Annotated in this window: 887 protein-coding genes, 15 tRNA genes, 113 pseudogenes, 7 riboswitches and 9 other annotated features (2 of these 1031 running past the window's edge); of the genes and pseudogenes, 225 read left to right on the plus strand and 790 right to left on the minus strand. The window is 39.4% G+C overall.

Features of this window, described 5'->3' with window-relative positions:
* The 70 genes and pseudogenes from NDM98_RS03750 to smc all read right to left on the minus strand — a co-directional run.
* Positions 1–161 (minus strand): annotated as a pseudogene (locus tag NDM98_RS03750) (PolC-type DNA polymerase III); it reaches 4,139 nt to the left of the window's first position.
* A 75-nt stretch (positions 162–236) separates the two neighbouring features.
* Positions 237–1,952, minus strand: a complete 1,716-nt coding sequence (locus NDM98_RS03755) for a proline--tRNA ligase (protein ID WP_251604736.1) — start codon at positions 1,950–1,952, stop codon at positions 237–239.
* Positions 1,953–1,982: 30 nt separating this feature from the next.
* On the minus strand, positions 1,983–3,230 hold the full coding sequence (rseP, locus tag NDM98_RS03760; RefSeq protein ID WP_251604737.1) for an RIP metalloprotease RseP: 1,248 nt from the start codon (positions 3,228–3,230) through the stop codon (positions 1,983–1,985).
* Between the two features lie 24 nt (positions 3,231–3,254).
* Entirely contained in the window at positions 3,255–4,400 is a 1,146-nt protein-coding gene (locus NDM98_RS03765) for a 1-deoxy-D-xylulose-5-phosphate reductoisomerase (protein WP_251604738.1), read from the minus strand.
* Positions 4,401–4,438: 38 nt separating this feature from the next.
* On the minus strand, positions 4,439–5,245 hold the full coding sequence (locus NDM98_RS03770) for a phosphatidate cytidylyltransferase (protein WP_251604739.1): 807 nt from the start codon (positions 5,243–5,245) through the stop codon (positions 4,439–4,441).
* 21 nt (positions 5,246–5,266) lie between these two features.
* A complete protein-coding gene (uppS, locus tag NDM98_RS03775; protein WP_251604741.1) occupies positions 5,267–6,034 on the minus strand; it encodes an undecaprenyl pyrophosphate synthase in 768 nt (255 codons plus the stop codon).
* A 103-nt stretch (positions 6,035–6,137) separates the two neighbouring features.
* Complete coding sequence (gene frr / locus NDM98_RS03780) at positions 6,138–6,695, minus strand: ribosome recycling factor (protein ID WP_251604742.1); 558 nt, start codon at positions 6,693–6,695, stop codon at positions 6,138–6,140.
* On the minus strand, positions 6,695–7,414 hold the full coding sequence (gene pyrH, locus NDM98_RS03785; RefSeq protein WP_251604744.1) for a UMP kinase: 720 nt from the start codon (positions 7,412–7,414) through the stop codon (positions 6,695–6,697). The genes frr and pyrH overlap by 1 nt, the downstream gene beginning before the upstream one ends.
* Before the next feature lie 88 nt (positions 7,415–7,502).
* A complete protein-coding gene (tsf, locus tag NDM98_RS03790) occupies positions 7,503–8,387 on the minus strand; it encodes a translation elongation factor Ts (protein WP_251604746.1) in 885 nt (294 codons plus the stop codon).
* 102 nt (positions 8,388–8,489) lie between these two features.
* Positions 8,490–9,222 (minus strand): annotated as a pseudogene (gene rpsB, locus NDM98_RS03795) (30S ribosomal protein S2).
* Positions 9,223–9,383: 161 nt separating this feature from the next.
* Positions 9,384–9,839 carry a DUF6115 domain-containing protein gene (locus NDM98_RS03800; protein ID WP_251604748.1) on the minus strand — a complete coding sequence of 152 codons (456 nt, stop codon included), beginning with the start codon at positions 9,837–9,839 and terminating at the stop codon, positions 9,384–9,386.
* A 14-nt stretch (positions 9,840–9,853) separates the two neighbouring features.
* Complete coding sequence (locus tag NDM98_RS03805; protein WP_251604750.1) at positions 9,854–10,156, minus strand: hypothetical protein; 303 nt, start codon at positions 10,154–10,156, stop codon at positions 9,854–9,856.
* 25 nt (positions 10,157–10,181) lie between these two features.
* Entirely contained in the window at positions 10,182–10,949 is a 768-nt protein-coding gene (locus NDM98_RS03810; RefSeq protein WP_373370353.1) for a FliA/WhiG family RNA polymerase sigma factor, read from the minus strand.
* Positions 10,950–10,992: 43 nt separating this feature from the next.
* On the minus strand, positions 10,993–11,337 hold the full coding sequence (locus NDM98_RS03815; RefSeq protein ID WP_307728646.1) for a chemotaxis protein CheD: 345 nt from the start codon (positions 11,335–11,337) through the stop codon (positions 10,993–10,995).
* 274 nt (positions 11,338–11,611) lie between these two features.
* Complete coding sequence (locus tag NDM98_RS03820; RefSeq protein WP_251604751.1) at positions 11,612–12,115, minus strand: chemotaxis protein CheC; 504 nt, start codon at positions 12,113–12,115, stop codon at positions 11,612–11,614.
* Positions 12,116–12,123: 8 nt separating this feature from the next.
* Positions 12,124–13,164: a protein-glutamate methylesterase/protein-glutamine glutaminase gene (locus tag NDM98_RS03825; RefSeq protein ID WP_251604753.1), complete on the minus strand. Its 1,041-nt coding sequence runs from the start codon at positions 13,162–13,164 to the stop codon at positions 12,124–12,126.
* 17 nt (positions 13,165–13,181) lie between these two features.
* Entirely contained in the window at positions 13,182–14,072 is an 891-nt protein-coding gene (locus tag NDM98_RS03830) for a MinD/ParA family protein (protein WP_251604755.1), read from the minus strand.
* Positions 14,059–14,412, minus strand: a complete 354-nt coding sequence (locus NDM98_RS03835; RefSeq protein ID WP_251604756.1) for a flagellar biosynthesis protein FlhF — start codon at positions 14,410–14,412, stop codon at positions 14,059–14,061. The genes NDM98_RS03830 and NDM98_RS03835 overlap by 14 nt, the downstream gene beginning before the upstream one ends.
* A complete protein-coding gene (locus NDM98_RS24540; RefSeq protein ID WP_373370389.1) occupies positions 14,381–14,656 on the minus strand; it encodes a flagellar biosynthesis protein FlhF in 276 nt (91 codons plus the stop codon). Before NDM98_RS24540 ends, NDM98_RS03835 begins: the two co-directional genes overlap by 32 nt.
* Complete coding sequence (locus NDM98_RS03840) at positions 14,626–15,153, minus strand: flagellar biosynthesis protein FlhF (RefSeq protein WP_251604757.1); 528 nt, start codon at positions 15,151–15,153, stop codon at positions 14,626–14,628. Before NDM98_RS03840 ends, NDM98_RS24540 begins: the two co-directional genes overlap by 31 nt.
* The gene (gene flhA / locus NDM98_RS03845; protein ID WP_251604758.1) at positions 15,150–17,192 is read right to left on the minus strand and encodes a flagellar biosynthesis protein FlhA; all 2,043 of its coding nucleotides are present in this window, start codon (positions 17,190–17,192) and stop codon (positions 15,150–15,152) included. The genes NDM98_RS03840 and flhA overlap by 4 nt, the downstream gene beginning before the upstream one ends.
* Positions 17,193–17,213: 21 nt before the next feature.
* A pseudogene (gene flhB, locus NDM98_RS03850) lies at positions 17,214–18,322 on the minus strand (flagellar biosynthesis protein FlhB).
* A 1-nt stretch (position 18,323) separates the two neighbouring features.
* The gene (gene fliR / locus NDM98_RS03855) at positions 18,324–19,100 is read right to left on the minus strand and encodes a flagellar biosynthetic protein FliR (RefSeq protein ID WP_251604759.1); all 777 of its coding nucleotides are present in this window, start codon (positions 19,098–19,100) and stop codon (positions 18,324–18,326) included.
* Positions 19,100–19,369: a flagellar biosynthesis protein FliQ gene (gene fliQ, locus NDM98_RS03860; protein ID WP_251604760.1), complete on the minus strand. Its 270-nt coding sequence runs from the start codon at positions 19,367–19,369 to the stop codon at positions 19,100–19,102. The genes fliR and fliQ overlap by 1 nt, the downstream gene beginning before the upstream one ends.
* A gap of 15 nt (positions 19,370–19,384) precedes the next feature.
* Positions 19,385–20,093, minus strand: a pseudogene (fliP, locus tag NDM98_RS03865) (flagellar type III secretion system pore protein FliP).
* A complete protein-coding gene (fliO, locus tag NDM98_RS03870; protein ID WP_251604761.1) occupies positions 20,090–20,803 on the minus strand; it encodes a flagellar biosynthetic protein FliO in 714 nt (237 codons plus the stop codon). The pseudogene fliP and the gene fliO overlap by 4 nt, the downstream one beginning before the upstream one ends.
* Positions 20,778–21,140, minus strand: a complete 363-nt coding sequence (locus NDM98_RS03875; RefSeq protein ID WP_251604762.1) for a response regulator — start codon at positions 21,138–21,140, stop codon at positions 20,778–20,780. Before NDM98_RS03875 ends, fliO begins: the two co-directional genes overlap by 26 nt.
* Positions 21,141–21,159: 19 nt before the next feature.
* A complete protein-coding gene (gene fliY, locus NDM98_RS03880) occupies positions 21,160–22,314 on the minus strand; it encodes a flagellar motor switch phosphatase FliY (RefSeq protein WP_251604764.1) in 1,155 nt (384 codons plus the stop codon).
* The gene (gene fliM / locus NDM98_RS03885) at positions 22,311–23,297 is read right to left on the minus strand and encodes a flagellar motor switch protein FliM (protein WP_251604766.1); all 987 of its coding nucleotides are present in this window, start codon (positions 23,295–23,297) and stop codon (positions 22,311–22,313) included. Before fliM ends, fliY begins: the two co-directional genes overlap by 4 nt.
* Positions 23,298–23,326: 29 nt before the next feature.
* Entirely contained in the window at positions 23,327–23,758 is a 432-nt protein-coding gene (gene fliL, locus NDM98_RS03890) for a flagellar basal body-associated protein FliL (protein WP_251604768.1), read from the minus strand.
* A complete protein-coding gene (locus NDM98_RS03895; RefSeq protein WP_308807678.1) occupies positions 23,759–23,989 on the minus strand; it encodes a flagellar FlbD family protein in 231 nt (76 codons plus the stop codon).
* A 39-nt stretch (positions 23,990–24,028) separates the two neighbouring features.
* Positions 24,029–24,850 carry a flagellar basal body rod protein FlgG gene (flgG, locus tag NDM98_RS03900; protein WP_251604769.1) on the minus strand — a complete coding sequence of 274 codons (822 nt, stop codon included), beginning with the start codon at positions 24,848–24,850 and terminating at the stop codon, positions 24,029–24,031.
* Positions 24,851–24,926: 76 nt separating this feature from the next.
* Complete coding sequence (locus NDM98_RS03905) at positions 24,927–25,301, minus strand: TIGR02530 family flagellar biosynthesis protein (RefSeq protein WP_251604770.1); 375 nt, start codon at positions 25,299–25,301, stop codon at positions 24,927–24,929.
* Positions 25,298–25,768 (minus strand): flagellar hook assembly protein FlgD, encoded by a 471-nt coding sequence (gene flgD / locus NDM98_RS03910; RefSeq protein WP_251604771.1) that lies wholly within the window; start codon positions 25,766–25,768, stop codon positions 25,298–25,300. Before flgD ends, NDM98_RS03905 begins: the two co-directional genes overlap by 4 nt.
* 18 nt (positions 25,769–25,786) lie before the next feature.
* A complete protein-coding gene (locus NDM98_RS23815; protein WP_251604772.1) occupies positions 25,787–27,295 on the minus strand; it encodes a flagellar hook-length control protein FliK in 1,509 nt (502 codons plus the stop codon).
* Positions 27,296–27,364: 69 nt separating this feature from the next.
* A complete protein-coding gene (locus NDM98_RS03920; protein WP_251604773.1) occupies positions 27,365–27,955 on the minus strand; it encodes a MotE family protein in 591 nt (196 codons plus the stop codon).
* Between the two features lie 12 nt (positions 27,956–27,967).
* Complete coding sequence (fliJ, locus tag NDM98_RS03925) at positions 27,968–28,405, minus strand: flagellar export protein FliJ (protein WP_251604774.1); 438 nt, start codon at positions 28,403–28,405, stop codon at positions 27,968–27,970.
* 13 nt (positions 28,406–28,418) lie between these two features.
* A pseudogene (fliI, locus tag NDM98_RS03930) lies at positions 28,419–29,724 on the minus strand (flagellar protein export ATPase FliI).
* Positions 29,717–30,493: a flagellar assembly protein FliH gene (gene fliH, locus NDM98_RS03935; protein WP_251604775.1), complete on the minus strand. Its 777-nt coding sequence runs from the start codon at positions 30,491–30,493 to the stop codon at positions 29,717–29,719. Before fliH ends, fliI begins: the two are co-directional and overlap by 8 nt.
* The gene (gene fliG, locus NDM98_RS03940; RefSeq protein WP_251604777.1) at positions 30,486–31,502 is read right to left on the minus strand and encodes a flagellar motor switch protein FliG; all 1,017 of its coding nucleotides are present in this window, start codon (positions 31,500–31,502) and stop codon (positions 30,486–30,488) included. The genes fliH and fliG overlap by 8 nt, the downstream gene beginning before the upstream one ends.
* A gap of 14 nt (positions 31,503–31,516) precedes the next feature.
* Complete coding sequence (fliF, locus tag NDM98_RS03945; protein WP_251604779.1) at positions 31,517–33,118, minus strand: flagellar basal-body MS-ring/collar protein FliF; 1,602 nt, start codon at positions 33,116–33,118, stop codon at positions 31,517–31,519.
* 47 nt (positions 33,119–33,165) lie between these two features.
* Complete coding sequence (gene fliE / locus NDM98_RS03950) at positions 33,166–33,471, minus strand: flagellar hook-basal body complex protein FliE (RefSeq protein ID WP_251604781.1); 306 nt, start codon at positions 33,469–33,471, stop codon at positions 33,166–33,168.
* 11 nt (positions 33,472–33,482) lie between these two features.
* The gene (gene flgC / locus NDM98_RS03955) at positions 33,483–33,914 is read right to left on the minus strand and encodes a flagellar basal body rod protein FlgC (protein ID WP_251608923.1); all 432 of its coding nucleotides are present in this window, start codon (positions 33,912–33,914) and stop codon (positions 33,483–33,485) included.
* Between the two features lie 8 nt (positions 33,915–33,922).
* The gene (gene flgB, locus NDM98_RS03960; RefSeq protein WP_251604783.1) at positions 33,923–34,321 is read right to left on the minus strand and encodes a flagellar basal body rod protein FlgB; all 399 of its coding nucleotides are present in this window, start codon (positions 34,319–34,321) and stop codon (positions 33,923–33,925) included.
* A gap of 361 nt (positions 34,322–34,682) precedes the next feature.
* Positions 34,683–35,462 (minus strand): GTP-sensing pleiotropic transcriptional regulator CodY, encoded by a 780-nt coding sequence (gene codY, locus NDM98_RS03965; protein WP_251604785.1) that lies wholly within the window; start codon positions 35,460–35,462, stop codon positions 34,683–34,685.
* 30 nt (positions 35,463–35,492) lie between these two features.
* Positions 35,493–36,883, minus strand: a pseudogene (hslU, locus tag NDM98_RS03970) (ATP-dependent protease ATPase subunit HslU).
* A 21-nt stretch (positions 36,884–36,904) separates the two neighbouring features.
* Positions 36,905–37,450 carry an ATP-dependent protease subunit HslV gene (gene hslV, locus NDM98_RS03975; RefSeq protein WP_251604787.1) on the minus strand — a complete coding sequence of 182 codons (546 nt, stop codon included), beginning with the start codon at positions 37,448–37,450 and terminating at the stop codon, positions 36,905–36,907.
* 22 nt (positions 37,451–37,472) lie between these two features.
* Positions 37,473–38,342: a tyrosine recombinase XerC gene (gene xerC, locus NDM98_RS03980; protein ID WP_251608926.1), complete on the minus strand. Its 870-nt coding sequence runs from the start codon at positions 38,340–38,342 to the stop codon at positions 37,473–37,475.
* A gap of 101 nt (positions 38,343–38,443) precedes the next feature.
* On the minus strand, positions 38,444–39,751 hold the full coding sequence (trmFO, locus tag NDM98_RS03985; protein WP_251604789.1) for an FADH(2)-oxidizing methylenetetrahydrofolate--tRNA-(uracil(54)-C(5))-methyltransferase TrmFO: 1,308 nt from the start codon (positions 39,749–39,751) through the stop codon (positions 38,444–38,446).
* A gap of 111 nt (positions 39,752–39,862) precedes the next feature.
* Positions 39,863–41,938 carry a type I DNA topoisomerase gene (gene topA / locus NDM98_RS03990; protein WP_251604791.1) on the minus strand — a complete coding sequence of 692 codons (2,076 nt, stop codon included), beginning with the start codon at positions 41,936–41,938 and terminating at the stop codon, positions 39,863–39,865.
* A 149-nt stretch (positions 41,939–42,087) separates the two neighbouring features.
* Entirely contained in the window at positions 42,088–42,912 is an 825-nt protein-coding gene (gene dprA, locus NDM98_RS03995) for a DNA-processing protein DprA (protein ID WP_251604793.1), read from the minus strand.
* A gap of 163 nt (positions 42,913–43,075) precedes the next feature.
* Positions 43,076–43,993 (minus strand): succinate--CoA ligase subunit alpha, encoded by a 918-nt coding sequence (gene sucD, locus NDM98_RS04000; protein WP_251604795.1) that lies wholly within the window; start codon positions 43,991–43,993, stop codon positions 43,076–43,078.
* A 19-nt stretch (positions 43,994–44,012) separates the two neighbouring features.
* Positions 44,013–45,173, minus strand: a complete 1,161-nt coding sequence (sucC, locus tag NDM98_RS04005) for an ADP-forming succinate--CoA ligase subunit beta (RefSeq protein ID WP_251604797.1) — start codon at positions 45,171–45,173, stop codon at positions 44,013–44,015.
* 135 nt (positions 45,174–45,308) lie between these two features.
* The gene (locus NDM98_RS04010) at positions 45,309–45,491 is read right to left on the minus strand and encodes a hypothetical protein (protein ID WP_251604799.1); all 183 of its coding nucleotides are present in this window, start codon (positions 45,489–45,491) and stop codon (positions 45,309–45,311) included.
* Positions 45,492–45,517: 26 nt separating this feature from the next.
* The gene (locus NDM98_RS04015) at positions 45,518–45,802 is read right to left on the minus strand and encodes an EscU/YscU/HrcU family type III secretion system export apparatus switch protein (protein WP_251604801.1); all 285 of its coding nucleotides are present in this window, start codon (positions 45,800–45,802) and stop codon (positions 45,518–45,520) included.
* Positions 45,799–45,981: a hypothetical protein gene (locus NDM98_RS04020; RefSeq protein WP_251604803.1), complete on the minus strand. Its 183-nt coding sequence runs from the start codon at positions 45,979–45,981 to the stop codon at positions 45,799–45,801. Before NDM98_RS04020 ends, NDM98_RS04015 begins: the two co-directional genes overlap by 4 nt.
* A complete protein-coding gene (locus tag NDM98_RS04025) occupies positions 45,974–47,368 on the minus strand; it encodes a hypothetical protein (protein ID WP_251604804.1) in 1,395 nt (464 codons plus the stop codon). The genes NDM98_RS04020 and NDM98_RS04025 overlap by 8 nt, the downstream gene beginning before the upstream one ends.
* Before the next feature lie 20 nt (positions 47,369–47,388).
* Entirely contained in the window at positions 47,389–48,162 is a 774-nt protein-coding gene (rnhB, locus tag NDM98_RS04030; RefSeq protein WP_251604805.1) for a ribonuclease HII, read from the minus strand.
* A 73-nt stretch (positions 48,163–48,235) separates the two neighbouring features.
* Entirely contained in the window at positions 48,236–49,102 is an 867-nt protein-coding gene (ylqF, locus tag NDM98_RS04035) for a ribosome biogenesis GTPase YlqF (RefSeq protein ID WP_251604806.1), read from the minus strand.
* An 8-nt stretch (positions 49,103–49,110) separates the two neighbouring features.
* Positions 49,111–49,668 (minus strand): signal peptidase I, encoded by a 558-nt coding sequence (lepB, locus tag NDM98_RS04040; protein WP_251604811.1) that lies wholly within the window; start codon positions 49,666–49,668, stop codon positions 49,111–49,113.
* A gap of 1,475 nt (positions 49,669–51,143) precedes the next feature.
* Positions 51,144–51,498 (minus strand): annotated as a pseudogene (rplS, locus tag NDM98_RS04045) (50S ribosomal protein L19).
* Positions 51,499–51,647: 149 nt separating this feature from the next.
* Positions 51,648–52,379 carry a tRNA (guanosine(37)-N1)-methyltransferase TrmD gene (gene trmD / locus NDM98_RS04050; protein WP_251604814.1) on the minus strand — a complete coding sequence of 244 codons (732 nt, stop codon included), beginning with the start codon at positions 52,377–52,379 and terminating at the stop codon, positions 51,648–51,650.
* Positions 52,376–52,891: a ribosome maturation factor RimM gene (gene rimM, locus NDM98_RS04055; protein WP_251604815.1), complete on the minus strand. Its 516-nt coding sequence runs from the start codon at positions 52,889–52,891 to the stop codon at positions 52,376–52,378. The genes trmD and rimM overlap by 4 nt, the downstream gene beginning before the upstream one ends.
* Positions 52,875–53,297, minus strand: coding sequence for a YlqD family protein (locus tag NDM98_RS04060; protein ID WP_251604816.1), 423 nt, complete (start codon positions 53,295–53,297; stop codon positions 52,875–52,877). The genes rimM and NDM98_RS04060 overlap by 17 nt, the downstream gene beginning before the upstream one ends.
* A gap of 81 nt (positions 53,298–53,378) precedes the next feature.
* Positions 53,379–53,609 carry a KH domain-containing protein gene (locus NDM98_RS04065; RefSeq protein WP_251604818.1) on the minus strand — a complete coding sequence of 77 codons (231 nt, stop codon included), beginning with the start codon at positions 53,607–53,609 and terminating at the stop codon, positions 53,379–53,381.
* A gap of 22 nt (positions 53,610–53,631) precedes the next feature.
* The gene (rpsP, locus tag NDM98_RS04070; RefSeq protein ID WP_251604820.1) at positions 53,632–53,904 is read right to left on the minus strand and encodes a 30S ribosomal protein S16; all 273 of its coding nucleotides are present in this window, start codon (positions 53,902–53,904) and stop codon (positions 53,632–53,634) included.
* Between the two features lie 99 nt (positions 53,905–54,003).
* Positions 54,004–55,362: a signal recognition particle protein gene (gene ffh, locus NDM98_RS04075; protein WP_251604822.1), complete on the minus strand. Its 1,359-nt coding sequence runs from the start codon at positions 55,360–55,362 to the stop codon at positions 54,004–54,006.
* 11 nt (positions 55,363–55,373) lie between these two features.
* Positions 55,374–55,703 carry a putative DNA-binding protein gene (locus NDM98_RS04080; protein ID WP_251604825.1) on the minus strand — a complete coding sequence of 110 codons (330 nt, stop codon included), beginning with the start codon at positions 55,701–55,703 and terminating at the stop codon, positions 55,374–55,376.
* Between the two features lie 94 nt (positions 55,704–55,797).
* Positions 55,798–56,797: pseudogene (gene ftsY / locus NDM98_RS04085) on the minus strand (signal recognition particle-docking protein FtsY).
* Positions 56,798–56,808: 11 nt separating this feature from the next.
* A pseudogene (gene smc, locus NDM98_RS04090) lies at positions 56,809–60,376 on the minus strand (chromosome segregation protein SMC).
* Between the two features lie 139 nt (positions 60,377–60,515).
* On the opposite strand from smc, the gene NDM98_RS04095 reads away from it, so the two are divergent.
* On the plus strand, positions 60,516–60,740 hold the full coding sequence (locus tag NDM98_RS04095) for a DUF1128 domain-containing protein (protein ID WP_251604826.1): 225 nt from the start codon (positions 60,516–60,518) through the stop codon (positions 60,738–60,740).
* A gap of 63 nt (positions 60,741–60,803) precedes the next feature.
* On the opposite strand, the gene rnc is transcribed toward NDM98_RS04095, so the two are convergent.
* The 12 genes from rnc to NDM98_RS04155 form a co-directional block, all read right to left on the minus strand.
* The gene (rnc, locus tag NDM98_RS04100; protein ID WP_251604827.1) at positions 60,804–61,553 is read right to left on the minus strand and encodes a ribonuclease III; all 750 of its coding nucleotides are present in this window, start codon (positions 61,551–61,553) and stop codon (positions 60,804–60,806) included.
* A gap of 180 nt (positions 61,554–61,733) precedes the next feature.
* On the minus strand, positions 61,734–61,967 hold the full coding sequence (gene acpP, locus NDM98_RS04105) for an acyl carrier protein (protein ID WP_251604828.1): 234 nt from the start codon (positions 61,965–61,967) through the stop codon (positions 61,734–61,736).
* 99 nt (positions 61,968–62,066) lie between these two features.
* Complete coding sequence (fabG, locus tag NDM98_RS04110) at positions 62,067–62,810, minus strand: 3-oxoacyl-[acyl-carrier-protein] reductase (RefSeq protein ID WP_251604829.1); 744 nt, start codon at positions 62,808–62,810, stop codon at positions 62,067–62,069.
* On the minus strand, positions 62,810–63,757 hold the full coding sequence (gene fabD, locus NDM98_RS04115) for an ACP S-malonyltransferase (RefSeq protein ID WP_251604830.1): 948 nt from the start codon (positions 63,755–63,757) through the stop codon (positions 62,810–62,812). Before fabD ends, fabG begins: the two co-directional genes overlap by 1 nt.
* A gap of 1 nt (position 63,758) precedes the next feature.
* Positions 63,759–64,769 (minus strand): phosphate acyltransferase PlsX, encoded by a 1,011-nt coding sequence (gene plsX / locus NDM98_RS04120; protein WP_251604831.1) that lies wholly within the window; start codon positions 64,767–64,769, stop codon positions 63,759–63,761.
* A 24-nt stretch (positions 64,770–64,793) separates the two neighbouring features.
* On the minus strand, positions 64,794–65,357 hold the full coding sequence (gene fapR, locus NDM98_RS04125) for a transcription factor FapR (RefSeq protein WP_251604833.1): 564 nt from the start codon (positions 65,355–65,357) through the stop codon (positions 64,794–64,796).
* A gap of 93 nt (positions 65,358–65,450) precedes the next feature.
* Complete coding sequence (gene recG, locus NDM98_RS04130; protein WP_251604835.1) at positions 65,451–67,502, minus strand: ATP-dependent DNA helicase RecG; 2,052 nt, start codon at positions 67,500–67,502, stop codon at positions 65,451–65,453.
* Complete coding sequence (gene sdaAA / locus NDM98_RS04135; protein ID WP_251604838.1) at positions 67,499–68,383, minus strand: L-serine ammonia-lyase, iron-sulfur-dependent, subunit alpha; 885 nt, start codon at positions 68,381–68,383, stop codon at positions 67,499–67,501. Before sdaAA ends, recG begins: the two co-directional genes overlap by 4 nt.
* Before the next feature lie 19 nt (positions 68,384–68,402).
* A complete protein-coding gene (sdaAB, locus tag NDM98_RS04140) occupies positions 68,403–69,065 on the minus strand; it encodes an L-serine ammonia-lyase, iron-sulfur-dependent subunit beta (protein ID WP_251604840.1) in 663 nt (220 codons plus the stop codon).
* A gap of 70 nt (positions 69,066–69,135) precedes the next feature.
* Entirely contained in the window at positions 69,136–69,999 is an 864-nt protein-coding gene (gene fakB, locus NDM98_RS04145) for a fatty acid kinase binding subunit FakB (protein ID WP_251604842.1), read from the minus strand.
* Positions 70,000–70,033: 34 nt separating this feature from the next.
* Entirely contained in the window at positions 70,034–71,728 is a 1,695-nt protein-coding gene (fakA, locus tag NDM98_RS04150) for a fatty acid kinase ATP-binding subunit FakA (RefSeq protein ID WP_373370354.1), read from the minus strand.
* A 22-nt stretch (positions 71,729–71,750) separates the two neighbouring features.
* The gene (locus NDM98_RS04155; RefSeq protein ID WP_203087286.1) at positions 71,751–72,113 is read right to left on the minus strand and encodes an Asp23/Gls24 family envelope stress response protein; all 363 of its coding nucleotides are present in this window, start codon (positions 72,111–72,113) and stop codon (positions 71,751–71,753) included.
* 197 nt (positions 72,114–72,310) lie between these two features.
* On the opposite strand from NDM98_RS04155, the gene rpmB reads away from it, so the two are divergent.
* On the plus strand, positions 72,311–72,499 hold the full coding sequence (rpmB, locus tag NDM98_RS04160) for a 50S ribosomal protein L28 (RefSeq protein ID WP_251604846.1): 189 nt from the start codon (positions 72,311–72,313) through the stop codon (positions 72,497–72,499).
* Positions 72,500–72,541: 42 nt separating this feature from the next.
* On the opposite strand, the gene spoVM is transcribed toward rpmB, so the two are convergent.
* The 15 genes and pseudogenes from spoVM to NDM98_RS04235 form a co-directional block, all read right to left on the minus strand.
* Positions 72,542–72,622: a stage V sporulation protein SpoVM gene (gene spoVM, locus NDM98_RS04165; protein ID WP_251608929.1), complete on the minus strand. Its 81-nt coding sequence runs from the start codon at positions 72,620–72,622 to the stop codon at positions 72,542–72,544.
* A 230-nt stretch (positions 72,623–72,852) separates the two neighbouring features.
* Entirely contained in the window at positions 72,853–73,512 is a 660-nt protein-coding gene (gene rpe, locus NDM98_RS04170; RefSeq protein WP_251608932.1) for a ribulose-phosphate 3-epimerase, read from the minus strand.
* Positions 73,513–73,514: 2 nt separating this feature from the next.
* A complete protein-coding gene (gene rsgA, locus NDM98_RS04175; RefSeq protein ID WP_251604848.1) occupies positions 73,515–74,396 on the minus strand; it encodes a ribosome small subunit-dependent GTPase A in 882 nt (293 codons plus the stop codon).
* 67 nt (positions 74,397–74,463) lie between these two features.
* A complete protein-coding gene (locus NDM98_RS04180; RefSeq protein ID WP_251604850.1) occupies positions 74,464–74,601 on the minus strand; it encodes a hypothetical protein in 138 nt (45 codons plus the stop codon).
* A gap of 46 nt (positions 74,602–74,647) precedes the next feature.
* Positions 74,648–75,724 (minus strand): PASTA domain-containing protein, encoded by a 1,077-nt coding sequence (locus NDM98_RS04185; RefSeq protein WP_251604852.1) that lies wholly within the window; start codon positions 75,722–75,724, stop codon positions 74,648–74,650.
* Positions 75,681–76,508: a Stk1 family PASTA domain-containing Ser/Thr kinase gene (gene pknB, locus NDM98_RS04190; RefSeq protein ID WP_251604854.1), complete on the minus strand. Its 828-nt coding sequence runs from the start codon at positions 76,506–76,508 to the stop codon at positions 75,681–75,683. Before pknB ends, NDM98_RS04185 begins: the two co-directional genes overlap by 44 nt.
* An 18-nt stretch (positions 76,509–76,526) precedes the next feature.
* Complete coding sequence (locus tag NDM98_RS04195; RefSeq protein WP_251604856.1) at positions 76,527–77,276, minus strand: Stp1/IreP family PP2C-type Ser/Thr phosphatase; 750 nt, start codon at positions 77,274–77,276, stop codon at positions 76,527–76,529.
* Positions 77,277–77,289: 13 nt separating this feature from the next.
* Positions 77,290–78,630, minus strand: coding sequence for a 16S rRNA (cytosine(967)-C(5))-methyltransferase RsmB (gene rsmB / locus NDM98_RS04200; RefSeq protein WP_251604858.1), 1,341 nt, complete (start codon positions 78,628–78,630; stop codon positions 77,290–77,292).
* Between the two features lies 1 nt (position 78,631).
* A complete protein-coding gene (gene fmt, locus NDM98_RS04205) occupies positions 78,632–79,567 on the minus strand; it encodes a methionyl-tRNA formyltransferase (protein WP_251604860.1) in 936 nt (311 codons plus the stop codon).
* A 19-nt stretch (positions 79,568–79,586) separates the two neighbouring features.
* Positions 79,587–81,984, minus strand: a pseudogene (priA, locus tag NDM98_RS04210) (primosomal protein N').
* The gene (gene coaBC, locus NDM98_RS04215) at positions 81,974–83,194 is read right to left on the minus strand and encodes a bifunctional phosphopantothenoylcysteine decarboxylase/phosphopantothenate--cysteine ligase CoaBC (RefSeq protein ID WP_251604862.1); all 1,221 of its coding nucleotides are present in this window, start codon (positions 83,192–83,194) and stop codon (positions 81,974–81,976) included. The pseudogene priA and the gene coaBC overlap by 11 nt, the downstream one beginning before the upstream one ends.
* Positions 83,195–83,275: 81 nt before the next feature.
* On the minus strand, positions 83,276–83,497 hold the full coding sequence (gene rpoZ / locus NDM98_RS04220; RefSeq protein ID WP_251604864.1) for a DNA-directed RNA polymerase subunit omega: 222 nt from the start codon (positions 83,495–83,497) through the stop codon (positions 83,276–83,278).
* A gap of 4 nt (positions 83,498–83,501) precedes the next feature.
* Positions 83,502–84,116, minus strand: coding sequence for a guanylate kinase (gene gmk, locus NDM98_RS04225; protein ID WP_251604866.1), 615 nt, complete (start codon positions 84,114–84,116; stop codon positions 83,502–83,504).
* 31 nt (positions 84,117–84,147) lie between these two features.
* A complete protein-coding gene (remA, locus tag NDM98_RS04230) occupies positions 84,148–84,411 on the minus strand; it encodes an extracellular matrix/biofilm regulator RemA (protein ID WP_251604868.1) in 264 nt (87 codons plus the stop codon).
* Positions 84,412–85,161: 750 nt separating this feature from the next.
* Positions 85,162–87,866 (minus strand): annotated as a pseudogene (locus NDM98_RS04235) (cation-translocating P-type ATPase).
* Positions 87,867–87,990: 124 nt separating this feature from the next.
* Here NDM98_RS04235 and NDM98_RS04240 point away from each other — a divergent pair.
* A pseudogene (locus tag NDM98_RS04240) lies at positions 87,991–89,707 on the plus strand (Rqc2 family fibronectin-binding protein).
* A 371-nt stretch (positions 89,708–90,078) separates the two neighbouring features.
* Here the strand turns inward: NDM98_RS04240 and pyrE are convergent.
* The 25 genes and pseudogenes from pyrE to spoIIGA all read right to left on the minus strand — a co-directional run bounded on the left by pyrE (position 90,079) and on the right by spoIIGA (position 114,500).
* Positions 90,079–90,712, minus strand: a pseudogene (gene pyrE, locus NDM98_RS04245) (orotate phosphoribosyltransferase).
* 2 nt (positions 90,713–90,714) lie between these two features.
* A pseudogene (gene pyrF / locus NDM98_RS04250) lies at positions 90,715–91,428 on the minus strand (orotidine-5'-phosphate decarboxylase).
* Complete coding sequence (locus tag NDM98_RS04255; protein ID WP_251604870.1) at positions 91,413–92,342, minus strand: dihydroorotate dehydrogenase; 930 nt, start codon at positions 92,340–92,342, stop codon at positions 91,413–91,415. The pseudogene pyrF and the gene NDM98_RS04255 overlap by 16 nt, the downstream one beginning before the upstream one ends.
* A complete protein-coding gene (locus tag NDM98_RS04260; protein WP_251608934.1) occupies positions 92,339–93,103 on the minus strand; it encodes a dihydroorotate dehydrogenase electron transfer subunit in 765 nt (254 codons plus the stop codon). Before NDM98_RS04260 ends, NDM98_RS04255 begins: the two co-directional genes overlap by 4 nt.
* A 30-nt stretch (positions 93,104–93,133) precedes the next feature.
* The gene (gene carB, locus NDM98_RS04265; RefSeq protein ID WP_251604872.1) at positions 93,134–96,331 is read right to left on the minus strand and encodes a carbamoyl-phosphate synthase large subunit; all 3,198 of its coding nucleotides are present in this window, start codon (positions 96,329–96,331) and stop codon (positions 93,134–93,136) included.
* Between the two features lie 21 nt (positions 96,332–96,352).
* Complete coding sequence (gene carA / locus NDM98_RS04270; RefSeq protein ID WP_285803951.1) at positions 96,353–97,441, minus strand: glutamine-hydrolyzing carbamoyl-phosphate synthase small subunit; 1,089 nt, start codon at positions 97,439–97,441, stop codon at positions 96,353–96,355.
* Complete coding sequence (pyrC, locus tag NDM98_RS04275; RefSeq protein ID WP_251604876.1) at positions 97,441–98,718, minus strand: dihydroorotase; 1,278 nt, start codon at positions 98,716–98,718, stop codon at positions 97,441–97,443. Before pyrC ends, carA begins: the two co-directional genes overlap by 1 nt.
* A 12-nt stretch (positions 98,719–98,730) precedes the next feature.
* Positions 98,731–99,642: an aspartate carbamoyltransferase catalytic subunit gene (locus tag NDM98_RS04280; protein ID WP_251604878.1), complete on the minus strand. Its 912-nt coding sequence runs from the start codon at positions 99,640–99,642 to the stop codon at positions 98,731–98,733.
* Between the two features lie 145 nt (positions 99,643–99,787).
* Positions 99,788–101,109 (minus strand): annotated as a pseudogene (locus tag NDM98_RS04285) (solute carrier family 23 protein).
* 143 nt (positions 101,110–101,252) lie between these two features.
* Positions 101,253–101,807 (minus strand): bifunctional pyr operon transcriptional regulator/uracil phosphoribosyltransferase PyrR, encoded by a 555-nt coding sequence (gene pyrR, locus NDM98_RS04290; RefSeq protein ID WP_251604880.1) that lies wholly within the window; start codon positions 101,805–101,807, stop codon positions 101,253–101,255.
* A 188-nt stretch (positions 101,808–101,995) separates the two neighbouring features.
* A complete protein-coding gene (locus NDM98_RS04295) occupies positions 101,996–102,910 on the minus strand; it encodes an RluA family pseudouridine synthase (protein WP_251604882.1) in 915 nt (304 codons plus the stop codon).
* Complete coding sequence (gene lspA, locus NDM98_RS04300) at positions 102,907–103,392, minus strand: signal peptidase II (protein ID WP_251604883.1); 486 nt, start codon at positions 103,390–103,392, stop codon at positions 102,907–102,909. Before lspA ends, NDM98_RS04295 begins: the two co-directional genes overlap by 4 nt.
* A 75-nt stretch (positions 103,393–103,467) precedes the next feature.
* A complete protein-coding gene (locus NDM98_RS04305) occupies positions 103,468–104,127 on the minus strand; it encodes a TraR/DksA C4-type zinc finger protein (protein WP_251604884.1) in 660 nt (219 codons plus the stop codon).
* A gap of 462 nt (positions 104,128–104,589) precedes the next feature.
* On the minus strand, positions 104,590–107,355 hold the full coding sequence (ileS, locus tag NDM98_RS04310; protein ID WP_251604885.1) for an isoleucine--tRNA ligase: 2,766 nt from the start codon (positions 107,353–107,355) through the stop codon (positions 104,590–104,592).
* A gap of 50 nt (positions 107,356–107,405) precedes the next feature.
* Positions 107,406–107,630, minus strand: a binding site (T-box leader).
* 66 nt (positions 107,631–107,696) lie between these two features.
* On the minus strand, positions 107,697–108,197 hold the full coding sequence (locus tag NDM98_RS04315) for a DivIVA domain-containing protein (protein ID WP_251608937.1): 501 nt from the start codon (positions 108,195–108,197) through the stop codon (positions 107,697–107,699).
* A gap of 185 nt (positions 108,198–108,382) precedes the next feature.
* A complete protein-coding gene (locus NDM98_RS04320) occupies positions 108,383–109,087 on the minus strand; it encodes a YlmH family RNA-binding protein (protein WP_251604886.1) in 705 nt (234 codons plus the stop codon).
* The gene (locus NDM98_RS04325; RefSeq protein ID WP_251604888.1) at positions 109,084–109,347 is read right to left on the minus strand and encodes a YggT family protein; all 264 of its coding nucleotides are present in this window, start codon (positions 109,345–109,347) and stop codon (positions 109,084–109,086) included. Before NDM98_RS04325 ends, NDM98_RS04320 begins: the two co-directional genes overlap by 4 nt.
* A 24-nt stretch (positions 109,348–109,371) precedes the next feature.
* Positions 109,372–109,851: a cell division protein SepF gene (locus NDM98_RS04330; protein ID WP_251604889.1), complete on the minus strand. Its 480-nt coding sequence runs from the start codon at positions 109,849–109,851 to the stop codon at positions 109,372–109,374.
* An 18-nt stretch (positions 109,852–109,869) separates the two neighbouring features.
* Positions 109,870–110,565, minus strand: coding sequence for a YggS family pyridoxal phosphate-dependent enzyme (locus tag NDM98_RS04335; protein ID WP_251604892.1), 696 nt, complete (start codon positions 110,563–110,565; stop codon positions 109,870–109,872).
* Between the two features lie 10 nt (positions 110,566–110,575).
* On the minus strand, positions 110,576–110,965 hold the full coding sequence (locus NDM98_RS04340) for a laccase domain-containing protein (RefSeq protein WP_251604894.1): 390 nt from the start codon (positions 110,963–110,965) through the stop codon (positions 110,576–110,578).
* Positions 110,937–111,401, minus strand: coding sequence for a purine nucleoside phosphorylase YfiH/LACC1 family protein (locus NDM98_RS04345; RefSeq protein ID WP_251604896.1), 465 nt, complete (start codon positions 111,399–111,401; stop codon positions 110,937–110,939). Before NDM98_RS04345 ends, NDM98_RS04340 begins: the two co-directional genes overlap by 29 nt.
* An 84-nt stretch (positions 111,402–111,485) precedes the next feature.
* Entirely contained in the window at positions 111,486–111,791 is a 306-nt protein-coding gene (locus tag NDM98_RS04350) for a YlmC/YmxH family sporulation protein (protein WP_251604898.1), read from the minus strand.
* 103 nt (positions 111,792–111,894) lie between these two features.
* Complete coding sequence (sigG, locus tag NDM98_RS04355; RefSeq protein WP_251604899.1) at positions 111,895–112,680, minus strand: RNA polymerase sporulation sigma factor SigG; 786 nt, start codon at positions 112,678–112,680, stop codon at positions 111,895–111,897.
* Positions 112,681–112,835: 155 nt separating this feature from the next.
* A complete protein-coding gene (gene sigE / locus NDM98_RS04360; protein ID WP_251604900.1) occupies positions 112,836–113,549 on the minus strand; it encodes an RNA polymerase sporulation sigma factor SigE in 714 nt (237 codons plus the stop codon).
* 30 nt (positions 113,550–113,579) lie between these two features.
* Positions 113,580–114,500, minus strand: a complete 921-nt coding sequence (gene spoIIGA / locus NDM98_RS04365; RefSeq protein ID WP_251604902.1) for a sigma-E processing peptidase SpoIIGA — start codon at positions 114,498–114,500, stop codon at positions 113,580–113,582.
* A gap of 452 nt (positions 114,501–114,952) precedes the next feature.
* Here spoIIGA and NDM98_RS04370 point away from each other — a divergent pair, with 452 nt between their 5' ends.
* Complete coding sequence (locus tag NDM98_RS04370; protein ID WP_251604502.1) at positions 114,953–116,245, plus strand: IS110 family RNA-guided transposase; 1,293 nt, start codon at positions 114,953–114,955, stop codon at positions 116,243–116,245.
* Positions 116,246–116,979: 734 nt separating this feature from the next.
* On the opposite strand, the pseudogene ftsZ reads toward NDM98_RS04370, so the two are convergent.
* The 7 genes and pseudogenes from ftsZ to spoVE form a co-directional block, all read right to left on the minus strand.
* Positions 116,980–118,120: pseudogene (gene ftsZ, locus NDM98_RS04375) on the minus strand (cell division protein FtsZ).
* Positions 118,121–118,161: 41 nt separating this feature from the next.
* Positions 118,162–119,451 (minus strand): cell division protein FtsA, encoded by a 1,290-nt coding sequence (ftsA, locus tag NDM98_RS04380; RefSeq protein ID WP_251604911.1) that lies wholly within the window; start codon positions 119,449–119,451, stop codon positions 118,162–118,164.
* A gap of 590 nt (positions 119,452–120,041) precedes the next feature.
* Positions 120,042–120,815 (minus strand): cell division protein FtsQ/DivIB, encoded by a 774-nt coding sequence (locus NDM98_RS04385; RefSeq protein WP_251604913.1) that lies wholly within the window; start codon positions 120,813–120,815, stop codon positions 120,042–120,044.
* A gap of 57 nt (positions 120,816–120,872) precedes the next feature.
* A pseudogene (gene murB, locus NDM98_RS04390) lies at positions 120,873–121,786 on the minus strand (UDP-N-acetylmuramate dehydrogenase).
* 651 nt (positions 121,787–122,437) lie between these two features.
* Positions 122,438–123,609: pseudogene (locus NDM98_RS04395) on the minus strand (IS256 family transposase).
* A gap of 103 nt (positions 123,610–123,712) precedes the next feature.
* Positions 123,713–123,919 (minus strand): hypothetical protein, encoded by a 207-nt coding sequence (locus NDM98_RS04400; RefSeq protein WP_251604915.1) that lies wholly within the window; start codon positions 123,917–123,919, stop codon positions 123,713–123,715.
* The gene (gene spoVE, locus NDM98_RS04405) at positions 123,916–125,016 is read right to left on the minus strand and encodes a stage V sporulation protein E (RefSeq protein WP_251604917.1); all 1,101 of its coding nucleotides are present in this window, start codon (positions 125,014–125,016) and stop codon (positions 123,916–123,918) included. The genes NDM98_RS04400 and spoVE overlap by 4 nt, the downstream gene beginning before the upstream one ends.
* Before the next feature lie 322 nt (positions 125,017–125,338).
* On the opposite strand from spoVE, the gene NDM98_RS04410 reads away from it, so the two are divergent.
* On the plus strand, positions 125,339–126,631 hold the full coding sequence (locus NDM98_RS04410) for an IS110 family RNA-guided transposase (RefSeq protein WP_251604502.1): 1,293 nt from the start codon (positions 125,339–125,341) through the stop codon (positions 126,629–126,631).
* A 572-nt stretch (positions 126,632–127,203) separates the two neighbouring features.
* On the opposite strand, the gene murD is transcribed toward NDM98_RS04410, so the two are convergent.
* The 13 genes and pseudogenes from murD to NDM98_RS04475 form a co-directional block, all read right to left on the minus strand.
* Entirely contained in the window at positions 127,204–128,553 is a 1,350-nt protein-coding gene (murD, locus tag NDM98_RS04415) for a UDP-N-acetylmuramoyl-L-alanine--D-glutamate ligase (protein ID WP_251604919.1), read from the minus strand.
* Positions 128,554–129,528 (minus strand): phospho-N-acetylmuramoyl-pentapeptide-transferase, encoded by a 975-nt coding sequence (gene mraY, locus NDM98_RS04420; RefSeq protein WP_251604921.1) that lies wholly within the window; start codon positions 129,526–129,528, stop codon positions 128,554–128,556.
* Complete coding sequence (locus NDM98_RS04425) at positions 129,525–130,907, minus strand: UDP-N-acetylmuramoyl-tripeptide--D-alanyl-D-alanine ligase (RefSeq protein WP_251604923.1); 1,383 nt, start codon at positions 130,905–130,907, stop codon at positions 129,525–129,527. The genes mraY and NDM98_RS04425 overlap by 4 nt, the downstream gene beginning before the upstream one ends.
* A complete protein-coding gene (locus NDM98_RS04430) occupies positions 130,904–132,367 on the minus strand; it encodes a UDP-N-acetylmuramoyl-L-alanyl-D-glutamate--2,6-diaminopimelate ligase (protein ID WP_251608940.1) in 1,464 nt (487 codons plus the stop codon). The genes NDM98_RS04425 and NDM98_RS04430 overlap by 4 nt, the downstream gene beginning before the upstream one ends.
* A 94-nt stretch (positions 132,368–132,461) precedes the next feature.
* Positions 132,462–134,396, minus strand: coding sequence for a stage V sporulation protein D (locus tag NDM98_RS04435; RefSeq protein ID WP_251604925.1), 1,935 nt, complete (start codon positions 134,394–134,396; stop codon positions 132,462–132,464).
* A gap of 87 nt (positions 134,397–134,483) precedes the next feature.
* Positions 134,484–134,741, minus strand: a complete 258-nt coding sequence (locus NDM98_RS24545; RefSeq protein ID WP_373370390.1) for a PASTA domain-containing protein — start codon at positions 134,739–134,741, stop codon at positions 134,484–134,486.
* Between the two features lie 13 nt (positions 134,742–134,754).
* Positions 134,755–136,692: pseudogene (locus tag NDM98_RS24550) on the minus strand (peptidoglycan D,D-transpeptidase FtsI family protein).
* A 70-nt stretch (positions 136,693–136,762) separates the two neighbouring features.
* Positions 136,763–137,116, minus strand: a complete 354-nt coding sequence (gene ftsL, locus NDM98_RS04450) for a cell division protein FtsL (protein ID WP_251604931.1) — start codon at positions 137,114–137,116, stop codon at positions 136,763–136,765.
* A 12-nt stretch (positions 137,117–137,128) separates the two neighbouring features.
* Entirely contained in the window at positions 137,129–138,064 is a 936-nt protein-coding gene (gene rsmH / locus NDM98_RS04455; RefSeq protein ID WP_251604934.1) for a 16S rRNA (cytosine(1402)-N(4))-methyltransferase RsmH, read from the minus strand.
* Between the two features lie 31 nt (positions 138,065–138,095).
* A complete protein-coding gene (gene mraZ, locus NDM98_RS04460; RefSeq protein WP_251608942.1) occupies positions 138,096–138,527 on the minus strand; it encodes a division/cell wall cluster transcriptional repressor MraZ in 432 nt (143 codons plus the stop codon).
* Positions 138,528–138,678: 151 nt separating this feature from the next.
* Positions 138,679–140,307 (minus strand): bacillithiol biosynthesis cysteine-adding enzyme BshC, encoded by a 1,629-nt coding sequence (gene bshC, locus NDM98_RS04465; protein WP_251604935.1) that lies wholly within the window; start codon positions 140,305–140,307, stop codon positions 138,679–138,681.
* 114 nt (positions 140,308–140,421) lie between these two features.
* Positions 140,422–140,811 (minus strand): DUF3397 domain-containing protein, encoded by a 390-nt coding sequence (locus tag NDM98_RS04470; protein ID WP_251604937.1) that lies wholly within the window; start codon positions 140,809–140,811, stop codon positions 140,422–140,424.
* A gap of 33 nt (positions 140,812–140,844) precedes the next feature.
* Positions 140,845–141,747 carry a 2-dehydropantoate 2-reductase gene (locus tag NDM98_RS04475; protein WP_251604939.1) on the minus strand — a complete coding sequence of 301 codons (903 nt, stop codon included), beginning with the start codon at positions 141,745–141,747 and terminating at the stop codon, positions 140,845–140,847.
* 170 nt (positions 141,748–141,917) lie between these two features.
* Between NDM98_RS04475 and NDM98_RS04480 the strand changes: the two genes are divergently transcribed.
* The gene (locus NDM98_RS04480; protein ID WP_251604941.1) at positions 141,918–142,430 is read left to right on the plus strand and encodes an N-acetyltransferase; all 513 of its coding nucleotides are present in this window, start codon (positions 141,918–141,920) and stop codon (positions 142,428–142,430) included.
* Positions 142,431–142,493: 63 nt separating this feature from the next.
* Here the strand turns inward: NDM98_RS04480 and NDM98_RS04485 are convergent, their stop codons facing one another.
* The 3 genes from NDM98_RS04485 to NDM98_RS04495 form a co-directional block, all read right to left on the minus strand.
* Entirely contained in the window at positions 142,494–143,063 is a 570-nt protein-coding gene (locus NDM98_RS04485; protein ID WP_251604943.1) for an RsfA family transcriptional regulator, read from the minus strand.
* Positions 143,064–143,351: 288 nt separating this feature from the next.
* A complete protein-coding gene (rpmF, locus tag NDM98_RS04490; protein ID WP_251604945.1) occupies positions 143,352–143,522 on the minus strand; it encodes a 50S ribosomal protein L32 in 171 nt (56 codons plus the stop codon).
* Positions 143,523–143,564: 42 nt separating this feature from the next.
* Positions 143,565–144,080: a YceD family protein gene (locus tag NDM98_RS04495; RefSeq protein WP_251604946.1), complete on the minus strand. Its 516-nt coding sequence runs from the start codon at positions 144,078–144,080 to the stop codon at positions 143,565–143,567.
* Between the two features lie 158 nt (positions 144,081–144,238).
* Here NDM98_RS04495 and NDM98_RS23820 point away from each other — a divergent pair, with 158 nt between their 5' ends.
* On the plus strand, positions 144,239–144,547 hold the full coding sequence (locus NDM98_RS23820; protein WP_307728654.1) for a nucleotidyltransferase family protein: 309 nt from the start codon (positions 144,239–144,241) through the stop codon (positions 144,545–144,547).
* Positions 144,480–145,471, plus strand: a pseudogene (locus NDM98_RS24895) (tRNA(Met) cytidine acetate ligase). The gene NDM98_RS23820 and the pseudogene NDM98_RS24895 overlap by 68 nt, the downstream one beginning before the upstream one ends.
* A 26-nt stretch (positions 145,472–145,497) precedes the next feature.
* On the opposite strand, the gene NDM98_RS04505 reads toward NDM98_RS24895, so the two are convergent.
* Entirely contained in the window at positions 145,498–146,550 is a 1,053-nt protein-coding gene (locus NDM98_RS04505) for a SepM family pheromone-processing serine protease (RefSeq protein WP_251604948.1), read from the minus strand.
* Positions 146,551–146,652: 102 nt separating this feature from the next.
* On the opposite strand from NDM98_RS04505, the pseudogene spoVV reads away from it, so the two are divergent.
* Positions 146,653–147,883: pseudogene (gene spoVV, locus NDM98_RS04510) on the plus strand (dipicolinic acid transporter SpoVV).
* Here spoVV and coaD read toward each other — a convergent pair.
* Together coaD and rsmD are read right to left on the minus strand one after the other, a co-directional pair.
* Positions 147,873–148,346, minus strand: a complete 474-nt coding sequence (gene coaD, locus NDM98_RS04515) for a pantetheine-phosphate adenylyltransferase (RefSeq protein ID WP_285803880.1) — start codon at positions 148,344–148,346, stop codon at positions 147,873–147,875. The pseudogene spoVV and the gene coaD overlap by 11 nt on opposite strands.
* Positions 148,343–148,918, minus strand: coding sequence for a 16S rRNA (guanine(966)-N(2))-methyltransferase RsmD (rsmD, locus tag NDM98_RS04520; protein ID WP_251608945.1), 576 nt, complete (start codon positions 148,916–148,918; stop codon positions 148,343–148,345). The genes coaD and rsmD overlap by 4 nt, the downstream gene beginning before the upstream one ends.
* A gap of 327 nt (positions 148,919–149,245) precedes the next feature.
* Here rsmD and NDM98_RS04525 point away from each other — a divergent pair, with 327 nt between their 5' ends.
* On the plus strand, positions 149,246–149,638 hold the full coding sequence (locus NDM98_RS04525; RefSeq protein WP_251604950.1) for a DUF7147 family protein: 393 nt from the start codon (positions 149,246–149,248) through the stop codon (positions 149,636–149,638).
* 284 nt (positions 149,639–149,922) lie between these two features.
* Here NDM98_RS04525 and NDM98_RS23835 read toward each other — a convergent pair whose 3' ends face one another.
* From NDM98_RS23835 to NDM98_RS04535, 3 genes are all read right to left on the minus strand, one after another.
* The gene (locus NDM98_RS23835) at positions 149,923–150,387 is read right to left on the minus strand and encodes an MFS transporter (protein WP_308807680.1); all 465 of its coding nucleotides are present in this window, start codon (positions 150,385–150,387) and stop codon (positions 149,923–149,925) included.
* Positions 150,344–151,225 (minus strand): MFS transporter, encoded by an 882-nt coding sequence (locus NDM98_RS23840; RefSeq protein WP_308807681.1) that lies wholly within the window; start codon positions 151,223–151,225, stop codon positions 150,344–150,346. Before NDM98_RS23840 ends, NDM98_RS23835 begins: the two co-directional genes overlap by 44 nt.
* Before the next feature lie 104 nt (positions 151,226–151,329).
* On the minus strand, positions 151,330–151,608 hold the full coding sequence (locus NDM98_RS04535) for a YlbG family protein (protein WP_251604952.1): 279 nt from the start codon (positions 151,606–151,608) through the stop codon (positions 151,330–151,332).
* A gap of 131 nt (positions 151,609–151,739) precedes the next feature.
* On the opposite strand from NDM98_RS04535, the gene NDM98_RS04540 reads away from it, so the two are divergent.
* Positions 151,740–152,033, plus strand: a complete 294-nt coding sequence (locus NDM98_RS04540) for a hypothetical protein (protein WP_251604953.1) — start codon at positions 151,740–151,742, stop codon at positions 152,031–152,033.
* A 33-nt stretch (positions 152,034–152,066) separates the two neighbouring features.
* On the opposite strand, the gene NDM98_RS04545 is transcribed toward NDM98_RS04540, so the two are convergent.
* On the minus strand, positions 152,067–152,507 hold the full coding sequence (locus NDM98_RS04545) for a YlbF/YmcA family competence regulator (protein ID WP_251604954.1): 441 nt from the start codon (positions 152,505–152,507) through the stop codon (positions 152,067–152,069).
* Positions 152,508–152,665: 158 nt separating this feature from the next.
* Here NDM98_RS04545 and NDM98_RS04550 point away from each other — a divergent pair, with 158 nt between their 5' ends.
* The gene (locus tag NDM98_RS04550; protein ID WP_251604955.1) at positions 152,666–153,427 is read left to right on the plus strand and encodes an ATP-grasp domain-containing protein; all 762 of its coding nucleotides are present in this window, start codon (positions 152,666–152,668) and stop codon (positions 153,425–153,427) included.
* Between the two features lie 17 nt (positions 153,428–153,444).
* Here the strand turns inward: NDM98_RS04550 and NDM98_RS04555 are convergent, their stop codons facing one another.
* Entirely contained in the window at positions 153,445–153,711 is a 267-nt protein-coding gene (locus NDM98_RS04555; protein ID WP_251604957.1) for a YlbE-like family protein, read from the minus strand.
* A 24-nt stretch (positions 153,712–153,735) separates the two neighbouring features.
* On the minus strand, positions 153,736–154,182 hold the full coding sequence (locus tag NDM98_RS04560) for a YlbD family protein (RefSeq protein ID WP_251604959.1): 447 nt from the start codon (positions 154,180–154,182) through the stop codon (positions 153,736–153,738).
* A gap of 132 nt (positions 154,183–154,314) precedes the next feature.
* Here NDM98_RS04560 and NDM98_RS04565 point away from each other — a divergent pair, with 132 nt between their 5' ends.
* Positions 154,315–154,815, plus strand: a complete 501-nt coding sequence (locus NDM98_RS04565; protein ID WP_251604961.1) for a PaaI family thioesterase — start codon at positions 154,315–154,317, stop codon at positions 154,813–154,815.
* A gap of 4 nt (positions 154,816–154,819) precedes the next feature.
* Here the strand turns inward: NDM98_RS04565 and NDM98_RS24555 are convergent, their stop codons facing one another.
* Entirely contained in the window at positions 154,820–155,038 is a 219-nt protein-coding gene (locus tag NDM98_RS24555) for a CAP domain-containing protein (RefSeq protein WP_373370355.1), read from the minus strand.
* Positions 154,938–155,888 carry a CAP domain-containing protein gene (locus NDM98_RS04570; RefSeq protein ID WP_251604963.1) on the minus strand — a complete coding sequence of 317 codons (951 nt, stop codon included), beginning with the start codon at positions 155,886–155,888 and terminating at the stop codon, positions 154,938–154,940. The genes NDM98_RS24555 and NDM98_RS04570 overlap by 101 nt, the downstream gene beginning before the upstream one ends.
* 219 nt (positions 155,889–156,107) lie before the next feature.
* Here NDM98_RS04570 and NDM98_RS04575 point away from each other — a divergent pair, with 219 nt between their 5' ends.
* Entirely contained in the window at positions 156,108–156,461 is a 354-nt protein-coding gene (locus NDM98_RS04575) for a YugN family protein (protein WP_251604964.1), read from the plus strand.
* 140 nt (positions 156,462–156,601) lie between these two features.
* Here NDM98_RS04575 and NDM98_RS04580 read toward each other — a convergent pair.
* From NDM98_RS04580 to NDM98_RS24430, 6 genes and pseudogenes are all read right to left on the minus strand, one after another.
* A pseudogene (locus NDM98_RS04580) lies at positions 156,602–157,146 on the minus strand (DUF420 domain-containing protein).
* A 206-nt stretch (positions 157,147–157,352) separates the two neighbouring features.
* Positions 157,353–157,697 (minus strand): cytochrome C oxidase subunit IV family protein, encoded by a 345-nt coding sequence (locus NDM98_RS04585; protein ID WP_251604965.1) that lies wholly within the window; start codon positions 157,695–157,697, stop codon positions 157,353–157,355.
* Between the two features lie 4 nt (positions 157,698–157,701).
* The gene (locus NDM98_RS04590; RefSeq protein WP_251604966.1) at positions 157,702–158,322 is read right to left on the minus strand and encodes a cytochrome (ubi)quinol oxidase subunit III; all 621 of its coding nucleotides are present in this window, start codon (positions 158,320–158,322) and stop codon (positions 157,702–157,704) included.
* Between the two features lies 1 nt (position 158,323).
* Positions 158,324–160,157: pseudogene (gene ctaD / locus NDM98_RS04595) on the minus strand (cytochrome c oxidase subunit I).
* 57 nt (positions 160,158–160,214) lie between these two features.
* A complete protein-coding gene (locus NDM98_RS23845; protein ID WP_308807729.1) occupies positions 160,215–160,796 on the minus strand; it encodes a cytochrome c oxidase subunit II in 582 nt (193 codons plus the stop codon).
* Positions 160,708–161,262: a cytochrome c oxidase subunit II transmembrane domain-containing protein gene (locus NDM98_RS24430; protein ID WP_308807682.1), complete on the minus strand. Its 555-nt coding sequence runs from the start codon at positions 161,260–161,262 to the stop codon at positions 160,708–160,710. Before NDM98_RS24430 ends, NDM98_RS23845 begins: the two co-directional genes overlap by 89 nt.
* Positions 161,263–161,667: 405 nt before the next feature.
* Between NDM98_RS24430 and NDM98_RS04605 the strand changes: the two genes are divergently transcribed.
* Positions 161,668–162,573, plus strand: a complete 906-nt coding sequence (locus NDM98_RS04605) for a COX15/CtaA family protein (protein ID WP_251604967.1) — start codon at positions 161,668–161,670, stop codon at positions 162,571–162,573.
* A 46-nt stretch (positions 162,574–162,619) separates the two neighbouring features.
* Here NDM98_RS04605 and pyc read toward each other — a convergent pair whose 3' ends face one another.
* Together pyc and NDM98_RS04615 are read right to left on the minus strand one after the other, a co-directional pair.
* Positions 162,620–166,066, minus strand: coding sequence for a pyruvate carboxylase (pyc, locus tag NDM98_RS04610; RefSeq protein WP_251604968.1), 3,447 nt, complete (start codon positions 166,064–166,066; stop codon positions 162,620–162,622).
* A gap of 188 nt (positions 166,067–166,254) precedes the next feature.
* Positions 166,255–166,536, minus strand: coding sequence for an Fpa/YlaN family protein (locus NDM98_RS04615; protein ID WP_251604969.1), 282 nt, complete (start codon positions 166,534–166,536; stop codon positions 166,255–166,257).
* Between the two features lie 199 nt (positions 166,537–166,735).
* On the opposite strand from NDM98_RS04615, the gene NDM98_RS04620 reads away from it, so the two are divergent.
* Positions 166,736–167,248, plus strand: a complete 513-nt coding sequence (locus NDM98_RS04620) for a peptidyl-prolyl cis-trans isomerase (RefSeq protein WP_251604971.1) — start codon at positions 166,736–166,738, stop codon at positions 167,246–167,248.
* Between the two features lies 1 nt (position 167,249).
* Here the strand turns inward: NDM98_RS04620 and NDM98_RS04625 are convergent.
* Positions 167,250–168,582, minus strand: a pseudogene (locus NDM98_RS04625) (PhoH family protein).
* Positions 168,583–168,880: 298 nt separating this feature from the next.
* Here NDM98_RS04625 and NDM98_RS04630 point away from each other — a divergent pair.
* Positions 168,881–169,048 (plus strand): YlaI family protein, encoded by a 168-nt coding sequence (locus NDM98_RS04630; protein WP_251604972.1) that lies wholly within the window; start codon positions 168,881–168,883, stop codon positions 169,046–169,048.
* A gap of 47 nt (positions 169,049–169,095) precedes the next feature.
* Here NDM98_RS04630 and NDM98_RS04635 read toward each other — a convergent pair whose 3' ends face one another.
* A complete protein-coding gene (locus NDM98_RS04635; RefSeq protein WP_251604973.1) occupies positions 169,096–169,434 on the minus strand; it encodes a YlaH-like family protein in 339 nt (112 codons plus the stop codon).
* An 18-nt stretch (positions 169,435–169,452) separates the two neighbouring features.
* A pseudogene (gene typA / locus NDM98_RS04640) lies at positions 169,453–171,290 on the minus strand (translational GTPase TypA).
* A gap of 268 nt (positions 171,291–171,558) precedes the next feature.
* Here typA and NDM98_RS04645 point away from each other — a divergent pair.
* Complete coding sequence (locus NDM98_RS04645) at positions 171,559–171,753, plus strand: YlaF family protein (RefSeq protein WP_251604974.1); 195 nt, start codon at positions 171,559–171,561, stop codon at positions 171,751–171,753.
* A 38-nt stretch (positions 171,754–171,791) separates the two neighbouring features.
* On the opposite strand, the gene NDM98_RS04650 is transcribed toward NDM98_RS04645, so the two are convergent.
* The 3 genes from NDM98_RS04650 to NDM98_RS04660 form a co-directional block, all read right to left on the minus strand.
* Complete coding sequence (locus tag NDM98_RS04650) at positions 171,792–172,691, minus strand: NAD(P)-dependent oxidoreductase (RefSeq protein ID WP_251604975.1); 900 nt, start codon at positions 172,689–172,691, stop codon at positions 171,792–171,794.
* 13 nt (positions 172,692–172,704) lie between these two features.
* Positions 172,705–173,487: an inositol monophosphatase family protein gene (locus tag NDM98_RS04655; RefSeq protein ID WP_251604976.1), complete on the minus strand. Its 783-nt coding sequence runs from the start codon at positions 173,485–173,487 to the stop codon at positions 172,705–172,707.
* A 165-nt stretch (positions 173,488–173,652) separates the two neighbouring features.
* The gene (locus NDM98_RS04660; protein ID WP_251604977.1) at positions 173,653–173,841 is read right to left on the minus strand and encodes a YkzI domain-containing protein; all 189 of its coding nucleotides are present in this window, start codon (positions 173,839–173,841) and stop codon (positions 173,653–173,655) included.
* 190 nt (positions 173,842–174,031) lie between these two features.
* Here NDM98_RS04660 and NDM98_RS04665 point away from each other — a divergent pair.
* Positions 174,032–174,674: pseudogene (locus NDM98_RS04665) on the plus strand (YktB family protein).
* Between the two features lie 215 nt (positions 174,675–174,889).
* On the opposite strand, the gene NDM98_RS04670 reads toward NDM98_RS04665, so the two are convergent.
* Positions 174,890–175,153, minus strand: a complete 264-nt coding sequence (locus tag NDM98_RS04670) for a UPF0223 family protein (protein WP_251604979.1) — start codon at positions 175,151–175,153, stop codon at positions 174,890–174,892.
* Between the two features lie 120 nt (positions 175,154–175,273).
* Here NDM98_RS04670 and NDM98_RS04675 point away from each other — a divergent pair, with 120 nt between their 5' ends.
* Positions 175,274–176,755 (plus strand): aminotransferase class I/II-fold pyridoxal phosphate-dependent enzyme, encoded by a 1,482-nt coding sequence (locus NDM98_RS04675; protein ID WP_251604981.1) that lies wholly within the window; start codon positions 175,274–175,276, stop codon positions 176,753–176,755.
* A 49-nt stretch (positions 176,756–176,804) separates the two neighbouring features.
* Here NDM98_RS04675 and NDM98_RS04680 read toward each other — a convergent pair whose 3' ends face one another.
* A complete protein-coding gene (locus NDM98_RS04680) occupies positions 176,805–177,641 on the minus strand; it encodes a polysaccharide deacetylase family protein (RefSeq protein ID WP_251604983.1) in 837 nt (278 codons plus the stop codon).
* Between the two features lie 301 nt (positions 177,642–177,942).
* On the opposite strand from NDM98_RS04680, the gene NDM98_RS04685 reads away from it, so the two are divergent.
* Together NDM98_RS04685 and NDM98_RS04690 are read left to right on the plus strand one after the other, a co-directional pair.
* Positions 177,943–179,559 (plus strand): BCCT family transporter, encoded by a 1,617-nt coding sequence (locus NDM98_RS04685; protein WP_285803881.1) that lies wholly within the window; start codon positions 177,943–177,945, stop codon positions 179,557–179,559.
* 160 nt (positions 179,560–179,719) lie between these two features.
* Positions 179,720–180,121: a hypothetical protein gene (locus NDM98_RS04690; protein ID WP_251604985.1), complete on the plus strand. Its 402-nt coding sequence runs from the start codon at positions 179,720–179,722 to the stop codon at positions 180,119–180,121.
* A gap of 313 nt (positions 180,122–180,434) precedes the next feature.
* On the opposite strand, the pseudogene lpdA (NDM98_RS04695) reads toward NDM98_RS04690, so the two are convergent.
* From lpdA (NDM98_RS04695) to NDM98_RS04715, 5 genes and pseudogenes are all read right to left on the minus strand, one after another.
* Positions 180,435–181,842: pseudogene (lpdA, locus tag NDM98_RS04695) on the minus strand (dihydrolipoyl dehydrogenase).
* Positions 181,843–181,846: 4 nt separating this feature from the next.
* Positions 181,847–183,143: pseudogene (locus tag NDM98_RS04700) on the minus strand (dihydrolipoamide acetyltransferase family protein).
* Between the two features lie 152 nt (positions 183,144–183,295).
* The gene (locus NDM98_RS04705) at positions 183,296–184,273 is read right to left on the minus strand and encodes an alpha-ketoacid dehydrogenase subunit beta (protein ID WP_251604987.1); all 978 of its coding nucleotides are present in this window, start codon (positions 184,271–184,273) and stop codon (positions 183,296–183,298) included.
* A gap of 3 nt (positions 184,274–184,276) precedes the next feature.
* Positions 184,277–185,363, minus strand: a pseudogene (pdhA, locus tag NDM98_RS04710) (pyruvate dehydrogenase (acetyl-transferring) E1 component subunit alpha).
* Between the two features lie 400 nt (positions 185,364–185,763).
* Positions 185,764–186,414 (minus strand): YkyA family protein, encoded by a 651-nt coding sequence (locus NDM98_RS04715; protein ID WP_251604989.1) that lies wholly within the window; start codon positions 186,412–186,414, stop codon positions 185,764–185,766.
* A gap of 178 nt (positions 186,415–186,592) precedes the next feature.
* On the opposite strand from NDM98_RS04715, the gene NDM98_RS04720 reads away from it, so the two are divergent.
* The 4 genes and pseudogenes from NDM98_RS04720 to rnjA all read left to right on the plus strand — a co-directional run bounded on the left by NDM98_RS04720 (position 186,593) and on the right by rnjA (position 189,686).
* Complete coding sequence (locus NDM98_RS04720; RefSeq protein ID WP_251604991.1) at positions 186,593–186,772, plus strand: YjcZ family sporulation protein; 180 nt, start codon at positions 186,593–186,595, stop codon at positions 186,770–186,772.
* A gap of 121 nt (positions 186,773–186,893) precedes the next feature.
* A pseudogene (def, locus tag NDM98_RS04725) lies at positions 186,894–187,431 on the plus strand (peptide deformylase).
* 370 nt (positions 187,432–187,801) lie between these two features.
* Positions 187,802–188,014, plus strand: a complete 213-nt coding sequence (locus tag NDM98_RS04730; protein WP_251604993.1) for a DNA-directed RNA polymerase subunit epsilon — start codon at positions 187,802–187,804, stop codon at positions 188,012–188,014.
* A gap of 3 nt (positions 188,015–188,017) precedes the next feature.
* A pseudogene (rnjA, locus tag NDM98_RS04735) lies at positions 188,018–189,686 on the plus strand (ribonuclease J1).
* Between the two features lie 242 nt (positions 189,687–189,928).
* On the opposite strand, the gene NDM98_RS04740 reads toward rnjA, so the two are convergent.
* Both NDM98_RS04740 and NDM98_RS04745 read right to left on the minus strand, forming a co-directional pair.
* Positions 189,929–190,381, minus strand: coding sequence for a redoxin domain-containing protein (locus NDM98_RS04740; RefSeq protein WP_251604995.1), 453 nt, complete (start codon positions 190,379–190,381; stop codon positions 189,929–189,931).
* An 82-nt stretch (positions 190,382–190,463) separates the two neighbouring features.
* Positions 190,464–191,009 carry a peroxiredoxin gene (locus tag NDM98_RS04745; protein WP_251604998.1) on the minus strand — a complete coding sequence of 182 codons (546 nt, stop codon included), beginning with the start codon at positions 191,007–191,009 and terminating at the stop codon, positions 190,464–190,466.
* Positions 191,010–191,329: 320 nt separating this feature from the next.
* On the opposite strand from NDM98_RS04745, the gene NDM98_RS04750 reads away from it, so the two are divergent.
* Positions 191,330–192,139 carry a mechanosensitive ion channel family protein gene (locus tag NDM98_RS04750; RefSeq protein ID WP_251608949.1) on the plus strand — a complete coding sequence of 270 codons (810 nt, stop codon included), beginning with the start codon at positions 191,330–191,332 and terminating at the stop codon, positions 192,137–192,139.
* Positions 192,140–192,183: 44 nt separating this feature from the next.
* On the opposite strand, the gene NDM98_RS04755 is transcribed toward NDM98_RS04750, so the two are convergent.
* The 9 genes from NDM98_RS04755 to NDM98_RS04795 all read right to left on the minus strand — a co-directional run bounded on the left by NDM98_RS04755 (position 192,184) and on the right by NDM98_RS04795 (position 201,166).
* Positions 192,184–193,278, minus strand: a complete 1,095-nt coding sequence (locus NDM98_RS04755; protein WP_251604999.1) for a helix-turn-helix domain-containing protein — start codon at positions 193,276–193,278, stop codon at positions 192,184–192,186.
* Between the two features lie 129 nt (positions 193,279–193,407).
* Positions 193,408–193,659 carry a YkuS family protein gene (locus NDM98_RS04760; RefSeq protein WP_251605000.1) on the minus strand — a complete coding sequence of 84 codons (252 nt, stop codon included), beginning with the start codon at positions 193,657–193,659 and terminating at the stop codon, positions 193,408–193,410.
* Positions 193,660–193,788: 129 nt separating this feature from the next.
* A complete protein-coding gene (locus NDM98_RS04765; protein ID WP_251605001.1) occupies positions 193,789–194,919 on the minus strand; it encodes an N-acetyldiaminopimelate deacetylase in 1,131 nt (376 codons plus the stop codon).
* Entirely contained in the window at positions 194,916–196,118 is a 1,203-nt protein-coding gene (locus tag NDM98_RS04770; RefSeq protein WP_251605002.1) for an aspartate aminotransferase family protein, read from the minus strand. The genes NDM98_RS04765 and NDM98_RS04770 overlap by 4 nt, the downstream gene beginning before the upstream one ends.
* Positions 196,119–196,204: 86 nt before the next feature.
* Positions 196,205–196,921, minus strand: a complete 717-nt coding sequence (gene dapD / locus NDM98_RS04775; RefSeq protein ID WP_251605003.1) for a 2,3,4,5-tetrahydropyridine-2,6-dicarboxylate N-acetyltransferase — start codon at positions 196,919–196,921, stop codon at positions 196,205–196,207.
* A gap of 75 nt (positions 196,922–196,996) precedes the next feature.
* The gene (locus NDM98_RS04780) at positions 196,997–197,893 is read right to left on the minus strand and encodes an AEC family transporter (RefSeq protein ID WP_251605004.1); all 897 of its coding nucleotides are present in this window, start codon (positions 197,891–197,893) and stop codon (positions 196,997–196,999) included.
* A gap of 116 nt (positions 197,894–198,009) precedes the next feature.
* Positions 198,010–199,050, minus strand: a complete 1,041-nt coding sequence (locus tag NDM98_RS04785) for an HD-GYP domain-containing protein (protein WP_251605005.1) — start codon at positions 199,048–199,050, stop codon at positions 198,010–198,012.
* A 589-nt stretch (positions 199,051–199,639) separates the two neighbouring features.
* Positions 199,640–200,686 (minus strand): mechanosensitive ion channel family protein, encoded by a 1,047-nt coding sequence (locus tag NDM98_RS04790; protein WP_251605006.1) that lies wholly within the window; start codon positions 200,684–200,686, stop codon positions 199,640–199,642.
* Between the two features lie 180 nt (positions 200,687–200,866).
* Positions 200,867–201,166, minus strand: coding sequence for a hypothetical protein (locus NDM98_RS04795; RefSeq protein WP_251605008.1), 300 nt, complete (start codon positions 201,164–201,166; stop codon positions 200,867–200,869).
* A 161-nt stretch (positions 201,167–201,327) separates the two neighbouring features.
* Between NDM98_RS04795 and NDM98_RS04800 the strand changes: the two genes are divergently transcribed.
* The 12 genes from NDM98_RS04800 to NDM98_RS04850 all read left to right on the plus strand — a co-directional run bounded on the left by NDM98_RS04800 (position 201,328) and on the right by NDM98_RS04850 (position 210,316).
* The gene (locus tag NDM98_RS04800; protein ID WP_251605009.1) at positions 201,328–201,813 is read left to right on the plus strand and encodes a FixH family protein; all 486 of its coding nucleotides are present in this window, start codon (positions 201,328–201,330) and stop codon (positions 201,811–201,813) included.
* A 71-nt stretch (positions 201,814–201,884) separates the two neighbouring features.
* Positions 201,885–203,240 (plus strand): MATE family efflux transporter, encoded by a 1,356-nt coding sequence (locus NDM98_RS04805; RefSeq protein WP_251605011.1) that lies wholly within the window; start codon positions 201,885–201,887, stop codon positions 203,238–203,240.
* Between the two features lie 68 nt (positions 203,241–203,308).
* Positions 203,309–203,464, plus strand: a complete 156-nt coding sequence (locus NDM98_RS04810) for a hypothetical protein (protein ID WP_251605013.1) — start codon at positions 203,309–203,311, stop codon at positions 203,462–203,464.
* 107 nt (positions 203,465–203,571) lie between these two features.
* Positions 203,572–204,807, plus strand: coding sequence for a DNA polymerase IV (locus NDM98_RS04815; RefSeq protein WP_251605015.1), 1,236 nt, complete (start codon positions 203,572–203,574; stop codon positions 204,805–204,807).
* Positions 204,804–205,145, plus strand: coding sequence for a YolD-like family protein (locus NDM98_RS04820; RefSeq protein WP_251605016.1), 342 nt, complete (start codon positions 204,804–204,806; stop codon positions 205,143–205,145). The genes NDM98_RS04815 and NDM98_RS04820 overlap by 4 nt, the downstream gene beginning before the upstream one ends.
* Before the next feature lie 196 nt (positions 205,146–205,341).
* Positions 205,342–205,728 (plus strand): GNAT family N-acetyltransferase, encoded by a 387-nt coding sequence (locus tag NDM98_RS04825; protein WP_251608951.1) that lies wholly within the window; start codon positions 205,342–205,344, stop codon positions 205,726–205,728.
* 491 nt (positions 205,729–206,219) lie between these two features.
* Positions 206,220–206,375: a hypothetical protein gene (locus NDM98_RS23855; protein ID WP_307728659.1), complete on the plus strand. Its 156-nt coding sequence runs from the start codon at positions 206,220–206,222 to the stop codon at positions 206,373–206,375.
* 20 nt (positions 206,376–206,395) lie between these two features.
* Positions 206,396–207,166, plus strand: a complete 771-nt coding sequence (locus NDM98_RS04830) for an ABC transporter ATP-binding protein (protein ID WP_308807730.1) — start codon at positions 206,396–206,398, stop codon at positions 207,164–207,166.
* Entirely contained in the window at positions 207,163–207,891 is a 729-nt protein-coding gene (locus tag NDM98_RS04835; protein ID WP_251605017.1) for an ABC transporter permease, read from the plus strand. The genes NDM98_RS04830 and NDM98_RS04835 overlap by 4 nt, the downstream gene beginning before the upstream one ends.
* Positions 207,888–208,577: an ABC transporter permease gene (locus tag NDM98_RS04840; RefSeq protein ID WP_251605018.1), complete on the plus strand. Its 690-nt coding sequence runs from the start codon at positions 207,888–207,890 to the stop codon at positions 208,575–208,577. Before NDM98_RS04835 ends, NDM98_RS04840 begins: the two co-directional genes overlap by 4 nt.
* Before the next feature lie 33 nt (positions 208,578–208,610).
* A complete protein-coding gene (locus NDM98_RS24435) occupies positions 208,611–209,705 on the plus strand; it encodes a sensor histidine kinase (RefSeq protein WP_251605019.1) in 1,095 nt (364 codons plus the stop codon).
* Positions 209,702–210,316 carry a response regulator transcription factor gene (locus NDM98_RS04850; RefSeq protein WP_251605020.1) on the plus strand — a complete coding sequence of 205 codons (615 nt, stop codon included), beginning with the start codon at positions 209,702–209,704 and terminating at the stop codon, positions 210,314–210,316. The genes NDM98_RS24435 and NDM98_RS04850 overlap by 4 nt, the downstream gene beginning before the upstream one ends.
* 43 nt (positions 210,317–210,359) lie before the next feature.
* Here NDM98_RS04850 and truA read toward each other — a convergent pair.
* A pseudogene (gene truA / locus NDM98_RS04855) lies at positions 210,360–211,103 on the minus strand (tRNA pseudouridine(38-40) synthase TruA).
* A gap of 138 nt (positions 211,104–211,241) precedes the next feature.
* On the opposite strand from truA, the gene NDM98_RS04860 reads away from it, so the two are divergent.
* Positions 211,242–211,583: a hypothetical protein gene (locus tag NDM98_RS04860; protein WP_251605021.1), complete on the plus strand. Its 342-nt coding sequence runs from the start codon at positions 211,242–211,244 to the stop codon at positions 211,581–211,583.
* Between the two features lie 53 nt (positions 211,584–211,636).
* Here the strand turns inward: NDM98_RS04860 and NDM98_RS24560 are convergent, their stop codons facing one another.
* The 6 genes and pseudogenes from NDM98_RS24560 to NDM98_RS04885 form a co-directional block, all read right to left on the minus strand.
* On the minus strand, positions 211,637–211,690 hold the full coding sequence (locus NDM98_RS24560; RefSeq protein ID WP_373370391.1) for a hypothetical protein: 54 nt from the start codon (positions 211,688–211,690) through the stop codon (positions 211,637–211,639).
* A complete protein-coding gene (locus NDM98_RS04865) occupies positions 211,672–212,577 on the minus strand; it encodes a peptidoglycan recognition protein family protein (protein ID WP_251605022.1) in 906 nt (301 codons plus the stop codon). Before NDM98_RS04865 ends, NDM98_RS24560 begins: the two co-directional genes overlap by 19 nt.
* A gap of 199 nt (positions 212,578–212,776) precedes the next feature.
* Positions 212,777–213,647 (minus strand): annotated as a pseudogene (locus tag NDM98_RS04870) (aminoglycoside 6-adenylyltransferase).
* 123 nt (positions 213,648–213,770) lie between these two features.
* Positions 213,771–214,391: a DUF2812 domain-containing protein gene (locus NDM98_RS04875; protein WP_251605023.1), complete on the minus strand. Its 621-nt coding sequence runs from the start codon at positions 214,389–214,391 to the stop codon at positions 213,771–213,773.
* Entirely contained in the window at positions 214,378–214,710 is a 333-nt protein-coding gene (locus NDM98_RS04880) for a PadR family transcriptional regulator (protein ID WP_251605024.1), read from the minus strand. Before NDM98_RS04880 ends, NDM98_RS04875 begins: the two co-directional genes overlap by 14 nt.
* A 222-nt stretch (positions 214,711–214,932) precedes the next feature.
* Positions 214,933–215,478 (minus strand): GNAT family N-acetyltransferase, encoded by a 546-nt coding sequence (locus tag NDM98_RS04885; protein ID WP_251605025.1) that lies wholly within the window; start codon positions 215,476–215,478, stop codon positions 214,933–214,935.
* A gap of 94 nt (positions 215,479–215,572) precedes the next feature.
* On the opposite strand from NDM98_RS04885, the gene NDM98_RS04890 reads away from it, so the two are divergent.
* Complete coding sequence (locus tag NDM98_RS04890) at positions 215,573–215,761, plus strand: hypothetical protein (RefSeq protein WP_251605026.1); 189 nt, start codon at positions 215,573–215,575, stop codon at positions 215,759–215,761.
* Positions 215,762–215,829: 68 nt separating this feature from the next.
* On the opposite strand, the gene NDM98_RS04895 is transcribed toward NDM98_RS04890, so the two are convergent.
* From NDM98_RS04895 to NDM98_RS04915, 5 genes are all read right to left on the minus strand, one after another.
* Positions 215,830–216,465: a hypothetical protein gene (locus NDM98_RS04895; RefSeq protein WP_251605027.1), complete on the minus strand. Its 636-nt coding sequence runs from the start codon at positions 216,463–216,465 to the stop codon at positions 215,830–215,832.
* Entirely contained in the window at positions 216,462–216,944 is a 483-nt protein-coding gene (locus tag NDM98_RS04900; protein ID WP_251605028.1) for a hypothetical protein, read from the minus strand. Before NDM98_RS04900 ends, NDM98_RS04895 begins: the two co-directional genes overlap by 4 nt.
* Positions 216,945–216,948: 4 nt before the next feature.
* Positions 216,949–217,284, minus strand: a complete 336-nt coding sequence (locus tag NDM98_RS04905; RefSeq protein WP_251605030.1) for a motility-associated ABC transporter substrate-binding family protein — start codon at positions 217,282–217,284, stop codon at positions 216,949–216,951.
* Complete coding sequence (locus tag NDM98_RS04910) at positions 217,247–217,444, minus strand: hypothetical protein (RefSeq protein ID WP_251605032.1); 198 nt, start codon at positions 217,442–217,444, stop codon at positions 217,247–217,249. The genes NDM98_RS04905 and NDM98_RS04910 overlap by 38 nt, the downstream gene beginning before the upstream one ends.
* A gap of 157 nt (positions 217,445–217,601) precedes the next feature.
* The gene (locus tag NDM98_RS04915; RefSeq protein ID WP_251605034.1) at positions 217,602–218,126 is read right to left on the minus strand and encodes a general stress protein; all 525 of its coding nucleotides are present in this window, start codon (positions 218,124–218,126) and stop codon (positions 217,602–217,604) included.
* A 94-nt stretch (positions 218,127–218,220) separates the two neighbouring features.
* Here NDM98_RS04915 and NDM98_RS04920 point away from each other — a divergent pair, with 94 nt between their 5' ends.
* Positions 218,221–218,409 carry a hypothetical protein gene (locus tag NDM98_RS04920; RefSeq protein ID WP_251605035.1) on the plus strand — a complete coding sequence of 63 codons (189 nt, stop codon included), beginning with the start codon at positions 218,221–218,223 and terminating at the stop codon, positions 218,407–218,409.
* A gap of 39 nt (positions 218,410–218,448) precedes the next feature.
* On the opposite strand, the gene NDM98_RS04925 is transcribed toward NDM98_RS04920, so the two are convergent.
* The 5 genes and pseudogenes from NDM98_RS04925 to NDM98_RS04945 form a co-directional block, all read right to left on the minus strand.
* Positions 218,449–219,249, minus strand: a complete 801-nt coding sequence (locus tag NDM98_RS04925) for an MFS transporter (protein WP_308807732.1) — start codon at positions 219,247–219,249, stop codon at positions 218,449–218,451.
* The gene (locus tag NDM98_RS04930) at positions 219,174–219,704 is read right to left on the minus strand and encodes an MFS transporter (RefSeq protein ID WP_251605038.1); all 531 of its coding nucleotides are present in this window, start codon (positions 219,702–219,704) and stop codon (positions 219,174–219,176) included. Before NDM98_RS04930 ends, NDM98_RS04925 begins: the two co-directional genes overlap by 76 nt.
* A gap of 157 nt (positions 219,705–219,861) precedes the next feature.
* The gene (locus NDM98_RS04935) at positions 219,862–220,281 is read right to left on the minus strand and encodes an NUDIX hydrolase (RefSeq protein WP_251605040.1); all 420 of its coding nucleotides are present in this window, start codon (positions 220,279–220,281) and stop codon (positions 219,862–219,864) included.
* A 5-nt stretch (positions 220,282–220,286) separates the two neighbouring features.
* Positions 220,287–221,164, minus strand: a pseudogene (locus tag NDM98_RS04940) (protein kinase family protein).
* An 84-nt stretch (positions 221,165–221,248) separates the two neighbouring features.
* Positions 221,249–222,698, minus strand: a pseudogene (locus tag NDM98_RS04945) (SulP family inorganic anion transporter).
* 212 nt (positions 222,699–222,910) lie between these two features.
* Positions 222,911–223,130, plus strand: a binding site (T-box leader).
* Between the two features lie 40 nt (positions 223,131–223,170).
* Between NDM98_RS04945 and argS the strand changes: the two are divergent.
* The 5 genes and pseudogenes from argS (at position 223,171) to NDM98_RS04970 (ending at position 229,256) form a co-directional block, all read left to right on the plus strand.
* The gene (gene argS, locus NDM98_RS04950) at positions 223,171–224,868 is read left to right on the plus strand and encodes an arginine--tRNA ligase (RefSeq protein ID WP_251605042.1); all 1,698 of its coding nucleotides are present in this window, start codon (positions 223,171–223,173) and stop codon (positions 224,866–224,868) included.
* Between the two features lie 43 nt (positions 224,869–224,911).
* The gene (locus NDM98_RS04955) at positions 224,912–225,586 is read left to right on the plus strand and encodes a response regulator transcription factor (RefSeq protein WP_251605044.1); all 675 of its coding nucleotides are present in this window, start codon (positions 224,912–224,914) and stop codon (positions 225,584–225,586) included.
* A pseudogene (locus NDM98_RS04960) lies at positions 225,583–226,942 on the plus strand (sensor histidine kinase). Before NDM98_RS04955 ends, NDM98_RS04960 begins: the two are co-directional and overlap by 4 nt.
* A gap of 151 nt (positions 226,943–227,093) precedes the next feature.
* Positions 227,094–228,026, plus strand: a complete 933-nt coding sequence (locus NDM98_RS04965; protein WP_373370356.1) for an alpha/beta fold hydrolase — start codon at positions 227,094–227,096, stop codon at positions 228,024–228,026.
* A 97-nt stretch (positions 228,027–228,123) separates the two neighbouring features.
* Positions 228,124–229,256 (plus strand): annotated as a pseudogene (locus NDM98_RS04970) (GrpB family protein).
* Here NDM98_RS04970 and NDM98_RS04975 read toward each other — a convergent pair.
* The 3 genes from NDM98_RS04975 to NDM98_RS04985 are packed head-to-tail and all read right to left on the minus strand — an operon-like array spanning position 229,253 to position 230,360.
* On the minus strand, positions 229,253–229,717 hold the full coding sequence (locus NDM98_RS04975; RefSeq protein ID WP_251605046.1) for a DinB family protein: 465 nt from the start codon (positions 229,715–229,717) through the stop codon (positions 229,253–229,255). The pseudogene NDM98_RS04970 and the gene NDM98_RS04975 overlap by 4 nt on opposite strands.
* A gap of 30 nt (positions 229,718–229,747) precedes the next feature.
* Positions 229,748–230,155: a hypothetical protein gene (locus tag NDM98_RS04980; RefSeq protein ID WP_251605047.1), complete on the minus strand. Its 408-nt coding sequence runs from the start codon at positions 230,153–230,155 to the stop codon at positions 229,748–229,750.
* 10 nt (positions 230,156–230,165) lie between these two features.
* A complete protein-coding gene (locus tag NDM98_RS04985; RefSeq protein ID WP_251605049.1) occupies positions 230,166–230,360 on the minus strand; it encodes a type II toxin-antitoxin system RelB family anti-toxin in 195 nt (64 codons plus the stop codon).
* A gap of 217 nt (positions 230,361–230,577) precedes the next feature.
* Between NDM98_RS04985 and NDM98_RS04990 the strand changes: the two genes are divergently transcribed.
* Positions 230,578–231,825, plus strand: coding sequence for an MFS transporter (locus NDM98_RS04990; RefSeq protein ID WP_251605051.1), 1,248 nt, complete (start codon positions 230,578–230,580; stop codon positions 231,823–231,825).
* Between the two features lie 35 nt (positions 231,826–231,860).
* Here the strand turns inward: NDM98_RS04990 and NDM98_RS04995 are convergent, their stop codons facing one another.
* From NDM98_RS04995 to NDM98_RS23865, 4 genes are read right to left on the minus strand one after another with little or no spacing between them, the layout of a single operon-like run.
* The gene (locus tag NDM98_RS04995) at positions 231,861–232,301 is read right to left on the minus strand and encodes a YajG family lipoprotein (protein ID WP_251605053.1); all 441 of its coding nucleotides are present in this window, start codon (positions 232,299–232,301) and stop codon (positions 231,861–231,863) included.
* Between the two features lie 13 nt (positions 232,302–232,314).
* Entirely contained in the window at positions 232,315–232,845 is a 531-nt protein-coding gene (locus NDM98_RS05000) for a hypothetical protein (RefSeq protein WP_251605054.1), read from the minus strand.
* Positions 232,842–233,051: a GNAT family N-acetyltransferase gene (locus NDM98_RS23860; protein WP_308807733.1), complete on the minus strand. Its 210-nt coding sequence runs from the start codon at positions 233,049–233,051 to the stop codon at positions 232,842–232,844. Before NDM98_RS23860 ends, NDM98_RS05000 begins: the two co-directional genes overlap by 4 nt.
* Positions 233,051–233,356 carry a hypothetical protein gene (locus NDM98_RS23865; RefSeq protein ID WP_307728660.1) on the minus strand — a complete coding sequence of 102 codons (306 nt, stop codon included), beginning with the start codon at positions 233,354–233,356 and terminating at the stop codon, positions 233,051–233,053. The genes NDM98_RS23860 and NDM98_RS23865 overlap by 1 nt, the downstream gene beginning before the upstream one ends.
* A gap of 134 nt (positions 233,357–233,490) precedes the next feature.
* Here NDM98_RS23865 and NDM98_RS05010 point away from each other — a divergent pair, with 134 nt between their 5' ends.
* Together NDM98_RS05010 and NDM98_RS05015 are read left to right on the plus strand one after the other, a co-directional pair.
* On the plus strand, positions 233,491–233,922 hold the full coding sequence (locus tag NDM98_RS05010; RefSeq protein WP_251605055.1) for an acyltransferase family protein: 432 nt from the start codon (positions 233,491–233,493) through the stop codon (positions 233,920–233,922).
* On the plus strand, positions 233,922–234,560 hold the full coding sequence (locus NDM98_RS05015) for an acyltransferase family protein (RefSeq protein WP_251605056.1): 639 nt from the start codon (positions 233,922–233,924) through the stop codon (positions 234,558–234,560). Before NDM98_RS05010 ends, NDM98_RS05015 begins: the two co-directional genes overlap by 1 nt.
* Positions 234,561–234,653: 93 nt before the next feature.
* Here NDM98_RS05015 and NDM98_RS05020 read toward each other — a convergent pair whose 3' ends face one another.
* The gene (locus NDM98_RS05020) at positions 234,654–236,804 is read right to left on the minus strand and encodes a DUF4832 domain-containing protein (RefSeq protein WP_251605057.1); all 2,151 of its coding nucleotides are present in this window, start codon (positions 236,802–236,804) and stop codon (positions 234,654–234,656) included.
* A gap of 294 nt (positions 236,805–237,098) precedes the next feature.
* Between NDM98_RS05020 and NDM98_RS05025 the strand changes: the two genes are divergently transcribed.
* The 5 genes and pseudogenes from NDM98_RS05025 to nadE all read left to right on the plus strand — a co-directional run bounded on the left by NDM98_RS05025 (position 237,099) and on the right by nadE (position 241,537).
* Positions 237,099–237,893, plus strand: a complete 795-nt coding sequence (locus NDM98_RS05025; RefSeq protein ID WP_251605058.1) for an NUDIX domain-containing protein — start codon at positions 237,099–237,101, stop codon at positions 237,891–237,893.
* A 57-nt stretch (positions 237,894–237,950) separates the two neighbouring features.
* Positions 237,951–238,499: a cysteine hydrolase family protein gene (locus NDM98_RS05030; protein WP_251605059.1), complete on the plus strand. Its 549-nt coding sequence runs from the start codon at positions 237,951–237,953 to the stop codon at positions 238,497–238,499.
* A gap of 28 nt (positions 238,500–238,527) precedes the next feature.
* Positions 238,528–239,989, plus strand: a pseudogene (locus NDM98_RS05035) (nicotinate phosphoribosyltransferase).
* Between the two features lie 60 nt (positions 239,990–240,049).
* Complete coding sequence (nadD, locus tag NDM98_RS05040; protein WP_251605061.1) at positions 240,050–240,703, plus strand: nicotinate (nicotinamide) nucleotide adenylyltransferase; 654 nt, start codon at positions 240,050–240,052, stop codon at positions 240,701–240,703.
* A 22-nt stretch (positions 240,704–240,725) separates the two neighbouring features.
* Positions 240,726–241,537 (plus strand): annotated as a pseudogene (nadE, locus tag NDM98_RS05045) (NAD(+) synthase).
* Positions 241,538–241,925: 388 nt separating this feature from the next.
* Here the strand turns inward: nadE and NDM98_RS05050 are convergent.
* Positions 241,926–241,999, minus strand: a tRNA-Val gene (locus NDM98_RS05050).
* A 221-nt stretch (positions 242,000–242,220) separates the two neighbouring features.
* Between NDM98_RS05050 and NDM98_RS05055 the strand changes: the two genes are divergently transcribed.
* Complete coding sequence (locus NDM98_RS05055; protein WP_251605063.1) at positions 242,221–242,409, plus strand: hypothetical protein; 189 nt, start codon at positions 242,221–242,223, stop codon at positions 242,407–242,409.
* A gap of 3 nt (positions 242,410–242,412) precedes the next feature.
* Here NDM98_RS05055 and NDM98_RS05060 read toward each other — a convergent pair whose 3' ends face one another.
* The 8 genes and pseudogenes from NDM98_RS05060 to NDM98_RS24565 all read right to left on the minus strand — a co-directional run bounded on the left by NDM98_RS05060 (position 242,413) and on the right by NDM98_RS24565 (position 249,135).
* On the minus strand, positions 242,413–242,730 hold the full coding sequence (locus NDM98_RS05060; RefSeq protein ID WP_251605065.1) for a YrhK family protein: 318 nt from the start codon (positions 242,728–242,730) through the stop codon (positions 242,413–242,415).
* Positions 242,731–242,854: 124 nt separating this feature from the next.
* Positions 242,855–244,006: a S8 family peptidase gene (locus NDM98_RS05065; protein WP_251605067.1), complete on the minus strand. Its 1,152-nt coding sequence runs from the start codon at positions 244,004–244,006 to the stop codon at positions 242,855–242,857.
* Between the two features lie 512 nt (positions 244,007–244,518).
* Positions 244,519–245,037 (minus strand): spermidine/spermine N(1)-acetyltransferase, encoded by a 519-nt coding sequence (gene paiA, locus NDM98_RS05070; protein ID WP_251605069.1) that lies wholly within the window; start codon positions 245,035–245,037, stop codon positions 244,519–244,521.
* Positions 245,038–245,059: 22 nt separating this feature from the next.
* A complete protein-coding gene (locus NDM98_RS05075; protein WP_251605071.1) occupies positions 245,060–245,509 on the minus strand; it encodes a MarR family winged helix-turn-helix transcriptional regulator in 450 nt (149 codons plus the stop codon).
* A 293-nt stretch (positions 245,510–245,802) separates the two neighbouring features.
* Positions 245,803–246,207, minus strand: coding sequence for a hypothetical protein (locus tag NDM98_RS05080; RefSeq protein WP_251605073.1), 405 nt, complete (start codon positions 246,205–246,207; stop codon positions 245,803–245,805).
* Positions 246,208–246,604: 397 nt separating this feature from the next.
* Positions 246,605–247,033 (minus strand): GNAT family N-acetyltransferase, encoded by a 429-nt coding sequence (locus NDM98_RS05085; protein ID WP_251605075.1) that lies wholly within the window; start codon positions 247,031–247,033, stop codon positions 246,605–246,607.
* Positions 247,034–247,273: 240 nt separating this feature from the next.
* Positions 247,274–247,867, minus strand: a complete 594-nt coding sequence (locus NDM98_RS05090; RefSeq protein ID WP_251605077.1) for a ribonuclease FAU-1 family protein — start codon at positions 247,865–247,867, stop codon at positions 247,274–247,276.
* 412 nt (positions 247,868–248,279) lie between these two features.
* A pseudogene (locus NDM98_RS24565) lies at positions 248,280–249,135 on the minus strand (LysR family transcriptional regulator).
* A gap of 139 nt (positions 249,136–249,274) precedes the next feature.
* Here NDM98_RS24565 and NDM98_RS05100 point away from each other — a divergent pair.
* Complete coding sequence (locus tag NDM98_RS05100) at positions 249,275–250,372, plus strand: NADH:flavin oxidoreductase (protein WP_251605079.1); 1,098 nt, start codon at positions 249,275–249,277, stop codon at positions 250,370–250,372.
* A gap of 351 nt (positions 250,373–250,723) precedes the next feature.
* Here NDM98_RS05100 and NDM98_RS05105 read toward each other — a convergent pair whose 3' ends face one another.
* The 13 genes and pseudogenes from NDM98_RS05105 to NDM98_RS05165 form a co-directional block, all read right to left on the minus strand.
* Complete coding sequence (locus NDM98_RS05105; RefSeq protein WP_251605080.1) at positions 250,724–251,710, minus strand: LCP family glycopolymer transferase; 987 nt, start codon at positions 251,708–251,710, stop codon at positions 250,724–250,726.
* A 142-nt stretch (positions 251,711–251,852) separates the two neighbouring features.
* Positions 251,853–252,197: a cupin domain-containing protein gene (locus NDM98_RS05110; protein WP_251605082.1), complete on the minus strand. Its 345-nt coding sequence runs from the start codon at positions 252,195–252,197 to the stop codon at positions 251,853–251,855.
* 97 nt (positions 252,198–252,294) lie between these two features.
* On the minus strand, positions 252,295–253,086 hold the full coding sequence (fdhD, locus tag NDM98_RS05115; RefSeq protein ID WP_251605084.1) for a formate dehydrogenase accessory sulfurtransferase FdhD: 792 nt from the start codon (positions 253,084–253,086) through the stop codon (positions 252,295–252,297).
* Between the two features lie 24 nt (positions 253,087–253,110).
* Positions 253,111–254,361 (minus strand): L-lactate MFS transporter, encoded by a 1,251-nt coding sequence (locus NDM98_RS05120; RefSeq protein WP_251605086.1) that lies wholly within the window; start codon positions 254,359–254,361, stop codon positions 253,111–253,113.
* 1 nt (position 254,362) lies between these two features.
* Positions 254,363–255,070 (minus strand): helical membrane plugin domain-containing protein, encoded by a 708-nt coding sequence (locus tag NDM98_RS05125; RefSeq protein ID WP_251605088.1) that lies wholly within the window; start codon positions 255,068–255,070, stop codon positions 254,363–254,365.
* Positions 255,063–258,009: pseudogene (fdhF, locus tag NDM98_RS05130) on the minus strand (formate dehydrogenase subunit alpha). The gene NDM98_RS05125 and the pseudogene fdhF overlap by 8 nt, the downstream one beginning before the upstream one ends.
* 136 nt (positions 258,010–258,145) lie before the next feature.
* Entirely contained in the window at positions 258,146–258,643 is a 498-nt protein-coding gene (locus NDM98_RS05135) for a MogA/MoaB family molybdenum cofactor biosynthesis protein (protein WP_251605091.1), read from the minus strand.
* A 19-nt stretch (positions 258,644–258,662) separates the two neighbouring features.
* A complete protein-coding gene (moaA, locus tag NDM98_RS05140) occupies positions 258,663–259,673 on the minus strand; it encodes a GTP 3',8-cyclase MoaA (protein WP_251605093.1) in 1,011 nt (336 codons plus the stop codon).
* 15 nt (positions 259,674–259,688) lie between these two features.
* Complete coding sequence (locus tag NDM98_RS05145) at positions 259,689–260,303, minus strand: molybdenum cofactor guanylyltransferase (RefSeq protein ID WP_251605095.1); 615 nt, start codon at positions 260,301–260,303, stop codon at positions 259,689–259,691.
* Between the two features lies 1 nt (position 260,304).
* On the minus strand, positions 260,305–260,535 hold the full coding sequence (moaD, locus tag NDM98_RS05150; protein ID WP_251605097.1) for a molybdopterin converting factor subunit 1: 231 nt from the start codon (positions 260,533–260,535) through the stop codon (positions 260,305–260,307).
* A complete protein-coding gene (locus NDM98_RS05155; protein WP_251605099.1) occupies positions 260,532–260,993 on the minus strand; it encodes a molybdenum cofactor biosynthesis protein MoaE in 462 nt (153 codons plus the stop codon). The genes moaD and NDM98_RS05155 overlap by 4 nt, the downstream gene beginning before the upstream one ends.
* Entirely contained in the window at positions 260,986–261,513 is a 528-nt protein-coding gene (gene mobB / locus NDM98_RS05160; RefSeq protein ID WP_251605101.1) for a molybdopterin-guanine dinucleotide biosynthesis protein B, read from the minus strand. Before mobB ends, NDM98_RS05155 begins: the two co-directional genes overlap by 8 nt.
* The gene (locus NDM98_RS05165; RefSeq protein ID WP_251605103.1) at positions 261,498–262,766 is read right to left on the minus strand and encodes a molybdopterin molybdotransferase MoeA; all 1,269 of its coding nucleotides are present in this window, start codon (positions 262,764–262,766) and stop codon (positions 261,498–261,500) included. Before NDM98_RS05165 ends, mobB begins: the two co-directional genes overlap by 16 nt.
* Positions 262,767–262,852: 86 nt before the next feature.
* Here NDM98_RS05165 and moaC point away from each other — a divergent pair, with 86 nt between their 5' ends.
* Entirely contained in the window at positions 262,853–263,347 is a 495-nt protein-coding gene (moaC, locus tag NDM98_RS05170) for a cyclic pyranopterin monophosphate synthase MoaC (protein WP_251605105.1), read from the plus strand.
* A gap of 204 nt (positions 263,348–263,551) precedes the next feature.
* Positions 263,552–264,241, plus strand: a complete 690-nt coding sequence (locus NDM98_RS05175; RefSeq protein WP_251605107.1) for a hypothetical protein — start codon at positions 263,552–263,554, stop codon at positions 264,239–264,241.
* 426 nt (positions 264,242–264,667) lie between these two features.
* Here the strand turns inward: NDM98_RS05175 and NDM98_RS05180 are convergent, their stop codons facing one another.
* The gene (locus NDM98_RS05180) at positions 264,668–264,967 is read right to left on the minus strand and encodes a metal-sensing transcriptional repressor (protein ID WP_251605113.1); all 300 of its coding nucleotides are present in this window, start codon (positions 264,965–264,967) and stop codon (positions 264,668–264,670) included.
* Positions 264,968–265,139: 172 nt separating this feature from the next.
* Here NDM98_RS05180 and NDM98_RS05185 point away from each other — a divergent pair, with 172 nt between their 5' ends.
* Positions 265,140–265,916: a Cof-type HAD-IIB family hydrolase gene (locus NDM98_RS05185; RefSeq protein ID WP_251605114.1), complete on the plus strand. Its 777-nt coding sequence runs from the start codon at positions 265,140–265,142 to the stop codon at positions 265,914–265,916.
* A gap of 91 nt (positions 265,917–266,007) precedes the next feature.
* Here the strand turns inward: NDM98_RS05185 and NDM98_RS05190 are convergent.
* The 8 genes and pseudogenes from NDM98_RS05190 to NDM98_RS05225 all read right to left on the minus strand — a co-directional run bounded on the left by NDM98_RS05190 (position 266,008) and on the right by NDM98_RS05225 (position 273,042).
* Positions 266,008–266,079 (minus strand) — tRNA-Arg (locus NDM98_RS05190).
* Between the two features lie 75 nt (positions 266,080–266,154).
* Positions 266,155–266,514 carry a hypothetical protein gene (locus NDM98_RS05195; RefSeq protein ID WP_251605115.1) on the minus strand — a complete coding sequence of 120 codons (360 nt, stop codon included), beginning with the start codon at positions 266,512–266,514 and terminating at the stop codon, positions 266,155–266,157.
* A 136-nt stretch (positions 266,515–266,650) separates the two neighbouring features.
* Positions 266,651–267,091 (minus strand): BrxA/BrxB family bacilliredoxin, encoded by a 441-nt coding sequence (locus tag NDM98_RS05200; RefSeq protein ID WP_251605116.1) that lies wholly within the window; start codon positions 267,089–267,091, stop codon positions 266,651–266,653.
* 118 nt (positions 267,092–267,209) lie between these two features.
* A complete protein-coding gene (locus NDM98_RS05205; protein ID WP_251605118.1) occupies positions 267,210–268,451 on the minus strand; it encodes a dihydrolipoamide acetyltransferase family protein in 1,242 nt (413 codons plus the stop codon).
* An 18-nt stretch (positions 268,452–268,469) separates the two neighbouring features.
* Positions 268,470–269,454: pseudogene (locus tag NDM98_RS05210) on the minus strand (alpha-ketoacid dehydrogenase subunit beta).
* Positions 269,451–270,458 (minus strand): thiamine pyrophosphate-dependent dehydrogenase E1 component subunit alpha, encoded by a 1,008-nt coding sequence (locus tag NDM98_RS05215; protein ID WP_251605120.1) that lies wholly within the window; start codon positions 270,456–270,458, stop codon positions 269,451–269,453. The pseudogene NDM98_RS05210 and the gene NDM98_RS05215 overlap by 4 nt, the downstream one beginning before the upstream one ends.
* 24 nt (positions 270,459–270,482) lie before the next feature.
* Positions 270,483–271,903, minus strand: a pseudogene (gene lpdA, locus NDM98_RS05220) (dihydrolipoyl dehydrogenase).
* 26 nt (positions 271,904–271,929) lie between these two features.
* Positions 271,930–273,042: a Leu/Phe/Val dehydrogenase gene (locus NDM98_RS05225; RefSeq protein WP_251605122.1), complete on the minus strand. Its 1,113-nt coding sequence runs from the start codon at positions 273,040–273,042 to the stop codon at positions 271,930–271,932.
* A 370-nt stretch (positions 273,043–273,412) separates the two neighbouring features.
* On the opposite strand from NDM98_RS05225, the gene NDM98_RS05230 reads away from it, so the two are divergent.
* Complete coding sequence (locus NDM98_RS05230; RefSeq protein ID WP_251605124.1) at positions 273,413–273,655, plus strand: DUF2627 domain-containing protein; 243 nt, start codon at positions 273,413–273,415, stop codon at positions 273,653–273,655.
* Here the strand turns inward: NDM98_RS05230 and NDM98_RS05235 are convergent.
* The 3 genes from NDM98_RS05235 to steA are packed head-to-tail and all read right to left on the minus strand — an operon-like array spanning position 273,598 to position 276,240.
* Positions 273,598–274,458, minus strand: a complete 861-nt coding sequence (locus NDM98_RS05235) for a hypothetical protein (protein WP_251605126.1) — start codon at positions 274,456–274,458, stop codon at positions 273,598–273,600. The two genes, NDM98_RS05230 and NDM98_RS05235, sit on opposite strands and share 58 nt — an antisense overlap.
* On the minus strand, positions 274,455–275,120 hold the full coding sequence (locus NDM98_RS05240) for a glycosyltransferase family 2 protein (RefSeq protein WP_251605128.1): 666 nt from the start codon (positions 275,118–275,120) through the stop codon (positions 274,455–274,457). Before NDM98_RS05240 ends, NDM98_RS05235 begins: the two co-directional genes overlap by 4 nt.
* Positions 275,113–276,240 (minus strand): putative cytokinetic ring protein SteA, encoded by a 1,128-nt coding sequence (steA, locus tag NDM98_RS05245; RefSeq protein ID WP_251605129.1) that lies wholly within the window; start codon positions 276,238–276,240, stop codon positions 275,113–275,115. The genes NDM98_RS05240 and steA overlap by 8 nt, the downstream gene beginning before the upstream one ends.
* Positions 276,241–276,369: 129 nt before the next feature.
* Here steA and NDM98_RS05250 point away from each other — a divergent pair, with 129 nt between their 5' ends.
* The gene (locus NDM98_RS05250; RefSeq protein WP_251605130.1) at positions 276,370–276,561 is read left to right on the plus strand and encodes a hypothetical protein; all 192 of its coding nucleotides are present in this window, start codon (positions 276,370–276,372) and stop codon (positions 276,559–276,561) included.
* A gap of 297 nt (positions 276,562–276,858) precedes the next feature.
* Here the strand turns inward: NDM98_RS05250 and NDM98_RS05255 are convergent, their stop codons facing one another.
* Entirely contained in the window at positions 276,859–277,308 is a 450-nt protein-coding gene (locus NDM98_RS05255) for a hypothetical protein (RefSeq protein WP_251605131.1), read from the minus strand.
* 328 nt (positions 277,309–277,636) lie between these two features.
* On the opposite strand from NDM98_RS05255, the gene NDM98_RS05260 reads away from it, so the two are divergent.
* Complete coding sequence (locus tag NDM98_RS05260) at positions 277,637–278,431, plus strand: hypothetical protein (protein ID WP_251605132.1); 795 nt, start codon at positions 277,637–277,639, stop codon at positions 278,429–278,431.
* Positions 278,432–278,705: 274 nt separating this feature from the next.
* Here NDM98_RS05260 and spo0A read toward each other — a convergent pair whose 3' ends face one another.
* From spo0A to NDM98_RS05380, 24 genes and pseudogenes are all read right to left on the minus strand, one after another.
* Entirely contained in the window at positions 278,706–279,485 is a 780-nt protein-coding gene (gene spo0A, locus NDM98_RS05265; RefSeq protein WP_251605133.1) for a sporulation transcription factor Spo0A, read from the minus strand.
* A 231-nt stretch (positions 279,486–279,716) separates the two neighbouring features.
* Positions 279,717–280,994: a SpoIVB peptidase gene (gene spoIVB, locus NDM98_RS05270; protein ID WP_251608960.1), complete on the minus strand. Its 1,278-nt coding sequence runs from the start codon at positions 280,992–280,994 to the stop codon at positions 279,717–279,719.
* A gap of 135 nt (positions 280,995–281,129) precedes the next feature.
* The gene (recN, locus tag NDM98_RS05275) at positions 281,130–282,830 is read right to left on the minus strand and encodes a DNA repair protein RecN (protein WP_251605134.1); all 1,701 of its coding nucleotides are present in this window, start codon (positions 282,828–282,830) and stop codon (positions 281,130–281,132) included.
* Between the two features lie 12 nt (positions 282,831–282,842).
* Complete coding sequence (ahrC, locus tag NDM98_RS05280; RefSeq protein WP_251605135.1) at positions 282,843–283,292, minus strand: transcriptional regulator AhrC/ArgR; 450 nt, start codon at positions 283,290–283,292, stop codon at positions 282,843–282,845.
* A 118-nt stretch (positions 283,293–283,410) separates the two neighbouring features.
* Positions 283,411–284,226 carry a TlyA family RNA methyltransferase gene (locus NDM98_RS05285; RefSeq protein WP_251605137.1) on the minus strand — a complete coding sequence of 272 codons (816 nt, stop codon included), beginning with the start codon at positions 284,224–284,226 and terminating at the stop codon, positions 283,411–283,413.
* A gap of 3 nt (positions 284,227–284,229) precedes the next feature.
* A complete protein-coding gene (gene dxs, locus NDM98_RS05290) occupies positions 284,230–286,119 on the minus strand; it encodes a 1-deoxy-D-xylulose-5-phosphate synthase (RefSeq protein ID WP_251605139.1) in 1,890 nt (629 codons plus the stop codon).
* Between the two features lie 211 nt (positions 286,120–286,330).
* Entirely contained in the window at positions 286,331–287,212 is an 882-nt protein-coding gene (locus tag NDM98_RS05295) for a polyprenyl synthetase family protein (protein WP_251605140.1), read from the minus strand.
* Positions 287,209–287,451, minus strand: a complete 243-nt coding sequence (gene xseB / locus NDM98_RS05300) for an exodeoxyribonuclease VII small subunit (RefSeq protein ID WP_251605141.1) — start codon at positions 287,449–287,451, stop codon at positions 287,209–287,211. The genes NDM98_RS05295 and xseB overlap by 4 nt, the downstream gene beginning before the upstream one ends.
* On the minus strand, positions 287,426–288,811 hold the full coding sequence (xseA, locus tag NDM98_RS05305) for an exodeoxyribonuclease VII large subunit (protein WP_251605142.1): 1,386 nt from the start codon (positions 288,809–288,811) through the stop codon (positions 287,426–287,428). Before xseA ends, xseB begins: the two co-directional genes overlap by 26 nt.
* 11 nt (positions 288,812–288,822) lie before the next feature.
* Positions 288,823–289,671: a bifunctional methylenetetrahydrofolate dehydrogenase/methenyltetrahydrofolate cyclohydrolase FolD gene (gene folD / locus NDM98_RS05310; RefSeq protein WP_251605143.1), complete on the minus strand. Its 849-nt coding sequence runs from the start codon at positions 289,669–289,671 to the stop codon at positions 288,823–288,825.
* An 86-nt stretch (positions 289,672–289,757) separates the two neighbouring features.
* Positions 289,758–290,165: a transcription antitermination factor NusB gene (gene nusB / locus NDM98_RS05315; protein WP_251605144.1), complete on the minus strand. Its 408-nt coding sequence runs from the start codon at positions 290,163–290,165 to the stop codon at positions 289,758–289,760.
* Between the two features lie 187 nt (positions 290,166–290,352).
* Complete coding sequence (locus NDM98_RS05320) at positions 290,353–290,748, minus strand: lipid-modulating alkaline shock protein YqhY (protein WP_251605145.1); 396 nt, start codon at positions 290,746–290,748, stop codon at positions 290,353–290,355.
* 21 nt (positions 290,749–290,769) lie between these two features.
* A pseudogene (gene accC, locus NDM98_RS05325) lies at positions 290,770–292,138 on the minus strand (acetyl-CoA carboxylase biotin carboxylase subunit).
* A gap of 21 nt (positions 292,139–292,159) precedes the next feature.
* Positions 292,160–292,639, minus strand: a complete 480-nt coding sequence (gene accB / locus NDM98_RS05330; protein ID WP_251605146.1) for an acetyl-CoA carboxylase biotin carboxyl carrier protein — start codon at positions 292,637–292,639, stop codon at positions 292,160–292,162.
* A 156-nt stretch (positions 292,640–292,795) separates the two neighbouring features.
* Entirely contained in the window at positions 292,796–293,167 is a 372-nt protein-coding gene (locus NDM98_RS05335) for a hypothetical protein (protein WP_251605147.1), read from the minus strand.
* A 687-nt stretch (positions 293,168–293,854) separates the two neighbouring features.
* Positions 293,855–294,418 (minus strand): SpoIIIAH-like family protein, encoded by a 564-nt coding sequence (locus NDM98_RS05340; RefSeq protein ID WP_251605148.1) that lies wholly within the window; start codon positions 294,416–294,418, stop codon positions 293,855–293,857.
* Between the two features lie 2 nt (positions 294,419–294,420).
* Complete coding sequence (spoIIIAG, locus tag NDM98_RS05345) at positions 294,421–295,083, minus strand: stage III sporulation protein AG (RefSeq protein ID WP_251605149.1); 663 nt, start codon at positions 295,081–295,083, stop codon at positions 294,421–294,423.
* The gene (spoIIIAF, locus tag NDM98_RS05350; RefSeq protein ID WP_251605150.1) at positions 295,076–295,711 is read right to left on the minus strand and encodes a stage III sporulation protein AF; all 636 of its coding nucleotides are present in this window, start codon (positions 295,709–295,711) and stop codon (positions 295,076–295,078) included. The genes spoIIIAG and spoIIIAF overlap by 8 nt, the downstream gene beginning before the upstream one ends.
* Before the next feature lie 11 nt (positions 295,712–295,722).
* Complete coding sequence (spoIIIAE, locus tag NDM98_RS05355; RefSeq protein ID WP_251605151.1) at positions 295,723–296,922, minus strand: stage III sporulation protein AE; 1,200 nt, start codon at positions 296,920–296,922, stop codon at positions 295,723–295,725.
* Between the two features lie 24 nt (positions 296,923–296,946).
* Positions 296,947–297,336 (minus strand): stage III sporulation protein AD, encoded by a 390-nt coding sequence (spoIIIAD, locus tag NDM98_RS05360; protein WP_251605152.1) that lies wholly within the window; start codon positions 297,334–297,336, stop codon positions 296,947–296,949.
* A 14-nt stretch (positions 297,337–297,350) separates the two neighbouring features.
* Positions 297,351–297,557 (minus strand): stage III sporulation protein AC, encoded by a 207-nt coding sequence (spoIIIAC, locus tag NDM98_RS05365; RefSeq protein ID WP_010898943.1) that lies wholly within the window; start codon positions 297,555–297,557, stop codon positions 297,351–297,353.
* Between the two features lie 21 nt (positions 297,558–297,578).
* Positions 297,579–298,091, minus strand: a complete 513-nt coding sequence (gene spoIIIAB, locus NDM98_RS05370; protein ID WP_251605153.1) for a stage III sporulation protein SpoIIIAB — start codon at positions 298,089–298,091, stop codon at positions 297,579–297,581.
* Entirely contained in the window at positions 298,088–299,020 is a 933-nt protein-coding gene (gene spoIIIAA, locus NDM98_RS05375; RefSeq protein WP_251608963.1) for a stage III sporulation protein AA, read from the minus strand. The genes spoIIIAB and spoIIIAA overlap by 4 nt, the downstream gene beginning before the upstream one ends.
* A gap of 11 nt (positions 299,021–299,031) precedes the next feature.
* Entirely contained in the window at positions 299,032–299,310 is a 279-nt protein-coding gene (locus NDM98_RS05380) for a YqhV family protein (RefSeq protein WP_251605154.1), read from the minus strand.
* Between the two features lie 176 nt (positions 299,311–299,486).
* Here NDM98_RS05380 and NDM98_RS05385 point away from each other — a divergent pair, with 176 nt between their 5' ends.
* Entirely contained in the window at positions 299,487–300,011 is a 525-nt protein-coding gene (locus tag NDM98_RS05385) for a shikimate kinase (protein ID WP_251605155.1), read from the plus strand.
* A gap of 20 nt (positions 300,012–300,031) precedes the next feature.
* Here NDM98_RS05385 and aroD read toward each other — a convergent pair whose 3' ends face one another.
* The 4 genes from aroD to NDM98_RS05405 all read right to left on the minus strand — a co-directional run bounded on the left by aroD (position 300,032) and on the right by NDM98_RS05405 (position 303,181).
* Positions 300,032–300,796, minus strand: coding sequence for a type I 3-dehydroquinate dehydratase (gene aroD / locus NDM98_RS05390; protein WP_251605156.1), 765 nt, complete (start codon positions 300,794–300,796; stop codon positions 300,032–300,034).
* Positions 300,797–300,869: 73 nt separating this feature from the next.
* Complete coding sequence (efp, locus tag NDM98_RS05395) at positions 300,870–301,427, minus strand: elongation factor P (protein ID WP_251605157.1); 558 nt, start codon at positions 301,425–301,427, stop codon at positions 300,870–300,872.
* A gap of 101 nt (positions 301,428–301,528) precedes the next feature.
* On the minus strand, positions 301,529–302,599 hold the full coding sequence (locus NDM98_RS05400; protein ID WP_251605158.1) for a M24 family metallopeptidase: 1,071 nt from the start codon (positions 302,597–302,599) through the stop codon (positions 301,529–301,531).
* A gap of 96 nt (positions 302,600–302,695) precedes the next feature.
* Complete coding sequence (locus tag NDM98_RS05405) at positions 302,696–303,181, minus strand: YqhR family membrane protein (protein WP_251605159.1); 486 nt, start codon at positions 303,179–303,181, stop codon at positions 302,696–302,698.
* Positions 303,182–303,333: 152 nt separating this feature from the next.
* On the opposite strand from NDM98_RS05405, the pseudogene NDM98_RS05410 reads away from it, so the two are divergent.
* Together NDM98_RS05410 and NDM98_RS05415 are read left to right on the plus strand one after the other, a co-directional pair.
* Positions 303,334–304,280 (plus strand): annotated as a pseudogene (locus NDM98_RS05410) (DUF1385 domain-containing protein).
* A gap of 27 nt (positions 304,281–304,307) precedes the next feature.
* Positions 304,308–304,736: an SA1362 family protein gene (locus NDM98_RS05415; protein ID WP_251605160.1), complete on the plus strand. Its 429-nt coding sequence runs from the start codon at positions 304,308–304,310 to the stop codon at positions 304,734–304,736.
* Between the two features lie 26 nt (positions 304,737–304,762).
* Here NDM98_RS05415 and NDM98_RS05420 read toward each other — a convergent pair whose 3' ends face one another.
* From NDM98_RS05420 to splB, 3 genes are all read right to left on the minus strand, one after another.
* The gene (locus NDM98_RS05420) at positions 304,763–305,653 is read right to left on the minus strand and encodes a patatin-like phospholipase family protein (protein WP_251605162.1); all 891 of its coding nucleotides are present in this window, start codon (positions 305,651–305,653) and stop codon (positions 304,763–304,765) included.
* A gap of 113 nt (positions 305,654–305,766) precedes the next feature.
* Positions 305,767–306,201 carry a transcriptional regulator MntR gene (mntR, locus tag NDM98_RS05425; protein ID WP_251605163.1) on the minus strand — a complete coding sequence of 145 codons (435 nt, stop codon included), beginning with the start codon at positions 306,199–306,201 and terminating at the stop codon, positions 305,767–305,769.
* Between the two features lie 128 nt (positions 306,202–306,329).
* Positions 306,330–307,355: a spore photoproduct lyase gene (splB, locus tag NDM98_RS05430; protein ID WP_251605164.1), complete on the minus strand. Its 1,026-nt coding sequence runs from the start codon at positions 307,353–307,355 to the stop codon at positions 306,330–306,332.
* Between the two features lie 181 nt (positions 307,356–307,536).
* Between splB and dat the strand changes: the two genes are divergently transcribed.
* Positions 307,537–308,361 (plus strand): D-amino-acid transaminase, encoded by an 825-nt coding sequence (dat, locus tag NDM98_RS05435; RefSeq protein WP_251605165.1) that lies wholly within the window; start codon positions 307,537–307,539, stop codon positions 308,359–308,361.
* 302 nt (positions 308,362–308,663) lie between these two features.
* The gene (locus NDM98_RS05440; protein WP_251605166.1) at positions 308,664–309,956 is read left to right on the plus strand and encodes an IS110 family RNA-guided transposase; all 1,293 of its coding nucleotides are present in this window, start codon (positions 308,664–308,666) and stop codon (positions 309,954–309,956) included.
* Positions 309,957–310,617: 661 nt separating this feature from the next.
* On the opposite strand, the gene NDM98_RS05445 is transcribed toward NDM98_RS05440, so the two are convergent.
* The 4 genes from NDM98_RS05445 to lipM all read right to left on the minus strand — a co-directional run bounded on the left by NDM98_RS05445 (position 310,618) and on the right by lipM (position 314,860).
* Entirely contained in the window at positions 310,618–311,454 is an 837-nt protein-coding gene (locus tag NDM98_RS05445; RefSeq protein ID WP_251605167.1) for an SDR family oxidoreductase, read from the minus strand.
* The gene (helD, locus tag NDM98_RS23880) at positions 311,451–312,548 is read right to left on the minus strand and encodes an RNA polymerase recycling motor HelD (RefSeq protein WP_307728683.1); all 1,098 of its coding nucleotides are present in this window, start codon (positions 312,546–312,548) and stop codon (positions 311,451–311,453) included. The genes NDM98_RS05445 and helD (NDM98_RS23880) overlap by 4 nt, the downstream gene beginning before the upstream one ends.
* On the minus strand, positions 312,535–313,785 hold the full coding sequence (gene helD / locus NDM98_RS23885; RefSeq protein WP_307728684.1) for an RNA polymerase recycling motor HelD: 1,251 nt from the start codon (positions 313,783–313,785) through the stop codon (positions 312,535–312,537). Before helD (NDM98_RS23885) ends, helD (NDM98_RS23880) begins: the two co-directional genes overlap by 14 nt.
* Positions 313,786–314,020: 235 nt before the next feature.
* Positions 314,021–314,860, minus strand: coding sequence for an octanoyltransferase LipM (gene lipM / locus NDM98_RS05455; RefSeq protein WP_251605168.1), 840 nt, complete (start codon positions 314,858–314,860; stop codon positions 314,021–314,023).
* A 148-nt stretch (positions 314,861–315,008) separates the two neighbouring features.
* Here lipM and NDM98_RS05460 point away from each other — a divergent pair, with 148 nt between their 5' ends.
* The 6 genes from NDM98_RS05460 to NDM98_RS05485 all read left to right on the plus strand — a co-directional run bounded on the left by NDM98_RS05460 (position 315,009) and on the right by NDM98_RS05485 (position 319,120).
* The gene (locus NDM98_RS05460) at positions 315,009–315,392 is read left to right on the plus strand and encodes a rhodanese-like domain-containing protein (protein ID WP_251605169.1); all 384 of its coding nucleotides are present in this window, start codon (positions 315,009–315,011) and stop codon (positions 315,390–315,392) included.
* Positions 315,393–315,527: 135 nt separating this feature from the next.
* Positions 315,528–316,229, plus strand: a complete 702-nt coding sequence (locus tag NDM98_RS05465) for a response regulator transcription factor (protein WP_251605171.1) — start codon at positions 315,528–315,530, stop codon at positions 316,227–316,229.
* Entirely contained in the window at positions 316,226–317,152 is a 927-nt protein-coding gene (locus NDM98_RS05470; RefSeq protein ID WP_251605174.1) for a histidine kinase dimerization/phospho-acceptor domain-containing protein, read from the plus strand. The genes NDM98_RS05465 and NDM98_RS05470 overlap by 4 nt, the downstream gene beginning before the upstream one ends.
* On the plus strand, positions 317,088–317,576 hold the full coding sequence (locus NDM98_RS05475; protein WP_251605176.1) for a sensor histidine kinase: 489 nt from the start codon (positions 317,088–317,090) through the stop codon (positions 317,574–317,576). The genes NDM98_RS05470 and NDM98_RS05475 overlap by 65 nt, the downstream gene beginning before the upstream one ends.
* A 4-nt stretch (positions 317,577–317,580) precedes the next feature.
* Positions 317,581–318,273 carry a PepSY domain-containing protein gene (locus NDM98_RS05480; protein ID WP_251605180.1) on the plus strand — a complete coding sequence of 231 codons (693 nt, stop codon included), beginning with the start codon at positions 317,581–317,583 and terminating at the stop codon, positions 318,271–318,273.
* A gap of 97 nt (positions 318,274–318,370) precedes the next feature.
* Positions 318,371–319,120 (plus strand): PepSY domain-containing protein, encoded by a 750-nt coding sequence (locus tag NDM98_RS05485; protein WP_251605182.1) that lies wholly within the window; start codon positions 318,371–318,373, stop codon positions 319,118–319,120.
* A 147-nt stretch (positions 319,121–319,267) separates the two neighbouring features.
* Here NDM98_RS05485 and NDM98_RS05490 read toward each other — a convergent pair whose 3' ends face one another.
* The 4 genes and pseudogenes from NDM98_RS05490 to gcvT all read right to left on the minus strand — a co-directional run bounded on the left by NDM98_RS05490 (position 319,268) and on the right by gcvT (position 324,220).
* On the minus strand, positions 319,268–320,119 hold the full coding sequence (locus NDM98_RS05490; RefSeq protein ID WP_251605183.1) for a pentapeptide repeat-containing protein: 852 nt from the start codon (positions 320,117–320,119) through the stop codon (positions 319,268–319,270).
* 174 nt (positions 320,120–320,293) lie between these two features.
* Positions 320,294–321,758 (minus strand): annotated as a pseudogene (gene gcvPB / locus NDM98_RS05495) (aminomethyl-transferring glycine dehydrogenase subunit GcvPB).
* A pseudogene (gene gcvPA, locus NDM98_RS05500) lies at positions 321,755–323,099 on the minus strand (aminomethyl-transferring glycine dehydrogenase subunit GcvPA). The pseudogenes gcvPB and gcvPA overlap by 4 nt, the downstream one beginning before the upstream one ends.
* 17 nt (positions 323,100–323,116) lie before the next feature.
* A complete protein-coding gene (gene gcvT / locus NDM98_RS05505; protein ID WP_251605185.1) occupies positions 323,117–324,220 on the minus strand; it encodes a glycine cleavage system aminomethyltransferase GcvT in 1,104 nt (367 codons plus the stop codon).
* A 164-nt stretch (positions 324,221–324,384) separates the two neighbouring features.
* Positions 324,385–324,475, minus strand: a riboswitch (glycine riboswitch).
* Between the two features lie 154 nt (positions 324,476–324,629).
* Here gcvT and NDM98_RS05510 point away from each other — a divergent pair.
* A complete protein-coding gene (locus NDM98_RS05510) occupies positions 324,630–326,300 on the plus strand; it encodes a DEAD/DEAH box helicase (RefSeq protein ID WP_251605186.1) in 1,671 nt (556 codons plus the stop codon).
* Entirely contained in the window at positions 326,278–327,096 is an 819-nt protein-coding gene (locus NDM98_RS05515; protein WP_251605187.1) for a YqhG family protein, read from the plus strand. Before NDM98_RS05510 ends, NDM98_RS05515 begins: the two co-directional genes overlap by 23 nt.
* Positions 327,097–327,130: 34 nt before the next feature.
* Here NDM98_RS05515 and NDM98_RS05520 read toward each other — a convergent pair whose 3' ends face one another.
* Positions 327,131–327,322 (minus strand): DUF2759 family protein, encoded by a 192-nt coding sequence (locus tag NDM98_RS05520; protein WP_251605189.1) that lies wholly within the window; start codon positions 327,320–327,322, stop codon positions 327,131–327,133.
* Between the two features lie 115 nt (positions 327,323–327,437).
* On the opposite strand from NDM98_RS05520, the pseudogene NDM98_RS05525 reads away from it, so the two are divergent.
* Positions 327,438–328,072: pseudogene (locus tag NDM98_RS05525) on the plus strand (MBL fold metallo-hydrolase).
* A gap of 42 nt (positions 328,073–328,114) precedes the next feature.
* On the opposite strand, the gene NDM98_RS05530 reads toward NDM98_RS05525, so the two are convergent.
* The 7 genes from NDM98_RS05530 to comGC all read right to left on the minus strand — a co-directional run bounded on the left by NDM98_RS05530 (position 328,115) and on the right by comGC (position 330,580).
* Complete coding sequence (locus NDM98_RS05530) at positions 328,115–328,360, minus strand: DUF2626 domain-containing protein (protein WP_251605190.1); 246 nt, start codon at positions 328,358–328,360, stop codon at positions 328,115–328,117.
* Between the two features lie 147 nt (positions 328,361–328,507).
* Positions 328,508–328,690, minus strand: coding sequence for a YqzE family protein (locus NDM98_RS05535; RefSeq protein WP_251605192.1), 183 nt, complete (start codon positions 328,688–328,690; stop codon positions 328,508–328,510).
* A 57-nt stretch (positions 328,691–328,747) separates the two neighbouring features.
* Complete coding sequence (comGG, locus tag NDM98_RS05540) at positions 328,748–329,119, minus strand: competence type IV pilus minor pilin ComGG (protein WP_251605193.1); 372 nt, start codon at positions 329,117–329,119, stop codon at positions 328,748–328,750.
* On the minus strand, positions 329,116–329,553 hold the full coding sequence (gene comGF / locus NDM98_RS05545; protein ID WP_251605194.1) for a competence type IV pilus minor pilin ComGF: 438 nt from the start codon (positions 329,551–329,553) through the stop codon (positions 329,116–329,118). The genes comGG and comGF overlap by 4 nt, the downstream gene beginning before the upstream one ends.
* A complete protein-coding gene (gene comGE, locus NDM98_RS05550) occupies positions 329,540–329,857 on the minus strand; it encodes a competence type IV pilus minor pilin ComGE (RefSeq protein ID WP_308807736.1) in 318 nt (105 codons plus the stop codon). Before comGE ends, comGF begins: the two co-directional genes overlap by 14 nt.
* Entirely contained in the window at positions 329,844–330,275 is a 432-nt protein-coding gene (gene comGD, locus NDM98_RS24570; protein WP_373370357.1) for a competence type IV pilus minor pilin ComGD, read from the minus strand. The genes comGE and comGD overlap by 14 nt, the downstream gene beginning before the upstream one ends.
* Positions 330,272–330,580, minus strand: coding sequence for a competence type IV pilus major pilin ComGC (comGC, locus tag NDM98_RS05555; protein ID WP_285803882.1), 309 nt, complete (start codon positions 330,578–330,580; stop codon positions 330,272–330,274). Before comGC ends, comGD begins: the two co-directional genes overlap by 4 nt.
* 241 nt (positions 330,581–330,821) lie before the next feature.
* On the opposite strand from comGC, the pseudogene NDM98_RS05560 reads away from it, so the two are divergent.
* Positions 330,822–332,277 (plus strand): annotated as a pseudogene (locus NDM98_RS05560) (carbon starvation CstA family protein).
* A 136-nt stretch (positions 332,278–332,413) separates the two neighbouring features.
* On the opposite strand, the gene NDM98_RS05565 reads toward NDM98_RS05560, so the two are convergent.
* From NDM98_RS05565 to comGA, 11 genes are all read right to left on the minus strand, one after another.
* A tRNA-Leu gene (locus tag NDM98_RS05565) sits at positions 332,414–332,495 on the minus strand.
* Between the two features lie 18 nt (positions 332,496–332,513).
* A tRNA-Ser gene (locus tag NDM98_RS05570) sits at positions 332,514–332,604 on the minus strand.
* Positions 332,605–332,646: 42 nt separating this feature from the next.
* Positions 332,647–332,720 (minus strand) — tRNA-Ile (locus tag NDM98_RS05575).
* Between the two features lie 11 nt (positions 332,721–332,731).
* Positions 332,732–332,802, minus strand: a tRNA-Gly gene (locus NDM98_RS05580).
* Between the two features lie 51 nt (positions 332,803–332,853).
* Positions 332,854–332,925: transfer RNA gene (locus tag NDM98_RS05585), tRNA-Gly, on the minus strand.
* A 4-nt stretch (positions 332,926–332,929) separates the two neighbouring features.
* Positions 332,930–333,005 (minus strand) — tRNA-Gln (locus NDM98_RS05590).
* Between the two features lie 17 nt (positions 333,006–333,022).
* Positions 333,023–333,096, minus strand: a tRNA-Met gene (locus NDM98_RS05595).
* Positions 333,097–333,118: 22 nt separating this feature from the next.
* Positions 333,119–333,211 (minus strand) — tRNA-Ser (locus NDM98_RS05600).
* Positions 333,212–333,229: 18 nt separating this feature from the next.
* Positions 333,230–333,302 (minus strand) — tRNA-Ala (locus NDM98_RS05605).
* A gap of 151 nt (positions 333,303–333,453) precedes the next feature.
* Positions 333,454–334,500: a competence type IV pilus assembly protein ComGB gene (comGB, locus tag NDM98_RS05610; protein WP_251605196.1), complete on the minus strand. Its 1,047-nt coding sequence runs from the start codon at positions 334,498–334,500 to the stop codon at positions 333,454–333,456.
* Positions 334,491–335,492 (minus strand): competence type IV pilus ATPase ComGA, encoded by a 1,002-nt coding sequence (gene comGA / locus NDM98_RS05615; RefSeq protein ID WP_251605198.1) that lies wholly within the window; start codon positions 335,490–335,492, stop codon positions 334,491–334,493. Before comGA ends, comGB begins: the two co-directional genes overlap by 10 nt.
* Before the next feature lie 111 nt (positions 335,493–335,603).
* Here comGA and NDM98_RS05620 point away from each other — a divergent pair.
* Positions 335,604–335,673 (plus strand) — tRNA-Gln (locus NDM98_RS05620).
* A 38-nt stretch (positions 335,674–335,711) separates the two neighbouring features.
* Here NDM98_RS05620 and hlpB read toward each other — a convergent pair.
* Positions 335,712–335,996, minus strand: coding sequence for an HNH nuclease-like protein HlpB (gene hlpB, locus NDM98_RS05625; protein WP_251605200.1), 285 nt, complete (start codon positions 335,994–335,996; stop codon positions 335,712–335,714).
* Positions 335,997–336,122: 126 nt separating this feature from the next.
* On the opposite strand from hlpB, the gene NDM98_RS05630 reads away from it, so the two are divergent.
* From NDM98_RS05630 to NDM98_RS23890, 4 genes are read left to right on the plus strand one after another with little or no spacing between them, the layout of a single operon-like run.
* Positions 336,123–337,934: an ATP-dependent helicase gene (locus tag NDM98_RS05630; protein WP_251605201.1), complete on the plus strand. Its 1,812-nt coding sequence runs from the start codon at positions 336,123–336,125 to the stop codon at positions 337,932–337,934.
* A complete protein-coding gene (locus NDM98_RS05635) occupies positions 337,924–338,466 on the plus strand; it encodes a 3'-5' exonuclease (protein ID WP_251605202.1) in 543 nt (180 codons plus the stop codon). The genes NDM98_RS05630 and NDM98_RS05635 overlap by 11 nt, the downstream gene beginning before the upstream one ends.
* Complete coding sequence (locus tag NDM98_RS05640; RefSeq protein WP_307728685.1) at positions 338,463–338,885, plus strand: HD domain-containing protein; 423 nt, start codon at positions 338,463–338,465, stop codon at positions 338,883–338,885. Before NDM98_RS05635 ends, NDM98_RS05640 begins: the two co-directional genes overlap by 4 nt.
* A complete protein-coding gene (locus NDM98_RS23890; protein ID WP_307728686.1) occupies positions 338,830–339,108 on the plus strand; it encodes an HD domain-containing protein in 279 nt (92 codons plus the stop codon). Before NDM98_RS05640 ends, NDM98_RS23890 begins: the two co-directional genes overlap by 56 nt.
* Positions 339,109–339,154: 46 nt before the next feature.
* Here the strand turns inward: NDM98_RS23890 and NDM98_RS05645 are convergent.
* Both NDM98_RS05645 and NDM98_RS05650 read right to left on the minus strand, forming a co-directional pair.
* Positions 339,155–340,298: pseudogene (locus NDM98_RS05645) on the minus strand (glycerate kinase).
* A 23-nt stretch (positions 340,299–340,321) separates the two neighbouring features.
* Positions 340,322–340,987, minus strand: coding sequence for a GntR family transcriptional regulator (locus tag NDM98_RS05650; protein WP_251605203.1), 666 nt, complete (start codon positions 340,985–340,987; stop codon positions 340,322–340,324).
* 202 nt (positions 340,988–341,189) lie between these two features.
* Here NDM98_RS05650 and NDM98_RS05655 point away from each other — a divergent pair.
* Positions 341,190–342,250, plus strand: a pseudogene (locus NDM98_RS05655) (tartrate dehydrogenase).
* Positions 342,251–342,291: 41 nt separating this feature from the next.
* Here the strand turns inward: NDM98_RS05655 and NDM98_RS05660 are convergent.
* The 5 genes and pseudogenes from NDM98_RS05660 to NDM98_RS05690 form a co-directional block, all read right to left on the minus strand.
* Positions 342,292–343,698, minus strand: a complete 1,407-nt coding sequence (locus tag NDM98_RS05660) for an alanine/glycine:cation symporter family protein (RefSeq protein WP_251605205.1) — start codon at positions 343,696–343,698, stop codon at positions 342,292–342,294.
* 144 nt (positions 343,699–343,842) lie between these two features.
* A complete protein-coding gene (locus NDM98_RS05665) occupies positions 343,843–344,940 on the minus strand; it encodes a glycosyltransferase family 2 protein (protein WP_251605206.1) in 1,098 nt (365 codons plus the stop codon).
* 111 nt (positions 344,941–345,051) lie between these two features.
* Positions 345,052–349,620, minus strand: a complete 4,569-nt coding sequence (locus NDM98_RS23420) for an NTTRR-F1 domain (RefSeq protein WP_285803883.1) — start codon at positions 349,618–349,620, stop codon at positions 345,052–345,054.
* Between the two features lie 226 nt (positions 349,621–349,846).
* Positions 349,847–351,812: pseudogene (locus NDM98_RS05685) on the minus strand (NTTRR-F1 domain).
* A gap of 126 nt (positions 351,813–351,938) precedes the next feature.
* Positions 351,939–353,624, minus strand: a complete 1,686-nt coding sequence (locus NDM98_RS05690) for a glycosyltransferase (RefSeq protein ID WP_251605208.1) — start codon at positions 353,622–353,624, stop codon at positions 351,939–351,941.
* 91 nt (positions 353,625–353,715) lie between these two features.
* On the opposite strand from NDM98_RS05690, the gene NDM98_RS05695 reads away from it, so the two are divergent.
* Entirely contained in the window at positions 353,716–354,159 is a 444-nt protein-coding gene (locus NDM98_RS05695; protein ID WP_251605209.1) for a hypothetical protein, read from the plus strand.
* Here NDM98_RS05695 and NDM98_RS05700 read toward each other — a convergent pair.
* The 5 genes from NDM98_RS05700 to NDM98_RS05720 form a co-directional block, all read right to left on the minus strand.
* Positions 354,156–355,115 (minus strand): SDR family NAD(P)-dependent oxidoreductase, encoded by a 960-nt coding sequence (locus tag NDM98_RS05700; protein ID WP_251605210.1) that lies wholly within the window; start codon positions 355,113–355,115, stop codon positions 354,156–354,158. The two genes, NDM98_RS05695 and NDM98_RS05700, sit on opposite strands and share 4 nt — an antisense overlap.
* Before the next feature lie 12 nt (positions 355,116–355,127).
* Positions 355,128–356,384: a nucleotide sugar dehydrogenase gene (locus NDM98_RS05705; RefSeq protein WP_251605214.1), complete on the minus strand. Its 1,257-nt coding sequence runs from the start codon at positions 356,382–356,384 to the stop codon at positions 355,128–355,130.
* 142 nt (positions 356,385–356,526) lie between these two features.
* A complete protein-coding gene (locus NDM98_RS05710) occupies positions 356,527–357,222 on the minus strand; it encodes an N-acetyltransferase (protein ID WP_251605215.1) in 696 nt (231 codons plus the stop codon).
* Positions 357,223–357,225: 3 nt separating this feature from the next.
* Positions 357,226–358,245 carry a glycosyltransferase gene (locus NDM98_RS05715; protein ID WP_251605216.1) on the minus strand — a complete coding sequence of 340 codons (1,020 nt, stop codon included), beginning with the start codon at positions 358,243–358,245 and terminating at the stop codon, positions 357,226–357,228.
* 13 nt (positions 358,246–358,258) lie between these two features.
* Positions 358,259–359,245, minus strand: a complete 987-nt coding sequence (locus NDM98_RS05720; protein WP_251605217.1) for a glycosyltransferase family protein — start codon at positions 359,243–359,245, stop codon at positions 358,259–358,261.
* A gap of 152 nt (positions 359,246–359,397) precedes the next feature.
* On the opposite strand from NDM98_RS05720, the gene NDM98_RS05725 reads away from it, so the two are divergent.
* Positions 359,398–360,402, plus strand: coding sequence for a DUF4855 domain-containing protein (locus tag NDM98_RS05725; RefSeq protein WP_251605222.1), 1,005 nt, complete (start codon positions 359,398–359,400; stop codon positions 360,400–360,402).
* 622 nt (positions 360,403–361,024) lie between these two features.
* On the opposite strand, the pseudogene NDM98_RS05730 reads toward NDM98_RS05725, so the two are convergent.
* From NDM98_RS05730 to NDM98_RS05755, 6 genes and pseudogenes are all read right to left on the minus strand, one after another.
* Positions 361,025–361,982: pseudogene (locus tag NDM98_RS05730) on the minus strand (alpha/beta fold hydrolase).
* Positions 361,983–362,071: 89 nt separating this feature from the next.
* Positions 362,072–363,061, minus strand: a complete 990-nt coding sequence (locus tag NDM98_RS05735) for a glycosyltransferase family protein (RefSeq protein WP_251605223.1) — start codon at positions 363,059–363,061, stop codon at positions 362,072–362,074.
* Positions 363,058–364,002 carry an NAD-dependent epimerase/dehydratase family protein gene (locus NDM98_RS05740; protein ID WP_251608971.1) on the minus strand — a complete coding sequence of 315 codons (945 nt, stop codon included), beginning with the start codon at positions 364,000–364,002 and terminating at the stop codon, positions 363,058–363,060. Before NDM98_RS05740 ends, NDM98_RS05735 begins: the two co-directional genes overlap by 4 nt.
* Before the next feature lie 11 nt (positions 364,003–364,013).
* Positions 364,014–364,634 carry a Gfo/Idh/MocA family protein gene (locus NDM98_RS05745; RefSeq protein ID WP_251605224.1) on the minus strand — a complete coding sequence of 207 codons (621 nt, stop codon included), beginning with the start codon at positions 364,632–364,634 and terminating at the stop codon, positions 364,014–364,016.
* Entirely contained in the window at positions 364,573–365,061 is a 489-nt protein-coding gene (locus NDM98_RS05750) for a Gfo/Idh/MocA family protein (RefSeq protein WP_251605225.1), read from the minus strand. The genes NDM98_RS05745 and NDM98_RS05750 overlap by 62 nt, the downstream gene beginning before the upstream one ends.
* On the minus strand, positions 365,061–366,170 hold the full coding sequence (locus tag NDM98_RS05755; RefSeq protein WP_251605226.1) for a DegT/DnrJ/EryC1/StrS family aminotransferase: 1,110 nt from the start codon (positions 366,168–366,170) through the stop codon (positions 365,061–365,063). Before NDM98_RS05755 ends, NDM98_RS05750 begins: the two co-directional genes overlap by 1 nt.
* Before the next feature lie 522 nt (positions 366,171–366,692).
* Here NDM98_RS05755 and NDM98_RS05760 point away from each other — a divergent pair.
* From NDM98_RS05760 to NDM98_RS05770, 3 genes are all read left to right on the plus strand, one after another.
* Positions 366,693–367,385, plus strand: a complete 693-nt coding sequence (locus tag NDM98_RS05760; RefSeq protein WP_251605227.1) for a BMQ_0737 family morphogenetic spore coat protein — start codon at positions 366,693–366,695, stop codon at positions 367,383–367,385.
* Between the two features lie 101 nt (positions 367,386–367,486).
* Positions 367,487–368,194: a hypothetical protein gene (locus NDM98_RS05765; RefSeq protein ID WP_251605228.1), complete on the plus strand. Its 708-nt coding sequence runs from the start codon at positions 367,487–367,489 to the stop codon at positions 368,192–368,194.
* Positions 368,195–368,202: 8 nt separating this feature from the next.
* Complete coding sequence (locus NDM98_RS05770; protein WP_251605229.1) at positions 368,203–369,168, plus strand: CgeB family protein; 966 nt, start codon at positions 368,203–368,205, stop codon at positions 369,166–369,168.
* An 18-nt stretch (positions 369,169–369,186) separates the two neighbouring features.
* Here the strand turns inward: NDM98_RS05770 and NDM98_RS05775 are convergent, their stop codons facing one another.
* Genes NDM98_RS05775 through NDM98_RS05785 form a run of 3 tightly spaced genes read right to left on the minus strand, consistent with a single transcriptional unit; the run spans position 369,187 to position 371,516 of the window.
* Positions 369,187–370,317 (minus strand): glycosyltransferase, encoded by a 1,131-nt coding sequence (locus NDM98_RS05775; RefSeq protein WP_251605230.1) that lies wholly within the window; start codon positions 370,315–370,317, stop codon positions 369,187–369,189.
* Complete coding sequence (gene rfbD / locus NDM98_RS05780) at positions 370,314–371,138, minus strand: dTDP-4-dehydrorhamnose reductase (RefSeq protein WP_251605231.1); 825 nt, start codon at positions 371,136–371,138, stop codon at positions 370,314–370,316. Before rfbD ends, NDM98_RS05775 begins: the two co-directional genes overlap by 4 nt.
* Positions 371,139–371,168: 30 nt before the next feature.
* Positions 371,169–371,516, minus strand: coding sequence for a DUF1360 domain-containing protein (locus tag NDM98_RS05785; RefSeq protein ID WP_251605232.1), 348 nt, complete (start codon positions 371,514–371,516; stop codon positions 371,169–371,171).
* Positions 371,517–371,657: 141 nt separating this feature from the next.
* On the opposite strand from NDM98_RS05785, the gene NDM98_RS05790 reads away from it, so the two are divergent.
* Positions 371,658–372,134 carry a hypothetical protein gene (locus NDM98_RS05790; RefSeq protein WP_251605233.1) on the plus strand — a complete coding sequence of 159 codons (477 nt, stop codon included), beginning with the start codon at positions 371,658–371,660 and terminating at the stop codon, positions 372,132–372,134.
* A 64-nt stretch (positions 372,135–372,198) separates the two neighbouring features.
* Here NDM98_RS05790 and fabI read toward each other — a convergent pair.
* The 5 genes and pseudogenes from fabI to NDM98_RS05815 form a co-directional block, all read right to left on the minus strand.
* Positions 372,199–372,979: pseudogene (gene fabI, locus NDM98_RS05795) on the minus strand (enoyl-ACP reductase FabI).
* Between the two features lie 59 nt (positions 372,980–373,038).
* Positions 373,039–373,947: an RluA family pseudouridine synthase gene (locus NDM98_RS05800; protein ID WP_251605234.1), complete on the minus strand. Its 909-nt coding sequence runs from the start codon at positions 373,945–373,947 to the stop codon at positions 373,039–373,041.
* Positions 373,940–374,740, minus strand: a complete 801-nt coding sequence (locus NDM98_RS05805) for an NAD kinase (protein ID WP_251608973.1) — start codon at positions 374,738–374,740, stop codon at positions 373,940–373,942. Before NDM98_RS05805 ends, NDM98_RS05800 begins: the two co-directional genes overlap by 8 nt.
* 17 nt (positions 374,741–374,757) lie before the next feature.
* Positions 374,758–375,390, minus strand: coding sequence for a GTP diphosphokinase (gene yjbM, locus NDM98_RS05810; protein WP_251605235.1), 633 nt, complete (start codon positions 375,388–375,390; stop codon positions 374,758–374,760).
* Between the two features lie 18 nt (positions 375,391–375,408).
* Positions 375,409–375,792, minus strand: a complete 384-nt coding sequence (locus NDM98_RS05815; protein ID WP_251605237.1) for a UPF0738 family protein — start codon at positions 375,790–375,792, stop codon at positions 375,409–375,411.
* A gap of 176 nt (positions 375,793–375,968) precedes the next feature.
* Here NDM98_RS05815 and NDM98_RS05820 point away from each other — a divergent pair, with 176 nt between their 5' ends.
* Complete coding sequence (locus NDM98_RS05820) at positions 375,969–376,571, plus strand: CYTH domain-containing protein (RefSeq protein WP_251605238.1); 603 nt, start codon at positions 375,969–375,971, stop codon at positions 376,569–376,571.
* A 17-nt stretch (positions 376,572–376,588) separates the two neighbouring features.
* Here NDM98_RS05820 and NDM98_RS05825 read toward each other — a convergent pair whose 3' ends face one another.
* On the minus strand, positions 376,589–377,275 hold the full coding sequence (locus NDM98_RS05825) for a lytic transglycosylase domain-containing protein (RefSeq protein ID WP_251605240.1): 687 nt from the start codon (positions 377,273–377,275) through the stop codon (positions 376,589–376,591).
* A gap of 196 nt (positions 377,276–377,471) precedes the next feature.
* On the opposite strand from NDM98_RS05825, the gene NDM98_RS05830 reads away from it, so the two are divergent.
* The 3 genes from NDM98_RS05830 to NDM98_RS05840 all read left to right on the plus strand — a co-directional run bounded on the left by NDM98_RS05830 (position 377,472) and on the right by NDM98_RS05840 (position 379,040).
* A complete protein-coding gene (locus NDM98_RS05830; RefSeq protein ID WP_251605242.1) occupies positions 377,472–377,852 on the plus strand; it encodes a globin domain-containing protein in 381 nt (126 codons plus the stop codon).
* 15 nt (positions 377,853–377,867) lie between these two features.
* A complete protein-coding gene (locus NDM98_RS05835) occupies positions 377,868–378,779 on the plus strand; it encodes a ClpXP adapter SpxH family protein (RefSeq protein WP_285803885.1) in 912 nt (303 codons plus the stop codon).
* Positions 378,780–378,860: 81 nt separating this feature from the next.
* Positions 378,861–379,040 carry a hypothetical protein gene (locus NDM98_RS05840; RefSeq protein WP_251605244.1) on the plus strand — a complete coding sequence of 60 codons (180 nt, stop codon included), beginning with the start codon at positions 378,861–378,863 and terminating at the stop codon, positions 379,038–379,040.
* Here the strand turns inward: NDM98_RS05840 and pepF are convergent.
* The 10 genes from pepF to trhA all read right to left on the minus strand — a co-directional run bounded on the left by pepF (position 379,037) and on the right by trhA (position 387,239).
* A complete protein-coding gene (gene pepF / locus NDM98_RS05845; RefSeq protein ID WP_251605246.1) occupies positions 379,037–380,839 on the minus strand; it encodes an oligoendopeptidase F in 1,803 nt (600 codons plus the stop codon). The genes NDM98_RS05840 and pepF overlap by 4 nt on opposite strands.
* Before the next feature lie 48 nt (positions 380,840–380,887).
* Positions 380,888–381,340 carry a hypothetical protein gene (locus NDM98_RS05850; protein ID WP_444546310.1) on the minus strand — a complete coding sequence of 151 codons (453 nt, stop codon included), beginning with the start codon at positions 381,338–381,340 and terminating at the stop codon, positions 380,888–380,890.
* Complete coding sequence (locus NDM98_RS05855) at positions 381,298–382,140, minus strand: competence protein CoiA (protein ID WP_251605251.1); 843 nt, start codon at positions 382,138–382,140, stop codon at positions 381,298–381,300. Before NDM98_RS05855 ends, NDM98_RS05850 begins: the two co-directional genes overlap by 43 nt.
* Positions 382,141–382,202: 62 nt before the next feature.
* The gene (mecA, locus tag NDM98_RS05860; RefSeq protein WP_251605253.1) at positions 382,203–382,856 is read right to left on the minus strand and encodes an adaptor protein MecA; all 654 of its coding nucleotides are present in this window, start codon (positions 382,854–382,856) and stop codon (positions 382,203–382,205) included.
* A 291-nt stretch (positions 382,857–383,147) separates the two neighbouring features.
* The gene (gene spxA, locus NDM98_RS05865) at positions 383,148–383,543 is read right to left on the minus strand and encodes a transcriptional regulator SpxA (protein ID WP_251605255.1); all 396 of its coding nucleotides are present in this window, start codon (positions 383,541–383,543) and stop codon (positions 383,148–383,150) included.
* A gap of 298 nt (positions 383,544–383,841) precedes the next feature.
* The gene (locus NDM98_RS05870) at positions 383,842–383,982 is read right to left on the minus strand and encodes a hypothetical protein (protein WP_251605257.1); all 141 of its coding nucleotides are present in this window, start codon (positions 383,980–383,982) and stop codon (positions 383,842–383,844) included.
* Positions 383,983–383,996: 14 nt separating this feature from the next.
* Positions 383,997–384,509, minus strand: coding sequence for a GNAT family N-acetyltransferase (locus NDM98_RS05875; RefSeq protein ID WP_251605259.1), 513 nt, complete (start codon positions 384,507–384,509; stop codon positions 383,997–383,999).
* A 423-nt stretch (positions 384,510–384,932) separates the two neighbouring features.
* On the minus strand, positions 384,933–386,135 hold the full coding sequence (locus NDM98_RS05880) for a putative glycoside hydrolase (RefSeq protein WP_251605261.1): 1,203 nt from the start codon (positions 386,133–386,135) through the stop codon (positions 384,933–384,935).
* 23 nt (positions 386,136–386,158) lie between these two features.
* On the minus strand, positions 386,159–386,389 hold the full coding sequence (locus NDM98_RS05885) for a helix-turn-helix domain-containing protein (protein ID WP_251605263.1): 231 nt from the start codon (positions 386,387–386,389) through the stop codon (positions 386,159–386,161).
* 202 nt (positions 386,390–386,591) lie between these two features.
* Positions 386,592–387,239: a PAQR family membrane homeostasis protein TrhA gene (gene trhA, locus NDM98_RS05890; RefSeq protein ID WP_251605265.1), complete on the minus strand. Its 648-nt coding sequence runs from the start codon at positions 387,237–387,239 to the stop codon at positions 386,592–386,594.
* 136 nt (positions 387,240–387,375) lie between these two features.
* Here trhA and NDM98_RS05895 point away from each other — a divergent pair, with 136 nt between their 5' ends.
* Complete coding sequence (locus NDM98_RS05895) at positions 387,376–387,921, plus strand: HD domain-containing protein (protein WP_251605268.1); 546 nt, start codon at positions 387,376–387,378, stop codon at positions 387,919–387,921.
* Here NDM98_RS05895 and NDM98_RS05900 read toward each other — a convergent pair.
* Both NDM98_RS05900 and NDM98_RS05905 read right to left on the minus strand, forming a co-directional pair.
* Positions 387,905–388,414 carry a TlpA disulfide reductase family protein gene (locus tag NDM98_RS05900; protein WP_251605271.1) on the minus strand — a complete coding sequence of 170 codons (510 nt, stop codon included), beginning with the start codon at positions 388,412–388,414 and terminating at the stop codon, positions 387,905–387,907. The two genes, NDM98_RS05895 and NDM98_RS05900, sit on opposite strands and share 17 nt — an antisense overlap.
* A gap of 188 nt (positions 388,415–388,602) precedes the next feature.
* Positions 388,603–389,757 carry an MGDG synthase family glycosyltransferase gene (locus NDM98_RS05905; protein WP_251605274.1) on the minus strand — a complete coding sequence of 385 codons (1,155 nt, stop codon included), beginning with the start codon at positions 389,755–389,757 and terminating at the stop codon, positions 388,603–388,605.
* A gap of 158 nt (positions 389,758–389,915) precedes the next feature.
* Here NDM98_RS05905 and trpS point away from each other — a divergent pair, with 158 nt between their 5' ends.
* Entirely contained in the window at positions 389,916–390,905 is a 990-nt protein-coding gene (trpS, locus tag NDM98_RS05910; protein WP_251605276.1) for a tryptophan--tRNA ligase, read from the plus strand.
* Positions 390,906–390,984: 79 nt separating this feature from the next.
* Here the strand turns inward: trpS and NDM98_RS23425 are convergent, their stop codons facing one another.
* From NDM98_RS23425 to NDM98_RS05920, 3 genes are all read right to left on the minus strand, one after another.
* Positions 390,985–391,113 carry a hypothetical protein gene (locus tag NDM98_RS23425; RefSeq protein ID WP_285803886.1) on the minus strand — a complete coding sequence of 43 codons (129 nt, stop codon included), beginning with the start codon at positions 391,111–391,113 and terminating at the stop codon, positions 390,985–390,987.
* Between the two features lie 69 nt (positions 391,114–391,182).
* Complete coding sequence (locus NDM98_RS05915; protein WP_251605277.1) at positions 391,183–391,929, minus strand: DUF3603 family protein; 747 nt, start codon at positions 391,927–391,929, stop codon at positions 391,183–391,185.
* A gap of 61 nt (positions 391,930–391,990) precedes the next feature.
* Entirely contained in the window at positions 391,991–392,836 is an 846-nt protein-coding gene (locus NDM98_RS05920; RefSeq protein WP_251605280.1) for a DUF2268 domain-containing putative Zn-dependent protease, read from the minus strand.
* A gap of 126 nt (positions 392,837–392,962) precedes the next feature.
* Here NDM98_RS05920 and NDM98_RS05925 point away from each other — a divergent pair, with 126 nt between their 5' ends.
* Positions 392,963–393,706 (plus strand): GTP pyrophosphokinase, encoded by a 744-nt coding sequence (locus NDM98_RS05925; RefSeq protein WP_251605283.1) that lies wholly within the window; start codon positions 392,963–392,965, stop codon positions 393,704–393,706.
* A gap of 178 nt (positions 393,707–393,884) precedes the next feature.
* Positions 393,885–394,838: a type I pantothenate kinase gene (coaA, locus tag NDM98_RS05930; RefSeq protein ID WP_251605286.1), complete on the plus strand. Its 954-nt coding sequence runs from the start codon at positions 393,885–393,887 to the stop codon at positions 394,836–394,838.
* Positions 394,839–395,211: 373 nt separating this feature from the next.
* On the opposite strand, the gene NDM98_RS05935 is transcribed toward coaA, so the two are convergent.
* From NDM98_RS05935 to NDM98_RS05950, 4 genes are all read right to left on the minus strand, one after another.
* Positions 395,212–395,784, minus strand: a complete 573-nt coding sequence (locus NDM98_RS05935; protein ID WP_251605298.1) for a DUF2087 domain-containing protein — start codon at positions 395,782–395,784, stop codon at positions 395,212–395,214.
* Between the two features lie 102 nt (positions 395,785–395,886).
* On the minus strand, positions 395,887–396,300 hold the full coding sequence (locus NDM98_RS05940; RefSeq protein ID WP_251605301.1) for a YhfM domain-containing protein: 414 nt from the start codon (positions 396,298–396,300) through the stop codon (positions 395,887–395,889).
* Between the two features lie 127 nt (positions 396,301–396,427).
* On the minus strand, positions 396,428–396,586 hold the full coding sequence (locus NDM98_RS05945; protein WP_251605304.1) for a CAP domain-containing protein: 159 nt from the start codon (positions 396,584–396,586) through the stop codon (positions 396,428–396,430).
* Positions 396,564–397,211 (minus strand): CAP domain-containing protein, encoded by a 648-nt coding sequence (locus tag NDM98_RS05950; RefSeq protein ID WP_251605307.1) that lies wholly within the window; start codon positions 397,209–397,211, stop codon positions 396,564–396,566. The genes NDM98_RS05945 and NDM98_RS05950 overlap by 23 nt, the downstream gene beginning before the upstream one ends.
* A gap of 357 nt (positions 397,212–397,568) precedes the next feature.
* Here NDM98_RS05950 and NDM98_RS05955 point away from each other — a divergent pair, with 357 nt between their 5' ends.
* The 3 genes from NDM98_RS05955 to NDM98_RS05965 all read left to right on the plus strand — a co-directional run bounded on the left by NDM98_RS05955 (position 397,569) and on the right by NDM98_RS05965 (position 401,538).
* A complete protein-coding gene (locus NDM98_RS05955) occupies positions 397,569–398,156 on the plus strand; it encodes a cell wall hydrolase (RefSeq protein WP_373370359.1) in 588 nt (195 codons plus the stop codon).
* A 114-nt stretch (positions 398,157–398,270) separates the two neighbouring features.
* Positions 398,271–398,897: a hypothetical protein gene (locus NDM98_RS05960; protein WP_251605310.1), complete on the plus strand. Its 627-nt coding sequence runs from the start codon at positions 398,271–398,273 to the stop codon at positions 398,895–398,897.
* A gap of 82 nt (positions 398,898–398,979) precedes the next feature.
* On the plus strand, positions 398,980–401,538 hold the full coding sequence (locus tag NDM98_RS05965) for a CBS domain-containing protein (RefSeq protein WP_251605314.1): 2,559 nt from the start codon (positions 398,980–398,982) through the stop codon (positions 401,536–401,538).
* 168 nt (positions 401,539–401,706) lie between these two features.
* Here NDM98_RS05965 and NDM98_RS05970 read toward each other — a convergent pair whose 3' ends face one another.
* From NDM98_RS05970 to NDM98_RS05980, 3 genes are read right to left on the minus strand one after another with little or no spacing between them, the layout of a single operon-like run.
* On the minus strand, positions 401,707–402,744 hold the full coding sequence (locus NDM98_RS05970) for a hypothetical protein (protein ID WP_251605316.1): 1,038 nt from the start codon (positions 402,742–402,744) through the stop codon (positions 401,707–401,709).
* Between the two features lie 12 nt (positions 402,745–402,756).
* The gene (locus tag NDM98_RS05975) at positions 402,757–403,659 is read right to left on the minus strand and encodes a hypothetical protein (RefSeq protein ID WP_251605318.1); all 903 of its coding nucleotides are present in this window, start codon (positions 403,657–403,659) and stop codon (positions 402,757–402,759) included.
* Positions 403,649–403,981 (minus strand): PadR family transcriptional regulator, encoded by a 333-nt coding sequence (locus tag NDM98_RS05980; protein WP_251605320.1) that lies wholly within the window; start codon positions 403,979–403,981, stop codon positions 403,649–403,651. Before NDM98_RS05980 ends, NDM98_RS05975 begins: the two co-directional genes overlap by 11 nt.
* 147 nt (positions 403,982–404,128) lie before the next feature.
* Here NDM98_RS05980 and NDM98_RS05985 point away from each other — a divergent pair, with 147 nt between their 5' ends.
* A complete protein-coding gene (locus NDM98_RS05985; RefSeq protein WP_251605322.1) occupies positions 404,129–405,199 on the plus strand; it encodes a DUF3900 domain-containing protein in 1,071 nt (356 codons plus the stop codon).
* A gap of 46 nt (positions 405,200–405,245) precedes the next feature.
* Here the strand turns inward: NDM98_RS05985 and NDM98_RS05990 are convergent, their stop codons facing one another.
* The 6 genes from NDM98_RS05990 to NDM98_RS06015 form a co-directional block, all read right to left on the minus strand.
* Complete coding sequence (locus NDM98_RS05990; protein ID WP_251605324.1) at positions 405,246–405,650, minus strand: hypothetical protein; 405 nt, start codon at positions 405,648–405,650, stop codon at positions 405,246–405,248.
* A 110-nt stretch (positions 405,651–405,760) separates the two neighbouring features.
* Positions 405,761–407,659: an asparagine synthase (glutamine-hydrolyzing) gene (gene asnB / locus NDM98_RS05995; protein WP_251605326.1), complete on the minus strand. Its 1,899-nt coding sequence runs from the start codon at positions 407,657–407,659 to the stop codon at positions 405,761–405,763.
* Between the two features lie 16 nt (positions 407,660–407,675).
* The gene (locus NDM98_RS06000; RefSeq protein WP_251605328.1) at positions 407,676–408,413 is read right to left on the minus strand and encodes a hypothetical protein; all 738 of its coding nucleotides are present in this window, start codon (positions 408,411–408,413) and stop codon (positions 407,676–407,678) included.
* Positions 408,414–408,938, minus strand: a complete 525-nt coding sequence (locus NDM98_RS06005) for an RNA polymerase sigma factor (RefSeq protein ID WP_251605330.1) — start codon at positions 408,936–408,938, stop codon at positions 408,414–408,416.
* A 257-nt stretch (positions 408,939–409,195) separates the two neighbouring features.
* Complete coding sequence (gene fabF, locus NDM98_RS06010; protein ID WP_251605333.1) at positions 409,196–410,437, minus strand: beta-ketoacyl-ACP synthase II; 1,242 nt, start codon at positions 410,435–410,437, stop codon at positions 409,196–409,198.
* A gap of 28 nt (positions 410,438–410,465) precedes the next feature.
* Complete coding sequence (locus tag NDM98_RS06015; protein WP_251605336.1) at positions 410,466–411,404, minus strand: beta-ketoacyl-ACP synthase III; 939 nt, start codon at positions 411,402–411,404, stop codon at positions 410,466–410,468.
* 192 nt (positions 411,405–411,596) lie between these two features.
* On the opposite strand from NDM98_RS06015, the gene NDM98_RS06020 reads away from it, so the two are divergent.
* On the plus strand, positions 411,597–411,851 hold the full coding sequence (locus NDM98_RS06020; protein WP_251605339.1) for a hypothetical protein: 255 nt from the start codon (positions 411,597–411,599) through the stop codon (positions 411,849–411,851).
* A gap of 37 nt (positions 411,852–411,888) precedes the next feature.
* Here NDM98_RS06020 and NDM98_RS06025 read toward each other — a convergent pair whose 3' ends face one another.
* The 3 genes from NDM98_RS06025 to NDM98_RS06035 all read right to left on the minus strand — a co-directional run bounded on the left by NDM98_RS06025 (position 411,889) and on the right by NDM98_RS06035 (position 412,855).
* Positions 411,889–412,209 carry a hypothetical protein gene (locus NDM98_RS06025; RefSeq protein WP_251605342.1) on the minus strand — a complete coding sequence of 107 codons (321 nt, stop codon included), beginning with the start codon at positions 412,207–412,209 and terminating at the stop codon, positions 411,889–411,891.
* Between the two features lie 56 nt (positions 412,210–412,265).
* Positions 412,266–412,457 (minus strand): ComZ family protein, encoded by a 192-nt coding sequence (locus NDM98_RS06030; protein ID WP_251605345.1) that lies wholly within the window; start codon positions 412,455–412,457, stop codon positions 412,266–412,268.
* A gap of 134 nt (positions 412,458–412,591) precedes the next feature.
* Complete coding sequence (locus NDM98_RS06035) at positions 412,592–412,855, minus strand: hypothetical protein (RefSeq protein WP_251605348.1); 264 nt, start codon at positions 412,853–412,855, stop codon at positions 412,592–412,594.
* 122 nt (positions 412,856–412,977) lie between these two features.
* Here NDM98_RS06035 and NDM98_RS06040 point away from each other — a divergent pair.
* Both NDM98_RS06040 and NDM98_RS06045 read left to right on the plus strand, forming a co-directional pair.
* A pseudogene (locus tag NDM98_RS06040) lies at positions 412,978–414,574 on the plus strand (peptide chain release factor 3).
* Between the two features lie 682 nt (positions 414,575–415,256).
* The gene (locus tag NDM98_RS06045; protein WP_251605351.1) at positions 415,257–415,508 is read left to right on the plus strand and encodes a VOC family protein; all 252 of its coding nucleotides are present in this window, start codon (positions 415,257–415,259) and stop codon (positions 415,506–415,508) included.
* 129 nt (positions 415,509–415,637) lie between these two features.
* Here NDM98_RS06045 and NDM98_RS06050 read toward each other — a convergent pair whose 3' ends face one another.
* The 12 genes and pseudogenes from NDM98_RS06050 to ctaG form a co-directional block, all read right to left on the minus strand.
* The gene (locus tag NDM98_RS06050) at positions 415,638–416,540 is read right to left on the minus strand and encodes an NAD-dependent epimerase/dehydratase family protein (RefSeq protein WP_251605354.1); all 903 of its coding nucleotides are present in this window, start codon (positions 416,538–416,540) and stop codon (positions 415,638–415,640) included.
* A 53-nt stretch (positions 416,541–416,593) separates the two neighbouring features.
* Positions 416,594–417,343, minus strand: a complete 750-nt coding sequence (locus tag NDM98_RS06055) for a hypothetical protein (protein WP_251605356.1) — start codon at positions 417,341–417,343, stop codon at positions 416,594–416,596.
* 220 nt (positions 417,344–417,563) lie between these two features.
* On the minus strand, positions 417,564–417,743 hold the full coding sequence (locus NDM98_RS06060; protein WP_251605357.1) for a YjzC family protein: 180 nt from the start codon (positions 417,741–417,743) through the stop codon (positions 417,564–417,566).
* Between the two features lie 58 nt (positions 417,744–417,801).
* Positions 417,802–418,752 carry an ornithine carbamoyltransferase gene (gene argF / locus NDM98_RS06065; RefSeq protein ID WP_251605358.1) on the minus strand — a complete coding sequence of 317 codons (951 nt, stop codon included), beginning with the start codon at positions 418,750–418,752 and terminating at the stop codon, positions 417,802–417,804.
* 22 nt (positions 418,753–418,774) lie between these two features.
* Positions 418,775–421,917, minus strand: a pseudogene (gene carB, locus NDM98_RS06070) (carbamoyl-phosphate synthase (glutamine-hydrolyzing) large subunit).
* Entirely contained in the window at positions 421,910–422,992 is a 1,083-nt protein-coding gene (locus tag NDM98_RS06075; RefSeq protein WP_251605359.1) for a carbamoyl phosphate synthase small subunit, read from the minus strand. The pseudogene carB (NDM98_RS06070) and the gene NDM98_RS06075 overlap by 8 nt, the downstream one beginning before the upstream one ends.
* A gap of 64 nt (positions 422,993–423,056) precedes the next feature.
* Positions 423,057–424,211, minus strand: coding sequence for an acetylornithine transaminase (gene argD, locus NDM98_RS06080; RefSeq protein WP_251605360.1), 1,155 nt, complete (start codon positions 424,209–424,211; stop codon positions 423,057–423,059).
* Between the two features lie 18 nt (positions 424,212–424,229).
* Positions 424,230–425,015, minus strand: coding sequence for an acetylglutamate kinase (gene argB / locus NDM98_RS06085; RefSeq protein ID WP_251605361.1), 786 nt, complete (start codon positions 425,013–425,015; stop codon positions 424,230–424,232).
* A gap of 17 nt (positions 425,016–425,032) precedes the next feature.
* Positions 425,033–426,268 (minus strand): bifunctional glutamate N-acetyltransferase/amino-acid acetyltransferase ArgJ, encoded by a 1,236-nt coding sequence (gene argJ / locus NDM98_RS06090; protein WP_251608979.1) that lies wholly within the window; start codon positions 426,266–426,268, stop codon positions 425,033–425,035.
* An 87-nt stretch (positions 426,269–426,355) separates the two neighbouring features.
* Positions 426,356–427,321: pseudogene (gene argC, locus NDM98_RS06095) on the minus strand (N-acetyl-gamma-glutamyl-phosphate reductase); the annotation flags it as partial.
* Positions 427,322–427,544: 223 nt separating this feature from the next.
* Complete coding sequence (locus NDM98_RS06100; protein ID WP_251605362.1) at positions 427,545–428,093, minus strand: SCO family protein; 549 nt, start codon at positions 428,091–428,093, stop codon at positions 427,545–427,547.
* Between the two features lie 76 nt (positions 428,094–428,169).
* Positions 428,170–429,009 carry a cytochrome c oxidase assembly factor CtaG gene (gene ctaG / locus NDM98_RS06105; RefSeq protein WP_307728689.1) on the minus strand — a complete coding sequence of 280 codons (840 nt, stop codon included), beginning with the start codon at positions 429,007–429,009 and terminating at the stop codon, positions 428,170–428,172.
* 240 nt (positions 429,010–429,249) lie between these two features.
* Between ctaG and NDM98_RS06110 the strand changes: the two genes are divergently transcribed.
* Positions 429,250–430,068, plus strand: a complete 819-nt coding sequence (locus tag NDM98_RS06110; protein ID WP_285803887.1) for a Cof-type HAD-IIB family hydrolase — start codon at positions 429,250–429,252, stop codon at positions 430,066–430,068.
* A gap of 80 nt (positions 430,069–430,148) precedes the next feature.
* On the plus strand, positions 430,149–430,607 hold the full coding sequence (locus NDM98_RS06115; RefSeq protein ID WP_251605365.1) for a GNAT family N-acetyltransferase: 459 nt from the start codon (positions 430,149–430,151) through the stop codon (positions 430,605–430,607).
* Between the two features lie 865 nt (positions 430,608–431,472).
* Here the strand turns inward: NDM98_RS06115 and NDM98_RS06120 are convergent.
* Positions 431,473–431,853: an IS110 family transposase gene (locus tag NDM98_RS06120; protein ID WP_251605367.1), complete on the minus strand. Its 381-nt coding sequence runs from the start codon at positions 431,851–431,853 to the stop codon at positions 431,473–431,475.
* Between the two features lie 425 nt (positions 431,854–432,278).
* Here NDM98_RS06120 and NDM98_RS06125 point away from each other — a divergent pair, with 425 nt between their 5' ends.
* The 6 genes from NDM98_RS06125 (at position 432,279) to NDM98_RS06150 (ending at position 437,457) form a co-directional block, all read left to right on the plus strand.
* Positions 432,279–432,629, plus strand: coding sequence for a hypothetical protein (locus NDM98_RS06125; RefSeq protein ID WP_251605369.1), 351 nt, complete (start codon positions 432,279–432,281; stop codon positions 432,627–432,629).
* 4 nt (positions 432,630–432,633) lie between these two features.
* On the plus strand, positions 432,634–432,879 hold the full coding sequence (locus tag NDM98_RS06130; RefSeq protein WP_251605371.1) for a YkzI domain-containing protein: 246 nt from the start codon (positions 432,634–432,636) through the stop codon (positions 432,877–432,879).
* Positions 432,880–433,021: 142 nt separating this feature from the next.
* Positions 433,022–434,281: a hypothetical protein gene (locus NDM98_RS06135; RefSeq protein ID WP_251605373.1), complete on the plus strand. Its 1,260-nt coding sequence runs from the start codon at positions 433,022–433,024 to the stop codon at positions 434,279–434,281.
* The gene (locus tag NDM98_RS06140) at positions 434,274–434,576 is read left to right on the plus strand and encodes a hypothetical protein (protein WP_251605375.1); all 303 of its coding nucleotides are present in this window, start codon (positions 434,274–434,276) and stop codon (positions 434,574–434,576) included. The genes NDM98_RS06135 and NDM98_RS06140 overlap by 8 nt, the downstream gene beginning before the upstream one ends.
* 127 nt (positions 434,577–434,703) lie before the next feature.
* On the plus strand, positions 434,704–437,277 hold the full coding sequence (locus tag NDM98_RS06145) for a DEAD/DEAH box helicase (RefSeq protein ID WP_251605377.1): 2,574 nt from the start codon (positions 434,704–434,706) through the stop codon (positions 437,275–437,277).
* 18 nt (positions 437,278–437,295) lie between these two features.
* Positions 437,296–437,457: a hypothetical protein gene (locus NDM98_RS06150; RefSeq protein ID WP_251605386.1), complete on the plus strand. Its 162-nt coding sequence runs from the start codon at positions 437,296–437,298 to the stop codon at positions 437,455–437,457.
* Between the two features lie 54 nt (positions 437,458–437,511).
* Here the strand turns inward: NDM98_RS06150 and NDM98_RS06155 are convergent, their stop codons facing one another.
* The 7 genes from NDM98_RS06155 to NDM98_RS23900 all read right to left on the minus strand — a co-directional run bounded on the left by NDM98_RS06155 (position 437,512) and on the right by NDM98_RS23900 (position 441,571).
* Entirely contained in the window at positions 437,512–437,994 is a 483-nt protein-coding gene (locus NDM98_RS06155) for a BsuPI-related putative proteinase inhibitor (RefSeq protein ID WP_251605398.1), read from the minus strand.
* A gap of 14 nt (positions 437,995–438,008) precedes the next feature.
* A complete protein-coding gene (locus NDM98_RS06160; RefSeq protein WP_251605414.1) occupies positions 438,009–438,830 on the minus strand; it encodes a YitT family protein in 822 nt (273 codons plus the stop codon).
* Positions 438,831–438,863: 33 nt separating this feature from the next.
* Complete coding sequence (locus tag NDM98_RS06165; RefSeq protein ID WP_251605417.1) at positions 438,864–439,631, minus strand: serine aminopeptidase domain-containing protein; 768 nt, start codon at positions 439,629–439,631, stop codon at positions 438,864–438,866.
* 57 nt (positions 439,632–439,688) lie between these two features.
* Entirely contained in the window at positions 439,689–439,964 is a 276-nt protein-coding gene (locus NDM98_RS06170; protein ID WP_251605421.1) for a YbyB family protein, read from the minus strand.
* An 81-nt stretch (positions 439,965–440,045) separates the two neighbouring features.
* The gene (locus tag NDM98_RS06175; protein WP_251605424.1) at positions 440,046–440,423 is read right to left on the minus strand and encodes a rhodanese-like domain-containing protein; all 378 of its coding nucleotides are present in this window, start codon (positions 440,421–440,423) and stop codon (positions 440,046–440,048) included.
* Positions 440,424–440,481: 58 nt separating this feature from the next.
* On the minus strand, positions 440,482–440,940 hold the full coding sequence (locus NDM98_RS23895; RefSeq protein ID WP_506324394.1) for an AI-2E family transporter: 459 nt from the start codon (positions 440,938–440,940) through the stop codon (positions 440,482–440,484).
* Between the two features lie 34 nt (positions 440,941–440,974).
* Positions 440,975–441,571, minus strand: coding sequence for an AI-2E family transporter (locus NDM98_RS23900; RefSeq protein ID WP_307728692.1), 597 nt, complete (start codon positions 441,569–441,571; stop codon positions 440,975–440,977).
* Positions 441,572–441,761: 190 nt separating this feature from the next.
* Between NDM98_RS23900 and NDM98_RS06185 the strand changes: the two genes are divergently transcribed.
* Positions 441,762–442,334, plus strand: a complete 573-nt coding sequence (locus NDM98_RS06185; protein ID WP_251605427.1) for a GerMN domain-containing protein — start codon at positions 441,762–441,764, stop codon at positions 442,332–442,334.
* 920 nt (positions 442,335–443,254) lie between these two features.
* Here NDM98_RS06185 and NDM98_RS06190 read toward each other — a convergent pair.
* The 3 genes from NDM98_RS06190 to NDM98_RS06200 form a co-directional block, all read right to left on the minus strand.
* Positions 443,255–443,863 carry a hypothetical protein gene (locus NDM98_RS06190; protein WP_251605430.1) on the minus strand — a complete coding sequence of 203 codons (609 nt, stop codon included), beginning with the start codon at positions 443,861–443,863 and terminating at the stop codon, positions 443,255–443,257.
* A gap of 66 nt (positions 443,864–443,929) precedes the next feature.
* Positions 443,930–445,438: an acyl-CoA carboxylase subunit beta gene (locus tag NDM98_RS06195; protein ID WP_251605434.1), complete on the minus strand. Its 1,509-nt coding sequence runs from the start codon at positions 445,436–445,438 to the stop codon at positions 443,930–443,932.
* Between the two features lie 195 nt (positions 445,439–445,633).
* Positions 445,634–446,467 carry a dimethylarginine dimethylaminohydrolase family protein gene (locus tag NDM98_RS06200; protein WP_251605438.1) on the minus strand — a complete coding sequence of 278 codons (834 nt, stop codon included), beginning with the start codon at positions 446,465–446,467 and terminating at the stop codon, positions 445,634–445,636.
* Between the two features lie 121 nt (positions 446,468–446,588).
* On the opposite strand from NDM98_RS06200, the gene NDM98_RS06205 reads away from it, so the two are divergent.
* Entirely contained in the window at positions 446,589–446,783 is a 195-nt protein-coding gene (locus NDM98_RS06205; protein ID WP_251605441.1) for a hypothetical protein, read from the plus strand.
* A gap of 31 nt (positions 446,784–446,814) precedes the next feature.
* On the opposite strand, the gene NDM98_RS06210 is transcribed toward NDM98_RS06205, so the two are convergent.
* The 22 genes and pseudogenes from NDM98_RS06210 to NDM98_RS06315 form a co-directional block, all read right to left on the minus strand.
* Complete coding sequence (locus NDM98_RS06210) at positions 446,815–446,955, minus strand: lmo0937 family membrane protein (RefSeq protein ID WP_251605443.1); 141 nt, start codon at positions 446,953–446,955, stop codon at positions 446,815–446,817.
* 117 nt (positions 446,956–447,072) lie between these two features.
* A complete protein-coding gene (locus tag NDM98_RS06215; protein WP_251605446.1) occupies positions 447,073–447,369 on the minus strand; it encodes an IDEAL domain-containing protein in 297 nt (98 codons plus the stop codon).
* Positions 447,370–447,566: 197 nt separating this feature from the next.
* Entirely contained in the window at positions 447,567–447,938 is a 372-nt protein-coding gene (locus NDM98_RS06220; protein WP_251605449.1) for a response regulator, read from the minus strand.
* Positions 447,939–447,955: 17 nt separating this feature from the next.
* Positions 447,956–448,396: a chemotaxis protein CheW gene (locus NDM98_RS06225; RefSeq protein ID WP_251605452.1), complete on the minus strand. Its 441-nt coding sequence runs from the start codon at positions 448,394–448,396 to the stop codon at positions 447,956–447,958.
* A 29-nt stretch (positions 448,397–448,425) separates the two neighbouring features.
* Entirely contained in the window at positions 448,426–450,420 is a 1,995-nt protein-coding gene (locus tag NDM98_RS06230) for a chemotaxis protein CheA (RefSeq protein WP_373370393.1), read from the minus strand.
* Positions 450,421–450,496: 76 nt separating this feature from the next.
* Complete coding sequence (locus NDM98_RS06235; protein ID WP_251605454.1) at positions 450,497–451,315, minus strand: PD-(D/E)XK nuclease family protein; 819 nt, start codon at positions 451,313–451,315, stop codon at positions 450,497–450,499.
* Positions 451,308–453,536, minus strand: a complete 2,229-nt coding sequence (locus NDM98_RS06240; protein WP_251605455.1) for a UvrD-helicase domain-containing protein — start codon at positions 453,534–453,536, stop codon at positions 451,308–451,310. Before NDM98_RS06240 ends, NDM98_RS06235 begins: the two co-directional genes overlap by 8 nt.
* Positions 453,466–453,807, minus strand: coding sequence for a UvrD-helicase domain-containing protein (locus tag NDM98_RS06245; RefSeq protein WP_251605456.1), 342 nt, complete (start codon positions 453,805–453,807; stop codon positions 453,466–453,468). The genes NDM98_RS06240 and NDM98_RS06245 overlap by 71 nt, the downstream gene beginning before the upstream one ends.
* A complete protein-coding gene (locus NDM98_RS06250; protein WP_251605457.1) occupies positions 453,804–456,668 on the minus strand; it encodes a PD-(D/E)XK nuclease family protein in 2,865 nt (954 codons plus the stop codon). Before NDM98_RS06250 ends, NDM98_RS06245 begins: the two co-directional genes overlap by 4 nt.
* Positions 456,669–456,672: 4 nt before the next feature.
* Positions 456,673–456,966: a GNAT family N-acetyltransferase gene (locus NDM98_RS06255; RefSeq protein WP_307728694.1), complete on the minus strand. Its 294-nt coding sequence runs from the start codon at positions 456,964–456,966 to the stop codon at positions 456,673–456,675.
* Positions 456,967–457,150: 184 nt separating this feature from the next.
* Positions 457,151–457,522, minus strand: a complete 372-nt coding sequence (locus NDM98_RS06260) for a DUF1516 family protein (RefSeq protein ID WP_251605458.1) — start codon at positions 457,520–457,522, stop codon at positions 457,151–457,153.
* Between the two features lie 343 nt (positions 457,523–457,865).
* Positions 457,866–458,516, minus strand: coding sequence for a phosphate signaling complex protein PhoU (gene phoU, locus NDM98_RS06265; RefSeq protein WP_251605460.1), 651 nt, complete (start codon positions 458,514–458,516; stop codon positions 457,866–457,868).
* Between the two features lie 35 nt (positions 458,517–458,551).
* Positions 458,552–459,334, minus strand: a complete 783-nt coding sequence (gene pstB / locus NDM98_RS06270; RefSeq protein ID WP_251608982.1) for a phosphate ABC transporter ATP-binding protein PstB — start codon at positions 459,332–459,334, stop codon at positions 458,552–458,554.
* 19 nt (positions 459,335–459,353) lie between these two features.
* Positions 459,354–460,163: a phosphate ABC transporter ATP-binding protein PstB gene (gene pstB, locus NDM98_RS06275; RefSeq protein ID WP_251605463.1), complete on the minus strand. Its 810-nt coding sequence runs from the start codon at positions 460,161–460,163 to the stop codon at positions 459,354–459,356.
* 15 nt (positions 460,164–460,178) lie between these two features.
* Positions 460,179–461,067 (minus strand): annotated as a pseudogene (pstA, locus tag NDM98_RS06280) (phosphate ABC transporter permease PstA).
* Entirely contained in the window at positions 461,067–462,002 is a 936-nt protein-coding gene (gene pstC, locus NDM98_RS06285; protein WP_285803888.1) for a phosphate ABC transporter permease subunit PstC, read from the minus strand. The pseudogene pstA and the gene pstC overlap by 1 nt, the downstream one beginning before the upstream one ends.
* A 94-nt stretch (positions 462,003–462,096) precedes the next feature.
* A pseudogene (locus tag NDM98_RS06290) lies at positions 462,097–463,036 on the minus strand (phosphate ABC transporter substrate-binding protein).
* A 543-nt stretch (positions 463,037–463,579) separates the two neighbouring features.
* Complete coding sequence (locus NDM98_RS06295) at positions 463,580–464,056, minus strand: DinB family protein (RefSeq protein WP_251605465.1); 477 nt, start codon at positions 464,054–464,056, stop codon at positions 463,580–463,582.
* 167 nt (positions 464,057–464,223) lie between these two features.
* Positions 464,224–464,766 carry a cupin domain-containing protein gene (locus NDM98_RS06300; RefSeq protein ID WP_251605467.1) on the minus strand — a complete coding sequence of 181 codons (543 nt, stop codon included), beginning with the start codon at positions 464,764–464,766 and terminating at the stop codon, positions 464,224–464,226.
* A 14-nt stretch (positions 464,767–464,780) separates the two neighbouring features.
* Positions 464,781–465,407 (minus strand): methylthioribulose 1-phosphate dehydratase, encoded by a 627-nt coding sequence (locus tag NDM98_RS06305; RefSeq protein ID WP_251605469.1) that lies wholly within the window; start codon positions 465,405–465,407, stop codon positions 464,781–464,783.
* Entirely contained in the window at positions 465,407–466,087 is a 681-nt protein-coding gene (locus tag NDM98_RS06310; protein WP_251605471.1) for a 2-hydroxy-3-keto-5-methylthiopentenyl-1-phosphate phosphatase, read from the minus strand. Before NDM98_RS06310 ends, NDM98_RS06305 begins: the two co-directional genes overlap by 1 nt.
* Positions 466,084–467,316, minus strand: coding sequence for a 2,3-diketo-5-methylthiopentyl-1-phosphate enolase (locus NDM98_RS06315; RefSeq protein ID WP_251605474.1), 1,233 nt, complete (start codon positions 467,314–467,316; stop codon positions 466,084–466,086). Before NDM98_RS06315 ends, NDM98_RS06310 begins: the two co-directional genes overlap by 4 nt.
* A 77-nt stretch (positions 467,317–467,393) precedes the next feature.
* A riboswitch (SAM riboswitch) is annotated at positions 467,394–467,504 on the minus strand.
* Positions 467,505–467,683: 179 nt separating this feature from the next.
* A riboswitch (SAM riboswitch) is annotated at positions 467,684–467,830 on the plus strand.
* A 74-nt stretch (positions 467,831–467,904) separates the two neighbouring features.
* On the opposite strand from NDM98_RS06315, the gene NDM98_RS06320 reads away from it, so the two are divergent.
* The 6 genes and pseudogenes from NDM98_RS06320 (at position 467,905) to NDM98_RS06345 (ending at position 474,978) form a co-directional block, all read left to right on the plus strand.
* A complete protein-coding gene (locus NDM98_RS06320) occupies positions 467,905–469,008 on the plus strand; it encodes a sugar ABC transporter substrate-binding protein (protein WP_251605476.1) in 1,104 nt (367 codons plus the stop codon).
* Between the two features lie 11 nt (positions 469,009–469,019).
* Positions 469,020–470,515: pseudogene (locus tag NDM98_RS06325) on the plus strand (sugar ABC transporter ATP-binding protein).
* Between the two features lies 1 nt (position 470,516).
* Positions 470,517–471,503 (plus strand): ABC transporter permease, encoded by a 987-nt coding sequence (locus NDM98_RS06330; protein WP_251605478.1) that lies wholly within the window; start codon positions 470,517–470,519, stop codon positions 471,501–471,503.
* Between the two features lie 14 nt (positions 471,504–471,517).
* Entirely contained in the window at positions 471,518–472,732 is a 1,215-nt protein-coding gene (gene mtnK / locus NDM98_RS06335; protein ID WP_251605481.1) for an S-methyl-5-thioribose kinase, read from the plus strand.
* A gap of 14 nt (positions 472,733–472,746) precedes the next feature.
* Positions 472,747–473,816 (plus strand): annotated as a pseudogene (gene mtnA, locus NDM98_RS06340) (S-methyl-5-thioribose-1-phosphate isomerase).
* Between the two features lie 46 nt (positions 473,817–473,862).
* The gene (locus NDM98_RS06345; RefSeq protein ID WP_251605482.1) at positions 473,863–474,978 is read left to right on the plus strand and encodes an NAD(P)/FAD-dependent oxidoreductase; all 1,116 of its coding nucleotides are present in this window, start codon (positions 473,863–473,865) and stop codon (positions 474,976–474,978) included.
* 53 nt (positions 474,979–475,031) lie between these two features.
* Here the strand turns inward: NDM98_RS06345 and NDM98_RS06350 are convergent, their stop codons facing one another.
* Together NDM98_RS06350 and NDM98_RS06355 are read right to left on the minus strand one after the other, a co-directional pair.
* Positions 475,032–476,315, minus strand: a complete 1,284-nt coding sequence (locus NDM98_RS06350; RefSeq protein WP_251605483.1) for an aspartate aminotransferase family protein — start codon at positions 476,313–476,315, stop codon at positions 475,032–475,034.
* A gap of 45 nt (positions 476,316–476,360) precedes the next feature.
* The gene (locus NDM98_RS06355) at positions 476,361–477,725 is read right to left on the minus strand and encodes a YjiH family protein (protein WP_251605484.1); all 1,365 of its coding nucleotides are present in this window, start codon (positions 477,723–477,725) and stop codon (positions 476,361–476,363) included.
* Between the two features lie 153 nt (positions 477,726–477,878).
* Here NDM98_RS06355 and NDM98_RS06360 point away from each other — a divergent pair, with 153 nt between their 5' ends.
* On the plus strand, positions 477,879–479,618 hold the full coding sequence (locus tag NDM98_RS06360) for a methyl-accepting chemotaxis protein (RefSeq protein WP_251605485.1): 1,740 nt from the start codon (positions 477,879–477,881) through the stop codon (positions 479,616–479,618).
* A gap of 46 nt (positions 479,619–479,664) precedes the next feature.
* On the opposite strand, the gene NDM98_RS06365 is transcribed toward NDM98_RS06360, so the two are convergent.
* The 12 genes from NDM98_RS06365 to NDM98_RS06415 form a co-directional block, all read right to left on the minus strand.
* On the minus strand, positions 479,665–480,306 hold the full coding sequence (locus NDM98_RS06365; protein ID WP_251605486.1) for a uracil-DNA glycosylase: 642 nt from the start codon (positions 480,304–480,306) through the stop codon (positions 479,665–479,667).
* Between the two features lie 67 nt (positions 480,307–480,373).
* Positions 480,374–480,544, minus strand: coding sequence for a hypothetical protein (locus tag NDM98_RS06370; protein ID WP_251605487.1), 171 nt, complete (start codon positions 480,542–480,544; stop codon positions 480,374–480,376).
* Between the two features lie 149 nt (positions 480,545–480,693).
* On the minus strand, positions 480,694–481,842 hold the full coding sequence (locus NDM98_RS06375; protein WP_251605489.1) for an amidohydrolase: 1,149 nt from the start codon (positions 481,840–481,842) through the stop codon (positions 480,694–480,696).
* Positions 481,843–481,940: 98 nt separating this feature from the next.
* Complete coding sequence (locus NDM98_RS06380; protein ID WP_251605491.1) at positions 481,941–482,222, minus strand: AbrB/MazE/SpoVT family DNA-binding domain-containing protein; 282 nt, start codon at positions 482,220–482,222, stop codon at positions 481,941–481,943.
* A 326-nt stretch (positions 482,223–482,548) separates the two neighbouring features.
* A complete protein-coding gene (gene rpmA, locus NDM98_RS06385; RefSeq protein ID WP_251605493.1) occupies positions 482,549–482,830 on the minus strand; it encodes a 50S ribosomal protein L27 in 282 nt (93 codons plus the stop codon).
* A gap of 6 nt (positions 482,831–482,836) precedes the next feature.
* Complete coding sequence (locus NDM98_RS06390; protein WP_251605495.1) at positions 482,837–483,172, minus strand: ribosomal-processing cysteine protease Prp; 336 nt, start codon at positions 483,170–483,172, stop codon at positions 482,837–482,839.
* A 9-nt stretch (positions 483,173–483,181) separates the two neighbouring features.
* The gene (gene rplU / locus NDM98_RS06395) at positions 483,182–483,490 is read right to left on the minus strand and encodes a 50S ribosomal protein L21 (protein ID WP_251605498.1); all 309 of its coding nucleotides are present in this window, start codon (positions 483,488–483,490) and stop codon (positions 483,182–483,184) included.
* 12 nt (positions 483,491–483,502) lie between these two features.
* Positions 483,503–483,575 (minus strand) — a sequence feature (ribosomal protein L21 leader region).
* An 83-nt stretch (positions 483,576–483,658) separates the two neighbouring features.
* Positions 483,659–485,149: an Rne/Rng family ribonuclease gene (locus NDM98_RS06400; RefSeq protein WP_251605500.1), complete on the minus strand. Its 1,491-nt coding sequence runs from the start codon at positions 485,147–485,149 to the stop codon at positions 483,659–483,661.
* Positions 485,150–485,182: 33 nt separating this feature from the next.
* Positions 485,183–485,644 carry a hypothetical protein gene (locus tag NDM98_RS06405; RefSeq protein ID WP_251605503.1) on the minus strand — a complete coding sequence of 154 codons (462 nt, stop codon included), beginning with the start codon at positions 485,642–485,644 and terminating at the stop codon, positions 485,183–485,185.
* A complete protein-coding gene (locus NDM98_RS24575) occupies positions 485,607–485,699 on the minus strand; it encodes a hypothetical protein (RefSeq protein ID WP_373370394.1) in 93 nt (30 codons plus the stop codon). Before NDM98_RS24575 ends, NDM98_RS06405 begins: the two co-directional genes overlap by 38 nt.
* Before the next feature lie 75 nt (positions 485,700–485,774).
* A complete protein-coding gene (locus NDM98_RS06410) occupies positions 485,775–486,056 on the minus strand; it encodes a M50 family metallopeptidase (protein ID WP_251608986.1) in 282 nt (93 codons plus the stop codon).
* 1 nt (position 486,057) lies between these two features.
* The gene (locus tag NDM98_RS06415; protein ID WP_251605505.1) at positions 486,058–486,834 is read right to left on the minus strand and encodes a M23 family metallopeptidase; all 777 of its coding nucleotides are present in this window, start codon (positions 486,832–486,834) and stop codon (positions 486,058–486,060) included.
* Between the two features lie 151 nt (positions 486,835–486,985).
* Here NDM98_RS06415 and NDM98_RS06420 point away from each other — a divergent pair, with 151 nt between their 5' ends.
* Positions 486,986–487,903, plus strand: coding sequence for an aldo/keto reductase (locus NDM98_RS06420; RefSeq protein WP_251605507.1), 918 nt, complete (start codon positions 486,986–486,988; stop codon positions 487,901–487,903).
* Between the two features lie 586 nt (positions 487,904–488,489).
* Here the strand turns inward: NDM98_RS06420 and NDM98_RS06425 are convergent.
* Positions 488,490–488,984, minus strand: a complete 495-nt coding sequence (locus NDM98_RS06425; protein WP_251605509.1) for a MogA/MoaB family molybdenum cofactor biosynthesis protein — start codon at positions 488,982–488,984, stop codon at positions 488,490–488,492.
* 100 nt (positions 488,985–489,084) lie between these two features.
* Here NDM98_RS06425 and NDM98_RS06430 point away from each other — a divergent pair, with 100 nt between their 5' ends.
* Positions 489,085–489,528, plus strand: a complete 444-nt coding sequence (locus NDM98_RS06430) for a cyclic pyranopterin monophosphate synthase MoaC (RefSeq protein WP_251605510.1) — start codon at positions 489,085–489,087, stop codon at positions 489,526–489,528.
* Positions 489,529–489,586: 58 nt separating this feature from the next.
* Here the strand turns inward: NDM98_RS06430 and NDM98_RS06435 are convergent, their stop codons facing one another.
* The 24 genes from NDM98_RS06435 to NDM98_RS06545 all read right to left on the minus strand — a co-directional run bounded on the left by NDM98_RS06435 (position 489,587) and on the right by NDM98_RS06545 (position 509,838).
* Positions 489,587–490,105, minus strand: coding sequence for a type 1 glutamine amidotransferase domain-containing protein (locus NDM98_RS06435; RefSeq protein WP_251605513.1), 519 nt, complete (start codon positions 490,103–490,105; stop codon positions 489,587–489,589).
* Positions 490,106–490,377: 272 nt separating this feature from the next.
* Complete coding sequence (gene minD / locus NDM98_RS06440) at positions 490,378–491,172, minus strand: septum site-determining protein MinD (protein WP_251605514.1); 795 nt, start codon at positions 491,170–491,172, stop codon at positions 490,378–490,380.
* A 27-nt stretch (positions 491,173–491,199) separates the two neighbouring features.
* The gene (gene minC / locus NDM98_RS06445) at positions 491,200–491,889 is read right to left on the minus strand and encodes a septum site-determining protein MinC (protein WP_251605516.1); all 690 of its coding nucleotides are present in this window, start codon (positions 491,887–491,889) and stop codon (positions 491,200–491,202) included.
* Between the two features lie 127 nt (positions 491,890–492,016).
* Complete coding sequence (gene mreD / locus NDM98_RS06450; RefSeq protein WP_251605518.1) at positions 492,017–492,541, minus strand: rod shape-determining protein MreD; 525 nt, start codon at positions 492,539–492,541, stop codon at positions 492,017–492,019.
* Between the two features lie 2 nt (positions 492,542–492,543).
* Positions 492,544–492,723, minus strand: a complete 180-nt coding sequence (locus tag NDM98_RS23905; protein WP_307728696.1) for a rod shape-determining protein MreC — start codon at positions 492,721–492,723, stop codon at positions 492,544–492,546.
* Entirely contained in the window at positions 492,677–493,381 is a 705-nt protein-coding gene (gene mreC / locus NDM98_RS06455; RefSeq protein ID WP_308807685.1) for a rod shape-determining protein MreC, read from the minus strand. The genes NDM98_RS23905 and mreC overlap by 47 nt, the downstream gene beginning before the upstream one ends.
* A gap of 54 nt (positions 493,382–493,435) precedes the next feature.
* Positions 493,436–494,476 (minus strand): rod shape-determining protein, encoded by a 1,041-nt coding sequence (locus NDM98_RS06460; RefSeq protein ID WP_251605520.1) that lies wholly within the window; start codon positions 494,474–494,476, stop codon positions 493,436–493,438.
* A 155-nt stretch (positions 494,477–494,631) separates the two neighbouring features.
* Positions 494,632–495,315 carry a RadC family protein gene (gene radC, locus NDM98_RS06465; RefSeq protein WP_251605523.1) on the minus strand — a complete coding sequence of 228 codons (684 nt, stop codon included), beginning with the start codon at positions 495,313–495,315 and terminating at the stop codon, positions 494,632–494,634.
* Positions 495,316–495,350: 35 nt separating this feature from the next.
* Positions 495,351–495,929: a Maf family protein gene (locus NDM98_RS06470; protein ID WP_251605527.1), complete on the minus strand. Its 579-nt coding sequence runs from the start codon at positions 495,927–495,929 to the stop codon at positions 495,351–495,353.
* A 722-nt stretch (positions 495,930–496,651) separates the two neighbouring features.
* A complete protein-coding gene (locus NDM98_RS06475; protein ID WP_251605530.1) occupies positions 496,652–498,607 on the minus strand; it encodes a S9 family peptidase in 1,956 nt (651 codons plus the stop codon).
* Positions 498,608–498,683: 76 nt separating this feature from the next.
* Complete coding sequence (locus NDM98_RS06480; protein ID WP_251605533.1) at positions 498,684–499,715, minus strand: SPOR domain-containing protein; 1,032 nt, start codon at positions 499,713–499,715, stop codon at positions 498,684–498,686.
* Between the two features lie 135 nt (positions 499,716–499,850).
* A complete protein-coding gene (locus NDM98_RS06485; RefSeq protein ID WP_251605536.1) occupies positions 499,851–500,336 on the minus strand; it encodes a hypothetical protein in 486 nt (161 codons plus the stop codon).
* A complete protein-coding gene (locus NDM98_RS06490; RefSeq protein ID WP_251605539.1) occupies positions 500,290–500,643 on the minus strand; it encodes a hypothetical protein in 354 nt (117 codons plus the stop codon). Before NDM98_RS06490 ends, NDM98_RS06485 begins: the two co-directional genes overlap by 47 nt.
* Complete coding sequence (locus NDM98_RS06495; protein ID WP_251605541.1) at positions 500,640–501,257, minus strand: PilN family protein; 618 nt, start codon at positions 501,255–501,257, stop codon at positions 500,640–500,642. The genes NDM98_RS06490 and NDM98_RS06495 overlap by 4 nt, the downstream gene beginning before the upstream one ends.
* A complete protein-coding gene (locus NDM98_RS06500; RefSeq protein WP_251605543.1) occupies positions 501,257–501,544 on the minus strand; it encodes a hypothetical protein in 288 nt (95 codons plus the stop codon). The genes NDM98_RS06495 and NDM98_RS06500 overlap by 1 nt, the downstream gene beginning before the upstream one ends.
* Positions 501,522–501,791 (minus strand): type IV pilus biogenesis protein PilM, encoded by a 270-nt coding sequence (locus NDM98_RS06505; protein ID WP_251605545.1) that lies wholly within the window; start codon positions 501,789–501,791, stop codon positions 501,522–501,524. The genes NDM98_RS06500 and NDM98_RS06505 overlap by 23 nt, the downstream gene beginning before the upstream one ends.
* Entirely contained in the window at positions 501,788–502,228 is a 441-nt protein-coding gene (locus NDM98_RS06510; protein WP_251605547.1) for a type IV pilus biogenesis protein PilM, read from the minus strand. Before NDM98_RS06510 ends, NDM98_RS06505 begins: the two co-directional genes overlap by 4 nt.
* 41 nt (positions 502,229–502,269) lie before the next feature.
* Entirely contained in the window at positions 502,270–502,953 is a 684-nt protein-coding gene (locus tag NDM98_RS06515) for a prepilin peptidase (RefSeq protein WP_308807687.1), read from the minus strand.
* 458 nt (positions 502,954–503,411) lie between these two features.
* Positions 503,412–503,867 (minus strand): pilus assembly FimT family protein, encoded by a 456-nt coding sequence (locus NDM98_RS06520; RefSeq protein WP_251605552.1) that lies wholly within the window; start codon positions 503,865–503,867, stop codon positions 503,412–503,414.
* Positions 503,868–503,934: 67 nt separating this feature from the next.
* Positions 503,935–504,018: riboswitch (cyclic di-GMP riboswitch) on the minus strand.
* 74 nt (positions 504,019–504,092) lie between these two features.
* Positions 504,093–505,301 carry a type II secretion system F family protein gene (locus tag NDM98_RS06525; protein WP_251605555.1) on the minus strand — a complete coding sequence of 403 codons (1,209 nt, stop codon included), beginning with the start codon at positions 505,299–505,301 and terminating at the stop codon, positions 504,093–504,095.
* Entirely contained in the window at positions 505,301–506,341 is a 1,041-nt protein-coding gene (locus tag NDM98_RS06530; RefSeq protein WP_251605558.1) for a type IV pilus twitching motility protein PilT, read from the minus strand. The genes NDM98_RS06525 and NDM98_RS06530 overlap by 1 nt, the downstream gene beginning before the upstream one ends.
* 17 nt (positions 506,342–506,358) lie before the next feature.
* The gene (locus NDM98_RS06535) at positions 506,359–508,029 is read right to left on the minus strand and encodes a GspE/PulE family protein (RefSeq protein ID WP_251605560.1); all 1,671 of its coding nucleotides are present in this window, start codon (positions 508,027–508,029) and stop codon (positions 506,359–506,361) included.
* Positions 508,016–509,362 (minus strand): VanW family protein, encoded by a 1,347-nt coding sequence (locus tag NDM98_RS06540; RefSeq protein ID WP_251605562.1) that lies wholly within the window; start codon positions 509,360–509,362, stop codon positions 508,016–508,018. The genes NDM98_RS06535 and NDM98_RS06540 overlap by 14 nt, the downstream gene beginning before the upstream one ends.
* 8 nt (positions 509,363–509,370) lie before the next feature.
* The gene (locus NDM98_RS06545) at positions 509,371–509,838 is read right to left on the minus strand and encodes a hypothetical protein (RefSeq protein WP_251605564.1); all 468 of its coding nucleotides are present in this window, start codon (positions 509,836–509,838) and stop codon (positions 509,371–509,373) included.
* A gap of 154 nt (positions 509,839–509,992) precedes the next feature.
* On the opposite strand from NDM98_RS06545, the gene NDM98_RS06550 reads away from it, so the two are divergent.
* From NDM98_RS06550 to NDM98_RS06560, 3 genes are read left to right on the plus strand one after another with little or no spacing between them, the layout of a single operon-like run.
* The gene (locus tag NDM98_RS06550) at positions 509,993–510,358 is read left to right on the plus strand and encodes a type IV pilus modification PilV family protein (protein ID WP_251605566.1); all 366 of its coding nucleotides are present in this window, start codon (positions 509,993–509,995) and stop codon (positions 510,356–510,358) included.
* Complete coding sequence (locus NDM98_RS06555; protein WP_251605568.1) at positions 510,355–510,780, plus strand: pilus assembly PilX N-terminal domain-containing protein; 426 nt, start codon at positions 510,355–510,357, stop codon at positions 510,778–510,780. The genes NDM98_RS06550 and NDM98_RS06555 overlap by 4 nt, the downstream gene beginning before the upstream one ends.
* Complete coding sequence (locus NDM98_RS06560; RefSeq protein WP_251605570.1) at positions 510,771–512,330, plus strand: prepilin-type N-terminal cleavage/methylation domain-containing protein; 1,560 nt, start codon at positions 510,771–510,773, stop codon at positions 512,328–512,330. Before NDM98_RS06555 ends, NDM98_RS06560 begins: the two co-directional genes overlap by 10 nt.
* Before the next feature lie 65 nt (positions 512,331–512,395).
* Here NDM98_RS06560 and NDM98_RS06565 read toward each other — a convergent pair whose 3' ends face one another.
* The 3 genes from NDM98_RS06565 to NDM98_RS06575 form a co-directional block, all read right to left on the minus strand.
* Complete coding sequence (locus NDM98_RS06565; RefSeq protein ID WP_251605573.1) at positions 512,396–513,667, minus strand: bifunctional folylpolyglutamate synthase/dihydrofolate synthase; 1,272 nt, start codon at positions 513,665–513,667, stop codon at positions 512,396–512,398.
* 153 nt (positions 513,668–513,820) lie between these two features.
* On the minus strand, positions 513,821–513,988 hold the full coding sequence (locus NDM98_RS06570) for a hypothetical protein (protein ID WP_251605575.1): 168 nt from the start codon (positions 513,986–513,988) through the stop codon (positions 513,821–513,823).
* Between the two features lie 231 nt (positions 513,989–514,219).
* Positions 514,220–516,862: a valine--tRNA ligase gene (locus NDM98_RS06575; RefSeq protein ID WP_251608989.1), complete on the minus strand. Its 2,643-nt coding sequence runs from the start codon at positions 516,860–516,862 to the stop codon at positions 514,220–514,222.
* 42 nt (positions 516,863–516,904) lie between these two features.
* Positions 516,905–517,133: a binding site (T-box leader), on the minus strand.
* Between the two features lie 149 nt (positions 517,134–517,282).
* Between NDM98_RS06575 and NDM98_RS24900 the strand changes: the two genes are divergently transcribed.
* A complete protein-coding gene (locus tag NDM98_RS24900) occupies positions 517,283–517,492 on the plus strand; it encodes a YszA family small membrane protein (protein WP_506324395.1) in 210 nt (69 codons plus the stop codon).
* Here the strand turns inward: NDM98_RS24900 and NDM98_RS06580 are convergent.
* The 11 genes and pseudogenes from NDM98_RS06580 to hemA form a co-directional block, all read right to left on the minus strand.
* Positions 517,427–517,981 carry a hypothetical protein gene (locus tag NDM98_RS06580; RefSeq protein ID WP_251605578.1) on the minus strand — a complete coding sequence of 185 codons (555 nt, stop codon included), beginning with the start codon at positions 517,979–517,981 and terminating at the stop codon, positions 517,427–517,429. The two genes, NDM98_RS24900 and NDM98_RS06580, sit on opposite strands and share 66 nt — an antisense overlap.
* Positions 517,945–518,136 carry a hypothetical protein gene (locus NDM98_RS06585; RefSeq protein ID WP_251605580.1) on the minus strand — a complete coding sequence of 64 codons (192 nt, stop codon included), beginning with the start codon at positions 518,134–518,136 and terminating at the stop codon, positions 517,945–517,947. The genes NDM98_RS06580 and NDM98_RS06585 overlap by 37 nt, the downstream gene beginning before the upstream one ends.
* A 95-nt stretch (positions 518,137–518,231) precedes the next feature.
* Positions 518,232–519,749 (minus strand): spore coat protein YsxE, encoded by a 1,518-nt coding sequence (ysxE, locus tag NDM98_RS06590; RefSeq protein WP_251605582.1) that lies wholly within the window; start codon positions 519,747–519,749, stop codon positions 518,232–518,234.
* A complete protein-coding gene (locus NDM98_RS06595; protein WP_251605584.1) occupies positions 519,712–520,164 on the minus strand; it encodes a hypothetical protein in 453 nt (150 codons plus the stop codon). Before NDM98_RS06595 ends, ysxE begins: the two co-directional genes overlap by 38 nt.
* Before the next feature lie 21 nt (positions 520,165–520,185).
* Complete coding sequence (gene spoVID, locus NDM98_RS06600) at positions 520,186–521,181, minus strand: stage VI sporulation protein D (RefSeq protein WP_251605588.1); 996 nt, start codon at positions 521,179–521,181, stop codon at positions 520,186–520,188.
* A gap of 388 nt (positions 521,182–521,569) precedes the next feature.
* Positions 521,570–522,856 (minus strand): glutamate-1-semialdehyde 2,1-aminomutase, encoded by a 1,287-nt coding sequence (gene hemL / locus NDM98_RS06605; protein ID WP_373370395.1) that lies wholly within the window; start codon positions 522,854–522,856, stop codon positions 521,570–521,572.
* Positions 522,850–523,838, minus strand: a pseudogene (gene hemB, locus NDM98_RS06610) (porphobilinogen synthase). The gene hemL and the pseudogene hemB overlap by 7 nt, the downstream one beginning before the upstream one ends.
* Complete coding sequence (locus NDM98_RS06615; protein ID WP_251605593.1) at positions 523,835–524,638, minus strand: uroporphyrinogen-III synthase; 804 nt, start codon at positions 524,636–524,638, stop codon at positions 523,835–523,837. The pseudogene hemB and the gene NDM98_RS06615 overlap by 4 nt, the downstream one beginning before the upstream one ends.
* Entirely contained in the window at positions 524,622–525,551 is a 930-nt protein-coding gene (gene hemC, locus NDM98_RS06620) for a hydroxymethylbilane synthase (RefSeq protein ID WP_251605596.1), read from the minus strand. Before hemC ends, NDM98_RS06615 begins: the two co-directional genes overlap by 17 nt.
* A gap of 31 nt (positions 525,552–525,582) precedes the next feature.
* The gene (locus NDM98_RS06625; RefSeq protein ID WP_307728701.1) at positions 525,583–526,233 is read right to left on the minus strand and encodes a cytochrome C assembly family protein; all 651 of its coding nucleotides are present in this window, start codon (positions 526,231–526,233) and stop codon (positions 525,583–525,585) included.
* A gap of 181 nt (positions 526,234–526,414) precedes the next feature.
* The gene (gene hemA / locus NDM98_RS06630) at positions 526,415–527,797 is read right to left on the minus strand and encodes a glutamyl-tRNA reductase (RefSeq protein WP_251605599.1); all 1,383 of its coding nucleotides are present in this window, start codon (positions 527,795–527,797) and stop codon (positions 526,415–526,417) included.
* Positions 527,798–527,998: 201 nt separating this feature from the next.
* On the opposite strand from hemA, the gene NDM98_RS06635 reads away from it, so the two are divergent.
* A complete protein-coding gene (locus NDM98_RS06635; protein ID WP_251605602.1) occupies positions 527,999–528,526 on the plus strand; it encodes a LiaI-LiaF-like domain-containing protein in 528 nt (175 codons plus the stop codon).
* A gap of 369 nt (positions 528,527–528,895) precedes the next feature.
* Positions 528,896–529,231: a DUF3139 domain-containing protein gene (locus NDM98_RS06640; protein ID WP_251605605.1), complete on the plus strand. Its 336-nt coding sequence runs from the start codon at positions 528,896–528,898 to the stop codon at positions 529,229–529,231.
* 136 nt (positions 529,232–529,367) lie between these two features.
* Here NDM98_RS06640 and yihA read toward each other — a convergent pair whose 3' ends face one another.
* The 17 genes and pseudogenes from yihA to ilvD all read right to left on the minus strand — a co-directional run bounded on the left by yihA (position 529,368) and on the right by ilvD (position 549,117).
* Entirely contained in the window at positions 529,368–529,949 is a 582-nt protein-coding gene (gene yihA, locus NDM98_RS06645; protein WP_251605608.1) for a ribosome biogenesis GTP-binding protein YihA/YsxC, read from the minus strand.
* Positions 529,950–532,274: an endopeptidase La gene (gene lon / locus NDM98_RS06650; RefSeq protein ID WP_251605610.1), complete on the minus strand. Its 2,325-nt coding sequence runs from the start codon at positions 532,272–532,274 to the stop codon at positions 529,950–529,952.
* A gap of 208 nt (positions 532,275–532,482) precedes the next feature.
* Positions 532,483–534,155: pseudogene (gene lonB / locus NDM98_RS06655) on the minus strand (ATP-dependent protease LonB).
* A gap of 390 nt (positions 534,156–534,545) precedes the next feature.
* Positions 534,546–535,820, minus strand: coding sequence for an ATP-dependent protease ATP-binding subunit ClpX (clpX, locus tag NDM98_RS06660; RefSeq protein WP_251605612.1), 1,275 nt, complete (start codon positions 535,818–535,820; stop codon positions 534,546–534,548).
* 87 nt (positions 535,821–535,907) lie between these two features.
* Positions 535,908–536,057, minus strand: a pseudogene (locus tag NDM98_RS06665) (ClpX C4-type zinc finger protein); the annotation flags it as partial.
* A gap of 340 nt (positions 536,058–536,397) precedes the next feature.
* Positions 536,398–537,689: pseudogene (tig, locus tag NDM98_RS06670) on the minus strand (trigger factor).
* A gap of 157 nt (positions 537,690–537,846) precedes the next feature.
* The gene (locus NDM98_RS06675; protein ID WP_251605614.1) at positions 537,847–538,617 is read right to left on the minus strand and encodes a hypothetical protein; all 771 of its coding nucleotides are present in this window, start codon (positions 538,615–538,617) and stop codon (positions 537,847–537,849) included.
* Positions 538,595–538,801 carry a tetratricopeptide repeat protein gene (locus tag NDM98_RS06680; protein WP_251605616.1) on the minus strand — a complete coding sequence of 69 codons (207 nt, stop codon included), beginning with the start codon at positions 538,799–538,801 and terminating at the stop codon, positions 538,595–538,597. Before NDM98_RS06680 ends, NDM98_RS06675 begins: the two co-directional genes overlap by 23 nt.
* The gene (locus NDM98_RS23430) at positions 538,791–538,913 is read right to left on the minus strand and encodes a hypothetical protein (protein WP_285803889.1); all 123 of its coding nucleotides are present in this window, start codon (positions 538,911–538,913) and stop codon (positions 538,791–538,793) included. Before NDM98_RS23430 ends, NDM98_RS06680 begins: the two co-directional genes overlap by 11 nt.
* 166 nt (positions 538,914–539,079) lie before the next feature.
* A complete protein-coding gene (gene leuD, locus NDM98_RS06685; protein WP_251605618.1) occupies positions 539,080–539,658 on the minus strand; it encodes a 3-isopropylmalate dehydratase small subunit in 579 nt (192 codons plus the stop codon).
* 5 nt (positions 539,659–539,663) lie between these two features.
* On the minus strand, positions 539,664–541,091 hold the full coding sequence (gene leuC, locus NDM98_RS06690; RefSeq protein ID WP_251605620.1) for a 3-isopropylmalate dehydratase large subunit: 1,428 nt from the start codon (positions 541,089–541,091) through the stop codon (positions 539,664–539,666).
* Between the two features lie 31 nt (positions 541,092–541,122).
* Positions 541,123–542,208, minus strand: a complete 1,086-nt coding sequence (gene leuB, locus NDM98_RS06695; RefSeq protein ID WP_251605623.1) for a 3-isopropylmalate dehydrogenase — start codon at positions 542,206–542,208, stop codon at positions 541,123–541,125.
* Between the two features lie 13 nt (positions 542,209–542,221).
* Positions 542,222–543,766 (minus strand): 2-isopropylmalate synthase, encoded by a 1,545-nt coding sequence (locus NDM98_RS06700; protein WP_251605626.1) that lies wholly within the window; start codon positions 543,764–543,766, stop codon positions 542,222–542,224.
* Positions 543,753–544,775: a ketol-acid reductoisomerase gene (gene ilvC / locus NDM98_RS06705; RefSeq protein ID WP_251605629.1), complete on the minus strand. Its 1,023-nt coding sequence runs from the start codon at positions 544,773–544,775 to the stop codon at positions 543,753–543,755. Before ilvC ends, NDM98_RS06700 begins: the two co-directional genes overlap by 14 nt.
* Before the next feature lie 68 nt (positions 544,776–544,843).
* Positions 544,844–545,365, minus strand: coding sequence for an acetolactate synthase small subunit (gene ilvN, locus NDM98_RS06710; protein WP_251605632.1), 522 nt, complete (start codon positions 545,363–545,365; stop codon positions 544,844–544,846).
* Positions 545,362–547,066 (minus strand): annotated as a pseudogene (ilvB, locus tag NDM98_RS06715) (acetolactate synthase large subunit). Before ilvB ends, ilvN begins: the two are co-directional and overlap by 4 nt.
* 125 nt (positions 547,067–547,191) lie before the next feature.
* Positions 547,192–547,447 (minus strand) — a binding site (T-box leader).
* Positions 547,448–547,449: 2 nt separating this feature from the next.
* Positions 547,450–549,117, minus strand: a complete 1,668-nt coding sequence (ilvD, locus tag NDM98_RS06720; protein WP_251605635.1) for a dihydroxy-acid dehydratase — start codon at positions 549,115–549,117, stop codon at positions 547,450–547,452.
* 335 nt (positions 549,118–549,452) lie between these two features.
* On the opposite strand from ilvD, the gene NDM98_RS06725 reads away from it, so the two are divergent.
* On the plus strand, positions 549,453–549,785 hold the full coding sequence (locus tag NDM98_RS06725) for a hypothetical protein (RefSeq protein ID WP_251605637.1): 333 nt from the start codon (positions 549,453–549,455) through the stop codon (positions 549,783–549,785).
* A 126-nt stretch (positions 549,786–549,911) separates the two neighbouring features.
* On the opposite strand, the gene NDM98_RS06730 is transcribed toward NDM98_RS06725, so the two are convergent.
* From NDM98_RS06730 to NDM98_RS06790, 13 genes and pseudogenes are all read right to left on the minus strand, one after another.
* Positions 549,912–549,985 (minus strand) — tRNA-Arg (locus tag NDM98_RS06730).
* A gap of 10 nt (positions 549,986–549,995) precedes the next feature.
* Positions 549,996–550,066: transfer RNA gene (locus NDM98_RS06735), tRNA-Gly, on the minus strand.
* Between the two features lie 184 nt (positions 550,067–550,250).
* Positions 550,251–550,769, minus strand: a complete 519-nt coding sequence (locus NDM98_RS06740; RefSeq protein WP_251605639.1) for a metallophosphoesterase family protein — start codon at positions 550,767–550,769, stop codon at positions 550,251–550,253.
* Positions 550,770–550,784: 15 nt separating this feature from the next.
* Positions 550,785–551,384, minus strand: a complete 600-nt coding sequence (locus NDM98_RS06745; protein WP_251605641.1) for an XTP/dITP diphosphatase — start codon at positions 551,382–551,384, stop codon at positions 550,785–550,787.
* The gene (gene rph / locus NDM98_RS06750) at positions 551,374–552,141 is read right to left on the minus strand and encodes a ribonuclease PH (protein WP_251608994.1); all 768 of its coding nucleotides are present in this window, start codon (positions 552,139–552,141) and stop codon (positions 551,374–551,376) included. Before rph ends, NDM98_RS06745 begins: the two co-directional genes overlap by 11 nt.
* Positions 552,142–552,260: 119 nt before the next feature.
* Positions 552,261–553,358, minus strand: a complete 1,098-nt coding sequence (locus NDM98_RS06755) for a GerMN domain-containing protein (RefSeq protein ID WP_251605644.1) — start codon at positions 553,356–553,358, stop codon at positions 552,261–552,263.
* 147 nt (positions 553,359–553,505) lie between these two features.
* Positions 553,506–554,306 carry a glutamate racemase gene (gene racE, locus NDM98_RS06760; protein WP_251605646.1) on the minus strand — a complete coding sequence of 267 codons (801 nt, stop codon included), beginning with the start codon at positions 554,304–554,306 and terminating at the stop codon, positions 553,506–553,508.
* A 39-nt stretch (positions 554,307–554,345) separates the two neighbouring features.
* Positions 554,346–554,740: pseudogene (locus tag NDM98_RS06765) on the minus strand (MarR family winged helix-turn-helix transcriptional regulator).
* Positions 554,741–554,948: 208 nt separating this feature from the next.
* Positions 554,949–556,672 (minus strand): annotated as a pseudogene (gene ptsP, locus NDM98_RS06770) (phosphoenolpyruvate--protein phosphotransferase).
* A 3-nt stretch (positions 556,673–556,675) separates the two neighbouring features.
* A complete protein-coding gene (locus NDM98_RS06775; RefSeq protein ID WP_251605648.1) occupies positions 556,676–556,939 on the minus strand; it encodes a phosphocarrier protein HPr in 264 nt (87 codons plus the stop codon).
* Between the two features lie 771 nt (positions 556,940–557,710).
* Positions 557,711–558,940 (minus strand): ABC transporter permease, encoded by a 1,230-nt coding sequence (locus NDM98_RS06780; RefSeq protein ID WP_251605651.1) that lies wholly within the window; start codon positions 558,938–558,940, stop codon positions 557,711–557,713.
* Positions 558,933–559,622 carry an ABC transporter ATP-binding protein gene (locus NDM98_RS06785; protein ID WP_251605654.1) on the minus strand — a complete coding sequence of 230 codons (690 nt, stop codon included), beginning with the start codon at positions 559,620–559,622 and terminating at the stop codon, positions 558,933–558,935. The genes NDM98_RS06780 and NDM98_RS06785 overlap by 8 nt, the downstream gene beginning before the upstream one ends.
* Positions 559,615–560,832 carry an efflux RND transporter periplasmic adaptor subunit gene (locus NDM98_RS06790; RefSeq protein ID WP_251605657.1) on the minus strand — a complete coding sequence of 406 codons (1,218 nt, stop codon included), beginning with the start codon at positions 560,830–560,832 and terminating at the stop codon, positions 559,615–559,617. The genes NDM98_RS06785 and NDM98_RS06790 overlap by 8 nt, the downstream gene beginning before the upstream one ends.
* 264 nt (positions 560,833–561,096) lie before the next feature.
* Between NDM98_RS06790 and NDM98_RS06795 the strand changes: the two genes are divergently transcribed.
* Positions 561,097–561,321, plus strand: a complete 225-nt coding sequence (locus NDM98_RS06795) for a helix-turn-helix domain-containing protein (protein ID WP_143846335.1) — start codon at positions 561,097–561,099, stop codon at positions 561,319–561,321.
* Between the two features lie 60 nt (positions 561,322–561,381).
* Here NDM98_RS06795 and sdhB read toward each other — a convergent pair whose 3' ends face one another.
* The 3 genes and pseudogenes from sdhB to NDM98_RS06810 form a co-directional block, all read right to left on the minus strand.
* A complete protein-coding gene (sdhB, locus tag NDM98_RS06800; protein WP_251605660.1) occupies positions 561,382–562,131 on the minus strand; it encodes a succinate dehydrogenase iron-sulfur subunit in 750 nt (249 codons plus the stop codon).
* A pseudogene (gene sdhA, locus NDM98_RS06805) lies at positions 562,131–563,895 on the minus strand (succinate dehydrogenase flavoprotein subunit). The gene sdhB and the pseudogene sdhA overlap by 1 nt, the downstream one beginning before the upstream one ends.
* A 37-nt stretch (positions 563,896–563,932) precedes the next feature.
* Positions 563,933–564,541: a succinate dehydrogenase cytochrome b558 subunit gene (locus NDM98_RS06810; protein ID WP_251605662.1), complete on the minus strand. Its 609-nt coding sequence runs from the start codon at positions 564,539–564,541 to the stop codon at positions 563,933–563,935.
* Between the two features lie 390 nt (positions 564,542–564,931).
* On the opposite strand from NDM98_RS06810, the gene NDM98_RS06815 reads away from it, so the two are divergent.
* Positions 564,932–565,342 carry a DUF2507 domain-containing protein gene (locus tag NDM98_RS06815; protein ID WP_251605665.1) on the plus strand — a complete coding sequence of 137 codons (411 nt, stop codon included), beginning with the start codon at positions 564,932–564,934 and terminating at the stop codon, positions 565,340–565,342.
* Positions 565,343–565,408: 66 nt separating this feature from the next.
* Here the strand turns inward: NDM98_RS06815 and uvrC are convergent, their stop codons facing one another.
* From uvrC to NDM98_RS24440, 15 genes and pseudogenes are all read right to left on the minus strand, one after another.
* Positions 565,409–567,127 (minus strand): excinuclease ABC subunit UvrC, encoded by a 1,719-nt coding sequence (uvrC, locus tag NDM98_RS06820; RefSeq protein WP_251608996.1) that lies wholly within the window; start codon positions 567,125–567,127, stop codon positions 565,409–565,411.
* 182 nt (positions 567,128–567,309) lie between these two features.
* A pseudogene (gene trxA, locus NDM98_RS06825) lies at positions 567,310–567,624 on the minus strand (thioredoxin).
* A gap of 422 nt (positions 567,625–568,046) precedes the next feature.
* Entirely contained in the window at positions 568,047–568,838 is a 792-nt protein-coding gene (locus NDM98_RS06830; protein ID WP_285803891.1) for an amino acid ABC transporter ATP-binding protein, read from the minus strand.
* Between the two features lie 15 nt (positions 568,839–568,853).
* Positions 568,854–570,062 carry an amino acid ABC transporter permease gene (locus tag NDM98_RS06835; RefSeq protein WP_251605668.1) on the minus strand — a complete coding sequence of 403 codons (1,209 nt, stop codon included), beginning with the start codon at positions 570,060–570,062 and terminating at the stop codon, positions 568,854–568,856.
* A 7-nt stretch (positions 570,063–570,069) separates the two neighbouring features.
* Positions 570,070–571,245: an amino acid ABC transporter permease gene (locus tag NDM98_RS06840; protein WP_251605671.1), complete on the minus strand. Its 1,176-nt coding sequence runs from the start codon at positions 571,243–571,245 to the stop codon at positions 570,070–570,072.
* Between the two features lie 120 nt (positions 571,246–571,365).
* On the minus strand, positions 571,366–572,433 hold the full coding sequence (locus NDM98_RS06845; RefSeq protein ID WP_251605674.1) for an amino acid ABC transporter substrate-binding protein: 1,068 nt from the start codon (positions 572,431–572,433) through the stop codon (positions 571,366–571,368).
* Between the two features lie 507 nt (positions 572,434–572,940).
* Entirely contained in the window at positions 572,941–573,357 is a 417-nt protein-coding gene (locus NDM98_RS06850) for a DUF350 domain-containing protein (protein ID WP_251605677.1), read from the minus strand.
* A gap of 14 nt (positions 573,358–573,371) precedes the next feature.
* Positions 573,372–575,733 (minus strand): annotated as a pseudogene (locus tag NDM98_RS06855) (endonuclease MutS2).
* A 12-nt stretch (positions 575,734–575,745) separates the two neighbouring features.
* Positions 575,746–577,479: a DNA polymerase/3'-5' exonuclease PolX gene (gene polX, locus NDM98_RS06860; protein WP_251605680.1), complete on the minus strand. Its 1,734-nt coding sequence runs from the start codon at positions 577,477–577,479 to the stop codon at positions 575,746–575,748.
* An 82-nt stretch (positions 577,480–577,561) separates the two neighbouring features.
* Positions 577,562–578,107 carry a CvpA family protein gene (locus NDM98_RS06865; RefSeq protein ID WP_251605683.1) on the minus strand — a complete coding sequence of 182 codons (546 nt, stop codon included), beginning with the start codon at positions 578,105–578,107 and terminating at the stop codon, positions 577,562–577,564.
* A 21-nt stretch (positions 578,108–578,128) separates the two neighbouring features.
* Positions 578,129–578,389, minus strand: coding sequence for a cell division protein ZapA (zapA, locus tag NDM98_RS06870; protein WP_251605686.1), 261 nt, complete (start codon positions 578,387–578,389; stop codon positions 578,129–578,131).
* A gap of 193 nt (positions 578,390–578,582) precedes the next feature.
* Positions 578,583–581,003 (minus strand): phenylalanine--tRNA ligase subunit beta, encoded by a 2,421-nt coding sequence (gene pheT, locus NDM98_RS06875; RefSeq protein WP_251605688.1) that lies wholly within the window; start codon positions 581,001–581,003, stop codon positions 578,583–578,585.
* 17 nt (positions 581,004–581,020) lie between these two features.
* Complete coding sequence (gene pheS, locus NDM98_RS06880; protein WP_251605690.1) at positions 581,021–582,055, minus strand: phenylalanine--tRNA ligase subunit alpha; 1,035 nt, start codon at positions 582,053–582,055, stop codon at positions 581,021–581,023.
* A gap of 47 nt (positions 582,056–582,102) precedes the next feature.
* Positions 582,103–582,335 (minus strand) — a binding site (T-box leader).
* Entirely contained in the window at positions 582,325–582,924 is a 600-nt protein-coding gene (locus tag NDM98_RS06885; RefSeq protein ID WP_307728714.1) for a TrmH family RNA methyltransferase, read from the minus strand. (Overlaps the previous feature by 11 nt.)
* Before the next feature lie 6 nt (positions 582,925–582,930).
* Positions 582,931–583,101: pseudogene (locus NDM98_RS24440) on the minus strand (RNA methyltransferase substrate-binding domain-containing protein); the annotation flags it as partial.
* A gap of 195 nt (positions 583,102–583,296) precedes the next feature.
* On the opposite strand from NDM98_RS24440, the gene sspI reads away from it, so the two are divergent.
* On the plus strand, positions 583,297–583,506 hold the full coding sequence (gene sspI / locus NDM98_RS06890; protein ID WP_251605692.1) for a small acid-soluble spore protein SspI: 210 nt from the start codon (positions 583,297–583,299) through the stop codon (positions 583,504–583,506).
* Between the two features lie 156 nt (positions 583,507–583,662).
* Here sspI and NDM98_RS06895 read toward each other — a convergent pair whose 3' ends face one another.
* Positions 583,663–584,745 (minus strand): M42 family metallopeptidase, encoded by a 1,083-nt coding sequence (locus tag NDM98_RS06895; RefSeq protein WP_251605694.1) that lies wholly within the window; start codon positions 584,743–584,745, stop codon positions 583,663–583,665.
* Positions 584,746–584,922: 177 nt separating this feature from the next.
* Here NDM98_RS06895 and NDM98_RS06900 point away from each other — a divergent pair, with 177 nt between their 5' ends.
* Positions 584,923–585,312, plus strand: a complete 390-nt coding sequence (locus tag NDM98_RS06900; protein WP_307728715.1) for a sigma-w pathway protein ysdB — start codon at positions 584,923–584,925, stop codon at positions 585,310–585,312.
* A 50-nt stretch (positions 585,313–585,362) separates the two neighbouring features.
* Here NDM98_RS06900 and NDM98_RS06905 read toward each other — a convergent pair.
* The 38 genes and pseudogenes from NDM98_RS06905 to NDM98_RS07090 all read right to left on the minus strand — a co-directional run bounded on the left by NDM98_RS06905 (position 585,363) and on the right by NDM98_RS07090 (position 625,447).
* Positions 585,363–586,902: pseudogene (locus tag NDM98_RS06905) on the minus strand (solute symporter family protein).
* The gene (locus tag NDM98_RS06910) at positions 586,899–587,249 is read right to left on the minus strand and encodes a DUF485 domain-containing protein (protein WP_285803892.1); all 351 of its coding nucleotides are present in this window, start codon (positions 587,247–587,249) and stop codon (positions 586,899–586,901) included. Before NDM98_RS06910 ends, NDM98_RS06905 begins: the two are co-directional and overlap by 4 nt.
* Positions 587,250–587,433: 184 nt before the next feature.
* Entirely contained in the window at positions 587,434–587,802 is a 369-nt protein-coding gene (locus NDM98_RS06915; RefSeq protein ID WP_251605696.1) for a TVP38/TMEM64 family protein, read from the minus strand.
* A gap of 211 nt (positions 587,803–588,013) precedes the next feature.
* Complete coding sequence (locus NDM98_RS06920) at positions 588,014–588,238, minus strand: DUF1294 domain-containing protein (protein WP_308807690.1); 225 nt, start codon at positions 588,236–588,238, stop codon at positions 588,014–588,016.
* A 129-nt stretch (positions 588,239–588,367) separates the two neighbouring features.
* On the minus strand, positions 588,368–588,727 hold the full coding sequence (rplT, locus tag NDM98_RS06925; protein WP_203089702.1) for a 50S ribosomal protein L20: 360 nt from the start codon (positions 588,725–588,727) through the stop codon (positions 588,368–588,370).
* A gap of 35 nt (positions 588,728–588,762) precedes the next feature.
* Complete coding sequence (gene rpmI, locus NDM98_RS06930; protein WP_203089699.1) at positions 588,763–588,963, minus strand: 50S ribosomal protein L35; 201 nt, start codon at positions 588,961–588,963, stop codon at positions 588,763–588,765.
* Positions 588,964–589,001: 38 nt separating this feature from the next.
* Positions 589,002–589,505, minus strand: a complete 504-nt coding sequence (gene infC / locus NDM98_RS06935) for a translation initiation factor IF-3 (protein ID WP_251609004.1) — start codon at positions 589,503–589,505, stop codon at positions 589,002–589,004.
* A gap of 122 nt (positions 589,506–589,627) precedes the next feature.
* Positions 589,628–589,746 (minus strand) — a sequence feature (ribosomal protein L20 leader region).
* Positions 589,747–589,776: 30 nt separating this feature from the next.
* Positions 589,777–590,187, minus strand: a complete 411-nt coding sequence (locus NDM98_RS06940; RefSeq protein WP_251605700.1) for an OsmC family protein — start codon at positions 590,185–590,187, stop codon at positions 589,777–589,779.
* A 26-nt stretch (positions 590,188–590,213) separates the two neighbouring features.
* A pseudogene (thrS, locus tag NDM98_RS06945) lies at positions 590,214–592,129 on the minus strand (threonine--tRNA ligase).
* A gap of 327 nt (positions 592,130–592,456) precedes the next feature.
* Positions 592,457–593,326 carry a putative sporulation protein YtxC gene (ytxC, locus tag NDM98_RS06950; protein WP_251605702.1) on the minus strand — a complete coding sequence of 290 codons (870 nt, stop codon included), beginning with the start codon at positions 593,324–593,326 and terminating at the stop codon, positions 592,457–592,459.
* Between the two features lie 405 nt (positions 593,327–593,731).
* Positions 593,732–594,845: pseudogene (gene mqnC, locus NDM98_RS06955) on the minus strand (cyclic dehypoxanthinyl futalosine synthase).
* 99 nt (positions 594,846–594,944) lie between these two features.
* Positions 594,945–595,871, minus strand: coding sequence for a primosomal protein DnaI (dnaI, locus tag NDM98_RS06960; RefSeq protein ID WP_251605705.1), 927 nt, complete (start codon positions 595,869–595,871; stop codon positions 594,945–594,947).
* A gap of 3 nt (positions 595,872–595,874) precedes the next feature.
* Entirely contained in the window at positions 595,875–597,311 is a 1,437-nt protein-coding gene (locus tag NDM98_RS06965) for a replication initiation and membrane attachment family protein (RefSeq protein ID WP_251605707.1), read from the minus strand.
* A gap of 127 nt (positions 597,312–597,438) precedes the next feature.
* Entirely contained in the window at positions 597,439–597,894 is a 456-nt protein-coding gene (gene nrdR, locus NDM98_RS06970) for a transcriptional regulator NrdR (RefSeq protein ID WP_251605709.1), read from the minus strand.
* A gap of 80 nt (positions 597,895–597,974) precedes the next feature.
* The gene (locus NDM98_RS06975; RefSeq protein WP_251605712.1) at positions 597,975–598,376 is read right to left on the minus strand and encodes a DUF1499 domain-containing protein; all 402 of its coding nucleotides are present in this window, start codon (positions 598,374–598,376) and stop codon (positions 597,975–597,977) included.
* A 99-nt stretch (positions 598,377–598,475) separates the two neighbouring features.
* Positions 598,476–598,862, minus strand: a complete 387-nt coding sequence (gene speD, locus NDM98_RS06980; RefSeq protein WP_285803893.1) for an adenosylmethionine decarboxylase — start codon at positions 598,860–598,862, stop codon at positions 598,476–598,478.
* A 504-nt stretch (positions 598,863–599,366) separates the two neighbouring features.
* Positions 599,367–600,824, minus strand: a pseudogene (locus NDM98_RS06985) (IS1182 family transposase).
* 883 nt (positions 600,825–601,707) lie between these two features.
* A pseudogene (locus NDM98_RS06990) lies at positions 601,708–602,729 on the minus strand (glyceraldehyde-3-phosphate dehydrogenase).
* A gap of 143 nt (positions 602,730–602,872) precedes the next feature.
* Positions 602,873–603,469: a dephospho-CoA kinase gene (gene coaE, locus NDM98_RS06995; RefSeq protein ID WP_251605715.1), complete on the minus strand. Its 597-nt coding sequence runs from the start codon at positions 603,467–603,469 to the stop codon at positions 602,873–602,875.
* A 10-nt stretch (positions 603,470–603,479) separates the two neighbouring features.
* Positions 603,480–604,121, minus strand: coding sequence for a sporulation membrane protein YtaF (gene ytaF / locus NDM98_RS07000; RefSeq protein ID WP_251605718.1), 642 nt, complete (start codon positions 604,119–604,121; stop codon positions 603,480–603,482).
* A 70-nt stretch (positions 604,122–604,191) separates the two neighbouring features.
* Positions 604,192–605,016 (minus strand): DNA-formamidopyrimidine glycosylase, encoded by an 825-nt coding sequence (mutM, locus tag NDM98_RS07005; protein ID WP_251605722.1) that lies wholly within the window; start codon positions 605,014–605,016, stop codon positions 604,192–604,194.
* 29 nt (positions 605,017–605,045) lie between these two features.
* Positions 605,046–607,678 (minus strand): annotated as a pseudogene (polA, locus tag NDM98_RS07010) (DNA polymerase I).
* 261 nt (positions 607,679–607,939) lie between these two features.
* On the minus strand, positions 607,940–609,529 hold the full coding sequence (gene pnpS, locus NDM98_RS07015; RefSeq protein ID WP_251605725.1) for a two-component system histidine kinase PnpS: 1,590 nt from the start codon (positions 609,527–609,529) through the stop codon (positions 607,940–607,942).
* Between the two features lie 23 nt (positions 609,530–609,552).
* On the minus strand, positions 609,553–609,729 hold the full coding sequence (locus NDM98_RS07020; RefSeq protein ID WP_251605727.1) for a hypothetical protein: 177 nt from the start codon (positions 609,727–609,729) through the stop codon (positions 609,553–609,555).
* Entirely contained in the window at positions 609,722–610,441 is a 720-nt protein-coding gene (locus NDM98_RS07025; RefSeq protein WP_251605729.1) for a response regulator transcription factor, read from the minus strand. The genes NDM98_RS07020 and NDM98_RS07025 overlap by 8 nt, the downstream gene beginning before the upstream one ends.
* A 499-nt stretch (positions 610,442–610,940) precedes the next feature.
* Positions 610,941–611,886, minus strand: a pseudogene (gene mdh, locus NDM98_RS07030) (malate dehydrogenase).
* Positions 611,887–611,929: 43 nt separating this feature from the next.
* A complete protein-coding gene (gene icd, locus NDM98_RS07035) occupies positions 611,930–613,201 on the minus strand; it encodes an NADP-dependent isocitrate dehydrogenase (RefSeq protein ID WP_251605731.1) in 1,272 nt (423 codons plus the stop codon).
* 95 nt (positions 613,202–613,296) lie between these two features.
* Complete coding sequence (citZ, locus tag NDM98_RS07040; protein WP_251605733.1) at positions 613,297–614,412, minus strand: citrate synthase; 1,116 nt, start codon at positions 614,410–614,412, stop codon at positions 613,297–613,299.
* 178 nt (positions 614,413–614,590) lie between these two features.
* Complete coding sequence (locus NDM98_RS07045) at positions 614,591–615,064, minus strand: DUF441 domain-containing protein (RefSeq protein ID WP_251605734.1); 474 nt, start codon at positions 615,062–615,064, stop codon at positions 614,591–614,593.
* A gap of 119 nt (positions 615,065–615,183) precedes the next feature.
* Positions 615,184–615,579 carry an FxsA family protein gene (locus NDM98_RS07050; protein ID WP_251605737.1) on the minus strand — a complete coding sequence of 132 codons (396 nt, stop codon included), beginning with the start codon at positions 615,577–615,579 and terminating at the stop codon, positions 615,184–615,186.
* Between the two features lie 67 nt (positions 615,580–615,646).
* Positions 615,647–617,402, minus strand: a pseudogene (gene pyk, locus NDM98_RS07055) (pyruvate kinase).
* A 72-nt stretch (positions 617,403–617,474) separates the two neighbouring features.
* On the minus strand, positions 617,475–618,434 hold the full coding sequence (pfkA, locus tag NDM98_RS07060) for a 6-phosphofructokinase (protein ID WP_251605740.1): 960 nt from the start codon (positions 618,432–618,434) through the stop codon (positions 617,475–617,477).
* A 158-nt stretch (positions 618,435–618,592) separates the two neighbouring features.
* Positions 618,593–619,555, minus strand: a complete 963-nt coding sequence (gene accA, locus NDM98_RS07065; protein WP_251605743.1) for an acetyl-CoA carboxylase carboxyl transferase subunit alpha — start codon at positions 619,553–619,555, stop codon at positions 618,593–618,595.
* 21 nt (positions 619,556–619,576) lie between these two features.
* Positions 619,577–620,425: an acetyl-CoA carboxylase, carboxyltransferase subunit beta gene (gene accD, locus NDM98_RS07070; protein ID WP_251605746.1), complete on the minus strand. Its 849-nt coding sequence runs from the start codon at positions 620,423–620,425 to the stop codon at positions 619,577–619,579.
* Between the two features lie 285 nt (positions 620,426–620,710).
* Positions 620,711–621,946, minus strand: coding sequence for an NADP-dependent malic enzyme (gene ystJ, locus NDM98_RS07075; RefSeq protein WP_251605749.1), 1,236 nt, complete (start codon positions 621,944–621,946; stop codon positions 620,711–620,713).
* 180 nt (positions 621,947–622,126) lie between these two features.
* The gene (locus NDM98_RS07080) at positions 622,127–622,723 is read right to left on the minus strand and encodes an OB-fold nucleic acid binding domain-containing protein (protein ID WP_251605753.1); all 597 of its coding nucleotides are present in this window, start codon (positions 622,721–622,723) and stop codon (positions 622,127–622,129) included.
* Positions 622,724–622,730: 7 nt separating this feature from the next.
* Positions 622,731–625,136 carry a DNA polymerase III subunit alpha gene (locus NDM98_RS07085; RefSeq protein WP_251609008.1) on the minus strand — a complete coding sequence of 802 codons (2,406 nt, stop codon included), beginning with the start codon at positions 625,134–625,136 and terminating at the stop codon, positions 622,731–622,733.
* Positions 625,137–625,150: 14 nt separating this feature from the next.
* On the minus strand, positions 625,151–625,447 hold the full coding sequence (locus NDM98_RS07090) for a PHP domain-containing protein (protein WP_251605757.1): 297 nt from the start codon (positions 625,445–625,447) through the stop codon (positions 625,151–625,153).
* A gap of 100 nt (positions 625,448–625,547) precedes the next feature.
* On the opposite strand from NDM98_RS07090, the gene NDM98_RS07095 reads away from it, so the two are divergent.
* The 3 genes from NDM98_RS07095 to NDM98_RS07105 all read left to right on the plus strand — a co-directional run bounded on the left by NDM98_RS07095 (position 625,548) and on the right by NDM98_RS07105 (position 626,692).
* Entirely contained in the window at positions 625,548–625,880 is a 333-nt protein-coding gene (locus NDM98_RS07095; RefSeq protein ID WP_285803894.1) for a YtrH family sporulation protein, read from the plus strand.
* On the plus strand, positions 625,880–626,386 hold the full coding sequence (ytrI, locus tag NDM98_RS07100) for a sporulation membrane protein YtrI (RefSeq protein WP_251605761.1): 507 nt from the start codon (positions 625,880–625,882) through the stop codon (positions 626,384–626,386). The genes NDM98_RS07095 and ytrI overlap by 1 nt, the downstream gene beginning before the upstream one ends.
* 87 nt (positions 626,387–626,473) lie before the next feature.
* On the plus strand, positions 626,474–626,692 hold the full coding sequence (locus NDM98_RS07105; protein WP_251605763.1) for a YtzJ family protein: 219 nt from the start codon (positions 626,474–626,476) through the stop codon (positions 626,690–626,692).
* A gap of 42 nt (positions 626,693–626,734) precedes the next feature.
* On the opposite strand, the gene NDM98_RS07110 is transcribed toward NDM98_RS07105, so the two are convergent.
* Entirely contained in the window at positions 626,735–627,667 is a 933-nt protein-coding gene (locus NDM98_RS07110) for a DHH family phosphoesterase (protein ID WP_251605766.1), read from the minus strand.
* A gap of 99 nt (positions 627,668–627,766) precedes the next feature.
* On the opposite strand from NDM98_RS07110, the gene NDM98_RS07115 reads away from it, so the two are divergent.
* The gene (locus NDM98_RS07115) at positions 627,767–628,060 is read left to right on the plus strand and encodes a YtpI family protein (RefSeq protein WP_251605770.1); all 294 of its coding nucleotides are present in this window, start codon (positions 627,767–627,769) and stop codon (positions 628,058–628,060) included.
* A gap of 53 nt (positions 628,061–628,113) precedes the next feature.
* On the opposite strand, the gene NDM98_RS07120 is transcribed toward NDM98_RS07115, so the two are convergent.
* The 3 genes from NDM98_RS07120 to NDM98_RS07130 all read right to left on the minus strand — a co-directional run bounded on the left by NDM98_RS07120 (position 628,114) and on the right by NDM98_RS07130 (position 630,510).
* Positions 628,114–629,418 (minus strand): DRTGG domain-containing protein, encoded by a 1,305-nt coding sequence (locus NDM98_RS07120; protein ID WP_251605772.1) that lies wholly within the window; start codon positions 629,416–629,418, stop codon positions 628,114–628,116.
* A gap of 84 nt (positions 629,419–629,502) precedes the next feature.
* The gene (locus tag NDM98_RS07125) at positions 629,503–629,748 is read right to left on the minus strand and encodes a hypothetical protein (RefSeq protein WP_251605774.1); all 246 of its coding nucleotides are present in this window, start codon (positions 629,746–629,748) and stop codon (positions 629,503–629,505) included.
* A 78-nt stretch (positions 629,749–629,826) separates the two neighbouring features.
* On the minus strand, positions 629,827–630,510 hold the full coding sequence (locus tag NDM98_RS07130) for a metal-dependent hydrolase (protein WP_251605776.1): 684 nt from the start codon (positions 630,508–630,510) through the stop codon (positions 629,827–629,829).
* 129 nt (positions 630,511–630,639) lie between these two features.
* On the opposite strand from NDM98_RS07130, the pseudogene NDM98_RS07135 reads away from it, so the two are divergent.
* Positions 630,640–631,744 (plus strand): annotated as a pseudogene (locus NDM98_RS07135) (M24 family metallopeptidase).
* A 144-nt stretch (positions 631,745–631,888) separates the two neighbouring features.
* On the opposite strand, the gene NDM98_RS07140 reads toward NDM98_RS07135, so the two are convergent.
* The 17 genes from NDM98_RS07140 to NDM98_RS07220 all read right to left on the minus strand — a co-directional run bounded on the left by NDM98_RS07140 (position 631,889) and on the right by NDM98_RS07220 (position 648,404).
* Positions 631,889–632,425 (minus strand): hypothetical protein, encoded by a 537-nt coding sequence (locus tag NDM98_RS07140; RefSeq protein ID WP_251605778.1) that lies wholly within the window; start codon positions 632,423–632,425, stop codon positions 631,889–631,891.
* A 15-nt stretch (positions 632,426–632,440) separates the two neighbouring features.
* Positions 632,441–632,587 carry a hypothetical protein gene (locus tag NDM98_RS07145; RefSeq protein ID WP_251605780.1) on the minus strand — a complete coding sequence of 49 codons (147 nt, stop codon included), beginning with the start codon at positions 632,585–632,587 and terminating at the stop codon, positions 632,441–632,443.
* Positions 632,588–632,650: 63 nt separating this feature from the next.
* Positions 632,651–634,039 carry an argininosuccinate lyase gene (gene argH, locus NDM98_RS07150; protein WP_251605782.1) on the minus strand — a complete coding sequence of 463 codons (1,389 nt, stop codon included), beginning with the start codon at positions 634,037–634,039 and terminating at the stop codon, positions 632,651–632,653.
* The gene (locus NDM98_RS07155; protein WP_251605785.1) at positions 634,036–635,250 is read right to left on the minus strand and encodes an argininosuccinate synthase; all 1,215 of its coding nucleotides are present in this window, start codon (positions 635,248–635,250) and stop codon (positions 634,036–634,038) included. The genes argH and NDM98_RS07155 overlap by 4 nt, the downstream gene beginning before the upstream one ends.
* Before the next feature lie 260 nt (positions 635,251–635,510).
* The gene (locus NDM98_RS07160) at positions 635,511–636,701 is read right to left on the minus strand and encodes an acetate kinase (protein WP_251605788.1); all 1,191 of its coding nucleotides are present in this window, start codon (positions 636,699–636,701) and stop codon (positions 635,511–635,513) included.
* A 253-nt stretch (positions 636,702–636,954) separates the two neighbouring features.
* Positions 636,955–637,941 (minus strand): class I SAM-dependent methyltransferase, encoded by a 987-nt coding sequence (locus tag NDM98_RS07165; protein ID WP_251605790.1) that lies wholly within the window; start codon positions 637,939–637,941, stop codon positions 636,955–636,957.
* Positions 637,942–638,046: 105 nt separating this feature from the next.
* Positions 638,047–638,547: a thiol peroxidase gene (gene tpx / locus NDM98_RS07170; RefSeq protein ID WP_251605791.1), complete on the minus strand. Its 501-nt coding sequence runs from the start codon at positions 638,545–638,547 to the stop codon at positions 638,047–638,049.
* 82 nt (positions 638,548–638,629) lie between these two features.
* Positions 638,630–639,055: a GerW family sporulation protein gene (gene ytfJ, locus NDM98_RS07175; protein ID WP_251605792.1), complete on the minus strand. Its 426-nt coding sequence runs from the start codon at positions 639,053–639,055 to the stop codon at positions 638,630–638,632.
* Positions 639,056–639,079: 24 nt separating this feature from the next.
* Positions 639,080–639,703 (minus strand): DUF2953 domain-containing protein, encoded by a 624-nt coding sequence (locus tag NDM98_RS07180; protein ID WP_251605793.1) that lies wholly within the window; start codon positions 639,701–639,703, stop codon positions 639,080–639,082.
* Positions 639,704–639,787: 84 nt separating this feature from the next.
* Positions 639,788–640,360, minus strand: coding sequence for an RDD family protein (locus tag NDM98_RS07185; protein WP_251605795.1), 573 nt, complete (start codon positions 640,358–640,360; stop codon positions 639,788–639,790).
* Between the two features lie 16 nt (positions 640,361–640,376).
* Entirely contained in the window at positions 640,377–641,360 is a 984-nt protein-coding gene (sppA, locus tag NDM98_RS07190) for a signal peptide peptidase SppA (RefSeq protein WP_251605797.1), read from the minus strand.
* Between the two features lie 57 nt (positions 641,361–641,417).
* Entirely contained in the window at positions 641,418–643,019 is a 1,602-nt protein-coding gene (locus tag NDM98_RS07195) for an amidohydrolase (RefSeq protein ID WP_251605799.1), read from the minus strand.
* A 967-nt stretch (positions 643,020–643,986) separates the two neighbouring features.
* Positions 643,987–644,187 carry an alpha/beta-type small acid-soluble spore protein gene (locus NDM98_RS07200; RefSeq protein WP_251605802.1) on the minus strand — a complete coding sequence of 67 codons (201 nt, stop codon included), beginning with the start codon at positions 644,185–644,187 and terminating at the stop codon, positions 643,987–643,989.
* A gap of 83 nt (positions 644,188–644,270) precedes the next feature.
* Positions 644,271–645,476, minus strand: coding sequence for a tRNA uracil 4-sulfurtransferase ThiI (gene thiI, locus NDM98_RS07205; protein WP_251605805.1), 1,206 nt, complete (start codon positions 645,474–645,476; stop codon positions 644,271–644,273).
* Positions 645,473–646,618: a cysteine desulfurase family protein gene (locus tag NDM98_RS07210; RefSeq protein WP_251605808.1), complete on the minus strand. Its 1,146-nt coding sequence runs from the start codon at positions 646,616–646,618 to the stop codon at positions 645,473–645,475. The genes thiI and NDM98_RS07210 overlap by 4 nt, the downstream gene beginning before the upstream one ends.
* Positions 646,619–646,714: 96 nt before the next feature.
* Positions 646,715–648,205: a septation ring formation regulator EzrA gene (locus NDM98_RS07215; RefSeq protein WP_251605809.1), complete on the minus strand. Its 1,491-nt coding sequence runs from the start codon at positions 648,203–648,205 to the stop codon at positions 646,715–646,717.
* Position 648,206: 1 nt separating this feature from the next.
* On the minus strand, positions 648,207–648,404 hold the full coding sequence (locus tag NDM98_RS07220; RefSeq protein WP_251605810.1) for a septation ring formation regulator EzrA: 198 nt from the start codon (positions 648,402–648,404) through the stop codon (positions 648,207–648,209).
* 283 nt (positions 648,405–648,687) lie between these two features.
* On the opposite strand from NDM98_RS07220, the gene hisJ reads away from it, so the two are divergent.
* Complete coding sequence (gene hisJ, locus NDM98_RS07225) at positions 648,688–649,509, plus strand: histidinol-phosphatase HisJ (protein WP_251605811.1); 822 nt, start codon at positions 648,688–648,690, stop codon at positions 649,507–649,509.
* Between the two features lie 73 nt (positions 649,510–649,582).
* On the opposite strand, the gene refZ is transcribed toward hisJ, so the two are convergent.
* Positions 649,583–650,236: a forespore capture DNA-binding protein RefZ gene (gene refZ, locus NDM98_RS07230; protein ID WP_251605812.1), complete on the minus strand. Its 654-nt coding sequence runs from the start codon at positions 650,234–650,236 to the stop codon at positions 649,583–649,585.
* Positions 650,237–650,424: 188 nt separating this feature from the next.
* On the opposite strand from refZ, the gene msrC reads away from it, so the two are divergent.
* Positions 650,425–650,904: a free L-methionine (R)-S-oxide reductase MsrC gene (msrC, locus tag NDM98_RS07235; RefSeq protein WP_251605813.1), complete on the plus strand. Its 480-nt coding sequence runs from the start codon at positions 650,425–650,427 to the stop codon at positions 650,902–650,904.
* Positions 650,905–650,922: 18 nt separating this feature from the next.
* On the opposite strand, the pseudogene NDM98_RS24580 reads toward msrC, so the two are convergent.
* Both NDM98_RS24580 and NDM98_RS07240 read right to left on the minus strand, forming a co-directional pair.
* Positions 650,923–651,359, minus strand: a pseudogene (locus NDM98_RS24580) (GGDEF domain-containing protein).
* A gap of 105 nt (positions 651,360–651,464) precedes the next feature.
* Positions 651,465–653,168, minus strand: a pseudogene (locus tag NDM98_RS07240) (GAF domain-containing protein); the annotation flags it as partial.
* Positions 653,169–653,632: 464 nt separating this feature from the next.
* Here NDM98_RS07240 and rpsD point away from each other — a divergent pair.
* Entirely contained in the window at positions 653,633–654,235 is a 603-nt protein-coding gene (gene rpsD, locus NDM98_RS07245) for a 30S ribosomal protein S4 (protein WP_251605818.1), read from the plus strand.
* A 603-nt stretch (positions 654,236–654,838) separates the two neighbouring features.
* On the opposite strand, the gene NDM98_RS07250 is transcribed toward rpsD, so the two are convergent.
* Together NDM98_RS07250 and tyrS are read right to left on the minus strand one after the other, a co-directional pair.
* On the minus strand, positions 654,839–656,101 hold the full coding sequence (locus NDM98_RS07250; protein WP_251605821.1) for a tetratricopeptide repeat protein: 1,263 nt from the start codon (positions 656,099–656,101) through the stop codon (positions 654,839–654,841).
* 258 nt (positions 656,102–656,359) lie between these two features.
* On the minus strand, positions 656,360–657,604 hold the full coding sequence (tyrS, locus tag NDM98_RS07255) for a tyrosine--tRNA ligase (RefSeq protein ID WP_251605823.1): 1,245 nt from the start codon (positions 657,602–657,604) through the stop codon (positions 656,360–656,362).
* A gap of 55 nt (positions 657,605–657,659) precedes the next feature.
* Positions 657,660–657,869 (minus strand) — a binding site (T-box leader).
* A gap of 132 nt (positions 657,870–658,001) precedes the next feature.
* Between tyrS and NDM98_RS07260 the strand changes: the two genes are divergently transcribed.
* Positions 658,002–660,869 carry a transglycosylase domain-containing protein gene (locus NDM98_RS07260; RefSeq protein ID WP_251605824.1) on the plus strand — a complete coding sequence of 956 codons (2,868 nt, stop codon included), beginning with the start codon at positions 658,002–658,004 and terminating at the stop codon, positions 660,867–660,869.
* A gap of 53 nt (positions 660,870–660,922) precedes the next feature.
* On the opposite strand, the gene NDM98_RS07265 is transcribed toward NDM98_RS07260, so the two are convergent.
* The 4 genes from NDM98_RS07265 to NDM98_RS07280 are packed head-to-tail and all read right to left on the minus strand — an operon-like array spanning position 660,923 to position 664,054.
* Positions 660,923–661,558, minus strand: a complete 636-nt coding sequence (locus NDM98_RS07265; RefSeq protein ID WP_251605825.1) for an extracellular solute-binding protein — start codon at positions 661,556–661,558, stop codon at positions 660,923–660,925.
* Positions 661,533–662,261 carry an ABC transporter substrate-binding protein gene (locus NDM98_RS07270; RefSeq protein WP_251605826.1) on the minus strand — a complete coding sequence of 243 codons (729 nt, stop codon included), beginning with the start codon at positions 662,259–662,261 and terminating at the stop codon, positions 661,533–661,535. Before NDM98_RS07270 ends, NDM98_RS07265 begins: the two co-directional genes overlap by 26 nt.
* A gap of 12 nt (positions 662,262–662,273) precedes the next feature.
* On the minus strand, positions 662,274–663,107 hold the full coding sequence (locus NDM98_RS07275) for a carbohydrate ABC transporter permease (protein WP_251605827.1): 834 nt from the start codon (positions 663,105–663,107) through the stop codon (positions 662,274–662,276).
* Between the two features lie 17 nt (positions 663,108–663,124).
* Positions 663,125–664,054 carry a carbohydrate ABC transporter permease gene (locus tag NDM98_RS07280; protein ID WP_251605828.1) on the minus strand — a complete coding sequence of 310 codons (930 nt, stop codon included), beginning with the start codon at positions 664,052–664,054 and terminating at the stop codon, positions 663,125–663,127.
* Between the two features lie 168 nt (positions 664,055–664,222).
* On the opposite strand from NDM98_RS07280, the gene NDM98_RS07285 reads away from it, so the two are divergent.
* From NDM98_RS07285 to NDM98_RS07300, 4 genes are all read left to right on the plus strand, one after another.
* Positions 664,223–665,104, plus strand: coding sequence for an AraC family transcriptional regulator (locus NDM98_RS07285; RefSeq protein WP_251605829.1), 882 nt, complete (start codon positions 664,223–664,225; stop codon positions 665,102–665,104).
* 106 nt (positions 665,105–665,210) lie between these two features.
* Positions 665,211–666,377 (plus strand): Gfo/Idh/MocA family protein, encoded by a 1,167-nt coding sequence (locus NDM98_RS07290; RefSeq protein ID WP_251605831.1) that lies wholly within the window; start codon positions 665,211–665,213, stop codon positions 666,375–666,377.
* Between the two features lie 10 nt (positions 666,378–666,387).
* Entirely contained in the window at positions 666,388–667,479 is a 1,092-nt protein-coding gene (locus NDM98_RS07295) for a Gfo/Idh/MocA family protein (protein ID WP_251605832.1), read from the plus strand.
* Complete coding sequence (locus NDM98_RS07300; RefSeq protein ID WP_251605834.1) at positions 667,480–668,322, plus strand: AraC family transcriptional regulator; 843 nt, start codon at positions 667,480–667,482, stop codon at positions 668,320–668,322.
* Between the two features lie 609 nt (positions 668,323–668,931).
* Here NDM98_RS07300 and NDM98_RS07305 read toward each other — a convergent pair.
* The 3 genes and pseudogenes from NDM98_RS07305 to acsA all read right to left on the minus strand — a co-directional run bounded on the left by NDM98_RS07305 (position 668,932) and on the right by acsA (position 671,550).
* Positions 668,932–669,114, minus strand: coding sequence for an IolE/MocC family protein (locus tag NDM98_RS07305; RefSeq protein ID WP_251605836.1), 183 nt, complete (start codon positions 669,112–669,114; stop codon positions 668,932–668,934).
* On the minus strand, positions 669,107–669,679 hold the full coding sequence (locus NDM98_RS07310; RefSeq protein ID WP_251605837.1) for a hypothetical protein: 573 nt from the start codon (positions 669,677–669,679) through the stop codon (positions 669,107–669,109). Before NDM98_RS07310 ends, NDM98_RS07305 begins: the two co-directional genes overlap by 8 nt.
* A gap of 153 nt (positions 669,680–669,832) precedes the next feature.
* Positions 669,833–671,550, minus strand: a pseudogene (gene acsA, locus NDM98_RS07315) (acetate--CoA ligase).
* A gap of 160 nt (positions 671,551–671,710) precedes the next feature.
* On the opposite strand from acsA, the gene NDM98_RS07320 reads away from it, so the two are divergent.
* The 3 genes from NDM98_RS07320 to NDM98_RS07330 are packed head-to-tail and all read left to right on the plus strand — an operon-like array spanning position 671,711 to position 674,219.
* Complete coding sequence (locus NDM98_RS07320) at positions 671,711–672,343, plus strand: GNAT family N-acetyltransferase (protein WP_251605838.1); 633 nt, start codon at positions 671,711–671,713, stop codon at positions 672,341–672,343.
* Between the two features lie 29 nt (positions 672,344–672,372).
* Positions 672,373–672,981, plus strand: a complete 609-nt coding sequence (locus NDM98_RS07325) for a CBS and ACT domain-containing protein (RefSeq protein WP_251605839.1) — start codon at positions 672,373–672,375, stop codon at positions 672,979–672,981.
* A gap of 32 nt (positions 672,982–673,013) precedes the next feature.
* Complete coding sequence (locus NDM98_RS07330) at positions 673,014–674,219, plus strand: acetoin utilization protein AcuC (RefSeq protein ID WP_251605841.1); 1,206 nt, start codon at positions 673,014–673,016, stop codon at positions 674,217–674,219.
* Between the two features lies 1 nt (position 674,220).
* On the opposite strand, the gene NDM98_RS07335 is transcribed toward NDM98_RS07330, so the two are convergent.
* The 3 genes from NDM98_RS07335 to NDM98_RS07345 form a co-directional block, all read right to left on the minus strand.
* Positions 674,221–674,934: a 5'-methylthioadenosine/adenosylhomocysteine nucleosidase gene (locus NDM98_RS07335; protein WP_251605842.1), complete on the minus strand. Its 714-nt coding sequence runs from the start codon at positions 674,932–674,934 to the stop codon at positions 674,221–674,223.
* Between the two features lie 15 nt (positions 674,935–674,949).
* Positions 674,950–675,954, minus strand: coding sequence for a catabolite control protein A (ccpA, locus tag NDM98_RS07340; protein WP_251605844.1), 1,005 nt, complete (start codon positions 675,952–675,954; stop codon positions 674,950–674,952).
* 281 nt (positions 675,955–676,235) lie between these two features.
* Complete coding sequence (locus NDM98_RS07345; protein WP_251605845.1) at positions 676,236–677,312, minus strand: bifunctional 3-deoxy-7-phosphoheptulonate synthase/chorismate mutase; 1,077 nt, start codon at positions 677,310–677,312, stop codon at positions 676,236–676,238.
* 200 nt (positions 677,313–677,512) lie between these two features.
* On the opposite strand from NDM98_RS07345, the gene pilM reads away from it, so the two are divergent.
* Entirely contained in the window at positions 677,513–679,666 is a 2,154-nt protein-coding gene (gene pilM / locus NDM98_RS07350; protein WP_251605846.1) for a pilus assembly protein PilM, read from the plus strand.
* 55 nt (positions 679,667–679,721) lie between these two features.
* Here the strand turns inward: pilM and NDM98_RS07355 are convergent, their stop codons facing one another.
* From NDM98_RS07355 to NDM98_RS07390, 8 genes are all read right to left on the minus strand, one after another.
* A complete protein-coding gene (locus NDM98_RS07355) occupies positions 679,722–680,168 on the minus strand; it encodes a YtxH domain-containing protein (RefSeq protein ID WP_251605847.1) in 447 nt (148 codons plus the stop codon).
* 1 nt (position 680,169) lies between these two features.
* Positions 680,170–680,625: a DUF948 domain-containing protein gene (locus NDM98_RS07360; RefSeq protein ID WP_251605848.1), complete on the minus strand. Its 456-nt coding sequence runs from the start codon at positions 680,623–680,625 to the stop codon at positions 680,170–680,172.
* A 1,048-nt stretch (positions 680,626–681,673) separates the two neighbouring features.
* Complete coding sequence (gene murC / locus NDM98_RS07365) at positions 681,674–682,975, minus strand: UDP-N-acetylmuramate--L-alanine ligase (protein ID WP_251605849.1); 1,302 nt, start codon at positions 682,973–682,975, stop codon at positions 681,674–681,676.
* Between the two features lie 226 nt (positions 682,976–683,201).
* Positions 683,202–686,171, minus strand: a complete 2,970-nt coding sequence (locus NDM98_RS07370; RefSeq protein WP_251605850.1) for a DNA translocase FtsK — start codon at positions 686,169–686,171, stop codon at positions 683,202–683,204.
* A gap of 137 nt (positions 686,172–686,308) precedes the next feature.
* The gene (gene ytpR, locus NDM98_RS07375; protein ID WP_251605853.1) at positions 686,309–686,914 is read right to left on the minus strand and encodes a YtpR family tRNA-binding protein; all 606 of its coding nucleotides are present in this window, start codon (positions 686,912–686,914) and stop codon (positions 686,309–686,311) included.
* A gap of 51 nt (positions 686,915–686,965) precedes the next feature.
* Positions 686,966–687,835 (minus strand): DUF1444 domain-containing protein, encoded by an 870-nt coding sequence (locus NDM98_RS07380; protein WP_307728717.1) that lies wholly within the window; start codon positions 687,833–687,835, stop codon positions 686,966–686,968.
* A gap of 106 nt (positions 687,836–687,941) precedes the next feature.
* Positions 687,942–688,268: a thioredoxin family protein gene (locus NDM98_RS07385; RefSeq protein WP_251605856.1), complete on the minus strand. Its 327-nt coding sequence runs from the start codon at positions 688,266–688,268 to the stop codon at positions 687,942–687,944.
* A 12-nt stretch (positions 688,269–688,280) separates the two neighbouring features.
* Complete coding sequence (locus NDM98_RS07390; RefSeq protein WP_251609016.1) at positions 688,281–689,303, minus strand: PTS sugar transporter subunit IIC; 1,023 nt, start codon at positions 689,301–689,303, stop codon at positions 688,281–688,283.
* 150 nt (positions 689,304–689,453) lie between these two features.
* Between NDM98_RS07390 and NDM98_RS07395 the strand changes: the two genes are divergently transcribed.
* A complete protein-coding gene (locus NDM98_RS07395) occupies positions 689,454–689,891 on the plus strand; it encodes a YtoQ family protein (RefSeq protein ID WP_251605858.1) in 438 nt (145 codons plus the stop codon).
* A 153-nt stretch (positions 689,892–690,044) separates the two neighbouring features.
* Here the strand turns inward: NDM98_RS07395 and NDM98_RS07400 are convergent, their stop codons facing one another.
* Together NDM98_RS07400 and NDM98_RS07405 are read right to left on the minus strand one after the other, a co-directional pair.
* A complete protein-coding gene (locus tag NDM98_RS07400) occupies positions 690,045–690,581 on the minus strand; it encodes a DUF84 family protein (RefSeq protein WP_251605861.1) in 537 nt (178 codons plus the stop codon).
* Positions 690,578–691,654: a M42 family metallopeptidase gene (locus NDM98_RS07405; protein WP_251605864.1), complete on the minus strand. Its 1,077-nt coding sequence runs from the start codon at positions 691,652–691,654 to the stop codon at positions 690,578–690,580. Before NDM98_RS07405 ends, NDM98_RS07400 begins: the two co-directional genes overlap by 4 nt.
* A 246-nt stretch (positions 691,655–691,900) precedes the next feature.
* Between NDM98_RS07405 and NDM98_RS07410 the strand changes: the two genes are divergently transcribed.
* Positions 691,901–692,203, plus strand: a complete 303-nt coding sequence (locus NDM98_RS07410) for a PepSY domain-containing protein (protein WP_251605869.1) — start codon at positions 691,901–691,903, stop codon at positions 692,201–692,203.
* 43 nt (positions 692,204–692,246) lie between these two features.
* On the opposite strand, the gene trmB is transcribed toward NDM98_RS07410, so the two are convergent.
* Complete coding sequence (trmB, locus tag NDM98_RS07415; protein WP_251605874.1) at positions 692,247–692,888, minus strand: tRNA (guanosine(46)-N7)-methyltransferase TrmB; 642 nt, start codon at positions 692,886–692,888, stop codon at positions 692,247–692,249.
* A gap of 91 nt (positions 692,889–692,979) precedes the next feature.
* Between trmB and NDM98_RS07420 the strand changes: the two genes are divergently transcribed.
* Positions 692,980–693,240 carry a YtzH-like family protein gene (locus tag NDM98_RS07420; protein WP_251605876.1) on the plus strand — a complete coding sequence of 87 codons (261 nt, stop codon included), beginning with the start codon at positions 692,980–692,982 and terminating at the stop codon, positions 693,238–693,240.
* A 69-nt stretch (positions 693,241–693,309) separates the two neighbouring features.
* Here NDM98_RS07420 and NDM98_RS07425 read toward each other — a convergent pair whose 3' ends face one another.
* The 3 genes from NDM98_RS07425 to NDM98_RS07435 all read right to left on the minus strand — a co-directional run bounded on the left by NDM98_RS07425 (position 693,310) and on the right by NDM98_RS07435 (position 696,375).
* Positions 693,310–694,086: a phosphotransferase gene (locus tag NDM98_RS07425; protein WP_373370396.1), complete on the minus strand. Its 777-nt coding sequence runs from the start codon at positions 694,084–694,086 to the stop codon at positions 693,310–693,312.
* A gap of 152 nt (positions 694,087–694,238) precedes the next feature.
* The gene (gene pulA, locus NDM98_RS07430) at positions 694,239–695,591 is read right to left on the minus strand and encodes a type I pullulanase (protein ID WP_251605879.1); all 1,353 of its coding nucleotides are present in this window, start codon (positions 695,589–695,591) and stop codon (positions 694,239–694,241) included.
* On the minus strand, positions 695,521–696,375 hold the full coding sequence (locus NDM98_RS07435) for a hypothetical protein (RefSeq protein WP_251605882.1): 855 nt from the start codon (positions 696,373–696,375) through the stop codon (positions 695,521–695,523). Before NDM98_RS07435 ends, pulA begins: the two co-directional genes overlap by 71 nt.
* A gap of 194 nt (positions 696,376–696,569) precedes the next feature.
* On the opposite strand from NDM98_RS07435, the pseudogene purU reads away from it, so the two are divergent.
* Positions 696,570–697,443, plus strand: a pseudogene (purU, locus tag NDM98_RS07440) (formyltetrahydrofolate deformylase).
* Positions 697,444–697,483: 40 nt separating this feature from the next.
* Here the strand turns inward: purU and NDM98_RS07445 are convergent.
* The 6 genes from NDM98_RS07445 to thpR all read right to left on the minus strand — a co-directional run bounded on the left by NDM98_RS07445 (position 697,484) and on the right by thpR (position 700,530).
* The gene (locus tag NDM98_RS07445; RefSeq protein WP_251605885.1) at positions 697,484–697,804 is read right to left on the minus strand and encodes a type II toxin-antitoxin system HicB family antitoxin; all 321 of its coding nucleotides are present in this window, start codon (positions 697,802–697,804) and stop codon (positions 697,484–697,486) included.
* 123 nt (positions 697,805–697,927) lie between these two features.
* The gene (locus NDM98_RS07450) at positions 697,928–698,524 is read right to left on the minus strand and encodes a nuclease-related domain-containing protein (protein WP_251605888.1); all 597 of its coding nucleotides are present in this window, start codon (positions 698,522–698,524) and stop codon (positions 697,928–697,930) included.
* Complete coding sequence (locus tag NDM98_RS07455) at positions 698,484–698,837, minus strand: hypothetical protein (RefSeq protein WP_251605891.1); 354 nt, start codon at positions 698,835–698,837, stop codon at positions 698,484–698,486. The genes NDM98_RS07450 and NDM98_RS07455 overlap by 41 nt, the downstream gene beginning before the upstream one ends.
* Positions 698,838–698,927: 90 nt before the next feature.
* On the minus strand, positions 698,928–699,608 hold the full coding sequence (locus NDM98_RS07460; protein ID WP_251605894.1) for an LrgB family protein: 681 nt from the start codon (positions 699,606–699,608) through the stop codon (positions 698,928–698,930).
* The gene (locus NDM98_RS07465) at positions 699,608–699,979 is read right to left on the minus strand and encodes a CidA/LrgA family protein (protein ID WP_251605896.1); all 372 of its coding nucleotides are present in this window, start codon (positions 699,977–699,979) and stop codon (positions 699,608–699,610) included. Before NDM98_RS07465 ends, NDM98_RS07460 begins: the two co-directional genes overlap by 1 nt.
* Complete coding sequence (thpR, locus tag NDM98_RS07470) at positions 699,976–700,530, minus strand: RNA 2',3'-cyclic phosphodiesterase (RefSeq protein WP_251605898.1); 555 nt, start codon at positions 700,528–700,530, stop codon at positions 699,976–699,978. Before thpR ends, NDM98_RS07465 begins: the two co-directional genes overlap by 4 nt.
* 116 nt (positions 700,531–700,646) lie before the next feature.
* Here thpR and cysK point away from each other — a divergent pair, with 116 nt between their 5' ends.
* Both cysK and NDM98_RS07480 read left to right on the plus strand, forming a co-directional pair.
* Entirely contained in the window at positions 700,647–701,579 is a 933-nt protein-coding gene (gene cysK / locus NDM98_RS07475) for a cysteine synthase A (protein ID WP_251605900.1), read from the plus strand.
* A gap of 287 nt (positions 701,580–701,866) precedes the next feature.
* Positions 701,867–702,085, plus strand: coding sequence for a DeoR family transcriptional regulator (locus tag NDM98_RS07480; RefSeq protein WP_143846456.1), 219 nt, complete (start codon positions 701,867–701,869; stop codon positions 702,083–702,085).
* 60 nt (positions 702,086–702,145) lie between these two features.
* On the opposite strand, the gene NDM98_RS07485 is transcribed toward NDM98_RS07480, so the two are convergent.
* The 21 genes and pseudogenes from NDM98_RS07485 to NDM98_RS07570 all read right to left on the minus strand — a co-directional run bounded on the left by NDM98_RS07485 (position 702,146) and on the right by NDM98_RS07570 (position 721,143).
* Positions 702,146–702,850 (minus strand): pseudouridine synthase, encoded by a 705-nt coding sequence (locus tag NDM98_RS07485; RefSeq protein ID WP_251605902.1) that lies wholly within the window; start codon positions 702,848–702,850, stop codon positions 702,146–702,148.
* Between the two features lie 18 nt (positions 702,851–702,868).
* The gene (locus NDM98_RS07490) at positions 702,869–704,032 is read right to left on the minus strand and encodes an FtsW/RodA/SpoVE family cell cycle protein (RefSeq protein WP_251605904.1); all 1,164 of its coding nucleotides are present in this window, start codon (positions 704,030–704,032) and stop codon (positions 702,869–702,871) included.
* 99 nt (positions 704,033–704,131) lie between these two features.
* Complete coding sequence (gene rodA, locus NDM98_RS07495) at positions 704,132–705,310, minus strand: rod shape-determining protein RodA (RefSeq protein ID WP_251605906.1); 1,179 nt, start codon at positions 705,308–705,310, stop codon at positions 704,132–704,134.
* A gap of 33 nt (positions 705,311–705,343) precedes the next feature.
* Positions 705,344–706,501, minus strand: a complete 1,158-nt coding sequence (gene ftsW, locus NDM98_RS07500; protein ID WP_251605909.1) for a putative lipid II flippase FtsW — start codon at positions 706,499–706,501, stop codon at positions 705,344–705,346.
* A gap of 129 nt (positions 706,502–706,630) precedes the next feature.
* Positions 706,631–706,777, minus strand: a complete 147-nt coding sequence (locus NDM98_RS23915) for a hypothetical protein (protein WP_307728718.1) — start codon at positions 706,775–706,777, stop codon at positions 706,631–706,633.
* A 13-nt stretch (positions 706,778–706,790) separates the two neighbouring features.
* The gene (locus NDM98_RS23920; RefSeq protein ID WP_307728719.1) at positions 706,791–707,225 is read right to left on the minus strand and encodes a polysaccharide biosynthesis C-terminal domain-containing protein; all 435 of its coding nucleotides are present in this window, start codon (positions 707,223–707,225) and stop codon (positions 706,791–706,793) included.
* A complete protein-coding gene (locus NDM98_RS07505; RefSeq protein WP_307728720.1) occupies positions 707,173–708,240 on the minus strand; it encodes a putative polysaccharide biosynthesis protein in 1,068 nt (355 codons plus the stop codon). The genes NDM98_RS23920 and NDM98_RS07505 overlap by 53 nt, the downstream gene beginning before the upstream one ends.
* Before the next feature lie 138 nt (positions 708,241–708,378).
* Entirely contained in the window at positions 708,379–709,230 is an 852-nt protein-coding gene (locus tag NDM98_RS07510) for an SMP-30/gluconolactonase/LRE family protein (RefSeq protein ID WP_251605912.1), read from the minus strand.
* Positions 709,231–709,242: 12 nt separating this feature from the next.
* Positions 709,243–709,647, minus strand: a complete 405-nt coding sequence (locus tag NDM98_RS07515) for a secondary thiamine-phosphate synthase enzyme YjbQ (protein ID WP_251605913.1) — start codon at positions 709,645–709,647, stop codon at positions 709,243–709,245.
* A 222-nt stretch (positions 709,648–709,869) separates the two neighbouring features.
* Positions 709,870–710,721 (minus strand): arylamine N-acetyltransferase, encoded by an 852-nt coding sequence (locus tag NDM98_RS07520; RefSeq protein WP_251605915.1) that lies wholly within the window; start codon positions 710,719–710,721, stop codon positions 709,870–709,872.
* 286 nt (positions 710,722–711,007) lie between these two features.
* Positions 711,008–711,490: a YesL family protein gene (locus NDM98_RS07525; protein WP_373370397.1), complete on the minus strand. Its 483-nt coding sequence runs from the start codon at positions 711,488–711,490 to the stop codon at positions 711,008–711,010.
* Complete coding sequence (locus NDM98_RS24585; protein WP_373370360.1) at positions 711,372–711,671, minus strand: DUF624 domain-containing protein; 300 nt, start codon at positions 711,669–711,671, stop codon at positions 711,372–711,374. Before NDM98_RS24585 ends, NDM98_RS07525 begins: the two co-directional genes overlap by 119 nt.
* A gap of 24 nt (positions 711,672–711,695) precedes the next feature.
* Positions 711,696–712,989 (minus strand): annotated as a pseudogene (locus tag NDM98_RS07530) (Gfo/Idh/MocA family protein).
* A gap of 19 nt (positions 712,990–713,008) precedes the next feature.
* Entirely contained in the window at positions 713,009–713,857 is an 849-nt protein-coding gene (locus tag NDM98_RS07535; RefSeq protein ID WP_251605919.1) for a carbohydrate ABC transporter permease, read from the minus strand.
* Between the two features lie 20 nt (positions 713,858–713,877).
* On the minus strand, positions 713,878–714,834 hold the full coding sequence (locus NDM98_RS07540; protein ID WP_251605921.1) for a carbohydrate ABC transporter permease: 957 nt from the start codon (positions 714,832–714,834) through the stop codon (positions 713,878–713,880).
* A gap of 86 nt (positions 714,835–714,920) precedes the next feature.
* Positions 714,921–715,529, minus strand: a complete 609-nt coding sequence (locus tag NDM98_RS07545; RefSeq protein WP_251605923.1) for a hypothetical protein — start codon at positions 715,527–715,529, stop codon at positions 714,921–714,923.
* Positions 715,429–715,926, minus strand: a complete 498-nt coding sequence (locus tag NDM98_RS07550) for an ABC transporter substrate-binding protein (RefSeq protein ID WP_251605925.1) — start codon at positions 715,924–715,926, stop codon at positions 715,429–715,431. Before NDM98_RS07550 ends, NDM98_RS07545 begins: the two co-directional genes overlap by 101 nt.
* The gene (locus tag NDM98_RS07555; RefSeq protein WP_251605927.1) at positions 715,899–716,231 is read right to left on the minus strand and encodes an extracellular solute-binding protein; all 333 of its coding nucleotides are present in this window, start codon (positions 716,229–716,231) and stop codon (positions 715,899–715,901) included. Before NDM98_RS07555 ends, NDM98_RS07550 begins: the two co-directional genes overlap by 28 nt.
* 247 nt (positions 716,232–716,478) lie before the next feature.
* Entirely contained in the window at positions 716,479–717,768 is a 1,290-nt protein-coding gene (locus NDM98_RS07560) for an ABC transporter substrate-binding protein (protein ID WP_251605929.1), read from the minus strand.
* A gap of 41 nt (positions 717,769–717,809) precedes the next feature.
* Entirely contained in the window at positions 717,810–719,414 is a 1,605-nt protein-coding gene (locus NDM98_RS07565) for a response regulator (protein WP_251605931.1), read from the minus strand.
* A 7-nt stretch (positions 719,415–719,421) separates the two neighbouring features.
* Positions 719,422–721,143 (minus strand): sensor histidine kinase, encoded by a 1,722-nt coding sequence (locus tag NDM98_RS07570; protein WP_251605933.1) that lies wholly within the window; start codon positions 721,141–721,143, stop codon positions 719,422–719,424.
* Positions 721,144–721,357: 214 nt separating this feature from the next.
* Between NDM98_RS07570 and NDM98_RS07575 the strand changes: the two are divergent.
* A pseudogene (locus NDM98_RS07575) lies at positions 721,358–722,624 on the plus strand (BaiN/RdsA family NAD(P)/FAD-dependent oxidoreductase).
* A 199-nt stretch (positions 722,625–722,823) separates the two neighbouring features.
* Here the strand turns inward: NDM98_RS07575 and NDM98_RS07580 are convergent.
* The 3 genes and pseudogenes from NDM98_RS07580 to NDM98_RS07590 form a co-directional block, all read right to left on the minus strand.
* A complete protein-coding gene (locus tag NDM98_RS07580; protein ID WP_308807691.1) occupies positions 722,824–723,009 on the minus strand; it encodes a hypothetical protein in 186 nt (61 codons plus the stop codon).
* A 216-nt stretch (positions 723,010–723,225) separates the two neighbouring features.
* A pseudogene (leuS, locus tag NDM98_RS07585) lies at positions 723,226–725,646 on the minus strand (leucine--tRNA ligase).
* A 94-nt stretch (positions 725,647–725,740) separates the two neighbouring features.
* Positions 725,741–725,971 (minus strand) — a binding site (T-box leader).
* Between the two features lie 71 nt (positions 725,972–726,042).
* Positions 726,043–727,233, minus strand: a complete 1,191-nt coding sequence (locus NDM98_RS07590) for an MDR family MFS transporter (RefSeq protein ID WP_251605935.1) — start codon at positions 727,231–727,233, stop codon at positions 726,043–726,045.
* 175 nt (positions 727,234–727,408) lie between these two features.
* On the opposite strand from NDM98_RS07590, the gene mnmL reads away from it, so the two are divergent.
* The 3 genes and pseudogenes from mnmL (at position 727,409) to NDM98_RS07605 (ending at position 729,533) form a co-directional block, all read left to right on the plus strand.
* Entirely contained in the window at positions 727,409–728,374 is a 966-nt protein-coding gene (gene mnmL, locus NDM98_RS07595; protein WP_251605936.1) for a tRNA modification radical SAM protein MnmL/YtqA, read from the plus strand.
* Positions 728,371–728,942 (plus strand): annotated as a pseudogene (gene mnmM / locus NDM98_RS07600) (tRNA 5-(aminomethyl)-2-thiouridylate-methyltransferase MnmM). The gene mnmL and the pseudogene mnmM overlap by 4 nt, the downstream one beginning before the upstream one ends.
* Before the next feature lie 24 nt (positions 728,943–728,966).
* The gene (locus tag NDM98_RS07605; RefSeq protein ID WP_251605937.1) at positions 728,967–729,533 is read left to right on the plus strand and encodes a beta-class carbonic anhydrase; all 567 of its coding nucleotides are present in this window, start codon (positions 728,967–728,969) and stop codon (positions 729,531–729,533) included.
* A 227-nt stretch (positions 729,534–729,760) separates the two neighbouring features.
* Here the strand turns inward: NDM98_RS07605 and NDM98_RS07610 are convergent, their stop codons facing one another.
* Together NDM98_RS07610 and NDM98_RS07615 are read right to left on the minus strand one after the other, a co-directional pair.
* Entirely contained in the window at positions 729,761–729,970 is a 210-nt protein-coding gene (locus NDM98_RS07610; RefSeq protein WP_251605940.1) for a hypothetical protein, read from the minus strand.
* 111 nt (positions 729,971–730,081) lie between these two features.
* The gene (locus NDM98_RS07615) at positions 730,082–730,864 is read right to left on the minus strand and encodes an alpha/beta hydrolase (RefSeq protein WP_308807692.1); all 783 of its coding nucleotides are present in this window, start codon (positions 730,862–730,864) and stop codon (positions 730,082–730,084) included.
* Positions 730,865–730,977: 113 nt separating this feature from the next.
* Here NDM98_RS07615 and NDM98_RS07620 point away from each other — a divergent pair, with 113 nt between their 5' ends.
* Positions 730,978–731,490, plus strand: a complete 513-nt coding sequence (locus NDM98_RS07620) for a gamma carbonic anhydrase (protein WP_251605942.1) — start codon at positions 730,978–730,980, stop codon at positions 731,488–731,490.
* A 55-nt stretch (positions 731,491–731,545) separates the two neighbouring features.
* On the opposite strand, the gene metK is transcribed toward NDM98_RS07620, so the two are convergent.
* The gene (gene metK, locus NDM98_RS07625) at positions 731,546–732,760 is read right to left on the minus strand and encodes a methionine adenosyltransferase (RefSeq protein WP_251605944.1); all 1,215 of its coding nucleotides are present in this window, start codon (positions 732,758–732,760) and stop codon (positions 731,546–731,548) included.
* A 130-nt stretch (positions 732,761–732,890) separates the two neighbouring features.
* Positions 732,891–732,999: riboswitch (SAM riboswitch) on the minus strand.
* A gap of 178 nt (positions 733,000–733,177) precedes the next feature.
* Between metK and pckA the strand changes: the two are divergent.
* Positions 733,178–734,759, plus strand: a pseudogene (gene pckA, locus NDM98_RS07630) (phosphoenolpyruvate carboxykinase (ATP)).
* A gap of 44 nt (positions 734,760–734,803) precedes the next feature.
* Here the strand turns inward: pckA and NDM98_RS07635 are convergent.
* The 7 genes and pseudogenes from NDM98_RS07635 to NDM98_RS07665 form a co-directional block, all read right to left on the minus strand.
* A pseudogene (locus NDM98_RS07635) lies at positions 734,804–735,596 on the minus strand (alpha/beta hydrolase family protein).
* Between the two features lie 8 nt (positions 735,597–735,604).
* Complete coding sequence (ytkD, locus tag NDM98_RS07640; RefSeq protein WP_251605946.1) at positions 735,605–736,069, minus strand: RNA deprotection pyrophosphohydrolase; 465 nt, start codon at positions 736,067–736,069, stop codon at positions 735,605–735,607.
* A gap of 62 nt (positions 736,070–736,131) precedes the next feature.
* Complete coding sequence (locus NDM98_RS07645; protein WP_251605949.1) at positions 736,132–737,343, minus strand: MFS transporter; 1,212 nt, start codon at positions 737,341–737,343, stop codon at positions 736,132–736,134.
* 118 nt (positions 737,344–737,461) lie between these two features.
* On the minus strand, positions 737,462–737,953 hold the full coding sequence (locus tag NDM98_RS07650) for a YwpF-like family protein (protein WP_251605952.1): 492 nt from the start codon (positions 737,951–737,953) through the stop codon (positions 737,462–737,464).
* A 705-nt stretch (positions 737,954–738,658) separates the two neighbouring features.
* Positions 738,659–738,805 carry a hypothetical protein gene (locus NDM98_RS07655; RefSeq protein ID WP_251605954.1) on the minus strand — a complete coding sequence of 49 codons (147 nt, stop codon included), beginning with the start codon at positions 738,803–738,805 and terminating at the stop codon, positions 738,659–738,661.
* Between the two features lie 173 nt (positions 738,806–738,978).
* Entirely contained in the window at positions 738,979–739,134 is a 156-nt protein-coding gene (locus NDM98_RS07660) for a sporulation histidine kinase inhibitor Sda (RefSeq protein ID WP_251605957.1), read from the minus strand.
* A gap of 26 nt (positions 739,135–739,160) precedes the next feature.
* Positions 739,161–740,339 (minus strand): MalY/PatB family protein, encoded by a 1,179-nt coding sequence (locus NDM98_RS07665; RefSeq protein ID WP_251605960.1) that lies wholly within the window; start codon positions 740,337–740,339, stop codon positions 739,161–739,163.
* Between the two features lie 232 nt (positions 740,340–740,571).
* Between NDM98_RS07665 and NDM98_RS07670 the strand changes: the two genes are divergently transcribed.
* The 4 genes and pseudogenes from NDM98_RS07670 to NDM98_RS07685 all read left to right on the plus strand — a co-directional run bounded on the left by NDM98_RS07670 (position 740,572) and on the right by NDM98_RS07685 (position 745,001).
* Positions 740,572–742,017, plus strand: a complete 1,446-nt coding sequence (locus NDM98_RS07670) for a phospholipase D-like domain-containing protein (protein ID WP_251605963.1) — start codon at positions 740,572–740,574, stop codon at positions 742,015–742,017.
* Positions 742,018–742,097: 80 nt separating this feature from the next.
* Positions 742,098–743,653: pseudogene (locus NDM98_RS07675) on the plus strand (ABC-F family ATP-binding cassette domain-containing protein).
* 29 nt (positions 743,654–743,682) lie between these two features.
* The gene (locus NDM98_RS07680; protein ID WP_251605966.1) at positions 743,683–744,303 is read left to right on the plus strand and encodes a deoxynucleoside kinase; all 621 of its coding nucleotides are present in this window, start codon (positions 743,683–743,685) and stop codon (positions 744,301–744,303) included.
* A gap of 17 nt (positions 744,304–744,320) precedes the next feature.
* Positions 744,321–745,001 (plus strand): deoxynucleoside kinase, encoded by a 681-nt coding sequence (locus NDM98_RS07685; RefSeq protein ID WP_251605970.1) that lies wholly within the window; start codon positions 744,321–744,323, stop codon positions 744,999–745,001.
* 113 nt (positions 745,002–745,114) lie between these two features.
* Here the strand turns inward: NDM98_RS07685 and NDM98_RS07690 are convergent, their stop codons facing one another.
* The 4 genes from NDM98_RS07690 to NDM98_RS07705 form a co-directional block, all read right to left on the minus strand.
* The gene (locus tag NDM98_RS07690) at positions 745,115–745,732 is read right to left on the minus strand and encodes a restriction endonuclease (protein WP_251605975.1); all 618 of its coding nucleotides are present in this window, start codon (positions 745,730–745,732) and stop codon (positions 745,115–745,117) included.
* A gap of 72 nt (positions 745,733–745,804) precedes the next feature.
* Positions 745,805–746,695 carry a glycine betaine ABC transporter substrate-binding protein gene (locus tag NDM98_RS07695; RefSeq protein ID WP_373370398.1) on the minus strand — a complete coding sequence of 297 codons (891 nt, stop codon included), beginning with the start codon at positions 746,693–746,695 and terminating at the stop codon, positions 745,805–745,807.
* A gap of 61 nt (positions 746,696–746,756) precedes the next feature.
* Positions 746,757–747,602: an ABC transporter permease gene (locus NDM98_RS07700; protein WP_251605980.1), complete on the minus strand. Its 846-nt coding sequence runs from the start codon at positions 747,600–747,602 to the stop codon at positions 746,757–746,759.
* Entirely contained in the window at positions 747,571–748,788 is a 1,218-nt protein-coding gene (locus NDM98_RS07705) for a quaternary amine ABC transporter ATP-binding protein (RefSeq protein WP_251605982.1), read from the minus strand. The genes NDM98_RS07700 and NDM98_RS07705 overlap by 32 nt, the downstream gene beginning before the upstream one ends.
* A 251-nt stretch (positions 748,789–749,039) precedes the next feature.
* On the opposite strand from NDM98_RS07705, the gene NDM98_RS07710 reads away from it, so the two are divergent.
* Positions 749,040–749,591 carry a GbsR/MarR family transcriptional regulator gene (locus NDM98_RS07710; RefSeq protein WP_251605984.1) on the plus strand — a complete coding sequence of 184 codons (552 nt, stop codon included), beginning with the start codon at positions 749,040–749,042 and terminating at the stop codon, positions 749,589–749,591.
* Between the two features lie 149 nt (positions 749,592–749,740).
* Here NDM98_RS07710 and NDM98_RS07715 read toward each other — a convergent pair whose 3' ends face one another.
* Positions 749,741–750,391, minus strand: a complete 651-nt coding sequence (locus NDM98_RS07715; protein ID WP_251605986.1) for a phosphatase PAP2 family protein — start codon at positions 750,389–750,391, stop codon at positions 749,741–749,743.
* 153 nt (positions 750,392–750,544) lie between these two features.
* On the opposite strand from NDM98_RS07715, the gene NDM98_RS07720 reads away from it, so the two are divergent.
* Together NDM98_RS07720 and NDM98_RS07725 are read left to right on the plus strand one after the other, a co-directional pair.
* Positions 750,545–752,098: a glycerophosphodiester phosphodiesterase gene (locus tag NDM98_RS07720; protein WP_251605988.1), complete on the plus strand. Its 1,554-nt coding sequence runs from the start codon at positions 750,545–750,547 to the stop codon at positions 752,096–752,098.
* Complete coding sequence (locus tag NDM98_RS07725) at positions 752,098–752,262, plus strand: Fur-regulated basic protein FbpA (protein WP_251605990.1); 165 nt, start codon at positions 752,098–752,100, stop codon at positions 752,260–752,262. Before NDM98_RS07720 ends, NDM98_RS07725 begins: the two co-directional genes overlap by 1 nt.
* A 55-nt stretch (positions 752,263–752,317) precedes the next feature.
* On the opposite strand, the gene NDM98_RS07730 is transcribed toward NDM98_RS07725, so the two are convergent.
* The 12 genes and pseudogenes from NDM98_RS07730 to NDM98_RS07785 form a co-directional block, all read right to left on the minus strand.
* Positions 752,318–753,661, minus strand: a complete 1,344-nt coding sequence (locus NDM98_RS07730; protein WP_373370361.1) for a 2-hydroxycarboxylate transporter family protein — start codon at positions 753,659–753,661, stop codon at positions 752,318–752,320.
* Between the two features lie 173 nt (positions 753,662–753,834).
* Positions 753,835–754,593, minus strand: a complete 759-nt coding sequence (locus NDM98_RS07735; RefSeq protein ID WP_251605993.1) for a LamB/YcsF family protein — start codon at positions 754,591–754,593, stop codon at positions 753,835–753,837.
* 18 nt (positions 754,594–754,611) lie between these two features.
* Positions 754,612–755,609 (minus strand): annotated as a pseudogene (locus tag NDM98_RS07740) (5-oxoprolinase subunit C family protein).
* A 1-nt stretch (position 755,610) separates the two neighbouring features.
* Positions 755,611–756,342, minus strand: coding sequence for a 5-oxoprolinase subunit PxpB (gene pxpB / locus NDM98_RS07745; RefSeq protein WP_251605996.1), 732 nt, complete (start codon positions 756,340–756,342; stop codon positions 755,611–755,613).
* A gap of 34 nt (positions 756,343–756,376) precedes the next feature.
* A complete protein-coding gene (locus NDM98_RS07750; RefSeq protein WP_251605999.1) occupies positions 756,377–757,084 on the minus strand; it encodes a response regulator in 708 nt (235 codons plus the stop codon).
* Positions 757,081–758,691: a DcuS/MalK family sensor histidine kinase gene (dcuS, locus tag NDM98_RS07755; protein ID WP_251606002.1), complete on the minus strand. Its 1,611-nt coding sequence runs from the start codon at positions 758,689–758,691 to the stop codon at positions 757,081–757,083. The genes NDM98_RS07750 and dcuS overlap by 4 nt, the downstream gene beginning before the upstream one ends.
* Positions 758,692–758,834: 143 nt before the next feature.
* Positions 758,835–759,218: a DUF1516 family protein gene (locus NDM98_RS07760; protein WP_251606005.1), complete on the minus strand. Its 384-nt coding sequence runs from the start codon at positions 759,216–759,218 to the stop codon at positions 758,835–758,837.
* A gap of 76 nt (positions 759,219–759,294) precedes the next feature.
* Complete coding sequence (locus NDM98_RS07765; protein ID WP_307728721.1) at positions 759,295–759,672, minus strand: CcdC family protein; 378 nt, start codon at positions 759,670–759,672, stop codon at positions 759,295–759,297.
* Between the two features lie 247 nt (positions 759,673–759,919).
* Positions 759,920–760,861 (minus strand): heme o synthase, encoded by a 942-nt coding sequence (gene cyoE, locus NDM98_RS07770; RefSeq protein WP_285803898.1) that lies wholly within the window; start codon positions 760,859–760,861, stop codon positions 759,920–759,922.
* Positions 760,862–761,156: 295 nt separating this feature from the next.
* Positions 761,157–762,131, minus strand: coding sequence for a 2-hydroxyacid dehydrogenase (locus NDM98_RS07775; RefSeq protein WP_251606008.1), 975 nt, complete (start codon positions 762,129–762,131; stop codon positions 761,157–761,159).
* A gap of 123 nt (positions 762,132–762,254) precedes the next feature.
* Positions 762,255–763,385, minus strand: coding sequence for a bifunctional cystathionine gamma-lyase/homocysteine desulfhydrase (locus NDM98_RS07780; protein WP_251606010.1), 1,131 nt, complete (start codon positions 763,383–763,385; stop codon positions 762,255–762,257).
* 2 nt (positions 763,386–763,387) lie between these two features.
* Positions 763,388–764,305, minus strand: coding sequence for a PLP-dependent cysteine synthase family protein (locus NDM98_RS07785; protein ID WP_251606013.1), 918 nt, complete (start codon positions 764,303–764,305; stop codon positions 763,388–763,390).
* 113 nt (positions 764,306–764,418) lie between these two features.
* Between NDM98_RS07785 and NDM98_RS07790 the strand changes: the two genes are divergently transcribed.
* Both NDM98_RS07790 and NDM98_RS07795 read left to right on the plus strand, forming a co-directional pair.
* Positions 764,419–765,063 (plus strand): class I SAM-dependent DNA methyltransferase, encoded by a 645-nt coding sequence (locus NDM98_RS07790; RefSeq protein ID WP_251609026.1) that lies wholly within the window; start codon positions 764,419–764,421, stop codon positions 765,061–765,063.
* 502 nt (positions 765,064–765,565) lie between these two features.
* Positions 765,566–767,022, plus strand: a pseudogene (locus NDM98_RS07795) (IS1182 family transposase).
* Positions 767,023–767,484: 462 nt separating this feature from the next.
* Here the strand turns inward: NDM98_RS07795 and NDM98_RS07800 are convergent.
* Entirely contained in the window at positions 767,485–768,666 is a 1,182-nt protein-coding gene (locus NDM98_RS07800) for a M20 metallopeptidase family protein (protein WP_251606016.1), read from the minus strand.
* A gap of 180 nt (positions 768,667–768,846) precedes the next feature.
* Between NDM98_RS07800 and NDM98_RS07805 the strand changes: the two genes are divergently transcribed.
* On the plus strand, positions 768,847–769,005 hold the full coding sequence (locus tag NDM98_RS07805; RefSeq protein WP_251606019.1) for a Fur-regulated basic protein FbpA: 159 nt from the start codon (positions 768,847–768,849) through the stop codon (positions 769,003–769,005).
* Between the two features lie 368 nt (positions 769,006–769,373).
* Here NDM98_RS07805 and NDM98_RS07810 read toward each other — a convergent pair whose 3' ends face one another.
* The 7 genes from NDM98_RS07810 to NDM98_RS07835 all read right to left on the minus strand — a co-directional run bounded on the left by NDM98_RS07810 (position 769,374) and on the right by NDM98_RS07835 (position 774,406).
* Positions 769,374–770,156 carry a class I SAM-dependent methyltransferase gene (locus tag NDM98_RS07810; protein WP_251606022.1) on the minus strand — a complete coding sequence of 261 codons (783 nt, stop codon included), beginning with the start codon at positions 770,154–770,156 and terminating at the stop codon, positions 769,374–769,376.
* 26 nt (positions 770,157–770,182) lie between these two features.
* Positions 770,183–770,401, minus strand: coding sequence for a GNAT family N-acetyltransferase (locus NDM98_RS07815; protein WP_251606026.1), 219 nt, complete (start codon positions 770,399–770,401; stop codon positions 770,183–770,185).
* Between the two features lie 10 nt (positions 770,402–770,411).
* The gene (locus NDM98_RS07820) at positions 770,412–770,759 is read right to left on the minus strand and encodes a hypothetical protein (RefSeq protein WP_251606029.1); all 348 of its coding nucleotides are present in this window, start codon (positions 770,757–770,759) and stop codon (positions 770,412–770,414) included.
* Positions 770,760–770,948: 189 nt separating this feature from the next.
* Positions 770,949–771,977: a class F sortase gene (locus NDM98_RS07825; RefSeq protein ID WP_251606031.1), complete on the minus strand. Its 1,029-nt coding sequence runs from the start codon at positions 771,975–771,977 to the stop codon at positions 770,949–770,951.
* A 35-nt stretch (positions 771,978–772,012) separates the two neighbouring features.
* Complete coding sequence (locus tag NDM98_RS07830; protein WP_251606033.1) at positions 772,013–773,341, minus strand: copper amine oxidase; 1,329 nt, start codon at positions 773,339–773,341, stop codon at positions 772,013–772,015.
* 152 nt (positions 773,342–773,493) lie between these two features.
* Entirely contained in the window at positions 773,494–773,622 is a 129-nt protein-coding gene (locus NDM98_RS23435; protein ID WP_285803899.1) for a hypothetical protein, read from the minus strand.
* Between the two features lie 28 nt (positions 773,623–773,650).
* Positions 773,651–774,406, minus strand: coding sequence for a LysR family transcriptional regulator (locus NDM98_RS07835; RefSeq protein WP_251606035.1), 756 nt, complete (start codon positions 774,404–774,406; stop codon positions 773,651–773,653).
* A gap of 263 nt (positions 774,407–774,669) precedes the next feature.
* Between NDM98_RS07835 and NDM98_RS07840 the strand changes: the two genes are divergently transcribed.
* From NDM98_RS07840 to NDM98_RS07865, 6 genes are read left to right on the plus strand one after another with little or no spacing between them, the layout of a single operon-like run.
* Complete coding sequence (locus NDM98_RS07840) at positions 774,670–776,304, plus strand: ABC transporter substrate-binding protein (protein ID WP_251606037.1); 1,635 nt, start codon at positions 774,670–774,672, stop codon at positions 776,302–776,304.
* 20 nt (positions 776,305–776,324) lie between these two features.
* Positions 776,325–777,251, plus strand: coding sequence for an ABC transporter permease (locus NDM98_RS07845; RefSeq protein ID WP_251606040.1), 927 nt, complete (start codon positions 776,325–776,327; stop codon positions 777,249–777,251).
* A 19-nt stretch (positions 777,252–777,270) separates the two neighbouring features.
* The gene (locus tag NDM98_RS07850; protein WP_251606042.1) at positions 777,271–778,164 is read left to right on the plus strand and encodes an ABC transporter permease; all 894 of its coding nucleotides are present in this window, start codon (positions 777,271–777,273) and stop codon (positions 778,162–778,164) included.
* A gap of 11 nt (positions 778,165–778,175) precedes the next feature.
* Positions 778,176–778,640, plus strand: coding sequence for an ATP-binding cassette domain-containing protein (locus NDM98_RS23925; protein WP_251606045.1), 465 nt, complete (start codon positions 778,176–778,178; stop codon positions 778,638–778,640).
* A 13-nt stretch (positions 778,641–778,653) separates the two neighbouring features.
* The gene (locus NDM98_RS07860; protein WP_251606048.1) at positions 778,654–780,174 is read left to right on the plus strand and encodes a dipeptide ABC transporter ATP-binding protein; all 1,521 of its coding nucleotides are present in this window, start codon (positions 778,654–778,656) and stop codon (positions 780,172–780,174) included.
* A gap of 30 nt (positions 780,175–780,204) precedes the next feature.
* Complete coding sequence (locus NDM98_RS07865) at positions 780,205–781,539, plus strand: LLM class flavin-dependent oxidoreductase (RefSeq protein WP_251606052.1); 1,335 nt, start codon at positions 780,205–780,207, stop codon at positions 781,537–781,539.
* 203 nt (positions 781,540–781,742) lie between these two features.
* Here NDM98_RS07865 and ssuE read toward each other — a convergent pair whose 3' ends face one another.
* The 14 genes and pseudogenes from ssuE to NDM98_RS07935 all read right to left on the minus strand — a co-directional run bounded on the left by ssuE (position 781,743) and on the right by NDM98_RS07935 (position 794,938).
* Positions 781,743–782,267, minus strand: coding sequence for an NADPH-dependent FMN reductase (gene ssuE, locus NDM98_RS07870; RefSeq protein ID WP_251606055.1), 525 nt, complete (start codon positions 782,265–782,267; stop codon positions 781,743–781,745).
* 140 nt (positions 782,268–782,407) lie between these two features.
* A pseudogene (locus NDM98_RS07875) lies at positions 782,408–783,560 on the minus strand (amidohydrolase).
* Positions 783,475–784,086, minus strand: coding sequence for a GNAT family N-acetyltransferase (locus tag NDM98_RS07880; protein WP_251606058.1), 612 nt, complete (start codon positions 784,084–784,086; stop codon positions 783,475–783,477). Before NDM98_RS07880 ends, NDM98_RS07875 begins: the two are co-directional and overlap by 86 nt.
* A 67-nt stretch (positions 784,087–784,153) precedes the next feature.
* Entirely contained in the window at positions 784,154–784,423 is a 270-nt protein-coding gene (locus tag NDM98_RS07885) for a glutaredoxin family protein (protein WP_251606061.1), read from the minus strand.
* A gap of 27 nt (positions 784,424–784,450) precedes the next feature.
* Positions 784,451–784,603: a hypothetical protein gene (locus tag NDM98_RS07890; RefSeq protein WP_251606064.1), complete on the minus strand. Its 153-nt coding sequence runs from the start codon at positions 784,601–784,603 to the stop codon at positions 784,451–784,453.
* 212 nt (positions 784,604–784,815) lie between these two features.
* Entirely contained in the window at positions 784,816–785,826 is a 1,011-nt protein-coding gene (locus NDM98_RS07895; RefSeq protein WP_251606068.1) for a sn-glycerol-1-phosphate dehydrogenase, read from the minus strand.
* On the minus strand, positions 785,771–785,971 hold the full coding sequence (locus tag NDM98_RS07900; protein WP_251606071.1) for a hypothetical protein: 201 nt from the start codon (positions 785,969–785,971) through the stop codon (positions 785,771–785,773). The genes NDM98_RS07895 and NDM98_RS07900 overlap by 56 nt, the downstream gene beginning before the upstream one ends.
* Complete coding sequence (locus tag NDM98_RS07905; RefSeq protein WP_251606074.1) at positions 785,968–786,762, minus strand: HAD-IIA family hydrolase; 795 nt, start codon at positions 786,760–786,762, stop codon at positions 785,968–785,970. Before NDM98_RS07905 ends, NDM98_RS07900 begins: the two co-directional genes overlap by 4 nt.
* A gap of 12 nt (positions 786,763–786,774) precedes the next feature.
* A pseudogene (locus NDM98_RS07910) lies at positions 786,775–788,279 on the minus strand (alpha-glucosidase/alpha-galactosidase).
* Between the two features lie 74 nt (positions 788,280–788,353).
* Positions 788,354–789,253 (minus strand): AraC family transcriptional regulator, encoded by a 900-nt coding sequence (locus tag NDM98_RS07915; RefSeq protein ID WP_251606077.1) that lies wholly within the window; start codon positions 789,251–789,253, stop codon positions 788,354–788,356.
* A gap of 34 nt (positions 789,254–789,287) precedes the next feature.
* Positions 789,288–790,193, minus strand: coding sequence for an ArsR/SmtB family transcription factor (locus tag NDM98_RS07920; protein ID WP_251606081.1), 906 nt, complete (start codon positions 790,191–790,193; stop codon positions 789,288–789,290).
* A 119-nt stretch (positions 790,194–790,312) separates the two neighbouring features.
* Entirely contained in the window at positions 790,313–791,821 is a 1,509-nt protein-coding gene (arfA, locus tag NDM98_RS07925; RefSeq protein WP_251606084.1) for an arabinosylfuranosidase ArfA, read from the minus strand.
* A 198-nt stretch (positions 791,822–792,019) separates the two neighbouring features.
* A pseudogene (locus tag NDM98_RS07930) lies at positions 792,020–794,102 on the minus strand (beta-galactosidase).
* 299 nt (positions 794,103–794,401) lie between these two features.
* A complete protein-coding gene (locus NDM98_RS07935; protein WP_251606087.1) occupies positions 794,402–794,938 on the minus strand; it encodes a DUF6241 domain-containing protein in 537 nt (178 codons plus the stop codon).
* 338 nt (positions 794,939–795,276) lie between these two features.
* On the opposite strand from NDM98_RS07935, the gene NDM98_RS07940 reads away from it, so the two are divergent.
* Together NDM98_RS07940 and NDM98_RS07945 are read left to right on the plus strand one after the other, a co-directional pair.
* Positions 795,277–795,349: transfer RNA gene (locus NDM98_RS07940), tRNA-Pro, on the plus strand.
* Positions 795,350–795,523: 174 nt separating this feature from the next.
* The gene (locus NDM98_RS07945; protein WP_251606090.1) at positions 795,524–796,105 is read left to right on the plus strand and encodes a DNA polymerase V family protein; all 582 of its coding nucleotides are present in this window, start codon (positions 795,524–795,526) and stop codon (positions 796,103–796,105) included.
* A gap of 56 nt (positions 796,106–796,161) precedes the next feature.
* Here NDM98_RS07945 and NDM98_RS07950 read toward each other — a convergent pair whose 3' ends face one another.
* Positions 796,162–796,368: a hypothetical protein gene (locus NDM98_RS07950; RefSeq protein ID WP_251606093.1), complete on the minus strand. Its 207-nt coding sequence runs from the start codon at positions 796,366–796,368 to the stop codon at positions 796,162–796,164.
* A 161-nt stretch (positions 796,369–796,529) separates the two neighbouring features.
* On the opposite strand from NDM98_RS07950, the gene NDM98_RS07955 reads away from it, so the two are divergent.
* Entirely contained in the window at positions 796,530–796,739 is a 210-nt protein-coding gene (locus NDM98_RS07955) for a hypothetical protein (protein WP_251606096.1), read from the plus strand.
* A gap of 2 nt (positions 796,740–796,741) precedes the next feature.
* On the opposite strand, the gene NDM98_RS07960 is transcribed toward NDM98_RS07955, so the two are convergent.
* The 5 genes from NDM98_RS07960 to NDM98_RS07980 all read right to left on the minus strand — a co-directional run bounded on the left by NDM98_RS07960 (position 796,742) and on the right by NDM98_RS07980 (position 798,426).
* Positions 796,742–796,879: a hypothetical protein gene (locus NDM98_RS07960; protein ID WP_251606099.1), complete on the minus strand. Its 138-nt coding sequence runs from the start codon at positions 796,877–796,879 to the stop codon at positions 796,742–796,744.
* A gap of 25 nt (positions 796,880–796,904) precedes the next feature.
* Entirely contained in the window at positions 796,905–797,339 is a 435-nt protein-coding gene (locus NDM98_RS07965) for a DUF3139 domain-containing protein (protein ID WP_251606102.1), read from the minus strand.
* A gap of 138 nt (positions 797,340–797,477) precedes the next feature.
* On the minus strand, positions 797,478–797,636 hold the full coding sequence (locus tag NDM98_RS07970) for a hypothetical protein (RefSeq protein ID WP_251606105.1): 159 nt from the start codon (positions 797,634–797,636) through the stop codon (positions 797,478–797,480).
* A 61-nt stretch (positions 797,637–797,697) separates the two neighbouring features.
* Positions 797,698–798,114 carry a YugN-like family protein gene (locus NDM98_RS07975; RefSeq protein WP_251606108.1) on the minus strand — a complete coding sequence of 139 codons (417 nt, stop codon included), beginning with the start codon at positions 798,112–798,114 and terminating at the stop codon, positions 797,698–797,700.
* Positions 798,115–798,267: 153 nt separating this feature from the next.
* A complete protein-coding gene (locus NDM98_RS07980) occupies positions 798,268–798,426 on the minus strand; it encodes a hypothetical protein (RefSeq protein WP_251606110.1) in 159 nt (52 codons plus the stop codon).
* A 164-nt stretch (positions 798,427–798,590) separates the two neighbouring features.
* Between NDM98_RS07980 and NDM98_RS07985 the strand changes: the two genes are divergently transcribed.
* Positions 798,591–798,746 carry a glycine zipper domain-containing protein gene (locus tag NDM98_RS07985; RefSeq protein WP_251606112.1) on the plus strand — a complete coding sequence of 52 codons (156 nt, stop codon included), beginning with the start codon at positions 798,591–798,593 and terminating at the stop codon, positions 798,744–798,746.
* 40 nt (positions 798,747–798,786) lie between these two features.
* On the opposite strand, the pseudogene NDM98_RS07990 reads toward NDM98_RS07985, so the two are convergent.
* Positions 798,787–800,132 (minus strand): annotated as a pseudogene (locus tag NDM98_RS07990) (glucose-6-phosphate isomerase).
* A gap of 119 nt (positions 800,133–800,251) precedes the next feature.
* The gene (locus tag NDM98_RS07995) at positions 800,252–801,412 is read right to left on the minus strand and encodes an iron-containing alcohol dehydrogenase (protein WP_251606114.1); all 1,161 of its coding nucleotides are present in this window, start codon (positions 801,410–801,412) and stop codon (positions 800,252–800,254) included.
* A 207-nt stretch (positions 801,413–801,619) separates the two neighbouring features.
* On the opposite strand from NDM98_RS07995, the gene NDM98_RS08000 reads away from it, so the two are divergent.
* Positions 801,620–801,847 (plus strand): DUF378 domain-containing protein, encoded by a 228-nt coding sequence (locus NDM98_RS08000; RefSeq protein WP_143846529.1) that lies wholly within the window; start codon positions 801,620–801,622, stop codon positions 801,845–801,847.
* A gap of 759 nt (positions 801,848–802,606) precedes the next feature.
* On the opposite strand, the gene yugI is transcribed toward NDM98_RS08000, so the two are convergent.
* From yugI to NDM98_RS08030, 6 genes and pseudogenes are all read right to left on the minus strand, one after another.
* Entirely contained in the window at positions 802,607–803,038 is a 432-nt protein-coding gene (gene yugI / locus NDM98_RS08005) for a S1 domain-containing post-transcriptional regulator GSP13 (protein ID WP_251606116.1), read from the minus strand.
* Between the two features lie 147 nt (positions 803,039–803,185).
* Positions 803,186–803,686, minus strand: a complete 501-nt coding sequence (locus NDM98_RS24590) for a helicase-related protein (RefSeq protein ID WP_373370399.1) — start codon at positions 803,684–803,686, stop codon at positions 803,186–803,188.
* Between the two features lie 117 nt (positions 803,687–803,803).
* Positions 803,804–804,324 (minus strand): annotated as a pseudogene (locus tag NDM98_RS08015) (DEAD/DEAH box helicase); the annotation flags it as partial.
* A 33-nt stretch (positions 804,325–804,357) separates the two neighbouring features.
* Complete coding sequence (thiM, locus tag NDM98_RS08020) at positions 804,358–805,140, minus strand: hydroxyethylthiazole kinase (protein ID WP_251606122.1); 783 nt, start codon at positions 805,138–805,140, stop codon at positions 804,358–804,360.
* Positions 805,141–805,213: 73 nt separating this feature from the next.
* The gene (locus NDM98_RS08025) at positions 805,214–806,395 is read right to left on the minus strand and encodes an aminotransferase (protein WP_373370362.1); all 1,182 of its coding nucleotides are present in this window, start codon (positions 806,393–806,395) and stop codon (positions 805,214–805,216) included.
* Positions 806,392–806,886 (minus strand): Lrp/AsnC family transcriptional regulator, encoded by a 495-nt coding sequence (locus NDM98_RS08030; protein ID WP_251606125.1) that lies wholly within the window; start codon positions 806,884–806,886, stop codon positions 806,392–806,394. Before NDM98_RS08030 ends, NDM98_RS08025 begins: the two co-directional genes overlap by 4 nt.
* 115 nt (positions 806,887–807,001) lie before the next feature.
* Here NDM98_RS08030 and NDM98_RS08035 point away from each other — a divergent pair, with 115 nt between their 5' ends.
* Positions 807,002–807,298, plus strand: a complete 297-nt coding sequence (locus NDM98_RS08035) for an isochorismatase family protein (protein WP_251606128.1) — start codon at positions 807,002–807,004, stop codon at positions 807,296–807,298.
* A gap of 52 nt (positions 807,299–807,350) precedes the next feature.
* Entirely contained in the window at positions 807,351–807,617 is a 267-nt protein-coding gene (locus NDM98_RS08040; protein WP_373370400.1) for a cysteine hydrolase family protein, read from the plus strand.
* Between the two features lie 187 nt (positions 807,618–807,804).
* Here NDM98_RS08040 and NDM98_RS08045 read toward each other — a convergent pair whose 3' ends face one another.
* Positions 807,805–808,275, minus strand: a complete 471-nt coding sequence (locus NDM98_RS08045; protein WP_251606133.1) for an S-ribosylhomocysteine lyase — start codon at positions 808,273–808,275, stop codon at positions 807,805–807,807.
* Positions 808,276–808,330: 55 nt separating this feature from the next.
* The gene (locus tag NDM98_RS08050) at positions 808,331–808,744 is read right to left on the minus strand and encodes a hypothetical protein (RefSeq protein ID WP_251606136.1); all 414 of its coding nucleotides are present in this window, start codon (positions 808,742–808,744) and stop codon (positions 808,331–808,333) included.
* A 124-nt stretch (positions 808,745–808,868) separates the two neighbouring features.
* Here NDM98_RS08050 and NDM98_RS08055 point away from each other — a divergent pair, with 124 nt between their 5' ends.
* Complete coding sequence (locus tag NDM98_RS08055) at positions 808,869–809,693, plus strand: YihY/virulence factor BrkB family protein (RefSeq protein ID WP_251606139.1); 825 nt, start codon at positions 808,869–808,871, stop codon at positions 809,691–809,693.
* Between the two features lie 87 nt (positions 809,694–809,780).
* Positions 809,781–810,053, plus strand: coding sequence for a non-specific DNA-binding protein Hbs (gene hbs, locus NDM98_RS08060; protein ID WP_251606142.1), 273 nt, complete (start codon positions 809,781–809,783; stop codon positions 810,051–810,053).
* Positions 810,054–810,112: 59 nt separating this feature from the next.
* Here hbs and NDM98_RS08065 read toward each other — a convergent pair.
* Positions 810,113–811,608: pseudogene (locus tag NDM98_RS08065) on the minus strand (leucyl aminopeptidase).
* A gap of 156 nt (positions 811,609–811,764) precedes the next feature.
* On the opposite strand from NDM98_RS08065, the gene NDM98_RS08070 reads away from it, so the two are divergent.
* Positions 811,765–812,232 (plus strand): divergent PAP2 family protein, encoded by a 468-nt coding sequence (locus tag NDM98_RS08070; RefSeq protein WP_251606143.1) that lies wholly within the window; start codon positions 811,765–811,767, stop codon positions 812,230–812,232.
* A gap of 97 nt (positions 812,233–812,329) precedes the next feature.
* Here the strand turns inward: NDM98_RS08070 and NDM98_RS08075 are convergent.
* The 4 genes and pseudogenes from NDM98_RS08075 to NDM98_RS08090 all read right to left on the minus strand — a co-directional run.
* Positions 812,330–812,746, minus strand: a pseudogene (locus NDM98_RS08075) (3D domain-containing protein); the annotation flags it as partial.
* 92 nt (positions 812,747–812,838) lie between these two features.
* Positions 812,839–813,051, minus strand: a complete 213-nt coding sequence (locus NDM98_RS08080) for a hypothetical protein (RefSeq protein ID WP_251606144.1) — start codon at positions 813,049–813,051, stop codon at positions 812,839–812,841.
* 78 nt (positions 813,052–813,129) lie between these two features.
* The gene (locus tag NDM98_RS08085; protein ID WP_251606145.1) at positions 813,130–813,447 is read right to left on the minus strand and encodes a YuiB family protein; all 318 of its coding nucleotides are present in this window, start codon (positions 813,445–813,447) and stop codon (positions 813,130–813,132) included.
* A gap of 894 nt (positions 813,448–814,341) precedes the next feature.
* On the minus strand, positions 814,342–815,541 hold the full coding sequence (locus NDM98_RS08090) for an NAD(P)/FAD-dependent oxidoreductase (protein ID WP_251606146.1): 1,200 nt from the start codon (positions 815,539–815,541) through the stop codon (positions 814,342–814,344).
* Between the two features lie 327 nt (positions 815,542–815,868).
* Between NDM98_RS08090 and NDM98_RS08095 the strand changes: the two genes are divergently transcribed.
* The gene (locus NDM98_RS08095; RefSeq protein WP_251606147.1) at positions 815,869–816,861 is read left to right on the plus strand and encodes an NAD(P)/FAD-dependent oxidoreductase; all 993 of its coding nucleotides are present in this window, start codon (positions 815,869–815,871) and stop codon (positions 816,859–816,861) included.
* Between the two features lie 57 nt (positions 816,862–816,918).
* Here NDM98_RS08095 and NDM98_RS08100 read toward each other — a convergent pair whose 3' ends face one another.
* From NDM98_RS08100 to NDM98_RS08125, 6 genes are all read right to left on the minus strand, one after another.
* Entirely contained in the window at positions 816,919–818,040 is a 1,122-nt protein-coding gene (locus NDM98_RS08100) for a mannitol-1-phosphate 5-dehydrogenase (RefSeq protein WP_251606148.1), read from the minus strand.
* Entirely contained in the window at positions 818,040–818,477 is a 438-nt protein-coding gene (locus NDM98_RS08105) for a PTS mannitol transporter subunit IIA (protein ID WP_251606150.1), read from the minus strand. The genes NDM98_RS08100 and NDM98_RS08105 overlap by 1 nt, the downstream gene beginning before the upstream one ends.
* Positions 818,474–820,570, minus strand: a complete 2,097-nt coding sequence (locus NDM98_RS08110) for a BglG family transcription antiterminator (protein ID WP_251606153.1) — start codon at positions 820,568–820,570, stop codon at positions 818,474–818,476. The genes NDM98_RS08105 and NDM98_RS08110 overlap by 4 nt, the downstream gene beginning before the upstream one ends.
* Positions 820,571–820,594: 24 nt before the next feature.
* Complete coding sequence (locus tag NDM98_RS08115) at positions 820,595–822,367, minus strand: PTS mannitol transporter subunit IIBC (RefSeq protein ID WP_251606156.1); 1,773 nt, start codon at positions 822,365–822,367, stop codon at positions 820,595–820,597.
* Between the two features lie 256 nt (positions 822,368–822,623).
* The gene (locus NDM98_RS08120; RefSeq protein WP_251606158.1) at positions 822,624–822,977 is read right to left on the minus strand and encodes a HesB/IscA family protein; all 354 of its coding nucleotides are present in this window, start codon (positions 822,975–822,977) and stop codon (positions 822,624–822,626) included.
* A gap of 56 nt (positions 822,978–823,033) precedes the next feature.
* The gene (locus NDM98_RS08125) at positions 823,034–823,216 is read right to left on the minus strand and encodes an aspartyl-phosphate phosphatase Spo0E family protein (protein ID WP_251606160.1); all 183 of its coding nucleotides are present in this window, start codon (positions 823,214–823,216) and stop codon (positions 823,034–823,036) included.
* Between the two features lie 283 nt (positions 823,217–823,499).
* Here NDM98_RS08125 and mqnE point away from each other — a divergent pair, with 283 nt between their 5' ends.
* The gene (gene mqnE, locus NDM98_RS08130; RefSeq protein WP_251606162.1) at positions 823,500–824,594 is read left to right on the plus strand and encodes an aminofutalosine synthase MqnE; all 1,095 of its coding nucleotides are present in this window, start codon (positions 823,500–823,502) and stop codon (positions 824,592–824,594) included.
* Positions 824,595–824,640: 46 nt separating this feature from the next.
* On the opposite strand, the gene dapF is transcribed toward mqnE, so the two are convergent.
* The 3 genes from dapF to NDM98_RS08145 are packed head-to-tail and all read right to left on the minus strand — an operon-like array spanning position 824,641 to position 826,034.
* Positions 824,641–825,489 (minus strand): diaminopimelate epimerase, encoded by an 849-nt coding sequence (gene dapF / locus NDM98_RS08135; RefSeq protein ID WP_251606164.1) that lies wholly within the window; start codon positions 825,487–825,489, stop codon positions 824,641–824,643.
* Complete coding sequence (locus tag NDM98_RS08140; protein WP_251606166.1) at positions 825,489–825,737, minus strand: hypothetical protein; 249 nt, start codon at positions 825,735–825,737, stop codon at positions 825,489–825,491. Before NDM98_RS08140 ends, dapF begins: the two co-directional genes overlap by 1 nt.
* A 60-nt stretch (positions 825,738–825,797) precedes the next feature.
* Positions 825,798–826,034 (minus strand): YuzB family protein, encoded by a 237-nt coding sequence (locus NDM98_RS08145; protein ID WP_251606169.1) that lies wholly within the window; start codon positions 826,032–826,034, stop codon positions 825,798–825,800.
* A 187-nt stretch (positions 826,035–826,221) separates the two neighbouring features.
* Between NDM98_RS08145 and NDM98_RS23440 the strand changes: the two are divergent.
* Together NDM98_RS23440 and NDM98_RS08150 are read left to right on the plus strand one after the other, a co-directional pair.
* A pseudogene (locus tag NDM98_RS23440) lies at positions 826,222–826,344 on the plus strand (TetR/AcrR family transcriptional regulator); the annotation flags it as partial.
* Between the two features lie 411 nt (positions 826,345–826,755).
* Complete coding sequence (locus tag NDM98_RS08150) at positions 826,756–827,823, plus strand: NAD(P)/FAD-dependent oxidoreductase (RefSeq protein WP_285803970.1); 1,068 nt, start codon at positions 826,756–826,758, stop codon at positions 827,821–827,823.
* Positions 827,824–828,600: 777 nt separating this feature from the next.
* Here the strand turns inward: NDM98_RS08150 and NDM98_RS08155 are convergent.
* Positions 828,601–828,912, minus strand: a complete 312-nt coding sequence (locus NDM98_RS08155) for a YuzD family protein (RefSeq protein WP_251606171.1) — start codon at positions 828,910–828,912, stop codon at positions 828,601–828,603.
* A gap of 181 nt (positions 828,913–829,093) precedes the next feature.
* Between NDM98_RS08155 and NDM98_RS08160 the strand changes: the two genes are divergently transcribed.
* Complete coding sequence (locus tag NDM98_RS08160; protein ID WP_203088335.1) at positions 829,094–829,333, plus strand: NifU family protein; 240 nt, start codon at positions 829,094–829,096, stop codon at positions 829,331–829,333.
* 43 nt (positions 829,334–829,376) lie between these two features.
* On the opposite strand, the gene NDM98_RS08165 is transcribed toward NDM98_RS08160, so the two are convergent.
* The 5 genes and pseudogenes from NDM98_RS08165 to yutH form a co-directional block, all read right to left on the minus strand.
* Complete coding sequence (locus NDM98_RS08165) at positions 829,377–829,607, minus strand: transcriptional regulator SplA domain-containing protein (RefSeq protein ID WP_251606173.1); 231 nt, start codon at positions 829,605–829,607, stop codon at positions 829,377–829,379.
* A gap of 75 nt (positions 829,608–829,682) precedes the next feature.
* Positions 829,683–830,585, minus strand: coding sequence for a homoserine kinase (gene thrB / locus NDM98_RS08170; protein WP_251606175.1), 903 nt, complete (start codon positions 830,583–830,585; stop codon positions 829,683–829,685).
* Positions 830,585–831,629, minus strand: a pseudogene (thrC, locus tag NDM98_RS08175) (threonine synthase). The gene thrB and the pseudogene thrC overlap by 1 nt, the downstream one beginning before the upstream one ends.
* Before the next feature lie 23 nt (positions 831,630–831,652).
* A complete protein-coding gene (locus NDM98_RS08180; RefSeq protein ID WP_251606177.1) occupies positions 831,653–832,948 on the minus strand; it encodes a homoserine dehydrogenase in 1,296 nt (431 codons plus the stop codon).
* Positions 832,949–833,115: 167 nt separating this feature from the next.
* Positions 833,116–834,150 (minus strand): spore coat putative kinase YutH, encoded by a 1,035-nt coding sequence (yutH, locus tag NDM98_RS08185; RefSeq protein ID WP_251606179.1) that lies wholly within the window; start codon positions 834,148–834,150, stop codon positions 833,116–833,118.
* Positions 834,151–834,262: 112 nt separating this feature from the next.
* Between yutH and NDM98_RS08190 the strand changes: the two genes are divergently transcribed.
* On the plus strand, positions 834,263–834,802 hold the full coding sequence (locus tag NDM98_RS08190; protein WP_251606182.1) for a phosphatidylglycerophosphatase A family protein: 540 nt from the start codon (positions 834,263–834,265) through the stop codon (positions 834,800–834,802).
* Here NDM98_RS08190 and NDM98_RS08195 read toward each other — a convergent pair.
* The 3 genes from NDM98_RS08195 to NDM98_RS08205 form a co-directional block, all read right to left on the minus strand.
* Positions 834,762–835,529, minus strand: coding sequence for a TIGR01457 family HAD-type hydrolase (locus NDM98_RS08195; RefSeq protein WP_251606185.1), 768 nt, complete (start codon positions 835,527–835,529; stop codon positions 834,762–834,764). The genes NDM98_RS08190 and NDM98_RS08195 overlap by 41 nt on opposite strands.
* Before the next feature lie 44 nt (positions 835,530–835,573).
* A complete protein-coding gene (locus NDM98_RS08200) occupies positions 835,574–836,218 on the minus strand; it encodes a helix-turn-helix transcriptional regulator (RefSeq protein ID WP_251606188.1) in 645 nt (214 codons plus the stop codon).
* 61 nt (positions 836,219–836,279) lie between these two features.
* Positions 836,280–836,726, minus strand: a complete 447-nt coding sequence (locus tag NDM98_RS08205) for a DUF86 domain-containing protein (RefSeq protein WP_251606191.1) — start codon at positions 836,724–836,726, stop codon at positions 836,280–836,282.
* A gap of 78 nt (positions 836,727–836,804) precedes the next feature.
* Here NDM98_RS08205 and NDM98_RS08210 point away from each other — a divergent pair, with 78 nt between their 5' ends.
* Positions 836,805–837,068, plus strand: a complete 264-nt coding sequence (locus NDM98_RS08210) for a hypothetical protein (RefSeq protein ID WP_251606193.1) — start codon at positions 836,805–836,807, stop codon at positions 837,066–837,068.
* Between the two features lie 22 nt (positions 837,069–837,090).
* Here NDM98_RS08210 and NDM98_RS08215 read toward each other — a convergent pair whose 3' ends face one another.
* Positions 837,091–837,408, minus strand: coding sequence for a YutD family protein (locus tag NDM98_RS08215; protein WP_251606196.1), 318 nt, complete (start codon positions 837,406–837,408; stop codon positions 837,091–837,093).
* Between the two features lie 131 nt (positions 837,409–837,539).
* Complete coding sequence (gene lipA, locus NDM98_RS08220) at positions 837,540–838,472, minus strand: lipoyl synthase (RefSeq protein ID WP_373370363.1); 933 nt, start codon at positions 838,470–838,472, stop codon at positions 837,540–837,542.
* 169 nt (positions 838,473–838,641) lie between these two features.
* On the opposite strand from lipA, the gene NDM98_RS24595 reads away from it, so the two are divergent.
* Both NDM98_RS24595 and NDM98_RS24600 read left to right on the plus strand, forming a co-directional pair.
* The gene (locus tag NDM98_RS24595; RefSeq protein WP_373370364.1) at positions 838,642–839,274 is read left to right on the plus strand and encodes a hypothetical protein; all 633 of its coding nucleotides are present in this window, start codon (positions 838,642–838,644) and stop codon (positions 839,272–839,274) included.
* A complete protein-coding gene (locus NDM98_RS24600) occupies positions 839,246–839,875 on the plus strand; it encodes a M23 family metallopeptidase (protein ID WP_373370365.1) in 630 nt (209 codons plus the stop codon). Before NDM98_RS24595 ends, NDM98_RS24600 begins: the two co-directional genes overlap by 29 nt.
* Positions 839,876–839,881: 6 nt before the next feature.
* On the opposite strand, the pseudogene NDM98_RS24605 reads toward NDM98_RS24600, so the two are convergent.
* Together NDM98_RS24605 and NDM98_RS08230 are read right to left on the minus strand one after the other, a co-directional pair.
* Positions 839,882–839,932 (minus strand): annotated as a pseudogene (locus NDM98_RS24605) (hypothetical protein); the annotation flags it as partial.
* Positions 839,932–841,458: pseudogene (locus NDM98_RS08230) on the minus strand (sodium-dependent transporter). The pseudogenes NDM98_RS08230 and NDM98_RS24605, both read right to left, overlap by 1 nt.
* Positions 841,459–841,775: 317 nt before the next feature.
* Here NDM98_RS08230 and NDM98_RS08235 point away from each other — a divergent pair.
* Positions 841,776–841,958, plus strand: coding sequence for a hypothetical protein (locus NDM98_RS08235; RefSeq protein ID WP_251606202.1), 183 nt, complete (start codon positions 841,776–841,778; stop codon positions 841,956–841,958).
* 593 nt (positions 841,959–842,551) lie between these two features.
* Here NDM98_RS08235 and NDM98_RS08240 read toward each other — a convergent pair.
* The 8 genes and pseudogenes from NDM98_RS08240 to NDM98_RS08275 form a co-directional block, all read right to left on the minus strand.
* Positions 842,552–843,067 carry a Na+/H+ antiporter NhaC family protein gene (locus NDM98_RS08240; protein ID WP_251606205.1) on the minus strand — a complete coding sequence of 172 codons (516 nt, stop codon included), beginning with the start codon at positions 843,065–843,067 and terminating at the stop codon, positions 842,552–842,554.
* Positions 843,024–844,151 carry a Na+/H+ antiporter NhaC family protein gene (locus tag NDM98_RS08245; protein ID WP_251606209.1) on the minus strand — a complete coding sequence of 376 codons (1,128 nt, stop codon included), beginning with the start codon at positions 844,149–844,151 and terminating at the stop codon, positions 843,024–843,026. Before NDM98_RS08245 ends, NDM98_RS08240 begins: the two co-directional genes overlap by 44 nt.
* 90 nt (positions 844,152–844,241) lie before the next feature.
* Positions 844,242–844,414, minus strand: a riboswitch (Lysine riboswitch).
* 87 nt (positions 844,415–844,501) lie between these two features.
* Positions 844,502–845,278 (minus strand): sporulation protein YunB, encoded by a 777-nt coding sequence (yunB, locus tag NDM98_RS08250; protein WP_251606212.1) that lies wholly within the window; start codon positions 845,276–845,278, stop codon positions 844,502–844,504.
* 70 nt (positions 845,279–845,348) lie between these two features.
* Positions 845,349–845,834 carry a dihydrofolate reductase gene (locus tag NDM98_RS08255; RefSeq protein WP_251606215.1) on the minus strand — a complete coding sequence of 162 codons (486 nt, stop codon included), beginning with the start codon at positions 845,832–845,834 and terminating at the stop codon, positions 845,349–845,351.
* A gap of 62 nt (positions 845,835–845,896) precedes the next feature.
* On the minus strand, positions 845,897–846,220 hold the full coding sequence (locus NDM98_RS08260; protein ID WP_251606218.1) for a YunC family protein: 324 nt from the start codon (positions 846,218–846,220) through the stop codon (positions 845,897–845,899).
* A gap of 55 nt (positions 846,221–846,275) precedes the next feature.
* On the minus strand, positions 846,276–847,640 hold the full coding sequence (locus NDM98_RS08265; RefSeq protein ID WP_251606220.1) for a bifunctional metallophosphatase/5'-nucleotidase: 1,365 nt from the start codon (positions 847,638–847,640) through the stop codon (positions 846,276–846,278).
* 32 nt (positions 847,641–847,672) lie between these two features.
* Positions 847,673–848,495: pseudogene (locus NDM98_RS08270) on the minus strand (sulfite exporter TauE/SafE family protein).
* 39 nt (positions 848,496–848,534) lie between these two features.
* The gene (locus tag NDM98_RS08275; protein ID WP_251606222.1) at positions 848,535–849,374 is read right to left on the minus strand and encodes a DUF72 domain-containing protein; all 840 of its coding nucleotides are present in this window, start codon (positions 849,372–849,374) and stop codon (positions 848,535–848,537) included.
* Positions 849,375–849,948: 574 nt separating this feature from the next.
* Between NDM98_RS08275 and NDM98_RS08280 the strand changes: the two genes are divergently transcribed.
* The 4 genes from NDM98_RS08280 to NDM98_RS08295 all read left to right on the plus strand — a co-directional run bounded on the left by NDM98_RS08280 (position 849,949) and on the right by NDM98_RS08295 (position 854,389).
* On the plus strand, positions 849,949–850,839 hold the full coding sequence (locus NDM98_RS08280; RefSeq protein ID WP_251606224.1) for a YitT family protein: 891 nt from the start codon (positions 849,949–849,951) through the stop codon (positions 850,837–850,839).
* A gap of 600 nt (positions 850,840–851,439) precedes the next feature.
* The gene (locus tag NDM98_RS08285; protein ID WP_251606226.1) at positions 851,440–852,372 is read left to right on the plus strand and encodes a WD40/YVTN/BNR-like repeat-containing protein; all 933 of its coding nucleotides are present in this window, start codon (positions 851,440–851,442) and stop codon (positions 852,370–852,372) included.
* The gene (locus NDM98_RS08290; protein WP_251606228.1) at positions 852,359–853,216 is read left to right on the plus strand and encodes a hypothetical protein; all 858 of its coding nucleotides are present in this window, start codon (positions 852,359–852,361) and stop codon (positions 853,214–853,216) included. Before NDM98_RS08285 ends, NDM98_RS08290 begins: the two co-directional genes overlap by 14 nt.
* Positions 853,217–853,474: 258 nt before the next feature.
* Positions 853,475–854,389: an alpha/beta fold hydrolase gene (locus NDM98_RS08295; protein WP_251606231.1), complete on the plus strand. Its 915-nt coding sequence runs from the start codon at positions 853,475–853,477 to the stop codon at positions 854,387–854,389.
* A gap of 1,208 nt (positions 854,390–855,597) precedes the next feature.
* On the opposite strand, the gene NDM98_RS08300 is transcribed toward NDM98_RS08295, so the two are convergent.
* Positions 855,598–856,986 carry a HEPN domain-containing protein gene (locus tag NDM98_RS08300; RefSeq protein ID WP_251606233.1) on the minus strand — a complete coding sequence of 463 codons (1,389 nt, stop codon included), beginning with the start codon at positions 856,984–856,986 and terminating at the stop codon, positions 855,598–855,600.
* A 216-nt stretch (positions 856,987–857,202) separates the two neighbouring features.
* Here NDM98_RS08300 and NDM98_RS24610 point away from each other — a divergent pair.
* Both NDM98_RS24610 and NDM98_RS08310 read left to right on the plus strand, forming a co-directional pair.
* A pseudogene (locus NDM98_RS24610) lies at positions 857,203–858,607 on the plus strand (ApeA N-terminal domain 1-containing protein).
* A 150-nt stretch (positions 858,608–858,757) separates the two neighbouring features.
* The gene (locus NDM98_RS08310; protein ID WP_251606239.1) at positions 858,758–860,533 is read left to right on the plus strand and encodes a hypothetical protein; all 1,776 of its coding nucleotides are present in this window, start codon (positions 858,758–858,760) and stop codon (positions 860,531–860,533) included.
* A 42-nt stretch (positions 860,534–860,575) separates the two neighbouring features.
* Here NDM98_RS08310 and NDM98_RS08315 read toward each other — a convergent pair whose 3' ends face one another.
* The 23 genes and pseudogenes from NDM98_RS08315 to NDM98_RS08420 all read right to left on the minus strand — a co-directional run bounded on the left by NDM98_RS08315 (position 860,576) and on the right by NDM98_RS08420 (position 878,596).
* Complete coding sequence (locus NDM98_RS08315; protein WP_251606243.1) at positions 860,576–861,547, minus strand: hypothetical protein; 972 nt, start codon at positions 861,545–861,547, stop codon at positions 860,576–860,578.
* Positions 861,548–861,772: 225 nt separating this feature from the next.
* Entirely contained in the window at positions 861,773–862,480 is a 708-nt protein-coding gene (locus NDM98_RS08320) for a P-loop NTPase fold protein (protein WP_251606246.1), read from the minus strand.
* Positions 862,481–862,812: 332 nt separating this feature from the next.
* Entirely contained in the window at positions 862,813–863,172 is a 360-nt protein-coding gene (locus NDM98_RS08325; protein ID WP_251606249.1) for a cystatin-like fold lipoprotein, read from the minus strand.
* Positions 863,173–863,244: 72 nt separating this feature from the next.
* A complete protein-coding gene (locus tag NDM98_RS08330) occupies positions 863,245–863,748 on the minus strand; it encodes a YddI family membrane protein (protein ID WP_251606252.1) in 504 nt (167 codons plus the stop codon).
* Between the two features lie 12 nt (positions 863,749–863,760).
* The gene (locus NDM98_RS08335; RefSeq protein WP_251606255.1) at positions 863,761–864,789 is read right to left on the minus strand and encodes a lysozyme family protein; all 1,029 of its coding nucleotides are present in this window, start codon (positions 864,787–864,789) and stop codon (positions 863,761–863,763) included.
* A gap of 42 nt (positions 864,790–864,831) precedes the next feature.
* Positions 864,832–867,231, minus strand: coding sequence for a CD3337/EF1877 family mobilome membrane protein (locus NDM98_RS08340; protein ID WP_251606258.1), 2,400 nt, complete (start codon positions 867,229–867,231; stop codon positions 864,832–864,834).
* 15 nt (positions 867,232–867,246) lie between these two features.
* Entirely contained in the window at positions 867,247–867,573 is a 327-nt protein-coding gene (locus NDM98_RS08345) for an STIV orfB116 family protein (protein ID WP_203089027.1), read from the minus strand.
* A gap of 20 nt (positions 867,574–867,593) precedes the next feature.
* Positions 867,594–870,092, minus strand: coding sequence for an ATP-binding protein (locus NDM98_RS08350; RefSeq protein ID WP_506324396.1), 2,499 nt, complete (start codon positions 870,090–870,092; stop codon positions 867,594–867,596).
* Positions 869,977–870,345 carry a TcpE family conjugal transfer membrane protein gene (locus NDM98_RS08355; protein WP_308807737.1) on the minus strand — a complete coding sequence of 123 codons (369 nt, stop codon included), beginning with the start codon at positions 870,343–870,345 and terminating at the stop codon, positions 869,977–869,979. The genes NDM98_RS08350 and NDM98_RS08355 overlap by 116 nt, the downstream gene beginning before the upstream one ends.
* A gap of 20 nt (positions 870,346–870,365) precedes the next feature.
* Positions 870,366–870,497: a hypothetical protein gene (locus tag NDM98_RS23445; protein WP_285803902.1), complete on the minus strand. Its 132-nt coding sequence runs from the start codon at positions 870,495–870,497 to the stop codon at positions 870,366–870,368.
* Between the two features lie 14 nt (positions 870,498–870,511).
* The gene (locus NDM98_RS08360) at positions 870,512–870,775 is read right to left on the minus strand and encodes a hypothetical protein (protein ID WP_251606264.1); all 264 of its coding nucleotides are present in this window, start codon (positions 870,773–870,775) and stop codon (positions 870,512–870,514) included.
* 18 nt (positions 870,776–870,793) lie between these two features.
* Positions 870,794–871,837, minus strand: coding sequence for a conjugal transfer protein (locus NDM98_RS08365; protein WP_251606267.1), 1,044 nt, complete (start codon positions 871,835–871,837; stop codon positions 870,794–870,796).
* A gap of 4 nt (positions 871,838–871,841) precedes the next feature.
* Complete coding sequence (locus NDM98_RS08370; protein ID WP_251606270.1) at positions 871,842–872,144, minus strand: hypothetical protein; 303 nt, start codon at positions 872,142–872,144, stop codon at positions 871,842–871,844.
* Positions 872,145–872,155: 11 nt separating this feature from the next.
* On the minus strand, positions 872,156–872,449 hold the full coding sequence (locus NDM98_RS08375; RefSeq protein WP_251606273.1) for a hypothetical protein: 294 nt from the start codon (positions 872,447–872,449) through the stop codon (positions 872,156–872,158).
* Between the two features lie 21 nt (positions 872,450–872,470).
* Positions 872,471–872,743: a hypothetical protein gene (locus tag NDM98_RS08380; RefSeq protein WP_251606276.1), complete on the minus strand. Its 273-nt coding sequence runs from the start codon at positions 872,741–872,743 to the stop codon at positions 872,471–872,473.
* Positions 872,740–872,934, minus strand: coding sequence for a hypothetical protein (locus NDM98_RS08385; RefSeq protein WP_251606279.1), 195 nt, complete (start codon positions 872,932–872,934; stop codon positions 872,740–872,742). Before NDM98_RS08385 ends, NDM98_RS08380 begins: the two co-directional genes overlap by 4 nt.
* A gap of 129 nt (positions 872,935–873,063) precedes the next feature.
* Entirely contained in the window at positions 873,064–873,858 is a 795-nt protein-coding gene (locus NDM98_RS08390) for a phosphotransferase (RefSeq protein ID WP_251606282.1), read from the minus strand.
* Between the two features lie 365 nt (positions 873,859–874,223).
* Positions 874,224–875,245 (minus strand): annotated as a pseudogene (locus NDM98_RS08395) (replication initiation factor domain-containing protein).
* Positions 875,246–875,285: 40 nt separating this feature from the next.
* Positions 875,286–876,740, minus strand: a complete 1,455-nt coding sequence (locus NDM98_RS08400) for an FtsK/SpoIIIE domain-containing protein (protein ID WP_251606286.1) — start codon at positions 876,738–876,740, stop codon at positions 875,286–875,288.
* Positions 876,741–876,896: 156 nt separating this feature from the next.
* Positions 876,897–877,109, minus strand: coding sequence for a hypothetical protein (locus tag NDM98_RS08405; RefSeq protein WP_251606289.1), 213 nt, complete (start codon positions 877,107–877,109; stop codon positions 876,897–876,899).
* 164 nt (positions 877,110–877,273) lie between these two features.
* Complete coding sequence (locus NDM98_RS08410; protein WP_251606292.1) at positions 877,274–877,687, minus strand: DUF961 family protein; 414 nt, start codon at positions 877,685–877,687, stop codon at positions 877,274–877,276.
* 384 nt (positions 877,688–878,071) lie between these two features.
* Positions 878,072–878,317, minus strand: a complete 246-nt coding sequence (locus NDM98_RS08415; RefSeq protein WP_251606295.1) for a hypothetical protein — start codon at positions 878,315–878,317, stop codon at positions 878,072–878,074.
* Between the two features lie 12 nt (positions 878,318–878,329).
* Entirely contained in the window at positions 878,330–878,596 is a 267-nt protein-coding gene (locus tag NDM98_RS08420; RefSeq protein ID WP_251606298.1) for a DUF771 domain-containing protein, read from the minus strand.
* 165 nt (positions 878,597–878,761) lie between these two features.
* Between NDM98_RS08420 and NDM98_RS08425 the strand changes: the two genes are divergently transcribed.
* The 4 genes from NDM98_RS08425 to NDM98_RS08440 all read left to right on the plus strand — a co-directional run bounded on the left by NDM98_RS08425 (position 878,762) and on the right by NDM98_RS08440 (position 880,767).
* Entirely contained in the window at positions 878,762–879,085 is a 324-nt protein-coding gene (locus tag NDM98_RS08425; protein ID WP_251606303.1) for a helix-turn-helix domain-containing protein, read from the plus strand.
* 4 nt (positions 879,086–879,089) lie between these two features.
* Entirely contained in the window at positions 879,090–879,542 is a 453-nt protein-coding gene (locus NDM98_RS08430) for an ImmA/IrrE family metallo-endopeptidase (RefSeq protein ID WP_251606306.1), read from the plus strand.
* A gap of 66 nt (positions 879,543–879,608) precedes the next feature.
* Positions 879,609–880,100: an N-terminal phage integrase SAM-like domain-containing protein gene (locus NDM98_RS08435; RefSeq protein WP_251606308.1), complete on the plus strand. Its 492-nt coding sequence runs from the start codon at positions 879,609–879,611 to the stop codon at positions 880,098–880,100.
* 70 nt (positions 880,101–880,170) lie between these two features.
* Positions 880,171–880,767, plus strand: coding sequence for a site-specific integrase (locus NDM98_RS08440; RefSeq protein ID WP_251606311.1), 597 nt, complete (start codon positions 880,171–880,173; stop codon positions 880,765–880,767).
* Between the two features lie 84 nt (positions 880,768–880,851).
* Here the strand turns inward: NDM98_RS08440 and sufB are convergent.
* The 13 genes and pseudogenes from sufB to NDM98_RS08500 all read right to left on the minus strand — a co-directional run bounded on the left by sufB (position 880,852) and on the right by NDM98_RS08500 (position 891,834).
* Positions 880,852–882,250: pseudogene (sufB, locus tag NDM98_RS08445) on the minus strand (Fe-S cluster assembly protein SufB).
* Positions 882,251–882,282: 32 nt separating this feature from the next.
* Positions 882,283–882,723 carry a Fe-S cluster assembly sulfur transfer protein SufU gene (sufU, locus tag NDM98_RS08450; RefSeq protein WP_251606314.1) on the minus strand — a complete coding sequence of 147 codons (441 nt, stop codon included), beginning with the start codon at positions 882,721–882,723 and terminating at the stop codon, positions 882,283–882,285.
* Positions 882,710–883,934 (minus strand): annotated as a pseudogene (locus tag NDM98_RS08455) (cysteine desulfurase). The gene sufU and the pseudogene NDM98_RS08455 overlap by 14 nt, the downstream one beginning before the upstream one ends.
* Positions 883,934–885,235: a Fe-S cluster assembly protein SufD gene (gene sufD, locus NDM98_RS08460; RefSeq protein ID WP_251606317.1), complete on the minus strand. Its 1,302-nt coding sequence runs from the start codon at positions 885,233–885,235 to the stop codon at positions 883,934–883,936. The pseudogene NDM98_RS08455 and the gene sufD overlap by 1 nt, the downstream one beginning before the upstream one ends.
* A gap of 34 nt (positions 885,236–885,269) precedes the next feature.
* Positions 885,270–886,055, minus strand: a complete 786-nt coding sequence (sufC, locus tag NDM98_RS08465) for a Fe-S cluster assembly ATPase SufC (RefSeq protein ID WP_251606320.1) — start codon at positions 886,053–886,055, stop codon at positions 885,270–885,272.
* 194 nt (positions 886,056–886,249) lie between these two features.
* Positions 886,250–886,639 (minus strand): carboxymuconolactone decarboxylase family protein, encoded by a 390-nt coding sequence (locus tag NDM98_RS08470; protein ID WP_251606323.1) that lies wholly within the window; start codon positions 886,637–886,639, stop codon positions 886,250–886,252.
* Between the two features lie 114 nt (positions 886,640–886,753).
* Positions 886,754–887,629, minus strand: coding sequence for a MetQ/NlpA family ABC transporter substrate-binding protein (locus tag NDM98_RS08475; protein WP_251606326.1), 876 nt, complete (start codon positions 887,627–887,629; stop codon positions 886,754–886,756).
* Positions 887,630–887,650: 21 nt separating this feature from the next.
* On the minus strand, positions 887,651–888,319 hold the full coding sequence (locus tag NDM98_RS08480; RefSeq protein WP_308807696.1) for a methionine ABC transporter permease: 669 nt from the start codon (positions 888,317–888,319) through the stop codon (positions 887,651–887,653).
* Positions 888,312–889,337 carry a methionine ABC transporter ATP-binding protein gene (locus NDM98_RS08485; protein ID WP_251606330.1) on the minus strand — a complete coding sequence of 342 codons (1,026 nt, stop codon included), beginning with the start codon at positions 889,335–889,337 and terminating at the stop codon, positions 888,312–888,314. Before NDM98_RS08485 ends, NDM98_RS08480 begins: the two co-directional genes overlap by 8 nt.
* Positions 889,338–889,415: 78 nt before the next feature.
* Positions 889,416–889,532: riboswitch (SAM riboswitch) on the minus strand.
* 66 nt (positions 889,533–889,598) lie between these two features.
* Entirely contained in the window at positions 889,599–890,417 is an 819-nt protein-coding gene (locus NDM98_RS23935; protein WP_307728740.1) for an MFS transporter, read from the minus strand.
* Entirely contained in the window at positions 890,368–890,877 is a 510-nt protein-coding gene (locus NDM98_RS23940) for an MFS transporter (protein ID WP_307728741.1), read from the minus strand. Before NDM98_RS23940 ends, NDM98_RS23935 begins: the two co-directional genes overlap by 50 nt.
* A 139-nt stretch (positions 890,878–891,016) precedes the next feature.
* A complete protein-coding gene (gcvH, locus tag NDM98_RS08495) occupies positions 891,017–891,406 on the minus strand; it encodes a glycine cleavage system protein GcvH (RefSeq protein WP_251606333.1) in 390 nt (129 codons plus the stop codon).
* A gap of 71 nt (positions 891,407–891,477) precedes the next feature.
* A complete protein-coding gene (locus NDM98_RS08500; protein ID WP_251606336.1) occupies positions 891,478–891,834 on the minus strand; it encodes an arsenate reductase family protein in 357 nt (118 codons plus the stop codon).
* 153 nt (positions 891,835–891,987) lie between these two features.
* Here NDM98_RS08500 and NDM98_RS08505 point away from each other — a divergent pair, with 153 nt between their 5' ends.
* From NDM98_RS08505 to NDM98_RS08535, 7 genes and pseudogenes are all read left to right on the plus strand, one after another.
* A complete protein-coding gene (locus NDM98_RS08505) occupies positions 891,988–892,257 on the plus strand; it encodes a hypothetical protein (protein WP_251606338.1) in 270 nt (89 codons plus the stop codon).
* Between the two features lie 16 nt (positions 892,258–892,273).
* Positions 892,274–892,615, plus strand: coding sequence for a spore coat protein (locus tag NDM98_RS08510; RefSeq protein WP_251606340.1), 342 nt, complete (start codon positions 892,274–892,276; stop codon positions 892,613–892,615).
* 60 nt (positions 892,616–892,675) lie between these two features.
* Positions 892,676–894,046: pseudogene (locus NDM98_RS08515) on the plus strand (IS3 family transposase).
* A 215-nt stretch (positions 894,047–894,261) separates the two neighbouring features.
* Positions 894,262–895,432, plus strand: a pseudogene (locus tag NDM98_RS08520) (IS256 family transposase).
* Positions 895,433–896,066: 634 nt separating this feature from the next.
* Positions 896,067–896,435 carry a GntR family transcriptional regulator gene (locus NDM98_RS08525; RefSeq protein ID WP_251606345.1) on the plus strand — a complete coding sequence of 123 codons (369 nt, stop codon included), beginning with the start codon at positions 896,067–896,069 and terminating at the stop codon, positions 896,433–896,435.
* Position 896,436: 1 nt separating this feature from the next.
* Positions 896,437–897,288, plus strand: coding sequence for an ATP-binding cassette domain-containing protein (locus NDM98_RS08530; protein WP_251606346.1), 852 nt, complete (start codon positions 896,437–896,439; stop codon positions 897,286–897,288).
* 25 nt (positions 897,289–897,313) lie between these two features.
* Complete coding sequence (locus NDM98_RS08535) at positions 897,314–897,997, plus strand: hypothetical protein (protein ID WP_251606347.1); 684 nt, start codon at positions 897,314–897,316, stop codon at positions 897,995–897,997.
* Positions 897,998–898,384: 387 nt separating this feature from the next.
* Here NDM98_RS08535 and NDM98_RS08540 read toward each other — a convergent pair whose 3' ends face one another.
* The 4 genes from NDM98_RS08540 to NDM98_RS08555 form a co-directional block, all read right to left on the minus strand.
* A complete protein-coding gene (locus NDM98_RS08540) occupies positions 898,385–898,996 on the minus strand; it encodes a superoxide dismutase family protein (protein ID WP_251606349.1) in 612 nt (203 codons plus the stop codon).
* Positions 898,997–899,116: 120 nt separating this feature from the next.
* On the minus strand, positions 899,117–900,043 hold the full coding sequence (locus tag NDM98_RS08545; protein WP_251606351.1) for a manganese-dependent inorganic pyrophosphatase: 927 nt from the start codon (positions 900,041–900,043) through the stop codon (positions 899,117–899,119).
* 121 nt (positions 900,044–900,164) lie between these two features.
* Positions 900,165–900,479 carry a hypothetical protein gene (locus NDM98_RS08550; RefSeq protein ID WP_251606353.1) on the minus strand — a complete coding sequence of 105 codons (315 nt, stop codon included), beginning with the start codon at positions 900,477–900,479 and terminating at the stop codon, positions 900,165–900,167.
* 3 nt (positions 900,480–900,482) lie between these two features.
* Positions 900,483–901,004: a GNAT family N-acetyltransferase gene (locus tag NDM98_RS08555; RefSeq protein WP_251606356.1), complete on the minus strand. Its 522-nt coding sequence runs from the start codon at positions 901,002–901,004 to the stop codon at positions 900,483–900,485.
* A gap of 191 nt (positions 901,005–901,195) precedes the next feature.
* On the opposite strand from NDM98_RS08555, the gene NDM98_RS08560 reads away from it, so the two are divergent.
* Positions 901,196–902,362, plus strand: a complete 1,167-nt coding sequence (locus NDM98_RS08560; RefSeq protein WP_251606359.1) for a hypothetical protein — start codon at positions 901,196–901,198, stop codon at positions 902,360–902,362.
* Positions 902,363–902,558: 196 nt separating this feature from the next.
* Here NDM98_RS08560 and NDM98_RS08565 read toward each other — a convergent pair whose 3' ends face one another.
* The 17 genes and pseudogenes from NDM98_RS08565 to NDM98_RS08645 form a co-directional block, all read right to left on the minus strand.
* Positions 902,559–903,632 carry an N-acetylmuramoyl-L-alanine amidase gene (locus NDM98_RS08565; RefSeq protein WP_251606361.1) on the minus strand — a complete coding sequence of 358 codons (1,074 nt, stop codon included), beginning with the start codon at positions 903,630–903,632 and terminating at the stop codon, positions 902,559–902,561.
* Positions 903,629–904,054, minus strand: coding sequence for a phage holin family protein (locus NDM98_RS08570; RefSeq protein ID WP_251606363.1), 426 nt, complete (start codon positions 904,052–904,054; stop codon positions 903,629–903,631). The genes NDM98_RS08565 and NDM98_RS08570 overlap by 4 nt, the downstream gene beginning before the upstream one ends.
* Positions 904,055–904,147: 93 nt before the next feature.
* A pseudogene (locus NDM98_RS08575) lies at positions 904,148–905,472 on the minus strand (IS3 family transposase).
* 580 nt (positions 905,473–906,052) lie between these two features.
* The gene (locus NDM98_RS08580; protein ID WP_251606365.1) at positions 906,053–906,307 is read right to left on the minus strand and encodes a hypothetical protein; all 255 of its coding nucleotides are present in this window, start codon (positions 906,305–906,307) and stop codon (positions 906,053–906,055) included.
* Positions 906,308–906,312: 5 nt separating this feature from the next.
* On the minus strand, positions 906,313–906,765 hold the full coding sequence (locus NDM98_RS08585) for a DUF1617 family protein (protein WP_251606367.1): 453 nt from the start codon (positions 906,763–906,765) through the stop codon (positions 906,313–906,315).
* 16 nt (positions 906,766–906,781) lie between these two features.
* Complete coding sequence (locus NDM98_RS08590; RefSeq protein WP_251606369.1) at positions 906,782–907,030, minus strand: hypothetical protein; 249 nt, start codon at positions 907,028–907,030, stop codon at positions 906,782–906,784.
* Positions 907,008–907,379: a hypothetical protein gene (locus NDM98_RS08595; RefSeq protein ID WP_251606372.1), complete on the minus strand. Its 372-nt coding sequence runs from the start codon at positions 907,377–907,379 to the stop codon at positions 907,008–907,010. Before NDM98_RS08595 ends, NDM98_RS08590 begins: the two co-directional genes overlap by 23 nt.
* Positions 907,339–908,748 (minus strand): hypothetical protein, encoded by a 1,410-nt coding sequence (locus tag NDM98_RS08600; RefSeq protein WP_251606374.1) that lies wholly within the window; start codon positions 908,746–908,748, stop codon positions 907,339–907,341. The genes NDM98_RS08595 and NDM98_RS08600 overlap by 41 nt, the downstream gene beginning before the upstream one ends.
* A 34-nt stretch (positions 908,749–908,782) precedes the next feature.
* Positions 908,783–909,595 (minus strand): phage head spike fiber domain-containing protein, encoded by an 813-nt coding sequence (locus tag NDM98_RS08605; RefSeq protein ID WP_251606376.1) that lies wholly within the window; start codon positions 909,593–909,595, stop codon positions 908,783–908,785.
* A complete protein-coding gene (locus NDM98_RS08610; protein ID WP_251606378.1) occupies positions 909,543–911,951 on the minus strand; it encodes a phage tail spike protein in 2,409 nt (802 codons plus the stop codon). Before NDM98_RS08610 ends, NDM98_RS08605 begins: the two co-directional genes overlap by 53 nt.
* 46 nt (positions 911,952–911,997) lie before the next feature.
* Complete coding sequence (locus tag NDM98_RS08615) at positions 911,998–912,651, minus strand: distal tail protein Dit (RefSeq protein WP_251609037.1); 654 nt, start codon at positions 912,649–912,651, stop codon at positions 911,998–912,000.
* 38 nt (positions 912,652–912,689) lie between these two features.
* Positions 912,690–915,365, minus strand: coding sequence for a phage tail protein (locus tag NDM98_RS08620; RefSeq protein ID WP_251606379.1), 2,676 nt, complete (start codon positions 915,363–915,365; stop codon positions 912,690–912,692).
* A gap of 130 nt (positions 915,366–915,495) precedes the next feature.
* The gene (locus NDM98_RS08625; RefSeq protein WP_251606380.1) at positions 915,496–916,056 is read right to left on the minus strand and encodes a bacteriophage Gp15 family protein; all 561 of its coding nucleotides are present in this window, start codon (positions 916,054–916,056) and stop codon (positions 915,496–915,498) included.
* 10 nt (positions 916,057–916,066) lie between these two features.
* Positions 916,067–916,441, minus strand: coding sequence for a hypothetical protein (locus tag NDM98_RS08630; protein WP_251606382.1), 375 nt, complete (start codon positions 916,439–916,441; stop codon positions 916,067–916,069).
* Positions 916,442–916,497: 56 nt separating this feature from the next.
* Positions 916,498–916,959 carry a phage tail tube protein gene (locus tag NDM98_RS08635; RefSeq protein ID WP_251606384.1) on the minus strand — a complete coding sequence of 154 codons (462 nt, stop codon included), beginning with the start codon at positions 916,957–916,959 and terminating at the stop codon, positions 916,498–916,500.
* The gene (locus tag NDM98_RS08640; protein ID WP_251606386.1) at positions 916,959–917,249 is read right to left on the minus strand and encodes a minor capsid protein; all 291 of its coding nucleotides are present in this window, start codon (positions 917,247–917,249) and stop codon (positions 916,959–916,961) included. Before NDM98_RS08640 ends, NDM98_RS08635 begins: the two co-directional genes overlap by 1 nt.
* A 546-nt stretch (positions 917,250–917,795) precedes the next feature.
* Complete coding sequence (locus tag NDM98_RS08645; RefSeq protein WP_251606389.1) at positions 917,796–918,197, minus strand: ArpU family phage packaging/lysis transcriptional regulator; 402 nt, start codon at positions 918,195–918,197, stop codon at positions 917,796–917,798.
* Between the two features lie 219 nt (positions 918,198–918,416).
* Here NDM98_RS08645 and NDM98_RS08650 point away from each other — a divergent pair, with 219 nt between their 5' ends.
* Both NDM98_RS08650 and NDM98_RS08655 read left to right on the plus strand, forming a co-directional pair.
* Positions 918,417–918,932 carry a helix-turn-helix domain-containing protein gene (locus tag NDM98_RS08650; RefSeq protein ID WP_251606392.1) on the plus strand — a complete coding sequence of 172 codons (516 nt, stop codon included), beginning with the start codon at positions 918,417–918,419 and terminating at the stop codon, positions 918,930–918,932.
* Between the two features lie 12 nt (positions 918,933–918,944).
* Positions 918,945–919,379 (plus strand): ImmA/IrrE family metallo-endopeptidase, encoded by a 435-nt coding sequence (locus tag NDM98_RS08655; RefSeq protein ID WP_251606395.1) that lies wholly within the window; start codon positions 918,945–918,947, stop codon positions 919,377–919,379.
* A 304-nt stretch (positions 919,380–919,683) separates the two neighbouring features.
* On the opposite strand, the gene NDM98_RS08660 is transcribed toward NDM98_RS08655, so the two are convergent.
* Both NDM98_RS08660 and NDM98_RS08665 read right to left on the minus strand, forming a co-directional pair.
* The gene (locus tag NDM98_RS08660; protein WP_251606399.1) at positions 919,684–919,857 is read right to left on the minus strand and encodes a hypothetical protein; all 174 of its coding nucleotides are present in this window, start codon (positions 919,855–919,857) and stop codon (positions 919,684–919,686) included.
* Between the two features lie 102 nt (positions 919,858–919,959).
* Entirely contained in the window at positions 919,960–920,250 is a 291-nt protein-coding gene (locus tag NDM98_RS08665) for a LytTR family transcriptional regulator DNA-binding domain-containing protein (RefSeq protein WP_251606401.1), read from the minus strand.
* A gap of 311 nt (positions 920,251–920,561) precedes the next feature.
* Here NDM98_RS08665 and NDM98_RS08670 point away from each other — a divergent pair, with 311 nt between their 5' ends.
* The 5 genes from NDM98_RS08670 to NDM98_RS08690 all read left to right on the plus strand — a co-directional run.
* Entirely contained in the window at positions 920,562–920,846 is a 285-nt protein-coding gene (locus NDM98_RS08670) for a hypothetical protein (RefSeq protein WP_251606403.1), read from the plus strand.
* Positions 920,836–921,054, plus strand: a complete 219-nt coding sequence (gene yidD, locus NDM98_RS08675) for a membrane protein insertion efficiency factor YidD (protein ID WP_251606405.1) — start codon at positions 920,836–920,838, stop codon at positions 921,052–921,054. Before NDM98_RS08670 ends, yidD begins: the two co-directional genes overlap by 11 nt.
* A gap of 12 nt (positions 921,055–921,066) precedes the next feature.
* The gene (locus NDM98_RS08680; protein WP_251606407.1) at positions 921,067–921,642 is read left to right on the plus strand and encodes a super-infection exclusion protein B; all 576 of its coding nucleotides are present in this window, start codon (positions 921,067–921,069) and stop codon (positions 921,640–921,642) included.
* A 96-nt stretch (positions 921,643–921,738) separates the two neighbouring features.
* Complete coding sequence (locus NDM98_RS08685) at positions 921,739–922,107, plus strand: YolD-like family protein (RefSeq protein WP_251606409.1); 369 nt, start codon at positions 921,739–921,741, stop codon at positions 922,105–922,107.
* A 384-nt stretch (positions 922,108–922,491) separates the two neighbouring features.
* Positions 922,492–922,746 carry the 5' end (the start) of a hypothetical protein gene (locus NDM98_RS08690; RefSeq protein ID WP_251606412.1) on the plus strand. The gene runs 336 nt beyond the window's last position, so the window shows 255 of its 591 coding nt (coding positions 1–255); it begins with the start codon at positions 922,492–922,494; its stop codon lies beyond the right edge, outside the window.

The following is a 922,746-nucleotide window of genomic DNA, read 5'->3' on the forward strand; positions in this document are numbered from 1 at the left end:
GGGATCGTAATATGAAAATGCCAGCTTTTCTTTTCTTTTGAGATCACTAGTTTTTGAATATAGCCATTAGTAAAATAACCAGAAACAATCTCTTCAGGAATTTGTAACTGCGTCAATAATAATTGCAGTCTTTCTTGTCGTATCTGCTTATCTTGATCGATTTCTGGCACCCCCTATTAGGATTCATTTATCAAAATAAAAAAGGGCTGATACAGGATCGGATCAGCCCAAACAATTTATACGTTTGAGAGCTCCTGCAGTTTTGATTGAATCGTTTCTGCAAGATCATCTACATGTACATCAAGAGACTCGCCAGTTGAACGTACTTTTAGTTCAACAAAGCCTTCTTGTGCTCTTTTACCAACAGCTACACGGATCGGCATACCTATGAGGTCAGCATCCTTAAACTTCACACCAGCTCTCTCAGGGCGATCGTCATATAACACATCCCAACCTGATTGTTTGAGTGAGGCATAAAGTTGTTCAGAAAGCTCTACTTGCTCTTCATTTTTCGAGTTTAACGTTAATAGATGAAGATCAAATGGAGCAACCGAAACTGGCCAAATAATTCCATTCTCATCGTTATGCTGTTCAATAATAGCTGCAACTGTACGAGAAATACCAATTCCGTAACAGCCCATCTTGTAAGGATTCGCTCGTCCATTTTGATCTAAGAACGTCGCTCCCATTGAATCCGAATAGAAGGTTCCTAGTTTAAAGACTTGTCCAATTTCAATTCCACGTGCAAATTGAATCGTACCTTCACCATCAGGAGACGCGTCCCCTTCTTGAATTGTACGTAGGTCAGCATAACTATCAATCTTTAAATCACGTGCAGGATCAACTTGAATGGCAACTTCATCTTTCGTCGCTGTATTCATTAAGATTCCTGATAAACCTTTAAGAGATTGGTCAGCAATGATTCGAATACCTTCTTGATCAAGAGCGGAGAGCAATCCAGCCTCAACGTTAAATGCTTGTTCAACTTCTTGCTCACTAAGCACTGATACTGACTTAACATGAAGCTCGTGTATAGACTTCACTTCATTTAACTCATGATCCGCACGAAGCAAGAGTAACACAATTTCATCATCATTCAATTTGACAGGCACAGTGCGAACAGTATGAGATAATGGCCACTCTAATTGCTGTGCCGCTTCTTTTATCGTTAAAGCTGCTGTAACTGTGGCTTTCTGTAAAGGTTCAGAAGAAGTAGCTTCTTCATTTTCCTCAGGTAACACAGCTGCCATTTCAATATTTGCCGCGTACGTAGAAGTATCAGAATAAGCAATCGTATCCTCGCCAACTTCAGCTAGCGCCATGAATTCAAATGTGTCCTTACCACCCATCGCACCTGAGTCAGCAATGACTGCACGAAAAGTTAAGCCCGCTCTAGTAAAAATGCGCTCATACGCTTGATACATCGCTTGATAGGTTTCATCTAAGCTCTCTTCTGTACCATGAAAGGAATAGGCATCTTTCATAATAAACTCTCTTCCTCTAAGCAATCCAAACCGCGGACGTCGTTCATCGCGGAATTTTGTTTGAATCTGAAAAACATTTAGAGGAAGTTTTTTATAAGAGCCAATTGCATCACGAATGATACTCGTAATCACTTCTTCATGAGTTGGCCCAAGAGCAAAGTCACGTCCGTGGCGATCTTTTAAACGGATTAACTCACCACCCATTTTATCCCAACGACCGGTCTCCTGCCAAAGCTCAGCAGGATGAAGAGATGGAAGAGTTAGCTCTTGTGCTTCAATTGCTTCAAGCTCTTCACGAACAATAGCTTCTACTTTTGCGATCACACGTTTAGCTAATGGTAAATACGTATAGACACCTGCAGCTGTTTGACGCATCATACCTGCACGTAACATCAGCTGATGACTTTTTACATCTGCATCAGAAGGTACATCACGTAATGTTGGTAACAAAAATGTTTTTTGTCTCATAAATCCCTAGTCCCTTCTCAATTTCTATCTCTACATAAACAACTTACTTATATCATTCCAAGTAACCACTATCATAAGAAGCATCAGAAAGGCAAAGCCAACAAACTGAATCATACCTTCTTTTTGTGGATCAACTGGTTTTCCTCTTACAGCCTCGTACCCTAAAAATACTAGTCTGCCTCCATCCATCGTTGGAATTGGCAACAGATTAATAATTCCTAGATTTACACTTAACATGGCCGCAAAATTAATCAGAGTTAAAATACCGAGCGATGCTGCTTCACCAGTAATGTTATAGATTCCAACAGGACCGGCGATATAATCAAGTGAGAATTGCCCTGTAATAATCGTGCCAAGCGTTTTAAAGATCGACACTGTTAATTCATAAGGCATGATAAACCCTTCTAAAAAGGCAGCCCCAAAATTCCTTTCAGCAACGGGACTCACACCTAGTTGACCTATTTGCTCAGGTCCTAAGTCAATCGAAATCGTGTCTGCCTCTAGCTGAATAATCTGTCCATCTCGTTCAACACCAACTGTTAATGTAGAATTAGGATGATCTTCAATAATCGATGTCACTTGTCTCCACGTTGACACATCTTGCCCATTAAGGCTTTGAATGACATCATTTTCCTGAATACCTGCTGCTTCAGCTCCTGATCCAGGACTTACCGCTGAAACTTCTGGTGTTGGAACTCCATTAATTGATGCGATTACTACAAACAACACAAATGCCAGCACAAAGTTCATCAATGGCCCCGCAAAAATGGCCATTGCACGTTTTCCAACAGATTTAGAGCCAAATTGGCGATTATAAGGAGCAATTTGATTTGGCACTTCGTCTTGAATGACATCTGCTCGTTCATGGACCTGATACACGATACGTTGGTCCTCATCATCAAACGCCTCGATGACCAGTTCTCTTTCTAAATCAATTCGTTCAACCTGAACCACCTGAGCTTCTGGATGCTTCGACTTATTATTGACATAAATTTTTGTCACTTTGTCCTGTTCATCGAGAACTAGTCCAACTTCATAACCTGGTTTAATTGAAATTTGCTCAGGATCTTCTCCTGCCATCCGAACAAACCCACCAATAGGAAGGAGACGTACTGTATAGATTGTTTCATCTCGTTTAAAAGAAAAAAGCTTAGGACCCATACCTATCGCAAACTCACGGCAGAGAATTCCGGCTTTTTGAGCAAAATACAAATGCCCCCATTCGTGAACAAATACAAGCACACTAAAAATAACCAGAAATGAAAGTAATGTATTCAATGTTAATCTTCTCCGCCTTTCTTGCTACAATTTTGCTTGCACAAATCTGCGTGTCTGCTCATCAGCATGAAGAATCTCTTCAAGATTTGGATCGGCAATCCGTTCATGCTGATTTAATGATGCTTCAATTAAATCTTCAATCTGTAAAAATGAAATCTGATTGTTTAAGAACGCAGCAACCGCAATTTCATTCGCAGCATTTAACACAGTTGGTACCGTGCCTGCTTCTCGACCAGCATCATACGCAAATTTCATACAGCGATAACGTTCCATGTCCAATTTTCCAAAATGGAGCTTCTCCATTTCCCATAAGTTTAACCTGTCCGCAGTCTCTCGCGCAAGTCGCTTAGGGTATGTTAGGGCATATTGGATTGGTAAGCGCATATCAGCCGTTCCGAGCTGCGCCATTACACTACGATCACTAAACTCTATCATGGAGTGAATAATGCTTTCTCGATGCATGAGAACATCAATTTGATCGTAAGCAATATTAAACAACCAGTGTGCTTCAATCACTTCTAAACCTTTGTTCATCATCGTTGCTGAATCAATTGTAATTTTAGAACCCATTGACCAATTGGGATGAGCTAAAGCTTCCTTAACGGTTACACCCTTTAGTTCTTCCCTTGTCCGATCTCTAAAACTACCTCCTGATGCAGTGATAATTAATCGATCAATTGACGATGCATCTTCACCATTTAATGCTTGAAAAATAGCAGAGTGTTCGCTATCAACAGGAATCAATGATACTCCATGTCTATTCGCTTCAGTTGTCACAATATGACCTGCTGTTACAAGAGTTTCTTTATTGGCTATGGCAATGTCTCGTCCCGCTTTGATTGCAGCAAGCGTTGGTTTTAAACCAACACTTCCAATTACAGCGTTTACCAACACATGTGCATCTTCATGGCACGCTACTTCCATCAGCCCTTCTTCTCCAGAAAGAATGATCGCAACATCCCCTATTTCTTGTTTTAACTTCTCAACATCTTCGTCTCGTTTTACACTAACAAGCGCCGGCTTAAATTCTCGTACTTGCTTACTAACAAGCTCAATATTTGAACCAGCTGATAGCGCAACAAGTTTAAAATAGTCAGGATTAGATCGAATGACATCTAATGTTTGTGTCCCGATTGATCCAGTTGAGCCTAATAAACTGATCTTCTTCAAACAATCACTCTCCATTTGTCTCATTTATTGTCGAATGCTCAAATTAATTGAATGAGGTGAAGAATAGGCATCACAAAGATTAAACTGTCAAAACGGTCTAATATTCCACCATGACCAGGCAACACATTTCCCGAGTCCTTTACAGCATAATGACGTTTTAATGCAGATTCTACTAAATCACCTATTTGTCCAAATACAGAGGCCACTACCATGATAATAAATGCTGTTGTAAAGCTTATGTATACAGATAAATCGGGTAACAAAAAGTAAAACGCAGTGCCGAGAAGCAAGGCAAAGAAAACGCCTCCTAGTGATCCTTCTATTGTTTTATTCGGACTTATATCTGGCCAAAGCTTATTTTTACCAATAGCTCGTCCAACAAAATAAGCAGCCGAATCGGTTGTCCAAATTAACAGGATAACAAAGAACACTAACGCCATTCCAATATTAGGCGTTTCTCTAGTTAGCATGAGGTAATGAAAACCAAACCCAACATATACCGATGATAAAACAACAAATCCGACTTCATCAAATGTAAATGTGTTTTTTGTCAGAACCGTCAACATAAGCATAATTAAAATAAAGAAGATAAATAACTCGACTTTTGTAAACTGAAACGGAAAAACCGCGTTAAACCAAGAAGCTGGTACGAGTAATATCCACATGGAAATCAGACCTGTAATTCCTGTTAAAGACAAGGCCCGCATTTTTTTCATTCTTAGTAGTTCAATCATTGCGATTGAGGCAGCAATACTAACAGCTAGATTAAACACTGTTCCGCCTAGAAAAATCATCGCAATCATTACGATGCCAAATCCGACACCTGTAATAATACGCTGTTTCATACTGAGTCAACCCCCTTATGCCTAGACCCCGCCGTATCGGCGTTTTCGTTTCTGATATACCGCAATGGCCTCCATAAAGTCCTGCTCCTTAAAATCCGGCCATAATACATCTGTAAACCAGAATTCACTGTAGGCTAGTTGCCAAAGCATGAAGTTGCTCAAACGGATTTCTCCACTTGTACGAATTAACAGATCAGGATCCTTTAATTTTGAAGTCATTAAGTGTGTTTGAATATGTTCTTCTGTTATAAAATCGGCTTTTAATTCGCCGCTTTCTATTTTCCGTCCAACACTTTTCATTGCTTCAAGCATCTCAAAGCGGCTTCCATAGTTTAATGCAAAGTTCAAGATCATACCTGTATTGTGCTTCGTGTCTTTAATCGCCTTCTCTACCGCTCGTAACGTGTGATCCGGTAGATTTTCTGTTGTGCCTATGAGTCTAACTTGAACATTATTTTCAATCAGCTTTGGAAGTTCAGCGCTAAGATATCTTTCAGGTAATCCTAGCAAATAATCAACTTCTTTTTTTGGCCGCTTCCAATTTTCAGTGGAAAACGCATATAACGTTAAGACTTCAATTCCTATATTACTAGCAGTTCGGACGATTTTTGTGACAACCTTCATTCCCTCACGATGTCCAGCAATTCGCGGCAATCCTTTTTTCTTTGCCCACCTACCGTTGCCGTCCATGATGATGGCGATGTGCTGTGGAAGCTCGCCTTCTTCTGCTTGATCTGGTACATCAGCTGACGTTAAGTTCGCTTTCCATTTAGAAAATATCTCAAGCATTCGTGCGCCCTCCATCTATCTAACAGTAACGTAAAATCATAAGAAGAAAAAACCCCCTTAAAATAGAGGGTCTTATTCTTGATTCATTTTACATGGAAATCGCTCACACTTCCATAATTTCTTGTTCTTTATGATCTGCTTCTTTGTCCGCATTTGCAATAAACTGATCTGTAAGCTTTTGAATCTCATCAGTAGATTGTCTTAGATCATCTTCAGTCAACTCGCCATCTTTTTGTTGCTTCTTTAATTCATCGTTTGCATCACGACGAATATTACGAATCGCAACTTTGGTTTCTTCAGCTGACTTCTTTACAATTTTAACTAAATCCTTGCGACGCTCTTCCGTTAAAGCCGGAATCGCAATACGAATTAATTGACCGTCATTAGAAGGTGTTAATCCAAGATCAGCTTTTTGGATTGCTCGTTCTACATCAGCAATGGAAGATTTATCAAATGGCTGAATAACAAGAAGTCTAGCTTCAGGTACTGAGATCGTAGCCAGTTGATTTAAAGGAGTAAGCGCTCCGTAATATTCAACGGTTACGCGATCTAAAATCGTTGGATTTGCGCGTCCTGCTCTTAGCTTAGCTAACTCACGACGTAATGATTCAATTGCTTTTGTCATTCTTTCATTCGCTTGCTGTTTTACTTCTGTTGTCATTATTTATTCCCCCTCACTATGGTTCCAATATCTTCTTTCAGAACTGCTCGTTTGATGTTACCTTCTTCAAGAATTGAGAAGACAACTAATGGAATATCGTTGTCCATGCATAGAGATGATGCTGTAGAATCCATTACTGCAAGACCCTCTTTCAGCACATCCATATATGTAATTTCTTTGTACTTAACAGCTGTTTCGTCAATCGATGGATCAGCGCTATACACACCATCAACTTTGTTTTTAGCCATTAATATGACCTCTGCTTCAATTTCAGCTGCACGTAAGGCTGCCGTCGTATCAGTTGAGAAATAAGGATTACCTGTGCCTGCTGCAAAAATCACAACACGTTTCTTTTCAAGGTGACGAATCGCTTTTCTTCTGATGTAAGGTTCAGCAACTTGGCGCATTTCAATCGATGTCTGTACACGAGATTGTACTTCAATATCCTCAAGGCTATCTTGTAGGGCCAGTGAGTTCATTACAGTAGCTAGCATGCCCATGTAATCTGCTGTTGCACGATCCATGCCTTTTGCACTTCCTGCCATTCCACGCCAGATGTTTCCTCCACCAACAACGATGGCCACTTCAACATCTAATTCTACTATTTCTTTAATCTGCTTGGCAACAGATTGAATGACTACTGGGTCTATTCCATACCCTAGTTCACCAGCAAGTGCTTCTCCACTTAACTTTAACACGACTCGATTATACTTGTTCATCGTTACCTCCATCAGCTTTACGCGAAGTCTACTCTTTTAAAAGTGTCTTTACTTTGAAAAAAGGGACACACAGGTGTCCCTTCCTATATTATTTCTTTACTTGTGACATAACTTCTTCTGCAAAGTTCTCTTCACGTTTTTCAAGACCTTCTCCAACTTCAAAACGAACAAATGATTTAGCTGTTGCGTTTTTAGCCTGAAGGAATTTACCGACTTTTTGATCTCCATCTTTTACAAACGGCTGATCAAGAAGACACACTTGCTCAAAATATTTGCTTAGGCGACCTTCTACCATTTTTTCTACAATGTTTTCTGGTTTACCTTCATTTAGAGCTTGTTGCTTAAGAACTTCACGCTCACGATTCACTTCTTCAGCTTCAACTTCGTCACGAGATACATATGTCGGACGAATAGCTGCAACATGCATCGCTACATCTCTAGCAAGATCTTCATCAGAAGAACCACCAATTACTGTTAATACACCAATACGTCCACCTTGGTGAAGGTATCCGCCAAATACATCTCCATCTTCTTTCTCAACAACTGAGAAACGACGTAGAGATAGTTTTTCACCAATTTTAGCGATTGCTGAATTGATGTATTCTTGAACAGTTTGTCCACCATCTTTAAATGGTTGCTCAAGCGCTTCTTCAACTGTTGCAGGTGACTTAGCAAGTAAATGCTCAGCAAGCTCTTTAACTAGAGTTTGGAAGCCTTCGTTTTTAGCTACGAAGTCTGTCTCTGAGTTTACTTCAACGATTGCTGCTTTGTTACCATCTGTAACAACAGCTGCAAGACCTTCAGCAGCTACACGATCTGCTTTTTTAGCTGCGCTTGCGATTCCTTTTTCACGTAGAAAATCGATCGCTTTTTCCATATCACCATCAGTTGCTGTTAGTGCTTTTTTACAATCCATCATACCTGCGCCTGTTTTTTCGCGCAATTCTTTTACCATACTAGCTGTTACTGCCATGTATTCGTCCTCCTCTAATTTCGTACAAGAATTAAATCCATCGAACGTAACAAAAAGAGTCGTAAAGGGTTTCTCCCCTTACGACCCTTTTTGGAAACGTCATTAAGCTGTAGTTGTTTCTTCTTCAACTTCCGCTTCTTCTTCTTGCTCTTCATGAGCTGTCGCTTCAATAACTGCGTCAGCCATTTTACCAGTAAGAAGTTTTACTGCACGAATTGCATCATCGTTACCAGGGATTACATAATCAATCTCATCTGGATCACAGTTTGTATCAACAATCGCAACGATTGGGATGTTCAACTTGTGAGCTTCAGCAATCGCAATACGCTCTTTACGAGGGTCGATAACAAACAAGGCATCAGGAACGCCCTTCATATCTTTAATACCGCCTAGAAACTTCTCAAGACGATCTTTTTCTTTGTTTAGAAGAATTACTTCTTTTTTCGGAAGAACATCAAATGTTCCGTCCTGTTCCATTTTTTCTAGGTTTTTAAGACGTTTGATACGCTTTTGAATGGTTTCAAAGTTTGTCAACGTCCCACCAAGCCAGCGTTGGTTAATGAAATACATTCCACAACGTGCTGCTTCGTCTCTTACTGAGTCTTGAGCTTGTTTCTTTGTGCCGACAAAAAGGATTTTTCCTCCGTCTGCAGCAATGTCGCGAACAAAATTGTACGCTTGCTCAACTTTTTTGACCGTCTTTTGAAGGTCAATAATGTAGATACCGTTTCTTTCTGTGAAGATGTAGCGATCCATTTTTGGATTCCAAGCGACGAGTTTGGTGACCAAAGTGTACACCAGCCTCGAGCAATTGTTTCATGGAGATAACTGCCACATCAAACACCTCCTCTTATATTGGTTTTTGTCTTCCTCCGCTCTCATCATCTTTCAGTGACACTAGTTGCCCAGGCACCCTCACTAAAATCAGAGGCGTGTGTAATAAACACCGTGGATTAATATACCATATGATACTGGCTGTTGCAACTATAAGTTTGGTTATTGTTGAAATTTGATGATTAAATCTACTTCACCTTTACCCATATTCATTTTTTTTGCAATATCATTAGATGACATCCCTTGATTATGAAGGGAAAGAACCATTGCTTGTGGGGATTGATGATACGTTTGTTTTTGTTCTTGGTGATTCGTTGGCATAGGCGGTTGATAAGGCTCTGATTCCAATTTGTTTGCCTCTTCAGTTATCGTTTCAAATGTAGAGTCATTCGCATGGCTATTACTATCTAGATGGTTCGCTACTTGCTGGAGGACACGTTCATTTCCTTCCTTTATCTCATCAGCAAATACAAAGAGGGATTGCTCTACCTCTTCCCTTGCTCGTTCACTATCATCAAGACGCTGTTGAATTTGCTTAAGTTGGCGTTCGGTTGTTTGCAATCGAATAAAAAGAAAGCCTACAAGACATAGGCTCAGAATACTATAGACAATGGCCACAACAACTTTCCTCCTTATGTTGAATAATCAATATATGTACCTTTATCCGGGTGATGACTTTTAGGAGATGAGTGTGGTTCTTCTTGTTTCTTTCTTTTTTTAGTTGGCAAGTTACCTTTTGCAGATGCAGTAAACCGAGCCGCATTGTTTAAATCAGAGCGTGGCGTTTGTTTACTAGCGTTTTGATCTGATTGTCGTTGCGCTTCGGCAAGCATTGCTTCATTCATTTGTACTCTCTGCTGTAATTGTGTTTGCTGCTTGCTTCCCTTAAATGTATTAGATAAAGAACCTAGTGCTTCAATTGGCTTAAAACTCATCGTCTCCTCCTAAAACATCGATTTCTTACCGAGGCTGCTTTTCCATTGCCTGCTTTAATTTAAACAAGGCTTTAGAATGAATTTGTGAAATTCTTGACGTTGACAGTTCAAGGATGTGACCAATCTCTGTTAAGGTTAATTCTTCATAATAAAACAAACTAACGACAAGCTGTTCCTTTTCCGTTAGGCCTGAAATGACTTCAGCAAGTTCTGCTTTTGTTGCTACCTCAACAAGGGAATCCTCAGGTGTTTTTGTTAACTTATCTTCAATTGTTGCAGCAAATGACTCTTGTCGTTCTGCTTCCTGGGTAGGCTCATCGATCGATAATATATTGGCAACAAATTGCTCTGCCATAATTTGAGCCACATCTGCTTCATCCATATTCAAAAATGTCGCCACTTCTGCACTCGATACATAACGACCTTCTTGCTGCTCCAAACGTTCAGAAGCTGCTTCCACACGTTTAATTTTTTCTCTCATTGAACGAGAAAGCCAGTCCTCCTTGCGTAAACCATCAATAATGGCTCCTCGCACACGAAAAGAAGCATACGTATCAAATTTTAAGTCTCGATTTGGATCAAATTTTTCAAGCGCGTCTAAAAGGCCGTACAAACCATGACTTGTTAATTCATCCTTTCGTACACTTCCAGGCAATCCAACTGAAATACGTTGTACGTGAAATTGCACTAACGGCAGATAAATACGAACCAGCTGATCACACGCTTCCCTACTTCGGTCAGTGAACCAATCTTTCCAAATCTTTTTTTCATCCTTTACTTCTACATTTGGCAATCTACTGCACCTCCATATCATCATAATGACAACGAATTGAGTGTTAAATAACTTTTGTTCCTAGATGAACGGTACGAATGGTTAACGCGTGTGTCAGGGGATCAAATAAAATAGTTCTACCATTTTTTCCACCTGTGTCTTCAGCTATTATTGAGATTTTTAATTCTTCAAGCTTTTCCTTTACCGCTATTACATTTCGTTCTCCAACACGCATCATCTCGTTACCCGCAGAAGCAAACATCTGAGCTCCGCAAGCAATTTTTGCTTCTAGTCGATAGGCTGAGGCTCCTCTGCTAATCAATTGATTGACTAGCTCCGGAATGGCTACATCAGCAAATTTCCCAATCTTATGCTCTCTATTACTAGAAATCGAGACAGAGGGCAGCATAATATGGGCCATCCAGCATGTTTTGTGCCATGTTGATAGATAATGACTCCTACACAGGAACCTAATCCAGACGTACGTAATGCTTTTGATTTATCTGAGCATGCGAGTTCGGCCATTCCGATTGTGATCACATCATCATTCATCGATCTTGACCCCAAGTGATTTAAACAATATTTCAAATGAATCTGGATCAAACAAAAGAAGAATACTTCCAAAATTTCTAGTTGTTTCTTCCCCATCTATTTTCATATGCGTATCAATAAATATAGCGACATCACTTTGAATTAACAGCCTGCTTAACCCATGACTGATAATAGCACCAAGCCATATCAATTGAAAGATCTGGCACACCTCGTGAGACCTTAAGTCCAGTTAGGTCGGCAAAAGCAGACAGGTAGGAACCGATCACAATGTTTCCCGCTTCAAGAAAAGCAGATTGTCCATACTCTTGACTCTGATCCTTTGAATCCTCGGATATGCCTGTTAACTGCTGGATTAATGTAATGGATTCAGAGACATCTGAAAAAAAGTACACGCTGCCGGGAGTGTCTCCATGAATTTGTGCATAGATAGCGGCAATCTCATTTTCAGTACCTCCCATCCGTTCGGGAAGCTCTTCAAATGGGATAACCTTAGCTTCAGGAATACTCATCTCAATTGTTTTTCCAAGTAAAGCCGATAATGAGGTGGCAGCATGTCCCGCCCCGATATTTCCAATTTCTCGAAGGACATCCAAATGAGTTGAGTGAATAAAGTCATAGTTTTTCAGATAAAACACTCCCTTCTTTAACAGCTAGAAACGATTCGTTTTGCGAGATCTTGTAAATGGACAACCTCGTCCACTTTAGTGGTTCGAATCGCCATCTTTGGCATTCCAAAAACCACGCTTGTTTCTTCAGACTGCGCCAGAGACCGACAGTATGGGTTCTCTTTTAATTGTTTTAAGCCTTCTGATCCATCTGATCCCATTCCAGTCATCACAACAGCAACCACCGCACCCTCTTTTAGTTTGGCGATAGAGTGAAAGAGAACATCAACAGAAGGACGATGTCCATTCACAACAGGTGCAGTTGTTAGACGACAGATCCACTCTCCCGATTGCTCTAAAACCTGCATATGTTTACCACCTGGAGCAATATACGTAGTGCCTTTTTCAAGGATATCCCCATCGCTTGCTTCCTTCACATGAATGTCGCAAAGTGTGTTTAATCGATCGGCTAGCGATTTTGTGAATCCTTGAGGCATATGCTGAACAATCACAATGGGTGCAGGAAGTGTGGTTGGGATATTCATCAAAACTTCCTTTAGAGCCTTTGGTCCACCTGTTGAAACACCAATGGCAACTAGTTTTCTAATCTGACTTGCCATTGGTGGCATTAAAACAGTCGGCAAATCTCGCTTTGGCATCTCATCAGGAATAACGACTGTTGCACCAGCTGCAAGCTTAATTTTTTCTTTTAATAACTCTGCAATCGTGAATAAGTCTAGTGAGATGGAACCACTTGTTTTTGAGACAAAATCAACGGCCCCGTGTTCCATTGCAAGCATGGTTGTATGTCCACCAATTTTTGTTTGGCTACTTACCATAACCACTGGTGTAGGTCGTTCTTTCATAATTCTTTTTAATGCGCCAAGACCGTCTAAAACCGGCATTTCTACATCCATCGTGATAACATCCGGCTTAAGCTTTAAATTTTTAAGTGCTGCATCTTCACCATTTCTAGCCGTTCCTACAACTAGAATAGCTGGATCCGATTGTAGGATATCTGTTACAACCTTACGCATAAACGCAGAGTCATCTACAACTAACACCTTTATCTGATTCATGTTTGAATACTTCCTATCTATGCTTTAGTATTCTTCTTTTGATTAATGACTGAAGTAGAAGTTGAAATCCATCTACTTAGCCTTTTGAAAAACTGCGCTGACTCTACTTCTGGTGTTTGATCCGTCACAATACTTAGATACGTCTGAACAATTTGTCTTGTTGCCATACTTACTTTTGATTGTTTTTGATACACAGAATAAGGAACCTGCGACTTCACCGCTTTTGATACAAGTCTGTCATGAGGCACACTACCTAGCTTTTTTAATTCAAGCATTAAAAACTGGTTAGCTACTTGAGACAAATTTGTAAGTGTACGAATACCTTCCTTCTCAGAATCGGTTTGATTGGCAACGGCAAAGACATGTGGCTTCTCGGGCAATTTTATTAATTGTTTTAATAAACTATAGGCATCGGTTAGTGCTGTTGGCTCCGGTGTTGTCACAATGAACAAATCATCCGCTGATGCGAGAAGCTCTAAGCTCTCGTCTGTTACACCGGCTCCTAAATCCAAAAAGATATATTCGTAATGATTACCTAAAATTTGTAGCTGTTGCTGAAAATAACTCAGATCCTCTGCTGAAAAATGAGCCATATCTGTTAAACCAGAACCACCTGCTATGTAGGAAACACCATAAGAGGTTGATTCTATAACATCCCATACAGACAATCGGTTTTTGATCATATCAAGTAGATGGTGTGATTGCTGCACACCCATAATCACATCAATATTGCCCATACCACTATCCATATCGAGAATGACGGTACGGTGACCTAGAGCATGTAAGCCTATGGCGATATTGACACATAAATTTGATTTTCCGACTCCGCCTTTTCCACTAGCAATAGCGATGACACGCGCACGACTTGTTTTTTTCATCATTCTTCGTAAGCTCTCAGCTTGATCCATCGTGAACGATTCCTTCCATAACGGCTTGTACAATCAATTCTTCATTCGCGTGAACCACATCATCAGGAACATTTTGACCATTCGTCAGATACGCAATTCCGAATTTCTCATTTAAGCAAACATTAATCAAAGCTCCAAAACTAGTCGTTTCATCTTTTTTAGTGAAGATCAGCTGATAGACGGGCAATTGTTTAAATTGATTCATAACTGCCACCATGTCCGAGTATTTTGACGTTAGTGCTAATACAACATATAAAGAGGCTTGTTCAGATAAATGAATCGTTTTCTGTAACTCTTTTAAATAAAAGTCATGAGTGAAATTCCGCCCAAGCTGTATCAACTAAAAGTAGATCATAGTCAGAAAACTTGTTTGTTGCTTCATGAAAATCTTCTATTGAATAAACAACTTCAATTGGTACATCTAAAATAGAGGCATAGGTTTTTAACTGTTCAATTGCTGCAATACGGTACGTGTCCGTTGTTAAAATCGCAACCTTTTTTCCATGCTGTAGTGTTGCCTCAGCAGCAAGCTTTGCAATCGTTGTGGTTTTTCCTACACCTGTGGGACAGCAAAAATCATGTATTTTTTATCAAAAAGTGAACTTCCGATTTTAACCTCTTGCAAACGTTTCTTAAACCACTGCTTTGTAAAATTGTACACAGCAAGTGGAGTACGTTTTTCTTTATCCTGACTGTACCAAAAACCAAATAGATCCTCTTTCAGTTCATGACGAATCTTTGTATGAACATCCTGTTTCTCAAGCTCTCGGTCTAAGTGCAAGATGATATCTGGAACATTCATTCTTTCTATTTGACTTGCTTGCTTGACAAGAGCGGGAGATTTTATAACTTCTGCTCGTTTTATCTCTGGAGCTGCTGCAACAACCTTTGGATTAGGTGTAACATTTGAAACAGGATCCACTGCCGCTGTTACCTCAAGTTTCTTTTTGGCAAAAAAGCCAAACCAACCACCCGCTGTTATTTCTTTTGTATGCAGAATAACAGCATCACTACCAAGTTCAGTCCGAATTTGATTTAACGCCTCAGGCATTGATTCTGCTTGGAATTTTTTTAGTTTCATTCTGCATTCACCACCCCAACACTTTGAACTTCAACATCCACCTCAAGCTCATTGTAAGAAAGCACAGGTACATTTGGTAAATACCTCTCAAGTAACTGCCTAACATACATTCTCACAGCAGGTGAACATAACAGTACTGGCGTTTGCCCCATTTGTGATAAACGATTTGTTTCTTCAACAGCCGAATCTAAAATCTTTTGCGAGTGAGCTTGATCCATTGATAAAAACGGACCGTGATCCGTCTGTTGAACAGAGTCTGCAACAATCTTTTCAACGGAACCACTTAATGTCACAACGTAAAGTGGTTCATTTTTAGTTGATACTTGAGTTGAAATTTGCCTTGATAATGATTGTCTTACGTATTCCGTTAGTAAATCCATATCCTTTGTCAACTGCCCATAATCCGCTAATGTTTCAAAGATCATTGGTAGGTTTCGTATGGATACATTTTCTTTCAGTAGATTTGTTAATACTCGTTGCACATCACCAATAGATAATAAGGCTGGTGTTGTTTCTTCGACAAGAACAGGATACGTTTCTTTCAGATGATCAATCAACTGTCTGGTTTCTTGACGGCCTAATAATTCATGTGCATGACGTTTAATGATTTCGGTAAGATGTGTTGAAACAACAGAAGGTGGATCTACGACCGTATACCCCGACATCTCTGCTTTCTCCTTCATATCTTCACCAATCCATAATGCTGCAAGTCCAAAAGCAGGTTCGATGGTCTCTACACCGACAATACTTTCATCTTCAAAGCCAGGACTCATCGCCATATAATGATCTAAGAGCACTTCGCCTTTGGCAATTTCGTTTCCTTTAATCTTGATTACATATTCATTAGCCTGTAGTTGTATATTGTCTCTAATTCGAATAACTGGCACAATCATGCCCAACTCAATCGCCATTTGTCTACGGATCATGACCACTCGATCGAGTAGATCCCCACCTTGATTTGTATCTGCAAGTGGAATAAGTCCATATCCAAATTCAAATTCAATAGGATCAATCTGAAGAAGATTCACCACATTTTCTGGTGATCTCATCTCATCTGATGGAGTCTCTTCAGAATCGTCCAATGGCTGATCCAGGTCTGGTGCTCGTGCTTTCACGTTCTGCAATTGCCAACCTGCAAACGCAAGTAGACCAACCATGGAGAAAGTCAACAACTTGCTAATTGGTGTCGCCACCCCTAACAAAAAGATTGTTCCTGCAGTTACATATAGTAATTTCGGATAAGCAAAAATTTGTTTCGTAATATCTCCACTTAAACTTCCTTCAGATGCTGCTTTTGTCACGATGATGCCTGTTGCAGTTGATATCAACAATGCCGGAATTTGAGAAACTAATCCATCACCAACAGTTAGAAGAGTATAAGTAATGACGGCCGTATTTAGATCCATACCCATTTGCATCATCCCAATGATGAGTCCAACAATCATGTTAATCGCCACAATAATGATGCTTGCAATGGCATCCCCTTTTACAAATTTACTGGCACCATCCATTGATCCATAAAAGTCTGCTTCTTTTTCAATCTTTTCTCGACGTTGTTTTGCTTCTGAATCAGAGATCAAACCAGCATTTAAATCTGCATCAATACTCATTTGTTTTCCTGGCATCGCGTCTAGGGTGAAGCGTGCCCCAACTTCAGAAACCCTCTCTGCCCCTTTTGTAATAACGATAAACTGAATAATAACTAGAATAATAAAGACCACAAAACCAACAATGGCGTTACCACCAATGACAAAGTTCCCGAATGTATCAATGACATTACCTGCATCCGCATTTCCTAAAATAGATCTGGTTGTTGAAACACTTAATCCTAATCGGAAGAGTGTAATTAATAGCAGTAATGTCGGAAAGATAGAAAACTGTAGTGAATCTGTTGTATTCATTGCGACTAATATGATTAAAAGTGATATGGATATATTAAAGATAATCAGAACATCCAGTATGGGAGGTGGAAGTGGAATAATTAACATTACGATAATTAAAATCACACCAAACAATACAACTAAATCTTTTATTTTCATTGCTACTTCAACCTCCCTTCTTTAGTTCTTTAGGCTACTTTTTGTAGCCTCAGTTTCTTTTAATCTGTACACATAGGCTAATACCTCTGCTACTGATTTAAACAAATCCGTTGGCACTTGTTGACCTATATCTGCTTGACTGTATAAAGCTCTTGCTAAAAGGCGATTCTCAACCATTGGGATCCCATGCTCCTGTGCCCTTTTTTTATGCGTTGTGCGGAGAAATCCACACCTTTTGCAACCACAAAAGGAGCTTCTGCTTTACTCTCGTCGTACTTAAGAACAACCGCAAAGTGAGTTGGGTTTGTAATCACAACATCGGCATTTGGAATTTCTTGCATCATCCGTTGCATCGCAAGCTCCATTTGCTTTTGTTTTCGTTTTGATTTGATCCGCGGATCCCCTTCAATATTTTTGTGCTCATCTTTAATGTCTTTTTTTGACATTCTGATTTGTTTTTCATGATCATAGCGCTGATAGATATAATCTGGTATCGATAGAATCATTAATAAAATCGCAACTGCAAGGCCCATCATAATGGTCAGCCAACCAATCACACCCATTGCATCCGTAATAGATTTCTGAGACAAGAGCATCACCTCATCTAAATGGGTCCAAATGATGATGACTACTGTTGTTCCGACAAGTGAAATTTTCAATACAGACTTTGCGAGTTCAACTAACGCTCTAGCAGAAAAAATTCGCTTAAATCCTTTAATCGGATCCAACTTATTTAACTTTGCTTTTAGTGGCTCTGTTGAAAACATCGCCCCTACTTGAATAAAGCTACCAAATGTACCTGCAAATGCAGCGAGCAACATAAGCGGAAGCACTGCGAGTAGTGCCTGTGTCGAGATGGTTAGAAACATTCTTGCAACCGACTCAGGTGTAACCTCCGTTATCAAGTAGTTCGTGAAAATCTCTCTCTGCATATCAGCGAACATTGACACAATCATGTTTCCGCCGTACATCCAGAGAAAGAGAAAAACAATCAGCATCATTAAAGAGGTGTTTACATCTGTACTTTTTGGAACTTGTCCCTTTTTTCTTGTTTCATCTCTTTTTTTGGGTGTGGCTTTCTCTGTTTTTTCATCTGCAAAAAATTGCAGATCAAGTTTGATAAGAGCCATTTCATCCACCCCCAAGTAATTGCAGAAGCGTTCGCATCGTGAGTATTGTCTCATCAAACAACTTTTGTACAATCATCATAAACACACCCATATAGACCATTAACAAAGGCAAACCAACTAAGATCTTTAATGGCATACCAACCACAAACACATTCATCTGTGGAACAGTTCTTGATACCATTCCTAAAGCCAGATCAACTAAAAATAAGCAACCGGCAATCGGAAACGCGATTTGAATTGCAACAATAAACATTGTCGCTAATATAGATACCGCTTGATTGAGAATTCGTTCATCACCAAAAGGTAACGTCAATTGATCAAGTGGCACATATTGATAGCTATAATAGATCCCATCAAGCAACAGGTGATGACCATTAACCGTTAAAAGAAATAACAGCGCAAATGTATATAAGTAACCGCCTGTTAGCGGACTTTGTGCTCCTGTTTGTGGATCTACTACATTCGCAATCATAAATCCCATTGTAAAATCAATGAGTCCCCCGGCAACCTGGATGGCGTATAGCAGGATCATCGCAGCCAAACCAACAGCAAGTCCTACACCAATTTCTTTTATAATGAGTAAAATATAATTCCAATTAAAGACAAGCTCAGGTATATCAAAGGCTAGCACCATAATCCACGCAAGCATTAACGAAAGTCCTAGTTTAAACATCATAGGTATTGACCGATGAGAGTAGAGAGGCAATACCACCATAAATGAACTAACACGTATAAAAATTAATAAAAAGGCCGGCAAATACGCCATTAACTGTGTCATTATCCAATAAACCGATGTAAGTTAGAATAGATTTGATACGTGAAATTTGTAATTTGGCCAAGCATCCATGGACCAAAAATAACTAGCGCAAATAGCACACCAACAATTTTCGGAATAAATGCTAGTGTTTGTTCTTGAATTTGTGTTGTTGCCTGAAAAATACTTACAAGTAAGCCAAGCACCAATGCAATAATAAGAAGAGGGCCTGCTACAAGCAGCACGGTCCATACGCCATTTTCAGCGATTTGAATAACAAATTCCTGACTCATATAAACACCCTCTCCTTACTGGAAACTAAGTAATAACGATTGGACGATTAAATACCATCCATCTACAAGTACAAATAATAAAATCTTAAATGGTAAGGCGATCATAACTGGTGGAAGCATCATCATTCCCATTGACATCAACACACTTGCAACGATCATATCAATCACTAAAAAGGGAACAAAAATTAAAAAGCCAATTTGAAAGGCTGTTTTTAATTCACTGATAGCAAATGCCGGAACAAGTGCCGTAAGCGGGATCTCCTCCAAGCGACTCAGGTCTTTCCAATCCTGCATAGCCCATAAACAATGCTAGATCTTTTTCACGCGTATGTTTAGACATGAACTCTTTAATTGGCGCAGTAGCGCGATCAAATGCCTCTTCTTGAGAGATTTCATCATTTGCAAAAGGCTGTAATGCCTCCGTATTAATCTCACTTAATACAGGTGCCATGATAAAAAATGTAATAAAAAGTGCAATACCAATTAACACCTGGTTAGGCGGCATGGATTGAGTAGCTAAGCCCTGTCTAACAAAAGAAAGCACGATGATAATCCGCGTAAAACACGTCATCATAATTAGGATAGAAGGAGCTAGGGTCAAAACTGTTAACAGCAGAAAAAGCTGGATCGTAGTCGCTGCATTTTCTGTAGAGCCTGTTAACCCTGTTAAATCAAAGTTGTTTAATATTCCTGTAGCAGGAAGTATAATTTCATCCACCGTCATGGCTTACGCTCCTTTAATACCTTTTCAAGCTCTTGTTGTGAATTTGACGCTTCTTTTAGCTTTTCTGAAAACAAGTCTTGAAAGGAGGTTTGTGTAGCCGAATGACCTTGAATAGATGATTGTTGATTATGAGAACGATTCAGCTTGGATTTCATCCAGTCAAACGCTTTTTGTGCTGGTACCTGGAGCTGTTGATCCTGCTCATTTTGAAGTTTCACCAATTGCTCTAGCTCATCTTCTGAATCAATTTCTTTTAATAACTGAATCGATTCACCTACACCAACAACAAGTACACGATTTCCCACCTTAATAAGCTGAACGGATCGGTTAGGACCGAGTGGAACGCCTCCGATATTTTCGAGAAGCTGTGACTGTCGAAAGGTTTTTGTCCGTTTACTTAAGAAACGAAGTAAACCATAGATGAGAGCAATGATTAGAGCAAGCGAGCCAATTAGCTTAAGAATCGTTAAAAAACCGCTATCTTGATTACCAAAAGGAACAGCCTCTCCCTCTGCATCATCACTAGAGTCAGCGTCTTCGCTAACCCTCCATCCGCCTTCATTGCTGTTTTGATCCTTACACTCATCCGATCTATTTTGATCTACGTACTGACAGTCAGCTGCCTCAACTGTTGAAACAGGAGACAAGCTGATACTGCCAAAAGCAATCAACACCAAAAGCAATTTAACCGAGTGTTTTGTTAATCGCATCTATCACTCGCTCCGCTTGGAAAGGCTTCACAATAAAGTCTTTAGCACCAGCTTGAATGGCATCAATAACCATTGCCTGTTGCCCCATTGCAGAACACATAATAATTTTTGCATTAGGATCAAATAATTTGATTTCTTTTAACGCGCTAATTCCGTCTTTTTCAGGCATCGTGATATCCATTGTGACAAGATCAGGAGATAGATCCTTGTACTGAGTGACAGCTTCATTTCCATCCGCTGCCTCTCCCACTACGTCAAATCCGTTTTTTGTTAAAATATCTTTAATCATCATTCGCATAAATGCTGCATCGTCAACTACTAGTACTTTTTGTCCCATATTAATCATCCCTTCAAGGCTAATTTAAATTACGAATTCGTTCTGCTTGGCTTACAATATCCGTTACTCGCACACCAAAGTTTTCATCTATTACCACAACTTCACCTTTTGCAATTAGTTTTTCATTAACTAAAATATCAACAGGCTCACCCGCTAGCTTATCTAGCTCAATAATAGAACCTTGTGTGAATTCAAGGATATCTCGTATGGATTTAGTTGTACGACCTAATTCCACTTTTACGTTTAATGGAATATCGAGCAACATATCCAGATTGCCAGATTGTGAACTTGATAGTTGCGGCTGATCAAAGCTCGCAAACGCAGCAGGTTGAATATCACTTGACCCTCTACCTGACATGCCTCCAACGTGCTGATTTGTTTCTCTTGGTGCAGTATAAGTAGGCTGAACCGGATTAGCTTGTACCACTTTTTCCGGTTCCGGATTAGTGACCTCAGGAGAGGAGACTTCAGCTTGTGGTGTCTCATCAGTTGGACTCGTTAGATTTTTAATAAATTCCTTTGCAAATGGTAATGTAACAATTTGCATGATTTTTGAATCAATTAAATCCCCAACCTGTAATTGAAACGAGATTTTGACTAGAACCTCCTCTGAAGGTACATAATCCGTGTTCTCTCCATTTTTAATATCCATTACATCAACAGAAGGAGGAGAGATATCAATCTTCATGTTAAACAAAGTAGACATCGATGTAGAAGCTGAACCCATCATTTGATTCATTGCTTCTTGCACTGCGCTGATATGCATATCCGTCAACTCTTCTAAAGGATTCGTTCCATCTCCACCTAACATGAGATCAGCAATAATCGCTGCATCTGTGGTCTTGATCATTAATAGATTTGTTCCTTCAAAGCCTTCTGTATACTCAACTTGCACAGCAACATGAGGACGCGGAAACTCTTGTTCTAGGTTTTTCTTCTCAACAACGGTTACCTGAGGTGTAGTGATATCTACTTTTTGATTTAACAAAGAAGATAAGGCCGTCGCTGAACTTCCAAAGGAAATATTACCAATCTCCCCTAATGTGTCTTTTTCCATATCTGTTAAATACTCAGTTACATCTAACTCAGTTATTGGATCATCTTTTTGATCATCTGGATCCATCCCATTAAGCAATGCATTTATTTCTTCTTGAGAGAGCATGCCGTCACTCATTCTTCTGCCTCCTCTAATACGTCCGTCACTTGAACAGCTATTCTATTTTTTTGTTTTCCAGGCTGAGCCAAATACTTGGTTTCTCCACCAACACTTAACATTAACGGATTGTGTATTGACTGGTTTAGTTCAATGACATCTCCAGAACCCAAGTTTAGAAATTCCTCAATTGTCATCTCAGACCTGCCGAGCTCTGCCTGGACAAGCAATGGTGTATCTCGCACCTGTTTCTCAAGCTGTTTCTGTTCATTCGGACTGCGTAGCTTTTTGTTCTCCTGTAACCAATAATGATTTGATAGCTTTGGTAAAATCTCTTCAAGCACCATATGTGGTAAACAAATCGTGATCATACCAGTTGTCTCCGCAATGTTCGTTGCCAGTGAAATAACTACAACCGTTTCATTTGGAGGAACCATTTGCAAAAACTGCGGATTCACTTCAATCTCATCTAAAATTGGATCCATCTCCACAACAGAACTCCACGCTTCTGTAAAACTATCCAATGTTCGCTGGAACAATGCCGACATGATTTTTGTTTCAATTTCTGTTAAGTTATCAATTTTATTGACACTGATTCCTTTTCCACCCATTAAGCGATCAAGCATGGCATACGCAATATTCGGATTCACTTCCATCAAAATCCGACCATTTAACGGAACGGGTTCAAAGACATTCAAAATGGTCATCTTAGGAATTGAACTGATAAACTCTTCATATGGCAGCTGATCAACAGAGGCTACATGAATCTGAACAAAGGTACGAAGCTGAGCTGAGAAAAAGGTCGTTAACAATCTTGAGAAGTTTTCATGAATTCTTGTCAGGCTACGGATTTGTTCTTTTGAGAACCTGAGCGCCCTCTTGAAGTCATATACTCTCACCTTTTTCTGTGTTTCTTCTTTTTTTAGCTCCTCCGCATTCATTTCACCAGTCGATAAAGCGGATAAGAGTGCATCAATTTCTCCTTGCGATAATACATCTGCCAATGGCCTCACCTCTTAATTCTTAGCCTTACTTATTGTAGAACCCACTCAGTCATATACACCTTTTGAACAGAACCTTCTTGCATCAATTCATTAATTTGTTCTTTTAACTCTTCCTCAAGCTTTGTTTTCCCATCAGGTCCACTAAGCTCGGTAGCTTCTTTTCCTGACAGGGTTGTGATAATAATATTAGTCACTTGAAAATCTCGTTTTTCAAGTTCATGTAACGCATCTTTACTATCTAATTGAATTTTATATTTTGAACGAACAAAACCATTGTTCAACAAATTTGTCGTTAGTTCTTCCGTATCATACGAACGTTCTATGATTTCATCGATTGTAGGCTCTGCATTTTCCTCTGCTTCTGCTGTGATATAATCCCAGGATAAAAAGACAGCTCCTCCAGCTACAGCAAGAGTTAAAAACATAACAAGCAGTACAACGGATATCTTACTTTTAAACACTTATTTCCCTCCTTTTTTAAAGACCGATCCTAAAACCCCCACTTTTCCGAAGCGATCATTAATTAGGTCATAGACTTCTTCAAGTTCATTACGTACAATGATTTTCTTTCCACCAATTAAAGTGATACTTGTCTCAGGAATTGCTTCAACTTGCTCAATAAGTAATGCATTTAACAAGAAAAATTGTCCATTTAGTCGTTGTAATCGTATCATTTTATATGTAGCAGGCACTTAGTGTGCCTGCATGCCTCCTATAAGCGAATCTCTTAGTTATCGTTTAAGATTAAGAAGCTCTTGTAAAATCTCATCTGAGGTTGTAATAATTTTTGAATTAGATTGGAATCCACGCTGCGCAACAATCATTTCTGTAAACTCTTCAGAAAGGTCAACGTTAGACATTTCAAGAGAAGATGCATTAATTGCACCAGTGCCGTTAGCACCTGGAGCACCGATTGCAGAAGGTTGACCAGAGTTAGCTGTTGGAACAAACAGGTTTCCACCGCTTTTAGATAGCCCGCTTGTATTCGCAAATTTCACTAATCCGATTTGTCGTTCATCGACCACAACATCCTCATTTGAACCTACAATGTTTATCGAACCGTCCTTACCAATTGAAAAACTTGAGATATCATTTAAATCTCCGCCTACCATATCAATCACACTGATTGTTTGATCATCACTGCCTAAAACACGATAGCCTTCTGCCGTAACTAAATAGCCACCCTCATCTAAATAGAAATTTCCTGAACGAGTGTAAAAAGTCTGATCACCGTCTGTTACTGCAAAATATCCTTCTCCTTCAATAGATAAATCAAGAGAACGTCCTGTAAATTGACTAGTAGAACCCTCATGAATTGTATCAATTGAACCAAGAGATGAACCTGCCCCAACTTGCTTGGAGTTAATCCCACCACGACCATCTGCTTGAGCTGCTGTTGCTCCTGCTAGCTGTTGACTGACTAAGTCTTGGAAGGTTACGCGGCTTTTCTTAAAGCCGTATGTGTTTACGTTTGCGATGTTATTCCCAATGACGTCTAGTTTTGTTTGAAAGTTTTTCATACCAGAAATGCCTGAATACATTGATTTAATCATTCTAATACGCTCCTTTTTTGAAACTGCTTCTATCATTCCACAGTTTGTGGCATCCCTTATTGGGTCCTGCCTAATTTTATGAGTCTAAAAGAATTGTTCCGTTAATATTTGTGAAAATATGACTGGATGCTTCCTGCCGATTTAACGCTGTAATGATCGTCTGATTTTTTGTGTTTGCTACTAAGGCCGCACTCTTTGTTACAACCAACGCATCGGTGATTCCCTTTTTGCCTGCTTCCTTAAGCTTCTCATGAATCGTATTCCACTCGGCTTGATTCATTTGAATACCTCTTTGAGTCAGCCGTTCATTAGCATGTTTGCTAATCGTTAATTGGTGACGCTCTGATTGGAGCAATTGACTAAATGTTTCACTTCGAGCAGGTTGTCTTACATTTGGTTGAATCTGATGGTGTTGGAGCTTGCTTTGAATAGGTAGATTCGGGTCAATCATTCGCTTGGTTCCTTTTCGGGCGTTGCTTCTACTCCAGCTTTGGCAACACCTACTATTTGGGTATCAAAAATCCACGTACCGTCTTCAAGACCTATCTGAAGAAAACCTTCTTTATTGTATTTAACAGATGCAACTTTAGCTGTTTCCTGTTCACCCGTTAATTTATCTGAATCAGCGACTTCAAATGTAATTTCCTTACCAATCAACTCACTGTATTTTAATAACGTTTGATTCGCTTGTGATTGGACAAAGCCTTCGAGCGTTTTATTCATATTGGTCATTTGTTCTAGGGAAGAGAATGTGGCCATTTGTGCGATGAATTCTCTGTCATCGACCGGATTACTTGGATCTTGGTTTTGCAGCTGAATCAAAAGCAACTTTAGAAAATCGTCCTTGCCTAAACTATCACTTTTTTGAACTGCTTGTGTTTGTTTCGGTAGCAAATAGTCATTAGTTATCGACGTCATCGATTTCACCTACATTCCTTATGTTGAAAAAAGTCCTTCTAAAAGCGTCTTAAATGAAAAACTTACTGTGTTAGCAGTGTCTTCTTTTTCATCTTGTTTACTTTGGTGTTGGTCTGAGCCTTCATCGCCACGCTGCTGCTGATCCTGCAGCATAGATTCCTCAACATCAATGTGTTCTAAAGGTATGTTGTTAGTTGCCAAAGCTTGTCTTAATTGTGGCAGACTGCGTTCCACAAGATCTTTTGTAGCAGATGATTCAGCAACAATTTGAGCCGTTAGTTTCTGTCCTGTTTGAATCAATTGAATTTGCAGCTTTCCAAGATGTTCTGGAAAGAGCTTTAACGTAAATTGAACTTGACCATCCTTTAGTTGCGTCATCGTTCCTTGTTGAAAGATACGCTGCAACTGTTTAACAAAACGTTGCTCTTCAGATCGTTGCAGTGATTCAGACTCTACTGGCTGTTGACTTTCTTTTGTACTAGTCATTTGCATCGAAGGAACAGATCGCTCAACACTTATTAAAGGCTCTGTTTCATTCGCACTATTTGGTGTGATTACACCAGCTGTACTATTGTTCACTTCAGGTACCTTTGATTTTAATGAAGTTCTGGATGGTGCCACATCAATCTGACTATCTTTATGACTTGTAACTTCCTCACTTAACAGACTTGATTGTCTGGTCATCTGGGATTGTGGATCTTGATCCATTGACTTCAATTTTTGTTCTACTGGCTTAAACTGCTGCAATAACTTTTCAAGCTTATCACTTGTTTCTAGCTCAGCTGTTGGATTAGAAAAAACATTTTCCATTGCTTTGAATGTTTGTTTCAGATCTTTTAGCAATAAACCGAGTGTTGCTTTGCCTTCTCCGGTCAAAAACGATTCAACTTGTTTTGAAACAAACGTAAATTCTTCTGTTTCTAAAAATTGTGTGTTTTGACTCATTAAAACCTTGCTTAGCTGTTCAGCTTTTTTAAAGGATTCAATTCCTTCCAGGCTCTTTGTAGGGAGCGTCATTTCCAAATCTTCTTGTTCTTGATTTTGAGCGAGATTTGATTGTTGACTAGTAAATGTAGGCAACAGATGTAACGGAATGACTTGCTTTACCACTGACCGGATTTGATCTGGTGATGGTGTACGCCCTGTTTCCATTTCTGGACTTTGTCGTCCTTCATCAAGCGTTTGTTGAGTTTGCTGTTCACTAATTGACGGTTGCGTGACCAATGGCAGTAGCAAGGTTGTTAATGCTTCTACATCTAAAAATTCTGCAATCGAATCAGCATCATACATTAGCAGTGGTTTCATCACATCTTCAATATCTTGTAGCTCTAATTCCGGATTTTCATCAGCAACGGACTCAGATGTAGATGCTCTTCTTTGTAAAGTGACAGCAGCATTTGATTCTTGACGCTCTGGAGACTGCATTCGTTGAAGAAACTCTGCAAAAGCTGGCACTCTTTCCATTGAATCTGATTCTCTAGAAACATCTGTTTGTAAGCCTTCTAAGAATTTTCGTTCTAAGCCCACAGAACGATCACTTAATGCTTGGTGCTATCCCAAAGGATTGTACAAAATGATTCACTAATTCACCTCCTTTCAACTTGTTTCTTCAGACCAAATCCTTACAACTGCTGCCGCTTTTTCCGTATCCATCTTTGCAAGTATCGCGGACTTGGTTTCAGCTTTAACATCAGCAAGTTGAATGATCACTTCATCCACGGTCAGTTCATTTAAAATCGCCGCTGCTGCTTTTGCAGACATTAGTTCATAGGTTTTTGCAAGCTCTTTACTCCGATCTACAGTGGTTTGAGATGCAACGTCTGTAGCCGCGGTCTGCTCTTGTTCTGCCACAGTTGACTTTATAGATTCAAGTTCATCCTGGGTTTCTGTTAAGCTTAGTTGCGCTTGTTCAAGATCTGATTTTGTTTGTTCAAGTTCAACTAGTAGACTATTATTTTCGGCCTTCAGATCATTTGGCGTTTCCGTTTCAGCCACAACTAGTTCTTCACTAACTAATGAGGAAAGTACTGGTGTGTCAGCCGCCCACTTCTTGCCACTTGCAATAACATCAATGCCGATTAAAGGTCCAATAAAAAACAACGCAAGCATAAAAACAACGACTAATGGTAGTAAAACTGCTAACAAAAATGTTTTGAATCCATTGCCTTTCTTTTTTTCATTTGTCATGACTTCACCCTTTTAGTGTCTAACAAATCGCTGAATGGAAATTTCGTCCATACTTAGTTGTTCCAGACGTTTTTCCTCCAACGTAAACTGCATGTATTTTTTTTCGCGAATTTTTTCATGTTTTTTGTGTTCAAAGGACGCATCAATGAGTAGTTGCTGCTTCTCATCCATCTTTTTTCTAGCAAGTTGAGTCAGATGTTGTTGTTTCTGAATCGCTTCCTGAAGAAAGAGCATACTTGATTGCATTGATTGAATATCTTGAATCGAAACTTTTTTCGCTAGTTTTAATCGAGCATCTGCCTCAAGCGATTCTTTTCGCTTTAATAAGTGATAAAGTGCCGTCGCTACCTCTTCAAACGTTTTGACAGCTTGCGAGTATATATTTTCTGCCTCTTCCTTTTCACGCTCTTTTATATCCATTAGCTTTTGTAAGGAATACTGAAAAATCAATACCTCTGCCTCCTTAGAATCGATCAACTAAACGTTGTTCAGTGTCTTCGAATGTGACTTGTTCTTTGGTCTCTTGTTTGATAAAAGCAAGAATATCTGGATGCGCTCCTACTGCCTCATCTAGCTTGTGATTGGATCCTCTTTTATAAGCTCCAATAGAAATTAGATCCTCTGCATCCGTGTATACAGACAACAATTCGCGTAAATGGGCTGCTGAAGCTAGGTGATTCTCAGACACAATATCACTCATTACTCGAGATACACTTTTTAACACATGAACAGCTTGGAAACTGACCTTTGTTAGCTAGCTGTCGGTCCAACACTAAGTGACCATCAAGAATACCTCGTACTGCATCAGCAATTGGCTCATTCATATCATCACCATCAACTAAAACGGTGTAAAATGCCGTGATACTGCCATGAAGGTTGGTCCCTGATCTCTCAAGAAGTCGTGGCAACATAGCAAAAACAGAAGGTGGATACCCTTTTGTTGTAGGAGGTTCTCCAATCGCTAGGCCAATCTCTCGTTGAGCCATGGCAAAGCGTGTGACCGAATCCATCATGAGGTTGACGCTTAATCCTTGATCACGAAAGTATTCAGCAACAGCTGTAGCCGTCAGTGCACCTTTTACACGCATAAGCGCAGGTTGATCCGATGTTACAACTAATAGGACCGTTTTTTTCATACCTTCTTCTCCAAGGTCCCTCTCAACAAAATCCTTTACCTCGCGTCCACGCTCTCCAATGAGTGCAATAACATTTACATCAGCTGCGGAATATTTTGCAATCATCGCGAGTAATGTACTTTTACCGACACCACTACCGGCGAAGATTCCCATACGTTGACCCTTACCAACACTAAACAGTCCATCGATGACCCTTACGCCTAAACCAAGTCGTTCTGTTATACGAGGCCTGGAGAGTGGGTTTGGTGGAGCTTGTTCGGCAGGAACCCAACTAAATGACTCATCCGGAACGAGCTCTGTCATTGGCCTACCAAGTCCATCGATGACCTGACCGATTAAACCGTGACCAACTGGGATGGTTAGAGGCTGTTCTGTACACTCAACCAGATTACCTGGTGCAATATCGATCGTATCTGAAAAGGGCATGAGCAACACGCTATTTTCTCGGAAGCCAACTACTTCTGCTTGTATTCGTCCATTCCCATCTCTACCTGAGTGAATGACACAAATATCTCCTACAGCAGCCGTTGGACCTGAGGATTCAATGGTTAACCCAACAACTCTTGTAACCTTTCCATACCACTTATGAACAGACATCAAGGGCACTGACTCAAACAGAGCTTGATTAATCATGTGTAAGCTCCTTTTGTTTTTCAAGAAGCTGTTTCTTAATCTCAGCAAGCTGTTGATCCATTGATGTGTGCAGACGACCTTGTTTGGTTTCAATGATGCATTCCTGTTCATCAAGCTGATGATCGGGTATAACAAGTAATTGTGTGGTAGAAGGCAAAACAGTTGTGAGCTCTTGCTTTTGTTCCACCGCAATTTGGTACCATGTTGGATGAACAAACAGCTTTAAGTCTTCATGCTCTCTCGCTTCATAAATTTGTTTCTTTAAAAATTGAATCGTGTTCTGATCAGATTCTAACGCTTGGCCAAGTACTTTCTCAGCTAGTAGGTAGGCAAGTCTGATCATTTGAGGTTCAGCTTGTTTTAGTAGGGTATCTCGCTCTACACTTGCCTGCTCAATAATGGATTGGGCTTCAAGAATTTTATCGCTGTAAGTCGCCCAAACAGACTGCTCACCCTGCTTGTATCCTTCTTCATATCCTTGTTTACGATTTTCTTCAAAAAGTTGTTCAGCCTGCACTGACATTTCTTGTTCCTTACGTTCAAACAACTCTGTTAGTTGTTCTGATTGCAGCTCGGCTTCATCCATCATTTGCTGTGCTTGTTTTTCCATTTCCTGCAGTCTCTTTTCAGCCATCAATTGTTCTGAAGGATGTTCCTCATCAGTTAACGTCTGTTCCGACTGCTGATGAGGACTATACAATGGTTTTATCGCAATCATTCTCTTTGGCTGCGTATTGGATTCAGTATGAGATTTAATAATCCTAGACAAGGACGTCATCCCCTCCGCCTCTGGCCACGACAATCTCACCAGATTCTTCGAGCTTACGGATCACTGCCACAATACGAGATTGTGCTTCTTCTACATCACGTAAACGTACTGGACCTTTATATTCCATCTCATCACGGAATGCATCAGCCATTCGTTGTGACATATTGCTAAAGACAATTTCTTTTACTTCTTCGCTTGCTACTTTCAGTGACAACTGTAGATCTTCATTTTCAACATCACGAATAATGCGTTGAATGGAACGATTATCCAATGTGACGATGTCTTCAAAGACAAACATTCTCTTCTTAATTTCTTCAGCCAACTCCGGATCTTGAATCTCGAGTGCATCTAAAATGGTACGTTCAGTTGATCGATCAACCCCATTTAGAACTTCAACAACTGCTTCCACACCGCCAGCTTCTGTATAATCTTGAGTAACAGACTGGGAGAGCTTTTCTTCTAATATCATCTCAACCTGACTGACAATCTCAGGAGATGTACTATCCATTATCGCAATACGTCTTGCAACGTCTGCCTGTACTTCTTGTGGCAGCTCCGATAAGATTTGTCCTGCTTGTGATGAATCCAAATAAGAAAGGATTAAGGCAATCGTCTGCGGGTGTTCATGTTGTATAAAGTTAAGAATCTGATTTGGATCAGCTTTTCTAGCGAAATCAAACGGTCTAACTTGCAAAGTAGAAGTAAGTCGATTAATAATCTGCATCGCACTTTCTTCTCCAAGCGCCTTTTCTAAGATGCTTTTGGCATAACCAATTCCACCCTGTGAAATGTAATCTTGAGCCATCACAATATGGTGAAATTGTTCAAGCACCTCATCTTTTACAGAGCTTTCTACTTTCCGGATATTTGATATCTCTAGAGATAGTTGTTCAATTTCTTCTTCCGTTAAATGCTTATAAATTTGAGCAGAGACATCGGGACCAAGAGAGATAAGTAATACAGCTGCTTTCTGCCTGCCCGTTAGTTCTTTATTTGAAGCTCTTGCCACCTTCTCTGCCTCCTTTAATCTTCAGCTAACCAAGAACGTAACAGCTTAGAGAACTCTTCTGGTCTCTCCTTAGCCATACTTTCTAGTTGCTTACGTTTTTCATGTGCAGGTCCGCTACCTTCAGATGGCAGATCCGGAATCTCTGGTTTGGATGCTACCTCGCTATCGATTTCAAGCTCTTCCACTGTCTCTTCAAGCTCTACTTGTTTTTTACTTCTAGCCAATATGATAACAAGCACGATAACAACAAGCAGCAACACTCCTGCTAATGCATACAGCCATGTAGGTATAGCCTGACCAATCTCAGTATCAGCTTGGACTGTTTTGCCAGCAAACTGATGAGAGGTAACGACGATTTTAGAATTCACTTCATCCTGGGTTAATTGCTCACCATTCACCTCAGGTAATGTTGTCCGCACAATTGTCCCTAAAATTTGTTGTATATCCGCAATTTGCTGAGCCGGAATTGTATCCATGCCTTCAGGTGGCTCTAGCATTACTTGTAGTCCAACATTTCGAATTTGATAGGGGCTTTCCGTAATTTCACGATTGATCCGATTGACTTCATTGTTGATTCGATCCTCAGTACGTTCCCATTCTGAGTTTTCGTTCCCTTCACCTTCAACATAGTTTGGAATTCCTTCTCCTGTACCAGCAGTTCCTCCTTCCGGAACCGTACCTTCTCCCGTATAGGCTTCAGCAATTCGTTCTACACTGACAGCAATACCTTCCATATTCTCTTCATCAACTGGTTCCACAAGTTGTTCTGTGCGATTCTCTTGTGTGAAATCTATATCAGTTGTTACAGAGATGAGGACTTTATCAGGTCCTATCATTGTTCCAAGCATTTGTTGAAGATTACGTGTCATGTCTTGCTCAATTTCTCTTTGTATCCCACGCTGTTGCTCAAAAGCCGCTAGTGTTGAATCACCATACGAATTACTTTCGTATGTGTAATTATTAAAGTTTTGATCAGATATTACGATATTTTCTATAGGTAAATTAGGTACACTTTTAGAAATTAAATGATAAAGTCCTTTTACACGATCAGGGTCAAGCTGAGTTCCTAGTTTTAGGTCTAGAACAACAGCAGCTGTTGCTGATTCTTGCGAGGAGTTTAACCAAACACTTTCTTCTGGCAATGTGATGATTACATTGGCATTTTGAACGCCCTCAATATTTTTGATGAGGTTTGAGATTTCTGTCTGCATGGCAGCTCGTTCCATAACAGAAAATTCATTATCCGTCATCCCGAAGCCTGATGAATCGGAAAATACCGTATAATCGATACTTCCACTTTGAGGAATGCCTTCAGCTGCTAATTCAACTTTTAACGAATCAACCTGACTTTCTGGCACCTCGATCGTCATGCCATCTTTAGAAACTCTAGAAGAAATCCCTTTAGAATCAAGCGTCTCCTTAATTTGTCCCGTTTCTTGTAATGAAAGCTGACTGTAGAGTGGCACGTATGTTTGTCGTGTGCTGAAATATGTAAGTGCCACAATCATAAAAACGATGAGAATAAACCCAATAATGAGCCAACGCTTTTGACCAGGTTCTCTCTCTGTCCAATATGTTTGTATTCCATTTTTATATCTTGCTATTGTCTCGTTCATGCGACCTCCTGGCACCCTTGCAATAATCTTTTTTTAAAATGATGAGATTAAACCTGCATTCTCATCATTTCTTGATAGGCTTCCACAACTTTATTACGAATTTCTATGGTTGCTTGCAAGGAAACGGAGGCTTTTTGGCCCGTTATCATCACATCATGAAGTTCAACCGGTTTTCCGAGCGCAAGATCCTCTGTTTTTTTACTCGATTCATTTTGCATAGAATTCACTTCGGAGAGCGCATGACTTAGTAGAGACTTGAAGCTTTCCTGTGCCTCCCCAGATGAAATAGGTTCAGACTGGAGCTTTGCAGTTTGTATTGGTTTAAACGGACTTTGTAACGAAATTGGATCCATCTCGATGCCTCCTATTTACCGATTTCTAGTGTTTTGAGTAGCATATTTTTGGACGCATTTAGGGCTGTCACATTCGCTTCATAGGAACGTGTTGCCCCCATTAAATCAACCATTTCTCTTAATGGGTCAACATTTGGCATTTGCACAAATCCATCTTCATTAGCATCAGGATGTTCAGGTTGGTAAACCAGCTTAAATGGTGTTGTGTCTTGTTCAATTGCAGATACCTTTACTCCACCTAACTCTTTGTTTAAATAGGATTGAAAACTGTGGTTCGATTGGTTTGGAGTTAAGGAGACCATTTTCCGACGATAAGGTTGCCATTCTCCATCAACAAGCTGACCTCTTGTCGTTTCCGCATTTGCCATATTTGATGAAACCACATCCATACGTAGACGTTGTGCCGTTAATGCAGAGGCGCTTGCGTTAAATCCACTAAACATCGACATCTTTATTTACCTCCTCTTATCACTGATTGTAGAGAAGAAAATCGACCATTCAGCCTTTCAATCAATGCGTTGTATTGAATTTGATTTTCAGCGAGATTAGCCATTTCTTTATCAATATCAACACCATTACCGTTGTGATGATATCTCCCTTTTAACCCATCTAATTTAGAAGAACTAGATTGAGTACCTTGAAAGTCCACATGTTCTGCTTGTGTTTTATAGGCTGAGAAATTTGAGCCGTTTAATTCATTCTTTAATGATTGTGAAAACGGCAACTGTTTAGCCTTGTAACCAGGTGTATCCGCATTTGCGATATTATCAGCGATAAGTGATTGCTTTTGCTGCGCTTGGTTCAAACCTAGTTCAATAGACCGAAATGATGCACCAGAAAAAAGATCCATGACAATACTCCCTTCCAAACAAACAAAATCGACATAATTCTTCAATAATCCTGAAACTTTATCACTAGTTATAAGCAAATTGTACTTAAATTTAGTACCATTGTCTAACTAAGTTTATGAGATACACAGTATTTACTAATTAATACCCATTAAAATATACCTATATAGTTACTATAATTTGTTATAATTTCAAACTGATCGAATGAAGTCGCTTACATATCTAAATTTTAATCCTTAAATCCGTAAAAATACCTATACATCTACTAGAAGGTGGTCAATAATCTGATAGAATTAGATTTAATTTAAAGGAACATACAAAAAGACCCTCCTAAAGGCGGAGAGTCTTTTCTCATAGATCTTTTTATTTTGCTTTCATACGTTCTAATTCATTAAGGAACTTATCATTTAATACTTTAATATACGTCCCTTTCATTCCAAGTGAACGTGATTCAATAACGCCTGCACTTTCTAACTTACGGAGTGCATTTACAATGACTGAACGTGTGATTCCAACTCGATCAGCAACCTTACTCGCTACAAGTAATCCTTCTCTGCCATCAAGCTCTTCAAAGATATGTTCTACCGCTTCTAGTTCACTGTAAGAAAGTGAGCTAATCGCCATTTGTACAACAGCTTTGCTTCTAGCTTCTTCTTCAATTTCCTGAGTTTTTTCATGAAGGATCTCCATACCTACAACCGTTGCACCGTACTCAGCAAGAATAAGATCATCATCATTAAACGTGTTATTGAGACGAGAAAGGATTAATGTACCAAGACGTTGTCCTCCGCCTTTAATCGGAACAATTGTTGTCAGTCCTGATTTAAATAGATCTTTATTCTCAACAGGGAAAGCTGTAAATTCACTTTCAATATCAATGTTTGCAGAAGTCTCATCTACTTTAAAAAGTCCTTCCGTATATTCCAATGGAAATTGCTTTTCTTCAAACATTTTTTTCATACGATCATTTTCAATCTCTTCCTGAACGGACAAGCCAAGTAGGCGTCCGCGGCGACTAAGCACATATACATTAGAACCAATTGTTTCCGCTAGCGTTTGGGCCATGTCACGGAAGCTCACATGCTGTCCACTTGACTTTTGCAACATATCGTTAATTTTTCTTGACCTAGTTAATAAATCCATTTTCTAATCTCCTCCAAAATATCCATTCGTTTATAATATAAATTGACTTAAATCTTTGTTTTTTGCAATTGAGGCCAGTTTCTCTTCTACATACTCAGATGTAATCGTGATTTCTTCCATCGTGATGTCTGGAGCTTCGTATGACAGGTCCTCTAGTAATCGTTCAAGCAATGTATGCAATCTTCTCGCACCAATATTTTCAGTCTCCTGATTAACCTCAGCTGCGATCACAGCAATCTTACGTACAGCATCGTCTGTAAATGTAATTTTAATACCTTCCGTCTGAAGCAACGCCTGATATTGTTTTAATAAAGCATTATCAGGTTCAAGTAGGATACGCACAAAGTCATCAACAGACAAATTAGACAGTTCAACTCTAATTGGGAATCGCCCTTGCAGTTCAGGAATAAGATCAGATGGTTTTGACATATGGAAAGCGCCTGCACCAATAAATAAAATATGGTCCGTTTTGACTGCGCCATGTTTGGTTACGACTGTGGAACCTTCTACAATCGGAAGGATGTCACGTTGAACGCCTTCTCTAGATACATCGGCAGATTGCTGACTTTTTCAGCCACTTTGTCAATTTCATCGATAAAAATAATACCTAGCTGTTCAGCACGGTTAATGGCCTCTTGATTAACTTCATCCATATCAATTAATTTTTGAGCTTCCTCTTCAATTAATACTTTTCTAGCATCTGATACGGGAAGTTTACGTTTCTTTTTCTTTTTAGGCATTAGATTTCCGAACATCTCTTGCATGTTCATACCCATTTGTTCCATGCCAGCTCCTTGAAACATATCCGACATCTGCTGACTTTGTTCTGAAACCTCAATGGTAACCATTCGGTCCTCTAATTCACCAAGAGCAAGCTTGTGAGCCATTTTTCTTTTAAGTTCCTTTTGAGAAAGCTCTTCTTCCGGCTCACTCTCTTCTTCATTTGACTCATCGTTAGAAAATAACATCTCAAATGGATTTTTGTTTGATGATTTTCTTTTGCCTGAAGGTACAAGTAAGTCAACAATACGTTTATTTGCTAATTCTTCCGCAGGTCCACGAACCGTTAACAAGCGTTCTTCTTTAATCATTCGTACGCTTGTATCTACAAGATCTCGAACCATGGATTCAACATCACGACCGACATACCCAACTTCAGTAAACTTTGTTGCCTCTACTTTAGCAAAAGGTGCACCCACTAGTTTTGCAAGCCTGCGAGCAATCTCCGTTTTACCTACTCCAGTTGGTCCAATCATCAAAATATTCTTAGGCGTAATTTCATCTTTTAGTTTATCATCAAGCATGCTGCGCCGATATCTGTTACGCAAAGCAATCGCAACTGATTTTTTTGCTCCCTCTTGCCCGACTATGTATTGATTTAGTCGGTTTACGATATCTTTTGGCGTTAATGAGTCCTTCATATCAGCTCATCTCCCTTCAGCTTAAGCAAGCTCCTCTATAACCAACTGATCATTTGTATAAACGCAAATGTCTCCTGCTGTTTCCAAGGCTGCCTTTGCAATTTCTAATGCACTTAATGAAGGTGCATGTTTCTTTAAGGCTCTGCCCGCAGCAAGCGCATAATTGCCCCCTGAGCCAATAGCAAGAATGCCATCATCTGGTTCAATGACCTCTCCTGTGCCTGATACTAAAAGGATTTGGCTTTTATCCATAACGATAATCATGGCCTCTAGCTTTCGTAACACTTTGTCACTGCGCCATTCTTTTGCCAGTTCAACAGAAGCACGTTGAAGATTACCATTGTATTCTTCAAGCTTACTTTCAAACTTCTCAAATAGTGTAAAAGCATCTGCAACTGAACCAGCAAACCCTGCAAGTACTTTTCCACCATAAATTCGGCGTACCTTTTTAGCTGTATGCTTCATCACAACTGCATTACCAAAGGTTACTTGACCATCTCCTGACATGGCGCTTTTGCCATCATGTTGAACAGCAAAAATAGTGGTTGCATGAAATGATTGATCCATGCTCTGGCCTCCTCTCACAGATTTATGCACGTGGGTGATGATTCATATAAACATCTCTAAGTCGATCTTTTGTAACATGTGTATACACCTGTGTAGTTGATAGATGTTCATGGCCTAGTAAGTCTTGGACTACTCGTAAATCAGCACCATTGTTAAGTAAATGAGTGGCAAATGAATGTCGTAGTTTGTGAGGGCTTATTCGATGAAAAAGAGCTGCTTCTTCCATTCTCTTGGTTAATATTGTCCGGTAACTGCGTTCTGATAAGCCACTGCCCCGATAGTTCAAGAAAAGCTGTTGGGTCGGGACTGGATTTTTAGACTGAAGAGTCGGTCTGCCATCTGTTAGATATGCCTGAAGTGCTTTGAGTGCATACGAACCAACTGGAACATAGCGTTCTTTTTTTCCTTTTCCATAGACCAAAACCGTACCAATCGAAAAATCAAGATGGTCGATCTCTAACAAACAACACTCACTTACACGAATTCCGGTTGCATAGAGCAATTCTAGAATGGCACGATCACGTAAATCCAAGGCAGAATTTCCACTTATCCCTTCAAATAGCTTTTGCATTTCTTCTTCATAAAGGAATTGTGGTAATCTGCCCTCGGCCTTTGGCAAGGAAGCATGCGCAAATACATTTTCCTCTATAAGTCCTTCTCTTTTCAGGAAATGACAGAAACTACGCATGGATGAAATTTTGCGTGAGACTGTTTTTCGGGCATATGATTGTTCATATAACTCACTTAAGTAGGCTCGAAGATCTGCATAGGTAACGTTCGCTAACGAGTCTAACCCAACTCGTGCCATGAATGTATAAAACGCTTCAATATCTCGTGTGTAATTTGATAACGTATGAGGTGAGCTGCCCTTCTCAATTTGCAGATAACGCATAAAACGTTCCAAGCCATTGCTGTTCTGAAGCTTGATTCAAACGACTCACCTCTCCTAAGCTACTAAATTCTAACACGCCAAACAGGCAAAAACAACGGTATTCACATTTCTTTCATAAAATTCTGAATTGTAGTCAATGCGCGCTCAGCTAGCTTTTCATAGCGATCTTTTTTAACTTTAATTCGTTCATCCAATGGCTTTAATAAACCAAAGTTCGCATTGATAGGCTGAAAATTCTTTTTCGCTTCTGTAGTGATGTACTCTGCCATAGCGCCAAGAATGGTTTCCTCAGGGAACACTAACAATTCTTTGCCTTGAACAAGTCTAGCAGCATTCAGTCCTGCTATCATACCAGCCGCAGCAGATTCCACATAGCCTTCCACACCAGTGATTTGGCCAGCAAAAAACAAATCCTCTCGTTCCTTAAACTGATAGGTACGATTCAGTAACTTTGGTGAGTTTAAAAACGTGTTACGGTGCATGACACCATAACGAACGAAGTCAGCCTGCTCAAGTCCTGGAATAAGTCGGAATACTTCTTTTTGTGGTCCCCACTTCAAGTGCGTTTGAAAACCTACCATATTAAATAATGTTCCAGAGGAATTGTCCTGTCTTAGTTGCACAACTGCATATGGACGCTTGCCCGTTTTTGGATCATCAAGGCCAACTGGTTTCATCGGTCCAAATAACATTGTTTTTCTGCCACGTGACGCCATCACTTCTATTGGCATACAGCCTTCAAAAAAGATTTCTTTCTCAAACTCTTTTAAAGGGACTGTCTCAGCTGAAACTAATGCATCATAAAAACGATCAAACTCTTCTTCTGTCATCGGGCAATTTAAATAGGCAGCTTCTCCCTTGTCATAACGACTTTTAAGGTAGACCTTATCACGATCAATGGTTTCAGCATCAATAATTGGCGCTGCCGCATCATAAAAATAGAGTGACTCTTCTCCTGTTAATTCACGTAGACTTGAAGACAAACCTTCTGAGGTTAATGGTCCAGTCGCAATGATCGTTGGGCCATCAGGAATTGATTCTATTTCTTCATTAAATACCGTGATATTAGGGTGATTTCGAACGCTTTGTGTAACCGCATCTGCAAAATCGTGTCTGTCAACCGCCAAAGCACCACCTGCTGGTACGGCAGCTTGGTCAGCTGATGCGATAATAACAGAGTCCAGGCGTCTCATTTCCTCTTTTAATACACCTACTGCATTTGTTAACGAATTGCCTCGCAATGAATTACTGCAAACCAACTCAGCAAATTTATCTGTATGGTGGGCCGGAGTTTGTTTGACAGGTCTCATCTCATATAGATGCACATGGATGCCTTGTTTGGCAATCTGCCATGCTGCTTCACTTCCTGCTAGACCTGCTCCGATTACCGTAATAATTGGTTGTTCCATAGATTGATTTCACCTTTCTTTTCTAGCTTGCTTATAGAATAGTACACGTAGCAAACAGGACTGTCAAGCAAAACCATTTTTTTTGGATTAGACAGCCCTGTTTAATCTTATTTAATTCGTATCCTTCTCGGAATAATCACATGATACACATTGCACTTGCACACTTTTCTTCAACTTCTTTTCTACCAATAAACTTTCACATTTTGGACACGGTCTCGCTATTGGTTTATCCCATGAGACAAACTCACATTCGGGGTATCGATCGCAGCCATAGAATATACGGCGCTTTTTACTTCTACGTTCAACAATATTGCCTTCCTTACAAGTAGGGCATTTTACACCAATATCTTTTACAATCGCTTTGGTGTTACGACAATCAGGGAAGTTTGAACAAGCCATAAACTTACCGTAACGTCCCATTTTATAAACCATTTCAGAACCACATTTTTCACAGGTTTCACCTGCAGGTTCGTCTTTGATTTCAACTTCCTTCATCTGTTCTTCAGCAACACTTAAGCGTTTCTCAAACCCTTGATAGAAGCTGTCGATAACCTTGATCCACTGATCTTTACCATCTTCAATAGAATCGAGATCTGTTTCCATTTTTGCAGTAAATTTAACATCAAGAATTTCAGGGAAAAAGTCAACAATTAATTCTAGGACAATGTCACCAAGTTCAGTCGGAATAAATCGTTTTTCATCTAACGTAACATAGCCACGTCTCTGAATCGTATCGAGTGTTGGTGCATACGTCGACGGTCTACCTATGCCAAGCTCCTCCATGGTTTTAACAAGTCTTGCTTCCGTATAGCGTGGAGGTGGCTGAGTGAAATGTTGATTAGGATCAAGATCTTTTTGTTTAACCGTTTGACCTTCTTCTAGATTTGGAAGTAATCGATCCTCTTCCTTTTTCCCATCATCATTTCCTTCAATATATACTTTCATAAAACCAGGGAACTTCACTTTCGAGCCAGTCGCTCTAAAGATAACCCCATTGTTATCTAAATCAACAGTCATCGTATCCATAATGGCAGGAGCCATCTGACTAGATACCAATCGTTCCCAAATTAATTTATAAAGTCTTAATTGGTCACGAGATAGATAAGCTTTCATTTCTTTTGGATCATAATTAACAGAGGTTGGACGAATTGCTTCGTGTGCATCCTGAGTTTTTTGATCTTTTTTTACTGCAAGTGCGTTTTTTGCTGCATATTCTTTGCCGTAAGTCGTTTCAATATATGCTTTTGTTTCTTCTTTGGCAGTTTCGGAAATTCTAGTGGAGTCTGTACGCATATACGTAATTAAACCAACTGTGCCTTGTTTGCCTAAGTCAATTCCTTCATACAATTGTTGGGCAATCATCATCGTTTTTTTCGCTCGGAAGTTTAACTTTCTTGCTGCTTCCTGTTGCAAGGATGATGTGGTAAACGGTGCAACTGGGTTTCGCTTGCGTTCCTTTTTCTTGACTGATTGCACATCAAAATTTTTGCCTTTAAGCTTAGCCAATACTTGATTGACGTCTTCCTCCGACCCCAAGTCCTTCTTCTTGCCATCAATTCCATAGAACTTGGCCTCAAATTCATCCTTATTCAATAAAAACTTTCCTGCAATACTCCAGTACTCTTCAGGTTTAAAGGCTTGTATTTCTTTTTCACGATCAATGATCATTTTGACTGCGACAGATTGAACACGGCCAGCACTTAATCCTTTTTTGACTTTCTTCCATAATAAAGGACTAATATTATAGCCAACTAGTCGATCGAGAATACGGCGAGCTTGCTGCGCATCAACTAAGTCCATGTTAATCGGACGAGGTGTTTTAAACGCATCTTTGATTGCCTGCTTCGTAATCTCATTAAATACAACACGACATTCCGACTGTTCATCTATGTCAAGGCTATGAGCCAAATGCCACGCAATCGCTTCCCCTTCTCTGTCGGGGTCAGCCGCAAGGTAAATTTTCTTTACTTTTTTTGCTGCAGTTTTTAATTCTTTTAAGACGGGTCCCTTCCCACGAATCGTAATATACCTTGGTTCAAAGTCATTGGTTACATCTACACCCATTTGACTTTTTGGTAAATCCCTTACATGTCCCATTGATGCTTTTACGATATACTTTTTTCCTAAGTATTTACCAATGGTCTTTGCTTTGGCGGGAGATTCCACGATTACTAAATAATCGGCCATACAGCCACTCCCTCTCATCTATAAATGAAATCCTCCTCATTATTAAACACACTTTTGCTATTTGTCAAACATAAGAAAATGATTTCAAGGCTTTTTCTACCAAAATTATTGATTATTTCTTTATTCTACTTAAACAAACAAGTCACTTATCATGACCATTCTTCTGTTATATCGTTTGCATCTCGAACAAGCTTTGCTCCTTGTTGGATCAAATGATTTGTTCCTTGTGAGACAGGAGAAAAAATTGGGCCGGGTACAGCAAAAACATCTCTTCCTTGCTCAAGTGCTTGATCTGCACTAATCAACGAGCCACTTTTTTCAGCTGCTTCCACTACGAGTATGCCTTTAGAGAGTCCACTAATTATTCGGTTTCGTGCAGGAAAGTGCCATTTTTGTGGGGGGATAAATGGAGGATATTCTGTGAGTACAACATGCTTTGACACAAGATGTTCATAAAGAGCCTTATTTTCTTTTGGATACATATAATCAAAACCTGAACCTATGACAGCCATTGTTTTTCCGTTATGCTTAATTGCTTCTATATGAGAAAGTCGATCAATTCCTTTAGCTAAGCCACTAACAATCACATATCCTTGTTTAATAATCGGTGGTAAAAGGGTTTCGATGCTTCGTTTTCCAAGCTGTGTTGGGAGCCTTGTACCTACAACAGCAAGTGTTTTTGTTTCTTGTAATAGGCTAGCATCTCCTCGGATATAAAGTACCCAAGGCGGATCATAGGTTTGTTTTAATAGTGCCGGATAGTCCACATCAAAATAGGTTAAAACATGAATAGATTTCTGAAGGTAAGAGGATGTTGTTTCAATTGGAGATATTGAATGAAGGTCGTAATAGAAATCTTGAGGTTTTTTAAGGGTTGGATAAAAAAAGGAGGATAGTTGTGTGAGATTCATAGAGTAAATTAGTGTAAGTTCGGGGTCCTTTGTTAAGAGCTGAGAGAGTTTACTCCAGGTCATGCCACGACAGCTGTGAAGATGAATTAATCGTTGTCTAAAAGTAGACAGATTCAGTCACGTCCTTTCTATTAAAAAGAAGTATAGCAAAATAGACCGATAGGGGCTTAAGAAATCGACTGAGTCTCAAGCCCCTTTTCGGTCATCTGCTATTCATGCAACTTACTTATGATTTTGTTGCTTCATGAGTTGTGCAAGCTTCAAGAAGATTGTTTTCTTTTAAAGCTGCAATAAGAGTGTCACCCATATCAGATGGTGTTGCAGCCACTTTTACGCCGCAGCTCTCAAGTGTTTTGATCTTTTCAGCGGCAGTACCTTTACCACCTGAAATAATCGCACCAGCATGCCCCATACGTTTGCCTGGAGGAGCTGTTTTACCACCAATGAAACCGACAACTGGTTTTGTCATGTTAGCTTTAACCCACTCAGCTGCTTCTTCTTCAGCTGTACCGCCAATTTCACCAATCATGATGACAGCGTATGTGTCTGGATCTTCATTAAATAGCTTTAACGTATCAATGAAGTCTGTTCCATTTACAGGGTCTCCACCAATTCCAACAGCTGAAGATTGGCCAATACCTGCTGTAGATAGCTGATGAACAGCCTCATACGTTAATGTACCAGATCTTGAAACAACACCTACGTGTCCTTTTTTATGAATGTATCCTGGCATAATTCCAATTTTACATTCGTCTGGAGTAATAACTCCTGGGCAGTTAGGTCCAATTAAACGTGTATTTTTGCCTTCAAGGTAACGTCTAACATCTACCATATCAAGCACAGGAATTCCTTCTGTAATACAAATCGCTAATTCGATCCCAGCATCTGCTGCTTCCATGATTGCATCCGCTGCAAAAGCAGGTGGAACATAGATAACTGAAGCGTTTGCGCCAGTTGCTTTTACTGCTTCTTCCACTGTATTAAAGACAGGAATGCCTTCAATCTCAGTACCACCCTTACCAGGTGTCACTCCACCAACGACATTTGTACCGTATTCAACGGCTTGTTGTGTATGAAAAAGACCTGTTGCTCCTGTAATTCCTTGAACAAGTACTTTTGTATCTTTATTAATGAGGATACTCATTTCTCCACGTCCCGCCTTTCTATTTCACTAGAGCTACGATTTTTTGTGCACCATCAGCCATTGAATCTGCAGCGGTGATATTTAAACCGGAATCTTTAAGGATTTTCTTACCAAGTTCAACATTTGTTCCTTCTAAACGAACAACTAGAGGAATCTCAAGCCCAACTTCTTTTGTAGCTGCAATAACACCTTCTGCAATGATGTCACATTTCATAATTCCACCAAAAATGTTAACAAAAATTCCTTTTACGTTGGAATCAGAAAGGATGATTTTAAATGCTTCAGTTACCTTCTCAGCTGTTGCACCGCCCCCAACATCTAGGAAGTTAGCTGGATCGCCACTGTAATGCTTAATGATATCCATAGTAGCCATGGCTAGTCCTGCACCGTTAACCATACAACCAATATTTCCATCTAATGAAATATAGCTCAGGTCATATTTAGATGCTTCAATCTCTTTAACATCCTCTTCTTCAAGATCACGGTATGCAAGAACATCTTTTTGTCTATATAGTGCATTGGAGTCGAAATTCATTTTGGCATCAAGTGCCATGACCTTTCCATCTCCAGTAGTTACAAGTGGATTAATTTCTGCAATCGAGCAGTCTTTCTCAGTAAAGACCTTGTATAGTCCAAGCATAAACTTAACAGCTTGTCCAACTAGCTCTTTTGGAATGTTGATGTTGAACGCTAGACGACGTGCTTGGAAACCTTGAAGTCCAACGGCTGGATCAATCACTTCTTTGAAGATTTTCTCAGGAGTTGCTTCAGCAACTTCTTCGATCTCAGTACCGCCCTCTTCAGAAGCCATCATAACCACACTTGATGTGGCACGGTCTAAAACAAGTCCAATATAGTACTCATTTTTAATGTCGCAACCTTCTTCGACGAGTAAGCGCTTTACTTCTTTACCTTCAGGTCCCGTTTGGTGTGTAACAAGTACTTTCCCTAAGATCTCTTCCGCGTATGTACGTACTTCTTCGAGATTCTTAGCGACTTTAACGCCACCAGCTTTACCACGGCCACCTGCGTGGATCTGTGCTTTCACTACGGATACACTAGAGGCCAAATCCTTCGCTGCAGAAACAGCTTCTTCTACAGAGAACGCAACCTTGCCGTTCGGAACTGCTACGCCATATTGGCGAAGAAGCTCTTTCCCTTGATACTCATGGATATTCATTCTCTCTCCTGCCTCCTGTCGATTGCATGCGCTTGCATGCCTTTCAGATTTTCACCCTTCATGCGGTGAAATTCTATTCTATCTTAGCATTTTTTCGGCTCTCGTGGGAAGCAAATCGCAATTATTAGATAAAACCTATGATCTTTTTTCTGATTTTGTCGATTTTTTGGGTAAATCTCTCTCATTTTCTTTTTTAGAATTTCTTTTTTTCTTTAGTAATCGATGTATGGCTTCTTTTGATTCTGTTTCATGAATCGGAGAAAATACACCAAACTCACTGCCAATCTCTTCTTTGTTCTGATTTCTTTTTTTACTCATCCAAGCACCTCACAAGACTGTTTTTTTCAGTCTTCCTCGGAAGATGGTTCTTGATTCCTATCGATACGATAAATAAAAGAAAACAATTCAGCTACTACTTCATAAAGTTCTGGAGGAATCGATTCATGTATAGTTAGTTGACTTAATAGTTCAACTAACGATTCATCCTCTTGGATTGGAATTTGAGATTCTTTAGCTGTTTTTATGATTTCATTTGCAGTGAACCCTTCTCCTTTTGCAACAACAATCGGAGCTACGTTTTGATCACTTAGATACTTTAATGCAACGGCTTTTAGAGACTCTTTTTTCATATACGAATATCCATTCCTTGATAAATAGTTGGTTTTGAAGTGATTTGTGGTTCACTTGGTACGACTTGATCCGGGGTCCATGTTTTCCATGAAACAGATGATAATTGATAATCAAGATTTTGTAGACTTTCTCTTAAAAGTGGTTCAAGTAAAGATAACAACGATGATGGCTTATCCATTTGATTGGTTACCGTAACATGGACAACCTTTTTCCTGGATGGTCACTTGAATCATCGTTTCTTTTATGCGCTCAAGCTCCAGAAAAAACAGTAAACGACAATTGTCTGGATTTAACGTTCCATCCTCCTGTTTTTTCCCTTGCCATTGCATCGTCATATCTGTTTGATATTCACCAAGCTTTATAGGAAGTTGGATCAATAGATGTAAAAAGGAATCCGATGGAAGAGACTGAATTTGATGACCCGTTATTTTATGAAGAGCCTGTTCAGCTTGCGACCTAACCTCCGTTGTACTGCCATCATTCATTAATTGTATAAGGATATTTTTAATCGATGGAGGCGTTGTTTTTACATCATGTAAATTGGCCTCGTCTTGGTAGCCAACAAGCTTAATCAAGTCAATGAGCTGATTGGCAAATGTAGATTGTTTACCATCTGCAACCACTGTTTGTGATACTGAATGCCGCAGTGCTGATTGGATGATCTCTTTTTCCTTTGCATGACTAATTCCTTCAAAAATAGTTGCCCACTTCACATGGATCTCTTTCTGATCCGCTCGATTAGGAAGAATTTGATCAAGGAGAGATCCATTTGACGAGGCATCTTTTACATTCCATTTTGTCAAAAGCTCACTTGACGTGGTTGTTGGTGTTATTTGTGGCCATTCTAACTTTGCCAATACTCGAATTGCAGCTTGTTTAGACTCTTGATCAGTATTCGGGTCTATAACAGTACGAATAAGATGGTCAATTGGAGACCGAGTAGTAGGTCCTTGTGTTCGCTGGAGCATGCTTTGTAAGACATCTACTGATTCTGCTTTGTTTGTACCCTTAAATGCTTGCGTGATTGCTTCAAGGCTATTTGTAAGCCCATCTGTTTGCTGCAAAGATGCCAAAGCATGATACACACTCGAAGTTAAAGGGAGCTGTTGCCGAATCATAGACCCAATTGTTTCCATTCCAATTTTAGAAGGGACTGAATTTGTTTTAAGCAGATTGATCCCATCTGTTAATTGATTGAGTGAAAAAGGAATGCCTGAAGTTTTTAGTTGGTTTATTAATGTATGAGCTTCTTTGCTTGTCGGTAGTTTTGAACCCCCTAATGCTTCTGGCAGCAAAGTGGTTTGAGGTGAATCTGGTTGTACAATTTGCAGTCTCGGAAGATCCTGCCCTTCACGAACCATAAACCAATAAGAACTTCCTGCGGTTACAGGCGTTTCAAGCTTTGCAATCACGGTCATTCCACGAATGGACAAGGCAGCTAGTTGTTCAGGGTAATGTTTTACTACTTTTCCTGAGAAAAGTTGCCCCGGTTTAAGTGAAAGAAGAGGTGTTTGACTTCGGTTTGCTAATTTCTCACCAGAATTCAGTTGATGAATTCCATACATTCGTTCTGCCTCCTTATCTGTTATCCAATATGGTCTTTTACTGGCTGAAAGGATCGTCTATGTGCTGGCGTTACTCCGTATTGCTTAAGTGCTTGCAGATGTGTAGGTGTACCATAGCCAGCATGCTGTGAGAAGCCATATTCCGGATAGGATTCATCCAGTTTTTCCATTAATCGATCTCTTGACACTTTTGCTAAAACGGAGGCCGCTGCTATACTCAGACTTTTTTGATCACCTTTTATTAAAGAGGTCTGCTCCACTTCCATTGGCAAGTTCATTGCATCAAGCAACAAATAATCCGCTTGAGTTGTTAAGTTCTCAACTGCTAGCTGCATTGCTTGTTTTGTGGCTTGATAAATATTGATTGTATCGATGGTACTGACATCTACTTCTTGAATGGAGTAGGCAATCGCTTGTCGCTTTATCTCATCAAAAAAATACTCACGTTGCTTTTTACTGAGTTTTTTAGAATCTGTCAGACCGACTAAAGTCGTTTCTGTTGGCAAAATAACTGCAGCGGCAACAACTGGTCCAGCTAATGGACCTCTTCCTGCTTCATCAAGCCCAGCAATTGCTTTGAATCCATTCACTGATAGATCGCGTTCATATGTTTGCATCTGCTCAAACATCTCGAGCTCTTTTTGTTTTTTTAATAGCTTCTGGTTCACTTGCTTCAGTAATTGCTGTACACCTTTTCTGTTATCTTGTTCTAGCTGAACTAGGTAGTTTTTTAATTCCTCACCTGAGGCTGTATCTAGCATTTGCTTGATTGTTGAAATCGATTGATTATGCATTGTCTTCTCTCCTATGTATATCGTCTCACTCATTATGTTTTTAAAGGAAAAAACCGCCTAAAGAGCCATCTCCTTAAACGGTTTTCTCCTCTATATCGGTAGGCTTTTCTAGCGTGATTGACCCTATTGTGCCAGAACGAAGCTCACGTAAAATGGTCTCTGCTGTTTTATCATAATCAATGTAGCCTCTTTTTTGTAAAAATCCACGTTTTTCGCCAATTAAATCAAATAGCTCAACGTTGTCTTCCGGAAGCTCATCTACTTTATATCTCGCTTTGATTAGATTTGGATATTCGCGTTTTAAGTACGTTAGTACAAAAAGAGCAATATCTTGAAAATCTAAAAGCTCATCCTTTATTGCTCCTGTTGCAGCTAATCGATATCCAGTAATCTGATCCTCAAACTTAGGCCAAAGAATACCTGGCGTATCTAAAAGCTCAAGAGATGTTCCAATTTTTATCCACTGCTGCTTTTTGGTAATACCAGGACGATCGCCAACATTAGCAGTCCGTTTTGACGCAAGACGGTTAATAAGGGTCGATTTCCCTACATTCGGAATCCCTAGAATAACAACTCGAATCGCCCTAGGTTTCATTCCTTTTGCTTGCCACTTTTCAAATAAAGGTTTGGCTAAGTCCTTACAAGCTGCATCAATCTTTTCCGTACCTTGTCCATTTTGAGAGTTAATCGAAATGACATAAGCTCCCTGATCTCTAAAATGAGTGGACCAAGCTTTGGTTTGAACGGGATCGGCTAGATCTGTTTTATTTAAGAGAATTAAACGAGGTTTTCCTTCAGCTAATTCATCAATCACTGGATTTCTAGAAGATAGCGGGGCTCTTGCATCAAGAAGTTCAATGACAACATCAATATATTTCAGTTTCTCTGTTACTTCACGGCGTGCCTTAGCCATGTGGCCTGGGTACCATTGTATTGCCATTCCTACACCTACTCTGTTATTTTTATATTTTTAATTGGCCAAAACGTGAGACTGGCTTCACCAATCACATCTTGTTTATGAATCGAACCAATATCACGGCTATCCTTACTACGTCTCCGGTTATCCCCCATAACAAAATACGAGTCCTCGGGTACAACCGAATCAAATGCAGGAGACAATTCCTCTAATTTAAAATCACCCGTTAAAACTTCCCCTTCATAATACATTTTCATATCATCAAGAAACGGTTCAGTAACAGGCTCTTGATTAATATATAACGTATCATCTCTATATTCTATTTCTTCACCTGGCAAACCAATTACACGTTTAATATAATCATTTCCTCCAGGAGCATGAAAAACAATGATATCAAAACGTTTAGGCTCGCTTAGTTGCAATCCTATTTTATTTACGATCATCTTATCATTAGGTTCTAAAGTTGGCTGCATCGATTCTCCATCTACTACAACGGAGGCAAACATGAAGGTTCGAATCACAAATGCTAATAAAAGCGCAATAACGATTGCTTTTACCCATTCCCATGACTCTGATCGTTCTTTTTTCATTTTTACAGAACCTCCAACGGGCTGTAGACATAAAGTCGCATCACAGAGTTATCATTTCTTTCTATAGTTTATCATATTCACACTGTGAATAGTAATGACGAGAATGTATTGTTTGGGGCATTTTATATGTTCAGCTAAAAAAAGAAGCTTCGGCCTAGCCGAGCTTCTTCTGCATCTTATTGACGACTAACTTAAGCCAAACAATATATCAAAGAAAAGTCCGTACCTCTTTACAACAACAAACTCTGCTATTTTTCTTAGAAGAATATACCTTATGTAAATTCGATAGTCAAACCCTTTTTATTGACCAATTCCGCATCGTTACCCTATTCTCGTATAAATTTCCACGAACAAAGGTGTAAAGCTATCATCTCTCTACAAAGCGATCCAAATGAAGTTTCCAGTTGATGTTGTAATTGACCCACAACCTAGAATGTTTTAGCTGTTTATCTTTCGTTTGTGCCCACACTTATCACATTCTAAAAACGATTGAATTTCGATGAGGAAGCTTCAACTTTCCTCTTCAATGACTTTGTCATCAAAGCTTTCAACTAAATTCGATTTACATGTTGGGCATAAATTATTGTTACCGATATTCATTTTTTATTAACCTCCTTGAGGATCACCAATCCTCATATATATCGACATTCATCTTAAGAATTTCATTAAAAACGAATTACCTAGATTTCACAACGAATTAAAAAGTTTAAAACTATTTAGATTCCCCAGTTTATTATCAAGGCATATAACTACAATTAAGAGAAAATTGAATACACAATGGAGTACGTAGTAGTTACTTTGGATATAATTCAGCATTTTAAATCGAATACAATTTGTAAATTAAACGGTACAATGAAACTAGTCTTAAAGGAGGTAAAAAGATTGAATTCGGTTGTTTCATCTTTTAAAGGTATTTTCTCGACAATTAGTATATCTTATCTTGTTAAATCCTACTTAATAGCCTTTACTTTTATTTGGTTGTATTTTCAGGTCGCTTCTACACAAGGAGAAAAATTATATTTTATTCTCTGTGGCCTTTTATTTCCCTTTGCAACATTAGCTTGGGACAGCATTATTAGCTTTCTTTTTAAAGGTCATATAATTATACTCCATGTTATAGTTTTAATAATGTGGAATCTCACAAAATGGATGATTTTATTCTTAGTAGCTCCAGTAATAGCTCCCATCACTATATTATTCTTATACATAATGAAAAGATTTTATAGTAGAGCAAACTAATATTCTTCGCAGGTCTCCATTCGGTGAGCCTGCTTTTTTTATCATTCGAGTCGTCTACCTGTCTTCTTTGCATTATCTCTTTCTTTGAAATGTTAAGAACAACGCGATTCCTAAAAGGTTTGTGACCTTTAGATTTTAGTAACGACATAATAGCGTTGAATCGACGCAAAAAAGAACGCCTCCCATACGTGGGAAACGCTCTTTTTGATAACGTTAAATCATTGATATAACGCCTATTACGCTTTTTTACGTAGTTCTTTAATGCGGGCAGCTTTTCCACGTAGGTTACGTAGATAGTAAAGCTTAGCACGACGTACTTTACCGCGACGTTTCACTTCAATCTTTTCGATTTTAGGTGAATGTAATGGGAATGTACGCTCAACACCTACACCATAAGAAATTTTACGAGCTGTGAATGTTTCGCTGATTCCGAATCCACGACGTTTGATTACTACGCCTTCAAAAAGCTGGATACGCTCACGAGTTCCCTCAACAACTTTAACGTGAATCGTTAATGTGTCACCAGGACGGAACGCTTGGAAGATCAGTGCGAAGCTGTTCATTCGTAATTTCTGTAATAATGTTGCTCATAGTCGTATTCCCCTCCTTCCAAACAGACGTTCATGTCGGGTCGCCGCAGCGGAACATCTTAATAACGGGCGAATTGCCACAAGTACTATAGTAGCATAGATAAAAGAGTGACACAAGATCCTTTTTAACAAATGCCAAGCTTTTTTACCTTACATCTCTTTTTTCCATTCATCTATCAACTTTTGTTGATTAGGTGTTATCTTTTCTTCATTTAGCAACTCAGGACGTCGCTCAAATGTTCGTTTAAGCGATTGTTGCGTTCGCCATTCTTCAATACGTTGATGATGACCTGACAGTAGGACCTCAGGCACGTCCAACCCACGAAAAGAAGCAGGTCGAGTATACTGTGGATGCTCAAGCATTCCTGTTGAGAATGAGTCTGTTATTGCCGATTCAGCGTTACCTAGTACCCCTGGAAGTAGTCTCGTTACACTATCAACAATAACCATTGCACCGAGCTCACCACCGGTTAAAACGTAGTCACCAAGTGAAATCTCATCTGTCACAAGATGCGTACGAATCCGTTCGTCATATCCCTCATAATGGCCGCAAATGAAGATAAGTTGCTCTTCCTTAGAGAACTCTTCCGCTTTTTGCTGAGTATACGGTTCTCCTTGAGGGCAAAGTAACACAACTCTAGGGTTTATATCCGCTTGTTTTACATCACTCACAGCATCAAAAATCGGCTGTGGCGTCAATACCATTCCGGCCCCACCACCATAAGGGTAGTCATCAACACGGTTGTGTTTATTTGTTGAATAGGTTCTAAAATCTGTCACGTTCAAAGAAACAAGTCCTTTATCTTGTGCCAATCGTAAGATCGAACTACCGAAAACGCCTTGAAACATTTCTGGAAACAGACTTAAAACATCAATTCTCATACATCCAATCCTTCTAGCAAGTGAATCGTAATCGTTTTGTTATTGATATCGACCTCACGAACAACCGATTCAATATAAGGAACAAGCAGATCCTTTTGACCTTCTCTTTTGACAACCCAGACATCATTAGCTCCTGGACTTAAAATCTCAATCACTCGACCGATTTTTAGTCCTTCTTCACTTATAACCGTGCAGCCAATAATTTCGTGATAATAGTATTCACCAATCTCAAGTTCTTCCTGTTGATCAGCAGATACATATAAAGTTTGTCCTTTAAAAGGTTCCACGTCATTGATATTCTCGTACCCTTCAAACGTTAGCAACTCAAATTGTTTGTGACTACGATGTGTTTTCACTGTTAAGTTAAGATAAGTACCATTTTCCTGCCTAATGGCAAGAGTGCTTCCTTTTGCAAATCTTTTTTCTACAAAATCTGTAGTAGATAGAATGCGCACCTCACCACGTACTCCATGAGTATTAACAAGCTGTCCTACCTTATACCATTCCGTCATCAGAACGCCTACTTTCTCGAAATTGTTCAATGATTCCATCTCGCACTACGACCTCAAGCTGCTGCTCTTGGTCTGGCCACCTATCTCCAATCGTAAGCTCTACAATCGCTTGTGTTTGACCACCTGCAATTTCAGAATCTATGGGTAGACGATCAAGCTGTTGGAGTCTAAATTCAAGGCTTTTTCTTTTATCTGTTCGTTTATTGATTTCTTGTTCATAACGCATGCGGATTTGTTGCTCTTGGGAAACGGGTTCTGATTTTTTAATTGCTTTGTGCAATTGAAAATGGAACTGTTCAATTTCCCGTTGAAGCTTGTCCATCTCTTGATTCAGTTCTTTTGTTAATCGCTCTTTTTTGTTCGCTGTTAGGACTTGTTTGATGGAAACGGTTTGCAAAAACTGCATGTCATCACACTCCAATTTGTTGAAATCAGGCTTCTATAGATAGACATACAAGAAAAGGGAGAGGTTTCCCTCACCCTTTCCTTATTCAACGATATCCAGCTTTACTTTTTTACCTTGCTTATTAACAGCTGCGTACACAACTGAGCGCAAAGCTTTTGCTGTTCGTCCGTTTTTACCAATCACTTTTCCCATATCATCCGGATGAACCGTTAATCGTAGATAGACTGTCTGATCTTCTTGATGCTCTTCAACCTTAACGGATTCCGGATCATCAACAAGTGATTGAGCTATATGTTCAACCAACGCTTTCATCACAGATCACCTCGAGAGAAAATTACTTTTGGTTTTTTGCGTTGTGAAGCTTTTCCATTAAACCTTCTTTTGAGAAAAGGTTACGAACGGTGTCAGAAGGTTTTGCACCTTTTAACATCCAGTCAAGTGCTTTGTCTTCTTTTACAGTAAACTGAGCAGGTTGAGCAATCGGGTTATACGTTCCGATTTCCTCGATGAATCTTCCATCACGTGGAGCACGTGAATCTGCTACCACTACACGGTAGACAGGAGCTTTCTTTGAACCAATACGTTTAAGTCGAATTTTAACAGCCATTTCGCTGTACACCTCCAAGATTATTTACACAATTTAGTATAATATCATCAATTCCACTTTTCTACAAGAAGTATCTTGTAGGGTGAAAATAGATTTTTTCTAAAATGGTAGCTTAAAGCCACCCATACCTTTGCCGCGTTTGCGACCTTTGCCATTTTGCATGCCCGTCATCTGCTTCATCATCTTTTTCATATCTTCAAACTGCTTCAGCAGACGATTAACATCTTGAATGGTTGTGCCGCTTCCTTTTGCAATTCGCCGGCGACGACTTCCATTCAAAATGGACGGATCCACTTTCTCTTTTTTGGTCATGGAACGCACAATCGCTTCCACACGACCAATTTGTTTCTCATCTACTTGCAAGTCTTTCATGCCTTTGGCTTTTTTCATACCAGGCATCATGCCAAGCAAGTCCTCAAGAGGTCCCATACTGCGGACCTGTTCAAGCTGTTCTAAAAAGTCGTCAAATGAAAAATCAGCGTTGCGCATCTTTTTCTCTAGCTCACGCGCTTTTTCTTCATCAACATTGGTTTGGGCTTTTTCAATGAGTGAAAGCACATCACCCATACCAAGAATACGGGAAGCCATCCGATCTGGATGGAATGGCTCAAGCTGATCAATTTTTTCACCTGTACCAGCAAATTTAATTGGCGTATTTGTCACAGCTTTTACTGAAATCGCAGCACCGCCTCGAGTATCTCCATCTAACTTAGATAAGATCACACCCGTTAAGCCAAGCTGTTCATTAAAAGTTTCTGCCACATTTACTGCATCTTGACCTGTCATTGCATCAATAACAAGTAAAATTTCATCTGGTACAACCGATTCCTTAATCTGGCTTAGCTCACCCATTAATTCTTGATCCACATGTAAGCGTCCCGCTGTATCAATCAACACATAGTCGTGATGATCTTCCTTCGCTTTGGCTACAGCCTGCTTAGCAATCTCAACAGGGCTTACTTGATCTCCCAATGAAAAGACCGGCATATCAATTTGTTTACCTAACGTCTCAAGCTGCTTGATTGCAGCCGGTCGATAGATATCCGCTGCCACTAAAAGCGGCGTACGGTTGTGTTTTTTGCGAAGATGACTCGCAAGCTTGGCTGATGCCGTTGTTTTACCGGCACCTTGTAGACCTACCATCATAATAACAGTTGGAGGCTTTGAGGAGACAGCCAACTTGCTTTGCTCTCCACCCATTAAAGCGGTGAGCTCTTCATTTACAACCTTTATGACTTGTTGACCAGGAGTTAAACTTTTCATAACGTCTTGGCCAAGTGCCTTTTCTTTTACATCAGCTATAAATTGTTTAACGACCTTAAAGTTTACATCAGCTTCCAGAAGTGCAAGCCTGACTTCGCGCATCATTTCTTTAATGTCCTGCTCGCTTACCTTACCTTTACCGCGAATCTTTGTAAGTGTACCCTGGAGCCGTTCAGCTAAGCCTTCAAATGCCATGTTACCGCCTCCTAGTCCAGTTTCCGAATCATATCTATAAGACTCTGCATCTCTTCAGGAGCCGCGTTCTGTTGAATAGCTGTTTTTAATTGAGCCAGCAGACTAGTTCGTTTCTCAAACTTCTCTAAAAGCTGCAACTTGTTTTCATATTCCTCAAGCATCGCTTCTGTTCGTTTGATATTGTCATATACTGCCTGTCGACTGACTTCAAACTGCTCGGCAATTTCACCAAGGGAAAAATCATCTAAATAATATTGGGACATATATTCGCGCTGCTTCAGAGTGAGCAGGGAATGATAGAAATCAAACAAATAGTTCATTCTGAGCGTTTTCTCTAGCACGAAGCTTCACCCCTTGTTAAGTGATTCCCCTTTACGAGAATTTATATTACAGCAGAGCGACTCCTGTGTCAAGTTTTTTTCTTAACAACGATCATCAGCTAGGATGCACGTCTTCAGGCGAATCTAACACATCCTTAAAGAGACCATAGACAAACTGATCTGCTTGGAAAGGCTGTAGGTCATCTTTTTGTTCTCCTAGTCCAACAAACTTCACCGGAATATCCAGTTCACGTTTAATGGCCATGATAATTCCGCCTTTAGCTGTTCCGTCAAGTTTTGTTAAAACAATGCCTGTAACATCTGTTGACTGACCAAATGTTTTCGCCTGGACCATTGCATTTTGACCAGTTGTTCCATCAAGAACAAGTAGTACCTCATGTGGAGCTCCAGGCACCTCACGTTCAATGACACGCTTGACCTTCTCAAGTTCGTTCATTAGGTTCACTTTATTTTGAAGACGACCTGCTGTGTCACAAAGCAATACATCTGCTCCTCGAGACTTTGCAGCTTGAATGGCATCATACATAACGGCTGCTTGGGTCTGAACCTGCTTGCTGCTTAATGACATCGGCACCTACACGCTCTCCCCATACTTCAAGCTGGTCAATTGCTCCGGCTCTGAACGTGTCTCCTGCTGCAAGCATGACCTTTTTGCCTTCTTGGGTGAGGTAATGAGCCATTTTACCAATTGAAGTTGTTTTACCCACTCCATTAACGCCAACAACAAGTACAATCGTTAACCCATCTGTTTGCAAATTCAGTTCTTGAGCTTCTTTTCCCTCATCAAGCATGCTAGCTAAGATCTCAGATATGACTGGCTGAACGTCTTTTGTAACTTTTAAGTTACGAAGCCTCACTTCATCCTTTAATTGATCAATTAATTCCATAACTGTAGACACACCCACATCAGAGCTAATTAATAGATCCTCAAGCTCTTCAAAAAAGTCCTCGTCCACTTTACGATACTTATAAACAAGCTCATTCATTTTGCCGGCAAAGGACTCACGAGTCTTTTCTAATCCAGTTTTAAATTTGTCTGTTACTTCAGTTGTTTGATTCGAAATCTTATCTTTTAGTTTCTTAAAAAAACTCACCTGTTCTCCTCCTAGTTTTCAATTAGTTCCTTTGTCTCTTCCAGTCTAACCGAAACAAGTCTAGATACTCCCGATTCTTGCATCGTTACGCCATAAAGGACATCTGCTTCTTCCATTGTGCCGCTGCGGTGTGTAATGACAATAAACTGAGTAGCAGCTGAAAAATCTTTTAAATACTGAGCAAAACGACTAACGTTTGCTTCATCAAGTGCTGCCTCAACCTCATCTAATACACAAAATGGAACAGGGCGAACCTTTAAGATGGAGAATAGCAGGGCAATCGCCGTCAATGCACGCTCTCCGCCTGAAAGTAAGGCAAGGTGCTGTAGCTTTTTACCTGGAGGTCGAGCCATAATATCAACCCCGGTCGAAAGCGTATTCGTTGGATCTGTAAGCACTAAATCTGCTTCTCCTCCGCCAAACAGCTTGCGATAGACCTCTTGGAAGTGACCACGCACTTGACTGAACGTTGCTTCAAATCGATTCGTCATCTCTTCATCCATCTCAGCAATGACTTGATGAAGGGTTTCTTTTGCTTCTTGTAAATCCTGCTGCTGTTCTACTAAAAACGAATAGCGTTCATATACACGCTCAAACTCTTCAATCGATCCGATATTTACAGGACCAAGCTCTTCAATCGTTAACTTAACTAGTTTTAATCTTGTTTTTGCATCATCAAGTGAACCATTTAGCGGATATTCTTTCACTGCCGCCTCAAAGGATAGCTCATATTCAACTCGTAGTTTTTCTAATCGGTGCTCTAAATCTACATCCAAGCGGTTCATTCTAACATCCTGATGTTTGTAATCATCATGAGCAATCGCATAGTAGCTTTGATTTCGTTTAAGTGCGTCTTCAAGCTCGGCATAACGATCATCTAGATGAGCTCGTTTCTCTTCTAGTTCTTTTAACTTCTGTTGAACCTGATCTTTCTCTTGTTTAAAATAGCGGATTTGTTCCGTGAGATTTTCTTCTCCGTTTGAGCCCTCGTCCATTGAAGAAGATAACAGGTCATACTCTTCTCGGAGATTGTTCAGATCCTTTTTAAGGTCAACAAGCTGTTGGTTATAATATTGCGCCTGTTCACTTACATGCTTCACTCGTTGCTTTGATTCTGCCTCTGATATTCGCACACCTACCAGTTGTTCTTGCAGATCTTCTCGTGAGTTCTGCTGCTGTTTTAATTGCTCTTCAAGCTTTTCAATTTCGAGCTTCCACTCATTTTGTTTTTGAGTAGCCTTTTCTAGCGATTCCGTCAAACTCGCTAATCTTGAGGCAACCGTTTGTTGTTCCTTTTGGGCGGCCGCTTCCTCACGATCCATTCGGACATACTGCTGCTCGACATTTGCTTGAGTTAGCTCTAGTTCTTTCACCTTCGAGCGCTGCTCCTGCCATTCTGATCGCTTGGATTGACTTGATTGCTGCAAAGTTGTCAGCTCATTTCGGATCTCAACCCGACTGTTCTTTTTATCTTGAATTTGCTGCTCAAGCTGATAAACACTTTTCTCAAGCTTTTCCGTTTGCAGCGTTAACTCATCAAGTTCTCGTTTTCGTCCCACAAGAGAAGACTGCTTTTGTTTCACACTACCACCTGTCATAGAACCACCAGGATTCACCACATCACCTTCTAATGTGACAATGCGAAAACGATGACCGGTACGAGCTGCTAGAATATTTGCTCCTTGTAAATCTTTTGCCACCACAATTGATCCTAATAAGTTAGCTAAAACCTGTTCATAAGAAGGGTCATAGTTCACCAAATGTAAGGCTACACCAACAAACTGATCATCATTTTCGATTAGCTGCAGCTGTGCATTTGCAATCATACGTGGTTTGACAACCGATAACGGAAGAAACGTTGCGCGCCCTAAGCGTTTTTGTTTTAAGAGTCGAATGGCATCACGCGCATTCTGTTCATTGTGCACAACAATATGCTGTGCCGCTGCACCTAAGGCTGTTTCAATTGCTAACTCATATTGCTTTTCTGTACGTATTAGTTCAGCTACAGCTCCAGCAATACCTGACAACGCTCCATCTCGAGCCTTGAGAATCTCTTTTACACCTTGGAAAAAACCGGAAAAATCGGATTCCATCTCGCGAACAGCCTCTGCTCTTGATTTGGTTTTTTGCAGGATTCGATAGGCTTCGTATAGCCGCGTTTCACTTTGCTGATAATCTTCTTCAAGCTTTGATTGGGCTGTGAGTAGCTCTTGCTCTTTATGTTCAAGCTGTTCTAGCTTCTGTTTAATCTGAGTCGCTAGATCTTGGGCTTCACGTAACTCTTTGGCAAGCGTCTCACGGCTTGTCTTTGAGTCCGCGTTTTCTTTTTGTAATCGGTCTTGCTTAAAATTCTGTTGGCGCTTTTGTTCCTCTAAATAACGCTGTTCATTTCGAATCGATGCCTGTTCATTCAGTACTTCAATATAGTCCGCTTTTAACTGATCTAATTTGGCTTCAATTCCAGGACCGGTTCCAGTTAAAATGTCTTCTAACGAACGAAGCTGCTCACGCCATTTATTCAGCTCTGCTTTTTCGTTTCGCACAAGTTCCTGCTGCTCTGCGGCTGATTTTATGAGCTGTTCGAGTTTGGCACTTTTCTCAGTAATATCTTCTTTTAATTGGTCGATGTTATGCACAGCATTTTTTTTACGCTCTTGCAGAATACCTCGACGACCCTCATTTTTTTCTAGAGCTTCACTCACAGTCAGACGATGCTCCTGAGCCGCCTGTAAAGCCTCTGCTACTGTCTTAGATTCTTCTCGACAAGTAGCAAGCGCCTCTTCTGATTGTTGGATGTGTTGCGCGTGACCCTCCAGCTGAACCTTATAAGACTCCAGCTTGTCTTTTGCTTCTGTCCAGCGAGTATGAAGGTCACTGATTTCGGCTGCGGTGATCGATATGTCTTCTTTTTTGCGCTTTTCATCTGCCTCTAAAAATTCCTTGGCAATCGATGACTGCGCGCGAAGAGGCTCTACTTGAGATTCAAGTTCATGCAAGATATCTTCCACTCTATTGACATTTTCCTGTGTCTCATTGAGTCTTTTTTCAGCCTGGATTTTTCTTGTTTTATACTTTAAAACACCAGCTGCTTCTTCAAAAATCAATCGTCGATCCTCGGATTTACTGCTTAATATTTCTTCAATTTTTCCTTGACCTATAATTGAATAAGCTTCTCGTCCAAGTCCGGAATCAAGAAACAACTCAACAATATCTTTTAATCGACATGGTTGGCGATTAAGCAAGTACTCACTCTCACCAGAGCGATACACACGCCTTGTTACGCTAACTTCACTGTAATCAATATTTAGATGTTGATCGTCATTATCAAGAATTAAGCTGACTTCTGCTACATTCACAGATTTTCTTGAATCACTACCTGCAAAAATAATGTCTTCCATTTTTGCTCCACGTAATGATTTGGCTGACTGTTCTCCCAGTACCCAAGCGAATGCTGTCTGAGATATTACTTTTTCCGCTTCCATTTGGACCAACTACCGCTGTCACACCTGGAACAAATTCTACATTTACTTGTTCAGCAAAGGATTTAAATCCTTTGACTTCTAACCGTTTGAGGAACATTCATTCCCTCCTTGCTCTATGAACTTCAAATTATAGTTTAGCATATTTTTAGTGACTTATATTAGGTTTTCTAAAGGGTGAGACAAACTGATATGAGTATGATAGGATAAGCCTTATGTAAAGAAAAAGGAGGTTCAATATGGACTTAACATTAAACACAACTGAAAATATGAATTATATGCTTAAAGAGATTGAAAACAAGCTTCAAACAGTCAATGCTGGTGCATTAAACGCCGAGAAATTTGAACCATCTACGTATGAAGACATTCGTGACATCTATGAGTGGGTTCAAAAACAACGTTCTGTTTCTGTAAGAGAAATGGAGGCAATTGTTTCTGAGCTTGGGCAGTTACGTAAATCATAACCATGTAAAAAAGGCTGTTGTCCTAATCGACAGCCTTTTTTACGTGCATTCAATCTGTAAAAATTACCTGCTCTCCACATTAGCATTTAATTTCACTAATGCTTCTTTAGCTGCCAGTTGTTCTGCTTCTTTTTTTGAACGGCCGACGCCATCTCCAAGGCTTGTTCCATTTAACTGAACCTCTGAAACAAATTCACGGTCGTAAGTTGGTCCTCGCTCTTGTACAATGACATACTGCAAGACACCAAGTCCGTCTCGTTGTATAAACTCTTGAAGCTGACTTTTAAAATCCATTTTATGCGAAAAAGCACCCTCATTAATCTTTGGATACATGGTTTGGCTAAGAAATAAATACACAGCATCCAATCCTTGATCGAGATATAACGCACCGATAAATCCTTCAAAGACATCTGCGAGTAGAGCAGGACGAACACGTCCTCCTGTTACTTCTTCCCCTTTTCCTAACAATACAAGTTTGCCAAAATCTAATTCATTTGCAAAACGGGCAAGTGATGGCTCACACACAATGGAAGCTCGAAGCTTTGTCATGTCACCTTCACTCATATTCTTGTATTTTTTGTATAGAAACTGGGAAACAGCAAGCTCAAGTACAGCATCTCCAAGGAATTCCAGTCGCTCATTATCTGTCGAGGCATATAAGCGATGCTCATTCACATAAGATGAATGAGTAAAAGCCTGAATCAACAACTTACGGTTTTCAAATGTTAATCCAGTGCGGACTAGCAGGTCATCAAATTGACGTTTTTGTTCTTCGGACAAGATAAGACGACGTCCAAGCGCCTTTTTTGTCATGATGGTTTCTTGATCTACGATAGGGTTTTGATTGATGTGGCATGGTGACCTCCAACACGGAAAATAAACGTACAAGTAAATTGTATCAAAGTTTTTACAAAAAGCTATGCAAAAGTTGCATAATACTATGGTAGATAAACAGCAAATCCCACATGGCAGTGCCACATGGGATTCAAATTATTACTGCTGGCTGTCTATGTAAGTAATGACGTCTCCAACAGTTGCAATTTTCTCTGCTTCTTCATCAGAAATTTCAATGTCAAATTCGTCTTCAAGTTCCATAACCAGTTCCACCACATCTAGTGAATCTGCTCCTAAATCATCTTTGAAAGATGCCTCAGGTTTAACTTGCGCCTCTTCGATATCAAGACGGTCGACAACAATTTTGGTTACACGTGTAAGTGTATCTGCCATGTTCATTCACCTCCTCTCAAAAAAGATTGTATCTTGGCTAGATGAATTTTAACGGCAATTGATGTTGCTGTCAAGAAGCACTTTGCCGCTGAATTCACTTTATGGCATCACTAAACCGCCATCTACATGTAAAGTTTGGCCAGTCATGTAATCTGCATCACTACTTGCAAGGAAACGGACAACAGATGCGACCTGTCGAGCTTCTCCTAGCGCCCCTAAAGGAATTTGAGTGAGATACTGTGCTTTTACATCCTCACTTAGTACTTCTGTCATATCGCTCTCTATAAAGCCTGGCGCAACGGCATTCACATGGATATTACGATTAGCAAGCTCTTTTGCCATGGATTTAGTTAATCCAATCACACCTGCTTTTGCTGCTACGTAGTTCGCCTGACCTGGGTTACCCATTACAGCAACAACTGAAGATACATTAATAATTCGACCATACCGTTGTTTCATCATCTGACGTGATACCGCTTTGGCACAATTAAATACACCTTTCAGATTTGTGTTCACAACTGCATCCCAGTCATCTTCCTTCATGCGAATCAACAGATTATCACGTGTAATCCCCGCATTATTAACTAAGATATCGATTCGTCCAAATGCTTCAATCGTTTGTTTGATTAGTGCTTGGACTTGCTCAGTATTTGCAACATCAGCCTGCACAGCAATTGCCTCTCCGCCAATTGACTTAATATCTTGAACCACTTGTTCAGCTCTTACTTGGCTGCCCGCATAGTTCACAACAATCTTTGCCCCTTTTTGGGCAAGCTCCATTGCAATGGCTTGTCCTAAACCTCTAGATGCGCCTGTTACAATTGCTACTTGATCCTGTAACATTATTCTGCCGCCTCCTTTAACTTCATCACTACGTTTTCAATACTTGCTCGATCTGAAACAGCATAGGCTGAGACATTACGGTCAATTTTTTTCATTAATCCAGTTAAGACATTCCCTGATCCTACTTCAATAAATGTATCAACACCAAGTTCAATTAAATGTTTGATACTCTCTTCCCAACGAACAGAAGAATAGACTTGTTCCACTAGTTGTTGACGAATCGCAACACCCTCGGTTGTTTCATGGGCGGTGACATTTGCAATAACCGGTATTTCACTATCATGAATGTCTTGTTCTGCTAACAACGCAGCTAGCTTTTCTGCTGCTGGTTTCATTAAACTAGAATGAAAAGGTCCACTAACTTGAAGCGGTAACACTCGTTTCGCACCAGCTTCTTTTGCTTTGACACCAGCAAGCTCAACACCTTTTGCAGTACCAGAAATGACTATCTGTCCTGGGCAATTTAAATTAGCTAGTTCGGCAACTTCTCCTGCTTCTGCTACCGCTGTTTCAATTGCACGTAAACTGTCTGCATCCAGACCAAGAACGGCAGCCATTGATCCCTCACCAAATGGAACTGCTTCTTCCATAAACAGTCCTCGGCTCCGCACTGACTGCAGGGCTGTTTCGTAAGACAATGCACCAGCCGCAGCTAACGCACTATATTCTCCCAAACTATGACCGGCCACATAATCAGGTTTAATCCCAGCTTCTTTTACTAACTCAAGCACAGCCAAACTCATAGTAACAAGGGCAGGCTGCGTGTTCTCTGTTCTTCTTAGAACCTCATCAGGTCCCTCTTTCATAATGGCACTTAGTGAATAATCTAATGTGTTGTCTGCTAGTTCAAAGATGTTTCGGCATAAAGGCTCCGTTTCAAATAAATCGGCACCCATACCTACCTTTTGAGATCCTTGTCCCGGAAATAAAAAAGCGATTTTCCCCATTTTACTCTCCCTTTTCTTCCTCAGCTTGAGGCATTTTTGCAAGCTCAGCTTTTACAAGTGCTGCTACTTGTTGCTCAACCATAAGCTTTGCTTGACGGATGGCATGAAACATGGCGGTTTCATCTGATGATCCATGAGCTTTTATGACAGGCGCTTTTAAACCAAATAGGCCAGCACCTCCATATTCGGAATAGCTCATCTTTGTACGAATATCACGAAAGCTTGGTTTCAGCACACCTGCTGCAAGCTTATTTTTCACGGATTTTGTTAATTCTTTTTTTATTAATCCAAATAGTGATGCCGCCGTACCTTCTATCGTTTTTAGCACCAAGTTTCCGGAAAAACCATCACACACAACGACATCTGCCGCTCCATCTAACAGGTCGCGCGCTTCAACATTTCCAATAAAATTCAGATCAGAATTCTCGAGAAGTGGAAACGTTTCCTTTGTCAGTTCGTTTCCCTTGCCACTCTCTGTTCCAACATTTAATAGTCCAACGCGTGGTTTTTGGACTTTTTTGACAAGCTGCATATACGTGCTGCCAATAATGGCGTGCTGCAATAAATGCTGTGGTTTTGCGTCCATATTTGCTCCAACATCCAATAACAAAAATCCACTTCCATCCATCGTTGGTAGCATCGGTGCAAGTGCGGGTCGATCAACACCTTTAATTCTCCCCACGTACAAAAGCCCAACTGTCATTAAGGCCCCGGTATTACCAGAGGAGATACAGGCATCCGCTCTACCTTCCTTCACTTCTCGCACAGCAAGAACCATGGAGGCATCTTTTTTCCGGCGAACAGCATGTGTTGGCTTATCCGTATCTTCAATCTTCTCCGTTGTATGTATAATTGAAATTCGTTCATCATTTGTCAGATGAGATCGAATGGATTGCTCATCTCCAATGAGTGTAATTTCAAGCTCTTTAAATTCTTGGATGGCTCTCATTGCCCCTTCAGTCTGTGCATTAGGAGCATGATCTCCTCCCATTGCGTCTAGAGCGATTTTCACTTGTCTTCCTCCTTCACCTTCAAGCTATAAGCTCTTTGGACTTGAACGGTACATAATAAATTCTCCTGAGAACACTTTTTCTTTCTCAACATAACTCTCAACCGTAACCATTGTTCGTTCTTTTTCAATTCGAGTCACCGTTGCTTTGGCAACAACCCGCTCACCACTATGTACCTGACGTTTAAAACGAATGGTTGCTTTGGCTGTTAACGCAAGTTCGTCATTAATCACAGCAACCGCCAACGAATTAGCTTGTGCGAATAAATAATGGCCACGAGCAATACCAGACTTACTGAATACTTCTTCTGTACTCACTTCATAAATGGAAATGGCTCGCTCATCTAATTGCAAATCAATAATCTCACCAAACACTTCTTCTGCGGAAATAGATTGCAGTTCATCAAGCTGTAGCTCTGCAACACCCTTAATCCGTTCACGTAATTCCGGGATGGACAGCTCCATACGATCAAGACGAATCGTTTGAATACTTACCTCAAAGTGAGTAGCAAGTTCTTCATCTGTCATAAATGGTTGCTGCTGCAATGTCTCCTGAAGAAGTGCTTGCCTATCCTTTTTTTTGCGTCGCATTCTTAGCTGTCCCCCTTACTCATCCTAACCTTACTAGTCTTATGACTAGGTCCTAAGACTAGTATAAACATTATCGGTCGTTTATTTCAACTGCTAATCCAATTTACCTTGATCAAGTGCACCAGTTGTCTTTAAATAATCTCTTAAGACACTGTACTCTGGGTCATTCCAAAAATGATTGGATTCTACTAAGGCGCTAGCGTCCTGCCTTGCTACCTCTAGAGTTCGGTAATCATGAACAACGTCTGCTACTTTAAAATCTGGAAGTCCACTTTGCTTTGCTCCAAAAAAATCACCAGGTCCTCGTAGTTCAAGGTCTCTTTCTGAAAGAACAAACCCATCATTTGTCTCCGTCATAATTCTCATTCGCTCGCGTCCATTTTCCGTTTTCGGGTCAGCTAATAAGACACAGTACGACTGAGCGCTTCCTCGACCAACACGTCCACGCAATTGATGTAGCTGTGCTAAACCAAAACGATCCGCATCATAAATGACCATCATCGTTGCGTTTGGGACATTCACTCCAACCTCAACAACTGTCGTTGAAACCAATACCTGCGTCTGATTTTGATCAAATGATTCCATAACCTGATCTTTTTCTTCAGAAGTAAGTCTGCCATGCATTAATCCGACATGAAATCGATCTTTAAAATAATCTGTCAGGATTTGATGAACATCTAATGCATTTTGTACATCGAGCATTTCTGATTCTTCAATTAACGGGCAAATAACATACGCCTGCCTACCTTGTGTTAATTCTTTTTCCACAAAACCTAGCACTCGCTCAAGCATATCGTGTTTTGCCCAATAGGTTTCAATTGGTTTTCTCCAAGCTGGCATTTCATCAAGAATCGATACATCCATGTCCCCAAAAACTGAGATTGCCAGTGTCCTAGGAATGGGTGTTGCTGTCATAAATAAAACATCTGCATGCTGACCTTTATTACGTAATTGTCTTCGTTGATTCACGCCAAAACGGTGTTGTTCATCGGTTATCGCAAAGCCAAGATTTTTGAATATGACATCATCTTGAATTAGTGCATGTGTTCCTACCGCTAGATCAATACGTCCTTCTGCAAGCTCTTCAAGCAGTTCACGTCGGCGTTTTCCTTTAAGAGAACCACTAAATAATTCCACTCGTTTTCCTAATGGTTCAAGCCAGCTTTTTAATGATTCAAGGTGTTGTTCAGCTAAGATTTCAGTTGGAACCATTAAAGCTGTTTGATAGCCTTCACAAATAACACCATACAAACACGCTGCCGCTACTACTGTTTTTCCTGACCCTACATCCCCCTGCAATAAGCGATTCATTTGGTAAGGAGAGGCTACATCCTTAATTACCTCTTGAATCACACGTTGTTGTGCATTGGTCAATGGAAAAGGTAGCGATGAGGTAAAGGTATGAATATGCTCAGACTTAATATAGATGGACTGACCACTATTTTGCTCTCGTTGATTTTTCTTAAATAATTGCATCTTTAATTGAAAATAAAGAAACTCCTCATAGACCATTCTGCGTCTGGCCTGTTTTATCGCATGTTGGCCTGATGGATGATGAAGCTCTTGAACGGTTTCTTGTTTGTTCAATAATTTATATTTTGTCCTAACAGCTTCTGGCAATGGCTCTGGTAGATCCGCACCAAATTGCTTTAATGCAGATGAAATAGCAGCCTTTAGCATTTTACTAGTGACAGTACCTGAAGCAGAATATACCGGTTCAATGGTTTGTTCCTGCTGCATGACTCCTTTATGCAATTCTGTACCAGTGATCGTCATTCGATGCCGGTCCCATTTCCCTGATACAGTCACCTCAGCACCAAGTGATAGCTGATTCTTCAAAAATCCTCGATTAAAAAACGTAACGGTAACAAGTAATCTACCTACTAGCATTCGAAAAGAAAGACGATTCTTTTTCTTTCCATAGTAGCGGACGGATGGTTCACTATGGATCGCACCCACAACTGTCACTCGTTCGTCATGCTCTGCGGTTTGTAGATCTTTTAGCTTATAATCCTCATAGCGAAAAGGGAAATACTCCAGAAGATCTCCAACCGTTCGTAACTTTAAACCTTCAAACAGTTTGGCTTTCTCTTCACCAATTCCATGCACGTCTAAAATAGAACGTTCATACGGTCTTATATTCATTTATCCATTGACACTCCAAAAATTTCAGCTTCAAGACGACGACCAGTTGGTGTAGCCGCCAGTCCACCTTGCGCCGTTTCCTTAAGGGCAACAGGCATGGTTTGTCCAATTCGATACATAGCATCAATGACTTCATCACATGGAATACGACTTTTTATTCCAGCTAGCGCCATATCTGCAGCTGTGATCGCGACTGATGCTCCCATCGCATTACGCTTCACACAGGGTACCTCTACTAAGCCAGCTACTGGATCACATACAAGCCCAAGTAGATTTTTCAAGGCAATAGCTAAGGCTTCAGCAGATTGCTGTGGCGTGCCTCCAGCAAGCTCTACTAACGCAGCAGCAGCCATGCCCGAAGCAGAACCCACCTCAGCTTGACAGCCACCCGCAGCACCTGAAATGGACGCATTGTTAGCCACAACAAATCCAAAGGCTCCCGCGGCAAATAAGTAGTGAATCATTTGTTCGTCTGTTGGCTGCAATTTAGCTTTCATGCCAAATAAAACACCCGGAACAACTCCAGAAGCACCCGCGGTAGGAGTTGCACAAATGATCCCCATCGCTGCATTCACTTCATTCGTTGCCATCGCTTTACTCACAGAATCTAATAAAAAGTCGCCACCAAGTGTTTGTCCTTTAGCAATATATTCTTGTAGAAGCTTAGCATCTCCACCTGTTAAACCAGAAACGGATTTAATATCTTCAGATGTTCCTCTTTTCACAGCTGCTTTCATTACCTCTAGATTCTTTCTCATCTGTTCAAAGACTTGTTCTCTTGATCGCCCAGTTTCTTCTACCTCTTGTCTGATCATGACCTCAGAAATAGAAATCCCGTCAAACTCTGCTAATTCAACTAGCTCTGCTGCATTACGAAACATGCAAGTTCCCCCTTTATCCTTATTCGTAAATATTAGAAACCAGTTTAATATGCGGAAGTGACTTCAGTTCATCAAGCAACTTCTGCTCAACATTTTGGTCTACTTCCATCACCATAAGGGCTTCTTCCCCTTTTTCTCTTCGTGATACTTCCATATGGCCAATGTTCATCTCATACTTTGCTAAAAGATTTGAGACTGCCGCTATCACTCCATAACGATCATGATGGACCACAAAAATGGCAGGATGATTCCCTGATAAACGTAGTTTAAAGCCATTCATTTCAATAACTTCTATCTTACCGCCACCTATTGAGATCCCAACAAGCTCCAAACTTTTCTGTTCATTCTTCAACACAACTCTCATTGTATTAGGATGATCTGTAACCGCCTCTTCTTCATGAAAATGAACGGTTATTCCAGCCTGTTTTGCTAGATTTTCAGACTCAGGAATTCGGGGATCATAGGTATCAAAATCAAGAATCCCGCCAACAACCGCCACGTCCGTACCATGCCCTTTATATGTTTGGGCAAAGGAACCATAGAGGTGAATGTCTGCCTGTTTTGGGTCATCGCCAAATAACGTACGAGCGACTCGTCCAATTCTTGCTGCGCCTGCAGTGTGAGAACTAGAAGGTCCAATCATAATTGGACCAATAATATCAAATACAGTCCGATACTTCATATCTCTGCTCCTTATCCTTCTTTAGTAAAAAAAGACCGACCTGAATGAAAGCGTCAGCCTTTTTGCAAATTTATTTTACAGATGCTTTTGTGCAAGATATTGAGACAGTGCCTGGCCCAACATGAGCTCCAATAACGGCACCAATTGATGTTACCACATCTGACTCAACCTGGCACTCCTGTTTCACTCGCTCTATCAGTTCTTTCGCAAATTCTTCATTAAGAGCGTGAGAAGCACCGATATGAATAGGTGAATCTCCATACTGGTCTTTTATCGCTTCAATGATTCGAGAGACTGCCTTTTTTGGACCTCTCGCTTTATCAAACGGATAAACCTCACCCTCTTTTGATAACGAGAGAATCGGCTTTACTTTTAGTAAGGATCCCAATATGGCTGATGCCTTCCCTATTCGACCGTTTTTCTGTAAAAATTGAAGGGTATCGACGAGAAAATAAACCGTTGTATCGTGAGTCAATTCTTCTAATCTTGCTTCTAGATCAGCTAGTGGCTTATTCTCATAAGCTAGTCTTGCCATCTCTGAAACAATAAGGCCGATTGCATAAGAAGCTTGACGTGAATCAATCACTCTAATATCTAGTTCATCCTCAAGGTTTGCACGAGCTATAGTTGCGGACTGATACGTTCCACTAAGCTTGGAAGAGAGATGAATCGAAAAAACGACCTCTGCTCCATCAGATTGAAGCGACCTATACAATTGTTCAAATTGATGTGGTGTTGGTTGAGATGTAGTTGGTATCACATCGTCACGCTCTAGCTTCTCATAAAAAGCACTTGAACTTAATGTTACCCCGTCCTCATACGATTCTGTTTCAGAGAAAACAACGTTTAATGGAATGACATCTATATTCCACTTTTCAGCAATCTCTTTTGGAATATCAGCTGTACTGTCGGTGACAATCCGTATCGTTGACATGAGTCACACACCCCTTCTTATCATCGCTTCTTTTTTATTCAACAGAGAAAATATAGGAATATAAAGGTTGGCCACCTTTATGAATATCTAGTTCGACATCTGCAAATTGATTTTCAAGATAGCTGATTAACTCATCTGTTTCACGTTCCGATGCGTCTTCCCCAGCTAACACCGTCACCATCTCACTATCTTCATCAATCATATGAGCGAGAAGCTCCTTAGCAGCTTCTAATAAGTCAGTATGAGTGTTGACAATCTTTTTCTCTGAAATTCCAATAAAATCATCTTTATTGATTTTCAGGCCTTCGATTTGAGTATCTCTAACCGCATACGTAATCTGTCCTGATTTCACAGATTTCATTGCTTCCTTCATATGCGATGCATTTTTTTCAATATCAATCGAAGGATTAAAAGCAAGTAACGCTGCAAGACCTTGAGGCACTGTTTTAGATGGAATGACAACGGCTTTCGCATCTACAACTTCAGCTGCCTGTTCAGCAGCCATTATGATATTCCCGTTATTAGGAAGGATTAAGATGTTTTTGGCATTCACTTTATTAATGGCATCAACAATATCCTCAGTACTCGGATTCATTGTTTGTCCGCCTTGAATGACCTCTCCTGCTCCGAGTCCTTTGAATAGCTTAGAAACTCCTTCGCCCATCGAAACGGTTACAATTCCAAATTCACTTTTAACTGTTTCTTTTTGTTCAGGCACAGAATCAGATTCACCGTAAAAGGCTTGTGTTTCATCAAGCAGATGAGTATGCTGCTCTCTCATGTTTTCGATCTTAATATTAATAAAATCACCGTAACGCTGAGCACGAGCTAGAACCTCTCCAGGATATTCTGCATGGATATGTACTTTAAGCAGATCTTCATCAGAGACTACTAATAGCGAGTCGCCAATCTCACTTAACTCGTTACGAAAATCTTCTTCTACAAACGCATTTTTTTCTAATTGTTTCTCATCAAAACGTACCATCACTTCTGTACAGTAGCCAAACTCGATATCTTCCGTTGACATCTGACTTTGAGCAGAATGTTGGTGATGCTCAATTTTAACTAGGTCAGCCATATTCGGTGTCACTGGCTGCTGATTCTTTAGCTTCTTTCCTTGAAGCACTGCTAAAAACCCTTCATAAATGTAAAGTAACCCTTGACCACCTGAGTCAACTACACCTACTTCTTTTAATACTGGAAGTAAATCAGGAGTTCGCTTTAGAGAAGCTTTTGCTTCTTTCACAACGTCACTCATCACAGCAATAATGTCATCATTCTTTTTAGCTGTTTTAACAGCCTGTCTAGCAGCATCCTTCGCTACAGTAAGAATCGTGCCTTCAACAGGTTTAATAACAGCCTTATATGCCGTTTCTACTCCCTTTTCAAAGGCCGTAGCAAGATCTTCGGCAGTTAATGCTTGTTTTCCTTCAACAGCTTTTGAGAACCCTCTGAAAAGTTGAGAAAGGATAACACCCGAATTGCCTCTAGCCCCCATTAACAGACCTTTAGCAAAGGAAGCTGCAATAAGACCAGCGTCCTTTGCTTTTTGTGATTGTACCTCTTTGACTCCTGAGGTAATCGATAAATTCATATTTGTTCCTGTATCTCCATCTGGTACAGGGAACACATTAAGTGAATCAACAATCTTAACATGTCTTGATAAATTCTCTGCCCCCTCAATATACATCTGAGCAAGCTTATTTGCTTCTAGTCTCTTAACCGTCACTACCATTTCCTCCTAACCGCCCCTAAGTGTTTAACACTCGAACACCTTGCACAAAAATATTAACAGATCCAACATCTAATCCAAGCATCTGTTCTAGTTGATATTTCACTTTAGTTTGCACGTTATGTGCGACCTCTGAAATTTTTGTTCCATAACTTACGATGATATACATATCAATATGGATGTCCTCTTCTACTTCACGAATGACCACACCTCGGCGGAAATTTTCTTTTCCTAGTAAATCAGACAGACCATCTTTTATTTGTTTTTGTGAAGCCATGCCAACGATGCCATAGCAGTCTACCGCTGCGCCACCGGCTACGGTTGCCACAACGTCTCTTGAAACATCTACCATTCCAAGTTGTGTTTTCATTTCAATAGACATACTTATCCTCCTTTAAGAACTGCACATTAGCTTCATTTTACTATACATTAAGTGAATATGAAAGAAGCAATGGAGTGTCAAGGATTAAACCTTGATAAAGTTCTTACAATCTATTGCTTTCTTTTTATGCCTATGCTAAGATATTCAGGTATGAATTGGACTCATCACTTGGTTGAATGAATAAGGAGGTGCAAGTCATGGCCCGTGTTTGTTATATTACAGGCAAAAAAGCTCGTACAGGTAATAAGCGTTCTCACGCTTTAAACAAAACTAAACGCCGTTGGGGAGTAAACGTACAAAAGGTACGTATTCTTGTTGACGGTAAGCCGAAACGTGTTTACGTTTCAGCTCGTGCGCTAAAATCAGGAAAAGTACAACGTGTTTAATTGAACCTAGCAAAAAAGCACCGTTAATTCGGTGCTTTTTTGCTAGGCTTTTTTAAATGAACTAAGCACGGCCCGCACGAATCCACCGATAAATTTGGGCAGCTTGATGGTATAAAACTTCATGGCTCCTCCTCCTTAGCGAAAATCGCCAAAACGAGCTAATCATCACAAACTGAATTTAACAGATCTCACAATCACCCACTAATCAGTCACTCTTATTACTTATCACTTACAAGGGCAAACTATTCCTACTTTCGTAAAAGAGAATGAATAAAGTGTTAGTTGTCTTCCAGAACAGCCAAGCTATTCTTTACCATCATGCTATGCCCGACAAATCAAAAAAAGAACTAGAATTACGTTTCAGACTGTGCGTTTCTTAACTCTTGAATGGCTTGATAACGGTCTGCTTTTCCAAACACAGCTGATCCTGCAACAAGGACATTAGCACCTGCATCAATACAAGCTTGAGCTGTTTGGGGATTCACTCCTCCATCAACCTCAATTTCAAATGAATACCCAGCATTTTTACTATATGCAGCTAACTCACGAATATTGCCTAGAACACTATGAATAAACTGTTGGCCACCAAAACCAGGATTCACAGACATTTGCAAAACCAAATCTACATCTTGGAGAATCGGGACAACTGATTGCACAGGAGTTGCAGGATTTAAAACAACCCCAGCTTTAACACCTTGTTCTTTAATTAATTGAATCGTTCGGTGTAAATGAGTGCATGCTTCCACATGAACCGAAATAATATCTGCGCCAGCTTTAGCGAATTCAGCTATGTATTGGTCAGGATTATCAAGCATTAGGTGCACGTCCAATGGAAGCTTTGTCACTGGTCGAATCGCTTCCACAATTAGTGGTCCTATTGTTAAATTAGGGACAAAATGTCCATCCATTGCATCAATATGGACATAATCCGCACCTGCTGCATCGATATCTTGAATTTCTGATCCTAGTTTTGCAAAGTCTGCTGATAAAATAGAAGGAGCAATTTTTATCATCATCAGTATCTCCTTTTTCGTTGATTGATTTCTTCCAAAAATGTTAGGTAATGTTCATAGCGATAAGATTGAATTTGACCTTCTTCTACTGCCACCTTCACCGCACATTTTGGCTCTGAAGTGTGCAGACATCCTCGAAATTTGCAATCTGGCATTCTTGAAGCCATTTCCGGAAAATATAAAGCCAAATCTTCTGCTTCTATGTCTGTAAATTCTACTGAACTAAAACCTGGTGTATCGGCTACAAGCCCCGAACCAATCGAAAGTAATTCCACATGACGGGTCGTATGCTTACCTCTACCAAGGTGAGTTGAAATTTTGTCCGTTTCGATATCTAAGTTTGGTTTTAATGCATTCAGCAAAGAGGATTTGCCTACACCAGACTGGCCAGCAACAACAGACATACGGTCATTAAGATCCGGAAGAAGCCACTGCACACCTTGCTCGGCTACATTAGACGTGAGCCTCACACGATAACCAATGTCTTGATAATGCTCCTTATACGTCTGAATCTCTTCTTCTTGTTTTGTCGTTAGCAGATCCATTTTACTAATAATAATAACTGGTTCTATTTGTGCCGCTTCAATATGAACTAAAAAACGATCAAGTAGATGAGTACTAAAATCTGGCTCTAATGCCGAGAACACAAGCAGTGCTTGATCCACATTTGCAATAGACGGTCGAATTAACTCATTTTTTCGTTCCAACAACTCCATAATATAACCATCAGTCTTGTTTTCAGCTTCATATTCGACATAATCACCAACAAGTGGTTTCCGCTTTTGTTTACGGAATAATCCTCTTCCCCTGCATTGAATATACAAGTCTTGATCTTGTACATAATAAAATCCGCTGAGAGACTTTACGATTAAACCATTTGGCATAAAAACCTTCTTTCTATTCCATTAGTTGTTTCGAAAAACAAAGGGCGGGCAAATGCCCAAGCCCTTGTTATTCATACGTTCGTTCTTCCGAATTTTTTATGAGCTCGCCATCTATATAGAGATCAAATGATCCTGTATAGCTTGGACTCACCCGCAGTGGAATAACATATGTCTTTGACTCTGTAACCTCTTCTTCAACAAACACTTCGTCTTCACCTTCAGTGGTCGCATCACGGTAAACGATACGAATCTCAAAAACCTCTCCAAGCTTCCTGTTCTTGCTCTGATACTTCTACAGGTTGACTAACTTCGATGATTCGACTGGGCTCATCTTCAACTGGTGTTTCATCATCTGGCTCATCGCCAGGATCAGTTCCCGACGCATCTTCCTCAGGACCTCTTGAAACAACCACTTCAACATTACTGCCTTGATCAAGCATTTCAAAAGGCTCGGGATCTTGACTAATTACTTTCCCTTCTGCGATTGTATCGTTAAATTCAAACGAGAAGCGTCCTCTCAACCCAACATCATTAAAATAAGCTCGTGCGGCATCCTCAGTCTCTCCTTCTAAATTCATTAAACGAATTTGAGACTCAATCGCATACGTAAGGAAAACGGTGGTTGTAGAGGGAACAATACTAGAACCACTAGTCGGCGTTTGACTTAACACCGTACCTTCTGTTTCTTCATTATTTTCACGTGTGACTCGTTCAACATTCACATTTAGCTGCTCAAGTAAACGTTCCGCTTGTTCAATTGGTAAACCAGTATAATCCTCTAGCGTAATCTCTTCCTCTTCACCACTAACCTGAAGCCGCACTGTAGAACCTTCTTTTACTTTTGAACCAGCTCGGGGGTTTTGTGAGGCAACAAGTCCCGCATCAACGGAGTCATCATCTACTTCCTGAATATCTACCGTTAAATTTAGGTCCTCAAGTTTTTGTCGGGCTTCATCTGCCGGCTCTTCAATGACGTCTGGTATAGTCACTTCAGCCACCCTAAACAAATTTGGATAAATGGCAAAAGCCGTTGCTACAACAACTAGAGTAAAAATCGCTGCAAAAATAAGAATAAACAGCCACTTTTTTCGCTTTTTTTGTTTTTTCGGCTTAGCTATTGGTTTGGCTTGATCTGTTTGGTTCTCAGGAACAGTCTTAACGGGTTTAGTTGGCTCTGCAGCGATTGTTTTTTCAAGATCATCAGAATTAGGTAGCTTACCAACAATCGGAATCGCTTTTGTTACTTCATCATTGTCCTCATGTTCATATTTGTAAGGAGATTCATTATACCGATCTGGATCTAGAAGAGTATACGCATCCTCTGCCATTTCTTCTGCCGTTTGATAACGTGCTGCTTGGATCCTTCATAGTAGCCTTTTGGATCATATTCTCCACACTCTGTGGAATGGCTTCATTAATCTGTCTGATTGAAGGCATATCATTCTGCAGATGCTTGATTGCAATTGAAACGGCTGTGTCGCCTGAAAAAGGTAACACTCCTGTTAACATTTCATAAAGAACAATACCTAAAGAATAGATATCAGAACGATAGGTAATGTGCCCTCCACGAGCCTGCTCTGGTGACAAATAATGAACAGAACCCATTACGGAATTGGTATGTGTAATCGTTGCTGCTGACATCGCTCTTGCTATACCAAAATCAGCAACCTTTGCATCTCCATTTTCACTAATGAGTATATTATGAGGTTTGATGTCTCGATGAACGATTTGATTTGCATGGGCATGTGCCATCGCTGCAAGAATTTGTTTTAAATAGTCCAGAGCAACATCAACTTGCAATGGTCCTTCCTGCTGAATCAGTTCTTTTAAAGTCTGACCCTTCACATACTCCATGACAATATAGTAAAGATTATCTTCTTCACCAACATCAAAGATATTGACGATATTTGGGTGCGCTAAACTGGTGGCAGATTGTGCTTCCCGACGAAATCGTTTGATAAACTGTTCATCATCTGAAAACTGTGGCTGTAGAACCTTTACCGCAACATGTCGATCTAGAATGACATCTAGCGCTAAATAGACATTCGCCATCCCTCCGCCGCCAATGCTTTCTATAATTACATAACGGTCACTAATTCGTTGTCCAATCATACGAATCACCCAACCTTGTCAGCAGCTGCGGGAAATCGAACCAAGCGCAATAGAAATATTGTCTTCGCCTCCACGCTCGTTCGCTTGCTGTATAAATGATTTTGATACAGTTTCAACCGAATCGTTTGAGGAAAGTATTGATTGCATATCCGTTAAAGAGAGTTTGTCTGATAAACCATCAGAACATAGAAGCAGGTCCCAAGACCCTTCTAATGGAAGAATCAAAACATCCATTTTAATTGAAGGTTCTGTGCCTAGTGCACGCAAAATGACGTTTTTCCGAGGGTGATTTTCTGCTTCTTCCTCTGAAATCTGCCCAGTTCTTCTAAGCTCCTCCACTAACGAGTGATCGGACGTCTTCTGAGAAAAAGTGTCATCTGTACGTAAATAAGCACGACTATCACCAATATGCCCAATGGCTACATATTCATCGGTACAAATAGCCGCTACAAGTGTTGTACCCATGCCTTGACACTCTTCATGACTATTTGCGTATTCATGAACAGCCTGGTTGATAGCTGAAAATTGCTGCCTCAGCCAATCTTCTGCATCTTTAGCAGAAAGCGGATTTTCAAGTAGCTCCCACGCTTCTTTTAATAAATCCGAGGTCATGCCACTTGCTACATCCCCTGCTCGATGACCACCCATTCCATCAGCCACAAATGCAAGCAATCCAGCATTTGTTGTATAGATTCCACCAGAATCTTCATTATGGGTTCGAACTTGTCCAACATCTGATAAAAAAACATACTCAAGGACGTTTTTCATTCATCCACCTCTTTTAAGAATTCCTTCTAAGTGCTGTAATAAAAAATCCATCAGATTGATAGTCTTGTGGTAATACTGTTAACATACCTTGATTCAAGCGTTTTGACACAATGTGTTTTGGCAAACGTTCACTAATGGTTTCATCTAACGAAAAGTCGGGATTGTTTTGAATAAAGGCTTGAATAGTCTCTTCATTCTCAGCTTTGTCCACTGTGCAGGTACTATATACTAACAGGCCGTCTTTTTTGACACAGGTACTTGCCGCAGCCAAAATATCTGCTTGAATCGTCGCAATTTGTGTCACATCACGCTCAGATTTTGCCCATTTGATATCTGGTTTGCGTTTAAGTACACCAAAACCAGTACAAGGGGCATCTACTAAAACTCGATCATACAACTCTTTGTGGTCAACAAGCTTTCTCGCATCCATTGCCTCTGCTTTAATAATAGATAAGCTCAATCGTTTAGCCTGCTGCTGAATTAACTTCACCTTTTGCGGATGAAGATCTAGTGCCAACACAGACCCTTGATTATTCATTTGCTCGGCCAAATGGGTTGTCTTCCCACCTGGTGCCGCACACGTATCCAATACATCCATTCCTGGTTCCGGTGATAGCGCCAATGCGACCATCATGGAGCTCTCATCCTGAGCTGTCATTAGACCTTGCAAATAGGCCTCAGTCTCAAATACTGGCCCTTTTTCAATAATAATTCCTTCGCTCGTCAATTCGGCAGGCTTCGCTTCAATTCCTTCTTTTTCTAATTGAAGTAAAAGATCATCTCTAGTTGTTTTTGTCTGATTGACTCTCATACTTACTGGTGCAGGCAGTAAATTCTCGATGCACATAGCTCTTGTCTCTTCTTGACCATATTGGCTGATCCAACGTTTAAGTAACCAAACAGGATGACTTGTTTCAATAGATAAACGCTCTATTGGGTCTTGAATATCCTCAAAAGAAGGTCTCTCTGCACGTTGAAAGCCACGTAAGACGCCGTTCACCATGCCACTGATACCTTTATGCCCATTATACTTAGCAATCGTTACTGCCTCATGAACAACCGCACGTTCTGGAACTCGGTCCAAATAAACCATTTGATAGATTGATAAACGAAGAAGAACAAGTACCCATGTATCTAGTTTCTTAAGATCTTTTTTTATTAAAGGTTGCAAGTAAAAATCAAGTGTCAATTTTCTTTGAATGGTGCCATAGACAATTTCAGTCAACAAAGCTGAATCTCGACGATCAAGACCTGCTTTTTTTCGTGTATCATTTAAAAGTAGATGGCTATATGCTTGGTTCTTCTCAATTTTGACCAAGACATCTAATGCTGCTTCACGTACTGTTTTACCCATACTATTCTCCTAACCTTGTTCCAAGAGACAATCTTGATCCTACACCACGATAAAAGGCCGCTGCATCCATCCGTTTTTTACCTGCTGGTTGTAGTTCTATCACTTTAATCCTTTGACCATCGCCAGCTGAAATCACAAGCCCTTCATCACTCAACTCAACGATCTCACCAGGTTGGTGTGTATTTGACGAGGTCTCCACATAATCTGCTTTCCAGATTTTAAGGTTTTGTCCTTCGAGAGTTGTATAAGCAACCGGCCAAGGACTTAACCCACGGATCTGATTATAGAGCTCACGTCCACTTTTATTCCAGTCAAGCTTCTCCATATCACGAGAGATGTTACGAGCAAACGTTGCCTCTGAATCATCTTGTTTAATTGGTGTGATATCCCCTTTTAGTAAACGAGCAATCGTATCTGTTAACAAAGGAGCTCCAACTTTACTAAGCTTATCGTGCAAGCTTCCTACATCATCGGATTCGTCTATTGCTACTCTTGTTTGACTCAGGATATCACCTGCATCTAGTTTTTCTGCCATGTACATAATGGTAATGCCTGTCTCTGCCTCTCCATCTATAATCGCTTGATGAATTGGAGCACCACCTCTATATTTAGGAAGCAGCGACGCATGAACATTTAAACAGTTGAATTTTGGGATGTCTAAAAGCTCTTTAGGCAAAATTTGCCCAAAGGCTGCCGTTACAATTAAATCAGGTTCAAGTTCAGCAACACTTTCCCATTCTAAACGAATCTTTTCTGGCTGAATCACCGGTAATCCTAAACGTTCAGCTTCTATTTTTACTGGTGGTGGTGTCAATTGTTTCTTCCGTCCTACTGGTCGATCTGGTTGTGTCACCACAGCTTTAACTGGATATTTTGAGTGCAATTCCTGGAGGACAGGGACTGCAAAATCTGGCGTTCCCATAAATATAATGTTCATTTTCACACTGCCTTTCGCCTTACATAAAAAAGTAAGGGTGCATATCCAAACTGATTTGAAGATTGCCTTGTGTTGTATCACGCAAATAATGCTTAAGGATCTGTTGCAAAGCCTCAGTCAGCTTGGGTTCATTTTTGTATTTTATCATGCATTGATAGCGATATCTATCTTTTATCCGGGCAATTGGTGAGACGACCGGCCCTAAAATAACCGTTTCACTTCGTAACGTTCGTTTCAAAAAGTCCGTAATTTTTTGTGATTTTTCAATGACATTCGGCAGATCCGGATCAGAGATGGTGACAAGCGCCATAAAACGGTACGGCGGGTAATCGGCAGCTCTACGCTTGGTGCATCTCTGTCTGATAAAATCGCTCATAGTCATGGCCTTTGACAAGCTGGATACTATAATGGTCAGGCGTATACGATTGAAGTAATACCTCTCCTGGACGCTCGTGCCGTCCTGCTCGCCCACTCACTTGCTCTAGCAACTGAAATGTGCGCTCCGCTGAACGAAAATCAGGAATATGCAGCATTGTATCTGCTGCTAACACTCCTACCAAGCGTAATATTTGGAAAATCCAATCCTTTTGCAATCATCTGTGTGCCAAGTAAAATATCAGCCTCTCCGTTCCCAAATGAATCGAGTAATTGCTGATGAGAGCCCTTTGTTCTTGTTGTATCTACATCCATACGAATCACACGAGCTTCGGGCAACACACGTGTGAGCTCTTCTTCTACCTTTTGTGTACCAGAGCCGAAGAAGCGAATGTGTTCACTTTGACATTCAGGACACTTTACAGGCATCGTTTCTTCGTGACCACAATAATGACATTTTAATGAATGATTGCTACGATGATAGGTTAATGAGATATCACAATGCTCACATTGCGGCACATACCCGCAATCTCTACACATCACAAAGGTTGAGTAACCTCGTCTATTTAGAAATAGAACACTTTGTTCGCCACGTTCTAAACGTTTCTTTAGTGCGTCCATCAACGAAGCTGAGAACATAGAGCGATTACCTGATCGTAGCTCGTCCCTCATGTCAACAATCTCAACCGTTGGCATTGGACGATTGTTGACACGGTATTTTAATGAGAGAAGTGTATATACTCCTTTTTGAGCCCGTGCAAACGTCTCAAGAGAAGGGGTTGCACTTCCTAATATAACAGGGCATTGATGGTAAGCACTTCGTTCAATGGCAACTTCTTTTGTGTGGTACCTCGGCATATCCTCTTGTTTATAACTCATTTCATGCTCTTCATCCATAATAATTAAACCGAGATTTCTAAATGGAGCAAATACTGCTGAACGTGCGCCTACGACCACCTTCACTTCACTTCGATGGATCTTGCGCCATTCGTCATATTTCTCGCCCACTGAAAGTCCTGAATGCAAAACGGCTACTTCATTACCAAAACGCGACTTGAAACGCGAGACGATTTGCGGTGTTAGTGAAATCTCTGGTACTAACATGATCGCTTCCTTGCCTTGCTTTAATACAAGATCAATCGTTTGTAGATAGATCTCTGTTTTCCCACTGCCGGTTACCCCATGTAATAAAAACGTCTCACTTCGCTTTTGATGAATTGCGTGCTCAATCGGATAAAATGCCTGCTGCTGTTCATCCGTTAAAGGAAGTGGTGGAGTGGTCTTAACTTCAATGCCTTGAAAGGGATCTCGATACGCTTCTTTCTCCCATTCAATGATGATGTTTTTATCAATCAGAGACTTTAAAACCGCCCTTGTAGAATTTGTTGCTTTTAACACCTCTTGCGAGCGTACAGGTTGTTCCTCTTTTTTTAAAAAGGCGAGTATGTCCTGCTGCTTGTGTGCAGATGCTTTAATGGAGCTTTGGTCTCCGGACTCGTTTAGTTTCACCCATTTTTCCGTTTTTTTCTTACCTTTTTCCTTAACTACATAATGAACAGCTAACTCTCAGCATCGATTGCCTTACGGACTAAACCAAGCTGCCCACCTAACTTTTCAACAGCATCTTTCCAAAGAACAACGGTTTGTTCATGAAAAAGAAACTGAAGCGATTGGTGGAGTAACCTGTAGTCCTTCAAAAGATGTAATTCCTTAATAACCGCTGTTTTTAAAGCGGCAGGAAGCATCGCTTGATAGGCACTAATTTGAAAACATATTGTTTTTTTTGCAAGCCAACCACCTAACTGTAGGAGCTCACTTGTTAAAACAGGAACAGGATCTAATACTTCCTCCACTGCTTTAAGCCTGGTCACATCACTTGTTTCCGTCACTTCCATCACAAATCCTTGAATTTGTCTTGGTCCAAAAGGCACAACAATTCGCATGCCAGGTTGGATGATTTGCTCAAGATGAGATGGAATGAGGTAGTCAAATAATCGATCTGTTTGCGCAGCCGGTACATCAACAATCGTCCTAGCGATCATTTGCCGGATGCTCCAATGCAAAGCTTTTAATTGTTTCTAGAATATGGTTAGCTGCTTGTTTTTTGCTGGCAAGCGGGAAGGATTGTTCTCCACCTTTTCGATCAAAAATGGAAATGATATTAGTATCACCATCAAACCCAGCACCTTCAGCTGAGATATCATTTGCCACAATCAAATCTAAATTCTTTTTCTTTAACTTGCCCTTTGCATATTCTGCAACTCTTTCTGATTCAGCAGCAAAACCTATTAAAAGCTGATCCGCTGTTTTTGTAGATCCGAGTTTCATTAAGATATCCTTGGTTGGCTCAAGCTCAACCATCCATTGGTCTTGTTTCTTTTTATGTTTTTGAGAATAAGTGATCGTCGGATGATAGTCGGCAACTGCTGCTGCTTTAATCGTTACCTCAGCAGATTGAAATTGTTCAGTCACTTGCTGAAACATTTCTTCGGCTGAATTCACCTGTTTAATCGTCACGCCTGCTGGAGGTTCTAAATGAGTAGGACCAGTAACCAAAACAACCTCAGCACCCTTTTCAACAGCAGCTTCAGCCAGAGCAAATCCCATCTTCCCTGATGAATAATTAGAGAAATACCTTACAGGGTCAATTGGTTCACGAGTTGGACCAACGGTGATTAACACTTTTTTCCCCGACCAAAACGGTTCTTTTTGGGCAAATCGAGCCTGCAAAACATTTATTATATCAACTGGTTCAGCCATTCTTCCTTTGCCAATCCATCCACATGCTAAATAACCTGCAGTAGAATCAAGCAATTGATAGCCAAACGTATCAAGCTTTTGCATATTCTCCTGTACTGCAGGATGGTTATACATATTAATATTCATGGTTGGAGCTATGTAAACAGGTGCAAGTGTTGCTAAAACGGTTGTTGTTACCATATCGTCTGCTAGTCCGTTTGCAAGCTTAGCCATAACATTTGCTGTCGCAGGTGCGATTAAACAAATATCGGCCCAGTCTGCAAGATCGATATGAGCGATTTTCTCTGGATTAGGTTCTGTAAATGTATCCACATACACAGGGTTTCTTGATAACGCTTGAAACGTAAGCGGCTGCACAAATTCCTGCGCAGACTTAGTCATCATAACCTTTACCTCGGCACCAGCTTGGACTAATTTACTGGTTAGATCGCAGGCTTTATAGGAGGCAATGCCGCCTGTAACACCAAGTAAGATTTTTTTGCCTTCTAGCATATTCCCCGCCTCTTTCGTCTTTGTCTACTTCCACTATATAAGAAAACAACCTATTTCCGCAAAAATAGGTTGTCAGATCTTTTATTCAAAAGTGTCTTCAGGCTGCAAACGTTCAAATGTTAGATGGTCTTCAACGATTTCTTCCAATGCCATGCCTACTGCTTTATATGATTGAGGCTTCTTAACTAGTGGACCTCTACGAGCATCTTCACTAATTTCACGAGCACGTCTTGATGATACTGTTACTAACGTATACTTTGAATCCAATTTCTCCATTAGAGAATCAATTGATGGATATAACATATATCTATTCAACCTCCACAAGTTCTTTGTATTTTTCAATTAACCGCACTCTTTTACAATGTTCTGCTGTTACTATTGATTTAATGCGATTTACTGCACCATCAACTGCATCATTTTCTACCACATAATCATACATCTTCATCAAATCAATCTCTTCTTTGGCTACAGTCATGCGTTGATCAATAACTTCAGCCGTTTCTGTACCTCGACCAACAATGCGATTTCTTAGCTCCGCTAGACTTGGAGGCATTAAGAAAATGAACACACCTTCAGGGAATCGTTCACGCACTTTCATTGCACCTTGGACTTCAATTTCTAAGATGATATCCTGTCCTTTGTCCAATGTTTCACGAACGTAATCAACTGGTGTACCGTAGAAATTCCCTACATATTCAGCCCATTCGAGTAGCTTATTTTCAGCGATCATCGTTTGGAACTGTTCATGGCTCTTGAAGAAATAGTTGACTCCATCTACTTCACCGGCCCTTGGCTTACGAGTTGTTGCAGAAACTGAATACTGAATGTCGGTTTCTTCTTTACGTAAGGCACCACATACAGTTCCTTTTCCTACTCCCGCGGGACCTGACAAAACTAAAAGCAGGCCTTTTTCTTTTTTCATGTGAACCGTACCTCCATTTTAAACTCTTGCCTTATGAATCGTCGGAATTGTCTTCTTTTACAGTAAGTCGCTGAGCCACTGTTTCTGGCTGAACGGCACTTAAGATTACATGATCACTGTCAGCAACAATCACTGCACGTGTTCTGCGTCCATAAGTAGCATCAATCAGCATATTCCGGTCGCGCGCATCTTGGATAATACGTTTAATCGGTGCAGATTCCGGGCTCACGATTGAGATAATCCGGTTCGCTGAAACAATGTTGCCAAATCCTATATTTATTAAACGTATACTCATAGTGGCATCCCCCTGTCTAATTGATCCGTCTCTACGTTTGCTCTTATCCTGTTATTATACCAAAAAATTCCTTATTTTATACGAGTCACATACTACACATACGTTTATATTTTTAAAAGTAATGAATTATGTAAGGAGATCGCATCTCTTCTATTCTAACGGACTTTCTCTAGAACAACAAGTATGCATCTGCTTTTCCTTTGTGTTTGTGTGTGAAAAGAGGTTTGGGAGGTCCATATAATGGGTAATCAGCATCATCTCCACTCCCAGGATGGGGCACGCTTTCCGCGGGACTGCGCACGCCTAAACCGGCTACGCCATTTTAGTTCAACCTTGCCCTCTAGTAACGCTGAAGTCGGCCTTCCCCACCCAGTCCGCTAGGTGAGAGCGACTAAATTTTTGCGAATGACCAATTTAAATATTTGTTTGTGACGTAGTAAAAAAATGAAATAGATGACACAGAAGTATTTAATAGATCAAAGATCCTAGGACATAACCATATAGAAAGAAAAACAATTTGAATCAATCGCAAACGCAAAACTGCGGTAGAAATTTACTAATCTCTCCGTCATTCAATCTCCCTTACTTTGGTTGGGGTAACATACTCTCTTATTTCTGATGACAAAAAAACCAAACCATTATGTAAATCAAACAACATAATGGTTCGGTTTTAGTGATACTTAAACATTTTTGCAAATGCCTCTTGGATTCAAATTATGAAGTAACAAAAGCTTCAATCTTTCCAATCTATTACTTCGTTCTCTTAACCAACTGAAAGCCACCTAGTACAACGGTTGGGATGGCGGCTAAGCCTAGAACTAGTAGCCACTCTCTGAAAGATACTGGTACTGTGTGGAATACTGGTTGTAGTGCTGGATATACAAAACGGCAAGCATTAATAGTGTGGAGATGATAACAGCCACAACTAAATACATATTTTCAAATGGATTGCGGTGATAGACTGAGTATTCACTTCTACAATCAAAAACATGAATCAGTTGAGCCATAACTAACGTTAAAAAGGCAATTGTTTGAGCACGAGTGAGGTCTCCATCATGCTCCTGATAGACTAACCAAAATGCTGCAAGTGTAACGACTCCTATCATAAAACCACGACTTAAAATTTTCCACGTTAAACCTCGTGCAAATACACCTTCATTTGGACTTCTAGGCTTCCGTTTCATAACATCGCCTTCTGCTTGGTCCATTCCAAGTGCCATAGCTGGTAGTCCATCTGTTACAAGATTAACCCATAAGATTTGAATGGCGGCAAGCGGCAACGGTAACCCGAGTATCATCGCAAACAGCATCACTAATATTTCTCCAACATTTGATGCAAGCATATAGCGAATGAATTTACGGATATTTTCGTAAATGTTCCGCCCCTCTTTGATCGCTTCTTTGATGGTTGCAAAGTTATCATCACTTAAAATTAAGGATGAGGCTTCCTTAGCTACATCAGTTCCTGTCATACCCATGGCAATTCCAATGTTCGCTGCTTTGATGGTTGGAGCATCATTTACTCCATCTCCTGTCATCGCAACGATATGTCCATTCGCCTGCAGCGCTTGCACAATACGAAGTTTATGTTGTGGAGACACTCTGGCAAACACATACATCTTATCAATTTGTTCTGTTAATTCCTCATCAGATAGTTTGGATAACATCTGACCATCTACAACTGCTCCATTTGGCGGCAGGATATCTAGTTGCTTGGCAATCGCCGTTGCGGTTATTTTGTGATCTCCAGTAATCATAATCGTTCGAATACCTGCTTCTCTACATTCTGCAATAGATCCCTTCACTTCAGGTCTTGGTGGGTCAATCATCGCTTGAATCCCAATAAAAGTGAGGTCTTTTTCTGATTGTTCGGCGGTTTGGATTGTTTCAGATGGTGTTAACACACGGAACGCAATCGCAATCGTGCGTAGTGCCTCACTAGCCATCGATGCAACCGCCTGCTCTAGTTCATTTCTACCTTCAGCACTCATTCGTTCACTTCGGCTTTGTTTCAGAATTAAGCTTGTTTTTGCCGTGATGACATCCGGTGCTCCTTTTGTAATTAAAATACGTTGTCCGGACCGATCTTTTACCACCACACTCATCATCTTACGTGTCGAGTCAAACGGAAATTCATGAATGACTTGGTATTGTTTTGACAGACCTTTTTTACTGTATCCTGCTTTTAAAGCAGCTACAACAAGGGCTCCTTCTGTTGGATCTCCATCTAAAACAAATCGTGTTTTAGAACGACCAAATCGTTTTTCTTCGTTTTTTTCTGTAATTTCTGCGTGGCTTGCTAATAAACCAAAACTTAAAAGTTGAGCCAACTCTCGATTTTGTTCAGGTAGTACTTTTTTTCCATTTTCCTCAAAATGACCACTAGGCTCATAGCCTGTTCCAGTCACATCCCAATACCTTCCACCACTCCATAGCTTTGTAACGGTCATTTTATTTTGCGTTAGTGTACCTGTTTTATCTGAGCAAACAACTGATGCGCAACCTAGCGTTTCAACTGCGGGTAGTTTGCGTACGATTCCTTTTCGCTTAATCATTCTTTGTACACCAAGTGCCAGTGCTACTGTAACAATGGTTGGAAGTCCTTCTGGAATTGCTGCAACGGCTAGTGATACCCCACTTAAAAACATTGTGTTTAACTCATGACCTTGCAACAATCCGATAACAACCACCAATGCTGTTAAAAGCAAGGCAACAGCGATTAGCATTTTTCCTAATTGCTCTAATCGAAGTTGAAGTGGTGTGACAAGTGTTTCTGTTGTTTGAAGTAGATGTGCTATCTTGCCCATTTCCGTTTTCATACCCGTGCCAATGACTACACCTTGCCCATTACCTTGTGTAATCATCGTACCCATAAATAACATATTTTCTTGATCGCCTATTTCCAGGTCAATGGCATCGAGGCTCTGACTTTTTTTATGCACCGGAACAGATTCGCCTGTTAAAGACGCCTCGTCCACTCGAAGCTCATTCGTTTGAATTAAGCGTATATCCGCACCAATGCGGTCTCCACTCTCAAGTCTAACAAGATCTCCTGGCACAACTTCTGCTGAAGGGGTTTTAACCCATTCCGCATCACGCTTCACCATCATTTGCGGAGCAGAAAGTTCTTTTAACGCATCCAATGACTTTTCAGCTTTTCGTTCTTGAACATAACCTAAAATACCATTTAATAACACAATACACATAATCGTTATTGCATCAATCACTTCACCAATTAATCCAGAGATTAATGTTGCGGCAAGCAGCACCAATACCATAAAATCTTTGAATTGAGCGATAAACACAAGAATGGCTGGTGTCTTTTTTCCTTCGTCTAACTTATTAGGTCCTACTTGATTCAATCGCTTTTTTGCTTCCTTGCTACTTAAACCAACCTCCAAATTGGACCCGGTTTTGCTAATAACGTCTTCTGCTTTTTCACGATACCAACTCATCTAGACACCTCACATACAGCTTGGCTTCATTTGGCCAAGCAGTCTCTTATACAAGCCATCTTATTCAGTCAGAGACCAAAACATGCTATACTCGTGGAAGTGAGTTTTTTAAGAGGTGATGAGAATGTCCTTTGATGGTGTCATGACAAGAGCTGTCATTCATGAATGTGCAAATCAGTTGGCCAATGGCCGTATATCTAAAATTTATCAACCGTTTAAGACAGAGCTTATTTTTACCATTCGGGCAAACGGGAAAAATCATTCCTTGCTGCTTTCGGCAAATGCAAACTTTGCAAGAGCCCATTTAACCGAAGAAAAATATGATAATCCGTCTGTTCCACCAATGTTCTGTATGCTTTTACGTAAACATTTAGAAGGCGGCATTATTCGCGCCATTCATCAAGATCAAATGGACCGTATCATCCATATTGATGTGACGAATAAGGATGAACTTGGGGATGAGAAAGAACGTCGATTGATTATTGAAATTATGGGGCGCCATAGTAATATCATGCTTATTGATCCGGAAACCCAAGTGATCATTGATAGTATTAAGCATGTTCGACTAGATCAAAGTAGTTATCGTACAGTTGGTCCGGGACAAGTATACAAACGACCGCCTGAACAAAATAAGCTAGATGTAACTGCCGCAACCGAAGATGATGTGCTAAAACGAATTGATTTTAACGCAGGTAAGCTTTCTAGTCAGCTTGTTGAGCAGTTTGCAGGGTTGTCTCCACTATTATCTGAGGAAATTGTTTATGTAGCTTGGATGGCGAATCGAGAAAGCTTACCAAAAGCCTTTGCGAGTGTTCTTAAACCCATTCTTTCGCACAACTATCAGCCAGAGATGATTATTACGGATAACAAGGAGTACTTTTCAAGTATTTCGATGACCCATCTAACAGGAAAAAGATTAACGTTTCCGAGTATCAGCCAGCTTTTAGACCGATATTTTTACGGAAAAGCTGAACGTGATCGTGTTAGACAGCAGGCATTTGACTTGGAACGCTTCCTACGAAATGAATGGCAAAAGAATAAACGTAAACTGAAAAAGTTACGTAAAACATTAACAGATGCTGATCAGGCTGCCATCTATCAAAAGTCCGGTGAGTTGCTAACAGCAAATCTTTATCAAATTAAAAAAGGCGATTCAAGTGTTGACGTAATAGACTATTATGCTGAAGATGGACAAACCGTTTCGATAGAGCTTGATCCGCGAAAAAGTCCTTCAGATAATGCACAGTCTTATTTCAAACGCTATAACAAAGCAAAGAATTCAATACTAGCTGTGCAGCAACAGTTATCGTTAACTGAAAAAGAAATGGACTACCTTGATGGATTACTTCAGCAAATGGATAGTGCGTCTCCAAAGGACTTACAAGAGATTCGTGAGGAATTAATGGAGGAAGGCTATATCAAACGAAAACAGTCGAAGAAACCTCATAAAAAGAAAAAAGAGGTTAAACCTCAGCTTGGAACGCTATCAATCATCTACAGGGATTGAGTTTTTAGTAGGTAAAAATAACACCCAAAATGAATACCTAACAAACCGTATGGCACGCCAAGACGAGATCTGGTTTCATACGAAAGACATACCCGGTTCTCATGTTGTTATTCGCTCAACTGAACCTGATGAACAAACCATTAAAGAGGCCGCAGGGGTGGCCGCCTTTTTCAGTAAGGCACGACTTTCTTCCTCTGTACCAGTCGATTACACACGCATTCGCTTTGTAAAAAAACCAAACGGTGCAAAACCAGGTTATGTGACCTACGATAACCAAACAACCGTTTTTGTTACACCAGATGAAGATCAAGTGATGAGTTTGAGAGCAAAGTAATTCAAAAGAGGCTTAGCACTTAAAAGAATGTAAACAAAAAGCAACGAACGATCCATTGTAGGATCGTTCGTTGTTTGGTTGGTCTGTACATTATGCGGAGATTACAAAGAAGTTTAGGAGTTATCTGAATATGGGTTCTTCGCTATCGCTCCCAAAAATGGGGGCCGAGTGACAATACACTTTTAGAAAATAAAGCACTACTATCAAAGGAAACTCCTCGCCTTGCAGTTGTGGAAGATTTTACTGTAGCGATACCGTTCATTTTATTCTTTAATTTTTTGTCATTTCATCTAGCAGGAGTTGTTCTCTTCCAGCATCGTTGTTTGTTTTAAAATTTATATATATGACTTTTCGAGCTTTTTTAAATCTAATTACTCACTCATCCACTCTTCGGATTGAGGATTTTTCCTCCACTGCGCAAGCATCGTTTGCTCGCGTTCGCTTATTAAGTCGGCATCCTTTGCGACTTGAATAAGTGTTGTGTAGTCGGTTAACACTTGTGCTTGAATGTCATTTTCGTTTAGGTTATCTATAGCCTTTTGTAATTCATATGTAAAGATAGCTGCTACACCAAGGACAACGCCATCGTCTTCACGAATCGCGTCTACCGCAGACAACGAGCTCCCACCAGTAGAGATTAAATCTTCAATGACAACAACCTTTTGCCCAAGCTTCCAACTTGCCTTCAATTCTTTTTTGTTTGCCATGACCTTTGGCACTACCTCTCACATAAATCATTGGTAAATCAAGTAGGCCACTCACCCATGCTGCATGCGGAATGCCAGCTGTAGCCGTACCTGCAATCACATCTACATCTGCGTAGTTAGTCTTAATTAAGTCAGCAAGTCCCTTTGCAATCTCTTGGCGAACAGCCGGATACGATAATGTAAGACGGTTATCACAATAAATAGGAGATTTCATCCCAGAGCTCCATGTAAAAGGTTCGTTAGGTTTTAAGCTCACCGCTCCGATTGATAATAGTTTCTCTGCGACGGTTGTTTTGATTGTCATGCGTATCTCTCCCATTCTTGTTTCATCATTTGATAGGCTGTTTGCGGGTTTTCTGCTTGTGTAATACTACGCCCTACCACAATACCCAGCTCCCATTTTGTCTCGCTTGTGCAGGAGTTACGATTCGCTGCTGGTCAGCTATGTCATCTCCGGCCATACGAATGCCCGGTGTAACGGTTAAGAAATCAGTTCCGCATACTTCATGTACCTTTTGCACTTCAAGAGCTGAACAGACGATCCCATCTAAACCTGATTGTGCTGTCATTTGTGCATAGTGTGCCACTCACATCTTCCATAGGCTGTTGAATTAAAAGCTCATTTACGAGCATCTGCTCACTTGTGCTTGTCAGCTGTGTCACACCAATAAGCTTAGCACGCTGTTGGCCACTTTTCGTTCCCGCTTCTAGCCCCTCACGTGCAGCTGCCATCATTTTTTGTCCTCCGGCGGCATGAACATTCACAAGATCAATTTCAAGAGTAGCTAAGGCCTTCATCGCCTGATGAACTGTGTTTGGAATATCATGTAGCTTAAGATCTAGAAAAATCCGATGACCTTTTTGCTTTAATTCCTCAATCACTGTTGCCCCTTCACGGTAAAAACCTTCCATCCCTATTTTCAGATCAAGTGGTTCTTCACCAAAACCTTCAAGAAAATGTTGACGTTTCTCGCGACTCTCAAAATCAAGCGCAATAATTAATGGAGACTGCATGTTTCTCTCCAACTCCCTCCAATAATATCTTCAACGGAATCAACACCTAATTCATCAAGCATGGCGGGAAGCTTTTTAATTAATGTTGGGCAAATAGTTGGATCAACAAAATTTGCTGTACCCACTGCTACGGCACTTGCACCAGCAAGCAAAAACTCAATGACATCCTCAACCGTTTGCACTCCACCCATCCCAATAATCGGAATCTCAACTGCTTGACTAACCTGATGAATCATCCGAATGGCAACTGGTTTAATAGCTGGGCCTGATAAACCACCGTACTGATTTGCTAAAATGGGTTTCCTAGTTCGAATATCAATCCGCGATCCAAGTAAGGTATTAATCATAGACAGACCATCGGCGCCGGCAGCTTCTACAGCTTTAGCCATTGTGACGATATCGGCAATATTAGGGGAAAGCTTCACATAAACAGGTACGGATGAAACTCGTTTCACTTCACGAGTTAATTCTGCTGCAACTTCTGGAATGGTTCCAAATGCAATCCCGCCTTTTTTAACATTTGGACAGGAAATATTTAATTCAAGGGCATGAACATTTTCAACTTTAGAAATGGTTTCAGCTACCTCAATGTAATCGTCCATCTCAGAACCTGCCACATTTGCCAGAATCGGTACGTCATAGTTTGCAAGCCTAGGAAGCTCATTTTGGATAACCGCATGTAATCCTGGATTTTGTAAACCAATCGCGTTAAGCATGCCTGCTTTTGTCTCCGCTACTCGAGGAGTAGGATTGCCAAAGCGTGGCTCTGCCGTTGTTGCTTTGATCGCAATCGCACCAAGTTCACTTAGGTCATAAAACTCAGCATATTCTTTTCCAAATCCAAAGCAACCTGATGCAGGCATAATCGGATTTTTCATGGAAAGCCCCGGAATATTCACCTGTAATCGACTCATAAAACAACCTCCCCTACTGGAAAGACCGGTCCATCGGTACATACTTTACGATAAACCACGCCGTCTGGATCGGCTTCAATATGACAGACACAGGCGAAACATGCACCAATGCCACAGCCCATTCTTTCCTCTAATGATAAAAATACACGCTGCTCGCGATACCTCTGTGTGAGTGAGGCAAGCATCGGTGTTGGTCCACAGGAATAAAGCACATCAAATGATAATTCATGTTTATCGATCGCATCTGTCACAAAACCCTTAACTCCAAAAGAGCCATCGACTGTTGCTACATAAACAGGACCAAGCTTTTGGAATTCCTGTTCATAAAACACATCCTGCTCCGATTGAAAGCCGAGTACCGTTGTGACGTGTACGCCTTTTTTCACTAACTCTTTACCTAGGTAATAGAGTGGTGGCACACCAATGCCTCCACCAACAAGCAAAACCGATTCTCCCGGCTTTGCTTCATCTACCGGAAAACCGTGCCCAAGCGGTCCTAACGTGTCAATAGAAGTATCCGATGTCTTGGTAGAAAGGCGAGTTGTACCCTCGCCCTCTGCACGGTAAATCATTTTCATTTCATTTTTTTCTAGATCTACATCACAAATACTTATGGGGCGTCTTAAGAGTAAATCATCATATTCATCAATTTTTACATGTAAAAATTGTCCTGGCTCACGCATCTCTTGAACTAGCTCTCCTGAACATGTTAATTCAAAAATGTTGCGGGCGATCGTACGTTGTTTAACAATATTCAGCATACCTCTTTTTTTCAACTAAACGACCTCCCTTTAAGCCTTTGTCTGCATTGCAGGCATACTCTCTGATGAGAATGTAATGGATTCAAGCACTCGAAGTAACGCATCTGCCGTATCAATAGAAGTTAAACATACAACTCCATTTTCAACAGATTCTCGGCGTATACGGAATCCATCTCTTGCCGTTTGTTTTCCTCTAGTTAGGGTGTTAATTACAAATTGGGCATGCCCTTGACGAATGGTATCAAGCAAGTGTGGCTTTTCTTCACCAATTTTATTAACTACCTGCACAGGAATTCCTGCTTCTTTAATCAGTTTGGCAGTTCCAGCCGTTGCCTGTAGGCTATAACCAATTCGGTGGAAGCGATGAACTAAACTCATTGCCTCTTCCTTGTCTTTGTCAGCAATTGTGAATAGAACAGAACCGTGAGTCGGAATCTTCATTCCAGAAGCTATAAGCCCTTTGTACAATGCTTTTTCAAGTGTTGTATCACGACCCATCACTTCTCCTGTTGATTTCATCTCTGGTCCGAGTGTGATATCAACTCGACGCAGCTTAGCAAATGAGAACACAGGCACTTTTACTGAAACTTCTTTTGGTTCTGGCTGATAGCCGGTTTCATACCCTAACTCTGGCAGTGATTTTCCAAGCATAACCTTAGTCGCCAGATTCGCCATTGATACACCTGTAATTTTACTTAGGAACGGAACCGTACGGCTAGAGCGTGGGTTCACCTCAAGCACATAGACATCGTCCTTATGCCAAACAAACTGGATATTCAACAGTCCAACAATTTTAAGTCCGCGAGCAATTGCAATCGTACGGTCAATTAAACGCTGTTTAAGCTCTTCTGGCACAGATTGTGACGGATAGACGGCAATCGAATCACCAGAGTGAACACCTGCACGCTCAATATGCTCCATGATACCTGGGATAAAAACATTTTCTCCATCGGAAATCGCATCTACTTCTAGCTCTTTTCCGGTTAGGTAACGGTCAATGAGAACCGGGTGCTTTGGATTTACTTTTACGGCATTTGCCATGTAATTTAACAGCTCTGCCTCTTTATACACAATCTCCATTGCTCGTCCTCCAAGTACATAAGAAGGTCGAACCAACACTGGATAGCCGATGTCTGTAGCAATCACTACTGCTTCCTCAACAGAAGTAGCTGTGCGTCCTAAAGGTTGCGGAATATCAAGCTCAATTAAGGCTTGTTCAAACTTATCTCGATTCTCGGCACGATCCATGTTTTCAAGTGATGTTCCGATAATTTTCACACCACGAGCCTCAAGTTCATCTGCCAGGTTAATCGCCGTTTGCCCACCAAACTGAACAATCACGCCTTCTGGTTGTTCCAGATCAACCACATGCATTACATCTTCAATGGTTAAAGGTTCAAAGTAGAGCTTATCAGATGTACTAAAATCAGTTGAGACAGTTTCCGGATTATTATTCATAATGATCGCTTCATAACCCGCTTCACGGATGGCCCACACTGAGTGTACAGTTGCATAATCAAACTCAATTCCTTGACCAATACGGATAGGTCCAGAACCCAGAACTAGGATGCTTTTTTGCTCTGTACGATGCGATTCATTTTCTTGTTCATATGTCCCGTAGAAATAAGGTGTGTTCGATTCAAATTCTGCTGCACACGTATCAACCATCTTATATACAGGAACAATTCCTTTATCTTTGCGTGTTTGGTATAATTCTGATTCCTCCATACCCCAAATTCTTGCTAGGTACGAATCGGCAAATCCCATACGTTTCGCTTTATATAAAAGCTCGTCATTGTTACGATTTTCTAGTAACTCATGTTCAAGTTGAACGATGCGCTCAAGTTTTTGCAAGAAGAAGAAATCAATTTTTGTGCAGTCATGTAACTGCTCAAGCTCAATACCACGACGCAGCAGCTCAGCTAAAGCAAACATACGCTGATCATCGGGTCGTGAAATTTTCTTTAACAGATCTTCTGTTGAGAGTGCAGGCATGTCGGGATCAATCAAGTGGTCATATCCTGCTTCAAGTGAACGAACGGCTTTTAAAATCGATTCTTCAAACGAGCGACCAATTGCCATTACCTCGCCGGTTGCTTTCATTTGTGTTCCCAAACGACGATTGGCTGCTTCGAATTTATCAAACGGCCAACGTGGAATTTTAGTAACGACATAATCCAGTGCCGGTTCAAAGCTTGCATAGGTTGTTCCCGTAATTGGATTCTTTAACTCATCTAGGCTGTAACCAACAGCAATTTTGGCAGCCATTTTAGCAATCGGATATCCAGTCGCCTTTGATGCCAAAGCTGAAGACCTACTTACACGAGGATTCACCTCAATAATATAATAATCATTACTATCCGCATCGAGTGCAAATTGGACGTTACACCCTCCTTCAATACCTAATGCACGGATAATGGAAAGAGAGGAATTACGCAGCATCTGATAATCACGATCGGTTAACGTTTGGCTTGGCGCTGCAACGATAGAATCGCCTGTGTGTACGCCAACCGGATCAAAGTTTTCCATATTACAAACCACAATCGCTTGGTTTTTGCTATCTCGCATTACTTCATATTCAACTTCTTTAAAACCAGCAATGCTTTTCTCCACTAAGCATTGTGTCACAGGACTGTATTTTAACCCACTAGTAACAATTTCAGTTAGTTCCTCTTCATTGTGAACAATTCCACCACCTGTGCCTCCTAGTGTATACGCTGGACGCACAATTACTGGATAACCAATGGTTTTGACAAAATGAAGAGCCTCTTCAAGCGTATGAACAATCTCACTTTCTGGAACCGGCTCATTTAATTCATACATAAGCGAGCGGAATTGCTCACGATCTTCAGCCTGTTGGATGGCATCTAGCTTTGTTCCAAGAAGTTCAATTTTGTAAGTATCAAGAATACCTGATTGTTCAAGCTCCATCGCCATGTTTAGGCCTGTCTGTCCACCTAATGTTGCTAAAATACCATCCGGTTGCTCTTGACGAATGATTCGGCTAACAAATTCAAGTGTGATCGGTTCAATATACACTCGATCAGCCATTGTTGTATCCGTCATGATTGTAGCTGGGTTGGAGTTAATCAAAATGACTTCATAACCTTCTTCTTTTAATGCCTGACATGCTTGTGTTCCGGCATAATCAAACTCTGCAGCCTGACCGATTACAATTGGACCTGATCCTATTACCAAAATTTTATTTATATCTGTTCGTTTCCCCACGCTGCTCATCCCCTTTTTTGACTACGCTAATACTTTTGCTGTATGTGTGGTATTCATTAACTTCATAAATTGATCAAATAAGTGGTTGGCATCCTGTGGTCCTGGTGATGCCTCAGGATGGTATTGCACACTAAAGGTTGGATACTCAATATGTGCTAATCCTTCAACTGTCTCGTCATTAACAGCAAGATGTGTAACCTCAAGATTTGTACCTTCTAGTGATTCTAAGTCAACTGTGTAACCGTGATTTTGTGCAGTGATATCAATAGCCCCTGTTGCAAGCTCTCTAACTGGATGGTTTGACCCACGATGACCAAAACGTAACTTACTTGTCGTAGCACCCGAGGCTAACGCAAGCAATTGATGCCCTAAACAAATGCCGAACAGCGGTACTTTTCCAATAAGGTCTTTCACGGTTTGAATGGTTTCTGGCACATCTTCTGGATTACCAGGTCCGTTACTGACAAGCACACCATCAGCACCTAAACGAATAATTTCTTCCGCTGGTGTATGGAATGGGACCACAACAACGTCACAGTTACGTTCGATTAGTTCAAGTAAAATACCGTGCTTCATCCCACAATCTATCAACACAACTCTTTTTCCTTTACCAGGAACATGATATGGGTCTTTTGTTGACACCGTTGCTACTTGATTTCGCATGGTTTCACTTTCGCGAAGTTCTGCGGCTACTTTTTCTGTATCAACATCCATTGAACAGATTCGGCCTTTTAATGTTCCAATTTCCCTGATCATACGAGTTAATTTACGAGTATCAATACCCGCTAGTCCTGGGATGCCTTTTGCTTTTAATAATGTATCCAGTGATTCTTCATTCCGCCAGTGGCTTGGAGCAAGTTCGACCTCGCGAACAATCAGTCCGTGAATGGCCGGGCTGATTGATTCAAAGTCATCACGGTTGATTCCGTAGTTACCAATGAGTGGATACGTTAGCGTAACGATTTGTGCACAGTATGAGGGGTCAGATAATATTTCCTGATAACCTGTCATTCCTGTATTAAAAACAACCTCACCACTCATTTCCACATCAGCACCAAAACCTTCTCCTACTAACACTTCTCCATTTTCTAAAACAAGCTGCTTTTTCATCATGAAACGGTCCCCTTTTCCCATACCATATTTCCATCTACAAATGTTTTTATTGGCCATCCAACGCATGTCCAGTCTTCAAACGGTGTGTTAATTCCTTTTGATAAAAAGCGATGTTTTTGAATCGGTTCTGTTTGTTCAAGATCAATCACCGTAATATCTGCTTTTGCACCGGCTTCAAGTGTACCTGCTTGAAGGTTAAACGTTTTGGCTGGAATAATCGTCAACCAATCAACTAATTGCTTTAACGTAATGACTTCTTTTTTAACTAGCTCTGTATAAAGCAGAGGAAAAGCTGTTTCTAATCCAACGATACCGAACGGTGCTCTCTCCATTGGTGCATCTTTTTCTTCTTCCGTATGTGGAGCATGATCCGTTGCAATAAAATCAATGGTGCCGTCAAGTAAACCTTCAATTAACGCCTGCTGATCATCGCGACCTCTAAGAGGAGGATTCATTTTATAATTTGTATCTAATCCAGGAATATCATCCTCACATAAAAGTAAATGGTGCGGCGTCACCTCTGCTGTTACGCGAATACCAGCTTTTTTGGCGTCCCGTACAACTCGTACAGATTCCTTAGTACTTATATGGCACACGTGATAGTGAGCTCCTGCCGCTTCAGCAAGCAACACATCCCGTGCAATATGTACCGATTCGCAAACAGCCGGAATGCCGTTTATACCCTGTTCTCTTGAGAAGTTCCCTTCATGAACAGCACCGTCTTGAATCAGTGTATTTTCTTCACAGTGAGCAACAATGGCCATATCCACAGCCGCCGCGCGTTTCATTGCTTCTAACATAACACCAGCAGATTGAACACCTACTCCATCATCAGTAAAAGCAAAGGCTCCTGCCTCTTTTAAGCCTTGGAAATTTGTTAATTCCTGCCCAAGTTGTCTCGTTGTAATGGAAGCATAAGGAAGCACACGAACAGAACCCGTCTGCTTCGCTCGATTAACCAGCCATTCCATTTGTTCAGGTGTATCTGGAACCGGTCGTGTATTAGGCATTGCTGCAATGGTTGTAAATCCACCCTTTGCTGCTGCTTTTGTGCCTGTTTCAATTGTTTCTTTTTTCTCGCCACCTGGCTCGCGGAGGTGAACATGTGCATCAACCAATCCCGGAAGAACGAGTTTACCTTCTAAATCAATTGTCCGAGAGATCTCATTTGATCCTGCCTCATATTGAATAAGTCCGTTAATGATAAAAAGATCCTTTTGGACTTGCTTACCGTCACTAGATAGTACCTGTCCGTTTATTAGCTTTGTCCCCATGCTAATTCCCCCTTAGATATGAGCAAGTGCTCTCTTTAATACAGCCATTCGAATGAACACACCATTTTTCATTTGTTTAAAAATTCGTGATCGTTCACACTCCACTAACTCATCGGCAATCTCTACTCCACGATTGACTGGTGCAGGGTGAAGAATAATACTATGCTTTCGCATCATTCGCTCTCGATTAATCGTTAGTCCATATTGCTCATGGTAGTCTTCTTTTGAGAAGTAATCTTCACCATCATGGCGTTCATGTTGAATGCGTAACATCATCATCACATCTGCTTTTTTAACCGCCTCGTCCATTGAGACGTATGTGTATTTTTGTTCAAATCCATTCATCCACGAACGAGGACCACTTATGGAAACGTTGGCTCCGAGTTTTGTTAAAATCTCTGCATTTGATCTTGCCACTCGGCTATGTCTGAGATCACCACAAATCACGACATTTAATTGTTCAAATTCACCAAACTCTTGTTGAATGGTTAACAAATCAAGTAATGACTGTGTAGGATGTTGTCCGCAACCATCCCCCGCATTAATGATTGGAATGTTGAGTTTTGGAAGAAGATCAAGATAATATTCATCTTCAGGATGTCGAATCACCACTACATCCGCTCCAATTGATTCAAGCGTTTTAATTGTGTCATATAATGATTCCCCTTTTTTAACACTGGAGGTTTCACCATCAAATTGTAGTAGCTCTAGTCCTAATCGTTTTTCAGCCACCTCAAAACTGAAGCGGGTTCTGGTACTCGGTTCGAAAAAAAGATTTGCTGCGAACATCGGTTGGCTAGGTGCCCACGTTTTACCGTCTGCAAACGCCTGCGCTTCATTTAATAAAGCTTGAACCTCCGCTGTTGTTAAATCTGACATGGTCACAAGGCCTTTATTTTGAGTGATATCAATGCTCATTAACATCTAAACTCCTCCTTTAATCGATTCCGATTTTAAAAAAATGCCTGGAAAGTGACACTTTCCAGGCAGGGTAAAACAGACAGGTAATCTGCTTTTTTATCCATACCTTAAAAGTCTCTCTGTACTTTTATTAAAGATACGATCTCATTTATTTAGTTTCTTTTGCTGTTAAATCAGTTGTCATTTCGGCAAACATATCCGACTGACCATAACTTTGTTCTTTATTTGGTAAGACAAGATGAAGGAAAATCCCAACGATCGCAGCAACCGCCATACCTGGTATTTGCACCGACTCATTCACCTGGATAAACGCTCCGCCGATTCCTAGTACTAAAATGACCGAAGATATAATTAGGTTGCGCTTCTCTCCGATATTAATGCCATTATCAATCAACATTCTGAGCCCAGATGATGCGATGATTCCAAACAAGAGAATCGAAACACCACCCATAACTGGTGATGGGATTGATGAGATGAGAGCCGAAATCTTACCTATGAATGAGAATGTAATAGCTAGCACCGCTGCTCCACCGATAACAAACACACTAAAAACCCTTGTAATCGTCATAACGCCAATGTTTTCACCATAGGTTGTGTTTGGTGGTCCACCAAGACCAGCTGCAATCACAGTTGCTACTCCGTCCCCAAGGATCGAGCGGTGTAAGCCTGGCTTTTTAATAAAGTTACGACCCGCAACCTTACTGATGACCATTTGTTGCCCGATGTGCTCAGACAATGTCACAACCGCAACAGGAACCATGATGAAGGCAATGCTCCATGAAAAGCTAGGTGTATACGTGACAAATGGTACGATTAGATCTGGTACTGAAAACCATGCTGCAGCTGCAATTCCAGATGTATCAACCAGACCTTGGAAGTATGCAAAGCTGTACCCACCAATCAGTCCAAACAAAATTGGTACAAGTCCAAAAAATCCTCTGAAAAACATCGTTGCTATGATCGTGATCCCAAGTGTGACCAAAGCAGTCATGAGATAGCTGACACTATACTCAGAAGTAGCTGTATACATGGCTTGGTTCACCGCGCTGCCTGCAAGACTTAATCCGATAACCATAATGACTGGCCCAACCACAATCGGCGGTAGGATTTTCATTAACCAGTTGACTCCAATCGCTTTAATGATTAAAGCAACAACCCCGTAAACCAAACCTGCGAGGAAAGCTCCTACCATAGCGCCTTCCATTCCACCAATCATCTGAGCTGATTGAATCGGGATAATGAAGGCAAAGGATGATCCTAGGTAAGCTTGGAATCTGACCTTTTGTCACTAATAGATAGGCAAGTGTTCCCAAGCCCACTTGTTAAAAGGGCTGTAGCTGGGCTTAAATCGACTAAAAATGGAACTAAAACCGTTGCGCCAAACATGGCGAATAAGTGCTGAAGACTAAACAATAACCATTTATCTGCTCTTGGTATTTCTCGAATGCCTACTTCTTTTCCTTGATCCAATCTAATCTCTCCTACTCCTATAACTCTAACAAAAAACCCCGTTGCGCTAGGCAAGGGGGTGTAAGAAATAGACCGGGGCCAATGTTGGCATCGTCTACTCTGTTACCCTCTTGCCAGCCTCTCTGGACTGTTTTTAAAGAGGTTTAATGTATACTTGTTTCTGCTCGTTGTTCAATGACAACTTCATCTGCGCCGTCTGCCTCAGTTAATCTGGCAGCAATCAGCTCTGTTTTTGATGTAGGTACATTCTTACCTACAAAATCCGGTCGTATCGGAAGCTCACGATGTCCACGATCTACAAGAACAGCTAGCTGGATTTGCTCCGGACGCCCTAAATCAATTAACGCATCAAGTGCTGCTCGAACCGTACGTCCTGTGAATAACACATCATCAACTAAAATGACTTTTAATCCAGATATGTCTACTGGAATATCCGTTCCTTGAAGGACTGGCTCATCCTCTTGATTCTGCGGGCTTAAGTCATCTCGATATAAGGTGATGTCTACCTCTCCAACTGGAATGTCTTCTCCCTCAATCTGTTCAATCTTTTGGGCAAGTCGGGCAGCAAGATGCACACCGCGTGTTTTAATCCCAACGAGTACACACTGCTCAACACCTTTATTTCGTTCAATAATTTCGTGCGCAATACGTGTAATAGCTCGGCCGATCGACGCCTCATCAAGAATAACACGTGGCATACATCCATCTCCTTTTATCAGATTAAAAAAGACCTCTTCCGGACACTGGGAAGAGGTCTACACACATAGATACAGCTCATCCAAAGAATGGACTGACTCTATGCATTCCGTTTTCCTTCCAAGCCTCACAGGACTGATCTTAAAGGATCATTTGATTACATTTAGTATCGCAAAATTGTCGATGTGTGTCAACGACTATCTTGTAGTTTTTTTAAAAGAATGCTCATATCCTCTGGCATCGGTGCTTCAAATAACAACTCTTCACCTGTGCGAGGATGAGTAAAACCAAGTACAGATGCATGTAGAGCTTGGCCGTTTATATCTAGTGTTTTCTTTGGACCATATTTTGGATCACCAGCAACAGGATGTCCAATATACTTCATATGAACACGAATTTGATGCGTACGACCTGTTTCAAGCTGACATGTTATATAAGAGTATTTTTCAAATGTCTCTAACACTGTAAAATGAGTCACTGCATCACGTCCATTTTGATCGGTTACAGCCATGCTTTGACGGTCACGCTTATCACGACCAATTGGTGCTTCAACCGTACCATGTTCATGTGGAATCACTCCATGTACGATGGTTTGATACAAGCGTTTAGTTGTTTTGGCTTTTAGTTGACTCACAAGCGACTCATGAGCTACATCATTTTTGGCAACCATTAGTAGTCCCGAAGTATCCTTATCAATTCGATGAACGATACCTGGTCGAATCACACCATTTATACCAGGTAGATCTGGACAATGATGCAAAAGAGCATTAACAAGTGTTCCATTTGGGTGTCCAGGTGCTGGATGTACAACCATTCCGCGTGGTTTGTTTATCACAATTACATCATCATCCTCATAGATAACATCTAATGGAATATCTTCTGCAACTGCTTCTAATTCAACCGCTTCAGGAATCGTAACCGTAATGTGATCGGCCTCTTCCACCTTATAATTGCTTTTTACCGGTTCATTATTTAGTTGGACACTTCCATCCTTAATCCAAAGCTGAATTTGACTTCTTGAAACATCCTCTATTAAATCCGTTAACAATTTATCAATTCTTGTTTGTACTTGGTGTTCCTCAACTGTAAATTCATAATTATTCATGCTTGGCGCTCCCTTTTTGCTTTCATTTCATCTCGGATAAACTTCAGCAAAAGAAGACCTACCCCTACACATAATGCCGAATCCGCCACATTAAAGATGGCAAAGTCATAACCAAAAATAAAGGTATCCGCAAAATCAACAACTTCACCTCTAAATACACGGTCAATAAAGTTTCCAATCGCTCCACCCAAAATAAGGCCTAATGGAATTCCTAGAGAAGGCTGTCCCTTGGCTTCTTTTTGAATGTAGTAAATCAGTCCAACAACCACAACAATTGTGATAATGTAGAAAAACCACATCTGACCCTGAAGAATCCCAAAAGCAGCACCTGAATTACGATGAGACGTAATATAGGCAACATCCGGAATCAATTCAATTGAGTCTCCACGCTCCATGTTAACAACGACCAACCATTTAGTCAGCTGATCTAAGGCAATCATAATTAATGCAATAATATATGGCACTTGTGTTCCCCCACTCATTACACTTCCTTAACTTGCTACGTTAAGATTGTAGCACAAAAAAAAGGCGATGTCCTCTACCCATCGCCACAATCTCTATTCCTGATCGTCTATTTCCTCTGTATATTTTTCATACGAATGATTATGTTGGATGGAAATGCTACCTTCCCCCTGATATCCATTCATATCTGTACTCAGAAAATCTTCATATTGCTCTACAGAACCTCGACTCTCATCTTCCTCTGATACATTATCCTCATACGTTACGTCTTGCTCATTAAAGCGTGCGACTGACTGATAGGCGTCCTCGCCATCAAACTCTGTTTCTCGATCATCACCATCATAATTATGAGCTCCAAATCCCCCAAGTACTTCTTCCTCAACTGGACGATACTCTGGCTTAGTATCGTTTGTCTCCATTCTTAGCGTCCTCGCCAATGGGTTAGCCTCTAAACGATCAAGCGGAATCTGCTCACCCGTTTTTTCACACACTCCATAGCTACCCGTTTGTAATTTTTCGAGCGCATGCTGAACTTCCTCATATTCATGACGCAGCTGAGCATGGAGCGCCATGTCCTTCTCACGCTCATACAGGTCAGTCGCAGAATCAGCAGGATGATTATCATATTGTGACAGTTCACCGGTTGATGCAGAAAGCGACTCCATTTTTTCAGATTCAAGATGATCATCTAACCGCTTTTTTAACGATTGTTCCTGATTAGTGAGTTGTTCTTTAATTTTTGAGTAATCATTCATATTATAGGGCTCCTTTTTACTATCGATTCCTTTTAGAATGACCAAAAATGGAACATTTCATGAGTGGGAGGTTGAGTGAAATAAGTATTCTGCTGGGGGAATTTAGCTTTTTAGTGATGAGTGGTGCTTTTTAATGATCTCTGGGTTCTCTTTACCGATATCCGCCTCTTTTTACCGATATCCCGCTCTCTTTACCGATATCCGCCTCTCTTTACCGATATCACGCTCTCTTTACCGATATCCCGCTCTCTTTACCGATATCCCGCTCTCTTTACCGATATCCCGCTCTCTTTACCGATATCCGCCTCTCTTTACTGATATCTGCCTCTCTTTACCGATATCTGTTTTTCATCCTCAATATCCACCTCTCATCCTCAATTCCCGCACTTCACCAACCACACTCCCTCCACACATTAAAAAATCCCATGCCGTCTTCCTGGCATGGGATCATCTAACTAACGCTTATTTCGTGTAATACTTGCGTACAATTTCAGCGTTATATGGAGTTAAATCTGGGTACTCTGGGTCTTTTCCAACATCAGGAGATACAACCCATGAGCGGGCACAAACTTCGCCTTCTGCTTTTTCAACGAGTACAGCAAGGTTCTCAAAACCAGCTGCTTCTGTTGGTGCAGCGTTGCGATCTCCTGCAATGGTTACTTTTGAAACGATAAATAGTTTCTCAAGCTCTCCTGCTGATTCAAGCAACTCACGAGTTTCACCACTTGCATATAAAGTTAGTGCTGAGGTTAAGGACTTTCCGATTACTTTTGCATTACGAGCTTCCTCTAGAGCCTTAAGTACATCATCACGTAAGGCCATAAATGTCGTCCATTTTTCAATGAGTGCTTCGCTGTGATCAAAGCTCTGTGATTCAGGCATATCAGTTAACTGTACGCTTTCCTCTGTTACACCAGGGATATGCTCCCATACTTCATCTGCTGTATGAGCTAAGATTGGAGCTGATAGCTTCACAAGCGTAAGAAGAACATCATACATCACCGTTTGGAAAGCACGGCGTTCTGGATGATCAGCATGCTCAATGTACAGGGTATCTTTAGAGATATCCATATAGAACGAGCTTAGCTCCACTGTACAGAAATTGTGAATGAGATTATATACCGTTGAAAACTGATAATTATCGTAGGCTTTTTTCACATCATCAATTAACGTGTTAAGTTTAACAACCATAAAGCGGTGAACTTCACCCATGTCTTCATACGCAACACGATTAACCGTTGGATCGAAGTCATGCAAGTTTCCTAATAAGAAACGGAATGTGTTACGGATTTTACGGTAAACCTCAGATACTTGTTTTAAAATTTTATCAGAAACACGATGGTCCGCTTGGTAATCAACGGAAGATACCCATAGACGCAAAATATCTGCGCCAAGTTGATTCATTACCTTAATTGGAGCAATGACATTTCCAACTGATTTACTCATTTTGCGGCCTTCTCCGTCCATCGTAAAGCCATGACTCAGCACACCTTTGTATGGTGCTTTCCCTGTAACTGCAACAGCTGTAGAAAGGGAGGAGTTAAACCAACCACGGTACTGATCGGAACCTTCCATATACAAATCAGCAGGACGCTGCAAGTCATCTCTTGCATGAAGAACTGCTTGATGTGAAGAGCCTGAGTCAAACCAGACATCCATGATATCTGTTTCTTTTGTAAATAAACCATTTGGACTGTGCTCAGATGTGAAACCTTCCGGAAGGAGATCTTTTGCATCCCACTCAAACCAAATATTAGAACCATGCTCAGCAAATAATGCTGAAATGTGAGCAATTGTTTCGTCGTTTAGAATCACTTCTCCATTTTCTGCGTACAGAACTGGAATTGGGACACCCCATACACGCTGTCTAGAAATACACCAATCTCCACGATCACGTACCATATTGTGTAGGCGATTCTCTCCCCAAGCCGGAGTCCATTCCGTCTCTTTAATAGCTTGCAAAAGATCCTCACGAATACGATCAATTGAAGCAAACCACTGTGCCGTCGCACGGAAAATGACTGGTTTTTTTGTACGCCAATCATGTGGATAAGAGTGAGTGAAGAAGCTTAATTTAAGCAAGGCTCCAAGGCTCTCAAGCTTTTCTGTGATTGGTTTGTTGGCTGCATCATAAAACAGACCTTCAAAACCAGGTGCTTCATCAGTCATCACACCTTTGTCATCAACCGGACAAAGAACATCTAAGCCGTATTTGCGAGAGACGATAAAGTCATCTTCCCCGTGTCCTGGTGCAGTATGTACACAGCCTGTACCCGCATCAACGGTTACATGCTCTCCATTCATGACAAGTGATTCACGATCATAAAATGGGTGTTGTGCTGTTACATATTCAAGCTCTGAGCCTTTAAGTTTTTTAACAACAGAGTGCGCTTCCAAGCCTAATTCTTCTACCAATGTGTCAAGTAGACCACTTGCAACGATAAATTTATCTGATCCAGTTTGAACGACACTATATTCAAGATCCGGATGAACACTGATACCTAAGTTAGCAGGAAGTGTCCAAGGAGTTGTTGTCCAGATGACGAACTTCTCGTCTCCATCTAATACTTCTTTGCCATCAACCACTTTAAATGCTACGTAAATAGAAGCAGAGCGCTTATCATGGTACTCAATTTCAGCTTCAGCAAGCGCTGATTCAGATGTTGGAGACCAATAAACAGGCTTTTTGCCTTTATAGATCAATCCTTTTTTCGCCATTTCGCCAAATACTTTGATTTGCTCGGCTTCATATCCCTTATCTAAAGTAATGTAGGGGTTCCACCAGTCTCCACGTACACCAAGACGCATGAATTGCTCACGCTGATTGTCGATTTGCTCTCTTGCATATTTTTCACAAAGAGCACGGAATTCAGCAGTTGTCATCTCTTTACGTTTGATTTTTTTATTTTTAGTTAACGCCGTTTCAATTGGTAAGCCATGTGTATCCCAGCCTGGAACATACGGAGCTTGAAAACCAGTCATTGATTTGTAGCGAACAATAAAGTCTTTAATGATTTTATTTAATGCATGACCGATATGAATGTCACCATTTGCATACGGAGGGCCATCATGTAAGACAAAAAGTGGTTTGCCTTCTCCCTTTTTTTGTACTTTTTCATAGATGCTCATTTCATCCCAAAGTTCCTGTTGCTTTGGCTCACGATTGGGAAGATTGCCTCTCATCGGAAATTCTGTTTTTGGCATTAGTAATGTGTCTTTGTAATCCATCGATATTCCTCCTTGTTCTTCTAAAAAAACACAAAAAACCTCTCATCCCAGTAAGGGACGAGAGGTTTTCCCGTGGTACCACCCTAATTTAAAGACACATGTCTTTACTTTAGTATTCGTAACGTGAATAAAGCGTTGTAGCCTACTACCGGTACCTCCGGCTTCAGTACAAAACGAATAGGTGATTTATACATAACATTCATCTCGGGCTCACACCGTCCCCGATTCGCTTAATATGAATAAACTTATGTAACTGTCCCATTCCTCGTTTTAACATCATATAGTTTTAGTATCAATTATTATATGCGTTGTATCTTCCAAACGCAAGCACACACGTTTAATTAGGCTTTTTCTTCAAAAACAGGCTGTTGTTCAGCTTGCTCCTCATCAAATGTATCCCAATCATCCGTTTGCAGCATTTCAAGCTGTGCTTCAATTAACATTTTAAAGCGCATTTTATAGACAGAGGCTTGCTTCTTAAGCTCTTCCATCTCCATCATAACCTTACGAGACTTAGTAAGGGCATCATTCACAATACGATTCGCATTTTTTTCTGCTTCTTTCACAATCAATTGAGATTCCTTCTGCGCATTACGGCGAAGTTCCTCTGCAGCTTCTTGAGCAACAAGAATTGATTTGTTTAACGTTTCCTCGATATTGTTGAAATGATCCAGTTTCTCTTCTAATTTTGTTACCTGTTCAAAGAGATCTTTTTTCTCTCTTAAAACGGCTTCATAATCCTTGATGACCTGATCGAGAAATTCGTTTACTTCATCCTCATCGTAGCCACGAAAGGCACGAGTAAATTCTTTGTTATGAATGTCCAATGGGGTTAAAGGCATCATTGCCACCTCCGTCAATTTGCGTTTTGTTTGGCAGATCATGCCTACCTGTTATGAATAATCTTTATAAAATCATGTATACCTCTTACATTCTACCTTATGTAATACAAGCCTGTCAGCCTTTTTTCGCCCAACGGACCCGAATTTTTTCTTTTTTTGTCGTTCCTTCGATTTCTACTAGCCTGCTACGACCCAAACCACGTACAGATAAGTGGTCTCCTGCTTGCACTTGGAAGGCCGGTTGTTCGGTTTGACGCCAATTTACTTTGACCAAGCCCTTTTTCGACAGCATCTGCTGCTTTTGAGCGAGCAACACGATAAATTTGTGAAAGAACCGTATCTAGTCGCAGTGAACTAATTGTTCCAGCTGCTTCAACCCACTTTTCTTCTGGTAGCAAATACTCTGTAAGCGAACGCTCTTGAAATTCAATTGTTGCCCGACCGGCTGATATCACATTCATCCGCACATAATCAGCTGATTCCGATGCAACGATCAGGTTAATTTCACCATTCTCAACTGTCATATCTCCAAACTTCTCACGACGAAGTCCTGACCCCATCAGTGCGCCTAACACGTCACGATGAGAGAGCTGAATAAATTTCTCAGGATACGTAGCTTTAAGTAAGGTTAACGGCCACTCCTCCTGCTCCATGTTTAAGTAGGAAGGATGCACATACGCTCTTGCCCGCTCCGTCCCATTTACTCCACCCCAAAATGATACCAGCACCTCATCTTGTTGCCCTATTAACGACCGCACAATATCCTGCTGACGTGGGTCTAGAAAATCAGTCATTTTATCTTGATGACGTATTTCCGCGTTCTCTTTCCAGGTTAAGACCTGGTCAATAAACGGACGTTCTTCTGGTCTGAAGTGATCATAGATGGTCATGCTAATCTAGTTAATAAGAAGATTAATCCGTCTCCTGCGAATCTCATAACAAGAAGAGCAACTAATGGAGATAAATCAATCATGCCAAGTCTCGGAATAAATTGTCTAAATAAATCAATATAAGGCTCCACTATTCGTCCAATCATTTGACCAATACCAGATTCTCTTGCGTTCGGAAACCAAGACATTAGAACCCAAGCAAAAATTAGAAGTGTGTAAATCATTATTACGTTTTGTACTAAATTAATCACTATAGCCATAGCTTACTTCTTCCCCCATTTCATCTATCTATCAAACTCTCTTAGTTGCATCTCTGTGATATTCCCAGAAATTTCAACATTATCTGGTGAACACAAAAAGATATTCATTCCTAGCTTATGAATGTCGCCACCAATTGCGTAAACTGTGCCACTCAAAAAGTGTACCATATGTCGGGCCTGTTCATCAGGTAGGCGTTGCATATTAATTATGACAGCTTTGCGATTTTTTAAGTGGTCGGCGATTTGTTGAGCCTCATCATCCGTCCGTGGTTCCATTAACACCATCTTTGAACTCTTTTGAGCACTTTGCAGGCTTACAACATTTTGCTGCTGCGAGCTTTGCTGATGATCTTTTTGGTGATTTTGTTGGGTCTGTTGAAATTGAGACTGATTACGTCGGCGTGTTGGCTTCTCTTCACCAGTATTGTCCTCTACCACTTGTTCATATTCCTCAACATGCTCGTCCAATGAAAAATAATCTCTAAACTTTGATTTAAAGCTCAAATTGATCCCTCCCCACTTTTATGATGATGAAGTTGTTTCATTTCCTACTAATGCGGTTCCAATCCGAATAAAGGTTGCCCCTTCTTCCACAGCAACAATATAATCATTAGACATGCCCATCGATAGTTCTGTGCAAGGTGCATAAGGGAGATGCAGCTCTGCAATTGCATCTCTTAATTCTCTTAAGCCTCTAAAAACAGGTCTTGTTTGTTCTGGATCCTCTGTAAAAGGTGCCATGGTCATTAAACCCACAACTTCTATAGCCGGATACGCTTCTAAACGCTCAATAAATGGTAGTACCTCTTCTGGTTGTAGGCCAGACTTTGATTCTTCTCCAGAGACATTCACTTGAACAAAACATTTTACTTTCTGTTTATCTTGACTCTGCTTTTGAAATTCACGAGCTAATGACAAACGATCTAGTGAATGAAAATAGTCAAACTCATGAATCACTTGTTTTACTTTACGAGATTGGAGCGAACCAATAAAATGCCATGTTCCTGCATCTCCAATGGCTTTTTTCTTTTCTAATCCTGTCTCAGCCCTATTCTCACCAATATGTTCGACACCCGATTCTAAAGCAAGCCTTGTTGTTGCCTCACTTACATACTTTGTGACTGCAATAACATTCACTTGATCCGAGTTTCGATTGGCCGTACTACAGGCTTCGTGTATATTTGCTTGAATACGTTCATACTGTTGCTTTACTGACATCTTCACACCTCTATTTACGCTGTCCAATTACACTCATCATTCGACCGGTTTGACCGTTGTCTGCCCGATGGGAAAACATCCTTTGGTCAGTAGCTGTACAAATAGTCGAAAGATGGATATTCGATTCTTGTACACCGGATCGTATGAGCAGGCTTTTATTTAGCTGTTTTAAATCAAGAAGAAATCGTCCATTCTCTTTTTGTACATATGGTTTTTCTTGATTTGTTGCGAGACATTGATCCACTGCTTGGATAACGAGATCATTTACTTCATAGGCTTCTCCACTTATCGACGGACCAATCAGTACATGGATCTCCTTTGGATCAATTCCCTCTTCATTTTGCCAAGTTTTTATCATATTAGGACCAATTTCACCAACTGTACCCTTCCAAGCCTGCATGGGCAAGACCAATGGTACGGTGAGCAGGTGCAATAAAATAAAGAGGGACACAATCCGCATAGAGACTTGTTAGTAAAATATCATCGTCCTGTGTATATAAACCATCCGTTCCTTTAATCGCCCCGTCTAATGACTCTGATCCTGCACTCGCATCATTTTTTGACACTTTTTTAATAACCGCTTGATGAACTTGCTCTCCTACTACCCAAGACGATAATGGAAATCCAAGGTCATCGGCTAACTTACGGCGATTGTTCACTACATCAAGATCAGAATCTGCGACATGTAAGCCCAGATTTAATGAGGTAAATGGAAACTTACTGAATCCACCATTACGCGTAGTAAATCCTGCCGTTAATCCAGAGTATTGATCGGTTAAGACAATCGCCTCTAAAAAAGAGGGCGAAACCTCTTTTAGGATCTGGTCTGTTTTCAATTTCAGAACATCCCTTCAACGTATCAAACAAATTCAAACTATATGCGTCTAGTGTATCACATGTGCTCTGGTCAATAAACGACTTTATTCCCGTTTAGTCGTTCGTATAGACGCTTTTGGCACGAATGATGGCGCCGGTGTTTCGAGATGAAATGGCTGTGCCGTTTTCACCATAATAACATCTGAACCGATTTTAATAATATTGGACCATGGAATGATTACCTCTTCGTCTTTACCAAACAGACCCATCACTTTACCTGTGCTGCTTATAATAATCGCTTCAATTTGACCATTATCCAAATTCAGATCAAGATCCGTTAAATGACCAAGTCTTTTACCTGTTTCCAAGTTAACAATGTCTTTTGCTTGAAGATCTGAAATTTTCATCATTTTTATCACTCCTTACTCATGTATATGACGGGCTACGCATGATCATGTAAAAAAGGTCTTACTCTTGGCGTTTTCATGCCAAAAATAAGACCTTTTTAATTATTTAACTTTGCACGTATTTATTCATTTGATTAATAGCTGCTTTCTCAAGTCTTGATACCTGCGCCTGAGAAATACCGATTTCATCCGCAACTTCCATTTGAGTTTTCCCTTGGAAAAAGCGCATATTTAAAATAAGCTTTTCTCGTTCATTTAAGCGGACCATCGCTTCTTTTAACGCAATATCTTCAACCCATTTGACATCTTTGTTTCGCTCATCACTGATCTGATCCATGACAAAAATCGGATCTCCACCATCATTATAAATCGGTTCAAATAACGAAACAGGATCTTGTATAGCATCTAATGCAAAGACAACATCTTCTTTGGGAACTTCTAATACTCTTGCAATTTCTTGAACAGTCGGTTCGTTTTCGCGTTTCTTTTCAGCCATTAAATGATCGCGTACTTGTAAGGCCTTATAGGCGATATCACGTAATGAGCGAGATACGCGAATCGGGTTATTATCGCGGAGATAGCGACGAATCTCTCCAATAATCATTGGTACCGCATAGGTGGAGAACTTTACATTTTGACCTAAATCGAAGTTATCAATTGATTTCATTAAACCGATACAACCAACCTGAAATAAGTCATCCACATACTCACCGCGATTATTAAAGCGCTGAATCACACTGAGTACCAACCGTAGATTTCCATTTACTAGTTCTTCACGGGTTGGCAAATACCCATCCTGCAGCTGTCTGAATAGCTCTCGCATTTCAGTATTTTTAAGTACCGGTAACGTAGATGTATCTACACCGCAAATTTCAACTTTATGTCGTGTCAAATTCTTACCCTCCAGTGCTTTGGGAGATGATGTCTAGTAAAGTATCTCCTTGGCAGGGAAAAATATGCACAAGACCATTTGTAAAAATCGAGCGGGAACTATTGACGCTTACTCTCTGTAGTTCAAATTTTTTTCGGTATTTTATTTCTCTCAAATCAGACCATTTTATTGAACTCCTTTTGTAATCTTTTGATAATTCGTTTCTCAAGCCTTGAAATATATGATTGCGAAATACCTAACATATCTGCCACTTCTTTTTGTGTTTTTTCTTCAAAACCCGCTAACCCAAATCGAAGTTCCATAATCTGTTTTTCACGAGCATTCAAAGTATATAAGGCTTTTTTAAGTAGCTTACGATCAACCTTTTCTTCAATGCCTCTTGTAATTATATCTTCCTCAGTTCCGAGTACATCAGATAACAATAATTCATTGCCATCCCAATCTATATTTAGTGGTTCGTCAAATGACACCTCTGAACGTGTTTTGTTGTTTCGACGCAAATACATGAGAATTTCATTTTCAATACAACGAGATGCATAGGTTGCAAGCTTGATTTTTTTCTCAGGATTAAATGTATTTACAGCTTTTATGAGTCCAATTGTTCCTATGCTAATCAGATCCTCAATATTTATCCCTGTATTCTCAAACTTCCTTGCGATATAGACAACTAATCGTAGGTTTCGTTCAATAAGAACGGATCGTACTGCCTGATCCCCACTAGGCAGCTTCATAAGCAGATCAGCCTCTTCTTCCTTTGAGAGCGGTGGCGGCAGGGCTTCACTTCCCCCTATGTAATAAATCTCATCCGCCTTCATACCCAATCGATGTAATACACGATACCAAACTAACGTTAGCTTTAGTTTAATCATTGTTACCTCCTTATAGTCATATATTAGGCATTAGGCTAGTTGATCTTTTGGTATTCCTAGTACTTGTTTGGGATGGACAATCGCTTGATACAAACCTTCAGGTGACAGCTGTATCGATTGAACCCCAATTAAAACATGAGAAGTACAATATAGCTGGTTCTGAAAACGGACTCTCACTTCATCTGGTTTAATTGCCGATATATACGGCGAGGACTGTCCCACCGCACGAAACGGAATAATACGAAGGCGCTCTTGAAGCCAGTGCCGCGTGATATCTGACGTTCCATTTGTGTCTAGATGTGTAATCGTTCTGACCACTTCTTGTCCAAAAGCCTCTTCTAAGATACCTGCTTCCATAATCATTACGGGGACCCGTGTAATCGGATCTTTAAGTTGGTTTCCACTATCAACAAGGCCATTCATCTTAAAGCAATGTTCACCAAGAATAATTTCTACTTCAGCAAGTTGTTGCATGTTAAATACTTTTGTTTCAATTGTCTCAAATCGATGCTTTGAGAAATACCAGACTAGTGGGAAACCTACGATAATTAACATCCAACTAATTGGGCTGCCAATTGATGCATTCATTTGAAAGCCACTCGAGACAAATGCTACTTCTGTCTGCCAAAAGAAGTGAATCGCAAACAAGGCTCCTCCCGTCATAAAAGTAACAAAATAAAACATAGCCAAACCTTGAATGAAGAAGGTCCATCTTTTGTACCCAAAAGCAATAAGCACAATAAAACCTGAATAGACAAGCTTTGTTACAGGATGATAGAACAATCCTGCAAATGGTGTAAACATAAAAAAGACAATCATTGAAGCAAATAATGCACCTAAAGCAAATCGCAGCTTTGAATGCTGACGTTTTAACACTAAGGCTGTTAATAGAAGTAATAAATAGTCAATCAGATAGTTTAGTACCCAAATTACATCTAAATATAGGGTCATGGGGATCAAACTCCTTCTGAATGACTCCCAGTATATCCTGGTGGGCTTTGGAAGTCTGTCAGTTTCTGGCGCGAAAATGGTTGTTATTTTAGGAGGTTTTATAGGATTATGTCACGCGGAAAATAACTGAGGAAATGATACACGATTAGACAGAATAAATACTGGGACAGACTTATACGGATAATCGATAAGGACGATCACCTTTAACAGAAACGTTCGTCGTTTGAATTTACATAGAAGTGAATGGGAACCCGTAGTCAAGCCGCTACCGGGATGGGGGCAAGTCTCGCTGGACGGACGGTGAACTAAACCGACTACGCCGTTTCATTTCAACCCTGCCCGTAAGTCCCACAGGAGCATTCCTGTGGGATTTCTTTTCGTCCTATTTACACAAAAAAAGCCCTCCGTTAAGATGCAATTGTACCCAAACAACACATCGAGGAGGACTTACTATGAATCATACGCGCAATGATCGATTAGATCAAGTTCAAGAGGATACATTGGTGATTGGCATTGATATCGCCAAATTCAAGCACTACGCATGTGCTGTGAATGATCGCAGCCGTGAACTTAGTGATGCCTTTCCGTTTCATCAATCAAGAAATGGGTTTCACCACCTCTATGACGAGCTTGAACAACTAAAGAAGGCTCATCAAAAAACAAACATCCTCATTGGCTTTGAACCAACCGGTCATTACTGGATGAATCTTGCGCAATTTTTAAACCATCATGGCATTCCTTTTGTCTTGGTAAGCCCGCTGCACGTCAATCGAGCCAAAGAGTTTGATGATAACCTACAAACGAAGAATGACCGTAAAGACGCTCGTGTGATTGCGAAAATGGTCACTCAGGGATATTTTAGCTATCCGCGTTTCTTGACGGGCGTAGATGCAGAACTGCGTAATGGCGCAACCCTTCGAGACCGGTTAAAAAAAGATAGGGCGCGTGTGACCAACCAGATCATCCGTTGGATGGATCGGTATTTCCCAGAATTACATGGAGCCTTTAAAGCCATGGGGAAAACCCTTGTCTGCATCTTAAAGTACCGTCCCTTACCTGAGGAGTGGCATGATCTTGAGGTAGAGTCTTTTCTATCCGAGATCAAAGAAAAAGAAGCGATCAGGAACCCCTCTAGAAAGAGATTGCACAACGTTCAAGTATTAGCGTCTCAATCCATTGGGTTAACCGAAGGGAACGAGTTTGCGAGACAAGATATTCGTTCGCTCATTGAGCAATATGAACGAACTTGTGCGGAGTTAGAAGAAACGAAAGAGACGATGCGAGAGCTCGCTCGACAAGTAGACGCCTATGAGAGTTTAATCTCTATCCCTGGTATTAGTGAAGAGACCGTTTGTGAATTACTCGCTGAAACGGGACCACTCACCAACTACAGTCATCCACGCCAACTGACAAAATTAGCGGGATTGACGCTACGTGAGAATTCTTCCGGCCAACATCAAGGACGAAAGAGGCTCTCTAAACGAGGAAGACGCCGCTTGCGTTCTCTGCTCTTTCGAGCGGTTCTCCCGCTCATCCGGAATAACCAAGCTTTCTTAGATCTCTATACGTACTACATTTCAAGAAGTCAAAATCCGCTTCAAAAGAAGGAAGCCTTGGTGGTTCTCTGTAGTAAGCTATTGAAGATCTTTTGGGGGTTAAGCCATCACCAGATGGCGTTTGATGCTGAAAAGATGAGGAGTGATAGCCCTCCTCTTCAAAAAGCACGATCCTCGCTCGCTTCATAAGGAAGCCTAAAGGAATATGAAAAATGGTGACTTGGAGAATCGGTAATAAAGACGACTTTTGACCTCGAGTCCATACAGGAGCATAAATCCGACTCTGCCTTATGAAGAGACCCAACGAAGGAATGTGAGCGCACGACGCTAAGAGACATGGGAGGGTATGTCCACATAAGTTGAGCAGAGCTCATTGAAGCACCCATATCGTTATAATTGGATGAGATTCCCTACATCTATTAGCGTAGCGTACGCTCATATTCCTTTAATAAACATTATTGGAATGAATAACTTAGCGTAATCATAAAAAATATTTTTTAACCTGTTAATATAGCCTTTAAAACACTGATACATTAGGTTTTTCGGAGGGAGTCGGCCTCTCCCATCCCGTCCGCTGTTTTGGAGCGTTACAATTTCGATTTACTTTCGCTAATTTAGTGTTTATTAGAACAAAATAGAAAGTAGTGAAAAACCTCAAATGGAATTAAACTTAGATAAACTAGACATACGATTTAAATCAATTGTATATCTTCGTAAGCTGTAATTTACTTAATCCTGCTTACTAATCAGTTTAAATCCGCGTAGGGCATTGACGTAGCCTGCTTGTGGGATAAGTCCGGTGCGGCGGCCTTACCTTCTTAAAAGACAAAAAAACCGAACCATTATGTGAGTTAAACAACATAATGGTTCGGTTAATGTAATAGCTGAAAAACTTCTTTTCCAACTACTATTTTTTGCGTGTATTAGTTTGAACGGTTACGACGGTTACGTAAAAACGTCGGGATATCTAACGTGTCTGATTGCTCAGCCGCCGGTGCTTCCTGTTGTTGCTGTGGACGCTGATATCTTTGTTCGTTTTGTTTTGCAGGTTCTTCTTTTTGGTTCAAGCTTTTATTTGGACGTGATGGATTCGGTTTTGAAGCATTTTCGTTTTCTTCAAAACCAGTTGCAATAATCGTAATCACAATCTCGTCTTTTAAGTTCTCATTAATGACAGAACCAAAAATCATATTTACTTCCGCATCTGAAGCGGCAGAAACGATTTCAGCAGCTTCATGAACTTCATAAAGGCTTAAGTTATTTCCACCTGTGATATTCATTAACACACCTTGTGCTCCATCAACAGACGTTTCAAGCAATGGTGAAGAAATGGCTTTTTTAGCCGCTTCTGTCGCGCGGTTTTCACCAGTTGCGATCCCAATTCCCATTAAAGCAGAACCTTTATCACTCATAATTGTTTTTACATCGGCAAAGTCTAAGTTGATTAATCCAGGTGTTGCAATAAGATCTGAGATACCTTGTACACCTTGACGAAGTACATTATCCGCTTCACGGAATGCTTCAAGCATTGGTGTATTTTTATCAACCATCTCAAGTAGACGATCATTTGGAATAACAATTAGTGTATCAACTTTTTCTTTTAAAGCTGCAATTCCATTAGCCGCTTGATTTTGGCGTTTACGACCTTCAAATGTAAAAGGACGAGTTACAACTCCTACTGTTAAAGCCCCAATCTCCTTAGCGACTTCAGCAATAACCGGAGCAGCACCAGTACCAGTACCGCCACCCATTCCAAGCTGTAATAAAGACCATATCCGCACCTTGAAGAACTTCTTCAATTTGCTCGCGGCTTTCTTCCGCCGCTTTTTTACCGATATCCGGGTTTGCGCCAGCACCAAGTCCACGTGTTAATTTACCACCTAGCTGATACTTTGATTCTGCCTTGGATAAGTGTAGTGCTTGAGCATCAGTATTGACTGCAATAAACTCTACACCTTGTAATCCATTCTCGATCATGCGGTTAACGGCATTACTACCGCCACCACCAACACCTATTACCTTAATCTGTGCCAGTTGTTCCATATCCGTTTCGAACTCCAACATGTTTAAATCCCCCTAATCGCCTGTCTGCCTGCTCGTTATTGTTATTCAAAAAATGATTTGAATAGATTTTTCATTTTTGATTTTTTGTTTTGACTTTTTTCTTCGTATTCTTGTTCGTCTGGTTCATGAGTTTGTTGATTACGACCTTGTCTTGAGACCTCTTCTTGATCCGTAACCGATGCTGCAATTTCACGACCTTGTAGCTTAACGTTTCTACTTGCAAACTGAATCAAACCTACACTAGTTGTAAAGCGTGGTTCTCTCACCCCGATATAGTCAGGAATCGCAATACGTACATTTCCTCTAAGCAGGTCTTTTGCTAATTCTAACACACCTGGTAGCATCACAGTACCACCAGTTAAGACAAAACCACCAGGGAAATCACGGAAGCCTAATCGAACAAGTTCTTTAAATAACAACTCAAAAATTTCTTCCATTCGCGGTTCAATAATTTGAGCTAACTCAAATTGAGTCATATTTTGTTTATCATTAGAACCAATGGTGGTAAAACTAAATGTTTCTTCCTCGTTTGCTTCATCTACAAATGCCATACCATGTTTTTTCTTGATACGTTCTGCATCCTCAGTTGAAACTCTTAATCCTACTGCAATATCGTTTGTGATATGATCACCGCCTATTGGTAAAACAGAAACGGCTTGAAGGGCTCCTTGTTCAAAAACGGAAACAGTAGATGAGCCGCCACCAATATCAATGATACAAACACCTAGACTTTTTTCGTCTTTTGAGACGGCAATAGAACCAGAAGCTAGGGACTGCAAGCAAATGTCGGCAATGTCCAGCCCTGCACGCTCCACACAACGAAGTAAATTATGTAAGACAGTTTTTGAACCAGTAATAATGGTTCCTTCCATTTCTAAACGAACACCAATCATTCCTCTTGGATCCGTTATCTCATCTAAGCCATCAACAATAAATTGTTTAGGGATGACATCAATAATTTCTCGCTCTGGAGGTATGGAGACAACCTGCGCTGCATCTATTACTCTCCCTATATCTTCGGTGCCAATCTCTCTATCAGGACTGGAAACCGCTACAACCCCATGACAAGGCTGCAGTTGTACATGATTACCATTTATTCCTACAACTACTTGCTTAATAGATAAGCCAACCATTCTTTCAGCTTGGTCCACAGCTCGTTGAATGGATTGAACGGTTTCGTCAATATCAACAATGGCCCCTTTTTTGATTCCCTCTGATTCCGCAGTTCCTACACCAAGTACATTAATGGCTTTGTTTGTCACTTCTCCAATGATAACTCGCACATTAGATGTACCGATGTCTAAACTGACATATGTTTCTGTGGTGTTCATTTTTGCGGCACCTCCTTATCATTTAATCGCAAGCTAGTTTCATATAGAATGAGAAGGTTATTGCCAGTTTATCAATATAAATTCTCTAAACAGTTCATGTAAACCATTAAGGTGAATAAGTATTACATTCAACAAATAATAGGCTATTTCCTGTTTATTAACTTTATTTTATTGATACCCAAACCTCAAATCCCATTTGCGCCTTTTTTTAAAATGTTAAACAACTCATTTTTATAAAAAGTAACTATTTCTTCAAGTGCAATCATGTATTCTATTTTACTATCGGTTACTTAGTACAAGTCTACACCAAGTTTCATTCCTAGAAAAGCTAAACCTACCGTCAATTCACGGAAATCTTCATATTATCTAAAAAATAAAAGAAACATCTATCATAGGCATAGCGTGTGAACACTCGTGTGAAGCAGTTTTAATTTTTTTTGTACGGTTTAAAGACGAAATGATCTACGATTCCGCTTTTTAAAAATCCTTCTGAATGCCTATGAAACTCACTCTATTCAGGGGAGCTTGTTCCTAATCTAACCTCGTTGCTAAGCGGCTTATTCTGACCTTTGTCATGGGTAGTCCATCCCCTATTCCTCAATCTCTTCTTCCTCCTGATAGTTAAGATCTTCAAAATAAGGACTCATCTTCATGTGAAGAATTCCATGTTTTGATCGGTCCACCTCTTTTGCAACGGAAGGATACGGTGTCATCCACTCTGAAAAATTGTTAACAGAGGTTTGAACGATTAATCCATCATTCATATATAACCTTAATGCTAATGGGTCTTCTTCTGTAGGAATGAACAATATTTCTGAGATTCGTTCCTTAATCTGATCGGATATTTCACCAAGCTCTGCAGCAAGCCTTTCTAATTTCACCATCTCTTCTTCAGCAATAATAACTGGTGCATCAGAGGGGATGTCGCCTTCAGGAAGCGCATCAAGAATGGCACCACTTTCAAGCATTGGATAATAGCCGTCCTGTTGTTTTACATAACCCACTCTTGGGTATTCGGTAATTTGGATTTCTACCTTATTAGGAAGTTTTCTCGATAGTTCAGCTGACGCCACTTCTTTGAGTTCTTCCATCTGTGTCACACTTAACTCTTTATGTAAGTTCCAAATACTATCTCCTATTGATAGTTCACTTGCTTCAATAATTTCTTCTTCATCAGCCACTACATTTCCATTTACTTGAATCTCTTTAATGTTACTAAGCGGTGATTGGAAATAAATCATTAGTACTAACAAAACAAAGAAGATACCCAAAAAAAACAGAAGTCTACGATTTGCACGCTGTTTCCGTTGTTCCTTTAATGAAGGGATGCGATCATTAACTGAAATTACTTTTTTATCACTCATTTTTACTCCCTTCTCCTCACTTAGATCAACTGTTTTTGGGTATACCCTAAATCATAATTATGGAGTTTCTTGTTTTCCAAACAGCTCTACCTCGGTTTCCATACGAATTTTTCTTTTCTCATATATAACGGTTTGAACGTGTTGAATCAAATCCAACACATCTTGAGCTTTTGCAGAATCCACATTTACAATAAAATTAGCATGAATATCAGAAATTTGAGCCCCTCCAATTTGATGACCCTTTAACCCTGCTTCTTCAATTAAATTTCAGCATAGTTCGGTAACGGGTTGCGGAACACACTTCCACATGTAGGATATGAGTAGGGCTGAGATTTTTTTCGGTACGCTTTATTTTCTTGCATTCTCGAAACAATTTCAGCACGGTCTCCTTTTTTCAACTTAAAAACAGCCTCGATACAAATAGCTAATTCACGTTGAAGTGTTGATGTTCGATAAGAAAATGCCATCTCTTCATGAGAGAGCCATTCTAATCGTCCATCTTCAAAAAGAATCAGAGCTTTCACAAAAATAGCTGCGATATCCGAACCATGTGCACCAGCATTCATAAACACAGCCCCACCAACAGAACCAGGAATCCCACCTGCAAACTCAAGTCCTGAAAGACCTTGTCTACTAATTAAAGTAGCTAATTTCACCAGAGGGTAACCTGCTCCCACTGTAACAAGTTCGTCATCTACAGCAAGAGCATCCATACCTTTTCCAAGTTTAATTGTAATGCCTTCTAAACCTTCATCAGAAACAAGTATATTCGAGCCTCTTCCAATCGCTCTCCACGGGATCTGTTTCTCCCGAATGAAGCTCATTGTCTTTATCAAGCCTTCTCTACTACTCGGCTCTACTAGTAGATCAGCTGGACCGCCAATTTTCCATGTTGTATGTTTTGATAAACGCTCATCTATTTTCACACTACCTACTTGTTCTTTTTCAAGCCAATCTCTAACATCCCTCATAGTTTCCCTCACTTTTCATCCTAAATTAATGTGAGTCGGAACTGAACATGGCGTACAGTTCTTCTATAATATCGGTTATGTATAACTTTAGTATAAGCATAAGCAAGCTTACCCAATTATCCTTCTACCCTTTATTTTAGCACGAACCCTACTTGCTTGACACTCGAAACCTGTGTGAGATCTTGTGATAAATTGGGCTTTTATGCAGAATCTCGTCAGACTTACCTAAAAAAGAGGTTTAGGTGTAAATAAAATGATGTAAAAGGCTATTGTAGCAAGGCGGCGGAAGGTCTATGGCGGAGTGTGAAGAGCGAAGGACAATACCTAGAAACACCTGATCGTAACCAAGATAGATTGCAGATCCATCAAGAAGTCCGCTCTGTTAGCATGAGAAACGGAGGAAACATCAAAAGGCATGAAGCTTTTACTAAGCACGTGGACCTTACACCAAGAAAAACATCAGCGGAACCAAGAACCTCTCTTCATTAGCAAGAGAAAAGGAAACTTTGGCAAGAACCTCATGCAACACTCGGTCAAGTCCTAATTTATGTGTAAAATACCTCGTCACTATTTTCAAGTCTTGATCTTAATGAATAATTTGTTTTCATTATCGGTTTAGGATAGAGGAGCCGTCGGCTCCTCTATTTCATATTACGTTTCAGGCAAATACTTTCTCTTACACAACTTCAATTCGTCGTAATCCTTCAGAACCGCTCCAATCAAACGGAACGCGGATTGTTGATTAGGGAAAATACGTATGACCCCTTCTCGACGGCGGACTTCTGAATTCAACCGCTCTAGGTTGTTTGTGCTTCGCAATAACGGATGATACGATTTCTGCTCGCTCATATATTGAATGGCATCTTCAAGTCCTTCTTCAAGTTTATTTAACGCGTTCTCATACTTCTTCTGTCCTTCGTAATTGGATGCGATCTCTTGATAAAGGGCTCGTGCTTCTTTTTGAGTTTGGCGAGTAAAGATATCTTTAATCAATGAGCGAAACGTTTCTGTTTCTTTTTTTGGAAGGGCGCTAAAGATATTTCGTTTAAAATGAACGGTGCACCGCTGCCAACTTGAGCCTGTAAATGCTTCGTGGATCGCTGCTTTTAAGCCTTTGTGGGCATCTGATATCACGAGTTTTGGAGATAAAAGCCCACGCGATTGAAGACTTTCGAAGAAAGATTCCCATCCAAGCTTTCGTTTCATCATGTGTAATATGAAAACCAATGATTTCTCTTTTGTGATCTTCATTCACGCCCACAGCGATGTAGACTGCTTTGGACACGACTTTTTGGTACTCGCGTACCTTAATATAAAGCGCATCAGTATAGATATAAGGATATTCTTTTCCAACTAAAGATCGACTCGACCACTCTTTGACGAAAGGATCTAACCTTTCTGTTAGACTTGATACAAAGGATTTAGACACATTTTCTCCGCACAGTTTCACGACCGCTTGAGTCACTTTGCGTGTTGAAACCCCTTGGACAACCATTTCAACCATCGTTGCTATCAGTGCTTGATCTGTTCGTTGATAGCGCTCAAAAAGAGACGGAGAGAACTTTCCATTACGCGAACGAGGCACCTTAAGAGTGATCTTCCCAATTGAAAGCATATAATCTCTCTCATAGTACCCATTACGATAATCAACCCGATCTCCAGTGCGTTCATAAGAGCTTGGATTTCAGATACTCATCGCGCTCCTGTTCCATCATTTGATTGAGAATCAGAATAATCGAAGATTTAATCGTCGCATTTAAATTTGAGCCTATTAATTCCTCTTTAATTACATCCATATCTACGTTAAAATTAAATTGGGTCATGTCCCATTCCTCCTGTTGATGATTTTCTTGGCGAAAATAGTGTATCACGAGGATGGGCCATTGGCCTTTTTTTTATTTTTACTTTTACACAATTATATGGACTCTACTCAACACTCCAAGAGCACTCAACAAATACGAAGACCTTGCTCATCACAACAAGACCTTGCTCTCCACACCAAGAACCTTCTTCCAATACCAAGTCCTCACTCGCCATTGCAAGAGAGAAAACGCAAACGACGAACGAACCTAATTCATCGGTCCATTCGTCTTTTTGCTTGTCTGTATGTCTTTCCGAGTTCCACCAACTCACCACCTGGCATGTCTACTTATATTTAAGAGAATACCAATAGAAACAAGCATTAATGTAAGGGATGAGCCGCCGTAACTTAATAGCGGTAAGGTGATTCCAGTTACTGGCATTAATCCTGATACAACACCGATATTAATCATAACTTGAATGGCAATCATCGTGACGATACCCGCAGCCAGTAAGCTTCCATATAAATCAGGTGCTGCCAATGCGGCACGCACTCCTCTCCAGAGAAGAATGCCAAATAAGGTTAAAATCAAACAGCCACCGATAAATCCAAGCTCTTCACTTAAAATTGCAAAAATAAAATCAGTTTGTGGTTCGGGTAAATAAAAATATTTTTGCCGGCTATCTCCAAAACCTAACCCCATTAAGCCACCAGGTCCGATTGCGTAGAGGGATTGAATAATTTGAAACCCACTACCTAATGGATCACTCCACGGATCGAGAAAAGACGTGATACGTTGAATGCGGTAAGGTGCAGAAGCGATTAATCCGACAAAACCAAGAAGACCTACAACTCCAAGCCAAAGAAAATGGCTAACTCTTGCGCCTGAAACAAAAATCATCACAACACAGGTTCCAACCATTACTGCTCCTGTGCCTAGGTCTGGTTGGAGCATAATGAGGGCAAAACCACTCATAACGAGTGCTAAGTTTGGAAGCAATCCTTTTTTAAAGGATACAATTCTCTTTTGATTTTCAGATAAATACCTGGCCAAAAAGATTGCCATTCCCATTTTCATAAATTCTGAGGGTTGTATGGAGAATGCTCCAACTCCAAGCCAGCTTCTAGCTCCCCCGCGAACCAGACCTACTCCTGGTACAAGAACTAAGAGTAACAGCAAAAAACACACAATGAGTATAAGTTTTGCATACGTTCGCCATGTCCAATACTCTACTTTCATAATAAAAATCATTAGCGTTACACCAACACCTGCAAAAAACAGTTGTCTTTTTAAAAAGAAAAAGGAATCTTCAAACCGATACTCCGCCCACGCAGCACTAGCACTATAAACCATGATTACTCCTATTGATAAGAGTGTTAGTGTGGTAAGCAACAAGATATAATCTGGAGCGGACTTTGATTTTTGCATTAGGACACCTCGATTGCTCACTTAAGTCTTTGCCTAATACAACATATGCTTGGACATGATAAAACATGTCCATTGTGCAAGTAACCCAACTAACTTATCCTGCAGTTATCGAGTTACATAGCTCTGGCCACACTCCAGGTATGGGGGGGCACGCTTTCCGTGGGCGGGCGTTGAACTAAACTGGCTACGCCAGTGTATTTCAACTCTGCCCTTTACTCCCACAGGAGCATTCCTGTGGGATTTCTTTTCGTCCTATTTACACAAAAAAAGCCCTCCGTTAAGATGCAATTGTACCCAAACAACACATCGAGGAGGACTTACTATGAATCATACGCGCAATGATCGATTAGATCAAGTTCAAGAGGATACATTGGTGATTGGCATTGATATCGCCAAATTCAAGCACTACGCATGTGCTGTGAATGATCGCAGCCGTGAACTTAGTGATGCCTTTCCGTTTCATCAATCAAGAAATGGGTTTCACCACCTCTATGACGAGCTTGAACAACTAAAGAAGGCTCATCAAAAAACAAACATCCTCATTGGCTTTGAACCAACCGGTCATTACTGGATGAATCTTGCGCAATTTTTAAACCATCATGGCATTCCTTTTGTCTTGGTAAGCCCGCTGCACGTCAATCGAGCCAAAGAGTTTGATGATAACCTACAAACGAAGAATGACCGTAAAGACGCTCGTGTGATTGCGAAAATGGTCACTCAGGGATATTTTAGCTATCCGCGTTTCTTGACGGGCGTAGATGCAGAACTGCGTAATGGCGCAACCCTTCGAGACCGGTTAAAAAAAGATAGGGCGCGTGTGACCAACCAGATCATCCGTTGGATGGATCGGTATTTCCCAGAATTACATGGAGCCTTTAAAGCCATGGGGAAAACCCTTGTCTGCATCTTAAAGTACCGTCCCTTACCTGAGGAGTGGCATGATCTTGAGGTAGAGTCTTTTCTATCCGAGATCAAAGAAAAAGAAGCGATCAGGAACCCCTCTAGAAAGAGATTGCACAACGTTCAAGTATTAGCGTCTCAATCCATTGGGTTAACCGAAGGGAACGAGTTTGCGAGACAAGATATTCGTTCGCTCATTGAGCAATATGAACGAACTTGTGCGGAGTTAGAAGAAACGAAAGAGACGATGCGAGAGCTCGCTCGACAAGTAGACGCCTATGAGAGTTTAATCTCTATCCCTGGTATTAGTGAAGAGACCGTTTGTGAATTACTCGCTGAAACGGGACCACTCACCAACTACAGTCATCCACGCCAACTGACAAAATTAGCGGGATTGACGCTACGTGAGAATTCTTCCGGCCAACATCAAGGACGAAAGAGGCTCTCTAAACGAGGAAGACGCCGCTTGCGTTCTCTGCTCTTTCGAGCGGTTCTCCCGCTCATCCGGAATAACCAAGCTTTCTTAGATCTCTATACGTACTACATTTCAAGAAGTCAAAATCCGCTTCAAAAGAAGGAAGCCTTGGTGGTTCTCTGTAGTAAGCTATTGAAGATCTTTTGGGGGTTAAGCCATCACCAGATGGCGTTTGATGCTGAAAAGATGAGGAGTGATAGCCCTCCTCTTCAAAAAGCACGATCCTCGCTCGCTTCATAAGGAAGCCTAAAGGAATATGAAAAATGGTGACTTGGAGAATCGGTAATAAAGACGACTTTTGACCTCGAGTCCATACAGGAGCATAAATCCGACTCTGCCTTATGAAGAGACCCAACGAAGGAATGTGAGCGCACGACGCTAAGAGACATGGGAGGGTATGTCCACATAAGTTGAGCAGAGCTCATTGAAGCACCCATATCGTTATAATTGGATGAGATTCCCTACATCTATTAGCGTAGCGTACGCTCATATTCCTTTAATAAACATTATTGGAATGAATAACTTAGCGTAATCATAAAAAATATTTTTTAACCTGTTAATATAGCCTTTAAAACACTGATACATTAGGTTTTTCGGAGGGAGTCGGCCCTCCCATACCTTCCGCTTAGTTAAGTGGAGACATAAAGTGAAATTTAAGTTCATGACTATTCATTTTTATAGAAGTATGAATAGACGGTCTACTCTCACTTATACAGCAACTTAAACAAAGTCACTTACAAATCCAAAAAAACTCAAAATGCCTCTGAGGAAATGTAACCTCAGAGGCATTCTTTAAGCTGTGATTTATTGACTTACAAATCGTTAATCGCTTTGATAAAGGCTTGGCCTCTTTCTTCAAAGGTCTTAAATTGATCCCAGCTTGCACAGGCTGGGGATAGCAGGATGACGTCTCCTGCTTCTGATTCTTCGTAAGCAGCTGTAACGGCTTCCTCGATTTTGTTTACAACTTGCACAGATTGAATGTTAATGGACCGTGCTGTTTCTGCGATTTTGTCTTTTGTTTCTCCATACGTAATGACTGACTTCACACCACGTAATGATGGAATTAATGATTCAAATGAATTGCCTCGATCTAATCCGCCAGCGAGTAAAATCACTGGCTTGTCAAAAGCTTCTAATGCTTTTGATGTTGCGAGGATATTGGTTGCCTTTGAGTCATTATAAAACAATCTCTCATTTTGATTTTTTACAAACTGTAAGCGATGCTCTACACCACCAAATGTTTTTAGAACATGTTGAATTTGTGTGAGCGATGCTCCAGCAAGTATGGTTGCTCCAACAGCCGCCAGGATATTTTCAATATTATGTTTACCTGGAAGCATAATATCTTTCACTGCGATCATTGGTTTCGTTCGATAACGGATATATCCGTCTGCTACATCTAAGCCATTTGGTACCAACTGACTTGTTGAAAATCCAATCTTTGTCGCAGAGCTTGATTGTGCGATCTCATTAATGATTTCATCAGACACATTATAAACAAGAAAATCAGATTCTTGTTGTTGCGCTTGAATTCGGGCTTTTGCATTAATATAGTGTTGCTTTGTCCCGTGATAATCAAGGTGAGCGTCAAATAGATTAAGTAAAACTGAAATTTTTGGACGGAATTTGTCTGTACCCATTAGCTGGAAACTTGATAATTCCATCACAATGATATCATCGTTTGTCGCTTGCTCGGCAACTTCACAAGCAACAATGCCAATATTACCGGCAACTAGGGGTGACCTACCACTATTATAAAGCATCTCGGTTATTAGCGTAGTTGTTGTTGTTTTTCCGTTAGAGCCTGTGATAGCAATGATATCAGCTTCACTTATTTGGTAAGCAAGCTCGATTTCAGTTTGAATAGGAATGTTCTTTTTTTCTGCTTCCACAAGTAATACATTGGAATAAGGAATTCCTGGATTTTTAATAATTAAGTCGACTTGCTTATCTAATAGTGACAGTGGATGTGAACCGCAAATCACTTCAATACCTTGTTCGATTAACTCCTGCGCCTGCGGATTATCTTCTAATGATTTTCCATCATTAACGGTAACGTTTGCTCCTAATTGATGCAATAATCTAGCTGCTGCGTAGCCACTTTTTGCTAAACCTAGCACGAGCACATGTTGATTTTGATATTGTTCTGCTTGCTTCATTTATAACCACACTCCTGTATAGATTGCGGCAATAGCAAACACCATTCCTACAAGCCAAAACGTCACAACCACACGCCATTCTGACCAACCAGAAAGTTCATAGTGGTGATGTAGTGGACTCATCTTAAATACTCGTTTGCCTCTTGTTTTAAATGAAATCACCTGAATAATAACAGATAATGTCTCTATTACAAAAACGCCACCGACTAAAATGAGCATTAGTTCCATTTTGCTTAAGATTGCAATACCTGTAATCGCTCCACCAAGAGCCAATGAACCAGTATCCCCCATAAAAACTTTTGCAGGGTGAGCATTAAAGACTAAAAAGCCAAGGACAGCTCCAACAACAGCAGCACTAAATAGTGAAACATCTAGAAAGCCTGCATTCCATGCAAGAATAGCAAACGCTCCAAAAGCAATAGCACCTGTCCCTGCCAGTAAGCCGTCTAAACCATCTGTTAAGTTAACCGCATTGGAAGCCCCAACAAGCATAACAATGATTAGTGGAAGGTATAGAAAGCCGATATCAACGGAAAAAGACGTTGCTGGAATAGCAATTTCTGTTGAAAAACCAATTTGAATAAGTCCTAGGTAAAAGATAACAGCAATAATTAGTTGTCCAACAAGCTTTTGTTTAGACGTTAGTCCTAAATTATGCTTCTTCACTACTTTGATATAATCATCGAGAAAACCTACTAAGCCGTATCCTACAGTTACAATAAGAAGTAGGATAATTTCCGGTGACAAATTATTTGTACTAATAGTGATTCCGAGGACCGTTGCAAAGATAGCTAAAACGACGATGATTCCACCCATTGTAGGCGTGCCGCTTTTTTTCTGATGTGATTCAGGGCCTTCCTCACGGATACTCTGGCCAAACTTTAGTCTTTTTAAAAATGGGATGAATAGCGGCGAAAACATAACCGCTACTCCAAATGAAATAATCAGCGTAAGAAGCAGAAGTTGTTCATTCATTTGTTCATCTCCCCCTTCCCGCTTTCGTCTAAGTCGTTTAAGATCTGTTCTAGTTTTAATCCTCTTGATGCTTTAAGAAGTACGGCTGTTTTTTTATCCAGTAATGGTTTTAGAAGCACGGCCGCTGCATGAACTGTATCTGCATGCAAGATTTGAAGATCTGTCGTCTCTTTTGATACAACATCAGATATCCATTTTCCTTTTTGACCAACAGTTAAAAGGTGGGTGATTGGAGCTTGAATCGAACGTGAAATCCGCTCATGTAATTCCTTTTCATTCTCCCCTAATTCATACATATCTCCAAGTACTGCAATATAGGTTGTAAATCCTTCTAGTTCTTTTAATGCTTCAATGGAAGCTTCCATTGAAGTAGGGCTTGCATTATAGGCGTCATTAATGATTAATTCTCCATGCATTCCCATCGAACGTTCAAGTCTCATACTACTAATCTCCACTTGTTTTAATCCATCTTGGATATGTTCAGATGAAACACCAAGTCCTGCTGCAAGGCTAGCTGCAAGGCTTGCATTTTTAACATTGTGTTTTCCCAGTAATGGAATGGAGAGATCTCCGATACTATCCAATGTAAAATGAAAACCTGCTGAGTCAGAACGGATTTGTTTAATTTGAATTCGGTTTGTCTCTGAAAAACCAACTGAACAAACGGTCTCATCTGAAAGAGCTGTTAGAAGAGGTTCATCTCCATCAATATAAAGAATACCGCCTGAGACTAACCCATCTCTAATTTCTGCTTTTGCTTTTGCAATGCCTGATCTTGAACCTAACTGCTCCATATGAGACTCACCTATATTGGTGATTAATGCAGCATCTGGTTCAGATAATGTGCTTAATAAGTGAATTTCACCATAGCCACTCATGCCCATTTCCAAAATTAAATACTGACAATCTTCCTGCATACCAAGAATGGTTAATGGCAACCCAATATGGTTATTATAATTCCCCTGTGTTTTATATGTTGTACCAGCAAAAGTTAGAATCGATGAAAGCATATCTTTCACCGTAGTTTTCCCGTTACTACCCGTTACAGCAATGACTTTAGGGTTCACATGATTTCGGTACTGTTTTGCCAAAAGCTGAAGAGCTTGTAAGGTATCTTCCACATAATATAGTTGAAAATCCTGAGGTATTGATTCAGGGACTGGAATATCCTCCTGCCAAAGGCTTGCTTTAGCACCTGCTTTGATGGCTTTGTCAATAAAGTGATGTCCATCAAATCGTTCACCACTAATTGGAATGTACAACGCATCCTGCTTAAGTGTTCGAGTGTCAATTGAAACACTTAGAAAGCTTGTTGGATTCGCATCGTTAACTCTTGTAGCTTTTGCAATTGTTTGTACTAGTTGATGAGAGATACTCATGTTAACCTTCCTCTGATCGCCTCTTCAGCGACTTCTTTATCATCAAAATGGTGCTTTACTCCGGCGATATCTTGATAGGTTTCATGTCCTTTACCAGCAATTAGAACAACATCACCTTCTTCGGCCTCTTCAATCGCACGGTAGATTGCCTGTTTTCGGTCAAGAATCGTTTCATAATTATCAGCCAAAAGGCCGCTTGTCATATCCTTTAAAATCAATTCAGGATCTTCTGACCTTGGATTATCTGATGTGAAAATAGCTCGATCAGCTTGTTTTACAGCAATCTCCGCCATAACTGGTCGTTTGCTTGCATCACGATCACCACCACAACCAACAACAACAGTTACCTGTCCATTCGTCAATTCAGATACTGTATCAAGCACGTTTTTTAAACTATCCGCTGTGTGAGCATAATCCACTATGACTGAGAAAGGTTGACCACATTGAACCGGTTCAAATCGCCCTGCAATGCCTTGCACTCGCTCAATACTTTCCTTAACTTGTTCTAACTCTAAACCGGATGCAATAGCCGCGGCCACTGCTGCTAGAGCATTATACACACTAAACAAACCAACTAGTTTAAAGCTTACGGTTGTTTCTTCACCGAAGGCTTCCAAAACAAATGTTGTACCCTCTGGTGTAGATTTAATATCCTTCGCTCGAACATCAGCCGATTTACGGATACCGTATGTAACTATTTCAGCTGTCGTAAGCTGAGCAAGGCGTGGTCCAGATAAATCATCAATGTTAATGACGGCCTTTTTTCCTTCATAGGTATTACCAAGTTGAGAGAATAACAAACTCTTTGCAAATAAGTATTTTTCCATTGTTTCATGATAATCAAGATGATCAGGTGTTAGATTGGTGAAAACCGCGATGTCAAAATCACATCCCCTTACACGACCATGATGCAAGGCATGAGAAGAGACCTCCATAACAGCTGTATCCACACCAGCTTGATTCATGTTGTTAAACGTCTGTTGTAGAACCAATGATTCAGGTGTTGTATTTGCTGTATCAAAAAATTGATCATCAATTTTTGTGTACATCGTTCCAATTAACCCTGTTTTTTGATCTGCATCCCGAAGAATTTGATCAAGAATATGAGTTGTTGAGGTTTTTCCATTTGTACCGGTTACTCCGATTAATTGTAGTTTCTTTGTTGGTTCATCATAGAAATGACTAGCAATTCGCGCCATTGCCCGCTTTGCATCATCTACTAAAATTAATGGAACTGAGACGTCAAGAGACCGCTCAGCAATGATTGCGGCGGCTCCTTGTTCTATTGCTTTATCAGCAAAATCATGACCATCAACTGTGTATCCTTTTATACAAATAAAGAGTGATCCACTAGTCACATTTCTTGAATCCATCTCTACATGTTGTATTTGTATTTGTTTCTGCTCAGGCGTTAGTTCACTTGTCGTGCGCAGCGGCCGGAGCAGCTCTTCTAATATCATCATTGTTAAAACCCTCTCATTCACTGCGATAAGCTGTCATATTTTCAATCAAGCATTCTTGTATACCCACTCACGAAAACATACAAACTATATTTTAGTCGTTTGTTTCTGATTTGTCACCCATGTATATTCTGACTGTTGAGCCAGCTGCTACTTTACTCCCAGGTTCAGGAGATTGTGTGATCACAACTTCCCCTTCTCCAGCAGCGTCAAGCTTTAGCTCCATGTAGCCTTCATGGATCTCTCTTCTCGTGCGCCCAACCAAATCCGGGACTTCCATAATGGGTTCGTCGTTCCATGATACTTTTTTCTCAACTTGATCTGTTCTTTTTTCTACACCCATTGCAGCTAGACTATCACCAATGATATTTCCTACAATCGGTGCTGCAACAATGCCACCAAACTGTAAGGTGTCTTTTGGATTATCTACAGCTACATACACAACGATTTCTGGATCATCAGCTGGGGCAAATCCAATAAATGAGACAATATGATTATTTTCAAGATACTTCCCGTCTTTTGCTTTTTGAGCTGTACCTGTTTTACCACCGACCCGATACCCATCAACAAATGCCCCTTTTCCTGTTCCAAGGGCCACAACGGTTTCAAGCGCATCTCGTACTTTTTTTGATGTCTCTTCAGAAATAACTTGTCGTTTCATATAAGGTGATTGCTGTTTGACAACCGAGCCTGACTCGGGGTCAACCCATTCCTTCGCGATAAATGGTTTATACAGATAGCCGCCATTAACAGCTGCAGACACGGCCGTTACCTGCTGGAGCGGTGTCACTGCCACCCCTTGGCCAAACGCCGTTGTAGCTTGTTCAAGCGGACCAACACGATCTCGGTTAAATAAGATTCCTGTGCCTTCACCCTGTAAATCAATGCCGGTTTTAGAGCCAAACCCAAAATCCTCAATGTAATCAAATAAAAGGTCCTTACCTAGTCGTTCACCTAACGTGACAAAGCCGGGGTTACAGGAATTTTGTACAACTTCTAAAAACGTTTGTTGTCCATGCCCACCTTTTTTCCAACAGCGTAATCGATGTCCAGACACTTCAATATAACCTGGATCATAAAATTGATCATGCTCTAGGTCAACTTTTCCTTCTTCAAGAGCAGCGGCTAATGTAATGATTTTAAAAGTAGACCCTGGCTCATATTGCATCCAAACTGGTTTATTTTGATTATATATATCAGCTGATACTTCTTGAAAGTTCTCTGGATTATAATCTGGTCTACTGCTCATGGCAAGAATTTCACCTGTTTTAGGATTCATAGCAATCGCCATCGCCCCATCAGGATTATAGGTCGCCTCAGCAATATCAAGTTCTCTTTCCATAATCGTTTGTACACGGCTATCAACCGTTAACCTCATATCCAATCCGTTTACAGGTGCTTGATATTCATCAGCAAGATTAGGCATGCGACTGTTTTTTGCGGTCGAAAAAAAAGATACATGCCCCTGCTCACCTTTTAGCTCTTCGTCATAATACAATTCAAGCCCCGTTAGTCCTTGATTATCAATACCAGCAAAACCTAATACATGAGAGAGATAACTTCCATGTGGGTAGTGCCGCTTACTATCCTCTGCAATAAATACACCGGGTAATCGTAAACTTCTAATCTCACTTGCCTTTTCCTTGCTAATTTTTTGGCCTTCAGGTCGCAGCCATACTCTTGATTCAGATTTCGTTAACTGTTCAAGCGCACTGCTTTTGTCCATTTCAAGAATAGCCGCTAACTTCTCTGCACTTTGCTCAGGATCCTCAATTTGTCTCGGTACAACCAAAACAGAAGGTGCACTAACATTCGTGGCTAATACCTCATCATTTCGATCGCGAATTTCTCCCCTTTTGGGTTCAAACGGAATCACTCGACTCCACGAATCCATAGCTAGCTGAGTTAATTCTTCTCCTTTTACAAATTGAACATATCCAAGCCTACCAGCAATGATAAGAAAAACAGCCAGTCCAATTATTAAAATCGCAATGAGTCGTTTCCTCACTGTCGTTTGAGATACTCTCATGTTAACTCCCTCCGATTCTCTTGCTTTGAAACAAGCTTATGCTTGTATCAGCTTATGAATCAGAGACAGTTAAAAGAACTCATTCGATTAATTTGATACGTCTCGATCTGTTTCCACATCTAGATCAAGCTCTTCCTGTGACTCGTCCTCAGGATGATCTTCATCTGATTGCACATCTTCCTCACTGGAGAACTCTGCTTGAATTGAATCGCCTTCTTGCACTTGTTCACCTGCACTTGGAGCTTGATGATTCAAAAATCCATTTCCTTCTGAATCAAGCTTTACTCCTAAAACAGCAGCAACCTTTAAGACATCACGAGTTGACCATCCAGTCATATCTGGCATTTGATAAGGTCCCTCATCTGAATAGAGAACCACTTTTTCTCCCTCTAACAAACCAACGCCTGACTGAGGCTGCTGTGCACTTACGTTCTCTCCGTCTCCAAGAGTAATGACCTGCAAACCATTTGATTCTAAATCACTAACGGCCTGCTCAACCGACTCACCCTGTAAATCCTCCATCTTATATCCTGCCGCTGTTTCTTCTTTCACTTCTTCAACGGTTGGAGCAATGTTTAAATAATCTAAGCTACGTTGCATAATTGTATTAAAGATTAAGGCAACAGGTTCGCTACCAATTTCCAGATCATCCAGCTGTGGCCGCTCTACAGCAACATATACCATAACCTTAGGATCATCCTCTGGAGCCATACCCATAAATGAAAACAAGTTATTCCCATGACCAGTCATATATCCTGGTGCATCTTCATTTAATACTTGAGCCGTGCCTGTTTTTCCTGCGATATCAAATCCTGCAATTTGATATGCATTACCAGTCCCTTCTGGCTCACTGACAACTTCTCCTAATAATTTGCGAACTTCTGCCGCTGTCTCTTTAGAAATTGGCTGACCAACCTCAGTCGGTTCATTTTGCTCGATGACAGTTCCCGAATCATGATCCGTAATTCGATCAATAATATATGGCTTCATCATCTTTCCATCATTAGCAATCGCCGTTGCAGCTTGAACAATTTGAATCGGTGTTACTGCAGAACCTTGTCCAAAAGAGGTAGTTGCTGCATCAGATCGACCATTTTGCGCAATCTGGCTATCTGTCTCGTTAGGAAGGTCAATACCCGTTTTATCGTAAAAACCAAATTTATCCCAGTAATCATATAATTTATCTGGTCCGAGTTTCTCTAGTGCCAATATCATCATCGCCACGTTAGATGAACGCAGAAAACCCTCTCTAAAGGAGATCGTGCCCCAAGCCTCCTTTTTTATGATCACTAATTTCATATTCAGAGTCTACTTGATAGCTACCAGATTTATATTTTTCCTCTGAATTCCAGACACCTTCTTCAATTGCCGATGCCACTGTAAACATCTTCATCGTCGAACCAGGTTCAAAACGATCTGATACCGCATAATTTGTATAGTTTTCAACTGATTCATATTCATTTGGATTAAAGCTTGGACGATTACTCATGGCAAGAATCTGTCCTGTTTTAGGGTCTGCTACAATTGCCGTCATTTTTTTAGGTGAATATTCCTCGTCCACCTTTGACATCACTTGCTCTAAAGCCACCTGAATATTGGAGTCTAATGTCAAAAATACATCATCACCATCTTTTGCAGGTGTGATTGTATTATTTGGATTTGGTAGTGGAATGCCTTTATGGTCACTATCATATTGAATCGATCCGTTTTCAGGACTTAACAAGTCGTCTAAACTTCTCTCTAACCCCATTCTAGCAACGGCCATATCACGTTCGGTATAGCCTATGATATGAGACGCATACATTTGTTTAGGGTAATATCTGCGAGGTTGCTTCGTAAAATGAATGCCATCTAACTCAAGTTCCTTAATCTCAGTCATCTTCTCATAGGATAGATTCCTCGCCCCTGATCCCAGTTCAACCTGGAACTTATCCTGTTCCAACATACGCTTTAGCTCAGACGTTTCAAGATCAATTAATGGAGCTAACTTCTCAGCTGTCTCTTCCGGATCTCGCACGTGACTAACTTGATCTTCAGATAAAACAGCATATACGCTATAGGATTGTAATTCCTCAGCTACGGCGTCACCATTTTTATCATAAATCGTGCCTCTTTTTCCTTCAATGACTTGGCTTTTTTGCCATCTTTGTTCTGCTATGGCTGATAAATCTTGTCCTTTCACTTCTTTTGCAGCTTGTATATAAGCAATACGACCGCATAAGACAAGGAACAGAACAAGAAAACAAACCAATAACATTAATGCACGTTTGTTCGTGGCAGCTCTTTTGATATCCATGCTCTCTAACACTCCCTACAATTCAAGTGTAATAGAAAATATTCGAAAAAAAACTAGTTCAACGTATGAACTAGTTTTTGTTTACAACTTCTACGTTTTCTGCGTTAAGTTCAAACCCATTTTCTTTCGCGATACTAAACAACCGATCCGGGTCACTAGCCTCTACCACTTGCAAATTCAAGCCCTCATTAACCTGTGTTTGATTCGTAATCGTTGTTTGGATATCGTGGTTTTGTTTGTTTAAACTATAAATCGAAACGTAATTATGTACAACCAATCCTGCTAATACGAGAACGATACCCGCAAGACACAATGCAATTAATTTTTCTCCAAGCGTAATTCTGGCCCTCGAAGTGCGAATGACCTTTTGAGTTTGTGGTGCTGTATTAGGCTGATGATTCGGTTGAACTTGACGTGCCAGCATAGTTTGACCCCCTTAATTTTTCTTTTCAGCAATACGTAATTTGGCAGAACGAGAACGGTTATTCTCATCCAACTCTATTTCACTAGCGATAACAGGTTTACGTGTAACGATCTCCATCTTTGGTTCGAACCCTTCTGGAATGACAGGAAGACCACGAGGAAGATCTGGCATTTTTGACCATTCTTTTAACATCTGCTTACAAAGTCGATCTTCTAACGAGTGGAACGTAATGACACAAAGTCTTCCACCTACATTTAAAAGTTCGTATGAGTCTTGTAACGCTGTTTCAAAAGCACCTAACTCATCATTCACAGCAATCCGAATGGCTTGAAAAGTTCGTTTAGCAGGATGCCCGCCTTTTCTTCTAGCCGGAGCAGGAATTGCGTCTTTGATCACCTCAACCAGTTGACCTGTCGTTTCTAGCGGCTGAGTCTCTCTAAACGCTTCAATCTTTCGAGCTATTTGTTTGGCGAATTTTTCCTCTCCGTAGCGAGAAATAGTCGAAAATAGCTTTGCAAATGGCCACTCGTTAACCACATGATAGGCAGAAAGTTCAGCCTGTTGATTCATCCTCATATCTAAAGGTGCGTCTTGATGGTAACTAAATCCTCTCTCCGCTTCATCAAGTTGTGGAGAGGAGACACCTAGGTCAAACAAAATCCCATCTACTTTAGTTATATTTAATTGCTCTAGTTCTTCACGCAAATGTCTGAAGTTCGCTTGAATTAGCGTATAACGTCCTTCATATTTGCCTAATGTCTCATGCGCTGCATTAATTGCTGTCACATCTTGGTCAAATGCATACAAATGGCCGCCATCGGTTAATTGCTGAACAATTCTCTCGCTATGTCCAGCTCCACCTAATGTACAATCAACATACACACCATCAGGTTTAATATGTAAGCCTTGGACTGATTCTTCTTTTAATACTGTAAAATGATTAAACAACGGGTTCACCTACTCTTTTTTAGCGTGTGTCCTAAAGATCAAAGTCTGTTAGATTTTCAGAAATCTCAGCTAAAGACTCCTCAGATTCACCCACATAGTGTTCCCACATAGATTGACTCCATACTTCCACCCGATTTGATACACCAATGACCACACATTCCTTTTCAATATGAGCATACTGACGGAGTGGAGAGGCGAGGTTCACTCTGCCTTGCTTATCTAACTCACATTCTGATGCACCAGAGAAGAAGAAACGAGTAAATGCACGAGCATCTTTTTTCGTGAAAGGGAGGGTTTTAAGCTGTTCTTCAAGCTTTGTCCATTCTTCGTAAGGGTAAACAAACAAGCATTTATCTAGTCCACGGGTCACAACAAATGACTGGCCTAATCCCTCGCGAAATTTCGCTGGAATGATCATGCGGCCTTTTTCATCTACATTATGGCGATACTCCCCCATGAACATATGCTCGTCTCTCTCCCCACTTACTAACAATAACTTACCACAACCCCCCACTTTTCACCACTACCTTTTCGTAACTTTCTCCACAAAACAAAAAAAATCCTGCCTAGGGCAGAATTTTTTTCGTTTTTATTTAAATATTGTTCAAAACTCATTAGAGAAAGAGTAGCTTAGGGACACCGTTCAAAGCCAATGGCTGTTGAAATATTTGTTTTAACCCACTTTGTCCCACAATGTTTAATAAAATGATGGGATGTAAGATTCGCTCTTGTGGTGAGCCTAATGGTTTCATCCAAAATACCGCATGATCAAATTGACTAATCGTTGTTTTGTGGGTGTCAAGAATATGACGATTCATGCGAGACTCTAAAAATTGAATCTGTTTCATAATTAAGGCCACATTCTTTTCACTCATGGAATAAAGTGTTGGATCCATTTTCTCTGCAAGCTGACGCAAAGGCTGATGAATATGATCAACATTTTCTTTAACTTGACTTACAACTTCGTCAATTGGAAAAGAATGCTGCTCTTTAATCCAGTTTTGTTTCAATCGTTCGCTGTCTCCCTCAAGAAATGATTGATAGGATATTCCAGTTTCTTCAACCCACTTTTTCACAGACCTCGGAATAATTGTTACTTGAAGTCTTGGTATCAAAGGTGGCATATTCCAACCAAATTGATTAAAAGCAGGTTTTAATGTTCCCCAGTATGCAAGTTCACCCGGACCAGGAATAAAAGCTAAAACAGGAAGCACCCATTCTTGCATTAAAGGTCTACTAACAACATTATTACTAAAACGCTCTGGTTGTTCTTCTACCAATGAAAGCAGCTCCTGCTTTGAAAACGATACTTCTTGGTTGCGGCTTGTAAATAAACCGTCCTCGTAATCAAGTCGCACACGTTTCTGATCAACCGTTATAAACAGATGTGCATTTTCTTCCTCTGTTAAGATTGGCGCATTATAACCTAACTCAACTAGCTGAGTTACACCCTTTTGTTGATTTGCTTGTAGCTCCTCAACATGTAAGATCATCTCTTTGAAAAAATCCGTTTCCAATCGACGCAATTCAGGATGGTTTGCATCAACAAAAATCAACCCTTCTTGTAAAAACAGCTCGTTCATTAATTGAATAAAAAAGTCTGTATACGTTTGACAGGCACTTGCTGTTTGTCTGATTTTTTCAATTAAATCACAAGTGAAATCTGTTTCGGGCAACTCTTCAAATACACCATCTAGCCAATGAAAAAGCTCTTCATGCGGAAGTTGCTTTAACGATGCTGAGGACTGTGTATCTTCATCTTGTATTGGATGCTTCCGCCATGTGCCTTGCTTCTCTCGATAAACAAATCGAATTTCTTCAAAATCATGATCTTCTCCAGCTACCCAAAAAACAGGCACAACAGGAACATTTAATTCCTTTTCCTGTTGTTTAGCAGCAATCAGAACAGTTAAAGCCTTATATAAGGTAAATAAAGGTCCTGTAAGAAGACCCGCTTGTTGTCCACCTACTATAACCAGTGATTCTTTTTGACGCAGTTTAGCAATACTCGCTAGTGCAGCTTCTGGTTTATGTAAGTTCTTATGAGTACTCAGAAGATGCGTTACTAATTTTTCTCTTCTTGTGGCATCAAATGCACGATTTGACAATTCATCTGCTCTTTTTACAAGCCAATCAGCTGATTCATATGTATAATCAAACAGTCCATTTAGCTCTGTTCGTTGATTGAGATAATCACGATAAAATCCGGCAGGAGGGTCTAGATGTATTTCATTAAGCTCCATATAAGACGAATCCCTTCCTTAGTTAGAATCAACATTAAAGTACATTTTCTACTCACGTATAATTAGACTTTCTTATCATAGCAAAAGTACGTTCTAATACCAAACAGAACGAACTCACACAAAAGAAAAGATACTCTTTAATAATCCATAACCACTAAGTACTATGTAAATAACGACAAAAATCAGGAAATTCAGCCTCCAAATACCCTTAAATAATTTTGATGCATAGAAATCGTCCATAACGTTCCAATAGATAATTGTAAAGGTGAAAGCCACCGCAAAAAAAAGTGCAAATACAAGCCAAACGGAAGTTGGTGCCCACAATTGTTGCAGAATATAATAAACGGCAGCCATAAATAAAACAGCCGAACAATCGCTTGCCAGTTTAATTGATTTACGCTTTTGTTTTGTGATTTTTACTGTTGTGATATAGATCAAATACCACCCTAAAGCAGGGATGGTTACTACCGTTGCAATAAAAGCAGCTACTGTACTTGTTACCATAATACATTCACCTCGGTCCATTTTCTAAAACGACTATTTGTTTTGTTCGCTATTTATTAATGCTTTATTCAGAAAATGAATAATAGGAATAGATACCTGAAGGTTTTCTGATAAACGCACGAGAAATCCAAGTATACTGTCAACCTCAGTCTGTCGTCCGGCTTTTATATCAACAAGCATCGACGATTGGTTTTCCTTTGTTTGCTCACAAATGTTCAACACATTCTGCCAGTGCTGTTCTTTACCTATCTGAAGTGGGTGAAGTTGAAATGCCTCTTCAAAAACTGCACGCATCATTTGTTTTAATTCAATCGACAAAATTAGTTCTCCATTTTGAACACCAGTTAATGCAGTAAGCGGATTAATACATACATTCACTAAAAGCTTAGACCACAACAAAGACTGCCAATCGTCCTCCTTTTTGACAGGAAAGTCAGATTGACTAATTGTGTGCATCACTTTATTCAAAGCAACTGACTCCTCTTGAAAATAAGACCAATTAAGTTCGCCTATTCCCGTATGACGCACATTTGTTAGGCTTTCTCGAATCGCACCATGACTGATTGTGCCAAATCCTATATGTATATCCGCTAGTCGATTGGCTTCCTCAACATGAGACATTCCATTTTGTAAAAAAAGATAGCTTTGATGTTTCCTTCGTTGTGGTTCGATTTGTTTTAAAACATGATGTAGGTCGTAGGATTTCACAGTGAAAATAAGTACATCCGCCTCTTCTAGAGGTGCATTATTTAAATCAATACTGTTTATAGCAATATTTCGCTTCTTATTATTGTTAATAAGTGTTAGGCCATGTTCATTTATTTCATTTGCTTGTTTTTTTGTTCTGGTGCACAGCGTAACCTCTTCAATGACCTGTTTCAAATATGCTGCGGTTAGAAGACCAATTGCCCCTCCACCTATTATCATTAGTTTCATTTCATCCCGTCCTACTCTAATCATTAGTTGAATTGTACCATATACTTCTAGAAAAATAGATCTTTTTTAGTGGATTTATTTCATCAAACACTCGACGTAAATAATGCGCTTTCAAATCTTTTATGTTAAGATAATGAAAACGCATTCTTATATTTTTAGGAGGATTTATTATGACGAAACCAATCGTTGAACGCCTACTAGTTAACTATAAAACATTAGATGAGTTTAAGAATTTTAGGGAGTTTGGTGCAGCTGAACTTTCAATGAAAGATGATTTAAGTGCAAATATTATTGAGAATGACAGTGAATCTCCTTTTTACGGTATTTACTTCGGTAAAAAACTTGTTGCCAGAATGAGCCTTTACCGCATTGATCAACGATTTGATCAATATTTTGACCCACCTCAGGATTATTTTGAGTTATGGAAGCTTGAAGTGTTAGAACCTTATCGTAATAAAGGCTACGGTCAAGCACTTGTGGAATTTGCTAAAAGCTTTGGTTTACCAGTCAAGACTAATGCAAGGCAAGCTTCAAGTGAGTTCTGGGACAAATCAGGTTTTGACTCTCTGACGTACGACCCTGAACGTGATCGTGGCGAAAGTCCCTTTGTATGGTTCCCAGAAGGTGTAATAGAGCAAGAACAACAACCTACCACTGAACCCGTAACAGACAAACAACAATAATAAATAAAGCCCTGTCATCTCAGACAGGGCTTTATTTTTATGAAAAAAGAAGGAATGACTGCCTTACATTGTTCGTTCAATTGGATGATCTCTCGTAAACTTTCTAGCTCTATCCATGATTGTTAATAGTGCCTTATAATCCTGTGTAATGAGATCTTTATCTCGTGAAAGCTGATCTAGTTTTATCTTCAATTGTTCATTCTCTAGCTTTAATTGCCCAAGCTCATACGCATCGTTTGCCTCATGTTTAGATTGGTACTCTGTTAAAAACGTAATCACATCACTAAGATTTAGCTCAGTTGATGGAACAACCGTTTCTTTTTTGCTCTCAGTTTGCACCTCTACATTTTGTGGAGAAATAGCCGAAGCTGGAGTAGACACCGAGGCTTGTTCAGACTGTCGAGCTGATTTCTTTGATTTTTGTTTTTTTGCTAACGCAACAGCAGATTCATATTTTTTCCTTATTGCTGAGTTCCACCTAAATCCACAAGCTGCACTAGATCTTGATAATTTTTTTCCGACTTCTTCAAAAGCCGAAAGCTGTGTACTTGATTCTCGAATATGTCGTAAAACAACTTCAGCAAGCAATAGGTCTTCATCTTCTGACCATGCATCTTGACGAGTGACTACCATATTGATCTCTCCTTTTATATCATATGCTTTCTTATGTCTATGCGAATACAAGAATAGATAGACTAGGAACTAGTATTCAGTTATATCCTTTTTTCAACTACTCTATTCATTAATAGGTAAGAGAACAGAAATGAGGATTAACAGACTTTTAGATTCCCTTCGTATACCTGAAGCAAGCAATGACGAAGAAATTATGGAAAGACAAAGCAAAAATACAGATTTCAAACAGAAAAATGCCTCTCAGGAACAACTCCCAAGAGGCATTTTATCTAAGCAAGAACTTAGATGTTATTTTGTTACTTTTTCACCTTTGTATGATCCACATTCTTTACAAACGCGGTGGCTAAGTTTTAACTCGCCGCATTCTGCACATTTCACCATACCAGGGACAGCTAGTTTCAAATGCGTACGACGCTTTCTTTTAGCGGTTTTAGATGTTCTTCTAAATGGTACTGCCAATATTCCCACCTCCTTAAAAAAATCAATACATTTACTACGTTGTCATGACTTATCAAAAAACTTTGCTAAATCAGCCATACGCGGGTCAATCCGATCTTTTTGAGACTCTTCTGTTACAAGTTCCCAATCTTTACCTGATGGCGGAGCGAGTGGCTCAGCGCCTTCTTCAGCATAAACCTGAAAAGGAACCTCAAGTAGAATCCGTTCTTCCAAGATAGGAGTTAGATCAATTACATCACCAAGAACCGTGTGAACTTCTTCTTTTTCAGAAACATCAGGCATAACTGATCCATCCGGTAAAAAATGTTCATCAAAGCTAATATCAAGTGGCCATTTTACATCTGCAAGTGTTCTTGCACAAGGTAAAGTCAATTCACCCTCAAGTTTCAAGGAAAAAGTAATTAACTTATTAGGATAAGTTACTTCACCTGTCACTCGGATATTTGACATGTCACGAATATCATTGCTAGTTTTCAGTAATTCATCGAACCGAACTGACTCGTTAATAATAAAGGTCTTATGCTTAGCTGCTTTTAGTTCTTGCAGCGTCCATTTCATGATTAACCACCTCTAAGGCACAAAAGTAATTATAGATCTGACACCATGGAATGTCAACCTTTTTTCTTTACAGTTTAATGCGTATACTAAGATCAGTTCCTCAATTAGAACTATTCCTATTCTAGCATGTCAAATACCCTGAGTAAAGGAGGCCAACCATGCTTACTCATTCAAAAAAACAAAGAGCCGTTGGACTAGTTGTAGAATATAATCCATTTCATAATGGTCACCTGTATCAACTAAAGCAAGCCAAACTTGAAACAGGTGCGGATGTTGTCATTGCAGTAATGAGTAGTTCATTTTTGCAACGAGGAGAACCCGCTCTTTTGTCAAAGTGGTCACGCACAAAAATGGCTTTGGCAAATGGTGTAGATCTTGTTCTAGAACTTCCTTATGCATATGCCACTCAAAAGGCCGAACAGTTTGCAGCTTGGTGCGATTGCAATCCTAACGGAAATAGGTACTGATTGTCTGCATTTTGGTAGTGAATCAGGTTCAATTAAAGACTTTCAACAGTTGCTATTATTTATGCAAGAACATAATGAGCAGTGGAATGCATTGGTTAAAGGCCATATGCAGCAAGGGTACAGCTATCCAAAGGCATCTGCTCTAGCCTTTAAGAGCTTACATACACAAACTGAACTTTCCTTGGAGCAGCCAAACAATATACTCGGCTATCACTATGTCAAAGCGATCGCAGACCAACGTTCTTCTATCAAGCCCTATACAACAAAACGTATTACTGCGGGGTATCACGATCGAACAATTACATCACCTACCATCGCTAGTGCAACGAGTATTAGAGAAGCGATAATGGGTCAAGATGATGCTTCTCATCAGATTCAACAGGTTATGCCTGAAGCATCGTTCCGTGAATTGTCCACATACAGCTTGAAGCACAAACGCTTCACTTCTGGGAATTGTATTTCCCGTTTTTACAATACCGCATTCTAAGCTCTACGCCTTCTGAGCTCGCTTCTATTTATGAATGTGAGGAAGGCTTAGAATTTCGATTGTTAGATACCATAACAAAAGCAGCCTCCTTCAAAGAATGGATGGCTGCTATGAAAACCAAACGATATACATGGACAAGACTACAAAGATTGGCCACTCACGTGCTGACCAATACAACAAAAGATGAAATGAATCAAATTCATGAACAGAAACTTCCTTATATTCGTCCACTAGGTATGACCAAAGCTGGTCAAGCTTATTTAAACGAACGAAAAAAAGAAATATCAGTACCAATACTCAGTCGATTTGCTTCAGCAAACGATCAAATGGCCCTTACTGAGCTTAAGGCTGCAAGAGCTTATCTTGCACCACTCGCACAAGAAATTAAAGCAAAACGAATGAATGAAGAGTTCTCAACTGCACCAATACGTGTTTAATTCCACACGTATTGATGTCTTTTTTCTTAGTTTTGATTTTCTGGTAGGGTTTCAAGGAAGGTAAGTGCATCTTCCATTGTTTTCACTGGGATCACTTGCATATCTGTGCCAATGTCCTCTGCTGCTGCTTTCGCTTCCTCATAGTTCGTTCCATTTTGTCCTTCTGCATCTGGCGCAAGGAAATATTTTGCACCCGCTTTATCTGCTGCTACAACCTTCTGTGACGCTCCACCAATTGGACCAACTGTACCTTCCTCATTAATGGTGCCTGTACCCGCAACCAAATACCCGTGTGTAATATCTTCAGGAACAAGCTGATTGTAGATTTCAAGGGAGTACATCAGTCCTGCTGATGGTCCACCAATATCCGTTTCATCAATAGTTACACTTGGAGAGAATGTGACGTCTCGATCGGTAACAGGAGACAGGATACCAAGCCCCACTCTACCATCCTCTACTTCATATTCTTCCGGGAATGCTTGAAAGCCAAATTTTATTGAGAGATTTTCATTACCACGAGTAACAGTCAAAACAACCTGATCATCCTCTGTATATCCCGACAACAGGTCAATGAGATCCTCCGCTGTATGTACAGGCTCGCCATCTACTTCTGTTATCAGATCACCAATTTCAAGGTTCCCTTCAGCAGGCATTCCTTCCATTATCGTTGTTACAAGAACTCCATGGTATTCATAAGAGACATCAGCTCCAGCTTGTTCATATGCCGCAATCTTTGCCATTTCCTGCGAATTAGACATCAACAGCATTTGACGATCATGATAATCTGAATCGGATTCACTAGAACCCCGCACTTGCTCTTCGGGAATGATATGTCGATATGCGCTCAAATAGGACCATGCAAAATACAACGGAGTTGCTCGAGCCATCTCAACGGTTGTAAGCATAAAAGCACCCTCTTCAATACCATTTGTTCCTTCAACTGAAATGACTTCTTGAAGCTCTTGAGCAATTCCAGGTTGTGAATAATAATAAGGAAGTTTTATAAAATTCAATAGAAGAATCACAATGATTATAAGTAAATACCGCATTCTGATTAATGGTTTACGCGGTTCGGTCATATTGACCTCCTCCTTCTCACACTTAATTTTCAATCCCGTTCCCTTGGTCTATTTTATCTACGGACACGTATAGTAATACGTATAGAGACAAGCTAAGGGGGAATAGGAGTGCCGATTCTAAAAACATGGCTACTTGCTGGGGCATCAACTTTAATGGCTTTATCTTTAATCATATTCCCTAAAGAAGCCCTAGAGGCCTCGTTAAATGGTATGGCGATGTGGTGGGATGTCGTTTTCCCTTCACTGTTACCATTTTTCATTTTATCTGAGCTACTCATTGGTTTTGGTGTTGTTGCCTTTTTAGGCACCATATTAGAGCCATTCATGCGACCGATCTTCCGTGTTCCTGGATCTGGAAGCTTCGTTTGGGCTATGGGACTTGCCTCAGGAAATCCAAGCTGGCGCTAAATTAGCAGTTAGATTACGCCAACAAAAAAAAGTATCACGTATAGAAGGCGAACGACTAGCGGCCTTTACCAACTCTTCCAACCCGTTATTTCTCTTTGGCGCGATTGCTGTTGGTTTTTTTCATAACCCAGCACTTGGTTTACTTCTTGCAAGTGCCCATTATCTTGCTAATATCTTTGTTGGTTTAACTATGCGGTTTTATGGTCGAAAAGAAGAAACCGTTTCAGACGTTTCAAATGAAATGCGTAGTCGCTTTTCTTTAACAGATGCCGTATCAAGAATGCATCAAGAACGCATCCAGGATGGCCGCCCCATTGGACAGCTTTTAGGTGATGCTGTTCAGTCATCTGTACGCACCTTATTGCTTGTTGGTGGATTTATTATTTTGTTCTCGGTATTAAACAAAATGCTTTCACTTATTGGATTCACAGCTATCGTTGCTGACGGAATTACACTGTTTTTTTCAATGTTCCAGTTTCCACCTAGCTTAAGTATTCCTTTTGTCTCTGGACTATTTGAAATAACGTCTGGTGCCAATTTAATAGCAGCTAGTGAAGCACAGCTACTTGAAAAAGTTATTGTTGCTAGTTTTTTTATTGCATTTGGTGGTTTTTCTATTCAAGCTCAAGTTGCTAGCATCTTATCTGAAACAGATTTACGATTTAGACCGTTTTTTATCGGCCGCATTCTTCAAGGTTGTTTCAGCGCGATCCTCGTTTGGTTATTATGGAATCCACTCTATCAAAATAGAGTAGCCGTACAAACCAGCAATAGTGAAACAAATACTTTTTATCTGGATTTTGTTCATTTGATTCCTGTAGCTTGGAATGATTGGCTGAGTATTTCACCACACATCACACTTTGGGCTCTATTCCTTTTTATCATTCTCCAACTTCGTCTCAACCTGCAACGAATTAATAACTAAGACGTAATGCGTTCTCAACTGCTTGTGGAACCAATTCTTTTAGTGGCTGCTTATATTTTGCCGCTTCCTTCACGATCGTAGAACTAATAAAAGCTAACTCTCCACTCGTTGCTAAAAAGAAGGTCTCTACATTTGGAGCAAATTTGCGATTGACTGCAGCTACTTGCATCTCGTATTCAAAATCCTTTGCTCCTCTTAAACCACGGATCATAGCGTGTCCATTCTGTTCAACTACGTATTGTACGGTTAATCCTTCATAAGAGTCGACCGTTACACCTTGTATATGCCGAACAGATTCCTTTATTAATTCAATTCGTTTATCTAAAGAGAAAAGGGTTTGCTTTTTGCTATTATGTACTAATAGAACACGAACCTCGCTAAAAACCTTTGAAGCTCGTTCAATCACATCTAAATGTCCTAAAGTAATTGGATCAAATGAACCTGGAAAGATCGCCAATGTCATGATGTTTCACTCCCACTCAATGAATCTCGTGTCCAAATAGATATAACCGTATCACCGTATTGTTCCTCTCTCGTACAGTTTAATTCTCCACAAGCATCTGGTAATGAAACGGAAGATGCATGTTCAATGACAATGACCCCATTTTCAGCAAGTAATTGATGTTGTTCAATGGTTTCAAGATGCTGCAATAGAGTTTGTTTAGCATATGGAGGGTCTAGGAAAATACAGGTAAATGATAATTCTCTTTTTATAATTGCTTTAAGCGCTCGATCGGCATCTGTTCGATAGACTTCTGCTTTTTCCTCGAAGCGGCAAAATTCCAAATTTGAATGAATGGTTTGAATCGCCTTTTTATCTTGATCGACAAAAATAACCGACTCAAGACCTCTGCTTATGCCTTCAATGCCAAGTCCTCCACTTCCCGCATATAAATCAAGTCCACTTCCACCATTAAAATACGGGCCAATCATATTAAAAATCGATTCTTTCACTTTGTCAGTAGTTGGTCTTGTACCCTTACCTGATACTGCTTTTAAAGGAAGTCCCTTTTTTTCACCTGAAATTACTCGCAATACGATCACCATGCCTTTATTCGTCAATTCATGCTCTTATTTTATCCTATTATATCATGAAAATGAATTCGAATATTTCATGTATAGATAATGACTTGTCCGACAATACTACGAACTAACAGCATGTTTTCATGTTGTGACAACCACGGAGAAGACTTACATTCCCCATAAGCTCTCTCCGGTTTCTCCTCTCCCATAGCCTAACGCATATATCATGTGTGTAGGCACCCGCAGTCAATTGACTGCGGTTTTTTTTATTCTCGACTGGTCATTCGATTCATGCTATAGTGACTCGAGATTAGTACGTGTCAATTGGAGGAGTTATATATGATCCAACGCTTTATTGAACTAGGAGAAGGTTACGGAGACTTTTACGAATTAATAGAACTTGCCTTATCAAATAAACAACGTGTCCACCATTTAATCCAAATTGAAACAACGATAAAAGAACAAAAACGAGCATCACTAGCCGTTGTTCTTCAGCCTGCAACAAAAGCTGGATTCATGCCCATATATTTTTGTCGGGAAGGCATTAGCATTCACTCCGAGAGAGTAAGTGAACGAATACGTGTTTTCAACGAATTAGCTGAAACGATACATAAAAAGATTCGTTATCTTGAAGTTCGACCTTCTGCCGATTTCCCAGAAAAAGATTTATATCAGCAGTATCTAATCGGTGTTCTACGCGTAAACCACTGTATACCACCTTTAAATTGGTAGTGAAATGAATGATTTACGGAAGCGGCTGGACAGACAAGTTTTAGCTATCCCAAATAAACCGGATCATCACATGCTGATGATCCGGTTTATTTGTTTGTCAAAAATGAAAATAGGTAAGCTACCGCTCCAGACATACATTCCGCACCCATCCATGGAGCATGAGATCGCAGATTTCCCTTGAAACAAAAATGACGAACGACCCTACACCAGGATCATTCGTCTTAAAGGTTATCCGTACTTCTTGTACATCATTAAAAGTAAATTCACTTTAATGGATTATGCAATTATGTTGTATTTTGATTCGGTTCATGTCCATTTTCTCGCTTGAATGTCCTTTCAGCTGGTTGCATAACTTTTAATTTAACCATGACAACTGTACCTAAAAGTATAATTGAAGTCGTGAGCAGCAAACCTCGTACACCGTATAAACTCACAAGCCACCCACCAATAATAGGACCAATCATTGAACCAAGATACATGGCACTATTCGAGAATCCATACGTGCGACTTTCCATTCCTTGTGGTGCATGCATTCTAATAAGTGTATTTGCAGTTGGAAGTAGTCCCCCTAGGCATAAGCCGACAAAGAACCTTAGTACAATGAGTTGCCATATATCTGTGACAAACACCTGAGGTATGGTAAAAAGTGCGACACCTAATAAACAGTACACAAGTGTATGGTGTGCGCCTTTTCTGTCACTCACCCTACCAAGCCAAGCCGATGTCATAAAGTTTGCAAAGCCAGTCACTGACACCACAATCCCGGCGTAGAGAGAAACATTTGCAGCTTGGAGATAATTCCTCTACATACAGAGATAACAATGGATTAACACCCATTATCGCAAATTGAATCAATAAAATCACAAGATAAATAGATAAAACAGGTTTTTTGGATGTGATTTTCTTAAACTCCATCATTGTACTCGTTTTTGTCTTTTCTTCTTTAGCTGGTGTGAAGTTCTCTTTTACAAACAGCGTTACCCCAATTGCAGCAATCAGAATAAAAGCACCTGTTATAAAAAAGACCATTCGATACCCAAATGCCTGTGACATTAATCCACCGAATAGAGGCCCACCAATTGCCCCTGCCACTGTACCAGATTGAAGAATTCCAAGAGCGTAGCCTGTGTGTTTTTTAGGTGTATTTGTACTCACTAACCCGATGGCAGTTGGTATAAATCCAGAGATTACACCATTTAATAACCTCAGAAACAAAAGACTTATTGGCCCAGTTGCTAAACCCGTTAAACTAATTACTATGGCCATTCCAAAGCCAGAACGTAAAATCATCAATTTCCGTCCATGTCTGTCCGCCATCCTTCCCCAAAATGGAGAAAAGATAAATGCTGTCAAAAAATTCGCTCCAAAAATAATGCCTGCCCACAAACTAATTTCCTTTGGATCACTCATGCCTAACTCTTTAAGGTACAGAGGCAAAAAAGGCATGATCATCGACATTGCACTCATCACTAAAAAAGTGCACCCCGCCAGGATCCACACATTTCGTTTCCATGCTTCCAATCCGATCACTTCCTCGTCTCTTCTATTATATATTTCGCGGGGCGAAACAATCAAGTGATCTGCCACTGATTAAAATCTCATTTTTTAAATGTTTTGTTGTTTTTCCAAGGCTAATCTCCGTTTTTCATACCATTTTGACGAAGAAAAAACCAAGTGAAAAATCCACTTGGTTATATACCCATTTTATAATCATATTCTTTTGCTTTATCTGGTTTGGCATTTTGGTAGTCTGTTTTTATAAAGGGTCTCATCGACGGTTTAACTTCACGAACAAAATGAAAACCACGTAACTTATCCATTGTTTCCTCAATGTGATCTTGGTTACAATAAAAAACAACGTATTTCATTTTTTTGGAGACATAATGAACATTCCCAAATCGCCTTAGCTGCCTGGCAAATTTCAGTGATGTTAACCATACGACAATACCTTGACGTTGCCCACTCATCATCTTATTATTCTCCTCATCTAATTCATTCAACATAATTTTATCATGAGCTATTTTCACTTATCAACTATGATTCGCTCTGTTAGTACGTTACCCTAAAGGTACATTCATATCCAGTAAAGGAGTGAACGATCTTGCTTGATTCTTATTACTCTCAGTTCATTCAAACATTACCGCACTATTCAATCAAAATGAAAGCAATTGGCGGTTATTATTTCTTATATGTACGATCAAATGAAAACGAAACGAAAACAAAGGAATCCATTCAATCAGCTGCCTCAGATATTACTAAACAAACCTTGTTAACGTTTGAATGCGAATCTGTACGCACAGTAAATGGGATCCATGTCTTTCGTTTTAGGTTCCTTGTGCCTAGGGAAAAGATGTTTTGCTGTGGCAATGAATGTCCGAACTGCATCCGCTTTTAAAAAAGAAAACGGCATAAGGCCGTTTTCACTATGTTATCCGCAACTACAGCCTCCGCCAGAGCCGCAGCCTCCGCTACAAGACATGTTATCAAAAAAAGGATTGCCTGTTGGAACTTTTATCGTCTCTGAAACCGAATGAGCAATCAACCCACTAATTTCATTCAACAGAAATTCAAGTTCTTTTTCTGCATCTTTAAAGGCTTTAACGAGTTCGTGCTTATCCATGCTTCGCTTAAGTTGGCGTATTTCTTTTGACACCCGCTCATAATCAGGATGGTATTTCCCAAATCGTTGAACTTCTTCGTGCATATCTTTCATCTGATTAAAATCATTAATCAGCTTTTGAGCCTCAGTACTTGCACGTAGTTCATCTCTAGCCTGTATATATTCATCAAAGGTCTCAGAATGAATAATCATATCAGTTAAACCTTCTGTTTCAGTTAATAGCTCCATTTCACTAATGGTAGCGAGCATTTTAGCACCCCCTAGCAAGAAGTATAGCACGTCTTAGGGTGCGTTCATACCTATATATGGACTTTTGTTGAACCTTTTCATTTATCATTGACTTTGATGAATAGCGGCACTATAATTCATTGAATTTAGTTGTACGTAGAGAGGGCGTTGCGTGAGTTATGAAACTGGTTACATTCAATCCATTTCGAACAATTGGGCTACCTGGCCTGCATTATATTAAACCAGAGAATATGTTTGCAGAAAAACAACAGATTGAAGAAGCGGATGTTTGCTTATTCCCTGAGAATTGGCAAGTGAATGCGCTTGTTTACGGGATGAAGAAAAAGATCTTTCCAAGTATCCAATCTATCCAATTAGGTTTTAATAAAATTGAAATGACAAGAGCACTTTGGAGTGTTGCACCTGAATTAGTCCCAAAAACGGTCATACTCGGTCGAAATCGGGATACATTCCAAAAAGTTCTCAATGATTTCCCTTTTCCGTTTGTTGCCAAAGAAGTTCGCAGTTCTATGGGACGTGGCGTCTTTTTAATTGAAAACGAAAAACAATTTCGCGAATACAGCGATCAAAACCCAACCTATTATATTCAGGAATACTTACCGATCGAACGTGACTTACGTGTTTGTATAGTTGGAGACAAAGCAATCGCATCGTATTGGCGCGAAAATAAAAACACGTTTAAAAATAACGTTGCACAAGGCGGTCGCATCATCTTTGATGACGTGCCAGAAGAAGCTGTGCAAGTTGCAGTTGATACTGCCAAATCACTTGGCATTGACCATGCTGGATTTGATTTAATTGTAGTTGACGACCAATATTATATCCTTGAATTTAACACTTTGTTTGGTAACCAAGGCTTTCAAGAATTAAACGTATCAGTTGAACAAGAAATTGCGAAATATTTGGGTTTAAACAAATAAAAAAACACAGGAAGCCTTTAAGAACTGAAGGTTTCCTGTGTTTGTGCTACGGTATCCTGCCCCATTTTCAACATTTCCATCATCATCATGGCTAAGCCTAAATTGGACTGCATTCTCTCTACACGTTGAGGGAATGTACGTCCATAAAAATAATTCGCTTCTTTTTCAAGAGACTGGAGAGCAGATGGATCTCTTGAAAGTTTTCGATACCATTGAGGGTTTTGGCGAACAAACAAACGAAATTCCTGATTCTCATTTAATAAGCGGATAATTTCCGGCCTCATACCACACTCATCCTCTCCAATTAGTCACGTCGAAACGAAAAAGGGCTGGTCTGAATTTGACCTTGTTTCCTGTCCTTCCGACCGCTGAAAGCTTTGAATAAGTGTCTGGACATTTCCTAATACTGAACTAAACTGAGCTAAATGATTTTGTAGGTCTTGCACATTCATTTTTTTGACCATACCCATAATCTGTCCCATAAACTCAGCAGCTTGCCCTGGTTCTGTTTGTTCGTTGTTTTCACTACTGCTACTACTACTTGATTGAGGTTCCTCCTGATGCACATATTGCTCACTTGCATCTGCCTTAAACTGGTCCCACTGACTGTGGTCAGCACCCAAAACGGTCCACTCCTCATAATATGCTTGGAGTGATTTATTCCCTAAACGAATCTCGTTTGTGAGTTTAGGATGCTCCCGGACAAAGGCTTTAAATTCCTGCACACTTGGATGAAGCTCATGTGAGGACACCATGTCTACCTCACCACCCTTTCCCGTATAGTACTATTTTAGAAAAAAGCCTAGTCCATAGTTCGTCTTTTTTGAAAATTACTTGCTTTTATTTGTTACAATATAAAAGCTACATATCATTCAGGGGGTTTTTTAATGGAACAAGTCACAAAACAAAACGTACAAAAGCAGTTTGAGCAATTCATTCAAACGGCAACCAATGAAGATCGCAGTATTTTATCTAAGATTCTTGATAATCTCCAACAAAAAAAGGACTCCACTGGGTCCTATTTATCTGCTATTATCAAAATGGAAAAATCTTCATTACAAGATAAAGAGCTTGAAATTACATTACCTGTACATCCAATTGTCTATAATTCATTAGATATGGTCCATGGCGGCATTACCGCAACACTAGCCGATTCAGCAATGGGAACTCTTGTACATCAATTACTTCCAGATCACCAGACAGCTGTCACGTCCAATCTTTCCGTGCAGTACATTCGCCCAGGTACAGGTGATTACTTGCGCTGCAGGGCTTCTGTCACACATCAAGGCAGACAATTGTGTGTAACAGAAGCCAAAATTGTCGATAATCGCAATAAATTAGTGGCAACAGCACAAGGAACATTTATGGTCATACCAAAAGCTAAATAAATGATTACTCAGCAGGGGTCAGGAAATTTTGAGTGAAACTCTTTTCATAGACCCCTACTCCTAGTTCAGTAAACCCCTCATGTAAAAGATTCACACGATGCCCTTCACTATTCAGCCAACCTTCAACGGCCGCCGCGCCATCTACATAATTCAGAGCAATATTTTCTCCAAGCCGTCTTAAATGGTACTTCTCCAGCAATAAATCTTGCATCAAGCTTTCCATACATAGGAGAAATATGGTCAAAATAATCATTTACTACCATATCTAAGCTATGCTTATAGGCGATATTACGAACATCTTCATTCCATTTATATGGTTCCAATCCATGCTTTCTGCGAATCATATTTGTTAAATGGAAGATTTGCTTTTCTTCGCCAACCTCGATTGCTTTCCATTCTTCACTAGAAAGAGTTTTCTCTTCCGGAATGGTTCCACGATAAGTCATCCAATATGGTTTTTGTTTAAGTAACATATCGGTTGTTAATAATCTGACCGTAGATAATTCACTTGTATGTATATCAAAGTACAATTGAAGCCAGTTATCCCCATACTCAATTAACGGTCTAGCGCGAATATCCTCTTCGGTCAACCGAAACTGAAAGGTTCCGCTATCATTCTTAACCTCTAAGGTTGTTTCAAACTCATTCTCTGATGAAAGATTTTCATACGTAAGTTGTCCATCAAAAATTGGATCTGAGAGTTCGTCACCCATATAATAACAGGTTACAACATTGCCATCAGCAACTCCGGCTTGTAAATAGGAATGACTATTAATTGGATAGATCCACCACTCATACCCATACGAAGAAGGGTCTTTACGCTCTGGCTCTCCAAATGCTTGTTTAAGCTCATCTTCAGTCATGTCAATCAACTGATCCAGAACAACTCCAGATTCGCCTCTACGCCCCTCTAACGCCTCTTCTGATGGAACTTGCTTCTCTTGAAGCTGATCCTGTTTGAAAGGTGTCTCAGCAAACCATCGCTGCACCTCATCCTTTTGTGTTACTTCTACTATCATAATCACTAGAATAAGTAACAAGGCGGCTAACAAGCCTAGCCGTTTGCCCATCATAATCACTCCTTTGTCATAACCCTAACAAAAAAGTTCGTAATTCTTCTCTACTTCCCTTTCTCTACTTATGTAAACTTCTGTCTATTATCGTAGAAATAAGAGGTGGATACGCCTTTATTCTGTTTGGTTAAAAGAAAAACAATTCATTTATTGCAAGCTGATGCATTTCATACTATCATAATTATAGAAAACATGCAGAACAAAAGGGGTGTATTAATAATGAAATTTGATGAAACCGGTTTCGAAGGTCAAGAAGTTAAATTTGCTCATATTCGACACGCTGCGGAAGCAAGTGGATTTGTACATGCAGAACAATGGGATTATGAGCGCGCTACATTTGATTACAAAATTGTTAATCAAGGTGATACATACTATTTACGAGTCCCTATTTATGCTATTAAAGGCGATATCCCTAAGAACGAAACGATTTGTCGAATGATGACACCATTACTCGGAAAGCACTATTACCCTCACGGTGTAGAATACGCGGGAGAAGACTTTCCTGAATCAGTTGTAACAAAATCTCAATCAAAACTTGACCTACTTAAACATACGCTTGAGCAAGAGGTTTAGTTTTAATTTTTTTCAAAAAAGGAGTCTTCGGATTCTCCTTTCGCTACATTTTTTATAAATACAAATAACGAACGTTCCTGATTTCAAGGAACGTTCGTTATTTTGGTTTATCTAACTACTTTTGCTCCAGTCTCTTCTTTTTAATAATAAGGAGCAATCATAATATAAACTAACACTCCAGTTAAGCTAACATATAACCAAAGTGGCATGGTCCACGCGCAATCTTTTTGTGACGTTCATTTTCCATGTTCCACGCTCTAGTGACCGTAGTAAGCGCTAGTGGCACAATCACAGCCGCAAGAACGATATGAGTGATTAGAATAAAATAATAAACGTAGCGTAAGAACCCTTCTCCACCATAAGCTGTGGACGATGATAAAAAGTGATGTGCTACATACGTGACCAAAAATAAGGTCGTTGTAGTAAAAGCAGCATAGATAAAACGTCTGTGTAATGTCACATTACGCTTTAAAATGGAGATTAACGCTGCTAACAAAAATAAAAAGGTAAAACTATTAAAGATAGCATTAAACAACGGCAAAAGCTTTACATCAAAAGCATCAAAGTTTTCATAACCAGGCATACCTGACAATACAGCAACTAATCCATTAACAATAATTGTTACAATTATGATTAGTGGTTTATAATTTCTTTTTTTGTGTGAAGACAACGTTTCTGACACCATTACCTCTCCCTTTCAATTAAAGCCTATCCATTCAATTTGAATTATACACCCAGAAAGATACTAGAAACAACGTAAGGCGTCACAATCTAATGAACTTTCATGACGTGGGATGAAAAGACAGAATTAAACAAATAAAACGACGAACGGTCCAATAAAGGATCATTCGTCGCTTTTTTTACAAATACTTTTACTCAACCATTTCCTACTTAATACTTCGTCACTCCGATTAACAGCATCAAAGCAACAATCGTAGGCAGTGTGATAAAAATCCCGGTAATCATAAATACATTGACCCACGCATGATCTTTATCCTTCATATGCATAAAGAACAATAGCTGTAACGCCAATTGTACAACAGCCAGAATTAAGATGAACGGGATCGCTAATGTACGTGGAACGAAGTCAGTGGCAACCGCTGCAAATGCCAAAAAGGTTAAGAAAATCATAAGCGCAAAAGCAACAATTTGCTTTTTTATCTCGGCTTTATGAGATCTTTTCTCTTCGTTTGTCATTGCACTCGTTTCAAAGCTCTCACTTAAATGGTCAGCCATACAATCAACCTCCTACTCCCATAAGATAAACAACTGTGAAGATAAATACCCAAACGACATCAATAAAGTGCCAGTACAAACTTGCTAAATAGAACTTTGGCGCATTTGTTAATGTGATGCCTGAGCGTGAATAGCGGATAATTAATAAAATCATCCAGCACAATCCAAATGTAACGTGTGCTCCATGCAAGCCGACTAGCGAATAGAATGCACTAGAAAATGCACTGGTTGTAAACCCAAAATCGTAATGTGTTACATACTGATAGAATTCATAGATCTCCATTCCTAGAAAACCTAGTCCAAGCACAACCGTAATCGATAGCCACGTCATCATTGAACGAAAATTGTTCTTTTTCATCGCTGACATCGCCAAAACACTAGTTAAACTACTTGTTAGTAGCAACATCGTCATGATAAAAACTAAGTCTAGATGAAAAATATCGGCAGAAGTTGGCCCATCTGCAGTTCCATTACGAAGCCCTAAATAGGTTCCGAAAAATGTAGCAAATAGAATTGTCTCCCCACCAAGGAAAAACCAGAACCCAAGAAATTTATTCTTCCCTTCAAGTGTTGCTCTTTCGGGATGTGACGGGAGACCATTAGACATATCAACTGATCCAGACATTCTACTTTTCCCCCTTTTTAGGTAATTCACGCTTAATTTGTTCAATTGGCACGTGATAACCGTGATCTTCTTTTATTGATCGTATTGCCATACAGCCGAATGTAATCGCAAATCCAGCAACTACTACAATCCATGGATTAATAATAGGGTTATCCATTTCAAGCATAATCAAACCAAACCCTAAGAAATATAGACCAATAGAGATGATAAGCGGAAGTATTGAACCATTCGGCATATGAATTTCTTGAATTGGTTCTGCCGGTTTCATCGTGCCATCACCGTGAATTTTTTCATAAAACAACGGATCTAGAGAACGTACCTGTGGAGTTTGAGCAAAGTTATACTCTGGTACAGGTGTTGGTGTTGCCCATTCCAATGTTCTTGCATCCCACGGATCAGCATCTGTTACTCTTTCACCTTTAAAGGCTGAGTAAATGATATTCACAACTAAAAGGATAATACCTGCAGTCATGAAAAACGTTCCAATTGTACTGACCATATTATACGCATCTAGGCCTTGATCTTTTAGATAGGTAAATACTCGTCTTGGCATACCCATCAAACCTAATAAATGCTGAATAAAAAATGTCAGATGGAACCCGATATAAAATATGGCGAAAAACCATTTCCCTAAAGTCTCGTTTAATTTGTGACCAAACATTTTTGGATACCAGTAGAATAATCCAGCAAATAATGCTAATACAATCCCACCAACAATGATGTAGTGAAAATGAGCTACTACAAAATAGGTATCATGATAAAGATAGTCTACCGGCGCCATTGCTAGCATGACCCCAGTTACTCCACCTAGAACGAAGGTAGGAACAAAGGAAGACGCAAATAGCATCGCTGTATTAAACGTAATCTTTCCGCCCCACATCGTAAAGAGCCAGTTAAAGATCTTGATACCTGTTGGAACCGCAATGGTCATTGTAGCTACCGCAAATACTGAGTTAGCTACAGGTCCCATACCTACAGTGAACATATGGTGAGCCCAAACCATAAATCCTAAAAACGCAATGATCATTGTGGCAAATACCATTGCCGTATAACCAAACAAACGCTTTCTAGAAAAGGCAGGAATGACCTCTGAAATAATACCAAATGCAGGTAGAACAAGAATATAAACCTCTGGGTGACCAAAAATCCAGAAGATATGTTGCCAAATAACTACGTTTCCTCCAACGCTTGGCACAAAGAATTGTGCATCAAATATCCGCTCAAGCATTAAAAGAGCAAGACCTGCTGCAAGAGGAGTAAATGCAAATAGAATTAGTGTTGAAGAAATAAAAGACGTCCACACAAATAGTGGTAGTCGCATCATACTCATTCCAGGTGCTCTCATATTCACAATGGTTACAAGGAAGTTAATCGCAGAGATTAATGTTCCAATCCCTGATACCTGTAAACCAAGCACATAAAAATCAATACCTAAGCGGTCTTGAGTAGATAACGGTACATATGCTGTCCAACCAGCATCTGGCCCTCCACCAAAAAACCAACTAGTACTTAATAAAAGTCCTCCAGATAAGAAAATCCAGAATCCTAATGCATTTACAAATGGGAATGCTACATCACGAGCCCCTATTTGTAACGGTATAAAATAGTTCATAAATGCAAATAGTAACGGTGTAGCTGCTAGGAATAACATAATGGTTCCGTGCATTGTAATAAACTCATTAAACGTTTGACCGCTTAAGAATGTATTCTCAGGAAACATTAATTGAATTCTCATAAATACAGCCATTAAACCTGCTTTACAGAAAAATAGCGTTCCAAGCTATTAAATACATAATGCCTAGTTTTTTATGGTCAACGGTTGTTAACCAATCCATGATGACACTTTTCTCTTGTTTGACTGCTGCCAATGTCTTAAACCTCCTTTTCCTTTATTACTCTGGGTCGGCTTCTTCACGCACATCTAAAGAACGTAGATACGCGATCAGTGAATCCATCTCATCATCTGAGATCTCTGACTCTGGGAACGGAATCATGTTGTTACCTTGTTTGAATTCATCCGGATTTCGAATCCAATCTCTTAATTGCTCATCCGTATTATCTAAATAACCTGCAATTGTTTTACGGTCATTAAAGTTTGTTAGAGTTGGTCCTGATGCAGACCCTGCTCCACCAACAGCATGACAGCTAATACAGTTATCTTGAAATACTTCATACCCTTGTTGAACGGAAGAATCTTCAGGCTGTTCTACATCTGCCTTGGCAACCATGTCTTCAACCCACTGGTCATAATCTTCACGCTCAAGTGCAATAAGTTTAAAGTCCATTAAAGCATGTGATGGTCCACAAAGCTCAGCACATTTCCCCATATACGTTCCTGGTTCCTCTGCATGAAGCCAAAGCGTGTTTTCGATGCCCGGTACGGTATCAATTTTCCCACCTAAAGCCGGTACCCAAAACGAGTGAATTACATCTGTTGCATTTAATGTAAAATAAACACGTTCGCCAGTTGGAATATAGACTTCTTGTCCAAGCTGTAAAACCTTCTTCATAATCAAACTGCCACCAATACTGATGACCAGTTACATCTATGTATACTGCATCTTCAACATCTTCTGGAGCCTGACTTTCTGCAAAATCAAATGTACCAATAATTGTCGGAACAAATAGGACTAGTAATAGTAAGATCGGAATAACCGTCCACGTAATCTCTAGTACCGTACTACCGTGTACTTGCTTAGGATATTCATTATCTCCTGATTTACGTCGGAACTTTGCTAGGATATAGAAAAATATCGCAAATACAACAAGTGTAACAAATGCCATTATGTATAATGACAGAATCATATTGTCATAGATCCATTGTGCTTGTGGACCTTTTGGATCTAGTGCAGTTAGGTTTTCATTCCCAAAACAGCCTGACAGAAGCAATACAATTGCCAGAAGTCCTAAACGTCCACTCCAAGCCTTTACTTGTTTCATCAACATTCCCTCACTTTCTTTCATTGTAAGTCCTTTCATTTCTCTCTAGACACGCGCCAAACCTTCACTACAATTCTAAAATAAAGTCCATCTGATAAGGCTTTCAATAATCTATAAGGATCGTCGCAGCTAGCTGTTTGCATACATGTTCCAAGCCATAAATGCGTCTGTTCACCTCCTGATACGCTTATAGACCGCCAATAATAACCAGTATACGTTTACATTATAGCTTATTATGAGATCAGTTTCATCATAAACCTTTTTTTCACACGATATTCACATTTAAAAACCGTCATAAAAAGTTCTCTGCTGTAAAATTGACTTTTTTCATCTGCATACCTATGATCAGAAGTGAGCAACCTATTGTCCAAACATCATTCCAAATGAAATTAGAAGGTGAAGAACGTGCATAAACGATTTAAATTTTTTGGAGTTATAACTGCCCTTTTTGTTTTATTAGTTTTAATTCAAGGTGCCCTTGTCTCTAAAACCGGATCTGGCGAAGGCTGTGGCGATACATGGCCACTCTGTTTCGGGGAAGTTGTTCCTCTTAATCCAACAATGGAAACCATTATTGAGTACAGTCATCGCATTGTTTCTGGGTTAGCTGGACTACTTGTTATCATTTTAGCTTTCTGGGCTTGGAAGCAGCTAAAACATATCCGTGAAGCAAGATTTTTAGCCTTCCTATCTGTATTTATGATTATTTTACAAGGTCTTATGGGAGCAGGAGCAGTTGTTTTTGGTCAACAACCATTGGTTATGGCTCTTCACTTTGGATTTTCTGCATTATCGTTATCATCAGTTGTTTTGTTAATCATTTTAAGTTTTGAGGACTCAAACAAAATAAGTAGGCCGGTTGCTCCAAAAAACAGCAAAGGTCTACGTAAATATGTATTAGGAGTCTTACTGTATTGTTATGCTGTTATCTATACTGGCGCTTTTGTAAAACATACTGACTCTACATTAGCTTGTCCTGGTTTTCCAACATGTAATGGAAAATGGATTCCAGATGCATTCTGGACTGTTGCACCACAGTATTTCCACCGAATTTTTGGTACCATCATGTTGATTTCTTTACTTATTTTAGCCATATGGATATTCCGTAAGTTTCCTCTTAGTCGAACGATAAAGTGGCTAAGCGTCATTTCTGTATTACTTGTTGTTGGACAATTCTCTAGTGGGATTACCATTGTCCTTAGCTTAAATCAATATCTTGAAGTCGGAATGACACATGCTGTTCTAGTTTCATTATTGTTTACTTGCTTAGCATACATGACTATGATCTTGTTTAGAAAACCAACTAAATAACAGAAAAAGAGGCTCAAGCATTTTGCTTGAGCCTCTTCTCTTTCTATTAAGTAAACTCGATAAGTAGATCTCCTGTTGCAATTGGTTCATTATCAGATACAAAAACATCTTTAATTTCACCATCAAATGCTGCTTGCACAGTTGTCTCCATCTTCATCGCTTCAGTAATAAGCAAGTGATCCCCTTTTTTCACTTTATCCCCTTTGGATACCAGTGCTTTGATCACCGTACCTGGCATTGTTGCACCAATCTGTTTTTCATTGTTCTTATCCACTTTAGGACGAGAGATTACTTTTGTTTGCACAGATTGATCCTGGATTAACACTTCACGAGGTTGACCATTTAATTCAAAATAAACAATTCGTTTTGCATCATCTCGTGGTGCAGATACTGAAATGAGCTTCACAATGAGTGTCTTCCCTTGTTCAATTTCAACCTCAATTTCTTCACCTGGTTTTAGACCGTAGAAGAAGGTTGGTGTATCAAGAACAGAGACGTCACCAAAATTGTCGCGGAACTGTTCAAACTCTGTAAAGACCTTAGGATACATCACATACGATAACAAATCGTGACTTGTTACCTGTCTATCTAATTGTTTAAACAATTTGTTTTGAATCTCTTCAAAGTCAATTGGGTCAAGTAACGCACCAGGTCGTCCTTCAACCGGCTTACGAGACTTGAGAATAATGTCTTGAAGATCTTTTGGGAACCCTTGATATGGTTGTCCAAGTTGACCTTGGAAGAATTCAATAACTGAATCAGGAAAATCAATGTTATGCCCTTTTGCATACACATCTTCTCTTGATAAATCATTCTGAACCATATAAAGAGCCATATCTCCAACAACCTTAGAAGATGGTGTTACTTTTACTACATCACCAAACATGTCATTGACCACTCGATACATTTTCTTAACTTCATTCCAGCGATCTCCAAGGTCAACAGCTTTGGCCTGTTGCTGCAGATTACTATATTGTCCACCTGGCATCTCGTGTTGATACACTTCAGTGTGAGGTGCATTCATTCCACTTTCAAAGCCTTGGTAGTACTTTCTAGTTGCTTCCCAAAATTCATCAAGTTGTTCTAATGATGAAATATTAAGATCCGGCTGTCTCTTAGATCCTCCAAGGGCGTAATAGAGTGTATTAGCACTTGGTTGTGAGGTCAAACCGGCCATTGAGCTTATTGCAACATCAACAATATCCACGCCTGCTTCTACAGCTTTTGCGTACATATAAACACCATTACCGCTCGTATCATGTGTGTGTAAATGAACTGGAATATCAATTGTTTCTTTAAGTGCAGAAATCAGTGTATAGGCAGCCTCAGGCTTAAGTAAACCTGCCATATCTTTAATGGCAAGAATATGAGCCCCTGCTGATTCTAACTCACGGGCAAGATTCAGATAATAGTTAAGATCATACTTTGTTCTGCTTGAATCCGATATATCACCTGTATAACACATCGCCGCTTCCGCAATTTTCCCTGTTTTACGAACCGATTCAATTGCCGGACGCATGCCTTCAACCCAGTTTAAACTGTCGAAGATACGGAATACATCAATTCCCGCTGAAGCTGATTTTGCTACAAATTCATCCACTGCATTATCCGGATAATTTGTATAACCAACTGCATTTGATGCACGAAGTAGCATTTGGAATAACACATTTGGTGCTTGTTTTCTTAAAATCAGTAGACGCTCCCACGGATCTTCATGCAAGAAGCGCATCGCCACATCAAAGGTAGCCCCTCCCCACATCTCATAAGAGAATAAACCAGGAAGTAACCTAGCTGTTGGCTCAGCAATTTTCTTAAGATCATGTGTACGAACTCTTGTAGCAAGTAATGACTGATGCGCATCTCTGAATGTCGTATCCGTTAGAAGTACGTTCTTTTGATCCTTCACCCATTTTGCTAAACCTTCTGGACCTTGTTCATCAAGGATTTGCTTTGTGCCATTTGGAATCTCATCAATCGGGTTAAATTTAGGCACAATTGGTTTATCAAAATTTGGTTTCTTCTCATTCTCAATGCCAGGATAACCATTCACAATGGTCTCGCCAAGGAACGTCAACATTTTTGTTCCACGGTCTTTTCTTTTTGGGAAAATAAATAATTCAGGTGTGGTATCAATAAATGATGTATTATACGAACCATTTAAAAAGGCTTCATGACGTACTACATTCTCTAAAAAGGCAATATTCGTTTTGATTCCACGAATACGGAACTCACGTAGATTACGAAGCATTTTTGAAGCAGCTCCGTCATACGTTAATGCCCAAGTAGACACTTTTACCAGTAAAGAATCGTAGTGTGGAGAAATGACGGAACCCTGGAAACCATTCCCTGCATCTAAACGTACTCCAAAGCCACCACCGGTTCGATAAGCATTAATTCGTCCAGTGTCTGGCAAAAATCCATTTGCAGGATCTTCCGTTGTCACCCGTGACTGAATTGCAAATCCACTACATTGAATCTCATCTTGTACTGGGATTCCCATTTTTTTATCATGAAGCTTTTCCCCGTCTGCAATTAATAGCTGTGACTGAACAATATCGATTCCCGTTACCATTTCAGTAATCGTATGTTCCACCTGAACTCGTGGGTTTACCTCTATAAAATAAAATTCTCCATTTTCCGTTGCTAAAAACTCCACTGTTCCAGCATTTACATAACCAATTGCCTCTGCCAATTGCACAGCAGCTTCACAGATTTTCTCCCTAACTCCATCTCCTAGAGAAACACTTGGTGCGACCTCCACTACTTTTTGGTGGCGACGCTGGACTGAACAGTCACGCTCATATAGATGCACGATGTTACCATGCTTATCTGCTAAAATTTGAACCTCGATGTGTTTAGGATTTTCAACGAACTTCTCGACGTATACTTCATCGTTTCCGAAAGCCGACTTAGCTTCCGATTTGGCTCGGTCATATGATTCCCTTAAGTCTTCAGCCGTTCGAACAATTCTCATACCTCGGCCACCGCCACCAAGTGACGCTTTAATAATAAATGGATAGCCATGCTCTTGTGCAAAAGTTTCAACTTCTTCAACACTATCAACAGGTCCATCACTACCAGGAATGACCGGTAACTTTGCTTTTAAAGCCTGTTCTTTTGCTTGTACCTTATCTCCAAACATACGAAGATGCTCTAGCTCAGGACCTATAAAAATAATTCCTTCTTCTTGACATCGTTTTGCAAATTGAAGATTCTCTGATAGAAAACCATAACCTGGATGAATCGCATCCACGCCATGTAATTTTGCGGTTTCAATGATTCCTTCTATGTCTAAATAAGCCTCAATTGGTTTTTTTCCTTCACCAATCAGATAGGCTTCATCGGCTTTGTATCTATGGTAAGCTCCTAGGTCTTCTTTAGAATAAACAGCCACCGTTCGAATATGTAGCTCTGAACATGCCCGGAAAATCCGAATAGCAATTTCTCCCCGATTTGCTACTAGTACTTTTTTTATTGTGTTTAATCCGTTCATTTTGTCCTCCCTTTTACTCTCTCAACTTTGACATTTTTTATCTACTCATGGGTAAAGCTTGTTATTTAGTATAGAAGTAAAGTAGGACAAAAAGCAATTGAAATGTTCAGTCATTTTCAAAACTTTTTTTATCCAAAAATCATAGACAAACAAAAAAGACTATGGTATAAACATAGTCTTTTAACATATTACCTTTTAATTGTTAAATCGTGTAAATCGGCTAGTCTGCGTTCTAATTCACTAAGAATTTGTTTTCCTTGATCTTCTTCAACCAATCCAAGACGAACAGCAAAATCAATTTCACGTGAAAGCCCAAACATACGAGTATCAAGTACTTCTTCGTAGAGGGGGCATTGAGGCATCGTTAGATTCTCCAACTGAACTTCAATAAGCTTGCGTATCTTTTCTGCGTCAGACTGCAGAAGTGTATATGCTTTCTCAGCCTGGCTTGTCATCACCTTAATCGACATATTGTCCCCTCCTCACCATGATGAATCTTCTATACTCTCATAGTATCTGCTAAAGCGCTAAATTGCAATCTTTTTAGCCAATCTTGTGCATTTGACTTTGCAACTTTCGAAATAAAGAATTGTTGTGGACCCCTATGACTGACAAAGTACCGTTTTTCGTTTTATAATGTAGACGGACTTCAAATTAGGAGGAATTTCTTTGAATGAATTTGTATTTTTTATTGAAGGTGAGATTACACGCCCTTTAACCATTGATCCAACCGTATGGATATTCGATGAACGAAAGGTCGATCTAGAATCTTACTTTGATCAACTTGACACGATGGATGATGAACTAACCACCTATCAAAAAACGATCTCTGCCCAATGGGATAAGGAACGTTTGGAAGGCTCTGAACCTCCAAATCCTAACCACAATGGTAACAAAATTCGATATAACAAACAGAGAATAATTAACGGTTCTTTTGGGATGCCGCTAAAGCCATTTTTGCAAAATTCACAGCCTCTGGAAAGCGCTTCATCTCTGATCATTGAAACAGAAACGGGTGAATCACATTCCTGTACACTTGAAGAGGGCTTTAAATTAATTGTTGGATTCTCAAAAGACGGTAAACCGTTAAAAGAAAATGGTCCTGTCCACCTTTATTATGGCGATGGATCAAATGCAGAAGAACCGATTACCCATGTAAAACGTTTGATTATTAAGGCTTAGACTACAATAAATCAGCAGCGAGTTGAGCTAGACCTGACCGCTCACCTTTTACAAGTTTCACATGGCCGTGAATGGACTGATTTTTAAATTTTTCTACGACATAAGTCAGTCCATTCGTGTATTCATCAAGATAAGGGTGGTCAATTTGCTGTGGATCACCCATTAATACAATTTTACTCTTCTCACCTACCCTAGTTAAAATCGTTTTCACCTCATGTTTGGTTAAGTTTTGCGCCTCATCTATGATGATATACTGCTCTGGTATACTGCGTCCCCTGATATAAGTAAGTGCCTCAACTTGGATTGACCCCATACCTGCAAGTATTTGATCAATTTCACCTGGCTTTTTTGTATTAAACAAAAATTCAAGATTATCATAGATTGGTTGCATCCATGGTCTGAGCTTCTCATCCTTTTCACCAGGTAGATAGCCTATATCCTTGCCTAACGGAACAACTGGTCTTGCAACTAACAATTTATTATAGGTATGCAAATCTTCCGTTTGCATCAAACCTGCCGCTAAAGACAATAACGTTTTACCTGTACCAAGCCTTACCAATCATCGTAACGAGCGGTATATCCTCTCGAAGTAAAAGTTCAAATACCATTCGTTGTTGAACATTTCGCGAACGAATCCCCCACACTTGATCCAAATCGCTTACAAAAGGTCGAATATCAAATCCATTCGGTTCTAATTTACCTAATGCAGAGCTTGATCCACCTAGAACATCCTTCAATATAACAAATTGATGAGGATAAAGAGGAGTTTGCATAGCTAAATCTCCACGAGTGATTCCACCCTCATCGTAAAATTTCTTTATAATTTCCTTATCCACATAAGCCTCAATATATCCATCGTATCCTTCATCAAATTCAACCACTCGATCATTTAAAAAATCTTCTACATCTAATCCAAACGCATCCCCTTTGACTCGGACTAATGCGTCTTTACTGACCAGGGTCACTTTAGCTCCATTCTTCTTTTCCTGTTCTTCTAATGAGAGGTTTAGAGCAACAGCTATTATACGATTATCATTTGTCATTTCTGCAAACGATTCTTTTAATGAGCTAAATGATCGATGATTTAATTCAACACGTAGCGAGCCACCCGAATCGAGAGGAACACCTTCATGAAGCTTGCCTTTTTCACGTAGTTGATCTATTAATTTTGAGATTTGACGAGCATTGCGTCCAATCTCATCCATGTTACGTTTCTTAGAATCCACCTCTTCAAGAACAACTGCAGGCAGGACTACCTCATTTTTTTGAAAAGCAAAAATGGAATATGGATCTTGCAGTAATACATTTGTATCCAACACATAGATTTTTCTCAACATGAATGCCCCCTGACCTGTTTTCGACGAGACGTTGCTTTACATGAAGTTACCTGAAGATCATTGATGATACTTATGTGTATGAGAACAACTCGGTTGTTAGACGAGATTGTCTTTTTTAGTTTCTACAATCTCCCCCTTATCTATTACATTTTATCAGAATGCATCCATAGAAAATTGAATTCTCTGTAAAATTTACTCTTCATTATTATTTTTCTTGTTATATTTTGTGATTAAGGTTTATTTTCTTTCATATTACGCGTACACTATATCTAGTGTTAGGAGAGTGAATAAGTGTATGAGAGTCAAATGTGTTTTATGTGACCGAATTGATGAACTTGATGATCTTAAACCATTAGCAAAAAAACTTCGCAATCGTCCTCTTCATACATATATGTGCGAAACGTGCGAAAAGCGTATTAAACAAAAAACAGTAGAACGAATCGGAGAAAATTCTTCCAATTAATAAAAGAGCATAACAAAAAAGACAGCGGCGGCCGCTGTCTTTTTTTGTTATGAGTGTAATTCCCCGTGCTCGTTCTGCTTTCGATGAAGGTACAGACGATAACGATATCCGCCAAGAAATACAGCCGATATCGCTAGCACTGCCATGATCGGAGCTCCAAATGCAAACTCCATCGTCCAAAGAAAGAAACAACCTACTACTAACATCGCATAAATAATAATTGATTTTAGTAATGGCAGCTTCTGAGCAAAACCAAGCTTAAAAACGAGAATTCCAAGTATTACGGTTACTATACATGTCCAAAAACCCAACCAAGGATGTTCTGCTGTTTGCTGCATAAGCCATGAATATTGACCCAGGTCAGCTTGGCTGATATTGTCTTTCATATATCTCCCGCCTTTTTACTAGGATTGGCTTCCTGTTTTCTTACGTTTCTCTGATCTTTCACGCTCGTTTTTGTTAAGAATCTTTTTACGTAAACGGATAGAGTCAGGTGTTAATTCACAATACTCATCTTCATTTAGGTACTCAATTGATTCTTCAAGAGTTAAGATACGAGGACGCTTCATCGTTACCGTTTGGTCCTTATTAGCTGAACGTACGTTTGTCTGTTGCTTCATCTTTGTAATATTAACTGTTAAGTCATTATCACGTGTATGTTCACCAACAATCATACCTTCATAGATTTCAGTACCTGGCTCAACAAAAATCGTTCCGCGGTCTTCAACCTGCATAATACCATATTGGCTTGTTTTACCAGATTCGATTGACACAAGAACTCCTTGACGACGTCCGCCAACTTGGCCACCAAATAAAGGCTTGTAGCTATCAAATGAGTGATTAATAATTCCATAACCACGTGTTTGTGTAAGGAATTCTGTAGAATAACCAATTAATCCACGAGCTGGCACCATAAACTCAAGACGAACCTGTCCGCCTCCGCTATTTATCATATTGACCATTTCACCTTTACGCTCACCAAGAGATTCCATAACAGCTCCAGTGTACTCTTCAGGCACATCAATTTGCACACGTTCTACAGGCTCATGAGCTTTACCATCAATTTCGCGAATAATAACTTCTGGCTTAGATACTTGCAGCTCAAAACCTTCACGACGCATATTCTCAATTAAGATCGAAAGGTGAAGCTCGCCACGTCCAGATACAATCCAAACCTCTGGAGAGTCTGTGTTCTCAACTCGTAAGCTTACATCTGTTTCAAGCTGAGCCTTTAAACGCTCTTCTACTTTACGACTTGTAATATATTTTCCTTCACGACCAGCAAATGGGCTATTGTTCACAAGGAACGTCATTTGAAGTGTCGGCTCATCAATACGTAGAATTGGAAGTGCTTCTTGATGTTCAACAGGTGTAACTGTCTCACCAACATTAATTTCTTCCATTCCTGAAATCGCAATTAGATCTCCAGCTTTTGCTATATCGATCTCAACACGCTTAAGACCAAGGAAACCAAACATTTTTGTTACACGGTATTGTTTAACAGAACCATCAAGCTTCATTAATGCTACTTGTTGTCCTACTTGGATGGTTCCACGGAATACGCGACCAATTCCAATACGACCAAGGTAGTCATTGTAATCAAGCATTGTTACTTGGAACTGTAATGGTTCACTGCTGTTATCAAATGGAGCTGGATTGCTTCAATAATTTTATTAAGCAAGCAAGTCATGTCATCATCTTGTTTCTCATGATTAAGACTTGACGTTCCATTAATTGCTGAAGCATAAACAACTGGGAAATCAAGCTGATCTTCATCTGCTCCAAGATCGATAAACAAGTCAACCACTTCATCTACTACCTCTGTAGGACGAGCGAAGTCACGGTCAATTTTATTTACAACAACAATTGGAGTTAGCTTCTGCTCAAGGGCCTTCTTAAGTACAAAACGTGTTTGAGGCATACAACCTTCATAAGCATCAACAACAAGAAGAACTCCATCAACCATTTTCATGATACGTTCAACTTCACCACCAAAATCGGCGTGTCCTGGTGTATCCATGATGTTGATACGAGTGTCTCCATAATTAATAGCAGTGTTCTTTGCAAGAATGGTAATACCACGTTCTTTTTCAATGGCATTTGAATCCATTGCACGCTCTGCGACTTGTTCATTATCGCGGAATGTACCTGACTGTTTAAGTAACTCATCTACAAGTGTAGTTTTTCCGTGGTCAACGTGGGCAATGATTGCAATGTTACGTATATCTAAACGACGATCCATAAATAATTTCTCTCCTTAGCTATGTTCAAAAAGCAAAAGCTTTCTGTTTCTATTTTCTCTTTTGACAAGTGTCTCTAATTCACAACTGTATAAGTATAACATAGTTAGCGGTAGAATAAACAAAAGCTTTACCGTCTTTTTCATTTGTTTTCAAATAATTTGCTACAAAATCTAAATTGTTTGACGTATTGTCACATGATTACCTTTTCTTTTGAGTAAATCACGTTACACTATTTATAGTAAGTTTGTGTTTTAAGGAGGATCTGACTTGAAAAAAGAGAATCTATTGTTTTTATTACTAGCAGCCATTACTGTAGCGTGTATTATGAGTATTGGAATTGCAGTCGCTGAAAGAAGTATTCTTATCGCTCTTCTTGCAGTTGTCGGCGTCATCTTGGCAATGGGCCTTGGATTTACTCTAAAGAAACGTATCCGTGAAAATAATCAATCTGAAGTGAACTAAAAAGGAAAAATAAAACCAAGGACACTATATCCTTGGTTTTATTTTTCTTTCGTGTGTCGCTTTAAAATAACACCGGTTTTTTCTTCTAATGGACGAACAATGGCACTAACATCTTGATGTCCGTATTTCTCCTTAGCAAGCGCTACTTTCTCCGCACCAAGCTTAACCATATCTAAAGGCATATTAATTTCATTTGCTAGTTCCAATGCTAGTCCAATATCCTTATCAAGTAAGTTTATTGAAAATCTCGCATCAAACTCCCGATCAAGTATGGCATCTACCGCCCAATCCATACTTTTTGAAAATCCCGCACTTTTTTGAATTAAATCATACGCTATGGCAGGGTCTACACCTGCTTTTTCAGCCATTACATAACATTCTGCTAGTGCTGCTTGGTGTACGCCAATTAACATATTATTAAGCAGTTTAATAACTGTGCCACTTCCTATTGGCCCAACATGAACGATATATGCCCCGTAAGATTTCATCACCGGCTCAGCAAGCATAAAAGTTTGCTCTTCGCCACCACACATAATCGTTAAGCTTCCGGCAACTGCCCCCATTGGACCTCCACTTACTGGAGCATCCATAAAACCGGTGCCCTTTTCTCTAAGTAATGCTTGCACTCTTTCATTTGTTTGTCGGTCAACAGTTGAATGATCAATCACAACCTTACCTGGAGATGCTCCGGCGATCAGACCGTCTTCTCCCTCATACACATCTTCAATCGTTTTTGGTACAGGTAAACAAGTCATGACAATATCACACGTTTCCATTAACTGCTTTGGTGTTTTAGCTTCCTTTGCACCATATGAAATGGCTTCCTCAATTGGACCTCGACTTCTGCTAACTACAAATGTTTCATATCCCGTATCAATTAGATGTTTTGCCATTGGTAAACCCATCGTACCTAAACCAATAAAACCTACTTTTTTCATTAATGCTCCTCCCCTACATAAGCAGATACAATTTCTCTTTGTAATGCTGTTTGGCTGCGATAACTGTACCTCCCTCAAGTAGCGAGAGTGCTTTCCCTGAAAAAGAAGAGGTGCAATAACCCATTTCTTCTAACAATACGGATGCACCCGCATAATCCCACGGTGATAAATTCACACTTACATACGCATCAAGTCGATCAGCTGCCACATAGGCCATTTCAATTGCAGCTGAACCATAAGAACGAACACTTCTCGAGTCCCTCACTAATGCCATTAAAGGATTAGCATGAGGGTGATTTGTTTCGGCTAACCAACGTGCATTAAGCCCTACAATTGATTCATTTAATGGTCTTTCTTTTCCAGCAACTAACTCTAATTGGTTCACATAGGCTCCTTGCCCCTGGACTGCATAAAACATTTCATCTGCCATTACATCATATACAAGACCGACTTTACCAACTCCATCTTCAAAAATACCGATGGAAATAGCAAATTTGATTTTTTGTTGGACAAAGTTCATCGTCCCATCAATCGGGTCAATGATCCAGACAATTCCATCTGTAGAATGAATCTTCTCAGCGGTTCCTTCTTCTCCTAAAAACGAATGATCAGGATAAGTTTCTTTTATCTTTTGATAAAAAAACGCTTCCGTATTTTTATCCACTTCAGTCACCAAGTCATCTGGACCTGATTTTGCTTCAACCTTAAAAGGATTTGCTAATGCACGTTTAATTTGTTCTGCTGCCTCATATGTCCACTTCCGAGCTACTTTTCCAAGTTCATTCCAATCAGCCATTGTTAGTCCCCCTAAAGTAAGGTCAAATTGAGCCATATTTCCTGATAACACCATCATTATGACATAAATAAAGTTAAATGAACACTCACGCGAGTTCTTTCGCTATGCAAAAAAGCACAACCATAAATGATTGCGCTTTCATTATTGATTACATATTTAATTTTGCTACTTTTGAAGTTGTATCCATTCTTCTCTAAGTTGATTCAAACATACCTTGCTTTTTTCAATGGCAGAAGTGTCCTCATTAACGATCGCATCATGCAAAGTCATTAACTCATAATCTAATTCTAACCTTAATACCGGAAGACGAAGCGCCTCATCTTTTACTTGAACTGTATGGATTACCTTCTCCATCTCACTCACTCCTTTCAACCCAGAAAATCAAACTAATTAAAAATTCTGATTTATAAGGATATTATACATTTTCTAGATCAATAATGCAATATCAATTCGTTTAGTTCATACAAAAGCATTATTCATAGGTATGCACGAAGAGTATGGTACGATAGAATCATTATGACGATTGTTAAGGAGTGAAAGAAATATGTTTAAAGGATTCACACAAAAAGATTTTGATGTATTTCAAATAGATGGCTTAGAAGCTCGAATGAAAGGAATACAAACCAACATTCAACCTAAGTTCCAATCGATTGCGGATGAAATTGTTCCAAGTTTAAGTGCGATTGCCGGTGATGAATTTTTCACTCACATTGCCCAAGCACGCCAGAAGAAAGGTAAACCCTCCTAACGACACATGGGTCGCATTCGCTGCTAATAAACGCGGATACAAAATGATGCCTCATTTTCAAGTTGGACTTTACGAATCTCATCTCTTTATCTGGTTTGCTGTTATTTATGAGGCTCAGGTGAAACCAAGTCTCGCCAATCAGCTTTTAACGGATGTCTCAAAATGGAAGAACACGATTCCAAATGATTTCTCCTGGTCGTTGGATCATATGAAACAAGCCTCATCTAAACATGGCGACCTTACCGAAGATGATCTAGAAGCTATGTTTAAACGACTTCGAGATGTTAAAAAATCCGAGCTACTTTGCGGTGTAACAATAGACCGAAATGACCCAATTTTAGCAGATGGTGAAAAATTACTTGCTAAAATCGAACAAACTTTTAAAACGGTTATGCCTCTTTATCAAGAAGCTCAACAAGCAAGCATCCCTACTACGTAAGAGTTGGCGGCACAAGCTCTTACGCGAAAAGGCACCAATCCTGATTTTCTACACATGCTATCTGAGTATTCACACTCACTTCTATGTCTCTTCAAGCAAAACGACCAACATCCAAATCTAAGGATCGTTGGTCGTTTTGTTTCAATAATGCACAATTGATTTGCGTTTTAAGCGGGCGCTTCGCCTCCCACAGAATTTCTTTTTACGTCATACACTCATAATCTAACTCGTTCAGTCTCCCCTGCTTTGGCTGCTTGAACGGCACGATAACAGGAAACACCTGCCTCCTCGTCAAACTCCTTACATACTTGTTTTTCTTCACTCTTAGAAGGCACAATCTCTTTGAATCGACGGTAACGACTTAGTAAATCGTCACGACTAATTCCAGCTTTTTGATGCGCCTCCTCTACTCCTTGAAAAAAATGAATGACATCTACTACTTCTTCTGTAGACCAGTCTAGTGATATTGGCATGTTCATCTATTTTACCCCTTCCTAATCTTCCTAGTTACAAAGATCGCTGAATTTGATATACTCAACTTTGTTTTAGTTATTTTAGGTTATTAATGACCTACATTCTTTTATAAAGAGGTGTGCTATTTGCCCAGATCACAACATGTAACACCAATATTCACAGGTGTTAAAGAACATGCACAAAAAAAACCCGTTCAATTTCATATCCCTGGACATAAACAAGGATCTGGAATGGAACCTGAATTTAGGCAGTTTATTGGAGAAAATGCCTTGTCGATAGATATGATTAATATAGCCCCTCTTGATGACCTTCATCATCCTTCTGGAATTATAAAGGAAGCGCAAGGTTTGGCTGCTGAAGCGTTTGGAGCCGATTACACATTTTTTTCTGTACAGGGCACTAGCGGAGCAATTATGACAATGATTATGTCTGTTTGTAAACCAGGTGAAAAACTGATTGTACCACGAAATGTCCATAAATCGATTATGTCTGCGATTATTTTTTCAGGAGCAATGCCGATATTTATTCACCCTGAGATTGATGCGACTCATGGAATTTCTCATGGTGTGACTGTATCATCTGCTGAGAAGGCTCTCGAAGCTCATCCTGATGCTAAAGGAATACTGGTCATCAACCCGACTTATTTTGGTATTGCAGGTGATTTGGAACAAATTGTTCAACTTGCGCACTCTTATTCCATTCCCGTATTAGTAGATGAGGCTCATGGTGTTCATATTCATTTTCATGACGAGTTGCCACTCTCTGCAATGCAAGCAGGCGCTGATATGGCTGCAACAAGTGTTCATAAGCTTGGAGGTTCACTAACTCAAAGCTCCATTTTAAACATAAAAGAAGGTCTTGTCTCCGCAAAACGAGTTCAGGCAATTATTAGTATGCTGACAACAACTTCTACATCGTATTTACTTTTATCGTCTTTAGATGCTGCTAGAAAACAACTAGCCATTAATGGTGAGGCTTTACTTACCGAAACTATCCAATTAGCAGAAAAAGCTCGTGCGCAAATTAACAAAATTAATGGATTGGTCTGTTTAGGTGATTCATTACTGTCACTACAATCCGCACATTCATATGATCCAACTAAATTAATTATTTCATTAAAAGGTTTAGGTATCTCAGGACATGATGCTGAGGTATGGTTGCGCGAGAATTTCACAATAGAAGTAGAACTTTCAGATCTATATAATATTCTTTGCATCGTTTCTTTTGGTGATACTGAAGAAAAAATGAATATACTCATTCACGCGTTAGAAACAATGTCTGAGCAATTTAATTTGACAAATCAACCGACTCACAGTTCATTCCCAATTCTTGTACCTGATGTACCAACTCTTGCGTTATCACCAAGAGATGCGTTCTATTCTGAGGTAGAAAGTGTTGCTTTTGCGGAATCTGCCGGTCGAATTATCGCAGAGTTTATTATGGTTTATCCCCCAGGCATCCCAATTTTGATTCCTGGAGAGATTATCACTCCTGAGAATCTAGACTATGTGCAAAAAAATCTAGAAGCTGGCTTGCCTGTACAAGGTCCAGAAGATGAAACGCTACAAACATTACTTGTTATTAAAGAACAACATGCGATTCGCTAAATTCAAATAAAAGAGAGCTTAAAGATTATATGTCTTTAAGCTCTCTTTTTTATTTAATCAAGTCAGGGTCAACAAATTCATATCCTTGTTCACGGAGTCCATCGATAATAGTCGGAAGTGCTTCATTTGTCCAATCTCGATCATGCATTAATAGGTTAGCCCCATTCTGGAGGAATTCACTGTTCACCATGATATCTGCTAGTGCATCTGCATCTTGATACTCTGATTCCCAGTCATAACCATATGTCCAATTCATTAAGGTCATACCCTCTTCTGCAACAAGCTCTTTTGAATAATCTGTGTTAGAGCCAAATGGTGCACGGAAAAAACGAGGACGCTCTCCAATAATCTCTTCTACGGTGTCACTAACCTCAACAATCTCTTCATACTGTTCTTCTTCAGATAACGACTTTAGATCTTGATGTGTCATTGTATGGTTCCCAATGGGAAAGCCCATATTATGTATTTCCTTAAGCTTTTCTTTTTCTTCATCCGTATTTAAAAAATGTCCATTTACAAAAAAGATAGCTTGAACATTATTTTCTTTTAAGGTTTGTGCCATCTCAACGGCATGTTTATCCGGTGCATCATCAAATGTTGCAAGTACTACTTCAGGATTTGCATCCTCAAGTGGATCAACCGTCCAGATAACATCATTAATCTCATACTCCGGCTCTACTTCTTCTACTACTTCTTCACTATCCTCTTGTTCATCACTATCATCTGGATCTATTTCTTCTGTTGGCTCTTCTACCTCTTCAGGCTGCTCCTGCTGTTGATCTGGCTCTTCTTCGGTTATTTCAGGTGTATCCGCTTCTTGAGATGCAGAATTACAAGCAGCTAGCATCAACATGCTCATTGATCCATAGATCATTGTTTTTTTCATGCTTCTCCCCCTCACACTTTCAAACATGTGACTTATCTTAACAAAAACTTCCTTCTTGCGACAAGCATTCTGTTAAGGATTCTGCATTGTTACACACTTTGATGAGTGGTTTTTCTTGATAAGGTAAATAATAAGTTCAACATAAATATCAGTTTTTCTAGATAAATGTTTAACATTGTCGTTTTTGAGGTACATATCTCTTTGATATGATTGTTTTTAATCGTTATATTCGGTTTGTGATTATTACGTAATTATGATAGCGTAGGGAACGTTGCACATCTTTCGAGGAGGAGAAAAGAATTTGAAAAACACGACATCAGTATTTATGATTTCTATTATTATTGCTATAGCTTTTATTTTATGGGGAGTTTTACTTCCAAATAATCTTGACTCCGTTACATCGACTGTTCAAGGATTTTTAACGGGTCAATTAGGTTGGTTTTATTTATTAGCTGCCACCTTTTTTGTAGGGTTTTCTATCTATCTTATCTTTAGCCCATATGGAAAAATCAAACTGGGTAAACCCGATGAAAAACCTCAATATAGCTTTTTGACTTGGTTTGCATTCTTGTTTACTGTTGGCATGGGGATCGGTCTTGTATTCTGGGGGGCGGCTGAACCGATCAGCCATCTAAACACCCCATTTAGAGCAGATCCAGGTACTAACCAAGCTGCAGCAGAAGCCATACAGTACTCTATGTTCCACTGGGGTATTCATCCTTGGGCGATTTATTCTGTTGTTGCATTGTGCCTTGCTTACTTTCAGTTTAGAAAAGACGAACCGGCTATGTTTAGCTCAACACTTCGTCCACTGGTAGGAAATAGAGTTGATGGAGGACTAGGTACCACTATTAATGTATTTGTTGTCATAGCAACTGTTTTTGGTGTAGCTACCTCTCTAGGCTTTGGAGCAGCACAAATTTCAGGAGGCTTAGGGTTCCTATTTCCATCTATCTTAAATCTTAACCCTACATTTCTTAATTTGATTGTCATTGTTATTGTAACAATATTGTTCAGTGTATCTGCTCTTACTGGTATTGATAAAGGTATTCGATATTTGAGTAATCTTAATGTCTACCTTGCAATAGCACTTATGTTATTTGTTCTTTTTGCTGGATCAACAGCATATATGATGGGTGTCTTCACACAAGGAATTGGTAATTATCTTCAAAACTTCATTAACATGAGTTTTTCACTTGATATTTATGATTCAGAAAATACATGGATTCAAGACTGGACTTTATTTTATTGGGCTTGGTGGATTTCTTGGTCTCCATTTGTTGGATCATTTATTGCTCGTGTTTCAAGAGGGCGTACAATTAGAGAGTTCGTTATTGGTGTTATAGCCGTACCTGCACTTTTCGGGGCATTATGGTTTAGTGTTTTTGGCGGAGCCGGCATACAGCTTGAAAGAATCGGTAGCGGTATAGGTGAGATGATTGCAACATCAGGTGAGGAAGTTGCTTTGTTCGCTCTACTAGAGCAATTCCCGTTTACTATGTTTGTATCTTTAGTTGCATTAGTATTAATAGGCTCATTTTTTGTAACGTCTGCAGACTCAGCTACAGTTGTTCTAGGCATGCAAACGACTGGTGGTATGCTTAATCCTCCAAATGTTGTTAAATTGGTATGGGGTCTCGTTATTTCTGGAACTGCTGCAGTTCTACTAACGTCTGAACAAGGACTGAATGCCCTTCAAACTACCGCAATCATAGGAGCCTTTCCATTTACGTTCATTATGATTATGATGGTTGTCGCATTAATGAAGTCACTTGGAGACGAGAAACCACTTCTAGCTCAAGATAAAGAACGTCTTCGTCAAGAACGCGCTAGATTAAAAAGTGAGCAAAATAAACTAAAAGAAGAAAAAGAGAAATTTCGTAAGGCGAAGATCGATAGCCTTAAAAATAAAAAATAAATAAAGAAAGCCGAGATTTTAACACTATTCTCGGCTTTCTTTTTACTATCTATTTCTATTTCATTACATTTATGTTACTTTCCATCTTGTTAGATCGAAACATGATAAACTGAAAATATTGATTGTTAAGTTAAGACATACTGAAGGGAAGTGAGAGAGATTGAATAAGTGGCTAATTATACTGAGTTCTTGTGCACTGTTAATACTGACAAGCTGTATTGCTGCGTCAACCTCACCCTCCAGCCCTATTAGTCAAACACAAGAAGACGCCCCTGTTGCAGTCCTTTTTTCAGATGCTGACAATCCGGAACGTGAACAAGAAACTAATTACTACGATGCTCTTATTGAACTGAGTAGCGATTATCCAGATGAAATGCCCGAGCTAGTTATTGTTGATTCATCTGATCAAGAAAAGATTCAGTATTACGATATTGTACAATTTCCAACCATCCTCTGTCTTGATGGTGAAGATATTTCACTTAGAATTGAGGGTATGAATAAAAAAGAAGAAATCTTAATGCTTTTATCTAATCTTCTAGAACTTAACATAAAAATGGGATAAGCACTCAAAAAATCTTCTATAGCAGAAGGTTTTTTTATTTTGTATCTAAATAGAGGTTGGAACAGATGTATCCTGATAACCTAAAAAGATAAGCGATCCTAATTTGATTATGATCGTTCATCTTTTGGCTTGGTTTCAAATGAAACCTGAGATAAGTAAAAACCAAGCTTAGGGCGTAAATGGGGGCTCACGTGAGGCTTCATATACTCACCCGTCGCCCTGCGCGTACGGTGAGTATATCCGCTGCTGCTGTAGCTTTATCCATTTTAAAATGGATAAAAAACCTCCCAAATGAATGGGAGGTTTTTAATGATTACATGATATGGATAGGAGATCCTAGTGCAACTTCAGCTGCTTCCATAGTGATTTCACCAAGTGTTGGATGTGCATGAATAGTAAGTGCGATGTCTTCTGCAGTCATACCAGTTTCAATTGCAAGTCCTAACTCAGCAATCACGTCAGATGCGTTTACACCAGCAACCTGTGCTCCAATTAGTAATCCATCTTCTTTACGAGTGATAAGCTTCATGAAGCCTTCAGTATCATTAAGAGATAGAGCACGTCCGTTGGCAGCGTAAGGGAACTTAGATGCTTTTACATCGTAGCCAGCTTCTTTTGCTTCTGCTTCTGTGTAACCAACTGTTGCAAGCTCTGGATCAGAGAAACAAACAGCAGGAATACCTAGATAGTCGATCTCAGACTTTTCGCCAGAGATTACTTCTGCAGCCACTTTACCTTCATAAGAAGCTTTGTGAGCAAGTGCAGGACCTTCTACGATATCACCAATAGCAAAGATGTTCTTAACACTTGTACGAGTTTGCTTATCGATTTTGATTAGACCACGGTCTGTCATTTCGATACCAATTGCTTCAAGTCCAAGCTCTTCTGTGTTGGCTTTTCGGCCAACTGTAACCAATAGGTAATCAGCATCAATTACTTGCTCTTCCCCTTTGATTTCAGCTTTTACTTTTACGCCATCAGCAGACTCTTCAACTCCAAGTGCTTTCGCATCTGTGTGAATCGTTACGTTGTTCTTCTTCAAGCGTTTTTCAACTAACTTGGCCATTTGCTTCTCGAATCCAGGAAGAATTTGCTTCGCCCCTTCAACAATAACTACTTCAGCACCAAGATTTGAATAAGCACCAGCTAACTCAACGCCGATGTATCCACCACCGATTACAACCATTTTCTTAGGTACTTCTTTAAGAGCAAGAGCACCTGTAGAACTGATTACACGATCAGTAAATTTGAAAGATGGAAGTTCAATCGGGCTTGAACCTGTAGCGATGATGCAGTTCTTAAATTTGTATGTTGTCGCGCTGTTTTCATCAGCAACTTTAACTGTATCTTCAGAAGAGAAATAAGCTTCTCCTTGAACATAATCAATTTTGTTCCCTTTGAAAAGGCCTTTAACTCCACCAGTTAGTTTATCAACAACTGATGATTTCCATTCTTGAACTTTTTCGAAGTTAACAGTAACATTTTCTGCTACAATTCCGATATCGTCAGAATGTTGAGCCGTGTGGAACTTGTGTCCAAGCTGAGATAAGAGCTTTTGAAGGAATACAACCTACGTTTAAGCAAACTCCACCGATTGTCCCTTTTTCTACAACTGTTACTTTCTGTCCAAGCTGAGCAGCACGAATTGCTGCTACATAACCTCCTGGACCTGAACCAATGATTAGTGTATCTACTTCGTTAGCGAAATCTCCTACAACCATTTGTTTAACCCTCCATTAAAAGTAATTGCGGATCGTTTAACAAGCGTTTTACATGATTGACTGCGTTTTGTGCTGTTACTCCATCAATTAGACGGTGGTCATAACTGAATGATAGTGCAAGCATTGTTGCCACAACAATCTCCCCGTTTTTCACAACTGCTTTGTCTTCAATACGGCCAATACCTAGAATAGCTACTTCCGGATGGTTGATTACTGGTGTGAACCACTGTCCACGAGCTGAACCAAGGTTAGAGATCGTGATTGATCCGCCTTTCATTTCAGCGCCAGAAAGTTTACCATCACGTGCTTTAACAGCTAGATCATTGATGTCATCAGCAAGCTCATAGATAGACTTACGATCAGCATTTTTCACAACTGGTACAACAAGCCCTTGCTCTGTATCAGCAGCGATTCCGATATTGAAGTACTTCTTGTAAACAATCTCTTGTGCATCGTCATCAATAGAAGCATTAAGTGCTGGATACTTTTTGATAGCTGATGTTAAAGCTTTTACAACGTAAGGAAGGTACGTAAGCTTTGTGCCTTGTTCAGCCGCTTGCTCTTTGTACTGCTTACGATGTGAAACAAGATTTGTTACTTCGATTTCATCCAAGTGAGTTACGTGTGGAGCAGTGTGCTTGGAGTTAACCATTGCTTTAGCAATAGCCTTACGAATTCCTTTAAGTGGAACACGCTCTTCAAGCTCTTCAGAAGATGCAGCTTGGAGCAGGTGTAGATGCAGAAGAAGTTGCTTTTTCTTCTTTCTCTTCAGATGCTTCTGTAGTTGCTGATGGTTGATCACCAGACAGATACGCTTCAATGTCTTCTTTAAGAACTCGTCCGTTTTTACCAGAACCACTTACAGCTTGGATTTTAACGTCTTTCTCACGAGCAAATTTACGCACAGAAGGCATAGCGATCACACGACTGTCATCGTTGCTATCTTCTGACTTAGCTTCTTTTGAAGTATCTGCAGATTTCTCTTCTTTAGAAGATGACTCTTCCTTAGAAGTTTCCTCTTTAGACTCTTCTTCTTTTGAAGGTGCAGCATCGCCAGAACCGTCATCAATTGTTAGGATAACATCTCCAACAACACTAACCGTTCCTTCTTCAACTTTTACTTCAATGATCTTACCGTCAACTGGAGAAGGAAGTTCAACAACAGATTTGTCGTTTTGTACTTCTAAAAGGATATCATCCTCTTTTACTTCGTCTCCTGCTTTTACAAACCACTTTACGATTTCACCTTCGTGGATACCTTCTCCCACTTCCGGAAGTTTATATTCATATGCCAAGCTCAAGCGCCTCCTTCATTATACCTTGATTTCTGTTCGTGTAAAAGGAAAGAACGACACCAAGTGACAGATATTCGACATGTACAACATAGACAAATGCCTTATCACAAGGTTTCGTTTCCTTTTTTGCTAAGAGCCTTACTATTTAATTCATTTAATTAAAAGTTTACAACTTCTTTTGCTTTTTCAACGATGTCTTTATGGTTAGGCAACCATAGGTCTTCCGCTGTAGCAAAAGCGTAAATAGTATCAGGTGCTGTCACACGTAATACTGGTGCTTCAAGAGAAAGAATCGCACGTTCAGTAATTTCAGCAACCACATTAGCAGCAATACCTGCTTGCTTTTGTGCTTCTTGAACAACAATTGCACGGTTTGTTTTTTCAACAGAAGCGATTACTGTTTCAACATCAAACGGGCTAACTGTCATTAAATCAATTACTTCTGCTTCGATTCCATCTTCAGCAAGCTCTTCAGCTGCTTTAAGTGAAGCTTGTACCATTGCGCCGTAAGCAACAATCGTAATGTCTTTACCTTCGCGCTTAATGTCTGCTTTTCCAAGCTCAATTGTGTACTCTTCCTCAGGAACCTCTTGACGGAAAGAACGGTACAATTTCATGTGCTCAAGGAATACAACAGGATCATTATCACGAATAGAAGAAATGATTAATCCTTTTGCGTCATAGGGATTTGAAGGAATAACAACTTTAAGACCAGGAGTCTGAGCCATAAGACCTTCTAGAGAATCCGCATGCATCTCAGGTGTTTTTACACCGCCACCAAATGGTGAACGAATTGTAATTGGCATTGTTTGTTTGCCACCTGAGCGATAACGCCAACGAGACATTTGTCCAGCAACAGAATCAAATACTTCAAATACAAATCCGAAGAATTGAATTTCCATAACAGGACGGTGGTCAGTTAAAGCAAGACCAATTGCTAATCCACCAATACCAGACTCAGCAAGTGGTGTATCAAATACACGATCCTCACCGAATTCTTTTTGAAGGTTTTCTGTTACACGGAATACTCCGCCGTTATTACCTACATCTTCACCAAAAACAAGTACATCTTCATTTGCTTTAAGCTCATTACGAAGACCATCCGTAATGGCTTGAGCCATTGTCCAATTACCCATGACTTAATTCGACTCCTTTGCCGTAAATTCTTCCAATTGCTCGCGAATATTAACAGGAGCTTCTTCAAACATATTATTAAGCATTCCAGTTACCTTCATCTTAGGCTCTTGGTCCGCTTTTTTGATTGCTTCTTTAATTTCTTCTTTTGCTTTTTCGGTTACTTCGTTTTCTTGCTCTTCACTCCAAAGCTTTTTGCCTTCAAGGAATTTGCGGAAACGAATAAGTGGATCTTTTTTCGCCCACTCATCATCTTCTTCAGATGTACGGTAGCGAGTTGGATCGTCACCAGCCATAGTATGAGCACCATAACGATAAGTAAGTGTTTCAATCAATGTAGGACCTTCACCAGCAAGAGCACGCTTACGAGCCTCAGTTGTTGCTGCGTATACAGCAAGAACATCCATTCCATCAACTTGAATGCCTTCAATACCAGCAGCTACAGCTTTTTGTGCAATTGTTTTTGCAGCTGATTGCTTTTCAACAGGTACTGAGATAGCAAAACGGTTATTTTGAACAATAAACACTGCCGGTGCATTGTACGCGCCTGCAAAGTTCATTCCTTCATAGAAGTCCCCTTGAGAAGCTCCACCGTCACCAGTGTAAGTAATACAAATATTTTCTTTCTTTTTACGTTTAAGTCCAAGTGCTACTCCAAGCCGTTTGCACAATTTGTGCACCGATGATGATTTGCGGAACTGCCACATTTAAGCCATCCGGAAATTCACTACCAGCGACATGTCCACGAGACCAAAGAAATGCTTGATAAAGTGGTAGACCATGGAATACAAGTTGAGGGATATCACGGTAACCTGGAAGAATCCAGTCCTCTTTGTCTAATGCAAAATGTGAACCAAGCATAGAAGCTTCTTGTCCAGCCATTGGTGCATAGAAACCAAGGCGACCTTGACGATTTAATGCAATCGCACGTTGATCCCAAATACGCGTATAAACCATACGACGCATAATCTCCTGTAATTGTTCGTCGCTTAGATCAGGCATTGCTGATTCATTTACGACTTCGCCTTCCTCATTTAGAATTTGGAAGGTTTCAAATTGCTCTTCTACTTGCTCAATGGTTTTTGTACTCAATTTGTCCACCTCATCCTTTCATTTTCATCGTTCGCGTTAGTCCATATCTTTTGTGCAAGAAACTACAAAGTTCACTCAGTTAGGATACCCAATGTCTAAAGATCCATAACCTCAATATTGCTTATCTAAACGTTTTTTGTATTGTTTGTTGCACTAGTGATATATAGAGACAAAAGCGACCTAAAAACATCTAAAACTTAGAGTATAACTGTATTAGTAATAAAATAGAAATACTGATACACTCGTCTACTTGATCTAGTCTACCTTACAGTCACTAATACAGTCAATTCTTTTGTATTAATTAGAAAGACAACGTTTGTATTCCGGCACATTTTTGTTAAAAACCCATCTGTGTTATACAGCACATCTAAATATACTGGTACAGTTTAGCTCAATTGTGTTAGTTAAACGTCACATCTAAGTCCGCTGATTCATAAAAGGTTCGTTTTGTCTGGTTATATGTATCCGTCAAGCTGTTAAATTGCTCTGTAGCGTCAGTTATCTCTTGATATTTGCTGTTCACTTGTTCAATTTGATCCTCTAGCTCGCTTACATCTAAATCCTCTTGGCCAAGTAGTTGGTATAATTGTTCATCTAAATCCAGTGACTCTGCGTATAGTCCATTCAAAGTGGTGTAACTTTCATATCGGTTATCCATGGCTTCTTGAACGTCGTTTGCAAGATTTCTTGTTTCTTCGTTATCAATGCTTTCAAATTCAGCTTCTGCTTTTGAAGCTTCCTCATAACCTGCTTCAATACCTTTTTTCTCTTCTTCGAGCAATTCACGTCTTGTTTCAACAGATTCTAATAATTGATCAGTCAATGAAACAATTGAATCATATTCGTCCATTCCAAGCTCAATTACTTCTTCATACCATCCTTGTTCTTGTTGTTCTGCTTCCTGCAATAAGGATTGTTGTTCTGCAAATACCGATTCTTCCTCTACTGCAGCTTCAAAATGATCATAGACAGTTTGCTCTGGGTCAGTGCTACATGCTGCAAGCATAGCTCCTAATGAAACGACAGAGAGTAGTCCTACTATTTTTTTCATATTAATGTACCTCCTATTCAAACGTCCTCTAAATTTTGACACATGTTGAGAAAGCCCGTCAATGAAAATAAACAAAGCAAATATAATCATTATGGGCATTCGTCCAGCCATAATTTTTTTTTTGCATATGGTATGAGTGAATCGTCTATTAGGCGATAAATTAAAGGAGGTTTTTTAAATGGGATATGGATATGGTGGACATTGTGACGAATGTTATGATCCTTGTGGATATGGATACGGTGGACCAGTAGGTGGATATGGACACGAAAAAGGTGGAAAAGGCTTTGCTTTAATCGTTGTTCTGTTTATTCTTCTTATCATTGTTGGAGCTTGCGGACTTGGCGGAGGATACAAATAAGAACTCTTTTTAGAGGATAAGGGGTGAGACTCCCCTTCTTACATAGCTATTTTATCAATAACTCTTGCTATTTCTGTCACTTCTTTTTAAAGTATAGCTAGAGATTAAAGGAGTGAATCGAATGTTAACAATGAAAGATATTGTACGTGAGGGAAATCCGGTTCTTCGAAAAGTTGCTGAGCCTGTTTCTATACCTCCATCCCAAGAGGATATTGATACCTTAAATGAAATGCTTGAATACCTAATTAACAGCCAAGATCCTGAGATCTCCGAGAAATACGATCTTCGTCCTGGAATCGGGATTGCCGCGCCACAAATTGGTGTATCTAAACGTATGTTTGCCCTTCATCTTATTGATGAAGCGGATAATGAATATAGTTTAGGATTGATTAATCCAAGAATAATTAGCCATTCAGTTGAAGAAACACATCTTGATAACGGTGAAGGCTGCTTATCTGTTGAACGAACCATCGAGGGTTTAGTACCACGGTATTCTCGGATTACCATAAAAGCAACAACTATTGAAGGGGAAGAAATCAAACTTCGCTTACGCGGCATCGCAGCTATCGCCTTTCAACATGAGCTTGGATCATTTAAATGGAATTATGTTTTATGACCGAATTGAAGGATTTGAAGATTCGTTAAAAAAAGAGCTATAAATGGAGAGGTAACCAAAGAGGCCACTTGCGCCTCTTTTTTTGTGTGTAATTATCAAAATTTACCTGAAACATTTTTATGACAAGCTACACATACTACATTTATACAATTCTATACGCCTAATATTCTTCTTAAAGGTGGAAAGGAGCCCAATCATGTTACGTAGATTAAAAAAGAGATTAATTAAAAACTGTCGAAATTTATTATCTAAAAATCGTCTACTTGAGGTTTAAAACCACTATTTCATGAGAAAACTGGATGGCTAAAGAGCTAACAAAACAGATGAATTTTAGCTTTCTAAAAAAGAATCAATGAAATAAACCAGGCATTGCTTTATAATGAGTGTTAAACAATGTCTAAGGAGAGGTAAGAATGAGTATATTTAAAGTATTTTTTCAAGAATCACCAAGCGAGGTTCCAGTCCGTGAATGGACACAGTCTGTTTATGTAGAAGGGGAATCAGAAGCAGACGTCCGCAAAAAACTAGCTTCTCGGCAATATAATATTGAATTTGTAACATTACTCTCTGGAGCTCATCTTGAATACGAGCAAAATAGCGAAGATTTCAAAACGGAGACTGTTTAATTAATGAAACAAACTAAAAATAACCAAACAGCCGTCTTTGCATTAGGTGGCTTGGGTGAAATTGGTAAAAATACGTATGCAGTCCAGTTTCAGGATGAAATTATCTTAATCGACGCCGGAATTATGTTTCCAGAGGACGAACTTCTCGGTATTGATTATGTCATCCCTGATTATAGCTATCTTGTTAAAAATGAAGATAAAATTAAAGGTCTTTTTATTACACACGGACATGAAGATCACATCGGTGGAGTCCCTTATTTATTAAAGGCCATTAATGTACCTATTTATGGTGGTAAATTGGCTCTTGGTTTGCTTAAAGGTAAACTGGAAGAGCATGGGCTGCTACGTTCAGCTAAGCTTCATGAAATTCATGAGGATGAGGTAGTAAAATTCACTAAAACATCCGTATCTTTTTTCCGAACAACGCATAGTATTCCTGATGCATACGGAATTGTCGTTAAGACACCCCCAGGTAATGTTGTACATACTGGTGACTTTAAATTTGACTTCACTCCTGTAGGAGAACCTGCTAACCTTACAAAAATGGCTAAAATCGGTGAAGAAGGTGTACTTTGCCTACTTTCCGATAGTACAAACAGTGAAATTCCTGAGTTCACAATGTCTGAACGCAAGGTTGGCGAAAGTATTGATGGTGTGTTCCGAAAAGTAGACGGCCGCATTATATTCGCTACTTTTGCGTCAAATATCCATCGTTTGCAGCAGGTGATTGAATCAGCTGTTATTCACGGACGTAAGGTAGCTGTATTTGGTCGAAGCATGGAATCAGCGATTAATATCGGTCAAGATCTCGGCTATATCTCGGCACCTAAAAATACATTCATTGATTATTCACAGCTGAATAAGCTTCCTGACAGTCAAGTTGTTATTTTGTGTACGGGCAGTCAAGGGGAGCCAATGGCCGCCCTATCTCGTATTGCTTTTGGTACACACAGACAAATACAAATCATTCCTGGTGATACAGTTGTCTTTTCTTCTTCACCAATCCCAGGAAACACATTAAGTGTAAGCAAAACAATTAACCAGCTGTACCGAGCTTGGTGCAAATGTTATACACGGACCATTAAGCGATATCCATACTTCCGGTCACGGTGGTCAGGAAGAACAAAAATTAATGCTTCGCTTAATGAAACCAAAATATTTTCTTCCGATTCATGGAGAATATAGAATGCTTAAAATGCATAGTAAGCTTGCACAAGATTGTGGTGTTGCACCAGAAAATTGCTTTATTATGGATAACGGTGATGTGCTTGCCCTTCATCCAGATGAAGCTGGTGTAACTGGTAAAGTACCGTCTGGTTCTGTTTATGTCGATGGAAACGGAATCGGGGATATCGGTAATATTGTGCTTCGTGATAGAAGAATTCTTTCTGAAGAAGGACTCGTTATCATTGTTGTTAGTTTAAATATGAAAGAATTTAAGGTAACAGCAGGACCAGATATTATCTCACGTGGCTTTGTATACATGCGCGAATCTAGTGATTTAATCTATGAAGCCCAGAAGCTATTGGCTAAACATCTTGCCAATGTGATGGAACGTAAAACGACACAATGGTCTGAGATTAAAAACGAATTGGCTGATACATTAGGTCCTTTCCTATACGAACGTACTAAACGTAAGCCAATGATTTTGCCAATCATTATGGAAGTGTAAGAAGGTATTTAATTATTCTACAAAGAAGAACGGTCCTAAAAATCAGGATCGTTCTTTTTTGGGTTTCAATATACATATGCGAAAACGGGGATTCTGCAGTCATTCCGCTCCCGGGATGGGGGGCACGCTTTCCGTGGGCGGGCGTAGATTCTCCGTATACACCTCCCCTCTTCGTGATCATATCCCCAAAAATTACCCAAACAAAAAAAACCGCACATTATGCACGGTTTTTGAGTTACTCTCTATTCTTTAATTCCTAATACACGGTTCACACGTTTTGTCAGCATTTTCATACCGCCACCGCCTGCTTGGAAATGGCGAAGTTGACCTTCTTCGTCAAATACATAATAAGCTGGTACGTATTCATTTTCAAATGCATCTGTAAGTTTGTGCTCGTTATCAACAAAAATCGGTTGATCAATGCTGTGCTCTGCTGCCACTTTTTTAATCTCTTCAATATCTAGATCTTTTTCAGAGCGAGGCATATGAACAGCAATAACATTTAACTGATCTTTGTAGTTATCACGGAACTCATTAACATTTGGCATTGCTTCCTTACATAGTCCGCAGCTCACAGACCAAAAATGAATTAATGTTGGTTTTGTTCCAACTAGATCTTCTTTAGTTAGCTGACCGTTTAGCCATTCTGTTGCGCCATCAAGCTCTGGCATTTGTGAACGTAATTTTAAAGCCATAGTATGTCATCTCCTTAGATTTAGATAAAAGAAAAGGCCTAACAAGTAAACTGCTAGACCTTTTTAGACAACTCCAATCAACTTATAGAGTTGCTTGTCCTGGCTTCCAGTTTGCTGGGCAAAGTCCACCAGTTTGAAGTGCTTGAAGCACACGTAGAGTTTCATCTACATCGCGACCAATATCATTGTGGTTTACAACAGAATATTTTAGTTCGCCTTCTGGATCAATGATGAACAATCCACGAAGAGCGATACCTTCATCTTCAATTAATACACCGTACTCACGAGAGATTGCGTGGTTTGTATCAGCAGCAAGTGAGTAGTTTAAGTCACCAAGACCATTCTCATCACGTGAAGTGTTGATCCATGCTTTGTGAGTGTGGATTGTGTCAGTAGAAACACCAACAATCACAGCGTCAAGATCATCAAATTCATCATTACGGTCGCTCATTGATGTAATTTCAGTAGGACATACAAATGTAAAATCCATTGGATAGAAGAAAAGAACCGTCCATTTATCATTTTTCATATTTTCTTCAAGACTAACTCGTCCAAATTCTTTGTTTGGGAAAACAGCCTCCATATCAAATCGTGGTGCCTGTTTACCTACCATACGTTTATCAGACATTCAAAATTCCTCCCTCAACTAATTCAAAACTTTCTACCTTTGTTATTATAAAAGACACACTATTTTTAGTCAATATTAAATAATAATGAATTTAAATTAGTGTTTTCATCTATAATAAGCTCTACGATGTAGTGTACCCACTATATCAATGGTTAAACTTAAGTCGTGCATTTCTAAGTATACTTCTTTTTGCTTCAGTAAGGAAACGATATGCACTCATTTTCTCATTAGTCAACATTTGAGATTCTCATGTGCCTATGCTACGATTTAAGACGTTAAGGAATAATGTACATGTTGTAGGAGCTGATGTGAAAATGGATATGAATTGGTTAAACACTTTTAATTGGGGCGTCATTGCCATGGATGGTTTACTCTTAATCGGTAAATTACTCATAGCTTTTATAGCCTTTTATGTGGCGAGGGCAATTGGTCGAAAGGTCATCTCTCAATCCTTTACTAAAATGAAGAAACAACGAAATATCTCTGCAGGACGTAGCCATACTTTAGAGAAACTTACGGTTAACATCCTTTCCTATGTGCTGATTTTTATTTTAGTAACCTTTATAGCTGAAATGTTTGGCTTATCGCCAAGTGCCTTAATAGCCGGTGCTGGTGTGGTAGGGCTTGCTGTTGGTTTTGGTGCACAAGGTCTAGTAAGTGATGTTGTAACGGGCTTTTTTCTATTACTTGAGAAACAAGTGGATGTTGGTGACTATGTTACAGTAGCCGGTCTCGATGGGATTGTAGAAGAAGTCGGCCTAAGAACCACACAAATTCGTGGCTTTGACGGCACCCTCTATTTTATCCCTAACCGTAATATCACAGATGTTCACAATCATTCGCGCGGGAATATGCGAGCGTTGGTTGATGTCAGTATCCCATATGAAGAGAATATGGACGAAACCATTAAAGTAATTCAAGACGCCTGTGCCGATCTTGGTGACGTGAAAGAATTAATTAAAGAAGGACCGGACGTTGTCGGTGTAGAAGATCTGACCACCTCCCTTGTCACCATTCGTGTTATTGCAAAAACAGAGAATATGCACCAATGGACCGTAGAGCGCCACATACGTAAAGTGATTAAACAAGCAATGGATGAATATAAACGATCGAAAGAAGAAGACAATTAAACAAAAAGAAGTGGGAGCACAATCTTCCCGCTTCTTTTTTTGTACTATTTCCCGCTTTTTATCTCTTCTATCATCTTGATATATTGCAAATCGCCTATTCCGTATTGCGGAAACAGCGTAAACATTTTTCTTATCAAATCCATTTGCGGCATGTCCAAGTGATTTTTTATATACGAAGTCAATTCATTCTCTTTCTTCTGATAGTCAAGATATAACCTAATTCCTTGATACATAACAGGTATCATACGGTTTGTAGGAAGCTGTTTGTTAATCATCACTTGATTGTAGATGTCTTCAAAACCTCCAAGCTCAATTTCTGTTTCTTCCACATCAAATGACTGCTCTATTTCTTTGACCATATGAAAATATACTTTCCCTATATAACCCTGTTGTTCTAAGTATGCTAATAGTGTCAGCATATTCATCTGACAAAACATATCGTTACCAAACCATAAAATAATACACGTATATTTATTTTTAAATAAAGGTTCTAATGCAGTTATAACCGTCGTCTCGTATTCGTTGATTGGTACGTAATGTCCGGCCGCTCTTATTTTTATAAATTCTGGACTGAAAATCTCTTTACTCGTTTGATTAGAGCACATCGCTTCATTAAAAGGGACATAGTCACTATGCTCCATTAATTTCTCTTTACTAAATTCTTCATACATGAGTTGTCCATTCAACACATTTAATATATCTTGATCGAATTGCTGTTGTACTTTATTTTGTAAGGCTTCTATTTTCATTTTTTCGGATATATCCATTGAGAACACCCCTTTTACACCATTCATATTTAATTTTACTATGGTCTGTAATGGCTGTGGATTTTTTCGATAAGCGGCCGGGCTAATCCCGTATATTTTCTTAAATGCTCGTGTAAAAGCTTCTTGAGAAGAGAATCTATATTTGTAAGCAATATCAATCATTTTTTGATTTGATTCTTTTAGATCGATTGAAGCAAGATAAACTTTTCGAAGAGATATATATTTTTTTATCGTCATTCCGGCCAATTGATGGAATTTAAACGAACAATAATAAGGTGAGTAACCCATGTAACAACCTAATTCTTTTAATGAAAAGTCCTCAACCAAATGATTTTCTATCCAGTTAATCATTTTTTGCATCATTTCGTCCATATACACCTCCTTCCATCATTATAAAGGAGATGGATCTCTTATTTTTGATATAGGTTGTGTTTTATAAAAAAAGAACTGTAACACCGTCTAAATATCCGACAGATGTAACAGTTCTGTGTTTGAAAAAGATTATATTTGGCTTCCTAATGTATGCTCTACACGCTCACACACATCAGCTGCAGACATTCCATCTGCATTAATGACGGTTCCCTGCGTCACATGAGTTTGTATACCCATTACATTTTGATCTTGGCCTGATATTACACAGCAGTCACACGACTCGGCATCACTTTCTTGTTTAAGTGAAATGACTTCATGCCCTTTTGATGTTAATTCCTCGCTTACAGATGTTAAAGACTGTTCTACTCCAATACGAGCCATATAAAATTCCTCCTAGACATTAAATAGGTTGCGTTGCTAGCTTACCCAGAAGGTTAAATGTTATTCGATGCCACCACTAATAAAAAAACAGGTGAAACGGACACTACAATGACCGTTTCACCTGTCGAACTATTTTTTCATTTTCCATGTAAAATATGAAGTGAGATGTGTTACTGCTTTTTCTATTGCATCTTCATTCGGGTTTAGTCGTGCATCATGTAGGCCGTAGGGGCTGTCTACACCTAACCAGAACATAAATCCAGGTATTTGTTCGAGAAAGTATCCAAAATCCTCACCTGTCATTGCAGCAGGCGCTTCAACAAATGCAACATCGGCATCCCTTTTGGCAAATGTCATATACTCTTGGGTCAATTCTGAATGATTGGCGACTTGGCAATAGTTACTGCCATAATCAATGGTGAGTTCGCATTCAAATGATGCTTCAATACCCTTAGCCATTGCTTCTATTCGACGTTTTATCTCTGTCATTGATTCAATGGACAAACTACGAATGGTCCCTTCAACTCTAGCTGATTCAGCAATAATATTCTGCTTCGTGCCACCTTGAATTACACCAATAGTAACAACGCCAGCATCAAGTGGATTCACATTTCGAGCTACGATTGTTTGCAGCTGTGTCACAAAATGACTTGCTGCAACAACCATATCTCTTGCCGTATGAGGATAGGCTGCATGTCCGCCTTTTCCTTTTAGATCAATAAAAAGCTCTGAGGTATTGGCAAATAGTAATCCTTCTCGAGTAGATACCGTTCCAACAGGAAGCTCCGGAGCGATATGCAGTGCCACAATCTGATCTGGCCACCATTCTTTCAGCACACCTTCCTCAAGCATTGGTTTTGCACCACCTGGTCCTTCTTCTGCAGGTTGAAAGACAAACAATACATTGTCAGTAGGACGATGCGCAGAAAAGTGAGAAAGCACACCGAGAGCAATGGTCATGTGGAAATCATGACCACATGCATGCATCATGCCACTATGTTTGGAGACAAATTCTTGAATACCTGAACGTTCTTCAATTGGTAATCCATCGATATCTGTACGATACGCTAAGGTTTGACTCGGGTCCGATCCTTTAATGTACACGATCACACCAGTACGCCACAGCTTAATGCTCCAGTACTCGTGAATCATTGGCTCCAGAACATCTAATATGAGCTGCTGTGTTTTTGTTTCCTGAAAACCGATTTCTGGAATCTGGTGAAATTGTCGTCTAAGATTTAGTAGTTCTTCTGATGTCATTCACTCACCTCTTGTAACACGTCTCTAAATAGTTGTAAGAAATATTCAATCTGCTCATCAGACACAATTAATGGTGGAAGTAAGCGAATAATTGTCTGCTGAGTCACATCAACTAACATGCCTCGTTCTAATAATGTTTGCTGAATTTCTTTTACTTTACTTGCATCAAACTTCATGACTATTCCAATCATCATTCCTAAACCACGGATTGACTCAATGTGCTCGGCAAATTCGTTTTGCAAAGACTGTAATTCAGTTTGGAGCTTCTCTGAAGCGCGACGTCCCGCTTCTAAAACACCATCATCGATTAACAACTTCAACACCGTGTTTCCAAGCGCTGCACTTAACGGAGATGGAGCAAAGGTTGTACCATGATCACCTGGTTTAAATAATTCCCCATGTTCTGCTTTTACAATGATCCCACCTAGGGGAAGGCCTCCACCTATTCCTTTTGCAAATAACACGACATCTGGTTTTACGGATGTGTGCTGATAGGCAAACAGCTTTCCAGTTCGACCAATTCCTGTTTGAATTTCATCCATGCAGAATAACACACCATACTGCTGACAAAGTTTGGCTGCTTGTTCCAGATAATTTGATTCAAGCGGAACAACACCACCAGAACCAAGAACCGGTTCCATTAAAAGAGCAGCGGGTTTCTTTTCTTTTAATACAGCTTCAAGCGCCTTAATATCATGTGGCTCGACATCATACACTGGAAACTCGCTAACTGGAAAGTCCTGATACACACCAGGTTGACGGGTTAACTTTAATGCACCTAACGTACGACCATGAAAGCTTTTTTTCAAAACAACGATCCCGTCTTGGCCAGTCTCTTGCTGTTTTGTCCATTTATGAACGAGTTTAATCACTGCTTCTGTCGCCTCTGCTCCAGAGTTTGTATAGAATACCTTTCCAGGAAACGTTACTGCGAGCAGTCGTTCAGCTAACTCAACTGCCGGTTTATTGACATAAAGGTTTGAAATATGAAGGAATTTCTCTCCTTGATCTCGTAATGTTTGCACAATCTCCGGGTGAGAATGGCCAACAATATTAACCGCTAATCCTGTAATAAAATCGAGGTAACGCTTGCCATTTTCATCAATTAGTTCAGCACCTTCACCTCGGTCAATGACCAGTGGTAGCTTTCCATAAGTGTTCATTATGACTTCTTTGTTACGCTCGTTCCAATTAGACATTTCCCCACTCCTCATTTGCTCACTAAATGAAAAAAAGCCTTGTCACCTGTACTGGCGACAAGGCTTCTCCCTATCAAACATCCGTATTAGTCGTTTAGACGACGAAGTTCTTGTTTAATCTCAGTTTTGCTCTTTGTTTTCTCATCAATTTCCTTAATCACACGTGCAGGCGTACCAGCAACTACCGTGTTAGCTGGAACATCCTCAATTACAACCGCACCAGCTGCAACTACAGCACCTTTTCCTACTGTCACACCTTCAAGAACAACAACGTTTGCACCAATTACAACGTCATCTTCAACGATTACAGGCTTAGCAGAAGGCGGCTCAATGACACCAGCTAGGACTGATCCTGCACCTACGTGACAGTTTTTACCGACCGTTGCGCGTCCTCCAAGTACTGCATTCATATCAATCATCGTACCTTCACCGATAACAGCACCGATATTGATACTTGCACCCATCATAATAACAGCGCCTTTACCAATTTCAACCTGGTCACGAATGATCGCACCTGGTTCAATTCTAGCTTCAATTCCTTTTAGATCAAGAAGTGGAATGGCAGAGTGACGACGGTCATTTTCGACTACATAGTCTTCAATCTTTGCGCTGTTTTCCTTAATAGCCGCTTCGATATCAGCCCACTCACCAAAAAGCACACCTGTTTGTCCGTTAATAAAAGCTTGTGTATCCGCGCCAAAAGAGATTCCATCAAGGTCTCCCTTAATATGTACTTTTACCGGTGTTTTCTTTTTGCTTTCTGATATAAATTTAATAATTTCATTTGCATCCATTTGTTTCATGTCGTCATCCTCCTAGCAGTTACGTTGCAGTATACACATAATCATAAAGACTTCCCTCTCAAATTGCAATGCAAATCATCCCAATAGAATAATTAAGAGTGTGATCGTTGGGATACTTATGATTGTTGTAATGAGCGTTACACTTGATACGAGCTTTGGTTGTGCTTGAAACTGGACAGCATACATAACAATTGTCGCCGCTGATGGCATTGCAGCTGACACTATTAATACTTTGCCTAGTAAAGGATCAATCGGCATCACCATTACAAGTAACCATGCGATTAAAGGAGAAATAAACATTCTTAAAACAACACTAAAGGTAATATTAGCCCAATCAAAATGTCCCCATTTAATCATCGCTAGCTGCATTCCAAGAATGACCATAACCATTGGGATCGCCGCATCTGAAATAAGGTCAATCGTTCCAAATAAATTTTCTGGTACTCTTAAGTTGAACACATTAAGTAAAAGCGCAAGGACAGCTGCATAAGAAGCAGGCATTTTTGCAACGGACTTCATCGCAATACGAATTCCGGCTTTACCTTTAACCGCATAATAGACTCCAAAAAAGTTCATGAGGATAGATTGGAGCACCATTGCAGAGATAGCGAATTCAAAACCAGCTTCACCATAAGCAAATAAAATAATCGGTGTACCGTAATTACCAGTGTTCATAAAGGCCGTAGAAAGAATGAGTGCGTTTTCTGTAGATAGATCAATTTTGCGAATCTTTGTGTACACTTTGCATAAAAAGATTAAGATAAACATTAATAAAAACGAAAAAATGACCATGTATGTATACTGGCTATTTAACTCTGTTTCGTAAAATGTTTTAAACACCAAACAAGGTGTCATTACATAAATCGCCATCGTTGAGATTGGGCGAATATCTATTTTCGCAATCTTTTGTAATAGAAAACCAACTACAAATATTAAGATAACAGGCAAAACAACTTGAATAAAAATAGCCAAAATAGTACTCCTCTTCTTTCCTTTTTCGTTAGCCAGTATATCATATTCTTTACTTCGTAATACGAAGAAATAGCAAATTAAAAGAGTCTGACCGGGGTCAAACTCTTTTTTGTATCTTAGTCTACTATTTTTTCTATGAATATTGTTGGGTGCTCTAATAAGTTTATATCTATTTTTTGAAATTCACCTTGCCCGTGACCTTCCATTTTAAAAATTCTTACATACGGCCGCTGCGGGATCCCGTCATTTTGGGCAGATACAATGCCATACTCCCCAGTTGATAACACCACTTGGATGCCCGTTGGGTAAAAGGCTATCGTTTTGAGAAAGTGAGCGATGATCTGGTGACCATACCGAACTCCTGTTAGCCCCATTAAGATTTCACACGCATCATGAGGCAACATCCTTCCACTCGGCCGAAGTGGGCTAATTAGATGATCAAATGCATTCGCCACAGACACAATTTTCGCAAACAAATGAATATCTTTTTCAGACAGCTTACGTGGCATTCCACTGCCATCTACATGTTCATGGTGAGAGAGGGCAATATGGGCAGATAACGAACTCATTTCAGAATTTTTACGAAGCACATTAAATCCTCGCCATGTGTGGTGATGTCCCAGTTCGACCTGTGGTTCGTTGTCTTTTTCAGTTGCCATTTTTCCAATGTCATGCATGAGAGCTCCTGTTGCCAGCTCATATAACTTGGATTTTGATAATCCAAGTTTCACACCAACAATGGTAGAGATCATACACACATTTAATGAATGAATAAAGAGTCCATTATCCTCTGTACGCATATCTGTTAAGCTCAACAAGGAATGGCTATGCGCCAAAATTTCTTCTACAATATTTTTGACAGACTGCTGAATGGATTTTAGTTCAAAACCTGCACCTTCTTGTACAAACTGAAAGGATCCTTTTAAAGTAGCAAGCGTCTCTCTTTTTACTTCATCCGACACCATATCTTCTTTTTTAATTTCTTTATCAAAAGGGTCCTGAAGGTACACAGCTTGGATTCCTAGCTTTTTTAGTCTTGTAATTAATGTAGGAGTGAGCGAAGCCCCTTCATTTAATAGGACCCTGCCATCACTTGTATAAATTTGTTTACCTAATTTCTCATTTGCTTGCGTGAGTTCAATGGTCGTATAGCGCATGGTGAAACCCCTTTAGTTAGAATACATCTATTATACTAGTCTTCCCTGTTTATATCGGCGCCTTCTTCCTTGAATCGTTGTCTTTTTTGATAAATAGTTCTAGAGTCACGGGAAATGGAGCAGTGTAATAGTAATGTTCTAAATCAAAAGGCAGAGAGAGAAAGTGGACTCTGCAGTCACAACGCTACCGGGATGTAGGAGCGCTAGATTCTAATGGATATAATACTCTGTTCAATCAATTGCATAACTCTGACAATTCTAAGGTTCAAACACTCGAAAAAGCAAAAGAAGAAATGAATCGTCTAATTTGCAAGAAGAAGATTATTACCCCGGTAAATATTCGGCATCGGCAATGGTGAAAGCCAAACCTCTCCAATTTCGTCAAGCTTGCATATAAGCAAAGCAGCTAAATTAGAGATAGATTGACTCAAGCATCAACCTCATCTTCTTATTTTTAATACACAAAAAACCGACCCGTTATGTTGTTCGACTAACATAACGGGTCGGTTTTTCGAGAGGTAAAACATTTCTGTTTTACTCTTTTTTATCTGCAGTGACAAATGGAACGGGTTGTTCTGTCATTACTAGGTTAGCTTGGTGCAGATACATGAACACCTTCTGTTTCTAGTATTTGCATGATACGAAAGTGTGCTTTTTCTCTAATTTCCATAAAGGGTGCCCACTGATTTGTATCCGTGAAATACGTAATCATTAGGTTATATCCTGATTCTGAAAACTCTTCAAACCTGACAATAACTGAACCCTCTACAATGTCATCAAAGGTCTGAAGCTCTTCATCAATTCGATTTCGTAGTTGCTGAAGCTTTGCACTAGACGTTGATTGTCTTAATCCAAGACTAAAATACACACGCCGTTTGTCCATTTCAGCCCAGTTTGTAATTGCCTCATTAGCCAACGTGGAGTTCGGAATAATGACCAGTGTATCTGAAAACGTTCGGATTTTGGTGCTTCTAAATGTAATGTCTTCAACTGCCCCTTCTACTGTTGGTGTCTCAATCCAGTCTCCTTTTCTAAAAGGACGTTCTGTAATAATGATGATCCCACCAAAAAAGTTTCCAATTGTATCTTGGGCAGCTAGTGCAAAAGCAAGACCACCTATACCAAGACCGGCAACAAATGTACTAATATTAAATCCCCAATTATCAACAATTATCGCGAGCGTGATGGCAATCACTAAAAAGCGCAAGATCTTTGATAAAAAAGGAATAAGCATGCTTTCTTTATCCAGTTCCGCCTTATTAGCAAAACTATAAATAACCGTTGAGTGGTTTGCTGTGTAATTATATAGTCCCCACCCTACAACAAAAATAATGCTTGACCGATATACGTTTTGTACAAAACCTTTATCCGTTAGATTCAAATAATCTAGATATTGAAAAGCTAAATACGTACCGATCACGGCCCATAGCAGCCGCAGTGGCCTTTCATATGATTTTAAAACATTGGTTACCACTTTTGTCGAACTACTTTTTGATAGTTTAATTATCAACTTATTAATATACTTTGTGAACACTTTCCTGAAAATTAGGAAGAGTAAAAAGATCCCGATGGATAGTGCAATATTGATCCAATCGAGATTTATTAGCTTTTCTACAAACTTATTCAAGCGATCCATACGTAGCTCCTCCCCGTTTCTCTGTCATCTTTTTCATACAGGATACCTTTTGAATGGAGCTTGTTTCAACTAAAAACAATTATAGATCGACAAGATCCACCTTTTTTCCTGCTACTACCGAGCGCAAAATAGCCCAAGCGACGGCTTGGGCTGAGAAAGATATCGAGCATCGGAACGATTTTAAAACGGATCATGATCAAGTGTTTTTTGAATAACTTTGGCTAGCTCTGGTTTCGATGACTCTTTGTTTGACGATTTGGACTGAGTAGCCTCTACGACATCTTTCATTCCAGCAAGAATGTCATCACCAGACTCCATCATGGCTTCGGTCAAATGATGGTCCTCTTTCTTGTGATTTGAACCTGTTCGTTTGATTGCTTTTGTATTTGTGAGAGCATACAAACCCGCCGCTGCTAGGAATCCACCTGCAGCCCCTCCGATCATATAACCAGTGTGATGCCGCTTCTTTCGTTTGAACATGTTTTTCACCTCTTTTTTTGTTATCGTGTGTAGTGGGAGAGATTTTATACATGGCTTATAAAAGGCTTTACTCTATGCTAAAATAAAAAGAACAGCTCTTTTACGATACTCGTTCTTGGTTCACAAGAATGTATTATATATTTTTAGGAAAGGTGTTTATCATGAAAAAAGGACTTCTAGCATTTTCTATTGTTGCCCTTTTCATGATTGCAAGCTGCGCGATTGGGCAGAATCAATCGATTCAGTACCAAGAGGATACGTTCGATACACTTGAAGCTGATCTAAGTGCACCAAGCGAAACAGCCTTGCATGAACCGGTCACGATCTCTGTCCGTGTAACCTTGGGAGAAGAACCCTTCACGGATGTAGAAAACGTTGATTTTGAAATATGGCGTAATGGTGAAAGAGATTCAGGAACAACTGTTGCCGCCCAAAAAGCTGATTCTGGTGTTTACACACTCGACACTTCTTTTGAAGAAGACGGCATTTATCACATACAAGCCTATGTAGAAGCTGACGAAGAGCATCTTACGTCTTCCAAACGAATTATTGCTGGAGATGTTTCTGAAACAGACTTAGAAGCGGCCGAGCAAGAATTTCAACAAGAACAAGATCAAGAAAAGGCTCAAGAATCAAATTCTAACTAATATTGTGTACAGCAGGGAAAACGTTACGAATGCTCGTGACGTTTTCCCTTTGTGCCTACTGGAGTTGCATCATGTATTCTGCTATATCTATTTCACAAAAAATTAAATTGTACACACTTATTCTTTGGCCGATCCTCATTACTCAGATTAGTTACCATGCCATGAATGTGATCGACACAATGATGTCTGGTCGAGCTGGAACCACTGACCTAGCTGGCGTTGCCGTTGGCTCAAGTCTTTGGGCACCTATTTTGACTGGATTTAATGGCATTCTGATGGCCGTTACCCCAATCATCGCTCAGCTTCTTGGAAAAGGAGAGAAACAAAGCATTTCTCGCTCTGTTCTCCAAGCATTGTATCTGTCTGTCATCTTAGCGCTACTTGTGTATCTCGCTGGCATTTTTTTCTTGCCTTCTATTCTTCAATTTATGGGTTTAGAGGCAGAGGTTTCACATATTGCAAAACATTATTTAATCGGACTATCTATTGGTCTTGTTCCACTTTTTGCATCAAATGTTCTGCGCTTTTTCTTTGATGCACAAGGCTTCACACGAATTACAATGGTTATCCTACTGATCGCCCTACCTATCAGTGCTTTTCTTAATTACATCTTGATTTTTGGAAAGTTTGGCTTTCCAGAACTCGGTGGGATCGGAGCTGGTTATGCCACTGGGATCACGTATTGGATCATTTTTGGCTTGAGTGTGTTTATGACTTTCAAAATCCCTTCTATTCGTTCGTATGCACTCTTTTCTACATGGTTCCGTCCGTCGCTTAAGGCCTGGAAGGGTCAACTTGCGTTAGGTTTACCCATGGGGCTATCTATTTTTTTTGAAGCAAGCATCTTTTCTTTTGTCACGTTGCTAGTTAGTCGCATGTTTACAACTGATGTTATTGCCGCTCATCAAGCAGCGTTAAATTTTGCATCCTTGTTATTTATGATCCCACTTAGTATGTCGATGGCACTAACCATTGTTGTAGCGTACGAAATCGGTGCTGGTCGTTTAAAAGACGCCAGACAGTATAGTAAGATTGGGATTACAGCCTCGATGCTCATCATTTCGGTTGCTTCTGTGTTACTTTACTTTTTTAGAGAATCCATTTCGTATCTGTACACAGATAATCAAGATGTTGTCCAACTTGCCATGAGTTTCTTTGTTTTTGCGATTTTTTATCAGCTGTCTGATGCAGCTCAAGCCACTTTACAAGGTGTACTTCGTGGCTACAAAGACGCTGCAATTCCTTTTATTATTGCGTTGATCTCCTATTGGGGAATCGGGATCCCTTCTGGTTATCTCCTTGCGACTTTAACTGATTTGGGACCGTTTGGTTTTTGGATAGGTATTATTATCGGACTTACTTGCGCAGCGATTGGTTTCTGGATTCGACTGGCTCTAATCAATCGTCGTTTCCGTCACTCACTTTAAAACGAATGAACCCCCTTTCTATTGGACATAGTTGTAGTAGATGCTTTCTACATGGAGGTGGGGTAGCTTTGATTGTATGGATTCAATCACTATTGCTTGCGGCAGGACGACCATCTAGCGTTGGAAATCTACCTATTATCCTTGTTGCTGTTTCGATTGGGATTATGGTCATCATTATGGGTGCGTTACTTATTTACCTTGCACGCAAGCGTCAAAAAAGCTGAATAAGATACAAGATCAAAAGAACCAAGCTATTGGTTCTTTTTTCTAGTTGTATAAGAACGTATATTCGCATATAATAAGAACATCCATTCGCCACGAGGTGAAAAAAATGAAGAGTGTTATTTTTTTAGTTGATATGGAAAGCTTTTACGCTTCTATTGAAGTGGCTAGAAGACCTGAGTACAAGGGTAAAGCCCTTGTCGTATCCGGTGATCCAAACCGGCGTAGTGGGGTTATTTTAGCCGCTTCTAAGGAAGCCAAGTATTACGGTGTCAAAAATGCAGAACGTCTTTGGGAAGCTAAACAAAAATGCAACCAATTAATTATTGTTCCTCCACACATGCAGGACTATATCGAAGTATCAATGGAGATTACATCTATTCTGAAGACCTATACAGACTTGGTTGAACCCTATTCCATTGATGAACAATTTATGGACGTAACCAATTCCCAACGGCTATTTGGTTCTCCTCTAGAGATTGCCAAAAGGGTTCAAACACAAATCTGGAATCAGTGCGGGGTAAGAGCTAGAGTTGGGATTGGCGAGAATAAGATTTTAGCTAAGCTAGCCTGTGATCATTTTGCTAAAAAAAATGCAGAAGGAATATACGAGCTAAAGGCAGACCAGCTTCAGGACACACTTTGGCCTCTACCTGTTGAAGACTTGTTTGGGGTTGGTAGTCAAATGAAACGTCATCTCTATGACCGAGGTATTCGTACAATTGGGCAACTAGCTGCGACAAAAGTTGAATTCTTCAAAAAGAGATGGGGAATACATGGTCAGGTGTTATGGATGAACGCTCATGGGGTTGATTATTCACCTGTGAAGATTTCCACTCACGATGGTCAAAAAGCAATTGGACATGGTATGACCCTGCCTTATGATTATGCAGAAAAAGCAGATATTCACATCGTTTTGCTTGAATTGTGTGAAGAAGTATGTCAGCGGGCTCGAAAAAATCACGTCCACGGTTCAACCGTCTCACTTAGTGTTTCGGGTGCAAGCTACGAGATCCGCACAGGTTTTCACCGCCAGTTTACTATGCCTTATGCGACAAATGCTGCATTAACCATATACAAGCATCTCTGTCAGCTACTTGATCAATTTTGGGATGGGAAACCTGTACGCCGCTTAGGCATCTCGCTTTCTAGTCTTTCTGACGGAGACTCTGTTCAGCTTGATTTATTTGAACACAAACAGCAGCAAGAGAACCGGGAGCTGGGAGAAGCAATGGACCTTATTAAAGCTCGCTTCGGTAAAACCGCTCTACTTCGAGCTTCCTCCCTACTACCGGCCGGCCAAGCCAGAGAGCGTGCCGCAAAAATTGGAGGGCATTATAAATGAGTGATTACTTAAAACGTGGAAACTTGTTATGGGAGGGGAGCCGTATGATGCTACCTGAACATAAACAAGCCATTCGTGCTCAAAACGAGCAAGAAAAACGCGTAGATCCTCCACTACTAGATCAACAGGAGTTAGAAGAGCTCGGTATCGTCGCAATGGAATCCCTCTCATATACCATTCCCGTTCATATCGTGTATTGGGAAGATGGATTTTACCGCAAAATAATCGCTGCCGTTGAAAGAGTGGACCAACAACAAAAACGAATCACCTGTAGAGAAAGCGCGGAAGTCAGTATAACCATAGAGATCAGTCAGTTAAAGAGTATTGAACGAATTTAAAGGAAAATCAAGTTGTGATCTCTCCCTATTCATATTGATGTAGGGAGAGGGTTTTTGACAACTTTATAGAACATATTTTTAATAGCAATACTTTAAGCTAATGAAATGGAGAGAAATCACATGAATATAAGGTTGGCTGAAATACAAGATATGAAGCAATTAATAAGAATGAGATGGGATTTTACAATTGAACACGATGATAGTAAAAAAAAACGAATCATTCGCTGAATTTGAAAAAGAATGCCAAACTTTTTTGGAGAACACTCTTAAAGGAGATCAATGGTTTATTTGGGTCGTGGAGGATAACGGAAAAATCATTTCACATATATACATAGAATTAATACAAAAGGTGCCACGCCCTGGGAGGATAACATATCCATTTGCATTTATGACCAATGTATACACGATTCCAGAGTATAGAAACAAGGGAATTGGAAGTAAATTACTACAGTCAATAAATAAGTGGATGAAAGAAAACAAGTATGAATTTGTTATTGTATGGCCGAGTGACGATTCAATTGACTATTATCATAAAAATGGTTACGTTCATTGCACGGAACCTTTGGAATATCACCCTTCATAAATACAAGGGAATATATGGATTAAAATAACAGAAAAGAAAATATTATTTAAATTAAAGTTTTCACTCTAACGTAGGCTATAGAGTGACATTTCTTTGTGTTGAAAACAATATCAAGACAAACCATTCGAATTAATATCACAACTATTTTAGAACTTCGCTTACCAGTAAGAGTAACCCAATCCTCTTACAAATGAGCAAAAACCAACGTAGGACATACACGGAGACTCCAATGGGAGTGAAGGTCAGGGTGAGACTTCGTAGTGCGGTAGCACAAGGAGGCTCACCGGCCGCCCATGGAAAGCGGAGTGTATGTCCGGAGCGGTAGTCTTACTCCATTATTTTTATGATAGCTAAAACACTTCTGTCCCAGCCTTAATCATTGAAGAGAAAATACTATCTCCCCCTCCCCATTTCATGACAAATGTAACTACACGTTCAACAATCCATACCTGATAATGAGTATAATAAATGTTAATCAGGAGGGTTTTTATATGTTAATTGTTGAATGCAGTGATCTCGTCAAACGATACGATAACGAGCGTGTTCTTGATCATGCCGAACTCCATATACAAGAAGGGGAAATTCTTGGGCTGCTTGGTCCAAACGGTGCTGAAAAACCACGCTTATTCACGCACTATGTGGATTAATTCCAATTGATACTGGAACTATTCATCTATTTGGTAAAGAACTGACTGGTAATATAGCAACCATTAAAGAACGTATTGGGCTTGTTACACAGGAACTAACCATCTTTGAGGAGTTAACTGCTAAAGAAAACCTGACTTTTTTTGGTGGACTATATGGTTTAAAAGCAGATCTGTTACAACAGAGAATACAAGAAGCATTAGAATTTGTTGGCTTAGAATCCAAAGCAAATAAACGAACCAAAACCTTTTCTGGTGGGATGAAACGGCGACTTAACATTGCCTGCTCACTCATCCATAAGCCAAAGCTGCTGATTATGGATGAACCAACTGTTGGAATTGACCCTCAATCTCGTACCCATATTCTAGATACAGTAAAAAAACTTCAGCAGCAAGGCATGACCATTTTATACACAACTCATTATATGGAAGAACTGCAGTCTATTGCATCACGGGTTGTCATTATGGATCAAGGTCATGTTGTCACTGAAGGTACGATAAAAGACTTAGTTGCTACCATTCAGCATGAGGAAAAAATCAATGTCGAAGTAGCTGCTGCCTCAGATGAACTAGTCACACAGCTTCAAAAACTAGAAGGAGTAAAACAGGTCAGTCGGGAGGGCAACAACCTTCAGATCATCTCAAGATTGGGCTCAGGGAACCTAGATCGAACTCTTTCTCTGGCAAAAGAAGCAGGAGGCGTACTCTCTGTTAGTGCTGAAAAACCAACACTTGAAGATGTATTTCTTACATTAACCGGAAAACAGCTTCGAGATGGAGACGATCGAGAATGATCCTACCTACCATAAAATATACCGGCGTCCGAATGATTCGAGAATATATCGGCATGCTTCTTTTATTTGTTTTACCTTTGGTGTTAATTTCTATCTTCCATCTCATCTTAGGTGACTTACAAAATGAAGGTCTTCGTGTATTTGATTCTGTTGCAATTAGTATGGTACTTGCTTTTCAGCTTTTTGGTGGAAGTTATCCAATGGGCTATATCCAAGAAGACTTATTCACACACCGAAAATGGCGCCTTAAATCCCTACCTATTAACCGTTCGTTGTATGCATTTTCTGTCATGTTCACTGGCGCTATTTTTTCCATATTACAAGGCTTTGCCATCGTACTCATCACTTATTTTGCTTTTGGTGTGGACTGGGGTCATTTTCTTTGGGCTTTATTTGTCATCAGTCTTTTATCAACCCTATCAAGCTTGGTTTGTACCTTATGTGCACTGGTCACAACAAATTTCAAAGTCGCTGAACGATTAAGTGAGGTATATGGAATTGGATCGATTGTTCTTGCTGGCATGTTTTTTTCTTTGCCAGACAATGCCTTCTTTCACTTCATGGGCACCTATGGAAATCCATTATCCCTTGCTCAAACGGCCTTATTTGAACAGATTAATAACGGTGACTTCGCTGATATATGGGTTGCAATTCTTATTTTAGCAACTGCTATTGTCGTTTGCTTTGTCGTAGCGATTCTCATAGGAAGGAGGAAGATTCAATGAGCATTTTCAAATTTGCACTCAAACGTAGTTTTCAAAGCAAAACCAATCTTCTTTTTTTAATCGTTTTACCTGTTTTGCTCATATTTTTACCTTCTGAACCAGACTCGTGGATCTCTCTCCCTTATGGATTTCATTATTTTGGTGTCGTACTTTTGTTTGTATCTGTACGTCTTGCGGTCATTCTACTTGAGGATCGACAGCAAGGAATTATCAAACGAATTGCCATGGCACCTGTAAGTAATCTCTCCTACCTAACTCAAAATGTTCTTGCTTTTTCACTGATTCTCCTGTTGCCGATCCTACTATTAATTAGCGGTGGGATCTTTTATGGTCATGAACTCTATCATACAGGCCGACTATTTCTTTTATATGTATGTTTTGCATTTGCCGCATTATCGATGTCACTTGCATGGGTTTCTATTTATCGGAATAAAGAAACATCTTTTTTAGTGTTTATGGTCATCGTTGTTCTAATGACATTAGTAAGTGGCATTATGCTTCCCATCGAAATCATGCCAGACAACATTGAAAAAGTAGCCTATTCCCTGCCTACTTATTGGTATAATAAAGGCCTAACAGCGATTGTTTCACAGGCTTCTTTACCAGAATTTCTTCTACCACTTGTCATTCTCTTGGCATTCAGCCTATTGTTTTTGCTAATAGGTAGTAAACGGAAAATCGTGTAATCGTAAGCTGTGTTAAATAAGGAGGTGCAACTAGTGAACATACTCACATTTCAGAGAGCGGAATGGATTGCCCGAATAGGCTGTATGATGATTATGGCCAGTTTCTGGATACGTGTCAGTCCTGAATTAACAGGTTTTTTGTTTATTTTTGCTCTCTTGATGCTTCTTGTATTACGTTGGCGCTTTTCTTTACCTACATGGACTCTTACAATTGACTGCTTGATTTATTTACTATTTATCCCGTATTGGCAATGGACATCACTTGCCCTCATACTACTCGTCTATGAAATTGCCCTAAGGGGCAGACCAATTTATTTAGTGGCAATTGGCGCACTTATCTTCTATGATTCAATACAAACTGAGGTATTTATCCCTCTTTTATTTAGTGGATTTGTGGGTTGGTGTATCTACACGTGGAAAACTCAAGGAGGCAATCTTCAGAGAGAAATGGATGAGGAACGTCAAGAAAAGTATGAGTTAGAAGCATTAAACCAAGATCTTCTCGAATCCTCAAAGCGGTCTGCTCACTTTGCAGAATTAAAGGAACGAAATAGAATTGCAGCGGAGCTTCACGACCACGTTGGACATGAAGTGACGGGAGCTAGACTGGCTTTTCAAGCGTATGAGCATCTAAGCAAAGAAAATAGTCCAAATGCTAATCAAATGTTTAATAAGGCGCAGGAACGCTTATCAGAAGCTGCACGTCAGCTCCGAGATACCTCTCATAATTTAAAACCAATCATGTCAGATCATAAAGAGCGCTTAAGAAATATCTGTCATCAATTTGATGGAGCACCTGTGCAGCTTCACCTTTCTGGTCAAACCGAATCAGCGCCTCCCCACCATTGGGTTCTATTAGAATCTTGTTTAAAGGAAAGTCTAACAAATATCTCTAGGCACTGCTCTCACGTCTCATCTATTAAAGTTGACCTCGACATTACAGACCAGATCACCCGACTTCGTGTACATAATGATGGGATCATCCATTCTTCTCAAGTAAATGGCACAGGTATTCGCAATCTACGTCAACGAGCTCGTGCCCTTGGGGGGAGCGTCTCAATCGACAAACAATCTGGCTTTTCACTTGTCTGTGTATTACCTATTACTCAAAAGGAGCCGCTTTTATGAACCTTTTAATCGTTGATGATGACCCACTCGTATGTGAAAGTCTAGAGCTACTTCTTTCACGTGAGCAAGACCTACAAGTAGTTGGAACAGCTAGTAATGGTGCAGAGGCCATTACTTTTTGTCATCGAATAGATGTACAACTCATTTTAATGGATATACAAATGCCAACGATGAACGGAATTGAAGCCACAAAACAATTAATGCAATTGTATCCTAACCTGCTAATCATCATGTTGACTACGTTTCACGATGAGCAAAATATCAAACTAGCTCTAGCTGCTGGTGCCAAAGGCTATTTAATCAAGTCAACAGACGTTACAAAAATGGCTCACAGTATACGCAGTGTTGCTTCAGGAAGCTCTGTATTTGACCCTCGAGTCATAGAAACCTTACTCACACCTAAAGAAAACATACTGAGTGAATTAAGCAAACGGGAACAATCGATCTCGCAGCTTGTTGCTAAAGGACTTTCCAATAAGGAGATTGCAACACAACTGTTTTTAAGTGAGGGAACTGTGCGGAACAATCTGTCGACCATATTAGATAAGCTTGAATTAAGAGATCGTACCCAACTAGCTATTTACTACTTACAGAACAAAGAATCCGATTAACCTAAACAAAAAAACGCTCCTACCCGGAGCGTCTATTGATCGATTATGTTAATTTAAATTCAATCTTCTCCAGATAAAGACCACTAGCATCAGCAAAGCCGGCATGCTCACGTTCTTTAGATTCAATGATTCCAGGAATAGCTCCGGCTTTCATCTCACCTAATCCCACTTTTATTAGCGTACCAATAATCTTACGGACCATATTGTATAAAAAGCCATCGCCTTTAATACGGATTTCAAGAAAACCATCCTTCTCTGAAAAATCGATAGAACGGATTGTTCGAACATTCGACTTTTTCTTAGACTTTGCATTTGAAAAAGCCGTAAAATCATGTTCACCAACAAAATAAGCACTCGCTTTTTTCATTTGTTCACGATCAGCGGCTGATCCACATGCATACTGTGCTTACGTAGAAAAGGATGCGAATAGCCTTTATTCCAAATCTTATAGACATATGTCTTATCCGCTGAATTATAACGAGCATGAAAACGATCATGGACAGAATCAACCTTTACAACGCTGATGTCCTCAGGTAGATATCGATTCAAGTAACTCTGCACCTCATCTGCAGTCACTTTGCCATCAAGCTTCACATTTGCAATCTGAGCTAATGCATGAACCCCTGCATCCGTTCGACTACTACCCGTAATCTCAATTGATTTGCCCGCCATCTCAGTGAGTACATTCTCGATTTTACCTTGAATGGTGCTTTCGCCCTTACCAAGACGCTGCCAAGCCTTTATATCTGGTACCATCATATTGAATGGTTAGTTTAAAATTATTCATCAAAAATCTCCTTCAATCTGTGCATATGTTTGAATCAATCTTAATAGTACCATACATCACTCGTATTCGGTTAAAAGGTTGAGAGAGCCTATCAATTTATGAGACGATGAAGATGAATCTTAATAAGGAGCTAGACAGATGACACGTTTAAAATGGCTTATACTAATTATGATTGTCGTTGTAGCTTTTATGAGTTATACCCATTTCAATGGCAATCCATACAAACACTATCAATTAAAACAAGCAGTGACTGAGCATTTTAATAAGGATGGTGCCTCACGCATGTTAAACATACAAATGAAATCAAAATACAATCGACATGCAGAGAATCAACCTTACTTTTTAGAGGTTTATTTTGATTTAAATGGGATAAAAGGAGACTACCACTACTATATTTTTGAGGATGAGCAGGTAAAGGCAACAAAGGCTTTTTCAGATTCTCTAGAAACCGTAGAAGATGTAGAATTTTTTTCAGATTGATCCATTAAAATACTATGTAAACCAGAACAAAACCTTATGTTCTGGTTAATACCTTATCGCAATAGTCTCTCCCACGTATTTGCACCGGCTATTCCATCAACTGTGATGCCTGAACTGCGCTGAAAGTACGTACGGCCGTTTCTGTAGCTGGCCCAAAACTTCCGTCAATGGCTAAGCTTGCTCCTTTTGTGTTAAGTGCCGATTGTAATAAGCGAACCCACCATTGGTGAGTAGAACCTTTTCTAAGTGTATTCGCAGCACGTTTACTCACTGGTCCAAATACCCCATCAATTCGGACACTTGCAAAATACTGATATATGCGTACTAATGCCGAACGAGTGCGTGCACCGACAATCCCATCAACGACTAATGGTGTGAAGGAAGCCTTTGTTGGGTAGTTACGGCTGTTTAAAAAGGTTTGTGCGTTACCAATGAACTGATTTACAATCGGTCTAGTTGGCTGTGGTGTTGGAGTTGGTGTCGGAGTTGGCGCAGGTACGATCACTCCACCCGTTTGCGGACCAGATTGAACCGTTTCAATCAGTCTTTTAAAATCATCCCATTCATTTAACAAACGAGCAGGACAATTTTTTCCTGTCCAATGTTTATGCGTCACGACTCGTGATAGTGGGATGTTCAGATTGTTCATCAGACGTTTAACCAACCAAGCAGCATTCGCTTTGGCTTTTTGAAAATCACCATCTGAATTGACACATAACTCAATACCAATGGATTGACTATTGCCATTTGGCCCAACATGCCATGCCACCTCATTAGTAGGTAGGTGTTGAATAATTTGTGTGTCATCCACTGTAAAATGCCACGAAACCGATCGGGATCTAGCGTCTGCTCCTTTTATATATCTTGAATGCACCTCGGCGTTTGCCCCTACATTTGAATTACCCGTTTCATGTTGAGTGATATAGGTGGCATTTAATTGGCGCCCAGGACGATTACTAGCTGTTACAGGTAAAAAATCCATCTTGATGTTCATGAATCTCATCCCTTTCCGTTTCTTTCACAATGTCTATCATATTCAGGCATATCGCCTACTAGTCACTGTGAAAAATTAAAATCTAACTCATTAATAGATTATGCTTGGCCTATTAAGAGAGTTCCGGATAAGAACGAATAATCTACCTATTTGTAAGATAACATGCAAATGCCCCACACTCAGTGCAGGGCATTTATCATTACAGGATTTCTTTTGAATCGACGGGTAATACTTGGACATGCTTTAAATATTCTCTGACTTTTTTACGATCAATGATCTCTTGTTTAAAGTCGAGCGATTCAGCTACCTCATCCGAAACGTTTGAGAACTGATCCAAAAGAACAAATAGCGCCTTCCACATTTGTCCCACCTCTAATCTAGGGTATGTGGAATTAAACATGTCCCATTCATCCTTAGTTAAATACGCCTCAAGATATTTCCCATTTTTACCTACACTTAAGCTGAAATCTGTTTGTACACCTATTTTCCACTTAAGCATCTGGATCAACATCTCCCGAACAATGGATAGATGATCATATGCATAGGTTAACTCATTTCTCCAAAGCCCCTTAGCTACATAAGTTGATACCCACCAACATTCATTGCAGCAGTCATCAAAGAACTTTTGTGTGGGCTTCTGGATCCAATAATCAATATCAGTTGGCGCGGGTAAGCCAGGCAAATGCTGATCCTTATCGAGCAAAATTTGTGCTAACGTATCTCCACGATTCCACGTCTTGCTCTGTTCGAATGGAACAAGTGTCAAATCAATACGATTGCCATCCGTAAATAGCATTAAATACGCAAACGTTCCATCGTTTAATGGAGGAATAAGCTCAATTGCCTCAGGCGTTTGCATCACAATTCTCTCACCAAACACCTCTATCCAAGCTCGGATCATCAAGAAATGTTTGCATATCCTTTACAACATAAACGATATCATAGTCTTGAAAAACATCCTTTGGTACCATCGGATTTGTTCTCGAACCATTCATACCAACAGCACGTACTCGATCGTCCTCTCTTGCCACAGTTAATAGTAACTCCATCATTTCATTAGTAGACCTCATTGTATTACCTCCGTTTGGATTGTGATTTTAAAGCAACTAGATTTGGGAGGGCTGGAGGTCCACGAATTGGCTGAAGGTAAGGTTATATAAAATGTTCGGTATTCAAGAAGTAGGACCTCCTTTTTAGAATATTTTCGATTCTTTTTCATATTGTTTTTTTGCTTTCCAATAGTAATAGCCATAAAAGAGAAAGCAAAATAATACAAGATAAAACGTTAAGCCTCTCAATAAAGCAAACGGAGTCTCAAATAAAAATGCTCGCCAAAACGCTGATCCTGTCCGTTCCCATAGTTCCGGTGTTAAATACCAATCTATTGGATTCATTAAGTTTAAAGCATTTAAATTATTATTCGTAAAAATGAATACAACTAGGATTGGCAAAAACATAATGAACTGATTATAAAACAGTTCAGAAAGCCGTTTATATCTAGCTGCCTTTGACGTTTGATCAGAAAAAATATCATCAGAAGCATCATCACGTACCCTTTTAAAATATTGGTGACCATTTCTTCTTGGACAAGGGAGTCTCTGCCATCCACTGTCTTCGAATAACATTTCGTAATCATCAAAATCTGCTTTTTTCTTAAACATTCGATAATCGGTTTTATACGTTGTATCCTTAGGCTCTCCTTTTTCAAAACGATACCCAAATGAACGGTACATAAAATGCTTACCATCACGTGCCATTTCATTTAACCATTGTTCTTCATCTGTAAAGTTCCAAAAATATTTAAACCTCCTCATGCTTCTCCTCCCTTAACAGCTGATCTGTCACACTGAGCAATGCTCTCATGCGCTCCTGCTCAAGTCTTAGGATCTCTTTTCCTTCTTCTGTAATTACATATACTTTTCTGCGGCTTTCTTGTTCGGGAACCGGTTCAATAAAATGAAGCTTCACCAAGTTTTCGAAAGCCCCATACAAAGTACCCGCTGCCATTTTTACTTGCCCCTCACTTAACTCATCCACACGTTGCATAACTAGGTACCCATGGCGAGGTTCCAAGAGAGAGAGTAAAATATAATAAACCGTTTCTGTTAACGGCAAATGTTTATTTCGTTTCATACATCCTCCTATACAGTCAAACTGAATAGTTTAAGTATACACAGTTGAACTATACAATTCAACTGTATAGTTGCTGGTGTGCTGATGACGTGTTTTATGACTTTGTTTATGTATCTGTCCTCTTTCTGATGTATTTGCTCTTCTTCCAATACTTTTAGTTTACGTACCTTACCTCACCAACCAAAAAAAGCACACCGCTCAAGCTGCGTGCCTTTTCTTATATCAAAATTTACTCCATTCTTCCTCAAGCAACCCATACACCACTCGATCGTGGTACACGCCATTTATGTATTCATAGTTACGGATTACTCCTTCTTGTTTGAAGCCTAACCGCTCGGGGATCGCTCGGCTTTTTGTATTTCTAACTGCTGCATTTATCTCAACTTTTCTTAGGCCAAGTTCAGTAAAAGCATGTCTAATGAATTCGGTACAAGCTAGCGTGACTAAGCCTTCGCCCACATAGTTTTCACCCAGCCAATAGCCGATTTCCGTTTTTTTTGCTTTCAAGTCTACGTACAAATAGCCAATTGATCCTGCAAGATTTCCTTTATACCATATACAAGCCCAGTACCCGTTGTTTTCAGAGAAGCGCTTTAATGATTTCTCGATAAACATTCTTGAGTCTTCCACACTGTTAGTTTTTGTAGGAAAGGAAAGCCATTCTCCAAGGTTCATTCGACTATGATCAATTAATTGAAATAACTCTTGAGCATGTCTAGACTCTAAAATCACTACTTCACAATCTGCATTGATCGTTATTTTTTTCATAAACAAGTTCTCCTCTGTACACTTCTAAAATAATCATTGTATAAATTCAATATTCCATCTATACTACCACTAACAATATATGGGATGTGTTCAAATGAAAGCAAATCGAATCTTATTTTATATCATTGTCCTGATGTATCTCTGCGTGTTTGCTAATGTCACTACGTCTTTTGAGCCACTTTCAAATGATCTTACTTTTAACATCATAAGTGGGCTCTTTCTACTCGCACTCGCCGTCCAAGCCATGACTTTTTCTAAATCAAGAAAAAAACAAACAAACTAAGTAAGCCACGCAAGATGCGCGCGGCTTACTTTTTTTATACGATGGTTAGGAGTGACCACATTCAATCGCTAATTCAGCGCATATTTATTGATTTCTGTTTGCCAGGTTTTAAAAGCAGCAGGCTGCTGCTCTGTTAAACTCTGTCCCAATGCGACGGTTTGAGTCACCACATTTTGACGATCATTTCGTAACCGGATACTTGCCGTTGTTGCAGCAATGCTTGGGTTTAACCTAAGTGTCACAACTTTCTCAGCTGTACCCTGATCATCGGCTGTTAAAGATCCAATGCTTTGATAGCCATAACCGTTTGGCAAGCTTCCGTTCTCCGCTTGCACTTGGGAAATAGCTTGTCCACCAGATAGATATACTTGCATATCCAAGTCACTTATACTCTGACCTGGTTCTAGGTGATCTACTTTAACTGTCACTTCAAACGATTCACCACCAAGCGGCAGGATATCAGGAGTACTGACTTCATATACTACCTCTGCGGGTGCCTCTTCTCCTGAACCAAATGATCCACTAGCAAATGTTGACCGGTCGTACCAGCGATAATTTCCTTGCGGCTGTCTCCAAGGCTCTTGCTCTGGCTCGGTTGTTTGCTCCGGGATTTCCATATCAAGCAAGGGAGAAGGCTCGTCCAATGTAATTGAAGTGCTTGTGAAATCTGTGTAGTCTTCAGGCTCAGCTAGCCAATCAATCACTTGGACAGCAACTGTCCATTATCTTTATCAATAAACCCATCATAGGTTCTTTTTTGTCCGCCATGCTCCTCATTCCGGTATTTAGGCGTGGCATCTTCTACAGGGGAGGAATCTCCAATAAAGGCTGACTTTCCAAGCTCTTTTTTTCCGATTGCTACATACGGTCCTTCGTCTATTCCTCCACCATGATAAACACCTTGATCCACTGCATTACCCCATTTATTCTCTTCTGGAGTTAATCCCTCCGGCAAAAAAGCAATGCCCTTCGCTCGATCTGGATCCATAATAGCAAGTGTGGATCCTGCATGTAAGGATAAAGAATCAACAGACTCTGTAATACCAAATGACTCCTCAGGATCCACAATGACATTTGCTTCTGTGTTATCGATCGAGTTATAGCGGAAACGTACCCCAAATTCCTCCGCTAGCCAATCTGAGCTCTTCACTCCTTCAAGTGCCTCTTTCTCTGCATCACTCATCCCTTTAGTTAGATCCTCGTAGGCACCACGGCGCCAAGCCATTCATAATTTCGTTGGAGTCAAAGCGATTAAAGTTACGATCGGCATTATAATGATCGGCAATGAAAAAGACTCCGCCGCCTTCCTCTGCAAATGAAGCGATGGTATCCTGCTCCGTTGTCTGAAATGGAATTTGAGCCTCTGGAATAACAAACACATCATAGTCTTCTAGATCTTCTTCAGTTAACGGATCTGCACCGCGGTGTTCATGAACAAGATAGCCAACATCGGCTAAAGCATCGGCAAAATCAGAAAAAGCACCATCAATTACCCAATCCGATTGTCCAAGCCGTCTGTCCATGACTGTTATCAAACAGAACTATTTTTCCATTTGGTTGATCCGGCTCGATGACAGGAGGCGGATCATCCACACTTTCTGCAAGAGCTGGAATACTGATTAGCACCCCGGCAAACAAAATAACAGACTGAACTCCACTTTTTTGGTTCCTCAGCTTTTTCATAAAGCCCTCCTATTGTGTTGGTCTGTATAAAAGCTTTCGCCTTGAGTATAGCAAACAGCTGTTGAGGGTCTATTGGGAAACATCGTTTTTACAGAATTGATAAATAATTTAAATGAAAATGTAATATACTTTACTCTTGAACTTGGTATGCACCTATTCACTTCAAATTTATACGCTCAAATTCTTTCGATAAACAAGCTCGTTTCAGTTTTTTAGTTCTTAGCAGCCATAATAGATCTGATTTATTATCATATGAGAGCTGAACATGGAAGTAGTTTATGTATTCTAATACAGCGAATAGATAAACAAATATGGAAATCAACAAACCTATCAATGAGACATCTAAAGACCTGACTTGATAATCAATAACAAACAACACAGGGATGAACATTAGAATAAAAAGGTTCACTTTCTTCGTGATCTTAAGGTACAGAAGGAGCTTATTTGGTATGTCAGCTGTTCCCATTTGTTTTAACCGTCTCCATTTAATAAACCAATACACACTTCCCTGTCCTAATATAAATAGTAGGAGAAAAAAAGAAACGATAAAAGAAGATAATATGCTTAATTGAAATTGCGGGTAAGTGAGATTAAAAAAGTAAAAAACGATCAAAAAACAAATAATGGATGCAGTCTCTCCAGAATATAAGTAGCAAAGTCTCTTTTCTATCTTCTTTTTCATAGAACCCCTTCTCTCATCCCTTCAAAATATATGCTATTGAATGTTCAGATCATTAGTCATATACTTACATTAACAAAATATAGGATGTGGATAAATGAAAGCTAATCGGCTTCTATTTCTTATTATTGTCATGATGTTTTTTATTACACTCAACAACGTAAGCACGAGTTCTTTTTCATTTTTTTCAGACGATCTAACTTTCTTAATGATTAGTCTATTGTTCGTGATAGCTCTTGTCATTCAAGCCATGACTCTTCCTAAAATGAAACCTAAAAAGAAATAAGCCAAGCAAAGCAGTTGCGGGGCTTATTTCTTTTTGGGCCTAGCTCTTTCTTCCATCCATATAAATCGGTTTAATTTGGTCCATTTTCACACTACTATCTTTGTATCTAAGAATATAAAAAGCCGGTAGTAATAGCATCAACCCACCAAAGATTAAGGCTACATAAGAATTCCATTCAGTAAATACTCCTGCTAACAATGTTGCACATATGGAAGCAATACCGGCGATGACGTACATGGCACTTCTTACTCTTGCAAGCAATGAATCAGGCGTAATTCCCTGCTGAACAGAAAGTTGAACAACAAAACCCATTGAAAGCGCGCCATCAAAAATCATCATTCCAATGCACATCACGATAAAGTGGCTAGACAGAAAACACAAAACACCAACTGAAGATAAAATGAGTAAGGTACTTAAGAAAAATAGCCAATTAACCTTCTTAAATCGATTCATAATAAGTACACCAATCACATTACCTAGTCCCGCAAATGATAGTAAAATGCCAATATATTGTTCTGATAGGTCTAAAGTTGTTCTAGAGTGAAAAATGATACTTAAGATCATAAATACAGTGGCGAAACTCAAACATACAGCAGCAATCGTTGAACCTTTTTGGGAAGAGTTTGCAAAAAGATATTGAACGCCCTCTTTTGCTCGCTCTTTAAACTCAAACACTTTTTCTTTTATATGCTTCGTTTCACTAGTAGCTGTTGATTTCGAATGCTTATACCTAACAACTGAAATGAACATTGTGGAAATCGCCATTAAACACCCGCATACAACAAGAGTAAAACTGGCCCCATAATAGGCGAGTAAGAAACCACCAATACTTGGGCCAATAAGTGTGACAAAAGCGTCAGCACCTTCAGCAGATTATGCGCACTTAATAGGTTGTTCCGACCAACTACCCTAGGAATCATCACTTGAAATGCTGTCTGTTGAATTAAACCGACCAATCCAATTAAGAATAATATACATGCAATCAATACAGGGCTTACGCTATCTACACTCACAATATATGCTAGGCTAAATATGAGCACAGCATATAGCATACTGCAGCTTGAAGAAACGAAGATTGGATTCTTTTTCTCAATCCACGTACCTATCGGAATAGCAAATAAGACGGTACCTAATTGCTGTGACAAGAGAACTAATGCAGTGACAATCGGTGAACCACTTAATCCTAGAACAATTAAAGGCACAACAAGTTCACGAAACCTCTCATTAAGTATCTTCAATAGATTATGAGCCCATAACTTCAAGAAATTTTCATTTATATGCCATTTCTCTACCATTTCATGTACATTCCCTCTATATCTGATCAGCCCCCTTGGCAGGGGCGTAATCTCTAGATTAGGTATCATTACTATACTTATTAAATTTAAATAAATCCTATCCATAGTCAGAATCTGATAGATAAAAATAAGCCACGCTAGACATGCGGATTATTTTTTATCTAATGTCTAACTCTCCGTGGAAGGTATAGGGTACAGCATCTTTAAGAAAACGTTCCATTCCGTTATAAAGAGGAATTTTTTCATTTGCTGTTTGTAAATCAACCCACTCTGCCTCTTCAATGGTCTCAATATCTTGAATGAGCAGTTCACCTGATTTGATGGCGGCTTGGAAGGTAGTAAGAATGGCGTGATGACCATCTACAAATAGCTCATCTAAACTGAGCACCTGAGTGATTTCAACGGATAATCCGGTTTCCTCCCTCACCTCTCTGATCGCAGCCTCGCTAAGAGTTTCGACATTTTCCACACGGCCACCAGGCAGAGACCATGTATTGTGATTTTTGTTTTTTACAAGTAAGACCTTGCCAGATTGATCATCAAAAATAAAAGAATACACCACTTGTAATCGTTTCATCCTTCTCACCCTCCTGCTTGCTTCCATTCTTCATAAAACTTTTCGACAGTGGCAAATCTCATGTCTCGCTCTTGCTCCACTGCCTTCAACGCTACTTCATAAAGAGCAGGATTTGCTTGCCATTTTTCAAATGAACGATCAAGTTCTCCTCCCAATAGACTAAAGGCCATCGCACCCAGATTAAACACATTGGTTTTAGAATCAATACTAGCCCCTAGCTCAAATTCTTCTGGTGACATAAACCGCTTCGATCCCCACATTCGTCCCATGTGATTAGTGAATGGTTTCTTCTGATAATAATCAATATCACAGATTATCGTTTTGTATTCAGCAAAATTGAATAAAATACTTCCATCATAAAAATCAATCGCTACATAATTCTGCTTCTCCACAAATTCGTGAAAGGAAAAGACCGCTTTTAATGATTCTAGCTGCTTTTCTACCGGGAGTTGTTTAAATTGATAATAGGGTGAGTTTGGATTCGTGTACTTTTCTGGGGGTGGAAAGGACCAATGTGGGTGCAAACACTCGCCTTCAACCCACTCAAAAACTAGCGCATATCCTTCCCCTACCTGAAATTGATCAAGTAACGTAATAAGAGATTTGTGCTTTAGATCTCGATAAATGGGTGCCGCTTGTTTTAATCGAGCGACCGCGTAACTCGGTTCCCCTTCATAATGAATTGGTTTAGCCCAGCATATTTTACAAACAGCTTTTTATCACCTTGCTTCACACCAAAGCTTAAATTTCCAGAATCCTGTTGATCAAATACTTTAAACACTGATCCGTACTCTGTTAACCATTTAAAGTTATGGATCTCTTTTAAAGCAAATGTCACTTCATTAATCTTTATATTTACATGGTAAGTATCAGATGGATTCATAGGACCTCCTTAAATAAACGCTATGTGGTTAATACTACCAAAAAACCAACACAAAATGTGTTGGTTTTATTGATTATGATTCGTTTAGGCGTTTGGAATTTTTCCTACTGATTTAAGCAATGACATACTCTTTTGATTTAGTCCTATAAATTGAACCTCTATCCCATTTGTTGTGAATAGCGATTCTAATCGATCAAGGGCTCCAACAGCTGAATCATCCCAAATTTGTGAGTGGGTAAAATCAATGTCAACTGTGTTTAACTTTTCAGTGGTATCAAATTGTGACAAAAACCTTGTTACTGAAGCAAAAAACAAAGGGCCTTCTACTTTATATATACGCTTCTTCTGATTCTCCATGTAACTTGATGATACATGAATTTTAGAAATCTTAGCAGCAAAAAAGATCATACTTAACACCACACCAGACAAGACTCCATAAGCTAAATTGTGCGTCACAAGTACAACAGCAATTGTGACAACAAGCACTATGGCATCTGTTCGTGGCAAACGATGGATCGTTCTAACGGAGTTCCAATCAAATGTACTGACGGATACCATAATCATCACACCAGCTAAAGCAGCCATCGGAATTTGTACTACTAGGTTACCTAATACAACAATTAAAAACATTAAGAATGCACCTGCGACTAGTGTCGATAACCGCCCTCTACCGCCTGATTTCACATTAATAACAGACTGACCGATCATCGCGCACCCGGCCATGCCTCCAAAAAATCCAGACACAATGTTGGCGATTCCTTGTCCACGGCTTTCTTTATTTTTGTTGCTCGCTGTATCTGTCATGTCATCGACAATACTTGCTGTGAGAAGTGACTCTAACAATCCAACGATCGCTAAAGCTAATGAATAGGGAAGAATAATCCACAATGTTTCTAAATTAAAAGGCACATTGGGTAACACAAAATTAGGCAAGGTTTGTGTTAAAGTCCCCATATCCCCAACATTACGTACACCAATATTTAAAAAGAGCACGATGATCGTAACAACTATAATTGCTACGAGTGTTGATGGTACTGCTTTCGTTATCATAGGAAACAAATAAATGATGGCAAGTGTCACCCCTACCAGTAGATACATTACCCATGTTTCACCTACAAAATGATCAATTTGCGCCATGAAAATTAGGATAGCCAGTGAATTAACAAAACCAGTCATTACTGTACGCGGCACAAATTGCATCAGCTTCGCAAACTTACAGACTCCAAAAATAATTTGGATGACTCCGGTCAGGATTGTTGCAGCTAAAAGGTACTCAAAACCGTAATTTGCAACAAGAGTGACCATGACTAAAGCCATTGCTCCAGTAGCAGCAGAGATCATACCGGGTCTTCCACCTGTAAAGGCAATGACAACTGCAATACAAAAGGACGCATATAAACCGACCATTGGATCCACACCAAGCGATAATCGAGAAGGCAATGGCTTCTGGAATTAAAGCTAATGCCACCACAATGCCGGAGAGAATATCTCCCCTCACATTACCAAACCATTGGTCTTTTAAACTTTCTACCATGTTTCTACCTCTTCCTCATATCATTTTACGACCCTCGAGTCTCACAAACGTCCTTTCAAATAAATGAATGAAAGAGAGTCTTACTGATCACGTCGTTTTCTCTTCGTTTATTATAGTGAATCCAATCATTTTCGCAAGATATTTTTTTACTCGGATGATTTGACCATTGACATCAACTGGATATGAATGTAAGATAATCTAAATTCAATCAGACACATTCAATGACAAAGAGAGTAGTTCAAATTACGTTGGCTAGCGAGTTAGGGATGGTGTGAGCCTAATGCAACAAATTTGAATGAAGCGCACTTTGGAGATGTTTCCTGAACGATTAGTAGGGAAATGCGGGGAGTCACCTCGTTACAAATGGAAAGTGGTCACCTTTTTGGTGGCAACTAGAGTGGTACCACGGGAATCTATGCTCTCGTCTCTAATTATAGAGACGGGGGCTTTTTTATATTCATAAGGAGGAAAAATGATGATTCATACACAAATCGCAAAAGCTATTGCCAAAACGTTAGATTATATTTTATCAGAAGAGGAAGTGTACAATCTTCTTGAAACACCAAAGCAATCTCATCTTGGTGATGTTGCTTTCCCTTGCTTCACACTCGCGAAAATAGGAAAAAAATCTCCCGCCATCATAGCAAATGAAATCAAAGAGAATCTTAAAAGTGAATGGATCCACTCAATTGAAGTAGCAGGAGCCTATGTAAACATTTTTGTTAGCCAAGATTTATCTGGGAACCACATTCTCAACCAAGTTCTGACTGAGAAAAGTCAGTTTGGTTCCAAACCATCGACAGGTGAAAAAGTATTGATTGATTATTCCTCTCCAAACATTGCTAAACCATTTTCCATGGGGCACTTACGTTCAACCGTTATTGGTCACTCCCTTTCCCATCTATCAGAGAAAAATGGATACGATGTCGTTCGAATCAATCATATAGGTGACTGGGGCACTCAGTTTGGAAAACTCATTGTGGCGTATCAGTTATGGGGAGAGAAGTCGCTTATTGAGAAAGAACCCATTAAAGAATTATTAAAACTATATGTGCACTTTCATGAAGAAGCTAAGAAAGACGATGCTTTAAATAATCAAGCCCGCGCTGCCTTTAAGGCGTTAGAAAACGGAGACGAAGAATGCCTCACTCTATGGAAATGGTTCAGAGAAGAGTCCTTAAAGGAATTCGAAACCATCTACCAGCTACTTGGCATTACCTTTGACGCTTACACAGGTGAAGCTTTTTATAATGACAAAATGGCGCAGGTCGTTAGTGAATTGCAGGATAAACATTTACTTACGCTCTCTCAAGGTGCCTATGTTGTTGAACTAGAAGACATGCCGCCTTGTCTCATCACTAAAAAGGATGGGGCCACATTATACGCAACCCGTGATGTGACGGCCGCCCTATATCGCCACCAGACCTACCAACCGAAAAAAACCTTTTATGTGGTTGGTCATGAACAATCCCTACATTTTCAACAAGTGTTTCAAGTTCTTAAAAAAATGGGATATGAGTGGGCAACCAGTCTTGAGCATGTAGCATTTGGTATGATGCTAAAAGATGGATCAAAAATGTCGACGCGTAAGGGCAAGATTGTACTCTTGGCTGATGTATTAGCAGAAGCTATTGAAACAGCAAAACGTAATATGAATGATAAAAACGCGTCTCTTTTAGATAAAGAGTTGGTTGCTAAGCAGGTTGGAGTTGGTGCGATCATCTTTAATGACCTTAAAAACCTACGGACCCACGATTTAGAGTTCTCCCTTGAACAAATGATGAGTTTTGAAGGTGACACTGGACCCTATGTTCAATACACATTTGCTCGTATTTCAACGATTTTAGAAAAGGGTCAGTATCAACCAAAAGAAGATACATTCTGTTCTTTAGGTGAACAGGCATGGCCGATCATTATGCTATTAGATCAATTTCCTTCCTTAGTTGAAAAGTCATTTGACCAAGCAGACCCTTCTCAAGTTGCCAGATACAGTTTATTACTAGCACGGTCATTTAATAAGTACTACGCTCACACAAAAATTCTTGTAGAAGACAATCATAAACAAACAAAGCTAGCTTTTTCATATGCAGTCTCTCTTGTGTTAAAAGAATGCCTACGACTTCTAGGAATAGCAGCACCAAGCCAAAATGTAATAAATGAGATGAGTTAATGTATACTGGTTAGAAGATGGAACATGAAGAAAGAGGGAACAGATGCCTACTATACTGGTTGCTGACGATGACGCGAACATTCGCGAACTCGTTTGTTTATTTCTAAGAAATGAGGGCTTCACAACGGTTGAGGCAATAGATGGCAAACAAGCAATGGCCGTCTACGCTTCTTCCCAAGTGGATCTTGTTGTGCTTGATATTATGATGCCGATTATGGACGGTTGGGCATTATGCAAGGAGCTACGAAAAGCAAGTCCTGACCTTCCTTTGCTCATGCTGACTGCCAGAGGTGAAACCTGGGAGAAGGTAAAAGGTTTTGAACTTGGAACGGATGATTATTTAACAAAACCATTTGATCCGTTGGAGTTAATGGCTCGTGTTAGAGCATTATTAAAGCGTTATCGAATTGGCGTCACGCAGACGATTCAATTTGGTGACGTCATCCTTGACCGACAAACCTATAAAGTGACACGCGGTACTGAGTCTCTCACATTACCACTCAAGGAATTTGAGTTGCTCTATAAGCTCGCTGGAACTCCTGGACAAGTCTATACACGGGAGCAATTGATTGATCAAATTTGGGGAATTGATTACGCAGGTGATGATCGCACAATTGACGTGCATATTAAACGTCTCCGTGAACGATTTGCCTCTACTCCCCACTTCAAGATTGAAACGGTGCGAGGGCTTGGGTATCGACTTGAGGTGAACGAATGATCTGGTCCCTTTATACTCGTGTCGTTCTGACATTTTTAGGTTCAGTCATTGGTGGAACGCTTATTGCTTTTTTTGTGGCTACTTGGGTATTTGAAGACAAATTAAATGAGAACTTACAAATTACCCTGTACGATTTTGGTCAGGACATAGTTAACATCTACAAAACCATTCCATTAGAAGAAGCGGATTCACTCATCCAAGAAATGAACCAACTTAATTCGTATCATATTCGTATTTACGAAGAAGATGGTCAGTTTCAATCTTATGGAACATTTGAAGAAGATGACATCTCCACTGTGACGATGGAACAAGTTGAGCAGGTTCTAGATGGTCAAACGGTACAAGTTCCAACAAACGGCGTAAGTCCGATTCGCTTAGGCATTCCACTAGATACGGAAGTAGGCACAAAAGCGATGTTTGTCGACCCGGTCTCCCCTTCTTCCTCCTCTTTTTTAATTAAGTGGATCTATTATTTTTTAACCTATTCATTAATAGCAGGAAGCATCTTAATTCTCGTTGCCACATTCTTTTTGGTTAGACCCATTAAAAAGCTAACAAAAGCAACGAAACGAATTGCAGTTGGTGATTTTGATGTTGACCTGAATATTAAACAAAAAGGTGAGCTAGGTACCTTAGCTCGTAGCTTTGAAGAAATGACGCGGGACTTGCAACAGCTTGAACAGATGCGAAAAGACTTTGTTTCAAACGTGTCACACGAGGTTCAATCTCCTCTCACGTCCATATCAGGATATGCCGTAGCACTTAAACAAGTAGACCTGACTAATGAAGAAAAAAGTCGTTATCTCGAAATTATCATTGCTGAAGCAGAGCGAATGTCCAAGATGAGTGATAGTCTGCTAAAGCTTAGCTTGCTTGAGTCGCAGTCTCAGCACTTGCGTCTAGTCACACTCAATCTAGATGAACAAATCAGACGAGTCATCGTTGCGATTCAACCTCAATGGGTCGCTCGCCATATCCAATTTGAGCTTGGACTTACCTACCACTCCCATTATGGCTGACCATGATTTATTGAACCAAGTATGGACAAATATACTAGGCAATAGCATTAAATTTTCCGAAGATGACAGTGTCATTCATGTCAGCATAAAGCAAGACACTACATTCGTAACAGTTCAAATATCCGATACAGGTATTGGTATCTCTCAGACTGATCAAAAACGTATATTCGAGCGTTTTTTCAAAACGGACCGGTCTCATAGTCGTACTTATGGTGGAAGCGGCTTGGGTCTTGCGATCGTTAAACAAATTGTTTCTATACATCAAGGAGATATCCACGTAAAAAGCGAGCCTGGACAAGGTACTACCTTTATTGTCACCTTGCCAATTACACAGTAATATCCTTCTGCTACAGACTCATACCTATCAGTCTGTAGCTTTTTTTGCTTGTTCATACTCCGTTCATATTCGCGTCATAGAGAGTACATATTAGTTGTATACACTTTTATTAACGGACCGTTACACAACAAAGAGACTGGAGAAGATACAAGTGATAAAAAAAATACTCAACATTCTACTTAAAATAATAGTGGTAATCGTTATAGTCATTGGACTTTTTCTAGCTATTGTTTTTATTGTTAATCTAATCAGTAGCAAATCAGAGCAAGGAAAAATAGAATCGTATGGTCAATTGGTGCCAGTAGATGGGGAACATATCAATGTAACGATTGAAGGAGAAGGCGAAGAAACAGTTGTACTTCTACCAGGCTATGGAACAGCCGCACCTGCTCTTGATTTCAAGCCATTAATCGAAGAGCTATCGCCATATTACAGAGTCGTAGTTGTTGAACCTTTTGGTTATGGATTAAGTGATTATACTGAGAAAGATCGCACGACTGAGAATATTGTAAGTGAAACCCATGAAGTATTGCAAAATCTTGGTATTGATCAATATATTCTAATGGGCCACTCGATTGCAGGCATCTATGGATTAGATTATGTGAATAAATATCAAGATGAAGTGACAGCATTTGTCGGAATCGATACGAGTGTCCCAACCCAAGGAGGCATGGATACTGAATTTCCAATCAAAACGTTTAACTTCCTAAATAAATCAGGGATCGTCAGACTATTTATGAAGCTAGGTGATGACCCATATGAATCCCTTCCATATAATGATGAAACAAAGGAACAAATGAGAATGCTTACTCATAAAAACTTTTATAATCCAAGTAACATCAACGAGATGCAGCATTTTGAATCGAATTTTAATGCCGCACAGGCTTTAGACTTCCCGTCAGACCTTCCTTTACTTTTCTTTTTAGAAGCAGATAACACAGACGTAGACGGATGGATTCCACTACATGAAGAGCAAGTAAAAGACTCTGATCACGGAGAAGTGATTTTGCTTGAAGGGGATCATTACCTACATCACACACAATCCGAAGTAATGGTTGAGATGGTACGAGACTTTCTGAAATAAATAAAGGACAAAAAGCCGATGATGTCTTCACAACATTGGCTTTTTGTTTTATTCTTATAAGCACAATCCATATTTCTCCAAAGGAAAGGAAAACAACATGCATTTAGGACTTGGACGGAATGAGGTCAAGCTAGTCACCTATACACCTCAATGGGTAGAGGAATTTCAACGAGTTAAAAGTAAACTAGTAAGAGACTCTGGTATGTACGCTGAACGCATTCAACACATTGGCAGCACGGCTATTGTAGAGATGCCTTCTAAACCAATCATTGATTTACTCATTGGTGTGGATGACCTCACAGCTCCACCGCGACGTACAATAAAAGCTCTAAATAAATCGGGCTTCGTGAAGCTACAGGTTGAAAAACCTAACGAGATCATCTTTGCCCAATTCACTGATCTAACTTATCAAACGAAAACACATTATGTCCACGTCGTTCAATTTAACAGTGAGCTTTGGAAGGATCTACTTTTTTTCAGAGACATTTGAATACGGAATTAGTAGAAAGAGATGAATATGCTAGATTAAAGACATCCTATGTACAAACCTCTTCTACGGGTATAAAGGAATATACGGACTCTAAAGAAAAATTTGTGCGGAGGATCTATAAAAAGAGGCACCAATTACTACCCGTTTATATCATGAGGCTCGAAGAAGATGAGGGCTTTGCTGAAATTAAAGGGAACTATGCTTGCTTTACGATCAGTCCAGATGCTGATGACTATGTACTAGCGACAAAAGAGTTACTCTATCACGTACTTCTTCATCTGAATGCCTTTCCAGTGACGGTTACATTTGGTTTTTATGAAGGTCAAGAAGCAGAGTTTACTCAATGGTTTCAGGATAGAAAGATCGATTTTCAACTACGCCATTTCGTGATTGACCAGAAAAAGGAAGGTCCAAGATATAAGTCACCTATTCTGGAGGTACATGTTCATGATGCGGAGAATCTTTTGGCTTGTTTAGATCAATTTTTTTGGCTGCCCATGCAGAATGAGTTTTTTTCAGTGTCTTCCACCAGAAAAGTGAAGTATATCGAAAGAGCTCCTATTCGAAATAGCAAACGTAAAGTGTTGACTCCTGTATTTGACATGCTGCCAGACACAACGTTTATAACAATTGAACATGACGCTCAAGCCGTAGTAATAATCTCAAATGAATCCAAGTTTCAAACAGTAGAATCATTAAAAAAATCACTACCTAAAAATATTCGTGTTCTCGATTATTAATGCGACAATTCTCTCCCAACAAAATGGGCAGGAATCGGGCTGAGATCTAAGCGCCTTGCCCATATCGAGAGTTGTCCAATATGATGAATCTCATGTACGATGATATGATGAATGATGTCGTCACATGTGTACGCATTTGTTTCCCACGGCACTTGAATCATTTTTTCATTTAATTGAAGTAACTCACAATCTATAAAATGTTTGTGATCTTGTTTTAAGCGGTTAGACAACGAGACTACTTTATCAAGCGTTGCATAATCATCAAATGAATACACCATATCTTCTTTGCCTTGTATTCCACGAATCCAACTGTTTTCAACCTCTACGATATGGAACAGCGTATACAAAATACTGCCCGCGCCACCACCCATTTCTTTTAGCAACTGACTAGAAGTAAGCTGCTGACACCATTTAAACCATTCATCACGGACTTGCCAATTGTAGGCAAAGAATTTCTTCATGTCCCACTCATCTCCTTCTTCTATAACCATTCAATACCGTTTTGAAAAAAAGATAAACAAAAGAAATACGGTGCTAGCGATAAGCGCTGTAAAAATACCGAGAAGCTGAAGAGCTGTTAAGGTAATTATTTCTGTTGTGAGTAAGATCATAAATATAATAGAGTACCCCATTATAAAACCGTAATTATAAAACATCGCCTTCTGTTTAATAAGCTTAGCTCGTTCATCATTCACTTTAAATTGAGGATAAAGATACGCCCATACTGCACAAATGATACTTAAAGTAATCCACATGAATTCGTGACCTTGTACTTCACCCCCAACATTTACATTCAAAATCAATAAAAACAACCCAAAAATAAGGAAAAGCAATGAATAAACAGTAAATAAAATTCTTCCCGACTTATTACTCATGACCCAACTATTTTTTTGACTCACGACAATCCCCCTACTCTTCTAGATGAAAAACATCCTCTACATGTGTGCCAAAGCACCTTGCTATTTGAATCGCAAGTGGCAATGAAGGATGGTACTTACCCTTCTCGATCGATATGATCGTTTGCCTTGAGACACCAAGCTTTTGAGCTAACGCTTCTTGAGACAAATGATGCTGTTTACGCAGTTCTTTTATTGAATTTTCCATACGCATTGCCTCCTGACACACAGTATAAAGTAAAGCACCCTTTACGTAAAGGGTGCTTTACTTTTGTAAAAAAATTTTTTCCGAGCAATAAAAGAGTTTTCACGCTCATCTAATTAGATTATAATCTAATTAGATGAGCAACCCTATATCCTAAAGAAAGCTTTTTTTTTTGCAAAACTAATTAGATATACATCTAACTTTATTGGAGGAATACTATATGCATAGTTATCGAGTGTTAAAAAAAGAGCCTAGATATCGAATTTTATTCTGGAGCTCTGTTTTAAATGGAATGGGTAGTCGCTTTGCTCAAGTTGGCTCTTTCGCCCTTCTTTATCTATTAACTGAATCTAGTCTTGCACTAGGAAGTTTGCTTGCTTTACGTGTTATTCCTACCATTTTATTTGCATCACTTAGCGGTTATTTGGCCGATCGTTTTCATAAGGCAAAATTGTTACTTTGGATCGATCTATTAAGAGCACCGTTTGCCTTATTGCCATTGTGGGTTGTTCACACAGATCACTTATGGTTGTTATATCTCAGTACTTTTGTCATTGCTAGTGGGGAAGCGATGTATAGACCGATTCGTTTTGCAGCAATTCCTGACATTGTGCAGAAGAAAAACTTACTCTCTGTTAATGGATTAGAGCAAAATGTGGTCGGCTTAACCCTTGTTTTTGGCTCCCTTCTTGGAGGTATCATCGCTTTTGTATCTGATGTAACCATTTTATTTTTTATTCATACAATTTTTCTTTTATTAGCAGCAACGCTTATAGCAAGATTGGCAAAAATCGAAAGTATACCGAAACTCAAAGATAATGTTGTACCAGTAGAGTTTTCATTAAAAGAAAGCGGATTTCTTTTGTTTAAGGTGGCATTATTACGAGTATTTTTAATGGTCATGCTACTTATGCCGCTAGCAAATGGGGTCGACAATGTGATCTTTAACTTGATTGCATTAGATGTTTTTGAAAAAGGAGATCTGGGAGTTGGATTGATCTATGCTTCATTAGGAATGGGATTAATCTTAAGTTCAACGATCGCTAAATGGATTCGTGGAAAATACATGGCTGTTGGAGCAGTGATGATTTTTTTGGAGGGTGTAGGTCATCTGTTACTTAGTCAATCCTTCTTCTTTTTGCAAGCTTTACTACTTGCCGCAGCCATTGCGTGTGCAGTTGGAGTAAGTAATATCTGTTTTGATACGGTACTCATGAAAATTCTACCTGCATCTAAAAGAGGAGTACTAATTGGTACGTTATCAATGTTTGAAAATAGCTCGATGGGGATAGCGATGGTTGGAGCTGGATTTCTCTCTGAATGGCTCGCTCCGTTAAAAACCGCTTTTCTAGTTGGGATCACGTATATCTTTTTTGCATTAATCTTTATAGTAATTTTCAAGAGTATAAATGTTCGTGAATCATTACGTAAATTAAACCATTTGGACAAACGTACTGAAGAAATATAATAAGAGGGAGAGTATGCTCATCTCCCTTATCTCAGCTACTCCACATCTAGATAAAGGGAATAACTCCCCGTGCCTTCTGGCCATGATGCTAATACTTCAAATATGTTTAAACCGGAATGAATGGAGAGATCTAATTCATCATAACTGTCCAGTTGACCTCCTGAATCCCAGGTCCTGATTGAGTAATGAGTTGGTTGTTTTTCAAATTCAATGGATACCTCTGAGTCTGTTGAAACAGTGATTGGCTTTTGATAGTCCGCAATGGTTGATGGCAAATCTGAATCAGCTTCGATACCTACGCCTTGACCAAATACATTTGTTTCACCCCAGCTATACGAGCCTAAAACGGGGTCAATGGTTTCATCACCTATGATAATGGACAGTTTAGGAGGTTTTAAATCATCTGTGTTTATTTCATCTGAGCAGGACACTAATAGAAAACTCAACATCATCAACAGTGCGATCATGCGCTTCATCCATCCACCCCTATCATAAATATAATTCTAAATCTGGAGGCATTAATTCAACAAATAATCCACTGTTCTCTATTCTTCGTTTAATCGATGAGATGGCTTCGTTTGTATGTAGATACATATAATAATCATAACCAAATGTCACAACTAGTTGATCAATCACACCAAGTCTCGCCCATAAAAGATCTCGCAAAATTAATTTCACAAACGGTCTAATTTCTTGTATTGTAATTGAACGTCCAACCTGTACGGAGTGAAAAAGCTCCTTCATATCATCAGTTGAGTACGAATCGAAATCTTCAGCTGATTCATCATGCCTCTCCAAATATAAAACATGTAACTCTGTAAAATGATGAAGCTTCATAAACCGTAAAATAGCATCAATATAAAGAGCTTCTATTCTAAGATACTCGTCCTCTGTTAGTAAGCCATTACCGCCTTGTCTTTTACCAATGTCACAATAAGAAGTCCATTCCTCTTGATCCTTGTACACCCCGTTTTCATATCGATTGGTAGGATTATATTTTGTTACACGATATGTATTCAACCGATTCTCTCCTTTATATCTAAAACCATCAGATCCTCATCCAAATAGACATTGTTATCTAGCTTTAGAGCTTGTTTATCGACGCCATATCTTTTAAAACCCATTGATTGATAGAGTTTTTTGGCAGATTCGTTTGTTGATACTACGGTCAAGTAGATCTGTTCGATTCCACGGTTTGCTTCTGCCTTCTGGACTGCCTGTTTGATTAAAGCTTTGCCGACCCCTTCTCCCCTTTTTGGGGTGAGACATACATTGCTACAAGCATGGCACGGTGCCTGAGTTTCTGTTTTGTTTCAATGAGTAAAGTGGTGACTCCTACTAATGATTCGCCATCAAACATGCCAAATGTCACTGAATCTTCACCTTTTAACCTTGCTTTGAATGCGTCTACTGGCAACTCTTTTTCTTCCTCATAGCTTGACGCAAATGCTTCTGGAGCTGTTTGTAAGGCTTCGAATCGAATGCTTCGATATGCCTCTGCGTCTAGCTCAGTTAATGGTCGATATTTCAATACCCTACCATCCCTTTCCTTTACAAATTCTTCACACGAATCGCCTTGTAATGAGCACATAAGCCCTTCATAGTTATTGTATATGAAAGTATCCAATAAATCTTCAAAAAAAAGACAACTAGAGGATGAGAGCTATGATGAATCAAACAAAAACCTACTATCATTCGATTGATGTCTTTCGGTTGATCTGTGCCGTTGCTGTTGTCATCGTGCATATCACTTCACAAATTCCTAGTAATGAAATTGCCAATTGGAGCAATTATTATAGTTATCGGTATGTATTAGATATTGGTAGCCCATTCTTTTTTATGGCTGCTGGTTTTATTCTTTATCGTAAAAGTAAAGACGTTGGCCCTGGGTATCTTATTTCATATGCTAAAAAGATCTTTAGCTATTATTTAATCTTTTCAATCTTTTATATGGTTGCTCGAGTGGTGATAGAAGCGATAACCGCGAGTATTCAAAATGAATCTATCAAAACCGCCATATTAACTCAAATCAATCAATGGAGCACAATCAATCTACTAAATGGTTCAATTGGGTCCTTCCAAGCTCTTACTTTTTAGTGATTCTTATCTATTCTGCTTTGTTCCTGTACGTCCTGCTTCGACTCAAAGCAAACACCTTAGCACTGGTTACGATTGCGATTGCTTTATACGCAGCAGAGAACGCCGGGCTTCTCTCAAACTTGAACATTTTTCAATACAAAAACTTTGCGTTTGGCTTATTGTTTGTTACGCTCGGATTTGCCTTAAATCATAGTAAAGAGTTTATAAACTATAAAGCGCCGTGGCTCTATACGATTTTATTTGCAGTTGCATATGTATGTAATTATTACTACCAAATTGGTCTCGGATGGCTCCTACTGCCTCTCTTCACCTTTTCACTTGGTGCCTTTTGTGTGCAGTTCCCTACACTCGGTAAAGGTAGCCTATTAACCCGTTTATCAAGCTATTCATTAGCGATCTACACGCTTCATATTTTTGTTGAACTCATTATTCTTAAGTCTGTTGAAGTAATAGGCTGGTCCGATTATTATGCAAATCCACTCTATTATGTAGGAACAATTGTAGCTTGTATCACCGTACCAATGCTTATCTTTAACCCTATATATAACGGGGCGATCTGGATTAAAGAGACTTTGATTTTTTCACAAAAAAAACGTTCACAAGATTCAGAGCTACGTAAGCAAAACTATGGATAAACGTAGAAAGTAAAAGCATATACCGGATTACGGTATATGCTTTTTCTAATCCATCATTCAATGTAGTCAGCGACATAACACTAACTGTGAATCTTAACGTGAACCTTTCACCTCAATGTGACCGATTTCGAGCCAACCGTTGTCTTCCTGCTCTTCATTAGCAAAATGAAATCCTTTCGCATCAGAATGAGTTTCCGATAAAGGATTAACGACTTTAACTAAAATATCATAACTACCTTCACTTACATTCGAAGTGTTACTCGTCCACTCCAACAAAACCTCATTCGTATCTCCTGTCTCTTCATCATTGGGTATGATGTATGAGAGATCCCAGTCGGTAGTCCATTCCTTTATTTTTCCGTTCTGATCTCTTGCTGCTATATCCACTTCCCAATCATAATAGAAAGGAGCCACACCAGTATTTTGAATGTGGATCGCTGCTTGTAATTGACCACTGTCTGAATTTACATAGGCAGTTGGTACAAAATACTCATACCCCAAACTACGTGAACCTTCACGCGCTCGTTCAATAGCATCTGCTTCAAGTGGCGTTTGGAAAACTTCTTGAATTTTTAGCCAAGATGCATGAGTTAATTCTAGACTTTTGTAATAATCCTCTCCCTGTGCTCCTTCAATAGGTTCACCTAAATATTGAGGCGGATCGTTATTCCACATCTCGATTTGAATTTCCGGACGCATTTCTCCACCGATTGGTTCTGCTTTCCATTTCTCAATCACTTGATTAGCTTGCAGACGCCCCGCAAAGTGCCAGTCCTTTCCACCTAAACTAGGAGGTAAGGTCTGAAACGCAAAAGAATCATCGTGATAACCAATATTTAAATCACGATTAAATTCCGTTGGATAGCGTGCAAGTATTTTTGTTTCATTAAATGAATCATCCAAGCCTTGCAAAATGGCTCTTTGGTTGGCTAAACTTGGCATCCAATCGGTTGCAATTCCATCCTCGTGTTCAGCCAATTCACCATCCCAACTTCCAATTGGAGTCCATCCATCCTGTGGGTACGTATGCCATTCACCCCAAAACCCTATTAAACCAGCTTGTATGAAACCAACTCTTGAATCTCCATCGTACTTATCTCCAAGAGCTTCAATAAACTGCAATAATGCGAGCTGTAGATTCTCGTCATTATAATTTGGGGCCACACTCGTTCCATTTGATCCCCCATTGCTTTCGTAATGATAGTCTCTTGTTTCCAATCCGAGATCAAGTAGAAACTGAGGGATTCCAGTTGGCTTATGTGGATAATCGAGATACACCCTGAAAATAGCCTGATTTCCTCTCGACGTTATATCGTCTACTCTAGATTCTAACTTGCTCCAATCATACTCATTGAAATTCGTCATAATATCATTTAGAGGAATATAGAAGAATTCCATACTATATGGTAGTTGATTATCATCTATCCGCCATGCTGCTGAGTCGCTAAAGGGTAAAAATCCTTTTAACGGGTTATCAATCGGTGCGGGTGAATAAGTAAGATTAAACGTGTTCGCAGGAGTTGCCCACTCAGGAGCCAAAGATCCTCCTAAACCGCCTTCCGAGGTTCCCCATAGACTGATTGAATCTATATACACTCTATTTGTCGAATTCGCCTGTGGATTATAGCCAAATTCGTACCCTTCAATTAAAGCTAGGTTTAAATCATTGTCACATCCTTGTGGACATTGCCACGACTTCTCTGTAAATTGATCCCAAGCCATTCGGATAAGGCCAGCAAAATCTTCTGGGACAATCAATATGCTGTCAAAAGAATTCTCTTCCCATGAAGAACTTCCATCTTCTTTAAAAGACGCTGTAAACGTCCCTTCTTGACCATACGCGTTTGATCCAGATTTAATATCAAAGTTAAATGCTAACGGTTCATCAGCATCATTATGTATCCAAAATGAAATACCGGTAGAATCTGTCCAATCACTCACAGTAAAATGTTGAGATACAGCTACCCATGAGTCTAAGGGCTCTTTAGGAACGATTAACATAGAATTTGTACCATCATAAGCACGCTCTTGGCTTAAGGACCAATCGACAGTATTTCCACCAGATGACCAGAGTCTATATGTACTTTTTAATTCATCATCTGAGGCATAGCTTTCAAAGTCATCAATGATTGTAATTGAGTCTGAAAATGCTGCTTCAACTTTTACAGTAGTAACTGTTACTGATAACGTTATAAGTAGAACAGAAACCAAAAAATAGTGTACTAATTTAGTGTTTTCTTTCATATGAACCTCAACCTCCGTTAGATATTGATATTCGGTCTTCCCTTTCCTTCCCCCTCTTAATTATATTCCCACCCAAAGCCCAACCCTTTCTATTTTATCGGTTATCGTCAAACTTTAATAAGTGCAGCTATTTTATGATCTCAACAAACTAAAGCTTTATTGCCTTTAACATTTTCAAAAAAAATATATCAAAACAGTTGCATTTTCTTTGATAAGTGTATTATACTAATAACAATTAACAAAACGTTAATTAATAAAACGTTTTTATCTTATGTAACGTTGAGGAGGGAACAAATGTCTTCAAGTAATCACAAAGCTCTTGAGCAATACGATGTAAAAAAATTTAGAACTCCAGATGGATATACTTCTGATATCGCAGTCTTCACGATCGTTCCTACACATACAGAAGCATACAAACCACCTAAGATGGATCTGAAGCTTCTGTTGATTAAAAGGTCGGATCTTAATGCAGAAGGCGATGTCAACATTGAAGCTGGAAAATGGGCCTTACCTGGAGGTTTTGTCCAAGAGAACGAGTCCGCCTATGAGGCAGCCAAGCGTGAACTCCTCGAAGAAACAAGTATAAAGGATATTCATGTTAAGCATTTTAGTGTTTACGATCAGCCAGGGCGCGATCCACGAGGATGGATTATCACAAATGCACATTATGCGATCGTTCCTGAGAGCCATCTCATTAATAGAAAAGCAAATGATGATGCAGCCGAAGTACATCTCTTCACTATTGAAGAAGTATTGGAGTTAGCTTCCACATCACAACTGGCTTTTGATCACGACAAGATAATAAAAGAAGCCATCAAGAATATCAAAACAGATCTATTACAAACAACCATTGCTAAAGAGTTCTTACCTAAAAATTTCACGTTCTCAGAACTTCAAGCAGTATTATTGACTGTCACCAAAGATCCAGCCATATCAAGTAATCAATCTTTTATTAGAAAGATCAAAACATTACCTTTTATTGCTGCAGTTCCAGGAATGACAACACAAAGAACATCAAAAACACCCACACAGCTTTATACGTTTATTGACATGGAAATCGTTAAACCAATCTACACGGCTAGATATTAATTTCTTTTTTTACCCTTTACTATTAACATTCTGTTAACAGAAGAAACGGAGGACGTTATGAATAAGGCGTTGATAAATATTGATTACACAGTTGATTTTGTTGATACAAATGGGAAACTAACTTGCGGAAAACCTGGTCAAGACATTGAAAAAGAAATAGTGAAAGTTACTAAGGACTTTCTTAAAGATCAATCTTATGTTGTTTTTGCGATTGATCTCCATAAGGAAAACGATCAAATGCATCCAGAGTTTAATCTATTTCCACCGCACAATCTAGAAGGTACTAAGGGTAGATTCCTTTTTGGAGAATTACATGAATTGTACCAAGAACATAAGGACTCCTCCCTCACCTACTGGTTAGATAAAACAAGATATAGCGCTTTTGCAGGTACGGATCTCGAAATGAAATTAAGAGAAAGAAAGATCACTGAGATTCATTTGATTGGGGTATGTACAGACATATGCATCTTACACACCGCAATCGATGCTTACAATAAAGGCTTCAAGATCGTGATTCATCAACATGCAGTAGCTAGTTTTAATGCAGAAGGACACAAATGGGCACTCGGACATTTCGAAAATTCTCTTGGAGCAACACTCGTTTAAAAAAACATTACATTTGGAGGAAAACACAATGACTAACACTTACTCAGACGATAGTTTCATGCTGCACACGGATTTGTATCAGATTAATATGGCCCAAACATATTGGAACGATGGATTAGAAAATAAGAAATCAGTGTTCGAGCTTTTCTTTAGAAAGCTACCTTTCGGAAATGGATACGCTGTGTACGCTGGACTTGAAAGAGTCATCGAATTTTTAAACAACTTTGGTTTTACTGAAAGTGACATTAGCTACCTTCGAGAGTTAGGATATGAAGAAGACTATCTTGATTTCCTGAGCGGCCTTACATTCACTGGGACCGTCAAAAGTATGAAAGAAGGAGAATTGGTATTCGGTAATGAACCAATCTTACGTATCGAAGCTCCATTAATTGAAGCTCAATTAATCGAAACACCCTTATTAAATATCATCAATTATCAAACGTTAATTGCTACAAAGGCTTCAAGAATCAAACAACTTATCGGTGATGATCGGGCTATGGAATTTGGAACCCGCCGTGCTCAAGAAATGGATGCAGCTATTTGGGGAACAAGAGCCGCTTATTTGGGTTGGATTTGATGCAACCTCCAATGTTCGCGCTGGAAAGAAATTTGGAATTCCTGTAGCCGGTACTCATGCACACTCACTGGTTCAAGCTTATAGAGACGAGTACACAGCGTTTAAAAAATATGCGTCAACCCACAAAGATTGCACCTTCTTGGTTGACACGTATGACACACTGAAATCTGGTGTTCCAAATGCCATCAAAGTGGCAAACGAAGAGAAAGAAACGATCCATTTTAAAGGCATTCGATTAGATAGCGGAGATTTAGCTTACCTATCTAAGGAAGCTAGAAAAATGCTAGATGAAGCGGGTTATACCGATGCAGCCATTTCTGCTTCAAATGACCTTGATGAAGAAACGATTATGAATTTAAAATCACAAGGAGCAAAAATTGATGTTTGGGGTATAGGAACGAAACTTATTACAGCGTATGATCAGCCTGCTTTAGGCGCAGTTTATAAGCTTGTTTCAATCGAAGAAGATGGAGAAATGGTTGATACGATTAAAATAAGCGCAAACCCAGAGAAAGTATCAACACCTGGACTTAAAAGAGTCTTCCGCATCATCAATAACAGAAACGGTAAATCAGAAGGAGATTATATCGCGTTAGATACTGAAGAGCCGAATGAAGAAAAACAATTAACGATGTTCCACCCTGTTCATACCTTTGTAAAAAAAGTTGTGACAGATTATGAGGCTGTTGAGCTACATCACATCATTTTCGATAACGGAGAATGCGTCTATACTCAACCTAGCCTAGAAGAGATTAGATCATTTGTTACGTCTAACCTACAGCTTCTATGGGATGAATATAAACGATTGGTCATGCCAGAAGAATATCCTGTAGATCTTAGTCAACTATGTTGGGATAACAAAATGGCGAGAATTGCTGAAGTGAAACAGAAAGTCTCTGATAGAATTCAATAGATACAAGCAATGGGAGGCTCACCCTCCCCTATCATCTTGATATTACTGGAGGTTTAACCAATGGGTAAAGTAGGCATTTTCGGTTCATCTTTTGACCCGATCACAGACTCTCACTTATTCTTAGCAAAAACATTAGCTGATCTATGTAACTTCGAATACGTTATTTTTGTCCCATGTGTTAGCAGTCGTGGAGATGGAAAAAAGATGAAAGCAAGCGATGAAGACAGATGGAATATGATCCAATTAGCGATAAAAGACAATCCAATTTTTAAAGCTGATGATTTTGAAATGAACGCAAAAGCAGGAATTGGCAAACAATACACGTACCACACAATGGAATACTTCAAAGAGAAATACCCTGATGACGAACATTATTTCATTATGGGTGCTGACATTCTAGCTGAGATCGATAACCAAAGTGTGCAGCCTCACCAAAGGTGGAAGTTTAGAGAGGAATTAATAAAGAATAATAAGTTTGTTGTGATGTCTAGAGACAATATTGACATGTTAAAAGAAATATCAAAAAGCCCTATTTTGCGAAAATACCATGATGGCACTAGATTTCATTTAGTTGATAAAGGCATATCTATGGAAATCAGTTCTAGCTATATCCGAGATGAGATCAGTATGGGCAGGTACCCTCAATACCTCATGCGAGATGATGTCTATGATTATATTGTCACGAACGAGATCTATAAACATACAACCAATTAAAAAAATCCGGAGGCGATGTAACATGACCATTCAACAGCAAATCATAAAAGAACTAAGCGTTAAACCGACAATAAACCCAAATCAAGAGATTAAAAGTAGAATAACCTTTCTAAAAGACTATTTGAAATCAACGAAGGCAAAAGGATATGTACTTGGCATAAGCGGTGGCCAAGACTCTTCTTTAGCCGGGAAGCTAGCTCAACTCGCTGTTGAAGAGTTGCGATCAGAAGGCGTTGATGTGACTTTTACAGCTGTAAGACTTCCTTATGCAAGTCAGAAGGATGAAGAGGACGCACAACTTGCATTACAATTATCAACCCTGACAACAGCATCGTATTTAATGTTTTCGAGCCGGTCGTAGCTATCGAAAAAGAGTATCTACAAGCTACTGGCTCTGCCCTATCCGACTTTCATAAGGGGAATGTCAAAGCCAGAACGAGAATGATTGCACAATATGCTATTGGTGGTATGGGAAATCTCCTTGTTTTGGGAACCGATCACGCAGCAGAAGCACTAACCGGATTCTTCACAAAGTACGGGGATGGCGGTGCAGACCTATTACCACTGAGTGGATTAAATAAAAGGCAAGGAAAAGAACTACTCAATGCCTTTGGTGCCCCTGAGAAGCTTTATTTAAAAAGCCCTACAGCAGACTTATTAGATGGAAACCCACAACAATCCGATGAGCACGAACTTGGTATCACCTATGATCAGTTGGATGATTACTTGGAAGGAAAGCAGCTTTCTGAAGAAATGATGGAGCTTATTGAGGAGCGGTATGTGTCTACGGAACATAAGCGTCAGTTGCCTGTAACTCCTTTTGACGAATACTAATTTTAGATCTAACTAAAGCTGTGGAATAGGGATATATATGAAGAAATAAGGATTTGGTCTTCACTACCGAATTGGGAAACTTCCTGAATTCGAGGAATATCTTAAGGTTTTTCTACAATTTAATGACTGTTTCGGAGATATCTAGTATTAGATTTAACGATCTAAGGTATATATATGTTGTGTTTTCGCTTACGCTTACCATTTCGAGTGGTCCAGAGTATAAATAATAAACAGATATAGTCATGCATCAACACTTATACAAAAGGATACTTCCGAAGCTTTTGTTAATAATTTGTTATCGCCACCAAAATTCCACCGAATATGATAAGATCTTTATTTTAATAAAATGACAAAAAGAAAAACCCTTATCTATCAAGGGTTTTCGGTATGACCCGTATTGGGCTCGAACCAATGACCTCTACCCTGTCAAGGTAGCGCTCTCCCAAGCTGAGCTAACGGATCAAGTATGTATCTGAGACATATATAAATGTACCTTTTTTATCTGATAAAGTCAATATAAATCAACACCATTACCGTAAGCTATCACCACATCTTTTGATCTAGTTAAACGCTCAATCAAAAGTATGGTCTTTTGTGCAGAACTACCGGATCTTTTGATGATATGAGATAGTAGATAGAAGGCTTAGTAGAAGCCTAATTTAATACAGTAGGCAGGCGATTCTATGTATCATGTCATCCGAACAGTTAATGGTAAAACAGAAGCGCTTAAGGATTCAAATAGTCCTACGGTTAAACGATTTAAAACACTTATTGATGCCGAGTTAATGACGAGTAAGTTAAACAAAAACACATTACCTGATCGATTATGGTCCATTCAATTGATAAACGATGAAGAGAAGACAACCAGCTAACAACTAACTGGTTGTTTTTTCGTCTTCTTGATATTTTGTAGGGTTATAATTACGAGAATGCTTCATCTCATTTCGTAGTGATGCATCATGCATAATTCGCAGGACGGGTCTGCTTGCTAGTAATAAGCTACCACATAAGTAAAGCGAGTTCCCTACCATTTCAATGGAAGAGAAGAAGTTTAGAATACTTCCCACCACAAAAAAGAAACCTATAAGTAGGTCATTTACTGTTGTGATTAGCTGATATCTTTTTCTAAAATAGAGACGAAACCGCCCCGCTTGCAGATCAATATAGTCTTGTTCTTCTTTTTTTGAAAGCATAATTCCTCTCCTATCCTTTTATTTTTATCCGTTTCCCGCTTATGGTTTTATTAAACATCGTCAAAATAAAAAGGAGTGGACATCGTTTAGTCCACTCCCTTTTTATTCTTATTAAAACCTGCTCTTATCGACTAGCGGCATCTGCGTTTACTAATCCACTACCATATAATGTAGAGCTTCCTAGATTCGTAGATGTGTTTTTCAGATGATTACGGATTTGCGATGCACTCCAAGAAGGATAGCGTTGTTTTACAAGTGCTGCCGCTCCTGCAACGTGAGGAGTTGCCATAGATGTACCATTTAGGCTCGCATAGCGGTTACCAGGATACGTACTTTGAATGCCTACACCTGGAGCTACGATATCAAGTCCTGCACCATATTGAGAGAAGTTAGCACGGTTATTATTTTGATCGGTTGCTCCTACTGCCATTGCATTAGCATAACGTGCAGGATATCCAACGTTACCTGAACCGTTATTACCTGAAGCCGCAATAACTAATACACCGCGACTTGTAGCGTAATTAACAGCCTGCTCAAGAGTTGAGCTAGGTGCATCGCTACCAAGGCTCAAGTTTGCTATGTGCATATTGTTCGCAGCTGCCCACTCTAAACCTTGTGCAATTCCTCCAATGCTTCCTCTACCATTTGCCCCAAGAACTTTTACAGCATATAGATCAGCATTTGGTGCTACACCTACAACGCCGATTGAGTTATTCAAAGCTGCAATTGTTCCAGCTACATGGGTACCATGGCCATTTAAGTCAGATGTATTTGGTTCACCAGGCACGAAGCTAGCTCCACCACGAATTGTTAAATCACTATGTGTAGAAATTCCTGTATCCAATACAGCCACTCTTACTCCTGAACCATTTGTTCCACGGTTAATCGCTGCTGGAGCTTGTACACGAGTAATACCCCAAGGCACCGATTGCTGGATTGATACCTCAAAGTCTTCTTCAATATATGCGATTCCATCTTCTTCACTTAATGCATCAACATCTTCAGGGTCCAACTCAACTGATAATACGGGAATATAATCGTAATCAAAAATAATGTCTACATCAATATCAGTCGAATCTTCTTTTTGCTGATCTTCTTCAATAGAGAATACGCCAACCTGCTCAACTTCATCTGTAAAAGCTTCAAGTTCAGCTTCTTTTTCAAAACCAATTAGGTACTTTACCTTTTCTTCTGCAGCTGATGCTGAGTCTGTCACACTAACAAGGGCTGTTACACAAACAAGTCCTACAACAAGTTTTCCAATCTTTCTTTTCATTTGGTCGCCTCCTCATTTTTAGACCAGCTTTAACTGGTAATGATAGAGTAGCACGAATATTTCACCTTGATTATTGGGAAATCGACAGCATTTTTCTAGAAAACTAGTCTTTAGTATCTACTTAACAGGAAAATTGTTTACTCTAGAGGTCTAATGTCTAGGATAAAAACAGATGCTAAAGTCACCCACATGTGGATAGAGATTTGTTTAGTGAGCTTTATATATTTCGGATCTTGACCCTCAAATTTGCGGAACAGTATAATCAAAAGTGAAAAAGATATTGAGTACACACAACAGACTTTACATAATATTAAATGGGGAAGTGCTATTGAAATAAACACTCCCCCTGATTATTTATTAAAGGATGAAAAATATTCTTTCTCGATTTAGGATTTAGAATCTATTATTCAAATTTTCGATATGAATTCTGTTTTATAATTTCCATTATTTCATTAATATCATCAGTCTTAAATTTCTTTGGAATATAAATAGATATTCCTCCTAAGGAATATCTAGTCCAATATTTTTGTCATGATTAGATCTATTTGTTCATCATCACCCATATAAAAAGAGTGTGCACCCGTTTGGAAAAATCCTAATCTATGGTAAAATTCAAGAGCTTTTTTATTCTCTTCCCATACGCCTAACCAAATCTTCTTTTTACCGAGATCAGTTGCAATCGTAATCACTTTCTCAAACAAATGTTTTCCAAGACCTTTACTTTGAAAATCTTTTCTTATATATATTCTCTCTACTTCAAGATAATCAGAACCCATTTGTTCTGATTGAGCCTCATTAACGTTTATTTTTAGATAACAAGCGATTTTATCATTAACATATATAAAATAGAACTCGGAAGAATCATTTTTCAATTCCTTTTCTAATTGGTTCAAATTATAAGCTTTTAACAAGTAAGCTTCCATATTATCTGAAGAATTTTGATCTTTAAACGTATCATTAAATGTCTCAATACTTACCTTTTGAATTAACTCTACGTCTTTAAGCTTGCACTTTTCTATTCTTTTTATCATTCCAACTCATGCTCCTTCTGACTCAATAATTTCGTTTGTTTCCCTTTTTGACAAATTCCCAATCGATTTCGGCATTTTTTCTAGCTCTTCGTAATAATAATAAAAGATTTTCTACTTCTTTATCTGAGAATCCTTTTAATACGACACTGTTTGAATGTTCATTTTCTCTTATAATAAAAGGGTAAACACCTTCTCCTTTTTCTGTAGGAAAGAGTTTTTTTATTTTTCTATTATGTTCATCCTCTTTTTTCTCAATAAATCCGTTGATTTCTAGTTTTTTTATGGCTCGAGCTGCACTTGTTCGATCCACTTTAATTAATTCTGCTAGCTTTTCTTGAATGATCCCTGGGTTTTCACAAATTCGAACCAGATACAAATATTGCCCTTTTGCTAGATCATATCTTTTAAATTCAATATTACTAATAGAATCTAATGATCTTGCAATCATTCCAATTTCGCGCAGTATTTCCATTCAAACTCCTCAATTCTTTTTAAAAGATATACTCATAATGTATCTGCATTTTGTTGCGTTTGCAACAAAAATTATTCTGATTAATAATAATATAAAACAAAAAAAGCACCAAAGCTTCGAAAGCCTTGGTACTAATGGTATGCGGACCGCAGGACTCGAACCTCCTCGAGTTTAACCTCACTAGGCCCTTAATTTTGCGAAACGGTAGAGATGACTACATTAATATTCGTTTTTATTAACACGTTATACAAACCCTACAGATTTAGTTCTACTTAAGTTAATATAAATTAATGCTAAACTTTCACTTCCCTTATATTACGAGATTCTTCTTGAAGTATATTCATAAAGAGGAAACGATATAATATTAATCCAAAGACAGTTGAATAAAGAATAACGATTGTTATAGAAAATAAATTTTCAGAGTTAACTTGGTTGACCAAAAATCTTTGAATCGTTAGTATATCTGTACTTAAAGCAAATAATAATGCTGACAAGAATTCAGATATTCTTTTATTGTTAATATTAGCAAAATTAATTCGATATAAATTAAAGATCTTTTTTAAATTAGCTCCTACCTTATTTCCTTTATATATGCCAAACAAGATACCTACAAAAAGAAATAGCATATATGAATCTAACTGGTAGTTAAGAACAATTAAATTCATCAAAATACCTATTAGAATTAAAACAGTTTTCATTTATATCGTTACTCACCTCTATTGTCTTAAATAAATTTTGAAACTATCTTCAAGTAATCATACTCTATTCACAAAATTTAGAGAAGGTAGTTTTAACCTGTGTATGAAATAAAAAGCACACAAGCTCTAAAAGTCTTGATGCTACTAGTATGCGGACCCCAGGACTCGAACCTCTCGAGTTCAACCTCACTAAGCACTCAATGCCGTGGAAACTTGTTATCTCCTTCAAACACGCACACCACTTGCACTCCTTTGCGCCCATTTCATATATAATCGTCCATTTTCAAATATCGTGGTGAAGAATTGGTGAAGCTAGAAATGTTCGTTTTTTAATGTAGTTTATTCTTGTGTGATTCCTTAATATTGTCTGTTATGAAGTCCTCCTTTTCAATTACGCTCAATTAATTAGAACTTTTTTTAGAAAGTAATGTTCGAAGTCTCTCCCTACATTATTAAGTTTTCCATATACGATAAAGTTATGTTTTTCATAAAACTCTAATGCCTGAAAACTAAGGGTTTCAACTTTTATAAAATCGCACTTTTTCTCATAAGCTATTTTTTCTATTTCAAGTAATAGCTTAGTACCATAGCCTAGATGACGGATATCCTCATCCACAATTAAATAATTTACTTCTAACCAGTTCCAACAGACTTCACCTAATAATCCACCACGGACATTACCATACTCATCCTCTATAAATAAGTGTATTTGCTCATACCTTCCTCTTAAATCTTTTGGAAAATGTGCTAAGTTATATTTATAAAGCTCATCCTCAATATAAGTTTTTTTCTCATTGTTAACATTTTTCATTATACTAAGTTTCATTACCTTCTCCTCCATGTAAAAATTTTTAATCGCATGCATCGAATGATCCTGAATGATGACTGGATCTACAAAACAAATGAAACGTATTTTATGTGACATTGCACGTTTGATGAAAGAGGCCTACATTTTCTGCTTCTCCATATTGCGAGGCCATATTGATTACACACACCTCTAATACCTATTAGAACAAATAACTTTTTTTACCGATTAACCCTTTCTGATGTGTATTCTTTAGGAATACTAATAAAAAGACATTCTTTTGTTCTTTTCTAATATTGAGTCGTTCATTAATTTTGACTTTTTCAATTTAGGTTGTAATCCGGATTGATTAAGACCTTGGAAAGGGTATATTTCTTCTAAGAACGATCTCAATCTGTATTCATTTATAATTGACACTAACTTGTTACAGCTTTCTAAGGCGTTTATTTTTTCATACTCAGAGAACCAGTTCATTTCATACCCTTCCAGGAATTCTTCTTCATCTTTTATAAGATAATTGCTCCCATCACTTCTTACTAATACATCTAGCATTAAATCCACATTATAAACTTGTCCTTTTTCTACAAAAAAAGGAGAGCATATATCGAAGTTGTAACTCCAAACAAAATTTGTTTCTTTATCCAATTCTTGAAGAAATTCTCCATCCATATCAAAACTAATATTTATCTCAAACCAATATTCTTTAAATGAGTAGTGTCGAAGTATTGTTTGTTTATCAATTAGAACGTCGTAAACAAGATATTTATTATCAAATCTTTTAATTCCCACTTTGGGAATATCGAACGTTCTAACCTCATATGGTAAATGCAAATTATGAAATAACAGTTCATTCATCTCAATTACACCTTTCTGTAATTCTCAAAAACCTATTAAACTTTCATATAAACATAGTCCTCTATCTAAACATTCACCAATTCTCTTCTAAAACCTGCCATTAAAAATAAAAAAGCACCAAAGCTTTATTAGCCATGGTACTACTAGTTACAACTATAAGCGGCCCGGAGGAATCAAACCTACACGAGTTCAACCTCACTAAGCACTCAATGCCGTGGAAACGTGTTATCTCCTGCAAACAATCTCATTTGCGTACATTTCATATAAAAACGTCCACATTCGATTAACGTAGTGAAGAATTGGTGAAGCTATAATGTCCCTATTCTGCATCACTCGAAGTACAATTGTAATTACATTCAACGTTCTAAAAACGAACATTGGTTATAAATAAAACATAATTATTCGTTCTCTATTATTTCCATTCACTAGAATGTTCTTTTATCAGTTCAATCATACTCATGATAGACGGAGAGAGCCACTTATCCTTATGGTACGTTAAATAAGTTGAAAGAGTTGAAGTATCTTTTGAAACAATTTCCCCACTTAAAATATGGTTTTTTATTTCTTCTTTTACTGAGAATAAAGGCACTAACGATATCCCTAACCCATTCTTTACGCAATGTTTAATTGCTTCAATACTTTGAAATTCTAAACTTTCTTCAATGTGTAAATCATTAGATGAAATGTACTCATCAAATACTGACTTATAACTGCATCTTAAATCAGAATAAAGAGCTGTATTAGAAGCATTGTTTTCAAAAGCTTGGACTAATTAAGACCATAGTTTCCTTAATCAACTCCTCAATATAAAGTCCTTCTTGAACCCACTCTTCTTTTTCTAATACCAACGATATATCGATCTCTCCACTTTGAAGACTCTTAGTTACATCATAATTTTCTAGGGACTTAACATAAAGGTTCACTTTAGGGTATTTCTTTTTAAACTCTAGAAGCAACAAAGGGACTCGGCAAATCGTCAATGATTCAGAAATTCCTAATGTTAGATCTCCTTGTGGTTCTTTATTAATATTTAATGATTGATTATATAACTCAATTATTTTATTCGCATAGGGTAAAAATTGAACCCCATAGTTTGTTAATATTACCTTCTTTCCAAGTCTATCAAATAAAGGACTTCCTAATTCTTTCTCTAAGTCTTTAATGTGAGTAGTTATTGATGATTGTGCATACCCCAGGTACTCGGCAGCTTTATTAAATCCATTTTTCTCTACGATGGTTTTAAATGTTACTAATTGACGAAGTTCCAATATTAACTCTCCTTTAATGTCACTTCAAATATATTGAACGATATGATCTAATATATCTATTTTACTAAATTTCAATACCGATTTAAACTATAAAATAGTTAACAAATTTTAAGTAGCACTCATATTAGGAGGAATAATCGTGGATAACAAGATCTTATTTGATTCATTTAGAATTAATCATACAAAAATGAAAAATAGAGTTGGTGTAGCACCAATGACTCGAATTAGCGCTACAACAGAAGGCTTTGTAACGGATAAAATGATTAACTATTACCGTTCGTTTGCTAAAGGAGGTTTCGGCTTAATTATCACAGAAGGTACGTATATTGATGATAAACATAGTCAGACATATCAATTCCAACCTGGTATAGCTTTTGATGGACAAGCTCAAGAGTGGAAAAAAGTTGTCGATGCTGTACATTCAGAAGGTGGAAAGATCTTCATGCAATTACAACATACAGGGCCACTTTCTCAAGAAAATCGTTTCACGAACGAAACAATTGCTCCATCTTCTGTTCAGCCGAAAGGAGAACAATTACAATTTTATTTGGGAGAGGGTCCTTTCAAACTTCCAAAGGAGATCACAAGAGAAGAAATGAATGAAGTAAAAAATAGTTTTATCGAATCCGCCAAAAGAGCTGAATCCGTTGGTTTTGATGGCATTGAGTTGCATGGTGCGAATGGTTATCTACTAGATGCATTTCTTACAGAATACACCAACCAACGCAGTGATGAGTATGGAGGAATCACCGAGAATCGAGTTCGATTCTTAGTGGAAATTGCCGAGGAAGTAAGTCAAGCAGTAAGTCCCAATTTTACGGTAGGCATGAGGATTTCTCAATCTCAAGTAAATGACTATATGTATAAATGGTCAGGTAAAGAAGAAGATGCAAAAACTATCTTTAGTGCGTTAGGCGAATCCGGTCAACACTATATTCATGTTACGGAGTTTGAAGCATGGCAACCTGCTTTCAATGACAATGAACCAAAATCACTTGTCTCATTAGCAAAAAAATATAGTCAATTACCAATTATAGCTAACGGTCAGTTAGAGAACCCTGAACGAGCTATAGAGATATTAAATAGTGGAGATGCTGATCTTGTTGCGTTAGGTAAGGGTGCTCTAGCAGACCATGACTGGATTAAAAAGGTACAAAATGATGAACCACTATCAAAATTTGATGCAGATAGTGTGTTACATCCAGTAGCTAACATTAAGGATTTTGAAATAGAATAATTTGTAATACAATTGAATTAGTGCCTCGCAGAGCTTCCTTTAATAAGGAGGCTCTTTATATTTCAATACATTTATTTGTTTCATTCATAAAATTAATTGATAGAGCTAGTGATAATTTACTCTAAAGTTGATTTATAAAAAAGAACCACGGCTTAAAGCATTGGTACTTAGAATTTTTCAATATGCGAACCGAAGTACTCGAACCTCCACGAGTTTAACCTCAAAATATCCTCAACCTAGTGCCCCTGTCCTTTTAAAAAAAACTGCGATTACCTTTTCTATTGTGCTGTACCTCCTTCATATAGAAAAACCCCACTTCAAAAGAAGCAGGGTCACTACATAAACGTTATATTATTGTGCTACAGTTGAAGACTGTTGTAAGCCTAAATGTTCTTTTAACTGATTTTGAGTATTTGCAAGTGATGTATCATCTACTCGTACATAACTAACACCATCAGTTCCTCTGAACGGTTCTCCTTCAATTTGAAGCTGTTCAATTTCACTAATTGAGCCGGCATAACCGTGTAGTGCTACTAAGTTAGCAAAGGTTAAATCGGTTCTAAGTGTATTACCAAGGCTATCAAACACTCTTCCAAAATTATCAATACTTTGGAACGAAGCTGCTTTGTCAATAATCGCTGCCATTACTTGTGATTGACGCTGTCCTCGTCCAAAATCTCCGCCGCTATTGGCGCTTTTACGCTCACGAGTGTATGCTAACGCATGTTCACCATCTAACTCTGATTCTCCTTCAGTAAAGTTAAGTGTTTTTCCACCTTCTGTGAAATCAAACGTATACTTTACATCTACATCGACACCATCTAATGCGTCAACGATATCTTTAAAGCCATCAAATTTTACTGTTGCATAATAATCAATCGGAATTTCGAGAAAATTCTCAACCGTTGCAACAGTCATGTCAATTCCGCCAAATGCATTGGCATGGTTAATTTTATCCTGTGTACCTCTACCAACAATTTCTACATACGAATCTCGTGGGATACTAGTAAGAATAATAGATCGTTCCGAACGATTAAACGTTGCAACTAAGATTGCATCTGTTCTGGCATGATCTTCACCTGGACGTGCATCATCACCAAGTAATAATACTGAGAAGTTGTGCTTACCTACATCTACGGCTTCTGTTCGAAGCTCTGATTTCTCGCCTCGCTCTAAAGTCGAGTGAAATTCATTCTCCGCACCTTTTGCTTTCACGTAGAGATAACCTACTCCACCACCGACAATAAGTAGCATCAAACTTGCCAAAATAAGCAGGGTTTTTAGAACGCGCCTTGATTTACGCTTCCCCCGCCTCTGCTTTCGTGAACCATTTTCCATAATTAAACCTCACTTTTTTTTCATTACATATAAGATATACATCGTTTTTTTTAAGTAGTTATTATTTAACATTCACTCATCATACATGATAACTTTCTAAACATAAAGATAATACCATAAATCTACATAAATCTACAACAATCTATTTACGTAATAGATTAGGATTAAGCGTTTCTGATTCAATAATTAGGGCAGTCATGCCAATAGTTGAGGTCGTTTGATGATGTTCTCCCTCTTTCCAAAAAACGGCATCTCCTACACCTACTTCATCTGTTTTATCAGCAGTTGAAACCGTTGCATTGCCTGAAACAACGAGCATTAATTGAGGAACTTTTGCTTCGTGAAATCCGATTAATCCATCTGTATCTAGATGTACACAACTCATTCTTGTTTCAGAGGTTGTGTGACAAATTTTCGACATTAGCGCTTGTGATTCAAATTGTCTTATCGGTTTGCCTGTTTCAGGTCCAAATCGAAACACTTCCACTATTCAGTCACTCCTTTTTGCCTTAACCGTTATCTTATCAAATTCCTACAGTTCACGAAAGCCTATTTGTCAGAAAAATTGCGATACAGTCTATTTTCTATCCTATTCGTTCTGGCCAAGTATAGACATTAAAGGACTGATTCCGGATAAATCCAACCGTAGTGATTCCGAGTTCTTCTGCAAGTTCAATGGCTCGTTCTGTTGGTGCCGATTTTGACAAAACAATCTCACAACCAATCCTTGCCGCTTTTAACAAAATCTCAGAAGATATCCGTCCACTAAATAATAAAAACGTTCCTTCTAATGAAAGCTCATGACGCAAGCAATAGCCATATATTTTATCTAGTGCATTATGACGCCCAATATCCATTCGACTTAACATCATGCCATCTTCATTGCATAATGCCGTATTATGTACCCCTCCTGTTTGTTTAAAGATATCCGCTGAATTCTGCAATTGATTCATATAGAAGAAACAATCCTCAGGCTTTAATTGAACAGATTGTTTTTTTATTTTTTGAGTATTCAACGCATCCTGCGCAAAAACAAAACCTTGCCTGCTGCCACCGCAGCAGGAGGTAAGGTATCGTTTTTGTTGAAGTTTTGCATAGAGAGGATTTAGACGATCTGAATTAATGTGGATAAATCCTTGCTTATGATCTACTCTCATGTTTTTGATATCTGAATACCTTTTAATGATGCCTTCAGAAACCAGATAGCCAACAGCTAGATCCTCGATATAGTCTGGTGTGCAGACCATTGTCATAAGTTCACTGCCATTGATTTTGATCGTTAGGGCATATTCAGAAGCGATGGTATCTTCTACTTCTTTTGCCCCCTCTAAAGAATATCGGACAATTGATCGAGTTGTTGTAATCGATGGTTCCATTTTATTCACCATGCTCTCTTACGATTAGGTTTGTTCGCGTATCTTTTTGATGTTCACTCGAATCATCAGGGAGACAGCCAACGCAACGGCAAATGCTCCTGCAAATATATACATTGTTAAGGTATAACTCTCTGTTGTCTCACGCAAGTATGCAACAATTAAGGGTCCAGCCAGACCAGCTGCGGCCCAAGCCGTTAAAATATACCCGTGTATGGCACCAAGCTGTTTTGTTCCGAACAAATCTCCTATATAAGCCGGAATAGAGGCAAATCCTCCACCATAACAAGAGAGAATGATGAAAATAAGCAGCTGAAACACATATTCATTTGAAACGATTGGTAACAATGCAAACGCAACGAGTTGGATGGCAAAAAAGGATGTATACACATTTGGTCTGCCTATATAATCCGACACAGATGCCCAACCAATTCGCCCAAACCCATTAAATAATCCCATAATTCCGACCATCGTTGCTGCAGCTCCTGCTGTTAATCCCGCTACGTCCTGTGCCATGGGTGAAGCAACGGAGATAATTGCAATCCCACAGGACACATTGATAAAAAGCATGACCCAAAGTGCCCAGAATCGAATGGTTTTGACGGCTTCATTAGCCGTTAGTTGAGATAGATCAGCAGGCTGTTCCTTCTTCTTGGACTTTTCTTTCTTTTGCTTCTTTTCTTTCATTGCTTTTGGCTTCCAGCCTTCTGGCGGTGGAGCTAAATATAATGAGGAAGCAAACATTAAGATAAAGTAAATACCACCAGTGATAAAAAATGTACCTGAGATGCCAACCCAGTTAATCATCGCTTCAAACACAGGGCTTGCAATTAAAGAGGCAAAACCAAACCCCATAATCGCTAGACCTGTTGCTAACCCCCTTCGGTCAGGGAACCATTTTACTAATGAGGAAACGGGTGTAATATAACCGATACCTAGCCCAATTCCCCCAAGTACACCATAGAAGAAATACAATAAATATAACGATCCAATTTCATTAGCGAAACCTGAGCCTAGAATACCTATTCCAAAACAGATTGATGCAATTAGACCTGATTTTCTAGGCCCATATTTTTCAACAAAGTGACCCATAAAAGCAGCGGACAAACCAAGAAAAAGAATGGCGATACTAAACGTAAGTTGAACTTCACTCAAACTCCAGTCATGCTCATTACTTAGCGGATTGGTAAAAACACTCCAAGAATAAACGGAACCGATCGAGATATGAATACCAACAGCTGCCAACGCAATAAACCAGCGATTTTTTGTTTTCCCCATTTTATGCTCCCTTCTTGACATTGCCTCCTACCTTTATTTGGCCACGTTTTTTCCTGATGTAAGTAAGACTGATACAAGTGAAACTCCTGCTACTGCAGCTGCCCATTTCCAAGCCATTTGATTGCGCCTTTTTCACTGTTGATTTTTCATCATTGGCTTCATACTTTGTGTCTACTTGGCTATCCTGATCTTGATGTACTTGATCTTCAGGTCGTTTTGTGGTTCGCTCTTTATCATTCTGATTCTCTCCGATACCTTTTAGAAACGCGACAGATAGGTTCAATGCGTTGCGAAACTCCGGATCCTTTAAAGAGCGAATCAGCCGGATGTAGCTTGACTGATTTTCTACTTTTTCAAATTCAGCTGCCCGTGCGATACCTTGATTGACTTTTAGGACAAGTGGTTCTAACTGTTGAACGTTTAACGTTCCTAGTACCCAAGCCATTAGCAACATATTCTTCAAGGAACGTGCGGTTTCAGGATTATCAATTGTCTTAACAAAGATATCCATCACCTTGTCTCCCTCGCTAAAAAGAGCGGTCAGCATCGGCAGGATTTTTCGATCCTGCAAATGCCCGATGATCTCAAACGTTTCATGAATCGCATCCTTATGATTAACTAATAGCTGTTGAACCTCCAAAAGTTCTTTCTCTCTTAATTCCTCGTCACTATAGGTCTTCCGTCTAATGGTTGTCGTCGCTTTAGCCATGCTGATTCGACTCCTTTTTCACTAGATCTCCCGGGAATGTATAATCTTTTCTCTGCCACTTTTTCTCAACAGCCACACCAATTTGTGGCTGTGGGTTCCCGTACCGGTGATTAATACGCGGGAGTGGAGAATCACCTTTTTCACGTAAAATCTCGAGTTTTGCACTTACCTCTTTATAAGCAGGCGTGTCTGTATCCTTATCCGCGTGACTGCTGGTCAAGTAATTGATTGCACCAACACCAGAATCATTTAATGGCAGATACACTTCTTTGCCTTTGACCCGATCTGTCACCAGGCACTCCACCTTTACGTTGCCATATGGAGAAGTTAATCGCACTAATGTCCCATCCTCAAGACCTCTTTCAGTTGCCAATTCAGTTGAAACTTCAAGAAATACTTGAGGTGTCTTTGACGTAATGCCTTTTGATTTGTAGGTCATATTGCCCTCATGAAAATGCTCCAAGCAATCGGCCGTTATTCACATGAAGATCATATTCCTCTCCGTACTCAAGCGGTTTTGTCCACTCAACCGGGAACAGCCTTGCTTTGCCATCAGGGAACGGAAATTCGTCTAAGAATAATAAAGGTTGGTCTGTGCCATCAGCTGCAACTGGCCATTGTAAGCTGTTATAGCCCTCAAGACGCTCATAACTAACACCCGCAAATAGTGGAGCAAGCGATGCCGCTTCCGCCATGATTTCGCTAGGATGTGTATACGTCCAATTTGCATCAAGAGAATTCGCGATCTCTTTGATGATCTGCCAGTCTGGTTTGGAATCGCCAAGTGGCTCAAGCGCCTGATACAAACGTTGGAAACGTCTTTCCGTGTTTGTGAATGTACCTTCTTTTTCTAGACTTGGACTTGCTGGGAGCACAACGTCTGCATATTGAGCTGTTTTAGATAGAAAGATATCCTGAACCACAAAGAAATCAAGCTTTTCAAAGGCAGAATGAACATAGTTTAAATTGGAATCGAATAAGCCCATATCTTCACCTTTTAAATACATAAGCTTTAAGTTCCCATCATGAATGGCTTCGATCATCTCGTGATTATTAAGCCCTGGTTCCTTTGGAAGTGAAACACCCAAGCCCTTTTCATATTTTGTTCGAACGGACTCATCAGCAACCTTTTCGTATCCAGGGAAACGGTCAGGCATACTGCCAAAGTCACTGGCTCCTTGTACATTATTATGACCTCGTAGAGGATAGCTACCTGCACCTGGTTTTCCATAGTTACCAGTTATCAAAAGTAGATTTGAGATCGCTGTACTTGTATCACTACCACCAAGATGTTGAGTGACTCCCATCGCCCATAACACACAGACACTATTGGCATCTGTAATGCGCTCTGCCATAAAAATAAGTGTATCCTTAGAGACTCCAGTTACTTGCTCAGCGTATTCGAGTGTGTACGGCTCTAAGCTTGCGATATAATCCTCTAGGTGATTTACACGATTATCAAGAAAGGCTTGATCCTGCCAACCTTGATCGACAATATACTTTGTGATTGCCGATAACCAAACAAGATCACTACCAGAGGAAGGCTGAATAAACAAATCTGCTCTCTCAGCCATTTCATGTTTACGTAAATCAGCCACAAAAAGCGTTTGTCCTTTTAATTTATGAGAACGTTTTACACGAGTGGCAAGCACAGGGTGTGATTCTGCTGTATTGGTTCCGATAGCAAGCACTAATTCGGACTGTTCAATATCAGTAATAGAGCCAGAGTCTCCACCATAACCAACCGTTCTAAACAGACCCATCGTTGCTGGTGACTGACAATACCGTGAACAGTTATCTACGTTGTTTGTTCCAATCACACCTCTTGCCAGTTTCTGCATCAAATAAGATTCTTCATTTGTACACTTAGAAGAACTAATAAATGCCATGGAATCAGGACCGTGGTCTTTTTTTGTTTCCTTAAACTTACTCGTAATAAGCTCAAGTGCTTCGTCCCACTCTGCCTCGCGGAATCCATCTCCTTCTCGAATTAGGGGTTTTGTCAGGCGTTCTTCGCTATTCACAAAGTCCAAGCCGAATTTCCCCTTAATACAGGTTGAGATGCCATTAGCCGGCGCTTCGATTTGTGGCTCTACCTTTAAAATCTTGCGGTCTTTTGTCCACACATCGAAGCTGCACCCAACCCCACAATATGTACAAACTGTTTTTGTTTTTTCAATATGTTCATCACGCATTGCGGCTTCCATATCTGAAATAGCAAGAATCGACCCATAACCTGTCTCCACATTTTTAGTTGTCTCAATCATCGGACGCAACGTCTTTTTTGCAATGGCTGTTAGGAAGCCAGCCTCACCTTCCATACCTGTTTCCATCATGGCATTACATGGACAAACCGTTGAACAATGACCACATGATACACAGGAGGATTCATTAATTGGCGAATCCTTATCCCAGATAACACGTGGTTTTTCTCGCTCCCAATCGATTGAAAGCGTCTCTGTTACTTGGACGTCTTGGCACGCCTCCACACACCGACCACATAAGATACACTGATCAGGGTCATAACGATAAAACGGATTTGAATGATCAACTTCATAGGGCTTATGGGCAAATGGTACACTTTGATGATTGATCTTCATGTCTTTTACCGTATTGTGAATCTCACAGCCACCATTGTTAAAATCACAAACGGTACAATATAGCTCATGATTCACCAAGATACGATCCATGGCGATTGTTTGAGCTTCCTTAACTTGAGACGTCTCAGTCTGCAAGACATCTCCATTCTTTAACTCAGTTGAACAGGAGCGAACATATTCCCCGTTCACCTGAATAATACAGGTATCACATGTTTCAATTGCTCCAAGGCTTGGATGATAACAAACAGTTGGAATGTCTACTTCCTGCGCTTTTAAAAACTCGAGTGCAGTTTGTCCTTCTGAAGCTTGTACCGTTTTGTCATTTACTTGGATGTTCATCTGCTTTGGCACCAACAAACGACCCCTTCCATCAAATTATCTTTACTTTCAGTCTTCTTTCATTTTACCCCTACAGACACATCCTCAAACTAAATTGTATACGCTTACATCATGTCGTGCGGGAAAATCCCTCCCGTTATTTATGTAATTCCTTAATTATATGACCCAACTCAAGCAAAATGAGCTTCTCCATCGCAAGCGTAACGGCGCCGGTTGAACCAGGCATTGAAAATACCGCTTTATCCGAAACCGTTCCCGCAATTGCTCTTGAAAGCATCGCGGGTGAGCCGATATCATATTGATAGCTGATATAACGAAATAACTCTCCAAATCCCGGTAATTCTTTTTCAAGTAAACCTTCCACAACCTCATAGGTGACATCGCGCTTGGAAACACCTGTGCCGCCATTTATTAGAATGGCTTCTACCTGACCATCATCAAGTCCTTGCTTAATAGCCGCTCGAATAGAAGCCTTATCATCTTTGATAATGTCATAGCCACAGACAACATGGTTAGCTTCAATTAGAAGTTGTTTAATAGCAGCACCGCTTTTATCTGTGTCTATCGTTCTCGTATCACTTACTGTAATCACGTAACATGCCACTGATTGATTAGAAGTATGCTCCGACATCATAACCCTCTCTTCTTTCCTATTAGCCACCTATATAAGACATTTCAATTTTGGGTCGATTAGCTGCCGTCTCTTCTGTTCGTTCATCCGAATAACGATCATGGCGGTTTGTCCAAATGTCTTTTAGAACATTCTCCAAATCACATTCTTCTGTTTCGTCTCGCAGAAGCTTTTTAAGGTCATATCCTTTTGTTGCAAATAAACAGGTGAAAAGCTTTCCTTCAACAGAGATTCTTGCTCGTGTACAAGTGGAGCAAAAGGATTCAGAGACTGAAGAAATCACTCCGATTTCTCCTGGTGCGTCAGTAAATGCATACCGGCTGGCTACCTCTCCATAATAGGATGGATCAAGTGGTTGCACACCAAAGTGCGTTTGCAGTAACGCAATAATGTCTGCTTTCGTCATAACCGAATCAAGTCTCCAACCATTGGTGCTGCCGACATCCATAAATTCAATAAAACGGAGTGTAACGTCCTTCTCTTTGAAAAAAGTAGTCATCGGGACCACTTGATGATCATTCACATTTTTTTGTACAACCATGTTTATTTTCACTTGTAACCCGGCATCTTTAGCCGCTTGAATTCCTTTTAAAACCGGTTTAATTCCAACAGATCGACCATTCATCTTCTTAAAAACATCATCATCAATTGCATCTAAACTGACGTTAACACGTTTGAGACCTGCTTTTTTTAGTGCATGAGCATGCTTTGGTAGAAATACAGCATTTGTAGTTAACGCTACATCCATAATGCCTTCTATTTGATTAAGACGTTTAATCAATTCAGGCAGATCTTTACGCAAAAGCGGTTCGCCGCCCGTAATCCGAACTTTCTCCACCCCAAGTGAAGCAGCAGCCTTCACCACACGCTCAATCTCATTAAATGTTAGATACTCTTCTTTTGGTAAAAACGCATAGTCTGGACCAAAGATTTCAGCCGGCATGCAATATGAACACCTAAAATTACATTGGTCCGTGACAGAAATTCTAATATCACGAAGCGGTCGCCCTAATGTGTCTGTTACGGAAGCCATTGTTATACTCCTTCCTTAGCGATCTCCTTCTATCTCTTTTAGCAATTGTTTATAAGAAGAATCGTCATTGATGTTTTGAAACGCTTCAGTTGGGATCGCTAACTCTTCTTCTGTTAAATACTTTGTTTTTACAGAGTCTAGGAAATCTATCATTCGATACTGTTTATTTAAAAGTTGCTGGTGTAAGGTAGCTAGGCAGTCAGCATGATATATTGCGGCAAGTGGTTGCATGCGCTCATTAACAACCGGCACAATAGCATCAAAAGAATCATTCACACATTCAATTAATTTCCCCACTGCTTTTTGGTCCATAAGCGGCATATCAACGGCGATCACAACGTACCATTCGGCAGGTACCTGTTTCATCGCAGAATAGATGCCAGCGATTGGTCCCTTTCCAGAAAAAGGTGGCTGATCTTCAATCATAATTGCATCCCGCTGATTAGAAAGTTCCATTTGAAGCGTCGGCTTGCTGACTACAATCACACGGTCGACATGTGGTGTCACCGCATCCAACACTCGTTCATAAAAAAGACGATGTTGTAAAACAGCTAAAGCTTTTTCTCCACTAAACCTCGATGAAGCTCCACCTGCTAAAACGACCCCTACTCGAGAAAATGCGGGTTCCATCTTATCCACCACTGACAGGCGGGATCAGTGCTAATGTATCACCAGCTCGTACAATCGTCTCTTGCTCAGCATATTCTTCATTTACTGCTACCATAACTGAATCGAGCTCTATTTGATACGTCTTTTGCAATTCATCAACTAGCTCTTTCACTGTTTTTTCAGAATACGATAACTCAAGTATATGTGTACCAATTTTCTCTTCTAGACTGGCAAAGCATTTAACTGTGATCATGTTCTTTTCCCTCCTTTGGCACACCTGAAACGGTTTCGAGCTTGGTTTCCAATCCACTCACTGCCGTCCTCCCATTGTTCCTTTTTCCATATTGGTACAATTTGTTTGATTCTTTCAATGGCGTATTCGTTGGCTGCATAGGCATCTTTTCGATGTGGGGTTGATACAGCTATCACGACGGCAATATCTGAAATTTGCAGAAGTCCGGTTCTATGCCAAATAGCCGTAATCGCATCAGGCCACTTTTCTTTGATCTCCTCACCAATTCGTTGCAGTTGTTTGACCGCCATTGTCTGGTACGCCTCATATCGCAGAGACAATGTTTTTCTTCCATGAGTAAATTCTCTGACGGTTCCTGTAAACGTCACAACAGCTCCAACATCTCTGCGGATGACTTTCTGTGTGATTGATTCAATCTGAAGTTCATCTTCTGTCACTGAAAATAATGGCTCATGCATGTTGCTGCCTCCTTATATAGCTTACCAACCATAAAAGCAACTGCTCTTCGTCGCCTCTCAAAAAAACAGGGTATGTCGTCATCTGTGGACGTTCCTCTAGACTAACAACAGCAATCGTATGGTTAACTTGCTCCAAGAGTTTTTCATCCTGCTGGTTCTTGAGCAAAACCACCTTTGGATAAGGCCAATGTTTGTACCCCTCTATCAGGATAAGATCCAAAGGCATTGCTTGTAATACTGCTAACAGACCTTCTGGATCATCTTGATTAAGTTGAGCGGTCAGTTGTAGAACGCCGGCGCCTTCTACTGCACTTGCCACCGCACCAGCCGCATAATGTTTATCACTATCTTTATTGAGACTTGCAGAATCAGGCTTTCCACCGTGACCATGGTGCTTCATGGTACCTACTCTAAGATTATGTCTTGTTGCTTCTTCAATTAATTGGCACATTAACGTTGTTTTCCCGCTATTTTGATACCCAACTATTTGCAAAATAACTGGATTTACTCCCATGGCCATTCGCTACCTTCTGATGATTCAAGCAATAAGACATCCACTAGATCACCTGTTGTATAACCTCTTGTGCCACCAGGTAGCACCATAAATGCAACTGTTTTTGCAAGTGAACTTACAGCACTAGATTTATTAAAACCACTTGGGGCCACTTGAAGTTGATCATTTGAATAAGACAACGCGCACCGAACAAATCGAGTAAATGGGTTGGCTTTTGGCACTGGTTCAATCAGTGTAGCTTTCACCTTTTGAAGATGTGGTTTAGTTTGTAACATGCTTGTCCCGATGACTGGTTTAACAAAAACCTCAAAGCCAACATAACAAGCTGAAGGATTACCTGACAGCCCAAAAAGTAAGGTGTCCTGCCAAACGGCAACCGTTGTAACACTACCTGGTCTCATCGCAATTTTATTAAATAGGACTTCAGCTTCTAGTTTTGCATAGACCTCAGGTAGGAGATCAAAATCTCCAACTGATACTCCACCAGTTGTAATAAGCATATCAACCTGCTCGGCCGCTTCTTTTACTCGATTATAACAGAGGTCAAATTCGTCTGGAAGATTGCCCATATAATAAGGAATCGCACCTGCACGTTCAATTTGGGCTAAGAGCATATGCGTGTTACTATTACGGATTTTACCTGGCTCTAATGGATCTCCTAGATCTAGAAGTTCCGAACCCGTTGCAAACACGCCGATGGTTGGTTGTTTCGCAACTGTCACATATTCATACCCAAATGTAGCTAGTAAAGCTGCCGTACCGGGGTTAATGACGGTTCCTTTTTTTAATAAAATAGTTCCTGTAGCAACGTCTTCGCCTTGATAAGAAATATTGTGTCCTGCAGGAAACTCTCGTTTGATCGTCATATAATTTGTTTCATTTTCTGAAAATGCATGGGCTAGCTCAAGCATAACTATAGCGTCACAATTTTTTGGGAGCATCGCCCCAGTCATGATCCGAACAGCTTCACCTGATTGGACTTCCCTCGAACAAACCGAACCCGCTCCAATCGTTTCGATCACTTGAAACGTAATTGGGTTATCTCTCGAGGCTTCGCTCGAATCTTGTGAGCGAATCGCAAACCCGTCGTAAGGAGAGCGATCAAACGGTGGTACGGGGTGCTTGGCAATAAGATCCTCTGCCAAGGTTCGTCGATACGCTTTATGTAAATGAACTTGCTCTGTTTTTTGTTTTTGTGGAATACTCATTACTTTTTTAACGGCTTCACTGACTGGTATAGGTGTTCGCTTTTCAAGCACTCATCTCACTCCCGTTGTCGTTATGATAAAAAATGATCTACGTGATACAATGACCTTCAAAAGTAGAAAAGAGGTGTACATACAAAATGTCTGAATTTACACATTTTAATGATCAAGGTCGTGCCAAAATGGTCGATATAACAAATAAACAGGAAAGCAATCGTTCGGCTACTGCCCATTCAAGTATTACCGTGAACGAATCCATTTATAAAGGAATCACATCCAATCAAATGAAAAAAGGAGACGTTCTCGCGGTTGCCCAAGTAGCAGGAATTATGGCCGCTAAACAAACGTCAACGATGATCCCAATGTGTCATCCTATCCCCATTAGCGGAGTTGATATTCAATTTGACTGGAAGCAAATTAAAGAAAACTATCAGCTACTCATTTCTGTAACTGCTAAAACAAAAGGCAGTACTGGCGTAGAAATGGAAGCCTTATCTGCTGCAAGTGTGTGCGCATTAACCGTCTACGATATGTGTAAAGCACTTGATAAAGGTATGGTTATCGGTCAAACCTATCTCACTCATAAATCAGGTGGGAAAACAGGTGACTACTCTCGAGACGAACCGGTAGAATGATTTTCACCGGTAGAAATTGCTTTCTATTAGTTTCGCACATATTAGGTCAGGAAGAAAAGAAAAAACCATCCGTCTAGCTTAACGATCACATATCGACAAAATCTACCTTTAATAGAACTCATTCCTGAATTCTTGATGAATTCCGCTATTTTTACCGTGACTTTTGATGTATGATAAAAGTATAGGATAATCAAGGAGGTACTAATGATGAAGAAGATGCTTTTACTTCTATCTGTCTCAATGATTGTATTAGCTGCTTGTGGACAAACAGCCAAAGAAGCTGATCCAACAGAGACTGAGACTACGGAAGACTCAAACATAACTGAAACACCTGAACAAATAGAAAATGATGATGAAGCTCCAGAAGACACTGATACGGAAGAAGCTTCTGAAAACGAAGAAGCTACAGATTCGGACGAAGTGGCAGAAGAAACCTCACAAGCTGAAGAAACAGCTGTTTCAGCGGGAGGAGACGCTTCTACTGAAGAAGAAGCTGAACCTGAATCTGACTCCGATTCCAAGGTAGAAGCAACTGAGACAGACTCATCTGAACTTGGAGAGGACGAGATTGCTGACCCATCTTACACAGAAGTTGAAAGTGATACACACCAAGAAGCGATCACTGATCTAAAAGACCAATTCTCAAATCAATTACTTTCTATTGAATTAGAAAATGGAGAAGACTGGGCAGATGTCTATGCGGTTGTAACAGATGGACTCAAACTCCCTTCAGACGAAGAACGAGAATTTCATATCTCACAAATGGCAGAAGCGATAACAGAATCACTTGATCTTAAAACACAAGCTCCAGGTGGCACCATTACATTTGTATACGAAGATCAATCTGTGTTAGGAACGTACCATACTGAGGATGGAAGTATAAGCTATCCGTAATGCTAAAAAAGATGAAGCAGACATACAAGTGTCTAGTTCATCTTTTTTGTTTGATCTTATTAAGTTGAGCTGCGTTCTTTGGCGGGAGATACAGCGGAAGAAGTGCTGTTACATCTGATAAACAGATAATACATCGGATTATGTGCTGTTACATCCGTTAAACTGAAAATACATCGAAAAAAGTGCGATGAGATGAACCAGGTTCTTGGTAAATTGATTCAGGTTCTTGATGTACACCCACCGGTCTTGGTCAATCAAGCTATGTTCTTGATCCATATGCTCTATTCTTGGTAAACCTTTAATGACTCTTAATGAAAAAAGGTTTTCTCTTATTATCGTAAGCTACCTCTTGCTAAGACCTCTATCCTTCTTGGTTCTAGACAGATTCCTCTTGGTGAGTATTCTATCACCGCGCCTCACTACGTTTTACGCTTTTGTAAACCGCTCAACCACACTCATTAGTTCCTCAATCGCTTGATCTCCATTTCCTTCTTTTATCGCATCAGCGACACAGTGTTTGGAATGATCTTCGAGTAGCTGCAGGCTTACTTTTTTCATCGCTGCATTAATTGCTGAGATCTGGGTAAGAATATCCACACAATATCGATCATCTTCAACCATTTTTTGAATGCCACGTACTTGACCTTCAATTCTCTTTAAACGATTTGTCAGCTGCTCCTTGCTCATTGTCGTGCGATGATCGACTGTTTTATGATCATGTTCCATAAGAAATCACCTCTTTTACCTTCACTAAAGCTTATAAGTACTAGTAGTATACCATGCACTAGTTCAACTCGTCAGCTTGAGATACCCCTCTGCTCCTACATTGACACATGAGACTTGCTTATAATACAGTTAATCTGAAACCATACTATATATAGACAAAGAGAGTGATACAATGGAAAAAGCGATGATCTTTTTTGATATTGATGGTACGTTATATGACCATCAAAAAGAGTTACCAGCTTCAACAAAAAGTTCGATCCAAGCTTTAAAGAAAGCAGGTCACGAGGTAGCCATTGCAACTGGTCGACCACCTTTTTTCTTTGAAGACCTCCGCAAAGAGCTTGGAATTGATTCCTATGTTAGCTATAATGGCCAATACGTTGTCTATAAAGGGGAGGCAATTTTCACAAATCCTTTAGATGCAGCCACTATTGAAAAACTGACAGAGTTTGCAGCAAAACGTAGTCATCCTCTGGTCTATATGAATCACGAGACCATGCGCTCAAACATCGCTGATCATCCAGCTATAGAAGAAAGCTTAAATAGTTTAAAAGTTCGTCCCCCAGAAAATGATCCTCACTTTCATAAAGAACGTGATCTCTTCCAAACCTTGTTATTTTGCACTGAAGGGGAAGAAAAAGAATACTCCGAAGCATTTGAAGCCATTCGATTTGTTCGTTGGCACCCTTCTTCAGTAGATGTCATTCCAGCAGAAGGCTCAAAGGCTGTTGGTATCAAGGCGCTTATTAAAAAATTAGGCTTTTCAATGGATCAGGTCTATGCTTTTGGAGATGAACGAAATGACCTTGAAATGCTTAGCGAAGTCGGACACGGTGTTGCGATGGGTAATGCTCCTCAGGTTGTAAAGGACGCGGCTAACTATGTCACAAAACCCGTTGATGAAGATGGTATTAAACACGGACTAGAAATGGTTGGATTGCTGAAATAATACAAACAAAGCCCTCTGCAAATAGTTGCAGAGGGCTTTGTTTGTAAATAAAAAAATCTGCCCTTTTGTGGACAGAATGGATCGTACAGTACGCGCCTAGTAGGACTCGAACCTACAACGCAAGAATCGGAATCTTGAATGATATCCCTTTCACCATAGGCGCATGTTGCTTAAGCGACATGAATAACTATATCTTAAAAGGGAGGTTCGTGTCAATTCATTTCCCTCCCTAATCGCATTAAGAGTGCTGCTTCTCGCCTTCTGCAAACATCTCACTAAAGCGCTCGTTGATATCGTCTTCTGTGTAGCCTGCAGTTCCAAGACGTGTGCCAAAGTTCTTCGCCCATAATTGAAGTCTGCTTGCCATTTTAGCGTATTTTTTAGACTCACTCCCCTTTGTATCATTGGCACGACCTTCTGCGTTAGAAATGATGTTCTCCACTACAAAAAGGACCTTCCACAAAGATTCTTCATCTAATTCTGTTCCTTCAGCTGCTAGACGATCAATCACTTTTTTATAGAAGTCTTGAAATTCTTTAAATGGAATCTCTTCTTCCATATTCAGATACACTTGAATTTGATCATATAAATCCTGCATGTTTGTAAACACTCCTTTATTTCTATCGGGCTCATTATAGCACAAATTCAAACAGTGAGTCAGTATATCGGACAAGAGTTTTTATGTGAAACTTAAAAAGCAGCGGACACTTATTAGGTCCACTGCCAATATCTACTTATGAGTTAGCACTAGTTTTGCAGTACTGATCAAAGGCTTGCTCAAGCTTTTGAACGACTTGAATGGGTTCATATCCTTCAATTTCGTGACGTTCTACCATCATTTGAATTTCACCGTCTTTTAGTAATGCAAACGATGGAGATGATGGAGCATAGCCTTTAAAGTATTCACGTGCTTTTGCTGTAGCTTCTTTGTCCTGCCCAGCAAACACTGTTAAAAAGCGATCGGGTCTTGTTTCGTAATTTTTCATATACGCAGCAGATGGTCTGGCAATCCCGCCTGCACAGCCACATACAGAGTTGATCATGACTAGAGCTGTTCCTTTTTCTTGAAGGGCTGTATCTACTTCATCAGGTGTTGTCAGCTCTTGATAGCCCGATTCAACCATTTCTTGTCTCGCACCTTGAACCACATCATTTATAAAGAAATTAAAGTCCATTTTTCGCACTCTCCTTTTTATCTTGCTTTGCCTGTTATTTTACATTGAAAATCGGTAAATTCCAATAGAAGTGCTCAAGAAAAACTCCTCAAATTAGAGGAGTTTTTCTATGGTATGGTTATTCTCCTGAAAACTGTTCAAGCTTTTTCTTGATGGAAGCAAGGAATTGTCCGCATACTAAGCCATCCAAGATACGGTGATCAAGAGACAAACATAGGTTGACCATATGACGAATGGCAATGGAGTCTCCCTCAGGTTGCTCAATCACTACTGGACGCTTCACAATCGACTCAATTGATAAAATCGCTGCCTGTGGGTAATTGATGATAGGCGCCGATTGAATCGAACCAAAAGAACCAGTGTTGTTAATCGTGAAGGTCCCACCCTGTGAATCAGCACTACTTAATTTACCTGAGCGCACTTTGCCAGCAAGCTCATGAATACTTTTGGCAAGACCCTTGATTGATTTATCATCCGCTCCATGAATAACTGGAACATATAACGCATCATCTGTCGAGACGGCCATCGAGATATTTATATCTTTTTTGCGGATGATTTTGTCTCCAGCCCACATTGAATTCATTTCTGGGAATTCTTTTAAGGCTTCAACAATCGCTTTGATGAAAAATGGTAGGAAGGTTAGATTGTAGCCTTCTTTTGCTTTGAAATCTGCTTTTACCTTATTACGATGTTGAACCAAACGTGTAACATCCACTTCAATCATTGTCCACGCATGTGGCGCTTCATGCTTGCTTCGTACCATATTGGCTGCAATTGCCTTACGAATGCCCGTCACAGGTATTTCGATGTCCCCTGTTGCAGAGACAACCTCTTGCTTGCTTACTGGTGCTTCCTGCCTAACCGGTTGTTGAACTGGTTCCTCAGTCGCACGAGCTGCCTGCCCTCCACTTGAAATAAGCTTCTCCAGATCTTTTCGAGTAATACGACCTGATTTGCCTGAGCCTTCTACTCTCGTCAAATCAATATCATGCTCTTGTGATAGCTTTAACACAGCAGGTGAGTAGCGTGTTCGTTGAGAAAGATCTGTCTCATCAGATTTCGCTGATGTATGTTCTTCAGCTTCTTTTTTAACGGGATCATCCTGTTTCTCTTCTGCACTCTCTTCTGTTTCAACGGAACAAATGATCGTTCCTACACTAACCGTTTCGTCTTCCTTCACAAGAAGTTCTTTAATCGTTCCATTATAAGAAGAAGGTACTTCCGCATTAACCTTATCCGTCATAACTTCTGCAATTGGTTCATACTTTTTGACGGTATCACCTGGTTGCACTAACCATTTTGTAATGGTACCTTCCGTAACACTTTCTCCGAGTTGGGGCATTTTCATTTCCGTCGCCATGCATGTCACTCCTTTCCTTTAAAACTCTGCTAGTTCTCTCATAGCCCGTTCGACTTTATCTGGATTAATCATAAATTCCTTTTCCATTGTTGGTGCATAAGGCATCGTTGGTGTATCCGGTCCAGGCAAGTCGTTGAATTGGTGCATCTAGATCAAAGAGACAGTTTTCAGCAATGATCGCCGCAACCTCTCCAATGATGCTACCTTCTAAATTATCTTCTGTAACAAGCAGAACCTTCCCTGTTTTAGATGCCGCTTCAATAATTGCTTCTTTATCTAACGGATACACCGTGCGCAAATCAAGAATATGCGTTTGGATACCGTCTTTCTCTAATCTCTCAGCAGCCTGCAGGGCAAAGTGAACAGCTAAACCATAGGTGATAACCGTCAGATCGTCGCCTTCTCTCTTCACATCTGCTTTACCGATTGGCAATGTATAGTCTTCTTCAGGTACGTCACCTTTTATTAAACGATACGCTCGCTTATGTTCAAAAAATAAAACAGGATCATTTGAACGGATTGCTGCTTTTAATAAGCCTTTTGCATCATAAGGTGTAGATGGCATCACTATTTTTAATCCCGGTGTCCAAGCAAACATTTTCTCCACACTTTGCGAGTGGTAAAGAGCTCCGTGTACTCCGCCGCCATATGGTGCACGAATCGTAATGGGGCTTTGCCAATCATTATTTGAGCGATAGCGAATCTTAGCTGCTTCTGAGACGATTTGGTTCACTGCAGGCATGATAAAGTCTGCAAATTGAATCTCTGCCACAGGACGCATGCCATACATAGCTGCTCCAATTCCGACTCCAACGATTGCTGATTCCGCAAGTGGCGTGTCCATCACACGATCGTCACCAAATTGTTCATGAAGTCCGGCCGTAGCACGGAAGACCCCACCACGGGCACCAACATCTTCTCCAAGTATAAAAACTTTTTCATCTCGTTCCATTTCTTCTTTAAGTGCTTGAGTAATGGATTCTATATAAGATATGACTGTCATAACGAACCCTCCTGCTCTTCATACACATGTAGATGCAAGCTCTCGGGATCAGCATATGGAGCCTCTTCAGCATAATCTGTTGCTTCATCAATCACTTTTGCAATACGCTCTTCCATTTCCTTCTCAACATCTTCTTGAAGCAGACCTTCTTTGATCAAATAATCTCGGAATGTTAAAAGAGAATCCTTACTTTTAGCGTTATCTACTTCTTCTCTTGACCGGTATGCACGATCATCATCGTCACTTGAATGAGGGGTTAGGCGATAAGATACGGTTTCAATTAACGTAGCACCTTCTCCTCTTCGTCCACGATCCGCGGCTTCTTTCACTGCAGCATACACTGCGATTGGATCATTCCCATCTACTGTTATTCCTGGCATTCCATAACCGATTGCTCGATCTGAGACACGTTCGCAACCCAGTTGTTTTTCCACTGGAACAGAGATAGCATACTTATTGTTTTCACACATTAAAATCACTGGAAGCTTATGCACACCGGCAAAGTTAGCCCCTTCATGGAAATCACCTTGGTTGGAAGATCCCTCGCCAAAAGTAGTTAAAACAACAAGATCCTTTTTCTCCATCTTAGCAGCTAGTGCTATTCCAACAGCATGAGGAACCTGTGTGGTAACAGGCGAAGAGCCTGTTACAATTCGATTTGCCGATTGACCAAAGTGACCTGGCATCTGGCGTCCACCCGAGTTCGGGTCCTCAGCTTTTGCAAAGGCCGATAACATTAGTTCTTTTGTTGTCATACCAAAAGTAAGCACAACACCAAGGTCACGATAATAAGGCAATGCATAATCCTTCTGTCGATCAAGTGCAAATGCAGCGCCAACCTGTGCGGCCTCCTGTCCTTGACACGAAATTGTAAATGGGATTTTTCCCGCTCTATTTAACAACCAAAGTCGTTCATCTAATCGTCTTGAGTGAAGCATCCACTCATACATCTCAAGTACCGTTTCATCGGTTAATCCTAGTGAATGATGTTTATTAGTAATCATGTCTCTCCTCCTCTGCCATTGTATTTAGCCGTGTATGGCTTTCCCGTTTGCTGCTAATGCTGCTTCTCCAAGTACTTCTGATAAGGTTGGGTGTGGGTGAATGGTATGAGCAACTTCCCAGCTTGCAGCGTCTAATACTTTGGCGATCGCTGCCTCAGAAATGAGCTCTGTAGCATGTGGCCCAATGATATGTACACCTAACAGATCATCGTTCTCTTTATTCGCAATTAATTTCACAAAGCCATTTGTTTCACCTTGTACTAATGCTTTTCCAATCGCTTGAAATGAGAATGTTCCTACTTTTATAGGAAGATCCTTGGACTTTGCTTGTTCTTCTGTTAAACCAACAGACGCCATCTCTGGGTAACTATAAATGCAGCTTGGAACCGTCTCGTAGTTAATTGGTGATGGATCATTACCCAAAATATGCTCAACTGCAAGTATCCCCTCATGTGAAGCAACATGAGCCAGCTGCATGCCACCAATGACATCTCCTATCGCGTAAATGTGCGATTCTTTTGTTTGTCCAAATTCATTTACCTGGATAAAACTTTTGTCGACCTGAATATCTGTATTTTTCAAGCCAATATCTGAAGTATTACCTGCCCGTCCAACACACACTAACATTTTTTCTGCTTCAAATGTAGTAGGTTCACCTTTGATTAGTCCAGTTACATGAACACTGTTTTCATTTTTGATGAGTTCATTTGTCTGTAAATCAACATTTGTGACAATTTTAATGCCCCTTGCCTGTAACTGCTTGGCCGCTTCTGCAGCAATATCTATATCTTCTGAAGGTAGAATTCTTCCTCCGTACTCAACGATGGTTACTTCCACGCCAAAATCCGAGAGCATTGATGCCCATTCCACGCCAATAACTCCTCCCCCTACAATGATGATAGAAGCTGGAGATACTCGAGTGTAAGGGCATGATCAGATGTTAAAATATGTGTTCCGTCTATTGTTAGGCCCGGTAAAGTGCGTGGTGTTGAGCCTGTTGCTACAATCACATTTTTGCCGATTAGCATAACATTTTCTTCATTTTTCCGTTCAACCGAAATGGTACCCGGTGTCGGTGAAAAGATAGAAGGGCCAAGAATTCGACCCTTTCCTTCGTATACATCTATGTCCCCGCGCTTCATTAAAAATTGAACACCTTTATGAAGCTGGTCTACTACCTTTTGTTTCCTTGTTTGGGCCGCTTGAAAATCAAAGGAGACACCCGTGGTTGTTACTCCAAATTCCCAAGTCCCTTTAGCTGTTCTAAGCACCTCTGCACTACGCAAAAGTGCTTTACTTGGAATGCATCCCTTATGAAGACATGTCCCGCCGATTTTCCCTTGTTCAACGATTGCTGTCTTAAGTCCCTCTTGAGCTGCTTTGATAGCTGCTACATAGCCACCAGTTCCACCGCCAAGAATAACTAAATCATAATCTTCTGCCATGGTGTCTCCTCCTTCAATCCTACCTATTACTTTTGTTGACCATTACGTGCACGTGATAATAAATGATGTTCATCTCGTACAAATTGTTTACGTGAGCGACGTAAACGTTCGATGCGTTCTTCCGCCATACGATCAGCAGCAACATTAGTTGAGATGCCATCACGTTTCGCAATCTCAAACACTTTCGCTACATTATCGTAAATGCCTTCTACTTTTTTCATCGCTCGATCGCGGTTATAACCTTTTAGCTCATCCGCAACATTAATAACGCCACCCGCATTGATGACATAATCAGGCGCATAGGCAATACCCATTTCCATAAGTCGTTCGCCATGACGTTCTTCTTTTAACTGATTGTTCGCTGCACCAGCTACAACACTGGCTTTTAAATGAGCAAGTGTATCATCATTAATAATGGCTCCTAATGCGTTAGGAGAAAAGATATCACAAGCTACACTATAAATTTCCTCTGGGGCCACGTACGAGGCTCCAAAATCTTCAACAGCACGTTTTGCCGCAGACTCATAGATGTCTGTTACAACTAATTCGGCACCTTCTTCATGTAGATACTTACATAGCTGATACGAGACATTACCTACACCTTGTACAGCAATTTTTTTGCCAGCTAAATTTTCATCACCAAAAGCCGCTTTTGCCGCAGCTTTCATACCCACAAACACTCCATAAGCTGTAACCGGAGATGGGTTTCCTGATGCTCCAAACGCAGGAGAAATACCAGTTACATAATCTGTTTCTTCATGAATAATATCCATATCAGCAACCGTTGTTCCAACATCCTCAGCTGTAATATATCGTCCGTTTAACCCTTGTATGTATCGTCCAAAAGCTCGGAACATTTCTTCATTCTTATCTTTACGAGGATCACCGATAATAACGGTTTTCCCTCCACCTAGATTTAATCCAGCTGCTGCGTTTTTATATGTCATTCCCTTAGATAGGCGAAGTGCATCTTCAAAAGCTGCCTCTTCACTTGAATAATTCCACATTCTCGTTCCACCGAGTGCAGGTCCAAGTGTTGTGTCGTGAATAGCAATGATCGCTTTTAAGCCGGACGTTCGATCCTGACAAACAACCACCTGTTCATAATCATATGTTTCCATTGTTGAGAAAAGATTCATCGCGAATTCCTCCTTTGGTCTTTTGGAAGGTCTAATTTTTAAGAGCATGACTCTCTCTCTATCCATGCCTTACTCGCAAAATGTCTCTCAATTATAATGAATTTTTTGTATCTTATTCCGATTCATCATTAATCTCCCATAGCAAAATGCGCATATATAGTATATCACGCAGGTTCTCTAAATCCTATGGCTACGCGATTTCACAGATAATTTGAACATTTATTGAACACGATTTTTAGAAATTATGACTAGGTCCTAAAATCTACTCTTATATTATTACTCAAATTTATAATTCATGCAACTTTAAGACATATACTTCTAAAGATTTTTTCGCTACAATATGAGAAGAGCTACTTAAGGAGGATACTAGATGGGTCGTTTTGTTGCACTAATCATATTACTTATCCCTATTTTCACTGCTGGATTTGGTATTAAGTTAATGAGAGATGCTTTTTTTCATATTTTACAATCACCATTTCCATCGATATCAATTCAATTTGTTGCGGGAATTGTTTTGTTTGCCGTAGGTTTTGCATTTATTGGTGGCTTTATCTTTCATCGCGATCGGAAAAACGGCAAAATTTCACCTCGATTTTCAAAAAAAGAAGGATAGGCCAGGGTCACTGTTTTTTCATGACCCCAATCCCATCCATCCACCGCCAGAACGGTCTCCTTGCAATCCACTGAAAAAGAAACCTGTTCTGCTGCTAGTAATAACATAAATAATATAGCTGTGCCAAACCACTGCAATTCAATCGTTCCCTCATGTGTTAGCCAAATAGCAAGGATCGCACCACAGGCGGTCGCTCCGTTGTCACCCAATATCGCTTTTCGCTCTCCCTCTAATACAAAGACCAAATAAAAAATGGTTAATACATATAGTAACGTTGAAAACCTTGGGATTGGCATAAACGCAACAATAATCGCAGAGACCAAAAGTGATAACTTCCAAACGCGTAAAGGTCTTGTATCAAATAAATTCATAATGTGAGGAAGTAAAAACATCAATAGAAACATCGTGATACTTGTGCCTGCTGATTGCGGTTGACTTAAAAACGTGTACACACCTGCGAGGGTTATTGTTCCAACTGCTTTAATCAGCCCAGTTGTCCATCTCCGGTCCTTAATAAATACACGAAAATGCCCTCGTATGCCCTTTGGCTCTGCCTTCCCGTAGCGATCATCAATAAATCCAATCCCCCATACCCCCAAGACATATCCTAGAGACAAATACGAGAATGCCACTGAATCATTTGGAGGAAACGCACACATAACTGCATATCCATAAACGACAAATACACCCAAGCTATAAGGAAGTGTTTGCTGTTCATAATTACGAACGGTCCATTTTGCTTCATGAAATGCACACATACTTGTAAAAGCAATGACTGGAAGCGTCAACATCAACAAAATCATAAGCAATCTCCTTGTAGCTGTTTTTTAATCTGACGCCACTGATTATAACGATGCTTCATACCCGAGAGACTCCTACCCATTTCTCGATGGGTCATCTCTGACTCAATCTCTTCCAATCTTGCCCCACCATGGATCATATGCAAACACATCATCGTTTCAATGCCATAACCTGTATATGATCTACTTAGCAATAATCTGAGCCACTGTCTTTGAAATGCTCTCTGTCCTGACAGTGGCGCTTCAAGCCAGACACCCGTGCGCTGATGGATCAGCTTTTGTACTCGTTTTTTAACAAAACCTTTTCCACCGTTTCCGTTATGACGAATTTTTGAAATGGTAAGATCGGCCCTTTTTTTCATCAATGGTTCAAGTAAACCACCTGCTTCTTGCGCCGAATGTTCTAAGTCTGCATCTAGGCAAAGAATATACATGCCCTTGGCAGCTCTCCATCCCGTTTGCAATGCTTGTCCCTTGCCTTGATTTGTTTCTAGATGGATACTTACATCGGCAAATTCTTCAGCGATCTCTGCAGTAAAATCTGTACTACCGTCGTTTACACAAATAACTTCATGTTCAAAGGGAAGTGAACGAGCCGCTTTGATTGTAGCAGCAAGGCGTTTTTCTTCGTTGTACGCAGGAATAACAACGGACACTCTAGTCATGACGCACAGCCCCTTTTTTTACTAACAGACGATAACCACGCCCAAGCAATTCTTGCAGCTCTACTAACTCTGTTTTCAGATCAAAACGAACTCGTTTTAGTTGCGAGGAAAGTGAGGCTGCTTCGAATAACTGATGAATCCCTTTTAGATCTGTGATCCGATCGCCTACCTCCATGCGAGATAAAATAGTAGAACCCATTCCCGCTCGTTGTTTCTCTAAAAATTCCTTTATGCCTAGACGACAGCCAATCAGATAAAGGTGTGCTGCTTTTGACCAGTGTGCCGCCATAACGGCTACATCCTCACTTGTTCCGATAAAGCTAATTTCATGTGCATCTATTCCATCTACTCGCAACCGATCAAGCCCAGGTGAGGAACCATCAGCATATGTGTGACAAATTAATTCCGCCCCACAACCTAGTGCCACAGAGGATACCGAGTCCATATCTCCCATAATAAAGTCAGGTGTGAATCCAAGCTCCAGCAGCCCATCTGCCGCACCATCTACAGCAATAATGAGAGGGTTCGTTAAGAATAACCAGCGTTGCATCGCCAAAAGATCACGTTTGTATTTTCCATTTCTCGCTACAATTAATACAGGTCGCTGATTCATTTGATTAAAACAGCTTGGTAATTCAACTGGTTTTGAAAACGTCTCTGCATCTCGCTTGGCATGTAGTAAGCTATTGTCGATAAATGAAGACAGCAGTTCTGGATAACAAACTTGTGCGCGTTCATTTAATGTTTCAATCAAGTTATAATCATAGTTTTTTAACTCAGCAAGTAATTGATAGGTGTCATCAATAAATACATACAACTGGTTATTCATTACCCAGATATCGTCACCTTTTAGACTTTCATCTGAGCCATACCAACTTTCAACATCAAATACAGCCACCCCTGCATCCAATAACCGAGTAACTTCACTATGCTCATACCGTCCACTCATTGTGCTTCTGCGATTAATGACTGCCTTCACTTCTTTTTCGAGAAGGATATCTGTTGTCACTGAATCTAGATCCTCATGCCAGAGAAGTGCAATAGATCGTAGAGGAAGATCCTGCAGCAACCTTTTACTCAATTTCCCTTCATAGACTTTTCCTCTTATACATTGCTTCATAGAAACAGCCTCCAAGCTACCTTGTTTTAGTTTAGTATGCACAAGCTTGCTGTAAACATTCCTAGATTGCATCCCAACTCACTCATTAGATATAATGAAGCGTACATGGAAATTGAAGGAGAGAGAATTTTGTCAAAACGTTTATTAATTACCTTTCACAGTTTGATTTTATTATTTGCAATAGGAGCAATTTCAGCTTATTTCTTCTCCACCACTTTTGGCAGAGAAGTCTTTTATCTCATCTTAGCGATTATTATTGGCTTATCGAGTATCTTTAATATCGTACGACTTTCGTTAGCGAAACCAACACCTAAAAAATGATTCTTAGTCAGGAAAATGGACACTCCCTGGCCGGAATAAAGTCGCGTTCTTACTAAACTTGTCTTTGGTCTTGGTAAAATCGGGTTTGCTCTTTATATCCGGCACACGTTCTGGGTCAATGTAGGATTGCTATTTGTATCTGACACTCTTTCTGGGTCAATGTGGGATCGGTCTTGATTAAAGATGCACCTCTCTTACTTACAACGTCATCCTCTTGCTAAGCCTCCCGTTTGTCGTGGTTTTTTAAAGGTTTTTCTTAGTCATACTTTATTGCACACATACAAAGAGCCAGCTGACTCAATCAGCTGGCTCTTTTGTGTGAAATTTTCGCAGTGTCCATTTCTCTTTTTGATTTTCATCCCACTCAAACTCCCAGATACCCGGTGTCTCGCGGTCATAGATATATCCATCCTCTGCAAAATAAGCTGAGCCTGGCAAGCTGCTTGGAGCTAAACAAATCCATGCACTGCAAACCCCACCATCCTCGAGCAATGGTGCATATTGAACACTATACTCGTCCATCATGATTGGATCACGTCCATCAAATACCATTTTTAGCTCTTCATTAATCGTATACTCATGATCAAATGGATTTTCTAAGCCGTAGTAGTCTAAAAAACCTTCATCCTCAGGCTGAGGTGCTTCAAAAAATGCATCTGCAGCATCATGTTTACTACAAGCAGTTAACGCAATTACCATACTAATCCCTACAATTAAACAAAACACAATTGAACGAGACTTCCTCAATAAACTCTCCCCTAACCAAAAAAGTAATCTTGTACTTATATATGTATCGATTTTATAGGGGAGATATATCTAATTTTTTCTAAAATCACTTTCTCCTTAGTGACGATTGAGAACCTGAACAAGCTGCTAAAAGTAAAGTGCAAGAAATTTATAAGGAGAAACTCATACATGGTTTATTCTTAATCATCACTTCGCTCCCTATCTAGAAATATAGTCTCGTGTTACAATCGCTCTATAATAACACTAGAAATAACCATTATTTGCATTATAATGGTTTAAATTCTGTTTAAGTTTTCACTAAAGAAACTTATCAACCGGAGGGCTTTTTTTGAAGAAATGTTTAATAGGAACGTTAGTTTTATCTATAGGTTTTTTCCTTACAGCGTGTGGAAATGATGAAGAACATACAAATACAGAACTATCAGATGTTATTTCAAGTAATACAACTAAAACAACTAGTGATGAAAGAAATACCGAAGAATCTCAGAATGAAAATGAAGATATTGAGGAACGCATTCAAGAAGATGAAAATGAATTACTAAATGTAGATCTTAAGGACAGATCATCAATGTCTGAAGAAGAATGGGTAGCAGCTTATGAAGCTAAAGAGAAATTAATTGATTTTGAAATTGAAGAAGTAGCGTATGCGTGGAATGAGATAGAAACTGGTGGTTTAGGAAAGTATAGCTATTACGCACTAGTAACTAATACAGGTAAAGTAACTATAGATATTTTTCCTCACACTGTCAGTTTTTACAATAAAGACGGAAGCGTAGCTGCGGTTAGTGAAGGTGCTTTGAGCGTTTCCCCTAATACTCTCAATGCGGGCGAAAAAAGCTTGATTAGAATGTATACCTCTGATCATGATGCAGATGTAGATAACTTTGATTATGCCGAACTTAATTTGGGTATACTATTGTCCCATTATGATTCAACGAAACTAAATATAGAAAGTCCTACTTATAATACAGATCCTACATTGAAAGCAACAGCATATATAGTGAATGGTACAGATATTGACGCTGTAGCCATTACTTCAGCTTTTGTGTTTTATAATGATAATGGAGACCTTATTGGTGGTTTAACGGCAGGTTTAGAAAATAAATTACAAGCTTGGATCTAAAAAAGAGATTGAAGCAGATTATCCCCCATTTCCTAAAGAGCAATACGATAATATAGCTAATATGGAAGCATGGTCTTACTTTGTGGATTATGGTGACGATTGGATGGAATAAAGTGAAAAAGGGGAGTATACAGCTTAGATTCTGTATACCGCCCTTAAATGTTATCCTTATAAGATGTTTATAGCCTTACAAGAATGTTTATTGGTCATGCGTGTATGATTTACAATTTAAACCAATTTTTATAACCCTTGATATAATAGGTTAAAACGTCACTCAACCAACCTTATGCTCAATTCGCAACTTATCGGCCACCATCGCGATGAACTCGCTGTTTGTTGGTTTGGCTTTTGACTGGCTGACGGTGTAACCAAAGAGACTTGAGATGGATTCAATGTTACCACGGCTCCAAGCTACTTCAATCGCTCGTTCTACACGGCTAGATGTTGTGTTGAACTTCTTTCCAATATCAGGGTAGAGTACTTTTGTAATCGATCCTAATAATTCGATATCGTTGTAAACCATCGTAATGGCTTCACGCAGATACATGTATCCTTTGATATGCGCCGGTACACCAATTTCATGGATAATTGCTGTGATACTTGCATCAAGGTTAAAACGTTTTTCCGGTCTTGCCGATTGGCTAAATGAGAATGATGATGATTTTTGAGTAAATCCAGCTTTTTTGCCACCGATTTCTCGAACTTTTGCGATAAGAATCTCCATATCAAATGGTTTTAATACATAATAGGAAGCTCCAAGGTCTACTGCTTTTTTGGTGACATCCTCTTGACCAAATGCAGTCAGCATAATGATATTTGGTTTGTGGCCGTTGCCTGTGTTAATTCGTTCTAGAACAGCTAAACCATCCAAGTGAGGCATAATGATATCCAAAAGAAGTACATCTGGCTGTTTGTCTTCCACTAAGCTAATGCATTCCTGTCCATTATATGCAACACCGGCTATTGTCATATCATCCTGAGCCGAGATATATTCGCTTAATAAATTTACTAACTCCCGATTATCATCTACAACACATACTTTTATTTTTTCCACAAAACATCCTCCTCATATTCAAGTGTAATTTTTCTGTATATAAATAATTCGACAGTTTGATTGTAAGTCCTTTAAGTTTTTAAAATAAACCTATTTCTTTTACAAATACTTAATTATTCTTTGTTATTCGCGCCCTTTCGATTATATGTATAAAAAAATATATAAATTTGTCGAATATTATTTATGAGACGATAAATAATATCTTAGAATAGTAAAAACAGGCTAAACGAGTTAACTCGCCTTAGCCTGTTGTGGATTGCCCATTACTCCTGCTTCTTCAAGCATCCATCCTATATGGCAACCGTAGCCTGAGGTTGGATCATTCACAAAGACATGTGTAACGGCCCCAACTAATTTACCATCTTGAATAATTGGACTTCCGCTCATACCTTGCACAATGCCCCCTGTTGCTTCTAGCAGCTTAGGATCGGTTACTTTTAATACCAAACCTTTTGTTGCTGGTTGCTTCTGTTGGATGGCATTAACAATTTCAATATCAAACTCCTCGACTTTTTCTCCACTAACAACTGTGAGGATTTTGGCCGGACCTTCTTTTATCTGATTGGACATAGCTATAGGTAACTCTTTATCCATGATATCATTTTTCAGGTTCGCTTTGTTTAATGTTCCAAAAATACCAAAAGAACTATTTTTATTTATGTTACCAAGTATTTCTCGGTCTTTTGAAAAACTGGCAAGCTTTTCTCCGGGATCTCCATGGGCTCCTTTTTCAATCGATGTGACCGAAGAGCGTAATACTTCTCCATCATGAACCGCAATCGGTTTATGAGTATCTGAGTCAGAAATAACATGTCCTAACGCGCCAAATTTCTTAGTATCTGGGTCATAAAAAGTCATGGTGCCAACACCAGCTGCTGAATCTCGAATAAACAAACCCATTCGATATGACTGCTCTCCACTTGCTTTTATTGGAAGCAATGTTTTATTAAGTGGCTGATGGTTCCGATTTACTTCGATTTGAAGTTCTTGTTCATCTTCACCTGCTTGCTGAACAACTTTAGAAACTTGACTCATCTTTTCAATTGGTACGCCATTGATTTTTGTGATCATATCTCCTACTTCAATACCTGCAGTCTCTCCAGGTGAGATTTCACCTGAATTTGTTTTAATTAAATGGTGACCGACAACTAACACGCCTTTAGTATTTAACTTCACACCAATTGATTGTCCACCTGCAATCACCTTTTGCTCTGGAAGAACATTAACGTTCATTGATTTAACTGGGAAACCAGCTGCGCTAAATACAACGTTTTGTTTGCCTTCTGCCACCGCAGTGATGGACTCGCCATCTTGTTTATTTAAAACAGATCCACTTGTAAAATCAAGCGTGACATTTTTAGGGTGTTCAAATGTAAGTTTCTCCCCAGAAAACACAGATATGGTTGTTGGGATGTGGGCCCATTCTTTTATCGGATTTGAAAACCCGACGAACAGCATTCCTGCAATAAGCAAGATGCCAACAATAATACGCACTCCTTCTACCTTCAAATTCTTCACTCTCCTAGCTCCCAACCCACACCTCTTGTGGCTGTACTATTAATGTTGCCTCATGACGTCACATTTATAACTGCATATAACAGAAAAAGCTACCCTTAACTGGGTAGCTTTTGTATGAATAGTCACTTAAGCCTGTTTATGTTGGTTGGCAAGCTCTAATAATTCATTTGCGTGCTTTTTGGTTAACTCAGTCACTTCAACACCTGAAATCATTCTGGCTAATTCTTCAATCTTTGAATGCTCTGCCAAACCGGTGACAGAAGTTGATACTCGATCTTTGAATTCTTGTTTCGTAATATACAGATGCTGGTCTGCCATTGCTGCTACTTGTGGTAAATGAGTGATACATAAAACCTGAGAGCCTGAGGCAATGGTATATATTTTTTCCGCGATCGCTTGAGCAACTCGACCACTAACACCTGTGTCCACTTCATCAAAAATAACAGAGGTAACACCTTGATGAGCAGAGAAAATCGATTTGATTGCAAGCATAATTCTTGAAATTTCACCACCAGAGGCAACCTTAGCTAACGGTTTTACTGGTTCTCCTGGATTGGTTGAAATAAAAAATTCAACCTGATCCACTCCATGCACGGAAAAAGCGGAGATGTCATTGCTTTCTGGTACTCGACTTTTAATATCAATATGAAAAATCGTTTTTTCCATATATAATGCTCGCAATTGTTGATGAATTGCTTCTGTTAACTTAGTGGCTGCTTTTGTTCTTATTTTAGTTAAAGCCTGAGCTTCTACCCCTAAATCAAGCAGAATAACTTCTAACTCGTGGTTTAAAGAATGTAGTCGATCATCTTTATTAAGTTTGCTATCCAGTTCTTCTTCTATACGTGATGCGTATTCGAGAATTTCTTCAACGGTAGTGCCGTATTTACGCTTAAGCTGTTGGATTTCAGCCAAACGATTTTCAATGAGCTCAAGTCGGTCCGGATCAAATTCGATTTGTTCCATCTTTTCTCTAATTGAAAAAGCAGCTTCTTCCATGATAAAGTAACTGCTGCTTACCGTTTCATGCAGGTTTTTCAGATTAACATCCAAATCTCCCGCACTCTCTAGATTAGCCGCACTTTCGTTAATAGCATCAAGAGCTTGTCCATCTCCGTATAAGCGCTCATAGCTGTCTCTTAGAAGCGTATATAGCTTCTCACTATTTGCTAAGCGCTTACGATCCTGTTCTAACTCATCATCCTCGTTTGGTTTAAGCTCAGCCTTTTCAATTTCATCAAGTTGATAACGCAATAAATCAATCCGTTGAGCGGTCTCTTGTTCGTTTTCGCTTAAATTGCGAATTTGTTTGTTAATTGTTTGTGCTTTTTCATATAATTCACGATATTCATGTAGAGTAGCTTGCAATTTTTTTGTAGCATATTGATCTAAAAAACGCAGATGTTTATCTGGTTGCATCAACGATTGATGCTCATGTTGTCCATGCACATCAACTAAAGATTGACCAATTTCACGAAGAATACCGAGTGTAACAAGCTTGCCATTGATACGGCATATACTTTTCCCTTGACTGGTCATTTCTCTACGTAAAATCAACTCATCTTCAGCCTGTATACCAAGTTCTGCGGCTTTGATCACCGCCTGATGTGTTTTATCGACTGCAAACAGACCCTCTATTTCCGCACGGGTCTCACCATGTCTAACAAATTCCGCAGATCCACGGCCGCCAAGCAGCAAGCCAATGGCATCAATAATAATGGATTTGCCTGCACCAGTTTCTCCAGTTAACACGGTTAAACCATTTTCAAATGGAACCGTTAGCTCTTCAATTATGGCAAAATGCCTCACTGAAAGTTCAATTAACATGAATTCCCCACCTTATAACATGTCTAAGAAACGAGCACTTATTTGCTCTCCGTCTTCTTTATTTTTACAGATAATTAATAAGGTATCATCTCCACAAATCGTACCCATTAACTCTTCCCAATCTAGATTATCAATTAGTGCACCGATCGCATTTGCATTTCCTGGTAAACATTTCATCACAATAAGATTATCCGTTGTATCGATGCTGATAAAGCTATCCGTTAGGCTTCGCTTTAATTTTTGTAGCGGATTAAAGCGCTGATCAGCAGGTAAACTATATTTATAACGACCGTCCTGCATCGGTACCTTAACAAGGTGAAGCTCTTTTATATCACGTGATACTGTTGCCTGAGTGACATTATAGCCCAAGCCTTTTAAATAATCGACAAGATCTTCCTGCGTTTCAATGGCTTGATTAGCAATCACTTCTCTGATCTTAATATGACGTTGTCCTTTATTCATTCGACTCACCTTTTCTTAGTTTTTACCGAGCTCACTTAAGATCCATTATGATATGAATTGCCCGTCATGACAATAGTTGACCTCATTTCAAAAAAGAGAGAGCCAAGCTCTCTCTTTTTTAAACAAGCTGTTGTGCCTTTTCTACAACATCCTGAATGACTGACGTATTGAGTTGTTCAAGTGTTTCATTTTCATGAAAAGGTAACGAAAGGTGCATTAAAAATTCAATATTACCTTCTCCTCCAGTGATCGGGGAATAATCAATTCCACGAACATGAAAACCTTCTGAAGTGGCAGCATCCATGATTCTTTGCAGAACCTGCTGATGAATGGCAGGATCTCTTACAATGCCTTTTTTACCAACTTGTTCACGTCCAGCCTCAAATTGAGGTTTCACTAAGGCCAATACGTCACCACCAGCGCATAATACCGTTTTAAGTGTTGGCAAAATCAAACGCAACGAGATAAAGGAAACGTCAATACTCGCAAACTGTGGCAAACCTTTTATTAAATCTTCAGGTTTAACATACCTAAAGTTGGTTCGCTCCATTACAACAACCTGTTCATGCTGTCTAATCTTCCAAGCCAACTGGTTATAGCCTACATCCAGTGCATAAACAAGAGATGCACCATTTTGCAGGGCGCAATCAGTAAAACCTCCAGTAGAAGCGCCAATATCAAGCATGATTTTATCCTGTACGTCGACTTCAAAAACGTCTAGTGCTTTTTCAAGCTTATATCCACCTCGACTGACATACGGCATTAACTGGCCTTTGACCTCAAGTGGTGCCGAAGCGTCGATTTTCATACCTGGTTTATCCAGTCGCTCTGTCCCAGAGTAAACCAAGCCTGCCATTACAGCACGCTTGGCTTTTTCTCGCGATTCAATTAAACCTCGATCCACTAATAAAGTGTCAATTCGTTCTTTTTTCACTGATCAAGCTCTTTTCTGTTTAGCCGGAATTAGCTCAACTAACTGACTACTAACGGTTTCTGCATTTAGACCAATTTCATCAAGCAGTTGCGGAACATCTCCATGCTCAATATATTCATCCGGAATTCCCAGGCGTCTCACTTCAACGTTATGATAACCATGTTCATTAAAGTGTTCAAGAACCGCACTACCGAAACCACCTTGAAGAGCTGTTTCCTCAATCGTCATAACTGGGATTTTTTCTTCTGCAAGTTTGTTTAGCAGTTCAATATCCAATGGTTTGACTGAGTTTGCATTGACGATACGGATTGATAAGCCTTCTGATTGCAATGCCTTAACTGCTTCTTCCGCGACAGGAAGCATCGTTCCAAATGTCAGAATACAGCCATCAGTTCCCTCTTGTACAGTTTCCCATTTTCCAATAAGTAACGTTTGGAATTCTTCGTCCATTTCAATCCCATATCCGTTTCCTCTTGGGTAACGAACAGCTATTGGTCCATCATCATATTCTAAAGCCGTATGAAGCATATTTTGAAGTTCATTTTCATCTTTTGGCATTAAGATTGTCATATTTGGTAAGTGGCGCAGGTAAGCAATATCAAAGACACCTTGATGTGTTTCACCATCAGCTCCAACTAACCCGGCACGATCAATTGCAAACACAACATTTAAGTTTTGACGACAAATATCATGAACAAGCTGATCATAGCCTCTTTGTAGGAATGTTGAATACACAGCAAACACAGGCTTTAATCCTTGAGTAGCTAGTCCACCTGCCATAGTTGTTGCATGTTGTTCTGCAATTCCAACATCAAACATCCGATCAGGGAACTCAGCACCAAAGGCATCTAGCTTAGTTCCACCAGGCATTGCAGCAGTGATTCCAACAATTCGTTTATCTGTTCTTGCTTTTTTAATTAACGTTTTTGCAAATACGCCACTATAGCTTGGAGGTCCTGGTTTAGAGACAACTTCTCCAGACTCGATTTTATACGGTCCAAGACCATGCCATGTTCCCTTTGCATCGTTCTCAGCCGGCTCGTATCCTTTACCTTTTTTCGTAATCAGGTGAATTAATACCGGGCCTTTTGTTTTCTTGGCATATTTTAAGTTATCCATTAGATCATCCATATCATGTCCATCAACCGGACCTAAATATGTGAAACCAAGCTCTTCAAAAAACACGCCTGGAATAACCATATATTTCATACTGTCTTTGAATTTTTCAGCTGTAGAAGCTAACTTGCCGCCAACAGCAGGAATCTTTTTAATAAAGCTCTCAATTTCATCTTTTGCACGATTGTATTTACCACCAGTACGTAATCGTCCTAGTACACTGTGTAAGGCTCCTACGTTTGGAGCAATCGACATTTCATTATCATTTAAGATAACAATTAAATCAGTTTGTTCATGGCCAATATGGTTTAATGCTTCAAATGCCATCCCACCAGTTAAAGCACCATCACCGATAATCGCTACAACACTCTCATCCGTTCCTTTAATATCTCTAGCGGTCGCCATACCCATCGCTGCAGAAAGCGACGTAGAGCTGTGTCCAGTTTCCCAAACATCGTGTTCACTTTCGTTTCTTTTAGGGAATCCACACAGTCCTTTAAATTTCCGCAATGTATCAAATTGCCCTGCTCTTCCTGTTAAAATCTTGTGTACATAGGCTTGATGTCCAACATCCCAAATAAACTTGTCCTTAGGACTGTCAAACAAATAATGAAGGGCAATTGTAAGTTCCACCACTCCTAGGTTAGGTCCTAAATGCCCACCGGTTACAGATAATCTTTCAATTAAAAAACTCCGAATATCCTTCGACAATTCCTGTAATTCTTTTTTGGAATAGTCTTTAATTTCAGCTGGATTTTGAAGGTCTTCTAACCTCATTAGCATAATCCCCACTTTCGACTCAAACTTATCGTACAATTTAGTATCCATAATCTCATCAGATATGGATGATTGTCAGTATTTAATCTAATATTGTGCTCTTAGTATATCAAAAATTGAACCATTACCCCAAATCTAATCTTCTCTCACATGCTTTTACTCAGAAAAAAAGCGATCCAACAAAGTGGAATCGCTTGAGACCAAGCTAACATTAATGATTACGGAATGCTACATATTTCGTCAATTCCTCTAATACGGAATGATCCATATCCACTTTTTTAAGCGATGAAAGGGCAGCCTCAAGATGATGCGTTAGCTTTTCCTTTGCTCCAACCATTCCCAAGATGCTTGGATACGTTCCTTTGTTATTACTAGCATCACTTCCTACAGGTTTACCAATAATATCTGCGTCACCTTCAATATCAAGGATATCGTCTTTTATTTGAAATAACAGACCTAATTCTCGTCCAAAGTGACGAAGATTTGATAGATCGTGTTCGGATGCTCCTGCAAGGATTGCGCCTGCTACAAGCGATACGATCATCAAATCACCGGTTTTATGATCGTGAATATATTCTAGTTCCTCGATAGTGAGATCTTTGTTCTCACCTTCCATATCCGAAACTTGACCTCCAACCATTCCAGGTGCACCTGCAGCGCGTGAGAGCTCATTGATCAATGAAACGACACGTTCCGGTTCTTCTGAAATACTTGAAACAAGCTGAAAGCTATATGTAAGCAATGCATCGCCAGCTAAAATAGCTGTAGCCTCACCGAAAACCTTATGATTAGTTGGCTTTCCACGACGGGTATCATCATCATCCATAGCTGGTAAATCATCGTGGATCAACGAATACGTATGAATCATCTCAATCGCACATGCAACCTCTATTCCCTTTTCAATTGGTTGTTCAAACCCTTTAAGTACAGCCAGTAAAAGTACAGGTCTAATTCGTTTGCCACCTGCTTGTAGGGAATAAATCATTGATTTCTTTAATGACTCTGGAGTTTGTAGTGCGTCTATGTAACGATAAAGGCTAGCTTCTAGTTCTTTTTTTGATTCTTCCATAAAAAGCTGAAGGTCTGCTGTCACTCCTGATCCTCCCCACTTAGATCAAGCTCTTCCAACTCACCATCTTCATGAAGGATTTGATCCATTTGCTTTTCAATCTGCTCAAGTTTCACATGGCACTGCTTCGATAGATCCATACCTTGTTGAAACATTTCTATCGCTTGCTCAAGGGGTACATCTCCTTGTTCAAGCTTATCAACAACTTCCTCAAGCTTTTCCATTGCATCTTCAAAGCTAATGGTCTCTTCTTTTTTTGCCATCCGTATCACTCCTTGGTTGATTTTTTACTTTCCCAGTGATTTGACAGATATAGGTTCCATCCGTTACTTGCAGTTCTAACATTTCCTCAGGTTCAGCTTGATCCACTGACTTTATTAACTCTCCAGTGATTTGCTGATAGGCAAGACTATATCCACGACTCATAACTTGTAACGGACTTAGCAAATGAAGCTGCTGTACAATGCCTGAAAATCGCTGTTGATTTCTCGTAAGAATTTGTTCTGATTCTTTTTTCAATGCGATCTTGTGGCGTAACAGCTTGTCCTGCATTAGCTTTATTCGTTCACTTGGATGGTAATAATGTACTGTTTTTGTTAATTGAAGATACGCCGTTTTTTTCTTCTCAACAACTCGTTCTGTTGATCGTTTGAGTTGCTCTATTCGAGTATCTAATTCCTGTTCCTTTTGCCGGATAAGCTGTGCAGGATATTTAAATGCATAGGATTTCTGTAATCGTTCAAGCTGACGTTTCTCCTGTTTCACCCGCTCACGCATACCAATAAGCAGACGCTGTTTTTGCGTAACCGTTCTTTGCAATAAATCAAGGCGGTTTGGTACAGCTAATTCAGCTGCTGCTGTTGGCGTAGGCGCACGTAAATCAGAAACAAAGTCGCTAATTGTAAAATCTGTTTCATGTCCTACTGCAGAGATAATCGGAACATTTGCCGCTGCTATCGTACGCACAACTTGTTCATCATTAAAAGCCCAGAGTTCCTCAATAGATCCGCCACCTCGACCAGCAATAAGAACATCAAATACACCAGCTGCATCCGCTTGTTTAATCGCATGAACAATCGAATCTGGGGCGTGGTCACCTTGTACTAACGCGGGCAGTAATGTAATTTGTGCAATTGGATACCGTCGTTTTAAAGTCGTTACAATATCTCGAACAGCAGCTCCAGTTGGTGATGTTACTACAGCAATACGTTTAGGAAACGAAGGAATTGCTTTTTTTCTTGATGGTGAAAACAATCCTTCCTCTTCTAAAGAGGCCTTTAGCTTTTCGTACGCCAAGTATAAACTACCAATACCATCGGGTTGCATCTCTTTTGCATATAATTGGTATTGCCCGTATGGTTCATATACATTCACTTCTCCACGAATTAAAACCTTCATTCCGTTCTCTGGTTTAAACGCCAAAAAGCGATTATGACCTGCAAACATCACTGCTTGAATCCGGGAGTTCTCATCCTTAACGGAAAAATACATATGTCCTCGACTATGCTGCTTAAAATTAGAGAGCTCTCCCCGTATCCACGTATCTGGGAGTAGGTTGTCTGTTTCGAGTAATCCTTTTATATAACGTGTCAGCTCTGATACTGACAGAATCGATTCAGACATATTATCCCTCCTTATGAACGGTTCAGAGCAGATTCGATTGTGTTTTCAAGTAACATGGTAATAGTCATTGGACCTACTCCACCCGGAACTGGCGTTAAATGGGAAGCAACTGATTCAACATCATCAAAGTCCACGTCACCACATAGCTTGCCATTCTCGTCACGGTTCATACCAACATCAATAACCACTGCACCGGGTTTTACATCTTCTTTTTTAATTAACTTTGCAATACCAACAGCAACAACAAGAATGTCCGCTTGCTTTGTGATTGCACGTAAATCAGGAGTTCTTGAGTGACAGTATGTGACGGTTGCATGTTCATTCAACAGCAATTGTCCAACTGGTTTTCCAACAATGTTACTTCTTCCAACTACAACAGCATGCTTTCCGGAAATCTCCACATTCGATGCTCTGAGTAATTCAATAATGCCATGAGGTGTACATGGCAGAAATGTTTTTTCACCTGTCATCATCTTACCGATACTAATTGGGTGAAATCCGTCTACATCTTTTTCAGGGCTGATCGCTTCTATCACAGCTTGCTCAGAGATTTGCTTAGGCAAAGGTAACTGCACAAGAATCCCATCAATGGTTGGGTCTTGATTCAATTCGTGAATATGAGATAAAAGCTCTGCTTCTGTTGTTTCAGCAGAAAGTTGTTTTAGAACCGAGTGAATTCCCGCTTTTTCACATGAGCGTTGTTTTGAACGAACATACGTCTGTGAAGCCTGGTTGTCTCCAACTAAAATGACCGCTAGTCCTGGAACAATTCCATCACTTGCTAATTTTGCTACTCGTTCTTTCATTTCGGCTTGTTTAGAGGCGGCCAATTGTTTTCCATTCATTAATTCAGCTGTCATCTCAATCACTCCATTGTCGTTAATTTGCAGACTGAAGACACCCGAAATCGGGCTTGTCTTACTGATTTATTATATGTTGGTGAACCTTAATTGTTTGACTCTTCATTCATCATATCTACAGAGTTAGACAGAACCCCATTCATAAAACGTCCTGCTTCTTCTCCACCAAATGCTTTAGCAAGTTCAATTGCTTCATTAAATGTTACATTAACAGGGATATCCTCAACATACTTCATCTCAAACAAGGCCATTCTCGCAATCGCTCTATCAACATGACCAATACGGTCAATGGTATAGCCTTGTAAGTTACTTGAGATCCACCCATCTAATTCTTCTTTATGCTCTAATGTTCCGTAAACTAGTTGATGGAAAAAATCGTTTGGTTGTTCTTCGTCATCCAACACACTTTCCATCGCAAGATCTGGTTCGGTTTTTATTACATCAATCTGGTAAAGAGCTTGCGCCGCTCTAAGTCTTGCTACCCGTCGATTCATTTATATGAACTCCTTATCATCTAAAAAAAATGTCTAATGAAAGTCTAGTATAACGCACTTTTTCGTCTGTGGAAAATCGAATTGTCGAGGTTACGCAAGTTTTTGCGAAATTTGTACAAAAATAGTCTGGTTACATGCTTTCCAACATGCAGCCAGACTATATTCACACGCATTTTAGACAATTATATTATTCGTCATTTGCTGATTCTGTTGATTCAAATTGTACACCTACAACATGAACATTAATGGCTTCAATTTGAATAGCGGTCATTGTTAGCAACGTTTGTTTAATATTCATCTGAACAAGATTGGCTACCTCTGGTACAGAAGCTCCATAAACAATGACAACCGAGACATCGACGATAATTCCACTCTCGTCTAAATCGACTTTTACGCCTTTTCCGTGGTTTTTGCGTCCTAAACGCTCTGCAACATCGGTAGCAAAACTTCCACGTAACGTGGCAATGCCCTCTACCTCTTGTGCAGCAATTCCTGCTATAACCTCTATAACCTCAGGTGATATCTCGACCTTACCTAAACCCGACTTTTGTTCCTCTAGCTCCAAAATCTGATTATCCTCCATAATGGCCTCCTTATTCTGAAATTAATCGGTTCCCTTTTCGGACGGCATTACTTCATATTGCTCAATAAATTTAGTGTTAAATTCTCCAGAACGAAAAACTTCGTGATCAAATAAACGCAAATGGAACGGAATCGTTGTATCCACGCCTTCAATATCGAATTCTTCTAGTGCTCTTTTCATGCGTTGAATTGCTTCGTCTCGAGTTGGTGCATGAACAATGACCTTAGCAATCATTGAATCATAAAACGGAGAAATTTTATACCCTTGATATGCTGCAGAATCAATTCTTACTCCAAATCCTCCTGGCACCAAATAACGCGTTATTAAACCTGGTGAAGGCATGAAGTTTTTAGCTTGGATTCTCAGCATTTATACGACACTCAATAGCAACTCCCTGAAACTGAACATCTTCTTGAGTGAAGGACAACGGCTGATGATTCGCTACACGAATTTGTTCTTTTATCAAGTCTATACCAGTAACCATTTCTGTTACCGGATGCTCCACTTGAATGCGTGTATTCATCTCCATAAAGAAAAAGCTACCGTCATTGTGATCATAAATAAATTCTACCGTTCCTGCACCTACATAATCAACTGCTTCGGCTGCAGCTATTGCTGCTTCACCCATCTCTTGACGTTTTTCAGGGGATAGTGCAGGTGAAGGCGTTTCTTCTACAAGCTTCTGTAACCGACGTTGAATCGAGCAGTCACGTTCACCTAAATGAACTGTATTACCTAATTCATCCGCCATGATTTGAATTTCCACATGACGAAAATCTTCGATGAATTTCTCAAGATAAACACCCGGGTTTCCAAATGCCGTAGCAGCCTCTTGTTGGGTAATATTAATACCCTTTTTAAGTTCCTCTGGGTTTCTGGCAACACGAATGCCTTTCCCGCCACCACCAGCAGTTGCTTTAATTATAACAGGAAATCCAATTCCTTCAGCAATTTCCAATCCAGATTCTGGACTTTCAATAATTCCATTTGAACCAGGTACAACTGGAACGCCGGCTTTTTTCATTGTTTCACGCGCTACATCCTTGGTACCCATTTGATTGATCGCAGAAGGACTTGGTCCAATAAATGTAATGTTACAGGCCGCACAAATTTCAGCGAAATCAGCATTTTCAGCTAAAAAACCATAGCCTGGGTGGATAGCGTCTGATTCAGTAAGAGTAGCCACACTCATTATATTAGTGAAATTCAAGTAGCTTTGGCCTGAAGCTGTTGGACCAATACAGAAGGCTTGGTCAGCAAGCTTAACATGAAGTGCATCTTCATCTGCTTCTGAATAAACAGCAACCGTTTCAATTCCCAACTCCTGGCAAGCACGTATAATGCGGACCGCGATTTCTCCACGGTTAGCAATTAGTATTTTTTTTATCATCTTTTATACCCAGCTCCTAGATTATTTCAGTTCCACAACAAATAAAGGCTGACCATACTCAACTAGTTCGCCGTTTTGTGCAACAACCTCAACAATTTTGCCATTTACATCTGCTTCAATTTCATTCATGAGTTTCATGGCTTCAACTATACAAACAATTGAATCTTCCTTAACCTGATCACCAATTGATACATAAGCAGCATCATCTGGAGATGGAGACGAATAAAATGTTCCAACCATTGGTGATTTAACTGTGTGAAGATTTTGATTGATTTCTGGTTCTGCTTGTTTATCCTCAGCTACAGGTGGTGCAGAAGCTGGTGTAGCGGATGTTTGTTGAACCTCCGATTGTCTAATCGGCTGATACGATTCAGCCTGAACAACGGCCGTCGCTTTCACCTTTTTTAATACCAGTTTGTTGCCCTCTTGTTCGTATTCTAATTCATCAATATCTGATTGATTCACAGCTTGAATAAGATCCTTAATATCTTGAACGTTCATATTTATTATGTACAACTCCTTTATCTTAGGTACTCATTGTGCTGTTTATTATATCATAGGCTAAACAGTTTAAAGTAGTACGAAATGTTCACTACGTCGGACATCCTATTTTGTCCAAAAAAACCCTTCATTCATTGAACAAAGGATCTTAGCCACCTATTCCTGTTCTTCTGTTACTTGTTCTGTTTCTACTTTGTCTTTCAAAAGTGCCTCTTTTTTATATTGACGAAATACCGGAAATTCAGAAAGATTGTCAGGAATTTTACCATTTTCCAAAAGAATAATCTTTACAATATTTTTATTCCGCGCCATATGGTATTTTTCTTCGTAATCGTTCTCTTTTGTGTATTTCTTTAGGTTCTCATAATCTTCTTCTTGAATCGAAACCGTATAGGAGTCTTCATCTTTTTCTTCAAATTGCTCTTCGAAACCTACTTCGAATTCAACAATTTGAATATGATCATTCTTAATATTACGAGTCTGCTCAAGAACTGCTTTGGCACCCTCGGTTAGATCTGTCCATTCCATTATTAATCGCTCCTTGTAAACAAATTGCACCTACAGTATTATAACATGTCTTTTCAACGAATGCATTAATGCATCTATGTAGGTTTTTATCAGTCTAGCCAAACTACTGATTATTAGAATAAGCCTGAGAGATGTATACGGATAATCTATAAAGAGTAAAGAACCGTGGGTTGTTTTGGTTTTCCAGATACATATGAGAAAATGAGGATTCTGCAATTCCTTCGCTACCGGGATGGGGGGGCACGCTTTCCGCGGGAGGGCATTGAACTAAAACGGCTACGCCATTTCATTTCAATCTTGCCCTTAAGTTCCCGTTGGAGTCGGCCTCCCCCATCCCGTCCGCTATGTTGGAGCGTCAGTATTTTTAATAGATTATTAATTTATATAATACCTGGTATGTTAAATGAAATTTAGTGTTTAGTACAAAGATCTACTCGTCAGACCGAGATTGTGGTGCACGAATGTATTAAATCGGAAAAATGCTAGGACAAACCAAAGAAAAATTTGGACCAATCACACATCAATCGTTGAAATTTTTTAGTCCGTCAGTAACTCAATCTCTTTATAAATGAGCGGTCGCATTTCTCTCTTCATTTTAAAAAATCGAACCATTAAGATGTGAGTTAAACAACATCATAATGATTCGATTTTAGTGATACTAAGATATTCCTGTCCCCGCTTATTTGATTAGTTAGCTCCTGAATTATGTGCAACAGATACAGTATTTGCTTGGCCGAGCTGTTCTTTTGCAAGTAGGATGATGTCGTTTGCCTGTGCTGGCGTTAATTCGTCTGAATCTACCGTGATTTGAACTTTCGTATCCTCACTAATAACCAGCACATTATTAAAACCTTTTGCTATGATTAAGGATTCTAATGTCTCCTCTTTTGGAGTGAGGTTTAGAATTTCCATACTTTTATCACGTGCTTCCACTTTTTCTTCAGGTGTTGCGTCTGGAGAAGTTGATGTTTCAATATACCTTTCAGCTTGGGCTGCACGGGCATCCGTCACTTGAAGTCTAGCCTCCACAAAGTTATCGGCAAGTGAATCGTCACCTGTCACTTCTAAAATACCTTCCAGGTCACCATCCTGAGTGACTTGAACATCAATGTCATCTGAAGTTTCCTCGGTTTGCTGATCATTATCTTGAAGCGCCAAATTGGTTGTACCTGATGTTACATAGTAAACAGATAATACAATAATTAGACTTAACATCGTTAACAGCCACACCGTTTGTTTTTTTAGAGCCATATTTATTCCTCCTTAGATTTCTTAGGCATTACGGAAATTCGATGGGCCGGTACATCAAGTACGCGGCTAACCGCTTCCACTACCCATGCTTTTACTTGTACATTTTCAACACCTTCTGCAACAACGAGCACACCTTTTATAGTTGGTTTTTCTGTTTGGATTAATAAAGGACCCTCTGTATCACCGTTTCGAACAATCACGGTTTGTTCATCAATGGTTTGATCCGTCACTTCCCTTGTTCCACCTTCACGATCGGTTTCACTTGTTTGTTGGTTTTTGGAGCTTGTATTTTTTTCATAAATTTGCTTCTCTGTATCAGCAAGATTAATCATTACTGATACTTCATTAAGCCCAACAATTTGTTCTAAATTTTCTCGCAGTTGATTTTCATAGCTATCTTCATAATCCTTCATTGTGTTCGATTGCCCAGATTCTTTTTTAAAGACTTCTACTTCTTCATCCTCGTCATTCGTTTGGAATGTAGGAATTGTCGTTTGAGCTTGTTCAGGCTCAGGAGGTTCCGAAAACACCGAATTTAATACCATCAAAAGAATTCCTACCAATCCTAAGATGAAAATGTATCGGTAATTCTTTCGTTTCCCTTGTTCTTGATTTCCTACGAGATTTTTTAACCATGCCAATCCTTTAGGATTCTGCTCACCCATCGACCTGTTCCCCCCCTTCCAATAAGAGCGTGATGCTTTCTGGAATCTCCCAACTGTCTGAAAGATAGTTTATTACCGGCAGCAGGTCGATTGAGTCCGATTCTTTACTAGGCTGCTGCTTAGAGAGATCAATTTGTACCCTTTTGATTTCACTCCGTACTGCATCCGTATTTTGTTGTGGGTGTATTTCTCGAACAACTGCATGTATACTTACTGCCTCCTCATCTTCCTGACCTCCCTGTCCCATTTCCTGCATTACATCTACGCTCGCAAATTCAAGTGAGTAGGTGTCTCGCAATGTTTCTTCTGCTTTATCTACTAGTTGGTCAGCCACCTGTTCTGAAATATATGCAGCTCGTACCTCGTCTAACCCACTTTTTTGCAAATTTATTTGAGTTTCAATAGATTCCGTTTGATATTGGTCTCCAGTTTGTAAGTTTCGAATCCATTCTTCTGAATCCACTGTAAATATAGAAAGAATTGGTTTTAACATAGCAATGAGAATCAGTAGACTGATCACCATTTTTACGTACCCTCTCATCGATGAATTAGGAAGTAGCATCTCAAGTAATATTGCTAACATGATTAGTAGAACTAACCCCGTAATCCAACCAGTTAAGAGACCCATTATCACCACTCCTAACGCATCATAAAGGACAAATTGCTGGCTGCTACCATAAGCGTAACGGCCAGGAAAAACATTAGACTTACTAGAGCTAATGCAGCAAATACATACATCACTGACTTACCAATGATCGATAAACATTCGATGATTGGTCCTCCACCAAGAGGCTGCAGGACAGCTGCGGACAAGTTAAAAATGATACCAAGGGAAAGGACTTTTAAAAGCGGGAAGACACAGATCATAAACAAAATACCTAACCCCGTCATACCAACAGTATTTTTAAGGAGCACAGACGCACTCATAACCGTATCAGTCGCATCCGTAAACATTTTCCCTACTACCGGGATGAAGTTTCCTGCAATAAATTTTGCTGTACGAATGGTTAATCCATCTGTTGCTGCTGAGGAGGCTCCTTGTACCGATATCACTCCTAAAAACACCGTCATAAAGATCCCGAGTAGTCCCACGGCAATATTCCGAAAAAAATCAGCAAGCTTGGACACTTTATAATGATCACTTAACGTACTGATGATACCTAGAACTGCTGAGAAAAATAATAACGGAAGCACAAACTGATTGACCAAAATTCCGCTTGTATTCACAAGAAATATAATTAATGGATGAAACAACGCCGATGAAGCAAGACTTCCGATGGAGGCCATTAATGCAAGCAAAAGCGGAAGCAGAGCGATCATAAAATGAATCATGCTGTTAATCGCTTCTGTTGCATACGTTATAGCAACATAAAAGCTGTTTATGGCAAGAATCATTAAAACGAGATAGGTTACGGCGTAGGCTGCTTTGCTCACATTTTGACTTTCGAATGCATTTTGAATCGATTGCAAAATTTGGCTGAAGAGCGTTAATAGAATTAACATGCCTAAAAGCTTGCTATTCACAATGAGTTCATGAAGCAAAAACTTAACAAGACCAAGTCCCCATTCTTTTATCTGAAACTGCTTCTCACCCGTTATAAAATCTTTAAATGATCCTTTTTGACTTTCAGGAAGAAAACCTCCGTATTCTGTTGAGACTTGCTCCCAATATGCTTGGATCTCATCTAATTGCAATCGTTCAATTTGTCGGTCAATAAAAGAAGATTCATCAGAGAGCGTTTCTTCATCCACCGGTTCCTGACCATCCACAGCGAGTACCAGGCTTGGATAAAGAAGAAATAGAATGCCAGTTATTGTAGCTATGATCCACCGGCGCATTAGTACCACTCCCTTCAATTCTCTTTAACCTGGTAGCAATGATAGAATCATTTCAATGACCGCTTTAATAATAGGAATGGCTAAGACTAGAATGAGAATCTTACCTGCAAGCTCTATTTTAGAAGCCATGGAAGCTTGTCCTGCATCTTTGGCAATTTGTGCACCAAACTCTGCAATATATGCGATTCCGATTATTTTTAAAATCGTTTGCAGATACATAATGTGTACATTCGCATCTGCCGCAATTCCCTCTAGTAATTGAATGATTTTCACTAACTCATCAATGACAAATAAAAAAATCATGATGCCTGCAAATAATGTGACAAGAAAAGCAAACAATGGCTTCTGCTCACGAACTACAAGAGCTAGAAAAGTTGCGATTAGACCTATTCCAACAATTTGAATGATGTCCATCGCAGCTCTCCTTTCTATCCTTGGAACAGGAACACACCTCTAATTTTCTGGAACAAGTCATCTACAATCGTTGCCACCATGTATAGCACTACAACAAATCCAATTAGTGTCACCCAATGAGCCCAGTCTTCTTTCCCCATTTGCTTTAGAACGGTATGGATCATAGCAACTACAATGCCTATACCAGCAATTTGAAAGATTGTATTCACGTCATAAGCCAAAAGTCATCCCTCCTTTTTTCACTAAAGCATTAGAATGACAATCAGCAGACCCCCAAGAAAGCCCAGGCTTTTCAGCATTTTTTCATAACGAAGCTGATTATCTTTTGCCTCAGCTTCTTCACGATCAAGATGGACCATCGTTAGTTTAATCTGCTTTTGTTGCTGTTCTCGGTCGTGTTGTCCTAGGGTCTGACCAAATTGGCGTAAAATTTCACGTTCTCCTTTAAGGAGACTGGTTACACCCCATGTCTCGTCCAAACTTTGCTCCCATGCAAGATGTGCAGATTCACCCTTTGAATCAAGATTTTTGGCAAAATGTTCAAATAATAGGTTAATTGGATAAGCAAGTTGCTTGGATAAACGTACGCTTGCCTCTGCCAAAGGTGTAAGACCATATAGCATTTCTGCCTCAAGTGCTTGAATGCCAACTTTCAACTGTCTCAGTTGTTTTGGACGATCACTAAGTCGTTTCGCCGCTTCAAAACCTATCCATGTACACGTTATGAGGATTAAAATTGCCCCTAGCCACTTCATAACACCTTTACCGAAACTGGCTTACCAATGGTCCGAATTTGTTTTATTTTTCCTGGCTCTGCCCCTCGGGTAAGTTCTACACATCTTTCGAATGCTTTCTCTGCGAACAATGCCTTTAATGCAGGGCGCGCTGCTACCTCTTCAAGCGAAGAACCGTGCGCTGTTGAGATGACACTAACACCAGCATGAATAGCTTCCTGTACGGCCAAACAGTCTTCGGGTCGTCCAATTTCATCTACAATAATGACATCAGGACTCATGGACCGAATCATCATCATCATGCCTTCCGCTTTTGGGCAACCGTCTAACACATCTACTCTTCGTCCAAGCTGATGCTGTGGTACACCTTTTATGCTTGCGGCAATTTCAGAACGTTCATCGACAATGCCGATTTTCATAGGTGGAATACCTTTGGTTGGCACACCAGTACTAATAATTCGAGCTAGATCCCTTAGTAATGTTGTTTTACCACTTTGGGGTGGCCCGATGAGTAAACTATTTTTCCATCCTTGCTGATATAGAGGTGTAACAAGTGAATCGGCAGCCCCTACTGTCTGTCTTGCAATCCTGATATTAAATGAACTAATGTCCTTTAGAGTTTTGACCTCACCTTTTTCTAAGATGACCTTACCGGCAAGTCCAACTCGATGCCCGCCCTTAATTGTGATAAAGCCGCGTTTGAGTTCTTCCTCAAACGCGTACATCGAATATTGACTTAACTGATTTAAGATGAACTGCGCATCACTTGGCTGAATAATCCATTCACGTTCACCTTGCAGACTTGGGTACATTGGAGCTCCACATGCTATCACTTCAAGTGGTCTGAGTATCCGAACCCTAATTTCTTCGATTTTTTCTGCTGTATCTTTTGGTATTTGCCTGAGAATTTCACGAATCGTCGGTGGTAATACAGTAAAAATGTCCTCCATCATGACCCCTCCTAAAGCCTAGCTCCAATTAAGATACAGACAGCACCTGTGCCAATAAACATAAACTTCGGAACGGAAAGCTTGTCTGTAATGCCCACTAGACCAATCACAATCGATAAGATAAAGATCGTTGGTCCAATCACTGCCAATAGACCATTTAATACGATTGCTTTTTCTATACTGTTGAATCGAAGGATTAAGCCCGCTACTGTTAGCTCAATGAGTCCAGAGAGCACTCGGAGGAACACCATAATCAGCAGTGTCCATTCAACGGCAACAAACCATTTCACATTAAATCCCCCCATCTATCCATGTTCTCTTAAAAGATATGCCTAAGTGGACGAGTTCAGAACATCGATCAATGTTTTGTTTAGGATTACTTCTAAGCTTTTTCTACTTTTGCTATACTTAGATCATTACCAACCGGAGAACGGATAGCATTCTTTATGTAGAGAGAGGGTCAAGCATGCAAACGAATCAAAAAAACATTATTTTAATTGGTTTTATGGGTGTCGGCAAAACAACCGTAGGTAAAGAACTTGCGAGGTATCTCGGCATGACATTTGTCGATTTGGATCAAGCCATAGAAAGTGAAGCGCAACAAACGATTGTTGACATTTTTAGAGACGAAGGAGAATCCGGTTTTAGACTAAGAGAACAAAAACTTTTTCTTGAATTATCAGAACAGAGAGGAACGATTATCTCGCTTGGCGGAGGCGCTTTTTTACAGGAGGAAATCCAAAGAAGTAGTCTTTTAACTAGCCTTGTTATCTTTTTGGACATAGACTTTTCGATTTGGTCAGAACGACTGCCCCTTTTGATAAAGGACAGACCCCTTCTCCAAAAAAAATCAAAGAAAGAAATCAAAGAGCTTTATGAATTAAGAAGAGAGACCTACCTTCATGCTCATTACACCATTAATACAGAGCGTTTAACACCTCCACAAACAGCTGAAAAAATCGCAAAAACCATCCAATATGCAGACGCATAAGGGATGGTTTTTGTTAAAGTTCAGCTTGTATAATGTTGGATATCTTTAATGACTTCAATTGGCACCTGACCAGGAGCCGAAGCCTGATGACCAACAGCAAACGTCATGGCGGAACCAAATTGGTCACCGATCAACCTTGTTGAGACCCCAAGCTTACCCATAGACATTGTAATCACTGGAATATCGAGCTTGGCGGATGCTTCATTTGTTACAGAGAGAAGAGTAAGAACATCCTGTGATGATTGTGGCATCACAGCAAGTTTAACAAGGTCGGCACCTGCCGCTTGTCCTGCTTGTAGGAATTCAATCATCTGGTCAAAAGATGGCGTTTTCTTAAAATCATGTGTAGAGACAATCCATTTAACATGATGTTTTGCTGATAATTGCTTTAGCAAATCCATGCCAATAAATTCCGACGCAAGTTCAATATCCAAAAGGTCAATGAGCTCAGTTTCTATAAGTCGGCTTATTAACTCTTCTTGCTCTGCAATCGTTAAAGAAATGGGTTGGCCACCTTCTTGAACAGAGCGGATCGTAAACAATAGAACAGTATCACCTATCACTTCTCTTAATGATGTTGCAGTAGCTAATACAGCATCCAATTTGGCGAGATCCGCAAAAAAATCTGCTCGCCATTCTAAAACATCTGGTTTTTTTTGCAGAATCATCTTAGCTTCTTCTACTAATTGAGAGGTAGTAGCGCCAATAAGAGACGAACAAAGGGCTGCAGGATGTTCGCTCCCAAATACCACTTTTCTTATCTGAACTTCTTTTGTTGTCGCCATGTATCTTCACCACTTTTCTACTTCGCTATAAAAACATCCAGAACACACAATGTGCTCTGGATGTTTTGTTGACTTAAGCTCTAGACATGTAAGAGCTGTTTCGTGTATCAATAAGAAGTCGATCTCCTTGATTCACAAAAAACGGCACTTGAACCGTAATACCTGTTTCAAGAGTAGCTGGTTTTGTACCACCAGAAGCTGTATCCCCTTTAATTCCAGGCTCTGTTTCAACAACCTCAAGTTCAACCGTATTTGGAACTTCTACTCCAAGTGTTTCAGCTTGGTAGCTAATAACATGGACTTCCATATTTTCTTTTAGAAACTTTAGCTCATATTCAATTTGACTTGATTGTAGTTCAAGTTGCTCATATGATTCTGTGTCCATAAACGTATGAGTATCTCCACTTGCATAAAGGTACTGCATACGTCTGTTCTCAATATGAGCTCTTTCTACTTTTTCTCCCGCACGGAATGTTTTCTCTTGAATGTTACCATTACGAAGATTACGGAGTTTAGAACGAACAAACGCCGCACCTTTTCCTGGCTTAACATGTTGGAAGTCCAACACTTGCCAAAGTCCATTATCTACTACAATCGTTAATCCAGTTTTAAAATCGTTTACTGAAATCATTTTTATTTCCTCCGTATTCGTATTCCCTCATAGTTCGCGGAATGTTTCCATCCATTACTATACCACAGCTTTGCAACTAGGTGGTTACCTAATCAGCAGGATTATTCGCCTACGTGAATGAGTTCTTTAGGTGAAGACGTGAATGAACGATTACCTTCAGCAGTAATTAAAATATCATCTTCAATTCTTGTTCCACCCACACCATGCACATAAATGCCCGGCTCTACTGTGACAATCATGCCTGGTCTAAGTACTGTATCTGACTTAAATGATAAGGCTGGTCCTTCATGAACTTCCATCCCTAAACCATGGCCAGTTGAATGACCAAAGTTCTCACCAAAGCCTTTTTCCGTAATATAATCTCGTGTTAGGGCATCTGCCTCTTTACCCGTGATGCCTGCTTTAATTCCATTCATACCTCTTAGCTGAGCTTCCAATACCGTTTCGTATATATTCGTCAACTCATCATTAATCTGTCCAACAGCCAATGTACGTGTGATGTCAGAGCAATATCCATTATAATAAGCACCATAATCAAGTGTCACTAGTTCACCTGATTCAATTAGCTTGCCACTTGCCACTCCATGTGGAAGAGCCGAGCGATAGCCAGATGCAACGATCGTGTCAAAGGACGAGCTTTGCGCCCCCTGTTTACGCATAAAAAACTCAAGCTCATTGGAAACTTCTAACTCTGTTAAGCCTGGTCTAATAAATGATGTAATATGCTTAAACGCCGCATCGGCAATATCTGCCGCATCCTGAATTAGTTGGATTTCACTCGCATCTTTAATAAGACGCACGCCTTCAACTAACCCAGTCACTGGAACTAGCTCTTGAGATTCTACTGTTTTTTGAAGCTGTTGAAATTGTTCGTATGTAACGTAGCTTTGTTCAAATCCTAACTTCTTAATCTGAAGCTTCTCTGCTTGTTTAGCAACCTCTTCAAGGATTGCTGCTTTATGCTGAACAATTGAAAAACCTTGGGCCTGTTCCTTTGCTTGTTCAACATACCTAAAATCCGTAATAAAAATAGCATTCGTTTCAGTTAATAAAACAACCCCAGCACTGCCTGTGAATCCCGATATGTACCGGCGATTATAAGGACTCATTATCAAAAGACCATCTACTCCATGCTCTTTAAATTCACTACGAATAACTTCAATTCTGCTCATATAAACACTCCTTTTTATCGTATAAACCTTAGACCTTTTTACGCTTCTTTAGTTTACCATATACGCTTTAAGGAGCGAAGCAACACGTTCGACACCTTATTTATCTGAGTGCTGTTGCTGATATTCATAAGAAACAGAATAGCCAATAAAAAGTCCATACAATATAAAAAGACAGAAAGATGTAATGATTGAGTTTAAATCAAGGTTTTGTACGCTTTTTAACCCTGGAATAAATGGATTACAAATATAAAATACAATAACCCACAATAAAGCTCCAAATCCAACTCCTGCCCACATCGTGTTCACTTTTTGAAAAAGCCACTTATATATAAATGCAACCAGAATGGATACCACCGCAATAACAGCTACTCCAACCGCTTGCCCCGTATATGTCGTTTTCCAGTCACCCAACGCCCAAGGCATCAGAATTAATGCCGGACCAAAATGCATAAAATTGAAAAAGAAGCCAAATAAAGCGACAAGAGACCAAATAAGTCCACCAAAAAATCCAATGAGGATTACCTTCGTATTATACCGCATTGGTTTTTCTGTTTGATTTTGTTCAAATCCCTGATTATCCATCACGATCACCTCATTAAAGTATATCCCTATTCCATTACATTTCATTCAACTCCACTAATTAATCTAAACCTAGATGATTTGTCATAGAGGAATTGCTTCGTTTCATGTAGAATAGTGAGTATACAGAACAATGAAGAATAGGTTGGTGTTTTATGGAAAAGTCAACAAAACCAGCATATGGCGGTCAAGCCATAGTTGAAGGTGTTATGTTCGGTGGAAAGCACACAACCGTCTCAATGATTAGAAGAAAAGATGGAAGCTTAGATACGTTTGAGGTTAAGCGTCAGTCACCAGCTTGGATCACAAAAGCAAAAAAGATTCCTTTTATAAGAGGAATTGCTGGCATTGTTGAAGCAAGTATAAATGGATCAAAGCATTTAAATTTTTCAACGGATCGTTATGATGTGGATCCTTCTGAGGATGATTCAATTGCCCCAAGCAGAGAAATCATCAAAATTAAATTTGATACTTGGTGTTGCAGCAGTCGCTGTTTTATCATTTATCTTCAGTAAGTTAATCTTTACATTAGTTCCAAGCCTTTATAGCCAATCTGTTTACGCCTATTTTCCCTGGCCACGTAGCTCAGAATCTATTAGAAGGTGGATTTAAGTTAATCTTATTACTTGGCTATATTTATATTTTATCGTTTACACCATTAATTCGCCGAGTCTTTCAGTATCACGGGGCAGAACACAAAGTGATCAACACTTACGAGTCCGGACTACCGTTAACTGTGAAAAATGTTCAGTCTCAGTCTAGACTCCATTACCGCTGCGGAAGTAGTTTCATTCTATTTACAGTAATTGTTGGTGTTGGAATTTATCTTTTTCTTCCCTTTGATTCACTAATGGAGCGTATTTTACAACGAGTCGTTTTCATTCCAGTTGTGCTTGGTGTTTCATTTGAAGTATTACAATTAACGAATCGTTTTCGAAACATACCTGTACTAAAATGGCTTGGGTACCCCGGGCTTGCCCTTCAGCTATTAACAACAAAAGAGCCAAACGATGAACAAACAGAGGTTGCCATCGCATCCTTTGAAGAAATGCTTACACGTGAACAATCATATACAAGCCCTGCAAAAGCAGACATCGTTTAGCTATTTGACATCTTGGAGGTGAATAGAATGCGCCAATTCTTTAACATTGCCTTTCCAGTCATCATTGTGTTGGCAGTTATCGGATTTGTCTTTTCGGTATTGAATGATCCGATGCAAGTCCTAAAGTCGATTCTTATACTTGCAGGTTTCATCGCGTTATTTTATTTCATTTATCGCTTCTACTTGTCCAGAAAATACGGCATGCCTATTATGGGTTCTAGGTCCAAGGAAGGTCCTACACGAGCACAACTTAAAAAAGCAAAACGAACAAGTACAGTGCGTTCGACTGGGCCAGGAAATCGAAACAAATTCAAACCCAATAGCACAAGCCAAATGAAAAGAAATCAAAAACCGCTAAAAAAAATACCAAAAAAACGAAGCGGTCCAAATTTAACAGTTATTGAAGGCAAAAAAAATAAAATCAAACCCAAAAAGAAGAATCGTGCTTCCTACTAGCACGATTCTTCTTTTTTTAATAATCTTCAATAGGTCCACCTACCAAGGAACTTGTTGGTTTTTGTTTCTCCAAGCGTAATTAAATCCTGTTTTTCTAAGGGGGTCAGATCAAAATCTGTTGCTTTAATATCTGTTACAGGAATAAAGATGACATTCTCTGCATCCTCATCTTCAATATGACGCGTATCATGAGCTGTTGTCATTGTATCAAAAACCGCTTTATACAAATCAATCGCATTTTTTATTTTATGAGGCGGTTGATCCTCAATTTTTGGCTTAAGCTGTAAACCAATTACGGGGCGTCTCCATGAGTTTTTTTCGCCATCCCGAAATAACCAAATAGGAAAATTACTTAAAAGACCTCCATCAACAATATAAGAATAATGTCCTGCTCGATCATATAGTTTTACCGGTTCAAAGAAATAAGGAATACTGCAACTCATACGGATCGCTTTTGCTACAGAAAATGATTCCGCACGAATGCCATACTTTTCAAGGTCGTCTGGCAATACAATCATTTGACCTTTTGATAAATCAGATACAACCACCCTTAATGCTTTGTCAGGTAGATCCCCAAATGTTACAATACCTTTTTCCTTTAAAAGATCTCGAATCCAGCTTTCTAATGCGTCACCGCGATACAAACCCAACTTAAAATACACATGCAACCACTTAATAACCGTTAGCGGCAAAAAGGACATTCGATCATCCTTAAAGGATTCGATGTTTATCTGATCAAGTATATTCATCATCTCTTCACTCGTATACCCTGCCTTTACAAGGGCAGCCACAATTGAACCTGCACTAGTCCCTGCAACTCGTTCAAACTCATAGCCTCTTTTCTCTAAAACCCGCAAGGAACCTAGAAACGCAAAAGCTTTAACTCCTCCTCCAGCAAACACAGCGTCAATTTTCACTAGAATCTCCTCCTGCCATCATGTTATGTATCAAAACATCGGCATATGTTTAAGGCAGTTAGGGTTTAGACAAAAATAGCACCAAAAAGCTATATAGCTTCTTGGTGCCTTTGTTAATTCTGCTTTGGTTCTTCTTCGTTTTTCTTTTGAACCTCACGTAACTCGTTAATTCGCTCTTGTTTCTCAGTAAAAAACTGAACAACATCACCAATTCGGTCAATGGCATCCCAACTAATATGATGTTCAATACCTTCAACGTCTTGATAGATATGCTCTTTGTCCACACCAATAATGGTCATAAACTCTTCAAGTAACTCATGTCGGTACACAAGCCTTTTTCCAATTTTGTTTCCTTTTGCAGTTAAAATTAATCCTCTATAACGCTCGTAGACAAGATATTCACTTTTATCTAACTTTTGGACCATTTTTGTAACGGAAGAAGGATGTACCTCAAGCGCCTCAGCAATATCCGATACTCTGGCATAGCCTTTCTCTTCAATTAATATATAAATTCGCTCCAGGTAATCTTCCATGCTTGGTGTAGGCATATGGTCCCCTCCAATTTATCAACGAACAGGCACGTAAATGTGCAGCCGAACTTTTAGTAAAATACCACCATCTATTCTACTATACTTGAGGGTAAATAAACAGTCTAAATCCAGATTAGTCAAAACTGTTACGTGAAATACTCAAGTTTTGCTTCTGGAAAGTACTTATCAATATATGACTGGATCGTCTCTTTCAGTTGACCCGCTTCATCATCCTTATAAACATATTTTCCACGTCCATAACGGCCCCATTTATACTTTCGCTCATCCTCGTTCATTTCAAGCTTTGATTTTGGATAGCGTTTTTCAATAATTCGTTTCGCTGTTTTTGTAAAACGATGCTGGATTAATTCGAAGGTCATATCCTTTTTAGCATACGTAGGCATAATCGATTCTAGACGCTCAAACAGTTCTAGGTAACCCTTCTCCCAACCTTCATACCAAACAATTGGCGCTACAATAAAACCTATTGGATAATCTGCTTTCGCTACTTTTTGTGCCGCTTCAATTCGTTCTAAAAAAGAAGACGTACCAGGCTCAAAATGTTTAATGACATGATCAGAATTCACACTAAAACGGAAACGAGTATTTCCATTGTGCTTAGCATCTAACAGATGGTCCACATGGTGGAATTTTGTTACAAAGCGTAGGCGTCCCCACTCAGTCTGACCAATGTGTTCAATTGTTTTTTTAAGTGAATGAGTCAAATGATCAATGCCAACGATATCCGACGTACACGCTGCCTCAAATCGAGTTGGTTCAGGTGCTCTCTCCATCATGTATTTGTCTGCTGATTCAAAGATCTCATCTAAATTCACATACGTTCGAATGTACGGTTTATCTCCAAGTGTGGTTTGCAGGTAACAATAATGACAATGCCCCATACAACCTGTAGCTAGTGGAATTGCATATTCAGCTGATGGTTTTGAGGTATCAAACTTCAACGTTTTTCTCACACCAATAACAAGGGTTGATTTGGCATTTCGATACTTCTGAAACTCATTATCCCCAGGTATATTCCTTACTTGATTATGAGAAGTAGTTTCTCGAATTTCGACGCCTTCTTTTTCAAATTTCTCTTTTAACTGTCGCCCCAGTGGATATTCCAATGCACCAGGCTCAATATAAACTAATTGAGGATAAAAAGCTTTCATGTCTGCACTTCCTTTCGTACTCTTAGGGTGCACATGAAAATAACAATCACTTGTGTAACATACTGGTAAATCTATAAATGACTTTTCATTTAACAATAATGAGGGTAAAATGATTGACAATTTTTTTGGTTCATGTTCAGATTGTATGGAATTGATAAGAACGATAGCGGAGGTCAAACAAATGAATTATGTATTGGACAATATGAACATCGTGCCCGAAAGCGATGCTGTCATTCAGACAAATGACCGCTCCTACCATTTTGGTGATGGTGTATATGAGGTAGTAAGAGTTTATAATCAAACGCCATTCCAATTAGATGCCCACTGGGACCGCCTTTTTCAAAGCGCCCAAAAATTAGATATGAATTTTACGATCACAGCTGATGAACTAACAAAAGCTACAATGGATTTACTCGAAAAAAATCAAGTGAAGGATGGTGCGATTTACATCCAGGTATCTCGCGGAGCCTCCCCTCGTAATCATCTTTATTCACGTGAAGAAACTCCGATCATTACTGGTTTCACAATGAGTGCACCACCAAGTAAACAACAAGAAGGTATTGCTGCCTGGGTGACAGATGATATGCGCTGGCTTCGTTGTGATATCAAAACCGTCAACTTACTTGGAAATGTGATGGCGAAACGCGAAGCTGCTGATGCTGACTGTGCAGAGGCGATTTTGCACCGTGATGGATTAGTGACAGAAGGATCTTCATCTAATCTGTTTTTAGTTAACGATGGAATTTTGTATACACATCCTGCAACTAATTTAATTTTAAATGGGATCACTAGGCAGGTTGTCATTAAATTAGCAACAGACGCTGGGTTTCGAGTTGTTGAGGAAGCTTTTCCAAAAGATGTACTTGATCATGCAGATGAAGCCTTTATTACTAGTACAACCAGTGAAGTGACACCGATTGTTGAATTCAAAGGTCAAATTACAGCTCAAATGCCCATTGGACCGGTTACAAAAAAACTTCAAGCGCTGTTTAAAGAGCTTATTTGATCAAAAGAATGATATGAATAAACACTATAAAGACGACCGGTTCTGAAATTCAGGACCGGTCGTCGTTTGGTTTTAATAAGAAATAGATAGGGAGAGAGCTGGCTCGTCGCTACCGGGATGCGGGGCACGCACCCGCGTGGGAGGCCGGTGAGCCTTCTTGTGCTGACGCACTGCGAAGTCTCACCCAGACCTCTACTCCCACAGGAGCATTCCTGTGGGATTTCTTTTCGTCCTATTTACACAAAAAAAGCCCTCCGTTAAGATGCAATTGTACCCAAACAACACATCGAGGAGGACTTACTATGAATCATACGCGCAATGATCGATTAGATCAAGTTCAAGAGGATACATTGGTGATTGGCATTGATATCGCCAAATTCAAGCACTACGCATGTGCTGTGAATGATCGCAGCCGTGAACTTAGTGATGCCTTTCCGTTTCATCAATCAAGAAATGGGTTTCACCACCTCTATGACGAGCTTGAACAACTAAAGAAGGCTCATCAAAAAACAAACATCCTCATTGGCTTTGAACCAACCGGTCATTACTGGATGAATCTTGCGCAATTTTTAAACCATCATGGCATTCCTTTTGTCTTGGTAAGCCCGCTGCACGTCAATCGAGCCAAAGAGTTTGATGATAACCTACAAACGAAGAATGACCGTAAAGACGCTCGTGTGATTGCGAAAATGGTCACTCAGGGATATTTTAGCTATCCGCGTTTCTTGACTGGCGTAGATGCAGAACTGCGTAATGGCGCAACCCTTCGAGACCGGTTAAAAAAAGATAGGGCGCGTGTGACCAACCAGATCATCCGTTGGATGGATCGGTATTTCCCAGAATTACATGGAGCCTTTAAAGCCATGGGGAAAACCCTTGTCTGCATCTTAAAGTACCGTCCCTTACCTGAGGAGTGGCATGATCTTGAGGTAGAGTCTTTTCTATCCGAGATCAAAGAAAAAGAAGCGATCAGGAGCCCCTCTAAAAAGAGATTGCACAACGTTCAAGTTTTAGCGTCTCAATCCATTGGGTTAACTGAAGGGAACGAGTTTGCGAGACAAGATATTCGTTCGCTCATTGAGCAGTATGAACGAACTTGTGCGGAGTTAGAAGAAACGAAAGAGACGATGCGAGAGCTCGCTCGACAAGTAGACGCCTATGAGAGTTTAATCTCTATCCCTGGTATTAGTGAAGAGACCGTTTGTGAATTACTCGCTGAAACGGGGCCACTCACCAACTACAGTCATCCACGCCAACTGACAAAATTAGCGGGATTGACGCTATGTGAGAATTCTTCCGGCCAACATCAAGGACGAAAGAGGCTCTCTAAACGAGGAAGACGCCGCTTGCGTTCTCTGCTCTTTCGAGCGGTTCTCCCGCTCATCCGGAATAACCAAGCTTTCTTAGATCTCTATACGTACTACATTTCAAGAAGTCAAAATCCGCTTCAAAAGAAGGATGCCTTGGTGGTTCTCTGTAGTAAGCTATTGAAGATCTTTTGGGGGTTAAGCCATCACCAGATGGCGTTTGATGCTGAAAAGATGAGGAGTGATAGCCCTCCTCTTCAAAAAGCACGATCCTCGCTCGCTTCATAAGGAAGCCTAAAGGAATATGAAAAATGGTGACTTGGAGAATCGGTAATAAAGACGACTTTTGACCTCGAGTCCATACAGGAGCATAAATCCGACTCTGCCTTATGAAGAGACCCAACGAAGGAATGTGAGCGCACGACGCTAAGAGACATGGGAGGGTATGTCCACATAAGTTGAGCAGAGCTCATTGAAGCACCCATATCGTTATAATTGGATGAGATTCCCTACATCTATTAGCGTAGCGTACGCTCATATTCCTTTAATAAACATTATTGGAATGAATAACTTAGCGTAATCATAAAAAATATTTTTTAACCTGTTAATATAGCCTTTAAAACACTGATACATTAGGTTTTTCGGAGGGAGTCGGCCTCCCCATCCCGTCCGCTAGTTTGGAGCTTCTGAATTTTTACAGAGTATTGCTTGATATAATACCTGGAAAGAGCTTGCGACATATAAAAATAAATGAATATCACGACAAGCCGTTTCAATCAATTTCACAACCACTTTATACATTCACTATTCTGTAAGTAACTTAATTCTGCTTTTCTAATAAATGAAGAGTTAGCCGAATTCTTTTATCAGTAAAACCCGGAGCAATATGTGATGTAACCAACATATTGCTCCGGGTTTTGTGTCAGGTATAACATTTCTGTCTCAGCCTTTACTTCACCTTATTCATAACAACTCGTTCTATGATCGTCCATGGGAGTATGGTTTTGAGTAGGATTAGCATTCGTGAGCTTTTGCCTATTGGATATCGTAGTTTTGGTCGTCTAGCTGCCGCGATTTTGAGTAGTTTCGTTACAACTTTTGCCGGATCACTTGATTTGGTTGCTGAGTGAGTTGCTGAAGACATTAATGTATGGATAAAAGGAAGGTAGTCCTCATCCTCACCTACACTAGCTTCTTGCATGCCCTTCTCCCAGATCTTTGTTCGAAAAGGTCCTGGTTCAACTAAACTTACGTAGACCCCAAAGCGAAGCATCTCTAGTCGCAATGCTTCACTAAATCCTTCAAGTGCAAATTTAGAAGCCGAATACGGACCAAGAGCAGGAAAGCCGAAGCGACCACTAATACTTGAAAGCATGATAATTTTACCTGAACGACGCGTTCTCATCTCGGGTAAAAACACCTTTGTTACAGCAATGGCACCTAACACATTTGTTTCGAACTGCTTACGCCACTTTTCCATTTCCACGCTTTCGGTTGGCCCTCCCTGACAATAACCTGCATTATTGATCAAGATATCAACCCGACATTGCTCCTGCTGTAATTGTTGCTTCAGCTGCACAATGTCCTTTTCTTCAGTAACATCCAGCTTCTTAACACGAATATTTTTTGCACAACCGTTTTCTGTAGCTTTATCTAATAACTCCTGTGATTGTGAAGGATCCCGCATTGTGGCAATGACCTCATAGCCTTTTTGAGCAAAAGCAATTGAGCTCAAGAACCCAAACCCACTGCTTGCTCCGGTTATCAATACACAACCTTTTGTCATGTTATCTCCTGATCCACTTGATAAGCACCTGGTGAAACCTGTTGTATAAATAAACATTCTTCTCCTAAAGAAAAAAGGACTAATTCATGCATAGCTCGAGTACAAACAGTATAAAACAACGTTCTCTCATGTTCATGCTTATATACATTTGTTGAAGCATCGTGAACAATCACTGCATCAAATTCAATTCCCTTAGATAAATAGGAAGGCAACACATGAAGACCGCGTTCAAATTCATATGAATCCTTGGTTAACAGCTTTATTGACAGATTATCTTTAAGTCTGTGATACACTTCTTCGCTTTCAGAGGCCGTTTTAGTAATAATTGCAATCGATTGATGTCCAGCCTGCTTTAACCGCTCAGCTTCTTGGATCATTCTTTGATCAAGCTTTTGTCTATCTTCTCCTTTAATTAGGAGTGGTTTCTCTCCCTTACGATTAAATGGTTCGATTTGTTCTCCATCTGTAATAAATTGTTTCGTGAAATCAACAATGTCCTTTGTTGAGCGATAGCTTTTATTTAACTTCATAACATGATGTTGCTTTTCAGTGTGAAGAGATCCATCAAGCATGGTCAATTGATGTTGAGATTGTGCGTAAACAGCCTGATTCACATCACCAAGAATCGTCATGCTTGCAGCTGGATAAATCATTTTTAGGTACTCAAATTGAAAAGGAGAGTAATCCTGCGCCTCGTCTATAAAAACATGCTGTATGACATGATTTGATTTTATACCCGCTAGCTGATCCTTCACATACAAATACGGGGTAACGTCTTCAAAGAGCATCGTTTTTTCATCGAGATGACTAAGAGTACGGCTACACATTTGCTCCCAATCAGTCGGAACCTCAGGATGAGATTGCTTAAATAAATTCCTAAACAAGCGATCAACATGAATAAACGCCATCTTTTTTACAGCATTTTTTAGAGGCTTAAACTGCTTAGCGACAATCTTCTTAGCTAGCATTTTCCGTTCATACTTTGCCTCATCAAAATCAGATTCTTGATCACCATGTTCACTTTGATATTGCTTTTGGACCTCTTGAAAAGCCTCAACACCTAATAATTCTATCTCATCCTCAACCCAAGCCATTACTTCGCTCAAGTACCTCTAATCGAGTTAACTTAATAAGCAACCAGTCAGCGGTAAGCTTCATTCGATTAGCCATAGAAACGGTTTGCTCTAATGAATAGAAGTATGCACTAATGCGCGATGCGTCTATTAGTACCTCGCCCCGAAAACGCACCTGCTTAAATTGCAGTCCTTCTTTAGCTAAACGCTGCAAATACTGATCAATTAGCTCTTTAAAGGCTAAGCTAGATTTAAATTTTATACTAGAGACTTCTTGCTCATATTGTTCGGATGTGGTTACAGTGAGTAGCTTCTCTGTTTGTGAAAATGCATCCTCAACCTCATAAGCAGATCCAACTCTTTTTTGAACATACTGCTGAAATGTTGTTTGTTCCATATTCTCCTCACCAAGCTCCGGCAATACCTTTGCAACATAACTATTAAAAAGTGGATTTGGTGAAAAAAGAATCATATTTTTGGCGGCTAATGTTTCCATATGCCGATACAATAAGTAGGCGGCTCTTTGCAGGGCAGCAGAGGTTTTCCCACTCCCCGCAGCTCCTTGTACCACTAGATACCGGCTTGATTCATTTCGGATTAACTGATTTTGCTCTAGTTGAATTGTAGCTACAATACTTTTCATTTGAGAATTTGCTTCATTACCGAGAACTTCTTTAAGTAGATCATCACCAATTGTAAGACCTGTATCAAACATGCTTGTAATACGTCCATTTTGGATGATGAATTGACGTTTTTTTGTCATTTCTCCTTCAGTTGTACCCTCTGGTGATGTGTAATACGCTTCACCTGGTGAGAAATCATAATATAAGCTTGAAATTGGAGCTCGCCAATCATGAATGAGGAAATTCTGTTTTTGCTCATCTAATAAGGAGGCAACCCCCAAATAGATGGATTGTACATCCTCTTGACCATCTGCACAAAAATCTATACGTCCAAAGTATGGAGAGCTTTTTACACGCTCTAACGATTTAATTGTTTGGTCCATTTGACCGTGTGTTCGCTCGCGTTCTCCGAGTAATTCTGATTGCTGTTTAATACTGAACATTGTCTCTAACGCATCTTCAGGATTGTCCATATTTACTGTGACATCTTCCCAGAAGGTTTTGCGTAGATGAATAATCTCAGATTTAGTTTTTTGGTCATGCTGAGAGAGCGCGTCTATCTCACGTGCGACCTGCTCTTTTATTTGATCGACTCTTTGTTGTTCAGCCTCTTTTGAATGAAATTGTTCCCCCATCCACTCACGCTCCTTAAAAAGATACTTGACACCCCGAAAGATGTTTGATAAGATAAAATAAAGAAATACGTATATACAATTTCAGTAAAGTTCCACCTCATATCGTATCATGTAGACGTTGCAATGGCAAGGTCTTTTTTGCATGGAATAATGATGTTAGGGTGGCCTTATACAAATAACTTAAACGACGAATATCCTTGTGATAAGGAATGTTCGCCGTTTTGTTATCTAATCGTTATTTTCGATAGTTCCATTCGTCCGTTCCGTACCTTCTGTCAATGATCGCTTGTACTTCTTGCTCTTCTGCTTCTGTTAATGTATAAGGTTCGAGCTGAATAGATAGACCACGTTCAAATCCAGTCTTAAATAGTTTACTCGCTTCTTCAACAGTTATTGGCGTTTCCTTTAATTCATTAATAGCAACTGCCTTTTGTTTAAAATTACGCTGCATCCGCTCACGTAATCGAACGCTTGAATAACGAAATACATCAAATAACTTATCTTCATCTATATCGAGAATAATGGATCCATGTTGAAGGATAACACCCTTCTGTCTTGTTTGAGCACTTCCTGCCACCTTCCGCCCTTCCACAACTAACTCATACCAGGAAGGAGCATCAAAACATACCGCAGAACGAGGGGTTTTTAACGCTTGCTTATCAGCATCTGTCGAAGGAATGGAAAAGTAAGCGTCTAGTCCCGCTTCCTTAAATCCTTCTAATAATCCCTCTGAAATCACTCGGTACGCTTCTGTCACAGATGCGGGCATGAACGGATGCGACTCAGATACAATCACACTGTATGTAAGTTCTTGATCATGCAAAACGCCTCTACCACCAGTTGGTCTTCTTACAAAACCTAATTGATGGTGCTTTACTGCGTCCATATTAATTTCTTTTTCTACTTTTTGAAAATAACCAATTGAAAGAGTTGCAGGATTCCACCCATAAAAACGAATGGTCGGGGGGATTTTCCCTTCACTATGCCAGTTTAAAAGTGCTTCGTCCAATGCCATATTATACTCAGGCGAACGTTTTCCAGAATCAATAAATCTCCATATTTCTGTGTTTTCCATCTTTTGTTTGACCCCTTTCACTCACTTTTAGTGTATCAAATTCCAATACATTCAGCCAAGAAACAAGTGAACACGTTGCCAAAAAACGAATTGACCTTTATAATTTAGTAGAAAAGTTTTTTAGTTGAAGGAGAGTGCAACACCCGCCATGGAATTGCAGTATATTATCATTGCCATTTTAGCAGCACTAATTGTTTACTTAGCGGTTAGACGTTTCTATACACCTAAGTATATTAAAAACTTAACCCAAGAAGAATTTATTCAAGGCTATCGCAAAGCCCAATTAATTGATGTGAGAGAACCTCGTGAATATGATGGTGGCCATATACTCGGCGCAAGAAATATTCCGATGTCACAAATCCGTCAGCGCATTAATGAATTCCGCGCAGATCAACCTATTTATCTGTATTGCCAATCTGGAGCCAGAAGTAGACAAGCAGCAAGTATCATCCGAAAAAAACGTGGCGCTACCGAGATCTATCAGTTAAAAGGTGGCTTCCGTAAGTGGACAGGTAAAATTAAAAAGAAATAATGCTTCATAATAAAAAGCTCTCTCACTTTATGTGAAAGAGCTTTTTTGTTGCAGACGGCCCACCAACTTGCGAAGATTAAGATCTCATTGTACAGTAACCTTAAAACAACCGACGTTTGGAAGGATTTGACGAGCATGCCGGATGATAAACGTATTTTAATTGTAGAAGACGAAGAGAAAATTGCTCGGATATTAAAACTAGAGCTTGAATATGAGGGGTACCAGACCGAAACAGCACATGAAGGAATAACTGCCTGGGAGCTTCTCCAGAGTCAATCATGGGCTTTAGTTATATTAGACGTTATGCTACCAGGATTGAGTGGTATGGAGCTACTACGACGAATGCGAGATCGCAAAGACCAAACACCTGTTATTATGTTGACTGCTAGAGACAACGTTGTCGATAAAGTATCCGGGCTTGATCAAGGGGCAAATGATTATGTAACAAAACCTTTTGAAATTGAAGAATTATTGGCAAGAATTCGAGCAAATCTAAGACAATTGCCGAGTTCACAGCAAAAAGAAGATGAGAGTCTTCTAAACATAGCTGACCTTGAAGTCCATACCGCCTCAAGAGAAGTGACACGAGCAGGACTTGAGGTTACATTAACAGCGCGCGAATATGATCTATTAGTATTTCTACTACACAACCCTAATCAAGTACTAACAAGAGACCAGCTACTTCAACATGTATGGGGATTTGATTATATTGGTGACACAAATATTGTCGATGTCTATATCCGATACCTTCGTCAAAAAATGGATAAAGACTTTGAACCAAAACTACTTCATACAGTTCGTGGTGCAGGTTACATGCTGAAAGATCGTCGTTCATGAAACTTAATCGCCGAATTATATTAGTAACAACTGTTTGGTTGTTTATCATCTTACTTGTCGTGAACAGTGCTGTTTATTTATTTTTCAAACAGTTTATGGAAGAATCGGAACTTAATCAGATTAGTGATCAGGGGCAAGCAGCTATTGAGACGATAGGCAACCACCCCACCCCCAGTTTATTAATGGACAATTATTTAATTGGGGAAGGTATGCTACGTGTTGTTCGTTCAGATGATCGTATCGGAAAAACACTCACAAAAAATCCAACATACAGGAACATCCAAGCCACATATACAACAAGTCAAGAAGCAGCTATTGTGACGTATGAGAATGCAGAATATGCCATCTCTAGACAGCCACTAATATGGGATGATGGCTCCATTGTTACACTTGAGTTGGTCGAATCAATCGAACATTATTCCAATGCGCTCAGACTACTTCAAACGGTTCTATTAACAGCGTCGCTTCTTGTTTTAATTCCGTCCTTTATTGCGGGTCAGCTGCTAAGCCGATTTATCTTAACTCCTATTCGGACATTAATTGGCACAATGGATGAAATTAGCCGGAAAGGAACATTTAAAAAGATTAATGTCACATCTAAACAAACGGATGAATTAGCTCAAATGAGTGCAACATTTAATCACATGATTGAATTACTTCAGCAAAATTTTGAAAAGCAGCAGCAATTTGTTTCAGATGCTTCACACGAATTAAAAACACCACTAACTGTTATTGAAAGCTATGCACGTCTTTTAAAACGTTGGGGTAAAAAAGACCCTGCTATATTAGATGAAGCCGTTGAAGCGATCTATTCAGAAGCTTTGAGGATGCGTGGTATGACTCAGCAAATGCTCGATCTTGCAATGGGGGATAATCAAACAGTTCAACCAATGTCGAGGCTTCATTTATCCAGGCATCATTAAGGAAACAGCAGAACGAATTAGTCATTCCTTTAATCGTGAAATACAGCTTTCGGCTGATGAGAATATATACGTTTTAGGTCATGAAAATACAATAAAACAGCTGCTCTTTATTCTATTGGAAAATGGCATTAAATACAGTGAGCAAGCTCTTCATGTTCAATTATATTCAGATCAAAATCAAGCCACAATTGAAATAAAAGATACAGGGATCGGGATTCCCCTGCAGGATCAACCTCAAATCTTTGAACGTTTTTTCCGAGTTTCTGAAGACCGAAACCGACAATCTGGCGGCTCAGGATTAGGACTGTCCATCGCAAAAAAAATTGTAGAACAATACAGTGGCACGATTCGTGTTCATAGTGAACTAGGCAAAGGATCTACTTTTATTGTTAGCTTGCCAATCCATCAATCTGAGGAGGAGTAATATAATGGCCAAATCACCAATACGTATTACCTTTTTTATCATTGCTCTTCTAATTGTTGGTATTGGACTATTTTTCTTTTTTCGTTCTGAAGATCCTTCTCTAACTCTAAACGAGACCATTGAATTAATCGAAGCTCAATATGGTAGTGCACCAACAGAGATCACCTTAAAAGATGGCACGTATTATGCTGTCATAAAACGCGAAGATGGGCTCTATGAGATTGAGATTAGTGAGGAGACTGGGACGATCCTTTCTCTTGTGCCTGTAGAAGACAACTCTACAGAAGCTACTGATTTTCTAAGTGCAGGCGAGGCAAGAGAACGAGTTCTCCAACTTGTTCCAACTGATGCCGTTATTAAGGACCTTGAGCTTAAAGAAGACGTGACTCCACCAATATGGGCGGCCGAAGTGGAAAACACTGAAGGGGATGGTGAAATTGACATTCATGCCAAAACGGGCGAAGAGCTTCGTAATACGTTACAAACAGAAAATGGACAACAATCGAATTATATAACTGAACAAGAAGCCATCGATATTGCTTTACGTGAAATTAATGGCGTTGTAGATGATGTTGATTTAGAGGACGCAGACGGACGAATGGTATACGAGGTAGAAATTGAAGATCAAGAAACGGATGAAGATGTGACTGTCATTATTGATGCGGTCACCGGACAAATTATTCAATTTGAATATTAATGAGTTTCTCATCAAATTCTCATTTTAGATTCAGCGTCCTTTCATTTTGACTGTCTATACTATGGTTATAGTCAAACAAACGAAGGGATGATAAATCATGAAAAAACCAATTGTATTTACATTAGCAGGAGCATTAGCCATCGGAGGAACATCAGTAGCATTTGCATCTACAGGTAATCAAATTGCAGAAGCAGAACCAGCTTTAACATTACAAGCTTCAACTAATCCAATTACCGAGCAAGATGCAGTAGCCAAAGCAGAAGATTTTCTTGGTGGTGTAGTAACAGATATAGAAAAAGATACAGATGACGGTGTTGTCTACTATGAAGTTGAAGTTAAACTCGACGGACAAGAATTTGATCTAGATATTCTTGAGGAAAGCGGTCAGATCATCGATGTTGATGGTAATCTTTTAGGAACAGATGCCGCTAATGGAGCTGCCATTAACCAAGAAGACGCAGAAACCGCAGCAAAAGAAGCTGTACATTTGGATGATGTCATTAAGACTGAACTAGAGATTGAAAATGGACAGTATGTTTATGAAGTTGAGTTTAATGTGAACGGTGAAGGCGAAGATGTAAAAGTCAATGGCGAAACAGGTGAGATCCTCTCAATCGATGACGACTTTGCTATTGATATCCCACAATCCGGTGATCTGATCTCAGCAGATGATGCAAAAACACTAGCAATAACTGAAGTTGGTGAAAATGCCAAAGTAACCGATATTGAATTAGATACAGACGATCGTGTTTCTGTTTATGAATTAGAATTAGTGCTAGATGGTGCTGAATATGATGTTGAAATCGACGCTGTAACAAAAGAGATTTTAAAAAGTGAAAGAGATTAATTAGGAGTAGCTTCAGGAAAACGCGGATTTACAATGTTAAACAAATTCAAAGATTAAAAAAAGCCTAATTTCTCGGTATTATTAGCGAGGAATTAGGCTTTAATTCTATCATTAATGTGCCCAATTCTTGAATAAGCATGAAAAAAATTAGTTGATCCAATGAGAAGGTCGATGTATATGAGAAGGCAATGTTGTCTTTACATTACCTTTAGCTGAATTAATTTGCATTTGGGTCAAAAACATGCCAGTTGACAGATCAGCACCACAGAAATTAACATCTCGCAAATCCGCACCAATAAAATCGACTGCTCTTAAATCCGTATTTCTCATGTCCGCGGCAATCAAATAGGCTCCCCTAAAATCAGTTGCTCTTAAATCTTTTCCCTTTAACTTTTTCCCCATCCAATTAGCTCTCTGATGGTCAAATTCTTTAATTTTTCTAACACCAGGCATTTTATTAATTGTTTTTCTCCTAACAAAATCACTTGCTAAAGTAAGCAGCTCGTTTGAAGAAAATCGGTACATTACTAGATCAAGTGACAATAAATTATCTGCATCTAACTTCGTTAAAGCCTGCAATTCCGTTAACTGTTTTCCCAACTTGTCAGCTAAATCAATCGGTATATCGTAAGACAGAGCTTCTGCCACGTAAGCAATTATTTCATGAATTTGCTCCATGATGGGAAACACTCGAAACATTTTCTTCCCAATGTCAGGGTTTTCTCGCCAACTCTCACCGTTAAAAGTAACTTGAGAAACGACTTGTCCCGCACCCAAACAATCAAATACTGTACAGCCTTTGAAACCTTTATCCCTTAACTGACTATGAATTTGGCAACTGTAATCGGATTGCAAATTCATACAAGGAGTACCTGCTTGTTTGTTAATCGGAAAATCACTTGATGCTACAATAGTAAGCGCTGTGCAACAAAGTCCAAAGCACTTCGAACAATCAGCCGTTAAATTCCCTCTAATATTTCTGGCTGTCTCATTATCCATTTTTTACCCTCTATCTGAAAAAAACTTTTGAGTTTATTATACAATATTCCTAAACAAACTGGTCTTATAATGGAGTAAAGAAGGACTATTTGTGTCCTTCTTATAGCTTTCTATATATTGAAGCTCTTACAAAAAAACAAGGCGGGATAACCCTCCTTGTTTTTTAATCATAACTTATTCCGCTTTTTCATAGCGTAAAACTGGTTTACGTGCAGCCAATGTTTCATCTAGTCTGCCGATCACCGTGTGATGCGGAGCTTCTTGAACAATCTCTGGATTCTCTTCTGCTTCTTTTGCAATTTGAATCATAGCATCAATAAACTCATCTAATGTTTCTTTCGACTCAGTTTCGGTCGGCTCAATCATCATACATTCCTCAACATTTAGTGGGAAGTAGATAGTTGGTGGATGATACCCAAAGTCGAGTAATCGTTTGGCAATGTCTAGTGTACGAACGCCAAGCTTCTTCTGACGTTTACCTGAAAGAACAAATTCATGCTTACAATGCTGTGTGTATGGCAAGTCATAATGAGGAGCCAAGCGACGCATCATATAATTCGCATTTAACACGGCATATTCAGAAACCTGACGTAATCCTTCTGGTCCCATTGTTCGAATGTACGTATAGGCACGTACGTTAATTCCGTAGTTACCATAATAAGGTTTAACACGTCCAATTGATTTAGGACGATTATAATCAAAGTCATAGCCATCCACCGTCTTCACTAAAATAGGCTTAGGTAAGAAGTCGATCAAGTCTTTTTTCACACCTACCGGACCAGATCCTGGGCCACCACCACCGTGTGGTCCTGTAAATGTTTTGTGTAAGTTCAAATGAACCACATCAAAGCCCATGTCTCCTGGTCTTGCGATACCAAGGATAGCATTTGAGTTAGCTCCATCATAATAAAGTTTTCCGCCAGCCTCGTGGATAATTGAAGCCATTTCAATAATATAGCTTTCAAATAGGCCTAGTGTGTTTGGATTTGTTAGCATTAAAGCTGCTGTTTCATCACTGACAACCTCACGTAAATGCTCCAGATCCACAAGACCATGTTCATCTGTGCGTACAGTTACAGACTCAAAACCAGCAACCGTTGCTGATGCAGGATTTGTACCATGTGCTGAATCAGGAACAATGACTTTCGTCCGCTTGGAATCATTTCTTGCTTCATGATACGCACGAATCATCATCAAACCAGTCCACTCACCATGGGCACCTGCCGCTGGTTGAAGGGTCACTTCATCCATTCCAGTAATCTCAGCAAGAGACGTTTGCAGGTTATGAAGTAACTCAAGTGAACCTTGAACCTGAGCTACAGGCTGATAAGGATGAACATTTGCTAGTCCATCAATACGCGCAACATCTTCATTGATTTTCGGGTTGTATTTCATTGTGCAGGATCCAAGTGGATAAAAACCTGAATCAACACCGTGATTACGCTTCGACAATGCTGTATAATGACGCATGATTTGCAGCTCTGATACTTCAGGAAGTTCAGGCTCATTCACTCGAACATATTCATCTGGCAGTAATGAACCTAGATCCAAGCTCTGGAATATCAAGATCAGGCAGGCTATGTCCAACTCGACCAGGTTTGCTTAATTCAAAAATCAACGCTTGATTATCTGTGCTCATTGTAATGCCCCCAATTCACTCGCAAATGCATCCAAGCTCTTCTTTTGTACGAACTTCTGTTACACAAATCAACATCTGTCCTAAAAACGCCTCATCATCACGCTCTAGTTCGTATCCTCCAATAAATCCTTTTTCCAGAAGTTTTTCATTAACGGTTTTTGCCGATTGATCGAGTTGAATCACAAACTCATTAAACGTTGGTGATTCATTTACAAGCTTTATACCTTGCTCTTTCAGCTTATTTTTTAAGTACGCAGCCTTTTGGATATTCTGGTACGCCATATCTTTTACACCTTTTTTGCCAATTGCGGTCATTGCAACGGAAGCCGCTAGTGCATTTAACGCTTGGTTTGAACAGATATTAGAAGTCGCTTTATCTCGACGAATATGCTGTTCACGAGCTTGTAAAGTTAGTACAAAACCGCGTTGCCCTTGATCATCAACTGTTTGACCAACTAAACGACCTGGCACTTTACGCATTAACTTTTTGGTTGTTGCAAAATATCCACAGTGAGGACCACCATATTGCATAGAAATACCAAAAGGCTGTGCATCTCCAACAACAATATCCGCTCCAAATTCACCAGGTGACTTCAACAAACCTAACGCAAGTGGATTACTTGATACAGCTAATAAAGCCTTACCTTGATGCGTAATTTCTTCGATTTCCGCTAATGGCTCAATGTGCCCAAAGAAGTTAGGATATTGAACGAGTACACAAGCAGTATCATCGTTATACTGTTCTCTAAGCTGGTTTACGTCCGTTACACCATCTTTTGTATCAATCTCAACGACTGTTAAACTTTGTCCATACGCATTTGTTTTTAAAACCGCACGAGCTTCCGGATGAACAGCTTTGGAAACCAGGATTGTTTTCTTTTTAGTATGACCACAGCTCATCATTGCGGCTTCCGCAAGCGCGGTTGGACCATCATACATAGAGGAATTCGCTAAATCCATGCCAGTTAGTTCACAGATCATACTTTGAAATTCAAAAATTGCTTGTAGTTCTCCCTGTGAGATCTCAGGCTGATACGGTGTATACGCCGTGTAAAATTCCGAACGCGAAATGACGTGATTCACAATCGATGGAATATAATGATCGTAAACTCCCGCCCCTAAAAACGACGGCGTGCTTTTTACGGAAACGTTTTTTGCTGCAAGCCCTTGGAAAAATTTAATCAGCTCGGGTTCTTTTAATGCTTTTTCAATATCAAGCTGTCCCTTAAAGCGAATTTCCTTTGGGATATCAGCAAACAATTCTTCAATTGATTCAACACCAATTGCTTCAAGCATCTCTTTGCTATCGGTTTCTGTCATTGGTAAATAACGATTATTCATCTTCAACAAATCCTTCCCTATGAACGTGGTCGTTTGTAAAATGGAGTGGCTACTACAATAGCTGCAATACGTTTTTTACGGACTTGAACTTCTACTTTTGTTCCAAGTTCTGTATGGTTTATATCAAGTAAGGCAAGTCCAACATTTTTCTTCAACGTTGGTGATTGCGTTCCGGTTGTTACAAAGCCAATCGACTCTCCGTCTACAAACACTTCATAACCCGCACGTGGAATACCCTTATCTAGCATTTCAATTCCAACAAGCTTACGAGAGAGCCCCTCTTCCTTCTGCCGCTTAAGAGCATCTTGTCCAATGAACGGATCCTCTTTGTTCACCTTCACAGCAAATCCAATACCTGCTTCAAGTGGTGAAATGTCTTTTGTAAGCTCTTGTCCGTATAATGCTAGCTTTGCTTCAAAGCGCAATGTATCGCGCGCACCAAGTCCAGTAGGAACAAGTCCATCTTCCGCACCTTCTGTAAGAAGCTGACCCCATAATGACGGTGCATCCGCTGATTTCACATAAAGCTCAAAGCCATCTTCCCCTGTATAACCTGTTCGGGAAACTAACGCTTTTACTCCTGCCACTGTACTATTATCTTTAAAACGAAATGGACGGATGTCTGCAAGATCCTCATCTGTTAGTTTCTGAAGAATGTTTTCTGCAAGTGGCCCTTGAATCGCCAATAGTGCTGTGTCATCTGAAATATTGTTCATAGAGACTGATTCCGGCTTATACTGAACCATCCAATCCCAATCTTTTTCTATGTTGGACGCATTAACAACAACCAAATATTGTTCATCTGCTTTTCTGTAGACTAGCAAATCATCTACTGTACCACCATTTTCATAACACATCGCCGTGTAAATCGCCTGACCATCAACAAGCTTCGAGAGATCATTTGTTAGAAGCTTCTGCAAAAAAGCCAGTGATCCAACTCCTTCAACTTCAAACTCACCCATATGTGATACATCAAATAAACCGGCTTGAGTACGCACAGCCTCGTGTTCAGCTTTGATACTACTAAACTGAACAGGTAAATCCCAGCCTCCAAAGTCAATCGTTTTTGCATTGTGTTCCTGATACAACTCAAATAAAGGTGTTCGTTTTAAGTCAGCCATGCTTCTCCTCCTGATGAACGAATAGTTTGAACTATTAAACAAAAAAAGACAGACTGATACACGCAAATGGTGTATCACCCTGTCCTTGAACCAGAAAGTTTCACTCGGGCTTTTGCCGAATTGTCTTCGTGGGTGGCTTGCATAGCAAGCTCTCTCCAGAGTTGCGTCACGTAAAAGTCTTTTTGCCTGAGAGATTCACATCACTGCTTGCTCCTTCGGCGCCGGGCAGTGCCCGATCTCTCCCTTTACCTTCATCCGCAAAAGATTGTATTATGTTTTGTGAAAATTGGTACATACTAGTAATAGATGTTGATACTCTTTACACTGTATATCCTATCAATAGTCCAAGTAAGGCGCAACTATATTTTCAAAGTTACTTTAAATTTTCAGGCAAAGGAGACGACAAATCGTGACTGTTCCTATACATTTTGACGATTCATGGCGCACAGAATTTCTTCAACGACTTGATTCAGATGGTCAATGGGCAAGCTTGGAAAATTATTGTTTAGCCTATGAAGCCCATCAACACCAAAAAGTTTCTGATTTCCATGGCTTGTTGGCTCCTGCCCACTTACCACAGCTTGAACCTTTTCCACATCAATTAGAAGTAGCAAAAACGGTCATTGAAGAAATGAACGGAAAAGCCATATTAGCTGATGAAGTTGGTCTAGGTAAAACCATTGAAGCTGGTTTGATTCTCAAAGAATATATGATTCGTGGTCTAGCAAAAAAAATCTTAATCCTAGTTCCTGCTTCCCTTGTTTCACAGTGGGCGGTTGAACTAAATAGCAAATTCTATATCCCTGCTATTCCGCAAAAGAAATCGTATGTATGGGAACAGTGTGATGTCGTTGTAGCTTCGATTGATACTGCTAAACGTCAGCCACACCGTGACCTTGTCCTTGCACAATCATATGATCTCGTTGTCATTGATGAAGCACACAAGCTTAAAAATCCAAACACAAAAAACTATGAATTCATTCGTAGCTTAAAAAAGAAGTTCTGTTTGCTCCTAACAGCGACACCTGTACAAAATAAACTAGAGGAAATCTTTAATCTTGTTTCTCTATTAAAACCAGGACATCTAGGTGACCTAACAAGCTTCGAAAAAGAATTCCGTTCTAATGGTCGCTCACCACGTAATGACGAAAAACTTCGTGCACTTGTTAACAAAGTGATGGTGCGAAACCGCCGTGAAGAGACGGGTATTAAGTGGACAAAACGTATTGTGGAAACGGTACCGATCACGTTTAGTCAGCAGGAACGAGCGCTATATGATGCGATCTCTGAACTTGGAACAAATCACTTTGCACTACTTACACTAAAACGAGAGATTTGCTCAAGCCGAGAAGCGACTTTTATGACTTTAAAAAATATCATTGAAAAAGCCGAAGCCGAAGGGCGAGACAATCAAGAGGCCATAGCTCTACTTGAACAAGCAGCCAAGGTAGAACATCACGCCAAGGCTGAAAAAGCATTAGAATTAATCAAAGGCATTGACGGGAAAGTCATTATCTTCACTGAATACCGGGCCACACAATTGTATCTACAATGGTTTCTTAAACAAAATGGAATTACGTCGGTTCCTTTTCGTGGAGGGTTTAAGCGGGGTAAAAAAGACTGGATGCGTGAGTTATTCAAAAATCACGCGCAGGTACTAATTGCAACAGAAGCTGGTGGCGAAGGAATTAACCTTCAATTCTGCAGTCACATTATCAACTACGATCTTCCTTGGAATCCAATGAGAATTGAACAACGGATCGGTCGAATCCACCGACTTGGTCAATTAAAAGATGTTCATATTTATAATTTTGCAGTTCAAGATACAGTAGAACAAAAAATTCTCGAGTTACTTTATGATAAAATCAATCTTTTTGAGAAGGTCATAGGACAACTAGACGAGATTCTGACACGTATCCACCTACCGAATGTAGACGAGTATGTAAAAGACGTGATTCTTCATTCAGACTCGGATGGCGAAGTGAAACTAAAGCTATCTCATCTTGCAAATATTATGAATGATGCGGCCCAAGCAGATTCCGAAGAGGAGGATTATAATGAATCAATCCGAAGTTCGTAACTATGTGGAGAGGTACTTTTCAGCAAATGACTGCCCTACTGTGGAAAGAAAACCAAATTATATGACCGTACAATTATCTGTTGAAATGGATAAATTATTAATGAATCGTCCTTTCTATTGGCATTATTTAGAGAAGACTGGTGGCATACCTAATCCATTGACAATGACGTTGATAACGGATCATCAAACAAACAATGATCTAAAAGGGGAATATATACACTTTGGTTCGCCACGGCTTCATCAACTATTTCAATCGACTACGTCTCTAGGTTCGTATATCCGTATGTATGAGAATGTGACTGTTCATTCAGGACAGTCCATTCCTTTACAGCCTTGGATTAATATAAATGCAAAGGTGTCCTTTCAATGTGACCGAAAAAAAGATGTTCTTTTATCATTAGGACTAAACCTGATACACGGTCAAATCGTTAGTGATTTTCATTTAAAAATGATGCAAACACCACTTACGCCAAAGTTACCTGACTACTGTTTTACACTTGCTTCACTCATTAAGCCAGCTAGTGGGTTAATTAGGCTACAAAAGATGGTCCAGACATTTGCAAACAATGAACCTGATGATTGGGCAATACGAGCAAGAGAACGATGGAAGCAGGATCTGGAACTATTGGAGAGCTTTTATGAAGAATACGAGGAAAAACCTGAAAGCTATGAGCTGGAGAAGCAAGCACTCAAAGAACAATATGAACCGCGAATTGAAGTGGAGATCATTAATGGCGGGCTTTTCTTTTTACAAAAACAAGTTTTCACCGAAACAAATGGACATCCCGCTCACTAGTAGCGTGGATGTCCATTTCATTTGATTCTACATATTAGTGTGTAGTAACAGGGGCTCCTTCACCGGTTGTTATGAGTGAATACAACGTCATAACGGAGAAGAATCCAAAGACGACAACAGTAACAAACGAAAAGCCTACTGCAAATAAGTTCATTCGTTTCATTTCACGAATGCCACCAATGACAGCAAGAATGGTGATGATTAAAAATACAATAGCCAGAAACAAAAGAATCCCTCCTTCTACTCTACTTTTTTACGTACAAATAAAGTGAATGTTTTGATCGAGCCTCTAAAAAAGGATATGATACTCATACAATATCATTTTTATAAGGAGGATCAACATGGCTTGGACACAGATTCCGCTTGGACCGATCCAAACAAATGCATATGTTCTTACAAATTCAGAAGGTGACGCACTAATTTTTGATCCAGGTGGTGACGCAGATACACTCATTCATTGGTTAAACGAAAACCAACTAAAACCACTGGCGATTTTACTGACACATGCCCACTTTGACCATATTGGCGCAGTAGACGATGTACGGGATGCTTTTTCCTTACCAGTCTATCTACACAAGGAAGAAGAAAACTGGTTAGGTGATCCAGAGCTGAATCGCTCCACTGCATTTCTTGGGCGGACAAAGGTAACAGCAAAGCCAGCAGAGCATATTCTCACAAAGGAACAACCGTTACAGATCGGCTCATTCACATGTGATGTGCTTGAAACACCTGGACATTCACCTGGTAGTGTCTCCTTCTACTTTAAAGAAGAAGACATTGTCTTTTCAGGAGATGCCCTTTTTTTGGAAGTGTTGGACGCACTGATTTGCCAGGTGGAAACCACCAACAACTCATCGCAAGCATCAACTCAAAATTAATGGAATTACCCGAGGAAACGATTGTGGCATGTGGCCACGGTCCAACAACAACAATCTCAGCTGAAATGGATTCAAATCCTTTTCTAAATGCCTTGTAGTTTCATCATCAAAACCGGTTATGCTCTTGAGCTGACCGGTTTTTAGTGTCCACCAAAGCTTGGTACAAGTACAAACGTTGAATAATACGTAAATCCGACAAAAAAGATGGTTAGATACGCGCCAAATATGTAGATATACACTCGCTCAGATAAATACAAATAACTTAAAGCAAGCAGGATTGCTGTTTGTGCGAAGAAAAGCAAAGCCATTTCGTACATATCTCCAGCAAAAAACAATACAGCAAATATCCCTGTCCAAAAAGCGAGCACACGATACATCCGTTCCATATGCTGTGCCTCCTTCATTAATGTATGCGATTTCTAATGATTGCTCTTATATTATATACCCTAATTTTCCTGTTTGTAAATGCTTTCGCCGCTTCTGATATGCATTAATGGAAGCGGCGTCATTAATCCATCCATTTTTAAGACGATTTACTGTTTATTTCGTTTGAAAAACCAACCGATTGCCATTGGCACAACACCAAATGCCCGAAACGATAATGTGCCTTTGTCAGATTTCCTCCGCTTCCGTTCTTCTTTTCTGATGGTTGTCGGTTTATCCATTTGAATCACAGCTTGCTGCGTAATAAATTTGACTAAATCTTGTAACGACATATTCAACACTTCCCTGCACTCTTTTCCTCTAAGTGTGCCCAATCCCTCATGATTAAATCAATTCATATCCTGAAAGTAAATCATTGAGTCAGTATTAAGATTGTAATGAATAATTGACCATCTTTTGTGATGAGGACCAACTTTTGAATGTAACTCCACTCGAACAACCTCATCAGTTTGTTTCCTTGTCGTAAAGGTAATAGATCCAACTTCATAATGTCGCTCTTCTATTCCTTCACTCTTTTCAGATTGCTTTATATAATCGATAATTCCCATTTGGACTAAATTGTCTAGTTGCAGTAACTTTTCTTGCTCAAGCACAAATCGTTTTTCAACTTCATACAGCTGTATGGTGTACAGACAGGATAATGTTAGTATAGCCACTATAATTAAGGTTAATGGATAGGCAAAGCCATGCTGATTTCTCATGATAAATCAGCCACTTTGCTGAACATACTACTCATTGAACGTTGAGCCGATAATCCATTTTGCAAAACAGTGTCACAGCTTAATCGGCTCTCCTCCACTGAACAAGAGAAGGATTGAACAGAATGAAGCATCGGTACATATCCCCTACCTTGTACAAAACGTCGAATGGAACCTGAGATTATTTCGTAGCGTACCTCTTCATTATTAATCATTAGTGTTACCTTATTCTTATCCACAACCATATCTCCTGATTCACGAACATCAACAGATAACTGATTTAGGAACACATTCAATTCAAGACTTGATTCATATCCAGAAAACGGAGACCACATGATGGTCTTAAATGCTAATGGAACAAGGCTGACGATTAGCATCGTGATACTGAACGCAATTAGTGCTTCTAGAAGCGTATAACCGCGTTTATTTTTTAGCATAAAGACAACTTTTTTGATTTTTCAAACTCGCTCCTTTCCAGTTTAGACAAAATTGTGTGGAGTTATCAGGTAGTTCTGTTCTCTCCAAGTTATACAACGAGTGATTCAATTCCTGAAGGTTGCCCGTGTGAATATAATCGAGAACATAATCTTCAAGAATAAGCAGTGCCTCTTGCTGCTGCTTAATCACAACTCGTTCCTGTTGGACTTTTATATACACAGGCAGGATAAACATAGCTAACACCGATAGAAGAAATAAGGACAGCATAACCTCTATTAATGTAAAGCCGTTATATTTCTGAATAGCGAATTCTCCCCTTCCCTAAGTGGAGAACATAAATAAACTCCCTTTTGTGAGTGCGTAAGAGAATCGTGCCTGCATATCTCGGATTCCCATTCCGATTAAATGAGACATAATTGCCCGTTAGTGAAATGGGTGTAATCAACATATCGGCTGTGGAGAACTGTCTTTCAAGATATTTAGAGCCATTCAAAAGCCTAATGTGATAAGAACTTGAGGTGCTCCTCAAACTAACCGATTCTCCTCTTGCCATAGCTGTATGTTGGGCTAACAAATAATCTTCTTTAAGTTGCCAAGATACGTAATTTGCTTCATGATGTTCACGGAAGTTTGAGAAGGTTAATATCGGAAGTAGGGTTAAGACAGAGAGGAGTGATAAAGTGATCAGTGTTTCGATCAATGTGTAGCCATTTTCGTTCATGAGGATCGTTCAAAAACAAGATCATCCAATTCTAACGTCTCTCCATTTGGGCAAGTTGCTGTATCGGCATACCCGGCTTCCACTAAATCTGAGACAGAAGTAGGTGCATTACCTTCTTCCATTTCGTAAACGGACACTTGGCCCAGAAGAAGTTTCTTTGTAGCATCGCAGCCTTTTTCACCTGCGACTTCGTTGTTTTTTGTCATATTGGGGATCGCAATTAACAGAAGTATCGAAATGATCATAAGTACAACAAGCATTTCGACGAGGGTAAACCCTTTTTGAGAACGTAGGTATCTTTTCAATGGAATCCGCTCCTTTAGATTAGAAGGGATTTGTGGCTACAAAGAGGAAAAGCTGAGGGAATGAAAAAAATTGATCTAGCCTCCTTTTTTAGGGAATAAGCTAATATTAGACATTAACCATCAACATTCCTGCCTAAGAAAAAAAATACAAAATATTTTTTTGGTTATTATCATGTCTTTTTCACTTAAAATAACTTAAACTTAATGTAAGCGCATTCATAAATAAAGGAGGAATGGAATTATGATTACATTTTTATGTGGCATTATTCTTTTAATTATTGGTTATTTTACGTATGGAAAGGTGGTTGAACGCATTTTTGGTGTGAAAGAAGAAAGACCAACACCAGCTTATGTAAATGCAGATAGCGTTGATTATGTACCAATGAGTACACCTAAAAATTCGCTCATTCAGCTTTTAAATATCGCCGGTACAGGACCTATTTTCGGTCCAATAATGGGCGCACTTTATGGTCCAGTTGCATTCATTTGGATTGTAGTAGGTTGTATCTTTGCAGGTGCTGTTCATGATTACTTAACAGGTATGATCTCCATTCGAAACAAAGGTGCACACTTGCCTGAATTAGCTAGTAAGTTTTTAGGTAAAGCAATGAAACATGTTGTCAATGCTTTTGCTATTTTATTATTATTATTAGTTGGTACAGTTTTTGTTTCAACTCCAAGCTAGTTTGCTTCATCTCTTAATGAATGGTCGAATTGCTCTAGGTATACTAATTGCCGTCATATTCATCTATTACATCCTTGCAACCTTGTTACCTGTTGATAAAATCATTGGTCGAGTATATCCATACTTTGGCGCACTACTGGTTGTAAGTACGCTAGGAATTGGCATCGGCATGATTGTAACAGGAGCACCTATTCCAAATATATCTTTAACAAATTTCCACCCAGAGAATTTACCAATTATGCCACTTATTTTCTTTACGATTACATGTGGTGCACTATCTGGGTTTCACGCAACTCAAACACCTATCATCTCTAGGACAACAAAAAATGAAAAACAGGGTCGTAAGATCTTTTACGGCATGATGATTGCAGAAGGCATTATCGCAATGATATGGGCTGCTGCAGCTATGAGTTTGGTAAATGGTTACGGTGGATTAAATGAGATGCTTGCAGCAGGAGGTCCAGGGGCCATTGTGACCGAAGTCTCAACGGTTATGCTTGGCGCAATTGGCGGCACAATTGCTGTTCTTGGTGTGGTTGTTCTTCCTATTACTTCTGGCGATACGGCATTTAGAAGCGCCCGGATGATCATCGCTGAATACTTCAATATTTCTCAGAAAAAAATATCCAAGCGATTTTTAATTGCTTTCCCTCTATTTGCGATCTCTGTTATGTTAACACAAATAGACTTTAATATATTGTGGAGGTATTTCAGTTGGGCTAATCAAGCGACAGCGGTCATAGCACTCTTTGTCGGGGCAATGTATTTATATATCGCTAAGAAAAATTACTGGATTTCATTAATCCCTGGAAGTTTTATGCTTGTTATGGTTATCACCTATATTCTAAATGCTCAGATAGGATTTAGAATGCCTATGACAGCATCTTGGATTGGTGGATTAATTGGAGCAATTCTTCTAATTGCACTCTTTTTCAAAGCGGGTAATAAAGCTAGAGCTCGTAACATTCCGCTTGAAATAGATGTTTCTTACTGGAAAAAAGATTCTGCGTAAAAAGTTGTTATTTATAAGATGACAGATTAAGTAATAAAAGGCGGAGTGATTTCCATTCCGTCTTTTTTGTGCGCTTCAACAGATAATAAAAAAACATGACCTTATCTACTGATAAAATCATGTCTCTGTGTTGTGATGCGGGTGAAGGGACTTGAACCCCCACGTCATAAGACACTAGATCCTAAATCTAGCGCGTCTGCCAATTCCGCCACACCCGCATATTAAATTATTCAAAATGGCGGAGAAGGAGGGATTTGAACCCTCGCGCCGCTTACACGACCTACACCCTTAGCAGGGGCGCCCCTTCAGCCACTTGGGTACTTCTCCAAGAATCAAAAAGCATAGCTCTTATCTTTTTGAAGAGTATGATGGGCCTGAGTGGACTCGAACCACCGACCTCACGCTTATCAGGCGTGCGCTCTAACCAGCTGAGCTACAGGCCCATACTCTATAAAGCGGGTGATGAGAATCGAACTCACATCATCAGCTTGGAAGGCTGAGGTTTTACCACTAAACTACACCCGCATATGAACTTCTTTGTTACGATATTTTGCTCTTTTGAGAAAGAAAAGCAAAAGCGGAAGACGAGATTCGAACTCGCGACCCCCACCTTGGCAAGGTGATGTTCTACCACTGAACTACTTCCGCAAAATGGCTGGGCTACCTGGGATCGAACCAGGGGAATGACGGAATCAAAATCCGTTGCCTTACCGCTTGGCTATAGCCCAACAATAAAAAAAGGTAATTGCGGGGGGAGGATTTGAACCTCCGACCTTCGGGTTATGAGCCCGACGAGCTACCAGACTGCTCCACCCCGCGTCGTTATAAAGTTAAATAAAAATGGAGGAGGAAGAGGGATTCGAACCCCCGCGCGGTTTGACCCGCCTGTCGGTTTTCAAGACCGATCCCTTCAGCCAGACTTGGGTATTCCTCCGAGTAAAAAAGTATTAAGTGGAGCCTAGCGGGATCGAACCGCTGACCTCCTGCGTGCAAGGCAGGCGCTCTCCAAGCTGAGCTAAGGCCCCTCGAGTTGTTACTGTGTTGCTATGTATCTTGCCGTCTTCCGAATAACTATCGGCGACGTTTAATAATATAACATAGGTTCTTAAAATTAAGCAAGCCTTTTTCGAAAAAAAGTTTTTGAAGGAGAAAAAATCTTTTTTCCTCCTCCTTATATTACCTTAAAGCCCCTATCATTTCAAACATCGGAAGCATGACGGATAAAAAAACAACGAAGATAAACCCACCCATGCCAATAAAAAATACAGGCTGCAAAAGTGCCAAACATTTTTTTAAGGATTCCTCTAAATCTGCAAATAAAATCTGACTGTAATTTTGCAAATCTGAAGCCATATACCCCGTACGATTGCCATTCTCTACAACAAAGGATAAATCTTTAGAAAAATAAGCACGGTTTAAAAGCATCTGATCAAGCGATTCCCCTTGTTGCAACTCAGCTTTCATTAAAACTGCTTCATGCTGAAAAAAGGGAAGATGAGTTTGCTGCTCAAATACTGACAAGGCGTTTTGTATCGACATACCTCCCTCAAGCAATCTACCTAACTGCAGCGAAAAATAATACGTAAGAATGCGGCGAGTAAAACCGGAGAGAATCCTATTTTTTAGTAACTTATTTATTTTCACATGCGCTGAAAGAGGTTTTATTTTTGTTCGATAGTAGATATATAAACCAATTATGATCACCAACAAAACGAGGACTAACAAAGGAAGGTTTTCTAAAAAACCGAAGAAAAACGCTGTTAATACTGGAGGATTACTATCCATTGACACAAATAGCTTTTGAAAATGCGGCACGATAAATTGTTGCACGATAACTAAGACCATGATTCCTGCCAAGCCTAATACGAGCGGATACCTTAATAGCTTATGAATTTGAACTTTTGTCTTTTCTCTGCCCTCAAACACAATACCTGCTTGGATTAATCCCTCAGCTACTTCTCCTTGCTCCTCATAAAAATAAATGAATGACAGAATATCTGCGGGTAGCTCTAAATGCAAAAAGGCTTCATGAATGCGCACTCCGTTTTGTAAATCTAATTGCACATTTTTTAATTGCTCTTGAGCTTGTTCATTTACATGCAGTGCGATAAATGAAAGAGCCGCCTCCATGGAATATCCCTGTTTAAGTAATTGACCAATTCGAATCAATCGTTTCGCTAGCTCTAGTTTATTCGTTTTTTTACGGAATAAGATCAGGTCCACTCCTCCATTCTTTTGACCATTGTCTCTGAAATAAAACCAAGAGCCCACGCTTTTTTAGCCGATCGTGTTAATTGGTAATAGACTGGGCGTGTACTAGTCAAAATAGCCGAAGTTAATAGAGGACCTTCTAGATATTCATAAATAGCGCTTTGTTGGTCCAAATACGTTTTTACCAATCGTTGCGCCACTATCATTTTACACACCTCGGCAAATTCCACTTTTGAAAGCCCATATTCTTGAAAACGCAAGATCGCTTGAAATGCATCTGTAGTATGGATGCTTGCTAGAACTAAGTGCCCTGTTAATGCAGCTCGAATCGCCAATGCTGCAGTTTGTTTATCTCGAATTTCACCAACAAGGATCACATCTGGATCATGTCGTAAGATTGCACGAAGACCGGTTTCAAACGTAAGTCCTGCTCGGTGGTTCACTTCTAATTGCACAATAGATTCTAATGAGCGCTCAACTGGATCCTCAATAGTAATAAGTGACCTCGTTTGCTCTTGGATAATTTCTTCTGCCATTGCGTATAAGGTGGTTGTTTTACCTGAGCTTGTAGGACCACAAACTAAAATAAGCCCGTTACGAAGCTGTGTTACTTCTTGTAGTTTAGTGGATTGAGTTTGAATAAGGGGTAAGTCTTGTAGAGTTTGGAGTTTTTTTTGAGGTAATAAGCGAATTGCTAAACTTTCCATGTTAAGCGTTGGTAACGTAGATAGCCTGAGAGAATATAGACCTTCCTGAGATTGGATGGTCATTGCCATACTTTGTGGTTTACGACGTTCGCCAATATCCATTCCAGACATGTACTTAAAGTGACTTATCATTCGCTCGGCCAAATGGTGAGTCATACGTCTCTGTTCTTCCATCTCACCATGAATTCGATAATAGACAAAACAGTAGTCTTTTTGAGGAATAAAATGAATGTCTGTACCTTGCTTGTTGATCGCATCTTCTATTAAACGTGAACTTTCTTTGTCAATCTCGTACAATCATTCACCTTCCTTCTGTTTGTGCATTAACGAGTAAGATTCGACGTTTTTCTGTCTTTCCCTGCACATGCATAAAAAAAATTCACAGCACATACTTAATTTAGTGATCATTGGGCTATAGCCAAGTGGTAAGGCAGCGGACTTTGACTTCGTTAGCGTTGGTTCGAATCCACTAGCCCAGTAACAAATAGACGAGCGCTCAATCCTATGAGTGCTCGTCTATTTTGATTTTCTCGTTTTAGGAATGGTTTTTGATGGCTGTTTTCGAATCCATTTTAAAAACCGTCGCACCGCTTCGTCCTCTTGTAGTTGCTTAATACTTGAAAGTCTAATGGCAAGCTCTGAATTACTATATAAAGCATGGATTTGCTTATGACACGGCATACATAACATCGCTGTATCAAGATGCGCGCCACCCTTTTGCCTAGGTGTTAAATGATGAACCGTTCTCTCAACATCCTCACGTAAACAAAGCTCACACCTACCCTCGTTCATTTTTGCCATCACGGTCTCCTTTCAACAAAAGATTTTGTTTACTGTCTAAATAACTTCCCTTTTTCACTATAAATTTGCTACGATTAATAGTATCTTTTTTAGAGATCGATTGATTGTCGCAAAGGATGTTTTGATATGCAAACAGCGTTTTATCAACATAAATTAACGAATCTTATGACCACTGACCGCAGTGAGTGGCAGCGTATTTATCAAGCCTGCAAGCGTGGAGAAGTCACCTGTGCGCACTGTCAGGAGCCTGTACGTATGCATATGAGTATAAATAAGGCGCCTTACTTTGACCACCCAAAGTCCTTATTTGATTGTGCCAAACAAGTTCAGAAACTTGAGCAGACACGCGTTAATAAAGATCAACCCAAAACCGAAGCGGTTGGTACAAATGTGGGTGGATTTATTTTACCCAAAGGGCGCTCCATTGAGTCCACGTCCTCAACAGAACCTGTATTATCCTGGAAGGACCCTGAACATATACGTGCCTTTCCCGATTTCACGAAGTCTGCGCCTCCTAGTAAAGATCATTCAGATTCATACAGGATCGTACTTGAACAATCTGGTGTCATCCTCGATTCCGCTCAGTGGCAGGCTGTTATTAAAACGGAAGGTCCACTTCAACTAGTTGCAGGAGCTGGCAGTGGGAAAACACGTGTATTAACAAGTCGTGCGGCCTACATGCTTAATCATGTGGGTATTCCTCCCGAGCAAATGATCCTTGTGACCTTTACAGCAAAAGCTGCACGTGAGATGAAAGAACGAATGCAGATCTATCCAGGTATTAATAAACCAACCTTACGAAAATTAATGATTGGAACGTTCCATAGTATTTTTTACAAAATGTTAATTCATCATGAGCCTGAAAAATGGGATAGTCGTTACCTACTTAAGGAGTGGCAGCGATCTCAGATCATAAAAGAAGCAGGTCGCGAAATGGGTTTGGAAGAGAAAGAATTTGCATTTGATCAAGCTCTGACACAAATTAGCTTGTGGAAAAACCACTTAGTGAGTCCCGAGCAAGTAAAACCTGCTGATGTTTGGGAAGAGCGTTGTTCCTATTTATACAGCCGTTATGAAGAAACAAGGAAAAATCGTTCTGCATTTGACTTTGATGACATGTTAACAGGCTGCTATGACTTGTTAGTACATAACGACACGTTACTTAAACGATATCAAACTCGTTTTTCATATGTCTCAGTTGATGAATTTCAAGATATAAATAAAATTCAATTTAAACTCATTCAGCTTTTGTGTGAACCTCAGCGTAATCTATGTGTGGTTGGAGATGATGACCAATCGATTTATGCGTTCCGTGGAAGTGATCCTGAGTATCTACGTTCCTTCAGCTCCTTATATCCAGAAGGACAAACAATTATTTTAGACCAGAACTATCGATCTACTCATCCTATTGTTTCCCTTGCGAATAATGTCGTTACCAGTAACAAGAAGCGGATGAGTAAGCAGCTGGAGGCTCAGACTACTTCAGATACAGTTCCGTTCCTCTTTTTCCCATATGATGAAGAAGAGGAAGCTACAATGATTGTTACGGATATTAAAGAACGAATCGAACAAGGGGCTAGCCCCTCAGAATTCGCCATTTTGTATCGAACAAATGTCCACTCGATGGCTTTGTTTGAGCGTCTAATCCAATCAAGCATTCCATTTGTCGTAGAACAAGATGGTGAGTCCTTTTACAAGAGAAAAGTAGTCAAGAAGGCTTTAGCTTACCTACGAATTTCTCAGCACCCTGACGACACTGACGCGATGTCTGATCTTATTGGTGCGTTATTTTTAAAACAAGAAAGACTAACGGAAATCAAACGACTTAGTATTATGCAAGATTGCTCATTGCTTGATGCGCTTAAACACCTTGATGGACTTAAACCATTCCAAGCTAAAAAAGATGGAGGACCTGCAAGCTCAATGTTTGGATATTAGCAAAGCTACTCCTGAGGCAGCATTAACTCTTATTGAAAAAGAGCTTGGCTTTAAAGACTACCTGAAGAAACAAGGAAACGAAGGAAATAAAATGGACAAAGGTAGCGATGATCTCGCCAGACTTAAGGTATCGGCACGACAACATAACACCATTCACTCTTTTCTACAGCATGTGGATCATATGATTGCTAAACAAGAGGAACAACGCCAGCAGCCGGCAAGTTCAGATGCCGTTCAACTGATGACGATCCATCGCTCCAAAGGACTTGAATTCAATACCGTCTATATTTTAGGAGCTGTTGAAGGCTCGATGCCACATGATTATGCACTTGAAGCCTGGCGCGATGGTGACGATCAACCGCTTGAAGAGGAACGACGACTCATGTATGTAGCTATGACCCGTGCTGAAGAACATCTCGCTGTTTCTGTACCAATGATGTATAGAGGTAAACGAGCTCAACGATCACGTTTCGTTCGTGAAATGAGCAGACGGACTGCCCCACTAAACCGAACAGAGGTGAAAAACAGATGAATCAATTGGCCTTACCACTAACGGAGGAATGGGTGCAGATTCAATTGGCTGGTGATACCACAGGACACGATTGGTACCATATTAAACGAGTCACAACATTAGCTCAGCATCTCTCTTTGGATACAGATGCAAATTCGACTGTTGTTATTCTCGCTAGTCTCCTACATGATCTAGCGGATGATAAAGTGGTCGCAAACGAGGCATCTGGACTTGTTTCTATTACTAATTGGCTAAATAAACTTGACGTTACAGCATCTGATATCGATCATATCTTGCTCATTATCACTACCATGTCTTTTAAAGCAGGCACCGGAAAGCCTATGCAGACCTTAGAAGGACAAATTGTACAAGATGCGGATCGGCTTGGATGCCCTAGGTGCGATAGGCATTGCAAGAACGTTTACTTACTCAGGTCATAAACAACAGTCCATGTATGATCCAGAGCTCTCTATCCGTGAAAATATGAGCGTTGAGGAATACCGTCATGGCAAATCAAGTGCCATTCACCATTTTTACGAAAAACTGCTTAAGCTACCGGATCAAATGAATACGGTACAAGGCAGAAAATTAGCAGATGAACGAGCTACATATATGAAAACCTTTCTTGAGCAATTTTATTCTGAATGGTCTTTTGAAGGTTAAAAAAGAGCCGGAACCCTTTGTAAAAAGGAATTCCGGCTCTTTTTGATTAGTTATTTCCAAGCTTCCAGGTCATCGCAATATTTCGCGATAGTTCTTCAAGGTAAACTAAACCATTTGTCATGGCGTCCTCAAGTGGTATCGCTCCTGGTACAAGTGAATATGCAGCATCTATCCCATGTTTGTAGATCACTTGATGTTCTTTACCAAGCTGTCCTGCAACCGCAATAGTTGGTACTCCAAGCCTTCTTCGCTGCTTTAGCTACACCAATTGGCGTTTTACCGAAAATCGATTGATGATCAAGTCTTCCCTCTCCTGTTATCACAAGATCGGCTCCCGTTACTTTCGCTTCGAAATTTGTCAGCTCAAGTACCAATGTTATACCTGAAGCTAATCTCGGATTAAGGAAGGCTAATAATCCCGCACCTAGCCCTCCAGCTGCTCCTGCACCAGGTGTATCTCGAATCTCAATTCCAAGCTGTCTCTCCACAACTGCTGCATAATGTGTAAGACCACTTTCTAGTTTCTCTCTAATTTCAAGAGTTGTTGCTCCTTTTTGTGGTCCATAAATAGCAGTCGCTCCATTTTCACCAAGCAATGGATTGTCAACATCAGTTGCCACTTCAATGGATACTCCTGCTAGAAGCGGGTTCAATCCATCAGTTTGAATAGTAGTTAACGTATGTAAAGACCCTCCCCCGAAGGATATCTCCTGATTAGCAGAATCAAGTAGTTTTACACCTAAGGCTTGTGCCATACCTGCACCACCGTCGTTAGTAGAGCTTCCTCCTAATCCAAGAATAATCCTTTTTGCTCCCTCTTGAAGGGCATTTGCGATTAACTCGCCTGTTCCATATGTAGTGGTGATAAGTGGATTACGCTGATCTAATGGCACGTGATGAAGACCTGATGCTGAAGCCATTTCAATGACAGCAACGCCATCTTCCTTTGACAATGCATAGACAGCCTCCACCTGATTTCCAAGTGGGCCAGTTACCGTTACATGTTTCAGCTTTCCTTGCAGTGCATCAGCTAATGATTCAACAGTGCCTTCTCCACCATCCGCCATGGGGATTTTGAGATACTCAGCATCCGGGAAAATCTGCTTAAATCCATTTTCAATTGCTGTTGCAGCCTCCATAGCTGAAAAACTTTCTTTAAATGAATCTGGAGCAATGACAATTTTTCTCATGATAAACATCCTCTCGAATACTACTAAGTCTGACTTAATAACATTAACAAATGATCTAAATCACTCTGCAAATGCCTAAACATCGCATCAGCTGCTTTTTGTTTATCCTGTGCCTTTATGTACTTAAATACTTCTTGATGCTGTTCTAAAATTACTTTAGCTCGATTTAACCCAGTCAAATTATACACTCTAAATAAATAGATTAGAGAGTGAAGATCATCGATTTGTTTTTGCAGACGAGAATTCTCACAATATGTAACTAGCTTTAAATGAAATGTTTCATTTAAATTAATTAAATCCTCTGCCGTGTTTTCCTTTTGAATCGCAACAGCGGTTTCCTGAAGTAATTGTTCTAGCTCACCTATCTGTTGATCATTTGCACGTTCTGTTGTTAAAGCGACGGCAAACGGTTCAAGTGCCTGTCTGCATTGATAGATTTCTCTAACATCTTTATGAGTGGGTTGGTAGACCCGGACCTTGGATTTATCATCAACAATTAACAAACCCTCACGCTCTAGTACACGTATTGCTTCTCTAACTGGACTTTTACTTACATTAAACGACTTAGCCAGCTGTGTTTCATTAATCCGGTCACCTGGTTTGAATTCACCTGAGAAAATCATCTGCTTAATTGAATGATAAAATTGTTCATAATAAGGAATTGGTTTCTGTATAGAATGGTCTGGCAACTGTATCAATTCCCTCCTAAAATAAAATGTAAGATAACGCTTTCTTGAAAATTGCTAGGATATCATGTACTCTATAATTGCACCAAATGTTTACCATTCAATCATACCTAAACAAAGAAACATGTACAAGAATCTGACCAAATGATTTACTATTAAGTTAAACAGTCGACTGTCGACTAATATTTAAAAGGAGTGAATGAGCATGAAAAATTTAAAAATAGCCTCTATTCCTGGGGATGGCGTTGGACGTGAGGTAGTACCTGCTGGCGAGCAAATCCTACATACAATCGCCGATCTCCATGGTGGTTTAGCATTTGAATTTACCCAGTTCCCTTGGAGCTGCAACTATTATCTTGAGCATGGTTCAATGATGCCAGAAGATGGACTCGATCAGCTTAAACCATTTGATGCAATCTTTTTAGGGGCAGTTGGTGACCTTAATCTTGTTCCTGATCACGTCTCATTGTGGGGGCTTTTAATAAAAATCCGAAGAGAATTTGAACAATCGATTAATATGCGTCCGGCAAAACGATTAAAAGGGGTAACCTCTCCTTTAGCCAACCCCAAAGACTTTGATTTGTTAGTTGTCAGAGAGAATAGCGAGGGTGAATATAGCTCTATTGGTGGAAAAATTCATCAGGGTGAAGATGAAGTAGCGATTCAAAACGCTGTTTTCTCTCGTAAAGCGACCGAACGTGCCATGCGCTTTGCATTTGAATTAGCAGGGAAACGCCGCCAACACGTCACAAGCGCAACTAAATCAAATGGCATTGTGTACTCCATGCCATTCTGGGATGATGTTTTTAAAGAGGTTTCAAAGGATTATCCTTCCATCCAAACAGACTCCAGCATATTGATGCGCTAGCTGCTTTTTTTGTTACACAACCAGAACGGTTTGATGTGATTGTAGCCAGTAACTTATTTGGTGACATTTTAACAGATGTTGGCGCTGCTATTATGGGAAGCATCGGTATAGCTCAAGCTGCAAATATTAATGTAAATGGTAAGTACCCTTCCATGTTTGAGCCCGTGCATGGTTCAGCCCCAGATATCGTTGGTAAGGGACTAGCCAACCCAATTGGTCAGATTTGGACTGCGAAAATGATGCTTGATCATTTTGGGGAGGTAGAGCTTGGAGCTAAATTATTAGATGTAATTGAGGAAACGACAACTGCCGGAATGATGACTCCAGATATAGGTGGTCATCATTCAACTATAGAGGTCACAAATGAGATTGTTCGTCGATTAAAGTCTCTAACATAACAAAAAGCCATTCGCTTATTTGAGGCGAATGGCTTTTTTATTTATTTATCTGATTCTCTCTCTTCTACCCACGTATCTGCTCCCTTTAGACCAGGAATATTCTTTTGATAGAATACAGGGTCTTTACCTGCTTTTCGTTGTTGTTGATAATCTTTTATAGCAGCAAAGGCCACTTTACTAATGAGAAGTATAACAACTAAGTTGACGGCCGCAGTTACAGCCATAAAGACATCCGCTAGACCCCATGCTAAACCAATCTCAATATACGATCCTACAATGATCATTACAACCACTGCTAATCGATAAACTTGAAGCCAAACAGTTCCATTTTTAATGAATTGGATATTAGATTCTCCATAATAGTAATTACCAATTAATGAACTGAAAGCAAAAAAGAATATTGCTATAGCTACAAATCCAACAGCCCAGCTACCTAAATGCTCACTTAATGAAGCTTGTGTTAAAGCAACCCCATTTTCAGCCCCATTTTTATAGACGTCTGATAAAAGAATAGCAAATGCTGTTGCCGAACAGATAATGATAGTATCAAAGAAAACACCTAAAGATTGGACTAATCCTTGTTTTACTGGATGACTAACATGTGCCGCTGCTGCTGCATGAGGTACACTACCCATACCTGCTTCATTGGAAAATAACCCACGACGAGCACCTTCAACTAACGCACCTATCAATATACCTACACCTGCTTCTCTAAAGCCAAAAGCTTCTGTTACAATTAATCCTAATACTGAAGGAACCAATGTAAAATTTGTAAATACAACAAACCCAACAACCGCAACGTAGAAAATCGCCATAACAGGAACAATAATCGACGTAATTTTAGAAATACGTTGTACTCCGCCAAAAATAATAACACCTGTTAATATAGCCACAATTACGCCAACAATTAGTGGATTAAATTCAAAAGCTTCACCCAGTGCATTTGCAAGAGTATTCGCTTGAAGTGAGTTAAAGATAAGACCAAATGTAATCGAAATCAGTACTGCAAATAATACCGCAAGCCACTTTTTACCTAGCGCTGTTTGAATATAATAAGCTGGTCCTCCCCTAAAGTTATCTCCATCCTTCACCTTATAAATTTGTGCAAGCAAACTTTCAATTAATCCAGTTGCCATTCCTATAATAGCGACAACCCACATCCAAAAAACTGCACCTGGTCCACCGCCTGCAATTGCCATTGCAACTCCTGCTATATTTGCTGCCCCAACTCTTGAAGCCGCACTAATAGAGAAAGCTTGGAATGCAGAAACCCCCTTCTCAGTCTCTGACTTTTCTGTTATAACCCTAAACATCTCAGGGAACATCCTAATTTGGATGAAATTTGTTTTGACAGTAAAATACAACCCTACTCCAACTAACAAAATAATTAATATGTACGTATAAACGAAGCCATTTAATGTATCAATCCAATCAATTATCAAATCCATCTTTCTTCCTCCTTCTACGATGAATTTTCATCATACACCTATACTCTTATTCTAAGCAATTGATGTAAAAAATAACCACAAAAAAGAGAACGCTTTTATTCGCTCTCTTTGTGTTTTAAATCGCTAATTAACCTATCTATATTACTACTCTAGACCTAATTCTGATTCCAGAAGCTTTTTATTTGCTAATATGGTTGTGTCTTTTGGACGATATTGCCTGGCAAGTTCATTTTTTTCGTATGATTTTTGTTTATCACCTGTGCGATAGTAGCAAACACAAAGCTGAAGATTAGGATACCATGTGGAATAGGCCGGATAACTGAAACTCCATTGATTTGGGTCTGGCTTTAAATCTGCTGAGAGTTCATACCAGAAGATTGCATCCAAATAAAATTCTCTCGTTTGATAGTTATAACCGATTCTAGAGCATGCTTCTGGTCTAGGCGAACGCGTGTAATAAAAAGACTGAAATAGCGCCTTTAATTCTTCTTCCGGTTTTTGAAGAGCGCGATAACAATCCGCTTTTCCAATACACGCATGGAATGTATCTTCAATCCACCCGTCACCTTTTTCTATGTGCAAATTATATTGTTCAATTGACTTTTCATATTTCCCTTTTTCTCTTAGTTCATTTCCATAATAGAAATAGTCCCTAGCTGTAAATTCTTCTCCATCTTCTTCTTTTTGTTGAAAGATGGAGTAAATGACCCCTATATTACTACTAACTTTTTCAGGCGTGTATTCTTTTTTATGTGTAATGGAAATATCAGAATTAATGATGGTCCCAAATACATTAAGGTATTCATGGGCATCGCCACCCCACAAAAAATTCTTTGATCTTTTGACAAGTCGATTCCTTCTATATCTAAGCGCTACATTTCCATCCTCATCAACACCATTATCATAATACATCGAGACAGAATCAACGGATGGATCAAGAGTTTCTTTTAACTTAAGTAGCTTCTCTTGATCTTCTTCGAGAAGCACATCATCAGCATCCAAATAGAGAATATATTCTTTTGTTGCATGTTTAAAGGCTTCATTTCTTGCTGCAGCATAGCTGTTCGTCCATTTATAGAAAAAAACACGATCCGTATACGTACGAGCCAAATCTTCTGTCCCATCCGTTGAACCTGTATCTAAAATATTTATTTCATCTACAATATGCTTAACTGTATCAAGACAACGACCTAATAGCTTTTCTTCATTTTTAACAATCATACATAAACTAATCGTAATCAAATTCACTCACTCCATTCTAAAATCTCACCTTCTATCTGTATACTATGAAAGTGAAGGCTCTTCGTGAGAAAAAAACAGCCTCTCTAGAAAGAGAAGCTGTTTTCCGAATCATTACGATAAACGAACAATATTTAAATTGGCACCTACCCCTGGCTGCAATGTTGCCGCTCCAAGAAGTCCATATAGTTGTACACTCAAAGTAGCTCCTGCTGGTATATCGATAATAAATTGAGTTGTATATAAATTTGTAGTTAAACCTGGTGCAACAACAGATCGATCAATTTGCACTCCATTTAAAAGAGCCCGTGAGCTGAGTAGTAATGCAACTGTCGTTCTAATTGTATAACTTACTTGGTATCTACCTGCTTGAGTTACTGTAAAAATTGTACCTGCTCCATTAGAAGTAATACCAGATAGAAGTTGAAGACTTGGTAGTGGGACAAGGGTACCCACTAAAATGACCGCAATAACTGCCCCTGCGTTATTCCCTGCATAACCTAAAGTCGCTGTAATGTTAGGTCCAGTTGGTCCGGTATCTCCTGTTGGTCCTGTTGGTCCTGTGGCTCCCGTTACTCCTGTCGGTCCTGTGGCTCCTGTCGCTCCCGTGGTTCCGGTTGGCCCTGTTGGCCCGGTTACTCCCGTTGCCCCGGTGACTCCGGTTGGGCCTGTTGGCCCCGTTGCTCCCGTTGCTCCTGTTGCCCCTGTTACTCCCGTTGGCCCTGTTGCTCCGGTTGGTCCTGTCACTCCGGTTGCCCCCGTGGCTCCGGTGGCTCCTGTTGCTCCTGTCGGACCTGTTACTCCGGTTGCTCCCGTTGGCCCTGTTGCTCCGGTGGCTCCCGTTGCTCCTGTCGCTCCGGTTGCCCCTGTTGCTCCGGTGGCTCCCGTTGCTCCTGTTGCTCCGGTGGCTCCGGTTACTCCCGTTGGTCCGGTGGCTCCGGTTACTCCCGTTGCTCCCGTCGCTCCGGTCGCTCCTGTTGCCCCTGTTGCTCCCGTTACCCCTGTTGCTCCTGTCGCTCCGGTTGCTCCTGTTGCCCCTGTTGCTCCCGTTGGCCCTGTCGCTCCGGTGGCTCCCGTTGGCCCTGTTGCTCCCGTTGCTCCCGTTGGCCCTGTCGCTCCGGTTGCTCCCGTTACCCCTGTTGACCCTGTTGCTCCTGTTGCTCCCGTTGCTCCGGTTGGCCCTGTGGCTCCGGTTACTCCCGTGGCTCCTGTTGCTCCGGTTGCTCCCGTTGGCCCTGTTGGTCCTGTCGCTCCTGTTGGTCCTGTTACTCCGGTGGCTCCTGTGGGCCCTGTTGCTCCGGTTGGACCTGTTGGTCCGGTCGCTCCTGTTGGTCCTGTTACTCCGGTGGCTCCCGTTGGCCCTGTTGCTCCCGTTTCTCCTGTTGCTCCGGTGGCTCCCGTTGCTCCGGTCGCTCCGGTTGGCCCTGTCGCTCCGGTGGCTCCTGTTACTCCTGTTGCTCCTGTCGCCCCTGTTACTCCGGTCGCTCCCGTTGGACCTGTTGCTCCTGTTGGCCCTGTTGCTCCGGTGGCTCCTGTGGCTCCTGTGGGCCCTGTCGCTCCGGTGGCTCCGGTTACTCCGGTGGCTCCTGTTACTCCTGTTACTCCTGTTGGCCCTGTTACTCCGGTTGCTCCCGTTGGCCCTGTTGCTCCTGTTACTCCCGTTGCTCCTGTCGCCCCTGTTGCTCCCGTCGCTCCTGTTGCCCCTGTTGCTCCCGTCGCTCCGGTTGCTCCTGTTGCCCCTGTTGCTCCGGTGGCTCCCGTTGGCCCTGTTGCTCCGGTGGCTCCTGTTACTCCGGTTGCTCCGGTTGCTCCGGTTGCCCCTGTTGCTCCCGTTGCTCCGGTGGCTCCCGTTGGCCCTGTTGCTCCCGTTGCTCCGGTTGGCCCTGTCGCTCCCGTTGCCCCTGTTGGCCCTGTTGCTCCCGTTACTCCTGTTGCCCCTGTTGCCCCTGTTACTCCCGTTGCTCCTGTCGGCCCTGTCGCTCCTGTTACTCCCGTTGCTCCGGTTGCTCCTGTTGGACCCGTTGCTCCTGTTGGTCCTGTCGCTCCTGTTGGCCCTGTTACTCCCGTTGCTCCTGTCGGCCCTGTCGCTCCTGTTACTCCCGTTGCTCCGGTGGCTCCTGTTGCTCCCGTTGCTCCTGTTACTCCCGTTGGCCCTGTTACTCCCGTTGGCCCTGTTGCTCCCGTTGCTCCTGTTGGTCCGGTCGCTCCTGTAGCTCCTGTTGCCCCGGTTGCTCCTGTTGGACCCGTTGCTCCTGTTACTCCCGTTGGCCCTGTTGCTCCTGTTACTCCCGTTGCTCCGGTGGCTCCTGTTGCTCCCGTTGCTCCTGTTACTCCCGTTGGCCCTGTTACTCCCGTTGGCCCTGTTGCTCCCGTTGCTCCGGTTGGTCCGGTCGCTCCTGTAGCTCCTGTTGCCCCGGTTGCTCCGGTTGGTCCTGTCGCTCCGGTTGGTCCTGTTGGACCCGTTGCTCCGGTGGCTCCCGTTGCTCCTGTTGGCCCTGTTGGACCCGTTGCTCCTGTTGGCCCTGTTGCTCCCGTTGCTCCCGTTACCCCTGTTGGCCCTGTTGCTCCGGTGGCTCCTGTTGCTCCCGTTGCTCCGGTTGGCCCTGTTGGACCCGTTGCTCCGGTTGGCCCTGTTGCTCCCGTTGCTCCCGTTACCCCTGTTGGCCCTGTTGCTCCCGTCGCTCCTGTTGGCCCCGTTGCTCCGGTTGCCCCTGTTGCTCCCGTTGCTCCGGTTGGCCCTGTCGCTCCCGTTGCCCCTGTTGGCCCTGTTGCTCCCGTTACTCCTGTTGCCCCTGTTGCCCCTGTTGCCCCTGTTACTCCCGTTGCTCCTGTCGGCCCTGTCGCTCCTGTTACTCCCGTTGCTCCGGTGGCTCCTGTTGGACCCGTTGCTCCTGTTGGTCCTGTCGCTCCTGTTGGCCCTGTTACTCCCGTTGCTCCTGTCGGCCCTGTCGCTCCTGTTACTCCCGTTGCTCCGGTGGCTCCTGTTGCTCCCGTTGCTCCTGTTACTCCCGTTGGCCCTGTTACTCCCGTTGGCCCTGTTGCTCCCGTTGCTCCTGTTGGTCCGGTCGCTCCTGTAGCTCCTGTTGCCCCGGTTGCTCCTGTTGGACCCGTTGCTCCTGTTACTCCCGTTGGCCCTGTTGCTCCTGTTACTCCCGTTGCTCCGGTGGCTCCTGTTGCTCCCGTTGCTCCTGTTACTCCCGTTGGCCCTGTTACTCCCGTTGGCCCTGTTGCTCCCGTTGCTCCGGTTGGTCCGGTCGCTCCTGTAGCTCCTGTTGCCCCGGTTGCTCCGGTTGGTCCTGTCGCTCCGGTTGGTCCTGTTGGACCCGTTGCTCCGGTGGCTCCCGTTGCTCCTGTTGGCCCTGTTGGACCCGTTGCTCCTGTTGGCCCTGTTGCTCCCGTTGCTCCCGTTACCCCTGTTGGCCCTGTTGCCCCGGTTGCTCCGGTTGGTCCTGTCGCTCCGGTTGGTCCTGTTGGACCCGTGGCTCCTGTTACTCCTGTTGCTCCTGTCGCCCCTGTCGCCCCTGTTGCTCCCGTCGCTCCTGTTGCTCCTGTTGCTCCTGTTGGCCCTGTCGCTCCGGTGGCTCCGGTTACTCCTGTTGCTCCCGTTGCTCCTGTCGCTCCTGTTGCCCCTGTTACTCCCGTTGCTCCTGTCGGCCCTGTCGCTCCTGTGGCTCCGGTGCCTCCTGTTGGCCCTGTTGCTCCTGTTGCTCCTGTCGCTCCGGTTGCCCCTGTTGCCCCTGTTGCTCCTGTTGCTCCGGTTGCTCCCGTTGCTCCTGTTGGCCCTGTTGGACCCGTTGCTCCTGTTGGCCCTGTTGCTCCCGTTGCTCCTGTCGGCCCTGTCGCTCCTGTGGCTCCGGTGGCTCCTGTTGCTCCCGTTGCTCCTGTTGGCCCTGTTGGACCCGTTGCTCCGGTTGGCCCTGTTGCTCCCGTTGCTCCCGTTACCCCTGTTGGCCCTGTTGCTCCTGTCGCCCCTGTTGCTCCTGTCGGACCTGTTACTCCGGTTGCTCCGGTTGGCCCCGTTGCTCCTGTCGCCCCTGTTACTCCCGTTGCTCCTGTTGCTCCCGTTGCTCCTGTTGCCCCGGTGGCTCCCGTTACTCCCGTCGCTCCTGTTGGCCCTGTTGCTCCCGTGACTCCCGTCGCTCCTGTTGGCCCGGTTACTCCCGTGACTCCCGTTGGTCCTGTTGGCCCTGGTGGACCAGTTGGAGTAGGAGGTCCATCTAATACTAGTAATCCCACATCATCTACTAACATGTCCGAGCCATCGACCTGTGGTAGAGAGTTAATCAGAACTAAAGCTTGTGTTGCGTTTAACGGAACTGTGAATGTAGTTTGACTTATTTCAAGCCAAGTGTTTGTTGAGACACTTGGTACATTTTGAGGAGGTATACTAATAATTAATCCATATTCAATAAAGTTAAAATTACTATCATAATAGTTAACTGATAAAGTCATTGGTGCAGCGATTTCATTATCAGCAACTTTGGCAAGTGAAGTATAGAACTGATACGTTTCTCCGGGAAAGATATCTACAATTTGATAGATAAAGGCGTTATTAAAAGTATCACTCAATAAAAGACTATAAAAACCTGAATGACTATACAAAGTTGTGATTTCTGCATTTAGAGGAATCCATGGGCTAAATGAGCCCGTTTCGAATCCACCATTTATAATTCTATTAATCATACCTACCCCCCTTTCGACCAATATAGTTTATACGTATTCGAAAATCGTTTTAGCGAATTACTGTTTACCTACTTCAAACAAATAAAAACACTTGTCCAATCTTAATTAATGCAAGTTGTAGTAATGCATTCATCATCTAAATAAAAAATTAAAACACACCCATACATCCCAAAAAATGCCTAAATCTAATGATTTAGGCATTCATAAGTTACTATATATTCCCTGTCTATTCCACTCTAATTACTGTAAGAGAAGCACCTACGCCAGCTTGTAAAGTTGCAACAGCTGCAACACCAAATAGCTGAAGTCCAATTGTAGTTCCCGCTGTTAGTGTAGTAATGACATCTGCTTCAAAACTACTTAATGTCAATACTGGAGAAATAATTGTACCTGGAACCGGTACTCCTCCAACTACAACTTGCGCTCCAGTCAGAAGACCGACAGTTAAATTAATACGATACGTTATATAATATCTACCAGTGGTTGGAACTGTGAATAATGTGGACGTTCCATTCGCTACAAAAGCATCTAGACTTTGAACGCCTGGCAGAGGTACTGGTGTTCCTCCTAATATTACAGCAAGAATTCCTCCAGCTGTATTTACAGCAGACATACTATTTGGAGTGACTGCAATACCAGTTGGGCCGGTTACTCCGGTTACTCCTGTTGCCCCAGTTGGACCAATGTCTCCTGTTGCTCCTGTTGGGCCGGTTGCTCCCGTTGCTCCTGTTGGACCAGTATCACCTGTTGCTCCTGTCGGGCCGGTTACTCCCGTTGCTCCTGTTGGACCAGTATCACCTGTTGCTCCTGTCGGGCCGGTTGCTCCCGTTGCTCCTGTTGGACCAGTATCACCTGTTGCTCCTGTCGGGCCGGTTGCTCCCGTTGCTCCTGTTGGACCAGTATCACCTGTTGCTCCTGTCGGGCCGGTTACTCCCGTTGCTCCTGTTGGACCAGTATCACCTGTTGCTCCTGTCGGGCCGGTTGCTCCCGTTGCTCCTGTTGGACCAGTATCACCTGTTGCTCCTGTCGGGCCGGTTGCTCCCGTTGCTCCTGTTGGACCAGTATCACCTGTTGCTCCTGTCGGGCCGGTTGCTCCCGTTGCCCCTGTCGGACCAATATCTCCTGTCGCTCCGGTCGGGCCGGTTACTCCTGTTGCCCCTGTTGGACCAATGTCCCCGGTTGCTCCTGTTACTCCAGCTCCTGTTCCAGCTTGGCCAGTTGCCCCCGTCGCCCCTGTTGGACCAATATCTCCTGTTGCTCCTGTCGGGCCGGTTGCTCCCGTTGCCCCTGTCGGACCAATATCTCCTGTCGCTCCGGTCGGGCCGGTTACTCCTGTTGCCCCTGTTGGACCAATGTCCCCGGTTGCTCCTGTTACTCCAGCTCCTGTTCCAGCTTGGCCAGTTGCCCCCGTCGCCCCTGTTGGACCAATATCTCCTGTTGCTCCTGTCGGGCCGGTTACTCCCGTTGCCCCAGTCGGACCAATATCTCCTGTCGCTCCGGTCGGGCCGGTTACTCCTGTTGCCCCTGTTGGACCAATGTCCCCGGTTGCTCCTGTTACTCCAGCTCCTGTTCCAGCTTGGGCCAGTTGCCCCCGTCGCCCCTGTTGGACCAATATCTCCTGTTGCTCCTGTTGGACCGGTTGCTCCCGTCGCCCCTGTTGGACCGGTTACTCCTGTCGGACCAGTCGGACCTGTTGGGCCAGGAGGACCACTTGGCACAAATGCAAAATCAGATGTTACCATTGCCACATCATCGACCACAATATCTGCAGCTCCTAAAGTAGTCACCACACTAATTGTTATTGTTGCAGATGCAGTTCCAATTGGAGCTGCTGCTGTCGTTTCATATACCGACAACCATGTTGATGCAGTAACCTCAGGTACTCCAGCTGTTAACACATCAACTGATAATCCAACTCCTAGAAGTACAGAGTTCACATCAAAATATTCCACCGTGATTGATACTGGAGGAGAGGGAAGAACACTTGTTTTAGCAAGAGACACAAGTACTTCAAAACTCTCTGCTTCGGTCACTGGTACACTTTGAGATAAACTTGAACCTGTCACTCCTGGAAGTTGAACTGCGTATAAACCGGTATGGCTGAAAGCTGTCGTTAAAAAGCCGTTTACCGTGCTCCACGGAGTTAAAACGCCTGTTTCAAATCCACTATTTATAATTCGGTTAATAACCATTTTTAACCCCCTTAGCTTCTTCTCCTTAAATTAGGAGCTTTTCTATTCTATGATTTCATTAAGAATAGGAAGCTTCGTTAGCCTATAAATGAATTAAATAGATATTTTCATTATTATTTTATAGCATTAATGATGAATAATTGGTTCCTCTTCTAATACCGTATCAAGATTTATCTCGCTTTTTTGAATTCTTGAAGAAGAGATACATTCCTTTAAATACATTGTGCTTGTATCCAGAATATCTCTTCTCCTTGCTCCGTCTGTAAACGCTCCTCTAGGTCCATACGACCGGATCCAATAATCAAAGCCTGTCAATAGAGATGATAAAAGCTCTTCTTGGTTGTTCTTCACAAAACTCATACTCTCAATATGAAGAGGTGCCGTCACTTGATATCCTTGTTCCAAAATCTTTATATGAGTCATACCTAAATGTTGAAAAAATGGCTGATTTAACATAGATAAAACAGATCGTTTCATAGCAAAGGGAGGAATTAACAATGAAGAATTTTGAATAGAGTGATTACCTGCTGTAACATTTAATAATTTATTTCCAATATGAATCAGTTCCGTTTGCTCAATAGCTTGAAGATAACTCGATTGATCGTTTAAACATACATCAATTTTTATCTCTTCAATTTCACGAAAAAACATTTTAATCGAATTTGGATCTAATGGGATATCAGCCGTGTGAAAAAAAAGACTATTTCCTTGAGCAATCTGACTTCCAAGATAAAAAACGTTACCTAATGAATACGTTTGATCAACGGATATACATGGAATCGCAAGCTCTTGGAAAATCTTACATGCACTCGTGTTCTCGTTATATAAAATTGGAATAAACTCTGCATTGAAAGATTGAAACTGTTCATACAGCTTGATGACATCTATTCCGTTAGGTATAAAAATAATGACACTTCGTTCTTTCGCTTGAGAAAGAGCTTGCCACTTTAAACGAAATGAATAAGATAACGGCTTAATAAAGGATTGATTTGGATAATGCAAAGTTGGACCATACGTATCGAATAAATAATCAAAAGCCTCTAACGAATCTCCATGCATACGCTGCATAGCTTCTCCCATGATTTCTCCAGGCTTTGGAATATGATTCGCACGCCTTTTATTTACAGCTAATACATCGATAGAATGAGGAATTGAGAATTGAAGCCCTTTATCGATTGCAATTGAATGAGCCAGAACCGGATTTGCCAAAGCTGTTTTGCCTATGGCTATTAGAGCTTTATGACTAAATGCATGTGGAATGGTTAAAACGTTCTCTGCACGTATTTCATTTTTCTTTTGAATCGCATTCAAAAAATAACGTGCTAATGAAATAGTATCTGCACTCTTTACCTTCGTAATCCAATCTATTGAATTGATACTAACATCTTTTCCGTTTTCTATGTCCTGAATAAAGGGTAAATAATCCTCTGCTTTTATCACAATATCGGCATCTGTAAATAAGTAAATATCAGCATTCGATTGAAGTGCGCCTAACGCTCGACCAAGATCATTGCCTAAAGGATACGAATAATGAATAACATGTGCTCCATGTTGTTTCGCAATTTGAGCAGTACGATCCTTCGCTCCATTCACAACTACGATGACTCGATCTGGTTTGAAACGATTTATTTCGGAAAGAACTCCAGATAAAGTGTCCGCTTCATTCATAGCTGGAATAATAACGTTTAATTTATATTTGGGATTTCTTATAATTTCTGATGTTGGTAATGTTACTGATGAACTCTTACCATGTAATCGATTTAAATAGGCCTCTTTATCGTGAATAACCCTAAATGAACTACTATTTCTCAACGATTCCTCCTCCTTCTGTATGAATGATCTGCATGTTCCAATTCATTTGGACATATACACTATTAAATAACTACTTAAAGAGGTGAACCTAATGGACAAAAAGCCAACTACTTTTCGGACGAAGTTAACACCTGTTCAACTACAACAACGGCTTATCTATACGCAATCTGAATTAAACAAATACAAGGCTCAAGTAGAAAGATACCAAAATGATTATTATTACAATATGATTGATGAACTGAAAGAGAAAGAAGAACAATGGATCCGAGAAAAAAATCAAATGGAAGAAATACTTGAAACAACAAATCAAACACTTAAAAATCTTAAAGTTGAAGTCAACAAACTCAGACAACAAGAAAAGGCAGATCAATCATCTGCCACAAAAATAGAACATGAACCCAATCAAGGTTTAAACCATAATTCGGAAAGTTCAACTTCAAAAGAGATAACCATTAACAAAGATCATACGTCAGAAACTCAAACCAAAAATCAAGATTGGTTCCTCCGCTCTGTAAAAAATAAAAAAGAGGACTAAATTTTTTGATATTTGTTTAGTATTTCATTAATCCCATCTACTAAACGAGTATCAGGTACGTATCTTAATAATTTCCTGGCTTTTTCAATATGTGGTACTCTTTTTTTCATATCTTCAAATCCAGATCCATACGCTTGCTCATAAGGGATGTATTTAATTTCTGATGAGGAGTTTGTAGCTGCTTTTATCGTTTCAGCCAATTCTCGAATCGTAATGGAATGATTAGACCCTATATTAATAATTTCCTGGTTCGTTTCTCTTTTTAATACCAAGGCTGTTGCTCTTGCTGTATCTTTTACAAAAGTGAAGCAACGGCTTTGGTTACCATCTCCAAATACTGGAATCGATCTATTTTCCATAGCCGCTTTGACAAAAATCGGGACAACTCCTCCGTATATGGTATCTGTGGCTCTTGGACCGTATGCATTAAAATATCGTAGGATTGTTACTGGCAAGCCTTCTTTTCCATAAGCGAGACAAAGATGTTCTTCCATTGATTTGGCTGTTGAATAACACCACCTATGGACATCAGTTGAGCCCAATAACCGATCCCCATCCTCTTTAAATGGATAGTTTTCACTTTTTCCATATACTTCTGAACTTGAAGCAAAGATCACTTTTTTCTGATAAGCTGATGCACTTTTCAGCACAACTGATGTCCCGTCTAAATTCCCTTTAATTACATTTAATGGAGAATCCACACAATGCTTTACACCTAAAATAGCAGCCAGGTGAAAAATTACATCATTTGCTTTAATGAGTGGATCTACGGTACTGAAATGAGTACAATCACCCTCAACAAATTGAAAGTTCTCATTTTCATGCAGATGAGCGATATTAGATGGTTTTCCATTTGAAAAGTTATCAAGGACCGTCACTTTATGACCGTCTTTCATCAATTCTTCACAAAGGTGGGAACCAATAAAACCTGCTCCACCTGTAACCAGAAGATTCACACTCTCACCTCTTTATAGTCGAATTACATGATCAAATTCCTTTTTTATACGATTTCGCGTGTCTAACACTAAATTAGAGTGCTTAACTAAGCCGTCATAATCCAATTGACTATGATCTGTCAAAATGACTGCTGCATCATAGTTTGCTAGGTTATCATAAATAAAACGAACACTTCTATATTTTTTCCCAAGTATTTGAATATCTTTTATATAGGGATCGTGAAAGTCTACTGTCCATCCACGATTAATCAATCGTTCCATAACAGGAATAGAAACGGATTCCCGCACATCGTTTACATCTTTTTTGTATGTTAGCCCCATTAATAGTATACGTGGAGCTTTTTCTGGATATCCAAGCGCTTGCTCTAACCTCTCAACAACATACGATGGTTGTGCATCATTCACTTGTTTTGCCAAATCAATAAATGGGGTATCAAGATTTTCTTGATTCGCCTTCCATTTAAGATATAGTGGATCAACAGGAATACAGTGTCCTCCAATTCCTGGACCTGGATAATAAGGGGTAAATCCATATGGTTTTGTACTAGCTGCATCGATAACTTGCCAGATATCAATTTTTAATTCATGACAGATTCGGCTCATTTCGTTCATAAATGAGATATTAATTAATCGTTGGGTATTTTCAAGTATCTTAGTCATCTCCGCTACACGAGTGCTATCAACTGGAACGAGCGACTTAAACGCTTTCCCATAGATTTTTTCAGCAATTTTCAAACATTTTTTTGTTACGCCACTGACAACTTTTGGAATTTCGTGTAATGAGTAGTCTTGGTTACCTGGATCAATTCGTTCGGGTGAATACCCAAGAAAAATCTCTTCACCTACTCGTAAACCACTTTGCTCCAATAAGGGAACAAGAATATCTTCTGTTGTTCCAGGAAAAGTAGAGCTTTCCAAAACAACCAATTGGCCTATACGCAAATGGGGAAGCATTGCTTTTGCCGCGGCCTCTAAATAACTCAAATCTGGATCTTGATGGTTACGTAATGGGGTCGGAACACAAAGAATAACAGCCTCTACTGATTCAATCGCCTCAAAGGAGTCAGTAAAAACAAAACGTTTAGATGACGTTAATTTGATAATTTCTTTATCGGTGTAGTCTGATAAGTAGGATTTCCCATTTTCTAAACTCTCAATTTTTCGTTTATCTACATCAATACCAGTTACATGGTATCCACTTTTATGAAATAATGATGCCAATGGAAGCCCTACATATCCGAGTCCAATGACAGCAATCTGAATTGCCATTCCAGCAGCCCTTCTTTCAAATAATTAGAGTATCAATCTAACTATTGATATGTGGCTGATCGTGGATTCGTTAAACCCAATAACCCTATTCATAAGAAGAAAAAGTAAATTAATGAACATGCCTACTAGACCAAAACTTTATTTAACTTTTTACTCTTGCAGGATTTCCTACGGCCACTACTCGATCTGGAACATCTCTTGTAACAACTGCACCGGCTCCTACTACTGCATATTCACCAATCACAATGGCCGGTAAAAGGGTTGCATGATTCCCTATTTTTGCATGTGTCTTAATATGCGGACCTGTATGAGTTCCTTTACCACTCGCCATATATTTATCATTAGACATTGAACAACACGGACCGATAAAGACATGGTCTTCGATAACGGTGTCAGCTGTCACATAACATCCAGTTTGGATCGTGACACTTTTTCCAATTCGTGTATTGGGTTCAATCATTGCATGCCGCCCAATGATCGTAAAACGATCAATAAAAATTTGCTCACGGATACTGACATGATCTCCAATAAACACACCTTCTGCTAGTGAAAGGCCACGGTAAAGTGTGACATGACTACCTATCACAACTCCATTATCTATTAACAATGAAGGGAGATTTGTAGCAGGTTTTCTCGCCATCTTTTTATTCGAACCAGGTCTTTTCCCTAGGATGACGTGATCCCCTATTTCTACATCATCCCCAATGACTGTCCCCTCTTTAATAACGGCATGAGAACCAATTGTCACCCTATCTCCTATTCGAACGCCCATTTCAATAACAGCATATTCTCCTACTTCAATATCTGTTCCAAAAATGACACTTGAATGTATCGCCATCGATTAATCATTCCCCTTATACACAGATTGATAAATCGTCGTTAATTTATTTATAACGGCACTAGAGTTGTGGTGTAATTCTACATATTCGCGCCCCTGTAAACCTAAAGCATGTCGTCTCCCTGAATCTATTAGCAACTCTTTTAGAATCGGTTTAATTGTATCTGGATTCGCTGATTGGATTGGAAGATCAGGTGGTAGCGTACTTAGCAAATCTGGACGAATATAAGCAATGACCGGCTTTCCAAGCGCCATCGCTTCCACACTTAAATTGCCGTACATACCACACAGAATTTGATCAATAATGACGTCTGCATTTTGATAAAGTCGAGTTGCTTCTTTGTGACTTGTATTCTCGATTAGTTGAAAGTCAAATTCAATCTCATTTTTCAGCTCCATAATCGCCTCTTCTATAGCAGATGTTCCTTTGAATTCACGTTGTGACGGGGCATGCACAACTAAGGGGCGTGATTGATTGACGTCAGAATAGCGTGGAATATAATCATTCACATTACATAATCGTGGCAACACATATACAGGTACGCCTGTTTTCTCATAGTAAGGTTTTACGTATTTATACAGCTCATAATCCTGGACAATGGCCGCGTCAATCGATTGGGCAAATGTAATCAGATTGTCTTGAATCATATCATCTGGAAGAGATGACTCAGCGTTAACATATTGATTTTCATAGTCATCTCCTTTTTTGGCTAATACTCTTGTTCGAACATCGGTGCCTCTATGATGCATAATAACTTTTCCACCTTGTTCTTTAATCCATTTTAAGTCCCTGAAATCACCAATAAATGTACCGCTATTGTGGAAATGAAAAATATCAAAATACGAGATGGCTGCTAGTGCAACCTTTTGCATGTCATAGGAGTCAGTTGGGTACGTACCAGGATAGTCAAAGCTTGTTTGAAAGTAATTAAAGGCAGCTGAGATAAAGCCTTCCTCACGAAGTTTTGTGTTAATTAGACCTACTTGACCTGCAATTTCCATTGGCGCGTGGCAAATCTTCAATCTAGGTCCCTCCTTAAAGTTTTTCATAAATAACTTCTAAATTTTTGGCGATCTCATCTGCATTATGAAATGACTCTACAAATAAGCGAGATTGTTTACCTGTCTCATGTCTAAGAACTGGATTAATGATGTATCTCTTTAATACATCGTATAAGGTTTCTGGCTTTGCTAAGACAATAGGGAAGTCTTCAGGTAAATGACTGCGGACATCCTCTCGAATATTCGCCACAACGACCTTTCCAAGTGCCATGGCTTCCACACTTAACACTCCGTAAGTTCCACATAGTAGTTGGTCAACAATAATATCCGCTTCTTTATAAAGTTCTAATGCTTCTTTATGACTTAGTTGTTCTACCTTTTTGTATTCAAAGTCAAAGCCTTCTAGTTTCAAACGATCAATTGCTTCATGAACATATTTTGTGCCTTTAAACGCTTGATTGGTTGGTGCATGAACGATTAAAGGTCGTGTCTTTTCTACTGAAGGATAGTGAGGAGTAAATTTTTCTGACTGACAGATAAGCGGAACGACGTGTACATTTTTATAATAATCCTTCACATAAGGTACCATTTCATAGTCCTGAACAATCGCTGTATCAATAAATTGCGTGAGATACATCAGTCTTTCATGAATATATTCATCCGTATTGTAGCTAGGAGGAAGTGGATATGGGTTTAATTCGTTAACAGCTTTGACTGTTCTAACATCGTTACCCCAATGATGCATCACTAATTTCTTACCTAGTTTCTTTAACTGTGGCAGTTCTTCACCCTTAACAGTAAATGAGTTTCCATTATGGAAATGACAAACTTCTGCAAAGTTAACCAAAGGTAGCAGATGCTTATACAATTCATACGCATCAGTTGTCACAATATTATCTTGATAATTGAGGTACGTATGGAACCAATTAAATCCACTCACTTGATGACCATTTTTTCTTAACGCATCACACATCATGCCCATCTGTCCTGAGATTTCTGTTGGAATATGAACAATTCTCAACGTACATTCCTCCGATCAATTTGCCTATATACCTTTTCTATGTCTATTCACTTACTGCATATTAGGTTAATGAAAGCTGTTATTCCATACGATTCATTTTTTTTAGAATGAATACATAAGCTGTAGGAGATATGAGGGAAGGTGGCGCGTATATGAGAGGTTTGTTAAAAGGAGAAAATATAGGAGTTCAAAATCATCTTGCGGTCATTAATATAGGAGGATTTGATGATCAGCAAACACGGTTGTGGAATGTGAAGGACCTTCGGCCAGCAGTGTCTTATCAATTAAACGGAGCAGACGCAGGAGAAACGTATTTTAATGGTTTTATCTTTAGTCCTATTTCATCACGAGACGGTTCGTACATTCATCCCCTTTATGACGGATTTGGTGAGCGTTCAATAGAACAGGACTGGCAACTATACCTAAATTATCTTTTTGAAAAAGAAACCAACCTTCACGCACTTGAATCCCTAGCTTCTACCAAGCTTGATATATGGATTGGTTTACCTTATCCGCTAATAGGAGATACGATTTTTGGTACAGCAGGAACTGGTGTAGACATGGCTTTCGATTCGACGGCAACTCGTCTGACAGCGTTAAGTTGGTGGTATAAACAATTTGTTACTAAATGGCATGCTACTGGTTTTACAAAGCTTAAGCTTCAAGGATTCTATTGGATCAAAGAAGTGCTCAGTGAAAGTGACGAGGAATTAATTCAACAAATTAACAACCAAATCCATGCAGATGGATATAAAACGATGTGGCTACCTAATTACGGCGGATTCGGAGCCATGAAGCCTTGGAAAGGTGATCATCTAAAATTTGATGTGACGGCTGTAAACACTAATTATTATGGAAATACGATGATGGGAACCGAATGGATTAATCATGCTTGTATGTTTTCAAATGTGTTTGGCTGTGGACTGCAATTGAACATTGGAAAAGGCTGGACGTTTAGTCCTTATCATGTGTATGATTTTTTGAATTTTGGCCTTCCAACCCGCAATAACTATATAAACGATCATTTATTAGTTTTTTCTTTTTATAACTTAACCTTTAAGGAATTTGCTGAATCATCTCCAGCAGAATATCAACAAATCCGCCATTTTATGAAAAAACAATATGTAGACCAAAGTTATCCTGGCAGGGCATATTAGGAGACCGGAATAGCTTTTGTACTCAATAAAATAATAGAGTAATGCCATCGCTCCGGACATACACTCCGCACCCGCAGGAGCAGTCTTCATGTATGTCCTACGCTTGTTTGGTTGATTCTTAAGTAAGGTAGAGTTATTTATCGAATAGCGAAGTACCTTAAAAATTGAGTGTTTAATCCAAATTATTTGGCTTGATACTCATTCGTTTCGTAATGTAACAATTTCATTCCATGTTAATTTCCCAAAATGCTATTGATTTTTTTAAAAGTATAAATAAGTACATTTAGATTTTAAATATCTCCGTACCAAAACACTAAATTTAATAAGGTCGATAAAATATACATTTATACACTATTAAAATTCTGAAACACTCTCTAAGCGGATGGGAAGGCAATGGCAGGTCGACTCCCTGTGAGAATTACAGGAAGGCTTGAAATGATTTAGCAAAGCCAAATTAGGCAGGCGACCGTCCAGCGAGACGTGCCCCATCCAAGGAGCGACTAGACTGCAGGTTCCCCTTCTTCTCATATGTTTATGAAAACCAAAAGACGGACGGTCCTGATGCGCAGGATCGTTCGTCTTTATAATTTTATCCTTATATTTCTGTCCCAAGCTCAAATTTCTAGCATTCAAGCAGAAATTGATAGATGAGATCTTGTTGACCTGGGAGGTGCTCGTGAGCAAAGTCAGGGTAGAGAACATAGCGTTTAGTACTTGTGATTTTATTGTAGGTTGCAAATTGAGTTGACGGTGGGCAGCTGTTATCCATTAACCCTACACCCATTAACACGTCTCCTTTTATTCGTTCAGCTAAGAATTGAATATCAATATATCCAAGTGTAGTAAAGAATTCTTTTTCACGTGAGTGTGTCGGATCAAATCGTCTGAAGTAGCTCTCAATCTCCTTATATGAGGAATTGGCTGCGTCAAGCTCCCACACTCTCTGATAATCACTTAAAAATGGATAATTAGGAGCTAACTTTTTAACAGAAGGTGCTAGTGCTCCACAAACTAGTGTTAATGCGCCACCTTGTGAGCTGCCAGTAGCCGTAATTCGTTCTGCATCAACTTCTTCAAGTTCCCCTGCAACACGTACTAATTGAGCCGTATCAAGAAAAACGTTTCGGAAAAATAATTGAGTTGGTTCTTGTACCCCACGAATAATGTGTCCATTTAAGGTATTACCTGTTACTTGTCCATTATCTTCAGATTTGCCCCCTTGGCCACGAACATCCATTGCAAGTACAGAAAAACCTGATGCTGCGTATCCTAATAAGCTTGACCACTCTGGTGAATGTCCAGAGTATCCATGAAAATGTAGAACAGCTTGGATGAGGTTCTTCAGAATGCAAAGGTTTTATGTATTTTGCATAAACTCGAGCCCCTCCCACTCCTGTAAAATAGAGATCATAGCATTCTGCGAGAGGTGTTTGGAACTCACTCTTTTCTAATTTAACAGCAGGATCTGTTTGTTTTAGTTCGTCTAAGGCATCCTGCCAATATGTATCAAAATCGTCTGGACGTGGATTTATTCCTTTATACACATTAAGTGCTTCAAGCGGCATATCTACAAATGACATAGGTAATCATCTCCTTATTATGTAAAGCGCTTTCAATAAAGTATAAACGAAACAGAGATAAATGAGAACATTTTTCTCTGTTCAAAATTTTATAATGATGGAAGCGATTGATAAATGTCTAGGATCTGTTTGCTGACCACTTTACTGTCATGGTATTTCTCAACATACTCTCTTCCCTGTTGACCAATCTCTCCCCATTTTTGAGGAGACTCAACAAGTAATTTTATTTTCTCGTAGATGGTATCAGGATTTGCATTCACAACTGGTGGAATCTCACTGAATTTTGATAAAAGGTCGTCTCGGACAAATGTGACAACTGGTTTTCCAAGTGACATGGACTCCACAGATAACAGTCCATACGAACCGCAAAGAATTTGATCTAAAATAATATCTGCTTCTTTGTATAACTCAACGGCTTTTTCATGATTCATATGTTCAATCCGTTTGTAACGGAAATGATGCGTTTCTTTTAATTTTTTTATCGCTCTTTCCACATGAACGGTCCCCTTAAAATATGGGTTTGTTGGTGCATGTACCAACAAAGGAATGTTCTTTGGTTTCGTTTCTACTTTTTGAATTTTTGATAAATCAATCGCAATTGGCACAACATGAACTCTTTTGTAATAATCCTTTACGTATTCATACACTTCATAATCCTGAACGATTGCGTCCTCAATTACTGAACTAATTTGTTTTAATCGATAGTCCATTATGACGTTTGCAGGAGAATCCCCCGTATAGGCAAAAGGATTACGTTCTTTAGCCATTTCATGAAAACGTACATCATTGCCCCAATGGTGCATGACTGCTTTTTTTCCGCTCCCTTTTAATCTCTGGAGGTCACTATAATCTTCCTTTAGTGATTGTGCATAATGAAAATGGAAGAGATCATGATGGTCGATTAACTCATCTGATTTATTTGCTATTTGATGCTTCTCCATGTATTGAAGATGATCTTCATAACCTAAATAAGATTGAAACGTATTGTAACTATTTACCTCGTGACCTAACTGTTTAAATTCGCCTGCCATAATTCCCATCTGACCAGCGATTTCGGTGATCCCTTGAAGAATCTTCATTCATGACCTCCTATCAACCAGTCATGTGTTTGTTTAATACCTTTTTCCATTGTGTATGCTGGTTTCCATTCTAATAATTGAGTTGTTTTTTTAATCTCAAGGCATCTTCTATCAATCGTATCAACGGTTCTTTTTGTGGCAAATTGCTGTTTTACATTTGTATCTCCAAACACTTTACCGATCTCAGTTGATAGGGCAAGAATACTTGTTTCAATGCCTGTTGCTACGTTAAACGTTTCGCCTATAGCTTCTTGTCGTTCTGCAGCTAATAAAATAACCTGTATTGCGTCTTCTATATAAGTGAAATCACGTGTTTGACTTCCATCTCCATAGATCGTCATGGGTAAACCAGCTAGTCTTGCCTCAAAGAACTTGGCAACTACACCACAATACGGATTCGTCGCAACCTGACCAGGTCCATATACATTTGAAAGTCTTAAAATGGTTACAGGAACTTGATGTAGAGAATAGAAAACTTGTGCATACTGCTCCGCGCCAAATTTGCTAGCTGCATAAGGCATGCGAATTTTAATCTTATCTAGTGGCGTAGGAAGCACATCCGCGTCACCATAAACAGAAGCCGTGGATGTGTACACAAATCGCGATACATTCTTTCCATTTTTTCGAATTTGTTCTAACAGCGTATAAGCTCCTCGTAAATTCACTTCAAAATCCTCTTTCATATCGGTTACAGATAAGACCAAATTTCGGCAGGCAATATGAAAAACAGTATCAATATCTGGCAAGATTTTTTCTAATAGTTGTTCATTTAATATACTATCTTCAATAAACGTAATCTTAGGTGAATCAGGTATTTCCGCTTGATTTCCAGTTGATAAATCATCAATGATTGTTATTTTTTTTGCTTTATGAAGCAAGGCACGAACCAATCTAGATCCAATAAAACCAGCTCCACCTGTAACGAGCACATGGTTATACATTTCACCCACGTTTAGTTCACTCCTTTCATGTCTATTGTTGAAAAGCTTACCAATGGAAGATGAACTTGCTCTTTTATTTTATGAGATTGATAAAGAGCAAAAATGGTTTCTAGTGCATGTTCTGCTTCTGCTGCTGTCACTGCTTGATTGGCGGTGCCATCGATATGCTTCATCACTTCTTGATACATAATTACTTGTTCATTTTTTTCGGTAATCCAGCTATTTATTTGATCGAGCTCTGGACCATTTTCTACAGTGAATTTTGTTACTTGATCAAAATTCTTCCCCTCAAAGATGATCGTTCCTTTTTCTGCAAAAAGTTTAATAGCATACCCATGATTTTCTGGCCATGTAACAGAATTTGCTTCGATTAATCCCGTTGCCCCGGATTTAAATCGAATGATACCACTAGCTACATCCTCTGTTTCTTTATGGTCATTCACCCATTGAAGTTGCCCAGAAACTGATTCAACCTCTCCCATAAACCAAACGAGCAGATCAATCATATGAATGCCTTGATTAATTAACATGCCACCATCTTGTTCCCACGTACCGCGCCACGGAGCCGCTTCATAGTAAGCCGCTTGGTCTTTGAATTGCCATAGATACCGTACCTGAGTAGATCGTGCCAATGGCTCCTGATTTAATCAGCTTGTTTAACTCAAACAGGATTTTTCTAAATCGAAGCTGATGACAAACAAATAGCTTTTGACCTTGCGTAGAAGCAATCGTGCGTAGATGTCTTGATTCATCGATTGAGAGTGCCAATGGTTTCTCAACCAATACATGTTTACCAGCTCGTAATGCCGCTTCAGCAATCATAAAATGGGTACCTGACGCTGTTGCAATTAATACAAGTTCACAATCTGTCTTGAGAAGTTGATGATAATCTATAAATGATTGTAATTCGTTATTAGTAGAGGATATTAGTGCTTCAGCTTGTTTCATTCGTTCAGTTGATAAATCACTAATCGCTGTGATCTCAACCTCAGGCAGTTTTGTTAACGCTGCAAGATGTTTTTCAGTGATTCTGCCGCATCCTATGATTCCTATTTTCATTAGCCATTCTCCGTTACAAGAAGCTTAATTGATTTTACAATCTCATTCTGTTCAGCATCAGTTAGATACGGATGCATTGGGATAGCTAATAACCGTTTTGATTTTTCTTCTGAAATAGGAAAGTCATTAGCTTGATGACCTAAATGCTTATACACCTCTTGCAAGTGCAGTGGCAGTGGATAATAAACACCATTTGCAATACCTGCCTGACTTAAGCCTTTTGATAAGTGCTCCCGATCATCCACTTCTATACAATAGAGATGAAAAATATGTTCTGTTCCTTCGATAGATTTTGGTACAGTGATTCCTTTAAGTGTTGAGAGCTGCTCCTGATAAAAACTCGCTGTTTTTTGACGTCTTTTGTTTAAGTCATCAATATGAGTGAGGCTAATTCGTAATAAAGCCGCTTGTATTTCGTCTAGTCGACTATTGTACCCAATCTCTTGGTGATAATATTTTTTTGTGCTCCCATGATGGCGAAGTACTCGAATTCGCTCCGCTACATGTTTGTGTTTCGTAACAACTAATCCCCCATCACCCATTGTTCCTAAATTTTTTGTAGGAAAAAAGGAGAAGCACCCTATATCCCCAATCGTGCCAACTTTTTTTCCATTTACTGATGATCCAAAGGCTTGGCATGCATCTTCAATGACATATAGATTGTGATCTTTTGCTATCGTCATAATTGGGTCCATGTTTGCAGGGTGACCAAACAAGTGAACCGGCATAATGGCCTTCGTCTGACTTGTTATTGCCTTCTTAATATGAGTAGGATCTATATTAAAGGTAACTGGTTCAATATCAACAAATACAGGTGTTGCTCCAACGCGAGAAATCGCTTCTGCTGTAGCAAAAAACGTAAATGGAGTTGTAATAACCTCATCACCATCTCCAATATTTAGTGCGTCAAGCGCAAGTACCAAAGCATCTGTCCCATTTCCAACTCCAATCGCAAACGGTGTTTCCAAATAAATTTTTACTTCTTCTTCAAATTGTTTTCCCTCAGAACCAAGAATGTATTGACCGCTATCATATACTCGACGAATGGCCTCCATAGCCTCATCTTTTATCATTTGAAATTGACGATCCAAATCAATAAGTGGGATCACACAATCACTCCTTATGCCTTGTTTTTCTTCTGTCTAGTTATATGAAATGAGACACACCGGAGGCACGGCTATACACTCATGACACGAAAAATCGGGTTACTTCACCCAAAAAAAAGCTCATATAAGAGAAAGTGTTCTCTCATATAAGCTCCTTTTGAAATTTCTTTTTAGCGTCGTCCACAGCATTTTACCGAATGTGGCTTGGGTTGAGGAGGTTTAGGTAAAGAGGCAAAAGGTCGCTGTTTTGCCTTTTGCTGCGCAGTTGGTTTTTCCGAATAAACAGGCTTTGCATACAATTGATTTGGATTTGAGTTAGAATTCATCATCACAAACACTCCCTTTCTTCTATAGGATATGTGGGAGGGTTAAAATGGTTAGTCAAAAAAATGATGCCCGTTTTAAAAAAACTTGGGACATTTTGCACCAATTCAGACTCTATTCATACAATACAGTAGTTTGAACACCCAACTCCGCTAAAAAAATCATGCGTGTATTTGGGTAAACTTTAGAGGAGGTAAGGTAATGAGCACAAAAAAACACAGCGTGGTTATAAATGTTCCCAAAGTTTATGATTGGGTGACTCGCCAAGTCGATCTTCAAACAATTAGTTTTAGAGAGCCAGAGCTTTCAAATTTATTTCCAGGTTTAATCGGTCCTTCGCGAGCAGGAGAAAGTTTAGATGCATGGCTGATAGGTCATCCAGGGTACTCAACGGTCGCTCGAGTATTAGAAGCATCCTTATATACTTCGGAGGTTTCGAACTCAATCGATCGCACAAGTGTTGAAGTCACTCTTCCAAACGGAGATGAGGTTGAACTTCAAAAAGTGAAAATTTTAGGAAGAGGATTGTTAGAAGTAGACATTCTTGATGTGAATGAGAATGTTGTTCTTACTTCAAATCCAATTGAATTTTCTACGATTCAAACTTTCTACTTATCAGCACCTGAGGAAACAACCATCAGTGCCTTCATTTCTTCTGGACAGTGGGATGCAGAAGTAGTATGTGATTCAGCTTTCTGTCAATTAGACATCGCCCTTACATTCTGCTTAGATGTTCATGTTTACGCAGATGTTCGTCTTGAAGTTGAAGCTTCATACGTGAAGCCTCGTCATGAGTTCCCGATCTCTGATATTATTTGCAGACATCAAAATCACTACCCAGCTCCAAAATCACCAGTTGTATTTCCTGGCAAAACAAAAAGCGAAGTCGAATAGGTAATAGGAGCTGTATTCACATGCAGCTCCTGTTTTTTTCTTCTTTTCTGGTTATTTTCTCATACATATAAACTACATACTGTTCTAGAGGAGGAAGCGCTGTGACCAATCGACCTAAAGATGAAGCTCCATTTAATCATGATATTCAATTGGAACAAAAGCTTCTACATTACCGATCTGAATTAAAAAAGTTCCAACGCATTATCCATTTACAAAAGAAGAAATTAACCAGCCAAGAAGAGGAAATACAATCATTTAAAAAATCGATGTCAAATCAGAGCTTGCCTCGATTTAATGAGCCCATATCGAACAATATCCAAGAAAATATGGTTGGTATTTATGCCTACTTTGCTTATTCAACTCTATTTCCATCCAGCTCATCTAAAGATTCAGAAGAACCTTGTTTAATTAATGGAAATTTTATTATTCGAAATGAAACGGGACTTCCTTTGCACGACCCTCTAGTTTGTCTTAGTTTTAACAAACCTGAATTGGCTAATCTCTCTGGAAAAATCAATCAAAACAAAAAACATTATGCATCTGAACATATCATGGCTGATGAGAATGTACTTTCGTGGAACTTTCTTGAAGATCATTCAATTAAAAAGGTTCGGGAAACAGGAGAATTTTGGTTACGTCCAAATAAAACGGAACTCGTTGACCAAGACGAATTAACGTTTAATCAATTTGAAATCTTGCTTCCTTATCATGGAAAGCCTTTCTCCGTCAGTATTAATGGGTATATATATGGAAAAGAAATACCTGAAGGTCGTCGCGCACTAAATGCCATTATTTGCAATATCACGTAGGTTCACCTATGAAAATATTATTTTTAAGCTCAGGCTATCGAGGCGTATACCCTTCAATCGAACAATCTATTCTTAATGCCTTTCAATCACATGCAATCTCAATATGCCAAAACAAATGTATTTTAGAGTTAGATGCTTATAAGTTAATCCAACTTTGTAAGAAAGAAAAACCGACCATAATCTTTACTTTATTAGGCTATCAGCTGCCTCAACATTTTCTTATGTGGGCAAAAAAACAGCAAATAAATAGTATCTGCTGGCTCACAGAGGATCCATATATGATTGACTTATCTTTACAGATTGCGCCTTATGTAAGTGGTCTAATTACAATTGAAAAAAATGCGTGGTCTCATTACTCTAAAAAAGGCTATAGAACGTTACATTTGCCATTAGGAGCAGATTACTCGATTTTTAAATCAACACACCCTCAAGCTGATAAAAAAAGCGATGTATGTCTAATTGGCTATCCTTATCCAGAGCGAGTTAAACTGGTCTCATTTTTAGCAAATGAACTGCCTATTCATATTACAGTAGCAGGCAATTGGTACCCTCATCAACTGCCTGCCAATGTAAAGATCGCTTCCTTATGGGTGTCCTCTGAAGAAGCTGTTCAATATTATGCAAGTACAAAGGTAGTACTCAATTCCTATCGCAGCCAAAACCAAGCGGAAAATAAAAACTCGTTAGGTTTACCAGGAGTTAGCCCTAATAACCGAGTATTCGAAGTGGCTGGTTGCAAGGTTTGTCAAATCAGCGAGGCAAGAGAGGATTGGCATCAGTGGTTTAATAAAGAAGATATTCCGTTATTCTCAACAAAGGAACAGGCTTTAGATCAAATTGAAGAGCTATTATCAAACAAACAACAACGTACGCTCTATGCTACGAATAGCTACAATACGGCCATCTCATCCCATTCCTATACACACCGGATAAATGAGCTTTTAACGTGGTTAAATCAAGAAAACCTGACCTGATATGAAGTCAGGTTCTTTTTAATGATCATTCCTACTCTTCGCCATTTCTATATGATAACGGTAGGCGTTTGTTTTCTTTTGATATATTTCATCTGTATGACTTACTAGGTGACTTACTTTGAAATACAAAGCTTTAAAATCTCCCGCTTCGACTACCCAACCTCCGTTCGTTTTTTGAACGATCTCTGATTGCGCACCAAGATCAAAACATAACACGGGAAAACCAAGATATAAGGATTCGTGAGTAGTGTACGAGAACGTCTCTGGACAAATAGAAGGGATAATCACAAAGTCAATTTTATCTTCAGTTAGCAACGTGTGTAGATGTTCTGATGATGAGTAAGAACCTCTTTGAACAAAATTTTTGACATTAAGTCTTTTAAGATCCCGCCCTGATTCACCGTAAAGATAAAAGAGGCATGGGAGTTTCGTTACAAAGGTCTGCGTTACCAAGGATTTAACCTCTTTTTCTCCTTTGTGATAAAAAATGTTACCTATAAAAGCAATACGTAAAGGTTGATGAATAGGTTGTTTAGGTTCTTCAATTTTAAGGTTTAATAAAAGCGGATGAGGCACGACCTCCATTTTTATAGTAGGAAAATATTCATGTATAATGGCTTTTGTTGATTCACTTGGTGAGATCACTCGTTTGGCCTCTGCTAATAGTTGCTGGGAAATGTTTCGCCACTTATTAATAGTCGGATCAACTACGTTAAGCATTTGTTTCATTTGACTATGCCGTGCTCCATTGCTTGCGCAACGATCACAAACAGCTTCTTGTTTTGGTCTACCACAATAGCGTCCCTTCTGATTCACAAAAAAGACATAGGGACAGATTGTATAAAAATCATGTAGCCATACAGTATAGGGACAATTTAGTTCTTTTAAAATATGCACAAGAGAAGGCAATTGAATGTTCCAGAAATGATGGATATGCACTTCTTTAATTCGATAGGTTCGAATACGCTCAATGAGAGAGTCATACGAAACGGTCTCAGAAGGTTGATTAGGTCTTTGAAACTGCAACCCACCTGTATCGACAAAGGCTTCGTATACATCTCCTGTATATTGTTTGGTCCAATTGTTAATAAACTGGCTAATGCCTCCTCCTCCCTGGTGATGGATGAGCAAGATGCTAGCTTGATTCATAGGAGTAACTCCTGCATGTATTCATCTAAGGCATCTCTCCATTCTCGTGGTCTATATCCCGTTATTCCTTTCCATTTTTCAGTCGATAAAATGGTATGAGCGGGTCTATTGGCACCAGTAGATAAATTCTTTGTTTCTACACTTAGTAGTTTGACCTGAGGCTTTGTATATGAAAGTATCTCTTGTGCCCATTCAAATCGACTACAATAGCCTGAATTTGTTAGATGATAGATACCTGGAGCATGATTCAGTAGGGTTAACGTCCATTTCACTAGATCTTTGATATATGTGGGACTACCTACTTGATCACATACGACTTTTATTTCTGTAGATTCGCTTGCTTTTCCGATAATTTTATCGACAAAATCTGCTTGCCCGCCAAATAACCAAGAAGTTCGGATGATATAAAGATTTGGAAAGTGACGAACACTTTCTTCAGCCATCCACTTACTTAGTGCATAGATATTATCTGGCTGAGGTGCATTTGTTTCAAGGTACGGGGTAATTGAATACGTAGAAAAGAGGTAGTCTGTACTAAAAATAACTAAACGTCTTGTCCCTGCTGCTTCCGCGATAAATTGTACGGCTAAACAATTAACCGAAAAAGCCTTCATAGGTTGACGTTCACATTCCTCTACATCCGTAAGTGCTGCACAATGAAGAATTAGATCCGGGTTGATCTTTTTTATCGTCGACATCACTTGCTCTCGATTCGTACAATCTAATTGGTTCTTGGAAAATGCAAACACATCCTCAGACTCTAAATGAGCCGCAAAAGCCTTAGCTAGCCTTCCATTTGCTCCAGTAATCAAGATTCTCATATTCTCCGCCCACCCTTTTCCTGCTTGACCCTAGTCGATGTACTTTCTGAAAAAAGCTTCTAAGATAGCTGCTGTACCAGCTAAAGCAAGAATATGAGCAATATAAATAGAAACACCAGGTAATAACATCCAACTAATGTATAAAAAAGAAGTCGTCCACACCCCCATACACCAATAACAACTTAAAAGCATACCAATCCACTTTCTAATTCCTGTTCCGGAAGGTTCGAGGTAAAACACGGCCTGACCGTCTGATATTTCCTCTTTTATCTCCAAAAAGGGCTTTCTTAGCCAACTTGTGATCTCATCATGAATCAAGAGTCTTGTTAAACGAAAGGATGCTAGAACAATCACAATCCATTCATATACCTCTAACAAAATCTCTCCTCCTTCCTTACTTCTCTATTCAAGTTGTATGACGTACCCTATTTGTCCTATACATTCTTCACCTAGACAAACACCCGTATTTAGCGTCTTGCATATAGTAGGGAAGAACCTTTGAGAGGAGATTACAATTTTATGAATCGATTTTTTGGTCGTAACCAACGTCAACAACCTTCAGTCTATTTGCTTCCCCCCGTTGTGGTAAATCAATATCTTCATCAGTGGGTTACTACAACAATCCCAGGCTATGGGAGAGTTATTGCCTATGTTGCAGATTTTAATCAGAACACAGGAATGGTTACGTTGCTCGTGTACCAACCGCCATTCTATAATCAACAATATGTGCAAGTTCACAATACAGATTTAGTTGGCATTAGTCCTTATTTTGGTCCAACTCCACCACGTCCAGGTCAAGGTGGCGGCGGTCATGGGGGCGGCGGTCAAGGTCCTTGGAACCCAGGTGGTGGTCAAGGCGGAGGCCAGGGTCCGTGGAATCCTGGTGGTGGTCAAGGCGGAGGCCAAGGCCCATGGAATCCTGGTGGCGGTCAAGGTGGTGGCCAGGGAGGCTTATGGCCCTGGATCTGGAATCAAATTGGTGGTCCAAGAGAATAATCAAAAAAAACAGCAAACCAGATGTTGGTTTGCTGCTTTTTTTGATGAAATTTATGTCTATTGATTACAATGAAATAATATTATATCCACCATCTACATGGAGAATTTCCCCGGTAATACCACGCGCTAAGTCACTTGCTAAGAACAAGGCTGTATCTCCCACTTCTTCTTGCGTAGTTGATTTACGTAATGGTGCTTTTTCTTCGATCTGTTTAAGAACGTCGTTAAAGCCACCAATTCCTTTAGCTGCTAACGTACGAATTGGACCAAGCAGAAATTGCATTTACACGAATACCATCTTTTCCTAGATCATTAGCTAGGTATTTTACACTTGCATCAAGTGTAGCCTTTGCTACTCCCATGACGTTATAATTTTTCACTACTTTTTCGCCGCCAAGGTACGTCAATGTGATAATACTTCCACCTTCAGTCATAAGAGGACGAGCTTCTTTAGCAACAGCCGTAAGGGAATACGCACTGATATTTTGTGCCAATAAGAACCCTTCACGCGTTGTATTTAGATATTCTCCTTCAAGCTCTTCTTTGTTAGCAAACGCAATACAATGAGCCAAACCATGTATCGTTCCTACTTCTTCTTTAATTTGCTTAAAGGTTGTAGCAATCTCCTCATCACTTGTAATATCACAAGGTAAAACAAGATGATCATCTCGATCAAGGCTATCGGCAAGTTGACGAACGTTTTTCTCTAAGCGCTCACCAGCGTATGTAAAAATAAGTCGTGCTCCTGCTTTAGCTAGTGATTGTGAAATTCCCCATGCAATACTTCTTTTATTGGCAACACCCATAACGACAAATGTGCGGTTCTCAAGCGATAATTGAAACATTTTATTTCCTCCTATTGGTTGATGCTAGTAGTTGGTCCTAATGATTGTACCATACTTTCTTAAACCTGTTTGAATTGAGCCACTAATTGCTGAAAATCATCCGGGGGACTTGCTTCAAAAACCATTTCTTTTTCTGTAAAAGGATGAACAAAAAACAACTTGCAGCTATGAAGTGCTTGGTGCGTTAATCCTAGTGATTCTCCACCATACAAGCTATCTCCTGCTAAAGGATGACCAATTGAAGCAAAATGCACCCGAATTTGATGTGTTCTTCCTGTTTCCAGTGCAACTCGAACATGGGTGATTTCAGGTGTAGTAAAAAGGGTTTGATAGTGCGTAACCGCTAGTTTTCCATCTGAAGTCACCATTCGTTCAATGATGCTGTTTGGATTACGGCCAATTGGTGCATCAATTGTGCCATCTGCCGGTTGAACGACACCCTGAACAAGCGCTTCATATCGTCTATTTAGCATACCTGCCTGTTGTTGCTTACTCATCTGATCATGTGCGTACCGATGTTTGGCAACGACCAGTAGACCTGATGTACCACGATCTAGTCTGTTAACCGGATGAAAAGTTGCCTGAATCTGTTTTGACTGATAATAAGCAAGCACCGCATTTGCCAATGTGCCTCTTGGATGTTCACGAGACGGAATCGTTGCGATTCCCGCCTCTTTATTAATAACCAGGAAATGCTCATCCTCAAATACAATGTCAAAAAGTCGTGACTCTGGAATTAATCCAATTGACGGTGATTCAGGGGGCAGTTGCATGATGACAGTATCACTTTCAGCTAAAGTCTCTCTGACCGTTTTTTCTTGTCCATTCACTTTTAATGATCCACCATGATATTTAATGGAGGCGAGCATTTTTTTGGAGATCTGTTTCCTGACTCTTAAAAAAGCCCTAAGACTGCTATTAGCTGAAGCTGCATCAACTTTCCAAGTAAAGGTTGGTTGATTATTCACCAACAAACGACTCCTTCACTCTTTTCCAAAATGGAAACGGACGAAAACGTGCAAAACGAATTTTTTCTTCTGCTACTCTGCACTGAATCGAGCTTATATCCTCATGATTAATGGTGTAATGATCGATTGTTACTTGCACATCAGCATTATTTAAAAGTTTTAATAAACAGGTGTGATGCTGTGGTAATACGAGTGGAGAGCCTACTGTCCGATACACCCTATTATTAATTGAAGCCATTTCTGCAATTTGTAATGATGCAAGTGATGGATGAAGAATTGCTCCTCCAAGTGCCTTATTATAAGCCGTGCTTCCAGAAGGAGTAGATATACACAATCCATCCCCTCTAAACGTTTCAAATGTTTCACCTTTAATCTCTACATTACAGACGAGTGAAGAGCCTTCTGAATTTTTAACCGTTGATTCATTAAGAGCTAGATATCGTTTAGGTGTTGTTTCATCGCCATAACGAACTACTACCTCAAGAAGTGGATATTCCACAATTTGAAAAGGTGTTTTCGCAATATGAATAATTAAATTCTCAACTTCATCCGGAATCCAATCGGCATAAAAGCCTAAATGACCAGTGTGAATTCCGACAAATGCGGTTTCTTCCAAACGATGGCTATAATCATGAAATGCTTGTAAAAGGGTTCCATCCCCTCCAACAGAAATCACAATTTCAGGCTCTTGTTTATCTTGGTTTAAACCAAATTCATTTAGGGATTGAATGATCCGTTCAACCAACGCATCTGAAATATCATCACCACGGGATGCTACTGCATACTTCAAAATATCACCTCACTTTTTTATTACTGGACATCCTGCGAATGATGTTTTGCCAGGAGTAACCGTTGTGCTTCTCTTACCTCATCTCGAATAATAGACATCTCTTCATCTAGTTTAAATGCAGCTTCTGACGCTCTCATTAACCTCATACTAATGTCTTCAGGAATCTCACCACTGTACTTATACCGTAAAGAGTGTTCAATCGTTGCCCAGAAATTCATTGATAATGTACGAACCTGGAGTTCAACTTGAATCTTCTTTTCCCCATGAATTGTTTGAACAGGATAAAAAATAATTAAATGATATGAACGATAACCGCTTGGCTTTTGCTCAAGAATATAATCTCGTTCTTCTAGAATCTCGAAATCAGTTCGTTTTCTAATCAATTCTATGACCGTTTCAATATCCTCAACAAACTGTGTTACAATGCGAACACCTGCCAAGTCCTGAATTTCTTGCTCTAAATGTTCAAATGAAATTTGTTTACGTGCGGCCTTATTTAAGATACTCGAAACTGGTTTTACTCGTCCAGTAACAAATTCAATTGGTGTATGATTAGAACTTTTTTGATATTGTTCTCTAATGCCCTTTAATTTCACTTTCAGTTCTTCTACTGCCTGTTTATATGGTGACAGGAGTTCATCCCAACTATTCATTTCATCACCACCAATGTATTAGTTCTTTTTAAAAGCTAGAGAAACAGCCTGTTCAAATTCAGCTCCATAATTCCCGTTACCTTCAATATTCTCAAGTAAAAAGTCAAATTCCTCATGAAATTGAGTCAGCTCTATCTTTACGTTCTCTTGAAGTTCTAACACAATTGGCTTTTTTGCTTCATATGCACGGCGAACGTCTAACCATAACTCTTGATGGAAAATGATATGATGAAATCCTGTATCATCCTCAAGTATGTAAACAAATGCAAACCCATCTGAATCAACTAATAACCGATTTCCTGGAATGACTTCTTTTGCAAATTCAATTGGTAATCTCTCATGTCCCTTGGCGAGCCAATCTGCTCCTGTATCCTGCATCTCAATTATGTGTACTTTGTGCATCTTATGTTCCCCTCATTCCATTCAAAAATCCAACTTGATACCGCTATAAGTTTATCATATTTTTGTTCATCAAAGAATCGATACCTAGCGAATCCTACTGTTGTTGAGCAAAAAATGTCACTATGTCATAATAAAACAAATGAAAGAATTATTGAAGTATTAGGAGGACGTTTTTTATGGCTCAGGAATTTGAATATGAAGCTAAAACATTACTTTCATCATCAGACTTTTCGAAGCTGTTACATTTTCTACATATGCATAACGAAGTGGCTGTAACCCAACATAATCATTATTTTGAAACACCAGACTTTTTATTGCGTTCCGCGGGATCAGCTTTGAGAATCCGAGAAAAAAATGGAGCGTCTGTCTTAACATTAAAACGGCCAACAAAAGATGGTGGGTTATTAGAAACACACCAATCTCTTTCAGAAAAAGAAAAAGAACTCGCATTAAGCAAAGATTCATTACCGTCTGGAGAAATTTTAAACCAATTACAAACAATCAATGTTGTGATGTCACATGTAGAGCATCTAGGCACACTAACAACTGAAAGAATAGAAATTCCTTATTTAAACGGCTCCATCTGCTTAGATAAGAGCAGTTATTTAGGTGAGATTGATTATGAGGTAGAGTATGAAGGAACATCTATAGAACATGCGAATTGTACTTTAGCTAAACTTTTAGAAGAAGCAAACATCCCACAAGTAGAAACACCAAACAAGGTCGCACGCTTTTTCATAAAAAAAACAGCTAATGCAAACAAAGAAAAACCATCCTGAGTGGATGGTTTTTTTGTTCAAGCATTTCGATACGTATTCATTACTTTTGGCACATAGGCCATGGTTTCTTTAAACGGTGGAATACCATTATATTTATCAACATTACCTGGACCCGCGTTATAAGCGGCTAAAGCTTTTTCAATATCTCCATTGTATTTAGTGAGCATACTTTTAAGGTACTTTGCGCCACCATTTATATTTTGCTCAGGATTAAAAACGTTTTGAACTCCAAGACCTCTAGCAGTAGCTGGCATCAGTTGCATGAGTCCAGATGCTCCAGCATGGCTCTTCGCATTAGGATTAAAGTTTGATTCGTTTTTTATCACAGCGTAAATCAATTTCGGATCAATAGAAAAGCGTGTAGCTGCCGCATGAATGATATCATCAAATGCAGACTTACTACCATGTTTTCCCTCTGTCTGTTTTGGTGCCACTACGTTTGAATCTGCTATCTGTGTATTCGAAGCAGGCGGAACGATCTGTTGCAGCATTTCAAATTTTTCTCTTGCAGCCTGCGACAAAAATAAGTCGCTGAAGCTACTCGTTGATGGTTGAATAACATGTTGATCTGCTAATTGGTTAGAGAGTATATTTGAAAAAGATTGACTGGAATCGTCTTGAGTGCTGTTCAGTTGGTTGCCCCAGGTAAGCTGTGTTTGGTTTCTCATACTATACAATTGATTCTTTAGTAATGTATAATCCACTTGTTTGACCTCTTCTCATTAGATCTATTCATTTCACTATACCAAAGTCCTATTTTAGGAACAATTACTTTTTTCGGACTCATATGTAATCAGAATTGAAAATTCCATTATTTTCTTGAAGCGTACAGATTATTTGATGTTCTGTATTAAGGTTGCTACAATATATAAAAGGTTGACAAAAGGAGTTGCAAAAGCGATGCCAGAACCTTCTATGACGCCCTATGAAGCATTGGGTGGTGAAGAGGTGCTTTCCAAATTAGTGGACACCTTTTATTCTCATGTAGCGAACCATACTCTATTATCGGATTTATTCCCTAATGATTTAACAGAAACAGCCTATAAACAAAAACATTTTCTGACTCAATTTTTAGGAGGACCTTCTCTTTATACAGAAGAATTCGGTCACCCGATGTTAAGAGCCAGACATCTACCATTCCCAATTACAACAGAGCATGCTGAAGCATGGTTGAGCTGTATGCAAAAAGCGCTAGAAGAAGTACAAGTTGATCAAACAGTGCGCGATTATATGATGGAGCGATTAACATTAACAGCACATCATATGGTAAATGCGCCTTAGAAAGGAGAATGACCATTGAATCCTCAGGAAACTTTAGCAGCATGTGATGATAAACATGGCGTTTGTGGTCTTATCCCAGGTGTAACGTATCCTACAAAACAACAAAAACCGATTGAAATTTATACATTTATCGATCCACTTTGTTCAGAATGTTGGGCAATTGAACCAACTCTAAAAAAATTATATCTTGAATATGGAGCTTATTTTCGTATTCGAGTTATACTTGCCGGAAAATTAAAGATTTGGAATGCCTGTCCATCGTTGGTCAAAACAAAAAAAAGCAAGGGCTATAAAGAAGATCCAAATGGTGCAAAAGGAATGTCCTGTGAAGGTGTGGTAGAGTTTGACGCCGATGAATTGGAGCCTTATCGTGCTTCACTTGCTATAAAAGCAGCAGAACTTCAGGGTCCACAAGCAGGAACAAGATTTCTACGTAAATTAAGAGAATATCTGTTTCTTGAAAAACTAAATATAACCGATGAAAAAGTATTGTTGAATTGTGCAAAAGACGCAGGACTTGATGTAGAGTCTTTTGAATTCGATTTACATTCCCCATCATCTGCTAAAGCCTTACAGTGTGATGCAAAAACAACAAAAGAAATGGACGTTGAAACCGTTCCTACGTTTGTTTTCTTTAATGACAACGTTGAAGAAGAAGGCATGAAAGTATCTGGCCAATATCCATATCATGTATACGTGCAGATTCTAGAGAGCATGCTTGGATTCAAACCTGAACGAGCTGAGTCAGTTGACCTTGAAGGGTTCCTCAAGCAACATTCGTTTGTTGCCACCGTTGAGTGTGCCGCAGTCTTAGATATTAGCGAGGAAGAAGCGATAAAACGTCTGAAAATATTAAGATTGCAGCAGAAGGTTGAAGCCGTTCCATATAAATACGGTACTTTCTGGCGCTACATTAAAAATGAATAGCATGGACATCTCAATATCTTCATAGACTAAAAACAGGACACCGGCGTCGGCGTCCTGTTTTTTCTATAAGGAGTTGATTGAATGAAACTACTAACCTGGATCGGCAAAATCAGCTTAATTTTGGTTGCGTTTATGTTTTATTTATTTGGGCTGATGAAGATGTTTCCTGTAATGATAGGAGCATTTTTGCTTTTTGGCTCGATCCTCTTTGCCTTTCGCCCTGCCCTAAAAACAAATCGATTTAAAGGATTCAGATCTTAATCTTCAAGTAGCTCCTCAATTTGATCAAGAGTTTTCTCAAATAGCTGCATAGCTTGTTTGATTGGCTCAGAAGTAGTCATATCCACTCCGGCTTTTTTCAGCATTTCAATTGGATAGTCAGAGCTTCCCGTTTTAAGAAAATCAATAAATCGCTCAACTGCAGGTTGACCTTCTTCTAGAACTTGCTTTGAAAGTGCAGCAGCAGCACTGTAGCCTGTAGCATATTGAAACACATAAAAGTTGTAATAAAAATGCGGAATTCTAGCCCACTCAAACCCAATCTCTTCATCAACAACCATATCTTTACCATAATACTTAACATTTAAATCATAGTACATGGATGTTAATTCATCTGCCGTTAATGCTCCTCCTGCCTCAACTTTTTCGTGAATCATTTGTTCAAACTCAGCAAACATTGTCTGGCGGAAAACTGTACCTCTAAATCCTTCTAAGAAATAATTCAGGATATATAGCTTCTTCTCTTTATCATCCAGGTTCTTGATGAAGTAGTGGTGAAGTAAGGCTTCATTTAATGTTGAAGCAACCTCTGCCACAAAAATAGTATAATCACCATACACATACGGCTGATTATTTCTTGTATAATCGCTGTGCATACTATGTCCAAATTCATGCGCAAGTGTAAATAAATTATCTACATCATCCTGCCAATTCATCAGAATAAACGGTTTTGTTCCATATGCACCTGAAGAATATGCACCACTTCGTTTTCCTTTATTCTCATGAATATCAACCCATCTATTCTCGAATCCTTCAGTAAGCCTTTTAACGTATTCATCCCCTAAAGGTTTAACAGCCTCAATCACCTTCTGCTTCGCTTCTTCATACGTCACAGTAAATTCAACATCTTTAATAATTGGGGTATACAAATCATACATATGTAATTCATCCACACCCAAACATTTTTTTCGTAAATTTACGTAGCGATGTAATAACGGTAGATGTTCTTCAACTGTTTCAACTAATGAATCATATACACCTACTGGAATATGTGTCTCAGATAATGCTGCTTCTCTAGCATTTGCATATTTTCTGGACTGAGCATTAAATATATCACCCTTAACCTGTCCACTTAGTGTAGCTGCGAATGTATTCTTATACTTCTCATAAGTGCTGTATACAGCTTCGAATGCCGCTTTTCGAATCTCTCGATTTTCACTTTGCAATAACGGGACAAAACGGCCATGTGTAATCTGTACGTCTTCTCCCTTTTCATTCTTAATGGTAGGGAATGTTAAATCAGCATTATTTAATGCACCAAAAGCCTGACTGGACGCAAGAAGAGCTTCTTTCGCTCTAGCCAAAAGCTCTTCCTCTTTTTCAGAAAGAATATGTTCGCGCTGCTTTTTTAATTGATCAAACATGTGAGAAAAATCTTGAAGCTGTTTATGCTCAGCTACATAGCGACTTAATTGTTCTGGGTCCATTGCCAACAATTCTGGTGTAATGTATGAGGCTTTTTGCTCTAGTAAAGAAATAAGACCATACGCTTGATCATGAAGCGCCGCATAATAAGAATTTCCAGTGTCTTGATCATGTCTCATATGAGCATATGTAAACAGTTTCCCTAGTTTCTCTTCCAGTTCTAAATGTTTACTTAATGCTTGTAGAAGTGTGTCAGCTGACTCGCTAAGCTTGCCACGAAAAACCTCAACCTCTGTAACTTGTTCTTTAAACTCACGTGCTGCTTGTTCCCATTGTTTATCATTTAAGAAAATAGATTCTAGATCCCACGTATCATGAGTAGGGATTTCATGTCTTTCTAATACATTATTTGACAATGATTACACCTCCAATAAACTAGCCCAACATTTTAGAGCCTATATCTATTATCTCTGAATATGAAGGATATTGGGAGTATTTTGTCTTAAATTTGAAAGATTCTGATCCATTTGGTTTGCCTGATCAACTGATTTCGGCAACGAGACTGGTTTTATATAAAGATAATCTGTATGATTAAGCTTTTTAATCATTCCAAATGCCAAAAGCAATTGACAATATTCAAATACCATCTGGCTGATTAACTCATTAAGATCTAAGACTTGATGATTACGAAAAATAATCGTGCCATTCATCACAAATGTAGTTATATTGGATTCTAATACATGCTGTTCAATCATTTGGTTGAGAGGTAATAGGTGAAAGGTTTTGATAAGGAGGATCGTTTGCCATATATGAGGAGCCGTTTTGATTTGATGTTGTATGCTCAAAAACCAACCAGCTTCGGCGGGGAACTGACCTAGTGGAATCTTTTTTTGATATAACCATTTCGAAAATCTGATTTGACTTTTGGAAGGGTAGGATTTGAAGCCCTGATATCTCCAGCTTTTTTAATATTGAGCCATGATTTATATTGATAAGGAGCGATATCTCGAGGATAAAGAAGGTCTTCAATTGATAGAGTATTTTGGCGTTTGTAAGATAGTCTAGCTAATGCCCCATTTGTTGAATAAGATTGTAGTTCAAACAAGAATGCCCATAACTGCGTCTCACTGCAATAGTAGGTTACGTACATCTGCTCTAGCCTGTTGAGTCTAGACGTATTCCATTCAAATCCTAACAAGTGATACTGTTCCGCTTGTTTTCGACGCAGCCGATTGCCACCAAGAATCCAAATAGGAGTAATCCCCATACGACGATAACCCATGGTTCGTTCAAAAAATAACTCTTCGGAAAGAGGTGAACACTGATATTCAATAGCATATAGCTTTCCTTCAACCTTACATAATACATCTGGACGTTGCTGAATAAGTGGAAGATACATTTCTAGAGAAGCTTTTATCCCTTGATTGATTAACCAATGATAGATATCAAGCTTTCCTTTGAGGTGATATGGGGATTCGGGTTCGAGCGAGATGCGGCAGGTATGTTTCGTATGGTGAGCAAAATGCCATTGTCTTTTTGATCCTAACTTTAATGTTACGGCTGCACTGCATACAGGACATTTAAACTGTTGCTTTTTTCGTAAATCCATCAATTCACTTTCAAACCATTTGTCAGCCATCGAGATTCTTGTCCCATCTTGCAGGACTGCAGTTAGCATAGACTCACCTCCATAATAACCTATTTCGACAAGAACCATCAAAGACCTCTTTCTTTTCAAAAAAAAACAGCACCAGATAAAATCCGGTGCCATCATTCTTATTATCTCATTGAAAATTGACTACGTAATGCTGCGAGTGCTGCCGCTTCAAGAATGCATTTCCCGTATTCCTGAACACGATGAATGGTAATATCTGATTCAAATCCATACTCTAAAATATGACTTAACATATTGTCTTGCTCATCTTCTGAATACTGTTCATCATCAAACAAGATGTGCAAATAATACTGACCTTCAAAATGGAACAGTCGATTATCCAAATCAGTGTTCGCAAAACTATGGCTTAAATCAATAATGTCTTCAAAATCGCGGAATCCAATCATAAGTTCTAATGGCTCAGTCACACTGTCATCTTGTTCAAGCACTTCTGAATCATTATCAGTAGCCTGCGTCCCCTCATCAAGAGCATGCTTATCCTGCCAGTCAGGTACTTCGATTTTCATATTTCCATCTGTTACTTGTCCTCTAGTGACAAGGATCTCAAGTCCTCGATCCATCGCATGAACTTGTATCCATAATGGGCCATCCAATTCAAAGTCATCACGATTATTTGCTTCATTCATCATTTCAAAGAAGAGCTCTTCTCCACGCTCACGATTATACCAAATTTCGTCTCGTTCAAAACCTCTTGATTCTATATCTTTATACGTAATAAAAAATTTAATGGTCGTGTCATTGACGCGTTCGATATCCATAATCGCTCTCCTCCGATCATTTGCTCTAAGCAGGTCAACTGCTTGAATGCATATAGTTACACTTTACCCCATGAACTGAAACGTTAACCATTGTAGACAGTTTAAAGTGCTTACTTTTATTTTATGATAAATCGATTTAAAAAGGAATTATAAAAACAGATTTTTCGAAAAACAATCTGTGTTAAATGAATTCCTAATGTAGTACCCTATTTTCCTTGAAAGGCAACCTACTGTCAAGTACCTCGCTTTATAAAATAAAACCCCCTACATAAATATGTAGAAGGTTTATAATTAGTTAACAAGTCGCTGTGCTTCCTGCAATTGAAATGTACGAACTTTTCTAGGTAAAAAGCGACGAATTTCAGCTTCATTATATCCAACCTGAAGACGCTTTTCATCAAAAATAATTGGTCGACGTAAAAGACCTGGGTTTTCGCTAATAATCGTAAAAAGAGTTTGTAAAGACAAGTTCTCAACCTCTACATTTAGCTCTTGAAAAACTTTGGAACGAGTTGAAATGATCTCATCTGTTCCATCCTCTGTCATACGAATTACTTCTTTAACCTCGTCTACAGAAAGCGGTGCTGAAAAAATATTACGTTCCTCAAACGGAATCTCATGCTCTTCCAACCATGCTTTTGCTTTACGACAAGATGTACAGCTTGGTGAAGTTAACAATGTGACCATCTTACCAACCTCTCCCTTCAAGGAATCAATCATCCAACTAAAAATGAGAACATTTGTTTTATACATCATTTATTATACAGAAAATGTGACTAAAAGTATATAGTCGGCTACAAAAAAGTTATACAAAACTTCAACGATTACTGTATGACCTCTTTTGTATGTAACTATTGATGTATATTCCCCAGAAATTAAATTCTTAAACATAGTATACTAAAAATCTTTCTAAACAAAAATGTTTACTAAGTAATTTACAACTTGTTACTCAATTCAAAAAAAGTCTACCATAATTGGCAGACGATTAAGCAGTAAATTTATTATATGAATGAGGAGATGGGTTTTTAGTTGGACCTTTTTTCCAATTGTCTACATTTTTCTTCAGAAGATCCTTAAGCATTTCTCTCTTTTTCTTTTGTTGCTTAGCTTTATCTTTGTTTTTCAATTGGCACACCACCTTTAGCCGTTAGGCGCTTTTTCTATTTCTCCTACAGATTTTTTAAAGGTTACAGCTTGGTCAACATCATCATATGATTGTCCATATAAATCCTGATCCTTATATGTGTGAATATTCTCATAGGTATGTTTCATCTTTTCATAAATACTATGCTCTGACTCATCTGTTGGTGACCAGTACAAGATCTCAAGCTCATTAACCTTATTCGTTGCCAATGATTTTTTTCGATACCCTACAGATTGAGCATGAGTAAAACCTTCCCGAGCATAAAACCGATTACGCTTAACTGTGTCTGTCTCTTCATAATCAATAGGCTCAACCTCTAAAATAATTGGCTTTTCTTTAGCCTTAAGCTTTTCTAACAGCTGTTTACCTAAACCTTGTCCACGAGCCTTTTTAGAAACAAATAAATAATCAACAAATACAAAATCATCTGTCTCTACATACATTATAACATGATTTTCCCCTTCGTCTTTATGGTAAATCTCTGCTTTTTCCTTTAATAGTAGCTCCATGTGTTCTTTCGACTTCATCTCTTCAATTGGGAAGTACTTACTTAACTTTTCATACAGCTCATTTTTATAGCTCCTTATCGTTTCTCTTATTTACAATAGTTACGCATTAGTATATTCCTTTTTTAGATAAACTATAAACGTGAAACCACAGAAATAGGCTTGGGTATATTGGTTTAGCGGTTTGATTCAGTTAAGCAAGTTGGATTATTGATAAAGTGAGCTCTATATCGGCAAAGAAAACAAACAATTAAGTGAATTCCAACAATACCCCATAATAATCTGTTAAAAATTCAGTAGCGGGTGGCACGGCGCGGAAAGTCTGCATATTCTACTCTCACTACTTTATCCCTTAAATCAAACAACGAACGATCCTATTTTTAAGAATCGTTCGCCGCTTTCATTCATTTGTATACACTTGTCTTGTTAAGGTGAATAGTTAACGCCTTGACTATACCTGTTGCTCGCATCCCATAAAAGGAATTCAGTAATGCCTTCTTCTTTTAATCCTCTTATTTGATCTTCCACTTGTTCTTTTCCATATGTCTGCCAATCTCCATCAGGCAGGTAACTTGCTGTGAAATCCTGAAGCCATGGACGAGAGATCGGCCCATCCTCTAACTCGTCAAGTAGTGCATTTTCGACCTTTGCATATTCTTTCGACATCTCATATGGATGAAGATCGGGCTTATCTATTCCAAAATATGATGTCCAGTGACTTGGGTAAATCATAGATGAAATAACATCTACATTGTCGGAGATCCCTAAAAAGCTTTGTCCAATACCTGGTGCATACTCAACCGTTGCTGCATAGCCAAAAATATCAACGGATACATCGACATCATAGGCACTTAACTCTTCATTTGCGTATGCAACAAAATCATTTACAGCATTAACTCTCCGGTGAATATTATCGCCATCTCCACCTTCATATTTCCCAGTATCATACTCAAGATCTTCGTCTCGATTTTCAAAGCCTTCTGGAAAACGGACATAGTCGAATTGAATTTCCTGGAATCCCATTTTGGCTGCTTCTTCAGCTATATCCACATTGTACTCCCATACCTCTTCAAGAAACGGATTCACAAATGCTTCTCCACGCCCATTTTTCCAAACCTTACCGTTATCTGTAAATGACAAATCAGGTCGTTCCTCAGCTAGCACTGAATCTTTAAAAACAACGATTCTTGCAATTGGGTAGATATTATTTTCTTCTAATACATCAAACATTTTTTCTGGATCACTTATGTAATTCTGGGCAATATCATAAAAAGGAGAATCTTCATCCGGTCGATACGTAAGATGACCATTGTCTTCTTTAATATCAATAACCATTGAGTTAAGTTCTGTATCATTTAACATATTAACAAGCGTGTTAAATCGTTCACCACCTGCTGAATTTCCAGTCACGTAAATTCCCTTTACTCCGTCCTCTGGATAATCAAATTGGCGATCTGAGCTATGTACAAAACGTGCTAATCGATCAGGAAGAGTAAAGGTTTTAATACCTGATAGTTTGTGTTCAAGCTCCTGGGCCACATGTTCCGCATCTGATTCCGCCTGCACTTCAGAAGTTATACCGAAAACGGCTACACCTACAGCTACTGCTGTTACTGTTTGTTTCCACAATGTTGCCACATCCTTTCTATTAGTTAATCTTCATCTTTTGCATCCCAATCCTCAGGGATCGGTTCATTTAATTCTAGTTCAATCGCTTTCCGCTTTAATTCAATTTGTTTTTTGTACGATTCAAAATGATTTTTACTTACGACATATTCTTCCCCATTATGAATAGCTTTAATGTTTCCTGAAGCAACTTGACCTTTAATGTATGCCAATGGCAAACCTAGATAATCCGCTAGTTCTGGTAATGATATGTACATGCGCAACCTCCAAGGCGAGTATAACGTTTTTTGAAGAGTTACAACACCCATCATGGAAAAATATATAATTTTACGTATTTAGTTTTTACTTTACCCGTTCTAAAAAAATACATGCCTAAAATGTAAATATAAAAAAACCAAATCATTATGTAGTTTGACTCACATAACGGTTTGGTTTTTTGTTTTAACATCGTTCTTCTCACTATTGAATAGGCAGGATATATTTTATGACTAAAAAGAAATGTAGAATGGTTCCTCCTAGTACAAATAGGTGCCAAACTGCATGGTGGAACTTAAAACCCCTCCAGATATAAAAAACAGTACCAAGACTATAAAGGACTCCCCCACCTATTAAAAAAAGTGTTCCTTGTAAAGGTAGAGTCATGACAATGGGTTTAATCGCAAACATCGCCATCCATCCCATTAATAAGTAGAAAACGGTTGATATCACTAAAAACTTTTTCACAAAGAATATTTTAAAGACAATACCTAACGTTGCAATACCCCATATGATCCCAAAAAGAGTCCATCCTAAAACCCCTTGAACAACAATGAACAAAATGGGAGTATAGGTACCAGCAATAAATAGGTAGATCGCTGAATGATCAAGTATTTCGAATAAATCCTTTGCTTTTCCAGGAGGAAAGCTGTGTACCAATGTCGATGACGCATACAATATGAGCATGGACGTTCCGTAGATCGAAAAACTAACGATATGCCAAACATTGCCGTAGAGACTCGCAAAAACAATTAATAACGTTAAACAAGCAATACTAATTAAAGCTCCAATACCATGTGTAATTGCATTTGCCAATTCTTCATCTTTAGAGAAGACATGTGTAGCTGCCAAGCAAAACCCTCCCTCATTCAAAAATTTATACTTCAGTATATAAACGAACAATTTTGTTGCAACTAAGTTGTTCCTGTCTATATAATAGATAAACTAATCCTACCAGTTTTAAGTCAGCATTGAAAGGAGTGATTACATGAGAGATGTAACACTTGTCCAAATTTTTGATCATCCTATTACACAAAAATACGTCAAACGTTCAGGTATGGCACATGCTATTGCTTGTGCGTATCATGCGTTTAAACTTTCTCTTGAACATAACGTGAATCCAGATATGGCTGCTAAAGCTGCCCTCTTGCATGATATTGGTCATTACACATGGTATCGTAACGGCAAATGGGACTACTCATTATACAAAGAGAATGATATACACGCCATAAAAGGAGCAGAGCGAGCGCACAAACTTCTTATTAGACTTGGTGAGCATCCGAAATCAGCAAAAGAAATTGCTTTAGCCGTGTTATTGCATACCGATTCCTACCTACCTCATGGTGAGCTTCACCTTAAACCATTACAAAAGGTGGTCCATTTAGCTGATGAAGCTGACGAGGAACCGAGTGGAGGACATCATTATCGTGTAATTGATGACAAAAAAGCTCGTACCATGCTTGCGAAGCTTGATCAACAAATTGATGATGAATTAAATAAATTAACACTAGACGAACTCAATTCTCCTTCTTGATACGGCTGATAAATGATTCTGCTTGATCAATAGGTAGCATCCCATCAATTCTTTGCTCAACATTGCCGTTTTCATCTAAAAATAATGTGGTTGGAATTCCGACCACATGATATTGATTCATCATGCCGCCTGAACGATCAAGCCACGGATCAAATGACGCCTGATAATGAGTAAGGAAACTCTGTAGCTGCGACAGATCTGAATCTAGTTTGGTTAAGTGAATTGGAATAAAAGGTACACCATTCTGCTCGATACGATCTGAGAATGAAACAATATACGGCATCTCCTCCTGGCATGGGTGACACCAGGTCGCAAAAAAATGAACAACTGCTTTTTTCCCTTGATAATCCTCCAACGAATGTTTGCTCCCTGCTAGACTTTCCAATTGAGTACCTGTTGAATGATTAGCCATTGCTTCCACTGGCATATGAATCCAAAGTACAATCATAAGTGCAACAACAAAACGTAAATAAAATGAATAATAAACCTTCATAAGACTCCTCCTTTTTGTATCCTGTCAGCCTTGATATAATAGAATGGAAAAAGAATTTGGGGAGATGATTTACGTGACTAAAATTCAAATAAGCCAAATTGTAGCTATACTCGTGCTTATCGGTTTTATGTACTACACCTTACAAACTGGGGACCGAATGATCTATTTATTTATTCCCATCGCCTTCATTAATATTCTGCTATGGACTTTACGCCAACGTGAAAGAAAGGTTCTTCGAGATCATAAGCCTGATGCTGATGAGTAATTTGATGAATAATTTTTTGTGTAGCATTCGGCTTACTAATTGATTGAGCTTGCTGTAAATAAACTAAACGAGCAGCAGGGTTGTTTAGAAATGTATAAACTGCATCAAGCAATTGATGGCTATTTCGAGCATATATGGCCGCTTTTTTGTCTTTAAGTAACTGAGCATTCTCTACCTCTTGTCCTTGAATAGGTTGATACAAAACAACGGGTGTATCTGTTGTTAATGCATGGGCAAGTGTTTGCCCCCCTGCTTTTGTAATCAACACATCTGAAAGATGCACATAATTTGAGAAATGCTCAGTAAAAGAGATGAAGTGGATAGAATGACCTTGTTTTGAAGCATGATTATATGGATGAACCTGTTCATTTGTACCTGTCATACATAAAATAGTTAGATTCGAAAGTACCTGTAACGACTCTAGAATGCTTTCATATGGAGCAATACCTTCTCCACCACCCGCAATCATGACAATCTGTTCATCTTCAGTAAATCCAAACATACTTCTTCTCACTGATTTTGATATTACTTGATCTTGATCTTTCTCTACGGGAATTCCATAAGAATAAACAGACTTATCTTGCTCCAATGAAGGTGGAAGTGTAGCTAAACCAGACAGGAAATAGCCTGTTACTTCCGAATGAATCGCCAGCTGATGAAAGCCAAAATCTGTACAAATATGATATAGGGGTGTGTGTATACCAAGCTTTTGTTTCCAAATAGCTATGATTCGAGTCACATATGTATGAGTAGAAATAATAAAGGGTATCTCGGGATCTGCTAGAATCAGTGCTAATTTTGAATAAAATACTGTAGCCAATAAATCATGTGTAACGTATGTAGTTTCAGATTTTGCTGTATTATGATACAAAGTACCCCATATTGAGGGCGCGTTTTTAATTAACTTGTAATAGCTTGTCCGAATGAATTCACTCTGCCATCTTGGAAGTAGACTAAACAGATCAAGGATCTGTGGTTGGAAGTTGGTTTGTTTTTTTAACTCATTTGATAAAATGGTTGCTGTTTTTGTATGTCCATATCCAATCGATACATGCAAGATTAACGGTTCCGTATGCAAATAAACCAACCTCCATTATCTAAGCACCATCTTCAATAGGCTAAGTATATGGATTTCCGATGCTTTTATTCACTTTGATAAAAAGTCTAATAGAGGAATCGACTGTAAAAGATATGGTATGATACAAATGACATACGTAGTAATGGAGGATGAATAGAATGAAAACCGTTTTTTCAGGTATACAACCAAGCGGTACTGTCACGCTCGGAAATTATCTTGGAGCGATGAAACACTTTGTAGACATGCAAGAAGACAATCATTGTTATTTTTGTATCGTAGATCAACACGCAATTACACAACCGCAAGAACGTCTTAAATTAAGGGAAAACATTCGCAATCTTGCCGCCCTTTATGTAGCTGTTGGACTCAATCCAAAAAAAGCAGTGCTGTTTGTTCAATCTGAAGTTCCCGCTCATGCTCAGCTAGGTTGGATGATGCAGTGTATTTCATACATAGGTGAATTGGAGAGAATGACACAGTTTAAAGACAAATCAACTGGCAAAGAAGCGGTTTCAGCTTCATTGCTTACCTATCCGCCGTTGATGGCAGCAGATATTTTGCTTTATGGCACAGACATTGTTCCTGTTGGTGAGGATCAAAAACAGCATTTAGAATTAACGCGGAATCTTGCCGAACGCTTTAACAACAAATACAACAATATCTTTACAGTTCCCGAAGTTCAAATTCCAAAAGAAGGCGCTCGTATTATGTCCCTTCAAGAACCAACAAGTAAAATGAGCAAATCTAGTCCAAACCCTAAAAGCTATATTTCTATTTTGGATGAACCCGCTACCATTCGAAAGAAAATCAAAAGCGCGGTAACAGATACTGAAGGAACTGTTCGCTATGACAAAGAAAACAAACCTGGAGTAGCTAACCTGTTAACAATCTATTCTGCTTGTTCAGGTGAATCCATCTCGGCCGTGGAAGAGCGCTACCGAGATAAAGGGTATGGTGATTTTAAATCGGATCTTGCAGAGATCGTTGTGAACACTCTTTCTCCGATTCAAGAAAAATACAAAGAACTCATTAACTCCAAAGAACTTGATCAAATTTTAGATGATGGAGCCGAGCGCGCAAACACGTATGCGACTCGAATGCTTCATAAAGCCGAGCGAGCAATGGGACTTGGTCGTCGCACACGATAAGCAAAAAAGCAGTAGACCCATAATTGGTCTACTGCTTTTTTCTATAAAAAAAAAAAAAAACGAATGCAAATGCATCCGCTTAGTATCCGCTATTTTTCTTCATGATTTTACCTACAAAAAAGGATAATCCCAATGTTCCAACCAAAAGAATGATTGTAAACACTTGCATAACCAAGTATGCTAATCCATCCATTGTTTCGCCTTGCATGTAACCGCCTCCACTACTGTTTTCTTCAGTATAGTAGAAGTTTGTACGTAAGTAAACCTAAACTGATGGTTATTTTACGCTCTCTGGATGTTCTTGTTCCCAAAGTTTCTCGAAAAAAGACTGGCCCTTAATCATAGCTTCACATAACTCATAATGACGACTTGTCCAACCAGATTGTACCTCATGAACAAAACGGCCCCATGCTTCCGAGCGCTCAAGGTATTGAATCTCTTCATAGGACTCCGGCCTCCACTCAGTATACCAATATCGTACCTCTGCATCCGTGCCTGATTGTTTGAGCTCATCAAGGACCATATAGAGAAGGAGCTTTAACTGCCTTTCCTTCCTTGTCAGACCAATCATCTCGTCGGGTGAAGGAGAGAGTATATGATATTCCTTTGAAACAAAGGGAGTTTCAAGATCGTACTGCTTCCATTGCCCGTTCTCCAAATGCTCATACACAAGTTGCTGCTGTCTAGGAGTTAAGCGACTTTTGCGGATAGGTGTTTGATACCCTGCTGTATCCACGGCAAGAATTCTTCTTCCATCTGATGCGATAAAACAATAATCCAGTTGAATTCTGGACATATTTTTTCGCAAGTAACTTTTTTGATACACTTCTTGAAGCAGTTCTTCAGGTAGGTCTAATAACTCATTTTCCAAATAATCCATCAATTGTTCTGACACATTAATTAAAATGACTTGATCGAGGACCTCTACACGATCACTCGGACGCCATTCCACAAAATCACATACATTATAGCCGTTCTCTTCCCCTTCAAACCAGTTAATCCACACATCACGCATGACGACCATTATAAAACCTCCTTGCGAGCAAATTCGATAGTACCCACAGTATAGGCAATGGTTAACCAGTTTATTCCACAGTGTTCATACTCTTTAAAACTTCTTTTAACCACGTCTCACATTCTTCACCTGTAAAACGCAACCAATCGTCCGTTTTCCATTCAGGACGCTTTGTACTTGATGCTCGTGCAAGCTGATAGCCAACATAATACCCGAGCATAGCAGGAATCCTAAGCCGAGCGTCCCCATACAAATATTTTCGATGCTTGGATCGACCTTGTTGATCAAGATTTGGTGCGATCCATTTTCTATACCATTTTTGTTTCCATTGATCCTGATGCAGTGAAGTCCAAGGGGCGAGTTGATCTTCTCCAAAAAATTCAAGAACCGCGCACTCTGCTAGTCCTTCCATATACATTGATTCTAAAAGAGTAATGGATTCTTCTGTTTTTCCTGTTTGTAAAAGCCGAACAGTATGATGATATTCATGCAACACTAATGCCTCAATCTCTTTCTGCAAAAGATGTGGACCAATAAATAAAAATATAGCAAATGGAAAACTGACACCAGCTTTTTTAGCCGGGTCTTCAAACGCAGGATTGATCGGCAGCAAATAAATTGGTATATCTGGTCCATTCCACTGCTTTTTTAATTTCATAAAAAAGGTTTGCACATCCTGCCAGACAGTAAGCTCTAAAAATGTGGTTAATTCTTCATTGCTTTTTTTCTCAGCCAGAAATAAACCCTGATCTATTAAAAAGGAATGCAGTGACTTTGCGAACTCTTCATCAAACCATTTGGTTAGCGGTTCAACAAAGAAACTCTTCTGAGCGTTGATATATTCTTTTTTACTCCGATTTGATTGGACATCTTGCAAGTACCATTTCACCCATTTATCCGTTCGAACGACACTCAAGATATTACTCCTTTCTGATCCTTTTCATAATTCTCGACAACGTTCCACACCAATAAACTTGACTTCCTATGTGGCAACTTTCACAATTAGAATAAGAAGTACAAGACTTTTCTAAGGAGAATCATTATGGCTAATTTGGACCTGAAAAATCTTCAATCGTTTAAAACAGAATTAACACGCTTTATGATGACGTATAAATTTGCTTTAGATGAAATGAATACAAAAATAAAAATTTTACAGGAAGAATTTGAATACGTACACGAGCATAACCCCATTGAACATATAAAGTGTCGCTTAAAATCACCCGAGAGTATCTTCAAAAAAGTGATTCGAAAAAACTGTCCACTCTCTCTTCAAAGTATTAAATCTCATATAAAGGATATTGCCGGAATCCGAATTACATGTTCGTTTCTTTCTGATATCTATACACTTTCTGATATGCTACAAAATCAAAGTGATATTCGTGTGCTTGAGGTAAAGGATTACATAAAGGAGCCTAAGGAGAATGGGTATCAAAGTCTACATCTAATTCTGGAGCTTCCTGTTTTTATGACAGACCGCACAGAATATGTTTGCATGGAGGTACAGATTCGTACGATTGCTATGGATTTTTGGGCAAGCCTCGAACATAAGATTTATTACAAATACAACTCAGAAGTTCCTACACATTTATTAAATGAACTAAAAGAAGCAGCTGACTCCGCTGCAGCATTAGATCGTAAAATGGAAGGTATTCACAAAGAAGTAGACACCATAAAAAAACGAAAAAAAGTATATGAGGATGCAGAGGATACCAAACTCACGATCCAAGATCAAACCTTTGAGTTACCTGCAGACCTGTTAAAGTTACTTGAATCGAATGATGAATAAATGATTCTGAGAGCGGCACACTTCTTATTGAAGTGGTTCTGCTCTTTTTTTATTTCTTTACTTTGTAAGCGACTTCTATTGATTCTCTTTGCTTCAAGTGATACTCTGCTAACAGATACTCTTTTATCCCTTAAAGCGTTACAATTTGGGGAGATGAACTCTCTAAAAGGAGATACGTATGTTAACTAAAACTGCACAATCCAGTACAGATGCCTATACAAGCTTTACTAGAAACGAATGGTCATCCTTAGCCTATCAAGCTTCCGTCAGCCTTACAGACGAAGAAAGAACCCAGCTTCAAGGTATTAACGAGACCGTTTCTCCTGATGAGGTAGAAGAAATTTATGTACCTTTAAGCGAACTACTATATATGCATACAACTCATGCTGTAAACCTTCATAATGATCAAAACCGTTTTTTTCATAGAGAAACAAAAAAAGTGCCTTTTGTAATTGGCATTGCCGGAAGCGTTTCCGTCGGTAAAAGCACCACAGCCCGCTTAATTCAAGCTCTAATTAGCCGTTGGCCGAATCGACCAAAAGTAGATTTAGTGACAACAGATGGCTTTCTATATCCTAATAAAATTTTAGAAGAACGCGGATTAATGAAACGAAAAGGATTTCCCGAAAGCTACGACATCCGAAAGTTAGTCCGGTTTCTATCTGATATCAAATCAGGACGTAAAAGCACAGACGTCCCACTTTATTCTCATTTAACCTACGATGTGCTGAATCAACAGACTCAACATGTAGAGGAACCAGACGTTGTGATTGTTGAAGGAATTAATGTCCTACAAGTAAACAAAAAAGACCGACGCATCTCACCGGTCTTCGTATCAGACTTCTTCGACTACTCCATTTACGTAGATGCAGAAGAAGAAAATATCATCAAATGGTACGTAGATCGATTTAAAGTTCTTCAAAATACCGCCTTTCAGGATCCTAACTCCTTCTTCCACCGCTATCGCCATTTAAGCGAAAAAGAAGCCGAAGAGGTTGCTCTATCCATATGGAAATCCATTAACGGCGTGAACCTCGAAAAAAATATCCGACCCACCCGCTATCGTGCCGACATGATCCTAACAAAAGGAACAGGTCACCGCGTAGAACAGGTACAAGTCAAAAAAAGCTAAAAACCAAAACCACGCAGAGAGATCTGCGTGGTTTGTTGTTGTGCGCTGCTTAGCTGGAATCCGTGGTGGTGTAGTTGGGAGGGTTGCTCTTTACTGATTTTTGGCTCTCTTTACCGATATCTCGTTCTCTTTACCGATATCTTGCTCTCTTTACCGATATCCGGCTCTCTTTACCGATATCCCGCTCTCTTTACCGATATCCCGCTCTCTTTACCGATATCCTGCTCTCTTTACCGATATCTGCGGCTCTTTACCGATATCCGGCTCTCTTTATCGATATCCGCACGCTCATCCTTGATTCCTGTCCCTCATACTCGATTCCTACCTCACATCATGATCCCGCAACTCCGCAACACCATCCACTCGTCCAGTCCTACACTAGCCACATCTCTTTCGGGTTCATCTGATAGATTCCATTATTTCGGTTCATAAAGTGGCAGATAATCCATTCACGGCGAATGGTTGCATAGTCGTCATAGTATTCTTGAATATGTTCATTAATTTCTTTTTCCTCATAGGATTTGCCTTCTTCTAATCCTCGCAATAAGTATTCTAGGACAACCAGTTTCTTTTTTCGTTGAGCAGGAAATGTTTTGAGTTTGTTTTGAGCTGTGAAAAAGTTTTTAATAATGGACGTTTTGTCATCTGTACTCATGTTAAAGTCTTTGTTCATCTCACTCTCCCCTATCTTTGTCACGGCAATAGCTAGTGCGTATAATGTTTTTTCATTTAGATGATAATAAATAGTATTTTTGTCTCGAACTTGCCTTACCACATCAATCTCTTTTAATTTCGCCATATGATGCGAAATCGTAGGTGGCTTTAATCCCAGTTTCCCTGCAATCGCTTGACCATGTAGCGGGCCTTTTTTAAGCATTGACACAATTTGAATTCTTGTTGTGTCACCCATCACCTTATGAAAATTAACCATCCGACTAAGTTGCATGCTTATCCCTCCATCTAATTTGATATTAATCTAATTAGATGTATATGTAAATAGATAAACATAAAAAGAGAGCACCACAATAATCATCGTAGTACCCGAAACTCAATTAAAATGAGCTCCCACTAACTCAACCAACTTGTTATTTTCCTCTACAGAAATCGAGTACGTAGTATGAGTATCCTCCGGTTTCATAAAGACACCTTTTTCATCTTGCTCGCCAATCCACACCCATAAGCTTTGTTGTTTGGTTTCATCTTGATAAAAATCTACTTTGTATTCAGCCTGAGCCATATTAACAATCCCATCATCCTTTACAGCTGATGTGAGTATGAGCTCAAAAGCATCAATGGATTCTGTATCCTCAAATATCTTTTCATCTGTTCCCTTCATTTTTGAAACGATGATCTTATTTATATCGTCACCAACCGAGAGAACAGCAGGTTCATCTGCCTGGCAACCTGAAAAAAGTAATAGCATAATTAATATACTGATCATGCAAATGAATCGATTTCTCATTTCATCCACCCCTATTATGTATAATCATTCGGCGCGGACAACCAAAACCCCTTCACTCCACACAACAATAAAAAAACCCGCCAAAAACGGAATCCGTTTTTGGCGGGTTTTCTACTAGTTTAAGAGATTAACCTTTGAACATTTGAACGAACATTTTACCGTAAGGGCCGCCATCTACAATACCAATTCCAACATTTGTGTAATCAGCTTTAAGAATGTTTTCACGGTGACCTTGTGAGTTCATAAGTGCTTGGTGTGCTGCTTCAACTGTTTGGTTTCCAAGCAAGGTTTTCACCAGCTGTACGATACTCAATTCCGAATTGATCCATCATTTGGAATGGAGAACCATATGTCGGAGAGTTGTGGTCAAAATAGTTATTGTCAATCATATCTTGAGCTTTCACACGTGCAACCTCAGCAAGTTCAGGATCTGCTTTAAGTGGTGCAAGTCCTTGTTGCTCACGTTCTTGGTTCACTGAATCTAGCATTTGTTGCTCTTCTGCAGAGAATTCAGCTGATGCATCAGAATCAGAATCTGCTTCTTCTGCTTGTGGTGCCTCTTCTTCTGGTTGAGCTTCTTCTTCAGTTGGTGCAGGTGTTTCAGCTGGTTGCTCTTCCACTTGTTCTGGCTCTTCAACTACTTCAGCGCCAGGCTCTTCTGCTGCTTGCTCAAAGTCGTATTGATTAATGAAATCAATGACCCATTGCCCGTCTTCGAAGTTAATATCTTGTGCGCCAGGGAAGTTAGCTAGGCAGTTAAATGCCTGTTGTGCATCCTGTGCATCAAACTGAATTACGTAAGGTCCTCCTACGTATGTATGATTGGAAGCTGCGTCAGCTTGTCCAGAAAATCCAACTGCAGTGATTGCCGCTGCTGCAGCAGATGATAAAACGATTTTTTTGAAATTCATGATGAATTCCTCCTCGATGTGTATTTTGTTTCAACTACAATTTGCATCTTAGCATAGGATTTTTATATGGATCTATGGTAAAAGTTTCATCAGTAGGAAGTTTAATAGAGGATAAATAAAGCGATGATCTCGCTTGTCTCTAAGCATCAGTCAGTTCCCTCTCTCCATCAAAAAGGAAATATGTCAAATTATCCGGGATCTTTAATATTTCGTTACATAACTGTAAAAATAGGCGTTTACCCCATTACTATCAAGCTTTTAAGCGAATTCACACCCTAATTGGATATATTTACACCACCCATTACCGTTAAAAGTTTGGTAGTTTAAAAGGCAGATTGTATACAGGAGGTTTTTTCATTGAAAAAGAAATTGTTTACTAGTTTTTTAGTAGTAGGCTTGCTTGCTACATTCACTCAGGTAGCAGATGCACAGTCAACACATTCCATTCAAAAAGGAGAAACACTTTCTTCTATAGGAGATCAGTACTCCATTCCAGCGGCAGCTATAAAAAGAAGTAATAATCTTTCTTCTGAGCATTTGATTGCTGGTGAAACATTAACGATCCCCGCAGTCGTTTCGCAAAATGAAAAAGAATTGCTTGCTCGTCTCGTACACGCGGAAGCTAAAGGTGAATCCTATGCCGGTAAAGTGGCTGTTGCTACCGTTGTTTTAAATCGTGTCGACAGCGATCTATTTCCCGACTCGGTTAATGATGTTGTATATGAGCGCAGTGCATCTGGTCACTATGCCTTTTCACCAGTACTTGATGGATCGATCTCAAACACAGCAGATAGCGAATCGACTCGTGCAGTTGAAGAAGCACTTCAGTTTAGAGGTCAAGGTCAAAACTCACTTTACTTCTATAATCCAGAAACAGCAACAAGCAAATGGGTTTCTACTCGTGAACAAACCATTGTGATTGGAAACCATGTATTCGCCAAATAAATGTATAAACAGTTTGTCCCGACCTCTTTTCATAAAAAGAGGTCTTTTTACTTAGCTTATAACCTCGTAACCAGGGAATACACTATAGTAGAAGAGCAAATCGGGGGGCTGTATATGACACGTATCACGTCGACACCATCATTACGAATGCACCGAGTTCTGCAACATCGCTTGCAAAATGCGGTCAGACCTAATTCTGTTGCACAGATTGATCCACTGTCTCCATCAGCTCGCATTACGGAAGTTGTCTCAAATGAATCTGCAAATTATTTATATGATTACGAACGTAGTAGTTGGGTGAATCGATTTCGAACGACGTTAAAAATGTTTTATCAGAAAGAACGGCAGCTCTGGAAAGAATTGCGTGCTAAAAAACGAGGGATTCTACAATTTGAACGCTTTGTAGAGGCATGGAATGAAACGGCAAACCAAATAATCAAACTAGAGAACCTTGGCCTGCCCACACAAAATCGTTTGCGAGCGTATTTAGAAGAACAATCCACAACACTCCATCAATTAGGAATTAAAATAGAGGATTTAACACTTGTTCTTCACAAGCAAACCTTGATTAAAGCTGTTAATCAAGATAAAAATAGCCTCCATTCACTGCAAACGATCAAGTATTCATTATATAAGAACTATCATCAACTATTTTCAATTACAGTCGATGAATCCAAGCAATCACCCTATGAAACAACACCTGTTGACGTAAAAGGTCTTATATTTGAACAACATGGATAAACTATCTAAGACACAGTCGTGACCTACGACTGTGTCTTTTGCTACAATAAAAAGAGTAATGACCAGAAAGGAGCCCAAACATATGAAAATACTTGCCTCTCATACACAAATAGATTTTGACGGGTTGGCTTCTTTAATTGGCGCTAAACTTTTACATACTGATGCCATCATTGTTTTACCTTCACAGCAACAAAAAGGTGTGAAGGACGTTTTGTCACTCTATCGAGATATGATTCAAGTGAACTCTATCGAATCAATTGAATGGAGTAATGTAACTGAAATCATTCTATTAGATGCATCTAACTTAGATCGATGTGGGATTCCAAAGGAAAAACTTATTCCAGAACTACCTATTACCATATTTGATCACCATGACAACAAACCAGAGCCACTAGCTACCACCGTTATTCAAGAAGATGTTGGAGCTTGTGTGACCTTAATGATTGAGCAACTTCAACAAAAGCAAATTCCAGTCACCGAACCTGAGGCGACGTTAATGGCTCTTGGATTGTATAGTGACACCGGTTCATTTCAACATAACCATACAACAGAGCGGGATCTTTTGGCCGCTGCGTTTCTCCACAGTAAAGGAATGGAACTTGAGATTATTAAGCCTTTTTTAGAGGAACAACTAACAAAAGAACAGCAACTTCTATCTACACAATTGGCTGAAGCATGTGATGAATATGTCGTTGAAGGAGTTCGGATTGCTATTTGTTCTTCAAAACGAGACTCCTTTTTAAATGGGCTTGCAACCATTACGGAAAAGTTAGTAAGCACCATTGATAGCGACGCAGTAATTGCTGTAGTACAGATGGGTGCAAACACTTACGTGACTGGCAGAAGTCAATCTAGTCGATTAAATCTGCAAACATTAACTGCACATTTTGGAGGTGGTGGACATAAACAAGCCGCTGCCGCTTCAATTAAAGATCAGTCCATTAATGTCGTATTAGAAAAGATTAAAAAACAGCTACCGAAGTGTATCCAACCCGCTGTTACAGCTGGTTTAATGATGTCCTCCCCCGTTCATACCATTAATGAACAGGACACAATTGACGAGGCAACTGCAACGTTAATTCGATATGGGCATACTGGAATGCCGATTGTAGATGACTCTGGTAAGGTTACAGGTATGCTGTCACGAAGAGACCTAGATAAAGCACAGCGTCATGGCTTAGGACATTCTCCAGTTCACGCATATATGAGTAAAGAGTTACTTTATCTCGATTTAGAAGCTACCGTAGACGATATCCAAGAAACGATGATGGCCCATAATATTGGACGAATTCCCATACTTGAGCAAGAGAATTTAGTAGGGATTGTTTCACGATCAGACATTTTATCGATTTTGCATAACGAAGAAAAACGGAAACAATTAGAATCCGACGCCAAACGCTTTACCAACCAGTCTTTAGCCAAAGAACTGCCTACCCACTATACAAAAACCATCTATGACCTACTTGTTTTAATTGGAGAACAAGCTAGTTTGCGTGGTATGAATAGTTTTTTAGTAGGTGGTGGGGTACGAGATTTATTACTTAAGCGACCTAATGAGGATTTAGACATTGTGATAGAAGGAGATGCCATTGGGTTTGCTCGCGAACTTGCGCAAGCTTTTGGAGGAACCATCAAGTCTCACGAAACGTTTGGAACGGCAATTTGGACAACGGAATCCTCTAGTAAAGTTGATCTTGCCACCGCACGCTCTGAACATTATGAACAGCCAGCTTTTCTGCCAGAAGTCTCGCCTTCTAGCATTAAGCAAGACCTGTCGAGACGAGATTTCACCATTAATGCGATGGCTTTAAGTCTTCACCCGAATACTTTTGGCGAACTTCTTGATCACTTTCATGGTCAACGTGACTTGAAAAATGGTCAAATACGAATCTTGCATTCACTTAGTTTTATCGAAGATCCTACCCGAATATTTCGAGCCGTTCGGTTTTCGCAACGATTTTCTTATCAGATTCATCCAAATACAAAAGCCTTAGCCCAAGATGCCGTTACTCCGTTACAAGGATTATCTTCTACCCGAGTAATGCATGAGCTCGATTTAATGCAGCAGGAAAGCAAGCTTCAAGAATCGTTACACTCACTTGATCAGCTTGGTGTCTGGCATACGCTTTTAGGAGAAGAGCCAACCGAGAAACACTGGCAGCATATCGAGCAATTGATGGAGAATGAATTGGACGAACCCTTTATCTTACTTGCAGCTCTTGCCTATCAAGGGAATGGACAATTTCTCGAATCCATTCAAAAGTACGCCTTATCTGCTAAAGACATAGCTCTACTCAATACCGTATCTGAGAATGACATATTTGAAACACAACAGGATTGTAGCTTAGGAGAATGGCATCAACAGCTCCACTTTATGCCAAGCAGAAGCATTTTATTTATCGGACTGACCCCTGAATTTCAAATGGGAGAATCACTTTTACAATACGTCGAGCACCGAGATGCATTGCAACCACTACTGAGCGGTCGCGACCTTTTGCACGAATTACAGCTAGATCCTGGCCCTATTTTTACAACCATTCTTACAAAAGCATTCAGCCTGCAGCTTGACGGCAAGCTACTAACAAAAGAAGAGGCCTTATCTTGGGCTGAGTCCTACTATAAAGACCCTGAAAGCGAGTAGCTTTCAGGGTCTTTTGCTAGGCGGAGGTATGGAGCTGATAGTCTTATAGGCATGGGAGAGGCCTTTTTAATAAAATGAGCTGCCCCCTCTACTTGCGAGACGCTCTCCTTACACGCAAGATCTCCTTTCCGACATGCGAACCTCTATACGTACATGCTAGATCCACTGTCAATTATCTATATAAACCTGTCTCTCTTCTCCTCTTTCTAGTTGATATTCAAACAAACCAAGCACCCTACTCCCCATAAATGCGCTTTCTTCTTTCATGTATAAAAGAGACTGTCCATCTCTACTAACAGTTGGTTGCAGGACTGCCTCATTTATTCCAAGTGCCTCTCCTTCTTTTGCAAGATCAGTATCAAAATAGATGAGATCATACATGTAATTTCCACCTTCATGCAAATTCGTAACCGCTTGATAAATAAGTTGATCATCCGAGAACCACATCACATCCGAAAGGACCATTTCTTCTTTTTGATCGGTAACCACAGAGATTAGCTCATCATCCGAAAGAGAGATTTCATACACTCGATCGGTTGCTTCAAACATTGAATCTACTGAACTGTTGCTATAATCATCTGGCATTAATACAAATGCTTTAGATTCTTCCTCATCTAAAACAAGTGACCTCATTGAATACGTATCTATCTCCGTTAGCTTTTCTAAATTAGCTGAATTCAAATCATATGAATAGAGGTCATACTGGTTTGGCGGGTCATCTGAAACCCGGTCTGGCTCAGTTATCGCGGCAGATGCAATGAGATATAGCTCACTTGTTTCTTGCCCAACAACAAGTTCCGTTATCTCCCCATTTACAGCGAGTAACTCTATTTGTTTACGCGAATATGGATCCACCTCAATTAGCATACTTTCTGTTCTGTTCTCAGCTTGAAACTCTTCTAAAACATTAGCGTTTGTTTGAATGTAAGCAACCTTACCATTTTCCATAAAAACAGGAGACCGAAGTCGTGTTCCTTCTTCCCCTTCAGCTATTTTTCTTACATCATAACCTGGCTCTTTAAGATATAAAACATCTGCGTCTCCTTCGTTCACACTAAAAACCACTCGTTTATTATGATCCCGATCGAATTGCCCGATTGGTTTTAACTTTGCATTTGAACTAATGACTTCCCCTGTAAAGAGTAATGTGGCTGTTAAAGAAATAATCAGACTGAATATCAAAAGCATCCATTTTTTGTTATTCATTTTCTTGTCCTCCTACAATCTTTCATAAAATAAATCATGAAGAAAATGACCGATTCTAGAATCTATACTTAGTCCGACGAAATAAATTGACAAAACCGAATAGATAACAAGAAAAACTGATAGGCAAAGACTTATTGTAACGAGTTTCATCCGATCTTTTTTAAGTGATTTGTATTGAATCATGTATAAGATTATCCAAACATAGACAGGAAACCCCATCCCTATCACATAGTAGAATGATGCACCAAATATCATCCCACCAAATCCAAAAAAAAGTGCTTTTGCAGAGAGCGCTAAACCAATGGGTATATTAATCAAATGAATAAAAACAGAACGTCCCACCTCAGGACCTGTCAAAGCAGTCAGAAAAATAATCCCAATATTTAAACAGATAACTCCGATAAGTAGCATTGGTAATAAATACTGACCGTCGTAAAACAAATGAATCGGTCCATACGAGTTATAAACCAAAACAGCTAGATTTAAAATAAGAGCAGTATTTAGCCACCTTCTTCGGTTCACTCGGTACGTTGTATTCATCGCAAAAAATAAAATGAGACTATGACTAACAACGCCTATACTCAGTTCAATAGGTAATGTTAATTGTTCGGCAGCTAAAAAATGTACATATAATCCTACCGTAAACAAAAACCCCACTACTGCCAGAACATACAATAGCTCTCGACGATATGGGAACATGGAGTGCTGCAGTTCATTACCAATGATCGCTTCCTCACCAAATCGATTCATCGCTTTTTGATTCGCCTCCTTCATTGAGTCTCCATTTTCTATATGTTCATCCCGAATCATCGTGACGTGGTCAAGTAATTCTTCATAGAGGTCGTCATAGTCTTCTTTTGTACAGTCAGTTTGTTTCACTATGTCATGAACATAACTCTCTAAATCACGGTTCATGTGAGGCTCCCGAATCGGTCCGCTGAACAAGTGATTGTAAAAAGGCCCAATCTTTTTTCTTACGTGCTAGCTCTTTCTCCCCATCATCAGTCATTCGATAATATTTGCGTCTGCCACTATCGGTTTCCTTCCAATAAGACGATATCCATTCTTTTTTCTCCATACGTTTTAGTGCGGGATACAACGTCCCCTCACCCATTGAATACGCTTCCTCACTAAGCTGCTTTAGCCTTTTTACCATTTCATATCCATACAGATCCTGTTGTGAAATCAAACTTAAAAGCAACAAATCAATACTGCCCTTCATCATTTCCTTATCCATGAACAATTTCCTTTCTTTGGTTGATTCTATAGCACCATTGTATTACTATGTACCTCGTAATGCAATGGTCAATTTCAATTGACGCTCTATGTCTCATCTCCTATACTAAAATCATTGCCCTAAACCGAATTAGAGGAGTATGTCCAAATGGATTTTGAAATACAGTTCTTATCTTTTTTTGTGATTACAGTGGAAGGTCGAGACGAACAGTCTGATAAACGATTTAAACATTTTAAAACTCTTGATAAAAATGAATTCGAAAATAGTGAGATGAAAGATTTCCTAGATGGTGAGCTTAAAAAAATTGTAAAGCGCAAGGCCGATCATCATCCAAAATCAGAGCAAGTGCCTACAAAGATTGGGCATTTTGTGACAGAGCCTGGACACCCTCTCGACTCTAATCCTAATTATGCGCTGCTTCATAAAACCCGATTTGCTGAAAACAAAGATGACTTTAATAAAGCAAGTGAGCAACTCGTGCGCATTTATCTAAACACAAGTGCTGTACGTGGTGGTGTCTTTCTTGTGGCAACGGCTGTGCCAAGAAAGTTTTTTGATGATTCCTTTGTGTTTATTATGAAATGTGATTTTGAGCCTAAAGTTGCCTCTATATCTGATGAATCGTCACTCATTCAAAAGGTTGAGCATGCGATCACCACAAAAAATATGAAGTCTATTCAATACCCGTATATGCCAGAGGAAGGTATGATTGAGCATACCGAAGTAAAGATTCACCAAGCATCACATGCTCGCTATTTCGAGGATTTTCTTAGCTATGTGGAGTACGGAGAGTCAATGCCAGTCATTATGAAAACACAGGTCATGAACATGGTACAGGAGCATGTCTATGAAACGTATGAAGAACAAAGTGAAGAAAGACAGAAATTTGAGCATGAGCTAGAGATTTGGGAAGGCAGTGAAAAAAGAGAGCTGCAAGAGCGTTTGGATACTCACCAGGTCATGGAGGCTGCGGCCCAAATTGTGGAGCATACACCTGAAGCAGAACTGAAGATGAAGCTTGGGGAAACGTCAATAAAAGGCTTGCTTGCTGATTTTGGCGAATCACTTCATCTAGGTAAAATCAACGGACGTTACATTTTACTTGTAGAAGCCGACTCGATTCAATTTGAAAAAGGAGTCTCCCCAATTGAATTTCATAAACCAGATGATTTGCACCAGATTATTGAGAAATTGAATAATAAACGCGTGGAAGAATAAGTTTAAATGAAAAAAAGAGTCTCCTAATCAATGAGGAGGCTCTTTTTTAAGTTATAGTTTGCTCTTTTTTTCTGCTCATCATCAATCGAACAATACCCTTTATCAGCATAATAATCGGTGCAGCAAAAAGTAAAACGGTTGTGCCTCCATCTTGGTCCGGTTTAAAAAAAGTATAAATAACAATAAGAATAAACAGAAAAACAATACCACCAATAATATCTGACTTCGGACTCGACACTTTAGATGTACCATTCACACTTTCATATATTGCCACAATAATCACATTACTAAAAACAACAATCAATAATCCGAGTAATAATTGATTACTTTGAATCAAATCAAGTCCAAATGGCTGCTCTTGTTGTCCTACATAAATCATTCCAATTAGTGCAAGGATTGAAATGCCATACTTCAAAAGCAGCACGCCTAGTTTTTTTAGGGTCAAGCTCACCCACCAAGCTTCCTCTTCATTTACTATATATTAGCAAACATCATCATAAATGAACAGATAAAAAAAGAAACTCCCCTGTAATGAGATACAAAGGAATTTCTTTACCTGGCTTAGCTCGTTTTTCTTTTTAACTGAGCGATTTCCTGTATCGCTCTTTTGCTGCTACCACTGTTTTGAATGTATAGTGAATGCCAAATTAAGAAACAGATGATTGTCCAAAGCTTACGACTGTTGTCTCTTTTACCTGCTGCATGTTCTTCTAATAAAGCAAGCGCCTCTTTTTGGTTGAAGATCGTTGTTGCTGCTTTGTTAATGGTTAGGATATCCTTCGCCCAATCGTATAACTCATCCTTCAGCCAATGACGGATAGGAACGGGGAAACCTAATTTTTTGCGATTAAGGATGGAGTCAGGAACAACACCTTTAATTGCTTCACGTAGTACGTATTTTGTTGTGCCATTTGCAAGTTTTGCTGATTCTGGAATGCGACTTGCAACTTCAAATACTTCTTTATCTAAAAATGGGACACGTAGTTCTAAGGAATGAGCCATTGTCATTCGATCGGCTTTTACTAAAATATCTCCAGGTAACCACGTATGCAAGTCAATATATTGCATCTTTGTGGAATCAGGATAAGAGATGGCTTTTTGGTAAAGTCCTCTTGTTAGATTGGTAAAGGAATACGTATCATTATACTTCTCAAGAAGTATCTGTTTTTCTAACTCTGTGAAGATTTTTGCATTACCGATATATCGTTCTTCAATCGGTGTTGTGCCACGTAAAAGGTAGCTTCTGCCTCTCATTCCCTCCGGAAGTCCAACTGCCATTTTATTAATGGCTCGTTTCATTTGTGCTGGCCAACTGTTAAAGTACCTAAGTGCCTGAGGTTCACGATAGATATTATACCCACCAAACAATTCATCGGCACCTTCACCTGAGAGCACAACTTTTACATGCTTACTCGCTTCCTTCGCCACAAAATAAAGTGGCACAGCTGCTGGATCCGCCACTGGGTCATCCATATGCCAAATGATTTTTGGTAGTTCACGGATAAATTCTTCTGGTGTAATATGTTTATGAATATTCTCGACGTTTAATTTATCTGCAGAATCTCTAGCAATATCTACTTCACTGAAACCCTCATGATCAAAACCTACTGTAAAAGTCTTCAAGGCTGGATTATGTTCTTTAGCTAGTGCAACAATGGTTGTTGAGTCAATTCCACTTGAAAGAAACGCTCCCACTGGTACGTCACTGCGCATATGTTTTGCTACTGAATCCTTTAAAACATCAATTGTCTGTTTGGCGTAGCTTGAGAGAGATTCGTTTCCTTGATTAAAGCTTTTTGCATAATACGGTTTGATGACAGCTGGTTGGCCTTTCTTTTTTGTTAACATATGACCAGGTTCAAGCTTCTTAACCGACTTTGCTAAGCTCATCGGTTCAGGTACGTATTGATAGGTTAAATAATGCTGAATCGCTTCATCAGAAATATCTAATTGCGGATCAATTACGCGTAAACTTTTTAATTCAGATGCCGCTATCAGTCTATCCTTTGTTTCAAGATAGTAAAATGGTTTAATTCCAAACGCGTCCCGCGCACAGAAAAGTTCTTCCTTCTCTTCATCCCAAATCATAAACCCAAACATTCCTCTAAGCTCGTTTACACAGGCTTGTCCCTTTTGGGCATATAGGGCAACAATCACTTCTGTATCTGTATGAGTTTGAAACTCATATCCTGCTTCAACTAGGCGAGCACGAAGCTCTTTATAATTATAAATTTCACCGTTAAAAATAATATGATACTTATTCTGATAGGAAAGTGGTTGCTTTCCATGCTCAAGATCAATAATACTTAATCGTTTAAATCCAAATGAAACATGGTTGTTCATATATGTACCAGTTGAGTCTGGTCCTCTATGGTGAATGGCTTCAAGCGCTTCTAGCCATTTTTCTTGATCTGTAAACGATGCATTTCCTGAAATCATTTCTCCAATAAATCCGCACATTGTTATTTCCTCCAACTTAGTTGTTTTCAACTAATTCAAAATTGCGTACGATCTCTTCAAAATTCGCTCCATGTCCTTCTATTGCCTCTAAAAAGAACGACTGTGTGATAATAAAGCTTCCCTCATTACCGTTACTTAGTACATAAAATCGTTGAACAAGTGAATCCCACTCTGTTCCATTGCTAACATATAGTCGAAACCCCTCAATCGGCTCGGTGACCTCTTCAGGCCGTCCGACTTCAACGTTGACGCTATTTACATCTTCAAAAATCCGTTCTATTGTTTCTTCAGGTGAAACACTTGTATTTTGTTCGATCGTTAAAAAAACATCGGGATAGCCTTCTGGAAGTGGATTAGACGGTTCAATTCTATCAAGCCCACTCTCTGTCTCCACCCACTTATAATCTGAATCAGATAAGTAGAGAAGATATTCTACTACTTTCTCATCATACTGGTCCGAGGAAAACGACACGTTGTCTCCCATTGTTTTCTCCTGAATAGGTTCAGATGAAGTCCGGGGAAGTTCCTCTGGTTGAAGGACTGGTCTCATTTGATCGAAGCCAATCCAAAACAGAGCGAGTACAGGGATTGGTGCAAGCAGACGAAAAGCCCATGTTCTATTTCGACGACCTTTTTCGTTCTGATTATGATAAATGGATTGCTCGAGCTTCAAGAATACTTCTTTTTTATCATGTTCAGATACGGATGTATGCCGTTTAATAGTTTCTTTAAGCTTCTCATCAAAATCCTGCATCTACTCCCTTCCTCTCTTTTCCATTAAGTTTCTCAATTTATTCCGACCTTTATACAAACGGCTTTTTATTGTATTTTGATTAGCGCCTAAAATTTCTGCAATTTCCATCTCACTAAAACCCTTTACATACTTAAGGATGATTGGAATTCGATTTATTTCTGGAAGTCGCTGCATAGCTTCATATAATAAGGAGTAGTCTGGTTTAGCTTCGTTCATTTGAATGTTTGTATCAAGTGTTTTTTTCTTTAATCGATCTAAAAATCTAGTTTCTTTTTTTAACAGTCTTCTACACTCATTTACAAGAATCCGATAAAACCAAGGATCAAATGTAAGTCGTTGGTCAAAGCTGTCTAAACGTTGATAAACCCGAAAAAACGTCTCTTGAACCGCATCCTTTGCTATCTCTTTATTTTGAGTAATCGCTATTGCTGTTCGTAAGGCATGATCTGCTTTTAACTGATAAAGCTCGGCAAAAGCCTCTTGCTCACCATTTGCCACTCGTTTGATCAGATCATCGTCTTCCATGTTAAGGAAAGCCTCCCATACTTCAGCAAAAACGATGTTGGCCCATTAGGCTCTATATATATTACCCACGTATTCGCCAAAAAGTTTTCACCTAATTACAATTTCATTAAAAAAATATTACACTTCATCTTAACTGATGTGTTCTCTAAAGAAAACCCATTTTTCGAGATTTTATGAACTGTTTAGAATTGAACATTCACTATTTTCTCACACAAAAAAAGAGTGCCGCAATGGACACCCTCATATGACAGGATTATTTAGTTTTTGTACTTCTTAAAGATTAACGTAGCATTATGTCCACCAAATCCAAGCGAGTTACTTAATACAGCATCAACACTCGCCTCGCGTGCTTTATTTGGAACATAATCTAAATCACAATCAGGATCTGGTGTTTCATAGTTGATGGTTGGTGGTAGGATTTGATCAGTGATTGCTTTAATCGAGAAGATCGCTTCCACGGCTCCAGCTGCTCCAAGTAAGTGACCCGTCATCGATTTTGTAGAGCTAACAGCCATATTATACGCATGCTCTTTAAAAACAGACTTTATGGCCATTGTTTCAAACTTTTCATTCATCTGTGTGCTTGTACCATGAGCATTCACATATTGGATATCCTCTGGCTGTAATCCTGCATCGTCCAATGCCATTTGAATGGCACGGGCTCCACCTTCTCCACCAGGAGCTGGAGCTGTAATGTGATGTGCATCACCTGAAGCGCCATATCCAACAATCTCTGCATAAATATGTGCTCCCCGCGCTTCTGCAGATTCTAAGCTCTCAAGAATGAGAATACCTGCTCCTTCTCCCATAACAAATCCATCACGATTTGCATCAAACGGACGAGATGCAGTAGATGGCTCAGCATTATGTGTTACAGCTTTTGCAGAACAGAAACCAGCAATAGACATATTGGTAATTGGAGCCTCTGCGCCACCTGTAATCATCAGATCAGCATCACCACGTTGAATGACTTTAAAGGCATCCCCAATTGAATTCGTTCCACTCGCACAAGCTGTCACAGAACAGGAGTTTACACCTTTGGCCCCTGTGATAATAGACACTTGCCCTGAAGCCATATCAGGAATTAACATTGGAACAAAAAATGGGCTGACTCGACGTTGCCCTTTTTCAAGGAAATTACGGAATTGTTGCTCATAGGTTTCCATTCCACCAATTCCAGAGCCAATCCACACACCAATTTTGTCTGCATTTGATTCGTCAATGACTAAGTCTGCATCCTTTACCGCCATTAGAGAGGCTGCAACGGCATATTGAGTAAATCGATCCATTTTTCTCGCTTCTTTTTTATCCATATATGAGCCTGAATCAAAGTTTGTTATTTCCGCTGCCACTTTCATCGGAAACTCATCCGCGTTCACTCTTGTAAGTGGGCCAACACCTGAAACTCCTGCTTTGATTCCGTTCCACGTAGACTCGACATCAAGTCCAAGTGGAGTGACGGCACCCATTCCTGTAACCACTACTCGTTTGTTTTCCACAGTAACTGCTCCTTTACTAAAAAAATTCTTATCTTCCCCAACGTAGCGCAACCGCGCCCCACACTAAACCAGCTCCAAAACCAACTAAAACAACAACGTCTCCGTCTTTGATTTTACCTTGTTCTAATTCATCCACCATCGCCATTGGGATAGATGCTGAGGATGTGTTTCCGTATTTTTTTACCGTGACAGACATTTTGTCGACTGGAAGATCTAATTTCTCACGTGCCGATTCCATGATGCGAATATTTGCTTGGTGAGGAATAAGATAATCCACATCTTCCTTTGTTAATCCTGCTTTTTCAATCACTTTAAGCGAAGATTCGCCCATTTGTCTTACTGCAAATTTAAATACCTCGCGTCCGTTCATTTCCATAAATTCGCCTTGTTTATTGATGTGCATAGCACCGCCACCATCGGCTCCTAGATCAAAGGAAAGGATACCTTTGCCTTCTGAAACAGGACCAACAACAGCTGCACCTGAGCCATCACCAAATAAAACAGCTGTGTTACGATCAGACATATCCGTAATTTTTGACAACTTCTCCACACCAATTACGAGTACGTTTTTATAAGCACCTGTTTCTACAAACTGCTGGGCTGTTACCACTCCATAAATAAACCCTGCACAGGCTGCACTAATATCCATTGCTGAGGCATGAGTAGCACCTAGTCTTTTTTGAACCAGTGTTGATACCGTTGGAAATGCCATATCTGGTGTTACTGTTGCAACAAGTATCAAATCAATATCTTCAGCGCTCACATTTGCATTTTTCAGAGCTGAAACAGCTGATTCATAAGCCATATCTGATGTATTCACATCGTCTCCAGCAAAGCGACGTTCTTCTATTCCAGTCCTTGTACGAATCCATTCATCTGATGTATCCAATACCTTCTCGAAATCTGCGTTAGTAAATACCTGTTCAGGAATATAACTTCCCATCCCTAGAATCCCCGCATTCGCCATGTCTATCTTTCTCCTCTCACATCGGGCACTCGCACGATGTTTCGACATATTCTTAGTACCTGATACTAATTTTACTGTAAATTTTGCTTTCTGTCTAGACTGAACCTGCGCTCAGATTCATAGCAAACAGGCACTTACCCCTACACATCAAGCCCGTTCCTACATACATTAAAGTAAGGGGAGTTGATTTTTTTGAGTGATAACGAGAACAAACGTGAGAGTCAGAATGATTTTTTCTCAAATATGATGTTTGGAAGGAAACCTGAACCACCACCTGTTGAAGAGAAGAAAACGACAGATAGTGAACAAAATCAAATTGAGCAGGTTATTGAGCTTGTTCAAGCACTTGGACCTGTACTTGAACAATTTGCTCCTGTGGCGAGTGCTGCAAAATCCTATTTGTCCAAAAAAATGAAAGCCTGGGCATCCGAATCAAAGGATGACTAAGATGTGAGTGAATCTTGTTAAGAGATTCCTCTTTTTTTTAGTCTTCCTTTTCAAGACGCTCCATTAATAGATGAAACCATTGCTCCATCTCTTTTTTTAACTGTTCTTCTTTTTCTGAAGATGGTGTAATGGTTTGAACTTCTTCGTACGTTTGTAAAAATCCTTCAATGTCCTGTAATCGGAGCTGAGCGAGCCCTATATTCACAAAAACTCGCATCTGCTTGGCGTCACCAGCCCTCATAATTTCTGCAAAAGGTTTAAGTTTCTCAAGGCCCTCTTTGTCCTTTTTATCTCTAATAAGCTCAATCCCTTTTTTCATCTCTTCACCAAGGGCTTTTAATTTCTCTTCTTTATTCAATGCGTGATCCCTCCATAGAAAAAGACTCACAACGGATGCCGTCTGAGTCCTCTTTATTATTCCTGTGAACCTGCGTCAGACTTCCCTAATTCATAAGCCTCACCCATCACTTTTAGAAACAGCTCAAGCATTGGCTGCATATCTTCAAATCCAAGCTCAATTCCTTTTTGTTTAAAAAATTCCTGACCTTCAGGAAGATGCTTCATCGCTAACTGCATAAATTTCATATTAAGCTCAGGATTTGTCATGCTATCCACCTCATTCATCATTTTCTATTCAAAGATACTATGCAGTACTCTGAATCGCAAGTTTAATGATGATTACCCGTTTTAAACAGAAAGAAACACAGTTACGTTTCCGCAACTGCATCTCCTTTCCTAAGCTAGTTTAGACCTCTCTGTTCAGTTAAATCAACAATTTTAATACTCATTACTTTAGACAGGTTCACAAGCTCCCCTTTAATTGTCCACCAGTTACCTGAAGCTTGTGTAATTTCATCCTCAAGCTGCTGATACGACTCTTTTGAAAGCATAATCTGCTTCGAACTTGAATTTTCAAATTCAAACGTAATAATAAAGTCATGCATGGTTAAATCGCTCCAATCATTTGATTCATTCTCCATCTTTTTTACGGGTCTTGCTACCAATTGGTTTCACCTTATAGTGGATTTCTAAACTTCGGATGAATTCATGATGAAATATTGCTATAATAGAAGGCAGTGTGCATACGAACCGTAAAAGGCCCAACTGATAGAAATGAGGACAAATTATGAATTATAAAGAAGCAGTAGAAACGAGACGAACATTTGCGATCATCTCTCACCCCGATGCCGGGAAAACAACACTGACTGAAAAGCTTTTACTTTTTGGTGGTGCCATTCGCGAAGCAGGAACGGTGAAAGGACGTAAAAACAGCAAACATGCCGTAAGTGACTGGATGGAAATTGAGAAACAACGTGGTATCTCGGTCACAAGTTCTGTACTTGAGTTTAAATATGACGGATACAATGTCAATATTTTAGATACACCTGGACACCAAGACTTTAGTGAAGACACATACCGGACGTTAACAGCAGCGGATTCGGCAACCATGCTGATTGACGCAGCCAAAGGGGTCGAGACGCAAACCAAAAAGCTATTCAAAGTCTGCCGGATGCGTGGAATTCCAATCTTCACCTTTATGAACAAGCTCGATCGCCAAGGACGTGACCCATTTGAATTAATGGAAGAGCTTGAGGATCTACTTGGTATTCGTTCTTATCCAATGGGTTGGCCAATTGGAATGGGACAGTCCTTTTCAGGTGTGTATGATCGTCACCAGAAAAAGCTAGAGCTTTATAATCCTAAAAACCCAAAAGCCATTGATGTGATTCAGCTGACAGGTCCAGATGACCCGAAACTCGATGAAGCGATTAATGATGAACAGCTTGTTGCTCAATTTCGTGAAGAGATTGAATTGCTTGATGTAGCCGGAGATGAGTACGATGCAGAGCTAATTGCCAAAGGTGAACTAACTCCAATGTTTTTCGGAAGCGCCGTTTCAAGCTTTGGTGTGCAAACCTATCTTGAGCATATGCTTAAGCTTGCTCCAAGCCCTGTACCTCGTGAAAGCTCAAAAGGCTTGATCAATCCGCTAGAGCACCAGAAATTTTCTGGGTTCATTTTTAAGATTCAAGCAAATATGAACCCTGCTCACCGTGACCGTATCGCGTTCTTACGGATCACATCTGGTAAATTCGAGCGTGGAATGTCCGTCAAACACGTGCGAATCGGTAAAAATATCAAGCTTGCACAGCCAACACAACTATTAGCCCAATCAAGAAGTATTGTAGAAGAAGCTTACGCAGGAGACATTCTCGGTTTATTTGATCCTGGTAACCTTCGAATCGGTGATACATTGGTTGAAGGAGATACCTTTGAATTTGCGGAAATGCCACACTTCTCTCCAGAGCACTTTAGTGCCATTTCTGTTAAAGAAGCACTAAAACACAAATCGTTTGAGAAGGGTATTCACCAAGCTTACGGAAGAAGGCGCCATTCAGCTATTCAAAACATATAATCGTTTTGCAGAACAGCAAATTGTCGGTGTTGTCGGTGTGCTTCAGTTTGAGGTATTGGAACAACGCTTAAAGAGCGAGTACCACGTTGATATTCAATTAGATCGTCTACCATTTACCTTTGCGCGTTGGGTAGTGGGACCAGCAGAAGCATTTGAGAAATTCAAAAAAGCACAGCGTAATCTTGTAACAGATAGAGATTCACGTATTGTTGCCTTATTCGAAAATGAATTCCAAATGCGCACCGCCCAAGAAAAATATCCTGATTTATCATTTTATGAGAATTCATTCTTTAAAAGTGATGAGTAATTGAAAAGAAGCTGAAATAGAAAAAAGCCGAACCAGTATGATGATTGACTCACATACTGGTTCGGTTTTTTGTTCATTTAAATTAAAGATTAAGGCTACTGGCTTCAGACATACACTTCGTTCAGGGTACCGCTGCTCTCTCGCGGGTACTCATTCCTTTCTCACGGGTATTACCATCTCTCCCACGGGTATCACTGTTATCTCGCGGGTACTCTTACCTTTCTCACGGGTATTGCCATCACTTCCACGGGTAACGCTGCTCTCTCGCGGGTACTCTTACCTTTCTCACGGGTATTGCCATCACTTCTACGGGTAACGCTGTTATCTCGCGGGTACTCATTCCTTTCTCACGGGTATTGCCATCACTCCCGCGGGTATCGCTGTTATCTCGCGAGTACTCTTACCTTTCTCACGGGTATTGCCATCACTTCCACGGGTAACGCTGTTATCTCGCGGGTACTCATTCCTTTCGAGGGAATCCCCAGCGAGACTCTCCCATCTCATGAGCGGAGAGTCTGCAGATTCACGTTATATCACCTGCATATTAAAATCATACCGTCACTATTTTTAAAATCGTTCTCCTTTACAGACCATCTTTTTCCACCTTCTACATCAAATGAAAACATATTCATTCTCTCTTTTTCCAAAATCATGTACAATGAAAAAAAGGGAGGTTTTACATATGAGCACATTTCTTAAAAGTATTCATCATGTTCAATTAGCTGCACCAATTGGGGCTGAGGATCAGGCGCGTCACTTTTACAAAGAAATTCTTGGATTTAGCGAAGTGGAAAAAACAGCTCAAATGAGAAAAAATGGAGGCTGTTGGTTTGAACAAGGAGATATATCCTTGCATATTGGGATTGAGACCCCTTTTGTGCAGCAGAAAAAGCCCACCCTGCACTTTATACAAATGACTTGGATGGGATCGTAGAACATCTAAAGACTTTTGATATTCCAGTTGAATTTGACACACGTTATGAGGGGTATAAGCGTTTTTATATCTACGATCCTTTTAACAATCGAATTGAAATCCTCCAAAAGATCTCAGATTAAAAATCTTTTAGATATCCCACGTGTTATTCCATTTGTCCATATGTTCCTTTTGACGCCTTAAACCTTCTTCAATCGTAACCGTCACATTAAACCCTAATTGTTGTTCCGCTTTTTTTGGTGAGAGAGAAGAACGAGAGTGAGTTCTTTTTAGAATGTCTGCCTTTGCCCCGAGCTTTTGGGCAGCAACAAACCACTGACCCTGCTCACCAGAGGTTAGGTGAAAAATATCCGATTGATTTGTTGACTTTGCTGCTAATACAAAACCGTTTACCACATCATCCACAAATAACGCGTCTAGCGTGGAGCGATCCTGATATACTTCTGCTTCTTCACTCAATATTTGAGCAAATGTCATGTCAGGGCGTTGCCACGGCCCATAAACCGTTGGCAGTCGTAGAATAGTATAGTTCAAGTTATTTAATTGCGCTTCTTTCTGAACACAGAGCTCTATCTCAGCTTTGATCATGCCATACGAAGAAACGGGTTGCAGTGGAGTATCCTCAGTGATTAATCCAGGCACATCTCCGTAAACTTCTACTGTTGAAGGAAAAAGAATCCTTGCATCGTCCTTCATTGAGCCACATAAAAATTGCACCCACTTTGTTGCTTGGAGTATAGTTTGATGTTTCATCGGCCATTTACTATCTTTGCTAGAAGGAGAAGCCATGTGAAACACAACATCTGCACGTGATAATCTGTCTGCAATGGTTGAATCTTCTTTATCTAAATCTCCACTTATATGCTCAAATAAGGCGTTACGTCCCATCGCCAATAATTTTTCATCCATTCCTTGTATGGATGTTTCGTTTGGTTGTTCAATACAGACAACTTCAAGACCAGCTTCGAGTAATGCCTGACAAAGATGATAGCCAATAAACCCAAGTCCTCCTGTTACAACTGCCTTCTCCACATTTTGTCTCCTCTCTTAAAAGCATTGAACCCTCTCTGAGTAGACAAAGAGGGTCACAGTATCTGTTCGTGTTTCTGATAAAATAAAGTAGTTGGCTCTGAAATGGAATCGAAACGCCTTGTAGAGCTAAGGAGCTTTAATTGTACCGGTTGCATGGTTTTGATCAATTCTCTTTCAAGCTTTCTCGAATGTGATGGTAAAGGATAACGTTTTTCATCCACTCGATGAATTAACAGTAAAGGTGACCAATTTTCTTTAAGAGGTGGATCGGAAATTTGTCTTACCCATTGGCGATTAATACGTTCTGGTTTCATTCCATAGGCTGCGGATAACTCATGCTTTAATTTTTTATAATAAAGCTTATTTTGTAATTCTAAATCGTAATATGACTCTAAATAGATACACGGATTAAAAAACAACATCGAACGAATATCTACTCGTTTACGGCTGAGCAGTTTTATCGCGGCAATTGCTCCCCAACCCTCAGCAAACAAGTGAATTCGTTTGTTAATAATTTCAGTCTTGATTAAATGCTCAATAAGTTGTTCAGAAAACGAACAAGCGGCTTCATTTCCCCAATGATGTGGATTTAGCTCTGACGTTAATACGGTATAACCGCTATTCAACAACCGTTCGAGAAATAGCTTCTTTTCAGGATGAGACTCCCAAATACTACTAGAATCCTCCACAGTAAAATCCTGACCACTTAGCAAGTAGACAGCAAATCCATTCGGTTTTTCAGGTAGAAACTTAACACTCCATTTGCCTTTCCATTTGAAATATCGTACGTCAACGTCAACCATCGTGCATTCTCCTAATCCTTACACTCAGTGCTCTGGTTAGCGTATGCATTCATTCTCATATACGGACCACCCTTATCTAAAAATAGGTAGTATCCTACTCCTTTTTCTTTACCTATTTTCTATGCGAATTGTCAGGAAAATAGTATTCATTTTTTATGGCATATATACAAAAAAACTCCCGCAAAAGTTCAAACATACTTTTACGAGAGTTTTAGTTAGGTTATGGCTTTCGCTTGGGCGTCCATTTACGATTTTGATTGGTTAACTCCGGAAATGCCTCCCCCGCCTGTAGACTCACAGACTGAGGATTGTTCACTGTACTTCCTGTTTCACCGATCTCAACATACACACCGTTATTTGGTGCTTTTTGACCTGCAATAAATTGACGACTTTGTCCCAATGGAATCCCTCCCTTAGGACTAGCATACCCATAATTCAATTTCAATTTAGAGACATGTTTAACCAATTAATGCAGCCAAAATCGCTTGCTGTGCATGAAGACGATTTTCTGCTTGATCGTACACATATGAATGCGTACCATCAATGACTTCTGCTGTTACTTCTTCCCCACGGTGTGCTGGCAGACAATGTAGGAACATATAATCCGACTTAGCTGAAGCAAGTAGTTCTTCATTTACTTGATAAGCAGACAACGTTTGTTCTCTTGAAGTTTGTTCTTCTTCAAAGCCCATACTTGCCCACACATCAGTGTAGATGACATCTGCATCCGTAGCTGCAGCATGTGAATCTTCCGTTTCTTCAATAATTGCGCCTGTTTGTTTTGCGATTTCCTTCACTCTTGCCACAATTTTTTGATCCGCCTTGTGCTCAGCTGGAGTAGCAAGAACAACATGCATACCCATTTTTGCACCTGCAACAAGCAAGGAATGAGCCACATTGTTTCCATCTCCAAAGTACGCAAGCTTAAGTCCTTGAAGAGTCTGCTTCTGTTCTAAAATAGTCAGAAGATCAGCAACAGCCTGACATGGATGATACGCATCTGTTAACGCATTGATAACAGGTACGGTAGCATAATGTGCAAATTCTTCAACAAGCTCGTGTGAATTTGTGCGAATCATTATCGCGTCTAGATAACGAGAAAGTACTTGTGCCGTATCTTTCACAGGTTCGCCTCGCCCGATTTGAAGGTCTCTTGGACTGAGAAATAATGCGTGTCCGCCCATTTGAGTTAAACCAACTTCAAATGAGACGCGTGTACGTGTTGACGCATTTTCAAAGATCATTCCTAGTGACTTCTCAGCAAGCACCCCCTTTTTTGTTTCTGGGTTTTCTTTATATGATTTAGCAGCTTGTAATAATTGATTGATCTCTTCTGGACTGTAATCAAACAGTGTTAAAAAGTCACGACCAGTCATTTTTTCAGCTGATACTTGAAGCGAATGTGTCATTTTTTACTCCCTCTCTCCCTTATTATGATACGGGAATGTGATCCGTTTGCATCCATTCTTGAAGTGAGTGTAACGTTTTAGTCGTGACCGTGCGCCCCTCCAACATAACCTCAAGAGTGTGTAACTCGGTAATTACCGTCAATCGTTTACCAAGAGCTGCAATTCGTTGCTCCTTGCCTTCTTTAAAGCCTGGTTTTGGAAGGCTAATTAATGCAATGGCATTTTTATCGTTTAACCAGTTTTCAAACTGAGTGTCTACAATCTTAAAACCATGCTGCTCTAAAAGCTGCTTATAGGATTCAAACTGATCTATATATTCCGAGTGAATGTCGACATAAACTAAGCCTTTGGATTGATACAGTGCTGGTACTTGTCCTTGCGCCCATGCAAACGCCTTGTGATACGCCTCAGGAAGTGACTGACTAATACTTATTAATTCACCTGTTGATTTCATTTCAGCCTCAAGTAGAGGATCCAGACCAGATAACTTCTGATAAGAGAAAACAGGTGCTTTTACGGTATAAAAAGGCTGTTCTTTCGGATAGCCTGGTTTTAATCCCACCTCTGCAAGAGTTGAACCTAACAAAAGTTGGACCGTGGCATCAATCAGTGAAACGCCAGTGACTTTACTAAAAATCGGAACCGTTCGTGATGCACGAGGGTTAATTTCAATGACGTATAATTCACCTTTGTAAAGGACAAATTGTACATTAAAAATACCTTTAAAATCCATGCCTTTAGCTATACGCTGTGTATAAGCTAAAATCGTTTGTTTCACTTCTTCTGTTAGAGAATATGGAGGGGTAACAGCCATACTGTCACCTGAATGAACACCTGCTTTTTCTACGTGTTCAAAAATTCCAGCAACATAGACATTTTCTCCATCTGTTAAAACATCGATCTCGAGTTCTTTTCCGGGATAATAGGCATCTAATAACAATGGATAAAGAACGGTTTCGTCTTGATTTAAATAAGCAGACAGTTCTTCTTCTGTTGTACAAATGAGCATGCCTTGACCACCTATAACATAAGATGGACGAATCAATAGCGGATAACCTAACTCCTTAGCTTTTACAAAAACATCTTGTTTTGTATCTGCTGTTTGACCAGGAATATGCGGCACATCCACAGCATTCATAAACTCATAAAAGCGACCACGATCCTCTAAGCTGTCAATGGTATCAAAGTTTGTGCCATATACGTGAACACCAGCAGCTTCTAAGCCCTCAAGCAAGGAAATAGCCGTTTGTCCACCTAATTGGATGATGACTCCTTCTACCTGCTCAAGCTCTACTACCGAAAGAACATCTTCAACGGTTAATGGTTCAAAGTAAAGTCGATCAGCGGTCACATAATCCGTACTTACAGTCTCTGGATTGTTATTCATGATAATCGTTTCATATCCTAATTTTCGTAGACTATATGCACCATGAACGGAGCAATAATCAAATTCAATGCCCTGACCGATTCGAATTGGACCTGAGCCTAAAATTAAAACTTTTTTGTTCTGAGAAGGTATTGCTTCATTTTCACCATCCCAGCTTGAATAATAATAAGCTGTAGATGCTGCAAATTCTCCCGCACAAGTATCCACCATTTTATAAGAAGGCTGTAAATCGAATGAATGACGTAGTTCACGAACATCCACTTCGGTTACGTTCCACGATGTTGCCAGATTTTGATCAGTAAAACCAAGCTTTTTAAAACCGAGAAGTTTTTCTTTGCTGACAGCTTGTGGGCTTGTTTCTTCAATGGCTTGCTCCGCTTGAATAAGGTTGGCAAAAGCCACTAAGAAATAAGAACTAATACCAGTTGCCGCTGCAAGCTGCTCAACTGTCACTCCACGTCTTAATAACTCAAGTATTGAGAAAAAACGACGATCATCAGCTTGCTGAACGACTTGCCAATGCTGCTCTTCCGTCCAATTAGCCAGCGAATTCAGTTTTAGTCCTGACGTTTTGAGTTCAAGAGAACGCACTGCTTTTTGCAACGCCGCTTCAAGATGTCGCTCAATGGCCATGACTTCTCCAGTCGCTTTCATTTGTGTACCAAGCAAACGATTCGCTTGTGTAAATTTATCAAAAGGCCAACGTGGGAATTTAACAACCACATAATCAAGAGCAGGCTCAAAGCTTGCGTACGTATGTCCTGTCACAGGATTTTTTAACTCATGAAGCAAATAGCCAATGCTTAACTTTGCTGCCATTCTCGCAATTGGATAGCCTGTTGCTTTGGATGCAAGTGCAGATGAACGGCTTACACGAGGATTCACTTCAATCAAATAATACTGCTTGCTGTTTGGATCAAGAGCAAATTGAATATTACATCCGCCAACAATACCAAGTGCACGAATGATTTTTACTGAAACGGAACGAAGCATTTGATATTCAACATCGGTTAACGTCTGAGATGGAGCGACAACAATGGAATCACCCGTGTGTACACCAACTGGGTCAATGTTTTCCATGTTACAAACGGTAATACATGTATCATTCGCATCCCGCATGACCTCATATTCAATTTCCTTAACCCAGCAATGCTTTTTTCAATAAGACATTGGTTGATCGGACTAAGATCCAGACCACCTTCAACAATCTGTTCAAGGGATGCCTGATCTTGGGCAATTCCTCCACCAGCTCCACCAAGTGTATATGCAGGTCTAACAATAATCGGATAGCCTACTTTTCCAGCAAAGCCAAGTGCGTCCTCTGCTGTGGTGACAATTTCACTTTCTGGCACTGGTTCATTTAACTCATTCATTAATGTACGGAATAAGTCACGATCCTCACCTTTTTTAATAGAATCGATTGGTGTTCCAAGTAACTCTACTTGGTTGGCATCAAGAATGCCGGAATCGTGTAACTCAAGCGCAAGATTTAAGCCCGTTTGACCACCAAGTGTTGCAAGTAGGCCATCAGGTTTTTCTTTTTTTATAATTGCCTCAATACTATCAATGGTAAGTGGCTCAAAATAAACAACGTCTGCGCATGCTTCATCTGTCATCACAGTTGCTGGATTATTATTAGCCAAAATCACTCTTATTCCTTCTTCTCTTAAAGCCATACAGGCTTGTGTGCCGGCATAATCAAATTCCGCAGCCTGCCCAATAACAATTGGACCAGAACCTATGACTAATACCGACTGCAGATCGCCTCTCTTATACATACAAGCTTTCTCTCCCTTGACTCATCATCTCTTTGAATAGATTAAACAATTGTGCACTATCGCTCGGTCCTGGGTGAGCCTCCGGATGAAACTGCACCGAAAGCACTGGTAAACGTTTATGCTCCAGTCCCTCTATTGAGCCATCATTTATATTAAAAAAACGTGACTGTAGTTCTGTATGTGCTAGTGATGTTTCTTTCACTACATAGCTATGGTTTTGAGAGGTCATGTATACTTTATTTGTCTTTTGATCAATGACCGGTTGATTGGCACCACGATGACCAAAATTAAGCTTCTCCGTGTCGCCTCCAAAAGCAAGCGCCAATAATTGATGCCCTAAACAGATACCAAGCGTTGGATACGTCTCAGCCAACTTGCGGATTATAGGTAATTCAGCTACTAATTGTTTTGGATTACCTGGTCCATTTGATAGTAAAATCCCATCAGGTTCTAGTGACGCAACCTCTTCAAAAGAAGTGGAATAGGGAACGACTGTTACTTTATTTCCTTCAGCGACTAACTCACTTACAATCGATTTTTTGTAACCAAAGTCCATTAACACAACATGACGCTCACCAGCACCAAATGTCACTTGATTTTGTACAGAGACTGTTGATACCACCTCTTGTTCTCCAAGTGGACTAGACGCGCTAAAATCAACTGTATCTGGATTTGTTGTTAAAACAGCTCTCATATCTCCATTTTTACGGATTCTTTTTACAATTGCTCGTGTGTCCACTCCCGTTAAATAAGGAATATCGGCTTGTTTAAGACAATCTGATAGTGGCTGACTCGACTCATAATGATGTCCTGACACGTTCAATTCACTTATGAGCAAAGCCTCTGCCTGTGGTTTAAGACTCTCAAAATCAGATTGGTTTATTCCGTAGTTTCCGATTAACGGATACGTAAACACGACCATTTGCCCTTTGAAGGAAGGATCACTTAATACCTCCTGATAGCCAGTCATGCCTGTAAAAAAGACAATCTCTGCATGAATATCCTTACCTTGCTCTGCTCCAAATAATACGCCTTCAAACTGTTCACCTGTTTCAAGTACAACGTAGCCTTTCATGAGTCCCTCCCCCTAAACTGTATATTTAATCTCATTTATGTTTAATTATTCAACGATATGCATGCTAAATCGCCGCTGTCTTACTTCCGACAACCTGTGCTAGGATCTTTGCAGCTTGCTGTAACTCTTCATCTGTCACTACTAGCGGCGGTAGAAGTCTAATAACATTTGGTCCAACCGGCAAAACCAACAATCCTTGTTCTCTCGCTTTTGTGATGAGATCTGCAACTGGTTCATGGCATTCAATTCCAACCAATAATCCAAGGCCACGAATGTCTTTAACAATTGGCAATTCACCTAATGACTGCTTGAGATACGTTTGAAATGAGTTCCCCTTTTCTTCAACCTGCTTTAGAAATGACTCATCGAATATGGTTTCAAGCACTGCATTTACAACAGCCATTGCTAATGGATTGCCACCAAAGGTAGATCCGTGACTCCCTGGCTGAAAGGCTGATTTTAGATGTTCTTTTCCAATCATCGCACCTACAGGAAATCCATTTCCGAGTCCCTTTGCCACTGTAATAATATCAGGAGATAAACCAAGGTTCTCATATCCAAATGCTTTGCCTGTTCGACCGATTCCTGTTTGAACCTCATCCACAATCAAAAGCAGTTCATGCTGCTCACACAGTTCTTGCAGTTGCGATGCAAATTCAGCCTCCATCACACGTACGCCGCCTTCACCTTGCACAACCTCAATCATAATCGCTGCAGTTTCTTGAGAAATTTGTTCTTTAATTGATTCAATGTCGTTTAGATCTGCATACGTAAAGCTGGATAACATCGTGCCGTAGCCTTCATGAATCTTAGCCTGGCCAGTCGCTGCCATGCTTCCTAACGTACGACCGTGGAAGGAATTAGCTAAACTAATGATATGGTTTTTCCCGGTAAACTTACGAGCAAGCTTGATAGCCGCTTCATTAGCCTCTGTTCCACTATTACAGAAAAACACATAGTCTCCACTACTTTGCTCCGCAAGCACGGTTGCTGCTTGTTCCTGTCCTTCTATTTGGAACAAGTTTGAGACATGCCACAATGACTGTGCTTGGTTCGTTAAAGCATCCACCACGTTTGGATGGCAATGTCCAAGATTACAGACGGCAATTCCACCAACAAAATCAAGGTACTCTTTGCCATTAGTATCAATTAACATAGTCCCTTTACCTGATTTAGCACTAACTTCCCATCTTTGATACGTTGGAAACAAAGAACTCATACGATCCCCACTCTCTACTTAAGAAACAGATTCTGCTGTTGTCTGCTTCGTAATTTTTGTCCCTTTAAGACCTTCACCAACGGCAAATACTGCCTGTTTGCCATTTACGATTCGAACAAAAGGTAATGAACCCTTTAGGCTTTTTAGAGCTGCTTTAACCTTAGGAATCATTCCACCGTAGATGACACCTGTTTCAATTAATCGATGAACTTCAACGTCTGTTACACTTTCTAAAGCCAAACCATCTTTTAAGATACCGTCTACATCCGTAACAAAAATCAGCTCAGATGCTCCTAATGCTTCCGCTATCGCTCCAGCAGCCGTATCAGCATTCACATTAAAATGTGTACCAAATTCGTCTACTCCAATTGGTGCAATGACTGGAATTAAGTCTTGGTCGATAAGTGTAAGGATGAGTTCAGTATTGACAGCAACTGGCTCACCTACAAATCCGAGCTTTTTAATATCAACAGGCTTCACCATTAAGAGATTTGCATCGCAACCTGCTAGACCCACTGCTAGACCGTGACCATCTTGCGTTCGTTTTACTAGCTTCTTATTAACTCTTCCACATAAAACCATCTCAACCGTTTCAAGTACATCTGATGTGGTTTTGCGAAGTCCGCCAACAAATTCACTTTTTATCGCAAGCGTTTCAAGCATCTGATTGATATCAGGACCTCCACCGTGAACAATGATGGGGTGTTTGCCTTCTTGTTTAAGCCTGACAACACTGTGAAAAAATTCATCCGTTAATTCGGCTAATGTACTCCCCCCACACTTAATCACAACAATTCCAGACATCGACTGCACCTCCTTTTTTATGTGCGATATCCTGCATTTATTCGAACATAGTCATACGTTAAATCGCATCCCCATGCTTTTCCAAAGCCTTCAGCTACATGTAAGTTCACTTGAATAAGAATCGTTTCTTCATCTGTCATATAAGCAGTTGCTTGCTCCTCAGAAAAAACAATCGGTTGACTATTTTTGAGTGTCGCAGTATTTCCTATTGAGATATCTATATTTTCGGGATCAATTGTGCAGCCACTGTAGCCAATCGCACAAATAATTCTGCCCCAGTTTGCATCTTTACCAAAAACAGCTGACTTGACTAGATCAGAACCAACAATTTGTTTGGCTACTTTTCCAGCTTCCTCGTCATTTAAAGCTCCACTTACTTGAACTTCAATTAACTTTGTTGCTCCTTCACCGTCACGCGCAATCTGTTTGGAAAGTGATTCACAAGCCTGCTTTAACGTTTCATAAAAAGCGGCCCAATCAGGATGGGTTGGTGTTAATGGTTGATTCTCAGCTAGCCCTGATGCCATCACAACAACCATATCGTTTGTAGATGTGTCCCCATCTACAGTAATGCGGTTAAATGTCTGGTTTGTAATGCTAGACAACGCATGTTGTAAATGACTTGATTCAATGACAGCGTCTGTTGTGACAAAAGAAAGCATCGTCGCCATATTCGGATGAATCATACCCGATCCTTTTGCGACACCACCAACAGACACGGTTTTTCCATCTACAACAGTTTGAAAGCAGGTCTGCTTCGTCGTCGTATCTGTTGTCAGAATGGCTTCGTTAAATTCAATAGCTGCGCCATCTAAATCACTCGGCTCTAATTGACTAATACCTGCTGTTACTTTATCAATAGGGAGGTACTCACCAATGACACCTGTTGAAGTGACAGCAACAAGGTGATCCGGAAGTCCAAATTGTTTTGCTGACGCATGTCGCATTGTATATGCATCTTGAAGACCTCTTTCACCTGTACAAGCATTTGCATTTGCACTATTCACAACTAAAGCTTGAATCTTCTGTTCGACCGCAATCGATTCCTGCGTCACTTTAAGTGGTGCTGCCTGAATTTGATTTAATGTGTAGACGGCCGCAACAGATGCTGGTACTTCACAGATAATCGCACCTAAATCTTTTCTTTTTCTCTTTAATCCTGCGTGGATACCCGTTGCCTTAAATCCCTTTGGCGTTAAAATCGAGCCCTTCTCTACTAACTCCACTTGATTTGTCTGTTTTGTCATTCCCATCTCGAAACTCCCCTTTACGGATAAACAGGGACAACATCCAAGCCCCGTTTTTTCATCCCAACCATTCATTACATTCATATTTTGAATCGCCTGACCTGCAGCGCCTTTACCCATGTTATCTATAACCGACACGATTGTAGCTCTTCCAGTACGTTCATCATAAGACAAGCCAATATCACAATAATTACTGCCGTATACTTCTTTTGTTGCAGGATAGTTACCTTCTTTTCTAATCCGAACAAATGGTTTTCCTGCATATATTTCGTTATATAAATCAAGTAGTTGCTGCTGTGTGTATGATTCTTTTAGCTGAACATACATTGTCGCCATAATTCCGCGAACCATTGGGACAAGATGTGTTTGAAACGTAATCGCTCCAATTTTATTGTTCCAACGGTTAAGTTGCTGCTCAATTTCCGGCGTATGCTTATGCGTGTTTACTTGATAGATCTTAAAGTTCTCGTTCATTTCGCTAAAGTGCGTCATCATGGAAGCGGACCTACCTGCTCCAGATGTTCCTGTTTTTGCATCAATAATAATTGAATGAGGCTCGATAAGATCCTGCTGAACCAGTGGCGCGAGTCCAAGTAATGATGCCGTAGGATAACAACCTGGATTTGAAATAATAGAGGCCTTACTTACAGCTTCGTGGCTCCATTCACTTAAGCCGTAGACTGCTTGATTAATAGTTTCACTCTCAGCAGCAGTCCGCTTATACCAATTTTCATATACCTTTGGATCTTCAAGCCTAAGATCTCCAGATAGGTCAATCACCTTCGCTCCATGCTTCGCAATCTCTTGTGTATGCTCCGCTGAAACACCTGGTGGAGTCGCCATAAAAACAAGCTCTGATTCCTGACTCACCACAGCTGGGTCAAATGATTGTAAGGAGATATCATAAACATCTGTTAGATGCGGATACGATTCACTTATATGTACTCCTTCTTTTGATGATGTATATAAATGAATATCTTCCACTTCAGGATGGTTTTTTAATAGACGGAGAAGCTCTGCCCCGCCATAGCCTGTTGCTCCAACTATACCAATTCTCATTTAGCTCCCGCTCCGTTTCTTTATCTCTCTAATTTTCTCTTGTGTTTCATTATAAATATGAATAAAAATAAATTCAACTGTATTTTTATTTTATTTTCAATTATTCTTTCTGAAAGGCTGTTAATCCATATACAAAAAGAGTGTAACCCGATTATCATCAATTGGATTACACTCTTCTTAAGTAAGAAATCTATTCTATTATTCAAAAATTATGTATAAATATTTATTCAGAGTCGATGACATTCTTAATATCCTTAACAAACTCCTCTTGATTCACTTCCAAGCCATCGTACTTTCTAATGACATTCCCCTCAGGATCAACCATAAAAAACCTTGTCGTGTGTATAAAGTCCGTTCCATCTTCAGACATTTGCACAGGAGACTTAAATGCGTCTAACGAAAACTGTTCAATCGTCTCTTGTTCATATCCTGTAGCAAAAGTCCACGTATTGTAATCAACACCAAGATTCGTTCCATACTTTTTTAATACTTCATATGAATCTCGTTCTGGATCTACGGAAAATGAAACAAACTGAAGTGGAATGCCTTCATCTATTGCTGTAGCCTGGAGGTTTTGCATATTTGGTGACATAATGGGACAGATCTCTGGACAGTTCGTGAAGATCATATTCGCTATCCAATAGTCGCCATCTAAGTCACTCGTATGCTGGGTTTCACCGTCCTGATTAACAAACTCCAGACCTGACACCTTCATTCCAGCTTCACTGATATCAAAATCTGAATCCGGCTCCTTAGCACCAATCTCATACATCCAGCCACAGCCAAGCAAGCACAAGTGTCATCAAACCAAGTACAACATATTTCATACAAACCTTCTCTCCTATCCTCTACGTAGAAGGTACATCACTAATCGTCATGTTCCCTTCTTGCTGCTTCTCTTTACGTAGCCATTGTTTAAACACATAACCAATCGTAATGCCGTACACAATTTCCTGCATAATTTTCATTAACACACCCGCAAGCTGCTGATCCATTCTCGCATCTAGAAACGCTAGTGTTGCTGGGCCATTAAACATTGTAAATGGAACCTCAGTGCCAGCTGGTAAACAATACGACATCACATTTGCCCAAACAAGCGGATCAGTATAGGTCGCGTACATCGTTTCTGGAGCAAAAATAATGAGGGCACATGCCGGAGTAATTAATATACCGTTTGCAAAAATATACCCAATTCGTCTTAAATCAGATAGTCGATAAACACTTGGTAAAGGCGCAAGCATATGCCACCACATCAAAACAGCGGCGAACAATAAACCATATTGATAGAAACTATGTAATAGTGGTGATTGCATAAGACTGTCAAACATAAAAGGGACATGATAAAATGAAAAAAGGCCATTAAATAACAAGAGCGCTAAAATTGGGTTACTAAAAAAATGAAAAATTGGTTGTATGCCACGTTTCTTTAAGAAATCAGCAGCTCTGCTTAAAGCCCATGTTGGAGTTCCAAGCAAAAGCAAAGGAACTGCGACAAAATAAGCCAAAACCATCTGCAGCATATGAATACTCATTATCATATGTCCCGTCAGATAGAGCGGACTTCCCCAACCTCCGTAAAGGGCAAGCAAGCCTAACCCAAAATAGACCTTTTGTCGGATACGTGTTGGTTGTTCTGTTTGATTGGTACGCTGTTCATATTTAATGAGCCAAGCCATATAAAATAGCAAGTAGTAGCAAACCTATGAATAGCTCTGGTGTCCAAAGAGCACGGAAACTAAACGTAGTCCACAATGACTCCATATGGTTTCTTCCCCCTTAGTATCGGGATATCTGCCTCTTCCATTTCTTAAAAAAGCAGTATTTACTCCCTACACTATACCACAAATGAAAACGTATCCGCAGGTCAATTTAGTGACACAAGTATGCACACACATAGTTCTCTATGTAGTAGAAAGGACTTATTAATTATGACATCAAAACATCTTATTGCGCTTGATCTTGATGGAACACTTTTGACAGATGATAAAAAAATATCGTCACGCTCTAAACAGGCAATTGCTCAGGCAAAAGCTGAAGGCCATTTGGTCGCTATCTCTACGGGGCGTCCCGTACGAGCAAGTATTCAATATTATCGTGAATTAGGACTGAATACTCCCATGGTTAATTTCAACGGAGCGTTTGTTCATCATCCGGATGTTTCTGCCTTTGGCTCGTACCATACACCACTCGATCTGAAAACCGCTAAGGCCGTGATCGAAACCTGTGAAGCTTTCCAGGTGAGCAATATTATGGTTGAAGTGATTGACGACTTTTATTTACGTTACAAAGACGAGTTGTTTGTTGAAGCCTTTACAGCAGGTCGTAATCCAATTGATTATGGTAATCTGCTTACATTATTAAAAGATTCACCAACCTCCGTTTTGATTCACCCTCAAGAAAATCAAAGCGATTCACTACGCAACCTCTTACAAGAATCACATGCTGAAGTCATTGAACAGCGAGTATGGGGTGCTCCTTGGAGTATTATTGAAATCATTCGTGCCGGTGTCAATAAAGCGGTTGGTTTAAAACGAATTGCTGATTATTATGGCATTCCTAAGGATCGAATTATTGCTTTTGGTGATGAAGATAATGATTTAGAAATGCTTGAATATGCAGGAGCTGGAGTCGCTATGGGCAATGCCATTCCTTCTCTTAAAACCACTGCAAACTTTGTAACAGGTACAAACGAAGAAGATGGAATTGCAGATTATTTAGAAGAAGCCTTAAATCTCGCAGTTAAATAACGATAATAATCAGTTCATGCGGTTTTCTATTATTTTTTTATGATAAACTTTACTAGATTTCGGACTTTAGGAGGGTGAGAATGGTTGAGATTGTAGAAGTAGATAACAGTGCAGACAAACTTCTTCGTACCCAGATAGTCGATCTATTAATGGAGCAAATGGAATCTATCGGCCCAAAGGACGGGCGACCAGAGTTAGAAGGTACCATTGACCGTGCACTTGAGCCAGGGTCAGGAGCCTATTTGTTTATTGCTATCTGTGAACAAAAAGGTGTGATCGGTGCTGCCTTCCTTAATGTCGGTCTGAGCCTAGGAAAAGGCGGTCGATACATTTGGTTGAATGACCTATTTGTTACTAAAGACTCTAGGAATAGAGGAATTGCAAAGAAGCTATTATTACGTATTATTTATTGGGCTGAGCAAAAACAAATAAAAGGAATCGAACTTGAAACAGGAAGAAACAACGCCGCAACAAAAGCACTTTATAACTCACTTGGTTTCTATGATGTCATTTCAAAACGCTATGGATTTCGATTCTAATAGGGATCCAAGAAAAACCGAATCATTATGGTGGTTAACTCACATCTTAATGGTTCGGTTTTTTGTTCTAAAAATAATGGTGTAAGGCTACCGCTCCGGACATACACTTCGCTTTCCGCGGGGAGACCGGTGAGCCTTCTTGTGCTTACGCACTGCGAAGTCTCACCCTGGCCTCTGCTCCCGCAGGAGTCTACGTGTATGTCCTACGTTGCTTGTTTAGGTGATTTGTAAGCAGTTTGAGTTAATTACAGAGAAGAAAGTTCTAAAATATTTGTGCAATTGATTATTTAACCTAACTTTGTTTTTGTTATGCCCCCAGCCTATTTCCTTATTAATTCGTTTGTATACTATCCTTTTTACAAATAAATACTAACTTAATTTAAGTAACCGAATCAACTTTTATAGTACGCATTTTTAAAAATCATAGATGAGTCGAAAATAAAAGATTAATTGTTTAAAAAGACAAAAGAATTGGATGTTACGCAGCACTTGTTGCTTCAAGAAATTTCAGTCGATAGATCGCTAATTTAGATACGTATATATAAGGTAAACAAATCGACATCACATTACATTTTGCTTACTTGTCCCTCTTTAATACTTCTGATTCAAGTGAAAATACCCTTGTGCCCAGACTATAAAGTTTGCATTAGAGCATCTTCCAAGTCTGTTTAGTTGTGTGTCACAAAACTAATTTTTCAGCATTTAGGATCTATTCTTTTTTTGCGTTTGAACTTTAGAACTGTAAGGGCTTGAAGTTAGTAAATTATCCAGTAATAATCAGTAAAAATCCAGACGCTCTCACTAGCGGACGGGATGGGGGAGGCCGACTCCCTCCGAAAAACCTAATGTATCAGTGTTTTAAAGGCTATATTAACAGGTCTTTACGGTCATTCTTCGTTTGTAGGTTATCATCAAACTCTTTGGCTCGATTGACGTGCAGCGGGCTTACCAAGACAAAAGGAATGCCATGATGGTTTAAAAATTGCGCAAGATTCATCCAGTAATGACCGGTTGGTTCAAAGCCAATGAGGATGTTTGTTTTTTGATGAGCCTTCTTTAGTTGTTCAAGCTCGTCATAGAGGTGGTGAAACCCATTTCTTGATTGATGAAACGGAAAGGCATCACTAAGTTCACGGCTGCGATCATTCACAGCACATGCGTAGTGCTTGAATTTGGCGATATCAATGCCAATCACCAATGTATCCTCTTGAACTTGATCTAATCGATCATTGCGCGTATGATTCATAGTAAGTCCTCCTCGATGTGTTGTTTGGGTACAATTGCATCTTAACGGAGGGCTTTTTTTGTGTAAATAGGACGAAAAGAAATCCCACAGGAATGCTCCTGTGGGACTTACGGGCAGGGTTGAAATGAAACGGCGTAGCCGGTTTAGACGGGCGCCCTCCCGCGGAAAGCGTGCCCGCCCATCCCGGTAGCGAAATGACTGCACATTCCCTTTTCTCTCCAATGTATTGACGAACATCCCCAGTAAATTTCTTTTACAGCCTATTCATTATTCGTGCACCTTGTCATTTTTGGACATGCTTCTGAATATGGTTGGCCCATTTTTATGAGAATTGGGTTTTTTGCGTCTTTTTTTTGTGGGTTATACATATGATGTAGCAAACTTAACAACTGTATTAGACGCTTGTAAAAGGGGTGTGCACACTCATGAGAGACGCGTATTTTGATGTAGAATTCACTGAAATCTACATTGAGCTGACGAAAACGGCTCTTCATCAATTTATTAAACGAATGATGAGTCAGCATTACTCTCTCTTCTGGAGATACGATACCACGACCATTTTCTTAATGATTGAAATGGAAGACTATATTCATGAACTTCCTTTCATCCGTAATGCTACATTTTTGACATTGTCTGCAGAGAGACTGAATATCTATGATGAAACACTCGCTGCAGCACTTGAAAAGTTGTTGCAATGCGAAAAAGGAAATGGCATCGTAAAGCGGGCTAGCAAAGGCCCGATGTACATTACCTCATACCAAGCTTGGGGACATTGAATCCATGATTGAAATTGATGGGAGTGAGAAGGTCATGATGAACCGAAATGGCTCGATGGTCCAGTATCGGGATGACGGAAAAGCTTTGGAACCTCGAACAATATTTAATATGATGAACCTCGAAATTGACTATGTGCTAATGGAGCTCTTTGAATCCATTCAAGACCAAGATGACAAAAACATTCAACTGCATAAACAAAGGCTAAAAAGACTGATCAATCGACGTGAACAAGTTAAACAACTGCTCTAACATTCTTCCTCAGCAAGCACAGATTATGGTGCTTGCATTTTTTCGGGTCACGCTTACTCTACATAAAAAACCTACCTGCCTTTATTTCTCTGCCAGAAAAAGTTACAATAGAGAGATGTTTAAAGACAGATGAGGTGATAGTTTGGAATTTCCCATTCATTTAGATACTGAAGAAGCAGCAAAGAACCTGCAACCTTCTATTCTCTCCACCTTTAAGAAATTAGCAGCTTCACGTTATTATACTGCCAGTCAATTAGAATTGCTTTCATCTGAGGCTAAGCAAATCCTAAACTCTCGATATCATGAGTTAGGTGCTTTTGCATATTTAGTTTATATAGAAGGAGTTTCTACTCTTTCTCAATCAAATGATTCATCCGAGCAATCTTATAGAAGATTTGAGCATTTTTACGCATCTCTTGGCGAGGAATTAAAACAAGCCATTCAGACAGAAAAGGATACTCCTGCTGTTTTCGCTTTTATACGACAGCTCGTTATCCGAATGGAACGAGATAAACATCATCAAAATGCACCATGGCCATCGTTAGTAGACCAATTTGTACCTCAGCTCTCTGCTGGGCACATAGATCGGCTAGATCAAATCTTAGATACCTATTCATTTAGTCGTAGCGCCTCTTCTGCTGTTTTGGTGAAAAGTTATGTAACATTGCTTGCTGGCAGAGAAAAAAACGCACTTCAGCAGCTTGTTTCCATATCTGCAAACTGGACTGAGCAGCAACTTACGAAGCATTTTAGATGCTTAGAGGAACGAGAGCGGTGGGAAACGATCCTACATTGGCTGAAACAGCTTTTCCCATCTAAATCTGAAAATCGTTATGGATCACTCCAAGCTTTTGCAGATCGAAGTCACTCCCATCTAAACAAAAACGGGACTTTTTTAACGGATGTATGGGATCGTTGGTTATTGGCACCAAGCTTTCAAAGATACGCTGCACTCACAACACATGAAAACAAAGATAAAAAACAACAAATTGTGGATTACCTCCTTCCAAAACTGGAGGTACAGTTACATCAATCTCAAACTGTACAGGTCTATATTCGACTGCTTCATGAGCAACAGCGTTTTGAAAAAGCAGCTGAATACTTTTTAATGTATGAACGAAATCCTGCCCGCCTTCAAGAAGAGAAGGAAGCATTACTTCAATCAATGAAAACTTTTACGCCTCATCTGGTAAAACCAGTGCTTCATCAATTTGTTGTGAGGTTAGCAGAGAAAAAATCAAGAGCACATTATGAAAAAGCAGCTTATTATGTTTCTGAGCTAATGGATGTCTATAAGCAAGACCATACCGAAGACCGGTTTCAAGAATATATGCAGCTATTAAAGTCTGAGTATAAAACCTACCGTGCTTTCATCAAGGAGCTGAATCTTATTCATGCGTAAAATGATTATACATGGAGGCTGGATAAACAAGGTTTTTTTTGTTTGGGCTGAACAAGTTAAAAAATCTAGATTTGATCAGGTTGATAGCTTTAAATACCCGTTTCTTTATTCGCCTTTTGAACTAAAGCTGCTACTTTATCAATTTGACCCCCATTCTTTTTATGGAACATTTATTCACACGGGTCAAGCCGTTCTTCAAGTTCCGCTTCTAAATCGACAGGTGCAATCACCAACTTGGCGAGGCAACCGTTTACCAAGCAGATGCTCAAACAAAACAGTATCCATTTCCTGTTGAAGGTATACGACTTAGTGCTGATGAGTTCGTTTCACAGCTTCCTTTACTTAAGAAATGGGCTACACTGCCCCATGTTGAGATTGGTGCTGATCTTCAAATATGGACTCATTTAGCTGATGAGGTATGGATGATGATTGAAGACGGACAGTTCCTTCCCGCTGCTGATGGGAGCTGGAAACTAAAAGAAAACATGATTCCACTTGATTCTTGGACAGCGTCTCTTCCAAAAGCTAGCCTTTCTTTAAAGTCTGAACAAACGATGACGAGACAAAAACCTTCAGAAACCAACTATGAAAATCAAGTTCTAAACGCTTTAAACCTGATAACAGATGCTGCCGTACGTTCTTTAATGCAAAATAATGATGTCTACAAGGCTTTTACCCAATGGCAGGAAAGTGTTGGTGATAAGTGGAAGCCGTTAGTTCAATCTTTGGCTTCTTCTGACCGGAATCCAAAGCTTACACAGCCAACAGGTCGACTAGATCAAGAACTAGGTACGGTCAAACTGCCTCCTTTTCAAACAGCTTTGCGAGTTGAAGAACCACTTGAATCAAGTGAACCGTGGAAAGTCAAGCTATGCTTATCTGACAGACTTCACCCTACGTATATAGTCGATATGGTTGATTTAGAAAAGGGCGAGCATCCTTGGAGGGTCAATCCGATTAGCCAGTTGAAATCAGATGCTCATATGATTTCAAAAACGATTCCGTACTTAAATGAGATTGGGTTATCCCATGCTGAGATCGAGTTACATGCAGATGATGTATTTACATTATGCACCAACTTTAATGAGCAGTTAAAAGAACTTGGTGTTCATTTAATTGTTCCAAATTGGCTGAAGCAACGTAAACAACTAAGTGTGAACTTGGCCATTGATACACCTAAACAGAATAATGCGTATAGTGAACCGTTATTAAACTGGGAGAATGTTGCGAATTTCACTTATAACATCGCCATTGGAGATGTTGTGCTTTCATCAGAGGATTTTACGCAATATGTTGAGGAAAAGAGACCTTTTATTTATCAAAATGGACAGTGGATAGCTTGGGATCCTTCTATGGCTAAAAAACTTCAATCCTATCTTGAGCATCTTGATCAGAAAGCAACCTACTTAGATACACTTCTACTTGATGAATTAGATGCCGATCAGGATCAAACCGGTCTCGATGTTGACTGGGAAGTTGAATGGCAGGAGGAGATGAAGGACAGCTTAACAAAGATTTATCAAGAGGAACCACCATTAGTTCACTTGCCTCAATTGTTTACTGGTGAGCTACGAGCCTATCAACATCAAGGTGTTTCATGGTTGGCTCATTTACGCCGAGCCGGCTTTGGTGGTGTATTAGCTGATGACATGGGACTTGGGAAGTCCATTCAGACCTTAGTCTATATGCTCTATGTCAAAGACGCTCAAAAAAAAGCAAACGAATCATCAGAACCATTTTTACTCATTTGCCCAACTTCCCTGTTATACAATTGGGCACACGAGGCCAAACAATTTGCTCCCTCACTACGAGTATTTATTCATCATGGTCAAACAAGAATTACTCAACTGTTAGACAGTGATGAACTAGATCAATGGGATGTTGTTCTAACGTCTTATCAACTTGCTGTAAGGGACGCTGAGGCGTTTAAAACCATTCAGTGGAATGGCATGGTACTAGATGAGGCACAACATATTAAAAATGTGGATACAAAACAACGACGAGTCATTAAACAGTTTCGGGCCAATCACATTTTTGCACTAACTGGAACTCCTATCGAGAACCGTCTAAGAGAACTATGGTCACTCATGGATGTTACCAATCCAAGTTTATTAGGTCGATACAGTGCCTTCCAGAATCAATTTATTAAAAAGATTGAAAAGGAAAAAGATCAACAGCGCTTGGAGCAGCTTCAGGCGACGATTCGACCTTTTGTACTTAGAAGGAAAAAGAATGATCTGTCATTACAGTTAAACCTGCCAGAGAAGCGTGAGCGTATCCATAACGTCCACCTTTCACTTGAACAAGCAGCCTATTATCAAGCTGTTGTTGAAGAAGTGAGTAAACAGCTTAACGAAGTATCCAATATGGAGAGACGTTCTCTTATCTTACGGAGTTTAACCAGGTTAAAACAAATTTGTAATCACCCTGCACATTTTTTAAAAACAAAGGATATGGACGCACACGAATCAGGAAAATGGACTGAGTTTGTACGTATTGTTGATGAAATCCAAGCCAACAACGAAAAGGTATTGATTTTCACTCAATATAAAGAGATGGGTTCTTTAATCACTCAAGAATTAGAAAAACGCTACAGCCGTCCTGTTCCTTTTTTACATGGAAGCTTAACACGAGCGATGAGACAGGCTGTCATTACTGACTTTCAAACAAATGAAGAAACAACCGCATTTGTGCTTTCTTTAAAAGCTGGTGGAGTTGGCTTAAACCTAACTGCAGCCACACATGTCATCCACTATGATCGCTGGTGGAATCCTGCTGTCGAAAATCAAGCGACAGACCGCGCATTTAGAATTGGTCAAACATCAGATGTAACCGTTCATAAACTTATTACAACGGGTACGGTCGAGGAACGAATTGATCGCATGCTTGTGACGAAGCAATCTCTCGCGGATGAAATCTTGTCATCAGATGCTGCGAAATTTACAGAGATGACAAATGATGAGGTACTGAACTTAATCCGTTTAACCAAAGACTAAAGGAGGTAACACGTCACCTTGGATCCTATATTTGAAACCTATTGGAACGGATCTACAAAAAAAACACCGGAACGATTCACAGCTGAACACTACCATTCAGCTGATGAAGAAGAGGCAGCATGGACGTCTTTTCGAGAAGCTGTTCAAAAGGCTGCAACAGATCAAAATTCTAAGAAATAAGAAACAAAAAAAGCTCGGGAATCATCTTACCAAAAATGATTTCCGAGCTTTTTATTATTTTGTAATTTCAACATCTATTGTTGTTTTAGGAAGTTCAGAATTGTCCTCTGTCTTACCAGCTATTTCTGCTTGTAGTGTATAATTTCCTTCTTCAATATGAGTAAGAGGGATTGACTCTTCATACGTACGAGAATCCCCTTTTTCAATTTCCTCTTCCATAATAGCCATTGTAAACATCATGCCCTCAGAGAAACGATACACTTCTTCATCTGCATCATCTGTCATAACCAACTCATATGCCTGTGAACTAGAAAACTCAAGTGTTTGTGTATCATCCGTATTATTTGTCAATTGTAGTTCAACTTTAAGATCTTCATTTTCTTGAACTGCTTGAACTTCAAGCTGCCAGCCATTCATTTCCTCGGCTCCTTCCTGATTTTCTTGACTCTCATCACCCGGTGCTTCTGCTTCTTGTCCACACGCAGTTAATGTAACGAGTAATCCCGTTATAAGAATTGGCTTCCATTTTTTAAACATAAGACGTCCACTCCCTATTGTTTGTTAAATAATCCGTAGACACTAGCTGTTTCAACAATATTTGTAAACGCAGTTGGATCGACATCATTGATAATTGTTTTCAGATCGTATAATTCGTATCTCGTTAACACGATAAACAATACTTCTTTATCATCGGATGTATATCCTCCTTTTGCTTGGACCCGTGTAATACCTCTTGTTAGTCGTTCATGTATTGCTGTTCTTAACTCTTCTGCATGTTTTGTTACAATCATAGCTGTGAGTTTTACGTAACGTGTATGAATGGCATCAATAACTCTTGACGTTACATATAGTGCAACCAATGTATATAAAGCTTTCTCTGGATCAAATAAAATTCCTGCTGCAAAAACAATTAAACTATTTAAGACAAAGAAATAAATCCCAACTGGACGATCACTGTATCTCGCAAGAACCAAAGCGATGATATCTAAACCTCCAGAGGATGCCCCCAAGCGAAGCATGAGTCCTGCTCCTACGGCTCCTAGAACCCCTCCAAATACTGCGTTAAGAAGAATATCCTGTGAGAAGGCATACTCAGGCAATACTTCAAGAAAAAAGGAGGTAATCGCTACACTGACAAAACTATATATAGTAAAGCTTTTTCCAACCTTCATCCAACCAAGAATCGCAACTGGAATATTTAATAAGAATAACAATAACCCAGTCGAAAGATCAAATAAAGAAGCTATTAACTGCGAGACACCAGTAAAACCACTCGCAAAAACATCAGCTGGGATTAAGAAAAAATTAAGTGATGCGGCGAGTAACGCCGAACCGATAATAATAATGATGACTTTCTGAATTTCCTTAAACATTCATACACCTCTTATTTGATCTACTAATGATACCTATTTCAGATGAGTTGAAAACCAATCTGTTAATTGAAAAAATGCTGTCCGTGATAAAACATGTTCTGTGTGCTTTTCTGTGTACAAAGCAAGCCGGTCTGGAAATGATTTGTAATCTGATAATAATTCATTATAAAGCGTTGTTGAATAACTGGACGGGACTACCTGATCCTTTTCTCCATGCCAGATCATTAATGGTCTTCCATTTAGAGCATGAAGTTGAGTCGATAAGTCAAAAGGTTTCAAACTTATCAGGGTTGCATTCACCTCTTCATCAGGGATCGGTAAACCTTGTTTCTTCAATTGATCAATTTGTAACATGGCAAAATGTTCGTAATACGCACTACCCATTAAGCTAACAGCAGTATGAATCCATTGATATTGACTCAAAGCACCATACGTTGTGATGCCTCCCATTGATGTTCCGGCTACGCCTATTCGGTTAGGATCACTTAACCCACGACTGACTAGGTGATTTTTTAATCCTTCTAGCTCACTTATGGACGTCATCACAATTTCCCAAAGCATTAATGTTCTATTGAATCCAGTTATATTCGCTTCACGCTCTCCATGATGCAAGGCGTCAGGCAAAATGACTCGAAACCCTTTGGACGCAAGATGGTAAGCTATATGTAAGTTTTGATCTTTGGCACTAGTAAGTCCGTGATAAAAAAAGACCGTTGGCTGATTGTCTTGATTCATTATGGATTGCTCTGACACATGTAAAAACGGAATATCACCTAACTGCTCTCTAACAATCGAAATCATCGTGAGTTCGTCTCCTTTTATTGAGATCTCAAAAGATAAAGCCACCAAAAAGGTGGCTTACTTGTTATTTAACTGTTGCTCTTCATTGTAACGTTGTACGCTATACAACGCTCCTTCACCAACCATTTTGCTATCTTCTGATTTAGGCACAGGGTTTCCTAACTGCTCGTCCTGTTTGGGTTCACCCGAAGTTACCTTATCCGAAACTTTATGGTAAGAATCTTTAACGACTTTAGAAACTCTAGCACGTCTGGACTCATCATTTAACCAAATGACCGCTCCACTAACTGCTCCTGCAACGGCTGATGCTACAAGCCATTTTTTTACACCCATTAAGATCTCCCCTTCCTTCTCTTATTAAATATATTTTCCTATTCCAAACGATATTAAACATGAATTAGATGATCCTATCGATCATTTTCCATCTTCATATAATTCATCTGTATGTTTAACAACCCATTCCAAGCCATCTTTCACTTCGCCTTGCCATGAAAGCATACCGCCTGCAAAATTACGAACATTAGTCATGCCTTGCTCCTTTAAATAGCGAGCAACATTTTGACTTCGTTTTCCACTTCTACAGATAAAAACATATGAAGCATTACGATCAAAATCATCCAAAAAACTCGGAATCGTATTCATTGGAATTAATGGAACCCCTGGAATATGCGCTTCTGCATATTCATCTAACTCTCGCACATCAACTAGTATTGGTTCTTTGGCTCCAGTAGCCAAAAGCTGACGCAATTCTTCTTGATCAACCTGTACAATACCTTCTTCTTCAAATGACATCGGAACTCTCACCCTTATTGTTTATTTTTATTTAGTGTAAGGAAGCATATACGGTGTGTCAATCAACTGGCTTTGCTATCTTTAATTTAATCAGTCGATATGTGTGAGAAACAATGACTTTGCCTACCGCATACGTTGGAACAGCTAAAAGCAATCCTAATAATCCAGCAAAACGACTTGCCACTAATAATAGAAATATAATCGTTACTGGGTGGACATTTAATTGACGTCCCATTATTTGTGGAGAGATTAAGTTACTTTCAATTTGTTGAATAACCAACACGCCTAAAATAACGGCAAGAACCATAAATGGAGAATCAAATAGTGCCACAATAACAGCCGGAGCTGTCCCAATCCATGGACCGATAAACGGAATGACATTTGTGAGCATCGCAACAATCGCTAAAACAAGTGCGTATTCAAGTCCAATACTCAAATACAAGATTAAGCACAAAATACCCACACATACACTCACAAGAATTTGCCCCTGAAGGTATGAGCTTAATGCCTTATCCATATCAGAAAGAATGCGACGACCTTCCTCCTGTTGTTTAGCAGGAACAAATTTTAATAGGAAAGCTTGGAGCTTTGTCTCCTTCTTTTAATAGATAAAATAAAACAAAAGGGAAAATAACAAGAACAATCACAACACTCGCAACGGCCCCTATCACTTTTGCAATATTTGAACCAAGTGAGGTCACATAGCCTTCTAAATTTCCAGTGATCTTTTCAACGATATCGTTAAATGAGTTCTGTCCAGACTCTTGAAAACGCTGAACATATTCATTTTCTTGTAAATTAAGGATCATGTCTTGTCCTTGTTCAATATAAGTTGGAACATTATCTACAAAGCTGCTTGTTTGAGATTGAATTTCAGGACCAATAAGTAACACACTTCCAGTTCCTAGCCCAATTAATGCCAGGAATACAATGAGGATAGAAAGGCCTCTCGGAATTTTTTTACTTAAAAGGTTCACTAAAGGTCTTAATAGATAGTAAAATACTCCTGCAATTGCAATGGGAGCAAACAATGTTTGTACTAGAATAGCAATTGGTTGGAAGATAAAGCTTACCAATGAAGCAAGATAAATGATAAGCAAGATTAGAGCAATTCCAACCCCTACTCTAAAAGATTTCGACTGAGGCATATAGGGCAATTTCCTTCCTAAAACATTTTTTTTAAGTATATCACTCTTATTGATGAACAGGAAACGGGGACAGATATTATATTCTATCTATATTTCTAACCTTTGATTTTTAGACATGACTTTTGGTTTATGATGATTTTCATATGGGTAATGAATAATAATAGTCTTATTTTTTGAAGGAGGGTTTCCGTTGAAAGCCAAACTAGGTCTAGCAATTGGAACAAGCCTGATGTTGGTGGCTTGTGGGCAAGGAAATGACGAAACACCAACCACGGATACGGGACAAAATGAACCTGAAGAAGAAACTAATCAAGAAGCGGAAGACGAAATGACAACCGAGAGCGTCTATTTGTTTTTCCCTGATGAAAATGTCGAGGAGCTATACCGAGTTGAGCGTAGTATCTCCCAAGACGACATTGAAGGGGCAACTGAAGCATTAGAGCTGTGGCTTGAAGGTCCAGAAACAGATGAATCAAACTTGACCACACTTACTAATGACTCTGCCATCGAGGTGCAGTCTGTTGAAGAAGAGGATGGAATTGCATATGTATCCTTCTCACCAGAATTCTTAGACATACAAGTAGGCTCAGGAACAGAAGAGATGCTCCTGCAGCAAGTTGCCTTAATTATGGATCAATTTGGTTATGAAGAAACACAAATTTTAATAGATGGTGAAACACAAGAACAGCTATTCGGACACATTCAAACCGACCAACCAATTACCTCAGAGGACCCAGAATCATACGAGTTGGTCGAGTCATAAAGGAGATTCCTACGCTTTAGCTCTCATGCGGGAAAATGCCGCTTGGGAGCTTTTTTTCGCTATTATGCAAAACCGTTGAAGACTCAGGGTAAAATAAGAGTGGAAAATCGCTAAGGGCAATACCAAGAAACATCTAGTCAAAACCAAGCTACATTGCAATTCATCAAGATGCTTGTTTCGATAGCAAGAGAAATTGACGAAACGTCAAGAGGGATTGATCTTTTACTAAGATCTGAGTCCCTACACAAAGAATAACAGCGGAGGAAACAAGAGCCTCTCTACCTTAGCAAGAGAAAGGACAACTTTAGCAAGGACCTCCTGCATCACATCAAGAACACTCTTCAAGTCCTAAGACCACACAGCATTTCACAAGCGTCAAATTGACTAAAAGGAATAAACCTATTCAGGTTTAGATCGATTAGACAAAGAATGCAAAGCAAAGAAGGCGTGAGCGCAATACCAAGAAAAACGAGATCGCAATCAAGGTAGATTGCTGATTCACCAAGAGGTCAGCTGCGGTAGCAAGAAAGAATGACGTTAAATCAAGCGGAATCAATCTTTTACTAAGCTCAGTACCTCTACTCTAAGAGAAAACGAGATCAAACCAAGAGCCTCGTCCCATTAGCAAGAAAAACAGTACTTTTAGCAAGAACCTTCGTCCTCACACCAAGAGTCTTCTCCAATACCAAGCCCTTCCTCCCCTCACCAAGAGCCCTCTTCCAAGTACCAAGGCCTTCCTCTCCTCACCAAGAGCCTTCTCCCTATACAAGACCACTCTACTACCACCAGCACTAAAGCCTCCAACTCATCCCGCTTCCCACAAACAATCTCTTTTTAGAACAAAAAAGAGGCGAAAGATCCCACTATTGTAGAATCAATCGCCTATCTTGTTTAAAAATGTTTTATCATTTGACTTAAATCTAATTCTCTACATATGTAAACTGATGCTGTGGAAAACGTTCGGTCAACTGTTCTATTAAATAATCTTGGTCAAAACCACTTGGTTCTTCATCAATGATTTGTTTGATCGTTTCAGAAACGTTTTGCTGATAATATGACACCATATCAACCGATTGATCTGCCCTAATTAGAGATTCATTCTCTCTTATGAAATCAACAAGATCCTGATAATTTGTTGTTTCAATTACGACGGAAATTTCCTCATCTGTATCCTGTGCTTGAACGGTTATTGGCTGTTGTTCGTATTCATTAATCACAAGTGGAAGTGGTAAAGAAAAAGCGCGCGCCTGGCCCTGTTCTACTTCTTGCACGTTATTTTTGTTAACAAATAAATCTCCTAAATAAGCTTGAGGAATGACATTTGATACACTGAAATATGTAGCAACGGCAAAAGCACTTAGTAAAATAGCAACGATATGATCATTTTGCTTTGATTTTGTTTTTTCTTTAAAAAGTTTTGGTATGAGTAAACTCCCAACTGTTACAAATGCAATCAAGAGTCCAACTAATAGAATTTGAAATGGTACCTCACTTAATACAATCACACGATTCTTCCTCTCTTCAGTCAAGCGTAAAACCACCTTATATGCTACCACAGGTTTGAACTAGAGAGAAGGAAAAACACCACCAATCCGCTATAATGGAATGTTTCCATGCTTTCTTTGGGGCTGCTCTCGTTTTTTGCCTTCCACAAACGAGAAGGCTTGAATGAGCCGTTGTCTTGTTTCATTAGGATGAATGATTTCATCAATGAGTGCTTTTTTGGCAGCGTGATACGCATTTGCATATTTACTGCGATATTCGCTAATCTTCTGCTGCCTTGTTTCCTCGGGTTTAATACTTTCTTGAATCTCTTTCGCATAAATGATTGAAGCCGCACCCTCTGGCCCCATCACGGAGACTTCAGCGCCAGGCCAAGCAAATACAAAGTCAGCACCGATCGCCTTACTATTTAATGCAACAAAAGCACCGCCATATGCTTTTCTAATAATAATCGTGATCCTAGGTACCGTTGCAGTCGCAAATGCGTAGATAATCTTTGCTCCATGCCTAATTAATCCACCCTGTTCTTGTTTCAATCCAGGCATAAACCCACTCACATCCTCAAGTACTAATAGCGGATAATTAAAGGCATCGCAAAAACGAACAAATCTTGCACACTTATCAGATGCGTCCATATCAATACATCCAACCATTACTTTAGGATTGTTTGCAACAAAGCCTATTGGCTGCCCATTTAACCTCGCAAAACCAACCACTATATTTCTAGCAAACTTCTCCTGAACTTCAAAAAAGGTTTCATGATCAACAATAGAACGAATGAGTGTCCTGCTATCATAGCCTTTTTTCGGATCATCTGGTAACAAAGTCATTAACTGATCCACTTTTGGTGCCATCACTTCATGAGCATGGCTAGGTTTCCATAAACAAATTAACCGTCGCACTTCTTGTAAAATGTCCTTCTCAGATGCTGCTGTTACATGTGCATTTCCACTTACTGTCGCATGCATCAATGCTCCGCCTAACTCCTCCCCACCAATTTCAGACCCCGTAATGGCTTTTACAACTTTTGGACCAGTAATAAACATTTGACTTGTTTTTTCTACCATGAATATAAAATCTGTTAATGCTGGCGAATAAACTGCTCCACCCGCACACGGACCTAATATTACTGAAATCTGCGGGATGACTCCTGAGTAGATTGCATTTCTATGAAAAATGCTTCCATACCCCTCAAGCGCTGCTATTCCCTCTTGAATTCTTGCTCCTCCAGAATCATTTAATCCAATTATTGGCGCCTTCATATCGACAGCCAAATCCATTAGCCATGCAATTTTCTTCGCATGAATCTCACCGAGTGAACCTCCCGCAACCGTAAAATCTTGCGCAAAAATACAAACCTTTACCCCGTAAATCGTTCCTACTCCGGTTAAGACACCATCATTTAATAGTTCTTCTCCGTCCTGATGACCTGTAGCAAACTGTTGAAACTCAGTCCATGAACCAGGATCTACTAGATCATCAATTCGCTCTTTTGCCGTCCTTTTTCCTTTTTTATGTTGCTTTACTTTCTTTACTTGTTCATCTGCTATGATGCCATGTAGTTTATTTAAATATGCCTGCAAGCTGCTATTATCTGTCATAACTCCACCTCTTTATCTATCTCTTTATATGTCCAGAAAACAGCAGAGTTATGCATGAAGAGTTCGATACAGGGATAGGGTAAGCAGTTATATCCTAATAGTCCATAATCTAATCTAACGCGCCTATCTCTGCCTCTAGTCCCTCATAAAAAACAGGGAAACCGACAATCAACATGTCGGTTTCCCTGTTTGAATTTAATTTTCTCGTGTTAGTGGCATAGTCACGCAGCGGAATGATCCACCTGATTTAATGATTTCGGAAAAAGGGACTTCGTATAAGTCAAATCCGTGTGCCCTCAGCTGCTTGTTCGTTTCCGTATTCTCAGGCAAGACGATGATTTTCCCGTTGCCAACTGAGAGAACATTTACTGCTAAGGAGAATTGCTCTTCCTTTGATACTTCTATTAATGTGTATTTTTCCGCTAACAATTCTAGATGTTTTGCTTCTATGGCCTCTGAGTACACAAGTGCAACTTGATCTGAAACCGGATTGAATACACAGTCTAAATGAAGGTAGGCGCTGTCGAAATGAATTGGATGAATGGATTTTGTTGGGTGTTTCTTTTGAATAAAGTCAATAATATTTTGGCTTGTGCGGCTACTGATTCCAATGAAGATATCATCTCCATCGATAATCACATCGCCCCCTTCTATCGTTCCCCCTGAAATAGGAATATAGGTGACCTGAAGATGATTTAGGTAGTTGCCTAGAACCTTTTCTTCTCCTTGGCGAATCGGTCGTTCAAGTGCAGCTAGATACAAGCTATCTTCTATCACAAATCCTATATCTCTTGTGAAAACTTGTTCTGGATACGCAGAGTCTGGAAGTAATTCATGCACATTTATGCCAAGAGAGGTTAGTGTCTTTTTTAATTCATTATGCTGAGCTAATGCGGTTGGAATATCAATATTTGTTTCCTTATAATGTGCCTGTATTGAATTAATGACTTCTTTTATGCTCATATGTTTCGGCGGACATACGATGACTTCTTTTAATCGATCGTATTCTGTTTGGCAAAAACTTTTCATTCTTGGCTCCCACTTTCGTTTATATTCTTACTTTCAGTCGTTTCATATATGATTGTGATGCGAACAAGCTAAAAGCGATTACATATACTAATTGTGAACCCGCATAAAAGGAGGGTGCCTTATGAACATTCATTCAGATAAACTATTGGCATGGATCAAAAAGGATTCATACTTATATTCTGCTTACCATTATATACGATTAAATATGAATAATCAGGATGAAGCGTTACATTTTATGTATCATCTTTATATTGAAAACTCACCCATTTTATTAAATGGCTTTCATGATTTTCTTGCCAATGAACAAAAAAGCTGACTGGAAAACAATCCAGCAGCTTTTTTACTTGTCACCTTCGTTTAATAACCAACTTATAAATTAACACAATTGCAGCAGCGATCAACAATAGGTGAACTAGTTTTCCTGCAATTCGAAAGATCACACCGATTAACCATATTCCTAAAATAATCAACAAAATCGTCCAAAGCATCTCATCACCTCATAACATTCAGTAAAAAGTTCATATTTTATAAACCATAGTATGCGTTTTACGTTCAATAAATACTCTAAAAAAATACTGGACGCCTCGCGCGTCCAAGCGGAATCTTTATTGAAAAGTAAGATGCAGTTTAAATCCATAATCATAAATTGTTTTTCCATTTTTATGATCCTCAACTAATGTTTTATACTCATTCGTCACGGCCATAAACTGGTGCTTATTCTTGTTGACCAACGATTCATCAATTTGTGCCAGTAATTGATTTTTCTTATGATAATAGAGAGAGTATTCAAGAACTGCCTGTGCATAGAGAGAATAGACGGCAGCCTGGGAGCGCTTTTGCAGTTTTTTTATGATTTCAAGCTGCTTAATAACCTCTTTATCCATTGCGAATTGGTTGCTCATCTTATTTTCCTCCATTTACTATGAATTCTTTGACATTTCTTAAGGCGTTAATGATTAAATACCCCGTTGTTTGTCGAATAAAACCTTCTACTCTATTTTCTTTTGTTCAATGATGTATCCTTGAATCAACTTAAACGATCCTGAAAATCAGGATCGTTTGTCATTTACTTTCAATATACTGGTTCAACCATCATCCGTTACTTCCCTAATGATTGAAGGACGTCGTTAACGGTTTCTACTACTCGCTCTTTTTGGAAGGGTTTTACGATAAAATCCTTTGCTCCAAGTTGGACAGCTTCTAGTACTAATGCCTGCTGGCCCATTGCTGAACACATGATGATGTTGGCGTTGTGATCTAGTTGTTTAATTTGTTTTAATGCTTGAATACCGTCTAATTCTGGCATTGTGATATCCATTGTTACTAAGTCTGGATTCAGCTCTTGATATTTCGTTATAGCTTGAAGGCCATTTTCAGCTTCGCCTACTACGTCGTATCCAGCATTCACAAGGATATCTTTTATCATCATCCGCATAAATGCAGCGTCATCAACGATTAATATAGAAGCCATTTGTTCACCTCATTTTTCTATTCCTGCATGACTTTTTCTAAATTGATTAAACTGAACAATCGTGTTCCGAGCTTTACCACGCCATCAAGATAATGGGCTTCCACACCACCAACTACTTCTGGTGTTGGTTCGATTTTCCCTACAGGAATATCTAATACGTCATTTGCACCATCAACAATTAACCCTAGAATTAACTCTTCATTTGCTGTGATAAGGATTCTAGTTGTTTCATCCGATTCTTTCTCTTCAAGACCAATTTTCTGTCTGAGATCAATAATTGGTGTGATAACCCCACGAAGATTCATGACACCTTTTACAAACGATGCGGTCCCTGGAATCCTTGTAAAGGTCTGCATCCGTTCGATTGATTGGATCTCACTCACTTTGATTGCGTATTCTTCATCGTGCATTTGAAAGATGATTACTTTCATTTGCTCTTCAAGTATTTCGACACTCATTTGCAGTTACTCCTCTTTTTTTGGGATTCTTATTTGATCAAGGCGTTTGGATCCACAATTAAAGCCACTTCTCCATCACCAAGAATGGTCGCACCTGAAATCGCAAACACACTGGTCAGATAATTACCAAGTGATTTTAAGACAATGTCATGCTGACCAATAAGAGAATCTACAACTAAACCTGCCGTCTGGTCGCCTTTTTGGATAATAACTAAGGAATAGAAATCTTCTCCTGAGTCTATTTTAGGCGTGTCGAATACATCTCGGAGGAATACAAGAGGCACAACTTTGCCTCTAAAATCAATGACCTTCTGACCATGAGCACTAAATAATTCGTCTTTATTCACAATGGCTGTTTCTACAATGGATGTTAAAGGAACGGCATATTTTTCCCCACCTGTTTCAACAAGCATGACATCAATGATAGAAAGTGTAAGCGGAAGCTGAATTAAGAACGTTGATCCTTTTTGAAGCTCAGATTGCACTGTGACAATACCGCCTAACGATTCAAACGTATTTCGCACAACATCTAAGCCTACTCCGCGACCCGATATATCTGTAATTTGGTCAGCCGTGCTAAAACCAGGTTCAAATAACAATGCAAATACTTGTGTATCTGTTAAGGTTTGTGCATCTTCTTCGGTGATAATGTTGTTTTTAATTGCTTTATTTAACACCTTCTCACGACTAATGCCAGCTCCATCATCCTTTATCTCAATAAAGACATGATTCCCGCTATGATAGGCACTTAACAGAACCGTACCTTGCGCAGGTTTGCCAACAGCTTCTCGCTCTGCAGGTGTTTCTATTCCGTGATCAATCGAATTGCGCAATAGATGAACAAGAGGATCACCAATTTCATCGATAATTGTACGATCAAGCTCTGTTTCTGCTCCTACAATTTCTAGATGGACTTGTTTATTTAGATCTTTAGATAGATTACGAATCATACGAGGGAATCGATTAAATACCGTCTCAACCGGCATCATTCGCATAGTTAATATAATTTCTTGTAAGTTCCCGGTTGTACGTGACATTCTTTCTACCGTTTCAGTAAGCTCGGTATTCTCAAGCTCTCCAGAAATTTGTTCCAATCTGCCTCGGTCAATAACAAGTTCTTCAAAAAGATTCATTAAGACATCTAAACGGTCAATATTTACTCGTATCGTTTTATTTGTCTCTGGTGCTTTTTGAACCTCTTTTTCTTTCTCATTTTCTTTTTCTTTTGTTGGCTCACTGATTGGTTTTAGTTCATTTTTGTCGTTCTGCTCAGCTTGAACAAAACTAGTCATTGATTGAACAAATACATCGTCGATTTCGGATATGCCAAGAATACGCTTTTTAATCTCTTCACCAGACTCTTTTGAGATAACCGTAACTAAAAAGTCGAGATCAAATTGCTCTTCTTCCAGTAATTCTGCCGCGGGAGTTGATTTAATGACCTCTCCAGCTTGACCAAGAACATCAAACACCATAAAAACTCGCGCCGCTTTTAGCATGGCTTTTTCATCAAGAACAACTTTTATTTGATAAACAGAATAACCTTGCTCTAATGATTCCTCTAAAACCGTACGCTCATATTCATCATATATTTCTAATAGATCAATCATTTCAGTTGTTGCTGAAACCTCGGAAGCTACCTGATTTTTCCCTTTTTCAATGGCTTCTAATTCACGAACTAATGAGGTTACGTCTAACTTACCCTCACCGCCACTTGCGATGTCATCCACCATGTTTTCTAAGGAATCTACTGATTGAAACATAATATCAATAATCTCGGATGTAGCTTGTTTCTTTTTATTTCTAATAAGATCAAGCACATTCTCCATATTATGTGTCAGGTGAGCTAGGTCCTCATAACCCATTGTTGCTGACATTCCTTTTAACGTATGTGCAGACCGAAAAATTTCACCTATAATTGATTCATCTTCTGGCTGCTTCTCAAGCTTAAGAAGATGATCATTCACTGCCTGTAGATGCTCTTGACTTTCATCAAGAAAAACAGCCAAGTATTCTGAATTCATCAAAACTACGTCCACCTCATTCTATTCATTCTACCTAAGACTTTTTTAGCGATAAAAAAGTCTACTATTACTCCTGTTACTTATATCGGTATGAATGTGTGTAGGTTTCAATAGTTGTTGACGTAGTTTTTAATTTAACTAATTCACGAACTGCTTCGCGAACCTCATCCTCTTGAGATTCTGTTACCGTAATTTCATGAAGCTGTTGATTGTGATCTCTTAATACGACTAGAAATAAGCCTGATACAGACTGTCCCGTTTTTTGTTCGTACGCCCATTTATATAAAATAAGCTGCGCTCTATAGCGATTAATTAACTCTACTCCTGAATTCTCAAGAGAGTTGGTTTTGATGTCTAATAGACAGAGTTTTGAATCTATCACTGTTACCCGGTCAATGATTCCCGTTAATTCTGCGCCTTCTACCTCTAATGAAAAAGCCCATTCATTTTCTAGTGCCTCTCCTAACTCCAATCCTGCATAAACAGTAACCAGTTTTAGCATTTCTTCTTGATAAATCGAGTCACCTTCTAGTTCTTTTAATGTTAGGTCAACCGATTCTTTAAGCGCCCATCCCAAATCATATAGTTCACAGGCGCGGTGTACATAAGTTCCGAGACGACTAGCCGCTAAACCATGAGTGCTTGTCACGCTCAGATTGTCTTTCATTGTAGGGTTTTGTACTTTTACATATTGATTGATAAACTGCTCTGGATCATTCGAATAGGCTACAACTTGGCTAACAGATAGTGGAACTGGCAGCAATGTATGCTCCTGTTGAACAGCTGGAGTGTTATATACTCCAATTAAATCATTTTGCCAAACCTCACTTTTTTCTGAGGTTCTCTCTTGATACCATGTTCCATTTAAAGAATTGACATCTGCCTGTTCAATCATTTCTAACCAAGTCGTTTTGGCTTGGTTGATTATTTGCTTTTACGAGAACTAACTTGTCCCGAGCTCTTGTCGTCGCCACATAAAATAAACGTTTGGCCTCTTCAATAGCTTTATCATTAGCTTCTGCTTTTGCTATATGGTAACCAGGTGTTTCAATTGTTTGATCTTCTGTTTCAAGGTTCATTACTACTCCGAGCGTTGAATGGAATCGTACTTTTCCTTTTTCACCTTGTGGCTTTTGATGTAGCTGTGGCAAAAAGACGATCGGGAATTCCAAGCCTTTTGATCCATGCACAGTCATGATCGTAACCGCATCTCCTTGCGCTCGCTCAATCGTCGAATCCCCTTCTTTTGCGCTCCACTCTATACGTTGTTGAATCGCTTCAAGCAAGGCGGTTAAGTCAGGTTCTTGCTCATTCACCAATATATCAATGAGTTTTTCTACATTCCTGACGCGTTGTAGGCCTCCAGCTTGCATAAGAAGCGAGGTTTTTAATCCACTCTGCTCAAAAAGCTGGTACAAGCCATCTATTAAAGCGGGTACTGGCTGAAACGGAATCCATTGGTCCATCCAAGCTCTAAGCTTACTTATTGCTTGTATGAGGTGGGGATGTTCGTCAAAAAACTGCTCATCAAAACAGATATACTCACCGATTGACTGATGTTCTTTACATGCGTTTTGTATCGTTAGAAAATCGTCAATCGTTAATCCAAATAACGGACTTCTAAGTAAAGCTAATACGTAAAAGTCTTCATAAGGCTCATGAATCCATCTTAATAACATAAGAAAATCCACAACCTCACGTCGTTCATAAAAACCTATACCACTTTGCACCTCATATGGAATTTGAGCCTCTTTTAATGACTTTTCAAGTTTTTGTAGATGTGTTCTAGTAGGAATTAATACGGCCATATCTTTCCAAGATGCAGCTTGCCACTCATCACCATTATGGACAACCTCTTTTTTCTCTCTGATGATTTCTAGCATACGATTTGCTATGAGGTCATACTCATCTAATTCTCCCGTCAATAGTTCAACTGCATGCTCAGACACTTCGGGAAGGTCTCGGTGTGCTTTAAGGGATTGATATAGAGTTTGATACGAGTAAGTCTGCGTTTCGGCCATCGCTGTTGAGAAAAGTGTGTTCACTGCCGCAACAATTGGCTCAACCGTTCGATAATTGGTATTCATTAACACTCTTCGACTACCATCATTTGTATCCGCAGTATGCTCCAAATCATTCATGATCGTGACATCTGCACCTCTAAATTGATAGATCGATTGCTTAGTATCCCCTACAATAAAACGATAGTTCGGCTGAATTCGGTTAAGAACCTCAAGCTGCAAGGCATTTGTATCCTGGAATTCATCAATCATCATATGTTTAAGTTCTTCCCTGCAAGCTAATTGAATCTCATTATTCTCAAGTAGTGTTAGGGCCTTCTGTTGAAGATCTGTAAAATCAAGACCTCCACGGAATAGCTTCTGATTAGAATACTCTGTATCAAAGGCCTGAATGAGTTGAATAAATTGTGTAAGATAATGCTTCGAATCCTCATTACTAATCGGCTCGGTGCTCTGCTTCAAACGATCTTTAAGGGGTTTCCAGCTATTTTCAAAAAGGTTTAATAGACTTGGTATGTCCTCCTGCCATTTTTTATTTACTCTTGATGGCATATTTTCTAGTAGTTGATTAACATATGCATCATCTGTTACATCCCTTGACTGGCTAAAAAAAGCAGTCATTCGATCAACATGTGTTTGATTTGCTTTTGACAATCCTGATGTCGGAAAGCTTTGAATTGCTTGCTTTGCTTGTTGCTCAAATTCCTCTAATTGACGAACACTTTCTCCTTCTTTCGCTTTAGCCTGTAAACTCCACATATCATCTGCTTCTAAGGTTTGTACAATATTCTCTCCTGGTTCCAGCTCTCGTATCTGGTCATAAACCTGTGTGAGATATACAACAAGTTGATCTTTTCCAAGTGAATGAATAAACGGCTCTGCTTGTCGAAAAAACTCTACAGAATCAAATAAAGCTTGAAAGACATCTTGTTTTAATAAATTGGCATCCACATCATCTAAAATTTGAAACGAGGCAGGTAGCCCTGCTTGATAGGCATACTGCTTCAAGAGTCTTTGGCAGAAGCTATGAAATGTAGAAATAACCGCGCGATCCAAGCGCTTCTTTTTGTTTGGCCCAATAGGTTCTCTCTTCATCTGATTTTGAATCTTGAACCTTTTCTTCTAAACTGCCTCTAATTCTCTGTTTCATTTCTCGTGCAGCCTTTTCTGTAAACGTGATAGCTGAAATCTCTGTGATCTCAGCTCCATGCTGTGAATCAGGTTCTAGAAAAGCACGTTCACACAGATACATAACCCGTTCAGTTAATACTCTTGTTTTTCCGGAACCAGCACCTGCAGCAACAACAACGAGTGGTTCAGTAGAAAAAATCGCTTCTTTTTGTTGGTCATTAAATGTCATACTCATGTAATTGCATTGGCCTCCTTCTGCTCATCCGACACACGGCAGATTGGACCGTATGGACAGCTATCCTTGCAATCTAATGGTTTAACCGGGAATTCGCTCGTCATGCCCGTCCATAAATTCCGCACTTTATCTTCTAACTCGTATTTATCTAGAAACTCCTGTGTACCTAACTCATTTTCTCGGTTTTTACATTGAAAGTTCACTAAAAAACGAGACTGCTTGCCGACTTCAGCTTCATGCCATATTCCATTGTTACTCCGTTTGCCCGGTGCTCTTAGTGTTATGTAAGACGCACCAATAGCCTGGTGAGAAACGCCTGTCTGTTTTTCAAGCAAATCTCTTAGAATATAACTGTATAGTGGCAGTTGTAGCTTTAGTCCGTTTCTCACTTCCTCCTCCATTTTTAAAGAGGATTGTCCAGTTTTATAATCATAAATCACAAACTCGTGGTCTAATTGGTCCACACGGTCAATTTTTCCCTTAAGAATAATTCTTTCTGCCTCACTGATGGCTAACTCCATGTGAAGAGGTCGCTCTAAGGAGGTAATCGACATATTGGCGAGCTTTTCATTGTCCCAGAACAGCTTGCGTTCTGCCTTCCACCACTCTAGCAATCTTGTCTGCCATTGTTGTTTAAGTAAATTTAATTCAAGTTTTGACACATGAGGACTTTCTGCTTCAATAAGTAACCATTCTTTTTCTACTTTATCTTGAATCATCTGTGGTGCCTTTTCTTTCTCTGTTTCACTTAGCATAGAAAAAGGTCGACCAATAACATCTAGCTCTTTATATAACCACTCAATCAATTCATGTACGAGATTTCCAATTAATATAAAGGAAACACCTGTTTCTTCTGTTTCAGGCTCTTTAACCTGAAGCAGACGTTCAAAGGAATAACGAATCGGACAGCGAGCATAGCTCTCTAGCGCCGTGATTGCTACAGAAGCTTGTTGTTTAAGACGATCTGTAGTATCCATTGAAATAGGTTCCTCACCAGACTGTAATCGGCTAAGATGCTGCTCTACTAGTTGAAAATCCTCTGGTAGGTCATCTACCTGATATTGACGACCTCTCCAATAAGCAAGCATCTCCTGCTGTTCAATTACATGACTCGCTTGATCTTTCGCCATTCTCATTTCAAATGACCATTTCCCAACCGGTGGAACTGATTCCAGAAAAATAGACGGCAATAACGGATGATTTGGATCCACGCCTTCTATATAACTGAAGACTAATTTCTCCGCGATATAAAATAATTGTTCAAAATACGCTTGTTGCTTTTTACGAAAATGCGCCTGACTTGGTTTTCCATAGGGGATATCATATTTGTATAAGTCCGATTCTTGTATGTAACCGGCTAACGAATAGCCCCCAGGGAATTGATCTGCACCCATAGAAGGTATATATAAAGTACGACCTGGAAACTGCGCGACATGCTGCCATGTATATGCTTCCGTGCCTGTACGCAAACCCTGCTTTAAGCTAATCTCTTTGTCTTGCAGGGTATCTTTAATCCATTGCTCCATATAGTCATTTGAAACGGTAAATGTATCCATTTTAAAATGGCGATATTCCTGTGCTTTTCGATCAATCGTTTGCTTGATTGTCGCTAACGCTTTTTGTTCTGATTTCAAATGCTCAATATCTTTTAAATTCTTAGCTTCCGCAAGCTGGTTCTCTATCCAGTCTGCTAATTCCAACTCATCGATTCGATGTAGTAGATTGTCAAGATAATCAATAAACCCAGACTGCTTCGCCCAATCCACCTGGTTGATCTGGTCCCGTTTTTCCTCAATGTCTTGAAGTCCAGTTTGACCAGTTCGTTTCAACATGTATTTGGCTTTGGCAAATGCAGTGCCTGCTACACCATAAAAAGAGAGCAGATCTAAAACAAGTGCTTCGTTTTGTTTTTGATCATACCCAGTCTGAAGCATATGTTCTAACAATTTATAGGCGGTTGTTTGCTTCAGTTTTTTGGTGACAGCATGTGTAATCGGCAGCTGCTCCTCATCAGCAGCTCTTCGCCATTCATCCCGGTCCTCTGCTGTAAGTACCACACCTGCAGTGTCGGAGGTGGACTTGATATCTTGGGTAAGACCTGTCCATTGTTCCTTTACAGTAGTCGCTTTTACTAGTGAAACACTTGTGGCTATTCGTTGGGTTGGCACAATAGCAAAACCTGATGTATCGTATCCGATTTTTTGTAAGTCAGCTACCGTTTCATCTACTATGTCTAACGGGGCGTAATGAGGAAGATAAATGGTAGTAGGAATATCTGCTTGGTACAACGCCTCTATCAGTTTAAATTGCAAAGGACTAAAATCATAAAAGCCATCGACAACAACATGCCAATCTGGAATCTCTTTTTTCTGCTGTAAAAGTGACGCTGCTAAAAGAAGCTTGTTTTCAGGATCAATGGCACCATAGTCCTCTAACAGCTGTTCATACGCACGAAATGTAGGCATACAGTCTTTAAATGATTCTTCTACCGCGTCAATTGAAAGTCCAAGCCTTTTTAACTGACCATATGTATCTGCGTAAGCACGTGCTTTTTCCTTTGGTGATCGTGCATCTACTTGTAATTGTTGTTCAAGAATTCGTTGAAAAAAAAGCGTTCTTTCTTGTTCCGTTAAAGAAAGAAACGCCATGTTTTTATGTTTGATCATAGAGCTAGCTAAATCATCAAATGTTCCAAATGTTAACGGATAATGAGAAGATCTAGCTTCTTTTAACCAAGAGCTAGATGGCATAAGATACATGATTGTTGACTTGTGCTCTTGCATCACATGTGCATATTGTTTGATACGTTCTAAGCTTCCGATCTCATGTAAGGCTGTACCAAAAACAGATTGTGTAGCCATGCACTTACTCTCCTTTTGTTCGTAGCATATCAACATGATCAATATCATCTAATAGATATACTTCGGAAATAGGTGTAAATCCAAATGAACGATAAAAACGATCTAAATAATATTGTGCTTGTATTTGAATGGTATTTTGATCGTAGGCTTCTTCTAGTGTTTTAATGGCTTGGTTCATTAATTCTTTTCCGCTGTCTGAACCTCGGAATTCTTTTTTAACAAGTACTCGTCCTATTGATGCATGTTCTCTTTCTGACGATGGAAGAAAAAGTCTGGAATACGCAACAAGCTTGGTCATCTATGTATCCGAGTAAATGAATGGCTTCTTGATCTTTTCCATCTACTTCTTCATATGGACAGTTCTGTTCAAAAACAAACACATTCACCCGCTCTTGTAATATGTGATAAAGTTCTTCTGTGTTTAATTCGTTAAATGTTTTTTTTACCCACTTCATCCTGTATTCCTCTTTTCTACTCAATGTTTAGTTATTGATTCCTACATTAAATCCTAACAGCAGTACGATTGAAAGGGCTGTGAACCAAATAAACCAATAAGCGGATGTCCCACTTCGGTTACGTTTGGTTTTTCTCAAGATCACTTCCATTGCATAGATCAATATTAGTGAAATGATTCCTTTTATTATGTACTGGGCTTGGAATTTGTAGGTATATAAGATAGCGGCTCCTGATAAGATTTGAGCAAGGTACAAAAGCCATATCGTGGTACGCAGTATTCGGTTAGCAAATGGTATCTTCCATTTGTATAAGAGAAAAAGAATGCCGAAAACAATGAGAAGCAGCAACCATGTTCCTATATGAACTTTGTAATATAATAGAAAAATTTGAGCGTTCAAGTTGATCCTCCTACATGTTATCTAGCTAAGTAGACGGCCCTTTCAGCTGAATGAACCCATCTTTCTATCTAATCAAATGCTTGTGATAAAAGTGTATCATAACGGCTAGAAACATACACAAAAAAGAGTAGGTTTGATTGTAAAATTAAGGAGGAAGATCTTTGGGCATGAGGATAACTTTTATTAGATTCTTCGGCTTCGCTACCGGGACGGGAGCGACATGACTGCACACCCCACTTTCATTACTTTAATCGGAAAAAAAAACGATCCTAGATTTAGGATCGTTCGTCTTCATAGGTAACTCGTATACTTCTGTCCCATTAAGTCCAGGGATGTAATTGACCTAATTTAGATCAAAATGCTCTCCGTTTGATTCGTAGATAACCCATTCGGCTACGTTTGTGGCGTAGTCTGCGATTCGTTCGATGTAGCGAGCGATAAATGCGAGCTGGGTTAATTGCTCGGCGTCTTGTTCTGTTGTTCCATTTTTAAAAAGCCCTTTGATAAAGTGACCAAATTGTGCGTCGACTTTGTCGTCTAATGCAGCCATTTTTTGTGCGACGATTAGGTTCTTTGTGCGGAATGATTCTAGTGATTCTTTCATCATTTTGCGCGCATCGCCGGCCATTTGAAGTAGCTCTTGTTTTTTCTCGGCATAACTAGCTTTATCAATTCGTTTAGAAACCTTCGCCATATCAACCGTTAAGTCTCCCACTCTCTCCAAATCACCTGCAATTTTCATCGCAGCAATTAGATTGCGCAAATCAGTGGCTACTGGTTGCTGTCTGGCAATGAGTTGGAATACCTCGTTATTAATTTGTAATTCATACTCATTGATTTTTGTATCGTACTCAATAATTGTGTTCATAAGATCAAGATCTGACTTTTCAAATGCTTCAATGGCCCGATCAAACTGTTGCAGCACTTCTGCGCCAAGGTTTGTGATTTGGGCTTTTACATCTTCCATATGTTGATGGAACGAACTACGTAGCATATTGGAACCCCCTTTTAAATTGACCTAACCTATTTTTATCCAAATTGTCCGGAGATGTATTGCTCTGTTTTTTTGTTATCAGGGTTTGTAAAGATTTTATTTGTATCTCCAATCTCCATCAGCTCACCCATGTAGAAGAAGGCTGTTTTGTCAGAAATCCGTGCTGCCTGTTGCATGTTATGAGTAACGATCACAATCGTATAAGATTTGCGTAGCTCATCAATTAGTTCTTCTACTTTTGATGTACTAATTGGATCAAGAGCAGAAGTTGGCTCATCCATTAATATAACGGAAGGAGTTGTAGCTAGTGCTCTTGCAATACACAAACGCTGTTGCTGTCCACCTGATAGTCCCAAGCCATTAGTATGGAGACGATCCTTTACTTCATCCCACAAAAAAGCATCCTTAAGGCTTTGTTCAACTAACTCATCAAGCTTTTGTTTCTTTTTGATGCCATGAACTCGTGGACCGTATGCAACATTTTCATAAATTGATTTTGGGAATGGGTTAGGTTTTTGAAATACCATGCCTACCTTTTTCCGGAGATCTACTAGGTCTGGTTTACCTGTCAAAAGACTATCACCCTTGTAAACAATATCCCCTGACATTTTTACACTTGGATTCATGTTAATCATTAAGTTAAGAGTTTTAATAAATGTTGATTTCCCACAACCAGAAGGTCCAATGATTGCAGTTACTTCTGATTCATTTATATCAAAGGAAACATTTTTTAATGCATGATTTGTTCCATACCAAAGATTAAAATCCTTTACGTTATAAACGGCTTGTAGCGCCTGTGCTTGTTTCTCCACTGTCATAGTCAATTCTGAGTCCCCCTTAACCAAATCGTCCAGATATATAATCCTCGGTCTGCTTCTCATCTGGATTAGAGAATAACTTGTCAGTCTGATTGTACTCAATTAAACGGCCGTTAAAGAAAAAGGCTGTTTTATCTGAGATACGTGATGCCTGTTGCATGTTGTGTGTCACAATAACAATCGTATAGTCTTTCTTCAGGTCAAGGATTAGTTCCTCAATTTTCGCTGTTGCGATTGGATCAAGTGCTGAAGCCGGCTCATCCAATAACAAGACATTTGGTTTCATCGATAAAGTCCGCGCGATACATAAACGTTGCTGTTGTCCACCAGATAGGGAAAGTGCAGACTCATGTAAACGGTCTTTGACTTCATCCCACAACGCTGCCTTTTTTAAAGAGTCTTCAACCCGTTCTTTCCACTCTTTTTTAGGTATACCATGGAATCTAAGACCATGAGTCAAGTTGTTATAGATTGATTTTGGAAATGGATTCGGACGTTGAAATACCATTCCAATCTCCTTACGAAGTGCGACTACATTTACTTCTTTTGAAAGGAGATTTAACCCTTGGTATTGGATTTCTCCAGTATTACGTGCAATTGAAATCAGATCATTCATTCGATTAATACTACGTAAAAAGGTTGATTTCCCGCAGCCTGAAGGTCCTATTAGTGCCGTAACAGCCTGTTTATCTATATCTAATGAAAGCTCCTGGACAGCATGGTTCTCTCCGTAGTAAATATTTAAATCCTTAACCGTTAAAATCTGACTCGTATTCAAAGCGTTTGTTTCACTCTCCACCTGTTGTTTTTCTGCCGTTACAATGGACATGTGAAGGCCCCCTTATTATTTTGAAGCTGTTAATTTTTTATGAAGTCTTTTACCAAACCATCTTGCAAACAGGTTAAACAATAGAACCGCAATGATGAGCACAGCTGATGCTCCATCGGCAATCTCACGAATATCTGGAACAAGTCCTTGTGTATTTACCTTCCAAATATGAACAGCCAACGTTTCAGCTGGTCTGAAGATATTAAGTGGTGATGTTTCACTAAAAGGATTCAGATTCATCCAGTTTAATCGTGGTGTTGTTAAACCAGCTGTGAAAAGTAAGGCAGCCGCTTCACCAAATACGCGACCAGATGCTAAAATGACTCCAGTTAGAATCGATGGGAAAGCCGCTGGCAAGATGACTGTACGGATCGTATCCCAGTGTGTAATGCCAAGTGCAAAGCTTGCTTCTTTTTGATCGCGTGGCACACTAGTTATGGCATCCTCGCACACACGTACCATAACAGGAAGGTTAAAGACTGTAAGTGCAAGTGCTCCACCAATGATTGTGTAACCCCAGCCTGTAATAGATACAAACAATAATAGTCCAAACATCCCAACAACGATTGAAGGAAGAGAAGCCAAAACCTCTATACATGTACGAATAAAGTTTGTAATTTTACCAGGCTTCGCGTACTCAGCCATATAAATACCTCCACCAATACCAAGAGGTACCGTGAAAACCATCGTTAGAAATAAAATGTAAAAGGAATTAAATAGTTGAGGTCCAATTCCGCCCCCAAGCACGGAATGAACTTGGTGGATTGGTTAAGAAATCAAAGGAAATCACACCGAATCCTTTATAAAAGATATAGCCTAATAATCCAGCTAAAATGGCTACAATAATACCTGCAATTAAAGTAAATACACCTGTTGCGAGTTTATCAGTCATTTTTGTATTCATTAAAATGACCTCCTAGATGATAAGAATCGAATAATTAGGATAAAGATATACGACATCACAAGCAGGATTAAACCAAGTGACCATAAGACATTATTATCTACACTGCCTTGTACCGTGTGTCCCATATTTAACGTAATAATTGTTGTTAATGTAGCTGTAGGATCAGTTAAGGATTCAGCTATTGTACGAGCATTTCCGATTACCATTTGAACAGCAAGAGCTTCACCAAATGCACGAGCCATACCTAGCACTATAGCTGTAAGTAGCATTGGCCAAGCAGCTGGTAAAAGCACTCGTCTAATCGTTTGCCAACGTGTGGCTCCTAAGGCTAGTGACGATTCACGCAAACCATTTGGTAGAGTTCGTAATGCATCTGTTGCAATACTCGTTATTGTTGGTAGGATCATAACCGAAAGAACAATCGTCCCAGCTAGTAAACCAAAACCTTGCCCACCAACATATTGACGAACAAATGGAACAATCACACTTAAACCGATAAATCCGTATACAACAGAAGGAATACCTACAAGCAGCTCAATGACTGGCTGTAAAATTCGTTTACCCCATGACGGAGCAATTTCGATCATGTATATAGCAGCCCCAACCCCAAGCGGAGCAGCTACTAAAGCAGCTAATATCGTTACTGCAAAAGAACCAAAAATAAACGGGAGTGCACCGTATACCGGTCCACCATTTGCTTCACTTCGGGTTGGGTTCCAATCCAAGCCTGTTAAAAAGCTGATTGGATTTACTCCATTCACCACAAATGCCTGAAGCCCCTTAGTCAACAGGAAAAGTGTAATAGAAATAGTAGCTAATATAATAATTGAGGCACATCCATAAACAATAATTTTCCCTTTGCGCTCAATTTTCTCTGCATTGCGATTGTTTTTCTTTAATAAACGGTCGTGGACAGTCTGCTGCTGTGCCGCCATAACAATGGCCCCCTTGCAAAAGATATATAAGATAAAGGCCGGAGAACATCGGTTTTGTATATGTCCCGATCTTCTCTCAGCCTATTAAATGATTTTATTGTACGTCTGTTTGATTTCCTTCTGCATCACGTTCTACTTGCATATCTGTTGAAGGAATATATCCAAGACCAGGAACGATTTCTTGTTGAACATCTTCGCTCATCATGTAATCAAGGAATGTTTTTGCTAGTCCTTCAGGCTCTCCGTTTGTATAAGAATGCATATAAGCCCATACTGGATATTCTCCAGTTGTTACATTTTCATCCGTTTGTTCTACACCATCTAAATTAAGTGGAAGTACTGAATCATCGTTGTAATAAGAGAAAGCAAGGTAACCAATTGCACCTTCAGTTTCAGAAAGAATTTGTTTCACTGTATTGGAAGAATCCTCTGTGATTCCTTCAGCTGGCTCAGCACCATCTAACGCATAGTTCACAAATGTTGCACGTGTTCCAGACGAATCTGGGCGGTTTACAAGAGTAATTTCAACATCTTCTCCACCAAGCTCAGACCAATTTGTTATTTCACCAGTAAATACTTTAATTAAATCTTCAGAAGAGATATCTTCAACGCCTACTTCTGGATGAACAGCCGGCCCCATACCTACAACTGCAATACGGTGATCAACAAGCTCATCTCCTGGAATTTCTTCTTTTTCTTCTGCAAATACATCCGAGTTACCGATATCTACTGAACCATCTGCTACCTGGCTAAGACCTTGACCCGATCCACCAGCTTGAACTTGAATGTCAGCACCTGCATTTTCTGCCATAAACTCTTCTGCACCGGCAGCCATTAATGGTTGAATTGCACTTGAACCAGAAAGAACTAATTGACCTTCAGCTTCTTCAGATGGTGCCTCTTCTCCACCAGCATCTGAATCTCCTCCAAGCTGATCCTGTATCAGTTGTGTCATCATCATTACTTCCACAAGCAGCGACGATTGCAAGCATTAGTGTTAACATCATGAATAAAAGAAGCTTTTTCATTTTCAAAGTAACAACCTCCCATTTTCTCTCCAAATATTTACTGGGCGTTACGCCCCTCTTTCAACTGAAGTATAAGCTTGTTCTATTAAGTTGTTATGATCTGAATGTAAAGATTGTGTAAAGAGAAAGTAAGCGTAATCATTTATGTGAGTTTACAAAGCCAAAACAAAGCGGTGAGAAGAAAGTTCTGAAATTAAAAAAGACTTACTCCTTTGAATAAGACGATACTATTTAATAGGGGTTATGGGTTTCTATCGATTTCATAGTTGTAGACTATCGCTTTGATCCGGGGGCTATCGTTTCACTTTTGCCTTCTATCGTTTCGATCTGAGGGCTATCGTTTCACTTTTGCTGTCTATCGTTTCGATCAGGGCTCCATCGTTTCACTTTTGCTGTCCATCGTTTCAATCTGGGCTCCATCGCTCCATTCCGAGCTCCATTGCTCCACTTTCACACTCCATCGCTCCCCCTAAATCATCACAACAAAATCAAAAAAAAACAGCAAGCATCCTTTAGATACTCGCTCGTTTTTTGATAGCACTTTTATTCTTATTTCTGTTGTTGTTCAATCGTCGGACCATAGATTCCAGGTACTGGAAGTCCCGCTTGACGAAGTAAAACTGTCATTTGTCCACGATGGTGACCTTGGTGACTTGTAAGCATACGTAATACATGGCCTTTTGGACTAGGTGAACCGAAGAAATCAATGACTTCTGAGAAATCTTCATCTGTCCATTCCGCTTTTATTTCTTTAAGAAGATCTGAGCTGATTTTATTATAAGTGTCTAAAATCGTTGCTGCTTGATTTGGCACTTCTTTTGTTTGAGTTTCAAGGTTTTTGATGCCAACTACGGATGCGAAAAATGGAATGGTTGTAGTCAAATGCCATCCTAACCAACCAAGTGAGCTGTGACCTTCTACAATTGACTGTCCTAATGTTTCATCTGTAAGTGAATCTAATACTTTAATCGTTAAATCTTTCTCTACAGCCCATTCTTGTAAAAAATCTTCTTTTGTTCTAAACATTTTGTACACTCCTTCTACTAACAATCATCTTGCTTGTCTAGTATATACAGAAATCAAAAACACTTAAAGAAATAGGGTTTGTTTCAAATTAAGCAGTATCTTTGCGAAAAACCAAAACGACCAACGATCCCGGTTAGGATCGTTGGTCGTTTTGCTCGTTTCATTCTCTAGTTTGCTTTTTGGAAATCTGGATCGTCGAATTTGTGTGCAACCCAGCCTTCTGCATCAATAAATAGTCTCACTGCTACAACTTGGCGTTCTTCTGATAACGTGAAGAAATGCGGGATATTAACAGGTACAGAAATCACATCACCAGGTGAAAGATTAACATCAAAGTAACCTGTCTCTTCACCTTTTATTACAAAGGTTCCTGAACCTGCTGTAATGGCACGGACCTCATCTTCTGTATGCGTGTGGACCTGCTCAAATTTTTTCAAAAGCGCATCCAAATCAGGTGTATCTTCATTTAAAGCAATGACATCCCAATTTTTGTAGCCACGACGTTCGGCCAAAGAACGAATTTCTTCGTCAAATGTAGCAAGCACTTGTTCTTTGTTTTCATCATTTAAGTGGCACTCGTTTTGCAAAGCTTCTGGAAGTTTCTCAGGATTCCAATATTCATATAGAACTTCCTGACTTTCTAAAAAGGCTCTAACCTCTGCCTCACCTTTAATGACTTCTCCTGTATTACGAATCTGAATAACTGCCATTTCTAATCATCCTCCTAAAGATTTAGTTGTTTAAGTCGCAAGTGATACTCAAATAAAAATTCAAGTGCTTCTAAATGTTTTTTTGCCTCAAATCCATTACGGCCCCAGGCTGTAATGCCATGATTACGGATTAATACTCCTTTGATACCTGGCCGTATTTGCTCGGCTACTGCTTCAGCTAGCTGACCAAGGTCTGCATAATTAGGTACAATGGGAATGGTGATGGAGCCGTCTTCCTCCCAGATATTAAATGCTTTGATTAATTCTTGATTTTGAAAAGTAATCTCTGCCTGTTCAGCATAAAGTTCGGAAATGATATTGTTCGATATGGTATGAACGTGTAATGAACAGCCTGCATCTGTTTTTTCATAGATTCGTTGGTGGAGAACCGTTTCAGCTGATGGCTTTAAATCTGTCTGCTCTATAGATTGACTCTGTTCATTTACTAAAAGGAAATCCTCTGGTGTACGTTTTCGTTTATCCCTACCACTTGCTGTAACTAGAAAACGTAATGGGTCATGACTAACCTTTATAGAAAGGTTACCGCTTGTACCAGGAAACCAATCTCTTGCAGCCAACTCATCCTTAATATCCGCAAGCTCGCTCCATAACGAATCATAAACAGCTTGTGTTGTACTCATTACATGTGCACCTCCAGCTTTGAATCAAGTTTTTCGATAATCTGATGAAAACTAGTAAAAGACGAATGATTAAGTGAAAGCTCACGACATTTTTCTAATAGGAATGAATCACATGCAAATACCTCATCCGCTACCTTTGCCGCCTGTAGATCCGTTATTGAATCACCAATGACAATCTTATAAAACTCTTGATCTGAATACTGCCTAAGTATTGATGGTTTGCAACAACCACAATCATTTGAACAGAACTCATCACAGCTATGTGGCCACGTAATCTGTATAGTACGGCCATCAAAATCACTGCCATTACAGTACAAATCAGGCAACAGTGCAAATGGCTTAAGAATGGGTTCCACAAAAAAATCAATGCCTCCACTTACGATTTTTAATGAAATGTTCTTTTCTCGAACATACGTTAAAAAATCAGAAAATCCATCCCGAATCTCCGCTTGGCTTAACACAAACTCTATGATTTCTTGTTTGCGTTCAACTGGAATTAACTTAAACATCTGACCGACGCCTGAACGAATCGAGATCCGTTCAGCTAAAATGTCGTCCTTAATCGTTTCCAAGCCTGGAGGATTTATGTGTTTCATAAGCCCAATAATATTATCTTTTGTTGTAATTGTGCCATCAAAGTCACAGAAGATGATTGGGTCTTTACCTGCAATCTGTGTCATGTTGGACTACCCCACAACTCAAGTGCTTTTGCCAGTTCTGGTGATTTAGCTGCCGCATCAGATAATGATTGAGTAGCAAGTACTCCTGAAACCGCATCTCGAAAGGCCTTAGCACCTGCTCTTGCTCCACCTGGATGACCGTGAATACCACCGCCTGCGTTAATTACTGAATCAATGCCGAAGTCCTGAATTAGAAGTGGCGTCAAACCAGGATGAATCCCAGCCGATGGAACCGGAAAGGCTTTTTTGAGAGCTCGTTCCTCTGTTAATGCCTGTTTAATATCTATCGTTTCCGACTTTTCCATGGCAACGCTACCGTAAGGAGACGGAAACAAAACAAGGTCCGCTCCGGCTAATCGTAACAATTTACCTAAAAGTACTTTGTTAGATATTCCGTAAAAAGGTGACGCCGTAAGGGCTCCAGAAACAGCTGGATGAGCCATAATTGGAACGTGAATATCCGGATCCTCTGCTAATGCCTGCAAAACATCCAATCCGTATGCAAATACATTAAACAATAAGGCCGTTGCTCCCTGCTCGACTGCTCTTTTTGCTTTGTCTTTTAAGTCAAACGTTCGACCAGTTAGGTTAACCGCATACAGCTTTTGTTCACCTGTCTGTTCATACACCTCTTTGATAATCTTAGAACCAGCTTGAACTCGATCTGAAAAAGGGGTTAATGGATTATCAAATAGAATCTCGTCATCCTTTACTAGATCGACTCCACCTAGCAATTGATCAGCTAGCTGAGATTTAAATTCCGTCATGTCCTTTCCTATCATCCCTTTAAAAATACTCATCACAAGCGGCCGCTCATAGACCTGAAGCTGACTACGAATACCTTCTATTCCAAATTGCGGTCCAGGGAAAGCTTTTTCTAGATCACTAGTAAAATCAATATCTACTAGCTTGATTTCACCATCGAGAGATAGCTTTCCAAAAATCGTTGTTAAAATGGCTGGTAGATCGGCTGAGAAGTTGGCTTGTGGATACGCGATTTTTATGAGGCCCGTTTTTCGTTCTTCCCCAAATAATCGATTGGCTATATCTGTGCTTTTCTCTTCTATTACTTCAACAACTTCACCTTTGTGTTTTTCAAGCTGCTTTTTTTCAAGCGCTTGTAAATGTGTCCATGATCCAATCGTTAACCCAAGGGCAATGGATTCTGCTTTTTTGTGAAGATCTTTTTTTTGATCGTATACTCGATATGTTGCCGTTACAAAACTCATTTTGTTCAGTTCCCCCTTACCTCAATAACAAAAAAATCCTCTTCTAGTGGAAGAGGACAGTGTACCCATTTCTTGTCCTCTTATCTACCAAGGTAACCTTGTGAGAATTAGCACCTTGAATAGCTAAAAAGCCAAAACAGGTTGCCGGGTATCATCGGGTTCGTCCCTCCACCAGCTCTTCATAAGAGTGATACATATGTAATGTTGATAAATATACTATGGATTATGACAGTGAGATTCTATTCTGTCAATTAGTAATAATCATTTTATCAGAATCTATTGACAACGTACAAATTCCCTCGTATTATTTATACCAATTACTCTTATTGGGAAAAAATGATTAAGAGTACACACAACTTTATATACACTCTTATCGAGAGTTGGCTGAGGGAATTGGCCCTATGAAGCCCGGCAACCGACCTAATCATCATTCTACTAATATGATGAAAACCTTTAAGGTTTTAAGGCACGGTGCTACATCCAACAGACTCTTCCCGAGTCTGAAAGATAAGAGGTTGAATCACAGCATTCCGCCTCTTTCTTAAACGAAAGAGGCTTTTTTATATTTTAATAGATGGAGAGATGACCATGATAAAAGGATTTGGGGTTAAAACATTAGGAATGACTGCTGCTGCTGTAATTGTACTTGCTGGATGTGGTGATAGTGAGTCCTCGCAAGCCGAAGCAGATGTCAAATTAGACGGAGTACCTGAGAGATTCGCTACAGGTGAAGGCGCCAAAATAAAGGTCATTCGCAAGATTGGTGGAGATGACCATACTGCTCAATATTTGGCCGGAGTACAAGAAGAAGGTGAAGCGTTAGGTTTTGATGTCGATGTATTTACCGCAAATGGGGATACAGCAAGTTATCATGACGCCATATCTCAAGCAATAGATGCCGATTATGACGGCTTAATTCTTTCACATGGTGATGATGCCGCTACCGTAGATGCCGTACAACGAGCTGTTGATAAAGGGATTGAGGTTGTAACGTTTGATTCCAATAGTGATTTAGAATCGATTGATGGTGTGACACTCACCTCCCAAGATGATGAGGAGCTTGCAACACTAGCCCTTGATCAACTAGTTGAAGATTTTGATGGAGAGGCAAATATTCTCTACTTATGGGTTGATGGTTTCCCTCCAATGGTAAGACGCGATTCAATCTATCAGGAGGTTCTTTCTGAGCAACCTGGACTTAATGAATTGGAGCGATTTGGTGTTGCCGCAGAAGATACTTCTACCCAAACTCAAAATGCAGTAGCTGCGTTACTTAATAAGTACCCTGAAGGTGAAATCGATGCGATTTTTGCGACTTGGGATGCCTTTGCAATTGGAGCAGCACGTGCACTTGATGAAGCAGGACGAGATGAAATCAATATCTATGGAATTGATGTATCAAATGCTGACCTTCAAATCATGCAACAGGAAAATAGCACATGGGATTATACTGCAGCCGTTGATCCTAAGTTAATTGGTTCTATCAACCTACGAATTCTTGCCAAAAAGCTAGCCGGTGAAGAAACACCTCAATTTTATGATTTAGAAGCATCGCTCATTTCTCGGAAGCAATTATTAGAAGCAGATGATGACGTCAATATGGTCTCATTAGCTGAGGTCATTCCAAACTGGGGTGAATCAGACGCGTTTGAAGAAGAATGGATGACTATATTAAAAGAACATAACGAATAATAGGTGATTTGATGAAGCTACGTATGGAAAAGATCTCCGTTTCTTATCCGGGAGTCAAGGCGCTTGATCAGGCTTCTTTTGAAGTAAGCGGCGGCTCTTCACACGCACTAATTGGTGCGAATGGCGCGGGAAAATCAACGTTAATGAAAGTACTGTCTGGTTCAGAAAGTCATTACGACGGCACCATTCTAATTGACGGACAACATGTTTCGATCCATTCACCAAAGGATGCGCAAAAGCATGGTATCCAAATTGTTCATCAGGAAGTTGATGCTGGATTAGTTCCATACTTAACGGTCGCTGAGAACATACACCTTTATACATTTGGTTCTAGTCAGAACAAGAACGCCTTTATTCATTGGAGTCTTGTTCACAAAAAAGCTTCAGAGGTTCTCGATTCATTAGGTATCAATGTTTCTTCTAAAACGTTAGCGAGTGAGCTCACGCTTGCAGAAAAACAAATGGTTCTTATTGCACGAGCCGTTTTGACAGATTGTCGGCTATTGATCCTAGATGAACCAACAGCCCCATTAAGTCTTTCTGAAACCAAGCAATTGTTTCGGATTGTACGAGATCTACAGAGCAAAAACGTAGCAGTGGTGTTCATCTCGCATCGTTTGCCTGAGCTGTTTGAAATTTGCGATATCATTACGGTTATGAGGAATGGGCAAGTAGTTTCATCAAGACCTATTCCTGATACGTCAATTGACCAAGTCGTTGAGCAAATGCTTGGAGAACCTTTAAGCCAGCAATTTACAGACAGAGTTTCCGAGATGGGTGACACATTTTTAGAAGCTCATTCAGTATCAGATGGCAGCAAAATTAATCATGTATCCCTACATGTTAAAAAAGGAGAAATTCTTGGATTAGCTGGCCTAGTTGGAGCTGAAAAACCGAGCTTTGCAAGCTACTCTTTGGAGCTTCTACGATGACATCCGGCTCACTTTTGATTAACAAAAAGCCAGTTGTCATTTCCTCTCCTTATGATGCCGTTTTTCATGGAATGGCTTTTGTGCCTGAAGAACGACGAAAAGAAGGCGTCCTAATTAATGAATCTGTTTTAACTAACCTATCAGCTGCCAATCTAGGAAGCTTCAGTAAGCGATTTGGTTTTTGGAATTTCAAAAAAGAACAAGCGAGTGCTAAAACGATGATTTCAGCTCTTGGGATCAAAACACCTCAAGCTGAAACATTGGTCAAAAATCTTTCTGGCGGGAATCAACAAAAGGTCGCGATCGGCAAATGGTTAGTCGCTGATGCAGACCTGTACCTTTTTGATGAACCAACTAAAGGTGTTGATGTTGGGGCCAGAAAGGATATTTTTGAATTAATTGCAGAACTCGCAGCGAGAGGAAAAGCGGTCATTTACGCCTCGTGTGAACTATCAGATATCATCGGTATGACAGATCGTACCTATGTTCTTTACGATGGGCATATTGTAAAGGAACGAATAACCGCAGAAACAAATGAAGAGGAACTGCTATTCCTTTCTACTGGAGGCAATTAAGATGGCTGAACCTGAAGTGAAACAAACTTCATCTTTTGACTTATTTCGTTTTTTATATAAATACGGAACGGTTATTCTAATCGTTTTATTAATTGTTGGATTCTCTGCCGCAAATCCATCGTTCCTGCAAACGAGTAATATTGTGACCATCCTTCGCTCTATCTCCATTGTCACAATTATTGCGATTGGCATCACCATCTCCCTCTCAGTTGGAGGGTTTGATTTATCGGTTGGCTCAGTCGCCTCTCTTTCAAATGCAATGGTCATTTCGATGTTTGTTTGGTATTCACAAACACCCGTTATTGCAATTGGTGCAGCCATTGCTGCCGCACTTCTTGTTGGTGCACTTAATGCCTTTTTAATCGTAAAAATTAAAATTCCCGATCTCCTACTAACCTTAGCGATGATGTTTATCATTCAAGGTGTCGCCTTAACCTACACAAGAGGCGCCACCATATCTGAAAATATGATTATGTCTAATGGAAGTTATGCAGAGGGTACGATTAGTCCCTTTTTCGCTAAAATTGGTCAGGTTCCATACATCATTTTAATCATGGTAGCGTGTGTTGTTGTTGTTCATATCTTTTTAACGTATACCAAACATGGCCGCAGCCTTTATATCATTGGCGGAAATGAAGAAGCTGCCAGACTTTCTGGCATTGCAGTAAATAAGTATAAAGTGATTGCATATCTGCTCTCCGCTTTTTTTGCAGCATTAGGTGGGATTGTCCTAGCCTCTCGAGTGATGACAGCTGAAATAAATGCGGGTGGTCCCTATTTAATGGACGCAGTTGCGGCATCGTTTATTGGATTTGCTGTTTTTGGAGCAGGTAAACCAAATGCAATTGGAACATTTGTTGGAGCTGTGTTAATCGGAATTCTAGCTAACGGACTTGTTATGATGAGTGTCCCATACTATGCCATGGATATCGTAAAAGGAGCAGTTCTAGCCCTAGCGTTAGCAATTACGTATTACAAATTTAAGTAAATGGAGGAATTCAAATGACAACCTTTACTGAAACCTACTTTACCATGACCGAGGCTGATGCCATTACATATGCCAAAACTCAGCTTTCTATCTTTCCAGAAGATGCAATGCTCTCATGTGAAGAGATTGGGGATGGTAATTTAAATTATGTATTCCGTTTAGTTGATCGGAAAACTTTCCAATCTGTTATTATCAAACAAGCAGGTCCTGTTGCAAGAATTTCAGATGAATTTAAAGTATCTCCTGACCGGAACAGAATTGAACACGATATCCTAAAGATACAAGGGCAGCTCACACCCGAATTTGTTCCTGAGGTGTACCACTATGATCCAATTATGAACTGCACGGTAATGGAGGATTTGTCTGACTTTACGATTTTACGAAAGGCCTTTTTAAGCCATCAGACTTTCCCTAACCTTGCCGATCATCTTTCCACTTTTTTGGTCCGTACACTTCTTTCCACATCTGACTTGGTTCTTGGTCATAAGGAAAAGAAAGATCAAGTGAAAGCCTTTATTAATCCTGAGCTCTGCGAAATAACAGAGGATCTTGTCTATACAGAACCATTTTATGACTGCCCACGAAATGAAGTATTTGAAGGAACACTTCCTTTTGTTCGTGAGGAAATTTGGAGTGATGAGTCGCTTGCTTTAGAAACAGCAAAGCTCAAATTTCAGTTCCTTACTAAAGCACAGTCTCTTATTCATGGTGATTTTCACACAGGCTCGATCTTTGTGACGAATGACCAGACGAAGGTGATTGATGCTGAGTTCGCCTTTTATGGACAAGCGGGTTATGATATCGGCAATATTATTGCGAACCTGATCTTTGCTTTTGTAAATGGTGAACAAACCATTGAGGACCCAACCGAGCGTAGTCATTATACAGGGTATATCCTTACTACGATTCAACAAATTATTGATCAATTTAAAGAGAAGTTTATTGATGCTTTTTATGATCAAGTAACAGAACGAGTTGCAGAGTATCCTGGCTTTTTAGAATTTTATCTTGAAGATTTGCTTGCCGATACAGCTGCTGTTGTCGGTCTTGAGCTTGCGCGCAGAGTTATTGGCCTTGCCCCAGTTCAGGACCTTACTGACATTACTGACGCTGACAAACGAGCAACAGCTGAAATTGCTTGCTTAAAAGCAGCGAAAGTGTTTATTTTAAATAGGCAAGACTTCTTTCACGGGGAAGACTTTACTCGTGTAATAAGTGAGAATGCCTGAGGAGAGTGAGTAGAATGACTCAACTTGTTGATGTGATACAATCTGTGCGATTAACGGATGATGGTGAGGCTTTGCTCATCTTAGATCAAACCTTACTGCCAACCAGAAAGTGTATGAAGAACTTAAGACATCTAGTGAAGTATGGGATGCGATTGTCCAACTTAAGGTACGCGGGGCACCTGCAATAGGTATCGCCGCAGCTTATGGCGTATACCTTGGTACTAAACAAAGTGAGTCCAAAACGACAGACCAGCTTTGGACCTCTTTTATAGAAATTAAAAATGATCTAGCCTCTTCTCGTCCAACTGCCGTCAATTTATTTTGGGCATTAGATCGTATGGAAAATCGGTTTAAAGATGAGCTAGCATCTAATGGCTCTATACCAGACATTTTAAATGGTTTAAAGGATGAGGCTGAATCCATCCGTTTAGAGGACGAGCAAATTTGTGAAGCGATTGGGGAACATGCACTAACTCTTCTTAAACCAGGTTACGGTATTCTAACCCATTGTAATGCCGGTACTATCGCCACATCCAAATATGGCACAGCTCTAGCTCCGATCTATCTTGGTCAACAAAAAGGCTATGACTTCAAGGTTTTTGCTGATGAGACTCGCCCTTTATTACAAGGTGCACGCCTAACAGCCTGGGAGCTCTCTGAAGCGAATATTGATGTCACCTTGATCTGTGATAATATGGCTTCAATTGTGATGAGTGAAGGAAAAGTACAAGCCGTTCTTGTTGGGTGTGATCGTGTAGCTAAGAATGGTGATACTGCGAACAAAATCGGGACGTCTGGTGTCGCGATTCTCGCCAAACATTACGGCATTCCTTTTTACGTATGTGCCCCCACTTCTACGATTGATTTTGAATGCGCGTGTGGCAATGATATTATCATTGAAGAACGATCGGCTGAAGAAATTACGTCAAAATGGTATACTGAACCTATGGCACCAAAAGGCGTTAAGACATATAATCCTGCCTTCGATGTAACGGATCAATCACTTATTACGGCAATCGTTACTGAAAAAGGCATTTTTAAAGCCAATGAATTACATCAATTAGAAAAGCAACTAAAAGGGTGAGCCTGCCTCCCCTTTTTTATTTTGTTCATGAAAAAGGAGCTCGCAAATGAAAAAACACATAATAATCGGAGCAGGAATTCTTGGTGCAACTACTGCCTATAAGCTTGCTAAAGGTGGTGCGAGTGTGACCATCATCGATCGACAAGAACCTGGACAAGCCACTCAAGCAGCTGCAGGTATCATTTGTCCATGGATCTCGCAACGCAGAAACAAGGCGTGGTATGCATTGGTAAAAGCAGGCGCCGCCTATTATCCAGAGCTAATTAATGAGCTAAAGGCTGAAGGAGAAACTTATACTGGTTACGCACAGGTTGGTGCACTAAGCTTACATTCTGACAGCAAAAAACTTGATGACCTGGTAAAACGTGCGGAGAAACGAAAAGTAGATGCTCCTGAGATCGGTGAGATCACTCGTATGTCTAGTAGTGATGTTCAAAGGCTCTTTCCTCCGTTAGCTGAGGGGCTTGAGGGTGTACATGTCAGTGGTGCAGCGCGTGTAGATGGTGCTGCCCTAAAGGATGCGTTATTAAGATCTGCAAAACGTCATGGTGCAGAAATCGTGTACGGTGATGCTTCTATTGAGCTTGATACACAGGGGAAAACCAATATTCTTGTAGATGAGACGACTTATGAAGCAGATTCGATCATCATCACTGCAGGGGCGTGGGCGGATACCCTGCTCTCCCCTCTAGGGATACAATTTAAGGTGACTGCTCAAAAGGCTCAAATTTTACACGTAGATCTTGACGACCAAGAAACCGATGAATGGCCAGTTGTGATGCCACAGGGAGATCAATATCTGCTTGCTTTTCCAAACGGTCACATTGTCGCGGGCTCAACACATGAAGATGAGGTTGGTTTTGACCAACGTGTAACAGCTGGAGGAACATTAGAATTATTAAATAAGGCGCTTCATCATGCTCCGGGTCTAACGGATGCCACTGTTAACACGGTAAAAGTTGGGTTTAGACCGTTTACACCGAACTTCCTACCTGTCATTGGGAAACTGCCTGGATACTCGCAAATTTTGGTGGCGAATGGACTAGGAGCTTCAGGATTAACGATGGGACCATATATCGGATCTGAACTTGCTAAAATGGCACTCTCACAAGAAACATCTATTGATTTATCTCTTTACGACCTTTCGTTAGCAATCGAATAACGATTCAATATAAAGAAGAGGTCCTGTGTATGTATACACAGAACCTCTTTGTTTTATTTCTTTTCAAATGCTATAAGAGCTCTCTCCAACTTCGCTAATCCTTCATCAATCTGTTCCTTTGTTACGGTAAGTGGTGGAATCATGCGAATGACCTCACCATGCTTCCCACTGAAATAAAAGAGGACTCCTTCATGCAATGCAAGATCAAGAATCTCCATCGCCGCCTGTCCGTCACCCACACCTGTATCAGGATCAATGATTTCTATACCGATCATTAAGCCGATAGAGCGAACATTTCCTATGCGGGCGTATTTCTTTTGTAACCCTTCTAGCTGCTTGCTTGCATATGCGCCGACCACTTTTGTATTCTCAAGTAATTTTTCTTCCTTAATAACTTCAATCGTAGCAAGCGCTGCTGCACACCCAAGTGGTGTCCCACCAAAGGTAGTCGCATGAGAACCTAGTGGCCATTGTTGCATAAGCTTATGATTAGCAACCGTTGCACTCAGTGGTATGCCTGATGCAATGCCCTTAGCTACCGCCATGATATCCGGCACTACTTCAAAGCTTTGAGAGGCAAACCACTCACCCGTACGACCGAAACCAGTTTGTACTTCATCAAAAATTAGAAGAATTCCGTGCTCATCGCAAATTTGACGAATACGCTGTAACCATGATTTTGGAGGGATGATATAACCACCTTCACCAAGAACAGGCTCTAAAATCATACAAGCTACTTCATTTGGTAGCACTTGATGTGCAAACAATTGTTCAGCGGCTGTGTTCAGCTTCTGAATAGCTTCTTCCTCTGAATCACCTGGCTTGTAATATGGCAATTGATACGTTCCACTTACATGTTGATGAGAGCGATATTTGCTTTTTGACGTACTAATAGCCATTGACCCAAGCGTTCTCCCGTGGAATCCTCCAATAAATGATACGACAAATGGTTTCTTTGTCACATGACGCGCAAGCTTTAATGCACCTTCAATTGCCTCTGTTCCACTATTTCCAAAGAAAAAGCAATCCAGATCTCCAGGCATAATCTCAGCTAACTCATCAGCTAGTTTTAAGATGGATTCATATTGAATGACACCAATTGGTCCATGTGTTAGGTAATCGGCCGCATCCTTGATTGCAGCAACAACCTTTGGATGTCTGTGTCCTACATTTGTCACTGCAATCCCTGAGGTGAAATCAAGGTATTGCTTCCCATCCACACCCCAGTAATAACATCCCTCTTCCTTCACAACAGGTAAGTTAGGATGATCTTTAGCCATACTTGGCGCTAAGCGAATCGGCATCTTTTCACTTAATTTCGTCCATTCAGTTGACATAGTAATCACTTCCTTTTCTCTTTCACATCTTACTAGTGTATCTCGTTAAAATACAAATAGATGAGCAATAAGTACAACAATTGGTAACGTAATAACTGTCCGAATGATAAACATGAGGAACAACTGACCTATGTTTACAGGTATGCTTGAGCGTATCAGCATGACACCAATTTCAGACATATATATTAATTGTGTAAGTGAAACAGCTCCTACTACAAATCGTGTTAGTTCACTTTCAATGTTTGAACCAAGGATCGTTGGCAAAAACATATCCGCAAAACCAATTAACATAGCTGGTGCTGCTTGGGAGGCCTCCGGTATTTGCATCAATTCTAATACAGGAATTAACGGGTATGAAATGATCTGAAAAACCGGCGTGAAATTTGCAATGATTAACGCAATTGTTCCAATACCCATAACAAGAGGTAACATGCCAAACCAGATATCTGCTGCATTAAACAACCCTTTTTTCACAAGAACAGAAGCAGTAGGCACTTTTGATGCTTTAGCTACACCTTTTTGGAATGCCCATCTTGGAATAGAGATATCCTGAGGTGCTTCTTCAACAATTTGTTTACCTGCTGGCTCATAATAATCATTCCTCATTCTAGATAATGGAGGAATACGAGGACAAATAATTGCCGCCACAAAAACGGCGATTAATACGGTTAAATAAAATGGTGGAAACAGATTCTCAATGTTAAGCATTCTAGCCACGATTAAACTAAAACCAATCGATGTGATCGTAAAATTCGTGACGATAATAGCCGATTCTTTTTTTGAATAATAGCCTGATTCATATTGATTAATAGTGATTAGAATACTAACCATGTTATTCCCCATCCAAGAAGCCATTGAATCGACAGCTGCTCGTCCAGGTAGCTTAAATAGTGGTCTCATGATCTTTTGAGCTAATGTACCAAGCCACTCCATCAAGCCAAACTCAATTAATAATGGAAGCAACATTCCCATTACAAAAGACCAAACAGCCAAAACAGGTAGGAGATTATACAAGACTTCCTGACCAGTTCCTACTCCAATAATAACTTCCGGCCCTACTTCAAATAACGTTAAGACTGCGAAGATAGCTCCTAGAAAGCGAATAATTAGCCAAAAAGGATGAATAACAAACAAACCTTTAAGGAAGGGCTGCTTCGTCATCCATTCTGGCTTTGCTGTTACTCCAATTAGTGCTCCAATGCTCGATAGTAACAAGATAGCAGCTAATATTTCTGTAATAACCCCACTCACAAATGATTCTAGATTACTAGATATGTATGCAATTAGGACTGTCCATTGCCCATCAACACCTATTGGTAACGGGATCAAAAAAAGCAATGCGCCAATTAAAGACGGGATAATGAATGCTAAAACATGTTTATTACGATTAGATATGTTGTTATTTTCCATGTGAACTCTCCTTCATTTACAACTTATAAGATTACAGGAAAACGAATAATTATTCAATGATTAAATCGATAATTCCTCTGTGAAAATAAACTTTTTTGGGCTATTCACATCGGTAGATTTTCTGACGATAAATGGAATATGGAGGGATACAAGTTGAAGAAAAACACATGGTCAATACATCGCATCTCAGGTAAGCTTACCCTTTTAATTATGATAGCTGTTGTTATAACCGGTTCAATTATTGGAGGATCAGCTTATTATCTCGCAAAGCAGCAACTAACAGATTCCGGTAAATTAGATATTCAAAATTCAGTTGATGCTTCATTGTCATTACTCGAATCTTTACAAACTGATGTTGAAAACGGTTCACTCACTTTAGATGAAGCGCAAGAACGAGCTCGCCAGCTTATTTCTGGCCCTCAAAATGAAAATGGTTATGATATCAGTCAGTCCAATTTCTCATATAAAAATGATGGGTATATGGTTGCTTATTTAGCAGATTATACTGTCCAATTGCATCCAACCAATGAAATTGGCGACATACCAGCTGATACAACTGTGCAGAAGATGCTCGTTGCAGCGGCTACCGAAGAGAAATCTAAAGATCGCTATACAAATTACGAGCGTACTGAACAGAATGGCGATGTAATTAAAAAAATCGCTTATATGACTTATTTCGAACCGTGGGAATGGAACATTGGTATGACCGCAACAGAGAGCGAATTTTACGATGATATTCATACACTTCAAACTCTTATTATAGCTATTACAGCTTTTATTTCACTAGCCGCATTCCTAGTATGTTACATGTTAATTCGTAAAAAGATTAATACCTTAGGAGAAATTGCAATAGCTGCAAACCGAATTTCAGATGGTGATATTAGCCTTACGGAGCTTCCAGAAGGTCAAGATGAAATAGGACAGCTTGGAAAAGCATTTAATACGATGTCTAATCAATTACGTAGTCTTATTAATAGCTTGCAAGAAAAAGGAAGTCAGCTTCTTGATCAGGCAACAGAATTATCTGCCATTTCAGAAGAAACTTCTGCAAGTAGCGAAGAAATTGTACGGGCAATCGATGAAATCAGTACGGGCACTCAGGAGCAAGCAGCTCATTTAGAAAAAACAAACAACCAAATAATTGATCTTAACACTAGCGTTCAAGCGATGAATCAACAAAAAGAGGCAATGAATCAAGCGACCGTCCTTTCCACTCACGCTGTTAAACAAGGAAAGGAAAAAGTACAAACTCTTGAGGAATCAAATAAAAAATCATTAGCTGCATCAGACAAAATTAGTGTAGGTATTACAAATCTCTATTTAAAAATTCAAGACATCACTCGAATTACTGATGTCATCACAAACATTGCTGAAGAAACGAATCTATTAGCACTTAATGCTAGTATTGAAGCAGCAAGAGCTGGAGAGCAGGGTCGTGGATTTGCAGTGGTTGCTGGTGAAGTAAGAAAGCTAGCCGAACAAGCAAACGCGCGAACAAATGATATAAAAGAGATGATCCAAGGCATTGAGAAGGAAACAGAGAAGACCGTATTGTTAATGGGTGAGACTTCTACGTATTCAGACGAATTAAGCAAGGTTGTTAAACAAACGGCAACAGAATTTGTAGAAATTGAATCAGCAATCACTGAGACTTCTACGTCAATTCAATTACTTGAGCAAGAATTAAGTCAGGTAACTCTGTATACAAATACCATTGCAGAAGCCGTTGAACATGCTTCAAGTGTATCTGAAGAAACGGCCGCCTCTGTAGAAGAAATAACTGCTTCTCTTGATGAGCAAGGAAACGCAATTCAAAATGTGGCACATGCAGCAGAAGGTCTAACCGATTTAAATCAGAAGCTTAGTGAAGATCTTGCTTTCTATAACAAATAAAATTACCAAAAAAAGAAGTGGACCTAATGTGTCCACTTCTTTTTTGCTAGTAGATCATTTCTCGTAACTTTCTCATGTCCTCTTCAATCACTAGTTTTAACTTTGGATTATAGAATATCGAGGCAGGATGAAAAGTAGGAAAGACAATATAACTCTCCTCCGATGAAATATAGCGTTTGTCTTCAAGTGATTTGAGCTTTAAGATATTTGTCGTAAAAGGTGTTCCATGAATATCAACTAATCGTTCCTTCATTCCTGTTAATCTTCGGAACGCGACACCACCTAGCGTTACAATAATCTTTGGCTTAACATCTTCAATTTGTGCATCGAGTAACGGGGCATGTGCAAGAATCTCGGACTGATTAGGTGTTCTGTTTCCTCGTGCTTCGATTTCTTTTTCCTCACCTGGTTTTAACTTTCGGTAAGGTCTGCTTCTAATGACACTCGTAATATATACATCTTCTCGAGTTAATCCAAGCCAGGTAAAATACTGATCCATCACAGCACCTGATTTCCCGATAAATGGTTTGTTTTCAATAACCTCTTGTCGTCCAGGGGCTTCTCCTACAAACATAATGCTTGCATTTGTGTTTCCTTTACCCATTAAGAAGCCATCACAAGGATAGGGTTCCATTCTCTTTTTGCAGATTTCAATTAATTTGTTTGTCAGCTGCTTATTCTGAGTCATAGCGATTCCCTCCAAAAAAACAAAAACCACCTTTTAAGGTGGCACGTTGCTTTTATCTGTTCGCTAATTATACATTACAATGTTCACATTGATCACGTAATCTAGCTCGTTCAATGATTAATATAATTTGAGTAATAGAACGTTTTCGCAATCGTTCATCGTTTGATTCCACAACTCTTTGTTGTAAGCGCTTAACATTAGCAGATTCAGCATCATTTAAGAAATCCAGGTGTCCCACCTGTAAGCCCTCCCTGCTTTAAACTCTTTCATTTTTACTACCTCTAGTATAACCGATTTACGGCATTAAAAAAAGAAAGGAAAACAATTTGTCTTATTCAAACAAATTTGCCCTCCTTTTTAGTATATCCTTCCTGCTACAAATTAAACCTATTCACTCTTTTGAGAGTATACAGTTTTACCATTTATAATCGTCTGTTCAACCTTTGCCATTAAGTGAAACGGAGATTCACTCCATATAACAAAATCTGCATCAAGTCCCTCTTTAAGCGACCCAACTTGATTTTCTAGTCCAATATGAATAGCCGCCTGACTTGTCATTGCACGTAATGCTGTTTCTTCAGATAATCCATGATTAACTGCTGTTTTAGCAGTTGTTAATAGATGATCAATTGTGACAACCGGATGATCGGTAGTGATAGCAAAAGGAATGTTGTGTTGTTCAAATAACACCATCGTATCCCACGCTTTATTTGCGAGCTCCTGTTTTGACTTAGCTGACATCGTTGGACCAACTGCAATAGGTACTTGATTCTCAAACAAAAAGTCGATTAATAGATGTCCTTCTGTACAATGCTCAATCGTAATATCAATATTAAATTCATTCTTTATTCTAATACTCGTTACGATATCGTCTGCTCGGTGTGCGTGAACTCTTAAAGGAATTTCACGTCGTATGACCTTAGCTAGCTGTTCCAAGCCAAGATCACGGCTGTTGATCGTTTGATTTTCCAATCCTTTATTATAATCCTCAGCACGCATCAGCTCTTGACGCAGCAAACCCGCAACACCCATACGAGTAACAGCTGCTTTTCCTTTTGAACCATGAACTCTTTTAGGATTTTCTCCAAGTGCGGCTTTCATTCCTGAAGGGCTTTTAATAACCATTTGATCTGCTACTGTACCAACGGTTTTTACCGCAACCATTTCTCCACCAATAACATTTGCACTTCCTGGTAAAACTTGTACAGTTGTCACACCATTTTTTCGTGCTTCGGCAAATCCGTTATCCTGTGGACTAAGACCATCCAATGAACGTACATAAGGAGTCGATGCTGCAGACGTCTCATTAAAATCATGTCCTGCACTACCTAATCCTTCTGGATGTACTCCAAGATGTGTATGTACATCAATTAGACCCGGTGTGACAAATTTTCCATCTAGATCGATAATTTCTGCATCATTTGGAATGATAATATCTGTTCCAATCGTTTGGATTTGACCACTATCCACTAGTAGACTTGCTTTTTCTATGTATGTCGTTCCAGTCCATGCATTTACATTGATATAGGCTTTCATTACTCAACGTCCCTTCATTCGCTCTATCGCATTATTTCGTGTGCCGAAGTATTGAATTGTTTTTAGACTGACTTTCAAAGAAAGCCAGTCAGACAGGTTTACTTTTGTTCCATATATTGTTTTAATTCATTCATTACTTTATCTGCGCCTTCTGGGCTTAAGATAATATGTCCATTTGCTAATGAAATATTGTCATCAGAGCTTTCACCAGTTACCATACACGCACGATAAGGCTGGTACTTTTCAAGGATGATTTGTTCCCCGTCGACTAAAATAGCTAGAGGTGTTTTAATTTCAATTTCAAGCATATTTCTTAATTCTTTTGGGATAACAATTCTACCAAGTTGATCTAACTTACGTACAATACCTGTTGATTTCATATACCCTCACAACTCCTTCTATTCAATCTTTTTCTGCGTTTTTTGCTACAATTGAGATACATTTTCCATAAAAACGGGAGTGACTAGCGACTCATTGTATGCACTTTTATTTTATATCACATCAATCGCTTTTAACAGAGGATTTAGGAAAATACTCTTTTAACAGCCTAAAGGTAGTAGTGTTTTTACATTATTTACTTAATAGTAATAGAATTCCCTGTTACTCATCCATTTTTATCGTTTTTTGAGCCTTTAGACTCATATGTATGGGCACACTTCGAATCTAATCAAAAAGCTCTATCACCTAAGTGATAGAGCTTTTCTTATTAAGATCCTGGATATACACTAACTTGTTTACGATCACGACCAACACGTTCGAATTTCACAACGCCGTCCACTTTCGCAAAAAGAGTGTCATCTCCACCTTTTCCTACATTCGTTCCAGGGTAGATACGTGTACCACGTTGACGAACAAGGATGCTTCCGCCTGAAACAGACTGACCATCCGCGCGCTTAGTACCAAGACGTTTAGACTGAGAGTCACGACCGTTCTTTGTACTACCTACACCTTTTTTGGATGCGAAAAATTGCAGATTCATTTTCAACATGAAAATTCACCTCCTGTCCGTTATGGATATGAATGCTTCATATTCTTCTTCGATTGATTTAAGAGAAAGAACCATACCTTCAAGCAACAGCTGCACATCTCTATGCTGCTCCTGATTCAAAGACTCAGGTACTGTACAACTTAAATAACCTCCGTTATCCTGCATGTCAACAATAAGCTCTGTTTGGCATAACACCTGAACAGCATTTACTGCTCCAATTGAGACAGCAGAAGCTCCGGCACATACAATATCGTATCCATAAGGACCTGATTCAGCATGCCCAGACATTGAAAAAGATACAATGCGACCTGTTGAGTGTCGATTTATACTAACATTAATCATGTCTATCCCTTACACGTTAATAGCGTCGATCACTACTTTAGTGTATGGCTGACGATGACCTTGCTTACGACGGTAGTTTTTCTTTGCTTTCATTTTGTAAACGATGATTTTCTTGTCACGGCCATGTTTTTCAACTTTACCTGTAACTGAAGCACCTGCTACTAATGGAGCTCCAACTTTCGTTTCGTCTCCGCTAACAAAAAGAACTTTGTCAAACGTTACAACTTCATCAACATCTGCAAAAAGCTTTTCGATGTAAATCGTGTCTCCAGCTTGAACCTTCAACTGCTTTCCGCCTGTTTCAATAATTGCGTACATATCTGCACCTCCTTATATACTCAGACTCGCCATTTCAGGTAAGGAATCTCCTATTTGAACCTGTTCCGCGCGGTTGTAGTTCTTTGGGTGCAACCAAATCACTAACATTACCCATCATAGCACAAACAAAATTATGAAGTCAATAACATTTCGCTGCCTAGATTCATACTATAAGCCTTGCAGAATACGCTCTGCCTCCGCTTTTTCTCCAACGTATACAAATCGATACGTATGTGTATGAGATTGCTGCTCTTCTACGCTATAAATGTGAAAACCGAGCGCTTGCTCTAAGCGAGTTTTATGAACGTTTGAATGACCAAAAAGAATTTGTCGAACAGGTATCGGTATCTCAATGACCACCGCCTCCACTTGTTCGCGGTATTCCCATAACTCTCGTTCAATTTTAAAAGCAAGAGACTCCATAGACAAAACATAACCTGTACCCCTGCAAACTGGACAATCTGTTGATAAACTATTCCGTAAGCTTTCTTTAACTTTTTTACGGGTAAGCTCCATCAGTCCCAGTTTAGTAAGTCCTCTCACACTCGTTTGCGTACGATCTTTTTTTAATTCTTTCTCCAATGCTTTTGTCAGTTCTAGCTTATGGTCTTCTTTTCGTAGATCGATAAAATCAATTAAAATGATTCCACCTAAATCGCGTAACCTCAGCTGTCTGGCAATCTCTTGTACAGCTTCAAGATTGACCTTTAAAACGGTATCTTCAAGCTTTGTTTTACCAGTGAACTTTCCACTATTCACATCGATTACAGTAAGCGCCTCTGTTTGATCAAACACAAGAAACGCTCCACTTTTTAACCAAATTTGTCTACGTGTCGCTAGATCAAGTTGTCGATCCACACCATATTCCGTAAAAATGTTCTGCTTACCACGAAATAGTGATGTGCGAACAGATGGTAACCGTATTAGTGATAATAATCGGTCAATACGCTGCTTTACTTTGAGATCGTCCACTACAATTTCAGCTAAACCCTCTGATGAATAGTCTCTAATCGTTTGCTCAATAAAGTCCGGTGCTTGCATAATAATAGAAGGAACACGTTTGTCTTTGGCTTCTTCCATTGACTCCTGGAAGCTTTGCCTTAAGACGTTTAATTCCGCTTGAATCGTCTCTTCGCTTTCTTTTTCGGCAGCTGTCCGTAAAATTAATCCCTCTGATTCATCTGTCCATTTTTCAGCGGCAACTCGCCATGCTTCACGACTCTCACTCGATTGAAATCGCTTTGAGATGGCAATGTATTGACTATGAGGCAAGTAAACTAAATGATGTCCAGGCACCGTGACCACATTAGTCACTCTACAGCCTTTTGTGCCGATTTCTTCTTTTGTTACCTGCACAATTAGTTCCTCACCTTGGTGAACATAGTGCGAAATGCTTTTGTTTTTTTTCTTTTCTGCTTCTTCTTCACTGAGATAATACTTTAAAACATCATCTCGATACAAAAAAGCATTTTTCTCTCTACCGATATTGACAAAAGCAGCTTGCATACCTGGTAGAACCTTCTCTACTCTTGCTTTATAGATATTCCCTACTACCCGGTCTTGGTTTGGTTGATCAATCATTAACTCTATAATCTGTTCATTCTCAATAACAGCAGCTCTTTGTTCACGTGTCGCTGCGTTTAATACTAGTTTCTTCACTAAGAAGACACTCCCGTCTTTACATATCTCCCGTTATTGTACCTTAGTTTGGGCAGAATTTATACGTGGAGGTCCATTAATCAATGTACTGATCGGAACAGTTAATCTTCGGTCAAATAACGCTTGTAATAAAGCCTTCTCTGGCACTTGTTGTTTGTTTGAATGAAGTGAAAATAAGTGAGTGTGTCCTCGTCGAAGCAGCCTCACTGCATCACGCACATGAAGATCTGGCGACACGTTTAATACCAAGTTAGAGGATGAATGAATAGGTATCTGATCTCTTTCTGTTAAAAATCGCATAAACCGATAGTGTCGCTGTTTCCATTCGAGATAATTATTAATCAGAAGAAACAGGATCACGATATATAAATTTAAATGAAAAGGCAAAATTAAAGCAGCGAGTATCATTAGAAATAAGGCACAAATGGAACTAATTAAAGAAGCATGGTGCGCTTTTTTATATGCCCAAGCGATCCATAAACCAAAGCTGAACAATTCTTCCACCATCAAGCGGAAGAACCGGCAGTAAATTAAAACAAAGGATAATCAGGTTGTGCCAAACAAAAAGCTTGGTGCGATGAAGTGGACCAAACGGCCGTTTCTACCAATGCATACGAGGCTCCGATCATCCATAGTGCTGGAGAGGACCAGCTAAAACAACCAGTAATTCTTCTTTAATCGGCTTATTGCCACTGTCCTCTATTTCAGCTACACCACCAAATGGGAGCAGCTCAATTTTTCGGATTCTCCAGCCATAATGAACAGCCATAGATGCATGACCTAGCTCATGCACAAACACAATGAAAAAAAGCATGAGTGCTTCTCGAAAATAACCCGTTACAAATCCAGAACCAAGCACAACCCAGAAAAACGGATTAATTCGAATCAATAAAAGGAGTTTCCACATTTTATTCAAATGAGATCACTTCATTAGGATTAATGTACTCCTCACCTTTTTTTAATGCAAAATAATAAATGCCTTTATTATCCTCGCTTTTTGATACAGTACCAAGTTCATGACCCGCTTGAATATGATCATAGATGTTGACTGTGATCTCATCTAGCATGCCATAAGTGGACTCTGTTCCATCATAATGTTGAAGAATAACGGTTTTACCAGTATCCTCTTTTTCTGTTACATCCGTTATATACCCACCTGTCGCAGCGTGTACTTCAATGCCTTCCCCTGTCTCAATCATCACGCCACGACCATTTTGGTCAAAGTTTTCACGAATTGTACCTGTTGCAGGAACTGCATATGGCGTCAACTCGACTGGTGGTTCTGCTGGATTGTTTGTTTGATCTGTTGTTTTTGGTGGTAATAACGTGATTGGTCGTCCAAAGTTTGACTCATACCATTGACTGATTGCAGCAAATTGAAATTCTTGCTCAAATGTTTGACTGACAACTTCTCGCACCGGTTCTAACCTTGCTTGATCTGTCCGATAAATGATTAATAGCGATAAAAAAATCAATGTGCAAAACAATGTACGTAAAACAAAAGACCCCACATAGCGTTTTGGTGAACTTTCTCCTTCTGGATCAAACGATGTACCCACTTCTTTTACATTTGAATTCAGTTGGCGTATGCTTGATTTAGAGGAAGTTTCTACCCCATGATACCCCCGATTTGTTTTCCTTTTTGCTTCTATTCGTTTACGGACTTGTTGAAGCTGCTTTGACATCCTGCCACACTCCTTATCATTGCAGATCTGCTTGTACTCTACTTTATGATTTGTCTGGAGACAGTATGTCCATTCCCACGATATTATGAGGTTGATTCTTGATGAAGAAGGGAAAAGAATACGATACATACTTTGAAGGAGAGTGAATTAAATGAAAACAAGACAACTTGGTTCTTCTGATTTAGTAGTGAGTGAACTTGGACTCGGAGCAATGTCTCTAGGAAAAGAACCAAACAATGCGAAATCTATTATTGATGAAGCATTAAATCAAGGCGTCAATTATATTGATACAGCAGACTTATATGATATGGGTGAAAATGAAGAATTGATTGGACAAGCTATTAAATCGAGGCGAAAAGAATTAATTCTAGCGACCAAAGCTGGAAATCGTTTCGAAAAAGGCAAGGAAGGTTGGGAATGGGACCCTTCTAAAAAACATATCCAACAAGCTGTAAAAGACAGTTTACGCCGCTTGCAAACCGATTACATCGACCTCTATCAACTTCACGGTGGAACCATAGACGATCCAATCGATGAAACGATTGAGGCATTTGAAGAGTTAAAGCAAGAAGGAGTAATCCGGGAATATGGGATTTCCTCCATCCGCCCTAATGTCATCCGAGAATACCTAACGAAATCATCCATTGTTAGTGTCATGATGCAGTATAGTCTTCTTGACCGTCGTCCAGAGGAGTGGTTTGATTTATTATCTAAGCATCAGGTCAGTGTGGTAACCCGAGGTCCAATTGCAAAGGGAATTTTAAGTAAACGTCCTTTACAATCGAGTAAATCCATTTCTGAGAAAGGCTATTTAACCTATTCACTGAATGAACTAGAAGAACTTCGGAAACAGTTATCAGAGCACTTCGGCCAAGAACGCTCACTTGTTGAAATTGCATTCCACTACAATCTCTCCCAAGTGCCAGTTGCATCCGTAATTGCCGGTGCGAGCAGTGTTGAGCAAATGCGTGAAAATGTCCAAGCTATCAACGGAAATCCACTAACAGTAGAAGAGATAAACTGGCTAAAAACAAGGACCAAAGCCGATCTGTATGAACAACATCGCTAATATAAGCTCATCTGTAGCCCAAACCATAGCCTGGTTGGGCTATTTTTTTAGAGAGTTTTTCTTTTCGCACGTGAGTAGCTCGGTTCCGCGCGGGGTGGTCTTTATGGTCGCGGATGCCTCTTGATGACATGCAAGTCGCTTTTCTTACATACGAGATCTTCTTTCCTACATGCGAGACGCTTTCCTCACATGCAAGATCCCCTTTCCGACATGCGAGACGCTTTTCTGACATGCAAGACACTCCTTCCGACATGCGAGCCACTCTCCTCACATGCAAGATCCTCCTTCCTACATGCAAGACACTCTCCTCACATGCAAGACCCTCCTACCGACATGCGAGACGCTTTCTCTACATGCAAGATCCTCCTTCCTACATGCGAGACGCTTTTCTGACATGCAAGATCCTCCTTCCTACATGCGAGACGCTTTCCCTACATGCAAGTTCCTCCTTCCGACATGCGAGACACACTCTCTATATGCAAGATCCTCTTCCCTACATGCAAGATCCACTCACGGCGCCCCCTTTCCGCTCGCGAACCCACAAAAAAAGGACAACCCGAACATTAATCTGTCCGAGTTGCCTATTTTAATTTCCCTCAATTATTTCTCTCACAACATTTTTTAATTCAGGTACAATGATTTTCTCCATTCCAAGCCTTACTGCTCGTGTTGTACCCGGCATGGAAAAAATGGCTTTACCGTCACGTACTCCTGCGATTGCTCTGCTTGTAATAGCTGCTGTTCCGATATCTTCACTAAAGCTCATATACCGGAAGATCTCACCAAATCCAGGCATCTCTTTGTCCAAGCTATCTCTTACAGCCTCATAGGTTGTATCCTCAATGGCTATTCCTGTACCTCCACTTATTAGCACAACATCTATATCTGCCCTGGCAGCTGCCACCTTTAGCCATCTCTGAATACTGCTATAATCGTCCTTGCAAATTTGATATTCTGTTACGGCGTGTCCATGATTTTCAAGTAACTCTCTCATTGTTGCACCATTTAAATCGTTTTCAAAGGTTCTTGTTGATGTTACAGTTAAGATCATACATCTTACGACAAGCTTTGATTGAATCATGGGATAAAATCCTCCTCTAATTGACAGTTTGTCTAGTTTTCTATTATGATTACACAGTGTATATTCTGTTCGTACTGATTGCTGAAATGGAGGAGAAACTATGAACAGGCGAAAACGCTCTTCTAAACCAAATTTCTTTTCACTAGCCCGTTCCTTCTCTTCATCAAGCGAAAGAACAGCTATTGCGAATACAACGATTGAGTGTAGTGATCTCATCTATTCTCTTATTCAAGAAGGTAGAATCCAAGAGGATGAGCTTTGTTATTCTGCGCGGGTTGCAGGTACATTGGCTGCTAAAAATCCTGGGCAATGGATTCCATATTGCCACTCAACAACAGTTGATACGCTTCGGATAGAGTTTACGTGGGATGAACATACTTTAATGATTCAAGCATTTTTGAAGTCTAAGACATCTACGTCACTAGATACTCTGGCAATGACCGCTGTTTCTACAGCAGCCCTTACGATATTTGATGTATGTAAAGAATATGATAAAGGCATGGTTATTGGTCCTACCTATTTATCTCGTAAAAGTGATGAGTGACGATTTATAATCCAAGTAAAACAGCCAGCAGTTTGTACTGGCTTTATTTATGCATAGCTTATGATGCAAGGATTTTTACTGATTCACGATTAAATGCTGGGAGGTCATCTGGTGTTCTGCTTGTGACTAAGTTGCCTCCACACACAATTACTTCTTCGTCCTTCACAGTTGCGCCTGCATTTTTCAGGTCAACTTGAATCGACTTAAAGCCAGTGACTGTCCGTCCTTTAAGGACATCTGCATTGACAAGTAGTTGTGGTCCGTGGCAAATCGCAAATATTGGTTTGCCTGAGTTTGCGAATTCTTTTGTGAACTCAACAAATTTATCGTCACCACGAAGGATGTCTGGTGAAAAACCTCCGGGTAAAAGTAATGCGTCAAAATCAGATGGTTTTACATCATCAATAGATTTGTCGATTGTGACTGTTGCATCTCCTTGTTTCCCCGTTACAGTATTACCGCTTTTGTGTTCAATCGTTGTAATCTCGTGACCCGCTTCTTTGTAAGCTTTGACTGGGTCTGTATACTCTACGTCTTCAAAATAATCTGTGATAAGTACCGCAATATGTTTACTCATTTTTTATCAACTCCTATAATGCTTGTACTTATAATGTACCCTGTGCACATGTAACTAAACACGGGATTTTAAAAAAGTTGCTAGGTATGTACATCTCTGATCCGCTCCTGGGATGAAGGCAAGTCTCGTCTGGCTACGCTAGTGAATTTCAACCTTACATATAGTCTAAAAGCACCACACATAACTAAATGAATTAAAAAAACGAACCATTATGTGAGTAAAACAACATAATGGTTCGTTTATTCTGATAGCTAAAACATCTAGCTTCTTAATTATCGTACTCGGAAGAACTTTTTGATTTTTGCTAGTACGCCTTTTTGCTCTGCGAAAGATACGAGTGGTACGTTTTCTCCTAATATACGGCGAGCAATATTGCGGTAAGCGATGGATGCTTTACTGCCAGTATGTAGAGCAATTGGTTCGCCTTTATTTGAGTATTTAATAACTTCATCATCATCAATGACGATTCCGATTAGCTCAATGGCTAAAATTGCTGCAATTTCATCAACGTCCATCATTTCACCATTTTGCATCATGTGGCCACGAATTCGGTTGACAACTAAACGTGGTGCTTCAATATCTTCTTTTTCAAGTAAACCAATAATACGATCTGCATCTCTTACGGCTGAACGCTCTGGTGTTGTGACTACAATTGCTCGGTCAGCACCGGAGATAGCATTTTTGAACCCTTGTTCAATTCCTGCTGGACAGTCGATAATAACATAATCATATTCTTGTTTTAATTCTTCAATAATCTTACGCATCTGCTCAGGATCAACGGATGTTTTATCCTTTGTTTGGGCAGCTGGAAGTAAAAATAAACATTCAAATCGTTTATCTTTAATTAATGCCTGTTTTAAGCGGCAACGCCCTTCAACGACATCCACCAAATCATAGATAATCCGATTTTCAAGCCCCATGACAACATCCAGATTACGTAAGCCAATATCTGTATCCACCAGACATACCTTTTTATTTTGCAAAGCTAATGCGGTGCCAACGTTTGCTGAGGTGGTTGTTTTACCAACTCCGCCTTTTCCGCTTGTAATTACTATCGCTTCTCCCACGTCTATTCCCCTTTCTCTCAGAACCCTTTACTCCTCTATAAGCTGACTCGTGTTTGATGTCAGTTCCGGTCGTTCATGAACTAGCTTCTGTACACGTTCCAGAACAAATTCTGAAGTTGCACCCTTTAAAAACGCGGTTTCCATAAACGTGTCCTCATGGTCAATATCAGCAAAACTATAAATTTCAGAGGCAATTCTCAGCTGAACGGGGGCCATTAATGATGCAGTAATTACTGCTTTTCGGTTCCCTTCATAGCCTGCATGCGCAATTCCTTTTAATGCACCAAGCACATGGATACTTCCCGTCGCCATTAATGTCCCACCTGGATTAATATCTCCTACTAGTAAGACGTCGCCTCGAACCTTTAGTACTTGCCCAGAGCGGACGAATCGTGTAAGTGTGAGGAATTGACTTTCTTGCTGACGTCTTTCGGCTTCTTCAACTGAAATAACCGTTGATTCAATGGCTTCAATTTCAAGCGCCCTGCCTTCAGTAATTACTTGACGCAATTCTGCCTCAGACTCTTCTGACAAAAACCTTCGACCTACATCCACTCGGACTCGAACATTTGGTCCTTCTTTATGCTGATAGTAATTAGAATTGAGCTTTTCAGTCAACTCAGTTATTAAGCAATCATAGGCACAGTGCTCATCCAAAAGGAAAACCAGACCATCCTTCTTGCCTTTTATTGTTACATGTTGTTTTTTCTGCGTCACCTTCTACTCACCTCAGACACACTCGTTGCACACGATGTTCATTTTTTGACTGTTTCTATCGAATGGTGCTGGAATCTTAACTACATTCGCCACAGTTCCTACATAGTCCTCTTTTTGAAGGATAGGATTAACGTTGGCGTAAGTCTGCTTGCCGGTTCACGTGTTGAATTAGTCTGCGAATTGGAAAGAGAGTAAGGATTGCAAACGCTCCATTAAAGATAACAGTAGGAAGCACACGATTTTTTGCAAACTGTCCTGCTGACCAATCTGTTACCCCTAACATCTGCAGGATTCCGTACTGATAATACTCAAAAAACACAACAGCAATACATGCTATAACAATTGGTACTAATACACTATCTTGAATTCGTTTTGTTGAGAACGCAAAGATATAGCCAATAAAAGCAAAACCAAATGCATATATGCCTAGAAACTCTGTATAAACTACATCATAAATAAAACCAAAAATTAAGCCAAGGGTTAGACTTTGCATTCGACCAATGTAGATGCCTACAAACACAATCACAATGATCAAAAAACGAGGAACCATAACCACATCTAGCTTCAAAAAGTTTGCAACGGCATTTGGTACAATGGTTCCCTCAAATACAAGTAAAAAAAGTAATAAAGCAGCAACGTAATAACGACTCACACTTATTCCCCCTCTTCTAAAAGAGAAGGATCCATTGCATCTGTTCCACGTTCTACAACATAAAGATAACTAAACGCAGAAAAATCAGCCTCTGGCCTCACGTAAGCCGTTTGAGAAAGACCATACTCATCTAACTCAACTTCTTCTATTTCTCCAAGAATTAATCCGGCTTGGATAGACATCACCAAGACCAGATGTTGTCACAATCTGCTCAGGTTCAATCTCAGCTTCAATATCTATTTTTCGTAAGATTAGTAGATTACGATCCTCATCATAACCCTCAATGAAACCATATCCAGGAATATCTTCCCCATCCATGATTTGAGCAGATACCTGATTCGATGGATCGTTGTCTGATAGAAGCTGGACATACGACGTAAACTTAGACGTTTGTTTCACCTTTCCTACAAGACCGCCATTTGAATCAACAACAGCCATATCTGCAGAGATGTTATTATTCGATCCTAGATTAATCCCAACATATTGTGTCCATCTATCAGGATTCCGATGAATAACGGTCGCAGGGCGCTTCACATAATCATTTAAGGTATCTTGCAGATCAAGCATATCTTGTAATGTTTGATTTTCATTAGCAAGTTGATTTCGTTCGACTGAAATCTGCGCGTACTCATCGAGTCTAGATTTAAGTAACTGATTTTCCTCGTAGATATCTTTAATATCACGTACATTTTCAATAAAGCCACCCACAAAATGAGCAGGAGTAGAAAATAAATTTTGAACCCAACCAACAGAGTCACGAACAAGCTGTTCTGGCCCTGTTGGATTTTCTCTATTACTTGTTGAATAGCCGATCAGTGCTACAAGGATAATTAAACTCACAAGTAGAATGATTAGTTTTTTATTGGAAAAAAAGATGGCATTTAGTTCACCTACTTACGATTTCCGATCAGAACGAGAGGTGATACCCGCTTTTGAACGAAATAAATGTAAATTCTCCAATGCTCGTCCTGTTCCAATAGCTACACAATCGAGCGGATCCTCAGCTACAATAACAGGCATATTTGTTTCATCACTTAATAAACGGTCTAAGTTGCGTAGCAAGGCGCCTCCACCTGTTAGAACAATGCCTCTGTCCATGATATCAGCAGCAAGTTCAGGTGGAGATTGCTCCAATGTGTTTTTAACAGCATCAATAATGGTTGAAACAGTATCAGAGAGTGCTTGTGAGATCTCTTGCGCCGTAACTGTTATGGTTTTTGGTAAGCCAGATACGAGGTCACGACCGCGAATATCCATTTCATTAACTTCTTCAGGAGCATTAGCTGATCCAATTTCAAGCTTAAGTGTCTCAGCCGTACGTTCTCCAATCATTAAGCTGTACGTTTTTTTAACATATTGAATGATTGCCTCATCCATTTCATCACCGGCTACCCGGATTGATTGGCTCGTGACAATACCTCCAAGAGAGATAATGGCCACTTCTGTTGTTCCACCACCGATATCTACAACCATACTACCTGTTGGCTCCCAAACTGGAAGATCAGCGCCAATGGCTGCCGCAAAAGGCTCTTCTAGTGTATAAGCTTCCTTTGCACCAGCCTGCTTTGTTGCATCTTCTACAGCACGTTTTTCTACCGCTGTAATTCCACTTGGCACACATACCATAACAGATGGTTTACGTGTGAAGATAGAACGATTTTTTTGTGCCTGACGAATAAAATACTTTAACATCGTAGCTGTTGTATCAAAATCAGCAATAACCCCGTCTTTCATAGGACGAATGGCTACAATATTCCCTGGAGTACGTCCGATCATATTTTTTGCATCGTTTCCGACCGCTTCAATCGAATTTGTATCTGTACGTAATGCAACAACCGATGGCTCTCGCAAAACGATCCCTTTTCCTTTTGTATATACAAGCGTATTCGCTGTTCCTAAGTCAATTCCAATATCTCTTGAAAACCCACCAAACATCTATGTATCTCCCTTCATGACAGATCCGAAATCATAACCTTTATTATATCGAATAATAAAGGAAAAAAATAGCCTTATCTTGCCCCAGGAAAGAATATCAGCCTTTTGGTCCGGATCTAACCACAATTTTGCCTATTCTCTCACACATTCTAAGCTTATCCTACATGGCCTTGCTCCTTCAAGCTTATAAATGTGCGATCTCCTATAATAATGTGGTCTAGGAGTTCAATTCCTAACACGCGCCCTGCTTCATACAACCGTTTCGTCACATCAATGTCTTCTCGGCTTGGTGTCGGATCACCGCTCGGATGATTATGAAGACAAATAATGGAAGCAGAAGAACGCCTCAATGCCTCCTTAAAAACTTCCCTAGGGTGCACGATGCTCGCGTTTAAACTACCAATAAAAACCGTATGCCTAAAAATAACTTGGTTTTTCGTGTTTAAATAAAGGCAGACAAAATGCTCCTGCTTTAGAAAGCGCATATCCTCCATCACCAGATTTGAGACGTCCTCAGGTGAACGAATGGCATACCTTTCTCCCGTCTGCATGTTGTGAATTCGTCTGCCTAGTTCCATGGCTGCACTTAATTCTACTGCTTTTGCCATGCCTATTCCATCAATTTCACATAGCTCTTCAATTGTTGCTTCCTTTAAAAGTGGTAATCCATCAAAGTGAGCGAGTACCTTTCCTGCAAGCTCAATAACAGACTCTTTTTTTGTTCCTGTTCTCAGTAAAATAGCGATAATTTCTTGATTTGTTAAAACGGCAGCTCCATTTTGAAGCAAACGTTCACGAGGTCGTTCTGTTACGGGGACATCTCGAATGAGGAGCGACAATTCACTTTCTCCTTTCTAACATGCACAAATTTTGGTTAATCATGTGTTAAAGGTTCAATGGAAAAAGAACGAAGGGTTCTAGCTGTCTCAGCAAGAGGTAGGCCCATTACTGAATAATAATCACCTTGAATTTCTTTTACTAAGGTTGCGCCAAGTCCTTGGATACCGTATGATCCGGCCTTATCAAAGGGTTCACCAGAATCCAGATAACGGTCGATTTCTTCATCCGTTAGTTCATACATTTGAACGTTTGTTTGGTTAAAAAAGGAGGTTTCTTTTAAAGAGGACATAATGGTTACACCCGTTAGTACTTGATGTCGTCTTCCGGATAACTGTTGTAACATGCTTTTGGCTGCTTGTCGGTCAAATGGCTTGCCAAGAATCACACCATCAACAACCACAATCGTATCCGCTCCAATAACAACAGCTTCTGGGTGTAAGGAAAATACGGCTTCTGCTTTTTTTCTGGAAAGATGGATTACCGCATCTTCAGGTGACCAATCCGGTTCTAATCGCTCATCTGTTTCACTTGTTCTAATTGTGAATTGGTAACGAATTTGCTGAAGTAATTCTTTACGTCTGGGGGAGCTTGAGGCCAAAATAAGTGGTTTCATGAAGGGACACCTCTACAATCGATTTTTCTCTATTGTACAGGCTTGCTTTAAGAATACCAAACTATTACTTATTGAACAATTGATTTTTCAGAAAATTAGATTAAAAATTCTTTGACTGTTACATGAGGGTGGTAATCTGCAGTCTTGCCGCTACCGGGATGGGCGGGCGTTGAACTAAATCGGCTACGCCGTTTCATTTCAACCCTGCCCGTAAGTCCCACTGGAGTCGGCCTCCCCCATCCCGTCCGCTTGTGAGAGCGTCTTAATTTTCAACAGATAATCCACTCAGTCCATTTAGTTTTTATTGAAAAATAGATGAAATTTTAAATTTATTAACTACTCGTCAAAACACTTAGAGAGCAGTGTATGAGTGAATCAACATAGAACGAGCTCGGCGCCATAACGAAACGAATGAATGCCGAAGCGTACAATTTGAATGAATCGCACAACTATAGAAGAACATCGCTAACTCCTATTAAAAATCAGCACAGACCAGCATAGGACATACATGTAGTTTCCAAGCGGGACTCATGCCGACTTTCGCAATTGCGTCAGAACAAGATTGCTCACCCTCAGCTTGTAAATACGAATGTATATCTGTAGCATCCCTACTCTTTGATTATTTACAAACAAAAAAACAAACCATTATGTGATTTAAACAACATAATGGTTTGTTTTAGTTATAGCTAAAAGATTACTGTTCTGGCTTCACTATATTTATTTTACAAATACTGCTCAAACCATTCACCAATGGCTTCTAACCTTCTTAAGCGTAAGCTTGGTTTGCCACTGCGTGATAGTTCGTGATTTGATTCTGGGAAGCGAATAAATGTTGTTGTTTTCTCACGACGTTTTAGAGCAATGTACAGCTGCTCAGCTTGTTCGATCGGGCAACGATAATCCTTTTCTCCGTGTAAAATCAAAAGTGGTGTTTCAATTTGATTGACATAGGCAAGCGGCGAATGTTTCCATAACTTATCTGTGTCGTCTAGGTCCGCTTGTATTTGCCACTCCGTAAAGTAATAGCCAATATCACTGACACCGTAAAAACTTGTCCAGTTGGAAATCGAGCGCTGTGTGACAGCTGCCTTAAAGCGATTGGTATGACCCACAATCCAGTTGGTCATAAATCCACCGTAGCTTCCCCCAGTGACTCCTAAACGTGTTTCATCAATCCAAGCATTCTGCCCCAGTACATAATCAACAGCTGCCATGATATCACGATAATCTCCACCACCGTAATCACCTCGTACAGCATTCACAAACTCTTGACCATAACCTAAGCTTCCACGTGGATTGATATAAAGTACGGCAAAACCACGAGCTGCTAGTGTTTGAAATTCGTGTAGATAGCTGTTTGCATACATCGCATGTGGACCACCATGAATTTCTACAACTAATGGATAGGACTCACCATCGCTAAATCCAGCAGGCTTTAACAACCAGCCCTGCAGTTCATGGCCTTCCTCTGATTTAAACCGGACTTCCTCAGCTTGTACAACTTCTACTTCTTCTAAGAAAGAATCATTACTTGTTGTTAATCGTGTCTGTTCGTCTGTTCCAGGAGAGACATTATATAAATCACCAGGATGCCCTGATTCACTAATACCAGCAACTAAAGTCCTGCCATCGGAACTAATGGAGTAGCCATACACATGTTGGTTTCCGGTTAAAATAGCCTCTCTTTGACCATCAACAGTGATTTGATAAATACCTACATTGCCTTGCTCTGACACAAGGAATGTTAGTGACAAACTGTCTCCTGCCCAAACGAGTCCAGGATCAACCGTATTTTGAAGGAAATCAGCTGCAACAACTGGTCCAAGTTGCACATCCCAGTCACCCGTTAGCTTTGTCCATGTGTTTGTCGCTAACTCAAGCAGATAGATCTCATTCTGAGTGGCATTATCATACTCTCTTTCATGAGCACGTACAGCAAGATATTTTCCATCTGGCGACGCACTTGCATCGCTTATCACATGAGTTTGGTCCGTTAGCTGAGTTTGTTCTTTGCTATCAACTGAAAGAAGGATCAAGTCATTTGTAAAAATAAAATCTGTGTTTTCTTGATTAACCGAGGCTACTATCAGCTGCTCACTGTCGGCTGTCCAATCAAACAGCGTATAAGAAAGCTCACCGTCAGTCAGCTGAGTGTGCGTTCCTGAATCAATATCAACAGTGAAAATATGTACGTATTCACCCTGCCAAAAGCCACTTGCATCTGATTTGTATTTCATTTTGTTCACAACAAGAGGTTCTGGTTTATCCTCTTCTTTTTCAGCTTCAGGAAATTGAGTGCTCGAATACGCGATACGGCTCCCATCAGGTGACCAACGAAAATCAGTGACTCCCTTTTTCTCATCAGTCAGTTGTTTAGGCTCTCCCCAACTCCCTAATACGTATAGCTGAGTTGTGCCTGTTCGATTTGATAAAAACGCAAGTACATCTGCCTTTGGAGACCAGCGTGGCACTCGATTAATATGTTCGCCCTGTGTCAAATATTGATAGTCATCAGGATTTGCGAGAGACGCTCTAATGAGTTCAGCTGAATATGTATTCTTTTCGTTATGTAGGGTTGTTTCCACATACACAACATGCTCTCCATCATGTGAAAGCGCAGGTGAAGTCACGCTGCGCAACTGAAGTAGATCTTCTGGTGTCATAACACGTTTACTCATTCCAACACGTCCTTTTTCTCAAAATGTTCACACTACTAGAATAACAGGTTCTATTCATATGAACAAAATTGAAACACTACATTTCGCTTAAATCTCTCATACTTTTTTTATAAACAAGCATCGCATCTAAGATGATTTGTTGTGCTGTCCATTTATCGTCCGAATCAGCTGCTAGCAATTGATTTGATTCTGCTAATTTAGCCATCAGAGTTTGAGCACTCGCTTTCATCTCTTCAGTTGCCTGTTCCATATCGGTTTCTCGTTGATTTTCGAGTTGTGTTAAATGAGTGGTTAGCACATCTAAATCTTCTTTCTCTGGTGAAGAATCTGCAAGACTAAAAGCAGAAACTTCAGCTACTTCGGTTAAATGCTGACCCGCTTTTTGAAACCATTCTGCCGTTTGCTTTTGTTCACCATCTATTTGAACCTCATCCACTGAGTAGTTTTTTACATAGACTTCATGACCTGCTTTTTCATACATTTCAGCTAATTGAAGCGCCTGTTCTTTTGAACCTGCAGCTCCTATATATAAAAGGTCTGTATCTGCTCCCGACTCAATCGTAGCGGCGTAGCCTTCTTGTTTGAGTTTGTTAGAGACTTCTGATCCAGCCTCTTTAGTGGAAAAAGCGCCACCTTGTATAACAAATAGTTCGTTTGCGGTAGCTTGTTGTTTTTGCTCTTCATCCACCGTTGCAACAGGAGTGGTTCCTGCTTCAATAGCGGGTTCGTTTGTAACGTAATTTTTATCTCCAGTTGAGACTGTGAGTAGAACAAAGCCTAAACTAACACCGATTAGAATCGCAGAAGCAACAGAGCCGATTAACATCCAAGGGATTGTTAGTCCATTTTTCAAAAAGGTTCTAGGCTTTTTTTTCTGAGAATGTGCTGAGATAGGTGCTGTCTGTTTCCGTTCATTCCAATAATAGATCTCTCGTTCTTCGACTTTTTCAGGTTGCTTTGCTTGTTTTGTCTCTACTACATGATCTGGTTCTGGAAAGACCCACTCCGTTTCCGGCTTTTTTTTCTTTACTTTATGCTTGTCCACCTGATCACGCCTTGAGCCATCCTTTGAAAACTGTATTGATATCGTCCGTTTTTCTCCTTTCATCACAAGATTCCCCCTGTTTATCAGCTTTATCCTATGTATATGTGTACAAGCCTGTGAGTAGAACGAAAGAAAAAAGAAATAACCAACAATCCTTTAAATAGGATCATTGGTCGTCATAATGGTGCTTTTTCATATTTATCTTGGATACAGTGGGTCTGCTTTTTCTGAGTGATCTGGATAAGATCGGTATGGTGCAGATTCACTGAGAGTTTCCGCTAGACTTGGATAATAGAAGGACGAAACCATAACATAGAAATCAAAATACTCCGTTTCTACGTCTTCCTCCACACCTGCTTCTTGTTGTTCTTTGTAGCTATCATAGGAGATGGAATCCACTGATAGAATACGAGGGTATTGCTCTAATTCACGAATGAACTGAGATATGCCATCATAGGTGGAGGTACGAACTTGAACAAGTGCTTGAATTGGCTCAACATTTGGAATGGTCCAGTCTGCAATTAATGTTGAATCCACTACTGGGGCAGACTCCTCAACACTCTCATCTGGCTCCAAGTCAATATCGGGTTCCCCCTCTTCTTGCTCTTCTTCTGCGTCGTTAAACGTAATCACTCGGTTAGAAGCTTGGAAAACTCTGATTGCCCTGATAGCTGATCTGTTCAATTTCCACATTTGCAACCGATTCTGCTTGGGTAAAAGCCAAAATCACGTCATCTTCTAGCGGAACCACAGGTAGCTGCTGTTGCAGCGCTGTGCTTGAGAGTACAGGCTGCTCATCAACAGTGAGTTCCTCCTGATTTTGTAGTGCTTCTAATTCCAATTGAGCAATCGCTACTTCATCCAGTGCAGAACCTAGCTGTAATTGTGCTGGTTTAATAAATTGCCAATAGCTAAGCAAGCAGCCAATGCCAATGAATCCAACGAGAAAAGTTAACACTACCCATCTTCTTTTGGTCATATAGATTCTCATGGCGACTCACCTTCCTGAAGCTTGGTCTCTTCTAGGTTCAGAGCGAGTTCATAGGTTGCTTCGTACCGAGGTTTTACTAGCGTATTGCTCGCAACTGTATTACCTTGCTCCTCATCGTCAGTGAGTTCTGCCACTGCCTCTGTACCAATATCACTCATCCGAACGGCATCAACAATCGGATTCTGAAATAAAGCATCATAATATTGAGCAGCCTCCTGCATCTGGTCAAAGCTGACTGTGACCTCTAGCAAGCCATCTCGTTGATAAAAATAGCGTACAAAAAATCCTCTTTCAGGTAAAAGCTCAATGAGTTCTGCAGTAAATTCTGAAGTTGGCACACGATATTCATCTAGTTGATGAACGGCATCCTGTAATTGCTGCTCTGGTGTAAGGTCTGTTTCAATTGTACCTGCCGCAGCCTCTATCTCTACCTTTTGCAACTGCAGCTCCGACACTTCGTTAACAGCAACGGTGCGCTCTCTTTCAAGCATTGAATAATACATTAAGAAGATAAAAACAGAGACAAGAACAAAAACAACCGTTAACACTGCTATAAAAAAAGGGGTAATATCGCGTTTATATCGCTCTGGTAATAGATTAATTTCTTGATGCATCAGCGTACCTCTTTTCTCAGCATTAAGCCAAGGGCATCATAATACCGAGCTGGTACATATGAATCAGTGAAATCTAGCTGAGAGGTGATCTTCATTTGTGAAAAATAGTCCGTACATTCCTGCACAATGAGATCCATCGCAATCATGTCTCCACTAATCAACATATTCGAAATCTCAACTTCCCCTTTTAAAACCGAGTATTGATAAAAGCTGATCACTTTTTCAATCTCAGTAACAACCGTGCGAATCTCTTCTCTCAGCGATTCAGAGTCCAATCTCCATTCCAACTTGGCCTTCATGAATCACCCAGCGTTCCTCATCATAGGCAAGTGGCCAGGTTCGTGAAAAGAGTGGTCTACCTGAAGCCAAAATGGTAATGTTCACTAACGACACATCAAACTGAACGGAGACGGTAAACGGATGACCATCTAGAAGATTTTGCTCATGAAACAAGCGATACGCACAAGCCGACGTTAAATCAGCCGCATTTGCTTGTAAGTCTAATTGATCTAGTAATGTTACATACTCATTCATAACGGATTCTTTAGAAATATACAGTAGTAATTCTTTTTTTCTTCATCTTCTCGCAGTTTTTGATAGTCAAACAAAGGATCTTCAAATGGAAGAACCAAAGAGTCACCTGTATCTATGTATAGTTGTCCTTTTAGTTCTTCATCGGGTACGGTTGCTGCTACCTCATGCCTACGGATCAGCAGCTGACTGTCTGGCACACAGATCTGGACAGGACTGTTTTTTTTCAATTCCCACTCAGGTTGTTGCAACTCTAGCAAACGTTTTACTGCTTCTTTATCAACAAGCTTTCCACGATGAATCAAACCTGGTGGAAGATAGACTTCACCATACGTTTGAATGGTTTTCAAATCAGCTCGTTTACTGCTTACATATCGAATCACATGATCCTTTAAAACCAGTGCATGTCTCTGTTGTTTTCTACCACCAAATATCCCCATACCCGATTCTCCCATACGAATTTGATTTATCTATCAATCACCTAAAATAGCACCGTTTCGGTATACCACCGAATCAACGCTTCGCCAAAGAAATAAGCAGTTAGCGCACCTGCAGCAATAAATGGTCCAAAGGGGATGGGTTGCTTCCGGTCTACCTTTTTTAGCAACTTAGCACCAATGCCAACAATAGCCCCATATGTCGATGCTAGAAATAATGTCAAAAGCACTAGCTTCCATCCAAGTACGATGCCTAACACAGCAAACAGCTTAATATCTCCACCACCCATACCGCCGCGGCTAATGATGGCAATCAATAAAAGCAGCGCAAAACCAATCAACGCACCTAACCACGAATCCCACCAAGGTGTAAGCGGGGCTGCAACCATCCGCACCAACACGAGTGGAATCGCAAAAAATAGTAGAATTTTATCTGGAATAAGCATGTAGCGCATATCACTTACAAAAATAATTGCCAGCATCGAAACGAGTAATAACGCAATAATGGTTTCAGCTGTCCATCCAAACATATAAAATGAGAACGCAAATAAAAATCCAGTCACTAGCTCTGTTGTTGGGTACAAAAAAGAAATCTTTGTATCACATGTTCGGCAAGACCCTCGCTGAAGCAGGAAGGAAAGCACTGGAATTAGCTCTCGCGCTTCAAGAGTACGATCACACTTTGTACAATGAGAACGAGGTGTGACAATCGACTCCCCAACCGGCACCCGGAGACCCACCACATTATAAAAAGAACCAAACACCAAGCCCTACAAGAGCCAAATAACCTATCACAATACCATCAATCATTTGTTCACCTCTACGGCTGAGTTAGTCGTTTTTTCATGAAACTATATACCTATAAGGATAAATGCTTTTTATTGGAAATACAATTGTTTTTATAAAGGAAGATTAGGAGCCTGAGGCTTCTCTAAAGATACATCACAAAAACTCACGTTCCATTTATTAGTTGAGCAGCTCCGCTTCAGGAGGATCCTTCGCTTTCCGCGGGCACGGCCTCAGCTCCCAAGCGGAAAAGCACCGCTTGAGATCTTCAGACACGTGCTGTTCCCGCAGGAGTCTACGGATCCTCCTTACGCTAATTTTAGTAGAAATGAAACGACGAACGGTCCTATATGTAGGATCGTCCGTCATTTTATATTTTTATACAAAAGTCAAATTAGAATTAATTGCCTGCTACAACATTAACTAAGTCTCTTCCACCACTCGCTCTTAATTCTGTGATTACTTTTTCATTAATATGCGTTCTTTCAGTCGAAATTAATGTAACTTTATAATCTTTCCCATCAATGACCACTTTGCTTGTTCCAGCAGTATATTCAGTAGAACTTCCAGGTGGATCTGGATTCTCCATTAATCCTGCATTAATTAGAGATTCTAATGTATAAGTATTACTGCCAGTTCCACTGCCAGCAACATTCGTAGCCTTCGCCGTCTTCACTGCATTCACCATCTGCTCCGCGTTCGCAATATGCGCGTCTTTACGTGTGTTATCGATAATTGCTCCAATACTCGGAATCGCAATTGCTGCGATGATACCTAGGATAACCACAACTGCTAGTAACTCAATTAGTGTTAGACCCTTCTGATTCTTTAAATGCTTTTTCATTAATGCTTTCATTTTCTTTCGCCTCCACTTTTTTGTTTTGTCAATTAACAACAAAAAACCGACCTACACGTCTAATTAAGACAATGCCGGCCGGTTGCACTACTAGCTCCTATCTACCCAAGTGCCCATATACAGGTAGATGATCAACGCTTTCCGAGTTGTATGTACTTGTTGAAACTTGTTGTTAATCTGTTAAATCTAGCTTAGCCTAAATAAATCTATTTGTCTAGTACTTTTTTACCCTATAGTTGTAAATATTTTAAACATAGGTACCATAATAGCGAGTACAATCGTTCCTACGATTCCCGCCAAAAGAATGATCATCACCGGTTCAATTAACGCCTTAATTTGATCGGTTGCTGCTTCGACTTCTGATTCGTAAAATTCTGCTGCTTTCTCAAGCATGGCATCAAGAGAACCTGATTTTTCCCCCACACTAATCATTTGTGTGACAAGTGGTGGAAATGCCCAATGGTTTTCCATTGGTGCAGATAATGACTCACCTTGCTGTAATGAGCGTCTTGATTCCTTTAACACATTTGCAATGACATGATTGTCTGCTACTCTCTCAACAATTGTTAGTGCTTGTAAAACAGGCACGGAGCTTTGAAATAAGGCACCAAGTGTTTGTGTGACTCGAGCTAGTTCAGACTTTTGGATCAAGCTACCAAAAACCGGGATTCGTAAAATAATCGTATCCATCCACAACCTCATTTGTGGGTGTCTCCGGCCGAATTTCCACCCGAATACAAACAATGCAGCGACAATTGGTACGACCCACCAAAAAACTAACGCAAGGTCTCCTGCTGCCATCACTAGTTTTGTTATCGTGGGTAATTCTCCACCAAAGCTTGCAAACATACTCGCAAACGTTGGTACAACAAATACAAGCAAGAATATAATGATTGCGATTGCCACGACTCCAACAAACATTGGGTAGGTTAACGTCGCTAGTACTTTTTGTTTCAATCGATGCTGTTTCTCATAATACGTAGCCAATCTATCAAGAATATCGTCCAACCGGCCTCCTGCTTCACCAACCTTCACCATGTTTGTAAATAACGGAGGAAATAAATCTCCCTGCTTGGCTGAAGCAGCAGATAGTGACTTACCTGATCGAACATCCTCTTCTATCATTGCTAGAGCTGCTTTTAATGGTTTACTTGTTGTCTGTTTTGTTAACACATGTATCGTTTCGATTACTGGCACCCCTGCTTTTAGCAGCGTTGAGAATTGTCTGAGGAACATAACAAAATCCTTGGACTTTACCTTTGGTTTTAAAATTTGCACATCTTGGTACAAACCTTGCTGTAATTCTTCTATCGCAGTGACTGAAATTCGTTTTTCCTTTAATAATTGGACAGCTGCAGTCTCATCATTTGCCTGTGTTTTTCCTTTGACTGGTTTGCCGTGGCTATCTCTTCCTGTATACGAATAGGTTGCCATCAGCTTACATTGCCTTTTGCATAAATAGAGAGAATTTCAGGATTTAATACTTCTTGTTTAACGAGCTCTGCCATTGATGTATCCATCGTCATCATGCCTTCTGCTCGACTTGTTTGAATGACATTTTTAATTTGATGAATCTTTTCGTTGCGAATTAAGTTTTTGACTGCCGAGTTATTGATTAAGATTTCAGTAGCTGCCCTGCGCCCCTTGTGATCAGCTGTTCGGAATAAGCGCTGAGAGATAACCGCGCTTAAAACGGACGCTAATTGAATGCGAACTTGTGCTTGTTGAGCAGGTGGGAAAACGTCAATGATTCGATCAATGGTTGATGGTGCATCCGTTGTATGCAAAGTGCCAAGTACAAGATGACCTGTTTCCGCCGCCGTAATCGCCGTTGAAATGGTCTCCAAGTCACGCATCTCTCCAACTAAAATGATATCCGGATCCTGACGTAAACAACCTTTAAGTCCATTTGCAAAATTCTTTGTATCAAAACCAACCTCCCGTTGATTTACAACAGACATCTGATGTCTGTGTAGGTACTCAATTGGATCCTCAAGGGTAATAATATGTTTGCTTTCGGTTCGATTAATATGATCAATCATCGCCGCAAGCGTAGTTGATTTGCCACTGCCTGTTGGCCCAGTTACCAACACTAACCCTTGAGGTGCGCTAACAATCTGCTTTAAAATTGCAGGCATTTTTAAGTCATGTAATTGAGGAATCGTTGTTGGAATCACACGTATCGCCAGACCAATGCATGAACGTTGAAAATAAGCATTAATACGAAATCTCGATACTTTTGGGATACCAAACGAAAAATCTAATTCTCCCTTTTTCTCAAATTCACTCATTAAGTCCTCGGGAATAATCGCATTCGCAAACTGTCTTGTATCCTCTGGCGTGAGCTTTTCTTTGCCAAATGGTGCAAGATCCCCATTAATACGAAAAACAGGAGCCGTGCCTACTGTCAAATGGATGTCGGAAGCGCCTTTTGTAAATGCAGTAGATAATAAAGCCTCTAGCTTTTCTTTCATAAAAAATCCTCCTCTCATTAATGTTCTAAGGTCACGTGAAGCACTTCTTCCATTGTTGTAATGCCTTGTTTTACCTTTAACAATCCATCATCTAATAGAAAAATCATCCCGTTATTTGCTGCGTACTCTTGAATGTCATGAATCGTTTGTTTGTTCATCAAAAGCTGACGGATAGTCTCATCAATCACTAACATCTCATGAATGGCAATTCGACCACGAAAACCAGTATCACTACATTGACTACATCCTTCTCCGCGATACACTTTAGTAACGTCCATGCCACGTTTATGAAATAATTCCTGCTCTAACTCATTAGCTTCATGAGCTTGTCTACATGACGGACAAATTTTGCGAACCAATCGCTGTCCAACAACACCAGATAACCCCGAAGCCACAAGATATGGCTCAATGCCCATTTCAGTTAAACGTGGAATTGCAGCTATCGCACTGTTTGTGTGTAGTGTACTGAGTACCAAATGCCCAGTAAGCGAAGCACGCACAGCAATTTCGGCTGTTTCTGTATCACGGATCTCACCAATCATGACAATGTTTGGGTCCTGGCGTAGGATGGCACGTAGTCCCTTCGCAAACGTTAAACCCACTTGTGTATTTACTTGTACTTGGTTAATGCCGTTGATATGGTACTCGACCGGATCTTCAACGGTTACGATATTCACTTGATCTGTATTTAAATGATGCATGCCTGCATATAAGGTAGAGGTTTTCCCAGATCCTGTAGGACCCGTTAACAAAATCAGTCCTGATGGATTTTCAAGCATTTTTACAAACATCTTCTCATGGACGTGGTTTAATCCTAAGCTGCTTAACTTAGTTAATTCATTAAGTCCTCCGAGTAACCGAATCACTATTTTTTCACCAAAAATCGTTGGAAGTGTAGAGATCCGCATATCAACATGCTGCGAACCTACCAATACCTTAATTCTTCCATCTTGAGGCAAACGATTTTCTGTAATGTTTAACTCGCCCATAATCTTAATTCGAGCCGTTAAGGCACTCAAAATTGACGAAGAAAATGTACGCTCTGTCCGTAGCATTCCGTCAATTCGATATCGAACCATAAAACTAGTTTCAAGCGGGTCAATATGAATGTCACTTGCACGCTGATTTAGTCCATGTTGTAAAAGCTGGTCTACTAACTTAATGATCGGAGCATCTCTATCTGTAATAAGTTGCTCCTGATTCTCTATTGATGAGGCATCTAATACCTCTATCGCTTCCTCGTCAATTAATGAATCATTAATCTGATAATAACGTTCAATCGCTTCTATAATTTCTGCTTTTATCGCAATAAGAGGTTCGACTTGGAAGCCTGTAATCATCTGCAAATCATCTATCGCGTAATAATCAAGTGGATCGGCCATTGCCACTTGAAGCACATCATTTTGTTTTTTTATTGGAATCAGCATATATTTGCGGGCAAACTCTTCTGGAATCAGCTTTAATACCTGCGTATCCACTGCTGTCCGATACAGATTTACATGTTCAAGACCAAGTTGAGTCACAAGTGCCTTGATAAGCTCTTGCTCCGTAATTAATTCCCGTTCAAGCAGCGCATCACCCAATCGCTGGTCAGATCGTTTTTCCTTGAGTACATACTCAATTTGTTCGGTTTTAAGGTAACCAGCTTCAACTAATAAGTCACCGATTTTCTTTTTAGTTCTCATCATCCTGCTCCTCATCACCAGGTTCATAAACCCCTTTTATGTACTCTTGATCCTCATCAGGAGAGGTTGTTTTTGTTTCTTCATCTGTTGAAGGTTGCGCTGTTTCCACTGGATCTACAACCGGAGCATTCTCTGAGCCTTCAGGTAACTCAACAATCACTGGTTGAAGACCCGCTTCATTTAGTTTTGGCTCTGGTTCAGGCTTTGAGTACACACTACGTTCCTCGATTGAAGATACTGCAGCAACATAATCCCTTGCTAAAAGCACCATTTCTTTTTCCGTCTTGTTTGGTCCTAATTCTTTGCGATGTAATGTAGCCGCATAACCCTGTTTTCCATTTACAATCAGTTGAGAGTCACCTGCACGACGTTTTTTTGAGTATCTAACTTCTTTTCTTGGTTGAATCGTCTCCGTATCTTCCACCACTAGCTCATATTCGTGTAAATATGGTGTACCAATTAATTCAACAATCAGTCCATCTTGAGAGAATTGAGTTTTTAATTCCAACGTTTCATAATTAGGATTGTAAAATACGAGATCGCGATAGTCTTCATTAACCGACGCACTATACCCTATTTCAATGGAATAAGGAAGTTTACTTGGACTATGATGTTCGATTAATTCCAAATTAGACTTAGCCAACACTTGATAAATGGCCGAAGCAAACAAATCCAAACTTTCTCCACCCACAACCAATTGATTTGATTGTTTAAGTGTCTCTTTTAATGAAAATGTACTTTTTGGATCTATGATGATACCGTCTAAGCCCTTGGCCCATTGACCAAGTAATGTTGATTCCAAGTACGGTGTATAGACATTGGATAACACGGTGCTGTCTTCATTAATCATATCTATATATGGAGCCAAATGAACAGAAACGGGTTTGCTTGGTTGCTCATTTAATTGCAACTCCAAGTCAGTCTTTAAAGTCGAGATATCCACTAAACCCGTTAAATCAGCTGATTCAATCTGAGCTAATGCCTCTGTTAATGCCGTAATGTCTACCATTGCATCAAGCTGTTCCGATCCCATCAGCACGTCTTCCGTTAAAGTAGGAATGTCTAAAATAAGAGCCTCTCTTGGTAATTCAACCTTTGAATCATACAGATAGAGCGAGATTCCTTGCTGACTTTTGCGTTGTTCACTCAGCTTCTCTAATTCTACTTGAGCCTCTTCAGGAGTTAATCCGCCTACCTCAATACCGGAAATCACCGTACCCACTTGATATTCTTTTGCTATTGCCTGTTGATCTAACACACGGCCCGCAAACAAACCAATTAATAGAATTCCAATCATGCCAGCTACCAATAGTCCAATACGTACAAAGGATTTCATTGCACTCATTACTCCTCTTTATCTTGAATTCGTCTACGTCGTCCAGTCATTAATTCCTCTGATTCATCAACAGCCACTTCCGTTAAAGGCTGCTTTCGTTCTAATACTGGCTCAACATCCACTTCAACCGTGTCAAAAACCTGCTCTGTTTGCACTGATTCATCTGTCGTCATCGCAACTTGATCGAATGCTGTTTTAATCGCAGGTAGCTCCCATTGAAAAGAGGAGTTCGCTTGCTCGCGTTCCAAACGCGCTGCCAAAATAAGACTCGCTAATAGAGTGAGAACAACTGAAATAACAATGGTTAAACCAATCGGAAACAACAGATACATCAAAATCGTAATCAGTGCTATACCAACCGAAGCTACTAAACTTTGAAGCTTTAATGGCAGTGAGAGATTCACTCGTTTATTTAAAAACAGAAACAATAATAGCAACACAACAATGCCTGCAAAAAAAGAAATTGTATACATCATTCAGAATCACCAACCTTTTTAGACTATAAATACATTTATTAAGAAAATTGTTCTAATTATTTAGATACAGTTCTTTCAGACTTATTGTATAATAAAGTAAAAGTTTTGGATACATATGATTAATTTTATTTTCATCACGGTTGGAGGCGAAGATATGCATCGAAATGAACACGGATTAACATTAATAGAGTTGCTTGCTTCGATGGTGATCCTATCGATCTTTGCCATCGGATTTGCAACCATGCTGATGAACGGAATTAAGGCAAATGAAATAAATAGAATTGAGATGGAAGCAACCCTTGTGGCACAGTCTGAGATTGAGAGTATGAGATTAAATCAGGATGCTGCTTTTTGTACTGCTTCTGAGAAACCAGTCGAGAGCTTTCTCACAAAACGAACAGTTAAGCAGGAAAATGGCATGTGTCTTATTTCTGTTGAAGTGACAAATGACAAAATTCCTGGTTCCGCTATAAAACTAGATACAGAAATTAGCATACCAAAGGCGGTCACCACACCATGAGAAACATCCTACATAATCAAAAAGGCGCCGCGCTTCCCGTTGTGTTAGGAATCATTGTAGTTGGAACGCTTGTCGCTCTAGGTCTATTAGGTTTTCTTTTTAACGAGGTGAGCAAAAGCCAAACGGTTACGGAAGGTATCCAAGCCAAATATGCCGCAGAAGCAGGCGTAGAGCGTATGCTGAATGAATTAAATGGGCCAAAGCCAGAAGAACTTATTAACATCAAAGATCTAAGTTGCAGCCCAGCAAAGGTTTCAACCAATAAAATAAACGAACATAACATTCGACTTAGCTGTGACATGACAGATAATCAGCTTATTTTAAAAAGCGAAGCAACTGGTGAACACACACACACCACTACGGTTACATTAAAAGTGACACAGAAATCACCACTCAGACTGGAGGTGGAATCATGGAAATAAGAAAAGCCTTATCTAACGAAAAAGGTCTCACCCTTATTGAAGTCTTATCAAGCATTGCAATCCTCGTCATCGTGCTCGGCATCGGCATGGCTGCACTCGCCCAAAGCAGCACACTAACAAATGAAATCAGAGGCGAATCCCAGGAACGACAAGACATGCAAGTAGGATTGCTAGAGTTGACGAAGGCTGTGCAGGAAGCGAAGGATATTAAAAAGGGTACGGATGAATACAATTTTGAAATAACAAATACCGATAATTCCATCAGTAACTATTGGCTTGTTGATGGTCAATTAAATTCAGACGTCAAAAGTGGACAAACTCCAGTTGAAGGCGTTCGGAAAGTGACGATTGTAGATAAGAAAGGAATTACTTTAGAAATTGATGATTTGGAAGAGCCCGTGGTGCTTGCGCAGCGGGGTGGTGGTGTGATTGAGACTGGATTGGGTGCACCGGATGAGGAGGAAAACTGGGAAGATCGTAAGCCTGATGTGGTTTGCATGAAAAATGAAAAAATAGACTTCAGTGGTTACAAACAATTTGAAGAAATCGCGAAGAGACAACATTGGGGAAAAGATAGTATTAGATGTGATAATACAAGTGGAACTCTTACTATATGGAACGAAGTCCCTGTAAACCTTACTAATGGAGACATTACAATATATGCAAATAACATTGTTCTTAACTATCAAGCAAGCTTCTCATTAAGTAATGGCAGTGTTTATTTACCAAAGACAGAAATTTTAAGTATTGAAAATCACGGGACATTTGTCGTAGAAAATGGCGGCTTATATGTTAATGAACAAATAAATCTGCATAATAGTAGTACTCTATACGTTGGAGGAAAAACTGTTGTAAATAAGGATTTTAATAGCACTAATGTAGGAAATAAATTCACTTCAAAGGGGGATTTTATAGTTCTAGGAAATGCTTCGATATATCAAGCTCAAATGATAGATATTGAGAAAACGTTCTACATAAGAGGAAATCTAACTGTAAATTACAGCGCTTCGAATAAAATCAATATTGGTGACAAATTAATAGTTGGAGGAAATGTTGATCTTCATCAAAGGTTCACCTTTAACGGAAAAAATGGAATATGGGTGAACGGTAATTTTACCGCGAAAAATGAATTAGATATTTCAACTGAATCAATTATTTCAATTCGAGGCAACGTAACCTTCTTATATAGAGGAAAAATGTCTAGCAACTCTTCTATTCATATTGGTGGGAAACTTGATTTGGCAAGAGAAGCTACTGTAACTAGCGGGGGAAATTTGTATATTGAAAAAGGTATTAAACTTTCTCCTAAATCAATGTTGATTGTTAAAGGTGAATCATATATAAATGAGCGAATTACTTTTCCAGAAATTAAAAGCGAAAGTGAGAAGTATGCATTTAACACCTATGGCAACATAACATATACAGGACCTGTTGAAGGTACTATTAATTTCCCATCTAATTCTTCAATGTTTAATGCCGCTTCGGAAGAATTAATACCTAAGGTTAATACGATGGTTTACTTTCCTGATTTTCCGCCAGTACCAAATTAATGTTTTTATTTTTAAAGGGGTAAATAAAAAATTTTATTTACCCCTTGTTTGAATTAAATTCATCTCTAACGAATAGCTATCTTAAAATTATCATTCTTCAATTCCCCACGAACCTCTGAAATAAAATACAGCGACCCCGTAACTAAAATCAACTCATCTTTTTTCCATTGATCCATCAACAACTCAAGTGCATTCTTCCAGTCCTTCTCCGCATTAGCTTGTATACCATCAGGGGTTGCATTAAGTAATTCCTCTGCATCCGCAGCCCTAAAAAAGTCAAAGCTTGTCCATATAATCTGGATATCCATTTCACTAAATGGAGCCAGTAGCTTAGTCACATCTTTTTCTTTTGTCATACCTGCAAGCATTTTGATTTTATGATTCGGATAATGATTTTTCAGGGTAGCGGCTAAAGCCTGCATCCCCTCTTCATTATGAGCCCCATCGGCGATCACGAGTGGCTGTTCCATTAGTTGTTCGAATCGTCCTGGCCAATTGGTTAAGGCTAATCCTTTTTTACAGGCTGCATCTGTGATTTGATAACCTGCGTGTTCTTTCAAATAGAGCATAGCCATTAGAGCGAGACTTGCGTTTGCTAGTTGATGCTCCCCTTTCATGGATGTTTTTAGTTGTGTTAGTCGTCCTAACGGTGAATCAAATGTAAAACTTTGATCCGCTTGGTTAATCAATGTATCTGTAATATAAAAATCTTCATCTAATTGATAGAATGACGTGTCTCGTTCAATGGCTGTTTCTTTTAATACAGCTAATGCATTTATATTAGACACACCTGAAATGACTGGAATTGCTTTCTTGATAATTCCTGCTTTCTCTGCAGCAATCTCTTCAATGGTTGAACCTAGGATATGCATGTGGTCGTGTCCAATGGATGTAATAATTGATAGAAGTGGTTTGATGACATTGGTTGAATCGAGTCTTCCTCCAAGCCCTACCTCTACTAATACGATATCTGGCTTTGCAACATGGGCAAAATATTCAAACATAATTGCCGTAATGACTTCAAATTCTGTTGGAGATTCTAGCTCTGTCTGAGCTAATTCCTCAACAAGTGGACGTACCTTGTTGGCTGCGGCTACTAGATCCTGTTCAGAAATGGGTACGCCATTTAGGGAAATACGTTCTTCAAAACATTCCATATAGGGTGAAGTGAAGGTGCCTACTTGATAGTTGTTCGCTTCAAGCATGTGGCGCATAAAGCTTACGGTTGAGCCTTTTCCATTTGTTCCGGCTACATGTATCATATTTAATTTGGATTCTGGATTCCCCAACTTCTCCAAGCATCCAATCCATTCGTTTAAGTCCTGGTTTGATTCCAAACGGTAACAGGCTGTGGATCCATTCTATTGTTTGCTCTCGGTTGTTCATATTTTATCCCCCACTCCGTATGCCTTAACGATCTCTACTCTGTCTTATTATAGCGAGGATTGGTGGTTGAATTCAATATGTGTAGGATTTGAGCAGGAATTTCTTCATATTTTTCGTTTGTTGTCGATTAAAAAAGCAAGGATAAAAGAGCTGTGTATAAGCAGAACTGTTGCTATAGAGATCGCGATACTCTCTATTAAAGAACTAAGTAGAAAAGCGATAACAATTGAACCGATCAGGACTAATACAGCTAAGGCAATTTTTGATTTCATGAATCTTACTCCTCTTTTTAAGTGATTTTTGTATTAATTCGCTTAAAAACTAGGGAAGTCCTTTGTTGGATAAGCTCTTTTAAATTGGTGATTTCGTTTTATTAGTGAGAAATCACTTTTATCAGTAATGAGACACTTTTATCGACAATTAGCTCCCATCACGCTCCGCACTCCTGCTCACTTCAAAAAAAAGCCGGAGACACACATCTCTGCGTGACCCCGGCTTTTTTCTTATGCTTGTAATTCTGCAATTCTTGATTCAACTGTTTTGCGTTGTTCTGAGTAATCTGCTTGTTTTTTCTTTTCTTCTTCAATTACGTGTGCTGGTGCTTTGGCAACAAAACCTTCGTTGCTAAGCTTTTTGTCGACACGTTCGACTTCTTTTGTTAAGCGTGCGTGCTCTTTCTGCAAACGAGCAACTTCCTCTTCAATGTTCAGTAGGCCAGCAAGCGGTAAGAAGAGCTCTACTCCACTTAGAACCTGAGACATCGATTTCTCTGGTGCTTGAATCGTGGTTGAGATGTCGAGTTTGCTTGGGTTACAGAATTTCTCAATAAATATTTGTCCTCGCTCTAGCTGGGCGAGCGTAGTGTCATTTCCTGGACGTACAAGCAGCTCAATTTGCTTGCTCATTGGTACGTTCAGCTCGGAACGGACTGCACGAACAGAACGGATGACTTCTTTAAGTTGGTTCATGTCATCAATGGACTCTTCAAAGATAAATTCAGTAAGTACAATCGGCCATTCTGAAACTGTGATCGACTCACCTTTGTGCGGAAGATGCTGCCAGATCTCTTCAGTGATAAATGGCATAATTGGGTGAAGCATTCTCATGGTTTGATCAAGAACATAAGCTAAGACAGAGCGTGTTGTTTTTTTCGCAGCTTCGTCCTCTCCGTATAGAGAGAGCTTTGCCATTTCAATATACCAGTCACATAAATCGTCCCAGATGAAAGTATAAAGCAGTCGGCCCACTTCGCCAAATTCATATTTATCAATAAGACGGGTCACATCTTTAATCGTTTCTTGCAGGCGTGTCAGAATCCACTTGTCTGCTACGTTTTTCTCGCCGCTAAGATCAATGTCATCATAACCCAAATCTTCCATATTCATGAGAGCGAATCGGGATGCGTTCCAGATCTTATTTCCGAAATTCCATGTTGCTTCGACTTTTTCCCAGTAAAAGCGCAAATCATTTCCCGGGGAACTGCCTGTTGTTAAGAAAAAGCGCAAGGCATCAGTTCCATATTTGTCAATAACATCATGCGGGTCAACACCATTGCCTAGTGACTTACTCATCTTACGTCCGTCCTCAGCACGAATTAATCCGTGAATCAATACGTCGTTAAACGGGCGTTCTCCAGTGAATTCAATTCCTTGGAAAATCATACGAGCTACCCAGAAAAAGATGATATCGTATCCTGTTACAAGGGCACTTGTTGGGTAGTATCGTTTAAAATCAATTGCTTCTTCATCTGGCCAACCCATTGTTGAAAATGGCCATAATGCTGAACTGAACCAAGTATCCAGTACATCATTGTCTTGATCCCAGTTTTCAGCGTCTTCTGGTGCCTCATGTCCAACATAGATCTCACCAGTTTCTTTGTGATACCATGCAGGAATTCGATGTCCCCACCAAAGCTGACGAGAAATACACCAATCACGAATGTTATCCATCCAACGTAGGTAGGTTTTTTCAAAACGGTCAGGGACAAAATTTACTTTGTCATCTGTTTTTTGTAATGCAACGGCTGCATCCGCAAGTGGCTGCATGTTTACAAACCATTGTGTTGATAAGTAAGGCTCAACAACTGCTCCACTTCGTTCTGAATGACCAACAGAGTGCGTGTGTTCCTCAATTTTAAAGAGAATTCCCTGTTCTTGTAAGTCTGCAACAATTTGCTTACGGCATTCGAATCGATCTAAACCGTTATATTGAGCCGCATTTTGGTTCATTGTTCCATCTTCATTCATGACAAGGATTCGCTCAAGGTTGTGGCGATTCCCAATTTCAAAGTCATTTGGATCGTGGGTTGGTGTGATTTTTACAGCACCTGATCCAAATTCCATGTCCACGTAATCATCTGCAACAATTGGAATCTCTCGTCCAACAATCGGTAAGGTAACGGTTTTCCCAATCAAATGTGCATATCGCTCATCCTTAGGGTGAACCGCTACAGCCGTATCACCAAGCATCGTTTCTGGACGGGTTGTTGCTACTTCTATTTCGCCACTACCATCTGTTAGTGGATAATTCATATGATAGAAAGCACCTTGAACATCTTCGTGAATAACTTCGATATCAGATAGAGCCGTTTTTGTTGCAGGATCCCAGTTGATAATGTATTCACCACGATAGATGAGTCCCTTATTATAGAGCTTAACAAAAACTTCATTTACCGCTTTTGATAGGCCTTCATCTAAAGTAAAACGTTCGCGTGAATAGTCAACTGAGATTCCAATTTTAGACCATTGGTCACGAATAAACTGAGCGTATTCTTCCTTCCACTCCCATGTTTTTTCGACAAATGCTTCTCTTCCTAAATCATAACGTGTTACGCCTTCTTCTTTTAGCTTTGCTTCTACTTTTGCTTGAGTTGCAATCCCTGCATGGTCCATTCCTGGAAGCCATAAGGTGTCGTAGCCTTGCATCCGTTTTGTTCTGGCTAAAATGTCTTGAAGTGTAGCATCCCATGCATGACCAAGATGAAGTTTTCCAGTTACGTTTGGTGGTGGAATAACAATTGAATAAGGTGTTTTGTTCTCGTCCCCTGTTGCTTCAAAGAACTTACCCTTTATCCAATAGTCATACCATTTTGCTTCAGTGTCTTTTGGGTTGTATTTGGTTGGCATTTCTTTTTTGTGTTGTTCCATACCTACTGCCTCCTTTTTTTTCATACAAAAAAACCCTCCATCTCAAAGGACGAAGGGTTTCGCGGTACCACCTTTGTTTGCAAAAGGCAGATAATCTCTACTTAATGCACACTCAATCTGTTAACGGCCAGCACCCGTCCTTGCTTACTGAATGTTCAGCAAGGCTGCTCACGGGCGACCTTCTACCTAACCTACCTGAGAAATCTTCCAAGCCAATGGACTTCTCTTTCTGTGAGGGGTCACGTATACTCTTCCCGATCTTTGCATGTCTATTTTAATATATATTATTCTATCTTGTTGCATCACTTTCGTCAATATTAGCATTGCCTATTTTTCCCGAGCTTAATCCGGTTTGTTTCCCATTCCACGCGAGTTCTGCATAGTATGTAAAAAAAGGGCGTATAAAAGGGGGATGTGCACGTGTTCCATCGAAATAAGCGGCCACCTTATTGTCCACCAAAAAACAAATGGGGACCATGGTCGTATCTAAAAGCAGTCTGCTATCAATGTCTTTTGCCTATCATTTGTTTTCAAGCCATTAGGACCTTACTGCTGCCAACTACTTTAGACTTTCTCCTGCTGGTTGCTTTGATTGTGCTCTACTGCTCGATTTCCTTGAATCTTTTTTAGAGGGGATCCCATCCACCTATAAATAAGATAACTTATAATAGCAAATAAAAGACTACTTATTGTATTTAAAGGGATGATGAGGATGTCGTCCCAAAGTGACATGCTCGCTATACAGAATCCAGTTCCGACAATCAAACTCAGCCATCCAGTTAGCTTTAAAATGAGCGGCCTATGTACGTTATGGCGATTGGTATGCACATAAGTCAGGATCGCTAATCCACCGTAACCAAATACGCCAAAAATAACAAACGGCATAATCGATGCATGGGTTAATGTCGCACCACTATTCCCATACGATGCAACACTGATAAAATGAACAGCAGCCTGTAACAGAAAAAAAGCAGCTAAGATCAAAAAACCAGTCCCAATCATCGAGAACAACATCGTGCGCCACACTACTTTGCTTATCTGACCAATTTCGCGATCAAAATACGATTGAATTTCGTCTCCTGTTAGATGGTTGTTACCTTCATTTTCTTTCCGCGCCAATACAGCTGCTTTTGGAATGTATGTAGCAGCTGGTTCGCTATGGCATTTGGCAATTGTTTTGTTTCAAGATACGTCTTCATTTCTTGATACCGTATTTGATCCTGCGCATTCAGATGTAGATCCTCTGAATAATCCTTCACTAAATCCTCGCCCATCACAGGTGCCTCCAATCAACCATATCAACTCTGTCTATCTTGATCACGGAGCAATACATACAGTATAAGGAAATTGGCTGAATTTCGCAACATGTCTAGGATAGAGTCTCATTGGATGCTGGTAGCAATCTTGTAGCTAATCGTTGTACCTTTCTCATCGCAAGTATTCTCTTTTCTAGCCTTTGCACATGAGCAAGCTCGCTCCAACCATTTTCCTTTTTAAGATAGGAATCCACTGCATACGCAATTGGTTCAGGAAAGCTTAAATAGCTGCATAATAACTGCTTCTCTTCATCAAGTAGCGGCAAATGATGTTCGTATCGTGCAAACAAGCGCAAGACTTCTTCATCTGACCACTGAGCATATGGGAAGCTATACCGGCAAAAGGTGGCTAGATCACGTGCAGGTGTGTCCAAGCTTACTCGTTCGAAATTAATGAGTAAAGGTTCATTTTCAGGAGTAAATAAGGCGTGACTACGGGACAGACGACCATGATTTAGTACACTTCGGTATTTGCCTTTCTCTTTCGCTGCCTCATACCAGTCATTAAGCTGTGCTTTTGCCACTTCCGCCATCTGGTCAAGTGTATGGATGTGTGTTAAAAAGGTCAGTTCAAAAGGGGACATATAAATCTTTTGTTCAGCCTGATCAGCAAAATGAATTAACTGAAGCTGGCGTGCTTCCCACTTTTTCAATAACTCTCGATAGGACTGCTCTAATTGCTCCAGAGAAAGCTCTTGGGTTTTGACTGTAATTCGATGAATCACACCCATTTGATCCATAAGCTTCTCTTCCATTGACTCTCTGGCTGTGTATTCAGGAGACTCAATCCACGGCATTAGATAATAACTCGCATTACCTATCGTGATCGTGTATTCTCCGTATTTCGTTGGGATAAGTGGTACAGACTGTTTGTAGCCAAGTTTGGTTAATCGATGCATGGCGTGAACAAGCTCATCGGCTTGCGCTTGAGATAAGGTTGTCTCTTTAAGAGCAAACATGCCTCTTTGAGAGGTTAATTTTTTTACTTTACCTGCTCCAATCTCTTCAATCTGATCTGGATAAATATCGTAATGAAACAAGATGGTCTCAAACGGGTACTCTACAGACTGATTCATGAGTGCTACTTCCTCCCATCCAAGCCAGTCGGCCACGTCTTCTACTAATCGTTTTGATATGTTCCATTCTTCCTGACATGTGTGAATGGTTGATTTAATCAAATCAACTGATTGGTTTCGCAAATCTAGTTCAAGGATAGGTAGCAGTTCATATGGGATAAGACATTCAGCGAGTAAGAGTCCACCTTGAATTTTTGAAAAATCAGGAAAAACATCTTCGATAGCATCTAAAAAGTTGGAGATTTTCTCCGTAGGATGCTCTCTGTACCACTCACGTATAAACAGTTGAATGGATCGATAGCCTTGTTCTGGGTATTGATCTCCCCCAACCCAATGTAACATGCCGTGTATCGTTTTTGCGTGCCCACCTACTTGTAGTCGGTCTATGAGAGGTAATGGATTTTCTTGTGAGCGTTTTGATCGAATATTGTTTGCTTTTTTTAGACGAGTTTTTCCTTCATGAATCATATCTCTGAGAGCTTGGTTGAAGTGCAAGTGGAAAACGCCAGATCTGTTTTTCTAGCTTCATGAGATCTGGTTCCTCATTCACCACAGGTTTGATCTCAAGCTTAGTTTCCAATCCATACCGAATCATTAAACCTACTAAGGTTCCCCATACCTGTCCATTTTCTTGCTGACTAAATGCTTGTGTGATTTCATCATGGACCGATACCCGAGAAGAGTTCCAGGGAATGAAGGAATCTCCATCTTTTGTCCGAATCATTCGGTCAGCTAGCATAACTGGAGCGAGATAACAGTGATCGCGCCAGTTAATGTGCCAGTCCAAAAGATCTTGATCCTCCCAAAATCTAATTCTTTTTAATCCGTGATCTGTTTCAATGATTTCCTCACTCAGAGATACTGCATTTTTCCAGCCATATTGCTGCTTAAGCTCCTCCAGCAGGTCCATGATGACTCCTCCCTTCATGGCTTATGACTGAACCGGAATGTAGAGAATCTGCCCCGCTTCAATTTGATCAGCCTCTAAACGATTGGTTCGAATTAGCTGACTTGTTGTCACATCATAACGATCTGCTATTGTATCTAGGGATTCATCTTCTTGAATGATGCACATTTTTAATCTTGTAAATTGCTCATCGCTTTTCGCCATCATGCCTGTTAAATAAAGCGCATTCTCTTCTCTTTCCGCTTTTACCTCTTGAGGCTGATCTTCGTTTTCATCGATCTCTACTTCTTCTGTTTGTTGTCGTTCGATGTTTGGCTCAGACTGCTGTGGAGCGAGGGTGATCCGTTGCAAGTCTGAGTAGCTAGCTTGCTCTGTCACTTCACTAGGAGGTTCCACTTGCACTTCCACTCGTTCAACTGAGTCATCGCTTGCTACTGTGCTAGTTGGAGTCGGTAATTGATAGGCTTCATAAGAAAAAGATGTATCTACAACCTGTTCGTCTTCCTCTATTCTGTTTGGTTCATCTTGAACATCCTCTGGCTGATCCTCCTGACTGCTAAGCTCGTCTGCCCCAGTCATACCACTAATCGAGATATCGGCTGTTAACTGAATGCAGCTTTTGTCAGGCACATCATAGTCAAACGACTCCACTTCTACATAGATATCCTGCAAATTTTGAATACGATCTAATGGAATCGTGACATCAATCGGGAAAAAGTGCTTTAAGTCTCCTCTTCCGTTCTCTGAAATACGCACTTCCTCAATGGAGCGAAACGACGCTTGTTCACGGTACCCATCGTCTTCATTCTGCTCGGAGTCTTGATCTTGGTTTGAATCTGCCAATAGGTATTCTCCTACTAACCTTAATCCACCTACAATGCTTACTTGATTGCCTTCTTCCTTAATGGCAATCTCCGGAGAAAGAGACATACCGAGAATTTCTTCTATTTCCTGACCTTTGTTCAGCCACACCGATTCTTCTACCGTCAGCGTTAATTTTGAGGGATGCTCCTGCGCCATACTAACTCCTCCTTATCAAATCAAATCCATTTACACTCGTACCTATACAATCCGTACATGGAAATCCTATGCGGCAAACAAGGGGATTATGACAAAAAAGAGACTGACAGAAGTATACGGATAATTTATAGAGACGAATGATTCTAAATGAGTGTAGTAGTGAAAGGGGAATCTGCAGACTCATCGCTCCCGGATGTGAGAGCTACAGAATTTTAATAAATTATTACTGGGTATATAACGTCAAAAATAAATGGAGATTGTTGGATTGGTGCGTGTCCTAACTTTAGCCTGACTCTCTTTTTTAATGAACAAAAAAACCAACCCATTATGTGAGCTACTCAACATAATGGGTCGGTTTTGGTGGTACTTAAACACTCTTGTCCTGATCCTATTCTATTCTCGCAAATGCACGTTCTGCTGCTGCAATTGTTGCTTCGATATCTGCGTCAGTGTGTTTTGTTGATAAAAACATTCCTTCAAACTGTGAAGGTGGTAATGAAATACCTTCTTCAAGCATGTATCTAAAATATTGAGAAAAGATTGCTAGATCTGAGGTTTGTGCTTTTTCAAAACAATCTACTTTCTCATTGGTGAAAAACAAGCCAATCATTGAGCCTGCACGATTAATATGATGTGGAATTCCGTGTTTTTCAGCGGCTTTTGTCAAGCCTTCTTCTAGTCTTTTTGCTTTAGCAGCAAACACTTCATAATCCGCTTCAGACAGCTGAGATAATGTTTCATAACCTGCTGTCATTGCCAATGGGTTACCAGATAGTGTTCCTGCTTGATAAATCGGTCCACTTGGTGCAATTTGCTCCATGATTTCACGTTTGCCACCAAACGCTCCAACTGGAAGCCCACCGCCTATTACTTTTCCAAGGCAAGTCAAATCAGGTGTGACACCATATGTTCCTTGTGCACAATGGTAGCCAACTCGAAATCCGGTCATTACTTCATCAAAAATGAGTAGTGTGCCATTTTCCTCAGTTAAGCTGCGTAATGTCTCAAGAAAACCATCTTCAGGAGGCACAACACCCATATTCCCTGCAACTGGCTCCACAATGACCGCTGCCAGATCATCACCAAACTCCTTAAAAGCATAACGAACACTTTCGATATCATTGTACGGTACTGTTAACGTGTTTTTAGCCACAGCTTCTGGTACACCAGGACTGTCAGGTAAACCTAAGGTTGCAACACCTGATCCTGCTTTAATCAACAACGAATCTCCATGCCCATGATAACAGCCTGTAAATTTTAGAATCTTTGAGCGCCCTGTAAATCCTCTCGCAAGTCTGAGCGCACTCATCGTTGCTTCTGTACCTGAGTTAACCATCCTCACAACTTCTATAGAAGGAACTCGATCAATCACAAGTTCAGCAAGTTTTGTCTCTAATTCACTTGGTGCCCCAAAACTTGTTCCTTTTTCGGTTGTCTTTTTAATCTGTTCAACCACTTGTGGATCCGCATGTCCTAAAATCAGTGGTCCCCAAGACAACACGTAATCAATGTATTCATTACCATCAATATCACGGATCTTTGACCCACTGCCGCTTTCCATATACACAGGGTTCATATCCACTGATTTAAAGGCACGAACTGGACTGTTCACACCACCTGGCATTAGTGGTTTTGCTTGTTCAAAAGCAGCTTTTGACTTTGAGAAATTCATGATTCATTCGCTCCTTTCATCCACCTTACTGCGTCCTTCGCATGGTAGGTTAAGATCAAATCTGCCCCCGCACGTTTCATGCTAAGTAATTTCTCTAGTACAACTTCGCGCTCGTTAATCCAACCATTTTGAGCGGCAGCCTTCACCATCGCATATTCACCGCTGACATTATAAGCTACTAGCGGTACACCTGAAAAATTCTTTACTTCACGAATAATGTCAAGGTAGGACAATGCTGTTTTACAATTAAGAAATCAGCGCCTTCATTTAGATCGGATTCAGCTTCACGTAATGCTTCTTCGCGATTTGCAGGATCCATTTGATACGTTTTCCGATCACCAAAGGAAGGAGCTCCATGTGCTGCATCTCGGAATGGACCATAAAAAGCTGATGCATATTTAACCGAATAGGCCATAACTGGTACATGTTCAAATCCAGCCTCATCTAAACCATGTCGAATAGCTGTTACAAAACCATCCATCATATTAGATGGTGCAATAATATCCGCCCCTGCTTTTGCCTGAGAAACAGCCGTTTGCGTTAAGATTTGCAGGGATGGGTCATTATCAATTTCATTATCTTTAATCACACCACAATGCCCATGATCGGTAAACTGACATAAACATGTATCAGCAATGACTGTCAGTTCAGGGTAGGCTTCTTTTATAAGCCGTGTTGCTTCTTGCACGATTCCATGATCGTGAAATGCAGATGAACCCTCAGCGTCCTTTTCTCCTGGTAGACCAAAAAGAATAATAGAAGGGATGCCTAAATCGACAACTTCTTTTACTTCCTCTAGTACTTCATGTAATGGCCATTGAAAAACACCTGGCATCGAAGCGACCTCTGTTTTTTCACTACCTGTTTCTTTAACAAAAATCGGATAAATAAAATCATCCTGATCTAATTTCGTTTCTCTTACCATTCTGCGTATAGACGCTGATTGTCTTAATCTACGGTGCCGATCAAAATCCAATTTTGTCATGAATGTTCACTCCTTTTTAAACGAACAAGCTCTTCTACCATTGCTTCAGTAGTAAAAATCTCTGGAACTGCAGCGACACACAGTCCGTTTTTTCTAGCTTCTTCTGCTGTTATGTTACCAATACAAACAATTTTTGCATCAGGGAATAAGTGACTTACATCATTCGTTAGTTGCTGTGCGATTTCTACATAATGACGAACAGTAGACGAACTTGTAAATGTAAGAAAACTTAGCTTGGTTTGCTGCCTGACGAGATGTGTAATCGTATCCTTTGCAACACTTGGAAAAAAAGTTTCATATACAGGTAAATCGTTCACCTTACGTTCGGCTTGAACAAGCCGTTTTGCCAGAAGCGGTCGAGCAAGATTTCCTCGAGGAATTAAAATCGTATCTCCTTTGTTTGTTTGCTCTAATATGGCTTCTGCCAATGATTCTGCTTCATATTTTTTCGGTAACAGATGAATGTCTAATCCGAACTTATTTAATTCACTAGCAGTTTGCGAACCAACTGCGGCAATCTTTGCAGAGTCACGAAGTTTTATACGATCCTCTTCAGACAGATGCTCTAAAAAAAATCTTACACCGTTTACACTCGTAAAAATCAGCCACTTAAATGAACTAAGTTTAGCTAATACTTCCTTTAGTTCCTTTTGTTCTGCCATTCTCCGCACGTTAATCAAAGGGACTTGTAGAGCTTGTCCTCCCACCTGCTCAATTTGCTTAACAAAGCGAGCAGACTGAAGTGGTGCTCGTGTGACAAGAACCTTAGCCCCATGTAGGGGACTAGGAGTCAAGTTCACTTTTTACCTTTTCTAAGATTTCTTCTGCCCCTTGTTCTAACAAGGCAGCGGCAACAGATTCTCCAAGCTCAATCGGAGAGCTACCTGTTTGTGTATCGTGTATTAACACTTTGCCATCTGGTGAACCAACTAAACCAGTAAGCGTGATCTGATTGTCTTTGATGATGGCATAACCGGCAATAGGTACCTGGCAGCCTCCCTCAAGGGTGTGTAAAAAACTACGCTCTGCTTTAACCGTTTGAGAGGTAATAGGGTCATTAATTTTTGCAAGTAAGCCCATTAGTTCTTGGTCGTCACTGCGACATTCTAAGCCAAGTGCACCTTGTCCTACAGCAGGAACACATACTTCAGGCTCTAGAAATTCTGTCACAAAATCGTCTGGATATCCTAATCGCTTTAATCCTGCTGCTGCAAGAACAATAGCACTGTAGGATTCTTCTTTTAACTTTCTAAGTCTTGTTTCTACATTTCCACGAATCCATTTCACTTCAAGATCAGGACGTTTAGCCAAAATCTGCGCAGAACGTCTCAAACTACTTGTTCCCACAATGGCTCCAGCAGGTAAGTCAGCTAGTGAAACATGGTCTTCTGAAATGAGTACATCTCTAGGGTCTTCACGTTCTGTAATGGCAGCCAGAGAAAACCCTTCTGGCATAACAGATGGGACATCCTTCATACTATGAACAGCCAAATCAATTTCACCATTCTCAAGCGCTTGTTCAATTTCTTTAACAAACAAACCTTTCCCACCAACCTTTGATAAGGTTACATCAAGAATTCGATCACCCTTTGTGACAATCTCTTTTACTTGAAAATCATAGGGCATCCCTAACTGTTTCAGTTGCTCTATCACCCATCTTGTTTGAGTTAATGCCAGATTGCTTCTTCGTGTTCCCAGTATAATTGTTCGCATAACTGCCTCCATTCATCCATTTCAAGCGTTGTTACGTCCATATGTGAAAGCTAGAATATTGCCCTGATAGAAAATAGTTTATTAATAGTACTAAAAAAGCGCCAACATTTAGAAGTATTGTCTGGTATCCTCTTTTGTAGTTTACCACACGCTGGTAAAGATACGCTCCATATACGATTAGTGTCAAAATGGAGGTGATGATCTTCACATCAAACCACGGCAACGTATCATTTTCAACAGACGCCCATACAAAGCCGAATATGACCCCAATAAGCATCAGAGGAAACCCAACAGACACCGTTAAAAACGAAAATCGTTCTAAAAATGGAAACGAGCCAAATCGTTCGAGCCTTTTGCTCCATTTTTTCTTTTTTAACATCTGATGTTGAAGAACATATAACACTGAAAACGAGAAGCTTAATGTAAAAGCCGTGTACGATATCAAAATAAAGCTAATATGTAACACAAGCAACTCTGACTGAAGCATACTTGCTAAATAAGCTGGAACCTCTGTATGAGGCTTAAACAAACTAATCGTCATCATACTAAAACCAACAACATTCATAACGAGAATCAAAAAATCAACTTTGAATTTCAAGTTAATAACAAGTGAAATCGTCACAAGACTCCACGCATAAAAAAAGAGCCCTTCAAATGGGGTGACAATCGGAAATCTCCCCATTTCCAGTGCTCTCAGAACAAAATAAACTGTCTGTAAGCTCCAGACAATAGAAAGCAACCAGAAAGCAACCACGTTGGCTTTCCGGTTGTTAAATAGAAAATCAATAAAGTATCCGAGGACACTAAAGCTGTATAAAATAACAGTAATAGGATAAATCCAAGCTCATAGTAGGAACTCCTTATTAGGAGCGAACAACCGCCTTTTCTTCAGTAGAAACCGCAGCATAATCCAACTGCTTGCTTTGTTCCCATTGATCCTCTGCCGCCCGCATACAGGCTTGTTTTTCTTGCTCGGCTAACTCCATCTCAAGAGCAAACATCTTAGTAACCAGATCTAGTGAATCCTCTGAGTCACCTTCACAAGCAAGCTCTTTAATACGGGTTATTGGATCACGTAGCAATTGATTCACAATACTTTTTGTATGCTTGCGTAAGACTTTGCGGTCACGCTCAGATAGATGTGGCAGTTTCCGTTCAATACTTTCCATCGTATCAGCTTGTACAGCCAAAGCTTTAGAACGCAAGGCTGTAATCACTGGTACAACCCCTAATGTATTTAACCATTGATTAAATTGTACTAACTCTGCTTCTATTAAAAGTTCGATCTTTTCAGCCTCTTTTTGTCTCTCGGCCAAGTTCGACTCCACAATATTTTGCAGATCATCAATATCATATAGATACACATCATCAAAATCTGCAATCGCAGGATCAATATCACGTGGGACCGCAATATCAACAATAAACAACGGACGACCTTTTCTCTTTTTTAATGCAAAAGAAACATCTTTTTTTGTCACAACAAAGTCACGCGAACCAGTTGAACTAATAAAAACATCTGCTTCTACAAGTGCGTCACCAAGCTCTTGAAATGGTCTAGCAATTCCAGAAAAACGGCTCGCTAATTCTTTTGCTTTTTCTTCGGTACGATTAATAACCGTAATCTCAGAAGCGCCATTGGAATGTAGATGCTTAGCAGTCAGCTCACTCATTTTACCCGCACCAAGAACTAAGACATTCTTTTTATCAAAGCTACCAAAAATTCGTTTTCCTAACTCCACACCCGCATAGCTAACAGAAACAGCTTGATGTGATATATCCGTTAGTGAATGTGCCTTTTTGGCAAATGTGACGGCTTGCTTAAAGAGTTCATTAAAAATAGTACCGGTCACTTGTTCAGTTTGAGCAAGTAAAAACTGATTTTTAATTTGACCCAAAATCTGAGTTTCCCCAAGAATCATTGAATCCAGTCCTGCAGTCACACGCATAAGGTGTTCTACAGCAACATCGTTTTCTTTTATATGGAGATACGGTGTGATCTCCTCTTTTGAAATATCAAACCAATCCGACAGAAATGTTTTCGTAAAATGCCGACCAGTATGAAGCTGATCTGCTACGACGTACACTTCTGTCCGATTACAGGTAGATATGATTACACATTCTAGTATGCTTTTTGACACACGTAATTGTTTTAAAGCAGCGGGGAGCTCCGTATCCTGAAAGGCAACTTTTTCTCTCATCTCAACCGGGGCTGTTTTATAGTTTAATCCCACTTGTATTATGTGCATGTGTCGCTCACCCCAAAAAATATTACGGTCCAAACTCTTATCTATTAACGTTGTACTCGGTTACATCCTTTATAAGTATAACATGTACTATGGCATTCTCATCGTAATTTTATGTGAACTTTTTAGTTCATTATGCTACCATAAATTCAAGTCTAACAAACTGACCTTGTTAATGGTATGCCTTTTGCGTAATCAGTGCAAATGATCTGCTTAAAAGTCATTAATGAATCAACGGAGGAATGTCACCTGCGAAAAGTAAAATCAATAAACATTATGCCCGCTATTATTTTAATTGGACTTGGAGCCTATTATCTACTTCAGATGTTTCCACTTCCCTATGCCGATCAGCTCCTGACTTGGCCGACCATTCTATTTATCATTGGAATATCGCTACTGTTTCAGAGTAAATATGATGGATTTCTGTCGTTTCCCGCTGCCTTACTTGTCGGTTTAGCTATTCATTTTCATGGATTAAATTGGCTCTCTTTCTGGCCGAGTCATATCGGTATGTATCCTCTAATTATAAGTATGTCCTTTTTATTCCTTTATACTCGAACAAAACACCAAGGACTTATCCCTGGCATTGCGTTATTTTTACTCGCTTTGTATATGCTGTCGCCATGGAAGCCTTACCTGCAAAATCCTGCCTTCCTTCCATTTGGTGATTATTTTTGGCCGATTGTTTTGATTATCATTGGCGTTGTGCTTTTATATCAGAAGAAGAGGTAGTGAATCCATTCGTCGTTTGGGTTTTACGATTAAGAGAGGAACGGGATTCTGTAGTCACACCGCTACCGGGATGGCGGGCAAGTCTCGCTGGGCGGGCGCCAGCCTAATCTGGCTAGCGCCATCTTATTTCAACCTTGCCCTTTAGTCCCGCTGGAGTCGGCCTCCCCATCCCGTCCGCTTTGAGAGAGCGTCTGATTTTTATTAGCTATTATACTTGATTAAGTTTTGTTTCTTAGTAAAACATCGAGATCGAGACAAGGCAAGTCGCGAAAGTTTTAAGAATAAAGGACAAGAAGGGTACATTTGAAGCGAGATTAAAAATCGAACAAAAAGAAAGACCTAACAGAAATTTTTCAAAGGATGATTAAAATGAAAAGAACTACGGTTTTTATTAGTTTATTCAGTTCTATAGTAATAATAATAGGTGGAGTCCTTATCTTTAGATTCTTTACAGGAAGTCAAGCTATGCTAGATAAAACAGGTGATGCTACTTATGTGCACCTAATTGAGGATCGTCAATATCAACCTGGTGAAATTAAAAATATACGAACCGTTTATAGTTGGAAAGATACTCGTGAAAATGCTTATAATGCGTATGTTGAGTTTGCTGATGAACCTGGAAGAGAATACGAGTATATATATAATGACAATCAGGGAATAAGACAAACAGGAAGCTTAGATGGAGAAGGAAATCACGTAGAATAAGTAATAGTAAAACTTTAATCACACAATCAATTAGGACTACGCTGATTGGAAGCAAATCAATCTCCCTTAAAAATCAACACACAAAAAAAACAGAACCATTATGTGAGTTAATCAACATAGTGGTTCTGTTTTTTTCTTAAATCACTTTTTGAATCGTACGCCATGCTGTTTCTCTGCCGTAACCTGTTTCTGATGAAAAGAGAATGAGTTGGTCTTCTTCTCGTTTACCAAGCTCGTCTTTAATAATGTTGAGATGCTTTTGCCATTTTGATTTGGGGATTTTATCACATTTGGTTGCGATTAAGATGACCGGGATCTCAAAATGGATTAACCAGTCATACATGAGCTTGTCCTCTTTTGAAGGTTTATGTCGCGAGTCAATTAACAAGACAACACCTTTAAGCTGCTCACGTTCCATAAAAAACTGCTCGATCATTTTTCCCCACTGATCACGCACAGATCTAGCAACCTTAGCAAATCCGTATCCAGGTACATCAACAAAATGAATCTTTTCATTAATTTCATAGAAATTAAGAGTTTGAGTTTTGCCTGGTTGACCTGAGGTCCTAGCCAAGCTTTTACGGTTTATCATTTTATTAATAAAAGAAGACTTCCCAACATTAGACCTCCCTGCCAAGGCAATCTCCGGCAGAAAGGTATTTGGATACTGTTCAGGTTTGACGGCGATGTGCGCAAGATCAACCTTTGTTATTTTCATTTATATTTCTCCTAAAGCGTGTTCCAACACCTGATCAAGGTGTGACACGAGAATAAATTGAAGTTCATCGCGTACACTCTTTGGAATATCGTCTAGGTCCTTCTCATTATCTTGTGGAATAATAATGGTCTTAAGACCTGCACGATGCGCACTCATTGATTTTTCTTTTAAACCACCGATTGGTAATACTCGCCCTCTTAGGGTGATCTCACCTGTCATGCCGACTTCTCGTTTGACAATTCGTCCGGTTAGTGCAGAAATTAGAGCCGTTGCCATCGTTATACCAGCTGATGGCCCATCCTTTGGTGTAGCTCCTTCAGGAACATGAATATGAATATCCATGTTTTCATGGAAGGAAGAATCGATATTTAATTGATTGGAGCGAGAACGAATGTAACTAAATGCTGCTTGTGCAGACTCCTTCATAACATCTCCGAGCTTACCAGTTAAAGTCAGTTTACCCTTGCCAGGAACAACTGATACCTCGATCGATAACGTATCTCCACCAGCTGATGTATAAGCAAGACCTGTAGCAGCGCCAATTTGATCTTCTACTTCAGCTAAGCCATAACGAAAACGCGGCTTACCAAGCATGGTTTCAACTAGTTGCACTGTAACGTTCACTCGTTTTTTCTCACCAGTTACAAGCATTTTGGCTGCTTTACGACATAATGTCGCCATTTGTCGTTCCAAATTACGGACACCTGCTTCGCGAGTATAATAGCGAATGACCTTTTCAAGCGCATCATCGGTTACACGCATTTTATTTCCATTTAATCCATGCTCTTTGATTTGTTTTGGCAGGAGGTAGCTCTTTGCAATTTGCTTCTTCTCAAGCTCAGTATATCCAGCTATTGAGATGATCTCCATCCGATCTAAAAGCGGACCAGGAATCGTGCCTAGATTATTTGCCGTTGTCACAAACATCACCTTAGATAAATCATAAGGCTCTTCAATGTAGTGATCACTGAATGTATTGTTTTGTTCCGGATCAAGTACTTCTAAAAGTGCTGAAGAGGGATCTCCTCTGAAGTCTTGAGCCATCTTATCTATTTCATCTAATAAAAATACTGGATTAACCGTTCCAGCTTTTTTCATCCCTTGAATAAGGCGACCTGGCATCGCACCTACATATGTGCGTCTGTGGCCACGTATTTCAGCTTCGTCTCGAACTCCACCTAATGACATACGCACAAACTCACGATTTAGAGAGCGGGCAATAGAGCGCGCTAATGAGGTTTTTCCGACACCGGGAGGACCAGTTAGACATAGAATAGGACCTTTAAGCTCTTGAGTTAACTGACGAACAGCTAAATACTCCAATACTCGTTCTTTTACTTTTTCAAGACCATAGTGATCTTCATTTAAGATTTCTTCTGAACGAATCACATCAAGCTGATCATTTGTTTCTTTCACCCATGGAAGTTGGATAAGCCAATCTAAATACGTGCGTAATACTGAGCTTTCAGCAGAGCTTGCAGGCATTTTTTCAAAGCGATCTAATTCCTTAAGTGCTTTTTCCTTTGTAGTTGGAGGCATTTCAGTCGCTTCAATCTGCTCTCTGAGACTGCTCACTTCCCCAGTTCTACCATCTTTATCTCCAAGTTCTTTTTGAATGGCTTTCATTTGTTCACGTAAATAATACTCTTTTTGCGTTTTTTCCATAGACTTCTTCACGCGTTGACTGATTTTCTTCTCTAATCCTAAAACTTCCTGCTCATTATTTAAGATATCAATCAGTTTTACTAACCTAGCATGAATGGAGCTTGTTTCAAGAAGATCTTGTTTTTGCTGCAGTTTGAGTGGCAAATTAGCAGCAATTACATCAGTTAGACGCCCAGCTTCTGTGATATCGGCAACCACAGCCAACGTCTCAGCCGAGATCTTCTTCGAGAGTTTGGAGAACTGTTCAAACATCGCCATGACATGTCTCATCATCGCTTGTACTTCTGCTGTCACTTCTGTATCCTGCTCGTCAATCTTTGTAATCTCAACATGCAGGTATTTTTCATTTGTTATATATCGTTCAATTTTTGCTCGTTGAAGTCCTTCTACATGGATACGAACTGTACCATTTGAAAGCTTTGTCATTTCATTCACACGAGCTAATGTACCAACTGTATAGATATCATCTTCTGTTGGTTGGTCTAGCTTTATTTCCTTCTGAGTAGACAGAAAAATCTCTTGGTCATCTTCCATCGCTTGCTGTAAGGCCTCTACGGACTTCGTTCTTCCAACATCAAGATGAAGAACCATCTTTGGAAAAACCAACAATCCCCGCAAAGGCAGAAGCGGAATATGCCGTTTCTTTTCTGTTTCGACCATCCGCAAACACCTCCGAATTCCTGTTCCAGACAAAATCAGACGAGGATTAGTTTCTCCCTAGACCCTAATCCTCGTGCTGTTATCGTAGTCTATGCGTTCTTTACGTTTTACGCGCACACATATGGGCAATTCTTTTTCGTAACAAATAGCTTACTAATCATATCCAAGCACTTTCTCAATTCTATCTTATCCAGGTTTTTTTGTCTATTTATACAGATGTAGCAACGGAATCATCCAGCTTTGCCTGTGCAGGGATCGTTTCTTCTTTCACGGATGGAAGTAAGGCAAGCTCCAAGACTTCATCAAGAGTTCTTACAGGAATCACTTCTACTCCTTGAATTTCTTGTAGGATGGTCTCAGCATTTTCAAAAGGAATGAGGACTTTCGTTGCCCCTGCAAGCTTTGCCGCCTCAACCTTTGCTACTACGCCACCAATCGGCTTCACGTGACCTCTGATACTGAGTTCTCCAGTCATGGCTAGGTCATGCCTAATCGGTTGTTCGTGAATAGCTGAATAGATACCACAGGCAATCGCGATTCCAAGCTGAGGGTCCATCAACCGGCCCGCCTCCTGGGAAGTTCACATGGATATCATAATCAGACGTAGGAAGGCCCATTCTGCGTAAAACGGTTACCACATTTTCAACCGAACCTTTGGCCATGCTTTTTCTACGAATGGAGCGTGCTTGCGTTCCCGTACTCTCCTCTTCGGCAATACCTGTAATATTAATCGATCCCTTTTGCAAATGTGGGATGACATTCACCTCTATCTCAAGTAGTGCACCCATATTTGGACCGTAAACAGCTAATCCATTTACTAAACCAATTACAGACTCTTCATGAATTCTTTTCTCTGGACGTGGAGAAACCTGCCAAGCATGAAGCACCCATTCAATATCACTCACAGTAATCACCTTACGTCCATCAGCTAATGAGAGACCAGAAGCAATTTGAATAATATTTACGGTTTCGCGACCATTTGTAGCATATTTTGAAATTTTGCTTCCAGCTGTTTCCTCGAGTTCAAACTGAATTTTATCAGCAGCATTTTTAGCAATTTTTAAAATTTCCTCAGGCTTTAGTGCTCGAAAGTAAACTTCCATACATCTTGAACGGATCGCAGGAGGAATTTCTTCTGGGCGTCTTGTTGTGGCTGCAATTAAGCGAAAATCAGCCGGCAGTCCTTTTTGAAAAATCTCATGAATATGTTTAGGGATTTGCTGATTTTCTTCACTATAATAGACACTCTCCAAAAAGACTTTCCGATCCTCTAGTACCTTCAGCAGTTTGTTTTGCTGGATAGAGTGAAGTTCGCCAATTTCATCAATAAATAAAACTCCACCGTGAGCTTTAGATACTGCTCCCTGCTTCGGCTGTGGTATCCCTGCCTGACCCATTGCCCCTGCCCCCTGATAAATGGGATCGTGAACAGAACCAATAAGCGGATCAGCAATACCACGTTCATCAAAGCGGGCAGTCGTTCCATCTAATTCAACAAATACCGCCTCTTTTGCAAAAGGAGATCCAAGCATGAGTTTTAGCTTCCTTTAGAACAAGTCTAGCCGCTGCTGTTTTTCCTACACCAGGCGGGCCATAAATAATAACATGCTGTGGATTGGGACCACATAACGCTGCTTTTAAAGCGCGAACCCCTTCCTTCTGGCCAACAATATCTTCAAATCCTGTTGGACGAACTTTCTCAGACAAAGGCTCAGACAAGCTAATTGCGCGCATTTTTCTCAACTGTTCCATTTCTTTTTTGGATTCTTTGTCAATACTCACTCGTTGGCTACGTTGCCCCTTTAACAAATTCCAAAAATAAAGCCCAATCACAACTCCAAAAAACAGCTGTACCATTAAAACTATACTTGTCCAATTCACACTATTTCCTCCTGTCACTCACTAATCTTTGCTTAGTATGACCGAACCAGTGTGGACTCATTACCGCATATTTGACTATCTAATAGTAATTAATGGAAGAGATTGAATGATGCATGTGGATTAACAGGAGAAGGTAAAGAATTTAAAGTGCTTAAGCCATTCTAAATGAGGGTGAGCCTACGGTGATTGAGTGTACTTTATGTAGGATAAGAGGGGAGATATAGTTAAGTAAGCAAGATATCAGTAATGAGCGCCTGTTATTGGTAATGACCGCTCGTTATCGGTAATCACCGCTCGTTATCGGTAATGAGCACCCGTTATCGGTAATCAGCGCAAACAAAAAACGATCCTATAAACAGGATCGTTCTTTGTTTTTTCAATTACTTTTCATTAAGCACTTTCTTTTGGTTCTTTATTTGAGATGGTAATTTCTGTTCCATCATCTGTTTTTAGAATTGGCTCTGCGCCTTCAGTGATACATTTGTCGTGAATGATACATTTGACAATATCTTCTCTAGACGGTAGGTCAAACATAACATCAAGCATAATGCCCTCAATGATTGAGCGTAATCCACGTGCTCCTGTTTTGCGCTCAATGGCTTTATTTGCAATTTCAGTTAATGCATCTTCCGTGAACTCAAGCTCAACATCATCAAGTTCAAGTAACTTCTGATATTGCTTCACTAACGCATTTTTTGGTTGCGTTAAAATTTCAACAAGTGCTTGAGAGTCAAGTGGCTCTAAGCTAGAAATAACCGGCAAACGACCGATGAATTCTGGAATTAAACCAAAACGCAATAAATCCTCTGGAAGAACTTTTGCTAAGTATTCACCCGGCTTTAGCTCGTCTTGTTTGGTATCCGATCCAAATCCAATAATCTTTTTACCAAGACGACGTTTGATGATTGCCTCGATACCGTCAAATGCTCCTCCGCAGATAAATAGAACATTTGTTGTATCAATTTGAATAAATTCTTGATGAGGGTGCTTACGTCCACCTTGAGGCGGCACACTTGCAGTTGTTCCTTCAAGAATTTTCAACAGCGCTTGCTGAACACCTTCACCAGAAACATCACGTGTAATCGAAGGATTCTCAGATTTACGTGCTACTTTGTCAATTTCATCGATATAGATAATTCCTTTTTCTGCTTTCTCTACATCATAATCTGCTGCTTGGATCAGTTTAAGAAGAATATTCTCAACGTCTTCCCCAACATAGCCAACTTCCGTTAGAGATGTAGCATCAGCAACAGCAAAAGGAACATTCAGAATGCGTGCTAGTGTTTGAGCAAGCAACGTTTTACCGCTTCCTGTAGGTCCAATCATACAAATGTTACTTTTAGCCAGTTCAACCTCTTCAGAGCGGCTCAAAGAATTAATTCGCTTGTAATGATTATAAACCGCTACAGATAGTGATTTTTTGGCGCTACCTTGGCCAATAACATAATCATCTAACACTTCGCAGATTTCATATGGTTTTGGAATCTCTTGAAACTCTACTTCTTCTTCCGTTCCAAGCTCTTCCTCTACAATCTCTGTGCATAGTTCAATACATTCATCACATATATACACACCTGGTCCCGCAACAAGCTTGCGGACTTGGTCTTGAGTTTTTCCACAGAAAGAACATTTTAATTGTCCTTTTTCTTCGTTAAACTTAAACATGAGATCACCCCTCACAAAATATTGTATCATTCGCACTAATGTCATGACTATTTATATAGCTTCATCATGGATAGCACCCTAATTTCTAGAACCAAATTCCTCTTCAATGATTTCTGTACACATCTCTACACACTCATCACATATATACACACCTGGTCCGGCAATAATCTTACGGACTCGATCTTGCGTTTTACCGCAAAAAGAACACGATTGCTCTTTCTTACTTTGATTAAACACGAGATCACTCCTATAAACTAAACGATTTATCTAACAGATACAACTAATAAACCTTATACCCTTTGTTATGGTGTGATGAGTTTCAGCTATTGTAGCACAATTTCAATTGCCCTACACTCATTAACTACTTCTATGTACGTTTCTTTTAAAGCGTCTGTCATATGTTAGTTTATGTTCAGATACTGTATACATTCAAGATTCTTGGTCTAAAATCCTTTTTTTGCGAAAGATTTTTCATACAGTCTCTTAAGCATGTTCAAAAATCATGTTCAGCATACATAATAATCATTAGAAGAAAAACAAGGTGCGTCAGAGTCCGCACCTTGTTTTACTGTAATTCTTAAGCCGTTTTGCTTTCTTCTGCAATAAGATCAATTGCTTTTTGAATCTTAAGATCTGCTTTCAAGTTATCAAGTCCACCTTGAGCAGTAAAGATTGTACGGATCTCTTCAACTGAACGTTGATACATTTCAGCCATTTTTTCAAGCTCTTTATCAACATCAGCGTCTGATACTTCAATCTCTTCTTTGATAGAGATTGCTTCAAGTACTAGATTCGCTTTCACACGTTTACCAGCATCTTCTTTAAACTGCTCACGCATTGCTTCTTCATTTTGACCAGAGAATTGGTAGTACGTCGCAAGGTCCATACCTTGGCTTTGTAGACGTTGACCAAACTCTTGAAGCATACGATCTGTTTCTGTTGTAATCATTGATTCTGGAATATCAATTGTTGCATTTTCAGTTGCTTGCTCAATTAATGATTCGCGTGTTGCATTTTCAGCAGCGTCTTTCTTCTGCTTTTCTAGCTTTTCTTGTAATTCTTTTTTAAGCTCATCTAATGTTTCAACGTTTTCGTTCACGTCTTTAGCAAACTCGTCATTAAGCTCAGGAAGTTCTTTGCGCTTAATTTCGTGGATTTTCACTTTAAATGTAGCAGGTTGTCCAGCAAGATCCTCTGCGTGGTACTCTTCAGGGAATGTTACTTCAACATCCTTCTCATCTCCGGCTTTTAGACCAACTAACTGCTCTTCAAATCCTGGGATAAATGAGTTTGAACCAATTTCAAGTGAATAGTTCTCAGCAGTTCCGCCTTCAAATGCTTCACCATTAGCAAACCCTTCAAAGTCAAGAACAGCTGTATCGCCGTCTTCAATTGCACCATCTTCTATAACAACAAGCTCAGCTTGATGTCCTTGAAGATGCTTTAATTCACCATCGATATCTTCTTCTGTTACTTCTGTGTCTTGAGCTTCAACTTCAAGACCTTTGTATTCACCAAGCTCAACTTCAGGTTTAACTGTAACTGTAGCTTTAAAAATAAGCTCGCTACCTTTTTCCATTTTCTCAACGTCAATATCAGGACGATCAACTGGTGTAATTCAGCTTCATCAACTGCTGCTGCATATGCTTCAGGAAGAAGAATATCTAGTGCGTCTTGATAAAGTGATTCAACGCCAAATTGCTTTTCGAATAAACCGCGTGGTACTTTCCCTTTACGGAATCCTGGAATGTTAACCTTTTTTGATACTTTTTTAAATGCTTCATCTAATGCTGTTGTTACTTTTTCAGCTTCAACCTCTACTGTTAAAACTCCTTGGTTTCCTTCTTGCTTTTCCCATTTTGAACTCATACGTGTTCCCTCCAACTATATCTTCGTTCGTTAAAACGATTGATTTCCGTTATTCATGATTGACAACCACACTATTATAACATAAAGCCCTTGCTTTTCAATGGAAGCGCCTGAATTAACAGGGCGCTTGTTAAATTTTTTTTAACATATGTATCGATTATGTATCTGTTTCTTTTAAATCGGTTAAACCATTCCTAAAAATTTGTTTTTCTAATTCTTCAATTAGTTCTATTTTCTCAAGTGTTTCTGATAGTTCTGAATTGTATTGAGTTGCTATCTGTTCTTCACTATAATCACTTGCAATTCGGTCACAAGCAATCATATGAAAAGATGCAGCGTACACATCCTGTTCTTTTTTTTCAGGCAGGAAAGGAAAAAGGATCAGCAAATGCATGATCATCATTTGTGTAGCCATCTCATAGAGAATTGGATTTTCATGCTCTAGTTGTTCTGAAAGACGTTGTTTCATCTCACTCGCAAAAACGGACATTTGATCCTGACTTTTGAGCGTAGCAGGAATCACTTTTTTTGTTTGCCCTATTTTTGTAATGGTTACAACACTTTCAATCTCCCATTCCATTAAAAGTTGGAGAGCGTAACTTCTTAACAACAAATCTTTTTTGGGGTCTTCTATGTATGTAATTAAAGTTGGTGCCATCTGACGCTGATTTGCTTTGCTTAGGTATTGGATTGCTTGCCATTGCAATTCAGGATTATTTGACTGGAGTTTTACTGTTTCCTCGAATTCTACATCGCCTAACTCATTAGTTGACTGAATCGAATCAGTTAGGTACACATCTTCTGTCATCTGTCTGCTGAAATGAAGAAGCTTATAAAGACTTTCAGCGTGTTGAGGTGGAAAACGATTTTCTGCTAATACGGCATCTAGCAGTTCAATAACTTCCTCATAACGGGAAAGCTTGGACAAGTAAAGAGATATGTACTTGCAAATTTTCGAAATAATCGCCTGTTCCTTCTTTTAATAGCTTGTCTGTCATTCTGACTGCTTCTTCAAGTCGTCCTAGCTCAACCAAACTAAGCATCTTTCCAAACCGGACCTTTGGATTTTCAGGCTCAATCATTTCAGCTTGCTGAAAGTAGTCATACGCCAAGCTGACCTTCTTTAGCCTTAAGCGAATCCATACCTAACTCGAGTAGCCTTCGTACTAAGCCAGGATAAAGAATGATATTGTTTTCATTGTTTTGATGAGATTTGTCGGTCATTCGTTTTGCTCCCGCTCCTATTGGACTAGTCTTCGTTCAAATGTTAGGTAAAGTGTACCAGTTCATCCTTCCCAATACAAATGCATAAGCAACAGAACGTCAACCTTTAGAAAAATGGAGATATCTTTATACAAAGACATCTCCTCATTTTGGGTTATTTTACCCTTTATCTAGCTTCTTCAAACTCTTTTATTTTCTCTTCATGCACCAATGTTAACCCAATTTCATCCCAACCATTTATGAGCATTTTCTTCCAATATGGATCAATTTCAAAGCTAGCCTCAAATTCTCCACCTTTGATTGTTTGCTGCTCCAAATCAACAGTTAATGAATAGATTCCATTCTCTGCGTGTGCAAGTAATGTGTTAACCTTTTGCTCTTCAAGTCGAATCGGCAACATTCCATTTTTTACACAGTTATTATAAAAAATATCGGCAAAACTTGGCGCGATGATCACTCGAAACCCATAATCATGTAAGGACCAAGGAGCATGCTCTCTTGAAGAACCGCAACCAAAATTATTACCAGCAATTAAGATCGAAGCACCTGCTGCTTCCGGTTTGTTTAATGAAAACTCTGGATTATCGGTTCCATCTTCTAAAAAACGCCAATCAAAAAATAGAAATTGTCCAAATCCCGTTCTCTCAACCCTCTTTAGAAACTGCTTTGGAATGATTTGGTCTGTGTCGACATTTACACGGTTTAATGCTGCCGTTTGCCCTGTGTGAATTGTTAATGGCTCCATCTACCTCACCCTCTCTCAGAAGCTGCTACTTCAGACTTAAATGATCGTACATCTACAAAATGACCTGCAATCGCTGTTGCTGCCGCCATTTCAGGACTCACTAGGTGCGTACGGGAGCCTTTCCCTTGTCTTCCTTCAAAGTTACGGTTAGATGTGGACGCACAACGTTCCCCTTCAGGCACAACGTCAGGATTCATACTCAGACACATACTACAGCCTGATTCACGCCATTCAAATCCTGCTGCTTTAAATAGTTGATCCAATCCTTCTTTTTCCGCCTGCTTTTTAACACGCTGTGAACCAGGAACAACTAACGCACGAACGTGATCTGAAACTTTTTGTCCTTGTATGACTCCCGCTGCAGCTCTTAAATCACTGATACGAGAGTTTGTACAGGAGCCGATAAACACATGTTGTACTTTAATAGAAGAAATCGGTGTACCCGGTGTTAGGTCCATGTACTCTAACGCCTGCTCGATACCTCTTCTTTCCGATTCACTTGTCGCATCATCTGGAGATGGAACGGACTCGGAAATGCGCACTCCTTGCGAAGGATCTGTTCCCCAGGTTACCATCGGTTCAATCTCAGATGAATCAATTGTCACGGTCCGATCATAAACGGCTCCCTCATCTGTAGCAAGCTCACTCCACTGCTGCTTTGCCACTTCAAAGGCCTCACCTTGAGGCACATAAGTGCGTCCCTCTAAATAATCGAAAGTCACTTGGTCTGGACTGATTAAGCCAGCTTTAGCGCCTGCTTCAATTGACATATTACAAATGGTCATTCGCTCTTCCATCGTTAAACCACGAATCGCTTCGCCTGTAAATTCAATAATGGAACCTGTACCAACATCTACTCCAAGCTTAGAGATAATCGCTAAAATAACATCTTTTGCAGAAATACCAGTACCAAGCGCACCTGTTATACGTACCTCAAGTGTTTTAGGTTTCGATTGCCACAAGGATTGAGTGGCAAGAACGTGCTCAACCTCACTAGTACCAATTCCAAAAGCAATGGCACCAAATGCGCCATGAGTTGACGTATGACTATCTCCACACACAATGGTTTTACCCGGTTGTGTTAGTCCTAGCTCAGGACCAATTACATGAACTATGCCATTTTCAGGACTTCTAAGGTCAGCAATTTCCACTCCAAATTCTTTACAGTTTTCCGCAAGAGTGTCCATTTGTTTACGTGCGATCATATCAGTAATATCATAACGATTCACCGTTGGAACATTGTGATCCATTGTCGCAAACGTGAGATCTGGACGTCTTACCTTTCTGCCAGCTAAACGTAAGCCTTCAAACGCTTGTGGAGACGTTACTTCATGCACAAGATGTAAGTCTACATATAATAAGCTTGGTTTCCCCTCTTCTGCCGTCACTTCATGTGCATTCCATATTTTCTCGATAATTGTTTTAGGTGCCATTGCGATTCCTCCTCTTTTTGACATTGTTTATTTATTTGGTGCTTTTCGTTATATAGTGAAGAACTGTGTCCGTCATCTCAGTTGTGGACACTGCTTCTTGATTTCCATATACAAGGTCAGCCGTTCTAACGCCAGAATCTAATGCCTGGTTAATTGCATCCATAATTGCTTCAGACTCTAATTCCATTTTGAACGCATATTTAAGCATCATGGCAACAGAAGCGATGGTTGCTAATGGATTAGCTAATCCCTTACCAGCGATGTCCGGTGCCGATCCATGAATTGGTTCATAAATGCCTGGACCTTCTGCACTTAAGCTTGCTGATGGAAGTAAACCTAGTGATCCAGAGATCATCGATGCTTCATCACTTAGAATATCACCAAATAAATTTTCAGTTACCAATACGTCAAATTGACGCGGATTCCGAATCAACTGCATCGCAGCGTTATCTACAAGCATATGTTCAAGTGTGACGTTTGGAAATTCTTCTGCTATTTCATTGGCGATTTGTCTCCATAGTCTACTTGATTCCAAAACATTCGCTTTATCTACAGACATGACCTTACCGCCACGTACCTCTGCTAATTCAAAGGCCATACGAACAATTCGTTCAATTTCACTACGTTTGTATGAAAGAGTATCAACGGCTGCTTCTTCTCCGTCAACGTCCAAGCGCTCGCTCGGTTCACCAAAATAAAGACCACCCGTCAACTCCCTGACGATTAATAGATCAATGCCTCGCACAACCTCTTCTTTGATAGTAGACTCTGAAACCAAGCTATTATAGATAGAAACCGGACGTAAATTAGAGAATAACTGCAACTCTTTTCTAATTCTCAAAAGACCCTTTTCAGGACGAAGGTGTGCAGGATAGCTATCCCATTTTGGTCCACCGACCGCTCCTAGAAGAATGGCGTCAGACTCTCTACATAGGTCCAACGTTTCTTTCGGAAGTGGATCTTCAAACTGATCGACTGCAGTGCCTCCGATTGCTGCCGTTTGATAGTTAAATTTATGACCAAACTCAATTCCAATCTTATCTAAAACACGTGTTGCCTCTGTTACTACCTCAGGTCCAATTCCATCACCCGGTAGAAGCGTTATCGTTTTTTCCATAAATATAACTCTCCTATATGTTTACCTTGTTAGTTTGTTCCTGTCCGTAGACTTTACGGATTAACGTACGATTGATCGCGTTGATATATGCTTTTGCAGAAGCTTCAAGTACATCATGTGCCGTGCCTCTACCTGTTGATTCGAACCCTGCATATTTTACCTGAACATATACTTCGGCTAATGCGTCGCCGCCACCGTTAACAGATTGAATGCGATAGTCTTCCAAACTAACTGGTCCATCTATCATTCTCTCTAGCGTGTTATAGATTGCCTCAACACTTCCTGATCCCGTTGCAGCTTCTTGAGTAATGGCACCTGTTGGCAGTTTCATCGTAATCGCAGCAGTCGGAATATTGTTTGTTCCATAATTCACCTGAACGGTTTGAAGCTCATATGACTCTTGAATCGCATCTGTCATGGTTTCTGTCATTAGAGCAAATAAATCGTCTTCGGTTACTTCTTTTTTCTTATCACACAAGTCTTTAAACGCATCAAAGATTTGTTGGAATTGTACACTATCTCCGGCAAAGCCAAGCTCCGTTAGTTTTTCTTTAAATGCATGGCGTCCAGAATGTTTCCCAAGAACCATCGAACTTTCATTTACACCAACTAACTCCGGTGTAATAATTTCATAGGTTTCCTTGTTCTTAAGCATGCCGTCCTGATGGATGCCTGACTCATGTGCAAATGCGTTGGCTCCTACAACTGCTTTGTTACCCGGTACTGGCATATTGGCAAGCTTACTCACTAATGAGCTCGTTCGCTTAATTTCTTTTAATGTTAGTCCCGTGTCAGCATTATAATGATCCTTACGAATATTAAGCGCGACTGCAATTTCTTCTAACGCTGCGTTTCCGGCACGTTCACCAATACCATTTATTGTACATTCTACTTGCCCTGCACCATTTTGAATGGCTGCTAACGAGTTAGCTACTGCCATACCTAAGTCATTATGATTATGAGTCGACAAGATCACTTTCTCAATACTCGGCACATTTTGCTTCATATAAGCAAACATATTTCCAATTTCATACGGTGTTGTAAATCCAACTGTATCAGGCAAATTAATTACGGTAGCTCCAGCTTGAATAGCTTCTTCAACCAATCTAGCTAAAAAAGGAAGCTCCGCACGGCTTGCATCTTCTGCAGAAAATTGAACCTGAGGAAATTTTGATGCCGCTAGTTTAACGCTTTGAACAGCTTTTTCCACTACTTGATCAGGTGTCATGTTCAACTTATATTTCATATGAATAGGTGATGAGGCGATAAAGACATGAAGTCTAGGCTCTGCGCTATCCTTTAAGGCTTCCCAGGCTGTATCAATATCTGATTGGACAGCACGGGCAAGACCTGTGATAGAACAATCTTTAATCGTACGAGCAATTTGCTGAACCGATTGGAAATCTCCTTTTGAAGGTTGGAAAACCACCTCCATAATGTCCACTCCAAGTCGTTCAAGCTGCCTAGCGATCTCTAGCTTTTCTTCTTGGTTAAGATTAACCCCGGCAGATTGTTCGCCATCTCGCAATGTGGTGTCAAAAACATTAATTTTTCGCACTGCCCACCACTCCTTTTGATTTGCCTTTCACAAATGGCATCATTTCACGAAGCTCACGACCTACCACTTCGATTGGATGGTTTTTCTCTGCTTCATTGATTGCTGTATATTCAGGACGATTTGCTTGGTTTTCTAGGATCCAACCTTTTGCAAATTTACCTGTTTGGATATCTGAAAGAATGTCTTTCATTGCTTTTTTCGTTTCGTCTGTTACGATACGAGGTCCTGCTTGGAAATCTCCCCATTGAGCTGTATCAGAGATTGAATAACGCATTGTTTCAAGTCCACCCTCATACATTAAATCTACAATTAGCTTCAATTCATGTAAACACTCAAAGTAAGCTACTTCTGGTTGGTAACCAGCTTCTGTCAATGTTTCAAACCCTGCTTTTACAAGGGCGGCAGTTCCACCACATAGTACAGCTTGCTCACCGAATAGATCTGTTTCCGTTTCTTCTTTAAATGTTGTTTCTAGAACGCCAGCACGCGCTGCACCAATTTGTTTCGCATAAGCAAGAGCTGTGTCTTTAGCTTGGCCTGTCGCATCTTGGAATACAGCAATTAGTCCAGGTACACCTGCACCCTCTTCAAATGTACGACGAACAAGATGACCTGGTCCTTTAGGAGCAACTAAGAATACATCTACATCTGCAGGAGGAACGATTTGGTTAAAATGAATGTTAAAACCGTGTGCAAATACTAGTGATTTTCCTTTTGTTAATTCAGGCTCAATTTCATTTTTATAGATCGTAGGTTGATGCTCATCTGGAAGAAGAATCATGATAAGGTCTGCTTGTGCTGATGCGTCTCTAACTGTTTGTACGTCAAACCCATCCTCTGCTGCTTTATCCCATGACTTTCCTTTACGCAAACCAACTACTACTTGAACACCGCTTTCGCGAAGGTTTAGTGCGTGTGCATGACCTTGTGAACCATATCCAATGATTGCTACTGTTTTCCCTTGTAGTACTGATTCATTTACATCACCGTTATAATATACTTTTGCCATTTTAAAATCTCTCCTCTTTTGAATGAATTAGTTTTAGTTTTTTATATGTGGAATGTCACTTGTTCCCGTTAATTAATTAAACTGAGCCGGTTAGGGTCAGAGAGTACCTTTTTGGAGCTACGACTTAAGGCGGTTTCACCTGTTCGTGCTAATTCTTTGATTCCATATGGTCGAAGCAAGTCAATGAGAGCTTCGACTTTTTCGTGATCACCAACAACTTGCAATGTCATACTCTCGCGTCCAATATCAATCGTCGAAGCACGGAATGTATTAACAAGTGCTGAAATTTCCCCACGTTGCTCCGGGAAAGCCACAATTTTAATTAAGGCAAGTTCACGGGCAATGATCGATTCATCTGTAATGTCTTTTACCTTTAGAACATCTACTTGTTTGTGGAGCTGCTTAAGCACCTGTTCAATGTTATTCATCGTGTCAGCAACGACAACAAACGTCATTCTTGATACGGAAGGGTTCTCTGTAATGCCAACTGTGATACTTTCAATATTAAAATGTCTTCTAGCAAATAGTCCGGTGATCCGATTTAGTACACCGGAGCTATTGTTTACAAGTGTGGAAACCGTTCGCTTCATGGTTTTACCCCCTCCATTTGGTGGTGTCCTTTGCCCGGACAGATCATTGGGTAGACATTCTCATCTTTTGCTACTCTAAAGTCCATTAAGACTGGTCCATCATGAGCAAGCATTTCATCAATTGCTGATTCCATGTCTTTTAATTCATCAACCCGCATCGCTTTAATTGAATAAGCTTCAGCAAGTTTGACAAAGTCGGGCTGTATCGGGAACAAGGAATTAGAATAACGTTCTCCATGGAACAATTGCTGCCATTGACGAACCATTCCGAGTGATGCATTGTTCACAATCACAATTTTGACTGGGAGATTTAGTTCCTGCAGAATCGACAGTTCTTGTAACGTCATTTGGAACCCTGCGTCTCCAATAACTGAGACAACGGTTGATTTTGGTTCTGCAATTTGTGCACCAATCGCCGCTGGGAACCCAAATCCCATTGTTCCAAGACCACCTGAAGTGACCCAACGATTCGGCTTATCAAATTTATAGAACTGAGCCGACCACATTTGATGGTTGGCCAACATCCGTTGTCACAATCGCCTCGCCTTTTGTTTTTTCGTAAATTTTTTCAATTAAATGCTGTGGTTTGATGATTTCGTTTTCTTGCTTATACCAAAGCGGATAATCTGATTTCATTTTTTGTAAATCAGCCTTCCAAACGGCATGCTCTGCTTGCTCTCCATCTTCAGCAATCAACAGTTTCAGAGCTTCTTTAGCATCTCCAACAACCGGAATCTGGGTTTCGATATTTTTACCAATCTCAGTTGGATCAACATCAATATGAGCAACCGTTGCATACGGCGCAAAATAGTCAAGCTTTCCTGTTAAACGATCATCAAATCGAGCGCCAATATTAATCAGTAAGTCGGCTTCATGCAAAGCCATATTGGCTGCATATGTCCCGTGCATCCCTGCCATTCCTAGATGTAATTCGTGATTACCAGGAAAGTTTCCAAGACCAAGCAAAGTATTAACAACAGGAATTTGTTGTTGTTCAACATACTCAGCTAGTTGCTCACTTGCTTTAGCATGTAAGATACCGGCACCCGCTAAAATAACTGGTTTTTTTGCATTTGAAACTGCCTCAGCAAGCTTACGAATCTGTTGTCGATTCGGTATAACTGTTGGCTGATAACCTGGAAGATTCACTTCCTTACTGTAATCAAACAATCCCGAATCCTGTGACACATCCTTTGGTAGGTCGATTAGAACTGGACCTGGTCGACCCGTTGTTGCAATGTGAAAAGCTTCTTTAATGATTCTCGGAAATTCCTCTACCGAGCGAACTTGGTAGTTATGTTTTGTGATTGGCATGGTAATACCTAACATATCAGCCTCTTGAAAAGCATCTGTACCAATAACTGATTTTGCAACTTGCCCCGTAATAACCACAAGCGGAAGGGAGTCGATCATCGCATCAGCAATTCCTGTGACAACATTTGTTGCTCCAGGACCAGATGTGACAACACAGACACCAGGCTTACCAGATACTCTTGCGTAGCCTTCTGCTGCGTGAATTGCCCCTTGTTCATGTCTCGCCAGGATATGCCTGATCCCTGTTTTATAAATCTCATCATAAGTTGGAAGGATGGCACCTCCTGGATAACCAAAGATGACTTCAACGTTCTCTTTTGCTAATGCCTCAATAAGCATGCCTGACCCCGACAGTTCTTTAGGTGCCTCAGTGTTCTCAAGGTTCATAACAACTTCCTGATTCTTTGTTTTTGTTGACATCTTTGCTCCTCCTTTTTGAGTTCGTAAGCGTATGGGATATTTATTTAAAAAACAAAAAAATCTTTCCGCGCCCAACAAGCCACGATTGTAGCTGAAGGGGCGAAAAGATTTACTTTTCACGGTACCACCCTAGTTCACCGAAATCTATTCGGTCTCATGGACAGAAGTTCTGTCCGTTTTAATAACGAGTGTTGGTACACCCGGTCTTCTTATTAAAGCAGTGATTGTCACTGCCTGTTCAGATAGACTCTCTGAGGTGAGTTTCAGAACATCCTCTGCACCGTTTCTCAGCAACACGGCTCTCTTTAGCAGAATGATTATTCTTACTTTCCTCATCAACGATTTAACGATTAAATTTTCATAACTCCACCTGTGTTAGCAGATGTGACTAACTTTGAATAACGAGCAAGATAACCCTTTTTCACTTTCGGCTCAGGCTCAGTCCAACCAACCTTACGACGAGCAAGCTCTTCTTCATCAACGAGCAGATGAATTCCTCGATTCGGAAGATCAATCTTAATTTTGTCTCCATTTTCAACAAAGGCAATTGGTCCACCTTCTGCCGCTTCCGGAGAAATATGACCAATGGAGATGCCTCGAGATGCTCCTGAGAAGCGACCATCTGTGATCAGAGCTACCTTTGTACCAAGCCCTCTACCTTGGATCGCTGACGTTGGTGCAAGCATTTCCGGCATTCCCGGACCGCCTTTTGGTCCTTCGGTACGAATAACAACGACGTGACCTTCTTTAACTTCACCTTTATTTATCTTTTCTTGCGCTTCTTCTTGAGATTCAAAGACAATCGCTTCTCCTTCAAAAACTTGGATTGAAGGATCAACTGCACCTACTTTAATAACTGCCCCGTCTGGTGCAAGATTACCAAACAAAATGGATAATCCACCCACTGGACTATATGCTGTGTCTTTGTCCCTTATAACCTCTTTATTTGTTACTTCTGCATCTTTCACATTTTCATAGAGGCTTTTTCCGGAAATCGTAATTCGATCCGGATGAACCGCACCCTCGATTTCACAGAGTTGTTTGATAATTGCACTTACACCACCAGCTTGGTGAACATCATCCATCGAATAATCTGATGCTGGGCTGATTTTACAAAGATACGGAATCCTTTCAGCAACTGTATTAATTCGATTCATGTCATATTCAACTTCTGCTTCATGAGCAATAGCTAATGTATGAAGGACTGTGTTTGTCGATCCACCCATTGCCATATCTAAAGCAAATGCATCATCAATGGTTTCTTGTGTAATAATATCTCTTGGTTTAATATCTTTTTCAATCAGGTTCATCAAGTGCTTTGCAGCGTCCTTAATCAACTGATGACGTTTTTCTGATGTAGCAACAATTGTTCCATTACCCGGAAGTGCTAATCCAAGCATCTCCATTAGCGAGTTCATGGAATTTGCTGTGAACATTCCTGAACATGATCCACAAGTTGGACAGGCCTGCTGTTCAATTTCAAGCAGTTCTTCTCTTGTCATTTTACCGGATGAGAAAGCTCCAACGCCTTCAAAAACGGATACAAGCGACAAGCTCTGACCTTCTTTTGTACGTCCGGCTTCCATTGGTCCACCAGAGACAAAAACAGAAGGAACATTCGTCCTAACGGATGCCATCAACATACCTGGTGTAATCTTGTCACAGTTCGGAATATAAAACACTCCATCAAACCAATGCGCATTTATAACGGTCTCAGCAGCATCACAGATAATCTCTCTACTTGGGAGAGAATATCTCATCCCGATGTGACCCATTGCAATTCCATCGTCAACACCAATTGTGTTGAATTCGAATGGTATCCCACCGGCTTCAATAATCGCTTGTTTTGCAACTTCAGCAAATTTATTCAGGTGCATATGACCTGGTATAATATCAATATATGAATTACAAACACCGATAAACGGTTTGTCCATATCCTCTTCACTAACACCGGCTGCTCTAAGTAAGCTTCTATGCGGTGCACGATCAATACCCTTTTTAATCATGTCACTTCTCATTGCTACCCGCTCCCACTTCACTGTAATCTCTGTTATAGCCATGTTAAACATTGTCATGGGCAAAACATTAAGTCATTCTAATTATTCGGTGATCTTTTACTAGAGCTCTTTGTTAACATTTCTTACGTCCTTACTTAAAAGTGTTTCGTTATTGAGACTTATCATACGCCTCTTATATGCGAGGGTCAACCATTTTCACGAAAATAATTTGATAATTTAGATAGATTCGTTATAATGTATGCGGTTACATACTATTCATTAAAAAGTTTTAGCTATTTTCAAAAATTCTGTCATATTTTTTTGAAAATAGGGCATAGTACAATTAGGTGATGACAATGAAACGATTAAAACGTTTTTTTCAGAGAATTTCTTTTATTAAACCATTTTTACTTGTGTTTAATCCAAAACCGCTAAACCATCTAGTGCTCGTGACAGACAGTTGGAGAAGATGTCCTGATGTAATGGATAAAAAATTGTGTGAAATCCTCCATCAACGCAACTTGTATCCAACACCTAACCAAACGATTTATGGCGTTCATACGAATGTCGCTCTCATTCCTTACAGGTTAGCTTTTGTAAAAGCTAGTTCACAAGCTAAGCAGGAACGGATCAAACGAGTGTTGCAAAAAAAGGGTGGACGGTGTACTTCTATACACCTGAAAATGTAAATAATAGCGACCCTTCTTGGCTCCAAGCAATCACAACACATTCAAATAATACAAAAAACGCCTATTTGCAAACATAAGTTGCAAAAGGCGTTTTTTGTATTACGTATGTAAAAAAGATAATCCTGACGTCCCAGGAGAGATTCGAACTCCCGACCGACGCCTTAGAAGGGCGTTGCTCTATCCAGCTGAGCTACTAGGACAAAATCGAAAAGCGGGTGATGAGAATCGAACTCACATCATCAGCTTGGAAGGCTGAGGTTTTACCACTAAACTACACCCGCATCATGGTTTGAATCGCTTTTCAAAAAGAAATATCAGCGACGAATATAAATATACTCCATTAATCGATTTTTGTCAATAAGTTATGTCATATTCTTCTTGAAAAGTTGTATAAACCGCTTCAAGCTTGCGTTGCAACACACTTTTTACCGACTCCTAAAAGAAGCCGTCCCTTGGCTTTTCCTTCTAGTTGTTTTTGCGTGGAAATGTTCCGCCAAGCTCTGGCATCTCTTGACCGTCATACGTATAGTATGTGACTTCAATCGTAGCATCCGTTAATTCACAGATACAGTACGTTTGGTCTCTGCGACCAGAAGGCAGACGAATACTTCCAGGATTGATAAATACAATGCCTTTTTCTTGAAAACAAGTAGCGACATGAGTATGACCAAAGCTGGCCACATCTGCGCCAACTTCTTCCGCTCTTAAAACAAGTGATTGCAAGTGGCTTTTCACCTGATAGAGGTGTCCGTGTGTGAAATACATACGTCCATTATTTGTGTCTTCGATCCATTCTTCTGGAAAATCTTGACCCATGTCACAATTGCCTTTGACGGAAATAACTCCAGCAAGCGGCCCTTGATTAGGGACAAGCTCAGAATCTCCACAGTGAAAAATCTGATCCACTTCATCACGTTTCGTTACTAATAATTGTTCTAGCTCATCTGTCCATCCATGGCTATCACTAATAATAAGTGCTTTCATTGTTGCGTATCCTCCTTACAGATCAAATAAGTATTTATATCTTAAGAGTTCTTGAATTGCTTTTCCACGGTGGCTGCGCTCATTTTTCTCTTCTGATGAGATTTCTGCAGCGGTTTGACCAAGTGCAGGTACATAGAATACAGGATCATATCCAAAGCCTGCGTCTCCGGATGGCGTCAAAGCAATCGAACCTTCAAACTGCCCCTTAAAATAAATAGTCTCTTCACCTGGCTGTGCTACAGCCATCACACAAATAAATCTTGCTGTCCGCTCAGCTTCTGGCACATCCTTCAGCTCATGAAGAAGCTTTGTGATGTTCGCTGCATCATCCTTCTCTTCTCCTGCGTATCTTGCAGAATAGATTCCAGGTGCACCATTTAGAGCATCTACCTCTAATCCAGAATCATCCGCAATGACCGTTCGGTTCAACAGTGAAGACAATGTCTCCGCTTTAATCGCTGCATTTTCGTGAAACGTTAGTCCGTCTTCTGGAATATCAGGGATTTTCGGATAATCAAGCAGAGACTTTATGACTGTTCCATTCCCTTCAAGCAGCTGCTTAAACTCTTTTATTTTTCCTTTATTGGTTGTGGCGATGATGAGTTCAGATGTCATCTGTATTCACTCCTTTTGTCTCCTGGATACGGTCACTTGTTTTACCAAGCTTATGCTGTTGCTCGGAAATGAGTTCCTTAATTCCTTTTTCCGCCACATCGAGCATAGCTGTAAGTTCACTTCTTGAAAATACAGCTTCCTCTCCTGTTCCTTGGATTTCTACCAATGCTCCGCTTCCCGTCATAACCACATTCATATCAACGTCAGCGTTTGAGTCTTCCTCATAGCATAAATCAAGTAGGATCTGTTTCGAAGCATTTATGCCAACAGAAATAGCTGCCAAATAATCCTTGACTGGCCACTCCGATATTCTTTCTTCTGTTAATGCTTTTTCAAAGGCCAAACACATCGCTGTAAATGCACCTGTGATCGCAGCCGTTCTCGTTCCACCATCTGCCTGTATGACGTCACAATCAATCCAGACTGTTTTTTCGCCCATTTTCTTAAGGTCAACAACTGTACGTAACGCACGGCCAATTAGTCTTTGTATTTCCATCGTTCGACCTGTCACTTTTCCTTTAGAGGATTCGCGAATTGTTCGCTCAGCGGTTGCTCTTGGCAACATCGCATACTCAGCTGTGATCCATCCCTTGCCTTTACCCCTGAGAAAAGGAGGGACCCGATCTTCTATTGTCGCATTACAGATTACTTTTGTGTCTCCTACTGAGATCAATACAGAACCCTCTGGGTGTTTTGTAAAATGAAGCTCTAGCTCCACAGGTCGTTGTTCATTTGTTTGTCTTCCATCTATTCGCATCATTCATATCGATCCTTTTCTATTCAAAAAATGAAAAGAGAAGGGCTGACAGCTCCTTCTCTACCTCTATCTATTATAAAGTCTCCCCTTAAAAACGCAAAGGTAAAAGCAAAAACATTTTATAAAGACTGCTCATTTACTTGTTTTGGTCTCGAAACTGGTTCTGCAGGTTCGCCGTCTTGATTTAATACAGACGCCTCTCCATTCACCTCAACAGAGATTTTATCGACTCCCGTTTGCTCTGTTAATGTAAGAGCCAACATGTTTAGGACATCCTCTGATACTGACATGTTTTCAATACTTTCAAATATATGTTCGTTGAAGTTTAAGGTTAACGTACCATCCTTTACTTCTGGTTGATTTAGCAGATTCACTTTTGATTGAATCTCAGAAACTAAGCCTGTTCCAATCGATGGACCGTCTATTAATTCTTTAACGGCAGCTGTTAGTGCATCATCTCCAGCCTCTACCCTTCTGGTCACTGGCACATAATAAGTAGATTCCCCTTGGTGCCCTAAGAAATAGAGTACAACTTCCTCACTGTTCACAAGGTCCACAACCTGGTTTGACTCAAGATTAATGCCATCGGAGCGACTAACACCATCTCCAATCGGCGTTTTATTAAGTGGCATTACCTCTTGATCATATCCATTTATACGAATTTGCACTTTTTCTACGGATTCAAACTGAGTTAATGTCCACGTAATCGCTTGAAGAATCTGCTGCTCTTTATTTGCATCGTAAAATTCAAATTCCTTTGAAAAGTCAGCAACTGCTGTTTTTTCATCTTCTTTTAAATTGACATCTACACTTGTTCCAGGCGGAAGTACTGCTTGAAACCCACTAGGTAACAATTCATCTACCGGACCATCTTGAACTAAGTATTCAAGAGATTGCTTTAATACGCCCTCTTGTTTTGGAAGAGTTAATGTTTGCGGCACAACTAATCCGTTTGCATCAAGAAGGTATAACTCCCGTTGAACCGTCTCTGTAGCTGCGTCCGTTTGTCCTTCACCTTCTTCACCTTCTTCACCTTCTTCTGCCTCTTCCGTTTCTTCTCCTGTTTCATCTAAATCTATTTGTTCGCCCTCTTCCACGTAATTAACTTGAGGTTTATCCAAATCTGTTGCCGCATCTTTTGATCCAAATGAACACCCAGTCGTAATGAGTGTAGCCACAATAAAAAGCGGAACGCCCATTTTCAAGTATTTACGCATTCATGTTCCCTCCCTTAATGGTTTGTACTTTCATGTATACGAGCCTTTAAGAGATTTAGACCAAGCAAACTTTAGACAAACCTTTTTCTGCACAAAAAAAGACAGTGAACATCTATTGAGGTTCACTGTCTAACTCTTACTAGTAATCTATAGATCAATGTTAATCGTTTGCACCTGACCGACATCCATCTCTAGCCACTGATCTGCTAATCGTTTAAATAACTCTTCTTCACCTGTTGTAAAAAAGGTATGACGAGGAATTCGTTCATCAGTATAGGCCGTCTCTGCATGATAGAGCAGCCCGCTAACTTCTCTTGCCGTTTCTTCTCCAGAAGAGATTAAAGAGATATCAGATCCTGCCCATTCTTTGATGAGTGGGGTAAGTAATGGATAATGGGTACACCCTAAAATTAGCGTATCAAAGTTTTTTCTTGATAAAGGCTGTAATGTATGTGAAACGATCCTTTTTGCTTCTTCACCTGAAAATATCCCTTGTTCTACAAGCGGGACAAATGGAGGGCATGCAAGACTTTCTACTTGAACATTGCTATTAATAGCTGATAGCGCCTTTGAATACGCTCCACTAGCAATGGTACCAGTTGTACCAATGACCGCGACATGCTCTTTTTTTGTTGCTTTCAGTGCACTGGATGCGCCTGGATAGATAACTCCAACTACAGGAATATCTAGTGCCTTTTTTACTTCCTCTAGCACTACTGCTGCAGCGGTGTTACATGCAATAACAAGCATTTTAATATTTTTAGTTTGTAGATACGTAATCATTTGCCACGTAAACGTTCGTACTTCCTCTTGTGGTCGTGGACCATAAGGACAACGCTTTGAATCGCCTACATACACAATCTCCTCTTTCGGCAGCTGTCGCATTAATTCTTTTGCGACTGTTAATCCACCAAGGCCTGAATCAATGACTCCAATCGGTCTATCCAACGTGTCTCCCTCAATTTCTATCTATATGTTACTAGCCACCTATGATGTCTTGGTTGATTTTACTACTTTCATTTGGTCATGGAGTAAGCTTAGACTCTGTTCGAGCGTGTCCACTTGCTCAGCAGTAAAATCTGCTAGAATATTTTCTAAATAATCCTGTCTTTTTAAAATCACTTCTTGAATAATCGTTTTTCCTTTTTCTGCAGATGGATACGAACCACTCTGCGATCATTTGCATCCTTCACACGGGCAACTAACTCGCTTTTTTCCATCCGATCAATTAGATCTGTCGTTGTACTAAAAGCTAAGTACATACTGGTGGATAGTTCTCCAATTGTCATGTCACCTTTTTCATTTAACCATTGAAGTGCCACAAACTGTGGGGGGGTTATAGGGAATTGAGAAAGTATAACTCTTCCTTTTTGTTTGACCATATCTGCTACTCTGCGTAATGATCGCTCAATATCTTCAATTTGATCATGGTTCAATTATCGCACCTCCTATTCATAACGGTTCTATATCTATTCATTATTTTCTCTTTTTTCATATAGGAATTCAAGTCTTACTAACAAAAGACTTGAAATGTCCATGTCTAGCCACAAAAAAACGGACAACCAAATCGGCGTCCGTTTTTCAAATTCATTACTCAGTGATGTATTCTGCTTTAACAAGCTGAGCCACTTCATCTGCCGTATCTAGCTCAAGAGCCTTTTGGGCAAAATCTGCCAATTCTTTTTTAGACAGCTTTAATAGCTGGCTTCTAGCTTGGCAGGATAGACGTTGCACTCATACTAAACTCATCTAGGCCTAATCCAAGTAATAACGGAATAGCTATTTCATCCCAAGCCATTTCTCCGCACATACCAACCCATTTGCCTTCTTTATGAGCAGCCTTAATAACCATTTCAACCAGACGCAAAATAGCTGGATGATAAGGCTGATACAAATAAGACACTTGTTGATTCATACGATCCGCTGCAAAAGTATACTGAATCAAATCATTTGTTCCAATACTAAAGAAGTCAACTTCTTTAGCAAATTGAGGTGCAGCAACGGCTGTAGATGGAATCTCAACCATAATACCTACCTCAATTGAATCAGAAACAGTCACTCCCTCAGAAATAAGCTTGTCCTTTTCTTCGTTAAGCAATGCTTTCGCTTGACGTAACTCTTCAAGAACGGCAATCATTGGGAACATGATTTTTAGATTTCCATATGCACTTGCACGAAGAAGAGCACGAAGCTGAACACGGAATAGGTCCTGTTGCTCAAGACAAAGTCTAATTGCACGGAAACCTAAAAATGGGTTCATTTCTTTAGGAAGATCTAAATAAGGAAGTTCTTTGTCGCCACCGATATCTAATGTACGGATGACAACTGGTTTCCCTTCCATTCGTTCAACGACTTCTTTATACGCCTCAAACTGCTCGTCCTCTGAAGGAAGATTTTCTCGACCCATATAAAGAAATTCAGTACGGTACAGACCAATTCCCTCTGCCCCATTTGCGATCACACCATCTAAATCTTTTGGTGTTCCGATGTTTGCAGCAAGCTCCACATGTTCACCATCAGACGTAGTTGTTTGATCATTCACAAGCTTAGCCCACTCGTCTTTTTGCTTTTGGAAATCAGCTTTCTTTTGTTTAAACGTAGCCAATACATCCTCAGATGGGTTGATAACAACCTCACCATCAATGCCGTCCACAACTACAATGTCGCCGGTTTTAATTGACTTTGTGGCTTCTTTTGTACCAACAACTGCAGGAATTTCAAGTGAACGAGACATGATTGCAGAATGGGATGTACGACCGCCAATATCTGTAGCAAACCCTTTTATAAAAAGAGGATTTAGCTGTGCAGTATCTGATGGTGTAAGGTCTTCAGCAATGACAATCGTTTCTTCAGTAATTGTAGCAAGTGAACCTGCTTCAATACCTAGAAGATGACCAATCACACGTCTAGAGACATCACGAATATCCGAAGCACGTTCTTTCATATATTCATTATCCATATTTTCGAAAATAGTTATAAATTGATCTGCTACTTCATTAAGAGCAAATTCAGCGTTACGTTTCTCATTCGTAATCTTATCCTTAACTGAATCAATTAACTCGGGGTCACTTAAGACCAAGCAAATGGGCTGCAAATATTTCAGCCTTATCTGCACCAAGATTTTGTTCAGTTTTATCTTTAATGGCAGATAGCTCTTCCTTCGACAATCTGAGAGCGTCTTCAAAACGATTAATCTCAGCACTTGGGTCAGATGCTTCTGAAGAGCTGATCGTGAAATCAGGCTCTTCATGCACATAGGCCTTTGCAATTGCAATGCCTTGGGAAGCAGCTATGCCAGTAATTACCTGTGGCATGTGTTATTCCCCTAACTCGTTTTTAATGATTTCTTCAATTGCAGCAAGTGCATCATCTGCATCTGATCCGTCAGCTTTAATTGTCACTTCTGCACCTTGGCCAACACCAAGAGACATAACACCCATAATGGATTTAAGATTTACAGACTTCCCTTTATACTCAAGAGTAATATCTGAAGAGAATTGCCCAGCCTTATTTACAAGTTGTGTTGCCGGACGAGCATGAATTCCTGTTTCTGCTGTAATCTTATACGTTTTTTCTGCCATAATGAATCAGCCTCTTTTCTTAAAATAGTTTAAAAATGCAGGTTCATTTAGACGTGTAGCTTATTATATGCTAAACATCTTTACAATCACCCATTTAGTTCAAAAAAAAGAATAGCATATTCCCGATAAATAGAACAGACTTTTTATCTGGACGACTGAAGCCCACACTGCTCTGATCCGAACCGTTCCATGCCTCTTTTTAACCTAAGTACATGTATTTCGCTTCTCTTCTGCATGAGAAGATCTAATAAAAACCTTTAGAAGCCACGCGTAGCAGTAGATCATGAACAGTATATCATACACAAAATTTAATTATCAATCATAAGTCTTAGTGTTCATCCTTTTTTTAAGATAATACTTAAAAAATTCATGAAGATGAGACAAAAAGGACGAAGGATGAAGGGCGATACCAAAAAAGTTATGATCAGAACCAAGAAGGATTGCCGATTCAGCAAGATAGGAGCCGGGGTAGCAAGAGAAATTAACGAAACATCAAGAGGAATCAAGCTTTTACCAAGCTCCGTGCCTCTACTCCAAGAAAAATCGCGGTGGGAGCAAGAGCCTCTCTACCTTAGCAAGAGAACGGGCAACTTTAGCAAGAACTTCCTACAGCGCACCAAGAGACTTCTCCCTATACCAAGCCGTTCCTCGCCACACTAGAGCAGAATGTCTGCAGATACCTTCCTCCATCCCTTTTATCGAAAATCAAAACGACGAACAATCCACTGTTCAGGATCATTCGCCGTTTTTAGGTTATCCGTAAACTACTAACTATTCATATTTCAACGCATCAACAGGTTGTAGTTTTGAGGCTTTGATAGATGGCAACAGTCCAAAAATGACGCCAACTAACATTGAGAACACTAATGCTCCAACGATTGCTGAGATGGAAATATAAAATGGCATGTTCATGATATTAGAGACAATTTTTGCTGCTCCAATTCCAAGCAGTACTCCTAAAGCTCCACCTACACTTGTTAACACAATGGCTTCTGTTAGAAATTGCATTAAGATCATGTAGCGTTTTGCACCTAGTGCTTTTTTAATACCAATCTCTCTTGTACGCTCTGTTACTGACACTAACATGATGTTCATGACACCGATACCACCGACTAATAATGAAATGCTTGCAATGCCGCCAAGCAAAAAGGCAAATGTCTGATTCGCTGCTTCTAGATCTTCTGTAATTGCTTGAAGATCAGGAATTCGGTACGTAGCTGTTTCCAAATCGGACAGATCGGCATTCAGATAGCTTGCAGTCATTTCACCTGCCTGCTGGATCGTATCAGTTGAAACGGCTTTTACTAAGATCTGAGTAGGCGCATCATAACCATTAATTAGTGGCCAAATCGCTTTAGACACATACATTTTTGGTTGCGGCCAGTCATCAAAATACGGATCATCCATTGGTTTTTTATCTGTAAAGACACCAACAACTCTAAAAGGAGTTCCTTTTAAGTCAATACTTTGTCCAACAGCTTCTCCACCATCAAATAATTCATTTCTCGCGTCATCATTAATCATGATTAACTGTGAGGTTGCATTTAATTCCTCTTCGGATAACATTCTTCCTTCAAGTAATTCAATTGGAAACAAATCAAAGTAGGTACTATCAACCGCATACGTCTCTGGATAGGATGTGTTCATTTGATGATACGTCTCTGGACCCCATGTTTTATGAAACAATGCAATCGTTTCAACAACAGGATCAGCTTTGATTGTATCTAAAGTATCCTCTGTGACTGGTGGTGCTGAGAGATATGTCTCTCCTCCACCCCAATAGTCATCTTGGCCACTATTCATTTGGTCCTCGTACGTGACCTGAATCGTATTGTTCCCCATTCCGATAATACTTCTTTTAAGCACTTCACTTTGCCCTTGTATCATGGAAACAATGGCGATAATCGCCGCTATTCCAATGATGACTCCAAGCATCGTGAGGATTGAACGCATCTTATGTGCAAAGATGGATTGAAAGGACAGCTTAATGTTCTCAAGCATGCACAGGCTCTCCCTTCTCTTCCACAAACAGCTGACCATCTCGAATATATATCGTTCGATCCGCTTTTTCGGCTACTTCTTTATCGTGAGTAATCATAACAATAGTGATGCCTTCTTTATTTAACTCTGTAAAAAGATCAAGAATTTGCTCACTCGTTTTTGTATCAAGTGCACCGGTTGGCTCATCTGCGAGAATAAAAGAAGGTTCATTAACTAATGCGCGCGCAATCGCTACTCGCTGTTTTTGCCCTCCTGATAAACTCGATGGTTTAAAGGATGCCCTCTCCGCTAAACCAACCTTATCTAACACGTCCTTCGCTTTTTCGCGACGAACCTTTTTCTTAATTCCACTATAAATAAGCGGCATCTCTACATTTTGTTGTGCTGTCAATCGTGGCATCAGATGAAAGGTTTGAAAAACAAACCCAATCGAACGGTTTCGAATCTCAGCAAGAAAGCTATCCTTTCCTACAAGCATATTAACAGCATCTAATGCATAGTCACCAGAGGTTGGTTTATCTAAACAACCGAGAATGTTCATTAACGTTGATTTGCCTGAGCCTGATGGGCCCATAATGGCTACGAATTCACCTTTTTCAATCGTTAGGTTAATATCCTTTAAAATCGGTACTTCTTCTTTACCTAATTTATAAGACTTGAAGATTTTAGTCAGCTTAATCATAATAAACTTCCTCTTCAAATAATGTTGCTTCTTGTCCCTCAGTTGGAGCAGGCTCAGGATATGTGATATAGTCTTCACTTATTAAGCCACTCAAAATCTCGACCGTGTACATTTCTTCGTTGAATTCTCCTACTTCAACTTCCTGCTTCATCCACGTCTGTTCGTCGCTTATCTTCCAAACATATGAGACGCCATCTTCTTCAAATGTCCAATCTTGACCAATCATAACTTGATCAGATGTATCTTCAACCTCTGCCATCATTGGTTCTACGTTTACATGATAGCCAATCTCAAGGCCCTCATGTTCAGGTAGAACGACAGTAAATGGATATTTAGAGGTTTGAGGATTACTTTCTTCATATCCATAATATTCTTCGTTTTCGCTAGATACAGGTAGTTTTCCGATCTCTGTAACTGTGCCTACCCATTCGCCTTCTTGTCCATTTTTAGCTGTAATTAACACTTCTGTTCCTTCTTCTAATGTTCCTATTAGTAGTTCATTAATTTGACTTTTAATTAAGTAATCACCATTGGTTACAATTTGAATAAATGGTTCGTTAGCCGCTTCATTTTGAGCGCCATCAGCTATATCTGTATTAATCGATTGAACGATACCCGTTGTTTTACTAACAACAATATTGGCATTCGTTTCGCCACTTTTCTTTAATGCATCTAGTCTTTTTTTAACCTGACCTGTTTCTAGATTAATAACCTTTAAGTCATAATTCGATTGGTCCAATTCTTGCTGAAGTATTTCCTTTTCTTCTTTCTCAGCTTTTTTGATGGCTTTATTTAATTTATCAATGGATTTCTGTGTTTGATTAATTTGTAGATAAGATAGATCTAGCTCCATTTGTGTTTGTTCGATTTCAAGGCTAGTGTCTTCCACTTCAGCTGGCTCATATTCAAACAGTGGATCGCCTTCATTTATTTCGTCACCTTCTTGAACAAATGTTTCTTTCACCTTACCTAATTCTGGGTTCATAAACACTTTTTCTTGCTTTTCTGCTTCGATTTTTCCAGTAAAGGCTTGTAAAGAATATTGCTCCATTCCATAAGAGAAATCTGCTACCTGCATTGGATAAATTTCATCTCCAAATTCACCAGCTGCTGCTTTACTTGTAAAATGATAGACACCATACCCTGTTCCACTTACAACCAATACACTTGCCAAGACAATACTAGATACAATCCAAGCTCGTTTGCCCAATTCGTTCTCCCCTTAAATGTTCAAGATAATTCCATTTATTTATTATCTAGTAGAAAGCGCTTATAATCAATACATATTTTGTATATAAATTCTAATATTTTTATAAAGTTTCAAAAATTAAACACCTGATCTTACTTTTACGATTGTTTTCGTTCTTTCTTAATGATGTAGCACCTTTCGTTTTACACTTTCATATACTGTGATGACTTAACCCTTACCGGAAACCACCGGTAGCTCTAGCCCGAGCAAGAAGGAGTGAACTCATTGAAAGGAGCAGAATTCGGACCTAAACCTTTACTTACAAAAAGGGAACGTGAGGTATTCGAGCTACTCGTTCAAGATAAGACCACAAAAGATATCGCTCAAGACCTTTTCATCAGTGAGAAAACCGTACGAAATCACATTTCTAATACAATGCAAAAACTTGGAGTAAAGGGGCGCTCTCAAGCTGTCATTGAACTTATTAGATTAGGTGAGTTAACAATATAATGCCTTTAGGCAAAAAAAGACTGAGGCCAAATTAAATCGGCTTCAGTCTTTTTATTATAATCAACCTCCGAAGAAGTTTTTAAATGATTGCAACGCAGTAGAGCGGTTTAAGGCTGCAATTGAGGTTGTTAATGGAATTCCTTTTGGACAAGATTGAACACAGTTTTGTGAGTTTCCACAATTCATTAATCCACCTTCATCCATTAAGGCATTCAGTCGTTCTGCTTTATTCATTTCACCAGTTGGGTGTGCGTTAAACAAGCGAACTTGAGACAATGCAGCTGGTCCGATAAATTCGGTTTTGCTGTTTACGTTCGGGCAAGATTCAAGGCAAACACCACATGTCATACATTTTGATAATTCGTATGCCCATTGGCGCTTAGACTCAGCCATTCTTGGTCCCGGACCAAGATCATACGTCCCATCAATCGGAATCCATGCTTTAACCTTTTTCAACGAATCAAACATTCTGCTACGATCAACCATTAGATCACGGACAACAGGAAATGTTTTCATCGGCTCAAGATGAATAGGTTGTTCTAGCTTATCAATTAGTGCTGTACATGACTGACGAGGTTTTCCGTTAATAACCATCGAACAAGCGCCACATACTTCCTCTAAACAGTTCATATCCCATGCAATTGGTGTTGTTTGCTCACCAGCTGCATTTACAGGGTTACGTCTAAATTCCATTAAAGCCGAGATAACATTCATATTTGCCCGGTAAGGGATATGAAACTCTTCTACGTAGGTATCTCCATTCGGCTCATCCTGGCGAGTTACTTTAAAATGAATTAGTTTTTCGCTCATTATTTAGCCACTCCTTGTTTCTTCTGAGAATAATCACGCTTACGAGGTTTAATGAGAGAAGTATCTACATCTTCATATACAAAATCAGGTGCATTTGTCTCTGCATTATAACTCGCTCTAGTTGTTTTTAAGAACTGTTCATCATTACGTTCAGGGAATTCTGGCTTATAGTGTGCTCCGCGACTTTCATTACGGTTATAAGCTCCAAGTGTGATCACTCGTGCTAGGTCAAGCATAGAACTAAGCTGACGTGTGAATGCTGCCCCTTGGTTACTCCATCTAGCCGTATCATTAATGTTGATGTTTTCATAACGCTCCATCAACTCTTGGATTTTCTCATCTGTTTTTAGAAGCGCATCATTATAACGAACAACTGTCACGTTATCCGTCATCCATTCTCCAAGTTCTTTGTGAAGAACATACGCATTCTCTTTGCCATCCATACTTAGAATCTTATCAAGTCCTGCTTGTTCTTTACGAACCTCTTCACTAAATAGTGAATCAGGCATAGAGTCAACAGACTTTTCAAGTCCATTCATATATTCAACAGCTTTAGGTCCCGCAACCATTCCGCCATAAATAGCTGATAGTAATGAGTTAGCACCCAATCTGTTACCACCATGCTGAGAATAATCACACTCACCAGCAGCAATAGTCCTGGAATGTTTGTCATTTGATCATAATCAATCCACATACCACCCATTGAATAATGGACTGCAGGGAAGATTTTCATTGGTACTTTACGTGGGTCATCTCCCATAAACTTCTCATAGATTTCCATAATCCCACCAAGCTTAATATCAAGCTCTTTTGGATCCTTATGAGAAAGGTCAAGATACACCATGTTTTCACCGTTAATACCAAGCTTCTGATCCACACAAACAGAGAAGATTTCACGTGTTGCAATATCACGTGGTACAAGATTCCCATAAGCAGGGTATTTTTCTTCAAGGAAGTACCAAGGTTTACCGTCTTTATATGTCCAAACTCGTCCACCTTCTCCACGAGCTGATTCACTCATTAAACGAAGCTTATCATCCCCTGGAATTGCTGTTGGGTGTATTTGAATGAACTCACCATTTGCATAGTCAACGCCTTGCTTGTAAAGTTTCGCTGCTGCAAAACCTGTATTGATGACAGAGTTGGTTGATTTACCAAAGATAATTCCTGGGCCACCTGTTGCAATGATTACAGAATCAGCAGGGAAGCTATGGATCTCAGATGAGCTAAGCTCTTGTGCTGTAATTCCTCTACAGATCCCTTCATCGTCAACAACTGCAGATAAAAACTCCAGCCTTCATACTTTGTTACTAGACCACTTGTTTCATGTCTACGAACTTGTTCATCTAATGCATACAAAAGTTGTTGCCCAGTTGTTGCACCTGCAAAAGCCGTTCTATGGTGCTGTGTGCCCCCAAAACGACGGAAATCAAGTAAGCCCTCAGGAGTACGGTTAAACATAACTCCCATACGGTCCAATAAGTGAATAATACCAGGTGCTGCTTCTGTCATCGCTTTCACGGGCGGTTGGTTTGCTAAGAAATCGCCACCATAAATGGAATCATCAAAATGCTCCCAAGGAGAATCCCCTTCTCCTTTTGTATTTACTGCTCCATTTATACCGCCCTGCGCACAGACCGAGTGTGAACGTTTTACAGGTACGATAGAGAACAAATCTACCGGTACGCCTTTTTCTGCTGCTTTAATTGTGGCCATCAAACCTGCCAGGCCGCCACCAACAACAACGATTTTGCCTTTGCTCATACTAGATTCACTCCTTTATTATTCACGCTCGTACTATTTACATAAATGCGAAAATTGCTCGAATTCCAACGAATGTCATGACAACAAACACACCTAAAGTGACAAAAGTTGAAATTTGTTGTGAACGTGGTGTTACGGTAATTCCCCAAGAAACAGCAAAAGACCAAAGTCCATTTGCAAAATGGAATGTAGCAGCTACAACACCTACAATATAAAAAGCAACCATAAACGGATTACTGAAGATACTAGCCATCATGTCGTAGTTAACATCCGCGCCCATAGCAGCGGCAACTCTTGTTTCCCATACGTGCCAAGAAATAAAGATAACTAGAATGATACCAGTTACACGTTGTAGTCTAAACATCCAGTTTCTAAAGTAACTATATTGAAACGAATTGTTTCTTGCCTGAAAAGCTATATAAACGCCATAAATAGCATGATAAAGCAATGGAATAAAGATAATAAAGATTTCAAGAGCATAACGGAAAGGTAGACTCTCCATAAAATGCGCTGCAGCATTAAATGCTTCAGGACCTCTTGTTGCAAAGTTATTTACAACAAAATGCTGGATTAAAAATACTCCAATTGGTATTACTCCTAGTAAAGAATGCAGTCTTCGAAACAAATATTCACGATTTTCAGCCATACTAGTTCCCCCCACTAAAAAATTTAACCCGATCAGCGTATGTTCTCTTTTTCTATTTTTCTTATACCAAGATCCTCCTGACATTTTTGCATTATTATCATAGTTTAATAAGTAATAAAATCCGACAAATTAATTGTACTCTGATCAGGTAAAGCCGTCAAGAAACCGTATACAAATTAAACATAATAAACAACGCCAATTTACACGTCTACATTGAGGTATAAGATATCTAGCTAATCTTTTTTCAATAAATTATTTAGACAAATCAAATAAATTGAGCAAACAATTATTACATCGTGTCACATAAATGAACAAAAAAAATCAGACAACTGACTCTAGAAATTTTGCAGATGTGCTTTATACTAGAAAGTAGAGAGGTGTTTACTTGTTATGGATTCAAAGCTTGAACAGGAGAAGTCTAACTTTGGCTATGATTTAATCCGCAATGATGTATTATCTGAGTTGCTTGGTACAGAAAAAGAGTCACTATTATATTGGTTAGGCAAATCCATTGCCAGGTCTCATTCACTAGAATCAATCGATGACATTGTTGATTTTTTTAAGAGAGCCGAATGGGGAACATTATCGCTAATAAAAGAAAAGCCTTACGAAAAGACATTTGAATTAGAGGGGCCATGGATGGGAAAAGGTGATCCTCGCTGTTATCAACTTGAAGCAGGATTCCTTGCTCAGCAATTTGAGAGTTTGACCCAATCAATTGCTGTTGCTGTATTGTCTGAAAAACGTCACCTGATTCACATTCAAGTCACAATGGACCGATATGACGAAATTGACAAATAGTCATAACCAAGATCACCAAAAAACGAAGTGTAATCATACACTTCGTTTTTTGGTCTGATTATGTCCTCACGATTCTTCGTTTAATTTACCTACAATTGACTCGGCAACAGATTGAGGCATACCTTGTTCGATAAATTCCTCCACTGTAGCAGTTTTCATTTTTTTTACAGAACCGAAATGTTTAAGTAGCTTTTGTTTCCGTTTTGAACCAACGCCTGGTATATCATCAAGTACAGACTGAAAAAATGTTTTCGAGCGTACCGAACGATGGAACGTAATCGCGAATCGATGGACCTCATCCTGGATTCGTTGTAATAAATAAAACTCCTGACTATCTCGTGCAAGTGGAATCACAACTGGCGGCGAGCCTTTTAATAGTTGAGACGTGCGGTGTTTTTCATCCTTTGCTAAACCGCAAATCGGGATCGTTAACCCAAGTTCATCCTCTATTACCTCTTGAGCAGCAGCGATTTGTCCTTTTCCACCATCAATGACAATCAAATCAGGAAGAGGTCGATTTTCTTTTAATAAGCGCACATATCGTCTACGTACAACCTCTCTCATCGAACCATAATCATCTGGTCCTTCAACCGTTTTGATTTTATACTTTCGGTACTCTTTTCGATTTGGTTTCCCGTCAAGGAAAGTCACCATGGTTGAAACTGGATCTGTTCCTTGTGTATTTGAATTATCAAATGCTTCAATACGGTATGGAGTTGGAATATCCATCGCATGGCCTAGTCGCTCGATTGCATGAATGGTACGATTTTCATCTCGTTCAATAAGTGAGAATTTTTCCTTTAATGCAACCTGAGCATTTTCTGACGCCAACTCAATAAGTTCTTTTTTAGGGCCTCGTTTAGGCTCCAACACTTTAACCTGAAGCAATTCTTGTATGAGCTCAGAATCAACTTCTTTTGGTACTAGGATTTCTGATGGTTTTATATGCTGCTTTTGTAAATAAAATTGACCGATAAACGTCATCAAATCCTCTGCAGCATCTTTGTAAAATGGAAACAGCGAAACATCTCGTTCGATCAATTTACCTTGTCTGACAAAAAAGACTTGAACACACATCCACCCTTTATCATAAGCAAATGCAAACACATCGCGATCGACATGATCGTTAACAGTCATTTTCTGCTTCTCAACAATTGCTTCCATATGAACTAGCGTATCTCTAAACTCTTTTGCACGTTCAAAATCTAATTCCTCGGAAGCCTTCATCATGCGTTCCGTTAAGGTCTTTTTCACATCGGAATGTCCATTTTTCAAAAACCTTGAAATGCCTTGTACCATTTCTTGATTTTGCTCATCTGTCACATCATACACACATGGGGCTAGACACTGACCTATATGGTAATACAAACACACACTATCAGGCATCTTCCGGCATTTTCTTAAAGGATAAATTCGATCAAGCAACTTTTTGGTCTCGTTAGCTGCTCCTGCATTTGGATAAGGACCAAAATACTTGCCTCCATCCTTTTTAACTTGTCTGGTTGTAATCAGCCTGGGATGTTTTTCGTTTGTGATTTTTAGATAGGGATATGTTTTATCATCTTTTAGCATGACGTTATACTTAGGGTCATGTTTTTTGATTAAATTCATCTCAAGAATAAGTGCTTCGATATTAGAGCTAGTTACAATATATTCAAAGTCTACAATTTCACTAACAAGCCGTTGTGTTTTAGCATCATGGGACCCACTAAAATAGGAGCGGACACGGTTACGTAAGACCTTCGCCTTTCCTACATAGATAATGGTACCTTGCCGATCTTTCATTAGATAACAACCTGGTTGATTAGGAAGTATAGTCAGCTTTTCTTTCAGTTGGCTCAATGAACTCCCCCCTTTTCGTCAATTCAATTCCTAGTACCATCATGCCTTTTTTTTCAGTGCTTTACAAGATGACATAGAAAAACCGCCCTCTATAAGAGAGGCGGTTTTTATCGTGTAAGAGACTCTTACAGGTGTTTGTTTACCAATTCAGCTAATGCTTCTTTTGGCTTGGAAGCCAACAACCTGATCTACTACTTCTCCGTCTTTAAAAACAAGAAGTGTTGGAATGCTCATTACACTGTATTTCCAGCTGTTTCTTGATTTTCATCAACATCCAGCTTTGCAATTTTAATCTTACCGTCCATTTCTGAATCAAGTTCTTCAAGAACTGGCGCAATCATTTTACAAGGTCCGCACCACGGAGCCCAAAAATCAGCTAAAACGACACCATCGCTTGTTTCAGAAGAAAACGTTTGGTCTGTTACGTTAACAATTGCCATGATAAAATCCTCCTTTAAATCCTTTAACTTGGTTACAAAAGTTATTATAGCACTCAAGAATGTCTGATGCTAATTAATTGCTTAGAAAAGATTGAGTGATACTAACTATAAACTTTAACAGGTGCTTCGGCGGCGCTCCATGGATGGGGAGGCGCGCTTTCCGCAGGCGGGCGTGGAACTAACCGGCTCTGCCGGTGGATTTCCACCTGCCCTCTCCTCCTCCTGGAGTCGGCCTCCCCCATCACTTCCGCTGTGTGAGAAGTATTATTTTGTATTATTTCTTTGGCTTTTAAGATCCATTTCATCTAAAACATTACACCTTAAAACTTTAATACCTCAATACTTCAAAATCTCAAACCTAACAAAATGCCTCTGAGGTTTTGAGTCCTCGGAGGCATTTCGAAATTTTGGATCGTACTGTTTTATAGAATTTTTGAAAGAAAGGTTTTTGTTCTTTCGTGTTTGGGGTTGTCGAATAATTCGGTTGGGGTACCCATTTCGACTAGTTCCCCCTGATCAAATAAGATAATTCGATCTGCTACTTCTCGTGCAAAACTCATTTCGTGTGTCACTACAAGCATTGTCATCCCTGTATTACACAATTCCTTCATTACATCTAGTACTTCTTTAACCATCTCTGGATCAAGCGCAGATGTAGGTTCATCAAACAACATGATTTTTGGCTGCATCGCTAGTGCTCTGGCGATGGCTACACGCTGTTGCTGACCACCTGATAATTGCCCAGGAAACTTGTGAGCCTGCTCTGGAATACCCACACGCTCTAATAACTCGAGTGCAATTTTTTCTGCTTTTGCTTTTGGCATCTTTTTCACCCAGATAGGTGATAAGGTAATATTCTTTAAGATGGTTAGATGGGGAAAGAGATTAAAGGATTGGAATACCATTCCCGTTTCCTTACGAATGGCATCAATTTTAGCGTTATCTTCTGTTAGCTCTATTCCATCAACTGTTATCTGCCCTTTTTGAATTTTTTCAAGAGCATTAATTGTTCTGATAAATGTTGATTTACCTGATCCTGATGGTCCTAAGATACATACGATTTCACCTTGTTTAATTGAAACATCTACATCTTTTAATACATGTAATTCATTACTGTACCATTTATTCACACTTTCACAGACAATGATGTCTTCTCTCTCTTGTAAAGGAATACTTGGATCAAACTCTACTAGTACTTCTGTTTCTTTACTCATAAAAAGTCCCCTCTCTTAATTATGACCCACACTTAGTGATCGTTCTAGTTTGCGACTTGTAACGGACATTGTGAAACAGATAATCCAAAATAGTAATGCAACAAACACAAATACTTCTTTTTGTGTTCCTAAAAATTCTGGGTTTGAAATGACCGTTCGTCCAATTCCCAATACGTCTAATAAACCAACTGTAGCAACAAGAGTTGTATCTTTTAGAATGGAGATCGACTGACCAACCATTGAAGGAATAGTTACTCGTAAAGCCTGCGGGAGAACAATAAATACGGTTGTTTTCAATGTATTTAATCCTAATGCATGTGAGGCTTCAACTTGGCTTCCCGGAACAGCCTGCAGCCCACCACGGACATTCTCCGCAATATAGGCAGAGTTAAAAATAATAAGTCCAACCATCGCACGCATTACATTATCCACTGTTACTCCACCAGGTAAAAACAAAGGCACCATAATTTGAGCCATAAATAAAATGGTGATAAGTGGAACTCCACGAATGATCTCAATATAGATCACACTAATCACACGAATGATAGGTAATTTGCTTGCTCGACCTAAGGCAAATAGCACACCCACTGGAAAAGAGAACACAATCGCAATCGTGGCAAGCATCATTGTTAGCATTAAGCCGCCCCATGTGTTTGTTCGTACTTCTGGCAAAATTCCAAAACCTTGAATAAAAAACAACACTAATACAAAACAAAGTATCCATGCAAATCCCGCATATTTTTTTAGAAAAGGAACAACGGATCCTATACCAAAGCCTGCAGCTATGCACAATATAGCCCCAACAAGCCAAATACGTGATGAGCCCGAAATAAACGGTAACGCCATTGCAACAACATAAACAGCTGTTATCGTGAAGAACATAATATTTGAGATGCCTCGTCTAGCACCATACGTAATTCCAATAAATAAGCTAATTAAAAGTAAAGATACCCATACTCGCCAAAGCTGCTCCAGCGGGTATTGACCGACCATAAATAACTTAAAGTTTGCAGAGATAACTTCCCATCTTGCTGTAAAAAACGTCCAACCTAATACATTTTTTAATAATAAAACAGCTCCCGCTAATAAAACAATCGTCAAAATGGAACTAAACCATGAAAAAAACAAATTCTTTTTTAGCCAAGCGGCTTGACCAAGCCTTACTTCAGCAGGCATTGGAGCTGACGGCTTATTCTCTATTGTTTGAAGCTTTTCAAGATCCATATTCTACTCACCTCTCTACCAATGCGGTGTATTTATTGTAGATATTCATAATAAGCGATGTCACCACACTAATGGTTAGGTAAGCAAGTAGCATAATGGTTATGACTTCAATCGCTCTACCTGTTTGATTTAGCGTTGTACTTCCGACACTAAATAAATCTGGATAACCAACTGCTACCGCTAAACTGGAGTTTTTAGCTAAACCAAGATATTGACTGGTAACAGGTGGAATGATGGTACGAATCGCTTGTGGGAACGTCACAAAGCGTAAAATTTTTGAAGAACTTAATCCAAGTGCCTCGGCTGCTTCGATCTGTCCTTTAGGTACAGCGAGGATTCCTCCTCGTACAATTTCAGCTATATACGTCGCTGTGTACATTACTAATGCAAAAAGGATGGCAGCAAATTCAGGTGAGAAGCGGTACCCTCCTGACGTTCCCGTTCCTGTATGTTCTGGAATACTTAATGATGCTGGAAATTCACCGAATATCAAATAACCTGCACCAATCGCTGCAACCACTACACCTATAAACCAAACGCTTGGGTATAGCTTCACTCCTTTTTCAAGTTGTTGTTTGTTTTTCCACTTGAAAACAAAAAAAGCAGCAATGACAGCTAGAAGTAATAGGCCTAGCCAAAAATAAAAAGAAGAATTTGTATCGAACCAAGGAAAAACAAATCCTCGATTACTAATAATAAACCCGTAATTAGCATTCGCTTCTTGTATACGTGGCATTGCAAGCATAACAGCAAAATACCAGAAGAAAATCTGGACTAACACAGGTGTGTTACGGAAGATTTCTATGTACCAGGTTGAAATCGTGCGTAGTAACCAGTTACTTGACAACCTGGAGACACCCACAACAACACCTACAATTGTCGTAAGAATGATACCAACGATTGAGACCTTTAATGTGTTTAGAAATCCAACAATTAAGGCTTTTGAAAACGTATCTGAAGCAGCAAAACTAATGACAGATTCTCCAATTGGAAACGATGCGCGACTACTTAAAAAGTTAAAACTTAGACCTAAGCCCGCTCGGCTTAATCCGGCAATCGCATTAGTGGCAAGGTAATAAATCACCCCGATAATAACTCCTAGAAACAGTAATTGCCAAATAAGATTTAGATACTTTTGATTACGCCAGAAAGGCGGGCGATTTTGGGTAGAAGGCTGAGCCAATCCAATTCATCCTTTCTTTATCTATCGATCTGTTATCTTGATTGATTGCCAAATTTTAAGAGAAAAGCCTGCCTCTCTACTAACTTACGAAGCAGGCTTTTCCTATTCAGTTCAATGGCATTATCTAAATGGTGGTGAGTACAATAATCCGCCTTCTGTATATAGATCATTTAATCCACGTTCTAAATTAAATGGACTCCCTGATCCCAGATTACGATCATAAATTTCACCATAGTTTCCAACCTGTTTAATAATTTGATAAGCAAAATCATTTTCTAGTCCAAGTTGTTCTCCTAAATTTTCTTCAACTCCAAGGAAACGAGCGATATCTGGATCTTCTGTATCTAAGAAGTCATCAACGTTCTCAGATGTAATGCCAAATTCTTCTGCTTGAATGGTTGCATTTGTTGCCCAGTACATGACTTCATAAAACTGATCATCACCATCAAGTACAGCAGGTCCAAGTGGCTCTTTTGATAAAACTTCATTCAGAATCACATGGCCTTCTGGATCCTGTAATGTATCTAATCTTGATACCAGTGCAGATTGGTCTGTTGTCCAAGCGTCAATCGTACCCGACTCGTAAGCTGCAATTAAACTGTCTTGATCAGAAAATGTTACAGTCTCAAAATCAATTCCACGTTTACTCATTTGATCTGCTAGATTTAACTCCGTTGTGGTTCCTTGCTCAACACCAATACGGGCTCCTTCAAGATCTTCAAGTGTTTCGACTCCACTATCTGTTGGTGCCATCATTCCTTGTCCATCATAAAAAGTTGTAGGTCCAAAATTTAAGCCAATTTCTACATCTCGGTTTAGTGTCAACGTTGTGTTACGAATTAATATGTCTACCTCACCAGTTTGTAATGCTGTAAATCGTTCTTGAGCGGATAACGGTCTAAATTCAATAGCATCAGCATTACCTAAAATGGCAGCAGCCATTACTTTTCCAAATTCAATGTCAAAGCCATTATAAACACCATCTGAACCAACATATCCAAACCCTGGTAACTGGTCTGTTGCTCCTAAAACAAGTTCACCACGGTCTTGAATAGCGGAAATATTGCCACCTGAGTTTGTATTACCTTGTGCTTCACCATCAGCTGGTGCATCTGTTTCATCAGAACATGCTACTAGAAGTGCGGAAAAACTAGCTAATAAAAAACCACTAAATAATAATTTTTTCATTCGTAAAAGTCCCCCTGACCTATTCTAATAATCTAACTACACTTATTTATATACTAGATAAATTCAGACTGCATTGAATTGGTCAAATAATCTGACTATATATTTTTAGAAAAAAATAGATTTTGACCATATTAATTCATATTAACCCGCTACTTTTCCATAATAGAAAGGTAATTGGATGTTAAGATGGTTGTGGTCGAAAAGAAGCATTGGGTTCCTGAAGGGAGCTTTTAGGATGGGGAATAGATCGCTTTGATGATACCGCCTAAACAGAGTGCGAAGTCGTTGTTCTACTCTTTTTTATACAAAAAGCCGAAGCATTATGTGATTGAATCAACATAATGCTTCGGCTTTGGTCATACTTAAATGTGTCTATCTTAGCCTCGAAATGAGAGTAAATCTATTAATGTTTAGTTAATCCAGAGAAAAATAACGCCACCGATTAGTAAGACTCCACAACAGGCGTATAGGACCTTTGCTAGCTTTTCCATGACTCTCCCCTTTATTTTATCTAGTAATGATTCCAGCACCAATGACGTAAGAAAGACCAATAGAAATGACCATAGACATTAGGCCAACTGCACGATTATCTCGTTTTATCTCTTCATCCACTTTAAACGACGGCATCAAAAATTCAAAGATAAAGTAACTAATTAATAACAGGACAAAGCCAATCGCTCCCCACATGAGCATAATTAACAAGGAGTCAGAATGCTGAATGGAATGTCTAAAGATATTGGCTACTCCAAATATTTTACCACTAGTTGCCATCGCTACAGCAAGGTTTCCATTTTTAATTTCTTCCCAGTTTTTATAAGTTGTGACTGTTTCGAATACTGCCAAAAAGACAACAAGTGCTAGGATACTTACACTATAAAAAGCAAGTGTTCGGACATATTCATTTTCTATAATCCACTGTTCCATAGTCCCAGCCTCTCTTATTTAAGTTCAATAACTGTGTTTCCTAAGCCGCCATCTTTCATGTCTGCATCACGTGCTGCTTTTACACGTGGGTGTTTGTCTACAAGCTGTTTAACACCCTTACGCAGGGCACCTGTTCCTTTTCCATGAATAATTGAAACCTGATGATACCCAGCTAATAAGGCGTCATCGATATACTTCTCTACTTTTAGCATGGCCTCATCAAATCTCTCGCCACGTAAATCTAGTTCAGGTTTTACATGAAATCCATTTCCTCGAAGTGTTGCCATCGGTCTTGTTTCAATTGGTTTTGCTTTTTCAGTGATTTGAATGTCTTTAAGTTCGACCTTCATTTTCATTATACCAATTTGCACCTGATATTCATCGTGACCCAAATCATCAAGAATGGTTCCTTTTTGTCCAAAGCTTAGAACCTTAACCTCATCACCTGCAACTGGTTTTCTGTTAGCCTGTTGAGTAAGCTTCTTGACTCGTTTTTGTTTACTGGTTAGCTTAGGTGCCGCTTCGTCTAAATGTTTTCTTGCTTCAATGATTTGATGCTCTTTTACTGAGAGACCTTGTTTCTGAAGATCTCTTAATTCTGAAATAATAACATCTGCTTCTTCCGTTGCATCCTTAATGGCATTCGCAGCTCTTTCCTCTGCTTGTCTTAAGATCTCCTGCTTCTGGTCTTCTAGTTCTGCTAGCTTCTCTTCAAGCTTGGGCATGTAGCTTTGCTGAATCCTTTCGTAGCTGTGTCGCCTCATCTGATTCCTTCTGTACCTGCTTTTGGCTTTCTTCAAGCGAAGCAATGACATTTTCCATCTGAGTGGAGTCCATATCAATCTGCTCTTTTGCCTTCTCAATGATATCTTCACTTAAACCAAGACGTCTTGAAATCGCAAACGCATTACTTCGACCTGGAACGCCAATTAATAAACGATAGGTTGGGCGCAGTGTTTCAACATCAAATTCCACACTCGCATTAATTGCACCTTCTCGATTATAGGCATACCCTTTTAATTCACTATAGTGCGTAGTAGCCATGACACATGCTCCACGTCGATAAATTGTATCCAAAATGGATATGGCAAGCGCTGCTCCCTCAGTTGGATCCGTTCCTGCTCCCAATTCATCGATTAAAACAAGGCTGCTTGCATTCATCTGATCAAGAATACGCACAATATTGGTCATGTGAGAAGAAAATGTACTTAAACTCTGCTCAATCGACTGCTCATCGCCAATGTCAGCAAAGATTGATGTATAGACTGCAACCTCAGAGTCATACTCTGCCGGGATCTGCAGCCCCGATTGAGCCATAAGTGTTATCAATCCGACGGTTTTTAACGTGACTGTTTTCCCACCTGTATTCGGCCCTGTAATGATTAGTGAGCGATACTCTCCACCAAGCTTTAAAGAAATTGGTACAACTGTCTGTGGGTCTAATAAAGGATGTCTAGCATCTTTTAGCTGAACATATCCGTTTGTATTTAGCTTCGGTTTTGTCGCTTTTATTTTTTTTGCATGCTGTGCTTTTGCAAAGATAAAATCGTATTCTGCTAAGATACTTAAATTAATCAGAATAGGGTCTGCCTGTTCAGCTACTTGTGCCGAAAGTAAGGTTAGAATTCGTTCAACCTCTTGAGCTTCTTTCATACGAGACTCTCTAAGTTGATTGTTTAATACAACCACAGCCTGTGGCTCTATAAAAAGCGTTGCGCCAGAGGCAGATTGATCATGAACAATCCCTCCAAATGACCCGCGATATTCTTGTTTTACCGGGATCACATAACGCTCATTTCGAATCGTGATAATAGCGTCTGACAACATCTTTTGTGTGTTCTGTGATTTTGTCATCGACTCTAATTTAGAGCGCACATTTGATTCAAAGCTACGAACTTGATGACGAAGGGTTCGTAGTTCAGAGCTTGCAGAATCCATCACATGACCATAATCATCAATACATTGGTTTATACTTCGTTCTAGCTCACGTAATGGTTCAAGTTGATCGGCATACTCTATAAGCAGTGGAATCGGTGTATTTTCTTCTTCGGCTACCTCTTCAATAAATGCTTTCATCTGTCTTCCACCATATAACGTAGAACTAATATCAACCAACTCGGACGCACTTAATGCGCCACCGATTTGCGCTCTTTTCACCTCGGTTTTGACATCTTTTATGCCACCAAGAGGAATATGTCCTTTTAATCTAAGCACTTCAACACCTTCAGAAGTTTCCTCCTGCCATTGTTGAACTTTTTCAAGCTCAGTCGACGGAACTAGAGCTTCTACTTTCTCTCTACCTAAGGAAGAAGCAACATGGTCAAGCAGTTGCTTTTTCATTTTTGTATATTCTAAAACACGCATTACATGTTCCATTTATTAACTCCTTTAACGACTACTCATTCGTTTTGATTTGTCTGTATTGAGATACGTCTGTAACCGTTCTAACGACCATGTATTAATAATTGAATCGGTTGGAATACCTGCTTTTCGAGCTACTCCTAAACCATACCGGATATATGCCAAACGATCAACGTGGTGAGCATCTGTATTGATTGCAATGGGCACTTGGTGTTCATGTGCAAGTCTAATCCACTCGGCAGAAAGGTCTAACCGCTCAGGGCTCGCATTAAGTTCCAGAGCCGTCCCACTTTCGGCGGCCCATTTAATCAGTTGCGGGACATTTACAGCATATCCATCTCTTTTTCCAATAATCCGTCCTGTCGGATGGGCAATAAGGTCAACATGAGGATGAAACAGAGCTGTTTTTAAACGACTCATGATCATTTCTTCACTCTGAGAAAAAGAAGAATGAATAGACGCAATCACAAAGTCAATATCCTGTAACACATCATCTTCGTAGTCCAAGGTGCCATCAGGGAGGATATCCATCTCGATTCCAGTAAAGATATGAATGTTTGATTGTTTGTTCATCTCTTTAATTTGCTGATGCTGTTCTTTCAGCCTCTCAACTGTTAGGCCATTTGCTACCCTTAAAAATTGAGAGTGGTCAGTGATTGCAATGTGAGAATAACCACGTTTTGCTGCTCCTTCTGCCATTTCTTTGATTGAATGAGCGCCATCACTCCATACTGTGTGCATATGCAGATCAGATTGAATGGATGAATCAGATGGATAATCGATCTTTTCTGTAAGTGGTACAAGTTCATCCTTGCCTAAGCGTGCCTCAGGTGAAACATACGCCAGGTCAAAATGAGCGTAAAACGAATGCTCGTCCTTAAAGACAGTGGTTTGATCCGTTTCCTTATTTAATACACCATACTCGCTGATTTGTTCACCGCGCTCCTTAGCAAGCTGTCGAAGCTTTACATTATGATCCTTAGAGCCAGTAAAATGTAGGAGCGCTGATGCAAACTCATCATCTTGTACCAACCTAAAATCAACACCGATTACAAGCTCATCTACAGTTATTTCAATGGATACCTTCGTATCACCTGCTCCAACAACCTGCAAGATCCCATCAAGCTGAAGCAACTGCTCCTTGACTTGTTCTCGATCGTCTGTTGATAGGATAAAATCGATATCTTTGACCGTCTCTTCCATACGTCTGAGGCTACCAGCTAATTCATAGCGGATAATTCCCTCCATATACTGAAGCTTATCCAGTAGAAAATCTGCAGCTTTTATAGCAACTGCAATTCCTACTCGTTCTGGTCGAGTTTGAAAGGCGTCTATTGCTGCGAGGATTTTTTCTTCTGACTTTGCACCAAATCCAGCCATTCCGCGAATTTTTTCATCTTCACAGGCTTGCTTTAATGATGCGAGGTCAGTTACACCTAACTCTTGATAAAGCTTACCAACCTTTTTGCCGCCAAGACCTGGTAGCTTTAATAATGGTAAAAGTCCTTCTGGAAAAGATGCTGCAAGCTCATCATGAAGCGAGGATTGCCCTGTTTGTTTTAATTCTTCAATGACAGATGCTGTGCCTTTGCCTATTCCATCAAGTGATTCAGCCTTTTTAATCTCTTCTAATGTTTCCGGAACGGATTCTAATGCTTTTGCTGCCTTCCGATATGCCGAAACTTTAAAAGAATTCTCACCTTTTATTTCCATATAAACAGCAATTGCTTCTAGTATTTGAATAACCTTTTTTTTATCCATTTAGCCTTCTCCGTTTCTACACATAGTTCTTGTAAAAAAGGTAAAAAAGGCAGACTCACTTGAGCAAGCCTTTTTTAACCTTCTAAAAATCTTGACTGATCCATAAGTCCTTGATCCAATCAGATAAAAATGGTGTATGGTTCATCATAAACTGTGCAACCAGTGAATCTTGCATCAAGCCTTGAACAACATCAATTTGAAGCACGGCAGCTACAAATAAAAGCACAAATACAATTAGGTACGTTTCTACTACACATAGAATTCCACCCAATAGTTTATTAATAGTTCGCAGAATTGGTAAGTGTGCAACAAAATCAAGCATGGTTCCTACAATATGCAAGATAATCCGCGTTGCAAAGAATAACAGGGCAAAGGCAATCGCTCTGTAGTATACATCTTCTGTATTAAAGGCCTGAAATAACATGCCCCCAATTCCATCACCATCAAACTCTGGAAAAGGAATAATAAGTCTAAATTGAATATTGTCTGCTAAGGCTCCTGAATATTTGTATGCAACAAATAACGATACAATAAAACCTGTAAGGTGAATAAGCTGAAGGATAAAGCCACGTCTTCTGCCTACAAAAAAACTGAACAATAGCATCAGCAAAATAATGATACTTAACATAATACGTACTCTCCTGTCGTGCTAATTTTCTTTTGAGTGTGACTCATTGGAACGAGCTTGCTTTTCTAGCTTTTTATATTCACTTACTGCATTAACTGCGGTAAGTACAGCAAGGCGGGTTGTATCTAAGTATGGATTCTTACGCTTCATTTCTCTCATTTGTTCATCAACATATCGAACAACTTCCTTAACATGAGCAGGATCTTCTTGACCGACAATTGTATATTGCTGACCATAGATAGAGACTGTTGTCCGTTGCTTTTTGTCATTTTGATTCGCCACCAAAAAAGCCCCCTCATTCACCCTATCCAATATTTGTTTATACACAAATGTCGGATGTGGTATACCTGCTACATTTTTTTCTTTAAAAGCGAGAAAACCCTAGCTTATATCATAACATGAAGCACAAATCTTTAAAACAAACATATTTCGCAAAAAAAAGAGGCCCGTTTTTACGGTCACCTCTTTTTGCAAATTATTGTCGTAACGTTGCACCAGCTTCTGATTCTAACCTTGCAAGTACAACTTGGTGAATTTCTTCTACATCAGTATCACGAAGGGTTTTCTCAGGATCTAGATAAGTTAATGAGAAGGCGAGTGACTTTTTACCATCTTCTAGATGTTCTCCTTCATAATGGTCAAATAATTGAACCTGTTTCAGCAATTCTCCTCCTGCATCTAGAATGATGCTCTCAAGCTCTCCTGCTGCTTGTTCTTTGTTCACAACTAGCGCAATATCTCTCGCAATAGAAGGGAATCTTGGTAGAGCTTCATACTGGACTACAGACACGTCATAGTGAAGTATGCTTTGCAAATCTATTTCAAATACAAAGGTTTCCCTTAAATCAGCCTCACGCTGAACAGTTGGGTGAAGTTGACCTAGATAACCAATCGTCTCACCATTGAGTAGCAACTCTGCCGTTCGACCTGGATGCATATGCGAGCGGGTAGACTGCTTATAGGTAATGACATCTTGTAAGCCTAATTCAGCAGCAATGCCTTCAATTACACCTTTGACAACAAAGAAATCGACAACTTTCTTTTCTCCTTGCCAACTGTTCTCCTGCCAAACTCCTGTTAAAGCTCCAGCTAGATATTCTTGTTCTCTTGGTTGAGTTAAAAGGGTTTCTTCTGTTGATTTGAAGATAGATCCTATTTCAAATACATGGACATTTTGGTTTTTGCGATTCACATTATATGATAAAACATCATACAGATGCGGCAATAAGCTCGTACGCATTGTACTGCGTTCTTCACTCATTGGCATTGATAACTGAATCAGTGACTGATCTTCCTTTTTGTAAGCCTTGGCTTTTGCCGGACTTGTTAGCGAATAGGTAATGACCTGGCTTAATCCTGCTGCTTCAAGGTATCTCGCTAGACGACGTCTTTTTGATTGATATGGCGTAAGTGCCCCCTGAGTTGTTGCTCCTTCAGGAAGAGTCGTTGGAATGTTGTCATATCCATAAATCCTTGCTACCTCTTCATATAGGTCTTCTTGAATTTGAAGGTCTGGGCGACGAATAGGTGCTGTCACCACAAAACCTTCTTCTGTTTGTTCATAAGGGAATCTTAGCTTATCAAAAATAGAGGCTATCTCAACAGCCGTGAGCTCCATTCCAAGTCTCTCATTCATTTTTTCTAACTTCAAATCAATTTTAGGCTCCGTTACTTCACGTGCATCCATACGTGTCTCACCAGAAAGAACTCTGCCAGAAGCAAGTTCTTTTATAAGCTTAGCTGCTCTTTTTGCTGCATGAGGTGTATTTTCAGGATTCACTCCTTTTTCAAAACGAGTGCTTGAATCACTACGTAGACCAAAAGCACGAGATGATTGACGCACCAATGAAGATTGGAAAACAGCTGCTTCTAATAGAATCGTTTTGGTTTCACGATCTACTTCCGTGTTTTGTCCACCCATCACTCCAGCTAAAGCTACTGGATACTCACCATTTGTAATCACTAATTGTTCCTCTGATAGAGAACGCGTTTGACCATCTAGAGTAATCAACTCTTCTCCGTCTTTCGCCCGGCGTACAACAATTTTATCAGAGGCTAATTTATCATAATCAAATGCATGTAAGGGCTGACCATATTCAAGCAGGACATAGTTTGTAATATCAACCACATTGTTTATTGGACGAATACCTGCGGCCAATAATCGATTTTGCAACCATTGTGGAGAAGTGCCCACTTGCACATCTTGAATCATGATTGCTTCGTAATAGCTTGCTTCCTCTTTATTTTCAACTTCAACTGAGATAAACGATTCAGCTTTCTCAGAATCTAACTGAACATCTTCGTCAGGAAGGCTTACTTCTTTTCCATAAAGGGCTGCTACTTCATAAGCGACACCAAGCATGTTTAAGCAGTCTGAACGATTCGGTGTCAAATCTAGCTCTAACACTTCATCTGTAAGATTTAGTGCTTCTAAAGCATCTGTCCCAGGTGTCACAGCATTAGGGAATACATAAATTCCTTCAGCCACTTCTTTTGATACAAGATTTGCATCAAAACCTAGCTCTTGCAGCGAGCAGATCATACCTTGAGAAAGCTCTCCACGAAGTTTTGCTTTTTTAATCTTAATATCTCCGGGAAGACGAGCTCCTATTTTAGCCACAACAACGGTCTGTCCCTCAGCAATATTCGCAGCACCGCAAATAATTTGAACAGGTTCATCTTCCCCAATGTCTACTTTACAGATATTAAGCTTATCTGCATCAGGGTGTTGTGTACACGACTGCACATATCCTGCAACAAGAGAGGTTGCGCCTTGATTTAAGGAATGAACAAAATCAATTTCAACTCCACCACGAGTCATTTTTTCAGCAATATCCGCTGCACTAATTCCATCTAAATCAACATATTGCTTTAACCAGTTATACGAAACAAGCATCTATTTTCTCCCCCTTCTTATACTCTTTTAAATTGTGCTAAAAACCGCGTATCGTTTGTATAGAAATGACGAATATCATCAATCGCATATTTAAGCATGGCTAGTCTTTCTACACCCATACCAAATGCAAATCCACTGTATTCATTCGGGTCAAATCCACTCATTTCTAATACCTTCGGGTGAACCATTCCTGCTCCAAGTACCTCAATCCATCCAGATTGTTTACACACTCGACAACCTGAACCTCCACAAAGACCACAAGAAACGTCTACCTCTACAGAAGGCTCTGTAAACGGGAAGAAACTCGGACGCAAACGAATTTCACGACTATCCCCAAAGAAACGTTTAACAAAGGAATCAAGGACTCCTCTAAGATCACTCATTCTTACATGATGATCAATATATAACCCTTCGATTTGCATAAATTGATGAGAGTGAGTGGCATCATCATTATCACGTCTGAACACTCGTCCTGGACAAATGATTTTTACAGGTCCCTTACCAGCATGTGCTTCCATCGTACGAGCTTGAACAGGTGATGTTTGGGTACGTAAAAGGAGCTCTTCTGTGAAATAAAAAGAATCCTGCATGTCACGTGCTGGGTGATCTTTAGGTAAATTTAGTGCTTCAAAGTTATAGTAGTCCGTTTCCACCTCAGGACCTTCCTCAACCGAGAAACCAAGTCCAATAAAAATATCTTCCACTTCTTCAACAACAGCTTGTAATGGGTGTCTTGAACCTTGTACAATCGGACGTCCTGGCATTGTTACATCCAGTTTTTGTTCCTCTAATTGTTTAGACACGCGGATTTCTTCTAATTTCTGTTCTTTTTCATCCAGCTTTGTTTTGATTTCATCTCGAACGTCATTCGCCATTTGACCAACAACCGGGCGCTCTTCTGCAGATAGCTTACCCATACCTCTTAGAACCTCAGTAATTGGACCTTTTTTTCCTAAGTATGAAACACGTACCTCCTGTAATGCTCGACCATCTTCTGCTGCTTCAATTTTTGCTAACGCTTCTTTTAAAAGGGCTTCCAATGTTTCCTTCATATTCATTCCTCCCATTTCTATAAAATAAAAAAAGAGCCTTCTCCCTGGAAAGGGACGAAAGACTCGTGGTACCACCCTACATTCAAAAACAGATGTCGCCATCTATTTAACTCTCTAACGGATAACGGCTTCTTAGCCGGAAACATCTTCGCAAAATGATGCGGTCCAATGTCTGCTCCAGAGTGAATTCAACCCTTCCATTTCCTTAAGATGCTCTCAGCAATCACATCTCTCTCTGCTAGGTGGTAAAAGGTATACTACTCTCTTTCTTAGCATTTATGTGTATGAATCTGTTCTTTATTATAGTGAATTCCAGCTTCTTCGCAACCGTAGCTCTTAAAAAGATTCATTTCGTAAATGATACAGCAAAATTCAGCTGCGATCGCCACATTTAAAGATTCTGCTTTCCCGTAAATCGGAATATATAGATTTTGGTCTGTTTCATCCAGCAGCTGTTTTTGAACTCCTTCGCCTTCGTTGCCTAAAATTAATGCAAAATTCTTTTGCGGTTCGATGGCTGTATAAGAGCTAGCCTGCTGTAAGGATGTACCAAAAACAGGTACACCCGCTTGTTTAAATGTATGAACCCATTCAAGCAGATCTCCTTTCACAATCGGCACATGAAAAATAGAGCCTTGGGATGCACGGATCACCTTACTATTATAAATATCAACTGATCCCTTTTCTAAAATGATTCCATCTAAACCAACTGCGTCAGCGGTTCGAATGAGTGTACCGATATTTCCAGGGTCCTGAACCCGATCAATCATCAAAAAACGTCCAGAGCGAGCTGGCACTTCGACGTATCCTGGTAGCACGCAAACCGCTATCACTCCTTGTGGTGAGTCCGTTTCACTTAAATCCTTCATGACACTTTCGGTTGTCAAAACAAGACGGTTTTGTTCAATGGTCCATTCTACAGGGAGAATCGTATCCTCTGTAATAATGACTGTATCTAACTTGATTCCTGCTTGAAGAGCTTCTTCAATGAGATGAAAGCCTTCTATTAAAAATTGTCCAAGCGTTTTCTCTGCCTCTTTTTTTATGTAGTTTCTTCCATTGTTTAACTAGTTCATTTTTGGTGGAATCAATTCGTTTCATTATGATCTCTTCCCTCTTTTCTGGATAGATATGTTCAGTCACATAAGTTGACAGATATCTTAGCTTTTCCTCAGCATATTCTACTTTAAACAAGCCATACTACATTGTATACAGATTTCTAAAAAAAAGGAGAGATTTTAATGGGTTTTAACCTACGTGGTGCGATTATGGCTAACATTCAAGGAAATAGTGAAGATGAGGTTGAAGCAACAATTGTTGACGCCATTCAAAATGGTGAAGAGAAAATGCTTCCAGGTCTTGGGGTATTATTTGAAGTCTATTGGAAAGAAGCAAATGAACAACAGAAAACCGAAATTTGCGATATCATCAGTCAAGGATTACAGGGGTAACATATAGTACAAAAGAGTGGACAGAAATGTTCTTATATCAAAAAAGCCGAACCATTATGATGTTGTTAGACTCACATAATGGTTCGGTTTTTTGTTCATCAAACTTAAGAGAGTAATGCGACCGCTACGGTCATACGCTATTAATACACCAAACCCTTAAGAATACGTAATTGCATGCACTGTATCGTGATCTAGTTTCTTAATTACTTCAACAATAAGCTTAACCGCATTCTCATAATCATCTCGATGTAAGATGGCCGCGTGAGTGTGGATATAACGAGTGGCTACTGTGATAGAAAGTGCTGGCACACCATTTGCCGTTAAATGAATCGCACCTGAATCCGTGCCTCCACCTGCCATTGATTCAAATTGATAAGGAATATTGTGATCATCTGCTGTTTTGACAACAAAATCACGTAAGCCCTTATGTGCAATCATGGACGCATCATAGAGAACGATTTGTGGACCGTTGCCCATTTTGGCTAACGCTTCATTTTCGGTAATGCCTGGTGTATCTCCTGCAATTCCAACATCGACACCAAATCCAATATCAGGTTGAATTAAATGAGCGGATGTTTTTGCCCCTCTAAGTCCTACTTCTTCCTGTACGGTACCAACACCGTATACAGTGTTTGGATGATCCACATCCTGAAGTAGTCTTAACACATCGATAGCAATTGCACAGCCAATGCGATTATCCCATGCTTTTGCCATAAGTAGCTTTTCATTTTTCATAACGGTGAATTCACAAACAGGAACAACCGCATCTCCAGGACGTACGCCAAAGCTCTGTGCTTGTTCTTTGTTCTCTGCACCAATATCAATAAACATATCTTTTATCTCAACCGGTTTTTTTCTTGCTTCTGGAGTCAAGATGTGTGGTGGTTTTGATCCAATAATTCCAGGCACATCTCCATTTTCAGTTACAATGGTTACTCGTTGAGCAAGCATAACTTGCCCCCACCAGCCTCCTACTGTTTGAAAGCGAAGAAATCCTTTATCATCAATAGATGTAACCATAAAACCTATTTCATCTAAATGTCCTGAAACCATAATTTTAGGACCATCTGTCGCTCCAACTTTTTTAGCCACTAGGCTTCCTAGTCTGTCCGTGTAAACTTCATCTGCATACGGCGCTATGTATGTATTCATGACCTTGCGTGCCTCTGCCTCAAATCCAGAAATTCCTTTTGCATCTGTTAAGTCTTTTAGCATTTTAAGCTGTTGATCTTCTTTCATCTGTCTTCCTCCTCAGTCTTCTTCACAAGGGCTAATTCGTCGTTATCTATGTAATTCTAAAATTTATTTTATTTTTTTTTGAAAATCATGCAACCCTTTTTGTATTCATTCGTATAGCATAGCATAAGACTAACTCAAATTCATAATTTGAGTAGAGCCGGAGGGGGCTTTTGCCGTATGATGGTCATACTTTTTAGACTAATGTTGTTTTTAGCCTTACTTATTGTTGCATATAGTATAATAAAATATTTTTTTCAACCTCTACGTAAACTTGAGAAGGCACATCGACACAATCAATTCTTTTTTCTCGATGACCAAAAGGATGTACGTAAGAACTTCTCTTTAACATACAAAGGCGTTATGTTTGAAGGGGAAAAATATATGGGTGCTACAGACACCTCTTTTGATATTATAACCATTTATGTATGGACTAACGATTACAATGCCTTACAAGGATTAATGCGAGAAGACTTCCAATTTATAGAAGATGATATTCGCATTCGATATCCTGAGGCAGCGGTTGAATGGAAGTCTCCAATCAAAGAATTTCTTCGTGATCAGAAGTAATAAGTAAAAGGCCTTTAAGGAATATTCCTCAAAGGCCTTTTACTTTTACATCATGAAGCTGAATCACGGTAACCCGTATTTGCCTTAACCTTAACCTCTGCGTATTTCACAGCATCTGCTTTTTTAGATGAAAGCATGGTGCCAACTACACCACCTAAAAAGCCTGCTGGAACAGAGATAATTGCTGGATTAGTTAATGGGAAAAGTGGTGTACCCGTAATAATTCCTGAGCCATCAGCCGCAAACACATTAGGGCTGAGAGAAACTAAAACAATGGCCGTCATTAATCCAGATAACATCGCCCAAATGGCTCCGGTTGTATTAAAGCGCTTCCAATAAATCGTGTATACGATTACTGGTAAATTTGCGCTGGCAGCTACACAAAAGGCTAGTGCCACGAGGAAAGCCACATTCATATTTTGTGCAAATAACGCGAGCAAAATCGAGAATACTGCGACGCCAATAGATGCCGACCGAGCAGCAATAACCTGTTCTTTCTCTGTTGCTTTTCCTTTACGAATAATTTGATTAAAAATATCATGTGCAAATGCAGATGCTCCTGACAACACAAGTCCGGCTACCACTGCAAGGATTGTTGCAAACGCAACAGCTGCAACAAACGACATAAATAATTCGCCACCTAAGGCTTCAGCAAGTAGTGGGGCTGCCATATTACCTGCACTGTTAGCGGCTCTAATTGTATCACTACCAACAAATGCTGCTGCACCAAAACCGAGAAAAATCGTCAGCACATAAAATATTCCTACGATCCATGTCGCTGTTACAACCGAGCTTCGAGCTGTTTTTGCGTCACGAACAGTAAAAAATCGCATCAGAATATGTGGAAGTCCGGCTGTGCCAAGCACTAGAGCTAGCATTAAAGAAATGGAGTCTAACGGTGCTCGTCCTTGTAGACCTGGATTTAGGTAACTGGATCCATGCTCCGTTACGGTTTTCATTTCTTCAAACATGCCTACTATATTAAAATTAAACTTAAATAAGACCATCACAGAAATAACAAGAGTTGCGACCATTAAAAGAACGGCTTTAATGATCTGAACCCAACTAGTAGCAGTCATACCTCCAAATAGAACATATATGGTCATCATGATCCCTACTAGTGCAACAGCCCATGGATAGCTTATTCCAAACAAAAGCTGAATTAATGCACAAGCCCCAACAAGCTGTGCAATCATATAAAAAATAACAATGGTTAATGTACTAAATGCAGCAACTCCTCTGACTTTTCTTGCGTCAAAACGAGCATGGATCATATCTACTAGTGTATATTTTCCAAGGTTACGCAATGGCTCTGCTACAATAAATAGCACAACTAGATAGGCAACTAAATAACCAATACTGTAAAAGAATCCATCAAATCCAAACAGAGCAATTGCCCCAAGCAATACCGAGAAAAGATGCTGCCGAGAGATAATCACCTGCGATGGCTAGTCCATTCTGCCAGCCGGTTAACCCTCCACCCGCTGTATAAAAATCACTTGCTGATTTTGTTCGTTTCGCAGCAAAATATGTAATTACAAGTGTGCTGCCAACAATAAGAAGAAAAAGGGTGATGACCATCCAATTCATTTAGACTCCTCCTTTTTGGCGTCAGAAAGAATGACATCTGCTTTTTTATCAAACTGTGCAGCCTTTTTCACATACATAATACATAAAGTCCACGTCATGATAAATTGTGCAAGAGCTAAAATCCAAGCCCATGTAATACTTCCAATAGCAGGATTGTTCAAAATAGTGGTGTACGAAGCGAGAATAGGGAGTGAGAAATAAAAGAGCAAAAAGAAAACAGTAAGCGGGATAATAAATCGTTTCTTTTCTTGCATGAGTGCTTTAAACTTCGTGCTTTTTTCAATCTGACTGTAGTGAAGCGGTGGATTTTCCTCTGATTTAGATACGTCTAGATTTACCTGACTCAACTAGATCACCCTTCTTCCTTTAACGGATTACTTGCAGTCAAACCATCTTACATACTAATAGGGTAAAGCAGGTGGAAGACTCTGTCAATAAAAAAGTAAAGCGCTTACATTATATAAAAAAAAACTCTCTTATTCATTTAGTGAAAAATTGAATGGGAGAGCTTTGCTAAAAATACGTTTTATACTAACGGGTCACCGCTTGATCACTCCAATTTCTACTAAGGATCATTAGTAGAATTAAAAAGGATGCAAGGATTAGTAAACCCCATGAATTAAGGTTATAAAGTAAGTTGCCAAACGATGTATAAACAATGGCCATTGGTATATTCATAATAAATGATTGTCTAACAAATTCATTAAAATCCGTTGTTTTCTCCATCACATAAAAAGATAGAACATGAAAATGAACAAATGGAACCAAACGAAAAACAGAAAGCTGCCAAACATTAAGGTCTGGATCTTTTTTTAAGACCTTTGCCTTTAGTCTTGCTAAACGTTTATGAAGCCAAGGTACATACTTCATTAGAATATAAAAGCTAATCGATGATCCCATCAATCCTATAAATGAATAAAGAGATCCAAAAACGCCTCCAAAAAGAAATCCTCCAAGCTAGACATATTAATAAAACAGGTATAAATAAGACCTGTCTAATAAGATGTAGGAGAATAAAGAAAAAAGGACCAAGCAGCCGGCATTTTCAATAAATCGTGTTAATGGTTCTACATATTCTTCCAATCCGCAACAGTCTCCCCTCTTCCTTATCTTATGCTTGTATAGATAGAAGGATGAACAAAAGAATGCTGATATGTACAAGGATAAGAATCGGCAACCCGATTGAAAATTTCGGATGCTTTGTTTTATGTCTACATACACGCATTCCAATAAATGAACCGAGACTTCCACCAAATAATGCAATCAATAGTAGCGTTTTTTCAGGTGTTCTTCGCTTTTGCTTAATTGCCAGTTGTTTATCTCGATACATACTCACAAAACCAAGCGATCGTCATAATGATTCCATACATAAGGATTAAACCATAGACTTCAAGCATTTTGTTTCCTCCGATCACCATACAAGAAAAAAAGCGCTGTCCGATGACTGCGCTTTTTACTCTAATACTTAGCCTTTAAGGCTTGTTTTTGCTTTTTCTGCTAATGCAGTAAATGCTGCTTCATCATTAACAGCTAAGTCAGCAAGCATTTTACGGTTAACATTAATCTCAGCAAGCTTAAGTCCATGCATCAAACGGCTGTAAGACAATCCGTTGATACGTGCAGCTGCGTTGATACGTGTAATCCAAAGTTTACGGAAATCACGTTTCTTTTGACGACGGTCACGGTAAGCATAAAGTAATGCTTTCATTACCTGTCCTTGTGCTGATTTGAATAACGTATGCTTAGAACCATAATACCCTTTAGCTAACTTTAATACTTTCTTACGACGACGACGAGCGACATATCCGCCTTTTACTCTTGGCATCGCTAATCCCTCCTTTATAATCCGATACAGATCAATTATTTTTTATAAGTTAACATTTGACGAATGCGTTTGAAGTCTCCAGAATGAACCATAGCTGATTTACGCAGCTTACGTTTTTGCTTTTGAGACTTGTTACGGAACATGTGGCTTGTAAAACCGTGTGAACGTTTTAGTTTGCCGCTTCCTGTACGTTTGAAACGCTTAGCAGCGCCTCGGTGTGTTTTCATTTTTGGCATGAATCTAATCCTCCTTTAATGTGGTTCAAGACAGGCTGTTATTTCTCCGCATTTGGAGCAAGCACAAGGAACATGCTACGGCCTTCCATTTTTGGTCTCGCTTCAATTGTAGCAATATCTTCACATTCTTTAGCCAAACGCTCAAGTACTACGCGACCAATCTGTGAATGAGTAATTGCACGTCCACGGAACCTAATAGCTGCCTTAACCTTGTCACCCTTCTCAAGAAACTTACGTGCATTACGTAGTTTCGTATTGAAGTCATGATCCTCAATCGTTGGGCTCAGACGGACTTCTTTAGTATTAATAATCTTTTGGTTTTTGCGTGCTTCTTTGTCTTTCTTCTGTTGCTCATAGCGGTATTTTCCATAATCCATTATGCGGCAAACAGGCGGTTTTGCAGTTGGTGCTACGCACACAAGGTCAAGGTTAACACTTTGGGCCATCTCAAGCGCTTCAAATTTCGATTTCACACCAATTTGATCGCCATTTGCTCCAATAAGACGTACTTCCCGGGCACGAATCCCTTCATTGACCAACATGTCTTTACTAATAATGAGCCACCTCCACTGGATTTGATCTTGCAGACTAAACAAAGTCAAAATAGGTCATCGTATATTGACGTGTGTACAAGAAAGTAACAGCAGTACGCTTTAACAAAATTCCACACAAAAAAGTGCGGACGCACTGCGCCCACACTTGATAACTCGTTAATTACAAAAACGAATGATACCTACCAACATCTGTCGATCAGGTGAGAAGCGGGCGCTTCTGCTTTCTTATAGTCTGTTTAATAACACTCTTAGAATATTATCATAGGCAAGTCTTGCTGTCAACAACTTCATTACGCAATGTGAAATCCTCGGTGATACGAATGCTTTTGTTAACCGATTGAACGATGGGACAGTTCTTAGTGGCAAGCGACAACGCCTTAGCAATAGTCTGTCTTGAAGCATCTGTACCAATAATGGTGAAGTGAAGCGCAACATCAGTCACCTCATTCACCCCTGCTTCATTTCTGGTTACATCAGCCGTTAGTTCAATATCGCTAAAAGAAATTCGTTTCTTCTGAAGAACTTTCCTCAATACTCCACCACTACAAACGGCGATTGAAGAGACCAATAATTGATAAGGTCGAAATCCAAACTCTTCGTTTCCAGAAACCTCAAGTGTTCCAAATGAAGTTTTGTGTTCGAAACCATTTTCATTCATCTTAAACTGCATCCTGATCTCTCCTCTCGACTGTTTGATTAAAGTTGATGTGAAGCGATCTCTTTAACTAGCTGAGCCAAAAAGTCTTCTTTATTCACCACTTGTTGTTCCTGCTCGCCATACTTACGGATATTAACCGTTCCATCGGCAACCTCTTTGTCACCTAGTACCAGCATATATGGTGTTTTTTTCATTTGTGCTTCGCGGATCTTATAGCCAATTTTTTCATTTCGCTCATCTAGCTGAACACGTACTCCCGATTCTTCAAGAAGCGATTTCACACTTTGTGCATAGTCCAAATGAGCTTCAGGAGAAACTGGAATCACTTGAACTTGAACAGGTGCCAACCATGTTGGAAATGCTCCAAGCAAAGTGTTCAATTAAAATAGCAATAAAGCGGTCAATCGAACCGAATACAGCACGGTGGATAACAATTGGACGATCTTTTTCACCTTGCTCATTTACATACGTTAGATCAAATTTCTCTGGCATTTGGAAATCCAATTGAATCGTCGCACACTGATGGCTACGTTTTAGGGCATCCTTGATATGAAAGTCGATCTTCGGTCCGTAAAATGCACCATCACCCTCATTTAGGATGTAATCAACATTTAGGTCCTTTAATACATTTTCAAGTGATTGCTCTGCTTGTTGCCAAAGCTCGTCCGCTCCCATTGAATCCTCAGGACGTGTGGAGAGCTCCACAGAATACTCAAATCCAAATGTGCTGTAAATTTGGTCAACTAAACCAAATACTTGTTTGAGCTCATCTTCAATTTGATTTGGTGCAACAAAGATATGTGCATCATCCTGTGTAAACGTACGTACGCGCAACATTCCATTTAAAGAACCACTCAACTCATGACGGTGTACCTGTCCAAATTCAGCCATACGAATAGGCAGATCACGATAAGAATGCTGTGTATTTTTGTAGATCAACATATGACCAGGACAGTTCATCGGTTTTAATGCAAAACGTTTATCATCAACATCAGAGAAATACATATTGTCATGATAGTGGTCCCAGTGACCTGACTGCTCCCACAGACGCTGATTCATCATCAACGGTGTTCTAACTTCTTGATAACCAGCCTTTGTGTATAGATTACGCGAGAAATTCTCAAGCTCTGTACGGATAGTCTGGCCGTTAGGAAGGAAAAACGGCATACCAGGAGCTTCCTCAGAAAACATAAACAGCTCAAGTTCTCGTCCAAGCTTACGATGATCACGTTCCTTTGCTTGGCGAAGCAGATCTAGATGCTCATCCAATTCAGCTTGTTTGAAAAACGCTGTTCCATAAATCCGCTGAAGCATTTTGTTGTCGCTGTTACCTCTCCAATAAGCACCAGCTAAATTTTGTAGCTTAAATGCTTTAATTTTATTTGTAGAGGGTACATGAATTCCACGACATAAATCAAAGAATTCACCTTGTTCATAAATCGTTACCTGTTCACCTTCTGGAATCGCCTCTAGTAGTTCTTGTTTATACTCATCATCACCAAACTTAACCTTCGCCTCTTCACGACTTGCTTCCAAACGGTGAATTTCAAGATTTTCAGACACGATCTTTTTCATTTCTTTTTCAATCTTTGGCAGATCCTCTTGAGTAATCGACTCTTCTGAATCAATGTCATAGTAGAACCCGTCCTCGATTACTGGACCGACACCAAGCTTCACGTTTTTAAATAACCGGCGTACTGCCTGTGCCATTAAGTGAGCTGAACTATGTCTAAGAATTTCAAGTGCTTCATCTGATTCTGGTGTAATGATTGCCACTTCACCACTTTCAGGAATAGGTCGTTTTAAATCAATCAGCTGTCCATTGATTTTACCAAGCGATAGCCTTTTTCTTTAGTCCAGGACTAATAGAAGCTGCTACATCCTCAGTTGTTGAACCTTGAGGAAACTCCTTTTTTGCTCCATCTGGAAAAATCAGTTCTAACATATTCTCCATCTTCTAAACACTCCCTCTTTACTATTTTCGAGCACAAAAAAAACACTCGTCCCTTCCAAATGAAGGGGCGAGTGTGGTTCGCGGTTCCACCCTAATGTCCGTAATACGGCTTATCTTACAGATAACGGCTGCGTTCCGGCATCGGATACTTATGTTTTCCCCGATGCAGTTTAAAGGTGGTAAGGTCATAGTTCTGTGTTTTGAGGCTCTCACCATTCACCTCATTCTCTGAAAAACCATTCCATATGCCTCGTATCCTCATCTACACTGTTCATATCATGTGAATTATTAATATGTAGTATATTATAGGGAGGCAATAGGAAAAAATCAAGTGGGTTCATGTTTTTTATCTATTTGTTCTTTAAGAGGGTAGATATGAAGACGTTCTTCAAAGATCGACTGAATGGATAAAACCACACCGTTTTCTGGCTCATCTGTGAATACATGTACTTCAGCCGGAACCATGCTAACCAATGGACTAATCATCATATCTTGCACATCTACACCTTCTTCAAAAATCAGCTCTTCCTCCAAATAGAACAAAATTTCTTCCTTAGTTAGCTCCCGGAACTGTGAATCATAGAGAGTAAATACCTCGTCATGAACAACATATAGATGACTAACCTTAGGTGGCGTTTTTCTTAAATGCTGTCTGTAGTTCTCTAGCATGTTTTGATAATCCTGCTCCAACATGTATTCATCAATTGCCATTTCCACACAATCAATTAGTAATTCTCCATACTCTCTAAGGCGGAAGGTCAAAAACGGCTCATAATAAAAGGATGTTTCTTGCTCAATATTCGTCGCAAATGCTCGATAAATAAATTCTTTTCGATTAAAGAATAATTGAATGTCTGGAAGGTCCTGTTTATCACCTTCTAAAATCAATTTTGCAATGGAAAGAATTTGATACTGTTCCTCTTTGTCGGTAAAATAAAACATCGATTCGATAATCGACAATAACCACTCTTCCTCTTTACTATTAATAACAAATTCCGTTAACAATGATGCTAAAAGGGGATGAAATGAATCATAAAAACTAACTTTAACATCTTGATAACTGACATATAAAATACCATCTTCGTTTACCTTTATATCCGCTCCAAGGCCATAGGGCTGATACTTTTCTACATAGTGAGTTAATTCATGATATAGTTTACGGCAATCTACTTTTTCTTCAAAATGGATAGCGATCAACCAATATTCCCCCTTACCTAATCAAACTAGTCGATACACAACGTTGTCCGTATGCCTGACATGGGCTCTATTTCATCCTATGTGTAAAAAAGCAGAACATACCGGGTACTCATTGTTTTTTGTACGACACATTCCTCCAAATGGGACAGTTCGTCGTTTGGTTTCTCGTTATTTATGAGAGAAAGAGGAGGCTGCAGTCCTTCCGCTACCGAGATGGGGGCAAGTCTCGCCGGTAGAGCGCCTTAAATTCTTACTGGATTATGTAATATATGTCCAGAGCAGCTATCGTACTCTCTTATGTTGATGGACAAAAAAACGAACCATCATGATGTATGTTAAACATCATAATGGTTCGTTTTTGATGATACTTAAAACATCTCTGTTAAAGCACCACGTGTTTTTCTATTAGTTTTGCATAATAAAGTCTTTTTCAGCTGATTCTTCTCCGTCAAATACGCGAACAATATCATAACCTGTTGTTCTTTGGGCAGGAATTTTTCCTGCTTCTCGAATCAAACGAAGGGTTAGATTTGTATTTACTTTATGTGTTGTGTTTGCTGCTGAGACCACATTCTCTTCCATCATTGTTGAACCAAAGTCGTTGCAACCAAAATGAAGTGATTGCTTGCCTACTTCTGGTCCCATTGTTACCCATGAAGACTGGAAGTTTGGAATGTTATCTAAAAAGATGCGAGAAATCGCTACATTTTTAAGATAATCTTCTTTAGTCAACTTCTTCAAACGTCTTAAGCCTGTGTTCTCAGGTTGAAGCAACCAGGAGATAAAAGCTGTAAAACATTCTGTTTCATCCTGTGCATCTCGTACTCTTTGCAAGTGAAGGGCACGTTCTTCAAAGGATTCTCCAAACCCGATAACCATTGTAGCTGAGCCAAACATGCCAACTTTTTTGCTAGCAGTCATTGCCTCCATCCACTGTTCCCATGTTACCTTCAAACGACTAACACGCAGTCTTGTTTCCTCAGTCAGAATCTCTGCACCACCACCAGGCATACTATCAAGACCAGCCTTATGTAGTTCAGCAAGAACTTCTTCAACTGTTAGGTCAGACACCTCGGCAATTTTCCAAATTTCAGCAGGAGAGAAAGAGTGCATCCAAATATCAGGGAAGCGTTCTTTAATTCCTTTTAAGAGATTCGTATAATAATCAAGCTTAAGATTTGGATTCGTACCACCTTGCATTAGAATCTCAGTTCCACCCACATCGAGGGTTTCTTGGATTTTCGAGTAAATAACTTCATCATCCAAGACATATCCTTCCTTAGAATTAGGAGGACGATAGAACGCACAAAAACTGCAATATGTATCACAGAAGTTTGTGTAGTTCACATTACGACCGATTACAAATGTTGTAACAGGCTCCGGGTGCCATTTTTTCATAATCGTATCTGCGGCTTTCCCCAAGCTTTTCAAGATCGTCACTTTCATATAATTTTACAGCGTCAGCCATGGAAATTCGTTCTCCACTCACCGCGCGTTCAAGTATTTCATCGACACTCATTTGATGTAACCCCCATCATCTTACAAGGATATTTTCATCGTATCATAGTTAGATAGAAACATCCAACTGACAAACTTACGCGTAAAAGGAGAGATTCCGTTAGCTTCTCCGGTTCTCTCCTTTTACCATAATTAACGATGTATAGTGTTTAATACGTTCCATAATTCGTAAAGCTTTTAACTCCTCTGTTCCACCTTTATCAGAGTAAGCTAGATGTCGTTCTAACTCATCGTAGTCGTAATTTGATGTGAACAAAGTTGGTAGCTTTTCAAGCATTCGGTGCTGCAAAATAGCTCCTAACACATCATCTCTAGTCCAACTAGATGTCGTTTCAGCACCAATATCATCTAAGATTAACACTTGCGCTTTTTTTACTGCATCGAGTTTACTTTGAAACGAGCCATCTCCAATTGATTGTCTCATCTCTCTAAAGAAATCAGGAGTAAAAATGATAAAGGTTTCAATTCCACGATCCTTTAATTCATTAGCAATCGCACCCATCAGATACGTTTTACCGACCCCAAACTTCCCGTAAAAGTAAAGACCACTTCCATCTTCACCCGGCTTCGCGTTCATTGCAAATTGCAAGGCTGCCCTGCTCGCTTCCATCCGTTCTGTTCCCGCATCGAGTTGCTCAAAACTAGCTGTGAGAATCTCTTTTGGAATGTAGAGCGACTGTATTAATCCCTGTTCCTGCTTCTGTTTTTCATCCTGAACCTTAAGATTACAGGCATGGTATTGTATTTCTATATGATTACGTTCAATAAAAAGCTCAGGCTGATAGCCTTGCATTAGATTTGGACATTTTTTTAGCCCAGGACAATGATCACAGTGCTCTCTTTCTTTTTTATACTCATAGAGCTTGGTGAGCCCACCGGTGATCATTTCATTTGTTACATCAGGGTGCTTATCTAAAAAACTTGTAATATAAGGACTCTCAAGCAAGGATTGCTTAGCTTGATCAAGACGCTTTTGCAATTCCGAATTTCCGTCCCACTGTGAAAGTGCTGTATTAATTCGTTCCATTTATTATAGACCTCCCTTCTGCTGTTTAGAACGTCTTAACTCCTCTAACATTTCCTCAAAGCTTTGTTTTGATTGATTCGATTCAGATTTAGCTTCTGAAGTAGAGGCAGTCTCAGCGGATGCCTGTGATTGTTTTTCATCAAGCAACCATTTTGGAAGCTTATCTCTTTTCTGATTCCGTTTTCCTTGACTTTTTTGATTGTTATTTGATGGTTGTTTCTGAGCTTCCGTTTTACTTTGTTGTTCTTTTAAGGCAAGTTGCATCGCCTCTCGCACAAGCTTCACTTTTTTTCTCGACCAGTGACCAGCGATCTTGTTGATTAGCGGTTTAGAAAGCTTCATATCATATTGCCATAATACATAATCGAGAAGTACGTTCGCAACACCCGGAAGCAACTGATAATCAAGGATTAGCCCTTCAACAATTTTAGCGTCAGCTTGGGCAACCTGTGCACCCTCAGACCTTAGTTCAAGTAGTCTTAACGGTGAAGTGTTCTCATAAAAAACAATCGTTTTTTCTTCATCTGTTGTCGCTTCTTTTTGAGTCATCGTTCGATGTTTAACCGGGTGAGTCTTAAGACCAAGGCCAGGTGGTGTTCCGCCATACTCAAGCCTATACCAGTCTTGAGCTTTTTTTCTTAGAATATCTATATCTACCTTTTCATCGTGCAGCACAGCCTGGGAGACTATTTTGCTCATCTCAAGAGGGTCAATTCGATAAACAAAAGCTAAGCGAATAATCGTTTTTTCGACTTCCTGAGAAATGGCCTGCTCCGGCACAATGAAACTAGATAGTGATTTTTTCATTAGGTCCAAATCAAAATCCTCAAAATAAAAACCTTGTTTGCTATCTCGAGAAAGAATTGTTTTATCCTCAGAATTTGATAGTGCCTCTCCAGTTTCCGAACGTAAATTAGAAACCATTTCAGAATGATGTAGGGACGTATATACTTCATCAAATGAATAGGTTAATTCATTGTACTCCGATAATGGGACAGAATCCACAGAAAAACGATTGCGCAATTCTCGATATTGACTTTTGCCCAATCGATTAAATAGATACACGCTAAGCACATCATTCTCAAAAAACTGCTTAGGAGTCATCGGTGGTTGGAGCTCATATAAATAAACACTCTCAGAACCGATCTTCTTTTTATAACTTTTCAGTAATCCAATGCCTTCTAGCTTCTTACGCTCTTCAAAAATCTGCGCTAGTGATAGTTCGGTCATCAGCATTAATTGTCGATGCGTTTGTTCAGAGCTTGTCCATTGATCTCTTTCTAGATGTGCCCAAAACGTTGTATAAAGTCCGTTAGCAATAGTTCCGATTAAGGGTTGGTATAGAAGGACCATCACTTTCTGATCCATATCCGTTAAATAATCAGCCGTTCTTACCGTATATCTGTCAACAGGAAGCAGCTCTTTCCAATGCCAGCTCAATATAGTGCCCCCCTTTGCTTGTAAATCTTGCTCATAGTGTATCATGTCTACTTTATTTCTGCGCCTTTTTTATCTGTAAAAAGAAGGAAATAGGAGCTTAATAGCGCATAGCGCTTAAGCTCCTATTTTAGCCTTTGTTCATGAGGTCTGTTAATTCTTTAATAAAAACATTAATATCCTTAAACTGCCTGTAAACAGAAGCAAACCGAACATATGCGACATCATCAATATCAGCTAATCGCTCCATTACTAGCTCGCCTACATCTTGACTAAGCATCTCGTTTTTACCTGATCCCCGTAAATCTCGTTCCACATTATTCACTAAGTTCTCTAATGTTTCGAGAGGGACTGGTCTTTTTTCACAGGCTCTAATAAGTCCTCTTAAGATCTTTTCCCGACTGAACTCTTGGCGCGTTCCGTCTTTTTTCACTACAATTAATGGAACCTCTTCCACCGTTTCGAAGGTTGTAAATCTATTTCCACACGATTCACATTCTCTTCTTCTCCGTATGGATCGAGCTTCATCACTTGGCCTTGAATCCAGTACTCTTGTACCATTAAAATGGCATGTTGGACATCGCATGTAATCATCTCCAACCTTACACAAGTCAAGTCTTCTTACTACCATTCATCATATAAAAAAAGACGGGTTCTGACAAGCGATTATAATAGTTCGTCGCCTAAGCCAGACCCAATAAAGGTTAATTGTTTATCTAATTTCGAATACATAGCCACGAGCATTTTCCGGCTTTTCCCAAAATCTGATGGCAATACTGTACTATGAGAGCAGGAGAAATCAACAGCCGTTTTAAAGGGTCTAACTGTGATAACAGATGCCACCAGTAAGAATTTCTGACCGGACACTTGTTCAATAATCATCTCTCCGCGTTCTCTTTCCGTGCGCTTAAGCTTATAACCAGACTCCTTTACGACAGCTTCAATACCTTCAATGATCTTGTCCTTATTGCCTTTATAATATCTAGTCTGAAGAGCTTCGATGCTGTGCTTCTCACCTGTCTCGGCATGGTTTCTAGTAAGAAAATGCCATGTATCCTTAAATCCCATGATTCGTCCCCTCTTTCTCTATCATCCTTAGTAAGCGTTATCATTATTATAATCTAAAAAAGCGAATCTGCCAAAAGACATATTCGCTTTCTTACATTTTCATGATTGGTTAGATTCTACAGCCACTTTCTGAGGCTTTACTGGTCCCATTCCTCTAGGTACCTCAATCACTTCACTAGAAGTTGAATGAAGTTCCTGGGCAATATAATTAGAAGCCAGGTGCGGATCCAAATCTCCACAGGTATACACATCTATACTTGCATAGCCATGCTCAGGAAAACTGTGAATAGTCAAATGTGACTCAGAAATAATAACCACTCCACTTACACCATGTGGTGCAAACTTGTGAAAGGCCACCTCTCTTACTTCAGCTCCTGCTTTTAACGCGGCATCAACAAAAACCTGCTCAATTAAGTCCATATTATTCAACTTTTCTACATTACAACCCCATAGTTCTGCAATTACATGCCGACCCATTGTGTCCATAAGTTGAATCCCCCTTTACAGTATTAATCATGCCTTTCCAAGCATGCAGCACCATCTATACACACGGGGGAAAGTTAGTCCGATGAGGTCCTAACCCTTTCTGTGTAGAGATCATACCTTGCCAACTCCTTCAGAGCTCACGAAAACTAGTATACTTGGTTTTTAAAATCATTGCAATAGAGTGTACAAGAAACTTGTCAAATGATGCGAAAGAATTGAAAAGTTCAGGTAACGTTTGGTGAATGATTCTTTTCAATATACATAATAAGAGTGGGGAATCTGAAGTCTTGTCGCTCCCTGGATGGAGGGCACGCTTTCCGCGGGAGGGCGTTGAACTAATCTGGCTTGGCGCCATCTTATTTCAACCTTGCCCTTTATTCGAGGCCACTGAAAAAGGGTTGATATGTAGTTAAGGGTTCCTTTAAAAATATAAAAACAGCCTGCCATTCCCTTTATTTTGGAAATGGCAGGCTGTTTTTATTTATCATACCGACCCTTTTGGGGTTATTTTTGCTCCATGACTTTCAGTATTCGTTTGAGATTGGCTGAGAAGATGGCCATCGCTCCTTGAATTTCCATCGCTAATAGACCCGAGGAATTCGCCGTTTTATACCCGTGTCTATGCTTTAGTTCACTATTTTTCGCTTCAATTTTGTATCGCGTTTTGGCTTTTTCTTTAAACGTTTCACTTTGCTCAAAAGCGAGATGTTCTTCATGTTCAGGAGAATGGATGGTGACAGAATATGTTTTGCTTTTGGCTCCCTGTTTATAACACCCTTCTTGGAAGGGACACGTCTTGCATTTCTCGATATCAAAATAATACTTCTGTCTTTGGTTTTTGCCTTGCTTCGTCGTTCCTTGTCTGTGTGTCAAAATAGCTAAATGGCCCGCTTTACATACATACATCCCCGCATCTTTATTAAACTCAAACTCTTCTTCCTTTGAGCGTGTCCCATGGGCAATGGATGGATTGGTTTTAGAAATTAATTCAATCTGATTTGCTTTCGCGTACAGGAGATGATCTTTTCCTGAATACGCCGCATCTCCGATGACGGATTCCACTGTCATCCCTGCGTCTACACTTTTTTCAATGAGTGTTCGAAGTTGCTTTGCGTCCGATTTTTCTCCTGTTGTGATGACCGCTGCGGTAATCACGCGTTCATCACTCATCGCTAGATGAGTTTTATAGCCAAAGAAAGACGTATCGGCACTTTTGTGACCCCTTCGGGCGTCTTGATCTTTCATGGATTGGAGGCGTTCGATATCATCGTTGACGGTTTCTTCTACTAGATTCAACGGCTCCGTCACCTTTGGATAGGCATGCAGGGTCGGATGTTGTTTGATCACACTCAAGAGGGTTTGCGTGTACACGAGTTCTTCATCTAAATCATTCTGAGTTGGCTTAGCTGGAAGTTTGACTTGATGGACTCATCGACAGAATAGACTGCTTTCCTCAAGTTTTTTGATCGTTCTCGCAGAATATCGATCGGCTTTTTCTGGTTATAACGTGCCTGGGTATGAGTAGAATCAACGATGATCGTTTTACTTTTAATGACGCCTTGTTCAACCGCTAGTTCGACTGTCTTTCCGATTAATAAATCAAGTACATTCAGATCCTTTAAACGCAATTTACGGAACTTCGTTAAGGAGCTTGAATCAATGACCTCTTCCTCAGGTGCCATGCCTAAGAAGTATTTATACGACATATCATATCTAGAACGCTCCACCAAGCTCCACATCTGATAATGGAAACATGCTTTTTAACAATAAATATTTAAACATTCGAATAGGGTCTATGGCTGAGCGACCGTGATCCACGTTATAATTCTGTACCAACTCATCATAAATAAAGGAAAAATCAATAAGATCATTCAGTTTCCGTAATGTATGATCTTTAGGAACGATGAGATCATATAGATCAGCATACGCACTGAGTTGGAGAGATTGTTGTTTTCGAATCATAGTCAGCCACCACTTTCATGTTAGATACACTTATCTTATCAAAAATGAAGAAGAATCTGAGGTAAAAAGAGAGAGGCAGACTAAAATGACGACTATACCTAAAAAAGAACGTTGCCATTTAGTTGATCAGAAGAATAGCGGAAGGAGAAACCGAAGACTCCTGCGGAACAGAACGAGTCTGAAGACATTGAAGGGGTGCCCTTCCACTTCAAGGGCTGAGGCCGTTCCCGCGGAAAGCGAAGGTTTCTCCTGGAGCGGTGCCCGTGAGCTTTTTTCTAACTGACTTTTTCAGTGGCCTCCCTTTATTCCCGCAGGAGTCGGCCTCCCCATCCCGTCCGCTTTGAGAGAGCGTCATATTTCTAATTAGTATAGAAAAATTATTTGTAGAATCTTAGTACAGGGATACAAAAAAAATCAGGTATATATTCACTCTTTAAAAACCTCATACAGTATGTACAAACGAATCAAGATGTGAAGAACCTTCAACATAACGAAGTGAATGAATAGCGTGCGAACAATTTGATTTAATTGATAAATTCACAGTAGAACTTCACTGATCTAGAAGTAATTCGATCATACTTACTATTCAACCTAAACTAGCATAGCATATACACGTAGTCACCAAGGATTTCAGCCTTGGTGAGGTTTCGTAGTACGTTACACAAAACGGCTCAACAGTCTCCCTCAGAACGTGAAGTGTACGTTCGAAGCGACAGTCGCACTCCTTTTTTTGATGACCAAAACCAGCTAAATCATTTCTGTCCCTGCTTCATAGGCAGCTTAATTCAGCTCGTCTGCTTAAAAGCCAAAAAACCTCTGAGAATTTTTTCATCAGAGGCTGATTTTAGTCCGAACTTATAGGCATAGTCTTCTTATTTGTCTTCTATACAGCTACTTCTTTTTTTAAACGGTCGGCTACATAGTTCATTAAGTCTACTACTCGGCATGAGTATCCCCATTCGTTATCATACCAGGCAAGAACCTTAACTTGACGATTTCCTTGTACACTAGTTGAGAGTCCATCAATAACTGATGATTGTTCTTCTCCATTAAAATCAATGGATACTAGGGGTTCATCTGTATAACCTAATATTCCTAATAGATCTGTTTTTGATGCTGTTTTAAACACTTGGTTTACTTCTTCAACCGTAACATCCTTTTTCAGCTGCACAACGAGGTCAACTAACGATACATTTGGCGTTGGTACACGTAATGCCATACCATGAAGTTTACCTTCAGCTGCGGCAAGACCTTTGATAATGCTTTTGCGGCACCCGTTGAAGTTGGGATGATCGATTGTCCACAGGACCTTGCGCGACGCAAGTCTTTATGAGGATTATCAATATTTTTTTGATCATTGGTGTATGAATGAACCGTTGTCATCATACCGCTTTCAATACCAAACGATTGATCAAGTACTTTAGCAACTGGCGCTAAGCAGTTTGTTGTGCAAGATGCATTTGAAATAATATGATGATTTTCGGGTTGATATTGGTCTTCATTTACCCCCATCACAATGGTAACGTCCTCATCTTTTCCCGGAGCCGTAATAATAACTTTTTTTGCTCCTGCTTGAAGGTGGTAACCTGCCGTTTCTTTTGATTTAAACTTGCCTGTTGCTTCAATGACTACATCTATATTTAGTTGATTCCACGGGAGTTCAAGTGGATCTCTTGTTTGAAACAACTTAATTTCTACATTATCTACCAACAAACGTCCGTCTCTCACTTCAACAGCAGCAGCAAATGGTCCATGTACACTATCATATTTGATTAAATGAGCAAGTGTTTCTACCGGATATGAAGCATTTATTGCGACAACATGTACCTTTTTATCAAGTATCGCCTTACGAAATACCATCCGTCCGATTCGTCCAAATCCATTAATAGCTACATTAGGTTTCATATCGTATCCCTACTCCCTTAAAGTGTTATACTTAAACTTCGTTAATTTAGATAAAGTATAACACATATAAAATGATTAGGAGCACTTTTCTTGAAATTCATAAAAAAACCTACTGAAATCAGCTATACACTGATTTCAGTAGGTTATTGTCGTACATTCCAATTTTTAAAAATGTGATGTAATTGACGTTCAGTCTCTTCTTTAGAACCATGATTTCGAATGATCTCATCTGCTCGTTCTACTTTCTCATCAATCGCTATCTGTGCATTCATTCGAGATCGGGCTTGTTCTACTCCATTTTTGTCTCGAGTCACTAGTCTTTCAAGTTGAATATCCGGTTGAACATAAACGAGTAACACTTTATCCACAAGATGGAATAGATTGCTCTCATATAATAGCGGGATATCAAGAACAACGTGCTTATGCCCTTCCTGCTGATAAGCTTTTGCTTTTGAGAGGAGCTGCTCTCGTACAACAGGATGAACGATTGCATTTAACTTCTTTCTTTGACCTTCATCCGAAAAAATTCTATCGCCTAATAAAGAACGATTAATTGAGCCGTCTTCTTGAAGAATGTCTTCACCAAAAGTAGACACAACCTGGTCAAATGCAGCTCCACCAACCTGCATGACTTCTTTGGCAATGACATCGGCATCTACAACAGGCACTCCTGCTTGTTTTATCATGTTAGCAACAGTGGATTTTCCTGTCGCGATTCCGCCGGTTAAACCAATGATCATATAGCCCTCCTTATATTTTCCACAAACCAAGGATAATCAAAATTAAGCCCGGGATAAAAGACAATCGGTTCATCCATGAAACACTCGAGAACCTGAATCCGCTTTTCATACCAAGCAGTAGAAATAATCCACTCATAAAGGCAACACATACGGCCAATAACCATGGTGCATAACCAAGCAATGCTGCACCAACTCCTGCTCCAAATGCATCTAATGACAAAGCAGCACCAAGTAAAAAAGCTTCTCTGCCTGTAATTGTACCGGATTTGTCCATGTCCGCCTTTAGAGGTTCTCTTAGCACATGGATAACAAAGCCAAAAATCCGTAATTGAAAGCTAATAGGATTTTCTTTTTTTGCTCGTTTGGGTTTTGATTTCTTTTTAGGTGGTGCATACACCTGCCAAAGTGTAAACAGTCCAATCAAAATAAGTAGAACAGCTCCAGCTGCCTCAGCAATATCAGCAGACAAATAGATAAAAATCGTTTTTCCAAGAGCCATTGCAAGCAAAATTGAGGCTCCTGAACAACACGCAATAAACAGAAGTGACAGAAAGGGAATCTTCATTTTTCGTAAGCCATAAGTCATGCCAACCCCATAGCTGTCAAGACTGAGTGCAAATGCAAGCATCAGTAGCGTAAGTATACCCGTCATGAATATAAGCTCCTTCCTAGGCGTTTCATTTTCAGCATATGAAAGGAGCTTATTTAATGTACCTTATGCCCTAGGCTTGGCAGGTTGGACAATAATGAGTACCACGTCCACCAACTACAATTCGCACAATCGTATCATTACATTGTTTACATGGCTCATTTTTCCGACCATACACCTCAAGCGTCTGTTGAAACATTCCCATTTCACCTTGACCGTTGACGTATGATTTAACAGAACTACCTCCAAGCTTCACAGCTTGTGACAAGGTTTCGACAATTTTAGAGTGAAGTAGTGTGTATTCATTCTCTGATAGAGAGTTCGCTAAGCGTTCAGGGTGAATCTTTGATCGGAATAAAGCTTCATCCACATAGATATTGCCTAAACCAACCACTGTTTTTTGATCAAGAAGAAACGGTTTTATTTTCCTTGTCGTTCGTTTACTGGCTTCCTTAAGTAGTTCCACTGTAAAGTTTCCAGAAAATGGCTCAACCCCTAATTGCAATAGAGGCATATCCTCTTCTTCTTTTCCCTTTTCAAAAAGGTGCATGGTCCCAAACTTTCGTACATCCTGATAACGAAGCTCCAAACCATCAGAGAACAGAAACGTAACATGTGTATGAGGAACAGGAGCATCCTCCTGCTTATACACGCCATACCTGCCCTCCATGCGAAGATGAGAGACCATCACAATGTCATCCATCTCAAACAAAAGGAACTTCCCTCTTCGTTTCATAGACCGAATCGTCTGTCCTTTTAATTCTGTTGTAAATTCCACCGTATCAGCTGGACGTTTGATGATATTTGACCACGCAATCTCTACAGACTCGATTGTTTTACCAATAACTAATTCCTCAAGCGTCCGTCTAACTGTTTCTACCTCTGGTAATTCTGGCATTCTCTATTACGCATCCTTTGCTATTTGTTCTATTTTGCTTCGTACCATGTTTCCCCAACTGAAACATCCGCTTTTAACGGCACCACTAGCTCAAGTGCTGATTCCATAACTTCCGGAACAATTCTATTCATGATCTCTAGCTCATCTTCAGGCACTTCAAAAATCAATTCATCGTGTACCTGTAACAGCATTCTGCTCTTTAATTGTTCGTTCTCCAAACGCTCAGCCATATCAATCATTGCTTTTTTAATAATGTCTGCGGCTGTACCTTGAATTGGTGTATTCATGGCTGTACGTTCAGCAAAGCTTCTAAGATTAAAGTTACGGCTAGTGAGCTCTGGAAGATAGCGTCTCCGCTGCATTAAGGTTGAGACAAAACCAAGCCTCGCGTGCCTCCTCTACAACATCATGCATGTACGCTTTCACATTTGGATAGCTTTCTAAATAACGTTCAATAAATTCCGCTGCTTCCTTACGTGTAATGTCTAAGCTTTGAGACAAACCATAATCACTAATGCCATAGACAATTCCGAAATTAACCGCTTTGGAACTTCTACGCATATTAGATGTGACCTCAGTTTCCTTCACATGAAAAACATCCATCGCTGTTTTTGTATGAATATCCATGTCATTTTTAAACGCCTCTATTAAGCCCTTATCTCCTGAAATATGGGCTAATACTCGTAATTCAATTTGAGAATAATCAGCTGCAAGAATCGACCACCCAGGCTCAGAAGGAACAAATGCTTTGCGAATGGTACGTCCTTCCTCTAAACGGATCGGGATATTTTGTAGGTTGGGATCCGTTGAGCTTAACCTACCCGTTTGAGTTAATGCTTGATTATAACGTGTGTGAATACGCCCAGTACTCTCATCTACTACTTTTAATAACCCTTCGATATAAGTAGAGAAAAGTTTACCCAACTGACGATAGAGTAGTATATGCTCAATAATTTCATGTTTACCTGCTAATTTCTCTAACACATCAGCAGAGGTGGAGTAGCCTGTTTTTGTCTTTTTTACAGGTGGTAAGCCTAATGTTTCAAACAAGATCTCTCCAAGCTGCTTAGGCGAATTAATATTAAAGCTTGTCCCTGCCAATTCATGTATTTTTTGTTCCAGTGTCTTTAATCGTTCAGATAGATCTTCGCCCATTTTTTCAAGCTGAGACTTGTCGACTTTTATTCCCGTTGTTTCCATACGTCCTAGAACAACAGATAATGGCATTTCTAAATCATAAAAAAGAGAAGATTGGTTATTTGCTTCTAGCTCTTTTTCAAGATCCGCTTTTAACTCGAATACTGCAGATGCTTTTCGACCCAAGTGATCACTTAAGACGTCCTGATCAGGAATACGTTGTTTCGCCCCTTTTCCATAAACAGTTTCATCATCTTCAACAATCGATAGTCCTTTTCGATTAGCAATATCACTAATACCGTGCGATGACACGGATGGATCAAGTAGATAAGAGGCAATCAGCAAGTCAAATTCAATTCCGTCAAGCTCGATATCCTGCCAACCTAAAGCAACAACTGTTCGTTTGGCATCAAATACCCACTTTTTCTTTGACTCATCCTTTGCCCACTCAACAAATAACTCCGATTCAATCGCTTGGTTTTGTTGGAATAAAAAACGTTCCGTGTTCATTTGTCACAGCAAATCCTTCAATTGGTGCATGGTGATAATGCTCGCCTAACACCTCTGCTACAATCGCTGATGGACTGGACAAATGCTTATCTGTAATGGTTTCAACAATTTCTATATCTAGTTTACTTAATTCTTCTGTTTTTGTTTCTCCATGTTCATCTGGAAGACGATTTAGTAAAGAAGAAAAATCGAGATCTTTAAAGAATGAACTCACCTTGTGGACATCAAACTCACCAAAAGCCAAATCCTCAATTTGTAGATCAACAGGTACTTCTGTATAAATCGTTGCTAATGTCTTACTTAAAAGTGCCTGGTCGTGATGTTCAACAAGTCGTTCCTTCATCTTTTTACCCGATATTTGCTCAACAGATTCAAGAACTGTTTCGACCGAACCAAATTCTTTTAGCAGTTTTAATGCTGTTTTTTCACCGATTCCAGGTACACCAGGAATATTATCTGATGTATCGCCCATTAGTCCTTTTAAGTCAATGATTTGCTTAGCAGAAATTCCATACTTCTCGTCGATCGCATCAAGATCATAACGATCCATGTTGGTGATTCCTTTTTTAGTTAAATACACTTCTACTTGCTTTGTGACAAGCTGAAGTAAGTCTTTATCTCCAGAAATAACCTTTACTTGCCAGCCTTCTTTTTCTGCACGACCTGCAAGTGTACCAATAATATCATCAGCCTCATAATCAGTTGCTTCATAGCGCTTAATTCCATATGTATCAAGAAGTTCCCTGATAAACGGAAGCTGTTCTGATAACTCTGGTGGTGTTTTTTGTCTTGTTCCTTTGTATTCTGAATAGGTCTTATGACGGAAAGTAGATTTCCCAGCATCAAAAGCAACTAAAATATGTGTTGGCTTGTCATCTTCAAGTATTTTAAGCAGCATGGTAGTGAAGCCATACACTGCGTTTGTGTAAATTCCTTTATCATTAGATAAAAGCGGCAACGCAAAAAACGCTCGATAAGCGATACTGTTACCGTCGATTAAGATCAATTTTTTCATATATTATCCGCCTCATTTCTCTTTCAATCCTTGCCTTAATTGTACCATAGGCATACTTAAATAGAAAAAATGCTGAAAATGTGCACAAAAAAAGAGGACGGAAGCATAAGGGGGAGCTTCCGTCCTTCAAGGGGGTGAACAATATCATCCAGTCAGGGTTAGTTGGGACCGGATGTATCATTCGTGGTAGACCGTTCACTTATTGAGTATAAGGATAAGCTGTAAAACGGTCATAAAGCCCTTGTAAATGTTTTGTAAAGATTAAAAGATCTCATCTATCTGTTCTTTTGGAAATACTAGTGTAAACGTGGTCCCCTCACCCTGCTTACTTTGAACATGAATACTTGCGTGATGGGCTTCTGCCAAGTGTTTAACAATTGCCAGTCCTAAACCAGTTCCTCCTGAGTTACGGCTACGAGCTCTGTCAACTCGATAAAAGCGTTCAAACACTCTAGGAATTTCATTTTCTTCTATACCAATCCCAGTGTCTGTTACTTTTAACTCAACTGTTGATTGATTGCCTTTAACCATCACTTCTATCTTGCCACTTGCAGGTGTATACGTGATGGCATTATTAATAATATTTATGAGGATCTGCTTCATTCTCTCAGGATCCCCTTGCATCGTTGAATCTCCAGACGAAGCAAGTGTCAAGTTAATCTCCTTTGTACTTGCCTTGTCATTTAACATCGTAACGACTTCATCTGCTATTTGAACCAACGTCATTTCCGCCCAATGCACTTGAAAATAGGAACGTTCAATTTTTGATAGTTCAAGTAAATCGTGAATTAAGCTTTGCAGACGCTCGCTTTCTTTTAAAATGATTTTCAAAAACTTCTCACGCAGTTTTTCCTCATCCATTGCTCCATCCAACAATGTTTCTGAGAATCCCTTAATAGATGTAATTGGTGTTTTTAATTCATGCGAGACATTAGCAACAAAGTCTTTTCGTACTTGTTCCAACTTTTTCTGTTCAGTTATGTCATGTAAAACTAATGTCATGCCTCTTATTTTTCCAGATGCATCTAACACAGGTGCTCCGTAGACATCGTACACTTTAGACATATAGGCTTCACCAATGGTCAACTGGTCTCGTTGTTTGGTTTCTGTAATAAAAACAGATTGAATAAATTGCACTAAACCAGGCTCTTCCATCACATCATGATACAGCCTATTTAACCAAGACTGATCCTCCACCTGAAAAATGAGTCTACTCGCCTTATTCATCACAGAGATGTCTCCACGTACATTGATGAGAAGTAACCCACTTCCCATATTTTCAATCAGTGTCTCCATTCTCTCCTGCTGCGCTTGATGCCGTTTTGAGATATAGTCTAAATTATACGCAAGCATATTAAGCGATCGACTTAGCTGACCAATTTCCGCATGCTGATTCTCAAATGTCCTTGCAGAATAGTCCCCTTTAGCTAAACGTTTTGCTACTTTTACCGCTTCGTCAATTGGCCTCATCATCTCTTTTGTTACTCTAAATGTTAAAAGGGATATCACAACAACAGCCACAAAAAAACTTGCAGCAATAATAATCCAAATTGTCTGATCAACAGCTTGAAGGCTTGTCATTGGTAGACCCAAACGAAAATACCCAATAATCTGATCATCTGTATCTGTTATGGGTACAGCATAATACAACAGCTCTTGTCCTAATGTCTCGCTATACCGAATCTCATAGCCATCATCATTCGAATCTGCTGAGCGAATTTCTGGTCTATCCAAATGATTATCCAACGGTTGATCCGTTTCGGCAGATTCTCCTAATACTTGACCGTCTAGGTCCAAAATTGTTACTCGAGCAAGGATTCGTCCGCTAATGGTTTCGGCTAATTCATCCATTTCAGTTGGCGCTGTATCTGGATCTAACGCAGCTCTTGTGCCATATATGATCCGAGTCTCGCTTCACTTTCTAGCCTTTCACTAACGGTTTTTAGATGAAAGTCTTTGTACCAGTGCCCAATTGTTAAACCAAGACCAGACATGACTAACAGTGTAATAAGCGTAATCACACTAATAAAACGAAAACGCAGTTTATGCATCTAACAACGGCTCTTCCATTTTATAACCTAATCCTCGTATCGTTTTAATATATACAGGTTTTTTTGTATTTGGCTCGATCTTCTCACGTAAATGGCTAATATGCACATCCACAATACGAGTATCCCCTACGAACTCATAATCCCAAACAGCATTTAGCAATTGATCTCGAGTGAGCACTCTACCTTTATGATTAGCTAAATATAAAAGAAGTTCAAATTCTTTAGGTGTAAGTGATAACGCCTGACCCTGACAGTTCACTTCATAATTCTCAGGGAAGATATCAACTTCACCGATGCGGATCATTTCTGATACATCATCAGTTGATTGAGCATTCAGAGCTGATTGAGCCGCTCTGCGCAAAATAGCACGGACTCTGGCAACAACCTCTCTTGGACTGAATGGTTTGGTCATGTAATCATCTGCACCTAGTTCAAGTCCTAATACTTTATCAAACTCATCATCTTTAGCAGTAAGCATTAGAATTGGAGTCTGGACCTTACTAATTCTTAATTGTTTACACACATCAATGCCATCCATCTCAGGAAGCATTAAGTCAAGTACGATCAGATCGAATGTGTTTTGTTTAGCAAGCTCTAATCCTGCTGCACCATCACTTGCTGTCTCAACTTCATAGCCAGCCTGTTCGAGATTAAATTGGAGCAAAGTCACAATGGATTCTTCATCATCTACTACTAATAGTCGTTTTCCCATAAAGGATGCCCTACACTCCTAACAATTAGATTGAACGGTCTTTTCTCTGTTTACATGTAGTATAACAAACTTTATATAAAAACTTGTGATAATCTTTACAGAATAAAATTATTAAAAGTCTTTACAGGTTTTAAAGGTTTGTCCTTCGGCTTCGCTCCCAGGATGAAAGGGGACGCTTTCCGTAGGCGGGCGTGGAACTAACCGGCTTTGCCGGTGGATTTCCACCTGCCCTCTCCTCCTGCTGGAGTCGTCCCTTCCATCCTGTCCGCTAGTATAAGTAGTTTATTCAGTTTAGATGCTATCTAGAAAATAAGATCAATTGAATTTAAAATCATAGCACCTTACCAACGAAAATCGTACTTTACCCGCTCTTGCCCCTCCTTTCCTGAAGGTATGCCACACTTAGCCGAAGCAGCATCCTCGCGACGCATAAATAAAAAAACCGAACCATTATGTGAGGTTAAACAACATAATGGTTCGGTCAGCTTTTTTGATAAATCTATTCTTTTGGTAGTGCCTTCATGACATTGCGAACGGAATCAGCTGATTGATCTAGCTGCTTCTTTTCATCTGCAGTCAATTCTAGCTCAATAATTTTTTCGATACCGTCTCCGCCAAGGATTGTAGGTACACCAAGATAAAGATCCTCGTAACCATACTCTCCTTCAAGATAAGCAATTGTTGGTAGAACTCGTTTTTTATCTTTCAGAATGGCTTCAACCATCTGTGTAAGTGATGCAGCTTGGTGCGTAGTAAGCACTGCCGTTTCCAAGCAATCCTACGATCTCCCCGCCGCCTTTACGAGTCCGTTCGACAATTTCACTAATTCGTTCTTCAGAAATTAAGCTTGTAAGTGGTACACCACCTACTGCTGAATAACGGATCAGTGGAACCATGTCATCACCATGACCACCAAGAACAAATCCTGTAATATCCTCAACTGAGATGTTTAATTCCTCAGCGATAAATGTACGGAATCTTGCCGTATCAAGTACACCTGATTGACCGATGACACGGTTTTTAGGGAATCCAGATTCCTTGTAAACCGTATACGTCATCGCGTCAGCCGGGTTAGTAAGCACGATGATATAACAATTAGGCGAGTGTTTTACAACTTCTTTAGTAACAGATTTCATGATACCGGCATTTGTACTGACTAAGTCATCACGGCTCATTCCAGGTTTACGAGCAATACCTGCTGTGATGACAACTACATCAGAATCCTTTGTATCTTCATAACTTGAAGTCCCGGTAATCTTTGAGTCTGTACCTTGAACTGGCGTTGATTCAAACATATCTAACGCTTTCCCTTTTGTTGGTCCTTCCATATCAGGAATATCAACAAGTACCACATCACCTAGCTCTTTCTGTGCTACCATCAATGCCGTTGTCGCTCCTGTGAAACCTCCACCAACTACTGAGATCTTTCTGCGTTTTATAGCCATATAACGTCCACTCCTTCAATCGGTATCATCTGTTTTACTAGTATTATTTGAGGTTTTTAATTAGTTCGTCTGCAAATCCTGAGCATGATACCTCAGTTGCTCCATCCATTAAACGAGCGAAGTCATACGTTACTACCTTACTAGCAATCGTTTTGTCCATAGAATTCATAATAAGGTCAGCAGCTTCGTTCCAGTTTAGGTGGCGTAATAATAGCTCTCCAGATAATAGAACAGAAGATGGATTTACTTTATCAAGTCCAGCGTATTTTGGAGCAGTACCGTGCGTTGCTTCAAAAATTGCATGGCCAGTATCGTAGTTGATATTTGCTCCAGGAGCAATACCAATTCCACCAACCTGTGCAGCAAGTGCATCAGAGATGTAATCGCCATTTAAGTTCATTGTTGCAACAACATCAAACTCTTTTGGACGAGTTAGAATTTGTTGTAAGAAGATATCAGCAATTGAGTCTTTAACAACAATCTTGCCTGCAGCTTCTGCTTCAGATTGTGCTTTATCAGCAGCTTCTCTTCCATCAGCTTCAACAATCTTGTCATACTGTGCCCATGTAAATACTTTATCTCCATACTCACGTTCAGCAAGTTCATAACCCCATGCTTTAAACGCTCCTTCAGTGTACTTCATGATATTTCCTTTATGAACAAGCGTTACACTCTTACGTCCTTCAGTTAGTGCGTAGTCAATCGCTGCACGAACTAGACGCTCTGTTCCTTCTTTAGAAACAGGCTTAATTCCAATTCCAGAAGTTTCAGGGAAACGAATTTTCTTAGCTCCCATTTCATTTTTCAGAAATTCGATAAGTTTCTTCACTTCATCTGAACCCTCTTGATATTCGATACCAGCATAGATATCCTCAGAGTTTTCACGGAAAATAACCATATCTACTTCTTCTGGACGTTTAACTGGTGAAGGTACACCATCAAAGTAGCGAACTGGACGCAAGCATGTGTAAAGGTCAAGCTCTTGACGAAGCGCCACGTTTAGAGAACGAATTCCTCCGCCAACTGGAGTTGTTAGAGGACCTTTAATTGCAATTAGATATTCACGGATTGTATCAAGAGTTTCTTCAGGTAACCAGCTTCCAGTCTCGTTAAAAGCCTTCTCTCCTGCAAGAATCTCTTTCCAAACGATTTTCTTTTCTCCGTTATATGCTTTCTCAACTGCAGCATCTAAAACACGAGAAGCCGCTGCCCAGATATCTGCGCCAATACCGTCTCCCTCGATATAAGGAATAATTGGTTCATTTGGTACATCCAACACACCATTGTTTACTTTAATAATCTCTCCACTAGACATAATATTTGACCTCCTGAAAAGTTTTGACCGACGTTAATCGGACATACTGAAATATTATATGTACTAGGAGGAATATTCCTCCTGTAACACCCTTCTTAACGTTGCTCTAAAGGAACAAACTTTTGTTTACCTGGCCCTACATACTCGGCTCTAGGTCGAATTAATCGATTGTTTGCATACTGTTCAAGAATATGAGCAGTCCAACCTGACGTACGGCTAATCGCAAAAATCGGTGTAAATAAATCGTGTTCAATTCCCAAACTATGATAAACACTTGCAGAGTAAAAGTCTACGTTTGGCAAAAGACCTTTTTCTTTTGTAACTAATTCTTCAACACGTATAGACATATCATACCACTTTGTTTCCCCAGTCGTGTCTGTTAATTGTTTAGACATGTCACGAAGGAACTTTGCACGTGGATCACCATTCTTATAGACTCGGTGTCCAAAGCCCATTATTTTCTCTTTTTTCTCAAAGGCGTTTTTGATGTAAGTTTCTACTTGATCAACTTCGCCAATGTCAGAAAGCATCTTCATCACAGCTTCATTTGCTCCACCGTGAAGTGGACCTTTTAGTGCTCCTATTGCCGATGTGATACCAGAGTAAACATCTGAAAGCGTAGCAACACAGACTCTTGCAGTAAATGTTGATGCATTCAATTCATGATCAGCATGAAGTACAAGCGCTTTATTAAATGCTGTTACTTCAAGATCTTCAGGTATTTCACCCTTCAACATATAAAGAAAGTTAGCTGCAAAGCTTAATTCTTTATTTGGCTTAACAGGCTCTTGACCTTGTCGAATTCTAGAAAACGCTGTCACAATCGTTGGGATTTGTGCTTGGATACGTAGAGCTTTTGCACGATTAGCCTCTTCGTCCATTTTGTCAGCCTCTTCATCAAATAAACCAAGTGTAGAAATGGCTGTGCGTAAAACGGCCATTGGGTGTACTTTATCAAGAGGAAGCGTTTTTAATTGATCTAATACCTGCTCGGGTACTTCAGCATTAGAAGCAAGTTCATTAGAAAAGGATTTAAGCTCTTCTTGATTTGGCAATCTTCCATTCCAAAGAATGTAGACAACTTCTTCAAAACTAGCATACTCAGTTAAATCATTAATGTCATAGCCTTGATACGTTAAAACATCATCAATTATAGAACTTACACTAGACGTAGTAGCTACGATACCTTCTAAACCTTTAGTACTGGTCACGCAGATCTCCCCTTTTCAATCAAACTTATAGTGTAGTAAAAAGTAAATGCTTTCATTTCATTTTTCGCATGAATTCAATTACTAATCAAAAAGCACAACCACATTTATCTTACCTTGACCTTTATCTAAGCTCAATTAAAGCGACTCATTTTTTATGAAATGGATAATCGTTTTTGAATCAACCGCCCAAATTCATAAAAAATGTGACCGCCTTCATTGTCAAATACGCTACACCAGCTCCAATTAATGGACCGACAGCAACACCATTAAATAGTGCAACAGCAAGGATCGTTCCAATGACAAGAGCTACCGTAATATGTGGATCATTTTGCAGAAGATCTATCCCATTTGCTGCAACTAGAGCAACCAATATCCCTGCTCCAAGTGCAATCCACGCATATGAGGATCTAACTGCTTCAGCAAGGTGTTTGAAACCAATGTCACCAGTCACAATTGGAGTTAGTACAGCAATTGTAATAACAGTCACACCAATATTTAAACCTTTTTGCTGAAGAAGTGGAAATAGTTTATCTCCAAGTCCCACCCACTTGACAACAAGCAAAAATAGAACAGCAATCATAAGCGATTGATTTCTCGCCACGACAGCAATCCCCAGTAAAATCAACATAAACAAGGTGGCATGAGAAATCAAATGGTGAACCCAACTTTCTTCTTAGCAATTCATAGTTATCATATCATAGTTTAAATCTTTCCGCTATATCTGTCGATTTAAGAGGAAGCGAGCGAGGAAAGGTAAGAAATTTATACATTTTACCGTCGCGACATGACTATAACTTGCCCTTTACGAAACAGATGATACACCCATTTAACAACAAGTGCCTTAACTGCGGCTCTAGTGAATGGTATAAACAAAAAGATTCCAATTAGATCAGTGATAAAACCTGGTAAAAGCAACAAAGCTGCACCGATAAAAATACAAATGCCGTCCAATACAATCCCTGTAGGTGGCTCTCCCTTACTTGCCTGCAGACGCATCACTCTAATTGCTTGAAGTCCCTCTTTTTTAGCAAGCACTAAACCTAATAGGCTTGTCATGACCATCAGTGCCAAAGTTGCCCAAATACCAATCCACTGAGCCATAAAATAAATGCCTGCGATTTCTAGAACAGGTATGATGACTGCAAGTGCAACAATATATTTTTTCATTCAATAACTCCTCTATTTATATAATAAAGATAAAAAAACTGGAGAAGGAAATCCTTCTCCAGAATTATTATAGTACACTCGCATGACCTCTGTAAATGTCACCACGTGCACTGTCGACTGTAACTTCTTCACCATCTACAAAGAGTTTCAGTGCTGCTTCTACTCCAACAATAACAGGAGTCGCTAGATTTAATCCTACAACTGCTGCGTGAGATGTTAATCCACCTTCTTCAGTTATAACTGCTGCAGCTTTTTCAAAGGCTTGGGATCATATCTTTGTCCGTGCTATACGTAACAAGAATTGCACCTTCAACCATTTTTTCATTTGCTTCTTCTGCATTATTAGCAATAACAACTTTTCCTGATGCCGAACGACGACCAATACCTTGTCCCTTTGCAACTACTTCACCAATAATGTGTACCTTAAGTAAGTTCGTTGTACCAGGCTCTCCAACTGGAACACCAGCAGAAATGACTACCAGATCTCCTTGGTTGATTAAGCCAGATTCTCTTGCCGTTTCAACTGTAGATTCAAGCATTTCATCCGTTGTACCTGCTCTTGAACCAAGAAGTGGCTCAACGCCCCATACTAGATTTAATTTGCGGTATTCACGTTCATTTCCTGTAACAGCCAAGATAGGTGATTTCGGGCGGTATTTAGAAGCAATACGTGCCGTATAACCACTTTCAGTTGCTGTCAGGATAGCTGCTGCACTTAACGTTTCTGCTGTAAATACAACAGATTGTCCAACCGCGCTCGTAATAGAAGGTTTTGCTTCTTTTGTTTTCTTTCTTAGGATCGCTTCGTAATTCAACGCTTGTTCCGTTCTAGTAGCAATGTTATGCATGGTCTGTACAGCCTCAACAGGATAATCCCCAGCTGCTGTTTCTCCAGATAACATAATCGCATCTGTACCATCAAAAATTGCGTTTGCTACATCACTCGCCTCTGCACGTGTTGGACGTGGGTTGCGTTGCATTGAGTCAAGCATTTGTGTAGCAGTAATAACTGGTTTAGCGACAGCATTAGACTTTTTGATTAGTTGCTTCTGTACTAATGGGACTTCTTCAGCAGGAATTTCTACGCCTAGGTCTCCACGAGCAACCATTAATCCGTCAGAAACTTCAAGAATTTCATCAATATTGTCTACGCCTTCTTGGTTTTCGATCTTCGGAATAATTCCGATTGATCCTGCATCATTTTGCTCTAGAAGTTCGCGAATCTCCAATACATCTGACGCTCTTCGAACAAATGAAGCTGCGATAAAATCAACATTTTGCTCAATTCCAAATTTGATATCTGCTGCATCCTTATCCGTCATACCTGGCAAGTCTACGCTAACATTCGGAACGTTACAGCCTTTTTTATTTTTTAGAACTCCATTATTCATAACCTTTGTGATTAGTTCATCTTGACCAATCTCAATAACCTCTAAACCAATTAATCCATCATCCAATAAAATGATAGAACCTGGATGCACATCATTTACAAGACCTGGATATGTAATAGAGATTTTACTGCTATTCCCCACCACTTCAGTCATTGATACAATCAATTCCTGTCCTGCTTTTAATTCTGCTACTCCACCTTCTAGAGTTTGAGTGCGAATTTCAGGGCCTTTTGTATCTAAAAGAATAGCTACGGTTTTACCGGTTTTTTTAGATGCTTCTCGGATGTTTTCGATACGAGCACCATGCTCTTCGAAATCACCATGTGAAAAGTTAAGTCTCGCCACATTCATACCAGCTTCAATTAATTGAACTAGCTTTTCCACCGTTTCACTTGCCGGTCCTATCGTACATACTATCTTGGTTTTACGCATATATTCCTCCTGGTTATATTAATTAATTAATTCAATAAACGTATACATTTGTTCAATGCATTTTGAATGATGTTAAATGGATAGCTCTTGAGAAAGAGTATACATGTCTAAATCAACTGTGTGTTCCACAGATAGTGCTTCGTTAATGTCATGATGGACTAACTTGTTTTGTTGAATACCAACTGTCACTCCTGATTTTCCATCAAGCAATAAATCAACAGCCTTTGCTCCTAGTCTACTTGCAAGCACACGATCTGCACCAGTTGGTGATCCGCCTCGCTGAATATGTCCTAGAACCGTTACTCTTGTTTCCATATTAGTCGCTTCTTTTAATCGTTGACCAAATTCCATTCCACTACCGACACCTTCAGCCACAATAATGATACTGTGCTTTTTGCCACGCTCTTGTCCTCGTTTTAATCGGTACGTAATTTGATCAAAATCATAATCAGCTTCCGGAATTAAAATGGTTTCTGCTCCATCAGCAAGTCCTGCCCATAAAGCAAGGTCTCCTGCATGACGTCCCATTACTTCAATGATATACGTACGCTCATGAGAAGTCGCTGTATCACGGATCTTATCAATCGCATCAATAACCGTATTTAAAGCTGTATCAAAACCTATAGTAAAATCAGTTCCTGGAATATCATTATCAATCGTTCCTGGAACCCCGATTGTTGGGAAACCATGTTCAGTAAGTTTCTGAGCACCTCTATAAGAGCCATCTCCACCAATAACAACTAAACCTTCTATACCAAACTTATTTAATTGCTCGATTCCTTTTTTCTGACCCTCAAGTGTTTTAAATTCCTCGCAACGAGCCGTATAAAGCATTGTCCCACCACGATGAATAATGTCACCTACAGTTCCAAGCTCCATTTTCTTGATGTCACCTGCAATTAAACCTGCGTAACCATAATAAATTCCATAGACCTCTATATCATGGTAAATGGCTTTTCGCACAACTGCACGAATTGCAGCATTCATACCGGGAGAATCGCCACCACTAGTTAAAACACCAATTCTTTTCAAACTTTTTCCTCCTCACTCACTCATAAACATCAAACATGTCCTATTCTATTTTATCATGCTCTCAAATAAAGAAAATACCATGTTCAAGTAAAGAATACAAACTTTCAACGAAAAAAGAAGAATTCTTATGTGTAAGAACCCTTCCTTCTCCTATCTATTCACAGAACTTCAATTGAATTCCTGCCCATTTGCTTATATTTTTCATTTCTTGATAAAAGTAATTCTTCTTCTGAAAGATTATTTAATACAGCTAAAGACTCAGCGATCACTTTGCCAATCGTGTGCGCTTGTGTTTCCACATCCAAATGCGCTCCACCCTTTGGTTCAAATATAATTTCATCGATAATTTCAAGTTTCTTTAGGTCTGGCGCAGTAATCATCATTGTTTCAGCCGCTCTTTGGGCTTGAGTTGCATCTTTCCATAACAAAGCAGCCGCACCCTCTGGAGAAATAACCGAGTACGTCGAATTCTCTAGCATATGAATCTGATCAGCTACACCTAAGGCTAGTGCACCACCACTCCCGCCTTCTCCAATAACAATGGAGATTACAGGCACTGAAAGTCCTGCCATTTCGAGTAGGTTTCGTGCAATGGCTTCACTCTGACCACGTTCTTCAGATTCTTTACCTGGATCTGCCCCTTTAGTATCAATAAAACAAATAATTGGACGTTTGAATTTATCTGCTTGCTTCATTAACCGTAAAGCTTTACGATAACCTTCTGGTCGAGGAGATCCAAAATTACGACGAATATTTTCTTTTGTATCTTTTCCTCGCTGATGGCCAATTACTGTAATGGGTTGCCCATTAAACTTTGCAATCCCACCAACAATTGCTTCATCATCACTAAATAAACGATCCCCATGAAGTTCGATAAAATCTTCAAATAGGTATCCAATATAGTCCAGTGTGGTTGGTCTTTTGTTGTTACGGGCTATTTGAACTCGTTCCCAAGGCTTAAGATTTCCGTAGATCTCTTTTTCGAGTTCATGAAGACGATCTTCCATGCGTTGAATTTCAGCAGACAGATCAATGTCCTTTTCATAAGCAAACGTTTGTAATTCCTCTATCTTCTCTTTTAATTCACTAATAGGCTTCTCAAAAACCATTTCATTTCCCATTTGTATAGATGACTCCCTTCTCTAGGACGGCGTATGCATATCTAGAATTTTAGTCAGCGTATCTTTCATTTCATGCCTTGGAATGACTCGATCTAGCTGACCATGTTTCAGTAAAAACTCCGCCGTCTGGAAGTCTTCTGGAAGTTCTTGTCTTGTTGTTTGTTCAATAATTCTTCTTCCGGCAAACCCAATCAGTGCACCAGGCTCAGCAAAATTATAATCACCAAGTGAAGCAAAACTAGCTGATACTCCTCCAGTTGTTGGATGAGTCATGATGGATATATATAATCCTCCAGAACGATTCAGCATCTGAAGAGCAGAACTTGTTTTCGCCATCTGCATCAGACTTAATACTCCCTCCTGCATACGTGCTCCACCTGAGGCAGTAAACAACAATAACGGCCGCTTTAACTCGATTGCCTGCTCAATAGCTCGAGTTATTTTTTCTCCTACTACCGTTCCCATACTTCCCATTCGAAAACGAGAATCCATAATAGCGATAACCACGGGATAACTGTTCATTGTACCCTCACCCGTTACAACCGCTTCGTTAAGTTTTGTTTTTTTCCGATCAGCAATTAGTTTTTCTTCATAACCAGGAAAATTAAGCGGGTTTTTGCCAATGAGATCTTTATCATATTCAGTAAAAGAATTCTCATCCAACAAGCTTTCAATTCGTTCATAAGCAGACATCCGATGATGATGTCCACAAGACGGGCACACCTGAAGATTTTTCTTGAAATCCTTGGTGTACAAAATCGTTCCGCAGTTTTGACACTTTGTCATGAGACCTTCAGGCACTTCCTGTTTGGCTCGTTCTGACGGAATCGTGGCATAGCGTTTTTTCTTTGAAAATAAATCCTTAAGCATGTCTGCACCTCACTAGCATCGAATTGAATCTCTACTAAGATAATCGATTGCTGAACAAGTAGTAGCGGGTATCTCAATTGAGATCCCAAAAATCGTGATACACGTGTATTGACTATGGATAATATATAAGAACCAGGAATGAAATTCAATCAAACGTAAAAAAAAGTGTTATAAATTCATTATATTCGCTGATTAGTCCAAGCATTCCTGCTGAAAAAACTATTATAACATACAACAAGCCGGCGATTATCCTCCGGCTTGTTGTATGTATAATTGAGAATCGTTTTAATCTTTGATTAACGTCATCTCTCTTGTGCGTTGAGCTACTTCTTCTGGGTCAACTTTAATACGTGCAACTCCAGTTTCCATAGCTGTTTTAGCTACTGCTGCTGCAACAGCTGGTGCTACACGAGCATCAAACGGTGCAGGGATTACATAATCAGTTGTAAGCTCTGATTCGTCAATTAAGTTTGCGATCGCATATACGGCTGCAACTTTCATCTCTTCATTAATATGTGTAGCACGAACATCAAGCGCTCCACGGAAGATTCCAGGGAAAGCCAGTACGTTATTTACTTGGTTAGGGAAGTCAGAACGACCTGTTCCAATTACTGAAGCTCCTGCTGCTTTAGCGTCTTCTGGCATAATTTCTGGAACTGGGTTCGCCATTGCAAAGATGATCGGGTCATCATTCATGCTCTCAACCATTTCTTTTGTTACAGCGCCTTCTGCTGATACTCCAATAAAGACATCTGCCCCTTTAATCACATCAGCAAGTGAACCTTCTAAACGCTTAGAATTCGTTTGTTTGGCTACTGCATCTTTAATTGGGTTCATACCATAGCTTCTACCTTCAAAAATAGCGCCTTTTGTATCACACATTACAATTTCACGCACACCAAGACTAAGCATCAATTTAATAATCGCAATACCAGCAGCTCCTGCTCCATTGGCTACAACTTTAATTTCAGATAGCTTTTTGCCACTTAATTTTAATGCGTTAATTAAACCAGCAAGTGTAACAATTGCTGTACCATGTTGGTCATCGTGGAAAATTGGAATATTTGTTTCTTTTTTTAGACGCTCTTCAATTTCAAAACAATCTGGTGCAGCTATATCCTCTAAGTTAACCCCACCAAATGTTGGTTCAAGTAATTTAACCGTTTGGATAATCTCTTCGACGTTGTTTGTACGTAAGCAGATCGGAAATGCATCGACTCCGGCAAATGATTTGAATAAAACAGCTTTACCTTCCATTACTGGTAAAGAAGCTTCTGGTCCAATGTTTCCAAGTCCTAATACAGCTGTCCCATTACTCACAACTGCAACCATGTTGCCCTTCATTGTATATTCATAAACATTCTCTACATCTTCAAAAATTTCCTTACACGGTTCGGCAACACCAGGAGAATAAGCTAGGCTAAGATCTCTGGCATTTCTGACTGGAACTTTCGCTTTCGATTCTAGTTTCCCTTTGTTCAATCTGTGAATGTGTAGGGCTTCCTCTCTTGTCGTTGGCAAAATATCCACTCTCCTTATGATATATATATACTTGACCTACATTTGGCCTGTCCTCTAACAAACACACTAATTATAAACAAAACTAGAGGTTGAGCCAAGTGTATTGGCTTCTAAGTTCAGAAAAATCACGATTTTTTAAGTTTAAAAAGTCTTCTATGATGGTTACAGCGCAAACAAACATTATTTTAGAACGACATTCTCTTCTCCTAAAATTGTTTTTAATTCACTCAGAATGTGGTCAGATAGATCTACCCTATAATCAACCGGCATATTCCGTCTCTCATTTGTATCATAAAAATAAAAAACAACGTCTGTACTTCCTTCTGATTGTAATAGCAAAGACTCTACCTGGTTAAGGTGATCTGACTCCGAAGACGTTCGAATAAATAGTATTTTTTTACGAGTTCGAGCTTGAAGCTTGTCTAAAGGTAGGGCACGGTCAATAAGAAACTGTACTTTTTCACGACTGTCATCCATTTTTCCTTCTAAAAAAACGAGCTGATTAGGCTTTAGAAAATGGCCGCTCTCCTTCCACACACGAGGAAAAACGGTCGCTTCACATTGTCCACTCTCATCTCCTACTTTCAGAAAAGCCATAGGATCTCCTTTTTTTGTCGTAATTCTCCGGACGTCTTCTACCATACTAGCAATACGAATTTTTCCTTTTTGATGAAACGCCTCATCAATTGTCATTCGATTATACCTATCGAGAACATTTGAATATTCCTCAACAGGATGGCCAGATAGGTAAAAACCAAGTGCTTGTTTTTCATACATTAATTTCTCAGTGGGAAGTAACGACTCTGCTTCTAAATAAGCTTGGTGCAGGCGGATTAAGAGTAAAAAGCCCCTCTGTCTCAGCTTGAAATTCACGAACACTTTGTCCGTATTCAAACGCCTCATCTAGCGATCGTAATAATACAGAACGTTCCAACTGCCACTCATCAAAAACGCCCGCCTTAATTAAACTTTCTACCGTTCGTTTTGGAACAAGCTGCGGGCTTAGTCGTGTACAAAAATCAAATAAATGAGCAAACGGCTTTTGAGTACGTTCTCGAATGATTTCTTGGACAGCCTTCACCCCTACATGCTCAATAGAAAGCAAGCCAAATCGAATCCCATTTATGTCATATGTAAACAACTGCTGGCTTTTGCTAATCGACGGCGGTTGAATGACTTGTTCATGCTGCTTGGCTTCTATCAAATAGAAAGAAAGCTTCTCTTGATTATGCCATACAGAAGATAGAAGTGCAGTATAAAATGCGGAAGAATAATGCGTTTTAAGAAAGGCAAGCTGATAACTTAATAGGCTATAAGCAACAGCATGGCTTCTATTAAAACCATAATTAGCGAATCGTTCAATTAATCCATAAGCATGCTCAGCAATCCGCTCTTCATATCCAAGCTGAATGGAACGATGAACAAAGTCTCTTTTTTGTTCATGAAGAGATTCTTCATTCTTTTTACTGATTGCTCTCCTTAATAGATCTGCTTCAGCCATTGAATAGCCTGCTAGCTTAGATGCTAACTGCATAATTTGCTCCTGGTATACAAGCACACCATAGGTTGGACTTAGTATGGATTCTACATCATCATGCAAGTATTCAATAGGTCGCTTATGTTGTTTGCCTTCAATGTAGGTTGGAATATATTCCATAGGACCTGGACGATACAGGGCATTAACAGCCACAATATCTTCAAATTCTGTAGGACCTAATTGAGTGAGTACATTTCGCATTCCATCAGACTCAAGCTGAAAAACTCCCGTAGTATCTCCACTAGCAAGCAGCTTAAAGGTTGGTTTGTCATCTAACGGAAGCTCATTTAGTTCGATCAGCTTTTGTTCTTGTTTACGTACACTTGTCAAAATCGTTTCCAACAGCGTTAAATTTCGCAAACCCAAAAAATCAAATTTCAACAATCCAACCTGCTCAACGACTTCCATTGAAGCCTGAGTCAAGGCAATTCGGTCTCGACCTTGCTGCAGGGCCACACGCTCAGTTAAAGGTTCAGCACTAATAATAAGTCCTGCGGCATGCGTTGATGTATGCCTCGGTAATCCTTCAATCGCTTTTGCAGCTCTCGTTAACGCAGCTACCTCACTATGATCCTCAATCAATTGATAAAACGTTTTACTTTGTTCAATGGCTTTTGTAATCGTCATTTTTGGCGTTGATGGCACCTCTTTAACCACTCGTTCTAATAAGCCTGGTTCAGTGCCAAGAGCTTTTGCTGTAGCACGAATCGCAGCTCTTGCGGCAAATGTACCAAACGTTAGAATTTGTGCAACGTGCGTGGCTCCATATTTTCCTTGCACGTATTCAATCACTTCATCACGCCTGTGATCCGGAAAATCTATATCAATATCAGGCAGAGTGATTCGTTCAGGGTTTAAGAAGCGTTCAAATACAAGGTTATATCTGATAGGATCGACATGAGTAATAAACAAACAATAAGCAACAAGCGAACCTGCTGCAGAGCCCCTACCTGGTCCAGCCAAAATCCCTTTATTTCTTGCATACTTCATAAAGTCCCACACGATGAGAAAATAATCACTAAAGCCCATTTGCTCAATGACTGTCAGCTCATACTCTAATCGCTCTTTTACTTCTTTTGATTCAACCTGATATCGACTTTTTAAGCCTTGCTCACAAAGAGTTCTTAGATAGGTGGTTGCAGTCTGATCAGTTAATGGGAATTTCGGCAATCGAATAGCCAGATCAAGATCTACATTAGTTGAAGCAGCTAATGATTCACTCGCTTTAATTGCTTTTGGAAACGCATGAAAAAGAGATTCCATCTCTCGAGCAGATGGTAGCTCATACTTCGTGTCATCTATATCTTCTGGACTGTTATCCAAATCGATAGCTCGTAATAATTTATAGGTATATTGGTCTTTGTCACTCAAATAACGAATCGGCTTGGACGCAATTAATTGAATATTTTGGTCACTGGCAAACGAAGATAGTTGATGCTGAAAGTCTATATCCTCGTCTATCTGAAGTTCTAAATACCAAGAATGATTCCCATTTTTCCAACTGTCCAACCATAATGCAACCTGTTGTGGTTGACTTGCCTGCAACCATCGATAAATAAACACTTGCTTATACGGGACAATCACTGTACATTCATCAACCTTAGCGTCTAACCATTCTTGTTTTGAAAGATACTTCTGTTTGTCATCCTTCATCCCAAGCAATGTTGCTAGCTCAGCAGCTCTTTGTATCCCGCATTCGATTTTGCCAGCAATCGTAGAGGAAAAAGTTCCTCATGTCCATTTTTTGTTTGTTCTATTACGGTTATTTCTAAGCCTATTATTGGTTTTATACCATGTTTCAAGCAAGCTTGATAGAAAGGGATCGAACCGTACATCACATGATAATCTGTCAGAGCCAACGCCTCATAGCCAAGATTTTTAGCTGTTTGTACGAGCTCATCAATCCGGTTGGATGATCGTAATAAACTGTATTCACTATAGACAGAGGTCTGAACAACACTCATGTTGATTCTCCTTTCTATTTTTAGATGTTTAGATAAGTAGGCATACTTTGTACAGCTCGGTTCATACATATAAGGACGACCTTAAAAGGAGGCGGCTGTATTGACCAGAGAAATGCTTGCAACCTTAGTCATTGATTTTTTTGTAGCATTTGGCGTCATCATTGGCGGTGCATTAATAGGTGGCATCGGTGCCTTTATCCTAGGAAAACCCCCACTACTAGCTATTCATAATTTAGCAGGCAGCTTAAAGATTTGGGCAATTGTCGCTGCTTTAGGAGGAACCTTTGATGCCATCACTACATTGGAAAGAGGCCTATTCAGCGGTATACATGATGACATTTACCGAACCTTATTGATGGTTTTTGCCGCATTATGTGGCGCTCATACAGGAACCATTTTAATACAGTGGATTGTGGGAGACCCACTTTCATAATGAGGGTTCCATCTAATGTTTCGCGCCCAGGCTGGTTGCGTTTTTTTGCTGGAATAATGCTTGGCAGTATCCTTGGGTGGGTGTTTTTCTTATTTCAGTATGGACAAATCTATGACGGAATGATTGTCACACGCATACAGCAGGATCTGAAAATCGAAACCTTACAAGAAAGAATTGATCAACTTATTAGTGAACAAAAAAGTCAAAATGAAGATAATCAAAAGAAGCTAACCATTCAACAAATCGAAGTTCATTTCACTTCTGAATCGCGATTAGATCTTGATCAGCTAACAATTTATGAAATTCGACAAAACATCTTATCTGAACTTGCTTATCTGGAACGCAAAGATATTGAATCCGTTCACCACACAAAAGAGTTGCTCATACGCACCATTGAAAATAAAATCTTCACGGTTGAAGATAAACGATATCAAGTAAAAATTAATGAAGTTTATCTCTTTACAACCCTTCATTTATACGCAGAAATTCAATTAGACAGTACGTAATTTATCTGAATTTTTATCAAAAGACTGGATTTAGCCTACTTTTCCTTTATACTAGAGAATAGACACAAGGTAAGGAGGCCATCCAATATGGACATGACTGGAAAAGATATGGTCATCAATCGTAAGGATATGGCACGAAAAAAACTTGCGAAACTTAAAGCAGGTCAAAGTGCCTTTACCGAAACACAAGAAGTTGCTGACCTTTTACGCAAGCTCGCAAAAGAAGATGGTGTACTTTTTGACGAAGATAACACGGATTTAGGTGCCTGGTTTATACCGAAAACACAGACAGAGAAAAGTGAATAAGAGAGTACAGAGAGGGCTTCAGTTGAAGGCCTCTTTTCATATTTATTCCGACTCACAAACCTTTATTAGCTTAGATATGATCTCATCTGTTTCTTCCCACGAATAAGCAGTCGCACCAGAAGCTAATGTATGACCCCCGCCTTGATGTTCTTGTGCAATTCCATTAATAATGGGACCACGCGAGCGAAGTCTAACACGAATTCGATCCGCTTCTTCTACAAAAAAGACCCAAACCATTAATCCTTCAACTGAAGAGAATGTATTGACAAGCTGTGAAGATTCATTGGAAGTCACATCAAATGTTTCCAGCACATCACTCCTTAATTTCATCACACCTACACAACCATGATGAATTTCAAAGTGCTGCAATACGTACCCTTCCAATCGTGTCATTCGAAGATCTCTTTTATAAAGCTCCGCATAAAAATCGTTTACTTCTATATCTTGTTCTAAAAGTAGTGCCGTTCTTCTCAGGGTTTCAGGTTTTGTATTAGGATATCTAAACCGTCCCGTGTCTCCTACAATACCAGCGTATAAAAGCAATGCAGAGCTTTTAGAAAGACTAAGCTCTCTAGATCCCTCAACTAGTTCAACAATCATTTCACTAGTTGAGCTAGCACTCACATCTACCCATACCACATCACCATAAGGCTCTTCATTCGGATGGTGATCAATTTTGATTAACTCAGCTCCTAATCTAAAGCGGTCATCACTAATTCTTTCTTGATTTGCACTATCACACACAATGACTAGTGCTCCGTTGTATTCTTCATCTGTAATCGTGTCCATCTCACCTAAAAATAACAAGGAAGGCTCGGATTCGCCTACTGTATAGATGTTTTTATTTTGGTATGCTTCTTTTAGAATAGCGGCTAGGCCTAGCTGTGAACCTAACGCATCTGGATCCGGTCGTACATGTCTGTGAATAATAATCGTATTGTATTTCGAAATTTTTTCTAGTATAGCTTGTTTCATAAATGACTCCTTTTATGTACTCGTTTAGTATTGATCTAGCTATTTTTTTATAGTCACGCTACAATGCAGATAAGATATGTATATCAAGGAGGCTTATACATGGATAAATTGCTCATTATCCTAATTGTTTTTACTGCAGTCTTTTTTCTCTATAATCGAATCCAAGCATGGAGAAAACCAGATTCTTTAATTAAAAAAATCTATGAAACACGCTCTAGACTATTTCTTGGTTTGTTTCTACTTGTCTTTAGCTTAAACCTACTTGTACAACCTCGAGGGGTTATTGATATGGTTATAGGTAGCGTATTAATGATCTTTGCTTTGGCTAATACAATCTATGGATTTAAGGCGTATAAGCATTATATCGCACAAGCTGAACCTTCTAAATCATAAAAAAAGGGGTGGACCCATAAGCCTGAATAATGGCTTATGGGTCTTTTTACTGTTTAATCCATTAATTGAGCCATGACAAGTGCTTTTCCAACAATTCGCTCTTCGTCATAAAGTTCCACATCTATTTTTGCATGTTTTCTTCCAAGCTCCAACACCTTAGGAATAACAGTAACTATGCTATCAATTTGAACGGGTTTGAGAAAATATAACGTCATGTTCTCTACGACTAGATCCCCCTTCGATCTTGATCGTAAAATCCGACTTCCTGCTTCTGTTACCAAGGTTGTCATTACACCATACGAAACTGTTCCAAGATGATTACTCATTTGCGGAGAAATACCACACTGATATTGCCCCTCCGCTCCTGGAACCTGCTCCATTCGGCTTACAACTATATCTTCTATTGTTTCTCCAACCTGAGGTTGACGTTGGATCATTTGAAGAGCCTTTAATACATCCTGACGACTCACTACGCCAGTTAAATGGTTATGGCTATCAACTACAGGTAACAATTCAATACCTTCCCACACCATAACGTGAGCCGCTGAGGCAACAGACGTTCTTTCACTAACTGTAATTGGATCAGACGTCATCACTTTATCAATCGACACCTGTTTAGAAACATCCACAACGTCCTTAGCTGCAATCATGCCTTTTACTTTTGAAAGCTTGTCTACAACTGGATAGCGACTGTGCCCTGTTTGCTCATTAAGCTCATGCCAACGATTAACTGCATCATCTGTATATAATAAAAAAGTCTCTTCAAGCGGAATCAAGATATCATCCACAAGCACAATTTCTTTTTTAATCAATTGATCATAAATAGCCCTGTTGATCATTGCCGCAACTGTAAATGTATCATAACTCGTTGAGATAATAGGCAAATCAAGCTCATCTGCCAACCTCACAGTATTAGGATTTGTATCAAACCCTCCAGTAATGAGAACAGCAGAGCCAGCTTCTAAAGCTAGTGTATGTGAATCATACCGATTCCCAACAATTAATAAATTCCCTGCGGTCACATATCTCATCATTGCATCTTTTGTCATAGCCCCAATAACAAAACGATTTAATGTCTTATGCAATCCTTGCCTACCGCCTAATACTTGGCCCTCAACAATATTGACAATTTCTGCGTAGGTTAGTTTCTCAATATTTTCTTTTTTCTTTTTCTCAATGCGAATAGTCCCGACTCGTTCAATGGTACTGACAAGCCCTTGATTCTCAGCTTCTTTAATTGCTCTATATGCCGTTCCCTCACTTAGAGATAGGGCTTTGGCGATTCTGCGGACAGAAATTTTTTCACCCACATGCAAGCGTGTTATATAATCAAGTATTTGCTCGTGCTTCGTAGCCATAAAGTCTCACGCCCTCATTCTTCCAGCTGATAGTCAAAATTTATACTATCTTCATTATACGTCTGAAAGAATAGGGCTTCAAGTTCATTCGTATTCAGCTGTCTTTCTTTGAATCATGACCGGCTGCCTTCTAGATTGCTTCACGACTTGACGCTTTGAATGTGTTCGGACCCAGGCTAAGAGATTACTAAGTAAAACTAAGGCAGCAAAGGCAATCCAGCACAATGCAAACCAACCAGTTACACCGCCCTCACCAAGCGGCAAATATTGAACTCCATATGAAAACAGCACTCCCGCTAACAATAAACAAATGAAAAAACGTTGCTTCATAGCCGTCACTCCCCTTTATATAGGGTATGCAGGCTTGTACAAAAAAAGACCAGCAACATCACTGGTCTTCTTACTTAATTATAATGTAATCGCATCGCCAACTTGCATGACGTGACCTACTCCACTTGGAAGCTTCGCAACAAAGTCTTCAGGATTTTGCTCAATTCCAGGGAAGGTATTGTAATGTATAGGCACTACCCTTTCAGCTTGTAGCCATTCAGCTGCCGCAATTGCATCCTCTGGTCCCATTGTTAAAGTATCACCAATTGGCAAAAAGGCTAAATCAATGTTGTTACGTTCGCCTATGATTTTCATATCGCCAAATAATGCCGTGTCACCTGCGTGATAAATCGTTTTTCCTTCCGCAGTAAAAAGTATCCCTGCAGGCATGCCCGTATAAATAATCTGTTGCGATTCCTCATCAATGACCGACGAACCGTGAAATGCCTGAGTTAATTTTACTTTTCCAAATTCAAACTCATGCGCTCCACCAATATGCATTGGCTGAGTTTTTACACCTTGCCAGCCAAGATAATTAGCAAGCTCAAATGTCGCAATCACCAGGGCATCATTTTTCTTCGCAAGCTCGACAGTATCGCCAACATGGTCGCCATGACCATGTGTAAGCAGAATCACATCAACTTTTTGTTCATCTGCTTTTAAGTCTGATTTTTCGTTTCCTGTAATAAATGGATCAATTAAAATAGTGGTGCCATTTGTCTCTATCTTTACAACAGAGTGACCATGATAACTAACATTCATTATTCTCAGCTCCTATATTCAACTTCTATACTTTAGTATGTAACCGATTTTTAATTTATTAAAACCATTGATTTGTACACGTATTATCTCATTATGATAAAGTAGAACAAACAAACAAGGAGGTCTATCATGTCTACATCACGATTAGAAACGTTTCAAGACTCTTTAAAAGAACAACAAATAGCAGCTGCTTTTATCCAGGGTAAAGAAAATGTATTTTACCTTACAGGTTTTCGTACAGATCCTCATGAACGAATTGTAGCACTTATTGTGTTACCCGATGAAGCTCCCTTTTTAATTGTGCCAGGCATGGAGAAATCTTTAGTTCAAAAAGCTTGCTTGGACCGGTGAAATCCTTACATATAGCGACACAGACAATCCTTGGACAATTCTTCAAGATACATTATCACGCTACACATTTAAAGGAGATTCCGTTTGGGTTGAGAAACGTATTATTGCCCTTGAACGCGCGGAACAACTGCAACACCTCTTTGGCCCAAAACAGCTTCTTGATGCTGAGCCCGCCTTAATGAAACTAAGATCAATTAAAACAGAAAAAGAGATTTCTGTATTGCGAAAAGCAGCTCAACTCGCTGATCTGGGTGTACAAATTGGCGTTGAAGCAATTGCAGAGGGTCGTAAAGAGATTGATATCCTCGCAACCATTGAATACGAGCTTACTCGCAAAGGCATTACCGAAATGGCTTTCCAAACGACCGTGATTAGCGGCGGGAATTCAGCCGATCCACACGGGAAACCAGGCAATAAAACCATTACACACGGAGATCTAGTACTATTTGACCTTGGAGTTGTACTTGATGGGTATTGCTCAGATATTACGCGTACCGTTGCCTTTGGTGACATCTCTGAAGAGCTCCGCACTGTATACAATACAGTCTTAGAGGCTCAACTAGCAGCTGTATCCCTATGTAAACCAGGTACAGAATTAGGTGCACTCGATCGCAAAGCACGCTCTATCATTACAGAAGCAGGATATGGCGAATGGTTCCCGCACCGTCTAGGTCATGGACTTGGAACCGACGTTCACGAACTTCCATCTATCAACGAAACCAATCAAGACAAACTTCAAGCTGGCATGACCTTCACCATTGAACCAGGTATCTATTTGCCTAACAAAGGTGGCGTACGGATTGAAGACGATATTCTTATTACAGAAGATGGACATGAGCTTTTAACAAACTATCCGAAAGAACTACAGATTATTAAAGCATAATAAAAAGGAGCGTCCACCTTGGTGGGAGCTCCTTTTTTGTTCATGAGGTTCTTGTTTTTGCTCATGGAGCTCGGTTTCCGCTCATGGAGCTCGACTTTCCGCTCATGGAGCTCGACTTTCCGCTCATGGAGCTCGGCTTTCCGCTCATGGTTCTCGGTTTCCGCTCATGGAGTTCAGCTTTCCGCTCATGGAGCTCGACTTTCCGCTCATGGAGCTCGACTTTCCGCTCATGGAGCTCGACTTTCCGCTCATGGAGCTCAGCTTTCCGCTCATGATGAGACCCTCTTCTCCACTCATGAGTCCTTCTTCTGCCAAGCCCCATGTATATAGTCGATCATCTTCATCAATAAATCGGATATCGAATGATTCTAAGTTAGGATACATCTGAATCAAAGCCTCTTTATACTGTTCACGTGTTTGTGCCTTCTTAATTTGAAGTGTGGAGATCATTTGATCTACTTGTATCTTAGCTTCTTTTCCTTTTATAACTGTTGTTCCTGTTTCAAACTCATAATGACTTGGACTATCATATTCCCACTCATGTTCAGTTCCATTCTCTACAACGGTAATACGTAAGGAAAAAGTCTGCATAAGCTCAAAACCACCAGCCATAGCTTGACTAGGTAAAGCTAAAATACCAATCATAAGTAGTGCAACGAATACAACCATGCCTTTTTTCACTGATTTCACCTCAGCTTAAAATCGATCGCTTTTTGTTTCCTTAGTTGAAGATTTGTGTTGTTCAATCGTTCCCATATTGTAAGAATCCATTAATTGCTGATTCACTTCTTTTTCAGACTCAGACATATTCATTGACCATTCTTCTTCCTGTTTCTTTTCCATACAAAAAACCCCCCTGCTATCCTAGTAGTCGTTCACCACTAGTATGGCAAGAGGTATTCAAAATTATGTGTTAGCATGTACTCCGAGGATTGCTTCCGCCTTTTTTAAGGCAATTCGAACTTGGTCAAATCCAGTTCCACCAGCACTATTTCGTCTGGCAACAACTGTTTTTGGTTCTAATACATCATAGATATCTTTTTCAAACAGCTCGTGGGCTTGTTGGAAGTCTTCATAAGTGAGACCAAGTAAAAACACACCCTTGTTAATGGCCGTTAAAACCAGTTTCCCTACAACCTCATGGGCTTCACGGAACGGTAAGCCTTTTGACGCCAAATAATCAGCGAGCTCTGTTGCATTTGAAAAATCATTATGCACAGCCTTTTCCATAACCTCAGTCCGAACATCCATCGTATCAATCATACCAGCAAAGATCTTTAATGAGCCTTTTACGGTATGAACGGCATCAAACATGCCTTCTTTGTCTTCCTGCATGTCTTTATTATAAGCAAGAGGAAGTCCTTTTAATGTGGTTAATAGTGAAAATAAGCCACCGTATACTCGACCTGTTTTGCCTCGAATCAATTCAGCCATGTCTGGGTTTTTCTTTTGTGGCATGATACTGCTTCCTGTTGCAAAAGCATCATCCATTTCAATAAATTGAAACTCCTGAGATGACCATAGAATTAGCTCTTCACATAATCGAGATAGATGCATCATTGTTAACGATGCAGCACTTAAAAACTCAACAATAAAATCTCTATCACTCACCGCATCTAGGCTATTCTCATAGATACCATCAAATCCTAACAACTCAGCTGAATACGCTCGATCGATCGGAAAAGTTGTTCCAGCTAATGCTCCTGCTCCAAGTGGTGACACATTCACCCGTTTTAAACTATCTTCAAAACGGCTATAATCACGCTCAAGCATCCAGAAATAAGCCATCAAGTGATGGGCAAATGAAACTGGTTGTGCCCGCTGTAAATGTGTGTAGCCTGGAATTAGCGTTTCTACGTGAGCAGACGCTTGATTTAGAAGGGCTTGTTGTACATTTCGGACTGCCTCCATAATCGTTTGTGTTTCGTTACGTAAATATAAGTGCATGTCCGTTGCCACTTGGTCGTTTCTACTTCTTCCAGTGTGCAATTTTCCGCCAACCGGACCAATTTCATCAATTAAAAACTTCTCTAAGTTTAAATGAATATCCTCGTTTTGCACAGAAAACTCAAGTTCGCCGGCTTTTGCTTTTTCACGGAGAGTTTTAAGTCCTGCTTTGATTTGATCGGTCTCATCAGCGGAAAGAATGCCACACTTACCGAGCATCGAGACATGGGCCAAGCTACCTTGTATATCTTCCATAACAAGAGCCTGGTCAAAACCGATGGATGCACCAAATGCATCCACCCATTCTTCAGCAGTTTTTGTAAATCTGCCGCCCCAAAGTTTTGTCACAGTGTAACCTCTTTTTTCTTTTCTTTATTAATCATGCTGTGAACTTTGGTTGGAAGACCCCAAAGTGAAATAAATCCGATTGCTGCATTGTGATCAAACTCATCATCTGGAGTGTACGTAGCGAGTTTCTCATTATAAAGAGAATTCTCTGACTTACGCCCTTCCACAATTGCGTGACCTTTAAATAGCTTCACACGTACAACACCTGTTACAGACTTTTGTGTTTCTTTTAAGAATGCTTGAAGTGTTGGTTGTAATGGTGAGAACCAAAGTCCTTCATAAATAAGTTCTGTTAATTTCTTTTCAACAACTGGCTTAAAATGAGCCATTTCTTTTGGCAATGTTAGATCTTCAAGCTCTTTATGGGCATTAAGAAGTGTGATAGCTCCAGGGCACTCATACACTTCACGTGATTTAATACCTACAAGACGGTTTTCTACATGATCAATCCGTCCAACTCCATGCTTTCCTGCCACGTCGTTTAAATGTAGGATCAGTTCATGTAATGGATAAGCAACGCCATCAATTGAAACCGGAACTCCTTTTTCAAAACCAATTTCAATAATGTCCGCTACATCAGGAGTTTTATCAAGTGGAGCTGTTAATTCATACGCACCTTCTGGTGGAGTAGCCCATGGATCTTCGAGAATACCACATTCGTTACTACGGCCCCACAGATTTTGGTCAACTGAATAAGGATTATCTAAATCAATCGGAATTGGAATGTTGTGTTTTTTTGCATATTCAATTTCTTCATCACGTGACCATGCCCACTCACGAACAGGAGCTAGCACTTTTAAGTCTGGATTAAGAGCTTGAATCGATACTTCAAAACGAACCTGGTCATTCCCTTTACCCGTACAGCCATGAGCGACGGCTGTAGCTCCAGTCTGCTCGGCCACTTCTACAAGTTTCTTAGAGATTAATGGACGAGAAAGAGCCGATACAAGTGGATACTTTTGCTCATACATTGCATGTGATTGTAGTGCCGGAAGTACAAAGTCTTCAGCGAATTCTTTTTTAGCATCAATTGTATACGATTGAATAGCACCTACTGTTATCGCTTTTTGCTTAACGAATTCAAGATCTTTCCCTTCACCAACATCAAGACCTACTGCAATGACATCATATCCTTTATCCGTTAGCCATTTCACAGCAACAGATGTATCTAATCCTCCAGAATAAGCTAATACCACTTTCTCTTTACTCATAACTAGTCCCTCCAATGAATATTCATACTCTTTTTATTATTTTTATACATAATCATTCAAAAAAAATGAGCCAAACATGTTTTACTGAAAGAGATGTAATGCATAAGCAATCATCTTTTCTTATTAATATACATAACTTTAACAAGCCTAAACGGTTTTGGCAAGAGAAAAGTGCATATTTCTTTGTAAAAACTTTTTAAAAAAATACAGCTCCTTTCTTCAGATATACTCTAAAGAAAAAAGCTGTAGGTATTTATCGTTTAAACCTCAGACATACGAACCGTATCACGAGCAATCATGACTTCTTCGTTTGTTGGGATGATAATAACTTTAACTGGTGAGTGCGGGAAGTTGATAAATGCTTCTTTTCCACGTACCTGATTAAGAGATGGATCAAAATAAACACCCATAAATTCTAAACCACGTAACACACGCTCACGAATAACATCACTATTTTCACCAATTCCAGCTGTGAAAACAATGGCATCTACTCCACTCATACGAGCTGCATAAGATCCAATATACTTATGAATACGAGATGTGAAGACGTTAAGAGCTGTTTCAGCACGCTCGTCACCTTCTGCAGCCTTCTCTTCAATGTCACGAAGATCACTTGAGAAACCTGTTAAGCCTAACAATCCACTTCGTTTGTTAAGTGTATCTAATACTTCTATAGCAGTTTGTCCTGTTTTTTCCATAATGAACGGAATTAATGCTGGGTCAAGGTTACCAGAACGAGTTCCCATTGTCACACCTGCAAGTGGGGTAAAGCCCATTGAAGTATCAATTGATTTACCTCCTTGGATGGCTGCAATACTTGCTCCATTACCTAGATGGCATGAAAGAATACGTAATTGCTCAATCGGACGATCTAAGAGCTCAGCTGCACGTTCTGATACATATTTATGAGAGGTTCCGTGGAAACCATATTTACGAATACCAAAATCCTTGTAATAGTCATAAGGCAGACTATAAAGGAAAGATTCCTCAGGCATTGTTTGGTGAAAAGCTGTATCAAACACTGCAACAGCAGGTACATCTGGTAAGATGTCTTTAAATGCTTTGATTCCAACGATATTAGCTGGATTATGAAGCGGTGCTAACTCAGAAACTGACTCAATTCCTGCTAGAACTTCATCCGTAATTAGTACAGAGTCGTTAAACAATTCTCCACCATGAACGACACGGTGACCAATGGCATTAATCTCATCAAGAGAATCAATAATGCCTAGACCTGTTAGTTTCTCAAGTAAAAGCTTAACCGCCACTTCATGGTTAGGAATGTCTGTAATCGTTTCGTTTTTTGTTCCATTAACTGAAATTTGAAAGATTCCATTATCTAGTCCAATACGCTCAACTAGTCCCTTTGTTACAATTTCTTCTTCAGGCATCGTTAATAGCTGAAATTTCAATGATGAACTTCCAGCATTAATCGCAATAATTTTAGACATAAAAAAAGCCCACTCCTTTTTTAGACACCATTAATCTCTATAATTTGGATGTCCCTCTTTTAATATTTAAGCACCGAAATCCTTGTAATTCAAGTGTTACGGGCGATATTCCTCTTCCGAAAATGAAAGTCAGTGAATTCTGAATACATTTCACTAAAATGAAATCTGTTCTACTATTTGCTAAAAATGCCCTACTAAAAGACTTTAAAGCGCTTCACATATTTTTCTTTTAGACCGGGCTCAATGTGTTGTACTACAGCTTTAATTCTTCGGCAAACCAATTATTAATTTGCTTCATCATATCTGCTAAGGCTTCTTTCTTGTCAAAAGAAGGAAGATCAGCTAATAAAGCATGTCGAGGTACAGTCGTTTTTTCGCCTTTTTTCTGTAGAAGCAAAAAGCTTTTGCCATGTTGTTGATCTTTAAACATCGTTTTTGGCAACTGAAGTAGGGCAAGGATCGTTGTTTGCTCCTTAAGATACGTGTGCAACTTCTCTGCTTGATCACTTTCAAACAGAAAATTCGGTACTAAAAATAAGGCATATCCTCCTGGATTGATTGAACGTATTCCTTGTTCAATCATTAAGTGATGAATAAACGCATGTCCTTCTTCTGCTTTTAATGTATAGGTAGATGCAACTTCATCTTTGGGATAATAGCCAATGGGTAAGTCTGTGACAACAATATCGCTTGGCGCTAATGCTATTTGCAGACTGTCTTGGTGGAACAATTCAACCGTATGCCTTTGAAGATTCGCATTTGCAAAAGCAATGTGTAAAAGGGTTTCATCTGCTTCAAATCCACTAGCTTCTACCTTCAAAGGAGAATGATTTAAGACAGTGGTTAAAAGATTTCCTGTTCCTACAGCTAAATCCAGAATACGAATAGCTGATTTTTCATTTGATGTAATCTTATTAATCAAATAGGAAGCAAACAAACTGACGGCATCCGGTGTCATTGAATGATGCGGTTGCACAGCACCTTTCATTCCTTTTAGTACAGTCATTTGAAATGCTTTTCGAACGGTTTCTTTCTCAAGTGACTCAACATCTATATGGCTTAGTATGCTCAAAAGAGTTTGTTCTGTTTCATCATGCTGAGTTGTTTTATTTGCTTCTTGAAAAATTGCTTCTCCTACTTCGGCAATTGCTTCCAAATACGTGATGCCTTTTTGTTTCTCTAAGTGAATTGCTCCTTCATCTATGCAACGATATAACTCATTAAATTCTGTTTTAGTCATCTTTACAACTCCCTTTGTCCAGTTAGTGACACTGTTCGTTATTGTACAGGAGATTATATGTACACACAATAAAATCCCGCTGACAGTCAGCGGGATTGTCCATTTTTATTCAGCAGTTTTTGCTGCAGCAATGGCCTTTTCATAATCAGGATGATCCGTTCCCTCTGAAACGTATTCAGCGTGAACGATTGTCCCCTTTGAGTCGATTACAAATACAGCACGCGCTAACAAACGCAATTCTTCCATGACCAATCCATAAGCTAGACCAAATGAAAGGTCTTTGTGGTCTGATAAAGTTTGTACATGTTCAAGTCCTGATGCTGCGCACCAACGTCTTTGGGCAAATGGTAAATCAGCACTAATTGTTAAGACTTCAACATTATCAATAGACCCTGCTTCTTCATTAAATCGACGTGTTTGTGCATCACAAACGCCAGTATCAATGGAAGGAATGACACTAATTATCCTCACTTTGTTTTGTGAGTCAGCTAATCTGAATTCTGATAAATCGTTTGCTAACACTGTAAAGTCAGGAGCTTCTTGGCCTACTTGTACTTCGTTCCCTAATATCGTCATCGGATTGTCTTTAAATGTGATTGTTGCCATGATAATTCCTCCTTCATGATTTCATTACGCTTAACCTCCATCATACTTGAAGAATTATCCTTCTAGCAAGCAAACTGCATTCTTAGAATGGAGGATGCTCTGGATCTTTACCTTTTTCATGGGACGATGATCGAAGCATCTGCTGAATTTTTTCTGTAACCTGTGGAGCTAAATCCAACAATCGTTCATATAAATGTGTTTGACTATCTAAATGGATCATTTTTATGCCTGATTTCCCTACCACTAAAAATGCGATTGGTGTGATAGATACACCACCACCACTACCGCCACCAAATGGATGTGTATGGTCATCAGCTGACTGACCTTTATGATCAATGATGAATTCACTACCACCAGCAGCAAAACCAAAACCAACTTTGGAAATCGGCATAATAACACTACCATCTGGCGTTTCAACCGGATCTCCAACAATTGTATTGACGTCCACCATTTCTTTTAAATTTTCCATCGCTGTTTTCATTAAACCTTGAATTGGATGATCCGACATGTTATGCCCTCCTTATATTTCACTTCATTTTTCACTTCTTGTTTTTGATATTGGACGTTTTCTCCAATGCAACAGAACCGATATTCCTGCACGAATAGCATGTCCAATTCGAAACGAAAACATGCAGTTAAACTGAGTTTGTGTAAGTTGGTGCTGATAGATTGGAGCTACTCGAAGTTCTGGAAGAGCAGGAACTGTTAAATACACACTTAACAATCCCGCTAACATCGATTTTGCTGTCCATAAATAACCTATTGCTTGTGCCGTAATAGCGGCATCACCTAATCCGCATTCTGTATTCCATTGAAATTTGTGTACAGTTACATTTTTAAATTTAGGTCGAATGAGTTTATGAAATCTTAAAATATAAGTTTCCCACTCTTTTATTTTTTGAAAAGCCATTAATAAGGTGAGGAAATTCAGCTTTTTGCTTTTTGACTCGTTCGCAACAGTCGTTGCTTCTCTCTCTGTTTTAACTTCCGCCTTATTTTGAGGCATATTATATGTATAAATTTTCAAAGAAAAAATTTTAATGATAAGTGTTAACGATTGTTTCTGATTAATAAGAGCATAATTGACACTCACGTTTACTTTCATTGCACAGATGCAAAGTAGAAGAATAAGAATACTGACCCAAACCCAAATCATATTTTACCCCCTTTCTCATACTATTTTATCCTTATAAATGCAAAAATAACCCGTCCAGTTAGGACGGGTTATGACTAGTCATTCTTATTTCTTATCATGGACAACCATCGTATCAGCTACAAGGTCATGTAATCCTCTTTTGGTTGGTACAAATGCCACAAATAAATACAGCCACATAAACATTGATATAGTAAATATTTGAATATGATAAACCAAACGTACTATTCCTTCACGGAAGATAATCTGCTTCCAAGTTAGTGGTGAACCGTCTGCTGACACAACCTTAATACCAAGCACCATTTTTCCTATTGTTTTCCCAAAAAATTTCGTCATGAGCGCAAAATACAAGAAAAACGTACCCGCTTGAATAAATGTTAGAGTAGCAAATGGTCCAATTGATTGAACGCCATCATCTAAGAACACAAACCACGAACGAATAAATAAACTATTTAATGAGAAGAGAACAAGCATATCGAGTAAAAAAGCCCAAAAGCGTACCCAAAAGCCTGCATACTGTTGAGCTTCTACAGATTCAACAGGTTGCTCAGATGATTCTAGTAGAAGTTGCTCTTCATTTAGAGATACCACTGTCTCTTGGTTCTTTAAGCGAGCTCTCCTGGAACGAGCAAGAGGAGTAGACGCAGTATGATTAACCATATATCAGCTCCCCTTCCTATTCCGCATATAGATACTTAAGTGATGGTGCACGGTTTTCAAAAATCAACTTTTGAAGTACGGTTAACTCTGGGTCTGGACCAAACATCTTCTGTGCTGTCATTCCAAAAAAGTCATACATCCCCATTGAATAATCATACGTTACCACTTGATAATCTCCACCACCAAGTTCTTCACTTAATAAATCAATTGTATCTTCAAGGTCACCTAGATCATCAACCAATCCATTCTCCAAGGCTTGGTTTCCACTATAAATACGACCATCTGCAATGTCTCGAACCGTACTCTCATCCATTTGTCTTCCTTCAGCTATAATGCGAACAAATTCCTCATAAGATTCATCTACCATGGATTGAAGAATATCACGTTCCTCATCAGACATCTCTTTATATGGAGACATAATGTCCTTAAACTCTCCACTTTTAATCGTATTAAATTTCACACCATAGTTCTCCGCAAGTTCAGAGAAATTAATCGATTCCATAATAACACCAATAGAACCTGTAATGGTATTAGGGCTTGCTACAATTCTGTCAGCTGATGCCGCGATATAATAACCGCCAGAAGCCGCCATATTACCCATCGATATGTATACAGGTGTATCACGTAGTTCTTGTGCTTCTACAATCTTATCGTGAATTTCAGCACTTTCTAGGACCCCGCCACCTGGCGTATTGACTCTTATAATAATCCCATCTACATTAGGATCCGTGCCAGCACTTTCAATTTGAGTTAAGAAAGCTTGGTGATCATACATTTCTGTACTAAATAAACCTTGAGCACCAGTATCTTGAATGACACCATCTAAATTTAATACAACTACTTTACCTGCAGCTCCATCCTGAATTGTTGTTTCGGCAAAGTCTGAACTCACATAATCATCAAAATCTATCTGATAAAAACCTACAGCCAAATTTGTAATAGTAGAGATAATTAATAACCCAGCTACTACTCCCAATGCTGTCCAACGTTTCCAGTTCATTCTCCCACTCCCTCATTGCTTTTTTAACCATCCAACATCATACCATAAAAAACCAGTTTATTTCTCTTCGTTTTTATACATGATCGTATTATCAACAATCGTCATCAATACCTCGGCACTTAAATATTCTTCAATGTCACATGTAAAAAGGTTATGAGTTAATACCGTAAAATCAGCATCATAACCCTCTGAAATAAATCCTCTTTTTTCCTCATGACCCGTTGCATATGCACTTCCAGAAGTAAATAATTGAATCGCTTCAAAACGACTCAGTTTTTGTTCAGGCAAGTAGCCAGCATGCCGAGCCTCATCTGGGTGGCGTCTCGTAATCGCTGCATGCATACCAAGCAACGGACCAGGCGGTTCAATTGGTGCATCTGAGCCACCAGCACAATGTAAGCCTGCATCTAAAAGCGTTTTCCAAGCAAAGGACGAAGGGAGTCGATCTGGTCCTAAACGATCCTCTACCCACGGAAAATCAGTTGCTACAAACCGAGGCTGTAAATCCAAAATAGCTTGAAGTGGCTTTAAGCGATTAACTAAGTCCGGTCTCGCAACCTGCAAATGGATAAAACGATCGCGACCTTCAATTGGAGGAAATTCTTCAACCGCGGCAATCGCCTGCTCAAGAGCAGCATCACCTATTACATGGATAGCTACTGGCATGTGATAGTCCCTCGCTTTTTTTACAAGTGCTTTTAATGCCTCTGGACTATGCATGGCAACACCAGAATTATCAGGATCATCTGAATATGGTTCTGATAGAAGAGCGGTTCTTCCTCCAAGTGCACCATCTGCAAAAATTTTCATTGAACCAATTTCAAGATAGTCAGATAACGGGCCAGGCCCAAAGCCAAGTCTACTCATTTCATCAATTTGCTCATGATGAACAAGCAAATTGGTTCTGAAACGAAACTTATCCTTATGTATTAACGATTGAAAGACATCAATGGTTTCAGAAAAACCATTATAATAATTCATGTCTTCCGTATGGCCGCCTGTAATCCCTTGAGCCAACAGGTCTTCAATCGACCTTTTAAGAGCTTGATACACATACTCTCGATCAACTGGCGGCATCACTTCTTTAATAAGATCAACAGCCGCATCCATTAAATAACCAGTTGGCTCACCTGATTGATCCCGTTCAATGACTCCCCCTTGAGGATCTGGCGTATCGCGACTAATACAAGCTCTTCGCAAGGCCTCTGTGTTAACCAACGCAGCATGACGACAAACTCTCGAAGCATATAAAGGTTTATTTGGACTAATTTCATCTAATTCAAGACGATGAAAAATCTTCTTATCCGCAAAATTATTCTCATTCCACCCCTCAGCTAGCACCCAATCATGCTGAGTGGAATCTTTTGCTTTTTGAACAAGCCACTCCCTCATCTCAAAAGAAGTCGTCGCTTTTGATAAATCGAGACTAAGTAGCTTCTCCCCATGCCCAACCATATGTAAATGACTATCAACAAATCCGGGGTAGACATATCCCCCTTTGATATCTTTGATCACGGTAATGTCCTGCTTAAATTGTTGAAGCAACGTTTCTTTTGTACCCAACGCCACAATTTTCCCATCCACTACATAAACCGCATCAACCGCTTCACCTTGCTGCTTTAGCGTAAAAAACGTCCCATTATGCCAAAGTGTTCCCATTTTCATCTTCCCTTCAAATAATCTACACACTTTATTCATCTATCGTGACAGATTCATGAGAGAACAGCAATATCTTTGCTTAAACTTCTGCTCCTACTCGATGTCTGTTCAACTCATCTCTCTCTTGGTGGACGAGGTTCTTTTTTGGTAGACGCTGCAACGTCTTGGTGTTTGCTGCGACTCTCTTGGTAAAGAGGGTTAGAGCTTGGTAATTGATGCTTAGCTATTGGTAACGTGGGTGAGTTCTTGGTGGTTACTGCTTCTCTCTTTGTATGGAAGGTGGGCTCTTGGTGGTTCCTGCTTCTCTCTTTGTATGGAGGGTTGGCTCTTGGTGGTGCCTGCTTCTCTCTTTGTATGGAGGGTTGGCTCTTGGTGGTTCCTGCTTCTCTCTTTGTATGGAGGGTGCGCTCTTGGTGGTGCCTGCTTCTCTCTTTGTATGGAAGGTTGGCTCTTGGTGGTGCCTGCTTCTCTCTTTGTATGGAGGGTTGGCTCTTGGTGGTTCCTGCTTCTCTCTTTGTATGGAGGGTTGGCTCTTGGTGGTGCCTGCTTCTCTCTTTGTATGGAGGGTGCGCTCTTGGTGGTGCCTGCTTCTCTCTTTGTATGGAGGGTGCGCTCTTGGTGGTGCCTGCTTCTCTCTTTGTATGGAGGGTTGGCTCTTGGTGGTGCCTGCTTCTCTCTTTGTATGGAAAGTGCGCTCTTGGTCCCACCGTATTGCTCTTAACAAAGTATATTTCTCTCTTAATATGCCGTTTTGGCTCTTGCTTCGTTCGCTTTCTTCCTTGTCTAAAGAGTGGTTCTTCTTAATTAAGGAGCACCACTTCTTGGTAATCCCTCAAATTCCATCTCAATTAATAAAAATGTACATTTTTATCCCTTTTGTCTGTTGAACTTATCTCACTTGTCAATCAAAAATCACAATAAAAAGAGGGAGCAGTGAATGCTCCCTCTAAATCCAAAACGTATGATATTAATAGCCTCCGCCTAGTTGCTTTTCAGCTGCTTGCACAAGACGTTTAGTAATTTCTCCTCCTACAGAACCGTTAGCACGTGCTGTAGAATCTGGTCCTAATTGGACACCGAATTCAGAAGCGATTTCGTATTTCATTTGGTCAAGAGCTTGTTGTACGCCAGGTACTACAAGTTGGTTTGAACTTTTGTTATCTGCCATGTCTCTCACCTCCTTCGGTACTAATAGAATGACCCAGGATTCGAGAAACATGTATAGATACTTTTGGTAAAATTTATATCATTTTAAAATAAGTCTTCAATTGCTTGTTCTACGTCATCCAATTTTGTTAAATCAAGTGTTTCAATGCCTTCAACAGCCTGAGTGACATAATGATCTACCTTGATATACTGCTCAAATTTATTGGCATGTTTTCGTGATGGTCTCGTTTTTGAGTCGGGTGGTAAAAAGATGGTGCAACAATCTTCATAAGGAAGGATTGAGGTTTCATACGTACCAATCTTTTTCGCCAAGTCCATAACCTCAAGCTTATCCATCGTAATTAATGGACGGATAACTGGATAGTTTGTCACCTCGTTAATGGTGTGGATACTATGCAAGGTCTGGCTTGCGACCTGTCCAAGACTGTCGCCTGTAGCTATAGCTAACAGACCCTTCTCTTCTGCTACTTTTGTTGCGATTCGCATCATCATACGTCTCATAATGGTCATTTGAAAATTACTTGGTGCTTCGTCTCGTATATGTGTTTGAATATCTGTAAACGGCACAATATGCAGCTTGATATTACCACCAAACTCATTTAATCGCTTAACTAGATCCATTACTTTTTGTTTTGCACGTTCACTTGTATAAGGAGGACTATGGAAATGAATGGCTTCAAGATCGGCGCCACGTTTCATTGCTAAATAACCAGCTACAGGACTATCAATGCCTCCAGAAAGCATTAATAATAGCTTGCCACTTGTTCCAGCTGGTAGTCCACCGGCTCCTTTAAATGCATCCGTTGTGATATAGGCTGCGGTCTCTCTAACCTCTACTCGAATTGTAGCATCAGGATTATGGACGTCCACAGTGAGATTCTCGGTGTTAGCTAACACATATCCGCCAATTTTATGATTTAAAGTTTGTGAATCAATAGGAAACGGTTTGTAGGCACGTCGTGTGACGATTTTAAATGTACGAGCAGTTCCTTCTGATTCTTGCACAGCCTTTAAAGCGGCCTTTTGCATGTCGAGTACTTCATGATCCACGCGAATAGCAAGGCTAAAGGAATGGATGCCGAAGATATTTTTAAGTAATTCAACAACTGGACCTGGCTCTACTTCAAATAATTCAACCACAATTCGTCCAAATGTTCGTTTTACTTTTAAGCCTTGAATTGGCTTCAGCACATGCCGAATATTAGCAAGCAACTGTTTTTCAAATGAGACTCGGTTTTTTCCTTTTAATGCTAGTTCTCCGTAACGAATTAATATATGATCGTATTTCACGATTTCACCACTTTTCTTATACTAGGCAATAAGTCATTTAATGTAGAAAAAAAGGTTTCAATTTCTTTCTCTGATGACTCGTAAGATAAACTAATTCTAATGGCACTGCCAGCTAACTCTTCATTTTTTCCCATGGCAAGTAATACTCGGCTTGGTTCATTTGATTTAGATGAACAAGCGGACTGAGTTGATACATAAATCTCTTTCTCTGCAAGCTTTTGCACAACAACTTCTGGCTTATATCCAGGAATAGATAAATTGATAATATGAGGTGCTCCGTATTTGGAGTTTGAATTAAGTACTAGCTTTTCTGATTTTACAATACGCTCAATCAGTTGTTGGCGTAACTTTTTAAGCTCATCGACGCCTGATCTTGATTTGGCTAGCTCCATTTTATAAGCTTTTGCCATAGCGGCTGCCCAAGCAACATTTTCAGTTCCGCCTCTAAATCCAGATTCTTGCTCACCACCATGAAAAAGAGGTGACAGATGAAGACCTGGACGAACATACAACACTGCCGTACCCTTTAACCCGTGAAACTTATGCGCCGATATCGTTAGCAGGTCAATATGTGACTTTTTGATTGATAATGGTACTTTACCAGCACCTTGAACATGGTCCACATGGAAACGAATTTTAGGATAATCATGAAGGAGTTCTCCCATTTTTTCAATCGGCTGAATTGAACCTGTTTCATTATTAACATGACTAATGGAGACTAATGACGTCTCTTTTGTAATCGCTTGTTCTAGATCTGTAATCGACACAAGTCCATGCTCATCGACTGGCAGATACGTCACCTGATATCCTTGTGCTTCAAGTGATTTATAGGTTTGATAAATGGACGCATGCTCACAAGCCGTTGTAATTACGTGATGCCCTTTTTGAAATGAAGACATCAATGAACCTTTAATGGCAAGATTGTTACTTTCTGTTCCGCCAGATGTAAACAAAATTGATGATACTTCTACTTCTAATAACTCAGCCATTAACGACCTTGCTCGATTTAATACTTTTTCGGATTCCATTCCTAAACGGTGTAGGGATGAGGCATTACCAAAAAAACGTTCAGAAACGGTCATATATGTTTCCATTACTTCTTTATGAGGACGCGTTGTTGCACTATTATCGAGATAAATCATCCATCTAGATCTCCTTTACTTGCATCCGTATATAGTAGCATCATCTTAATGAATTGACAAAGGAGCGAAAAAAAACTCCTTACCAAGAAGGAGTTTTTAGGCTGAAACATGCTCTGACACTCGTTCGACAATACCTTTTTCAAAAGGTTCAACGGCGCGAACAGCAGATTCAATGGCCTCATCATATTCATAATGTCGAAATAATCGTTCTGCTTGAGCAAGCAAGCTGCGGGTTTCTTCACTTCGGTTGCGATATCGATTGCTGTATTGGATCACTCGCTCTGCAAGCTCGGCACTTTTAATGGTCTCTCCAATTAATTCATCATTCGATTCAATAATTGAGATCGCTTGTTCAACTTTTTCAGTAACCTGTTTCATCTCAAGAGGCACTTGATTTAAGAGTTCAACAGCTTCTTGAACCATCTTATCTCCCTCTTCCAATTGTTCCAGGGCTCTCGCCGGAAGTCCAGGGATGTTACTTTTACGTATCACACGTTTGCCTTCAAGCATTATGGCACGTAACCTTGAAATGGTTTCTTTTGCTTTTAACTCTTCTTCTCGTAATTCGTATAATTTTCCTGAACCTTGTTTAATCGTTTCTGATAATTCTTGCAAACGTTCTTCCCACTCATTTACCATTTCATAAATAGAAGTAAATGTTTGTTTTTCATTTTCAGTCACATCAACAATGACTTGAAGCTGGTTGCTCATTTCTGTAAGCTGTTTAGAAAGTTGTTCCTTTGATTCAACTTCCTCTTGTGCTAATCGATAGCTTTGTTGAACATGTGCTAGCTCACCAAGCAGTTTGTGAAGCTCTTTACTCGTTATATCTAACTGATGCTTAAGGTTTGGAAGCTGCTCTAACGTTTGTTTCTTTGATTGAACTTCATTATCTAACGTATCATAAATTTGGTCGATTTGATTTTGAATTGCGGTCATACGTTCTTCCGCTTTTTCCGTGTTAAGGCTTTTTAGTTCAACTAATATGTCTTCCACTTCTTTTTTCATATCTTCTAGTTTAGGCTCGAGAACTAGCGGATCAAGCTGATAGCCCTTTTCTTTCATATCGGCTATACCGTTCTCTAGGTTTTTTATATCTGCAGGAATTGTTGTTCTCACTTGTACCATCATTTTTGGAATGACTTCTGCTTGTTTTTCCACATGCTGAAGAATATCTCGTAGTTGGAGCAATTCCTGTCTTGCTTGAAGATAACTACCTTCTTTTGTTGCCTCATCAAATGAAGCAAGACCTGTTTTTACATGTGCCATCTTTTCATCTAATATTTGAATGGCTTCATTAAATGATCCGCGTTTTTTTAGCAGATCGTTCGAAAGGCTTGTATACTTTTCACGCAGTTCGCCAATTTCAGCACGATTTTTCTGCTCACTCGAGACGAGTTGCTCAATCTCATCCACCATAATATCCAACTGACTATCAATTGCATCAAGTCGCTCATTTGTTGAATGGACAAGTTCCTTGGCTTTTTTAATTTGATATTTATTTGCATGTTCTTCAATATCAAATAACGTTTCTTCAATATCAGGCATAATCTGCCCAACAATCTCATCCCAATTATTGCGCCACACTTCAAATTTCTCTTCTGTTTCTCCAAGCCATTTGCAGCTTTTTAACCTTGGCAATTTCTTCAGGTATTGGTCTGGTAGATAAACCATTTTTCTTTTCTTCTAATTTATCAACGTCTTTGTAAATATTCTTACGTATGTACATGCCCACTATATAGGCAATTATCGCAATCGCAAGGATCGATAGAATAACATAAAACACGTGAGGGACTCCCTTCTCTTGCTCCAAGCAAAGCAGGTTTCGCTTAGTATGTATGTAGTTAATGATCGTGACAAATAAGTCAATTTATAAGTAAGTTCTGCAATGATCCGCAAATTCCTCTTTTTTTCGTAAGATTATCGCGTTCTTTCTACATTTAAGTATGTATTATGATACCATGAAACCATCTATTTGTGTGCTTCTTTTCTAGGAATCATTTGTCTATTCTGTAACCTACTACACGAAAGAGTTATTTTTCATAAAAACAAGAGAAGGACGTGAGAATTTGCTTAAATATGATGGACATGTCCACACCCCTTTTTGTCCGCATGGCACAAAGGATGCATTAAATCGTTACTGTGAGCAAGCCATTAAATTGGGACTAAGCGGGCTTTCTTTTACTGAACATGCGCCTCTACCTGATGGATTTATTGACCCATCGCCAACACAGGACAGTGCGATGTCCAAAGAGCAGCTATACACATACATTGAGCATGTTCAATCTATTCAATCTCAGTACAACAAGGAATTGAAGATAGGAATTGGACTTGAGGTTGATTTTATTGAGGGGTTTGAAGACCAAACATCTGCCTTGCTTAATGAAGTGGGTCCACTACTTACAGACAGCATTCTCTCTGTACACTTTTTGAATCATAAAAATAGCTTTTATTGCATGGATTATAGTCCGGAGATCTTTCTGGACATCGCCCAAGCAGTCGGATCAGTTGATGCGGTCCATCATCTTTATTATCAATCTGTGTTGCAGTCCATTAACGCAAATCTCGGCACCTATAAACCGAATCGTATTGGGCATATCACATTAGCAAACAAATTTCAGAAGAGGATCCCTCCCACACAATCTTTTGATAAAGAAATAAACGACATTCTACAAGCTATTCAAACAAACGGTTATTCACTTGATTACAATGTGGTTGGTATAAGAAAACCACTATGTAAAGAAAGTTACCCGCCACCTGAAGTTCTAAAACAAGCAATAAAAATGGAGATCCCACTCGTTTTTGGATCAGATGCTCATCAAGCTAAAGAACTAGCGATTGCGTGGAACGAGTACACGGGTGTTCCGCTCGACTCACCACTCTCATCATAAGTTTACAAACTAAATGAAGCTGTTCAAATGCCACGTACGGCTTTCGAACAGCTTCTTTATATAAGTACTATCATTAATACATCTTCCTAACTCTTATTGGTATGCTTATTTGTGTTTTTACTGGTTCTACTCCTAAACCGGAGGCAATCCACTCTTTTAAATGATCCATATAACGATCCGTAAAATAGGGCTCCTTAGGTGACAACTGAAAGAGCTCCCATAAATATTGTGGAGACATAAATGGCAAAGTAATCATGCTACGAAGCTGAATAATCACAAAATCAATAGGTTGTTTACGAAACTGCCCGGACGCAATTCCTTGCTTAATCATTCGTGAAAGCTCATGTTTCTCTTTTTGCAGATAAGTAGCCATCACCTCTCTTACCAATGTAGAGTCAAATGACATTTCACGATGCACCATACGAGCAAGCTGATGTTGTGAACGTTGATAGTCAATTAGTATCCGTACTAGCGAGATTACCGATTCATACGCAGACTCCTTGGTACCTGATTTGCAGCATTTGTCCAATTCCCTCATATAACCTTCATAGAATTGAATCATCAACGTCTCAAATAAGCCTTTTTTTCCGCCAAAATAATATGAAACCAAAGCAATGTTAACAGATGCATCCTGCGCAATATCCCTGACAGATGTTCCGTGGTATCCTTGCCTTTGAAACAATGCCGTTGCTGATGTTAAGATTTTAACCTTGGTTGCTTCGCTCATGTGACCCCTCCACTAAGACTATTGTTCCTATATAATTCGCCTTTTTTGCTACAAGCCCTGCATGAGATCACGGCCTTGATTGATAATTCGTTTGACAAAATCTCATATAAAATACATTGTTTTTGCTGAATTGTACTGCTTCATGTAAACTAAAGTCGATTATTATGTTATGAAAGTGAGTGAAATGAATGTTTCAATCTTCTTCTTATTCTCAGAACCTAGCTGAGGCTTACACTTTGTTAAATAAACAATTAGACGCTCTACTTGATGGAGAAACAGATTCCATTGCAAATTTAGCAAATGCAAGCGCATTGTTGAATCAATTTCTTAATGACGTCAATTGGGTTGGTTTTTATCTAACAAAAGAAACCGAGTTAATCTTAGGTCCCTTCCAAGGCATGCCTGCATGTGTCAGAATTTCTTTTGGTAAGGGTGTATGTGGGACAGCTGCAGCCGAGCAAAAAACCATTCGTGTTGCCGATGTTCATCAATTCCCAGGTCACATTGCTTGTGACGCAGCTTCTCGTTCAGAGATCGTTGTTCCTCTTATTAAAAACGGTCAAACCATTGGCGTTTTAGATATCGACAGCCCTAGCTTAGATCGATTTAGTGACGAGGACGAAAAATACCTTCATCAATTTGCAGAGATTTTAGTTAAACATCTTTAAAAATAAAAACAGATCACGCTATTCAGAATCGTGATCTGTTTTTGTATTGAGAAATACTTGATTTTTACCGTCACCTTTGGCCTTGTACAATCCAGTATCTGCCTCTTTAAACAGTAGCTCTGAGGTCGTTGAGTTTGTATTCCTTCTGTCCCAAAAAGACACGCCACAGGAAACGGTTACTGACGGATTTGTCTCAAGCGCAACCGCTTTTACAATTCGTTTGGCTATCTCAGTGCCTGTAGCAAGCTCGACTTTTGGAAGATAGACAGCAAGTTCTTCTCCACCCCATCTAGCTGCAATATCTGTTTCACGAATGTTGTTTCGAATAATATTGGCAACTTGAACAATAATTTCATCTCCAATTTGGTGACCGTATGTATATTTATACTCTTAAAGTTATCTATATCTATGAGAAGGAACGTGCCTTTCTCATGTTCTAAGATTGATTGATCCATACTAGCTTCCAAATGATTCCTTGAATGAAGACTTGTCAAATGATCAGTAATCACAAGCTTTTCAAGTTCCTCATGCAAGAGAGTATTTGTGAAGGCCAATGTAGAATGGTGCACTAATGATTGAAGCAATTTGAAACTTTCGAAGGTGAAATAATAGGATTCTTGATGAAAAACAAAAACTGCGCCGTGTACTGCTTCTTTCTGGAGCATTGGAATGGCGAGCAGAGATCGAAATGGTCCCGTATCAATTTCTGCATGTAAGCTTGTATCGCCCATATAAATAGGGTCTTTTTTAATTAATAATTGTTGAATGAGTGGATTCAGTTGCTCTGAATTCTCACCAGATTCAAAAAAGACCGTACCACTTTGATGAATAACAGTATGATCATTGCGATCAAATAGAAAAAATCCAACTTCTTGTGCTCCAAAAGCCTCTTGAATCTGGTGTGTCATACTCTTTATTAAGTCATTCAAATTTAAGTTCATATTAATTTGATGAGTCGCTTTGTTGATCAGCTTAAGGTCATGAATTAAATCTCGCGACTGTTGATATAGCTCTGCATTCTCTAATGCATTACCTCCAGTATCTGCTAAGATCTCGATAAATGATATCTCTTCTTTTGGTAAGGTATCATCCTTTGTCGCACGGATTTCAAGAACCCCGTATATTCCCTGTTTCCCCCTTAATGGCATAAACAGATGAACAATTTGATTTTTGTCATTCTTTTCTATTTGTTTCATTCCTGTTAAAAACGCATGCTCAGCCTTGGTATTCATGCCTTCGGATCCATATACTAACGGTTTAATCGGCAGTTCTTCACGGACTTCCCATTCATGTGAAAGCATTAAATAGACGTTAAACGACGGGTATGTTTGCTTAATGGCATAAACAATCTTAGCTAACACTTCACTAATATCCATCGTTGAATAGAATTTTTTTGTTACTTCTAACAGCAAATCCTTTTTTTTCGCCTCGTTTTCATCACGGTCTACTTTAAATCCCTTTTGTAGAAGCTGTTGTAACCATCTTGAAGCCGACTTGAATACGTTCATAGAATGTTGGTGCTGTTCGTCTGTTGAAGCAATGATACATGCGAAGCTAGTTTCCTCATAGAATAAAGGAATGACGGTATGCACAGCTTGTTCTTGATCTGTGACCTCACCTGAAATCTCGATCATATTTGTGCTAGATTTAACCCCATCAAGAAGCTCACTAACCTTTTGTTCCCCCAGTTTAATAACGGAAGAAGATAGATGATCCCATCCTGTTTTATGCTTAAAATCCATTTCGCGACGCTCAAGTAATATTAACTTAAGGGGTGATTGAAGCTGATCATTTAGTCTAAACAAAGCTTCTATTAGTGGTTTAAATCGTATCTGATAATTTGAGGCCTCCAGTAATTGCTCCACATTCATAAAGGAAGCGGTTGGAGGGAACATTGTTTTTTCTACCCAGTTTAATAAATTGGGTAGATGTTGAAGCTGTTTGGGCTCCATTCGAGTCAGTAAACCTACTTTTATTAATGGGGCATGTTCAACATGTACATACTGATCAGACTCGATGTACGTATATTGTTCATCCAAAAGCAAGAAATCATTGTTTTTGCGGTTATGATAGTAATTTGTGAACGCTGCATCGAGACCTGCAGATTTTGGCCCTATCTGTTTTGCAGAAACAATCTCATGATCCGTCCTCAAGGTAAAAATGAACGAATTCGTATAATCAAATGGATTTTTCTCAGAAAAAAATACTTTATCCCATAAAGGCAAATACTCTTCATTTTGAAATAGTTTCCCTACACCGTTCATTTAGTTCACCACCACAGAGTAAGACTAATGTCTCATTTATCATTTGTTCTTCTATTCTCTACATTCCTTACTTTATCTTTATATAAACCTAAATTTGTTTTCTGCCTGAGTTTTTAGTAGTTATATACGATTAATTTTTTTCAATATTTTGTGATAATACACCTTGATTATAATGCAATACCTACCAAATTGCCATGACTTTTTTCTTATTAAATGAGGCATTATCAAATTAGGTCATTGACTTACAGTTTATTAGTAGATATAATCAAGATTGTGTGAAATGAGACAGCCAAGGTAAGCTTAGTGTAGGTTGATTCTATTCCTCAAAGCGGCTGCGTATTTGAGGTGTATCGCGTAACTTCCTGCTGTCGAAGCGAAGATACATGAAAATAGAACGTCTAGTCTGAGAGATTGCCACGAGGTTGTTATTTTGCAACATTCAAAATAACAGGAGGATTCACCTTATGTCACGTTATACAGGTCCATCTTGGAAGCTATCCCGTCGTCTTGGGATTTCACTTACAGGAACAGGTAAAGAACTAGAAAAGCGTCCTTACGCTCCAGGCCAACACGGTCCAAACCAAAGAAAGAAACTTTCTGAGTACGGTTTACAACTACAAGAAAAGCAAAAGCTTCGTCACATGTACGGAGTAAATGAGCGTCAATTCCGTCGCACATTTGATATTGCTGGTAAAATGAACGGAATCCACGGTGAGAACTTCATGATCTTGCTTGAGTCTCGTTTAGATAACCTTGTTTACCGTTTAGGTCTTGCTCGCACTCGTCGTGCAGCTCGTCAACTTGTAAACCACGGTCATATCACTGTTGATGGTAAACGCGTAGATATTCCTTCTTACCGCGTAACACCAGGACAACAAATTGGTCTACGTGAGTCTTCACGTAACCTAACTGCTATCAAAGAAGCAATCGAAGTAACTAACTTCGTACCTGCTTACGTATCATTTGATGCAGAAAAGCTTGAAGGATCATTCACTCGTCTTCCAGAGCGTACTGAACTTCCTGCTGAAATCACTGAAGCTCTTATCGTTGAGTTCTACTCACGTTAAGAAAAACGGATTGATTTTAAGAAACATAAAAGCCTTGAAAACGTTGATACAACAACGCTTCAAGGTTTTTTTTAGATCGATGCAATAAACAGCATTAAAATAAATAGATCTGTGGTTTTCGGCTAATTTTTTCTGAAAATAATTTTGTGGGTAGGCGCAGATGAAGAATAACAGAATTAGGTTGTTATGTTTGCCATTCAGAATTTGTGTTTATTTTTGACGAATGAAAAACTAAATAAGGCGTATCACTTATTTTCTGACATACTCATCAATCTTTTGTTTTTCTTCTTTAAAAGTAGGGGTTTCCTCACCAATCCTTTTAAAATATTCCGCAAAATTGGTTGGTAATCTCTTCACACTTACTTCTAAACCTCTGAACTCTAATTCAAATTCTTCAAATTCTTTGTACCTAATTAAGATTGCTCAAAAAGCACCAAGGTCCATTGCAGCATTTATTTGCACATTGAAATCATTGACCTTGAATGTTCTTCCATTGTCTATCGAGACGTAGTATCTAGTTTTCTGTTTGTTTTTGTCCTGTGTTCTTAGAATTCCTGAGATAAAAGAATTCGTTAGTGTTATAAGAATTTACTCTTACCAATCCTATTTTTTCTTAAAAAATTCCTCAAGTATTTTATTGAGATTTAATCCAATACCCATAAAATTAGGTTTTAACTCTAAAAACCTTGTAGGTAATTCTTCATTTAATTCATCGTCTTCGTTCTTTAAACCTTCATTCGAATTTATAAATTCTCTCATTTTATCAAACATTCTTTGTTCGACATCTTTTACAAGTTCGTCAAAAATTTCCTTGTATTCCCGTACCTTCTGATCATTAGAACGCTTGCCAATAATTATACCTTCCATTCTTGCTAAATTAATATTATTAGAACCTATCCATTTTGCCCTACTAATATATTCCTCAGCCAATTCAAGATTGTCTAATTCAATGTATGCTAAACTGAGTATTTCATAGATAGTAGAAGTAGCATAGATATCAGATTCTAGATTAAAATCATTAACTCTATCATTCCTTACGCGTGTAACTCTATCCATAAAATTATCCCAATCTGATATAGACAAGTCCAAGAAATCATTAGCTACTTCTATGACTTTTTCATACTGATTTATTTTTGAATATGCTATTGCTAAACCAAAATAGTTATAATAAAAAAAACTATCATTAATATATCCATCTTCAAAACTCATTTTTTCTAAAGATTGATTATAAAAATATACGCTACCCTCATAGTCCTTAATTGAAAGTAATAAATCAGCCATGCATCTATGTGTTTCTGGATTCGATTCACTTAAAAACAATGATTTTTTATATTTAGGTAATGCCTTTTCAACATCACCATTATTATAGTAACTCTTACCAAGCAAAAGAAAAAGATCTGTATTTTCATATTTCCCAATCGCTTCAGTTAAAAGCTTAATCGATTTATCATACTCTCTCAAAAAATAATAAGTTTCAGCAAGATAATAATAATCTTCTACAGTTACACATTGCATTTTTTCAAGGAATGCTTTCCTTTTAACAAATATATGATCGGGATTGGAAGTAAAAATATACTTGCCATTATGATTAAATGATATGAAGCTCATTCCAAATCCATTTTCAGGCTTAGTAAATACTTCATAGTTATCAACTCTACATAAACCTTTACAATCTAAACAATCCTGATAAGAATGAGTCACATCTTGAAATCGAAAATCTTTATATTTATTACCAAAATATCGGTCCCAACCTTCAGTTCTTTGGTTTAACTGATATTTATCACAACAATAATTACAAATAAAGCCTCTTGTTACATTACAATAAAATACACTTATTCTCTTATCACAAACGCTGCAATTCCCCACAAATATCTATCCTTTCTATAAAAACTAGTAATCAATGTTCCACTCTCAAAAAATATCTAAACTCTTGGTAACTATTAGGTTTCGCTCAATTTCATTCTTGCCTAAATATTATCATCCATAAGACATAATAATGGAATAAGCTGTATGAAGTTTTTTTAGAGTTACTTTCAAGAGATTACCTAGTTCCAATACTAATTAAAGATTTTTAATAAAAAAAACAGCAACCCTCCTCAGGTTGCTGCCTCTCTCCTACTATTCTTAAAGCGTAATTTTCACAAACTTACGCTTCCCTACTTGCACAATTAATCCTTCAGTGATGGTTACTTCTGTTTTAATGTCTGTTACCTTTTCTTCGTTCATCTTCACGCCACCGTTTTGGATCATACGACGCGCTTCTCCTTTAGATGGAAGGAGCCCTAGATCAACAACTAGATCAATGATACCAATTTGTGCATCCTTTTCCCATTTCACAACTGGCATGTCATCTGGAAGTGAGTTCTTTTGAAAAACTGTTTCAAAATAAGCTCGTGCTTCTTTTGCTGCTTCTTGTCCGTGGTACATTGCAACGAGTTTGCTTCCAAGATTCATTTTGGCGTCTCGCGGGTGGATCGATCCATCCGCTAGGCCTTTTTCTAAGATATCTACTTCTTCTAGCGGAAGATCGGTTGCTAATCTAAAGTACTTAACCATTAATTCATCTGGAATAGACATTGATTTACCAAAGATTTCGTTTGGTGCCTCGTCGATTCCAATGTAGTTGTTTAAGGACTTAGACATTTTTCTAACGCCATCGAGACCTTCAATTAATGGAAGGGTCATAGCCACTTGCTTCTCTTGTCCGTACGCTTCTTGAAGCTGACGTCCCATAAGCAGGTTAAATTTCTGGTCTGTTCCCCCTACTTCAATGTCTGATTTCATTGCAACAGAGTCATACCCCTGCATTAATGGATAGAAAAATTCATGGATGGAGATTGGCTGCTGTGACTTATAACGCTTTTCAAAGTCATCACGCTCTAACAAACGAGCAACCGTTAAGTTACTTGCAAGCTTAATAATATCTTCGAAGTTAAGGGCTTTTAACCACTCTGAGTTGTACATTAGTGTTACTTTGTCCATGTCCAAGACTTTGCTGTACTGTTCCACATAGGTCTTAGCATTCTCCATAACCTGTTCGTTTGTTAATGCTTTTCTTGTTTCAGATTTGCCTGTTGGGTCTCCGATACGTCCGGTGAAATCACCAATTAATAATTGGATCTCATGACCAAACTCCTGAAATTGACGCAATTTATGAAGTACAACCGTATGGCCTATATGGACGTCAGGCGCTGAAGGGTCCATTCCTAATTTAATTTTAAGTGGCACACCTGTTACAACAGACTTCTCAATTTTTTCACGGAAGGCATACTCCGGTGCAATTTCTACTACACCTCTCATTAACTCATTTACTTGTGTGTCTACTAATTGCTTCTGATCTTGCGTCAACTCTCTTTTTGACTCTTCCATCCCAACAAACCTCCGATTAATTTCTACTTTTACACACAAAAAAACCCGTCTCCTAAAAAGGGACGAGGTTATCGCGGTACCACCCTTGTTGAAAAGCAAATAAGCTTTCCCACTCAGTCTATAACGGCATTAACCGTTCTTTGCTATTAGGCAAAGAAAAAGCTCCAGGCTGTAATTCTTTCAGCATCTCGTACTGGCTTGCACCTTCCGCAAGCTCTCTACAATCGATGTGTACTGAAATACTTCGACCCTTCCGCGCTTGTGATTTCATTCAATTGTTACAGTTTTAACACAAACTGATGACATAGTCAATAAATAACCAAAACCTTGCTTGGAAAGCATTTCATCTGCATTAAACCTATGCTATACTGTTTCTGATTATTTAGGGAGGTATGTTATGTCCATGTTTTCTCGTATTAAAGAGAGAATACACCTATTATATAAAAAATTAGATGACATTCAATTATTCCGTAGGATAGGAATTACCTATCAAGTTTTTTGGAATCTATTTTTAGTTTTTATTGTTTTTGGGATCATGTCGTTATTCTTTGTAGGTGGAACAGCTGCAGGCTACTTTGCTTCTCTCGTGAAGGATGAGCCGTTACAAAATGCAGAAGAAATGACTACAAAAATTCATAACTATGAAGAAACCAGTCAGGTCTTCTTTGCAGGTGACACCTATATGGGTGAATTGCCAACAGATCTTGAACGTCACCAGGTTGCACTTGATGACATTTCAGACTATGTCAAAAAAGCGATAGTTGCTACAGAGGATGAATATTTTTACGAGCATGAAGGCGTTGTTCCAAAGGCGATTATGCGTGCTACGTATCAGGAATTCGCTAATGCCTCTACCCAAACAGGTGGGAGTACTCTTACACAACAGTTGATTAAACAGCAGATTCTTTCAAGTGAAGTATCTTTCGACCGTAAAGCAACCGAGATTCTACTAGCTATGCGTCTAGAGCACTTTATGAGCAAGGACGATATCCTGGAAGCGTACTTAAACGTTGTTCCATTTGGTCGTAATGCCTCTGGCAATCAGATTGCTGGTGTACAATCTGCAGCTATCGGTATTTTTGGTGTAGATGCAAAAGATTTAAATTTGCCTCAGTCTGCTTTTATTGCTGGACTGCCGCAAAGTCCATTTGGCTACACACCATTTCAATCAGATGGAGAAGTAAAGGAATCTATTGACCCTGCCTTAAATCGAATGAACACCGTATTAAGCCGGATGCACTCAGAAGGTTACATATCTGATGAAGAAATGCAGGACGCGCTTGACTACGATATACAAGGTGATTTTACAGATCGAACGCCTCCTATTACGGAGAAGTATCATTATCTAACATATGAAATTATGAAGAGAGCAACACCAATTATTGCTGAAGCCAAAATGGAAGCAGATGACGTGAATCTTGATGAAATGAGTGATGCGAAGCGTGCAGAAACGATTGAATCGTATACTAGCGCAGCAGCTCGTGATCTCTCTAGTAGTGGTTATCGTATTCACACAAGCATTAATCAAGACATCTATGACGGAATGCAAGATGCCGTAAACGATGATAATCTCTTTGGACCTGAAAAAGAAGGCGAAAATGAAGAAGTTGGGGCTGTTCTTCAAGACAACAAAACCGGAGCAATCCTTGGTTTCGTTGGCGGACGTGAAGAAGGAAACCCTGATAAGCAGTTTAACCACGCCACTCAGGCCAACAGGCCAACAGGGTCAACAATGAAGCCATTGCTTGGTTATGCACCTGCAATGGAAATTGGGACTGTCCAACCAGGTCTTGTTATTCCAGATACGCCGATGAAGTATAAATCAAACGGTAAGCCAATTAATAACTTTGACCGTAGTCATAAAGGATTACAATCTGTAAGAAAATCACTTGCCCAATCAAGGAACGTTCCCGCTGTGCGTGCGCTAAATACGGTGCCGCATGATGTAGCAAGACAGACTTTAAAAGACCTAGGTATTCCTTTAGCAGATGAAGGTGTACCACACGAGTCTTCTGTTCTTGGAACAGTTGACATGAGTGTCGAAGAAAACACAAATGCTTATTCTACTTTTGGAAATGGTGGAAAACGTGTAGAGTCTTATATGATTGAACGTATTGAAACAGCAGATGGAGAGTCTGTTTTTGAACATGAAGCAAAAGAAACAGATGTATTTTCTGTTGAAACGAATTATTTAACCATTGATATGATGCGTGATGTTCTTAAACCAGGAGGAACGGCAAGCAGCGTACCAGGTAATCTGAACTTCTCAGCTGATTGGGCTGGAAAAACAGGAACAACTCAGTACACAAGGGACTCTTGGTTTATGGCCACTAACCCTAACGTAACACTTGGTGTTTGGATTGGTTATGATTCGAATCATACTATATCCGAAACGGTTAATGGATTACGGTATGGGCCGAGAAACCAAAAAATCTGGGCGAACATCGCAAACGCAGCCTATAGTGCCAATTCTGAGATAATGGCTCCTTCTGAATCTTTTAAACAGCCAGAAGGCGTTGTATCAAGAAAGATCTGTAGCTTAACAGGAACGGCCCCTTCCAAAGCTTGTGAGGATGCTGATCTTGTAACAACTGATTTATTCAACAAAAAGTTCCTTCCTAACTCTAAGGATGACTTAAAATCAGAGCGTTATGTCACGATTAACGGTAAAAACTACAAAGCTCGGTCACAAACACCAGAGGAATTCACCGAAAGAGGAATCTCTATTTCTAAAGATCTCTTTGGAGTCGGGGATATCTCCTCCTACCTTCCAGATTCAATTAATGGTGTAGTTGGAGATCAAGAAGCACCTGATAACGGAAATACACCTGGAAAGGTATCTGGTGTCTCCCTTGATGGAAGCTCATTAAAATGGTCTAAACATGATGCGAGTGATATTGTTGGCTACCGCATCTACCGTGCAGATAACGGTAGTGATGATTTTAAATCGGTTCAAGCTGTTAAAGGAAATGAGTCTACTGACTTTAATGTCGGTGGCGGTAAATACGCCTTTTATGTAACAGCCGTTGATTCAGTAGGAAATGAATCAAGTGCTTCAGATATCGTCAAAGCAAACGATTGGAAATCTAAAGAAGACGCTGAAAAAGAAGAAGAAGAAAAAGAAAAAGAAAAAGAGAAAGAAGAGAAAGAAAAAGAAGAAGCAGAACAAGATGATAACGATGCTTCAGACAACGATGAAGATCAGGACTCGGATGAAGACAGTAATGATGATGAGAATTCAGATGAAGAGTCTAATGACGATTAAGTACAAATAAAAGCGCAATGAGGTGTAGAAACCTCATTGCGCTTTTTCACTTTCTACCTTTCATTAAGCCATTCCGTACTCTCTTGCTGAGCTTCTTCCAACGCTCTCTCTACAGTTTGTGCATCTGTTAGAGCACCTTCTAGTTTGGATTGAAGAATGAATCTAGGCTGAGAGGATGCCCACGGATATCGTGGAGTAATGGATGTCGTCATCGCTTCTAACACGGGAATCATTAGATCTTTTTCTTGTATACTTTCCCATTCTGTGGCATTTGCCAAGACGGGTGTACTGCCCCACTCTTCCCATAAATACTCTTGATAGAATTCACTTGAGGAGAATTTAATATACTCCCATGCTAACTCTTTATTATCTGAGTTATTAGTGATGGCATAAGGACTACCAGAAAACATTCCTCCTTTTCCTTCATCGTTTTTAAAGTTTTGAACGATGCCAAAACGACCTTCTAATCCTTGTGCATAAATTGATTTAATGTCTCCTGGACCCATATTGATAGAGATGGCAATATTGTTATCTGGCGTATTCCATTGCTCATTACCTTGACCATTGATAAAACCTTCTGGCATATAATCAGTCATTTCTTTTAACCACTCTAAGGCATGATTCATCTCAGGAGAATCAAAATTCATCTCAATCTCATCCCACTTATAGCCCTCGCCCCAAGCTTCCATTAAAACCTTCCAAGACGTTGGTAAGCGTTAAGGCTGTATCATGTGTTCCATTAAAAAATATTCCGTAATTTTGTTCACCTGATACTGGATTTGTACCAGTCATTTGCTTCGCTTTTTCCATGACTTCCTCTACAGTTGGGTATTCTGATAGTGGCTCTATTCCCCATTCTTCAAATAATTGCTTATCATATTGAATAAACCTTGCATCCCCGAGCACTGGTAATGCATAGATCTGTAGTTCCTCATCGTCAGGTCCAAGTGTCATCCAACCCTCAACTAAATTCTCACTAAAATGATCTAAGCTGAATTCATCTTCGTCTATTAAACGTTGCAAAGGTTCTAACAATCCTTGTGCTGCAAAATCATTTACACCAGGCATTTGGAATATATCCGCCTCTTTTCCCGCAATCATGGCTTGAGTATTTGGCACATAGTTTTTCCAAGGCATGATTACAAAATCAACAGTAGCTCCGGGATACAGCCTTTCAAATTCATCTTTTAATACATATAAGCCTCTAGATTTCTCTCCGGTGATCGGATCAGTTGTATCTTTCATTTGAACATCACCAATCATGGCAACTTTTAAATGACCAGACCACTCTCCCTCAACCGGTGCTGTAGTTGATTCATCTGAACCAGCACAAGCCATCAAACTTAAAGTCAAAACACTTGTTGTTACCGCTAGTACCCATGTCTTTTTCATTTTTCTTCCCCCTTATTCTTTAATTCCACTTAATGCAATACTTTGAATGATGTATCGCTGTAAAAATAGAAAGGCAATAATAATCGGGAGCACACTCATCGTGGCAAGAGCCATCGTCATCCCTGCTAGAGCTGTTCCATTTTCAAGTGAGAAACTTGCTAAAAAAAGTGGGATCGTGTGCAAATTTTCGTCATTTAACACAACAAGTGGCCAGACAAATTCATTCCAATTGCCCATAAATGACAAGATAATCATAGTTGCTGCGATTGGACCAGCTAAGGGTAGATACACTTGAAAAAAAGTCCTAAATTCACCTGCGCCATCTATTTGCGCTGCCTCTCTCAGACTATCTGGGATTCGATCAAAATATTGCTTACATAGAAAAACACCAAATCCATATAAAATAGAAGGAACAATGACTGGCCATAGTGTATTTAACAATCCACTAGCATTAAACATCTGATAAAGAGGAATCAATCTAGCTTCAATTGGAATCATCATTGTGGCGAGAACAAGAATAAATAATGCCTTCTTCCCCCTGAATTTCCCTTTGGAAAAGGCATATCCTCCTAAGAGAGCCGCAGAGACTTGAAGTGTGACAGAAGCAAGAGTTACAAATGTTGAGTTTAGATAGGCTCTAAGAATACGGCCATTTTCAAAAACTAATTCATAGTTAAATATCGCGAACTCACTTGGAATAAATGAAGGTGGAAATGGAATTCTCATATTAGACACACGATCAAAACTTACACTAAGCATCCACAGAAAAGGAGAGATCACTAGAACACCCATTACTAACAAAATCAGATACATAGCTATCTTAGATAAAAGACTGCGAGAGTTCATCTTCTAATCTCTCCTTTCTATATTTTTAATCTTGTTAACTTAAGATTTAGCATAGTGAATAGAAGTATGATGATAAACAGTAAACAAGTAGCTGCTGAAGCTATCCCAAATTCAAATCCACCGAAACCTCGTTCATAAATAAAGGCAACCATTGTTTGTAATGATCGGTTTGGACTTCCTCCAGCACCTCCAAGCACAAATACCTCGTTAAATCGTTGGAGCCCTGATATCCACCCCATAATGATGAGAAAGGCAAATGTACCTGCCATATTTGGAATTGTTATATAAAACCACTGTTGCAAGCCGGACGCCCCGTCTATTTCAGAAGCTTCGTACAATTCAGGAGAGATTGCCTGCAAATTGGCTAAACAAATAATAATGACAAAGCCTAACCAATGCCAGACGGTTAATAAAATTACGCCCCATTTAGAAGTTGAAGGATCTGAAAGCCAAGTTGAAGTTGGCAAACCAATCGTTGATAGAAAGTGGTTTAAAAGCCCTAGCTCAGGCTGAAGAACAAATGCAAAAATCATCGCTGCTGCAACAATTGAGGTGACGTTAGGTAGGAAAAAAAGGACTTTAAAAAAGCTCTGAAACTTTTGAATACGATTAATCATACTAGCAAGAATAAATCCCAAAGGTATTGCAATCAGAAGCTGAAAGAAGCCAATAAAAAACGTATTATAGACCGAATTCCAAAAAGACGAGGCACCGATGATCCTTTCATAATTTCGTAGTCCAACCCAATTCTCAATCGTCCCGTTTGAGCTATAGAAACTCAAACGAACCGATTCAAAAACTGGATACACAATAAATAATAAAATGCCAATCAGTGTAGGTGCTAAAAAGAGTAACCAAGTAAACATCGCTTTTTTCTTTTTTGTTTTAGTCAATTCAACATCTTGTACCTTTTTGGAACCATAATTACTTTCCACTTGTTCACCCATTTTTACCTCCTTATCAAAAGTACGTCAGAATGTTTGCGCTTACACAAACTTGTAAATAAGATTAAGTGAGACTCACTGCTATCAAGTATAAATCTCATCTTCATTCAAAAGTAATGGTGTGATGTTCTAAAATATTGTTGTATTGTTTAAAAGAAAGGAGCGAATGGATTGTCTAAATCAACATTATTTAGTGAAATAAAATTTGATGAACTTCCTTTTTCTTGGCACAATAATAAGCTTTCAGAACCTAACTTTGAGGGTTACTATCACTGGCATCAAGGGTGTGAACTTCTAATTGTTTTTAGTGGTGAAGGACAAGTCATCGTAAATCAACATACATATCCACTTAAAAATGGAACCATCTTTTTCTTCCAACCATTTCAGCTTCATAAGGTTTTTCCAAACAATTCTTCATCTATTCAGTATCAAAGAGCTACGTTTCATTTTGATCCTGTTTTTGCTAAAAACTGCCTCTCAAAATTTTCTACTCTATCCTCTTTTTTTAAAGAAATGAAAGAAGGTCTACTTATGAAACAATCATTTGATTTTAGTGAGGACCTCGATTTCATCTATAATCTTTGCTGTCAGTTTGACAAGATGACAAAAGATAATCTGCTTTCTTATAAGGAAGAGCTTGGTCAACTCCTTTTCATTCAATTGTTAGCCTACGTTCAATTTCATTTTAAAGATCGGGATTCAATCAGCCACCTACGACGAAAACCTCATTATTCCGAAGAGGTGATGAACTGGATTGAAGATCATTTGGATCATTCATTTGATTTAAACCAGTTAGCATGTGATCTTCACCTTTCAAAGTCCTATGTATCGAAAATTTTTAAAATAGAAACCGGTAGCAGTATTACTGACTATTTAACAGCTAGACGAATAAAACACGCTTGTCACCTTTTACAAATGACAGATCATACCCTACAACATGTTGCGGAACAAATCGGTCTTTTGAACGTCTCCTACTTCATTCAACTCTTTAAAAAAGAAACAGGCATCACACCACATCAATATCGGATAAAATCGATTTACTTTTCTCCATAAACAACAATGAGGTATAAATGCCTCCTAACATTCGTTAACGAGAGGGAAGTGTCTGTTTTAAAAATGAACTACACTTACTTTATAAGATTGATAAGGAGATGATTAAATGAGCGATGTGGTTCGGATCGGAGTAATCGGAGCCGGCAATATGGGTACGGTTCATGCGAATTATCTGTATGAAGGTAGAATTAAAGGTGCTATTATAACAGCTATTCTTGAGGAGCGAGTTAGTCGAATCAATGAGATTGAAAATCGGTTTTCAGAAGAAGTTGTTACCATTTATTCAGAGGAAGATGCATTTTTTCAATCAGGTCAGTTTGATGCTATTCTCATTGCAACCCCTCATTATAGTCATCCACGCTTATCCATTCGTGCATTTAATCAAGGTATACACGTTCTTGTGGAGAAACCAGCTGGTGTCTATACAAAACAAGTGCGTGAAATGAATGAGGCCGCAGAAAAAAGTCAACTCGTTTTCTCTATGATGTATAATCAGCGTATGAACCCGATTTATCAGAAACTAAGAGAGCTCATCCTCTCCAATGAACTAGGTTCAATTAGAAGGCTTAATTGGATTATTACAGATTGGTACCGCTCTCAAAGTTACTATGATTCAAGTAGCTGGCGTGCTACCTGGCAAGGTGAAGGTGGCGGAGTGTTAATTAATCAATGCCCTCACCAGTTAGACCTAATGTATTGGCTAACAGGGATGATGCCTTCAAGATTGAGAGCTTTTTGTCAATTTGGGAAGTACAGAGAGATTGAAGTAGAAGATAATGTCACTGCATATGCGGAATATGACAATGGTGCTACGGCCGTATTTGTCACTACTACTGGTGAAGCTCCAGGTACAAATAGACTTGAGGTTACTGGTGATCGTGGAAAGATTGTGATTGAAAATGACGAGTTAACTTTTTGGCGTCTGCGACAGTCAGAAACAGATTTTAATCAAGAATATACTGGTGGATTCGGAAAACCAGAGACCTGGAAGTGCGAAATTCCAGTAGAAGGATTAAATACCGCACATGAAGGAATTACACAGAACTTTGTTAATGCCATTAAAGATCATGAGCCATTAGTTGCGCCTGGATCTGAAGGAATATATGGTCTCAGTCTCTCTAATGCGATGCAGCTATCAACTTGGACAGATACATGGGTGACTTTCCCTATTGATGAAGACCTCTATCTACAACACCTTAACGAACAAATTGATCAATCAACTGTGCAAAAAGTAAGCACTGGCAAATCGTTGAATGTCAAAGGTACTCACTAAGGAGGATTCTATGAGCCGAAAAGATGGAATGAATTACGCACCTAAAGGGCAACCTCATCACGTCGTAGAAGATGGAGAATTTATTTTTGCAGCAATTGCATTAGACCACGGCCACATATATGGCATGTGTCAAGGTTTACTGGATGCAGGCGCTAGCTTACAAAAAGTATTTGATCCTGATCCCGAAAAAATGAAAGCGTTTCAAAATAAATTTCCCTCTGTTCAAATTGCTACATCTGAATCGGAAATCTTGGAAGATCCATCGATTCATTTAGTTGCTGCTGCAGCCATTCCGAGTAAACGAAGTGAGCTTGGCAACCGGGTAATGAGACACGGAAAGGATTATTTTACAGATAAAACGCCATTCACTACGCTAGAACAGCTAGAAGAAACAAAACGAATATGCAAAGAGACAAAGCAAAAGTATATGGTTTATTATAGTGAACGTCTACATGTAGAGTCTGCGGTGTATGCGGGTCAGCTCATTGAAGCTGGAGCAATTGGAGAAGTCATTCAGGTGACCGGTTTTGGTCCCCATCGTTTAAATGCACCAAGCCGTCCAGATTGGTTCTTTAAGAAGGAGTATTATGGAGGAATTTTATGTGATATCGGTAGTCATCAAATCGAACAGTTTCTTTTTTACACAGGGAACAAGGATGCAACCGTTCTGCATAGTAAAGTGGCCAACTACACTTCAACCGATTATCCGGAATTAGAGGATTACGGCGATGCCACTCTAGTCGGTGAGAATGGAGCTAGTCATTTCTTTCGAGTTGACTGGCATACACCAGATGGATTAGGGGTCTGGGGTGATGGTCGATTATTTCTTATTGGTACAAAGGGAACCATCGAAATCCGTAAATATATTGATGTTGCAAAAGACACAACAGGAGATCATTTGTATCTTGTAAATGACGATGGAGAGCAGCATTTTTCTGTTCAAGGTAAGGTAGGCTTTCCTTTTTTCGGTGAGCTCATTTTAGATTGTCTACATCGAACAGAACATGCAATGACTCAAGAGCATGCCTTTAAAGCAGCTGAGCTTTGCTTAATCGCACAAAAGCAAGCCAATCTAATTTATACATCACCGGTTCAATCTTAGATGAGTACCACATCTATTCACGTTCCACACCTGTTTATGAACTATTTACAAGATCATAAATATGAGGTTCGTTTTCATTCGCATCAAGAAGCCGAACTCTTTTATTTTCATCGTGGAAAATGCACCTATCTCATTGGCGATAAGATTATTCATTTGGCTGCTGGTGATTTAATTCTGATGAATGGATTGACCTTACATCGCCCAAAACTATTTGAAGGTCAGCCTTATGTGCGCTCGACCATTCATTTTAATCAATCTTATTTTAAAAAGCTTCTTCAACCTATGGGTATGGAGAAGCTATTACATCCCTTCTCTACTCTCTCGTCTATCCATCTATCCTTTGAAGGGGACGATCGAGTGCGGTTGGAATCTTATCTATCAAATATGAACAAGTGCAAAAACGAAGATAGTCAGCTATCTTCGTTTCGCTACCAGCTTTTGTTTATGGATCTGTTGAGCTTTATTTTTCCATTTTGCGAAAATCCGTTACAAAACATTTCTCTACCACAAACGGAAAAGGAATGGCATGTGCAAAACGTCATTACGTTTATTGAAAATCATTACCAAACCAACTTCCATTTAGAGGCACTTGAGGATGAACTACATCTAAGTAAGTACTATCTATCAAAAATCTTTAAAGAAGTGACTGGTGTAACCATTTTTAAATACCTACATCAAAAACGAGTGAACCAAGCAAAGGTTAGTTTAATGCTTAATGAATCAATCAGTATTACAGATCTTGGGTATCAGAACGGATTTAAATACCCCTCTCATTTCTCTAGAGTCTTCAAACAGTTAACAGGATTGACTCCAGAACAGTATCGTAAGGCGCTTGTGCAATAATGCAATTGTGACTGGGACAGTTATAAACGGATAACCTAAAAAGACGAATCATCCTGAATATGGGATCATTCGTCTTTTGATTTTAATACATATGAGAGAACGGGAAATCTGCAGTTTATTCGCTCCCAGGATGGGGGCACGCTTTCCGTGGGCGGGCGCTGAACTAAACCGGCTACGCCGTTTCATTTCAACCCTGCCCGTAAGTCCCACAGGAACCGGCCTCCCCCATCCCGTCCGCTTGTGAGAGCCTCTTACACTCTTACTGGTTATACTTACTTGGTTACGTAAATTAAAATAGTGTTACTAATTTTAAAAACGGATAGGCAGTGTACGAATGAATCAACATAGGAAATATTTAGGAATGAACGAAGCGAATCAATGCCAAGTCAAACATTTTGAATGAATCGCATAGGTTTATTAATACTATACCGATCTGTCAGTAACTCAATCCTGCTTGGAAATCTGCCCAACCATCAAAGTTTATGTCCAAAGTAGCCCTACTCTCTTAGATTTAAAGAACAAAAAACCGAAGCAATATGTGGGTTAGGCAACATAAATGCTTCGGTTTTGTTCATATTTCTATCCTAGCTTCAATGTTTTTTCTTTATTCTATATTAGTGAGTTTAGATGTTCTAAACTGATCTCAAGACTTTTCATCGGATCACCCTTGCAAACATCTTGTTCAACGATATACCACTCAACGCCTGAACGCTCACCCCACTCAAGGATCGGCGCGAAGTTAATACTGCCTGTTCCTAGCTCTGCAAAGGTTTCATCGCTATCCTTAGTCATATCCTTTAAATGGATAAGAGGCATCCTGTGTGAGTAAGCTTGGATAAATGCAAGAGGATCTAGTCCAAGCTTTTTTTACCCAATAGACGTCAATCTCTGCCAGAATTTTATTTTCGGGTGAAGGTTCTAATAAGAATTCTAGTGCGGATTGTCCATTTATGTCCGTATCAAACTCAAAGTTATGATTATGATAACTCATTCGGAAGCCTTCTGCTTGTTTACTAATATCATTTAGATGTTGTTTCACCTGTTTATAGCCATCAACCGTTTGCAATTCTTTAGGGAGCATAGGACAAACTAGATCTACAGTGTTGTATAGCTTTGTCTCTTCTAAAACCGTATCAAGCTCTGTTTGCAGTCTAGACAAACCAACATGCACACCTGCTGTTCCAAGTTGATACTCCTTTAAGTACGATGCAATTTCTTCTGGATCATGTCCTTTTGGCAAAGCCGATAGCTGAACTCCTGCCCATCCCATTTGTTTTAATTCTGCAAATACAGGAGCAATACCTCGTTTCATTTCCTCTCTTAATGTATATAATTGAGCTGCAAATTTTTCTTTCATCTTCTATCTTCCTCCCGCTTTTTACTGCATGCTTTTATCTTAGTCTTATTCAACCACATATGCTGTTTTCTAGTTATCCAGTCTTTCATTTGACTTACTTCTCATTGGTGAATGACAAAAAAACGCAGCCTCATATCGGCTGCGCCATGCATATTAATCTTCCATTGTTGATAAATCACCTGTTGGTAAATCAAGTTCCCACGCTTTTAGAACTCGTCGCATAATCTTGCCGCTTCGTGTTTTAGGTAGTCCTTTACGGAATTCAATCTCACGTGGTGCTGCATGTGCGGACAATCCTTTTTTTACAAATAAGCGAATCTCTTCTTTTAGTTCATCGGAAACCTCATATCCCTCACGAAGAGAAACAAACGCCTTAATAATTTCCCCACGAACTGGATCGGGTTTGCCAATAACACCTGCTTCGGCTATGGCAGGATGTTCAATTAGCTTACTTTCCACTTCAAATGGACCTACTCTCTCGCCAGAGGTCATAATGACGTCATCAATTCTACCCTGGAACCAAAAGTAGCCATCTTCATCCTGGTAAGCAGAGTCCCCTGAGATGTACCAACCTTCAAGTTCAAAATAGCTATTAAACTTCTGAGGGTTATTCCAAATTTGCCTCATCATTGCTGGCCAGTCTTTACGAATCGCTAGATTACCCATTCGATTAGCAGGAAGTTCGTTGCCGCGATCATCAATAATGGCTGCCTTCACCCCAGGAATTGGTTTACCCATTGACCCTGGTCGTACCTCTTCAGATGGATAATTACAAATAAGCTGAGCACCTGTTTCTGTCATCCACCATGTATCGTGAATACGCTTATTAAATACCTGTGTGCCCCAACGAATAACCTCTGGATTAAGTGGTTCTCCAACACTTAAAATATGTCGAAGGTGAGTAAGGTCATACTTTTTCACCACTTCATCACCCGCACTCATAAGCATTCTAAATGCGGTTGGTGCACTATACCATACAGTTACTTTGTATTTTTCAAGAGTCGCATACCAGTCATCCGGACTGAAGCGCCCTCCTCTGATTACGTTTGTAACTCCAAGCTAACCATGGTGCAAATATTCCATAGGATGTTCCAGTTACCCAAGCCAGGGTCGGCCGTGCACCAATACACATCATCGTCTTTTAAGTCTAGTACCCATTTTGCCGTTTGATAGTGTTGAAGCATTGCGTTGTGGACATGGAGAACCCCTTTTGGTTTTCCTGTAGAACCAGACGTATAATGCAAAATCAATCCATCTTCACGGTCAACCCATTCTATTTTAAGTTGATCCGATGCTTGCTCCAAACGATTATTAAAATTTAGATACGGACCAGATTCTTCTTGATTCTCATCAACAATTAATACTTTTTTCAAATCAGGCAGATCTTCAAATGGAACACGTTCCATTAAAGCTGGTGTTGTAACCAATACCTTTGCACCGCTATCTTCCAAGCGATCACGTACTGCCCCCTCCATAAACGCTTCAAATAATGGCCCAACAATGGCCCCTAATTTAATTGCTCCAAACAAAGCAAAATATAGTTCAGGCGAACGAGGCATAAAAATAAACACACGATCTCCTTTTCTAACTCCTGCTTCTTTAAGTACATTTCCTGCTTTATTCGAGTACGCTTTCATTTCTTTAAACGTATAGGATTCATCTCGTTTTTGGTCACTATATTGCAAAGCAATTTTATCAGCTTGTTCAGCCTCAGCAAAACGATCAATCGCTTCATAAGCAAGATTCACTTTTCCAGTTGTATGCCATGAGAATTCTTTTTCAACCTTACTCCATTCAAAAGATTCATATTCTTTATTATAATTTTGTAAGTTATGAGTTCCATTCTCAGGTGGAAGCGCTTGCAATTTCATATGTCCTCTTCCTTTCTGTAATGAATTAACATTAGTATAATATATGTTATTCATTAATACAAACTTAAAAAAATGTTCTTAATATTCATTCACACACTGCAAGAATAATAGATTTGTGTATAATGAACGTATTAGCCTTAAAAAGGTGAGTGAACAGTCTATGATTCATACAAAAACCTACTATTCAACACAAATCCCTTATCAAGACAGGTCTCTTTTGATTGAAGGGCCGATAACGCGTGAATCTCTTGATGCTTATGAATTTCATAACGAGCTTGATTCATTTCGTCCGGCAGTGAAACAAAAGGAAGCATTATTAGAGATAGCCGAGCTACCAGAAGGACGAATTAATGTTGTTGTAGATGATCGCACCATTGTGGGTTATGTGACCTTTTTATACCCTGATCCAATGGAACGGTGGTCTGAGGGCAATATGGAAAACCTTCTTGAACTAGGTGCCATTGAAATTGCCCCCGCTTATCGCGGAGCCTCAGCAGGAAAAACAATCATTAACCTTTCAATGCTTGATGCAGCGATGGAAGATTATATTATTATTACAACTGAATATTATTGGCATTGGGATCTTAAAGGAAGCGGTTTAGATGTATGGGAGTATCGAAAGGTCATGGAAAAAATGATGGGAGCAGGCGGACTTGTTTGGTTTGCTACAGATGATCCAGAGATTAGTTCTCATCCTGCTAACTGTCTTATGGCGCGTATTGGTTCCAACGTTGATCAAGAGTCCATTCAACAGTTTGATTTGCTTCGTTTTCATAATCGGTTTATGTATTAATTACCTTATACAAAGGAGTTATGTTCATTATGAAAGTAAAAGATATCATGAAGCGTGATCTCGTTACACTAACGAAAGAACATACGATTAAGGAAGCGCTTCACTTACTTGAAAAAAACAGAATTAGACATATTCCCATTGTTGATGAACTTGGGCAAATTCAAGGCATTGTGTCTGATCGAGATATCCGTGATGCTAGACCTTCTATTTTTGAACAGCACTCAAACGATTCCGAATTAGATAAGCCTATTTCATCACTCATGTCTACCAATATTATTACAGCTGAACCAGAAGATCTTGTTCAGGAGGTAGCGTCAGTCTTCTATTTGTACCATATTGGTTGTTTGCCTATTACAGAAGATGACCGCCTAGTTGGTATGGTTACGGAGACCGAGCTTCTCCATACGTTTGTGGAATTAATGGGTGCGGACAAGCCTAGTACTCAGATTGATGTAGAGGTGAGCAATAGCCCTGGTCAATTAGCAACGATTGCGCTCATTTTCAAGGAATTCGATATCAATATTCATAGTGTCATGGTTTACCCGTCCGAAACAGAAGCCACAAAAACGCTGCTTTTTAGAGCGCAAACGATTGATGCCCGGCAAGTAATCGAGGCGATACAAAAAGCTTGGTTTTAAGGTTTTGGGTCCACTTTCATTTGGAGAAAAGTATGAAGACAGCTGATGCTGCGTTTGTTTACTCCATTGAGGAGCATTCATACCACTTTCATGATAAACACCCTTTTAATCCTTTACGCCTCACTTTAACAAAGGATTTGCTTGAAGCTTGTAATAGCTTAGATACTAACAAGATCCTCAAACCACGAAAAGCGACAGAAGAGGAATTGGCGCTTGTTCATGATTTGGCTTTTATTGATGCAGTTAAGTTAGCGGGAGCAAATAAGCTAAGTGCAGAGAAAGCAAGAAGCTACGGACTAGGTACAGATGATACTCCGTTCTTTAACGATATGCACAATGCGGCTTCCTATCTAGTTGGAGGCACACTTACCGCTGTTGACGCTGTAATGAATGGATCGTATTCTCACGCAATCCATTTAGGTGGTGGTCTTCATCATGGATTTAAGGGCAAAGCTTCAGGGTTTTGTATTTATAATGACTCAGCTATTGCCATTGAGTATCTAAAACAAAAATACCAGGCACGTGTTCTATATGTTGACACTGATGCTCACCATGGGGACGGGGTTCAATGGTCCTTCTATGATGATCCAGATGTATTCACGTTAAGTGTACACGAAACAGGGCGCTACCTCTTCCCCGGTACAGGAAGTGTAACAGAAAAAGGAGCTGGAGCTGGTTATGGCTTAAAGGTAAACATTCCACTTGAAGCATTTACCGAGGACGACTCTTTTTTAGAGAGCTATGAGACAGCATTTCGTGAGGCAGTTGATTTCTTTAGACCTGACCTTATTCTTACTGTAAACGGTGCAGATTCACACTACCTGGATCCTTTAACTCATTTACATACATCGCTTAAAAGCTTCCACTTCATTCCAAAACTCGCCCATGAATTGGCTCACGAGTATTGTGAAGGTCGTTGGGTTGCTGTAGGTGGTGGAGGCTATGATCATTGGCGTGTGGTTCCCCGTGCTTGGGCAAGTATATGGCTTGAGATGACAAATCAAACAGACGTATTAAACCAACCGATTCCACAGACTTGGATTGAACAATGGCAGGACCACGCAGACGTCCAGTTGCCACAATCATGGTACGACGATGAAAAGATGCTTCCAGTAGTTCCTAGAAAACCGATTATTACAGCTAGAAATCAACAAACGATCGAAAAAGCGTTATTTCATATTCGAAATGAAAAACCTTCGCGGCGACCTTCTTTTACGCAAAAAAACAACCTGTGTTAACTCACAGGTTGTTTTTAATATTTCGTAGCATTTCAGAAACTAAAAGATACGACTGTTGACTGGCTAGCTCCGTAAACTCTGTAAAGCTCATCGTTGCTTCATCATTTGCATTATCTGAAATTGCTCGAATAATCACAAACGGTCGTTCACTCATTGTTGCTACCTGAGCGACAGAAGCACCTTCCATCTCTACACAGCTGCCATCAAAATCTAGTTTGAGTTTTTTGGCAAAATCAATATCAGCAATAAATTGATCTCCACTTAACACTCTACCTTTTATAACTCGACAAGAGAGCACCTTGTTAGCCGCTTGTTCTGCTAAGTCTACCAGATTCAGATCTGGCATAAAAATAGAAGAACTAGACTGCATCGGTATCTGGCCTCTTTCAAACCCAAGCGCCGTGGCATCAATATCATGCTGGATAGCACTCGTCGAAATGACCAAATCTCCAACGTTTAACTGTTCATCTAATGCACCCGCTATACCTGTAAAAATGATATGTGATACATCAAATACATCAATTAAAATTTGAGTTGTTACCGCTGCATTAACCTTGCCTACGCCTGATTTGCAAAGCACAACGAAGCAACCATTTATTTCGCCTAGGTAAAATGTGATTCCAGAACGAACTTGAATCTCTTCAGTTTCTAAGTCTAGACGAAATTGGTGAATCTCCTCATCCATCGCACCAATAAGGCCAATTCTAGTTATCATATTCCCCATAAAATCCTAGTTGTTCTTTGTGGATTGTCTGAATTCAATACGGTGCGGAAGCTGCACTGTATGATCCGCGACATCTTCTTTATTCATAAACTTTGTTAATAGACGCATTGATACGGCTCCAATATCATACATAGGTTGTACAACAGTTGTAAGAGTTGGACGAACCATAACAGATAATCTTGTATTATCAAAACCAATCACATCAAAATCTTCTGGTACGTTGTAGCCTTTATCTTGTGCACCATGAATAACACCAAGTGCCATCTCATCAGAAGAAGCAAAAATTGCGGTAGGCATTTCTTTCATTTCTGTAAATGTCTCCATTGCTTCGATGCCAGAATCATATGTATAGTCGCCTAGTACAATCAAATTCTCATCAAATTCAATGTTCTTTTTCTCAAGTGCAGAGCGGTAACCCGCGAACTTTTGGAATCCATTAATTGGGTCATCAAGTGATCCACTAAGCATTCCAATTTTAGAATGACCTTTTTCAATTAAGGTAGTAACCGCGTCCTCTGCTGCCTGCTTATAGTCAATATTAACAGACGGGAAATTCTTCTCTTGATCAAGAGTGGCAGCGAGTACTATTGGAACTGGTGAGCGTTTGAACTGAACTGCATGCTCTTCTGTAATTTCTCCACCCATGTAAACAATTCCATCTACTTGTTTTTCTAAAAGCGTATTAATAAGATGAATTTCTTTCTCTTTGTTCTGGTCGGAGTTACAAAGAATAATATTGTATTTGTACATTGTTGCAATGTCTTCAATACCTCTTGCAAGCTCTGAGAAAAAGATACTTGAAATATCAGGAATAATAACCCCAACTGTTGTTGTTCTTTTGCTCGCAAGTCCTCGTGCTACTGCATTTGGTCGATAACCAAGCTGTTCAATGGCTTCTAGTACTTTTTTTCTAGTTGTAGGTTTGACATTAGGATTACCATTAACAACACGGGATACTGTTGCCATGGATACTCCAGCTTCTCTTGCTACATCATAAATCGTTGTATTCACATTGATCCTCCTCATAACATGCTTTAGACCTAGTTTGTATTGTTATCATACGCTACAAAACAGGCTACTGCAATGTCTTTCGAATTTATTCGACAATATCCGATAATTCCTCCATTATTTAAGAGGTATCGCACGTTTATTCTACGTATAATAGTCTAATTATTCCCTTACTAACTACTTTATATGCTTCATTTTACCAAAAAAGCTCATCAATCCATTTTAATCTTCCTACATAGGAAAAGCAACCCACTTCAATGGAAGGGGCTGCTTTAAAAAATTTATTAATTCTTGTACAGACCAGACGCTGTCAATTCGTCAATAAATGTATTAAACGTTGGAATGTCCATTTGTTGAGCTGAATCAGATAGTGCAACAGTTGGATCCGGATGTACTTCAGCCATAACCGCATCAGCTCCAATAGCGAAAGCAGCTTTAGCTGTTGGAAGAAGTAGATCTCTTCTACCAGTTGAGTGAGTGACATCTACCAATACTGGAAGGTGAGTTTCTTGCTTAAGAATTGGTACAGCTGAGATATCCAATGTGTTACGAGTTGCTTTTTCGTACGTACGGATTCCGCGCTCGCAAAGCATAATTTGGCTGTTACCTTTTGACACAATGTATTCTGCAGCATGAATAAATTCTTCAATCGTTGCAGATAAACCACGTTTAAGAAGAACTGGTTTATTAACAGATCCTGCAGCTTTTAAAAGTTCAAAGTTTTGCATGTTGCGCGCACCAATTTGAATCACATCGATGTACTCAACAGCCATCTCGATATCAGATGGGCTTACGATTTCACTAATGACAACCATGTCTTGTTCTTTCGCTACACGTTGTAAAATTTGAAGCCCTTCAAGACCAAGGCCTTGGAAATCATAAGGTGATGTTCTTGGTTTAAATGCACCACCGCGAAGTAGTTTCAGTCCACGAGCTTTCATTGCTTTTGCAACAGCTGTTACTTGCTCATAGCTTTCAACTGCACATGGTCCCATAATAAGACGTTGCTGACCATCTCCAATTGCTTCACCTTTCAGATCAACAATTGTGTTTTCCTTTTGTTTTTTTCTAGATACAAGTAATGCTTTGCTATTGTCTTCTTCTTGAAGCTCAAGACCAGCTTTGAAAATTTGTTTAAACAAGTGCTGAAGTGTACTTGTTTCAAACGGCCCTTCATTATGCTCAGCGATATGATCTAGCATTTTGCGTTCTCTAACTGGATCAAAGCGATTCACACCAGACTCACGCTTTACAGATCCAATTTTCTGCACTAGACCCGCACGCTCATTTATTAGAGATAATAGCTTTAAGTTTACGTCATCAAGCTCCGACCGAAGCTGTTCCAATTGTTCGTTACTCATCCATTCCCCACTCCTCACAAAAAATATGTTCTCTTTAACTTAAATTCATTATAAAGGATGTTTTCACGAATGTCACGACATTTCTCTTTATTTCTTAGACGCTTTTAAGCACTAAAGCGTTATTTTGTTTTCCATATACCTTTTCTTGCTTATTTCTAGTAAAATAGAAGTAGTTCATTTGAAAGGTTCTAGGTGATTACATGGAATTTGACTCTCCTACATTGTTTGCACTAGACATTGGTACACGTTCAGTTGTTGGACTCCTGCTTCAAAAACAAGGGGATCAACATACATTAATTGATATTGAAATCATGGAGCATCAGGAACGCTCCATGTTAGATGGACAAATACATAATATTCCCGCCGTTGCGTCTGTAATTAAAGAAGTGAAAACAAAGCTTGAGAAACGACATTATCCACTTGAAAAGGCATGTGTTGCTGCTGCAGGCCGTTCTCTATTAACTAAAAAAGCTACGTATACAATCAATTTAGAGGAACACCTCTTACATAATAGAGAAGACTTGCTCCAACTGGAATTAAGTGCTGTTACGCAAGCTCAATTCCAGTTAGCTCTCGAATCAGATGAAACATCTGCTGCGAGGTATGATTGCGTGGGCTATTCAGTTCTTGAATATCGATTAGACGGGAATCCAATTGGTAGTCTGCTTCAACAAACGGGTAAAGAAGCAGAAATCGAGGTGATCGCTACATTTTTACCTAAGGTTGTAGTCGAGTCCCTGTTGTCTGCTTTACAAGAAGTTGGATTACAGCTTGAAGCACTCACATTAGAACCGATTGCAGCGATTGACGTCTTAATCCCTACCTCAATGCGCAGACTTAATGTAGCCCTTGTGGATATTGGCGCAGGAACGTCCGATATTGCGCTGACAGCCAGTGGTAGTGTTCAAGCATATGGAATGGTTCCAACTGCTGGTGATGAGATTACAGAGGCGTTAAGCGACTACTATTTACTTGATTTCCCGGAAGCCGAAAAAATCAAGAGATTATCGCTTGAAACTGAAACCATTACGATGACAGATATATTAGGAATCACAACTGAATATACAAGTGAAGAACTATTCGAACCAATCAAACCGGCCATTCAACAGCTAGCCCATTCAATTGCAGATGAAATTCTACGATTAAATGGAAAACCACCAAAAGCTGTTATGTTAGTTGGCGGAGGTAGTCAAACACCATTGTTACCAGCATTATTAGCGGCTGCGTTGCAGTTACCACCAGAACGAGTCGCCGTTCGTGGCATAGACGCCATCAAAAACTTTGTCACCTCTGATATTAATGTGATGGGTCCAGATTTGGTTACTCCGGTTGGGATTGCCATTGCAGCGAAACAAAATCCTATTCACTATTTAAGCGTAAAGGTAAATGATCGAACCTTACGATTATTTGATGCCAAAGAACTAACGGTAGGTGATGCATTTGTTTCTGCAGGAATTGATGTATTAAAGCAATATGGTAAACCTGGCCTTGCTATTGTTGTAGACGTAAATGGATCGTTAGTGACTATACCCGGCATACATGGAGAGGCTCCTGTCATTTATAAAAACGGAAAGCCGTCTCTGTTATCAGACTCCATAATAGAAGGTGATGAGCTCACACTCATAAAAGGTCAAAATGGATCTACTCCAACTGTCACAATAGGTGAAGTTGTAGAGCAATCCTCTTCTTTTACTTGTTATATAAACAACGAGAAGATTGAGTTATCCGCTACTGTCTTGAGAAATGGACGTTCCACGGAATTAAGTGCCGGTTTAAAAGATCGAGATGTTATTGACATTCAAATGGATTATACAGTAAGTGATATTTTAGAGTGGAAGAACATCGATACAAAATGGTATGAGCCTATTCCAATTACTATTAACCAGGATAAAAAGCATATCATTCATCGTGAGGCAAAACTTTCAATAAATAATCGACCTGCACGTCTAGATCAGAGAGTGAAACAAGCTGACCGAATCGATGTGTATTACCCACTTCAAGATTCTCATAGCCTTACAGGTGCTGATATTTATCACCACCTTGGAAATGTACAACAATCAATAGACGTTACATTTAACAATGAACACTTCCAATTACGTAAGCAAACAGTCGAGCTCTACCGCTCTTCTGAAAAAATATCATCTAGCATGACGATCACCCCTAGTGATTTATTAACCACAACACAAGTTGATGTGGGTCCATTTATCATTCAAGACCTATTCGCTGTCACTGACATCTCCATACCTACTGGATCTAATCATACTTTTACGTTACAATGCAACCAACAACCTGCTGAGTTTACAACCATTCTAAAGCACGGTGATCAAATTGAGTTATCATTTATTAAGATCTAAAAAAAGAAAGGCGAGCCTGCTTTATTAAGCGCAGACTCGCCTTTCTTTTTGTTTCTTATAATTTATTTTTCTCTTGTTCTACTTTTTTCTCTAAGTCATCAACTTCGGATTTAACCGTTTCTGACACCTTTGATCCAGATTCTTTTATTTCACTTGTTAAATCATCAGTAAGAGCAGATACATTTTCTTTTGCAATATCAGCTTCAGTTTTTACACTACCTGCAACTTCCTTCACTTTATCTGCAACTTGATTAGATTGTTCAGAAACTGTTTTAGCAATGTTTGAAGACTTCTCTTTTGCAATTGTAGCCCATTCATTTCCTTTATCATAAGCAGTTGATGTGATTTCTGAAGTTTTAGCCTTTGCTATTTGAGCTTGCTCTCCAAGATCATTACGAAGTTCTTTCCCAGATTTCGGTGCCAAGAACAATGCCGTTGTGGCACCTACTATCCCCCCAATTAATGATCCGATTAGAAAATCTTTAGTATTAATGTCTCCCATGTTAATTTCCTCCTTGTGTTTTAATTGGTTCGTTGAGGTGCTGCTTTCTAAGCTTAAACTTTGTATACAAATCAAGGGCAGTTGTCCCCCAATTTACAGCTTTAGCAATATTCTCTGATTGATCAACCGTATGACTAGATACGGTGTTTGAAACCTGTCTAATTGATTGATTAAACTGCGTAACAGATTGACCTAAATCTTTCACAGAGGTGAATAATGTATTCACTGACTCTGTCTTTTGCTGAATATCATCAGCTAGTTGGTTCGTCTTATGAAGTAATTGCTCTGTCTCACTTGTTATACCATTTAATTGTTTCTCTAAATTGGCAACAGTGTTCGCCGTATGTTCCAGCGTACGATTGGCTGATCGCAACGTTCGAACAAGAAAAATTACTAAAACTGCAAATGCCACGGCTGCTATCAGGGCACTTATGTACAAGAGTATTGCCCAATCCATGATGTATCCCTCCTCCATACCTAAGATTTACCCATTGCTATATATCATTAAACATATATGCATAAATCTATATTCGACAGTTTTTTTAAATATCCTTTTATCATACCCTATTTTTATGGACTTATAGAAGAAAATCTTTTATTTAAAATGAAGTTGGGAAAAAAGAAGAACGTATGAAAGTGTAAAGACGAAGGGGAGGAGCGAAGGGCGAAGGGCGAAGGGCGATACCAAGAAACACAGGATCGTAACCAAGAAAGATTGCTAATACACCAAGATCCTAGCTGCGATAGCAAGATAAATTGATTCATAATCAAGAGGAATTCACCTTTTACTAAGATCCGTACCTTTACTCCAAGAAAAAACGCAAGTGAACCAAGAGCCTCGACTCATTAGCAAGAGAATGGTCAACTTAAGCAAGAACCTCCCATATCACACCAAGAGACTTCTCCCAATACCAAGACGCTCCTCTCCATAACTAGATAGAAAGCAATTGTCTGCATTTCATCGGCGTGCCAGTGGAAAGCATCCACGCACCATCCTTGATTCCATTTGCTCATCCTCGATTCCGCTCTCTCATCCTCGATTCCGACCTCTCATCCTCGTTTCCGATCCCTCATCCCCGATTCCTCTCTCTCATCCTCGTTTCTGATCCCTCATCCTCGATTCCTCTCTCTCATCCTTGATTCCGCTCTCTTATCCTCGTTTCCGATCCCTCATCCTCGATTCCTCTCCCTCATCCTCGATTCCTCTCCCTCATCCTTGATTCCGCTCACTCATCCCCGATTCCTCTCTCTCATCCTCGATTCCTCTCCCTCATCCTCGATTCCGCTCCCTCATCCTCGATTCCTCTCTCTCATCCTTGATTCCGCTCTCTCATCCTCGATTCCTCTCTCTCATCCTTGATTCCGCTCTCTTATCCTTGATTCCGCTCACTCACCCTCGATTCCGACCTCTCATCCTCGATTCCGCTTTATTCCTTAAACCAAAAACAACGAACGATCCTCTCCTGAGGACCGTTCGTCGTGTTGATTTGTTACGTATTTATCTGTTACTGCTTCACTAAATTTTCATAGTTCTTTTGGAACTTCTGAATATCTCCGGCTCCCATAAATAAGAGAACACCGTTTGTGTGTTTAGCTAAAACAGATACTTCTTGCTCTGAAAGAACCTCAGAATGAGGAATCAAATCCTGAAGATGACCAATTGTTAGGCTTCCCTTATCTTCTCTAGCTGACCCAAAAATATCACAAAGATAAACAGAGTCTGCTTTTGATAAGGCTTCAGCAAATTCATCTAGGAATGTTTTCGTACGAGTAAAGGTGTGTGGTTGAAAAATGGCAACCACTTCTCGATCGGCATATTTTTTTCTAGCTGCCTCGATTGTAACGGCAATTTCTGTTGGGTGATGGGCGTAGTCATCAATTAAGATTTGAGTTCCAACGTGTTGTTCGCTAAAACGACGTTTCACTCCATCAAAAGTTTGAAGGTGTGCTGCGAGATCTTCAGCAGATACTCCTTCGTAATGACATATCGCAATCACAGCAAGGGCATTTAATACACTGTGATTACCGAATCCAGGTATCGTAAACGTTCCATAAAGGCTGTTGCGCACAAATACATCAAAAGTTGTTCCATGTTCACCACTGATGACGTTATGGGCTTGGAAATCATTATGATCCTTAAAGCCATAATAAACAACTGGTACATTTGCGTGAATACTTTGCAGATATTCATCGTCTCCACAAGCAATAATGGCTTTGTTTACTTGCTTTGCCATTTCTTGAAACGCATTAAATACATCCTGAACATCTTTAAAATAATCAGGGTGATCAAAATCAATGTTTGTCATCACACAATAATCAGGATTGTAATTCAAAAAATGACGGCGATATTCACACGCTTCAAACACAAAGTACTTTGAGTCTTCTTCTCCTTTTCCAGTTCCATCTCCAATTAGATACGAGACTGGATAAACAGAACCGAGTACATGTGAAAGTAATCCAGTAGTAGACGTTTTTCCATGAGAACCTGTAACGGCCACACTTGTAAATTGATTAATAAATCGACCAAGGAAAGAAGGGTATTTTTCTACTTCTATTCCTTTTTGTGCAGCTTCTTGGAGTTCAACATGATCGTCGTTATAAGCAGCTGATACAATAATTTGCTGGTTTTCTTTTATATTCGCTTTGTCAAAAGGTAAAAGTGGAATCCCTTTTTTCTCAAGAGGTTTTTGTGTAAAAAACGTTTTATCTACATCTGATCCTTGTACATTATAGTTCATATCATGCAGTATTTGAGCAAGTGCACTCATACCTGATCCTTTTATTCCAACAAAATGAAAATTGCTCATAGGTAAACCTCCCCGCCAGCTCTCATCTATATTACCCATTAGAAAATAAGAGATAGCGCTCATTCATTTTTTATATTTAGTTCATCTATTCATACTCGTTAGTTTCTATGCCTTACTATATGTGCCATGCTTGTAAAAAGACTCTGACAACCAAAGATCAAATGCCTAAAATAGGCAGTGCCTTTTCCTATGATATAGAATAAGTGATGTTTAGACAAGGGTGTTCTTAGTCAGTGTATCCAAGAACCTTATCAACAGACATCTCATCAATCAGAACCTGCCTCGGTTTGCTACCCATTGCCCCAGTAATCACACCACGGGCTTCCAGCATGTCAATTAATCTTGCTGCACGGTTATAGCCGATCCGAAACCGTCTCTGTAAATTAGACGCAGAGGCATTTCCTTGATTAATAACATGATAACAAGCCTCTTCAAAAAGGTCATCCTCTTGCTCTGACTGTTCAAATGTTTTTTGCAATTGTTCAGTATCAAGTAAAAACTCTGGCTTACGCTGTTTTTTCACATAGGCAATAACATCTTCAATTTCTTCATCTGTAACAAACGTTCCTTGAACACGAACAGGTTTAGGTGATCCATTTTCGTTAAATAACATATCTCCTCGTCCAAGAAGTCGCTCGGCACCATTCATGTCAAGAATTGTTCTGGAATCTGTTTGTGAAGAGACCGAGAATGCGATTCTAGTTGGGATGTTCGCTTTGATTAATCCGGTTATCACATCAACAGAAGGACGTTGAGTGGCGACTAACAAATGAATGCCACATGCTCGTGCTTTTTGGGCAATCCGGCAAATCGAGTCTTCCACCTCTTGTGGAGAAACCATCATTAAGTCAGCAAGCTCATCAATCACCACAAGGATATATGGCATCGCCGGTTTGTCAGGATCCTCTGAATATAGTTCGTTATAACGACTTACATCACGAACACCTTTTTGACTAAATTGTTCATATCGACGTTCCATCTCACCCACAACCCATTTTAACGCGATGGTTGCCTGTTTTGCATCAGTAATAACTGGTGCAACAAGGTGTGGCACATCATTGTACGGTGCAAGCTCTACCATTTTCGGGTCAACCAGTAGAAGCTTTACTTCATCTGGACTTGCTTTATACAGAAGGCTGATTAAGATTGAGTTTATGCACACACTTTTACCAGAACCCGTCGCTCCCGCAACAAGTCCATGAGGCATTTTTCTCAAGTCCGTTACAATCGGCTGTCCCGAAATATCTAAGCCTAAAGCAACAGTCATTGGTGAACTTGGTTGAATGAATACATCTCGTCTTAATATTTCTCTGAGCCACACTGCCTCAGGGTGTAAATTCGGCACTTCAATGCCAATCGTGTTTTTGCCAGGTATCGGTGCCTCAATTCTAATTTCTTTCGCTGATAATGCCATTTTGATATCATCGCTTAAATTAGTGACCTTATTAACCTTTACTCCCCGAGCAGGTTGGATCTCATATCTAGTCACGGATGGCCCCATGGTTGTGTGAACAACCTTTGCGTCTACATGGAAACTTTGTAAGGTTTCCTCAAGTAGAACAGCTTGTTGATCTAACCACTCTGTATCTGTAGCTCGTTTTGCTTCTGGAAAACGTAACAACTGAATACCCGGTTTTTTATAACCAGATTGTATCTTTTTACTTTGTACTGTAGATGTTGCCGCCTTTTTATCCTTTGGCATCATTAAAACATTAAATGGTACAGATGGTTTGTTTTTAGGTTTAGTTTTGATTGCTTCATTCTGTTGCGGTATATCCTGTTGAACATTAACCTCTTCAATGATTTCTTCTTCATAGAAGGGCGGGTCCTCTTCAACTATTGACACATCCTCATTTTGCTCAATCAATTGTTCTTCCGTGTTTTGTATTTCTTCTACTTGCTCTTCTTGCTCAGCTTCGGTCTCCACTGGTTCTTGTTCTGTGAAAACAGATTCAGGAGGATTACTTATTTCTTCGGTTTGTACCTCAGTCTCTACCGTCTCTAATAATTGATCTTCCGTCTCTTGAATCTCATCCACTTGCTCTACTTGCTCAGATTCAGCCTGCACTGATTCTTGTTCTATCAATACAGATTCAGGCGGATTACTTATTTCTTCGGTTTGTACCTCTGTTTCTACCGTCTCTGTTAATTGATCTTTCCTCTCTTGAACCTCTTCCACTTGCTCTTCTTGCTCGGCTTCAGCCTGTACTGATTCTTGTTCTATGAAAACAGGTTCATTCGGGTTACTTATTTCTTCGGTTTGTACCTCAGTCTCTACCGTCTCTGTTAATTGATCTTCCGTCTCTTGAATCTCATCCACTTGCTCTTCTTGCTCAGTTTCAGCCTGCTCTGCTTCATGTTCTATCAATACAAATTCAGCCGAGTTATTGTGTACCTCATTCTCCACTTGTTGAACTGGTTTAGCTTTATTGAGTTCATATGTTTCTGATAGAGCAGTAGCTTCTCCTTTAACATCATGAGTCTCTAATTGCTGTGTCTGCTCGACTTCCTCCACATGTAGGGCAGCCTCTACTGTATCTACAGTATTCTTTTCATTGGTTTCAATAAATTCAGGTACAGGAGGAACAGGACTTGCTTTTCGTAATTTTTGCAGCACATCGTTTTCTAACTTTCTGTTATGCTCCTTCTGTCTATCTCTCGTCCATTCATTCGAGTTCTTTGTCTCGTCTACTGAATTGGATCCACTCTCCTGTTTATGAAGTGTTAACTGGGTACGCTGACTAGGCAGTACTTTTCGGAATCCATGGATAGGAGATGGAATGGCTGTTGGTTTGAAATCTGGATTATTAAATTTAACACGTTCTTTTTTTGTTTCTTCAGTCGTTGTTGATTTAGACAAACGATTCGATTGATTTGGTTTTTCGGGTTGTTTATCCTCATTTGTTTTTTCAGAAGTCACTTCGTCTATCTTACGGTCTTGCATCATTTCTTTGGCTTGTTCTTCAATCTCGTCTGAATACCGGATCCCATTTGACTTTGCATATTGATACGTAATTCTTGGTGCGCTATCAGATGGCTCCTGATATGAAGGATATGTATGGACTGACTTTCGTTTATCTATTTGTTTTGGTTGTTGAACTTGTTTTGATGCCTCTACCTTTGTTTCACCTTGTTTTTCTTCAGATCCAAATAACGTTTGTTGGATCCACTTTTGAAAACGTTGTAGGGGTTCCATGATTTCATTCACCTGCTTTCTAACCACTTGTACATTGGGAACAGAAAAAAGCCGGCAGCAACAAGACCCGCTTCAGTAGTCTTAAAAAACTACGTAGAAGACTATTGCTAAACCAACCTTTTTCATAGGCTGTTTTTTTATCGTGTAAATGCACTGCCTACTTCAACTGAATCATCAAGGACAAGAATTCCCTTTTCTTCTGGTGCATCTGGAAGGTTTAGTTCTTTTGCAGAACAAATCATTCCATTTGACTCCACTCCACGTAAAGATGCCTCTTTAATTAACAATCCACTTGGCATCACAGCGCCAACTAAAGCTACTACTACTTTTTGGCCAGCCTCTACGTTAGGAGCACCGCACACAATTTGAAGTGTTTCACTACCAACATCCACCTGACATATATTTAACTTATCAGCATTTGGGTGCTTTTCTTTTGAGTTGACATAGCCTATAACAAATGAAGGCTTATCAGATTTATCAAAGTTAAATTTCATTTCTTCTTTAGCAAATGCTTTATTTATTAGTTCTTTTACCGAGTCTGTTAGTTCTACTACTCCTGACTCTGTTAGCTCTCCATATGATGAGGCTTCAAACACATTGTACCCAATCGTTTGTTTAGTCGTAACATCATAGATTCTAGCTACATTACCTTTACGCTCATAAGCCTGCTCTGTTACTTCATTATGTGAAAGAGAAATGAGCAATGTGTCGCCTATTCCTTTGAGATTATAAAATAGATTCATTGAGTTGCTCCTTTTATTCTGTTCTGCCTAATAGTATAACATAGGATATTTTTAATTAGATGGGCCTTTAGGTTTTTTTTGCGCCATAATAAATACTGGCTCAAGCTCTCCGTCTTTCATCAAAAAAGGCAGGGCAGTAACCGGTACTCTTCCTTGTCCAAAAAACGTCAACGCCGTTTGTGCCATAACATCATAGCCTGTATCATTTACAAGATCAACAAACATTAATGCATCTTGATGAGGAATCGCTATACCTAGTTCGCCATGCACCTTTTTACCCATACGCTCGATTAATGACTGGTCAAGTATACGACTAGCTTCATATCCATCCTTTGCGTTCATGAAATAAAAGGTATTCCCTGCAACTTCTTGCTGCTTAAACGGCTGTGGCAAAGAGCGCACATTAAATAAAGCCGTTTCTCTTAATGAGTCAGCTGTGAAGCCATTCTCCTCAAGTAACGCATAATCAATTAGTGTATACGACTGACCTAAATCTAAGGCGTAATATACACGGGTTTCTGCCGTGTGTTCATGAAAAACAAGCTTTTTTCCATCTGCTGACTCTTCAGGAAATGAAGCAGCCCGGATAACTGGAAAGATGCTACTTTCATTACCTACAAGCTCCACTTTTTGTCGCATAGACTCAAGCCCTACTCGTACATAGCGAACCGCTTCCTCAACTCCGGTATAATCTTCACGTTCCCACTTCGCAAGCAACGGTCGCAAAGATAAGGTGACACCCTTATTATTACTTGTATCTTCAATACGTAATGTTGCTTCTTTTTGATCGTATTTTATACGCCAATCAGGGCGCTCAAGCTGAGATTCTATTTTTTTTCTAAATTCCTGCATGTTCATATGAATCTTCCTTCCTGAGAAACGAATAGCCGTTCCGTTGTGTTCTTCTAAAGATTCTATCATGCTATTCGTGACATTCCAACGAAACAGCCATTTACAGACGAAAATCACCACAAAACAAAAAAGCTAAGCGCAAAAAATTCATTTGCACTTAGCTTTTGAGGGTACATTATACACTTTTCGCTTCTGCTTCTGATAAGAACTGTTCAATTTCTTCTTGTGTTTTGCGATCCTTACTAACAAAACGACTTACTTCCGCACCATTTGCATAGGCTAAAAAGCTTGGGATTCCAAAAATGCTTAGCTCTCCACAAAGATCAATAAACTGATCGCGATCCACGTAATAAAAATTAAATGTCGGGAAATCTGCTTCAATTCTAGGAAGAATTGGTTCAATCACACGGCAATCAGGGCACCAGTCAGCAGAAAACATAAATACCGCTGTCTCTTTTTCACTAATTTGTTTGAAGTGTTCTAAGTCTTTAACATGTTCCATTTTTTAATCTCCTCAGCTTTCTTTTGATAAAGTGTAGATTTTCATATCTCCATCTCTAATATAACCCATTTTCCTCATTGATTCCGAGAAAAGTAAACTGAGTAAGGCTGGAGCAATAAAATAAAAGAGTAAAACAGCCGTTACGCTAGATGTAGTAAAGCCCATATCTCGAAAAGTCATGATCGGTCCAACTAGGCCGCTTGTGCCCATTCCAGCACCAGCAGGGATATTGGTGATACCAAACATAATGACGCCAATTGGTGCTAATATGGCACCTGCAAGTAGAGGAGGAATAATAATGATCGGTTTTTTCACAACGTTCGGTAGCTGTAACATCGACGTTCCCATTCCAAGTGGAATAAGCCCAGAAAATCCATTATCCCGATAGCCACTAAGAGCAAATCCTACCATTTGTGCAGCACATCCAATAGTCGCCGCTCCAGCAATTGGTCCTTCAAGTTCTAAGACCATGGCAAGTGCTGCGCTTGAAGTTGGTCCAGTGATTACTAATCCCATTAGAATAGCTACTAATATACACATTAGGAATGGCTGTTGCTCACCTGCCCACATCATCGCTTTTCCTAGAGTGGTCATAGTTGTTTGAACGCCAGGTCCTGCAAACATTGCTGTAAGGTATCCACTTACGACAGTAACTAATGGAACTAAAATAATGTCCATCTTTGTTTCCCCACTAATAAGCTTGCCTAGTTCAACAGCAATAACTGAGGCCACAAAACTTCCTGAAACACCTCCAAATTCAGCACCCGCCGCACCGGCTACCACAGCAGATAGCACAACAAGCCTTGGTGCTTTTAATCCAAGTGCAACAGCCGCACCAATAGCTGGACCCATCATTCCCATCGCTAATTCTCCAACACGAATAAAACTCGGAAAACCAAATTGCTCTCCCGCAGTACTAATAATAAGTCCAATAATTAAGGTTGCAAAAAATCCAATTGCCATCTGGCCCATAGCATCTATTAGATATACGCGCCAATGAATATGTACTCCTTTTTTCTTTAAAAAAGCGTTCATCATTCTCCCCCTGTCTATAATCCTATTACATCATAACTCTTGAATATACATCTGACAAGACACTTGTTAATAAACTCACATCTTCTTTGAACTTGGTAACGGAAGATCGTATACTTAAGAGGATAAATCAGAAAAGAAAGGGTGTTTGGTATGGAATTATCAGTCTATCTTGCAGGAGAAATTCATAGTTCTTGGAGGAAAGAATTAAAAGCGCTTGCCTCGGAGTTGCCGGTTACATTTTATAATCCAATGGAAAATCATGAACGCTCGGATTCAATCGGAGAAGAAATACTCGGAGAACAACCTAATGCAATATTAAAAGATGAGGCTGCATCTAGCATTAACAACCTACGAACTCAAATTCTATTGCAAAAATCAGATGTAGTCATTGCTTTATTTGGCGAGTCGTACAAGCAGTGGAATACAGCGATGGATGCAGCAACTGCCATCACTCTCGGAAAACCACTGATCTTAATTCGTCCAGAAAAACTACACCATGCCCTAAAAGAGTTATCAAATAAAGCTCAAGTTGTCGTTGAAACACCTGAACAAGCAGTTGCAGCACTTTCTTATATTTTTGAAAGCTAATTGAATGAAGAATGAGCGCAACTTGTGGAGAATCAAGGTGGCTATTCAACTGCCTGCGGATTCTGTTCACCGCCAGGCCAAGCGAGGCCGCAGTTTCCACTTCCTAAATCAAAACAACGAACGATCCAGATCAGGAACGTTCGTTGTTTTTATTCAATCTTTTGTTATCAAATATTGCCCATAAAGTGCTTTAACAATATGGCTAAACATCTCTTTACGGGTCACCCAGTTTGCTGTAAACGACCCTACAGCTCCTTCTCTTTTACTGGTCCCCTCTTCGTTTGTACGAGCATTCATAATCGTTCCAAGCTCTTGTCCCCTTGAGAGCGCTATGCTGACATCAGACGGCACTGGAATCCTTAGTCCACTTGCTTCCCACACACGGCCTTTTGTATCGACAAGCGCTCCCCAATTACACAACAGCAAGGAACCAGAATCTGTCTCGCTCACTCCACCTTCTAGTCCAAAACCTAAATCTGCACCTGTTTCAGCTAAAGCTGCTTTTGCGCGATTTATGGCACCTTGTCTCGTTTCTTCATCAGAATAAGGCTGACAGCTAACTCCAGATGGCGCTTCAACTGAGACAAATTCAACCGGCTCACTAAGTAATGTATCTTGAACTGCATGAACTTTGGCTGGATTTTTTGTACCAATAGCTATAACTGCTTTAATTGACGAGGTTCCACTCATAAAGTGTGGCCGATTAATGTTTCAAAAGTTGATTTGTCTGAAGTCTTCACTAGTTTAACAAGTAATTCTTTTGCAGCAGCATAATCATCTATATGAATGATTGATCCAGACGTGTGGATGTAACGCGAACAAATACCCACAACCGCTGAAGGCACACCTTCATTTACTAAATGTACTCGACCTGCATCTGTTCCACCTGGTGAGATAAAATATTGATACGGAATATTGTTTGATTCAGCCGTATCTAAAACAAATTCGCGCATGCCTTTATGTGTAATCATTGTACGGTCAAAAATGCGTAGAAGTGCACCTTTACCTAAATGACCAAACGCATCTTTTCCACCTGTTGCATCGTTTGCAGGGCTTGCATCTAGTGCATAAAATAGATCTGGTTTAATCATTTGAGCAGATGTTTGTGCTCCACGAAGACCAACTTCTTCCTGAACCGTTGCACCTGAATATAAAATGTTAGGAATTTCTTGACCATGAAGTTCTTTTAACAATTCAATAGCTAAACCTACACCGTAACGATTATCCCATGCCTTGGCTAGAATTTTTTTAGGATTTGCAAGCGGGGTAAATTCACTTACAGGCACAATTTGTTGACCTGGAGTAATGCCTAGCTTAATCGCTTCCTCTTTGTCGTCTGCACCAATATCAATATACATTTGTTTCAGTGGCATTGGTTTATTACGCTGACTTTCCTCTAATAGGTGAGGAGGAGTGGAACCAATTACACCGATAACCGGTCCATTATCTGTCATAATTTGAACTCGTTGAGCTAATAAAACCTGACTCCACCAACCACCAAGTGTTTGGAATTTGATCAGACCTTTATCATTTATTGACGTTACCATAAAACCTACTTCATCCATGTGCCCTGCAACCATCACTGTTGGGCCGTTTTCGTCTCCACGTTGAACGCCAAAAATACTTCCAAGTCGATCTTGGACAATTTCCTCTGTATACTTTGAAAGCTCCTTACGCACAAAACCGCGCACCTCATGCTCAAATCCTGAAGCCCCTTGCAGTTCAGTTAAAGTCTTAAATAAAGCTAATGTTTCTTGATTCATTTACTGTTCCTCACTTTCTTCAATTCACTGTAATGACTATGTATAAGTTATCCATACTCTTAGTGTAGCGAATCTTATTTCAAAATGCTACTTTTCTTATATACCTGACTTTAACCTAGTGAGTGTGATAAGGTATCAATAGACAGGCTTTGCACTGTTTTTTAACTACTGGTATGATGAAAGATATTCAATTGTACTTACCTATAAGACATACATGGATTTATTTATGAGAGGAATGAATGAAGCATGAAAAAGCTATCCTTTGGTCTCGGTATTGGATTTTTACTCGGCTACTTTCTCCGTCCTACTATCTCAAAAGAACGGATTTCACCTGAGAAAGCACTAAAAAAAGCAAAAACAACAGCTGCCACACAACATACGATAAGCGGCTCATGGATACATATGAATCCAGAAAGCGTCGAGCGGTATGGTCTTCAATATGAAGTGTATCGTGGAGGAATTTCTACCTCTACACCAGATGGTACGATTCAATATGAATTTATTGTCGAAACCAAAAATGGAACATTGTTAGAACTGACACAATCTTAATAAAAAGAAATCCGAGAAAGTTCTCACTTTCTCGGATTTCTTTTTATTTTCTATATTTTGCTTCACATCGATAAATACGCATTTGTTTTTGTGAAAACTTCTCTTCATACTCGGTCATGACATTTCCTTCGATGTCACTCTCGTGAAGATTTAAGCTGACATTATTTAAAATCAGCCCGTAAAGCGAAAAACTATGCAGGGAATATTCGAATAGTCTTTGATTATCTGTTTTAAAATGAATCTCACCTTCTTTTACAAGTAGGCTTTCATACAGTGATAAAAACGATTTATAGGTCAAGCGTCTCTTTTCGTGACGTGACTTTGGCCAAGGATCTGTAAAATTAATATAAAATTGATCTACTTCTCCAGGTGCAAAGTAATCCGCTAAATCAGCAACGTCCTCACTTAAAAGCTTTACATTCTCAAGTCCTGCTTCTTCTACTCGTTCCATTGCTGTGTATAAAACACTTTGATACTTTTCTACTCCAACATACAAGACATCGGGGTGCAGAGTTCCCATACCAGTTAAAAATTTCCCTTTTCCAGTACCTACTTCAACATGTAGTTTATCGTATTCACCAAAATAGCTTTTCCACTTTCCAGCCATTTCTTTAGGGTTTTGAATGACAATATGGTCACGTTTCTTTAATTCATCTGTCGCCCATGGTTTATGACGCAATCTCATTTCAAATATCCTCCTAGTTAACTTTTATCGTATATTCTATTACTTATTGGCTAACATTAACAGCAAACATTCATGTAAAGGAGTCTTAAAAATGACCCTCTCTAATTCGCATAAATTACAATTATTATGTGACCTACTTCAGAATCAATCCGATGAACAGTATATGACCGATGGGGAGGCGCACCAAATTGATCGGCTGCTTCAAACACTCTCAAGAGATACGAACTTGAGTCCATCGCTATTACAAACACTGCAACACATTCAAGAAAACCACCAATTAGATAATCGTCCTTTTTCAAACGATGTTTCAGAATGGGTCATTTCACTCTCGTCTGATTATACGACAGAATAACTGATCATTTCTCAGGAAATAACAATCATAACAAAAGCTCATCCAGACAGTTGGATGAGCTTCTCTTCTTTAAAGAAGAGTAACCAAATAGTCTTGAAACTTATTGGCTTCTTCTGGCTGACCTCTTTCATAATGCCAGGTAATAAGAGTAATCGTTTGAGCCACAACATACCAATGCATGCGGTCCCGAAGTGATTGATTAAGCTCAACTCCATAGTTATGTAACCATTTCTCCCAATCCTGCTCTGCAATATATGAGTACAGCAACAATCCAATATCAAGGGCAGGATCGGCAACCATTGCTCCATCCCAATCAATTAAATACAAATTATTCGTTTCATCATCAACCATCCAATTATTATGGTTAATATCACAATGGCATACCACACTAGGAAAGTTAACGACCTTTTCAATTTCACTACTAAGGTACGTCATTCCTTTTTGGATGATATCTATGCCCATTCCCATTAGCTCCGTTTGGATACGTAAATTCTCCAACATCACCTCGGGCACAAGCGGTTCGTTCCCAATCCGTTTAAACATATCAAGTAGTTCACTTGATCCGTGAATGGTAGAGAGAAGATCTGCCACTTGGCTATCTTTCATTTGATTGGCCTTAAGTTCTTGACCCTCAACCCATCTTTGAGCCGTAATGACATCGCCATTCTCTAAACGCCTTGTCCACAACAACTTAGGTACGATACCTTCAGCTGAAAGGACCGCAAGAAAAGGTGATGAATTGCGTTTCAAAAAGAGCTGTTGTTCACCACGCCGGGCTACATATGCTTCACCTGTTGCACCTCCGGTTGGTTGAACTTCCAAGCCATCTCCTAAAAACATTTCCAACCCATTCACCTTCAATTTCCTCTACTTTTCATATATATCGGTCTCATTCTTATAATTATATCGCATTTATGCAAATGAACCAAGAACGTTTCTAGAAACTCAACTAAAAATAAGCAGAGCTTCTCTGTTGTCTAGCTCCACATATACTGCATTCATTGCATACAAACCATCGTCGAGAGTGGAGACACAATCAGTTCTTCTCCACGCAGTGAATACAATGGTACCAAAGAAGCAGCTTTACCGTCAACGCAAACTTGCCATATCCCTGAAACTTTACAATTTAGCAGTCTTTTTTCACTCGTTCCGTTATGAACAACGATAATTTTTTGTGAATAGGCGTTATTTTTGCACTTACTTGTTAATTGATACATCAAAAAATCTGAATCACAAATAAACCACTTTATCTTTTTGCTAATATCTGCAAATGTAGCCATTGAAAAAACCGGATAGGCCTGCCTCAATTTAATCAAACCGGTAACAAATCGGTTATAGTGATCGTACGTTGTTCGCCTGTTCCAGTTCAGTTGATTCACCCAATCAGGATCGGAATAGCTATTTTCTTGACCATATTTTGTTCTACACCACTCTTGACCTGCATGAATAAAAGGTATTCCTTGTGAAAGTAAAATCATACTAGTTGCTAATGCATGTCGGCTCTCTAGGACTTCGTTTTTTTCAGTAGGATGAAGTTGTACTAAACGATCCCACAGCGTTTGGTTATCATGAACCTCAACATAATGAATCGCTTGAGTTGGTAAAACAAATTGAGATGGACCTCCGCTGATGGCATCTCTTAGCGCCAACGGATTACTTTTCGTTTGACCAAAACCACCAGAATGAGTAGAGAAGATACTGCCTTTTAGCAAATCACGAAATTGATCATCAAAAAACGCAACAGTAGGTAGCTGCGTCGCTTGATCTAACGTGGCTAAACGATCCTGTGGGTAGGCTGTGTGTAATCTCCATCCTTCGCCTAGTAACAAAAAGTCGTTTTTAAATTTCACTACTGTTTCGGAAATTTGTTTCATTGTTTCTAGATCAATAATGCCCATTAAATCAAACCTAAGGCCATCTAGATCAAACTCTGTCATTAGGTACGTGACTGAATCAATGATTAATTTTCGAGCCATACTTCTTTCCGTAGCCATATCATTTCCTACACCAGTGCCATTACTAATCTTGCCATTCGAGGCATACCTGAAATAATAACCTGGGACTAAAAGCTCCAGTGCAGACTTCTCCCAAATAAACACATGATTATAGATGACATCCAAAATCACGCGAATCCCTTTTTTATGAAAGGCATCAACTGTCTCACGCAATTCTTGTACTCGAGAGTACCCACTATAGGGGTTTTCTGAATAACTACCTTCTAGAGAGAAGAAATGATTTGTATCATATCCCCAATTATAGGTTGCTTGCTGATTGCTCTCATCAACTGTTGAAAATTCCTGAACAGGCATTAGCTGAACGTGAGTAATGCCCAAGCTTTGAAATATAATCAAGCCCTGAGCTTAATCCTTCGTCATTCGTTGTTCCCGTCTCCACTAATCCTAAAAACTTGCCTTTCTTCTTCACCCCACTAGAAGGCGCACTTGTAAAATCACGAATATGCATTTCATAAATGATTGTTTTTTCCTTGGCTAGGCTTCTTAAGGCCACTTTCTCATTTTTATTTTGGTCTAGTTTGCCTATCATAGCTTTGAGACCATTAATTGATAAAAATGTTGCATAAGGATCAACAATACACGCGCATTCCATGCCTGGATTATAAACCTCATAATGATACCAATAGCCTTTCCAGTCTCCATTTAGCTGAATTCTCCATACACCACAACTGTCTCGTATTAATGGAAATCTGCGGCCTACTTCATCATGCCAGTTTTTATAGATAATCACATGAACGTGAATAGCTGTTGGAGTCCATACAGCAAAACTACTTTTACTACTTGTATATTGAACACCTAGGTCAGATCCTTTATAGGTAAATGTCGAATCAAATTCTTTTGTACGTACTACATCTTTGATTTTTATCGGGCTCAGCTGACCTGGTATTCCCGCTAGGCAAAGGAAGCCAAATAGGTATGGCTCAAACAAAAAAAGGGTGACACGTTTATCTGTCTGTTCGATAATTCTTGTTGGTAATACCGTACCATCCACGATAATATGCACTTTTTTTAATTCTAAGCTAGTCAGCTGTCTTGTACTTGTTAGGGTAACGATTTGCATGCTTACCAAGGCTGCCTCTATAAAAAGAGAATTGACAGTTTGGTGCTTCGTTTGCTTCAATAAGAAAAGCTCCTTCCCTTATAAGTCGCAACTTTGATTGATTTTACATATTAATAAAGCTTAGAGGAATGGTAAGTACCATCTTGAAGAGTTGTGTTCAAAATGGTTTACTGTAGCAAGCCTATGTAAATAGAGAACCTATCATGCGCTTATTTTTTGTAAGGCGCTATTCATTTAGTAGTGGAGGGAACATCATGATACAATCTTTACCTAAAAATAGAGGGCGGCTTTTAGTGTCTTGCAAAGACCAAGCCTGGTATTGTCGCTTCAATTTCAAGCTTCTTACAAAAACAAGGAGCCAACATTGTGCAATCGGATCAATATACGACCGATCCAGAAGGCGGAATGTTTTTTATGAGAATTGAATTTGATTGGTCTGCACAAGAAGATCACTTTGCCGAAATCAAAGAACAATTTAAGGAGATCGCCTCAACATTTGATTTTGATTGGCGGATGGAAAAAGCGACTCGAAAGAAAAAAATGGTCATTTTTGTCTCTAAGGAAAACCATTGTTTATTGGAATTACTTTGGAAATGGAAGGCCAATGAACTGCATGTAGATATTCCACTAGTGATTAGTAACCACCCAGATCAAAAAGAAGAAGTGGAATCGTATGGGATTCCATTTGTCCATATTCCAGTTGAAAAAGGAAAGAAACAGGAAGCCGAGAAAAAAGCAATTCAATTGGTTAAAGAGCACAATGCTGACTTCATTGTTTTAGCTCGATATATGCAAATTCTCTCACCTACTTTCGTACAGACTTTCCCCAAAAAAATCATCAATATCCACCACTCCTTTCTTCCTGCATTTATTGGGGCGAACCCTTATGCAAAAGCATTTGAACGTGGTGTAAAACTAATTGGTGCAACAGCCCATTATGTCACAGATGATTTAGATGAAGGACCAATTATTGAACAGGATATTATGCGAGTGAATCACCGTTATTCGAGCGCTGAGCTAAAAGTAGCTGGTCGTAATGTAGAAAGAATTGCTCTTGCTCGTGCGGTTATTTGGCATCATGAAGACCGAGTCATCATCCACGGAAACAAAACCGTTGTTTTTTCATAATGAACAAAAAAACTGATTCCTAATTGGAATCAGTTTTTTATTATATGAGCTTTTGAAGTTCTTCGTTAATATATTGAACTTCGAGATTAGACATCTCAGGCAAAATATGAATTAATTGTGCTCCTTCATGCTGATGCAAAGGAAGAGCCTCTTCCCCATAACGCTTCAACCAAAGACTTAATGCATCCTGTAACCCTTTTTTGGCTTCTTTAACTGTATCACCAAAACTAACGCAACCATCGATACCTTCTAGTTCAATCATGTATTCTTTGTTTCCAAACCAGTTTGGAACTTGGCGCAGATACCAGGTAAAGTCCTCAGGACGTACTTGATAATAATGAAGATCGCTCCCCGTCCTCATTGCAACCTACTCTCCTCTCAACTTTGCGTGGACAGTCACTATCTCTCTCACGAACATTTCTTAATCAGTTCTCTATTATACGGCTACTTGCCTACGCTTTCAATGCTAACAATATAAAAAACATTAAATTTCAGGGACTTCTACTTGATGTAACTCTTTAGGCTCACAATAATTAAGTAATATTTCAGCTGCTCTCACCTGCTGATATTTAAGTGGAGCAGTTGAGTGGGCGAGCTTCGTTTTCCAAGATTGAAACGTTCGTTTATCAATACAGTCAAATTTCATTCCAACTGTACGATGATCAATAATCGAGTCAGGAGCAATAACAAGTGTACGTATCGGCATATCAATCTCATGTTGATCTAGGACTTGCCTAATGACCCGGTCCATCCGCTCCAAAGCAGGCAAAGGGCTTAATCGCTTCCGACGTTCCTTATTCACATATTCAACCCAATATCGATCTGAGCTTGCTTCAAACACACTTAACGGTTCTCCCTTAAGTAGTGATATACAAATGACTTCAGTAGGACAAATTAATAAGATATCGAGCTCTATCTCTGCTTTTTTTACATACATAATTGGTTTATAGAATAAAAAGCAATTATCTGGAAGGTCTAAACCCAAGAATTTCAACCATGGATCTTGTGTCCATTCTGATCCTTCCACTTTGTCTCCAAATTCATCTAATTTTAAGCCAAGCCCAACGTAGTTGCATCTCAAACATTTCATCTTTAAATTGTTGCTTTATTTTCAGGAATGCTTCATGCTCCCTTTGTTTCTCATCTGTTGAATCTGGTTGTACACTTGTCCATTTGCGCACCTGACTCATGGCTTTTGACCAAACACCAGATAATGGTGATGTTTCTGACAAATCTTCATACTCAAGGCGAATATTTTCAGCAAATTCTCGTTTCCATGCCTCGTGTAAATAATGCCAACGCTCTTTTTTTAATCTGGTAAATTGACTTGGATACCGTTGCAAGTCGGTTTGATAACGGGATCTATATTCCGAGATACGAATAATATGAGCCACAGCTCTGCCTCCTGTTGACTGCTTGCGACTCAACGCCCCCGCTAGCTTTCTTTTTTGTTTATTTTACCATATAAACTCTTTGTAGACGGTTTAAAACCAAAGAAAAACAACAATTGGAATAATAATTGAGACCATGACTGCACATAAAGTCATCGCGACCGTACTGATTGCCCCTTCTAATTCACTAAATTCTAAGGCTTTAGCTGTACCAATGGCATGAGAAGCACTGCCAATTCCAACGCCTCTTCCTACAACATGATCGATCCTAAATAATTTACAGAAAAACGGGTATAAGATCGTTCCTGTAATACCGGCAATTGTAACGAGTATTGCCGCCAGTGACGTTTGACCACCAGCAGACTCGGCCAAATCTAGGGCAACAGCTGTTGTAACAGATTTCGGCAAAAGCGAAGCAATAATCTCTTTATCAAACCCTAATAAACTCGTTAAAAGGAATGTACTCAAAACACCAACCAGCAAACCAGCTGCCGTTCCAATTAATAAAGGAAGTCGGTATTTTTTCAAAAGAGTAAGCTGTTTATAAAGTGGGAAAGCTAGGGCAACTACAGCAATACCGATAAGGGATTCAAGCCAGCCTGCCCCTTTTATATAATCATCATATGGAATATTAGCTGTATATAAAATAAGTAAAAGGAAAACTGTACTAGTAACCAACGGGAGAAAAAAAGCATATGGAAATCGTTGATATAGCCACTTGCAAGCCACGTAGCATAAAATTGTTAGGCTTGTCATCGTTAAAAGTGCAAACATTATGGGGAGTTCCTCTCTTGTTTTAACGCTAGGTATTGACTAATAAGTCCAGATAACACAATGATCATTAACGTACTAAACATGGTAATAAGAATAAGTAATAGTCCACTTTGTGTAAACAAGATTGGAAAAGTTACTATGCCAGCAATAATAGGTATAAATAGTAGTGAAAGATGTTTGAGAAGAAAGGCAGCCCCCTGATCAACCATTCTTACGGGTATAACTCCAGACATAAGGCAAATAAAGAGAAGAAGCATTCCTATCAAACTTCCCGGCAATGGGATTGACAGCCATGCTTGAAGTGTAACTCCAATAAAATAAAACACACTTAATAGGAGTAAGTGAAGGATCATTCGACATACTTGTTTCATTTGTTATCACGTCCTAATGTCATATATTGAACGGCTTTGTATTTTGGTTCCCTATCAGGAATCGTTTGAAATAAAACCACATTAGATACTTTAAACGTTTTTTCTTCTAAAGGCACGAATTTATGTTTAAAGTTCATTTGATTCATCCACTTTCTGGAAATTGTTAGGTGAGGTTGATATGGTCTTGAGTCCACTTGCACTCCACAGTCACGAGCAATCTCTTTTATATAATTTTGAAGCCTTGAAAGCTCGTCACATTCTTCTACACCTAGCCAATAAATTCGTGGCTGTTGCTCTCGTCCAAATATTCCTGGATGACTGATTGACAATGAAAATGATGGACAGTTTATGAGATATTTATTTATTTTCTCTATGAGTGTTTTTCTTTGAGTCTGTTCAATTGCTCCTAAAAATACAAGCGTAATATGGTAATCCTGAAAATGGACCCACTTCAAAAAGTCTTCTTCATTCCATACCATTTTTAACTTGTCATGGATGTCTTGTCTGAGTTGAATAGGCACAGGTATAGCGATAAAAAAATGATCCTGCAAGGATATGGCCCTCTTTCTATGAGTAGTTAATCCGTTCTCTAATCAAAATGATCATGGTTGGACATGATCTTATGATAAACTAATACTAGCTTTCGTTTCAAAAAAGGAGTGTACGCATGAACGTTTTTCAAAATATGGCAGAGCTAATTGGGAATACTCCGTTAGTTCGCTTACAACGAATCGCCTCAGATAAAGGTGCAGCCGTTTACCTAAAAATGGAGACTCAAAATCCAAGCGGTTCTGTAAAAGATCGAGCAGCTTTCCAAATGATCATACAAGCTGAACAGGATGGACACTTAAATCCCGGCTCTACTATCATTGAGCCCACTAGTGGGAATACGGGAATTGGTATTGCCATGAATGCGGCAGCAAGAGGCTACAAGGCGATACTTGTGATGCCTGATACCATGTCTCAAGAGCGTATTAACCTTTTAAAAGCATATGGCGCCAAAGTAGTATTAACTGATGGCGATAAAAAAATGCCAGGTGCAATCGAAAAAGCACATGAGCTGACAAAAAGTATACCGAATAGTTACATGCCCATGCAATTTGAAAATCCATCAAATCCAGATGCCCATCGGAAAACTACAGCACATGAAATCAAACGCTCATTAGACAGTATTAATAAAGAGCTAACTGCTTTTGTAGCTGCATCAGGAACTGGTGGCACAGTAACCGGGACTGGTGAGGAATTAAAAAACCTTTATCCAGGCGTTTCTATTCATGTTGTTGAACAAGCTGGGTCTCCTGTATTATCTGGTGGGAAACCAGGTCCTCATAAGTTAGTTGGGACAAGTCCTGGATTCATCCCCCCTATTCTAAATACGGATGTTTACGAAGAGATCTTTAAAATAGAGGATGAGGATGCGTATCGTGTGACAAGAGCATTAGCTCGAGAGGAAGGGATTTTAGTTGGACCTTCATCGGGTGCTGCTTGCTTTGCGGCCATGGAAGTTGCTAAACGTCTAACACCTAACGACACGGTTGTTGCGATTGCTTGTGACACGGGTGAGCGATATTTATCAACAGATCTATTTGTATTTGAATAATTGACAAAAGCTCAGCATAACCAACTCTGCTGAGCTTTATTTTTTATCACATAATAATACATAATTAAACGCTTGAAAAAAAAGACGAGCCATTGTAAAATATAAGCGTCTAGGGAATTAGATAAACTGTCAGATTATATAGACTTTATAATAATCTGCTTTTATTCGTAGAGAGACAACACATCCCTGACTCGCATCAATCATTAAAGAACCGTGCATGATGCAGGATGAATCTGCATACATTTAGCAATAGGATCTAGTCATGATTATGTATAAGGAGTGGTGTTTTGAAAACTTCAACTGATCGCATGCTGACTCGTATTAAGTCCATTTACCTCTACATTAAACAAAGGGGGACCGTCACGACGAATGAATTAGTTGAAGAGTTCGGAATTACTCAACGAACGATCCAACGTGATTTGAATGTACTTGAGTATAACAAACTCGTGACAAGCCCTACACGTGGAAAATGGAGTACAACAAACAAAAAAACAAGGGTTTCATAATGAACCTTTCAATTTTGAAAGAGACCGAGGCAAATAAATTTGTCTCGGTCTCTTTTGCTCTTATTCAAACAACATAAGTTCCTGTTCTGTTAGCTCTCGATATGATCCCAAAGGAAGAGATTCATCCAGTGTAAGCTTACCAATTGATGTTCTCTTTAACGATAAAACGGTTTTATCTCTCGCTTTAAACATGCGCTTTACCTGGTGAAATTTCCCCTCTGTAATCGTCAGTTCAATTAAAGAGGTTTGTGCAGATTTTATGATGTTGAGCTCTGCAGGCTTTGTTAGATATCCGTCCTCAAGGTGAACACCTATGCGGAAAGCCTCAACATCTTCATCCGTTACAACACCATCTATCGTCGCTTGATAGACCTTTGACACATGGCGCCGAGGTGACATCAATCGATGCGAAAACGCTCCATCTGTAGTCAGTAATAATAAGCCTTCCGTATCCTTATCCAACCTACCTATAGGGAAAATCTTAAAAGCTGACCACTTTTTATCAAGTAGGTCAATGACCGTTTTGTGCATCGAATCCTCTGTTGCCGATATCACACCCTGTGGTTTGTTTAACATGATATATACGTCTGCTTGGTAATGAACGACACTACCCGCCACCACAACCTGCTGATCACTAGCATTAACTTGTGCTTTGGCATCCTTAACTAACACATCATCTATATAAACCAGTCCAGCTTTTAATAGCTTTTTGACTTCTTTTCTCGAGCCATGACCCGTATCTGCTAGAAACTTGTCTATCCTCATTCTGTATTGCCCCTTTACTTACATATCTTCTGTCTTCTCAAACATATATTCTTTTCGATTTGCTTTTACACATAACACTAATCCAATCGATAACCCTGCAGTAATTAAAGAGGTTCCGCCATAACTTATCATTGGTAGTGAAAATCCAGTTACAGGTAATAAGCCAACATTCATGCCTATATTCTGGAAAATTTGAAATGCAAACAAACCTGCAACTCCCGCACAGATACTTACATCAAATTGATTGGTTGATTGAAAACCAATCATAACAATTTGGTACAGAAGAATAAAATAAAGACTAATGATCAGACATGCCGCAATAAAACCATGTGTATGAGCAATGATGGCAAAAATAAAATCCGTATGTGCCTCTGGTATGTAATATAAGTTGTTTTCTGCACCAGTCCCGCTTAAGCGTCCAGATCCAACAGCCCTCAGGGCCAAATTTACCTGGTATGCTTCAGTTATGTACTCAGTTGGATTTAACAAGCCATGAAATCGTCTTACCTGATAATCTTGTAAATGAACAAACACATACTTCTCAAGCAGATCCATCCTTGCAAAATAAAGATATACAAAACCAAGAATGGCCGATACCGGAACGATAATTATGGATAATGTCCATTTTAAACTTACTTTTGATACTAATAATACAGACAAAACAATTGCAGCGATTTGCATAATTGTACCCATATCAGGTTGCTCGATTAGCAATAATGCAACTGGAGAACATAGAACAGCAAGCTTAATGATGAGCCAAAAATCTCCCTTCCATTTACTTGACCATTCTTTATGCTTACTAACCACATAAGATAAGGTGATAATTAAGAAGATTTTTGTTAACTCAGCAGGCTGAAAGGAACCAATTACCGGAAGTCGGTACCAGCGAATGGCTCCGTTATCTTCTCCCCAAACAAATGAAGCTGGTACTACCAAAAGTCCCACAAGGATAATAATTCCAAAAACATAAAGAAACCAGTGAGCCTGTTTGATGTAATCAATGTCTATAAAAGACATCGCAATGACCAATATAAACAACCCAATATAAAAAACAAATTGTCTAATAAAAAAATTAGTCGAGTATTGTTCCAATCCCTGTGCCTCATATATATAAAAACAGCTTATAACCATAAATAAAAAGAGAAGAAACAATATGTTGTAATCTATTTTTGTTTTCGACATGTTCACCCACCTAATTCCCAATTCCTTTTATTATATCGACTCCTTTCTTTTTTGCACAGCTTTATTCCCTTATTTTGTTTAAAAAGAAATCAGTCACCATTATTCGGTAACTGATTCCTTCGCTTCAAACATATAATGCTTCGTTCTTAAGTTCACATTTAAAACAATGCCCATAGCCAGCATATTCGTTAATAACGCACTTCCTCCATAACTGATAAAAGGTAGTGCAAGTCCTGTAATTGGCATTAATCCAATTGTCATCGCAATGTTTTGGAAAACTTGAAACACAAGGAGTCCAATGACTCCAGCAACTAAATAAGAGCCATACAGGTTGTTACAAGTCAACGCAATCATGATCATACGATAGAACAAAAGAAAATATGTGACTAATAGAATCATTGCTCCAAAAAATCCAAACTCTTCACCGATTGCTGCAAAAATGAAATCTGTATGGATCTCTGGAAGTGTATCACTTTGTGTTTGTACACCCTGCATAAATCCACTGCCATAAAACTGACCAGACCCAATGCCTTGAATCGCTAAATTAAGTTGATAACCAATCCCTGAAGTATCGCCATCTGGATCTAACCAACCATAAATCCGGTCAAGCTGGTGAGATTTAATAAAGATACTAAAGATATCGAAGTAATTGTTGTGTAACCATACTAGCGCAACGATTCCAAAAACCATCATAAAAAACATAAAAAATAGAATTCGCCATCTAATGCCTGACATTAAAAGCATGACTGCAATAATACTCGCAATAACGAGCGCCGTACCAAGATCGGGTTGCTTTAAAATAAGGAAAAAGGGTGGAACACCTAATGCTAGAACTTTAAGCAGGAGCATTAAATCCCCTTGTATCGATGTGTCTTTTCGATTACTGGTAACCTTATATAATAAATGAGCTAACGCTAATATTAGAAAAATCTTCATAAACTCTGATGGCTGTATCTCTGTTATACCAAGGTTTATCCAGCGTTGTGCTCCATTTCGATAAACACCAAAAAATTCAACGACCAGAAGTAAGAGCATTCCAAAGCCATAAACCGGGATTGTTAGATTTTTAAAGAAATCATAATCTATAAACATAACTCCAGCTATAATGATTGCACCTACTGCAAACCATATGACTTGACGTATCACAAAGTAACTTGGATCTACTGCATATTGACCTGACGCACTGTATATTGCTAACAGGCTGATACACATCAATATAAACATAAGAAACAATAAGGTATAGTCAAGCTGCTGAAGGCTTGATTTTCTTTCTTGCATGCTGTTCCTCCAAAACTAAGGCTTAGCCTTTAATTAGGCTGTTTTTATTTGGTCTTCTTGATCCAATTTCAAGCGACTTTGCCGTATGTTGCTCCGAGAAATACTTGCCAAAATCGCAATTGATATCATGGTAACTAGAAGAGAGGATCCCCCATTACTAACTAATGGAAGCGTAATACCTGTGATTGGCAACAGACCACTCACAGCACCGATATTAAAAACAACTTGAATCGCTAGTTGAAAAACAATTCCAAACGCTAATAAACTTCCAAAAGGCGTTTTGCAGCGAATGCCTATGACAACACCTCTAAAGAGAATCACCCCGTAACAACCGATAACAAATAACACGCCAAGAATGCCAAGTTCCTCTGAAATGATGGCAAGAATAAAATCAGTGTGTGCCTCAGGTAAGTATAGAAGCTTCTGAACACTTCCTCCTAATCCAGTTCCTGTTAATCCGCCATGTGCAAAAGCGATATAACCTTGAATTAGCTGAAGCCCATCATTCAATGGATCAGAAAATGGATCAGAAAATGAGGTTAAACGTCTAAAACGATAGGGTGCTGCTACAGCTAGTGTGATAAACAATGAGCTGCCCACTAGGCCTAAACCAAGTAGATGAGGCCACCTTGCGCCTGATAAAAAGATAATGAAGAAGGTAACCATTAATATTGCAGTAGCTGTCCCAAAATCTGGTTGCAGCATAATTAAAATAAAAACAAGACCAACAACAATTAATGGAGGTAGAACGCCCCTAATAAACTTGTGAATATACACTTGCTTTTGAGAATAAACTTGAGCAAGGTAAATAACCATACCAAGCTTAACAAATTCAGATGGTTGTAATCTAATTGGACCAAGTTGTAACCAACGCTGCGCTCCCCCACCTGTGCTACCAAAACCAATAAGAACTAATCCCAACGATATAAATGACAACACAAGGATAAATGGAGATAACTTTTTGAATATCTGATAATTAAAATGCATAAAAAAGAGAAAAAATCCTGTGGCTAAAAGAAACCAAACGGCCTGTCTTTTTAAGAAGAAGTATGGATCTCCAGTCCCACCCTCTCCCATATATATACCTTCTACATAGCTTGAACTAAAAACCATTAGCACACCAAAAGAAGCCAGTGCAAAAACTGTCAGGATTAGCAGCCAATCATTATCTTTTACAAACGAATATTTCATTGCCTCCCCCACTTCACCCGAACATAGTCAGTTCTTATATTATAGCAGAGCCTCGACATTTCAAAAAGAGGATGAAGCTGTCATAACTTGTTGAAAATCGTGCGCCAATGACGCAAATTCTCTAATTTCTTAATCAGGTCGTTTAAACCTAGCTCCTAAAACAATCTCAGCCAACCGAGTGCGATACGTAAGGTACGCATAAACAATGGCTCCTGATACAGCCCCAACTCCTGTTAAAACAAAGCTGTTGAATCGGTTTTCTAGTGGGAACGTCATACTTAGCCCCTTATCAATAATCCAAACTGCCCCAAGCCATTATCATTGAAAACACAAGCAAATATGCCCCTCTTCTGACTATTTGTTTGTACGAAAAAGACGTATACGTACCGATTCCCCAAAGCGTGATCGCAATCGCAACAATAAAGCCGATATATGTAGCCAAAATTGCACCATTTGGACCCATTTGAACCAATAGGAAATGATTTAATGCAAGCTTTAACGCTAATCCAACAACTAATGCCGTAATGGCAAGCATCTGTCTATTGATACCTTGCAAGATTGCAGCTGTTACTGAAAACAACGAGAATAACAATGTAATTGGCCCATAATAACGTAACGTCTCTCCTCCAATGGCTAGATCGTCAACACTAAAAAGCGCAACAAAAATTGGATCAGACAAAACCGCTAAACCGATAGCTGCAGGTAACGTAATAAACAGAATCAATTGAAAGGTTTGCGTAATAAGACGCTTGGAGCTGTGAATAATCCCCTTCCGTATACGCTTTTGTAATCGTTGGTACCAACGTAACAGATAATGCCGTGGCCAAAGCCATTGGAATTAACACAATTTTGTGAGCCGATTGAGTTAAGACTCCAACAAAATTTTCCGATACTTCCCCCATGCCAATACTAGCGAGGGCCCCGTTAATCGTCATCGTATCAACTAACTGAAATAATGGGATGGCTAACCCCACAATTGATAGTGGAATAGCGTACCAAATTAACTCCTTATACATCGCCTTAAGAGGCAATGGTTTTGAAGACTTATTACTTGTTGCCATACCAAGCATGTTTTGACGATTTTTAAAAAGATAATAGAGCAAAACAGCTAATCCCGCTAAACCTCCAACAAATGCACCAAACGTAGCAAATCCAACGGCAAGTCCAATATTGCCATCATACACATTCATAATTAAAAAGGCTGCAGCCAAAATAAATGAGATCCGAACAATCTGCTCAATAACCTGTGACACAGCTGTAGGCATCATTTGCTGACAACCTTGGAAGTACCCTCGAATCATACCCATAATCGGCACAATCAGTAAGGCAACACTGACCATACGAATCGTAAAAATAATATCCTCATACGAGTTCACACCAGCTTTTTCATCCGGTAGAACTAACGGTGTGATAAAAGGAGCCATAAAAAAAAGCAGCAAAAAAGCGATAAATCCGGTTATACTCATAACAATTAGACCAGATTTAAATAACCTATATCCTGTTTCATAATCACCCATTGACTGATACTTTGAAACAAATTTAGAAACGGCTAAAGGAAAACCTAAAGTAGCCAAACTTAACAAAATTGTATACGGTGTGTATCCATACGAATAAAGACCTAAACCTGTTTGTCCCACTAATGCAGAAAAAGGAACAACATAGATAAAGCCTAATATTTTTGAAGCAAGAGTTGCCGCGGTTAAAATCTTTGTCCCGCGCATCAAATTCGTTTCTGCCATGTTTTCCTCCTGTGCAAACAACTGAAAAATGTCTAACTTGAATTGTAGCATAGTTTTAGAGTCGATATTCGTGACGATTCATGTAAAAAAAAGAGACGATAATCGCCTCTTTTTTAGTGTTAACAGGATGATCTATGCTTAACCTGCAAATTCATCTGGTTTTATACCCTTAGACTTTGTTTTCACTGCAAATAGTGCTCCCCCATGTTTATCCTTTTCATCTCCGCTTGAAGCAGAGGTAATATATAAGGTTTGATAATCCTCGCCTCCAAAGGCACATGAAGTTACACATTTTGCATCTACTTGAACAGCTGCGATTTTTTCTTTTGTAAATGGATTAAGTTGAATAACCTGCCAGCCATTATACATCGCAACCCATAACATACCTTCTTGATCAATTGTCATTCCATCCGGAAACCCATCTGTTTCTTCAAATGTATAGACAACGTCTCTGTTTGTAATCTCCCCACTATCTAGGTTGTAGTGATAAGAAACAACCTGTTGGGTCAATGTATCAATGTAATACATGAGCTCATGAGATAGATCCCATGCTAGACCATTAGATATCTGTACATCGCCAATAACTTTTTGACACGAATAATCGGTATTCAGTCGATAGAGAGCTGCGTCCTTTTCTTGACCTTCTGTCACCATAGTTCCTGCCCAAAACCTTCCTGCTGGATCACATTTCCCATCATTAAAGCGATGATGAGAGACTTCTTTTTCAGGGGAAGCGACTTTTTCTAAACGATCCGCATCAAACAGATACATTCCATCTCTCATCGCGAGTACAAAACCACCTTTTTTTCGTTTGACAACCGCGGTAACTTGTTGACCAAATGAAAGCTGCTTATTTTCATTTTCTTTTGGCGAATATGTATTCAACTTGCACCCATCAATATCAACCCAATGCAGCACTTGTTTTTTCTCATCCCAAAATGGGCCCTCACCTAACTGTGCTTTTGTATTCCAAACAATTTCTGCTTTCATCTTATGCCCTCCTCACTCATCTTTATTTGTTTTAATGTAATACGTTCTGGCTCTTGGCCCATCAAATTCACAAAAATAAATTCCTTGCCACTGTCCAAGAATCAGGTTCCCTTCAGATACAATGACCGTCTGAGATGGACCAACCGTACTCGCTTTTAAATGGGCAGCAGTATTACCTTCCATATGACGATCATTCGAATGCTCCCACGGGTAAACCTCATCAAGTCGCATGAGCATATCATGTTTGACATCCGGATCAGCATTCTCGTTGATGGTGATGCCAACTGTTGTATGCGGACAGTAAATGATAACCTGTCCATGTTGTACTTCTGAATCCTTGACTGCTTTTTCCACTTCATGTGTGATATCAATCATGCTATCTCTTTGTGTTGTATGTAATCTTTTCTTCTCAAGCATGGTGATCTCCTCCTTCGTATCATTCATTTATCTTTTTATTCCCTAGTTGTTGATTGTAAAAACAGGAATTTGAGAAAAAATACTTGGCTCAATGTCTTCACTACCGGAATGAGCACACATCTCGATTGAGGGTGCGGCGCTCATGAACGTGGAATACTGCTTTAAAAATATACACAGCAAAAGCCCCTTTGGATAAATCCCAAAGGGGCTTTTGCTGCAGACTTATACTTTTTCTGTACTTTCTATATTGGATTGTTTCTTTTGAAAGATATTCACACCCGATTCTTCTAGTAACGTAATGGCTTGTTTTACTGGTAGCTTGTCGAAGCCGAATTCTTGATGGATACATTGTTCGATTTCTTCCGCTGTTTTTAATTCTCGTTTTTCCGTTGTACCATCAGGGTAATAAATTCGTAGCTGATCGTTACGTATACGCATATTACAGTCTGGCTTCCATAGCTGACAGCGCAATTCTGACATGTAGGTTGCCGTTGGTTTGTGTGAGCGGACAAGCATATTTTTAATAAAAGCTTTACTAGTCCGTTTATATGGTGTAAATGTCCAACAGTCTTCTGTAAGATTACCTTTGATATATCTTGCAAATTCAAAGGTTGTATCTGTTAATCGTTTAATAACAATCGTTTCATCATGAAAGCTGTATTCATAGCGGTCTTTTTTCTCAATCCGTACGGGTGTGAAAATTGGAGCTGCGACCCCACAATCAATAAATATATGTTCACCATTTAAGCGCACCATTAAAGCTAAATGTTCATCTCCAAGGTGAATGTTATAACTTGTAAAACCTAATTCCTTCAAAAGACTTCTTAATGTTGTATTTAATACATAACAGGTTCCACCAAATTGATGTTTCTGAAATTGCGAGACAAACTCATCCAAGCTTGGAACAGCGCGGTCTTTAAAGGTTTGATTATGACTATTTATAAGCTTCCCTATATTTTCAAATGGAAACTGAAACACATGTGCCCGGACTATTTTTTTCAAAAAGGAGTAAGAAGGCAATTCCTCTTTTAGCCCAAGTATATCTAAATATTGCTTTACCTCAAGCTTTTGCATAAAGACCCCTCCTAGCTTAATAAAAAATCTGAAAAATCAAAATAAACAACCGGATGTATGTAATATACCCATGAAAATTGTCAGCAACACCTTTTTTGTAAGGTTATATGACTGAGAAAATGCTTAATTGAAAGAAAAGATGTCTTAAGACCATTGTTTTAGTAATCTGATATGTTTAGAGATTCTAGCAAGGCATAGCTTATCCACAATCCAAAATGACCAAAAAACAAGCGAAACAGACATTTACAATGTCTGTTTCGCTTGTTTTTTGACTTATGAAAAAGCACTACGTAAGAATTTCTTTGGACGCTTCTTGTTTTCGTTGATTTTTTAAGTGAATTTCATGTAACCTCTCAAACCCTTTATACGCAATCCACATATTCACATGAATGATAAAACTAACGCCAAAAAGCGGAATCAATCCTGGTAGAAAAATGAGGAAATAATAGGTTGAGAGCATGCTTACAAATAAAAAGACCATATTAGCTGGGTGTAAAAAACCAATGAAAAGTGCTTTTTTTAATGTGGCTAACACTCCAGCCTGATAATGAACCATCACCGGGAATACGTACAACAAAAGCATCCCAATCGAAATACCAATTGCAATCATCACAACATGTAAAGCAGTGTGAAGAGGTCCTTCTATCGTCCTAAAAAACAGTAAATCTACATACCAGATAAGAGAGATAATTATGAGGATGGCTCCGACTCCATTTGAACGCAAAAATGATGAACGGTATACATTCCAAAACGTTTTTAATAATGGGATGTCTTCTTCTCCAAGCTGCTGTTTTACGTGCAATTGCAAAGATAGCAGTTGTACTAGGCATAAACCCGAGTACAATTCCACCGAGCAAAGTTCCTCCTACCCATAAAAGGTTTAGCAAGAAAAAATACGTTATCCACTTACAGAGATTATAAATTCCCGTAAATAGTCGATTCATCTCCATCGTTATCTCTCCTATCTGCAATATCTATACGCTTGTTTGATTTTGCTTCAAAATTTCTTCTATATGGATCGATTTCTTTTCCTTCACCGAACGCCAGATGGCTTCTCCAGTTGCCACAGCATAGCTGCCATCCCTACTGCCTGATAAAATTTCATATGGACGTGTTGGATCTGGCCCCATAAACAAATCCTCTTGAATGACCGGATCTCCACCTCCGTGTCCACCATCACGCTGAACAACATGAATCGTCTCTTTAGAACCGAACAACGGGAAAAAATCAATGGTTTGTTCATCAAACGGAAATGGCACACGAGACGGCGCATGGATTTCCTTGGTTTCAATTCTTCCTTCCGTTCCGTTGATTGCTAGTCTATATCCTTCATAAGGTAAGGAAAAATTAATGGAGTAGCTTAGCAATGCTCCTTGGTCGTACCTCACAGTTGCTGTGTACGTATCTTCTATTTCTATTTCTGAATCAAAGATACATTGATCTGGTCTGTAGTTTGTGTATTGATTCTTCCTACTCTTATCTGATTGGATATGATCATCCTTCACTGTTATGCTATTGCTTCTTGAATTCCAAGCGAGAATAATAAGGACACTGAAGCTGCAAATTACAGGTTGCACACACACGCCCATCTTCTTTTTTCGGATTATGAACACTATCTTCTCCATAATAATTCAAAGCACCAAATGCAAATGCTTCTTTTGGTGTTTGATCGAGCCACCAATTAATTAAATCAAAATGATGCGAGCTTTTATGGATCGAAAGGCCTCCCGAGAAGGCACGATTGCGGTTCCACCTTTGGAAATAGCTTGAGCCATGATATGTGTCAATGTACCAGTTTAGGTCGACAGAAGTAACTCTGCCAACCTTGCCTTCCAAAATCATCTCTTTAATTTTTGTATGGAATGGGCTATAGCGATAATTAAAGGTAACTGTAACCTTACCCTTACTCTTCTCTTCTGCGTCCATAATTCTTCTGCAATCAGCAGCAGTTGTAGCCATTGGTTTCTCTGTAATTACATCTAAATCTTGTTCAAGCGCAAGAAGAATATACTTCACATGGCTATCATCTCTACCTGTGACAATGATCACATCCGGCTTTGTTTCATTCACCATTAACTGAAATTCAGTTTCATTATATTCACGAACATGGTCTATCTCAGGCAGTTGTTCTTTTATTAATTGAAACCGTTTTACATCATTATCTAATAACCCTACTAACTCAGAAGTAGCTGAAAAGCTATTAAGCATAGGTTTGATAAACATACCCACTGCTCTATTACTTACTCCACATACTGCAAATCGTTTCATGTCATCGTCTCCTTACCCTTTAAGACTTCAATCCACTTGTGCTAATTCCATCTACAATGTAACGTTGGAAAATAAAGAATATCACAAATACCGGCAATATACTTACTGTTGTCATTGCAAACATAGCACCCCAGTTGGTAACTGCACTTGGATCAGAGAATAATTTTAAAGCTAATGACACTGGATATTTTTCCGGTGTGACCAGATAGATTAATGGTCCCATAAAGTCATCCCATCTCCAATAAAAAGAGAAAATTGCGGCTGTCATCATTGCGGGAACAACTAATGGCACAATAATACGGAAGAAGATAGAGAAAGTGTTACAGCCATCAATTTTCGCAGCTTGATCGAGCTCTGTTGGGATCGTTCTAATAAATTGCATGATCAAAAAGATAAAAAACGGAACTCCGAAGAAGGTCGGTAAAATCAACGGTAGGTAAGTATCAATCCAGCCAAATCCTGAGAACATAACATATTGAGGGATCATAACCATCTCATATGGCAGCATTAATGTTAGCATCATTAATACAAACCACATTTTTTTACCTGTAAATTTAATTCGCGCAAAACCATATGCGATGAATGTTGAAGAGATCACACTACCAATTGTGGCGATAATCGTTATGACAAATGAATTTTTAAAGAAGGTTGTAAAGGTAATTCCACCAAAACCTTTCCATCCCTCTGTAAAGTTATCAAATGCCCACACTCTTGGAATAAGTGTATGTGCATCAACAAAAACATCCGAGCTTTGTTTAAAAGAACTCATCACCATCCATGCTAGTGGGTAGAGCATAATTAACGTGAATATAATCATTAATACATGTTGAACGATTTTTCTAACTAGTTTTTTTCGTTTTGTATCCATTACTCATTCTCCTTCCTTTATTAATCGTTATAGTGAACCCACTTATCAGAGCTTTTGAAGATAACGGCTGTGAAGATTGCAATGATAATTAACATTACCCATGCCATCGCAGAGGCATAACCCATATCAAAGAATTCAAAGGCACGACGGTACATGTACAGAACATAGAGTAGTGTACTGTTCATTGGACCACCATTTGTGACAATGAAACTTGGTGTAAAGGCCATAAAACCTTGGATCGTTTGCATGATCGTGTTAAAAAGGATCACTGGCGTTAATAAAGGAATCGTAATTTTGAAGAATTGTTGCCATGGCTTCGCTCCATCCACCGCTGATGCTTCATAAAACGTCTTCGGGATATTACGTAATCCCGCTAGGAAAATCAGCATCGATGAACCAAACTGCCAACCATATAAAGCAACAAGCGTCCAGATAGCTGTTCCTGGATCCCCGAGCCACGAATGAGTAGGAAGACCAATGGATGCTAAAACAGAGTTAAACGCTCCATCATTACCAAACAACTGTCTCCACATGATCGAGATCCCAATGCTTCCACCAACAACAGATGGTAGGTAAAGCATTGTGCGATACAAACCTACAGCCTCCACAATCTTATTGAGTGCTACTGCTACTAAAAGTGCGAATACAAGTCGAATCGGTACAGCAGTACCCGCATATAAGAAGGTCACTTTTAGTGATTGTCTCCATGTATCGTCAGTTGTGAACATTCGTTCATAGTTACCAAGTCCAATCCACTCATACTCTCCGCCCATTCCATAGTTCGTAAATGATAGATAAAGAGAGTAGACAATTGGATATAAAGTGAAGGCAACTAGTCCAATAATAAAAGGTGAAATAAAGGCATAACCTGCCGATTCTTCATATCCAGTCCGCAATCTTTTTGGACGCTTAAATGGCTTTTTGAATGGTGGTTTTACCGGAACAACCGTTTCCTTGCCCGTTTGGTTTTGAGCCATAATCTCCACTCCTTACTTTCTAATTTTCTTTATCAAAAGAAAGTGACCCCTTTCATCAACTTGCATGATAGGATCACTTCTTTATCTTAATTTCCTAGAATCATTTCAGCTGCTTTTCTAAATTCTGCAGCTCCTTCTTCAGGTGTAATCTGTCCATACATCACACGCTCATCAATGTTATTAACTTCTTGCAAGATTTCTGATGATTGAGCTGGAAAGTTCGTATCAATTGGTGAACTATTTTCTGTTACATAATCGATATAATCATAAATTTTTGTTTCAATTTCATCTAAATCAGCACGCATTTCTTCACGAATTTCATTGTTAATTGGTACTCCGCGATCCGAACCGATTGTTTCAAATACTTCTTTTGTATTTGTAAAGAAGTTAATAAACTTCACAGCCTCTTCTTTGTTAGTAGAGTTTTCACTAACTGACCAAAGCATAGCTTGTTTTAAGTACATTCCTTGAGTAATGTTGTCACCAGGTAAAACGTTCAAGTCAAACGTGTAATCGGCCGCCATTGACATCGTTTTCATTTGATTGGACCATCTTAAATCAAATGGTGCATTCTTATGGACGATTAACTCATCTTCAATCCCTTGAATCTGCTGAACCACATCGTATCCAGGTGCTACACCAGAATCGACCATATCTTTGGCACGAGTAAGGTAATCTGTAAGAAGCTTGGTCATCGTCATAACCTAAGGCTGTTCCATCTTCATTAAACAAAGAGTAACCTTGATCTCTTAAATAATACTCAAAGATGTTTCCTGCCTCATAAGAACGCGTACCATACGTATCTAATTCAGCATGGACCTTTTTAGCTGTCTCTTCAAACTCATCCCAAGTCCAATCTTCTGTTGGTAAATCCGCTCCAGCTTCTTCTAACATATCTTTATTATAAATAGCAGTTAGTGCGTTTGTACCCGAAGGAACTCCCAAAAACTGATCATCCTTCATACCTGACTGAACAATGGAATCATCCACTTTACTTAAATCCAAGTCGCCACTGTCAACAAATTCACTTAAATCTGCAAGTAACCCTTGGCTCGCATATAAATTCAGATATTCACCAAAGTTTTGTTGCATGATATCTGGAAGGTTGTTCCAGCTGCTTGAGCAGCCATTCTTTCAAAATAACCATCCCATCCCGTGAACTCAGGTTCAATTTTCACATTAGGATTTTCTTTTTCATACATCTCAATAATTTTAAAAGTCATATCATGGCGTTCTTGTGAGCCCCACCAAGACATTCTTAATTTAACCTGCTCATCACTTCCATTTTCACCATCAGATGAGCCTCCACCGGTGTCAGTAGCCCCACCCGAACATGCGGCCAAAGCAAGTGAAGCAGTAAGTACAGAAGCAGATAGGAATAACCATTTCTTTTTCATTAAGCAACCCCCTTAATTTTTTGAAAGCGCTTTCTAAATCTGTTATTATCGTACACCATCTATTTTTTGGATGTAATCAAATAATCAGAGATTTTATGTTCAAAAAACAGAGGTATCAAAATGATGAGAGATCATTCATATAAAAAAAGCCGAACCACTATGTGAATTGACACACATAATGGTTCGACTTTTTCAATTTCTATAAAATTAGGAGAGTTGGACTTCCACATGTAGTTTTCAGGTTCTGTCATTCATTACCAAGAAGCATTTCTGCTACTTCCCTAAATTGAACTGCTCCTTCTTCTGGAGTAACTTGACCATACATCACACGTTCATCCAGTTGCTCTAATTCCATTAAAATTTCGTTCGCTTCTGTTGGGAAATTCGTATCAATTGGAGAACTATTTTCTGATACATACTCAATATAATCAAAGATTTTTGCTTCAACTTCGCTTAAGTCTGAACGCATATTTTCACGAATCTCGTTGTTAATGGGTACACCTCGTTCAGATCCACTTTCATCATATACTTCCTGAGCATTCACAAAATAATCGATAAATTTTACTGCCTCTTCTTTTTGAGTTGAATTTTCACTAACAGACCACAGCATTGAAGGCTTTAGATACATGCCCTGTTCAATTTGCCCACCCGGAAGTACATTTAAATCAAAAGAGTAATCAGCAACACTTGAAAGTGCTAACACCTGATTAGAATGAACAAAGGCAAATGGCGAATTCTTATGAACAAGCAAGTCATCTTCAAGTCCTTGTATTTGTTGTGTAACATCAAGTCCTGGTATCACATCTGCGTCTACCAATTCTTTAGTAAATGTTAGATAGTCAATTAATAATTGATCGTCGCTGTAACCAAGACCTGTGCCATCTTCATTAAAAAGAGTGTAACCTTTTTCCCTTAATGAATATTCAAATGTATTCGTGATACCTAAAGAACCTGAACCGTAGATTCCAAGCTCCGAATGAACCTGTTCTGCCAGTCGTTTAAAATCCTGCCATGTCCAGTCATTAGAAGGAAGATCTATACCCGCCCCTTCCAATAGTTCTTTATTATAGGCCACGGTCAAAGCATTTGTTCCAGTTGGTATGCCAAGTAACTCTCCGTCCTTTTCACCCGTTTGCAGAATCTCATCTTCTACTTGGCTTACATCTAATGTGCCGTCTTCTATAAAGCTACTTAAATCTGTAAGTAGACCCTGACTAGCATACAAATTTAAGTATTCACCAAAGTTTTGCTGCATAATATCAGGCAAATTGTTTCCTGCTGCTTGAGCTGCCATACGTTCAAAATATCCATCCCATCCTGTGAATTCCGGTTCGATTTTCACATGCGGATTTTCCGCTTCATACATGTCGATAATCTTTAAAGTCATATCGTTTCTAGACTGCGACCCCCACCAAGACATTCTTAGTGTAACTTGGTCCTCATCTGAACTTGTTGATTCAGATCCACCACTACAGCCAGTAAGTACTAAAGAAATCGACAACCCCATTGTGATAAGTAATAAGACATGTCTGTTCATTAACTTAACCTCCTAAGTGATAGCGCTTTCTTTTTTCTTTACTATTTATTTCTAGATCCGTCTAGACAATCATTCTCCTTATACTCTCTCGGTGTGTACCCTGTTTGTTTTTTAAAAACCTGACTAAAGTATCTTGGGTTACTACCAAAGCCAACCATTTCAGCAATGTCTGCTACCCTTGCATGTTCGGATTCACAGATAAGATCAATAGCTTTTGTGATTCTAAGTTTCATTAAGTAGTGAGAAAATTTTTCTCCAATTTCTTTCTTAAATAACTTACCTAGATAGTCTGGATTCATATAAAAAACATCGTTTGATAATTGAGTCAAGGATAGTTCTGAATCAGAATAATACGAGTTTACATATTCACATAGGTTATGAATGGTTGTGCTTAAATGCTTTTTAGTTGAGGTATAGTTTTCATTGACTACCTTTTGTGCTGCTTCTTTGATGAAGTCTTCCATTTGTTTAAACGAATCAAGCCTCTGAAAATACACAATCTCTGTAAAAAGCTCATTCATTAATTCATTTGAAGCTTGTCTAATAATGGATGTATATAGTTCAAGGCTGTGTGCTTTGACAATACTTACATCGTATTTTTTTTCTGTAACATACGAAAAGTAGTGATTAAGGTATTGATTGACTTCGTTTTGATTACCACTCCTTATAAAAACTAATAACTCTTCATGATTAAATTGAAGCTCATCAAAGCGAAATGGTTGCTTATCAATTAAACCCGTTGATATAATCCCTCCTTCTTCTAGGTAAAATCGTTCGGCTAAACCTTGTAGGGCCTCTCTATACAATTGTCTTAAATGAATAACGGTATTTTCACTGCTTACTGCGCTAGTGAAGCTCAATTGATAAAAGTAATAAAAATGCTGCTTTACTTCTTTTAAGATCGAAATAAGCTCTTGATCTGGGCAGCTTTCAATTAAGATCACTACTTTCTCACCAATCGTAGTAGAAAGTAAAACGGACTGAGTTCGTTTCAGTTCAGATGTTGCGATTTCTTTTAATGCATAAAAATGTTCAAATTCATCTGAACGATACGTTACTGAAGAATCTATTGGTTCATCGATCATAAAAACAATCAGCTTTAATGGCGCCACAATATCATCTGAACCAAATAAATGCTGGAAGTGCTCCCATTCTTGTGAGCCAAATGTATTGTCAGACAACACTTCTTTTAATACCTGTGTTCTTGCTTTAGGCAGTATCTCATTTAATTTTTCTTTCATATTTATGACAAAGTTTTCATCTTGCTTTTGTTTATCTAGATGTGAAGTAATTTGAGATAATGCTTCTTCAATCTTCGTTTCATTTGATGGTTTTAACAGATAATGCTTTACTTCGTGTTCCATTGCTGTTTGAGCGTAATCAAACTCATCATGCCCGGAAAGAATAATCCACTTAATCTGAGGGTATTCCTGATGAGCTTTTTTAATTAACTCAATTCCAGTTAGACCTGGCATCTTTATATCTGTAATCACAATATCAGGGTGCTTTTGATGAATTTGTTCTAGAGCTGCTATCCCATTACCTGCTTTTCCTATTAACTCTGCTCCACAGGAATTCCAATTTACAAGGGCAGCTATTCCTTCAAGAATATTAACTTCGTCATCTACTAATAATACTGAATACATATAAGCATCACTCCTTAACAGTGGGAAGTGTTATTGTAACTATTGTCCCTTCATCAATCTCACTTTGAATCTCAATTCCATAACGATCACCAAACATTAAGCGAATTCGCTCCATAATATTAGAAAGCCCTATTCCTGATCTTTTTGGCTTTACATTTCCCGCGTAGATAGCGTCAATAGTTTCCTGGCTCATACCTACACCATTATCACTTATAGAAATATGCAGATGCTCATCTGAAACTTTTAAGGATACTTGTATCACACACTCTTCAATAATTTCTTCCAAACTATGTTGAATGGCATTTTCCACAATTGGTTGAATAGTGAGTTTTGGAATTCTATAGTCGTTGAGTACCTCGGGTTTCTCCATGTTAAAGATAAGTCTCTCTTTATAACGATATTTTTGGATGACCATATAATGATGAACAATATTTAGTTCTTCTTGAATTGGGATCAGAGGGTCTTTTTTACTTATAATCGTTCTCATCATATTTCCTAACGACTCCGCAATACGTGATATATCCTCCTGTTTATTAATCTTTGCTAGCCAATTAATTGAGTCCAATGTGTTGTACAAAAAATGCGGATTGATTTGTGCTTGCAGCGCGCGATACTCTGTTTCTTTTATAATGAGTTGCTTTGAATAATTTTCAGTTATTAAAGTATTAATTTTCTGAATCATAGAATTAAAGTTAGTATGAAGCTGACCAATTTCATCAGTTAAATGAGTGCTTTTATCCTCATCCAGAGGCCTAAAATTCCCTTGTTCTGCTTCCTTCATCTTTTGTGTCAGTTCTTCCAATGGCTTAGAAATGGTTCGTGCCAATTTACGACTTATGAGTAGGATGATGACTAAAAAAAGAATAAACGAGGCAATCATAAGCTTGTTTAACATGCTAGTCTGACCTGAAACTTCATCAAAAGGCAAGATGTTGAAATACATAAGCTCTGAATGTCTTGATTTCTGAGAGGTTAAAAAATATTCACTGTCAGCCCATTTTTTTATCTGATAGTTAGTCGTTGTTCGATCCTCTAGAAGTGGCTCTGCTCCTTCTGGAAAATCCTTTGCAAACATCACTTCATCATCCTTCATAATGACAAAGCTTTTATCATCTGAAAGATTTAATGTATCTGAAATAAAGTCCTCCATATTAATCGTAATAAAAACAGAACCCAAATAAGAAAGACTGAGATCGTTTAACTTTCTCATTTCTCTTGTTGAAACTAAAATGCCTTGATCAGAAAGAGATCTCCACACATTAGCACCACTTGCGGTCTGCATCTCCTCTGCCCACTCTTGATTCATCAGATGACTAATGGGTTGGTTTCCCACAACATAATATTCACCAAATGTATCTAACATCTGAATGGAGGAGATATATCTTTCCTGAGAATAATAGGCATTTAATCTTTCAAGTAAAAACCGCTTTGTACGATACACATCGTATCCATAATACTCATAATTAATGCCTTCCATATAATTTTGAAAAACTGGATCGGTACTAATCTGAAAAGAAATCTGTTCAATTTTTTTTAATTCTTCATCCAAAACTGTAGATGAAATCTTTAGTGTATTAGCGGATTCATTGTAAACCTCCTTCTCATAGACGGCTGTAAACACTTGAAAGCTTATTACACCCATAAGACAAAAAAACACCAATTGCAATATCGCAATCATAATGATTTTATTTTTTATACTGTGGAGTTGGTTTAATCCCCAATTGATCATAAAACCACCACTCTCAATTCATTCATTTAAGCGCTTACATCCTTTTTAACAGTTTAACAGATTCAACTCAAATTGTGATAAACCTTTGAAAGAATTTCCTTATTTTAAGTGTATCCCTTTTTATTATTCAGCTTCTTTATTCTTTTCGAGTAAATTATGATAGTATAAGTAAAGCAAAATACAGCCCTAAAGTGGATCTGATAAGGAGATTTTTATGTATGATGTAATTGTAATAGGAGGCGGCCCATCCGGATTAATGGCTTCTGTAGCTGCAGCCGAGCATGGAGCACGTGTGCTTTTAATAGATAAAGGAAACAAACTTGGTCGAAAGTTAGCCATTTCAGGTGGTGGACGATGTAATGTGACAAATCGAATGGAACGTAAGCAGCTGATTGAGCATATTCCTGGGAACGGTAAATTTATGCACAGTCCATTTGCAACGTTTGATAATGAGGATATTATTCGTTTCTTTGAGAACTTAGGTATTCAATTAAAAGAAGAAGATCGCGGACGAATGTTCCCGATTAATGATAAAGCACAAACAGTTGTTCAAACCCTGCTAACTCGGATACGCGAGTTAAACGTGACGATATGGACAGATTCAGCTGTCAAAACAATTAATTACGAGCAAGGCAAAGTTGCTGCTGTTAAGTTAATGGATGGACAAGAGCTAACAACCAGCTCCGTTATCGTAGCTACAGGCGGCAAGTCTGTTCCACACACAGGTTCTACAGGAGATGGATACCCTTGGGCACGCAAAGCAGGGCATACCATTACTGAGCTGTATCCAACCGAAGTCCCAATCACTTCCCTAGATCCATTTATTAAAAAGAAGGTATTACAGGGTCTTTCTGTGCGTGACATTGAACTCTCCGTTATTAACCCTAAGGGCAAGATCATTAAGACTCATGAAGGTGATATGATCTTTACGCATTTTGGTATCTCAGGACCAAGCGGCCCTTCGCTGCAGTCAATATGTAGTGAAAGCACTGAAGAAGTTTGATGTACCTACGATTGAACTGCGATTAGATTTATTTCCTGGGAAGTCTGAGGAAGATTTATTTCAAGAGCTTTGGAAGCTTGTAAAAGCCGAACCAAAGAAACAGCTTAAAACTGTTCTGAAAGGCATCACACAGGAACGTATGCAATCTTATTTGTACGAACTTCATTCGATAAATGCAGAAGCGACATGTGCCAATACATCACACGATATTCTTCGCCAACTGGCTAAAACAATGAAGCAGTTTACAATCCAAGCAACTGGCACCCTTTCAATTGAAAAAGCATTTGTGACCGGTGGCGGAGTGTCCGTCAAAGAAATTGAACCAAAAACGATGCACTCTCGAAAGGCAGAAGGACTTTATTTTTGTGGAGAAGTGTTAGATATACATGGTTACACAGGAGGGTACAATATTACTTGTGCCTTCTCTACTGGATATACCGCTGGAAAATCTGCGGCTGAGAGAACTCTAACCAACTAAGGTAGATCATTATTTAACACCCTAAAAGGAGGTAGGACAAAACCACCTTTTAGGGTGTTTTTATATGTAACCTAGCTCTCGCCTCTAGTTCAGTATTCATTGGAGACGTGCTTTTATTAAACTAAGCAATACTCTTGGTAGAACAACGGTCTCTTTAGTTAACTTAATCCACCTAAAGATATTAGGGCACCGGGAATCATCAGTATTTTTGATAACGCTTAATATAATGTTTTCTCCACTCTACGATTGCACCTATTATAGAAGAAATGGCGACAGCTAACCAGATCCATTTAGTGTAAATGTCATTTTCAAATGCACTGAAACTTAAATAGATAAATGCAACAGCTAAGATAATACTAAATACTACCCTCAATTTATAGCACACCTCACAATCTCTTCATTTGTTAACCATGTTAAAGTTTATGTTAACATAAATGTAAAAGGGTTAAAACATGGTTATCGTTTATTCTTCTCGACCTGTGAAAGTCCCAAAGTTATCTAGGAATTGATTCTTAGTACGCCTATACAAACATACCCCCACTAAATAAAAAAGCTGTCCCATCAAACCATCTTCATGGCTTTTGGGACAGGCTTTTTCTTTTTAACCTACAACAATATTTACTAGTTTCCCTGGTACAGCAATCACTTTTCGTATATTTTTGTCAGCGATCGCGCCTTGTACCGTTTCGTCTGCACGAGCAAGCTCTTCCATTTGCTCACGAGTGGCATCTGCTGGAATAACAAGTTTCGCTTTAAGCTTGCCGTTAATTTGCACAACGACTTCTACTTCATTTTCCACTAACTTAGCTTCATCATACTCTGGCCATGCTGCATACGTAATCGTATCTGTATGTCCAAGCTTTGACCATAATTCTTCAGCTAAGTGTGGTGCAATTGGTGACAGGATTTTAACGAATCCTTCCATCTGCTCTTTTGGCAATGTCTCTTGTTTATTCGCTTCGTTGATATAGACCATCATCTGAGAAATCCCAACGTTAAAGCGTAGTTCCTTAAAGTCTTCTGTCACTTTTTTAATGGTTTGATGGTACACACGAGTTAAGGTTTCAGAACCTTCTGTGTCAGTGATAACTGGGCTTAAGTCCCCTGATACTTCTTCAATAAATAGACGCCAAATTCTCTCAAGGAAACGACGTGAACCGTCTAAGCCGTTTGTAGACCAAGCAATTGTGCCATCAAGTGGTCCCATAAACATTTCATACAGGCGCAACGTATCCGCACCATGAGTTTTAATTACATCATCAGGATTCACTACATTTCCTTTAGACTTACTCATCTTCTCGTTGTTTTCACCTAAGATCATACCTTGGTTGTACAAGCGTTGGAACGGCTCTTTTGTTGGAACCACACCAATATCATACAAGAATTTATGCCAGAAACGAGCATACAATAAATGCAATACTGCGTGCTCTTGTCCACCAATATACATGTCAACTGGCAGCCATTCCTTTAAGATTTCTGGATCAGCTAAGGCTTCTGAATTATCCGGATCAAGATAACGAAGGTAATACAGCAACTTCCTGCCCACTGTGGCATGGTGTTGGTTTCTCTCCGGCCCTTTTTGCCTGTTTTCGGATCAATAACCTCTAGCCACTCGGTTGCATTAGCTAATGGAGATTCACCAGCTCCAGAAGGTTTGATTTCATCCATCTCAGGTAAAAGTAACGGCAATTGATCTTCAGGTACGGTTGTTGATGTTCCATCTTCCCAGTGGATAACTGGAATCGGTTCTCCCCAATAGCGCTGACGGCTGAATAACCAGTCGCGTAAACGGTACGTCACTTTTTTAGTACCAACTGATTTTTCTTCAAGCCATGCGATTGCCTTAGTAATCGCTTCTTCTTTTCCTAATCCGTTTAAAAAGTCAGAGTTTACATGCTCCCCATCACCTGTATAGGCTTCTTGATCCACGTTCCCACCAGCCACAACTTCACGTATTGGTAAAGAGAATGCACTAGCAAATTCATAGTCACGCTCATCATGTGCAGGAACAGCCATAATAGCACCTGTTCCATAGCTAACTAATACATAGTCGGCAATCCAAACAGGGATTTTTTCACCATTAATTGGGTTGATTGCATATGCACCAGTAAAAGCTCCGGACTTCTCTTTAGAAAGCTCTGTACGCTCAAGATCACTTTTTGTAGCGACTTTTTTCTGATACGCTTCAATTTCTTCTTGTTGCTCAGGTGTTGTAATCGTAGAAACTAGCTTGTGCTCCGGTGCCAATACCATATAGGTTGCACCAAATAGTGTATCTGGACGCGTTGTGAATACAGAAATTACATCATCAAAGCCCACAAGCTTGGAAATCAACTTCTGCTCCTTCAGACCGACCAATCCAATTTCGTTGCATATCTTTTAAGTTTTCAGGCCAGTCAAGGTCATCTAAGTCTTCAAGCAAACGATCAGCATACTTTGTAATACGTAAAACCCATTGTCTCATTGGGCGACGCTCAACTGGGTGACCACCACGCTCACTTAAGCCATCAATAATCTCTTCATTTGCTAATACTGTTCCAAGTGCTGGGCACCAGTTCACAGCGACTTCATCTACATAAGCAAGTCCTTTTTCATAAAGCTTAATAAAAATCCACTGTGTCCATTTATAATAATTTGGATCGGTTGTATCTACTTCACGATCCCAATCATAAGAAAATCCAAGCTCTTTAATTTGTCTACGGAAAGTATTAATATTCAACTGTGTAAATGCCGCCGGAGCATTACCTGTATCAATGGCATATTGCTCAGCAGGAAGGCCAAAAGCATCCCAACCCATAGGGTGCATCACTTCGTAGCCCTGCATCCGTTTCATTCTTGAAAGGATATCCGTTGCTGTCATTCCTTCTGGGTGACCAACATGTAGCCCTGCTCCAGATGGATATGGAAACATATCTAAAGCATAGAATTTTGGTTTATCACTAGCCGTATTTGTTTGGAACGTTTTGTTTTGCTCCCAATACGACTGCCATTTTGTTTCAATCTTGTTATGTGAAAAAGACATTACATTTCCTCCTGTTTTCAATTATGGTCCAGTAAGTTGTTAGCATATGAGTCCGTTTGCATACAAAAAACTCCCGCCCCTAATAAAATTAATTATCAGGGACGAGAGTTAGCATCTATGCTTATCCCGCGGTACCACCCAGATTAACAGAGTATTTCTCTGTTCACTCTTTACACAAATAACGGACGTGACCCGTTGAAGGCTACTACCTGTTTCACCCTCAAGACTCGAAGGGGAGTTCAATCTACCTGTTCGGTTGGCTTGCACCTTCCGCCAACTCTCTGCATTCCCAGATACATTTACTAATCCTCGTTAACATCAACATATCGTATGAACTTACTAGTATTGTATGAAGTTGTAACCTCTCTGTCAAGCGGGCGCTCAGAATTATCAAAATTAAGGCGATTGCCTAGAAGTAGTACGTAACTTCCTTAAAGGAAAATCATAAACAACTAAAAATGGTATTGATAGAACAAGCATAACCACCAGAACATAAAACAATACGTAGATCGAGAACAGATCCACGATAAAACCTCCGAGTACAGGTCCAAACATCCTGCCCATCATGGCTACACTATTCACAAGCCCTTGATAAAAGCCTTCTTTACCAGGAGGGGCCAATTGGCTTGCGACTGTTGGTACGGCTGGCCAGATAAACATTTCTCCAATTGTCAAAATGATCATTGCTGTCATAAAGCCTGCGAACTGTCCTGCCTGTGTCAACACTAGAAATGAAATGATGAACAAAATAACACCAGTAATCATCTGACCTTTGATTCCATGGATCCATTTTTTAATAATCCAAGATAGAAGCGGTTGGGCACATACAATTAACAGGCCATTCACAGTCCAAAATAAACTGTATGATCCGAGTGATAAGCCCAAATTCTGTGTATGCACTGATACGTTTGCCTGCCATTGTGTGTAGCCCATCCAACAAATCACAAATGCAATACTAATCAAAATTAATGAATGAAAACGAAAATGCAATTTAAAAGGAATTTTTTCTGTCTGTTTCATAATCACTGTACCTGTTGGTTTCGCTTCAAGTTTCCGAAAAGCAATAAGGACAAACAAAAACAAAGCAATATGCATAAACGCATTTGCCCGGAAGACAGCGGTAAGCTCGTTCATCGCTATGACGCCGATTAATGCTGTTCCAAGTGCTACCCCTACATTTTGGGCTACATATATCGCATTAAACGGACGCCTCCCTCCCTCTGGCCATAAAGTTCCAGCCAATGCGTAAAGAGCGGGTGCCATAACACCAGAGCCAAACCCTATACCCATAAGTAAAAACATATAAAAATAATAGCTATGATTTAATGCAAGAAAACAAGCACTTAGCGAGGCGATACTAACACCAATCATAAGCGTTCTATAAGAGCCAATTGCGTCAAACAATTTCCCCCCAAGTAGATTTCCGCAAGCACCGGCAGCAGAATTTAGCATCAAAATAAAACCGGCAACTGTAAGCGACTTCCCAAGCTCTTCATGTATAATGATCGCATTTAATGGCCACAAAAAAGAAGCACCCGTAATACTCATGGTCATTGCGATTAATAAAATCCAAATGGACTTTGGCATTCCAACCTTCTCCTCTGTATTCCTTATAAGAAACCCCAGAAGTAATGCTATGGTAATTTATCAGGAAAAGCAATTCTTAAATAAATTGGCTCTTCGTAATATTGCATGATAAAATGAAGGATAAAATTAAGACTTCATTATTATTAATTTTGAAAGACACAGGAAGGTAGATTTGATGAATTCAGCAGTAAACGATATACCTGCACACTTTGTAGATAAACGCTATTACACATGGAGTGCACATCTTCGTGACCATTTTGGAACCAAGGTATTTAAAGTACCACTTGATGCCGGTTTTGATTGTCCCAATCGAGACGGGAATGTGGCACACGGAGGTTGTACCTTTTGTAGTGTAAGAGGCTCCGGAGATTTTGCTGGGGACAGGACAGATGACTTAGTTACACAATTCCATACGATTAAAGAACGTATGCATAAGAAGTGGAAAACTGGTAAGTACATTGGTTATTTTCAAGCCTACACTAATACCTATGCACCCGTAGAAACTTTGAGGAATTATTTTGAAGTGATCCTCAAGCAAGAAGGAGTTGTTGGCCTTTCCATTGCAACTCGGCCCGATTGTTTGCCTGATGATGTTGTAGAATATTTAGCTGAATTAAATGAACGCACGTACCTTTGGGTAGAGCTAGGTTTACAAACCGTACACGAGCGAACCGCAACTATCATTAATCGTGCTCACGATTATGAATGCTATAAGGAAGGCGTCGCTAAGCTCCGAAAGCACGGTATACGAGTTTGTTCCCATATCATTAATGGCTTACCACTTGAAACAACTGAGATGATGCTCGATACAGCTAAAGAAGTAGCCAAGCTTGATGTACAAGGAATCAAAATTCACTTACTACATCTATTAAAGAAAACAGGTATGGTGAAGCAATATGAAAAAGGCCTTGTTGATTTAATGGATATGGACGAGTATATGAAATTAGTCGCAGATCAGCTTGAAGTGATTCCAGAGGACATGATTGTTCACCGTTTGACTGGCGACGGTCCTCCAGAACTCCTTATTGGTCCAATGTGGAGTATGAACAAATGGGATGTTTTAAACGGTATTGAAAAGGAATTAAAGGACCGAGGTACGTGGCAGGGTATTCATTATCAGAAGGAGCAACTATCACAATGAAGCTAAAAGGCATTCTTCCTTTTGCCCGTGAGTTGCTTGCACAAGCTTTAACTGAAGGTGATGCAGCAGTTGATGCCACTGCTGGCAATGGTCATGACAGCTGCTATTTGGCAAAGCTTGTAGGTCCAACAGGTCACGTCTATAGTTTTGATGTACAAGAAACGGCTATTGTTGCTACAAAAACTCGGCTCCTTAATGAATCACTAGCAGATCGAGTTCATTTGTTCCATACCGGACACGAACAGGCCGTTGAAAAGATTCTTCCTGAGCACCTGTCAATTTTAAAAGCAGCCATTTTTAACCTCGGATATCTGCCAGGCAGTGATAAGAGTATAACAACTCAAGCAGAAACAACGATTACAGCGATTAATGGTTTGTTTGATGCCATGCAGCAGGAGGGATTATTGTCCTTGTGATTTATCACGGGCATGCCGAAGGGGCCGTTGAAAAAGAGGCCGTTCTCGACTATGTACAGCAACTACCTCAGGAGAAAGCTCATGTACTCCAATATGGATTTATTAATCAAAAAAACGCTCCACCTTTTATCATAGCAATTGAAAAACGCTAATACATTTGAAAGGCAGTGACGAACGTGCCCAATTTAGATAACATTCTTGAATATAACAAACATTTTGTTGAAACAAAAGAATACGAAAACTATCAAACCACCAAATTTCCAAATAAAAAACTAGTCATCCTAACATGTATGGATGCTCGTTTGGCAGAGCTTCTCCCTAGATCGATGAATATTGGACAAGGAGATGCTAAGATTATCCGTAATGCAGGGGCCGTCATTTCTCACCCTTTCGGAAGTATCATGAGAAGTATCCTACTTGCCGTTTTTGAGCTTCAAGCAGAAGAAGTCTTGATTATTGGTCATCACGGTTGCGGAATGGCCGGACTTGAATCAGAAAGCTTCCTCAAAAAAGCGGAAGCACGAGGCATTGACATGAATGTCATTGAACCACTTGAGTACGCAGGAGTTGACGTCAAACAATTTTTAACTGGCTTTGCAAACGTAGAAGAGAGCGTTACACATAGCGTTGATATTGTAGAAAACCACCCGCTAATGCCAAAAGAAATTCCTGTCCATGGTTTAGTGATCCATCCTGAGACTGGAAAGCTAGAACTGTTAAAAAGAGGCGAAGCTAGATCGTAAGCAAGAGAACCTCCCCACTCAATTGATGTGAGGAGGTTTTTGTTGTTTGTTGTTGAGTTAGTTTTGTGAGTTAGTTTTGTGAGTTATCGTTGTGATTTTTGGGGCTATCGTTTCGATCTTTGCTCCATCGTTTTGATTCCAGGGGCTATCGTTTCATTCCTCCCTCCATCGTTTTGATTCCGGGGGCTATCGTTTCAATCTTCCCTCCATCGTTTTGATTTCGCGTTCTATCGTTTCAATCTCCCCTCTATCGTTTTGATTCCAGGGGCTATAGTTTCAATCTCCCCTCTATCGTTTTGATTCCATGGCCCATTGCTCCACTCTTCCCTCCATCGCTCCATTTCCATGGCCCATTGCTCCACTCTTCCCTCCATCGCTCCATTTCCAAGCGTCCATTGCTCCACTCTCACCTCCATTGCTCCAATTCCAGCGTCCATTGCTCCACTCTCACCTCCATTGCTCCAATTCCAGCGTCCATTGCTCCACCCACACCTCGCCAATCAAAAAAACAGCAAGCACCCCGTGTGCTCACTGTTTTCAAAAATGTATTATGGGAACATCAAGTTGACAAAACTGATGGCATGTCGAAAAACTTCGTCTCTCTCTGGTTCATTAAATAGCTCATGGTATAAGCCTTCCCACTCTTTAAATGATTTTTGAGTAAGGATTAAATGATTAAACCACTCTTGCGTTGCATTTTTATCAACTAAATAATCCTCACCTGCTTGAAGAACTAGCAAAGGGATATTAGGGAATTTTTCTGGATAACGTCTGGTCACACGCATTGTTTTCTCTAATTCTTGGTACCATCTCGCAGACACTTTACTTACTTTAAGTGGATCCGTTAAATAGGCTTCAATAACCTCTTGGTTACGTGTTGCTCGATCTGATCGAATACCGGAGTTCACACTAAAGGTAGGTGCAACATGCTGCAAAACTTTAGAGGCCGCTTTTTTTGCTTTTGGTAATGGATGGCTTAAATCCAAACATGGTGAAGATAAAATGACTCCATAGATTAATGAATTATCTCTTTTCATCACGGTACGAATAGAGATTAATCCGCCCATACTGTGTCCAAGGAGTAGAATTGGAAGTTGTTTTTGCCTTGCTTCATTCAGCCATTCTTCTACAGTATCTAAGTATTGCTGGAAGGATTGAATATGACCACGTCGACCTCGTGTTTTACCTTGACCAGGTAAATCCCCCATGATGACGTCAAATCCATGCTCATTCCATTTCTTAGCTAGCCATTGGTAACGTCCATGATGCTCACCTGCTCCATGAACCATGACGACTACACCTCTAGGCTCTGTTACTTCCCATTTCCACACACTGATCATCTCCTTGCTCCACAGTAGAATCTTGTTGAATTTTTACCTTCTTATCATTTTACGTTAGAATTAAGTATAGCGTTTTTTTTATGAGACGGAAAGGATGAGCACATATGATTTATCCATATCAAAATAAAAAGCCACTTATTGCTGAAAGTGCCTTTATTGCCGATTACGTTACGATCACTGGTGATGTAGAAATAGGGGATGAATCAAGTGTTTGGTTCCAAACGGTTATTCGCGGAGACGTCTCCCCTACACGCATCGGGAAACGAGTAAATATCCAAGATCAAAGCTTGCTTCATCAAAGTCCAAAGTATCCACTCATCATTGAGGATGATGTTACAGTTGGACACCAAGCGATGCTACATAGTTGTACCATCCATAAAAAGGCATTGATCGGAATGGGATCAACGATACTTGATGGAGCTGTTATAGGAGAAGGTGCTTTTATTGGAGCAGGCAGTTTAGTGCCTCCTGGTAAAGTTATTCCGCCAAATACACTTGCTTTTGGTCGTCCTGCAAAAGTGATTCGTGACCTTAATGATGATGACCTGGCTGATATGGAGCGAATTCGTACAGAATATGTAGAAAAAGGTCAACTCTATAAACAAATGCAGTCTTAGTAAAATAAAAAGCATCCAACAATCAAATGATTGTTGGATGCTTTTTTGAAATAGATTAAACCGTTTTAATACTTGCTTGTTCTTTTAATACAGCCGCTTTGTCTGTTTCTTCCCACGGTAAGCTTACATCCGTACGACCAAAGTGACCGTAAGCAGCCGTTTGCTTGTAGATCGGACGACGTAGATCTAACATACGGATAATACCTGCTGGACGAAGATCAAAGTTTTTGCGAACAAGTGTAACAAGTTCACTTTCTGATACTTTTCCTGTTCCAAATGTATCAACCGCTATTGATACAGGTTGGGCTACACCAATTGCATATGCAAGCTGTACCTCTGCCTTGTCAGCAAGGCCAGCAGCCACAATGTTTTTTGCTACATAGCGAGCAGCATATGCTCCAGAACGGTCAACCTTCGTTGCATCCTTACCAGAGAACGCTCCCCCACCATGTCGTGCGTATCCACCATACGTATCAACGATAATTTTGCGACCTGTAAGTCCTGCATCCCCTTGAGGTCCGCCGATGACAAAACGACCTGTTGGATTAATAAAATATTTTGTTTGTTCATCAATTAACTCTGCAGGTACAACTTCGTTAATCACATGAGTTTTCATGTCATGCTGAATTTGCTCCAGAGTAGTCTCTGGATGATGTTGTGTTGAAATAACAATTGTGTCAACTCGTGCAGGTTTTCCTTGCTCATCATATTCTATTGTTACTTGCGTTTTAGCATCTGGACGTAGATAGTCAATGATCTCCTCTTTACGAACCTCTGCCAAACGACGAGCTAGCTTATGGCTCAGAGAGATAGGTAGTGGCATTAACTCTTTTGTTTCATTGGTTGCAAAACCAAACATCAAACCTTGGTCTCCAGCACCAATTGATTCAATTTCCTCTTCTGTCATTTGCCCTTCACGTGCTTCTAGTGCTTTGTCCACACCTTGAGCAATATCAGCTGATTGTTCATCAATTGAAACAAGAACAGCGCAAGTTTCTGCGTCAAAACCGTATTTTGCACGTGTATAACCAATACCTTTAATCGTATCACGCACGACACGTGGAATATCAACATATGTACTAGTTGTAATTTCTCCAGCAACTAATACAAGGCCTGTAGTCACAGATGTTTCGCATGCTACACGAGCATTAGGATCTTTCTTTAAGATTTCATCTAAGATCGCATCAGAAATTTGATCACACATCTTATCTGGATGTCCCTCTGTCACCGATTCTGATGTAAATAGCTGTCGACTTTTAAATTCTGCCATCTCTTTTCACCCTTCCAACTCATTCTAATCTTCTCTTATCAGCCTGATTACCAGGTTGAGATTAAATATACACAATAAAAAACCCCAATCCTCCTTACTGAGGAAAAGGGTTGAAATGTTGTCCTTTAACCTCTTATCGTTCAAGGCAATGCCTTGCAGGTTAGCACCTTTCCATTTTATTAAAATGGTGGTTGTTGGGCTTCTTTGGGCCTGTCCCTCCGCCGGCTCTCCGATAAGATCCGTTCGCGAAAAATTATATAACATCGATACTGAAAAGTCAATCATAGCAAGGTTAATCAAAGTTTAATCACTATATCTAAAAAGACGCACATAAAGTATAGACTAATAATATTAATGTGTTATACTAATTAGCATTAACCAACCATATAAGATGATCATTCGAGAGGAGAATGCGCTTTGAAAACCATGAATATCCCGGTGAAATTAGAACAATTATTATCAAGTCCACAAACCAAACATGACCTATCTGTTTCTCGTTTGGTTGAACGCTCTCTCCAAAGAGGTGAGGGTATACTTACAGCAACAGGCGCACTTAGCGTAGAAACCGGTGCGTACACTGGTCGTTCTCCTAAGGATAAATTTGTTGTTCAAGAGGACTCGGTTCGTGACACCATTGATTGGGGTCCAGTTAACCAAGCCAATATCAAAAGAGGTCTTTACTTCGTTATATCATAAAGTTCTTTCTCACCTTGGTGAAAAAGAAGAGCTTTTTGCTTCTCAAGGTTTTGCAGGAGCAGATACTGCCTACCGACTACCAATTCAAGTCATTAATGAATTTGCGTGGCACCAAGTGTTTGCTCGCAAGCTTTTTATTCGCCCAAGCTCTACGGATGTAACGCTTGATCGTGAGCTTTTCACCATTGTTTCTGCACCAACATTTAAAGCAGAACCGACAATTGATGGAACGAATTCTGAAGCCTTTGTGATGATCTCCTTTGAAGAACGAGTGATTCTAATTGGTGGAACTGAATATGCTGGAGAAATGAAAAAATCAATTTTCTCAATTATGAACTACCTTCTTCCAGAGGAGAATGTCTTGTCGATGCATTGCTCAGCAAACACCGGTGCAGAGGGAGATGTGGCATTATTTTTTGGATTGTCCGGTACAGGTAAAACCACACTTTCAGCATCACCCGATCGTTTATTAATAGGGGATGATGAGCATGCTTGGTCTGAAAATGGTGTTTTTAACATTGAGGGTGGTTGCTACGCAAAGTGCATAAATCTTTCTGAAGAAAAAGAACCACAGATCTGGAATGCAATTAAATTTGGAACAGTACTTGAAAATGTGGCGGTTTCTGAGGAAAATGGTGAGCCTGATTACAACGACGTCTCGCTAACAGAGAATACCCGTGCAGCGTATCCAATTGATTACATTCCAAATGCACTTGAGCCAAGTATTGCCGGGCATCCAGATACCATAATTTTTCTAACTGCTGATGCATTTGGGGTTTTACCTCCTATCAGTAAATTAACGCGTGAGCAGGCGATGTATCATTTCTTGTCTGGATACACAAGTAAACTTGCTGGGACAGAACGAGGCATTACAGAGCCTGAAGCAACCTTCTCTACTTGCTTTGGAGCACCATTTTTGCCATTGCCAGCACACCGTTATGCTTCAATGTTAGGTGACTTGATTAGAACACATGATGTAGATGTATTCCTAGTTAATACAGGTTGGTCTGGTGGACCATATGGAGTAGGTCAACGGATGAAACTTACGCATACACGTTCTATGGTGCAAGCAGCCTTACAGGGAGAATTAGCAAATGTTGAGACAACCGAGGATCCAGTGTTTGGCTTACACATTCCAAAGCAGTGCCCTGGAGTTCCCGATGAGGTTCTTCAACCTAAATCAACTTGGACAAATCCAGATGCCTACGAACGAAAAGCGGCTGAGCTGGCAGATAACTTCAAGCAAAACTTCACAAAATTTACTGGCCTAGCTGATGAGATCACTCAAGCTGGACCAAGATAGAATAACGAAAAAAAGTGTTCATCATTTGATGACACTTTTTTTCGTTATTTAGATTGGGCTTTCATCCATATCGCCGCTTCATGTAAGGTACGTTGCTGCTCTTTTAGTGGAAATTGATGCGTGTATGCTGAAAAGTACCAAGCTCTCAACCGGCTTCTTTTTTTCAAGGAGTTGTTTCTCCAATCGATGAGCATGGTCAATTGAGACATGGTCATCCTGCTCACCATGTATAAGAAGCACCGATGCTTTCATTGATTCTAATTGCAGTGACGGGGTCCTCCACAGGTAGCGTTCAGGGTACTTTGTAGGGGTTCCTCCAATGACTCGCTTCATCATCCTTCTGAGATCAACACGCTCCTCGTAGGTGAGAAACATATCCGTAACCCCGTTCCAACTTATTATACTTTTGACCTCATCCCGATAGATAGCTGTCCACAAAGCCATTACTCCACCTCTTGAAAATCCGATCGCATGCATGCCTTGGTTTTGATCATAACGTTTGTTTTCTAGGAGCACATCTACGGCACTCACTGCATCCTCACGGTCATTTCCTCCAAAATCCTCGTTACCCTCTCCGCCGCGGTTTCCACGATAAAAAGGAGCAAACACAACAAAACCTTCCGAGGCCCATTGAATTAACCGCTGAACTCGAACCATTCCGACATTTTTGATTCCACCTCGAAGATAAATCAGACCTGGCAAGGATGAGCTCCAAGTAGGCTCAGCAAGGTAGCCTTTAACTCTTAACCCTGAACTCCAATACGTGATTATGAACAAGTGGATGTCTGGATGAGGTGATGGAACTTTCTGCTTCTGAATAATCTGCCCCACGTCAATCACACCTTTTACTTTTGAACATTTTGTATGTACTCTAAACAGTACTGTAATACCCCGTCTTTCATAATAAAGCTGTAGTCTTGATTTTCAGCAATTTGGTCCGGTAATTCATTTACTAGTACAGGTCCTTCTGTTTCAAAATAATTGTTTTGCTCTTCCACGTCATCAATCTCTGCAAAATAAATGTTCTTGCAAATTTGCTGATCGCTTATTGTGTATTGACCAATGTATTGTATGGTCTTCACGCTGGCTCCTGTTTCTTCAAAAACTTCTCTCCTAGCAGCATCGAGTGGACTCTCTCCTTGCTCCACTTTGCCGCCAGGAAACTCTAATCCGCGCTTTTTATGGTTGGTTAATAACCATTGATTCTTGTACATACATATTACCCAAACATGTTTAGGCATACTTGAGAACGGATCTTTTTTGAATGCAAGTTGAACCTCACGCTGATAGGCATCCATAAAGGTGTGCATAACCGAATTCTCCCTTGGCTTTTATAAGCAGTATACCTTCTTTTGCTTTTTATCGTCCATCTTCAGCTCCATGTGCTTTTGATTGTTTTCTCGGGTTTGATCATGATTAAGGTAAGTACTAAAGCAAAGCAGCACAAAATCGCATGTAAAAAAAATGTGATAAAATGATTTGCATTCATTAATGCGGCAAAAACCGGTGGCCCTAAAGCAACTCCTACAAATCGCATACTGCTATAGAGTGATGTAATTGAGCCTCGTTGTTCTTGTTTGATTCCTTCTGTTACAAACGCATCTAAGCTGGGTAATGCGGCGCCTATGCCTAAGCCTGCTGCAAATAAGGCTGTTAAAAGCACATAGATATCATTTGAGAACGATATCCACAGAATAGAGAGCGACACAATCGCCAAGCCACCAACCGTATACCACTTCATTAGCATTTTATCTTGACCAATTAGCTTTCCAGTTAGATAGGATGAGAAACACAACGCAGCAAGTGGAAACGCAAGTACCAAACCTTTTTTCATATCATGAATGCCATACTCTTTTTCAAGACTTGTTGATAAATAAAACAACAGCCCAAATATCAAATACATACACAAACCGCCAATAAAAAAAACGATAAACAACCATCGTCCCTCACGTTTAAATGTTTCTTTTATGGTTTGAATAAAGGCTTTAAATTTTTTCGGCTTATCTTGTCGTTCTGGTACTTTCACTAAAAAAAGAAGCATTCCAATCGAAATGAAACAAAAAAGTGGAAAGGAAAAAAAGGGAAGAAACCAAACAAAGGTAGCTAAAAATGCTCCTAAAATTGGACTAACTACCTTACCAAATGTATTAGATGTTTCAACTAAACCTAAACCCGCACTCACTTCTTTTTCTGTGGTAAATAAGTCCCCAACAAGAGGAAAAGCAATCGGTGCTGCCCAAGCTGCTCCTATACCTTGTAACAGTCTACCAACTAAAATCCACATATACGGAGAATCAATCTTCCAGGCTGCGATACCAGCTAACGCTCCACCCAATGCAGCAAGAAATAAGCTTGGAATAATGACTTGTTTACGGCCTACATGGTCGGATAGATAACCGGCAATGGGAATACATAAAATAGCTACGACAGAATAAACAGTAATTAACAGGCTTACTTGGACAGAACTAATGCCCAATTCTTTCTCAATTGTTGGTAGAACCGGAATTAACATTGAATTCCCAAGTGTCATAACCAACGGGATGGATGAAATGGAGATAATGCCCCACATGCTTTTTTGCTGCACGTATTTCACCTCCTTCTTAGATGTTTACGGTGTTCTTAGTATAAGAGGATCACTCGTATCTATACATGCACAAAAAAGAAGCTAACAGGTCTCTACCTATTAGCTTCTCATCATTCATTTATAACAATACGTATTTTCCACTTTCTTTTAAATCCTTATAAACCTCATTTAACGTTTTTTCAGAGTAAGACTCAAGGTTTTCAGTCCTCTGCTTAAATCGCTCAAGCAGGCTTTCTGTTGAATGTCCATCTGTTAAAAGATCTTCTAATACATCTTCTAATACATCATCACGACCAAGCACAATCCGCCCTTTAAATACGATGCTATAACCGTCACTTAATTCTGTAATGGTCTCGATGCTTGTAATCATCGCTGCTGGGTGATTATCCTTGCTTGTGATAATTACATTCAAAAAGACATGGCGGTTTGCTTTTTGTTCTCCCTCAAAAAAACGCAAATTTTCTTTTGGTACAACTGCATGAATAAACCAAGTTCGTTCCTTGTTTTCCATGTTGATAATGAGCCCATCTTTTATAGGAATCGATTCTTGTCTTATGGATTCATTGTCTCCCGCCAAAAGATAGAGTGCATAGAGCTTAAATGTCTTCATACAGACTGACACCTCCCATTGTGAACATACAGATCTATTCTTATTTAAACACAGTGGGCTCCTTAAGTAAATCTGTTCACTACCTACACAATACGGCGCAATGTAAGAAACAAAGCTAGAATATTCCGTCGCTCGGTTTAAAAATACACATGAGAAGATGGATTCTGCAGACATTCCGCTACTTGGATGGGGGGCACGCTTTCCGTGGGCGGGCGTTGAACTAAACTGGCTAGCGCCAGTGTATTTCAACCCTGCCCGTAAATCCCACTGGAGTCGGCCTCCCCCATCCCGTCCGCTATGTTGGAGCGTTAAATTTTTATAGATTGTTACTGGAAATTTAATTGATTGGGTAAATTAGTGTTTCTCAAATTTAAACCGGGAACAAACCAAAATTGAAAGAGTTTGAGGTAAAATCAAAAAATAAATGTTTTTAAAAGACGAACATCATTTTATTTATCTGTATAACATTAATAAAATTTCACTGACCCGTAAGTAACTTAATCCTATTTTAAAATCATCCCAAACTAGCGGAGTGTATGTCCGCAGCGAAAGCCCAACCTCCTATTTAATTGATGTACAAAAAAAAAGAACCATTATGTTGTCTCACTCACATAATGGTTCGGGTTTATAATTTGATCGCTTAAAAGTTCCAGCCTCAATATCTTACTATACCGTATACAGCTTGTCCTAGATTCATTTTTTCAGCTAAGAGCTTTTGACATTCTTATATACTGATTCAATTTGTTTTTCTTCAATCCATTTAATAAAGTCTTCTTCTTCCGTTGTTAAACTTCTGCCAAGTTTTATTTCGCAGTCATCAACTAGCTCTTCATATAAGTTTTTACATGTCATTGTAAATGCCCCATTTCTATAAGAACTTAATAGTTAAGCATCGCGACTTTCATACGCCATCCTCTCCATCAACTTATTCATAAATGTGGACGATATGACTTAATTATTCGGTTAACATGTATCTTCAACTCACACGTTCAGAATCCTGCTTGGAAAAAGTGAATTTCTCTCAGTTAAATAGTCGGAGCTGCAAAATGTGAATCTAATTTATGCTGTAAATTACGTTGTTCAAGCTCTTGATGCAGAAGCATAATAAAATCTTCACTTAAGCTAAGCTCTTTTGCTTTTACATACGCCTCCACCAACATATCATCTTGTAAATTATTCATTAGCCCTCCGACACACACTCCTATTTTTAAAATTGTTGTTTTTCGTATGCTTGTTTGATTTGGTTCAGTCCTTTTTGAAGTATTTCTCTTGGGCAAGCCAAATTCAGACGTTCAAAGTTCTCTGCTTCTTCTCCAAACATCGGTCCATGGTTTAATGCAACCTTTGCTTCTTCAACTAGCCACTGCTTCCGTTCATCTGCCTCTAATGGAAGTTGACTAAAATCGAGCCATAGTAGATAGGTTCCTTGTGGTTTGATCACGTTAATCTTTGGCATGTTAGTGTGAATAAAATCTGCCGTAAATTGATAATTCTGCTGAACATATTGCATCAACTCGTGAAGCCATTCTTCCCCTTCATTATAGGCGACTTCTGTTGCTAAAGCGGCAAACGAATTTGGACTATTCATAAAAGTAGATTCCAAATATCTTTTTAGATCCAGTCGTCTCTTCTTGTTTTGAATGACAATGTAGGATGCAATAATTCCTGCAAGATTAAACGTTTTTGTCGGAGCAAGACATGTGAATGTCCGGTCTGCCATATCCTCATTAATTGACGCGAACGGAATATGGTTGTATCCGTCAAATAATAGATCCGCGTGAATTTCATCCGATACAACCAACAAATCATACTTCTTACAAAGAGCAGCTAATTCTTCAAGCTCTTGTCTCGACCAAACCCGACCTCCTGGGTTATGTGGATGACAGAAAACAAGCATTTTTGTTTTTTCTGTGATGGACGCTTCAAGCTGAGTAAGATCCATTGTAAATTGCCCATTTTCATCTTGAAGCAGAGGGTTTCTAACAATTGAACGGTCATTTTTACTAATGACATCGTAAAAAGGATAATACACAGGTGTCTGAATGATGACTTCATCACCAGGTTCGGTGAACACCTTCACAAGATTGCTGATCGTTGGCACAATTCCAACAGTGTGAACGATTGAACTTGAATCAATTTCCCACTCATATCTCCGGCTTGCCCAATTAACAATGGCTTCATTTACAGAAGAAGAAGGTGTTATGTATCCAAACACTCCTTGTTGCACTCGATTGGTTAGTGCGTCAAGCACAGGCTGCGGAGCTTTGAAATCCATATCTGCAACCCACATCGGTAATAAATCACTTGCTCCATAACGTTGTTCTAATCCGTCCCACTTTAAAGAGTTTGTCCCTTTGCGTTCAATTACTTCATCAAACCGATACATCCTGACACTCCTTCTTTCTGTCTAACAAAGTCATCCAATGTTAGAGCAGCCATCTCTTTATTTCGATAAAAGTCATGCATATCCTGTTACTTCTTCTAAGCTTTCGTTCGACGAATTTCGGTAAAAACTCATTTGATTTTTATTCTACACATCCATTGCTTCAAAAATCAATTGTTTAAGACTCACTTTATTAAGGAATGGTAAGGTCAGATTGATATAAAAGGAGCAGGTCATGAAATCAACTAAATATACCAAAAAACATCTTCTACTTATCCTTCCAGTACTATTTGTCATTATTTATATTGGCACCATCACCTATGGAGTCAATCGACCGCTTCCGAATGAAAACATATCGTATAAAAGTGAACTAAAACCTGTGATTGACCCCGTTTTTCTAACGGATCTTTCTTATGCAAAAAACGACAACCGAGTGCTTGAGCAAGATATTTTTGATTATATAAATGAAATGATTAATAACGCAGATGAATTTGTTCTATTTGATATGTTTCTTTTTAATAACATCTATGGTGAAGATGAAAACTTCCCTGCCTTGGCGGATGAAATGAGTAATGCGCTCCTTAAGAAAAAACAAGACGATCCAAATGTAGCGATTACAGTGATCACTGACCCAGTAAATACCATGTATGGTGCAAACCAACCGGATCATCTAGAACGACTTTCTCAGGCTGATATCCCTGTCATTATTAGCGACCTCGATTCATTACGAGATTCCAATCCACTTTATTCAGGCTTTTATAAACTGTTTTTACAATGGGATAGCTTAAAGCTAATCGATGGCTTACCTAATGCTCTAGGTACCAATGGAAAAGACGCCAACCTGCATTCTTACCTTACTTCCTTAACTGGTAAAGCCAATCACCGAAAAGTTGTGTTGACCGACCATGAAGCCCTTATAAGCTCAGGCAACCCTCATGATGCGAGCGCATACCACAACAATGTAGCTATCGCTTTTAAAGGAAGTCTCTTGGAGGATTTACTCATTACTGAAGAAGCTGTTACCCAATACTCAGCAAATCAATCCATTAAAACTAATGAATACATGCCTGAAACAGTAGGCGAGCAGTCAGAAGTATTAGGTCAAATTTTAACTGAACGCCCTATTCATGAACGTGCACTCTCAATCATAAATGAAGCTCAAGAAGGTGATACGATTTGGATTGCTCTTCTATATTTATCAGAGTCTAACATATGTGATGCTTTAATAGATGCAGCTAATCGTAATGTTTCTGTTCAACTTATTCTTGACCAAAACATCGAATCGTTTGGCAATAAAAAAATCGGATTACCTAATAAGCCAGTTGCCTATCGATTAATGAACGAAGGTAACGACAATGTGCAAATTCGTTGGTATGAGACTGAGAAGGAGCAATATCACCCAAAGATCCTCTTCCTTGATTCAGATCATACATCGGAGATCCTTAGTGGATCAGCAAATTTCACTCGTCGCAATCTCGAGGATCTAAATTTAGAGACAAATATTTATCTTACTGCCTCATCAGATACCGAGATTATGAACGATGTAAGAGACTATTTTGAACGTATTTGGACAAATGAAGATGGCATTTATACTGCTGACTATGAAACCTATAAGGATGAATCACTTTGGCTGAGAGGAATCTTCTTTATTCAGAAACTCACTAAACTTTCAACCTTTTAAACCATAATGAGCACTCTGACATCTTTCAATGAGTATGGTAAACTAGAGGGTAGAGATTGCAGAGAAGAAGGGTGTTAAAGATGAGTGTTTTATCCGTAAGTAAGCTGAGCCATGGATTTGGTGATCGTGCTATATTTCAGGATGTTTCTTTCCGTTTATTAAAAGGAGAGCATATCGGTTTAATTGGTGCAAATGGTGAAGGTAAGTCAAGCTTTATGAATATTATAACCGGCAAACTTATGCCAGATGAAGGCAAAGTGGAATGGTCAAAAAATGTACGAATTGGTTATTTAGATCAACACACGACTCTTCAAAAAGGGCAAACCATGCGAGATGTGCTAAAGAGTGCATTTCAGTATCTATTTGATATGGAAACAAGTATGAATGCTCTTTATGAAAAAATGGGTGATGTTGATGCAGAGCAGCTAGAGAAGCTGTTAGAAGACGTAGGTGTTATTCAAGATACACTGACGAATAATGACTTCTATATCGTTGATACAAAGGTTGAAGAGATTGCCCGCGGTCTTGGACTTGACGAGATTGGCCTTGATAAAGATGTAACTGATCTAAGTGGTGGTCAACGAACGAAAGTCCTGTTAGCAAAGTTATTATTAGAAAAACCAGATATCCTGCTTTTGGACGAGCCGACAAACTATTTAGATGAGCAGCATATTAATTGGTTAACACGTTACTTACAAGAATATGAAAATGCATTTATTCTTATTTCGCATGATATTCCTTTTTTAAATCGTGTTGTGAACTTGATCTATCACATGGAAAATCAGGAATTAAATCGCTATGTAGGTGATTATGATCACTTCCTTGAAGTACATGAAATGAAAAAACAACAGCTTGAATCGGCTTTTAAAAGACAGCAACAAGAGATTTCACAGCTCAAAGACTTTGTTGCCCGAAACAAAGCACGTGTTTCGACTCGGAATATGGCGATGTCTCGTCAAAAAAAGCTTGGATAAAATGGATGTAATTGAGCTTGCAAAAGAGAAGCCCAAACCAGATTTTCATTTCCATACAGCTAGAACTCCATCAAAATACATCTTTGAAACAAAGGAATTAGTCATTGGATACGAGGAGCCTTTAACAAGACCACTCAACCTCGAGCTTATTCGCAATTCGAAAATTGCCTTAACCGGGGCGAATGGTATCGGAAAAACAACATTACTTAAAAGTTTACTTGGGCTCATCCACCCTCTTCAAGGTGACGTTATCAAAGGCGAATATCAGGAAATTGGCTACTTTGAACAAGAAGTAAAGGATTCAAACAAAACGTGTATTGAAGAGATATGGGATACGTTCCCTTCCTTCACCCAAGCAAGAAGTACGATCTGCCTTGGCAAGATGTGGGCTGACCACTAAACATATCGAGAGCAAAATTATGGTATTAAGCGGTGGCGAAAAAGCAAAAGTCCGACTTTGTAAATTGATGAACTCCAAAACCAATATTCTTATTTTAGATGAGCCGACAAACCACCTGGACGTCGACGCAAAAGCGGAACTTAAGCGAGCTCTGCAAGAGTATAAAGGAACGGTATTGTTAATCTGTCACGAACCTGAATTTTATGAAGGATTGGTAACAGAAGTTTGGAATTGTGAAGATTGGACAACTAAAGTTATTTAGGATTAAAACCAGTCATAAGGGGAAATACGATGTCAGAACATACACCATTTATTGTGGTTGAAGGACCAATCGGGGTGGGCAAAACAACCCTGACAAAATTATTAGCAGCTGAATTTTCATACGCAAGTCTCACTGAAATTGTAGAGGAGAACCCGTTCCTTGGTAAGTTTTATGAAAATATCGAGGAGTGGAGTTTTCAAACAGAAATGTTTTTCCTATGTAACCGGTATAAGCAGCTTGAAGATACGGCCGAGAAGCTTCAAGCTGGTGTGCCTGTTGTTGCTGATTACCATATTTTCAAAAATCTCATTTTTGCAAGACGTACTCTTCCAAAAGACCAGCTTGATAAATACATTAGGATTTATAATATCCTCACAGAAGAAGTGCCTGAACCTACAGCTATTGTTTATATTCACGCAAGTCTTCCTACATTACTAAAGCGTATAAATCAAAGAGGTCGAAGCATTGAGCAGCATATTGAGCCAGAATATTTAGAGCAGCTGATAACAGACTATGAAGAAGCCATTGCATCCATGTCGGCTATGTATCCTCACGTGCCAATTATAAAAATTGACGGTGACAACTATGATTACGTTGAAAATCAATCAGATCTTGATTACATATACAACTTAATTCGAGAAATCACATAAATAAGGAGATCATCATATTGAATTTACGAGAGAAATATAACATACCTAGTCATGCATTAATTACCGTTGCTGGTACTGTTGGAGTTGGCAAATCAACATTAACCAAAGCACTTGCCTCTGAATTAGGCTTCCGCACTTCTTATGAACAGGTAGATAATAATCCGTATCTAGATAAGTTTTATGCAGATTTTGAACGTTGGAGCTTTCATTTACAGATCTACTTTTTAGCTGAACGCTTTAAAGAGCAGAAGTTAATGTTTGAAGCTGGAGGAAATTTCATTCAAGATCGCTCCATTTATGAGGATACAGGCATCTTTGCCAAAATGCATGCAGATAAAGGTACCATGTCTGCGGTTGATTACACAACGTATAAGAGCCTTTTTGATGCTATGGTTATGACTCCATACTTTCCTCATCCAAATCTGTTAATTTATTTGGATGGTAGCCTTGAGGATATCCTAAGCCGTATTCAACAACGCGGAAGAGAAATGGAAAAGCAAACTCCACTCTCTTATTGGGAAGAGATGTATGGACGCTATCAAAAATGGATTGCTGAATTTGATGCCTGTCCTGTTTTAAAGATTAACATTAATGAATATGACCTTATAAGCGATCAACAATCGTTAGAGCCGATTATCGCTAAAATTGGTGATAAAATTAGTCATCCAGGGGCATTGTCGAGTTCAGCTCGGCAATAAGTTATACCTTAAAAACCCGTAGCACTAAGAAAATAATTAGTGCTACGGGTTTTACGTTATTCTAAGTAGAATTAGTTTCATCAGCTGGAGCTAGTTATGTGCTCTGACTTTCGTTATTTCTTATAAAAATATTCTCCTGCTTCGATCCTGTTCCTTGTTACTTTTACGGATTCAAGCATGCCGGTTTGTTTTGTTTGTTCTGGCATGACTGGATGATCGACAATCTCTCTTGCTTTTTCCATTTTCCCCTGTTTGCACAGCTTGAGAATTTCTTCAAGCTCTTCTCTCATCAGAAAGCTAATATCAGTTGCTCCTGCAAGTTTCCAACACGAATCTGTGACGCCTTCTGCTGAAGTGATAATCAGGGCTAAATCCGCCTGATAAAATGATTTAGCTGCAAATATCTCCTGAACGGAGGTCAATCCCAATTTCGCTTGGTAGCGTTTTGCCTGAACAATAATCTTATTTCCCTGTTCGTTTATAAATAGTAAATCAGCACCATAATCACGGCTTTTTTTTGTTAGATACGTTTCATAACCAATTGCCGTAAACAATACCTGCAAATAGTCTTCAAAATCGTGACCTGACATTTGATCAATATCTTTTAGCGTAATCTTTGCAACATCATATCTTTTTTTCTTTTTTAAACGTAGAATCAGCCATAAAAGACTGATGATAACTGCGATACATAGTATAAAAATCCATGCTCCATTGCTTTCAAAAAACGACATACTCTGTTTCCTTCCTAAAAAAAGAGTGCATAACCCGAGGGCTAGCACTCTTTAGTATAAAGCTTTTTGTTCTTATTTCAAATCTTCAATAGAATCAATGTCCATATATGCAGGAACAACTAATCCTGTTTTTGCACCTTCAAAGTTAGGTCCAAGATCTACTACTTGATCTTTGTAATCCTCATAATACGCTTCATGTGTAAGTGGCAACCATCCAGCAACCATCGCATCCTGTTCACCTTCAGCAATAGCAGTCCACATAAATGCACTTTCCATAGAAGCAGTTTCAACTGTGTATCCTACTGATTCAAGCACAGTTTTCACAACGTTAGTAGAAGCAATTTCAGAATCCCAAGATACATATGCAAGTGAAATGGTTTCTCCATCAACTTGGTCAACGCCGTTTGTCCACTCATCTACACGATCTTGATTGCTTTCAACCCAGTTAGCTGCAGCTTCTTCAGGGTCTGTACCTTCTTGAATGTCTAGCATTACTTCACCCATCTCGTCCTCAGTCCAATGGAAGTTATCTAGAACTGTGTTCGCTTCAGGAGCGTCCTCTGCTAAACCTTCACGTGTAAATGTGTGAATGCTTTCCTCTTCACCAAATACACCTTCTGGATCATCAAGATATTTTAAATCATATGTTGCAAACATCCAGTGAGGAGTCCAACCTGTAACAACAATTGGATCTTCATTATTAATTGCATTACCAAGAGCTTCAGTCATTGCAGCACCAGAGCTTGCTTGTAACGCAAGGTCTAAACCGTATGTGTCAATGGCGTTTTGAGCAGCAGTCATTACACCTGCACCACCATCAATACCTGTGATTTCTGATAAGCTAGAAGCATCTGCACCTGAAGAATCGTCGCCAGAATCTGCACCATCGTTACTGTCTCCACAAGCAGCCAGTGCTAGGATAGACGTTAAACCAATAGCAAGTCCTAGTTTTTTTGTATTCATTTTCATAATTGAACCTCTCCTTTTATCTTTATATATATTTTAACTAATTCCGAAGAATCAATTAATGTCCTTGTTCGGCTTTACTATTAAATACTTGTGTTAAACGGTCTAAGATAATTGCTACAATAACAATAGCAATACCAGCTTCAAATCCTACACCTACATTGTTTTGTCCTACAGCCGTATATACTGATTGACCAAGACCACGAGCTCCAATCATCGCTGCAATAACAACCATAGATAGTGCGAGCATAATACTTTGGTTGACACCGGCCATAATCGTTCCTTTAGCCATTGGTAATTCAACTTTAAACAGCTTTTGTGATCCTGTAGAACCGAATGCATCTGCAGCCTCAACTAGTTCAGTTGATACCTGACGTATTCCTAGATTTGTTAGTCGAACGGTTGGTGGCATTGCAAAAATAACAGAAGCCACAACCCCAGGAACCATTCCTATTCCAAAAAACGCAACTGCCGGGATTAAGTATACAAATGCTGGCATCGTCTGCATAAAGTCAAGAATTGGCTTAAAAATACTTTCAACAATTGCACTTTTCGCCATCCAGATACCAAGCGGAATTCCGATTATAATTGAAATTAGTCCTGCTGTTAACACGAGTGATAATGTGTCAATCATTTGACTCCAATATTGTAGATTATCAATAAGCAATAATCCAACTAAGACAAATAAAGCGAGTCCCCATTTTCTTTTATGAAGCCAAAACGTTCCTAAAGTAATAATAATTATTAAGAGCCATGATGGCGGAATAGATAGTACCCAACCAATTCCATCAACACACCACCCAATAAAATTACGAATTCCTCCAAAAAATGCACTTGCATTTTTAATCCAATCAACTAACCAATCAATCCAATCAGCTAGGGGTAGACGTGGTAGTATATCCATCAAAATCAACCTCACTTCCGGACAGAGCTCCTAGAACAGCTCCTCTAACAATAATTCCGCGTAGTTTATTTTCAGTTACAACTGCGAGTGGCACAGGGCTTGTTGATACCTGTTCAAACAAGTCAGAAAGTGTGGTTTCTGGTGCTACCCTTGCAATATCATTTTTTACAATCGATTCAATTGAAGTTTGACCTGTTTTAATGAGATCGGCCACTTCTTTAGCATGAACGATTCCTACTAATTCTTTGTTTCGTCTCGTCACAAAGATACTTGAGATTCCCGCATCCTTCATACGCTGCAAGGCAACACGCGGTCCATCTTTCTCTATATTAACGGTTTCCGGACGAATCATTACATTCTCCGCAGTGAAGACCTTAGAACGATCCACATCCTCAACGAACTTCTCAACATAATCATTTTCTGGATTTGTTAAGATATCCTCAGGAGAACCAATTTGAACAATCGCTCCATCTTTCATAATCATGATGCGGTCACCAATACGTAACGCTTCATCTAAATCATGTGTAATAAAAATGATCGTCTTTTTCATTGTTTCTTGAAGATCAAGAAGTTCATCCTGCATGTCTTTACGTATTAATGGATCGAGCGCTGAGAATGCTTCATCCATTAATAACACATCGGGGTCGTTAGCAAGAGCTCTTGCTAAGCCAACACGTTGCTGCATCCCACCAGAAAGTTGACTTGGATAACTTGATTCATATCCCTTAAGTCCAACTAAATTTAATGATGTTGTTGCCGTTTCTCGTCTTTTTCCTTTTGGTACACCTTGAACTTCAAGACCATACTCTACATTTTCAAGGATTGTACGGTTCGGAAATAACCCGAACTTCTGGAAAACCATACTCATCTTTTTACGTCGTGCTTCACGAAGTTTCTTTTCATCCATCTTCGCAAGATCATCCCCATCAATCATGACACTACCTGTAGTTGGCTCAATTAAACGATTTAATAATCGAACAATTGTTGACTTACCACTACCTGATAGTCCCATAATGACAAAAATTTCTCCATCTTGGACTTCAAAACTAGCTTGGTTAACCCCTACCGTCATTCCCGTTTCTTTCAGTATGTCATCCTTACTTTTTTTCTCTGCAAGTAAGTCCAAGGCACGTTTTGGTTTCTTTCCAAAGACCTTTGTCAGACCTTCAACTTTTATCTTCGCCACAGACTATTCACCTCTTTGTCATCGTCCTGTAATATTCAACTCTCTTACTATACAGTTTTAAAATATATTGAGCAATTTTCATATAACGGACAAATTGATTATATTTTATGTACAGTTTAAACTGTACGCTTTAAAAGTTATGAATCCTAACATATCCTCCTTATTCCTCTGTTATCGTCTTACATCACTCAGTTCTTCCTACTTATCATATCTGCTACACTTTAGTAGGAGAGTTAAAGGAGGTCACTAACATGTTAGATCGTTCTAATGAAACATGTGATCAGATCGAACAGGCACGCAAAGATTTCATCCACGAGCTTTCACAAAATATGCACCTGTACGGTATATCTGATTCTGTTGGCCGATTGTATGGCACTGTATTATTTGCTGATCATCCAATGACACTTGATGAAATGAGTCAATCACTAGGCATGAGTAAAACTAGCATGAGTACAGGAATCAGGGTTCTAATGGAAGCGAATATGGTTGAAAAAGCTTGGCAAAAAGGTGTTCGAAAAGATCTTTATCAGCCAGTTGATGATTGGTATAAATCGTTTTCAACTGCCTTTGTAAAAAGGTGGAGAACATCTGTTATAAACAATCTTCAAGCCGTTCATCAAATGCGTGATACTTTACAAAGAATGCAACAGGAACAAGACATTTCAGATGATTCAATTCGGTCCGACTCATTAATAACAGATCTTGAAAAGCTACAACATGCTGAGAACTACTACAATTGGTTAGCTGAAGTTACTGAGATTTTTGAGAGTGGTAAAATTTTTGATTTAATTCCCAAAAAATAAGCCCGACCTTTGAACGCCAAACTTAATGAGACTATTTACTCGGTTAATATACCCTCTCACAAATAAAATAAACAACGTGATCTCAACTTTTGTCGAAATCACGTTGTTTATTTATATTTTCTCTCCATTTGAAACTATAAAATCCCCGACTAGGCGTCAGATACAGAACGTGAAGCAGATGAGCTCTTTAATGATTCAACAAGATATATTGAAATCATTAACCAAGTCAAACTAAATAAAGTCCCTCCCATGATATCAGTAAAAAAATGTACGCCTAAATATACTCTGCTGGCTCCCATTAAAACAACCAAAGTGATTGCTGAAATAACCGTCAGCTTTCGTACTGTGCCCTTCTCGATCATGATATAAGAGAGATACACAATAAGTCCAAACAACGATACAGCCGCCATAGTATGACCACTTGGAAAGCTATAACCTGGCTGATCGATTAAATAATTCACCTCAGGTCGTACTCTACTTATTAATTGTTTGGCTATTAGATTTAATACCCCCGTTCCACCCATAACTAAAATGGGGAGGAATGCTGCAGTCAATCGCTTGTGTTTAATCACTAATAAGATAAGCAAACTAAGGGTTAGCACAGCCATGATTCGGGTTCCACCTAACCAAGCTAAAAAAAGCATAATGGAAGTGATCCAATCATGGCGATAGTTAGGCATCCCTTCAACAAAAAAGACATCGATTGCTTGTAAATACGAACTTTCGAATGTAAAAGCAAGCAAAATAAATAAACTAAAAGTAAGCAAACTAAACCACAAAAGTGTTTTTTTATTTTTCAATGGTTTCACCTCTTCTTAAACACTGTGCATATTCTACCTATTATCTGCATGTTTGACAAACAATTTTTAAATATAGTTATTAGGTTTTCTTTATTGGTAAAGAGGGTACTTGTTAAAAGAAGTATGAACAATCAGCTAAAGGCTGGGATATGGATGAAAAAAACAAAGAATCAGCAGCCTATAATACAAGTTCCAATTCTGAATCTTACACAAATCGAGCAGCTTACTTCCGTTCAAAATAAATCGACAAACATGTTTATATCTAATGACATGGTTAAAGGCATTTCTTTAGCGCATATGGATCTATTCTTAGCTTCTCCATGCACAAAAATCATTCATATAGAAGACATGGAACAACTAGATGCGATTCTTAGCAGAATAACAGCCAAACAAAAAGCAAAACTAACCATCGTATCAGCCAATACACAAGTTCTGAAGGCAGTTTTCAACAGCTATACTTCATGTAGGCGAGTCTTTTATGCCAAAGAGCATTCATGGTCAGCAACTGCGCTGATCTGTTTATTAAACAAGTTAGGCATTAAAACTGTTTTGCTTCAACCAGAGCTTGCACTCATGCTCACTCATACATTACATAAACATGCGTTAGTAGTATGGAGTCATGGTGAGGAAAAGGAAAAGATGCACAAGCTTTTTAGTGCTAATGTTGATGCAATGACACTTTCTTTAACTAATGACAGCAGAAAAATGTTTGATGAATATTTGAAGCTTCACATTCTCAAAAGACCAGTATTTGTGGCTCATCGTGGAGCGCCGCAGTTAGACATTGAGAATACGTTACCAGCATTTGAAAAAGCGGTTGAATACGGAGCCGATGTATTAGAAACAGACATACGCGAAACAAAAGACAAGCAACTGATACTTTTTCATGATCCAGATATAAAACGGATCACTTCAAGCAAAGGTTTAGTCTCTTCTTTTTTGCTAGAAGAATTAAAAGACTTACTTCCTGTTGTTACATTAGATACATTTTTAACAAGGTTCCGGCAGTCGCCCCAGTTGCTGTTAATTGAAATCAAGGAAAGGCACACTGTTACAGAAGTAATTAAACTTGTAGAAAAATATAGTATGGAACATCGTGTACATATCCAAAGCTTTGATCCGGAATCACTACAAACCGTCCGCTCATTAAATGAAGAAATTGGTGTGAGTTTACTATACTCTCATAACAAATGGTCCAAAAATCGTATATCTCATGCAACTGTCCATCAGACATTATCTCAGACACAGAGCTCACTAAATATAAAATCAACTCGTTCTTTTCACCGAACGAAAAACTCATTCTCCAAGTGGGGATTACATTCATTTATATGGACCATTCGCAGAGAGAAAGAGTTATATAGGCTGTGGTCCTTGGGTGTTTCCGGGTTAATTATTGACTGTATCCAGCATCTAATAAAAATTCCGATACATCTTGAGATTCTAGATGCCCCTAAGTTTAATCAAAATGGGGACTTGGTTGTTCCAGAAAAAGCCTATGCTTGCTACACTAATGGTTCAAAAAAACTTGTTCCTGTGAAATGGATGATGCAAGAAGATACTCGTTTAATCGAACTAACAAGCACAACAAAAAGATTAAATAGCTTAAACACTTTTTGTATCTATCAATTTTCTATAAACGGATTGAAACGTTCAGTTATTTCAAAAATGACCATTATAGAAGAAAAAAATAATAAGAGAGGTGCCTGATGAATAAGGATACGTCTGAATCAAATCGTCGTGATCATCTTATCTCCCGGATTATCGAATTAGGTGTTTTTAAATTAAAAAACCGTCACCTGTTTGAATTAAGTATGGCAGAGATCGATCATCTTTATCGGAAATTGATGATGGAAAAAAATCAGCAAGTATAAAAAGAGCTAAATGACAATGTTGTCATTTAGCTCTTTGTTCATTTTCAATTAATCCTTATCCTAAGAAAAATCTCATTAAAAGTGTGGCACCAATTACTGTTGCCGCTCCACCAAGACGTGTTGAAATTTGCGCAAATGGCATAAGCCCCATACGATTTGATGCAGAAAGAATCGCCACATCTCCAGTACCACCTAAACCACTGTGACAACCAGTTACGATCGCAGCTTCAATTGGATACATATTCATAAGCTTGCCTACAAAGAAACCAGAACCAACCATTGCCAGAACCACTGACGCACAGATGATTACATATGAAACTGAGAATACAGCTGCTACGCTTTCCAATGGAATAAACATAATTCCAAGTCCCACCATTAAAGGCCATGTAAATGAAGATGATACAAATTTATAAAGCTGATGTGAACCAAGCTCCATTTGAGCTGGCATAATATTAAGTACTTTTACAAGTGCCGCCAAAATAATCATTAGAACAGCACCAGAGATTCCTACCCATCCTTCAAGTACTCCACCAAAAATAAAGAAAGTAGAAGCGACAAGCACACCAGCACCCATCAAACGAAAATCTACAGGAGCTTCTTTTTGCTTCTCGGTAAAGATATCGTTTGCACCTTTAGCACGAACGAGCACTCCGTTACCATTAAGGTCAGGGCGTTTTTCCCCAAGCTTTTTCATCATTCCTGCACAAATAATTGCTACGATATTACCTATAATAGCAGCTGGTACTAATTGAGCAAGTAACTCTGTTGATGGTTGATCAATCATCGTTGCATACGAAATAGAGAGTGGAAGAATTCCTTCACCAATTCCGCCTGAAATAATTGGTACAATAATAAAGAAGAATGTATGATACAGCTCATATCCAAATAATGAACCAACAATCAAGCCAACAGCAACCGCACTAAGTGTTCCTGCTACAAGTGGAATAAACATTCTTGCAAATCCCTGAAGTAAAACAACACGACTCATTCCTAAGATACTTCCCACTACCAGAACAGCAATATAAGCATATAAGAAGTTGGACGTACTCATTAATGTATCAACTGCATCAATAGCAGGTGCATTAAACCATCCTAAAAACACTGCAATAGAAGGTAATAATAAAGATAAGATAGTTGGACCACCAATATCCTTAAGAATTGGCGTTTTTAAACCTATATCTCCAAGTAACATTCCAATAACCATAATGACGGCAAAACCGCCAATCATATCGCTTGGTAATTCATTAAAATAGGCAGCCAAAAAAACCGCTGCTGCAATAAAAATATACAAAGGTAATGGTAGAACTCCTACCTTAATCTCCATAATTTTTGCCCAAATGCCGTTGTTGTTTGGGTCTTGGTTGTTCATGTTGTTTACGTTTTCACTCGGCATAGCCATCTTTCTAACACCTCCGGATAATATAGTTACAGTGTAAGCGGGTTCATTCTTTTTGTCGTTTTTTCTTAGTATTTTAACCTTTAAATAAATAATTTAATTACGAATCCAACTGTCAATTCCAATCAAAAAAAGCCCTCTCGCAGAGAGATGGGCTTAGACAATACTGTTATCATTTAAAGAATCGATGCGATTTCAATATCATTTTTCGTTAAGTGATTTCTAAGTTCCTTAACAAATAATAAAGCATGCTCACCGTCACCATGTACACAAACCGTATCGGCTTCCATTGGAATGGTACTTCCATCCACTGCCGTAACGGTTGATGTAGTCACCATCTGCAATACTTGTTGAACCGCTTGTTCATGATCAGTTATTAGAGCATTTGCAGAAGTACGTGGTGTTAATGTGCCATCTGGTTGATAGGTACGATCAGCGAATACCTCGTTGGCAGTTTTTAATCCGTATTTTTCTCCTGCTTTCGTTAATTCGCTCCCTGCTAAACCAAATAAAACAAGATTAGGGTTAGCATCTTTGACTGCTTTAGCGATGGCTTCAGACATAACTGAATCAACGGCAGCCATATTAAATAATGCTCCGTGTGGTTTAACGTGCTGCATTGTCTGATTATGCAAACGACAGAAGCCTTCAAGCGCACCAATTTGATAGAAGACAAAATTATAGATATCCTCTGGCGTTGTTTGAATTGGTCGTCTTCCAAAACCAAATAGATCACTAAATCCTGGGTGAGCTCCAATTCTTGCCCCGTGCTCCTTCGCCAATTTGACTGTCTTAGCCATCGTGTTATGGTCTCCTGCATGGTATCCACACGCAACATTCACGGACGTTACTAATGGTAATATTTCTTCATCATTTCCAACCTTAAATACCCCATAGCTTTCACCGAGATCGCAATTTAAATCAATTTTTTTCATCGTTCTTCCCCTTTTCTATCAGCTTACTTGAACACCTTTTAATCCGATCGCTGCTTTTATTTCTGCAATTTCTTTTTCAGACTGAATATATATTTGTTCAGCTTCTTGCAGGGAAACTTCATCAAAGACCACCCATTCACCAGGTCTTAATTGAGCAAGTTTTGGAATATCTACAATCATAACCTGACCGATACGTGGATAGCCTCCTGTAGACTGACGATCAGCTAATAATATAATTGGTTTTCCACCAGGAGGAAGCTGGATCGTTCCAAGTGTAACGGCCTCTGATAATAATTCAAATGGTTCTGATAATTCAATGGTTTGATCTGTATCTAGCCGATAACCCATCCTGTCCGATTGGGTTGAAATTTGAAAAGGAGAACCGAAAAATAAATCCCGACTTTGTTCTGTAAACCGATCATAGTGACTTCCTTTTAACACACGAATAATTGTCTGCTCATTTGTAGAACCTGGTGAACGTGAAACACTCCACTTTGGTGATGAGCGATGTTCTGATAAACGTTTCATAAAATCCCTTGATGCTTGAGGCATTGGCAACAAGTCTAATACATCACCTTTTTGCAGCGCTCTACCTTTATATCCACCTAAACCTGCACGTAAATAAGTGCTTTTACTTCCCATTAGAACTGGTACATCAAAACCACCTGCGACAGAAAGATATGCACGGCATCCTTTTTTTAATGGCTCAAAATGGAGCAATGAGCCTGCTGAATAAATAAAGGAGTATGTACTTGCAGCCGTTTTCCATTCATAACCGGAAGCATTCCACCACCAGATACCGCAATCAATCGGTCCTCATCAAATTTTAATGATGGACCTGTCATAGTCATTTCAAGAACAGCCTCATTTTCCGCATTACCAACGAGTAGATTTGATATTCGAAGGGATCTTGCATCCATTGCACCAGTAACGGATACCCCTTGACTCATATACCCAAAACGTCCTAAATCCTGAATCGTTGTCTGCAGTCCAGGCTTCACAACTTGAATACTCAATTTAGTCACGCTCCTTTAAGTCTTGATATTCCTCTAAGGAGATTGGTCTAAACCTCACAATATGACCTGGCTTTAACAAGCTTGGTTCATCTCGATTTAAATCAAACATTTTAAGGGGAGTTTGACCAATTAACTGCCAACCTCCTGGTGTGACCATTGGATAAACTCCTGTTTGTTTGCCTGCAATTCCAACTGAACCTGCTGGAATTTCTAAGCGGGGCTGTTGTTTACGTGGGGTTGCGATTGATTCGGACATTCCTCCCAAAAAAGGAAAACCGGGAGCAAACCCAATCATATACACTTGATAGCTCCCTTTAGAATGAATCGAGATGACATCATCAACCGTGAGTTGATTATAATCGGCTACTTCCTGTAGATCCGGTCCCAAAGTCCAGTCATAACACACTGGAATTTCAATTGTTTCTGGCTCTACATTGAGTTGATGATGTTTACTAGAAATAATATAGTCATCTAACAATTGACGTACTCTGTCACTTGGACTAAGTATAGAAGCTGGCTCTGCAGATAACACAAGTGCTGGATCATAAAACACTGCTACACCGGTGTAACTAGGTAAACTCTCAAGAAAACCAGGAAAAGGAGATGTTTTAAGGAGATCAATCAAAGCAAGTATATTTTTTTGTGTATTCGGATCAATCTTATCGGCGAATTGAACAATCATTGATGTTTCATTTAGTGAATAGATATGTGGAAATAAAGATATCTCTCCCATTTTGAACTCCCCTTTCTAGATTAAAACAGTAAACTTAAAGAAATGGTTCGATTAATTCATCAGCACGGATGCTGCAAGTATAACGAAAAACAGGTCTACCTACTGAACCATAAACCATATTTACAGATAATACCTCAGAATCCTCAAGTAGTTTTAGATATTTCCGAATGGATACCTGTGAAATATTCGTATCATTTGCAATATCCTCTGTTGAAAAAGTGGCGTCTCCACGATTTTTGATCGCTTTCCAAACTACCTGTAAGGTTGACCTTGTTAAGCCTTTTGGCAGAGATGGTTTCTCAATATGTGCAGATGCATTTTGCATAAGATGGTCTAACTCTTGCTGATTTAATACATCTGATTGTTTAGTCTGATTCATACGTTTATTATACATTTGCAGAGCGTGTTGGAATCGATCAAATGTAAAAGGTTTTATTAAATAATCAACAGCACCATGCCTGAGTACTTTAGATATCGTATCTGATTCAGAGGCTGCTGAAATCATCATGACGTCGACCGCTAAGTCTTTTCTTCTAATTCGTTTTAAAAGTTCAATTCCACTTTTTCCAGGCATATAAATATCTAAAAGGATTAAATCAACTTTTTCGTTTTCAATGATCTCCCAAGCTTTCTCTATACCTGATGCTATACCAACTAGTGAAAAACCTTCACTCATTTCAATATACCTTTTATTTAAATCTGCTACCATTGGATCGTCTTCTACAATTAATACATAAATCATTGTTGTTCATTGTCTCCTTGCTTCTCAAATGGAATATAAATGGTGAATATTGTGCCGACACCTATATCGCTTGTCATTAATAAATGTCCTTTTAAGTTAGTTACACTTTGTTCGATGAGAGCCAAACCAAATCCTCGGTCTGCACCTTTGGTGGAATAGCCTTTTTTAAATACTTTCTCCTGTTGTTCTTGATTCATGCCCTCTCCTGTATCACTCACTTCAATTCTAAGTTCATTTTCCTTAAATCTTAATGAAAGCTCTACCAATTTTGTATCCTTAGATTGCACTGACTCTACGGCGTTTGTTAAAAGATTTCCGACAATAGTCACTAGTTCATAGACAACATCTTTGTCCTCTGATTTTGGGATACTGCCTTGAATATCAAGGTTAAAATCTACACCTTGTTCACGTATATAACTTTGTTTCCCTATTAAGAAACCTGCCAAAACTGTATCTTTCACATTGCCCATTATTTGTTCCGTTTCATGTCCAGTTACTTCTGTGAATCTAGCTAAATAGTCAGCTGCTTGATCGTACTGCTTTAAATGAATTAATCCTTGAAGAACATGAATCGTGTTCATAAATTCATGGGTTTGAGCTCGGAGTGCATTGGCATAGAGTTTAACTCCTGTTAGTTGCTCAGCAAGCATTGCCACATCTGTCTTATCTTTAAAAGTCGCAATAGCCCCCACTGTTTGATGTTTAATTCTAATCGGAACTTCATTAATTAAGAGTTCGAAGCCTTCCATTCGAATTTTCCGATCAAGGATTGGCTTATTAGACTTTAAGACTTCTTTTAATTTTGTACCAGGCAAAACTTGTTCAACATCTTGTCCAATCAAGTTTTCGTTGACACCCATTTTTCTAAATACTTCTTTTGCCTCTGCATTAGTTAATCGAACTCGTCCATTGTTGTCAATTGCTACTATACCCTCTTTTGTTGATTCAAGCATTGCGCTTCTTTCCTCTAACACCGTCGCAATTTCTTCTGGTTCAAGATTATACATCAGGCTTTTTACACGTCTAGCAAGTAACACCGCACCAATTCCACCAACAATTATACTTAAAACCATTCCCATATAAAGTGGTCGGAGCATCGTGCCAATAATATCATCAATTTGGTTAAGGGTAATTCCAACAGCAACGGCGCCAATAAATTCTCCAGTTTCATTATAGATTGGGCTAAATGCTCTTAATGATTCACCTAAAGTGCCTCTTGCTGTTGAAACGTACTCTTCCTGAGTTTCTAACGTCTTTTTTTCATCTCCACCTTCAAAAGGCAGCCCCACTAAATCGGGATTAGGGTGAGATCGTCTGATTCCATTCCTATCTAGCACAACAACAAAGTCCGTATTAGTAGCTTCAATCACATACTGTGTGTACTGTTGTAATTCTTCATTTACTTTAACATCTTCCTCTAAGACTTGATGAACCATATTTGTTCCTGCAACTAACCGTGCTGTATTAAGAGCAATTTCCTCCTCTTGCTCCTGTATGGTATCGGTTGTTTCCAAACTAATCATATAGAAAGTTACAGCAAGTGAAAGCAAAACAATTAACGTAACAAAGATTGCAAGACGCCGCTGTAATGTCCATTTTCTTCTCATATAAAGCCTCTTTCTTAGGTCAATGTTACATACTACTTTAAAAATTAGTATACCACTCAGTACATATGCCAACAAATAGTGCTTTTTAATTTAATAAAAAACGCTTAAGAGATTGAGCTCTCTTAAGCGCCTTTTATTATCATTTATCCTAGCTTTAAGTAACCTAGTGCTACCACAGCTACCATCAAAACAACAAAAACAATCCATAATGACCCTGTTGTTTCTCTACGTTTGGTTTTACCCATTATTACTTCCATAATACCGATTAACATAATCGCTAGTAAGCCTTTAATTAAGAAACTAATATTTCCACTAACGAAGTTTCCAATGTCTGCGCTTGCGTTAAGATTAAAAACAAGCATACCAATTCCTGATACAAGCATAATTATGTAGAACAAACGGACGATCATATAAATAATTTTTGATGCTTTAGGTTTACCAAAACGGAATAAAAAGTACGCAGCTAAAAAGAATAAAAGTAAAAAAGCCCAAGATCCCGCATGAGATTGATAGAACATATTGTACATTCGTGCACCCCCTTCAGTTAATTTCTATTATAATAGATAATTTCTTATACAACACCCTTTAATAGAAGAGTTTGACCTACTTATATGGTGCAGGCTCTTGTTTTACAGAGAGTATCGTTCTCTCATCTGAATTAGTTAATTGCTTCTCAATTTTTCTATAAGAGACATACATCGCTATTCTCCAAGGCAAAATCATTCCGTAGGCAAGTAGAAAAAACATACCAGATAATTCTTCTGGGTTTATATCTTTACCAAGAAACGCACGAAAAGCTACTCGAATAATTAATAATCCCATAAGTATAAACATAAATGCTTTTGATCGTTGAAGAAAGATTTTGCCATCTCTAATTTCAAACTTCGACGTAATAATCAAGAAAATCGAAAAAACCGCGCCGACTGCAAGCGCTTCCGCAACTTGTAAAGAAGCAGGCCTGGTTGGTTCATATAAAAACATCAAAAACCCTGTGGACATAAAAATAGGAGGTAATATGATTTTTCTTAATGAAGCTGTTTTTTAGCCGCTTTCATTCGAACTAAAAGCGCAATTCCTCCCATTACTAATGCAAGAACAATTGGAATGAGGATTAAGTTATTATCCAACTTGAATTCCCCCTTTCAGTTTAGATTCACTTTGATACAGTGTTTTGAAACATGAAAGCCTGTCCCGCAACTAATCTGCTGGCGGAACAGGAATCAATGGGTCAACCATTTACATACATTAGGATAAGCGAATAACCAATGATTAATGCAAAAAGTATCGTAATATGATTAAGAGAATAAATAAACATCGCGGTTGCCCATTTATAATCACTCATTTTTTTATAACCGGCAATCCCAAGAATCATCCATCCAAGAGTAAGGATAAAAGCAGTAATCGCAATGGTTTTACTAAATGGATAAAACAAAACCGATGATGCAAGTAATAAAACAAGATACACAAGCGTTTGAATCTTTGTTCGTTTGATACCTTTTACAACTGGCAACATAGGCACACCAGCAGCACGGTAGTCATCAAGCTTGCGAATGGCAATCGCATAAAAGTGAGGCATTTGCCATATTAACATCAAAACAAACAAGCCAATTGATGCAGGGTGATAAATATCAGATGATACGGCTGCCCAACCAATTAATGGTGGAACTGCACCTGATAAACTCCCAACTTCTGTATTATAAATCGTACTACGTTTTGTCCAAATTGTATAAGGGACTGTGTATAAAAACAACCCAAGAAAACCAAGCACTGCCGCGAGCGGACTCGCAAAAGCAAGTAAAATCATACCTACCACTGCAAAAGAAATTCCTAAAATAAGTCCATTTTTTGTAGAAACTGTTCCCGTAACGGTTGGACGTTTTTTTGTCCGTTCCATTTTTGCATCAATATCACGGTCATATAAATTATTAAAAGTCCCTGCAGCTCCAATCACAAGAGAACTTCCAAGTAAGGCCAGGATAATAGATCCCATATGATCAAATAAAGATCCTCCATGTATAAATAAAGCAAAACAAAGTCCCGCAACCATTGCGAGTACATTTGATTTAATAATTCCAGTTTTTATCGTTTCAAATAGAATATCCGCATAATAGGATACATTTGAAACTGAAGTTGTTTGGTCCACTGTTTTTTCTAACTTCACACTTTTCATTTGGGACTCCTCTCTCAGTATAAAGACTTGCATGCCACAGCAAAGTCAAGCCACTGATTTGTTCAAAAAAGAGTCTTCCTTCTTGGCAATTTGACACTTTTTAAACCGCTTGGCTTACTCATTAAGTCTATCATAATCCTTCACAAATAAAAGATTCAGAAACGACAATCCAAAAACCTGTCAAAGCTTTGTGACTACTTTTTGACAAGATTCCATCATTATTTGTGAAGGAATTCACTTGCCAAGTGTATTATACTCTCTTTTATACTGATTGCAAGAGTTAGCATTTGGAAGATTAAGAACGTACCTCTGGATTAATTGGCGTAGGAGGATTGTCTCCACTTAAGCTGGCTATCAAGTTATCCGCTGCTAACTGAGCCATTTTATGTCGAGTCTCTAAAGTTGCTGAACCAATATGAGGAAGGGTTACTACATTTTTCATTCTCAACAATGGATGGTCTGCCGGAACTGGCTCTTCTTTAAATACATCAAGCCCAGCTGCATAAATTTCTCCCTCTTCAAGTGCCTGAATAAGAGCCTCTTCATCTACTGTGGCTCCCCTTGACCCATTAATAAATACAGCCGTTTCCTTCATTAATTTAAATTGTTCCGCTCCCATTAGATCATACGTTTCTTTTGTTAACGGTGTTAGTAAGCAAACAACATCAGACTGCTCAAGTAACTCATCCAATGAACAATACGTAGCTCCATACGTTTCTTCAGCCCAATTATTTCGTGAGCGATTATGATAAAGAATCTCCATGTCAAAACCACCTGCTGCACGTTTAGCAACGGTTTGTCCAACTCTACCCATGCCAATGATACCAAGCTTCTTATGATGAACATCTAACCCGAAGTGTTCTTGTGTTAAAGAAGCCTTCCAATTGCCGCTTTTAACAAGTTCATCTAGTTCAACAACTCGTCTTCTTGTAGCCAAAATAAGCGACATCATTGTGTCAGCAACAGTATCGTCAAGCACGGTTGGAGTATTGGTTGCCAAAACTCCACATTCAGTTAAATCACGAATTGTTAAATTATCATAACCGACTGTAATATTACTTACTACAGATAGCTTAGGGGCTTTTTCTAAAAGGCTCTTGTCCACTTTTAATCCTGAACCTAACACACCCTCTGCCTCTGTAAGCTCTTTCATAAATTCAGAGTGATTGTCATCAGTTAATTTCTCATAATATGTAACACTACAGGTCTCTTTAATACGCGCCAGTAAATCTTCTGGTACACGACTATACACAATAACTTTTGGTTTCATCAAAATCCCTCCAAAAATTTCTTTACCTCCAGTATAACAGAGCTTACCGTTAGAAAAGAGAGATTTATGCTTTTTTATGGAGGAAGACGTGTTTTGATTTCTCATCTCCCTCCTCATGTACCATTAATTTAAGGCTTGCTGCAGGTCATCTAGTAGATCTGAAGAATCTTCAAGCCCAATCGACAAACGAACTAACCCTTCTGTAATGCCAATTTCTTTTCGTCGTTCTGCTGGTATCGAAGCATGTGTCATTTTTCCTGGAATGGAGATTAAACTTTCTATAGCTCCTAGACTCTCTGCTAATGTAAAATACTTCAAAGATGAAATTATTTCTTCCGCTCTCTCTCCACTTCCACTCTCAAAGGAAAGGATTCCACTAAATCCTTCTGCTTGCGATTGATGAAGTTTGTGCCCTTTATGAGAGACTAGCCCAGGATAATAGACACGAGCTACTGAGGGATGGTCCACCAAAAACGTTGCGATTTCTTTTGTTGTTTTTTCAATTTCCTCCATTCGAATGCCCAATGTACGAATACCCCTTATAAGGAGCCAACTATCCTGTGCACCTAACACAGCCCCAATTGAATTTTGTAAAAAAGCTAGTTGCTCAGCCAATTCCGGAGAATTTGTGACAGCTAGACCTGCTACGACATCACTATGACCACCTAGGTATTTGGTTGCGCTATGAATAACGATATTCGCTCCAAGCGTAAGTGGATTTTGCCAATAAGGTGTTGAGAACGTATTATCAACAATCAATAGCAATGAATGGTCCAAAGCTAGTCGACTTACTGCACGAATGTCTGTAATCGTCAGAAGTGGATTGGTTGGTGTCTCAAGAAAGATGGCTTTTGTTTCAGGGCGTATGGCCGCTGCCACTTTGTTCAAATCCGTTGTATCTACAAAATCAGCCGTTATGCCTTCTTTAGAAAGTACTTTGACAATTAATCGATAGGTCCCACCATATACATCTTCGGATAAAAGTAAATGGTCTCCACTTGAAAATAATTTAAACACAGTAGTAATGGCTGCCATACCGGATGAAAAAGCAAATCCATCCGTTCCCTCCTCTAACTGAGCAATGAGTTGCTCTAGTGCATGCCTTGTTGGATTACCCGTTCTAGCGTATTCATATTCAAACTTGCCTACACTCCGTTGTTTGAATGTACTTGATAAATGAATTGGAAAGCTCACGCCACCAGTCTGTTTATCTTGAGGAATGCCTCCATGTATCAGCTTGGTTTTTTTCTTCATTTTTAGTCCTCCTCATAAATACCAGTACTCAAATATCGTTCACTTCCATCTGGGAAGATTGTAACAACTGTTGATCCTTCTTTCGCTGCCTGCGCCTCGCGAATCGCAGCCACTAGAGCAGCACCGGACGAACTTCCTACTAACAGTCCTTCAAACCGTGCTAAGTCTCTTACTGCCTGGAATGCCTGTTTATCTTGAATCGTGTGAATGTTATCAAATAAATTTTGATCCATAATTGAGGACATTCGGTCCATTCCTATACCTTCCGTACGATGTGGCCCAGACTCTCCTCCGTTTAACACAGACCCTTGAGGCTCTACAACTACCGTCCGAATGTTCGAATTCTGCTCTTTCAAATAGCGAGCTGTGCCTGTAAATGTCCCACCGGTTCCTGCTCCAGCAACAAAAATATCGACCCGACCATTTAATTGTGACCAAAGCTCAGGTGCAAGTGTTTCATAATAGGTAAGTGGATTTGCTTCATTACTAAACTGCTCAGGACAATAGCTATCAGGAATCTCTAGTGTTAAGGCTCGTGCATGGTTAATCGCTCCCTGCATGCCAAGAGATTTCGGCGTCTGGATCACATGTGCACCAAGTGCTTGCATTAGTTGCATTTTTTCTTTGCTAAAACCTTCAGGAACGATTGCATAAACCGAGACTTCAGTTCCAACAGCAGCCATTGCCAGACCAATTCCTGTATTACCTGCAGTCGGTTCAATGATTGTACCTTTGGCTGTAATATGCCCCTCCTTAATAGCCTGCTTAATCAGATATGAACCGAGCCGATCCTTAATACTTCCTCCTGGGTTCATATATTCAAGCTTTGCAATCAGCTTTACTTGATTAGGCAGAGGCACGTGTCTAATTTCAAGCAGCGGCGTCCCTCCAATTAATGTATGAACACTTTTATGAAACACACTAAGCGCCTCCTTTTCCCTATATATATACAATTCCAATTGGTTTAGTTACCTCTTTTTAGCTCTATACATATGGTATTAAAATCAGAGGTTGAGAGAGGATGCAAAAAATCATGGGAACAGATTTCACTGGACTATTTAATGAATGGGCACAAACATATGATCAAACGGTTACGGGAGGAGATATCCAATATAAGGAGGTTTTTCGATTTTACGATGAGATATTAAATGAAGTAGTCCAACACTCCAAAGGCAATGTAGTTGAATTTGGTGTAGGTACAGGGAATTTAAGCAAACGACTACTTGAAAGTGGATTATCAGTTACAGGAATAGAGCCTTCAATAAAAATGCGAGAAAAAGCAGCTGAGAAACTTCCTGCTTTAACTTTACTAACTGGAGATTTTCTGAGCTTTCCCCCACTACAAAACGATGTCGATTCCATTGTTAGCACCTACGCTTTTCATCATTTAACAGACGAGGAGAAAGGAACAGCCTTTCATCTGTATAAGGAGCTTTTATCTAAAAATGGGCGCATTGTATTTGCGGATACTACATTTGAAACAGAGGAGAAAAAACAGCAAATGATACAAATTGCAGAGGATAAAGGATACAATCGACTCGCCGAAGATCTTCGTAGCGAATTTTATACGACCTTACCGACGCTTTCACAAATAGCTGAAGATGCTGGCTTCTGCATTTCATTTAAACCATTAAATCAATTTGTCTGGCTTTTTGTGGCTGAGAAGTTAAATAAATAAGTGACTGAGATAGATCTATACAGATAACCTTTAGAGATGAACGGAAGCATTATGATGTGATTCCTTAAAGTTAGAGTGATTTCAAAATCCGAGAAAAAGGGGAGTCTGCAGTCTATCCGCTACCGGGACGGGGGCACGCTTTCCGCGAGAGGGCGTTGAACTAATTTGGCCTTGCCAAATCATTTCAACCCTGCCCTTTAGTCGAGGCCACTGAAAAAGTCAGTTAGAAAAAAGCTCACGGGCACCGCTCCAGGAGAAACCTTCGCTTTCCGCGGGAACGGCCTCAGCCCTTGAAGTGGAAGGGCACCCCTTCAATGTCTTCAGACTCGTTCTGTTCCGCAGGAGTCTTCGGTTTCTCCTTCCGCTATTCTTCTGATCAACTAAATGGCAACGTTCTTTTTTAGGTATAGTCGTCATTTTAGTCTGCCTCTCTCTTTTTACCTCAGATTCTTCTTCATTTTTGATAAGATAAGTGTATCTAACATGAAAGTGGTGGCTGACTATGATTCGAAAACAACAAACTCTCCAACTCAGTGCGTATGCTGATCTATATGATCTCATCGTTCCTAAAGATCATACATTACGGAAACTGAATGATCTTATTGATTTTTCCTTTATTTATGATGAGTTGGTACAGAATTATAACGTGGATCACGGTCGCTCAGCCATAGACCCTATTCGAATGTTTAAATATCTATTGTTAAAAAGCATATTTCCATTATCAGATGTGGATCTGGTGGAGCGTTCTAGATATGATATGTCGTATAAATACTTCTTAGGCATGGCACCTGAGGAAGAGGTCATTGATTCAAGCTCCTTAACGAAGTTCCGTAAATTGCGTTTAAAGGATCTGAATGTACTTGATTTATTAATCGGAAAGACAGTCGAACTAGCGGTTGAACAAGGCGTCATTAAAAGTAAAACGATCATCGTTGATTCTACTCATACCCAGGCACGTTATAACCAGAAAAAGCCGATCGATATTCTGCGAGAACGATCAAAAAACTTGAGGAAAGCAGTCTATTCTGTCGATGAGTCCATCAAGTCAAACTTCCAGCTAAGCCAACTCAGAATGATTTAGATGAAGAACTCGTGTACACGCAAACCCTCTTGAGTGTGATCAAACAACATCCGACCCTGCATGCCTATCCAAAGGTGACGGAGCCGTTGAATCTAGTAGAAGAAACCGTCAACGATGATATCGAACGCCTCCAATCCATGAAAGATCAAGACGCCCGAAGGGGTCACAAAAGTGCCGATACGTCTTTCTTTGGCTATAAAACTCATCTAGCGATGAGTGATGAACGCGTGATTACCGCAGCGGTCATCACAACAGGAGAAAAATCGGACGCAAAGCAACTTCGAACACTCATTGAAAAAAGTGTAGACGCTGGGATGACAGTGGAATCCGTCATCGGAGATGCGGCGTATTCAGGAAAAGATCATCTCCTGTACGCGAGAGCAAATCAGATTGAATTAATTTCTAAAACCAATCCATCCATTGCCCATGGGACACGCTCAAAGGAAGAAGAGTTTGAGTTTAATAAAGATGCGGGGATGTATGTATGTAAAGCGGGCCATTTAGCTATTTTGACACACAGACAAGGAACGACGAAGCAAGGCAAAAACCAAAGACAGAAGTATTATTTTGATATCGAGAAATGCAAGACGTGTCCCTTCCAAGAAGGGTGTTATAAACAGGGAGCCAAAAGCAAAACATATTCTGTCACCATCCATTCTCCTGAACATGAAGAACATCTCGCTTTTGAGCAAAGTGAAACGTTTAAAGAAAAAGCCAAAACGCGATACAAAATTGAAGCGAAAAATAGTGAACTAAAGCATAGACACGGGTATAAAACGGCGAATTCCTCGGGTCTATTAGCGATGGAAATTCAAGGAGCGATGGCCATCTTCTCAGCCAATCTCAAACGAATACTGAAAGTCATGGAGCAAAAATAACCCCAAAAGGGTCGGTATGATAAATAAAAACAGCCTGCCATTTCCAAAATAAAGGGAATGGCAGGCTGTTTTTATATTTTTAAAGGAACCCTTAACTACATATCAACCCTTTTTCAGTGGCCTCCCTTTAGTCCCGCAGGAGTCGGCCTCCCATCCCGTCCGCTATGTTGGACCGTCAAAATTCCCAATAAATTTTTACTTGTTATATTTAATTAGTTATTTAAATCAAAAGGATGTTTCTTAATAATAAACAGGATAATAGTATACTAATAAATCGATATGGAGAGCTTGAGACATTACAAAATGATATGAAAAAGCCGCTTGCTGGTGCGGAGTATGTTTGCGGCGGTATCGTACTCTTATATTTTGATGAGCACAAAAAAGAACCGTTATGCGAGTTAAACAACATAATGGTTCTTTTTTATGATAGATCAAATATTGCTGTCTCAGCCTTCTTTTTGTTTAATCATTAAATCCTACATATTCCGTTACAATCGCTAGAAACATTTTTCCGATGTTGTGTAATGCTTGTTCATCAAAGTCAAACCTTGGGTGGTGATGTGGGAATTGAGTGTTTTCATCTTCCGTTCTACCACCAACATGGAAAAATACACCTGGTTTTTGTTCTAGATAATAGGCAAAGTCCTCTCCGCCTAATGATGGAGCGACAACAATTGGAACCTCTGCACCTAGATGTGTACTAGCAATCGATCGAACCATTGCTGTTTCTTCCGCATGATTAACAACGGTTGGATATCCCTTTGTATAATCGATTGTAAAGTCTGCATGTGATGCTTGGCATACGCCACTAACAATATCGTTTATTTCTTGTTCAATTAACGCCCTTACATCTGGATTATAGGTTCGCACTGTACCTTCAATCTTAGCTGTGTCTGCAATGACATTAAAGGCAGTTCCCGCTTGAAAAACACCAACTGTGACAACAGCTGGATCAATCGGATTGACACGTCTGCTGACGATTTGCTGTAGATATGTAACCAATTGGCTTCCAACTGATATGGAATCAATCGTTGTATGCGGCTTAGCTCCATGACCACCTTTTCCTTGAATGTTAATGGAAAAGGAATCCGCTGCGGCCATTACTGCCCCTTCTCTAATAGCAACCTTGCCTAAAGGAATGTCAGATGACACATGTGCACCAAATACTTTATCTACCCCTTCAAGTGCTCCTGCTTCGATCATTGATTTTGCTCCACCAGGTAACAACTCTTCGGCATGTTGGAAAATCAGAACAACCGTGCCTTTTAATCGATCTTTTTCTTCAGAGAGAACCTTTGCTACACCAAGAAGAGCTGCAGTATGTCCATCATGACCGCAAGCATGCATTACACCATCTACAGTTGATCGATAAGTTACCTCATTTAGCTCATGTATAGGCAACGCATCAAAATCAGCTCGTAATGCAATGGTTGGTCCTTCTTCTGCCCCTCTGATATAAGCAAGCATGCCATGACCACCCACATTGGTTTTTACCTCTAGTCCAAACCCTTTTAAAGTCTCAGCAATATAAGATGACGTTTTTGTCTCTTGAAATGAAAGCTCAGGATGCTGATGCAAATACCTTCTCCAATTAATCACTTGTTGCTTTTCTTCATTTAATTTTTCTACTAACAAACTTGTCATGTTAATCTCCTTCTTTCTCAAACTCTCCCTATCTATTCTACCTAGATTACGGAATATACAGAAAAATGTCCACTAATATAAATCTTACTTGACTGATAGGAATAGATTGTTTATTATGAGTATACCAAATTGATCGGACAACCGAAAAGGATTTTACTTTAATTAAAAGGAGGGCTGTATGTGGGTAGACTTGAGGATGCTGTTGAGGTTCGAAAACAACAATTGATTAGCAAGCTGCTTAAGCATCATATCTATAAAAAGGACGGACAGCAGCTTTACGAATTAACTTTATCTGAAATTGAAAGGGTGTATTCCACACTTTATAGAAAGACTTCGTGAACCTTGACCTCGGATTTCAAAACTAGGTCAGGAAAGTTAGGTACGAATAACCCATAAAACGGCTGAGACAAGACTCTTTTAGCTATCTAAAAACCCAAACTATTGTACTGTTTAAGGTGCATAATAGTTCGGGTTCTTGTCCGCCAAAAAAAACGGTGTAAGGATACCGCTGCGGACATACACTCCTCACCGGCGGGCGGCTTGTGAGCCGCCCGCGGAAAAGAATTTTATGTCCGGAGCTGCAGCCCACTCTCTTGTCTTAACGCAAAAAAAAATCAAACCATGTTGAGTTGATCAACATGGTTTGATTTTGTGATAGCTAAAACATTTCTGTCCAAGCTTTGTTTTTCCTATTGGTATCAATTTTATTATGCTTTATAAGCTTTTAAGACAAATGTCTTTGGTATTCCTTTATCAAAGACATCACTTGATAAATTCGGTTCTTCAATCAAACTTCTAATGACTAATCCTGCTTGTGCAGCAGAGGTGACAATATCTCCAAGTGTCCATTTTCTCAGCAGGACAGTTGAAGCATTATCAGCATCATACTTGGAGTAAGAGACATTTTGTTCTGTTAATGATGTGTCAAAATAGTCTCCGGTTACTTTATGTTTGCGAATTTTTGCCGTAGTGCCCTTTGATGTAATCAGCTTTGTAGAAACCGGATGAAAATCACGGATGACACACTCTCCACCTTGATCAAGCAATGCATGAATCATTTGGAAAAAGGGGATGAGATCCTTAAAGTAATGAAGAATGCCCATCTCTGCAAATACGAGCTGATAGGGCTCTTGATCTTCTAATTTGAGATCAAGCACATCACCTAAGAGATATGAAATAGACACATCTGCAGCATCTGCAAGCTCTAGTGCATATCTCTGATTCCCTTCAGAAAAATCCGCAACGGTAACATCTGCTCCAAGTAAAGCTAGTGGAACGGCTTTTGTTCCATTTGAACCCATCAGATTCATGATTCGTGTACCACTCACTTCACCGAAATGTGGTAATAAAGTGACCAGTGGTTTCTGTGGATTTTCTTTTATTTTTAACGCAGCGTCCTCTGGAGTTCCAAATCGAGTCACCCATGCTTGATAGGATTCATCATTCCACGCCTGCTTGTTTTGATTCGTTGTCAAACTCTTTTGATCCACAACGTCCACCTAATCCATCAGCTTTTTTAGCCGATTAAATTTTTTATCATATGGTAATATGCATGTCCATATAAATCAAACGATTCTAATTCGTGGAATTCGAAACGTTCATATAAACGTTTTGCACGTTCATTTGCCTGCTCTACATTTAAGGATAGTTTTGTATACCCTTTTTCATAGGCTTCTTCTTCAAACGCCTCTAAAAGCATCGTCCCAATCTTTTGATTACGAAAATCCTCAGCCACGGCGATTGAATCAAGATAATACTCCCCAAGCTTGAGTTTCCGGTTGAATAACTGGTGCCGGGATTTTAAAGTAGGTCGCTAGTTCATCACCTAGCTGTTTGTCATAATACCCTGCATCATCATCATGATAAACAACCGCTATAGCTGCAATTCGACCTTCAAGTTCACTTAACAAGAAGTTGTGATAGCTAAATCGATTTCCTTCCTTTTGAAAAAGCTGAGCAAGAAAATCTAGATACTGGCTTTTAGGAGTCTGTTGGATCAGTTCAAGATCCATGGATTCAAGAATTGAATAGGTTAATTCATTAATCTGTCGTATATCTTCTTCGTTCTCATTCTCGGTTGCGAACCGTATCATGATAAGCCTCCATAGAAATTTGATAGTAATTGCCTTCGCGCACTTCTGAATTCCAAAGTGACCGATGCATTTCCGTTATTATATGAAAAAATAAAGTAGTTGACTACTAATTTCTCTTATTAGTATATCACTATCTCCCCAAAAAAAGACCAAGCCTCCATGTTTACATTGGCTTGGTCGGTTTGCTTATTAGTCTGTATTTACTAATTCTGAAGGCTCTGATTCTTGCCCGTAAAGATCTACTGTAGTCACATAATACGTAAGATCTCGACTGTCTTCTGGAATGGTATAGCTTTTTCGTTCATGTGCAGAGAGACTTTCAACGTGCTCAAATTCATCCGTTTCAATCTCTTTATAGATTCGATAACCAACGACAAGATCATCTCTCACAGCATGCCATGTAAGGAACGCACCTTGAACCTTCACATTATCCGGTGTTTGAGGTTTCTCCACATCCAATGGTTCATCTTCTTCCACTAATTCTGTATACACAACCAGTCTCTCATCATGAGTACCAACCTCTCGATTAAATGTCCCTGAACAAGTAATCAAGTTAAGACTTCTGGTATCAGTAGCGCCAAAGATATCATTAATCGGTGCATCATTGCGATCATAGCTCTCTTTGCTTTTCACTTCAAAGGTAAGCTCTTTTCCTTCATCATCCATCACAATAATCTCATCACCTTCAACAAGATCTTCAAGTTCAAAGAAGACTGCAGGTCCCGTTCTACTATCAACATGACCTGCCATCACAGAGTTTCCAATCGCACCTGGATTGGTACCTGGTTCAAACCAACCCACTCCATCTACATCTTCTGGTACACCCATTTGTCCGTTATCAAGTACACCTACATCTTCTATATTAGCCTCTACTCCTAGAGATGGGATCCGTATTTCAACAGGCTTGATCCCTTTATTTTTTTGATCCTGCTGCTCACTAATTTGAGATTGAATGGCTTCCACTTCGTGCAACACAGCTGTGTCTACAAAGGTGAATTCTGAATCACCTTCACCAGGTATTGCTAATGCCTGCTCTACCTCAGCTTCATCTTTATCCTCTTGAGTGGAATCATCTACTTCTGATTCAGCTGAGTTTTCCTTATGTGCAACAGTTGGCACATGTGCACTTTGATTAGCAACAGGAGTTGAAGCTGTACTAAAAGCAACAAGACCTATAAGTAGAACGCCTATTGTTAAAAAGGTGGACAGCCATTTCATCTCTATCAACTCACTTTACAAGAATCTATTTTATCTTACGCGTTATCTCCACTCGTTTTACGACGGAATACATACAGTCCACCAAGTGCTGCTGCTGCGAGTCCGCTTAACCAAACCATCATGGATGAATCATTACTTGCGCCACCAAATCCAGTTTGAGGCATTTCTTCAGGCATTGCCTCGCTACCAAATTGGTCAGGCATTTGTGTCTTGATTGCTCCACCTAGTGTTTCACCAATACCAAACATGAATGCATACCCTTCACGGTACGTTTTCACACTTGCTTCATAGTCTTCTTCTACAAACTGGTCAAACGTTTTGATCACTTGTTCTTCATGTGCCCAAACAGCTTCTTGTGCTGCTTCTTCAGGCAGGTTACCTTCTGTTGCTGTAGCTAGGAATGCACCAAAGTCTTGAGAGAACGTTTTAAGATGCTCAATCGCTGCATCACGTACTTCTTGGTCACCTTCAAGCGTTGCAATAGCTAGATCACTTTGTGCGTTAATGTGGTCTTGCTGCCAAACCGTTTCAAACTGGTCGGCTCCTTCTGCTCCATAAATGCTTTCGATCGCTGCTTTAAAATCAGCAGTGTGCTCATCTTCAGCCCATGTGACAAAGTCAAAGTCATCGGCTTGTGTGTAGCCTTTTTCAAGCTCTAATGATGCAAGTGCAAAGTGCTCACCAGCTAGTTTGTTTAATGTAGCTCTTAGCTCAGCATCTGCTGAATCTACAGAACCTGAGAACATATCAGGGAATTGAGCCACAATCGCTCCAGATAATACTTTACTAATATCAAACATTCTATCGAAACCTTCACGGTAGCTTGTGTAAGCTTCCATATAATCGCCTGCAGCATAATGATCAAACGTTGCTTGCACGTCATCTTCATGTGCTACTAAAGCTTCCTCTGCGGCTTCTTTTGGAAGATTCCCTTCTGTTGCCCCATCAAGGAATGTTGAAAATTCATCAGCAAAACCTGCGATGTTATCCTCGGCTTCTTGCTTAGCCGAATCATCTCCGTCTTTCACAGCTTTTACGTAATCATCGGTGTATCCATTATGTGATTCAAAAATTCGAACGAATTCGTCTGCGCCTTCTTCGCCGTATAATGGCTCAAGCGCTGTTCCCATATCCTGTACGTTTTCATCTAAAGCCCATTCAACTTCTTCCCAATCCGGTGATTCATCGTATGCTTTCTGCATGGATGAAACGGCTAGAACAAAGTGCTCCGAAAGTAGATGGTCGAGATCGGCACGAAGATCTGATGCTCCTGAGAATTGGCTTTCTCCTCCGTCTGCTGCTTGTGCGAATGATGGTATGACTAGTGCTGCGCCAAGTGCAACAGCTGTAAATTTTTTATACATGTGTGTTCTCCCCTTTTCAATGTGGTTAAGATACTAGGGTAACGAGAACTAGGCGAAAGTGGATCACTATTTTTAAAAGAATTTTAATTTAATTTTGGTTAACTTGAAATAAAACAGCGGGAAACCTTATTGAGTAAGGCTTCCCGCTGTTTTTACGTAACTGAAAATAAGGAAGAACGTTGTTCAAATAATGTAGCAGCTTCTAGTAAAGATCGTTCAATAGAAGGAGACAATGGGTTCTCTACTGACTGAACACCTTCAATTTGCTGGTTAAAATTCATTAAGTGACTAACATCAATCGATCGTAATTCACCGCTTTCGAGCTCTTTTTTTACAGCTAATTTCGGTAAAAATCCGATTCCAAGCGCGGTCAACTATTAACGATTTAGCAACTTCCATGTTCCCAACCTTGTGCCTAATAGAGGGATTCACATTATGTGCTTCAAAAATTTTATGGACAAGATTCCAGTTAAACGCTCCGCACTCAAAGAAAACAAGTGGCTCCTTGGCTATTTTATGAGCCGTATACTGAGTCGTTGAGGTAAAAGAATGTTCAGGATGAACCACTAATAAAATCGAATTATCTAAAAATGGTTGGAAAATTAAGTTATCTAACTCCTTCCCTTGCTGACGGACAAACGCAATGTCAATTTCATTACGGCTCACTCCATCAATCATGCTTTCATTTCCTCCGCATATCACATCAAATTCAAGATCTGGCTGCATCTCTTGGAAAAAGTGTAGAAAACGCGGAAGCACATATTGTGCAGTAATCATGTTAGCGCCAAACGTAAACTTTCTATCATCTGATTTTGTTTGGAGTTTGTGTTTACTTTGCTGATAGGTTCGAATAATTTGTTCCGCGAAAGGAATAAACTCCCTCCCTTTTGCTGTTAAAGTAACACCGCGTCCTTGTCTTGTAAAAAGCTGTGTTTCAAGCTCTCGTTCCAATCCTTTTATCCTGGCAGTTATAGATGGTTGAGATAAATATAGAGCGTCGGCTGCTTTATGAAAGCTCTTAAATCTCACAACATACATAAAAGCCTCTAAGTAGTCAAAGTTCATGAACCTTCCACCTCATTTTTATTAGTATTTATCCTTCATCTAATCAGGTTATTTCTTATTATCATATACCCTACTATTCTTATAAGCAATTAGTATTTTAAGGCCAGTGTATCATTGATAGATTTTTTTTATGGTTTATTTCATAATCCTATCATTCTACCTGTTGATCTTTCTTTCATATAGGCGTAGGATAAACGAAATTATATTAATCCTACCTGTTAAATAGGAAAAGTTAATTTACACTATATTATTGGAGGAAAGTTATGATAACAAACAACCAATCCCTTTCCAAATCAGCATTAGCCTTAACCACAGCCATTGTTGTACTTACTGGCTGCGCAAGCGGAACAAGTCAATCTGGTGCTAGCCAGGCAGAACCAGAGGATTCAACAAAAGGAGGAGACCTTACATATGCGTTGGCCTCTATTCCTGCTAATCTAGATCCTGCACGCAGTGGCTGGGCAGTAGAAAGCCGCGTGTATAAGCAGATTTTTGAAGGTCTTGTCACGAAGCTACCCGATAATACAATTGTTCCTGAACTAGCTACTGACTGGGAGATTTCCGACGATGGAAAAACGTATACTTTTCACCTCCGTGAAGATGTTACGTTCCATGATGGAACACCTCTTAATGCTGAAGCTGTTCAATATAGTTTCGATCGCATTTTAGATCCAGAAACACAAGCAGGAAATGCGTTCAGCAGATTGCAGCCTTATGAATCGTCAGAAATTATCGATGACTACACCATTGAATTACACCTATCTACACCATCTGTTCCATTTTTAGATAACCTAACACAAGCAAATCTTTCAATTGTTTCACCAACAGCTGCTGAGGAATATGATGATCAATTTGGTCAGAATCCAGTCGGCACTGGCCCATTTGAATTTGTTAGCTTACAGGAAAATTCAAATATAAAACTAAAACGTTACGAGGATTACGATTGGGGATCTGATAAATATAAAAATAAAGGCCCTGCTTATCTTGATACGTTAACCTTTAATATTATTACCGAAGAATCTACACGAATCGGAAGCTTGCAGAGCAGTCAGGTGTTAGCGGCAGAAGCGATTCCTCCTCAGAATATTGAGGCATTTGAAAATGATGATTCACTTGAGCTCTTAAGTCAAAACATCGAGGGATTGCCCTATACCTTATTCATCAATCCAGATCACGAACCGTGGGGAGAGCTTGAAGCCAGGCAAGCATTGCAATACGGGATTGATATAGATCATATTGTTGAAACACTTTACTTTGGTACGTACGACCGTGCATGGTCAGCTATTACACCTGGACTTCTTGGATACGATGAATCTCTCGAGGATGCAATTGAAACAGACGTTGAAAAAGCAAAAGAACTACTAGAAGACATTGGGTGGGAAGAGGGCAATGATGGCATTCGAACTCGTGATGGAGAACGTTTAACACTTCAATATGTAGACATTACTCCAAATCGTGAAAAACGAAATGACATTGCCGTCATGATTCAACAACAGCTAAAAGAAATTGGCATTGAAGTAGACATTGAATTAACAAAAGATGTTGCAACAACCATTAATACAAACGGCGATTATGACCTATACGGAAATAGTCAAGTGAATGGTGACCCAAATGCATTAATACAGTTTTACCATTCTCCTGCTGAAGGAGCGAGAGACACTTTATCAAAAGTAAATGACCCTGAGATTGATCAGTGGCTTCAAGATGCTGTAACTGAACAGGATGAGGACAAACGAGCTGAATTGTACAAAAATGTTCAGCAATTTATCCATAATGAAGCAATCATTCTGCCGATTTATGTACCCAATTATACGGTAGGAACTCAGAAATCAGTTCATGATATTACCTTTGATTATCTTGGTTATCCTCAGTTTAATGATGCGTATGTACAACCTTAATGCTATAAGGAGTTGGTATCATGGCTCGATCAATCATTGAACGCATCCTTACTGCTTTATTAGTTGTATTTGGCTCAACCTTTCTTGTTTTTACTATCTTATATGTACTTCCAGGTGACCCTGTGGATACGATACTCGATCCATCAGTAGCCACACCAGAAATGATTGAAAAGTTGCGTCATGAGCTAGGGGTAGATCAGCCTTTTCATATCCAGCTTTTTCAATACTTTTCTGATTTATTTCAAGGGAATTTTGGTCATTCATTGGTCAACTCGACACCTGTTTTACCACAAATCTTGGATCAGTTTCCTAAAACACTCGCTTTAACACTAGCTAGTGCAAGCATCTCGATTGTACTCGGATTAACACTTGGCGTCTTATCAGCCATTCATCGCAATAAAGCGATTGATATTTTGGCACGAATAATCGGATTGTTTGGTATCTCGATGCCAACCTTTTGGACAGGAATTCTTTTGATCCTTATCTTCTCCGTCCATCTAGGTTGGTTCCCTTCCCTTGGGTCTGATGGATGGCAAACACTGATCCTTCCTGCCTTTACACTTGGTGTTATTGGTGCGGGTTCAATTATTCGTATGGTTCGAAACAGTATGTTGGAGGTCATAAGCGAAAACTTTATTACAACACTCCGTTCAAAGGGATTATCTGAACGCGTTATTATGTATCGACATGCCTTACGAAATGCCCTTATCCCAGCGCTCACAATGATGGGCATGATTATTGGAGACATGTTAGCAGGAACGGTCATCATTGAAACCGTCTTTTCAAGACAAGGTATTGGACGATTGATAGCCGATGCCATTATGGCTAGTGATTTACCTGTCGTGCAAGGCGTGATTTTTTTTACCGCTATTCTCTACATCACCATTAACTTGATTGTTGATATCTCGTACACGATTATTGATCCTCGTGTTAGACGATCTATTTAAGTTGGAGAGGAGGAGCCTGATGAGAGAAACAACCTTACACAAAGAGTTTCTTAATGTACGAGAAAAAACACATGTATCTCAACGAAAAAGACATTTTTTTGGACTGACTGAACTGTTTATTGGAGCTGCAGGTTTAGTCATTCTTTTCATTATTATTTGTGCCTTGTTCCCGCAGCTCATCGCACCCTATTCGCCAACTGCTATGGCTCAGGATGCCATCCTTCAATCACCAAGCTTAACGCATCTTTTCGGAACAGATCAATTTGGCCGTGATGTCTTTAGTTTGGTGGTTTATGGAAGTCGTGACTCACTGTTTATTGGGGTTTTATCAGTTATTGTTGGCGGTCTTGCTGGAGGAGGTATAGGCGCGCTCTCAGGATATCTCGGAGGTCGAGTTGATGGTGTTCTCATGAGATTAATTGAAATTTTGATGACGATACCTGGTATCCTTCTTGCACTTGCAATTGCTGCTTCACTTGGACCAAGTCTCTTAAATATCGTTTTAGCGATAGCCATCTCTTCTATACCTGGATACGCAAGAGTGATGCGAGGACAAGTCATGAGCATAAAGGGTCGCTCCTTTATCTCTGCCTCGCACTCAATTGGCTTACCAAAATGGAGGATCTTCACCTCACATGTGCTTCCTAATTCCTTATCACCTATGCTTGTGATGTCGACTTTAGGTATTGGTTCCGCTATTCTTGCCGGTTCAGGATTAAGTTTTCTTGGCTTAGGTGTACTAAATGAAATACCTGATTGGGGGGCACTGCTTTCACAAGGAAGAGGGTTCTTAACAGTAGCATGGTGGATTTGTACGTTTCCTGGACTTGCGATTACACTCTTTGTTCTCTCTGTAAACATAATTGGCGATTGGTTAAGAGATTACCTCGATCCAAAAAAACAACGAGCTTAGGAGAATGATTGATGACCAATGTATTAGACATCCAACAGTTAAATGTTGAATTCCATAACAAAAGTCGAAATCTCCAGGTACTCGACAATGTCTCTTTAACAATTAAGAAAGGAGAGACTGTTTGTCTTGTTGGAGAATCTGGCAGTGGTAAAACCATTACATCAAAAGCGATTATGCGCTTAATTGATTATGAACATGGATCAATAACAGGTGGTTCTATTACTTTTAATGGGCAAGATATTGCCTCAATGTCGTCAAAGAAATTGCTTGAGATACGTGGCAAAAAGATTTCCATGGTTTTTCAGGAACCGATGTCTGCATTTGACCCAGTCTATACAATCGGATTTCAAATAACAGAGACGATCTTAAAACACGACCGAGTCAGTAAAAGAAAAGCTTGGGATAAAGCAATCAATCTTCTCACACGTGTTGGCATTCCTGAACCAAGCTATCCGAATGAAACAATATCCAGGTGAGTTATCGGGTGGAATGTTACAACGCGCGATGATTGCCATGGCACTTTCCTGTAACCCGGAATTGCTCATTGTAGATGAACCCACAACAGCATTAGATGTAACGATTCAAGCTCAAATCCTGTTATTGTTGCAAGAACTGAAAGAAGAACTAGATATGTCGATTTTACTCATCACCCATGATCTCGGTATTGCTGCCGAAATTGCTGATCGTATTGTAGTGATGTATGCAGGAAAGGTGTTGGAACAAGCAGACACAGCTTCTCTTTTTGAAGCTCCTTTTCATCCCTATACAAAAGGGTTACTTCAATCAGTAGCGACGTTGGATAGAAATCAAGATACGGAGCTTTATTCGATTAAGGGTACTATCCCAAGCTTAACAAACCTCCCATCAGGTTGTTTGTTTCATCCACGTTGCTCACACGCTACAGAGCTTTGTAAAACAGATGTCCCACCACTGATTGATAACAACAATCGTGAAGTCGCCTGCTGGCATGCAGAAGAACTAAGCAAGGAGACACACATTAAAAAAATTGATTTACCTACAGCAGCAGAACAAACAATAGTAACACCAACAGATACACTATTTGAATTAGCTAATGTCAGTAAACACTATCCTGTTAAAGGACCTATTTTCTCACGAACAAGAGTGCTTAGAGCTGTTGACAATATTAGCTTCTCAATCCAAAAAGGCGAAACGTTTGGATTAGTTGGCGAGTCAGGTAGTGGAAAATCCACACTTGGTCGTATCCTCTTACAGTTAGAATTAGTAACTGCAGGGAAGGCAATATTTAACGGGCAAGACCTAACCTCTCTCAGTGCTTCTCGTCTAAGATCAACACGTCAAAATATGCAAATGATTTTCCAAGATCCATATGGGTCACTTGATCCACGTTGGACAGTGGAACAAATTATCTCGGAGCCTCTTCGTACACATCAAAAATATACAAAAACACAACTGCAGCAACGCGTGGCAGAGCTTCTAACCGCTGTTGGCTTAGATCCCGCATACGCGTCTCGACATCCACATGAATTTTCAGGCGGTCAAAGGCAGCGTATTGGCATTGCCAGAGCGATTGCTTTAGAGCCTGCCTTTATTTTAGCAGATGAGGCGGTATCTGCACTTGATGTATCTGTTCAAGCTCAAATCGTAAACCTACTTAAAGAGTTGCAGAAGAAACTAGGATTAACCTATCTATTTATTGCTCATGGTTTAAATGTCGTGCGTTATATCTCGGATCGAATTGGTGTGATGTATTTAGGAAATATGGTAGAGATTAGCCCTAGTGAAGAGCTATTTCAAAACCCAGCACATCCCTATACGAAGGCATTAATTGCCTCAAATCCTAAGCCAGATCCTAAAGCAAAACGTTCATATGTATCGATTGAAGGTGAGATTCCATCTCCAATCAATCCACCTTCAGGCTGCCGTTTCCACACACGTTGCCCATTCGCTACCGATACATGCCGAAAAGAGCAACCAAACTTAGTTCCCTATAAAGAAAATCGTTATGTTGCTTGTCACTACCCTCTCTAACCGAGAGAACACAAATAGGAGGAGATTAATATGACCAAAAAACAGCTAATTATTGGAGCCATACTACATGGAGCTGGAGGAAACATGGCTTCATGGAAGCACCCTTCAGGACCAGCTGATGCAAGTGTAAATGTTAAGCACTACCTTAATCTCGTTGAAAAAGCAGAAGGAGCTAAGCTAGACTTTATTTTTGTGGCAGATGGATTAGCCATAAACAAAGATGTCTTGCCTCACTTTTTGAATCGCTTTGAGCCATTGACGATTCTTTCTGCACTAGCATCCGTTACATCCCATATTGGCTTGGTCGGTACACTTTCAACATCATATACCCAACCTTTTACCGTAGCCCGCCAATTTGGTTCGCTCGATTTAATTAGTGGAGGAAGAGCCGGTTGGAATGTGGTAACCTCTCCTTCAACGGGTGCCGCCCATAACCATAGTCAGGATACTTTCCCTGACCATGCGCTCCGTTACGAAATTGCGGAAGAACATGTTGAAGTCGTAAAAGGATTATGGGATTCTTACGAGGACGATGCCTTTTTATACGATCGCGAAAATGATACGTACTTTGATCCAAATAAAATGCACGCGATAAACCATCACGGAAAACACTTTCAAGTTGAAGGACCATTAAACATCCAACGTTCGCCTCAAGGACAAACGGTTGTCTTTCAGGCTGGTTCTTCTGATGCAGGCCGAGAACTGGCCGCAAAAACAGCTGATGCTGTATTCACTGGACACAAAGACGTTGAATCTGCCCAGGCCTTTTATCAGGATGTAAAAAGCAGAGCAGAAGCATATGGACGAAACCCAGACGAGATTGTCATCCTTCCTGGTATTGGGCCAATTATTGGAGAAACAGAAGAAGAAGTAGAAGAAAAATATGCAGCCTTGAGAAATGGTGTATCCATTGATACAGCCTTAAACTACCTTGGTCGTTACTTTGATCACTTTGATTTTAGTGTCTACCCATTAGATGAGCCGTTCCCCGATATTGGAGACATAGGAGCTGAAGCATTCAAATCTACAACAGATCTAATTAAGGCTGATGCTAAGAAGCATGGTAAGACTCTACGTCAAGTTGCACTAGAAGCAACAACACCAAGAAGCCCGTTTTCAGGCACACCAGAGCATGTCGCAAACGAAATCGAGAAGTGGTATCATGCTGATGCCTTTGACGGAGTGATCTTTGGCTCACCTTTACTAAATGACGGTCTGCACTTATTTATCGAAAAAGTCCTCCCGATCTTACAAGAAAGAGGATTAGCACAAACAGAATATACCGGCACAACCCTACGCGAAAACCTAGGACTTCCATTTAAACAAAATCGACATACACAAAAAGTTAGTGAAGCAAGTGTTTGATTTACCTAAAAGTGCTGTCATATAAGAATACCCGGTAGATAAAGACGAACGATCAATATTAGATCGTTCGTTGTTTGTTTTATAGGGATCTGTGGATTCGCAGTAACTAGGATGGAAGCAGACCTTCCTTTAGCTCCTGTGTATCTTAAAACAAAAACGACGACTAGCCCTTTAGAAAGGGCTAGTCGCCTTATAGGTTTTTTCTATAATTCCTCATTCGCAAGTTGTAATACTCGATCAATGCGTTCAGTAATCTCAGTGGATATGATGAACTGATCTTCCTCTGCTCTCTCGATGTGAGAATCTAACACATAAGCACCACTAAGAATATTTGTTGCACCAAGTGAGGATAACACTGGCTTGAGTGCATAATCAATGACCAGCAAGTGTCCAAATGATCCACCTAATACAAGTGGCAGAAGTGTTTTGCCTTCCAATCCTTTTTGAGGGAGTAAATCGAGAAAGGTTTTAAGGATACCAGAATAAGCAGCCTTATAAACAGGAGTAATAACAACAACCAATGATGCCTTCTCTACCTTCTCATTTGCTTGTTTAACTTGCTCACTTGCAAAGTTTGCTTTAATTAAGTCCTCAGCAGGTAATTCATGCACAAAGATAGAACTTGTTTCATGACCTTCATTCTTAAAAAATGTTTCTGTTTTCTCAAAAAGAGCCTTTAGTCTAGACTGGTGACTATTTCCACCATAAATAATTACGACGTTTGCCATGACTCATCAATCCCTTCTAGTTAGATGATTACGTTGCATAAATGCTTTTAAACTCTCTGCGAGTCCACCTCTAGCAACTCGTATGAACGAACTCCTTTGTATTTTCTATCAGCGAGACTCACCTCAAGTATTCAAGCACCTTATTTTTGCTCTTGATTAAGTTCCTTCAATAATTCAGATCCACTAGTATACAAATATTCAGCGGCTTTTAGAATGGCCGATTCATTAAGAGTGAAGCTAGGATGGTGCCAATCCTCTGTTCCACTTGTTCCAAAAAAAGCAAAGGAACCCGGAACCAGTTGTTGATAAATAGAAAAGTCTTCTCCAAGCTGTTGATGGATCGGGTTCCACTATGTTAAATCCTATTGATTCAGCGGCTGTTTTCGTCACGTTTGTCACCTTAGAATCATTGGATACTGGTGGAGCTCCAGCAAACCATCCAACTTCAGCTTTGACTTGGTAGGCTTGTCCAATAGACTCCGTAATACTGTGGAAACGATCTCGTACAAACTGACGTACATCTGAGTCAAATGTGCGAACTGTACCTTCAAGCTCAACCGCACCAGGAATAACGTTCCAAGTACTACCACCAACAATTTTTGTGACGCTCACTACTGCCTGATCAAGCGGCGAGACATTTCGACTTATAATAGACTGAAGCGCAGTAATTATTTGAGCAGACGCTACAATAGGATCTGTTGCTTTTTGAGGAAGTCCGGCATGCCCTCCGATTCCTTGAATTTTCACCTTGAATCGGTCTACTGCAGCCATCAGAGGTCCTTCTTTTAGTCCAATTGTCCCAACAGGCAAATCAGGTTTGTTGTGTAACCCAATAACAGCATCTACCCCTTCAAGTTGTCCGTCCTTAACAACCTGGTTAGCTCCTGCACCAGTCTCTTCTGCTGCTTGGAATAATAAGCGAATGGTACCTGAGAACGTGTCTTGATGTTGTTTAAATAAATAGGCAGCACCAATTAATGCAGCAGTATGAAAATCATGCCCACACGCATGCATTTTGCCATCTACTTTAGATGCATATGGCAGTCCAGATTCTTCTTTGATTGGTAATGCATCAATATCAGCACGGATTGCAACGGTTTGACCGGGTTTGTTCCCAACTATATCTGCAAATACACCCGTTTGTAAGGAAGTTTGCCTAATTTCGATTCCTTCTTCTTGTAACCAGGACTTAATCGATTTTGTTGTCTCAAATTCCTCTCTCGATAACTCCGGATACTGATGCAACTGTCTCCGAATGGCTATCAATCGTTGTTCTAGCTCCTGCGCTGTCAATGTGGTCACGCTCCTTACGTAAATCAAAAAAGTAGCATCTTACTAGCGAATCTCCATTTCTAAATTCATTTGCTTCATCTCGCTCAAAGCCTAACCACTCATAGAGTGCTCGAGCAGCCTCCATAATGTCCCCTGTATGAAGATACAAATACTTAGCTCCAGATGCTGCTGCAATATCCATACTTTCTCTAAGTAATGCTTGTGCAACTCCAAGTCCACGTGCATTGGGGTGAACTGCAAGAAGGCGGACAACCGGGTGTTGAATATCTAATTCTGACCGTTGATACGCTTTTTCGCCAGATTCAAATAACTGAATAGATCCAACAATATCCGGACCATGTTTCGCAATCAATATTTGCTCTACATTTGGGTTATCTAAAGAATCTTTTATATTTTGTACATAGTTAGACCATGCTTCAGGACTTCTGAATACTTCTTCATATTGACTGTAACTATCTATTAAAAGCTTTCTTACAATGTCCTTATCTTGATTCTGTAATGTACTTACCACAATTGGTTGAGGCATTGTTCTAACCTCCTTTTCGAATCTATTTAGTATAAGGCATTGTTACGAAGCTTTCTAGGAATACAACTTATTTATTTGGTTCTGCTGTGAATAAAGCTTCTTCTAGATATTCTAATCCTACTTTTGTGATTCCTTTAAAATCATGACCAATACCAATTTCAACTACTGGTACATGACGGACGCCGTACTTAGCCTCTAAGATATCGCGACGATCATCATGATTGGTCACATCAATCGTTTTGTAGGCAATGTTTTTCTCTTCTAAGTAGTTCTTAACCTCTGCACAATAATGGCAGCCTTGCTTAGACCAAACAACAACTGATTGAACATTTGACATGCAAAACCCTCCTCAAATTGATTCTGATTAGATCCCTTGGAAAAAAGTAAACTGTGTGAGAAACCGCTCTTTAAACTCTGCATCCTGTTGTTGCATAAGAGTGGCTTTACTTTCATTATCAACAGATTCCCTAACAACAGAAGCTTTACGTAACAGCTTATTGAATATATATTTTTTCATACAAAAAACCACTCCTTTTAGCAAACTTATATCCACAAAACAAAGTATATTAATAGGTTTTATTGGTTATTGTTCCATCGTATCTCTGAGTGAGTAAAGCGTCAAGAGATAAATTGATAGAAATAACGTATCACTTTATCGCTTTATCTATTAATGTATAGACGCAAAAAAACAGGCTCTCATCCTTATCGGGATAGAACCTGTCTCGTGTTTTATAAATCGGGCAACCAGTGTAATGTCTCATGATAGTATCGCAGCAATGTCCATCTGTCACGAAGATGATACGCCTTTAATAAACTAAGTTGAATTAATTCTTCATCTATCGGAGCTTGCTCAGGATGCCAGCCAGCATCTCTAAGCTGCTGATTTACATCAGATAGCTCAGGCAATTGATCAATTAATTTAACTAGTTGTACACGTTCTTCTGTGGGATCTTCAAGTAAACTGGCTCTTACAATTTCCTTATAAAATTGAATGATTAATAGTGTGGATCGTCCAATCTTTGCTCCATGAAAAAGCTGTTTATGCCCTTCCTCTAAAAAATGCATCTCCCAATAATGAGAGAGGTGATGTTCAGCTCCTGAAGCTGGATGGGATGCCCCAAAGGTTGACATGGCAATACCTGATAGAACCAACGCATTCATTAAGGTTTCTATACCTTCTTTTTCACGATTTCCAATTTCCGGTGCTACTTCAACACATGATTGCAGTGCTTCATTTGTTAGGTCTGCAATCTCTTGTTGGAATGGCTCTTCGGCAATAATTGCTCCTACCTGCCAATCCGTTAAAGAGGTGTACTTGCCGATCATATCTCCGAACCCTGCTGCAATTAAATCGCCAGGCGCTTGACAAAGTATAGATAGATCGGCAAAAAGGGCCACTGGCGCAACCGTTTGAAACGTTGTTTTAACTCCTTTAACGATAATTGGCGCTCCCTTTGAGTTAAAGCCATCAACAGAGGGTGCTGTTGGAACAGAGATAAATGGCTTCTCAACCTTTGCACTAACAAAGCGAACAACATCGTGAATGGTTCCAGATCCAACAGCAAGTAAACAGTCTGTATCAGGGTGCACTTGCAAAAGAACATCAACAATCGTTTGCTCATCAGCAATCACATCGCCTTGATGATTTGGCTGTAAACAATGAGTAGTTGCTTTTAAGCCCTTCTCAACTAGCTTTTGGCCAACCTCTTGTCCAAGCTGCAAGAAACGTCTTATCGTCAACAACAAGTAACACATTCACTATTGGCTGTTCAGCCACATAGTCAACTAACAAATCGATGGCTCCATCAGCAATAACAATCGGATTAGTCGAATGCTCAAACGATGAATTCTGCATTACCTCTTCTATTCGTCTTTTCAGTTTCATAGTTCTCCCCTCAAATCAGCCAGACTTTGAAACACATAATCAGGCTTACTTCGCGTGGCAGCCTGATCTACCATAGTTGAAGTTGTATTACCTGTCAGAACCAAAACTGTTCTCATTCCTTGCATGTTCCCCATTGATATATCTGTACCAAGACTATCACCTATTACCATACATTGCTCTGCTTCTAAACCAATTTGATCAAGTGCTGCCTCCACCATAAAACATGAGGGCTTACCAATAACTAATTCAGTTTTCTGACCCGTTGCAGATTCAATGGCTCCAATAAATCCTGCTACATCTATTGCTGGACCATTTTCATCCGGATAGGTCTTATCACTATTTGTTGCGATGATTCGTGCACCGGCTGACGTTGCACGGAAGGCATCGTTTAGCTCTGAATAGTTAATTTCATCATGTAACGTTATCACAACAAAATCAGCATCTTCAGGCCGTTTTGCTAGCTTAACTTGATGTTCTTCCATCTCTTCAATTAACCCACTATTACCTAGAACCCATACTTGAGCATGAGGATAGTGTTTTTTGATAAAACGAGCGGTTACGGTTGAAGAGAAGATAATATCTTCTTTTTCAACATCTATTCCATGTTCTCGTAACTTTAGAAGGCCTGCATTTCTTGAATGGTTTCCTCTATTGCTAAGATAGACAATTCTTCTTCCGCTTTTTTGTATAGCAGAAATGGCTTCTTTCGTTCCTTCAATTAATTCTTTCCCTTGAAAAACAGTCCCATCTAAATCAATGAGCGCTCCTTCTATTCCACTAAATAACGCCAACGGGCATCCTCCTTATGATAAGGAAGCTGGACGGTGTTGTGCTTTGTCTGCTTCTTTGGCATTTCTGGACGCTTCAGCACGGTTTTCCTTCATCTCATGAACAGATTTAGTTTTTAACCTAGCAGCACCTTTGTAGTTCTTAGTAGGTAGACGCGTTTCTTCGGCTCTTCTTCGCTTAGCCTCTTGAATACTCGTTTTATACTGGGGCAGCCAATTTTCACCCGCAATGAGCATATCGTCAACCATCTGCCAAATCTCAGGAGGTGTACAAACAGCTCCTACTAATGGATCCATCATAAATGCTTGACGTAATAGTTGATCATCGCCTTCAATAGCTGCTCGAACAGCTAACCTCTGAACCGAGATACTCACCTGACAGACTGCTGCACATCCAAGTGGCAAATCACCTACTTGAGGCATATTGATCCCGTTCCGATCTACATACCCTGGCGCTTCAATGATTGCATCATCAGGCAAATTTGAGATGATCCCATTATTAACGGTATTGAAGTGTCCCCTGTACCCTCTACCAGTCTCAAGCGCTTCAACGATATAAGAACCATGCTCTTCCCCGCGCTTTTCTTCTAAGTATTCAAAGGCCGGCTCTTTTAACCAATTTGGAAAGTCTTCCAAGAACCAATTACGCCCCTCTGTGCATACACGTAGATAACCACCAGTTTCTCCATTAATCCAGCTTCCAAGATCAATCCAATCTTTTACTTCTTCAGGTCTTTTTCGATACCATGGAACATATTCACTTAAATGTCCGTTCGATTCAGTGCTGTAGTAACCAAAACGCCTGAGCATATCAATTCGTACCTTTTCGGTTTGACTATATTCTTCGTGGGATTCAAAAGCATCAAGAAGTTTACCTGTCAAATCCTGACCTTCATGCTTAATCTGAATATACCAGGTTTGGTGGTTGATACCTGCACATATAATATCCACGTCTTGCTTCTCTAAACCAAACACATTAGCAATTTGCCTATGCCCACCTTGTACTCCATGACATAAACCAATTGTGCGAACTCCACCATATTGATTACATGCCCACGTTATCATAGCCATTGGATTTGCATAGTTTAATAGCAAACAATTAGGTTCTGCTCCCTCTCGTATATCCTTACATATAGCAAGCATTTCTTGTATTCCACGCTGTCCATACATAATTCCCCCTGCGCTCAGTGTATCACCTACACATTGATCAACACCATACTGGAGAGGAATTGAGATATCGGTCTCAAACGCTTCTAAGCCACCTATACGAACAACGGAAAAAATATACCTTGCATCCTTTAAGGCTTCGCGACGATTTATTGTGGACTGAATGGAGATTGACAAATTATTTTCCTTTATATCACGCTGACAGAGCTCTGTGACCATTTCAAGATTTTGTTGGTTTATATCTGTAAATGCAAGCTCAATATCTGCGAATTCTGGAACGGATAAAACATCTCTGACTAAGCCTCTCGTAAATCCAATACTCCAGCACCAATAAAAGCAATCTTAAATGACATACAAAAACACCACGCTCTCTTTTTTCTGTATCATATCACTCCCTTTTTAGATAACGCTTTCATTTTTGTGACCTCTACTGAACAGAGTGTTTAAAATACTCACCTGTTATTTCACTTCGTTCTTTGTATCGAGACTCTTTTCTAAATTGTTTAGGCGTCGTACCTGTTTGTTGACGGAATATCGTACTAAAATATTGTTGGGAGTTCATCCCAATATAATGTGGAATATCTGTAATCGTAATATTCGTTCGTTTTAATAATTCCTTTGCTTTACTCATTCGATGATTTATAAGGTATCCGTTCACCGATGTTCCCATTGCCTTTTTAAAAATTCTGTGAAGATAGCCTGGGTGAAGATGAACAGCATCTGCTACATCCTTCACACGAATATCACGGTCATAGTTTTGATGCATATATTCAATCGACTTTTGAATATAAACATGCGCATCCGATGTATCCTGTTGTTGAGCCGCAAGTTCAGCTATTCGGATAAAAATTTGTCCAAGCAATAATTGTTCTGTAAAAACAGAGCTCTTTTCTTTTCGATCAAGCTCTAAAATAAGCGAGTCTAAACAATGAGACACATCCGATGAATCATGAAATAACAAGTAGGATTGAGGTGTTTCTGTTAAAAGCTTTAACGCTTGATTCTCAGAAACGATATCTCTAAATGATGGGAATACTGTTTGCAGCTTTTGAAATTTGAATTCTATATTACTCATTCTGCAACTTTTATCTGGCTCCACATGTAATTTGTGTGGAACATGGCCATCAATAAAGATAAACTGTCCCTTTTTAAGCTTATGAGTCTTGCCATCTACCTCAATCAAGCATGTGCCAGACAAAACATACATAATCTCAATGGCTTCATGAGAATGCACTTGCATCTTAAAGTCCTGCCATTCCTTATAATAATAAAATCGAACCACAGGATAGAAATCTTGTTCAAGTAGGTGATCATGATAGAAACTCATTCAAACTCTCCTCTCTAACGTATCATTCGGTTCATTAATGATAATACAGTCGAAAATCAATGTCCTGGTCATAGTTCCCAAAAGAAGAGCCAAAAAGAGTCACTCCACCAACGTAAGTTGCGGAATTTCCGACAGCAATTGAAAAGGTCCATTGAGGATTGTTTATTTGTACTTCATTAATTTTGACATCAGACAATTTTATTCCATCAATAAAGGTTCCTTGATGATTAATTCTAATGACTTTTAAAAGTCCGTATTGATTGACAGATCTCGGCCACCAATTAGGAGTATATTTACCAACACGATCACCAAAATCGCCAGGACTTCTCCATATTCCAAGTTCATGCCGGTTAAAAGAAAAGCTAATATCAGACGGCCAGTTTTCATTTGTAAAAGGAGCTTCAGAAGAGATCTCAAGCGAAATTTCTAGTTCATCAGCCGCTTGGGATGCATGTAGGAAATTTGCCAACTTATATTCAACAAACCCTTTATAGAACCAGAGTATTTTTGCATTTACCCGTTCTGTATCTAAAAAGGACCTAGGATCATCAAATTCACCAATAATTTTATGCTCGGTTGCTAATCCACAAGTAGGCTCTACTTGAAAATCTGTATAATGCCCTACAGACAATGTGTTTTGTACATATAAACGCTGTCGTTGTTGTTCAATTGGAAAGCGAATCATAGCTTCTTCTACATGTAACCTGCACAGCTTCTGCCTCCCAGCTTTGCCGGGAATCATTTCTGTTTTAATTAACTCCGCAATCTCAAGCTTCTTCACATGTTTTGTCATAATTGCACTGCTAATTTTATGAGCATCTGCTAATTCTTTCACATTCATAGGTCTTTCACCTAAGTGTCTTAGAATACTTAACCTTACTTCACTTGCTAACGCTTCATATACAGGTAATGACTCCTTAGACCAGTCTAGCGCTTTCATATTCGTTCACCTGCATCCTTCATCACTAACCGTATTGATCTTAATTTCATTTTAGTATAGCGGTAACATAGAGCAGACGCAATGGAAAAGAGACAGGTTTTCACCTATCTCTGCCTACGTTATTTACCTAAACGAATCACATTCCACGAGGTTTTAGATAATTGAGTGCTGATGGTTCCCGCATCTAATGAAGCATTACCATTTGAGTGAGGTTTCACTGCTGTTTGATTAACTGTGTTTACAGCTTTCAAATTGTCGTTCTCAAGAACAATATGCTCCTTTAAGCGATAGTCAGAAAAGCTTCGAATATCAATGTTTAGATCTAGCGATTCTTCTAAATCTCGATTAAGAAGGAAAATGGTTAGCTCTTCCTTCTCCTCATTCCAAACCACAGCAGAATCAAGATACGGTACATCGGTGAAGTCCTTTGAATCGTATTTTGGAGAGGAGACGACTGGTTGTAAAGAAGTTCCTCGGCCAAACACAGACACATGCATGTATGGATAAAAGATCGTTTGCTTCCACGCACTTCCGCCTGTTTCCGTCATAATTGGAGCAATGACATTTACAAGCTGAGCCATACACGCCATCTTTACACGATCTGCGTGTCTGAGTAGTGTCATTAAAATGGAACCTACAAGAAGGGCATCTTCAAACGTATAAACATCTTCAAGCTGTGGAGGCGCAATTCCCCATGGTTCAATTTCTTGATCTTGTTGATTAGAATGGAACCAGACATTCCACTCATCAAAACTTAAGTGCATTGTTTTTTTGCTGCGTTTTTTGGCTTTTATATAATCGCAAGTAGCTATGACTGTTTTGATAAAATCATCCATCTCTAAGGTTTTAGCCAAATAATTAGCCGTGTCACCCGAACGGTTGCCATAGTATTGATGTAGAGATAAATAGTCTACCTCTTCATACGTGTGATCAAGAGTTGTTGCCTCCCACTCTGGAAAGGTTGGCATGTTAGCATTAGAGCTACCGCATGCCACTAACTCGATGGTAGGATCGACTAGTTTCATCGCTTTTGCTGTTTCTAGGGCAAGTCTTCCATATTCATCAGCCGTTTTATGACCAACCTGCCATGGCCCGTCCATTTCGTTCCCCAAGCACCATGTTTTAAAGGCATGCGGCTGTTTGTAGCCATGACTTCTGCGCAAATCACTCCAGTAGCTACCACTTGGATGATTACAATATTCAACAAGGTTTCTAGCAGCATCAATACCCCTTGTACCTAAATTCACTGCCATCATTACTTCTGTTTGCGCGAGCTTTGCCCAATCTGCAAATTCGTTTGTCCCAATATAGTTAGGCTCAATCACACGCCAGGCAAGCTCTAGTTTTTTTGGACGTTGTGAAACAGGTCCAACTCCATCCTCCCAGTTATACGCAGATACCATATTCCCACCTGGATAACGTACGATTGGCACTTGAAGCTCCTTAACAAGCTCTATAACATCTGTTCTAAAACCTTGTTCTGTCGATTCCGGATGGTCTAACTCATAGATTCCTCCATAAACAGCTCTGCCTAAATGTTCAATAAATGAGCCATATAATCGCTTATCAATCTCACCAATTTTAAATTCTCGATCGATTGTTATCTTTGCTTTTTTCTGATCAGTCACATGAATGACCTCCTAATATGGTTTGGATAACGCTTTCATAAAAAGACATAAGATTAACAAAAACATTAATGATAAATAAATATGTTATTTTATTTGATTATAATAAGGACACTTTTGAACGTCAATCATTATTTATAAAAAAGCTTGCCATCATAAGAACGAAGGCAAGCTTTTTTTTAATGTATTTCTTATCATCATTTACACAGTTTGAATCTTATCTTTAACCAGTTTCAATGTACGTACATCATATTTAGAAAGTGTTATTTGGTTTGCAACAAGCTCTTCATCACTGATCTCAGATATTTCATAAGAATCTGGAACCGTAACGGTTTGAGTCTCTTCTGTGAAATTCATTAGAAATAAATAATGAGTATCTCCATCCGTACGTGTGTGCAGACTAACTCCCTCAGGCAAGCTCATACCAAGTGGGTTATGAAGGTCGTGTTCCGCTGCTATTTCCTGATAAAACAAATCCAAAAAGGCTGTTTCCAAACGAGTAGACATGTAATAAGCCTTTCCTTGCTTGTAATGATTAAGCGTTAATGCAGGGGTACCACTATAAAAGTCTTGCTCATAACTAGCAAGCACAGTAGCAGAAGTAGGCTCAATGATTTCACAAAAATCACTGGCTGCATAAGATTCATTCTCCAGCTAACAGACTGCTTATCCGTTCGATAGAGACTATCAATCTCGTTCACTCTTATTCCTAATACTGGATAGAGTGGGTTCGGGTCACTTTCAATGTAACAAAGATCATTTACATCAACCATACCTGACATATACGTACTGATATAAGTCCCTCCAGCATCAACAAAATCTTGAATGGCCTGCGCTGTTTCATTCTTAAGCATATAAAGCATAGGTGCAATCACAATTTTATATTTACTCAAATCATAATGAGCTGGAATAACGTCTACCGGGATCCCTTGCTTCCAAAATGCCTGATAATGTTCTTGGCAGGTTTTCACATAATCGAGGTGCTGCTTTGCAAACCCTTGCGCGTCTTGCAGAGCCCAACGATTCTCCCAGTCATAAATCACCGCTACCTTTGCATCGACTGATGTTCAGCAACTTCAGAAAGTGAATCTAACCTACTCCCCAATTCTGCAGCCTCTTTGAAGACTCTCGTGTTCTCATTGCCATAGTGATCAACAGCAGCACCATGTAATTTTTCAGACGATCCTCTTGATTTTCTCCATTGAAAATACATGACGGAATCTGATCCATGAGCAATTGCCTGAAGAGAAGACAAAAGATTCATTTTGGGGCGTTGAAGCTTGTTCACAGGTTGCCAATTGACAAGGCTTGGCGTGCTTTCTAACAGTAGAAACGGCTTCCCACCTTTTAAGGATCGATAAAGATCATGGACAAATGCCGTGTTTGCTGCAAGCTGCCAAGTCTTTTCCCAGTTATTATGCCATGATGGATAGGCGTCCCATGAGATCACATCAATGTCATCGACAAATCGGCTATAATCTAACCCTCCAAACGGTCCCATATGTGGATTTTCACCCATAAAGTTTGTGGTTACAGCAATATTGGGTGTGATTGCTTTTAACGGTTTTATTTCATTCCGGTAAAAATCCACCGTTTGATCAGTTACAAATCGTTTCCAATCTAAGGTCAGACCATGAAGCTGGTTTTCTCCAATAGAGGAAGGTGATTCAATTTGCTCCCAAGACGTATACGTATGGCTCCAAAAAGTCGCCCACCAAGCATGGTTTAATTGATCTAAACTATTATTATACTTGTTCTTAAGCCAAGTTCTGAAAGCTGCTTGACAGAGATCACAATGACAATCCCCACTAAACTCATTTGACACATGCCACATAATCAATGCAGGGTGATCTTTATAACGCTCCGCGAGTATTTTATTCATCTCACTTGTCTTTTCACGGTATACCGGAGAGGTGAAGCAATGATTATGTCTTTGACCATGTAGTTGTTTCTCTCTTTTTTCATTTACACGTAGCACTTCCGGGTACTTTTGTGATAGCCAGGCAGGTCGTGCTCCACTTGGTGTAGCTAGAAGGATATGACCACCATTTGCCGCCATGTTATCCATAATTTCATCTAGCCATTCGAATGTATAGGTACCTTCTTCTGGTTCAATAGCAGACCAACCAAAGATGTTTACTGATACAGCATTTGCGTGTGCTACCTTCATCAATTCAAAATCTTTTTCAATCACTTCAGGATAAGCTAACCATTGATCTGGGTTATAATCCCCTCCATACAACATACCCTTTACACTTGGATGAACATTCGAATAACGTTTCACTTAAACCTCTCCTCATATCATAAAATGTGTACACGATCTTGGATTAGAAATTCCCTGTATTGAGATGGATCTCTCCCCAATGGAATAGCCTGCTCCCATTACAAATGTAGAATTATATGTAGCGTATAGTTAACAACGGTTGATACCGCTTTCATACAGTTATAGTATGGTTGTACCCATTGTGAAGTCAAGGATTTATTTCATTTAGTGACTTCACAATCTTACTTGGCGTTATTGCTATACCTGTTTGTGAAAGTTACTCTTCTTTGGAAAACAAATAACGCTCGTGAAAACAAGCGTTATTCAAAGTGTTTTTTGTTATACTCTTCTATCTCGTCCTGCGTATATAACCTTGTTGCCTTACCGACTGTTCCATCTAACATTCCCCAAATGTCATTATGATCACTTACAGCACTTGAGAAGTCCCCTTCATTCCAACGTTTTAGTATAGAAACATATGTATTACCATGCTCATATTGCTCCTGTTGTTGTTCAGAGACCTCAAGCAAACGCTCAACACGTTCTGCTGTAATCTCTACCTTGCCCCACTTTTGCTCAGCATGAACCAACCCATGTGTCATAAAATGAATCACATCCTGCATTTCTTTCTCTGCCATATCATCAGGAAACAAATCTTCTAAATCTTCATTGTTCGTCTCCTTTATAATAATTTCTGGCACGTCCTCTTCTTCAGGTGACTCCTCGATAGATTCCTCTGTTCCACTCGCTTTGGTACCAACTGGGGTATTCGCAAATTCTAATAACCCATACGTTAACGCTCCTATAAGAGCTACACAAATTAAAATAATCCCGCCTATTTTTGCTACTTTCATCATGTGAGTAATTCCTTTCTGCAATAACAAATACTTATGAGATTAAACTTTATAATAAGACAATATTGGTTCATTTCTCAATAACATACAGATCTTACTTTGTCAGTATACATAAAACAATAAAATGAATCTATCATTTTTTCAAAAAAATAGTATGATATAGAGTTATCGAATTACTACGATATACGCAAAATAAATGGTGACGTCCACTACCTTAAAGACTTATTTGGCTTCTATTTTTGATAGCGAAAAAGCTCTTGATAAATCATTGCCGTTGTTGTAAACTTGTTTTTGACGGATATAGCGTAAATAGTAATACAGTAGGAATAAAATCAGATAACGGGGCCATAGCTCAGCTGGAGAGCGCCACGCTTGGCAGCGTGGAGGTCAGGGGTTCGAGCCCCCTTGGCTCCATCAAAGAGATAACATGAGACACCTTTTACATTGTGAAGGGTGTTTTTTCTTTGTCGAAAGATACTCAGAATAGCTACAAGTTCAACAGTCGTAAAAATAGTTACTTCAACTTGTTCTCCAACGTATATCATAGTAACATTGAACTATGTTACTTAATGTTTGGAGGAATGAAAAATGAAAAAGCTATTTTTAACGATTGGACTAACAACGTTGATTGCATTATCTGCTTGTAGTGGAAATGCCCAAACCACAACAAATGAAGATCCTGCAGGTGCACAAGAGCAAGTAAACGATGTTTCTGAAAATGAGCAAGTAGAGGATAATGATACTTCTGAGGTTGAAGAAACGGATGATGATGTATCAGATGAGACTGAAGAAACGGATGATGATGTATCAGATGAGACTGAAGATGTATCAGATGATGCCGATGAATCAACGCAGGATGAAAATGAAGAGTCAACTAAAGAGGATCAAGACAAGTACGATTCTTACCTAGACGAAATGGATTCTGTTTATTATACGTTAGATGAACTTGAGGCAGTATTTTATATAGGGATGGACTATACAACATACCTTGATGAGATTACAGGTGAATTTGAAATCCTTGAGACGTTTGTTGATGAGAACTTAGATGATTCATTAGATGTATTTATGGCTAATGATGGGTTTTTAGGAGTTTTGTATACTCCAGATGAAGGCATTAAGAATATCATTCGATTTAAAGATATGCATGAAGCTGCTGCTTATTTAAATTAACAAATAAAAGTCTAACCTACCATTTATGATGAGGGTTAGACTTTTTTATTTGTCTATTAAGTAATATTGATATCATAATCCCCAACTGTTTCATTTTTCTTTATTAACTGTCCATCATTCACCATACTATCAATGATTTCATAAGCCTCAAATGATTCTATGTTTCTTGATTCGATGATCTTTTCGGCTACTTCAACTTTTGTTGTCGTTCCGTTATGAATAATCTCTAATATCTCTTCTTCAATCTTCGCTTTTTCAGCCATCTGCAAAACCTCCATTTTCATCTCCTTATACCCTTATTCAGAATAGTAAAAACATAAAAAGCTGTAAAAAAAAATAGATCTTTTGATCCGGTATGTTTGTATGTTTTTAGTTTCTTTGTATTGGGTATAGATGTCTATCATATTATTTCAGGAGGTACATAATGAGTGTAACTAGTAGCAAATTATTAGATGGATTTATCGCAGGACTACTAACGGCCTTTCTCCTTACTATGAAGGATTTAATGATGTATCAATCAGTAAACTGGACTCTTACCTTAATCATCGCATCAGCTGTTCTTCTTCTTTTTTCAATCGTTCTTCCTTTTTTAAGAAGAAGACCTCAAACTCATCGTAGGAGAGTTGTTGGGTAGGATCACTCTTTTTTACCAAGCTTCTCTCGCAAAAGATCAATTAATTCTTGATTTTGTTCATTTGCCTTGCTAAGTTTGCGTTCGATTGCAAACAATGTAGACATTAGCAAGGCAAATGCAATAATGATCATAATAAACAAACTCTCACCTCTCACCTCTTACCTATCAACGATTTTCCTGCCACAACACACAGCCTGCTTCACTATGTTTCGTTTCTTCTGTTATGTCGTAGCTAACCTCATTAGAATGTATCTTTACATCCTTCTCACAAAACTGTTTAACGTGCTTCCCTTCTTTTGACAAACCATAATAATAGAAGACATCTGGTTCATCTTTAAAAGTAACCTTATATTGTCCTTGATAATAGTCATGATTGATAAGATATTTAGGCTCCGTATAGGTCGATTCAATAAGATCTCGATCTTTGTATCCTTGTTCAGACAAATGGTCTGGAACATGTTGATTCATTAACCATTGGGTATAAGGATTTCCGTTGTTTACTGCGTAAATGATGCCAATTGGGATGAATATGATAATTACTACAGCCACAATAATGAATAGGAAAAGAATAGTTCTTACGCTTTTCTCAATTCGAAACATCACACGACCACCTTTTTTACATATCATACCACTTACATGTAGAAAGTTGTATTAAAAAAACAGCAAACGACCCTAAGTTTAGTTTAGGATCGTTCGCCTTTATGGGTATCCGTATACATCTATTTCAGCTTTATTAATCTAAATAAATCTATCTAAAATAAACCAAAAAACAGCACCCACGATTCCTGCTACTAACGACGTAACAACGGTTTCTAGCTGTAATTTTTTGTGTTTAACCACATCTAAAATAATCCATCCTAAAAAGATGGCCACGCCAAATATAATTGCTGTGCTCATCGATTTCCCCACTCTACACTGTTTTTGTCAGTGTAACAGGTAGGGACTCTAAAGACAATTCTTATGGAAGAAGCAGCGACTCCACTTCTTTAATAAGATTTTGAGCGACGGGTACATATTTCTCATCAACTTCCCCGTCTTTTTTTACGGGCTCGGAAAATTGGTTAACAATACTGCTTACTTGTAAAGGGACAGAACCACTTGAGGTATAGTCATCAAGGTCATCTTGATATTGATGAGCGAGGATAAATGGTGTATCTAGTGTGACAGTTGTTCCTTTTTGTCCTAACTCTCCATATTTCGTATGGAACGGGATTCGAAGAACAGTATAACCGTTTTCTTGATCGATTGTGTAATCCAGGTATCCATGATCATATTCCCAATTACTTCCGATCGTATATCCAATTGGTTTTAACTGATCTTCAAGTAATGCTAGCTTAAAGGTTTCCCCTATAATTGATGATTGTAGTGGAATCATAATTCATTTCTCCTTTTAAAAATAGTAGTCGTTTTAGTATCTCTAAAAAGGAGTTGTTTATGTGATTGGTGAATTATGTAGAGCAAGAGGAGTTGCGGAAGGGATTGTTATGTAATAGAGAGCAGTACTCTCTAATTGAGCTAATTCTGAAGGTCATTCAACCGGCAATTGATCATGAGTTAGAATATCTTCATAGAATATAATGTCTGCTTGTATACAGGCTTTTAAATTATCACTCGTTGCTTCCTGATATTCTGACTTTAGCTTCATTAACTCACGTGTGAACATATAAACATCATGTTGTTTAATCATTATGTCCCTCTCCTAAATCGTTATTCCCATTAATATAGGTATTCCCCAATTTCTTTTTTTTACACGTATATTTCCGAATTCTATACTGAGTGCCTCAATAGATTGTGACGATTAATTGGTGTACACTATTCTTATGGAATATTTTTTACGGAAGGAAACTCACCATGATGAAAAATGCTGAAGGTTTAGGAATGGTTGCTGGATTGGTCATTGGAATGACTATTGGCATCACCACTGAAAATATTGCTTTAGGAATAGGCGTAGGCATAGCGATTGGAGTTATTGCCTCTGTACTATTTTCAAGAAAAAAAGAACAGTAATAAAAAACGCAGCCGATTTAAGCTGCGTTTTCTTAATTTCTTATAGTCTTTTTTCAAGCTCTTCTTTTTCTTTTTCATAACCTTTTTTACCAAGTAATGCAAACATATTGCGTTTGTAATCTTCTACTCCAGGCTGGTTAAATGGATTTACACCTAATAGGTACCCACTAATGCCACACGCTTTTTCAAAGAAATATACTAGGTATCCAAAGTGATATTCATTAAGTTCTGGAATGTTTACCACAAGATTTGGAACGCCACCATCCGTATGAGCTAGCATAGTGCCTTGGAAAGCTTTTTTATTTACAAAGTCCATTGTTTGTCCTGAGATGTAGTTTAAGCCATCAAGATCGGAATCCGCTTTCTCGATTACAATCTCTTCACGAACACTTTGAACGTTTAATACAGTTTCAAATAGGTTTCTACGTCCATCCTGCACATATTGTCCCATTGAATGTAGATCTGTTGAGAAGTCAACGGATGCTGGAATAGACCTTTGTGATCCTTTCCTTCGCTTTCACCAAAGAGCTGTTTCCACCACTCTGATACAAAGTGTAAGGAAGGCTCATAGTTCACAAATAGCTCTGTTGTTTTACCTTTGTTATAAAGAAGATTGCGAATCGCAGCATATTGATAGGCTTCATTCTCTTCTAGTTTTGGATTGCTATAAGCTTTTCTCGCAGCTGCTGCGCCTTCAAGCATTGACTGAATGTTTAAGCCGCTTACTGCAATTGGAAGCAAACCTACAGCCGTCAGTACGGAGAAACGTCCACCAACATCATCTGGAATGACAAACGATTCATAGCCTTCTTCTGTAGCTAATGTCTTTAGAGCACCTCTTTTGCTATCAGTTGTTGCATAGATACGTTTTCTCGCCTCTGACTTACCGTACTTCTGTTCAAGAAACTCACGGAATATGCGGAAGGCAATAGCTGGCTCTGTTGTTGTTCCTGATTTAGAAATCACATTTACAGATACATCCTTGTCACCAAGAAGATCAAACAGGTCTTTTACATAAGTAGAGCTAATATTTTGTCCGACAAAAAAGATTTGTGGTGATTTACGATCTTCTGATGCCAGCGTGTTATAAAAGCTATGTGTCAACGCTTCAATTGCTGCGCGAGCACCTAAGTAAGATCCGCCAATCCCGACAACTAACAAGACATCAGAGTCTTTACGGATTTTTGTTGCTGCTTTTTCAATTCGTGCAAACTCTTCTTTATCATAATTAACAGGAAGGTCAATCCAACCTAAGTAGTCGTTCCCTGCTCCTGTGCCATTATGTAAAGAATGATGCGCTGCCTCTACTGCTGGTGCTAAGTTTTGAACTTCTTGTTCATTAAAGAAAGATAGTGCTTGCGAATATTGAAATGTAACGTTCTCCATCTTTGAAGAACCTCCCTTAATCTCTAGTATGTATATATATTAACTTTACCGAACAGGCTTACAAAAAACAAGAGTAACAAATGGTAAAATGGCGGGATTAAACCCGCCATCAACTGAAATTATAAAGCAGCAGTAAGTATTTTTGCTGTAGCTTCTTTATCTAACACTGCATATCGACCAAACTCACCATTTGCAGCCGCAATACCTGCCATGCGATCCACTTGGCTCTCATCAATATCGTAATCGGCTAGTCGGTTTGGTGCACCAAGGCTTGTCCAGAATTCGCTTAGCTTTTGAATTCCTTCCTCTGCAATTTCTTTATCCGTTTTTCCTTCTGGATCCACATCAAAAACTCTAACTGCAAGCTGCACGTGAGGTTTTGGGTTGTCATCAATACTATTTCTTAACCAATGAGGGAAGATAATAGCGAGTCCTCCTGCATGAGGGATATCGGATACAGCGGACACAGCATGCTCGATGTTGTGTGATCCCCAATCTCCTCTTGCACCCATTTGTGTGACACCATTTAGAGCCATTGTTCCACAATATAAAATGGTTCCACGGTGTTCCAGGTTGTCAGGGTCTTCGAGAAGCTTAGGTGCTGTTTCAATAACTGTTTTTAGGATAGATTCACAGATACGATCCTGAAGTGGTGTGTTCTCTACACGATTAAAATATGCCTCAAGCACGTGGCTCATCATATCAACCATTCCATAAACGGTTTGGTCGCGCGGAACCGATACTGTGTTTTTAGGATCAAGAATAGAGAATGTAGGGAATGAATATGGACTTCCCCAACCAATTTTCTCGTTTGTATCCCAGTTTGTGATAACAGACCCTGCGTTCATTTCAGATCCAGTTGCCGCAAGAGTAAGGATCGTTCCAAATGGAAGGGCACCAGTTGCTGTTTCTTTTTTCGTAATGATATCCCAAATATCCCCTTCATAACGAGCTCCTACAGCAATCGCTTTTGTTGCGTCGATAACACTACCCCCACCTACTGCAAGGATAAATTCAATATCATTCTCCTTACATAGCTCAATACCTCGACGAACGGTTTTTAGACGTGGGTTCGGTTCAATACCTGCTAACTCCGTCACATTGGCTCCAGCCTGCTGTAGCTGATCTATTGTTTTATCATACAAGCCATTTTTCTTGATACTACCTCCGCCATAAACAAGCAAAATTTTAGCATCTTTTGGTAACTGGGCTGCAAGTTCATTTGTTTGATCAATTCCATATATAAGTCTTGTTGGGTTATAAAACGTAAATGTTTCCATGAATGTACCTCCTCTTTCCTTCTATAGATATCCTAATCAGTTCTCTACTGTATGTAAAGAATTATGCTTGAGGCTATAGTGTGACCAATCAAATTAAGAAGTAATCATCCACCATGCATAATTTTGCCCTTAGTTTCTCATTCTAATGAAGAAGCACACCCTCACATCGACGGTTGTGCAAATCCTACAACAACGGAGGTGATTGATGTGAGTGGCATTCAACGGACTGCTCTTGTACTAGCCATTATTGGAGCAATCAACTGGGGACTTATTGGTTTTTTCCGATTTGACTTAGTCGCAGCTTTATTTGGCGGTCAAGCAGCGGCATTCTCAAGAGTAATATATGCTTTAGTTGGATTAGCAGGGCTTTATTGTATTTCAATTCTGTTCAAGCCCGATGAAGAAATTGAACGGATTCCTGAAACCGAACGTTAATGGATAAATGGCATAGAGGTGTACATTGGTACGCCTCTATTTTTGTTTTAAAAAAAGCGCTATAGTAGAAGTATAAGGTGAACATATAAAAGACATTTGAGAATTGAGATTCTGCAGTTTCTCCGCTACCGGGATGGGGGGCACGCTTTCCGTGGGAGGGCGTTAAACTAAACCGGCTACGCCGTTTCATTTTAACCTTGCCCTTTAGTCCCGTTGGAGTCGGCCTCCCCCATCCCGTCCGCTTGTGAGAGCTTCTTGCATGCTTACTAGCTAAATTTACTTGGTTGATTTATTTAGTGTTTATTAGTAACAAACCGAGATAGTGCGCGAATGGATCTAAAATAAAAAGCAATCTACGCACAAGAAAGAGAAAATTCCCTACGTGACCTGCAAGAATACGATGCTAAAATGTATGTATTCATTTATTAGAAATAACTCGAAGTACGATTACTCGTACGTTTAAACAGAAAATACTCTTTTGCCTATCTTATTAAAAGTTCTTGGAAATAAGTAAACGAATGAATAGCAAGACTAACAATTTGAATCAATGCACCAAGCTACAGTAGACCTTAGCTAACTTGTAGTTAACTCAAGCACTTAATAATCAGCCCAAACAACCGTAGGAATTAGTCTGACCTATCTCCCCCCCAGGTGCGAAGTGTGTGTTCGAAGTAATATTGAAACATTTTAATACTCGCCTCTATTCCAAAAAAAAAGAGCCTCTACATAAGTAGAAACTCTTTTGGTAAACGAGCAATATTATTTCTTAGCACGTTTGTTAAGGTCTGCTTGGATCTCGTTAGACTGCTTCAACCACTCTTTAAGCTTGTCTTCAAGTGTGTTAAAGCCTTGCTTTTGTTGTTGCTGTTGTGGTTTACGTGAACCGCCACCACCGTAGCTTCCACCACCGCCGCCGCTTGGACGAGGTTTGCTCGCAGGACGAGCTGGTGCTTCTTGAGTAGCACGAATTGATAGAGAAATTTTTCCAGAGTTCTCATCAACAGAGATAACTTTTACTTTCACTTCATCTCCAACTGTAAGAACATCATTGATATCCTTAACAAATCCGTGAGCCACCTCCGAAATGTGTACTAATCCTTGTTTTTGCTCGTCAATTGCAACGAAAGCACCAAAAGGTTTAATACCTGTGATTTTTCCTTCGATGATACTTCCTACTTCATAATTAGCCATGCACATACATCTCCCAACTATTTTTTAACCTTTTGATTTTAACATAGGTTTGTGATTTATGCAAAAAACGTTTAGCTCGAGCATTTTGCCCTTTTTTGGTCCTTATTTTATCGTATAAACGGAATCTTATTAGCTTAAACCTTAAATTTAGATTTCTAATCGGCCCTTTTTTAATCCTGCTTTTTGTAGGGTGATGTTAAGGTCACGTTTTAACTGTTCAACCTTGTAAGCTTGACGCTTTTCAAGCAATGTAATGACTCGTCCAGACTTGCCCACTCGTCCAGTTCTGCCTGACCGATGTAAATATGAGTCTGCTTCAGATGGTGCATCTAATTGAATGATATGTGTCACATCATCTACATCTAAGCCACGAGCAGCTATGTCCGTTGCGACAAGAATATGTAACTCTCCTTGTCTGAAAGCCTTTAGAACCTTTTCGCGTTCTTGTTTTGAACTATCTGATGACAAAGAAGCCGCTTTGAGCCCTCTGTATTTAAATTTTTCTGTAGTTTCGGTTAATCTTTCCAACTGATTCACGAATACGATTCCTTTTTGGATATCTTCTGCATAAATCAGTTTGCGCACCGTATCAATTTTGTCACGAGCTTCACATTCGACATAATAATGAGAGACCTGCTCTGTATTCACTAACTGACCAGTCGCTTCAATTTGAACGGTAAATGGAGCAAAGGTGGCCGTTTTTTCCGATAATGTTTCAGGAATGGTCGCCGATACAAATAAAAATTGTTTGTCCCTTCCAATTCGTTTAGAGATCTCAGTTACGGCGTCCCAGGAAGATTTCTCCGCAAGCATACGATCTGCTTCATCTACCGTTACACATAAAACGTCTTTTAACTTTAACTTCTTTAATTGAATCAGCTCTAATATGCGCCCAGGTGTGCCGACTGCAATATGTGGCTTTTGCTTCTTAAGCTTGTCCAAGCTTGGCGATTAATATTTGCTCCACCTATAAATGCAGCAATTTCAAGCGGCTGATTTGCAGATAGTTGTTTTGCGACTTCTAAAATTTGCATCGCAAGCTCCTGTGTAGGTGCGAGCACAACTGCTTGCAGGTTTTTTTCAGAAGCATCCACTCGAGTGAGGATCGGTAATAAATAAGCTAAGGTTTTGCCTGTCCCTGTTTGTGAACGAGCAATAATACTCTGACCTTCCAACGCCTCTGGGATCATCTTCTGTTGAATATCTGTTGGTTCACTAATATTTATTTTGTTTAAGGACTCTTGTAGGAATTCAGGTAGTTGATCAAACGGAAATTTTGTACTCATACATTCTCTGCCACACTTTCTATTCGTTCTATTTTACGACTCTACTTTACGTAGCTGTTCTGCTTCATTCTCTGTTAACAAACCCAGTTGATCAATAAAATCCTGCGCAAATGATCCATATCCTTGATTTTTTGTTTTGTCATACGCCTTCTCGGCAGCCGCCCCATAAAAGGAGACAGCATATGCTGCAGCTTCTGCATAGTCCGATTTATTTACAGTAGAAACAAATGCAGCAACTACCCCACCAAGTAAACATCCAGTTCCAACAACTTTGGTTAACCACTCATGTCCGTTAGAAACTAAATAGAGACGTTCTCCGTCTGTAATGGTGTCAACATCTCCTGTTAAAACGGCCACACAGGAATACTGCTCTGCAACCTTTTTGGCTACGGCTTGCTTATCTCCATCTAGAGAACCATCTACTCCTTTTACCACACCACTCATGCCAACAAGAGCAGCCATTTCTCCAGCATTACCACGTACAATCGAAACATCTACTTCTTTAAGGATCTGGTGACAGATGTCCGTTCTAAAAGCAGTAGCTCCTGCTCCAACCGGGTCAAGAATGACAGGTTTTCCGGCTTTGTTTGCTGCTTTACCCGCCAAAATCATCGCTTCCGTTAATTCCACAGAAGGTGTTCCAATATTAAGCAATAGTGCACCTGCAGCCGTTGCCATATCCTGAACTTCTTCTTTGGCGTAGGCCATTACTGGTGATGAACCTATAGCCAGTAAGCCATTTGCTGTATACGTTGTGACAACCATATTAGTCATACAGTGGATAAGTGGATTCATTTCTTTTAATTGATTTAACATTAGGATATCCCCCTTGGTACTGACACATGAAGAAACCACTTATCAGATTCAGATCTAATAAGCAGCCTCTTGCTTACGCATATTTTGTTAAAAACCGATCTAATCTAGTCATTGCTTCCTGCAAATTATCCATGGAGGTTGCATAAGAACATCGAATGTAGCCTTCTCCGCCTTTTCCAAACACATGTCCTGGAACCACTGCAACACGCTCTTCAAGAAGCAGCTTTTCAGCAAATTCTTCTGAGGTAAACCCTGTGTTTCCAACAGATGGGAAGGCATAAAATGCACCTCCGGGAGAATGACACGGAAGTCCAATCTCTGCAAATGTCTTCACTACATAATTACGTCGCTGACGATAGGCATCACGCATATGCTGAAGATCTTCCATTCCGTTTTCTAAGGCTTCAATCGCACCATATTGAGCCATTGTCGGCGCACACATTAACGTGTATTGATGGATTTTTAACATAGCAGCTAATATATCAGGTGGTGCCAAAACAAATCCTAATCGCCACCCAGTCATTGCAAATGATTTGGAAAAACCTGATATTAAGATTGTTCGATCTTTCATATCACCTATTTCCGCGATACTCACATGGGGCTCATCATAAGAAAGCTCTGCATAAATTTCATCTGAAAACACGAGTAAATTATGTTCTTCCGCCAATTTAGCAATGCCTTCTAATTCTTCGCGACCAACTGTAGAGCCTGTTGGATTATTAGGAAAACAAATCATGAGTGCTTTTGTTCTTGGTGTAATCGCTTCTTTAATTAATTCAGCCGTTACTTTAAAATTATCTTCAATACCTGTTCGAATGGGCACGGGTACCCCTCCCGCCATTGAAACCAATGAACGATAGGATACAAAGGTCGGCTCAACGATAATCACTTCATCGCCTAGATTTAGAATGGCACGCATACCAATATCGATGGCTTCACTGGCTCCGACTGTCACTAATACTTCTGTATCAGGATCATAGGAAACAGAAAAACGAGTTTCCATATAATCAGCAATAGCACGTCGAAGTTCAATCACACCCGCATTTGCAGAATAGGAAGTGAACCCTCGTTCTAAGGAAGAGATACTTGCCTCTCTCACTTTCCAAGGTGTAACAAAGTCAGGTTCACCTACACCAAGTGAGATGACGTTTTCCATAGTAGACGCCAAATCAAAAAAACGACGGATGCCTGAAGGAGGTATTTCTTGTACTCGATCTGATAATCTTGATGTTCGATTCATACTGATAGAACTCATGGAGACACCACCATACGGCGATCTTTATCAGGTTCATCAAAAACAACACCATCATGCTTATATTTTTTTAATTGAAAATGTGTAGTTGTTGAAATAACTGAGTCAATCGTTGACAATTTGTCAGAAACAAATCGAGCACTCTCTGACATCGTTTTGCTTTCAATAACTACAGACAAATCATAGGCTCCTGACATGAGATACAAGGCCTGCACTTCTGGGAATCGGTAGATACGTTCTGCTACCTCATCAAAACCAACACCACGCTTAGGCGTTACTTTTACATCAATAACGGCTGTAACACCTTCTTGATCACGTACTTTGGTCCAGTCAATGACAGCTGAATAACTGAGGATCACTCGCTTCTTCTCCAACTGTTGAAGGTATTCCTTTACTTCTTCTTCTGTAACCTCTACCATTTTAGCTAAGATCGGTATCTCTACGCGACCATTTGATTCAATTATATGGAGAATTTCAATTGCTTTTTGATCCATAATGATGTCCCCTTCCTACCCAAGGATGTTATCTCTACATTTTGTATATCATAACATAGTGAACAACATTGAACGAATACTCTTTTTTACATTTTACTAAGATCCTATATCCAATATGGAGGTGCTTCACATCGAAAAAACGTCAAAATCTAAAAACAAAGTAGCTTTAATTATTATAGATATGATCAATGCGATGGATTTTGAAGACGGTGATAAACTTTTGGAACAGGCATTGCCTTGTGCAGAAAACATTGCTGATTTAAAAAGGCGTACAAAGGATGCTGGAATTCCAACGATCTATGTGAATGATAATTATGGTAGGTGGCAATCCGATTTTAAAGAAATTGTGGAGTATATAATAGAGAATGACACACGTGGTCGACAGATTACTGAGTTATTAAAACCAAGCTGAGGAGGACTATTTTGTTTTAAAGCCAAAGTTCTCTGGATTTTTTGCGACTCCTCTGCACTTGTTACTCGAACATTTAAAGGTTGAAACTGTTATTATGACAGGCGTAGCAGGAAATATGTGTGTTCATTTCACTGCGAATGATGCCTATATGCGCGACTATAAAATTTATGTTCCTGAGAATTGTACTGCCTCCAATACAACGCCTGCGAATGAGGAGGCCTTGCATTTAATACGTGACGTCCTAAAAGGCAGTATCACCCCATCATCGCAGTTGTCGTTTAAAGGAGATACGTCAAACGATATTATTGATCAAGGGTAGTGAGAGGGTATGTAGGACAAGGAGGCTCACCAACCCGCCCTGCGGGGTGCGGAGTGTATGGCCGGAGCGGGTAGCCCTACTCCATTCATTTTAAGGGACAAAAAACCGAATCCTCATTTGAGGGTTCGGTTTTTTGTTAGCTAAATCATTTTTGTCCAAGCGCCTTCACGATATCACGTGTCTAACTTTAGTAGATCTCGCGTAACGTTTCTTTATCTTGATTCAACCAGTACTTCATTAACTTCTTTGCACCTTCTAAATCATGCAATTTCGCTTGTCCGCATTGCTTTTCAGTTGCTGCTGGTACTTCTTCAATCTCAAGCGAGTACTTCATCGTTTCTTCTAAAATATCAATAATCTCGTCTACAGACGGAGTTCCGTGCATAATAAGATAAAATCCCGTTTGGCAGCCCATTGGTGATAAATCCACCACATCAAAATGGTTATAGGGTTCTGCAAAGCGGCGAATATTTAAGGCAAGCAAATGCTCCATTGTGTGAATAACATCAGGTTTCATTGCTCCTTTGTTCGGTTGAATAAAACGAATATCAAACTTACGCACTTCTCCATCTGATCCCACTTTAATCGTACCGCATGGCCGAACAAACGGTGCCTTTACAATGGTATGATCCAGTTCAAAGCTTTCCACAGTTGGCAAGCTGATCACTCCTTTGGTTGTTATTTGATTAGTATATCTAAGAAGGACTTTGTTGTCACTTGCTCTGTTTTAAAAAACTTGTTTCTTCTGTTTGTACTTCATGTTCATCTGCAAATTCTTTAAGATCTTGAATAAAATCTACTGGTTGAAAACGATGTAATTTGAGCCTAAAGCCTTTTTGCAATTGAACTAAGGCAATAGTTTGACGAGAAGACGTAATAAAGGTGATCTTGTTGATCGAATCAGCTGTGACCTTTCGCTGAATGAGTGTCATTCTCCCTAGATTGTACTTAAAGATAAGCGTATTCTCATCAATAATAAGCGTATAGTGGGAAAACATAATCATTAGAAATAAAACGGCTAAAACAATAAAAAGAATTGTAAACGGATTTACTTGATATATCGCATAGAATAAAGACATTACAAATAACAAAATCCATAGAAATTTTGGTTCCCGTGCTTTATACATTGTTGAAACTCCCCCAACATTTATTTTCTCTTCTTTTTATTATACAGGAGTTTAGCATTGGGAAAAGAAGGGGATTTAAATCAAAAGAACTCATCTACACTTACTTAATCAAAGGATGATGAATATGCGAAAAAGAGAAAGTTCCTTTTCAAAACAGCTTATTAATAAGCTAAAAACCGACCCTATTCCAGATTGGTCAGCAACGCTTGCCTATTATTTTATGCTCTCGATCTTCCCGCTCATCATTTTTTTGTTAGCGATTATTCCTTACTTTGATTTAGATAATACAGTCATTGAAGGTTTTATAGGTGATTATTTACCTGAAGAAATAGGCTCGCTTTTTTCTGAGACCATTATAGAAACGGTTAATCAACCATCGGGTGGACTGCTTTCATTTGGTATCTTGGCAACTATTTGGTCAGCTTCTAATGGTTTAAATGCACTTATGCGTGCCATTAATCGTTCGTATGACATTGAGGAAACACGTAACTTTGTGAAAATGCGCCTATTCTCAATCATTCTTACGATTGGTATGATCTCAACCATTGTCGTTACGCTGATTATGCCTGTTTTCGGTACCGTTATTATCAACTTTCTGGAGACATATTTAGCAATGCCAGAAGCAACAGCTTCCTTGCTCAATGTATTACGTTATCCTGTTGGTGTTGTGTTCATGATCTTGTTGTTAACGCTTATTTATTGGATTTCTCCTAATGTAAAGTTGAAATTTAAAGAAGTAATCATTGGGGCTGTTATAGCTACTCTTGGTTGGCAGCTTGTTTCCTTCTTTTTCTCTTTATATATCAGTAACTTCGCCAATTATTCAGCAACGTACGGTAGTCTTGGTGGTGTGATCATTCTTATGCTTTGGTTCTTTATTACAGGCATCATGCTTGTATTAGGAGGGCAAATCAACGCCGTCATCTACCAACGAAAACGATTTATCTAACTTTTTTTCTTGGATATGTATATTATCTTTTCAAAAGGGAAAGGATGGTAGCAGATCGCAACCTAGAAAAAAAGGAGTTGTTAAGACATGAACAAATCAGAACTTATCCATGCAGTAGCTGAACGTGCTCAACTAACTAAAAAGGATGCTGGATCAGCCATTCAATCGGCTTTTGATATTATTTCAGAATCTCTAGAAAAGGGAGAAACTGTTCAATTGATTGGTTTCGGAAACTTTGAAGTACGAGAACGTGCAGCTAGAAAAGGCCGCAACCCTCAAACCGGTGAAGAAATTAATATTGCCGCTACAAAAACACCTGCTTTTAAAGCCGGAAAACAGTTAAAAGACGCTGTGAAATAAGTGAATCTAACAACTGAAAAAGCCAATGGATACGAAATCCATTGGCTTTTTTTGATTTATTAGTTAGCTGAATGTGAAGAAACAAGTCTGGTAAGAGTACGTGCCATGACGCCAGTTGCACCAAGCTTGTCCATTGGCTGTTGATTTGTCCTGCCATGCAGTTCCAGCAATATCCAGGTGAACCCATGGTGTATTTTCAACAAACTCTCCAATAAATAAACCAGCTGTAATACTACCACCAAGCTCGTCCTGGTGCATTATTAAGGTCCGCAACATTACTCGTTTTAAGCATATTTTTATATGGCTTATGGCTAGGTAACTGCCAAATCCATTCACCAGCTGTCTCAGAAGCTTCTGTAACCTTTTGCATCCATGCATCGTTATTTGTAATCGCTCCAGTTGTATAATCTCCTAAAGCGACCACTACAGCTCCTGTAAGAGTTGCAACATCAACTAGGTAATCAACGCCAAGCTGACGAGCGTACGCAACACCATCTGCAAGAATTAAGCGACCTTCTGCATCCGTATTACGAATTTCGATCGTTTTACCTGTCATCGCACGAATCACATCACCCGGCTTCAAAGCAGAGCCATTAATCATATTCTCTGCTGAAGGGATAACCGCTACAACATTTACTTTTGGTTTAAGTTGACCAATAGACTCCATAGCTCCAAGTACAGCACCTGCGCCACCCATGTCCATTTTCATTTCATGCATTCCCGCAGTTGGCTTAAGTGATACTCCACCTGCATCAAATGTCATTCCCTTACCAACTAAACCAATTGCATTCTCCCACTTGTCTGTCCCTTGATATGTTAAGACAATCATTTTGGCAGGTTGATCACTTCCCGCTGTAACAGCAAGTAACGCACCCATACCAAGTCTCTTCATGTCTTCTTCCTCAAGAACCTCAATCTTAAAACCATAACGCTCAGATAGTTTCTGCGCTTCCTCAGCTAAATCTGTAGGTGTTAAAAGATTTGCAGGTGTATTTACAAGTGTTCTTGCGTAATTTGTACCCTCTGCATAAGCTTTTCCCTCTTCAGCCGCGTCTACAACATCTTCAGAAGCATTTGTATAAAGAGTAACAGATTCTACTTTTTTATCTGGTTTATTTGACTTTTCCTTATAATCAACAACTTCATATGTACTTAAGGCTAATCCTTCACCAATTAAAAAAGCAAGTTCGCTTACACTGATATCATCCGTTTGCAACGCATCCACGCTGATCGCAACATCCGTTACACGATCTTCATTTAGTTTTTTACCAATCTTGCCTACAAGATCACGAATTCCTTGAGCATCCAATTCATTTTTGTTGCCTAAGCCAATTGTATATACAGTAGCTGTTTTCGCTTGACCAAATGTATAAAATGAACGAAGCTCTCCCTTATCAGATGAAAGCAATCCTTGTTTCTTTAATTCACCTATTTGGCCATTCACGATTTCGTTAAGCTCAGAAGCTCCTGAATCTAATTCCCCATTTTTTAATAGTCCAATAACAAACACGTCATGTGTTGCTTCTTTTGAAAACTGTGCCGCTTGTTTATACAAACTAACCCCTCCTTATTATTACACTAGTATAACATGTTTTGCTAAAAAACAGCGTAATCTAATATTGACTATCTTTTTAATCTATAAGGTGACTGTGCTATAATAATGGTAATGAATACGTGATTTTGTTTCGTAGGAAAGGACGTCATTGCATACATGGAGATTTTGCAAAACTTCCCTTTATGGTCTGCATTAATTGCCATCATTGTGGCTCAATTTATTAAAATCCCCCTAGCTTTTATTGCAACAAGAAAGCTTAACTTTGAACTTTTCACCAGCACCGGTGGCATGCCTAGCTCTCACTCTGCAGCTGTTACTGCCTTATCTACAGCCGTTGCCATTGAACTTGGTCTTGATTCCCCTGTATTTGCAGCAACAGCCATTCTAGGTATCATTGTGATGTTTGATGCAACAGGAGTCAGAAGACACGCTGGTTATCATGCAACCGTTCTTAATCAACTCGTTGCTGATTTTAACAAGCTAGTTGATGAGGTCAAGTCATGGCCGAAAAAAGAAGATGCAGACAAACTAAAAGAACTACTAGGCCATCAGCCAATTGAAGTATTTTTTGGAGCTCTACTCGGCGTATTTTTAACACTTGGTTTATATGCTTGGATTTTCTAAATGAAAAAGGCAAGAATTCGATTAAATACGAATTCTTGCCTTTTTTCTTTTCTATAGATAAAAGACCTTTTCACAAATGAAAGGGTCTCAGACAGTTTTAAGAATCAATTTGTCCTCTAAATACTTGAACAGCTTCATCTTCATTCATCGCTTCTAGTTCTTCTTGGCTTAATGAACCCGATCCTTTTTCTACAATAAAGACATCCAGTTCTTTTTTACCCAAGCGTTCATAGACGTCATCAACTGTATGATAATATAAGTCAATTTTGTCACCTTTAATAGCTGAACCGGTATCTGCCACTACCCCATATCCATAACCCGGAATGAAAAGAACCGTACCGATTGGGAAGACATTTGTATCAGCTGCAATAGTTGAAAAGACGTCTCTTGTAACGGGTACACCTGAGAAAGTTATGCCATATGCTTCATCGCCAGGAACCTTTCCAGTCGACTCATATCCCGCCGTATAACCAGTGGCTTCCACATGATGCACGGGGTACTTCGACCAGTCTTCCAAGCGAATCAAGTGCACTTTGTTCTGTTTCTTCAGCAGTAACCTGCTCTGACAAGATAGCTTGAGCCGTTTGATATTGTGGTAGCTGTTTTTTAGCTAGAGACACCTGTTTGTATGGATAATTTGCAGCTTGGATATGTCACCTGTTCAGATTTGGTTAATTGGGTTCGCACCCATGTATTTACCTGTTCTGCCTGAACACCAGATATGGTTGTAAATGTTGCCCAAATTGCAATAACTAGCAATACACTCATAATTGCTCGACTTGTAATGTTTCTTGTATGGCGCCTTTTTGGCATATTCAAGAATACTCACTCCTCTCACAGAACAGCTTCTCCAAAATATAGAAGAAGTATTCATATGAGAGAAACTACGTAAACACTCTAAAACATCTGATACCCTCGAACACGCAGCATCTTAATAACAATGCCCGCTACAATAGAACCCACCAAACCAAACGAAAGAACAAGATGGTCCACTACTTTTAAATTAATTAAAGCGGTTCCCAAGTTCTGAAGCTCAAGAATAGGTTGAGTAAAATAACTTCCAAACGGACTTTGATTCACAATAATCAGCACAACAAGCGGATATATAAAAGCCATCAGCCATGTTGAACGCAACAGCATATTTAACAAGAAACCGATTCCAAAAAACATAACTAAAAAAATCAGCATCGAAATGACCAGCTGCGGAATATTCATTGTTGCTTCACTCCTTATCTTCTCTACTAGTTTACAAAAAGGAGTAGAATTCAGTCAATCTAATGTTTTAAGAAGATCGTTACAGAGACTCTGTCTGTATAGAAATGAGCAAGACGGATGCTGTGGTTAGCACGAGGTTTGGGCTTTTTAGCAAGACCTTGCGGTGGTTACTAAGACATATTGTGTTCTCTCTAAGATCTGACTTCTGTTACCAAGCGAGATCTCCTTCTCTCCAAGACCTGACCGCTGTTTCCAAGTGAGATCTCCTTCTTTCCAAGATCTCGCCGCTGTTACCAAGCTAGATCTCCTTCTTTCCAAGACCTTACCCCTGTTACCAAGCGGGATCTCTTCCTCTCCAAGACCTGACCTCTGTTACCAAGAGGGATCTCTTCCTCTCCAAGACCTGACCTCTGTTACCAAGAGGGATCTCTTTCTCTCCAAGACCTCGCTGCTGTTACCAAGCGAAATCTCCTTCTCTCCAAGACCTGACCCCTGTTATCAAGCGGAATCTCCTTCTCTCCAAGACCTTACCCCTGTTACCAAGCGGGATCTCCTTCTCTCCAAGACCTTACCCCTATTACCAAGCGAAATCTCCTTCTCTCCAAGACCTTACCCCTGTTATCAAGCGGAATCTCTTTCTCTCCAAGACCCTGCCCCTGTTACCAAGCGAAATCTCCTCCTGTCCAAGACCTGCCCTCTGTTACCAAGAGAAATCTCTTCCTCTCCATGACCTGACCCCTGTTTCCAAGAGAATTCTCTTTCTCTCCAAGACACTGCCCCTGTTTCCAAGCGAGATTACGTACTTAGCAAGAGGTCACTTCGGTTACCAACAAAAAAAGAGAAACGAACAACAAATATTGTCCATTTCTCGCATCTATATTTTAGTTTTTAAAATTAAAATGGTTTCTTCCCTTTTTTCAATACGAGGCCTACTCCACCTAAAAGAAGAAGGTAGCGGTTATCAATCATTTTTTTCATGAAGTTTGCTGTTCCGCCGTATAGTTTTCGTGATCCTACAGCTCCAATGGCTTCTTTACCTCCAAGTGAGGCAACTGTTCCTTTGATATCTGGTTTAAAGGTTTTTAGTTCTCCGCCGTTTATTAAGGCGTTCAAATTGCTGGCACAGATTTCAGCCATCTGCATGGCAATTTGTGCTGTTGGTGGGTATGGTCGGTTAATTTCTTCGTTAATGATCAGGGCACAGTCTCCGATGATGAAGATATTGTCATGTCCTGGGGCACGAAGTTCTGGTTCGACTTTGATTCGTCCACGCATGTTATCGAATCCTGAGCGTTCAATGATGGAGCTTCCACGAACACCTGTCGCCCATACTACAGTTGAAGCTTTTATTTCTTCGCCTTCTCCTACTACAACTCCAGAATCTGTTACTTCTTTGATTGGCGTGTTGATTTTAAATTCAACGCCACGGCTTTCTAGTAGATTCATTGCATACTCTACTAGTTCTGGATCAAATCCAGGTAGTGCGGTAGGGGCTGCTTCTACTACGTATAGTTTCACTTTTTCACGAGCAATATCATACTGTTTGCATAACTGTGGAACGCGCTCAGACAACTCACCGATAAATTCAATTCCTGTAAATCCTGCTCCTGCTACAGCAAAGGTAAGTAATCCTTCTTCTTTTTCTACTTGATTATTGTATTTCGCAAAACAGTTTTCAATGTGATCTTTAATTTGACGTGCACCATTCACTGTCCATTTGCTGTACGCATGTTCTTTTACACCTGGTACTCCAAAGGTTTCAGCTTCTGCTCCAAGTCCAACAACTAAATAATCGTAGTCAAGCTCTCCGTCTTTTAGTAGAACTTTTTTTTCTTCTGTTTTAATTTCAACAACTTCATCCTGAACAAAATTGATTTTACGAAAATCTACTACGCTTTTGATTGGCATTCTTGTTTTTTCAGGTAGCATCGTTCCTGCTGCGGGTTCATGTAACCATGTTGTTTGATAATGGTAATCATGCTTATTTACAAGCGTGATTTTTGCTTCATTATCTCCCATTTTTTTCTGAAGCCTCGTTGCTGTGATCATTCCACCATAACCTGCGCCAAGAATGACAATATGCGGCTTATTCACGATATCACTTCCATCAGTTTATTTTATAAGTGCGTTTTATGTGATCTATTTCACGAACTAATATACAAAGATACGTTTGTACTAAATCCGACGCAAAATAGACACATCTTATCTACATCCTATGATATGTGTTTTCTCCAGACTTTTCAACATTTTTCGTGTGATTTATGAAAGAAGTTCTAACATAGCCTTATCTGCTTCCTACATTATATGAGAATGCTAATCTTAATTTAAGAAAAACAAGTGAAAAAGATTCTCATCCTTTGTTTTTCCTTTTAAGTACAGCTATAATGGATAAGGCAGGTAATAATTCGGAGGTGTCTAAACATGTCAGAGCAAGAAGATTTATTTGATATAACGATCATCGGGGGAGGGCCAACTGGCTTATTCGCTGCTTTTTATGCAGGCATGCGTAAAGCTAAGGTGAAAATTATTGAAAGTATGCCGCAGTTAGGTGGACAGCTTTCAGCCCTTTACCCTGAAAAATATATATATGATGTTGCAGGATTTCCTAAGGTGAAAGCTCAGGATCTTATTGAACAGTTAACCATTCAAGCGCAACAATTTAACCCTGAAATCGTACTTGAGCAGGCTGTTTCAGAATTAACGAAACAAGATGATGAAACATTTATAATTACAACAGATAAAGAAACTCATTATTCTAAAGCCGTTATCATTACAGCAGGAGCGGGTGCATTCCAACCTCGCCGTCTTCAACTAGAAGGTGCTGAAGCATATGAACAGACAAACCTACATTACTTTATAAAAGACTTAAGTGAATTTGCTGGAAAACGTGTGGTTGTATTAGGTGGAGGAGATTCGGCATTAGACTGGTCTCTAATGCTTGAACCACTAGCAAAAGAAGTAACAATCGTACACCGTCGTGATAAGTTCCGTGCGCATGAGCATAGTGTGCAGTTGCTTGAAGAATCCAATGTGAACATCGTTACTCCATATGAAATTACTGGCCTTAACGGAGAAAATGGTGCCATAACTCAAGTTGAGTTAAGTGAAGTGAAGGGTGAAGGCAAAAAAACAATTGATGTTGATGCCCTTATTGTTAATTACGGATTTGTTTCCTCGCTTGGCCCAATTAAAGAATGGGGTCTTGAGATTGAGAAGAATTCCATTGTGGTGAATACAAAAATGGAGACAAATATTAAAGGGATTTACGGTGCCGGCGACATTTGTACCTATGATGGAAAGGTAAAGCTGATTGCAACAGGATTTGGTGAAGCTCCAACGGCTGTTAACAATGCAAAAGCGTATATTGATCCAAAAGCACGGGTATTTCCAGGACACAGTACAAGCTTATTTTAAAATAAAACAACAAAACCTGCTGATTATGTAAGCTAATCAGCAGGTTTTTGTATGGTTTTATATAAGCGCTTGGATTAATGGGTGGTTCTCTTCTAATCCAGTTACTTGAATTAGCGTTTCTTTTTTTCCTTTTTCTTTAAGTAGCTTCTGTAGCTCCTGGCTCTCAGTATCATCAGCCACGTCAAAATGAAGGGCTGCTTCAATGACTTCAAGAAGCACGCTTGGGACTTGACCTTGATCAAACAACATTCTTGCCGGTTTGATTAAGCGATCGTTAAAGCCAAGTTTACGGATTGGTCCTCGCCCAACTCGCACAATGTCATCTGAAAGATACGGATTCTCAAAACGTCCAATAATCTTTGTGATGTAGGCTTCATGTTCAGCTTTGTCAAAACCATATTCTTGGACAAGCACGAGTTTGGTCTCATTTAAACCTGCTTGAACCTTATGTTTCACGTCTTGATCTTCCATCGCTTCTTTAATCGTTGTTAAGCCTTTTTCATAACCAAAATACGCGGCTAAAGCATGTCCCGTATTAACAGTGAACAGCTTACGTTCAATAAAAGGAATGAGATCATCTACGTACGTCACGCCTTCAATCGCTGCATTGTCACCTTTTAATGATGGCTTTTCAACTACCCACTCAAAAAATGGTTCAACGGAAACAGCAAGAATATCTTCGTTTTTTTGATTAGGAACAATACGATCAACTGCGGCATCAGCAAAACCGGTTTTCTGAATGATGGTTGCCCACTCTGATTCAGAAACCTGATCCTTTGTATATTCCTTTAATGTCGATGTCGCACGGATAGCATTTTCACAAGCGATTACATCGACTGGTTTAGCATCTGCTGCACGTTGCTTTAGCCCTTTCGCCAATGTTGGTGCAATGAATTTAAGAACAGTAGGACCAACAGCCGTTGTAATTAAATCAGCTGTAGCAATCTCATGTACTAAGGCATCTTCTTCTTGATTACTATGAAGTCCACGAACACCTGTAACAAGCTCCTGTCCTCCTTCTTCACTAGCAATTGTAACTGTATATTCTCCACGGTTATTTAATTCAGATATCACAGCTTCATTTACATCTGCAAATACTACCTCGTAACCTGCACGGCTTAAAAGGGCGCCAATAAATCCGCGCCCAATATTACCTGCTCCAAAATGTACAGCTTTCATTATTCATTCACCTCTGAGAAAAATGCAAGCACTTCATCAGATGTTTTAGATGTTAATAACTTCTCAACATTTTCTTCCTCGGAGCAAGCAATCGCGATTTTTGATAGGATCTCTAAATGTTCGTTTCCTTTTCCTGCAATGCCAATAACAAGACGGACATCATTTCCATCCCAATCAATTGCGTCGTTATAAAGAAGAATGGAGATTCCTGATTCCTTCACTTCCCCTTTTGCTTCCTCTGTACCATGAGGAATCGCAAGCATATTCCCCATAAATGTAGATGTTAATTCTTCACGTTCGTGCATTTTTGCTACATATTCAGCCGTCACGTATCCACGCTCAGACAGAAGTGTTCCTGCCTCTTCAATGGCTTCTTTTTTTGTTTTAGCTTGTGCATTTACTACAATATTGTCTTGTTTCAGAATAGAATTTGTCATAATTTGTGCACTCCTTTTTGTACTAGCTTTTGAATATATTCAAAACAATGCTGACTAATTAGTTTCTTAATCTCTGCCTCTGTGCCAGTTTCCATGATGCGTGTATGTTCATCACTTGAGATGAGCATCACACTTAAGCTACTTAGCAAATCAAGCAGGTTCTGGTTGGCATCAATTGGTGCCAACATTAAAATGACCCTATTTACAATGACGGGCTTATCACCCATCGAGGCAAGAGATTCTTCCACATCAAGTCGAAGCATTGTAAAGACCGGTTTTAATACTTGCTCTGTTCTAGTATGAAATAAAGCCAGATTTGTATCAGGTATTCCAAGTCCACCTAAACGTTCTCGTTGTAGTAGGGCTTCAAAAACAGGAACTGCATCCGTTACACAACCTGCTTCTTCAAGTTCTGTACAAACATGAGCAAGAGCCTCGTCCATTACTTTACCCTTTTTTAGGGAAAATGAATCTATTATTAACGCAACATCCTGGCTAAGCAGTGATAACTGTTCAAAAAACGTTTCAGGTATATTAGCTCCAACCATTTTTTGCTCATTTGCTACAGGTCGACTTACAATTGGACGCTTTTTCTTTACTGATTTAATATGCTGCCTTATTTGTTCCGTTTCTTCTTTTGATAAAAATGGTTTCACTAAAAAATATTGCTCACTTTGAGTTAAGGGTACAGTTGAGATAATGAGATCGTAGTACCTGGCTTCGTGTTTATTAAAATCAAATAACGAAACATTGTCGATCTGTTCAATTTCTGGGAACTCTTTCTCAAGTCGACTTGCTAAGAGTTTTGATGAGCCGATCCCACTTGAGCAGATAACCATAGCCTTCAAAGGATTTTTTTGATTTTGTCGTTCAATAGCAGAACCAAAATGCATCACTAAAAACCCAATCTCTTCCTCAGGGACAATTAGTGGATCAAACACTTTCTCCGTTACTTCTTTAACTCGTTTATATAAACTGGCGTAGTTTTGCTTAATTCTTTCAAGTAAAGGATTATGAATTTTCATCCCATGATTCATTCTGTAAAGCGCCGGCTCAAGATGTGAAATCAGCCCCGGATATAGAGAATGATCGTCAAAACTAAGCTCCAGATTGTTTTCCATTTGTTTAATAAGACGATCTGCATAATAAGAGAGTTCAGTGTACTCTTCATTATTAAATAAATTGTACTCCTTTTGAATCTTTGCTCCTCGAAGATGCATAACAATGTAGCCAATCTCTTCTTCAGGAATGGAGATAGAGAAAATATTTTCTAAAGAAATCGCTAATGTTTTGGCTAACTCATACACTGTTTCCTGTTGCAATTCGGATAATTGTTCTTCATCCATTTGCACTTTCTCACCCTGCTGAATTCGTTCAATCGCCAATGCTAAATGAACAATAAGCCCAATATAAGAGGAGTCGGCCATTTGCCCATTAGAATGTGTCCGAAGATCCTCAACCGCTTCTTGAACACGTTGGATTTTTTTTGCGTCTACAATATCAAGTAAACGCTCTGAGATTGATTCAGTTTCTGATTGATCAGAAGAGTAGTCTCCTACTGAGTGATAAAAATTACTCTCACTAATATTCTCAGTGATTAAACGGCTTAAACTACGTCTGATATTTGTTTCAGAGCCTGCTACCTCAACTCCATACCCGCGACGCCTTATGAGAGTTAGGTGATATGAAGATAGCCACTCTTCGACTTTTGTCAAATCATGGCTGACTGTTGCAACTGTTACATTTAATTCTTCTGCAAGAGAAAAAAGCTTTACTGGCTCCTGCTTTTCAAGCAAGGCTACAAGTAAAAGCAACTGTCGTTCTTCAGGAGTATATTCACTTGGCTCCAACGAAGCTAAATCATTCTTTAATTGAATAAGATCCTCTTGTGCTCCAAGAATCTGATATCCCTTCGTCAAATCTTTATGTAAAGTGAGGTCATAGTCTGACATGACCCCACTCAAGCCTTTTAGATCTCGTTGAATTGTTCTAGTACTAACATCAAGAGAAGAGGCTAATTCACGTAAATCTAATTGATTCTGCTCATTAAGTAGAAGTTTTAACAGCTGTCTTTCTCTAGCTGGAATATACATGAACTCCCCTCCTCTTTTGTGATGTTATTTTAAACGATCAATGAGTTCATCGTACTTCGGACTGTTCATGAAGTTCTCAACTGAAATGTGCTCTGCATTAGGTTGCTTTTGTTTCGCACGATCTGTTAAGTCCTTGTGAGTTACAACAACATCCGCATCGGCCGGAATATTGCTAATAGATGTATTCGATACTGACACATCAAGCTCAGCTTTTTTCACTTTGTTTTTAAGAATTGATGCACCCATTGCACTTGATCCCATTCCAGCATCACATGCAAAGATGATCTTCTGAATGTCTTCTTTTGATTTCTGACCATCAACAGCTGCAGGTACAGAAGTCTCGCTGCTACCGTTTTGAAGCTCTTCAATGATTTCATTATAACGCGGGCTGTTCATGAAGTTATCTACTGATACATGAATAGCATCCGATTTTTTTGATTTTGCACGATCGGTTAAATCTTTGTGTGTAATGACAAGGTCAGCATCATCAGGGATATTACTAATAGATGTGTTGATAACCTCAGTATCAAGGCCTGCTTTCTTCACACGATCACGCATGATTGATGCACCCATCGCACTTGATCCCATTCCAGCATCACATGCAAAGACAATTTTGTTTACGTCTGCGTATGAAGCTGTTTTATTTTCAGAACTTGAACCATTAAGAGATGCAGAAACACCGCTCTTTTTGCCTTTCATTGCTTCCATTTTGCTTGTTGCATCAGCAAGATTTTCTTCCTCACCTTTGCGGTCGAACTTAAGGATTAATGAACCTATTGCAAAAGATACTGCTGCAGCTGCAAGCACTCCTAGAAGGACGTAAAAGTAATCACCGGGTGCTGCAAGTCCAATAATAGGAATAATACTTCCTGGAGATGCAGGGCTAACTAGACCAACATCAAATGCGCTAAAAACAAATACACCAGTCATTCCACCAAAGATAACTGCAAGAAACATTAGTGGTTTCATTAGTACATACGGGAAGTAAATTTCATGAATACCACCGAAGAAGTGAATAACACCTGCACCATACGCTGAAGCTTTAGATGCTCCCTTACCAAAGAACATAAATGCAAGTAAAACACCAATACCAGGACCTGGATTAGCTTCCAAAAGATAAAAAATTGATTTTCCGGTTTCTCTTACTTGTTCAATCGAGATAGGTGTTAAAATCCCATGATTAATGGCATTGTTTAGGAACATAACCTTTGCAGGCTCAATGAAAATACTTGCTAAAGGTAATAATCCCAAGCCAATAATGGTTTCAGCTCCAAGACCCATTAAAGTTGTTAATCCAGATACAAGTGGAGCAACAGCTAATGAACCAAAGCAAGCTAAGATAACGGCTAGGATACCAGCAGAGAAGTTGTTAACTAACATCTCAAAACCTTGTTTCACCTTACCGTCTAACTTTTGATCGACTTTCTTAATTAAATAACCACCTAGTGGACCCATGATCATGGCACCAATAAACATTGGAACATCTGTTGCTGCAATGACACCCATTGTCGCCGTCGCACCAACAACCCCACCTCGGAAATCGTGGAGAATTCGACCACCAGTAAATGCGATTAACAGTGGAAGAAGATATGTGATCATCGGGCTAACCATTGCTTCTAGAAACGAAACGGACTCAGCTGGCGAGCTACCTTCACCATAGTAAGCAGTTACGCCTGCAAAAATTGCAGTAATAATTCCCCATGCAATAAATGCACCGATATTTGGCATAATCATGCTACTAAGATTACTACCGAACTTTTGAATCTTTGAACGAATGCTGGTTTTTTCTGCCATCATTGTTCCCCCTTTTTACTAATGAATTAAATAAATGCTATTTCATATTCCTATTTTATATGGTTGTAAACGCTTCATTCAACCAAATGTTTATGCAGTTTCGTCACATCTCGCCGCGACAACATTTAATAACTTTATACCTATGTAATATTCAAACTTGTCTTACTTTTAACGTTCCCTTTCATAAACAATCATAATCATAAAAAAACCATTTAACAAAGACCTGCTAAATGGTTTTTTTAATGAATATCTAATTTGTTTAGCAATCACCTGGCGCTCCTGCGTTAGTAGCTGTACGGAAAGACGTACCGCACCCACACGAAGCAATGGCATTTGGATTATCAATCGTAAATCCTCCGCCCATCAAATTCTGCTTATAATCTATAACTAATCCTTTAATGACTGGAGCACTTTCCTCATCAACTAGTACGGATAATCCATTAATTTCTACCTTCGTATCTTGGGGTGACTGTTCGTTATCAAAACCCATGCCGTAAGAAAGACCGCTACATCCGCCACCTTTTACTCCAACTCGAAGCATAAGTGTGTCATCTTCTTCAGCTTTCATCATTTCTTTTATATGGCCAACCGCTGCATCTGTTAATGTAATCATGATTACCCTCCTATCATTTCACTATATGCTTATTATAGTACGATAGGTATACAATCTCAACCAACCTGCCTTTTTCTAGCCAACTTAGCAAGTAAACAAGTATGAAGCCTGTCTAATTCCTGGCTAAAGTAGAGGACCTGAGGATGATTCAAACCAAATTCACCAGCTGCGTCAACCATTTTTTGTCTAGTATGTTCAATCTGTTCTTCAAACGATTCAGTTGTACAGTAGCTACACATAACTAATCCTCCTTTATGATAACCATTAAAAGGAAACTTGTTACTTTTAGTCTACTAAAATGTACCTGCATATGCAATCATATTTGCATTTTTTATTCTATCAGTTTCCTTTTGAATCACTATATTTTTACAACAATTCATTAACTATAAGGCACAAGTCTTTAAATCAGCAGATGACGGTAGTATAATAGTGTGTGATTACACAATATCATGATTAATTATATAGAATGTAATCCAGCTTGGCCGCCGAGATCGGTCAACTAGAGAGCAGGAGATGAATCGGATGAGCATATTGTTAACTGATACAAAGCTTGAAGGTATCAAAGAAAAGGTTCTTCACGGAGAACGATTAACGATTGAAGATGGACTATATTTATATGAAACACCTGATCTACTTGGTGTTGCACAACTTGCAAATCAAGTAAATCTTAAGAAAAACGGAGATAATGTCTATTTCATTCAGAATATGTACATTAATCCAACCAACGTATGTGAAGCTTCATGTAGTTTCTGTGGATTTAAGCGCAAGCCAGGCCAGGAAGGCGCTTATACAATGGATTCAGAAGCTCTACTTAACTATGTTGGCGAACGTTGGAATGACAATATCCGTGAGTTTCATATTGTTGGAGGGCACAACGTTGAGGTAGGTTTTGAATACTATCTTGATACGATCCGTACACTTAAGAAACACTACCCTAGTGCAACTGTTAAAGCATATACAGGTGCTGAAATTGAGTTCTTTTCACGTATTTCTGGCCTAAGTATGAAGGGTGTATTAGAAGAACTTATCAAAGCTGGTCTTGACACGCTCCCTGGTGGTGGAGCTGAGATTCTAACTGAAAACTACCGTGCAAAAATGAGTCCTGATAAAGCATCAACAGACCAATGGCTTGAGGCACATGAAATTGCTCATTCTCTTGGTTTGCGTACTCATGCAACGATGTTATATGGTTCAATCGAATCTAAAGAAGAACGTTTGATTCATATGGATCGTGTACGTCAGCTTCAGGATCGTACAAATGGCTTTATGGTTTTCATCCCACTAGCTATGCAACCGCGTAGTGTAAATGCAAACCTTAAACGTAGAACATCAGCTTTTGATGATATGCGTACATTAGCGATTAGTCGTTTGATGTTAGATAACTTTGACCATATTAAGGCATATTGGATTAATATCGGTGTTCAACTAACACAGATGGCTCTTACATTTGGATCGAGTGATATTCACGGTACCTTAATTGAAGAGCGTATTTCCCATTCAGTTGGAGCACTTACATCTTCAGGTATTACCCGCGATGAGCTCATTCACTTAATTAAGAGTGCGAATAAGACACCGATTGAGCGCGATACGTTCTATAATGTAATTAAAACGTACTAAAAAAAACGCAGTGGACAATTTTGCCCACTGCGTTTTTCTTATCGCTTTATAAAAGCCATTCACCTTCACAAATCGTTTCAGCCGCACCATTCATCAGAACATCTCCGTTTTCTAACCAAGTTATCAAAAGATCTCCTCCTAATAAATGTACTGTTACTTCATTATCTCTTTGTGAATAGCCGTTTAATATAGATGCAACAACAGCTGCACAGGCACCCGTTCCACACGCCTGCGTAATTCCCGTTCCGCGTTCCCAGACGCGAAAATGTAGTTCATCCTCTTTTACAATTTGTACATATTCAACATTTACCCATTCAGGAAAACGTTCGTGTTTCTCAAGTGTTGGTCCAACCTGCATAAGAGGAACAGATTGAATATCCTCGGTAAAAATAACCGCATGTGGATTTCCCATCGAAACGGCTGTTAGACGAACTTCCTGCTCTCCAAGATCAAATGATTCATTCACAACCTGATCCACTGCAGAACCAATCATTGGGATTGCGGATCTACTCAGTCTTGGCGCACCCATATTTACCGTAACGGTTGGAACTTTATTTTGTTCATTTGGATGAACAGTGGCCTCCACTAACCCGCCTTTTGTTTGGATGTTAAAAACCGTTTGATTTACATATCCATTCTCATATGCAAATTTAGCCACACAGCGCAAACCATTTCCACAGTTCATTGCTTCAGAACCATCATTGTTAAAAACACGCATGCTAATTTCTGCTGTATCGGATGGACCAATCAAAATCATTCCATCTGAACCAATTCCGTTATTTTTATCAGATACTTTTACAGCTAACCTAGGTAGATCATGCTCTTCCAGCGTTTCCTTAAATAAATCTACATAAATATAACTATTACCTAAACCATGCATTTTTGTGAATTTCATTATTTCCGATCCTCCCTAAGCGCCTGATTTGTCCAAAAGTAGTCTTCATCTGCCTCTAAAATGATTAATCTAGCATGACAACAAGGTAAGTTTAATTGCTTTTTTATACCTTCTTTGGCTTCCTCTAAATCTCTGTTTTTCATATGTGTCAATACCTGATCTTCTCCGCAAAACGGGCATTCGTGCAGGTATACATCATTAAATTGTTTCTCATAGGGCCAAGAATGAGAAAACGGGATTAGTGGCATATGTGTGACCTCCTCATTGGTTTCACAAAAAAACTTCTAGTATCTGCTAGAAGTCATTAATTAAAACATTGGATTTTCCTCAAGAAAAACATATATATTCGCCACTAGTTCATCGGCTGTATTACCTGAGACAAGTTCACCGTTCACAAGTGCATACGGGCCCATCGAACATTCTCCACAGTGGCTTAAACATCCATAATCTATAATATCCAAATTCGGATCTTTTTCGAGTTGTTCCATTGCACCTTGAGATTCACTCGCAAGATTACTGAAACAAAACTCAATAATTGGTCTCATCTTTTCACCTCAAATTTCTACCTATAGACTACCTTTTAGAAAAAAAGAAGTCAATGATCAGTCACTATCAGGCAAATTGACCTTGTTTTCTCCTTGTATGGTCGGTATAATTTAAAAATGACCGGGGTCATCTAAGGAGAGAGCGATAAGTGAAACAGCAAGTGAAAAAGGTAGAAACAAAAAAAGAATTGAAAACGCTGCACTTACTCTTTTTAGAGAAAAAGGGTTTGATCGTACAACTGTACAAGAAATCACAACCGCAGCTCGTGTAGCTAAAGGAACCTTTTTTAATTATTTTCCTACCAAAGAATCAATTATGCACTCCTTAGCAAAGGAAAGACTAAGTAGCGTAATGAGGTATATTCGAAAATATCCTCGGAATCAGTTACAGCTTTCTAATCGAATTCATTCATACTTATACTTTATCCTAGACGAATACGACCAACATCCTACTCTAACTATTCAGATTTGGCGTTGTGTTCTTGATGATGAGCACTTGCTTTTAGCTCACTGGCGCGAATTACTTCAAACAGCCCTGACTCGCGATGAAATTTATGCCGAAACAGATATTGAACTTTGGGCACATATTATTCATTCTCATGTTTCCTATGGTATTCACCTGTATTCTAAAGAACCTACACGTATACGATTATTAAATCGCGTAATGACGTTAGTCGAAGCAAGTTTATCAGCCATTATCGCGAAAAGGAGTAAACCTTACATGGAAAAACTAGTTATTCTAGGTGCTGGTTATGGCGGAATGCGTGTTATGCAGCGACTTCTTCCAAATGACCTGCCAAAAAATGTTGAGATTACGTTAATTGATCGCTTGCCCTACCATTGTTTAAAAACAGAATATTATGCTCTCGCTGCAGGTACTGCCGCAGATCATCATTTACGCGTTGCCTTTCCTGAAGACTCTCGTTTAAAAGTAACATATGCTAACGTCGATTCAATTGAACTTGAAGAAAAAGCAGTGATCCTCGAGAGCGGAGAGTCTGTTCCATACGATAAGCTCATTGTTGGACTTGGTTGCGAAGACAAATATCATGGCGTTCCAGGCGCCAAAGAACATGCTTATAGTATTCAAACAATGGGAGCCACTCGTAAGACTTATGAAGCCCTAAACAACGTTCGTCCGGAAGGAATCGTATCGATTGTAGGCGGTGGCTTAAGTGGTGTCGAATTAGCAAGTGAACTTCGCGAAAGTCGACCTGATTTAACCATCAAATTGTTCGACCGTGGTGAAATGATTTTATCTGCATTCCCACGCAAACTAAGCACGTATGTACAAGGATGGTTCGTTGACCATGGTGTTGACATCATCAATAAATCAAATATCACAAAAGTAGAACCCGATGCTATCTATAATCATGACGAACGAATTGAAGTCGATGCAGTTATTTGGACAGCAGGCATTCAACCAGTTGAAGTCGTACGGAACTTAGACGTAGCAAAAGATTCCGCAGGTCGTATCGAATTAACCCCACAACATTTTCTTCCCGGTAACGAAGATGTATTTGTAGTAGGTGACTGTGCGAGCCTGCCTCATGCCCCAAGTGCGCAGCTAGCAGAAGGGCAGGCCGAACAAATTGTTCAGATCCTCAAGGCACAGTGGAACGGAGAAGCCTTACCTGAACAGCTGCCAAAAATTAAACTAAAAGGTGTACTAGGTTCACTAGGCAAAAAGCACGGATTTGGCCTTATGGGCGAACGTACATTACTCGGACGAGTCCCCCGCGTATTAAAAAGTGGTGTGCTTTGGATGTACAAGTATCACTCAGGATGAATAGACCAAAAAGCAGTAGCCCGGCCGGCTACTGCTTTTTTTCATGGAGGTGCGGGCGGAAGTGCCGTTGCGTCTTGTTATGTAGGGAGCGGGCTTGGTGTTGGGAGTGCGAGCTTGGTGTTGACCGCTCCGGCTTGGTGTTGGTCGCTCCGGCTTGGTGCGGTGCTCTCGAGCTTGGTGTTTAGGTGTTTTCTCTTAGTGTTAAGGACGTTTCTCTTGGTATCTCAGCATACTTCTTAGTGAGGAGGCCTCCTATCTTGCTATTAGCATCCTCTTCTTGCCATACTCCGAATCAAGCTTGGTGTTCACAAATTCTCTCTTGGTACCACTTTCCCTCTCTTACTAAATCTAGATCTGTCTTGGTGGGTCAGCTCATCGTCTTGATTATGGAGCCCCCCTTCTTGCTAAACTCCAAATGCCCTCATACGATAGAAAAATGGACATTTTTCTTCCTTATTTCATTTGAATTAGATCTTTGATGCAGTTGGGTCTTGATGTGTTGGCTTTGTTCTTGGTGTCAAAGTCATATCTCTTGGCACACCCCCACCCGTCTTGGTGCTCCGCCATTCGTTCTTGTTATAGACACCATCTTCTTGCCAAACTTCCCATCCAGCTTGGTTTTCCCCGACTTACTCTTGCCAAGACTTTCACTCTCTTGCTAAATCGAAATCGATCTTGGTTCTCCGCCTATCCGTCTTACTCACAAAGCACTTCTTCTTGCAAAACCCAAAATCCCTTATTCAGATAGAAAAATGTTCATTTTTCTTCCTTATTTCATCAGACAGCCGCTTCAACCTTAGCTGACACACTTTTGAGATTTGGATTTCCTTCTGCAATAACTTCTCCATTTAATACGACGAGTGGATAAAAGTATTCATCATTTAAGATGGCTTCAGAGAATGATTCTTGTTCTTCTCCGTTTGGATTCTCGATATCCACATATAAAACTTCTAACCCAATGTCGGGGAATTTTCTACTTAATGCTGCTTCTAACCATTCCTTTGTTTCTAATGCACTTGGCAGATGTACACAGCTTGCACATTTCTGTTCAGCACCGTATACAGTCACTATTATTCCGATAGTACTCACTTCCTCTCATAAGCAGATTACCTAATAATGATAAAAGATTCAATAAAAGAATCTGATTTGAAGAGCTACTTGTTTTATTTACCTAATCAAACTGTGAGAACAATTCTCGAAAAAATACTTCAGGATAATGGATTTTTTTCGTTATGGCGATTATAATAGGGTAAGAAAGGAGTGTTGACCCATGGAAACAAGTACTGATATGTTAGAAGAAGTACAAGAAGTATTAGAGAAGCTTCGTCCTTTTTTACTTCGTGACGGTGGAGATGTTGAGCTCGTAGGAATTGAAGATGGTATTGTACGTGTACGTCTATTAGGCGCATGCGGATCTTGCCCAAGTTCAACGATTACTCTAAAAGCGGGTATTGAACGCGCGCTTCTTGAGGAAGTACCTGGAGTAAAAGAGTTAGAGCAAGTATTTTAATAAAGATTAAACGCCTGGTCATCAGACCAGGCGTTTTTTTTAATTACATCATAAATTGATCATACAGTTGTTCAGCTGCTTCGTAGGTTGCAAAGATGGCGTCATCCTCTTCAATTGGATGATAATAATCATAGAGAAGTAATGACAATACGGATGGGTCCATAGGATCCCGAGCAATTGTTGCTTCTTGGATCGTTGCAACAGTTGGCGTGTGAGGATTTCTGTAGATAATATAAACGGACTGCCCTTCATATAAGCTATTTACATCTAACATCTCATCCACCTCCAGCCTATTTGAGTTCAGCCGTAGTATATGCAATGAATTCGTAAATATTCCTTATTAGCACTTTTATTTTGTTATTACCTGAACTCCATCACTCGCCGGGCTTAACACATCGATTTCAATACCCTCAAATGCCTGACTAATTTTATCTGCCACTTGTTGACCATAACCTTGTTTGGTAATACATAAAATCGTTGGTCCAGCGCCACTTAACGCAGCTCCGTAAATATCCTCTTGAGTAGAGGCGTACGTTAATGCCTCGTCTAAAAGAGGGATTAATTGTTTACGATAAGGCTGATGATACAGATCTTTACCCATCATCTCGCCAGCTAATTTCCAGTCACCTGTTAAAGCGGCGGCCGTCAGTACATTGCCTATACTACCAGCCTTAACAGCTTCTGCAAAAGCTAGTTGACTCGGCAATACGCCCCGTGCCGTTTTAGTTAATACCTCATTTTTCGGAATCAGGCAAACGAGATCGATCTCTGGAACTCCAGCAGCTATCACATGTGTAGACTCTTCACTATGCGTACCAATAACAAGTCCGCCATAGACAGAGGCTGCTACATTATCGGGATGACCTTCCCAAAGACTAGCAATACGAACTTTCTCTGCAGGCGTTACCGATTCTTTATAGAAAAAACAACCGAGCTCTATGCCTGCTACAATTGCGGCTGCACTACTTCCAAGTCCACGCGCCAATGGAATATTACTCGTCATCACAACATGGCATGGGGGAATTACTACTCCGAATAACTTGCCAACATGCTTCGCTACCTCACAAACAAGGTTCGTTTCATCAGGTGGAATACCTATTAGATCCTCAGAATCAGAGGAGAAAAACCACTCTTCTGCTGTTTGCACATTCAGTTCAAGATAACGACTAACAGCTAAGCCAATTGAATCAAAACCTGGTCCCAGATTCGCCGTGCTACCTGGAACCTTTATTTGAAAAGACACAGCATTCATTACTGAGTCACACCTTGTTTAAGATGGGCAAGGAAAGCTTCTTTTTCGTTTGGAAGTAATGTTGGTTTTACTTTTACACTTTCAATGGCGGTTGCTTGGATCCTTTAATCCATTTCCTGTTAGTACACAAACCACTTTTGATCCCTTTTTAATTTCACCAGAATCAATTTGCTTCTTTAAGCCTGCAAGAGAAGCAGCAGAAGCAGGTTCTGCAAATACGCCTTCTTTAGTTGCCAACGTCTGATATGCTTCAATAATTTCTTCATCTGTTACAAAGTCAATTTTACCATTCGATTCGTTGACGGCTGAAACAGCCTTATCCCAGCTGCCTGGATTCCCGATACGAATAGCTGTTGCGATTGTTTCTGGGTCTTCAATGACTTCATCACGAACAATTGCTGCTGCTCCCTCTGCTTCGAACCCTCTCATTTGAGGCAGACCGGTGCCTTTTGCTTCATGATATTCCTTGAAACCTTTCCAATAAGCGGTGATGTTCCCGGCATTACCAACCGGAATACACAAAACATCTGGCGCTTGTCCAAGTGCGTCGCATACTTCAAAAGCGGCTGTTTTTTGTCCTTCAATGCGGTATGGATTCACTGAATTAACAAGTGTAATGGGCTCAACTTCACTGATGGCACGTACGATGTCCAATGCGTGGTCAAAGTTCCCTTGAATTTCAAGGACCTCAGCACCATACATAACGGCTTGAGCTAGCTTACCAAGAGCTATTTTGCCTTCTGGAATAACAACAATACAACGAAGTCCTGCGCGTGCACCATAAGCTGCGGCGGCTGCAGACGTATTGCCAGTAGATGCGCAAATAATTGCTTTACTGCCTTCTTCTTTTGCTTTTGCCACTGCCATAACCATGCCTCGATCTTTAAAAGATCCTGTCGGGTTAGCACCCTCGTACTTTACGTGAATGTCTACTCCCCATTCTTTTGAAAGGCGTTCTAGTGGGACAAGTGGAGTATCACCTTCTGATAACGATAATGATGGTGTGTTCTCTGATACTGGTAAAAACTCCGCGTATTCTTTAATAAGACCTTTCCAAGCTACTCATGTTAATTTCCCCCTTCAACGCAATAACTGCTCTCTACTGACTCAACTACCTCAACATTTCCTAATCGTTCTAGCAAACCATCGAATGTCTTTTTACTTGTTTTATGAGTCACAACAATAATCTCTGCCAATTCTTCTCCTTCAACCGGCAACTGTAAAAGCTTTTCAAAACTTACGTCAAATTCAGCAAACAGTGCAGTAATAGCTGAAAACGTTCCTGTCTGATCGAGGACTCTAAGTCTGATAAAATATTGAGAGTCAATTTCATCTGCTGATTTTAGTTTCTTTTCATTCATTGGTGCAAGCACACTTTTTCCGTTAACACCAAGTCTCATGTTTTTCATAACCGTTACTAAGTCAGATACAACAGCGGTTGCTGTCGGAAGTGACCCTGCTCCAGGACCGTAAAACATCGTCTCCCCGACGGCCTCACCGTGAATATAAACAGCGTTATATTCATTGTGAACAGAAGATAAAGGATGCTCATTTGGTAATAAAGTCGGACGCACACTAACATCAATTTTGCCTTTTGTACGATCGGCAATCCCAATTAGCTTCATTGTGTAACCAAGTCTTTCAGCATATTGAAGATCGACATCTGAGACACTGCTAATTCCCTCAACAGACACATCTGCTAAACTAACTGGCGCAGAGAATCCAAGTGTTGCTAGAATCGCCATTTTTCTTGCCGCATCTAAACCTTCAACATCAGCAGTTGGATCACTCTCTGCAAAACCAAGCTCTTGAGCCTGTTTTAATACATCATCATAAGAGCTACCTTTTGTGCTCATCTTTGTTAGAATATAATTTGTTGTTCCATTCACGATGCCCATGATTTTTGTAATACGATCAGCTGATAATCCATCAGATAAACTGCGTAGAATAGGAATTCCACCTGCAACACTTGCTTCATAATACAAATCACAGTTGTATTCCACCGCCGTTTTTAACAGTTCAGCGCCGTGAATGGCCATTAAGTCTTTGTTGGCCGTGACAACATGTTTATGATTGGAAAGAGCCGTTAGTAACCACTCTTTTGTTTGTTCAACTCCACCGATCACTTCAACAATGACATCGATTTCTTCATCATTAAGCACTTCTTGTGGATCTTCGGTTAAGAGCGCATCTTGGAATGAATTCTCTCTAAGCTTTTGTTTGTTGCGCACAAGAACTTTTTTAATTTCAACTGGACAGCCTACTTGATGCTGTAACTCTTTTTGGTGGCGTGTAATAATAGACGCCACACCTGTTCCAACTGTTCCTAGTCCAAGAAGTCCTACTTTTACAGACTCTTCCACAACTCCCACTCCCATCTAATCTCTATAAAAATACAATTGTATATATATAAAGGACATTATAGACCTGATTCCAACTTAAAACAAGAACCTTCTGAAAGTTTAAGAAACGACGACTTAATCTAATGCAAAACAAAAACCGTTCCTATAAAAGAAGCGGTTTTGTCTACTTAGAGCCAATCTACTTTTGGAAATCCGGTTGGTGTATTAGGAAGATAACGTTCCTCTGCAAACCGGTGTAGAAATGTCTCATTTACTTTTTCTTGAGCAATAAGGTCCAAAAAGCTTTGGCCAAGTTTCTGCTGATCAATTGGAATCTGGCAGCGGTAATAATCCTCAATCGTTTCAAAATAATGAACAGGATATAATAATCTTGAAAACATTAACCGCCAACTAGCAGGTGTTATCGATTGATGTCTCTGATAGCCTTCGAAAAAATCTTGAGCATCTTTCCAATTCCGTTGACTGGATAGCTGATACCTGCGATTGCGTAACCATTCAGCTAGATCTCTTGCCGGATGATCATAGACAAATGCAGTTGGTGGCTTAATCATTGCTCCATTTGATGAAAGTGAGATCCATGCTTTGTCTGAAAAACGCCGATGACATAACGTTCCCGCTAGATATTCATTTCCTGTCCCGTCCAAATCTGTATCAACGACGTATTGAATGGCATTCTCTGATAAGCCCATAAAATATGGATACGTGGTTAAAAACGTTTCATCAACCACATTTCGTGGGCCTTGCATGTATAATTCTTCATACCAATTTTCAAGTTGCTCAAGCCTAGTCGTCCAAATGGTGCCCCACTGTCCAAACAATTCTTGTTGCCCCACTCTTGACTGAACCTGCCTACCAAATTGATGCCAGGACGCCAAATGCTCTCCAATACCTCTCCCATCAGTAGGCAATGGTTGCATTCTAAGCTGATTAGGCTGAGGTAACTGGCACAGATACATCTCCACCCCTTCAACTAAGCTAAAATTCGCTCCTTGAGCGGTTTGGATTAACTCAGGAACCGATGTATCACCAGCACTACGCAAGAATGAAACAAATGTAAGCATATCTGTTTCGTCAGACGCACTTTCATCTTTAGGGAAGAGGATGTATGCAATTCCTCCAGCTTCAAAACACTCATACCCATCAATTTTAAACCGTTTTTCACTGTAAAGTCGATAACTGTCATAAATGTTCCGCTCAAACATAGTTACCCTCCTCACATCCTGTTTCATTATAAATAGTCTATGACCCAGTCGCATAAAATGTGTACAGCAATCGTAGACTAAACAAAATCATTTGGATAAAAGGAGAGTCGATATGGAAGAAGTCAGCCCGCAAGACGCGCTTGAGGCAAAAGCAAGAGACTTGCTACTAAAAAGAGGCGTAACAATCGATCATATTGCTGAACTAGTTCATTTTCTGCAAAGTGCCTATCATCCACAACTTACACTTGATCTATGTAAGGAAAATATAGAAAGAGTGCTTTCAAAACGCGAAGTGCAGAATGCCATACTAACAGGCATTCAGCTAGACATCTTAACTGAGCAAAAGCTCCTTGAACAACCATTACAAGGGATCCTTGAACGAGATGAAGGTCTGTATGGCATTGATGAGATTATTGCTCTATCCATTGTTAATATATATGGATCAATTGGATTTACGAACTATGGCTATGTTGATAAATTAAAGCCCGGTATCTTAAAACAGTTGAACAACAAGATAGAAGGTGTCTGTCACACGTTTCTTGATGATATTGTTGGTGCCATTGCAGCCGCTGCATCAAGCAGACTTGCACATAGTCTGGAAGCCAAGTCCTTTACTCAGAAAACGCCCATTCAGCAAGAGAATGATGAGTAAACGTTGGTTTGACTTCAATGGATAGAAGGTCTTCTTCTGATGTTACACCTGAAAATACGAGCAATGTATCAAGACCCGCGTGAATGCCAGCTAAGATATCCGTTTGATAATTATCGCCAACCATAATGGTTTCATCTGGACTTGTTCCTAATACATCTAGTGCTTGATTAATAATGATGGCCTCTGGTTTACCTGCAAAGATAGGAAGGGTATTGGAGGCTGTGGCAATCGCTGCAACAATCGACCCGTTGCCCGGTACCAATCCTTCTTCACTTGGAATCGCATTATCTTTGTTAGTAGCAATAAATGTTGCTCCCTTTTGAATGAGAAGTGAGGCTTGTTTAATCTTTTGATAACTAACCTCTCGATCTAAACCTACTACGACATAGTCAACATCCTCTGTCGCCTCTATATGCCCAGCTTGAGATAGTGCCTCTCGTAAACCATTTTCTCCAACAATAAAAACACGAGCATTTGGTTTCTGTTCCGTAATGAATGCAGCTGTTGCCATACCAGATGTAAAAACATCCTCTTTTTCTGCCGGTATCAAAAAGTTCTGCAAGTGAGCAGCCACATCTTTTGGCGTTTTTGTTGAGTTGTTGGTCACAAATAAATAAGGAAGATCCCTCTTTTTCAGCTCTTTCACAAATTCTACTGCTTCAGGAATAGCTGTGTTTCCACGATACATTGTGCCATCTAAATCAAGTAAATACCCTTTATAGTTCATCCTTCATTTCCTTTCTCATATAAAAAGCCGCCCTCTAGGACGGCTTAATTAGCTGAAGTTGTTTGTTTCTTTATGGTATATACACAGTGTGCATCACCATTCTCTGCCATACAAGCCGTACGTTCTACCTCATTTGTATCAAGTAACTCCTTAAACAATCGCTTTTCACATGCACATGCAACTGGATACGACTTGGCTACGTGAGCAATTGGACAATTGTATTCAATAAATTCATACGAACCATCCTCTTTTTCAGTCCAATTCACCATATATCCTTGTTCATTTTGAATATCGGCTAATGCCTGTACACGTTCTCCCAGACTACCTGTTACAATTGATTGATACGACTGATGAAGGCGTTCGTGACGTTTGTTAAATAGCTGATTAATCGTATCAGCCCCATACATCATCCGTAAATCATCTAAAAAGCCTAATGATAAATGACTATAGTTTCGTGGGAAATTCTCATTTCCTTGTTCTGTTAAATAAAATTTATGAACTGGCCGTCCCATTGTTTGGCGAACCACACGGGACGTAATTAATTGCTCTTCTTCTAAACCACGCAAGTGACGTCTTACCGCCATTTCTGTAATATTGAGCTCTGCGGCAAGCTCTGCTGTAGTCAGCTCGTGCTTACGCTTTAACAGGGTTAAAACAGTTGAACGAGTTGACGTTGTTTGGTCTCTCATTCCGTCCACCACCTTACGTTTATTGTAAGCGACGGATGTTCTTTTTGTAAAACGACAACTCTTAGTCAGTTTTTGGCAAGAAAGCAGAAACTGGCCCTAGTTCGTTTTCTACATATAAACGGACCTTCGAAGGAAATGCCGTTAATGCTTGCCAATGTGTACATAACAAGTCGTACAAGTTGTCATGATCGATTGTGCCTGTTGTTTGAATGATTTCTTTTCTACATTGCACAATTTGTTTTAGTGACTCTCCATGTTCATTGCTAATGACTTTTTCATCGATTAATATATCAACAATGTCCGCATAACTGCCTGGATCACGCATGATGAATCCATCAATGATACTGTTCCCAACATCAATAATGGATTCGATTAATAAATAACAAACACGCTCTAAGGCTAATTCTTCAATTGCACGATTTCGTTTTTGTAACTGGTCAATGAGTGGAAAAAGTGATTCCATATAGTCCAAGGTTTCATCTATTTTTTTTCGATCAACAAAATACACGTGTATCATCCTTTCAACTAAAAACGCGCCAAAATAAATTCATACTCACTGGGCACCCTACGAACACAGGGGGTTCTTATGACAAAAAAACAAAATCAAGCCGAGTATCATGATTTTAAAAATGTTGAAGCTATGCATAACTATGTGATTCCAGAAGCTACTCCTGAAGGTCCGTATGGTTCGCCTTATGGAGAGAATTCACCTGTCGAAGGAAAAAGTACGGAGTGGAAGCCTGGACAGCGAACATACAGTGCCTTTAACTATGTAAATAAAGACTTACACCAGCACACTCCTAGGAAGTATCCTGGGCATCACCCTCCGCACGATTCAACCTCAGACTAAATTCACAAGTAAAATAGGGGGCTTATTTGCCCTCTTTTTGTTTGCTTTTGTTTCCTTTTTCAGTCCGCTTTTTCACTCGTTTGACGACAAAATAGGCGCAGCCAAAGTTACAGTATTCATATAAGTAATCAGGTAGCGTACTTATTTTTGAATCGTACGTTGATTTCTTATGTTTGTCTTCAAAGAAACCTCTGAGGCGCAATTGATTATAACCCCAGTCACCTACAATATAATCGTATTTATTTAAAATATCGCTGTATCGCGATTTGAAGGCTTCTTCGTCCCATCCTTCTTTTATATCCTCAACGACTTCAAACTGAAGTTCTTGAATTGTGACCAACGCGTACACCTCTCACGTTTCATTTTTTCCATTGTATCATACGCAGACATTGGCAGGAAATGTTCTCTCAAGTAAAAAAAGATAGCTAATGCGTACGTTCCACACACAAGCTATCCTGATTATTTGTTTACTTATTTTACAGCTGATTCATTTTGAACTTTTCTAGCTTCTTCATTAACTTGAGCCTGATTCACTTGCTCATCTGCATGGTAGGACGAACGAACCAAAGGACCTGCTTCACAATGGCTGAATCCTTTACTCATTGCAATTTCACGAAGCTCAGCAAATTCATCTGGATGATAATATTTTTGAACCTTTAGGTGTTTTTTTGTTGGTTGCAAGTACTGACCAATCGTCATGATGTTGACGTTATTTGCACGTAAGTCATCCATCGTTTCAATGATTTCTTCCTTGGTTTCACCTAGTCCAATCATCAAACTAGATTTAGTTGGAATATCCTCATGCATTTCCTTTGCACGACGGAGAAATTCAAGCGTGCGATCATACGTTGCACGGGCGCGAACTCTTGGTGATAAGCGACGTACCGTTTCAATATTATGGTTCATTATATTAGGTCGTGCATTCATTAATGTTTGTAGACTATTCTCATTTCCAAGCATGTCTGAAGGTAAGACTTCAATTGTGCAGAAAGGGTTTTTGCGACGAATAGCACGAACAGTTTCTGCAAATACCTCAGAACCGCCATCCTTAAGATCGTCTCTGGCAACAGCTGTAATGACGACATGTTTCAGTCCCATATCACTCACTGAATCTGCAACACGTTCCGGTTCTTGTAAGTCTAACTCTGTGGGAAGGCCTGTTTTGACTGCACAAAATCTGCAGGCCCTTGTACAAGTATCACCTAGTATCATAAATGTTGCTGTTTTCCTTACAGCCCAACACTCATGGATGTTAGGACACCGTGCTTCCTCACATACCGTATGTAGTTTTTTTTCACGCATCATTTTTTTCAGGCCTGTATAAGATTCATTGATATTAAGCTTAATTTTAAGCCACTCCGGCTTGCGAATATGCTCTTCTTTCTTTGCCAACCTACTCACCATCCTTACTATTCATATCTATTTTAGTATTCATTCTTTTCTTACTTTATCACGAACTAGTCTATTAAGCCAAACCACCTATTCAAAAAAATTCCCAATCTTTCACTGCAATATTTCTTATTGGAAAGCTCAAACTACAGACATTACCCTTGATTGAAAGGAGCAGCTCTAAATGAACCGCAACCGTCTTTTTTTTATCTGTATTACTGTTCTTATATGTGTACAAATGCTGCTTCCTCAAACAGGAGTAGCAGTAGAGCAAACCAATACAACTTATGAAGATCGGATGAACCTTTATAAAAAAACAGAAACACTTACAAATGTGCCTTGGCATTACCTTGCAGCTGTTGACACCTACGAACGAGGACTTAGAAAAGCGCTTCGTGACCGTGATGAAGAGCAAGGTCTAATCTCCATCTTTTACTCGCCATCACAATGGTCAGGTCCTCTAAATCCAGACCTAGGAGACACCAATCCGCTATCAATTAACGTTTTTGGAGGAGTGGGTCTGGATGGAGATGGAGATGGAATTGCTGATCGCTTTAATGATGCTGATATTCTATTTACATTTGCTCATTTTTTAGAGAAATACGGATTTAAAGAAGAAGATATGCGTATCGCGCTATGGGAATATTATAAGCGTGAACAATCGGTAAACATTGTTCAATCACACGCCAGGACCTACAAAGAATTAGGAAGACTAGACCTTCATGACCACAGCTTTGTGATGCCTTTACACGCCAACTATAGCTACCGAAGTACCTGGGGAGCAAAACGTGGCTTGGGGCGGCCGTCGTATACATGAAGGCACAGATCTATTTGCAGGTTATGGCGTACCGATTCAATCTACTTCTTACGGGACTGTTGAATTAATTGGGTGGAATAACTACGGTGGTTGGAGAGTCGGCATACGTGATTTAGATAACATCTATCATTATTATGCCCACCTTAGCGGCTTTGAAAAAGGATTAGAAAAAGGAGACGTCGTTAAGCCAGGACAAGTGGTTGGATACTGCGGAAGCTCTGGATACGGAAAACCAGGCACACAAGGTAAATTCCCTCCCCATCTGCATTATGGCATGTATCGTGACAACGGAGTGACCGAATGGTCCTTTGATCCGTACCCACTATTAAAAAGCTGGAGAGACAAGCTTATAAGAATAGGAAGAGGTAAGGATGGAGTATCCTCCTGGAAAACCACCACTCGAGAGTCAATCGCCACGTTCAGCTCTATGACAATCCTCTGCAAATTTTTTATAAAAAACAAACGACGAACGTTCCTCAATAAAGGAATGTTCGCCGCTTTGCTTTGTCTATTTACTTTTGTTCCCGTATGGGTGAGTTTACTTCATTTCAGCTTTTCTTCGTTTGGTTGCTTTTCTAGCATTAAGGATGCTGAATACTAATCCGCCCCAAATGATGGTTGTACTTAAAATAAGCATGATAATGGCACTAGTACTCATTAGTCATCGTTCCCTTCTTTTTGAATCTGTTCAATCGTCAGTTTATTTTTGCCTGTCTTCCACTTAATCGCAGTAATGATAAATCCAACAACAATTGCAAGTATCGCTACAGTCCAACCGAACATGATAAGGAAGCTAGTTGGATAGTCCTCATAATTTGTTGTTAGGTTTGTCACCAAGTTTTGTATAAGCATAACTCCCAATACAAGTGGTGTCACAATCGTAAGACAAAATGTCCACCATCCACCAATTTGAAAATCAGAAACGCTATTGGCGTGATCTTTTAATTCAGGTAACTTACGTAGGATCCATGCAACGACTATAACCGATATGAGACCTGATACAGCAATTCCAAAATTATTAATAAAATAATCGACTGTATCTAACACACGGATTCCGTTTTGAGTAGTATAGATTAAAGAAATAATCGCTGAGAGTCCTCCACCAAAAATAACTGCCTTTGTGCGACTCACATTAAACTTATCTTGAATTCCTGCTACATATGTTTCAACTATAGAAATTAATGAGGTTAACCCTGCAAGTACTAAGCATCCAAAAAACAGTACTCCAAAGAACTCATTAAAACCTGGAAATGTGCTAATGATTTGTGGAAATACTACAAAGGCAAGACCGATTCCTCCTGTTGCTACTTCATTAACCCCTACTCCATTTTGTACAGCCATAAAGCCAAGAACAGAGAAAACACCGATCCCTGCTAAAATTTCAAAGCCTGAGTTACTAAACCCTGCAATAAATGCATTATTATTTATATCCGCTTTTTTCGGTAAATAACTTGCATAAGTAATCATGATAGCAAATGCCACTGATAGACTAAAGAAAATATGTCCATATGCCGCAACCCAAACGGCTTGGCTCGCGAAGGCCTTCCCAATCTGGTTTAAAGAATGCATCTAATCCTGTCATCGCACCTTCAAGCGTCAATGCACGAATCACAATACACAAGAACATAATAACTAACGCTTGGAATAATAATTCGATTGGCAAGCTCAATTCCTCGTTTTACTCCTTTAAATAAAACACCAAGTGTGACAAGCCATACAAGGATAAGCGGTATTAATATACCTGGTACGATTGAGCCCATGTCATTGGCTGATGCTGTTGCATGTAAAAATGAATTAAAGAAAAAGCTGTCTGGGTCGTCCCCCCAAGCTTAAATTAAATGAAAAAATAGTATAGGATAATGCCCATGCAATAATTACAGAATAATATGTAGAAATAACAAATGCTATTGCAACCTGCCACCATCCCATTCCTTCAGCCTTCTTATTAAGTCTTGCATAGGTAAGTGGAGAGGATCCCCGGAACCGCTGACCGAGTGAGAATTCCATTATTAAAATAGGTATCCCTGCTGTTAATAAAGCAAACAAATACGGAATTAAAAAAGCGCCTCCTCCGTTTTCATATGCTACATAGGGAAATCTCCAAATATTCCCCAACCCTACTGCTGAGCCAATCGCTGCAAGGATAAAACCTGCCCTTGACCCCCACTGTTCTCTTTCTGCCATATTGTTCCAAACTCCCTTCAACTCGTTAAAAATTGCCAAACATTTAGTCAAAATGATCTGACAATTAAGATTGGACATAATTTATTAATATCAAGTGTTAACTGCCATCACAATGTCAACTATTTATTATAGGCATGCATCTTACAATTGTCAAAGTTAGTTATAACCAATTTTCATTTTAGAATTTAATGTTTAAGAACATAAAGTTAAGGGAACTTTAGTATGTTACCTAATTTTGTATACATTCAGTATCTAATATGAGAGAATGAAGTAACAGCTTCACGATGGGCTGAATCGATATCGAGGAGTGTGACCCCGTGTACAAAGTAACTCGTACTGTAAAAGGGGTAACAGAGACTCTGAAGGATTCAAACAGCCATTTGGATAAAACCTTTACAGATTCTGTTGCCGCAGAATTGTTGGCAAAGAAACTGAACGCAAACACATTGATGAACACTGAACATTGGACCGTACAGTCCGTTAGTTTGACTAGTCAATAAGTGGCTGCTTGTTGGTAACAAATTAATTGGAATTTCATAAAAAAAGGAGGCTGGAACAGAAATGTTTCAGCTATCAGATAAACCGAATCGATATGTTGATTACCTCACATATATTGATTCGGTTTTTTGTTCTTCAAAAATAAGTGATTGGACATATATAAAGCTGCAGCTGGATGTTGGTGATTCAAATTGTTTGTCATCTCACCGGTAGTAGCAGAGAGGTCTTGGTGTTTTGCGGTGTGTATTGGTGCTGTAGAGGTCTCTTGGTGTGATGTAAGAGGTTCTTACTATTGCTTCCCTTTCTCTTGCTAGTAAGGAGTGGCTCTTGGTTCCATTGCTTTTTTTCTTTGTGTAGCTGTTCTTTGCTTAGTAACAGATGGATTGCTCTTGATTTTTCATCAGGTTCTTTTGCTATGGCAGCTAGGATCTTGATGTATTGACTATCTAGCTTGGTTTGAGCATGTGTGTTTCTTGGTATTTCCCTCACCCCTGCTCCTATCTTTATTAAAATCCACCAACACGTAAAAAGATTAAAGACGAATGATCCTAATACAGGATCATTCGTCTTTATAGGGACTATTCAGCTCTTTAAGCTAGATGGTTTTCTGCGTTTTTTTAATAATCATAACGACTACAAACAGCGCAACAATAGAGATACATACAGCGGCAATGGTTCCAAGTAATGGAAGCAACATAAATCCAAGAGCTGCGACAACTGCTGCGAGGATTGCATATGGAAGCTGTGTCATCACGTGGTCGATGTGGTGACTTCCAGATCCTGCAGCTGATAGAATCGTTGTATCCGAAATAGGTGAAATGTGATCTCCAAAAATAGACCCCGCAAGCACGGCAGCAAGCATTGGTAATAACAGCGCACTATCAACAGTCGCACCCATATCTCCTGCAATCGGTAGAAGGATTGCAAATGTTCCCCAAGATGTTCCTGTTGAGATAGCTGATATGCCTGCGATGAGAAATAGCATAACAGGAAGTAAAAATGGCGGAATACCATCACTTACGAGTGAAGCTAGATAGGCTCCTGTTCCAAGATCTCCAATGATTGCACTAATTGTCCAAGCCAAAAGTAAAATCAACACAGCGGGCATCATGGATTTTGCCCCAAGCTATAGCAACCGTCCAAACGTCCTTTGCTTTGGGTTTCGTTAAGACTGTACAAAAAAGAGCTGTGAGTAGTCCAATTATTGCACCATAAAGTAACGAACGTGATATGTCTGTAAATTCAAGTATAGACAACATGCTAACAGCTTGCCCTTCATCCTGAGCTCCTGTAACTCCTGTAATCATCAAAAAGCTTACAGTAACAATAACAAGTGTTAAGATAGGCAAGATTAAATAGCTGATTCGTCCTTTTTGTTCTCCCGCTCCTGTCTCAGCAGAACCCTCTGGCTCTCCTTTTGACAAATCATAAAGAACGCCTTCTCGTACTGCTAGATCTTCATGCTTTTTCATTAAGCCAAAATCAAACTTGTATAACGCTACAATAAATACCAAGGATAAGGCTGTAATCGCATATAGATTCATTGGCACCATCATTAGAAACGCTTGAAAAGCACCGTATTCAGTAATTCCATTTTTATCTAAAATCCCTGCAATAATCGTAATAATATACGCTCCCAAGCTAGATAGCGGCACAATAACACAAATAGGAGCGGCCGTTGAGTCTACATAATAAGCAAGCTTAGCTCTAGAAATACGATGACGGTCTGTTACAGGACGACTAACGTTTCCGACGGTTAAGCTGTTAAAGTAGTCATCAATAAAGATAATGAAGCCAAGTACGATCGGCAATAACTGAGCACCCGTACGTGTTTTGATTCGTTTGACAGCCCATTCACCAAAAGCAGTGCTACCTCCTGAAAACGAGATAAAGGAAGCCACCATACCAAGTAGAATCAAAAAGAGTAGGATAAAGAATTCCCAGTCATTTATGGCAAAGCCACTTCCCGCAATAGCACTTGCTATGCCTCCAACTGTTACAGGCTCTGCAACTTCATAACTAAAAAATAACGAACTGATAATATGAAGCAGCTCGATGCCTGCCTTTGGAACGGAGAAATCATAAAGCATAAGCGCTCCAAGAATAATGCTTACTCCTAGAGACAATAAGACCTTTCTCGTTAAAATAACTAAAATAAGGGCTAGAAGTGGTGGAATAATTGAATAAATGTCCATGTATAAGATTCCTTTCTATTATCTTGATCAAAAAATAAGGGCCATCATGGATATCCCATGATGGCCCTCTGCACGCATAAGCAGCCTTACAATGATGATAGTCCTCCACAGCCGTCAAGCTGTGACAGTCCAGTACTTATTAAATACTGGCCCAATAGAACAGTTTTGCAGACTCGTTCTATTTCGGCAAATCTTCCTTTTTGTTTGTATCATCGCTGCCGCTCAACAAACTTACTCATAAGATTTGCGCCTCTACCCCATATGTAATGAGGCTTTTGCTATTTAATTTAAATCAACCTGTATACCTTATCATAAAGCTAATCGTCGTTCAATAGGGAAACAAGATAAATCTAATCTACTGATTCTTCTGGTTCTTCGACGTCTTCTGGTGTTACAACTGGAGCTGGCATAATTGCTCCACCACCACCCTCCATATAATAGTTTGGCACTGGCCCCGTAATGACTGAAAAGCCGACCGGCAGTGTTACACTAATTGTGTCCGTTGTAATGGCAAATGGAATAATGACCTCGACGTCAATATCGATATCAATATTTAAGGACACACGAGTACTATTAATATTGACTCGTTCTACTTTATCATTCATATTCACTTTTACGTGACTAATTGTTTGAAACCGAACTGGAATCGTTGGTCCAAGATCGGCTAATAGTGAGTTATTTAACGCACGACCAAGTGGAATCTCATAAAGGATCGCGCTATCACCCTCGACTACCTTCTCTCCCTCACGATTTAAGTGACCGGCCTTCAATTGGTCAAGTTGATCATGCACCTCAGACAGTGTTTCACCAAGAATTCGATTATACTCACCAGCATCAAAACTGAGCATGGTGACGTAGCCACTATCATCTTTATCAATGACTAACAATTCATCCATATTAATCGTTTGACCAAGCTTATTATTCAACGCCCCCTCAAGAGAGTGGGTCGCAATATTTTTAATCTCTATCTCAGCAATTTGCGTTAAGACAGGACGGATTTTCTGGTCTATCAGCCAGATCCCTTGGTAGGTCATGACAATAAAAATGAGTGTGGATAGCAGCAGGACATACCGAAATGGCAGTGGACCTTTTTGCTTTGTACGTCGTATGGGCCGTCTATTTATCATGCCAAAAACCCCCTCCACTATTATCTCTATGCAGCGAGAAGGGGGTTTTGACCTATTTCTTTAAACAACCTTAGACGCGATCATATACCTCGTATTGATGCTTGTGTTTATTTTTCTCGTCAACAACACCTTCACGGCTTGAAACGAGCTTCCATTCTTCTTCTGGCACTTCAGGGAAAAACGTATCCCCATGAAACACACCTTCAATACGAGTGACATACATACGATCTGCCTTGTCCATAAACAACTTAAAAAGCTCAGTTCCACCAATAACGAAATTTTCTTCATTTGGGTTGAACAATGCCTCTGCTTCTTCTATTGTATGTACCACTTCACAGCCTTCAGCCTGATAATCATTATTCCGTGTAACAATAATATTCCGGCGGTGAGGAAGAGGTTTTTTATCTAGTGAATCAAATGTTTTACGCCCCATCACAATCGTATGATGTTTGGTTGTATCCTTAAAAAACTGAAAATCAGCAGGTAAATGCCAAGGTAAATCATTGTTTTTCCCAATCGCACGTTCTTCATCCATTGCAAATATAAATGAGATCATTCTTTTCTCCTCCAGTCTTTTTATAGCTTGTCCCCAAATGACTAAGTAAGGATAGATCATCCTCACTTAGCTTCTGGTGTGATTCCATGCAGCAATAGCATAGCGTCACTGCCAATTGTGCCCTTTTTGACGCCTTTTTCTTCAGCAGCCAAGGTTACAGATTCAAGCGGTGCATCCAGCAGTTGATCAATCGTTCGTACACCAACTGCGCGTCCGGCAAGAATGCCGCGTTCTTTTAGCTTCTCATTAAGTAAGCCAACATCTAAGGCTCCACACATAATATAGCCATCTGCACCTGTAACCGCCATAAAATTTGTTTTGGGTAGCTTAACTGTTATCGCTGTAAATCCAATACCCTGAATGGTAATCGGCTGAACTTCAATCACACAGAACACCCCTTTCTCCACATTCTATGGAGGCCAGATACGGTGTGTTCCAAGTTTATAATTGATTCAGCTTCCACGCGAGAATATCACGTAGGAATTCCGGCATTAAATAGGTTTTGTCTTCGGCATCTGTTAGCTCGGGATATAAGAATCCAAACGTGTACATATCCAGTGTTGCAAGTCTGTATTCTGCTTCTAAATCAAGTGGTTCACCAAGAATGGAGATCGAGCGGACCAATTCTTCATTCTCAGCATCATATTCAACAGAAACACCTGTATAGATCATCTTGCCAAGTACCTGTCCGCGAAATCCAAAGCCTTTTAACTCAAGATTGATTAATTCTAAGCTTGATGCACGTTCAATCGTATTCTGGAGCTCCTTACCAGTCAATCGAATGACACAAGGGTTAATGGGGTGAGGACAAATCTGATGGATTTCTCCTCGTGTGAGCTGCCCCTTCGGCAAGTCACTTAACAAAACGCCTGCATTAAGCATGCCTATCGATTCGCCACACCACTCTGTTAAGCCATCACACAGCAAACGTGTCGCTGTTGTTTCTTTATACCAATCCACTGCAAGCGGCATCGGCAAAACGGCCATAGGTTGTTTGAGAATCTCATCCGACCGCTTTTTTGCTTCAAGTAGATAGGTCATTGTCTCTGGATCAGATGGCAGCTCTTTTGCTTCATGCAAAACGGCCACAGACTCTTGCAAGTGATTGTTATCATCAAATGTTAATGTAACCTCACCAAGATAATGACCATGTTTGCCTGCCTGTACAATTAATGTGTCTTGAATACGCTCACCCTGTTCAAGCACGTGATGGGTGTGTGCCCCAATGATTACATCAATTCCGCGTATCTCTTGGGCAATCTTCTCATCTTTAAACAAACCAAGATGAGATAGTAAAACCAATACATCTACTTGCGGTTTTAATAACTTTACCTGTTCCGTTATGCATTGTGTAAGGTCCAACACACTCCAACCCAGCTTCTCATAAAAATGAGAGAGCGGCGCGGTCAGACCAAATAACCCAACTTTCAAACCATTTTCCATGGTCCGAATGGTTGAAGGAATAGACCAATCTGGTTGATCGCCGTTCTCTTCCATTAGATTTGCTAATAGTATTGGAAATGTGGCTTCTTGATAAAGCTCACCTAACTGCTCTTTTGAAAAAGTAACGCCTTCGTTATTACCTATTGTTGCATAATCCACACCCGCCATATTGAGCAGGTCCATATTCGCTTTGCCATCTGTCGCCTCTGTTATAGAGTGACTTCGATCGGCATGATCCCCTAAATCAACGAATAATGAATCCTTGGTACGATGTTCCTTTACATATCGAACAATTCCTGGCCACTGATTAAAATCACTATGAATATCATTCGTATGAAAAAGAGTGAGATGCTTGTGTCCCATTATGATCCCCCTCCCGAGCGTCTTCGTTCGTTTTACCCATTCATGCCTTGATAGATCAACCGTATGGCAATAATGACCATAAAAATACGTAGAATAAAAATTAATCGATCACTAGAAATTCGGCGATTAATAGCCGCTCCTAGTTGTCCGCCGAACCAAGCTCCTGGCACAAGTGCCAAAGCATAAAGCCAGTTAATATGACCAGCTGCCATGTGAGATATCGAACCAATAAAAGCTGATACCAGAATCACAAACATAGATGTAGCTACGGCCAGATGAGCGGGAAATCCAAACAGAATGATCATAATAGGTACCATTAATGCTCCTCCACCTACACCAAAGAGGCTTGGAGATAATCCCTACAAAGAAGCTAAGGACTATCGCAAATACTGGCTGATAGCCATATGTAAATTCCTTACCTTCATGATCTATGACAGTACGTTTATACCCTTTTGGTCGAAGCGGCATCGGCTTCAGATATTTTCTAATAAAAAAGGTGAATGCAACCACTAACATAAAAATTCCAAAATACATTAAAAAGTCATCTGTATTTACAGCTTGGTTAATTAAGACACCACAGATAGCACCAGGAATAATACCAATTGAAAAAATAGCTCCACTTTTAAAATCAATTGTTTTTTGTTTGGCATACGCAACCGTTGATGAAATACCTGTAAAAATCATAATTAATAAGGATGTACCTGCAGCAACCTGCGGACTAACATCGTTTAGGATCGGCAGCACACCATCTAATGTTAATAGTGCGGGTACAACAATAATACCTCCACCAAGTCCCATTAAACTACCGACTGTACCAGCCGCCAAGCCTATAACCACCAACAATAACCAACTCATTATGACAACCCTTCTTACTACATGTGTGATAACTCTACATCATTCAAATAAATCGAGCTGACGCGGTGCCAAACCCTCATACTTAATGCCTAAAGCTTCAATAAACTGCTTTGCATTATCTGCCGCATCTCCGCCTGAATTATTATTAAAAATGACATAGATATTTTTACATTTCTTCTCTAATTCTAATACATTATGCCGCCACTCTTCCAGCTCTGTTTCATTATAACGATATAAATAGCGTACTTCACGCCATTTACCGTCTTTTGTATCATTCCAACCATAAACATTTCGACCATGAAGCCTAACTAGAGTTTTTGTTGAATGAGTTGGATGTAGCACCGTTGGTATGGACCCATTACCTGCCTGAGGCTCATCACAGATAGAATGAATCCAACCTTCTTCTTCCATAAAAGCAAGTGTACGTTCTCTCATCGATTCACTAAACCAGCTCTGATTACGAAACTCAAGCGCAACTGGAAAGCCACTCAGCTTCTCCTTCACATAGCGTACCCATTGAACATTCTCTTTACGACAATCAAACCATGGTGGAAACTGACAAAGCACCATCGCAAGCTTTGAACCAAGCGGTTGCAAAGAGTCAATAAAAGCCGTGAACATTGCTTCTTTATCCTCAAACGGACCAAACCCATTCTGATGACCCGTCATGCATTGATAGGCTTTTACTATAAATGAAAACGAATCCGGGGTTTCAGCCGCCCACTTCGCCATCGTTTTCTCTGGCTGCACTGCATAAAAGGACGAATCCAACTCCACAATAGGAAAATGCCCCGCATACGTGATTAGCTTCTGTGACAACGGTATCCCCTCATATAATGAATCATGATCTCCCCAGCCTGTTAACCCGATGTAGATCATACTGTTAACTCCTTTATCTTATATGTATATCAATAGACGAAAAGCGAATCCGCTAGGACTCGCTTTTTACCTATCCATTACTGGTTTGCGCTTCATACATTTTCACTTTATCATAATACTCTTTTTTGATTGGAGCAAGTTTTGATCATCGTCATTTGTTCCTTACTCATTGATATGACAAGATACGTTTGATTGCTTTAATCTGACCACAGTGGTTCATTTCATCTTCCATAACATGAAACCAAAGATAATAATAGTTAATCGGGATCCCGCTATCCTTTATCCTAACCGCCTCCTTAACTTATTTATAACTCTAGCATGATTGAATAAATATCCTAGTCTTAAATCCAACATCTAAAAATGGTATAATAAGGGTAGTAATTAAAGACTCTAGAACGATCTACATATATAGATGTTCAGATAAATCAATTGAGGTAGTTGTTTTAGGAGTTCAAAACTAGTACGATTAGCCGTATATCAAGGTTTTTACAGGGATCACATTAATCTGTTATTTCCCTTTTAAATTTGATCGACAGAGATATAGAATGATCAATATGTTGTTAGGAAGTGGCTTATGAAAGAATACAGCTTAATGATACTCGGAACCTTTTTCTTCGCTTTTTCCGTTTCCATATTTGCGATGCCAAACTCCCTTGCGGAGGGCGGAGTGGTTGGGCTTGCCCTTTTGCTTTATTTTGGACTTGGCTGGTCGCCAACCCTTGTCACCCTTATTGCCAATGGTGTGATCCTACTCATTGGTTATCGTTATCTTCCCAAATCAATGATTGTCAAATCAATCATTACAGTTCCACTATTTTCATTTTTCTTATTTCTTCTAGCAGATATTGCGAATCCAATTGATGACCCACTTCTCGCTGCATTATATACTGGTGTATTTACCGGGATAGGATTTGGCTTTATCTTTCGCTCAGGAAGCACAATGAGTGGGACTTCTACCATTGCCAAAATGCTAAATTATAAATTTGGCTTGGAACTCACAGGCACAAACTTTGTTCTAGATACACTTGTTGTATTAGCAGGAATTCTAGTGATTGGTCCATTGTTAACCATGTACACAGTCGTAGCGCTTTTTATTGGAAAACGTGTGACTGATTACGTATTAGAAGGATTTGAATCCAAAAAAATTGTTCATATCTTCTCCAATCAACATGAATCCATCGCACGATCTATCCAAAAAAACCTAGGTGCACACGCAACCATCTTGCAAGGAAAAAATTATGACATAAACGAAGAAGAAAACCTCGTTTATGTTGTCGTAAAAAAACAACAATTGTTCTTCTTGAAAAAATTAATTAGAGAAATTGACATAGATGCTTTTACTGTTGTCCACACAGTAAAAGACGTAAGTGGTGGCTCATTTAATAAAGCTCATTACCCAACACAAGTAACATTTAGCAGTGAAAAAGAAGAGAAAAAGTTCTATAAAGAGCAGGCGGAGGACTAAGTTTGATGAAACAAAAAGGAGGACTCATGAAAACTACCATGTGTTCTCTTTTTTTATTGTCAGAAGTGCTCTTGAAACTCACTCATGTTTGATAGGAACAACCAAGCGAATTCTCTTTTCATCTAAATTATCATATGTTAGCTTTGAAAGCGTGAAAGTTGAGAAGGAGTCGATATATTTGAGTGAATTACTTTTATCTAGAAGGTTTATCCCTGTATATTTTATAGTAGGATTCTTAGGTGTCTTGTTGTTTAGAACATTAGACTTTTCTTGGATAGAAGTTTTTATGGTAACATTTCTATGCTTTTTAGTAGGTATCATTTCGTTTATGCAGAACTTTGTGCTTGGGAAAGACCAAAGATAAGAAAAAACGAGCCAAAAAAGGACTCGTTTTTTTATTTAAACTCTTCTATTTAATTTCACGTCAAATCTCGATGTAATTACAATAGGTCACTGTCTCTTTACTACTTTACTTGAGGATAAACCAATACCCGCTTACATCGCAAAACAAAAAATACACGATTACCTAACCAAATAACCCAATAAATAGGATATAATAAAAGCTGTAAATTCATCTACTATTTTTAAAGGAGCTTTCCATTGAAGAAGTTTGCTATTACATTATCATCTATTATGATCATTGGGTTAACAGTAGGTATGGTTATGCAGCAAGAAGCTATGACCACATTAACTACACAGACTCAATCTGAAAAGCTAGCAGAGCAGGTTCAGGAGGCTGAAGAGCAAGAACCAGTTGCACCGGTTACAGATCAAGTTGTTGATTATTCGATAAATAATGAAGAGTTTCTGGTGACATTTGATCAAGGAGAGAATTGGATCGGTGTCCCTATCGAACCACAAACACTGTTTACTGGCGAGTACACTGGCAGTCAACAGGAATTAATAAATGATAGCTATGTGTTAACGAATGATCGAGCGATTTTTCTATATGCTGTTAATCAGGGTAACGGTATAACTGTTCACACCATATCAACAACCGATCAAGGCCAATCCTGGCAAGAGACACCCATTAGTAATATTGAATCTAGGCCAACTCTACGTTTTAGAAAAATGGATCTATTAAATGAGCAATTTGGATATTTGATTTTCTCGGGAGAACGTACGATGTCTAGTGAATCAGGTTACGTCTACCTAACAAATGATGGTGGCGAAAGCTGGACGTTAGTTGGTATACCTGACACGCTCCGACTTATAGCAGATGGTGGCTTTATCAATGAATCTACTGGATTTCTCTCCTATGGCACCATTAACCCTGATGCTCCTGACCTGTATGTGACAAATGATGCAGGAACAAGCTGGACATGGTCAGAAGTTCATGTTCCAGACGAATACGGAGAGATCTTTGTTCAAGCGGAAGCACCTTTTATGCGCGATGATCAATACATTCTGCATGTGAATCAAGGTCCAAACGGTGATTATTTGGGTGGTCGAGTGAAAGGCGAATTTCATTCTGAAGATGAAGGATTGACGTGGGAGTTTGTTGAGGAGGTAGAGCCAGATGAACTTCATTAAAAAGAAACGGAAAATCATAGCTGCTTTGTTGGTACTCATTTCGTGTGGCCTATTTATTTTGCAAATGGGTTATCTCTTTCTACCTAGCTTGATTGGACGAGAAGTTGAATATGTTCACAATCAGCTTTTTTATCTTATTAATATTTCCTGCATACTTAGCTTAGCCGTATCTTACCTTCTCTACTTTCAATTAATAAAAAAGTGGCTCATCATCGGTGGGAGTATTTTCAGTTTATTTATAGCGGTAAACAGCTATCTAATGTACTCTACAAGCCAAGAAGTAATTAACACTGTAAGCTTCTCTCCAGATGGTAATCATACACTTGTTTTAAAACAGGATATAGAAAATGGAGAAATCATCTACTACCGTGAAAATTATTATTTTCTAGCAAGACCCCTTCAAAGAATCACTGCAAGTGAACGTGAATTACACGTCAAATGGCTTGCAAGTGACGTTGCTGCTGTAACCTATCAAGATGCTAACCATAACATCCAACAGTACATAGCCACATATGGCGATCGCGGCGAAAGTTCCTATTACAATGTCGGACCTGAAATTCATGGTGAATGGCAAGATGGAGAAACGAGGGTAATCAGTGGGCCTGAAGGTATTCTTGTAGAAGACAATGGGCAGAGACAGAGGTTCGGCTTGGAAGACATTCAGCAGTACGGAACATTAGCGATTGTCTTAAGCGATGGGAATAATGCAGCTTGGACGATTGCGTTAGCTGAAAACTTTAAGGCCCAAAGAGATTCACCTACAGCGCAGCCAGGAAATATCAGGATTTATGGAGCTACGATTGGTGATGGTGAGGTTAGGACGCTTGAGAGGGTAGGAGATTAATGGAGATGTCTTTTATCTTATGACCAAAAATAATTGAGAAAAAGCGAGTTCCTATGGGTCCCGCTTTTTCTATCCTTATATTGCCAACACAAAAGCCCACACATATTAAAACAGCACCTAAACAAAGCCTTATGTTAGAACTTTGAGGCATTGATTAAGTCATATTGAATGATGATAGTCCTAGAATATCGGTCGACCGTCGTCTATATGAATGTTATAATGAAAGCGATATCTTTAAAATGATCAGGAGGTTATATAGTGAGCTCAATTCTTAAAGAACTTGAATCACATGTCAATCACCATCAAGCTAGAGTAAAAGGTACATCATTACATTATGTTACAGGTGGATTAGAAACTGGGCCTGTTTGCGTCTTGCTTCATGGGTTCCCTCAGAATTGGTTGACATGGCGTTATGTCATTCCGAAGCTTCTATCCACCCATAAAGTGATTGCCATTGATTTAAAAGGATATGGAGAATCTGATAAGCCTAGTGATATGGAAAGCTATGATACTAGTATTGTAGCGAGTGAAATATACGAACTCTTACAGTATTTAAAAATCAAAGAAGCACTAATTGTTGGACATGATCGTGGTGCCAGGATAGCAAGAAGGCTAGCTTTAAACTCTCCAGATGTGGTAGCAGGCCTTATTTTTATTGACATTTTGCCAACAGAGTACATTTATGGAGATTTATCAGCAGCTGATGCAGCGACAAAATATTGGCATTGGACATTTCAAGTAGTTAACGGGCTTCCTGAAGAACTAATTAAAGGAAAAGAGGATATCTATCTAAAATTTTTATTGAGTAGAGGTGATGGTTTATTTAATTTATTACAAAGCGATGGATCATGGGAAGCATACTTAAAATCATGGATGCAACCAGGTGCCGTTTTAGGTGCTCTTAATGACTACAGAGCAACGTATCATATTGATCTGCCACGTTATGAGATCGAAGCTACTTCTAAAAGGATGCTTGATAAAAAGACACTGATTCTATGGGGAGAGCAAGGAAACTTACACAGTTTGCCTGTTTTAGATGTGTGGAAGCGCTCAATTACAAACATTACTGGTCATCAAATATCTGGATGTGGCCATTATATTCCCGAAGAGAGACCAGATGAAGTTGCAAATCATATTAAACAATTTTCAAAATCCATTAACTGGTCAGAATAAGCCTTACACCCCTCCCCTTCTCCAAACGACTCCATAGAAAAAAGCGAATCCCTAAGGACTCGCTTCTTTTTTCTATTATTACCCGATTGAACCTTCCATTTCGAACTTGATTAATTAGGGATTTCAGAGTGTATCAAAACTAACTGGAATCCCTTGTTTTTCATAGTTTATTACATTGTACTTATAATAGTATATCAAGAGATATCAATCTTCATCGGCACAAAATCGGCACGTTTTTCATATCCCCATTGACATAACTCACAAATTTGTACTCTATATTAGCAGAGCTCTGACTGGAATACTAACATTCTTATATGGGCAATTTGCAAAAGTTGCTAAAGAAACAGCTAAAAAGGGATTAAATTGACATTTTAGGGATTAGTTGTTCTGTACGGACATATGAATTATACTTGCATTAAGGAAGCAAATTCAATGTTCGAGGGAATGATTAACATCATTGAAATTTTGATATATATTTTTGACGATATTATTTTTGATAATTTTCTTTTCTGGTTTGTATGGTTACCTCTTATACTTGCACTCTCAATAAAAGCACTTTGTAAACAAGAGAATGTAAAACCGATAAGATCTTTGTTAATATTTTTAGCTGCCTACTATACTGCTAGAACAATAACTTATTTTTTTCTGTAGTATTTATTCCATTTAAAATTGAGGATAACATCTACATAATTAATTCATTTAAAAAGACACAAGAATAAACTCTCGTGTCTTTCTTATTGAGTGGTTTTTCCTTTAAAATTTTAAGGCGATAGCGTTAAATTGTTGTGTCTTGCTGAGTATGGCAAGATGAATCATGATCGTTCTACACTGTAACTTGCCCTACTTTAAGAAAAAAAGTACCAAACCTCTAATTGCCTTGGTACTACTAGTATGCAGTTGAGAGGACTCGAACCTTCACGAGTTTAACCTCACTAGGCCCTCAAATTTGTGTATAGGTGTAATTGGGTATATCTACTTATTTATGGTCCATAAATGAACTCCTTTTACTCCTAATTCACTTTTAAAAAGCTTACTTAGGAAAGGGACTGGAAAGATAAAAAACTCCTAAATTCCTAATAATAATTAGACTTTTTCTGTAAATGTTCGTCCCTTCTATAATTTTACTAGTAGTACTCAGAGTACTTTTAAATAAAGCTTCCTTCCCAAATGACTATCTCAAGCATATTAGTTCTACTTCTTTATTTACTTTAAATAGCTAATCTTCTATTAAATAATTTATTAATTGTTTTCTGAATACTTAAGTCATCAATTCCTATATGTTTTAGAACTAAAATATAATACACCCATTCTAAAATAACGAAGTCTACTGTAACTTTTTTGTTGTAACCTTTATCTAGATTGCCATGAGCAAAATCATTCCTTTGTTCATTTAAGCGTTCTGCTGTTACATCTGATGAATAATCCCCAGAATCAGAAATAGCGTATAAGTTTGTAATAAAAGGCTTAAGTATGGAATCATAGTCTATCAATACTTTTTCGATTCTAGATCCTAAACTATTATCACGTTGCTGGACGAGTTTCTTTAGCCCTTTAAAATACTTTTTATTTTTACCTGTATGACTTTTTATTTCTTCCTCTAAATATGCCAAAACTTTTTCTTGCAACAAATTTTTCTCGTTTTCTTCAATTAATAATTCAACTTCCTTTTTATTTAATAACTTTTGCTGCCACTCAAATCCAGCACTAACCATTATAAATCTAGATGCTGTTATCAGAAAAAAATCATTACTGTTCTCAGGGATTTGTTCTAAATAAATTTGATCATTTAAAATCAATTTAAATAATCCCCCTATCTCCCCACTTATATCCATATAATTTATAGTTCTTTCTAATATCTTTTTGTTTTCAACCTTATCAGACTTGCCATAATAAAAATAATAATCAGCAACGTGCATATATTTTCCGTCCGCATCCATTTTCTTTAATTTAATTATAGGTATATCTACATTTTTTCTATAGCTAATTAGTTTCATTAAAGTCATATATGACTTTACTAGTTTATGTGTATCTTCAATTTCTAAAGTGGAATTATTTTTAAATTGCATAGCTAACTCAGTTTTTAGACTTAGTTCTACATCTTCATTTTTGTAAGACCTAGATACATTTAATGAGCAATCATATTCTTTATTATTATGTTCAAAAGTAAATGTCTGATGTAGCTCATTAAATGGTAGTGTAGAAAGATGGAACACACCACTGTCATTTTTATCAATTGAAAATTTAATAGCTTGATTTTTGTTATAAAAATAATCCAATTCTTCTGATTGAAACCCTAATCTATTAAAATTCAGTACCTCACCTTTATAAATTATATACGAGCTTACTCTGCCTTTAAGAGTTTTAGTGGAATGTTTTAACAATCTAGATTGATGAATAAAAAATCTCAAATTTGAACTTTCTAAGCTAACTCCATCTATAAAGTCTAGTTTTTCTTCTTCGCGAGACATGAATATTTTCAAGTCTTCTCCAAAGAATCCATTTCTGTTTTCAGTTTTTTCAAGTGAAATTTCAAAACTATCCTCATTAAATGTATATAGATATGTATCTTCGCCTAACTTTGTAAACCCTAATAACATATGATCGCTCCTTAACGTACTTTTAGCTTATTAAAGAAATTTTAGAGACTTTGAATTAAAGTAACGTGCCACTTCCATCTTACAAGTTCTGTTATACTAAAATTATACTAGTGAGCAACTATTTTCAACATTTGTTTAAAGTTAATTTAGGCGATGGCAACCATTCTACATAAAGGAGTTTCTGAAATGAGTAAAAAGAAAGCTAAAGATTTCTTGATGAATGAAGAATTTGAAGTAAAAGGATATTGGTCTTTTATTAATTCTGATTATAATGTACCAGGTAGTTTAATTTATTCAAAAGATGGTATTAAGCTTGAACTACTAGGAAATTTACACGACCATTCAATAGAACTGCTTGTAACAGAATCTAAAATAATAGATATAATTATTGGTACTTCCTTAGAAGGAGAAAAGTTTACCTTACTTAATTCCTTCACAATCAACAAAAAATTAAATTTTCCGGGATATGCAACAGAAATCTATAATGTTAGCTCTATACTCGTTGGAGAACATTTTACATCGTTAGAATCAATCACATTTTACTCAGCAAGATTTCACCCTACTTATTTAACAAAATGGATTGGCAGAGCCCCTTTTAAAGAAAATTATGAGCATGATATAAATTCTAATGCATTAAAAAATGCAGAGCTAGTGTTTACCGCTCCAAAAACCTTTAGATTTAATATACATTCTATTGATTCAGAGCTATCTGAAGAATTTAACTTAAATACTTCGGCAAGCATATTTGAGCATATGGGATGGAATTTTAAAAGTTATTTAAAATTAAAATTACTAAACCCTCAAGATTAGATTGGTTTCTAGATAAAATAAATGAAATTAAAGATCTTTTAAGTTTATTTATTGGATCACCTATCTTTTATGATTCACTGACTCTCTATCTTGATCCAGAAGAAAAAAATAAGGTTTTATATTTCCGACCACAAAGAAACTATAAATTCGATTCGAAAAAAGAGCATTTTAATTTTATCTTTACCTTTAACGATATTAGTAATTCTTTCGAAAAAATAATTAATAATTGGTTCGAGCAAAAAGAAGTACTAAATGTAGTTAACACATTATATTTCAGTGATTTTTATAAGGAGATCTATCTTGAGACAAGCTTAATTAATGCAATTCAAACATTAGAAATTTATCACCGAAAAAAATATAAAGGAGTACATTTTGAACCCTCAGAATATAAAGAACACTCTGAGGCAGTTTTAGAATTTATTAATACTAACATCCCTATAGAACTTCGTGATAGATTATCTGGAGGAATTAAGTTTGGAAATGAATACTCCTTAGTAAAAGGTTACGAGAAATCTTTAATGATTTCGAGGATGATACAAAAAAAATTATTTTTGAGAGTAGTTATAAAAGAGGAAAGTTTATACAACAGATAGTGGATACTCGTAACTATCTAACTCATTACGATTCGGTAGATAAGAATAATATAATTACAGGAAACGAGAACATGTATTACGCAATGCAAAGATTAAGAATCATTTCAACTTTAATCTTATTTAAGGAATTATCTTTAAATGAAAGCTTAATAGTTAGGAAAATCAAAGACAACCAAAAATTAAATTATATACTAACTAAAGCTAGAGAATTATTATAGATAGTCGGTTAAATAAAATTAAAAACCATATAAAAAAGAGATCCTGGGTAGGCTACTGCTCTAACACCAAAATCTCTTCTCTATTTTCTTATTTAGTATAAAATCATTATAACTAATTTTTTTTAAAAATACAACTGTAGGAGCTAATATATGCTTGCAAAATTGAATAACTCTATATTAAAGAATATTCATGGTTTTACTACCGACTCACAATGTCTATTTTATCAAAAGTTGAATGAATTATTGTTTCATAAAACTAATTATTCATATCAGTATAAGCTCAGGAATATTCACTCTATCTTAAATGAGATATTAGAAGTAATACCTGCAATTAGAGATACTGAAATTTCTTCAAGCAATTTAAATGATCTTATTAATGAAGCTAAAACTTATTTACAGAATGATTACATAATTAGAACGTATTATTCGGATGTTCAGAAAACGTTAGTTAGGTGTCTTAAAGAAAAACCAAATAATAAGAATGAACTACTAGCACTTGAATATAGAATTAAGACTACATTAGAATTGATCACTCCTTTATACTTTAATTTAGTTATTGATAGCTTAGAAATCAGTATAAATGAGCAGAATTCACGTCAAATAGAAATATTAAATGAATTGCTCGTGACTCAATTGATTAATAAAGGATGGTCTACAAGAGGTTTAAAAACTATATCGAATTATGTTTTCGAAAAAAAATTACAATATAATTTCGAAAGAAAATGGAGAGCATTTAAAAGAATTATTACTGAAGAAAAAACCTTATTTCATTGTTATATTGAATTTCCTCATGAAGATTATAGTGATGAACTTGACAGTAAAACAAACATACAATTCATGACAGGATTTGATATTTTAAGTACTTTTCCTAATATAAATCAAGATAACATTAAAAAAAATGGGTTGTTTATAGAAGAAAAAATCGAAGCTTTTAAATTTGATTTACCTTCTGTGAGTCTAATTTGTGCTCAAAGCTTTGCTAAAAAACAAGCTATATTATCTTTTCATCATATGCATATCAACTTTCCTGAACACTTATATATAGTCTCACCTAACGAAAAGAGGTTAAATGTAGTTAGAGTGTTTAAAGAAACCAGTAAAAAAACGACTGACAATGAAATTGATTTTGATTACTCTTACAATATTATTCGTAATGAACTAGTTAGTAATAATGATAAAGAACGATTCACAAATTTTTTCTCTCAATATCATATATCAATTAATTCAAATTCAATTGAAAGCGAGTACTCTAGTTTATGGAGTGCTTTAGAATCACTCTTAGTAACTGGACACCATAATAATAAGATTGATCATATTAAAAGTATCATACCTTCATTATTAGCTAATAAATATGTATATAGTATCTTAAAAAATTTTTTAATAGATTGTTACAGGGTAGGAGTAATTCCCATTTTTAATAATCAATATATTAATATTCATAAGCCATCTGAAGAAGATATACGAAAACTTTTTAGAATGTTTCAAAGTCAAAATGAACTTCAAAATTTTAAAGACTCTTTAAAAGATTATACTTTACTAGACCAAAGATTAGAGGAAATTTCAAATATATTATTAAATAGTGAGAGCTTAAAAAAACAATTAGAAAAACACTTTTCTAAGATCTCCACACATGTTCAAAGGTTATATAGAGTAAGAAATCATCTAGTTCATAATTCACACGTAGAAAAAGATATATCGTTGCTTTTGAATCATTTACATTTTTATACTAGATTAACTGCATTAGAGTTGATTGTAAACTCTCAAACTTCAGATGAAAAAAGTATCGGCCAATCACTATTAAAAATAGAAGATTCATATCAAGCCACAATTGAAGTGTTAAATGATAATATACGTTCTTCTCCTAAAAGAGGCGAAATTGCAAATTTTTCTGAGAATTTAATTTTTGATAGTCTTTTATCACCATAAATAAAAAGTCTCCAAGAATTAACTTGGGGACTTTTTATGTTGCTACCTTTCTTTTTTTACCTTAATGACACTAATATAATCCTTAAAGCTTTTAATGATGTCGTGTATTAAAGAATTACTCAACGCCATGCTTTTATTTCTACCGTCATAATATTTTTCAAGTTTTATTATTAAATTAGTAAGAGTTTTTTCTTCCTCCTTATCAGAAACAAGCCTACCATAATAAGGACAGTTACTAATTAATTTAATTAAGTTCATTTTATCTTTATTCTCTAAAGAAGTTATCTTTTCATACAATACATCTGATGAAATGAATTTAAAAAATGGTTGACTTAGTAAACCTCTATACTCTTCCTGATAAATTTTATTGAAGAAAGTATCACTTTGGGTAGGTAATAAATTAAAGAGAGCAATTGCTTCATCTTCAATCTTTTCATTCTTTAAATCTTCATTATATTCCTTAACCTTAATACTCATTCTGTTTAAAGCATCTTCGAAACTTGGATCTTCAATATCAAATGGAGGAATAAAATTTCTAGGTTTTGAAATCTTTTTAGCTTTTTTTAATCCAATATAAAAATCCTCCTCAATCTCTAAAATAGTGTTCTTGATAAGCCCTTTTTTGTGGTAATATAAAAAATATTTTAAACCATTAGTGTAATCAAATATCTCTAAGTTACCATTCTTAAATTCATTATAAGAAGACTTACTTATATGCTCAAACTGGCTATCAGTAAATTCCCAGTATCCATAATTAAATAATCTGTAGGTAGAAGAAACATAATCTTGTTTCTTATGTTTAAGGATTCCATTAATTTCTTTTTTAAAAATTTCTGTATCTAAATAACCTTTTTCAATAAGTATCCTTACCGAATAAAAAAAACTTATATCTCTATTACTTTTTCCATATTTCGCATTAATTACTTCATTGATAAATTCGTTAATCATTGGCTTTTTTTTATTGTCTCTTTGGGATAAGCCCAAGCGATAAGAAATGTGACTTGAAGTCCTCATTACTACTTATATTTTTAAATGCTTTTTCTGTCTTATTGTTGATTTTAAATTCTATCGAATAAAATAACATAAACCTCAAAATATTATCTAATAGATCGTTATAATCATGAAATTCATTATGATATTCCTTAATTATAAAATGAAAAATCTTCTGAAAATCTTCTAACGAATACTTCAGTATTCTAAAGTTATAAGACTCACTTTCTTTAAATGTATCAAGAATTATTACTTTTTTATCTTCAGGAACTGTTTGTATTCACCATCAAAAATTTCAATATTACTTTGTACTATATTTTGTACATTAGGTCTAAATTGTAGTGTCCTACCAATTATCTTTTCTTTATAATCCTTATAAGATATCTCTTCTTCATCATTTTCATTTTCATTTTTATAAAACTTTTCTTCATTTGTTAAAAAGATTATTTTTACATTATCATGTTCTACGAACTTATTAAGATAAGCAAAAATATCGTAAGATTTTATTTTTGATCTTTCTAGATCATCAAAACAAATTACAACATTATTGAGATTCTGAAAATGAGGTAACTTACTCATTTGTTCTAAAAAATCAACACCTGAATACTTATCAATTACCTTATTACCAATACTGAATAACATTTTTGTTAGTTCAAGTGGATGATTAATTTTTTTACCATCTTTGTTGTCTTTTGATAAGTATTGTTGCAAAAAATACTCATAGTAGATATTTCTTTCAAGCTGTTCAATTTTTTCTATACCGTTTAATGTAATATACAACACTGTATAGATATCAGACTCCTTAACAGAACCTTCAATAGTTAAATCTTTAATCTTATTTGTAACTTTATTTTTCCAGAAGTATGTTTTGCCACTTCCCCACTCTCCAGTTATCATTAAAGCATATGTAACATTTTTAGATCGTACATAATCAATTACATTATTAAGTATTTCCATTGTATAAACCCCGTTTCTTTTTAAATCACTGAATTTCTCTAAAAATATGTTATTTGAAAAATGTTTTCTTAACTAAAGAAGTGACCGTTACAAAAAAAGGACTAGTGTTCCTAGCCCTATATTACTCTACTTACGAACTTCATAAAACTTAAGCTGTCTTAATACATAGAAAGATATAATTAACCCAAAGAAAATAATACCTAATTCAATATATCCTTGAATATTAGTTACCTCTAAAATCAGTAACAAAATCATTACAATAACAATGCCTAATATAATCTTCATCAAAATACCTACCTTCAGATACTATTTGATATATAGACTTCCTTGCCCTATAATTCTTCTCCTAATTGTTCTTGATATTCAGGTGTCTTTCCTATCATTGCTTGCCCTTCAAATTGTTCCAACTTGTTCCAAGTTTCACCCGCTCGTTCATAATAGTATTTATTCCCTTCTCTCATATCGTTCTCAGGATCGTAAAAAGATAGAAAGATATACTTACCATTATCATGCACAACAATATTTCCATTTTCTCTTATCTCATGCTCATAGGTACTGGAAAACGTTCCGTTTCTAGTATCATGATGAAATTCGATAACATCATCAATAGCTTGGTCATATTCCCCATTACCGCACGCAATCAATAGTATGGTTAATGGAATCAACCACAAAGTAAAGACTACTTTCTTCATGTGTATTCCTCCTTTTTACCATATATTTTCCTATTATCTTTCATCTTACCGACCATTGACTGTTTTTTCAAGTTAGTATTGAGTAAACGAAAACTCATTCACTATCCAATCCCCTTCTTGTTGAATCATATTTAATTTCATAATCGTTTGCGCTCGACTATCTACATCATTAAACGAAATCCGATTCGTAAATAAGACAAGTAACTCCTGACGGTCATCTAATGATTGACCGAAATAAATGGATAAATCTTCGACGTTAGATGAAACATGTAAATCTTTATTTCCTTCGATCCCTTCATGATTATTAAACTGTAATTGGCTTAACACTTTTTGTGTCACATAGGTTTCCACATTTTCTTTTACAGGTTGATCCTCATAATCAAAATAACCTTCAATAAATACCTGGGCAGATATTTTCGCTTCTTCATGATAGGATGGCACGACGATTTCTTGATCTTCGGCATGACTTTCTTCTATTAATACCTGATTTTCATTTTTCAAGTGGCTATTCTGAATTAACAAATAGACCACCAATACGCCTGCCAGTATACACCCTGCAATGAGTTGCTTCTTCATCTTTTGTACCTCCTATAATCCAAGCGTTTCTCTTGGATCTTTTTTCGCATGATGCGGTTGTCCTAATTCGGTCATATGTTCTAAATGAAGATGATTCCCTGTACTTGATCCTGTTGTCCCACACTTTCCAACCGAATCCCCTTGATTTACCGATTGACCATTTCGTACACCAATCGATGTTAAGTGAGCGTACCGACTAAACTCATTGTCACCATGCTTCACCGTCACATAATTTCCGTATCCAATATTACTATGAATCGCTTCAACGACCTTGCCATCTTTCACACTTAAGATATCGTCAGATGGTGTACACCCAAAATCTAACCCACCATGAAAAGAATTGACCTCCCCTGTGATCGGGTGTGTACGTGGACCAAATTCACTCGTTATGCGTATCTCTTTTAAAGGCAGCGTCCATTCAGAATTTCCTCCCCCTGCATAATCAGGTTCATTCGTATCTAAATATCTGTACACATTATCAATGTAATTGGGATCGCCATAGACATTCCACCCTAGGCGTTGTTTCATATGATCGGAAAATTGCTGTGCTAAGGGTTGACTATACTCTCCGTTATTATGTTTGTTCGCATAATCAATAAAGCCGTGCCCCATGTTGTAACTTTGTAACGCTAGTTTTGTATCACCGCCCGCTGATTCTAAAACAGTTGAAAAATAGTAAACCCCTTGCTGAATCGATTCTTCGGGATCAGTGATCGTATTAACAGGCAACCCTAGACTTTCTGAACTCTGCATAACGTCCGCTAGTCTTCCTCCACTTTCCTGCATGGTCATTGCCATCAAAATTTCGGTATGATCCTCTATACCATTTTCCTTGGCGTACTTTTCAAAAAACGGACGGTAACGCTCAATCTCTGGACTAACACCATTGAATCGATACTCACCATCATAGGAAAAGTCTTCGTTATTCATTTCTTCATTTAAATTTGAATCATTCTCCCCTGTAATGGTCATCATGATTCCTAAAAATAATAACCCCATCCCGACAACAGGTATCAGAAACAGGCAACCTAGTTTTTTCATGTCACTTCTCCTTTCCTATAAAAAAAGACATCCTAAGATGTCCTATCCTCTCCGACTATGGCGGTCTTCGTCTTTTTCAATAGCGTTTAAATGTTGTTGAGTACGATCTTGGCTTTTTCTTGCTTCACTCTTTGATGGTTCATTCGTTCGTTTTTCATGTGTTGAAGTTGTTTTTGATGATGTATCTTTTTTGACTGTCTGTGATGGTTGCTTAGTTTTATCCTGCTTCGGTTGAAGTCTTCTTTTTTGCTCGGTTATCTTTTGTTGATTGGTAGAATCAAAGTTTGTCGATCTAGCTTGTGAAGGGTTAGAAAACGTTTGAACCGAAGGTTTAGATTCTCTATCTCTTTCCTTTGGCTGTAACGATTCTTCCACATGCTTTGTACGTGTTCCCTGCGATTTTACTTCTCTTTGAGTAGGTGCTTTTTTCTCATGTTCCTTCGGCTTCAATGCATCTTGATGAATCGTGGTTTGTCTCGTTCTGTCTTGCTTCCTTTCTGTTAATGGTTGTTTATGAGACGAATCTCCTTTTTGTACAGTACGCAACACCTTATGATCTTCTAAGTTCGTAACGGTGTTTGCTTTTCGCCCTTGTTGTTCCTGTGACTGTAACCCTTTTTGATCTTTCTTCGACTGTTGTTTACTTCGTGCTGTATGTGGTGTTTGTAGGTTCTGCTTTGTGGCTCGGCGATCGATCTTCTCTTTTTCTGACATAGGATTTAAAGCGTGTTGTTGATCTTGCCCTTGTTTCGATTTTCGTTTTTCCTTCTGTTCTTTCTTTCGCTCGGCTCTTGTTTGCTTCGCTTGTTGTGGTGTACGTTCGTTGTTCGTTTTTACAAATGCTGTACTTCCTGATGTTGGGGTTTCCTGATGATCTTTCGTCTGTGCGGTACGATCCTCTTTCGCCACGCCTTTTTTCCCTGTGGCGGTTGGCTGTTCCCTTGTAGAAGTTGGTGCATTCACACTCGATGAAGGTGACGACGCTTCTTGTCCTGCCTGCTTAGAGGAAGCTAATCGCAAACCTGCCATCTTCGATTGCAACGGTTGTAATGCAGGGTTGACCACATCACGTTGGACATTTTTCACCATGTTATTATCAACCGATTGAACCTTACCTGCCGTGATAAAATTAACAAGCGAATCACGTTTCTTAATCATTAAGAAAAAGAGAATGATCATAGAAAACAGATTCACTAAATACATCGCAAAGCCATTCGGTGGTAAAAGCGTATCCAAAATGAAACATAGAAGATAGACGAAAAGCACCAAAATACCAAGCAACGCTTTAATTAAAAATACACTTAAGAGTTTTCCAATCGCTTTAAACCCAGAATTAGCGAAGGTAGGAATGTAAGCCATAATAAACGCAAATGGCAACGCAAACGTTAACGCTAAGGCAAGAATCTCTAAGATAAGATTTAAAAAGGGTAAAAGGAAGAATGGAACACCTATACCAATCGCACCAACTAAAACAAGTATCGATACACCTAATTGTGAAAATACATTTCCTGATCCTAAGTTATCATTGTTTAACTCACTAATTTCGCCATCAACATATACATCTCGATCTTTCATTCCATCACTGGTTAACTCAAAAGCTAACAATCGATCCACTCGATTATATTGCCCTTCGCCCGGAAGTTTGGATGGTTCAGCGTCATGGTTGTTCACTGAATTCTCGCTTGTCGTGCCATAATTCGCAATGAGATAGGGTTTCTTTACCGCTAAATCAAAATAGATATTTCGCATGACCGATACTGTCCCATTAAGCCGATCCTCTTCATCAATATTTTCTGTGTCTGCATATACGCCATCACCATCAGCTATATTAATTAACCCATTCCCTGCTTCTAAGAGATACCCTTGCGCTTCAACCGATACCGCATTCATGCTTTTCAGAAGATACCCTGCATTCATCATCCAGTATCCACCAACAACTAAGACGAGAAGCAACAAAAGAAATCGTCTAACCGCTTCTTTGATAGTTCCACGTACGATACATAAATAAATCATGTATCCAATGGCGATGATGAAGAATAACTCTCCAAAATATTTTTGCAACGTGTCATAAACCGTAGAGGTTACGCCCGTTAATAGATCAGCAAATTTTTCAATCGGTTCAAGCGAATACATAATTTCCATCGATTTATCAACAGCTTGAACCACGAAAGTACCAATCGTGAAACTAAGGTTCGCAAATCCTACAAATGCACCTCGAAGGGTATGGCTACGATCTTCATTATTCGCAAAATATCGATTTAAGGGGAAACGTTTAATGTCTAACTCGACTCCCCCTTTTTCTTCGATATTCACATCGGACATATTTTCTGACCCTTGCGGTGGTTCTTCTTCATCTTCCGCATACGTTATACTAATCGTTGCAAATAGTAAAAAAAGGGGAAGTAGTATCGCCACCCCTAAAAGTAGTAGTTTTCGTTTCACGTTTCCCCCTCCTTTCTAATCGATTCGTGTTAAGAGATAAAAGTCATATTTCACGTGGTGTAATTCCTCTTTACTCAATCGCTGATATTCTTGATAACGGTCATACAACTTAAAACAAATCGCTCGTTGAAACCGATTCTGTTTGAAGCGAATTCGATTTACGGGAACGGGAAAGCCCAGTAATTCTTCAAGCACCCTCGATGAAGCTTCATGCCCCACATAGCTTTCATAATCCGTTTCATGTTCAAACATAATCTTCCTCGCTTCAAGCAGCGTGATCTTTTCCGCTTTATAATAGCCTTGATTGGTCACAACCATTGAATTTAAAATTGCCAACTTCATCTGCTTGATCCACCTCATTTCTATAGATATTTTTCCTCAGCAACGGCTACTTTGGATTTTTCGACCGTCTCTAATGCGCCCTGCCATTCTTCAAACAGACATTCAATGCTGATTTTCGCTGTGCGTCCGTAGTAATCTTTAAATAGGCATTGACCTTGAAACATGTTATCCATCATCTCCACGTTTTCCTCACTCGGCTCCATGTTCATCCATTTCAATACGTCTTCACGTTCATTCGGTTCATCAAAAGCGAATGCAACACCGAAATTACCTGATTCTTCCTCACTCAATGCGTCTTTTGTTGTTTGAGTAATCAATACAAGCGCATTTTCATAACTTCGTCCTACTCGTCTCATTTGCTTCTCGACTTTTTTTCCTTGCTTACTTGATGTAAAGACCCATGCTTCATCAATAAATTCAATCGTTCGTTCACTTTTATCCATGCCGAATAACTCACAAAACTTACCAAGCGCAAACATCACGGCACTCGATTTTAATTGTGAGTTGGTGTAGCTTTCGATAGGATCGGTTGCGTCAGGTAAATCCAAGTGTTCAACCTCGATGATGTTAATACGATCTGTCAGCGACAAAGCTTCATTTGATCCATCATGAACACATAATTTTAGAATGCTATCAGCCACGACCTCATGAAGAAAATCTCCTGCTTTCTTCACGACAGATTCTTCATGTTCTCTCATGAGTTCAATAATCTGCATTGAACCGACTTCTTCGCCTTGTTGTTTCTGTTCAATGACTTTGGCTATCGCTTGTAGAAACGCAGTATAAATATCGTCTTTCCCTTTAAAGTCATAGACTTGGGAGAAAATGACCTGTACCATTTCTTTGGCTTGCATAGGGGGAAGGAAGACAATCGGATCAAGCGACCCCCAATTCTCTTCATTCTCTGAATCCAATGTGGTGAAGTGAAACCGTTCAAGGTGTTCCGCAAATAGAGGATAGTCTTTTTGAACTTGCGGATTTTTCATTACCTTATTGATCCATTTTCTCAACTCTTTTTTCGGATCAATGTAGAGAGAGCGGACATTCAACATACTCACATATAAGAATAAAAGTTTCGCTAGAAACGATTTCCCTGTTCCCGTGTCACCTGTGATGAGTACATGTGGCGATCGGGTTTTTGATCCTCTTAATTGTTGATTGGCTAGAAACATATGATAGAGGACAGGAAAACGGCTTGAATGAATGGCACTTGATAAGTCCGTATGTTTGGCGAATGGATCAATCCATCCGATGAAGAAGCCAACTTTTGAACCGATGTCAGCTGTGACACCAAATAAGCCTTCGGCTAATCCATCTTGTGTCGTCTTCTGTATCCAATTTCGGCTCGTTGCGTCCAGTCGCTCCCCTGGTAGAAATTTATAGAATAACGGTAGTTGATCCGCTACAGGTAATCGGCACGTAATTCCTGCTGACTTCATGTGACGGATCACTAATTTTGCTCGGTTCTTACATTCTTTTTTACTCTCCCCTGTAACGACAATCACAGATAACCAGTTCATCATGTTCACATCATCATTCTTAATTTCATCCCTTAAATGCTTGACTAGATATGCACTGGTACTGACGGATGAATCCGTTTCTTCTCCCACCTGATTCTGTTCATTACTCGTTTCTTTTAGTTGTTGATTCTTCATGTTTAAATCCATCTTCGTTTTTGATTTACCTTCGGCTTGAATTTTCATTTGCACTTCTACGGGAAACGGTAGGGTTTGCGCTTCATAAAACAATTCACTTTCAGCCATGTTATGTCGAAATTCGTCAACAACCACAAAGGACGCATAAGCTTCATCAAATTCACCATTCAGTTTTAAAACACCCGTAGAGGTTGGATCAATCAATGCGTCCGTAATGGCATTCACACTTGTTTTGTCCATTTCTTCATCGACCTGATGGTCGATCCCTCGAATAAAGTTATACCGATTCACATAGATTAATTCTTGTTCTGACAGTCTCACGCCCCCTACCATCATCATCACGTTTGCCATGGTTTCTTCAGCTTCTTTGAATTGGTTAAAAAATGATTCGGATACGTCCTGTTCCCACCCTAATAAATTAATGATGGTGTCTGTCGCTGTTGAAAACATAGACATCATATTTTCTTTCAAATCAGCATCCACGTTGACCAAATCAGACCGTAATCGAACTCCGATGATGAAGTCATTTTTCGTGACATTACCTAATCGCTGATTCAACATGCGTTGGGTTTCTTCGGTGTAATACATTGCCATTTCTTTTGAATCCTCCGCTAGATCATCATTCAGATCATCAAATTTTTCTTCTAGTTGATAATCTTGTGGGTACATTATCAAGTGGATATCTTTATACTCCGTCACTTCTTCAAAGTACGCTTTCCAGTTCTTTTTATAGCGGTTAACGACTTTCTTATTTTGCATGGGAATGGATTGACTCTTGACTCGATAATACCCCCACACGTCGCCCGTTTTCGTCAATAGTAAGTTCTTCCGTAGCGTCTTCATCGGTGTTTTTAACATACTCATACTTCGATTGCACCACCTTTACACAGGGTTTAAATGTTTGCGGTTCGTCCATCCATTGAACCTCATGATCTTGGCAGAACCGTTTCTTCGGTAACTTAATTTGCAGGTAGTATCGTGCGACATCTAAAAAGTAGAGATAAAGATTTTTCCCTTCGGGTTTAATTTTGGTCACTAAAACCGTTAAACCGATAGGGATACCAATTAAGAAGATTAGAAAGCTTTTCCCAAACGCATGGGGGAATCCCATACGAATGAGTAAGCCTAATCCTAAGACTAAAAAGAAGAATAAAAAAAGTTGATTACATGAATCAACTGAAAGGCAACAGGTAAGCTATATTCTTTTGTTAACTGTTGAACCTGTTTCGGTTCTCTCATGGCTTTTCGGTAATTAAATACGTACCGCATACGATTCACACTCCTTAGAATGTATCAATGAAGGCTTGCACCCATGCACTTACTCTTGACCAATTTTGAACCACAAAGGTAACAACACCACCAAGAATCATGGTCATGACAATTCCACCAAATTTAAAGCGAGCAAAGTGTTTCGCTACCATAAAGAAAACAAGTAAACTAATCAGTTGAAGAATAACAGTCAATCCCCAATTCTCAACCACATTCAATGTCGGTAAATCATCTGGTACACTGGAGTTCGCTAATACAACTAGTTCCGTTAATTTCATTTCAACCACTCCTATGTTTTATTGGTATTGCATAGCTTCAATAAAGAAATTCCCTTCATGACGTTGGAGATCTAATTCCATGTTCACCACATGTGGAATATTCGTTTCGACACCTCTAAACAACACCGTCACGAACACTTGATAGCCTTCTTCTTGTTGGACAATATAGGTATCTGTGAGTTCATCTAATTCAAACGCTCCATTCAAACTTGTTGGCTCTTTCATCATGTATGCTAATTCCTCTTTCGGCTCGGACGCATACCGAGTAAAAAAGGTATTTAAGAACGTATGGATCGGCTCAAGTTCCTTCCCCGTATAGGCTTCGGCTCTTTCTTCTTCTTCCTGTTCAATTAATCCTTTCACCGTTGGTACTTCGGAGAAGTACGGCACACCTGATACTGCAAATTGGTTTTCTTGCGATTGAACAGGAATGCTTAATAGTAAGGTTTGATCGGTTTCCTCTGTTTCTGTCACCATTTCGGTTTCAGGCTCTCTGTCTTCCTCGTCTTCATCGTCATTATCTTCTTGTTCGATTTCCACTTCTTTTTCATGGTGAATGCGATTTGTGAACGTAACCTTGTACTGAAATAACTTTTCATTTTCTTTTTTGTCTTGTACATCAAAAAGCGAATAACTTTTTAACACTCGATCTCCTTGAATACTCGACAATTGATAGAACTCATTTCGTTCATCTTGAAAATCATTCGAATGAACCATGTATTCTCTAAGATTCTGTTTACGTTCTTCGATCGCTTCATTTGTATTCGTTACGTTGATGTAGGTTGGAATGAAACCCGATAGAAATTGTTCAGCTAACGGCTGCGACATGGTTTCCTCTACTTCTACATTCTCTTGATTTAACATCGCATTCGTTGTATTCAGTCCTGACCGAGTATTCACGGATAACATAACGGTTAGGATTGAAAAGATGACAATCGTTGCAAGCATTGACCATACAACTAAAGCTGTTCGCTTCGAATGGTCTTTTTTCATAGGACTTTTTCGCTTTTTAGGTACTTTAATTTGTTTCGTTCGGTTCTTAAATCGATCTAAGATTTTCATACAATCACCTACTTTCCGTTTCATTAGGCATTTTGTTAATGTACATCAAAAAAGATGTTACCTTTTGTAACACCTTCTTAGGTGAAGCGTCTTTTAAATACACTTTTTCTTGCTTACGATCCCCATTCGGTAGGTACGACATTTTATAGAAGGTATACCGATACGTGGCATACCCTCTTTTTCGTTCACCCTCAACAACTAACATAGTCAATTTGCTCAATTCTTTCACATAGACCACTGATCCTTTACCGACTGTGAAACCTAACGCTGAAAAGTGTTCATCCATGGTTTTGTATTTTGTGAGCATAAAAAATACCACTATCCTTTATCTGTAGTGGTTATGTCTTGAAACAGTATATATTTTAGTCCTTCTGATTCTTCCTGATACTGTTCGTCTTCATCCTCATGAACAATGAAGTGTGCAGTAATGTTTTTCAACACGTTATCCACAACCATTTTCACATCAACGACAAACTGTTCATAGACACCTTGTGCGATATATTGAACGTGTTCTTTCATCCTCTCTATTAATTGTTCTGCAACTTCTAGCATCCCTTGACTGTCCAGTTGATCCTCTAAATTTGAACGGTTTAATAAAATAACATTATTCATACTGCAATCATCCTTTCCGATTTAGTTTCTTGGAAAATGTTCGACTAAATAGTTTTGAAAGTACAATTCAATTACGCCTTCCTCTCTCAATTCGAGTACGGTGAAATAGAAATCATAACTCCCTTCTGTCCCTCGACTGTATTCATCCAAATGAACGTGTAATAACTCTCCTAATTCAGTGTGGCGTGTACATTCAGCCAACTGATCGAAGATTAGTTCCCATTGGCGTTGGATATTCTTCCTGATCAATAATTCATTCAATACAGATTCATTGACCACTTCAATGAACATCATACATTCATCCTCTTAATTCGTATTAGATTGGATGTGCAGATACTTGAAACAATAAAGATCATGATAAGACTGATGATACCCCTACCAATTGCCTGTTCTTTAATCGAGGCATACATAACAGTAAACGCTATAATAGTAGTGATTATCAAGAAACCTAAGAGTAAAAGGGAAGCAAAAATAGATCTTATCAACGATATAACCTCCTTAATTTAGGAAGACAAAATATAAATTTGAAAGAAAAGAGTTATAACTTCAAAAAGAAAAGGACTGCTAAGGCAGTCCTCATAATAAATTCTGATTTATCGGTCAGTCATATAGTCTCACAAAATAAATTCTTTCCCATGATTACGTAAGAATTCGACATCTTCCCTGTAATGTTCAAGGTGCCCTTCTTTTATCATTTTCTGAAAAGCAATATTACCGTGATTTGCTTTTTCAACAATATAGCGACATAACCCTTCAATTCTAAGAATGACCATTTCAAATAATCCTTTCTCAACTCCTTTGAGCCCATAAGCTTCAAAAAAGATATTAATTCTTTCTTTTTTTCTCGGTGCATCGACCGACTGATCATAATAAACATGATTGCCTTCCTCATTATAAGTAATTCTACTTAAAGGGACACACGTATATAGAGTATATGCGATATCCCACAACCTTGGACCAGGCGCAGCTACATCGAAATCTATAATACCTACAGGTCTTTCATCTTTAAATATAATATTGTACAACGCAAAGTCATTATGGCAAATAACCTCTTTCAAATCAGGTGTATTTATCATCGGTTCCCAATCGCTTAACAAATCAAAGTCACAAACCGAATCATGATATAATCGGAGCATATTTGCAATTTCTTTTAAGATTAGGTTAGACCGCATATAATCTTTAACTGGATCATTTCCTGCTTCTCCTTCAATATAGCTTAATACCTCTCTACCATTCTCATCAACACCCATAAATTTTGGAGAATAAATAAAATCCTTATCTTCTAAATGGAGTAAAAGCTTATGAATTTTACTGCTATCATGATTTTGATTTCGACGTACTGTATTACCAGAACGGTAAACACTTGATACGTTTCCACCTACTAATAATTCATCCTGTTCACTTGTCATATGAATTTCCTCCTAGAAGTTCGCTTATTAAAAATCAAACACAAGAAATAATTAATTTGGAGCTCTCAACTAAAAAAGTTCTACATCTTTCTCTGAAAATCCTCTCTAGAAAAGACAGCAAAAGAATCCAAGATATACCTTGGACGCTGTCCAAACCTGCAAGCTAATTTAGCTTGACCAAAGGTTACTATCATCCCCCATCCCCCAATCTTGGGGGCGACCCTAGCCGGTAGGCGAACAAAAAAAGTGTTTTTTTGTTAGGCCAAGAGGGTGTACTTCCGATACTCTATCAACTCCTTAAATTCCTTTCACTCTGTTTCAGTCAGCCATTTACCGTTGACAGATACAATATACGGAGCCTTGGCTTAGGCATGTACCATATCTTTGACTTCCCCCAACCACACATCAAGCATTTTTTCTTGTTTCTTGGTCATTTCAGCATTAGTGACCATATCCGATAGCTGATTTGTACCTAACACTTGATCCGCTTCAAGAACCATCTTCATCGATGGCGCACATGAATTACCTAACCAACGCTTGGTCTTTTCATAGAATTCTTCTTCGGGATTCATCAACAGACTTAAGCGACCAAAGTCGCCTATGAAGTCTTGCCAAAATTGGCTCGTTTCCCATTTAGAACGTGGTTTCTCTTTGTCTTTATCCGCAAACCGAATATAGTTATTCACAACCTGCATAGCGATATCTAAAAATTGATTGGTTTTCATTAAAGAGAGAATGGCTTTTTGCGCCCGTTCGTTCTTCATTCGTAATTCATACCGATTCCAGTCGTCCATGTCCTCAATCGGTATGTCGTATTTTTCAGCCTGTTCATAATTCTTCTCGTAGAAACAAAGGTACGTTTCTGACTTTTTCGAGCCGAAATATAAAGTTGTTCCTCCGTTTGATCCATCCTTTATACTGACCGACCCATTAAAATCAGACTTCCTAAACCTTGATATAGCTTCGCCATTCTGAACCTTTTCAAGCAAATAAGGAACCGTGAAATAGGTCTTCCGATCATCGATCGCAATATCAACTCGACTAAACTTGCCATTCAAGTTCAAGCAATCTTGAAAGAAATCGAACCATGTTTTGTTCCGAGCCTTTAAAAACGTTTCAAATTGCCTGCACCCTTTCCCTGACATTTCTACCAATATCCCTCGGCTATCACCTGGCTTCGAATAGAAGACTTTGATTTGATCGAGTTGAAACGTACCAACGTAACCATAAAAGCCTGAATCTAATTCCTGCATATATGCTTTCTTTAGATGAACCACCTTTTCAAGAATCAATTCCACATCGTGTGTTTTGAACGATACCCTGACGTAATCCATCATAGCGGTTAATTCATGTTCCACTCCGTTCACCTCTGTTTCTTGTTTTTAATTACTACCCCCCTGTTAGCTAGGGGGGGTTGTTACAGTAGGTCACTCGCTGCGCTCATTCCCTACGCTTGTTTCCGAGGCTGTCGCTACGTTGCCACTGGCGACTGCCGTCGCCGACGCGCCAACCTCTACAACTGACGCTTTCTCAATCTCTTTCATAAAATCATATCCTTTCGGGACAAATGGGCTGTAAAATTCCATAATGGTTGATGTCCCACTATCGGCATAGCCACGCCCTTTTACATTCTTATTGATGAACGTTTTGTCTGTATCGCCAAACATCATGCCATAGCCTGTTTCGGACATTCTTCCAAGCGTGACACGAAAGTTAAACTGGTCACGTATCCCATCCGCTAGATACTTAGCGTCAGGTCTTTGTGCTCCAAGCACTAAAAAATAACCCATCTGCCGACCTAGCATGACGAGTTGTTTCATGTATCCCATAGCTTCACTACGCTCTTTCATTTCAAGTAAATCCATAAACGCCACATATTCATCAAAGAAGATAAACACAGGTGGCAATCCTAAATAGGCATAGTTCTCACCTGTTCGATAATTCGGCATGTTCTTCATGTCTTCGGATCGTTTCATCATACCCTCAACTGATTTTCTTAGTGTCATAAGAATACCTGACGATTTAGAAAAGACCGTCCCTTTAGGGAGTACCGCTTCTAAATCCGCTAAGTCCGCATTCTTTGGATCAAGGATCTTAATTTCTGCATTCGACTTTAGAACGGATTGAATAATGGTTAAGATAAAATACGTTTTACCTCCACCAGTTCCCCCTGCTATTAACATATGAGGAAGTTTATCAAACGACCAATAGACCCCATCCATGAGCTTCATTGACCCATTTTGAACAGTTACTTCTTGGATTGGGATACGCTTTTTGCTAGCGTCATATAACAGCTTAAACACGACAAAGTTTTCTTCTACTTCTCGATCTACGAGATCACAAAAAAGACCATTCTCTAAGTCTTTTCCGACATTTAGAAAACGATCTTGAAATCTACTCATATCCATAGACAGTCTGACGTAGATATGACCTTTCTTTTTCTTATAGTAAGCTCTAGGAAAGTAGGTGATTTTATTTGTTGTCACCTTTTTATCCGACCACTGAGATTCACCTTGAACCCTTTCCTCTTCTACAAACCGATTGGAATAAAACATTCGTGTAATCTTTTGCCTATGCCAAATGCTTTTATACGTATCATGTAATGAGAAATACGCTATCCCAACAGCAAGTAAACCTGTAAAGATCGATAAGCCTATGCCTTTCAAAATGAGTGACCAATTCCATTCTTTATATTGCAGAAACACTTGATACTCATAAATATCTGTCCAATTCGATACTGGAAAATGATCTTTAAAATAAAAGAACCCAATAACGAGGAACACTGGTATGAAAATGATCATTCCTGCGTTTCGTAATCCATTTTTCATATGAGGTAAAATTCTATGACCACGATATCTCCATAATCGATCTCTGAAAGTCATTAACTCTGTCCCCCTAATCTTGATTCCTAAATATGAATAAGTTTAAAAGTAAACGTTGATATAACCATAAATAATAAACCTATTCAAAAAAATAGCTCCTTTATAGGAGCATTCTGAAGTAATAACGTTAATATTCTGTGGGAGGTATAACTTCAGTTAACCTCTTGGCTTACTCTCACGATAGCAATACACATTAATTTCTAAGATTTCATCTTTATATTCAAATTCACGTGTACTCACTATATAACCCCAACCATTAACCAAAAACACGTCATCTTTTTCTGGAATAAAAATTTCCCGTTCAAATTCAACAATTTTTTTAATTTCATTTTTGCCATCATCAAGATTATAGATTAGTTTAGTTTTCATCTTATCACCTCAGTCTAATCTACGAGTAGTAAGAGAGGAAGTTTCAACAAACCGAACGACAGTACTCTCCCTCTCATATCTTTTTTGGTGACTCAGTTAAAAGATATAAATTATATCATTATAAAAGCGTACTAGATCTCTTAATCTAGCACGCTATAATTACCCTATTTCTTCTCTGCTCCTGCTCCCACCGGCTCTTTAGTATCGTGTTGTTTTTTTTCAAGGGTTGTTTTTTGTGATTGTCCTGCCGGTAAAATGTCCTCTGCTGTTAATGTATAAATAACATTAGCAAAGTTACCGTTTGCCTGTGCTCTCGCTGTAATACGAGGATGTACCAATTCAACCTCACTCATAAACTCAAATTCTTTCAAATCAATATAATCAGGGATCGTCACTTCAATTTGCCCTTTTTGAATACTTGAACCTAAGTTATAAATTCTCGCTTCTAGTATATCTGTTCTTTCTCCTCTTTCACCTTTAGTACGATCAAAATAAAACTTTTCTCTTTCAAGACCCATAAAAATTAATGTTCCGAATGTATCCTTAGAAATTGGCGCAATTCCACTTTTAAAATTCATTATAATTTCCTCTTTTCTTTAGATTAGTTTTTGTTTGCTCTCTTCGTCTATTTTCCGTTTTATTTATATAAAAAAAATTCGCTCAGGTTCTGATTCCATCATGGCGCTTATCAGTCGCTTTCCTTGCGACCTAGTAGGTCAGAGATATGACCATCAGCACGAATATTCGTCCCTGCTACAGCATTTCAACAAGTGTTAGCTGTGTCCACTTAATACTCACGGACGTGACATGTTTAACTTAGTACGCTATAATAAACTTTCCTAGGGTTTATTAGGGAGCGTATCTGACTTGTCAGGTGCGCTTTCTTTCTATATGTAGTTATCAATGTTCATACAATCCTTTCTTGTATCTTCAACTATCCTTTAAGTGGTCTAGCTTCACACTCAGTACATACCCTCAAATACCGATATTTGTTGTCTTCCAACTCTGTAATTCTTAGAAATCCTTCTATAAGAAACACCGTGTTCTAGAAGTTTCTGAATAACTCTTTTTGAAATTGGCTGTTTCATATAGTGGTCTACCTTCACACTATGTAAGGCCAATTTCATTCTAGCTTGCCAGTCACCCTCCATTTGTTTAGCGAGAGGTATTGCCTGCTTCATTAGAGATTGCATTTCTTGAAAAGTCATAAGTAACTCCTTTTATTTAGTTTCATCTCTTATCCACTTCAAAAGAAATTTTTTTGTTTCTTGAGCTGGAAACATCCATTTACCTCCGATCTTATATTTAGGAAAATCAGGGTGAAAGAAAAATTTCTCTTGTATGGTATTCCAACTTAAGCATGTTCTTCTTTTTAACTCTGCTGAATCCCAATAAACTAATTCAACATCTGCATATTTTATTTTCTCTTCTAATTTCTCTAAATAAAGCTCCCTAATCTCATGCTCATCAACTTGAATGTTCAACATGTTTAACACCTCACTTTGCTACGTTTTGTATCAACCTGTTTACAATGATAAGATACATATCGTATCATGTCAATACATATCAAGAAACTTTTTGTAGCAAATATTTATATTGATACGTTCTGTATTGTAAAATGGTAATAATGATACAGAATGGTGGTTAGTATAATGGAGTTTGGCGACAGAATAGCTCATTTACGAAGAGGCAAAAATTTAACACAAGCGGAATTAGCTGATTCTATTGGTATTACTAGAGCTTCATTGTCTCATTATGAGAAAAATCGACGTGAGCCTGATTATGCTACTTTAAAAGTCATAGCTAATTTCTTCGGTGTTACTGTAGATTATTTATTAGGAACTATTGAAAATGAGGAAGTAGATACTATTGCTGCTCACCATGATAGTGATGAATGGTCAGAAGATGAGTTAAAAGAAATTGAAAAATTCAAGGAGTTTGTACGTATTAAACGCTTAGATAAAAACAAGGAGTGATTAAATGTACGAAAAACTACTAAGGGAGACTGAACATCATGAAATAGACACCTACGAGAAACCTATGTCAGAAAAAATAAAAGGACTATATTCTGATAAAGTTGTGCTCATTAATCAGAATATAGATTCAAATGTTGAAAAAACTTGCATACTTGCTGAGGAGCTTGGTCATTATCATACTTCTTCGGGTAACATATTAGATCAGAAAAAATTAATTAATCGCAAACAGGAGAAAAAAGCTAGGAATTGGGCATATAAAAGGTTAGTTCCAATTTCGAAAATCATAAAAGCTTATAATAGCGGGATTAAAAACAACTACGAGCTTGCATCATTCTTAGGTGTAACAGAAGAATTTTTAGTAGAAGCATTAATAAGGTATAAAGAAAAATATGGTTTAACATATGAGACCGAACAATTTATCATTTCATTTGAGCCTCTCATAATTAAACAGAAGTGATGAAAATAACCTTTTTATTTTTCTATAAAAACCGAACATACATTCTTATAAAAGGAGAGGATTTATATGGCAACCTTTAGAAAGCTTAAAAGCGGTCGTTGGCAAGCGCGGGTATCAAAAGAAGGTAAGGAATTCTCAATTGGAACGTTTAAGCAAAAAAAAGAAGCTGAGATCGAAGCGGGACGTGTTGAAGAGAGGATTTTTTATGGACATACTATAAAGGACAAAAATATTCTATTTGAAGAATTAGCTTTAGATTGGCTTAATAATCATAAGAAAACAGAGTTAGAAAGCTCAACATATGAACAATACGAGATGGCAATTCGTTTGCATATATTACCCGAGTTTGGAAGAAGAAAAGCCATGCTTATTAAGAGAACAGATATCAAGAAATGGGTAAATCAATATTCTGAGATTAAAAAACCAAATGGTGATCTTAAATATTCTTATGGCACTAGAATAAGATATCTTTCTGTCTTAAAAAGTATATTTCATTATGCCGTTCACGAAATTGAATTATTAGAAAAAAGCCCAAGCCATCAAATTATCTCCTCCTAAAGTTGCTAGGATATCAACTAAGCAGATAAAATATTTTAGTTTAAATGAGTTAAACCAGTTACTTGATTACATGGATGGTTACAAGACACAACGTTTTAACGAGTACAATTACTATCGAATGTTAATGTATTTTTTAAGTCAAACTGGTTTAAGGATAAGCGAAGCATTAGCTCTTAGATGGTCAGATATCTATGACGGAAAAGTAACTGTGGAGAGACAAACAAGCAGAGGAAATAATAATCAAATTGTCTTAAAGACGCTAAAAAGTACATCTAGTTATCGAACTATCGGCTTGAATCCTGACCTCGTATTAGAATTAAGCCAGTTTAAATCATTACAAGAGAAATTAAGCTCTATATACGACACTTTTAAAATAAACAGTGATGAAATAATTTTTCAAAACTCTATGGGTAACTATTTAACTCCATCTGTGGTTAGAGAAGTCATTAAAGGTCACTGCAAACGTGCAGGTGTTTCGTATAAAGGTACTCATGGATTTAGACACACACATGCTGTATTACTCTTAGAAGCAGGTGCAAGCTTATTATATGTATCGAAAAGACTAGGACATAAATCCACAGACATTACCTCTAGTACTTACTTAGATGTCACTAAAAAAATAGAAGAAGACGAACTAGAAAAGTTCGCCTCCTACACTAAAAGGTAATCTGAATCGGCATAAAATCGGCACGTTTCAAAATCCTCGTATTTAATTCAATCCAAACCCCTTATGAATAAAGGTTTTAGCTTATTACCCGATTGAACCTTCCATTTCGAACTTAATCAGTCTGTTCATCTCAACTGCATATTCCATTGGAAGTTCTTTTGTGAATGGCTCGATGAAGCCCATGACGATCATCTCTGTTGCTTCTTGCTCAGAGATACCGCGGCTCATTAGGTAGAAGAGTTGATCTTCTGATACCTTTGATACCGTTGCTTCGTGCTCGAGTGTGATGTTATTGTTTAAGATTTCGTTGTACGGGATTGTGTCTGATGTGGATTGGTTATCCATGATCAGGGTATCGCACTCAATCTTGGATTTTGATCCTTCAGAGCGACGTCCGAAGTGACAGATTCCACGATAAGTTACTTTACCGCCGTGTTTTGAAATCGATTTTGAAACAATGGTTGAAGAACAGTTAGGTGCAAGGTGTGTTACTTTTGCGCCTGCATCTTGGTGCTGTCCTTTACCAAGCGATTGCGATTGAAAGGATTGTACCTTTTGCTCCTTCGCCACGCATGATTACTGCTGGGTATTTCATTGTTAATTTTGAACCGATGTTACCATCAACCCATTCCATTGTAGCGCCTGCATCTGCAACTGCACGTTTTGTAACGAGGTTGAAGATGTTTGGAGCCCAGTTCTGGATTGTTGTGTAACGGCAGTAAGCATTGTCTTTAACGATGATTTCTACTACGGCACTGTGTAGAGAGTTCGTTGTGTACACAGGTGCTGTACAACCTTCTACATAGTGTACAGAACTGTCTTCATCCGCAATGATTAGCGTACGCTCAAATTGACCCATGTTCTCAGAGTTTATACGGAAATACGCTTGTAGAGGTGTTTCCGTTTTAACGCCTTTAGGTACATAGATAAATGATCCACCAGACCATACGGCTGAGTTTAGTGCTGCGAACTTATTATCCGTTGGAGGGATAATTTTTCCAAAGTGCTCTCTGAAGATATCTTCGTTTTCGCGAAGAGCAGAATCTGTATCTTTAAAAATGATCCCAAGATCCGTAAGCTCTTGCTTCATATTGTGATAAACAACCTCAGATTCGTACTGAGCAGATACACCAGCTAGATACTTTTGCTCTGCTTCAGGAATACCAAGTTTATCAAATGTGTTTTTAATTTCTTCTGGTACTTCATCCCATGAACGTTCTGTTTGCTCAGAAGCTTTTACATAATACGTGATATCATCAAAGTTTAACTCTGATAAGTCGCCGCCCCATTGTGGCATAGGCATTTTGTAAAATAACTCAAGAGACTTAAGGCGGAAATCAAGCATCCATTGTGGTTCATTCTTCATACTTGAAATTTCTTCAACGATTTCCTTCGTCAACCCACGTCCTGAACGAAAAATCGATACGTCACGGTCCGAAAATCCATATTTATATTCACCAATATCCGGCATTTTCTTTGCCATTGTGAATCCCTCCTACTTTAGAATCAACTTGCTTATTTGTCTTGCTCGTTCAGCCCTTGTTCCATTGCCTTCCAGGCAAGTGTCGCGCATTTGATTCGTGCAGGGAATTTCGCTACACCCTGCAACGCCTCAATATCACCTAAATCAAACAAGTCTTCATCGTATTCCTTGCCAAGCATCATATCTGAGAAAATCTCAGACATTTTTAAAGCATCCTCAACCTTCAAGCCTTTCACAGCTTGAGTCATCATTGATGCTGATGCCAGACTGATGGAGCAGCCTTCACCTTCAAACTTGGCTGTTTCTACCTGTCCATCTTCAATTTTCATTTGAATTTGAACGCGGTCTCCGCAGGTTGGATTATTAAGGTTCACTGTTAGTGTATCATTAGATAGCTCCCCACGGTTACGCGGGTTTTTGTAGTGATCCATAATAACCTGCCGATAGAGCGTGTCGAGATTATGAGAAGACATCACCGAAATACTCCTTTGTTTTAACTAGACCATCTTTTAAGGCGTCGATATCTTCCTCTGTGTTGTACACATAATAGCTTGCACGTGCTGTTGCCGTTACATTTAGCCATTTCATTAAGAGCTGTGCACAATGATGTCCTGCCCGCACTGCTATACCTTCTGCATCAAGTACAGTCGCTACATCATGCGGATGAATATCATCCAAGCTGGAACGTCACCACTCCTGCCCGTTTTTTAGGGCCAAAGATCGTTAGTCCTTCAATTTCTGTCAAACGTTCAAAACTATATGTCACTAGTTCCTGCTCGTGTTGCTCAATCGCATCGAAACCTAGATCCTGTATAAAATCAATCGCTGCTCCTAGTCCAATTGCCCCTGCAATGATAGGGGTCCCACCTTCAAATTTCCACGGCAACTCTTTCCATGTTGATTCATATAGACCAACAAAGTCAATCATCTCTCCGCCAAATTCAAATGGTTCCATGTTCTCGAGCAAATGCTTCTTCCCATATAATACACCGATTCCTGTAGGTCCACCAAGTTTATGTCCTGAAAAGGCGAAGAAATCGCAATCCAAATCTTGGACATCAATTTTGATGTGAGGTGCACTTTGTGCTCCATCAACGACCATGACAGCTCCATTTTTATGAGCAAGCTGCGCAAGTTCCTTTACAGGATTAATCGTTCCAAGAACGTTGGATACCTGCATAACAGAAACAATCTTTGTATTCGATGTAATAATGGTTTGTGCCTCAGCCATATCAATAGTTCCATCCTCAAGTAAGGTTAGGTACTTAAGAGTTGCACCAGTTGCCTTAGCTACTTGCTGCCACGGAATGATATTACTATGATGCTCCATTGGTGTAATGACAATTTCGTCACCTTCAGCTAGGTTTGCTTTTCCATAGCTTGAAGCAACCATGTTAATTGCCGTCGTTGTACCCCGAGTGAAGATCACTTCCTGGGTTGACTCTGCACCAATAAAAGACCGAACCTTTTCTCTGGCACCTTCATACTCATCAGTTGCCATTGTACCAAGGGTGTGAACCCCTCTGTGTACATTCGAGTTATAGCGACGGTAATAATCATCAAGTTTCTCAATCACCGTATAAGGCTTTTGAGACGTAGCCGAGCTATCCAAGTAAACAAGCGGTTTACCGTTGACGTTTTGATCAAGAAGCGGAAATAGCTTCTTGATTTCCTTGGCATTCATTACTTAACTTTCCTTTCAATCGCTTCACGTAAACGTTCTTTAACGGACTCGATTGGAAGTTCATTCACAACTGGTGCAAGGAAACCATGGATAACCAAACGCTCTGCTTCATGGCGAGAAATACCGCGGCTCATTAGATAGAACATCTGAAGTGGATCAATACGGCCAACGGATGCAGCGTGACCAGCTGTTACATCATCTTCATCAATTAGAAGGATTGGGTTTGCATCCCCTCTTGCCTTCTCACTAAGCATAAGAATACGTTCAGTCTGCTCACCGTTTGATTTTGTTGCGCCGTGCTCAATTTTAGAAATACCGTTAAAAATAACTGAAGCAGCTTCTTTCATGACACCATGCTTCAAGATCTGTCCATCAGAGTTCTTACCATGATGGTAAACCGTTGTTGTAATATTTTGCTTCTGTGACCCTGTTCCAACAGTTACCGACTTAGTATCTGCTGTTGAACCATCACCAATTAGGTGTGTAGAGTTCTCAGAAACTGTGTCTCCGTTATTCATTAATCCAAGTGCCCATTCTAAACGTCCGTCACGAGCAACATGTCCACGACGTACAATATAGGATGTGACTTGATCATCTAAATTATCAACTGCACCAAAGGAAACACGTGCGTTTGCACCAACATGAACCTCAGCAATAATGTTTGCAAGTGACGCTTTTTCACCTGTAGATGCATAGTTCTCTACATACGTTACTGAGCTATTGTCTTCAGCTACAATAACAACATGATTAAACAATCCGCCATCTGCTTGGTTTTGTGCAAATACAGCTTGAAGCGGTAGTTCTACTTCTACGTTTCTTGGAACGTATACAAATACCCCACCAGCCATTAGTGCTGCATTAATCGCAGTCAAACGATTCTCAGTTGAATCTACTACATCTTTGAAAAGGTACTTTTGAAGTAAGTCGCTGTGTTCTTGTACAGCAGTCTTCAGATCGGTGAAGATCACTCCTTGTTTAGCAAGTGCCTCAGAGACCTTACTGAAAGTAGTATCGCCATTTTCCTGAACAATGACATTTTCAACATCTTTTTCAACAAGAGATTGAATGCCTTCCGGAAGTGCATCAAGAGATGTTACTATTTTATTTTCCACTAATTCATGAGTGAAAGATGTGAAGTTCCATTTAACAATCTTCGTTTTATCTGGCTTAGGAAGCTCAAGTGTTTCCACCTGAGACACTGCGTTCATACGTAGTTCGTGTAGCCATTTTGGTTCATTTAGTTCTTTAGATAGTGTTTGAACAGCATCCTGCCAAACCTGTACGTTTGTCTCAACTGGCATATATACCCACCCTTTATTGTTGATCTACTTTTTATTATGCTTCCTGATTTACACGCTCGTCTTCAATACCAAGCTCTGTTTTGATCCAGTCATATCCTTCTGCTTCTAAGCGTTCTGCAAGTTCTGGACCACCAGACTTAACGATACGTCCCTGCATCATCACATGGACTTTATCAGGAGTAATGTAGTTCAACAGACGTTGGTAGTGAGTGATAATTAGACAGCCAAAGTCCTCGCTGCGCATTTCATTTACACCTGTTGATACAACTTTAAGTGCATCAATATCAAGACCTGAGTCAATCTCATCTAAGATCGCAATTTTCGGCTCAAGCATAAGCAGTTGAAGAATTTCATTACGCTTCTTCTCCCCACCAGAGAAACCTTCGTTTAGGTAACGTTGTGAAAATGATTGATCCATATCAAGAACGTCCATCTTTTTATCCATTTTACGGATAAATTTCATTAGAGAGATTTCTTCGCCTTCTTCGCGTCCTGAGTTAATAGCAGAGCGAAGGAAGTCAGCATTTGTGATCCCGCTGATTTCACTTGGGTATTGCATAGCTAGAAATAGACCTGCTTGTGCACGTTCGTCTACTTCCATTTCAAGAACATCTTCCCCGTCCATATGAATCGAACCGCTTGTGATTTCATATTTAGGATGTCCCATAATAGCTGAAGCCAATGTAGATTTACCTGTTCCGTTTGGTCCCATAATTGCGTGAATTTCTCCACCTTTAACTTCTAGGTTAAAGTCTCTGAGAATGTGTTTTCCCTCTATTGATACGTTCAAATTCTCGATTTTTAAATGTGATGCTGCCATTTTCACTACCTCCAATTTATATGTCCCACAGCAATTACCATGTGCGACCATTCGTTTTACTTATTATCATTCTATTCTCATTCTAATCTTATAACAAATCCAACCTGAGTTCAAGGTACGCAACCTAATTGCGAAACTCTATTGTAACAAAAAAAGAAGCAACACCCAAGGGCGTTGCTAGAACATGTATTCACTTATTGAAAAGCTTTGTCTGAACCAGGACTTTTCAGCTTCTGAATGGCTTCTTGCACCAATGTAACCCCTTGGCTCATCGCTGCCCCACCACCAAATGCTGCTGCCACTCCTACTGATTCAAGGATCTCGTCCTCACTACAGCCTTGATCAAGACAACCTTTAGTATGATAGATAATACAGTATTCGTCTTGAGAATAGACACTTATTCCAAGAGCAATTAACTGTTTCCCTTTTTTCGTTAAAGTTCCCTCTTCAAAACACGTTTCCGTAAATTTATTATAACTTTTCGCAATATGAGGCAGTTTCTGTGTAAAGGATTGTAATCCCTCTTTGTACGTATGAAGTGCCTCTTGTATTGTATTATCTTGCTGGGATTGCTGTTGATCCATCTCTCTCAAACCCCTTCTACTTAGCTTAGTATGCCAGTAGTATGAGCTTATTTATAAGGAGTTATGCGAAAAAAATAGCACACCTAATTTGGTGTGCTACATGTTGTTATGTTGCTATTCTGTTACTGGTACAACCGCACCTTCATAGTTTTCATTAATAAAGTTTGTGATTTCTTCAGAGTGAAGAACCTCAACTAACTTTTGAATATCCTCACGATCTTCTTCACCAGCACGAACAACGATTAAGTTGGCAAATGGATTATCAGAATCACCTGACTCAGTGATTAAACCATCATCTGTAGGATTAAGATCAATCTCAAGTGCATAGTTTGCATTAATAATGATTGCGTCTCCTTCGTTGTTTTCGTACGCCTGAGGAAGCAATGCAGGATCAACATTGTTCACAAACTCAAGATTTTTCGGGTTTTCTTCAATATCATCTAGTGTCGCTTCATAACCAACGCCATCTGCAAGTGTAATAAGGTTCTCTTGAGCTAGCAAATGAAGAGCACGTCCTTCTTCAGCCACGTTATTACTGAAAATAATCGTACCGCCATCAGGAATCTCATCCACACTGTCATATTGAGACGAATACAATGCGTAAGGTTCGATGTGAATAGCTCCAGCTACTGCAAAGTCATAGCCAAACTCTTCTGTTTGTTGATCTAGATAAGGCTGATGTTGAAAGAAGTTCGCGTCCACTTCTTCGCCATCTAAAGCAATGTTAGGGATGACATAGTCTTGAGCGACAACAATGTCTAGCTCAATTCCTTCTTCTTCTAATGTACTAGCTGCTTCCTCAAGAATTTCAGCATGAGGTGTGTTTGACGCACTAATCTTAAGGGTTGTTGTTTCCTCTTCAGCAGGTGTGTCCCCGCCTGTAGTACTACCAGTGTCACCGTTGTTGCTGTCTTCATCACCTGATGTCCCGCAAGCTGCTAGTGCTAGTACAAGACCTGCCGTTCCAAGCGTACCTAAGAATTTTTTCATGTCTCTTTCCCCCATCTCTTTTTATCGTTTGTCTGTAATATATGTGAAAAAATCGCCGATCCACTGGACGATAAATACAACCAGTAGAATTACGATTGTTGCCACCAAGGTTACATCGCTATTCCCTCTCTGGAACCCTTCTTGATAAGCAAGTGTTCCAAGACCACCGCCACCTACAATACCAGCCATTGCTGTATAACCAATCATCGCAATTGTAGTGACTGTAATCCCTGAAATAAGTGCAGGTGTTGACTCTGGTAATAACACTTTAAAGATAATTGTTGTAGAAGAAGCTCCCATTGATTGCGCAGCTTCCACAACCCCACGGTCAATTTCACGCAGTGCGATTTCAACCATCCGTGCATAAAATGGAGCAGCCCCTATGATTAACGCAGGCAGTGCTGCAGTTGGACCTAGAAAGGTCCCAACAAGAAATTTGGTTAAAGGAATAATGAGAATTAACAAAATAACAAATGGGATCGATCGTGTAATATTCACATAGGCTGCAATGACCGCATTTACCGGTCTATTCGCCCATAGATTTCCCCTACCAGTTAAATATAACAGTAAACCGAGTAGAATACCAAGAATAAATGTGGCAATTAGTGAAATTCCCGTCATATAGAGAGTTTCAACTGTTGCATCCCACATTCGATCCCAACTAACTTTAGGAAATAGTGTCTCAAGCACGGCGTAACACCTCCGCTTCAACCTCTTTGGTCATAATAAAATCTAATGCTTTTTTCTTTTCCGACTCATCACCTGTGATTTGAATAAATAATGTACCGTAAGATCCACCTCGAACCTTGGTAATTTTCCCGTGAAGAATCGATACATCAATTTGGAAGGTACGGATTAATTCAGAGATCAAAGGACGCTCTGCACTTGTACCAGAAAAAGTGAGCTGAACAACATCTCCTGATCCCGCTTCACTTAGAATCTCCTGGATTGTCTCTTCCGTATCATCCTGCTCTGTAATTTGTTTTAAGAATTCTTTTGTCATCTCTTCTTTAGGCTGACGGAATACATCTAGGACTGGTCCTTTTTCTACGATCTGACCATTATCCATAACCGCTACCTCTGAACAAATTTTACGGATGACATGCATTTCATGTGTAATAAGCACAATGGTAAGGTTTAGTTTTTTATTGATATCAACTAAAAGGTCTAGGATCGACTCAGTTGTTTTAGGGTCCAGAGCAGATGTGGCTTCATCACATAACAACACCTTTGGATTATTGGCTAATGCCCTTGCAATCCCTACCCGTTGCTTTTGTCCACCACTCAGTTGTGAAGGATAGCTTTTGTCACGACCCTCTAGTCCAACTAGCTGAATCAATTCTTTAACTCGCTTGTCTCGTTGCTCACCTTTCACACCAGCAATCTCAAGAGGGAAGGCAATATTGTCATATACAGTGCGCGACCATAATAAATTAAAATGTTGAAAAATCATACCCATTTCCTGGCGTGATTTTCGTAATTCTTTAGTTGTTAATTTAGAAATGTCTCGTCCATCTATTTTGACCTCTCCACTAGTCGGGCGCTCTAACATATTTAGCATGCGAATCAGTGTACTTTTTCCCGCACCACTATATCCGATGATGCCAAAAATCCCGCCTTTTTCAATGGTCAAATCAATTCCATCTACAGCCGTCACTGCTCCACTTTTTAGCTCAAATATTTTTTGTAATCCTTTTAATACAATCACTTTGTAATCCTCACTTTCTATTAAACTATATAGAAAAAAACCTTCCCGCAGATAAGCAGAAGGTTTATATTAATCCCTCTCTCATCTTTCAAAGTGAATCATCACTTTGCTTGGATTTAGCACCTGCAGAACCGAAATCAGTTCCGTGGTTGCCGGGCATCAAAGGGCCAGTCCCTCCGCCACTCTCGATAAGAGTTATTAAATTTTTATGTTAGATTTTATGCTAAGTTGGGAAAATCATAGCATGCTATTGTAGCTTGGTCAATTCTTTTCAACAACTAGTGGTGCTGGAATATCTTTCTGACGTCTTCCAAATACAAAATAGAAATAAATGGACCCGATTAAATACAGACAAGCTGTAATCGAAAAAACAATCGCGTAGCCAGTGTACGAACCATATGCCAACACAATTCCCATTGAGACAGGTCCCATTACTGCCCAACCTAATTGGAAAACCATTTGACCAAGTGAGTTGGCAAGTCCTCTCATAGATGGATCAACCAAACGCATCATCAGGGCAGAATGAATAGGGTTTCCTGCATTCATTAACGCTTGTCTAAACAGGAATCCAATCACTGCTAGCCATAGAATTTCGGTGTAAGCAGATAATAGAAGGAATGGCAGAGAACCAAGCTGTAAAATGACCACTGCCCTTACCTCTCCAAACCGCTTAACAACACTCGGACCGATTAGTAAGGCAACTGCCGTCATCGCCTGTCCTAACGCAAGAATGATACCTACTAAAGAATAACTAATGTCAAAGCGATCCGTGAAATAAAGGTTAAGATACGGGATTACCAAGCCTGATCCAAACCCAATTAAGATGCTAGCAATAGCAAATAGAAGAATTAATTTTAAAGAATCTTTTTTCTCAGCTAATTGCTTAAAGCCTGACAGTCGTCTCGTTTGAATCGTTTGTACCTTTCGTTCTTCTTTGATTTTGAAAAGTGGTAATAACCCAATGCAGACAATGAATACACCTACTAATAATGTAAACCTCACGCTATTAAGCATCGTTATCTGAAACAGGCTATGTAGGGCATCTGTCATCACACCACCCAAGCAAATTTCCGATAACATTTGCCGCCATCATAAATGCTGCATTTAGACTAAATAGATGTACTCTCTCAGATTCCCTTGAATTCTCAGCAAGAAGTGGAATAGCCGTGACTTGAATAAAAGCCATAAAAAATCCTGTGACAAAGGCTCCTATTATCAATAAGTCCTCTGCAATGCCAATGCTTCTTAAAATTAAGCTAAGCATAACCGCCACAGAACCTATGACAATTAACCGCTTTCGACCAAGCCGATCACTTAAGAGTCCAACTGGCAGAAGTGCAATAGCTGTTGCTGTGGCTTGCATTGCGATCACGCGTCCATTCACATCATCCGAAAAACCCAACTCACGAATATAATAATTATAAATTACCATAAAAATGCCCATTCCTACATTAAGCAAAAAAGACGCTATCAGGAATAGACGAATATTTTTGTTATAGCCTTTTAATTTACTCGACCATTCTTTTGCAAATTGAGCCATCTGCCCTCACCTATACCCGTTCTTATTTCGCTACCCTAAGTAATCATATACGAAGTCTGTTAAGATGAGAAGACTTAAGTACAAGAAACACTAAAAAAACCCATCAAGGCAAGTTGCACTTGATGGGTTTAACATTCGATTAATCTTCGCTAATCATTGTGTTGTATTCGTCTGCAGACATAAGCTTCTCAACTTCTGCAGAGTCTTTAGGCTCAACAACAATCATCCAAGCCTTTTCATATGGTGATTCATTAACGAATTCAGGTGAATCATCTAACTCTTCGTTAATTTCAACTACTTTTCCACTAATAGGAGCATACAGCTCAGAAACGGTTTTTACAGACTCAACACTGCCAAACGGCTCGTCCGCTTCAATTTCATCGCCAACCTCTGGTAGTTCAACAAACACGATGTCTCCAAGCTCAGACTGAGCGAAGTCTGTAATACCAATACGGACTTTCTCTCCTTCAGTTTTGACCCACTCGTGTTCCTCTGAATATTTAAGTTCTGCTGGTAATTTGTTGCTCATGTTATAACCCCTCCATCAACTTGTTCGATTCTGCATTCATTATAACCGAACTTCCTCATAAAAAAAACGAGTTAGCTCCAGTTTTGTTCAAATTGTTCTTCCTTAAATCCAAGAGTTACCTTGCTACCATCTGTTGTAATTGGTCTTTTAATAAGCATTCCATCAGATGAAAGTAGTTCCAACATCTCACTTTCACTCATAGAAGCTAACTTATCTTTCAAACCCAATTCACGGTATTTTTGACCACTTGTATTAAAAAATTTCTTAAGCTCGAGCCCACTTTTCTGATACAAATCAGCTAACGTGTCGGCAGAAGGTGGAGATTCAACAATATGTACAGCGTTCACTTCAACGTTTTGTTCCTCTAACCACTTTTTTGCTTTACGACATGTTCCGCATTTTGGATACTGGTAAAACGTTACACTCATTTATGGCACCTCCTTTGAGATTATATCAACTGTTATTATGTCCGATTTTTACGTTCGCTACAATTGATACGCTTTTGATGGATAAAATCAGCCTCTTTTTTTCAAACTAAGAGCGTATGACTTAAATTTAATGTTAAAAAGGAGGCCATTTACATGCAGCAACAACAAGGAACACAAGCAAACCAGCAACAGAACTTCATCTCCGAACCACCTCAAGTCATTTCAACAAAAGATCATCTCTACATCAATGACATGTTATCGTGGAACCTACTTGCTATGAAAAAAGCTTATTTTTACGCGTCGAACTGTCAGGATGCAGAAATAAAAGAAGCCATTAATCAAGCCGGACAAATGCACAAGCGACACTACGAGCGCCTACTCACCCACCTAAAACCAACAACCGAACAGCCTACTGTTCAATAACGAAAGGAGATCCCTAATGAAAATTCAAAACCAAGAAACAGCTTTCCCAAAAGATACACACATGACTGACCGTGAATTTATTACCGACATGCTGACGACAGAAAAATATATCACGTCAGCTTATGATATCGCCGAAAACGAAGCAAGCCATTCTCAGCTTTATCAAGACATCAATACCATTTATCAAGAATCACAAAATTGCCAGCGACAACTGTATAACATCATGTTCCGAAAAGGACTATACGCAATTGAAAGTGAAACCCCACAAAAGCTGCAGCAAAGTTATCAGCAGTTCTCCGGCTATCAAAACCAAGCTTCCTTACTCGAATACACATTAAACCACTACCTGAGCGAATAAAATGTACCCTATAGAGTAGACACGTAAAAAAAGTCTACCTATAGGGTACTTTTTTGTATAATGACAAGTAGACAACTTAGTAGAAATTGAGGAAGCCACCATGAGTAAAAAAACATTTACCGAGAAAGAAATTAACCAATTATCCATGAACCCCTACGTGAAAGCCGTGAGTTCTAAAGGAATTACCTACACAAATGAATTTAAAAGCCACTTTATCGCTGAGAAGGAGAAAGGGAAATTCTCCAAACAGGTCTTTGAAGAGGCTGGATTTGATGTACATAGTATTGGTATGACACGCATTCAAGCCGCCAGTAAAAGATGGGGCGCAGCTTATAAGGAACATGGGGTTATGGGACTAGATGATACAAGGACAGGAAATGCCGGGAGACCCAGAAAACGAGAAGTCTCTCTCGAGGAAAAGAATGCTCGACTTGAGGCCCAAGTGAACTTACTAAAGGCAGAAAATGAACTCCTAAAAAAGATCCGATTCGCAGAAAGGGGGCTAAAGGAATAGTCCTCTCCCCCAGTCAAAAGTTCATTCTCATTCGTTTCGTGATTAGAAAGTATAAGCTTAAGAAGATGGTGCGCTACCTCTGTGAGATCGCCGGCGTGTCCAGAAGCGCCTACTATAGGTACTATTCTCATGAAGCTCAAGAACGTAGAAAACGGCAGGAAGTACGAGACGAAGTAGTGAAAGAAATCATTTTAAAAGCGTTTCATTATAAAAATCGTAAAAAAGGCGCGCGCCAAATAAAAATGACGTTGGCGGGTCATTTTAAGATTGTCTATAATTTGAAAAGAATTCGAAGAATCATGAAAAAATATCACATTTTCTGTCCTTTCCGAAAGGCGAATCCGTACAGACGTATCATGAAGGCAACCATGGAACACTCAGTAGTCCCTAACCTACTGAAGCGTCAATTCAATCAAGGGAAACCAGGAAAAGTGTTGTTAACCGACATTACGTACTTGAATTATGGGCAGAACTCCAGAGCTTATTTATCAGCCATATTGGATGGTACAAGTGGTGAAGCACTGGCATATCAGGTGTCGGATCGAATGACGATGGAATTAGCCACAGATACACTTGAAAAACTGAAGAAAAACAAACGGTTTAAGAAAGACAAAGATACACTTATACATTCTGATCAAGGGGTTCACTATACCCATCCTCACTTCCAAAAGAAGGTTAAGCAACTTAACATTCATCAATCCATGTCCAGAAGGGGGAACTGTTGGGACAATGCCCCCATTGAATCATTCTTTGGACATTTGAAAGACGAAACCTCTGTTAAAAGCTGTTTGACATTGGGAGAGGTTCAAAAAGAAATCAAGCAATACATGAACTACTATAATTACCATAGATATCAATGGAACCGAAAGAAGATGACCCCTGTAAAATACAGTGATCATCTTCTAAAAATCGCATAGGCTTTTTTTAAATGTCCTTTACAAGGGGTACATTTTACGAATGTGCTCAGGTTTTTTTATTTGGGAAGGTCGGGGAAGCAGTTTGAAAGGCAAATCAAGAAGAATAAAGTAGAGTCCATATAATTGTGTAAAAGTAAAAATAAAAAAAAGGCCAATGGCCCATCCTCGTGATACACTATTTTCGCCAAGAAAATCATCAACAGGAGGAATGGGACATGACCCAATTTAATTTTAACGTAGATATGGATGTAATTAAAGAGGAATTAATAGGCTCAAATTTAAATGCGACGATTAAATCTTCGATTATTCTGATTCTCAATCAAATGATGGAACAGGAGCGCGATGAGTATCTGAAATCCAGCTCTTATGAACGCACTGGAGATCGGGTTGATTATCGTAATGGGTACTATGAGAGAGATTATATGCTTTCAATTGGGAAGATCACTCTTAAGGTGCCTCGTTCGCGTAATGGAAAGTTCTCTCCGTCTCTTTTTGAGCGCTATCAACGAACAGATCAAGCACTGATAGCAACGATGGTTGAAATGGTTGTCCAAGGGGTTTCAACACGCAAAGTGACTCAAGCGGTCGTGAAACTGTGCGGAGAAAATGTGTCTAAATCCTTTGTATCAAGTCTAACAGAAAGGTTAGATCCTTTCGTCAAAGAGTGGTCGAGTCGATCTTTAGTTGGAAAAGAATATCCTTATATCTATACTGATGCGCTTTATATTAAGGTACGCGAGTACCAAAAAGTCGTGTCCAAAGCAGTCTACATCGCTGTGGGCGTGAATGAAGATCACAAAAGAGAAATCATTGGTTTTCATATTACACATGATGAAACGAAAGCTTGGATGGGAATCTTTCTTCGAAAGTCTTCAATCGCGTGGGCTTTTATCTCCAAAACTCGTGATATCAGATGCCCACAAAGGCTTAAAAGCAGCGATCCACGAAGCATTTACAGGCTCAAGTTGGCAGCGGTGCACCGTTCATTTTAAACGAAATATCTTTAGCGCCCTTCCAAAAAAAGAAACAGAAACGTTTCGCTCATTGATTAAAGATATCTTTACTCGCCAAACTCAAAAAGAAGCACGAGCCCTTTATCAAGAGATCGCATCCAATTACGAAGGACAGAAGAAGTATGAGAACGCGTTAAATAAACTTGAAGAAGGACTTGAAGATGCCATTCAATATATGAGCGAGCAGAAATCGTATCATCCGTTATTGCGAAGCACAAACAACCTAGAGCGGTTGAATTCAGAAGTCCGCCGTCGAGAAGGGGTCATACGTATTTTCCCTAATCAACAATCCGCGTTCCGTTTGATTGGAGCGGTTCTGAAGGATTACGACGAAATGAAGTTGTGTAAGAGAAAGTATTTGCCTGAAACGTAATATGAAATAGAGGAGCCGACGGCTCCTCTATCCTAAACCGATAATGAAAACAAATTATTCATTAAGATCAAGACTTGAAAATAGTGACGAGGTATTTTACACATAAATTAGGACTTGACCCTCATTACCAAGCTGGTTTTGGTACTTAGTAAGATGAGCGGTTCATCACCAAGCTTGGATTCGATACTTAGTAAGATGAGCGGTTCATCACCAAGCTGGATTCGATACTTAGTAAGATGAGCGGCTCATCACCAAGCTTGGTTTTGGTACTTAATAAGATGAGCGGCTCATTACCAAGCTGGATTTGGTACTTAGTAAGATGAGCGGCTCATTACCAAGCTTGGATTCGATACTTAGTAAGATGAGCGGCTCATCACCAAGCTTGGTTTTGGTACTTAATAAGATGAGCGGCTCATTACCAAGATATATTTTGCTCTCATTAAGCTGGGTTGATCGTTTTCAAGCAAATTCAATTCAACACCAAGACAGATGTACATACATCAAGAGCTTCCCACATTTCATTAAGATGAATGTCTTTTAGTAAGTATCTTTTCCGAACAAGAATTTACCTATTGACATATATTAAAAGGGGTTCTATAGTTAATTACATGAGTAATGAACCAAGGAGGTTACTATGTCTCATTCAATTGATGATAGTCAGCCAATCTTTTTACAAATAGCCAGACGCATCTCAGACGACATCATTAATGGTGCGACAAAAGAGGGGGAGCAGGTCCCATCTACAAATCAATTTGCCAAGCACTATCAAATTAACCCAGCTACAGCGGCAAAAGGAATTAATCTTCTAGTTGAGCAAGAGATTCTCTTCAAAAAAAGGGGTGTAGGAATGTTTGTAGCAGAAGGAGCACGAGAAATTCTTCTCAAACAGCGCCAAGTTGAATTTTACAAACGATATATTGTTCCATTGATGCAGGAGGCCGAATACCTGCAGCTTAGCACAGAACAAATCAAACAAATGATTGATGAGGGAGGAAACGATTAAGATGACCAACCTAGCAACTGTCCATCAGCTTTCAAAAAAATTAGAGAAAAATCAGGTTTTAACTGACGTTTCATGCACCTTTGAAAAAGACATGATCTACGGACTCCTCGGTCGGAACGGAGCCGGTAAAACAACTTTGCTTAACTTAATTGCAGGTAAGTCGCTTCCCGATTCCGGTTCAATTGAAGTGAATGGCCATAAACCATTTAATCATTTTGATACATTAAACCAAATTTGCTTTATTCGGGAGAGCAAGAACTTTAAACCTACACTTACCATCAAGGATATTTTAAAAATGATGCCAGCCTTCTATCCAAATTGGAGTAGTGAAAAAGCACTTGAACTTCTTGAATTATTTGAACTTCCCCATCACAAAAAGGTGGCGCAGCTATCAAAAGGGATGGAATCAGCGCTTGGAATCACAGTAGGCATATCAAGTCGCGCACCTCTTACCATTTTTGATGAGCCCTATATTGGGATGGATGCCCATGCAAGAGAAGAATTTTATAACGCCCTCCTCGAGGACTATACAGAACATCCAAGAACCATTATCTTATCCACTCATTTAATTGATGAGGTCAGCGACTTATTTCAAGAGATTTATTTTATGAAAAAAGGACAGATCTCTATGCACGAAACCATAAATAACCTTCAAGAGAGAGCGTTTATGATTACAGGTCCAAAGGATACAATTGAATCTCTTTCCTCACAAGGGCGAGTATTAGACCGGTCTAGCTTTATGGGCGACCATAGTGTCACTCTTTATGTAGATGAAGATCAATTACAGACTTTTCATATACAGCAAATTGCACAAGACAGAAAATCCCGTTACAACAGCTCATGGTTTACCTGACAAATCATAAGGAGGAGTCTTTCACATGAATCAACTTGTTGCCAAGCTTCGTTTGCACTCATCTGACCTTAAAAAAGGTATGATTATTTTTTGGACAGTATTAGTCGCAATTGTGGTCGGATTTTATTCGATTGCTGCCCTCTTTGATACGCCAGAAATGTATGTTACTACAAATGTCCCGTTGTTTGTTTTTATGGCAATCACTGCTTTTAAATTAGTAAAGGATGACTTCGATTACTCCATCCATCTTGGATTAACAAGAAATAAATTTGTGCTAGGTAGCCTTGTTTATATTCTACTTGTAGCCATTCTCTTTAATCTCATAAATCAACTTTTATTATTTATCACAATCTCAACACAAGAAGGTGTGTTACCTCACTTTTTAACGCCATTCACCTGGTCAGCTGTTCTTGGAGATGAAGCAGGATTCTGGACCAACTTTAGCCTAGACTTCATTCTATCCATGTTCTTTAGTTTCCTACTATACTTCATGGCAAGTCTGTTGTTCAGGTTCGGACAATTAGCTGTGTATATAGCACTGCTCGTGATGATACTAGTCGTCCTAATCCCTACTGTTCATCAAGAAATTTTCATTAGCGCCGCTGCTTTTTACCAAGGCACAAGCCTGACCTTAATCTGGGCATTACTTAGTGCAGTTATTATTGTTCCAATATTGAGTCTATTCACCTTATCAAAAGCTTCTGTTTAAGGAGAACGCTTTTTAAGAGGGGAGAAGGTTTGCAAGAAAGAGTTGAGTCTTAGCAAGAAGGGTTCGGCACTTGGCCAGAACCTCTGCCTCTTACTAAGACGGTTCTCTCTCTTGGCAAGAACATGCTCCTCTTACCAAGACGGATCCCTCTCTTGGCAAGAACCTGTTCCTCTTACCAAGACGGTTCTCTCTCTTGGCAAGAACCTGTTCCTCTTATCAAGACAGATCCCTCTCCTGACAAGAACATGTGCCTCTTACCAAGACGCGGCTTCAGTTAGTAATAAGTGTCTTCCATTCCCAAAAATCATACCTCTATCACCATGAACTGCACTTCTTCAATGAAAAAGAAAAAGCAGTGGACATTAATAAACGTCCACTGCTTTTAACTTATTGTGCGGCTTCGACAACTCCACAAGCCACTCGATCTCCTGCATCACCCGTTGATAATGTTTCTTCATCAGGGCCAGACTCGTCTTGTTCACTTGATTGGTATCTATCTGGTATATGACCAAGATTATCTGGACCTTCATGTATCATCACAGATGCTTCACCAATTAATGCCTCTGCGTCTAAACGATCATAGCTGAACGTCATTTGTGCTGTTCCATCTTCATTCACGTAAAGAGGCGGCATGTCCCCTGCATGAGCACCGTGATCGGCGTCATCTGGATTATAATGTCCCTCTGCTGATGTGAAGGCTCCATCACTATGATCATGCTCACAAGATGGGGCTTCATGAATGTGAAATCCATGAAATCCTTGCTCCATTCCACTTACTGACGCTTCTATAAACAGCTTTCCATCAGGCGAAAGGATGAAACTTGCTACACCCACCGAATTCCCTTCATCATTCATCAGCTCTGCTCTTGCCTCTGCATCAACGGACTCGGGCACATCTACATTTGATTCAGGTTCAAATGCATCCGTCTCCGGTTCATCGTTCCCACATGCTGCTAATCCCAAGGTAAAAACCATCATCATTGCTACTACGTATTTCATGCTGCGTAACCCCTTTCAATCTGTATCTATTTCTCTATAACCTGTGAAGGGGGTCTATAAAACATATACATGTATTGGGAAAATAAATAGGACCCCTTATTTAGGGGTCCCACTTTCTTCTTAGTTAAATGTCTCAGACAACGGAGGTACTACTTGTTTCTTTCTTGAAACAACACCTGGTAGGCTCGCAACATGGTTATCTAATGTCACATTAAATGCCGTCTCAACCGCACTAGTGTCCGTTCCAAGAGCAAGCACAACAGAGTCATTTGCTAGGATATCTGTAATCACAAATACAAACAGGTCTAAGCCTTTATCCGCAATAACCGTTGTCACTTCCGCTTCAATTTCTGTTTGACGAGCAAGCACATCTTGCACATCTACCGTGTTCACTTGAGCAATCTCTACTTTCTTATCGCCCATGGAAAATTCCTTCGCATCTAGAGAAATGAGTTCTTTTACAGTTTTTTGACTTAGGTCTGCGCCTGCTTTTAACATCTCTAAACCGTATGTTTGACTATCAACACCTGCAATCACTTCAAGCTCTTTTGCTGCAGCAACGTCTTGATCTGTGCACGTTGGTGATTTAAAAAGAAGTGAATCGGAAATGATGGCTGATAACATTAATCCAGCAAGCTCTTTTGTAACTGCTACATTATTCTCTTTGAATAGCTTCAATAGAATCGTTGCCGTACATCCAACTGGCTCAGCACGATAATAAAGCGCTTCGTTTGTTTCAAAGTTAGCAATGCGGTGGTGGTCAATGACTTCAACCACACGCACATCTTCAATATCATCCGCACTTTGTTGCTTCTCATTGTGATCAACCAGAATGACATCAGAGACTTCATTTGCTACTGTATCTACTAGACGAGGTGCATCTGTTTTAAAGTAGTCTAAGGCAAATGCTGTCTCGCCATTTACTTCTCCAAGACGAACTGCCTCCACATCTGCCCCTAGCTGTTTTTTAAGTTCAGCATAGACAATCGCTGATGTTATTGTGTCCGTATCCGGATTCTTATGTCCAAAAACAAGTTGTTTGCTCATAATTCTCTCCCTTTTTATCCTACTTAGTAGATGATTATTCCCATACGATCATACCAAATCTTTTCCTTAAGGGAAACAATCGTGTCTAATTATTAGGAAAACACTGTCGGAATACTTTGATTTAAAATATAGTCGTGATCTCAGCTTGTTTATTTTTAAAAATCTCAGCCACTGTCACTCCTTCAATTGTAGCCGTATTAATAAACTCCTCGTTTCGATCATCATAATGATCAGTCAGTCTCACTGTCCCACTCCAAACCGCTCTGCCTTCTACCGAGTGACAAATAAAGTATTCTATTTTATTATACATAAACTCGATCTCTCGACCCTGTTTAAGATAATAGAGTAAATGTTCATCACTAATAGTGCCACCAGCAGGCACATCATCAAAATCATCAATATTGTCAATATCATCAACTATCTTTTTTTGAACCACTTTTTATAATTCAACCCTATACTCCTCCCTTAAGATCGCGTAATAATACTCGTCCCACCACTCACCTTTATATGGGATGCATTTTTTGAAATGCCCCTCTCTTCTCATGCCGATTTTTTCCATTATTTTATATGACGCTGGATTTTCTGGCTGACAGGTGGCGATAATCCGATGAACATCCATTGATTGAAAAGCATAGGCAATCATTGCAGATGCGCCCTCCGTTGCATAACCTTGATTATAAAAAGAAGGATGAAAAACCCAGCCAATCTCATACGTAAACTCACCAAAACATGCATAAAAGGATAGATGACCAATTAATTTATCTGTGTGTTTTAAGGTAACTGCAAAGTGCTTTGCACTCTCTCCGCAGTTGTCAGATACAAATTGTTTAGCGCCTTTTTCTGTGAATGGATCTTCAGGAAGATAAAACATTACGTTTTTATCAGAAGTATATGTATGTAATTCCTCCCAATCGTCTTTATAAAAAGGGCGAATAATCAACCTTTCCGTTTCTATTTTCATATTATATGTCCCCCTGGCTTCTTTACCTCTCAGTTATATAGTAAATAAAATGAATTAAAAAATTAGTCGAATTATGACGAATGTGCTATGATATCTTTTATTGTGTTAGATTATTCAGTCACAAAGAAGTCTGAATATACAAATTAGTAAAGAAAAACAGATTATATTTAGTATTATTGGGGGAAATCATCATGAATCCAGTTATTGTCACCATGATCTTATTACTAGTATTAGCATTAGGAGAACTTATCTCAATTTTAACAAAAGCTCGTATTCCAATGCTGCTGGCTTCTTTAATGATTTACCTTGCATTTATTTGGACAGGTATTTTGCCAACCGGTATTATGTCAGAATCTTTGCTAAAAACATTCGGCTCCTTAGCCGTTGCTCCTCTCATCGTCCATTTGGGAACGCTCATTCCATTCTCCCAAATCAAGGGACAGGTTAAGCCTATTTTGATCGCTGTAACGAGTTCGTTATTCGCTGTTGCTTTAGTGCTTTTAATTGTTTCAGTGATTTTTGATTATACAACGGCAGTGGCTGGTGCCGGACCTGTAGTAGGGGGCATTGTTGCCTTTTTACTTACAAGTGAAAAGCTAACAGAAATCGGACTAGGATATCTAGCTGTACTACCTGCTCTTATACTTTCTATCCATAAGCTTGCGGGGATTCCTATAGCGTCCTTTTTCTTAAAAAAACACGCCTTATCGATTAAAGCATCTATTTTAGATGGAACGTATAAAGAGAACGGAAACAGTTCAAGTGATGCACATCAGGTTCAGGAACGTAAATCATTACTTCCAGTAAAATATCAAACTCCTGTTATATTGCTCGCCCAGCTGTTTATTGCCGGTTCCATTGCCATTGGCTTGGACGCATTAACAGGCATAAATTACTCTATTTTTTGTTTAATTATTGGAATTGCCGGTGCATATTTTGGAGTGCTTCAACCACAAATGCTAAACAAAGCAAACTCAACAGGCATTTTTATGGCTAGTTTAATGATTGTTGTCATTTCATCTATGGATGAAGTAACACCAGACGTATTCTTAAGCTATTTACCACAGGTTATTACAATATGTATCATTGGTACTCTTGGGGTTTTAACTGGAGGGTTCCTGATGTCGAAGTTATTTAAATATAAGAAAAACCTAGGAATTCCCGTTGCCTTAACCGCACTATTCGGATTTCCAACCGATTATATTCTCTGTGAAGAAGTAGCGCGGGAAGTTGGCGAAACAGAAGAAGAACGCGAAACCATCATGAAAAACATGGTTACCCCCATGCTAATGGGTGGATTCGCAACTGTTACAACAGGTTCGATTGTGATTGCGAGTATTTTAGTAGAAACATTATAAGAGAAGGGCCTTTCACTCTAGGAGTGGGAGGCTTTTTTTATGTGGGATGGCGAGGTGAGGTTCTTGGTAATGGGGGATGGGCCTTGAATTGTACCTATTTTCACTCTTTTTAAGTTAAATTCTGTCCACAAACAAGTATACTCATACATACGCCATGTCACTAGAGATTATGCCCCTCCAAACGGAAGGGCTATTTTTACTTAAGTAATTGCTCCCATGTATTCGGACCGGAAATACCATCCACGCCAATTCCTATAGCACGTTGGAAGGATCGAACTGCTTGTTCTGTACCTGAACCGAAATCACCATCAACCGCCAGTTTGTATCCTTTCACATTTAAAGCTGATTGTAAAAGGCGTACCCACCATTGATGGGTTGATCCGTGACGCAACGTATTGGCAGCAGCTTTGCTTTTGGGCCCGAATTTGCCGTCGATCCCAACCCCGGCAAAATATTGATAGACACGAACTAAGGCATCCGTTGTTAAACGACCTGCAAGTCCATCTACAACCAACTCTTCAAATATCGCTTTAGTCGGGTAGTTTCGGCTGTTTAAGAACTCCTGAGCAGAAGCAATGAATGCATTCACTGGTTTTGATGGCTCTGATTCAATCGGTTTTGCTCCACTTAGATTAAGGATCTGACCAACTTGAATTCTGTCCGGATTAATGGAAGGATTCGCCTTCTTTAATGCATCCACTGTTGTGTTATGAGCTTTAGCAATAGAAGTGAGTGTATCACCGCTCTTTACTGTGTAAGTGCCACCTGAGACATCCGTACCTCCCGTTTCAGGTGCTTCATAATAAGATTCACCTACAAGAGATTTGAACGCAGTCCATTGATTCAACAACTGTGCAGGACAGTTTTTACCTGTCCAATGCTTGTGTGTGACAACTCGGGACAACGGAATGTTCAATTGATACATCAAACGTTGAACAAGCCATACAGCATTTGCCCTAGCTTTCTCAAAATCACCATCAGAGTTCACGCAAAGCTCAATTCCAACAGATTGGCGGTTTCCTTGTGAGCCCGCGTGCCATCCCATCTCATTAACTGGTAGATGCTGAATGATTTCTTTATCATCTACGGTAAAATGCCATGACACGGAACGTGACCGCGCATCTGCTCCTTTAATATAACGGGAATGCATCTCTGCATTCGCTCCCCTATTCGTGTTAGCTGTTTCATGCACCGTAATATAAGTTGCGACAATTTTTGTACCTGGTCGATTGCTTGCTAATGTTGGAATTAGATCTTGTTTAATGTTCATTTCTCTTCACTCTCCTCTGATTTTGGTTGTTCTTCTGGTCCATGCTGATTAAAACCACGTAATTTCTCCATAATGACTGGTGGAACTTTTAAACCAATGTGTGCTGCGTTCTCTGTAATTGATAAGATTTCATTAGCCATATAAAAAAGCACAGTCGCCGTGGCAACCATGCCGTTTAAATCCAGTATTCTATCTACAATGTTTGCCACGATGATGATCCCAAACATGGCAATCTTACGAGCGTAACCAAACAGTGCAGATCGACTACGCAAGTCTTTCTTTTTGATTGCTTTCATAACTCCTGTGATGATGTCTACCACCATTAGCACAACGAGTAGATCCAACCACTTTACTGGTCCAAACAAATAAAACTTAGCCACTTCTAAACTCTCCAAATTAAAAAATACTGATATTGTTTCCATCACGACACCCTTTTCTACTTATTAAAATAATACAAAATACCACCGATTATAAGTATGAACTGTACCCTATTAAATAGACAGTTTAAAAAAACCTTATGCAGCTAGTAGATGACCTCGGTATTGTTCCGGGGTCATTCTTTTTAATGCCCATTGATAACGACTTGAATTGTAATAAGTAATAAAGCCTCCGACTTTGACTCTTAATTCAGCGAGTGTCTTACATTCACGTGTATCTACATGATCTTTAAAGTGTCCAAAGAAAGATTCCATGGATGCATTATCTAAACAGTTTCCTCTTCGAGACATGGATTGTGTTAACCTAAGCTTTCTGACCATTTCCTGGTACTTTGGGTGTGTGTAATGAAAGCCTTGGTCCGAATGAAGAATGGCACCTGGGTGGACATTACCTCCTAAGGCGTCTTTTAATCGCTGAAGCGTTTTATACACAATACTCATCTCTAAAGATGTTGAAGCATAATGGGTGACAATTTCACGTGTCGTCCCATCTTTGACACAAGACAAATAAACTTTCGTTCCATCTGCTAGATATAAGTACGTAATATCGGTCAATAAGACAGCACCCGGCAGCTTGGACAAACTCACGGTTAAGATGGTTTTCACACGTTTTATGTTCTTGAGTCGCTTTAGCTAAATGTTTATAAGGATTTTTCTTACGAATAATAGCTTGAATACGAAACTTTCGAGTAAGTCGAAAGATCTTCTTTAAATTCATCGTGATTCCGTAGTCGTTTTCTAACTTCATTTTTAATGGGCGTCCACCTACTTTTTTCTTGCCTTGTTTGTAGAGGATATTAAGAATTTTATAATCTGCCTCATCTCGTTGTTCCCGTTTAAACGATGGTTATCGTTTGCTAGCCAAGCGTAATATCTTGAGCGGTTGACGCTTGCTATTCTACAGAGAAAGGTAACCATTCGTTTAAATTGATATTGCCTTATGGTTTGTTCAATTAACTGAAACCTTTCTGATAATGTTAATGCTTCTTCTTCGCCTTCCTTTCTAGTTCTTCGAGCTTTTTTAGAAAATCGTTTTCCATCTCTAAAAAGGCAATTCTCGCTTCAGCCTTCTTTAATTTTTCTTCAGCGGATAAGGTCTTCGAAGAAGGACGACCCGTGCTGACTTTTCCACGAAGCTCAGTATAAAAGCCTTCTTCTCCGTAGCTTTTATAAATGGACCTCCATCTTTTTAGACATTCACCTGGCTTATCTGACCCAATCAACTCTAAGTCAAATCCGTGATCGAGAAAAATGGCCATAGGACCTTTTCCTGCTAAGTTCTCCTGTACGGACTTCAATTTAAATTCTGGGGCGTAACTTATGGAGCGATCTGAAACACGACGGACATTTGCATTGTTTTCTAGTTGCTTTTGTTCAAACTTCGAAAAAATTCTTTTACTCATCTCACATTCCCCGTTCTTCTCATTTGTTTTGATTATAACGGGTCTTTTGTAAAAGAACACAAAAAACCCGAAAAACGGACTTTTTTAAAGTGTCCATTTTTCGGGTTGCAGTTCAGTAAAGGGGGGTGTTTTGTATTAGACTCGAAAATATTAACACTTTATTTCAAGATTACTTACTACTACTTGAATCAAGTAAAGGCAATTTGCCGAAAAAAGATTTAACAGAGCTTTGTATACTCTCATTAAAGTTGTCTCAAAAACAACTTTCTTGCGACTTGAAATTTTTTAATGATGATAAACTTAGATTCTACATTTCAATTCTGAGTCTGCTTATAGAAAGATATGAATCTACGCTACATGCTATTAATTGGCTACTTTGCATTTATAGTTCCTTCAATAGCCTTCTTAATTATCTTAGACGAATCATTACAGCCACTTATAATATCTACAGTTTTCATATGTTTAGGAGTCGTTGTTTTTGCTGCATTTCAAGATTCTAACAAAAGAGAATTAAGGGAAAAGTTGATTTATCTAAGCGAAAGTCTTAAACAAGAATTAAACAGACGAAATTAAAAAGAGCCTACTCCTCAGTAGACTCTTCCTCTTCCACACCATTAACACGTTCTAAATATTTTCGTTTTACGATCTCCGCCATAGCCGTTAAATTGCTTGCCGCAAAGTGTTCCTCTGGTGATATAGGAATAATACCACCTGCATATAGCTTTCCTTCTGGATCGGACGTCTGAAAGTTCAAATCAACTTGTTGATTATTTCCCTCATCGTCATATTGAAAGTTAACACCTGTTATTCTAAATGTAATTTTACCTGCTGCCATTTCACTCACTCCTCTGTTTTCGTTTCAGTTTTTTGTGTTTCTTCCTCTTCTTCAAACAAATCACACAACATATCGTAAGTCATTGCCTTTTGTCCTCTGAATTCTTCCTGACACTCATCTAATATGGACTTTAAAGTTATCAGATAATCTGTTTTATTCCCCCCTTCAATGACATATCTCTCTTCATAAAGCTCGTCAATTTCTTTACCAAATTGCTCAAGATTCTCATCTTTAATATCCCATTTGGTATCATTCTCTACTTTCTTCGGTTCTCCGTCCTCGTCCAAGTGAGCATGTTCTTTTACTATGACTAATTGGTCCTCATTAACCTCCTTCAATCGCTTCTCTAATAAGGTAATAAACTTAGTGCGGTGACGGGACTGTTTTCCTTTTAAAGGAAGATTAAAGAGTAAATTAACAGCTTGTACGATTTGGTCATTTTGAATTTCTATTTTCATAGTAGTAGGCTCCTTTTTAGCTGGCCGCTTTCAGCCGCTTCACTTCTTCTTTTAATTGGTTAATCTCATCATAAATCGTCTTTTGCATCTGGTTTAACTTCTCACTAAGCTCTTGAGTTGCTCTCACGTTATACATAGTTAACTTTGTGGTATCTATTGTTACACCATCTTTATTGACTACCGATGGGCTATCCTCACTTATGATACCGACTTGCATGTTATCCGTTATTCCTCTTTCCACTTCATCGATGAGGTTGTAGGTCATAACATCCAAGCTCGTTAATGACATCTAATGCTTTTCCATTGAAAGGTATTATATTGGTTTTCAGCTTTCTACTTGACCCGACTGATACGTTGGAAGCTAGTAATGGTCGTAGTGACCCAGTTAGATAGCCAGTGATTCGTACTTCTTGATCACCCTGAACGTATGTGATCCCGGTGTCACTATTGGCTAGACGACCACGACCTTTTACTCGGATGTCATTAGCCCACAATGTGCCTGACTCGTAGTCCCCGTTGTAGTTGGTAATATGAATCTCTGCCAAGTTTTTACCAAATCTAATACCTGACCCCCTACCATTTACTGACGGGTCGCCGAATTGTATCCAAGCCATCTGTATCCCACTGACTTGAATTATTCTTCACATTGAACTGAAATTGGTTAACGCCAGAACGACTATCTCTGTGAGGTTGTAGATAGATAGCATTTGTATTACACAATAGGCTCAAGTATCTTTGTGCCTCGGCATGGAAATCCCTTCCAGACCATGCTATTATATCTCTACTCTGAGTTCTGAAACCGATTGTACCCAAGTTAGAATAAAGAGAAAGACCACGACGATCCTGTGCGAACATATGCGACCAGAACTCCACTACCCCAGAACCAAACCCCTCTCCGGAGTCTGCTCCACCAACATAAGTTGATAAACCATTATTCGTTAGGTATAGGTTACGGCGACCCCTTGGATCATTAAGCTTAGATATACGAACCATACCTTCTCCAACGGTCGTTTCAGATTCAATATATTCGTTTCCTTCGAACCATGATCTAGTGTAGTTTCCTCTCGTGTTCAGTACATCGCCTCTAATTTCCGTATATCTTGTTGCATTCCCACCACGGATTGTAATAGAAGCGGTGTTAATGGTTCCAGAGGTTATCTTAGCTGCATCTATGCTTGAGATCTTAGCGCTTGTAATCGTTGCATTAGCGATCTTACTGTTATCTATCGCAGCAGACCCTATTTTTGCATTAGAAATAGCACCGTTCTCAATTTGAGCGGTGCCGATAATAGCTGTATCCAATTTTGCTCTAGTAATAGCACCATTTGCAATAGCTGCGGTACCTATAGCAGCAGTAGCAATAATACCAGAGTTGGCAGTAATAGTATTAGCTCTGATGTGATTAGCTTCTATAGAACCATCAACTATTAATTCGCCAGAGTATTTCTTTCTAATAACAATGTTGTCAACATAAAACCTATTCCAACTAGCACCATTGTTATCGAACATCAACCAAGGTCTTACAAAATAAGTGCCAGCCGGAATAACATAAGTTGCGGTCCCTGTTCTCACATCGTAGTGCCTTGCTGTTGTTGTCCCAGCTTTTCTCCACCCAGTATGCTGTTTATTAGCGTCATAACATCTAAAGCCTATACCAGCTTGGGAATTACCAGTAAGGTTAGAGAATCTATATTCCCATTGAAAGAAGAATTCGTCTCCTGGACTCACTGATATAAAATTATCCTGGAGTGCGTCCACGTTCGTAGTGCTAGATGCATCAATACCCATACTGTGTTTGCTACCATTGTTGGCATTATAAGTAGACCAGTTTCTTACCACTACGCCACTATTTACTTCCCAACCTCCGGGTGCTTGCCCAGCAACATCATCTTCGAAAGTCCCATTTTGTACTAGATTTGTAAAGTCTGCAACCATAAGTTGCTTAGCACCAATGGTATTAGCAAGAATTTTATCTCCACTCAAGTTGTTAATATGGGCATCTTGAATAACCGCATTATCAATTCGTGAAGATCCCGCAAGATGAATCAGTCCTGCTTTTATCTTTATTGATTCTGGCTGTATATTTAACTCTGCTACGAGTTTGTTCCGCTCTACCCTTGCTGAGATTTCTCCAAGCCTGAGTGGTGAGTCTACCTTCTGCGCTTGTCACTCGACCTGATAAGTTATCGACCGAGGTTTTAGTTGCGCGTTGTTCAATAGCTGCGTTTGTCTGAATAATGGCTGTTTCAGTTTTGGTTATACGGTTAATTGCGTCTTCCGGTGCCGGCTTCCAATCAGAGAGAGAGATTCCTTTTTCTAATTGCATACCAGTAACATCAGCAGAAAGAAATTCTGAAAGTCCTCCTGCTTGACCTATATAGACCCCTGTAAAAGTGCTTTTAGCGGTGAACTTATGTGTCACTCTCACCCATTTCCCTTTTATCGAATCTACATCATAATCAGAACGTGTCCATCCATTTGATGAATTACCTTCCTGTATTCTTACTTTACCGCCGCCTTTTGTGACGCGTATCCAAGCTGATAAAAGATATCCTTCTCCCTCATTCGTATCTATATTATCTTGAGCATATCCATGTTCTCCGGTTGAAGTAGAATCAAAATAAAAACCAGTTTTGAATCCTGGCAAGTCGTTAATAGTCGTTAATCTCTTAGTACCAGAAGCAGTACCCCAATTACGCCAACTATTAAGATCGTAACTGAAATCCCCATTAACGACGTAGTTTCTTCCACCTTTACCAACTGACTTCACTTCTTGCTCAATAGCAGAAACTTTGCTTGGTGAATTGACCAACCGTCTGAGTAAGTTCATTTGCTCGAACGGTAATTTGTGTTACATCACGACTAGCCTTATCCGCAATGGTTTCTACGGATGAAACAGTCGCTTTAAGACCATTAACAGTTGTTTCAAAAGTTGATTGCATTTCTTTAATAGTTGCAAGTTGGCTTTCTACATTCGTTTTATTATCCGTAACGGTTTTTGATAAGCTTGAGAATTCCGTTCGTAGACCTGTGGCAGAGAACTCAAAATCTCCTCTTAACTTAGTGACAGTACCCGTTAAAGTATTTAGCTCATCTTTGGTTGCTCTGGCTGCAATCGCCCGGGAATTAACCTCTAATTGTGTTTCGTGAGAAGTTAATGTTTCATCAACATTCTCAAGCTCTATAGCATTGAGTTTAAGTTGAGCCTTTGCTTCATCTAAATCCAAAGTCATGCTCGATACAGTTCCCTCTACACTGCCAACATCCCGTTTTAAATCTTCGGCAATCTGATCTAGCTCAATGAGTTTTGCGTCACTAAATTTAAACTTACCTTCTACAAATTCTAGTCCTGCTTTTTTCTTTAGCTCCTCTTGAATACTCTCTCTGATCTCTTGAATTTCTTCCTCGGTGTACTCCTTAGCTGTATCTCGGATCTGCTCAAGCGTTTCGTCTGCAAATTTGTCTAAATCAATGATACCTGGCTTTAGATGACCCATTTCGATAATGCCCTGAGCTATTTTTTCAGCGATGATAGAACCATCAACTAGCTCTTTACCTGATAAACTATTATCTGCTAAAAGTTGAGCTGTTTTAGATAATTCTTTCAGCTCCGCTGCTATCTCAGGACCGAATAGAATATCATCTGAGATAATTCGGGCTGTCATCGCTGTTACTTCTTGTGAGTAAAGCGAAAAACGTCCATGATAGTTAAAAGCCCTTACACGAAAATATAGCTGTTTATTTGGCTCAAATGTGTAAGAAAAGCTATTACCCATCCCTCTATAAACCATTGTTTCTGGTGACGGTAAAAAGCCTTTTACCTCAGAGGCATAGACTTCATATCCTTGTATATATGTGAGGATATAATCAAAATCCCACTCAACTAAAACTGCTGCAAAGAGTCCTGTTGCTTTTACATTTGGTGGTACTGGCGGAACGATATTTGGGTAACGACTCCCATCAATAGGACGAGCTGCTTCATCCCATTTACCACGGTTATCATTAATCTGTCTGACTACTTTATCTAGCCTGTCATCATAACCATGTACAGACAAAGCTTGTCCCATTTCAACTACAGCAGATTCTTCAATATCAAGTAGGTCATACTCCATAGCAATGACACGTGCCTGAATCTCAATTGGGCGCGAGAATTTACGATCAATTGCCCTAGCCGTATCACCGAGACTTACCTTCTCATGTTCATAACCCGCAATTACTTCAAGCATGTGTGCAGCAAGGCGGTAATTAATTTCTGGACACTTAACTCTTTGCAATTGTTCCCACGTTGCTTTTAATAACTCAGTTGGATCGTCGTAGTCTCCATTTTGCCATTCGGCCTCTCGGTGAAGTAGTTGACCATTATGTTCTCGACCATACTTTTGTAAAGCGTCAGGATCACCCACCCACTTTTGACCCGCAGGTTTATCTACTGGATCTCCTGATGACTTACGCCAAACTACATCAGCAAAGTCTAGATAGCGTGTAAGTGCGACATCCTCATTGTCTCCCTCGCTATTATCATTATTTAAAGATGATCCCCGTCCATAAATAGCTGTGGTCGGATAAGAAAGGATGGTCCGTTGAATTTCTTGCATGTTATAACCTATTTCGAATCGTTTGCCACTATCCAACCCTCGCCTGGCCAAGATACGAATTTTGCGTGCGGTAATCTGATTGCCGTTAAATTCAACAGTATCTTTAAATTCTCCGCCCCAGATCTCCATGATGGTCCAGATGGCATCAATTGAAGTTTCATAATAGAAGTTTGTGGTGTATTGGCCAAGCTCCACTTCTACACTCCCTGTCCATCTGGTTCCTTGCAAAACAGCTGTTAATACTTCCAGAGCTGGGCGGTTAACAAAGCGGCTGTCAACAATAATGTTTTCTTTAAGCTCCATAAATGCGGGTTCGCAGAAAGCGGTCGTCACAGCTCCACTTACATCATCTGAATCATCAAGTTCTTTGATAACGAATAATCTTAATTCGCCTTCCTTGTCTTTAAAAACAACTTGATTTTCCTCCAACACATATTTAGCTTCCTCCACCTCAGCATTTATGGTAAAAGAAAAAGGCTGATCGGGCAGCCCGTTCAGCTCTTCTCGGAAATGTGTAGCTTGTAAACCAGTCTCTTCTGAGAGAGTAGTAATCAAATGATCCTGTGAATTTAAAATATATATTTCTGCCATGCTAGTCCTCCCTTCTTGAAATTCACTTTCTTTTTATCTAAAGTTATTAATAGAACTTTTCTGTATACGTCACTTCGGTACTATAACTCGACCTTATCTGATTTTCCCCAGGTTGGACCTTGAACCACTCGGATGCTAAAGAAAGCAGCGGCATCCGTACTACACCATTTAGTACGATTTTTCGCAAACGAGAGTCAATCTCTAACGTATCACCCACGCCAAAGGTGTAATGTAATGTAATTCGTTTGCCTGCTAACAATTCAATAGAATAATTCGTAGTTTCTTGTTTAAAAATCGTTTTGCTATTCCAGTGCGTTTCCTTTTGTCCTAAGACCATGTGAGTCTTGTCAGATGAGTCAATTTGCAAAACTCTAGTCTGCCCAAACCGATATGCCTCAGGTAAATAGAAGGTTAGGACGCCTTTAGCAAAATTGATACGTTCATCAAGTTCCATAGATTGATAAAAAGCCAAATAATACATATTCGGCATGTCAACAAATTGCAGTTTTTTCGGTTCAGAGTGTACAAGCCATTTAGATAGATCTTGTTTTAGCTCTTCAATTCGCTTATCACTGCGAATAGTGATAGGTACAGCTAACTCCATCCCTGAAAAGTGTTTACGAAGTACTCTTTCACCATCTGTTTGTTGGTCAAAAGTTATAAATTCTATAGGTGGGGTAGGAGGACGAAATAGTTCCATATTCACTCGTAAGTACTCCTTTTTAACACTATTAAAAATCATGTAACTCTCACCCCATTTCTACTTTTCCGAAAGGTTTTACGCTCTTGAAGCTTTGTAAGGTCATCTACAATTTCACTTGCAATCTTCTTTGCGCCGACGTAAACATTAATGGTAGCTGGATTTTTCTCATTTGAGCTTGCTACATCCTCTTGCCTGGCAATAGCTTGTGCTTGCTGACTATTTATTTGCAGAGAGGGCAGTCCTACATTGCCAACATCTATAAGTCCACGTACAGGTGTTGCGAGAGATTTCAGATTACCCATCACATCAGATAAATCCGGTACTTCTGGTTTCATCCATTCTGAAGCCCTTGAACTCATATTTTGGACAGAGCCCTTCTTTCGCTCCATACCGATTTCCCAACCGGTCATCATGTTCTTTCCTATCATGTCACGCATCCAACGCGAAGGAGAACGAATGCCTAGTGCCCCTTTAATACCATTTTTAATAGTAGTTGCTATTCCAGTAATCTTTTCTGTAACTTTGCCAACCATGGACCCCAATCCATTGATTAGTCCTTGTATAATATTCTTACCAATTTGTAAAAGATCGATATTTGCAAGAAAATCTCTTGCTTTATTCCATGCATCTTCAATGTTTTGTCTTGCTTCATCCATTTTGTCTTTAACTGCTTGCTTGATCTCATTAAATTTATCCGTTACACTTTTGACGATTTTTATTGCTGCCAAAAGAATAAATAAAACGATATTGTTCCAAATTTCTTGAAGCGTTGCTTTCGCTTCATTCATTTTTTCTTGAATATTTCTCCTTATCTCTAAAAACTTACTTATAACCATTGCTACAAGAGCGATAAGGATAATTGAAAATTTCGCTTTGATTGATTCCCATATTTCTGATATTTTATTTTTTGCCTCATCCATCTTTTCTTTGATCGTGTCTTTTATCAAATTAAAGATGTTTTTACCGGTTTCCCATATCGCGGTCCAAATTCCAGTAATGTACGTTAGAAATATTCCCCATATCAATTTGAGGTTTTCAACCAAGGTACTTATAATGATACTTACATTTTCTTTAAGGGCTTTCCAAATTGCACTAGCTGCTTCTTGGATTTTCAACCAAATTTGAGATAAGTGAGAAGCAAAGCCTTCCATATCACCAGTAACCAAATCGATTAAGAGAAGAATTGGAGCCAGTATAGCTATTTTAATTAGCTCCCACAATGCGGCAGCCATCGTTTGTATATTGGTCCAGACTGTCGATAGCATTATAATGAGGTTGTCCCAAATCTGTGTAGTGTTTTCAAAAATTGTCGTCCACATCGTTATGAAGAATTCAATAAGTGGAGCAAATAACGTTAAAATTAAACTAACAACCTCATCAATTTTCTCTGTAAAGCTATCCCAAATCGTTATCGCATACTCTACAATTCCAGTCCATAACTCAGTAAAAAAGTCTACAATACCTAACCATAGCTCCTTGAACCATTCTACCGTCTCCTGCCACGCAATTCTCAAAATCTCCCAGATCAATAGTGCACTTTCCTTAATACTCTCCCAAAGATTAATGAAGAATTCACTAATTGGTTCCCAGTAGATGTAAATAAGAACAGCAGCAGCAACAATAGCAGCAGCTAACCACACATAAGGATTCATCAAAATAGTATTGTTTAATTTCTTCATTACTTCATTAAGTGAGTTGAAGGTAGCAGCACTCGTAACTACCGTACCAAGTCCTGCAGCTATCGCACCTAATAGGGGTAACCATGGCTCCAAATTGTTATATATCTCTTTAATCTGTTCGACTACAGGAGGAATATTCTCCCCAATTGTTGTGAGTACTTCTTCAAAGTATCTTCCAAACTCTGCAACCATGGTTTGCATATCTGGCAATCCATTACTTGTTAACATTTCATCAATACCTTGAATAATACTTACTACTCCATTAGCTACAGATGATTGCATACTATCAAAGGCTGTATCCCACGTTCCTCCTAGTTCTTTCGCTGCCCCTGAGATATTTGTAACACCATTTGTTCCTTCCGTCATAGCTGTTGTAACTGTGTCTATAAACCCTTCGGCAGTAAGTGCACCAGCTGCTAAATCCTTTTGTACGGATTCGGTATCACGACCTGTTGCTTTGGCGTACATACCTACTGCGTCAATCCCATTATCAAATAGATTATTGAGCTGACCCAAGTCCACTTGTCCATTTTTTGTCATTTCGGATAATGTACTTGTCACACTTGTCAGCTGTTCATTCGAACCATTTCCATAGAATGCAACTGCATCACCCCATGCTTCAATTCTACTGGTCGCTTTATCGACATCTACGCCGCGAGTGACAAAATCTTGGACTCCTTGTGCAGCAACATCCAAGCTGTAAGCTGTTCCATTTACAATACTACCCGTTCGCTCAAGAGCAGAATTTGCAAGCTCTGTACTACCTGTAGCATCAGACATGACTCGTTTAAAACTTTCAATCGCATCAATCCGGTCAAAGGCTTTTGGGATCGAATCTTTGACAATGTTAATTGCTGTAGATCCGAGTTTATCTAAACCAATTGAAGAAGCCATTTTATCGATTCCAACTACACTATTTACAATAGCGTCTTTTTCTTTGTTGAATTTTTCCTTTAATCCTTTGATACTTTTGGCAAAATTTGCTCCACCTAAACTTGTGTCTATAACTACCTTACCCTCTGAAATAATCATCACCGCCTTTCAAATTTATTTACGGTTTATGGCCACTTTGAGCATTAAAAAAAAGACCCTTTAATTGGGTCAATACTTGCTTTTGTAACGCTACTTCCTACTTTTCTCAGCTACACACTTAAAAATTAGGTTAAAATTCCGCATTCCCCTTCAATTCGTAAGCCTCTTGCATTTCTTTAATACGTTTTCGCTCTTTTGCTGTACCTTTTCCTGTAGGTAACTCCATCTGTCTGATTTGTAGCACTTCTTTAAATTTTGTATCTGCCCTAAGTCCACCTAATAACGCTTTGAATTTATTCCAATGCAACGTTCCTTGTTGCTCAAACAAATCAATTTGATAATCCTGCATAAATGAAGCATAAATATATTCTGCGTCTTCCACAAGAGAGTAGACTCGTTCTTCTTTTTGTGCGGGCATTGGGTTCCCTTTAATGTCTAAAGGAGCCTTCACTTCCTTTTGAGCGACCACTGTTTCAAACAGTTTTTGTAGAATGGTTGCTTTTGTCTCGATATCAAAATCGACGTTACCCATTAACATTTCTATACCAATTTCAACTTTAACTTCATCGTTGAGCTCATTGTCGCCGAGCATTTCTATCAGTCTAATAATATTGTCAAAGCTCATGTTCACGGTGTACATTTGTCCCGAAATTACAACTGAATCATCTAAAGGATAGGCAAGAGAAAACATGTAATTTCACCTATTTCTTTTTTGACTGAATGTACTTTTGTGATTTTGACTGTTTTAACCCTTTAAACTCCCCACGTTTTTCTAATTCTTCCATCAAACCGGTACGTAATGACACATAGCCAACTCCTAATTCAATGATGGATGGGTTTAGCGTATAAATCTGATCAAATGACCCAGCTCCTAGGTATACATCATATGCCTCCCTTAATGTATCCTTAGCATCGTCAAAACCGTTTTGATCATCTAATTCTGCCACTTTCTTTAAAGCATTTTCTCCTACTTCTAATTCCTTCTTAAGGTTGCTATCCGAATAATCATACTCAAATTGAAGTCCGTTTATTTCGACTTCAATAATAGGGCGTTTAAGATCAATTTTAATTGCCATTTATATTCCTCCTTTATTGTTAAAAGGGGGCGGTTCTCCGCCCCCTTTTCATTTATTTAATCTTGAGTTTCTTCCTCAACAGGAGAACCAACCGATTTCTTAGGCCGTTTGTCAAAAGAAATAATACAACTGAAAACCGCATATTCAATGGCTTCGCCCCCAGATGACTTGGGTTCTGTTACCGTTGCTTGTCCCTCGTAAGTATCACCATTAGATTCCACTTTTTTAAACATGATCTTACGTCCCTCACCAAGCTCTTGCTTTAATCCAGCAATGAACTTCATAGCAGGATCCTCATCGTCATACATTCCTTCAAAAGAATAGCTCTCTGAAACAGAAGTAACATCCTTCTCTGGTGTACCGTCGCCATCATAATAGCCTGTGTCTTCTACATTCTCCTCAGATTCATCTGTAACTGAGGAAATCCATTTAGCCAGTTCCATAAAATCAGGTGTTTCTGAACCTTTCACTAGTGGTGCTACAAAATAACTTGTTAATGCATTCTTTTTACGACTCATCAAAATCTCTCCTTAATATATAGGTCAGCGCTAAATGCAGCTGAGTAATAATAATATGTTTCATCTTTTCCGTACTGATCAGGATTTGTTTTTACATTTATACCGTTAAACAAATACGTGTTATTAGCACTTGGAACATCCTTGATTTGAGTTAGGTCACTCGTTATTTTTAGAAGTGTATTATACGCTTCTAGTTGATGTTCATGCTTAGTGATTACTTCGAATACTAACTTCTTATCGTGTGAGCCATCATAGTAAGATGTCTGAGTATCAGAGGACATTTTCTTCAAGGTTATGCCGTTCCCAGATACTAAAGGAGTAGTTACAATCAGTGAATAGTAACTCTGCTTGTTTAACATATCTAGCACAAGTCTATCTAAAAAATCTATATTCATGCATATCTACCCTCTACCTTCTTTAGTGCAATATCCATGTTTTTAAATACGTATTGCAGACAAGATTTATAGTCTTGTATCAATATTGATTTTACTTCTCCACATGATCGATCACCTCTTTCTAAACGTATTGCCTAATCTAAATACGAATGCTCTCGCTTCACCAGGAGTAAGCTTCTGCCACGAAAACATGTCAATGACAACTCTTGATAGGACTTTTTTTACCTACCATGCCCGCGCTTCCTTCAGACGCGATGAACGCTAAAGCTCCTGTCAGCCTCCTGGTTAGCTACTGACAATCAACACTCTTCTGAAGAATCCCGGTACGCCATTGATAGTGGAGTAAGGCGTTTCTCCTTCTATATCCATAGCATAATTCTTTTAGCACACAAAAAAGGTACCCTATTAGGCACCCATTTTGTCCGTATTTTGTTTTTATTTTTAAATAATTCCAATAGCGGTTGCTAATCTTAGCATAGCCGAACGCTTCTTTTCATAGTATTTTCCTTTCTTGATTCCAAACTCTGAATAGATAGTAAGATCATTTATTTCAACTGAAGATAAAAATTTTCGCTCTAAAATAGTCCGTTCTGTTTCATCTAAGCAAGCATTCAATGCTCTCTCCATCTGTTTTACTCTAAGCTCTTCACTATTATTAAGATTCTTTAATCCATTAGCCTTTTGTAAAGAGGGGAATAAATCCACACCATGCTCTCTTTGTTCTCGTTGATTGTCTACTTTTACCTTTAAAGCCCGATAGTTTCGCAACTCATTTATTACCATCTTCTGCATTTGCTTCTCATCAATATCAACTAATTCAGTATTATAATTATCTTTCCTCACTTGGACCCCTCCATTACTTATTTGGCTATTAAGAAAAAATCAAATAAAAAATATCACAGATTAATCTAATCTAAACAACACCCAGTGCCTTTTGTCATTCATTACAGGTAATATTAAACATTACGTTTACTTTTGTCAATGATTTTTGTCAATTAAATGTTTTCAAATGTCAATAGAAAGGGTATACTACTATTAATGAACGATAAAGGTGGAGTAAATATGGCTGAGTTCGGAAAATATTTAAAAGCTATGAGAGAACAACGCGGATTAGGTGTCAATCAGCTTGCTGCTCTATCCGGAGTTAGTTCTTCTTTAATATCTAGAGTCGAAAACGAAAAAAGAGGCGCTCCAAAAAGCTCTACATTAGATGAACTAGCAAAGGTTTTAAAAGCATCGCAAGTAGAATTCTATTTTATGGCAGGTCACGTTGGTGCTCTTGAATACAATCAAGATTTTATCCCTTCAGATTTAGCATTACACTATTTATCTGACGAGGATAAAAAGTTATTTAATAAAGATAAATTAAAACAAAATCTTAATGATGAACGTGACATTGCAAAAAGAATGGAAGCCATAAGAAAGGACTTAAAAACGCCAGATGGTCTGAATTTTTCAGGTGAACCTTTATCTGAGGAGGCAATAGAATCCCTCCTAGAAGCAATGGAGTATGCAGTAAGGCAAACGCAACGAATTAACAAGAAATATGTCCCTAAAAAGTACAGAGATAATAATTAGGGGGAGATTTATTTGATTTGGATCAAAGAAACAGTTAGAGAGGTCACCGAGAAGTATAAAACTACCGACCCTTTTGAACTAGCGGATCATTTAAACGTTATTATAGTGGAATGGAGCCTAGACGAGGAAATTAATGGTTTTTATCACTACGAAAGAAGGAATAAGTATATATTTTTAAATAACTCGTTAAACGAGACATTCAAACGGTACACTCTAGCACATGAATTGGGCCATTCAATTTTACACCCTAAATTTAATGCGGCAAAAATGAAAGAACATACACTTTATTCGCAGGAAAAGATTGAAATTGAAGCAGATACCTTTGCGGTTGAATTATTAATAACAGATCTTTTTCTTAAAGAGAATCAAAATAGAATCTCTACAATAAAAGACGCAGCTCTTGAAAATGGAGTACCTTTAGAATTAGCACACCTTAAGAAGGTATGACATTTGAGAGATTTTATTTTCACAAAAAAAGAACATACATTCTCAATTTTATGAAGTAATTAACTAATGTTACAAATCGAAAGGAGGATAGATAGGTCTAATTTATATACAAATAAAGCATATCTCCCTCAACGGAAAATATGCTTTATTCTAATACTCAAATGGAGACGGTGGGAATCGAACTATCTACCGAAATCCCTTATAAATAACGAGTTTTGTCGACATTCCAAAATCATGATGCAAAATGAATGCAAAAACTATTTGCAAAAAATATCAATGCAAAAGATACGATTTATTGCCTTTCTTATATTATGTACTTCCACTTTATAAATGGTGTGATCTTCTCAGACCAATTGTTGAACTTTTCCAAGCTTTGCTCATGGCTAATTATTTCTACAATTACCTTCTCATCATTGTGAACGACTAATTTCCCTTTACGCTTCTCTATATCCCAAAATGAAGATAATTTATTAACCATTGCAAGTTCCCCCTAGTTGTAGTTTCGTAGGGATATTGTACCAAGTTAGGAGGGTGTGGAAAGAGCTTATGAACAAAAACTTCAAAAAGTGCTACCGTTCGTTTAATGCGAACGGTTATCAGTTTTTAATTTGACAATCTTCGACAAGTTGCGACGACTGACTTTAGCGGAATGACCGTCTACATCACTAAAGAAAACAAGCTTATTTGACTTAGATAACCTAACCACTTTCTTCATATTAACTAAATTCGCTCTATCTAATGAAGTAAAATCTTTAAGCCAATTATCTAAATCCTCCAAACTTCTCATTAAACGATATCTTTCATCCTCTGTTTGAACGTAGATAGTGCTACCATGTCGTTCAAACTTTAAAATTCTTTCAACCGAGATCATAAATCACCTTCTCATTTGAGTCCACAACCGGATATAACATATTCATACTCCTACCCTCTTTCTGTTCATTTTGTCAGACTGAGTTAGAAAAAGGTGCCAAATTAAGCCGAAAAACAGCCAGACGTCTTTGTAATGATAAGAACTATGAGCCTACAGCTACGACAAGAGGTAAGGTTGTGAGGTTTTTAATTAAACGAGGTCACGATGTTGATCATGAGGACTTTTGGTAAATTGGAAACTTTATCTTGTTGCACTCCGTAAACCGTAGTAATATTGCACTATAATTGTGTGAGACTATGGGAGGTCAACTGATGGCAAAAACAAAGAAAATTATAGAGACGAAATGCACCTGTAAAGGCTGCGGCAATGTTTGGTTTTATGATAAGAGAGATGAAGCTCAAATCAAAGCCGATAAGTGGGAAGCTGCAGGTAACAGCATGAGCAATGCAGGTAAAAGTATGATGTGCTGTGGAGGATGTTTGCCAGCTATCTTTATTCCTGAGAAGGATAAGGTCAAAGTGAAGGACTTAAACGTTTGCGAGAAATGCGGATCTAAAGCAGTCACTAAAGAAACGATTGAACACAATGTTGAATAGAATTTGTATTGCCCTTATACGCTTTTATCAAATAGTTATTTCGCCGATCAAGCCTAAGAAAGTTAAATGTCGCTTTCATCCTACTTGTTCTAATTATTCTTTAATGGCCATTAAAAAATACGGAGCTATTCAGGGAATTAAAAAGACCTGGGCCAGGCTTAAAAAATGCAATCCTTATAATCGTGATAGTGCTATAGATTATCCATGAGGTGGTAAAACTGTGTGGGATAAAATAATTGATGTTCTGAAACTTAATAATAAACAACTTGTACCTATCTTTTTTACATCATTGTTTATTACGCTTTTCAGTAATAGTTCTATAGCTCAAAATGTAGGGCTTGCTGTAATTTCAGAAAACGAAGTAGTCAGTTTAGTAGTAGCCATTGCATTGTTTTTATCTACTGCTTTACTACTAACAAATCTTTGCTTCTTCATCTCAAATAAAATTATGAACAAATTCAGTTTAAAAAAACTTGAAAAAGAGAAATTTAATCGATTATCAAATTTAACAGAGATCGAGAGAGAAATACTACTAGAATATATAGAGAGTGGTAGCAAATCAAGGGTTTTTGACATGACTGATGGAGACATAATTGTTTTAAGAAGGTACGGCATTTTAAATATCGGTTCAAAGATCAGCAGTGGTATGATGAATTTCCCTCATATTATTGACGAATATTCTAGAAAAGTTCTTATTGATAATCCCGAATTTTTACACATCGAAAAAAGTGAAGATGAAGACGAAAATTATACTAATCCGTATCAATCTTTCAAGATGCCGATTAAGTGGGATTAATTATTGAGCCAAACATATTGGCTCTTTTTTCTCGTTGTATTACGAACACGCATTCGCATATAATAAGAACAACGTATTTATTTGGGAGTGTTTTTCATGCCATCATTTGAGGAAATGGAAGATCATAAAACGAATCTGCGTCGTGGTAATTTATTGTGGGAGGGTAGCCGAATGATGTTACCCGAACATAAAGCAGCTATAAGAGAACATAACGAAAAAGAAAAACGCATCGAAAAGCATGAGCTTGATCCGGATGAGCTTCAAGAGATCGGTTATGTGGTGATGGATGCACTTAAGCATACGCATAATGTAGTCATTAACTATTGGGATCATTGGGCTTACCATGATGTTGTGGGGATGATTGCAAATGTTAGTAAAGATCAAAAGCAGATTAAGCTTGAGACTGATGATGGTGAGTTTTTTTACATTGAAGTTGACTGTCTTCGGAGTGTTGTAATTTTATGAGGATGAGCAGTTTTACTATAGTTCGATGTTCATGTTTAGTGACGGGCATAAAGTGAGCTACCTTATTACGGATCAGTATGGAGTGTTTGAGTAATCTTCTTGCAGCTGGAGTGTAATGCTGTGAATGATGCTGAAGCACTTCTTTTGCGTTGAGAGTGTAGTCGTACTCTTTGAGGTTGTGGCGATGGATGAGCGTGTGGTTAATGTGTTCTAAGTCTACATAGGTTTGGGAATTGTATGGCATGTAGCACCTCCTATCCCTAATTTCTACACGTTCCATAATAATTCCTTTTATATAAACATAATTACCTACAAAAACCTTCCACAATACCGATTATGATGGTATATTCTTCATAACTATTAATTCTTTGGAGGGATATGTTTTTGGTTGATTATTGGACTAGACCTACATTATTGGAAAATTGGGACGAAGGAATAGACACTATTATGGCAATCGATGAAAATGGAACTCCCGATCTAAAATATTTAAAAAAATTAAAAGTACTATCTTCATGGGATTTCTATGCAGAAAAAATTAAACCTAACACCAAGTGGTTCACAGCTTCTGGAGTCATCTTAGAAAGAGAGAACTTCCAAAACTTCAAAAAGAATTTCATGGATCTTAAACATAATTTTTGG

The organism is Alkalicoccobacillus plakortidis (genome assembly GCF_023703085.1).
Taxonomy (GTDB): Bacteria; Bacillota; Bacilli; order Bacillales; family Bacillaceae_D; genus Alkalicoccobacillus; species Alkalicoccobacillus plakortidis.

Coding starts and splice junctions, on each gene's coding strand:
- yunB (WP_251606212.1), bottom strand. CDS start 845,278: ATGATAAATAGACGGCCCATACGACGTACAAAGCAAAAAGGTCCACTG.
- ftsL (WP_251604931.1), bottom strand. CDS start 137,116: ATGCTGGCACGTCAAGTTCAACCGAATCATCAGCCTAATACAGCACCA.
- accD (WP_251605746.1), bottom strand. CDS start 620,425: ATGCTTAAGGATTTATTTTCAAAGAAAAAACGCTATGCCACGATTCCG.
- speD (WP_285803893.1), bottom strand. CDS start 598,862: ATGGACACAATGGGTCGGCATGTAATTGCAGAACTATGGGGTTGTAAT.
- NDM98_RS07535 (WP_251605919.1), bottom strand. CDS start 713,857: ATGGATACAAAACGAAAAAAACTAGTTAGAAAAATCGTTCAACATGTA.
- NDM98_RS05030 (WP_251605059.1), top strand. CDS start 237,951: ATGAATAAGGCGTTGATAAATATTGATTACACAGTTGATTTTGTTGAT.
- NDM98_RS08555 (WP_251606356.1), bottom strand. CDS start 901,004: ATGAAAATAGAAACGGAAAGGTTGATTATTCGCCCTTTTTATAAAGAC.
- NDM98_RS06550 (WP_251605566.1), top strand. CDS start 509,993: ATGCATCGAAATGAACACGGATTAACATTAATAGAGTTGCTTGCTTCG.
- NDM98_RS24595 (WP_373370364.1), top strand. CDS start 838,642: ATGAACCGCAACCGTCTTTTTTTTATCTGTATTACTGTTCTTATATGT.
- NDM98_RS07210 (WP_251605808.1), bottom strand. CDS start 646,618: ATGATTTATCTCGATAATAGTGCAACAACGCGTCCTCATAAAGAAGTA.
- NDM98_RS05185 (WP_251605114.1), top strand. CDS start 265,140: ATGGAAAAAGCGATGATCTTTTTTGATATTGATGGTACGTTATATGAC.
- sppA (WP_251605797.1), bottom strand. CDS start 641,360: ATGAACTGGAAACGTTGGACAGCATTGGGAGTAGTAGCTGGGTTATTA.
- lepB (WP_251604811.1), bottom strand. CDS start 49,668: ATGAAAAAAGAACGATCAGAGTCATGGGAATGGGTAAAAGCAATCGTT.
- NDM98_RS07395 (WP_251605858.1), top strand. CDS start 689,454: ATGGAATTATCAGTCTATCTTGCAGGAGAAATTCATAGTTCTTGGAGG.
- dat (WP_251605165.1), top strand. CDS start 307,537: ATGAATTATGTATTGGACAATATGAACATCGTGCCCGAAAGCGATGCT.
- NDM98_RS07280 (WP_251605828.1), bottom strand. CDS start 664,054: ATGGGTGAACAAGTGGAAAGTAATTATGGTTCCAAAAAGGTACAAGAT.
- spoVM (WP_251608929.1), bottom strand. CDS start 72,622: ATGAAGTTTTATACCATCAAGCTGCCCAAATTTATCGGTGGATTCGTG.
- NDM98_RS08370 (WP_251606270.1), bottom strand. CDS start 872,144: ATGCTCACAAAATACAAAACCATGGATGAACACTTTTCAGCGTTAGGT.
- NDM98_RS08115 (WP_251606156.1), bottom strand. CDS start 822,367: ATGATGGCAGAAAAAACCAGCATTCGTTCAAAGATTCAAAAGTTCGGT.
- NDM98_RS06420 (WP_251605507.1), top strand. CDS start 486,986: ATGAAAACAAGACAACTTGGTTCTTCTGATTTAGTAGTGAGTGAACTT.
- NDM98_RS07780 (WP_251606010.1), bottom strand. CDS start 763,385: ATGAAGAAAAAAACCAAGCTGATACATGGAGGCATTCCTCAAGATAAA.
- NDM98_RS08310 (WP_251606239.1), top strand. CDS start 858,758: ATGCTTGCAAAATTGAATAACTCTATATTAAAGAATATTCATGGTTTT.
- NDM98_RS08470 (WP_251606323.1), bottom strand. CDS start 886,639: ATGGATCAACAGCAATCCCAGCAAGATAATACAATACAAGAGGCACTT.
- NDM98_RS07345 (WP_251605845.1), bottom strand. CDS start 677,312: ATGAGTAACGAACAATTGGAACAGCTTCGGTCGGAGCTTGATGACGTA.
- ilvN (WP_251605632.1), bottom strand. CDS start 545,365: ATGAAGCGAACGGTTTCCACACTTGTAAACAATAGCTCCGGTGTACTA.
- NDM98_RS04865 (WP_251605022.1), bottom strand. CDS start 212,577: ATGAACATCAAGATGGATTTTTTACCTGTAACAGCTAGTAATCGTCCT.
- NDM98_RS06015 (WP_251605336.1), bottom strand. CDS start 411,404: ATGGCGAATGCGGGGATTCTAGGGATGGGAAGTTATATTCCTGAACAG.
- NDM98_RS05440 (WP_251605166.1), top strand. CDS start 308,664: ATGAATCATACGCGCAATGATCGATTAGATCAAGTTCAAGAGGATACA.
- NDM98_RS07370 (WP_251605850.1), bottom strand. CDS start 686,171: ATGGAACCCCTACAACGTTTTCAAAAGTGGATCCAACAAACGTTATTT.
- NDM98_RS05055 (WP_251605063.1), top strand. CDS start 242,221: ATGTATCATGTCATCCGAACAGTTAATGGTAAAACAGAAGCGCTTAAG.
- NDM98_RS06045 (WP_251605351.1), top strand. CDS start 415,257: ATGAGCACATTTCTTAAAAGTATTCATCATGTTCAATTAGCTGCACCA.
- NDM98_RS06250 (WP_251605457.1), bottom strand. CDS start 456,668: ATGGCTACACAATCTGTTTTTGGTACAGCCTTACATGAGATCGGAAGC.
- NDM98_RS07445 (WP_251605885.1), bottom strand. CDS start 697,804: ATGAGGACGGGGAGCGATCTTCATTATTATCAAGTACGTCCTGAGGAC.
- NDM98_RS08595 (WP_251606372.1), bottom strand. CDS start 907,379: ATGGCTTGGATACAATTCGGCGACCCGTCAGTAAATGGTAGGGGGTCA.
- NDM98_RS06430 (WP_251605510.1), top strand. CDS start 489,085: ATGAACAGGCGAAAACGCTCTTCTAAACCAAATTTCTTTTCACTAGCC.
- NDM98_RS08255 (WP_251606215.1), bottom strand. CDS start 845,834: ATGATCTCATTTATATTTGCAATGGATGAAGAACGTGCGATTGGGAAA.
- NDM98_RS04340 (WP_251604894.1), bottom strand. CDS start 110,965: ATGCAGGCTTGGAAGGGTACAGTTGGTGAAATTGGTCCTAATATGATA.
- yihA (WP_251605608.1), bottom strand. CDS start 529,949: ATGAAAATAACAAAGGTTGATCTTGCGCACATCGCCGTCAAACCTGAA.
- steA (WP_251605129.1), bottom strand. CDS start 276,240: ATGAAGCAATGTATAAGAGGAAAAGTCTATGAAGGGAAATTGAGTAAA.
- infC (WP_251609004.1), bottom strand. CDS start 589,505: ATGTTGGTCAATGAAGGGATTCGTGCCCGGGAAGTACGTCTTATTGGA.
- mutM (WP_251605722.1), bottom strand. CDS start 605,016: ATGCCAGAATTACCAGAGGTAGAAACAGTTAGACGGACGCTTGAGGAA.
- NDM98_RS07125 (WP_251605774.1), bottom strand. CDS start 629,748: ATGAAGCAACGTTTTTTCATTTGTTTATTGTTAGCGGGAGTGCTGTTT.
- NDM98_RS08410 (WP_251606292.1), bottom strand. CDS start 877,687: ATGAATTTTAAAAGTGGAATTGCGCCAATTTCTAAGGATACATTCGGA.
- fdhD (WP_251605084.1), bottom strand. CDS start 253,086: ATGGAACCATCGATTACAACAACTCGATCAATTGTCCGATATTCTTTA.
- NDM98_RS07825 (WP_251606031.1), bottom strand. CDS start 771,977: ATGAAATGGCTGTCCACCTTTTTAACAATAGGCGTTCTACTTATAGGT.
- NDM98_RS07130 (WP_251605776.1), bottom strand. CDS start 630,510: ATGAATGTTAGTTATCATGGTCACTCTGTTGTAAAGATAGAGACAAAT.
- NDM98_RS06505 (WP_251605545.1), bottom strand. CDS start 501,791: ATGAATGAGTATGTAACATTACTAGATCAATTAGACTTACAAGCAAAT.
- NDM98_RS06865 (WP_251605683.1), bottom strand. CDS start 578,107: ATGTTAAGTATCATTATTTTGCTGATGCTATTGTTCAGTTTTTTTGTA.
- NDM98_RS07710 (WP_251605984.1), top strand. CDS start 749,040: ATGTTAGATCGTTCTAATGAAACATGTGATCAGATCGAACAGGCACGC.
- codY (WP_251604785.1), bottom strand. CDS start 35,462: ATGGATTTATTAACTAGGTCAAGAAAAATTAACGATATGTTGCAAAAG.
- NDM98_RS08190 (WP_251606182.1), top strand. CDS start 834,263: ATGGAAGAAGTCAGCCCGCAAGACGCGCTTGAGGCAAAAGCAAGAGAC.
- NDM98_RS08165 (WP_251606173.1), bottom strand. CDS start 829,607: ATGTTAGATGTAAATAGCTTATATGAAGGGCAGTCCGTTTATATTATC.
- NDM98_RS07295 (WP_251605832.1), top strand. CDS start 666,388: ATGAGCCGAAAAGATGGAATGAATTACGCACCTAAAGGGCAACCTCAT.
- rpoZ (WP_251604864.1), bottom strand. CDS start 83,497: ATGTTATATCCATCAATTGATTCTCTAATGGAGAAATTGGATTCAAAG.
- NDM98_RS04755 (WP_251604999.1), bottom strand. CDS start 193,278: ATGGACGAAATGATGCAAAAAATGATTAACTGGATAGAAAATCATTTG.
- NDM98_RS05445 (WP_251605167.1), bottom strand. CDS start 311,454: ATGACAAAAGGTTGTGTATTGATAACCGGAGCAAGCAGTGGGTTTGGG.
- NDM98_RS05465 (WP_251605171.1), top strand. CDS start 315,528: ATGCCGGATGATAAACGTATTTTAATTGTAGAAGACGAAGAGAAAATT.
- NDM98_RS06470 (WP_251605527.1), bottom strand. CDS start 495,929: ATGAAACCACTTATTTTGGCCTCAAGCTCCCCCAGACGTAAAGAATTA.
- NDM98_RS24555 (WP_373370355.1), bottom strand. CDS start 155,038: ATGGAAAGCTTGATGCAAGATTTATTGCTGGAGAAGTACCATTTAAGA.
- NDM98_RS05020 (WP_251605057.1), bottom strand. CDS start 236,804: ATGAAAGAAAACACTAAATTAGTACACTATTTTTTGGTTTCTGTTCTA.
- NDM98_RS05490 (WP_251605183.1), bottom strand. CDS start 320,119: ATGGATAATGAGACAGCCAGAAATATTAGAGGGAATTTAACGGCTGAT.
- tsf (WP_251604746.1), bottom strand. CDS start 8,387: ATGGCAGTAACAGCTAGTATGGTAAAAGAATTGCGCGAAAAAACAGGC.
- rimM (WP_251604815.1), bottom strand. CDS start 52,891: ATGACGGAATGGTATAAGGTAGGACAGCTTGTTAATACTCATGGAGTA.
- NDM98_RS05925 (WP_251605283.1), top strand. CDS start 392,963: ATGGCTAATTTGGACCTGAAAAATCTTCAATCGTTTAAAACAGAATTA.
- NDM98_RS06125 (WP_251605369.1), top strand. CDS start 432,279: ATGAGAGACGCGTATTTTGATGTAGAATTCACTGAAATCTACATTGAG.
- NDM98_RS06625 (WP_307728701.1), bottom strand. CDS start 526,233: ATGGGGAGATTTCCGATTGTCACCCCATTTGAAGGGCTCTTTTTTTAT.
- NDM98_RS08620 (WP_251606379.1), bottom strand. CDS start 915,365: ATGATTATTTCAGAGGGTAAGGTAGTTATAGACACAAGTTTAGGTGGA.
- pilM (WP_251605846.1), top strand. CDS start 677,513: ATGGAATTTGACTCTCCTACATTGTTTGCACTAGACATTGGTACACGT.
- thrB (WP_251606175.1), bottom strand. CDS start 830,585: ATGAATGCTGTGTCTTTTCAAATAAAGGTTCCAGGTAGCACGGCGAAT.
- NDM98_RS06595 (WP_251605584.1), bottom strand. CDS start 520,164: ATGGACCTGCTGGAGGAGCTTAAGCAGCAATATGGCTGGAAAAATGCA.
- NDM98_RS05705 (WP_251605214.1), bottom strand. CDS start 356,384: ATGGCAATTCAGATTGCTGTCATTGGACTCGGATATGTAGGGCTTCCA.
- NDM98_RS08525 (WP_251606345.1), top strand. CDS start 896,067: ATGTCTCATTCAATTGATGATAGTCAGCCAATCTTTTTACAAATAGCC.
- NDM98_RS06545 (WP_251605564.1), bottom strand. CDS start 509,838: ATGATGTATACAATTTCTTTTTTTGCAGGCATTGTTGTGTTGCTATTA.
- NDM98_RS05840 (WP_251605244.1), top strand. CDS start 378,861: ATGAAACTACTAACCTGGATCGGCAAAATCAGCTTAATTTTGGTTGCG.
- mqnE (WP_251606162.1), top strand. CDS start 823,500: ATGAGCATATTGTTAACTGATACAAAGCTTGAAGGTATCAAAGAAAAG.
- NDM98_RS04425 (WP_251604923.1), bottom strand. CDS start 130,907: ATGAGTATCTCTCATCAACTAGTACAAACAATTGCAAAAGCTACAAGA.
- pnpS (WP_251605725.1), bottom strand. CDS start 609,529: ATGGATGAATTAGCCGAAACCATTAGCGGACGAATCCTTGCTCGAGTA.
- pstC (WP_285803888.1), bottom strand. CDS start 462,002: ATGGCGGCACAGCAGCAGACTGTCCACGACCGTTTATTAAAGAAAAAC.
- dapF (WP_251606164.1), bottom strand. CDS start 825,489: ATGAAATTCACAAAAATGCATGGTTTAGGTAATAGTTATATTTATGTA.
- NDM98_RS04705 (WP_251604987.1), bottom strand. CDS start 184,273: ATGGGTAATTGGACAATGGCTCAAGCCATTACGGATGGTCTTCGTAAT.
- NDM98_RS05085 (WP_251605075.1), bottom strand. CDS start 247,033: ATGAAACTTAGTATAATGAAAAATGTTAACAATGAGAAAAAAACTTAT.
- NDM98_RS05515 (WP_251605187.1), top strand. CDS start 326,278: ATGAATCAATCCGAAGTTCGTAACTATGTGGAGAGGTACTTTTCAGCA.
- sigE (WP_251604900.1), bottom strand. CDS start 113,549: ATGATTAAACTAAAGCTAACGTTAGTTTGGTATCGTGTATTACATCGA.
- trmFO (WP_251604789.1), bottom strand. CDS start 39,751: ATGGAACAACCAATTATTACGGTAATCGGAGCAGGTCTAGCAGGAAGT.
- NDM98_RS06815 (WP_251605665.1), top strand. CDS start 564,932: ATGGATTCAAAGCTTGAACAGGAGAAGTCTAACTTTGGCTATGATTTA.
- NDM98_RS04995 (WP_251605053.1), bottom strand. CDS start 232,301: ATGAAGCGCATGATCGCACTGTTGATGATGTTGAGTTTTCTATTAGTG.
- NDM98_RS23445 (WP_285803902.1), bottom strand. CDS start 870,497: ATGCGGTACGTATTTAATTACCGAAAAGCCATGAGAGAACCGAAACAG.
- NDM98_RS07865 (WP_251606052.1), top strand. CDS start 780,205: ATGACCAAAAAACAGCTAATTATTGGAGCCATACTACATGGAGCTGGA.
- NDM98_RS07360 (WP_251605848.1), bottom strand. CDS start 680,625: ATGGATTGGGCAATACTCTTGTACATAAGTGCCCTGATAGCAGCCGTG.
- fliO (WP_251604761.1), bottom strand. CDS start 20,803: ATGCGATTAACAAAACACTCGGTTAAATTGCTTTTGGTGTTGATTGCT.
- NDM98_RS04430 (WP_251608940.1), bottom strand. CDS start 132,367: ATGATATTAGAAGAGCTGCTCCGGCCGCTGCGCACGACAAGTGAACTA.
- NDM98_RS07850 (WP_251606042.1), top strand. CDS start 777,271: ATGAGAGAAACAACCTTACACAAAGAGTTTCTTAATGTACGAGAAAAA.
- NDM98_RS07545 (WP_251605923.1), bottom strand. CDS start 715,529: ATGACCAAGCTTCTTACAGATTACCTTACTCGTGCCAAAGATATGGTC.
- NDM98_RS08670 (WP_251606403.1), top strand. CDS start 920,562: ATGGCAAAAACAAAGAAAATTATAGAGACGAAATGCACCTGTAAAGGC.
- NDM98_RS07890 (WP_251606064.1), bottom strand. CDS start 784,603: ATGAAAAAATATATATTCAATAAGCTGTTACGTAAAGCTTCTGTTGTT.
- NDM98_RS04560 (WP_251604959.1), bottom strand. CDS start 154,182: ATGGTGTCCTCACATGAGCTTCATCCAAGTGTGCAGGAATTTAAAGCC.
- sufC (WP_251606320.1), bottom strand. CDS start 886,055: ATGGCAGCATCACATTTAAAAATCGAGAATTTGAACGTATCAATAGAG.
- NDM98_RS07380 (WP_307728717.1), bottom strand. CDS start 687,835: ATGATAGAATCTTTAGAAGAACACAACGGAACGGCTATTCGTTTCTCA.
- fliQ (WP_251604760.1), bottom strand. CDS start 19,369: ATGAGTCAGGAATTTGTTATTCAAATCGCTGAAAATGGCGTATGGACC.
- NDM98_RS05695 (WP_251605209.1), top strand. CDS start 353,716: ATGGACAAAAAGCCAACTACTTTTCGGACGAAGTTAACACCTGTTCAA.
- pyrC (WP_251604876.1), bottom strand. CDS start 98,718: ATGGGGACAAAGCTAATAAACGGACAGGTACTATCTAGTGACGGTAAG.
- NDM98_RS06175 (WP_251605424.1), bottom strand. CDS start 440,423: ATGTCATTTGAAGAAGAAGGTATTGTACAGGTTGATCAAGAAGAATTG.
- NDM98_RS05985 (WP_251605322.1), top strand. CDS start 404,129: ATGGATTTTGAAATACAGTTCTTATCTTTTTTTGTGATTACAGTGGAA.
- sufU (WP_251606314.1), bottom strand. CDS start 882,723: ATGTCTTCTCATAATCTCGACACGCTCTATCGGCAGGTTATTATGGAT.
- rpmI (WP_203089699.1), bottom strand. CDS start 588,963: ATGCCAAAAATGAAAACACACCGAGGCGCTGCTAAGCGTTTCAAACGT.
- NDM98_RS06900 (WP_307728715.1), top strand. CDS start 584,923: ATGATGGTCATACTTTTTAGACTAATGTTGTTTTTAGCCTTACTTATT.
- NDM98_RS23940 (WP_307728741.1), bottom strand. CDS start 890,877: ATGGCTCAATTTGCAAAAGAATGGTCGAGTAAATTAAAAGGCTATAAC.
- coaBC (WP_251604862.1), bottom strand. CDS start 83,194: ATGCTAGAAGGCAAAAAAATCTTACTTGGTGTTACAGGCGGCATTGCC.
- NDM98_RS06200 (WP_251605438.1), bottom strand. CDS start 446,467: ATGAAAAGTTTTTGCCAAACAGAATACGATCGATTAAAAGAAGTCATC.
- NDM98_RS06575 (WP_251608989.1), bottom strand. CDS start 516,862: ATGGAACAACACAAAAAAGAAATGCCAACCAAATACAACCCAAAAGAC.
- NDM98_RS08390 (WP_251606282.1), bottom strand. CDS start 873,858: ATGACAAGTGAACAGGATGAATTATTAGTAGGTGGAAACGTATCAAGT.
- NDM98_RS05065 (WP_251605067.1), bottom strand. CDS start 244,006: ATGAAAAGAAAGATTGGAAAACTTGTTGTAGGACTTGTTTGTGTAACA.
- hemC (WP_251605596.1), bottom strand. CDS start 525,551: ATGCGAACAATTATACTGGGAACACGAAGAAGCAATCTGGCATTAACT.
- NDM98_RS07165 (WP_251605790.1), bottom strand. CDS start 637,941: ATGACTAAAACAGAATTTAATGAGTTATATCGTTGCATAGATGAAGGA.
- NDM98_RS07680 (WP_251605966.1), top strand. CDS start 743,683: ATGTCAGAACATACACCATTTATTGTGGTTGAAGGACCAATCGGGGTG.
- NDM98_RS07775 (WP_251606008.1), bottom strand. CDS start 762,131: ATGAAACCAAAAGTTATTGTGTATAGTCGTGTACCAGAAGATTTACTG.
- NDM98_RS06000 (WP_251605328.1), bottom strand. CDS start 408,413: ATGCAGGATTTTGATGAGAAGCTTAAAGAAACTATTAAACGGCATACA.
- NDM98_RS05760 (WP_251605227.1), top strand. CDS start 366,693: ATGAGCACAAAAAAACACAGCGTGGTTATAAATGTTCCCAAAGTTTAT.
- yugI (WP_251606116.1), bottom strand. CDS start 803,038: ATGGCTAATTATGAAGTAGGAAGTATCATCGAAGGAAAAATCACAGGT.
- fliR (WP_251604759.1), bottom strand. CDS start 19,100: ATGACACAGTTAATGGCGTATTTGCCGGCCTTTTTATTAATTTTTATA.
- NDM98_RS08405 (WP_251606289.1), bottom strand. CDS start 877,109: ATGAAAACTAAACTAATCTATAATCTTGATGATGGCAAAAATGAAATT.
- NDM98_RS07760 (WP_251606005.1), bottom strand. CDS start 759,218: ATGTACAATATGTTCTATCAATCTCATGCGGGATCTTGGGCTTTTTTA.
- gmk (WP_251604866.1), bottom strand. CDS start 84,116: ATGAAAAAAGAAAAAGGCCTGCTTTTAGTTTTGTCAGGTCCCGCGGGA.
- pstB (WP_251605463.1), bottom strand. CDS start 460,163: ATGTCCATTGTAACGGCAGAAAAACAACAGGTGGAGAGTGAAACAAAC.
- NDM98_RS06415 (WP_251605505.1), bottom strand. CDS start 486,834: ATGTCAAAGCAGCTTCAACAAGTCCGTAAACGAATAGAAGCAAAAAGG.
- NDM98_RS04335 (WP_251604892.1), bottom strand. CDS start 110,565: ATGTCAGTAAAGCAACAGTATGAACGTATTCAAGCAAATATACACGAA.
- NDM98_RS08150 (WP_285803970.1), top strand. CDS start 826,756: ATGGAAAAACTAGTTATTCTAGGTGCTGGTTATGGCGGAATGCGTGTT.
- NDM98_RS04370 (WP_251604502.1), top strand. CDS start 114,953: ATGAATCATACGCGCAATGATCGATTAGATCAAGTTCAAGAGGATACA.
- NDM98_RS04350 (WP_251604898.1), bottom strand. CDS start 111,791: ATGATGAAAATTTCAGATCTTCAAGCAAAAGACATTGTTAACTTGGAA.
- NDM98_RS08210 (WP_251606193.1), top strand. CDS start 836,805: ATGACAAAAAAACAAAATCAAGCCGAGTATCATGATTTTAAAAATGTT.
- rnc (WP_251604827.1), bottom strand. CDS start 61,553: ATGACAAAAAAGGCGCTTGGACGTCGTCTTATCTTGTCCGAAGAACAA.
- carA (WP_285803951.1), bottom strand. CDS start 97,441: ATGAAAAAGCAGCTTGTTTTAGAAAATGGAGAAGTGTTAGTAGGAGAA.
- NDM98_RS05460 (WP_251605169.1), top strand. CDS start 315,009: ATGGAATTGCAGTATATTATCATTGCCATTTTAGCAGCACTAATTGTT.
- rpe (WP_251608932.1), bottom strand. CDS start 73,512: ATGATAAAAATTGCTCCTTCTATTTTATCAGCAGACTTTGCAAAACTA.
- NDM98_RS23855 (WP_307728659.1), top strand. CDS start 206,220: ATGTTAATTGTTGAATGCAGTGATCTCGTCAAACGATACGATAACGAG.
- NDM98_RS06100 (WP_251605362.1), bottom strand. CDS start 428,093: ATGTATGAGATTGGTGCTAAGGAGCCGGATTCAGATTTTGATATCAGT.
- NDM98_RS04315 (WP_251608937.1), bottom strand. CDS start 108,197: ATGCCTTTAACCCCATTGGACATTCATAACAAAGAATTTACTCGTGCC.
- NDM98_RS08560 (WP_251606359.1), top strand. CDS start 901,196: ATGAATCCAGTTATTGTCACCATGATCTTATTACTAGTATTAGCATTA.
- NDM98_RS06300 (WP_251605467.1), bottom strand. CDS start 464,766: ATGGCAGTTATTCAGATTCGTAATACAGGAGAAGTCATTAAAGGTGAG.
- NDM98_RS06510 (WP_251605547.1), bottom strand. CDS start 502,228: ATGGGGATATTTGGTGGTAGAAAACAACAGAGACATGCACTGGTTTTA.
- NDM98_RS06240 (WP_251605455.1), bottom strand. CDS start 453,536: ATGAAGAGAGAACCTATTGGGCCAAACAAAAAGAAGCGCTTGGATCGC.
- NDM98_RS07570 (WP_251605933.1), bottom strand. CDS start 721,143: ATGATCAATTGGGGATTAAACCAACTCCACAGTATAAAAAATAAAATC.
- NDM98_RS04840 (WP_251605018.1), top strand. CDS start 207,888: ATGAGCATTTTCAAATTTGCACTCAAACGTAGTTTTCAAAGCAAAACC.
- NDM98_RS05240 (WP_251605128.1), bottom strand. CDS start 275,120: ATGACTAGAGTGTCCGTTGTTATTCCTGCGTACAACGAAGAAAAACGC.
- NDM98_RS08025 (WP_373370362.1), bottom strand. CDS start 806,395: ATGAGTTCTATCAGTATGAATCGAACATCAAGATTATCAGATCGAGTA.
- NDM98_RS06635 (WP_251605602.1), top strand. CDS start 527,999: ATGATCTGCTTAAAAGTCATTAATGAATCAACGGAGGAATGTCACCTG.
- coaE (WP_251605715.1), bottom strand. CDS start 603,469: ATGATCATTGGTTTAACCGGCGGAATCGCGACAGGAAAATCCACTGTT.
- NDM98_RS08685 (WP_251606409.1), top strand. CDS start 921,739: ATGCCATCATTTGAGGAAATGGAAGATCATAAAACGAATCTGCGTCGT.
- uppS (WP_251604741.1), bottom strand. CDS start 6,034: ATGCTTGAGATATTTTCTAAATGGAAAGCGAACTTAACGTCAGCTGAT.
- pyrH (WP_251604744.1), bottom strand. CDS start 7,414: ATGAACAAGTATAATCGAGTCGTGTTAAAGTTAAGTGGAGAAGCACTT.
- NDM98_RS06740 (WP_251605639.1), bottom strand. CDS start 550,769: ATGAAAGCACTTATTATTAGTGATAGCCATGGATGGACAGATGAGCTA.
- ylqF (WP_251604806.1), bottom strand. CDS start 49,102: ATGGCAATACAATGGTACCCAGGCCACATGGCTAAGGCACGCCGTGAA.
- NDM98_RS08070 (WP_251606143.1), top strand. CDS start 811,765: ATGGAGATTTTGCAAAACTTCCCTTTATGGTCTGCATTAATTGCCATC.
- NDM98_RS07355 (WP_251605847.1), bottom strand. CDS start 680,168: ATGGGAGACATTAATACTAAAGATTTTCTAATCGGATCATTAATTGGG.
- NDM98_RS07555 (WP_251605927.1), bottom strand. CDS start 716,231: ATGAAAAAGAAATGGTTATTCCTATCTGCTTCTGTACTTACTGCTTCA.
- NDM98_RS04800 (WP_251605009.1), top strand. CDS start 201,328: ATGAAAAAAGGACTTCTAGCATTTTCTATTGTTGCCCTTTTCATGATT.
- NDM98_RS07310 (WP_251605837.1), bottom strand. CDS start 669,679: ATGAAAGAAAAATTTGCAGCTCAATTATATACATTAAGAGAGGAAATG.
- rpsP (WP_251604820.1), bottom strand. CDS start 53,904: ATGGCTGTTAAAATTCGACTTAAACGTATTGGTTCAAAGAAAGCTCCT.
- ftsA (WP_251604911.1), bottom strand. CDS start 119,451: ATGAACACCACAGAAACATATGTCAGTTTAGACATCGGTACATCTAAT.
- mecA (WP_251605253.1), bottom strand. CDS start 382,856: ATGGATATCGAACGCGTCAATGACACGACCATTAAATTTTTTATTACG.
- NDM98_RS07265 (WP_251605825.1), bottom strand. CDS start 661,558: ATGGAAGCTTGGGGCGAGGGCTATAAGTGGGATGAGATTGAGATGAAT.
- NDM98_RS07965 (WP_251606102.1), bottom strand. CDS start 797,339: ATGTTTCGAATTGAGAAAAGCGTAAGAACTATTCTTTTCCTATTCATT.
- hlpB (WP_251605200.1), bottom strand. CDS start 335,996: ATGGCAAAAATGAACGAGGGTAGGTGTGAGCTTTGTTTACGTGAGGAT.
- NDM98_RS06725 (WP_251605637.1), top strand. CDS start 549,453: ATGAAACGATTAAAACGTTTTTTTCAGAGAATTTCTTTTATTAAACCA.
- NDM98_RS07400 (WP_251605861.1), bottom strand. CDS start 690,581: ATGAGTGGAACCTCGTCAATTAAAGCAGTTATAGCTATTGGTACAAAA.
- NDM98_RS08605 (WP_251606376.1), bottom strand. CDS start 909,595: ATGAACTTACTCAGACGGTTGGTCAATTCACCAAGCAAAGTTTCTGCT.
- fabD (WP_251604830.1), bottom strand. CDS start 63,757: ATGGGGAAAATCGCTTTTTTATTTCCGGGACAAGGATCTCAAAAGGTA.
- pxpB (WP_251605996.1), bottom strand. CDS start 756,342: ATGGGAGAGATATCTTTATTTCCACATATCTATTCACTAAATGAAACA.
- NDM98_RS06810 (WP_251605662.1), bottom strand. CDS start 564,541: ATGGCTGAAAATCGTGAATATTTGTTTCGAAGACTGCATTCTTTACTA.
- dxs (WP_251605139.1), bottom strand. CDS start 286,119: ATGAGGTTAGAAGACCTTCAAAATCCAGCTGAAATTAAAGACTATTCC.
- NDM98_RS08320 (WP_251606246.1), bottom strand. CDS start 862,480: ATGGAAATACTTAATAATGTAATTGATTATGTACGATCTAAAAATGTT.
- NDM98_RS08030 (WP_251606125.1), bottom strand. CDS start 806,886: ATGGATCAAAAAGCAATTGAAATTCTCCATATAATTGAATCAAATGGT.
- NDM98_RS06005 (WP_251605330.1), bottom strand. CDS start 408,938: ATGGAAGACGATGATCTGATCAAACGAGTGGCAAATGGTGAGCAAGAG.
- NDM98_RS08055 (WP_251606139.1), top strand. CDS start 808,869: ATGCGAAAAAGAGAAAGTTCCTTTTCAAAACAGCTTATTAATAAGCTA.
- NDM98_RS06195 (WP_251605434.1), bottom strand. CDS start 445,438: ATGACAGATAATAGCAGCTTGCAGGCATATTTAAATAAACTACATGGC.
- NDM98_RS03875 (WP_251604762.1), bottom strand. CDS start 21,140: ATGGGACAAAAAGTACTAGTAGTTGACGATGCAGCATTTATGCGAATG.
- NDM98_RS04760 (WP_251605000.1), bottom strand. CDS start 193,659: ATGGCTCGTATTGGAGTAGAACAGTCTTTAACATCTGTAAGCGAGGAA.
- NDM98_RS07505 (WP_307728720.1), bottom strand. CDS start 708,240: ATGGCAGAAACGAATTTGATGCGCGGGACAAAGATTTTAACCGCGGCA.
- nusB (WP_251605144.1), bottom strand. CDS start 290,165: ATGAATCGACGGGTAGCAAGACTTAGAGCGGCGCAAGCTCTTTACCAG.
- NDM98_RS08635 (WP_251606384.1), bottom strand. CDS start 916,959: ATGAGTCGTAAAAAGAATGCATTAACAAGTTATTTTGTAGCACCACTA.
- cyoE (WP_285803898.1), bottom strand. CDS start 760,861: ATGAAAAGTGTGAAGTTAGAAAAAACAGTGGACCAAACAACTTCAGTT.
- NDM98_RS04750 (WP_251608949.1), top strand. CDS start 191,330: ATGAATTGGTTAAACACTTTTAATTGGGGCGTCATTGCCATGGATGGT.
- NDM98_RS05895 (WP_251605268.1), top strand. CDS start 387,376: ATGAGAGATGTAACACTTGTCCAAATTTTTGATCATCCTATTACACAA.
- NDM98_RS04650 (WP_251604975.1), bottom strand. CDS start 172,691: ATGAAAAAAGTAGGTTTTATTGGTTTAGGTACGATGGGTTTACCAATG.
- accA (WP_251605743.1), bottom strand. CDS start 619,555: ATGGGAAATGAAATGGTTTTTGAGAAGCCTATTAGTGAATTAAAAGAG.
- NDM98_RS08140 (WP_251606166.1), bottom strand. CDS start 825,737: ATGCCACTAATCCCGTTTTCTCATTCTTGGCCCTATGAGAAACAATTT.
- NDM98_RS05090 (WP_251605077.1), bottom strand. CDS start 247,867: ATGAATGAACTGTTATTTCATAATTTGCATTTACCATATGAGGTTAGA.
- NDM98_RS07155 (WP_251605785.1), bottom strand. CDS start 635,250: ATGAGTAAAGAGAAAGTGGTATTAGCTTATTCTGGAGGATTAGATACA.
- NDM98_RS07980 (WP_251606110.1), bottom strand. CDS start 798,426: ATGATTAAACAACATGATGTTTATATGTTCACACGTGAGTTAATGAAG.
- NDM98_RS04860 (WP_251605021.1), top strand. CDS start 211,242: ATGACACGTTTAAAATGGCTTATACTAATTATGATTGTCGTTGTAGCT.
- NDM98_RS08415 (WP_251606295.1), bottom strand. CDS start 878,317: ATGACTTTTCAAGAAATGCAATCTCTAATGAAGCAGGCAATACCTCTC.
- lipM (WP_251605168.1), bottom strand. CDS start 314,860: ATGGAAAACACAGAAATATGGAGATTTATTGATTCTGGAAAACGTTCG.
- NDM98_RS06585 (WP_251605580.1), bottom strand. CDS start 518,136: ATGGGCGAGGATTTAGTGAAGGATTATTCAGAGGATCTACATCTGAAT.
- NDM98_RS08650 (WP_251606392.1), top strand. CDS start 918,417: ATGGCTGAGTTCGGAAAATATTTAAAAGCTATGAGAGAACAACGCGGA.
- NDM98_RS08365 (WP_251606267.1), bottom strand. CDS start 871,837: ATGAAAATCTTAGATCGATTTAAGAACCGAACGAAACAAATTAAAGTA.
- NDM98_RS05080 (WP_251605073.1), bottom strand. CDS start 246,207: ATGAAAACTGTTTTAATTCTAATAGGTATTTTGATGAATTTAATTGTT.
- fmt (WP_251604860.1), bottom strand. CDS start 79,567: ATGAACATTATATTTATGGGAACGCCAGATTTTGCAGTCCCTGTCCTC.
- NDM98_RS05215 (WP_251605120.1), bottom strand. CDS start 270,458: ATGATTACTAATAAACATCATTCACTAGGATTAACCGATGAAACGGTA.
- NDM98_RS08120 (WP_251606158.1), bottom strand. CDS start 822,977: ATGATTACATTAACAGATGCAGCGGTTGGCCATATAAAAGAAATGATG.
- NDM98_RS06390 (WP_251605495.1), bottom strand. CDS start 483,172: ATGATTAATGTTAGTATAAATCGACACTCAACAGGTCGCATTGTATCT.
- metK (WP_251605944.1), bottom strand. CDS start 732,760: ATGGCAGAATTTAAAAGTCGACAGCTATTTACATCAGAATCGGTGACA.
- ahrC (WP_251605135.1), bottom strand. CDS start 283,292: ATGAATAAAGGACAACGTCATATTAAGATCAGAGAAGTGATTGCTAAT.
- NDM98_RS06115 (WP_251605365.1), top strand. CDS start 430,149: ATGGTTGAGATTGTAGAAGTAGATAACAGTGCAGACAAACTTCTTCGT.
- NDM98_RS04065 (WP_251604818.1), bottom strand. CDS start 53,609: ATGAAAGCGTTGGTTGAACATATAGCTCAATCACTTGTTGATGATCCG.
- NDM98_RS04730 (WP_251604993.1), top strand. CDS start 187,802: ATGAGTATATTTAAAGTATTTTTTCAAGAATCACCAAGCGAGGTTCCA.
- yidD (WP_251606405.1), top strand. CDS start 920,836: ATGTTGAATAGAATTTGTATTGCCCTTATACGCTTTTATCAAATAGTT.
- NDM98_RS07885 (WP_251606061.1), bottom strand. CDS start 784,423: ATGTCAAATGTTCAATCAGTTGTTGTTTGGTCTAAGCAAGGCTGCCAT.
- NDM98_RS04630 (WP_251604972.1), top strand. CDS start 168,881: ATGAGAGTCAAATGTGTTTTATGTGACCGAATTGATGAACTTGATGAT.
- NDM98_RS05105 (WP_251605080.1), bottom strand. CDS start 251,710: ATGGAAAATGGTTCACGAAAGCAGAGGCGGGGGAAGCGTAAATCAAGG.
- mnmL (WP_251605936.1), top strand. CDS start 727,409: ATGAATTCAGCAGTAAACGATATACCTGCACACTTTGTAGATAAACGC.
- NDM98_RS07465 (WP_251605896.1), bottom strand. CDS start 699,979: ATGAAACAAGTATGTCGAATGATCCTTCACTTACTCCTATTAAGTGTG.
- NDM98_RS08350 (WP_506324396.1), bottom strand. CDS start 870,092: ATGAGTATGTTAAAAACACCGATGAAGACGCTACGGAAGAACTTACTA.
- NDM98_RS05155 (WP_251605099.1), bottom strand. CDS start 260,993: ATGCATGAGCCATTATTTTCAGTGACAGAAGATGAACTTCAGATTGAA.
- NDM98_RS07735 (WP_251605993.1), bottom strand. CDS start 754,593: ATGAAAAAAATTGATTTAAATTGCGATCTCGGTGAAAGCTATGGGGTA.
- phoU (WP_251605460.1), bottom strand. CDS start 458,516: ATGCTACGTAGTTCGTTCCATCAACATATGGAAGATGTAAAAGCCCAA.
- NDM98_RS04820 (WP_251605016.1), top strand. CDS start 204,804: ATGAGTGATTACTTAAAACGTGGAAACTTGTTATGGGAGGGGAGCCGT.
- NDM98_RS05025 (WP_251605058.1), top strand. CDS start 237,099: ATGTCTTCAAGTAATCACAAAGCTCTTGAGCAATACGATGTAAAAAAA.
- NDM98_RS05075 (WP_251605071.1), bottom strand. CDS start 245,509: ATGGAAATACTGCGCGAAATTGGAATGATTGCAAGATCATTAGATTCT.
- moaA (WP_251605093.1), bottom strand. CDS start 259,673: ATGGCTTCCGTAACAGACACATTAGGGCGACCGCTTCGTGATATTAGA.
- NDM98_RS08615 (WP_251609037.1), bottom strand. CDS start 912,651: ATGGAACTATTTCGTCCTCCTACCCCACCTATAGAATTTATAACTTTT.
- NDM98_RS08335 (WP_251606255.1), bottom strand. CDS start 864,789: ATGAAAAAACTAGGTTGCCTGTTTCTGATACCTGTTGTCGGGATGGGG.
- argJ (WP_251608979.1), bottom strand. CDS start 426,268: ATGGGAATGACAAAACAGACAAATCAAGTGGAGTTAGTAGAGAAGGGC.
- helD (WP_307728683.1), bottom strand. CDS start 312,548: ATGGCTTGGGTTGAGGATGAGATAGAATTATTAGGTGTTGAGGCTTTT.
- NDM98_RS23430 (WP_285803889.1), bottom strand. CDS start 538,913: ATGACCGACAAATCTCATCAAAACAATGAAAACAATATCATTCTTTAT.
- NDM98_RS06235 (WP_251605454.1), bottom strand. CDS start 451,315: ATGATTGAACAGGCAGATGTCAATTCTTTAAATGGAACATGGTATCAA.
- ytfJ (WP_251605792.1), bottom strand. CDS start 639,055: ATGTCGGATCATCCAATTCAAGGTTTAATGAAAACAGCGATGGAAAAT.
- NDM98_RS04280 (WP_251604878.1), bottom strand. CDS start 99,642: ATGTTAATGAGCATTGATATCACTCAAAATAAAGGCCTTGTGACCATG.
- sspI (WP_251605692.1), top strand. CDS start 583,297: ATGGGTTTTAACCTACGTGGTGCGATTATGGCTAACATTCAAGGAAAT.
- NDM98_RS07020 (WP_251605727.1), bottom strand. CDS start 609,729: ATGCATAAACTGCGTTTTCGTTTTATTAGTGTGATTACGCTTATTACA.
- NDM98_RS05335 (WP_251605147.1), bottom strand. CDS start 293,167: ATGGAATGGACAGATCTAACCGAGGGTGCCAAAGCAGTTCTTGAGCAG.
- flgB (WP_251604783.1), bottom strand. CDS start 34,321: ATGGATCTTTTTTCTGGTGCATCATTTCGGTCTATTGAACTAGGTTTG.
- sdaAB (WP_251604840.1), bottom strand. CDS start 69,065: ATGAAGTATCGGACTGTATTTGATATTATTGGTCCAATTATGATTGGA.
- NDM98_RS04475 (WP_251604939.1), bottom strand. CDS start 141,747: ATGAAACTAATGATAATAGGTGGAGGGGCAATTGGTCTTCTAACCGCA.
- NDM98_RS06205 (WP_251605441.1), top strand. CDS start 446,589: ATGAACATTCATTCAGATAAACTATTGGCATGGATCAAAAAGGATTCA.
- nrdR (WP_251605709.1), bottom strand. CDS start 597,894: ATGCGATGTCCAACATGCCATTTTAATGGTACAAGAGTACTGGATTCA.
- NDM98_RS06305 (WP_251605469.1), bottom strand. CDS start 465,407: ATGAGTACAACACAAGCTGTTTATGATTCGTTATGGAGCGAGCTTGCG.
- recG (WP_251604835.1), bottom strand. CDS start 67,502: ATGAATATAAGACCGTATGAACGTTCTATTTTAGACGTGCATGGAATT.
- NDM98_RS06940 (WP_251605700.1), bottom strand. CDS start 590,187: ATGCAGTTTAAGATGAATGAAAATGGTTTCGAACACAAAACTTCATTT.
- mntR (WP_251605163.1), bottom strand. CDS start 306,201: ATGCCTACACCAAGCATGGAAGATTACCTGGAGCGAATTTATATATTA.
- NDM98_RS06140 (WP_251605375.1), top strand. CDS start 434,274: ATGCGTAAAATGATTATACATGGAGGCTGGATAAACAAGGTTTTTTTT.
- msrC (WP_251605813.1), top strand. CDS start 650,425: ATGTTTCAATCTTCTTCTTATTCTCAGAACCTAGCTGAGGCTTACACT.
- NDM98_RS08145 (WP_251606169.1), bottom strand. CDS start 826,034: ATGAGACCAATTATTGAGTTTTGTTTCAGTAATCTTGCGAGTGAATCT.
- pknB (WP_251604854.1), bottom strand. CDS start 76,508: ATGATTGGACAACGAATTAGTGACCGTTATGTAATTATAGAAAGCATT.
- xseA (WP_251605142.1), bottom strand. CDS start 288,811: ATGTCTGAATCGATTCTGTCAGTATCAGAGCTGACACGTTATATAAAA.
- NDM98_RS05975 (WP_251605318.1), bottom strand. CDS start 403,659: ATGAACCGTGATTTAGAGAGTTATGTTCATGACATAGTGAAACAAACT.
- NDM98_RS07515 (WP_251605913.1), bottom strand. CDS start 709,647: ATGCTTGAGAAGAAAAGATTACATACAACACAAAGAGATAGCATGATT.
- NDM98_RS06570 (WP_251605575.1), bottom strand. CDS start 513,988: ATGAAATCAAAAATTGCCTTAGCTGTATTAGTCCTGATCGGTTCAATT.
- NDM98_RS07660 (WP_251605957.1), bottom strand. CDS start 739,134: ATGAATAATTTACAAGATGATATGTTGGTGGAGGCGTATGTAAAAGCA.
- NDM98_RS07050 (WP_251605737.1), bottom strand. CDS start 615,579: ATGAAAAAATATATTGTTGCACTTGCAGTCATCATACCTGTTCTAGAA.
- NDM98_RS23935 (WP_307728740.1), bottom strand. CDS start 890,417: ATGTTATCGGAAATTTGCTTGGGTGGTGTGATGACAGATGCCCTACAT.
- NDM98_RS08100 (WP_251606148.1), bottom strand. CDS start 818,040: ATGAAAGCTGTACATTTTGGAGCAGGTAATATTGGGCGCGGATTTATT.
- NDM98_RS06110 (WP_285803887.1), top strand. CDS start 429,250: ATGACATCAAAACATCTTATTGCGCTTGATCTTGATGGAACACTTTTG.
- NDM98_RS06075 (WP_251605359.1), bottom strand. CDS start 422,992: ATGAAAGGCTACGTTGTACTTGAAACAGGTGAACAGTTTGAAGGCGTA.
- NDM98_RS05950 (WP_251605307.1), bottom strand. CDS start 397,211: ATGAATTTCAAAAAAATCGTTTTATCATCTGCTGCAGCAGCGGCAATC.
- NDM98_RS08435 (WP_251606308.1), top strand. CDS start 879,609: ATGGCAACCTTTAGAAAGCTTAAAAGCGGTCGTTGGCAAGCGCGGGTA.
- clpX (WP_251605612.1), bottom strand. CDS start 535,820: ATGTTTAAGTTTAACGAAGAAAAAGGACAATTAAAATGTTCTTTCTGT.
- NDM98_RS08475 (WP_251606326.1), bottom strand. CDS start 887,629: ATGAAAAAATTCTTAGGTACGCTTGGAACGGCAGGTCTTGTACTAGCA.
- leuD (WP_251605618.1), bottom strand. CDS start 539,658: ATGGAGCCATTAACAATTCACACAGGGCAAACGGCAGCATTAAACCGT.
- pstB (WP_251608982.1), bottom strand. CDS start 459,334: ATGACAGTGGAGAAACAAGCACAGGCGCTACAAGCCGTTTATAACGTA.
- NDM98_RS07590 (WP_251605935.1), bottom strand. CDS start 727,233: ATGCCAAAGTCCATTTGGATTTTATTAATCGCAATGACCATGAGTATT.
- NDM98_RS08275 (WP_251606222.1), bottom strand. CDS start 849,374: ATGATCTACATCGGGTTAACAGGCTGGGGAGATCATGATTCATTATAT.
- remA (WP_251604868.1), bottom strand. CDS start 84,411: ATGAGTATACGTTTAATAAATATAGGATTTGGCAACATTGTTTCAGCG.
- murD (WP_251604919.1), bottom strand. CDS start 128,553: ATGAAGCAAGCAGAACAATATCAAAATCAACATGTGCTCGTGCTAGGT.
- NDM98_RS04915 (WP_251605034.1), bottom strand. CDS start 218,126: ATGAAAAAGAAGATAGAAAAGAGACTTTGCTACTTATATTCTGGAGAG.
- NDM98_RS06535 (WP_251605560.1), bottom strand. CDS start 508,029: ATGATGAGAACTAAAAAGAAAATCGGTGACTTATTAGTTGAAGCTGGT.
- NDM98_RS04745 (WP_251604998.1), bottom strand. CDS start 191,009: ATGTCTGATAAACGTATGGTAGGTAAACAGGCACCACGATTTGATATG.
- hslV (WP_251604787.1), bottom strand. CDS start 37,450: ATGGATCAATCATTTCATGCAACCACTATTTTTGCTGTTCAACATGAT.
- NDM98_RS05915 (WP_251605277.1), bottom strand. CDS start 391,929: ATGGTCGTCATGCGTGATGTGTGGATTAACTGGTTTGAAGGGGAAGAG.
- NDM98_RS07185 (WP_251605795.1), bottom strand. CDS start 640,360: ATGGTTAATCATACTGCGTCTACTCCTCTTGCTCGTTCCAGGAGAGCT.
- frr (WP_251604742.1), bottom strand. CDS start 6,695: ATGACAACAGAAGTAAAACAGCAAGCGAATGAAAGAATGACAAAAGCA.
- rodA (WP_251605906.1), bottom strand. CDS start 705,310: ATGCAAGAAAGAAAATCAAGCCTTCAGCAGCTTGACTATACCTTATTG.
- NDM98_RS04850 (WP_251605020.1), top strand. CDS start 209,702: ATGAACCTTTTAATCGTTGATGATGACCCACTCGTATGTGAAAGTCTA.
- NDM98_RS08585 (WP_251606367.1), bottom strand. CDS start 906,765: ATGAAAATAGAAATTCAAAATGACCAAATCGTACAAGCTGTTAATTTA.
- fabG (WP_251604829.1), bottom strand. CDS start 62,810: ATGTTACAGGATCAAGTAGCAATTGTAACAGGCGCATCTAGAGGTTTA.
- NDM98_RS05470 (WP_251605174.1), top strand. CDS start 316,226: ATGAAACTTAATCGCCGAATTATATTAGTAACAACTGTTTGGTTGTTT.
- NDM98_RS06230 (WP_373370393.1), bottom strand. CDS start 450,420: ATGAATTCAGAATACTTGGCTGTTTTTCTTGATGAAAGTCAAGAGCAT.
- NDM98_RS05640 (WP_307728685.1), top strand. CDS start 338,463: ATGAATCAATTGGCCTTACCACTAACGGAGGAATGGGTGCAGATTCAA.
- NDM98_RS04385 (WP_251604913.1), bottom strand. CDS start 120,815: ATGAGTGATAAAAAAGTAATTTCAGTTAATGATCGCATCCCTTCATTA.
- rsgA (WP_251604848.1), bottom strand. CDS start 74,396: ATGCCAAATGGTTTAATCGTAAAGTCTCTCAGCGGATTTTATTATGTA.
- NDM98_RS08265 (WP_251606220.1), bottom strand. CDS start 847,640: ATGGGACACAAGCATCTCACTCTTTTTCATACGAATGATATTCATAGT.
- NDM98_RS04905 (WP_251605030.1), bottom strand. CDS start 217,284: ATGGACAGACGGCTTGGACAATCGGATTGGGTAATTGATGGTGCTTTT.
- NDM98_RS07180 (WP_251605793.1), bottom strand. CDS start 639,703: ATGATTTGGGTTTGGGTCAGTATTCTTATTCTTCTACTTTGCATCTGT.
- NDM98_RS06170 (WP_251605421.1), bottom strand. CDS start 439,964: ATGGGTGTAAAAAAATGGCTTGTAGCATCAGCCGTTGCAGGAGCAGTT.
- lon (WP_251605610.1), bottom strand. CDS start 532,274: ATGGTCGAAACAGAAAAGAAACGGCATATTCCGCTTCTGCCTTTGCGG.
- NDM98_RS06295 (WP_251605465.1), bottom strand. CDS start 464,056: ATGTTTAGAACAAAAGAAGATTTTTTACAAGAATGGGCTGTAGAGAAA.
- NDM98_RS04260 (WP_251608934.1), bottom strand. CDS start 93,103: ATGCTGAATATTGTTAAACAACGTACGATCGCCCGCAACATTTTTGAA.
- NDM98_RS03770 (WP_251604739.1), bottom strand. CDS start 5,245: ATGAAACAGCGTATTATTACAGGTGTCGGATTTGGCATCGTAATGATT.
- NDM98_RS07460 (WP_251605894.1), bottom strand. CDS start 699,608: ATGTTTGCACTTTTAACGATGACAAGCCTAACAATTTTATGCTACGTG.
- NDM98_RS05175 (WP_251605107.1), top strand. CDS start 263,552: ATGATGAAGAAGATGCTTTTACTTCTATCTGTCTCAATGATTGTATTA.
- rsmB (WP_251604858.1), bottom strand. CDS start 78,630: ATGGGTAAAACAGTACGTGAAGCAGCATTAGATGTCTTGGTCAAAATT.
- xerC (WP_251608926.1), bottom strand. CDS start 38,342: ATGCGTTATCTGCAAATTGAGAAGGGCAGCTCACCTCATACGTTATCA.
- NDM98_RS04195 (WP_251604856.1), bottom strand. CDS start 77,276: ATGAAAAACGTCCTTGAGTATGTTTTTTTATCAGATGTTGGACAAGTT.
- yjbM (WP_251605235.1), bottom strand. CDS start 375,390: ATGAATAGTTGGGATGAACTCCTGTCACCATATAAACAGGCAGTAGAA.
- refZ (WP_251605812.1), bottom strand. CDS start 650,236: ATGAGCGAAGCAACCAAGGTTAAAATCTTAACATCAGCAACGGCATTG.
- pyrR (WP_251604880.1), bottom strand. CDS start 101,807: ATGCCACGTGTTATTCTTGATGAGGCGTCGATCGGCCGAGCTATTACA.
- NDM98_RS05340 (WP_251605148.1), bottom strand. CDS start 294,418: ATGGCTCTAAAAAAACAAACGGTGTGGCTGTTAACGATGTTAAGTCTA.
- NDM98_RS08440 (WP_251606311.1), top strand. CDS start 880,171: ATGGATGGTTACAAGACACAACGTTTTAACGAGTACAATTACTATCGA.
- NDM98_RS05485 (WP_251605182.1), top strand. CDS start 318,371: ATGAAAAAACCAATTGTATTTACATTAGCAGGAGCATTAGCCATCGGA.
- NDM98_RS04770 (WP_251605002.1), bottom strand. CDS start 196,118: ATGTCTAATTGGAACGAGCGTAACAAAGAAGTCATAATGAACACTTAT.
- NDM98_RS07830 (WP_251606033.1), bottom strand. CDS start 773,341: ATGTATAAAAAATTTACAGCTGTTGCACTTGGCGCAGCACTAGTCATA.
- NDM98_RS07160 (WP_251605788.1), bottom strand. CDS start 636,701: ATGTCTAAAATTATTGCGATTAATGCTGGAAGTTCATCATTGAAATTT.
- hemA (WP_251605599.1), bottom strand. CDS start 527,797: ATGCACATAATACAAGTGGGATTAAACTATAAAACAGCCCCGGTTGAG.
- NDM98_RS04060 (WP_251604816.1), bottom strand. CDS start 53,297: ATGCAGTTTTTGCAAACCGTTTCCATCAAACAAGTCCTAACAGCGAAC.
- NDM98_RS07110 (WP_251605766.1), bottom strand. CDS start 627,667: ATGAAACAAGCTATACTAGAAAAAATTTCGAAATACAATACGATTATT.
- NDM98_RS05200 (WP_251605116.1), bottom strand. CDS start 267,091: ATGGACTTTAATTTCTTTATAAATGATGTGGTTCAAGGTGCGAGACAA.
- NDM98_RS07720 (WP_251605988.1), top strand. CDS start 750,545: ATGAAAAAAACAAAGAATCAGCAGCCTATAATACAAGTTCCAATTCTG.
- NDM98_RS06915 (WP_251605696.1), bottom strand. CDS start 587,802: ATGGGATCATCGATTAGCTTTTATATTCTAATGAAGTATGTACCTTGG.
- sucD (WP_251604795.1), bottom strand. CDS start 43,993: ATGAGTATCCTCATTAATAAAGATACAAAAGTACTTGTTCAAGGAATT.
- NDM98_RS06755 (WP_251605644.1), bottom strand. CDS start 553,358: ATGCGTAAATACTTGAAAATGGGCGTTCCGCTTTTTATTGTGGCTACA.
- flgC (WP_251608923.1), bottom strand. CDS start 33,914: ATGTTTAGTGGATTTAACGCAAGCGCCTCTGCATTAACGGCACAACGT.
- NDM98_RS04545 (WP_251604954.1), bottom strand. CDS start 152,507: ATGCTCGCTACCATTAGTGAAATGGAGCTATTAACTGAAACAGAAGGT.
- dprA (WP_251604793.1), bottom strand. CDS start 42,912: ATGACCTGGAGTAAACTCTCTCAGCTCTTAACAAAGGACCCCGAACTT.
- NDM98_RS23925 (WP_251606045.1), top strand. CDS start 778,176: ATGACCAATGTATTAGACATCCAACAGTTAAATGTTGAATTCCATAAC.
- NDM98_RS06055 (WP_251605356.1), bottom strand. CDS start 417,343: ATGGTTGACGTTGACGTACGATATTTCAAATGGAAAGGCAAATGGAGT.
- NDM98_RS04585 (WP_251604965.1), bottom strand. CDS start 157,697: ATGGCTGACCATTTAAGTGAGAGCTTTGAAACGAGTGCAATGACAAAC.
- NDM98_RS06530 (WP_251605558.1), bottom strand. CDS start 506,341: ATGAAAGAAAAGCTAGAGGCTTTATTATCTACTGCATTTACAAAAGGC.
- NDM98_RS05405 (WP_251605159.1), bottom strand. CDS start 303,181: ATGGATAATCAGGGATTTGAACAAAATCAAACAGAAAAACCAATGCGG.
- NDM98_RS04785 (WP_251605005.1), bottom strand. CDS start 199,050: ATGCGCTATACGACCATTGAACTCACGCAAGCAAATGAGAAATTAGGT.
- NDM98_RS05710 (WP_251605215.1), bottom strand. CDS start 357,222: ATGGCGATACATTCAAGTGTCATTTTTGGAACAGATATTGAAGTAGGA.
- sucC (WP_251604797.1), bottom strand. CDS start 45,173: ATGAATATCCATGAGTATCAAGGGAAAGAGCTTCTTCGCCAATATGGC.
- rplT (WP_203089702.1), bottom strand. CDS start 588,727: ATGCCAAGAGTAAAAGGCGGATATGTCGCTCGTCGTCGTCGTAAGAAA.
- NDM98_RS05060 (WP_251605065.1), bottom strand. CDS start 242,730: ATGCTTTCAAAAAAAGAAGAACAAGACTATATTGATCTGCAAGCGGGG.
- NDM98_RS06350 (WP_251605483.1), bottom strand. CDS start 476,315: ATGTCAACTGAATGGACGAAATTAAGTGAAAAGATGCCGATTCGCTTA.
- NDM98_RS03905 (WP_251604770.1), bottom strand. CDS start 25,301: ATGATTGACCCGAATCTACCTATTCAAAGCAAGCTCCAACACCATCAG.
- NDM98_RS04885 (WP_251605025.1), bottom strand. CDS start 215,478: ATGAAAAAAATAACGATCAATGCAGATTGTGAAGTAGTGATTTTAGAG.
- NDM98_RS06310 (WP_251605471.1), bottom strand. CDS start 466,087: ATGACACAGATTGCAGGTAAAGACCCAATCATCTTCTGTGACTTTGAT.
- ytkD (WP_251605946.1), bottom strand. CDS start 736,069: ATGCACACCTTTATGGATGCCTATCAGCGTGAGGTTCAACTTGCATTC.
- spoVE (WP_251604917.1), bottom strand. CDS start 125,016: ATGCAAAAATCAAAGTCCGCTCCAGATTATATCTTGTTGCTTACCACA.
- NDM98_RS04715 (WP_251604989.1), bottom strand. CDS start 186,414: ATGAAAAAAATAGTAGGACTACTCTCTGTCGTTTCATTAGGAGCTATG.
- polX (WP_251605680.1), bottom strand. CDS start 577,479: ATGGATAAAAAAAAGGTTATTCAAATACTAGAAGCAATTGCTGTTTAT.
- NDM98_RS08565 (WP_251606361.1), bottom strand. CDS start 903,632: ATGAACATTAAACAAGATCTAATTCCAACATTAGCAAGCAATCGACCA.
- NDM98_RS08425 (WP_251606303.1), top strand. CDS start 878,762: ATGGAGTTTGGCGACAGAATAGCTCATTTACGAAGAGGCAAAAATTTA.
- NDM98_RS07485 (WP_251605902.1), bottom strand. CDS start 702,850: ATGAGGATAGACAAGTTTCTAGCAGATACGGGTCATGGCTCGAGAAAA.
- NDM98_RS04410 (WP_251604502.1), top strand. CDS start 125,339: ATGAATCATACGCGCAATGATCGATTAGATCAAGTTCAAGAGGATACA.
- NDM98_RS07935 (WP_251606087.1), bottom strand. CDS start 794,938: ATGATGAAAGTAGCAAAAATAGGCGGGATTATTTTAATTTGTGTAGCT.
- NDM98_RS07330 (WP_251605841.1), top strand. CDS start 673,014: ATGAAGACAGCTGATGCTGCGTTTGTTTACTCCATTGAGGAGCATTCA.
- NDM98_RS08375 (WP_251606273.1), bottom strand. CDS start 872,449: ATGAATAATGTTATTTTATTAAACCGTTCAAATTTAGAGGATCAACTG.
- NDM98_RS07405 (WP_251605864.1), bottom strand. CDS start 691,654: ATGAATCAAGAAACATTAGCTTTATTTAAGACTTTAACTGAACTGCAA.
- spoVID (WP_251605588.1), bottom strand. CDS start 521,181: ATGGCGCAGGAGCATCCCTCAAAATTAACGCTGACGGTAGAAGAATCG.
- gcvH (WP_251606333.1), bottom strand. CDS start 891,406: ATGAGCAACAAATTACCAGCAGAACTTAAATATTCAGAGGAACACGAG.
- NDM98_RS07880 (WP_251606058.1), bottom strand. CDS start 784,086: ATGCCTCAACCAATTGTGGTAAGTACATTACAGAATCAAGATAAGGAC.
- NDM98_RS04295 (WP_251604882.1), bottom strand. CDS start 102,910: ATGAATAATTATGAATTTACAGTTGAGGAACACCAAGTACAAACAAGA.
- NDM98_RS06225 (WP_251605452.1), bottom strand. CDS start 448,396: ATGAGTGTCGAAATACTTGAAGAGCAAATGAAAGTAATCATCTTTCAA.
- NDM98_RS07975 (WP_251606108.1), bottom strand. CDS start 798,114: ATGATTCCACTACAATCATCAATTATAGGGGAAACCTTTAAGCTAGCA.
- NDM98_RS07105 (WP_251605763.1), top strand. CDS start 626,474: ATGGACATGACTGGAAAAGATATGGTCATCAATCGTAAGGATATGGCA.
- NDM98_RS05750 (WP_251605225.1), bottom strand. CDS start 365,061: ATGAAAATAGGAATCATAGGATGCGGCAGAATCACTGAAAAACATCTT.
- NDM98_RS04570 (WP_251604963.1), bottom strand. CDS start 155,888: ATGATGGGCAAACGGCTAGGCTTGTTAGCCGCCTTGTTACTTATTCTA.
- NDM98_RS05970 (WP_251605316.1), bottom strand. CDS start 402,744: ATGAATAACAAAAAATGGATGCTTTTGATATTCAGTCTGATTATTTCT.
- NDM98_RS06785 (WP_251605654.1), bottom strand. CDS start 559,622: ATGATTAAGCTGACTAAAATCTTCAAGTCTTATAAATTAGGTAAAGAA.
- NDM98_RS04765 (WP_251605001.1), bottom strand. CDS start 194,919: ATGACATCAGAAGAACTACTAAATCTTAGACGACAATTTCACCAGATT.
- NDM98_RS08590 (WP_251606369.1), bottom strand. CDS start 907,030: ATGACCTACAACCTCATCGATGAAGTGGAAAGAGGAATAACGGATAAC.
- NDM98_RS07915 (WP_251606077.1), bottom strand. CDS start 789,253: ATGAGTTTCTATCATGATCACCTACTTGAACAAGATTTCTATCCTGTG.
- NDM98_RS08535 (WP_251606347.1), top strand. CDS start 897,314: ATGAATCAACTTGTTGCCAAGCTTCGTTTGCACTCATCTGACCTTAAA.
- spoIIIAF (WP_251605150.1), bottom strand. CDS start 295,711: ATGGGTCTCTTAACTGGTTGGATTACGGGGTTAGTTCTACTAATCATG.
- splB (WP_251605164.1), bottom strand. CDS start 307,355: ATGAAAGCTTTTTATCCTCAATTAGTTTATATTGAGCCTGGTGCATTG.
- NDM98_RS06850 (WP_251605677.1), bottom strand. CDS start 573,357: ATGGAACAGTGGATTATAGAAAATGAATATGTCCGAACACTTGCTTTT.
- NDM98_RS07085 (WP_251609008.1), bottom strand. CDS start 625,136: ATGAAGGATGACAAACAGAAGTATCTTTCAAAACAAGAATGGTTAGAC.
- NDM98_RS06220 (WP_251605449.1), bottom strand. CDS start 447,938: ATGGCTTCTATATTAATCGTTGATGACGCTGCATTTATGCGGATGATG.
- NDM98_RS07420 (WP_251605876.1), top strand. CDS start 692,980: ATGACCCTCTCTAATTCGCATAAATTACAATTATTATGTGACCTACTT.
- NDM98_RS06975 (WP_251605712.1), bottom strand. CDS start 598,376: ATGGGATTTAAGGATACATGGCATTTTCTTACTAGAAACCATGCCGAG.
- NDM98_RS07725 (WP_251605990.1), top strand. CDS start 752,098: ATGAATAAGGATACGTCTGAATCAAATCGTCGTGATCATCTTATCTCC.
- NDM98_RS08380 (WP_251606276.1), bottom strand. CDS start 872,743: ATGATGTTCATTGAAGTGGTCAATGAATCTGTATTGAATGAATTATTG.
- lspA (WP_251604883.1), bottom strand. CDS start 103,392: ATGAGTGGGGGAACACAAGTGCCATATATTATTGCATTAATTATGATT.
- NDM98_RS23435 (WP_285803899.1), bottom strand. CDS start 773,622: ATGAATTTTAACCAGCAAATTGAAGGTGTTCAGTCAGTAGAGAACCCA.
- NDM98_RS04185 (WP_251604852.1), bottom strand. CDS start 75,724: ATGGCAGAGGATGCGTATACTCTTCTAGATCCAGATCGGTATAATGAA.
- asnB (WP_251605326.1), bottom strand. CDS start 407,659: ATGTGCGGATTTATTGGAGAAATGATTTCAGGAAATGCATCGTTTACA.
- rpmB (WP_251604846.1), top strand. CDS start 72,311: ATGGCCCGTGTTTGTTATATTACAGGCAAAAAAGCTCGTACAGGTAAT.
- NDM98_RS06320 (WP_251605476.1), top strand. CDS start 467,905: ATGATAAAAGGATTTGGGGTTAAAACATTAGGAATGACTGCTGCTGCT.
- NDM98_RS06345 (WP_251605482.1), top strand. CDS start 473,863: ATGAAAAAACACATAATAATCGGAGCAGGAATTCTTGGTGCAACTACT.
- NDM98_RS05225 (WP_251605122.1), bottom strand. CDS start 273,042: ATGAATCTTTTCTCAACAATGGAAACATATGATTATGAACAGGTGGTT.
- NDM98_RS04790 (WP_251605006.1), bottom strand. CDS start 200,686: ATGGATCGCTTGAATAAGTTTGTAGAAAAGCTAATAAATCTCGATTGG.
- NDM98_RS05770 (WP_251605229.1), top strand. CDS start 368,203: ATGAAAATATTATTTTTAAGCTCAGGCTATCGAGGCGTATACCCTTCA.
- NDM98_RS07560 (WP_251605929.1), bottom strand. CDS start 717,768: ATGAACAGACATGTCTTATTACTTATCACAATGGGGTTGTCGATTTCT.
- NDM98_RS05790 (WP_251605233.1), top strand. CDS start 371,658: ATGAATCGATTTTTTGGTCGTAACCAACGTCAACAACCTTCAGTCTAT.
- NDM98_RS08660 (WP_251606399.1), bottom strand. CDS start 919,857: ATGGTTAATAAATTATCTTCATTTTGGGATATAGAGAAGCGTAAAGGG.
- NDM98_RS08580 (WP_251606365.1), bottom strand. CDS start 906,307: ATGGCAGCAGGTAAAATTACATTTAGAATAACAGGTGTTAACTTTCAA.
- NDM98_RS05180 (WP_251605113.1), bottom strand. CDS start 264,967: ATGGAACATGATCATAAAACAGTCGATCATCGCACGACAATGAGCAAG.
- NDM98_RS06555 (WP_251605568.1), top strand. CDS start 510,355: ATGAGAAACATCCTACATAATCAAAAAGGCGCCGCGCTTCCCGTTGTG.
- NDM98_RS07655 (WP_251605954.1), bottom strand. CDS start 738,805: ATGACATGTAAAAACTTATATGAAGAGCTAGTTGATGACTGCGAAATA.
- pheS (WP_251605690.1), bottom strand. CDS start 582,055: ATGAAGGAAACATTGGAAGCCCTTTTAAAAGAAGCGTTAGCAAAAATT.
- NDM98_RS08240 (WP_251606205.1), bottom strand. CDS start 843,067: ATGATGCCCGCTGTGTTGATTTTACTTTTGGCTTGGACAATTAGTGCA.
- mtnK (WP_251605481.1), top strand. CDS start 471,518: ATGACAACCTTTACTGAAACCTACTTTACCATGACCGAGGCTGATGCC.
- NDM98_RS07835 (WP_251606035.1), bottom strand. CDS start 774,406: ATGAACTTTGACTACTTAGAGGCTTTTATGTATGTTGTGAGATTTAAG.
- NDM98_RS06425 (WP_251605509.1), bottom strand. CDS start 488,984: ATGATTCAATCAAAGCTTGTCGTAAGATGTATGATCTTAACTGTAACA.
- NDM98_RS07970 (WP_251606105.1), bottom strand. CDS start 797,636: ATGAGCACAGCAATTATATTTGGCGTGGCCATCTTTTTAGGATGGATT.
- NDM98_RS05815 (WP_251605237.1), bottom strand. CDS start 375,792: ATGCACAAAGTACACATAATTGAGATGCAGGATACAGGAGCAGATTGG.
- argB (WP_251605361.1), bottom strand. CDS start 425,015: ATGTCTGGAATTGTTGTGATTAAGTGTGGGGGGAGTACATTAGCCGAA.
- NDM98_RS06540 (WP_251605562.1), bottom strand. CDS start 509,362: ATGAAATCCTTTGTACGTATTGGACTATTGGTAGCTGGCATGATTGGA.
- NDM98_RS08360 (WP_251606264.1), bottom strand. CDS start 870,775: ATGAAATTAACGGAACTAGTTGTATTAGCGAACTCCAGTGTACCAGAT.
- fapR (WP_251604833.1), bottom strand. CDS start 65,357: ATGCGACGCAAAAAAAAGGATAGGCAAGCACTTCTTCAGGAGACATTG.
- NDM98_RS23420 (WP_285803883.1), bottom strand. CDS start 349,620: ATGATTAATAGAATTATAAATGGTGGATTCGAAACGGGCTCATTTAGC.
- NDM98_RS04900 (WP_251605028.1), bottom strand. CDS start 216,944: ATGAGTGATGCAGAGAAAGAGGCACTTGAAGGAGTGAAGAGCTCAGAT.
- NDM98_RS05935 (WP_251605298.1), bottom strand. CDS start 395,784: ATGCAACTTAGTCGGATGGTTAATTTTCATAAGGTGATGGGTGACACA.
- NDM98_RS05885 (WP_251605263.1), bottom strand. CDS start 386,389: ATGTACATATCATTACCAGAACTAGCGGATTATCTAGGTTTGCCATTG.
- rfbD (WP_251605231.1), bottom strand. CDS start 371,138: ATGAGAATCTTGATTACTGGAGCAAATGGAAGGCTAGCTAAGGCTTTT.
- spoIIIAD (WP_251605152.1), bottom strand. CDS start 297,336: ATGGACATCATTCAAATTGTTGGAATAGGTCTAATCGCAACTTTTCTA.
- NDM98_RS04975 (WP_251605046.1), bottom strand. CDS start 229,717: ATGAAGAAATTCTTTGCCTACAATTGGCAAGTCCGTGATGAATGGTTT.
- coaA (WP_251605286.1), top strand. CDS start 393,885: ATGTTAACTAAAACTGCACAATCCAGTACAGATGCCTATACAAGCTTT.
- pyc (WP_251604968.1), bottom strand. CDS start 166,066: ATGAACGGATTAAACACAATAAAAAAAGTACTAGTAGCAAATCGGGGA.
- NDM98_RS07650 (WP_251605952.1), bottom strand. CDS start 737,953: ATGAAGACATTTAAGCTCTATGCACTCTATCTTTTGGCGGGAGACAAT.
- NDM98_RS06830 (WP_285803891.1), bottom strand. CDS start 568,838: ATGAGTAAAGAAACAGAAGTACTAGTAGAGTTTGATCCAAGTATTCCT.
- spoIIIAE (WP_251605151.1), bottom strand. CDS start 296,922: ATGCGCCGGTGGATCATAGCTACAATAACTGGCATTCTATTTCTTCTT.
- NDM98_RS04825 (WP_251608951.1), top strand. CDS start 205,342: ATGATAGTAAAAAAAAACGAATCATTCGCTGAATTTGAAAAAGAATGC.
- NDM98_RS07790 (WP_251609026.1), top strand. CDS start 764,419: ATGGGAACAGATTTCACTGGACTATTTAATGAATGGGCACAAACATAT.
- NDM98_RS06145 (WP_251605377.1), top strand. CDS start 434,704: ATGATGATTGAAGACGGACAGTTCCTTCCCGCTGCTGATGGGAGCTGG.
- NDM98_RS07200 (WP_251605802.1), bottom strand. CDS start 644,187: ATGGCAGATAACAAAAGTTCAAACCAACTTGTAGTACCTGGCGTACAA.
- NDM98_RS07550 (WP_251605925.1), bottom strand. CDS start 715,926: ATGCAACAAAACTTTGGTGAATATCTGAATTTATATGCGAGCCAAGGG.
- NDM98_RS06365 (WP_251605486.1), bottom strand. CDS start 480,306: ATGACTCAGAATAAGCAGCTGACAAACAAATTAATTGAAATCTGCAAA.
- NDM98_RS08505 (WP_251606338.1), top strand. CDS start 891,988: ATGCAGCAACAACAAGGAACACAAGCAAACCAGCAACAGAACTTCATC.
- flgG (WP_251604769.1), bottom strand. CDS start 24,850: ATGATTAAATCAATGTATTCAGGCATTTCTGGTATGAAAAACTTTCAA.
- NDM98_RS07750 (WP_251605999.1), bottom strand. CDS start 757,084: ATGATTTATGTATTAATTGTAGAAGACGATCCAATGGTAGCAGATTTA.
- aroD (WP_251605156.1), bottom strand. CDS start 300,796: ATGGCGACAACAAAAGAAGTTCAGATAAGAAAAGTGGTATTTGGGAGC.
- NDM98_RS06480 (WP_251605533.1), bottom strand. CDS start 499,715: ATGAAAGGAGAAAAACGGACGATATCAATACAGTTTTCAAAGGATGGC.
- NDM98_RS08110 (WP_251606153.1), bottom strand. CDS start 820,570: ATGTATATTCCAGCTAGAGAAAGACAGCTGTTAAAACTTCTACTTAAT.
- dapD (WP_251605003.1), bottom strand. CDS start 196,921: ATGAAACAAATGGATGCAAATGAAATTATTAAATTTATATCAGAAAGC.
- NDM98_RS06160 (WP_251605414.1), bottom strand. CDS start 438,830: ATGTTTAAGGAAATTCAGAAAGTCATCATTATTATTATCGGTTCGGCG.
- NDM98_RS06120 (WP_251605367.1), bottom strand. CDS start 431,853: ATGAATCATACGCGCAATGATCGATTAGATCAAGTTCAAGAGGATACA.
- NDM98_RS06835 (WP_251605668.1), bottom strand. CDS start 570,062: ATGGATCTTGAAAAGCTTCAAACAATAGAGAATAAGCCGTCAGCTCCA.
- ffh (WP_251604822.1), bottom strand. CDS start 55,362: ATGGCATTTGAAGGCTTAGCTGAACGGCTCCAGGGTACACTTACAAAG.
- coaD (WP_285803880.1), bottom strand. CDS start 148,346: ATGACATTGGCGATCTTTCCAGGTTCATTTGATCCAATTACTTTAGGA.
- NDM98_RS06475 (WP_251605530.1), bottom strand. CDS start 498,607: ATGAGTAAACGTGTTATGACACCAGAAGATCTACTTCAGTTGCGCAGC.
- NDM98_RS07945 (WP_251606090.1), top strand. CDS start 795,524: ATGAAAAAGCTATTTTTAACGATTGGACTAACAACGTTGATTGCATTA.
- NDM98_RS06895 (WP_251605694.1), bottom strand. CDS start 584,745: ATGAAAGAAGATCAACAGCTTAAAATGCTAAAAGACTTAACAGATGCA.
- NDM98_RS04635 (WP_251604973.1), bottom strand. CDS start 169,434: ATGAAAGACAATATCAGCCAAGCTGACCTGGGTCAATATTCATGGCTT.
- NDM98_RS07620 (WP_251605942.1), top strand. CDS start 730,978: ATGATTTATCCATATCAAAATAAAAAGCCACTTATTGCTGAAAGTGCC.
- NDM98_RS07860 (WP_251606048.1), top strand. CDS start 778,654: ATGTTACAACGCGCGATGATTGCCATGGCACTTTCCTGTAACCCGGAA.
- NDM98_RS04535 (WP_251604952.1), bottom strand. CDS start 151,608: ATGATGAGTGGGCAACGTCAAGGTATTGTCGTATGGTTAACATCACTG.
- NDM98_RS07985 (WP_251606112.1), top strand. CDS start 798,591: ATGATGAAAAATGCTGAAGGTTTAGGAATGGTTGCTGGATTGGTCATT.
- NDM98_RS07390 (WP_251609016.1), bottom strand. CDS start 689,303: ATGAACGCTTTTTTAAAGAAAAAAGGAGTACATATTCATTGGCGCGTA.
- NDM98_RS07305 (WP_251605836.1), bottom strand. CDS start 669,114: ATGACTAAGGATAGCGATGAAACCTTTGCAGAGCTAGGAACAGGCAGT.
- NDM98_RS03825 (WP_251604753.1), bottom strand. CDS start 13,164: ATGAATCAGATAAAGGTGTTAGTTGTAGATGACTCTGCGTTTATGCGT.
- NDM98_RS04305 (WP_251604884.1), bottom strand. CDS start 104,127: ATGAATGATTACTCAAAAATTAAAGAACAACTCACTAATCAGGAACAA.
- NDM98_RS06520 (WP_251605552.1), bottom strand. CDS start 503,867: ATGAAAGCATTAATGAAAAAGCATTTAAAGAATCAGAAGGGTCTAACA.
- NDM98_RS07920 (WP_251606081.1), bottom strand. CDS start 790,193: ATGAAAGCGCTAGACTGGTCTAAGGAGTCATTACCTGTATATGAAGCG.
- NDM98_RS08300 (WP_251606233.1), bottom strand. CDS start 856,986: ATGTTATTAGGGTTTACAAAGTTAGGCGAAGATACATATCTATATACA.
- NDM98_RS04320 (WP_251604886.1), bottom strand. CDS start 109,087: ATGACCATCTATGATCACTTCAGACCAGAAGAACGTCCGTTTATTGAC.
- NDM98_RS05630 (WP_251605201.1), top strand. CDS start 336,123: ATGCAAACAGCGTTTTATCAACATAAATTAACGAATCTTATGACCACT.
- NDM98_RS23915 (WP_307728718.1), bottom strand. CDS start 706,777: ATGACGTTCCCACTAGAAAACCGATTCAACAGCTTTGTTTTAACAGGA.
- NDM98_RS05205 (WP_251605118.1), bottom strand. CDS start 268,451: ATGGCGACGGAAATGAAAATGCCCCAACTCGGAGAAAGTGTTACGGAA.
- NDM98_RS07120 (WP_251605772.1), bottom strand. CDS start 629,418: ATGGCTACGAAGCACGAGCAAATACTTGATTATATAACACGCTTGCAT.
- NDM98_RS07840 (WP_251606037.1), top strand. CDS start 774,670: ATGATAACAAACAACCAATCCCTTTCCAAATCAGCATTAGCCTTAACC.
- NDM98_RS07490 (WP_251605904.1), bottom strand. CDS start 704,032: ATGTCGAAAACAAAAATAGATTACAACATATTGTTTCTTCTCTTTTTA.
- helD (WP_307728684.1), bottom strand. CDS start 313,785: ATGGGGGAACAATTTCATTCAAAAGAGGCTGAACAACAAAGAGTCGAT.
- NDM98_RS05660 (WP_251605205.1), bottom strand. CDS start 343,698: ATGGATTTGATAATTGATTGGATTGATACATTAAATGGCTTCGTTTAT.
- NDM98_RS04615 (WP_251604969.1), bottom strand. CDS start 166,536: ATGTCGATTAAGGTGATGACAAGCCAGGCTGAGAAAGCATATACACTT.
- NDM98_RS23425 (WP_285803886.1), bottom strand. CDS start 391,113: ATGCAAGGCGAAACAATGGATGGATTAGCATACTTGGTTATGCAAGTG.
- NDM98_RS08420 (WP_251606298.1), bottom strand. CDS start 878,596: ATGTTGAACATTCAAGTTGATGAGCATGAGATTAGGGAGCTTTATTTA.
- NDM98_RS05735 (WP_251605223.1), bottom strand. CDS start 363,061: ATGAAGATTCTTCAAGGGATCACCGAAATCGCTGGTCAGATGGGAATT.
- NDM98_RS04495 (WP_251604946.1), bottom strand. CDS start 144,080: ATGAAATGGACGCTGCAAGAACTAAAAGCAGCTAAGCATAAGACCTTT.
- acpP (WP_251604828.1), bottom strand. CDS start 61,967: ATGGCAGATACACTTACACGTGTAACCAAAATTGTTGTCGACCGTCTT.
- NDM98_RS08400 (WP_251606286.1), bottom strand. CDS start 876,740: ATGACTTTCAGAGATCGATTATGGAGATATCGTGGTCATAGAATTTTA.
- NDM98_RS05230 (WP_251605124.1), top strand. CDS start 273,413: ATGGGTCGTTTTGTTGCACTAATCATATTACTTATCCCTATTTTCACT.
- spoIIGA (WP_251604902.1), bottom strand. CDS start 114,500: ATGACCCTATATTTAGATGTAATTTGGGTACTAAACTATCTGATTGAC.
- NDM98_RS06315 (WP_251605474.1), bottom strand. CDS start 467,316: ATGAGTTTTGTAACGGCAACATATCGAGTATACGATCAAAAAAAAGAT.
- NDM98_RS06525 (WP_251605555.1), bottom strand. CDS start 505,301: ATGGCAACCTATTCGTATACAGGAAGAGATAGCCACGGCAAACCAGTC.
- NDM98_RS05480 (WP_251605180.1), top strand. CDS start 317,581: ATGGCCAAATCACCAATACGTATTACCTTTTTTATCATTGCTCTTCTA.
- moaD (WP_251605097.1), bottom strand. CDS start 260,535: ATGATCACAGTTAAATGCTTTGCCAGTCTAGAAGAGAAAATTGGTACA.
- NDM98_RS08570 (WP_251606363.1), bottom strand. CDS start 904,054: ATGGAAACAATATCAGTATTTTTTAATTTGGAGAGTTTAGAAGTGGCT.
- NDM98_RS06495 (WP_251605541.1), bottom strand. CDS start 501,257: ATGCATCAAGAAATTAATCTATTACCAGAGCGATATAAACGCGATATT.
- paiA (WP_251605069.1), bottom strand. CDS start 245,037: ATGATAAAAAGAATAGAAAAGTGCAAGCTTAAAGACGTAGAGTTAATT.
- NDM98_RS04015 (WP_251604801.1), bottom strand. CDS start 45,802: ATGAAAAAAGAGTCTCTAAAAGCCGTTGCATTAAAGTATCTAAGTGAT.
- NDM98_RS08160 (WP_203088335.1), top strand. CDS start 829,094: ATGGAAACAAGTACTGATATGTTAGAAGAAGTACAAGAAGTATTAGAG.
- NDM98_RS04680 (WP_251604983.1), bottom strand. CDS start 177,641: ATGAAAAAAACAATGATCTATGGATCAATGAGCATGTTGATGCTAGCT.
- NDM98_RS06380 (WP_251605491.1), bottom strand. CDS start 482,222: ATGAAATCAACAGGTATTGTACGTAAGTTAGATCAACTTGGTAGAATT.
- NDM98_RS07080 (WP_251605753.1), bottom strand. CDS start 622,723: ATGTATGAAAAACAAGCACTTGGTTTTTACCTATCTGGCCATCCTGTT.
- NDM98_RS05385 (WP_251605155.1), top strand. CDS start 299,487: ATGCAAACGAATCAAAAAAACATTATTTTAATTGGTTTTATGGGTGTC.
- NDM98_RS07730 (WP_373370361.1), bottom strand. CDS start 753,661: ATGGCTATGCCGAGTGAAAACGTAAACAACATGAACAACCAAGACCCA.
- NDM98_RS06460 (WP_251605520.1), bottom strand. CDS start 494,476: ATGTTTGGTGGGTTTTCAAGAGATATTGGAATTGACTTAGGAACAGCG.
- NDM98_RS07695 (WP_373370398.1), bottom strand. CDS start 746,695: ATGAATACAAAAAAACTAGGACTTGCTATTGGTTTAACGTCTATCCTA.
- comGD (WP_373370357.1), bottom strand. CDS start 330,275: ATGAACGAAAATGGCTACACATTGATCGAAACACTGATCACTTTATCA.
- NDM98_RS04655 (WP_251604976.1), bottom strand. CDS start 173,487: ATGGCTGATTGGAATGAACTTGGAAAAGTAGCTCGGAAGTGGACATAT.
- hbs (WP_251606142.1), top strand. CDS start 809,781: ATGAACAAATCAGAACTTATCCATGCAGTAGCTGAACGTGCTCAACTA.
- NDM98_RS06640 (WP_251605605.1), top strand. CDS start 528,896: ATGAAAAGAACTACGGTTTTTATTAGTTTATTCAGTTCTATAGTAATA.
- NDM98_RS04880 (WP_251605024.1), bottom strand. CDS start 214,710: ATGAAACGAAATAAACATTTGCCGTTAACAGAAACGGTTTATTATATT.
- NDM98_RS06775 (WP_251605648.1), bottom strand. CDS start 556,939: ATGGCAGAAAAAACGTATAAGATTACAGCAGAAACAGGAATTCATGCT.
- NDM98_RS07700 (WP_251605980.1), bottom strand. CDS start 747,602: ATGGATATACTACCACGTCTACCCCTAGCTGATTGGATTGATTGGTTA.
- NDM98_RS05900 (WP_251605271.1), bottom strand. CDS start 388,414: ATGAAGGTTTATTATTCATTTTATTTACGTTTTGTTGTTGCACTTATG.
- NDM98_RS06155 (WP_251605398.1), bottom strand. CDS start 437,994: ATGTTTAAAAAATGGAAGCCAATTCTTATAACGGGATTACTCGTTACA.
- NDM98_RS07145 (WP_251605780.1), bottom strand. CDS start 632,587: ATGGAAAAGAAACAGGAAGAAGAATGGTCAATGAATATGTCTGAGTCT.
- thiM (WP_251606122.1), bottom strand. CDS start 805,140: ATGTTAAATCAATTAAAAGAAATGAATCCACTTATCCACTGTATGACT.
- NDM98_RS04525 (WP_251604950.1), top strand. CDS start 149,246: ATGATCCAACGCTTTATTGAACTAGGAGAAGGTTACGGAGACTTTTAC.
- recN (WP_251605134.1), bottom strand. CDS start 282,830: ATGTTAATTGAACTTTCAGTGAGGCATTTTGCCATAATTGAAGAGCTA.
- accB (WP_251605146.1), bottom strand. CDS start 292,639: ATGAACGTTCAAGATATTAAGGATCTTATTCAAGCTGTGAATCAATCA.
- NDM98_RS05965 (WP_251605314.1), top strand. CDS start 398,980: ATGAAAATACTTGCCTCTCATACACAAATAGATTTTGACGGGTTGGCT.
- NDM98_RS07955 (WP_251606096.1), top strand. CDS start 796,530: ATGAGTGTAACTAGTAGCAAATTATTAGATGGATTTATCGCAGGACTA.
- NDM98_RS04670 (WP_251604979.1), bottom strand. CDS start 175,153: ATGAACATGCCAATATCACTAGACTGGTCTACAGAAGAAGTAGTAGAT.
- NDM98_RS08200 (WP_251606188.1), bottom strand. CDS start 836,218: ATGAGAGACCAAACAACGTCAACTCGTTCAACTGTTTTAACCCTGTTA.
- NDM98_RS05740 (WP_251608971.1), bottom strand. CDS start 364,002: ATGTATAACCATGTGCTCGTTACAGGTGGAGCTGGTTTTATTGGATCT.
- NDM98_RS08125 (WP_251606160.1), bottom strand. CDS start 823,216: ATGTGTAGCTACTGTACAACTGAATCGTTTGAAGAACAGATTGAACAT.
- NDM98_RS04720 (WP_251604991.1), top strand. CDS start 186,593: ATGGGATATGGATATGGTGGACATTGTGACGAATGTTATGATCCTTGT.
- NDM98_RS05235 (WP_251605126.1), bottom strand. CDS start 274,458: ATGATTTTGTTGATGTTGACGCTTCCAGTCATTGCTTTTACAAGTATG.
- NDM98_RS05120 (WP_251605086.1), bottom strand. CDS start 254,361: ATGGGGAAAACAAAAAATCGCTGGTTTATTGCGTTGGCAGCTGTTGGT.
- NDM98_RS08530 (WP_251606346.1), top strand. CDS start 896,437: ATGACCAACCTAGCAACTGTCCATCAGCTTTCAAAAAAATTAGAGAAA.
- NDM98_RS07335 (WP_251605842.1), bottom strand. CDS start 674,934: ATGATAACTAGAATTGGCCTTATTGGTGCGATGGATGAGGAGATTCAC.
- sdaAA (WP_251604838.1), bottom strand. CDS start 68,383: ATGTTTCGTAATGCAGCAGAGCTAGTTGAATTAGCAGAGTTTGACGGG.
- NDM98_RS07845 (WP_251606040.1), top strand. CDS start 776,325: ATGGCTCGATCAATCATTGAACGCATCCTTACTGCTTTATTAGTTGTA.
- mraY (WP_251604921.1), bottom strand. CDS start 129,528: ATGAATGAACAACTTCTGCTTCTTACGCTGATTATTTCATTTGGAGTA.
- NDM98_RS07665 (WP_251605960.1), bottom strand. CDS start 740,339: ATGTATCGGTTTGATGAAGTAATTGAACGCAAAGGGACAAACTCTTTA.
- NDM98_RS05195 (WP_251605115.1), bottom strand. CDS start 266,514: ATGCAGGATTTATATGATCAAATTCAAGTGTATCTGAATATGGAAGAA.
- comGG (WP_251605193.1), bottom strand. CDS start 329,119: ATGAGAAATCAGCATGGCTTTGCCTATCCATTAACCTTAATTATAGTG.
- dnaI (WP_251605705.1), bottom strand. CDS start 595,871: ATGGAACGAATTAATACAGCACTTTCACAGTGGGACGGAAATTCGGAA.
- ilvC (WP_251605629.1), bottom strand. CDS start 544,775: ATGGCAAAAGTATATTATAACGGTGATGTAAATGAATCAGTACTACAA.
- NDM98_RS03920 (WP_251604773.1), bottom strand. CDS start 27,955: ATGACAAATGAAAAAAAGAAAGGCAATGGATTCAAAACATTTTTGTTA.
- NDM98_RS04930 (WP_251605038.1), bottom strand. CDS start 219,704: ATGGTAGAGAAATGGCATATAAATGAAAATTTCTTGAAGTTATGGGCT.
- trmD (WP_251604814.1), bottom strand. CDS start 52,379: ATGAGAATTGATGTTTTAAGTCTGTTTCCAGAAATGTTTCAAGGCGTT.
- argF (WP_251605358.1), bottom strand. CDS start 418,752: ATGACACATTCGCTTCAAGTATCAGCTGAAAAAATGACTGGTCGTGAC.
- NDM98_RS05145 (WP_251605095.1), bottom strand. CDS start 260,303: ATGGAACCCGCATTTTCTCGAGTAGGGGTCGTTTTAGCAGGTGGAGCT.
- NDM98_RS06330 (WP_251605478.1), top strand. CDS start 470,517: ATGGCTGAACCTGAAGTGAAACAAACTTCATCTTTTGACTTATTTCGT.
- NDM98_RS05135 (WP_251605091.1), bottom strand. CDS start 258,643: ATGATGTCGGAGCATACTTCTAATCAATCAGTGGCATGTTACGTGATT.
- xseB (WP_251605141.1), bottom strand. CDS start 287,451: ATGGCAAAAAAAGAAGAGACCATTAGCTTTGAAGATGCAATGGAAAAG.
- NDM98_RS05530 (WP_251605190.1), bottom strand. CDS start 328,360: ATGGAACGGATGTATCGTGTGCTCGCTTTTTGGACAGGGATATTTGCT.
- cysK (WP_251605900.1), top strand. CDS start 700,647: ATGAACGTTTTTCAAAATATGGCAGAGCTAATTGGGAATACTCCGTTA.
- NDM98_RS05980 (WP_251605320.1), bottom strand. CDS start 403,981: ATGGATAAGGAAATGATGAAGGGCAGTATTGATTTGTTGCTTTTAAGT.
- NDM98_RS04955 (WP_251605044.1), top strand. CDS start 224,912: ATGCCTACTATACTGGTTGCTGACGATGACGCGAACATTCGCGAACTC.
- sdhB (WP_251605660.1), bottom strand. CDS start 562,131: ATGAGCGAAAAACTAATTCATTTTAAAGTAACTCGCCAGGATGAGCCG.
- NDM98_RS08430 (WP_251606306.1), top strand. CDS start 879,090: ATGTACGAAAAACTACTAAGGGAGACTGAACATCATGAAATAGACACC.
- lipA (WP_373370363.1), bottom strand. CDS start 838,472: ATGGTGAGTAGGTTGGCAAAGAAAGAAGAGCATATTCGCAAGCCGGAG.
- NDM98_RS08195 (WP_251606185.1), bottom strand. CDS start 835,529: ATGAACTATAAAGGGTATTTACTTGATTTAGATGGCACAATGTATCGT.
- NDM98_RS06165 (WP_251605417.1), bottom strand. CDS start 439,631: ATGATTTCGATTGTTAGAGAGCAGTTAGGTGATATTCCGTTTTTACAT.
- NDM98_RS07900 (WP_251606071.1), bottom strand. CDS start 785,971: ATGAAACTGAAAAGACGAATAGAAGAGGTAATGCAGAATTCATCGTTT.
- ilvD (WP_251605635.1), bottom strand. CDS start 549,117: ATGAGAAGTGACATGATTAAAAAGGGTATTGATCGTGCACCGCATAGA.
- NDM98_RS07260 (WP_251605824.1), top strand. CDS start 658,002: ATGTCCATGTTTTCTCGTATTAAAGAGAGAATACACCTATTATATAAA.
- trpS (WP_251605276.1), top strand. CDS start 389,916: ATGAAAACCGTTTTTTCAGGTATACAACCAAGCGGTACTGTCACGCTC.
- NDM98_RS07320 (WP_251605838.1), top strand. CDS start 671,711: ATGATTCATACAAAAACCTACTATTCAACACAAATCCCTTATCAAGAC.
- fliE (WP_251604781.1), bottom strand. CDS start 33,471: ATGGATCCAATTTCGTTACAAAGTCCGTTTAAACCAATACAAACTGCA.
- NDM98_RS03830 (WP_251604755.1), bottom strand. CDS start 14,072: ATGGATCAAGCTGAGAGCTTACGAAGAATGATGAAAAAAACAAGTCGT.
- moaC (WP_251605105.1), top strand. CDS start 262,853: ATGTCTGAATTTACACATTTTAATGATCAAGGTCGTGCCAAAATGGTC.
- NDM98_RS08510 (WP_251606340.1), top strand. CDS start 892,274: ATGAAAATTCAAAACCAAGAAACAGCTTTCCCAAAAGATACACACATG.
- NDM98_RS04740 (WP_251604995.1), bottom strand. CDS start 190,381: ATGGCTTTAAAATTACGTTCACAAATGCCAGAGCTTGATGGCGCAACA.
- NDM98_RS08545 (WP_251606351.1), bottom strand. CDS start 900,043: ATGAGCAAACAACTTGTTTTTGGACATAAGAATCCGGATACGGACACA.
- NDM98_RS05830 (WP_251605242.1), top strand. CDS start 377,472: ATGCCAGAACCTTCTATGACGCCCTATGAAGCATTGGGTGGTGAAGAG.
- flhA (WP_251604758.1), bottom strand. CDS start 17,192: ATGAAAATAAAAGATTTAGTTGTATTGTTTGGTGTGATTTTAATTATC.
- NDM98_RS04835 (WP_251605017.1), top strand. CDS start 207,163: ATGATCCTACCTACCATAAAATATACCGGCGTCCGAATGATTCGAGAA.
- NDM98_RS07670 (WP_251605963.1), top strand. CDS start 740,572: ATGAAATCAACTAAATATACCAAAAAACATCTTCTACTTATCCTTCCA.
- NDM98_RS23905 (WP_307728696.1), bottom strand. CDS start 492,723: ATGTCTATCCAAGCCGGATTAATTCTTGGAGAAATAGAAGAAGTTGAG.
- rpsD (WP_251605818.1), top strand. CDS start 653,633: ATGTCACGTTATACAGGTCCATCTTGGAAGCTATCCCGTCGTCTTGGG.
- ytpR (WP_251605853.1), bottom strand. CDS start 686,914: ATGAATCTATTTTATAATCTCAAAGGAATAGGCGACACATTGCTCATT.
- NDM98_RS05400 (WP_251605158.1), bottom strand. CDS start 302,599: ATGAGCAGAATTGAAGTTATTCGTAGTGAATTTAAAGAGCATGGAGTA.
- NDM98_RS07690 (WP_251605975.1), bottom strand. CDS start 745,732: ATGTCGTTTTTTGAAAGCAATGGAGCATGGATTTTTATACTATGTATC.
- rph (WP_251608994.1), bottom strand. CDS start 552,141: ATGCGAATAGATGGAAGACAAACAAATGAACAACGACCTGTGGAGCTA.
- NDM98_RS07025 (WP_251605729.1), bottom strand. CDS start 610,441: ATGGGAAAACGACTATTAGTAGTAGATGATGAAGAATCCATTGTGACT.
- NDM98_RS06355 (WP_251605484.1), bottom strand. CDS start 477,725: ATGGAAAATAACAACATATCTAATCGTAATAAACATGTTTTAGCATTC.
- NDM98_RS06375 (WP_251605489.1), bottom strand. CDS start 481,842: ATGAAAGCCTATATCAATGTAAATGCATGGACTGGAACGACATACATA.
- NDM98_RS04325 (WP_251604888.1), bottom strand. CDS start 109,347: ATGGCTATAGTGATTAATTTAGTACAAAACGTAATAATGATTTACACA.
- NDM98_RS08500 (WP_251606336.1), bottom strand. CDS start 891,834: ATGAGTGTAACGTTTTACCAGTATCCAAAATGCGGAACATGTCGTAAA.
- NDM98_RS07565 (WP_251605931.1), bottom strand. CDS start 719,414: ATGTATTCAGTATTATTAGTAGATGACGAAGTTAATATTCTTGAAGGA.
- NDM98_RS06885 (WP_307728714.1), bottom strand. CDS start 582,924: ATGAAGGATTTAAGTGAAACGGACTCACCACAAGGAGTGATAGCGGTT.
- fliY (WP_251604764.1), bottom strand. CDS start 22,314: ATGAGTGACGGCATGCTCTCTCAAGAAGAAATAAATGCATTGCTTAAT.
- NDM98_RS08315 (WP_251606243.1), bottom strand. CDS start 861,547: ATGAGGACTTCAAGTCACATTTCTTATCGCTTGGGCTTATCCCAAAGA.
- NDM98_RS03755 (WP_251604736.1), bottom strand. CDS start 1,952: ATGAGACAAAAAACATTTTTGTTACCAACATTACGTGATGTACCTTCT.
- NDM98_RS07820 (WP_251606029.1), bottom strand. CDS start 770,759: ATGATACGGTTCGCAACCGAGAATGAGAACGAAGAAGATATACGACAG.
- ssuE (WP_251606055.1), bottom strand. CDS start 782,267: ATGGCAAACGTCGTAATTATTTATGGTGGAAATAGTCACCAGTCTAGA.
- tyrS (WP_251605823.1), bottom strand. CDS start 657,604: ATGGAAGAGTCAAAAAGAGAGTTGACGCAAGATCAGAAGCAATTAGTA.
- NDM98_RS07290 (WP_251605831.1), top strand. CDS start 665,211: ATGAGCGATGTGGTTCGGATCGGAGTAATCGGAGCCGGCAATATGGGT.
- leuC (WP_251605620.1), bottom strand. CDS start 541,091: ATGGCACCTAAAACAATTATCGAGAAAATATGGAATGCACATGAAGTG.
- NDM98_RS04590 (WP_251604966.1), bottom strand. CDS start 158,322: ATGTCTGGATCAGTTGATATGTCTAATGGTCTCCCGTCACATCCCGAA.
- ytrI (WP_251605761.1), top strand. CDS start 625,880: ATGAGGGTTCCATCTAATGTTTCGCGCCCAGGCTGGTTGCGTTTTTTT.
- sufD (WP_251606317.1), bottom strand. CDS start 885,235: ATGCCAGTTGAGACAAACGTACAGGTTTGGCAGGATGCTGTTCAAACA.
- NDM98_RS04990 (WP_251605051.1), top strand. CDS start 230,578: ATGCATAGTTATCGAGTGTTAAAAAAAGAGCCTAGATATCGAATTTTA.
- NDM98_RS03815 (WP_307728646.1), bottom strand. CDS start 11,337: ATGCTGCCCTCTGTCTCGATTTCTAGTAATAGAGAGCATAAGATTGGG.
- NDM98_RS03805 (WP_251604750.1), bottom strand. CDS start 10,156: ATGAGTTTTAAGCCAATTGAAGCACTAGGTTCTTTATCTAATACATTT.
- gcvT (WP_251605185.1), bottom strand. CDS start 324,220: ATGGCTGACTTAAAACGAACACCTTTATTTGAGTTGTATCAGGAACAC.
- NDM98_RS07275 (WP_251605827.1), bottom strand. CDS start 663,107: ATGAACTCTCGCAGTCTTTTATCTAAGATAGCTATGTATCTGATTTTG.
- pheT (WP_251605688.1), bottom strand. CDS start 581,003: ATGCTTGTTTCGTATAACTGGTTAAAGCAATATGTTGATTTAGATGGA.
- NDM98_RS06560 (WP_251605570.1), top strand. CDS start 510,771: ATGGAAATAAGAAAAGCCTTATCTAACGAAAAAGGTCTCACCCTTATT.
- spoIIIAG (WP_251605149.1), bottom strand. CDS start 295,083: ATGGGTGAGCAGAATCCTAAAGGATTGGCATGGTTAAAAAATCTCGTA.
- NDM98_RS05010 (WP_251605055.1), top strand. CDS start 233,491: ATGATGAATCAAACAAAAACCTACTATCATTCGATTGATGTCTTTCGG.
- efp (WP_251605157.1), bottom strand. CDS start 301,427: ATGATTTCAGTAAACGATTTTAAAACTGGATTAACGATTGTAGTAGAT.
- NDM98_RS04795 (WP_251605008.1), bottom strand. CDS start 201,166: ATGTTCAAACGAAAGAAGCGGCATCACACTGGTTATATGATCGGAGGG.
- NDM98_RS04985 (WP_251605049.1), bottom strand. CDS start 230,360: ATGGAAAATTCAATAAAAGAACTGCGTAAACAGCATCATTTGTCTCAA.
- NDM98_RS06210 (WP_251605443.1), bottom strand. CDS start 446,955: ATGCTTTGGACGATTTTGTTGATTATTTTAGGAATATGGTTAATCGGT.
- tpx (WP_251605791.1), bottom strand. CDS start 638,547: ATGGCAACAATCACATTTAAAGACAATCCGATGACGATATTAGGGAAC.
- NDM98_RS04815 (WP_251605015.1), top strand. CDS start 203,572: ATGAAGAGTGTTATTTTTTTAGTTGATATGGAAAGCTTTTACGCTTCT.
- NDM98_RS08330 (WP_251606252.1), bottom strand. CDS start 863,748: ATGAAGAAGCAACTCATTGCAGGGTGTATACTGGCAGGCGTATTGGTG.
- NDM98_RS08630 (WP_251606382.1), bottom strand. CDS start 916,441: ATGGCAATTAAAATTGATCTTAAACGCCCTATTATTGAAGTCGAAATA.
- spoIIIAB (WP_251605153.1), bottom strand. CDS start 298,091: ATGAAGTGGCTAGGGGCAATTTTAATCCTCATAACGTGTACATGGATA.
- spoIIIAA (WP_251608963.1), bottom strand. CDS start 299,020: ATGGAGGACATTTTTACTGTATTACCACCGACGATTCGTGAAATTCTC.
- NDM98_RS08280 (WP_251606224.1), top strand. CDS start 849,949: ATGAAAGAATACAGCTTAATGATACTCGGAACCTTTTTCTTCGCTTTT.
- NDM98_RS04550 (WP_251604955.1), top strand. CDS start 152,666: ATGAAACTGGTTACATTCAATCCATTTCGAACAATTGGGCTACCTGGC.
- argD (WP_251605360.1), bottom strand. CDS start 424,211: ATGAGTTCTTTGTTTCCAACGTATCAAAGATGGGAAGTTAGTGCTAAA.
- NDM98_RS06845 (WP_251605674.1), bottom strand. CDS start 572,433: ATGAAAAAATTATTATTTAGTGGTTTTTTATTAGCTAGTTTTTCCGCA.
- NDM98_RS07385 (WP_251605856.1), bottom strand. CDS start 688,268: ATGGAACATGTTAAAGACTTAGAACACTTCAAACAAATTAGTGAAAAA.
- NDM98_RS05940 (WP_251605301.1), bottom strand. CDS start 396,300: ATGAGAAATCGATTCATTTGCATGATCAGTATATTAATTATGCTATTA.
- NDM98_RS06435 (WP_251605513.1), bottom strand. CDS start 490,105: ATGAGTAAACATATTGCGGTACTTATCACAGATTATTTTGAAGACGTA.
- NDM98_RS07090 (WP_251605757.1), bottom strand. CDS start 625,447: ATGAGTGTTGTTCAGACCTCTGTCTATAGTGAATACAGTTTATTACGA.
- NDM98_RS07610 (WP_251605940.1), bottom strand. CDS start 729,970: ATGGACGCTGGAATTGGAGCAATGGAGGTGAGAGTGGAGCAATGGACG.
- NDM98_RS07410 (WP_251605869.1), top strand. CDS start 691,901: ATGAAAAAGCTATCCTTTGGTCTCGGTATTGGATTTTTACTCGGCTAC.
- NDM98_RS05960 (WP_251605310.1), top strand. CDS start 398,271: ATGACACGTATCACGTCGACACCATCATTACGAATGCACCGAGTTCTG.
- NDM98_RS08540 (WP_251606349.1), bottom strand. CDS start 898,996: ATGAAATACGTAGTAGCAATGATGATGGTTTTTACCTTGGGATTAGCA.
- NDM98_RS06410 (WP_251608986.1), bottom strand. CDS start 486,056: ATGTGGAAACTCCTTTTATTGATTCGAATTAATCCGTTTTTCTGGGTT.
- NDM98_RS08665 (WP_251606401.1), bottom strand. CDS start 920,250: ATGATCTCGGTTGAAAGAATTTTAAAGTTTGAACGACATGGTAGCACT.
- NDM98_RS04565 (WP_251604961.1), top strand. CDS start 154,315: ATGGAACAAGTCACAAAACAAAACGTACAAAAGCAGTTTGAGCAATTC.
- NDM98_RS03840 (WP_251604757.1), bottom strand. CDS start 15,153: ATGAAACTAAAAAAATTCCAAGCAGAATCAATGCCTGAGGCGTTAAAT.
- NDM98_RS04575 (WP_251604964.1), top strand. CDS start 156,108: ATGAAATTTGATGAAACCGGTTTCGAAGGTCAAGAAGTTAAATTTGCT.
- NDM98_RS08290 (WP_251606228.1), top strand. CDS start 852,359: ATGAACTTCATTAAAAAGAAACGGAAAATCATAGCTGCTTTGTTGGTA.
- trmB (WP_251605874.1), bottom strand. CDS start 692,888: ATGAGATTGCGTCATAAACCATGGGCGACAGATGAATTAAAGAAACGT.
- NDM98_RS08095 (WP_251606147.1), top strand. CDS start 815,869: ATGTCAGAGCAAGAAGATTTATTTGATATAACGATCATCGGGGGAGGG.
- NDM98_RS06745 (WP_251605641.1), bottom strand. CDS start 551,384: ATGACATCTGAACTCATCATCGCCACAACCAATAAAGGAAAAATAAAA.
- NDM98_RS24545 (WP_373370390.1), bottom strand. CDS start 134,741: ATGCCAGATATGACTGGATGGTCAACTCGTGATGTCTTAAAGGTTGCT.
- bshC (WP_251604935.1), bottom strand. CDS start 140,307: ATGGAGCTTAATGAAATACATCTAGACCCTCCTGCCGGATTTTATCGT.
- NDM98_RS04155 (WP_203087286.1), bottom strand. CDS start 72,113: ATGTCTATTGAAATGAAAACACAACTTGGAATGGTAGATGTTTCAAGA.
- NDM98_RS04020 (WP_251604803.1), bottom strand. CDS start 45,981: ATGGATAAGCCATCATCGTTGTTATCTTTACTTGAACCACTTTTAAGA.
- leuB (WP_251605623.1), bottom strand. CDS start 542,208: ATGGAAAAAACGATAACGCTTCTACCGGGTGATGGAATTGGACCTGAG.
- NDM98_RS08610 (WP_251606378.1), bottom strand. CDS start 911,951: ATGGCAGAAATATATATTTTAAATTCACAGGATCATTTGATTACTACT.
- argS (WP_251605042.1), top strand. CDS start 223,171: ATGATGATTCATACACAAATCGCAAAAGCTATTGCCAAAACGTTAGAT.
- NDM98_RS08345 (WP_203089027.1), bottom strand. CDS start 867,573: ATGAAGTTGGCAATTTTAAATTCAATGGTTGTGACCAATCAAGGCTAT.
- NDM98_RS07950 (WP_251606093.1), bottom strand. CDS start 796,368: ATGGCTGAAAAAGCGAAGATTGAAGAAGAGATATTAGAGATTATTCAT.
- NDM98_RS06780 (WP_251605651.1), bottom strand. CDS start 558,940: ATGCTTGAGAACATTAAGCTGTCCTTTCAATCCATCTTTGCACATAAG.
- nadD (WP_251605061.1), top strand. CDS start 240,050: ATGGGTAAAGTAGGCATTTTCGGTTCATCTTTTGACCCGATCACAGAC.
- rnhB (WP_251604805.1), bottom strand. CDS start 48,162: ATGCATAATCAATCGATTTCAACAATCAAGCAAATGCTAGATACAGCC.
- NDM98_RS05820 (WP_251605238.1), top strand. CDS start 375,969: ATGGCTCAGGAATTTGAATATGAAGCTAAAACATTACTTTCATCATCA.
- NDM98_RS07510 (WP_251605912.1), bottom strand. CDS start 709,230: ATGAAAGCAGAAATTGTTTGGAATACAAAAGCACAGTTAGGTGAGGGC.
- NDM98_RS04660 (WP_251604977.1), bottom strand. CDS start 173,841: ATGGAGAAGGTAATCCATACAGTTCAAGTAAAAGATGAGGCGCTTCGT.
- NDM98_RS08105 (WP_251606150.1), bottom strand. CDS start 818,477: ATGACAAATTCTATTCTGAAACAAGACAATATTGTAGTAAATGCACAA.
- NDM98_RS07195 (WP_251605799.1), bottom strand. CDS start 643,019: ATGGGAACACTTTGGCATAATGGGACGTTTTTTACGCTAAAGCAGCAA.
- NDM98_RS05775 (WP_251605230.1), bottom strand. CDS start 370,317: ATGAATCAAGCTAGCATCTTGCTCATCCATCACCAGGGAGGAGGAGGC.
- NDM98_RS24430 (WP_308807682.1), bottom strand. CDS start 161,262: ATGAAACAAGTAAAGGCTTGGAGTGGACGTTTAGGACTTCTGGCAATT.
- NDM98_RS05125 (WP_251605088.1), bottom strand. CDS start 255,070: ATGGCTAAAGCGACGACAACCATTAGACGGAAGACCTATAGTGACGAG.
- NDM98_RS06215 (WP_251605446.1), bottom strand. CDS start 447,369: ATGAGCAACCAATTCGCAATGGATAAAGAGGTTATTAAGCAGCTTGAA.
- NDM98_RS04010 (WP_251604799.1), bottom strand. CDS start 45,491: ATGAGTAAAAAAAGAAATCAGAACAAAGAAGAGATTGGCAGTGAGTTT.
- NDM98_RS08085 (WP_251606145.1), bottom strand. CDS start 813,447: ATGAATATTCCGCAGCTGGTCATTTCGATGCTGATTTTTTTAGTTATG.
- murC (WP_251605849.1), bottom strand. CDS start 682,975: ATGAGCAATTTTCATTTTGTTGGAATAAAAGGATCAGGTATGAGTGCA.
- NDM98_RS07270 (WP_251605826.1), bottom strand. CDS start 662,261: ATGAAAAAGACATGGGTACTAGCGGTAACAACAAGTGTTTTGACTTTA.
- mobB (WP_251605101.1), bottom strand. CDS start 261,513: ATGGCCATGGGAGTAAATCCAGTTATTTTGCAAATAGTTGGGTATCAA.
- fakB (WP_251604842.1), bottom strand. CDS start 69,999: ATGTCAACGATACGGATTGTCACCGACAGTACAGCTGATATTCCAAAA.
- ytaF (WP_251605718.1), bottom strand. CDS start 604,121: ATGACGGGTATACTTACGCTACTGATGCTTGCATTTGCACTCAGTCTT.
- NDM98_RS05725 (WP_251605222.1), top strand. CDS start 359,398: ATGAGAGGTTTGTTAAAAGGAGAAAATATAGGAGTTCAAAATCATCTT.
- NDM98_RS04435 (WP_251604925.1), bottom strand. CDS start 134,396: ATGAGAGTATCTCAAACGACAGTGAGGAAACGACTCATTGCGATTTTA.
- NDM98_RS07765 (WP_307728721.1), bottom strand. CDS start 759,672: ATGTTTTTATATGAACCAACCAGGCCTGCTTCTTTACAAGTTGCGGAA.
- NDM98_RS06490 (WP_251605539.1), bottom strand. CDS start 500,643: ATGAGAATCTATATGACCAAAAGAAGATGGGTAGTGTTAACTTTTCTC.
- NDM98_RS04485 (WP_251604943.1), bottom strand. CDS start 143,063: ATGGTAGTCACTCGTCAAGATGCATGGTCAGAAGATGAAGACCTATTG.
- NDM98_RS06030 (WP_251605345.1), bottom strand. CDS start 412,457: ATGACAAATCCTGAGCTTAATATGAAATTTATGCAGTTAGCGATGAAG.
- comGF (WP_251605194.1), bottom strand. CDS start 329,553: ATGCTAAAAAATAAACGCGGTTATACGCTTCTAGAAGCACTAATTGCG.
- topA (WP_251604791.1), bottom strand. CDS start 41,938: ATGGCCGATTATTTAGTAATCGTGGAATCTCCCGCCAAAGCAAAGACC.
- NDM98_RS08035 (WP_251606128.1), top strand. CDS start 807,002: ATGGAGGTGCTTCACATCGAAAAAACGTCAAAATCTAAAAACAAAGTA.
- NDM98_RS04470 (WP_251604937.1), bottom strand. CDS start 140,811: ATGGTAACAAGTACAGTAGCTGCTTTTATTGCAACGGTAGTAACCATC.
- NDM98_RS04480 (WP_251604941.1), top strand. CDS start 141,918: ATGACGAAACCAATCGTTGAACGCCTACTAGTTAACTATAAAACATTA.
- fliF (WP_251604779.1), bottom strand. CDS start 33,118: ATGAACGAGACAATAGCAAGATATAAAAATGGAATACAAACATATTGG.
- NDM98_RS07540 (WP_251605921.1), bottom strand. CDS start 714,834: ATGGCTCAAAACCAAACGGGCAAGGAAACGGTTGTTCCGGTAAAACCA.
- dcuS (WP_251606002.1), bottom strand. CDS start 758,691: ATGAGAAGAAAATGGACATTACAGCGGCGTCTTGCAATCTTTGTTACG.
- NDM98_RS04910 (WP_251605032.1), bottom strand. CDS start 217,444: ATGAAAAAGCTGAGGAACCAAAAAAGTGGAGTTCAGTCTGTTATTTTG.
- rplU (WP_251605498.1), bottom strand. CDS start 483,490: ATGTACGCAATTATTGAAACAGGCGGAAAGCAGTTGAAGGTTCAAGCT.
- NDM98_RS07800 (WP_251606016.1), bottom strand. CDS start 768,666: ATGACAAGTTTGTTAGTAGAAAAATTAAATGAAGAAAAGCAACAAGTG.
- NDM98_RS07995 (WP_251606114.1), bottom strand. CDS start 801,412: ATGGAAACATTTACGTTTTATAACCCAACAAGACTTATATATGGAATT.
- NDM98_RS05535 (WP_251605192.1), bottom strand. CDS start 328,690: ATGTCGTTACAAGATTTAGTCAAATTTATTACGCAGCAAGCTGTGATT.
- NDM98_RS23895 (WP_506324394.1), bottom strand. CDS start 440,940: ATGGATAAGGCATTAAGCTCATACCTTCAGGGGCAAATTCTTGTGAGT.
- NDM98_RS07300 (WP_251605834.1), top strand. CDS start 667,480: ATGAGTACCACATCTATTCACGTTCCACACCTGTTTATGAACTATTTA.
- NDM98_RS04095 (WP_251604826.1), top strand. CDS start 60,516: ATGGACTTAACATTAAACACAACTGAAAATATGAATTATATGCTTAAA.
- NDM98_RS23900 (WP_307728692.1), bottom strand. CDS start 441,571: ATGCCTCAGTCGAAATCTTTTAGAGTAGGGGTTGGAATTGCTCTAATC.
- NDM98_RS05320 (WP_251605145.1), bottom strand. CDS start 290,748: ATGGAGGATAATCAGATTTTGGAGCTAGAGGAACAAAAGTCGGGTTTA.
- NDM98_RS06130 (WP_251605371.1), top strand. CDS start 432,634: ATGATTGAAATTGATGGGAGTGAGAAGGTCATGATGAACCGAAATGGC.
- NDM98_RS05415 (WP_251605160.1), top strand. CDS start 304,308: ATGCGCCAATTCTTTAACATTGCCTTTCCAGTCATCATTGTGTTGGCA.
- icd (WP_251605731.1), bottom strand. CDS start 613,201: ATGTCTAGTGGAGAGATTATTAAAGTAAACAATGGTGTGTTGGATGTA.
- NDM98_RS04025 (WP_251604804.1), bottom strand. CDS start 47,368: ATGTATGGAATTCATCAACTGAATTCTGGTGAGAAATTAGCAAACCGA.
- NDM98_RS05855 (WP_251605251.1), bottom strand. CDS start 382,140: ATGGTTCTTGTCGAAATAGGTTATTATGGAGGTGAGTCTATGCTAACT.
- folD (WP_251605143.1), bottom strand. CDS start 289,671: ATGACAGCTGAATTAATGAATGGAAAACAATTGGCCGCCTCTAAACAA.
- NDM98_RS24585 (WP_373370360.1), bottom strand. CDS start 711,671: ATGGAGATGAATCGACTATTTACGGGAATTTATAATCTCTGTAAGTGG.
- NDM98_RS08625 (WP_251606380.1), bottom strand. CDS start 916,056: ATGTTTTCTCTTGCCTATCCTTTAGATGATTCAGTTGTAATTTCGGGA.
- NDM98_RS23820 (WP_307728654.1), top strand. CDS start 144,239: ATGCTTACTCATTCAAAAAAACAAAGAGCCGTTGGACTAGTTGTAGAA.
- NDM98_RS08325 (WP_251606249.1), bottom strand. CDS start 863,172: ATGAAGAAAGTAGTCTTTACTTTGTGGTTGATTCCATTAACCATACTA.
- ftsW (WP_251605909.1), bottom strand. CDS start 706,501: ATGAAATATTCGTTTGTAAAAGATAATGATTGGCTGCTAATCCTGACA.
- uvrC (WP_251608996.1), bottom strand. CDS start 567,127: ATGAAAGATCGGCAAGGTACCATTATCTATGTAGGAAAGGCGAAGGTC.
- NDM98_RS07520 (WP_251605915.1), bottom strand. CDS start 710,721: ATGCAAAAGCTTGAGGTAAAGCAATATTTAGATATACTTGGGCTAAAA.
- NDM98_RS06255 (WP_307728694.1), bottom strand. CDS start 456,966: ATGACCAAGCTTGTTGCGTATTCCAGACTTTTTCTTCCATCGTCAGAA.
- yutH (WP_251606179.1), bottom strand. CDS start 834,150: ATGTTTGAGCGGAACATTTATGACAGTTATCGACTTTACAGTGAAAAA.
- NDM98_RS04255 (WP_251604870.1), bottom strand. CDS start 92,342: ATGAGTCGATTACAGGTGAATATTCCGGGGCTTTCCATGAAAAATCCG.
- mraZ (WP_251608942.1), bottom strand. CDS start 138,527: ATGTTCATGGGGGAGTATCGCCATAATGTAGATGAAAAAGGCCGCATG.
- NDM98_RS04805 (WP_251605011.1), top strand. CDS start 201,885: ATGTATTCTGCTATATCTATTTCACAAAAAATTAAATTGTACACACTT.
- NDM98_RS07325 (WP_251605839.1), top strand. CDS start 672,373: ATGAAAGTAAAAGATATCATGAAGCGTGATCTCGTTACACTAACGAAA.
- NDM98_RS04935 (WP_251605040.1), bottom strand. CDS start 220,281: ATGAAACGATTACAAGTGGTGTATTCTTTTATTTTTGATGATCAATCT.
- ileS (WP_251604885.1), bottom strand. CDS start 107,355: ATGGATTACAAAGACACATTACTAATGCCAAAAACAGAATTTCCGATG.
- NDM98_RS04875 (WP_251605023.1), bottom strand. CDS start 214,391: ATGAGGAGGTTTAAATATTTTTGGAACTTTACAGATGAAGAACAATGG.
- NDM98_RS08050 (WP_251606136.1), bottom strand. CDS start 808,744: ATGTATAAAGCACGGGAACCAAAATTTCTATGGATTTTGTTATTTGTA.
- NDM98_RS08245 (WP_251606209.1), bottom strand. CDS start 844,151: ATGGACATTTATTCAATTATTCCACCACTTCTAGCCCTTATTTTAGTT.
- NDM98_RS04505 (WP_251604948.1), bottom strand. CDS start 146,550: ATGACCGAACCGCGTAAACCATTAATCAGAATGCGGTATTTACTTATA.
- NDM98_RS04890 (WP_251605026.1), top strand. CDS start 215,573: ATGAAAGCAAATCGAATCTTATTTTATATCATTGTCCTGATGTATCTC.
- rpmA (WP_251605493.1), bottom strand. CDS start 482,830: ATGTTGAAAATGAATCTGCAATTTTTCGCATCCAAAAAAGGTGTAGGT.
- NDM98_RS04555 (WP_251604957.1), bottom strand. CDS start 153,711: ATGAGGCCGGAAATTATCCGCTTATTAAATGAGAATCAGGAATTTCGT.
- spxA (WP_251605255.1), bottom strand. CDS start 383,543: ATGGTCACATTGTTAACTTCACCAAGCTGTACATCTTGTCGTAAAGCA.
- NDM98_RS07115 (WP_251605770.1), top strand. CDS start 627,767: ATGGATAAATTGCTCATTATCCTAATTGTTTTTACTGCAGTCTTTTTT.
- NDM98_RS04920 (WP_251605035.1), top strand. CDS start 218,221: ATGAAAGCTAATCGGCTTCTATTTCTTATTATTGTCATGATGTTTTTT.
- NDM98_RS06245 (WP_251605456.1), bottom strand. CDS start 453,807: ATGAGTATGACATTTAATGACCAACAAAAAGAAGCGATTTTTTCTACT.
- NDM98_RS05875 (WP_251605259.1), bottom strand. CDS start 384,509: ATGGAGCTACTATTAAAGGAAAAAGCAGAGATTTACCATAAAGACGAA.
- flgD (WP_251604771.1), bottom strand. CDS start 25,768: ATGACGTCGATAACTAATGACTATTTGCTACCGAAACAAACACAAGCA.